Source organism: Streptococcus sp. KHUD_012 (genome assembly GCF_052588255.1).
This window is the reverse complement of the sequence record NZ_CP159355.1, coordinates 301,360-1,224,105: the sequence shown is the minus strand read 5'-3', so window position 1 is coordinate 1,224,105 and position 922,746 is coordinate 301,360. Positions and strand designations below refer to the sequence as shown.

At 42.8% G+C, this 922,746-nt stretch carries 813 protein-coding genes, 4 tRNA genes, 1 other RNA gene, 8 pseudogenes, 3 riboswitches and 3 other annotated features (2 of these 832 cut by a window edge); of the genes and pseudogenes, 155 read left to right on the top strand and 671 right to left on the bottom strand.

Features of this window, described 5'->3' with window-relative positions:
* The 37 genes and pseudogenes from ABVF55_RS05825 to ABVF55_RS05645 form a co-directional block, all read right to left on the bottom strand.
* A protein-coding gene (locus tag ABVF55_RS05825; protein WP_201089131.1) for an ABC transporter ATP-binding protein crosses the window boundary here: on the bottom strand, nt 1-1,549 show its 5' portion. The gene continues 188 nt to the left of window position 1, outside the view; 1,549 of the gene's 1,737 nt are visible here — the first part of the coding sequence; its start codon is at nt 1,547-1,549; its stop codon lies beyond the left edge, outside the window.
* Between the two features lie 177 nt (nt 1,550-1,726).
* On the bottom strand, nt 1,727-2,176 hold the full coding sequence (locus ABVF55_RS05820; RefSeq protein ID WP_023918199.1) for a hypothetical protein: 450 nt from the start codon (nt 2,174-2,176) through the stop codon (nt 1,727-1,729).
* Nucleotides 2,177-2,284: 108 nt separating this feature from the next.
* Nucleotides 2,285-2,737 (bottom strand): hypothetical protein, encoded by a 453-nt coding sequence (locus ABVF55_RS05815; RefSeq protein WP_003007432.1) that lies wholly within the window; start codon nt 2,735-2,737, stop codon nt 2,285-2,287.
* Nucleotides 2,738-2,884: 147 nt separating this feature from the next.
* The gene (locus ABVF55_RS05810; RefSeq protein ID WP_023918201.1) at nt 2,885-3,328 is read right to left on the bottom strand and encodes a hypothetical protein; all 444 of its coding nucleotides are present in this window, start codon (nt 3,326-3,328) and stop codon (nt 2,885-2,887) included.
* Between the two features lie 238 nt (nt 3,329-3,566).
* On the bottom strand, nt 3,567-3,935 hold the full coding sequence (gene rplL / locus ABVF55_RS05805) for a 50S ribosomal protein L7/L12 (RefSeq protein WP_003001622.1): 369 nt from the start codon (nt 3,933-3,935) through the stop codon (nt 3,567-3,569).
* Between the two features lie 75 nt (nt 3,936-4,010).
* Complete coding sequence (rplJ, locus tag ABVF55_RS05800) at nt 4,011-4,511, bottom strand: 50S ribosomal protein L10 (protein ID WP_003001722.1); 501 nt, start codon at nt 4,509-4,511, stop codon at nt 4,011-4,013.
* A gap of 38 nt (nt 4,512-4,549) precedes the next feature.
* Nucleotides 4,550-4,684: a sequence feature (ribosomal protein L10 leader region), on the bottom strand.
* A gap of 61 nt (nt 4,685-4,745) precedes the next feature.
* On the bottom strand, nt 4,746-5,543 hold the full coding sequence (locus ABVF55_RS05795) for a formate/nitrite transporter family protein (protein ID WP_049472301.1): 798 nt from the start codon (nt 5,541-5,543) through the stop codon (nt 4,746-4,748).
* 168 nt (nt 5,544-5,711) lie between these two features.
* Entirely contained in the window at nt 5,712-6,416 is a 705-nt protein-coding gene (locus tag ABVF55_RS05790; protein WP_021153281.1) for a glucosaminidase domain-containing protein, read from the bottom strand.
* A gap of 149 nt (nt 6,417-6,565) precedes the next feature.
* A complete protein-coding gene (yihA, locus tag ABVF55_RS05785; RefSeq protein ID WP_070662235.1) occupies nt 6,566-7,168 on the bottom strand; it encodes a ribosome biogenesis GTP-binding protein YihA/YsxC in 603 nt (200 codons plus the stop codon).
* 11 nt (nt 7,169-7,179) lie between these two features.
* Nucleotides 7,180-8,412 carry an ATP-dependent Clp protease ATP-binding subunit ClpX gene (gene clpX, locus ABVF55_RS05780; RefSeq protein ID WP_003001797.1) on the bottom strand — a complete coding sequence of 411 codons (1,233 nt, stop codon included), beginning with the start codon at nt 8,410-8,412 and terminating at the stop codon, nt 7,180-7,182.
* Between the two features lie 208 nt (nt 8,413-8,620).
* On the bottom strand, nt 8,621-9,130 hold the full coding sequence (locus tag ABVF55_RS05775) for a dihydrofolate reductase (RefSeq protein WP_049472305.1): 510 nt from the start codon (nt 9,128-9,130) through the stop codon (nt 8,621-8,623).
* 146 nt (nt 9,131-9,276) lie between these two features.
* Entirely contained in the window at nt 9,277-17,850 is an 8,574-nt protein-coding gene (locus ABVF55_RS05770) for a CshA/CshB family fibrillar adhesin-related protein (protein ID WP_445285031.1), read from the bottom strand.
* Between the two features lie 203 nt (nt 17,851-18,053).
* Complete coding sequence (locus ABVF55_RS05765) at nt 18,054-18,893, bottom strand: thymidylate synthase (RefSeq protein ID WP_195487589.1); 840 nt, start codon at nt 18,891-18,893, stop codon at nt 18,054-18,056.
* A gap of 78 nt (nt 18,894-18,971) precedes the next feature.
* Nucleotides 18,972-19,931 carry an ROK family glucokinase gene (locus ABVF55_RS05760; RefSeq protein WP_049496215.1) on the bottom strand — a complete coding sequence of 320 codons (960 nt, stop codon included), beginning with the start codon at nt 19,929-19,931 and terminating at the stop codon, nt 18,972-18,974.
* 86 nt (nt 19,932-20,017) lie between these two features.
* Nucleotides 20,018-20,536: a hypothetical protein gene (locus tag ABVF55_RS05755; protein ID WP_049496218.1), complete on the bottom strand. Its 519-nt coding sequence runs from the start codon at nt 20,534-20,536 to the stop codon at nt 20,018-20,020.
* Between the two features lie 9 nt (nt 20,537-20,545).
* The gene (locus tag ABVF55_RS05750; RefSeq protein ID WP_049496222.1) at nt 20,546-22,414 is read right to left on the bottom strand and encodes an ABC-F family ATP-binding cassette domain-containing protein; all 1,869 of its coding nucleotides are present in this window, start codon (nt 22,412-22,414) and stop codon (nt 20,546-20,548) included.
* Nucleotides 22,411-23,622 (bottom strand): CCA tRNA nucleotidyltransferase, encoded by a 1,212-nt coding sequence (locus ABVF55_RS05745; protein WP_445285030.1) that lies wholly within the window; start codon nt 23,620-23,622, stop codon nt 22,411-22,413. Before ABVF55_RS05745 ends, ABVF55_RS05750 begins: the two co-directional genes overlap by 4 nt.
* Nucleotides 23,619-24,386, bottom strand: coding sequence for a 4-hydroxy-tetrahydrodipicolinate reductase (gene dapB, locus ABVF55_RS05740; protein ID WP_003001734.1), 768 nt, complete (start codon nt 24,384-24,386; stop codon nt 23,619-23,621). Before dapB ends, ABVF55_RS05745 begins: the two co-directional genes overlap by 4 nt.
* Before the next feature lie 10 nt (nt 24,387-24,396).
* The gene (locus ABVF55_RS05735) at nt 24,397-25,245 is read right to left on the bottom strand and encodes a DegV family protein (RefSeq protein WP_155214231.1); all 849 of its coding nucleotides are present in this window, start codon (nt 25,243-25,245) and stop codon (nt 24,397-24,399) included.
* A gap of 3 nt (nt 25,246-25,248) precedes the next feature.
* Entirely contained in the window at nt 25,249-25,623 is a 375-nt protein-coding gene (locus ABVF55_RS05730) for a DUF1149 family protein (RefSeq protein ID WP_445285029.1), read from the bottom strand.
* 214 nt (nt 25,624-25,837) lie between these two features.
* Nucleotides 25,838-26,244, bottom strand: a pseudogene (locus ABVF55_RS05725) (hypothetical protein).
* A 101-nt stretch (nt 26,245-26,345) separates the two neighbouring features.
* Entirely contained in the window at nt 26,346-26,780 is a 435-nt protein-coding gene (locus ABVF55_RS05720; RefSeq protein ID WP_445285028.1) for a hypothetical protein, read from the bottom strand.
* A 127-nt stretch (nt 26,781-26,907) separates the two neighbouring features.
* Nucleotides 26,908-28,875 carry a PTS fructose transporter subunit IIABC gene (locus ABVF55_RS05715; RefSeq protein ID WP_445285027.1) on the bottom strand — a complete coding sequence of 656 codons (1,968 nt, stop codon included), beginning with the start codon at nt 28,873-28,875 and terminating at the stop codon, nt 26,908-26,910.
* A complete protein-coding gene (pfkB, locus tag ABVF55_RS05710; RefSeq protein ID WP_031573073.1) occupies nt 28,872-29,783 on the bottom strand; it encodes a 1-phosphofructokinase in 912 nt (303 codons plus the stop codon). The genes ABVF55_RS05715 and pfkB overlap by 4 nt, the downstream gene beginning before the upstream one ends.
* Nucleotides 29,780-30,523: a DeoR/GlpR family DNA-binding transcription regulator gene (locus tag ABVF55_RS05705; RefSeq protein WP_031573070.1), complete on the bottom strand. Its 744-nt coding sequence runs from the start codon at nt 30,521-30,523 to the stop codon at nt 29,780-29,782. Before ABVF55_RS05705 ends, pfkB begins: the two co-directional genes overlap by 4 nt.
* A gap of 229 nt (nt 30,524-30,752) precedes the next feature.
* A complete protein-coding gene (locus ABVF55_RS05700) occupies nt 30,753-33,074 on the bottom strand; it encodes a CAP domain-containing protein (RefSeq protein WP_070665361.1) in 2,322 nt (773 codons plus the stop codon).
* Nucleotides 33,075-33,212: 138 nt separating this feature from the next.
* The gene (gene trmD / locus ABVF55_RS05695; RefSeq protein ID WP_445285026.1) at nt 33,213-33,929 is read right to left on the bottom strand and encodes a tRNA (guanosine(37)-N1)-methyltransferase TrmD; all 717 of its coding nucleotides are present in this window, start codon (nt 33,927-33,929) and stop codon (nt 33,213-33,215) included.
* On the bottom strand, nt 33,919-34,437 hold the full coding sequence (gene rimM, locus ABVF55_RS05690) for a ribosome maturation factor RimM (protein WP_049496362.1): 519 nt from the start codon (nt 34,435-34,437) through the stop codon (nt 33,919-33,921). The genes trmD and rimM overlap by 11 nt, the downstream gene beginning before the upstream one ends.
* A gap of 36 nt (nt 34,438-34,473) precedes the next feature.
* Nucleotides 34,474-35,256 carry an alpha/beta fold hydrolase gene (locus ABVF55_RS05685; RefSeq protein WP_445285025.1) on the bottom strand — a complete coding sequence of 261 codons (783 nt, stop codon included), beginning with the start codon at nt 35,254-35,256 and terminating at the stop codon, nt 34,474-34,476.
* A 75-nt stretch (nt 35,257-35,331) separates the two neighbouring features.
* Nucleotides 35,332-35,664: a MazG nucleotide pyrophosphohydrolase domain-containing protein gene (locus ABVF55_RS05680; protein ID WP_049496252.1), complete on the bottom strand. Its 333-nt coding sequence runs from the start codon at nt 35,662-35,664 to the stop codon at nt 35,332-35,334.
* A 42-nt stretch (nt 35,665-35,706) separates the two neighbouring features.
* Entirely contained in the window at nt 35,707-35,946 is a 240-nt protein-coding gene (kphA, locus tag ABVF55_RS05675) for an RNA-binding protein KphA (protein ID WP_003001620.1), read from the bottom strand.
* 20 nt (nt 35,947-35,966) lie between these two features.
* Nucleotides 35,967-36,239 (bottom strand): 30S ribosomal protein S16, encoded by a 273-nt coding sequence (rpsP, locus tag ABVF55_RS05670; RefSeq protein WP_003007475.1) that lies wholly within the window; start codon nt 36,237-36,239, stop codon nt 35,967-35,969.
* 123 nt (nt 36,240-36,362) lie between these two features.
* Nucleotides 36,363-37,052, bottom strand: a complete 690-nt coding sequence (locus ABVF55_RS05665) for a YjjG family noncanonical pyrimidine nucleotidase (RefSeq protein ID WP_445285024.1) — start codon at nt 37,050-37,052, stop codon at nt 36,363-36,365.
* On the bottom strand, nt 37,052-37,546 hold the full coding sequence (locus ABVF55_RS05660) for a YkgJ family cysteine cluster protein (protein WP_003001664.1): 495 nt from the start codon (nt 37,544-37,546) through the stop codon (nt 37,052-37,054). The genes ABVF55_RS05665 and ABVF55_RS05660 overlap by 1 nt, the downstream gene beginning before the upstream one ends.
* A gap of 84 nt (nt 37,547-37,630) precedes the next feature.
* Entirely contained in the window at nt 37,631-38,275 is a 645-nt protein-coding gene (locus ABVF55_RS05655; RefSeq protein ID WP_445285023.1) for a hypothetical protein, read from the bottom strand.
* Nucleotides 38,276-38,429: 154 nt separating this feature from the next.
* The gene (lepA, locus tag ABVF55_RS05650; protein ID WP_009731117.1) at nt 38,430-40,256 is read right to left on the bottom strand and encodes a translation elongation factor 4; all 1,827 of its coding nucleotides are present in this window, start codon (nt 40,254-40,256) and stop codon (nt 38,430-38,432) included.
* A 66-nt stretch (nt 40,257-40,322) separates the two neighbouring features.
* Nucleotides 40,323-40,760 carry a GNAT family N-acetyltransferase gene (locus ABVF55_RS05645; RefSeq protein ID WP_049493053.1) on the bottom strand — a complete coding sequence of 146 codons (438 nt, stop codon included), beginning with the start codon at nt 40,758-40,760 and terminating at the stop codon, nt 40,323-40,325.
* A gap of 195 nt (nt 40,761-40,955) precedes the next feature.
* Between ABVF55_RS05645 and ABVF55_RS05640 the strand changes: the two genes are divergently transcribed.
* From ABVF55_RS05640 to pepT, 3 genes are read left to right on the top strand one after another with little or no spacing between them, the layout of a single operon-like run.
* Nucleotides 40,956-41,711 carry a LexA family transcriptional regulator gene (locus ABVF55_RS05640; RefSeq protein ID WP_031577084.1) on the top strand — a complete coding sequence of 252 codons (756 nt, stop codon included), beginning with the start codon at nt 40,956-40,958 and terminating at the stop codon, nt 41,709-41,711.
* Nucleotides 41,708-42,529 (top strand): Cof-type HAD-IIB family hydrolase, encoded by an 822-nt coding sequence (locus ABVF55_RS05635; RefSeq protein WP_070675500.1) that lies wholly within the window; start codon nt 41,708-41,710, stop codon nt 42,527-42,529. The genes ABVF55_RS05640 and ABVF55_RS05635 overlap by 4 nt, the downstream gene beginning before the upstream one ends.
* Nucleotides 42,530-42,531: 2 nt before the next feature.
* Nucleotides 42,532-43,752: a peptidase T gene (gene pepT / locus ABVF55_RS05630; protein WP_445285022.1), complete on the top strand. Its 1,221-nt coding sequence runs from the start codon at nt 42,532-42,534 to the stop codon at nt 43,750-43,752.
* Between the two features lie 186 nt (nt 43,753-43,938).
* Here pepT and ABVF55_RS05625 read toward each other — a convergent pair whose 3' ends face one another.
* From ABVF55_RS05625 to ABVF55_RS05550, 16 genes are all read right to left on the bottom strand, one after another.
* Nucleotides 43,939-45,678, bottom strand: coding sequence for an ATP-binding protein (locus tag ABVF55_RS05625; protein WP_445285021.1), 1,740 nt, complete (start codon nt 45,676-45,678; stop codon nt 43,939-43,941).
* Nucleotides 45,675-46,766, bottom strand: coding sequence for a carbamoyl phosphate synthase small subunit (locus tag ABVF55_RS05620; RefSeq protein ID WP_155199665.1), 1,092 nt, complete (start codon nt 46,764-46,766; stop codon nt 45,675-45,677). The genes ABVF55_RS05625 and ABVF55_RS05620 overlap by 4 nt, the downstream gene beginning before the upstream one ends.
* A 124-nt stretch (nt 46,767-46,890) precedes the next feature.
* Nucleotides 46,891-47,814: an aspartate carbamoyltransferase catalytic subunit gene (locus tag ABVF55_RS05615; protein ID WP_003001617.1), complete on the bottom strand. Its 924-nt coding sequence runs from the start codon at nt 47,812-47,814 to the stop codon at nt 46,891-46,893.
* A gap of 46 nt (nt 47,815-47,860) precedes the next feature.
* Entirely contained in the window at nt 47,861-48,379 is a 519-nt protein-coding gene (pyrR, locus tag ABVF55_RS05610) for a bifunctional pyr operon transcriptional regulator/uracil phosphoribosyltransferase PyrR (protein WP_003001719.1), read from the bottom strand.
* Nucleotides 48,380-48,638: 259 nt separating this feature from the next.
* Nucleotides 48,639-49,277, bottom strand: coding sequence for a Pr6Pr family membrane protein (locus ABVF55_RS05605; RefSeq protein ID WP_445285020.1), 639 nt, complete (start codon nt 49,275-49,277; stop codon nt 48,639-48,641).
* Between the two features lie 44 nt (nt 49,278-49,321).
* Nucleotides 49,322-49,657 (bottom strand): zinc ribbon domain-containing protein YjdM, encoded by a 336-nt coding sequence (locus tag ABVF55_RS05600; RefSeq protein ID WP_003016288.1) that lies wholly within the window; start codon nt 49,655-49,657, stop codon nt 49,322-49,324.
* Nucleotides 49,658-49,785: 128 nt separating this feature from the next.
* Nucleotides 49,786-50,538 (bottom strand): HAD family hydrolase, encoded by a 753-nt coding sequence (locus ABVF55_RS05595; RefSeq protein ID WP_445285019.1) that lies wholly within the window; start codon nt 50,536-50,538, stop codon nt 49,786-49,788.
* Nucleotides 50,513-50,917 carry a PaaI family thioesterase gene (locus ABVF55_RS05590; protein WP_445285018.1) on the bottom strand — a complete coding sequence of 135 codons (405 nt, stop codon included), beginning with the start codon at nt 50,915-50,917 and terminating at the stop codon, nt 50,513-50,515. Before ABVF55_RS05590 ends, ABVF55_RS05595 begins: the two co-directional genes overlap by 26 nt.
* Before the next feature lie 121 nt (nt 50,918-51,038).
* Nucleotides 51,039-51,506, bottom strand: a complete 468-nt coding sequence (locus ABVF55_RS05585; RefSeq protein ID WP_173018895.1) for an 8-oxo-dGTP diphosphatase — start codon at nt 51,504-51,506, stop codon at nt 51,039-51,041.
* 26 nt (nt 51,507-51,532) lie between these two features.
* Nucleotides 51,533-51,964 carry a hypothetical protein gene (locus tag ABVF55_RS05580; protein ID WP_155169684.1) on the bottom strand — a complete coding sequence of 144 codons (432 nt, stop codon included), beginning with the start codon at nt 51,962-51,964 and terminating at the stop codon, nt 51,533-51,535.
* A gap of 499 nt (nt 51,965-52,463) precedes the next feature.
* The gene (locus ABVF55_RS05575; protein ID WP_155169682.1) at nt 52,464-53,087 is read right to left on the bottom strand and encodes an NAD(P)H-dependent oxidoreductase; all 624 of its coding nucleotides are present in this window, start codon (nt 53,085-53,087) and stop codon (nt 52,464-52,466) included.
* A gap of 102 nt (nt 53,088-53,189) precedes the next feature.
* The gene (locus ABVF55_RS05570) at nt 53,190-53,678 is read right to left on the bottom strand and encodes a GNAT family N-acetyltransferase (protein WP_155169679.1); all 489 of its coding nucleotides are present in this window, start codon (nt 53,676-53,678) and stop codon (nt 53,190-53,192) included.
* A 12-nt stretch (nt 53,679-53,690) separates the two neighbouring features.
* A complete protein-coding gene (gene uvrB / locus ABVF55_RS05565) occupies nt 53,691-55,679 on the bottom strand; it encodes an excinuclease ABC subunit UvrB (protein ID WP_201087568.1) in 1,989 nt (662 codons plus the stop codon).
* A 288-nt stretch (nt 55,680-55,967) separates the two neighbouring features.
* Nucleotides 55,968-56,657 carry a hypothetical protein gene (locus tag ABVF55_RS05560; protein WP_445285017.1) on the bottom strand — a complete coding sequence of 230 codons (690 nt, stop codon included), beginning with the start codon at nt 56,655-56,657 and terminating at the stop codon, nt 55,968-55,970.
* Complete coding sequence (locus ABVF55_RS05555; RefSeq protein WP_445285647.1) at nt 56,641-57,450, bottom strand: hypothetical protein; 810 nt, start codon at nt 57,448-57,450, stop codon at nt 56,641-56,643. Before ABVF55_RS05555 ends, ABVF55_RS05560 begins: the two co-directional genes overlap by 17 nt.
* A 1-nt stretch (nt 57,451) precedes the next feature.
* Nucleotides 57,452-58,162, bottom strand: a complete 711-nt coding sequence (locus ABVF55_RS05550; protein WP_023918267.1) for an ABC transporter ATP-binding protein — start codon at nt 58,160-58,162, stop codon at nt 57,452-57,454.
* Nucleotides 58,163-58,320: 158 nt separating this feature from the next.
* Between ABVF55_RS05550 and ABVF55_RS05545 the strand changes: the two genes are divergently transcribed.
* Together ABVF55_RS05545 and ABVF55_RS05540 are read left to right on the top strand one after the other, a co-directional pair.
* Nucleotides 58,321-58,992 (top strand): response regulator transcription factor, encoded by a 672-nt coding sequence (locus tag ABVF55_RS05545; RefSeq protein WP_031575109.1) that lies wholly within the window; start codon nt 58,321-58,323, stop codon nt 58,990-58,992.
* A complete protein-coding gene (locus tag ABVF55_RS05540; protein WP_023918271.1) occupies nt 58,977-60,053 on the top strand; it encodes a sensor histidine kinase in 1,077 nt (358 codons plus the stop codon). The genes ABVF55_RS05545 and ABVF55_RS05540 overlap by 16 nt, the downstream gene beginning before the upstream one ends.
* Nucleotides 60,054-60,155: 102 nt before the next feature.
* Here the strand turns inward: ABVF55_RS05540 and ABVF55_RS05535 are convergent, their stop codons facing one another.
* Nucleotides 60,156-61,094, bottom strand: coding sequence for a CPBP family intramembrane glutamic endopeptidase (locus ABVF55_RS05535; protein ID WP_445285016.1), 939 nt, complete (start codon nt 61,092-61,094; stop codon nt 60,156-60,158).
* Nucleotides 61,095-61,357: 263 nt separating this feature from the next.
* Here ABVF55_RS05535 and ABVF55_RS05530 point away from each other — a divergent pair, with 263 nt between their 5' ends.
* Complete coding sequence (locus ABVF55_RS05530) at nt 61,358-63,541, top strand: amino acid ABC transporter substrate-binding protein/permease (RefSeq protein ID WP_445285015.1); 2,184 nt, start codon at nt 61,358-61,360, stop codon at nt 63,539-63,541.
* Nucleotides 63,541-64,281: an amino acid ABC transporter ATP-binding protein gene (locus ABVF55_RS05525; RefSeq protein ID WP_003007564.1), complete on the top strand. Its 741-nt coding sequence runs from the start codon at nt 63,541-63,543 to the stop codon at nt 64,279-64,281. Before ABVF55_RS05530 ends, ABVF55_RS05525 begins: the two co-directional genes overlap by 1 nt.
* 406 nt (nt 64,282-64,687) lie before the next feature.
* Here ABVF55_RS05525 and ABVF55_RS05520 read toward each other — a convergent pair whose 3' ends face one another.
* The 7 genes from ABVF55_RS05520 to ABVF55_RS05490 form a co-directional block, all read right to left on the bottom strand.
* Nucleotides 64,688-66,430, bottom strand: a complete 1,743-nt coding sequence (locus ABVF55_RS05520) for an ABC transporter ATP-binding protein (protein ID WP_445285014.1) — start codon at nt 66,428-66,430, stop codon at nt 64,688-64,690.
* Nucleotides 66,427-68,154: an ABC transporter ATP-binding protein gene (locus ABVF55_RS05515; RefSeq protein WP_445285013.1), complete on the bottom strand. Its 1,728-nt coding sequence runs from the start codon at nt 68,152-68,154 to the stop codon at nt 66,427-66,429. The genes ABVF55_RS05520 and ABVF55_RS05515 overlap by 4 nt, the downstream gene beginning before the upstream one ends.
* A 115-nt stretch (nt 68,155-68,269) precedes the next feature.
* Complete coding sequence (locus ABVF55_RS05510) at nt 68,270-69,469, bottom strand: MFS transporter (protein ID WP_445285012.1); 1,200 nt, start codon at nt 69,467-69,469, stop codon at nt 68,270-68,272.
* 58 nt (nt 69,470-69,527) lie between these two features.
* Nucleotides 69,528-70,265, bottom strand: coding sequence for a DUF1003 domain-containing protein (locus ABVF55_RS05505; RefSeq protein WP_320909133.1), 738 nt, complete (start codon nt 70,263-70,265; stop codon nt 69,528-69,530).
* A gap of 70 nt (nt 70,266-70,335) precedes the next feature.
* Nucleotides 70,336-71,682 (bottom strand): asparagine--tRNA ligase, encoded by a 1,347-nt coding sequence (gene asnS / locus ABVF55_RS05500; protein WP_003007581.1) that lies wholly within the window; start codon nt 71,680-71,682, stop codon nt 70,336-70,338.
* A 148-nt stretch (nt 71,683-71,830) separates the two neighbouring features.
* Complete coding sequence (locus ABVF55_RS05495; protein WP_045759526.1) at nt 71,831-73,009, bottom strand: pyridoxal phosphate-dependent aminotransferase; 1,179 nt, start codon at nt 73,007-73,009, stop codon at nt 71,831-71,833.
* A 16-nt stretch (nt 73,010-73,025) separates the two neighbouring features.
* Nucleotides 73,026-73,439, bottom strand: coding sequence for a cell wall elongation regulator TseB-like domain-containing protein (locus ABVF55_RS05490; protein ID WP_445285011.1), 414 nt, complete (start codon nt 73,437-73,439; stop codon nt 73,026-73,028).
* A gap of 291 nt (nt 73,440-73,730) precedes the next feature.
* Between ABVF55_RS05490 and ABVF55_RS05485 the strand changes: the two genes are divergently transcribed.
* Nucleotides 73,731-74,177 carry a MarR family winged helix-turn-helix transcriptional regulator gene (locus ABVF55_RS05485; RefSeq protein ID WP_003001765.1) on the top strand — a complete coding sequence of 149 codons (447 nt, stop codon included), beginning with the start codon at nt 73,731-73,733 and terminating at the stop codon, nt 74,175-74,177.
* 118 nt (nt 74,178-74,295) lie between these two features.
* Here the strand turns inward: ABVF55_RS05485 and yaaA are convergent, their stop codons facing one another.
* A complete protein-coding gene (gene yaaA, locus ABVF55_RS05480; RefSeq protein ID WP_445285010.1) occupies nt 74,296-75,021 on the bottom strand; it encodes a peroxide stress protein YaaA in 726 nt (241 codons plus the stop codon).
* Between the two features lie 66 nt (nt 75,022-75,087).
* Here yaaA and ABVF55_RS05475 point away from each other — a divergent pair, with 66 nt between their 5' ends.
* From ABVF55_RS05475 to ABVF55_RS05465, 3 genes are all read left to right on the top strand, one after another.
* A complete protein-coding gene (locus tag ABVF55_RS05475) occupies nt 75,088-75,588 on the top strand; it encodes a DUF1836 domain-containing protein (RefSeq protein WP_320909131.1) in 501 nt (166 codons plus the stop codon).
* On the top strand, nt 75,563-76,210 hold the full coding sequence (trhA, locus tag ABVF55_RS05470) for a PAQR family membrane homeostasis protein TrhA (protein WP_445285009.1): 648 nt from the start codon (nt 75,563-75,565) through the stop codon (nt 76,208-76,210). Before ABVF55_RS05475 ends, trhA begins: the two co-directional genes overlap by 26 nt.
* A 63-nt stretch (nt 76,211-76,273) precedes the next feature.
* Nucleotides 76,274-77,578: an aminotransferase-like domain-containing protein gene (locus ABVF55_RS05465; protein WP_445285008.1), complete on the top strand. Its 1,305-nt coding sequence runs from the start codon at nt 76,274-76,276 to the stop codon at nt 77,576-77,578.
* Between the two features lie 18 nt (nt 77,579-77,596).
* Here the strand turns inward: ABVF55_RS05465 and ABVF55_RS05460 are convergent, their stop codons facing one another.
* From ABVF55_RS05460 to ABVF55_RS05395, 14 genes are all read right to left on the bottom strand, one after another.
* Complete coding sequence (locus ABVF55_RS05460; RefSeq protein WP_003001593.1) at nt 77,597-77,845, bottom strand: hypothetical protein; 249 nt, start codon at nt 77,843-77,845, stop codon at nt 77,597-77,599.
* Between the two features lie 247 nt (nt 77,846-78,092).
* The gene (locus ABVF55_RS05455) at nt 78,093-79,847 is read right to left on the bottom strand and encodes an ABC transporter ATP-binding protein (protein ID WP_445285007.1); all 1,755 of its coding nucleotides are present in this window, start codon (nt 79,845-79,847) and stop codon (nt 78,093-78,095) included.
* Entirely contained in the window at nt 79,834-81,588 is a 1,755-nt protein-coding gene (locus ABVF55_RS05450) for an ABC transporter ATP-binding protein (RefSeq protein ID WP_445285006.1), read from the bottom strand. The genes ABVF55_RS05455 and ABVF55_RS05450 overlap by 14 nt, the downstream gene beginning before the upstream one ends.
* 1 nt (nt 81,589) lies before the next feature.
* A complete protein-coding gene (locus ABVF55_RS05445) occupies nt 81,590-82,255 on the bottom strand; it encodes an MmcQ/YjbR family DNA-binding protein (protein WP_445285005.1) in 666 nt (221 codons plus the stop codon).
* Between the two features lie 103 nt (nt 82,256-82,358).
* Nucleotides 82,359-82,994 carry a copper homeostasis protein CutC gene (locus ABVF55_RS05440; RefSeq protein ID WP_445285004.1) on the bottom strand — a complete coding sequence of 212 codons (636 nt, stop codon included), beginning with the start codon at nt 82,992-82,994 and terminating at the stop codon, nt 82,359-82,361.
* 21 nt (nt 82,995-83,015) lie between these two features.
* Nucleotides 83,016-83,618: a hypothetical protein gene (locus ABVF55_RS05435; RefSeq protein WP_445285003.1), complete on the bottom strand. Its 603-nt coding sequence runs from the start codon at nt 83,616-83,618 to the stop codon at nt 83,016-83,018.
* 275 nt (nt 83,619-83,893) lie between these two features.
* Nucleotides 83,894-84,850 carry an ABC transporter permease gene (locus ABVF55_RS05430; RefSeq protein ID WP_003007618.1) on the bottom strand — a complete coding sequence of 319 codons (957 nt, stop codon included), beginning with the start codon at nt 84,848-84,850 and terminating at the stop codon, nt 83,894-83,896.
* The gene (locus ABVF55_RS05425) at nt 84,850-85,911 is read right to left on the bottom strand and encodes an ABC transporter permease (RefSeq protein ID WP_003007621.1); all 1,062 of its coding nucleotides are present in this window, start codon (nt 85,909-85,911) and stop codon (nt 84,850-84,852) included. The genes ABVF55_RS05430 and ABVF55_RS05425 overlap by 1 nt, the downstream gene beginning before the upstream one ends.
* The gene (locus tag ABVF55_RS05420; protein WP_118095264.1) at nt 85,904-87,439 is read right to left on the bottom strand and encodes an ABC transporter ATP-binding protein; all 1,536 of its coding nucleotides are present in this window, start codon (nt 87,437-87,439) and stop codon (nt 85,904-85,906) included. The genes ABVF55_RS05425 and ABVF55_RS05420 overlap by 8 nt, the downstream gene beginning before the upstream one ends.
* Before the next feature lie 128 nt (nt 87,440-87,567).
* Entirely contained in the window at nt 87,568-88,629 is a 1,062-nt protein-coding gene (locus tag ABVF55_RS05415) for a BMP family lipoprotein (RefSeq protein ID WP_003001669.1), read from the bottom strand.
* A gap of 75 nt (nt 88,630-88,704) precedes the next feature.
* Nucleotides 88,705-89,094, bottom strand: coding sequence for a cytidine deaminase (locus ABVF55_RS05410; protein ID WP_227038338.1), 390 nt, complete (start codon nt 89,092-89,094; stop codon nt 88,705-88,707).
* Complete coding sequence (gene deoC, locus ABVF55_RS05405; protein ID WP_320909125.1) at nt 89,081-89,743, bottom strand: deoxyribose-phosphate aldolase; 663 nt, start codon at nt 89,741-89,743, stop codon at nt 89,081-89,083. The genes ABVF55_RS05410 and deoC overlap by 14 nt, the downstream gene beginning before the upstream one ends.
* A 17-nt stretch (nt 89,744-89,760) precedes the next feature.
* Complete coding sequence (locus ABVF55_RS05400; protein ID WP_445285002.1) at nt 89,761-91,038, bottom strand: pyrimidine-nucleoside phosphorylase; 1,278 nt, start codon at nt 91,036-91,038, stop codon at nt 89,761-89,763.
* Entirely contained in the window at nt 91,035-91,628 is a 594-nt protein-coding gene (locus ABVF55_RS05395; RefSeq protein WP_037615364.1) for a class I SAM-dependent methyltransferase, read from the bottom strand. Before ABVF55_RS05395 ends, ABVF55_RS05400 begins: the two co-directional genes overlap by 4 nt.
* Before the next feature lie 90 nt (nt 91,629-91,718).
* Here ABVF55_RS05395 and coaA point away from each other — a divergent pair, with 90 nt between their 5' ends.
* The 3 genes from coaA to ABVF55_RS05380 all read left to right on the top strand — a co-directional run bounded on the left by coaA (nt 91,719) and on the right by ABVF55_RS05380 (nt 93,560).
* Nucleotides 91,719-92,639 carry a type I pantothenate kinase gene (gene coaA / locus ABVF55_RS05390; protein WP_445285001.1) on the top strand — a complete coding sequence of 307 codons (921 nt, stop codon included), beginning with the start codon at nt 91,719-91,721 and terminating at the stop codon, nt 92,637-92,639.
* Between the two features lie 96 nt (nt 92,640-92,735).
* A complete protein-coding gene (rpsT, locus tag ABVF55_RS05385; RefSeq protein ID WP_003007640.1) occupies nt 92,736-92,984 on the top strand; it encodes a 30S ribosomal protein S20 in 249 nt (82 codons plus the stop codon).
* 66 nt (nt 92,985-93,050) lie between these two features.
* Nucleotides 93,051-93,560: a DNA topology modulation protein gene (locus ABVF55_RS05380; RefSeq protein WP_151191204.1), complete on the top strand. Its 510-nt coding sequence runs from the start codon at nt 93,051-93,053 to the stop codon at nt 93,558-93,560.
* Nucleotides 93,561-93,874: 314 nt separating this feature from the next.
* Here ABVF55_RS05380 and ldcB read toward each other — a convergent pair whose 3' ends face one another.
* The 16 genes from ldcB to hemW all read right to left on the bottom strand — a co-directional run bounded on the left by ldcB (nt 93,875) and on the right by hemW (nt 109,447).
* A complete protein-coding gene (ldcB, locus tag ABVF55_RS05375) occupies nt 93,875-94,654 on the bottom strand; it encodes an LD-carboxypeptidase LdcB/DacB (RefSeq protein ID WP_003007645.1) in 780 nt (259 codons plus the stop codon).
* A 10-nt stretch (nt 94,655-94,664) separates the two neighbouring features.
* On the bottom strand, nt 94,665-96,452 hold the full coding sequence (locus tag ABVF55_RS05370) for a TcaA second domain-containing protein (protein ID WP_445285000.1): 1,788 nt from the start codon (nt 96,450-96,452) through the stop codon (nt 94,665-94,667).
* A 66-nt stretch (nt 96,453-96,518) separates the two neighbouring features.
* Entirely contained in the window at nt 96,519-97,676 is a 1,158-nt protein-coding gene (locus ABVF55_RS05365) for a DUF6574 domain-containing protein (RefSeq protein ID WP_445284999.1), read from the bottom strand.
* Nucleotides 97,677-97,994: 318 nt separating this feature from the next.
* Nucleotides 97,995-98,279 carry a rhodanese-like domain-containing protein gene (locus ABVF55_RS05360; RefSeq protein ID WP_070449063.1) on the bottom strand — a complete coding sequence of 95 codons (285 nt, stop codon included), beginning with the start codon at nt 98,277-98,279 and terminating at the stop codon, nt 97,995-97,997.
* Between the two features lie 20 nt (nt 98,280-98,299).
* Entirely contained in the window at nt 98,300-98,791 is a 492-nt protein-coding gene (locus ABVF55_RS05355; protein WP_155199697.1) for a prolyl-tRNA synthetase associated domain-containing protein, read from the bottom strand.
* Between the two features lie 12 nt (nt 98,792-98,803).
* Nucleotides 98,804-99,388, bottom strand: a complete 585-nt coding sequence (locus tag ABVF55_RS05350) for a uracil-DNA glycosylase family protein (RefSeq protein WP_445284998.1) — start codon at nt 99,386-99,388, stop codon at nt 98,804-98,806.
* A 52-nt stretch (nt 99,389-99,440) separates the two neighbouring features.
* Nucleotides 99,441-100,847, bottom strand: coding sequence for a dipeptidase PepV (gene pepV, locus ABVF55_RS05345; RefSeq protein WP_445284997.1), 1,407 nt, complete (start codon nt 100,845-100,847; stop codon nt 99,441-99,443).
* Nucleotides 100,848-100,881: 34 nt separating this feature from the next.
* The gene (locus ABVF55_RS05340; protein WP_003001591.1) at nt 100,882-101,487 is read right to left on the bottom strand and encodes a nitroreductase family protein; all 606 of its coding nucleotides are present in this window, start codon (nt 101,485-101,487) and stop codon (nt 100,882-100,884) included.
* A 148-nt stretch (nt 101,488-101,635) separates the two neighbouring features.
* A complete protein-coding gene (locus ABVF55_RS05335; protein WP_445284996.1) occupies nt 101,636-102,478 on the bottom strand; it encodes a metallophosphoesterase family protein in 843 nt (280 codons plus the stop codon).
* A 10-nt stretch (nt 102,479-102,488) separates the two neighbouring features.
* Nucleotides 102,489-104,324 carry an excinuclease ABC subunit UvrC gene (gene uvrC, locus ABVF55_RS05330; protein ID WP_445284995.1) on the bottom strand — a complete coding sequence of 612 codons (1,836 nt, stop codon included), beginning with the start codon at nt 104,322-104,324 and terminating at the stop codon, nt 102,489-102,491.
* 193 nt (nt 104,325-104,517) lie between these two features.
* Nucleotides 104,518-105,501 (bottom strand): lysostaphin resistance A-like protein, encoded by a 984-nt coding sequence (locus ABVF55_RS05325; RefSeq protein ID WP_445284994.1) that lies wholly within the window; start codon nt 105,499-105,501, stop codon nt 104,518-104,520.
* Nucleotides 105,498-106,118 carry a TIGR01906 family membrane protein gene (locus ABVF55_RS05320; RefSeq protein WP_445284993.1) on the bottom strand — a complete coding sequence of 207 codons (621 nt, stop codon included), beginning with the start codon at nt 106,116-106,118 and terminating at the stop codon, nt 105,498-105,500. The genes ABVF55_RS05325 and ABVF55_RS05320 overlap by 4 nt, the downstream gene beginning before the upstream one ends.
* A complete protein-coding gene (locus ABVF55_RS05315; RefSeq protein ID WP_003007693.1) occupies nt 106,111-106,881 on the bottom strand; it encodes a TIGR01457 family HAD-type hydrolase in 771 nt (256 codons plus the stop codon). The genes ABVF55_RS05320 and ABVF55_RS05315 overlap by 8 nt, the downstream gene beginning before the upstream one ends.
* Nucleotides 106,882-107,568, bottom strand: a complete 687-nt coding sequence (locus ABVF55_RS05310) for a hypothetical protein (protein ID WP_195423349.1) — start codon at nt 107,566-107,568, stop codon at nt 106,882-106,884.
* Nucleotides 107,558-108,313, bottom strand: a complete 756-nt coding sequence (locus ABVF55_RS05305) for an acyl-ACP thioesterase domain-containing protein (RefSeq protein ID WP_021153379.1) — start codon at nt 108,311-108,313, stop codon at nt 107,558-107,560. The genes ABVF55_RS05310 and ABVF55_RS05305 overlap by 11 nt, the downstream gene beginning before the upstream one ends.
* A 3-nt stretch (nt 108,314-108,316) precedes the next feature.
* Nucleotides 108,317-109,447 (bottom strand): radical SAM family heme chaperone HemW, encoded by a 1,131-nt coding sequence (hemW, locus tag ABVF55_RS05300; protein WP_257738453.1) that lies wholly within the window; start codon nt 109,445-109,447, stop codon nt 108,317-108,319.
* A 317-nt stretch (nt 109,448-109,764) separates the two neighbouring features.
* Between hemW and ABVF55_RS05295 the strand changes: the two genes are divergently transcribed.
* The gene (locus ABVF55_RS05295) at nt 109,765-111,288 is read left to right on the top strand and encodes an ATP-binding cassette domain-containing protein (protein WP_445284992.1); all 1,524 of its coding nucleotides are present in this window, start codon (nt 109,765-109,767) and stop codon (nt 111,286-111,288) included.
* A gap of 34 nt (nt 111,289-111,322) precedes the next feature.
* Here the strand turns inward: ABVF55_RS05295 and proC are convergent, their stop codons facing one another.
* The 24 genes from proC to ABVF55_RS05175 all read right to left on the bottom strand — a co-directional run bounded on the left by proC (nt 111,323) and on the right by ABVF55_RS05175 (nt 132,482).
* Entirely contained in the window at nt 111,323-112,138 is an 816-nt protein-coding gene (gene proC, locus ABVF55_RS05290; protein WP_445284991.1) for a pyrroline-5-carboxylate reductase, read from the bottom strand.
* A 3-nt stretch (nt 112,139-112,141) separates the two neighbouring features.
* Nucleotides 112,142-113,389 carry a glutamate-5-semialdehyde dehydrogenase gene (locus ABVF55_RS05285; RefSeq protein WP_445284990.1) on the bottom strand — a complete coding sequence of 416 codons (1,248 nt, stop codon included), beginning with the start codon at nt 113,387-113,389 and terminating at the stop codon, nt 112,142-112,144.
* 10 nt (nt 113,390-113,399) lie between these two features.
* On the bottom strand, nt 113,400-114,509 hold the full coding sequence (gene proB / locus ABVF55_RS05280) for a glutamate 5-kinase (RefSeq protein ID WP_445284989.1): 1,110 nt from the start codon (nt 114,507-114,509) through the stop codon (nt 113,400-113,402).
* Nucleotides 114,510-114,583: 74 nt separating this feature from the next.
* Nucleotides 114,584-115,474: an RluA family pseudouridine synthase gene (locus tag ABVF55_RS05275; protein ID WP_023918361.1), complete on the bottom strand. Its 891-nt coding sequence runs from the start codon at nt 115,472-115,474 to the stop codon at nt 114,584-114,586.
* Nucleotides 115,464-115,925, bottom strand: coding sequence for a signal peptidase II (gene lspA / locus ABVF55_RS05270; RefSeq protein WP_023918362.1), 462 nt, complete (start codon nt 115,923-115,925; stop codon nt 115,464-115,466). Before lspA ends, ABVF55_RS05275 begins: the two co-directional genes overlap by 11 nt.
* Nucleotides 115,926-115,928: 3 nt before the next feature.
* Nucleotides 115,929-116,831, bottom strand: coding sequence for a LysR family transcriptional regulator (locus tag ABVF55_RS05265; RefSeq protein ID WP_003001728.1), 903 nt, complete (start codon nt 116,829-116,831; stop codon nt 115,929-115,931).
* A 127-nt stretch (nt 116,832-116,958) separates the two neighbouring features.
* Nucleotides 116,959-118,365, bottom strand: a complete 1,407-nt coding sequence (gene lacG, locus ABVF55_RS05260; RefSeq protein WP_445284988.1) for a 6-phospho-beta-galactosidase — start codon at nt 118,363-118,365, stop codon at nt 116,959-116,961.
* Nucleotides 118,366-118,452: 87 nt separating this feature from the next.
* A complete protein-coding gene (locus tag ABVF55_RS05255; protein ID WP_023918364.1) occupies nt 118,453-120,150 on the bottom strand; it encodes a lactose-specific PTS transporter subunit EIIC in 1,698 nt (565 codons plus the stop codon).
* Complete coding sequence (locus ABVF55_RS05250) at nt 120,150-120,467, bottom strand: PTS lactose/cellobiose transporter subunit IIA (RefSeq protein WP_003007713.1); 318 nt, start codon at nt 120,465-120,467, stop codon at nt 120,150-120,152. The genes ABVF55_RS05255 and ABVF55_RS05250 overlap by 1 nt, the downstream gene beginning before the upstream one ends.
* 34 nt (nt 120,468-120,501) lie before the next feature.
* Nucleotides 120,502-121,335 (bottom strand): PRD domain-containing protein, encoded by an 834-nt coding sequence (locus ABVF55_RS05245; RefSeq protein ID WP_049485463.1) that lies wholly within the window; start codon nt 121,333-121,335, stop codon nt 120,502-120,504.
* Nucleotides 121,336-121,644: 309 nt separating this feature from the next.
* Nucleotides 121,645-122,625 (bottom strand): tagatose-bisphosphate aldolase, encoded by a 981-nt coding sequence (lacD, locus tag ABVF55_RS05240; protein ID WP_049484016.1) that lies wholly within the window; start codon nt 122,623-122,625, stop codon nt 121,645-121,647.
* A 1-nt stretch (nt 122,626) separates the two neighbouring features.
* Nucleotides 122,627-123,556: a tagatose-6-phosphate kinase gene (locus tag ABVF55_RS05235; protein ID WP_061590825.1), complete on the bottom strand. Its 930-nt coding sequence runs from the start codon at nt 123,554-123,556 to the stop codon at nt 122,627-122,629.
* Nucleotides 123,557-123,566: 10 nt separating this feature from the next.
* A complete protein-coding gene (gene lacB, locus ABVF55_RS05230; RefSeq protein WP_003002763.1) occupies nt 123,567-124,082 on the bottom strand; it encodes a galactose-6-phosphate isomerase subunit LacB in 516 nt (171 codons plus the stop codon).
* A gap of 16 nt (nt 124,083-124,098) precedes the next feature.
* Nucleotides 124,099-124,524 (bottom strand): galactose-6-phosphate isomerase subunit LacA, encoded by a 426-nt coding sequence (gene lacA / locus ABVF55_RS05225; RefSeq protein ID WP_003007724.1) that lies wholly within the window; start codon nt 124,522-124,524, stop codon nt 124,099-124,101.
* A gap of 201 nt (nt 124,525-124,725) precedes the next feature.
* Nucleotides 124,726-126,201 carry a PTS transporter subunit IIC gene (locus ABVF55_RS05220; protein WP_445284987.1) on the bottom strand — a complete coding sequence of 492 codons (1,476 nt, stop codon included), beginning with the start codon at nt 126,199-126,201 and terminating at the stop codon, nt 124,726-124,728.
* 94 nt (nt 126,202-126,295) lie between these two features.
* Entirely contained in the window at nt 126,296-126,601 is a 306-nt protein-coding gene (locus tag ABVF55_RS05215; protein WP_003002828.1) for a PTS sugar transporter subunit IIB, read from the bottom strand.
* A gap of 35 nt (nt 126,602-126,636) precedes the next feature.
* The gene (locus ABVF55_RS05210) at nt 126,637-127,113 is read right to left on the bottom strand and encodes a PTS sugar transporter subunit IIA (protein ID WP_013903732.1); all 477 of its coding nucleotides are present in this window, start codon (nt 127,111-127,113) and stop codon (nt 126,637-126,639) included.
* A 189-nt stretch (nt 127,114-127,302) separates the two neighbouring features.
* Nucleotides 127,303-128,049, bottom strand: coding sequence for a DeoR/GlpR family DNA-binding transcription regulator (locus tag ABVF55_RS05205; RefSeq protein ID WP_254726825.1), 747 nt, complete (start codon nt 128,047-128,049; stop codon nt 127,303-127,305).
* A 211-nt stretch (nt 128,050-128,260) separates the two neighbouring features.
* The gene (rpmA, locus tag ABVF55_RS05200; RefSeq protein WP_003002805.1) at nt 128,261-128,554 is read right to left on the bottom strand and encodes a 50S ribosomal protein L27; all 294 of its coding nucleotides are present in this window, start codon (nt 128,552-128,554) and stop codon (nt 128,261-128,263) included.
* Between the two features lie 17 nt (nt 128,555-128,571).
* On the bottom strand, nt 128,572-128,916 hold the full coding sequence (locus ABVF55_RS05195) for a ribosomal-processing cysteine protease Prp (protein ID WP_003002581.1): 345 nt from the start codon (nt 128,914-128,916) through the stop codon (nt 128,572-128,574).
* Between the two features lie 15 nt (nt 128,917-128,931).
* Nucleotides 128,932-129,246, bottom strand: a complete 315-nt coding sequence (rplU, locus tag ABVF55_RS05190; protein WP_003002830.1) for a 50S ribosomal protein L21 — start codon at nt 129,244-129,246, stop codon at nt 128,932-128,934.
* Between the two features lie 34 nt (nt 129,247-129,280).
* Nucleotides 129,281-129,368 (bottom strand) — a sequence feature (ribosomal protein L21 leader region).
* A gap of 136 nt (nt 129,369-129,504) precedes the next feature.
* Nucleotides 129,505-130,047, bottom strand: a complete 543-nt coding sequence (locus tag ABVF55_RS05185) for a hypothetical protein (RefSeq protein ID WP_445284986.1) — start codon at nt 130,045-130,047, stop codon at nt 129,505-129,507.
* 53 nt (nt 130,048-130,100) lie between these two features.
* The gene (gene thiI / locus ABVF55_RS05180; protein ID WP_445284985.1) at nt 130,101-131,321 is read right to left on the bottom strand and encodes a tRNA uracil 4-sulfurtransferase ThiI; all 1,221 of its coding nucleotides are present in this window, start codon (nt 131,319-131,321) and stop codon (nt 130,101-130,103) included.
* Between the two features lie 18 nt (nt 131,322-131,339).
* A complete protein-coding gene (locus ABVF55_RS05175) occupies nt 131,340-132,482 on the bottom strand; it encodes a cysteine desulfurase family protein (RefSeq protein ID WP_445284984.1) in 1,143 nt (380 codons plus the stop codon).
* A 192-nt stretch (nt 132,483-132,674) separates the two neighbouring features.
* On the opposite strand from ABVF55_RS05175, the gene ABVF55_RS05170 reads away from it, so the two are divergent.
* The gene (locus tag ABVF55_RS05170) at nt 132,675-133,109 is read left to right on the top strand and encodes a DUF6556 family protein (protein ID WP_445284983.1); all 435 of its coding nucleotides are present in this window, start codon (nt 132,675-132,677) and stop codon (nt 133,107-133,109) included.
* A gap of 221 nt (nt 133,110-133,330) precedes the next feature.
* Here the strand turns inward: ABVF55_RS05170 and ABVF55_RS05165 are convergent, their stop codons facing one another.
* From ABVF55_RS05165 to ABVF55_RS05105, 13 genes are all read right to left on the bottom strand, one after another.
* Nucleotides 133,331-133,774 carry a hypothetical protein gene (locus ABVF55_RS05165; protein WP_445284982.1) on the bottom strand — a complete coding sequence of 148 codons (444 nt, stop codon included), beginning with the start codon at nt 133,772-133,774 and terminating at the stop codon, nt 133,331-133,333.
* Between the two features lie 34 nt (nt 133,775-133,808).
* Nucleotides 133,809-134,234 carry a lipoprotein BUG3 gene (locus ABVF55_RS05160; protein WP_373105144.1) on the bottom strand — a complete coding sequence of 142 codons (426 nt, stop codon included), beginning with the start codon at nt 134,232-134,234 and terminating at the stop codon, nt 133,809-133,811.
* 43 nt (nt 134,235-134,277) lie between these two features.
* A complete protein-coding gene (locus ABVF55_RS05155) occupies nt 134,278-134,739 on the bottom strand; it encodes a hypothetical protein (RefSeq protein WP_049492059.1) in 462 nt (153 codons plus the stop codon).
* A gap of 59 nt (nt 134,740-134,798) precedes the next feature.
* Nucleotides 134,799-135,230 carry a hypothetical protein gene (locus ABVF55_RS05150; RefSeq protein ID WP_373105148.1) on the bottom strand — a complete coding sequence of 144 codons (432 nt, stop codon included), beginning with the start codon at nt 135,228-135,230 and terminating at the stop codon, nt 134,799-134,801.
* A gap of 49 nt (nt 135,231-135,279) precedes the next feature.
* Nucleotides 135,280-135,723 carry a hypothetical protein gene (locus ABVF55_RS05145; RefSeq protein WP_373105149.1) on the bottom strand — a complete coding sequence of 148 codons (444 nt, stop codon included), beginning with the start codon at nt 135,721-135,723 and terminating at the stop codon, nt 135,280-135,282.
* Between the two features lie 423 nt (nt 135,724-136,146).
* The gene (locus ABVF55_RS05140) at nt 136,147-137,217 is read right to left on the bottom strand and encodes an ABC transporter substrate-binding protein (protein WP_049484027.1); all 1,071 of its coding nucleotides are present in this window, start codon (nt 137,215-137,217) and stop codon (nt 136,147-136,149) included.
* A complete protein-coding gene (locus tag ABVF55_RS05135; RefSeq protein WP_003002847.1) occupies nt 137,214-137,987 on the bottom strand; it encodes an ABC transporter permease in 774 nt (257 codons plus the stop codon). Before ABVF55_RS05135 ends, ABVF55_RS05140 begins: the two co-directional genes overlap by 4 nt.
* Entirely contained in the window at nt 137,984-138,790 is an 807-nt protein-coding gene (locus tag ABVF55_RS05130) for an ABC transporter permease (protein WP_003011144.1), read from the bottom strand. Before ABVF55_RS05130 ends, ABVF55_RS05135 begins: the two co-directional genes overlap by 4 nt.
* Entirely contained in the window at nt 138,771-139,928 is a 1,158-nt protein-coding gene (locus ABVF55_RS05125) for an ABC transporter ATP-binding protein (RefSeq protein ID WP_003002881.1), read from the bottom strand. Before ABVF55_RS05125 ends, ABVF55_RS05130 begins: the two co-directional genes overlap by 20 nt.
* A gap of 207 nt (nt 139,929-140,135) precedes the next feature.
* The gene (murB, locus tag ABVF55_RS05120) at nt 140,136-141,032 is read right to left on the bottom strand and encodes a UDP-N-acetylmuramate dehydrogenase (RefSeq protein ID WP_445284981.1); all 897 of its coding nucleotides are present in this window, start codon (nt 141,030-141,032) and stop codon (nt 140,136-140,138) included.
* Nucleotides 141,033-141,148: 116 nt separating this feature from the next.
* Entirely contained in the window at nt 141,149-142,129 is a 981-nt protein-coding gene (locus ABVF55_RS05115; RefSeq protein WP_445284980.1) for a hypothetical protein, read from the bottom strand.
* Nucleotides 142,130-142,212: 83 nt separating this feature from the next.
* A complete protein-coding gene (gene thrB, locus ABVF55_RS05110) occupies nt 142,213-143,079 on the bottom strand; it encodes a homoserine kinase (RefSeq protein WP_445284979.1) in 867 nt (288 codons plus the stop codon).
* Between the two features lie 2 nt (nt 143,080-143,081).
* Complete coding sequence (locus ABVF55_RS05105) at nt 143,082-144,368, bottom strand: homoserine dehydrogenase (RefSeq protein ID WP_023918393.1); 1,287 nt, start codon at nt 144,366-144,368, stop codon at nt 143,082-143,084.
* 175 nt (nt 144,369-144,543) lie between these two features.
* Here ABVF55_RS05105 and ABVF55_RS05100 point away from each other — a divergent pair, with 175 nt between their 5' ends.
* The gene (locus ABVF55_RS05100; protein WP_445284978.1) at nt 144,544-145,422 is read left to right on the top strand and encodes a polysaccharide deacetylase family protein; all 879 of its coding nucleotides are present in this window, start codon (nt 144,544-144,546) and stop codon (nt 145,420-145,422) included.
* 185 nt (nt 145,423-145,607) lie between these two features.
* On the opposite strand, the gene ABVF55_RS05095 is transcribed toward ABVF55_RS05100, so the two are convergent.
* On the bottom strand, nt 145,608-146,177 hold the full coding sequence (locus ABVF55_RS05095) for an HD domain-containing protein (RefSeq protein WP_445284977.1): 570 nt from the start codon (nt 146,175-146,177) through the stop codon (nt 145,608-145,610).
* A 99-nt stretch (nt 146,178-146,276) separates the two neighbouring features.
* Nucleotides 146,277-146,846 carry a TetR/AcrR family transcriptional regulator gene (locus tag ABVF55_RS05090; protein WP_003010925.1) on the bottom strand — a complete coding sequence of 190 codons (570 nt, stop codon included), beginning with the start codon at nt 146,844-146,846 and terminating at the stop codon, nt 146,277-146,279.
* 129 nt (nt 146,847-146,975) lie between these two features.
* On the opposite strand from ABVF55_RS05090, the gene ABVF55_RS05085 reads away from it, so the two are divergent.
* Nucleotides 146,976-147,818: a DegV family protein gene (locus ABVF55_RS05085; RefSeq protein ID WP_320909968.1), complete on the top strand. Its 843-nt coding sequence runs from the start codon at nt 146,976-146,978 to the stop codon at nt 147,816-147,818.
* Nucleotides 147,819-148,011: 193 nt separating this feature from the next.
* On the opposite strand, the gene ABVF55_RS05080 is transcribed toward ABVF55_RS05085, so the two are convergent.
* From ABVF55_RS05080 to ABVF55_RS05065, 4 genes are read right to left on the bottom strand one after another with little or no spacing between them, the layout of a single operon-like run.
* The gene (locus ABVF55_RS05080; RefSeq protein WP_445284976.1) at nt 148,012-149,658 is read right to left on the bottom strand and encodes a hypothetical protein; all 1,647 of its coding nucleotides are present in this window, start codon (nt 149,656-149,658) and stop codon (nt 148,012-148,014) included.
* On the bottom strand, nt 149,648-150,391 hold the full coding sequence (locus ABVF55_RS05075; protein ID WP_003010968.1) for an ABC transporter ATP-binding protein: 744 nt from the start codon (nt 150,389-150,391) through the stop codon (nt 149,648-149,650). Before ABVF55_RS05075 ends, ABVF55_RS05080 begins: the two co-directional genes overlap by 11 nt.
* A gap of 39 nt (nt 150,392-150,430) precedes the next feature.
* Nucleotides 150,431-152,062, bottom strand: a complete 1,632-nt coding sequence (locus tag ABVF55_RS05070) for a M20/M25/M40 family metallo-hydrolase (protein ID WP_151191274.1) — start codon at nt 152,060-152,062, stop codon at nt 150,431-150,433.
* 23 nt (nt 152,063-152,085) lie between these two features.
* Nucleotides 152,086-155,196: a CocE/NonD family hydrolase gene (locus ABVF55_RS05065; RefSeq protein ID WP_445284975.1), complete on the bottom strand. Its 3,111-nt coding sequence runs from the start codon at nt 155,194-155,196 to the stop codon at nt 152,086-152,088.
* Between the two features lie 172 nt (nt 155,197-155,368).
* Here ABVF55_RS05065 and ABVF55_RS05060 point away from each other — a divergent pair, with 172 nt between their 5' ends.
* On the top strand, nt 155,369-156,841 hold the full coding sequence (locus ABVF55_RS05060) for an alpha-amylase (protein ID WP_445284974.1): 1,473 nt from the start codon (nt 155,369-155,371) through the stop codon (nt 156,839-156,841).
* Between the two features lie 197 nt (nt 156,842-157,038).
* On the opposite strand, the gene trxA is transcribed toward ABVF55_RS05060, so the two are convergent.
* The 21 genes from trxA to ABVF55_RS04955 all read right to left on the bottom strand — a co-directional run bounded on the left by trxA (nt 157,039) and on the right by ABVF55_RS04955 (nt 179,639).
* Nucleotides 157,039-157,353: a thioredoxin gene (gene trxA, locus ABVF55_RS05055; RefSeq protein ID WP_003002728.1), complete on the bottom strand. Its 315-nt coding sequence runs from the start codon at nt 157,351-157,353 to the stop codon at nt 157,039-157,041.
* Between the two features lie 97 nt (nt 157,354-157,450).
* Nucleotides 157,451-160,480 (bottom strand): CocE/NonD family hydrolase, encoded by a 3,030-nt coding sequence (locus ABVF55_RS05050; RefSeq protein ID WP_445284973.1) that lies wholly within the window; start codon nt 160,478-160,480, stop codon nt 157,451-157,453.
* Nucleotides 160,481-160,599: 119 nt separating this feature from the next.
* Nucleotides 160,600-162,585, bottom strand: a complete 1,986-nt coding sequence (locus ABVF55_RS05045; RefSeq protein ID WP_445284972.1) for a peptide ABC transporter substrate-binding protein — start codon at nt 162,583-162,585, stop codon at nt 160,600-160,602.
* 378 nt (nt 162,586-162,963) lie between these two features.
* The gene (locus tag ABVF55_RS05040; protein ID WP_070506252.1) at nt 162,964-164,001 is read right to left on the bottom strand and encodes a M42 family metallopeptidase; all 1,038 of its coding nucleotides are present in this window, start codon (nt 163,999-164,001) and stop codon (nt 162,964-162,966) included.
* A gap of 86 nt (nt 164,002-164,087) precedes the next feature.
* Entirely contained in the window at nt 164,088-164,465 is a 378-nt protein-coding gene (locus ABVF55_RS05035) for a hypothetical protein (RefSeq protein ID WP_287312416.1), read from the bottom strand.
* A 16-nt stretch (nt 164,466-164,481) separates the two neighbouring features.
* Nucleotides 164,482-164,952 (bottom strand): hypothetical protein, encoded by a 471-nt coding sequence (locus ABVF55_RS05030; RefSeq protein WP_320909962.1) that lies wholly within the window; start codon nt 164,950-164,952, stop codon nt 164,482-164,484.
* Nucleotides 164,953-164,958: 6 nt separating this feature from the next.
* Complete coding sequence (locus ABVF55_RS05025) at nt 164,959-165,144, bottom strand: hypothetical protein (protein WP_445284971.1); 186 nt, start codon at nt 165,142-165,144, stop codon at nt 164,959-164,961.
* Between the two features lie 224 nt (nt 165,145-165,368).
* Nucleotides 165,369-165,752 (bottom strand): hypothetical protein, encoded by a 384-nt coding sequence (locus ABVF55_RS05020; RefSeq protein WP_320909961.1) that lies wholly within the window; start codon nt 165,750-165,752, stop codon nt 165,369-165,371.
* A 12-nt stretch (nt 165,753-165,764) separates the two neighbouring features.
* Nucleotides 165,765-166,187, bottom strand: coding sequence for a hypothetical protein (locus ABVF55_RS05015; protein ID WP_320909960.1), 423 nt, complete (start codon nt 166,185-166,187; stop codon nt 165,765-165,767).
* A gap of 129 nt (nt 166,188-166,316) precedes the next feature.
* Complete coding sequence (locus tag ABVF55_RS05010) at nt 166,317-166,571, bottom strand: hypothetical protein (RefSeq protein WP_320909959.1); 255 nt, start codon at nt 166,569-166,571, stop codon at nt 166,317-166,319.
* Between the two features lie 270 nt (nt 166,572-166,841).
* Complete coding sequence (locus tag ABVF55_RS05005) at nt 166,842-167,225, bottom strand: barstar family protein (RefSeq protein ID WP_320909958.1); 384 nt, start codon at nt 167,223-167,225, stop codon at nt 166,842-166,844.
* 200 nt (nt 167,226-167,425) lie between these two features.
* The gene (locus tag ABVF55_RS05000; RefSeq protein WP_445285637.1) at nt 167,426-167,926 is read right to left on the bottom strand and encodes a DUF3592 domain-containing protein; all 501 of its coding nucleotides are present in this window, start codon (nt 167,924-167,926) and stop codon (nt 167,426-167,428) included.
* Between the two features lie 178 nt (nt 167,927-168,104).
* Nucleotides 168,105-168,689: a DUF1307 domain-containing protein gene (locus ABVF55_RS04995; RefSeq protein ID WP_445285636.1), complete on the bottom strand. Its 585-nt coding sequence runs from the start codon at nt 168,687-168,689 to the stop codon at nt 168,105-168,107.
* A gap of 128 nt (nt 168,690-168,817) precedes the next feature.
* Nucleotides 168,818-169,816 carry a UDP-glucose 4-epimerase GalE gene (gene galE / locus ABVF55_RS04990; protein ID WP_445285635.1) on the bottom strand — a complete coding sequence of 333 codons (999 nt, stop codon included), beginning with the start codon at nt 169,814-169,816 and terminating at the stop codon, nt 168,818-168,820.
* Between the two features lie 63 nt (nt 169,817-169,879).
* Nucleotides 169,880-171,352: a UDP-glucose--hexose-1-phosphate uridylyltransferase gene (gene galT / locus ABVF55_RS04985; protein ID WP_445285634.1), complete on the bottom strand. Its 1,473-nt coding sequence runs from the start codon at nt 171,350-171,352 to the stop codon at nt 169,880-169,882.
* 12 nt (nt 171,353-171,364) lie between these two features.
* The gene (locus ABVF55_RS04980) at nt 171,365-172,543 is read right to left on the bottom strand and encodes a galactokinase (protein WP_247923381.1); all 1,179 of its coding nucleotides are present in this window, start codon (nt 172,541-172,543) and stop codon (nt 171,365-171,367) included.
* Nucleotides 172,544-172,783: 240 nt separating this feature from the next.
* A complete protein-coding gene (gtfA, locus tag ABVF55_RS04975) occupies nt 172,784-174,226 on the bottom strand; it encodes a sucrose phosphorylase (RefSeq protein ID WP_445285633.1) in 1,443 nt (480 codons plus the stop codon).
* A 249-nt stretch (nt 174,227-174,475) separates the two neighbouring features.
* Complete coding sequence (locus ABVF55_RS04970; RefSeq protein WP_195562847.1) at nt 174,476-175,309, bottom strand: carbohydrate ABC transporter permease; 834 nt, start codon at nt 175,307-175,309, stop codon at nt 174,476-174,478.
* 13 nt (nt 175,310-175,322) lie between these two features.
* Nucleotides 175,323-176,189, bottom strand: coding sequence for a carbohydrate ABC transporter permease (locus ABVF55_RS04965; protein WP_414359688.1), 867 nt, complete (start codon nt 176,187-176,189; stop codon nt 175,323-175,325).
* Nucleotides 176,190-176,202: 13 nt separating this feature from the next.
* Nucleotides 176,203-177,462 (bottom strand): extracellular solute-binding protein, encoded by a 1,260-nt coding sequence (locus tag ABVF55_RS04960; protein ID WP_445285632.1) that lies wholly within the window; start codon nt 177,460-177,462, stop codon nt 176,203-176,205.
* Between the two features lie 14 nt (nt 177,463-177,476).
* Nucleotides 177,477-179,639 (bottom strand): alpha-galactosidase, encoded by a 2,163-nt coding sequence (locus ABVF55_RS04955; RefSeq protein WP_445285631.1) that lies wholly within the window; start codon nt 179,637-179,639, stop codon nt 177,477-177,479.
* A gap of 160 nt (nt 179,640-179,799) precedes the next feature.
* On the opposite strand from ABVF55_RS04955, the gene ABVF55_RS04950 reads away from it, so the two are divergent.
* The 3 genes from ABVF55_RS04950 to birA all read left to right on the top strand — a co-directional run bounded on the left by ABVF55_RS04950 (nt 179,800) and on the right by birA (nt 182,652).
* Nucleotides 179,800-180,633: an AraC family transcriptional regulator gene (locus ABVF55_RS04950; RefSeq protein ID WP_445285630.1), complete on the top strand. Its 834-nt coding sequence runs from the start codon at nt 179,800-179,802 to the stop codon at nt 180,631-180,633.
* A 67-nt stretch (nt 180,634-180,700) separates the two neighbouring features.
* Complete coding sequence (locus ABVF55_RS04945; RefSeq protein ID WP_445285629.1) at nt 180,701-181,708, top strand: LacI family DNA-binding transcriptional regulator; 1,008 nt, start codon at nt 180,701-180,703, stop codon at nt 181,706-181,708.
* 8 nt (nt 181,709-181,716) lie between these two features.
* Nucleotides 181,717-182,652 carry a bifunctional biotin--[acetyl-CoA-carboxylase] ligase/biotin operon repressor BirA gene (gene birA / locus ABVF55_RS04940; RefSeq protein ID WP_445285628.1) on the top strand — a complete coding sequence of 312 codons (936 nt, stop codon included), beginning with the start codon at nt 181,717-181,719 and terminating at the stop codon, nt 182,650-182,652.
* 117 nt (nt 182,653-182,769) lie between these two features.
* On the opposite strand, the gene ABVF55_RS04935 is transcribed toward birA, so the two are convergent.
* The 4 genes from ABVF55_RS04935 to ABVF55_RS04920 all read right to left on the bottom strand — a co-directional run bounded on the left by ABVF55_RS04935 (nt 182,770) and on the right by ABVF55_RS04920 (nt 185,654).
* Nucleotides 182,770-183,018, bottom strand: a complete 249-nt coding sequence (locus tag ABVF55_RS04935) for a hypothetical protein (protein ID WP_229099237.1) — start codon at nt 183,016-183,018, stop codon at nt 182,770-182,772.
* Nucleotides 183,002-183,250, bottom strand: coding sequence for a hypothetical protein (locus ABVF55_RS04930; protein WP_223345523.1), 249 nt, complete (start codon nt 183,248-183,250; stop codon nt 183,002-183,004). The genes ABVF55_RS04935 and ABVF55_RS04930 overlap by 17 nt, the downstream gene beginning before the upstream one ends.
* 146 nt (nt 183,251-183,396) lie before the next feature.
* On the bottom strand, nt 183,397-184,341 hold the full coding sequence (locus ABVF55_RS04925; RefSeq protein ID WP_320909946.1) for a cell wall-binding protein: 945 nt from the start codon (nt 184,339-184,341) through the stop codon (nt 183,397-183,399).
* Nucleotides 184,342-184,712: 371 nt separating this feature from the next.
* Nucleotides 184,713-185,654, bottom strand: coding sequence for an N-acetylmuramoyl-L-alanine amidase family protein (locus ABVF55_RS04920; RefSeq protein ID WP_045759605.1), 942 nt, complete (start codon nt 185,652-185,654; stop codon nt 184,713-184,715).
* Nucleotides 185,655-186,168: 514 nt separating this feature from the next.
* Between ABVF55_RS04920 and ABVF55_RS04915 the strand changes: the two genes are divergently transcribed.
* Together ABVF55_RS04915 and ABVF55_RS04910 are read left to right on the top strand one after the other, a co-directional pair.
* On the top strand, nt 186,169-187,272 hold the full coding sequence (locus ABVF55_RS04915; RefSeq protein WP_445285627.1) for an ABC transporter permease: 1,104 nt from the start codon (nt 186,169-186,171) through the stop codon (nt 187,270-187,272).
* Nucleotide 187,273: 1 nt separating this feature from the next.
* On the top strand, nt 187,274-187,963 hold the full coding sequence (locus ABVF55_RS04910; RefSeq protein WP_445285626.1) for an ABC transporter ATP-binding protein: 690 nt from the start codon (nt 187,274-187,276) through the stop codon (nt 187,961-187,963).
* Between the two features lie 184 nt (nt 187,964-188,147).
* Here the strand turns inward: ABVF55_RS04910 and ABVF55_RS04905 are convergent, their stop codons facing one another.
* The 9 genes from ABVF55_RS04905 to ABVF55_RS04865 form a co-directional block, all read right to left on the bottom strand.
* Nucleotides 188,148-189,473, bottom strand: a complete 1,326-nt coding sequence (locus tag ABVF55_RS04905) for a HAMP domain-containing sensor histidine kinase (protein ID WP_445285625.1) — start codon at nt 189,471-189,473, stop codon at nt 188,148-188,150.
* Complete coding sequence (locus tag ABVF55_RS04900; RefSeq protein ID WP_049491949.1) at nt 189,470-190,123, bottom strand: response regulator transcription factor; 654 nt, start codon at nt 190,121-190,123, stop codon at nt 189,470-189,472. The genes ABVF55_RS04905 and ABVF55_RS04900 overlap by 4 nt, the downstream gene beginning before the upstream one ends.
* Before the next feature lie 72 nt (nt 190,124-190,195).
* Nucleotides 190,196-191,572 (bottom strand): ABC transporter permease, encoded by a 1,377-nt coding sequence (locus tag ABVF55_RS04895; protein WP_445285624.1) that lies wholly within the window; start codon nt 191,570-191,572, stop codon nt 190,196-190,198.
* A gap of 12 nt (nt 191,573-191,584) precedes the next feature.
* Complete coding sequence (locus ABVF55_RS04890; protein WP_445285623.1) at nt 191,585-192,226, bottom strand: ABC transporter ATP-binding protein; 642 nt, start codon at nt 192,224-192,226, stop codon at nt 191,585-191,587.
* Nucleotides 192,227-192,232: 6 nt separating this feature from the next.
* Nucleotides 192,233-193,495, bottom strand: a complete 1,263-nt coding sequence (locus tag ABVF55_RS04885) for an ABC transporter permease (protein ID WP_445285622.1) — start codon at nt 193,493-193,495, stop codon at nt 192,233-192,235.
* Between the two features lie 181 nt (nt 193,496-193,676).
* A complete protein-coding gene (locus ABVF55_RS04880) occupies nt 193,677-194,315 on the bottom strand; it encodes a YesL family protein (RefSeq protein ID WP_049472612.1) in 639 nt (212 codons plus the stop codon).
* A 104-nt stretch (nt 194,316-194,419) separates the two neighbouring features.
* Entirely contained in the window at nt 194,420-195,982 is a 1,563-nt protein-coding gene (locus tag ABVF55_RS04875) for an extracellular solute-binding protein (RefSeq protein ID WP_049472611.1), read from the bottom strand.
* Nucleotides 195,983-195,991: 9 nt separating this feature from the next.
* Nucleotides 195,992-196,888 carry a carbohydrate ABC transporter permease gene (locus ABVF55_RS04870; RefSeq protein ID WP_049475288.1) on the bottom strand — a complete coding sequence of 299 codons (897 nt, stop codon included), beginning with the start codon at nt 196,886-196,888 and terminating at the stop codon, nt 195,992-195,994.
* 15 nt (nt 196,889-196,903) lie between these two features.
* Nucleotides 196,904-197,821: an ABC transporter permease gene (locus ABVF55_RS04865; protein ID WP_024055802.1), complete on the bottom strand. Its 918-nt coding sequence runs from the start codon at nt 197,819-197,821 to the stop codon at nt 196,904-196,906.
* Nucleotides 197,822-198,016: 195 nt separating this feature from the next.
* Between ABVF55_RS04865 and ABVF55_RS04860 the strand changes: the two genes are divergently transcribed.
* Both ABVF55_RS04860 and ABVF55_RS04855 read left to right on the top strand, forming a co-directional pair.
* Nucleotides 198,017-199,684, top strand: coding sequence for a sensor histidine kinase (locus tag ABVF55_RS04860; protein ID WP_320909938.1), 1,668 nt, complete (start codon nt 198,017-198,019; stop codon nt 199,682-199,684).
* The gene (locus ABVF55_RS04855; protein WP_320909937.1) at nt 199,665-201,209 is read left to right on the top strand and encodes a helix-turn-helix domain-containing protein; all 1,545 of its coding nucleotides are present in this window, start codon (nt 199,665-199,667) and stop codon (nt 201,207-201,209) included. Before ABVF55_RS04860 ends, ABVF55_RS04855 begins: the two co-directional genes overlap by 20 nt.
* Before the next feature lie 42 nt (nt 201,210-201,251).
* On the opposite strand, the gene ABVF55_RS04850 is transcribed toward ABVF55_RS04855, so the two are convergent.
* From ABVF55_RS04850 to yghU, 14 genes are all read right to left on the bottom strand, one after another.
* Entirely contained in the window at nt 201,252-201,449 is a 198-nt protein-coding gene (locus ABVF55_RS04850; RefSeq protein ID WP_003002577.1) for a DUF3272 family protein, read from the bottom strand.
* A 38-nt stretch (nt 201,450-201,487) separates the two neighbouring features.
* A complete protein-coding gene (gene dnaX / locus ABVF55_RS04845; protein ID WP_320909935.1) occupies nt 201,488-203,164 on the bottom strand; it encodes a DNA polymerase III subunit gamma/tau in 1,677 nt (558 codons plus the stop codon).
* Nucleotides 203,164-203,661 (bottom strand): GAF domain-containing protein, encoded by a 498-nt coding sequence (locus ABVF55_RS04840; RefSeq protein WP_320909934.1) that lies wholly within the window; start codon nt 203,659-203,661, stop codon nt 203,164-203,166. Before ABVF55_RS04840 ends, dnaX begins: the two co-directional genes overlap by 1 nt.
* Nucleotides 203,662-204,311: 650 nt before the next feature.
* Entirely contained in the window at nt 204,312-204,992 is a 681-nt protein-coding gene (locus tag ABVF55_RS04835) for a YoaK family protein (protein WP_445285621.1), read from the bottom strand.
* Between the two features lie 192 nt (nt 204,993-205,184).
* Entirely contained in the window at nt 205,185-205,823 is a 639-nt protein-coding gene (gene udk, locus ABVF55_RS04830) for a uridine kinase (RefSeq protein WP_003007856.1), read from the bottom strand.
* Nucleotides 205,824-205,964: 141 nt separating this feature from the next.
* The gene (locus ABVF55_RS04825) at nt 205,965-207,077 is read right to left on the bottom strand and encodes a hypothetical protein (RefSeq protein WP_320909931.1); all 1,113 of its coding nucleotides are present in this window, start codon (nt 207,075-207,077) and stop codon (nt 205,965-205,967) included.
* 112 nt (nt 207,078-207,189) lie between these two features.
* Nucleotides 207,190-208,269, bottom strand: coding sequence for a hypothetical protein (locus ABVF55_RS04820; RefSeq protein WP_320909930.1), 1,080 nt, complete (start codon nt 208,267-208,269; stop codon nt 207,190-207,192).
* A gap of 124 nt (nt 208,270-208,393) precedes the next feature.
* Nucleotides 208,394-209,440, bottom strand: coding sequence for a dTDP-glucose 4,6-dehydratase (rfbB, locus tag ABVF55_RS04815; RefSeq protein ID WP_445285620.1), 1,047 nt, complete (start codon nt 209,438-209,440; stop codon nt 208,394-208,396).
* A gap of 269 nt (nt 209,441-209,709) precedes the next feature.
* Nucleotides 209,710-210,303 (bottom strand): dTDP-4-dehydrorhamnose 3,5-epimerase family protein, encoded by a 594-nt coding sequence (locus ABVF55_RS04810; RefSeq protein WP_445285619.1) that lies wholly within the window; start codon nt 210,301-210,303, stop codon nt 209,710-209,712.
* Nucleotides 210,303-211,172 carry a glucose-1-phosphate thymidylyltransferase RfbA gene (rfbA, locus tag ABVF55_RS04805; protein WP_003002772.1) on the bottom strand — a complete coding sequence of 290 codons (870 nt, stop codon included), beginning with the start codon at nt 211,170-211,172 and terminating at the stop codon, nt 210,303-210,305. The genes ABVF55_RS04810 and rfbA overlap by 1 nt, the downstream gene beginning before the upstream one ends.
* Nucleotides 211,173-211,432: 260 nt before the next feature.
* A complete protein-coding gene (locus ABVF55_RS04800; RefSeq protein ID WP_445285618.1) occupies nt 211,433-212,524 on the bottom strand; it encodes an NAD(P)/FAD-dependent oxidoreductase in 1,092 nt (363 codons plus the stop codon).
* A 6-nt stretch (nt 212,525-212,530) separates the two neighbouring features.
* Nucleotides 212,531-213,328 (bottom strand): Nif3-like dinuclear metal center hexameric protein, encoded by a 798-nt coding sequence (locus ABVF55_RS04795; protein WP_445285617.1) that lies wholly within the window; start codon nt 213,326-213,328, stop codon nt 212,531-212,533.
* The gene (locus ABVF55_RS04790) at nt 213,315-214,004 is read right to left on the bottom strand and encodes a tRNA (adenine(22)-N(1))-methyltransferase (protein ID WP_320909928.1); all 690 of its coding nucleotides are present in this window, start codon (nt 214,002-214,004) and stop codon (nt 213,315-213,317) included. The genes ABVF55_RS04795 and ABVF55_RS04790 overlap by 14 nt, the downstream gene beginning before the upstream one ends.
* A 270-nt stretch (nt 214,005-214,274) precedes the next feature.
* Nucleotides 214,275-215,063 carry a glutathione-dependent disulfide-bond oxidoreductase gene (gene yghU / locus ABVF55_RS04785; protein ID WP_320909927.1) on the bottom strand — a complete coding sequence of 263 codons (789 nt, stop codon included), beginning with the start codon at nt 215,061-215,063 and terminating at the stop codon, nt 214,275-214,277.
* Between the two features lie 138 nt (nt 215,064-215,201).
* Here yghU and add point away from each other — a divergent pair, with 138 nt between their 5' ends.
* Nucleotides 215,202-216,221, top strand: coding sequence for an adenosine deaminase (gene add / locus ABVF55_RS04780; RefSeq protein WP_320909926.1), 1,020 nt, complete (start codon nt 215,202-215,204; stop codon nt 216,219-216,221).
* Between the two features lie 39 nt (nt 216,222-216,260).
* Here the strand turns inward: add and ABVF55_RS04775 are convergent, their stop codons facing one another.
* From ABVF55_RS04775 to recJ, 10 genes are all read right to left on the bottom strand, one after another.
* Nucleotides 216,261-217,448, bottom strand: a complete 1,188-nt coding sequence (locus ABVF55_RS04775) for a glycerophosphodiester phosphodiesterase family protein (RefSeq protein ID WP_041818291.1) — start codon at nt 217,446-217,448, stop codon at nt 216,261-216,263.
* Nucleotides 217,449-217,466: 18 nt separating this feature from the next.
* A complete protein-coding gene (locus ABVF55_RS04770; RefSeq protein ID WP_003007874.1) occupies nt 217,467-218,150 on the bottom strand; it encodes a DnaD domain-containing protein in 684 nt (227 codons plus the stop codon).
* A gap of 9 nt (nt 218,151-218,159) precedes the next feature.
* Nucleotides 218,160-219,104, bottom strand: a complete 945-nt coding sequence (gene metA / locus ABVF55_RS04765) for a homoserine O-acetyltransferase MetA (RefSeq protein ID WP_021153511.1) — start codon at nt 219,102-219,104, stop codon at nt 218,160-218,162.
* Nucleotides 219,105-219,205: 101 nt separating this feature from the next.
* Nucleotides 219,206-219,718: an adenine phosphoribosyltransferase gene (locus ABVF55_RS04760; protein WP_021153512.1), complete on the bottom strand. Its 513-nt coding sequence runs from the start codon at nt 219,716-219,718 to the stop codon at nt 219,206-219,208.
* Between the two features lie 159 nt (nt 219,719-219,877).
* On the bottom strand, nt 219,878-220,471 hold the full coding sequence (locus tag ABVF55_RS04755; RefSeq protein WP_445285616.1) for a TipC family immunity protein: 594 nt from the start codon (nt 220,469-220,471) through the stop codon (nt 219,878-219,880).
* On the bottom strand, nt 220,471-222,180 hold the full coding sequence (locus ABVF55_RS04750) for a hypothetical protein (RefSeq protein ID WP_320909997.1): 1,710 nt from the start codon (nt 222,178-222,180) through the stop codon (nt 220,471-220,473). The genes ABVF55_RS04755 and ABVF55_RS04750 overlap by 1 nt, the downstream gene beginning before the upstream one ends.
* Nucleotides 222,177-222,551, bottom strand: a complete 375-nt coding sequence (locus ABVF55_RS04745; protein ID WP_320909923.1) for a cingulin — start codon at nt 222,549-222,551, stop codon at nt 222,177-222,179. The genes ABVF55_RS04750 and ABVF55_RS04745 overlap by 4 nt, the downstream gene beginning before the upstream one ends.
* Nucleotides 222,539-222,811 carry a TIGR04197 family type VII secretion effector gene (locus ABVF55_RS04740; protein ID WP_302992564.1) on the bottom strand — a complete coding sequence of 91 codons (273 nt, stop codon included), beginning with the start codon at nt 222,809-222,811 and terminating at the stop codon, nt 222,539-222,541. The genes ABVF55_RS04745 and ABVF55_RS04740 overlap by 13 nt, the downstream gene beginning before the upstream one ends.
* Nucleotides 222,812-223,015: 204 nt before the next feature.
* Nucleotides 223,016-223,612, bottom strand: coding sequence for a TipC family immunity protein (locus tag ABVF55_RS04735; protein WP_320909922.1), 597 nt, complete (start codon nt 223,610-223,612; stop codon nt 223,016-223,018).
* Nucleotides 223,609-225,834 carry a single-stranded-DNA-specific exonuclease RecJ gene (gene recJ / locus ABVF55_RS04730; protein WP_445285615.1) on the bottom strand — a complete coding sequence of 742 codons (2,226 nt, stop codon included), beginning with the start codon at nt 225,832-225,834 and terminating at the stop codon, nt 223,609-223,611. The genes ABVF55_RS04735 and recJ overlap by 4 nt, the downstream gene beginning before the upstream one ends.
* A 479-nt stretch (nt 225,835-226,313) precedes the next feature.
* On the opposite strand from recJ, the gene ABVF55_RS04725 reads away from it, so the two are divergent.
* Complete coding sequence (locus tag ABVF55_RS04725) at nt 226,314-228,473, top strand: Ig-like domain-containing protein (RefSeq protein ID WP_445285614.1); 2,160 nt, start codon at nt 226,314-226,316, stop codon at nt 228,471-228,473.
* A 191-nt stretch (nt 228,474-228,664) separates the two neighbouring features.
* Here the strand turns inward: ABVF55_RS04725 and ABVF55_RS04720 are convergent, their stop codons facing one another.
* From ABVF55_RS04720 to miaA, 10 genes are all read right to left on the bottom strand, one after another.
* Nucleotides 228,665-229,429, bottom strand: coding sequence for a hypothetical protein (locus tag ABVF55_RS04720; protein WP_118095358.1), 765 nt, complete (start codon nt 229,427-229,429; stop codon nt 228,665-228,667).
* Nucleotides 229,430-229,463: 34 nt separating this feature from the next.
* A complete protein-coding gene (locus ABVF55_RS04715; protein ID WP_445285613.1) occupies nt 229,464-230,939 on the bottom strand; it encodes a hypothetical protein in 1,476 nt (491 codons plus the stop codon).
* A 104-nt stretch (nt 230,940-231,043) separates the two neighbouring features.
* Complete coding sequence (locus tag ABVF55_RS04710; protein ID WP_445285612.1) at nt 231,044-232,522, bottom strand: hypothetical protein; 1,479 nt, start codon at nt 232,520-232,522, stop codon at nt 231,044-231,046.
* A gap of 240 nt (nt 232,523-232,762) precedes the next feature.
* Nucleotides 232,763-233,167 carry a GNAT family N-acetyltransferase gene (locus ABVF55_RS04705; RefSeq protein ID WP_049522952.1) on the bottom strand — a complete coding sequence of 135 codons (405 nt, stop codon included), beginning with the start codon at nt 233,165-233,167 and terminating at the stop codon, nt 232,763-232,765.
* Between the two features lies 1 nt (nt 233,168).
* Entirely contained in the window at nt 233,169-233,879 is a 711-nt protein-coding gene (locus tag ABVF55_RS04700; RefSeq protein ID WP_445285611.1) for a class I SAM-dependent methyltransferase, read from the bottom strand.
* 10 nt (nt 233,880-233,889) lie between these two features.
* On the bottom strand, nt 233,890-234,645 hold the full coding sequence (locus ABVF55_RS04695; RefSeq protein WP_125826459.1) for an SDR family NAD(P)-dependent oxidoreductase: 756 nt from the start codon (nt 234,643-234,645) through the stop codon (nt 233,890-233,892).
* Between the two features lies 1 nt (nt 234,646).
* Nucleotides 234,647-235,576 carry a ribonuclease Z gene (gene rnz, locus ABVF55_RS04690; RefSeq protein ID WP_003011107.1) on the bottom strand — a complete coding sequence of 310 codons (930 nt, stop codon included), beginning with the start codon at nt 235,574-235,576 and terminating at the stop codon, nt 234,647-234,649.
* Nucleotides 235,577-235,579: 3 nt separating this feature from the next.
* Entirely contained in the window at nt 235,580-236,209 is a 630-nt protein-coding gene (locus tag ABVF55_RS04685) for a cystathionine beta-lyase (RefSeq protein WP_272107217.1), read from the bottom strand.
* Complete coding sequence (hflX, locus tag ABVF55_RS04680) at nt 236,193-237,440, bottom strand: GTPase HflX (protein ID WP_031576943.1); 1,248 nt, start codon at nt 237,438-237,440, stop codon at nt 236,193-236,195. The genes ABVF55_RS04685 and hflX overlap by 17 nt, the downstream gene beginning before the upstream one ends.
* Nucleotides 237,433-238,320, bottom strand: a complete 888-nt coding sequence (gene miaA / locus ABVF55_RS04675; protein ID WP_155173041.1) for a tRNA (adenosine(37)-N6)-dimethylallyltransferase MiaA — start codon at nt 238,318-238,320, stop codon at nt 237,433-237,435. Before miaA ends, hflX begins: the two co-directional genes overlap by 8 nt.
* 83 nt (nt 238,321-238,403) lie before the next feature.
* Here miaA and ABVF55_RS04670 point away from each other — a divergent pair, with 83 nt between their 5' ends.
* Entirely contained in the window at nt 238,404-238,574 is a 171-nt protein-coding gene (locus ABVF55_RS04670) for a DUF3042 family protein (protein WP_003002781.1), read from the top strand.
* A gap of 406 nt (nt 238,575-238,980) precedes the next feature.
* Here the strand turns inward: ABVF55_RS04670 and ABVF55_RS04665 are convergent, their stop codons facing one another.
* The 3 genes from ABVF55_RS04665 to rexB are packed head-to-tail and all read right to left on the bottom strand — an operon-like array spanning nt 238,981 to nt 246,230.
* Complete coding sequence (locus ABVF55_RS04665) at nt 238,981-239,298, bottom strand: DUF4298 domain-containing protein (protein WP_070595026.1); 318 nt, start codon at nt 239,296-239,298, stop codon at nt 238,981-238,983.
* 3 nt (nt 239,299-239,301) lie between these two features.
* Nucleotides 239,302-242,967, bottom strand: coding sequence for a helicase-exonuclease AddAB subunit AddA (addA, locus tag ABVF55_RS04660; protein ID WP_445285646.1), 3,666 nt, complete (start codon nt 242,965-242,967; stop codon nt 239,302-239,304).
* Nucleotides 242,964-246,230, bottom strand: coding sequence for an ATP-dependent nuclease subunit B (rexB, locus tag ABVF55_RS04655; RefSeq protein WP_445285610.1), 3,267 nt, complete (start codon nt 246,228-246,230; stop codon nt 242,964-242,966). The genes addA and rexB overlap by 4 nt, the downstream gene beginning before the upstream one ends.
* Nucleotides 246,231-246,389: 159 nt before the next feature.
* Between rexB and ABVF55_RS04650 the strand changes: the two genes are divergently transcribed.
* Nucleotides 246,390-246,872 (top strand): glutathione peroxidase, encoded by a 483-nt coding sequence (locus ABVF55_RS04650; protein WP_070595029.1) that lies wholly within the window; start codon nt 246,390-246,392, stop codon nt 246,870-246,872.
* A gap of 298 nt (nt 246,873-247,170) precedes the next feature.
* Here the strand turns inward: ABVF55_RS04650 and ABVF55_RS04645 are convergent, their stop codons facing one another.
* The 11 genes and pseudogenes from ABVF55_RS04645 to ABVF55_RS04595 all read right to left on the bottom strand — a co-directional run bounded on the left by ABVF55_RS04645 (nt 247,171) and on the right by ABVF55_RS04595 (nt 258,178).
* Entirely contained in the window at nt 247,171-249,039 is a 1,869-nt protein-coding gene (locus tag ABVF55_RS04645) for an ABC transporter ATP-binding protein (RefSeq protein WP_195487640.1), read from the bottom strand.
* Nucleotides 249,029-250,774 carry an ABC transporter ATP-binding protein gene (locus ABVF55_RS04640; RefSeq protein WP_445285609.1) on the bottom strand — a complete coding sequence of 582 codons (1,746 nt, stop codon included), beginning with the start codon at nt 250,772-250,774 and terminating at the stop codon, nt 249,029-249,031. The genes ABVF55_RS04645 and ABVF55_RS04640 overlap by 11 nt, the downstream gene beginning before the upstream one ends.
* 385 nt (nt 250,775-251,159) lie before the next feature.
* Nucleotides 251,160-252,304: pseudogene (locus tag ABVF55_RS04635) on the bottom strand (FtsX-like permease family protein).
* Between the two features lie 3 nt (nt 252,305-252,307).
* Nucleotides 252,308-252,988, bottom strand: a complete 681-nt coding sequence (locus tag ABVF55_RS04630) for an ABC transporter ATP-binding protein (RefSeq protein WP_155169486.1) — start codon at nt 252,986-252,988, stop codon at nt 252,308-252,310.
* Nucleotides 252,985-253,560: a TetR/AcrR family transcriptional regulator gene (locus tag ABVF55_RS04625; RefSeq protein WP_155169484.1), complete on the bottom strand. Its 576-nt coding sequence runs from the start codon at nt 253,558-253,560 to the stop codon at nt 252,985-252,987. Before ABVF55_RS04625 ends, ABVF55_RS04630 begins: the two co-directional genes overlap by 4 nt.
* 149 nt (nt 253,561-253,709) lie before the next feature.
* Nucleotides 253,710-254,633 (bottom strand): aldo/keto reductase, encoded by a 924-nt coding sequence (locus tag ABVF55_RS04620; protein ID WP_049482730.1) that lies wholly within the window; start codon nt 254,631-254,633, stop codon nt 253,710-253,712.
* A 97-nt stretch (nt 254,634-254,730) separates the two neighbouring features.
* Nucleotides 254,731-255,945, bottom strand: coding sequence for an ABC transporter permease (locus tag ABVF55_RS04615; protein WP_118227997.1), 1,215 nt, complete (start codon nt 255,943-255,945; stop codon nt 254,731-254,733).
* Complete coding sequence (locus ABVF55_RS04610; RefSeq protein WP_070661955.1) at nt 255,942-256,835, bottom strand: ABC transporter ATP-binding protein; 894 nt, start codon at nt 256,833-256,835, stop codon at nt 255,942-255,944. The genes ABVF55_RS04615 and ABVF55_RS04610 overlap by 4 nt, the downstream gene beginning before the upstream one ends.
* A gap of 11 nt (nt 256,836-256,846) precedes the next feature.
* Nucleotides 256,847-257,644: a DUF3169 family protein gene (locus ABVF55_RS04605; RefSeq protein WP_445285608.1), complete on the bottom strand. Its 798-nt coding sequence runs from the start codon at nt 257,642-257,644 to the stop codon at nt 256,847-256,849.
* A gap of 2 nt (nt 257,645-257,646) precedes the next feature.
* Nucleotides 257,647-257,856: a helix-turn-helix transcriptional regulator gene (locus ABVF55_RS04600; RefSeq protein WP_175744313.1), complete on the bottom strand. Its 210-nt coding sequence runs from the start codon at nt 257,854-257,856 to the stop codon at nt 257,647-257,649.
* 13 nt (nt 257,857-257,869) lie between these two features.
* Nucleotides 257,870-258,178 carry a hypothetical protein gene (locus tag ABVF55_RS04595; RefSeq protein ID WP_371605716.1) on the bottom strand — a complete coding sequence of 103 codons (309 nt, stop codon included), beginning with the start codon at nt 258,176-258,178 and terminating at the stop codon, nt 257,870-257,872.
* A gap of 403 nt (nt 258,179-258,581) precedes the next feature.
* Here ABVF55_RS04595 and ABVF55_RS04590 point away from each other — a divergent pair, with 403 nt between their 5' ends.
* Complete coding sequence (locus ABVF55_RS04590; protein WP_350012298.1) at nt 258,582-258,725, top strand: FeoB-associated Cys-rich membrane protein; 144 nt, start codon at nt 258,582-258,584, stop codon at nt 258,723-258,725.
* A gap of 77 nt (nt 258,726-258,802) precedes the next feature.
* Here ABVF55_RS04590 and ABVF55_RS04585 read toward each other — a convergent pair whose 3' ends face one another.
* The 7 genes from ABVF55_RS04585 to trpX form a co-directional block, all read right to left on the bottom strand.
* A complete protein-coding gene (locus ABVF55_RS04585) occupies nt 258,803-259,732 on the bottom strand; it encodes a hypothetical protein (protein ID WP_350012299.1) in 930 nt (309 codons plus the stop codon).
* Nucleotides 259,733-259,750: 18 nt separating this feature from the next.
* The gene (locus ABVF55_RS04580; protein ID WP_350012300.1) at nt 259,751-260,533 is read right to left on the bottom strand and encodes a DUF6612 family protein; all 783 of its coding nucleotides are present in this window, start codon (nt 260,531-260,533) and stop codon (nt 259,751-259,753) included.
* A gap of 167 nt (nt 260,534-260,700) precedes the next feature.
* Nucleotides 260,701-263,106, bottom strand: coding sequence for a phenylalanine--tRNA ligase subunit beta (gene pheT, locus ABVF55_RS04575; RefSeq protein ID WP_445285607.1), 2,406 nt, complete (start codon nt 263,104-263,106; stop codon nt 260,701-260,703).
* Between the two features lie 67 nt (nt 263,107-263,173).
* Complete coding sequence (locus ABVF55_RS04570; protein WP_024055668.1) at nt 263,174-263,704, bottom strand: GNAT family N-acetyltransferase; 531 nt, start codon at nt 263,702-263,704, stop codon at nt 263,174-263,176.
* Between the two features lie 2 nt (nt 263,705-263,706).
* Nucleotides 263,707-264,753: a phenylalanine--tRNA ligase subunit alpha gene (pheS, locus tag ABVF55_RS04565; protein WP_155167551.1), complete on the bottom strand. Its 1,047-nt coding sequence runs from the start codon at nt 264,751-264,753 to the stop codon at nt 263,707-263,709.
* Nucleotides 264,754-265,068: 315 nt separating this feature from the next.
* Nucleotides 265,069-265,488, bottom strand: a complete 420-nt coding sequence (locus ABVF55_RS04560) for a chromosome partitioning protein ParB (RefSeq protein ID WP_445285606.1) — start codon at nt 265,486-265,488, stop codon at nt 265,069-265,071.
* A 123-nt stretch (nt 265,489-265,611) separates the two neighbouring features.
* A complete protein-coding gene (gene trpX, locus ABVF55_RS04555; protein ID WP_445285605.1) occupies nt 265,612-266,613 on the bottom strand; it encodes a tryptophan ABC transporter substrate-binding protein in 1,002 nt (333 codons plus the stop codon).
* Between the two features lie 132 nt (nt 266,614-266,745).
* Nucleotides 266,746-266,977 (bottom strand) — a binding site (T-box leader).
* Nucleotides 266,978-267,127: 150 nt separating this feature from the next.
* Here trpX and ABVF55_RS04550 point away from each other — a divergent pair.
* The gene (locus ABVF55_RS04550) at nt 267,128-268,789 is read left to right on the top strand and encodes an Rqc2 family fibronectin-binding protein (RefSeq protein ID WP_445285604.1); all 1,662 of its coding nucleotides are present in this window, start codon (nt 267,128-267,130) and stop codon (nt 268,787-268,789) included.
* Nucleotides 268,790-269,089: 300 nt separating this feature from the next.
* Here the strand turns inward: ABVF55_RS04550 and budA are convergent, their stop codons facing one another.
* From budA to ABVF55_RS04535, 3 genes are all read right to left on the bottom strand, one after another.
* Complete coding sequence (gene budA / locus ABVF55_RS04545) at nt 269,090-269,806, bottom strand: acetolactate decarboxylase (protein WP_021153550.1); 717 nt, start codon at nt 269,804-269,806, stop codon at nt 269,090-269,092.
* A 72-nt stretch (nt 269,807-269,878) separates the two neighbouring features.
* Nucleotides 269,879-271,108, bottom strand: a complete 1,230-nt coding sequence (locus ABVF55_RS04540) for a tetratricopeptide repeat protein (RefSeq protein WP_445285603.1) — start codon at nt 271,106-271,108, stop codon at nt 269,879-269,881.
* Nucleotides 271,098-272,273 (bottom strand): AI-2E family transporter, encoded by a 1,176-nt coding sequence (locus tag ABVF55_RS04535; protein WP_021153552.1) that lies wholly within the window; start codon nt 272,271-272,273, stop codon nt 271,098-271,100. The genes ABVF55_RS04540 and ABVF55_RS04535 overlap by 11 nt, the downstream gene beginning before the upstream one ends.
* Before the next feature lie 168 nt (nt 272,274-272,441).
* On the opposite strand from ABVF55_RS04535, the gene ABVF55_RS04530 reads away from it, so the two are divergent.
* The gene (locus tag ABVF55_RS04530; RefSeq protein WP_445285602.1) at nt 272,442-273,452 is read left to right on the top strand and encodes a lactonase family protein; all 1,011 of its coding nucleotides are present in this window, start codon (nt 272,442-272,444) and stop codon (nt 273,450-273,452) included.
* Nucleotides 273,453-273,547: 95 nt separating this feature from the next.
* On the top strand, nt 273,548-273,733 hold the full coding sequence (locus tag ABVF55_RS04525; RefSeq protein WP_003002861.1) for a hypothetical protein: 186 nt from the start codon (nt 273,548-273,550) through the stop codon (nt 273,731-273,733).
* Nucleotides 273,734-273,835: 102 nt separating this feature from the next.
* Here ABVF55_RS04525 and eno read toward each other — a convergent pair whose 3' ends face one another.
* Complete coding sequence (gene eno, locus ABVF55_RS04520; RefSeq protein ID WP_021153554.1) at nt 273,836-275,140, bottom strand: surface-displayed alpha-enolase; 1,305 nt, start codon at nt 275,138-275,140, stop codon at nt 273,836-273,838.
* Nucleotides 275,141-275,351: 211 nt separating this feature from the next.
* On the opposite strand from eno, the gene ABVF55_RS04515 reads away from it, so the two are divergent.
* On the top strand, nt 275,352-275,804 hold the full coding sequence (locus ABVF55_RS04515; RefSeq protein ID WP_445285601.1) for a DUF1694 domain-containing protein: 453 nt from the start codon (nt 275,352-275,354) through the stop codon (nt 275,802-275,804).
* A 42-nt stretch (nt 275,805-275,846) separates the two neighbouring features.
* Here the strand turns inward: ABVF55_RS04515 and ABVF55_RS04510 are convergent, their stop codons facing one another.
* From ABVF55_RS04510 to ABVF55_RS04470, 9 genes are all read right to left on the bottom strand, one after another.
* The gene (locus ABVF55_RS04510) at nt 275,847-276,962 is read right to left on the bottom strand and encodes a glycerate kinase (RefSeq protein WP_445285600.1); all 1,116 of its coding nucleotides are present in this window, start codon (nt 276,960-276,962) and stop codon (nt 275,847-275,849) included.
* On the bottom strand, nt 276,947-277,615 hold the full coding sequence (gene serB, locus ABVF55_RS04505; protein ID WP_021153557.1) for a phosphoserine phosphatase SerB: 669 nt from the start codon (nt 277,613-277,615) through the stop codon (nt 276,947-276,949). Before serB ends, ABVF55_RS04510 begins: the two co-directional genes overlap by 16 nt.
* Nucleotides 277,616-277,727: 112 nt before the next feature.
* Nucleotides 277,728-279,452 carry a septation ring formation regulator EzrA gene (ezrA, locus tag ABVF55_RS04500; RefSeq protein ID WP_320909907.1) on the bottom strand — a complete coding sequence of 575 codons (1,725 nt, stop codon included), beginning with the start codon at nt 279,450-279,452 and terminating at the stop codon, nt 277,728-277,730.
* Between the two features lie 86 nt (nt 279,453-279,538).
* A complete protein-coding gene (gyrB, locus tag ABVF55_RS04495) occupies nt 279,539-281,488 on the bottom strand; it encodes a DNA topoisomerase (ATP-hydrolyzing) subunit B (protein ID WP_445285599.1) in 1,950 nt (649 codons plus the stop codon).
* Between the two features lie 12 nt (nt 281,489-281,500).
* The gene (locus ABVF55_RS04490; protein WP_320909905.1) at nt 281,501-282,064 is read right to left on the bottom strand and encodes an HAD-IA family hydrolase; all 564 of its coding nucleotides are present in this window, start codon (nt 282,062-282,064) and stop codon (nt 281,501-281,503) included.
* Nucleotides 282,065-282,229: 165 nt separating this feature from the next.
* A complete protein-coding gene (locus ABVF55_RS04485) occupies nt 282,230-282,781 on the bottom strand; it encodes a DJ-1 family glyoxalase III (RefSeq protein WP_320909904.1) in 552 nt (183 codons plus the stop codon).
* Nucleotides 282,782-282,800: 19 nt separating this feature from the next.
* Nucleotides 282,801-284,030 (bottom strand): FtsW/RodA/SpoVE family cell cycle protein, encoded by a 1,230-nt coding sequence (locus ABVF55_RS04480; RefSeq protein ID WP_049523486.1) that lies wholly within the window; start codon nt 284,028-284,030, stop codon nt 282,801-282,803.
* Between the two features lie 33 nt (nt 284,031-284,063).
* On the bottom strand, nt 284,064-285,044 hold the full coding sequence (locus tag ABVF55_RS04475; RefSeq protein WP_049472428.1) for a YeiH family protein: 981 nt from the start codon (nt 285,042-285,044) through the stop codon (nt 284,064-284,066).
* A 4-nt stretch (nt 285,045-285,048) separates the two neighbouring features.
* Nucleotides 285,049-287,502 (bottom strand): bifunctional DnaQ family exonuclease/ATP-dependent helicase, encoded by a 2,454-nt coding sequence (locus ABVF55_RS04470; protein WP_445285598.1) that lies wholly within the window; start codon nt 287,500-287,502, stop codon nt 285,049-285,051.
* Nucleotides 287,503-287,620: 118 nt separating this feature from the next.
* Here ABVF55_RS04470 and ABVF55_RS04465 point away from each other — a divergent pair, with 118 nt between their 5' ends.
* Entirely contained in the window at nt 287,621-288,262 is a 642-nt protein-coding gene (locus tag ABVF55_RS04465) for an MBL fold metallo-hydrolase (RefSeq protein ID WP_320909902.1), read from the top strand.
* A 70-nt stretch (nt 288,263-288,332) separates the two neighbouring features.
* Here the strand turns inward: ABVF55_RS04465 and ftsX are convergent, their stop codons facing one another.
* The 3 genes from ftsX to prfB all read right to left on the bottom strand — a co-directional run bounded on the left by ftsX (nt 288,333) and on the right by prfB (nt 291,084).
* Nucleotides 288,333-289,259 carry a permease-like cell division protein FtsX gene (ftsX, locus tag ABVF55_RS04460; RefSeq protein WP_042759907.1) on the bottom strand — a complete coding sequence of 309 codons (927 nt, stop codon included), beginning with the start codon at nt 289,257-289,259 and terminating at the stop codon, nt 288,333-288,335.
* The gene (ftsE, locus tag ABVF55_RS04455; protein WP_003008021.1) at nt 289,252-289,944 is read right to left on the bottom strand and encodes a cell division ATP-binding protein FtsE; all 693 of its coding nucleotides are present in this window, start codon (nt 289,942-289,944) and stop codon (nt 289,252-289,254) included. The genes ftsX and ftsE overlap by 8 nt, the downstream gene beginning before the upstream one ends.
* Nucleotides 289,945-289,988: 44 nt before the next feature.
* Nucleotides 289,989-291,084 (bottom strand): peptide chain release factor 2 gene (gene prfB / locus ABVF55_RS04450; protein WP_100209015.1). Its coding sequence is split into 2 segments (ribosomal slippage): nt 289,989-291,011 and nt 291,013-291,084, totalling 1,095 coding nucleotides; the frame shifts between segments, so codons are not numbered across the junction.
* A gap of 175 nt (nt 291,085-291,259) precedes the next feature.
* Here prfB and ABVF55_RS04445 point away from each other — a divergent pair.
* Complete coding sequence (locus tag ABVF55_RS04445) at nt 291,260-292,117, top strand: metallophosphoesterase (RefSeq protein ID WP_201089235.1); 858 nt, start codon at nt 291,260-291,262, stop codon at nt 292,115-292,117.
* Nucleotides 292,118-292,147: 30 nt separating this feature from the next.
* Here ABVF55_RS04445 and ABVF55_RS04440 read toward each other — a convergent pair whose 3' ends face one another.
* The 3 genes from ABVF55_RS04440 to ABVF55_RS04430 form a co-directional block, all read right to left on the bottom strand.
* Complete coding sequence (locus tag ABVF55_RS04440; RefSeq protein ID WP_045759670.1) at nt 292,148-292,816, bottom strand: MIP/aquaporin family protein; 669 nt, start codon at nt 292,814-292,816, stop codon at nt 292,148-292,150.
* A 121-nt stretch (nt 292,817-292,937) separates the two neighbouring features.
* On the bottom strand, nt 292,938-295,622 hold the full coding sequence (locus tag ABVF55_RS04435; protein ID WP_320909901.1) for a cation-translocating P-type ATPase: 2,685 nt from the start codon (nt 295,620-295,622) through the stop codon (nt 292,938-292,940).
* A 203-nt stretch (nt 295,623-295,825) separates the two neighbouring features.
* Nucleotides 295,826-296,209 (bottom strand): DUF1934 domain-containing protein, encoded by a 384-nt coding sequence (locus ABVF55_RS04430; RefSeq protein WP_049475354.1) that lies wholly within the window; start codon nt 296,207-296,209, stop codon nt 295,826-295,828.
* A gap of 115 nt (nt 296,210-296,324) precedes the next feature.
* Here ABVF55_RS04430 and ABVF55_RS04425 point away from each other — a divergent pair, with 115 nt between their 5' ends.
* Genes ABVF55_RS04425 through ABVF55_RS04410 form a run of 4 tightly spaced genes read left to right on the top strand, consistent with a single transcriptional unit; the run spans nt 296,325 to nt 300,888 of the window.
* Nucleotides 296,325-297,635, top strand: a complete 1,311-nt coding sequence (locus ABVF55_RS04425) for an HD domain-containing protein (protein WP_013903868.1) — start codon at nt 296,325-296,327, stop codon at nt 297,633-297,635.
* Nucleotides 297,625-298,431, top strand: a complete 807-nt coding sequence (gene yidA / locus ABVF55_RS04420; protein WP_445285597.1) for a sugar-phosphatase — start codon at nt 297,625-297,627, stop codon at nt 298,429-298,431. Before ABVF55_RS04425 ends, yidA begins: the two co-directional genes overlap by 11 nt.
* A 3-nt stretch (nt 298,432-298,434) precedes the next feature.
* Nucleotides 298,435-299,646, top strand: coding sequence for an aminoacyltransferase (locus ABVF55_RS04415; protein ID WP_031574026.1), 1,212 nt, complete (start codon nt 298,435-298,437; stop codon nt 299,644-299,646).
* A gap of 6 nt (nt 299,647-299,652) precedes the next feature.
* Nucleotides 299,653-300,888: an aminoacyltransferase gene (locus ABVF55_RS04410; protein WP_445285596.1), complete on the top strand. Its 1,236-nt coding sequence runs from the start codon at nt 299,653-299,655 to the stop codon at nt 300,886-300,888.
* Between the two features lie 74 nt (nt 300,889-300,962).
* Here the strand turns inward: ABVF55_RS04410 and tpiA are convergent, their stop codons facing one another.
* The 4 genes from tpiA to ftsW form a co-directional block, all read right to left on the bottom strand.
* Nucleotides 300,963-301,721: a triose-phosphate isomerase gene (gene tpiA / locus ABVF55_RS04405; RefSeq protein ID WP_049486064.1), complete on the bottom strand. Its 759-nt coding sequence runs from the start codon at nt 301,719-301,721 to the stop codon at nt 300,963-300,965.
* Between the two features lie 163 nt (nt 301,722-301,884).
* A complete protein-coding gene (tuf, locus tag ABVF55_RS04400) occupies nt 301,885-303,081 on the bottom strand; it encodes an elongation factor Tu (RefSeq protein ID WP_003008055.1) in 1,197 nt (398 codons plus the stop codon).
* Between the two features lie 281 nt (nt 303,082-303,362).
* On the bottom strand, nt 303,363-306,188 hold the full coding sequence (gene ppc, locus ABVF55_RS04395; RefSeq protein ID WP_031574012.1) for a phosphoenolpyruvate carboxylase: 2,826 nt from the start codon (nt 306,186-306,188) through the stop codon (nt 303,363-303,365).
* Between the two features lie 38 nt (nt 306,189-306,226).
* Nucleotides 306,227-307,468, bottom strand: a complete 1,242-nt coding sequence (ftsW, locus tag ABVF55_RS04390) for a cell division peptidoglycan polymerase FtsW (protein WP_049523474.1) — start codon at nt 307,466-307,468, stop codon at nt 306,227-306,229.
* Between the two features lie 250 nt (nt 307,469-307,718).
* On the opposite strand from ftsW, the gene ABVF55_RS04385 reads away from it, so the two are divergent.
* The 3 genes from ABVF55_RS04385 (at nt 307,719) to ABVF55_RS04375 (ending at nt 309,846) form a co-directional block, all read left to right on the top strand.
* Nucleotides 307,719-308,594, top strand: a complete 876-nt coding sequence (locus ABVF55_RS04385) for a GH25 family lysozyme (RefSeq protein ID WP_049497418.1) — start codon at nt 307,719-307,721, stop codon at nt 308,592-308,594.
* Nucleotides 308,595-308,726: 132 nt separating this feature from the next.
* A complete protein-coding gene (locus ABVF55_RS04380; protein WP_118396693.1) occupies nt 308,727-309,200 on the top strand; it encodes an aminoacyl-tRNA deacylase in 474 nt (157 codons plus the stop codon).
* 22 nt (nt 309,201-309,222) lie between these two features.
* Nucleotides 309,223-309,846, top strand: a complete 624-nt coding sequence (locus ABVF55_RS04375) for a histidine phosphatase family protein (protein ID WP_445285595.1) — start codon at nt 309,223-309,225, stop codon at nt 309,844-309,846.
* A gap of 37 nt (nt 309,847-309,883) precedes the next feature.
* On the opposite strand, the gene lysS is transcribed toward ABVF55_RS04375, so the two are convergent.
* From lysS to ABVF55_RS04355, 4 genes are all read right to left on the bottom strand, one after another.
* The gene (gene lysS / locus ABVF55_RS04370) at nt 309,884-311,374 is read right to left on the bottom strand and encodes a lysine--tRNA ligase (RefSeq protein ID WP_070665415.1); all 1,491 of its coding nucleotides are present in this window, start codon (nt 311,372-311,374) and stop codon (nt 309,884-309,886) included.
* Nucleotides 311,375-311,632: 258 nt separating this feature from the next.
* Entirely contained in the window at nt 311,633-312,970 is a 1,338-nt protein-coding gene (locus ABVF55_RS04365; RefSeq protein ID WP_445285594.1) for an ABC transporter permease, read from the bottom strand.
* On the bottom strand, nt 312,970-313,665 hold the full coding sequence (locus tag ABVF55_RS04360; protein WP_445285593.1) for an ABC transporter ATP-binding protein: 696 nt from the start codon (nt 313,663-313,665) through the stop codon (nt 312,970-312,972). The genes ABVF55_RS04365 and ABVF55_RS04360 overlap by 1 nt, the downstream gene beginning before the upstream one ends.
* Nucleotides 313,649-314,806 carry an efflux RND transporter periplasmic adaptor subunit gene (locus tag ABVF55_RS04355; protein WP_445285592.1) on the bottom strand — a complete coding sequence of 386 codons (1,158 nt, stop codon included), beginning with the start codon at nt 314,804-314,806 and terminating at the stop codon, nt 313,649-313,651. Before ABVF55_RS04355 ends, ABVF55_RS04360 begins: the two co-directional genes overlap by 17 nt.
* A gap of 179 nt (nt 314,807-314,985) precedes the next feature.
* Between ABVF55_RS04355 and gorA the strand changes: the two genes are divergently transcribed.
* Together gorA and ABVF55_RS04345 are read left to right on the top strand one after the other, a co-directional pair.
* Nucleotides 314,986-316,335 (top strand): glutathione-disulfide reductase, encoded by a 1,350-nt coding sequence (gene gorA, locus ABVF55_RS04350; protein ID WP_320909892.1) that lies wholly within the window; start codon nt 314,986-314,988, stop codon nt 316,333-316,335.
* 306 nt (nt 316,336-316,641) lie between these two features.
* Nucleotides 316,642-318,267, top strand: a complete 1,626-nt coding sequence (locus ABVF55_RS04345) for a Gamma-glutamyltranspeptidase (RefSeq protein ID WP_320909891.1) — start codon at nt 316,642-316,644, stop codon at nt 318,265-318,267.
* Between the two features lie 346 nt (nt 318,268-318,613).
* On the opposite strand, the gene ABVF55_RS04340 is transcribed toward ABVF55_RS04345, so the two are convergent.
* The 3 genes from ABVF55_RS04340 to ABVF55_RS04330 all read right to left on the bottom strand — a co-directional run bounded on the left by ABVF55_RS04340 (nt 318,614) and on the right by ABVF55_RS04330 (nt 320,878).
* Nucleotides 318,614-319,345 carry a cyclase family protein gene (locus tag ABVF55_RS04340; RefSeq protein ID WP_003015569.1) on the bottom strand — a complete coding sequence of 244 codons (732 nt, stop codon included), beginning with the start codon at nt 319,343-319,345 and terminating at the stop codon, nt 318,614-318,616.
* 12 nt (nt 319,346-319,357) lie between these two features.
* Entirely contained in the window at nt 319,358-320,500 is a 1,143-nt protein-coding gene (locus ABVF55_RS04335) for a 5-methyltetrahydropteroyltriglutamate--homocysteine S-methyltransferase (protein WP_320909890.1), read from the bottom strand.
* 165 nt (nt 320,501-320,665) lie between these two features.
* On the bottom strand, nt 320,666-320,878 hold the full coding sequence (locus ABVF55_RS04330) for a YdbC family protein (protein ID WP_003002541.1): 213 nt from the start codon (nt 320,876-320,878) through the stop codon (nt 320,666-320,668).
* A 90-nt stretch (nt 320,879-320,968) separates the two neighbouring features.
* On the opposite strand from ABVF55_RS04330, the gene ABVF55_RS04325 reads away from it, so the two are divergent.
* Entirely contained in the window at nt 320,969-321,301 is a 333-nt protein-coding gene (locus ABVF55_RS04325; protein WP_320909889.1) for a hypothetical protein, read from the top strand.
* Between the two features lie 215 nt (nt 321,302-321,516).
* Here ABVF55_RS04325 and ABVF55_RS04320 read toward each other — a convergent pair whose 3' ends face one another.
* Nucleotides 321,517-321,846 (bottom strand): winged helix-turn-helix transcriptional regulator, encoded by a 330-nt coding sequence (locus tag ABVF55_RS04320; protein ID WP_037607991.1) that lies wholly within the window; start codon nt 321,844-321,846, stop codon nt 321,517-321,519.
* Nucleotides 321,847-322,114: 268 nt separating this feature from the next.
* Between ABVF55_RS04320 and ABVF55_RS04315 the strand changes: the two genes are divergently transcribed.
* Nucleotides 322,115-323,485, top strand: coding sequence for an MFS transporter (locus ABVF55_RS04315; RefSeq protein WP_223141706.1), 1,371 nt, complete (start codon nt 322,115-322,117; stop codon nt 323,483-323,485).
* Between the two features lie 182 nt (nt 323,486-323,667).
* Here the strand turns inward: ABVF55_RS04315 and ABVF55_RS04310 are convergent, their stop codons facing one another.
* Both ABVF55_RS04310 and ABVF55_RS04305 read right to left on the bottom strand, forming a co-directional pair.
* A complete protein-coding gene (locus tag ABVF55_RS04310) occupies nt 323,668-324,954 on the bottom strand; it encodes a peptidase U32 family protein (protein WP_003002878.1) in 1,287 nt (428 codons plus the stop codon).
* A 94-nt stretch (nt 324,955-325,048) separates the two neighbouring features.
* On the bottom strand, nt 325,049-325,978 hold the full coding sequence (locus tag ABVF55_RS04305) for a peptidase U32 family protein (RefSeq protein ID WP_320909887.1): 930 nt from the start codon (nt 325,976-325,978) through the stop codon (nt 325,049-325,051).
* A 129-nt stretch (nt 325,979-326,107) separates the two neighbouring features.
* Here ABVF55_RS04305 and ABVF55_RS04300 point away from each other — a divergent pair, with 129 nt between their 5' ends.
* Nucleotides 326,108-326,401, top strand: coding sequence for a DUF3270 family protein (locus ABVF55_RS04300; protein WP_070587118.1), 294 nt, complete (start codon nt 326,108-326,110; stop codon nt 326,399-326,401).
* Nucleotides 326,402-326,531: 130 nt separating this feature from the next.
* Here ABVF55_RS04300 and ABVF55_RS04295 read toward each other — a convergent pair whose 3' ends face one another.
* The 8 genes from ABVF55_RS04295 to ABVF55_RS04260 form a co-directional block, all read right to left on the bottom strand.
* Nucleotides 326,532-326,990: a YtxH domain-containing protein gene (locus ABVF55_RS04295; RefSeq protein WP_155199971.1), complete on the bottom strand. Its 459-nt coding sequence runs from the start codon at nt 326,988-326,990 to the stop codon at nt 326,532-326,534.
* 14 nt (nt 326,991-327,004) lie between these two features.
* Nucleotides 327,005-327,388 (bottom strand): DUF948 domain-containing protein, encoded by a 384-nt coding sequence (locus tag ABVF55_RS04290; RefSeq protein ID WP_070587115.1) that lies wholly within the window; start codon nt 327,386-327,388, stop codon nt 327,005-327,007.
* A 3-nt stretch (nt 327,389-327,391) separates the two neighbouring features.
* Nucleotides 327,392-328,174: a prolipoprotein diacylglyceryl transferase gene (gene lgt / locus ABVF55_RS04285; RefSeq protein ID WP_320909886.1), complete on the bottom strand. Its 783-nt coding sequence runs from the start codon at nt 328,172-328,174 to the stop codon at nt 327,392-327,394.
* Nucleotides 328,174-329,103 carry an HPr(Ser) kinase/phosphatase gene (gene hprK, locus ABVF55_RS04280; RefSeq protein WP_320909885.1) on the bottom strand — a complete coding sequence of 310 codons (930 nt, stop codon included), beginning with the start codon at nt 329,101-329,103 and terminating at the stop codon, nt 328,174-328,176. The genes lgt and hprK overlap by 1 nt, the downstream gene beginning before the upstream one ends.
* 179 nt (nt 329,104-329,282) lie before the next feature.
* Nucleotides 329,283-329,651 (bottom strand): hypothetical protein, encoded by a 369-nt coding sequence (locus ABVF55_RS04275; protein WP_320909884.1) that lies wholly within the window; start codon nt 329,649-329,651, stop codon nt 329,283-329,285.
* A 12-nt stretch (nt 329,652-329,663) separates the two neighbouring features.
* Complete coding sequence (locus tag ABVF55_RS04270; protein ID WP_320909883.1) at nt 329,664-329,945, bottom strand: PspC domain-containing protein; 282 nt, start codon at nt 329,943-329,945, stop codon at nt 329,664-329,666.
* Between the two features lie 74 nt (nt 329,946-330,019).
* Nucleotides 330,020-330,475: a SprT family protein gene (locus tag ABVF55_RS04265; RefSeq protein ID WP_049507445.1), complete on the bottom strand. Its 456-nt coding sequence runs from the start codon at nt 330,473-330,475 to the stop codon at nt 330,020-330,022.
* Nucleotides 330,462-332,618, bottom strand: coding sequence for a Tex family protein (locus ABVF55_RS04260; protein WP_445285591.1), 2,157 nt, complete (start codon nt 332,616-332,618; stop codon nt 330,462-330,464). Before ABVF55_RS04260 ends, ABVF55_RS04265 begins: the two co-directional genes overlap by 14 nt.
* A gap of 147 nt (nt 332,619-332,765) precedes the next feature.
* Here ABVF55_RS04260 and ABVF55_RS04255 point away from each other — a divergent pair, with 147 nt between their 5' ends.
* From ABVF55_RS04255 to zwf, 4 genes are all read left to right on the top strand, one after another.
* On the top strand, nt 332,766-332,915 hold the full coding sequence (locus tag ABVF55_RS04255) for an SPJ_0845 family protein (RefSeq protein ID WP_173018773.1): 150 nt from the start codon (nt 332,766-332,768) through the stop codon (nt 332,913-332,915).
* A complete protein-coding gene (locus tag ABVF55_RS04250; RefSeq protein WP_227197899.1) occupies nt 332,915-333,820 on the top strand; it encodes a permease in 906 nt (301 codons plus the stop codon). The genes ABVF55_RS04255 and ABVF55_RS04250 overlap by 1 nt, the downstream gene beginning before the upstream one ends.
* Nucleotides 333,817-334,632 (top strand): TIGR03943 family putative permease subunit, encoded by an 816-nt coding sequence (locus ABVF55_RS04245; RefSeq protein WP_045759690.1) that lies wholly within the window; start codon nt 333,817-333,819, stop codon nt 334,630-334,632. Before ABVF55_RS04250 ends, ABVF55_RS04245 begins: the two co-directional genes overlap by 4 nt.
* A 204-nt stretch (nt 334,633-334,836) precedes the next feature.
* Nucleotides 334,837-336,303: a glucose-6-phosphate dehydrogenase gene (zwf, locus tag ABVF55_RS04240; RefSeq protein WP_445285590.1), complete on the top strand. Its 1,467-nt coding sequence runs from the start codon at nt 334,837-334,839 to the stop codon at nt 336,301-336,303.
* 91 nt (nt 336,304-336,394) lie between these two features.
* Here the strand turns inward: zwf and ftsY are convergent, their stop codons facing one another.
* From ftsY to yycF, 10 genes are all read right to left on the bottom strand, one after another.
* Nucleotides 336,395-338,056, bottom strand: coding sequence for a signal recognition particle-docking protein FtsY (gene ftsY, locus ABVF55_RS04235; protein ID WP_445285589.1), 1,662 nt, complete (start codon nt 338,054-338,056; stop codon nt 336,395-336,397).
* Nucleotides 338,057-338,878: a Cof-type HAD-IIB family hydrolase gene (locus tag ABVF55_RS04230; RefSeq protein ID WP_342983489.1), complete on the bottom strand. Its 822-nt coding sequence runs from the start codon at nt 338,876-338,878 to the stop codon at nt 338,057-338,059. It lies immediately after the preceding gene.
* A complete protein-coding gene (locus tag ABVF55_RS04225; protein WP_342983490.1) occupies nt 338,875-339,681 on the bottom strand; it encodes a Cof-type HAD-IIB family hydrolase in 807 nt (268 codons plus the stop codon). The genes ABVF55_RS04230 and ABVF55_RS04225 overlap by 4 nt, the downstream gene beginning before the upstream one ends.
* Nucleotides 339,671-343,207 (bottom strand): chromosome segregation protein SMC, encoded by a 3,537-nt coding sequence (smc, locus tag ABVF55_RS04220; RefSeq protein ID WP_445285588.1) that lies wholly within the window; start codon nt 343,205-343,207, stop codon nt 339,671-339,673. The genes ABVF55_RS04225 and smc overlap by 11 nt, the downstream gene beginning before the upstream one ends.
* On the bottom strand, nt 343,198-343,899 hold the full coding sequence (rnc, locus tag ABVF55_RS04215; RefSeq protein ID WP_445285587.1) for a ribonuclease III: 702 nt from the start codon (nt 343,897-343,899) through the stop codon (nt 343,198-343,200). Before rnc ends, smc begins: the two co-directional genes overlap by 10 nt.
* Nucleotides 343,900-343,998: 99 nt before the next feature.
* The gene (locus ABVF55_RS04210) at nt 343,999-344,385 is read right to left on the bottom strand and encodes a YbaN family protein (RefSeq protein ID WP_023918721.1); all 387 of its coding nucleotides are present in this window, start codon (nt 344,383-344,385) and stop codon (nt 343,999-344,001) included.
* A gap of 33 nt (nt 344,386-344,418) precedes the next feature.
* Nucleotides 344,419-344,970 (bottom strand): hypothetical protein, encoded by a 552-nt coding sequence (locus tag ABVF55_RS04205; RefSeq protein WP_445285586.1) that lies wholly within the window; start codon nt 344,968-344,970, stop codon nt 344,419-344,421.
* 148 nt (nt 344,971-345,118) lie between these two features.
* Nucleotides 345,119-345,928 carry an MBL fold metallo-hydrolase gene (locus ABVF55_RS04200; protein ID WP_023918725.1) on the bottom strand — a complete coding sequence of 270 codons (810 nt, stop codon included), beginning with the start codon at nt 345,926-345,928 and terminating at the stop codon, nt 345,119-345,121.
* 7 nt (nt 345,929-345,935) lie between these two features.
* Nucleotides 345,936-347,288: a cell wall metabolism sensor histidine kinase VicK gene (gene vicK, locus ABVF55_RS04195; RefSeq protein WP_445285585.1), complete on the bottom strand. Its 1,353-nt coding sequence runs from the start codon at nt 347,286-347,288 to the stop codon at nt 345,936-345,938.
* A complete protein-coding gene (yycF, locus tag ABVF55_RS04190; protein WP_024054739.1) occupies nt 347,281-347,982 on the bottom strand; it encodes a response regulator YycF in 702 nt (233 codons plus the stop codon). The genes vicK and yycF overlap by 8 nt, the downstream gene beginning before the upstream one ends.
* Nucleotides 347,983-348,659: 677 nt before the next feature.
* Here yycF and ABVF55_RS04185 point away from each other — a divergent pair.
* Nucleotides 348,660-349,709 (top strand): DUF389 domain-containing protein, encoded by a 1,050-nt coding sequence (locus tag ABVF55_RS04185; RefSeq protein ID WP_445285584.1) that lies wholly within the window; start codon nt 348,660-348,662, stop codon nt 349,707-349,709.
* A 360-nt stretch (nt 349,710-350,069) separates the two neighbouring features.
* On the opposite strand, the gene thrS is transcribed toward ABVF55_RS04185, so the two are convergent.
* From thrS to ABVF55_RS04165, 4 genes are all read right to left on the bottom strand, one after another.
* Nucleotides 350,070-352,013: a threonine--tRNA ligase gene (gene thrS, locus ABVF55_RS04180; RefSeq protein WP_445285583.1), complete on the bottom strand. Its 1,944-nt coding sequence runs from the start codon at nt 352,011-352,013 to the stop codon at nt 350,070-350,072.
* A 353-nt stretch (nt 352,014-352,366) separates the two neighbouring features.
* The gene (locus ABVF55_RS04175; protein WP_070506717.1) at nt 352,367-353,689 is read right to left on the bottom strand and encodes a glycosyltransferase family 4 protein; all 1,323 of its coding nucleotides are present in this window, start codon (nt 353,687-353,689) and stop codon (nt 352,367-352,369) included.
* A 1-nt stretch (nt 353,690) separates the two neighbouring features.
* Nucleotides 353,691-354,689, bottom strand: coding sequence for a glycosyltransferase family 4 protein (locus ABVF55_RS04170; RefSeq protein WP_003008161.1), 999 nt, complete (start codon nt 354,687-354,689; stop codon nt 353,691-353,693).
* Nucleotides 354,690-354,791: 102 nt separating this feature from the next.
* Entirely contained in the window at nt 354,792-355,379 is a 588-nt protein-coding gene (locus tag ABVF55_RS04165; RefSeq protein ID WP_021153618.1) for a class I SAM-dependent methyltransferase, read from the bottom strand.
* Nucleotides 355,380-355,535: 156 nt separating this feature from the next.
* On the opposite strand from ABVF55_RS04165, the gene ABVF55_RS04160 reads away from it, so the two are divergent.
* Entirely contained in the window at nt 355,536-356,126 is a 591-nt protein-coding gene (locus ABVF55_RS04160) for a TetR/AcrR family transcriptional regulator (RefSeq protein WP_024055141.1), read from the top strand.
* A 161-nt stretch (nt 356,127-356,287) separates the two neighbouring features.
* Here the strand turns inward: ABVF55_RS04160 and ccpA are convergent, their stop codons facing one another.
* Nucleotides 356,288-357,292 carry a catabolite control protein A gene (ccpA, locus tag ABVF55_RS04155; RefSeq protein WP_003005429.1) on the bottom strand — a complete coding sequence of 335 codons (1,005 nt, stop codon included), beginning with the start codon at nt 357,290-357,292 and terminating at the stop codon, nt 356,288-356,290.
* 160 nt (nt 357,293-357,452) lie between these two features.
* On the opposite strand from ccpA, the gene ABVF55_RS04150 reads away from it, so the two are divergent.
* Nucleotides 357,453-358,535: a M24 family metallopeptidase gene (locus tag ABVF55_RS04150; protein ID WP_003005548.1), complete on the top strand. Its 1,083-nt coding sequence runs from the start codon at nt 357,453-357,455 to the stop codon at nt 358,533-358,535.
* A 240-nt stretch (nt 358,536-358,775) separates the two neighbouring features.
* On the opposite strand, the gene ABVF55_RS04145 is transcribed toward ABVF55_RS04150, so the two are convergent.
* The 4 genes from ABVF55_RS04145 to ABVF55_RS04130 all read right to left on the bottom strand — a co-directional run bounded on the left by ABVF55_RS04145 (nt 358,776) and on the right by ABVF55_RS04130 (nt 363,756).
* Nucleotides 358,776-359,225 carry an Rrf2 family transcriptional regulator gene (locus ABVF55_RS04145; RefSeq protein WP_445285582.1) on the bottom strand — a complete coding sequence of 150 codons (450 nt, stop codon included), beginning with the start codon at nt 359,223-359,225 and terminating at the stop codon, nt 358,776-358,778.
* A gap of 111 nt (nt 359,226-359,336) precedes the next feature.
* Complete coding sequence (locus tag ABVF55_RS04140; RefSeq protein WP_195189458.1) at nt 359,337-360,179, bottom strand: metallophosphoesterase family protein; 843 nt, start codon at nt 360,177-360,179, stop codon at nt 359,337-359,339.
* Between the two features lie 138 nt (nt 360,180-360,317).
* The gene (locus ABVF55_RS04135; RefSeq protein ID WP_445285581.1) at nt 360,318-363,041 is read right to left on the bottom strand and encodes an FtsX-like permease family protein; all 2,724 of its coding nucleotides are present in this window, start codon (nt 363,039-363,041) and stop codon (nt 360,318-360,320) included.
* A gap of 13 nt (nt 363,042-363,054) precedes the next feature.
* The gene (locus ABVF55_RS04130) at nt 363,055-363,756 is read right to left on the bottom strand and encodes an ABC transporter ATP-binding protein (RefSeq protein WP_445285580.1); all 702 of its coding nucleotides are present in this window, start codon (nt 363,754-363,756) and stop codon (nt 363,055-363,057) included.
* A gap of 168 nt (nt 363,757-363,924) precedes the next feature.
* Between ABVF55_RS04130 and ABVF55_RS04125 the strand changes: the two genes are divergently transcribed.
* Nucleotides 363,925-365,271 carry an Nramp family divalent metal transporter gene (locus ABVF55_RS04125; protein WP_003013089.1) on the top strand — a complete coding sequence of 449 codons (1,347 nt, stop codon included), beginning with the start codon at nt 363,925-363,927 and terminating at the stop codon, nt 365,269-365,271.
* Between the two features lie 334 nt (nt 365,272-365,605).
* Complete coding sequence (locus ABVF55_RS04120) at nt 365,606-366,148, top strand: TetR/AcrR family transcriptional regulator (protein ID WP_049483745.1); 543 nt, start codon at nt 365,606-365,608, stop codon at nt 366,146-366,148.
* A 127-nt stretch (nt 366,149-366,275) separates the two neighbouring features.
* On the opposite strand, the gene tehB is transcribed toward ABVF55_RS04120, so the two are convergent.
* The 15 genes from tehB to ABVF55_RS04045 all read right to left on the bottom strand — a co-directional run bounded on the left by tehB (nt 366,276) and on the right by ABVF55_RS04045 (nt 379,713).
* Nucleotides 366,276-367,136, bottom strand: a complete 861-nt coding sequence (gene tehB / locus ABVF55_RS04115; protein ID WP_373105935.1) for an SAM-dependent methyltransferase TehB — start codon at nt 367,134-367,136, stop codon at nt 366,276-366,278.
* A gap of 130 nt (nt 367,137-367,266) precedes the next feature.
* Nucleotides 367,267-367,734: an SsrA-binding protein SmpB gene (gene smpB, locus ABVF55_RS04110; RefSeq protein ID WP_003005443.1), complete on the bottom strand. Its 468-nt coding sequence runs from the start codon at nt 367,732-367,734 to the stop codon at nt 367,267-367,269.
* Entirely contained in the window at nt 367,697-370,057 is a 2,361-nt protein-coding gene (rnr, locus tag ABVF55_RS04105) for a ribonuclease R (RefSeq protein ID WP_445285579.1), read from the bottom strand. Before rnr ends, smpB begins: the two co-directional genes overlap by 38 nt.
* A gap of 96 nt (nt 370,058-370,153) precedes the next feature.
* On the bottom strand, nt 370,154-370,387 hold the full coding sequence (secG, locus tag ABVF55_RS04100; RefSeq protein WP_003008189.1) for a preprotein translocase subunit SecG: 234 nt from the start codon (nt 370,385-370,387) through the stop codon (nt 370,154-370,156).
* 41 nt (nt 370,388-370,428) lie between these two features.
* Nucleotides 370,429-370,578: a 50S ribosomal protein L33 gene (gene rpmG, locus ABVF55_RS04095; protein ID WP_003005699.1), complete on the bottom strand. Its 150-nt coding sequence runs from the start codon at nt 370,576-370,578 to the stop codon at nt 370,429-370,431.
* Nucleotides 370,568-371,767: a multidrug efflux MFS transporter gene (locus ABVF55_RS04090; RefSeq protein WP_367890659.1), complete on the bottom strand. Its 1,200-nt coding sequence runs from the start codon at nt 371,765-371,767 to the stop codon at nt 370,568-370,570. The genes rpmG (ABVF55_RS04095) and ABVF55_RS04090 overlap by 11 nt, the downstream gene beginning before the upstream one ends.
* Nucleotides 371,768-371,783: 16 nt before the next feature.
* Nucleotides 371,784-372,392: a dephospho-CoA kinase gene (gene coaE / locus ABVF55_RS04085; protein ID WP_340279830.1), complete on the bottom strand. Its 609-nt coding sequence runs from the start codon at nt 372,390-372,392 to the stop codon at nt 371,784-371,786.
* The gene (mutM, locus tag ABVF55_RS04080) at nt 372,393-373,217 is read right to left on the bottom strand and encodes a DNA-formamidopyrimidine glycosylase (RefSeq protein ID WP_445285578.1); all 825 of its coding nucleotides are present in this window, start codon (nt 373,215-373,217) and stop codon (nt 372,393-372,395) included.
* Nucleotides 373,218-373,262: 45 nt separating this feature from the next.
* Nucleotides 373,263-374,162: a GTPase Era gene (gene era, locus ABVF55_RS04075; protein WP_006595864.1), complete on the bottom strand. Its 900-nt coding sequence runs from the start codon at nt 374,160-374,162 to the stop codon at nt 373,263-373,265.
* Nucleotides 374,163-374,191: 29 nt separating this feature from the next.
* Nucleotides 374,192-374,590 carry a diacylglycerol kinase family protein gene (locus tag ABVF55_RS04070; protein WP_003008202.1) on the bottom strand — a complete coding sequence of 133 codons (399 nt, stop codon included), beginning with the start codon at nt 374,588-374,590 and terminating at the stop codon, nt 374,192-374,194.
* On the bottom strand, nt 374,571-375,068 hold the full coding sequence (gene ybeY, locus ABVF55_RS04065; RefSeq protein WP_003005431.1) for an rRNA maturation RNase YbeY: 498 nt from the start codon (nt 375,066-375,068) through the stop codon (nt 374,571-374,573). Before ybeY ends, ABVF55_RS04070 begins: the two co-directional genes overlap by 20 nt.
* A 97-nt stretch (nt 375,069-375,165) precedes the next feature.
* Nucleotides 375,166-376,902: a tetracycline efflux ABC transporter Tet(46) subunit B gene (gene tetB(46) / locus ABVF55_RS04060; protein ID WP_445285577.1), complete on the bottom strand. Its 1,737-nt coding sequence runs from the start codon at nt 376,900-376,902 to the stop codon at nt 375,166-375,168.
* A gap of 1 nt (nt 376,903) precedes the next feature.
* Nucleotides 376,904-378,628, bottom strand: coding sequence for a tetracycline efflux ABC transporter Tet(46) subunit A (gene tetA(46) / locus ABVF55_RS04055; RefSeq protein WP_445285576.1), 1,725 nt, complete (start codon nt 378,626-378,628; stop codon nt 376,904-376,906).
* A gap of 392 nt (nt 378,629-379,020) precedes the next feature.
* Nucleotides 379,021-379,093 (bottom strand) — tRNA-Thr (locus tag ABVF55_RS04050).
* 53 nt (nt 379,094-379,146) lie between these two features.
* On the bottom strand, nt 379,147-379,713 hold the full coding sequence (locus ABVF55_RS04045; RefSeq protein ID WP_445285575.1) for a GNAT family N-acetyltransferase: 567 nt from the start codon (nt 379,711-379,713) through the stop codon (nt 379,147-379,149).
* Nucleotides 379,714-379,913: 200 nt separating this feature from the next.
* On the opposite strand from ABVF55_RS04045, the gene ald reads away from it, so the two are divergent.
* Nucleotides 379,914-381,026 carry an alanine dehydrogenase gene (gene ald, locus ABVF55_RS04040; RefSeq protein ID WP_445285574.1) on the top strand — a complete coding sequence of 371 codons (1,113 nt, stop codon included), beginning with the start codon at nt 379,914-379,916 and terminating at the stop codon, nt 381,024-381,026.
* A gap of 47 nt (nt 381,027-381,073) precedes the next feature.
* On the opposite strand, the gene ABVF55_RS04035 is transcribed toward ald, so the two are convergent.
* The 7 genes from ABVF55_RS04035 to rplK all read right to left on the bottom strand — a co-directional run bounded on the left by ABVF55_RS04035 (nt 381,074) and on the right by rplK (nt 386,016).
* Nucleotides 381,074-382,072 (bottom strand): PhoH family protein, encoded by a 999-nt coding sequence (locus ABVF55_RS04035; protein WP_445285573.1) that lies wholly within the window; start codon nt 382,070-382,072, stop codon nt 381,074-381,076.
* 79 nt (nt 382,073-382,151) lie between these two features.
* Nucleotides 382,152-382,367 (bottom strand): YozE family protein, encoded by a 216-nt coding sequence (locus ABVF55_RS04030; RefSeq protein WP_003005127.1) that lies wholly within the window; start codon nt 382,365-382,367, stop codon nt 382,152-382,154.
* A gap of 10 nt (nt 382,368-382,377) precedes the next feature.
* The gene (gene cvfB / locus ABVF55_RS04025) at nt 382,378-383,232 is read right to left on the bottom strand and encodes an RNA-binding virulence regulatory protein CvfB (protein ID WP_445285572.1); all 855 of its coding nucleotides are present in this window, start codon (nt 383,230-383,232) and stop codon (nt 382,378-382,380) included.
* 99 nt (nt 383,233-383,331) lie between these two features.
* Nucleotides 383,332-383,889, bottom strand: a complete 558-nt coding sequence (gene frr / locus ABVF55_RS04020) for a ribosome recycling factor (protein ID WP_003005165.1) — start codon at nt 383,887-383,889, stop codon at nt 383,332-383,334.
* Between the two features lie 19 nt (nt 383,890-383,908).
* On the bottom strand, nt 383,909-384,640 hold the full coding sequence (pyrH, locus tag ABVF55_RS04015) for a UMP kinase (protein ID WP_003005706.1): 732 nt from the start codon (nt 384,638-384,640) through the stop codon (nt 383,909-383,911).
* A 163-nt stretch (nt 384,641-384,803) separates the two neighbouring features.
* Complete coding sequence (gene rplA / locus ABVF55_RS04010) at nt 384,804-385,493, bottom strand: 50S ribosomal protein L1 (protein ID WP_003005355.1); 690 nt, start codon at nt 385,491-385,493, stop codon at nt 384,804-384,806.
* A 97-nt stretch (nt 385,494-385,590) separates the two neighbouring features.
* Nucleotides 385,591-386,016, bottom strand: a complete 426-nt coding sequence (rplK, locus tag ABVF55_RS04005) for a 50S ribosomal protein L11 (RefSeq protein ID WP_003005369.1) — start codon at nt 386,014-386,016, stop codon at nt 385,591-385,593.
* A gap of 160 nt (nt 386,017-386,176) precedes the next feature.
* On the opposite strand from rplK, the gene ABVF55_RS04000 reads away from it, so the two are divergent.
* Complete coding sequence (locus ABVF55_RS04000; protein ID WP_445285571.1) at nt 386,177-386,521, top strand: DUF3397 family protein; 345 nt, start codon at nt 386,177-386,179, stop codon at nt 386,519-386,521.
* 186 nt (nt 386,522-386,707) lie between these two features.
* On the opposite strand, the gene ABVF55_RS03995 is transcribed toward ABVF55_RS04000, so the two are convergent.
* From ABVF55_RS03995 to ABVF55_RS03960, 8 genes are all read right to left on the bottom strand, one after another.
* Entirely contained in the window at nt 386,708-389,026 is a 2,319-nt protein-coding gene (locus ABVF55_RS03995) for an HAD-IC family P-type ATPase (protein WP_445285570.1), read from the bottom strand.
* A gap of 8 nt (nt 389,027-389,034) precedes the next feature.
* Nucleotides 389,035-389,421 (bottom strand): SMU1112c/YaeR family gloxylase I-like metalloprotein, encoded by a 387-nt coding sequence (gene gloA2, locus ABVF55_RS03990; protein WP_320909816.1) that lies wholly within the window; start codon nt 389,419-389,421, stop codon nt 389,035-389,037.
* A gap of 66 nt (nt 389,422-389,487) precedes the next feature.
* Entirely contained in the window at nt 389,488-391,848 is a 2,361-nt protein-coding gene (locus tag ABVF55_RS03985) for a DNA translocase FtsK (RefSeq protein WP_445285569.1), read from the bottom strand.
* Nucleotides 391,849-391,948: 100 nt separating this feature from the next.
* Nucleotides 391,949-392,491 carry a hypothetical protein gene (locus ABVF55_RS03980; RefSeq protein WP_445285568.1) on the bottom strand — a complete coding sequence of 181 codons (543 nt, stop codon included), beginning with the start codon at nt 392,489-392,491 and terminating at the stop codon, nt 391,949-391,951.
* A 102-nt stretch (nt 392,492-392,593) separates the two neighbouring features.
* A complete protein-coding gene (locus tag ABVF55_RS03975; RefSeq protein ID WP_445285567.1) occupies nt 392,594-393,097 on the bottom strand; it encodes a hypothetical protein in 504 nt (167 codons plus the stop codon).
* Nucleotides 393,081-393,965: a hypothetical protein gene (locus tag ABVF55_RS03970; protein ID WP_445285566.1), complete on the bottom strand. Its 885-nt coding sequence runs from the start codon at nt 393,963-393,965 to the stop codon at nt 393,081-393,083. Before ABVF55_RS03970 ends, ABVF55_RS03975 begins: the two co-directional genes overlap by 17 nt.
* Nucleotides 393,946-394,824 (bottom strand): hypothetical protein, encoded by an 879-nt coding sequence (locus ABVF55_RS03965; RefSeq protein WP_445285565.1) that lies wholly within the window; start codon nt 394,822-394,824, stop codon nt 393,946-393,948. The genes ABVF55_RS03970 and ABVF55_RS03965 overlap by 20 nt, the downstream gene beginning before the upstream one ends.
* A gap of 69 nt (nt 394,825-394,893) precedes the next feature.
* Entirely contained in the window at nt 394,894-395,658 is a 765-nt protein-coding gene (locus ABVF55_RS03960) for a hypothetical protein (RefSeq protein ID WP_445285564.1), read from the bottom strand.
* Between the two features lie 239 nt (nt 395,659-395,897).
* On the opposite strand from ABVF55_RS03960, the gene ABVF55_RS03955 reads away from it, so the two are divergent.
* Nucleotides 395,898-396,743: a peptidylprolyl isomerase gene (locus ABVF55_RS03955; protein WP_445285563.1), complete on the top strand. Its 846-nt coding sequence runs from the start codon at nt 395,898-395,900 to the stop codon at nt 396,741-396,743.
* A gap of 33 nt (nt 396,744-396,776) precedes the next feature.
* On the opposite strand, the gene ABVF55_RS03950 is transcribed toward ABVF55_RS03955, so the two are convergent.
* The 8 genes from ABVF55_RS03950 to tmk form a co-directional block, all read right to left on the bottom strand.
* The gene (locus ABVF55_RS03950) at nt 396,777-398,318 is read right to left on the bottom strand and encodes an ABC-F family ATP-binding cassette domain-containing protein (protein ID WP_445285562.1); all 1,542 of its coding nucleotides are present in this window, start codon (nt 398,316-398,318) and stop codon (nt 396,777-396,779) included.
* Between the two features lie 363 nt (nt 398,319-398,681).
* Nucleotides 398,682-399,035, bottom strand: coding sequence for an arsenate reductase family protein (locus ABVF55_RS03945; protein WP_003013024.1), 354 nt, complete (start codon nt 399,033-399,035; stop codon nt 398,682-398,684).
* A 5-nt stretch (nt 399,036-399,040) separates the two neighbouring features.
* Nucleotides 399,041-399,532 (bottom strand): methylated-DNA--[protein]-cysteine S-methyltransferase, encoded by a 492-nt coding sequence (locus ABVF55_RS03940; protein WP_445285561.1) that lies wholly within the window; start codon nt 399,530-399,532, stop codon nt 399,041-399,043.
* A complete protein-coding gene (locus ABVF55_RS03935) occupies nt 399,516-400,097 on the bottom strand; it encodes a GNAT family N-acetyltransferase (protein ID WP_003008260.1) in 582 nt (193 codons plus the stop codon). The genes ABVF55_RS03940 and ABVF55_RS03935 overlap by 17 nt, the downstream gene beginning before the upstream one ends.
* Nucleotides 400,098-400,114: 17 nt before the next feature.
* Nucleotides 400,115-400,972, bottom strand: coding sequence for a 16S rRNA (cytidine(1402)-2'-O)-methyltransferase (gene rsmI, locus ABVF55_RS03930; RefSeq protein WP_003005580.1), 858 nt, complete (start codon nt 400,970-400,972; stop codon nt 400,115-400,117).
* 2 nt (nt 400,973-400,974) lie between these two features.
* Nucleotides 400,975-401,295, bottom strand: coding sequence for a DNA replication initiation control protein YabA (gene yabA / locus ABVF55_RS03925; protein WP_003005416.1), 321 nt, complete (start codon nt 401,293-401,295; stop codon nt 400,975-400,977).
* Nucleotides 401,296-401,304: 9 nt separating this feature from the next.
* A complete protein-coding gene (locus ABVF55_RS03920) occupies nt 401,305-402,198 on the bottom strand; it encodes a DNA polymerase III subunit delta' (protein WP_070675047.1) in 894 nt (297 codons plus the stop codon).
* Nucleotides 402,195-402,833 carry a dTMP kinase gene (tmk, locus tag ABVF55_RS03915; protein WP_445285560.1) on the bottom strand — a complete coding sequence of 213 codons (639 nt, stop codon included), beginning with the start codon at nt 402,831-402,833 and terminating at the stop codon, nt 402,195-402,197. The genes ABVF55_RS03920 and tmk overlap by 4 nt, the downstream gene beginning before the upstream one ends.
* A 149-nt stretch (nt 402,834-402,982) precedes the next feature.
* On the opposite strand from tmk, the gene ABVF55_RS03910 reads away from it, so the two are divergent.
* Entirely contained in the window at nt 402,983-403,870 is an 888-nt protein-coding gene (locus ABVF55_RS03910; protein ID WP_445285559.1) for a YitT family protein, read from the top strand.
* A gap of 475 nt (nt 403,871-404,345) precedes the next feature.
* On the opposite strand, the gene ABVF55_RS03905 is transcribed toward ABVF55_RS03910, so the two are convergent.
* From ABVF55_RS03905 to ABVF55_RS03845, 13 genes are all read right to left on the bottom strand, one after another.
* Nucleotides 404,346-405,002: a CBS domain-containing protein gene (locus tag ABVF55_RS03905; RefSeq protein WP_003005183.1), complete on the bottom strand. Its 657-nt coding sequence runs from the start codon at nt 405,000-405,002 to the stop codon at nt 404,346-404,348.
* Nucleotides 405,003-405,176: 174 nt separating this feature from the next.
* Nucleotides 405,177-405,887, bottom strand: a complete 711-nt coding sequence (locus ABVF55_RS03900) for an ABC transporter ATP-binding protein (RefSeq protein ID WP_003005434.1) — start codon at nt 405,885-405,887, stop codon at nt 405,177-405,179.
* The gene (locus tag ABVF55_RS03895) at nt 405,887-406,651 is read right to left on the bottom strand and encodes an ABC transporter ATP-binding protein (protein WP_003005595.1); all 765 of its coding nucleotides are present in this window, start codon (nt 406,649-406,651) and stop codon (nt 405,887-405,889) included. The genes ABVF55_RS03900 and ABVF55_RS03895 overlap by 1 nt, the downstream gene beginning before the upstream one ends.
* Nucleotides 406,651-407,598 carry a branched-chain amino acid ABC transporter permease gene (locus ABVF55_RS03890; protein WP_003008278.1) on the bottom strand — a complete coding sequence of 316 codons (948 nt, stop codon included), beginning with the start codon at nt 407,596-407,598 and terminating at the stop codon, nt 406,651-406,653. Before ABVF55_RS03890 ends, ABVF55_RS03895 begins: the two co-directional genes overlap by 1 nt.
* A gap of 3 nt (nt 407,599-407,601) precedes the next feature.
* Nucleotides 407,602-408,471: a branched-chain amino acid ABC transporter permease gene (locus ABVF55_RS03885; RefSeq protein WP_021153669.1), complete on the bottom strand. Its 870-nt coding sequence runs from the start codon at nt 408,469-408,471 to the stop codon at nt 407,602-407,604.
* An 81-nt stretch (nt 408,472-408,552) separates the two neighbouring features.
* The gene (locus tag ABVF55_RS03880) at nt 408,553-409,710 is read right to left on the bottom strand and encodes an ABC transporter substrate-binding protein (protein ID WP_023918808.1); all 1,158 of its coding nucleotides are present in this window, start codon (nt 409,708-409,710) and stop codon (nt 408,553-408,555) included.
* A 108-nt stretch (nt 409,711-409,818) separates the two neighbouring features.
* Nucleotides 409,819-410,097 carry a DUF2129 domain-containing protein gene (locus ABVF55_RS03875; RefSeq protein ID WP_003013098.1) on the bottom strand — a complete coding sequence of 93 codons (279 nt, stop codon included), beginning with the start codon at nt 410,095-410,097 and terminating at the stop codon, nt 409,819-409,821.
* Between the two features lie 278 nt (nt 410,098-410,375).
* Nucleotides 410,376-410,966, bottom strand: coding sequence for an ATP-dependent Clp protease proteolytic subunit (locus ABVF55_RS03870; RefSeq protein ID WP_049473995.1), 591 nt, complete (start codon nt 410,964-410,966; stop codon nt 410,376-410,378).
* A 128-nt stretch (nt 410,967-411,094) separates the two neighbouring features.
* Nucleotides 411,095-411,724, bottom strand: coding sequence for a uracil phosphoribosyltransferase (gene upp / locus ABVF55_RS03865; RefSeq protein WP_049491218.1), 630 nt, complete (start codon nt 411,722-411,724; stop codon nt 411,095-411,097).
* A 221-nt stretch (nt 411,725-411,945) separates the two neighbouring features.
* Complete coding sequence (gene mgtA / locus ABVF55_RS03860) at nt 411,946-414,606, bottom strand: magnesium-translocating P-type ATPase (RefSeq protein WP_445285558.1); 2,661 nt, start codon at nt 414,604-414,606, stop codon at nt 411,946-411,948.
* A gap of 207 nt (nt 414,607-414,813) precedes the next feature.
* Nucleotides 414,814-414,971, bottom strand: a riboswitch (M-box (ykoK) riboswitch).
* A gap of 35 nt (nt 414,972-415,006) precedes the next feature.
* Complete coding sequence (locus ABVF55_RS03855; RefSeq protein ID WP_445285557.1) at nt 415,007-416,170, bottom strand: MalY/PatB family protein; 1,164 nt, start codon at nt 416,168-416,170, stop codon at nt 415,007-415,009.
* Nucleotide 416,171: 1 nt separating this feature from the next.
* Nucleotides 416,172-417,269: a cystathionine gamma-synthase gene (locus ABVF55_RS03850; protein WP_070449302.1), complete on the bottom strand. Its 1,098-nt coding sequence runs from the start codon at nt 417,267-417,269 to the stop codon at nt 416,172-416,174.
* Between the two features lie 407 nt (nt 417,270-417,676).
* Entirely contained in the window at nt 417,677-419,305 is a 1,629-nt protein-coding gene (locus tag ABVF55_RS03845; protein WP_151378663.1) for a putative polysaccharide biosynthesis protein, read from the bottom strand.
* 87 nt (nt 419,306-419,392) lie between these two features.
* On the opposite strand from ABVF55_RS03845, the gene ABVF55_RS03840 reads away from it, so the two are divergent.
* Nucleotides 419,393-420,838, top strand: coding sequence for a UDP-N-acetylmuramoyl-L-alanyl-D-glutamate--L-lysine ligase (locus tag ABVF55_RS03840; RefSeq protein WP_445285556.1), 1,446 nt, complete (start codon nt 419,393-419,395; stop codon nt 420,836-420,838).
* A 315-nt stretch (nt 420,839-421,153) separates the two neighbouring features.
* On the opposite strand, the gene ABVF55_RS03835 is transcribed toward ABVF55_RS03840, so the two are convergent.
* From ABVF55_RS03835 to ABVF55_RS03800, 8 genes and pseudogenes are all read right to left on the bottom strand, one after another.
* Nucleotides 421,154-421,804 carry a DUF1803 domain-containing protein gene (locus tag ABVF55_RS03835; RefSeq protein ID WP_320909808.1) on the bottom strand — a complete coding sequence of 217 codons (651 nt, stop codon included), beginning with the start codon at nt 421,802-421,804 and terminating at the stop codon, nt 421,154-421,156.
* 190 nt (nt 421,805-421,994) lie between these two features.
* On the bottom strand, nt 421,995-422,573 hold the full coding sequence (locus ABVF55_RS03830; protein ID WP_320909807.1) for a TetR/AcrR family transcriptional regulator: 579 nt from the start codon (nt 422,571-422,573) through the stop codon (nt 421,995-421,997).
* Nucleotides 422,573-423,274 (bottom strand): MBL fold metallo-hydrolase, encoded by a 702-nt coding sequence (locus tag ABVF55_RS03825; protein ID WP_320909806.1) that lies wholly within the window; start codon nt 423,272-423,274, stop codon nt 422,573-422,575. Before ABVF55_RS03825 ends, ABVF55_RS03830 begins: the two co-directional genes overlap by 1 nt.
* Nucleotides 423,275-423,652: 378 nt before the next feature.
* Nucleotides 423,653-424,165 (bottom strand): YiiX/YebB-like N1pC/P60 family cysteine hydrolase, encoded by a 513-nt coding sequence (locus tag ABVF55_RS03820; protein WP_320909805.1) that lies wholly within the window; start codon nt 424,163-424,165, stop codon nt 423,653-423,655.
* Nucleotides 424,166-424,227: 62 nt separating this feature from the next.
* Complete coding sequence (locus ABVF55_RS03815; protein ID WP_003005572.1) at nt 424,228-425,163, bottom strand: manganese-dependent inorganic pyrophosphatase; 936 nt, start codon at nt 425,161-425,163, stop codon at nt 424,228-424,230.
* 124 nt (nt 425,164-425,287) lie between these two features.
* On the bottom strand, nt 425,288-426,082 hold the full coding sequence (gene pflA / locus ABVF55_RS03810) for a pyruvate formate-lyase-activating protein (protein WP_003005017.1): 795 nt from the start codon (nt 426,080-426,082) through the stop codon (nt 425,288-425,290).
* Nucleotides 426,083-426,295: 213 nt separating this feature from the next.
* A complete protein-coding gene (locus tag ABVF55_RS03805; protein ID WP_445285555.1) occupies nt 426,296-428,605 on the bottom strand; it encodes an endonuclease/exonuclease/phosphatase family protein in 2,310 nt (769 codons plus the stop codon).
* 129 nt (nt 428,606-428,734) lie between these two features.
* Nucleotides 428,735-429,499: pseudogene (locus tag ABVF55_RS03800) on the bottom strand (alpha-amylase family glycosyl hydrolase); the annotation flags it as partial.
* Here ABVF55_RS03800 and treR point away from each other — a divergent pair.
* The gene (gene treR, locus ABVF55_RS03795) at nt 429,407-430,051 is read left to right on the top strand and encodes a trehalose operon repressor (RefSeq protein WP_445285554.1); all 645 of its coding nucleotides are present in this window, start codon (nt 429,407-429,409) and stop codon (nt 430,049-430,051) included. The pseudogene ABVF55_RS03800 and the gene treR overlap by 93 nt on opposite strands.
* Before the next feature lie 179 nt (nt 430,052-430,230).
* On the opposite strand, the gene ABVF55_RS03790 is transcribed toward treR, so the two are convergent.
* From ABVF55_RS03790 to ABVF55_RS03765, 6 genes are all read right to left on the bottom strand, one after another.
* Entirely contained in the window at nt 430,231-431,034 is an 804-nt protein-coding gene (locus tag ABVF55_RS03790; RefSeq protein WP_003005034.1) for an ABC transporter ATP-binding protein, read from the bottom strand.
* Between the two features lie 9 nt (nt 431,035-431,043).
* Entirely contained in the window at nt 431,044-431,937 is an 894-nt protein-coding gene (locus tag ABVF55_RS03785) for an ABC transporter permease (protein WP_155126668.1), read from the bottom strand.
* 10 nt (nt 431,938-431,947) lie between these two features.
* Nucleotides 431,948-432,925 (bottom strand): ABC transporter substrate-binding protein, encoded by a 978-nt coding sequence (locus ABVF55_RS03780; RefSeq protein ID WP_151190831.1) that lies wholly within the window; start codon nt 432,923-432,925, stop codon nt 431,948-431,950.
* Nucleotides 432,926-433,331: 406 nt separating this feature from the next.
* Nucleotides 433,332-434,681: a hemolysin family protein gene (locus ABVF55_RS03775; protein WP_445285553.1), complete on the bottom strand. Its 1,350-nt coding sequence runs from the start codon at nt 434,679-434,681 to the stop codon at nt 433,332-433,334.
* Nucleotides 434,682-435,210: 529 nt separating this feature from the next.
* Nucleotides 435,211-436,692 carry a M protein trans-acting positive regulator PRD domain-containing protein gene (locus ABVF55_RS03770; RefSeq protein ID WP_371608557.1) on the bottom strand — a complete coding sequence of 494 codons (1,482 nt, stop codon included), beginning with the start codon at nt 436,690-436,692 and terminating at the stop codon, nt 435,211-435,213.
* Between the two features lie 136 nt (nt 436,693-436,828).
* Nucleotides 436,829-437,956: an AI-2E family transporter gene (locus ABVF55_RS03765; RefSeq protein WP_003008322.1), complete on the bottom strand. Its 1,128-nt coding sequence runs from the start codon at nt 437,954-437,956 to the stop codon at nt 436,829-436,831.
* Between the two features lie 74 nt (nt 437,957-438,030).
* On the opposite strand from ABVF55_RS03765, the gene ABVF55_RS03760 reads away from it, so the two are divergent.
* A complete protein-coding gene (locus ABVF55_RS03760; protein ID WP_024054785.1) occupies nt 438,031-438,822 on the top strand; it encodes an ABC transporter ATP-binding protein in 792 nt (263 codons plus the stop codon).
* Between the two features lie 210 nt (nt 438,823-439,032).
* On the opposite strand, the gene ABVF55_RS03755 is transcribed toward ABVF55_RS03760, so the two are convergent.
* From ABVF55_RS03755 to ABVF55_RS03725, 7 genes are all read right to left on the bottom strand, one after another.
* On the bottom strand, nt 439,033-441,087 hold the full coding sequence (locus ABVF55_RS03755) for a cation:proton antiporter (RefSeq protein ID WP_445285552.1): 2,055 nt from the start codon (nt 441,085-441,087) through the stop codon (nt 439,033-439,035).
* Nucleotides 441,088-441,099: 12 nt separating this feature from the next.
* Nucleotides 441,100-441,354 carry a hypothetical protein gene (locus ABVF55_RS03750; RefSeq protein WP_023918874.1) on the bottom strand — a complete coding sequence of 85 codons (255 nt, stop codon included), beginning with the start codon at nt 441,352-441,354 and terminating at the stop codon, nt 441,100-441,102.
* The gene (locus ABVF55_RS03745) at nt 441,347-441,904 is read right to left on the bottom strand and encodes a tRNA (mnm(5)s(2)U34)-methyltransferase (protein WP_003013293.1); all 558 of its coding nucleotides are present in this window, start codon (nt 441,902-441,904) and stop codon (nt 441,347-441,349) included. The genes ABVF55_RS03750 and ABVF55_RS03745 overlap by 8 nt, the downstream gene beginning before the upstream one ends.
* On the bottom strand, nt 441,888-442,847 hold the full coding sequence (locus ABVF55_RS03740; protein WP_151378672.1) for a TIGR01212 family radical SAM protein: 960 nt from the start codon (nt 442,845-442,847) through the stop codon (nt 441,888-441,890). Before ABVF55_RS03740 ends, ABVF55_RS03745 begins: the two co-directional genes overlap by 17 nt.
* A 93-nt stretch (nt 442,848-442,940) precedes the next feature.
* Nucleotides 442,941-443,555, bottom strand: a complete 615-nt coding sequence (locus tag ABVF55_RS03735; protein WP_445285551.1) for a phosphatase PAP2 family protein — start codon at nt 443,553-443,555, stop codon at nt 442,941-442,943.
* Complete coding sequence (locus ABVF55_RS03730) at nt 443,545-444,102, bottom strand: ECF transporter S component (protein ID WP_003005658.1); 558 nt, start codon at nt 444,100-444,102, stop codon at nt 443,545-443,547. The genes ABVF55_RS03735 and ABVF55_RS03730 overlap by 11 nt, the downstream gene beginning before the upstream one ends.
* Before the next feature lie 218 nt (nt 444,103-444,320).
* A riboswitch (FMN riboswitch) is annotated at nt 444,321-444,470 on the bottom strand.
* A gap of 80 nt (nt 444,471-444,550) precedes the next feature.
* Nucleotides 444,551-445,093 (bottom strand): tRNA (cytidine(34)-2'-O)-methyltransferase, encoded by a 543-nt coding sequence (locus tag ABVF55_RS03725; RefSeq protein WP_024055209.1) that lies wholly within the window; start codon nt 445,091-445,093, stop codon nt 444,551-444,553.
* A 333-nt stretch (nt 445,094-445,426) separates the two neighbouring features.
* Here ABVF55_RS03725 and trkA point away from each other — a divergent pair, with 333 nt between their 5' ends.
* On the top strand, nt 445,427-446,782 hold the full coding sequence (gene trkA / locus ABVF55_RS03720) for a Trk system potassium transporter TrkA (protein ID WP_320909801.1): 1,356 nt from the start codon (nt 445,427-445,429) through the stop codon (nt 446,780-446,782).
* A gap of 5 nt (nt 446,783-446,787) precedes the next feature.
* A complete protein-coding gene (locus ABVF55_RS03715) occupies nt 446,788-448,227 on the top strand; it encodes a TrkH family potassium uptake protein (RefSeq protein ID WP_320909800.1) in 1,440 nt (479 codons plus the stop codon).
* A 223-nt stretch (nt 448,228-448,450) separates the two neighbouring features.
* On the opposite strand, the gene yidD is transcribed toward ABVF55_RS03715, so the two are convergent.
* The 14 genes from yidD to ABVF55_RS03645 all read right to left on the bottom strand — a co-directional run bounded on the left by yidD (nt 448,451) and on the right by ABVF55_RS03645 (nt 457,894).
* On the bottom strand, nt 448,451-448,693 hold the full coding sequence (yidD, locus tag ABVF55_RS03710; RefSeq protein ID WP_037617183.1) for a membrane protein insertion efficiency factor YidD: 243 nt from the start codon (nt 448,691-448,693) through the stop codon (nt 448,451-448,453).
* Entirely contained in the window at nt 448,690-449,421 is a 732-nt protein-coding gene (locus tag ABVF55_RS03705; RefSeq protein ID WP_003005375.1) for a pseudouridine synthase, read from the bottom strand. Before ABVF55_RS03705 ends, yidD begins: the two co-directional genes overlap by 4 nt.
* Nucleotides 449,411-449,980: an SMC-Scp complex subunit ScpB gene (gene scpB, locus ABVF55_RS03700; protein WP_003017403.1), complete on the bottom strand. Its 570-nt coding sequence runs from the start codon at nt 449,978-449,980 to the stop codon at nt 449,411-449,413. The genes ABVF55_RS03705 and scpB overlap by 11 nt, the downstream gene beginning before the upstream one ends.
* Nucleotides 449,964-450,683 (bottom strand): segregation/condensation protein A, encoded by a 720-nt coding sequence (locus ABVF55_RS03695; protein ID WP_024055478.1) that lies wholly within the window; start codon nt 450,681-450,683, stop codon nt 449,964-449,966. Before ABVF55_RS03695 ends, scpB begins: the two co-directional genes overlap by 17 nt.
* Nucleotides 450,683-451,414 (bottom strand): site-specific tyrosine recombinase XerD, encoded by a 732-nt coding sequence (gene xerD / locus ABVF55_RS03690; protein WP_320909799.1) that lies wholly within the window; start codon nt 451,412-451,414, stop codon nt 450,683-450,685. Before xerD ends, ABVF55_RS03695 begins: the two co-directional genes overlap by 1 nt.
* Nucleotides 451,411-451,872 (bottom strand): cyclic-di-AMP-binding protein CbpB, encoded by a 462-nt coding sequence (gene cbpB, locus ABVF55_RS03685; protein ID WP_003008353.1) that lies wholly within the window; start codon nt 451,870-451,872, stop codon nt 451,411-451,413. The genes xerD and cbpB overlap by 4 nt, the downstream gene beginning before the upstream one ends.
* Nucleotides 451,869-452,390, bottom strand: coding sequence for a metallophosphoesterase (locus tag ABVF55_RS03680; protein ID WP_254732877.1), 522 nt, complete (start codon nt 452,388-452,390; stop codon nt 451,869-451,871). Before ABVF55_RS03680 ends, cbpB begins: the two co-directional genes overlap by 4 nt.
* On the bottom strand, nt 452,363-453,343 hold the full coding sequence (locus tag ABVF55_RS03675; RefSeq protein ID WP_049488452.1) for a nucleoside-triphosphate diphosphatase: 981 nt from the start codon (nt 453,341-453,343) through the stop codon (nt 452,363-452,365). The genes ABVF55_RS03680 and ABVF55_RS03675 overlap by 28 nt, the downstream gene beginning before the upstream one ends.
* Nucleotides 453,340-454,134, bottom strand: a complete 795-nt coding sequence (gene racE / locus ABVF55_RS03670; protein ID WP_320909798.1) for a glutamate racemase — start codon at nt 454,132-454,134, stop codon at nt 453,340-453,342. The genes ABVF55_RS03675 and racE overlap by 4 nt, the downstream gene beginning before the upstream one ends.
* A 77-nt stretch (nt 454,135-454,211) precedes the next feature.
* Nucleotides 454,212-454,457, bottom strand: a complete 246-nt coding sequence (locus ABVF55_RS03665) for a YneF family protein (RefSeq protein ID WP_003008364.1) — start codon at nt 454,455-454,457, stop codon at nt 454,212-454,214.
* A gap of 55 nt (nt 454,458-454,512) precedes the next feature.
* Nucleotides 454,513-455,763, bottom strand: coding sequence for a diaminopimelate decarboxylase (locus ABVF55_RS03660; RefSeq protein ID WP_257738954.1), 1,251 nt, complete (start codon nt 455,761-455,763; stop codon nt 454,513-454,515).
* A gap of 95 nt (nt 455,764-455,858) precedes the next feature.
* Nucleotides 455,859-456,545 (bottom strand): Bax inhibitor-1/YccA family protein, encoded by a 687-nt coding sequence (locus ABVF55_RS03655; protein WP_003008369.1) that lies wholly within the window; start codon nt 456,543-456,545, stop codon nt 455,859-455,861.
* Between the two features lie 28 nt (nt 456,546-456,573).
* Nucleotides 456,574-457,065: an HDIG domain-containing metalloprotein gene (locus ABVF55_RS03650; protein WP_003005617.1), complete on the bottom strand. Its 492-nt coding sequence runs from the start codon at nt 457,063-457,065 to the stop codon at nt 456,574-456,576.
* Between the two features lie 82 nt (nt 457,066-457,147).
* On the bottom strand, nt 457,148-457,894 hold the full coding sequence (locus tag ABVF55_RS03645) for a TrmH family RNA methyltransferase (protein ID WP_445285550.1): 747 nt from the start codon (nt 457,892-457,894) through the stop codon (nt 457,148-457,150).
* Nucleotides 457,895-457,967: 73 nt separating this feature from the next.
* Between ABVF55_RS03645 and ABVF55_RS03640 the strand changes: the two genes are divergently transcribed.
* On the top strand, nt 457,968-458,246 hold the full coding sequence (locus ABVF55_RS03640; protein ID WP_023918900.1) for an acylphosphatase: 279 nt from the start codon (nt 457,968-457,970) through the stop codon (nt 458,244-458,246).
* A 77-nt stretch (nt 458,247-458,323) separates the two neighbouring features.
* Entirely contained in the window at nt 458,324-459,241 is a 918-nt protein-coding gene (gene yidC, locus ABVF55_RS03635; RefSeq protein ID WP_340279980.1) for a membrane protein insertase YidC, read from the top strand.
* A 154-nt stretch (nt 459,242-459,395) separates the two neighbouring features.
* Here the strand turns inward: yidC and greA are convergent, their stop codons facing one another.
* From greA to ABVF55_RS03545, 18 genes are all read right to left on the bottom strand, one after another.
* Nucleotides 459,396-459,878: a transcription elongation factor GreA gene (greA, locus tag ABVF55_RS03630; protein ID WP_003005389.1), complete on the bottom strand. Its 483-nt coding sequence runs from the start codon at nt 459,876-459,878 to the stop codon at nt 459,396-459,398.
* A gap of 57 nt (nt 459,879-459,935) precedes the next feature.
* Complete coding sequence (gene mltG / locus ABVF55_RS03625) at nt 459,936-461,465, bottom strand: endolytic transglycosylase MltG (protein WP_445285645.1); 1,530 nt, start codon at nt 461,463-461,465, stop codon at nt 459,936-459,938.
* 59 nt (nt 461,466-461,524) lie between these two features.
* Nucleotides 461,525-462,034, bottom strand: coding sequence for a GNAT family N-acetyltransferase (locus ABVF55_RS03620; RefSeq protein ID WP_173019408.1), 510 nt, complete (start codon nt 462,032-462,034; stop codon nt 461,525-461,527).
* A 12-nt stretch (nt 462,035-462,046) separates the two neighbouring features.
* Nucleotides 462,047-462,463, bottom strand: a complete 417-nt coding sequence (locus ABVF55_RS03615; RefSeq protein WP_118227890.1) for a GNAT family N-acetyltransferase — start codon at nt 462,461-462,463, stop codon at nt 462,047-462,049.
* An 81-nt stretch (nt 462,464-462,544) separates the two neighbouring features.
* Nucleotides 462,545-463,879: a UDP-N-acetylmuramate--L-alanine ligase gene (gene murC / locus ABVF55_RS03610; RefSeq protein WP_134974232.1), complete on the bottom strand. Its 1,335-nt coding sequence runs from the start codon at nt 463,877-463,879 to the stop codon at nt 462,545-462,547.
* A gap of 9 nt (nt 463,880-463,888) precedes the next feature.
* Nucleotides 463,889-464,539, bottom strand: a complete 651-nt coding sequence (locus ABVF55_RS03605) for a hypothetical protein (RefSeq protein WP_003017389.1) — start codon at nt 464,537-464,539, stop codon at nt 463,889-463,891.
* A 55-nt stretch (nt 464,540-464,594) separates the two neighbouring features.
* Complete coding sequence (locus ABVF55_RS03600) at nt 464,595-467,693, bottom strand: SNF2-related protein (RefSeq protein WP_445285549.1); 3,099 nt, start codon at nt 467,691-467,693, stop codon at nt 464,595-464,597.
* 564 nt (nt 467,694-468,257) lie between these two features.
* A complete protein-coding gene (der, locus tag ABVF55_RS03595) occupies nt 468,258-469,568 on the bottom strand; it encodes a ribosome biogenesis GTPase Der (protein ID WP_003005632.1) in 1,311 nt (436 codons plus the stop codon).
* 57 nt (nt 469,569-469,625) lie between these two features.
* Entirely contained in the window at nt 469,626-470,339 is a 714-nt protein-coding gene (locus ABVF55_RS03590; RefSeq protein WP_445285548.1) for a nitroreductase family protein, read from the bottom strand.
* Complete coding sequence (gene dnaI / locus ABVF55_RS03585; RefSeq protein ID WP_195189414.1) at nt 470,336-471,235, bottom strand: primosomal protein DnaI; 900 nt, start codon at nt 471,233-471,235, stop codon at nt 470,336-470,338. Before dnaI ends, ABVF55_RS03590 begins: the two co-directional genes overlap by 4 nt.
* The gene (locus tag ABVF55_RS03580; RefSeq protein WP_445285547.1) at nt 471,236-472,414 is read right to left on the bottom strand and encodes a DNA helicase; all 1,179 of its coding nucleotides are present in this window, start codon (nt 472,412-472,414) and stop codon (nt 471,236-471,238) included. It abuts the gene before it with no gap.
* The gene (gene nrdR / locus ABVF55_RS03575) at nt 472,415-472,888 is read right to left on the bottom strand and encodes a transcriptional regulator NrdR (RefSeq protein ID WP_003005476.1); all 474 of its coding nucleotides are present in this window, start codon (nt 472,886-472,888) and stop codon (nt 472,415-472,417) included. It lies immediately after the preceding gene.
* A 164-nt stretch (nt 472,889-473,052) separates the two neighbouring features.
* The gene (locus ABVF55_RS03570; protein WP_445285546.1) at nt 473,053-473,865 is read right to left on the bottom strand and encodes an endonuclease/exonuclease/phosphatase family protein; all 813 of its coding nucleotides are present in this window, start codon (nt 473,863-473,865) and stop codon (nt 473,053-473,055) included.
* A gap of 85 nt (nt 473,866-473,950) precedes the next feature.
* A complete protein-coding gene (locus ABVF55_RS03565) occupies nt 473,951-476,146 on the bottom strand; it encodes a PTS transporter subunit IIBC (protein WP_445285545.1) in 2,196 nt (731 codons plus the stop codon).
* A 233-nt stretch (nt 476,147-476,379) separates the two neighbouring features.
* Entirely contained in the window at nt 476,380-477,078 is a 699-nt protein-coding gene (locus ABVF55_RS03560; protein WP_445285544.1) for a response regulator transcription factor, read from the bottom strand.
* 9 nt (nt 477,079-477,087) lie between these two features.
* A complete protein-coding gene (gndA, locus tag ABVF55_RS03555) occupies nt 477,088-478,512 on the bottom strand; it encodes an NADP-dependent phosphogluconate dehydrogenase (RefSeq protein ID WP_320909795.1) in 1,425 nt (474 codons plus the stop codon).
* Nucleotides 478,513-478,681: 169 nt separating this feature from the next.
* The gene (locus ABVF55_RS03550; protein ID WP_003005145.1) at nt 478,682-480,160 is read right to left on the bottom strand and encodes a flotillin family protein; all 1,479 of its coding nucleotides are present in this window, start codon (nt 480,158-480,160) and stop codon (nt 478,682-478,684) included.
* A gap of 123 nt (nt 480,161-480,283) precedes the next feature.
* Nucleotides 480,284-480,823, bottom strand: a complete 540-nt coding sequence (locus ABVF55_RS03545; RefSeq protein ID WP_303471638.1) for a YceD family protein — start codon at nt 480,821-480,823, stop codon at nt 480,284-480,286.
* A gap of 196 nt (nt 480,824-481,019) precedes the next feature.
* Here ABVF55_RS03545 and ABVF55_RS03540 point away from each other — a divergent pair, with 196 nt between their 5' ends.
* The 3 genes from ABVF55_RS03540 (at nt 481,020) to ABVF55_RS03530 (ending at nt 483,381) form a co-directional block, all read left to right on the top strand.
* Complete coding sequence (locus ABVF55_RS03540) at nt 481,020-481,880, top strand: helix-turn-helix domain-containing protein (RefSeq protein ID WP_023918925.1); 861 nt, start codon at nt 481,020-481,022, stop codon at nt 481,878-481,880.
* A gap of 110 nt (nt 481,881-481,990) precedes the next feature.
* Nucleotides 481,991-482,167, top strand: a complete 177-nt coding sequence (locus tag ABVF55_RS03535; RefSeq protein WP_162837396.1) for a hypothetical protein — start codon at nt 481,991-481,993, stop codon at nt 482,165-482,167.
* On the top strand, nt 482,164-483,381 hold the full coding sequence (locus tag ABVF55_RS03530; RefSeq protein ID WP_445285543.1) for an MFS transporter: 1,218 nt from the start codon (nt 482,164-482,166) through the stop codon (nt 483,379-483,381). Before ABVF55_RS03535 ends, ABVF55_RS03530 begins: the two co-directional genes overlap by 4 nt.
* A gap of 25 nt (nt 483,382-483,406) precedes the next feature.
* Here the strand turns inward: ABVF55_RS03530 and htpX are convergent, their stop codons facing one another.
* Together htpX and ABVF55_RS03520 are read right to left on the bottom strand one after the other, a co-directional pair.
* Nucleotides 483,407-484,303, bottom strand: coding sequence for a zinc metalloprotease HtpX (gene htpX / locus ABVF55_RS03525; RefSeq protein WP_070595364.1), 897 nt, complete (start codon nt 484,301-484,303; stop codon nt 483,407-483,409).
* 1 nt (nt 484,304) lies between these two features.
* The gene (locus ABVF55_RS03520) at nt 484,305-484,865 is read right to left on the bottom strand and encodes a LemA family protein (RefSeq protein ID WP_049472048.1); all 561 of its coding nucleotides are present in this window, start codon (nt 484,863-484,865) and stop codon (nt 484,305-484,307) included.
* 70 nt (nt 484,866-484,935) lie between these two features.
* Between ABVF55_RS03520 and rsmG the strand changes: the two genes are divergently transcribed.
* Nucleotides 484,936-485,649, top strand: coding sequence for a 16S rRNA (guanine(527)-N(7))-methyltransferase RsmG (gene rsmG / locus ABVF55_RS03515; protein WP_155167416.1), 714 nt, complete (start codon nt 484,936-484,938; stop codon nt 485,647-485,649).
* A 215-nt stretch (nt 485,650-485,864) separates the two neighbouring features.
* Here the strand turns inward: rsmG and ABVF55_RS03510 are convergent, their stop codons facing one another.
* The 33 genes from ABVF55_RS03510 to ABVF55_RS03350 form a co-directional block, all read right to left on the bottom strand.
* Nucleotides 485,865-486,767, bottom strand: a complete 903-nt coding sequence (locus ABVF55_RS03510; RefSeq protein ID WP_223345019.1) for a carbohydrate kinase family protein — start codon at nt 486,765-486,767, stop codon at nt 485,865-485,867.
* A gap of 83 nt (nt 486,768-486,850) precedes the next feature.
* Entirely contained in the window at nt 486,851-487,603 is a 753-nt protein-coding gene (locus ABVF55_RS03505) for an SDR family oxidoreductase (protein WP_201088191.1), read from the bottom strand.
* Nucleotides 487,604-487,607: 4 nt separating this feature from the next.
* On the bottom strand, nt 487,608-488,438 hold the full coding sequence (locus ABVF55_RS03500) for an energy-coupling factor transporter transmembrane component T family protein (RefSeq protein ID WP_303471733.1): 831 nt from the start codon (nt 488,436-488,438) through the stop codon (nt 487,608-487,610).
* Nucleotides 488,410-490,113 carry an ABC transporter ATP-binding protein gene (locus ABVF55_RS03495; RefSeq protein WP_303471728.1) on the bottom strand — a complete coding sequence of 568 codons (1,704 nt, stop codon included), beginning with the start codon at nt 490,111-490,113 and terminating at the stop codon, nt 488,410-488,412. Before ABVF55_RS03495 ends, ABVF55_RS03500 begins: the two co-directional genes overlap by 29 nt.
* Nucleotides 490,114-490,887, bottom strand: coding sequence for a nucleoside phosphorylase (locus ABVF55_RS03490; RefSeq protein WP_445285542.1), 774 nt, complete (start codon nt 490,885-490,887; stop codon nt 490,114-490,116).
* A gap of 156 nt (nt 490,888-491,043) precedes the next feature.
* Complete coding sequence (locus ABVF55_RS03485; RefSeq protein ID WP_070665488.1) at nt 491,044-491,949, bottom strand: DUF4299 family protein; 906 nt, start codon at nt 491,947-491,949, stop codon at nt 491,044-491,046.
* A 99-nt stretch (nt 491,950-492,048) separates the two neighbouring features.
* Nucleotides 492,049-493,032, bottom strand: coding sequence for an oxygen-dependent tRNA uridine(34) hydroxylase TrhO (trhO, locus tag ABVF55_RS03480; RefSeq protein WP_045759784.1), 984 nt, complete (start codon nt 493,030-493,032; stop codon nt 492,049-492,051).
* Between the two features lie 150 nt (nt 493,033-493,182).
* The gene (locus ABVF55_RS03475) at nt 493,183-493,674 is read right to left on the bottom strand and encodes a DUF6773 family protein (protein ID WP_445285541.1); all 492 of its coding nucleotides are present in this window, start codon (nt 493,672-493,674) and stop codon (nt 493,183-493,185) included.
* Nucleotides 493,675-493,684: 10 nt separating this feature from the next.
* The gene (locus ABVF55_RS03470; protein ID WP_303471716.1) at nt 493,685-494,167 is read right to left on the bottom strand and encodes a DUF6773 family protein; all 483 of its coding nucleotides are present in this window, start codon (nt 494,165-494,167) and stop codon (nt 493,685-493,687) included.
* 28 nt (nt 494,168-494,195) lie between these two features.
* Nucleotides 494,196-494,390 carry a helix-turn-helix transcriptional regulator gene (locus ABVF55_RS03465; protein ID WP_023027179.1) on the bottom strand — a complete coding sequence of 65 codons (195 nt, stop codon included), beginning with the start codon at nt 494,388-494,390 and terminating at the stop codon, nt 494,196-494,198.
* Nucleotides 494,391-494,684: 294 nt separating this feature from the next.
* A complete protein-coding gene (locus tag ABVF55_RS03460; protein ID WP_003008479.1) occupies nt 494,685-495,236 on the bottom strand; it encodes an ECF-type riboflavin transporter substrate-binding protein in 552 nt (183 codons plus the stop codon).
* 14 nt (nt 495,237-495,250) lie between these two features.
* A complete protein-coding gene (locus tag ABVF55_RS03455) occupies nt 495,251-496,099 on the bottom strand; it encodes an SAM hydrolase/SAM-dependent halogenase family protein (protein ID WP_445285540.1) in 849 nt (282 codons plus the stop codon).
* Nucleotides 496,089-496,685: an MptD family putative ECF transporter S component gene (locus ABVF55_RS03450; RefSeq protein WP_247919954.1), complete on the bottom strand. Its 597-nt coding sequence runs from the start codon at nt 496,683-496,685 to the stop codon at nt 496,089-496,091. The genes ABVF55_RS03455 and ABVF55_RS03450 overlap by 11 nt, the downstream gene beginning before the upstream one ends.
* A 12-nt stretch (nt 496,686-496,697) precedes the next feature.
* Entirely contained in the window at nt 496,698-497,390 is a 693-nt protein-coding gene (locus ABVF55_RS03445) for a methionine ABC transporter permease (protein ID WP_003008487.1), read from the bottom strand.
* The gene (locus ABVF55_RS03440) at nt 497,387-498,454 is read right to left on the bottom strand and encodes a methionine ABC transporter ATP-binding protein (protein ID WP_445285539.1); all 1,068 of its coding nucleotides are present in this window, start codon (nt 498,452-498,454) and stop codon (nt 497,387-497,389) included. The genes ABVF55_RS03445 and ABVF55_RS03440 overlap by 4 nt, the downstream gene beginning before the upstream one ends.
* Nucleotides 498,447-499,820: a M20/M25/M40 family metallo-hydrolase gene (locus tag ABVF55_RS03435; protein WP_118095486.1), complete on the bottom strand. Its 1,374-nt coding sequence runs from the start codon at nt 499,818-499,820 to the stop codon at nt 498,447-498,449. Before ABVF55_RS03435 ends, ABVF55_RS03440 begins: the two co-directional genes overlap by 8 nt.
* Before the next feature lie 72 nt (nt 499,821-499,892).
* Nucleotides 499,893-500,756: a MetQ/NlpA family ABC transporter substrate-binding protein gene (locus tag ABVF55_RS03430; RefSeq protein WP_023918949.1), complete on the bottom strand. Its 864-nt coding sequence runs from the start codon at nt 500,754-500,756 to the stop codon at nt 499,893-499,895.
* Between the two features lie 24 nt (nt 500,757-500,780).
* Nucleotides 500,781-501,608, bottom strand: a complete 828-nt coding sequence (locus ABVF55_RS03425; RefSeq protein WP_031572958.1) for an amino acid ABC transporter substrate-binding protein — start codon at nt 501,606-501,608, stop codon at nt 500,781-500,783.
* Nucleotides 501,609-501,728: 120 nt separating this feature from the next.
* Nucleotides 501,729-502,874, bottom strand: coding sequence for an amidohydrolase (locus ABVF55_RS03420; RefSeq protein WP_445285538.1), 1,146 nt, complete (start codon nt 502,872-502,874; stop codon nt 501,729-501,731).
* Between the two features lie 145 nt (nt 502,875-503,019).
* Nucleotides 503,020-504,108 carry a DUF4352 domain-containing protein gene (locus ABVF55_RS03415; protein ID WP_445285537.1) on the bottom strand — a complete coding sequence of 363 codons (1,089 nt, stop codon included), beginning with the start codon at nt 504,106-504,108 and terminating at the stop codon, nt 503,020-503,022.
* A 154-nt stretch (nt 504,109-504,262) separates the two neighbouring features.
* The gene (locus ABVF55_RS03410; protein WP_003013343.1) at nt 504,263-505,174 is read right to left on the bottom strand and encodes a DMT family transporter; all 912 of its coding nucleotides are present in this window, start codon (nt 505,172-505,174) and stop codon (nt 504,263-504,265) included.
* 94 nt (nt 505,175-505,268) lie between these two features.
* Complete coding sequence (locus ABVF55_RS03405) at nt 505,269-506,312, bottom strand: 2,3-butanediol dehydrogenase (protein ID WP_320909790.1); 1,044 nt, start codon at nt 506,310-506,312, stop codon at nt 505,269-505,271.
* Nucleotides 506,313-506,445: 133 nt separating this feature from the next.
* Complete coding sequence (locus ABVF55_RS03400; protein WP_445285536.1) at nt 506,446-506,829, bottom strand: hypothetical protein; 384 nt, start codon at nt 506,827-506,829, stop codon at nt 506,446-506,448.
* Nucleotides 506,830-506,928: 99 nt separating this feature from the next.
* Nucleotides 506,929-508,371, bottom strand: coding sequence for an Asp-tRNA(Asn)/Glu-tRNA(Gln) amidotransferase subunit GatB (gene gatB / locus ABVF55_RS03395; protein WP_445285535.1), 1,443 nt, complete (start codon nt 508,369-508,371; stop codon nt 506,929-506,931).
* A complete protein-coding gene (gatA, locus tag ABVF55_RS03390) occupies nt 508,371-509,837 on the bottom strand; it encodes an Asp-tRNA(Asn)/Glu-tRNA(Gln) amidotransferase subunit GatA (RefSeq protein WP_445285534.1) in 1,467 nt (488 codons plus the stop codon). The genes gatB and gatA overlap by 1 nt, the downstream gene beginning before the upstream one ends.
* Entirely contained in the window at nt 509,837-510,139 is a 303-nt protein-coding gene (gene gatC, locus ABVF55_RS03385; protein WP_002884769.1) for an Asp-tRNA(Asn)/Glu-tRNA(Gln) amidotransferase subunit GatC, read from the bottom strand. Before gatC ends, gatA begins: the two co-directional genes overlap by 1 nt.
* A gap of 119 nt (nt 510,140-510,258) precedes the next feature.
* On the bottom strand, nt 510,259-511,752 hold the full coding sequence (locus ABVF55_RS03380) for a glycosyltransferase (RefSeq protein WP_445285533.1): 1,494 nt from the start codon (nt 511,750-511,752) through the stop codon (nt 510,259-510,261).
* The gene (locus ABVF55_RS03375; RefSeq protein ID WP_445285532.1) at nt 511,749-513,032 is read right to left on the bottom strand and encodes an accessory Sec system glycosyltransferase GtfB; all 1,284 of its coding nucleotides are present in this window, start codon (nt 513,030-513,032) and stop codon (nt 511,749-511,751) included. The genes ABVF55_RS03380 and ABVF55_RS03375 overlap by 4 nt, the downstream gene beginning before the upstream one ends.
* Before the next feature lie 26 nt (nt 513,033-513,058).
* The gene (locus ABVF55_RS03370) at nt 513,059-513,946 is read right to left on the bottom strand and encodes a glycosyltransferase family 2 protein (protein ID WP_445285531.1); all 888 of its coding nucleotides are present in this window, start codon (nt 513,944-513,946) and stop codon (nt 513,059-513,061) included.
* Entirely contained in the window at nt 513,933-515,156 is a 1,224-nt protein-coding gene (locus tag ABVF55_RS03365) for a glycosyltransferase (RefSeq protein ID WP_320909783.1), read from the bottom strand. The genes ABVF55_RS03370 and ABVF55_RS03365 overlap by 14 nt, the downstream gene beginning before the upstream one ends.
* A gap of 111 nt (nt 515,157-515,267) precedes the next feature.
* A complete protein-coding gene (locus tag ABVF55_RS03360; protein ID WP_045759798.1) occupies nt 515,268-515,846 on the bottom strand; it encodes a cysteine hydrolase family protein in 579 nt (192 codons plus the stop codon).
* Complete coding sequence (gene codY / locus ABVF55_RS03355) at nt 515,846-516,634, bottom strand: GTP-sensing pleiotropic transcriptional regulator CodY (RefSeq protein ID WP_024054997.1); 789 nt, start codon at nt 516,632-516,634, stop codon at nt 515,846-515,848. Before codY ends, ABVF55_RS03360 begins: the two co-directional genes overlap by 1 nt.
* A 187-nt stretch (nt 516,635-516,821) precedes the next feature.
* On the bottom strand, nt 516,822-518,036 hold the full coding sequence (locus ABVF55_RS03350) for a pyridoxal phosphate-dependent aminotransferase (protein WP_021153766.1): 1,215 nt from the start codon (nt 518,034-518,036) through the stop codon (nt 516,822-516,824).
* A gap of 207 nt (nt 518,037-518,243) precedes the next feature.
* Here ABVF55_RS03350 and ABVF55_RS03345 point away from each other — a divergent pair, with 207 nt between their 5' ends.
* Complete coding sequence (locus ABVF55_RS03345) at nt 518,244-518,696, top strand: universal stress protein (RefSeq protein WP_003008541.1); 453 nt, start codon at nt 518,244-518,246, stop codon at nt 518,694-518,696.
* Nucleotides 518,697-519,151: 455 nt separating this feature from the next.
* On the opposite strand, the gene ABVF55_RS03340 is transcribed toward ABVF55_RS03345, so the two are convergent.
* Complete coding sequence (locus tag ABVF55_RS03340) at nt 519,152-520,552, bottom strand: Cof-type HAD-IIB family hydrolase (protein ID WP_320909782.1); 1,401 nt, start codon at nt 520,550-520,552, stop codon at nt 519,152-519,154.
* A gap of 62 nt (nt 520,553-520,614) precedes the next feature.
* Here ABVF55_RS03340 and ABVF55_RS03335 point away from each other — a divergent pair, with 62 nt between their 5' ends.
* Nucleotides 520,615-521,577: an asparaginase gene (locus tag ABVF55_RS03335; RefSeq protein ID WP_070449903.1), complete on the top strand. Its 963-nt coding sequence runs from the start codon at nt 520,615-520,617 to the stop codon at nt 521,575-521,577.
* A gap of 288 nt (nt 521,578-521,865) precedes the next feature.
* Here the strand turns inward: ABVF55_RS03335 and recG are convergent, their stop codons facing one another.
* From recG to manA, 8 genes are all read right to left on the bottom strand, one after another.
* On the bottom strand, nt 521,866-523,881 hold the full coding sequence (gene recG / locus ABVF55_RS03330) for an ATP-dependent DNA helicase RecG (RefSeq protein ID WP_134974221.1): 2,016 nt from the start codon (nt 523,879-523,881) through the stop codon (nt 521,866-521,868).
* A gap of 60 nt (nt 523,882-523,941) precedes the next feature.
* A complete protein-coding gene (alr, locus tag ABVF55_RS03325) occupies nt 523,942-525,054 on the bottom strand; it encodes an alanine racemase (protein WP_003005005.1) in 1,113 nt (370 codons plus the stop codon).
* Entirely contained in the window at nt 525,041-525,406 is a 366-nt protein-coding gene (gene acpS, locus ABVF55_RS03320) for a holo-ACP synthase (protein WP_003005615.1), read from the bottom strand. Before acpS ends, alr begins: the two co-directional genes overlap by 14 nt.
* 86 nt (nt 525,407-525,492) lie before the next feature.
* The gene (locus ABVF55_RS03315; protein WP_445285530.1) at nt 525,493-526,521 is read right to left on the bottom strand and encodes a 3-deoxy-7-phosphoheptulonate synthase; all 1,029 of its coding nucleotides are present in this window, start codon (nt 526,519-526,521) and stop codon (nt 525,493-525,495) included.
* A gap of 52 nt (nt 526,522-526,573) precedes the next feature.
* Entirely contained in the window at nt 526,574-529,093 is a 2,520-nt protein-coding gene (secA, locus tag ABVF55_RS03310; protein WP_021153773.1) for a preprotein translocase subunit SecA, read from the bottom strand.
* 174 nt (nt 529,094-529,267) lie between these two features.
* Nucleotides 529,268-531,112, bottom strand: a complete 1,845-nt coding sequence (locus ABVF55_RS03305) for an APC family permease (RefSeq protein WP_049484013.1) — start codon at nt 531,110-531,112, stop codon at nt 529,268-529,270.
* Between the two features lie 376 nt (nt 531,113-531,488).
* Nucleotides 531,489-532,229, bottom strand: coding sequence for a MerR family transcriptional regulator (locus ABVF55_RS03300; RefSeq protein ID WP_223141636.1), 741 nt, complete (start codon nt 532,227-532,229; stop codon nt 531,489-531,491).
* Nucleotides 532,230-532,460: 231 nt separating this feature from the next.
* Complete coding sequence (manA, locus tag ABVF55_RS03295; protein WP_445285529.1) at nt 532,461-533,405, bottom strand: mannose-6-phosphate isomerase, class I; 945 nt, start codon at nt 533,403-533,405, stop codon at nt 532,461-532,463.
* Between the two features lie 115 nt (nt 533,406-533,520).
* On the opposite strand from manA, the gene queG reads away from it, so the two are divergent.
* Nucleotides 533,521-534,660, top strand: a complete 1,140-nt coding sequence (queG, locus tag ABVF55_RS03290) for a tRNA epoxyqueuosine(34) reductase QueG (protein WP_414360637.1) — start codon at nt 533,521-533,523, stop codon at nt 534,658-534,660.
* A 21-nt stretch (nt 534,661-534,681) separates the two neighbouring features.
* Here queG and ABVF55_RS03285 read toward each other — a convergent pair whose 3' ends face one another.
* From ABVF55_RS03285 to ABVF55_RS03250, 8 genes are all read right to left on the bottom strand, one after another.
* Nucleotides 534,682-535,308 (bottom strand): GNAT family N-acetyltransferase, encoded by a 627-nt coding sequence (locus ABVF55_RS03285; protein ID WP_350007457.1) that lies wholly within the window; start codon nt 535,306-535,308, stop codon nt 534,682-534,684.
* 83 nt (nt 535,309-535,391) lie between these two features.
* The gene (locus tag ABVF55_RS03280; protein ID WP_414360634.1) at nt 535,392-535,907 is read right to left on the bottom strand and encodes a phosphatase PAP2 family protein; all 516 of its coding nucleotides are present in this window, start codon (nt 535,905-535,907) and stop codon (nt 535,392-535,394) included.
* A gap of 406 nt (nt 535,908-536,313) precedes the next feature.
* Entirely contained in the window at nt 536,314-538,074 is a 1,761-nt protein-coding gene (locus tag ABVF55_RS03275; protein WP_414360631.1) for an ABC transporter ATP-binding protein, read from the bottom strand.
* Complete coding sequence (locus tag ABVF55_RS03270; RefSeq protein WP_445285528.1) at nt 538,067-539,869, bottom strand: ABC transporter ATP-binding protein; 1,803 nt, start codon at nt 539,867-539,869, stop codon at nt 538,067-538,069. The genes ABVF55_RS03275 and ABVF55_RS03270 overlap by 8 nt, the downstream gene beginning before the upstream one ends.
* The gene (locus tag ABVF55_RS03265; RefSeq protein WP_298620032.1) at nt 539,866-540,312 is read right to left on the bottom strand and encodes a MarR family winged helix-turn-helix transcriptional regulator; all 447 of its coding nucleotides are present in this window, start codon (nt 540,310-540,312) and stop codon (nt 539,866-539,868) included. Before ABVF55_RS03265 ends, ABVF55_RS03270 begins: the two co-directional genes overlap by 4 nt.
* 135 nt (nt 540,313-540,447) lie before the next feature.
* Nucleotides 540,448-540,858 carry a peptide deformylase gene (locus ABVF55_RS03260; RefSeq protein ID WP_320909775.1) on the bottom strand — a complete coding sequence of 137 codons (411 nt, stop codon included), beginning with the start codon at nt 540,856-540,858 and terminating at the stop codon, nt 540,448-540,450.
* A 247-nt stretch (nt 540,859-541,105) separates the two neighbouring features.
* Nucleotides 541,106-542,005, bottom strand: a complete 900-nt coding sequence (scrK, locus tag ABVF55_RS03255; protein WP_023918997.1) for a fructokinase ScrK — start codon at nt 542,003-542,005, stop codon at nt 541,106-541,108.
* A gap of 158 nt (nt 542,006-542,163) precedes the next feature.
* A complete protein-coding gene (locus tag ABVF55_RS03250; protein ID WP_003008594.1) occupies nt 542,164-544,083 on the bottom strand; it encodes a sucrose-specific PTS transporter subunit IIBC in 1,920 nt (639 codons plus the stop codon).
* Nucleotides 544,084-544,460: 377 nt separating this feature from the next.
* Between ABVF55_RS03250 and ABVF55_RS03245 the strand changes: the two genes are divergently transcribed.
* Together ABVF55_RS03245 and ABVF55_RS03240 are read left to right on the top strand one after the other, a co-directional pair.
* On the top strand, nt 544,461-545,915 hold the full coding sequence (locus ABVF55_RS03245) for a sucrose-6-phosphate hydrolase (protein ID WP_320909774.1): 1,455 nt from the start codon (nt 544,461-544,463) through the stop codon (nt 545,913-545,915).
* Complete coding sequence (locus ABVF55_RS03240) at nt 545,896-546,861, top strand: LacI family DNA-binding transcriptional regulator (RefSeq protein ID WP_024055083.1); 966 nt, start codon at nt 545,896-545,898, stop codon at nt 546,859-546,861. Before ABVF55_RS03245 ends, ABVF55_RS03240 begins: the two co-directional genes overlap by 20 nt.
* 71 nt (nt 546,862-546,932) lie before the next feature.
* Here the strand turns inward: ABVF55_RS03240 and nusB are convergent, their stop codons facing one another.
* The 5 genes from nusB to uvrA all read right to left on the bottom strand — a co-directional run bounded on the left by nusB (nt 546,933) and on the right by uvrA (nt 552,523).
* Nucleotides 546,933-547,364, bottom strand: a complete 432-nt coding sequence (nusB, locus tag ABVF55_RS03235; protein WP_003008602.1) for a transcription antitermination factor NusB — start codon at nt 547,362-547,364, stop codon at nt 546,933-546,935.
* On the bottom strand, nt 547,357-547,746 hold the full coding sequence (locus ABVF55_RS03230; RefSeq protein ID WP_003005404.1) for an Asp23/Gls24 family envelope stress response protein: 390 nt from the start codon (nt 547,744-547,746) through the stop codon (nt 547,357-547,359). The genes nusB and ABVF55_RS03230 overlap by 8 nt, the downstream gene beginning before the upstream one ends.
* 36 nt (nt 547,747-547,782) lie before the next feature.
* The gene (gene efp, locus ABVF55_RS03225; protein ID WP_003005479.1) at nt 547,783-548,343 is read right to left on the bottom strand and encodes an elongation factor P; all 561 of its coding nucleotides are present in this window, start codon (nt 548,341-548,343) and stop codon (nt 547,783-547,785) included.
* 290 nt (nt 548,344-548,633) lie between these two features.
* Complete coding sequence (locus tag ABVF55_RS03220; RefSeq protein WP_155126460.1) at nt 548,634-549,701, bottom strand: M24 family metallopeptidase; 1,068 nt, start codon at nt 549,699-549,701, stop codon at nt 548,634-548,636.
* Nucleotides 549,698-552,523: an excinuclease ABC subunit UvrA gene (uvrA, locus tag ABVF55_RS03215; RefSeq protein WP_445285527.1), complete on the bottom strand. Its 2,826-nt coding sequence runs from the start codon at nt 552,521-552,523 to the stop codon at nt 549,698-549,700. Before uvrA ends, ABVF55_RS03220 begins: the two co-directional genes overlap by 4 nt.
* 121 nt (nt 552,524-552,644) lie before the next feature.
* Here uvrA and ABVF55_RS03210 point away from each other — a divergent pair, with 121 nt between their 5' ends.
* The gene (locus ABVF55_RS03210) at nt 552,645-553,589 is read left to right on the top strand and encodes a magnesium transporter CorA family protein (RefSeq protein ID WP_129299821.1); all 945 of its coding nucleotides are present in this window, start codon (nt 552,645-552,647) and stop codon (nt 553,587-553,589) included.
* A 27-nt stretch (nt 553,590-553,616) separates the two neighbouring features.
* A complete protein-coding gene (locus ABVF55_RS03205) occupies nt 553,617-554,294 on the top strand; it encodes a DUF1129 domain-containing protein (RefSeq protein ID WP_049482986.1) in 678 nt (225 codons plus the stop codon).
* Between the two features lie 34 nt (nt 554,295-554,328).
* On the opposite strand, the gene ABVF55_RS03200 is transcribed toward ABVF55_RS03205, so the two are convergent.
* From ABVF55_RS03200 to rpsF, 4 genes are all read right to left on the bottom strand, one after another.
* Complete coding sequence (locus ABVF55_RS03200; RefSeq protein ID WP_049482988.1) at nt 554,329-554,850, bottom strand: GNAT family N-acetyltransferase; 522 nt, start codon at nt 554,848-554,850, stop codon at nt 554,329-554,331.
* 256 nt (nt 554,851-555,106) lie between these two features.
* Nucleotides 555,107-555,346: a 30S ribosomal protein S18 gene (gene rpsR, locus ABVF55_RS03195; RefSeq protein ID WP_000068664.1), complete on the bottom strand. Its 240-nt coding sequence runs from the start codon at nt 555,344-555,346 to the stop codon at nt 555,107-555,109.
* Between the two features lie 41 nt (nt 555,347-555,387).
* Nucleotides 555,388-555,885: a single-stranded DNA-binding protein gene (locus ABVF55_RS03190; protein ID WP_003008622.1), complete on the bottom strand. Its 498-nt coding sequence runs from the start codon at nt 555,883-555,885 to the stop codon at nt 555,388-555,390.
* 20 nt (nt 555,886-555,905) lie between these two features.
* Nucleotides 555,906-556,196: a 30S ribosomal protein S6 gene (gene rpsF, locus ABVF55_RS03185; protein WP_003005040.1), complete on the bottom strand. Its 291-nt coding sequence runs from the start codon at nt 556,194-556,196 to the stop codon at nt 555,906-555,908.
* 302 nt (nt 556,197-556,498) lie between these two features.
* Here rpsF and ABVF55_RS03180 point away from each other — a divergent pair, with 302 nt between their 5' ends.
* The 3 genes from ABVF55_RS03180 to ABVF55_RS03170 are packed head-to-tail and all read left to right on the top strand — an operon-like array spanning nt 556,499 to nt 558,828.
* A complete protein-coding gene (locus ABVF55_RS03180) occupies nt 556,499-557,551 on the top strand; it encodes a GtrA family protein (protein WP_445285526.1) in 1,053 nt (350 codons plus the stop codon).
* Nucleotides 557,538-558,440 (top strand): phosphodiester glycosidase family protein, encoded by a 903-nt coding sequence (locus tag ABVF55_RS03175; protein ID WP_320909772.1) that lies wholly within the window; start codon nt 557,538-557,540, stop codon nt 558,438-558,440. The genes ABVF55_RS03180 and ABVF55_RS03175 overlap by 14 nt, the downstream gene beginning before the upstream one ends.
* Nucleotides 558,421-558,828: a hypothetical protein gene (locus ABVF55_RS03170; protein ID WP_049523153.1), complete on the top strand. Its 408-nt coding sequence runs from the start codon at nt 558,421-558,423 to the stop codon at nt 558,826-558,828. The genes ABVF55_RS03175 and ABVF55_RS03170 overlap by 20 nt, the downstream gene beginning before the upstream one ends.
* A gap of 66 nt (nt 558,829-558,894) precedes the next feature.
* On the opposite strand, the gene ABVF55_RS03165 is transcribed toward ABVF55_RS03170, so the two are convergent.
* From ABVF55_RS03165 to hutI, 3 genes are all read right to left on the bottom strand, one after another.
* On the bottom strand, nt 558,895-561,015 hold the full coding sequence (locus ABVF55_RS03165; protein WP_298617383.1) for a surface-anchored 5'-nucleotidase: 2,121 nt from the start codon (nt 561,013-561,015) through the stop codon (nt 558,895-558,897).
* A 389-nt stretch (nt 561,016-561,404) separates the two neighbouring features.
* Nucleotides 561,405-563,789 (bottom strand): phosphoketolase family protein, encoded by a 2,385-nt coding sequence (locus tag ABVF55_RS03160; RefSeq protein WP_445285525.1) that lies wholly within the window; start codon nt 563,787-563,789, stop codon nt 561,405-561,407.
* 290 nt (nt 563,790-564,079) lie between these two features.
* A complete protein-coding gene (gene hutI, locus ABVF55_RS03155) occupies nt 564,080-565,327 on the bottom strand; it encodes an imidazolonepropionase (protein WP_445285524.1) in 1,248 nt (415 codons plus the stop codon).
* A gap of 199 nt (nt 565,328-565,526) precedes the next feature.
* Here hutI and ABVF55_RS03150 point away from each other — a divergent pair, with 199 nt between their 5' ends.
* The 8 genes from ABVF55_RS03150 to hutG all read left to right on the top strand — a co-directional run bounded on the left by ABVF55_RS03150 (nt 565,527) and on the right by hutG (nt 575,682).
* A complete protein-coding gene (locus ABVF55_RS03150; protein WP_023919033.1) occupies nt 565,527-567,557 on the top strand; it encodes a urocanate hydratase in 2,031 nt (676 codons plus the stop codon).
* Between the two features lie 83 nt (nt 567,558-567,640).
* Nucleotides 567,641-568,540, top strand: a complete 900-nt coding sequence (ftcD, locus tag ABVF55_RS03145; protein ID WP_003008641.1) for a glutamate formimidoyltransferase — start codon at nt 567,641-567,643, stop codon at nt 568,538-568,540.
* Between the two features lie 12 nt (nt 568,541-568,552).
* Complete coding sequence (locus ABVF55_RS03140; RefSeq protein ID WP_024054843.1) at nt 568,553-569,182, top strand: cyclodeaminase/cyclohydrolase family protein; 630 nt, start codon at nt 568,553-568,555, stop codon at nt 569,180-569,182.
* Between the two features lie 35 nt (nt 569,183-569,217).
* Nucleotides 569,218-570,891, top strand: coding sequence for a formate--tetrahydrofolate ligase (locus ABVF55_RS03135; RefSeq protein ID WP_151190939.1), 1,674 nt, complete (start codon nt 569,218-569,220; stop codon nt 570,889-570,891).
* Nucleotides 570,892-570,906: 15 nt separating this feature from the next.
* On the top strand, nt 570,907-571,485 hold the full coding sequence (locus ABVF55_RS03130) for a HutD/Ves family protein (protein WP_003013270.1): 579 nt from the start codon (nt 570,907-570,909) through the stop codon (nt 571,483-571,485).
* A 21-nt stretch (nt 571,486-571,506) separates the two neighbouring features.
* Nucleotides 571,507-572,850 (top strand): APC family permease, encoded by a 1,344-nt coding sequence (locus ABVF55_RS03125; RefSeq protein ID WP_003005025.1) that lies wholly within the window; start codon nt 571,507-571,509, stop codon nt 572,848-572,850.
* A gap of 215 nt (nt 572,851-573,065) precedes the next feature.
* The gene (hutH, locus tag ABVF55_RS03120; protein ID WP_003008651.1) at nt 573,066-574,607 is read left to right on the top strand and encodes a histidine ammonia-lyase; all 1,542 of its coding nucleotides are present in this window, start codon (nt 573,066-573,068) and stop codon (nt 574,605-574,607) included.
* A gap of 82 nt (nt 574,608-574,689) precedes the next feature.
* Nucleotides 574,690-575,682: a formimidoylglutamase gene (gene hutG / locus ABVF55_RS03115; RefSeq protein ID WP_024054987.1), complete on the top strand. Its 993-nt coding sequence runs from the start codon at nt 574,690-574,692 to the stop codon at nt 575,680-575,682.
* Between the two features lie 125 nt (nt 575,683-575,807).
* On the opposite strand, the gene ABVF55_RS03110 is transcribed toward hutG, so the two are convergent.
* From ABVF55_RS03110 to ABVF55_RS03065, 10 genes are all read right to left on the bottom strand, one after another.
* A complete protein-coding gene (locus ABVF55_RS03110; RefSeq protein ID WP_445285523.1) occupies nt 575,808-578,744 on the bottom strand; it encodes an AAA family ATPase in 2,937 nt (978 codons plus the stop codon).
* A gap of 132 nt (nt 578,745-578,876) precedes the next feature.
* Nucleotides 578,877-579,752: a methylenetetrahydrofolate reductase [NAD(P)H] gene (gene metF / locus ABVF55_RS03105; RefSeq protein ID WP_445285522.1), complete on the bottom strand. Its 876-nt coding sequence runs from the start codon at nt 579,750-579,752 to the stop codon at nt 578,877-578,879.
* Nucleotides 579,753-579,865: 113 nt separating this feature from the next.
* Complete coding sequence (gene metE / locus ABVF55_RS03100; protein WP_049497962.1) at nt 579,866-582,115, bottom strand: 5-methyltetrahydropteroyltriglutamate--homocysteine S-methyltransferase; 2,250 nt, start codon at nt 582,113-582,115, stop codon at nt 579,866-579,868.
* A gap of 578 nt (nt 582,116-582,693) precedes the next feature.
* Nucleotides 582,694-584,301: an alpha-glucosidase gene (locus tag ABVF55_RS03095; RefSeq protein ID WP_445285521.1), complete on the bottom strand. Its 1,608-nt coding sequence runs from the start codon at nt 584,299-584,301 to the stop codon at nt 582,694-582,696.
* Nucleotides 584,302-584,369: 68 nt separating this feature from the next.
* A complete protein-coding gene (locus ABVF55_RS03090) occupies nt 584,370-586,601 on the bottom strand; it encodes a glycoside hydrolase family 31 protein (RefSeq protein ID WP_251458382.1) in 2,232 nt (743 codons plus the stop codon).
* A 147-nt stretch (nt 586,602-586,748) separates the two neighbouring features.
* Nucleotides 586,749-587,507 carry a CPBP family intramembrane glutamic endopeptidase gene (locus ABVF55_RS03085; RefSeq protein WP_445285520.1) on the bottom strand — a complete coding sequence of 253 codons (759 nt, stop codon included), beginning with the start codon at nt 587,505-587,507 and terminating at the stop codon, nt 586,749-586,751.
* Between the two features lie 418 nt (nt 587,508-587,925).
* Nucleotides 587,926-588,591 (bottom strand): potassium channel family protein, encoded by a 666-nt coding sequence (locus tag ABVF55_RS03080; RefSeq protein WP_445285519.1) that lies wholly within the window; start codon nt 588,589-588,591, stop codon nt 587,926-587,928.
* 9 nt (nt 588,592-588,600) lie between these two features.
* The gene (locus tag ABVF55_RS03075; protein ID WP_445285518.1) at nt 588,601-589,983 is read right to left on the bottom strand and encodes a TrkH family potassium uptake protein; all 1,383 of its coding nucleotides are present in this window, start codon (nt 589,981-589,983) and stop codon (nt 588,601-588,603) included.
* A 32-nt stretch (nt 589,984-590,015) separates the two neighbouring features.
* Entirely contained in the window at nt 590,016-590,780 is a 765-nt protein-coding gene (locus tag ABVF55_RS03070) for a nucleoside phosphorylase (RefSeq protein ID WP_445285517.1), read from the bottom strand.
* Entirely contained in the window at nt 590,777-591,346 is a 570-nt protein-coding gene (locus ABVF55_RS03065) for a sugar O-acetyltransferase (RefSeq protein WP_445285516.1), read from the bottom strand. Before ABVF55_RS03065 ends, ABVF55_RS03070 begins: the two co-directional genes overlap by 4 nt.
* A 177-nt stretch (nt 591,347-591,523) precedes the next feature.
* Here ABVF55_RS03065 and ABVF55_RS03060 point away from each other — a divergent pair, with 177 nt between their 5' ends.
* Nucleotides 591,524-592,267, top strand: a complete 744-nt coding sequence (locus tag ABVF55_RS03060) for a DeoR/GlpR family DNA-binding transcription regulator (protein ID WP_445285515.1) — start codon at nt 591,524-591,526, stop codon at nt 592,265-592,267.
* A gap of 12 nt (nt 592,268-592,279) precedes the next feature.
* On the top strand, nt 592,280-593,089 hold the full coding sequence (locus tag ABVF55_RS03055) for a Cof-type HAD-IIB family hydrolase (RefSeq protein ID WP_445285514.1): 810 nt from the start codon (nt 592,280-592,282) through the stop codon (nt 593,087-593,089).
* 90 nt (nt 593,090-593,179) lie between these two features.
* Here ABVF55_RS03055 and ABVF55_RS03050 read toward each other — a convergent pair whose 3' ends face one another.
* Both ABVF55_RS03050 and ABVF55_RS03045 read right to left on the bottom strand, forming a co-directional pair.
* Nucleotides 593,180-594,127: an AEC family transporter gene (locus ABVF55_RS03050; RefSeq protein WP_003008680.1), complete on the bottom strand. Its 948-nt coding sequence runs from the start codon at nt 594,125-594,127 to the stop codon at nt 593,180-593,182.
* Nucleotides 594,128-594,210: 83 nt separating this feature from the next.
* On the bottom strand, nt 594,211-595,836 hold the full coding sequence (locus ABVF55_RS03045; RefSeq protein ID WP_049490433.1) for a malolactic enzyme: 1,626 nt from the start codon (nt 595,834-595,836) through the stop codon (nt 594,211-594,213).
* Between the two features lie 391 nt (nt 595,837-596,227).
* On the opposite strand from ABVF55_RS03045, the gene ABVF55_RS03040 reads away from it, so the two are divergent.
* The 4 genes from ABVF55_RS03040 to ABVF55_RS03025 all read left to right on the top strand — a co-directional run bounded on the left by ABVF55_RS03040 (nt 596,228) and on the right by ABVF55_RS03025 (nt 602,156).
* The gene (locus ABVF55_RS03040) at nt 596,228-596,578 is read left to right on the top strand and encodes a helix-turn-helix domain-containing protein (RefSeq protein ID WP_445285513.1); all 351 of its coding nucleotides are present in this window, start codon (nt 596,228-596,230) and stop codon (nt 596,576-596,578) included.
* Nucleotides 596,579-596,689: 111 nt separating this feature from the next.
* Entirely contained in the window at nt 596,690-597,565 is an 876-nt protein-coding gene (locus ABVF55_RS03035) for a LysR family transcriptional regulator (protein ID WP_445285512.1), read from the top strand.
* A gap of 301 nt (nt 597,566-597,866) precedes the next feature.
* Nucleotides 597,867-599,285: a VWA domain-containing protein gene (locus ABVF55_RS03030; protein ID WP_445285511.1), complete on the top strand. Its 1,419-nt coding sequence runs from the start codon at nt 597,867-597,869 to the stop codon at nt 599,283-599,285.
* 156 nt (nt 599,286-599,441) lie between these two features.
* The gene (locus tag ABVF55_RS03025; RefSeq protein ID WP_445285510.1) at nt 599,442-602,156 is read left to right on the top strand and encodes a DEAD/DEAH box helicase family protein; all 2,715 of its coding nucleotides are present in this window, start codon (nt 599,442-599,444) and stop codon (nt 602,154-602,156) included.
* A gap of 69 nt (nt 602,157-602,225) precedes the next feature.
* On the opposite strand, the gene ABVF55_RS03020 is transcribed toward ABVF55_RS03025, so the two are convergent.
* The 4 genes and pseudogenes from ABVF55_RS03020 to ABVF55_RS03005 all read right to left on the bottom strand — a co-directional run.
* The gene (locus ABVF55_RS03020) at nt 602,226-602,849 is read right to left on the bottom strand and encodes a TetR/AcrR family transcriptional regulator (protein WP_445285509.1); all 624 of its coding nucleotides are present in this window, start codon (nt 602,847-602,849) and stop codon (nt 602,226-602,228) included.
* A gap of 27 nt (nt 602,850-602,876) precedes the next feature.
* Nucleotides 602,877-603,959, bottom strand: a complete 1,083-nt coding sequence (locus ABVF55_RS03015) for an ABC transporter permease (protein WP_070586902.1) — start codon at nt 603,957-603,959, stop codon at nt 602,877-602,879.
* Nucleotide 603,960: 1 nt separating this feature from the next.
* Complete coding sequence (locus ABVF55_RS03010) at nt 603,961-604,677, bottom strand: ABC transporter ATP-binding protein (RefSeq protein ID WP_037608085.1); 717 nt, start codon at nt 604,675-604,677, stop codon at nt 603,961-603,963.
* A gap of 172 nt (nt 604,678-604,849) precedes the next feature.
* Nucleotides 604,850-604,957, bottom strand: a pseudogene (locus ABVF55_RS03005) (helix-turn-helix domain-containing protein); the annotation flags it as partial.
* 114 nt (nt 604,958-605,071) lie between these two features.
* Between ABVF55_RS03005 and ABVF55_RS03000 the strand changes: the two are divergent.
* Complete coding sequence (locus tag ABVF55_RS03000; RefSeq protein WP_003008695.1) at nt 605,072-606,217, top strand: low temperature requirement protein A; 1,146 nt, start codon at nt 605,072-605,074, stop codon at nt 606,215-606,217.
* A gap of 37 nt (nt 606,218-606,254) precedes the next feature.
* Here the strand turns inward: ABVF55_RS03000 and ABVF55_RS02995 are convergent, their stop codons facing one another.
* Both ABVF55_RS02995 and ABVF55_RS02990 read right to left on the bottom strand, forming a co-directional pair.
* On the bottom strand, nt 606,255-607,292 hold the full coding sequence (locus ABVF55_RS02995) for a zinc-binding dehydrogenase (protein ID WP_445285508.1): 1,038 nt from the start codon (nt 607,290-607,292) through the stop codon (nt 606,255-606,257).
* A gap of 78 nt (nt 607,293-607,370) precedes the next feature.
* Nucleotides 607,371-608,276, bottom strand: coding sequence for a cation diffusion facilitator family transporter (locus ABVF55_RS02990; RefSeq protein ID WP_445285507.1), 906 nt, complete (start codon nt 608,274-608,276; stop codon nt 607,371-607,373).
* Between the two features lie 132 nt (nt 608,277-608,408).
* Here ABVF55_RS02990 and ABVF55_RS02985 point away from each other — a divergent pair, with 132 nt between their 5' ends.
* The 3 genes from ABVF55_RS02985 to ABVF55_RS02975 are packed head-to-tail and all read left to right on the top strand — an operon-like array spanning nt 608,409 to nt 609,801.
* Entirely contained in the window at nt 608,409-608,948 is a 540-nt protein-coding gene (locus ABVF55_RS02985; RefSeq protein WP_227038195.1) for a TetR/AcrR family transcriptional regulator, read from the top strand.
* A 15-nt stretch (nt 608,949-608,963) separates the two neighbouring features.
* Nucleotides 608,964-609,434, top strand: a complete 471-nt coding sequence (locus tag ABVF55_RS02980; RefSeq protein WP_003008702.1) for an HXXEE domain-containing protein — start codon at nt 608,964-608,966, stop codon at nt 609,432-609,434.
* 34 nt (nt 609,435-609,468) lie between these two features.
* Nucleotides 609,469-609,801 (top strand): hypothetical protein, encoded by a 333-nt coding sequence (locus tag ABVF55_RS02975; protein ID WP_003008703.1) that lies wholly within the window; start codon nt 609,469-609,471, stop codon nt 609,799-609,801.
* A 48-nt stretch (nt 609,802-609,849) separates the two neighbouring features.
* On the opposite strand, the gene ABVF55_RS02970 is transcribed toward ABVF55_RS02975, so the two are convergent.
* Complete coding sequence (locus ABVF55_RS02970) at nt 609,850-610,788, bottom strand: AEC family transporter (RefSeq protein WP_445285506.1); 939 nt, start codon at nt 610,786-610,788, stop codon at nt 609,850-609,852.
* Nucleotides 610,789-611,178: 390 nt separating this feature from the next.
* Between ABVF55_RS02970 and ABVF55_RS02965 the strand changes: the two genes are divergently transcribed.
* A complete protein-coding gene (locus tag ABVF55_RS02965; RefSeq protein ID WP_002878297.1) occupies nt 611,179-611,307 on the top strand; it encodes a hypothetical protein in 129 nt (42 codons plus the stop codon).
* Between the two features lie 81 nt (nt 611,308-611,388).
* On the opposite strand, the gene ABVF55_RS02960 is transcribed toward ABVF55_RS02965, so the two are convergent.
* From ABVF55_RS02960 to ABVF55_RS02935, 6 genes are all read right to left on the bottom strand, one after another.
* Nucleotides 611,389-612,189, bottom strand: coding sequence for an energy-coupling factor ABC transporter ATP-binding protein (locus ABVF55_RS02960; RefSeq protein ID WP_155199861.1), 801 nt, complete (start codon nt 612,187-612,189; stop codon nt 611,389-611,391).
* The gene (locus ABVF55_RS02955; RefSeq protein WP_045759846.1) at nt 612,176-613,012 is read right to left on the bottom strand and encodes an ABC transporter ATP-binding protein; all 837 of its coding nucleotides are present in this window, start codon (nt 613,010-613,012) and stop codon (nt 612,176-612,178) included. The genes ABVF55_RS02960 and ABVF55_RS02955 overlap by 14 nt, the downstream gene beginning before the upstream one ends.
* Nucleotides 612,988-613,779, bottom strand: coding sequence for an energy-coupling factor transporter transmembrane component T (locus ABVF55_RS02950; RefSeq protein ID WP_171963570.1), 792 nt, complete (start codon nt 613,777-613,779; stop codon nt 612,988-612,990). The genes ABVF55_RS02955 and ABVF55_RS02950 overlap by 25 nt, the downstream gene beginning before the upstream one ends.
* On the bottom strand, nt 613,779-614,381 hold the full coding sequence (locus ABVF55_RS02945; protein ID WP_021153833.1) for a hypothetical protein: 603 nt from the start codon (nt 614,379-614,381) through the stop codon (nt 613,779-613,781). The genes ABVF55_RS02950 and ABVF55_RS02945 overlap by 1 nt, the downstream gene beginning before the upstream one ends.
* A 332-nt stretch (nt 614,382-614,713) precedes the next feature.
* Complete coding sequence (locus ABVF55_RS02940) at nt 614,714-620,113, bottom strand: Cna B-type domain-containing protein (protein WP_445285505.1); 5,400 nt, start codon at nt 620,111-620,113, stop codon at nt 614,714-614,716.
* A gap of 305 nt (nt 620,114-620,418) precedes the next feature.
* The gene (locus ABVF55_RS02935; RefSeq protein WP_445285504.1) at nt 620,419-621,474 is read right to left on the bottom strand and encodes an acyltransferase family protein; all 1,056 of its coding nucleotides are present in this window, start codon (nt 621,472-621,474) and stop codon (nt 620,419-620,421) included.
* Nucleotides 621,475-621,592: 118 nt separating this feature from the next.
* Here ABVF55_RS02935 and pabB point away from each other — a divergent pair, with 118 nt between their 5' ends.
* The 4 genes from pabB to ABVF55_RS02915 all read left to right on the top strand — a co-directional run bounded on the left by pabB (nt 621,593) and on the right by ABVF55_RS02915 (nt 625,934).
* Nucleotides 621,593-623,320: an aminodeoxychorismate synthase component I gene (gene pabB, locus ABVF55_RS02930; RefSeq protein ID WP_445285503.1), complete on the top strand. Its 1,728-nt coding sequence runs from the start codon at nt 621,593-621,595 to the stop codon at nt 623,318-623,320.
* On the top strand, nt 623,320-623,934 hold the full coding sequence (locus tag ABVF55_RS02925; protein WP_445285502.1) for an alpha/beta fold hydrolase: 615 nt from the start codon (nt 623,320-623,322) through the stop codon (nt 623,932-623,934). The genes pabB and ABVF55_RS02925 overlap by 1 nt, the downstream gene beginning before the upstream one ends.
* Before the next feature lie 284 nt (nt 623,935-624,218).
* Nucleotides 624,219-625,127 (top strand): ABC transporter ATP-binding protein, encoded by a 909-nt coding sequence (locus tag ABVF55_RS02920; RefSeq protein WP_201089029.1) that lies wholly within the window; start codon nt 624,219-624,221, stop codon nt 625,125-625,127.
* Nucleotides 625,128-625,181: 54 nt separating this feature from the next.
* Nucleotides 625,182-625,934 (top strand): ABC transporter permease, encoded by a 753-nt coding sequence (locus ABVF55_RS02915; RefSeq protein ID WP_021153840.1) that lies wholly within the window; start codon nt 625,182-625,184, stop codon nt 625,932-625,934.
* 20 nt (nt 625,935-625,954) lie between these two features.
* Here the strand turns inward: ABVF55_RS02915 and ABVF55_RS02910 are convergent, their stop codons facing one another.
* Together ABVF55_RS02910 and ABVF55_RS02905 are read right to left on the bottom strand one after the other, a co-directional pair.
* Nucleotides 625,955-626,842, bottom strand: coding sequence for a sensor histidine kinase (locus tag ABVF55_RS02910; RefSeq protein WP_445285501.1), 888 nt, complete (start codon nt 626,840-626,842; stop codon nt 625,955-625,957).
* A complete protein-coding gene (locus tag ABVF55_RS02905; protein WP_445285500.1) occupies nt 626,842-627,531 on the bottom strand; it encodes a response regulator transcription factor in 690 nt (229 codons plus the stop codon). Before ABVF55_RS02905 ends, ABVF55_RS02910 begins: the two co-directional genes overlap by 1 nt.
* Nucleotides 627,532-627,734: 203 nt before the next feature.
* On the opposite strand from ABVF55_RS02905, the gene ABVF55_RS02900 reads away from it, so the two are divergent.
* Entirely contained in the window at nt 627,735-628,268 is a 534-nt protein-coding gene (locus ABVF55_RS02900) for a hypothetical protein (RefSeq protein ID WP_445285499.1), read from the top strand.
* Nucleotides 628,269-628,382: 114 nt separating this feature from the next.
* On the opposite strand, the gene ABVF55_RS02895 is transcribed toward ABVF55_RS02900, so the two are convergent.
* The 17 genes from ABVF55_RS02895 to ABVF55_RS02815 all read right to left on the bottom strand — a co-directional run bounded on the left by ABVF55_RS02895 (nt 628,383) and on the right by ABVF55_RS02815 (nt 646,727).
* Nucleotides 628,383-629,822 (bottom strand): 6-phospho-beta-glucosidase, encoded by a 1,440-nt coding sequence (locus tag ABVF55_RS02895; RefSeq protein ID WP_445285498.1) that lies wholly within the window; start codon nt 629,820-629,822, stop codon nt 628,383-628,385.
* A 209-nt stretch (nt 629,823-630,031) separates the two neighbouring features.
* Complete coding sequence (locus ABVF55_RS02890) at nt 630,032-630,379, bottom strand: VOC family protein (protein ID WP_155172543.1); 348 nt, start codon at nt 630,377-630,379, stop codon at nt 630,032-630,034.
* Between the two features lie 154 nt (nt 630,380-630,533).
* The gene (spxB, locus tag ABVF55_RS02885; RefSeq protein WP_445285497.1) at nt 630,534-632,309 is read right to left on the bottom strand and encodes a pyruvate oxidase; all 1,776 of its coding nucleotides are present in this window, start codon (nt 632,307-632,309) and stop codon (nt 630,534-630,536) included.
* Nucleotides 632,310-632,657: 348 nt separating this feature from the next.
* On the bottom strand, nt 632,658-634,880 hold the full coding sequence (locus ABVF55_RS02880; RefSeq protein ID WP_445285496.1) for a heavy metal translocating P-type ATPase: 2,223 nt from the start codon (nt 634,878-634,880) through the stop codon (nt 632,658-632,660).
* A gap of 10 nt (nt 634,881-634,890) precedes the next feature.
* Nucleotides 634,891-635,262, bottom strand: a complete 372-nt coding sequence (locus tag ABVF55_RS02875; RefSeq protein ID WP_445285495.1) for a cupredoxin domain-containing protein — start codon at nt 635,260-635,262, stop codon at nt 634,891-634,893.
* A gap of 18 nt (nt 635,263-635,280) precedes the next feature.
* Nucleotides 635,281-635,676 (bottom strand): CopY/TcrY family copper transport repressor, encoded by a 396-nt coding sequence (locus ABVF55_RS02870; protein WP_041826450.1) that lies wholly within the window; start codon nt 635,674-635,676, stop codon nt 635,281-635,283.
* 147 nt (nt 635,677-635,823) lie between these two features.
* Nucleotides 635,824-636,456, bottom strand: coding sequence for an SGNH/GDSL hydrolase family protein (locus tag ABVF55_RS02865; protein ID WP_445285494.1), 633 nt, complete (start codon nt 636,454-636,456; stop codon nt 635,824-635,826).
* Nucleotides 636,457-637,305, bottom strand: coding sequence for an HAD family hydrolase (locus ABVF55_RS02860; protein ID WP_445285493.1), 849 nt, complete (start codon nt 637,303-637,305; stop codon nt 636,457-636,459).
* 136 nt (nt 637,306-637,441) lie between these two features.
* Nucleotides 637,442-638,020: an HD domain-containing protein gene (locus ABVF55_RS02855; RefSeq protein ID WP_445285644.1), complete on the bottom strand. Its 579-nt coding sequence runs from the start codon at nt 638,018-638,020 to the stop codon at nt 637,442-637,444.
* A 310-nt stretch (nt 638,021-638,330) separates the two neighbouring features.
* A complete protein-coding gene (locus tag ABVF55_RS02850; protein ID WP_070675372.1) occupies nt 638,331-639,047 on the bottom strand; it encodes a DUF554 domain-containing protein in 717 nt (238 codons plus the stop codon).
* 22 nt (nt 639,048-639,069) lie between these two features.
* Entirely contained in the window at nt 639,070-640,734 is a 1,665-nt protein-coding gene (locus ABVF55_RS02845; protein ID WP_445285492.1) for a MutS-related protein, read from the bottom strand.
* A gap of 3 nt (nt 640,735-640,737) precedes the next feature.
* Nucleotides 640,738-642,081 carry a CapA family protein gene (locus ABVF55_RS02840; protein ID WP_445285491.1) on the bottom strand — a complete coding sequence of 448 codons (1,344 nt, stop codon included), beginning with the start codon at nt 642,079-642,081 and terminating at the stop codon, nt 640,738-640,740.
* Between the two features lie 193 nt (nt 642,082-642,274).
* Nucleotides 642,275-642,478: a hypothetical protein gene (locus tag ABVF55_RS02835; protein ID WP_080982772.1), complete on the bottom strand. Its 204-nt coding sequence runs from the start codon at nt 642,476-642,478 to the stop codon at nt 642,275-642,277.
* A 196-nt stretch (nt 642,479-642,674) separates the two neighbouring features.
* The gene (locus ABVF55_RS02830; RefSeq protein ID WP_320909730.1) at nt 642,675-643,562 is read right to left on the bottom strand and encodes a helix-turn-helix domain-containing protein; all 888 of its coding nucleotides are present in this window, start codon (nt 643,560-643,562) and stop codon (nt 642,675-642,677) included.
* A 384-nt stretch (nt 643,563-643,946) separates the two neighbouring features.
* A complete protein-coding gene (gene msrB, locus ABVF55_RS02825; protein WP_320909729.1) occupies nt 643,947-644,882 on the bottom strand; it encodes a peptide-methionine (R)-S-oxide reductase MsrB in 936 nt (311 codons plus the stop codon).
* Nucleotides 644,883-645,154: 272 nt separating this feature from the next.
* Nucleotides 645,155-645,511, bottom strand: a complete 357-nt coding sequence (locus ABVF55_RS02820) for a helicase BlpT (protein WP_320909728.1) — start codon at nt 645,509-645,511, stop codon at nt 645,155-645,157.
* Between the two features lie 280 nt (nt 645,512-645,791).
* Complete coding sequence (locus ABVF55_RS02815; protein WP_003016837.1) at nt 645,792-646,727, bottom strand: dihydroorotate oxidase; 936 nt, start codon at nt 646,725-646,727, stop codon at nt 645,792-645,794.
* Between the two features lie 299 nt (nt 646,728-647,026).
* Between ABVF55_RS02815 and gdhA the strand changes: the two genes are divergently transcribed.
* Both gdhA and ABVF55_RS02805 read left to right on the top strand, forming a co-directional pair.
* Nucleotides 647,027-648,373 (top strand): NADP-specific glutamate dehydrogenase, encoded by a 1,347-nt coding sequence (gdhA, locus tag ABVF55_RS02810; RefSeq protein WP_003004977.1) that lies wholly within the window; start codon nt 647,027-647,029, stop codon nt 648,371-648,373.
* Between the two features lie 280 nt (nt 648,374-648,653).
* On the top strand, nt 648,654-648,971 hold the full coding sequence (locus tag ABVF55_RS02805) for a hypothetical protein (RefSeq protein WP_003016835.1): 318 nt from the start codon (nt 648,654-648,656) through the stop codon (nt 648,969-648,971).
* A 140-nt stretch (nt 648,972-649,111) separates the two neighbouring features.
* Here the strand turns inward: ABVF55_RS02805 and ABVF55_RS02800 are convergent, their stop codons facing one another.
* The gene (locus ABVF55_RS02800) at nt 649,112-649,960 is read right to left on the bottom strand and encodes a mechanosensitive ion channel family protein (RefSeq protein ID WP_003008782.1); all 849 of its coding nucleotides are present in this window, start codon (nt 649,958-649,960) and stop codon (nt 649,112-649,114) included.
* A 137-nt stretch (nt 649,961-650,097) separates the two neighbouring features.
* Between ABVF55_RS02800 and sstT the strand changes: the two genes are divergently transcribed.
* A complete protein-coding gene (gene sstT / locus ABVF55_RS02795) occupies nt 650,098-651,315 on the top strand; it encodes a serine/threonine transporter SstT (protein ID WP_013904166.1) in 1,218 nt (405 codons plus the stop codon).
* Nucleotides 651,316-651,368: 53 nt separating this feature from the next.
* Here the strand turns inward: sstT and ABVF55_RS02790 are convergent, their stop codons facing one another.
* From ABVF55_RS02790 to ABVF55_RS02770, 5 genes are all read right to left on the bottom strand, one after another.
* Complete coding sequence (locus tag ABVF55_RS02790) at nt 651,369-652,700, bottom strand: alanine/glycine:cation symporter family protein (protein ID WP_320909726.1); 1,332 nt, start codon at nt 652,698-652,700, stop codon at nt 651,369-651,371.
* Between the two features lie 101 nt (nt 652,701-652,801).
* Nucleotides 652,802-652,896, bottom strand: a riboswitch (glycine riboswitch).
* 129 nt (nt 652,897-653,025) lie between these two features.
* Nucleotides 653,026-654,444, bottom strand: a complete 1,419-nt coding sequence (locus tag ABVF55_RS02785; protein ID WP_320909725.1) for a C69 family dipeptidase — start codon at nt 654,442-654,444, stop codon at nt 653,026-653,028.
* A 159-nt stretch (nt 654,445-654,603) separates the two neighbouring features.
* On the bottom strand, nt 654,604-656,943 hold the full coding sequence (locus ABVF55_RS02780) for an endonuclease MutS2 (protein WP_445285490.1): 2,340 nt from the start codon (nt 656,941-656,943) through the stop codon (nt 654,604-654,606).
* Nucleotides 656,944-657,016: 73 nt separating this feature from the next.
* Nucleotides 657,017-657,571, bottom strand: coding sequence for a CvpA family protein (locus ABVF55_RS02775; RefSeq protein WP_021153876.1), 555 nt, complete (start codon nt 657,569-657,571; stop codon nt 657,017-657,019).
* Between the two features lie 10 nt (nt 657,572-657,581).
* On the bottom strand, nt 657,582-657,872 hold the full coding sequence (locus tag ABVF55_RS02770) for a hypothetical protein (protein WP_003005477.1): 291 nt from the start codon (nt 657,870-657,872) through the stop codon (nt 657,582-657,584).
* A 136-nt stretch (nt 657,873-658,008) separates the two neighbouring features.
* Between ABVF55_RS02770 and rnhC the strand changes: the two genes are divergently transcribed.
* The 3 genes from rnhC (at nt 658,009) to recD2 (ending at nt 662,059) form a co-directional block, all read left to right on the top strand.
* Nucleotides 658,009-658,905: a ribonuclease HIII gene (gene rnhC / locus ABVF55_RS02765; RefSeq protein WP_445285489.1), complete on the top strand. Its 897-nt coding sequence runs from the start codon at nt 658,009-658,011 to the stop codon at nt 658,903-658,905.
* Nucleotides 658,906-658,908: 3 nt separating this feature from the next.
* On the top strand, nt 658,909-659,559 hold the full coding sequence (gene lepB / locus ABVF55_RS02760) for a signal peptidase I (RefSeq protein ID WP_014713905.1): 651 nt from the start codon (nt 658,909-658,911) through the stop codon (nt 659,557-659,559).
* Between the two features lie 67 nt (nt 659,560-659,626).
* The gene (recD2, locus tag ABVF55_RS02755; protein ID WP_445285488.1) at nt 659,627-662,059 is read left to right on the top strand and encodes an SF1B family DNA helicase RecD2; all 2,433 of its coding nucleotides are present in this window, start codon (nt 659,627-659,629) and stop codon (nt 662,057-662,059) included.
* 8 nt (nt 662,060-662,067) lie between these two features.
* On the opposite strand, the gene dinB is transcribed toward recD2, so the two are convergent.
* Complete coding sequence (gene dinB, locus ABVF55_RS02750) at nt 662,068-663,174, bottom strand: DNA polymerase IV (RefSeq protein WP_320909723.1); 1,107 nt, start codon at nt 663,172-663,174, stop codon at nt 662,068-662,070.
* A gap of 260 nt (nt 663,175-663,434) precedes the next feature.
* On the opposite strand from dinB, the gene pflB reads away from it, so the two are divergent.
* Nucleotides 663,435-665,750 (top strand): formate C-acetyltransferase, encoded by a 2,316-nt coding sequence (gene pflB / locus ABVF55_RS02745; protein ID WP_003005386.1) that lies wholly within the window; start codon nt 663,435-663,437, stop codon nt 665,748-665,750.
* Nucleotides 665,751-666,638: 888 nt separating this feature from the next.
* Here the strand turns inward: pflB and ABVF55_RS02740 are convergent.
* The 13 genes from ABVF55_RS02740 to ABVF55_RS02680 all read right to left on the bottom strand — a co-directional run bounded on the left by ABVF55_RS02740 (nt 666,639) and on the right by ABVF55_RS02680 (nt 673,068).
* Nucleotides 666,639-666,950, bottom strand: coding sequence for a hypothetical protein (locus tag ABVF55_RS02740; protein WP_445285487.1), 312 nt, complete (start codon nt 666,948-666,950; stop codon nt 666,639-666,641).
* A gap of 152 nt (nt 666,951-667,102) precedes the next feature.
* A complete protein-coding gene (locus tag ABVF55_RS02735) occupies nt 667,103-667,519 on the bottom strand; it encodes a DUF1492 domain-containing protein (protein WP_445285486.1) in 417 nt (138 codons plus the stop codon).
* 178 nt (nt 667,520-667,697) lie between these two features.
* Complete coding sequence (locus tag ABVF55_RS02730; RefSeq protein ID WP_239665215.1) at nt 667,698-668,060, bottom strand: phage replication protein; 363 nt, start codon at nt 668,058-668,060, stop codon at nt 667,698-667,700.
* Between the two features lie 41 nt (nt 668,061-668,101).
* Complete coding sequence (locus tag ABVF55_RS02725; protein ID WP_070590058.1) at nt 668,102-668,320, bottom strand: hypothetical protein; 219 nt, start codon at nt 668,318-668,320, stop codon at nt 668,102-668,104.
* 175 nt (nt 668,321-668,495) lie between these two features.
* A complete protein-coding gene (locus ABVF55_RS02720; protein WP_445285485.1) occupies nt 668,496-669,320 on the bottom strand; it encodes an ATP-binding protein in 825 nt (274 codons plus the stop codon).
* A gap of 15 nt (nt 669,321-669,335) precedes the next feature.
* Nucleotides 669,336-670,115 (bottom strand): DnaD domain protein, encoded by a 780-nt coding sequence (locus tag ABVF55_RS02715; RefSeq protein ID WP_445285484.1) that lies wholly within the window; start codon nt 670,113-670,115, stop codon nt 669,336-669,338.
* On the bottom strand, nt 670,102-670,383 hold the full coding sequence (locus tag ABVF55_RS02710; protein ID WP_445285483.1) for an XRE family transcriptional regulator: 282 nt from the start codon (nt 670,381-670,383) through the stop codon (nt 670,102-670,104). Before ABVF55_RS02710 ends, ABVF55_RS02715 begins: the two co-directional genes overlap by 14 nt.
* Nucleotides 670,376-670,717 carry a DNA-binding protein gene (locus tag ABVF55_RS02705; RefSeq protein ID WP_445285482.1) on the bottom strand — a complete coding sequence of 114 codons (342 nt, stop codon included), beginning with the start codon at nt 670,715-670,717 and terminating at the stop codon, nt 670,376-670,378. The genes ABVF55_RS02710 and ABVF55_RS02705 overlap by 8 nt, the downstream gene beginning before the upstream one ends.
* A complete protein-coding gene (locus ABVF55_RS02700; RefSeq protein ID WP_445285481.1) occupies nt 670,714-671,004 on the bottom strand; it encodes a hypothetical protein in 291 nt (96 codons plus the stop codon). Before ABVF55_RS02700 ends, ABVF55_RS02705 begins: the two co-directional genes overlap by 4 nt.
* 34 nt (nt 671,005-671,038) lie before the next feature.
* Nucleotides 671,039-671,545: a hypothetical protein gene (locus tag ABVF55_RS02695; RefSeq protein WP_445285480.1), complete on the bottom strand. Its 507-nt coding sequence runs from the start codon at nt 671,543-671,545 to the stop codon at nt 671,039-671,041.
* A gap of 17 nt (nt 671,546-671,562) precedes the next feature.
* Entirely contained in the window at nt 671,563-672,048 is a 486-nt protein-coding gene (locus ABVF55_RS02690) for a hypothetical protein (protein ID WP_445285479.1), read from the bottom strand.
* Between the two features lie 190 nt (nt 672,049-672,238).
* The gene (locus ABVF55_RS02685; protein WP_445285478.1) at nt 672,239-672,850 is read right to left on the bottom strand and encodes a Rha family transcriptional regulator; all 612 of its coding nucleotides are present in this window, start codon (nt 672,848-672,850) and stop codon (nt 672,239-672,241) included.
* Nucleotides 672,851-672,870: 20 nt separating this feature from the next.
* On the bottom strand, nt 672,871-673,068 hold the full coding sequence (locus ABVF55_RS02680) for a helix-turn-helix domain-containing protein (protein WP_301362639.1): 198 nt from the start codon (nt 673,066-673,068) through the stop codon (nt 672,871-672,873).
* Between the two features lie 161 nt (nt 673,069-673,229).
* Between ABVF55_RS02680 and ABVF55_RS02675 the strand changes: the two genes are divergently transcribed.
* The 8 genes from ABVF55_RS02675 (at nt 673,230) to ABVF55_RS02640 (ending at nt 681,486) form a co-directional block, all read left to right on the top strand.
* Nucleotides 673,230-673,895 carry a helix-turn-helix domain-containing protein gene (locus ABVF55_RS02675; RefSeq protein ID WP_445285477.1) on the top strand — a complete coding sequence of 222 codons (666 nt, stop codon included), beginning with the start codon at nt 673,230-673,232 and terminating at the stop codon, nt 673,893-673,895.
* A gap of 225 nt (nt 673,896-674,120) precedes the next feature.
* On the top strand, nt 674,121-674,936 hold the full coding sequence (locus ABVF55_RS02670) for an EbhA (RefSeq protein ID WP_445285476.1): 816 nt from the start codon (nt 674,121-674,123) through the stop codon (nt 674,934-674,936).
* 173 nt (nt 674,937-675,109) lie between these two features.
* A complete protein-coding gene (locus tag ABVF55_RS02665; RefSeq protein WP_445285475.1) occupies nt 675,110-676,099 on the top strand; it encodes a DUF3644 domain-containing protein in 990 nt (329 codons plus the stop codon).
* 342 nt (nt 676,100-676,441) lie between these two features.
* The gene (locus ABVF55_RS02660) at nt 676,442-677,608 is read left to right on the top strand and encodes a tyrosine-type recombinase/integrase (protein ID WP_445285474.1); all 1,167 of its coding nucleotides are present in this window, start codon (nt 676,442-676,444) and stop codon (nt 677,606-677,608) included.
* Between the two features lie 166 nt (nt 677,609-677,774).
* Nucleotides 677,775-678,533, top strand: coding sequence for a threonine/serine exporter family protein (locus ABVF55_RS02655; RefSeq protein WP_023919150.1), 759 nt, complete (start codon nt 677,775-677,777; stop codon nt 678,531-678,533).
* Nucleotides 678,534-678,537: 4 nt separating this feature from the next.
* A complete protein-coding gene (locus ABVF55_RS02650) occupies nt 678,538-679,005 on the top strand; it encodes a threonine/serine exporter family protein (protein WP_003005049.1) in 468 nt (155 codons plus the stop codon).
* Nucleotides 679,006-679,827: 822 nt separating this feature from the next.
* Complete coding sequence (locus tag ABVF55_RS02645; protein WP_254734762.1) at nt 679,828-679,989, top strand: histidine kinase; 162 nt, start codon at nt 679,828-679,830, stop codon at nt 679,987-679,989.
* Between the two features lie 1,209 nt (nt 679,990-681,198).
* Nucleotides 681,199-681,486 carry a hypothetical protein gene (locus tag ABVF55_RS02640; RefSeq protein ID WP_260314309.1) on the top strand — a complete coding sequence of 96 codons (288 nt, stop codon included), beginning with the start codon at nt 681,199-681,201 and terminating at the stop codon, nt 681,484-681,486.
* Between the two features lie 167 nt (nt 681,487-681,653).
* Here ABVF55_RS02640 and ABVF55_RS02635 read toward each other — a convergent pair whose 3' ends face one another.
* Nucleotides 681,654-681,860 (bottom strand): hypothetical protein, encoded by a 207-nt coding sequence (locus tag ABVF55_RS02635; RefSeq protein WP_368397670.1) that lies wholly within the window; start codon nt 681,858-681,860, stop codon nt 681,654-681,656.
* 80 nt (nt 681,861-681,940) lie between these two features.
* Between ABVF55_RS02635 and ABVF55_RS02630 the strand changes: the two genes are divergently transcribed.
* The gene (locus ABVF55_RS02630; RefSeq protein ID WP_173018706.1) at nt 681,941-682,114 is read left to right on the top strand and encodes a hypothetical protein; all 174 of its coding nucleotides are present in this window, start codon (nt 681,941-681,943) and stop codon (nt 682,112-682,114) included.
* An 83-nt stretch (nt 682,115-682,197) separates the two neighbouring features.
* On the opposite strand, the gene ABVF55_RS02625 is transcribed toward ABVF55_RS02630, so the two are convergent.
* Nucleotides 682,198-683,454, bottom strand: coding sequence for an MFS transporter (locus ABVF55_RS02625; protein WP_445285473.1), 1,257 nt, complete (start codon nt 683,452-683,454; stop codon nt 682,198-682,200).
* Nucleotides 683,455-684,164: 710 nt separating this feature from the next.
* Here ABVF55_RS02625 and ABVF55_RS02620 point away from each other — a divergent pair.
* The 4 genes from ABVF55_RS02620 to ABVF55_RS02605 all read left to right on the top strand — a co-directional run bounded on the left by ABVF55_RS02620 (nt 684,165) and on the right by ABVF55_RS02605 (nt 687,885).
* A complete protein-coding gene (locus ABVF55_RS02620) occupies nt 684,165-684,785 on the top strand; it encodes a tetratricopeptide repeat protein (protein WP_414347425.1) in 621 nt (206 codons plus the stop codon).
* 248 nt (nt 684,786-685,033) lie between these two features.
* Nucleotides 685,034-685,264 (top strand): hypothetical protein, encoded by a 231-nt coding sequence (locus ABVF55_RS02615; RefSeq protein WP_070675393.1) that lies wholly within the window; start codon nt 685,034-685,036, stop codon nt 685,262-685,264.
* 186 nt (nt 685,265-685,450) lie between these two features.
* Nucleotides 685,451-686,623: a hydroxymethylglutaryl-CoA synthase gene (locus tag ABVF55_RS02610; RefSeq protein WP_445285472.1), complete on the top strand. Its 1,173-nt coding sequence runs from the start codon at nt 685,451-685,453 to the stop codon at nt 686,621-686,623.
* Nucleotides 686,623-687,885, top strand: coding sequence for a hydroxymethylglutaryl-CoA reductase, degradative (locus ABVF55_RS02605; protein ID WP_445285471.1), 1,263 nt, complete (start codon nt 686,623-686,625; stop codon nt 687,883-687,885). Before ABVF55_RS02610 ends, ABVF55_RS02605 begins: the two co-directional genes overlap by 1 nt.
* Nucleotides 687,886-688,193: 308 nt before the next feature.
* On the opposite strand, the gene ABVF55_RS02600 is transcribed toward ABVF55_RS02605, so the two are convergent.
* The 9 genes from ABVF55_RS02600 to ABVF55_RS02560 all read right to left on the bottom strand — a co-directional run bounded on the left by ABVF55_RS02600 (nt 688,194) and on the right by ABVF55_RS02560 (nt 698,072).
* Nucleotides 688,194-689,021 carry a PrsW family glutamic-type intramembrane protease gene (locus tag ABVF55_RS02600; protein WP_070590091.1) on the bottom strand — a complete coding sequence of 276 codons (828 nt, stop codon included), beginning with the start codon at nt 689,019-689,021 and terminating at the stop codon, nt 688,194-688,196.
* Nucleotides 689,014-690,675, bottom strand: coding sequence for a C69 family dipeptidase (locus ABVF55_RS02595; RefSeq protein ID WP_445285470.1), 1,662 nt, complete (start codon nt 690,673-690,675; stop codon nt 689,014-689,016). The genes ABVF55_RS02600 and ABVF55_RS02595 overlap by 8 nt, the downstream gene beginning before the upstream one ends.
* Before the next feature lie 313 nt (nt 690,676-690,988).
* Nucleotides 690,989-691,993, bottom strand: coding sequence for a type 2 isopentenyl-diphosphate Delta-isomerase (gene fni, locus ABVF55_RS02590; RefSeq protein ID WP_445285469.1), 1,005 nt, complete (start codon nt 691,991-691,993; stop codon nt 690,989-690,991).
* Nucleotides 691,990-692,997: a phosphomevalonate kinase gene (locus tag ABVF55_RS02585; protein ID WP_445285468.1), complete on the bottom strand. Its 1,008-nt coding sequence runs from the start codon at nt 692,995-692,997 to the stop codon at nt 691,990-691,992. Before ABVF55_RS02585 ends, fni begins: the two co-directional genes overlap by 4 nt.
* The gene (mvaD, locus tag ABVF55_RS02580) at nt 692,987-693,937 is read right to left on the bottom strand and encodes a diphosphomevalonate decarboxylase (RefSeq protein WP_445285467.1); all 951 of its coding nucleotides are present in this window, start codon (nt 693,935-693,937) and stop codon (nt 692,987-692,989) included. The genes ABVF55_RS02585 and mvaD overlap by 11 nt, the downstream gene beginning before the upstream one ends.
* Nucleotides 693,919-694,797: a mevalonate kinase gene (gene mvk, locus ABVF55_RS02575; RefSeq protein ID WP_223345331.1), complete on the bottom strand. Its 879-nt coding sequence runs from the start codon at nt 694,795-694,797 to the stop codon at nt 693,919-693,921. Before mvk ends, mvaD begins: the two co-directional genes overlap by 19 nt.
* A gap of 171 nt (nt 694,798-694,968) precedes the next feature.
* Nucleotides 694,969-695,910, bottom strand: a complete 942-nt coding sequence (locus ABVF55_RS02570) for a serine hydrolase domain-containing protein (RefSeq protein WP_070675421.1) — start codon at nt 695,908-695,910, stop codon at nt 694,969-694,971.
* Nucleotides 695,911-695,920: 10 nt separating this feature from the next.
* On the bottom strand, nt 695,921-696,688 hold the full coding sequence (locus ABVF55_RS02565; RefSeq protein ID WP_070675424.1) for a CppA N-terminal domain-containing protein: 768 nt from the start codon (nt 696,686-696,688) through the stop codon (nt 695,921-695,923).
* A 106-nt stretch (nt 696,689-696,794) separates the two neighbouring features.
* Nucleotides 696,795-698,072 carry an HdeD family acid-resistance protein gene (locus tag ABVF55_RS02560; protein WP_023919173.1) on the bottom strand — a complete coding sequence of 426 codons (1,278 nt, stop codon included), beginning with the start codon at nt 698,070-698,072 and terminating at the stop codon, nt 696,795-696,797.
* Between the two features lie 101 nt (nt 698,073-698,173).
* On the opposite strand from ABVF55_RS02560, the gene ABVF55_RS02555 reads away from it, so the two are divergent.
* The 4 genes from ABVF55_RS02555 (at nt 698,174) to ABVF55_RS02540 (ending at nt 703,606) form a co-directional block, all read left to right on the top strand.
* Nucleotides 698,174-700,462 carry a Xaa-Pro dipeptidyl-peptidase gene (locus tag ABVF55_RS02555; protein ID WP_445285466.1) on the top strand — a complete coding sequence of 763 codons (2,289 nt, stop codon included), beginning with the start codon at nt 698,174-698,176 and terminating at the stop codon, nt 700,460-700,462.
* A 104-nt stretch (nt 700,463-700,566) separates the two neighbouring features.
* Nucleotides 700,567-701,061, top strand: coding sequence for a DUF536 domain-containing protein (locus tag ABVF55_RS02550; protein ID WP_003008835.1), 495 nt, complete (start codon nt 700,567-700,569; stop codon nt 701,059-701,061).
* 53 nt (nt 701,062-701,114) lie between these two features.
* Nucleotides 701,115-701,708 carry a 3'-5' exonuclease gene (locus ABVF55_RS02545; protein ID WP_445285465.1) on the top strand — a complete coding sequence of 198 codons (594 nt, stop codon included), beginning with the start codon at nt 701,115-701,117 and terminating at the stop codon, nt 701,706-701,708.
* A gap of 323 nt (nt 701,709-702,031) precedes the next feature.
* Nucleotides 702,032-703,606 (top strand): ATP-binding cassette domain-containing protein, encoded by a 1,575-nt coding sequence (locus tag ABVF55_RS02540; protein ID WP_445285464.1) that lies wholly within the window; start codon nt 702,032-702,034, stop codon nt 703,604-703,606.
* A 268-nt stretch (nt 703,607-703,874) separates the two neighbouring features.
* On the opposite strand, the gene ABVF55_RS02535 is transcribed toward ABVF55_RS02540, so the two are convergent.
* From ABVF55_RS02535 to ABVF55_RS02520, 4 genes are all read right to left on the bottom strand, one after another.
* The gene (locus ABVF55_RS02535) at nt 703,875-704,174 is read right to left on the bottom strand and encodes a YbaB/EbfC family nucleoid-associated protein (RefSeq protein WP_021153902.1); all 300 of its coding nucleotides are present in this window, start codon (nt 704,172-704,174) and stop codon (nt 703,875-703,877) included.
* A 162-nt stretch (nt 704,175-704,336) separates the two neighbouring features.
* The gene (locus ABVF55_RS02530) at nt 704,337-704,861 is read right to left on the bottom strand and encodes a DUF924 family protein (RefSeq protein WP_445285463.1); all 525 of its coding nucleotides are present in this window, start codon (nt 704,859-704,861) and stop codon (nt 704,337-704,339) included.
* 3 nt (nt 704,862-704,864) lie between these two features.
* Nucleotides 704,865-705,713 carry an ATP-dependent sacrificial sulfur transferase LarE gene (gene larE, locus ABVF55_RS02525; RefSeq protein ID WP_049489290.1) on the bottom strand — a complete coding sequence of 283 codons (849 nt, stop codon included), beginning with the start codon at nt 705,711-705,713 and terminating at the stop codon, nt 704,865-704,867.
* A gap of 1 nt (nt 705,714) precedes the next feature.
* On the bottom strand, nt 705,715-706,380 hold the full coding sequence (locus ABVF55_RS02520; RefSeq protein ID WP_070594487.1) for a Crp/Fnr family transcriptional regulator: 666 nt from the start codon (nt 706,378-706,380) through the stop codon (nt 705,715-705,717).
* Nucleotides 706,381-706,541: 161 nt separating this feature from the next.
* Between ABVF55_RS02520 and larA the strand changes: the two genes are divergently transcribed.
* From larA to ABVF55_RS02495, 5 genes are all read left to right on the top strand, one after another.
* Nucleotides 706,542-707,816, top strand: coding sequence for a nickel-dependent lactate racemase (larA, locus tag ABVF55_RS02515; protein WP_257738758.1), 1,275 nt, complete (start codon nt 706,542-706,544; stop codon nt 707,814-707,816).
* Nucleotides 707,817-707,824: 8 nt separating this feature from the next.
* On the top strand, nt 707,825-708,592 hold the full coding sequence (gene larB, locus ABVF55_RS02510; protein WP_320909705.1) for a nickel pincer cofactor biosynthesis protein LarB: 768 nt from the start codon (nt 707,825-707,827) through the stop codon (nt 708,590-708,592).
* On the top strand, nt 708,592-709,971 hold the full coding sequence (larC, locus tag ABVF55_RS02505; protein WP_445285462.1) for a nickel pincer cofactor biosynthesis protein LarC: 1,380 nt from the start codon (nt 708,592-708,594) through the stop codon (nt 709,969-709,971). The genes larB and larC overlap by 1 nt, the downstream gene beginning before the upstream one ends.
* Nucleotides 709,972-709,991: 20 nt before the next feature.
* Nucleotides 709,992-710,705 carry a D/L-lactic acid transporter LarD gene (larD, locus tag ABVF55_RS02500; protein ID WP_445285461.1) on the top strand — a complete coding sequence of 238 codons (714 nt, stop codon included), beginning with the start codon at nt 709,992-709,994 and terminating at the stop codon, nt 710,703-710,705.
* 138 nt (nt 710,706-710,843) lie between these two features.
* Complete coding sequence (locus tag ABVF55_RS02495; RefSeq protein ID WP_320909703.1) at nt 710,844-712,016, top strand: NAD(P)/FAD-dependent oxidoreductase; 1,173 nt, start codon at nt 710,844-710,846, stop codon at nt 712,014-712,016.
* Between the two features lie 35 nt (nt 712,017-712,051).
* On the opposite strand, the gene ABVF55_RS02490 is transcribed toward ABVF55_RS02495, so the two are convergent.
* The 9 genes from ABVF55_RS02490 to tsaB all read right to left on the bottom strand — a co-directional run bounded on the left by ABVF55_RS02490 (nt 712,052) and on the right by tsaB (nt 718,362).
* A complete protein-coding gene (locus tag ABVF55_RS02490) occupies nt 712,052-712,714 on the bottom strand; it encodes a hypothetical protein (RefSeq protein ID WP_320909702.1) in 663 nt (220 codons plus the stop codon).
* 102 nt (nt 712,715-712,816) lie between these two features.
* Nucleotides 712,817-713,143 carry an AzlD domain-containing protein gene (locus tag ABVF55_RS02485; RefSeq protein WP_195423533.1) on the bottom strand — a complete coding sequence of 109 codons (327 nt, stop codon included), beginning with the start codon at nt 713,141-713,143 and terminating at the stop codon, nt 712,817-712,819.
* Nucleotides 713,130-713,825, bottom strand: coding sequence for an AzlC family ABC transporter permease (locus tag ABVF55_RS02480; RefSeq protein WP_049474651.1), 696 nt, complete (start codon nt 713,823-713,825; stop codon nt 713,130-713,132). The genes ABVF55_RS02485 and ABVF55_RS02480 overlap by 14 nt, the downstream gene beginning before the upstream one ends.
* A 110-nt stretch (nt 713,826-713,935) precedes the next feature.
* Complete coding sequence (locus ABVF55_RS02475; RefSeq protein WP_214259934.1) at nt 713,936-714,490, bottom strand: DUF3592 domain-containing protein; 555 nt, start codon at nt 714,488-714,490, stop codon at nt 713,936-713,938.
* A 47-nt stretch (nt 714,491-714,537) separates the two neighbouring features.
* The gene (locus tag ABVF55_RS02470; RefSeq protein ID WP_373106025.1) at nt 714,538-715,083 is read right to left on the bottom strand and encodes a hypothetical protein; all 546 of its coding nucleotides are present in this window, start codon (nt 715,081-715,083) and stop codon (nt 714,538-714,540) included.
* 51 nt (nt 715,084-715,134) lie between these two features.
* Complete coding sequence (locus tag ABVF55_RS02465) at nt 715,135-716,109, bottom strand: hypothetical protein (RefSeq protein WP_445285460.1); 975 nt, start codon at nt 716,107-716,109, stop codon at nt 715,135-715,137.
* A 135-nt stretch (nt 716,110-716,244) separates the two neighbouring features.
* Nucleotides 716,245-717,255, bottom strand: coding sequence for a tRNA (adenosine(37)-N6)-threonylcarbamoyltransferase complex transferase subunit TsaD (tsaD, locus tag ABVF55_RS02460; protein ID WP_024054743.1), 1,011 nt, complete (start codon nt 717,253-717,255; stop codon nt 716,245-716,247).
* Nucleotides 717,245-717,682, bottom strand: a complete 438-nt coding sequence (gene rimI / locus ABVF55_RS02455; RefSeq protein WP_024054742.1) for a ribosomal protein S18-alanine N-acetyltransferase — start codon at nt 717,680-717,682, stop codon at nt 717,245-717,247. The genes tsaD and rimI overlap by 11 nt, the downstream gene beginning before the upstream one ends.
* Nucleotides 717,679-718,362, bottom strand: a complete 684-nt coding sequence (tsaB, locus tag ABVF55_RS02450; protein WP_024054741.1) for a tRNA (adenosine(37)-N6)-threonylcarbamoyltransferase complex dimerization subunit type 1 TsaB — start codon at nt 718,360-718,362, stop codon at nt 717,679-717,681. The genes rimI and tsaB overlap by 4 nt, the downstream gene beginning before the upstream one ends.
* Before the next feature lie 292 nt (nt 718,363-718,654).
* Between tsaB and ABVF55_RS02445 the strand changes: the two genes are divergently transcribed.
* Both ABVF55_RS02445 and rnjA read left to right on the top strand, forming a co-directional pair.
* Entirely contained in the window at nt 718,655-718,885 is a 231-nt protein-coding gene (locus tag ABVF55_RS02445; protein ID WP_003008866.1) for a DNA-directed RNA polymerase subunit epsilon, read from the top strand.
* 3 nt (nt 718,886-718,888) lie between these two features.
* Entirely contained in the window at nt 718,889-720,571 is a 1,683-nt protein-coding gene (gene rnjA / locus ABVF55_RS02440; protein WP_003008868.1) for a ribonuclease J1, read from the top strand.
* A gap of 252 nt (nt 720,572-720,823) precedes the next feature.
* Here the strand turns inward: rnjA and glnA are convergent, their stop codons facing one another.
* The 16 genes from glnA to rsgA form a co-directional block, all read right to left on the bottom strand.
* A complete protein-coding gene (gene glnA, locus ABVF55_RS02435) occupies nt 720,824-722,170 on the bottom strand; it encodes a type I glutamate--ammonia ligase (RefSeq protein WP_445285459.1) in 1,347 nt (448 codons plus the stop codon).
* 39 nt (nt 722,171-722,209) lie between these two features.
* A complete protein-coding gene (locus ABVF55_RS02430; protein WP_003008872.1) occupies nt 722,210-722,569 on the bottom strand; it encodes a MerR family transcriptional regulator in 360 nt (119 codons plus the stop codon).
* A gap of 67 nt (nt 722,570-722,636) precedes the next feature.
* Nucleotides 722,637-723,170 carry an FUSC family protein gene (locus tag ABVF55_RS02425; RefSeq protein ID WP_003008874.1) on the bottom strand — a complete coding sequence of 178 codons (534 nt, stop codon included), beginning with the start codon at nt 723,168-723,170 and terminating at the stop codon, nt 722,637-722,639.
* A gap of 268 nt (nt 723,171-723,438) precedes the next feature.
* On the bottom strand, nt 723,439-724,638 hold the full coding sequence (locus ABVF55_RS02420; protein ID WP_003008876.1) for a phosphoglycerate kinase: 1,200 nt from the start codon (nt 724,636-724,638) through the stop codon (nt 723,439-723,441).
* A gap of 202 nt (nt 724,639-724,840) precedes the next feature.
* Nucleotides 724,841-729,631 (bottom strand): endo-beta-N-acetylglucosaminidase, encoded by a 4,791-nt coding sequence (locus ABVF55_RS02415; RefSeq protein WP_445285458.1) that lies wholly within the window; start codon nt 729,629-729,631, stop codon nt 724,841-724,843.
* Nucleotides 729,632-729,865: 234 nt separating this feature from the next.
* A complete protein-coding gene (gap, locus tag ABVF55_RS02410) occupies nt 729,866-730,876 on the bottom strand; it encodes a type I glyceraldehyde-3-phosphate dehydrogenase (protein WP_003003093.1) in 1,011 nt (336 codons plus the stop codon).
* Nucleotides 730,877-731,155: 279 nt separating this feature from the next.
* Nucleotides 731,156-733,237, bottom strand: a complete 2,082-nt coding sequence (gene fusA, locus ABVF55_RS02405; RefSeq protein ID WP_003003071.1) for an elongation factor G — start codon at nt 733,235-733,237, stop codon at nt 731,156-731,158.
* 303 nt (nt 733,238-733,540) lie between these two features.
* Nucleotides 733,541-734,011, bottom strand: a complete 471-nt coding sequence (gene rpsG, locus ABVF55_RS02400) for a 30S ribosomal protein S7 (RefSeq protein ID WP_003003105.1) — start codon at nt 734,009-734,011, stop codon at nt 733,541-733,543.
* Nucleotides 734,012-734,030: 19 nt separating this feature from the next.
* The gene (rpsL, locus tag ABVF55_RS02395) at nt 734,031-734,444 is read right to left on the bottom strand and encodes a 30S ribosomal protein S12 (protein WP_003003125.1); all 414 of its coding nucleotides are present in this window, start codon (nt 734,442-734,444) and stop codon (nt 734,031-734,033) included.
* 205 nt (nt 734,445-734,649) lie between these two features.
* Nucleotides 734,650-735,186, bottom strand: a complete 537-nt coding sequence (locus ABVF55_RS02390; RefSeq protein ID WP_023919222.1) for a hypothetical protein — start codon at nt 735,184-735,186, stop codon at nt 734,650-734,652.
* A 23-nt stretch (nt 735,187-735,209) separates the two neighbouring features.
* Complete coding sequence (gene purR, locus ABVF55_RS02385; RefSeq protein WP_037599408.1) at nt 735,210-736,025, bottom strand: pur operon repressor; 816 nt, start codon at nt 736,023-736,025, stop codon at nt 735,210-735,212.
* Between the two features lie 135 nt (nt 736,026-736,160).
* Nucleotides 736,161-737,105, bottom strand: coding sequence for a 3'-5' exoribonuclease YhaM family protein (locus ABVF55_RS02380; protein WP_150906852.1), 945 nt, complete (start codon nt 737,103-737,105; stop codon nt 736,161-736,163).
* On the bottom strand, nt 737,092-738,342 hold the full coding sequence (locus ABVF55_RS02375) for a DNA recombination protein RmuC (protein WP_445285457.1): 1,251 nt from the start codon (nt 738,340-738,342) through the stop codon (nt 737,092-737,094). The genes ABVF55_RS02380 and ABVF55_RS02375 overlap by 14 nt, the downstream gene beginning before the upstream one ends.
* A gap of 1 nt (nt 738,343) precedes the next feature.
* Nucleotides 738,344-738,976: a thiamine diphosphokinase gene (locus tag ABVF55_RS02370; protein WP_445285456.1), complete on the bottom strand. Its 633-nt coding sequence runs from the start codon at nt 738,974-738,976 to the stop codon at nt 738,344-738,346.
* Complete coding sequence (rpe, locus tag ABVF55_RS02365; protein WP_320909690.1) at nt 738,969-739,628, bottom strand: ribulose-phosphate 3-epimerase; 660 nt, start codon at nt 739,626-739,628, stop codon at nt 738,969-738,971. Before rpe ends, ABVF55_RS02370 begins: the two co-directional genes overlap by 8 nt.
* 14 nt (nt 739,629-739,642) lie before the next feature.
* A complete protein-coding gene (gene rsgA / locus ABVF55_RS02360; protein ID WP_070590178.1) occupies nt 739,643-740,521 on the bottom strand; it encodes a ribosome small subunit-dependent GTPase A in 879 nt (292 codons plus the stop codon).
* A gap of 307 nt (nt 740,522-740,828) precedes the next feature.
* Here rsgA and ABVF55_RS02355 point away from each other — a divergent pair, with 307 nt between their 5' ends.
* The 3 genes from ABVF55_RS02355 to ABVF55_RS02345 all read left to right on the top strand — a co-directional run bounded on the left by ABVF55_RS02355 (nt 740,829) and on the right by ABVF55_RS02345 (nt 742,017).
* A complete protein-coding gene (locus ABVF55_RS02355) occupies nt 740,829-741,749 on the top strand; it encodes a lysostaphin resistance A-like protein (RefSeq protein ID WP_445285455.1) in 921 nt (306 codons plus the stop codon).
* Between the two features lie 92 nt (nt 741,750-741,841).
* A tRNA-Leu gene (locus ABVF55_RS02350) sits at nt 741,842-741,924 on the top strand.
* A gap of 4 nt (nt 741,925-741,928) precedes the next feature.
* Nucleotides 741,929-742,017, top strand: a tRNA-Ser gene (locus tag ABVF55_RS02345).
* A gap of 45 nt (nt 742,018-742,062) precedes the next feature.
* Here ABVF55_RS02345 and rsmA read toward each other — a convergent pair.
* From rsmA to ABVF55_RS02180, 33 genes and pseudogenes are all read right to left on the bottom strand, one after another.
* The gene (rsmA, locus tag ABVF55_RS02340; protein WP_313965069.1) at nt 742,063-742,938 is read right to left on the bottom strand and encodes a 16S rRNA (adenine(1518)-N(6)/adenine(1519)-N(6))-dimethyltransferase RsmA; all 876 of its coding nucleotides are present in this window, start codon (nt 742,936-742,938) and stop codon (nt 742,063-742,065) included.
* Between the two features lie 19 nt (nt 742,939-742,957).
* Nucleotides 742,958-743,671 (bottom strand): hypothetical protein, encoded by a 714-nt coding sequence (locus ABVF55_RS02335; protein ID WP_049471809.1) that lies wholly within the window; start codon nt 743,669-743,671, stop codon nt 742,958-742,960.
* 88 nt (nt 743,672-743,759) lie between these two features.
* Nucleotides 743,760-745,169, bottom strand: a complete 1,410-nt coding sequence (locus tag ABVF55_RS02330) for an SseB family protein (RefSeq protein WP_049471810.1) — start codon at nt 745,167-745,169, stop codon at nt 743,760-743,762.
* Nucleotides 745,170-745,301: 132 nt separating this feature from the next.
* Entirely contained in the window at nt 745,302-745,892 is a 591-nt protein-coding gene (rnmV, locus tag ABVF55_RS02325) for a ribonuclease M5 (protein ID WP_192832127.1), read from the bottom strand.
* Nucleotides 745,864-746,634: a TatD family hydrolase gene (locus tag ABVF55_RS02320; RefSeq protein WP_049471812.1), complete on the bottom strand. Its 771-nt coding sequence runs from the start codon at nt 746,632-746,634 to the stop codon at nt 745,864-745,866. The genes rnmV and ABVF55_RS02320 overlap by 29 nt, the downstream gene beginning before the upstream one ends.
* Before the next feature lie 125 nt (nt 746,635-746,759).
* A complete protein-coding gene (gene rpmH, locus ABVF55_RS02315; RefSeq protein ID WP_003003086.1) occupies nt 746,760-746,894 on the bottom strand; it encodes a 50S ribosomal protein L34 in 135 nt (44 codons plus the stop codon).
* 147 nt (nt 746,895-747,041) lie between these two features.
* Complete coding sequence (locus ABVF55_RS02310) at nt 747,042-747,671, bottom strand: HI_0552 family protein (RefSeq protein WP_320909686.1); 630 nt, start codon at nt 747,669-747,671, stop codon at nt 747,042-747,044.
* Between the two features lie 75 nt (nt 747,672-747,746).
* Entirely contained in the window at nt 747,747-748,694 is a 948-nt protein-coding gene (gene jag / locus ABVF55_RS02305) for an RNA-binding cell elongation regulator Jag/EloR (protein ID WP_118396391.1), read from the bottom strand.
* 15 nt (nt 748,695-748,709) lie between these two features.
* On the bottom strand, nt 748,710-749,525 hold the full coding sequence (locus ABVF55_RS02300; RefSeq protein ID WP_003015944.1) for a YidC/Oxa1 family membrane protein insertase: 816 nt from the start codon (nt 749,523-749,525) through the stop codon (nt 748,710-748,712).
* Nucleotide 749,526: 1 nt separating this feature from the next.
* Nucleotides 749,527-749,868 (bottom strand): ribonuclease P protein component, encoded by a 342-nt coding sequence (gene rnpA / locus ABVF55_RS02295; protein WP_003002960.1) that lies wholly within the window; start codon nt 749,866-749,868, stop codon nt 749,527-749,529.
* A 78-nt stretch (nt 749,869-749,946) separates the two neighbouring features.
* Entirely contained in the window at nt 749,947-750,624 is a 678-nt protein-coding gene (locus ABVF55_RS02290; protein WP_070586735.1) for a CPBP family intramembrane glutamic endopeptidase, read from the bottom strand.
* 85 nt (nt 750,625-750,709) lie between these two features.
* The gene (locus ABVF55_RS02285) at nt 750,710-751,603 is read right to left on the bottom strand and encodes a TDT family transporter (protein WP_445285454.1); all 894 of its coding nucleotides are present in this window, start codon (nt 751,601-751,603) and stop codon (nt 750,710-750,712) included.
* A 394-nt stretch (nt 751,604-751,997) separates the two neighbouring features.
* Nucleotides 751,998-752,222, bottom strand: a complete 225-nt coding sequence (gene asp5 / locus ABVF55_RS02280) for an accessory Sec system protein Asp5 (RefSeq protein WP_003003038.1) — start codon at nt 752,220-752,222, stop codon at nt 751,998-752,000.
* Nucleotide 752,223: 1 nt separating this feature from the next.
* The gene (gene asp4, locus ABVF55_RS02275; RefSeq protein ID WP_003003066.1) at nt 752,224-752,415 is read right to left on the bottom strand and encodes an accessory Sec system protein Asp4; all 192 of its coding nucleotides are present in this window, start codon (nt 752,413-752,415) and stop codon (nt 752,224-752,226) included.
* Nucleotides 752,408-753,763, bottom strand: coding sequence for an accessory Sec system glycosylation chaperone GtfB (gene gtfB, locus ABVF55_RS02270; protein WP_445285453.1), 1,356 nt, complete (start codon nt 753,761-753,763; stop codon nt 752,408-752,410). The genes asp4 and gtfB overlap by 8 nt, the downstream gene beginning before the upstream one ends.
* Nucleotides 753,747-755,261 carry an accessory Sec system glycosyltransferase GtfA gene (gene gtfA / locus ABVF55_RS02265; RefSeq protein WP_272144300.1) on the bottom strand — a complete coding sequence of 505 codons (1,515 nt, stop codon included), beginning with the start codon at nt 755,259-755,261 and terminating at the stop codon, nt 753,747-753,749. The genes gtfB and gtfA (ABVF55_RS02265) overlap by 17 nt, the downstream gene beginning before the upstream one ends.
* An 11-nt stretch (nt 755,262-755,272) precedes the next feature.
* On the bottom strand, nt 755,273-757,657 hold the full coding sequence (gene secA2, locus ABVF55_RS02260) for an accessory Sec system translocase SecA2 (RefSeq protein ID WP_080934963.1): 2,385 nt from the start codon (nt 757,655-757,657) through the stop codon (nt 755,273-755,275).
* Between the two features lie 24 nt (nt 757,658-757,681).
* Nucleotides 757,682-758,152, bottom strand: coding sequence for an accessory Sec system protein Asp3 (gene asp3, locus ABVF55_RS02255; RefSeq protein ID WP_037585271.1), 471 nt, complete (start codon nt 758,150-758,152; stop codon nt 757,682-757,684).
* Nucleotides 758,149-759,693: an accessory Sec system protein Asp2 gene (gene asp2 / locus ABVF55_RS02250; protein WP_445285452.1), complete on the bottom strand. Its 1,545-nt coding sequence runs from the start codon at nt 759,691-759,693 to the stop codon at nt 758,149-758,151. The genes asp3 and asp2 overlap by 4 nt, the downstream gene beginning before the upstream one ends.
* On the bottom strand, nt 759,686-761,275 hold the full coding sequence (gene asp1 / locus ABVF55_RS02245; RefSeq protein ID WP_445285451.1) for an accessory Sec system protein Asp1: 1,590 nt from the start codon (nt 761,273-761,275) through the stop codon (nt 759,686-759,688). The genes asp2 and asp1 overlap by 8 nt, the downstream gene beginning before the upstream one ends.
* Before the next feature lie 8 nt (nt 761,276-761,283).
* Nucleotides 761,284-762,501 carry an accessory Sec system protein translocase subunit SecY2 gene (gene secY2 / locus ABVF55_RS02240; protein ID WP_045759956.1) on the bottom strand — a complete coding sequence of 406 codons (1,218 nt, stop codon included), beginning with the start codon at nt 762,499-762,501 and terminating at the stop codon, nt 761,284-761,286.
* Nucleotides 762,502-762,725: 224 nt separating this feature from the next.
* Complete coding sequence (locus ABVF55_RS02235) at nt 762,726-763,730, bottom strand: sugar transferase (RefSeq protein ID WP_247923752.1); 1,005 nt, start codon at nt 763,728-763,730, stop codon at nt 762,726-762,728.
* Between the two features lie 187 nt (nt 763,731-763,917).
* Nucleotides 763,918-770,139 carry an accessory Sec-dependent serine-rich glycoprotein adhesin gene (locus ABVF55_RS02230; RefSeq protein WP_445285450.1) on the bottom strand — a complete coding sequence of 2,074 codons (6,222 nt, stop codon included), beginning with the start codon at nt 770,137-770,139 and terminating at the stop codon, nt 763,918-763,920.
* Between the two features lie 197 nt (nt 770,140-770,336).
* Nucleotides 770,337-778,463: pseudogene (locus ABVF55_RS02225) on the bottom strand (LPXTG cell wall anchor domain-containing protein); the annotation flags it as partial.
* Between the two features lie 30 nt (nt 778,464-778,493).
* Nucleotides 778,494-778,586, bottom strand: a pseudogene (locus ABVF55_RS02220) (KxYKxGKxW signal peptide domain-containing protein); the annotation flags it as partial.
* A gap of 180 nt (nt 778,587-778,766) precedes the next feature.
* Nucleotides 778,767-784,316 (bottom strand): accessory Sec-dependent serine-rich glycoprotein adhesin, encoded by a 5,550-nt coding sequence (locus tag ABVF55_RS02215; RefSeq protein WP_445285449.1) that lies wholly within the window; start codon nt 784,314-784,316, stop codon nt 778,767-778,769.
* Nucleotides 784,317-784,553: 237 nt separating this feature from the next.
* Nucleotides 784,554-786,011 (bottom strand): glutamate--tRNA ligase, encoded by a 1,458-nt coding sequence (gene gltX / locus ABVF55_RS02210; RefSeq protein ID WP_445285448.1) that lies wholly within the window; start codon nt 786,009-786,011, stop codon nt 784,554-784,556.
* Between the two features lie 171 nt (nt 786,012-786,182).
* Nucleotides 786,183-786,965, bottom strand: a complete 783-nt coding sequence (locus ABVF55_RS02205) for an alpha/beta hydrolase (protein WP_445285447.1) — start codon at nt 786,963-786,965, stop codon at nt 786,183-786,185.
* A gap of 70 nt (nt 786,966-787,035) precedes the next feature.
* Nucleotides 787,036-788,697 (bottom strand): ribonuclease J, encoded by a 1,662-nt coding sequence (locus ABVF55_RS02200; protein WP_445285446.1) that lies wholly within the window; start codon nt 788,695-788,697, stop codon nt 787,036-787,038.
* Between the two features lie 203 nt (nt 788,698-788,900).
* On the bottom strand, nt 788,901-789,443 hold the full coding sequence (locus ABVF55_RS02195) for a hypothetical protein (RefSeq protein WP_003003091.1): 543 nt from the start codon (nt 789,441-789,443) through the stop codon (nt 788,901-788,903).
* A 743-nt stretch (nt 789,444-790,186) separates the two neighbouring features.
* A complete protein-coding gene (locus ABVF55_RS02190; protein ID WP_031575699.1) occupies nt 790,187-790,951 on the bottom strand; it encodes an ABC transporter ATP-binding protein in 765 nt (254 codons plus the stop codon).
* Complete coding sequence (locus ABVF55_RS02185) at nt 790,948-791,814, bottom strand: ABC transporter permease (RefSeq protein WP_003008955.1); 867 nt, start codon at nt 791,812-791,814, stop codon at nt 790,948-790,950. The genes ABVF55_RS02190 and ABVF55_RS02185 overlap by 4 nt, the downstream gene beginning before the upstream one ends.
* A 162-nt stretch (nt 791,815-791,976) precedes the next feature.
* Nucleotides 791,977-792,027 (bottom strand): annotated as a pseudogene (locus ABVF55_RS02180) (hypothetical protein); the annotation flags it as partial.
* A gap of 330 nt (nt 792,028-792,357) precedes the next feature.
* Between ABVF55_RS02180 and ABVF55_RS02175 the strand changes: the two are divergent.
* Nucleotides 792,358-796,245, top strand: coding sequence for a glycoside hydrolase family 66 protein (locus ABVF55_RS02175; RefSeq protein WP_445285445.1), 3,888 nt, complete (start codon nt 792,358-792,360; stop codon nt 796,243-796,245).
* Between the two features lie 434 nt (nt 796,246-796,679).
* Here ABVF55_RS02175 and ABVF55_RS02170 read toward each other — a convergent pair whose 3' ends face one another.
* The 5 genes from ABVF55_RS02170 to ABVF55_RS02150 form a co-directional block, all read right to left on the bottom strand.
* Nucleotides 796,680-810,011: an SspB-related isopeptide-forming adhesin gene (locus ABVF55_RS02170; protein WP_445285444.1), complete on the bottom strand. Its 13,332-nt coding sequence runs from the start codon at nt 810,009-810,011 to the stop codon at nt 796,680-796,682.
* Between the two features lie 250 nt (nt 810,012-810,261).
* The gene (locus ABVF55_RS02165) at nt 810,262-810,756 is read right to left on the bottom strand and encodes a beta-class carbonic anhydrase (protein ID WP_049491763.1); all 495 of its coding nucleotides are present in this window, start codon (nt 810,754-810,756) and stop codon (nt 810,262-810,264) included.
* 287 nt (nt 810,757-811,043) lie between these two features.
* Complete coding sequence (gene radA / locus ABVF55_RS02160) at nt 811,044-812,378, bottom strand: DNA repair protein RadA (protein WP_445285643.1); 1,335 nt, start codon at nt 812,376-812,378, stop codon at nt 811,044-811,046.
* 37 nt (nt 812,379-812,415) lie between these two features.
* Entirely contained in the window at nt 812,416-812,955 is a 540-nt protein-coding gene (locus ABVF55_RS02155) for a histidine phosphatase family protein (RefSeq protein ID WP_445285642.1), read from the bottom strand.
* A 1-nt stretch (nt 812,956) separates the two neighbouring features.
* On the bottom strand, nt 812,957-813,403 hold the full coding sequence (locus ABVF55_RS02150) for a dUTP diphosphatase (protein ID WP_445285641.1): 447 nt from the start codon (nt 813,401-813,403) through the stop codon (nt 812,957-812,959).
* 446 nt (nt 813,404-813,849) lie between these two features.
* Here ABVF55_RS02150 and ABVF55_RS02145 point away from each other — a divergent pair, with 446 nt between their 5' ends.
* The gene (locus tag ABVF55_RS02145; RefSeq protein ID WP_445285443.1) at nt 813,850-815,745 is read left to right on the top strand and encodes an Ig-like domain-containing protein; all 1,896 of its coding nucleotides are present in this window, start codon (nt 813,850-813,852) and stop codon (nt 815,743-815,745) included.
* Between the two features lie 240 nt (nt 815,746-815,985).
* Here ABVF55_RS02145 and pgfM1 read toward each other — a convergent pair whose 3' ends face one another.
* The 5 genes from pgfM1 to ABVF55_RS02120 all read right to left on the bottom strand — a co-directional run bounded on the left by pgfM1 (nt 815,986) and on the right by ABVF55_RS02120 (nt 825,048).
* Nucleotides 815,986-818,913 (bottom strand): glycosyltransferase PgfM1, encoded by a 2,928-nt coding sequence (gene pgfM1 / locus ABVF55_RS02140; RefSeq protein WP_445285442.1) that lies wholly within the window; start codon nt 818,911-818,913, stop codon nt 815,986-815,988.
* A gap of 17 nt (nt 818,914-818,930) precedes the next feature.
* On the bottom strand, nt 818,931-819,890 hold the full coding sequence (pgfS, locus tag ABVF55_RS02135; protein ID WP_155200159.1) for a glycosyltransferase PgfS: 960 nt from the start codon (nt 819,888-819,890) through the stop codon (nt 818,931-818,933).
* Between the two features lie 70 nt (nt 819,891-819,960).
* Entirely contained in the window at nt 819,961-822,060 is a 2,100-nt protein-coding gene (locus ABVF55_RS02130) for an Ig-like domain-containing protein (RefSeq protein WP_445285441.1), read from the bottom strand.
* A 162-nt stretch (nt 822,061-822,222) separates the two neighbouring features.
* Nucleotides 822,223-824,244, bottom strand: coding sequence for a DUF2079 domain-containing protein (locus ABVF55_RS02125; protein WP_259325286.1), 2,022 nt, complete (start codon nt 824,242-824,244; stop codon nt 822,223-822,225).
* A gap of 114 nt (nt 824,245-824,358) precedes the next feature.
* Complete coding sequence (locus ABVF55_RS02120) at nt 824,359-825,048, bottom strand: gamma-glutamyl-gamma-aminobutyrate hydrolase family protein (protein ID WP_003002057.1); 690 nt, start codon at nt 825,046-825,048, stop codon at nt 824,359-824,361.
* Nucleotides 825,049-825,320: 272 nt separating this feature from the next.
* Here ABVF55_RS02120 and ABVF55_RS02115 point away from each other — a divergent pair, with 272 nt between their 5' ends.
* The gene (locus tag ABVF55_RS02115) at nt 825,321-826,337 is read left to right on the top strand and encodes an NAD(P)H-dependent glycerol-3-phosphate dehydrogenase (protein ID WP_201037625.1); all 1,017 of its coding nucleotides are present in this window, start codon (nt 825,321-825,323) and stop codon (nt 826,335-826,337) included.
* 45 nt (nt 826,338-826,382) lie between these two features.
* Complete coding sequence (gene galU / locus ABVF55_RS02110; RefSeq protein WP_445285440.1) at nt 826,383-827,291, top strand: UTP--glucose-1-phosphate uridylyltransferase GalU; 909 nt, start codon at nt 826,383-826,385, stop codon at nt 827,289-827,291.
* A 162-nt stretch (nt 827,292-827,453) separates the two neighbouring features.
* On the opposite strand, the gene ABVF55_RS02105 is transcribed toward galU, so the two are convergent.
* From ABVF55_RS02105 to ABVF55_RS02030, 16 genes are all read right to left on the bottom strand, one after another.
* Nucleotides 827,454-829,454, bottom strand: a complete 2,001-nt coding sequence (locus tag ABVF55_RS02105) for a C69 family dipeptidase (protein ID WP_118227776.1) — start codon at nt 829,452-829,454, stop codon at nt 827,454-827,456.
* A gap of 449 nt (nt 829,455-829,903) precedes the next feature.
* On the bottom strand, nt 829,904-830,581 hold the full coding sequence (locus ABVF55_RS02100; protein WP_049523275.1) for a rhomboid family intramembrane serine protease: 678 nt from the start codon (nt 830,579-830,581) through the stop codon (nt 829,904-829,906).
* A complete protein-coding gene (locus ABVF55_RS02095; protein ID WP_049523273.1) occupies nt 830,565-831,104 on the bottom strand; it encodes a 5-formyltetrahydrofolate cyclo-ligase in 540 nt (179 codons plus the stop codon). The genes ABVF55_RS02100 and ABVF55_RS02095 overlap by 17 nt, the downstream gene beginning before the upstream one ends.
* A gap of 109 nt (nt 831,105-831,213) precedes the next feature.
* Nucleotides 831,214-832,347 (bottom strand): N-acetyldiaminopimelate deacetylase, encoded by a 1,134-nt coding sequence (locus ABVF55_RS02090; RefSeq protein ID WP_049523271.1) that lies wholly within the window; start codon nt 832,345-832,347, stop codon nt 831,214-831,216.
* Nucleotides 832,348-832,400: 53 nt separating this feature from the next.
* Nucleotides 832,401-833,099 carry a 2,3,4,5-tetrahydropyridine-2,6-dicarboxylate N-acetyltransferase gene (dapD, locus tag ABVF55_RS02085; RefSeq protein ID WP_049483070.1) on the bottom strand — a complete coding sequence of 233 codons (699 nt, stop codon included), beginning with the start codon at nt 833,097-833,099 and terminating at the stop codon, nt 832,401-832,403.
* Nucleotides 833,100-833,164: 65 nt separating this feature from the next.
* A complete protein-coding gene (locus ABVF55_RS02080) occupies nt 833,165-834,073 on the bottom strand; it encodes a hypothetical protein (protein WP_445285439.1) in 909 nt (302 codons plus the stop codon).
* Between the two features lie 14 nt (nt 834,074-834,087).
* Nucleotides 834,088-834,777, bottom strand: coding sequence for a hypothetical protein (locus ABVF55_RS02075; protein WP_049523269.1), 690 nt, complete (start codon nt 834,775-834,777; stop codon nt 834,088-834,090).
* Between the two features lie 5 nt (nt 834,778-834,782).
* On the bottom strand, nt 834,783-835,490 hold the full coding sequence (locus ABVF55_RS02070) for a hypothetical protein (RefSeq protein ID WP_445285438.1): 708 nt from the start codon (nt 835,488-835,490) through the stop codon (nt 834,783-834,785).
* A gap of 108 nt (nt 835,491-835,598) precedes the next feature.
* Nucleotides 835,599-836,687, bottom strand: coding sequence for a hypothetical protein (locus tag ABVF55_RS02065; RefSeq protein ID WP_445285437.1), 1,089 nt, complete (start codon nt 836,685-836,687; stop codon nt 835,599-835,601).
* Nucleotides 836,688-836,952: 265 nt separating this feature from the next.
* Nucleotides 836,953-838,302, bottom strand: a complete 1,350-nt coding sequence (locus ABVF55_RS02060; protein ID WP_445285436.1) for a glucose-6-phosphate isomerase — start codon at nt 838,300-838,302, stop codon at nt 836,953-836,955.
* A gap of 502 nt (nt 838,303-838,804) precedes the next feature.
* An RNA gene (ffs, locus tag ABVF55_RS02055) (signal recognition particle sRNA small type) lies at nt 838,805-838,900 on the bottom strand.
* 38 nt (nt 838,901-838,938) lie between these two features.
* A complete protein-coding gene (gene tadA, locus ABVF55_RS02050) occupies nt 838,939-839,448 on the bottom strand; it encodes a tRNA adenosine(34) deaminase TadA (protein WP_003016809.1) in 510 nt (169 codons plus the stop codon).
* A 302-nt stretch (nt 839,449-839,750) separates the two neighbouring features.
* Nucleotides 839,751-841,328: an ATP-binding cassette domain-containing protein gene (locus tag ABVF55_RS02045; protein WP_003016812.1), complete on the bottom strand. Its 1,578-nt coding sequence runs from the start codon at nt 841,326-841,328 to the stop codon at nt 839,751-839,753.
* 144 nt (nt 841,329-841,472) lie between these two features.
* Nucleotides 841,473-841,751 (bottom strand): hypothetical protein, encoded by a 279-nt coding sequence (locus ABVF55_RS02040; protein ID WP_445285435.1) that lies wholly within the window; start codon nt 841,749-841,751, stop codon nt 841,473-841,475.
* Between the two features lie 118 nt (nt 841,752-841,869).
* Nucleotides 841,870-842,514 (bottom strand): HAD family hydrolase, encoded by a 645-nt coding sequence (locus tag ABVF55_RS02035; protein WP_003002091.1) that lies wholly within the window; start codon nt 842,512-842,514, stop codon nt 841,870-841,872.
* 209 nt (nt 842,515-842,723) lie between these two features.
* Nucleotides 842,724-844,016, bottom strand: a complete 1,293-nt coding sequence (locus ABVF55_RS02030; RefSeq protein WP_223141538.1) for an adenylosuccinate synthase — start codon at nt 844,014-844,016, stop codon at nt 842,724-842,726.
* 319 nt (nt 844,017-844,335) lie between these two features.
* On the opposite strand from ABVF55_RS02030, the gene hslO reads away from it, so the two are divergent.
* Complete coding sequence (gene hslO / locus ABVF55_RS02025; protein ID WP_445285434.1) at nt 844,336-845,208, top strand: Hsp33 family molecular chaperone HslO; 873 nt, start codon at nt 844,336-844,338, stop codon at nt 845,206-845,208.
* Nucleotides 845,195-846,172, top strand: a complete 978-nt coding sequence (dusB, locus tag ABVF55_RS02020) for a tRNA dihydrouridine synthase DusB (RefSeq protein WP_003012894.1) — start codon at nt 845,195-845,197, stop codon at nt 846,170-846,172. The genes hslO and dusB overlap by 14 nt, the downstream gene beginning before the upstream one ends.
* Before the next feature lie 304 nt (nt 846,173-846,476).
* Here the strand turns inward: dusB and ABVF55_RS02015 are convergent, their stop codons facing one another.
* The 12 genes from ABVF55_RS02015 to ABVF55_RS01960 form a co-directional block, all read right to left on the bottom strand.
* Nucleotides 846,477-847,163, bottom strand: coding sequence for a YoaK family protein (locus tag ABVF55_RS02015; protein ID WP_118096107.1), 687 nt, complete (start codon nt 847,161-847,163; stop codon nt 846,477-846,479).
* Between the two features lie 129 nt (nt 847,164-847,292).
* Nucleotides 847,293-848,069: an NUDIX domain-containing protein gene (locus ABVF55_RS02010; RefSeq protein ID WP_150906669.1), complete on the bottom strand. Its 777-nt coding sequence runs from the start codon at nt 848,067-848,069 to the stop codon at nt 847,293-847,295.
* Complete coding sequence (pnuC, locus tag ABVF55_RS02005) at nt 848,070-848,852, bottom strand: nicotinamide riboside transporter PnuC (protein ID WP_049498178.1); 783 nt, start codon at nt 848,850-848,852, stop codon at nt 848,070-848,072.
* A 10-nt stretch (nt 848,853-848,862) separates the two neighbouring features.
* The gene (locus tag ABVF55_RS02000) at nt 848,863-849,924 is read right to left on the bottom strand and encodes an AAA family ATPase (RefSeq protein WP_049498179.1); all 1,062 of its coding nucleotides are present in this window, start codon (nt 849,922-849,924) and stop codon (nt 848,863-848,865) included.
* Between the two features lie 164 nt (nt 849,925-850,088).
* Complete coding sequence (locus ABVF55_RS01995) at nt 850,089-850,814, bottom strand: hypothetical protein (RefSeq protein WP_070675808.1); 726 nt, start codon at nt 850,812-850,814, stop codon at nt 850,089-850,091.
* A 319-nt stretch (nt 850,815-851,133) separates the two neighbouring features.
* Nucleotides 851,134-851,541 carry a DUF4430 domain-containing protein gene (locus tag ABVF55_RS01990; protein WP_014714031.1) on the bottom strand — a complete coding sequence of 136 codons (408 nt, stop codon included), beginning with the start codon at nt 851,539-851,541 and terminating at the stop codon, nt 851,134-851,136.
* Nucleotides 851,519-852,007, bottom strand: coding sequence for a hypothetical protein (locus ABVF55_RS01985; protein WP_003002175.1), 489 nt, complete (start codon nt 852,005-852,007; stop codon nt 851,519-851,521). Before ABVF55_RS01985 ends, ABVF55_RS01990 begins: the two co-directional genes overlap by 23 nt.
* A gap of 9 nt (nt 852,008-852,016) precedes the next feature.
* A complete protein-coding gene (locus ABVF55_RS01980) occupies nt 852,017-854,446 on the bottom strand; it encodes an ATP-dependent Clp protease ATP-binding subunit (RefSeq protein WP_118096113.1) in 2,430 nt (809 codons plus the stop codon).
* Nucleotides 854,447-854,911, bottom strand: coding sequence for a CtsR family transcriptional regulator (locus ABVF55_RS01975; protein ID WP_003009029.1), 465 nt, complete (start codon nt 854,909-854,911; stop codon nt 854,447-854,449).
* A 215-nt stretch (nt 854,912-855,126) separates the two neighbouring features.
* Complete coding sequence (locus tag ABVF55_RS01970; RefSeq protein WP_118096115.1) at nt 855,127-858,837, bottom strand: alpha-L-fucosidase; 3,711 nt, start codon at nt 858,835-858,837, stop codon at nt 855,127-855,129.
* Nucleotides 858,838-858,940: 103 nt separating this feature from the next.
* Complete coding sequence (locus tag ABVF55_RS01965; protein WP_445285433.1) at nt 858,941-865,801, bottom strand: Ig-like domain-containing protein; 6,861 nt, start codon at nt 865,799-865,801, stop codon at nt 858,941-858,943.
* A 215-nt stretch (nt 865,802-866,016) separates the two neighbouring features.
* Nucleotides 866,017-866,538, bottom strand: coding sequence for a Dps family protein (locus ABVF55_RS01960; protein ID WP_003001978.1), 522 nt, complete (start codon nt 866,536-866,538; stop codon nt 866,017-866,019).
* Between the two features lie 154 nt (nt 866,539-866,692).
* Between ABVF55_RS01960 and ABVF55_RS01955 the strand changes: the two genes are divergently transcribed.
* The gene (locus ABVF55_RS01955) at nt 866,693-867,163 is read left to right on the top strand and encodes a COG2426 family protein (RefSeq protein ID WP_003002130.1); all 471 of its coding nucleotides are present in this window, start codon (nt 866,693-866,695) and stop codon (nt 867,161-867,163) included.
* Between the two features lie 344 nt (nt 867,164-867,507).
* Here the strand turns inward: ABVF55_RS01955 and tsf are convergent, their stop codons facing one another.
* A complete protein-coding gene (gene tsf / locus ABVF55_RS01950; protein ID WP_003001949.1) occupies nt 867,508-868,548 on the bottom strand; it encodes a translation elongation factor Ts in 1,041 nt (346 codons plus the stop codon).
* A gap of 82 nt (nt 868,549-868,630) precedes the next feature.
* Nucleotides 868,631-869,413, bottom strand: a complete 783-nt coding sequence (gene rpsB / locus ABVF55_RS01945) for a 30S ribosomal protein S2 (protein WP_003002189.1) — start codon at nt 869,411-869,413, stop codon at nt 868,631-868,633.
* Between the two features lie 264 nt (nt 869,414-869,677).
* On the opposite strand from rpsB, the gene ABVF55_RS01940 reads away from it, so the two are divergent.
* Nucleotides 869,678-869,748: transfer RNA gene (locus ABVF55_RS01940), tRNA-Cys, on the top strand.
* Nucleotides 869,749-869,892: 144 nt separating this feature from the next.
* On the top strand, nt 869,893-870,651 hold the full coding sequence (locus ABVF55_RS01935) for a hypothetical protein (RefSeq protein ID WP_070675818.1): 759 nt from the start codon (nt 869,893-869,895) through the stop codon (nt 870,649-870,651).
* A gap of 50 nt (nt 870,652-870,701) precedes the next feature.
* On the opposite strand, the gene nusG is transcribed toward ABVF55_RS01935, so the two are convergent.
* The 3 genes from nusG to rpmG (ABVF55_RS01920) all read right to left on the bottom strand — a co-directional run bounded on the left by nusG (nt 870,702) and on the right by rpmG (ABVF55_RS01920) (nt 871,915).
* Nucleotides 870,702-871,238, bottom strand: a complete 537-nt coding sequence (gene nusG / locus ABVF55_RS01930; RefSeq protein WP_003002077.1) for a transcription termination/antitermination protein NusG — start codon at nt 871,236-871,238, stop codon at nt 870,702-870,704.
* Nucleotides 871,239-871,576: 338 nt separating this feature from the next.
* Nucleotides 871,577-871,753: a preprotein translocase subunit SecE gene (gene secE / locus ABVF55_RS01925; protein WP_003002261.1), complete on the bottom strand. Its 177-nt coding sequence runs from the start codon at nt 871,751-871,753 to the stop codon at nt 871,577-871,579.
* 9 nt (nt 871,754-871,762) lie between these two features.
* Nucleotides 871,763-871,915, bottom strand: a complete 153-nt coding sequence (gene rpmG, locus ABVF55_RS01920; protein ID WP_003009043.1) for a 50S ribosomal protein L33 — start codon at nt 871,913-871,915, stop codon at nt 871,763-871,765.
* Between the two features lie 144 nt (nt 871,916-872,059).
* On the opposite strand from rpmG (ABVF55_RS01920), the gene ypfJ reads away from it, so the two are divergent.
* Nucleotides 872,060-872,971, top strand: coding sequence for a KPN_02809 family neutral zinc metallopeptidase (gene ypfJ, locus ABVF55_RS01915; protein WP_155170433.1), 912 nt, complete (start codon nt 872,060-872,062; stop codon nt 872,969-872,971).
* A 328-nt stretch (nt 872,972-873,299) separates the two neighbouring features.
* Here ypfJ and pbp2a read toward each other — a convergent pair whose 3' ends face one another.
* On the bottom strand, nt 873,300-875,534 hold the full coding sequence (gene pbp2a / locus ABVF55_RS01910; RefSeq protein WP_445285432.1) for a penicillin-binding protein PBP2A: 2,235 nt from the start codon (nt 875,532-875,534) through the stop codon (nt 873,300-873,302).
* Between the two features lie 103 nt (nt 875,535-875,637).
* Between pbp2a and ABVF55_RS01905 the strand changes: the two genes are divergently transcribed.
* The gene (locus tag ABVF55_RS01905) at nt 875,638-876,501 is read left to right on the top strand and encodes an RluA family pseudouridine synthase (protein WP_195487261.1); all 864 of its coding nucleotides are present in this window, start codon (nt 875,638-875,640) and stop codon (nt 876,499-876,501) included.
* Nucleotides 876,502-876,831: 330 nt separating this feature from the next.
* Here the strand turns inward: ABVF55_RS01905 and ABVF55_RS01900 are convergent, their stop codons facing one another.
* The 33 genes from ABVF55_RS01900 to ABVF55_RS01740 all read right to left on the bottom strand — a co-directional run bounded on the left by ABVF55_RS01900 (nt 876,832) and on the right by ABVF55_RS01740 (nt 914,795).
* A complete protein-coding gene (locus tag ABVF55_RS01900) occupies nt 876,832-879,285 on the bottom strand; it encodes a GBS Bsp-like repeat-containing protein (RefSeq protein ID WP_445285431.1) in 2,454 nt (817 codons plus the stop codon).
* A gap of 138 nt (nt 879,286-879,423) precedes the next feature.
* Nucleotides 879,424-883,203, bottom strand: a complete 3,780-nt coding sequence (locus ABVF55_RS01895) for a GBS Bsp-like repeat-containing protein (RefSeq protein ID WP_445285430.1) — start codon at nt 883,201-883,203, stop codon at nt 879,424-879,426.
* A gap of 144 nt (nt 883,204-883,347) precedes the next feature.
* Nucleotides 883,348-884,400 (bottom strand): galactofuranosyltransferase, encoded by a 1,053-nt coding sequence (locus ABVF55_RS01890; protein WP_214259987.1) that lies wholly within the window; start codon nt 884,398-884,400, stop codon nt 883,348-883,350.
* 15 nt (nt 884,401-884,415) lie between these two features.
* Complete coding sequence (glf, locus tag ABVF55_RS01885) at nt 884,416-885,513, bottom strand: UDP-galactopyranose mutase (protein ID WP_201087983.1); 1,098 nt, start codon at nt 885,511-885,513, stop codon at nt 884,416-884,418.
* Nucleotides 885,514-885,595: 82 nt separating this feature from the next.
* Nucleotides 885,596-886,753 (bottom strand): polysaccharide polymerase, encoded by a 1,158-nt coding sequence (locus tag ABVF55_RS01880; protein ID WP_201087984.1) that lies wholly within the window; start codon nt 886,751-886,753, stop codon nt 885,596-885,598.
* A 139-nt stretch (nt 886,754-886,892) separates the two neighbouring features.
* Nucleotides 886,893-888,311, bottom strand: coding sequence for a flippase (locus tag ABVF55_RS01875; RefSeq protein ID WP_201087985.1), 1,419 nt, complete (start codon nt 888,309-888,311; stop codon nt 886,893-886,895).
* 6 nt (nt 888,312-888,317) lie between these two features.
* Nucleotides 888,318-889,343 carry a zinc-binding dehydrogenase gene (locus tag ABVF55_RS01870; RefSeq protein ID WP_201087986.1) on the bottom strand — a complete coding sequence of 342 codons (1,026 nt, stop codon included), beginning with the start codon at nt 889,341-889,343 and terminating at the stop codon, nt 888,318-888,320.
* A 1-nt stretch (nt 889,344) separates the two neighbouring features.
* On the bottom strand, nt 889,345-890,052 hold the full coding sequence (locus ABVF55_RS01865) for an IspD/TarI family cytidylyltransferase (protein WP_049492592.1): 708 nt from the start codon (nt 890,050-890,052) through the stop codon (nt 889,345-889,347).
* 57 nt (nt 890,053-890,109) lie between these two features.
* On the bottom strand, nt 890,110-891,075 hold the full coding sequence (locus ABVF55_RS01860; protein WP_201087987.1) for a glycosyltransferase family 2 protein: 966 nt from the start codon (nt 891,073-891,075) through the stop codon (nt 890,110-890,112).
* Nucleotides 891,075-892,169: a non-hydrolyzing UDP-N-acetylglucosamine 2-epimerase gene (gene wecB, locus ABVF55_RS01855; RefSeq protein ID WP_201087988.1), complete on the bottom strand. Its 1,095-nt coding sequence runs from the start codon at nt 892,167-892,169 to the stop codon at nt 891,075-891,077. Before wecB ends, ABVF55_RS01860 begins: the two co-directional genes overlap by 1 nt.
* Nucleotides 892,166-893,251 (bottom strand): glycosyltransferase family 4 protein, encoded by a 1,086-nt coding sequence (locus ABVF55_RS01850; RefSeq protein ID WP_201087989.1) that lies wholly within the window; start codon nt 893,249-893,251, stop codon nt 892,166-892,168. Before ABVF55_RS01850 ends, wecB begins: the two co-directional genes overlap by 4 nt.
* Entirely contained in the window at nt 893,226-893,951 is a 726-nt protein-coding gene (locus ABVF55_RS01845; protein ID WP_371106568.1) for a WecB/TagA/CpsF family glycosyltransferase, read from the bottom strand. Before ABVF55_RS01845 ends, ABVF55_RS01850 begins: the two co-directional genes overlap by 26 nt.
* A gap of 17 nt (nt 893,952-893,968) precedes the next feature.
* Entirely contained in the window at nt 893,969-894,754 is a 786-nt protein-coding gene (locus ABVF55_RS01840; protein ID WP_023919863.1) for a LicD family protein, read from the bottom strand.
* 3 nt (nt 894,755-894,757) lie between these two features.
* A complete protein-coding gene (locus ABVF55_RS01835; protein WP_195189289.1) occupies nt 894,758-896,134 on the bottom strand; it encodes a sugar transferase in 1,377 nt (458 codons plus the stop codon).
* 19 nt (nt 896,135-896,153) lie between these two features.
* A complete protein-coding gene (locus tag ABVF55_RS01830) occupies nt 896,154-896,846 on the bottom strand; it encodes a tyrosine-protein kinase (protein WP_021154082.1) in 693 nt (230 codons plus the stop codon).
* Between the two features lie 12 nt (nt 896,847-896,858).
* A complete protein-coding gene (locus ABVF55_RS01825; protein WP_049472727.1) occupies nt 896,859-897,554 on the bottom strand; it encodes a Wzz/FepE/Etk N-terminal domain-containing protein in 696 nt (231 codons plus the stop codon).
* Nucleotides 897,555-897,598: 44 nt separating this feature from the next.
* On the bottom strand, nt 897,599-898,330 hold the full coding sequence (gene cps4B / locus ABVF55_RS01820) for a capsular polysaccharide biosynthesis protein Cps4B (protein WP_445285429.1): 732 nt from the start codon (nt 898,328-898,330) through the stop codon (nt 897,599-897,601).
* Nucleotides 898,327-899,796 carry an LCP family glycopolymer transferase CpsA gene (gene cpsA, locus ABVF55_RS01815; protein ID WP_445285428.1) on the bottom strand — a complete coding sequence of 490 codons (1,470 nt, stop codon included), beginning with the start codon at nt 899,794-899,796 and terminating at the stop codon, nt 898,327-898,329. The genes cps4B and cpsA overlap by 4 nt, the downstream gene beginning before the upstream one ends.
* Before the next feature lie 188 nt (nt 899,797-899,984).
* Complete coding sequence (gene nrdG / locus ABVF55_RS01810) at nt 899,985-900,590, bottom strand: anaerobic ribonucleoside-triphosphate reductase activating protein (protein ID WP_227223801.1); 606 nt, start codon at nt 900,588-900,590, stop codon at nt 899,985-899,987.
* Nucleotides 900,591-900,594: 4 nt separating this feature from the next.
* Complete coding sequence (locus ABVF55_RS01805; RefSeq protein ID WP_445285427.1) at nt 900,595-901,095, bottom strand: GNAT family N-acetyltransferase; 501 nt, start codon at nt 901,093-901,095, stop codon at nt 900,595-900,597.
* Between the two features lie 483 nt (nt 901,096-901,578).
* Nucleotides 901,579-901,719: a hypothetical protein gene (locus ABVF55_RS01800; RefSeq protein WP_024055167.1), complete on the bottom strand. Its 141-nt coding sequence runs from the start codon at nt 901,717-901,719 to the stop codon at nt 901,579-901,581.
* An 11-nt stretch (nt 901,720-901,730) separates the two neighbouring features.
* Nucleotides 901,731-903,941, bottom strand: coding sequence for an anaerobic ribonucleoside-triphosphate reductase (gene nrdD / locus ABVF55_RS01795; protein ID WP_445285640.1), 2,211 nt, complete (start codon nt 903,939-903,941; stop codon nt 901,731-901,733).
* A gap of 122 nt (nt 903,942-904,063) precedes the next feature.
* Nucleotides 904,064-905,902, bottom strand: coding sequence for an MFS transporter (locus tag ABVF55_RS01790; protein WP_445285426.1), 1,839 nt, complete (start codon nt 905,900-905,902; stop codon nt 904,064-904,066).
* Between the two features lie 164 nt (nt 905,903-906,066).
* The gene (gene cls, locus ABVF55_RS01785; protein ID WP_445285425.1) at nt 906,067-907,602 is read right to left on the bottom strand and encodes a cardiolipin synthase; all 1,536 of its coding nucleotides are present in this window, start codon (nt 907,600-907,602) and stop codon (nt 906,067-906,069) included.
* A 276-nt stretch (nt 907,603-907,878) separates the two neighbouring features.
* Nucleotides 907,879-908,289: an SP_0198 family lipoprotein gene (locus ABVF55_RS01780; RefSeq protein WP_070675840.1), complete on the bottom strand. Its 411-nt coding sequence runs from the start codon at nt 908,287-908,289 to the stop codon at nt 907,879-907,881.
* 76 nt (nt 908,290-908,365) lie between these two features.
* Nucleotides 908,366-909,598, bottom strand: coding sequence for a bifunctional folylpolyglutamate synthase/dihydrofolate synthase (locus tag ABVF55_RS01775; RefSeq protein ID WP_445285424.1), 1,233 nt, complete (start codon nt 909,596-909,598; stop codon nt 908,366-908,368).
* Nucleotides 909,599-909,905: 307 nt separating this feature from the next.
* On the bottom strand, nt 909,906-910,211 hold the full coding sequence (locus ABVF55_RS01770; RefSeq protein ID WP_003001941.1) for a DUF1292 domain-containing protein: 306 nt from the start codon (nt 910,209-910,211) through the stop codon (nt 909,906-909,908).
* Between the two features lie 22 nt (nt 910,212-910,233).
* A complete protein-coding gene (ruvX, locus tag ABVF55_RS01765; RefSeq protein WP_023919889.1) occupies nt 910,234-910,653 on the bottom strand; it encodes a Holliday junction resolvase RuvX in 420 nt (139 codons plus the stop codon).
* Nucleotides 910,653-910,919, bottom strand: a complete 267-nt coding sequence (locus ABVF55_RS01760; RefSeq protein ID WP_003002070.1) for an IreB family regulatory phosphoprotein — start codon at nt 910,917-910,919, stop codon at nt 910,653-910,655. Before ABVF55_RS01760 ends, ruvX begins: the two co-directional genes overlap by 1 nt.
* Nucleotides 910,920-911,043: 124 nt before the next feature.
* Complete coding sequence (locus tag ABVF55_RS01755) at nt 911,044-911,640, bottom strand: SP0191 family lipoprotein (RefSeq protein WP_201087716.1); 597 nt, start codon at nt 911,638-911,640, stop codon at nt 911,044-911,046.
* A 135-nt stretch (nt 911,641-911,775) separates the two neighbouring features.
* Nucleotides 911,776-912,174, bottom strand: a complete 399-nt coding sequence (gene spx / locus ABVF55_RS01750; RefSeq protein WP_003009108.1) for a transcriptional regulator Spx — start codon at nt 912,172-912,174, stop codon at nt 911,776-911,778.
* 87 nt (nt 912,175-912,261) lie between these two features.
* Entirely contained in the window at nt 912,262-913,407 is a 1,146-nt protein-coding gene (recA, locus tag ABVF55_RS01745) for a recombinase RecA (protein ID WP_003002082.1), read from the bottom strand.
* A gap of 119 nt (nt 913,408-913,526) precedes the next feature.
* On the bottom strand, nt 913,527-914,795 hold the full coding sequence (locus ABVF55_RS01740) for a competence/damage-inducible protein A (RefSeq protein ID WP_201090162.1): 1,269 nt from the start codon (nt 914,793-914,795) through the stop codon (nt 913,527-913,529).
* A gap of 377 nt (nt 914,796-915,172) precedes the next feature.
* On the opposite strand from ABVF55_RS01740, the pseudogene ABVF55_RS01735 reads away from it, so the two are divergent.
* A pseudogene (locus ABVF55_RS01735) lies at nt 915,173-916,207 on the top strand (S66 family peptidase); the annotation flags it as partial.
* A 63-nt stretch (nt 916,208-916,270) separates the two neighbouring features.
* Here ABVF55_RS01735 and ABVF55_RS01730 read toward each other — a convergent pair.
* The 4 genes from ABVF55_RS01730 to mutL are packed head-to-tail and all read right to left on the bottom strand — an operon-like array spanning nt 916,271 to nt 919,961.
* Nucleotides 916,271-916,831 carry a DNA-3-methyladenine glycosylase I gene (locus tag ABVF55_RS01730; protein ID WP_445285423.1) on the bottom strand — a complete coding sequence of 187 codons (561 nt, stop codon included), beginning with the start codon at nt 916,829-916,831 and terminating at the stop codon, nt 916,271-916,273.
* Between the two features lie 3 nt (nt 916,832-916,834).
* Nucleotides 916,835-917,404: a hypothetical protein gene (locus tag ABVF55_RS01725; protein ID WP_445285422.1), complete on the bottom strand. Its 570-nt coding sequence runs from the start codon at nt 917,402-917,404 to the stop codon at nt 916,835-916,837.
* Nucleotides 917,404-917,997, bottom strand: a complete 594-nt coding sequence (gene ruvA / locus ABVF55_RS01720) for a Holliday junction branch migration protein RuvA (RefSeq protein ID WP_445285421.1) — start codon at nt 917,995-917,997, stop codon at nt 917,404-917,406. The genes ABVF55_RS01725 and ruvA overlap by 1 nt, the downstream gene beginning before the upstream one ends.
* Nucleotides 917,998-918,017: 20 nt before the next feature.
* Nucleotides 918,018-919,961, bottom strand: coding sequence for a DNA mismatch repair endonuclease MutL (gene mutL / locus ABVF55_RS01715; RefSeq protein WP_445285420.1), 1,944 nt, complete (start codon nt 919,959-919,961; stop codon nt 918,018-918,020).
* A 245-nt stretch (nt 919,962-920,206) separates the two neighbouring features.
* On the opposite strand from mutL, the gene ABVF55_RS01710 reads away from it, so the two are divergent.
* Nucleotides 920,207-920,647 (top strand): LytTR family DNA-binding domain-containing protein, encoded by a 441-nt coding sequence (locus tag ABVF55_RS01710; protein WP_223325820.1) that lies wholly within the window; start codon nt 920,207-920,209, stop codon nt 920,645-920,647.
* Entirely contained in the window at nt 920,641-921,096 is a 456-nt protein-coding gene (locus ABVF55_RS01705) for a DUF3021 domain-containing protein (protein ID WP_024054970.1), read from the top strand. The genes ABVF55_RS01710 and ABVF55_RS01705 overlap by 7 nt, the downstream gene beginning before the upstream one ends.
* Before the next feature lie 305 nt (nt 921,097-921,401).
* Here ABVF55_RS01705 and mutS read toward each other — a convergent pair whose 3' ends face one another.
* A protein-coding gene (gene mutS / locus ABVF55_RS01700; RefSeq protein WP_445285419.1) for a DNA mismatch repair protein MutS crosses the window boundary here: on the bottom strand, nt 921,402-922,746 show its 3' portion. The gene runs 1,205 nt beyond the window's last position; only the last 1,345 of its 2,550 coding nucleotides appear in the window; the start codon falls outside the window, past its right edge — the gene reads right to left on this strand; the stop codon is at nt 921,402-921,404.

Below are 922,746 nucleotides of genomic sequence, written 5' to 3'. Positions count from 1 at the left end.
TAACTTCTTTGAGACGCTTGCGCAAAGTGGCATCCGTCTTGTAGTCTAAGGCAGAGAAGGAATCATCAAAAATAAAGACATCTGGATCTTTGACAACGGCACGAGCGATGGACAAGCGTTGTTTTTGACCACCTGAAAGGTTGCTACCACCTTCTGCCAAATGCGTATCAAAGCGCTCCTCACGACTGTCGATAAATTCCTTGGCTTGGGAAATTTCAGCCGCTTGTTCTAGCTCTTGTACAGAGGCATCTTCTTTCCCATAACGAAGGTTCTCAGCAATGGTTCCTGTAAAGAGCAAGGCCTTTTGCGGAATAAAACCAATCTTTTGGCGAAGGGCTTTCAGATTGTAGTCACGGACATCTACACCATCCACCAAAATTTTTCCTAAAGTGACATCATAGAATCGAGGAATCAACTGCACAAGTGAAGATTTCCCAGAACCGGTCGAGCCGATAAAGGCAATGGTTTCGCCAGGTTTGGCTTGAAAGGAAATATTATGGAGAACTGGACTCTCCGTCTCACCTGGATAAGCAAAGGTGACATTGTCAAATTCCAAATAGCCACGAGATGCTGTCTCTGTTACACCATTCTCATTTGGATCGATCGAAATGGGCATGTCCATGATTTCCTTGAGCCGACGGCTAGAAACCGCAGTCCGAGGATACATGGTAAATAGATTGGCTAAAAAGAGGAAAGATAAAAGCGCGTGGAAGCTATACTCAATAAAGGCAACCAAGTCCCCAATTTTCAAACTACCGTCATGAAGAGGATCCAAAGCAAACCAGACAATCGCCACAATCATAGCAATGATGATCTGCACAAATAGGGGTTCTGTCAAACCAGTTAGTTTGAACAATTTATTCGAGTTCTCTGCGTAGACTTCATTTTCAGCCGCAAATTTCTCTTCCTGGAATTCTTCACGGGCAAAGGCACGAATCACACGAAGTCCTGTCAAATTTTCACGGGCAAACTGGTTGAGATGGTCGAGGGTCTTTTGTTGCTTCTCGGAAAGTGGACGTGTCTTAACTGCTACATACCAGACGACGACAGCAAGAAATGGTACAGATACCGCTACAATCCACGCTAAAGAAGGACTGGTCGTCAGAATCAAGAGAACACTAGAAACCATCATCAAGGGTGTGATGACCCCCATCTTCAACATAGAATCCGCAAACTGCATCAAAACAAAGGCATCAGAAGTCAAGCGAGTGACCAATGACGATACCCCGATTTGCTCATACTCGTGATGCGAGTACTCCTGTAACTTAGCATAGAGGTCATTACGCATATCGCGAACCATGGTGGTCGTTAGCTGGCCAACCGCGTAAGACAAGATAATCCGTCCCACAATCCCGAGCAAAATGATCGCAAACATGACCCAGCCCCAGAAATACAGCCGATCCACATCACGCGGGTTAATTCCTTCATCAATCATGCGAGCTAGAATCGTTGGCAAGCCCAAATTGACAATAACAAACAGGACCGCTGAAAATAGATTCAGGGCTAGCCACTTGGGATACTTTTTCAAGTAAGACCAAATATAAAGCATAGATGATTCTCCTTTTCCATAAATAATAACCTTGATCACACAGAAAAGAGGGAGCGAGACGAAATCATTTTCAAAGAAAATCATTCCTGCCCCAGTCCCATCTGTAGTCTCATTCATTATACCAAACTAGTCATAAAAGTAAAGCAAAAGAGCAGGTTTCCCCACTCTTCATATGCATTATTTCGTGCGTTTGAATTTAGCGTTTTTAAGAATCATAAGATCCCCTTGGTTGCTATTACTTAACTTAGAAAGATCAAATGTCAAATAATCACCATCGACCTTGTATGTAATCTTTTCTCCTTTACCATCATTTGACGAGATTGTTTTCTCTTTTTGATTGATTTTGACATCATAAGATCGCTCATTCTTTTGACCAGCGACTTCACCCGCGATGCTAAGGGTTCCTTTAGAATCTTTGATCTTAATAGAAACTTCAAAATTAATAACGTTTCCAATAGACTCTAATTGACTACCTGATAAGCCTTGCTCCTCAAGAATTTTCTTGAGTTCAGTTTTTGATGGTTTGTAGACATAAGTCCCATTATCACTTTTTGCACCACATGCCACCAAGAGGACTGCTGCAAAAACTGCAACGAAAGCTAAAAGAATACGTTTAATATTTTTCATAATCAATCTCCTAATGTATTTTATAATCAGATTTTACCACTATTTTAATACCGATTCAAGATGTTTTAAAGAAGAAAAAGAGCAGATACTCTCTGCCCTTCTCTTGTATTATTTTGTACGTTTGAATTTAGCGTTTTTGAACATTTCCAAAGCAGCTTCATGACCTGAACTCTTCTCACCAGATAAATCAAAAGTGAACACATCGCCTGAAACTTTGTATTTAACCTTCTCACCTTCACCTGTTTTAGATTGAAGAGTTTTCTTTTGTTGGTCAACTTTCATATCAAATGATTGGTCAGTCTTTTGTCCCATCATTTCACCTTTAATTTTAAGGCTACCTGTTTTATCTTTAATGGTCACTGAAACTTCCAATTTAACATTGTCGATCAATGCATCTACACTTGAACTTGGAGCACCTTGTTCTTCAAGGATTTCCTTCACTTCAGTTTTTGATGGTTTGTAGACATAAGTCCCGTTATCACTTTTGGCACCACATGCCACCAAGAGGACTGCTGCAAAAACAGCTACTACAGCCAAAAGAATACGTTTAAAGTTTTTCATAACTTCTCCTTTTTAGTTAGATTAACACTATTATATCAACAATTCAGGTACACGGCAATGAAAGTTTATAAATGTCATATTCTTGTAATATTTCTTGTATCAACAAAGAAATAGAATAAGGCGGAATTTAAATCCCGCCATGATTGCTTATTTAACTTTTTTGAACTTAGCAATTTTCATGTAGTTATTAAACATGTCTGTGTCACCCATCAAAGAATTCTTCACATCCTTAATCGTTAACACATTTCCTGAAACTTGATAAGTAATTTCCGCTTTCCCATACTCATTTTCTGAGACAAGAGTTTTAGCTTTTTGGTCTACTTCCAAATCAATCACTTGATTTACATTTTGACCACCTGCATTGGTGTCTACTTTCATCTCACCTTTCTTATCATTGATTGTAATCGAAATAGTGAATGAGTAATTATCACCTATCAAAGATTGAAATTCACTTGGCATAATATCTTTGATCTCATCCTTAGTAGGCTCAAACACGTAAGTCCCATTATCGCTTTTAGCGCCACAAGCTACCAAAAGGACGGCTGCAAAGACAGCTACAACAGCTAACAAAAGACGTTTAAAATTTTTCATCATCTTCTCCTTTATGATATGATTTATAGCCATTATAGCAACAAATTAGCAACATCTCAAGGGAATATAGCAAATGTAACATCATTAAAACTGCACTATTTAGTAGGTTTAGAGAAAATAAAGAGAGCTACACATGTTAGCTTTATAAAAGTCCTCTATTCACATTCTATCATCATTTTTTTCAACGACAAAAAAACCGAGGCCTAAACCTCGGTTTTCATTTTGATTGGAAACTCTATTATTTAAGAGTAACTGAAGCTCCAGCTTCTTCCAATTTACCTTTGATTTCTTCAGCTTCAGCAGCTGCAACACCTTCTTTGATGACACCAGGTGCACCATCAACAAGTTCTTTAGCTTCTTTAAGACCAAGACCAGTGATTTCACGTACAACTTTGATAACGCCGACTTTCTTGTCGCCTGCAGATGTCAATTCGATATCGAATGAATCTTTAGCAGCACCTGCGTCAGCAGCACCAGCTGCAGCAACAGCTACAGGAGCAGCTGCAGTTACACCAAATTCTTCTTCGATAGCTTTTACAAGGTCGTTCAATTCAAGGATTGAAGCTTCTTTAATTTCAGCAATAATGTTTTCAATGTTCAATGCCATTGTTATTTCCTCCAAATAAGTTTAAATTTTATATTTTTATTATTTTGTAGCTAGGCTACGCTGCGTAGCTTAAGATTAAGCTGCGTCTTCTTTGTTGTCTGCAACCGCTTTGACTGCAAGAGCAACGTTGCGCACTGGCGCTTGAAGTACAGAAAGGAGCATAGAAAGAAGTCCTTCGCGGTTTGGAAGAGTTGCAAGTGCAAGAATCTCTTCTTTAGATGCGACAGCGCCTTCGATTGCACCACCTTTGATTTCAAGTGCTTCAGCGTCTTTTGCAAAATCGTTCAAGATTTTCGCAGGTGCGATAACATCTTCGTTAGAAAATGCTACTGCAGAAGGTCCAACGAATACAGATGCAAGATCTTCAAGACCAGCTTTTTCAGCTGCACGACGCAAGATTGAGTTTTTGATAACTTTAAACTCAACTTCGCTTCCGCGAAGGTTGCGACGGAGAACTGTATCTTGCTCAACTGTCAAACCGCGAGAATCTACAACGACGATTGATGCAGCAGCTTTCATTTTCTCAGCTACTACGTCAACAAGTTCCGCTTTTTTAGCAATAATTGCTTCACTCATTAGTGTGTTCACCTCCGTAATTATTTTGCTTGGGGAATTTTTCCAAAAGAAAAACGCGCCCAAACCTAGACACGAAAGTACAATACGCTTCTTTTAATTGATACGTTTTGTCCTCGGTAGGATCTTTATGAGTCGAGCTCCCCTACTGTCTTAGGCAGTTTTTTCAAACCGTAGATTAGTTTATCATATATAAAAAAAGAATGCAAGTACTTTTGCAAACTTTTTTTATATTTTTTAATCGTTATAAAGACTCTTGATATTATTCAACCAAGCATAGGCTAGTCCCATTAGGACTCCTCCTCCTACCCAGTTGGCAAAGAAGGTTACGCTATAGTGACGTAAAATATTTAAAAACTCAAAATGTGGCAATTGGCTAGAAACTGAATTAAAGCTCAATAATGAGAAGGAAGCAAAGTTTGCAGCCAAGTGTTCATTGGTCATAAAGACAAACATATAAATAGCAGAGAGGGCTAAGAGCACCTTGGCTGTTTCATCTTTGAAATATAAATAAGAAAGAATAGCAATATTTACAAAGATATTGGCAATAACCCCTTCAAAGAAAACCACTTGATTGCTTCGTTGGAGTTTATTTTCTGCCACCGTAGCTAGGAATCCTTTTGGATCGATATGAGCAAAGGCTGTGGTTTGATTGAAAAGAAAAGCGACGATTAAAGCACCAATTAAATTAAAGAAGGTACAATAAAGAAGAATTTCCAGCGCTTTCTTCCAATTAATTTTCTTTAGATAGGTCCCCGCCGTCAAATACATCATATTTGAGGTGGTTAATTCCGCATTTAAGAATAAGAGGTATACCAAACCCCAGGCAAAGATGAATGGAAATAGAAAACGACCAGATCCAGGTACAAAGGTATTTAATAAGTCAGCTGCAACTGCTCCGACCGCCGTACTTAAAGTAAGAAATCCTCCAGCAAAAATAGAACGGACTGCATAGCGCGTTTTAGATTTCTGATAGAGATCTTCCTTCTTATTACACGCCGCTCCAACCTTTTGAATAAAATTAGATTCAGACATACTATTCTCCTTATATAATGTTTGTGAACAAAATCATTATATCATAGAGAGAAAAGTTTGAAAAGGTTTTCAGGAAGAAATCTTAAACTTTCACCATATACGTTTTATATCGAACAACACTATTTGCTAAAAAAACAACAAAAAAACAGGCATCTGCCTGCTTTAGTTTTAATAATTTAAACGGTTCGCCCAAGCGATATCCAAATTCAAGATTTCTTGTGAAGTGAACTGTTGGCGATATGGATTGTATACGGAACCTGTAATACCACCTTGAACATTTGGTGAATCGTATTGAGTCAAATTATAAGTTTCAATGATGTTATTAAGTTTTGCATAGTAGCTTGTGTCTGTCGCATAAACACCTGTCAAAGCTGCTGTTGCATCTTGGTAACTAGAGGTGTTGCTCTTCCATGCACCTGCAAAATGTCCTTGTTTCAAAACAGCTACATAGTCTTGCAATGATTCATAGTAAGATGGGTAAGAACGAAATGCGTCATTAATCGTATAGGCATTTCCAGCACCATCATCTTCCCAAGTTTGCATTACTGCAGATTGACCAGCATAACTTCCTTTTATCCCGAAAAGGTTGTAATGCGGATAAGAAGACAAGCCAGACTGACCTGATCCACTTTCAAGAATGGCTTGTGCGATCATAACGGAAGCATAAAGGTCATTCTCTTGACCGAGCTGACGAGCTGACTCACCAATTTGTGAGATGAAAGCTTCAGTAGGGTCTGAATAAGCTTGGTAAGTTCCATCATTAGCACCAACTGATGTGACGTGCTCGCTCATAGCAGCAGCAAATGTCCCCACTGCTAATACAGAAACGAACAAACCAAATAATTTCGTTTTATTCCGTATTTTCTTTTTCATAATACAATTTATCTCCAATTAATTTTTTATCATCTTTTATCTTTATAGAGATTATACCATATAAATAGAAGAAAACAAAGGCACTTATATTACACTTGTATTACAATTGCGAGATAAATCCAAAACAAAAATGACATTTTCATGTCATTTCAATTTATTTCGTAAAACGCATTTTCTAAAATAGCATCCCATGACTTCTCTAGTCCTTCTTTGGTGACCGAAGAAAAGACGATAAAGGTGTCAGCTGGATCAAAATCTAGTTTTTTCTTGATGATCGATTCATGTTTGTTCCATTTTCCACGTGGAATTTTATCTGCCTTAGTCGCTACCAAGATTACTGGAATTTCGTAGTACTTTAAGAATTCATACATTTGGACATCATCTGCAGAAGGTTCATGACGAAAATCGACTAGGCTAACGACTGCTTTTAAGTTCTCCCGGCTAGTGAGGTATTCTTCAATCATCCTTCCCCACTTCTCGCGCTCTTTTTTTGAGACACGTGCGTAACCATAACCAGGTACGTCTACCAAACGGAGTTTATCATCGATATTGAAGAAATTGAGCAATTGGGTTTTTCCTGGTTTCCCAGATGTTCTGGCCAGGTTTTTTCGATTTAAGAGAGTATTAATAAAAGAAGACTTGCCGACATTGGATCGACCGGCAAGTGCAACTTCTGGAATCTCATCTTGAGGATAATGGCTCTTATTTGCAGCGCTTAAGAGGATATCCGCATTATGTGTGTTAATTTCCATATTTTATCTTTCTAGGCTGTTTCGAGAATTGGTTTTTCAGTTCCGTCTACAGCTTCTTTTGTAATTCGAACAAGTTTGACATCTTCTTGACTTGGAATTTCAAACATGACATCCATCATGGTTTCTTCGATAATCGAACGAAGTCCACGAGCTCCTGTTTTTCTTTCGATGGCTTTATTAGCAATCTCTTGAAGGGCTTCATCATCGAATTCCAATTCAACATTATCATAAGAAAGCAAGGTTTGGTATTGTTTTACCAAGGCATTGCGTGGCTCTTTTAGAATACGGACAAGATCGTCAACTGTCAATTGCTCAAGAGCAGCAAAGACTGGAAGACGTCCGATCAATTCTGGGATAATCCCGAATTTTTGAATATCTTCTGCCACGATTTCTTGCATGTAAGAGCTTGATTCATCAATGGCTTTATTGTTCTTACCGAAACCGATGACTTTTTCACCGAGACGTTGCTTAACAATTTCTTCGATCCCGTCAAAAGCACCACCTACGATGAAGAGAATATTCTTGGTATCCACTTGGATCATCTCTTGTTGTGGGTGTTTGCGTCCCCCTTGAGGTGGGACACTAGCAACAGTTCCTTCGATAATCTTCAAAAGGGCTTGTTGCACTCCTTCACCAGAAACGTCACGTGTGATAGAGACGTTTTCACTTTTCTTAGCGATCTTATCGATTTCATCGACATAGATAATGCCTCGTTCAGCACGTTCAATATTGAAATCAGCTGCCTGAAGAAGTTTCAAGAGAATGTTTTCAACGTCTTCTCCTACATATCCAGCTTCAGTCAAAGCAGTTGCATCTGCAATGGCAAATGGGACATTCAAGCTACGTGCTAAGGTTTGGGCCAAGAAAGTCTTACCTGAACCAGTAGGGCCAATCATGAGGATGTTTGATTTTTGCAATTCAACATCTGTCTCATCTTCACGCGTATCGTGGAAGTTGATACGTTTGTAGTGGTTGTATACCGCTACAGCAAGAGCACGTTTGGCACGATCTTGACCGATGACATAGTGGTTCAAGATATTGAGCAATTCGATTGGTTTTGGAACTTCGCTAAGGTCTGCAAGAACCTCTTCTGCTAGCTCCTCGCGGATAATTTCTTGTGCTAACTCTACACATTCATTACAGATAAACGCATTGTTTCCTGCAATGATTTTTTGGACTTCATCTTGACTCTTTCCGCAAAATGAACAATAAACCATCATATCATTATTTTGATTCGTTGGCATGTATTTCCTCTTTCTGTCATTTTCTGTTTCTATTTAGTTTAAAATAAGGTCATGTAAAAGGCGTGAATGGAATTCACAAGATTGGTAAAAGCATTTAGTAAGAATAAAATAGCGAGGCCAAACCGTTTTTTACGAAAGGTTTGTAAGGCGCAAATCAAACAGATGACACATAGGACAGCTGTAAAAAAACCAAAGACACTTCGCTCCATTAGTCTAAATCCTTTCTCTTATAATAGTTGACCGTAAAATCATATGGGTTCTTCTCATCTTTCGGATGATGGACTTGACGGACTCTTTCATAGTGGCTCTCTTCAAATTTTGGTGCCAATGTATCTCCATCAATCGTTGCATGAATCATGGTCTGGATCAATTCTTCTAACTGGTCAGAGAAGAGCTTTAAAATCTGACTGCCTCCAATAATGTAAAGATTCTTCTCTTGGTTCTGATACCAGTCCAAGACTTCTTCCTTGCTGTGCATGACGAGTACAGCATCATTTTCAGGATCGTAGGCTTGATCTTGCGTTAAGATAATGCTGGTCCGACCTGGTAGAACCCGTTTTTTCATACCATCAAAGGTCACTCTTCCCATGAGAATCGCTTGCCCCATGGTTGTTTCTTTGAAATGCTGAAGCTCAGCTGGCAGATGCCAAGGCATGACTTGGTCCTTTCCAATAATGCCATTTTCAGTCTGAGCCCAGATACCAATTATCTTTTTCATTCTCTCATCCTTTACACTGATACTTCTATTTTATCAAATTTTCTTATAAAAGACTGATTTCAACTATCTAGTTTGGAGGATATTTTTTTAGATACAAACAGAAAAAACCGCGAGATTTTCGCGGTTTTTCTTAGCCACAAGTTAGCTTAGTCTTCTTTTTTGCGTTTTGCAAATCCGAATAATGACAGACCTGCTAAAGCACTAAAGATTGCCAGACCAGCAGTAGAAGATTCTTTTGTTCCTGTATTTGGAAGTTGTGCAGTAGGATTTTGTGGATCGATATACTTCACTTCTTCTTTCGTTTCTGGAACGACAGGAATAGTTGGTTCTTCTGGTTTTGGTTGTGGAGTAGGTTGTGGTTCTGGTGTTGGTTGCGGTTGTGGAGTAGGTTGTGGCTGTGGCTCTGGTGTCGGAGTTGGATCCGGCATTGGAGTTGGTGTCACAGTCTTCTTGTAGATATGTTGAATGTTTCCATCTTTATCTACAACAGTCTTCACGAAGTCATAACCTGGGATATCTTTCTTCGGTTGTTCCCCATCTTCTGTTGGGTTACCTGGGATTGGGTCCCCATTTTCGTCTACATATGAAGTCGTCACTTTTTCATAGACGTGTTCAGTATCACCATTAGGCAATTTCTTCGTTTCCACAAAGCGGTAACCTGGAATTTCAGCTTTTGGCTCTTCTCCATCAACTGCAGGATATCCTGGGATTTCCTTACCTTCTTTATCAACAAACTTAGTGATTGGAAGGACAGTTGGTGTGTAAGTTGCAGAAGCTTTTGTTCCGTTCACATCTTCACGAACCACTGTTACAGCTGGTGCTGTTCCAGTGAATTCAGGTTCTGGTGTGAAGGTTACAGTTCCATCTGCTGCTACTGTGTATGTACCAACACCTGGAATTGTCTTCGTAGTTGAACCATCTTCAAAGGTTGCTGGAACTCCGTCATTCATTGGTACACGGCTATCGCCTTCTGTGAAGGTTGGTTTGCCTGTTTGAGTGGCACCCTTCTTACCAATTGAAGTAGCTGGTTCTGCAGTTGGTGTAACTGGTGTTACAGTTGGTGTGTAAGTAGCGGTAATTGGTGTACCGTTCTTATCAACACGTTTCACTGTTACGCCTGTACCGGTTCCTGTGAATGATTTTTCTGGTACGAAGGTAACTGTTCCATCTGGAGCTACTGTGTATGTTCCTTCACCTGGAATAGTCTTAGTTGTTGAACCATCTTCAAAGGTTGCAGGTGTATCATCATCCATTGGTACATCTGGGTTACCAGGCGTGAAGCTTGGTTTGCCTGTTTGTGTTTGCCCTTGAATATCTGTTGATGTTGCTGGTTCTGCTGTTGGTGTTACCGGAGTTACAGTTGGTGTGTACTTAGCTGTAACTGGTGTACCGTTCTTGTCAACACGTTTAACAGTCACGCCTGTTCCTGTTCCTGTGAATGATTTTTCTGGTACGAAGGTAACTGTTCCATCTGCTGCTACTGTGTAGATACCAACACCAAGAACTTCTTTGGTTGTTGAACCATCTTCAAATGTTGCTGGCACATCATCATCCATCGGTACATCTGGGTTACCTGGTGTGAATGTTGGTTTGCCTGTTTGTGTCTTACCTTGGATGTCTGTAGATGTTGCTGGCTCAGCAGTTGGGGTAACTGGTGTTACAGTTGGTGTGTAAGTTGCAGTAACTGGAGTACCGTTCTTATCAACACGTTTCACTGTTACGCCTGTACCTGTACCTGTGAATGATTTCTCTGGTACAAAGGTTACAGTTCCGTCTGGAGCAACTGTGTAAGTTCCTTCGCCTGGAATGGTCTTCGTAGTTGATCCATCTTCAAAGGTTGCTGGAACATCATCATCCATTGGGATTGCAGGGTTACCAGGAGTGAAGGTCGGTGTACCTGTTTGTGTTTTACCTTGAATATCTGTAGATGTTGCAGGTTCAGCAGTTGGCACGACTGGAGTAATCTTAGGTGTGTAAGTTGTCTCAGCAACTGTTCCGTTTGTATCTTTACCTTGAACCTTAACTGGAACAACATCACCTGAGTAAGATTTATCCGTTGGTGTGAAGGTCACAACACCTGTTTCTTTATCGACCGTGAAAGTACCAATTTCTTTACCTTCTGGTGACTTAGCAACTACAGATTCTGCTGGTTGGCCATTTTCGTCAAGAAGAGTAATGGTATCCTTGTCGATTGGTGCAACTGGGTCACCTTCAGTGAAGGTTACAGTTCCAGTTTGAACCACACCTTGAGGTGCTTCTGATGTAGCTGGAGTTGCTGTTGGGGTTACTGGAGTCACAGTTGGTGTGTACTTAGCAGTAACTGGAGTACCGTTCTTATCGACACGTTTAACCGTTACGCCTGTACCTTCTCCAGTGAATGATTTTTCTGGAACAAATGTTACGGTTCCGTCTGGAGCAACTGTGTAAGTTCCTTCACCAGGAACGGTCTTCGTAGTTGAGCCATCTTCAAATGTTGCAGGTGTATCATCATCCATTGGAACATTTGGATTACCTGGTGTGAAGGTTGGTGTACCTGTTTGAGTTTGACCTTGTTTGTCAGTAGATGTTGTATCTTCTGCAGTTGGTGTAACTGGTGTTACGGTTGGTGTATAAGTTGCAGAAGCTTTTGTTCCGTTCTTATCTTCACGAACCACTGTTACAGCTGGTGCAGTTCCGACGAATGATTTTTCTGGTACAAATGTAACAGTACCGTTTGCTGCTACTGTGTAAGTACCAACACCGTCTACAGTCTTAGTCGTTGAGCCATCGTCAAATGTTGCTGGAACATCATCGTTCATTGGCACACGGCTATCGCCTTCAGTAAACTTAGGCTTACCTGTTTGAGTTGCACCTTGGATATCTGTAGTTTCAACTGGTGTTGCAGTTGGAGTTACTGGAGTCACAGTTGGTGTGTACTTAGCTGTGATTTCAGTACCGTTCTTATCCACTCGTTTCACTGTTACGCCTGTAGCAGTTCCAGTGAATGATTTTTCTGGCACGAAGGTTACTGTTCCATCTGGAGCAACTGTGTAAGTTCCTTCACCATCGACAGTCTTCGTAGTTGAGCCATCTTCGAAGGTAGCTGGAGTATCTTCATCGATTGGAACATTTGGATTTCCTTCGGTGAAGGTTGGTTTACCTGTTTGAGTCGCACCTTGGATATCTGTCGATGTAGCATCTTCAGAAGTTGGGACAACTGGAGTAATCTTAGGTGTGTAAGTTGTTTCTACTGTTGTTCCATTAGTATCAGCTGCTTGAACCTTAACTGGAACTACATCACCTGAGTAAGATTTATCTGTTGGTGTGAAAGTAACTACACCTGTGTCTTTATCAACTGTGTATGTACCGATCACATCACCTGCTGGTGATTTCGCTTCTACTGATGCTGCTGGTTGACCATTTTCATCAAGAAGAGTAATGGTATTCTTGTCGATTGGCGCTACTTCATCACCTTTAGTAAAGGTTACAGTTCCAGTTTGAACCAAACCTTGAGGTCCAGTAGATTCAGCTGGTGTTGCAGTTGGAGTTACTGGAGTTACGGTTGGAGTGTAAGTTGCAGAAGCTTTGGTTCCGTTCTTATCTTCACGAACAACTGTTACGGCTGGTGCTTTACCTGTGAATGATTTTTCAGGTACAAAGGTTACAGTTCCGTCTGCTGCTACTGTGTAAGTACCAACGCCATCTACTGTCTTGGTAGTTGAGCCATCGTCGAAAGTAGCTGGAACGTCATCGTTCATTGGAACTCGGCTGTCGCCTTCAGTAAATTCAGGCTTACCTGTTTGAGTTTGACCTTGCTTACCTGTTGTTTCAACTGGTGTCGCTGTCGGTGTGACAGGAGTTACAGTTGGTGTATAAGTTGCAGAAGCTTTTGTTCCGTTCTTATCTTCGCGAACAACCGTCACTGCTGGAGCAGTACCAGTAAATGATTTCTCAGGTACGAATGTCACTGTTCCGTCTGCTGCTACTGTGTAAGTACCAACGCCGTCAACAGTCTTCGTAGTTGAGCCATCGTCAAATGTTGCTGGAACATCATCGTTCATTGGCACGCGGCTATCGCCTTCAGTAAATACAGGCTTACCTGTTTGTGTAGCACCTTGGATATCAGTTGTTTCAACTGGTTTCGCAGTAGGTGTTACTGGAGTTACAGTTGGTGTATACGTTGCAGACGCCTTAGTTCCATTCTTATCTTCACGAACAACAGTTACGGCTGGTGCTTTACCTGTGAATGATTTCTCAGGAACAAAGGTTACAGTTCCGTCTGCTGCTACTGTGTAGGTACCAATGCCGTCAACTGTCTTAGTAGTTGAGCCATCGTCAAATGTTGCTGGAACATTATCGTTCATTGGCACACGGCTGTCGCCTTCAGTAAATACAGGCTTACCAGTTTGAGTAGCACCTTGGATATCAGTTGTTTCAGCTGGTGTCGCAGTAGGTGTTACTGGAGTTACAGTTGGTGTATACGTTGCAGAAGCTTTGGTTCCGTTCTTATCTTCACGAACAACTGTCACTGCTGGAGCAGTTCCAGTAAATGATTTCTCAGGAACAAAGGTTACCGTTCCGTCTGTTGCCACTGTGTATGTACCAACGCCATCTACTGTCTTAGTAGTTGAGCCATCGTCAAATGTTGCTGGAACATCTTCGTTGATTTCAACAGTTTTCTCAACGCCATCAACTGTCACAGTTCCACCCTTGAATTCAGGTTTACCTTTTTGAGTTGCACCTTGAATGTCAGTTGTTTCTGCTGGAGTTGCAGTTGGAGTTACAGGTAATACAGTTGGTGTGTATGTTGCAGAAGCTTTTGTTCCGTTCTTATCTTCGCGGACAACGGTCACGGCTGGTGCAGTTCCGACAAATGATTTCTCAGGAACAAATGTCACAGTTCCATCTGCTGCTACTGTGTAAGTACCAACACCTTCAACGGTCTTAGTTGTTGAGCCGTCGTCGAATTTTGCTGGAACGTCTTCATTGATTTCAACAGTCTTTTCAACGCCATCAACCGTTACAGTTCCACCTTTGAATTCAGGTTTACCTGTTTGAGTGGCACCTTGGATATCTTCTGTTTCAGCTGGTGTTGCTGTTGGTGTTACTGGAACGATTTCAGGCGTGTAAGTTGTGTCCACCTTGATACCGTTTGAGCTTTCAGCTTGAACCTTGGCTGGTGTGACTGCGCCAGTGTATGACTTGTCAGTCGGTGTGAAGGTTACTTGACCAGTTGTAGGATCAATTGTGTATGTACCGATTTCAGTCGTACCATCAGCAGCATAAGCTGGTGTACTTGTCACTTCATTGCCATCATTATCCAAAAGCGTGTAGCTATTGTCTTTAATGGTGATAGCTTTATCTTCACCATTTACTTGAACAGTTTTTCCTGCAAAGGTTGGTGTACCGGTTTGAGTGGCACCTTGGATATCTTTTGAAGTTGCAGGGCTTGCTGTTGGAACAGCCGCTACAACAGTTGGTGTGTAAGTTGCATCAGATGTGATAGTTGCAGTCTTACCGTTCGCATTGGTAATCGTTGCAGTTGCTTGAACTGTCACACCAGTTGCAGTTCCAACGAAGTCTTTTTCAGGTGTGAAGGTCACTGCTCCTGTAGTAGGATCGATTGTGTAAGTTCCTTCACCTGCTACTGTCACCGTTGTTTCATCAGTCGGTTGACCAGTTGCTGGATCCACCAATTTCTTGCTAGTGATTTCAGCAGTCTTGTCGCTACTCAAATCAAAGGTTGGTGTTTGGGTTTGAGGAACATTTTGAATGTCCGCAGAAACCTTGTCTGTAGGAGTCACTGTGATAGGTGTTACAGTTGGTGTGTACTTAGCTGTCGCTGTCTTCAGGTATTCATCACGAACTGTACCATCTTTATCTCTTCCGACAGGAGCTGTCACTGATACGGTAACACCTTGAGCTGTACCTGTGAATCCTGGTTCTGGAACAAAGGTTACTTTACCCGTAGCATCGTCAATGCTATATGTTCCTTCGCCTGCTACTGTTACAGAGGTTGCATTGGTTACTTGACCAGTCGCTGGGTCCACCAATTTAGCAGGGTATTCCAAGCTTGGAGTGACAGAGATCTTTTCGCCATTAGCATTCGTTGTAGTTGTGTTAAAGGTAGGTGTACCAGTTTGAGTCGCACCTTGGACATCTGATGAAGTCTTGTCTACCCCTTCAATTTCCGTTGGTGTAACAGTTGGGATATAAAGACCATCCATAGTATTCAAAACAGTATCTACATTGGCTTCATCAGCTGGGAATTTTGTTGACCAACCCGTATCGTAGCCATTGCTGTCTGTACGACGGATAGAGATACCGTCAGCTGTTCCAAGGAAGTGATCTTCGGGAATGAACTCAACATCCACAGAAGTTCCGTTTGGAGTGATCTTGTACTTCCCTTGACCAGCTACAGCATAGTAGCCATCTGCGCCAGGTGTAACGACTTGCCCTGTACGGTTATCTATCATTTGTGGAGCTACTGTTTCATCAATTTTTGCTGGCTCAGTTAGGCTATAGCCTTGCAAACCACGAGCGGTAAAGGCTACAGTTGCAGTTTGCTTCGCACCTTGAAGGCCAGTTGTTTCTTTAAATTCCCCTTTTGGTGGGTGGGTGATTTGAGTCTTAAAGTCTTCAACCTCACCAGAGAAAGCCATACCCGTTGGGCTTTCAATCTCCTTATCATTCTTTGCGATACGGATCCGAACGCCCAATTCATTGACACTAGGATCAATATAGGTTTTACTCTTTGTAAAGCTTAACGTAGCCGTTCCATCTTGGGTAATAGTTGTTAAATCAGAACGTTCATCTTCATCGAAGGTTCCGTTTTGGTTGAAATCTATCCAACCATAGATGTTAGCTTTTGCTGCTCCACCCGTATGAGCTTCCACTGAAATGGTGTAATTACCTGGACGTGTCCGGTCCATCTTGATCAGCTCATTAGTTTTTCCTTTGAGATCATTTGGAAGTAATTGGTCGATGCCTTCATCCGCAGTGGTCGCCTTGTCATCACCCGTCCAATCAAGGGTATTGTTTTCATCCATATCAGGACTCAAGTGACCGAGATAAGGTTGGTTCACTTTCTTACCAGTAATTCCATCTACAGTTGCAATCGAATGAATAGCTTTACCGTATGATTCAGGCGCATCTCCTTCATCAAGTGGGAAGAATCCTAGCATAGCAGACTGTTTACCACCTGAAGCGATGTAAAGACCGATTTCAGAAGCTCCCTTTGTCATAACAAGAGGAACATCAACATCATTTGCAGAAATATTTGGACCGAAGACACCTGTACCGAGACCTCCAGTTGTTAAATCAGCACTTCCAAAATACTTCCAAGCGACCTCTTTTTTGTCTGGTCCAACTTGAGTTGTTCTACGAAGTTGGTCAAGATTAGTTCTAGCGAAATTCATACCGTTTACATTGGTGGAAGGGTTTGAACCAAATAATTTGTCTGTATCTTCTGGAATGTAGGTTACATTATATCTTCTAGTCGATTTTTTCCATTCCCCTATATGTTTCCATCCTTCACCATTGGTGGTAAACAGAACCAATTCACCAGGGTTAGCTGACTCACCATCTGCCATGACAATGGCAGGTTTTACGGTTTTGCCACGGAAGGTCGCAGAAACTTCAAACTGGATCCCAATGTTCCCACCGGTTAATTCTGAACTAATAGTAGTTTTCTTAGTTGTACCAGTATCAATCCCCTCATTTTTAATTTCAGTCCAACGGTTTTGAGGCTCGGCAATAACCTTAGCTTCTTCACCGGCATTAAATTCCGCCAAGGTAAACGGATTTGCATTTCCATTCACATAACCATTTCTAGCATTGGGGTCATAGGTCGCTTTTTCAGCTTCTGTTGCTCCTCGTTCTTCAAGGCGTTTTTTGTATATTTCTGTCGCTTGGAAAGGCTTCAAAGATTTTACCTTGATGGTTACAACATAGCCAGGCATGATTTCCTTGGTGTAGGTCGCGCCGACTTGGAGAGCAAGTTCCCCTTTTGATGTTGTAGTAGTCCCTGTCCAGTTGGCTGTATCGCCAAAGTCCAACCAGGAGATTTGACTAGCAAGGTCTGCAGCATTTACATTTGTTGTAAAGCCAGGTTTTTCAACTTTTGGAGTTGAAGTTGCGTCTTCAACGTCATCCCCGATCAAGCTTGGATCATTTGGGTCACCAAGAGCACGACGATTACGACGCTTAGGACCAGAAGTCTCTGCTGTCACAGCATTGTTTTCTGAGGCTGGTGCTACGACACCAGCAGCCACTTCTTCTTTCTTATCTGTTGCAGCTGCTTCTGCTGCCTTGTTTGCTGGCGTAGTTGCTTCTAATTTTGGTGTTGCAGCGGTTGATGTTCCCGGTGCAGTTGAGGTAGCAGATGTTGCTGAAGCTGCTGTACTTGTGCTACTTGCTTCACTAGTTGAAGCAGGTGCTGTTGATGTTGCTGCAGCAGTTGAAGTCTCTGGTGCAGTGATTGCTGCGTTTGCATCATAAGTAGATGTCGTTGCAGCTGTTGATGTTGCTGAAGTTGCTGTAGCTGTTGACGCTTCAGGCGCTTCTGACGCTGTTGCAACTGCTGCTACACTTTCACTTGTCGTATCTGTCTTTTCTTCTGCGGCTGCACTTGCGGCTGTCCCAACCATAACAAGTGTTCCCAATAGTACAGAGCAAACACCCACATTCAATTTACGAATTGAGAATCTGCTAATACGATCATTAAATAAGTCTTTCCCCATCTAATGGACCTCCATATTTATCTATAAATTAACATTCTTTTTAAAATTGTTTAGTTTTTACAAACCTTATCTATTTTAACAAAAACCGAACGATTTTCAAAACATATTGACTCAAAAATGAGTAAAAATTTTTAGCTAAAATTGTTTTAATTCTAAAAGGATTTTACCAATTGATCAAGGTATCAAAAAACCTTGATTTATTACTAAATGGCAAGATCGAACTTCAATTGTGGCTTCACTGGATCATAATCGACCAGTTCAAAATCTTCTGGTTTGATGTCAAAGAAATTGGTTCCATCTGGTACATTCAAAACCAAGTGTGGCCGACAATCTGAAGGCTCCCGACGGAGTAACTCTTCAGCCTGTTCAAATTGATTATCATAAATGTGAAGATTATTAATGAAGTAAAAGAACTTTCCGACCTTCCAGCCAAAGTGCTTGGCAATCATCATCTGTAGCGCTACATACTGCATGGCGTTGATATGGTGGGCCACCAACATATCATTAGAACGCTGGGTTAAGGTCGCATCTAGATAGATTTCTCCATCCACGCGACGCACGTCAAACATGGTTTGAAAAGCACATGGCAGAAGACCTTCTGTCTCTTCAAAGGCATCATAATCCCAAAGCGAGATAATATTGCGGCGATTCCAAGGATTGGCCTCTAATTGTTTGAGGATTTTATTGGTAAGGTCATGCTTTTTGACCACAGCACCATAGCGTTGACCGATGGTGCGACTATCCCCTACTTCCCAGTCATTCCAGTAGTGGACATTGTATTTATCTTCTAACAGGTCTAAGCTATTCGATTGATCCTGGTAGATCCAGAGCATCTCTTTGATGGCTGATTTAATCGCGATGGGACGAAGGGTCGTGATAGGAAACTCGCCTTTTGAGAGGTCAAACTCCATAAAGGCTCCTGTGATGTACTTGGAGTTGGCCGTTCTGCCATCCTTGTACTTAGGACGCGCCTGCTCTGACCAGACCCCTTCTTCCATGATTTTTCGAATATTTTCTTTAAAAATTGTATCTGCTTTTGTCATATCTCCTCCTTTAATCTACTATTGCCTTCATTATATCACAGGATAAAGAAAAAAGGAGAGGCAAATCTCCTTTTAATCTTATTGTAATACAAGAGATGCGGCACCAATGACACCAGCATCATTTCCCAAAGTAGCAAGCGCCAATTGAGTAGATTCACGTACTTGTGGGAATGAGTTTTCTTCAAAGACCTTGCGCACGCCATCCAAGAGGAAGTCTCCAGCCGCAGATACCCCACCACCGATAACGATCTTAGATGGGTTCAAGGTTGAACCAATATTGGCTGCAGCAAGTCCAAGGTAGCGTGAGAAGTTCTTATAAACGATCAAAGCAAGAGCGTCACCCTCTTTTGCTAGATCAAAGACCGTTTTAGCTGTCACTTCTTCACCATTGTCGATCAAGACTTTCAATTGAGAGTCCCCTTCGTACTCATCGGCGTAACGACGAGTGAGGTTGACGATCCCTGTCGCTGATGCAACCGTTTCAAGACAGCCTTTTTTACCACAGGTACATTGGATTGGATCATCAAAGTCAACCGTGATGTGACCAAGTTCCCCAGCAGCTCCACGCACACCGTGCAAGAGACGACCTTCAGCGACGATCCCACCGCCGACACCTGTACCAAGGGTCATGAAGACAACATCTGGTTGGTTTTCACCAGCCCCTTTCCAACGTTCACCCAAAGCAGCAACGTTGGCATCATTATCGATAAAGAATGGAATATGAAGGGCAGTTTCGATCTTTTCTTTGACTGGTTGAAGGATCTTCCAGTTCAAGTTGTAGGCACCGATAACTGTACCTTTTTCACGGTCAACGACACCAGGTGATCCCATTCCAATTCCTTGGAACTCAGAAGCATCAAGTTCAAGCATTTTCAAACGATGCGCGATGGATTCGATCATATCATCTACGATATGGCTACCTTCATCCAAGATATTTGTTTTAATAGACCATTTTTCTTGAACTTCCCCATCCAAAGTAAGGATGGCAAACTTAATTGAAGTTCCCCCAAGGTCAATCCCAATAATTTTTTTAGACATCTGTAACTCCTTTCAAACTTGTAAACACTTACAGATCTATTATATCAGACTTTTTATCAAACGCAAAGGTTTGCACGTAACTTTTCTTAACTTTTTAACAAGAGACTAAAGGATTGAAATCCTAGAATGAGGAAAATCAAGCCAATAATATTTAACAGAAAGACACTTATCGAGAGTGGACTAACGATTAAGAATAAGCCGATGAAGAGCTGTAGCAAGGCAAAGAAAATATAACGCTTGGACAGTTCCTCAACATTCCTCGAGTAGAAATTGGCTTTTCGGAAGTTTAAAATCGAACGATAGATCAGCCAAATTCCTAAGGTAACTGGAAAGACAATCGGCAAGGTCTTGTAGCCATAGAGCAGTAAATAGACCGCAAAAACCAAGGCGACCATACTGTGAAAGAGCTGTTGCTGCTGGATGATACCAGCTTGACGCAATCGGTAATAGCGTGAAAAACGCGAAAGGGAGATTAAAAAGAAACCACAGGAAATCAACCAGCTAAAAGAGCCGATGTGCTCAATTGGATTGATAAACAAGACAATACCGATAATGGTAAAAATAGTAGCTGAAATCCCAAGGGATATCCGGTTTAATTGATTCATAGGGCCTCCTTATTCATCTAATTCACTCAGGTATTCATAGCGATCGTACTTCTCAAGCAATCGCTCATTTTCCTGCTCCAATTCCTTTTGAAGGGCTGACAATTTGCCAAAGTCAGAGCCGTTTTCATTCATCTCCACTTCAATCTCTGCAATCCGATTTTCAATGGCTTCGATATCTGCTTCAATGCTCGCCCACTCCTGCTTCTCCTTGTAGCTCATGCGCTTCTTCTCTTCTTTTGGCTTAACAGGTTTTTCTTTTTCAACCTTCTGACTAGCCGTTACCTGGGCTGCTTCAAAGGCTTTTTCATCTAAATAATCCGTATAATTGCCAAAGAACTCCCGAATGCTCCCATTTTCGAAAGCCAGGATCTTGCTTGCCACCTTGTCCAAGAAATAGCGGTCGTGGCTAACGGTAATAACGGGACCTCCAAAGTTTTGAAGGAAGTTTTCCAAAACTGTCAAGGTGGCGATATCCAAGTCATTGGTCGGCTCATCGAGGAGAAGCACATTGGGTTTTTCAATCAAGAGTTTTAAGAGAAAGAGCCGCTTCTTCTCCCCACCGGAGAGTTTTTCAATCAGGGTTCCGTGCATGAAACGTGGGAAGAGAAATTGCTCTAAGAGATCTGCAATTGATGTCGTTCCAACGGTCGTCTTTACTTCCTCAGCAACTTCCTGGAGGAAATTAATCACGCGCTTGCTCTCATCCAGCCCATCAATCTGTTGAGAGAAATAAGCCACCCGCACAGTTTCCCCGATAATGACTTGCCCAGACTGAGGCTGTAGTCGCTCAGCGATCAGATTGAGCAGGGTGGACTTGCCGACGCCATTATCCCCAACGATCCCGATGCGGTCCTTGTTTTGCACCAAGAGGTTAAAGTCCTGTAAAATCGGCTTGTTTTCAAAAGCAAAACTCACATCTTTAAACTCGATGACTTTCTTTCCGATTCGGCTGGTCTCAAAGTTCATCTCCAAATCCGTCTGGTTGCTTTGACCAGACAAGTCTTGCTTGAGATCATGGAATCGATTGATCCGCGCCTGTTGCTTGGTCGCACGCGCCTGAGGTTGACGCCGCATCCAGGTCAACTCCTGCTTATAGAGTTGCTGCTTCTTATGAAGAAGGGCCGCATCACGCTCGTCTTGCTCAGCCTTTAAGCGGACATAATCCTGGTAGTTGCCCTGATACTCGATCAAGCTAGCTCGATCCAACTCAAAGATCCGTGTTGAGATATTATCCAAGAAATAGCGATCGTGGGTAATGAAGAGCACGGTTTTCTTAGAGTTCTTCAAGAAATTGGTCAACCATTCAATGGTATCAATATCTAGGTGGTTGGTCGGCTCATCTAACAAGAGCAGGTCGTGGTGAGAAAGCAATACCTGGGCCAGCTGTACACGTCGACGCAAGCCTCCAGATAGATCCCCAACTTTTGCATTCAAGTCTTCAATTCCAAGTTTTGAAAGGACTGTCTTGACCTGACTCTCGATTTCCCAAGCATTGAGTGAATCCATCTCCGCCATCACCTTTTCCAGACGTGCTTGGTTCTCTTCTCGGTAATCCGCCATCAAGAATTCATAGTCGCGAATCAGTTGCATTTCGCGCAAATCGCTAGATAACACCGTATCCAAAACAGTCTTTTGATCATCAAAGTCTGGCTCCTGCGTCAAGTAACCAATCGTATAATCACTCTTAGCAGAAAAAGGACTCACATCTCCATCAAATCCAGAGCGACCAGACAACACATCTAACAGAGTGGTTTTTCCAGTCCCATTGACCCCGATCAATCCGATCCGATCCAAGTCGTGAATAATAAAGGAAATCTCACGAAAGACGGTCTTATCTCCGACAGATTTGGTTAATTTATCGACAATAAAATCGCTCATTTTTCCTCCTCTTTTGCTTGCTGGATATAGGCGATGATGGCCTCTTTTTCATTGGCCAGTTCCCCATCGACAATGGCATATTCAATTTTTGTCAACATCTCTCCCAAGGCTGGACCTGGTTGAAAGCCGTAGTCTTTGATCAGCATACTGCCATTGACCACCACTTCATGCTTATCATGAATGGTCAAGCTATCATAGACACGCTCAATGGCCAAATAATCCACACTCAAGGCATAGGCTTCCCGGAGCTCTTCAGCCACTAGCAACAAACGCTTCTCATACTTGTAGCAGGCACGCTTGTCTAGACTTCCATTTTCTCGGAGCTTAAGAATCTCCACGATCTGCTCCACCGTCTTGGCGAATTCTCTAGAGGTCTTCCATTTCTTAAAGAATTTTTGAATATCTTGAATCTCTAATGCTAAGACCAAAGCAGCCCAGGCTTGCTCAGAGGTTGAAAAGGTATACTCCAACTCTATGTCAAACAAACGCTCGATCGCTTCTTTACGATCCTTCATCTCTGGCAGATAGTGATAGGCTCCACTTGCCAGCATAGCCTCCAAGCCCTGTCTCCAGAATGGAGAAAGCAAGAGTTTATCAAATTCGATGAAGGTGCGCTCTACTGAAATCTTCTCAAGTAAGGGAGCACACTCCTTCATAGCGTCAAAGGTTGCCTCTTCTAATTCAAAGCCAAGACTGGCTTGAAAACGAAATCCTCGCATGATCCGGAGTGCATCTTCGTTAAACCGTTCATGAGGAAGCCCAACGGCCCGAAGGACCTTGTTTTCCAAATCTTCTAGTCCATGAAAGAGGTCAACAATTTCTCCTTTTTCATTTAAGGCAAAGGCATTAACCGTAAAATCACGACGCTTGAGGTCTTCTTCTAGCGAGCGTACAAAAGACACGGAGCTTGGACGGCGATAATCGACATAGACATCCTCTGTCCGGAAGGTCGTAATTTCATATTCTTGACCATTTTCAAGGACCAAGACGGTCCCGTGTTCGATACCGACATCTACTGTCCGATCAAAAATCGCCTTGGTCTCTTCTGGGTATGAGGAGGATGCGATATCGACATCGTGAATCGGACGATCCAAGAGGGCATCACGGACAGATCCCCCTACAAAATAGGCCTCAAAACCAGCTGCTTTAATCTTCTCTAATATTGGTAAAGCCTCCTGAAACTCAGAAGGCATCTTTTCTAATCTCATAGTAAGTGTTCCAAACCATAGACAAGCTCATGACGCTTGACAACTTCTTTAATCCCTAGATTTACTCCTGTCATGAAGGAAACACGATCATAGGAATCATGACGGAGAGTCAACCCTTCGCCTTGGCTGCCAAAAATCACCTCTTGGTGAGCGACTAGGCCAGGTAATCGAACCGAATGGATGCGCATCCCTTCAAACTCTGCCCCTCTTGCACCAGGCATCAACTCTTCTTCATCTGCTGCACCTTGCTGGATCTTCTCGCGCTTCTCAGAGATCAACTCAGCGGTCTTAATTGCTGTTCCACTCGGTGCATCTTTTTTCTTATCGTGGTGCAATTCGATAATTTCCACATTCGGGAAATACTTGGCTGCTTGCGCTGCAAATTGCATCAAAAGCACGGCTCCGATGGCAAAGTTCGGCGCGATCAAGCCACCCAAGCCCTTTTCACGTGAAAGTTCTGTCAATTCTTGGATCTGCTCAGGAGTGAATCCAGTCGTTCCCACAACAGGCGCAAAGCCATTTTCAATTGCAAAGCGAGTATTCTCGTAAGCGACCTTGGGCATAGTAAAGTCGACCCAAACATCTACCTCTAGACCCACAACATCTTCTTTGTGGTTAAAGACAGGGACTCCTGCAACTTCTGTCTCATCAGTAAATGGATCGATCAAGCCGGCTAATTCTAGCTCAGGATCTTCAGAAACCATCTTATAGGCTGCTTGTCCCATTCTTCCCTTGAAACCTGCGATAATGACTTTAATGGACATAGAATTCTCCTTAAACGATAGGGATATACCCAACTGCTAAGCTATGGTCACCTAAGTGCGTCCCGATAACCCCTCCAAAGGTAGCAAAAGGAATATCTCCTTCTACTCCTTCTTCGATGAGCAGTTGGCGAAGTGCTTCTGCTTTTTCAGGGACATTGGCATGGATGACAAAGACTTGGTAATGACCATCTGCGATATCTGATACAACAATCTCTACCAAGCGTTTCATGGCTTTCTTTTCCGTCCGGACTTTCTCAAAGACCTCAATCACGCCTTCATCATTAAAATGAAGAATAGGCTTGATGCTCAAGAGGTTCCCAAGAATAGCAGCCCCATTAGACAGACGGCCACCTTTAACCAAGTGGTTCAAATCATCCACCATGATATAGGCAGAGGTTCCATCAATCTGGTGTTGGACATTGGCAACAATTTCATCAAAGGAACGGCCTTCACCAGCCCATTTCAAGCAGTCTTCTGTCATCATTCCTAGAGGAGCACTGGTGATTTTTGAATCCGGAAATTCGACGGTCAAGCCTTCAAATTCGTCCTTCAAATATTGGATATTTTGGTAGAAACCAGAAATACCTGATGACAAGAAAAGACCGATAGCATGCGTATAGCCCTTAGCTGTCAAACCAGATAAGACTTCTTCTAACTCTGCCACACTCGGCTGGCTAGTCTTTGGCAATTCCTTAGACGCAGCCATCTTTTGGTAGAACTCATCGTGTGTCAGGTTCTTCCCTTCAACATAAGACTCCCCATCGATATAGATCGGGATCTCTAAAATAAATAAGTCGTCGTGATGGAGCACGTCTTGCGGTAAATAGGCAGACGAATCCGTGATCACTGCTAATTTCATTGATTAAAACTCCAAATTAATACCCGGTAAATCGAGGGCAATTTCTGTGACTTCATAAGTCAAACGGTTGAGCATATTCAACCAAGGGCGAGCCAATTCTTCCACTTCGTCTTTGCTGAATTCGCTTGGTTCATTGACATAACGACCAAACAAGTGGTTGATTTGAGTGATGGTTCCGCTGATCACAAAACCGTCAAAAACGATCATGTAGCTCAAGATGACAATCAAAGAAGTCGTGTTTTGTTCTTGATCACGATTGATCAATTGAAAGTTTACATCTACTTTTGTTTCAGGGATGCCATTTTCTTTTTCCCACTCAAAATTACGAGCGTCATAGTGGTATTGGCTGACAAATTCTTTTTCACGTTGAATATCCATTTTTATTCTCCTAAAAATATGCGATAGGCTTATTATATCATAATTCAGCTCAAGATACCAACGCCGAATGAGGTGATTTTTTCGCTAGTACAATAAGAAAAGGTTGGGTGACCGACCTGATGATCCAGCAAAAACATGCTTTGTTTGATATGGAACTTGTAGTAAATTTGCATAGAAATAATTGAAGTTTTATAACTTGCTCTTAGTCAAAAAGTTAGCCCTCTAATCTTATACCATTGCTGATCCCCATGCTTTCCATATCAATTTTTCCATTTTTATCTCAATTATAACATTCCAATCTGACGTCTTTAAATGATTAAATCCACCAAAAATACTCACAACTTTTCCTGCCCCTTGGGGTGTACCATTCCCTATGTCTTCCCAACGAGTCTGGTCCCAATCAATCTGAACAGATTCGATCTTTGGGTTTTGAGATTTTACAAACTCTTTTATTTCATTATCATGTTCCTTTAAATAAACCAGTTGCTTCTCTTTAGTACTTAGTTGCTTACTCTGTTGAGGAGCATTTGAAAAGATATTTTGTTTTTGAAGAGACAAAATTGTTGCTCCCACTAGTACAAAAGTGAGGAACGCCAAAATGACTAGTTTTCTTTTTCTCATTATCTAGCCTCCTTGATAAAGAAAAGTTCATCAAATCATAACCAAATCAATATAGATCAGCAATCGATTCACTAGTTGGTGTTTTGTAGGTTTTTAAATTATTATTCGTCAAAATATTCTCCTCCTACACGAAGCGGACCACCACTTCCTATTCCTTCAATAAAATCTTCTTCATTATTTTTTATATCTTTAATGTAAATCAAAACGCTCCAACTTGAATTTTTTATTTGATTAAAACCACCAAATACTCGGATTACGTCACCTCCCCCCTTCGGTGTACCATTTCCTATTTCTTCCCATTGAGTTTCATCCCAAACAATCTGAACTGATTTAACTTTAGGATTTTGAGATTTTACAAACTCTTTTATTTCATTATCATGTTCCTTTAAGTAAGCCAATTGCTTCTCTTTCGCGCTGAGTTGCTTTCTCTGTTGAGGAGCATTGGAAAATATATTTTGTTTTTGACTAGTGATGATCACGCCCCCTGCAATTACTGCAGTGGTGGCTAAAAGAATTGCCAGTTTACCTTTTTTCATGCTTCATCCTCCTTGATAAGGAAAAGTTATAATAATTGTATCGAAATCTATAGAGATAAGCAACTTCATCACTAGTTGGTGTTTTTGCGCAAAAAAAGGTTGGGCAGTCCCAACCTTTTAGTCATGTTTAGTTTTTAGGTTTGCGAAGCAATCCGAACAAGATACCACTTACGACTGCACCGATCAATACGAACAAGATGTAAAGAAGTGGATTTGATGTAAGGGCGATAACGAAGATTCCTCCGTGAGGAGCCATGAGTTTCAAGCCTGCAAGACCAACAAGGGCACCTGTCAATACTGAACCTGCGATGAAGCTTGGGATGGCACGAGCTGGGTCAGCTGCACCAAATGGAATGGCACCTTCTGTGATGAAGGAAAGACCCATGACAATGTTTGTCAAACCAGAATCGCGTTCTTCTTGTGTAAATTTATCTTTAAACAATACAGTTGCTACAAAGACTGCCAATGGAGGAACCATACCAGCTGCCATAACAGCTGCCATAACAATAGAACCACCTGAAGCAACAGATTCAGCAAGTGTACCTGTAGCGAAGACATAAGCAGCTTTGTTAACTGGTCCACCCATATCGACAGCCATCATACCGCCGACGAGAAGTCCAAGAAGGACAGCTGAGCTACCTGACAAGCTTGAAAGGAAGTTGTTAAGACCAGTATTGATAGCAGCCATTGGAATATTGATGAGGAACATCAAGAATCCTGTCAAACCAACACCAAGTAATGGCAAGAGAAGGATAGAGCGGATACCATCGAGTGAACGTGGAAGACCTGCAAGGGCTTTGCGAAGTAAGAGAACAATTCCACCTGCAAGGAAACCACCTACCAAAGCTCCAAGGAAACCTGATGATACGGCTGCTGGTAATTCACCTTTAGCAGCACCGTAGGCGATATTTCCAAATGCTGACCCTGAGCTAGCAATAGATCCAGCGATAAACCCTGCTACAAAACCAGGTTTTTCAGCGATTGAGAATCCAATGTAACCTGCAAGTACAGGAAGCATGAAGCCAAAGGCTACTCCACCAATTGTTTTAAATTGTGCTGCTAATACATGATAAGAACCAAGACTAGACAATTGATCTTGAGGCACACCCATAACTTGGTCAATCAAGAAGGCAAGGGCGATCAAGATACCACCACCGATAACGAATGGAAGCATTTGAGAAACCCCACTCATCAAGTGTTTGTAGAAGGCTCCACCTAAGCTCAATTTTTCTTGGCTAGTGCTAGCTTGTGAAGCATTTTCAGCGTGGAAGACATCTGCTTTGCCATCCAAGATGGTTTGGATCAATTCTTCTGTCTGACGGATACCGGCTGCGACTGGTTTAGAGATCAATTTTTTGCCATCGAAACGAGCGGTTTCAACTGCTTTATCCGCTGCAATGATGACCCCTTCAGCTTTTGCTATTTCTTCAGCTGTCAAGCGGTTGCCGACACCAGATGCACCGTTGGTTTCAACGCGGACTGTAACACCCATTTCTTCACCTTTTTTGATGAGGGCTTCTTCTGCCATGTAAGTGTGGGCGATACCCGTTGTACACGCTGTAACGGCAACGATGAGAGGTTTGTCAGATGAAGCTGCTTCTTTGATCGCTTCTGCTTTTTTCGCTTCTTCAGCTGCAGCTTCTTGCTCTTCTGCATCAAAGGCAGCGATCACTTGATCAGGAGTGCTTGCTTGGCGAAGTTTGTCCGCAAATCCTGGTTTCATCAAGTACTTAGACAATTCAGCTAGGGCTGCCAAGTGAGTGTCGTTTGCTCCTTCTGGAGCTGCGATCATGAAGAACAAGTCTGTTGGTTGGCCATCAAGAGAAGCATAGTCCACACCCTTGTTTGATTTTGCAAACAAGACTGTAGCTTCTTTAACTGCTTCATTTTTGCTGTGGGGCATGGCAATTCCGTCACCCAAACCAGTTGAAGTTTGTGCTTCACGGTTCATGATTCCAGCCTTGAAGGTGTCAAAATCTGTCACCACACCATTGTCAACGAGCGATTGGACCATCTCATTGATCACGCTCTCTTTATCTGTTGCTTGAAGATCAAACAACATCACGTTTTTATTTAAAACGTCTTGAATTTTCATAGTTTTTCTACCTCTACTTTTTCATAAGTTTCTTTTATATAGTCAGCTGTCGCCAAATCATCTGAGAAGGTGGTCGCTGTTCCACAAGCCACGCCCCATTTGAAGGCTTCGATGACATCTCCCGTCGTTGCGAGCTTCCCAGTGAAACCTGCCACCATGGAATCTCCAGCCCCGACAGAGTTCTTCACTTGACCCTTGATTGGTTTTGCGAAGTAAGTGCCGCTTGGACTGACGAGGAGAGCACCATCACCCGCCATGGAAATAATGACGTTTTGTGCTCCTTTGGCCAAGATTTCTTTGGCATAGCGTTCAATTTCTGGCAATTCCGTCAAGGTAACGCCAAAAATATCTCCCAACTCATGGTTGTTTGGTTTGACCAATTGGGGATTGAACTCCAAGGAATCAATCAAGGTTTGTCCTTCAAAGTCACAAACCACTTGCGCACCTGTCGCACGTGTTGCTGCGATCAATTGTTTGTAAATGGCATTTCCAAGTGAAGATGGGGCAGATCCTGCAAAGACTACCACATCATCTGCTGTTAAGCTCGATAAGATGTTGAGCAATTCTTGCAACTGAGCTTCCGTTACTTCTGGACCATTCCCATTGATTTCTGTTTCCTCATCAGCCTTGATCTTGACATTGATCCGTGTATCTTGGTCCACTGTCACAAAGTTGGTGGAAATGTCTTCGCTGGTCAGTACGTCTTCAATGAAGCGTCCGGTGAAACCACCGATAAATCCAGTCGCTGTGTTCTCGATATCGAGACGCTTCAAAACACGACTGACATTGATCCCTTTACCACCGGCGAATTTATCTTCCGAAGCCATCCGATTGACCGCTCCGGTCTCTACATGATCGAGACGGACAATATAGTCAATTGCTGGATTCAGTGTAACTGTATAAATCAAACCTCTATAACCTCCGTTTTTTCTTTTAAAACCTTTAATCGTTGCGGTTCACTTTGATTGGTGATAATCATGGCTCGCTTAATAGGAGCCACTTTGACAAAGGATGTCACCCCAATTTTCGAATCATCCGCTAGGATGTAGGTTTTTTTCGCATTTTCGATAATCGCACGCTTGACAGATCCTTCTTCCAGGTCTGGAGTGCTGTAAAATTCATCATCGATTCCATTCATTCCAAGAAAGGCCTTGTCAAAATTCAACTGACCGATCTGATTGAGCGCGATCCCTCCGATACTAGCATCTGTAGAAGATTTTACCTTCCCACCGATGATGACCGTCGGAACATTTCGCTCGACCAACTTGGTCGCATGGTGAATCGAATTGGTCACCACAGTTACCGTTGGATTGACAATTTCTTGTACCAAGAGTTCATTAGTCGTCCCAGCATCGATAAAGATCACATCATGATCTTTGATCAACTCCGCTGCTTTTACCGCAATTTTTGACTTAACTTGAATGTTTTTGATAGATTTTTCTTTATTGCTTTCTTCCTCTTGAAGAAAATGCAGGCTTTCCGCACCGCCGTGAACCCGGCGGAGTTTGCTTTCAGCTTCTAGCTCATCCAAGTCTCGACGAACGGTTGATTCAGACGTTCCCAGCTCTTGCACAAGGGTTTCTAAGGAAACAAATTTTTCCTTCAGTACCTTCTCGAGGATGAATTGTTTTCGTTCAGACTTAAGCATTTCTCCTCCTTTTGCAATCGATTACAAAGACTATTATACTCCATCTCCAAAAAATGTCAACACTTTTTATCAATTTCTATCATTTTCTTTCAAAAATTCTAAAAGTGTACAAAAAAAGAGCAGGAAAGAACTCATTTTGTTAAAAGAGTCCTTTTCCCACCCTCATCTATCTTCTTTGAAGATTTTAAGCAATAAAGTGTCTAAGTATCTATTCTATCTTCGGTATGTCTTAATCATTTTTTGAAGATTGTTTCTTTTTCTTAAAACCAAACAATCCAGCAAGTAACCCAACGGCAACACCTGTTGTTGCTACTGCATATTTGGAAGAATCTGTACTTGCCACAGCTTGGCTATTTTCTTTTTTGGGTTTGATTTCTTCTACTTTAGCTTCTTGTTTTGGAGCTGGAGTAGCTGTTGGTGCTTGCACTTTCGGACTATTGGTAGTTGTTGGAAGAACTGTTGGTCTATCCGTGAAAGTTGTTGGATTGCTTGAGCGGATATCCATTGGCATATCTGCTGCTTCTAAAATAGCTGGATCCATTCGTGACGCTAGATCTTCATATTGGGAATTCAACAGTTCCACGACACTTTGATAAGATTGAAGAGTTGTGAATTCTGCTTCCAATTTTTCTTTTTTATTTTCCAAATTAGCCACCGCAGCAGATAAAACTGATTGGGCTTTGACCAATAATTCTGGAGCGTTTTTAAAGTCAGAAAGACGTTTTTCAGCAGCAACCAGACGTTCTTGCGCCGCCTTCAAGCCCTCATGCGCTTCTTGAACGACTTGGGCTTTTTCTGCTTCTTCCGCTTTTAAACGATCTAATTTCTCACGCGCAGCTGCCAACAAATCTTTCGCTTTTTGAAGGGCTGCTTCTTTTGGTTGAATAGCTGCTTCAATCCGACCTCGAGATACATCAAGAGTCGCTTTTGCTTTTTCAACTGCATGATCCTTGCTGACAAGAAGAATTTTGTAGTTTTGGATGGTCTTTTGCACATTGGCCATCTCTACTTCCACATTTGAATTAGTATGGCGGGCATCTTCTAATTTGCCTTGCAAGATAATGATTTGGGACTCTTGATTGGCCTTGTCCAGCTTGAGGTTAGCGACTTCATCAGATTTTGCTTTCACATCTGATCTTGTCGTTGTAGCACCAGCTCCCTGACGCAATTGGTAAGCAAGTGCATTGGTTGACACTGCTGAATTGACCGGGCGGTGTAAGAAAGCTGCTTCTGACATGGCATTACTTGGGTCATAAGCGACTGATAAAGCTGTCGCTTTGTTGTCTACCATTTGGAGGTAGTGACCAACCTTAGCAAAGGCCTCAGCCCCAATTTTCATATAAATGTCATTGGCATCGATTTGTGTTTCGTCTGTTGGTAGACCATATTGAGCCGCTACTTCTTGATAAGCCGCTTTTTCATTGTACCAAAAGTCAACCGCACCAGCAGGTGAGAAGCCATAAGCAATGTTTTCGTTTGGCAAATACTTAAACATATGCCAGTTGGCTTTCTTGAAGTATTCCAACTGTACTTGGCTGGCAGGAAGGGAATAAGGATCCAGCTCCAATTCAGGCAAGCCGGCATTGCGACGATAGTTATTAATAGCATCCGCAATTTCAAGAGCTCGAAGATTGGCTTGCAAAGATCCAGACTCTCCAACTGTCAAGCCGTCTTCTTCACGACCACGCTTGTAGAGGGCTAAAGCACTCGCTGCAGCTTCATTGCCATTCTCGGCTAAGTGTTGCAAATAACCTTCATAAGTCGCTTGACTCAACTGAACTGGACTATTGGCCGCTGCTTGTTCTAAGGCTGCCAATTCTGCTTCCTTGGTTGCGATGACCGCTTTCAAATCTGTCAGACGCGTTTGAGCCAGTTGAATATCGTTCTCAATTTGAGCCACTGTATCTGAACCGGTTTGCTGACTCGCTTGCAAGGTTGCAAGGTAATTCTGAGATTCTCGGATACTTTGCTCGACTTGACTTTGCTCCAACAAAGCTTGGTTGAGCACATTCTCATCATTTGAAATCGGTGCTTTAGCTTGGTTCAATTCATTTTGTGCTACATCGACCAAAGATTCCTGAGCAGTAACTTGATTTTCCTGTTGACGAACAGCCTCTATGACTTGGTCATGGGCAGCTTCTGCTTCTCGAACCTTATTTTCTTCGATGGTCACATAGGCTTGAGCTACCTTGACGTCATTTTCTGCATTCTGAACTTGGGCATCCGAAGTTGTTGCGATGAGGTTTTCCGCATCCGTCACTTCTGCTTTCTTTTCTTCCAGTTCTTGTCCAGCAGCCTTGACTTCCGTTTGAGCATCGATCACTTTTTGCTCTTGGTAGTGGACATCTTTCACCACTTGGCCTTTTTGAGCTGTGATTTGCTTCAACTCATCAACTGTAATTGGTTTTTCAACTACTTCCGTGCTGTTGGTTTCTGGATTTTCATTTTGCTTGACCTCTTCGGCATTTGCTTTGTGATGAAACATACCAGATAGGACTGTTGTTGCAGCAATCCCTGTCGTGAAAACCGATTTTCCTAATTTCTTTCCCATTAAACTCACCCCCAAAACTTAACAATTTTCTTGAAGTTTCTCTACACCTTAGCATACCACATTTTGTTACCAATAACTAGTAGGTTTAAAAAGTTTTTTTCATAAATTTTTGAGGCAAAAGAAAAACAGCTAACGCTGTTAGTCTTCTTGTTTAATTTGTTCCAACATCTTCTCTTCTTCTGCTGTCAACTCATAGTTTTCTAGCAAGTCTGGCCGACGTTCTAAGGTCTTTTTCAAACTCTGATAGAGGCGCCACTGACGAATATTTTCATGGTGACCACTCATGAGGACATCGGGAACCGTCATCCCTCTGTATTCATAAGGCCGTGTGTATTGAGGATACTCTAAGAGACCAGAGGAGAAACTGTCATCCTGGTGACTGGACTCTTTCCCGATCACTTCTGGAATCAAGCGTACCGTCGCATCAATCATGGTCATGGCCGCTAGTTCGCCACCCGTCAGGACATAATCGCCAAGAGAAATCTCATCCGTCACCAAGGTCTTGATCCGCTCGTCGTAGCCCTCATAGTGACCACAGATAAAAATCAATTCTTCTTCCTGAGCCAACTCTTCTGCGTAGGCTTGGTCGAAGGTCCGACCAGCAGGATCCAGCAGGATCACGCGCGGATTCTTTTTCTCAATCGCATCAAAGGTATCAAAAATCGGTTGAGCTCGTAGAAGCATGCCTTGCCCGCCCCCATAGGGTTCATCGTCCACATGGCGCGCTTTCTCCGCATTTTCACGAAAATTATGGTAGTTGATCTCGAGAAGTCCCTTTTCACGGGCCTTTCCGACGATCGAGTGCTCCAAAGGTGAAAACATTTCTGGAAAGAGGGTTAAAATATCAATCTTCATCGTCTAACCCTTCTAAGATGTCTACATCCACCCGGTTTCCTGGGATATCGATATTGAGCACCACTGGTGGGATATAAGGCAAGAGAAGGTCACGTTTGCCTTTGCGTTTGACCACCCAGACATCATTGGCACCTGGTTGCAGGATTTCCTTGATCTGACCGATTAGTTGGTCATTTTCATAAACATCAAGGCCGATGATCTCATGGTAATAAAACTCGCCATCCTCCAAATCTGTCAAGTCTTCTTCCGCAACCTTGAGGCTAAAGCCTTTGAATTTTTCGATGGCATTGATATGGTACATATCCTTAAATTTGATGATGTCGAAGTTCTTGTGTTTGCGGTGGCTAGCAATGGTCACCGTTTGAACAAACTGATCCTTCTCATCAAAGAGAGCCAACTCTGCTCCTTTTTTAAAACGCTCTTCCGCAAAGTCTGTTACAGACAAGACCCGCATTTCTCCTTGTAAGCCTTGGGTATTGACAATTTTCCCAACATTAAAGTAATTCATTTTATTCACTACATTTCTCTTTTAATTAATTTATCTCTACAGCTCTCTAATAAGAGCTGCAATTTTTTCCGATTCTGACCAGTGTAGATAGTGGTGGTTTCCACCTAGAATGAGTTTTGTATTTGAATTCCAATATTCTGATTCTCTGTACTCTTTTTCTCTGTACGCCTGACAAAATACGAAAACCGGAATATTATCTGCTAAGGACAAACTATCAAAATCTTCAGCGGTAATATTTACAGATATCTGAAATCCAGGAACTTGCTTTTCCAATTCCAAGCCCTTTTCTTCCATCAATTCCCAAATCAGTCTGTCATTTTCAGGTTCAAATGTCGCTTGTGTTAGTCCCTTAAAATAATTTTCCGGACCACATTCTTCGATCATTCTCATTTGCTCTTCCATTTCTGGATAAGGATTTTTTGAAAAATCAGCAAACATTATATTTTTTGTTGTTGGTTCAATTGCTATCAAAGCTTGACACTTAATTGGTTTACTCATTAACTTTAAAGCCAAAACACCACTTAAACTATGAACACAAAGTATATAATTGGAAATTTCCAATCCTTTCAGGATTTCGTATACCGCTTCAACAAGATTATCCAAATGAATTCCTGACTGACTATGAATCGGACTCCTACCTGTATTCGGAAAATCAATCGTTAAGTAACCTATTGAGGAAGGAAGTTTTTCAAGTATTGGTAGAAAATTTTCATAACTTGGTATCAAACCAGCACCATTTAAGCAAACTAGGACTTTATTTCTCTTTTTATAAGTAACAGAGAGACAACCAATCTTTGTAGTTACTTCAAATCGGTTCATACCAAAACACCCCTTTCTAAACAACAATTCACTTAACATTCTTAGGTTTTATTTTATCACGTTCAAGGGATTTTCTCAAATGCTCTTTTTTGCTAAAAAGCCTTCCAAATCTTGTTCATGCTGATACTTGATGGCTGCCTTCTTGTCTTTTTCAAAAATAGTCTTCGTTAGGTCAATATGGTTAATAGCTGCAATTGCCACTGTGTAGTGAATGACATCTGCCAACTCCTTTGCCAATTCCTCGTTTGAATCTTGGACACCCTCTTTTCTACCTGAACGTCCATTTAAAACCTCAGCGACTTCTCCAACTTCTTCCACTAGTTTGATAAAAAGTCCTTCTTCTGTTCTAGATTGTTGGTAATGATCAAGTAAGTATTCCTCTAGTTGTCTAATTGTTAAATCTCTCATTCCTTCTCCTTGCAAAAAAAGCGAGACCTTGTCCCGCTTTTCTTATTTTTCGTCAATAACGATTCTTACTTTTTTATCTTCAGTTGGGACAGAGTAGACAATCGTTCTTATCGCAGAAATGGTGCGACCTTTTCGACCGATTACACGACCAACATCGCTAGGATCAAGGTCAAGGTGGTACTCCAAGAATTCAGGAGTATCTTCGATCTTGATGGTTAAAGCATCCGGTTGTGAAATCAAGGGTTTCACAATTGCAATAATGAGATTTTCAATCGTATCCATACATCAACCTACTTAAAAAATTATTTTGAGAATTTAGAATCGTGGAATTTCTTCATCACACCAGCTTTTGAAAGGATGTTGCGAACTGTATCTGAAGGTTGAGCTCCATCAGCCAACCATGCAAGAACGCGATCTTCTTTCAAAGTTACTTGGTTTTCTTCAACAAGTGGATTGTAAGTTCCAACTGTTTCGATGAAACGTCCATCACGTGGTGAACGTGAATCTGCTACGTTGATACGGTAGTAAGGTTTTTTCTTAGAACCCATACGAGTCAAACGAATTTTAACTGCCATTTTTATAAGTCTCTTTTCTATATTTTAATTTTCGGTGAAATAGACAAGCTATTTAGCACATGATCTATTATAACACATTTCATCAACCTGTCAAGAAAAAAACTTGACAGTATTTAAAATTTTTTATTTTATCAGTAAATCGGCGATTTCTTGATAGTTGCTAACGGTATAAGTCGGTACTACCTGGCTAGTATTTTCCTTATGATCAGGGTTATACCAGACGGTATCGATCCCCGCAGCATTTCCTCCTGCGATATCCGCCGTCAAAGAATCTCCGATCATGAGGGTCTCTTCCTTGCTGAAACCTGGAATCAGTTGACCAACCTTGTCAAAAAATGCAGGTTCTGGTTTCTGAGTATGAAGCTGCTCAGAGATAAAGACCTCTTTGAAATAAGAAGCGATTGTAGAATGAGCCAAGCGTCCTTCTTGAATGGCAGTCACTCCATTCGTTGCACCATAAAGCTGGTAACCTGCTTTTTCAAGTCGAGCCAGTAATTCCTCCGCACCGGGAAAAGACTGCCCTTGAAGACTGATGTAATCTTGGTAGTGAAGAGCCATCTCAGCCCCATCAACAGAAATCCCAAAGTGGGAAAACCCAATCGCAAACCGACTATCCACGAGTTCTTGCTTGGTCAACTTCTTTTGTTCCAAATCCTTCCAAAGACCTTGGTTCATGGGTTTGTAGTAATCCTTAAAGGCCTGTACATCTGGAAAATTCATGTCTTCTAACATCTGCGTCAAGGCCGTTTCTTCAGCAGATTCGAAATCCAACAAGGTATGGTCCAAATCAAAAAGTAAAAATGTATATGCCATTACAAACGATCCTTCAATTTTTCTACAAATAAATAAGCTGCTGGGCAGGTGAGGGTATTCTTGATGGTCAGATGGTTGATCTGATAAATCTTCTTGCGATCGGTGTGAGGGAATTCCCGACAAGCTTTTGGACGAACATCATAGATAGAACAGAGATTGTCCCCACCAAGAAAGGGGCAAGGCATGGATTTAAAAACCTTGTCCCCATCTTCGTCAACTTGAAGAAATTCAGCCTCAAAGGCAGGAAGTTTCATCTTGAAATACTTGGCAATCCGCGTGATATCCGCTTCCTTAAAATCGGGCCCTAAGGTCTTACAACAATTGGCACAAGCCGTACAATCGATTTCTTGGAAAACTTCATCGTGGATTTCTTGCGCTATTTTATCTAAATTCTTAGGTGGCTTCTTCTTGAGATTTGCCAATACCTTGCGGTGCTCCTTTTGCTTTTGGAGAGCTAACTGATGGTATTTTTCAATATCAATTTCCTGTGTCATCCTCTATTTCCTCTTCTAAACAATAGAAGCATTATACCACAAAGACTGTGAAAAAAGATAGATCCTGAGATCTATCTCACTTGATTAATTGGTCACGGCACCTGTTCCATCTAAGCTCCATGTGTCTTCGATGTATGGGATAAAGGTTTTCAAGGTTTCTGCATCCCCTTCAAAAGAAATGGTATAAACTTTTTCACCCTTCTGGAAAACCCAAGTAATCAGGTATTGACCAGATTTCATGACAATTTGAAGCTGGTAGGCGTCTAGACCTGCGACTTTAGTCCGCGCTCCCGTCATCTTTCCAACATCCTGGTTATCTTGCCACATTACTGCTAGTTTCTTGGCTAGAAATTCAGCATTAAACTCGATATCTGCAGGAACTTTGGCCTTTTCCCGGGTAAAGCTGTTCAAGGTGACAATATTATAGCCACTGCCATCTGTATATTGGACAGCTTCTGTCCCATCGATATCCGTGAACTTGAACCATTTACTTGGAATATCGATGTATCCATAATCTGCATTTCCAATCCGCTTGGTTTCTTGACTGGGAGTGTTTTTCTTTGTAGAAGCAGTATTCTTTGACGAAGAGCTACTTGTTTGCTTTTCGACTTTACTGCTACTTTCTTTTGTAGAAGAAACTGCTGTGTCCTTTTGAGTAGTGTGACTACAAGCCATGAGTGCGCAGGTAGAAAGAATCGTCAGTGATGTGACCAATAATTTGTGTTTCATGCTCAACCTCCTTGAGAACGTTTTCTTTCTTCTAGTCTACCATGAAAGTGGGTATTTTAAAATAGGATAAGTGTCACATCTGATGGAACCTTTCTCATTCAGTCTATTTCTTTTGAACCTAAAACAAAAGTGCCCTTTTTAGGCACTTTAAATGTTATTCTTCATCCATTGACAAGACAGATAAGAAGGCTTCCTGTGGTACTTCTACAGATCCAATTGCCTTCATCCGTTTCTTACCAGCTTTTTGTTTTTCAAGAAGCTTGCGTTTCCGTGAGACGTCCCCACCATAACACTTGGCCAAGACGTTCTTACGAAGGGCCTTGATATCTGTACGGGCCACGATCTTATGACCGATCGCCGCTTGGATAGGCACTTCAAACTGTTGACGAGGGATAATCTTCTTGAGTTTCTCAACGATCAACTTACCACGTTCATAGGCAAAGTCCTTGTGAACGATAAAGCTGAGGGCATCGACAGTATCGCCATTGAGAAGGATATCCATTTTAACCAATTTAGAAGGTCGGTATTCAGACAACTCATAGTCAAAGCTCGCATAGCCACGAGTAGAGGATTTCAATTTATCAAAGAAATCAAAGACAATTTCAGCTAGTGGGATTTGATAGATGACATTCACCCGATTTTCATCGATGTAGTCCATGGTCACAAAGTCCCCACGTTTGCGTTGGGCTAATTCCATGACAGCCCCAACAAACTCTTGTGGCACCATGATTTGGGCTTTGACATACGGTTCTTCGATCGAAGCGATCTTGGTTGGATCTGGGAACTCAGATGGGTTGGAGACATCCAGTGCTTCTCCATCTGTCAAATTAACCTTGTAGATAACAGACGGCGCCGTCATAATCAAGTCAATATTGAACTCACGCTCCAAACGCTCCTGGATAACGTCCATATGAAGGAGACCCAAGAAACCACAACGGAAACCAAAACCAAGGGCCTGAGAAGTTTCCGGTTCAAATTGAAGACTGGCGTCATTCAATTGCAGTTTTTCCAAAGCTTCACGAAGATCATTGTATTTGTTGGATTCAATCGGGTAAAGACCAGCAAAGACCATTGGATTCATTTGCTTGTATCCATGTAGTGGCTCACTTGCTGGATTGGTCGCTAGGGTCACCGTATCTCCGACGCGGGTGTCCGCAACGGTCTTGATAGAGGCCGCAATATAGCCGACGTCTCCCGTCGCAAGGAAATCACGTCCAACTGCTTTAGGAGTAAAGATCCCAACTTCTGTGACATCAAAGGTCTTACCATTGCTCATGAGTTGGATCTTATCGCCTGGTTTAACCATTCCATTGACCACTCGGACCTGAAGGATTACCCCACGATAGGCATCATAAACAGAGTCAAAGATCAAGGCTTGAAGAGGGGCTTCAACATCACCGGTCGGTGCTGGAACTTTCTCAACGATCTGCTCCAAAATCTCTTCAATCCCAATACCAGCCTTGGCAGAGGCTAGGACAGCTTCACTAGCATCCAACCCGATGACATCTTCTACTTCTGTGCGCACACGTTCTGGATCTGCAGCTGGTAAGTCAATCTTGTTAATGACTGGCAGAATCTCCAAATCGTTGTCCAAAGCAAGGTAAACATTGGCTAGAGTCTGGGCTTCAATCCCTTGAGCCGCATCTACTACGAGAATGGCACCCTCACAGGCAGCAAGTGAACGCGAAACCTCATAGGTAAAGTCCACGTGTCCTGGTGTGTCAATCAAGTGGAAAATATAGGTCTCCCCATCTTTAGCCGTATAGTTCAACTCGATGGCATTCAGCTTGATGGTAATCCCACGTTCCCGCTCTAGGTCCATACTGTCTAGGAGTTGGGCTTGCATCTCCCGACTAGACACGGTTTCGGTTTTTTCTAAAATTCGATCGGCCAAGGTTGACTTTCCATGGTCAATATGGGCGATGATCGAGAAGTTCCGAATCTTCTCTTGTCGTTTTTTTAATTCTTCAAAATTTGGCATAATCATCTTCCTAGTAAATTTAATCGTACTCTTCATTATAACAAAAAAGATAGGCCTTTGCCTATCTTAATTCATTATTTTCAAAAATCGCTTCTGCGTTTTATTTCCCTCATAACCTATTCGTTCGTAAAAGACATGAGCTTCTTTTCGATGAGAGGCAGAATTTAAACGGATAAAAGCATAATGCTTGCTTTTGGCAAGATCTTCAACTCGCTCCATCAATTGGCGACCAATCCCACGTCCTTGAGCAGATGGAAAAACCGCTAGACCTAAAACATTAAGCCCGGCGTCACTATAAAGACTTTCATAGACTTCTGCTTCCACATAACCAAGAATATGGCCTGTTTGGTCCTCTTCATAAACAAAGCAAAAATGATCCGAATCCGGCGAATTAAATTTATCAATCTGAGCTGCTACTTTCTCAAGGGTTGAATCATACCCCAATGCTTGGTGACATAAATCTCTGATTTGAGGAGCATCTTTGACTTGAACAGTACGAATCATACCTTCACCTCCATGAACTCTTTGCTCTTATCTTAGATCTTTTTCCTCAAAAAGTAAAGGAATGTCTGATAAAATTTAAAATGAAAATCCGATTTAGATCAAATTCATCTTTTTTCGCATTTCTCAGGGATTTCTATTTACTTTTTCGATTTAATTCATTATAATAGTAAGGGTAAATACAAGGAGGTGAGTACGTTGGCCAGAGGTCGTGGAAAAGCAAGCCCTCAAGACAAAGAGGCATTACGGATTATATCGGAAAAAATCAGAGAATTACTGAAAGAACAAGGAAAAAAGCAGATCGAATTATCTCGTATTACTGGAATCCCTGCAAGTACCCTGACTGGATATGTAAAAGGAACTTCTCTTCCCGTTCCTGAAAATTTAGAGAAGATTGCAGCCTTTTTCCAGGTAGCGGTTGCTGAAATTGACCCACGATTGCGCAATGATTTTGTGGTCATTGATTCAGAGATCGAACGATTGTATAAACAGCTCGATGAAGGAAATCAAGAAAATCTTCTTTCTTATGGAAAGAGTCTCTTGACCCATCAAAAAGAAAGACAGAAAATTGAAAAGCAATACCACTCTTATTCTGTCTATGATTCTTTTGCAGCTTATCAAAATCAGAAACAAGCTGATATCGTCTGGTTTGATCAAAAGATTCCTTACGATTTGGCTTTTTGGATTCATACGGATTCCCTCGAGCCTAAATACGAAAAAGGGGCCGTTGTCTTAATCAAGCAAACCTATTATGATCAGGCAGGGGCTATTTATGCCATTGATTTTGATGGGCAAACGTTGATCAAACGTGTCTTTCGTGAGGCCAACGGTATTCGACTGGTTTCCCTCAATAAGAAATATAGTGATCAAATCATTCCACTAGATGAGGAACCTGGGGTGATTGGAAAAGTGATTGATGGCTTTGTTCCTCTTGATTTGGAGGAAATCAAATGATTAAATTAATTGCGATTGACTTGGACGGAACTCTTTTGCATGAGGATAAGACTCTCTCTAAAGGCAATATTGAAGCTCTCCACCGGGCCCATGAAGCCGGTTATGATATTGTGATCTGTACTGGGCGCCCTTTAGCGGGTGTACGTCCTATCTTTGAAGAGATTGGACTTCCTGATGGTAACTACTATATGATTATCAATAACGGGTGTACAACCTTGTCTACTCAGAATTGGGAAATCATTGGTAAGGAAGAATTAAGCCTTGAGGACATGCACCGGTTGCAAGTTTTGACGGAAGATACAGACGTCCAGCTAACCTTATTTGATATGGATCACTACCTAGTGGTTGCACCTGAAGCCAGTGAACTTGTCACGATGGATGCGGGTATTGTTAATAGTAAACCGACACCTGTCTCAGAAGAGGATCTGCCCAACCTTGTTCCTATTTTTCAAGCCATGTACGTAGGAGATCCTTCTGCTATTGATGACTTCCAAGCTCAGAACGAGGCTGCATTAGAGGCCGATTTTAACACTGTACGTTCACAGGATATCTTGTTTGAAATCTTGCCAAAAGGCGCGAGCAAGGCTTCTGCTCTTCAAGCATTAAGTCAAACATTAGGTTACAGAAGAGACCAGGTCATGGCTCTTGGAGATGCCAATAATGACCTTGAAATGCTACGTTTTGCTGGTTACAGTGTCGCCATGGGAAATGGCAATGCTGCTGTCAAGGAAATCGCAGACTTCATCACCCTGACCAATGATGAGGATGGCGTGGCCCATGCTATTCACAAATTAATTGAAACTGAAAAAGGAGAATGATCATGAAATACCAAAATTTGTTGGACCGTTTTATTACCTATGTAAAGGTTAACACACGTTCAGACGAAAATTCTACAACCACTCCAAGTACCCAATCACAAGTTGATTTTGCAACAAACGTCTTGATCCCTGAAATGAAACGCGTGGGTCTTCAAAACGTCTACTATTTGCCAAACGGCTATGCTATTGGAACACTTCCAGCTAACGATCCAAGCTTTACTCGCAAGATTGGATTTATCTCTCACATGGATACCGCTGACTTCAATGCCGAAAATGTCAATCCACAAATTGTTGAGAATTATGATGGCGGTGTCATTACCCTTGGTGACTCTGGTTTCACACTCGATCCAGCTGATTTTGCTCATTTGAACAACTACAAGGGACAAACCTTGATCACAACTGACGGTACTACTCTTCTGGGTGCAGACGATAAGTCAGGTATCGCTGAAATCATGACAGCTATTGAATACCTGACAGCTCATCCTGAAATCAAACACGGAGAAATCCGTGTCGGTTTTGGTCCAGATGAAGAAATCGGAGTCGGCGCAGATCAATTTGATGCAGAGGATTTCGATGTAGATTTTGCCTATACTGTCGATGGTGGTCCTCTTGGAGAGCTTCAATACGAAACCTTCTCAGCAGCTGGGGCTGAAATCACCTTCAAAGGACGCAATGTCCACCCAGGTACAGCCAAAGGTCAAATGATCAACGCTCTTCAATTGGCCATTGATTTCCATAACAAACTCCCTGAAGGAGCACGTCCAGAATTAACCGAAGGCTATGAAGGCTTCTACCACTTGATGAACATCGATGGAACTGTAGAGGAAGCAAGTGCCAGCTACATCATTCGGGACTTTGAAACTGAAAGCTTCGAGAAACGCAAAGATCTCATGAAATCTATTGCCGATCAGATGAATGCGGAGCTCGGTAGCGAACGCATTCTCCTCACCCTCAAAGATCAGTATTACAACATGAAGCAAGTGATTGAAAAAGATATGACGCCGATTACTCTTGCTAAGGAAGTCATGGAAGATCTTGGAATCACTCCAATCATTGAACCGATCCGTGGTGGTACAGATGGATCTAAAATTTCCTTTATGGGGATTCCAACACCAAATATCTTTGCCGGTGGCGAAAACATGCATGGTCGCTTTGAATACGTAAGTCTCCAAACCATGGAACGAGCAGTTGATACCATTATCGGTATTGTGACCAAAAAATAAGAAACAAAAAGAGGCTGGGACAAAAGTCCTAGCCTCTCAATTATTTTTGGATTGTCGAGCAAGACGCAGTGGTTGAGTGGGCTCTACTACGCTGATTTCATCAGCTTTTACAGCCCTACTCAACTGTGCGGAGGTGGGACGACGAAATCGAATTCTAACGAATTACCGATTTCTGTCCCACTCTCTTTATTTTATGTTAGAAAGATAGATCAAATCTTTGACCTGATCAATGGTCTGAATCAGGTGAAGGCTTGTCTCATTGATCGAAAGATAATAGACTTTATCTGCCAAAGATTCTGTAAAAGGACGATTCGTGAGTAAGATCACCTGTTGTCCTTTTTCTTTTAGCTCTTTCACCTGCTTTCTCACCTTTTGGTAAAAATACTCATCACAGATTTCTAGATCATCCACCAAGACGCAAGCAGCGTCCAAACCCAATGATTCATTGGTTCCATTCTGGGTCAGATAATAGGCTGCTCCCGCTTTGACCTCATATAAGCCAGCTGATGGCTCAACCGGAAGAAAGGCTGGGCTTGTTGCAACTTCTGCTGCTTTTTCCATTGCTACAAGATTGGCTAGAACCTGCAAATAGACGGGTGCTAATTTACTCAAATCCAAGAGTTCCTCAAACTCAAAACCACGTTTCAAGGCTTCTAAGATATAGAAGAGCCGGTGGGGCATATGACGAGCAATTTTCTGGATTAATTCATCATCGCTCATTTCTTCAGGAAGGATGGTCAGCAAGTTCTTGTCTTTAATGGTTTCTAGGGCTTGTTGATAAGCCTCATCAATTCTCTTCCCAAATCCATAAACTGCGCCATAAGAGTGAATTTGGGTATTGAGACGGGCATTTTTAGCAGCATCAGAAAAAATCGGGATCTTAAAGAATATATAGTCCAAACTCGGTTCGTAAACGGCCTTTAGATCCTTTAATAAAGGGTGAGGCAAATGCTCGAGAGACCGCCCTAATTGCAACTGTACTCCTTGCTCAAACAAGGAATAGCCCAAACCCATAGAGGCCATCGATATACTGTCTGAAGCAAATGGATTAACTTCTAGGATATAAAAAGCATAGCTCGTCGGATCCAAAGCAAACTTGATCGAAATGGCTCCTGTCAGCTTCAAATAGCGACTGATGTGGATCGCTGCTTCACGAAGATTTTGAAACTCTCGGTCAGTCAGGGTGACAGCTGGCATAAATTGATAAGAGTCACTAGAGTGGATCCCGACAGGATCAATGCTTTCAATAGAAGCCGCCAGGTAGTGATTGTCTTCGCGATCGCGCATAACGACAAAATCCAGTTCCTTAAAGCCATAAGTCGAAAACTCTAGCAAACACTGCTGACTTGGTGAGACTGAAAGTCCCATTTCTACAGCTTCGCATAAATCATCCAGGTTATGAGCAATCTTTCGCCCCTGCCCTTGCTTACTCGCTACCGGCCAGATCATAATGGGAAATTGAATGCCTTCAGAAAACTCGATAGCTTCTCGAACAGAACCAACCAGTGCTGAAGCGGGTACCTGATAACCCAGCTCTTGAAAGAGGCGTCGTTGATCCGCCTGCTGATAAAAGGTCCGGTAACGTTGAAGGCTCGGCCCGATAATCCTAATCGATGCGTCTTTGAAAAATCCAGTTTCTTCCAAACGAAACAAGAGATTCAAAATCTGTTTATCCGCAAAGGTTAGGAGCAAGCGAGATCCAGTATAAGAAAGAAGAATCGTCCTAAGAGCATCCAGCTTAAGCTTGCTGACTACAACCTGTTCTCCAGCTTCTTGGGTGATAGTATTTTCTTCGCCCAGATAAAGGACCAGAGCATTCCCATCCTTGGCATTAAGTTTTTGTGCTTCCTTTACCGCAGCAAAGAGACTAATATCCTGATAAGAATCTCCACATAGGAGAAGCAATTTCTGGTTTTCTTTCATCATTCCTTCTCCCTTCTACTTTCGTGAATTTTGGCATCAATCAATTCTAAAAATTCATCGTAAAAATAGAGATTTTCCCTTGGCCCTGGACTCGCATCCACTTGGAATTGAACCCCTAAAATCGGTTGGTAACGATGGCGAAAAGCTTCGATACTATGGTCATTGACGTTTTCATGCGTGACCAATAAATCATGGGGTAGGCTATCGCGTGCGATACTATACAAGTGATTTTGACTAGTCATCTCAATTTTTCCTGTCGCAATTTCACGAACGGGAATATTTAATCCGAAGTGTCCAACTTCCATGGGAGCTAGCTCAGCCCCGTAAGCTTGAGCCAGTACCTGTGCTCCCAAGCCCATGCCCCAGATCGGAATCTGTCCATTGAGCTTTTTGATCAAGCGGCAGAGTTTTTTTACCTGATGGGGATCGCCAGGCCCACTGGATAAAATAACGCCATCGGGCTGCTGTTCCATCAGTTCATCATAAGAGATATCATAGGGATAGACCGTAACATTACAGTCCCTTTGACTCAGCTGGCGTAAGACAGAGTGCTTGACCCCTAGATCAATCAAGGCGATACTTTTTCCAAAACCTGGTACAGCATAGGCCGTTTTTGTCGAGACTTGACGCACTTGGTCTTTGGGAAGGACTGTCGCTCGCAACTGATCCAGGATATGCTCGATCGAATCCCCCTTGTTAATGACAGTCGCCTTCATCCGTCCATACTTGCGGACAATTTTTGCCACCTGTCTCGTATCAATCCCTACAATACCAGGGATTTTTTTTCGCTTCAAGAATTCATCCAAGGTCATCTGCTGCCGCCAATTGCTTGGCATCTCCACCAAATGCTGAACGACTACTGCCAAACATGTCGGTGTAATCGATTCAGAATCATCTCGATTGATCCCTGTTGCGCCAATAACTGGAAAGGTAAAGGAGAGGATCTGGCCACTAAAAGCCTGATCCGTGATCAATTCTTGATAGCCTGTCATGGCTGTCGTAAAGACCAATTCACCAGTCACATATAAGTCTGCACCAAAGGCTTCCCCTTCAAATACAGTCCCATCCTCTAGGACCAATAATCGTTTCATCGAACCCCTCCCTTCTTTTTCACTAGTCCAATTTTATCATAGTTCCTCAAAAAAAGGAAAGTCAGATTCCATGTAGCTGTCTACTCTGTCCTCTTCCTTTCCTTTCAATGAATTGTCAGTTATCTTATTTTGCACCGCGACCTTTAAGGACGGCTTCAATGATGGCCATACGGACAAAGACACCGTTAGTCATTTGTTCTACGATACGTGATTTAGGAGCTTCTACCAAGTGGTCCGCAATTTCAACGTCACGGTTGACTGGTGCTGGGTGCATCAAGATCGCAGTATCTTTCATACGGTCATAACGTTCTTGTGTCAAACCATGAAGACGGTGGTAGTTTTCTTTAGAGAAGAGTGATTCATAATCATGACGTTCGTGTTGCACACGCAAGAACATCATCACATCCACTTCTTCAATGACTTCATCGATAGTGACGAAACTTCCATAGTCTTCAAATTCCGCACTTCTCCATTCGTCTGGACCTGCAAAGTAAAGGGTTGCTCCCAAACGTTTCAAGATTTGCATATTTGATTTTGCCACACGTGAGTGATCCAAGTCCCCAGCGATACAAACTTTCAAGCCATCAAAGTGACCGAATTCTTGGTAGATGGTCATCAAATCAAGCAAGCTTTGGCTTGGGTGTTGACCTGAACCGTCCCCACCATTGACGATAGAGGCTGTGATCGTTGGGCTTTCAACCAATTCTTTGTAGTAGTCCACTTCAGGGTGACGGATGACGCAGACATCTACACCAAGAGCTGACATGGTCAAGATGGTATCGTAAAGTGTTTCCCCTTTGTTCACAGAACTTGTCTTCACATCAAAGTCAAGGAGATCACATCCCAATTTCAACTCTGCCACTTCAAAGGCTTTGTGGGTACGAGTTGAAGGTTCAAAGAAAAGGTTTGAGATGATGTGTTGGTCTTCGTAGGATGCTTTAGCTCCGTTTTTGAACTCAATCCCACGTTTGATCAATGCCATTACTTCTTCATTGGTAAGAGTTTCCATTGAGACAAGGTTTTTAAGAGCGATTTGATTTTCAGACATGTTGATTCTCCTTTTATAATGTGAATGCAAATAATTTACAATTTGTTTAAGCTTCTTTGATGAGGACGCGGTCTTGACCGTCTAGCTCCACCATCTCGACAATGATTTCCTCTGACTTACTTGTCGGGATATTTTTCCCAACAAAGTCCGGACGAATCGGCAACTCCCGATGCCCACGGTCGACGAGAACCGCAAGACTCACTCGAGCAGGACGACCGTGACTGACCAGATTGTCAATGGCAGCGCGAATCGTGCGACCTGTATAGAGGACATCATCGATCAAAATGACTTCTCTATGAGCGATATCAACTGGTAAGACCGTCGTATCCTCAGTCGCCTTCATGTCATCTCGGAAAGGCTTGGTATCTAGTTCTGCTACAGGGACATCGATTTGTTCCAGCTGAGAGAGGCGTTCTTGGATCCGGCGAGCGATGTAAACACCACGCGTCTTGATCCCCACCAGCACAATCTGGCTCAAATCTTTGTTTCGTTCAATGATTTCGTAGGTGATCCGGGTAATGGCCCGTTTCATCGTCAAATCATCAACGACTTCTTTGGTTTTCATTCAGTCCTCCTTAGTTGTAAAAGAAAAACCTCCTTTTTCAAGGAGGTTCAGCAAATGGATGGTCTAAGAGGATAGAGTCTCGCTCTATGGTCCTAGCCATTGTTTTTCACAGTCTCCTTGCCTGCCTCACGGGACAGGATTAAAGGATTTATTTAATTGAGATAACTATATCACAGTTTCAAACGACATGCAAGAAAAAACTTAACATTTTTCAAAAAAATTTAAAAATATTTCTTTTCGTCCGAATAACGTTCGGCTTTTACTCAGAAACAGCCGATTTTCGCTTGATATTTTTGATCCCATAGAGCACATAGCCAGCCAAGAGATAGGCGATAAAAATGATCACCACCCATTTGCCAACAAAGGCCCAGCCGTATTTATTCACATTGATAAAGAAATAGGCAAAGGGACTATCTTTTGCACCTGGAATTGGCCACTTCAAGACCAATCCATTGAGAAGGGCAAAGAGCATGTAAGCCAGGGGAATCGAGGTCCAAAGGAAGGGATCGAGCTTACGGTATTGCTTGGCTTTATCAATCACTAAGGTATCAAAGAAGAACATCAAAGGAACGATGTAATGACAAAGGAAGTTTTCCAAACGATAAAACTTCTCTGGTGTCGCAAGAGGCGCCAACATAAAGTGGTAGATGACACAGGTGATCATAATGGACATGGTAACTGCGCCTTTCATGCGAAGGTAGCCCTGAGTCTGGGTCGAACGACCTCGAACCATGCGCCAAACCATGTCTCCCATAAAGAACATGACCAACATGTTAGATAAAATGGTGTAATAGAGCATCATGCCAAAGCCACCATGCTTGGTCAGTTGCAGATAAACGCCAAGTACACTTAAAATAAACAATAGAAAACGATAGCTAAATAATAGTTTGAATTTCATAGTATTCTCCTGAAAGAAAAGGGGCTAAGCCCTTCTTCTTATCTTTAGATTTTCTTCACAAATTCTGATTTGAGTTTCATTGCACCAAAGCCATCAATCTTACAATCGATGTTGTGGTCTCCTTCAACGATACGGATGTTTTTCACGCGCGTACCTTGTTTCAAATCTTTCGGTGCACCCTTCACTTTCAAATCTTTGATCAAAGTCACTGTATCGCCATCAGCCAATTTGTTTCCGTTGGCGTCAATCGCTACGACACCCTCTTCTTCTTCGACCTCAGCTGGGTTCCATTCATACGCACACTCTGGGCACACCAAGAGCGCTCCATCTTCATAGACGTATTCAGAGTTACATTTTGGACAGTTTGGTAAGTTATTCATTTTTATCTCCTTATTCAAATTAACTTTCATAGTATACCATGAAAGCGAAAATTTGACAAATCCTGCTCGACTGTAGCATTTTCAAGAAAAATGGAGGCGACTTGGCCTCCCTACATAGATCATATTTTTCAATCTTCCTGCAATTCTTGAATATCTCGAATCACGCGCACACCTGCTTGATTCTTCTCGCGCAGTTCAGCATCAGAGTATGGGAAGGTATTGATCAAGATACTCTCCATCCCGATACTTTGGGCAACAGCGACATCCGTCGTAAAGTCATTCCCCACCATGACCGTTTTCTCAGGGTTCAACTGGTGTTCTTTCATCACTTCCAAGAGAAACTCTGGCTGAGGTTTGCGAATACCTGCATCAGATGACAAGTAAATGGCATGGAAAAGTTCTCTCAAACCAACCAAATCAATCTCCGGATTGGTAAAATCTGCTTGGGCATTGGATAAGAGAAAGATTCGGCAACCTGCAGCTTTCATATCCTCTAATACTTCTTTCGTGTGAGGATAAAGCTCCAACCGTTTGCGAGAAAGGACACGGAAAGTCCGTGCAATCAAACGTCCCCACTCTTTGAGATGGGCAACACTATTCCCACTTGGATGACTTTCTAAATACAATTGCACAAAAATGACCGTCAGATCAATCTCTGGGTAGGCAACTTGTTTTTCCTTAGCCAAGTCTTCTTCGGCTTGTTGCACCAATTCTCTATAACGTAGGCGAAGACCTTCTCCTGTGTAACTTGCCCCGTAGGATTGGTAGATCTGGGCCATGGTATCCCATAAAATGGGACTCGACTCATCGGTTTCGATGTCGACCAAGGTTCCATAAAAATCAAAAATATAGTTTTTAAATGCGTACTTGTGCGGATTCATCTCTCACTCCCGTAACAAACATCGTAAAGGTTGCCTTGCAGACATTGACACCGTCTTGATTGGTAATATCAACATCCACAACTCGAGTCGTCCGTCCACTGTGGACACATTCGCCATGGATCGTGAGGACATCACCCAGACGCCCAGCTTTCAAGTAATTAATCGAGGATTGCAAGGTCACACCATCGACCCCCTGAGAAACCACGACCAAACCACTGACTTGGTCACACAAGGTAAAGAGATAGCCTCCATGCGCATTTCCATAATAATTGAGTGATGATTCCACGACCTTGGTTGTCACCACTACATAGCCATCTCTCATCTTTTCAATTTCGTAATTTTCAAATGCAGCAATTGCATCAAAGTGAAAATCTTTCATATACTTGCCACCTTTTCTAGCATCTTTTTAACTCCTCTATCATACTACAATTAAAGACTAGATACAAGAAAAGGGGCAGTTCCTTAGAGCTAAAAAGAACTAGATAGGTCTAGCTCTTTGCTTAAAATCTTAATTTTTCCCAGCCATCGTCTGTCCGTTTGCGATAATAGAACTCAGACAAGTCCGGGTCTTCCATCACTTCCAGCAGAGGAAGCATGTCGTAGGACAAGTCCAACTTTTCTAATTGGTCCTTCTCAACCCAAGAAACTTCTCCTTCTTCAGATGATCTGAGCTGGCCTGTAAATTCTGTCGCTTTGTAGCAAAAGACAATATAGCGGCCTCCCTCATCTGGCTCCCAGTCTTTAAGTGCGACCAGTTTTGGATCTGCAATTGTCAGTCCTGTCTCTTCGTAGACTTCACGAATGACGGATTCTACAAGGCTTTCTCCTTCTTCGATATGGCCACCTGGAAAAGCATGGCCAGCCCAGTGAGTCTTTTCAGGTGAGCGGTATTGGAGGACTACTTTCCCATTTTCAAGATCTTCAACCATGCAAAGATTGCACAGTATAGTAGGCGTTGTACGTGACATATATTTCCTTTCTATGATATTGACAATTAATCAATATAAACTTTTTTCTTTATCTCTTTTTTCATCACAAAGGGATTTACCAGCTCATGGTATTCATCATAGGCATCCAAAAGAGAGCCTCTCTGAAAGACAATTGACTTCTCTTTTAAATAATATTCCGAGTGAATCGTTACCGGACCATGGCCATCAAAGGTAAAGAACAACTCAATGAAAAATGCTAGAATCAGGCTAGCAAAGAGACTAAAAAGTAGCCCCACTACATTCTTCCAATTGACTGTGTGAGTTCGATAAAAGCGATACCAGATGTGACATAGAATCGTCCCAACCACTAGATACAACCAGGGATTCCAGAGGAGCGGCGTAAAGGCATAACCATAGAAGTCCAAAAGGAAGTTAGCAAAAACAAAAAGCAACAAAATCAGATACAAGATCCGAAACAGGTTCCGATACTTTCTCATGTTTAATCTTCCCTTCGTAATAATTGGTTTAAACTGGATCTCCTAAAGAAACATCAACAGAATATGATAACCTAACCGGAGCCAATGGTCTATAAGGGGCGTATCCGGATCACTTTTTTTGCTGTCTAAGAATAGACTTAGCGATAATAAAAGTAAGCTAAGTGCTATAACTATTTTAAGAACCAATCTCATACCACCAAGAGCCAAAGAAACTATTGAACCAATTAGTGGTAAAGGGGAAAATATAAATGCCACTAAGCCGAAATAGATCTTAATCAATGATAAAACCAATAAACCATAAACAACAATCTTCGTAAAAAGAGAGACCCTTTTATCTTCTTTTTTCAGTTTTGAAATGAAATAGATGACATAGATCATATACATAAACAGCAACATATTTATCTCCCCTATTTCCCATGGATTTTAATTCTATTTTACCCAACATCCGTTAAGAATACAACCGCTTGCCTAGAAATGTCCAACAAAGACAAATACAGGATCAGAGTTTCTTCACTTCTGCTGCTACCTTTTGGAGATGCTGTTCCCGCATGCTAGCGGTATTCACATCGCGGCCGACTTCTCCCAAGATGCAGACGCGCTTGGTTTTAATCCCACAGTGGTTCAAGACGGCATTCTTCAAAACAGAAATGCCATAACTATCTGGAATGTTGAGAGGGCCTGAAAAGATCTTGTACCACCAAGTAGGCGCCATGGAGGTCGCATAAATACTGGCCGTTTTTCCTTTGAGCAACTTCTTGAATTGCTTGCCTCTGAGGTAATTCCAGATAAAGCTTCCCTGATCATTGGCCGAGTAGGCAATCCCCGGTGTAAAGACCCGATCGATCCAGCCCTTCATAAGGCTCGGCATACTACTCCACCAGATGGGATAAACAAAGATCAAGTGATCCGCCCACTGGATTAATTCTTGGGAACGAAGAATAAAAGGATCTTCCTCCATCCGCTTTCGATAGCCATAGCGAAGAACCGGATCAAAGTCCTCTTCATTGAGACTGATCACTTTAAGCTCGTGGCGATTTGAGTCAATCGTTTCGACAATGGTTTGGAAAATAGCCTGACAGTAACTTTCCTTATCGGGATGCCCATTGATGACTAAAATTTTCATTCGTCTCCTCCTTCATTTCTTTGGTTCATTCTATCTCTTTTATATTTTTACTTGATTAATCGATAATGTTTCAAAGATTGATAGATACGTCCTTTAGGAATTTTAATTTGAAGAACACATCATCCGCAATTCCTTAACAGGTTTTCCAAGGTCAAGTATTTGTTCTTGGCCATCAAAAGTAAAACCCATTTTTTGATAGAAAGCAATGGCTCGCTTATTCTCTTTCAATACCCATAAATAAATTTCAGAGAATTGATCAAGAGCAACAAATGCAGCATGCATTAACTGTTTACTCACACCTTTTCCATAGTAATCTTTTAAAACATATAAGGCAATGATTTCACCAGCTTGAATGGTCTCATCACGAAAATTTCCATAGCTGATAAATCCAACGACCTTCTTTCCATCCATCGCAATCAAGGTATTTTCTGGATATTTTTGACTAAAGAATCGACATTTTTCTAATGTCATCGTCTCCTGAAAATCCGCGGGTAAAAGATCGTCATAAGCCTCTCTCCACGTTTGCCAATGAACGAGAGATTTTCCTTCTATCTCTTCAGGAGTTTCCATTGTTTTAATGATAATCTTCATTCTTGCCTCCCACTAATCCAAAGCCTTGACTTCCAACATCATATCGCGAATTTGCGCTGCCAGCTCGAAATCAAGCACTTCGACGGCTTCTTGCATTTGGCCTTGCAGTTTCTTGACCAGTTCCTTACGCTCTTGGCGGTTGAGACTAGTGATATCCACTTCCTTATCCTCTTCCTTGGCCACAGCCTTGGTAACAGAGATGAGGTCACGGATTTCCTTCTTGATGGTTTGTGGGACTATTCCATGCTCTTCATTATAGGCCATTTGAATCTGACGACGGCGGGCCGTTTCATCGATCGCACGTTGCATAGACTGGGTCATGGTGTCCGCATACATAATCACGTGACCCTCACTATTACGGGCTGCCCGTCCAATAGTCTGGATAAGCCCACGCTCGTTACGAAGGAAACCTTCCTTGTCCGCATCGAGAATGGCAACTAGACTAACTTCTGGTACGTCTATCCCTTCCCGAAGAAGGTTGATACCGACAAGTACATCAAAAACACCCAGACGCAAATCACGGATGATTTCTGTCCGCTCTAAGGTCTTAATGTCCGAGTGCATGTATTTGACCTTAACACCCATTTCTTTAAAGTAGTCAGTCAAGTCTTCAGCCATCTTCTTGGTCAAGGTGGTGACAAAGGTCCGCTCTCCACGTTCTACACGCGCATTGATCTCACCCAAGAGATCGTCCATTTGTCCCATAGTTGGGCGCACTTCCACTTCTGGATCCAGAAGACCAGTCGGACGAATGATTTGCTCGATGACGGTGTCCGTTTGTTCCATCTCATAGTCACCTGGTGTCGCTGACACATAGACAATCTGGTGGACATGGCTTTCAAACTCCTCTCGACGCAGTGGCCGGTTGTCCAAGGCCGACGGCAAACGGAAGCCATAGTTGACCAACATCTCCTTGCGCGAGCGGTCTCCATTGTACATGCCCTTGATTTGGCCCATGGTCATGTGACTTTCGTCAATCATAATGAGGAAATCTTCAGGGAAGAAGTCCAAAAGGGTGTACGGGGGCTCTCCTTCACTCCGTCCATCCATGTGACGAGAATAGTTCTCCACCCCATTGGTGTAGCCCATTTCCCGTAGCATTTCAATATCATACTCGGTCCGTTGTTTCAGGCGTTGGGCTTCCAGCAGTTTTCCTTCCTTCTCAAAGATAGCTAACTGTTCTTCCAGCTCAGCCTGAATCTTGGCAATGGCCACTTCCATATGGTCGTCATTGGTCACGAAGTGAGTGGCTGGGAAAATGGCTAAGTGGTCCACATCTCCTAGAACCTGGCCGGTCAAAGCTTCAATCTCACGAATCCGCTCAATCTCATCCCCGAAAAACTCGACTCGAAAGGCATGCTCATCACGCGAAGCTGGGAAAATCTCGACCACATCCCCCCGAACACGGAATTTCCCCCGTTGAAAGTCGATGTCATTGCGCTCAAACTGAATGTCCACCAAGTCATTGAGCAAACGATCACGAGAAATCTCCAGTCCTGGACGCAAGCTCACTACGCTATCCGAGTATTCTTTGGGAGAACCCAAACCATAGATACATGAAACAGACGCGACTACAATGACGTCATTTCGTTCTAAAAGAGCGGAGGTTGCAGAGTGACGAAGCTTGTCAATCTCATCATTGACCGAACTATCTTTTTCGATATAGGTATCGCTCGATGGCACATAGGCTTCTGGCTGGTAGTAATCGTAGTAAGAGACGAAATACTCAACCGCATTTTCAGGGAAAAATTCCTTAAACTCCCCATAGAGCTGACCTGCTAGCGTTTTATTGTGGGCGATGACCAGGGTCGGTTTATTGACCTGGGCAATGACCTGGCTCATGGTATAGGTCTTCCCCGTACCAGTTGCCCCCATCAAGATTTGGGCCTTTTCGCCACCTTCTATGTTATCCACCAACTGTTCAATGGCCTGCGGTTGGTCCCCAGACGGTTGGTATTTGGATACTAGTTTAAATTTGTTGTCTATTACTCGATTAATCATCTCTTTGTCCTCACATATATAGACCTTATTTTACCATAAATCACCAGAATTCTCTGAGATGAGGAATGAAGAGAGAAAACAACATGTTACAGAACGATCCATTAAATTGGTACATGAGCGAATTACAATCTAATTAATTGGACACTCATTAGCATAAAAACTAAACAAGACTCTCGCAATTACTTCGAAAGTCTTGTCTTTTATTCTAAAACCATGCAATACGTAATAAACATCAACGTCAATGACTTACAGAAGTAGCAAGTTTGCTCATCAGTATCTTTTTATTTACTACTTAACTTCTTGATTCCTTACCAAGAAGTAGAGTGTTGCACCGAGTGAACATACAAATCCAATAACGTAAATACAGAGTTGCAAATAGGAAGCTCTCCCTAGTATTGTATCCGCAATAATATTGTAAAATAGATAACTAGTCATTGGTTCCACTACTCTTTCTATGAAAGGTTGTACCAAAATAGGAAATAGCAGCAAAATAGCTAAACTCCCCATTGGACTTTTGAAAAAATAACTTAAGAAGTAAGAAATCAAAAAATATTGGATGGAGCCAATCAAATAGAAACTGAAAAGTTCTAAACTGACACCATTTTCGCTACTAAAAAAATGAAACCATATAAGCAATACAATGAAATACAAGGTTGATTGTAGTACTACATCACATAACTCTACGAACAGGATCCTAATTGAACTTAAGATCCTTTTTCCACTTACCAAATAAACTAGTTTTGTTTCGTGTGATTGTAACTCAACAAATGCATTAACACACCCTATACTAACAGAGAGCATTGAGGCAAAAACAAGAGCTTGCTTTATAGATAATTGTACAACAGTATCATTGATTGTAACTGGTAAAACACTTAAAAGACACACAAAACCTATCAAAAATGACTGTATAGTTATCTGGTACTTCACGGGTTTTAAACTATATTTTTTGATGATAAGACTTCTAAATAAACTTGCCATTCTTCCTCCCCATTCGAATCTTTTCTACAACAATTATCAATACTAAGAATACGACTCCTTCAACAACTAGAAGAGTAAATCCATACAATTGACTCATTTGAGTCCCTTCAATTCGACCAAAAGCAAATGATTTAGCCCCAATCAAAGGTAACAGATTCTCTATGTTAGAAGAAATTCCTCTTAGAATACCTGATAAGGTGATTACCAATAATAAAACGTCTGCAATTAATGCAGTCATTGATTTTTTCGTTACGATTACGAAAAGTAAAGCTAATAAAGTAAGAACGATTGCAAATATCATAACTCTTACCGTGACGTCTAAAAACAATGTCAATTCTAAAAAATTCTTTAGAGTTGAATCTAGAAAAACGAATAAAATAACAGCGTTTACTATAGAAAATATTAAAGTAGAGAGTAACGATAGGACAATCGAACTTGCAATAAACCCAGTAAGACGAACTTTCCAGTTAGGAATCAATAACTGGCTAAAAAAATCATCACCAAATTGATAATGGGTTGAATAAACAAGTGAAACAAGAATTGGCAAGAAAATAACACTTGCTTGGTAGGGTGAAGATAAGAGAGCATCCCTGACTGTATACACTGGATTCGATGAGAACATAGATGGATCAAGGTTAACCGCTTGGCCATTTCCTTCTGCTAAGGCATTTATCACCTGGATATTTTGAATTGAAAAAAATATGCTGACTCCCAAAATAAGAAAAAAAGTGAATTTAAAAGTAGGTAAACTACAATATTTATAGAGGTCACTAAAAAAGGAACGCTTCAACATATTATTCACCTTCTTTCCCTTCGAGTGCCTTAAAATATGCCTCCTCAAAAGATCCAAACTGTTTCAAAATGTCTTTGGTAGGAGCATCAATAACAATCTTCCCATTAGAAATCCCAACCAAATGATCTACAGTTAATTCTAACTCACTCATATAATGACTTGTCATTAATACAGTCTTACCTTCATTGACAAAAGACTGCAAAAAATTGCGTACCCAGCGTATTCCTTCTGGATCTAGTCCATTGATTGGTTCATCTAAAATTAAGATGTCAGGATTTGCTAATAAGGCTGTTGCTAAACCAAGACGTTGCTTCATTCCTAATGAATAGTCTTTTACTTTTTTATTTTTAGCTTCACTTAACCCCACCAACTCTAAACATTCGTTGCACCTATTTTTGTCAACGCCACAAGCCAAGCCAATCCACCGAAGATGCTGAAATCCTGTTCTAGTTGGATAAGGTTGACAACTATCTAGGAATGATCCAACAATACAAAAAGGATTATCTCCCAATTGAGAGTATTTTTTTCCATCGATCAACGCCATTCCCATTTGACTATTTTCTAAACCAAGTAAAATTCTAATTAAAGTTGATTTTCCAGATCCATTCGGTCCAATCAATCCGGTAATCTCACCTTTTTTGGCTTTGAAAGACACGTTTTGAAGGACAATTTTATTATTATATTCCTTATGTAGCTTTTGAATTGTTATCATTCATTCTTTTTCCTTTCTGACTTTTAGTGAAATTCCACCTTCACTTGGAGCAAGTATAACAGGAGAAAATCAGGAAATTCTCAGAATAATTATTTTTTTCATTTTCAACAAATTGCATTCTAGATTTGCTATAATATGCTCATATAATTGGAGGAACTATGAAGTATAAAATTTTAGCCATTGACGATGATGAAAAAATCTTACGATTAATAGCGAATACATTAAAAGCGAACAACTTTCACGTGGAAACTCGTAAAAATATAGAGGAGATTAATATCTGTGACTTTACTGGATTCGATCTAATTTTACTTGACGTCATGATGCCTATTTCTGGTTTAGAAATCTGTCGTTCCATTCGTTCACAAATTACTACTCCAATTCTATTTCTAACAGCTAAAGATTTTGAAGAAGATTTACTAAAAGGAATACAAGCCGGAGCCGATGATTACATCACAAAACCATTCAGCATAAAGGAATTGATTGCAAGAATTCAAATGCATCTTCGGAGGGAAGAAAGATCTCACAACGCCTCTAAAGAAGAGATGGATTCAAATATAACTTTTTATCGAGATAGTCAAGAAGTTTATTATCAATCAAAGAGAATTTCATTAACCAAGCGAGAGTTTGATTTACTTTATCTTTTAGCAAAAAATGAAAACCGAATATTTAGCATAGAAGAACTTTACAATTATCTTTATCCTGTAGACTCTGATGCACAACTACGATCCATTACTGAATACATCTATCAAATCAGACAAAAATTTAAGATTCATCAAATTGATCCCATCAAAACAGTATGGGGAGGAGGATACAAATGGAAAAAGAATTGACAATCAAGCAACTCATTAAGCGTACCTACCTTAAAATCATTTGGCAATTTCTTCTATGTCTGATACTTTTTTACATAGTTCCAGCTCTTCTATCTTCTGTATCTGGAATCAATGAGAAAAATGCTAATCGCTTTGCTTTATTTTTTAGCGTCAGTTCTTGGATTTATCTTTGCATCATTTTAATTTTTATCATTGTAATAAATATTAGACAATTATTAACCAAGATTCAAAAAGAAATGAACATGGTTTATCATAGTGGACTATATTTCACCAAAAATGAACATCACCATTTGCAGATTAAAGAATTCATTGAAACAAACGATCTGATTGAAAAAATGCAATCTGATATAAAAAATAGAATTCAAAATGAAAAAGATCAAAAAAAAGAACTCATGTTTCAAGTATCTAGCGCTGCACATGATCTTCGTAGCCCTCTAACTGTTATCAGAGGAAATGCTGAATTCTTACAATCCACTGAGCAAACACCTCAAACAATGGAATGTCTAAAAGATCTTGAGCAAGCAAGCATTCAGTTAAACGATTATTTTAACCACTTTATCCAATATTCCAAGACCTTTTACGACCATGATATTCAACTTGAAAATATATCGATTCAACAATTAACTCATCAATTGAAGGAACATATTACTCCGTTACTCCCTAGAAGTACACAATTTGTTTTTTCAAATACAGTAACTCCATCAACACAAATTGCCATTCATTCCAATCTATTTTTTCGAGCAATCACCAATATTATTAATAATGCAATACAACATCAAAAAGAAAATGATGCAAAGATCCAGCTAACAATGTCACAAGAAAATAATCGATTAGTTCTAACCATATGGAATAATCAATCTACTTTTTCAAAAAATGTATTACACCATGCTGGAAATCTTTTCTATAAAGAGGACCAAGCAAGAACACCCTCTCAAGAAAGTCACTTTGGACTTGGTTTATCTTTCGTGAAACGCGTCATGAAACTTCATAATGGAACTATGCATTTAGAAAATATTCATAATGGTGCACAAGTCAAGCTAATCATTCCCATTATTATATAGAAAAAGCCGAACTCATCAATATGTGTTCGACTCAGAAGGCAGACAAACGTCATTTTTGGTGTTTGTCTTTTTCTTATATGACTATCAGCCATTTCACACTTATTATTCAACAGCTCTTTCATTTCTTTCCCCTAAGAGGTAAACAATCAGGACGGATAATAGAAGAACCAGAGTTGTGATGATCGATCCTTCCGCTCCAAATGCCCCTCCGGTCAGCCAGTCAGGTCCTGACCCCATGGTAAAGCTGAAGATAGAGGCATCTGCCCCCGTCCCACTGACTTGAAAACCAAGGAGATTTCCTTGTACATAGTTCCAAGTCCCGTGTTGGGCGACTACAAGCCAGATACTATCGGTATAGATAAAAAGCAGACCAGCTAGCACCCCATCAAGGATGATATTCAGAACGGATAAGAAGGTCACTCCTGCATTACCCATATGCAGAATGCCAAAGAGACTACTAGAAATCGCGATTGCTAAGGGAAGATTGCTTCTTGCAGCAATCCGAGTCAGGAGCCAACCCCGCGTCGCTACTTCTTCCGTCCCTCCTTGGAGGAGCCAAAATGGGAATAAACCTAGAATAAAGAGGATGGGTTCTAAACTTAATTCATTTAGCTCAAAAGTCCCAATTCCGCCCACTTGGTAGACAAGGGCAATCATTCCCATTTGAAGAAGGGAAAGCAAGATCCCCCAACCTAGATACTTGAGCCAATTTCTTTTTACAAAACCTAAGCTTGATAAGGAATTCTTCTCTATTACTTTCACCCAAACAATAAAGAGTAAGAGAATAAATACAAAACTGAAGAGCTCATAATAGAGAATATAATGGAAGAAAAACTCTTGAATACTTGCAACCCCATTTCCTGGTGAGAAGAACTCGGTTAGATAACTTATTGCAGTGGAAAATGGTCCCACCAATTCACTACTGAGCCATAGTCCCCCTTCTATAAAGAAGGAAGCTAAAAACACGTAGAATAGTGTAGAAACGAAAACTGACACAGAAGTTTTCGTTTTGATACCTTGAATGATCAACCCTTTCTTCATCTAGTAACCTCCATTTATCTGAATAGGTCCATTGTAGCAAAGAAAATCCAGACCTGCAACACCACCTCATGTCAGAAAACCTAACATCGAAAGCTGATTTTTCTTGCTAAACTGATACTTTTCTGATATAATAGCTTTTATAGAAAAACATAAAATCATTCATACTCTATTTGGTATGAATGTTTTGTTTTTTCAGGCCATCCTTTGGTCAATGCACTCATGGGTCAAACACCCAAAGAGAAATGAAGAAAAAGGAGACAGAAATGAAGAAAAAATTACTAGCCTATTTGCTTTTCTTATTTCCACTGGTAGCATTCGCTGGTCATGCTCATGCTGAGACGATCAAGGTCGTTTTCGACACAGCTTATGCACCATTTGAATTTAAAGATTCAGATCAAACCTATAAAGGAATTGACGTAGAAATCTTGGACAAGGTCGCTGAAATCAATGGCTGGGATTTAGATAAATCCTTCCCTGGATTTGATGCTGCAGTCAATGCTGTCCAAGCTGGTCAAGCAGATGCCATTATGGCCGGAATGACCAAAACAACTGAACGTGAAAAAGTCTTCACCATGTCTGATACTTACTACGATACAAAAGTTGTCATTGCGACGAAGAAAGCTGACAAAATCACGAAGTACAGCCAATTAAAAGGGAAGACCGTCGGTGTCAAAAACGGTACTGCAGCTCAACGCTTCCTCGATAAAAACAAGGACAAATACGGCTACAAGATCAAGACTTTTGATACGGGTGATCTCATGTACAACAGTTTAACAGCTGGTGCAGTGGATGCGGTCATGGATGATCAACCCGTCATTCAATATGCCATCCAAAAGGGTCAGGACCTAGCTATCAATATGGACGGGGAAGCAGTCGGTGGCTTTGCCTTTGGTGTTAAAAAAGGTGGAAATCATGAAAAGTTGATCACTGAATTTAACAAGGCCCTCGCTCAAATGAAAGCTGATGGAACACTTGATGAGATCATCAAGAAATGGACCGGTGAAAGCCAATCAACTGCTAACAGTGCTGTTCCAACAACAACTACTCCTGCTGGACAAAAAGCAACGCCTAAAAAGTCAACATATAGTATCTCAAGTGACTCATCTTTTGCACCATTTGTCTTCCAAAATAGGAAAAATAAGTATACAGGGATCGATATGGACTTGATCAAGGCCATTGCCAAAGACCAAGGATTTACCATTGAAATTGATAACCCTGGATTTGACGCTGCGGTAAGTGATGTCCAATCTGGTCATGCGCAAGGAATGATCGCAGGGATGACCGTGACCGATGCTCGGAAAGAAACATTTGATTTTTCTGAACCATATTATACTGCTAACTCTATTCTTGCAGTCCAAAAGGATAGCAAGATTGATTCTTACGATGACTTAAAAGGTAAGACGGTCGGTGTTAAAAACGGAACTGCATCGCAAACCTTCCTTGAAAAGAATAAAAATAAATATGGCTACAAGATCAAAACGTTCTCTGACGGGGCTTCTATGTACGACAGTTTGAATTCTGGTTCTGTCGCTGCGATTATGGATGACGAACCCGTCATCAAATACGCTATTAAACAAGGACGTAAATTCAAAACACCTATCGAAGGAACTCCAAGTGGTCAACTAGCATTTGCCGTTAAAAAAGGTGAAAATCCTGAATTGATCGAGATGTTCAATAACGGTCTTGCAAACTTGAAGAAAAATGGCCAATACCAAAAGATTCTCGATAAATATCTTAAGTCAGATAGCAAATCAAGTACTTCAAGTACAGCCGTAGATGAAACAACAATCTGGGGCTTGCTCCAAAACAACTACAAACAATTGCTAAGTGGTTTGGGTGTAACCCTTGCCCTTGCACTTCTCTCTTTCGCGATTGCTATGGTGATCGGTGTTATCTTTGGGATGTTTAGTGTTAGCCCTTATAAATGGCTCCGCTGGACAGCAGAAATCTTTGTCGATGTTATTCGTGGGATCCCATTGATGATCCTTGCTGCCTTCATCTTCTGGGGAATTCCAAACTTGATTGAATCTATCACAGGTCATCAATCCCCAATCAATGACTTTGTCGCAGGTACCATCGCCCTCTCCCTCAATGCTGCTGCTTATATCGCAGAAATTGTCCGTGGGGGGATCCAGGCTGTACCGATTGGACAGATGGAAGCCAGCCGAAGCCTTGGAATCTCTTATGGCAAGACCATGCGTAAGATCATCTTGCCACAAGCAACCAAACTCATGCTTCCAAACTTTGTGAACCAATTCGTCATTGCGCTGAAAGATACGACGATCGTTTCTGCGATCGGATTGGTCGAACTCTTCCAAACTGGTAAGATCATCATTGCTCGAAACTATCAAAGTTTCAAGATGTATGCTATCCTTGCCGTTTTCTACCTTGTGATTATCACCTTGCTAACACGATTTGCAAAAAAATTAGAAAAGAAGGTTAACTAATGGCTAAATTAAAAATTGATGTCCATGACCTCCACAAATACTACGGTGAAAATGAGGTCTTAAAAGGAATCTCAACAAAATTCTACGAAGGGGATGTGGTCTGTATTATCGGACCGTCCGGTTCTGGTAAATCGACCTTCCTTCGGAGTCTTAATCTCCTCGAAGAAGTTACAAAAGGTCAAATTACCGTAAATGGATATGATCTAACCGATCCAAAAACCAATGTTGATTTGGTCCGTGAAAATATCGGGATGGTTTTCCAACACTTCAACCTCTTCCCTCACATGAGCGTCCTAGAAAACATTATGTTTGCGCCAGTAGAGCACAAACTGATGACTCGCGAAGAAGCTCAAAAAGTCGGGATGGAATTATTGGAAAAAGTTGGTCTCGCAGATAAAGCCGATGCCAATCCAAACAGCCTTTCCGGTGGTCAAAAACAACGTGTGGCCATTGCCCGTGGACTCGCCATGAATCCTGATATTATGCTCTTTGACGAACCGACTTCTGCCCTTGACCCTGAAATGGTTGGAGATGTATTGAACGTTATGAAAGAGTTGGCAGAGCAAGGGATGACCATGATCATTGTTACCCACGAGATGGGATTTGCCCGCCAAGTAGCCAACCGCGTCATCTTCACCGCAGATGGTGAATTCCTCGAAGACGGCAAACCAGACCAAATTTTCGATAACCCCCAACACCCACGTTTGAAAGAATTCTTGGATAAGGTTTTAAACGTTTAAAAAGATAAACTAACGAGTAGTTTTTGAAGCATCTAGCAAAATTGCTAGATGTTTTTTTTAGACTAAAAAAGAATTTTCAAACCTGAAAATGCTTAGAATGCGGACTAACTATTTTAAAATAAAATAAGTAAAGCGTTTCTAAAAGGAACAACAATGATTTTAATTTTTAAAATGAATCAAGAAAATATTGAAACTTTCCGCTGTGAGAAAAGTGCTAGAAACAAATCAGTTTCTAGCACTCGGGAGTTTTGAAACTTTAGGTTCAAAACTAAGTCATGGAACTTCCTGGATTGCTGAAATCATCCACTGGATAATTTCACCTAACGTCCGTACTCACCTAAGGAAAGTTTTGAATATGTCTTTATCTTCAATCTAAGCATTTTCAAATCTGAAAATGCTTTTCATATTAACTAATCTGTTGCTGAGCTGTCTGCATCTTGTAGTAAACACCTTGTGCTTGCATTAGCTCTTCATGAGTGCCATGCTCAACAATATCGCCATCCACCATGACAAGGATCATATCGGCATTTTGAATGGTCGATAAGCGGTGGGCAATGATGAAGCTGGTCCGTCCCTTCATAAGCTGATGAAAGGCATCTTGAATCAAGACCTCAGTCCGAGTATCAATAGACGATGTCGCCTCATCCAAGATCAAAATCTTAGGAACCGAAAGGAAAACACGCGCAATCGTTAAAAGTTGACGTTGACCTTGGGACAAAGACTCTCCAGCATCTGAAAGATAAGTATCATACCCTTGTGGCAACTGCCGGATAAAGAAATCCGCATTGGCTGCTTTGGCTGCTTCTATCACTTCTTCTCTGGTCGCATCTGGACGAGAAAAAGCGATATTTTCATGAATGGTCCCAACCTTGAGCCAGGTTTCTTGTAGAACCATGCCAAACTGATGGCGGTAAGAAGCACGGGTGTAGTCCGTAATTGGCACCCCATCAATCGTGATCTCTCCAGAATTAACAGGGTAGAAACGCATGAGCAGATTAATCAAGGTCGATTTTCCTGCTCCTGTAGGCCCTACAATGGCCACTTTACTGGCAGCTGGAACCTGAATGGTTAAATCTTTGATCAAGGTCCTCCCCAAATCATAGCCAAATGAGACATGCTCAAAACCAATCGCACCTTTGACATCCTGACTTTCCAGAACCCGTTGCCCCGTCTCTTCGACCTCAGCTTGATCCAAGACGCTGTACAAGCGCTCTGCACAGGCAAGGGCACTTTGGAGTTCTGACAAGACAGAGGAGATATCATTAAAGGGCTTGGTGTATTGGTTGACATAATTGAGGAAGGTCACCAATTGACCAACAGTAAAGTGAGATCCCGAAATAATGCGTACAGCACCAAATCCAGCCACTACTGCATAAATCAAGGCATTCACAAAGCGAGTGGCAGGGTTGACAGTTGAAGAATAAAAGACAGCGGATTGGGAATAATTGGCATAGCTTTCATTAGTCCCTTTAAAAGCCGTACGGAATTGATCCTGAGCATTAAAGGACTGGATCAAACTTTCCTGGGTCAAGGACTCTTCGATCAACTGAGTTTGAAGACCACGCGCCTTGGTCTGCTTTTGGAAAAGCATATAAGAACGCTTGGCAATAAAACGAGCAATCAACAGGGATAAAGGAGTCAAGACCAGAACCGCCACCATCATAAAGAAATCCAATTCTGCCATGGTCACGATAGTGACAAGAATGGTTAAGAGGCCAACAAAGAACTGGTTAAAGACCATCAGAAGACCACTGTTGAGTTGCTCTACATCGGTCGTGAGGCGACTGACGAAGTCCCCGCTTCCTTGTTTATCTAGATAAGACAATGGTAATCGGTGTACTTTTTCCATCACTTCTGCTCTTAGGCTTTGGCTAAAACGATAGACCAATTGATTGTAGACAAGAGGATTGATCCATTGGATCAAGGTATTGGCCACAATGACCAGAACCATTTGGATCAAAACAGGCCATAAGACTTTCATCCCTTGAGGATTGATGACTAAATCAACCGCATGTCCGATCAGGATCGGTAACCAGACCGTTAAGGCCACTTGAGCGATGGTTCCAAGACTAGCTAGAATCAGGAGCCCGGGATGGTTGGCAAAATCTCTAAACAGACGTTTTACATAACTAGAACGTTTTTGACTCATGCTTCCTCCCTCCCGTGTTGTGAATAATGAATTTCTTGATAAATCTCATTGGTAGACAAGAGGAAATCATGATTTCCCAGTCCTACTTGATGACCCTTGTTCAAGACTAAAATCTGATCAGCAGACTTGAGACTATTGGTTCGTTGAGATACTAGGATCAAACTCGTATCACTCAATTCTTCTTTTATCGATTTTAAGAGACGTGCTTCCGTCAAATAATCCAAGGCAGAAGTTGAATCATCCAAAATCAAGAAAGGAGCCTTCTTCAAAAGGGCACGCGCAATGGTCAAACGCTGACGTTGCCCACCTGAGAAATTTCGACCAAAGGCTTCCACTTGCCCATCGAGTTGTCCTTCTTTTTCACGGACAAAATCAGCCGCCTGAGCTGTTTCTAGGGCCCACCACAAATCATCATCCGATAGATTTTCTTCCATCCCTAGTAAGAGATTCGAGCGGATAGTCCCTCTAAAGAGCTCTGCCTTCTGTGGGACAAGAGCTACCCACTCCCGCCACTCCTTAAGAGTTTTAGGAGAGTGACCTTGATGAAAGAGGGCTAATTTTCCCTGACTCACGGCATACAAATGACTCAATAACTGAACCAGGGTAGACTTCCCAGATCCTGTACCACCGATAATTCCCAACATCTGTCCATGATCCAGATCAAAGGAAATATTTTCTAGAGCTGGGTTTGAAGCCGTTGGATAAGTGAAAGAAACTTTCTGGGCGCTAATCGCTTCTTGCTCTCTTGCAGTTTCTTCTGGCAAAGCTTCTAAGAGGTCTTCTTCCTTCAAATCAAAAATCTCTTGGACACGCTTGGCTGAAATATAGCTGACATTTAAAGACGTGACCAGCATAGCCAGCTTGATCAATTCTGTTAAAATTTGTAATAAATAATTGACCAAAGCGACCAACATCCCTTGGGTTAAAAGACCAGCAGAGATATTCAATTGTCCTTGCCAAATGACACAAACCAAGGTCGTATTGACCACAAGGAAGGTCAAGGGGCTCACCAAACTAGACCAGATACCAGCGCGAATTTGCCAGATCTTGTAGTCCTGATTGACCTCTCTAAAATCCTCTAATTCACTATCATCTTGTCCAAAGGCTCGAATCACCCGCATCCCTTGAAATTGCTGACGCGTCACCGTAACCATCCGGTCTGTGATTTTCCGAATCTTAGCAAAGAGCGGATTGACAATCCGTGACATGATCACAATAATCAGGGTTAAAATCGCTACCATCCCCAAGAACCAAAGCGTTAATTTAGGACTGATGGTGAAGGCCATGATGATAGCTCCAAAGACAATAATCGGTGCCCTCAAAAAAAGCCGCAAAAAGAGATTGATCCCAACCTGGATTTGATAGGTATCAGAGGTAAGGCGTGTTACCAAACTAGAAGTACCGATCCTATCGCGCTTGTCCTTTGGAAGTGATAAGATCTTATCATACAAATCCTTGGTCATCTCGCGGGTAAAGCCGACTGCTGCCTTAGAAGAAAAATACTGGGCTGTAATAGCTACGACGACACCAAAGCTCGCAAATAAAAACAAAACACCGACCGTCATCACCACTGCGCTCGTTTCCTTTTTCGGAATGACCTGATCGACTAAGTGGGCGATGATTAAGGGGACACACAATTCAAAAATAGCTTCTAAAAGCTTAAACACGGGCCCTAGAAAAGTTTCCCATAGATAGCCCTTAAAATACTTCAATAATGATTTCATACAACTCGATTCTTTATTTATAGATATACATATTTTACCACAAATTCTTAAGATGAAAAAACTCTCCCTACAGAGCAGAGAGAGTTGAATACTGACCAGATAAAGGTCAGAAATCTTATTCCTTCTTTGTTACCTTGCTTAAGGTCTTGCCCATTTTCCCCAACCCAAACATCAAGAGAGGGAAAGAGAAAAGCGTTATAAGGCCTAATACAAGAAAGACTGCTACAAAGCCAAAGCTATCAATGAACCAACCGGTCAGTGGGAAAATGACAATCATAGATAGACTAAACATCATCGAATTGATACTCAGCATGGTTGCTCGCACACTGGATGGCAGATATGCTTGTAAATCATTGTAGTAGATGGGTTGGTAAACGGCATAAAGAGCATTGGTCAAGAGATAGACACACAGATAGGCGAATGGAGTCTTTACACCTACCAAAAACAAGGCCAACCCAGTCAGTGCAACCAGAATCGGAAAGACTTGATTACTATTCCATTTTTTCCCGATTTGACTGGCCAAATAAACCGCCAGGAGATTGAATCCACTACCAATTAACATGATAAGCGAAACTTGCCAACTGGCTAAGTCACTGATTTTCTGTTGGTAGTAAAAATAAAACATACACATGATGGTCCCTACCAACTGATAGGTGAGCATCCAGTAAAACAAGACTGGTTTGTCCTGCCATTCTTGTTTCACTACCTCCAATATCCGCTTTAAGGTCAAGTGACTTCGTTCATCACTCTTGCTCTCTGGCTCCTTCATGAGAAAAATCAAGAGTATGGAAAGCAAGGAAAGTCCAATGGAAATATAGTAGGTCCAAGCCAATGCTCCGTGAATAAAGAAGCCTGCCACGACTGTACCTAACGTTCGGGTGACTTCGGCCACACCAGACAAGAAGCTAGAAATCTGAAGATAACGGTCTTTTTGACCTGCTTCTACCGCTGAATCAAATAAGAAAGCGGTACTGGTCCCCGAGTCAAAATTATAAGACCAAGCATTGACCATCATAGCAATGGCATAGATCCAAAAATTCCCCTGACCAAATAAAATCAAGATTGAAGATCCAATGCTAGACAAGCGAGCCAAATAGAGATTGGTCTTGTAGCTAAAGCGATCGGCTAACATACCAGATGGAATCTCGCACAAGAGACTCGTCCCATGAAAGATACTCTCTAATAAACCAATCTGAAGCAAAGAAAGACCATTTTGAATAAAAAAGAGAATCCAAAAACTGGTGATTCCAAAATAAGATGTAAATTCCAGACCTGCTAGGAGTGAAATATTGCGTTTGTAAGTTCTTTTAAACATTGTTTTTCCTCTTTCAATAGATTATATAAGTGTTTCTAAAAGACTTACTTAGATTTGCCTACATCTTCTCCACCTCCTTCATTTTTTCTTGATTCATTTCTTGACGCAGCTGGGCCACTTGATTAGACAAGGACACCAACAATTCGGTTTGCAACTTTTGAATTTCCAGTAAATCCGTCTGGTCTTGTTGCACCATATGGTCAATCTTCGTATGCAACAAGCGAATTTCTCTTTCCGACTCCATATTGACGTTAAAGTCATTTCGCGCTTGCAAGCGATCGTAATCTGCCGCCCGGTTTTGGCTCATCATGATCAAAGGAGCTTGAATCGCCGCAATCGTAGAAAGTGCTAGATTGAGCAAGATGAAAGGGTAAGGATCAAAATTCCAGCCAAAGGGATGCAAGACATTAATCAACATCCAAATAGCCATCATCAGGATAAAACTAATGATAAAAGTCCATGAACCACCAAAGTGAGCAACAGAATCCGCCACACGTTGGCCAAAAGTATAACTGGCTGTCAAGCGATCTTCAACGTTAAAGGGACGCTCGCTTTCAGGCATGACACCTGTCACCTGCTGTTTAATGGCTTCGTTTTTATCATTGGCACGCTCAATAATCTGTCCAAGATAATCCATACAATATTGGCTCAAATTTTTATAGGTGATAAAATCATCCATTTGACTTTCCGGGTAGGAGGTCTTGAGCATCTGTTGAATGCTATGGTCTAGATCTGCGATCAAAGACCCCTGACCATCCTCGTATTCTTTCCCATCAATGATATCTATTTTCAGCATTGAAATTCCTTTCATAGTTTTTAGGAGCAGATATAAAAGTTAAAAACGCCTAATGGCGTTTTTACGTCTATTAAGGTTTGATACGGTGCAACATACGTGGGAATGGAATGGCTTCACGAATGTGTTTTGTACCAGCCGCGAAGGTTACCATACGCTCGATACCGATACCAAAGCCACCGTGTGGGACTGTACCGTATTTACGAAGATCAAGGTAGAATTCATACTCTGTACGATCCATGCCAAGTTCATCCATTTTTGCAACAAGGGCATCGTAGTCTTCCTCACGCATAGAGCCACCGATGATTTCTCCATAGCCTTCTGGAGCAAGCAAGTCTGCACAAAGCACGCGCTCTGGATTTCCAGGAACTGGTTTCATGTAGAAGGCCTTGATAGCTGCTGGGTAGTTCATGACAAATGTTGGCACACCAAAGTGGTTTGAAATCCAAGTTTCATGTGGTGAGCCGAAGTCATCACCATGTTCCAAATGCTCATAATCCGCATCTTCATCATTTTCATGCTCTTGCAAGAGATCAATGGCTTCATCATAAGTGATCCGTTTGAATGGTTCAGCAATGTAGCGTTTCAAGAGCTCTGTATCACGTTCCAAGGTTTCCAAGGCTTGAGGTGCACGGTCCAAAACACCTTGAAGAAGGGCTTTTACATAAGCTTCTTGCAAGTCAAGTGATTCATCGTGTGTCAAGTAAGAGTACTCAGCGTCCATCATCCAGAACTCAGTCAAGTGACGGCGAGTCTTAGATTTTTCAGCACGGAATACTGGTCCAAAGTCAAAGACGCGACCAAGGGCCATAGCACCAGCTTCGAGATAAAGCTGACCTGATTGGCTCAAGTAAGCTGGTGTTCCAAAGTAGTCTGTTTCAAAAAGTTCTGTAGAATCTTCTGCCGCATTTCCTGAAAGAATTGGGCTATCAAACTTCATGAAGCCGTTCTTATCGAAGAACTCATAAGTTGCATAGATAATGGCATTACGGATTTGCATGACAGCGACTTGTTTGCGTGAACGCAACCACAAGTGGCGGTTGTCCATCAAGAAGTCTGTCCCGTGTTCTTTAGGAGTGATTGGGTAATCTTGAGATTCACCGATCACTTCGATGTCTGTAATATCCAATTCGTAACCAAATTTAGAACGCTCGTCTTCTTTGACAATCCCTGTTACAAAGACAGAGGTTTCTTGGCTCAAGCGTTTGATGGTGTCAAATTTTTCAAGCCCCACTTCTTCGCCGAATTTTTCGATAAAGTTTGGTTTAAAAGCCACACCTTGGAAAAAGGCAGTCCCGTCACGCAATTGCAAGAAAGCAATTTTTCCTTTACCTGATTTGTTGGCCACCCAAGCACCGATGGTCACTTCTTGACCAACATAGTCTTTTACTTCGATGATAGTAATCCGTTTTGTCATCATTCATCTTCCTTTTCTCGTTAAACTTGTCCGAAGACATTATCTTCTTAATTGTATCATAAAAAGGCTTTCAGTGCTAGGCTCTACCTGTGAAAACCAGATTTTTTTTAAAGAAAAAGATCCTCAGCTCATTACTAAGGATCTTGCGATTTTATTTTTCCATAAAGGCCTTGAGTCGGCGAACAGCCTCTTTCAGGGTGTCCAAATCTGTCGCATAAGACAAGCGAATATTTTCAGGGGCACCAAAGCCAGCTCCCGTTACTAAAGCAACCTCTGCTTCTTCTAAAATTGCAGTGGTAAATTCCGTCACATCCGTATAGCCCTTCATCTCCATGGCCTTCTTGACATTTGGGAAGAGATAGAAGGCTCCTTGAGGTTTGATGGCTTCAAAACCAGGTACTTCATTCAACAAAGGATAAATAGTATTCAAGCGTTCCTCAAAAGCTTGACGCATGATCTCAATAGAAGATTGGTCTCCTGTGAGAGCTTCGATTGCAGCATATTGGGAAACGGTTGTTAAGTTGGAAGTTGTTTGGCTGATCACCTTGGCCATGGCTCCAATAATCTCAGGATCACCCACTGCAAAACCAACCCGCCAACCAGTCATAGCATAGGTTTTAGAAACTCCGTTAATCACGATGGTTTGCTTGCGAATCGCTTCTGATAAGCTAGAAATGGGCGTAAAGGTATTGCCATTGTAGACTAATCGCCCATAGATATCGTCTGCCAAAATCAAGATATCATGCTCGACAGCCCAGTTTCCGATTGCTTCGAGTTCTTCTTTACTGTAGATCATTCCTGTTGGATTGGATGGCGAATTCAGCAAGACAACCTTGGTCTTGTCTGTCCGAGCTGCTTCCAGTTGCTCAACCGTTGCCTTGAAGTGATTTTCTTCTGTTGTTTGGAAAGTAACAGGTGTGCCTTCTACCATCTTGACCTGGTCTACATAAGAAACCCAGCAAGGGGTTGGAATGATGACTTCATCACCTGGATTGATGACAGAAGTAAAGAAGGCATAGAGGATAAACTTAGCACCAGTACCGACCACAACCTCATTTCGGTTCACTGCATAGCCATAAAACTCTTTCATATAGTCGCTAATGGCATCCTTCAATTCTGGAAGTCCAGATGCTACCGTATAAAAGCTAGCGCGACCATCCTCGATGGATGCGACTGCTGCTTCTTGAATATTTTTTGGAGTCGCAAAGTCAGGTTGACCCAGGGTCAAACTTAAGATATCACGACCTTCTGCTGCCAAAGCTTTGGCACGCGCATTTGCAGCCAAGGTCACACTTTCTTCCATTTCCAATACACGATTTGATAATTTCATATTTCCTCCTCAAATCTTAAATAACACCGGTGACTTTCCCAGTCTTGAAATCCACCACATAATAAGAGCTCCCAGCCTTGACTTCCCAGATCGGTTTGCCTTTAAAGCGTCCAAAAGTTACCCGATCAATCGCGTCCTGACTCTTCTCTTTGACGACAGAAGCTGCCTCTTTGGAACTAACTCCTTCTTTCAAAGGGTAGGTATAGACTGCATCATCCGCCTGCGCCACCAAAACCGCTAGATCTTGCCCCTCTTGGTCCTTGCCAATGAAGGAAAGATAGGCTTCTTTGCCATGAAAGAAACTCTCCGTCTCAATAGTCGCAATCGAAGAGTGAGACAGAGCTATTTTTCTTGCTTGCGCAATTTGATCCTGCAAGCGAACAGAAGTTTTTTCAGCAAGAAATAGCCAAGAAAAAAGGACCGTCAACACTAAGATACAGATTCCTATTATATGTTGCCATACTATAAAAAGATTATTTTTCTGTTTCACTCCCTCATTATACACCAAAGCCACCTAGAATTCTATAGATTTTCAAGAAAGAATTGTTACTAATATTTCATACCTGTTACAATGTTTTAGTATAAAATTGTTTGATAAGCAAAGTAAAATTAACACCTTTGCTATCATTTGTTCATAGTTTAATAAATTTGTCACAATTTTGTAACTAATTTGAAAATAAAATTAAACGACAGAAATACTATTTATTGATAAAATATAGATATGGAAAATTTAAAGAGATTATTCAAAGAAGCAAACGTAGATTTAAAAACCATGATCGTCTTCCACAAGGCAGAACGATTGATCCGTGCCTCTGAGGCTCATATCTTTAAAAAGCACCAGTTGACACCAACTCAATTCTCTGTACTTGAGACCTTGTACAGCAAAGGCGATCTCCGCATTCAAGATCTGATTGATAGCATTCTTGCGACCTCTGGAAATATGACTGTGGTTATTCGCAATATGGTCCGCGATGGTTGGATTACACGCGAAACCGATCCAGAAGACCGCCGTGCTTATCTTGTATCTATTACAGATGCCGGTCGTAAAAAGATCGAAGAAGCTCTTCCAGATCATATCAAAAATATTCAACGCTTGATGCAAGTCTTTAATAGTGGTGAGCAAGCTGAGTTGACAGAACTCTTGAAGAAATTCAAACATATCGCCTAAGCCTACTGCTCAAGACGATTCTGACTCCAAAATCCTCTATTTTGGAGTTTTCATCGTGCATTCTCTTTATCTAATAGATCAAAAAAATATTCCTGACGCTTCTCAGGAATATTTTTATTTATTCTTTCACAAAGACCCATTCCTTCTCTTGCGATAAATCCTCACGATAAGAGAAACCTGCTACTTCTAATGATTTCAGATCTTCTAGATGGATGATTTCTTCCTTCATCATAGCTGTCACCATGGCCCCACGTGCTTTTTTTGAAATCGTCGAGTGAATCTTCAGGGTCCCACCACGATTCTCCATGAATTTGATCCGAATCATTCGCTCACGAATGGCTTTTGAAAAGACTTGTTCAAACTCAGAAGACAAAAGAGATAAGATCTGTTCTTCATCTTCTACTGCCTGATCATAGTCCTCTTTCCAGAGTACCTTTAGAGATTTTCCAGCTGGTTTTAGCTTCATCATAAAATCCAAGCGATGGGGAGCAATCCCTTCATAGGCAGGTAGCACACCATATAAAGCAGTCGTGATTAACAAATGCTCCTGCAGATAAGCCTGCTCTTTTTCGGATAAGTCTTGACGCTCGATACTACGATACATAAGGCCATCAAACAGTTCCAAAGCAGGATAGGTTTTAGCACTCCCAGCTAACAGAGCCCCAATTCTTTCCTTTTCTACTAGAGCTCTTTCCTCTGAGATCCCGTAAAAGGTCGCTAATTCTGTTAGCGAGAATTGATTCATAGCTTGAAGGATGGTTTTTGTCTTCTCTGACAAGGGTTGGGGCTCGACGATACGAGCCTGTTCGTTCAGTTCTTTGGCGGATGGAATTAATAGTTTCATAGGTCTATTGTACCATATTTTTCAAATTTTCTTGACAGGAGTTTTTATTAATGTTATTATCTAGTTATGAAAACTAGATTAAAGAAAGGTGAAGATTTCGTGGCCACTTTTTCCTATCCAACGTGGGAGCAACTGCCTGAGCTAGACCTCTATCTTGATCAGGTCCTACTTTATGTCAATAAAACCTGTGCACCTGTTCTCTCTTCTTCAGACAAGGGCTTGACGGCTGCCATGATCAACAATTACGTAAAACATGGCTATGTCGAAAAACCAGATAAGAAGAAATACCAGCGTAGACAGGTGGCTCGCTTGATCGCTATTACAACCTTAAAAACGGTCTTTTCTATTCAGGAGATCGCTTCTACCTTAAATTTCTTGCAGGACCAGGCAAGCTCTGATCTTCTCTATAATAGCTTTGTTGCTTATCTAAATGATCAAAAAGAGCCGATCGCTCCTATCATTCGCTCTGCCTGTCAGACGGTTCAACTTTATCTTGAAACCCTGACTTATATTCAACCAGTAAAAACGGAGGAAGAAACTGATGAATTACACCATGAAACTAAGTAAAAAATTATCCTTTGAAGAAGAGATCGCCAATAGCGTAACCCATGCTGTTGGCGCCCTCCTCATGCTGATCTTGCTTCCGATCTCTGCAGTCTATAGCTTTGAACAACACGGTCTGCTTAGCGCCTTTGGGACTTCTATCTTTGTTATTAGTCTCTTTTTGATGTTTCTGTCTTCGACCGTCTACCATGCCATGTCTTACGATTCACCTCAAAAGTATGTACTTCGCATTATCGACCATTCCATGATCTACATTGCGATCGCAGGTAGTTACACACCAGTTGTCCTCACCTTGATGAACAACTGGATGGGCTACAGCATTATCTTGATCCAATGGGGGACCACCATCTTTGGTATTCTCTACAAAATCTTTGCCAAAAAAGTCAATGAAAAGTTCAGTCTCGCTCTTTACTTGATCATGGGCTGGTTGGTTATCTTTATTATTCCCCAAATCGTAAGCCAAACCAATCCGATCTTCTGGGGTCTCATGCTCATGGGCGGTCTGTGCTACACGGTTGGAGCTGGCTTTTATGCCAAGAAAAAACCATATTTCCATATGATTTGGCACCTTTTCATCCTTGCCGCTTCTGCCCTTCAGTATTTAGCCATTGTTTACTTTATGTAATACTGCCGCCACTCTTCGGAGTGGTTTTTTTGTGATTTTTTCTGTACAATAGAAAAAAACTGTATGGGGACAGTCAGGATGAAGACGAGCAAATACCAACAAATTATCGATTTCTTAAAAAAAGCTATTCAACAAGGCCAGCTCGAAACCGGACAGAAAATTCCTTCTGTTCGTCAGTTAGCCAGTCTATTTTCTTGTAGTAAGGACACGGTGCAACGAGCCTTGCTGGACTTGACTTACCAGCACTTCCTCTATGCTAAGCCTCAAAGTGGCTACTATGTTTTGGAGCAAGAACCTAATCGACATGAGGATCTTCCACTAAAATTAGAGAAAGACCGCAACCAGGCTTTTGAGGACTTCCGAACCTGTATCAACGAAACCTTGATTGGACGGGAGAATTATCTCTTTAATAACTTTTCGGACCAATCAGGCTTACTCGAAGTACGCCAATCCATTCAAGGCTTATTGAAGGAAGAAGGTATTTATACGACTGCAGATCAGATTGTTTTGACTGCTGGTACTCAGCAGGCGCTTAATATCCTCAGCCAGATTGACTTTCCCAATAAAAAGTCTCAAATCTTGATCGAGCAACCGACTTATCATCGGATGAACCAACTCTTAGATTCGCAGCAACTTGCCTACCGTACCATTCAACGTAATTTAACGGGGATTGATCTCGAGAAACTTGAAGAGATTTTCAAAAGTGGTCATATCAAATTCTTCTACACAATCCCTCGTTTTCACTATCCGCTTGGTCATAGCTATTCGTCCAAGCAGAAAGAAGCGATCTTGCAACTAGCTGACCAATATGATGTCTACCTTGTTGAGGACGACTATTTGGGAGATCTTGATGGCAGCAATGCTCCATCTTTTCATTATTTGGATCAAAAGGATCGAGTCATCTATATCAAATCTTTTTCGACCAATCTCTTTTCTGCTCTTCGCATCACTTCTACGATCCTTCCCCAAGACCTTCTAAAGCCAGTCTTGACCTATAAGACGATCCTGGACTATGATAGCAATCTAATCATGCAAAAGGCCTTAAGTCTCTACATTGATAATGGTATGTATCTGACCAATAAAAAACGACTCCTAGCCAGAAAAAAAGAGGAAGAAGAAAGATTGAAGACCTTGATGGATCAGTCTTCTCTTCTCCCTCATCTGACCCTGACCCACGATGGGATCCTACTAGATCTTCATCAGGTCAAATCTCTTGCTGCCTTAAAACACAGTGGACTCCCGCTTGATTTCTTTGAAGCAGCCTACATCACTTCTTGTCCTTATCAACTCGCTAAGATTAAATCAGCAGATGTGGCCAATGTTTTACCAAAGCTGACGACTTTTTTTGAAAGAGAAACCCTCGTATAAACTATACGAGGGTCTTTCTTATTTCTTCAATTGCTCATAGATCAGTTTGGCATTTTGAAGACCGATCCGATAATCGAGACGAATTAGGCGAATCGCTTCCATCTCTGGTTCTTTGAGGTACTTCTCTCTTTGTTCCTTGGAAATACTACCTGGTTTTAGAAGATAGTGGGTGAATTGATTTCTGACTTTATTGAGCTCAACTTGAAGGGTGAAATAAAGTCCAAATAAGACAATGACAACTCCCATCAGGATCAGATCGTTTGACATGGTGTATGCTCCCTTTTTCTGTTCTTTTCTATATTTTACAGCTTTCAAGAAAGAAAAACAAGAGAGTGGGACAGAAATCGATAATTCGTTAGAATTCGATTTCGTCGTCCCACCTCCGCACAGTTGAGTTGGGCTGTAAAAGCTGATGAAATCAGCGTAGTAGAGCCCACTCAACCACTACGTCTTGCTCGACAATCCAAAAATAATTGAGAGGCTAGGACTTTTGTCCCAGCCTCCTTGTTTGTCCTTATTTCATCATACCGGCCTGAAGGTCATACATTTTCTTATACGTTCCTCCTAGAGCAATGAGTTGGTCGTGATTGCCCGATTCGATGATTTTTCCCTTATCTAGAACATAGATGCAATCGGCATCTTGGATGGTAGAAAGACGATGGGCAATGGCAATGGTTGTCCGCCCTTGGCGCATCTTCTTCAAAGAGTTTTGGATCATCTCTTCCGTCTCTTGGTCGATATTGGCAGTGGCCTCATCCAAAATGAGGATCTTAGGCTGGGCAGCAATGGTCCGGGCAAAAGCCAGAAGCTGACGCTGACCGGTCGATAAGGTAGAACCCCGCTCTGTTACCGGATGATCATAGCCACCAGGTAGACTCTCAATAAAGTCTGCTACATCCACAAATGCAGCTGCTTGTCGGATTTCCTCATTTGTCAGTTCTTCATGGTACATCCGTATATTAGAAGCAATGGTTCCATGATAGAGGAAGGGTTCCTGCAACACTAGACCAATGGACTTGCGCAAGGCTTCCTGGCTGTAGTCCTTGATATCCTGTCCATCAATCAAGATCTGGCCACGATCAAATTCATAAAAGCGCATGAAGAGATTGATAATAGAAGATTTACCAGAACCAGTATGACCAACAAAAGCGATGGTTTGTCCGTTTTTGACCTCAAAGGAGATCTCTTTTAGGACATCCCGTTTGCTATCATAAGAAAAAGATACATGCTCAAAACGAATATCCCCCCGCTCGATCTCTTTCAGGCTACCAGCTTGCTTGGGTTCATAGTCGTCTCGATCCATCATCTCAAAGACACGACCTGCAGAAATGGTTGAGGTCTGCAAGGTTGCAAAATTTTGGGTGACATCAATCAAGGGCTGGAAAAGCTGGTTAACATATTGGATAAAGGCATAGATAAGACCTGCCGTAAAGCCAGAGGACTGCCAATTTAGGCCGAAAAAGGTTAGAATAACCGCATAAGCCAGGACCTGTAACAGGGTCATAGCTGGCCTCAAAAAGAGGGAATTGACATCCACAGATCGGTTGGCATAGTCCAAATGTTCCCCATTAATCTGTTCGAATTCATCCGTCAAACGCTTTTCTTGACGAAAGGCCTGCACGATCCGCATTCCTTCGATAGATTCCGATAATTTCACATTGATATCTGATAATTTTTGTCGGGTCATCTTGACCAAGCGATTGGATAACTTGCGATAGAGACGGATGGAAAACCAAATGATGGGAAGAAAAGGCAGGATCCAAATGGTCAAATGCCAGTCCAAGCTAAACATGGTTACTAGAGTGACTAGAAAGAGTAAAAAGGATGAAACCAGGCTTGAAAAGACCGTAGAAAACATATCTGCGACTGCCTGTGTATCATTGGTCACACGCGAAACAATCGAACCTGCTGCTGTCTGGTCATAAAAGGACATGCCCAACCTTTGAAGATTTTGGAAAATATCTAGACGAATGTCTCTTACGATAGAATTGGATACGCGCGCAAAGGTTAACTGGCTCAGGTAAGTCGCCAGCACACGCCCAATGAATAACCCATAGTAGAGAATCAAAAACTGAAAAGCTGTCAGAACTGGTGAGTCTGTTTCTGTTGGATCCACTAGGTGGTCAATATACCAGCGGGCTGCAAGAGGGATCGCCGTCAATAACAGACTAGTCAGGAAGGTAAAGGCTAAGGCTAGGGCCGTTAACCATTTATAACGCCACATGTAAGTCAAGAGCCGCTTCATCACATGAGCTTCAGATGTTTTCATTCAGCTTTCCCTCCATTTCTTCTGATAATTGTTGGGCTTGGTAGGTTTCATAGTACCAACCTTTTTGAGCCATTAATTCCTCGTGATTTCCTCGCTCCTTGATCTGTCCATTCTCCATTACCAGAATCAAATCCGCATGAACGATCGCTGATAGGCGGTGGGCTGTTATAATCGTTGTTTTCCCCTTGCGTTCCTGCTTCATATTTTCAATGATTTGGTGCTCCGTTTTAGCATCTACTGCCGACAGGGAATCATCCAGAATCAAGATCTCAGGATTCATGACCAAAGCACGACTCATGGCAATCCGTTGCTTTTGCCCGCCAGAAAGAGAGACCCCTCGCTCTCCCAGCACTGTCTCCATCTGGTCTGGCATGGCCAGAATATCCTCATAGACTCCACAAGTTCTCAGAGCCTTCATCACCTCTTCTTCCTTGATCTGTGGATCTGAAAAAGCGACATTCTCGCGAATGGTCATGGCAAAGAGAATCTGATCTTGAGGGACGTAGCCGATCAAGCTTCGAAGATCTTCTAAACGATAGTCTTTGATAGAGATTCCATTGAGCAAGATATCTCCCTGCTCCAAGTCATGCTCTCTAAGCAAGAGACGCAACAAGGTGGTTTTTCCAGATCCAGTTGGTCCTACAATTCCAAGGGTTTGCCCTTTTTCTAAATGAAAGGCAACCTTTTCAAGGACAGGCTCTTTCTCATAGGCGAATTCTTCAATGTCATATTCCAGATCGCCGTTTTGGATTTCTCTGACTGGTTGACTCGGATCTTGGATATCAGGTATTTCTGCTAAAAGTGTCTCAATCCGATCATAGGAGACGCTAGCACGCTGACTAATATTAAACAAGAAGCCCATGGCTTGAAGGGGCCAGACGAGCATATTGAGATAGGTAATAAAGGTTACGATTTGTCCAACCGTCAGGCTCCCTTCCTGAACAAATAGCCCCCCGAAGTAGAGCGTCAAGACATAGGAGAGACCGACAAAAAGAAGAGTGGTCGGATCAAACAAAGCATTGTAACCGGCTGAAGTCATATTCTTTGAGAAGAGCATTTGATTGGTTTTTTCAAAAGCCCGAGTCTCATCTGCCTGAAAGCCAAAGGATTTGGTCACCTTGACTCCTGATACTGATTCCTGAACAAAGTTGTTCAGCTCTGAGAAGCCTTCTTGGGCCTCTTTGAAGGCTTTGTGGTTTTTGCGGCCAATGGCGGAAGTCACTACCACCATAACGGGTAGGGGCAAAATAGCCAAGAGGGTTAAGCGCCAATCAATCATGAAAAACATGCTGACCAGTGTCACCAAGGCTGTCACAGAAGCATCTACAGCAGACATAACACCGCCACCGGCAAACATGGTTACCGCATTGATATCATTAGTAGCATGGGCCATGAGATCCCCTGTCCGATAACGCTGATAAAAAGACGGAGACATGAGCGTAAATTGCTTAAACAAACGGTAACGCAAGATCCGAGCCAACTTATTGGCCGTTCCAAAAATATAGCGTCTCCAGACAAAACGAAGGCCATACATGGCAAGAGCTGCGAGGACCAAAAGAGCGATATCTACAACTAACTGGCCCAGCGTCAGCCTTCTTTTATCGATCAAATCGATCACAAGTCCCATGATTCTTGGAGGAATGAGATTTAAAAAACTAACCAAGATCAAAGACCCTATCCCGATCAAGTATCGCTTCTTCTCTAAATTAAAAAACCAAGATAATTTCCTCAACAGATTCATCTTATTTCCCCTTTTTTGTGAGTTGCCAACTACTATCCACTAGAGCAAACAACTCCTCATCAGCAATTGTTCCATCTAAGGGGATACTCACCCAATATTTTTTATTCATATGAAAAGCTGGATAAATCCCCTTCTGCTGGATGAAATGGGCTACTTGATCAGACTTAACATTCAAAACTTCTATTTTCCCAGACTTGCTAGCATCCAGTTTTTTCCAATCAATGGTCATAAAGACACCATACCACTTGAGGGTGTCTCGGTGGCGAATAGCGCCGGATTCCGGAGATCTTTCCCACAAATACTCAATCGTTCCCTGATAGTGCAGGGAGATATAGGCCATGAGACGCTTGGCTTGAGGATAGAGAAATTCTTCTACCTCAAAACAAGCTTGGCGGATCCTTGCAAGACTTTCCTGACAAGCTTCTCTGACTTGGCCAACGAAATTTCCTTGTAGCTGTTCCAGATGGATCTGGATATACTCGTCCCCTGTATCCTGATCATAGACCTGAAAAGAAATCTTCCGGTCGCAGACCTGGACATTTAAGAGAAAAGTGTCCGATAAGACGGGACACTGGTACTCATAGCCTGCCCCTCTCTTTTCAAATCCGTAAGCCAATCCCTTTTCTGGCTGAAAAGTGTACCGGTCAAAATAATGCTCTAAAAACATTTTCTCTCCCTTATTCATTTTTGCACTAGAAGAGGTTGGAAACAACGTCCCCAACCTTGATAACAGATCCTCAAAACTACCTAAAGCAGCAATCGATTCTTCTTTAAAACACGATGCGCGTGCCATGCAGTTGACAAACGCCCAATTGCTCCAAAAAGAGCTGACGATTATCAAGGGTCACACCCCCACCTGGCAGGATCTGAATCTTTTCCTTAGCCGCATCTAATAAACGATGATAGTGTGCAAAACGTTGCTCTAGTGGGTCACCTGGACTTCCGGCTCGTGTTAAAATACGGGCCACACCCTGATCAGAAAGCCACTCAATCGCTTCTAGCTGATCTGTATGAGATAACTCATCAAAGGCCATATGAAAGACCACCTCTGCCTCTCCACAGGCTGCTAGTAAAAGCTGCATGATCCTCTGGTCCAACTTTCGATCGCTCGTCAGCACTCCCAGCACAAAAGAAGTAACCCCTATTTCTTTCGCAGCACGAATATCCGTCAGCATAGCTTCGACTTCCAGATCAGTGTAGACAAAATCGCCACCACGGGGTCGGATAATGACACATAGATCCACAGACTTCTCTCTTGTCAGTTTGATTGCTTCATTGATCACACCTATACTAGGTGTGGTCCCTCCTACTGCCAGGTTATCGCACAGTTCAATGCGACCTGCCCCAGCAGCAATCGCCTTATCAATATAAGTTAAATTCTCTGCACAAAATTCAAAGACAAGCATGACAACTCCAATTACAAAGACTTAAAACAAGGATATACTAACGGTTACCTTCGCATTGCCATTTTCCACTCTCGCTTTTGAGATGCTATAGCCTGCTTGAGGGATATCAAGGGTGATTTGATCACCATTCACTGTGAAGCCGCCTCCATTTTGATTGGATTGATCCTTCAAATAGTTGAGAACCAAGAATTTTGGAATGGGCATTTTCCCTAATTTAGCACCGGTCACGGTCAAATTCATGACATTGTTTTCAACTTGACCGGTCATGGTTAAATCTAGATAGCTATCAACTGGCCCTAATGATACAGGAACTTTGACATGAAGGTCATTGCCATCCATTCCTAATGCCATCTTTTGATAGTCAGAATTGTCAAGGGCGGATCCAGCACTTGTTTTTACGACCTGACTCAATTGCACTGAATTGAGACTTAGCTCAGTTGAGAGCCCTTCAGTGCTCACAGAGGCATTTGAAACAGCATTTTGAGCCAACTCAATCAAAGAACTCCCTGCCTGCACATTTCTCAGTTGCTCCCCTTCAGGGATAGAGCCAGGGACCAATAAGATCACTAATAAAATAAATAAAACGATCACCATGCCAATCAGGCGTCTTATCCACTTAAACATCTGCTCCTCCGATACATGAAAAGTTGTATTCTTATTGTACCCTAAATCTAAAGAAATTGCGACTAAGAGGGGCCTTTACAAAGCAAAAGAGAGCGTGGGACAGAAATCGGTAATTCGTTAGAATTCGATTTCGTCGTCCCACCTCCGCACAGTTGAGTAGGGCTGTAAAAGCTGATGAAATCAGCGTAGTAGAGCCCACTCAACCACTGCGTCTTACTCGACAATCCAAAAACAATTGAGAGGCTAGGACTTTTGTCCCAACCTCTCTTTGTGCATTATTTAGATTTAATGTAGTTAACACCATCTGCTTTTGGTGCGACTGCTTGTCCGAAGAAGGCTGCCAAGACAACCATGGTCAAGACGTAAGGCGCAATTTGCAAGTAGATGGATGGGATACCTTTAAGCAAAGGCAATTGATTCCCGATAACAGCCAAACTTTGCGAAGCTCCAAAGAAGAGACTAGCCAGCATGGCCCCGATTGGGTTCCATTTCCCGAAAATCATAGCTGCGAGGGCAATGAACCCAGGACCAACAATAGTAGTCACCGCAAAGTTAACGGAAATAGATTGAGCGTATATGGCTCCTCCAATACCAGCTAGGGCACCTGAGATCATCACTCCTAAGTAGCGCATTTTATAAACATTGATTCCCAATGTATCTGCTGCTTGTGGGTGTTCCCCAACTGAACGAAGACGCAATCCAAATTTTGTCTTGAACATGATAAACCAAGCAAAGAATGAAAAGAGAATCGCAACCCAGCCGATGATGCTGGCATTGTTGAAGAAAATATCCCCAATGACCGGAATTTTAGATAAGACTGGAATTGACGTTTTCCCGAAGGCAACTTTGATATTATCAGTTTGTCCCTTGTTATACATCGCTTTAACAAGGAAGACTGCCAATGGAGGTGCCATCAAGTTCAATACTGTACCTGAGACGATATGGTCAGCACGGAAATGAATGGTTGCCACCGCGTGAATCAAGGAGAAGAGTACTCCAATCCCTGCAGCAACGATCAAGGACAACCATGGTGTCAAACTTCCTAACTCAGGTTCAAAAGTCAAGTTAAAGATAATACCTGAGAAGGCTCCCATAACCATGATTCCTTCTAGACCAACGTTAACAACCCCAGCGTGTTCTGAGTATGCTCCTCCGATACTTGTGAAGATCAGCGGCGCCGCATACACAATCATAGAGGAAACAAGAATACTTAAAATCGTTACAATACTCATTAGTTTGCTCCTCCTTTTTTAGCTGAACGCATCGAGATCATCTTTTCAATAATGTAGTGAGCACATACGAAGAAGATAATGGATGCTGTCACAATTTGAACGACTTCTTCAGGGATGGCAGCTGGCTTCATACCAACTCCCCCAATTTGAAGTGCTCCAAACAAGAAGGCAGCAAATGGAATACCAATTGGTGAATTCATCGCAAGAAGGGCAACGGCCATTCCGTTAAATCCAACACTCATTGAGCTGGTTTGAACGTAGACATTTGAGTAAATACCTAGACCTTCTGCTACCCCACCGATACCAGCAAGAGCACCAGAAATGATCATAGAAAGGATAATGGTCCGTTTTGCAGACATCCCAGCATATTCTGCCGCATTCGCATTGAGACCAACGGCACGGATTTCAAAACCAAGTGTTGTTTTCTTCATCAAGAACCAGATGACCACCACTGCGATGATGGCAAAAAAGATCCCGATGTTCATTTGTGATTTGTCTGTCAAATTACGCAACCACTCCGTTTGGTAGACAGCGTTAGCTCCCACATCAATGGTTGAGTCCTTATTTTTCATCAAGGAAGCTGGGAAGCTATGAATCAAGGCATTCCCACCATAGAGAACAATGTAGTTCATCATAATGGTGATAATGACCTCACTGGTTCCGAGATAGGCACGAAGGAAACCAGGAATCGCTCCAATAAATCCACCTGCGATAGCCGCAATCAAAACGGTCATCGGAATCATCAGTAAGCGAGGCATATTTGGGAAGGAAAGGGCAAACCAAGTCGCCATGATCCATCCTGCAAAAGCCTGACCAGGAAGTCCAACGTTAAAGAAGCCGGCCCGGCTAGCTACCGAAAATCCAAGAGCAACTAAAATCAGTGGCCCCATAGCACGGGAAATATTACCCCAACTCTTAATCGAACCAAAGGCTTTCTTAAACAGCAATTCATATCCCCAAAGGGCATCATAGCTGAAGGCCCACATAATAATGGCACCTAAGACCAGTCCTAAAAGGACAGACACCAATGGAACGGCAATTTGTTTTAAATTCTTATTCATTTGATGCTCCCTCCTTTACTTGTCCTCCTGCCATGAGGATTCCAAGTTCTTGCTTATTCGTTGTTTCAGGGGTTACGATCCCTTGGATCTTCCCATCATGAATAACTGCAATACGGTCAGAAACATTCAAAATTTCATCTAATTCAAAGCTGACAACCAGAACGGCTTTTCCATTATCCCGTTCTTGAATCAAACGTTTGTGGATATATTCGATCGCTCCAACGTCCAATCCACGAGTCGGCTGGCTGACGATTAAGAGATCTGGATCGCGATCGATTTCGCGAGCGATAATGGCTTTTTGCTGGTTCCCTCCTGAGAGAGCCTTAGCAGGTACCACTTCACTGGCTGCACGAACGTCAAACTCTTCCATCAACTTCTTGGCATAAGAGGTAATATTTGGATAATTTAAAATACCATTCTTGCTAAGAGGTTCTTTGTAGTAAGTTTGAAGAGCCATGTTTTCAGAGATCATCATATCAAGGACCAAACCATCCCGGTGACGGTCTTCAGGGACGTGCCCTACCTTCATTTCTGTGATTTGACGTGGACGTAGTCCTACAACATCCTTGCCTTTAATCTTAATTGAACCCGATTTTACCTTCCGTAGACCTGTAATGGCTTGGATCAACTCAGACTGACCATTTCCATCAATCCCTGCGATCCCAACGACTTCACCAGCACGAAGTTCCAGTGACAAATTCTTAACAGCTGGGACACCACGGTTTTCGTTTACAACCAAGTTTTCGATCGACAAGACCACTTCTTTCGGTTGAGAAGGACCTTTTTCAGTCTTAAAGGAAACAGAACGGCCGACCATCATTTCGGCCAAGTCTTGGTTAGTAGCTCCACCAATCTCTACTGTCTCAATAGATTTCCCACGGCGAATAACCGTTACGCGGTCTGAAACAGCACGGATTTCATCCAACTTGTGCGTAATCAAGATAATGGATTTTCCTTCATTCGCCAAGTTCTTCATGATTGTCATCAATTCTTCGATTTCAGCTGGTGTCAACACTGCAGTTGGTTCATCGAAGATCAGGATGTCGGCTCCACGATAAAGCGTCTTTAAGATTTCCACACGTTGCTGCGCACCAACGGAAATATCCTCAACTTTAGCATGTGGATCTACTGCCAAGCCATATTTTTTAGACAAATCAAGGATATCTTGGCTGGCTTTTTTAAGGTCCAAAACACCATGTTTAGTGGTTTCAGAACCAAGGATGATATTTTCAACAACAGTGAAGGCTTCAACCAACATAAAGTGTTGGTGCACCATTCCAATTCCTAAAGAAGCTGCTTTTGAAGGTGAGTCTAGGTTAACAGTATTTCCATTTACCACAATGTCTCCGCTTGTTGGTTCCAACAAACCAGCCAGCATATTCATAAGGGTAGATTTCCCTGCACCATTTTCTCCAAGAAGTGCATGGATTTCACCTTTGCGCAACTGAAGATTAATCTTATCATTTGCTACAAAGTCACCAAATTTTTTGGTAATCTCACGCATTTCGATGACATATTCATGTGTCATGTGGGTGTTTTCCTTTCAAAATTTTTTATTTCAATAAAATCTGCTAGAGAACTAACAGATTTTATTGAGACAAAAATGTCTCACTTTAAAAGAAACGGCCCTTAAAGGGAGGGCCGCCCAATCAAATATTATTTTTCAGGAACTTTAAGAGATCCATCAAGGATTTTAGCTTTGGCATCTTCGACAGCTTTTTTAGCATCTGCAGAAAGGTTGTCAGTTGTCAAATCAACTCCACCATCTTTCAAGCTATAAGTAATCACTTTACCGCCAGGGAATTTACCGTCAGCAGCTTTCTTAGCCAAGTCTTTTACAGATTCTCCGACTTTCTTCAAGCTTGAAGCCAAGACAAAGTTAGATTTTTTACCATCTTTAGAAGTGTATTCACCTTCAGCTTTTTGGTCACGGTCCACACCAAGAACCCAAACTTTTTCGTCTTCATTTTTCTTCTCGTTCAAGTCTTTTGCTTCAGAGAAGACACCTGCTCCAGTACCACCAGCTACTTGATAGATAACGTCAGCACCTGCAGCGTATTGTGCAGCAGCAATTGTTTTACCTTTAGCAGCGTCACCGAATGAACCAGCGTAGTCTACTTGAACTTTGATAGATGGGTCAACAGATTTAACACCAGCTTCAAATCCAGCGCGGAAACGAGTGATAACTTCACTTTCCATACCACCTACAAAACCAACTTGTTTAGTTTTTGTAGTTTTCGCAGCAGCGATACCAGCAAGGTAACCAGCTTCGTTGTCGGCAAAGACAGCAGATGCTACGTTCTTTTTACCTTCAATACGGTCGTCAATGATAACAAAGTTTGTTTCTTCGTTGTCAGAAGCCGCTTTTTCTACTGCATCACGCAAGGCAAAACCAACACCAAAGATCAATTTGTAGTCGTTAGAAACAGCTTCATCAAGGTTTGTCGCATATTGAGATTCATCTGTTGATTGGAAGTAGTCAAATCCGTTCCCTTTAGAAAGACCGTTTTCTTTCCCCCAAGCTTGCAAACCTTCCCAAGCAGATTGGTTGAATGATTTGTCATCCACACCACCAGTATCGGTAACGATAGCAGCTTTCAAATCAGTTTTTGATTCTGAGTTTGCGCTATCTTTTTTAGACGCACGATTTCCACATGCTGCAAGTCCGATAGCAGCGACAGTTACTAGACCAAGGCCTAGCCATTGTTTCTTGTTCATTACTGAACCTCCTAAATTATTGTGCAACATTGTTGCGAAGTATTGAAAGGGTCAAAAGACCGCCTCACAGAACTATTAAGTCAGGTCTGTAAAGGAATATGGAAGTAATTCCTTGACCGTCATCACGACCGTCGATTTATCTTTAGATACTAAGGTTACAGGAAGGTCTGGCTCAAAAAATTCAGCCATGACCTGGCGACAAGCACCACATGGAGAGATGGGCTTTTCTGTTTGCCCGTAGATAATGAGCTCTTGAAACTCACGAGCTCCTTCAGAAACAGCTTTAAAAATGGCTGTCCGTTCTCCACAGTTGGTTAAACCAAAACTGGCATTTTCGATATTGACACCTGTATAGATTTCGCCATCCTTCGTTAGCAGTACAGCTCCAATTGGGAAATGAGAGTAAGGCACATAGGCTTGTTTACTCACTTCAACTGCTAAGTTGATCAACTCAGTAGTCGCCATGAGCCACCCTTCCTTCCATGATGGCTACACCAGAAGAAGTCCCGATACGGGTCGCACCTGCTTCGATAAAAGCAAGAGCATCTTCATAAGAGCGAGCACCACCAGAAGCTTTAACACCCATGTCGGGTCCAACAGTTTGACGCATTAAGGCCACATCTTCAACCGTTGCTCCTCCAGTTGAGAAGCCAGTTGAAGTCTTCACAAAGTCTGCGCCAGCTAACTTAGCGATTTGACAAGCAACGATCTTTTCATCATCTGTTAAGAGACAAGTCTCAATGATGACTTTGACCAGCTTATCACCGCTCGCTTCGACTACAGCTTGGATATCTTCTTCAACTAGTGCTAAATTCTTAGACTTAAGAGCCCCAATATTAATGACCATGTCAATCTCATCGGCACCGTTTTGAATAGCATTTTTTGTTTCACACGCTTTGACAAATGGTGTATTTGCTCCTAAAGGAAAACCAATGACGGTACAAACTTTAACGTCTGAATCGCGCAAGCCCTCAGTCGCAAAATTCACCCATGTCGGGTTCACACAGACACTCGCAAAATCATAAGCCTTAGCTTCTTCGATTAGCTTTTCGATCTGTTCTTGTTGCGCATCTGGTTTTAAAAGAGTGTGATCGATATATTTATTTAACTTCATACAATCTCCTGAGCTGCTTAAGATATTATTTCAATAATTTCTTTAACGCTTTCAGCCCTTTCTAGTATTTTAACATTTTTTTTGAATTCTGTAACTCTTTCTTGTGAATTTTTTTCATTCATGAAAATGCGGGCAATGCGTTCCCCTTTTTTGACGTGCTCTCCCACTTTTTTGTCAAACACAATCCCTGTTTCATAATCGAGGGGATCTGATTTGACAGCACGACCAGCACCCAGGCGCATAGCAAACAAACCAAACTCCATGGCAGGTAAAGCAGCAATGACGCCATCTTGGTCCGCTGTTACTTCAAGGACCTGATCCACTTTAACGGGACGATGCAAATCTTCTAAGTCTCCACCTTGAGCCACAACCATTTCTTCAAACTTCGCTAAAGCCTGACCATTTTTCAAGTGTTCATGGATGGCTTCAATCGATTGATCTACATTGGCCAATTTCAACATGATTTGCGCTAATTCACAAATAAACTCTGTGACATCAGCACGCCCCTGTCCTTTCAGAATATCCAGGGCTTCCAAAATCTCTAAACGATTGCCAATACTGGTTCCCAATGGTTGGCTCATATCTGTAATAACAGCGATGGTTTTCCGACCCACTGCATTTCCAAGATCCACCATGGTACGTGCTAAGCGACGAGCATCCTCAATATTCTTCATGAAGGCACCCTCGCCCACTGTCACGTCCAAAAGAATGGCATCCGCACCAGCAGCAATTTTCTTACTCATGACGGAGCTAGCAATCAAAGGAATGGTGTCCACTGTCGCTGTCACATCACGCAGAGCATACAAGAGTTTGTCTGCTTTTACGAGTTGGTCGGATTGACCAATGACCGATAAGCCGATCTCCTGCACCTGCTGGATAAATTCCTCTTGGGTCCGTTCAATCTGGAAACCTTTAATGGATTCCAACTTATCGATGGTCCCACCTGTGTGGCCTAAGCCACGACCACTCATTTTAGCAACCGGCACACCAAAACTAGCAACTAAAGGCACCAAGACCAAGGTCACCTTGTCTCCCACACCACCTGTCGAGTGTTTGTCCACCTTGATCCCTGGAATAGCTGACAGATCAAACTGTTGCCCTGTTTGAACCATCTTCATGGTCATATGGGAGATTTCTTCCGTCGTCATCCCTTTAAAATAAACAGCCATAGCAAAAGCGGACATTTGGTAATCTGGTACTGTTCCAGCCACATAGCCCTCAATCAGCCATTCAATTTCTTCCTTGTTTAAGGCAAGACCATCTCTTTTTTTCTGAATGATATCTACTGCTCTCATGATTCTTTCTCACTTCTTAAAATATAATAGCCTTTGTCTTTTTTTACTGTCTCACAATTGCCAAACGTCTCTTCCATCTTGGCCTTAGCACTTGGAGCCCCTTGTTTTTTCTGAATGACAATGGTCAAGTCTCCACCTGGTTTCAAATGTTCAAAACTGCCGGTGATCACTTGGTGAACCACTTTCTTACCAGCTCGGATCGGAGGATTACTGATCACATGGTCAAAGACCCCTTCTACTGCTTCATAGACATCCGAAGAAAAGATCTGAGCTTCCACGCCATTTCGGCTGGCATTTTTCTTAGCCAAGTCTAGCGCCCGCTCATTGACATCGACCATGGTCACTGCGACTCCCTGGGCTTTAGCCAGAGAGAGGCCGATCGGACCATAGCCACAGCCTACATCGAGGACACTTTCTCCTTCTTGAAAATCCAAGGTTGATAAGAGCACCTGGCTTCCATAGTCAATCATTTTTTTACTAAAGACGCCGGCGTCCGTATAGAAATTCATCTTTTGCCCCAATAAAACAACAGCCAGATCATGAATATCATGGGCTGCATCTGGGTTTACATCGAAATACATTTTACTCATATGTTCATTTTAACATAATTCAATGGTTTTTTAAATCGTTTACATGACCTCTAAAAATTGGTATACTAAAGACTACAATAGGAGTGACATATGGACAAAGAATTTCTACATTTTGAAAAAATTAATCGAGAAACCTGGCAAAATCTGCACCGCAAAACCACCCCACCACTCTCCCAAACAGAGCTCAATTCTATTAAGAGTTTTAACGACCGTATCAACCTCCAGGATGTACGTGACGTCTACCTGCCTTTGACAAACCTAATTGGAATCTACAAGCGTTCCAAAGAAGATTTGGCCTTTTCAAAAGGTATTTTTCTCCAAAAAAACAGTGAACGACAACCTTTTATCATTGGAGTTTCTGGGAGTGTTGCTGTTGGGAAATCCACCACCAGCCGTCTTCTTCAAATCCTCCTCTCTCGGACCTTTGAAGGCTCGACAGTGGAATTAGTAACAACGGATGGCTTCCTCTATCCAAATGCTATCTTAAAAGAACAAGAGATCCTCAATCGAAAAGGATTTCCGGAAAGCTATGATATGGAATTGCTCCTTGATTTTCTTAATCAAATTAAAAACAACAAGAGCGTAGAAATCCCTGTCTATTCCCACGAAATTTACGATATTGTCCCAGATGAGAAGCAAACCATTTTACCGGCTGATTTTGTCATTGTAGAAGGGATCAATGTCTTTCAAAATCCGCAAAATGACAGTCTCTATATGACCGATTTCTTTGATTTTTCAATCTATGTGGATGCCGCAGTTGATGATATCGAATCTTGGTATCTCGATCGCTTCCAAAAACTCCTTACATTAGCTCAGAATGATCCCAATAACTACTACTATCGATTTACAGAGCAACCCCTAGAAGAAGTTTTAAGCATGGCCCATCAGGTCTGGGAATCCATTAATTTAGTCAACTTGCAACATTACATCCAACCAACCAGAAACCGGGCTGATCTGATTCTCCATAAAGCAACCAACCATGAAATCGACGAAATTTATCTCAAACGCTAGAGAAAATGGCCTTTTAACGGTACTTTTTTAAGGAAAAGCTATTTTAGGCTTGTCAAATCTTAACTTTTCATATATAATGAGATAGTTAGATTATCAATGGAGGTGAATAACTTGGCAAACATTAAATCAGCTATCAAACGCGCTGAATTGAACGTTAAACAAAACGAAAAAAACTCAGCTCAAAAATCAGCTATGCGTACTGCAATCAAAGCTTTTGAAGCAAACCCATCTGAAGAACTTTACCGCGCTGCTAGCTCAGCTATCGATAAAGCAGAAACTAAAGGTTTGATCCACAAGAACAAAGCTAGCCGTGATAAAGCACGTCTTGCAGCGAAACTTGGTTAATCAAGAACAGCATAAAAATCAAGCTCTCCGGAGCTTTTTTTGTGCCTAATTTTTTGAGAGGTGCTTATGAAAATCGTTATTATCGGCTATTCTGGATCTGGAAAATCTACCTTGGCTGAAAACTTAGCTCGCTACTACTCCATTCCCAAGCTCCATATGGACACCCTTCAATTTCAACCGGGCTGGATAGACAGTGACCGGGATTGGATGGAGAAAGAGATGAGACAGTTTCTCAGCGATCATAGAGACTGGGTCATTGATGGCAATTACTCTTGGTGCTGCTATGAGGAAAGAATGGAGCAAGCCGACCAGATTATCTTTCTCAACTTCTCTCGTTGGAACTGCCTCTTTAGAGCCTGGAAACGATACCGCCGTTATAAAGGCCGAGTCCGTGAGAGTATGGCGGCAGGTTGCCCCGAACGCTTTGACTGGGAATTCATCCGTTGGATCCTTTGGGACGGTCGCCAAGCTAGACAGGTCACACGCTATCAGACTATCGGCCAAAACTATCCAGACAAATTTCTCTCTCTCAAGAATCAAAAAGAGCTGGATGAGTTTCTAAAAAACATACAATAAAAAGGTTGGGATATCTATCCCAACCTTAAAATGTAGACAAACTATTTTAAAGTAAAATAAATTAAGCGATTCTGATAAGAAATAAAATTGAGTTCAATTTTTTAGATGAATCAAGAAAATACCAAGACTTTCCGCTGTGAGTAAAGTGCCTGAAACAATAACGATTCAGGCACTCGGAATTATTGAGACCTTAGGCTCAATAATTAGTCATGGAACTTCGTAGAAGTTCGCTGACGTCCGTACTCACCTAAGGAAAGTTTTTTATATGACTTTGTCTTCAATCTGAGGTTGGGGTTAAAATCCCCAACCTTTTCTTATTTATCAACGTAATCGCCACCAGTGAAGCCATAGTATTCTTCCAGACTCAAACCTGAGTCAGCAATATCTTGCGCTTCTTTTCCGATATAGCGGAGATGCCAGCTCTCTGGCATGTAACCTGTTACTTTTTCTTTACCTTCCTGGTAACGAACCACAAAGCCATATTTAGCGGCGTTCTTAAGCAACCACTTACTTGGTCCAGGTTCGGTTACCAGATTACCACTGGTATCGATTAAATCAAAGGTCAAACCCGTCTGGTGTTCACTATAACCCGGTCTTGCAGAATAACGATCGGCGGCTTCCTGACCATCTTGATTGACATAGTTTTGGTAGAGGCCAACTTGGGTGTCGTAGCTACGAAAACCACTATATTGATCACTGATCGGATAACCTTCTGCCTGCATGGCTGCGATCAATTCATGAAGGGCTGAAACAGCTTCAGGATCTTCACCTGGGTTAAAGTCAGGCGACAAGGGATAATGTTTGTTGGCGATCATCACCTCACCATATTTCCCTTTGACACTATAGTAAGAACCATTATAGCTCACACCAGAGTCCACTTTCACATCTGACTTACCAGCTTTTGAAGACTCTTCTTTTCCTGTCTCTTTTGACGTATCCTTTGCAGAAGACGTTTCTTTGGAAGACTTGGTTTGCGTTTGTTTGCTTTCTTCTTTTGCAGAAGATTTAGAACTAGTGGATTGAGATTGGGAGCAAGCTGTCAGGGTTAACAAGGCAACTGTCACCAAAGTTAATTTGGAAAATCTTGCTTTCATGAGGAATCTCCTATGATTCTTTTGTTACGACAATATCCGTAATCACATAACTTGCACCTACTTTTTTCAAGGTGTAGGTCTTGTACTTGCGGTTTTGTGAATCTGGATGGCTATCTGTATAATGCACGGTAAAGTCTTCATAAGTCTTGATCGTTACCACACCATTTTCTTCAGTGACACTTTGAATGTCCAAAGCTCCTGGAGTATAGTAGTCAATTTTAGCCTTTCGAACACCATCACCAGTTGTGAACTCAACCATGTCCTTGTAAGCTTGACTTTGTGTGTCATAGTATTTAGAGTAGGTGTTGTTTCGATTTGAAACGGAGCTAAAGACAGCGTCGCGGTACTCTTTCAAGAACTCTTCCGCCAAGGTCCGATTTTGTTCTTCTTTGGCTGCTTGCGCTTTCTTAGCATCTTGTGCACTCTTGATGCGTTTTAGGGTATCTTTGGCTAGTTTGAGTTCGATCGGGTCGTTCTCACCCTCTTCAATCGTCACCTTAGCTTTTTCAGTTGTATAGGTTTCCCCATTCATGTTGAAGACAGCATGTACTTCAATTTCTTGATAAGGGATGCTATCTACTTCAAAGGTCGTGCTGGTTCCGACTTCTTTGCCGTTGACTACAACCTTCACATCCGTTGGGTTTTCAACTTCATCTGGGAACTCAACTTCTAAATTGCGTTTTTCAGAATTCAACTGCAATTCTAAGTTGTTCTTAGTTGCTTTTTTAGGATTGAGATGGATCTTAGAAGTAACATTTCCGACCTCTGTTTTAGCAGTTAATTCCATTTCTTTTGTATTGTAATGGAAAGAACCAAGATCTGTCACTGCATCTTTCTTCAAGGTTACGGTTTTATTGGCAGCTACTTTTAGTTTGGCTTGGTCCAAATTGGTCTTGACCTTGACTTGCACTGGATAGCTGGCCACACGGTATTCTTGGAAGATTCCAAATTTCTTGTCCGCTTTCTCCAAACCAAAGATCTTGTTTCCAGATTTATCCGTATAGCTACCTTCTCCACCATTATCAATGATCTTGTTCAACTCTGTGCCGATATCGACTCCTTGATCTTCCATGCTGGTGATCAAACTTTCGGCTTCATCCTTTGTCCATTTATCGTTATCAGTTGAAAGCAGGTCTGCTGCTTCGCGATAATCCTTGGTGTCCACTGCCTTAATGAATTTATCTGCAGTCACTTCGACACGTGTTGTAGACTGGAAGTAAAAGAAGGCTGCTACCAAAGCGATCACAAGGACTGCGATAGCAGAAATAATCCCAATTTTCTTCTTGGAAAGTTTCTTACCACTCTTCGTTTTTGGGGCCTTTTGTTTTTTCTGAGCTGGACCGGCTTCTGCGACATTTGGACCAGCAAAGACCTGCGTTTGCTCAGCAGCAAGTGGAGCCGTATACTCTTGAGTTGGCTGTTGCGGCACATATTCCTGTGTTTCTTCTGTTGCATCTGGGGTCGCAAATTCTGCTTCAGGTACAGGTCCTACAAAAAACTCGAAGTTTTGACTTTTAGCCGCAGTAAATTCTTCTGCACTTGGCTTGCGGCCATAGGTTTCTTCAAAATGTTGCAACCAAGCCTGACGAGCTGCTAGAAGTGGATCGACATTCTTCACTTCTTCAACTGGTTCAACCACTGGTTCCTCAACAGGAGCGACTTCCTCTGCTGGGGCATTTCCTGCGATAGACTGAATTTGTTTCAAATCAAATCCACAAGCTTTCCCAGCCATAAACTCTTCTGGTGACGGTTTGCGACCGATCACTTTTTCAAATAATTCAACCCATTTCTTTTGCATGGATCTCTTCTCCCTCATTATAAAATAGGGAAAGTGGGTTCCCCCACCTTCCGTTTTGTGATATTGTTAGAATCCAAAGTTAGAGAAATTTGGAGCACTAGGAATAAATCCTACGGCTACTTGTTCTAAAATACGAGCATTCACATAAATGACAAAGATGGCAATGAGAAGCAAGACAACAGATGATGCTACTAGAAGCAAGAATTTATCTGCTTTAAAGCTTGTCTTGTTCAATCCTTGATGAACGACATAGCATGTTCCAACAAAGAACAAGAAGAAAATAAGGAAGTTTACAAAGCCATAAAATTCATAAACTTTTACAAGACCTACTAAGAAAGCAAGAAGGGCAAGTGGCAAAGTGTAAACAGACAAACGTCCAAACTCTTCAAATGAACGACCGTAACTGTATTCCTTATCTTGAAGAACCACACGACGAACAAAGAATCCAGCTACTTGGAAGGCGTAAAGGCTAAAGAATAGGGAAATCAATGTCAACATAAAGGCACGGAAATCCATTCCATAACCACCTGTAGCTCCACTAGCTGTGAAGAAAGTTGATAGGGTCAAGACAAAAGCAGTCAAGACATACTGTAAAATTCCGTTAAGAGCTTTTGGATTTTCTACAGCAGTTGGACGTTTCAAAGCTGAAAGGAACCAATTCCAGTAACCACCAACGGCTACACCAAATTGACTTGGTTGGGCAGGATAAGGTTGTCCTGGTTGACCTTGGTAAGGAGCTTGTTGATAAGCTGCTTGAGTAGGTTGTTGGTAGGCTTGTTGTGGAGCTTGTTGGAAAGCAGGTCCATTCGCTGGAGCAGCTTGAGGGGCAGGCTCTTGAACTGGAGCTACGACTGGTTCTTCTGTAGGAGCAGTTGGCGCTGCAGGAGCTGCTGGCGCTGCGACAAAGTCTGGGGCTTGTGGGGCTGCTACTGGTTCTTCAACAGGGGCAGTTGGCGCTGCGACAAAGTCTGGGGCTTGTGGAGCTGCTACTGGTTCTTCAACAGGGGCAGTTGGCGCTGCAACAAACTCTGGGGCTTGTGGAGCTGCTACTGGTTCTTCCACAGGGGCAGTTGGTGCTGCGATAAATTCTGGGGCTTGTGGAGTTTCTGGAACCACTACTTCTTCTTGAAATTCTCCTGCAGCCAGTGCTTGAGCAATTTCTTCTGCACTAGCAGAACGACCATTTACGGCTTCGAAATAATCCAGCCAATCTTGTTTTGACATAATGAATCTCCTTAACTATTGTTTATACTAGGGTATTATACAAAATTTCTGAACCATTTTCAATGAAAGACTGGAAAATCCCTGTAATATCTTTTGAAAAACATACAAATTCTACTCATTTTTAGAAATTAGTAAAGAAAGAGGCTGGGAAAAAAGTCCTAGCCTCTCAATTATTTTTGGATTGTCGAGCAAGACGCAGTGGTTGAGTGGGCTCTACTACGCTGATTTCATCAGCTTTTACAGCCCTACTCAACTGTGCGGAGGTGGGACGACGAAATCGAATTCTTAATGAATTACCGATTTCTGTCCCACTCTCTTTTAGGATTCAAATGCATCCATGCCACCTTGGACGTTGGTCACATCATAGCCTTGCTCTTCCAAAAATTGGCAAGCACGTGCTGAGCGTCGACCAGACTTGCAGATGACATAATAGGGATGATCCTTCTCTAATTCCTGGTAGCGATCTGCTAACTCAGATAAGGGAAGAAGACGAACTCCGTCTAAGTGAAGGGCATCATATTCCTCCTGCTCGCGTACATCAAGAACGTGTAAGTCTCCTTTTTGATAAGCTTGGTAAAAGCTTGAAAATGGAATTTCTTTCATGATTTCTCCTATCAGGTATGTTATGGGAGGGTTAGAATTTCATAATGAAAGCCAATAGCCTCTAAAAATCGTAACAAGTCTTGGGTTTTAATAAAGATCGTCTTTTCGTTAGTATTGGGATGGAAAGTCATGATCTCCTCTGACACAATGTCTTTATCGAAATAGACTCGAATATCTTTTTCTCCATTGTTCAATAAACCAAATGGAGAAACCGTACCTGGCGGTAATTGCATTTTTTCAGCTAAAGAATCTGCTGAAGCCATGCGGATCCGGTTGGCTTCCACTTGTTCTTTGAAATCCTCCATATCCAATGGTTTCTGGTCGTCCATGATGAGCAGATAGAATTGGGTTTTCTTCTTGTTGGTCAAAAACATGGACTTGGTCCGAACACCTTCTAAGCCTTCAATGTAAGAATCGGCCTGCTCAGTTGTGAATGCAGGTGGGTGTTCCACCACATCAAATGAAATTCCCAACTCATCTAATTTTTCTTTAACTTGTTGATAAGGGTCCATCTTCGCTCTCCTTTATTTTTGAATGATCTCTTGTACTAAGGTTTGCAATTCTGGAACCACCTCTGCTTCAAACCAAGGATTTTTAGCCATCCAGATTTGATTGCGAGGGGAAGGGTGAACGAGTGGAAAATAGGTTGGCAAATAGTCTTTAAAATGGTGAACGCGTTCGGTTACCTTGCCGCTAACCTTCTCATGAAGGTAGTATGCTTGGGCATATTGTCCAATTAAGAGGGTCAACTCAATATCCGGACACTCCTTGAGAAGTTGAGGGTGCCACTTTTCCGCAAACCCTTTGCGAGGTGGAAGGTCACCAGATTTCCCATGCCCTGGGAAATAAAAGTCCATGGGAATGACCGCAAACAAACCAGAATGGTAAAAGGTATCTTCGTCAACTCCTAACCATTCGCGCAGACGATCACCACTCTTATCCTTCCAGTAAATACCAGCTTCTTCCGTCTTCATCCCTGGAGCTTGTCCGATAATATTGATACGAGCTGTCTTTGGGGCTGCAAAGAGTGGCTCTATCCCTTTCTCTGTATATTCTTTATTTTGAGGATCTGCCATAATGGCTTGTTTAATGCTTTCAATCGTTGACATAAGTCCTCCTTCTATGGAAAAACTCAGCCAGAAAAACTGGCCGAGTAGTGGATTATTTGATTAATTCGTAGATGGCTTCTGCGTAAATAGCTGCTGCACGATAGAGATCTTCAACATCTGCGAATTCATTAGCTTGGTGCATAGTATTGACATAGTCTGGGAACATAGCACCAAAAGCAACGCCACGTTTCAAGAGGCGACCAAAGGTACCACCACCGATCACTTGTTCGTGTCCTTTGAGGCCAGTTTGTTTTTCGTAAACACGCAAGAGAGTGGATACCAATTCGTCATCCATCGGAACATAGTGAGGTGTGTGACCATGAGCGGACAAGCTTACTGTAGCCACTCCTTCGATCTTTTCAAGGGTGGACTTGATGGTTTCAGGATCTGTACCTTGAGGGTAACGGATATTGAGGGCAATAGTATTATCTGCTTGGCTATCATCAAAATGGAAGACACCTGCATTCATGCTCAATGGTCCCATCTTAGCATCTGTATGGGCAATGCCTAATTTTTCACCAGCAAAATCTTCATGAAGAAGTGAAGCTGTCACATGAAGGTAAGCCTTAGCAGCACCACCAAAATCAAATTGGTTCAACAAGAGAGCCAAGTAGGTCGCACCATTAATTCCATCTTCAGGAGTTGATCCATGAGCAGATTTCCCGATAATCGTAACGGTATAGGTTTCTTCATCAACAGTTGAGATTTCATACTTGAGCTGGTGTTCCTTGGCAAAAGCATCTAAGAGGCCAGCAAGATCTGGAAGTTGACCAGAAACGACTGCAGTCGCTGACTCTGGTACCATGTTTTCACGAAGGCCACCTGTAAAGCTATGAAGATGGGCACTTCCTGTGTTGTCATTTCCAAAATGAAGGTACTCAGTGATGTTTCCTTTTTCCCCATTGATGATTGGGAATTCCGCATCTGGTGAGAAGCCAAAATCTGGCTCAGGAAGTCCGACATGTTTGAAATAGTAATCCATGTCGCCCCATCCTGATTCTTCATCCGTACCGACAACAAAGCGCACGCGCTTAGAAACAGGGAGTCCTAGGTCTTTAATGATCTTCAAACCATAGTAGCAGGCCATTGTAGGCCCTTTATCATCAGACGAACCACGCGCATAGAGCTTGCCATCGATAATTTCTGGTTTGTAGGGATCCGTCTTCCAGCCACTACCTGCAGGCACGACGTCCATATGGGCAAAGATCCCAAGCTCTTCTTCTCCTTCACCAAAAGTAAAATGACCGGCATAATTGTCGACATTCTTGGTTTCATAGCCATCACGTTTGGCAATTTCCAAGAATTTTTCAAGAGCTTTTACAGGACCAGGTCCAAAAGGATGCCCTGCATCTGCCTTGCTGTCATCGCGTTCAGAATTGATTTCCAAGAGGCTGTATAAGTCAGCCATCATCTCATCGCGACGTTTTTCTACTTCTGCTTTAAAGTCAACTGTTGTCATGAATTCCTCCTCAATCTTCTATTTGCTAATTGGCTTAGCGTTTGTCAATGATTTCGTCCACTGGTAAGCGATAGCTTGGCTCTACTTTTTCAGCCGCATAGCCAACCGTAATCAAGACTTCCGGACGGAAACGCTCTTCGATGTCCAATACTTCATTGATTTTTGATTTATCAAATCCCAAGATAATATTGGTTCCAATGCCTTGGTCCGTCAAAGCAAGTACCAAGTTCATAGCCACAAGCCCGGCATTCAAAGCCAAGTAATCACTTGTTTGTTGGGCATCATAGCGTGCAAATTCAGCAGGAAGGTTTTGCATAAAGTATTGCAACTGCTCGTCTGTGAAGTTTTTAACCCCACCGACACGCGCAATCTTGCGAGCCCGTTTTTGCAAGTCGGTATCTGTAAAGAGGGCGATGGTCACAGGTGCTTCCATGACTTGATCGTAGTTTGCACCATAGGCTAATTTTGCCAATTCCGCATTTTTTTGACGAACAACCACAAATTTCCAAGGCTGGCTATTGTGGGCGCTAGGGGCCAAGGTTGCGATCTCAATGGCAGTCCGTACATCCTTTGGATCGACCGGTTGGTCAGTGAAATGCTTGATCGCATGGCGTTTTTTATTGAGCTCTAGAAATTTCATAAGCTTCTTCCTTTTCTATTTCTGTTACCTCTATTTTAACACAAAATGAAAGAGCTTGCAGGGTTTTACAGCCTAAGATTGTGAAAAAAGAAGCGGACATTTTGAAGATCCGCTTCTTTTTTATAGGTTGAATACACAAGAGATCCACCTATGATTCATTGGAAAGATTGAAATAGGCAGCTACTTCTTTGGTATAACCGTTTTTCTCAATTAAGCTAGTTAGCAGCTCGATGTTATGGCCCCGATAGTTATCCTCGCGTCTCAACTCTTCGTACATCTCAATAAAGGGAAGACCCTTGTCCTTGGCATCTTGGAGTTCTGCTTCATAGTCATAGGCCACCTTACGAAATTGCAGGTTGGTCACCCCATCTGCTTCGACATCGATCAGAGCATACTGAGCTCTATGGTTTTGAATTGGTTCCCAGTCAAAATAAGGCATGCCAATAGTCCCCGGATTGAGGATCTGTTGGCCCTGACTGCCATAGCGAAGCAACTGCTTGTGAACATGACCGTAGATCGCCAGATCCGTCTGGTCATCCAGCAATTGGTCAAAGTTCTCCGTCGCATTTGCTGGACGCAAGTCTCCACCGTAATTCTTTTCTGGCAAATTGTGGGTCAGTGAAAAACGAATACCATTGACCTCCTTCTTCTCTACCAATGGAAGGGAACGAAGCCAATCGATCCGCTTAGGATCTAGTCCTTCCATGAGGTACTGAGTGAGACGAAGAAGTTGGATCTCCTGCGGATCCTCAAGGCCGTACTCACCATCCAAAGCCTCTAGGACACAATCGTCCCAATTTCCACGAACAGCCGCTGTAATCGGAATCGCATCCAGCAATTCAAAAAGGTCCTCTCTTCCAGGCCCCGGAAGCAAAATGTCCCCTAAAAGCCAGTATTCTGTCGCGCCTTGAGCACGCGCATCCCCAATCACTGCCTCCAGGGCTGTCGTATCTCCGTGGATATCAGATAAAATAGCGATTCGATGGTTCATTTTAAACTCCTTATGATTGGTATGATTCAGAATCCTCCGCCACTTCCATCAATGGACTTGCTTCTTCTTGCTTTCCTTGATGGAGCTTGGCTTGCACTGCCTCCGCCACTGCTCGCGGGATGCCGACTGTGACAATCTCATCTACAGTAGCTTCTTTGATCTTGGTCAGCGACTTGAAGTGCTTCATCAGCAACTGCTTGCGTTTTGGTCCCAAACCTTCGATGCCGTCCAGCTGGGAGGAGAAGGAATTCTTAGACCGAAGCTGGCGGTGGAAAGTGATGGCGAAACGGTGGACTTCATCCTGGATCCGTTGCAGGAGGAAAAATTCCTGCGAGGTCCGAGAAAGTTCGATGACTTGGAGAGGATCACCAAAGAGCAATTCATGGGTTTGGTGCTTGTCATTTTTTTGTAGGCCTGCAATGGGAATATCCAGCCCTAACTCCTCTTGAATGACTTGCTTAGCGATATTAACCTGGCCCTGACCACCATCGATAACGATCAGATCAGGTGGCGTCAGGCCATCCCGCATGACACGGCTGTAGCGTCTGCGAATGACCTCCCGCATGCTGGCATAGTCATCTGGTCCGACAACGGTCTTGATCTTGTACTTGCGATAGTCCTTTTTGCTTGGCTTCCCATTGACAAAGACCACCATGGCTGAGACCGGACTGGTCCCCATGATGTTGGAGTTGTCAAAAGACTCAATGCGCACAGGGGTTGGGATTTGCAGGAGTTTTCCAAGGTTTTCAATGGCACCTTGGGTCTTTTCCATGGATTTTTCAAGGAGATTGAACTTCTGCTCCAGACTGACACGCGCATTCTTGATGGCCAGATTGACCAACTGCTTCTTCTCCCCACGCTGGGGCTTGAGGACCTTGGTATCCACTAGGGCCTTGACAGCTTCCTCATCGATATCCTGAGGGATCAGGATTTCATTGGGGATCAGGTGAGATTTCTCCTGGTAAAACTGCCCTACATAGGTCAAGAAATCCTCGTCCGGATCATTGTAGTAAGGGAAAAGATTGACATCCCGCTCGATCAGCTTGCCCTGACGGACAAAGAAGACCTGCACACACATCCAGCCCTTGTCCACATAGTAGCCAAAGACATCCCTGTTCTGCAAATCCTTGGCCATGACCCGCTGTTTGGTCCGCAAGGTCCCAATAGCCTGGATCAGATCCCGATACTCAGCCGCCCTCTCGAATTCCATGTTTTGCGCAGCGGTAGTCATCTTGACCTTGAGCTCATCGATAATCTTGTCATCCTGCCCTTTTAGGAAATCAGAAACCTCCTGAGCCATGCCCTTGAAATAGGCCTCATCCTTATGGCAGACCGTGTGGGCCATACACTGCCCTAGATGGTAGTAAAAACAGACCTTGGAAGGCGGATTGGTACACTTACGGAATGGGAAAATTCGATCTAAAAGTCGCTTGATCTCATTGGCCGCCCCTACATCCGGATAGGGACCAAAATAGAGGCCACCATCCTTTTTGACCTGGCGCGTGATAATCAGACGCGGATAGCGCTCATTGGTAATCTTGATGAAGGGATAGGACTTATCGTCCTTGAGCATGATATTGTACTTGGGCTTGTTCTCCTTGATGAGGTTAATCTCAAGAAGCAAGGCCTCAATATTGGACTCGGTGACGATAAACTCAAAATCCACAATCTCAGATACCAGCGCTTCCGTCTTGGTATCGTGGCTCCCTCTGAAATAGGACCGCACCCGATTGCGAAGATTCTTGGCCTTCCCCACATAGATGATGGTTCCGTTCTTGTCTTTGTGAATGTAACAGCCCGGACTCATCGGCAAGAGCTCGAGCTTGGATTTAATCAAGTTGTTCATACTCTCTATTATAGCAAAAAAGAGAGGGGTTAGCCTCTCTCTAGTATGTTTGTATTATTGTTATCCACCTTCACCAAGTAAAAAATAATTATTAAATGGTATATCAGACACTCATCCTCAATCTTTTATCTTCACTTGTCCTTTTTAATAGCAAAAAAAGAGGGATCTAAAAGAATCCCCCCTTTGATAATACTTATCCTTTGAGATTAGCCATCTGGAAGATCGGAATCACATAAGGAACAATAGACATCAGGATAGTAAATAACACGAAGAACCAGAACCAGAAGGACGCGAGGGCACGCTGGAAAACTCCCGGTTGAGGTTTATTGGCTTGAATATAAGCCTTGATAGCTGGCCATTTAGTCGCAAGAACCACTATCATGACAATGGAACCAATAGCTAAAACACCAATTTGGAGCCAATTCGCTAGCCCCTCGTCCACATGATAGGCCACATAATGCAAGCCTTGGGAAATCACAAAATTATTGAAAATGTGATAGAAAATAGCCCACCAGATATTGTATTCAAAGGCAATGTAGCCGAAACCTAGACCAATGATACTTGCGAAAAAGAGCTGGTCAAAATTGGCATGGAAGAGACCAAACAAGATAGCCGTCATGACAATAGCAAAAATCTTCCCATACCGTTCCAAGCCTCGCAAGCCGGCCCCACGGAAGAAGAATTCCTCTGTGATAGGACCAAAAAATCCAGCATACAAGAGCATGGTCCATGATCTCTCAATCGTATCACCTAGATCTGGTGTTGGAGAATGAAGGCCAATGGTCTCAAACATGCGCTCAATCACTTGTGTCATCACAGATGAAAAGACTTGAGAAAAGCCAAGAAAGGCGAGAAGAATAAAGAAGACTGAAAGAGTCATCTTACGTCCCTTGTGCTTAAGATCATATTTATAAAGGGCCTTCTTGCGATAGACATTAAAGAGAAAGAGTCCAATGGAAATAGAGATAAGATAGGGAATACCTGCCCAAACATTCAGGGCATTGAGTTTCTCCGTTACTTGACTTGGATCTTTTCTGATAGAGCCTGCTAGGGTTAAGCCTAAGAGGACTTCCCACAGGACGGTTACCAAGGTCATTACCAAGAGATAAATGGCAAGTGTCCCGGAATACCTTCCTATATCTTTTTTAGGGTCTAATAATCGGTTGTATTGGTTCATTTCTTCCTCCTAGAAAATAGATAAAAACTCGCACATATTCCTTCGTATAAGACAAAGAAAATCAAAAAGGCATGCATAAAGTAGTCTTCTGGTAATGCAAGAATAATCGAATCCACGCGCGGATCAAAGAGCCAAGTATTGTCCCCAGCAAATAAGACCTGATGAAAGAGCGTAAAGAATTGATCAAAGCCAATCATAACAGCCACCACTGCAATCACCACTGGTAAAACCATCATCCAAAAGAAGAGACTACGGTACAAGGCCAGGTAGCCTTTTTTGACAACTGTCCGCATAAACTGGATAAAACCAGGGAGTGTGACCACAAAAACGACCGTCACTAAGTGAAATAGATACTTGACGGCCTCAAAATGGTGCAGTCCATTTTTTGAAGAGGGGAATTGAGGCATCTTCAACACCCATTGAAAAGGATTGGTCAAGTAGTTCATCAAGACATTAAAATTCTTCATGATGGCAGAAGCCGAATAACCAGTCCGGCTTTGAATCCCCAACCAATGAATTTCCATGGGATAGAGGGCCCAAGCGAGAGCAATGGTAAGAAAGATTGCAGCTGACAAGATAAAGAAAAATAGGTTAATTGATTTCAGACTTTTAAGCATCAAAATCCCACTCCGCTAGACTGGCAACAACATGTGTCGGTGCGATTGGTAAGGTTGACACTTCTTCTGGTTTGGTAAAACCTGTCGTCACCAAAAGGGTTGGAATCCCATTGTCAATACCTGCACGAATATCTGTTAGGTAGTTGTCGCCAACCATAACCACTTCTTCTCTTGCAAGACCCAGGTGTTCAATGGCCTTGTCCATGATGATGGACTTTGGTTTGCCAATGATCACAGGCTCGACCCGTGTCGCTGCTTCAACAAGCGCAATCAAGGATCCTGCACCTGGCAGCAAGCCACGCTCTGTTGGAATGTTGAGGTCAGGGTTAGTCCCGATAAAGTGCGCTCCCTTTTGAATCGCCAAGGTCGCAATAGCAAACTTCTCATAGTCGACTTGCCAATCGAGGCCAATGACAACATAATCAGGTGCTTCTTCATCCATGACATAACCAGCTTCTTCGATGGCATCTTTGAGCCCCGCTTCGCCGATCACATAGACCTTTTTGCCCAAATTTTGGTCATTCATGTAGTCAATGGTCGCAAGGGTAGCTGTATAGATAGTCGAAACTGGGGTTTCAATATTGAAATGAGTGGCCAGCATATCCCGAACAGTCTCTGGTGTGCGGGTTGTATTGTTGGTCACAAAGAGATAGGGAATCTCACGCGCCTGCAGTTCATGAACAAAAGCTTCTCCTGCAGGAATTCGTGATTTTCCTTTGTAAATAGTGCCATCCAAATCAATCAAATAGCCCTTATAGTGCATTTATTCTTCCCTTTCTGTGTCAGCTTCTTCATGCAACTTCTCTGCATCGACTCGTCCACCAGAACCATATAAGAGCAAGGCTCCAGCATAGAGGACAAATTGTAACACCAAACCTGTAAAATTAATCCCTTGACTTCCCGATTGGGTGAACAAGAAGGATGCTACCATGAGGATGACAATGGTCAATAACAAGCCTATCACGGTTGCCTGATCCACACTGATTTGATAAACCGTGCGTTTAGTGCTCCGATTTTTCCCGTCAGACTTAGTTTCTGGTTGCAAATTCTCGACAAAATCCGTCACTAAGGTCGCAGCGAGGCTGACTGTTGTGCTAAAGAGCACGCCTTGAGACAAGCGGTGATAGAAATTGGACCAGAAGGATCCTGATTGGCTAGTAATCCCAATCGAGAAGATCATGACCGGTAAAAGAAAGGCCAAGGTGAAATGGATCCAGACCCGATACCAGCGTATATCTTCTCTTAAAAAGCGATTAAAACTCTCTAAATTCAAGCGATAGCGGAAAAATTTATAAATTTCCTCTACCAGGATGATGCCCAAAGCACAAAGAGTCAAGAGCCAATCTCCCAACATGTACAAAGGGTTCTTTTGACGCTTGGCATAGGCCACAACCCGTTTTTGATAGCTTTCAAGTTCCTGTTTTTTATTTTTTAATCTTCTACTTTCCATAATTCCAACCCTTTTCTTCTACTTCTTCCCACTCAATTTCAGCTTGGGCATTGATCTGACTATCTGAAGTAATTTGGTGCTGAGTTTTCAAGCCCTCTTGTTCATATTGAGAGGTGATGAGACCTCCTGCTAGCACTTCTTTGACATATTTTAGATGAACTTTTTTCGGGATATGATGGGTCAAGAAGTCTGCTCCCATCACCTCAAAAACCCAGTCCAAGTACTTGCTATTGTTGACATGTCCGTTCATATCCAAGTCGTAAAACCGAACCCGGTATTCTTGTTCGACGCCGCCTTCTAATTCTTTGAAACGGGGACCACGGAGCATGGTTTTTGAAAATTCAGAGTCAAAGGCATCCGTGATTTCACTCATAACAGGATGAACCTTGCGTGTATCACGATCCATCAAGACAAAGGTCGCGACCATCTCAATGATAGTATTTCCTGCTTCATCCTTGATATTAAAGGCCCGGTAGCAGAAAAGTCGATTGTGACTCTTGGCATAGGTTTCGATAGTGATTTTCTCATCAAAAACAGGGAGACGCTCGATCTTCATATTGTAATCCGTGATAATCCAGACTAGATTGTAGTTCTCTAAAATGTACATATCACTCATACCCAGCTCAATCGATTGCATGCCCGATACCTGTAAAGACAGCAAGATCAATTGGGGAATCTTAATATAACCATTGACATCGCTCATATCAAACGGAATTTTCATGCTGTATTCAAATGTTTTTGCCATTTTCTACTCCAAAATAAACTTCTCTGCTACAGTGTCTCCTAAAAAGAGACCTTTCTTGGTCATTCGTACAATGTCCTTGTCAGGGACCAAAAGTCCCTGCTGGATCAATTCCTCAACCACCGGTCCATATTGTTGGTCAAAATTCACACCAAATTTTTCTTCAAAACGCTTCTTGGAAACGCCTGTTTTCTTACGTAGTCCTAGAAACATCTCTTCTTCCATCATTTCTGTCTGAGTCAGATGCTCTTCTTGGACACGCGCATTTCCCTCTTCGACAGCTTGCATATAGTGACGAATGGGGCCATGATTCTTGTAGCGAATCCCATCGACATAGCCGGATGCACCAGCTCCCAGACCATAATACTCAGCATTGTCCCAATACATGAGATTGTGTCGACTTTCAAAACCAGGCTTGGAGAAATTAGAAATTTCGTAATGCTCAAAGCCCGCTCGCTCCAACTCCTGAATAATGTATTCAAACATCTCTGCTTCCAACTCCTCTTTTGGTAGAGGAAGCTTGCCCCGTCTCATGCGATTCATAAAGACTGTGTGATTCTCCAGAATCAAGCTATAAAGACTCATGTGGGGAATGTCAAGGGCACGAGCCTTCGCAACATTCTCTTTGACCTGCTCCATAGTTTGTGTCGGAAGCGCATAGATGAGGTCGATCGAAATATTGTCAAAACCAGCCAGCTTCAGACGGTCGATATTGTCATAAATATCCTGCTCTTGATGGCTCCGACCGATCTTCTTGAGCAAGCGATTATCAAAGGTCTGCACGCCCAATGAAACCCGATTAACTGGCGAATCCTTCAAGACCGCAATCTTATCCGGATCCAAATCACCAGGATTGACCTCGATCGTCAGCTCTTCCATCTGAGACAGATCAAGCGACTTGGTCAGCTCCTTGAGCAGATAGGCTAGCTGATCCGCAGTTAGAGCTGTCGGTGTCCCACCCCCAATATAGAGAGTCCGTAGGTTTGTGATTTCTTCCCGACGAAATTCTTGGATCAAATGCTCCAAATAGGCATCGACTGGTTGGTTCTTAATAAAGACCTTCGAAAAATCACAATAAAAACAAATCTGGGTACAAAATGGGATGTGGACATAAGCGGACGTTGGTTTTGTATGCATACCTTTAATTATACCATAAAATCCCCCCGAGTCCGAAAAGAAAAGGGAATAAGAAGCAAGGAATTCCTTGACAATAACGAATAAAAGGAATAGAATAAATCTAATCATATTCGGAGGTAAGGAGATATGAACAACTAAGTTTCGTTAAATAAAATACTTTATTTAGTGGACTGCTTGTTCTATCTCTTTTTATGTACCCTCTCGCCTATTCTCCAACCATTTGTTGGCTAAATAAGGTTTTTTCTGCTTGGGTTCCACATGAATACAGCTCTACTAAATAAGTAGAGCTATTTTTTGTCCCAGTAGAAAGGAATCTTATGCTAAAACTATCCCACCTCACTATCCGACATACAAAAGATTTACGAGATCTGGTTCAAGATCTGTCCCTGACTATTCATGAAGGAGAAAAAGTTGCCATTATTGGCGAAGAAGGGAATGGAAAATCTTCCTTGCTTCAGGTCCTTATGTCCCCAAAATCTCTACCAGATTATCTGACCATAGAAGGAGAAATAACCACTAATTTTCACTCCTATGCCTATATTCCCCAGACTTTGCCGGAAGCATTGAAGAGAAAAACCTTGGAAGAATATTTTTTTGGAGAGGACGAGCTAGACTATGCCACCCTCTACAGACTGGCAGATCAATTGCATTTTAATAGCGAGCGCTTTGCAAGCGATCAAGCTATCGGAAGTCTATCTGGAGGAGAAGCCCTCAAAGTCCAACTGCTTCACGAACTTTGTTATCCTCATGAATTGCTATTTTTAGATGAACCTTCAAATGATCTGGATTTGGAGACCTTGGATTGGCTCCAGCAGATGATCCAAACGAGTCCCCAAGCCATAATATTTATTTCCCATCATGAAGATTTTTTGACTCAGACGGCGGATACCATCATTCACCTCAGACAGATCAAACACCGCAAGGAGGCTGAAACCATCGTGGAGCACCTAGGCTATCAAGACTACAGTAGCCAGAGGGAACAACAATTTAAGCAACAGTCTCAGCAAGCGGCCAACGATCAACGAGCCTACCAAAAAACAATGGAGAAGCACCGTCGCGTTCGTCAGCAAGTCCAAACTTCCTTACGAAACACCAAGGATAGCACTGCCGGACGTCTCCTGGCAAAGAAAATGAAGTCCCTCCTCTCACAAGAAAAGCGCTACGAGCGAGAATTCCAATCCATGACTTCCCAACCCTATGATGAGGAAATCATCAATCTGCATTTCCCTCCCCTCACTCCCTTGTCTCCTCAAAAACGAGTCCTTCTCTTAGATCAGGAAGAGCTCGCAATTGGTGACCGTGTCCTGGTCAAGAACCTCTCCCTCACTCTTCAAGGGCAGGACAAGATAGGGATTATCGGTTCCAATGGTGTTGGGAAATCCACTTTCCTAAAAATGATCTGGGAGATTTTACGGAAGAATGAGAGTATCCGCACCGCCTATATGCCTCAAGATTACACTGAACGTCTCCCTCTAACTCAGACACCCGTTCAATTTCAACAGCATTCAGGTGATCGCGAAGAAATCAACACCATTCAATTGCATTTAGCCTCCCTCAACTTTACTTATTCTGAAATGCATCATCCTATCTCTGAACTTTCTGGTGGCCAGCAAGGAAAACTCTATCTCCTTCAACTAGTGCTCACAAGTCCCCAATTTCTACTCTTGGACGAGCCTACTCGCAATTTTTCCCCCACTTCCCAACCAGAAATTCGACGCCTATTCGCAGACTACCCAGGCGGACTAGTCACGGTCTCTCACGACCGGACCTTCCTCAAAGAAGTCTGCCAAAAAATCTATCGCCTGACCGAAAATGGTTTGGTAGAGATAGAGGCTCTCTAACGTAAAAAAGATTGGCGAAAACCAATCTTTTCTTCTATTCCTTCGCTGCCTCTTGTCCCATTTCTTGGGTGCGTTTATAGGCTGCTTCCACTCCTGCAATAATGTCGCCCCGTAAGCCGACTTGTTCTAAGCGGTTGACTCCTGCGATGGTAGACCCACCTGGGCTACAAACTGCATCTCGCAAGCGGGCTGGGTGCTCGCCTGTCTCTAGGACCATTTGACTAGCGCCTTGGAAGGTCTGGGCAGCCATCTGCAAGGCTTGCTCTCGTGTAAGTCCTAATCCTACTCCTGCATCTGCCATGGCTTCAATCATCTGATAGACAAAGGCTGGACCACAGCCTGCGACAGCCGTTGCAGGATCCATCAATTTTTCTTCAATTTCATAGAGGGCCCCTGCTCCTGATAAGAGCTGGTTGACTTTGGCTACTTGCTGGTCTGTCACTGCTTGAGAGCGGGCTAGACTGATAACACCTTGACCAATGGCCACAGGCGTATTGGGCATGATGCGAATGAGCCCTAGCTGGTAGTTCTGGATCACGTCAGCCATTTTTTCTAGTTCCAAGCCTGCAGCCATGGACACCAGTAAGAGATTGGTGCGTTGAGACAGGACAGTTTGGTACTCTTCTAGTAAAGGGCAAATCTGATAGGGTTTGACCCCTAAAAAGATTACTTCAGCCTCTTGAAAGACTTGTTCAAGATCAGAAGCTGTTCCCCCATACTGGCTGATAAACTCTTGTACCTTTTGAGGAGAACGATTGACCAAGAGCAGTTCTTGCGCGTCCACTTCTTTTGCAACTGCTTTGGCTAGACTAGCTCCCATGTTTCCAAGACCGATAAATGCTACTTTCATGACTTACCTCACTTGACCATTTCCATTGACGATATATTTGTAACTGGTCATTTCCCGGAGTCCCATCGGTCCACGCGCATGGAGTTTTTGGGTCGAGATCCCCATTTCACAACCTAGACCAAATTGTCCCCCGTCTGTAAAGCGTGTAGAAGCATTGACATAAACGGCTGCTGAATCCACCTGCTTGGTGAAGTAAGCAGCAGTCTCAGGATTTTCAGTCACAATAGCATCTGAATGATGGGTGCTATGAGCTTCAATGTGGTCCGTCGCTTCCTCAACTCCATCAACGACCTTAACCGCTAAAATATAATCTAAAAATTCCGTATCAAAATCCTGCTCCTGTGCTGCTGTTCCAGAAATGATAGTCTGTGCTTGCTCATCTAGACGCAACTCAACCGATTTTTCCCGATCATCCACTAAACGCTCTTTAACCAAAGGCAAGAAATCAGATGCGATCGCTTGATCGACCAAGAGGACCTCCATAGCATTGCAGACAGATGGGCGACTGGTCTTAGCATTTTCAATAATGGCAAGTGCTTTCTGGAAATCAGCCTCCTTATCCACATAGACATGGACGATCCCAGTTCCTGTCTCGATCACAGGGACAATGGCATTTTCAACCACCGCTTGGATCAAGCCAGCACCACCACGTGGAATGAGCAAATCCAGACAGCCCTTAGCCTTCATCATAGCAAGGCTAGAAGCTCGACTCGTATCTTGGATCAGTTGGAGAAGATCTGGATTCAGTCCGGCTTCTTCCAATCCAGCCTTGAGGGCTGTCACGATCGCTTGAGCAGAATGAAAGGCAGCCTTTCCAGTACGAAGGACCACTGCATTTCCACTCTTGATGGCAAGCGCTGCAGCATCAGACGTCACATTTGGACGGCTTTCATAAATGATGCCAATAACACCCATGGCGACTCGAACTTTCTGGATTTCAAGGCCATTTTCCAAGACTTCAGTATCCAACACTTCCCCAATCGGATCTGGCAGGTCTATTAAAGCACGAATTCCTTGTGCCATCCCGGCAATCCGCTCTTGATCAAGAAATAGGCGATCCAGCATGACTTCAGAGATCTTCCCGCGTGCCGCTTCCATATCGATCTGATTGGCTGCTAAAATGGCTTCCGTCGCTTTCAGAAGTTGGCTGGCCATAGCTTCTAAGGCCTGATTTTTAAGAGCTGTACTGGCCGTATTGATGCTTTTCTTAGCCGATCTCGCTAAGGCTAATTGTTCTTGTGTTGTTTCCATACATTTTCCTTTAGAATTCTGTAAAGAGTAGGTCAATCTCAGGAGTTACCGAGATCCAATCATCCCGGTGGATGAGGATTCCCTTGGCTTTTTTAGATTGGAGCATATCGTGAACAGCCGAATGGCCGAGACGAACTTTCCCTTTCCCTAGTAATTGTCCTGACTCTTGATGATAGACGCTGACGATGTCTTGATAAGAAAAATCCCCTTCTGCCTTGGTCACACCAGAAATTAATAAGCTCTTTCCGTATTGCAACAAGGCCTCAGCCGCTCCAGCATCCACCCAAAGAGCGCCTTTACTTTCTGCATAAAAGGCTAGCCATTGCTTCTGGGTTTTTAAGCCCTTATCCTCTGCAAGGAAGTAACTGCCATCCGCTTGCTCTTCTGCTGCTTCAATCAAAGCATCAGACTTAAGAGACGAGCAGATATAGACGGGAACTCCTGACTCTGTAGCCAGGGTCGCTGCCTTGAGTTTGGTCAGCATTCCGCCAGTTCCATTGCTACTACCCGCACCTCCAGCCATCTCGATCATCTCGCGAGAAATGTGCTCGATCCGCTCCAAACGCTTGGCTGTTGGATCCTGAGAAGGATTGGCTGTATAGAGGCCATCGACATCCGTCAACAGCACCAAAAGATCCGCTTGGGCCATGGCCGCAACCTGCGCACTCAAGGTATCATTGTCACCAACTTTTAGCTCAGCGATAGAGACCGTATCATTTTCATTGATAATCGGAATCGCCCCACGGTTGAGTAAGACAGAAAGGGCCTGGTGGGCATTCTTATAGCGACGTTGATCCGCAAAGTCATCCTGGGTTAATAAAATCTGTGCAGAAACAATATTGCGTAAAAGAAGATTAGAGGTATATTCTTCCATCAATAAACCTTGACCAACTGCCGCAGAGGCTTGCTTGTCTGCCACCTTAATCGGCCGTTTCTTAAAACCAAGGGCACCAAACCCAGCAGCAACCGCCCCTGATGAGACCAAGATCAACTCATGGCCCGATTCGTGTAAGAGAGCCAACTGCTGGGTGATGACCTTGACCTTCTGTCTAGAGAGGCTCCCGTCTGGATTGGTCAAAGACGAGGTCCCTACTTTAAAGACGATTCGTTTTGCTTTCATCGCTGTGATTCTTTCTAATACTATTTATTTCGTAAGTAATGAAAGTGACTGAATCTCCATTCAGCCATTCTCCATTATCCTTTTCGAAGGTCTTCCAGCGTTTTCTCAAAGATCGCTGGCACTTCTGCTGTAAATTCCAAAGTCTCGCCTGTGCGAGGGTGGGTGAAACCAAGTGTCCGCGCATGAAGAAACTGTCCTTGTCCTTTGAGTGTTTTCTTAGGTCCATAAGCAGGATCTCCAGCTACTGGATGGCCAATATAGGCCATATGCACCCGAATTTGGTGGGTCCGACCAGTCTCCAGTTGCAACTCTACCAGCGTGTAATCCCCAAAGCGTTCCAAGACTTGAAAACGGGTCACTGCAGGTTTTCCTTTAGCCGTCACTGCTTGTTTTTTCCGGTCCTTTTCACTGCGACCAATTGGTGCTTCGATCATGCCCCGATCGTTAGGAAGATTGCCATGGACAATGGCCCAATACTTCCGGAGAGATTTTTTGTCTTTGAGTTCCTCTGCTAAGGCGACGTGGGCTTGGTCATTTTTTGCGACCATCAAGAGGCCTGACGTGTCTTTGTCGATCCGATGAACGATCCCTGGACGCAATTCTCCATTGATCCCTGAAAGGTCCTTGACATGGTATAACAGTGCATTGACCAAGGTCCCGCTGGTGTGGCCGGCACTCGGGTGAACAACCATGCCTTGGGGTTTATTGACGACGACGACATCCTGGTCCTCATAGACGATGTCTAAGGGCAGATCTTCTGCTTCATAGCTGACCTCTTCCACTTCTGGGACTTCATACTGGATGATGTCTCCTTCTTTGACCGTATACTTAGCTTTTTTCACAGTTCCATTGACCAGAACTTTTCCTTCTTTGATCTGCTCATTGGCTACAGCTCGTGACAAGGGAGTCAAATCCGCCAAAGCCTTATCCAGTCGCGCACCGGCTACTTCGATTTTAATTTCCATGCGTTTCCTCTTTCAACATCAGGATCAGGAGCAAGAAAACTCCAACTGTCAAATAACTATCTGCTACATTAAAAATGGCAAAATTCATAAAATCCAGGTGGAACATATCGACCACAAAGCCCTGACGCAGGCGATCGATAAAATTCCCCAAGCCACCTGCAATCACCAAGGTCAAGCCCATCACCATCCAAAGCGACCCCTTAAGGTGCTTATAAAGATAGTAAAAGGCCCCTACCATCACGACTAGAGTGATGAGGGTAAAGAACCATTGCTGATTTTCAAGAAGTGAAAAAGCTGCACCTGTGTTTTGAAGATAGGTCAGGCTGACCACATGGGGAATAAAAGACTTAACGACACCCAGTGGAATGTTCTTGACTACATACCATTTGACCAACTGATCCAGTAGGACCAATAGCACAATTGCTACTGGAACCATTATTTTTCTCTTCATTTCTTACCTCTTTTGATCAAAATACTCTACCATGACCTCGACAAACTTCTCTGCTACAGGGGAGAGATCCATCTCTTCGCGTTTGACATAGACCATTTTATTGTCCAAGTTGTCTTCTAAAGGAATCACGGTAATACCATTCACTGACTGGCTATCTAAAAAGCCTGATCCTGTCGCATAAGCATCTGTCCGCTCCAAGATCCCATTCAAGGTGGCCCGGTCGGTTACATTGAACATTTGGGAGCTCGAACTGGTATCGACAAAGTTCTCTGAATAATAGAGGTACTCATCTTTTTCTTGGGTAAAGCGAACAGTTGGCAATTGAGCTAGATCTTCCATGACCAGTTTTTTCTTCTTAGCCAGAGGGTGTCCCTTGCGAAGGTAAATATGAGTCTGAAAAGGAATCAAATCCACCACTTCAAGTCCTAATTTATCAACCCGTTGCATAATTCCCTTGGTATTTTGACGGTTGAGATAAATAATCCCCAACTCACTATGCCCTTGAGCCACTTCATCCAAAATTTGGACCGTCGTTGACTCAAAGATGCGGAAGTTTTTATTTTCCGGATAGCGGATCGAGAATTCCGTCATCAATGGTGGCAAGAAGTCATAGTGTTGACTAGAAATAGAGAATTCTTTCTTCTCTTCTTCAGGACTGGCATATTGATTTTGAAAAATATCAAACCCCTTAACCACGTCCTGCGCTTTTTCATAAAATTCCATTCCCCGACGGGTCAAAAATGTCCCCGAACTAGTTCGACGAAAAATTTTAAAGCCCAGTTCCTTTTCCAGATCGCGTACTGAAATAGACAAGCTCGGCTGACTCACATACATTTTTTCAGCAGCCTCACGAAAAGTACCACTATTGGCAATCGCCACTACATATCGTAATTGTTGTATATTCATTCTATTTTCCTTATTACAGTATCGATCTATTATACCATAAATTAGGGGCTGAAAGAAGAGATGCGTTTAAGAGACCTTCATCAAGTGAAAATAAAAAAACTGGAACTAAAACAGTTCCAGTTGATACTTATTCAATCACTTGAGTTTCAGCTACTTTCTTGTACCAATGAGCCGATTTCTTCGGATAGCGCTCTTGGGTTTCAAAGTCTACATAGAAGAGACCATAGCGTTTTTCGTAACCATTAGACCAAGAGAAGACGTCCATAAGAGACCAGATGAAGTATCCTTTGACGTTTGCACCATCAGCAATCGCATCCGACAAGACTTCCAAGTGTTGTTTCACATAATCAATCCGGCCATCGTCATAAACCGTATTGTCCACAAACTCATCTTTGTATCCAAGTCCGTTTTCAGTGATGTAGATCTTCTTGTAATTTGGATAATCTTTCTTGACACGCATGATTTGATCATACAAACCTTGAGGGTAGATGATCCAGTCCCAGTCAGTACGAGGTACATAGTCAGGAGCTACACGACGTCCAACACCTTTGATTTGGTATTTAGAGCTTCCTTTTTCCCCTTTACCATTATGAATGATTTCTGTTTCGCCATCAAAGGCTTCCATCCAATCACTCATGTAGTAGTTAATTCCAAGGAAGTCGTTCAAATCTTTAGCTGCTTCAAGTGCTGCAAAGTCTTCGTCCCGAAGATCCAGACTACCACCATTAACTGAAAGAATGTGGTTTACCCCTTCCATGGTTGCATCTGAATAGTGTCCGAGGTAAGTCGCATCCAAGATAAACTTGTTGTGGATGATATCTTCCAACTCAGCAGCACGTACGTCTGCAGGATTTTTAGGATCCAATGGATACTTAGTTGGAAGGGCGTGAACAACCCCGATTTCACCTTTATAACCTTTGTCTTTGTACAATTTCACAGCACGTGCATGAGAAACCATCATATTGTGGTGAGATTGGAAGACTTTGGCAAGGTCATATTGAATACCTGGTGGGAATTTACCAACCAAGTATTGACCATCACCGATTGGGCCAATTTCATTGAAGGTTGTCCAGTAGTTGACTTCTGGGAATTCTTCAAAACAGAAAGTAGCATAATCTACAAAGTGTTCGATATTTTCACGATTCAAGAAGTCTCCATTTGAGTGAAGAGCTTCAGGAGTATCAAAGTGGTGAAGAGTTACGAATGGTTCTACATGACGTTTATGGCATTCTGCAAATAACTTATGATAGAATTCTACCCCTTTTGGATTGACTTCACCATAGCCAGTTGGGAAAATACGTGACCAAGCAATAGAAATACGAATTCCGTTTACGCCATATTCTTCCGCCAACTGTAAGTCTACTGGATATTTATGGTAGAAATCACTCGCTGGTTCAGCAGTATACCAATAGTTGTCTGCTAAATATTTATCCCATGCAACAGGTCCTTTACCGTCTGTATGAGTCGCACCTTCTGCCTGATAAGCTGCAGTTGCGCCACCAAAAATAAAATCTTTAGGAAGTGTTTTTGTCATATTTTCACCTATTTCTTGATTGGATAAAATGAAAAGCGAGGGGAGAGGAGTTAGTGAGCCATCCATCTCCATCTCACTTTTTAGTTCTTATTCTTCAAATTGAGCTTGAACAAAGGCTAGAGCACCTTTTCCATCACGGGTTAACTTGATGTACTGAGCACCTTCTGTCTTCGCCAATTTGATGCCTAGTTTATCTGTTTCAGCCTTCATATCTTCGAAGTTGGAAGCAACCTGAGGCGCCAAGATAACAAGGTCAAATTCTGGCAACATTTCACGGTGGGCTCCATAGCCACCTGCTGCAGCTTTAACTGGAACTTTATACTCTTCTGCGGCTTTATTCAAAGCATTGGCAAGAAGACCACTTGTTCCTCCACCAGCACAAAGAACGAGGACGTTTGTTTCTTCAGTAATTGTATTTTGTGCTGAATCTACTCCAGCTTTTTCAAGAATAGCATCTGCTTTTGCAGTGTTAAAGTTTGCAGCTACCTTTTCTTTTAATTCATCATTAGTTTTACCTGAACGTTCTTCTTCAAGAATTTGTTCATCATAAACCTTGAGGAATGGATAGTAGATAACAATATCTACTACAATTAACAATGCTGCAAGAGCGAATGATAAGAACTGGAAGTTTGTACCAAGAACAATACCAAGAGGTCCTGGTGTAGTCCATGGAAGGTTGGCAGTAAATGAGTTCATGCCAAGTGTTTCAATAAAGAACTTAAAGATCCATACGTTTGCAATTGGTGCAAAGATGAATGGGATAAAGAAGATTGGGTTCAAAACAAGTGGTGCACCAAACAAGATTGGTTCGTTTACACCAAAGAATGTAGGAACTACTGAAGCGCGTCCAATAGCACGATTTCGTTTCGATTTACATAACCACATAAACATGAACGGAACAACAAGAGTTGCACCAGTACCACCCATAGTGACGATGAACATTTGTGTACCAGATGTAAGGATCTTATCAGCGTGCATACCTTGTTGAAGGAGGTTCAAGTTGACTTCGGCATTTGCATAAGTGATCGCTGCAATCGCAGGCTCAACGATAGATGGGCCGTGAATACCAATAAACCAGAAGAATGCAAAGGCACCGAAAATAATCGTAATACCAACATAACCGTCTGCTGCTGAGAATAGTGGAGCAAGAAGGGTACCGATTGATTCAGCAACCGTTACATGAAGGCTTGCTTTCACAACTAATTCAAGTGCATACAAGAGTACAACTGACAATGTAAATGGAATCAGGTCTTTAAATACTTGTGAAATATTTGGTGGAACCTCGTCTGGCATGCGAATCGTCACATTATTTTTCACACAGACCTTATAAACATTAACGGTAACAAAGGCTGCAATGAAGGCTGTCAACAGACCTTTTGTACCCATGAAGGCTGTTAAGAATCCACCTTCTTTAGCAGGTTCGGCAGCCATGAGCAAGAAGCCAACCATAGAAGCCAACATTGTAGAAATGAAGTTGATTTGGTTAGTTGCTGGAAGGTCGCGGTTCATTGAATCAGTCAAAGCCTTAGCCGTTGTACCACCAACGAAGAAGGCCAAGATGCCCATAGAATAGCTATATGGAGTCATCAAGAAAGTTTCAATATCTTTAGACCAATGGAATCCCCAAGCGTTTGGTACATACGCAATTAGGATGAAGATAGATGAGAAAAGGATAACAGGCATCCCTGCAATAAAGCCATCCCGAATCGCTCGCAAATATTTGTTTCGAGAAATCTTTTCAAAGAAAGGTTTCCCTTTTTCAATCAGTTCAATCAGTTTATTCATTATTTCGCTCCTCTTTTATATAGTTCAATCAGATGGTGAATCACGTCTTTTAATAGGATTGTTGTCATGAGATGGTCTTGACCATGCATCATGGTAATGCTATAGGGGATTTCTTCTCCTGCTGCTTCATGCGCTAGCATGGTCGTTTGAGATTTGTGAGCCTCAGCGATACAAGACCCCGCTTCTTCTACTAAGGATTCTGCTTTAGCAAAATCACCATTTTCAGCAGCTTTTAAGGCTTCCACTAATTTTGATCGAGCGTCACCGGCATAAGCGACAATTTCAAAGCCAAGTAATTGGACTTCTTCTTTATTCATGTTGGTTCCTCCTTATGATACCTTTTGAAAATTTTTATAATAGACGTTGAATATGCAAGGCCAAATAGACTTTTTCATTAGGAGATATCTTGGCTCCTGTCTGTTCAGCGATGGTTTGGTAGATTTGATGACTAATCTCATAAGCCTTTGGATAACTTAGCTGAATCAGTTGTTCCATCTCGCTCAAACCTTCTGGATCTTCTCTTCCCTTATCTAGCGAATCTAGGAAATAATTAAGATGGATCATAAAGCGATCATAGAAATGACTGTTTTCTTCTTTCCGTTTCAATCCATTTTGAGCTAGTTTTTCTTCTACAGCTTTCAAAATCGCTTGGCGATCTTGGACATCAGGATCCTGCTCATGAATGACTTCCCCTTGTGCATTGATGAAGTGATAGGCGATACGATTCACTTCGTCATCAGGAAATTGATCCAAGAGCCGCTCTCGAAAGATTTCAATCGCTTCCTTTGCGATTTTATAGGGGATCGGATGCATAGCAGACGCATCAGGTAGATCACTGTGTTTGTATCTTCCCTGTTGAACCGCCTGGTAAGAACAAAAGATGTGATCTGTTAGTGTCACATAGATATATTCTTGAACAGGATAGGCATATTTCTTAGACAAGGTATCAATCACTTCATAAGTGGTTGTAATGAAATCAAGAGGAACATCCTTTAGAAGGGCCATAAAGTTTTCTCTTGATTCATCCGTGTTTAAACGAAATACTTTTTCGACCTTATCATCAGCTACTAGATCATGTTTCTTTTTCCCAAAAGCAATCCCATTCCCAACAACAATTAACTCTTGTTGAAGCTCATTTTGAACCAAAGCAACATTATTGTTCATTGGATGGATAATACGATACATGAGGCTCTCCTTTGTAAAATTTGTTAAAAGCAAATAAAAATGACCACGAAGCAACTGAAAAAACTAGCCTATGCTAATCATTCAATCTACTTGTGGTCACGCCTAATCTAACTTAGTAACGCTCACTGCTATTTAACTTATGAACTTATTTTATCATAAGTTTTTTATTTTGTAAACCCTTACAGCGAAAATTTTTAAACATTTTTTATAAAAAATAAACAAAGCCTAAAAATAATGAAGAACATTGGAAGGAATTTCTTCCTTCCAATGTTCTAAATGTTGCTTTAGGAGGCAATAACGATTTGTTTCTTACACGCGTTCTGTCCAAGGTGTTGCCACTTTAGCCAAGACTGCGTTCAATTCTTCAATATTTTGACGACCTTCTGTACGAAGCCATTCACGAGCAGCTGCTTCTCCATCTTTGATGTAAGCTTCTACTGAACCTGCCCATGTCGCACGTCCACAAAGAACACCGTTGAAGTTAGCACCTGATGCATGAGCAAATTCCAAAGTTTCTTGGAAGAGTTTTGCTGATACACCAGCACTGAGGTAGATGTATGGAAGGTTGGTTGCTTCTTCTTGTTCTTTAAAGAAGGCAGCCGCTTCTTCACGACTATAGACAACTTCACCTTCTCCAAATCCTTCCACGTAGTTGACATTAACTGGAACTTCTACTTTCAATACATCGATATTGAAACGAGGATCTGAGAAGACTTTCATAGCTTCAATGACTTTACGAGGTTTCACTTTTGCATATTCAGCAGAGGTTGCATCCGCAATTCCTTCGTCATAAGCCAAGATTTCAAGGAAGAATGGAATGTCTTCTGCCACACATTCTGAACCAATGCGTTCGATATAAGCTTGTTTTTCTTGGTTGAGTTCTTCTGCACTATCTACATCATAGTAGAGCAAGAATTTCACAGCATCTGCACCTTGTTCTTTGATGCGTTTTGCTGACCAAAGGTTCAAGCAGTCAGGCAAACGTTTGGTGCTAGATGTATCGTAACCAGTCTTTTCGTATGCAAGCAAGAGCCCAGCATCTTTGTCCAAGGCTTTCGTAGCAGGCAAACCATATTCTGGGTCCAACAACATTGATGAAGCATATTTTGTCAATTCATCTGCTACAAGAACTTTCAATTCTTCCATTTGTGCTACAGTTGGCTCAGTGTCCTGGTATTTGGCCATCAAGCGTTTCAAAGCCCCACGTTGGTCGAAGGCCAAAGCTGAAATAACACCGTCTTTTGTACTAAGACGTTCCAAATAGTTGCGTTTTTGTTCTGTTAATACCATTTTATACCTCTTTTACGATTAATTGTTGATACAAGGCATCATAGTGCCCCATGTTGACATGTCCTGTTTGTGCTTCTTGCGCATTTAACATTCCAAGAACATTTGCTTTCTTGAGCAAGTCTGCGTCACTCTCATGATGATAGAGACCAGATGCAATCCCTGCAACAGTCGAATCACCAGATCCGACTGGATTGACGACATCAATCTTAGGAATATCTACCTTATAGAAGACGTCGCCGTGCTTTGCAAAAGCGCCATTTGCTCCAAGGGAGACAATCACCCATTCTATGCCATCAAAGAGAGCATCCTGAAGAACTTCTTTTAAGTCTTCCACATTCTTACTCACTTCTTTTCCTAACAATTGAGACAACTCTTCATTGTTGGGCTTAATGACTGTAGGCTTGACATCTGCTTGAATGGCAGCTTCTAAAGAAGCTCCCGAGCAGTCGAGCACGACTGATTTTCCAGCTTCCCTTGCAATCTTGACAAGGCTAGCATAATAATCCACTGGTAAACCAGCAGGAAGACTACCTGAGATAGCAACCACTTCCACTTGATCGATCAAGTGACGATAATGTTGAAGGAAACCTTGCCCTTCTTTCTCAGAAATGGTTGGGCCTTTTTCTAATATTTCTGTTTGCTTGCCTTCGTGAAGGATGGCGATACAATTACGTGTATCACCAGCAATCTCAAAGAAACGTTCCTCTATTCCTTCTCCTAAATGATCGAGAATGAATTGGCCCGTTCGACCACCAAGTAGGCCGGTCGCTGCTACTGGATCCTTGATCTCAGAAAGTACACGAGTGACATTGAGACCCTTCCCACCAGCTGTCTTACTCACCTCAGCTACTCGATTGACTGTATCCAACTGGAGTACATCCAAAGGATAAGAGATATCAATCGAAGGGTTCATCGTGACCGTTAATATCATACGTCACCTCTTAGTCGTGGTATTCACCACGGTCCCATTTTTCAAGGAATTCTGTAAAGAAATCAGCATCCGCTTGATGGGCATTATGGGTTTCCACATGTTGGATCTTAGCGATCAATTTTTTATTTTCTTCAGTTGGTTTGTATTCAGCGTGGATGAATGCTTCAATGATATCGCACATGAGCAATTCACCAGTGATTTTACCACCAAAACCGATCACATTCGCGTTCAGTTCTTCTTTAGCATAAAGAGCAGTTGTCATATCGCGTACCAAAGCAGAACGGATACCAGGTACTTTGTTAACAGCATTGTTAATCCCAACCCCAGTACCACAGATACAAACACCAAGATCTGCTTGGCCACTTGCTACGGCTTCACCGACTTTCTTACCAAAGATTGGATAGTGGGTACGTGTATGGTCATAAGTCCCAAAGTCGAGCACTTCATATCCTTTTGATTTCAAAAAATCAGAAACAGCCATTTTTTCATTTGTCACAATGTGATCACAACCAATTGCAATTCTCATTTGAATTCTCCTCTCATTAGCACATCTTATTCAACATATCGACACGGATTTGGTGACGGCCACCATCGTATTTACCATTGACGAAGCCTTTGGCAATGTTCTTGGCCAATTCATCCCCAACAATTTCGGCACCCATGGTAATCATTCGAGAATTGTTGTGTCCACGTGTCATATAAGCAGAACGTTCATCTGAAACTTCTGCTGCTACCATTCCTTTGATTTTAGTTGCAACCATAAATGGACCAGCACCGTAAGCATCAATCACGATTCCAAGATTTTGATCGTTTTTGTTCACTTCGCTGGCAACTGCAAGTGTCACATCTACAAAATCTTGACCTTCAGCAGTTACATCCACAACATCGAAGTTTTCTTTTACAAGAAACTCTTTCACGAGATCTTTTAATCTTAATCCTGCAGCATCTGCACCAATTACAATAGACATGTCCTGTCCTCCTTTTGTTCGTTTCAGCAAATATCTCTGTTGTTAAATTTTCACAAAGAAACATTTTCTTACTTTTGATATTATATTACACCTATTTTGAACGAAAGTCAACATTAAATTGTTTATTTTCGAACATTTTTTAAAATAAAAACACCATATCCACAAAAGATATGGTGTCAGTTTTCAAACTACATATGACGATTATTTTGCATTTGCAGCATATTCTTCGTTACGTTTGATCATTTGTTTTCTGTACCAAGCGAAGATTCCAATATAGAATGCCAAGAAGACAACTACACCAAGGATTGCTTTGATATCACCAGTTGTTGCGTTACCGATTGTCCAACCGAGCAATTTTTCAACTGGTCCTTCAAGAGTTGAGTGAGTGATCAATTGAGTAGAAGCTACCCCTTTAGGGAAGGCATCAACACTCTTAGCCAATTGAGTTGCAAATGGTGCAATCAATGTTCCTGAAAGAAGGAAGAGTGGCAAGAGAAGGCTTCCGAAGATGATCATACGGATCAATTTACCGCGTGTTACAACCAACAAGGCTGGAGTTACACCCATAGCAATGATACCTGCAAGTGGCAAGATACCATTTCCGACTTTAGAAAGAAGCACTGCTTCGATCAACATGATTGGTGCAAGTACGTTCGCACAAGCCCAGATTTCAGCACGACCAGCGATAAATGGCCAGTCCAAACCGATGTTGAATTTACGTCCTTGAAGACGTTTAGTAGCAACGTTTGTAATACCTTGTGACAATGGTTCTACCGCTGCGATGAACCAAGAACCGATCAATGAGAACAATTCCAAGCAGACACCGGCAGTCAAACCAAGGCTCAACCAACCTTTAATAACCAATTCCCATTTGTCAGCATCTTGCACGCCAGCAACTGGATGTGGAGTACCCATGATACCGATGACGATACCAAGAAGGAAACCGATAAAGAATTTAGATCCCCAGAAACCGATCTTCTTGTTCAATTTAGCAGCGTCGAAGTCGTATTTATCAAGACCAGGGAAGAATTTGTCAAAGATTTTATCCAAGACCATGATGATTGGGTTCATCATGTAGTTCATGTGAGTTGAAGTCATAGGTGATGAACTTGGTGCATTCAAAAGATCATCAAATGTTGGTTTCATCAAGTCTGAGTTGATGATTTTCATAATCCCTACAAGGACAACTGCAAGAGTTGCCAAGAAGAGTGATAAACCTTGGCTCACACCGTTGTTGTCTGCATACCATTTGATCAAAAGACCTGTGATAGACAAGTGCCAGATATCGAAGATATCGACGTCAAGCGTATCTGTTTTCTTGATCGCAAGCATGACAACGTTGACGATCAACATAATCAATAAGAAGTAAAGTGTCCAGGCAGACCCCCAAGTGATGGTCGCAAGCGGTGCCCAACCAACGTCTGTGATATTCAATTGAATACCAGTGTTCTCAACGAATTTTGCAAGAGACGCTGAGAAAGCTCCATTCAACATACCGATGATGGCACCGATACCAGTAAGGGCGATGGCAAGTTTAATACCACCTTCAAGGGCTTTAGAGAATTTCACTCCAAACAAGAGAGCCAATAAAGTCAAGACGATCAACATAATGATCGGAGCACCCATGTCTAGGATTGGTTTAAAAAATTTATTGGCAAAATCAATAATGCCATTCATAATAAATCCTCCCGATTTATAATTTTATATATTACGCTTTAATCATTTCCAACTTTATCATTGGATAACGCTTACAAACTGTTTTAAAAAAATATTAACTTAATCCATGTTCTTTAATGGCAGCTTCGATGTTATCAAAAACTGGCGCACTCATTGCTGGAATACGGAATAAAATTGGTCCTGCTTCTACCACTGGAATACCAGGATCGAATCCCAAATCAGTTGCAGCAATTGGAGTAAAGATGTCATAGCCTGAAATCAAGTCTTCATTCACGTCTTTGACCATGACAGCGTCACAACGCACATCATAACCGCGGTTTGACAACTCTTCTTCCAAGGCATTCTTAATTTGGTGGCTAGAGTTAACACCTGCACCACAGGCAGCTAAAATTTTAATCATTTGGATATCCTCCATTATAAATATTTACGAATGTTTTAGGAAATAGTTCCCGTAATGTATTGATAAAGCTTATCTTCACTATCTAATTTTGATAGAGCTTCGAGATTTCCATTAGATGTAAAGAAATCCATCAGCTGGGCCAAAATATTCGTTTGGCTAGAGCTTGAATTGTTGATAATGAAGAATAAAAGTGAAACTTGAACTTCCTTATCTGGAGCAATCATATTATGGAAGGTTACCGGTTGATCCAAACGAACAACGACCACATTCTCAGTAAGATTATGGACAATGTCTGTGTGCGGGATCGCCACATTTGGTAAGTCCTTACCAAGAAATTCCATGTCTAATCCAGTCGGGAAAGACTTTTCACGCTCAATCAAAGCGGAACGATAGGTTGGTGTCACAATCTGTCGCTCTTCAAGTAAGCTCGCTACCTGCTCAAAGAGATCTGTTTGATCCTTGGCGTGTAGACAAAACACAAGATCTTTGTTAAAGAGTTGATTTAATCCCATTGTTGCCACCTCCTTATCTAACTATTTATTTATAGCTTCAGTATATCACTATATTGATTGATTGTCAATCATTTTTTGTCTAAATTTGTTTAATTTTGTTTGTACATTACTCTAAAGCGCTTTCTATCCGTCATTTTCCAACATCATTAAATCAGTAAAAAGTGGTCTCTTTTTTGAGACCACTTTGTTTTATATGATTTTCGTATACAAGCCGTATTTGTCTTTGATCTTCTTTGGAATACTACCATCAGTAATAATGGCATTCAGGTCTTCCACTCGATAGAAACTATAGAAAGAATAGCTATCAAACTTACTGTTATCGGCAACCACATATTTCTCAATTGCATTGTTTAGAATAATAGCATTACCATTTCCTTCTTCTTCATTGGCTGTGGAAACATGATGCCCATCGATGCCATTGACCCCGATGAAAGCTTTAGAAACCTTTATTTCTTTCAAGAGTTTATTGGCAAATTGCCCGACAAAAGTTTGTGTCTTCACCCGGTAGCGACCACCAACTAAGATCAGGTCATAATTTGGAAAATCCTTTAGCTTTTCAAAAATGGGGAGGGAATTGGTGACAATACTGATTTCCTTTCCTTCTAAATAGTCGCCGATAAAATCTGTTGTCGTACCAGACCCAATAAAGACGGTATCCCCATTTTCGATCAACTCTGCACATTTTTTTGCAATGGTTCGTTTCTCATCAATATTGATGAGATTTTTCTCACTGTGAGAAGCCTCTAACAAGCTATCTTTTACCTTTTTGTGGGCTCCACCATGTACACGAACTAAAAGACCTTGTTTTTCAAGATCGATCAGATCGCGACGAATGGTCATGTCTGTCACCCCAAAGAGTTCCTTGAGTTCTTTGACTGATACCACACTTTTTCGATCTAGTTCCTGAAGAATTTCAACATGTCTGCTATCTTTCATGGTACTACTTCCATTCCTACTATATTTGTCTCTATTATACTACTTTTTTCAAAAAACACAAATTCAAACATTATATTAACAATGGTAAACATGATATTTTTAAATAAATAAAAGAAAAAAGCCTTCTGATAAATCAGAAAGCTTTAATTTTGCTATTTCTAGCTTCCTCACCTTTGGATCAGGCTCGGGACAAAAAGGTTTAAAAACCTTTTTATTTTGCGATTGGGTAAACAGAAACTTGTTTTTTATCGCGACCTTTACGTTCGAAGCGTACTACGCCTTCAACTTTTGCGAACAAAGTATCGTCTCCACCACGTCCAACGTTCACACCTGGGTAGATGTGTGTACCGCGTTGACGGTAAAGGATAGATCCACCTGTTACAGTTTGTCCATCAGCTGCTTTAGCTCCAAGACGTTTTGCTTGTGAATCACGTCCGTTTGATGTAGAACCTCCACCTTTTTTGTGGGCGAAAAGTTGCAAGTTAGCAAGATTCAATTTCAACATAATTGTTTTCCTCCATGTTAGTTTTCTGTGATAACTCTTGTTTGGACGAACTCTGAAGAGTTCTCCGATAAGTTTGCCATCCCTAAGAAAAATGATTCAAAGAATAGTTGGGTCATTTCTCTTTGATGAGGTGGAATATCTGTCGGGATCGTCACCCGCAGGAAGCCACCTTCTTCTTCGTTTAATTCTAGATCCGGTTCGTAGCCTGCAAATTTCTCAACAGAGTTGACAAAGTTAATGGCTAGAGTCGAAACCGATGCACACACGACATCAAAGCCGTATTCACCGCTTCCAGCGTGCCCAGTGATTTCTGCACTCCTCAGCTCGCCATCTTCGGCTCGTTCAAAGACTGCTTGTATCATGTGTTCTCCTAAAAATTAAGCGTTGATAGCGTTGATGACAACTTTAGTGTAAGGTTGACGGTGACCTTGTTTACGGTGGCTACCTTTTTTAGGTTTGTACTTGTAAGTAACAACTTTCTTTTGTTTTCCTTGTTTTTCAACAGTTCCAACAACAGTAGCTCCTGAAACAAGTGGAGTTCCGACAACAGTGTTTTCACCACCAACAAGAACAACTTCGTTAAATGTAACTTCTTGACCAGCTTCAACGTTCAATTTTTCAACGTAGATAGCTTGACCAACTTCAACTTTAACTTGTTTTCCGCCAGTTTTAATGATTGCGTATGTGCTCATTATGCACCTCCTATGTATTTTTGGGTTTCCCCGTATTTTTGTGAAGACTCGCCTAGCATCGTGGGACGAACCACTTACTCTCATGAAAATGAGCGACGATGTTCGAGCGGTTGCACAGGCATGTGCATAGTCAACTCTCTTAGTATATCACTTCTATCAGACAAAGACAAGTATTTTTGCGCTTTGAAAACGAATTTTCTTTGAAAAATCTATTTTTGTATCTTGTAGTTTAAGATCGCATTCAAAACCGGCTTTCATCTACTTATCCTTAAATTTAAAATCATTGAAGCTCATTTTGGCTTTAGACGAATCGTTCATCCCCTTCATTTTTTCTTCTTGTTCCTTAGTAATTTTTATCGGAATCGCTGCAGCAGTATTGGGTTTTAACACACCCGATTCGCTCACTTCATAGTCAACTGTGACATCTTTAAAAAGCGACTCTCCATCATATTCCAAATTCAGGACAAAGGATCCATCACGATCGATGGTTGTGGTGGTACGATTCACAATAAAGAATAAGGCGAAGCGGTTTTCCTCATTTCCAAAGGTATATCCTGGAAAAAAGACAAATAATTTTCCAGCTTCTCCAAGCGTTGGATGTTCCTTGATAAATTTCTCGGACGCTTCCAAGACTTCGTTGTCCTGGTCTTTATACTGCTCGGCCCTGACAAATGTGAGGGGTTCTTTTTTTCTACTGCTTGATTGGCTGGTCTTCTCTTCTTTTTTCGGGCCAGTAAACGATACTTTGACACAGCCTGTCAACAGAAGCAAACTTGTCATTAATACGATAATTTTTTTCATATTGTCTCCTTTAAATTTGGGTAGAAAAAGAGGCTGGATACGCCCAGTCTCTCCTATAGCAAATCCTCAATCAGGTCATCGACCTCATCTTTTTCTGCTTTTGGTGTGATCTCTGTTACGATGATCCCTGCTACAGCTCGCTCAACCAAAGCTTCCACGTCCATGCGTTGCTCATACTGCTCTGCATTTTTGAGTTTCGGATTAGTCTTTGGACGATCTGGTGCAAAGATGGTACAACAGTCTTCAAATGGTTGGATAGAGATTTCAAAAGTATCAATCTCTTGGGCAATGTCAATGATCTCCAGCTTGTCCATGGTTACTACTGGACGAATGATCGGCGTATTGGTCACTGCATTAATAGCCTGCATACTCTCTAAGGTTTGACTAGCCACTTGTCCCAAGCTTTCACCATTGATAATCACCAAACCACTGCGAACCTCGCGAATCCGATCTGTGATGCGCATCATAAAGCGGCGGGTTAAGGTCATGAGATAAGCTTCCGGCGCCTTAGCCTTGATCTCCTCTTGGATCTCTGTAAAGGGCACTTCGATAAATTGGATATTCCCTCCAAACTTGGTCAACTTCCGTGTTAGGTCTTGCGCTTTTTTCAGCGCACCAGGACTTGTATAAGGAGGGCTCGCAAAGTGGACCGCTTCGATGTCCACTCCTCGCTTCAAGGCTAGGTAACCAGCTACTGGAGAATCAATCCCACCAGAAAGCATAAGCATGCCCTTGCCAGAAGTCCCAACAGGAAGGCCACCTGCTCCCTTGATGGTTTCATAAGAGATGTAAGCTGCTTCTTCCCGGATTTCGACTTGTAGATTGATATCTGGTTTTTTCATTTGGGCTTGAATGGTTGGAATGGCTTCAAAAACAGCGCCACCCAAGGTTTGATTGAGTTCGCGGCTATCGAGTTCAAAGGTATGGTCACTCCGCTTACTTGAGATTTTAAAGGTCAAGCCGTCCTTGTAAATCTCCTTCATAATCCCTTGCACCGCAGCTTTCAAGGCTGGAACTGATTTTTCAATCTTGTAAACAGGTGAAAAATTTTGGATCCCAAAAACTTGCTTGAGGGATTCTGCCACCGGCTCATAATCCGTCCCATGTAGATAAGCATGGGCCCGATCGCGGTCCGCTGTCACTTTGACAGCCGGATAAATAGATAAAACATCTTGGATATTATTGCGAAGTTTATTGATGAAACGCATACGGTTTTTCCCTTTAGTAGAAAGCTCTCCATAGCGAATCATAATTTCTGAATAGGTTAAGGTCATATTGATTTCCTTCTAAAATTAACGTACTTTTCGTGTTTGTTCGTAAATCAGTTTGAACTTGGTCAAGAATTGCTCGACTTGGCTCATGTCATTTTCAATATCGAGACTCAAGCGAACAGCTGTCTGTGCAATACTCTTGTCCACTCCCATGGCAATCAAGGTACCAGCTGGTTTTCCAGCCTTGGACGAGCAGGCACTGGTGGTCGAGATATAAATATCAAACTCTTCAAAGGCATGGACCACTACTTCTCCACGAACTCCCTTGATCCCGAAAGTCAAGATGTGAGGCGCAAAATGATCCTCACCAGAAAAAATAGTGACATCTGGATAGTTGGCCAATTCTTTGCGGATCACTTCTTTCATCTGCTGGGTCTTGCTGGCAAAAGCTTCTTGGTTTTCCATAGCTAAGCGTAGGGCTTTTGCGGTTGCTGCGATGCCTGCCACATTCTCAGTTGTCGAGCGCATTTCTTTTTCTTGACCACCTCCGGTTAAGAGAGGGGTGATCTTTTTGCCTTCTTTGATGTAGACAAAGCCGACTCCGCGAAGCCCATGGAATTTGTGACTAGAGAAGGTCGCAAAGTCCACGCGCTCTGGTAGATAAACTTCTGTTGCTACCTTGGCCAAAGCTTGAACAGCATCGACATGGAAACTAATCGTTGGGCGATCCTCAAGGAGAGCCGCAATTTCATGGATGGGCTGGATGGAGCCAATCTCATTGTTGACGGCCATGATAGAGACCAAGGTCGTATCCGGACGGAGAAGACTAGCCAAGGCATCCACTTTGACAAAGCCACTCGCATCCACTGGAGCATAATCCACTTCGAATCCCTGCGTCTTTAACCAAGCAGCGGACTCCTTGATAGCGGGATGCTCGATGTCAGAGACAATGATATGCTTACCATAAGGAGCTTTCTCAAAAGCGACACCCTTTAGGATCCAGTTGTCCCCTTCGGTCCCACCAGACGTGAAGTAAATTTCATCAGCTTTCTTTCCAATTAGCTCCGCAATTTGTTTCCGAGAAGCTTCTAAAATACGAGTAGCTTGACTACCTAGATTGTGCAAACTAGAAGGGTTGCCCCAGATCCGTGTCGCCACTTCTGTATAGGTCGCAAGGGCCTCTGGATATGGTTTGGTCGTTGCTGAATTGTCAAAATAAATCATGTCCTACGCATCCATCACTTTCTTTTTACGTAACTTCTATTTTATCATTTCTAACCGCTTGGGACAAGGATTTGATAAAGAGAGATGAGGTAAAATCACTTCATAAAATTCAGTTCTTTTTAGACATTTTTCAGAAAATGACTTATAATAAGAAAGTGCTAAAAAACAATTTTTGATAGAAAGAGAATGAACATGTCACAATATTCAAGAAGCAATAAAAACCAAAAACCTGAGGATACTACAGATTCTAGACCCTCACGTGGTGAAAAAGTGAAACAAGGCCTATCCGTATTTCAAACGGTTGTAGCTACGATTGCCAGTCTCTTAGGGATTATCGTCACTTCCTTTACCATTATGAGCCTGCTCAATAAAGACAACCAAAAAACAGAAGACAAACCATCTAGTAGCACCAGTGTGGTCGTCGTTCACGATAAGAGTTCTGATTCCACCGCGACTGATACCAACACAAATACCAACACGCAAACCGATTCAAGCAATACAGAGACAAGTTCTCAGAAAGAAACCAATAGCTCATCTGCTACAGAATCTAGTTCATCTGCAGCGCAAGATCAAGGTTCCACCGCAACAGACAGTGGCGCAGATACAGCATCATCTGGAACCAACTAAAAAATCAGTAAGGACAACCTTACTGATTTTTTTGGGCTTTCGATTCCAGCTTTTTCTGATTTTTATAGAAAGTATCTATCTCATTGTCATACTCCCATTTGAGCTTTGATCGCTCTTCCTGGATTTGATCCAATTGATCCTATGAAGACTTGTTGAACCTATCTCTGTATGCTGATTCTACTAATGAAGCATATAGATTGTCAAAACTTTTTAATTTCCAATTACTCAAATAATCTTCCCCCTATACCAATGTCGGATCCTATATACATCTCATCTAGATTCAATGTATTGTCATCATTTATTGGGATATCTACTCTCCAACCCGATTCTTCAATATGATTTATACGTCCATAAACATTCATATAATATTCGGGAGTTGTAAGCCCACCATCACTCCATTGTGTCTGATCCCAATCAATCTGAACGGATTCAACTTTTGAATTTTGTGCTTTGACTAAATCAATAACCTTCTGTTCGTGTTCTTTTAGGTAGTCCAGTTGTTCTTTTTTTATGTCTCCTTCTGGTTTTTGTACGACTTTCTTTGAAGATGGGGTCGTTATCTTCTGTTCAGGTCTTTTGGTCAGGGTCATGATTTTTCCTCCAAGAAAAACCAGTCCTAGGATCGGTAACAAAATGATCAAAAATAGTTCCATTTGTCTCTTCATAAATCCTCCTTACAGACTTTGAATCTTCCAGTTCTTACTCAATATAATCACCCTTAATACTAATATTATGGCCCATACTAAATGTCATCTTTTGATCAGAATCAAATACGACATCCACCCTCCATCCTGAATCTTCAAGTTGATTGACGGTACCAAAAATTTCTATGACCTCATCTCCACCTTGTGGGGTCCCATTTCCACCATCAATCCATTGCGTTTCGTCCCAATAAATCTGAACAGAATCAACCTTTGAACTCTTCGATTTCACAAAATTGACGATTTCTTGCTCGTGCTCTTTGAGATAAGCAAGTTGTTTTTGTTTGATCACTTCTATATCTTCTTTTGTGGAGGAAGAGGTTGCAGTTTGTACTTGTTTTGTATGAGCTTTTTGTTTTACACTACAACCTCCAATGCTTGTGAAAATAAACATTAAAGCTAATAACTTAAGCGTACATTTCATTTTAATTTTCTTGTTTCCTCATAACACTTTTACTTCTATTTACTTAAGAAAAAATTTTCCAGCCACCATTTTCCTCGATATAGATATCATTAAGCATGCCCATTTTTTTGATAGTTGGTATGCTATTTTGATCTTCTAGGTAAAAATCAACGGAGAATTTTGTGTTTTTTAATTGATTAATCTGACCAGAAATAGATAAATTGTATCCACCACCCTGAGGCGTTCCGTTTCCAGACTCTTCAATTTGCATACTGTTCCAATCAATCTGAACGGATTCGACTTTTGGATTTTGAGCTTTCACAAAATCAACAATTTCTTTTTCATGTTCTTTCAAATAGGCTAGCTGCTTTTGTTTAATGGCTTCTTTATCTTCTTTTGTGGTTGAAGAGGTGACAGTCTGCGCTTGTCTGCTCTTTTCACGTTCTTTCTTCACACATCCTACTAGACATCCAAGTGTTGAAATGAAAGCAAGTGCGATTATCAAATTGTTTATTTGTTTTCTCATAATTTTATTTCGTTTAAAAGTGATTCCTCTATTGCATCTCTCATTGTCTAACGGACGGATCATTTCTTTTCTACCCGATACAAATTGTCTGAACCAATTGAATCTATTTTAGGCATTTTATTTTCGTCTAACGTAAAATTCAGGCTAAAATTTGTTAGATCACTTCCATTGGCATAACCATAAACTAATAGTATTTCGTCACCTCCCTGAGGCGTTCCATTACCTCCTACAACTGTTTTAATACTGTCCCAGTCATAAGACACCTGCGTAATGTTAGCATTATGAGCTTTAACATAGGCTGTCATCTCTTGCTCGTGTTCTTTCAGATATGTGAGCTGTTTTTGTTTAATGGTTTTTTTGTCTTCCTTGGTTGTCGAAGGGGTTGCAATGGGTGCTTGTTTCGTTTGCTCTTTTGAATTTATGGTACATCCTCCTATACTTGCAAGGAGAGCTAATGTAGTGATTAATTTAAACGCCGTTTGTTTTATCATGTGCTATCTTTTTCTAAAACAGTTCTTTTTCAAAATGCATTATACTTGATCAGGAAATAGGCTTTCCGTCAATCGTAGGTTCATGGAGCATAAACATTTCTCGCATGTTAATTGACTGATCATCATTAATTGGAATATCCACTCCCCATCCTGAGTTCTCGATATGATTAATGCGTCCAAAAATATTCATATAATATTCGGGAGTTGTAAGCCCACCATCACTCATCTGAGTTTCATCCCAATCAATCTGAACGGATTCGACTTTCGGATTTTGGGCTTTCACAAAATCGACGATTTCCTGCTCGTGTTCTTTGAGATATGCTACTTGTTCTTTTTTTATTTCTTCTTCTGATTTTTGTACGACTTTCTTTGAAGAAGTGGTTGTTATCTTCTGTTCTGGTCTTTTGGTTAGATGCATGATCTTTCCTCCAAGAAAAACCAGTCCTAGGATCGGTAAAAGAATAATCAAAAATAATTCCAGTTGTCTCTTCATCTCTTCTTCTCCAATCCTTCCTTTCATGACTGGATGGGCCAGTCACTTTCCTTACTATTATAGCATCTTTCATTTGAATCTCAATCTAACTCACTAGTTAGAGACTATATGCAGCAATCATAAAAGAACTTTCGGGGTTCTTCTAGAATATAGGTAATCCTTTTTTACAAATAACAACCTAAGTGATGCTAAGAATTCAAATGTTGCATTTATGTAGAGTATCTAAATATATAATGAAACTTTCCGCTGTGAGAAAAGTGCTAGAAACACCATTGTTTCTAGCACTCGGGAGTTTTGAAACTTTAGGTTCAAAACTAAGTCATGGAACTTCGTAGAAGTTCGCTGACGTCCGTATTCACTTAAGGAAAGTTTCTAAGAGGAGTTTATCTTCAATCAAAAAGGAACCCGAAGGTTCCTTTTGTGTTATTTTCGATACATCTTGACCTGAAGGTAAAGATCGTTATAGACTCCAAGCAATTTCTTGCCTAATTGTTGATAGACTTCCAAATGGTCCAGTGTTTCATCGCTTGGATAGAAGGATTGGTCATCTTGGATTTCTTTTGGCAACATGGCTTTGGCTTTTTTATTTGGCGTTGAGTAGCCGACATAAAGAGCATTTTTCAAAGCATTTTTAGGACGAAGCATAAAGTTAATAAAAGCATATGCTGCTTCTTTATTTTTCACGGTTTTTGGAATGACAATGTTATCAAACCAAAGGTTGCTGGCTTCAGTTGGAACGACATAGCGAAGATCCTTATTGGCATCAAGCATTTGGCTAGCCTCTCCTGAGAAAGTAACTCCAATAGCCGCATTGTTTTGGATCATATACCCTTTCATCTCATCGGCCACCAAAGCTTTGATGTTTGGCGTCAAGGTGTAGAGTTTATCTACTGCCTCTTGCAATTTCTTTGGATCCTTTTCATTGAGGCTATAGCCCAAGGTATTGAGACCAATTCCCATGACCTCACGCGCACCATCGTACATCATGATGTCATTTCTGTACTCTTCACGCCAGAGATCTGACCAATGTTCAGGAGCATTTTTGACCATCTTGGTATTGTAGATAATCCCCAAGGTACCCCAGAAGTAAGGGACTGAATATTGGTTGCCGGGATCAAACGATTGGTTCAAGAGTTTTGGATCGATATTTTCCATCCCTTTGATCTTGGATTGGTCCAACTTTTCAACCAGATGCTCATCCATCATCTTAGCAATCATGTATTCACTAGGTATAGCAATATCGTAGGTGGTTCCCCCTTGCTTGATCTTAGTGTACATGGCTTCGTTGGAATCAAAGGTATCATATTGCACCTGAATTCCGGTTTCTTTTGTGAATTCCTTGAGCAAGTCTGGATCGATATAATCTCCCCAGTTGTAGATGACCAACTTGTCGCTATTCTTGGTATTCATGCTCGCTTCGATCTGGTGGCTAATTCCCCAGAGGACCAGAATGACAAGGACAATCCCAGTTAGGAATGAATAAAGTTTTTTCATGCTGCTTCCTCCTTTTCACGGGTAATAAAGTAATAACCGATGACCAAGAGCACACTAAAGAGAAAGACAAGGGCGGACAAGGCATTGATACTGAGGGAAATTCCTTGACGCGCACGTGAGTAGATCTCTACAGACAAGGTTGTAAAGCCATTTCCGGTTACAAAGAAGGTCACGGCAAAGTCATCAAGCGAATAGGTAAAGGCCATAAAGTAGCCAGCAATAATGGCTGGTGTCAGATACGGCAACATGATCTCTTTGAGCATTTGCACTTGGGTAGCTCCCAGGTCATAGGCAGCATTGACCATATCCCGGTTCATTTCCTTGAGTCGTGGCAAGACCATCAAGACCACAATGGGAATCGAGAAGGCCACGTGGCTAGCCAGAACAGATAGGAAACCTAGCTGGTACTTCACCGTCGTAAAGAGAATCAAGAAGCTGGCCCCGATCATAACGTCTGGTGCTACCATGAGAATGTTATTGATGGAGAGCAAAGGTCCTTCTAACTTCTTCTTCGATTGGTAGATATAAATGGCTCCAAAGGTTCCAATCACCGTCGCAATCAAGGCTGACAAGAAGGCCAAGAGGAAGGTCTCTGATAAGATCAGCATCAGGCGACTATCTGCGAACAATTCATTGAAATGCTCAAGCGTGAAGCCCGTGAAGGCATTCATATCTCCCCCTTTATTGAAGGCATAAAAGATCAAATAAAAGATAGGAAGATAGAGGATCAGAAAGACGAAACCTAGATAGAAATGAGATACTTTTTTCATCGTTCTCTCCTTTCTCTAGTTGCCCACATGGTAAAGAGCATAGCAAGGATCAGAACAACTCCGATGGTAGAACCCATTCCCCAGTTTTGTGTTGTCAGGAAGTGCTGTTCAATCGCAGTCCCTAAGGTAATGACGCGATTTCCACCGATCATCCGTGTCAACATGAAGAGGCTGAGACTAGGAATAAAGACAGACTGCACACCTGAGCGGACTCCATTCATGGACAAGGGGAAGACCACATGACGGAAGGTATCCCAACGATTGGCTCCCAAATCATAGCTGGCATTAATCAAGTTTGGATCTAAGTCATCTAAGACATTAAAGATCGGCAAAATCATAAAAGGCAACTCGATGTAGCTGGCTACAAAGATAAAGGAGAAATCGGTAAAGAGGATCTGCTGGGGAGCGACTCCGAGAAAGCTTAAAAAGCTATTGATGGAGCCGTTTTGACCAAAGATTCCGATAAAGGCATAGGCCTTGAGCAAGAGATTGACCCAAGTTGGCAAGACGATCAACATCAACCACAACTGCCGGTGTTTGAGAAGCGTCAAAAAGTAAGCAGTCGGATAGGAGATCAAGAGAGTCACCAGGGTGACAATTCCGGCATAAAGGACCGAATTAAAGCTCATCTTTAAATAGGTCAGATTTTGTGAAGTAAAGAACTCTTTGTAGTTTTCAAGTGAAAATTGTCCTTCAACGTTAAAAAAGGATTGAAAGATAATCATGACTACAGGAGCCAAGACAAATAGAAAAATCCACAAGAAATAGGGGAGGATAAATAGATTAGAGGTTGTTTTCTTCATCTCTCTCCTCCTCAATGGCATTAATCAAACCAGCTTCTTGCTCTTCCACTTCTACGTACTCTTCGATCCGCGCATCGAATTCTTCTTCGGTTTCATTGAGACGCATAACGTGGATATCTTCTGGTTCAAAGTCTAGCCCGATGACTTCTCCCACGATGGCCTTACGAGTAGAGTGAATCATCCACTCATTTCCCAAATCATCATAGGCGATGATCTCGTAATGCACACCACGGAAGAGCTGGGTGTCCACTTTCACTTGGAGCTTGCCTTCTTCAGGAAGAGTGATCTGCAAGTCTTCTGGACGAATAACGACTTCAACTGGTTCGTTTGGACGCATCCCTCCATCAACAGCTTCAAAGCGTTTGCCATTGAACTCAACCAAGTAGTCCTCGATCATGCGACCATCCAGAATGTTGGACTCCCCGATAAAGGTGGCTACAAAGTGGTTGATCGGTTCATCATAGATATCTACTGGTGTACCAGATTGGACGATCTCTCCTTCATTCATGACAAAGATCCAGTCACTCATGGCGAGGGCTTCTTCTTGGTCATGGGTAACAAAGACAAAGGTAATTCCCAAGCGTTGTTGCAATTCTCGCAACTCATACTGCATGTCTGTCCGCAGCTTCAAGTCAAGTGCAGACAAGGGCTCATCTAAAAGGACCACTCGTGGTTCATTAATAATAGCCCGGGCAATGGCTACCCGCTGGCGTTGACCACCGGATAATTTTTGGATCGAACGTTTTTCAAATCCCGCTAACTGGACCATTTTCAAGACTTCTGAAACCCGGCGTTCGATCTCAGCCTTGTCCACCTTTTTCAAACGAAGGGGAAAAGCCACATTTTCAAAGACCGTCATATGTGGAAACAGGGCATAGGACTGAAAGACGGTGTGGACATCCCGTTTGTTAGTAGGGACATCATTGATCCGTTCCCCGTCAAGATAGACATCTCCAGTCGTCGCATCCAAAAGACCGGCAATGATATTAAGGATGGTCGATTTTCCAGATCCAGATGCACCGAGCAGGGTATAGAACTTCCCTTCTTCCAATTCAAAATTGATATCCTTTAGGACAACGGTTCCGCTATCTTCAAAGACCTTTGAAACATTTTTAAACTCAATAATTGGTTTTTTCAATTCACATAAATTCCTTCTTTACTGCAATTACCAAACTGCTTTTCAAACGAAAATGCAGCGGCTGACAGGAAGACCTGTCAGACCACCAATACCTCTCGGGGACTTACTAGACTGCCCCACCTATTTACGGTATCGATAGGCACTCACCCCCTCTCCGACTGATGCTATCGATGGTTCACTATCAATTGTTCTTCAATACTTAAGCTCTTAGGCTTGGCCGATAATACGAACTTCTGGTTCTAAACGGACGCCTGAATGAGCTTCTACTGCCTCAATGACATGGGCGATCAAATCTTCGTAGTCCTTAGCTGTTCCATTATCGACATTGACCATAAAGCCGGCATGCTTTTCAGAAACTTCCACACCACCGATTCGATAGCCTTTCAGACCTGCTTCGCTGATCAATTGACCTGCAAAATGACCGACAGGACGCTTAAAGACGGATCCACAAGAAGGGTATTCAAGGGGTTGTTTCAACTGACGAAGATGGGTCAACCGATCCATCTCCTGCTTGATCGCCTCGTGATTGCCTGGTGACAAAGCAAATTTGGCAGAGATGACGACAGCACCTGTCTCTTGAATCTTAGAATGACGGTAGCCAAAAGCTAGTTCACCCACTGACAGAGTTTCGATCTCCCCATCTTTGGTCAAGACCTTACAGGATACGAGGACATGCGCGATCTCTCCCCCATAGGCTCCCGCATTCATAAAGACTGCGCCACCGACACTGCCTGGAATGCCACTAGCAAACTCGAAGCCTTTCAAACTATGGTGCAAGGCCACATGGGTGGTGTCGATGAGTTTAGCTCCTGCCTCTGCTTCGATCACATAACCATCCACACTGATGTCACGCAAGCGATCAAACATAATGACAAATCCCGGAATGCCCCCATCTCGGACAATGATATTGGACGCATTGCCCAGGACCATCCATGGGATTTGCTCTTGGTTGGCAAATTGGACGATGCGTTTTAATTCGTATTGGTTGCGAGGAAAAGCTAAAAATTCAGCATTCCCACCTACCTTTGTGAAGGTATAATGTTTTAAAGGTTCTTGAAAACGGATATCAATCCCTTCAAGAATTTGATTCATTTTTTCATTCATCTTTCTGTCTGTTCTCTCTATAAAAATACAAACTATTATACCAAATTTTTGACTATTTTTCGACTCTAAAAAACAAAAGAAGACCTATAATATTCAGGCCTTCCTTTTATCATTCATTATGCAATTTTACGAGCGATGGCACGATTCTTTTGTCCATCCAGAGCTGATTTGACCGAAATCCAAGCACCACCAAGAGTGAAGACAGCTAGCAATCCTAGATTCAAGTAAAATTTATCTGGGACGTCCCCTGAGAATGTCGCTTCATTGAGAAGCGTCCAGCTCATACCAAATGGCAAATCCAGTTCACTCATGAGCGCCAAAGTATAATCTAATTGGTTGACCAAAAAGACCGTCAAGACCATCAAAATAGCTGAAACTACCACACCTTTTTTAGTCAATTTCTTACCAAGGATCTCATAACCTTTGATGGTACAATAACCGAGGGCAGCCCCTGCTAAAACAGACACATAGCCGAGACGCGCTACCAAGAGGGCAACTGCTCCACCGATGATCACACCGATCACAGCCCCTACAATCCCTAAAAGGAAGTTTTCTTCCCGCGCTTCATAAGCCTCCACCGTATCTTGCACTTCGGCTTGGTAGGCTCTAAAGGTTGCATCGTCGATTAAGAAGATCGCATCTCCAATTTGATACAGACCGATTGGTCCTTCCTCACCCGTTTCCGCATTCACTTGCACAAATTGGTGGTTGAGTAAGAAATCAACAATATCTTGGATAGCTGTCCATAAGGTTTCGACAGCCTTCCCTTTGGTCATTCCACCTTTGACAACGATCGAGGTCAAGTAACCATCAGAAGAGATAGCATTAATGGCTTTTGATTGTTCTTTTAATTCATTCCAAAGAATTTCACTATCTTCGATCAAGTCTCCTTCGGAACCTTGTTTCACACTGAGTGAAATGGTAAATACATTCTTGGTTTGAGCGCCTTCAATGACCAACAAGAAGCCTTCACGCTCTCCATACATCACACGGGCTTCGCCATCAAATTGTAGACCAAGATCGGTAGCAATACTATATAAATATTCTGGTTTCATGTTTCCCCCTAAACTTTCGGGAAAGCTTGAGCTTTTCCCCATACAATTCCCATTCTACCATAGGAGAAGCAAAAAGGACATATACATTTGTATACATCCTTCTTTCATTTGTGTTACATTGAGGTTTATTTCTCAACACGAACGCCAAATGTGTCGATTTTAAGTTGGAAAATCTGACCATCTAGCCCGAGTTCTTCGAGAGCTGCGACAAAGGCTGCTGTATGCTCTGGCGCTAAGAGGTTCATGATCGTTGGGCCTGCTCCTGACAGATAGGTAGCATAAGCCCCATGCGCATGTGCGACTTCTTTGACCTGAGGGAACTCTTTGACAAGAGATTGACGGTAGCGCTCGTGGAAATGATCTGACTCGATGGAGCGACCAGCCGTCAGCAAATCTCCCTTGAGGAGAGCTGCGATAGCGACATTGGCTACGCTACTGGCTGCAACAGCTTCCTTATAAGACCATTCTTTCGGTAGGACATTCCGACTATCACTGGTCTTCAATTGGTAGCTCGGTACAACGGCCACAAGGTCACAGCTTGGGAAGTCAGCCGTGACATATTGGACATCTTCACCGATGTAGCTCGCAATGACCATATTCCCAAAGATAGCTGGAGCTACATTATCCGGATGACCTTCGATCTCGGTCGCGATGCGTAATTTCTCAGCGTCTGATAGCTGGAGGTTGGCTAATTGGTTGGCCAATTCAATCCCTGCGACAATGACCGAGCTAGAAGATCCAAGACCACGCGCCAAAGGCACTTCACTAGTCATCTTGATCCGATGGGGTTGCATATCAGTTGAGATAGAAAGAGCTGTTGAGAGCAAAAGGTTTTTCTCATCTGTCGGAATCCCTGCTCCAAGATCATGCTCAATAAACCAAGCATCTGCTGGTTCAAGGACTTCAATGGTCAAATAGCGAGTCACGGCAATCCCAACAGAATCAAATCCTGGCCCTACATTGGCACTGGTTGCTGGAACAATAATTTTCATGCTTATTCTCCCAAGACTTTAAAGGTATTCAAGAGTTCGAAATTCGCCTCTGAATCCAATTTTTCAACCAAGTTCTTGAATTGAGTTTGGTTAACTTGGTGAGTAATGATGACAACACTTGCATAGTGACCATCTGAGTCTTCTTGAAGGATTTGCTTGAAGGAAGCTCCTTCTGCATTAAAGATTTCCGCAAGACGCAAGATTTGACCAGTCGCATCTGGTGCTTTGATTGAGAAGTAATAATTGTTCTTCACGTCTTCTGGCTTAGCCAATTGAAGAGGGCGACTGTATTCATTGAAGGCTTTACCGATTGTTCCTTCTTTTAGTCGACGGACAATGCGAACGAGGTCGGCTACGACACTTGTCGCAGTTGGTTTTTGACCAGCACCTGGTCCGTAGTACATAGACTCACCAATACCGATGGATTCCACATAGACCGCATTCATGACATCATTCACTCCTGCGAGTGGATGTTGTTTTGGAAGGAAGGTTGGTGTCACTTCTGCTGCGATCCCTGACTCTGTTTCAACGATAGATCCGACCAGCTTAATGACATATCCAAGGCTTTGAGCAACCGATACATCTTGAGGAGTGATCTGGCTAATTCCTTTGTGACCTACTTGGTCAAATTGGATATTCATCCCAAAGGCAAATTGGCTCAAGATCACCATCTTGTAGGCAGCATCGATTCCTTCAACGTCGTTGGTTGGATCACTTTCAGCGTAACCAAGACGTTGCGCTTCTGCTAAAGCATCTTCATAAGTCCAGCCTTCTTCGACCATTTTGGTCATCATGAAGTTAGAGGTTCCATTGACCACACCAAGAACCTTGGTCACCTTGTCTGAGGCCAAAGAATTCACCAAAGTTCGAAGGATTGGGATCCCACCAGCTACGGCAGCTTCATAATAAAGAGCCACTTGGTGTTTTTTAGCAATCTCTAGCAACTCGCTTCCATGAACGGCAAGAAGGTCTTTGTTAGCAGAAACCACATGTTTGCCTGCTTCCAGCGCACGGGTGATAAAGGTCTTAGCTGGCTCGATACGGCCCATCAATTCCACCACGATGGCAATGTCTTTGTCTTCAATGATCTCATCGACATTGGTCACAAAGTTGTAGTCGTGACCAGCAGCTTGTAATTTTTCCTTTTCCGCATCATCTCGAACCAAGACCTTAGCGATCTCGATTTCATCTTGAGCTGCCTGGGTGATTTTTTCATGGTTTTCTTTTAATAAAAATGGTACGCCACTTGCAACAGTACCAAATCCTAGTAAGGCAATCTTAACAGACATCCTATTGACTCCTTGAATTTTCTATAGTAGCTCCATTATAACAAAAACTTGAGCGTTTGACAGCCAATTGCCTTAAAAATTCTGAATGTTCATGACAGGATCTGCCTGTAGCAAGTTCTGGAAAAGAACATAGAATTTGTGGTACAATAAAGAAAATAATGAAAACGGTGACAATATGAGTAAACGAAGAGTACCTAAAAAAATCAAAGCCCTACTTGGAATCAATGCCTTCCTCCTAGTCTGTATCTTTATTTGTAGCTTTCTTCTAATCAAGCGGATCACTCAACCTAGTGACGGGAATACCAGTGGCACTGCCGTGACGCGCTCGCTAGATGAACACAGTTCCTCTATCGAGTGGACCCGGGTGAAAAAGCCGGTCAAACTGCCCATCCTCATGTACCACTCCGTACACAATATGGCTGAGTCTGAAGCAGCCAATGCCAATCTGATTGTCGATCCAGAGACCTTTGAAAGCCAACTAAAGTCTCTAAAAAAAGCCGGTTACTACACCCTGACACCTGAGGAAGCCTATCGGATCCTCGCAAAAAATGAAGTGCCAAAAGGAAAGAAATATGTCTGGTTGACCTTTGATGATGGCGTCGAAGATTTCTATACCATTGTCTATCCGCTTCTTAAGAAATACAAGATGACCGCCACTAACAATATCATCACGGACTTTACCCAAAAGGAAAAAGAAAATGTCCTGACCTTTGACCAAATCAAAGAGATGAAAAGTGCTGGCTTGACCTTTGAAAGCCATACGGTCAATCATCCAGACCTAGCCAATTCCAGTCTTGAGACCCAAAAGAATGAGTTGGTCGCTTCTAAACGCCTGCTAGATAAGGTGCTAGATCAAAATACCAGCGTTATCGTCTACCCATCTGGTCGCTACAGCCAGGTCACGATCGACCAAGCCAAGAAAGCTGACTACAAATTAGGCCTCACCACTAAAAATGGACTCGCCAGCTCCGCTGATGGCCTCTATTCCCTCAAACGAGTCCGGATCCTTCCAACCACTACAGGAGAGGATCTCCTAGCCATGATCCAAGAATAAAGAAAGAGAGTGGGACAGAAATCGGTAATTCGTTAGAATTCGATTTCGTCGTCCCACCTCCGCACAGTTGAGTAGGGCTGTAAAAGCTGATGAAATCAGCGTAGTAGATCCCACTCAACCACTGCGTCTTGCTCGACAATCCAAAAATAATTGAGAGGCTAGGACTTTTGTCCCAGCCTCTTTTGTTAGAGTTCCTTCTCTAGTTCTTTTAGAAAGGTGATTAAAAACTGATGGCGACTTTCTGCTATTTGCTTAGCAGTCTCCGTGTTCATTTCATCTTTCAAGAGGAGCAACTTGTCATGGAAATGTTGGACGGTATCAGTGAGGGACCTCCCTTTGTGGCCACCATAGGAAAAAGTTCGCGCAATTCCTACAGCTCCTATCGCATCCAGGCGGTCTGCATCCTGGACAATCTTGCCTTCTAAGGTTTCTGGATGCTTACCGCGATTTTTGCTGAAAGAAACAGCATTGATAACCCGACAAATCTGGTCGATTTGGTCTTGAGGAATACCGATCTCTTCCAGAAACATGCGAGCATTCGCATTATTCTCTGTCTGAAACAATTTATCATCATCAGCATCGTGAAGAAGAGCTGACAAGCCCACTATCTCCAGATCACATGGACCTTCTGCTTGTGCGATTCTCATAGCATTGGTATAGACGCGGAGGGTATGCTCTACATCATGGCCATCCGCTCGATCAGCAAATAAGGTTTTCACATACTGCTTAGCAGCTTGGATTCGTTCTTCGATCATCTTTCTTGTCCTTTGTACAATCTGTGCTCAGTTTTATCTATTCATATGAGCTAGTTATGGAGAGGGGCAGTTTACTTTAAAACCACCTCTCGGTGGTGTTTACTTCTTCTTTTGTGGAAAGAGGGGCAGACCAAGTGTCGCGATCTTCTCAGCGGGGATCTTCATGCCATCCTTGATCCATTTGGAGATGACAGAGACGATGGCTGAGCTCCAGAAGGAATTGAGGTAGCTGCCAGCGCCATTCGAGGAGCTGCCATTTCGTTTTTCTAAAAAATCATAGACTGCCTTGGTCAAGAGCCGCTCGAAATTATAATCAATGGCTAGACTGATGATCTTGGCTTCTTTCTTGACTTCCTTAAAGAGGTAGACCCAAACTTGGTAGAGGTCTGTCTTGAGGTTATAGCCATCTAAAGACTTGGTAATCTTTGCGATACTAGATTGAAAGATGGACTCTAGAATCTCTTCTTTGGAGTCATAATTACGGTAAAAGGCTGCGCGAGAGACACCCGCACGCTGAACCAGCTCAGAGATGGTGATCTTTTTCAGATCTTTTTTCTCCAACAATTGCAGGAGAGAGATTTCGATGGATTCTCGTGTAATCGCATTGTTTTCTCGGTTAAATCGTTTGAGATTTTCCAAGGATTTCTCGGATATTTTTCTTTCTGCCATAACATTTACTTTCTATCTGTCTCACCTGATGATATCTGCTTGGATAGCATTGTACTTCATGATATAATTGTAAAAGAAGACATACTACTTGTCAATGTACATTTTTATACAATTATGAGGTATGAACTGATGAAATGGAAAATTATTGCGGATTCAGGCTGTGACTACCGCTCTTTGGACAATCTGGCACCGGATACGGAGTTTGTCAGTGTCCCATTGACCATCCAAGTGGGAGAAACTATCTACACAGATGATGTCCAACTCAATATCGATCAGATGATGGAAGAGATGTATGCGACTACGACTGCTTCTAAGTCTGCCTGTCCGAGTCCCGATGATTATATGAAGTCCTTTGAAGGAGCTGAAAATATCGTCGTTGTGACCATCACTGGAACCCTTTCAGGTAGCTACAATAGTGCTGAGGTGGCCAAGAAGATTTATCTAGAAGAGCATCCGAATACCAATATCCACGTCATTAATAGCTTGTCAGCTGGGGGTGAGGTGGACCTGATCGTTCGCAAGCTCAATCAGTTGGTCGCTGAAGGCCTTGATTTTGATCAAGTGGTCGATGTGATCACCACCTATCAGTCTAAGACGAAGTTGCTCTTTGTTTTGGCCAAGGTCGATAATCTGGTCAAAAATGGACGTCTCAGCAAATTGATCGGGACTGTTGTCGGGCTCCTCAATATCCGTATGGTCGGGGAAGCTAGTAAGACGGGTACCCTTGAGTTGCTTCAAAAAGCACGGGGCCAAAAGAAAGCGATCAAGGCTGCTTTTGATGAATTGATCAAGGCGGGTTATGCTGGCGGCCACATCACCATCGCCCACCGCAACAATGAAAAATTTATCGAGCAGTTCTCTGAATTGGTCCGTGAAAAATTTACCCGTGCAAACATCGAAGTCCTCCCTACTTCCGGACTATGTAGTTTCTATGCCGAAGAAGGCGGGCTCCTCATGGGCTATGAAATTTAAGTTTCCACTAAAAAAGAGGCTAGGACAAAAGTCCTAGCCTCTTCTTGTTTTTGGATTGTCGAGCAAGACGCAGTGGTTGAGTGGGCTTTACTACGCTGATTTCATCAGCTTTACAGCCCTACTCAACTGTTCGGAGGTGGGACGACGAAATCGAATTCTAAGGAATTACCGATTTCTGTCCCACTCTCTCTTTTTATTCTCCGATCTCTTGGTAGAGAGTGCGGATTTTTTTGCGGTAGATGGTGTAGCTGATTGCTGCTCCGATTAACAGGATGATACTATAAAGGATCACAGCAAGTAGGGTGCTGACGGAATGATAGGTCCAAATAAAGCTGACAATAATCAAAAGAAACATCACAAAGAGAAAGACAATCAAGAGAATAGACTGAAGGACTGCATTCCCACGATGACGGGTCATTAACTCCGTGATATTGGTCCAATTGGTGCTAAAGTTCTGAAAATCTTTGACATAGTCTCGGATGCAGATCGGAATGGTCGTTACAACCCAGATCAGCAACATGGCAAGGATAGCCAAGGGATGGATGCCAAAATAGAGACAAACGCCAACTAGAAGAATGACAGGAAGGATGGATTGCACCAGATAGAGCAACCAAAACTTCATGAAGAGATAGCGTTTGAAATCAATAGGGAGCGATCTCAAGTACTCAAAGTTTTCGCGCTCTAGCGAAATACCAATACTGGTCAAGCCTCCAAAACTATTGAAAACACCGATCAAGATGGCAACAAGGGTCAGTGGCACCAGATACTGGGGCGTCAGGTAAGGACTGAGGCCTCCTATATTTTTCGATGCTCCTGCTGCTCCACTGAGGAGGAAAATATATGGCAGAATACTCATCATCAAGAGGACTTGCACCATAAGTGTTCCATCGCTCAAGAGTCTACGATGATACTGAATGACAAACTGTCTAAAGGAGTCTTTCTGGCCCACATGGATGGCTTTCACGCGCTCTTTAACGGTTTGGTTGGTCGCAACTGCAAGGGCCGCATCATAGAACTGCGGTATCACGATTTTGCGAACCAGGCCGATCAAGACCAGAAGGACCAGGATCCAGCCCATGAGACCAAGGATCGCTTCTCCATCAAAAGGATGGAGGATGAACTGATGAAAGGCCGTAAAAGGTGGAAATAGAATGGGAATATCTGCGCCCCCTGTCACTTCTACCCGATGGGTCTGGACTAGATTCAGATAGAGATAAGCTCCTAGACTCAGAAGAGAACCAATTCCGACCATGATGTTGGAGACCAGGGTCGTGTGTTTTTTGAAAAATAGGGTCTTAGTGATCAGATGGGATAGGATGATCGTCGCTAAAAAGAGAACGCCTAAGAGAATTAAGGCACAAAAGAGGCCAAGCAGGATCCCTAACGGATTGAAGCCGCCTGCTTGGACAGGCAGGATCAAAAAATAGCTGACCAAGGGAAGGATAGCCATGAGAAGGGTCAGGATGACCGAGATACTCTTTCCAGCAATGACTTCCGCATCTGAGAAGGCATAGGGCCGGTAAAACTGGAGGTCCTTGCTTTCATAAAAGACATTGTAAAAGCTCATAAATCCTTGGGAAATGGTCATCAAGGAAAAGAGGGCCACCATATTGACAAAGAAGGCTGGTTGATGGACAAAATCATAGATGCTAAAAAGCAAGCCAAATATGACGAAATAGACCAATCCTAATAAGAGGTAGTTGAGCACTGATTTACGGGCGACATTGAGTTTGACGTCCGGTTTTTTGGCCTGTTTGGTACGTAATTTTGCGATCTGGGCCGGCTGACTAGCATAGATCATATTAACATTGACCAGTTGCTGGATAATCTTAAGACGCATGATCGCCACCTTCTTCCTTCCGACCCGCTAGACTGAGATAGATACTTTCCAGACTTTGTTCGGGGTGCTGTCCCTTCAATTCCTCGATCGTCCCATAGAAAATGAGATTTCCTTTTTTGAGAATAGCGATTTTATCACAGAGTTGTTCGGCCACTTCTAAGACGTGGGTAGAGAAAATAACCGTCTTGCCCCGATCCGCATGCTGGCGCATCATTTGTTTTAAATCGTAAGAAGCCTGTGGATCCAAACCGGTCATCGGTTCGTCCAAAACCCAGATATCTGGATCTGACAAGAGGGCTGCAATGACGAAGACCTTCTGACGCATCCCATGTGAAAAGGATTCAATCACTTCATAGCGGTGGCTCTGAAAATCAAAGATCCTAAGAAGCTCCTCTAAACGTTGGTCACAGTCTTTCTGACTCATATCATAAGAGGTCGCAACCAACTCCCAGAATTCATTGGCTGTGAGACGCAAGAAAAGATCTGGCGAATCTGCCACATAACCGATCTTCTTTTTGATCGCCAACCGATGGCTATAGAGGTCCTGACCATCCACTTCAATGGATCCAGTGGTTGGGGTGATGACACTGACCAGGCTCTTAATTGTCGTTGACTTTCCAGCTCCGTTGTGGCCAATCAGGCCGACAATTTGCCCATCCTCGATTGTCAGATCCAAGTGGTTGAGGGCAATGTGCCCATCGTAATCTTTGGTAACTCCGTGAAATGTAATCATGCTAACTCCCTTTTTGATCCTCACAGGGACCGTTTTTACTTATTCTGTTGATAAGCGATCATCGAAATGGTAGAGCAATTCTAGCAGATAGTTTGGAATGGTTTCCAAGAAGTCTTCTTTGTAGACCCGCTCTCCTCGCTTGTGCAATTCTTTGCCCCAAGGGCCTAGATTGACCGCTTGAACCTGAATTTGGGCAATTTTTTCCAGATCCAGATCATAGACCTGAGCTGGTGTGGCTAGGCTATCTAGGACGACTTGATAAGAAGCCACATCCTTTTCCAAGGCACAATAACTGGTGTCGTTAATCCCCATAAAGTATTCTTCGACTTTTAAGAGGTAACCTCTTGTGTCCAGATACTCGCGGTAATCAGTGATGAGGGACACGATATTGAAATCGGTATTGTCTAAAAAGCGGCAATTCATAGAAGGATAATATGGGGGCGCAAAACCGATGACCACCATAGGATCCTTATCTCCGAGAAACTCAAGGAGTCGCTGGATTTGCTGAATCGCAAGGCTCTGGTAGCTGGTCCCATTACGAAAATCTTGCTCCGCTTTTTTATTAGAAGCTTCTCTAAAGGCTTCATAACCCTCTAAGGCTTGGCAACGTTCCTCTAGTTCTTGATAGGTGATGACTCTTGGCTTTGCAATAACATGTTCTTGGCCAGCCTGATCCTGCAAGTGCTCATACTTCTTGTAAAAGGTGTCCAAGGCCTCCTGACTAAGCTCATAGATACGTTGCAAGAGCTCTTGCGGTGTTTTCTTCAAATGCAATACACTGAAATAACCAGCCGCATAGAGCACGGTCGATACATCGTACTGCTCCTTCAAATCTCTGAGATAGGACCAAGAAGGAAGGGGAGACGTTTCTCCCAAGGCTTGATCTGCCAGATCGGGATGAAGATCTAGCTGGCTTGCGATGGCTACTAAGAGGGACAAGGCATTGATCCCTTTAAGGGGCTCCTTCATATGGGACAAGACGCCTTGCGCCACAACGACTGGCATGAGTTTGCCGACTGTGCCAATGTGAAGGACCTTTTCTTTTCCTACTTCCGATTCAAAGGGTTCTGAATCCACTGCTAATACATAATTCAGATCAAACTTTTCCTGCAAATCTGTGAGGAGGCCCAAGGCTCCACGCATCCCACGTGAATAAGATTCCTCGTCTCCAACAGAGAGATAGAGCAGATTGACCTGGCCTCCTGAGGGATCTGCCGCATAGGCTTCCAGAACCCCCAATTGAAGGGCTAGGGCTGCTTTCATATCGCAAGACCCTCTGCCAAATTTCCAATCCCCAGAAGCTAAATCTTCCTGCATATCTTGCCGCCTATCCAGTGTTTTCAAGGCTTCTGCTACTTGATCAGAATCGAGCGCGATTTCTGCCAAATTTCCATAGTCTTCTAGATCGACTGTATCATGGTGATGGAAAAGGATTACTGTTTTTTTCTTGCCCTTATCAACCAAGGCCCAATTGACCGATCGATGCAAGTGATCCTGTGGCACCTGATAGCGTCCAAAATAGTCCGGATGTTCCTTGAAATAGGGGATTTGTCCAATCCGTTGATCCAGGTAGGCTTCGATTCCTTGTTCGGTCTCAGTATTGGTGAAGCTTGGAATCGCCAAGGCTTCGGTAAAAATCGTTTCGATGCTCTCTCTATTGGTGGTTTTCACTTTCTCTCCATCCTTCTTTTCTATTATTCATCTTTGTGAGCTTTGCCAAGTGACAAGAGGCTGGTGAGCATGAGTCCTAGGAAGCCAAAGAGGGTCCAAGGGCTTGTTGCTTGACCTGTTTTTGGAAGGCTTGGTTGGCTTGTCACTTCTATCTTATCTTTATCAGCTCTTTGAGCCAATTCTTGTGCAGTTTCTTCTTTTTGTTCCTTACGGAAGTCCATCAGATCCCGACCGTGGCTTGGTTTTTGAGGAATTTCAGAAATAGCTGGATTGGTTGGAGTCATTAGATTACTTGGAACAATTGGTTTTTCTGCTTGATCTACTGGACTTGGGTCTTGTTCAGGATCTACTTTTGGATGAATGGTTGCAATTGGTAGGATCCGATCTGCTAATGTGGCATACTCTGTATCTTTTTCACTCGGTTGATAACGGAACAAGAGAGACCGACTGTCTTCTACGATTGGAATCGTTGCAGAAATAGAATCTGTCTTGAAGGTCACTTCATAAGGATCTGCAAAATAGATGTAATCTGGATCATAGGTGTGCAAACTCAAAACCAGTCGATGACCTTTTTTCACTGTATAGAGATTTGGTTGCAGATACATGGTGTAATCATGAAATTCATTTTCTTTCAGATCAATAGAATGACTAGAACTTGCTGAGTCATAGCGAGATGCTGGATTGGCCAGATTCATCCAACCACGCGCAATCACCACACTCTTAACCTTGTGGGTCTTGTAACGTTTGAGAGGTAAGGTTTCAAGGTTGCTACCATTCCAGTAGCCTGTCTCGTCGATCGTTTCCTTGTCCAATGTGCGTGTGCTGTAACCGTCTTTGTCATAGGTGATTTCTTCTTTGACCACATCAAAGTCTTCGTCTGAGACATCCATCAAGGTCGCACTGACATGGGCATGGTTTTTGTCTCCCTTGACAAAAGCAGCGCTAAAATGCACAGGAATATGCCCTTTGATGGTGACATCTTGGTCGACAGGTGCTGCATAGGAAGCCGCTACTTCTGAGGAATGGAAGGCCGCATCTTGGTTACGTGTAGTCCAGTTATTTCCCGTACCATAGTAATCACCGGTTACTGTCACATCCTCCCGTTTGGAGTAGATTCGAGCAGAGATGGCATTGTTGGTATCCCATTTATCAAAACGACGCCATTTACTTGGATCTAGATTGTCCTGTGCTGTTACTTGCGGAAGGTTTTCAATCCCATTTTCAATACCATAGAGGTAATGGCTATACCAGAGATTCATCAGGTCATTAAAGGCTTGACCTGCGACTTCTGTCCCTGACCAACGAGTAGATGGATAGATGTGATTGCCCTGGTGGAGCAAGACCTTGGCATCGATCCCCGCCTTTTTATAGGCTTCTAACATGAGTTCAAAATGTTTTGGTTTAACATTGTCATCATTGAGCCCTTGAATGATGAGAGGGGCTGCTTTCAAGTTGGCTGCGTTGAGCGTGTAGTCGCGTTTGGCATATTCTTCGTTGTAATTATGACCATCCTTGTGTTGGAGCTCATTGAGCTTGGTGATATAGGCTGCATAGTAATCCTTGACCTTGTCCCAATCTTCCTTATCAAGGATTCGTCCTGATGTATAGACAGATAGCCAAGATAGGTCATTGGAAGCTCCGGTATCAAGAGGAGATCCTTGGCTGTTGAAATGGTCATACCAACTAGCAATACCTGCAGCTGGCACAATGGTCTTGAGTCCTTCCACCCCAGTAGAAGCTACACCAAATGTTGTCGTACCTGCCCAAGATAAACCAGTCATAGCGACGTTTCCGTTGGACCAGTCCGCCTTGACTTCCTGGTTGCTAGTCTTATCAGAGTAGGCTTTGCGTTTACCATTGAGCCATTCAACGATATTTTTGTAAGCAGCTACTTCAAGGTCAGAGCCGGTCGTATTGATCCCGTCTGATCCTTTTGAGCCCAAACCACTGCTGGTCACCACTGCATAACCACGAACTAAGAAATAATTGTACCAGTTTAGATTTTCGTAATCATAATGCGTATAATCTTCAGAACTTTCACGCGGATTAACGTAGTACCAATCCTTTGGATCAGTCGCTTTGGCTACTTCTTCTGTCGTAACAGTCTTGGTTGCTTGGCGTTTGGCAGGTTTTTCATAGAGCTTGGCCATATCGAAGTTTCCACCTTCTTTGAGACCAATTCCCTCTAAGGTGCGCTCCTCTGTTGTTCCTGTTACATATGGGCTGGCTTCAAAGATGCTGGCTGCCTTATAGTCCCCATTGACAGCAGCTTTTGGCACCTGCACAAAGGTCTTGACCAAGTCAGGCTTGCCGTCTCCATCCGTATCATAATCGGTTTCCACATAGACAATATAGCGGACGATGTCACTCTTGTCATAAGAGTAATGCTCCGGATCGTCTCCTGGCGTAAATGGGAAAATAGGTTGTGCTTTGCCATTCAAAAAGAGAGGTGTCTTCTTGTCTGCGCGGTAAGCGGCACGGAGCTGTTTGGCTACATCAACCATTGAAGTGAGATTAGTAACTGGAGCAGATCCCTCCACTCCTTCCTTGACCATCCCTAGGCTCTTGGCAAAAACTAAGCGGTCTTTATCAGTAGATCCGACTTGATTTTCCTTGGTTGAAGCCCAGTTCAATAGTTGATTGACTGCCTCCGTCACAGTGACTTCTTTTTCACGATCCTGGTCGGTTACAGTTGCACCAGTGATTTCAGCCAAGTCTCCTTGGGTTACTTTTGGAGTCGCGCGCTCCTCTTGACTGCCAACGGTAGGCGTCGCAGGCACAGGGCTTGGCTGATTGGCTAGAGTGGACTCAACAGTTGGGGCGCTCACTACCGCTGGACTTGACGCAGGTTCTTCATGTAGCTCAGTCGTCGGAGTAGTTGTCGGAGCGGTTGGCGAAGTGGTTGGTCTGTTAATTTCTGAAACCTCTTCCACTTTTTCAGGCTGTACGGTTTCTTTAGTGTCTCCTTGTGTTGAGGTCACTGTTTCAGTAACTTCAGGACTTGCCGTAGAAGGAGTAACCGTCTCCTCAGTAGTTGTGCTACTTACTTGGTCTGCTTGCACATGCTGGGCGAGTACAGCAGGACTAATCAGTAAACCTGCAACGAGTAGAGAAACAAGAGTTGTTTTTTTCATAAAATGGTCTCCTTTCACCATTTTCAAAGTCAGTCCTAGCGGAACCCGACTCTATTTTTTTATATTCTCACTTTATTTCTTTCATGTATGCGATTTCTTTTTTAGAAAGGGCTTGCTTCCAGCGCAAAAGTTTGTCGCATCCAACTATTTTTGGTAAAATAGGGACATTCACATGAAAGAAGAAATAAAAATGGAAAATCAAACCTTAATGCAATATTTTGAGTGGTATTTGCCCGCTGATGGGAACCACTGGACGCGTCTTGCTGAAGATGCGCAACACTTAGCAGACTTGGGTATTCGTAAAGTCTGGATGCCGCCTGCTTTTAAAGCTACTTCTAACAATGACGTTGGGTACGGAGTCTATGACCTCTTTGATTTGGGCGAGTTCGATCAAAAAGGAACGGTTCGTACCAAATACGGTTTCAAAGACGATTATCTTCAAGCCATTCAAGCCCTCAAAGATGCTGGGATTCAACCAATGGCCGATGTCGTTCTCAACCATAAAGCTGCTGCTGATGGCTTAGAGGAATTCGAGGTCGTTGAGGTCGATCCGATGGATCGAAACAAGGTTCTCACTGAACCCTTCACCATTCAAGGATGGACCAAATTCACCTTTGATGGCCGAAATGGCACCTATAATGACTTCCACTGGCATTGGTACCATTTCACCGGCACTGACTACGATGCTTCACGTAATAAGAATGGAATCTACCAAATCCAAGGGGACAACAAAGGTTGGGCTCATGGAGATCTGGTAGACAAGGAAAACGGAAACTACGATTACCTCATGTATGCCGATATCGATTTCAAACATCCCGAGGTTGTAGAAAATCTCGACCAATGGGCTGAATGGTTTATCGAAACAACAGGGGTTGAGGGCTTCCGTCTGGATGCCGTCAAGCACATTGACTCCTTCTTTATGAAGAATTTCATCCACAATATCACCCAAAAGTACGGTGAAGATTTCTACGTCTTTGGCGAGTTTTGGAATGGGGATAAAGAGACCAACGATGAATACTTGGAAAGCATTGACTACTTATTCGACTTGATCGATGTAGCACTCCACCAAAATCTTTTCAGAGCTAGTCAAGAAGGTGAAAATTTCGACCTTCGAACCATTTTTGATGGAACACTAGCGCTGAATCATCCTGAAGAGGCCGTAACCTTTGTGGACAACCATGATACCCAACGAGGGCAAGCCTTGGAATCTACCATTGAAGAATGGTTTAAGCCCGCAGCCTATGCCTTGATCTTACTTCGTGAAGCTGGTTTACCTTGTGTCTTTTATGGAGACTACTACGGTATCGAGGGCCAATTTGCGCAAGAAAGTTTCCAAGAGGTCCTCGATCGCCTCTTATGGGTTCGTAAAGATCTGGCCTACGGGGAACAAACAGACTACTTCGATGATCCTAATTGCATCGGATGGACCCGCTCAGGTACCGAAGGATCAGCACCAATCGCCTGCTTGATTTCCAATAACCAAGCTGCTACAAAAGTCATGGAGATCGGCTCATCCTACGCAGGCCTCACCTACTATGATGTCCTAGAAAATTGTAGCGAAACTGTCCAAGTTCAAGAAGATGGTACTGCTGAATTCCCAGTGGCAGAGCGCTCCGTCAGTGTCTGGGTAGCCCAAGATAAATAGGGCCAATAACCTTTATATGTAATGTTCTCCTAGGATCTACATCTTCCTAGGAGAATTTTTTCCTGTAAAAATTTTATAGGAAATACAGTTTCATTTTAGCACTATAAGAAAGCGCTGTCAACGGGTGTCGCGTCTATTTGAAAGAAATAAAGAGCATCAAAAAACTCGTTTTCCAATATGGAAAACGAGTTTTCTTATTAGCTCAATTCTGCAATGATTTCTTTCAATTGGGCTTTCGTATGAACTCCAGCCACTTGTTTGACAACTTGTCCATCTTTTTTAAAGAGAAGAGTTGGGATCGACATGATACCGAATTGACGTGCTGTATTTGGATTTTCATCTACATCCATCTTACAGATTTTCAAATCATCTTCATGTACTTCTTCTGCCAACTGATCCAAGATTGGGGCTTGCATGCGGCATGGACCGCACCAAGTTGCCCAAAAGTCAATCAAGACAAGGCCTTGGCTGGTTTCTTGTTCAAAAGTTGCATCTGTGATTACGTGTGCCATATTTCCTCCTTTTTCAGTAGTGACTACTGATTCTGCATTTCTACTTTTATTTTACACTAAAAGATGCCATTTTAGAAATATTTGCTACGGGGACTCCTCAGGCATCTACTCTCTTTTTGCGCCAAAAGATGAGACTAGAAGCTGTTAGGCTGATCACCCCTAAGAGACCCAGAGCACAATCTTTGCTCCCTGTTTGAGGAAGCATACGGTCTGCTTGCTCTCCTCCTACTGCAGGTGTCACTTCTTGAGGATCTTCTGCAAATCCTTGTGAAACAAATTGATGTCCATAGGATACAGCTAGTGTAAGATGAGGTTGCTCTTGTCTTGCTGATCCTGTTTGCGTCTGCTCTTCTTTTTCAGGAAGAGTTTGGCTTGGTTGGACAAAGGATTCTGGGCTTGGAAGCCTATATTCTTCCTTGTAATGCACTTCTGGAGCGACTAGAGCAGCACCTTCAACTTCTGGTAAATTCGCATAGTCAGTATCTGTTGCACTCGGTACATAAGCTGCCTTTTGGGCGCGGGTCTTTTCAACAATTGGAATCGCAGCCTGGATAGAATCTGTCTTGAAGGTCACTTCATATGGATGCTCCACCGTTAAATCAGACGGGTCATAGGTGTTGAAAACAAGCGCTAACTTGTGACCTTTCTTAACCGTATAGAGATTTGGTTGGAGATAAACCGTGTAATCGTGGTATTCCCCAACCTTTGGCTTGATGCTTGCGCGAGAGCTTGCTGAATCGTAGCCAGACTTAGGATTCGCAAGGTTGATCCAGCCTTTTGCGATCACCTTGTACTTGGTCTTGATGGTTTCGTATTCGGCAACAGATAGGTTGCTTAAATTGCTTCCCATCCAGAAACCGTCTGCTGTTTTATCTTGCTTGACGCTACCATTTCCTACCACGTCAAAATCCTCATCTGCCACATCTACCAAGAGAGCGTTGATTTGGAAATTCTTTCCTTGACCCTTGGCAAGAGCTGCCTTGAAACGAACGGGGATGTGGCCCTTGATCGTAGTGTCCTCAGTAACATCAGAAACGAAGGTCAGATTGGCCTTAGAGGAGGCTTTGCTGACTGTTTCATTACGGTTAGCGATCTCAACACCTGCAGCCGCATAGTCACTAGAAATGGTTTCTTCTAGACGTTTCGAGCTTGCATTCAAGAAGAGACGTTGACTGCTCTTCCAGTTATCATAGCTGGTCCACTTGCTTGGATCATAGTTGTTTTGAGCTAGAACAGCCGGCAAGCTTTCGACGTGATTGTTCACGCCATATAGGTAGTGGGTCAACCAGGTATTGAGTAGGTCATAGAAATCTTGGCCCTTGGCTGTGATCCCATAGCCACGAGACATAGCTGCTGGATAGACGTGGTCTCCTTGGTGGAGATAGAGCTTGACATCTTGGCCCGCTTTCTTGAGCGCATCGTACATGAGTTCAAAGTGTTTGGTCTTAACATTGTCATCATTCAAGCCATGGACGATCAGAGCGCTGGTCTTGAGATTTTCCGGATGAAGAGTATAATCCCGCTCTTTCCAGACATCACTGTAGTTGCGATCATGAGCATACTGGTCCTTGTTCAATTGGTTGATGTAGTTGACATAGTTTTGCCAAATACCTGCCCAATCGTCTTGATCCAGCATCCGTGTGCTAACGTAAAGGGAGAGCCATGAAAGGTCACTATAAGGTGCATTGCCAAATTGGGTTCCTTGGCTATTGAAATAATCATACCAAGAGGCAATTCCTGCTGCCGGAACGATGGTCTTTAAGCCTTCTACGCCTGTTGCCGCCACACCAAAGGTCGTGGTTCCAGCCCAGGAGAGACCTGTCATAGCGACATTGCCTGTTGCCCAGTCTGCCTTGATTTCAACATTGCTAGTCTTATCGGTGTAGGCCTTGCGTTTGCCATTGACCCATTCGATGATATTCTTAAAGGCATTGATTTCGAGACCAGACCCCGTCGTGTTAAATCCTTCTGATCCCTTGGTACCAAGTCCAGCGCTCGAGATAAAGGCATAGCCCCTGACCAAGAAATAGTCGTACCAGTTCAAATCTTCGTAGTCATAGATATACTCGTAGGGACTGTAGTAATACCAATCCGATGCCTTGGCTTTTTTGGCTGCTTCTACTGTTGTTTCACTGCTTACTGGCTGTCTCTTTGCAGGTTGGCTGTGCAGTTTCTTCATGTCGTAGCTACCGTCCGTTGGAAGCCCCAAACTTTCAAGGGTCACGTAGTTTTCATCGAGCGTCCCCGCTACGTAAGGGCGCGCTTCCAGAATGGTTGCTGCCTTAAAATCGCCTTGCGCTACTGCTTTTGGTAATTGAACAATGGCTTTGACTAAGTCTGGCTTGCCATCTGCATCGGTATCGTAGTCCGTTTCGACATAGACTGGGAAACGTACAATTTGGCTGTCTTCATATTTGTAGTCTTGGTCTTCTTTTTCTCCCGTTGTATAAGGGAAAATAGGCTGGGCACGACCATTTAAAAAGAGCGGACTTTTCTTTTCAGCCCGGTAGGCATCGTAGAGTTTCTTAGCTGTTTCATACATCTTGGCCAATTCTGGCTGACTAACCTTACGAGTCACATCTTCTGATTTTTCAATCAAGCCTAAACTCTTGGCAAAGCGTTCGCGATCTGCTTGGCTTTGGCCCAATTGGCTAGGATCTGTTGCTGCCCATTGAAGTAAGCCATTAACAGCATCTTGGACCGTCAACTCTTTAGAGGCCTGATCCGCTGCAAGGGTGCTACCTGTAACCTTTGCCAAATCCTGGGCTGTTACCGGAGCTTCTGAAGGATGAGCAGATTGAGGGGCTGCTTCCCTGTTGGTTGCTGCTGGAGTTGCTACTGGGACCGTAGGCTCACTTTGTCTTGTGTGTTCTTCTGTAGCAGGTGATACTTGATTGGCACCTGCCGTCCGATCCAGCGATGCCTCACTCGAGCTTGCAGCTTCTTCACTAGTGACAGTACTTGTGTCACTTGTTGTCGGTCTTGCTTCAGTAGATGGAGCATGGACCACTTCTGTCGATGGGGCTAGCTCTTCTGTTTGCTCATCTGCTGCTACTACTTGATGCAAGACCATCGGCGCGATCAGTAAGCTCGATGCGACAATGGAAACCATTGTTTTCTTTTTCATGTCAGTCTCCTTACTTTTTGTAATCAACACTCCTATTATACTATGTAAGCGCTTTTAGATCAATTAGATATTCAAATGATCCCACAAAAAACCGAGGCATCAGCCTCGGTTATCGATCCTTATTTAACGTGTTTCTTAAGATCTTCTTGTGCTTTTTTGTTTGACTCTGCTTGTTCTTTTTGCCATTTTTCAAGGGCTTTGTTATAGTCAGCAGTTGTCACAGCTTTGTCTTGGAGTTTCATTCCTTTGTAGATCACTTGGTCTTTTCCTTTACCACCAGTCCATGCAAATGGAGCTGAGAATGGTTCGATACGTGTCAAGAATGGACGTCCAGTTGATGAAGAAGTTGGCATAACAAGGGCACTATCTGTCAACCAAGCTTGCGCTGCAGCATATTTTTCATAGCGTTTGTTGACGTCTTGTGTTTCTGCACCAGCATCTTTGATCATCTTTTCAAAGTCGTACAGACCAACTTTTTTAGCTGCTTCATTGTTTTCACTTGGGTCAAATCCAAGGAAAGTCTTAGTATTTTCACCAGATGAAGCTTTCAAGATATCCATGTAAGTTGATGGGTCTTGGTAGTCAGGGCTCCATCCAACATTATCAGAGAGATCCCAGTCTTCGCCAGCCGCATTTGGTGCAAAGAGGGTCACATTTTGAAGGTCTTCTTTCGAAAGCATTTGGATATCGATGACGATATTTTCTTTACCAAGTGCTTCTTCAACTGATTGTTTGAAGGATTGTACCCGTTGAACTCTTGATGGTGTGGTTTGGTCCACAGGCATATCGATGTGAATTGGGAATTTCACACCTTCTGCTTCCAAGGCAGTCTTCGCTTTTGCAAACTCTTCCTTCGCTTTCTTAGCATCGAAGAGACCATTTTGACCATCGTCTAGTTTAGTAGATTTCCACTCATCACCGTAGGTATCCAATTGAGTTTTCACCATTTCACCAAAGGTCTTACCATTAGCTTGGACAAATGTTGGTGGAATGTAGAGGTTACGGATGATCTTGCTTGCTCCGTCTTTTCCGTTCAATTGAGCAGCATACGCTTCACGGTTGAAGGCAAAGCTGATCGCTTGACGGAAGTCCTTGTTCAAGAGAGCTTTCTTAGTAGATTGTTTTTCTTCATCGGTCTTCTTAGCAGTGTGTTTGTAAGATTGACGGTCGATGTTGGTACCAATAACATAAGAAGCGGCGTCTTGAGGAGTGTAGGTGATTTCGTCTTTGAATTCTTTGGCTTGCTCTGAGTAACCAGATCCAGTTGGGAAGAGTTTTGCCAAGCTAAGAGCATTTTCTCCGAAAGATTTGGCCAATTTACTTTGGTCTTGTCCATCATAGAATTCCAATTTCACATCTGAAATGTAGACCTTGTCTTTATCCCAGTAGTTTTCATTCTTTGTCATTTCGATAGAAGATTTTGAAGTAAAGCTCTTCAAGATGTAAGGACCATTGTAAAGAAGGGAGCTGGTATCACTTGCTTGAGCGAATTTATCTCCTTTTGATTTCACAAATTTTTCGTTGACAGGGAAAGTGATCCCAAGAGTCAATTTAGAGTTCCAGTAAGATTCTGGTTGGTTCAAAGTGATTTGAAGGGTATGATCATCAACTGCTTTTACTCCTACAGCTGAGAAATCTTTATTTTTACCACTGACGTAGTCATTCAAGCCTTTGATAGAATCTTGGATGATGTAGAGCATTTCTGATTTGTTATCAGCCGCATATTTAATCCCTGTGACGAAATCTTTAGCTGTTACATCCGCATACTCTTCGCCTTCTGAATCATACCATTTAGCATCGTCACGAAGTTTATAAGTATAAGTCAAGCCATCTTGCGAAACTGTCCAATCTTTTGCAAGAGATGGAATCAAATTTCCGTATGTGTCATTTTCAAACAAACCATCAATCAAGTTTCCAGTGATATCGTGGGTTGCTGCTTTACCAGATGTGATATAGTTTAGGTTTTCTGGCTCAGTCTCATAGACATATGAGAATTTTTGACCGTTGCTTGAGCTAGATGATTTAGAACCACCCGAACAAGCTGCTAGGATACCTGCTGAAAGGAGGGCAACTCCCGCAAGTGCAATGACATTTCTTTTTTTCATGTAAAACTCCTTAAGAAATTTTAAGTTTATTTTAAGATTATACCACAAAGATTTTCAGAAGAAAAGGAATTTTCAGAAAATTTTAGTTTATGAAAAAACTACTCCGGAGAGTAGTTATTAATTTAAGTTTAAAACTTATTTGAGACTTTCCTTAGGTGAGTACGGACGTCAGCGAACTTCTACGAAGTTCCATGACTTAGTTTTGAACCTAAAGTTTCAAAACTCCCGAGTGCTTGAAATGATTCTATTTCAAGCACTTTTCTCACGGCGGAAAGTCTCAGTTTTGATTCGAAAAACTATAAGGACTGGATATTTTATAAAAAGACTTCTTATGTTATTTTCTAAGAAAAAACTAGTTCACAAAAGTAGTTCCATTTTTTACTCTACTAAGTCGCTCTTGAGGTAGGCATCGACCATGCGCTCTGTTGCGACTACAGAATCCAAGTGAGTCCGCTCATATGAGTGGCTAGATTCGATCCCTGCCCCGAGAAGAGCGTGTTTCACTTCTGCTCCTGCGCTCATGGCTGCAGAGGCATCTGATCCGTAGAAAGGATAGATATCCAACTTATAAGGGATTTCTTGGGCTTTTGCCAAGGCTACCAAATGCTGACGGAATTCGTAGTGATACGGTCCTGAAGCATCTTTGACACAGATGGATACCGTGTATTCATCCGTCGCTTGGTCATCTCCCATAGCCCCCATATCCACTGCCAAGTACTCTACCACTTCAGACGGGATACTAGAATTAGCTCCATGCCCCACTTCTTCAAAGACTGAAAAGGCAAAGGTAGTCGTTACTGGCAATTGAATATTCTCTTCCTTGTAGACGCGCAGAAGATTCAAGAGAATCGCTGCACTCACCTTGTCATCCAAGTGACGAGATTTGATAAAGCCGGTGTCTGTCACAATGGTCCGTGGATCAAAGCTGACAAAATCACCTACTTCAATGCCAAGGGCACGGGTTTCTTTTTCGTTGGTCACTTTTTCATCCAGACGGACTTCCATATTATCCTGGGTCCGCTCGACAGTTCCCGCATCCTTGTAGACGTGGCAAGAAGTCTGATGGACCAAAATTGTCCCCGAATGGGTCTTTCCTGTATTAGCTACATGGACTGTACAATTTTCCCCTTCAATCATATTCCAAGGGAAACCACCGATACGGTCTAGCTTGAGGCGGCCATCTGCTTTCACAGCGCGGACAATAGCCCCCAAGGTATCCACATGGGCTGTGACATAGCGTTGCTTGTCTGTGATTACACCAGGCACGGTCACATTCACGCCTCCCTTAGCAGTCCGAGTTACCTCATACCCAAAGCCTTCAATGGTTTTGACCAAATAGTCTGCGATCTCCCGTGTAAAACCGGTCGGTGAAGGAATGGCTGTCAATTCCTGCAAATAAGTCACTGTCTGATTCATAATGCCTCCAAATGTGTTTTTCTTTATTCTAGCATGAAATAGGTGGAATAGCTAGAGGAGAGGTTACAGAGTGGAGTTTTTCAACATCAATCCTCTAAAGTCACTGGAAAAATATCTTCCCCTCTTTTCATTCTTTCTTCCATTTCTTTCCACTCAATCACTAATTTATATAGTTCATCAGTTGAAATAAAGCAAGGTTCACCTAAAAGTTCTTCCTCAAATTGGAAGTAAACTTCTGTTATTTCTTTTCCAACTTCGATCCCCAATAAATTTCCATCAAAAGCGTACTCTTCCATATTTCCAGAAATGACATTCTCCAAAGCTTCGCGAACATCCGGATAAAAATCATGAACTTCCGTCATCATAAAGGTTGTTAAAATTTTATAATTTTCTCTGTTATATAGGACGGTGAGTGCTATTTTGTCGTCGACACTCTTGAATAATTTATATTGTCTTTTTAACATTTGTTCTAACCTATTTCTAATCCTCAAGAATTGAAAAATTATATTTGTTTTTGTATCTCTGATTAAAGCGGACAATTACTTTCATAGGGTCTTTTTTTGTTAATCCATTATCAAAAGTTATACTTTTCGTTAACTCTTCCCGAAATTTTTGTATTCCAGATGCTATTTCAGCTACTAATCTTGAAGTATCAATTTTAAAAGTGGCAATACCCTTATCTTCCATAAAGAGTATTGAATCGAAAAATAATATTGAAATATACAAATCCGTAGCTGAACTCTTTGTCAATTTAATTAAAGAGTTCTCTAATAATAATTGAATGTTTTTGACATCACTTTGATTATAAAAATATTCAAACAGTACCTGATTTATATCTGTAGGAAAAACGTCTGGAACAAAAGTTGGAGGTTCAATTCGATACTTTTGTCTTCCGCGAAGTATATCTTCAACGTTTCCTTCTTTTACTATAATTTTTACTTCTTCCTTCAATTTAGTTTATTCTTCTTCCTTCTTCTCTCCATATTTAGGATCAATTATATTAAATAAGCGAATTTGTTCCTCTTGAAAAAACCTATCATAAAGTTCAATGTCCCCACTAGCTTTATTCCAAGCATCCTGTGAGGCTATTATTCTATCCCTTCTGAGATACTTCTGGAAAAGTTTGTCCTCTTGACTTCCCAAAAATACCTCAAAAATGGTCCTCACTGCTTTTTAATTCGTCTTTTTGTTCCCCTTGTAATTCAGGCTGAATATTTCGTTTCATGAAGGGATAATTGATATTGTGAGTGCTCTGTTGGATTTTCACTAAAGAATTCTTATAGGCGAGAATTAAAGCAAGAGCTTACTAATACTTAATTTGTAAACTCTTATTTGTTTCAATTCCAACATAGATATAAAGAGTTATTTTAATCTTTGCTAGCTAGAATTTCAGCCCCTTCGGGTAATATTTTTTCCAGTTCAGACTTTGTGAATAAACCTTGTGCTTTAGGATTTCCTCTTAAAGCTTCTGGAAATTGCCTCAAGAAATTTTTATTAGCTTCTTCTTGTGTCACGTTCGGTGGCCAACGATCGTTCTTAATCTTCCAAGATATTTCGAGTAGCGATCTCTCTCCACTTTCTAATAAGGCAAACAGCTCATTTGGTAATTCATAAACTACACGCTGAGGGGCAATTCCTCCCTCCTCAGTGACGTAATAAAAATGATTACCATCTCTCCAGATATGCTGACCGTAACCTTTTACTTCTTCAAACTGGATAACTTCTTCCCATTGTAGTCTTGTTGGTTTCATTTTATACCTCTTTTACTTAAGTGGCGATACATAATCATCTGGAAGTTTGCCTCTCCAGTCAATCCACATTTGCTCAGCAATAGGAATTAATCTTTTAAGCTCTTCCTGAGTAAATAATTCTCTAGTTTCAGGTATATCAATTAATGATGTGGGACTCTCTTCTATGAATCGTTTCTCACTAGCTTTCTTTTCTTCTTCCGTCGGTGGCCAACAGTCATTCTGAACTTTCCAGGAAACTTCATGTAGTGTTCTCTCTCCACTCTCTAATAGAGCAAATAATTCTTGTGGGAGTTCATAGATTACTAACCAAGAAGCTACGGTGCCTTCTTCTAAAACAAAATAATATTTGTCCTCATTTTTCCAAATGGATTTTCCATATCCTTCAATTTCCTCAAATTGGGTAACATCTCCCCATTCAAGTTTTGTTGGTTTCATTTTATACCTTCCTTACTTAAGCGGCGATACATAATCATCTGGAAGTTTACCTTCAGATTCGGTCCACTGTTTCTCAGCAATCGGAATCAACTCTTAGATTCATTATCAAATCAATTAATTTATTTTCCATCAATTTTCTTTTTTTAACTCTTTCTCTAATTGTTTTAAGACTACTAAAATTTCGCTTTTATAATCCATTGTTTCATCTACAAATCTTCTTGCTAAACTAAAAAAACTAATATCGCCGAGATTTTCTCCTCTTCCTATACTCTTAGTTAAGTTAAATATATCCTGTATAATTCCCGGGTGTAACTTCTGACTTGGATATTCTAAGTCAATTAAATCTTGTAATTTGTCTGTATATTTCTTATATTTATTTTTCATAATTCAAAACCTTAACTTGGTACAATTCATATATCAACTATCCAGTCTAATGGCCATGGATTTGGTAATAAAACTTGATCAGCTTCTCTGTATATTTTCTAATCATATGCTACCGTATTCTATTAAATGGTTGATAGTGATCTTCAATAAACCAAATTGAACCATCATCACCAATGACTATTCGTTCAGGGAATAGAGATTTATCTTTTTGATAAGGATGAACATCCAATTTGTTACCATAAAACAGCTCCATAAAAATTTTCCCATTTTTTAATTTTCCACTATGTAAACTTGAAAACTCTTGACCTTACTGCCAACAACATGTTTTTCAACATCACTTTCCCACCAAGGAAGAACATCTTCTTCCAAAATTTCTAAAAATAAGACTTTAGAAGATAAGTCATCTTTTAAGAAACTATCATAATTTTCAAAAATAAAGCTGTATTCTTCAGCTTTTATCCATGAGAGGTCCGTTAGCCAATCCGTAATAGACGACCAATTATTCGCATCGGGAAGGCCGACAATTTTTTCAAAAAAATGAAATAGCTCTTCTTTGTTTTGGATCTGCTTCCCATCAAAAATTGCTACAAAGCCACTGAAAGGCAATCGATCTTTCAATTCAAGTTTTGTAATGTAATGAATTCTATTTTTCACGATTTCATACCTCTCACTATCTCTTTCTCGAAATGGTAGTTTTTTATTGACATCGAATTCTTTGATAATTACCAGAAAACTATCTGTCCCACTACTTTTCTACTCAATCGCTAATTTATACAGTTCTTCAGTTGAAATAAAACAAGAGTTTTCTATTACTTTTCTATCAAATTGGAAGTAAACTGCATTCTCTTATTCCGTTACATGACATAGAAAAAAGTAACTATCACAATCAATAATATATATATAGTACCAAAAATAATGATATGTAATCGTAAGATTCTGTCATGACCTGGATACCTTTCAACGAAGCCTTGTTTAGGTTTTTGGGGATTGCACCATACCGTCATTTTAGAACCAATTGGAAAAATATTTTTTAAATCTAATACATGATAGGGACTTCTGATAAATTTTGTATCAAATACGTCAGCTTTCGCTTTTTTCGATGTTGTTGTTTCAAAAGTTGAATAAGAGAAACGTTTTTGATATCTTTCTCCATCTACCACATATTCAACAACTGGTAAGGCAGCTAAATCCGAACCATTTAAATAACTATGTTTAACCACTTCTCCAATAACTTGCATAGTTGCATATTTCTGGATATTCTTCTCCCTTTTGTAGAACAAAAAATATATTAAAAGAAGGAAGCTAAAAAAAGCTGTGAAGAGCAATATTATTTGAATATATAGGGCTTTCGTCATTTTACAACCTCCTTACTATTTTAAATAAATGATTAGAAATTAGTTTAAAGATTTTCTTCATACAATTGCTAATCATTCTTTAATCTTACTTTTCCTTAAAGCCTATTCTACCAAAATATGCCCATGAATTCATACCAAAACAAAAAAGAGCAGCAAACTGTGCTGCTCTCTATTTTGTTTATTTTTCTACCATTCCGCCCTTGATAAGACTGTCTTTCGTTACTGAATAACTAACTGTTTTGTCATCTAGGGGATTAAAGCCTGGGACGATTTCTTTTAATTTATTAAAATCGATTTTTGTGTAATCAATGGTATTACGGATATAAAAGATTCCGTCCTTGTATTCTGATGTTAGTTCAAATCCATGGCCCATCAGATCTTTGAATTTTTCTTGGCTCTTGGCAACGGCTTCTTTCATGGTTTCAAGAGGGTTCTCACCAGGCACTTTTGAGACGTCGTAATCATCAACTTTTTCTTGTAATAACAAGGTATCTCCCTTGTAATACAAGGTGATGGTTGACTTACCTGCTTCATCACTCGTTTCGAGAACGGTTTTTTGTGCACCTGCTAGTGCATCTTCTTTTTTGCTTTCATCAGTTGATGACTCTTTTGTCTTCTCTTTAGCGGATGATTTGCTTGTTGCTTTACTGGTCGCTTTACTAGACGATGGACTAGTAGATTTTGTACTTTCTTTTTGTGCACAACCAGCTAAAAGAAGACCCGCTGTCAAAAAGACGGCTAACATTTTTGTGGTTTTATTCATTTTGAATACCTCACTTTTTTATGATGGTTAGGGAAATGACTGACGTCTGAAATGAGTCATTTAGCAAGATCAACTGTCGTTTTAGATGTTATTAGAAAAGCCTCAAAAATGATGTTCGCAGTCCCTCCTTATCGATCATTGTAGCCATCTGGGTGGCTGGAATGCCAAGCCCAGGCTGTTTGGATGATGGTTTCGATATTGTCAAATTTTGGTTGCCAACCAAGGATATCACGCGCCTTCTCAGAGGATGCGATCAAGGTATCTGGATCTCCTGGTCTACGATCCGCAATCTCAAGTGGAATCGGATGTCCCGTCACCTTGCGGGCTGCTTCAACGATTTGAAGATTAGAGAATCCGGTCGATGAGCCTAGATTAAAGGCAGTCGATTCATTCCCTTTTCTGAGATACTCCACCGCAAGCAGATGGGCATCTGCCAAGTCAAATGGATGGACATAGTCCCGAACATTGGTCCCATCTAGTGTCTTGTAGTCATCTCCAAAAATGGCGATCTTCTCGCGTTTGCCTTGGGCCACTTGTAAGACGATCGGCAAGAGATGGGTCTCTGGTCCATGGTCTTCTCCGATGGATCCATCTGGCTTAGCACCCGCTACATTAAAGTAACGAAGGGGCACATACTTGATGCCGTAGGCTTGATCGGCCCAGCGCATGATGGTTTCCATCATGAGCTTGCTTTCACCATAGGGATTAATCGGTTTTTGTGGAGTGGTTTCGAGAATCGGAATTTCTTCTGGAATGCCGTAAGTGGCAGCAGTTGAAGAAAAGACGATGTAGTGCACCCCACATTCATGCATGACTTCCAAGAGTTTGACCATGCCTGCTGTATTGTTGTCAAAATATTTCAATGGATCGGCCATGGATTCAGCGACCAGTGAGTAGGCCGCAAAGTGGATGACCGCATCGATATCTGCATGTTCCTTAAAAACAGTGCGCATAAAGTCTTGATCCGACAGGTCTCCTTGGTAAAAGACGGCATCTGGATGCACCGCTGCACGGTGGCCTGTGACCAGGCTATCGACCACGACGACTTTTTCCTGTCCTTCATTGACCAAGCGGTCCACCATGTGGGAACCGATGTAACCAGCTCCTCCGAGTACGAGTATTGCCATTTGTTTTCCTTTCGCTTCTTGTCTTCTCTCTTATTGTACCAAATTTCTGTCGCTTCTCCACACTTAAAGTGTCGCAACAAAGCGTCTAAAGGCAGCTTGTCCTTCTGCTGTTCGCTTGTAGACTCCAGCATCTTCCAGCACGCGCGCAAAGATCTGCCCAACTGATTCACGGACAAGGGCTTCTGCCTCTGCTTCCTCTGTGATGGATGGGTGAGTGGCTTTCAAATCATCTGCCCAAGGCTGGTGGTAGGTCGCCACAGTATTCTCACGTCCAAGCAGATAGTCTTGAACCTGCTTGAGCTCTTCCTTGAGACGAGGTGGCAAAATGGCCAAGCCCATGACTTCGATCAGGCCGATATTTTCTTTTTTGATGTGTTGCACATCTGCATGCGGGTGATAGATACCATCTGGATGCTCTGGTGAGGTTTGGTTGTCACGGAGCACCAAGTCCAGTTCATAATGCCCATCACGAATTCGTGCAATGGGGGTAATGGTATGGTGGGGCTGACCGTCGGATGTGGCTAAGACTTGAACAGCTGGATCCGAGTAGCCTCGCCAGGCTGTGAGGATATGGTCTGCCAGGTCAATCAATTGCGCCTTGTTGTCCGATTGCAACCGGAGAACCGACATGGGCCAATTGACAATTCCTACCGATACAGCCTCAAATCCCTCAACGCTAAAGCTTTCCTCAACAGGAGCTAGCTCCATAGGGAAGGTATGGCGTCCGCCTTGGTAATGGTCATGAGTCAGGATGGATCCCCCTACAATGGGCAGGTCTGCATTGGACCCTGCAAAATAGCCTGGGAAAGTCTCGACAATGGTCAAGAGTCGCTCAAAGGTCTTGCGGCTAATGGCCATGGGAACATGCTGGCTATCAAGGAAAATGCAGTGTTCATTGAAGTAGGCATAAGGGGAATACTGAAAGCCCCAGTCATGACCGTTCATATCAAAGCGAATAATCCTGTGATTAGCCCGGGCTGGATGGTCTAGGCGACCTTGATAACCTTCATTTTCAAAACACAATTGGCAGGCTGGATAATGACTGGCTTTGGCAAGTTTGGCCGCTGCAATGTCTTTAGGATCTTTTTCAGGTTTTGACAGATTAATGGTGATTTCAAGAGAACCGTAGGGAGTTTCTGCCTCAAAGGCAATGTTTTGCGCAATCGCATTGACCTTGATGTAATCATTGCGCTTAGAGAGGTCATAGAAATCAGCAATCGCGTCTTCCTTGGACTGACGGTAGGTCTCCCAAAAGCGATGGTTGACCTGACTAGGGCTAGGGGTAATCCAATCCATCAACTCCGCACCCAAGCTGTCCTTGGCGGCCATACTGTCCTGGATCTTGCTATTCGCAACCGCAATCTCCACCAACTGATCTTTGAGTGCAATCAAGTCTTCTTTTTTGGCTGGGGCATCTAGCCCTTCTTCTCCAACGCGACTCATGACGCGATTTTTTAGATAAATCCGATCCATCTCTTCGTAGTCACTCGCCGCAATGACGGCCGTGACAAATGCATCTAATACCTGTTCTGTCATCCTATCTCCTTTTTAATCGAGTACCCGTGTTCCTGCCGCAACTTCTGCAATATAGAAGCTTGGCGCATAGCCAACGACTTCTTCATAGCGTTTGCCGACAGCTTCTTTAAAGGCATCAACTTTATCTTTGTTTACAAGGGCGATGGCGCAACCACCAAAGCCTGCTCCTGTCATACGAGCGCCCAAGACACCTTCTTGTTGCCAGGCTGTATGCACCAAGGTATCCAATTCTAGACCTGTCACTTCGTAGTCATGCTCCAAGGATACGTGGGAAGCATTCATGAGACGGCCAAAGCCTTCCAAATCACCTGCTTCAAGTGCCTTACGAGCTTGGAGAGTCCGTTGGTTTTCAAGTACAGCATGACGAGCCCGTTTGATGCGATTTTCATCCTTGATTAAGTAGCTGTAGGCATCAAAAGCCCAGAGGTCCAATTCCCCTAAGGTTTGGATATCCAATTTTTCTTGGAGTTCAGAAACGGCAGTTTCACATTCTGAACGACGTTCATTGTATTTTGAATCCGCTAATTCCCGGCGTTTGTTGGTATTCATGATGACTACGACATTGTCTTTGAGGTCCAGCGGTACCAGATCATACTCTAGGGTGTTGGTATCGAGATAAATAGCCCGTTGATCGGCCCCCATACCGATGGCAAATTGGTCCATGATCCCAGAGTTAACTCCGATGAAGTGATTTTCGGTTTGTTTCCCGATCTTGACCAGATCTAGACGATCTAAGTGAAGATCATATAGTTTCTCAGCTATGACGCCAATCAAGAGCTCAAGCGATGCTGAAGAAGAAAGACCGGATCCATTTGGAATATTGCCGTAGACATAGACATCCATACCGCTATCAATGACATGACCAGCTTCTTGCAAGAAGTGGAGCACGCCTTTTGGATAGTTGGTCCAGTTGTGCTCTTTTTCAAAGTGGAGATTTTCAAGCGGAACTTCAATGATCCCCTTGTCTTCAAAGTTTCCTGAGAAGAAACGCAAGACCTTATCCTCACGCTTTCTTGCAGCTCCGTAGGTACCAAGTGTAATGGCTGCTGGGAAGACATGCCCACCATTATAGTCCGTGTGTTCACCGATCAGATTAATCCGTCCTGGTGAAAAGAAAGTGTGGTCAGCCTTTTCCCCAAAGACAGTCTGGAATTTTGCTTGTAAATCTTGAGATGTGATTGTTGTCGTCATGAGAAACTCCTTTAGTTTTGTAAACGTTTTTATACCTGTATTATATCTGATCAGAAGTAAAACTTCAAGTATTTTTAGTAAAATTTTATTTATTTTATGTCTTATGTCCAAAAAGGCTATAACAAAGGTTTTTCCTCCGGTTACAACTTCTATCCTATTATTGCTTTTTTGGTTAAATTTTAGTAAAATTTTACCAAAAAATCTCAATTGGGGGTGACCCAATTGAGATTCTTAAAGGTTCTAAAACACCATTTCTTGACCATTTTCTGTCACTTGGTAAGTGCCCTGAGCAAGATCGATTCGGGCTACTGCTGTGACAGTTTGGTCTTTATTTTGGCGCGTGATGACAATGGTATGATCATCTGGTGTTTCCACCTCAATGCTTCCTTCTAGATCAAAAGCTGCAGAGTTGTTCCGGAAACTAAAGAGCTTGAGAAGGGATTGTACGACTGGACGCTCTACTTCTTGTGCGATTTCTTCATTGCTGTAGTAATGACGGTTGATATTCCGGCCTTCTTTAGTGTTTTCTAAGAGTTCCAAATCATTCTTCCCAGCTAGGAATCCAACATAATAAACCTGTGGAATACCTGGTGCAAAAGCTTGAATTAAACGGGCTAGGAAGTACTTACGATCGTCATCTCCAAGCGCTGAATAATAGGTTGAATTGATTTGGTAGATGTCCAAGTTGTTGTATTTTGCTGTGGAATATTTGCGTTTAACATTTGCTCCTACCTTATAGAGCTCATTTGAAGCATAGTCAATCTCTTCATCTGTCAAAATGTCCTTGACATCGACCACCCCAATCCCGTCATGGGTATCCAGCGTCGTGAACTGCTTCATCGGACTCATCTTCAACCACTTGGCAAGGCGCTCCACTTTTGAACTATAGAGGCTATAGAGGGTCACCATTGGAAGCGCGAAGTCATAGACATAATAATCGTGATCAGCAATCTTAAATTGGATAGAATAGTGCTCATGAATCTCTGGAAGAAGCTCAGCACCGTAGCCTGCCGCCATATCGCGTACCTTATCCAACAAATCCCAAATATCTGGTTCCACAAAGAAATCATTGGTGTCCAATTTCTTCACCGCATAGGCAAAGGCGTCCAAACGAATGAGGTCACAGCCATTGCTTGCCAGGTGTTCGATGGTTTTGCGAATAAAGTCCATGGTCACTTCCTTGGTCACGTCTAGGTCAATTTGCTCTTCCCCGAAAGTATTCCAGAGATGCTCAGTCGTCCCATCCGCAAAAGTGATTTCTTGCTTGGGAGCTCGGTCTTTGCGCTTATAAATCAAATCGACATCTGCTTGAGTCGGACGATTCTCCGGCCAGAACTTGTCCCAGTTGAGAAAGAGGTCCTTGTAGGCACTTTGGTCGTGCTTTTCTTGGTAGTCCTTGTAGTATTTAGACTGACGAGAAATGTGATTGATCATAAAGTCAAACATAAGATAGTACTTGTCGCCCAAGCGTTTGACATCTTCCCAATCTCCAAAGGCTGGATCCACTTGGTCATAGTCTACAGGCGCAAAGCCACGGTCACCAGTTGATGGGAAAAATGGCAAGAGGTGAACCCCACCTACTGCATCCCCAAAGTGCTTCTCCAGATTTTCATAGAGATCCTTAAGGTTATTTCCTAAGCTATCTGAGTAAGTAATTAACATGGTCTTGTTTTGAATTGGCATAATGGTTTCCTTTTCTTTATTTGAAAGCCAAGTCTGAAGAGACCTGGCTTTTATAAGTTTATGTATTTTAAGAATTGCTTCATAGGATACGATTTAAATCAGCAAGCCGAATTGTCCCTTTGTATACGGAATTGAACACGGGACTAATTTCTTAGGAAAAAAGATAAATCTTCTTGTGTGCAAGCACACTACGTCGATTTCCTATTTTTCTACAGAAATTTTCAGCAAGCTGAATCGTCCCTTTGTATCTTATTTCACTGCGCCGTTGCTCATTCCTGCGATGATATGGCGTTGGAAGAAGAGATAGACAATGGTGATACTGATAATGCCGACCACGTAAGAGGCAAAGCTTGGTCCGTAGTCGTTGAAATATTGGCCTGCGTAGTTGTATTGGAACAAAGGCAGAGTCCACATTTTGGAATCCCGGTTCAAGACAAGGAGTGGCAACATGAAGTCATTCCAGAACCAAAGGGCATTGATGATCATGGTTGTCGCATGCATGGGTTTCATCATTGGGAAGATAATGCGGAAATAGGTTGTAAATTTATTAGCCCCATCGATCTCAGCTGCTTCATCCAGACTTTCTGGAATCGAGATTTTGATATAGCCGACATAGAGGAAGAGGGTCTGTGGAATTGCATAGGTCAAGTAGAGCAAGATCAAACCAAAGGTGTTAGCCAAACCGAGTTTACTCATCATAACCGTAATCGGAATCATGATGACTTGGAAAGGTACGAAAATCCCAAGGATCAAGAGGGTGTACATGATGGTAAAAGCTTTTCTCTTACTCATATTACGAGCGATGGAGTAGGCTGCCATGGGGATAACGATCATTACTGCAAGTAAAGACAAGACAGTGATGACGACAGAGTTCCAATAATAACCTCCGATCCCATCAGCCAAGAGACGGCTAAAGTTGTCCCATGTGAAGTTGGTTGGAAAGCCAAAGAAATTGTCTACGATATCCTTAGTGGGTTTGAAGGAACTAAAGAGGGTGGCAAGGAGCGGCACTAAAATTAGAACCGATCCTAGAATCAATAGAATGTATTTGCCAATCATGGCTTTTCTTTCATCTTGTTTCATCGTGCTTCTCCTCTTAAATTTCAAATTTCTTAGATACTCTCAATTGGATGATCGAAATCACTACAATCAAGAAGAACAAGATTACGGCAATGGCATTGGCATAACCGAATTGGTTGTTTTTAAAGGCGTAGTTATAAACCAAGAGCCCAAGTGAAGTTGTGGCATTGTTTGGACCACCACCGGTCATGGCAAAGACTTGGTCAAAGGCAGTCAGCCCACCTTTTAGGGCTAGGATAAAGACCATAGAGACACTTGGTAGCAAGTAAGGCAATTCAACATTCCAGAAGACTTGCTTGCTAGTCGCTCCATCGATTCTTGCTGCTTCTGTAATCTCGGTTGGAATAGATTGCAGACCAGCTAGGAAGATAATGATGGGCATAGCTACTCCTTGCCAAAGAAGGACAAAGACAGCCGCAAAGATCGCTCCCCACTTAGTCCCTAAAAGACTGGTTTGGAGAAACTCGATATGAAGGGCATTCCCAATCGCTGGTAGACCGTAGTTGAAGACTTGTTTGAAGATCAGAGCCACTGTCAAACCGGACAAAACTGCTGGGAAGAAAAACCAAGCACGGAAGAAGGTTTGGCCTTTGATTTTAGAGTTCAAGACACGCGCAATGGAGATCCCAAGGGCAATCTCACCAACTACCATAGCAATCGTGATGATCGCAGTAAAGCCAATAGCATTCATGAATTTTGGATCCATAAAGAGGAGCTTAAAGTTGTTCAAGCCAACAAATTTGTAGTTATAGGTCAAACCTGTCCAGTTGGTAAAACTGTAAAAGGCTCCTTGGAACATTGGCACATAGAAGAAAATTGCTTGTAATAAGAGGGGAATGACCACAAAAGCCCATGCCCAATATTTTTGTAATACTTTTTTCATTGTCTCTCTACTCCTAATCCACATCCGCTTTCATCGGGTTAAAGAAGGCATTCAAATCATTGACCATTCCTTGTTTATCACCTGTCAAGACATAGTTCATCGTCAAGGTATGGAAGTCTGCTTCGCTGGTCCAGTATTGTTGCAACCAGACCAAGTGACGATCCGTAAAGGCATATTTGGTCATCCCAGCAAGCGGTGAATCCTCTCCTGCTTGTTTGACCCCTTCGATCGCTGTTGGAGATCCGTCCACATCATAGTACTTTTGCATGACTTCTGGACGGGTCATGTATTCCACAAAGGCATTGGCTTCTTTTGGATGTTTGGTAGTAGCTGAGATAGACCATGCTAAGTCTCCCGCACCAACGGTTAAGCTTTGTCCTTTTTCTTTCCCTGGAATCATGAAAGTCCCAATCTTAAATTTCGGTTTTTGTTCATTGATCGCGGTGATAGCCCAAGATCCATTTGGTGTCATGAGGACATCTCCACGCGCGAAGGCTCCGATAACGTCTGTATAACCTGCACCTTCCCAATTCTTTTGCTTCGAACCTTTAATGCGAAGGATATCCATGACCTTGATGTCATCCTTCATAATCGGATCAGACAATTTAATGGAATTTGGCTGAGAATAACGAAGGTATTGGTTGGCTTCTTTTCCCCCACCTGCTGCTGTCGCAAAGGCCAATTGATTGTAACCATTGAGGGTCCAAGCTTCTGCTCCTGCAATCCCAAATGGAGTTTGTCCTTTGGCAACGATGTCTTTTACTAACTGTTCAAATTCGTCCCAGGTTTCAGGAACCTTCAAGCCCAATTCTTCGAATTTATCTTTGTTGTAGTAAATTCCATAAGCATTTGCTGTAAAGGGAACGTTGTAGACTTTTCCGTTCACGGCATATTTTTCAGCATAGCCATTTTTCACGCGTTTCATATAGTCTTTATTGGACAAATCTTCGAAGACACCTGCTTTTGCCCATTCTTGTAGTTCGATGGACTGTGGGTATATATTAACCACATCTGGCACATCTCCTGCGAGGACACGTGTTTTCAATACTTCACCACCGTTCGGTACATTGACAACTTTGACCTTGACCTTTGGGTTTTCCTTTTCAAAATCACGCGCGATTTCTTCCAAAGTTTTAGTCATTTCTTTTTTCTGGTTGAAATACTCGATGGTCACTGTGCCATCCGCCGATTTTCCATCGTTGGAGCAAGCACCGAGCCCAAACAAGGCTAAGCCTGTTGTCGCAAGAAGTCCGATTTTTTTATACCATTTCATTTGGCTGTCTCCTTTTATTTTTTGACAAAAACATATTGTTTGGTGAGGAAATCTCCCTGAGGAAGAACGACGGTTAAGCCGGCATACATGAGCTCAGCTCCTGAATAGACTTGGTTGGTCCCTTCTAAGCTATAGAGCGCATCTTCTTCCAATCCTTTGAGCTTCAGAGTCGGCTCGATTTCCTCAACCGTTGATAAGACCCGTACATAGGTTACAACCGTACGGTCTTGATAAGTGAACTGGACGGCTGCTTGATTGCTACCATGGCCTGGATTGATCAAGCGGTAGTGTTTTCCGAATTGGACAAGGGGTCGAATCGTTTTGTAATGAGCAACTTGAGCTGCGATCTGATCCAACTCTTCTTGCGGAAGACTGGTTAGATCCAATTCATAGCCTAGATTTCCCATCATGGCTACATGGCCACGTGTTTCTAGTGGTGTGATCCGTCCCATCTGGTGATTTGGCACCGCTGATACGTGAGCGCCCATAGAAATAGTTGGATAGAGATAACTCGATCCATACTGGATCGGAAGTCTGGCCATGGCATCCGTATTGTCACTCGCCCAGACCTGTGGGAAGTAACGCATCATCCCCAGGTCATTGCGTCCACCACCACCGGAGCAAGACTCAAAGAGGATGTGCTCGTATTTCTCCGTCAAGTAGGAAACCACCTCATAGAGACCTAAGATATAAGCATGGGATTGCATCTTGGTTTCCAGGTAGGTTTTACCATTTCCAAGCTTGGTGATATTGCGGTTCATATCCCATTTGATATAGTCGATCTCATGGTTTCCAAGTAAGTCATCCAAGACCTGCTTGATATAAGCCACTACTTCTTTATTTGAGAAATCAAGCACTAGTTGATTCCGTGAATAGGTGTGTTCGTAACCTGGGACTTGAATAGCCCAGTCCGGATGAGCCCGATAGAGGTCGCTATCAACAGAAATCATTTCGGGCTCCACCCAAAGGCCGAATTTTAGTCCCTTGTCATGGATGCCTTGGATCAATTCTGCTAGACTTCCACCTAATTTTTCTTCATTGACGGTCCAATCACCAAGGGCCCGATTGTCATCATAACGATTGCCAAACCAGCCATCATCAAGAACAAAGAGTTCGATCCCCACTTTTTGAGCTTCGACTGCTAGCTCCAATAATTTGTCTTTTTTGAAATCAAAGTAGGTCGCTTCCCAGTTGTTGATAAGAATTGGACGTTCTTTATGGGCAAACTGGCTAGGAATGATATGGTTTTGGACAAATGCTTGACTCTCTTGACTGAGACCGGTCAATCCCTTATGGGAGTATGTGATCATGGCCACTGGGGTATCAAAACTCTGATTGGATTCCAATTCCCAAGCGAAGTTTTCAGGATTGATCCCCAATCCAACCCGAACTTCATTGAGTTGATTTTTCTGAACAAATCCTTCAAAATTCCCACTGTAGAGCAGTTGGAAGGCCAGAGCAGACCCCGCATCTTCTGTCACTTCATGATCGGCAAGAATGAGGGCTGGAGTCTGGGCGTGTCCAGAAGCACCACGGTTGGAGCTGATGGAGAAGATTCCTTGCTCCACTTGCTGACGGCGAACTGTTTTTTCTCTCGCATAGGCTCCTTGCAGAGTGATGATATCGTAATCACTGGCTGGCAGATCGGCCAACACACTGAGAGCCTTTTGGATCACAACCTTTTCATCACTACAGTTTTCAATCTTTGAGAAGCTAGTGATGGTTGCCCGATCCTCGTAGGCGGTGTAGTAGAGGGTCAACCGCAAGGCCGCTTGATCATCTTCAAAGACCAGTGCTAAGGTTTCGGCTTTATCTACTGAGTGAGGGTTCGGAAGACCGGCCGCCTCAACACTGCCAGAGTAGATATTGGCTCCGACATAAAGGAAATCCGTCACCTCTGTAACGCCGTGCTGGATCTGAATAGACGGCTTTCGAAAATCTCCTAGTCCGTGCTGTCCCAAGACCTGTCGCTGGGTATCTAGACTAAAAGTTCGATTGTCAGGTGTTGGATTTCCAGCGAAAGCATGGTCCTTCTCATGCACCGTATTAGAAAAATGATAGGACGGAATCGGACGTCCCAAATGCTTGAGCATCAGGTAGCCATCTCGATTTTCAAGGATGAGGCTCAGTCCCTTACTTTCTACATAGAACAAATTTTGTTCGATACGAATTGCCATATCTTCCTCCATTGGACCCTAAAAATATCACTATGTATTTTTATATTTAGTTCCAATATTTTTCTTTTTTTACATGTCTTTATTTTACTTGATGTAAACGCTTTCGGAAATAGAATTTTGTTGGGCTTATATGGTAAAATGTTAGGTAGGAGGTTTACCTATGTTAGTCTTTTCAGAATACCAAACCGACACTATTGATCTATCCCTTGATTTTTACGGCTACGAAGATTGCCCCAAGAATTATGAATTTGGTCCTAGCTTTCGAGACAATTTTGTTCTGCATTTTATCACCAAGGGAAAAGGTGTCTTTCACATCAATAAAAACGAAATCCATTTAGAAGCCGGGGATCTCTTCCTTCTCCCTAAAAATATGGTGACCTACTACCAGGCAGACGCAGAAGATCCTTGGTCCTACTACTGGATTGGGATTAGTGGCACCAAGGTGAGTGATTTCATGCGCTTTTCAACCTTACATGCCAAAGGCTTTCTAAAGAAAGATGAGGTGGACACAGAGCGGATCGGGCTGTTTATGGAGCAGCTTGTCCACAAGGCAGAGGACTCTAAGATGACCTCGCACTACCAACTCCACCTCCTCTCTCAGATCTATGAACTGCTATTTCTTATCAGTGAAGTGGCTCCCGACATCCATCGGAACCATCCATCTCCAACCTATCAACTCTATCTGACTTGCAAGCATGTGATTGAGACGCATTACGCAAAAGAGCATCTCAGTATTCAACAGATCGCCGATGACCTCAATGTCCATCGGTCTTACCTGACAACTGTTTTTAAGGAGTTCCACCAGATCTCTCCCAAAGAATTCTTGCACTCGGTCCGCATGCAACGTGCCCAGCAGTTACTGACCAATACAGACGAAAGCATCAAGATCGTGGCTTACTCGGTTGGCTTTTCAGATCCCCTCTATTTTTCAAAGGCCTTTAAGGCCTATAGCCACCTGACTCCTAGCCAATATCGCAGCAAACATAAAATTTAGTAAAAATTTATTTCTTTTTACTAGCATTTAGAGTATACTGGAACTAGTAAGCAATAAAGGATGAACCATGGCAACGATTAAAGACATTGCAGAAAAAGCAGGCGTTTCTCAGGCAACGGTCTCTCGCGTCCTCAACCAAGATGTGACCTTATCGGTTGGTGAAGACACGCGCAGTCGGATTCTTCGCATCGCTGAAGACCTGCATTACCAAAAGAAAAGCCGCAAAACAGCGCCTCAACCAGTCGAAGATTCTCATAAAATCGTCATCTTTGAATGGTACACGCGCGAAGAAGAATTAGAGGACCTCTACTACTATGCCATTCGGATGGGCTTGGAGAAACAAGCCCAGGAATTAGGCTATGAGATCTTTCGTATCTTCAACAAGGACGATTGGTCTTTGATTCAGGAGGCAGACGGCATTATTGCTCTTGGGAAATTCAGTCCCAAGACCATTCAAGATCTAGAAAGCTACGGCAAACCCCTGATCTTTGTCGATAGCAATACCCTCTATCTGGGGCATTCTTGCGTGACGACCGATCTAGAAGATTCTGTCATCACCGCTCTCGAGTATTTCCTTGATCATGGCCACAAGGATATTGGACTCTTGGTCGGTCAGGAAGAGACCGCAGATGCGACACCGCTTCAGATGGATCCTCGTCAACGAGTCTTTCAACAGTTTCTCACGGAAAAAGGGCTTTATGAGGAGCGCTTTGTCGCTGTCGGCCAGTTCTCAACTGAGTCAGGCTATCAGATGATGGAGCAGCTGATTCAAGCACTGGGCGACGACTTACCAACTGCCTTTTTCATGGCCAGTGATGCCATAGCTGTTGGGGCCCTCCGGTCCCTTCAGGAACACCAAATCGCTGTACCTGATCGCGTCAGTCTCATTTCCTTCAATGATACCTCGATTGCTAAGTATGTCTTTCCTGCCCTCTCTACAGTGACCGTATACACAGAAGAAATGGGCAAGCAAGCCATTCAGCTGTTGCGGCAAACCTTTCAAGGGAGTCAACCAAGCGTTCCCTGCATGGTCAAATTAGCCACCAAACTGACGATTCGAGACAGCAGTCGTTAGGAGGTCTTATGAAAACACACGAAATCCTCTTTCAAACCCTTTCTCAGGCAGATGATTATGTCAATGGGGAGCAGCTGGCAAAAGAACTAGGTGTTTCCCGCACCTCTATCTGGAAGGCTATCCAACGTCTAGAAAAAGATAGGGTCGTCATCGAATCCCTAAAAAAGAAGGGCTACAAACTGGTCTCAGGCGATATTCTGCTTCCTGAGGTTATCGCAAAAAATACTCAGTTGACCGTGTCCTTGAATGAAGACTGTGGTTCCACCCAATTGGATGCCAAATTAGGCATAGAAAGCCATCAAGAAGGCAAGGCGCTCTACCTAGCCAAGTCGCAGTCCGCTGGAAAGGGCCGCTTTGGTCGTGACTACTACTCTCCCGATCAGGGCGGTATCTACATGTCCCTTCATCTCAAGCCTCAACTGCCCCCTGCGGAGCTCCCCCCATATACCCTCATGGTCGCTGGGGCTATCTACAAGGCTATTAAAAACCTGACCCTGATCGATATCGATATCAAGTGGGTCAATGATATTTACTACCGCCATAAAAAAATTGGGGGAATCCTCACCGAAGCTATCACGTCCATCGAGACTGGTCTCGTCACGGATGTTATTATCGGAGTCGGTCTCAATTTAGCTATCCCTACTTTTCCAGAAGCGCTAGAAAGCAAGGCGGGGTCTTTATTTGAAGGACCTTGTCCCATCACCCGCAATGACCTCATCAGTGAGATCTGGAAGGAATTCTTCCAAACGGATGTCGATGAACTGGTCTACCTCTATAAAGAGCGCTCCCTGGTCCTAGGACGAACCGTTACTTTTGAGCAGAACCAACAGACCTATCAGGGCCTCGCCAAAGATATCTCTGATACCGGCCAACTCTTGGTCCAATTAGACAATCAAGAAGAAATCTGGCTCAATAGCGGAGAAATCTCCTTGACGAAATGGTGAAAATAAGTATAGAAAAAGCCACCCGAGGGTGGTTTTTTTGATCTATTTTGAAAGCTCCTTCTACCCAAAAACTACGGAACTTCATTCTTTTTAAGATATCCATAACTAGTTACGGCTTTAACTCTTGCTCCATTTTTTTACAAAGCGATTTAATTCTGTTTGCACTTTTTCTAGGAGCTCTGTTTGCTGAGAATCACTGACTCCAACTCGGTTAGTGGTCCCATCTTTCTCCGTATGGAAATAACTAGCATGTAGTAATACCCACTCTTTATCTAATGAAAAGGCTACATCTATTTTTTCACCCTCAATGATCGTTGAAGAGGTAATCAAGATTTTATTGTCATCTGGACTAGGAACTCGTACCATCCATTTCCAGTTGGTCTATGCCACCCACACGTCTGATCTCCGCGTCTGAAGGAATCCCATAGCCAGCTTCTCTAATGGTATTGGCATTACGACGATCAAGTATTCTTGCCAGCAATTCAATTTTATTTTTAGATGAAAAATTTGGAGCTGGTTGTTCATCCGGAACAAAGAGATGCCAAGCTACTAACACAGTCATTCCTAACAATAGAAAGATCAATCCCTTTTTTATCACAGATATCCTCCTCTCCTCACGTCTTTTCTAGCTCCGCTTCGATGTATGTCTAGTATAGAACAAACCACAGCGAGGGTGGTTCGTTATTATCATAATTAAAAACACCCCAAAAGTTAGAAATATCCAACTTTTGAGGTTTTAATCAATTAAGGCTCATTATTGATAACAGAACCATCAATACCAAATGTATAAGAAACACCATCAATAACTAACGTTTTATTTGATGCAAATGCACCACCATCGTTAGGATCCGCATAATATTTTCTTCCATTTAATTCTAGCCACCCCGTCTTTAAATCACAATTAGCTGGGTCAAAATAATAAGTTTTTCCATCTTGAAACGTAACCTGACCAGCAAATGCCTTACCAAATTCGTCAAAGCAATACGTTTTCCCATCTATAGTTTGCCAACCTGACACTTGTGCTCCACTTTCTGGGTCGTAATAATACCACTCTAGACCACGCTGTCCTTGTTTAGATATCCAGCCCGTTTTCATATCGGAATTAACTGGATCGAAATAATAACTTTTATCACCTATCTTTTGGAAACCTTTTAACGCATGATGGAGAAAGTAATACCATTTCCCATCTATATTTCTCCAACCGGTAGCTTTTTCTCCACTTACAGGGTCGTAATAATTCCATTCCGTACCAGTATATCCTGGATTAGATATCCAACCAGTTTTCATATCACCATTAACTGGATCAAAATAATAAAGTTTTCCATCTAAATTTTGTTCACCCATACGTGCCCCATCTGTCGTAAGGTAATACCATTTCCCATCTATGTTTTGCCATCCAAGTTTTTTATCACCATTAACTGGATCAAAATAAGACCAGTTTTTGTATATATCCCCATTAACATACCTACCCTCACGTAGATACCAGCCGGTCATCATATAACCTCTTTCATCAAATTTATACCACTTCCCGTTAATCTGAGCTTCTGTATCTTTATAATAGGAACCATAATATGTTTGATACCACCAACCAACATTATCTCGATGCCAATCAGCCTTTACTTGAGATACTGGAGTTAAAAGTAATATACCTAATACAATACCTAGCAAAAACTTAGTTGCTTTTTTCATTTTTATTTCCTCCTTATATTTTGTATACGCTTTCATTGTAACATGTTTATTTCTCTAAATCAAATGATGTATGGATATAGAGAGGTCGCTGTCAACGAATTCAATTATAAAGCACTCTCTTTTTATTTATCCTTTTAAAGGCTATCAGTATCCACTTTTAGATAAAATTATATAAGATATTATCTAAAAGTAATTAAAGAAATAACCTGCTCTATTATTAAATTTTTAGCAACTGACTTTATCAATGATTATAAATGAAGCTTATTAACTACCTAATAACTCACTCTGGTTATATTATAAAATTCTTTATCATCATAGTTAAAAACACCTTGACAGTTAGAAAAAAATCTAACTTTCAAGGTGCTGATCAATTAAGGTACATTGTTAATAAGAGTACCTCCATAATCGAATGTGTATGAAACACCGTCTATTATTAAAGTTTTATTTGATGCAAATGCACCACCATCATTTGGATCTGCATAATATTTATATTTACCTAACTCTAACCATCCTATTTTCAATTCACAAGTATCTGAATCAAAATAATATTGTTTTCCTTCTATATATATACGACCACTGGATGCCCCATACTCACCAAAGTAATACCTTTTCCCATCTATGTCTTGCCAACCTGATAGCTGTTCCCCACTTTCTAGGTCGTAATAATATTTTCTTGTAGCAGAGGCCTTTTCTCTGGTTACCCAACCCGTTTGCATATCGCAGTTAACCGGGTCGAAATAATAATTTTTTCCATCTAAATTCTGGGAACCTTTTAACGCACTATGTTGAAAGTAATACCATTTACCGTCTATATTTTGCCAACCCTTTACTAATGCTCCACTTACGGGGTCATAATAATACCAATTTGTATCTGAATTCTCTTGTTTGGAAATCCAACCAGTTTTCATATCAGCATTAACTGGGTCAAAATAATAATGTTTTCCATCTATATATTGTTTACCCATAAGTGCCCCATCTCTAGTAAGGTAATACCACTTTCCATCTATATTTTGCCAGCCAATCTTTTGATCACCATTTACTGGATCAAAATAAGACCAGTTTTTTATTATCCCCCACCTACTATCATTACGCTCCCATATTAGCTGCCAGCCGGTCATCATATAACCTCTGTCATCAAATTTATACCACTTCCCGTTTATTTTAGCTTCTGTGTTTTTATAATAAGAACCATTATTTAGTGAATACCACCAACCAACATTATCTTGATGCCAATCAGCCTTAGCTTGAGATACTGGAATTAAAAGCAATATTCCTAATACTCCACCTAGCAAAAACTTAGTTGTTTTTTTCATTTTCATGTCCTCCTTATATTTTTGTATACGCTTTCATTGTAGCATGTTTATTTCTCTAAATCAAATGATGTGTGGCTATAAGGAGAGCTAAATTTAAGGACAAACTAAAAGAATCCTCACATTTTTCTTATAACAACAGAGTCACTTACTCCTCTACTTATTTTCTTCCAAAACATTGCCAATGTCCATTTAATGTCAAATACAATGTGACTCATCTATCAATTGTTTATTTATCGATTGCGAAATCCCCTAAAACCAGTAATTTGAAAAATAACAAAATTTTAAAAATCTTAAATTAAGTCTTGAATATTCATCAGAGCAAACTCTTAACTTTCCGGAAAACGTTTCTTTTTTTAGAAAAATATAATTTCATTATTTATCATTCAATAATTTTTGATTCCTTTATACTTTACCAAACACCAGCCTCCTATTATCCCCCCACTTGTGGTATGATGGTAGAGTATGTTTAGGTGCCGAGCTACTCGAGCACCTCCGTGCTAAAAGGAGAACGAATATGAAAATCGCATGGAATGAAATTAAATACCAACCCAAGAAGTTTATCCTGATTGAACTCCTCATTACCATCCTCATGTTTATGGTGGTATTCTTGTCCGGTCTGACAAATGGACTGGGCCGGTCGGTATCGGCCCAAATCGATAACTATGGGTCGCTGCACTACATCCTTTCGACGGATTCAGAAGGGATTATCCCCTTTTCAACTATTAAGGTGAAGGATTTAGATGAGGTCCAAAAGATAGAGGGGATGGACTATTCGGGCTTGTCCATCCAGCGAGCAACCGTCTCAAAATCAGAGGATTCCAATACTCTGGATATCACCTACTTCGCGACCGATCACAACGAAGAAGAAATCCTCAATCCAATCATAGAAGATACCGACCTCAAGATCTCCGACTTAAAGAAAAACGAGGTCATTTTGGACAGTTCTTTCAAAGAGGATGAAGGGATCCAAGTCGGCGATCAAGTGATCGATAAAACCTCTAAGCAAAAACTCAAGGTCGTGGCCTTCGCGAAAAATGCCAAATACGGCTATAGCGAGATTGGTTTCATCAGCTCGGATACCTACACAGGCATGCGGCAAAAAACAGATCCAAGCTATCAATGGCAAGCCCAAACCCTTGTGACCAAAAAAAGCATTACTTCTAGCGATCTAACCAGCAACTTGATGGTGGCGGATAAGAAGCAAGTAATCGATAAAATCCCTGGCTACAAGGCTCAAAACCTGACGCTACGGATGATCACGTGGGTGCTCTTACTCGCTTCTTCAGCTATCCTTGGGGTTTTCTTCTATATCCTCACCTTGCAGAAGTTGAAACAGTTCGGCGTCTTGAAGGCCATTGGCATGTCCATGAGCCAGATTACCTATGTCCAACTATCCCAGCTCACCATCATCTCCCTCATCGGAGTGCTATTGGGGCTTGGCTTGGCAACCATGATGGCGCCATTTTTACCCAATAGCGTCCCTTCCTTTATGACCCTGAAAGACAACCTCACCATCTCGGTTAGCTTTATCCTGACCTCTATTTTGTGTGGGGCCTTGTCCCTTGTCAAAATCAAAAAAGTAGATCCAATCGAAGTCATTGGTGGAAATGGAGAATAAGATGGCTATTATCGAATTAGAAAATATCAGAAAATCCTACGCCGATGGCAGCCAGATGCACCATGTCCTCAATCAGCTTAATTTAAGCGTCGAACCCAACGAATTTGTCGCCATCTTGGGCCCTTCAGGATCTGGCAAGTCCACGCTTTTAGCCATCGCTGGCTTGCTTTTATCAGCGGATGAGGGGTGGATTCGCATCGCAGGCCAAGACTTGACTGGTCTCAACCAAGGCCAGTGGACGCAAAAACGGCTAGAATTGCTCGGCTTTATCTTTCAAGACCACCAGCTCCTCTCCTATATGAAAATCGGTGACCAGTTAGAACTGGTGGCCAAATTAAAAGGGGAAAAGGACAAGAAAAAATGCCAAGAGGAAGTCAAAGCCTTGTTGACAGATCTTGGCATCGAAGCTTGTTACCACCAATATCCGAATCAGATGTCTGGTGGGCAAAAGCAACGGGCAGCCATTGCTCGAGCCTTCATCGGAAATCCACAGGTCATTTTAGCCGATGAACCAACGGCTAGCCTAGACCCGGATCGGGGACAAGAAATCGCCCAGTTGATCCAGAAAGAAGTCAAATCCAAAAACAAGAGCGCCATCATGGTGACCCATGACCGCTCCATCCTGACCTATGTGGATACCATTTATGAATTAAAACACGGCCAATTGCATAAGGTAGAAAAGGTTGATTAAATACAAGAGAGTGGGACAGAAATCGGTAATTCGTTAGAATTCGATTTCGTCGTCCCACCTCCGCACAGTTGAGTAGGGCTGTAAAAGCTGATGAAATCAGCGTAGTAGAGCCCACTCAACCACTGCGTCTTGCTCAACAATCCAAAAATAATTGAGAGGCTAGGACTTTTGTCCCAGCCTCTTTTTATTCTTGTGGATCTTTGGGCAGTTCCATACGGAAGCGCAAGCCCATAGCCGTTTTATCAAATTGGTAGGCCAGCTCTTCATGGTCTAGCAAGTGTTGGACCACAAAGAGTCCCAAGCCACCTTCCTTCTTCTGTTGGCTAGCGGTCATTGGCATCTCAGCGGTCTCTACCATTTCCTGGCTGGTATTTTCAACAGCCAAGTGCGTCCCTTCCTCTTCAAGACGGAGCTGAATCTCTCCACCGGCATCCGAATGCTTAACGGCATTACTGATGACATTTGAGAGGACCAATTTCAGAATCGCTGGGTCCATATAGACTGGTTTGACTGGGATCTGATTGTCAATCGTGAGCGAGCGGGATTGAACCAAGACCTTGTACTGGTCAAGGATCTGCTCTACGACCTGATCCAGCTGGATCCACTCCTTGTCTCCGGCCAATTCTTGGACAGAAGAAAGGGACAGGATTTCTAAGACGATCTGGTTCATCTCATCGACGATATCGAGGGAGACCGACAGGTAGTGGTCCCGATCCTTGTAGCGGCCGATCTTATCCCGCATATTTTCAAGGATAATCTTCAAGCTGGCCAGAGGGGTCTTGAGCTCGTGCGAGGCCCCCCGTAGGAATTCGACTTTCATCTGCTCCAACTTCAGATTTTCCTGTTTCTGCTGCTCTAGATTGTCGATCACCTCTAGGAGATGGTGATAGAGATCGTTGATCTGTTGCTTGAGGACGCCGATCTCATCCTGTGAATGAATGGGAAGACTGGCTGTCCGATCCAAGCGCTTCATCCGCTTGGTCATCTGCTTGATCTCAAGGATCGGAGCAGAAATCATGCGGGCATAGAGATAGGAGGCAAGGAGTGACAGAACAAAGGAAGCGAGGAGACTATAGGGAAGAAAGCCCAGACTGATGTCCCGCGCTTCCTTTTGGGAATCGACAGTTGCTAAGAATTGCAAGGTCAAGTCCTTTCCCTCTTTGGTCTGGATCTTTCGCTCTTCAATGACCAGGGAATTGTTCTGGCTATCCGGGTTCAGGAGCAAGTCATCCTTTACCTCTAGGGCATTTTGTTTTTCCTTGCCCTTGATTGAGACCTTGATATCATTGGTTTTGGAATAAAGGTCGATGACCGACTCAATGGTCCCTTCTTCCTGGCCTTGGAAACTCTTGGCTAGGGCCTGTGATTTCTTCAAAATCGTCTGGCGCTGAGACTCGATATAGGTCGACGGGAAAATAAAGTAAACCGAAGCATGTAGAAGGATGACTAAGCCACTAAATAGGGCAAAGGTGATCAGAAAGATCTTTGCAAAGATACTCCGTTTGGTCATGGTCTCTCCAATTTATAGCCGACATTGCGTACCGTAACGATACAGTCCAGCTCTAGTTTTTTTCGTAGTTCCTTGATATAGACATCGATCACCCGGTCAAAAGGAATCTCCTCTGTCTCCTTCCAGACGGCATCGAGGATCTGAGAGCGGGTCCGTGCCTTGCCCTCATGATGGAGCAAGTATTCCAAGATTTCCAACTCCTTGGCATTCATAGAGATGGCTTGCCCAGCTAGACTGGCTGTGTAGCTCTCAAAATCCACCCGTGCCTCTCCATAGGTGAAGACCCGGGAAGGCTGGAGCTTTTTAAAAATAGCTTCGATACGGACCTTTAAAAGTGACAAGGAGAAAGGTTTTTCCAGGTAGCCATCTGCCAACTCTCCAAAGGCCGTCAACTTATAGTCCTCGTCATGGAAGGCCGTCAGCATGAGGACAGGGACTGAGCTGGTCTTCCGGATGGTCTTAAGGACCTCCAAGCCATTGAGGATAGGGAGCTGGATATCCAGCAAGACCAGATCTGGCGCCTCTCTGTGAAAGAGGTCCAGGGCCTCCTGCCCATCTCCTGCTTCAAAGACTTCATAACCACATTCCATGAGATAGTCGCTCATCCCTTCGCGAATCAGGACTTCATCTTCTACGATTAGTATCTTCATACACTTTCCTTTTATCTAAGAAACTTCTTCTACCTCCTATTATACCCTATTTCTATTTTAGGAAACAATCTCTTATTCGACATCCACCAAGAGATCTTTTGGTTTCTTATGCAAGAGCCATTGAGAAGAAAGGATGGATACGAGAATCAAGAGGAGGCCGCCAACCAAGACAATCACCAGCAATTGGCTCGGTTGGATGTCCATATGGAGGTCTGTCAGGGTCTTACTGAAGCTTTCTGCCTCAGCTCCACCACCAAGGTTGGCTGCAGAGGATTCTTGAGCCATTTGTTTGGCAATGCCACTGGTTACGTTCTTAAGCACCGTATCTCCCACAGCTTTGGCAAGAAGTCCTGCAACTCCATAGGAAAGGAGGAAGGCTGGGATGGAAATCATGACCAATTCTGCTACGAATTGTCCCGCAATCTGTACCTTAGAGAGTCCTAGAGCCAATAAGATTCCCACTTCTCTGCGACGGGCATTGAGCCACAAGACGAGGAGAAGGGTGAGAAGCAAGCTAGCAAAGATGAGGCTACCGATAAACAAGTAGTCTGCCACTTGGAACATGCTGCTAATGGATTTTTGCAAGGCTGGATAGTTAGAAGAGCTCTTAACCAAGTCAAAGTAATTCCATGGGATATCCAAGGCTTTGATTTTTTCGATCAAGGCATCCAGGTCCTGATCCCCCTTGGCAAAGAAGGTTGCATCCTCATAGGTAGCTGTTTGGACAGTATTGCCATAGAGTTTAGCAGCTGTATCCAGGTCAGAAATGAGGGTATCTTCATACAATTCTTGGGCGTAAGTTAGAGGAGCTTGGTTCTTCCCTGAGAACAGACCCTTAATGGTCACTTCGACGGTTTCATTGGCCCCTTTTTCATTGTCAGCATCGTAGAGATTAGACTTGAGACGCACCTTATCGCCTACCTTGAGGCCATTCTTTTTCGCCAAATCTTCGTGCATGAGGATTTGGTTTTTGTCCTTATCCGTCAGGTGCTCCCCTTGGACCAGCTTGTAGGCTCCAGAGACAAACTTATCTTCTTTAGAAGAATCATTGACCCCCGTCACCATCAAGGTATTCTTGAAGTGCTTGGCCCGCTCTGGAGATTGATTTTGCAGGGTTTCTTCAGTCTCAATGATCTCGTGGTCTAGGATATCTGCGATGGCATTGATCCGCCTGATGGAGGAAGTGATCCCCTCTACCTGGCTGATTTTTTCGATATCTTCTCCTCTGAGATTCCCAGCTCCACGAGGGGTTCCTGGATTGGTCCGGCGGTTGATCTGCATGGAGAAGCTATTGGTAATGGATCCCAGGCTTTCCGATGAAGCTTTTTGGGTCGCTCCCTTCATGGAGAGTCCGATCAAGCTCAAGGTCCCCATGAGGAGAATGATGGCAAAGAGCAAGAGGGACTTGGGCCATTTACGTGTGATATAAGCAAAAGCATTGCGCAACATAACATTCCCTCCTTACTTACTCTTCTCAACGAGGCTACGGCGACTCAATTCCAAGACCACATCGGAGGCCTCTGCCACTTCCTTACTGTGGGTGACGACGATGACACATTTTTGGCGTTCCTTGGCCAGTTTCTTTAAAATGGCAATGATGTCACCAGCTGTCTGTTCGTCAAGGTTTCCAGTCGGCTCATCTGCCAAGATGACAGGTGCTTCTGAAACGAGCGCACGCGCAATGGCCACCCGCTGTTGCTGCCCTCCAGATAGTTGCAGGACATTGCGTTTGATTTGCGTTTCGTCCAATCCCAATTCCAAGAGAATTTCTTTCCCAGCTTGTTTGTTGACCAGACGGACATTTTCCAGTGGCGTCAAATAATCGATTAGATTGTAATTCTGAAAGACCAGGGAGACATGGTGCTTGCGGTGGTAGCTAGACCCTTTGATCTGGATGTCCTCCCCATCAAAGAGAACCTGCCCCTTCTTGGGATTATCCAGTCCAGCCAAGAGGGAGAGGAGAGTCGATTTCCCTGCTCCAGACTGACCGATAATACTGTAAAATGTCCCATTTGCGAACTGATAGTTCACGTCTGAGAAGATCTCTTCTTGGTAGCTTTGGTAACTATAGGATACATGTTTGAGTTCTAACATAGGTGTCATTTCTCCTTAACTCATTTTTGTTAATATTTCTTTTGGACTCTTGCGCCAGATCATGCTGGTAGTTACACCGAGCGACAGAAGGATCAAGCACAAGAGGCTAGCATAGGCGATTCCTAAGGAAAGTCCTTGAGGGATTTGGTTGAGTAATTCTAGGGTCTGCTGTTGACCGGTCTGTCCGACAAACTGCTCTAAGAAACGATGGCTGACCATCCGACCGATGAGAAAGGCTGGGATCACCGCTAGTAAGGATACTAGCACCACCTCCAAGAGGAACTGTCTAAAGATCCGGCCCTTGCTCTTCCCAATGGATAAGAGGACGCCGATTTCATGGATCCGCTCCCGTGTCCAGAGACTGAGTAAGAGCGATAGAGCACCGGCTCCCGTCACCAGGAGGACGATCATCATGATCCGCACCAGGCCTTCTAGGGTCTGAGAGGATTCCTTCATCTGGTCAAATGCCTTGCGATCTTCGACCACGCGTAGCGATTGCCAATCCAGATCCAAGCTTTTAACTTGCTTCAAGAGGGCATCGATTTTCTCAGGATCTTTGACCCCAAAGGTTACCTGGGTCACTTCTTGCTGACTGAGACCAAGAAGCTTGGTCGCATCCTCATAAGAAAGGTAGACTTGATTCTCACTCAAATCAGAGGTCATTCCTGTGAATTTTTCCTGTTTCTTACCCGAAAAGATCCCAACGATTTTAAAGGTTTGCCCTTTGGCAGGAGTCTCTCCCATCTGAAAGCTGGATAAGGTCAAGGAATCTCCGACCTTTAGCTTATTCTTCTTAGCCAACTCTTGGTGAATCAAGATCTGCCCGCGAGCCTTATCGGATAAGTGCTTGCCTTGCACCAGTTGAAAACTGCCACTGCGGAAATCTAGGTGCTGGTCTGTCTTCTGGGTAAAAACAGCGCCTAGCGCTTGCTTAGCTTCCTGACCCAAATCATCCCGCTCTACCGACTGCTGCCCAGTCACCGCTTCTTTACCAAGAATACGAACGGGACTTTCATATTGAGGAACCATGGCTCCCACCCCAGCTAGCTGCTGCACCTTTTTAGCCTCCTTCAGTGCAAAGGGAGTAGCCCCCTGCTTACTGGTCAGGGCAAAGCTGGTCCCAGCCGACTGTTTGATATGGTTCTCCAACCTTTCTCCCACTTGCATCAGTGAAAAACAGAAATACAAGCAAGAAAGGATCAAGAGGAGAATCAGAAAGAGGACCAGATTCCTCGTTCTTTTTCGAGAAATATAGGCGATTGCCTGTTGTAAGAGCATGATCTTACCCTCCATTTCAAAGCCCACGACAATACAATGTGGACGCTTTCATCATTTGTTGCTTTCATTATAGAGGAGAAATGTGAAATGTTTATGAAATAGAAAAAGTTTCCTAAATTTTCTAGGAAACTATATTCGATTTAAATAATATTAGGAAAATATGCGTCCCACCTGCTTGACCTTATTTTTCAAAGATTTCTCCTTCTTGGATCCTTGAAAAGATCTGATCGGTCAGTCGGACATTCAAGAAGCCCCAAAGAGCGAAACCACCAAAGGTAAAGAGATAAATAGCTGTCAGTAACCGTTCAGGACTACTGAGACTGATATAAACCACTGCCAGATTGAAGAAGACAAGAAAGATGGTTTGAATTGGATTTAAGAGAGCAATGAGGAAACTATTCAGACAGACCTTTCTTGTAGGGTCTTCAAAGAGGCCAATATAAGGGAAGATCAAGGTCATCCCTCCACATAGAAGGACGATAAAGGGAAGCAAGATCCAAATCCCATACTCACTTAAAAAGGCCGTATTTGAAAAAAGACAGTAATCCAGATAAAGAAGGGCTGATAGTCCTAGGCAAGTCAGCCAAATCACCGTCGCTTGCTTGAAATTGGCGCGAAAGAGACGGAAAAAATGAAAGACGAGATCCGTATCTTCCCCTTTCAACAAGCGGTGCCACATGGTTGCTAAAGCCGTAAGCGATGCACCGATCGTGAGAACCGGAAGGCAGCAAACGATAAACAAGGTGTTCAAGATAATAATGTCTGTCAACCGGGTCAAGGTCTTGACCAAGCGTCCATCCAATGAAAATAATTTTTGCATCTTCTTCTCCTTGTTCTTCATCTCAATTTCTGCTACTTCCTCTACGGAAGCACTCAGGGGCTCTACGCCCCTGAGTTACTTACTTGAATCCATTTAGACCCCTGTTACTTCACTTCTTTTTGGTAACGATCATAGGCATCCTGTTGAATCTTCATAAAGTCATCAATGCCCATCTTCTTCAAGGTTGCTTTGTAATCATCCCATTCTTTTTCAATGCCCCCTTCTACTACCCATTTAGAAGCTTGTTGGGTAACATAGGAGTTGATATCTACATAAATAGAGGATAATTTGTTCAATTCTTCTTGAGAGTAGATGACATTTGGATATGCTGGCAAAGCGTATTGTTTCAATTCTTTGTCCATCTTCAATTTGAGACCATCACCTTGTGTTTGGTCGATGTCGACATGACTATTGATATCATCAGACACATATTTTGGTCCAAAGTCACGAAGGGAATTGATCCAAGCCCATTCATCGGCTGATTTACCATCTTTTGGAGCCAAGACCTTGTACTTATCGCCATCTTTTTCAGTCGCAATACCAAAGGATCCATAGAAGTTTTGGATGCTGGCATCATCCTTGTAGAATTTATCCAACCATTTGAGCAATTTTGCAGGGTCCTTGCACTTATTCGTGATCAGGATTTCATTTCGTCCATAGTTCAAATGATCTGGGTCAGAAATGACATATTGTTTGCCATCTGGGCCTTTCAATGCTGGGAGAGGAGCATATTCGCTAGCATGTTGGCCGAAGGTTGCATCTGCTGTCCAACCACTTGACACACCGACACGCGCCACACCCTTATCCATCCGTTTGGCAACAGACATAGAGGTATCTTCTGTAAAGAGTTCAGGGTCGATCAAGCCTTTCTTGTAGGCTTCATGCATAGCCGCTATCCCTTGTTTATAACTTTCTTCTGTTCGTAGATAGACCGGCTTGCCATCTTTGACGGACATTTCATAGGTATTATCTCCACCCAGACGGTTGTTGAATGGCAAGATATAAGAGAAGGTCGGATCAAAGTTACCAGAACCAAATGGAATTTCATCATTGACATCCCCATTGCCATTAGCATCCTTATCCTTAAAGGCTTGTAAAACAGTCACCAATTCATCATAGGTTTCGGGCATCTTCAAGCCAAGGTTGTCCAACCATTTCTTATTAATAAAGAGCTGGTTGCCGACGATTGGCCGCATTGGCAATTTCTTAGGCAGGCTGTAAATATGACCATCTGGGTTGGTCACCATGGCTTTTAATTTTGGTTCTTTTTCAAAGGCCTTGTTCAAGTTTGGCATATTATCCTTGATCAAGTCTTCCAATGGAATGAACATGTTTTGGTTCTGAGCGATTTCAGAATCCGTGAAGGCATTGGATCCCAAGAAAGCGTCTGGTAAATCTCCACTGGCAACAAGGACAGATTTCTTATCCGACCAGTCTGCAGCCACCATGGTATCCCATTTGATCTTGATACCTGATTCCTTGGCTGAATCATCTAGAAAACCTTTGTGATAGTCTTCCCCCCAATCCGACCAACGAACGGTCGTGATCTTGAAGGTATTTCCATCATTCTTGTCATTGCTTGATTTATTTGTGGAAGCTCCACAAGCTGTCAAGCCAGCTAAAGCAGCTGCTCCAAGGAGCAGATAGGCAAATTTCCTGTTTTTCATGATCTTCTCCTATTCTTTCAAGGCCCCTATCATGACACCTTGATTAAAGTATTTTTGGACGAATGGATACAGCATCATAATCGGTGCTGTTGAGATAACGATGGCTGCATATTTCATCATATCAGCCTTAATACGGAGGTCAGAAGCTACCTCCCCTGTTGCTTGCGATTGCAACATTTGATTACTAATTAAGAGACGGCGCAGGATCAGTTGTAGGGGTTGGAGATTTTCATTGGTCAAATAAATCAAGGCATTGAACCAAGAATTCCAGATCCCTACTGCTGTCCAAAGTCCAATAACGGCAATAATAGCCTTGGACAAGGGGAGCACGATCTTTCTGAAGTAATGAATGGTTCCACAACCATCGATCTGGGCGGCTTCCCACATCCCTTCTGGAATACTATTGTTAAAGAAAGTTCGAGCTACAACGATATTGTAAGGAGAAACTGCAAATGGTACGACCATTACCCAGAAGGTGTCGACCAAACCCAATTGTTTGACTGTCAAATAAATGGGAATCAAGCCCCCAGAGACGAACATAGGAACGATAAAGAAAACACTGACCCATTTCTTAGCAAAGAGGTCCTTTCGCGACAAGGCGTAACCAGCCGGGATATTAATGACCAGGGCAACGATGGTCCCTACAACCGTGTAGAGGATGGTGTTGAGATAGCTCTTTAGAAACAAAGGCTGTTCAATCAAGCGTTGATAGCCATCTAGTCGCCATTCCCTCGGGATAAACCAAACCTTACCAGTTGCCACATCAGACGGATTACTAAAGGAGGCAATGATAACAAACCACAAAGGGTAGACAATCAAGAGAATCAAGCAAATCGCTAGACCATAGATAAAAACATCAAAGAGAATTTCTGACTTGGTCTTTCTCGCATGTTGAAACAATTTCACAATTTCTCCTCCTTTCTAGAACAATCCTGTCTTGGTATAGCGTTTCGCAAACCAGTTGACCGACAGTAAGATGATCAAGTTGACCAAGGTATTAAAGAGACCGATCGCTGTCGAATAACTATATTGGAAATTAATCATCCCCACTTTGTAGACATAGGTCGAAATGATTTCACTTCCTGCCAGATTAAGTGGATTTTGCAAGAGCAAGACCTTTTCAAAACCAACACTGAGTAGGCTTCCTGCTCTGAGAATCAAGAGAATCATCGCCGTTGGTAACAGTAAGGGTAAGTCAATATGACGGATCTTTTGCAATCGACTCGCCCCGTCCATAGTCGCTGCCTCATAAAAGGTTGGATCAATGGCCGATAGAGCGGCTAGATAGATGATACTATCCCAACCGATATGTTGCCAGACATCACTCCAGACATAGACACCTGCAAAGCTACCCGGTTTGGATAAGAGGGCAGGCATCTTTAAGCCGACCAATTTGAGGACATTGGCTAACAGTCCACTACTTGGAGAGAGAAAGAGAATAATCATCCCACACATGACCATGGTCGAGATAAAATGAGGCAGATAAGTCGTTACTTGAAAGATTTTTTTGAACTTGCCCACACGAATCTGGTTGCAAATAATGGCTAGAACAATCGGCAAGGGAAAACCAACCAGAATACTGTAAATAGAAATTTTCAAGGTATTCTTCATGGTTGTCGCAAATTGGAAGGATGAGAAGAACTGGTTAAAATACTTGAGACCAGCCCAAGGACTTCCAAATATCCCAGTAGCGGGAGAGTAATCTTTAAAAGCGATGACTAGACCCGCCATAGGGATATAAGCAAATAAAATCAATAAAATAATCGATGGCAGGAGCAGCACATATAAAGGAATATTTTTCTTCAATTTGCTCTGCTTCGCATTTACTTCGCTTTTCATAAGGCCCTCCTTTTCTTTCTCCTCTATTTTATAGGAATCCTTTCCATCTTTATAGAACTTTTTCGTTCATCTTCATTCACTTTTCCGTTTTCTCCACACAAAAACATGCACTTTCCCGATTTTTTTTACTTTACTATCGGTTTTGTTCATGAATCCGTTTTCAAATAGTGCTATAATATATGTGAGGTGCTCATTATGAAAGCTATTCACAAAAGTATACGAGATCACTCGATTCAATTTTTTTCGCGCCTACTCTTTCTCCTCTTAGTCGTCAATACCTTGATCAACCTTTTGATTGGTGGGATTAGCCGAAATTTTATTAAACACCAAAATATGCTCCATTTAGAGGACTCGATTCATATCTATGCGGATTCCTTAAATACAGAGCTTCACTCCGTTGAGCGTTTTATGTACAGTACCATTAGCCACAATGACTATTTGACAGAACTCAATACCCCGCTTGATTTCACGGATTTTCATGAAAATCTAAAAAAATTGCGGATCGATTTTACGGAGTTTCAGTACCAGATGGATAGCCCCATTACCTTTTTCATAGAGACAAGAGATATCCCCCATTTTTTCAATGCCTCCAGTCTTCAACTATCTTACCTAGATTATGTACAATTGAAAGATCATCTTAAAACCTATGACAAAGAAACAGACAAGACCAGTCAAAAATGGCAACGAATCAGCCTGAACCAGCATGATTATCTCTTGAAATCCCTTCATTACAAGGGCAAGGCTATCTATGCCATCATTTCTACCCAGGATATTTTAAAACCCTTGCAAAAGCTCAATATCGGGAAAAAAGGGCGCTTATCCATCGATCGTCCCAACCAGATCCATGCTACAGATTCCGTCATTCAAGCCGGTAGCAATCAAACCCACCTGCCTTTTGATCTTTATGTGACCGTTGATTACGGAGACGTTTTCCGTACAAATATCGTACTGGAAACCCTTCTCTCCTTGGTCCCTTTGATCATCGCCGTTCTCTCCACCATTCTGATTCTTTATATTCGTCAACGGATGATCCAGCCGATGAAACGACTCACCCAGCGTCTTTCTCAGCTAGATGCTGCTTCTACCAAGCTAGATGTAATCGAAGACCAAGGGATCTTAGAGATCGATCAGGCCAATCACAAGCTCAATCAGGTTCTGATCCATATGAAAGACCTCCAAATTCGAGCCTACCACGCGCAACTCAATCTCAAAAAAGTCGAACTCAATTACCTCAAAAATCAAGTCCGACCCCATTTTTACCTAAACATGCTCTCCATGATTCACAGCATGCTCCAAACTAAGGACTATAAGGAAATCGAGGAGTTGACCAAGGTGACTTCCAACTACTTGCGCCACCTCTTTCAAGCCAATCAAGATTTCAATCGCTTAGCAGATGAAATCCAACATATCCGAAATTACCTAGAAATCCAGAAAATCCGCTATGGGGACAGCATCCACTTTGACCTGGACTGGGATCCTGGTCTGAAAGATGCGGCTATTCCCCCTCTGCTGTTACAAACCTTTGTGGAAAATGCCATCAAACACGGCTTTTCTTTCCAAGATTCCTTCCACATCCAGCTTTCTATTCATGAAGAAGCAAACCAACACCTTGCCATTTGCCTTCAGGATAATGGTCCTGGTTTTAGCTCCGCTATCTTACAAGATCTAGCAGAGAAAAAATCCTTAGTCACAGAAGATGGCCACCACATTGGTTTGACCAATGCACAGGAACGACTAGATCTCCTCTATCCAGATCACTACGTGCTTCAATTTTCAAATGGAACCCAAGGAGGGGCCCGCATCCAACTGAGCCTTCCTTATGAACCCTACAAAGGAGACACACATGAATATCCTACTCGTTGACGATGATCGTTTTATCATTAAAGCCCTACAGGAAACCATCCATTGGGAAGCCTTGGGCATTGAGCAGGTATATACCGCCTCCAGTCTGAGCCAAGCCCAAGCCATCATTCAAAGTCACCCGATTGCCCTCATGATTAGTGATATCGAGATGCCACAAGGCAGTGGGCTAGATCTCCTAGCCTGGGTCCGGTCAGAAAAATATGACATTCAAACGATCTTCCTTACCAATTATGCTGATTTCAATTATGCCCAAAAAGCCATTGAACTCCAAAGTTTTGAATACTACCTCAAACCGATTGACCCCGACCGCTTAGAATTTATCATTCAAAAAGCCCTCAATAAGATCAAGCGCCACAAGAGTGCAGCCCAATTAGCTCAGCAAGGACAAAAAGAAGCTGAATTTTGGCATGACTACTTGCGAAAACCGCGTCCATCTCAAGCAGAACAGCTCCTTCAAGAAGTGACAAAACGGGGTTATAGCCCCAAACCACATGAAGACTACCTCTTAGTCCTCATCACTCTCCACTTAGTTGAAGAAGACTTTCACCCCAGCGTCCCTTCTTGGCGCTTGCAGCTCCGCCATTGTATCAAGGAGCTCTCCCTAGATTTTCCAGTCCACTACTGCGCCCTCAGTAAAATCGAAAGCCAGACCGATCGCTACCTCTGCCTCTTCAAAAAGAATCAGACTACAGAGTGTGCAGACTTCCTAAAGGCCATCCAGCAGAAGATCCAGCAAGACTTAGACCGATCCTCTATCCTTCTCTATTCAGATGCTATTTCCCTTGAGACGCTCTTGATGAAGGCTCTGCAACTTTGCCAATACAGTGACGAACAAGTCTTCCATTGGGACAGTATCCACTCCTATGCTTCTTTGGCTACACAACCTCAAAAGCCTGCTCATCGGACATCGCTCACTTTTACAAATCAGCTAGAGACGGAACAGCTCCTCCAAATCATCCATAGCTTAGAGACTCAAGATCGCATCCCGCTCTCAGCTCTGAGTGAACTCCAGCTAGACTGGACCCAGCAAATTGGGATTTATCTGGATAAGAACGGCATTCTCGCCCACAAGTTATTTCAAAACAAACACCATCAATTTCTCTTCGAACGACGTTTTCATGCCATCGAAGCTTTTGAAGCCTATATTGGGGATTACTGGAGCTCTGCTCGCCATTATGTGATCGATCTAGAACACCAATCCAATCTCATCCAGCGGATCACTGACTACATCGATCACCATTACAAGGAGGATATCAGTCGCACCAAGCTGGCAGAAATGGTTTTTCTTAGTCCAGATCATCTAGCGCGTGTGTTTAAGCGCGACACCGGCGAAACCTTGGTGAAATACATCACCGATAAACGGATGGCCGCCGCAAAAGAGATGCTATCGCAAAGCGATACCCCCATTTACCAAGTCGCCCTCCAGGTGGGCTATGACAACTACTCCTACTTTACAAAGGCTTTTAAACAAAAGGTCGGCCTCTCCCCAGGAGATTACCGCAAACAATGCCAAGAAGCCTTTTAAAACAAGAAAAAACCTTTGAAAAAGGATTTCTTTTCAAAGGTTTTATTTTCTTTTCTTTCTGATTTCTTTTTCAATGGCACTAGCAATCTTCTCCACCATATAGGCCGTCTGGAGATTGCGCAAGATCAAGAGGGCCCAAAAGCATGCAAAGAGCATTTGACCCGCCATGGTCGCTTCATTGAAAAAGTATGTCTCCATAGCAGTAAAGACTGCTATCACTGCAAATTGTTTTCTATTCATAAAATTATTTTACCATGATTCAGTAAAAAATTCATGTATTAATCGTCTTGCAGGGTGATTTTATCGGATAAAAAGTGAAATTCCTCAGGGATGACACTTTCCTCTTCTTCCACCACTTCCGCTTTTTGACCACGCGCCTTAGCCGAAAACTCTGCCCGGATTTGGGTCCATTCTTCCATCGAAACCGCTAAAATCTCTGGTGAGAAGCCCGCAGCATTGCTGAGGATATTTCCAAACATGGTATTGAGGTTGTCCCGCTTCATGGTCTGTTCAGCATTAAAGGCAGACTCAAAGGCTAAAATAGCGTGATTTTCATTGGCAGCGACCGGCTGGGATCCGATTAAGAGGGCCTTATCCGCACCTGCCAAGCTCTCGATAATTTCCCCCCAAGCGTTCTGAAGACGGATCAAGTTGGTCCGTGCCAACTCTGGATTTTCAACCGCCTCTTGTAAAATGGCGTTGACCTTGTTTCGATCTGCACGGTAGCCCTTGCTCGACTTGGTTGGACGAGCTACTGTCGGTTTTGAAGCAGGAAGACTGCTACCTGATTGCGCTAACTGTTGCTTGAGTTGAGCGACTTCCTTTTTCAAGTCTTCCAGCTGAGCTAGCACATTAGAAGGAACCTCCACAGTAGCTGAATTAGAAACTTGGCCCGTACTTTCAGCCAATTTAATGGTCATCATTTCAGTGTAGATGCGCGGTTGCAAACTATTTTTGATATCCGCTAGACTGGTTGTCGCCTGGTCAATCAGGGCAAAGAGACGAGCTTGATCGGCTGCAAGGTTGGCCGCGAATAAATCACTAGCATGGGTATTTTCTCCACCTGTTTGGACAATCAAAAGATCCCGTAAGTATTGAAGTAAGTCCGTAACAAAACGGGTCATATTCTTGCCATTATCAAAGATAATCGCGAGCTGGTCGAGCGCCGCTGTCGCATCATGAGCCAGGATGGCAGCTACGTACTGATCGAGCGCAGCTAGACTGATAGAGCCTGTAATTTCTTCAGCGATTGCTGTCGTCAACTCACTACCCGCAGTCAGACTCAGGGCTTGGTCCAAAATGGACAAGGCATCCCGCATCCCACCTTCAGCGCGTCGAGCAATAATCTGGACAGCATCTGCTTCATAGGCAATGCCTTCTGTAGCTAGGATGCTTTCCAAATGGTGAACGATATCCGGTAGTTTGATGGATTTGAACTCAAAGCGTTGCACCCGTGACAGAATGGTCGCAGGTATCTTGTGTAACTCTGTTGTTGCGAGGATAAAGACCACATTTTCTGTCGGCTCTTCTAGCGTCTTTAACAAGGCGTTAAAGGCCCCTGTTGAGAGCATGTGGACCTCATCGATAATGTAGACCTTGTGCTTGGCTAGACTCGGAGCATAGGTGGATTTATCGCGAATATCGCGAATCTCATCGACCCCATTGTTAGAGGCCGCATCGATCTCAATGACATCTTCTAGGCTCCCATTGGTAATGGATTCACAGATATAGCAGTCGTTACAAGGCTCCCCATTGACTTGATTAGGACAGTTCATAGCCTTAGCAAAGATCTTGGCCACACTGGTTTTCCCAGTACCACGAGGACCAGAAAAGAGATAGGCATGGCTGATCTTCTCCTGCTCGACGGCCTGTCTCAAAGTCCGTGCCACCACTTGCTGGCCGACCAATTGGCCAAAGGTCTGGCTCCGGTATTTCCGATATAAAGCTTGATACATTAGTTCTTAACCCCAAACATCTTAAAGTCCCAGTTTGTCTTATCGATCAAGAGAGCGACAAACTTTTCTAAATACTCCTGATCCAGCTGATCATAGTCAGAGACACACTCCGAATCTAGATCTAAAACTCCAAGGAGCTGACCGTCCTTGACCATAGGCACCACAATTTCACTCATGGCCCTGCTATCACAAGAAATATAGTTGGCATGCTGGCGCACATCTTCAACAATCATGGTTTCCTGCTTTTGAGCTGCTTCTCCACAGACACCCTTTCCAAGAGCGATATGGACACAAGAAACACCTCCCTGAAAAGGTCCCAGGATCAATTCCGTTTGGTCATACAAATAAAAACCCGCAAAGACCGAACGAGGTAGGGCTTGATTTAAAAGAGCACTGGCATTGGACAGATTAGCCAAGGCATTGCTTTCTCCCATTAAGAGAGCGTCTAACTGAGCCAGCAAGAGCTGGTATTGTGATTCTTTTTCCGAATGTTTCATACCTTCCATTATACCAAATCTTTGCCTAAAAATTAAGCTTCAAACAGCGAAAGAAAAGAGAGTGGGACAGAAATCGGTAATTCGTTAGAATTCGATTTCGTCGTCCCACCTCCGCACAGTTGAGTAGGGCTGTAAAAGCTGATGAAATCAGCGTAGTAGAACCCACTCAACCACTGCGTCTTGCTCGACAATCCAAAAACAATTGAGAGGCTAGGACTTTTGTCCCAGCCTCTGGAATATAGATAAACTAATTTTTAGTAAAATAACTTAAGCGATTCTGCAAAAAGATAAAACCGAGGTCTTATTAATTTAAATTGATCAAGAATATACTAAACTTTCCGCTGTTAGAAAAGTGCCTGAAGCTTAACTGCTTCAGGCACACGGAATTATTGAGAGTAAAACAGTTTGGGAAACTGTTTTAGCCTGAGCCCAGAAATTGAAGAGCGAAGGGGCTCAATATGAATTGAACACGGGCTGCGGATTGTGTCAAAAAGATAAGTTCTCCTAGAATCGAAAGATTCTGCGTCAAACTTCCTATTTTGACTTTATCCGCAGACACCCTTTGTATCTTGATTTAGTCATGGAACTTCTTCGAAGAAGTTCGCTGACGTCCGCACTCACCTAAGGAAAGTTTTTTATGATACCTTTATCTATTCATGTCGCCGATTGAAGTGAAAGACTTCAAAATACTGAATGGCACGGTAGATTAAAAAGATCGTCAAGATGATGGACACCAGCCAGATGGTCTCTAATCCATAAAACTGGATCAAATAAGTCGAAAAAATGGCCCCACAGACGAAACTCCCGATCAAGCAGGTCATAAAGATGGCTTCCCAGAGGAATTTCATCTCCCTGTCTCTAACAAAATTTCCATAAGCTACCATGGTTTTCTTGAGATTTCCGGTCATAAAAGAGTGGTTGTAGGCATAGCTACCTACTTCTCCAAATGAGGTCGCTACGATTCCCAAACTCAGGCCAAAAAAAGGCACGATGAAGACACTTTTTACCGATGCTGGCAAAAATCCCGTCACCAAAGTTGTGAGGATATAGGGCACTAGGGTACTCAAGCGCCAGACTGAATTATCAATCAAGCGACGCAAGACCGTCATTAAAAAGATCCCCAGCATAAAGGCCAGCATCGTGGCTAACTTCACTTCTACATCTGAGATCTGCTGGCCGATCAAACCAACCGATAGAAAGACCACATTTCCCGTCTGGCCTGCCGCCAAGGTCCCACCCCGACAAATAAAGGTATAAGCATCTGAAAAACCAGCACACATGGTCAATAAACAAGCGAACGCCTTGGTCCGCGAATGAAACTCCCTTTTCATTTCCATTCTCCCTAGGAAAAAGAGGGAGTGGTACAGAATATTAAAAAACATTTCTCATACCACTCCCGCAACATTGATTGAGAACTCTTTCGAGTCTTTTAGCGAATGAAGAGTCTCACCAACTACTGCGACATTCAATTATTCAACTAATGTGAAAGGATTGGAGAGCGATTGCCCTCTTGCTCCCTATCTTTATTTTCCTTCACGCGCCTCGTTGAGGATTTTCTCGATCTTGGTTGTGATCAAGTCAATCGCAACCGTATTGGTCACGCCCTCAGGAATGATCACATCCGCATAGCGCTTGGTTGGCTCGATGAACTGGTGGTACATCGGTTTTACCACACCAAGGTATTGCTCAATGACACTATCCAGACTCCGGCCACGCTCCTCCATATCGCGCTTGATCCGGCGAATGATCCGCACATCATCATCCGTATCAACGAAAATCTTGATGTCCATCAGGTCCCGAAGGCGCTTGTCTTCAAGAACTAAGATCCCTTCCACGATGAAGACATCCTGTGGTTCCTGACGATAGGTCTTGCTGCTGCGCGTATGTTCCGCATAGTCATAGGTTGGGATATCCACTGGACGACCTGCCAAGAGTTCATTGATCTGCGCAATCATCAAATCCGTATCAAAGGCAAAAGGATGGTCATAGTTGGTCTTGATCCGCTCCTCAAAGGTCAAATGACTCTGGTCCTTGTAATAAGAATCATGCTCAATCATGGCAATCTTTTCATTCGGGAAATTGGCCAAAATGGCACGAGACACACTGGTTTTTCCACCACCAGAGCCACCAGTAACACCAATAATAATAGGTCTATTTTGCATTTTCTACTCCATTACCTCTAGTCGTCTGAGAAACAATAGACATCTCAGACACATCTTATCCATTTTACCATATTTTTGCCTAGACATGAATAGTTTTTCAGTAAGAAGTTTGGAAACAAAAAGGACCTTGCGGTCCTTTGATTATTTCACTTTTTCTAATTTTGCGGCAAATTCATTACCACCACGTAAGACGAGTATATTTTTTCCACCGTTGACAGGTACGAAACAATAATTTGAATTAGCTTGTATATAGACTTCCTTAGCGCTCTTCACTTGATAGCCTTCTGATTTCACCGCTTCTTGAATGACTTCAAATGTGTGTTCAATCTCTTCTTTAGAAGTCGTGTCTCCATCATACTTTTCTTGATCAGCTAGAGAATAGAATGCGTAAGCCTTGTTATCGTAATACTTATCACTTATAATTCCATGATCTGAAATCTGAACAGTTGTATTATCTCCTTCTGTCACATTCTTCCATTTTCCAACCATGGCCTTTGGTGTTTCAACCTTGTGATAGACCAAATTATCTTCAAAGTTTCCTTCGTATGATTTATAAGTTTTCAAGTCGAATAAATCATTTCTTAAAATAATATTGCTTCCGTCTTTTTGGAGCAAGTTATAGCGTGTGTTCCCACCAGACTTAATAACAACAATTTCTGTCGTTTTCAGATTAAATTTCTTATCGACATCCGCAAGTGAATGCAAGTCTGTTGCATTTAACAAAGAAAGTGCTGTATTAAATTCTTTTTTCGCTTCATTGCCCTTGAGAACCTTTTTGATGGTCTCGCCACCATTAACTCTTTGTTTCTTTCCATTTAATTCATAGGTGACCGGACTTGAATCCGTATTTCGCAACCAAACACCATCTACACTTGGTCCACCTGAAAAGAAAAAGAACCAAGCAAGAGCAATCACTGCGACAAGTCCCGCAATTGCGGCCCCAATTTGGGTTTGTTTATTGAAAGAAAATGTCAATTTTTTCGGTCTTGGAACAGGTTGTAAGGTTTTCGCCGATGGCTGCGGTTGGACAAAAGCTTTCTGCTCTTGTGAAAGAGGTGCGCTAGATGCAACAGGTACTTCCTGAGCAGGAGCCTGTGCTTCAGCTACCGAAGCTGGTGCCTCAGTTGTTGGAGTCGGCGCTTCTTTTCGCTCTACGACAAACTCCCCTTTTTCACGCGCTTCTTGAAATTCTTGCATACTTGGCTTGCGACCATTGACCGCTTCAAAGTATTCAACCCAATCTTTTTGATTCATCATATCCCCCTTTTTGATTCATTATAAAAACTAACCATATTATACCATAAATCCATGGTTAATTTTGTGATTTTCAGAAAATAAAAGAAAAGGACCTTACGGTCCTTCTAATTTATTTCACTTTTTCCAATTTTTCAACTAAATGATAGTCTTCTGTGAAAACAAGGACTGTCTTCCCTCCATTTACAGGGACATAATAAAAATCAGATCCTAGTTGCTTGTACACGTCTTTCATACTAGTTAGCTGGTAATATTGAGAATCGACCGCATCTTGAAGATCTTTATAGACCTCTTTCACTTTGTCAGCTGTCTTTTCTTGATCAAACTTAGTTGAAGGCATCTTTTGGAGCTCTTCTAGACTATAAAAAGCCGTACCTTCGCTACTATCATATTCACTATAAGTAAGAATACCACGATCATTTAATTCAAGATAATTGGTTTCATCATCATAAGAACGCTCAATTTTCCATTTCCCAACTAGCACTTTAGGAATTTCTGTCTTGTGAAAAATAGCATTCTTTTTAAAGCTTTCTGAATGATCACTATAGGTAACCAAATCCATCAAGTCATTGGCCAAAATTACATTGGTTCCATTGCTTTGGAGTAGATTATAAACAAGCCCATGCTCGTCTTTAATGATGACAACTTCCCTCGTGTGGAGGTCAAATTTTCTATCAACATCTGCTAAGGTTTTCAGCTTGGAGTAGTTTAATTGGTTTAAAGCTTTCTGAAACTCTTGTTTTGCTTCATTTCCTTTATAAACTTTCTCAATCTTATACTTACCATACGATCGTGACTCTTCTTGATTTAATTCATAAACCACTGCTGTTGAATCAGCAGGACCAACCCAAATTCCTTCTAAACTTGGAGTCGGTTGGAAGAAAAAGAAGTAAGCCAGTACAATAACAGCTAGTATTCCTACACCTGATAAAGCCCATTTTGTCTGTTTATTCCATTTCACACTAAAACGTTTGATAGCTGGAGTCTCAGGACTTGACTCCACTTGTGACGGCATTTGAACCTGCTCACTATTCTCTCGTGAGGCGACCGCTGATGGAACTGGTGCTTCAGGAACGGTCTCTTTTCGTTCCACTACAAACTCGCCATTCGCTCGTGCATTTTGAAACTCTTGCAGACTCGGCTTCCGGTTATGGAGTGCTTCAAAATAGTCAACCCAATCTTTTTGATTCATCTATTCCTCCTAATCGATAAATATTTTCAAACTGATCCTATTATACCATAGATGAAAGGGTAATCACTTATTTTCAGAAAATAAAAGAAAAAGTCCAAGCAATTTTCCGCTTGGACTTTCTTTATTATTTCAAAACTTTTTGTGTTTTCGCGTAGTTGGCTTCTACAGCTTCTTTTTCAGCCTTCCACCAGTCTTGGTGGTCTGTGTACCACTTTATGGTATCTTCCAAACCTGCTTCGAAGTTTGTGAATTGTGGTTCCCAACCTAATTCTTCACGCAATTTTGTTGAATCGATGGCATAACGCAAATCGTGACCCGCACGGTCTGTTACACGATCGTAGGCGTCTTTTGGTTGTCCCATTTTTTCAAGGATCAATTCAAGCACTTCCTTGTTGTTCTTTTCACCATCGGCACCGATCAGGTAAGTTTCACCGATACGGCCTTTAGTGAGGATAGCCCAAACACCAGTTGAGTGGTCGTTGGTGTGGATCCAGTCACGGACGTTCTTGCCTTCACCATAAAGTTTTGGTTTGATACCAGACAAGATATTGGTGATTTGACGTGGGATGAACTTCTCGATGTGTTGGTATGGACCATAGTTGTTTGAACAGTTTGAAATCGTTGCTTTGACACCAAATGAACGTACCCAAGCTTTCACAATCAAGTCAGAAGCAGCCTTGGTTGATGAATAAGGTGATGATGGGTTGTATTTGGTTTCAGCAGTGAATTTTTCACCAGGACCTTCCCCATGTCCAGGAAGATCTTCGCGCAATGGAAGGTCTCCATACACTTCGTCTGTTGACACGTGGTGGAAACGAATGTCGTATTTACGAGCTGCTTCCAAGAGTGTATAAGTCCCAACAAAGTTTGTGTAGATAAATGGAGATGGATCTTTGAGGGAGTTATCATTGTGGCTTTCAGCCGCATAGTGAACGATGGCATCAGCCTTAGCAGCCAATTTATCAACTAATGCAGCATCAGCGATGTCTCCCACCACCAACTCGACACGATCTCCAAGGATTTCTTCGATATTGGCACGGTTACCAGCATAAGTAAGTTTATCAAGGACAGTCACATGCACGTCTGGATGGTTGTTGTATACATAGTGGACGAAGTTTGAACCGATGAAACCAGCTCCACCGGTTACGATGATATGTTTATATTCTGACATTTTTTCTCCAAATAATTTTTAGTTTTGATTATTCCTTAAATCAATCTTTTTTTTAGCTTTCCTTAGGTGAGTACGGACGTCAGCGAACTTCTTCGAAGTTCCATGACTAAGTTTTGAGCCTAGTGTATCAAAACTTCCGAGCACCTGAAACAAAAGTAGTTCAGGTGCTTTTCTCACGGCGGAAAGCTAAGTACATAGCTCGCTTCGCTCGTTTATAGCAAAGCTAAAAACTATATAATGATGTTCTTGATTGTTTTAAGATTTATATTTTACAAATCTTCTGTTTTTAGGGGTTTGACGTCTTTGAGCAATGGGTGGTTCTTGTCTGCTTCTGAGACTTCTGCTTCTTCCAAGTTTTCCCATTGGATATCTAGGCTTGGGTCTGCGTAGTTGACAAAAGCATATTTTGGTTTGAGTTCCAATGCCCAGTAATCATTGACTAAGTAAGTATAGGCAACTTTGTCTGTCAAAACTTGGAACCCATTGGCTACACCACGAGGGACGAAGATGCCTTTTGAAGCATCGATCACGGTTTGGTAGGTATTCCCAAACGTTTCGCCTTCACGAAGGTCTACCCAAGTACCGAGAACCTTGCCTTCATCTGCCACAGAGATGTACTTGTCCCAAGGCTCTGCATGCAAGCCACGCAAAACATTCTTACGAGAAAATGAAATATTGTTTTGCAACTTGCCTTCCGCAAAGAAGCTTTCAGGGAATCCAAGAGGAAGCATTTTCTCTTTTTGGAAGTTTTCTTTAAACCAACCACGGTTATCTCCGCGCACAGGAATATCAAACTCCATCAAGCCTGGGATGGCTTCAATTTTGCGTGCTGCTAATTCTTTATCAAAAAATTGTTCCGTCATTAAGCTTCTCCAATCAAACGGAGCAAATATTGTCCGTATTCGTTTTTCTTCAGTGATTGCGCTAATTCATGGACTTGTTCTTTGGTGATATAACCCATGCGATAGGCGATTTCCTCAAGGTTAGCCACTTGGACATTTTGCAAGCGTTGAACAGTTTCGATATATTGAGATGCTTGCAAGAGACTTTCGTGAGTTCCAGTATCCAACCAGGCAAAACCACGGCCCATGAGCTCAACAGAGAGATCTCCACGCTCCAAATAGGCCTTGTTAACATCGGTGATTTCTAGCTCCCCACGAGGACTTGGTTTGATGTTTTTGGCAATCTCTACCACATCATTGTCATAGAAGTAAAGTCCGGTCACCGCAAAGTTCGATTTTGGATGTTCTGGTTTTTCCTCGATAGAGATAGCATTCATATCCGCGTCAAACTCTACCACCCCAAAGCGTTCTGGATCTTTAACTTGGTAACCAAAGACAGTCGCTCCTTTTTCCTTCGCTTCTGCCCGTTGCAACATCTTGGTTAAGCCGTTTCCGTGGAAGATATTGTCCCCAAGGATGAGGGCAACATGATCGTCACCGATAAAGTCTTCTCCTATGATGAAGGCTTGCGCCAAGCCATCTGGACTTGGCTGCTCTGCATAAGAGAGGGAAATACCAAGTTCAGAACCATCTCCAAGAAGCTCTTCAAAACGAGGTAGGTCTTGAGGAGTCGAGATGATCAGGATATCTTTGATCCCAGCCAACATAAGGGTTGACAGCGGATAGTAGATCATTGGTTTGTCATAAATGGGCATCAATTGTTTAGAAGCCGCACGTGTCAATGGATACAAGCGAGTTCCTGAGCCCCCTGCTAAAATAATACCTTTCATAATGGTAGGCCTTTCTACGTAGTCATTACCCTTATTTTATCATGTTTATATAAAAAAGTCACCTTGCATTTGTGTTACAAGGTGATGACAGGAGATGAGAGTTGTAGAATTGTTAGCATTGGTCTTACTCATGATTCAAATAGATTACTGCTCCTTGACTGAGCCGTCTGAAAACCTTACCTTGTAGTAGAGCCCACTCAACCTCTGCGTCTTGCTCGACAATCCAAAGACAATTGAGAGACTAGGACTTTTGTCCCAGCCTACTTCTTCACATACTGTTCAACTGGATAATCCGCTGGATCTAAGCGCAGGTTTCCTCCTACCACGAGCTGGGCTAGATGCCAACCAATAAGGGGACCTGTTGTGAGGCCAGACGAACCAAGTCCACTAGCGACATAGAGGCCTGCTTGATCAGGAACAGCTCCCCAAAAGGGTGAAAAGTCACTGGTGTAGGCACGGGTTCCCACGCGCTCCCCGATAACTTCGGCTTGAGATAGTTCTGGATAGTAAGACAGGGCTTCTGTTTCCATCTGATTCAGCAAAACCTGATCCACCGTCAGGTCAAAGCCCATCTCGTTTTCATGGGTGGCTCCCATACTGATCTTGCCCTGCTGAAATGGAATGATATCCAGCTCTCCTTCTGGCATGACCACGGGATAATCATCAGTAACTAAGTCTAGCTGATAATCCCGCAATTGCCCCTTTTGGGGACGGACATCGACTTGGTAGCCAAGTGGTTCGAGTACCTGCCCCAACCAGGCTCCTGTTGCCAGGATAACTTGGTCATAGCTTTCTCCTGCAATCTGATAGCCATCACTTGAGACTGAGAGAGCAACCTCTTCCTTGATCACTCTTGCCCCACTGGCTTTAAGAAGCGTTTCTGTCAGAAGAGCTCCTTCTACATGAGCACCACCTGATGCATAAAGGAGCTTCTCAAAGCCTTGCAGCCCTAGGAATTGCTGGGCTACTTCTTCTTTGGTTAAAATCGCCAAGTCTCCAATCAAGGGAGATTCTTCCCGACGACTCAGTGCCAATTGATAGAGTTCGTCTAATTTTTCCTCATTTTTCTTGAGGAGATAGACGCCGGTCTGCTGGTAAAAATCTGTTTTGATTCCGTCCTTTGCCAGGTCCTCTACCAATTTTTGGTAGAAATCAGCCCCCAGACGAGCCAGGCGATACCAGGCCTTATTCCGTCGTTTGGAAAACCAAGGGCTAATAATGCCCGCCGCCGCCTTAGTTGCTTGGCCGACTCCATGGTCGTAGACGGTCACATCCACCTGTGCTTCTTTGGATAAATAATAGGCTGCAGTGGATCCCACGATCCCTGCACCGATAATGGCAACTTTCATCATGACCCCTTAGATATGATAAAAAGGATTGGTGCTGGCTTGACTACCAATCACTTCAATCTCCCACGCTTCCTCAGCCTTCCACTGATTGAGCTTATCTACTAGTTTCGAGACAAAGAGAACCTCGATATGGTGACCTGGATCCAAAGCTAGGAGGCCATCGCTCAGCATGTCCTGAGCCGTGTGGTAGTAGATATCTCCTGTGATATAGACCTCTGCTCCCTTAGCAAGAGCATCCTTGTAAAAGGACTGGCCACTTCCTCCACAGATAGCAACACGCTCAATAACCCGATCCAAATCCGCCTGATGATAACTGACTATGCGCAAAGCATCTAAACCAAAGGTTTCTTTAACCTTGCTAGCCAACTGGCCAAAGGTTTGAGTAGCTACCCGACCGATGCGACCAATTCCGAGCCCTTCTCCCGTCATACTGAGGGGTTCTGTATCTTCAATGTCCAAGAGCTGGCAAAACCAATCGTTGAGACCATCTGGGATAATGTCAATATTGGTATGGCTGACGTAGACTGCGATATCATGCTTGATCAAGTCGATATAGATCTGGATTTGAGCCCGATCAGCTACCAAATCCTTGATGGGACGGAAAATCGGTGCGTGCTTGACGATGATCAAGTCCACCCCATGGGCGATAGCTTCCGCCACCGTCTGCTCGCGGATATCTAGGGCCACCATGACCTTATGGATGTCTTTTTGCAGCGTACCGACCTGTAGCCCACGGACATCTCCGTCCATGGAAAGTTCCTGAGGACAGTAGGCTTCATAGCGTTTGATGACTTCACTTGCTAACATGTAGAACCTCCTTGATGTGAGCGATTCGCTCTTCTAACGATGCTCTGGCAGATTGATTCTCAACTGGGACCTGCCCCAAGGCAAAGGCTAATTTCTCTACTTCCTTGGACCACTTTTGGACAAAGGCTGGAGCTTGTTCCCGCATCAAATAGGGACCAAAACGCAGTTCCTTGGCTGTCAACTCCTGAGAACCCTGTTCGACCACGAGGATCTCATAGAACTTCTCATTTTCTTCCAAGATAGCTTCATCGACGATACGGAAATTATGGTCGACTAACCAAGCCCGCAGTTCATCCTCTCGATTATTGGGCTGCAGAACCAAGCGATAGACATTGGCTAATTTCTCAAGACCTGCCGCTAAGATATCTGCAATCAAGCGTCCGCCCATGCCGGCAATAGTGATACAGGAAATGCCATCTGTTGGTTCAAAGGCAGCCAAACCATTGGCCAAGCGGACTTCAATCTTGTCCTCTAAGCCATTATCGGCGACATTTTGCAGGGCAGACTGATAGGGCCCCTCTACCACTTCCCCAGCAATGGCAGCCTCAATCTTGCCTTCTTGTAAGAGGGAGATTGGTAGATAAGCATGGTCACTCCCTACATCTAGAAGACGAGCTCCTTCTGGGACGAAGCTAGCCACCAAGTCCAAGCGATTTGATAATTTTGTAAATTCCATGTGATACTTTCTAAACTTTTATTCCACCCTTAAGTATACCATGTTTACACCATTAAAAAAAGGCGCAACGGCGCCTTGTCTATTATGGAAAGGTATTACTTTAGACTTTCCTTAGGTGAGTCCGGACGTCAGCGAACTTCTTCAAAGTTCCATGACTAAGTTTTGAGTCTAATGTCTCAAAACTTCCGGGCACATGAAACTTATATGTTTCATGTGCTATACTCACGGCGGAAACTCTCGCTATCATCCTCAACAAGCCGATATTAGACTTTAGTCAATTTCCTTATAGTCTACTTCCAAGCCACGTTTCACAGCTGGGCGATTGGCGATTTTCTCTGTCCATGCTTGCAGATGCTTGTATTCCTTCACATTTAGGAAAATCCCTGCACGGTCCCAGATCTTGTCTTGGGCTAGACGGCCATACCAAGACCAGATGGCGATATCTGCAATGGTATAGTCATCCCCTGCGATATAAGGTTTGGTGGCCAGCTCCTTGTCCAGTAAGTCCAATTGACGTTTGGCTTCCATGGCAAAGCGGTTGATGGCATACTCGATTTTCTCAGGCGCATAGTGGAAGAAATGACCAAAGCCTCCCCCTAGGAAAGGTGCCGCACCCGTCTGCCAGAAGAGCCAGTTGAGCACTTCTGTCCGTTTAGCCAGATCAGTCGGGATTAATTGGCCAAATTTCTCTGCTAGATACAGGAGGATATTGGCCGATTCAAAGACACGAATGGCTTGATCGCCTGATTGATCCAACATGGCTGGAATTTTCGAGTTTGGGTTGATGGCTACAAAGTCACTACCAAACTGATCTCCCTCACCAATCTTGATCCGATAAGCGTCATAGCCTGCATCCACTCCCAGCTCTTTCAATTCCTCCAGCATAATGGTAGCCTTGATCCCATTGGGTGTTGGAAGGGTATAGAGTTGGAAAGGCTGGTCCCCTTTTGGAAGAGTTTGTTCAAAGCGGGCACCTGCTGTTGGTTGGTTCAAGCCACCCCAGGCTCCTCCCATTTGACTCGGTACTTCCCATACTTCTGGTAATTGATAGTCTGACATCTCATTTCTCCTTTTTTCTAAGCTACTCTTAGCATATCAAATATCGGGCTCCCTTTCAAAGATCTGCTACGCGAAGGCTACTTGACTTTTTTTGTCAAAATGATAGTATAGAAAAAATACAATTTTAAGGAGAAAACCATGTCCACGATCGATTTTCATAGTTTGGCAAAGACAGAACTTCACTGTCACTTAGACGGTTCCTTGTCGCTTCCAATCATTCGCCAGCTGGCCGCTATGGCCAATATTGACCTACCCGCTAGCGATGAGGAGCTCAAGCACCATGTCACTGCGCCTGCCCACTGTGAGAATCTTTTGGACTATTTGGAGGCCTTTGACTACATTCGGCCCCTCCTTCAAACCAAGGAAGCCTTGACCCTTGCTGCTTACGATGTGGCCAAGCAAGCTGCTCTCGAAAACGTCGTCTACATCGAAGTCCGCTTCGCACCAGAATTGTCCATGGACCAAGGACTCACCGTCCCAGAAACTATCGATGCTGTCTGCGATGGTCTACGCCAAGCCCAGGAGGAATTTGGCATTGTTGCAAAAGCCTTGGTCTGTGGCATGCGCCAATCAGATCAAGAACTCACATCTCGTATCCTTGCCGAAGCAAACCAAGTCAGGGATCAGGAATTTGTCGGGTTTGACTTTGCTGGGGATGAGCACAACTACTCTCCAGAAGATATTCGACCTTTAATCGAGCAAGTCAAAAGTTACCATCGGCCGATGACGCTTCACGCAGGTGAGTGTCATTGCCCACACTTTGTAGCCCAATCGATTGCTTTTGGCATCAAACGCAATGGCCACGTGACGGCTCTATCTCATGAACCAGCCCTACTCCAGTCTTTTGTTGAAAATGAAGTCACCGGTGAACTCTGCTTAACCAGTAACTTACAGACAAAAGCAGCACCGACTTTAGAAGATTTCCCTTATCTGAAGATGAAGGCAGCTGGTGCTCGGATCAGTATCAATACCGATAACCGGACTGTATCTGATACCGACCTCACCAAGGAATACGCCCTCTACCATCAGCATTTCCAAACCAAGGAAACTGACTTTTACCAGCACAATGTCGATGCCATCCAGGCTTCCTTTGCCAGTGACGAGGAAAAACAAGAACTCCTTAGAAGACTAAAAAAAGCCTACGCAGACCATCTATAAATGCAAAAACTAGCACTTTTATAAAGTGCTAGTCTTTTTCTATTTTGATACGGATTCATACACGGCCATATCCTGTGGAGTCAATAAGCCAGTGTAAAAGCCATCAACATTGATCGCAGCATACTTAGTTAGGCTCTCATAGGTTTGAATGGTATGAACATAGACCCGTTTTCCAAGTTTATGTACCTGTTCGATAAACTTAGGAGTTAAGCGAGAATCGTCGATAGGGACGGTCACCGCCTCGATTTCCTTGTGCTTGGCGATAAAATCCAGCACTTCTTCTCCACTATCTGGTGAGGCGTAGAGCGTATAGATCACGTGCTTGAAAGGATAAATAGATTCGATTTCTCCGAACATCTCTTGATGATAAATTTGTGGAATCACACGATCCAATAGTTCTTTGTCTCGCTTGTTTGCTTCTGAAACAAGTTCTTTAAATTGTGTAATCCTATCTTCCTTAGAGATTTCCATCGATTTGATATCTGTCACCAACACCATATCTCGATTAATTATCATTTGATCAAACACATCTCCTATTAACATGGTCGTAAAGCGACTTGGTGTTTCTGGGGAACCATAACCCTGAAATTTCTTCCATTCCTTAGAAGAAGGTGCGACATCATCTTTGTTTCCAAAATGGTGCCAATCATGAACTGCAGCTAATTTCTTGTCACTAGTCAAATTAAAATCCATTTCAAACAAGCGATGGCCGAGATTGTAATTTTGCCGTAAAGCCTCTAAGGAATTGGTATACTTCGTATTGTACTCCTTCTCCCGGACCGTCCCTCCAGCGTGGGCTATTAGTCTTGGAGAAACCCTTAGCCAATCTTTCTTATTAACCTTGGTGTACTGCACGAAACCATATTGGTTAGACAGCTGGCCATTGGTCAAACGTTCAAGTGTTTCCTTATCCACATAGGTTTTCTTCCAGAAAGTTGTCTCTTGATGGGCTTTAAAGCGATAATGATTTTTATCAAATACCTTTGTTTTTGCGTTCCACTGGATGTCAATGATTACATTGGCATCTTTTTTACGAAATCCTGTCTTCGTTTTGGTATAGCCAGCCTCTAGTAGAGTCTCTTCTACTGGGTACAGGCCCGATGTTAATAGGTTGGTCCGTACGTAGTAAAAGCTGATCATGCCAAACAATAAAAACAATCCGACCACTAACATAGTCGGATAGAGCCATCTAAATCGTCTGCGTCTGTTTTTATCTCCCCATTTCAATTGATCAATCGTCTCCTCTTAATCCTTCCACAAATCCATGGCCTTCAAGAAATCATCTGAAACTGTCACATTGCGTGGATTAGCCTGTTCACGCTCTTGCAGTTTCGCTTCTACTTGGGCCAGGCTGTTGATGCCTTCACTGCGCCAGTTGCGTAAAATGGCTTGGATATATTTCCAGTGAGGCTTGCCGTTAAAGACAGCTTCTCGTAATGCTGCCTTGATCACATCTGGATCTGTCTGATCCTCGCGTACTGTCTTAGTCAGGTCTTCAATCTCAAAAGGTGTCAAGAGTCGTCCCAGTTCTTGTTGGAAGGTTTCCACCAAGTCCTTGATGACATTTCCCTTAGCAGGCGCGCTTTGTGCCTTCCCTTGTGATTGTGCTTCTAAAATCTCATCCAAGCGCTCCAAGGCAATGGTCGCATCAAAGATGGCTTCAATCTCACCATTGAGCTCAATGGTCCGGTATTGAAGGAGTCCCTTGGTAGTCAAATTGGACATAATCCGATTGACCTCTGTCACCGTTTTTCCCAGATGACTAGCAATCTGATTGGGAGTTAAAGCCTCTTGGCCGGTCGTATTTTGAAGGAAGAAAAACTGCCAAACCAAGTAGTCATCTGCTTGGTCAAACAATTCATGATAATGAAAAAGCAAGGCACTTGGAAGAACCAAGTTGCCATACTTAAATGCTTGTGAATATGTCATAATTCCCCTTTATAGGTAACCATAAAATGAAATATCTTTTTCCAGTTCTTCCAAGCGGTAAGGTGTTTCTTGATAAACCGCATAGTTGATCCAATTACTGAAGAAGGTCGTCGCAGCTAGATTCCAACGAATGCGAGGCTCTGTATTAGCGTCATCGCCATCAAAGTAATTCTTGGGAACGTCCGGATCCAAGCCCGCCTTGACATCTCGGTGATATTCTTTTGCCAGCGTATCGCGATCATATTCCAGATGGCCAAAGCTATACACCTCACGCATATCTGGACTAGCAATGATGGAAAGGCCAACTTCATTTCCTTGCGCGATCACTTGAAGATTGCTCTTTTCAAGGACTTCCTTCAAAGGAATATCTGTATAACGAGAATGAGGGGCAAGGAAGCGATCGTCAAAGCCTCTCATGAGCAGACTTTCGGGACGCACCACTGCTTGGTCATAGATACCCGATAGCTTGTCACAGAGCTCTACTTTTTGAATCCCGTAACGGTGGTAAAGGCCAGCCTGGGCTCCCCAACAAAGGTGTAAGGTAGAAAAAACATGACGCTTAGACCATTCAAAGACCTGGGTTAATTCTTCCCAGTAGTCTACTTCTTCAAAGTCCATCTTTTCGACAGGCGCTCCTGTCACAATCAAGCCGTCATAGTAATTATCCTTAATATCCTCAAAGGTCTTGTAGAAACTCTCCAAATGCTCTGCCGCTGTATTCTTGGATTCATGGCTGGCCATGTAGAGGAAATCTACATTGATCTGCAAGGGCGTGTTGGCAAGAAGCCGTAAGAGCTGGGTTTCTGTCGCAACCTTGGTCGGCATCAGATTAAGAATGAGAACATTCATCGGCCGAATATCCTGGTGAGTCGCCCGAACATCATCCATGACAAAAATATTTTCTGAACGAAGGATATCGACTGCTGGTAATTTTTTATCTAGAGTAATTGGCATAAAAAGCTCCCATCTTACAAGTTCTTAACTAACATTATATGATAGGAGCTTATAGTTTTCAATTATGGTTTTTCTGTAGCCAGTTATAGTATTAGACTATATTAGTAATGCATCAAGACTTTGTAGTCGTAATCGCCGATCGCTTCGCGACCTTTCAAATCATCCAACTCGATCAAGAAGGCACACCCTGCAACAACTCCACCGAGTTTTTCGATCATTTCGATGGTTGCTTTCACCGTACCACCAGTCGCCAAAAGGTCATCAACGATAAGGACGCGTTGACCTGGTTTGATGGCATCTGCGTGCATGCAGAGGGTATCCACACCGTATTCTTTTTCGTAGTCAGCAGAAATGACTTCACGTGGCAATTTACCAGGTTTACGAACAGGCGCAAAACCAATACCGAGCTCGAAAGCGACCGGACATCCAACGATAAACCCACGCGCTTCAGGACCAACGATCATGTCGATTTTCTTATCCGTCGCGTATTGAACGATTTCACGAATCGCATAACTATAAGCATTGCCATCTGCCATCAAAGGGCTGATATCACGGAAGGTAATTCCTTCTTGTGGATAGTTTTCAATGCTTGCAATGTAATCTTTTAAATTCATGGTTAACTTTCTTTCATAAAAAATTTTTTACATTCCATTATATCATGAATTCTACTAACTTGCATCATTTTTTGCCAAATCATTTTCCCAAGCTCCCGCGTCAAAAGCAAAAATCCCACATCCGAAAAATGATGTGGGATTGAGTTCCAAAAAAACTTACTATTCTTCTATCAATTTGTTGTATTCAATTTTCATATCCCCCAAGTTTTTCAGGGAATAACGGGAACTTCCATTCTTAAACCAGGCACCAAGAATGTATTGTTCAGCGACCTTCTTACTTTGCTTTTTCAACCAAGTGCGGTCTTTGCCATAGGTGGCAAGGTGATCAAGAAGTTGCTGGTCCTCGTAGCTTGTCTCATTAATTGTCAAATAGAGGTCGCTTTGGTAAAAAATCTTTTTAGAGGCGTTATATTCAAATATCAAATTTACTGATGTATTTTCATCTAATTTGTATTTGTACATATAGAACCAATCCGCATTGCCTCTAAACATAGTAACAGCTAGATGCTCCTTTCCACCAACGATTTCATCTGAATAAGGATAAGTTTGAAATCCCTCGTCCTCCTTCCAGATGCGATCACTTCCAATCGTTTCTGTATAAGGTTTAAACATCACATAGCGCATCAAGCTACCATTTTCAGAGTAAGCGATCTCCTCCATGGGGTTTTTGAGGCCCAGGTAGATTCCCAGCCAATAAAGGCAAAAAAGTAAGATGGGAATCAACCAAACAAATAATTTAAATTTTTGCTTCATTATTCATCTTTCTTATATTGCATTTCTTCTTTTTCCAAACTTTCAATGAATAGGTAGGATGAATTATACTTTTCATGTTCCTTCAGATATTCCATTGATTGTTCTTCCGATGGTGTTTCATAAAGAACTGCATCACTTGTTTCTGCAATTATTTTTCCAGAGATCTCATCTGGTACTAAACTAGTAAAAATAGTTGATTTAACTTCCTCCAAGTCAACATTTTGTTTAAATTCTTTCTCTCTTAAATTTGGAGAGCTTTGCAGATCACTCATGTAACCATTCATCGCTTGCGTATAAGATTGAGTATTCGAAGTCATACGTTTTACAATATTAACAGAATCTAAGTCTGCAAGATAATCATCAATTCCAATAATTGGCTCCTTATCGGTCGCATTTCTAGTAGTATCACCTTCCCAGCCTGATAAGTCTTTAACATTTTTTCTTCCACCATAAATATCAGCTAAAACAAACCATCTAGGATTTAGATGTGTGGCCATTGTGATAGACTGATGAGTAAAGTCAGCTTTTTGATACATACTTTTTGCAACATCATAAACTTCTTCAGACGATATATTATTATTTGTATAATCTTTCACAACCTCTTCACTGTATTTTTTTAAGTTATCTTTATTATACAATCCAATTTTTTCATCTGTCCCAGATACTATATGTTGTACATTTAACATATCGTAAAGATGTTTTGACTCCTCTTTACTTAATCCTAGTTCATCCATAATTTCATCAAAGCTCTTCTCGAAATGCATAACACCATAAGTTGTTAACTCTTCATAGTAAAAATAATCAACTAAAGAACCCGCAGTTTCATCCCACTTAAATCCCGTATATGAGGCGCTTCCAATAATCCTAAGAAGTATGTAATCTTTTTCCTCTTGAGACTTATCTGGGAATTTTTTATCAATGCCATCTCTGACTTTTATGATTTCCCTTGCCGTCTGCTCGTTAAATCCATACTGCACCATCAGGTTCTGTGCAAACATGGCATCTTCTAGGGACAGATCTTGTAAACTTGGGGAATCGCTTACTATTTCCTGAGCCTTTAATTCATCAACCCAAGTCATATCTAGACCATCTGTATAGTAATTACCATTAGCATCAACAATCACTTGACTTAACCGACTTGCTCCTTGAATAGCAAGTTGAAGAACAGTTAAACTGTCTGAGAAAAATGATGCGACTTGAGATACAAACAATTCCAACTCATTAATTTTCTTTGTCACACTCTGAATTTCTGACTCTAGATTATTTTTTGAGTCAGTTAATTGACGAGAAGTCTCACGATGGGTATCGGAATTAAAAGGATATTTTAATTTATTAAAAAAGCTCTCATGCTCAGCAATCTGTTCATTAACAACTGTTAACATGTCTTCTTTACTTTTTTTGAGAGCTTTTAATTCTTCTAAATCAAGATTTCCATATTGAGATACAGGTTCATTTGCTGTTTTATATGAATTCAACTCGATCTGAATATCATCCACTGCTTCCTTGATTTTCGTAATTGCAGGGATAATAATATCGGTAAAAAGTCCTTTACCCGCAGTATACGCAGCTCCCTGTAATTTACCTGATTCCAAAGAACTTACCAAATAAGCGCAACCACTTGATAATCTTTCTGTAATTTCATTTGCGACTTCTATATTGTTTGATAGTGCATCAATTAATGTACTAGATTCTGAAGAACTATATTTCACACCCAAGGCAATCGATTCCTTTCTGATATTAATTTATCTCTTTGTTCATCCGTATTTCGACGGATCGATTGACTCCATTTTTCTATGTCATCAAAATGGATTTGCACATATTCGGACATTTGACGACGCAGTTCTTGATTATTTTCTAACTCCTGAATTCTAAATTGTGTTGACATATCCGATTCTGTTAGTAATGAGTCCACATCAGAAGACAGCTGTTCAAATTGCTCAGCTAAATAAAGAACTCTGTTTTCATGGCGCTTCTGTAATAATTTAAAATCATCTTCCTTTTCTTCAAGTTCTATAATTTTTCGAGTCAAAGTAGAGCGCTCTTTTTCGCTCTTATCTATTTTTTTATTTAATGATTCCATCTTTGAGATTCCTCTATATCTCTCTTTTCAATTACAGCAGCAATTTGAGGGAACTTGTTGGCTTGAATTAGAACTGCTTGACTAAATTCGCTAATAGCCTGAAGAACTGAATTTGTTACCTCCTTTCCATTTTCCATTCCTGTAATTTCTTGGGTGTAAGAAAATGAAACTTGCTGATTTTGCACATTACTGGTATCAACTGAAACCAGCTCACTAATTGCATCTGCAGCTGAAATAGCATTTGATTGTATTAAGACCATTTAATTCCTCCAAATAATTATTTATTAAGAGATCACTCTTAGTTTTCCATTGAGTTAGAAGTATTATAACATGCTTTTATAATTAAAAAAAGCTTAGTTAGTAGTATCTAAGCCTCATTGTAACTGATCTCCTATTATATTTATATACACTAAAATATCCCACATCTGAAAAAGATGCGGGATAATAATTGTTAGAAGAGCCTTTTACTGTCCTTCTATTAATTTGTTGTACTCAATTTTCATATCACCCAGCTTTTTCAAGGAATAACGAGAACTTCCATTCTTAAACCAAGTACCCAGGATGTATTGTTCGGCGACCTTCTTGCTTTGGTTTTTCAACCAAGTACGGTCTTTGCCATAGGTGGCAAGTTGCTCAAGGAGTTGTTGGCCCTCGTAGGTAGTATCTTCTTTAGAAAGGTAGACCTCTTTCTGGAAAAACAACTTTTTGGATGAGTTGTATTTAAATATAAAACCAAGTGTCACACCTTTTTCCAATTGAAGATCATACATATAGGTCCAGTTGGGCGTTCTCCTAAACATCATCACGGACAGTTCTTCGTTAGCATCGACAATTCCTTTAGAATAGGGGTAGGTCTGAAAATCCTCGTTTTCTTTCCAAATATCATCGTTCCCTATCGTTTCTGTATAGGGCTTAAACATCACATAGCGCATCAGCCCACCATTTTCAGAGTAAACGATCTCTTCCATAGGGTTTTTGAGGCTCAGGTAGATTCCCAGCCAATAAAGGCCAAAAAGTAAGATGGGTGTGAACCAGAGGAAGTGTTTTAGGTGTTTTTTCATGTGGCCTGTCCTGTCAGATAATCATAGATTTCGCGAACTGTTCCAAGAGCCATTAATTCCTGTTCTTTCACCGTTTGTTTGAGTTTTTGGTAGATAGTGCTTTCTGTGATTTCCCGTTTTTTTGCTGCTTTATTGACCTTCATGATCCCATTTTCAATGGTCACAAAGCCCAGCTCTTGGAAGATCTGGATCATTTTGACCAAGAGGATCTGCTGGATCTTGAGATAGGCTGCTAGATCTTTGAGTTTGTAGCGGACATCGAACTCTGGGTACTGATAGATGGTCTTATAGAGCTTGGCATACTGGTCCCTGCTACCATATCCTGTCAGATAGTAGGCTTTGGCGATCTCATTTTTGAAATAGACAGCCTGGAAATCATGCTCTTGGAAGATTTGCCGTAGTTGCTCTATATCCTCAGGGATATTTCCAACTACAACAGCGGATGCGCCTGTCAGATCTGGCAGTTCTTGGGTAAAATCCAGAACGGGAACACCTGCAGGGAGGCTGGCATTTTTAGAGCGGATATTGAAGAGCTGCACACCGTCCACACGCGCATCAACCAGCATGAGCTGGAGAGTCGTTTGACCATTCCATTGGTTGACCGACAACTGCACAGCTAACTCCAGGTCTTGCGCCTGCGCAAACTCTGCCTCTAAGCTTCCCAAGCCAAAGGCCACCACCTCAAAGGTCGCATCTTCTTGAGAAATTTTGAGTTTCAAGTGGGTATTGCCAGCTCCCATCGAGCGTGCCCCTTCTACCTTGAAATTACGGATCAGAAAGACTGGTTTTTTATTGTCCATGCCAAAAGGACTCAAGCGATCAAAGCTTTTCAAGGTTTCAAGCGTTAGTTCTGTTAGATGCAGTTCCTCGTCGATGGCTAAGCTAGACTTGCTGCTGAGATCAATCTCTTGTTCTGCAATGTAATCCGTAAGAGCCTGAGACAAGGCAGGGAGTTGGTCCACCTCGAGCGTCATCCCTGCTGCACCGGCATGCCCTCCAAAGGCGACAAAGAGCGACCGGTGGGGATCGAGGGCCTCAAAGATATTGACCGACTCAGGACTCCGAGCGCTTCCTTTAGCCCGTCCATCTTCGATACTTAAAACAACGACCGGCTGATGAAGCTCTTCCAACAAACGACCAGCGACAATACCAAGGACCCCTGGATTCCAGCCTTCCTTGGCCAAGACCTGAGCGGATAAGCTCGGCTCGACCATGGTTTTTGCTTCATCGTAGATGCTTTGAACAATCTCTTTTCGTTCTTCATTCTTCTGATGAATCATGAGGGCAATCTCGTGCGCCTCTTCATCGTCAAATCCTGTCAGGAGTTCAATGGCCGGATTGGGATCATCGAGGCGTCCAAGGGCATTGAGACGAGGAGCAATCTGAAAACCAACTGTTTCTTCATTGATATCCTCCGGACGAATCCCTGCGATCTCCAAGAGTTCCTGCAAGCCCATGCGCTGGGTATGTTGGAGAACACCCAGGCCGTATTTGACCAGAATCCGATTCTCATCTGTCAGGCTGACCATGTCAGCAATGGTCCCAATTGCTACCAGGTCTAAGAGATCGACTGGTACTTCCTCTAGGAGGGCACAGGCCAACTTAAAGGCCACACCACATCCTGCTAGATAATGGAAAGGATAATCCGCATCTGGATGCTCGGGATGAATGATCGCATATGCATCCGGTAAAACCTCTGGCATGGAGTGGTGGTCCGTCACGATAACATCGACTCCCATCGCTTGAGCCATGGCAATGGCTTGATTGCCCGCGACCCCATTGTCCACCGTGACAATCAGGGAAATGCCTTGCTGCTCGATAAAGTATTTGTAGACACTCTCATTGGGACCATAGCCGTCTGTAAAGCGGTTGGGGAGGTAGACTTGCACCTCTGCACCCATCTGCTCCAAGGTTTCCTTCATAATAGAGGCCGAGGTCATCCCGTCCGCGTCATAGTCACCGTAGATGAGGATCTGCTCATAATCTTCAATGGCCCGTCGGATGCGCTCCACTGCCTTGTCCATATCATGGAGCAAATAAGGGTCGTGTAGCTTCTCCAGCTTGGGTTCTAAAAAGTCTTCTAAATCCTCTTTGGTCTGAATGCCACGCTCATACAACAAGGTTGCTACGGATGATTCTAGGCCTGCTTTTTTGGCAAGGGCTAAAAAGGCCTCATCTGCACTTGGCGAAGCTAACTGCCAATCGTATTTTGAAGTGATCATCTAGCTTTTGGTCTCCTCTTTTTCTTATCTGATTATTATATCATGAAAGGCTAAAATGGCGGGAAATAAAAGGTCGACCTATACAAAAACAAAAATCAACATTTTTCGTTATTTTTGTTGCATTTAACTTGACTTATCATACTAAAAGAATATAATAATGTTGATAATAATCTTTTAAATATGCAATGGGATGATTATTCTGTTAAAATTTGTAACGTTTATTATCACTTTAACATTATGACGCTTGTCATTTCCCTTGTTTTTCTATCTAAACAAACGTAGTTAGAGGGTTTGAACTGATGTTGTCGGTGAGTTTGTTTTCCTTTAATACATAAAGGGGAGCATATAATTCATCGATCTATCCTAAACTGAGGCAGCTGGTTTCATGGAGTAGAAATTAGAAGCCTTTCTATTTTAGGATATATCACTATATAGAAAAGCCTCGGAAAGGGCAGGCAGAAGAAAGGAAATGAGGCCAATTGAAATCTCTTTATAAAAAGATAGTTGCATTTGTAGCTATCATCGGTGTGGTAGCCTTGGGCTTGTCTGTGATCAAACCCGTAAGCGCGGCCACTGTTTCACCAACCGTCACCAACTTAAAGGCCCAAACAAATGGACAAAAGGTTACCTTTTCATTTGACTGGGATTTAACTGGTAAATCAGTTAAAGACGGTGATACATTTACCATTGATGCTCCAGAAGGTGTCAATATCACTGAAATCGCAACACAATCACTCCAAGCTAATGGAGCTGAAGTCGCAACCATTTCGATGACAAACAAAAAGATTACTTTTACCTTTAAAAAAGCAATCGAATCCATGAACGAAAATGTCAAAGGTGGATTCTCATACAAAGCAGAATGGGATAGCACTCCAGGAAATCCTGGAAACAAGACCGCCACTTCTAAAGTCGGTTCAGAATCTGTCATCATTACACGTCCTGACGGTCCTGGCGTATTTGAATCAGTCTTAAATAAATACAACCTTACAGGTGACTATGTAGCTAAGCAATTCAAATTAGACGCATCTGAAAACTATGCATGGATGAATGTTGGTGATGACTACTATCTGACAAAATGGTTCATCCGTATCAACGGGGATGGTAAGAAACAAGCCCTCACAAACCCTGTTGTATCAGATAAAATCCAAGCTCCAGCAGTCGATTACTCAAAAATCACTTTTGCTCCTGCCGCAAATCACGCTGCAAATGAATTCTTTGTGGGAACTTACTTGAAACCATCCTTCACTTTAAGGAAAGGTGGACAAGTGGTGGCTTCTGGTTGGGACTTCTGGAAACATGTGAAATTCGATGCAGACGGTAATGGATTTACCGTGAATTTATCAGATGTCAGTGATGTCTTTAAAACAGCATCTAGCGATGAATTGATCGTTGAATACCAAACATTAATTCCTAAGACAACCATCCGTGTTGATAACAACGCTACATTGACAGCTGATGAAATCACAACACCTCAAACAGATCCAGCCTTCTGGAACAACAACGAGTTGAAATTCTGGGTGAGCGGTGACAAAACTATCACTGTTCAAAAAGAATGGGTTGGTGATGAGGAAGCTGACCGTAAAGATATTACGGTTCAATTGTATGCGGACGGCAAAGCCTTGGATGGGATGACACAAACTCTTACAAAAGCTTCTGGCTGGAAAGCAGCATTTACGAATTTGCCAGGTATCAAAGACGGTAAGGCAATTGAATATTCAGTAGTGGAAACAAACACTCCAGAAGGTTACACTTCTAAAGTTGAGAAAATTGATGATGACAACGTGATTAAAGTGGTCAACACATCAAATAAACCAACTACAACAACAACCACTACGACTACTACAACTACGACTCAAGAGCCTACAACTACAACTACTACGACTCAAGAGCCTACAACTACAACTACTACGACTCAAGAGCCTACAACTACAACCACTACGACTCAAGAGCCTACTACCACAACTACTACGACTCAAGAGCCTACAACCACAACCACTACGACTCAAGAGCCTACAACCACAACTACTACGACTCAAGAGCCTACAACCACAACTACTACGACTCAAGAGCCTACTACCACAACTACTACGACTCAAGAGCCTACAACTACAACCACTACGACTCAAGAGCCTAAGACTACTTCAACTACAACTGAAGAGCCTAAGACTACTTCAACTACAACTGAAGAGCCTAAGACTACTTCAACTACAACTGAAGAGCCTAAGACTACTTCAACTACAACTGAAGAGCCTAAGACTACTTCAACTACAACTGAAGAGCCTAAGACTACTTCAACTACGACTCCAGAGCCTAAGACTACTTCAACTACAACACCTGAGACTCCTCCTACTACAACACCAGAGGAACCAGAAAATCATAATAGTAGTGAGGAAGATACAACAACCACTACGACTACAACTGTAGAACCTAAGACTACACCCGAAAAGCCAAGTAAACCTAGTCATTCTGGTACCACAACGACACCAAGTGCGCCAGGTTCAAATGGTGGAAACAATGGTGGACGTCGCAAACCGCTTCTTCCAAATACAGGTGAAGTTGTTGCATCTGGACTTGTCTTCTCAGGAATTCTTGTCTTAGCAGGTGCTGTTGGAATCAAACGGAAATTGACTGATAACTAATCGTATCATTAGGAACAGTCCTTACTTCTATCAACCCCCTAACGAAGAAACTTCTACTCTCATTCGTAGAAGTTGAAACAAATAAGAGAGAACCGAAAGGTTCTCTTTTTTATCCCGTTTTTCTTTAATAGATAACAAAAACAGCTCAGGGACCTTCATCCTGAGCTGTCGTTTTTTCTATTTTACCTTTTTTACTGATCCAATTTCACAACCTGTCCATCCTTAACGTTGAATTTATAAGTGATGGATTCATGATCTTTATTCTTGAAATCCAGATAATAGAAATCATAATCACCATCTGGAAGATCACTGGCATCCAACTTTTTAGCAGCAGCTTTTAAATCCTTTTCCTGGATGGCTTGGTCATCTTCTACTGAGATCATCATACGAACCATCCCCTTTTGAATAAGGGTGGCGTACGGAATCTGGTAATAACCCGCGAAATCATTCTTTCCTTCTTGCCTATTTTGAGCCGCCAGTTCTTCCAACTCTTCTGCAGACTCCTTTTGATAAGAAGAATCAACATTGGAGATAAAATGAAAATAAGAGAGAGTCAGGCCTAAATCCTGCTTTTTAAGCTTATCCAGTAGTTGGGCCTCTTTTTTCTGTACTATCTTCTGCTCTGTAAAAACTTCTTTATAACTTGGAGTGGTTTGTCCATAGGGATCAGACCAGTCATTTTGTAAGAAAGCATGCACCTCAAGAGGTACGGTTTGACCGTCATAGGTTTTCTCCGAATAAGTAAAATCGACATTATAACCTGGAATTTCTAAAGCCTGCCAGGAAAGACGATTAATTTTAACATTTCCATGAAGACCAACCTTAGCAAGCTCACTGCTGACAACTTCCTTCGCTTTTTTATAATCACTCGGTTTCATGATCTTACAACTGGAAAGAAACAGGCAACAAAGAATAAGTGGAATTCCTGCGAATAGTTTGAAATAGTTTGGCTTCATAGCCTGACCTCCTTGTTAAATCCGACCTAATCGATTATTTTTTTACATCATATGGGAACATTTTTTTAATATCTTCTTTCATCTTTTTATTAGGAATTTTCTCTAAATCCATATATTTGAAGAATTCTTCATCATTTTGAACGACATGAACCTTCCCATCTTTAGTATACTCATCTGGTATGGTCAGATTACCGAAGGACTGACCAAAATCTCTAGAGACCACGTAGTTCTGTACTTCATATAAGCGTCTCAGCAATGAGAACTCTGTAGTATCCTTACTTTGATTTAATTCCTTTTTAAAATATTGGAAAAATTCTTTTTTGTTATTCGCAAGATGTTCTTGCCCATCTTTTGAAAGCTCTGCTGGTATCTTATGATACTGTAGGACATCATACCATCCACCTGAACGCTGCTCTGGAACTTTATAAAGCAGTTCCAAAAATGAAATATCAAAGTTGAGATCTTCAGGTCCGAGAAAGTATAGGTAGGCATTCTCCCCTTTTGTCGGTTTTTCATCCCATTTTACAGTAGTTGGATTATTCCCTTTGCTTAAAATCGAATATACTTTCGGATAGAGTGTTTTCAATGGGATGTCCTTAGCCTCATCACTACGATCTGTAAATAACAACCGTGAATGTTGGAGCTGCAATCGTCCTCCTTCAAAATTGTATTCAAATGGATGCAAGTCTTTGTCGCTTTCTCGATTTTCTTTTTGAACTTGTTCATAACCTTTGCCTGATGAGGTTTTCCAAGCGAACTTTCCATCCTTAACATTCATTAACCCTATACGAGATTGATACTCTGTTTGTACATAGATATTTCCAGGTTCTACAATATATTTGTCTTTCTTATCGACAAGAATATCAATCGGAATGTATGTTTCTCCATCATCTGTATCCAACAACATAGAAGAAACTTTAACAGATAAGGGGATATAATTCTTATTCATATCTCGTACTATCTTAAAAACATCATATGTTTTCTTCACTAAGCGCTTGTCCTTGGTATCATAGACATCAATGAGCCAGTACTCTCCCTTTTGTGCTTTATTTGTAGTTAGGTAAGGAACTTGATTACCACGAATATAATATTGAAAATAGAGACGTGGGTCAGATTTTAATTTGTAACTTTCTTGTGCAATGTACCGTTCACTATTTCCACCATTTATAAACCATTCTACTTTAACTTTTGAATTATACGAATATGCTTCCAGCGCCTCATCCACTTCCTCTTTATTATCCCATTGAATGGCTACTGCTTTCCCACCTGCAATAAATTGGGAGTCAACTATGTTTGGACGAGGTTTCCAAGTTACAAATTGTGAGATTTCACGCTTATGAATTTCATATTGGATAAACCATCCACCTGCTAAAGTAACAAGTAATACAAATATCCAAAACTTAATTGATTTAAAAATCTTCTTCATTCTCTCTTTTCTACTTCCTGTCCGCATTTTTTCCCTTATTTGTTCGTCAGTTTTTTTTAAAAGTTTTCCGATTTTTCCAACCACATATGAATAAATTTCTTTAATAATATATTGACAACTGAAGCTTCTTATAATTTCTTAAACTAACTAACTTTTACAATAAGCTGACTAAAGATTAGGATTCTTCTTTATTTTGGAATGACCCATTTTGCATCACCATAAACAACCGTAAATGGTCCATCCCCATCTGTTAAATAGTTAATTTTATATATACCAGATTCTCCTGCTTCAAGGACTGTTGGCTGTTTGTAATTTAAAGTGTTATTCAACATATAAGCAGATTTCCCCTGGCCATCATAGAGATCTACATTTGTATAATCTGGAGTATTTGCAATACTGAGAGGTGTTGTATTCGATAGGGTGAATTCGACGATCAATCGATGTTGTTTTTTCCTTGTATCGATACGGTCTTGATCATCCTGAACATCCAAATTTGGATCGTCTGTTACACTATTCAGTGTAACTTCTAAGCCATTTGCAAATACAACTGGCTCTCCAAGTACATAACTTTTAACAGGATTTTTGGGATTAAAATTCTTTAATTTTTCTTTTATCTTTTGTCCATCATTATTCTTTCCAGATGGGATAGTCCAAAAGATATTATTCTCGTCTTCCTTACCATACTGATTCTCTCCCTTCATTTGTTGAGGGATTTGTAAGAGAATAGCCAAGTTTTTTAAATCAATTCGAACATCACCTTGATTTGTCACTTCCATTTCAACCGTGAATTCCGTAGGCGAAGTTTTACTATCAGCATAACCGGATAATGAGGTTGCCTCGAAATTTTTGTTAACTAACTGTTGTAAAACTGTTGAAAGCATGATATAGGAAATATGATCATCACGATTTGTTTCTTTTTCAGCATACCTTTGATGGAATTCATCGAGCCAATCATAGAAGGCTTGATTGAAATCTGACTCATTAGGATTTTTATAATATTTATTCCCTCTCGATAAAAGCTCTGGGAAGTAAGTTGGTACCTGAATGCGAATGAATACTTTGTTTCCCTTAACTGCATAGCCCTTTAACTCATAATTTTTTCCAAAGCTCAATGCATTCGTCATGAGCTTCAAATACATCGGACCATATATTTTGAGGGGGTACTTCTCACCAAGATATTCCACATAAGTATTTGGATCAAAAGTACTACTGTTTTTTTCAATTTTAGGGATAATATAATCGTTCCAGAGTCGAGTATACATATCTTCTTGATTTTTTGCCCCATTGGCCTTGATTACTGTGTCTATTCCCCTTGGATCTACATAGATTCCTTCAACGACCTGCAAAGCTTTTTGAACTCTTCCTTCCTCAGATAGAGAGACTTCATTCGGTTGCTGTCCATATATTGAAATACCATCGCTATCATCTGACCTCATATATTGTGGAAGTTTTTCAAACGTTATGTATCTGATACTGTTCTTTGCATCCCAATCAAATGTTGCTGCAGGTCCTGTCTTGTCAAAATGAATGTTTTTTCGATCGATTTTCTTCTGTACTTCTTTATTCGAAGAACCTTGTTTTTCTACAGTTCCTTGTTTGCAGGCACTCAAACATACTGGTATAAGTACCGAACATAAGACAAGGCCCCATTTTATTTTCTTCTTCATTTCATCTCCTCCTAATCTCTTCCTCATTTTACCACCAATCCCCCCTTTTGTCAGTCAAATAGATAGAGGCTGGGACAAAAGTCCTAGCCTCTCAATTATTTTTGGATTGTCGAGCAAGACGCAGTGGTTGAGTGGGCTCTACTACGCTGATTTCATCAGCTTTTACAGCCCTACTCAACTGTGCGGAGGTGGGACGACGAAATCGAATTCTAACGAATTACCGATTTCTATCCCACTCTCTTATTTCATATAAATCATCCCTGTACAGGCTTGCTCTGAAAGTTCGACAAAGCCCAGAGACTGGTAAAAGGCTAGATTCTTCTCGCTCCGTTCTGTGACGAGAAGCCGTTGATAGACATTTGGGAAGTTCGCTAAAGCCTCTTCTAAGAGTTTCCTTCCGATGCCTTGGCGCTGGTGATCTGGTCGCACCAGGAGGTCCTGCACCAACAGTACAGAGTGGCCATCTCCTACCAAACGAATGTAGGCGACGAGCTCTTTCTCATCATAGACGGCCAACTGCCAGAGACTGGCTTTGACAGCTTCTTCTAGCATGGTTGGGTTGTTGGTATAATTGGTCCAACCGACCGAACTGTAGAGTGCGACTAGGTCTGTCATCGCTGGAATTTCTTGTTTGTAATGGAACATCTTAACTCCTTTTTAATCTATAGTGCTGGAAAAAGGCGATATCCCGGTAAGGGGACTCTTGGCAAACAGCTAGCTCCATCTTGAGCATAGACTCTCGCCAGCCTTCTTTGCCCTTGAAGCGATTGTCCTGTAAGGCGTAAAAGACTCGAATTCCTTGGTAGTCCAGAACTTCGAGGGCTTGATCTTCTACTTCTCTATCTAGATAATAGGCCTGTGCCAAACCCATGGAGTGGGTTTCCAGGTCTTGACCTGCTAGGAGATCAAGGGCCTTTTGAGTATCATTTTCAAAGACGACGGTCTGCAGGACGCGGCCAACCTCATTGTGCTTAACGATAGAGAGCAGGCCTCCTGGTTTTAAGAGACGGGTGAATTCCTTGAGAACATCCTTGCGATCCTCCACATACTCCAAGACATTGTGGCAGAGAATGACATCAAAGCTAGCATCTTCAAGACTTGCTAACTGGTCCAGACTCCCGACGAGTTGCTGGTAGGGACGGTCCTGGGCCCGAAAAGCCACCATTTCTTCATTGGGTTCCACAGCAAGGACTTCATTGTCTTGCGCCAGGTGGTTGGCTACCAGGCCGAAGCCACTGCCGAAATCGAGCACCCGCTTTCCCTTGATGTCCTTCAATTGTTCAAAAAGGATATCATAATAGATCTGTCCCCAGGGTTGCTGGAGGTTCTCTAAATAGGCTTGAATATTTGCGGCCATCGATCTCCTCCTATTTGAAGTTAAACATCTTGCAGGCTAGCTTGTCCGAGATGCGTGGGAAAAGAGTATAGAGCTTGTGGGTCAGGTTCAAAAGCCAAGGCAGATTGAGCTCACGTTTTGGTTTTCCAAAGCTTTTCACGATCTTCTTAGCCACAAAGTCTGGTTCCAAAATGTAGCGATCCACAGCCTTGACATAGCTTCCGTCTGGGTCTGCCTGATCAAAGAAAGTGGTCCGAATGGGGCCTGGATTGACCGTCGTCACATGGACACCAAAGGGAATGAGTTCCAAACGCAGAGCATTGGAGAAGCCAATGGCCGCATACTTGGTCGCCGAATAAAGGCTGGATTTGGCAGTTGCAACGAGACCCGCCATGCTGACGATATTGACAATGTGCCCCTTGCCTGCTTCCTTCATGTGCGCACCCATCAAGCGTGAAAACTGCATGAGGGCAAAGGTATTGACCTCAAACATCTCCTGCACCTGCTGGTCAGAAATGCGATCAAAGGCCTCAAAAATCCCATAGCCTGCATTGTTGACCAAGATATCAATCTGTCCGTAGCGCTGATAGAGCTCTTCTACCAAATCTTGGACGGCTGAGGAATCAGTGATATCGATCCCGATGCATTCAGCTTGAGGATGACTGGCATAGAGCTTTTCCAGTTTTTCTTGATTTCTACCTAGGAGAATCAGCCGGTCTTCAGGGAGGAGCTTGACCATTTCTTGGGCCAAGCCTCCACTTGCTCCTGTTATGAGAATGGTTCGCATCTTAGATCTCCACTTCTTCCAAATCTTTGACGACATAGACATTTTCAAAAATGCTGGAAGCATCCTTGCGCAATTGGCTGATATCTTTTGATAAGAAGCGAGCACTGATGTGGTTGAGAAGAAGGCGCTTGGCTCCAGCTTCACGCGCCACTTCTGCCGCCTGCATATTGGTCGAGTGACCGTGTTTCTTAGCAATCTTCTCATCGCCCTTGCCATAGGTAGACTCATGGACCAAGACATCCGCATTGACCCCGAGGCGGACGCTGGCATCAGTCTTTCTGGTATCTCCAAGGATCGTGATAATCTTACCAGGCCGAGGGGCTGAAATATAATCCGCAGCAATGATCTTAGTGCCATCTTCCAGGGTGACATCTTGTCCATTTTTGACCTGGCCAAAGAGCGGCCCAAATGGAACGCCCGCTGCCTTCAGCTTGTCTGCGTCGAGCGTCCCTTCCAAGTCCTTCTGCATGATCCGGTAACCCACACAGAAAATAGTGTGGTCCAAAGCTTCCGCATAAACCGTGAATTTATCGGTTTCTAAAATCTTACCTAGAGAATGTTCATCGAATTCATGAAAATGAATGCGGTAAGGCAGGCGAGAGCCTGATACGCGAAGACTAGTCATCACAAAGGATTTGATTCCTACTGGTCCATAGATATCCAGATCCGTCTGCTCTTCATTGGCCTGAAAGGCCCGACTAGAGAGGAAACCTGGCAAACCAAAAATATGGTCTCCGTGTAGGTGAGTGATAAAGATCTTGCTAACCTTTCGCGGACGAATGGTCGTTTCTAAAATTTGATTCTGTGTCGCTTCGCCACAATCAAAGAGCCAGACTTCATTAATCTCGTCCAGCAATTTGAGCGCTAGGCTCGATACATTACGGGCTTTTGAGGGTTGCCCAGCTCCCGTTCCTAAAAATTGAATGTCCATTGTCTACTTTCTATCTATATAAATCATGGCCGTCCGGTTCTCTGAACGGAAAGAAAGGTCGCCTGGGTAGGCTTGCACTAGCTCGAGGAGCTCTTCTTGGTTATATCCTGACAGTTTCAAGCGTCCATCTTCCAAGGTCATCAAATCCGTCAGAGCTGAGAGGGGTTCTGTTTTAGTGACCACTTCTGGGCCGGCCTCTTGCAGACAGATCTTGCCATCTTTTTCAAAGACCAAACAATGCGGAAAGATCTCTGCGATTTCGAATAAAATGGCAGGGTTGATATCCTCTGCTGGATCTTCAGCAAAAACACAGGCTATCTCTTCATTTAGGTAGGCCAAACCGTAAGATTGACCTGATAAGTTGAGGCGGATAAAAGGTTTTTGTTCATCAAAGCTTTGCTGAACTGTGAATAAGTCAAATGCTCGGCTCAAGTCCAAGAAATAATCCATGGCCTCCTTGGGACTCTTCTTTTGGTAGAGCTCTGCGAAATAAGCATTGATCACACTTGGGGGAGGTGTAATCACACGGAGCCGCAATTCCTCAGGGATCGTGCTTAATAGATTTTTCAGATAGACCCGATCGAGGCTAGTATAGCCCCCATATTTTATTGCTAAATCAACGTAATCCGTCATAAAATTCTTCCAACTTCCACTTATTTTTCTCTGCGATATATCCTTGAATGACCTCGACATCCTCTTCAAATTCGCGCTGGTCAATGATCGCAACTGTTTCTAGATCATGTGTCCGATAAGATTTTGAAAAGGGAACGCGAATGGTAAAGGGAACAAAGAGTTCTCTCAATTTTTCTAGAAGCAAAGCCTGGAGATCTTCACGGGCTGTCTCAGAGCGTGCTGAAATCAAGCTAAAAGGTGTCTGGGTTGGTGTAAAGTCTGCTACTTTATCTGCTTTGTTGTAAAGCGTCAAGCGAGGGATCTCCAGCATATCCAGGTCCTTCATGATCGAAAGTACCGTCTTTTCATGCTCTTCATGATTGGGGTCAGATGCATCGATGACATGGACCAGAAGGTCTACATTCTTACTTTCTTCCAAGGTCGACTTAAAGCTTGATACCAACTCTGTTGGCAGATCTTGGATAAAGCCAACCGTATCGGTCAGCGTTACTTGCAGATTGCCTGTTAGATGGATGCTCTTGGTTGTGGCGTCCAAAGTCGCAAAGAGTTCATCGGCTTCATACTGGCTCTTACTGGTCAACTGATTCATAATGGTCGACTTTCCTGCATTGGTATAGCCGATCAAACCAATCTTAAAGACAGGTGATTCCAAGCGTTTTTCACGAAGGGTTTCCCGGTTCTTTTCAACTGCCTTGAGCTGACGCTCGATATCGGTGATTTGATTGCGAACGCTCCGGCGGTTCAACTCCAACTGACTTTCCCCTGGTCCACGAGAACCAATTCCCCCAGCCTGACGGCTGAGCATGATTCCTTGACCGACAAGGCGTGGCAAGAGGTATTTGAGCTGGGCCAAGTGCACCTGCAACTTGCCTTCATGACTCCTAGCCCGCATGGCAAAGATATCTAAAATCAACTGCATCCGGTCAATGACCTTAACCCCAAGGATTTCTTCTAAGTTGACATTTTGACGGGGGGTCAGGCGGTTATTGACCACCACGGTCGTAATCTCATCTGCTTCGACCATTTGAGCGATTTCTTCTAGTTTTCCTGAGCCGACAAAGGTCTTGGTATCGTATTTCTCCCGCTTTTGTGTATAAGAGCCCCGTACATCTCCACCAGCTGTTTTAGCCAGGCTCGCCAACTCCTCCATAGACATGTCAAAATTGTCCATACCTTGAAGTTCCACACCGACCAAAAGGATGCGTTCTTGTTTTTTTTCTGTTTCAATCATGCTGTAAAAACTCCTTTACATCTGCAAGAACCTGCTCCTTGAAGTGGGGGGCAGAAATGGCGTAAAATTTTACTTCCATCCGATTTCGAAACCAGGTCAACTGCCGTTTGGCAAAGCGCCGCGTATTGCGCTTGAGGATCTCACTGGCTTCCTCAAGGCTCTGCTCTCCCTTAAAGTAAGGAAAGAGTTCCTTGTAACCAATCCCTTTAGCTGCCTGAACCTCCAGATGGTCATCATAGAGCCACCGAGCTTCATCCAGCAAGCCTTCCTCTAGCATGCGATCTACTCGGCGATTGATGCGCTCATAGATCAAGGATCGATCATCATCTAGACAGATGAGATAGGGTTCATAATCGGTCTCTTCGTTTGCGAGGTCCTGCCCAAAATGCCCAATTTCAAGAGCCCGCATGGCCCGACGGCGATTGATCTGAGGAATGACAAGTCCTTGCTCCGCTACCCTTTGGTACAAGTCTTCATCCGACAACAAATCCAATTGAGCGCGATAGGCCAGAATCTCTTCATGAGGAACTTCACCACCTAGATGATAACCTTCGAGCAAACTTTGGATGTAAAGGCCCGTCCCACCTGCAATGATAGGAAGCTTGCCTCGAGCTGTGATATCCTCAATCGCAGTCTTAGCTTCTCTTACAAAATCAAAAGCTGAGTAAGACTCGGTCACCTCCCGCACATCGATCAAATGATGGGGAGCTGCAGCTTGCTCTTCTGGTGTCGCCTTAGCTGTTCCTATATCTAGCTTACGATAGACTTGTTGACTATCGCCACTGATAATTTCACCATTGAGGGCTTGCGCTAAATCGATCGCAAGAGCTGTTTTTCCAACAGCAGTCGGTCCCACAATCACAATTATCTTGGTTTTCATCGTTTTTCCTTGCAAAATTCACGTTTTTTCGTTACCATATATTATAACATAAATATTTAAAGTTCAGAAAAGGAGAAATTCTCATGGCTAAAGGATTTGGTAAAGGTTTTGTTACTGGTGTTGCTGGTACAGTTGCTGCTGTTGCAGGTGCAGTTTACACATTCAAGAAGAAAGTAATCGAACCAGAAGAACAAAAAGCAGCTTTCATCGAAGAAAACCGCAAAAAAGCAGCACGTCGCCGTGTCTCACACTAATCATTCAAAAAGCTCCGGGAAACCGGAGCTTTTTTTGTGTGGTTGTTAGTTGCTTTTACATTTTAATAAGTCAGTCGAAATATCCAATGAATTAGTCAAGTAATCCTACAATTCACTATGTCATCATTTATATATTTTTCTTTCCGCAGTGACAAAAGTACCTGAAACAGGAGCTGTTTCAGGTACTCGGAATTATTGAGAGTAAAACAGTTCGGGGAACTGTTTTAGCCTGAGCTAAGAATTTCAAGAGCGAAGGGGCTCAATAATTAGCTATGGAACTTCGTAGAAGTTCGCTGACGTCCGTACTCACCTGAGGAAAGTTTCTTTGTTGATGTTTATCTTCAATTTGAAAGCTCCGGAAAACCGGAGCTTTTTTGTGTGGTTCAAAGAAGTTTAGATTGAAATTTCACCGTTCTTTGATCATCTTCGTTGCGATCTCCAAGAGTTCCACTCCCATCTGAAAATGCTCGTCTAACAAATCATAGACGGCATCTTCGGACAAGACACCACAAGGAAGATCGGCTGGAAAGTCAGCTTGATTGGACAAGTCCAAGTCATCAAAATAGGCCTGACTACTATAATAATCGCGCAGTTGGATATAGCTATCTTGATGCTCTCTTAGCTGATCCACTGCTTTTTTGGTTTCTTCCAAAGTCTTGGCATAGTCATTCAAATAACCTTCCATTCTTTGGATCCGTTCGATGTTTTCCTGTGCAATTGCCATGATTTACTCCACTTTCACCACTTCTAGATGGGGGCCACCTAGAAGCACGAGATATTTTTCTACTTGCTCTTTGCCATAAGAACGACGAAGAGCTTCTGCATAGAGATCGAGCTGATCCCGGTAGCGTTCGACCAATTGGCTAGGAACCTTGTAGTGATCCGTCTTGTAATCAAAGAGCAGAATCCGGTCTTCTAGCACCAAATAACCATCCAAGATCCCCCGCACGACAAAGTCCTCTCCACTTGCAGGATCTTTCTTCAGCATGGCAAAGGGAGCTTCGCGACGGACTCGAGAGGCTTCTTTTTGAAGCAAGGTCCCCAAAGGCGTCTCATAGAAAGCAAGGATGGCCTCTAGTTTGATACGGGCTTTGACCGCTGGCTCTGCTTGAACTTGCTCTAAGGCTTGATGCAACGTATCCAGCGTGATTTCTTCTCCAAGAGGCACGCGCTGCATGAGTTCATGGACAGCACTACCTACCTGGGCTCCTGTCACAGCTTTTTCTTGCCCAAAAGTTGGAAGCTCAAACTTAGGCGCAACTAGCTTTGCATCCATGATCTGGACGCCATTGGCATCCATGACCGGCTCGTAGAATTTCTTGATCTGACTAGGTGTACGGACACTTGGTAAATGAATAGCCGGAGCATAGAGCTGATTGAGCCGATCAACATTTTCCAAGATATCCAAGGCCCGACGAATATCCTCTGACTGACGGATATCCTTGAGCTGATCGAAGCGGGAATCCTTCTCCTTCTCTAGTGGCTCAAGCTGGTCTGGTGTCAGGTCTTCGTCTGTCACAAAACGTGTGTCATAGGCCAGGGTATTCTTGGTAAACACATCTTGAATAGCAAAGAGCCAGTCCTGATAAGAGGTCCATTCTTTTCGTTTTTCCGGATCCAATTTGCCATTGCGACTAGTCCCCCAATCGGTATCACGCAGTTTGTCTTCACGGCCTTTTCCGACCAGATAGAGCTTGAGCTCAGCCCGTGTCATAGCGACATAAAGAAGACGCATCTGCTCCGAAATCGTGGCCAATTTTGTTTCTTCCACATTGCGTTGGTAGCAAGGCGTTTCGATCTGCAGGCGAATGGTTTCTGGAGCAGCAGGATTTTCTGTCTCAACTGGCAGATTCGCAACATATTTAAAGCCAATCCCTTTTTGACGACTGAGAATGATTGGCCCCGATTGATCCTTACGGTTAAAGGCCTTATCCATATTGAGTATAAAGACATACTTGAATTCCAGCCCCTTACTCTTATGGACGGTCATGAGCTGGACGGCATCTTTTGGCGCCGCAAGAGGGACGCTGGCCAAATCGTGTTCATTTTCGATCACCTTGTCAATCATGGCAATGAAGCGCGACAAGCCCTTAAAGCTGGCTTTTTCATAATCATTGGCCCGAAGCGTCAATGCATAGAGGTTGGCCTGGCGCTGGGCGCCATTTGGAAGGGCGCCGACATAGTCATAGTAATAGCGATCCTCATAAATTTTCCACAGCAAATCATAGAGCGAATGGGTCTTGGCAGCAGCCCGCCAAGTAGATAAAACCTGGAGGAACGTCTCGATTTTAGCGAGGAGCTTGGTATCAATCAGATTTGCATGCTCTGCAGTCTGTTCAAGGGCTAACTGGACCTTGTGGTAGAAGGCCACCTGCTTTTGCTCTGGAAGCGACTGCAAGGAAATCCGTGCCAATTCATCTTCATCAAAGTCAAACATGGGGGATTTCATGAGGGCTACTAAGGCATAATCATGCAAAGGGTTGTTGATGGTCCGCAAGGTATCCAGCATGACCATCACTTCCAGTGACTCAAGATAATGCGCCTGGCCGCTATCTGCCACAATCGGGATACGATACTGGTCAAAGGCTTCCAGAATCGCGTCATTTCGCGTTCGAGTCGCGGTCAAGAGCGTGAAGTCTTTAAAAGGCACTTTTTCCACCCGATGGAGGCGTAAAATTTCTTTGATGACAAGGAGAATTTCTCCCTTGGAAACCGTCTCGAGTCCAGAAGCAGCTTCCTCGTCTTCGGCCTTTTCTTCCTGGTCTTGGCTGCCATCATAGAGCAAAAATTCTGCCCGATGTTGTGGCAAGGCTATCAACTGCTTGTCACTTCCTGCAACTAGATAGTGGGTTTGATTGTAGTCAATCTCTCCTACCTCTTCGTCCATCAAATGGCGAAAGACATCATTAGTCGCATCCAACACTTCCACATGACTCCGGAAATTTTCCTTGAGGAGGATCAACCGCCCTTTTGCCCCTTCTTCTTGGTAGGCCTTAAATTTATCATTGAAAATCTGTGGATCTGCCTGACGGAAGCGGTAAATGGATTGCTTGATATCCCCCACCATGAAGCGATTGTGACCATTTGATAGCAAGTCCAACATCCGCTCTTGGGTGTGGTTGGTATCTTGGTACTCATCGACCATGACCTCATGGTATCGCTCTTGAAAGGCTTGTCTCACCTCTGGGAATTGCTCTAAAATTTGAATCGCAAAATGACTGATGTCTCCAAATTCATAAGCCTTTTCTTGGATTTTTCGTTCCAGATAAGCGTGAGAAAAGTCTCTGATAAAGTCCCGTAGCAAGGAGAGCATGGGGCCTTCTTCTTGGTGGAAGGTTTGTTGAAATTCCAGCTGATAGAGCTGATTTTCCAAGTCTCTGAGGCGGTTGATATGTATGGTTTTATCCTGGTTATAAGCCGTGACTAACTCTTTCAACTCTTCCTTACGAGCTCTATTGGTCAAGGCTCCCCCATTTGAAGCCCGACTAATCGCCACGACTGCTTTTAGGACAGAGGTCAGTTGCTCTTTATTGGTGGGACCTGTCAGGCTTCCAATTTGATCGAGCACCTCTTCGACAGCTTCCAAATATTTGGCCTTGCCAAATGCTTGGCCCTCATTGGACAAATGAAAGGCAAAAAAGCTTTCTGCCTCATAAAGGGCCTGCTGGATGCTCTCCATCAGAGCACCTTCAACCTGTTCAAAATCAGTCTCCTCATAACCTTTTAGGAAATGCTCTTCCAGCCATTTCTCCGGATCACTGGTCGACTGAAGAAAGTCATAGATCTGGTAGATCTGTTCTTTAAACAAGGTTAAATTTTTGCGCTGTCCCGTGAAATTCTTGACCATCTGCACAAAGGCTTCTTGGTTTTCCCCCTGGTAATAGCGGTCAAAAACAGCCTGAAAGACTTCATTTTGTAAGAGGCGTTGCTCACTAGCGTTTTGTAAAATGCGAAACTGGGGTGCCAACCCAAGCAAATAGCCATAGCGCGTTAGGACCTTTTGGGTAAAAGAGTCCATGGTTCCGATATCGCTGGTGGCGACATCTGCGATTTGACGGGCCAGGTGTTGCTTGAGCTCTGGGTCATCGCTCGCTTGCAGGGCTTTTCCAAGTTCACTTTCCAAACGCTCCTTAAGCTCCCCTGCTGCCTTGACCGTAAAGGTTGAGATAAAGAGCTCCTTAATCGAAATGCCACGCTGCATCTGATCCAGTATCCGCTGCACCATGACAAAGGTCTTTCCTGATCCAGCAGAGGCCGACACCAGGATATTGGTCCCCGAACTATAGATGGCATCGATCTGTTCTGGCGTCCGCTTTTGCTCTTTGGTAGAAGCTGCCTCTTGGACCTGGAGGGCCTTGATTTCTTCTCTTGTCAAAAATGCTTGTTTGATCATTTGTTCAAGACCTCCTTCATCTTCTCGATCCAAGCGGCTTTCACCTTTTCACCGCGTATTCCTTTTTGGTCTAGTTTGGTCAAGAACCGTGCCTGACCTAGGTGACGATCCGCTTCAAATCCTGTGATGGATTTAAACTGCTCCACGAATGGTGCGATATTGCGCCCATTTTCACTATAGGGATTGATGGCAAATTGCCCCTTGAGGATCCCTTCTGCTGCTGTTTTATAGAGATAAGCGTTGTACAAGAGGAGCAAGTCCAGCTCTTCCTTACTCAGCATCATGGCCTTGTTTTTGTCATAGGCCTCGCCCAGATAAGGCGCCTGATCTGCCATAAAGAGCCCCTTGTACTGTTGACTTTTCATGGTTTGGTTGATGGCATCCTCTATTGTCTTGGTCTTTTTCAGATCCACTACAGGATCTCCCATTTCCAAATACATGGCTCCGAATATCCCTTGTTCTTCTTGGTATTCCTTCAAATCCTGAATCGCAGAAAGATAGGTCGGCAATTGAGAATTTAGTCCATTAAAGAACTTGTCATAGTGGAACTGCGTCAGACTGGACTTGTAGTCCACGACTCCGAGGGCTCCCCGATCCCTCAATTGATCAATGCGGTCCACCTTGCCTCGTAGCTGCAGGAGACGGCCATCGGACAATGGATAAGAGGTGTGGGTACTTCCACCAAAGAGGGTCTCCTCACCGATGGTCTCGATCCCATTTTGCTGGGCGAGGACACGCCCCGTTGTTTTCGCGGTATCAAGAAGCAAGTTGCGAATAAACTCGGTCTCTCCATTTTCTCCATACAATTGCTGGAACTCTGCTTCTTGGCTGGTTTCTCGAATCGCCTCATTTAATCGCCGATCAAAAGCTTGATCGGAGCTATCTTTTAAGACTCTTTCAAAGATCCGATGCAAGAAATTCCCATGACTGCGGGCATCTGGCCGGATGGTTTCGTCTTCTTGTAGGCCCAAGACATAGCGCAGATAAAAGGCATACTGGTGCTTGTAGTATTCATTCAAGGCAGAAGCGGATAAGGTCAAGGCTTTGCCCTCAGGGTAGAGCGCTTGAAGCGTATCCGACTGAAGCTGACGGCTCTTTAATTCCGTTGAAATCTGAGGAATCTGGATGCCTTCAGCGGCTAATTTCTTGCGCAAGACCCGTACCGCCACACCCCAAAAGCTGGCTTCTTCAGGAGACAACTCACTCGTAATTTCTTCTTGATGGAGTTCGATCACGCGCGCTAAAAGGGCTCGGTAGGTCCCGATATCATCACTCGAGGCTTGAGCTTGTTTGGTCGTCCACTCGATGGCAATAGGTTCCTTGGTCAATTCGACAAGGTAAGGAGAGACACTATCTTCCATTTCATTGACCAAGCTAGGAGCCGATAGGACTAGTTGGTTGGTCGCCGCATTGAGAAGCGAAACTGCCACAAAGCGATTTTTCTTAAGATTTTCGCTGGTCACCACCTGGAGCTCTGCTCCTTCTTGGGTGGCCTCATTGAGCTGCTGGCGCTCTTCTTCACTGAGCAGAGAGGTATTCTGAGCAATCTTTGGAAAACGCTCCTGGGTCAGCCCGATCGCGTAGACATACGGCGCTGTCAAGGGTTCAATCAAGTCATAGGACTGAACCGTCACCACATCGACAGTAGCAGGAACTGTCCGGTATTGAGACAATTGCATCCCCGATAAGAGGAGGGCCAAAAAGTCATCCACTGTCAGCCCTTGGTCCTCAAAGACCAGGTTCAACTCCTCTAAGACATGGAGAAAGGCCTTCCATACCTGATCATAGCGCTCCTGCTCTTCCAAGGCTAGATCCTTGATCAAAGCTTGGAGATTCTGAGAAAGTTGAGCCTCTTGCAGAAACTCTGTAAAGGAGGTTAAGAGACGGGTCACCTTTTGTTTGCGCTGTGAAAAGAAAGGGACTAGAGGTTCTACGACGCGTTGCCGGAGAGTATTGAGCTCTTCCAAATTAAACTTACCTTGACGATTGCTAGTAAAAGGCTTGTGAAATTTTGTAGTACCCTTTAATTCCGCAAAGCGAAGGTATTGCTCAAAAGCATCAACTTCTTCTTGCGTCAGATCACTATACAGACCCGTTTTTAACAGATTGATGACGTCTTCCGTCTGGTAATTGAACTGCTTGATCCGCCCTAGCGATTCAATGACCTGAATCAAGGGATGGTGGACCATGGCCTCACTTCGTCCCAAGTAAAAGGGGATCTGATACTGGTCAAAAATGGTCTTGAGCTGCAGTTGATAAGCTTCTACATCGCCTAACAAGACCCGAATATCCCGATAGCGGGCCCCATCATGAAGACGCTGACGGATGGATTTGGCGACAAATTCCAACTCTTCTTTTTGCGTATTGGTTTGCCAGAGTTGGACCGCTGTTCGATCGTCCTCTTTGAGCTCATTTTCCACTTGTGAAAAATCATAGCGCGCTTCTAACATGCGGGTAATGCGACTAAAGGAGTCTTCGATCGCTTGCCCACAATACTGTGGCTGTACCTCAAAAATCTTTGCCAGCTGAAGGAGAAAGTCAACACTGGCTTGGTAAAGATTGCCCTCTCTAAAGCTTGCCCGATAGGCTTTTTCACTGGCATAGACCCCGATGACAATCTCCACTCCTTTTCGATGAAGGAGACTAATCAAAGCCTCTTCTTCCGCAGAAAAACGCGTGAAGCCATCGACAACGATCGCCACATCCTGTAATTGCTCTTCCAGCTGCCCTTCTTCGACCTGATTGAGGAAAAAGGCGATCTTGGACTGGGATTCATACCGGTGCTGGACCAGCATCTCAGAGACCGCTTCAAAAATCGCCAAGAGGTCCTCTCTTTTTTCAGCTTCCTCGAGCAACTCTAAATCGGTAAAATCCATCTGGGCCGTCTGCAATTCATGACAGAGCTGGACCAGTTGCTGGATAAACTGAGGATCCTTGCGCAGGGCCCCGTAAGCTTTGAGATCCTGCTCCTTCATGTGGGAAAGAGCTTTAAAAAATAGCATACCTAGACCGATGTCATCCAAGGGTTGCTCCTCAAAAACCTGATTCAGGATGAAATAACGGGCCATTTGCGCAAAGCGCGTGACGGTAATGGCAAAAGAAGCCTGACCTTCTAAATAGGACAAGACCTTGGCTTCTTTTTCAAAGGAAAGAGAGTTGGGCGCAATGTAAAACACACGCTTGCCCTGTTCTACTAACCCTACGGCTTCTTGTGTCAGGACCTGGGTCAAGGGGGTCCGAACATCCGTATAGAGTAATTTCATCCGATCCGTTCTCCTTTTGACATTTTCTTGAGAGCTTGTTATCTTCTTATTATATCATTTTCACAGGAGGGACTAAAGCAAGAAGTCATGCTCCTCTTGGCCCAATATTAGGAGATTTGTGCTACAATAAAAGCTGAAGAGACAGAAAGGATACCACCTATGAACAGCATTTATGATTTTTCTTTAGAAAACCAGAATGGGGAAGAGATTCCACTTTCTCACTACCAAGGTAAGGTCCTCATCGTGGTCAATACAGCAACAGGCTGTGGCTTGACCCCGCAATACCAAGGACTGCAAGATCTCTACCTGCGCTACCAGGAAAAGGGGCTGGAAATCCTAGACATTCCCTGTAACCAATTCATGGGGCAGGCACCAGGAACGGCAGAAGAAATCAATAGCTTCTGTAGCCTCAACTACCAGACCACCTTCCCACGATTCGCTAAAGCCAAGGTCAATGGTAAAGAAGCCCTTCCTCTTTATGACTGGCTCAAAAGCCAAGCAGCTGGGCCACTGGGCAAACGCATCGAATGGAACTTCGCAAAATTTGTCATCGACCGACAAGGCCACGTCGCCCAACGCTTCTCCTCCAAAACAGAGCCAGCTGCCATGGAAGACTTGATCCAAGAATTACTTGAGAAATAAGCAAAAGCCTGAGCGTGAACTCAAGCTTTCTGATGAATGAATATTTATTTTCGAGACTTTCCGCTGTGAGAAAAGTGCCTGAAACAATAACGTTTCAGGCACTCAGGAATTTTGAGAGTAAAACAGTTTGGGAAACTGTTTTAGCCTGAGCCCAGAAATTAAAGAGCGAAGGGGCTCAATAATTAGTCATTGAACTTCTTCGAAGTTCGCTGACGTCCGTACTCACCTAAGGAAAGTTTCTAAGAAATCATTATCCAAAAGCCAAAAAAGCCTGAGCTAACGCTCAAGCTTTTTTTCTTTAATCAATTTCAAGTCCACCGGTGTACAAGCGGTAATAGGTGCCACGTTCTGCCATCAAGGAAGCATGGTTGCCTCGTTCGATGATGCGCCCGTGGTCCATCACCATGATGACATCGGAATTGACAATTGTCGATAGACGGTGAGCGATAACAAAGACAGTCCGACCTTCCATCAAGCGGTCCATCCCTTCTTGCACCATCTTCTCTGTCCGTGAGTCAATCGAAGACGTCGCTTCGTCCAGGATCAAGACAGGCGCATTGGCAAGGGCTGCACGGGCAATGGCGATCAATTGTCGTTGACCATTTGAAAGGCCAGCCCCATCATCTGTCAAGACTGTCTCATAGCCCTGATCCAAGTGCTTAACAAAGGAATCCACATTAGCAATCCGAGCTGCTTCAAGGATCTCTTCCCGTGTTGCATCAGCACGGCCATAAGCGATGTTTTCCGCAATCGTACCAGTGAATAAGTGGGTATCTTGAAGAACGATTCCGAGGGAACGACGCAGAGAATCTTTCTCAATCAATTTAATATCAATTCCATCATAAGTAATCATTCCTGACTGGATGTCATAGAAGCGGTTGATCAAGTTGGTGATAGTTGTCTTTCCTGCACCAGTCGCTCCGACAAAGGCCACTTTTTGCCCCTTATCCGCGTACAAGTTGATGCCATGAAGGATTTGTTTCTTCCCATCATAAGAGAAATCAACATCATCAAAGACCACATTTCCGACCATCTTGACAAGCTGATAATCCCCATTTGGACGAGGGTGTTTCCAAGCCCATTTGTTGGTTTTCTGATCAGTTTCAACCATTTCTCCATCGACCAGTTCATAATTGACCAGCGTCACTTTTCCTTGGTCGACTTCTTCTTCTTCGTCTAAAAGATCAAAGACACGATCTCCACCAGCCAAGGCCATGAGGACAAAGTTCAATTGTTGAGAGACCTGGGCAATCGGACCTGTGAAGGAACGGTTCAATTGCAGAAAGGCCATGAGACCACCAATGGTTAAACCACCGACGCCGTTTAGCGCAAAGAGCCCACCGATCAAGGCTGTCAGAACAAAGGAAACATTTCCCAAGTTCCCAAGAATCGGCATGAGGACATTGGCATAGCGGTTGGCCTGGTAGGAAGATTCAAAGAGTTGATCATTGATGCGATCAAAATCCTCAATGCTTTCTCTTTCATGTACAAAGGCCTTGACCACTTTTTGACCAGACATCATTTCTTCAATAAAGCCGTTCTCAATCCCCAAGTTCTTTTGTTGGGCCCCGAAGTAACGACCTGACTTGCCAGAGACATCCTTGATGATAAAGACCATGACGATGACCATGAAAAGAACAATTAAGAACAAGAGTGGACTAACCGTCAGCATGGTAAACGTTACCCCAAGGATGGTAATCGCTGAGGATAAGAGTTGAGGAATGGATTGTTCAATCGCTTGGCGAAGAGCATCAATATCATTGGTATAGATAGACATGATGTCCCCGTGTTGGTGGGTATCAAAGTAACGAACGGGCAGTTTTTGCATGCGGGCAAACAACTGATTTCGAAGACTTCTAAGTGAGTCTTGTGAAACGGTCGCCATAATCAAGGTAAAGCCATAGTTAGCAAGGACCCCGATCAAACAAATCAAACCGACCCGTGTTAAGAAGGACAAGAGCGGTCCGAAATCATGGCTGTTTGACGTTAGCATAGGCTCTACATAGACATCGACCAGGGACTGAATCGAAGCTGTTACATTGACCGTCGCAAGAGATGATAGAATGATTAAGATAAAGGAAACAATCAAGGATACCTTGTAGTTTTTCCAAAGGAAGTCGAGCAGGCGAAGGATAGAGCCTAGATTTGCTTTTTTCTTAGTTTTCATCTGCTTCTCCTTTCCCTTGTGTTTGCATTTCATATACTTCTTGGTAGATGGCATTGGTCGCAAGCAATTCCTCGTGACGACCGATCGCATCGATTTGACCATCATTCATCACGATGATGCGATCTGCATCTTGAATAGAGGAAATCCGTTGACCAATGATGATTTTGGTGGTCTCTTTCAAGCTGGTTGCCAATCCTTGACGGATCAAACTATCCGTCTTGGTATCGACCGCTGAAGTCGAATCATCCAAGATCAAGATCTTCGGATTCATAAGAAGGGCACGCGCGATACAAAGACGCTGGCGTTGACCACCAGAGACATTGGATCCCCCACGCTCAATCATGGTGTCATAACCCTCTTTGAAATCTTGAATAAATTCATCGGCTTGGGCAATCTTACAAGCTGCGATGATCTCTTCATCTGTCGCATCCTTATTTCCCCAGCGCATATTTTCTTTAATCGTACCATAGAAAAGGACATTGGTCTGAAGAACCATGGCCACTTGCTTACGAAGGGAATCAAGATCGTATTCTTTGACATCGTGGCCTGCTACTGTCACCCGACCAGACTCGACATCATAGAGACGAGGAATCAACTGCACCAAGCTTGATTTTCCTGATCCTGTTCCTCCCAAGATACCAATCACTTCCCCTGAACGAATAGAAAGATTAATCCCTTGTAAGACATGGGTCTTGTCGCCATTTTCATCGGTATAAGCAAAGGTCACATCCTCAAAGTTGATGGAGCCATCAGCAACTTCTTTGATCCCATTTTCTGGAGAGTCAATCGTCGTTTTGGTCGTCAAGACTTCATTGATCCGCTCGACAGAGGCCATAGAAATCGACAACATGACAAAGATCATCATAAACATCATGAGCGACATGAGAATGGTCATGGTGTAGCTAAACATAGAGGTCAAATTCCCAGTGGAGAGTTGACCACCAACGATCAGATGTGCTCCAATCCAAGAAATCAAAAGGAAAGAAGCATACATGGAAAGCATCATAGCTGGGCTACTCAAGACAACGACACGGATAGCCTTCATAAACATGTTATAAATCAAACGCGAAGCCTTCTTGAATTTAACCGTTTCATCTGCTTCCTTAACGTAAGACTTGACCACCCGCATATTGGTGATGTTTTCTTGAATGCTGTTGTTGAGATTGTCATAAGCTTCAAATACTTCTGTGAAGAGTGGATAAACAATCTTCATGATGATACTTAAGACAGCTGCCAAAAAGATGGTCACATAGACAAAGATCATGGCCATTTCCGGATTGATCAAGAAACAAGCCACAATGGCAAAAATCAAATTGAGCGGTGCCCGTACACAGATCCGGATCACCATTTGATAGGCATTTTGCACATTGGTCACGTCCGTCATCATCCGAGTAACCAGACCACCTGATGAGAACTGATCAATATTTTCAAATGAGAAGGTTTGAACCTTTTTGAAAATAGCCCGACGAAGGTTTTTGGCAAAACCAGCCGATGCATAGGCGCCATAACGGGCAGACTGCATCCCACAAAAGAGGGAGAGAAAGGCACAGACCAGCATGAGCCCACCGTAAAACAAAATATTGTTCATGTTTCTTTGTTGAACACCTTGGTCCAAAAGACTCGCCATGACAAAGGGAATCGAAATCTCAAACATGACTTCAAAGACCATGAACAAGGAAGCCAAAATCGAGGGCTTCTTGAATTCTTTGATCTCGGAAATTAAGGATCGAATCATTATTACCTCCAATGTTATTCATACTTTTTCCTGCGGTAGAAGCAAAGCTTCTTTCCATCGAAAATAGGTCAAAACACACAAAATTCCCTGAGGGAAAGACCCTAGGGATTACGCGTTTTTTATAGTCTTCATTGTAACCTAAATTGCAAAAAAATGCAAGATTTTTAGACAGCATCCGTTTTTCTGTTTATCTAGTACAAAAGAGGCTGGGACAAAAGTCCTAGCCTCTCAATTGTTTTTGGATTGTCGAGCAAGACGCAGTGGCTGAGCGGGCTCTACTACGCTGATTTTATCAGCTTTTACAGGCCTACTCAACTGTGCGGAGGTGGGACGACGAAATCGAATTCTAACGAATTACCAATTTCTGTCCCACTCTCTTTTTTATTTATTCAGCTAAGAGCACTTCTTTGATGGTTTGCTTTTGGAGTTTTCTGTTGGATAGATAAAAGAGGCTTTCATAAACCACCACAAAACCTATTAAAGTCCAAAAGCACACATTCCCATCAAAGTGATGCTCAATCTTTTCAGGAACCGTGTCTTTGATCACACCGATCAAAATTTCCATGATGCCATATTGATAAGCTGTCCCAAGAACAAATCCTAAATAAGCCCAAAAACGATAGGGAGCGAGAATATGACTTTGGCATTCACGATCGGTGTAGCCAAAAGCCTTCATAAGAGCCAAGGTTTCCCGACTTTCAGAGACAACAATTCCCAATGACAAAAAGAGAATCGAGAAAGAAAGGATCAAACCAATCATAATCATCATGGTTTGGATGATATCATCTGTGTAATCCCTGAGGCCAAAGGACAATTGAACCATGGCCGCAAAACACATGGAGCCAAAGACTACAAAAACAAGATAGATTTTCTTCCCCAAATCAGTGACGAAGCTAGCTCTTTTAAGAAGTCTTTCTCTTTATTAGGAGCCCTCTTTCTCCTTTGGACCTTGATTGGTGTTGGAGATTTTTTCAATAAGCGAAGCGCTGGCGTTTGTAGTTGTCTTCCAGCATAACCAATCGCGAGAACCATAAAGAAGATCGTTGGTAGCATCACCAAGGCAAGCAAGAGCTGCCAATGAAAGTGAATGGTAATTTCTGGCAAAATCCCCTTCTCATTACGGAAGTCGTAAAAATGCCCCATCATGAGAAATGAAGCGAAATAGCCAAGAAGCGCTCCAGCTCCAAAACTGAGCCCGAAGGCCCAAAACCGTTTAGCTAACTGGCCATTGCTGTATCCCAAAGCCTTTAAAATCCCTAATTGTTCCTTGTGGTCATCAACAAATTGTTTGATATAAAAACACATGAGAAGGACCGACGTCAAGGACAAGACAACCCCACTGACCATGGCCACCATCCAGGAAAGCGAAACCTGGGCATCATAGTAGGTCTGCATCATGGGATTGGTTTTCGAAATCTCCAACTGCTCGATATCCAGGTAAAAATTCAAGAAGAGATTGGCCACAAAGACCGCACAAACCCCAATGATACTGACGACAACTAATTTACGAATATCTTTTACTGAAAACATGGCTTACCATCCAATCTCATAAGCAGTCTGAGGTTGATCATTGGTCTCAACTTCTGTAATCTTGCCACTATTGACACGGATAATAGTTCTGGCCATATCCGCAATATTTTGGTTGTGCGTCACCATGACGAGGGTAAAGCCCAGCTTTTCCTTCAGTTTCCAGATATAGTCGAGAATCTTTCGCCCTGTTTCTTCATCCAGGGCGCCCGTCGGCTCATCTAAGAAAAGAATCTCTGGCTTTTTGGCCAAGGCCCGAGCAATGGAGACTCTCTGCTGTTCTCCACCAGACAATTCACTCGGATACTTGTCCAGCTTATCGCCAAGCCCCAAATCCTCGATGATCTGCAAAAAATCATGATTGTTTGCCAGATCAGCTCCCATCTTTACATTCTGTCTAACCGTTAGATTCGGCAATAGATAATACTGCTGGAAAATAAAGGCAATCTTCTCCCGTCTAAAGGCTGTCAATTGAGCATCCGTGAGTTGAGACAAATCTTGTCCTTGAATGAGGATATGCCCTTCGTCCACCTTTTCTAAGCCTGATAACACATTTAAGAGAGTTGATTTCCCCGATCCAGAAGGGCCGAGGATAACCACATCATCCTGGTCTTGAATCTGCAAATCAATCCCTTTTAAAACCTTAGTTTGGCCGTAACTTTTGTGCACATTTTCTAGTTGAATCATTTCTTTCCTACCATTTCTTTGATGAGAGATTGACAAACCTCTGTCAGTAATCCAATCACTTCTTCCATGCCGAACTGATAAATACCAGAAGCAACCATAGAGGCCATCCCGTGTGAGTAAATAAATAGATGCTGGTACAAGCGACTAGCTTCCTCTACAGTCAAAGGATAGTCTGCAACAATCGAATCCAGAACCAATTGGTAACTATGATCCTTCATGGGAAGAAAATCTTGAAAGCGACGAATCGGATCTTTGCTAGGATTTTGGAAAAGCAATTGAAAGAGTTGTGGCTCTTTTGAGGCGAAAAGGATATAAGCAACCCCGACAGATCGAAAAGGTTTCTCATCTTCTAAGGCCTTGCGAATATACTCCACCACGACCATCTCCGCAGCACCAATAACCTCTGCTTGTAACTCAGCCATATTAGCAAATTGCCCAAAAATGACTCTCGGTGTAGCTCCCAGTTTCTCCGCTAAGGCTCTAGCCGTCAAACTAGCCATTCCCTCTTCTTTCACCAATTGTAAAGCTGTCCCAATGATAGCCTCTTTACTATATTTAACCTTGGGTGGCATAAGACTCCTTTCGCGCAACATCCGTTGCGCAACACTTGTTGCATAAAAGAATACCATAAAAAAGAAAGACTTGTCAAGAAAAATCTGAAAATCACAAAACAAAAAACCAGACCACCGATAAGAGTGAAATCTGGTTTACTAACAAGATTCTAAGGCAAATCATTTCCTGCAGCCAAGTAGATTTGGTACCATTCCTTGCGCGTTAGGGTCACTGCTGCTGCTTTCCCTGCTTCAAGGACATGCTGGGGCTTGGTCGTTCCGATGACCGCCTGCATCTTACCAGGATAGCGGAGGACCCAAGCAAGGGCGATAGCTGTCGGTGTGACCTGGTATTTTTTCGCCAAGTCATTGAGGACATGATTGAGAGCTGCAAACTCTTCCTTGCCGACAAAATTCCCCTTGAAATAGCCATGCTGGAGGACAGACCAGGCCTGAATCACAGTATCAGTTAAACGACAATACTCAAAGACACTGCCATCTCGCACGGCTGCTTTTGCCCCTTCCATGTTGACATGAAAACCAGCTTCAAAGCTCGGTGTAAAGGCGGCACTCAACTGCAGCTGGTTGACCTTGAGAGGTTGTTTGACAGCCGTCTTAAGCAATTCCATCATCATGGGATTTTGATTGGACACCCCAAAATGACGAACCTTGCCCGCTTGCTCCAACTGATCAAAAGCTGCTGCCACTTCTTCCGGTTCCATGAGGGCATCCGGTCGGTGAAGGAGGAGACTATCTAAGCGCTCGATCTGCAGACGATCGAGGATGCCATCGACGGAGTCCAAAATATAGTCCTTGGAAAAATCAAAATAGGTAAAACCGTCTTTGCGAATGCCACACTTGGACTGGATCCACATCTGGTTCCGAAGATCCGGACGGCGCTTGAGAACCTTACCCAACAGGACCTCACACTGGCCATCACCATAGATATCCGCTAGGTCAAAGGTGTTAATGCCAATCGACAAGGCTGCCTCTACCAAGGCCTCCACCTCATCTTCACTCATCTGACTGATCCGCATCATCCCAAGGACAATCGTGGACAGACGCTCATTTTCAGCAAACTCAATATAGTTCATGTCCGCCTCCTTTTCTGTAGTTCTATTGTAGTGAAAAGGATTTCAAAAGTCAATTTGAAATCAAAAAGCCCTCAGCAATAACTGAGGGCTCATCTGATTAGCGATAGCTAAGAGCACGTTTGATGGTCTTCCATGGTCCGAGGTCATCGGTCTGAAGGATCAGGCTCGCATAGATACGGGCAATGAGAACTGTTCCCACGATGGTAAAGAGGACCGCAATTCCCAAAGAAGCCCAAGATTCAAGACCAGTCGCATAGCCATTGATGGTACGGAAAGGCATAAAGAAGGTTGAGATGAAAGGAATGTACGAACCGATCTTCAATAAGAAGACATCACCGGCACTTCCCAAGGTGGTTACCCCAAGGAAGCTAAAGATAACTAACATCATTAGTGGCGAAATCGCTTTTCCTGAATCTTCAGGTCGTGCAACTGTTGAGCCTAAGAAGGCAGAGAGCACTACATACATAAAGATGCCAAGGATAATGAAGAAGACGGTATTGAGCGAGATCGCCTCTGCAAGGTGTTGGGTAATCGGAGAGTTTGGAGCGAGAATATCCTTGACAACTGGGATATCTGCTCTAAAGATCCAAACGGCTACTAGCCCAACGACATAGACAAAAATATGGGTAAAAATCACTCCGAAGAGTCCGAGCATGCGTGCGAAGAAATAGTCGGTTGCTTTGATACTAGAGAAGACCACTTCCATGATCTTGGTTCCCTTTTCACTGGCCACTTCTTGGGCTGTGATACTAGAGTAGAAGATCAAAATCATATAAAGCAACATTCCCAGACCACCTGCAACCATGGTTTGCACCATTTTCAAGCCTTCTTTTTTCTCATCAATTTTTTCTTTGAGAGAAACCTGTTGAGACAAGGCTGTCAGTTGCTCTTTGCTTAGATTAGCACGCGCTAGATTGATTCCTTGTTGGACTTGGCTTAATTTCGCAGCGACAAGCGATTTCAAATCTGTTTTCATGGCTTGGTCGCCCACATAAGTGGCTTCTAGCTGGCCATCTTTTTCATCGACCGTTAGGTAAGCAGCTGCTTTCTCATCCTTGATGGCTTTTTTAGCTGCAGCTTCATCCTTGTAGTCCAAGGTCAAGCCATCAGTTCCTTTGAGACTTTCTTTGACAGCTGGAACTTCTGTCACCAAGGCCACTTGGTTTTTGGCATCTGTAGAAGAACCTGTCAGATAACCGATTCCAATGCTCAATCCTAAAAAGAGGAAGGGACCGAAGACCATGAAGAGGAAACTCCATGATTTCACTTGTCTGATATAGGTTTCTTTCATTACGACAAACATCTGTTTCATACTTCTACTCCTGATTCAAGTTTAAAGATCTCATCAATAGTTGGTGCTTGGTGGTCAAAGGTCGCGAGGTAGTGTCCCTTGGTCAAGCGGTCAAATAATTCTGGTCCAGCTGACGCATCATCCAAGATCAGCTTCCAAGTCCCTTGCTTGGTCATGCTTACCTTGGTCACGTGTGGCAGAGCTTCTAGCTCTTCTTTGCTAAAGTCGTTTGAGACAAAGAGGCGAGTCTTGCCATAGCTATTCCGAACCTCTTGGACAGGCCCTGATAGAACAACCGAACCATCACGGATCATTAGGATATCATCACACAACTCTTCGACATTGGTCATGACGTGGTCAGAAAAGATAATGGTTGCCCCACGCTCTTTTTCTTCAAAGATGACCTGCTTGAGCACTTCTGTATTGACCGGATCCAAGCCACTAAAGGGTTCATCTAATATGATCAATTTAGGTTCATGAATCAAGGTGATGATCAGTTGCACCTTCTGTTGGTTCCCTTTTGAGAGGCTCTTGATTTTATCGGTCAATTTCCCTTTTACTTGGAGTTTTTCCATCCAGGTCGGTAATTTTTCCTTGACCTCGGCGGTACTCATTCCTTTTAAGGCAGCCAAATAGCGGACCTGCTCAAAAATCGTAAGTTTTGGCATAAGACTGCGCTCTTCAGGCAAATAGCCAATCTCCTTGTAGGTCTCTTGGGTGATCGCTTTGCCACCTAGGCGAATCTCGCCGCTGTAGTCCAAAAAGCGCAAGATACTGTGGAAAATAGTTGTTTTCCCGGCACCATTTTTCCCAACTAAGCCAAGGATATGACCTTGTTGAGCTGTCAGATTTACTCCGAAGAGAACCTGCTTATTCCCAAAGCTTTTTTCTAAATTTCTAATTTCTAACATGGATGACTCCTTTACTCTTTATAATAACGTTTGGTAATCTTGTATTGTGAGACCAAGATATAGAGATAAATCAGTGATACAACTACTAAGGCTAATAAGATATCGGTATGGAAAAAGGTACCAATCAAGAAAATTCCAATTAAAGCAAAAGGCAAGATATAATTGCTTAACTTAATGATAATTTCATAGTTTTCCTCGTAGCTAATCTGCTTTTCTGCTTCATCCATCATACTCATCATAAATTCACGCACTTCTTTGGCATTAGCATTGCGGGGAATCGGTTTTCCATAAATCAGATGGAAGGTCTTGCGAAAGAAGATATCCGATAGGAAAAATAGGGCAATCAAGACAAGAAAGAGATAGAGCATGGTAAAGTCTCCAAAGATAAAAGCCATGTCCCCAGCGTCAGGTCTATCTAAGTCGACCAATTGACTATAAAAAATGACGAATAAAAAGTAGGGCAAGATCATGATGCCTTTAAAAATGGTCGCTAAGCCATATAGTTTTTTCTTTTGAATGTCATAGTGATAGGCTTCATCATCGTCTTCTATTTGGAGCATTTTTTGATGGACTTTTCTCGCGCACATCAGTAAGGTTATCGTGAGTATAAATGCGACCAGGAATAAAACTGCTGAGCCCAAAAGAAGTACTTCTTTACTAAAGAAGGATTGGATTTCTAGGGGCTTTTCGGATCCAAACATTCCTGTCAAAAAACTGATAACTCCTCCTATCAAGCCGGAAACTGTAATGATCCCTACATTTCTCCAAAAACGAAAACGCGCTGACCTTTCTTTATATTGCTTTTTCATTGTTATTCCTCTTCCTCTACTAGAATAAAAACATTTTCCACAGGTTCCTTGAAAATCTGGGCGATGGTGATGGCAATGATAACCGAAGGGGTGTATTCACCCCGCTCCAAGAGACTGATAGACTGGCGCGAGACTCCAGCTAGCTTGGCTAGCTCAGATTGGTTGAGACTATCACGCGCCCTCAGCTCTTTCAGTCGATTTTTTAAGATCATGGCTTTCGCCCCCTTATAGTTGAATATCTTGAATATCTTCGATACGGACTAATTTGGTTTCTTTTTGTTGTTTATTGGTCTCACGACTCAATTTGACCCAATCTTCATCAATATCCAAAATTTCATACTCGGCTCCAAAACCATCTACAGTAACAGTGGCCGTTTGGCCTTTTAATTCTTCTAAAAGTCTAGACATTTCTTGATTTCCTTTCACTTGTTTTTCTAATCTTTTAATACGTTTGTTCAACTTTTTTATCTTCTTTTCTGAGCTTGCATAAATGATAACCAGAAAAGGGATAAATAGAATCCATATAGCTCCCATAAGAATACCTCCCCTTCTTTCAACTAAAATTATTGTAACACTTCTTTTTCTTTTTGACAAGTATACTTGTCAAAAAAATAAAAATATTTGTCAAAAATAGAAGGATGGTTGACATGGATATTTTGACGTAAGAAATAAAAGGCCCGCATTTGCGCACCTTTTAAAGATTCTTTTCTCCCTGCTATGAATCTGAAAAGACTTCCATAGTAAGAAATATGACTTTGGTCGCTACAAGATAATCTTACACGTGTTTAATCTCGATGAAGTCTAAACTAGTAGGACTAGGCTAGCTCTGATCATTTTCATCATCCTTGTTCCCTGCATCTTCCACAAGCCACAGCAAAGTAATGATCAACTCATCAACTTAAAAAACTTATCTACCACTCATATCTAGGAGGTTACCATGTCAACTATTCTTATTACCGTCCTTATTTTTTTAGCTGGACAAGGTCTTCGCTCCTACCTCAAGGGAAAAGGATCCTGCGGAGACTGCGAGTGTTCCTGTCCCATCAAAGACGAGATACACCAATCGCACCGACATCAGTAAAGAATAGGTATGTACCAGAAATCAAAAACGCAAAAAACCATTGGTCAATTGAACCAATGGTTTTTCTATCCTCCTATTTAATTCTCTACGATATTAAAATCTTGGGGAGCTTTGACTTCTTTTATCTGGTTAATATCTCGATAAGTAAATTCAAAATGGTCTTCATTGTTCACCGTTCGCCCTTTATCATTTTTCAATTTGGTATCTAGTTGAATCCTAGCTTCGCTAGGAACTAATTTTTCTTCTTTATTTGAGGAGTCTTTCTTCATAGACAAATAAATGTGCAACTTGACGGACTGAATCTCATTTTTCCCTTTGGTGTAAAGCTCACTATCTAACAAAGTATTTTGAAATTCTCCAATTTGATCAATATCTTTCTTAACATCACCCTTAAATTCCAGATAGATATACTGACCATCGATAGTTTTTTTAAATCGATCCGCATATTTCTCATAAAGTTTCAAAATGAGTTCATGACGTCCCACTTCTGGATCTTTTATATTTTGATATTTCAGGGCTGGTTCTGTAACTTCTTCCACTCTATTCCAAGTCCAACTATCGTCTCCCTTCTTTATTTTTTTATACAGAACCCCTTTTTCAGGAGAATATAGTCTCAAAATGGTATCCCCATATCCTGTAGAACCTATTTTATTGGCAAGACTTCGAAAATGGTCTGAATCACTGTCTGTCGTAGATCCATTTCCTCCATCTTTCGTATAAAATTCATTATATACTTGAGGGTCAAACTGAATTTTCCCATGTCGTAAGGTTGTTTCATACATTAGTGATTGTGAACCTTTTACCTCAAGTAGATTCTTTCGATAAATTTTACTGACATATTCCATGTTTTTTGCATCTCTCATGGCTTGGATATACGTTTTCACATCTTTACTCCCACTATCTTGTGTCGTATCCTTTGAAGGAGTTGTTGCCGGTTGACAAGCTGAAAGGAATAGACAAGCAAGAAGAGATAAGAGAAACACTGATAACTTTCTTTTATGTTTCATATCTTCACTCCTTTTGAACTAAATACCACCCAATTTTTCAACAGCCTCTGGTACTTCTACTTGGACACCAGTATTTTGTTTTGAATAGGTAATTTTACACGTTAATTTTTCTTTCGCAAAAGATGAATTAGAAGTACAAGTATAAGTAACACCTAAAGGTGTCAAGGTCTCCTTAGAAACGATGAGGTCTATCTGGTAGCTCCCTTCTGAATTTTCAAAATAACTAACTCCTATGGGAACAGGGCCTTGTAACACGGCGTTATTTGGTTCTAGTAAATGATTGACATCCTTACTCTTATAGGTTAAGACATACTGGTCCTTTTTCTTGGTCACTTCAAACTTGTCTTTCTGTGTCTGAAAGAAGCGTATGGCTTCTTGATTTACCCCCACAGGTTGTTTATTCTCTTGAGAATAAGAAAACATTTCCCACTCTGATGAGTCTTTTGGTCTAGAATACTCATGAAAGGCATCGTAATACTCTTCTTGACTCGTACCGTTGTTCGTATATAGTCCACGTACCCTCACTGGTTTTAATTCAAAGGATCCTTCAAAAGTCGGAGTATATACTGCGTGTGTATTCCCATCACTTGTTGGTTCACTAAACTTTCTCTCAATCTTACTCTCCAGTTTGATTTCGCCATTTTTCAAGTGTTCAAAGGCTTCTAGCCCCTTGTCGATGATTTGTTCTTGGCTTAGTTCCTTTGAATTTCCCTTCTTGCCCTCAGCCTGTTGACATCCAACTAGACTAACTACTGCCAATAAACCAACAAGTGACAAGATAGGTTTTCTCATATTTAACATCCCCATTCTCCTTCCTTTTTTCAGTAAATCTACTAATGTTTATTCTTCTATTATAAACCATCCCATTTGCTTTGTAAATCATTTCACAAGCTTGTAAAAAGATTGTCATTTTTTAAATACAAAACAAAAACAGCTAAGAGCATGTCTCAACTGTTTTCATCAAATTTTTAACGTACTTCTGCATTGACTTTTTCTTCAAGTGAAGCTTGGATTTTTTCCATGTAGCGTGCGACTTCTTCGTCCGTCAAGCTATCTTCTGGATTTTGGAAGGTCAAACTGTAGGCCATAGACTTCATACCAAGTCCTAGTTTTTCACCTGAGAAGACGTCAAAGAGTTTGATGTCTGTTAAGCGTTTCACGCCAGCAGCTTGAATCGCATCAACCACTTCTTGGTGGGTCACTTCTGCTTTGAGGAGAAGGGCGATATCACGGCTCACAGCTGGGAATTTGGTGATTTCCACAAAGGCTGCGGCTGGTTTAAGAGCTGCTTCAATAGCAGATAAGTTCAATTCTGCCACATAGGTTTCTGGGATATCATAAGCCTTAGCTGTTACAGGATGGACTTGTCCCAAGACCCCAATCACTTGGTCACCAAGTGAGATCAAGGCTGTACGCCCTGGGTGGAGACTCTTGATTTCCTGTGTTGCTGTATAAGTCACTTCAAGACCCAAGCGAGTAAAGAGGACTTCCAAGATTCCCTTGGCATAGAAGAAGTCAACTGGAACAGCTGGAGTTTGGAAGTCTTTTTCAGCAACTAAGCCAGTCAAAGCAAAGGCAAAGCTATTGATTTCGTTTGGCAAGTCTTCTTTTGGATTACCTGTCTGTTCAAAGACTTTTCCGATCTCATAGAGGGCCAAATCTTTGTTCTTACGAGCGACATTATAAGCTACAGTATCCAAGATTCCTGAGATCATATTTTGACGGAGGACCGAACGATCCACAGTCATTGGCCACATGAGCTCCGTTAAGTTGCTTGGTGCAGTCGTGAACTCCACTGCTTTTTCAGGAGTTGTCAGTGCATAAGTAATGATTTCAGTCAATCCAGCCCCTTCAGCGATAGTCCGAACTTGGCGACGCAATTTTTGAGTCGCTGTCAACTCACCGGCTGTCCCATCATCTTTTGGAAGACTGGTTGGCAAGCGGTCATAACCATAAATTCGGGCGATTTCTTCAAAGAGGTCCGCTTCAATCGTGATATCCCAACGGCGACGTGGAACGCTAACTGTGAAGGCTTCTGCATTTCCAGAAAGACCAAAGCCAAGACGACGGAAGACATCCTCTACATCCGCGTAGGAAAGCTCAGTACCAAGGACACGGTTAACGTCTGCAAGAGTGGAAGAAACTTCTACATCAGAAGTATCCAATTCACCTGCTGAAACAATACCTTTACGAACAGTTGCACCAGCCAATTCTGCAATCATGCTTGCAGCTGCATCAAGGGCTTCATTAACGGTTGCCACATTGATGCCTTTTTCAAAGCGAGAAGAAGATTCTGAACGAAGGTTGAGGCGACCACTAGTCTTACGGATTGATTTACCATTGAAGACAGCCGCTTCAAGGACGACACGACTAGACTTTTCAGAGATTTCTGTAGCCTCTCCACCCATGACACCGGCAAGGGCTACTGGTTTGTCAGCAACCGTAATCACGAGGTCACTTGTTTCCAACTCACGCTCTTCCCCATCCAAGGTCACTAATTTCTCACCTGCACGCGCTTCACGTACACGGATGTCATTTCCTTCAAAGGTATCCAAGTCAAAGGCATGCATGGGCTGACCAAAGTAAAGCAAGATATAGTTGGTCACGTCAACCACATTATTGATGGGACGGATGCCTTCATTCATGAGGAGGTTTTGCAACCATTGTGGACTTGGTGCGATGGTTACATTGTCCAAGATACGAGCTGCATAATAAGGAGCCTTATCTGTGTCGATGCTGACAGAAAGAGCATCCGCTGCAACTTGGTCTGTTTCTGTTAAAGTAAATTCTTTGAAGTTGACTGCCTTGTCATAGATGGCTGCTACTTCATGTGCTACCCCACGCATCGAAAGAGCATCTGCACGGTTTGGAGTGATAGAAAGCTCGATGATTTCATCATCCAAGTCTAGGTAAGAGAAGACTTCTTCTCCTGGAACAGCATCCTCTGGCAAGATTTGGATGCCATCCGCAAATTCTTTCGGTACAACTGAGTCAGAAATGCCTAACTCACCAAGTGAACAGATCATCCCAAGGGATTCCAAACCACGGATTTTCCCTTTTTTAATCTTGTAGTTATCTGCGATGCGAGCACCTGGAAGAGCCACCATCACCTTGATGCCTGCTCGCACATTTGGTGCTCCACAGACGATTTGACGCGCTTCTTCTTCCCCCACATTAACTTGGCAGACATGAAGGTGTGTCTCTGGCACATCTTCACAAGACAAGACTTCTCCGACGACAATTTTTGAGAGACCAGCAGCAGGAGATTCTACACCTTCTACTTCGATCCCTGTAGTTGACATTTTTTCAGCCAACTCTTCTGATGGCACATCCACGTCCACCAATTGTTTTAACCATTTATATGATACTAACATTATTCTGATCGTAAGATCCCACTTGGTGAGATCTTCTCAATTCCTTTCTCTCAATTTGGACCCACAATTAAGCTTGCGGATTCTCCTTCAAATGCTTGCGCAGCAACCAGTCGATATCCACAGCTTCCCCTGTGATAAAGTGGTGCTCGCTAAATCGTTCAAATCCGAATTGTTTGTAAAAGTTTTGGGCCTTAAAATTCCGTTCCCAGACACCCAGCCAGACCCAGTCAAATCCACGTTTTTGAGCCTCTTTTAAGGCAAAGGTAAACATTTCCTTGCCATAGCCCTTGCCATGATGTTCTTTTTTGACATAGATGCGCTGAATTTCAAAAGCATTGTCCATCTCTACTGGCTCCGTTTGTGCCTTGCCCCAGTTAAACTTGAGGAAACCACAAATTTCCTGATGGTGATCAAGGACAAAATAGGTCTCTGATTCCGGGTCTGCTAGGTCCTTTTGGATTTGCTCTAGCGATAAAACCATCTGGTAGTAATCTTCCATATCGGCATCAGAGTTGTAGGGACCAAAGGTATCCCCATAGGTTTCCACCTCTAATTCCCTTAAAATATGAAAATCTTTCGCCTTAACTTTTACTAACATAATTATTTAAATTGTTCTGAAAAACGGATATCCCCTTGATAGAAGCCACGGATATCATTGATTCCGTAACGAAGCATGGCCACACGCTCTTGACCAAGTCCAAAGGCAAATCCTGAATAGATTGTTGGATCAATCCCACTCATCTCAAGGACGCGTGGGTGAACCATACCGGCTCCCATGATTTCAATCCAACCAGTTTTCTTACATACGTTACATCCAGCACCACCACATTTGAAGCAAGAAACGTCCACCTCAACCGATGGCTCAGTGAATGGGAAGTAAGAAGGACGCAAACGGATTTGGCGTTCTGCACCAAACATCTTTTGCACGATCAATTGAAGCGTTCCTTGAAGATCGGCCATAGAAATGCTTTTCCCAACAACCAAACCTTCGATTTGATGGAATTGGTGGCTGTGGGTCGCATCATCCGTATCCCGACGGAAAACCCGCCCTGGAGAGATCATCTTCAATGGTCCTTTGCTAAAGTCATGCGCATCCATAGCCCGCGCCTGTACAGGTGAGGTATGGGTCCGAAGCAAGATTTCTTCTGTGATATAGAAGGTATCCTGCATATCCCGCGCTGGGTGATCTTTAGGCAGATTCATCCGTTCAAAGTTATAATAGTCTTGCTCCACTTCAAAGCCGTCTACGACTTGATAGCCCATCCCGATAAAGATATCTTCGATTTCTTCACTGGTTTGGGTCAAAATATGACGGTAACCACTAGCAACTGGACGACCTGGAAGGGTCACATCGATACTTTCACTAGCCAATTTGGCTTGGACTTTCTTTTCTTCCAAAAGTTTGGCCGTTTCTTCAAAGGCAGCCGTCAAGACATCACGCGCTTCATTGACGTGTTTCCCGATAACCGGACGCATCTCAGCAGAGACATCCTTCATCCCTTTAAGAATTTCCGTCAGAGATCCTTTTTTTCCAAGAACAGAGACCCGTAGTTCTTGCATCTCTTTTTTATTTTCAGCAGAAATCTGCTTCAAAGCTGCCAGCGTTTCTTCACGAAGCGCTTTTAATTGTTCTTCAATCGTTGACATATTTCCTCCATCATGGTCCCTCTACAGACATAGAAAAAACCACGCGCCAACACCCTCATTCGGAGCGTTGACACGCGGTACCATCCGTTTTTTATCCGTAAACCAGACCTTAATTTCTAAATCCTTTACGCAAGTGAATTCACTCAGCTTTCATGCAAAGAGCTTTCAGTCACGGCTCTTCTCCCTGTCGCACTTCCCTTGAGATACTAGTCTTGCAGATTTCTATTCGATTACTATCTAGTTTAGCAGATTTTTAGTTAAAAAACAAGTTAGATGAGACTAATTTCAATAGAAGAAGGAACAGGACGCAATGCATTATCTATTTGCCTGGTCTGCTTCATCTGCTTTCCTTTTCAATAGAAGAGTTGCTGCTTGGTTAAAACCATCACACCAGTTATACCATTTTGCTTCATACTCATCTTGAGGTAAGATACGATGTTTTAAATCCAAAACAGAGGATATCTTTCTTTCCTCGCAAGCTTGCGCATAGAGAGCATACAATTCATCGCCACCATCTCTATCAAACTCAGCAGAAATCGTATCCCGACCTGCCAATAAAGCCTGATAAGCCCTGTGATGCCCGTCTGTAATCAAGAAGCGATTTCCAAATGCAAGAACACTAATTGGATCCACATTGATGATGTCTGCCGACTGATCCAGCATCTGGATAGCTTGTAACTTCTTTTCTGATAAATAAAGTTGGGTCGGATGAAGATCTGTTATCTTGACTTCCATTTCTTTCTCCTCTACCAAGAGTATAAAAGTTGGTTCTGGACACTGGTAGACATTTTCAAAGGTCACGATTTAAAGACCTGCCAAAGCCAAATTCCCCCGCCATTCTTGTGATTCGTTTTCTTTTTATTTAATGACTTGTCCAGCATCTTTCAAGACAGATTCTGGAATAGTAATACCCAATTCATCTGCGACTTTTTTATTGATGACAGATTTTCCTTGGCTAAAGATTTCAACAGGTGTGTCTGCAGGTTTTTGACCTTTCAAGATCTTCGCAGCCATTTTACCAGTTGCTACCCCAAGATCATGTTGGTCGACAACGACTGAAGCAAGACCACCCGCTTCTACCATGGCTGTCGCACTTGGGAAGATTGGTTTTTTAGCTGTTTTGTTGGCTTCAACAACAGTTGAGAAGGCTGATGCGATGGTATTATCGATTGGAACCCAGATGGCATCGACTTTACCAGTCATGACAGAAACTGTTGAAGCAACTTCGTTTGTTGAAGGTACAGAGTAAGGAATCACCTTGAAACCTGCTTTTTCAGCCAATTTTGTAAATTCTTCTACTTGAGATTTAGAATTGTCTTCACTGGTTGAGTAAAGGGCACCGATTGTTTTCACGTTCGGAGTCAATTCTTTGATCAATTTCAATTGTTGCTCCGTTGGATTGTGGTCAGATACCCCTGTGATATTGCCACCTGGTTTTTTCAAATCTTTGACCAAGTTTGCACCGACTGGATCGGTGATGGCTCCCATGACAATTGGTTTATCTTTAGTTGCACTGGCCAAACCTTGAGCAGATGGGGTTGCAATCCCAATCAAGACTTGATTATCTTTTTCTGCCAATTGCTTACTCATGGTTGCAACTTTATTTTGGTCGCCTTCCGCATTGAGGAAGTCAATCTCAACCTTGTCCTTGTCATAGCCTTCTTCAGCTAGACCATCTTGAATCCCCTTGTAGATCAAATCAAGCGAAGGGTGGCTGACCAACTGCAAGACCCCAACTTTAGCTTTTTCATTGCTAGTTGCCGCCTTGTTGTCCTTACCAGCTGTAGCTGAATAGATCGCTGTCCCAATGACTGCTGCTGCAATCAAACCAATAATTCCCATTAACCGTTTATTTTTCATTTTACTACCTCTTCTATTTTTTCATTTTCTTCTTTTTTTCTATCATCTAAAGACTGCGACGCCATCGTTTCTTCATATCTTTTCTCCCTTCTTATCTAAAACAAAAAACACGCCCACACATAGCAAAAGCTATGTGAGGACGTGTCATCGCGGTGCCACCTCACTTATGGGAAAAGGATAGTCTCCCCCATATCTCTGTCTTGTCTAGCAACAAGTTGCACGATAAGGTGTGCCAACCGAATTTTTATTGTTTCAAATTCATCTCATCATTAGTCCAATTTCATAAACTGCCGCTACCCACTCTCAGCAACCGTAGGCTCTCTTGAAACTTTCATTTACTACTTTTCTAATTTCTTACATTTTAAAGTTTTCTTTCAAAAATGTCAATACTTTTTCAGTATTTTTTTGGAAACGTTCGCATTTTCTATTTAACAGCCCCTAGCTTCTTTCTGGGATTTCCTCTCTAATTTTGATATAATTTACTAGAATAAACGCTAGAATGATGAGGAATCCCATGTCTTTTGATGGATTTTTTTTACACCATATGGTGCAAGAATTGAAGGCCGAACTCTTGAGTGGCCGCATTCAAAAAATTAACCAACCCTTCGAGCAAGAATTGGTGCTCCAAATCCGAGGCAATCGAAAAAACCAAAAACTCTTGCTCTCTGCCCATTCTGTCTTCGGACGGATCCAACGGACCCAGACCAACTTTGAAAATCCTGCCTTTCCCAATACCTTTATTATGGTTATGCGCAAATATCTTCAAGGCGCTGTCATTGAAGGGATTGAGCAAATGGAGAACGACCGGATTCTTGAAATCCGTGTCTCCAATAAAAACGAAATTGGAGATGCCATTTCTGTCAGCCTCATGATCGAAATCATGGGCAAGCACAGTAATATTATTCTCCTGGACCGCACCAGCAATAAAATCATCGAAGCCATTAAACATGTCGGTTTCTCACAAAATAGCTACCGGACCATTCTCCCTGGATCAACCTATGTAGCTCCTCCGAAAACCGACGCGGTCAATCCTTTTACAATTGGAGATGAAGCCCTTTTTGCCCTTCTTCACAAGGAAGAGTTAAGCCCAAAAAACCTTCAAAAATGTTTCCAAGGTTTGGGGCGAGATACGGCTCAAGAATTAGCCAAGCGACTTGAGACGGATGAAAAATTAAAAACCTTCCGTGCCTTTTTCGAGGCACCTTCTGAGCCACGCCTAACGACCAAATCCTTCTCGGCTATCCCCTTTGCGGATGCGTCGAGTCAAACATTTGAGACACTTTCAGATCTGCTGGATGACTATTACCGAGACAAGGCTGAGCGCGATCGGGTGCAACAACAGGCCAGTGAATTGATCCGCAAGGTCGAAAACGATCTTGAAAAGAACCGAAAAAAATTAGCCAAGCAAGAGGCGGAGTTAGCGGCGACCGACAATGCGGAAGAATTCCGCCAAAAAGGAGAATTACTGACAACCTTCCTCCATCAGGTACCAAACGACCAAGACCAGGTTGTCCTGGACAATTACTATACCAACGAGCCCATTACCATCCAACTCAACAAGGCCCTGACCCCCAATCAAAATGCCCAACGCTACTTTAAACGCTACCAGAAGTTAAAAGAAGCCGTCAAACATTTGACCATCCTCATTCAAGAAACCAAGGAAACCATTTCTTATCTTGAAACGGTTGAAACAGCCCTTTCTCAAGCGAGCCTAGCTGAGGTGGCAGAGATTCGAGAAGAGCTAATCCAGACCGGCTTTATCAAACGGCGCAACCGTGAAAAAATTCATAAACGGAAAAAACCTGAGAAATACCTGGCGAGTGATGGAAAGACTATCATTTTAGTGGGTCGCAACAATTTGCAAAACGATGAACTAACCTTTAAAATCGCTAAAAAAGACGAGCTCTGGTTCCATGCCAAGGATATTCCGGGAAGCCACGTCGTCATTACAGGAAATCTAAATCCAACAGATGAAGTGAAGACCGATGCTGCAGAGTTGGCGGCCTACTATTCCAAGGCCCGTCTCTCAAACTTGGTCCAAGTAGATATGATCGAAGCCAAGAAACTCAATAAACCAACAGGTGGAAAACCAGGCTTTGTCACCTACACCGGCCAGAAGACTCTACGGGTCACCCCAGAAGAAGAAAAAATCAAAGCCATGAAACTAAACGACTGATTTCAAAAATAAAAGGTTGAGCGATGCTCAACCTTTTAGCATGTAGACAAACTGTTCTACGTATGCTGAAAAAATAAAATGAGGTCTACTTTTAGGATCATTCAACATATATTGAAACTTTCCGCCGTGAGAAAAGTGCTAGAAACAATCTTGTTTCTAGCACTCGGGAGTTTTGGAACCTTAGGTCCAAAACTAAGTCATGGAACTTCTTTGAAGTTCGCTGACGTCCGTTCTCACCTAAGGAAAGTTTCTTAAATAACATTATCTTCAATACGAAAGGTTGACCGACGCTCAACCTTTTTATTCTGCTTTATTAATGTCTTCTTTGACTTCATCAACATTGAATTTGGCAAAGAGGTACTGACGGTCTTGAACTGGGAAACGTTGATCCAGCTGATCGATGGCCCCCACCTCTACAATTCCTTCTGTGATGACAAAATCCATGACATGGCCACCAAAGGTGTGGTCATCTGAGATAAAGTGCAAATGATAACCAGCCACACTCACGCCATGGAAAATTTCTGGTGTCCAAAAACCGACGATGGTTCCAGTGACATTTTCCCGTGTATATTCTGGCTGATGGGTTGCAACCTCTGCAAACTTCATCTCTGGTGTTGATTTTGGAATCATACGGACATGCATCTTGGCAAAGTCACCACGAATCTTAATAGAGCGGAAAAGATTTTCCCCATCATAATAAGACTCAATACGGGCTTCCAATTCCTCGTCCGTCATTTCAAAGCGTTGGCGGAAAATCACTTCTGCTTGGTGAGGAACGACTGCTGCATAAGGAACCTTGGCATCCGGAGAAACTTCGACTATTTCAGGATGATCCCCTGATCCCTTGGCCTGATATGCCTTACCATCTAATACGATCAACTCTCCATCAATAGAATCAAGCGTCCCAACTCCTAGATCTCCGTGTTCCAAGAGTTCTCCAATCGTAAATGAACCCCCGTACAGACCCGCCATTAGGGCACCTAAGGTATTGTATTGAAAAAGTTTTACTGGTTCCATGTTTTTCTCTCCTCATTCTATCTTCTACCAGTATACCACAAACTATTCCGAATCTTCACGATATGGTTTTGATTAGAGGCTATCATAGAGGGTTTGCATCTGTACATCGTCTGGTACGATCGCCAAATACTGATTAGCCACTTCACGCGCCTTCGTCACATCTCCAGCCTCACGCAACAAATAAACATAGGCTTCGAGGAATTCTGGGTTGTCCTTTAAGTCCTCATAGAGCTCTTGGTAGGCTGAGACAGCCTCTTCTGTTTTCTCCAAGGCAGCCAAGGCACGGGCAATGTTCCACCGGGTAACAACTGTTTCGACTTCTTCATTTTGCCAAGCCAAGACTTGGTCAAAGCGTTCCTGTTCCAAATAAAGGGTAGTCAGACGAAGAGCAATCTCTTCGAGATCATCTGCCACTTCTTTAGCCTCTAATAGATAAGCTTCTGCCTGTTCAGGCTGGTGAAGTTCATAAGAAAGCTGAGAAGCAAGAAGCTTCAATTGGGCATCAAAGGGATTCTTCTGGATCCCTTGTTTAGCAATCTCAAGCGCTTTTTCACGGTCATTTTCAGCCTGTAAAGCTAAAGCATAACCATACTCATAGCCCTCAAAATCAGGCGACAAGGTATCAATTTGTTTGTAGTAGATCAGGGCTTTTTGGAATTCTTCTTGGTCAGACAATAAGGTCGCTAATTCGTAAGCAATCTGGTCATCAAACTCAATCTCCAGAGCTTTCTCTAAGAAAGGAACAGCTGCTTCAAACTTACCAAGATTGGCATAGGCAAAACCAATCCGTTGATAGGTGGAAATTCCTGTTGCTTCCAAAATCTCCCGATTGTCCAACTGGGCATACTCTTGGATAGCCTCTTGGTAGCGTTCCAATTCCAGATCAATTTCAGCTAGCCCTAATTGAATGATGGGATCATCAGACAAATGAGCAGCTTCAACTAATTTTTCACGCGCCACATCTGCTAGGCCTTCCATCTGATAGAGATCCGCCTTAACCAAGAGACTCGCCACATACCAGTTAGAATCAGGATCAATTTCTTCTAAATATGCAAAGGCCTCTTCCGTTTGCCCTTCCTCTGCAAGGATGGTTGCCAAACTCAGATATACTTCTGGGTAGGTTTCTGCAAGCTGTTCATAGATTTCTTTTGCATGAGGGTAAAAACCGATACTTTCAAGATATTGACCTAAATCCAATAATTGTGCTTCACTATCTTCTAACAAGGCCTGTTGAAATTGAACTTCTGCCTCTTCTAGCTCTTGCCGATCGAGAGCTTCTACCATTTGTTGACTATGACTCACTGTGTGTTTCCTCTTCTACTTCATTGTGTTCTTCATACAAGCCACTGACGACCTTATACCATTCAAAGATAGCTCCAATCACCACCTTAGCAGACGCATAGACTGGAATTCCAAGGAAAACTCCCCAGATTCCAAACATAGATCCTGATGTCAAGAGCACAAATAAAATGGTAATCGGATGGATATTTAACTGGCTTCCCAAAACCAACGGTGATACAAAACGTCCTTCAATGGTTTGCTCCACTGCAAATACAATCAAGACCTTGATAAACATCTCCGGTCCTGCTACCAAGCCCAATACTAAGGCAGGTAACATGGCTAAGAAACTACCCAAGTAAGGGATCAAATTCAAGATCCCTGCAGAGATCCCTAGTGTCACCGCATAGCGCAAGCCAATGATCTTAAAGAAGATGATGAACATAATGGCGACGACAATAGCTACCGTAATTTGCCCTCGAACGTAGTTGGAGAGTTGAGTGTTGACATCTGAGAGAACCTGTTCAGCCGATTTACGAATCTTAGTCGGTAAGAAGCGAACAATGTGGCCCTTTAAATTTTTTCCATCTCGAAGAAGATAAAAGACAATAAAAGGCATGATGATCAAGGCAACAATAACTTGCGAAGCCACTCCGATCAAGTTGCTGACCCAATTGACAGCCCGCCCAGAGATCGAACTGGCCCAAGAAGTAATGTTTGCAGACAATTCCTTGGTGATCTCATCTAATTGGGGTTTGATATCAGAGGAGACGCGATTATCTAGAAAATCATCGATGGTTGCATTGGCCTTTTCCAAATAAGTTGGCAGGTTATGAAAGAAACTCACCACTTGTCGTTGGACGGATGGAATCACTACAGCTAGACCCCAAATTAAAAGCACTGCAATCAAGAAAAAGACGAAGGAAATTGCAAAAATCCGCTTGAGTCCTTTTCTTTCAAGAAAGTCAACAATGGGGTTAAGCAGGTAATAGAGCAAACCAGAAATAATGACAGGCAGCATGACTGCTCCTGCAAACTCAAAAATAGGAATAAAAATAAAGGTGATTTTACTCAAAACCAAAAGGTTCAAGCCCAACAGCAAGGTAACTAAAAATACGGTAATGGCCTTGTTGTCTAAAAACCATCTAAAAAACCAGGACAAACTAAACTGTTTTTCTTTATTATCCACAGAGAACTCCTTTTCATTTCAATCTGTTTCTATTTTAGCATTTTTTGAGCTTGAAGTTACGAAAAAACTAGCAAAATAAAAAAGAAAGGCCCTCCCCTTTTCAACTAGCAATTGCCTTCCAATAGGACCTTTGATATAATAAACCTAACAAATCATACGAGGTGTCCTATGTCTCAAACCATTTATTTCGGTACCTATACCAAAAAAGAATCCAAAGGAATTTACAAGGCACAATTTGACCCTGAAACAGGGACATTGAGCCATCTTGAACTAGTGGCAGCTGAGCCCAATCCAACCTATATCGCTTTTTCTGAAAAAGGCAACCTCTACAGTGTCGGAGCTGAAGAGGGAAAAGGAGGAATCGCAAGTTTTACAGCTGATTTTCAGCCGCTCAATCACGTTGTTGAAGAGGGAGCACCACTCTGCTATGTCTCTGTCGATGACAAGCGTCAACTGGTCTATGGAGCCAACTATCACAAAGGCCAAGTTCTCGTATATCAGCTAGAGGCAGATGGGCGTTTATCCTTTGTCGATCAAGACACCCACCAAGGAAGTGGTCCTCATGCCAATCAAGCAAGTCCACATACCCACTATGCAGACCTTACACCAGATCAGTACCTGATCACGTGTGACCTAGGAACAGATAGTTTGCATGTCTATGATGTTAGCGAGGAAGGAAATCTAACCCTGATCAATCAGTATCAAACAGCCCCAGGGGCAGGACCTCGTCACCTGGTCTTTCATCCTCACTATAAGACTGCTTATCTCATCAATGAATTAAATGCTACGATCGATGTACTCTTTTATGACGGTATGGGTGAATTCGAACACTTCCAAACTGTTTCCACACTTCCATCAGACTACGATGGTCAAAAATGGGCTTCTGCGATCAAGCTCTCAGCTGATGGAAAATTCCTCTATGCATCTAACCGTGCTCACAATTCCATTGCTGTCTTCAAAGTTGTGGCTGATGGTAGCCTAGAACTGATTGAAATTGTTCCAACTCAAGGGCTCAATCCACGTGATTTCACACTTAGTCCTGATCAAAACCACCTAATCGCAGCCCATCAAGATTCACCTAATGCCACCGTCTTCAAGCGGGATCCTGCTAGCGGAAAATTGACCCTTCTATCTGACGACTTCTATGTTCCAGAGGCCGTTTGTACGGTTTTTCATTAAGTCGTTTTAGTTGTCAAACCTCTAAAAAAATGATTAAATAGATGAGAAAAAGGCGCGAGCCTGACTTCACAACTTATATTTTAGGAGACCCTAACATGAATCCATTGGACTTATTTAACCAAGTTAAAGAGATGATCGAAAAGAAAGATTTCGACGCTGCAAAGAAATTTGTTGATGACAACAAAGATAACCTCGGTGACTACCTTGAACAAGCCAAAGGGCTTGTATCTGGAAATGAAATGGTCAGCGGTGCCTTGGACAAAATCAAAGGCTTGTTCTAATAAGACGACTCCTCAACGCTGTAGTTGAGGAGTTTTTGTTTGGCTCGATAACAAAAAAATCCTTGAGAAAACTCAAGGATCTTTTTAGTCTAGTAAACTAGATTATTTCTTAAGGTTGTAGAATGATTTCAATCCACGGTATTCAGCTACTTCACCAAGTTGATCTTCGATACGAAGCAATTGGTTGTATTTAGCGATACGGTCTGTACGTGAAAGTGAACCAGTCTTGATTTGTCCTGCGTTTGTTGCAACTGCGATGTCAGCGATTGTTGAATCTTCAGTTTCACCTGAACGGTGTGATACAACGGCAGTGTAACCAGCTTCTTTCGCCATTTCGATAGCATCGAATGTTTCAGTAAGAGTACCAATTTGGTTAACTTTGATAAGGATAGAGTTAGCACATTTTTCTTCGATACCACGTGAAAGGTAGTCAGTGTTTGTTACGAAGAAGTCGTCACCAACCAATTGAACTTTACCACCAAGACGTTCAGTAAGAGCTTTCCAACCGTCCCAGTCGTTTTCGTCCATACCATCTTCGATAGTGATGATTGGGTATTTGTTTACCAATTCTTCAAGGTAGTCGATTTGTTCAGCAGCAGTGCGGACAGCAGCTCCTTCACCTTCGAATTTAGTGTAATCGTAAACTTTGCGTTCTTTATCGTAGAATTCTGATGATGCACAGTCAAATCCGATAAATACGTCTTTACCTGGAACATAACCAGCAGCTTCGATAGCAGCGATGATAGTTTCTACACCATCTTCAGTTCCGTCGAAACGAGGAGCAAATCCACCTTCGTCACCAACGGCTGTTTCAAGACCACGACCTTTAAGGATTTTCTTAAGTGCGTGGAAGATTTCAGCACCCCAACGAAGAGCTTCTTTGAATGTAGGTGCACCAGCAGGTACGATCATGAATTCTTGGAAAGCGATTGGAGCATCTGAGTGAGATCCACCATTGATGATGTTCATCATTGGAGTTGGAAGAACTTTAGTGTTGAATCCACCAAGGTAGCTGTAAAGTGGGATTTCAAGGTAGTCAGCAGCAGCACGAGCTACAGCGATAGACACACCAAGGATTGCGTTTGCTCCCAATTTACCTTTGTTAGGAGTACCGTCAAGAGCGATCATAGCACGGTCGATAGCTTGTTGATCACGTACATCATAGCCGATGATTGCTTCAGCAATAATGTTGTTTACGTTGTCAACAGCTTTTTGAGTACCAAGACCACCGTAACGAGATTTGTCACCGTCACGAAGTTCAACTGCTTCGTGTTCACCAGTAGAAGCTCCTGATGGAACCATACCACGTCCATGAGCACCTGATTCAGTATATACTTCTACTTCAAGTGTTGGGTTACCGCGTGAGTCTAGGACTTCGCGAGCGTAAACATCAGTAATAATTGACATTTCTTACTCTCCTTATTGAGTTATATTTTTTACTCCTCTATCATATCGTAATTAGGCTATTTTTTCAAGAAAAAACAAGGAAATCTACGAAAATTGAGAAGTTTTTAACAAGAAAACGGTTCCACTATCTTATTTTCTGCCATTTCCCCTCCTTATTTAATTTTTTAGCATTCTTCTACTCTTCTGCTGCGCTTTATGCTATACTAAGCTTATGACAGATATTAATAAAACGATTTTAGAAAAAGCTGCTGGTCCTACTCGGTTCAATCCGGATGAACAGCGTCGATTTTTGGAGACATATGAGGAGCGTGTGATTGCATCATGTACCTTGGAGGAGGCAAGGGACAATCTCTATTTGGAGCACTATTCTTCAATTCTTACGAACATTTCAGAACGCTTTGAACCTGTACTGGTCAAGATTTCGCCTGCCTTGGATGAAAGCAGCCAACTTCAATATTTGAAAAAAACCAAGGATCTTGGACTTGTGGCAAGCATCGTTTCGGATGACTGTCGTCATTCTCCCTTTGGTCTCATCATCCATACTGACCACCCATCTGGAATTTCACCAACAGACATGAATCTCCAGTATCCAAATTTATTTGAAAAGAAAGAAGAGACTGCCAGTCCAGAAAAGAAATCATTTTGGAAACGTCTCTTTAGCTAAAGAAAAACCAATGGAAGGGAACATCTCCTTTCCATTGGTTTTTTAGTTTGCTTTTATTTTTAAAAGGTTCCCAATATTTCGAGCGCAGCAAATTAGATTTCTTTCAGCGTGAGCAAGTGCATCTGCTACCTCACAAGGACCAGGTACGATAGAGAAGGCAGCTTCAATGTGATGACTAGGAAAAGCAGGCAAATCCTCCGCTAAGCTACCACAAATAGCAAGCACCGGGATCTTCTCTGGTGTTCGTTTGGCTACTCCGACAGGAGCTTTTCCAGAAAGAGATTGGAGATCCATCCTACCTTCCCCGACCACGACCAGATCAGCTTTTTGTACTTTGTGATCAAAGTCAATCAAATCAAGACTTTTTTCAATTCCTGATGAAATCTGACCTCCCGCAAAAGCGACCAAGCCAGCAGCCATGCCACCTCCAGCTCCGGCGCCAGGCATAGACAAAATTCGTGCATCAGCTAGCTGGTAAAAATCCTGCATGGCCTGATCAACAGCTGGAAATAGAAGGGGATTCAAACCCTTTTGCCCGCCAAAGATATAGGTTGCTCCTTGACTGCCACAGAGAGGATTGGTGACATCCGTTAAGACCAGGAGCTCGATGTCTTGTAAAGCATTTGGAACCGCACTGGTATCTATTCTATCCACACGACCGATCGAAGCACCTACAGGACGAAGCAGATGACCTTGGTCATCATAGAAGGCTACCCCTAGTCCGGCTGCCATCCCAATCCCACCATCATTGGTCGCTGAACCACCAATTCCCACACAGATCGTTTTAACCCCTTGGTCAACCAATTGCAAAATCAGTTCACCAATTCCTCGTGTCTCTAGTTCTAGTGGATTGCGTTTTTCAGCTGGGATAGAGCCTAAGCCAACAAGAGAGGCCATCTCAAAAAATGCCATCTCATCTTTTTGGTAGTAAGCCATTGAAACAGGCTGTCCAAATGGTCCGGTTACTTGCGTTTGGTACTCAGTTACATCTAGAACACCAGCTAGGGTTTCCATGGTTCCTTCGCCACCATCCCCTATGGGAAGGAGGTCAAAAGTTGCATCTGGTAGAGCCTCTTGAAATCCTTTTTTTAAGGCTTCTGCTACTTGTTTGGCGGATAAGGATTCTTTAAAAGAATCCGGTGCTAGTAGGATATGCATGCTGTTTCCTTTCTATGCTGGTCTAGAATTTCAAGAACAAGGCTTAGATCGCTCGTTTCAATACGGTATGGAGCTCGTTCGGCTACGATTGGCTTTGCCATAAAGGCAATCCCGATTCCGGCTGTTTCAATCATGGGAAGATCATTGGCACCATCTCCCATAGCAATCGTCTGACTTCGTGGAATATGATTTTCTCTCGCCCATGTCAGGAGGTTGTCTTTTTTTCTTTCAGGGGTCACAATCTCTCCGAGCACTTTCCCTGTCAGACGGCCATCAAAAGTCTGCAAACGATTAGCACGAACCAGATCAATTCCTAAAGACCTCGCGATAGGATCGATGACTTCATGAAATCCCCCTGAAACAAGGCCAACCTTGTAACCTCTTTGATGAAGTTCCGTGATTAAGGTCTTAGCTCCCGGTGTAACGTCCATCTGCTCTATAATTTTCGGAAAGATAGATGTCTCCAAACCTTTCAATAAAGCGACACGCGCCTGTAAAGATGCTGCAAAATCCAGCTCTCCATTCATTGCTTGTGCTGTTATCTCTGCTACTTTTTCTCCCACGCCAGCTTCTTGAGCTAGTAGATCAATCCCTTCCTGTCGGATCAAGGTTCCATCTACATCCATAACGAGGAGACCGGTTACTTCTTTCATCGCTTTCCTTTCTTATTTCTCCCTTACTATACAAAAATAGGGTTTAAATTTCAAGTTTCAATGATCATTTGAAGATAAAAAAACGACCTCCTAAGAAGTCGTTTTTTTGTTATTAGAAGCGAATTTGCTCCCGAGTTTTTTCATACGAAGTAACAAAGCGATCGGTCACTCCAGCTTCTACCATCTCCAAAGCATCTGAGATGACTTTGAAGGAAGCCGCATAGTCATATTCTCTTTCGAAAATATAAAGGGATTCATCAAAAGCTGCTTGCACATGATCATCAAATGAACGGTAACGGTTTGAGTATTGCAACAACTGCTCCGTTAAAGTAGCATTTTGTACAATTCGATACGTCGCTTCTTCCAATTCATTCATATCATTTGTCAAAATATCTAACAAACGATTGGTTGATTCGATGTTGATTTTATCCCCTTCCAACTCATCCATCAAAGCCTCTGTATTGTTGCTTGCTGTGAAGAATAATTCCAAGAATTCTTGAGGGATTCCTGGCAAGTTTCGCTTGTCCATATAGCGTTTAATGGCATGCAAACGGTTGGCATAGATATTGACTTTTTGGCGAGCATTGGCATCGTCTTTTTCAATTTTTGAAAGGGAATCACTTAAGCTGATTTGCTCATCTTCGATTTCTTTCAAGCGAGCCTCAATAGCTTCTAACTCTTCTTCTACGATAGAATAAGCTTTTTGTGTTTCAGATGAATCTTTCAAGGCATCTTCTACCACATTTTCTTGTGAAGATAGCTCAGCTTCTAACTCTTTTAATTGTTGACTGAAAGCTTCATTCAAGACGAATGTTTTACCAAGGCGTTCCACTTCTGCTGCAAGGTTGCTATTGTTATCTTTTGCGTGTTTCAAATAGCCAGGCAGTTGTTTCACTAACTTCTTCACGACTTTTTGTGATTCGATTTCACGAGTAAAGATGTGATACAATGCATCGATTTCCTCTTGAATTTGCTCATTTTCGTAAATAGCATTGTCCAATTCAAGCGCGGATACATTTGCCATATTGTTCTTCAAGGAAGCATGCAACTGTTGGAAACGAGATTCAATATCTGTTTCAGTGAAGTGGTAGCCAGATTCCAAAAGCTTGCGGTAGCCACTTTCCAAATCCTCTAATTGGTCTGGAAGTTTTGACTGAAGAGCGGTGACAATTTCTGGCACTCGCTCAACAATTTGTTTTAAGGCCACAATATGATTCTCAGCTGTATCAAGGATTTCAGCTGCTTCAACAGGGTCACCTGAAGAATTCAAGGTGACAAATTGTGAAAACTCAGATTGAATATTTCCAATTTGCTTTTCAATTTCAGGAAGTGCACTGCCATAACGATCTGGATCTGAAGTGACTTCTTTTTGAAGTTCTTCAAACATATCTAAGGCATGAACCACACGTCCGCTATTTTTTTGTTCTTGCTCTTCAAGATCTGATAGGGCTTGGCGAATCGCTTTGATATCTTCGTCGATCAACTGGATCTGACTTTCGATATTGTCAATAGCTTGTTTAGCCTTCATGAAACGGAAAGAATTATTGTAGCCTTCCGCCTCAAACAGATTGTTTTCAATATCAGCAAATGAATTTAAGGATAAATCTACCCATTTTTGATTCCATTCACGAAATGCAATTTGACTTTGACCAATCAAATGCATGTTTTTTACGGCCTCAACTTCATCGTTGACCGGAAGGTTATATAACTTTTCTTTTCGTTCTTCCAGCGCTGCCAGTAAGGCCTCGTTTCGTTTTCTCAAAATGACTGCAACCACATATCCTACAATCAAGATAAGGGCGACAATAAAGATGAGAACAATTAGTCCACTAGACATATAAAAACTCCTTCATCGTATTACTTGAACGTAATCCTAGTAATTATACCATAAAATATCCATTAATGGGAAGCGTTCGTTGAATTTTATACATCGAGTGTACTATATTCAGCGTTTTCTTCGATAAATTCCCGACGTGGTTCCACGCGGTCCCCCATCAACATATCAAATATCTTATCTGCTTCCGCAGCATCGTCTACTGATACCCGTGCCATCAAGCGGTGTTCGGGGTCCATGGTTGTTTCCCATAATTGGTGATCATCCATTTCCCCAAGACCTTTGTAGCGTTGGATGGTTGGTTTTGAGCGACCTTCTGAATAGCGTTCCAAGGCTGCAGCTAATTCTGCTTCTTGGTTGGCACCAGGTTGGATATATTCTTTGATCTCGCTACCGACTTTGACCCCATAGATTGGTGGTTGCGCAATATAAACATATCCCGCTTCCAAGACTGGTTTCATATAGCGATAGATCAAGGTCAACAGAAGGGTTCGAATATGTGCGCCATCGACATCGGCATCAGTCATGATGACTAATTTTTGATAACGCGCTTTTGTGACATCAAATTCAGCACCAAATCCAGTTCCCATAGCAGTAAATAAACTACGGATCTCTTCATTGGCTAGAATTTTATCCATACTTGCTTTTTCAACGTTCAAGATCTTACCACGGATTGGGAGAATCGCTTGGAATTCCCGATTTCGACCAGATTTTGCAGATCCTCCGGCTGAATCCCCTTCGACGATAAAGAGTTCTGTTTCTTGTGGATTGTTTGAAGAACAATCTGCCAATTTACCAGGTAGGTTGGAAATCTCAAGCCCTGATTTCTTACGGGTCACCTCACGCGCTCGCTTAGCAGCCACCCGAGCTTTCGCCGCTAAAATCCCTTTTTCGACGATTTTCTTAGCAATTTGCGGATTTTCCAAAAGGAAATCAGAAAAGGCATCACTAAAGAGTCGATTGGTAATCTTAACAACTTCTGAATTTCCAAGTTTGGTCTTGGTTTGTCCTTCAAACTGTGGATTTGGATGTTTAACCGAGATCACTGCTGTTAAGCCTTCTCGAACATCTTCCCCAGTTAGATTGTCTTCGTTTTCTTTTAAGAGTTTATTTTTCTTAGCGTAATCATTGATCACACGAGTGAGAGCTGTACGGAAGCCCTGTTCATGCGTCCCACCTTCATGGGTATGAATGTTATTCGCAAAACTCATGACCGTCTCATGGTAGCCTGTGGTATATTGCATAGCCACTTCAACGGTAATATCATCCATTTCTCCATCTGTGTAGATGGGTTTTTCAAAGATGACATCTTTGTTCTCATTGATGTACTCGACGTAACTAGAGATCCCACCTTCGTAGTGGTAATGCTTTTCTTGCTCTAAGCCTTCTCGCTTATCCGTCAAAGAAATACGCAAGCCACGATTCAAAAAGGCTAATTCTTGAATCCGTTTATTTAATTTGTCAAAATCATACTCGGTGGTTTCTGTGAAGATTTCTGGGTCTGGAATAAAGTGGACGGTTGTCCCTGTCCGATCTGTCTCCCCGATGACTTTCAAATCATCCACAACGTGTCCACGTCGATACTCTTGGTAATGGATACTGCCATTTTTATATACGCGAACATCGAGGGATGTGGAGAGGGCATTCACAACGGATGATCCTACCCCGTGAAGACCACCAGAAACCTTGTAGCCGCCTCCGCCGAATTTTCCTCCTGCGTGAAGTACGGTAAAGACAGTTTCGACGGCAGGTCGACCTGTCTTTTCTTGGATATCCACTGGGATCCCACGACCATCATCGACAACCGTGATCGAATTATCTGCTTCAATGAAAACTTCAATATGGCTAGCAAAACCAGCTAAGGCTTCGTCAATCGAGTTATCCACGATTTCCCAGACCAGATGATGAAGACCTTCTTTTGAGGTAGATCCAATATACATCCCCGGACGCATCCGAACGGCCTCTAGTCCTTCCAAGACCTGAATCTGACTGGCATCATATTCTTGTGCTTGATTTTCTTGCTGTTTATCCTCTGTCATAATTTCCCTTTTCTATTCAAATATAAACTGGTGTAAGCGTGGCATGGAATCAAATAAATAGGTCGAAAGCCCTGCAGCCTTCCCAGCTTCTATATCGATCGGACGATCTCCGATGACCAGACCGTCTTGAATGCCATATTTTTCCTTCAAATAAAGCATAGAGGCTGGGTCTGGTTTTCGAGGAAAGCCCTCGTCTGCTGTTACAATCTCCGTAAAGTAGGGTGCAATGCCTGTCTGTTCAATAAGGGTCAAAACTTGGCGATCCCGATGAGATACCAAAAAATGGCGTCCTCCATGTACTTGGATCTCTTCTAGTAACTCTTTTGCTCCCTCAAATAAGACCGGCTCTTGCAAGCCCAAGGCTTCTTTTTTCTTGTATTCCGTACGAAAATTGGAAATATGAGGGGCAAAGGTTTGAATTGCATCCTGTGTTGAGATTTTTAATGCTGCATAAACAGAATCATGATCGGCTTGGATGTGAAAGTCCTTCAATGTCGCTACAAAGGCATTTGTGGACGTTTCGTAATTATCCAATAGCGTCCCACCAAGATCCCATATAAAATCATGATAATTCATAGTCAATATTATACCACAAATGGACAAAAAAAATAAGCTAAAACCCTCATTTAGGGGGGATTTTAGCCATTTTTTACGGTCATTTCATTTTAAATCATAGAGAAGTCATTTTCCGTCATAGAATGTAAACTTTCACCAGAAAATATGGTGTCCAAAAGAGCAATTTTAAGCATCTCCAAAGACATCTTGATAGAGCATTCCTTGACGAAGACTTTGGGCATCTCCTCCAAATTGCTCTACCAAGGCATAGGCTAAGGCTAGGGCTGTTGAAGGACCACGACTGGTGAGAAGATTACCATCTTTCACCACTGTTTCTTTCTGATAATGGCCATCTTGAATCTCTTCTTCAAAGCCATCGTAACACGTATAGTGTTTATCTTTTAAGAGACCTGCACGCGCCAAAACAATGGGGGCAGCACAAATTGCAGAGATGGTTTTTCCTTTGCCACTTTCTTCCTGAAGGGCTGTGATCAATTCTGCATTGTCCCTCAAATTCGCTGCTCCTGGCATCCCACCTGGTAAGAAGATTCCATCATAATCTGAAAGATCTCCACTCCAAAGGCGATCTACTTCCACTGTAATTTGGTGAGAACCTGTGACTGTTTCTTCCATGCCAATGAGGTCGCAGTCAATCCCAGCACGTCTCAAAACATCGACAATGGTCAAGGCTTCAATTTCTTCAAAACCGTTTGCTAAAATCGTTGCTACTTTTTTCATTTTCATTCCTTCTTTCTAACTATTGCGCCTTTTTAAGGACTACTTTTTTACGGATTGGAACCTCTTCTTCTGGTCCTTTCTTTTTACTACTATGATTATATATTGAGAGTACTAGGCCAATACCAATCAGATTACTAATAATAGAGGAACCTCCTTGTGAGATAAAGGGGAGAGGAATCCCCGTCAAGGGGAGAAGGCCCGTTACCGCTCCGACATTTTCAAAAATATGAAAGACCAGCATCATAATAAATCCAATGGAAATATAGGTATAAAATTGGTTGTTGGACTGGAGGGTGATTTTTAAAATACGGTAAATCAGGGTCACATATAAAATCAACAGCACCAGAGCTCCAACAAAGCCAAAGTCTTCTGCGACGACTGTAAAAATCATATCACTTTCCCTTACGGGAACCAATAAATTAGATACATTAAATCCTTGACCAAAGAGTCCACCACTGGCAATGGCTAGCTGTCCTTGCGCCTGCTGGTAGGTGGTTGTTTGTGCATAGTCAAAAGGATTTAACCAGGCTAAAATACGGTTCATTTGGTAGGTTGGCATCCCTACTTGCTGGTGCAGAAAAGCCCGACCCCCTTCTGATAGAAAGAGAAAGAGAAAGCCTGCTAACCCACCTGCCAGAAGCAAGATGACCGGCAAGATTATTTTCCAAGAAACTCCTGAAACGAGCACTAAGCCCGCAAAGATGGCCAAGAATACTAAGGCCGTTCCCAAGTCCTGCTGGAGGGCCAATAAGGCAAAGACCGGAATTGTATAGATGGTCAACTCTAGAATTAAAAACCAATCTTGTCGTAACAATCGCTCACGCCCCTTATTTCTTTGTAAAAATCGAACAATAGAACGTGACAGCATCAGGATGAAGGGAATCTTCATAAATTCTGAAGGCTGAAATAAGGTGATGTTTCCATAAGCTACCCAGTTTTTTGCACCTGTTGAAGCCACCAAGTTTGGATTATAAAAAACAAGAGGAAGAACCATCAAGGCCAAGCCTAGTAGGTAAAGAAAGGGAGTGATTTTCCAAAGAAATTTCGTACTAAAAATCGTCACAATCAGGCAAATGATACATCCCACACCAATCCAGGCTAATTGCTGCCCCAAAAAAGGCCACACCATTTGGGGATAATCATGAGAAACTGCCACATAAACGGATAAGATCCCTATTATAAGTAGGGTGAAGACAATTCCAATGATCGAATAATCCAGGTGGATCGTCCAAAAATGATGTTTCTTCATTCACGTTCCTTTCTGTGAGAATCATCAAATTAATTAATAGAACAACATCTGTAGAATCAAGCTAGATCCTGCCACACAGAACCAAGCAATCAAACCTACCAGAAGGGGGGCTGCTCCTGCCGCACGGAACTGTTTCCAAGAAACCTTGCTTCCGATTCCAACCAAGGCCATGGCCATAAAGAGGTGAGAAAGGTCATTTAGGTAAGGTAGGACCACTTTAGGTACCAGGCCAATAGAAGAAAGAATGGAAGCCACAATAAACCAGATAATAAACCAAGGAATAATTTTCTTTAACATTCCTTTGTTTCTTCCTTGTTGTTTACTCCGATACCATTTTAAACCGATCAAGCCCAAACAAACTGGTACAATCATCAGGGCGCGTGTTAACTTAACAATTGTAGCCATTTGCCCCGCTGCTTTACTGTAAGAAAATGCTGCTGCTACAACAGATGACGTATCGTTAATGGCTGTTCCTGACCAGAGGCCAAATTGGAAATTAGACATATGCCATAAATGCCCTAATACTGGAAAGATAAAGACAGCCAAAATGTTGAAGAAGAAAATAGTTGACATAGATAGGGCAATTTCCTCTTCGTCTGCTTCAATGATCGGCGCTGCTGCTGCAATAGCAGATCCACCACAAATAGCTGTACCAAACCCAATTAAGGTCCGTAGATGAGATTTCAGGTGGAAGACTCTCCCAAAAATAATAGCTGCAAGAAAGGCAACGGTTATCGTTGGCAGACTAATCTTTAAAGAAGACAAACCTGTAGAGGCAACTGTCGCAATGGGCAAGCTAAATCCCATGAAGATAATCGAATACTGCAACAATTTCTTACCGGACCAGTTCAAGCCTGGTCGTGAATTCTCCGGCAAATCCACAAATTCATTAAGGACAATTCCTAAAATTAAGGCAAAAACACTGGAGCCAATAATGGGAAAGAAAGTTCCCAACAACATAGCACAAAGTGCCAGTACAAATGCAATTGCAAGTCCAAATCCTTTATTTTTCATTTTCTCAATTCCTTTCAAAAAAGTCAGCTGCTTGCTCAACAAGCCGCTCTCTCACTGTCGTGTGAAGGGGCAACACTTGTTGCAAACCATCCAAAATTTGTTTTCCATATCGCTTGGTTACCACCCGCTGATCTAATAAAAGCACCAAAGATTCCTGATCTTGAAAACGGCTGGTTCTCCCAATAGCCTGTTTTAGCCTTAAAATCGCGACTGGAAGACTATAGTCGTAAAAGGGATTTTTCCCCTGTTCTCTGAGTTTTGTATTCAGCTTTTGAACCATATAATCTTTAGGATTGTCAAAAGGAAGGCGCGTGATGATTTGAATCACTTCTTTTTGTTGGGAGAAATCGACTCCCTCCCAGAAGCTTCCTGTTCCCAATAAAATGGAGCTTTCTCCTCGGTCAAATCGTCGCTTAATATTGGCTGCATCCCCATTTCGATACTGGGCCAAGTGAGGAAACTTCAATGCGTTTGACGTCTCCAGTAACAATTCTTTTGAAGTAAACAAAAGAAAAATTGGCTTTCGTAAAGGAAGGAGTTCACCGACGAGCTGACAAATCTCCCCTGCGTATTCCACTGAAGATAAAGAAACGACATCTGGAAAATCTATCGGCACCAATAATTCCTGGTGTTGTTTGACTGTTATTGGCACCCGGTAGATCTGCTGCTCTTTGTATCCCAAAAGGGCAGGTAAATGCACCTTTTTGCTGATCGCGATCGTCGCTGATACAAAGAGCACGGGCACTTCTTCAGGAACAAACTCCTTAAAGGATAGCAAGTCCTCAACTCCTCCGTGGAGACGAAGAATCTGGTGGCTTTCGACCACTTCCTTGTCCATCCAAAAGGTTTGGTAGCGCTCATCAAACAATTCCCTTAGATTCTCTAATGATTCGTTTTTTAATTCTGAGACATCCTGTCGAATTTTTGCCACTGTTTGATCTGATAAGATCGCTGTTTTTCCTTGTACAACTTCCTTAGAGCAGGCATTTAATTCAAATTGAATACTTTCCAGCAAACGCCGTTGCAGAAGATCTTTTTCCTCTTCGATGGCGTGTTGCAAGCTTAGAAGAAGAGATTGCAAGGTTTCTTCTCTCTGTGAAAACTGCTCCAAAGCAAAGAAGAGTTTTTGCGCTTCATCCACAACCAGAACAGATTCTTGAAGTAGACTCTTATCATCTTCTAGACGAGTTAACAGATAGGCATGATTGGTCAGAATTACCCGGCTGGTTTTCACTTTTTCCTGGCCGAGGCGCCAAAAATCTTCTTGATAAAAAAGCGAACGTTTCGACAATTGGCCATCGTGGCAAATGTCAGCTACAAAATGAAGATGACGATAGAGTTGACCAATTTCACTGAGCTCTCCCGTTTCCGTCATCGTCAGCCAAACCAACAGTTGCATTTTAAAGCGTCGGATCATCCCATTATCTGACTCACTCTGTAAGGCCTCATAAAATTTATCGAGTTGGATGTAATCCTTGGGACTTTTCAGGCTATGAAAGGGAATTTGGAAAAGATCTTGGATAGTCTTTCCTTCCTTCTTCATAATTTGATCCTGAAGAATTTTAGTCGGAACACTGACAAGAATGCGCTTGGATGTTTTCGCCAAAAGCGTTAATAGATAGGCATAGGTCTTCCCAATACCCGTTGGCGCTTCAATAAAACTCGGAAGTGGCTGTTGCAAACTGTCCTCGATATAGGCAACAAATTCTCTCTGCTCCGGATAAGCCTCCATTCCCAACAGCTGCATATTGAGTTCAAACTGTTCAGACAAATGACGACTTTCTAAAAACTGCTGTGGCTTTCGCAGATAGAGACCATGAACCTCTACTAAATGAGCTGGTAAAAAAAGGCTACTGTCTTCAAGCGCATCTTCTATTAAGAGTCGTGATTCATAAATCAAACAATCTGCCATCGAAAGAAGTTTTTCGATCAATCCCCTTGGTAAACTAGCAATTTTCTCTCTCAATTTCAACAGCAGCTGGGCTGTTGCCATAGCATCCGCTAAAGCGGAGTGAGCATGGTGTAACTCAATTTCCAGTTCAGCTGCAAGCGCTCCTAAATTGTAGCGTTCTAAAGTCGGATAGAAAATTTGAGACAATTCAACCGTATCAATCCGAGGAGTCGTTAGCTCAAATCCTTCCCAAAAGAGGGCTTCTGCTAATAAATTCGCATCAAATTTGACATTATGGGCCACAAAGACGGCATCTTCTATTAATTCAAAAATTTCTTTTGCCACTTGTGCAAACTCTGGTGCTTTTTTCAAGCGAGCATCTGTCAGGCCAGTCAATTGTTTGATATGCTCATCCAATCGTTCATGGGGATTCACATCCGTCTCATAGGATTGCATAATCCTCCCATCTTCGATGATGACAATCCCAACCTGAATGATCTTAGCATTGCTTCCAGCACTGGTCGCTTCCAGATCCACAATGGCATATTTCCGTTTCTGTCTTGTCATAATACTTAAAATTATATCACGTTTGAGCAAGCTCTGCAGATTTTTTTCTCCTTTCAGGCTGACTTCAATCCTGTTATTTTCCTTACAATTTGATACACTATTCTAGAAAGGAGTCCTTATGAAAATCTATCGTACTGTTAATCCTATAGCTTATGAAAACACCTACTACCTTGAAAATGATCACTCCCTCATTCTTGTCGATCCAGGTAGCGACTGGGCGACTATTCAAAAACAATTGGATCGCATCGGAAAACCAATCGTAGCAATTCTTTTAACCCATACGCATTATGATCACATTATGAGTCTTGAAAAGGTTCGTCAGACCTATCATTTCCCACCTGTTTATGTCCATCCAGCAGAAGCCAGTTGGTTGTCTTCTCCTGTCGATAATTTATCTGGTTTGGATCGTCATGCGGATTTAGAAGATGTTGTATGCAAGGAGGCCGACTTCCTTTATGACATTCGCTCCGATTACCAAATAGCTGATTTCCACTTTTATGTTCTGGAGACACCAGGCCACTCTGCAGGAGGGGTTTCCATCGTCTTTCCTCAGGATCACCTGGTTCTATCTGGTGATGCCCTTTTTCGCGAAACCATTGGACGGACCGATCTTCCAACAGGGAACGCGGCACAGTTGCTTAGCAGTATTAGAGAAGAACTCTTTTCCCTTCCATCTTCCTATACCGTCTATCCTGGTCATGGCCCTGAAACTTCTATTGGTCACGAGAAGATGTTCAATCCCTTCTTTAGACAATCTTAAAGAATCATGTATCCTCCTTCCTGTCCTAATAAAAGGATACAAAAAAAGCAAGTGCGAACTTGCTTTTTTATTATATCTTAAGAAAACGTCTCATGGAGATTGAAGAACCAATCGCCCCAATCAAAATTCCTAATCCAAAGAGGCCACCGACCATGATCGGTACCAAGAGATGAGGGCTATAGAGATACAAGTTTTGATCTGCCAAGTTATTGTTCATAGATGTATAGACAACATTATAAACATAAAAGACCAAAGCTGAAGGAACCAAGGCTCCCAAGAGACCGATCCAAGCACCTTCTAAAAGGAATGGTGCACGAATATAACCATTTTTTGCTCCTACCAGTCGCATAATCTTAATCTCACGACTACGTGAAATGATGGTAATCCGAATGGTATTTGAAATCAAGAAGACTGCGATGAAGATCAATAAAGCTACACCAATCAAGCCCCAGTTTCGGATGAAGGTTCCAAGAGCGAACAAACGTTGGGTATCGACCCCACCATCTTTTACCTCAGAAACTCCTTCAATTTTTTTGGCATCAGCCGAAACTTGCTTTACATATTTAGGAGCCGTTGTCTCTACATAATAAGCATCATAGAGAGGATTGGCATCTCCATCAAAAATCTTCCAGTTGTTCCCAGCCGTTTTGATCAGTTTATCATACTGTTCTTCCTTGCTAGAAAAATCAACCTTGTCGACATGCTTCATGGCTGTCAGAGCATCGTAGACCTTATGGTAGTTTTCATTGGTCACGGTTTGACCGTCTTTTTCAATCTGCTCGCTCTGATCTTGAATATCCTTGCGCATGTATACTACAACCCGCACACTGTTTTGAATATCATCTGAAAGCTTAATGGTATTGGCAATAACTGAAGCGAAAATAGCAACCAAGCTAAGGGTAATCATAACCGAGCTGACCGCTGCAATCGTCATCCAACCATTTCGTTTCAAGCTTTTAAGCGATTCGATTAAGTGTCGGAAAAATCTTCTAATCATCGTATCCGTACTCTCCTTCCGCTTCATCACGCACTACACGACCATTTTCAATCGCGATGACACGGTGACGTAAAGTATTTACAATCTGGCTATTGTGGGTCGCCATCAATACTGTGGTCCCTTGCAGATTAATCCGCTCCAAAAGATTCATGATTTCCCATGAATTATCTGGGTCCAAGTTCCCCGTTGGCTCATCCGCAATCAAGACTTTCGGATTGTTGACGATCGCACGAGCAATCGCAATCCGTTGTTGCTCTCCACCGGACAATTCATTCGGGAATGAGCGGACCTTGTGTTTCAATCCGACAAGATCCAAAACTTCCATAACACGCTTTTTAATATTGCGACGGCGCTCACCGATAACTTGCATTGCGTAGGCAATATTTTCATAAACGGTTTTCTTTGGAAGCAATTTATAATCTTGGAAGACCACTCCCACATTGCGTCGCAACATAGGAATATCGCGTTTTTTGATTTTATCCAAATCAAAATCAGCTACTTTCAAACTTCCTTTATCGTGTTTGACTTCACGGTATAAAAGTCGAATAAAGGTCGACTTCCCTGCACCAGAAGGTCCTACGATGTAGGCAAATTCTCCTGGTTCAATTTGGACAGAGACCCCGCGAAGGGCCGTCGTCCCGTTGTCATACTTTTTGACAACATCTTTCATTTCAATCATTGACATGTAATGAAATTCCTTTCATTCTTTTCTGGTTGATTCCCTCTAGGTTATTGGAGACGCCATTTAAGGTAGGCATCGATAAAGCCATCGATATCTCCATCCATCACCTTGTCCACCTGCGCTACTTCGTAGTTGGTCCGGTGATCCTTAACCATCGTGTAAGGGGTAAAAACATAGGAGCGGATTTGACTTCCCCAGGTGATTTCTTTTTTATCCCCTTTTAGAGAATCCACTTCTGCTGCTTTTTTCTCTTGCTCTAATTGGTAGAGTTTAGCTTGCAACATCTTCATCGCACGATCACGGTTCCCGTATTGGGTCCGATCCACGGTGGACGCCACTACAATCCCTGTCGGAATGTGGGTCAAGCGCACCCCTGTAGAGACCTTGTTGACGTTTTGTCCACCAGCTCCACCAGAGCGGAAGGTGTCCATCTTGATATCATCATCACGAACTTCGACTTCGATGGTATCGTCTAATTCGGGCATGACCTCAACAGATGTAAAGGAGGTATGACGACGTTTAGCGGAGTCAAATGGAGAGATCCGAACCAAACGGTGTACCCCCATTTCAGATTTCAGAAGACCGTATGCATGTGGCCCTTCAAAGGATAGGGTCACAGACTTGATTCCAGCCTCATCTCCAGCCTGATAGTCCAAGACTTCAACTTTAAAGCCGTGGGCATTCCCAAAACGAGTATACATCCGAAGAAGCATGTCGCCCCAGTCCTGAGCTTCTGTTCCTCCTGAACCTGGGTGGATTTCTAAGATGGCATTATTATTGTCATAGGGTTCAGACAATAGCAAGGTCATCTCATAGCTGGTCATACGTTTATCCAGCTCCTCCAACTTCTCGATCAATTCTTCCTTGACCGAATCATCTTCTGCCAAAAAGTCCAGTAAGATTTCTGACTCATCAAAGAGATCCACCATTTGATGGAAATTTTCATAGGTCTGCTTGAGTTCATTTAATTCTTGAGATGTCTTTTGCGCAGCAATGTTATCATCCCAAAAATCAGGTTCTGTCATTTTATTTTCTAAAATGGCAATTTCTTCTTCCAATGCCTCTAAGTCAAAGAGACCCCCTGAAAGAAGCTAATTTTTCACGATTTGCGTCAATTTTTTGACGAATTTCTGAAATGTCCATAAGTACCTCTTTCTATGTATCTAGTCTATTATATCATAACCTTCACTATTTGCCCACCTTCCAATATTGGATCTGCTGGTTGACAACTGCCAAGCCAGCTGATTTTCAGCATTTTTTCTATTCATTTGTAACCTAATTGTTAGAAAAAAAGATGCTCTTATGCTAGACTGGTAGCATGACAACAGTAGCTTTTATGTCCGATTTACATATTGATTCAAACAACTTCGGCAAAGAAGAATTAGAGACTCTGATCACTCTTTTCAAGGACAAAAAAATTCAACATCTCCATATTGCAGGAGATATTGCCAACGGCTTTGAAAAGACGTCACAGGAATTTTTAGACCAACTTCAATGTCACCTTCCAGTGACCTTTAGCCTAGGAAATCATGATATGCTGGGCCTATCAGAAGAAGCCATGAGACCTTTTGAATTTCAAAAAATCTCATTCTCCAATCATACGCTTCTTGCCTTTTCGGGCTGGTATGACTACAGCTTTGTTCCTACTATTTCTCCCCAAAAACATCTCCAAACCAAGAATCTGTTTTGGTTTGACAGACGCCTCCAACGAATGGGATCTGATCCAGCCATTACCCAACGTCTGTTGCAAGAACTGGAACAAGAGCTCATGCGTGTAGACCAACCCCTGATCATCGCCATGCACTTTGTTCCTCATAGTCAGTTTCTCCTGCGCCACCCTTATTTTGAACGCTTTAATGCTTTTCTAGGGAGCCAAGCCTTTCATGAGCTTTTTCGGCAATTCCCTGTCAAAGATGTCATATTTGGACACAGCCACCACAGAATTTCAGATAGGAAAATCGACAATATCACCTATCATGCCAGACCTTTAGGCTATGTCCGAGAATGGGAGCTTTGCAAACAATTTTTCGATGCTTTTCCTGAATATGATTTTCCAAAACGATACGATCCCTACAAACGCTATCGCAGAATCAAAGACCTCCCCGAATTTAAAGCATACAAGAAAAAACAGCTCGCTCATGAATTTTCTCAAACCATGACGATCCTTGAACTATAAAAAAAATTGGCTCCTTCGGAACCAATTTTTTTACTCTTCAGTATCCAAGAGATTTTTTGCAACGATTGCAGCCAGAACACCACCGACAATTGGAGCCAAGATAAAGATCCAAATTTGTTGAAGGGCTGCACCACCAACAAAGAGGGCAGGTGCCAAGCTACGAGCTGGGTTAACAGAAAGTCCTGTAATGTTCAAACCAACAAGAATAATTAAAGTCAAGCTCAAACCGATCACAAGACCAGCGATCTTGCCATTACCTTTGGTAGCTGAAGTCACTGTCATGATGACCAAAATAAAGATAAAGGAAGCAATTACTTCAAACAAGAATCCGCCAAATGGAGTCACACCCTTCGCTAGGGCATTTTCACCAAGACTAGCTGTTGACATACCTGAATTTGACAAGAGGAAGAGTACTGTTGCAGATGCGAGAACCGCACCCACTACTTGCGCTGCAATATAATTAACCAAGTCCTTTGAAGACAAGCGTTTGTTCACAAACATGGCAATCGAAACAGCCGGGTTCAAGTGGGCACCCGAAACAGTCCCAATTGAGTAAGCTGCTGCGACAATAGATAAACCGAATGCCAAGGCAATTCCTAAATGTCCCAGACCTTCTGTTCCATTTCCAAAAACAACTGCGCCAGTCCCGATAAAGACAAGCATAAATGTACCGATTACTTCAGCAAAAAACTTTTTCATAACTAAGTTTCCTTTCTTCAAACTGTTGACTAGTTTATCAAAAATCTACACGTACCTCAAGAAATATGCCCAGTCCATTTTGCCCGCAAAAAAAGCCATCCGGAGATGACTTCTTTTATATTTAAATGGCGTTTTTATCTTTTCCAAGTGCACGTTGAACGGCTTTAACAATCTCAACAAGAACAACAATCAAGAGCGAACCAATCATAACAGCTAACCATTGTGTCAAGCTTAAATGAGACACATGGAAGAGTTTGTTAAATCCAGGGATAATGATGGTCGCCATCAAGAGAACAAAGGCAACTGGAATCGACCAGTTAAAGGTCTTGTTCTTGAAGAGTCCCACTTTAAAGATGGATTGGTAAACCGATTTAACGTTAAAGGCATGGAGCAATTGGATCAAACCAAGAGTTGCAAAGGCCATGGTCAAAGCATCTGCATGGATTTCGGCACGAGTCGCATGTTCTGGAGAGAGTAAGGCCCAGCCATAAACACCAAGAACTAGCATGGTTTGGAAGATTCCTTGATAAAGAATGGCTCCAAAGACCCCACCGTCAAAGAAGTTAGATTTACGTCCACGAGGTTTGTGAGTCATGACACCGGGCTCAGCTGGTTCCACACCAAGAGCGATGGCTGGAAGAGTATCGGTTACCAAATTGATCCAGAGAAGATGCACTGGTTGCAACACATCCCAACCAAAGAGTGTTGCAAAGAAGATGGTGAAGACTTCAGCCATATTGGCGGACAAGAGATACTGAATAGATTTTTGGATATTGGAGAAGACCTTCCGTCCTTCTTCTACCGCTACGATAATAGTGGCGAAGTTATCATCGGCAAGGACCATGTCTGAAGCTCCCTTAGAAACTTCTGTACCTGTAATCCCCATACCGATACCGATGTCAGCTGTCTTAAGTGATGGTGCATCGTTGACCCCGTCACCAGTCATGGCAACAACTTTTCCTTCATTTTGCCAAGCTTTCACGATCCGAACCTTGTGTTCAGGTGATACACGAGCATAAACAGAATATTGCTTGAAGACCTTTTGGAATTCTTCGTCAGAGAGTTCATTCAACTCAGCTCCTGTAAAGACATGGTCTTCTGTATCATTTGGATCGATGATTCCCAGACGTTTAGCAATCGCTTCTGCTGTATCTTGGTGGTCACCCGTGATCATGATTGGACGGATACCCGCTTCCTTAGCAACACGAACCGCTTCAGCTGCTTCTGGACGCTCAGGGTCAATCATACCGACCAAACCAGAGAAGATCAAGTCAGACTCAACAATTTCAGATTCCAAGGTTGGAATTTCCTTGCTTGTCTTATAAGCCATCATCAAGACACGAAGGGCCTGTTTAGCCAAGTCTTTGTTGGTAGCAAGGATAGCTTTCTTATCTTCATCCGTAATAGGACGAACTTCCCCATTAACTTCAATACGCGTCACACGTTTGAGCAATTGGTCAGGAGCCCCCTTAACAGCGATAAAGTATGAACCGTCCGCTTCCTTATGGATAGTTGACATAAGCTTACGGTCTGAGTCAAATGGCAATTCTGCCACACGTGGCTCATCCTTCAGAATTTCGCGAACATCAAAATTGTGATCCAAACCAAACTGTACCAAAGCAGTCTCTGTTGGGTCCCCAATCAACTTGCCAGATGGATCTACCTTGGTATCATTGGCAAAGTTCATGATGCGAAGCGTATTGTTGCTTGTTCCAATTTCGGTTGCTGCACTTTGTAATTGACCGTTGGTATAGACTTTTTCAACCGTCATTTGGTTCATGGTCAAAGTACCTGTTTTATCAGATGCGATGATTTCTGTTGAACCAAGTGTTTCAACCGCTGGCAATTTACGAACAATCGAATTGCGTTTGGCAAGGGTTGTTGTTCCCAAAGAAAGAACGATGGTTACAATGGCAGGAAGTCCTTCTGGAATCGCCGCAACCGCAAGGGCAACAGCTACCATCAAGCCTTCCAATGGATGTTCCCCACGAACGAAGACACCAACTAAGAAAGTAATGACCGCAATCACAACAATTAAGTAAGTCAAGGCTTTAGATAATTGTTCCAAGCTTTGCTTCAATGGTGTTTCAGTCTCATCGGCATTAGCCAACATATCTGCAATCTTACCAACTTCTGTATACATACCAGTGTTTGTTACGACACCAATACCACGACCATAAGTTACATTTGAGTTTTGGTAACCCATATTAACGCGGTCCCCAATACCAGCATCTGCTTCAACAAGTCCTGTCACATCTTTTTCAACTGGCACAGACTCCCCTGTAAGAGCTGCTTCTTCAATTTTAAGAGAAGCTGCTTCAAACAAACGCATATCTGCAGGCACGACATCTCCCGCTTCAAGCAAGACGATATCTCCGGGTACCAATTCTTTTGAGTCAATCTCAATAACATGGCCATCACGACGAACACGAGCCATGGGGCTAGACATATTTTTCAGAGCTTCAATGGCTGCTTCTGCTTGCCCTTCTTGGTAAACCCCAAAGGCAGCATTCAAGACAACAACGGCCAAGATGATCATGGCATCCGTTAGACCGTCCATTCCTTCTGTAATCACAGAAAGTGCCGCTGCCACAAGCAAGATGATAATCATCAAATCCTTAAATTGATCAAGGAATTTAGCTAGTAGGCTACGTTTTTCACCCTCTTCCAACTCATTACGACCATAATTCGCTAAGCGTTCTTGAGCCTGGGCGGTTGACAAACCTTCGACAGATGAGTCCAAGTTCTTTAGGACTTCCTCAGAAGATTGCGTGTAAAACAAATCTTTATTTTGTTCTTTTGACAAAACAGTCTCCTCCTTTTTGGCCTCTTTTTACAAAAAAAGAGACCTGTTTTTTAAAAAAACAAGTCTCGCTGTTTAATATAGTGCCGGAAATAATTCGTAATGACGACACTATCGCGGAAAACCGCCAGCTACTCCCTTGAGTGGTTTTATTATACCATTTTTATAGAATAAAGCAAGCGGGATCTCTAATAATTTAATGAGGTCTATTCTTCCCATTCCACTAGTAATTGATAATTAGCAAATTCCTGTTCTCCATCGAGAGTTAACAAGCGATAAGAGACTTGCAAATGACCTGCTTCTAATTGAAAGAAATCTGTTGTAATCAAAAACTGCTGAATGCCCATCGGAGTTGGGATGATTGCCCCACCATCTTCATTTTTGTAGAAACGCATGATGGATTTAGGACTTGAGAAACGTGTCATGACCAATTCGTCATTGGAAAATTTCAAAGCAACCTTTTCATCTTCTTCATTGGTATACAAGAGATACTGAAAACCTGCTTTTTCCTTCCATTCACCTTGATAGTACTGATCAACAATTTCCATTTCTTCTCCAAATCGAATGGTATTTTGAATGCGAATCTGCATCTTTGTCTCCTTCTCTTCTTTTCTTGCCTTACTATTCTATCAAATTTTACGCATTTTGACTGCCCCTATTAGCCTCTAGATCGCAAAATAGGCTTTTTTTTGCTATAATAGACCCATGAATGAAAAAGTCTTTCGCGATCCCGTTCATGATTACGTTCATGTGGATCATCCCATCATTTATCAATTAATTAATAGTAAAGAATTTCAACGACTACGCCGCATCAAACAACTGGGGACATCTGGTTTTACCTTCCACGGTGGGGAGCATAGTCGTTTTTCTCACTGTCTTGGCGCCTATGAAATTTCAAGACGTATTCTGTCTATTTTTGAGGAAAAGTATGCAGAGCAATGGAATTCTGATGAAAACTTACTGACCATGACAGCCGCTCTTCTTCATGACATTGGACATGGTGCCTATTCTCATACCTTCGAAGGACTCTTTGGAACCGATCATGAAAAGATGACCCAGCTGATCATCACCAGTCCAGAGACGGAGGTCAATCAAATCCTCTTACAGGTAGCACCTGATTTCCCAAACCGTGTAGCCAGCGTCATTGATCATACCTATCCCAATAAACAAGTGGTGCAATTGATTTCTAGTCAAATTGATGTGGACCGGATGGATTATTTGCTACGAGATGCCTACTTTACGGGTGCTTCCTATGGAAAATTTGACTTGACCCGTATTTTGCGCGTCATTCGACCGATTGAAAATGGCATTGCCTTCCAACAAAATGGCATGCACGCTGTCGAGGATTACGTGGTCAGCCGTTACCAAATGTATATGCAGGTCTACTTCCACCCGGCTACTCGTGCCATGGAAGTCCTCCTTCAAAATCTACTCAAACGCGCTAGAACCATTTATCCAGATCAGAAAGAGTATTTTCAACTGACTTCACCTCGTTTGATTCCATTTTTTGAAGAAGAAGTCACTATCCAAGACTACTTAAATCTAGATGACGGTGTGATGAATACCTATTTCCAAGTCTGGATGGATAGTCCGGATACCATCCTGTCTGATCTTGCTCAGCGCTATATCAATCGGAAAGTCTTTAAGTCGATTCTATTTACAGAAGATAAGCGGAAAGACTTAGCAATCCTTGAAAAACTGATTAAAGAGGTTGGCTTTAATCCAACCTACTACACAGCTATTCATCAAAATTTTGACCTGCCTTACGATATTTATCGACCAGAGCTTGAAAAACCACGGACCCAGATCGAGATGATCCGAAAAGATGGGAGTCTCGCTGAATTATCTCAGTTGTCTCCACTCGTCGCTGCTTTAGCAGGAACTCGCTATGGGGACAACCGCTTCTATTTTCCAAAAGAAATGCTGGAGGTTAATGGACTTTTCAGTAAGCAAGTAGAAGAATTCACTTCTTACATTACCAATGATTATTTTACAGGAGAGACGGATGTCCATTAAATTAGTTGCGATCGATATCGATGGTACACTCCTCAATTCAAAAAAAGAGATCACACCTTCCGTATTTGAAGCCATTCAAGATGCTAAAGCCGCAGGCGTTAAAATCGTGATCACAACCGGTCGTCCTATCGCAGGGGTCTCAAAACTTTTAAAAGAACTCCATTTGATGGATCCTGGAGACTATGTCATTACCTTTAATGGCGGTCTGGTGCAAGAAACTGCTACTGGAAAAGAACTCATCAAAGACCTTTTACATTATGAGGACTATCTCGATATCGAGTCTCTTGCTAACAAACTCCAAATCCACTCTCATGCTATTACTAAAGACGGCATCTATACCAGCAATCGCGATATCGGACGCTACACCATTCATGAATCTCAACTGGTCAATATGCCCCTTTATTACCGGACGCCTGAAGAAGTTCGTGAGAAAGAATTTGTCAAGGCCATGTATATCGATGAACCAGATATTCTAGATGCTGCGATTGCAAAAATCCCTAAAGAATTCACGGACCGCTTCACTATGGTCAAATCAGCCCCTTTTTATTTAGAAATTCTAGGGAAAACAACCAATAAGGGATCAGCTGTTCTTCATCTAGCTGAACGACTTGGAATCCAGCAAGAAGAAACCATGGCCATCGGAGATGAGGAAAATGACCGTTCCATGCTAGAAGTCGTGGGACATGCCGTCGTTATGGAGAATGGCAATCCAGCTCTTAAAAAAATTGCTACAACTATTACCAAATCAAATGATGAATCTGGCGTTGCATACGCCATTAGAAAGTGGGTATTATAAGAAATGTACCATTACCAGCTAGGAATTTCTGCTAGTGAGCATGATGACTTTGTTATTCAGAGTGACCAAACCAATCTCTTACAAAGCAGCTCATGGGCAAAAATCAAAGATAATTGGGGAAATGAACGGGTTGGTTTTTATCAAGAAGACCAATTAGTCGCTGTTGCTAGCATCTTGATTCAACCCCTGCCACTTGGCTTTTCCATGCTCTACATTCCTCGAGGTCCAATCATGGATTACCAAAACAAAGAGCTGGTTTCATTTGTGATCCAGTCCCTTAAAAAGATAGCCAAACAATACAAGGCCTTGTTTGTGAAATTTGATCCAAGTCTTTTCTTGAGTAAACACTTGATTGGACAAGAAAAGACGGAAGCTCCTACTGTGCAAGCGATGATCGACACCTTAACTAAAGAAGGGGTTGAATGGACTGGCCGAACCAGTGATATGGCAGAAAATATCCAACCACGCTTTCAAGCAAATATCCACAAAGAGTTTTTCACCGAGCAAGATCTTTCAAAATCTACTCGACAAGCCATCCGAACTGCTCGAAACAAAGGAATCCAAGTCCAATTTGGCGGAACCGAATTGTTAGAGGACTTTGCTTCTCTCATGAAAAAGACTGAGGCTCGTAAAAGCATTCATTTACGTGGAAAAGACTACTACGAAAAACTGCTCACAACCTACCAAGGACAATCCTACATTACCTTGTCTACGCTAGATCTCGAGAAACGGAAAACCTCCCTTACAAAAGATCTTGAAAAAAACAAGGCAGAGGCTGAAAAATTCACAGAAAAAACAAAGCCTGGCAAGGTTGAGAATAACCAAAAAGAAAAAGAGCGGATAGAGGAAGAACTGCAATTTCTTGAACAGCATCTCCAAGCAGGTAGACAGATCGTTCCTTTATCTGGGACCTTAACCCTTGAATTCGGTGGGACGTCTGAAAATGTTTATGCAGGGATGGATGAAGAATTCCGCCGTTACCAACCTGCTATCCTCACCTGGTATGAAACTGCCCAACACGCTTTCGACCGTGGTGCTTCTTGGCAAAATATGGGGGGCATTGAAAATTCACTCGATGGTGGTCTCTATCATTTTAAATCTAAATTTAATCCTGTCATTGAAGAATTTGTTGGGGAATTCAACCTCCCAACCAGTCCACTCTATCCACTTGTAAACAAAGTCTACAAGATCCGGAAAAAATTAAGGAGTAAATAAAGTTACATGACTCTTACGACAATTTCAAAAGAAGAATTTACCTCATTTGCAAATACTGTCTCCCATCGCTCTTTTATCCAGTCTGCTGAAATGGCAGATCTGCTTAAAAAGCGAGGAAATACCGTCCAATTTATCGCTTGGAAGCAAGAAGATCAAGTCCAAGTGGCAGCAATCTTGTACAGTCTTCCTATGACAGGTGGTCTCCATATGGAAATCAATTCTGGCCCCCTTTGCCAAGAGGAATCTATGCTAGAACCCTTCTATGCAGCCTTAAAAGACTATGCGAAAGAAAATGGGGCTATTGAACTCGTTATCAAGCCCTATGATACCTATCAAACCTTTGACAGTGACGGCAATCCAACCAGTGAAGAGCAAACCCATTTTATGGATACCCTAAAAAAATTGGGCTATCAGCATGATGGTTTAACAACAGGTTATCCAGGTGGAGAAGGTGATTGGCATTATGTGAAAGATATGGAGGGTATCACCGAGAAAAATCTTCTCAAGAGCTTCAGTAAAAAAGGAAAGCCACTTGTCAAGAAAGCCAAATCTTTCGGTATTGAACTGAAACGATTAAACCGAGATGAACTGCAACTCTTTAAGGATATTACTTCCTCTACCAGTGACCGTCGCGACTATCAGGATAAGACCTTGGATTATTACCAAACTTTCTATGACAGTTTTGGCGACAATGCAGATTTCATGATCGCAACACTGAACTTCCACCATTACTACACGAATCTTGAAAAAGACCAAGGAAAACTAGCACAGAAGATTGAGAAATTACAGAAGGATCTTGAAGTCAACCCCAATTCAGAGAAAAAACAAAATCAACTTCGTGAATTCTCTAGCCAGTTTGATACCTTTGAGGTGAGAAAGAGGGACGCAAAAGAATATATTGAAAAATATGGAGATCAAGACGTCATTCTTGCAGGTAGCCTCTTCGTCTATATGCCACAAGAATCCACCTATTTATTCAGTGGCTCTTATACAGAATTTAATAAGTTCTATGCTCCTGCTGTTCTCCAAGAATATATGATGCTTGAAACCATCAAACGTGGTATCCCAAGATATAACTTCCTCGGTATTCAAGGAATCTTTGACGGGTCAGACGGTGTTCTTCGTTTCAAACAAAACTTCAACGGCTACATCGTCCGTAAGATGGGAACCTTCCGTTATTACCCAAGTCCTCTGAAATACAAACTGATTTCTCTCATTAAGAAACTATTAGGACGTTCTTAACTCAAAAGACCAGCTTTGAAGCTGGTCTTTTCTACTATAAAAAAGACGAGAAACCTCTCGCCTTTTAGATGTTATTATTTAACGAAGTCAAGCAATGCCAAGAAGCTTTCTGGATCAAGTGATGCACCACCCACAAGAGCTCCGTCAACGTCTGGACAAGCCATGTATTCAGCAACGTTTTCAGGTTTAACTGAACCACCGTATTGAACACGTACTTTATCAGCCACTTCTTGACCAAAGTCAGCAGCTACAACGTCACGAACAACTTTACACATTTTTTGTGCGTCGTCTTGTGAAGCTGATTTACCAGTACCGATCGCCCAGATTGGCTCGTATGCGATAACTGTTGAAGCGACTTGTTCTGCAGTCAATCCAGCAAGAGCAGCTGAAACTTGAGCTCCTACGAATTCTGCTGCTTTACCAGCTTCGTAAGTTTCAAGGCTTTCACCACAACAGATGATTGGAAGCATACCGTTCGCAAAGATTGCTTTTGCTTTTTTGTTGATATCTTCATCAGTTTCATGGAAGTAGTCACGACGTTCTGAGTGACCGATAACAACGTAGTCAGTACCGATTTCTTTCAAAACTTGTGGGCTAGTTTCACCAGTGAAGGCACCAGCATTTTCAAAGTAAGTGTTTTGGGCAGCAACTTTAAGATTTGAACCTTTAGCAGCAGCAAGTACAGCTGTCAAGTCAACTGCAGGAGCTGCGATACCAGCTTCAACAAGGTCAGCTGAAGGAAGTTTTGATGCTACAGCTTCAACGAATACTTTTGCTTCTTCTGGATTTTTGTTCATTTTCCAGTTACCAGCGATAAATGGTTTACGTGACATTTCACATACCTCTTTTTTCTAATTTTATACTACTATTTTACCATAATTTTCGTCATAATGAAAGGTTGCACAAGCTCATTTTACTTTTTACCAAAATAAAAACCCCGTCTTCACGGGGTTTTCTGTCTGTCTATATAATTGTTAATCTGGGAACTAGATCGAATTAAGCTTCGATTTCAGTAACCATACCTGAACCAACAGTACGTCCACCTTCACGGATTGAGAATGTAGTACCTTGTTCAACGGCGATTGGGTGGATCAACTCAACGTCGATAGTCACGTTATCACCAGGCATTACCATTTCAGTTCCAGCTGGAAGTTCGATAGATCCAGTTACGTCAGTTGTACGGAAGTAGAACTGTGGACGGTAGTTGTTGAAGAATGGAGTATGACGTCCACCTTCTTCTTTAGTAAGGATGTAAACTTCACCTTTGAATTTAGTGTGTGGGTTGATTGAACCTGGTTTAGCGATAACTTGTCCACGTTCGATTTCATCACGTTGGATACCACGAAGAAGCACACCAACGTTATCCCCTGCAAGACCTTCGTCAAGTTGTTTACGGAACATTTCAACACCAGTAACAACTGCTTTTTGGATTTCGTCTTTGATACCAACGATTTCGATTTCGTCGTTGACACGAACAACACCACGGTCGATACGTCCTGAAGCAACTGTACCACGTCCAGTGATTGAGAATACGTCTTCGACTGGAAGAAGCAATGGTTTGTCAGTATCGCGTTCTGGTTCTGGGATGTACTCATCAACAGTATCCATCAATTCCATGATGATGTCTTCATATTTAGAGTCACCTTCAAGAGCTTTAAGAGCTGAACCTTGGATAACTGGAAGGTCATCACCTGGGAAATCGTATTCTGAAAGAAGGTCACGGATTTCCATTTCAACCAATTCAAGCAATTCTTCATCGTCAACCAAGTCAACTTTGTTCATGAAGACGATCAAGTGTTTAACACCAACCTGACGTGAAAGAAGGATGTGTTCACGTGTTTGTGGCATTGGTCCGTCAGTTGAAGCTACTACAAGGATAGCTCCGTCCATTTGAGCGGCACCAGTGATCATGTTTTTAACGTAGTCCGCGTGTCCTGGAGCGTCGATGTGAGCGTAGTGACGTTTAGCAGTTTCGTACTCAACGTGTGCAGTGTTGATGGTGATACCGCGTTCGCGTTCTTCTGGAGCAGCATCGATAGACGCATAGTCTTTAGGTTGGTTAACTGATGAAGGCAAGCGACGTGCCAAAACAGTTGTGATTGCTGCAGTTAGGGTAGTTTTACCGTGGTCAACGTGTCCGATTGTACCGATGTTAACGTGCGGTTTACTACGATCGTATTTTTCTTTTGCCATTTGAGTAAAAGCCTCCAATAAAATATATTTTATAGATAGACAGTAGGCAATACAGTCTAACTTTCCTTACTATTCTATCGAATTTTAGATAAAATTGCAAGCCTTTTACCTATATTTTCTTAATTATTCCTCTTCTTTTCTTTTATTTTATCAGCTTGCTGAAAGATCCTGTTCTAGCTTTGAAAATTCTCATTTAAAATCTTCTATTCAAGCCCAATACGTACCTTTTGCGCCTTTTGGGTTCAGGGAATAAAAAAATCGGAACAGTCGTTCCGATTTTTTTAACCTGAATTACGTAATCCTGTAGCCACTCCATTGATCGTAATATGGATTAGCTTGTCTTGATCGGCTGGTAATTGGCCGGTCCGTTGACGTCGAATCAGTTCTAACTGAATATAGTTCAAGACGTTAAAGTATGGCATCCGATAGTCCAAACTTTCTTTCAGATAAGGGTTCTCCGCGAGCAACTCGTCTTGTTCCTCAATCATCAAGATGATGTCCTTGGTCAATTGCCATTCATGTAAGATAATCTGATAGATATTGCGCACTTCTTCTTCTTCACACAATTGCGCGTACTCAAAGGCAATATCCATGTTGGCTTTGGATAAGACCATGTCCACATTTGACAAGAGAGATTGGAAGAAAGGCCAGTTTTTATACATGTATCGAAGGGTTTCAATATTCTCAGGATCCTCGTCGATAAATTCCTTAAAGCTAGAACCTACTCCATACCAACCAGGGAACATCACCCGACTTTGTGACCAAGAGAAGACCCATGGGATAGCACGCAAACCACCGATTTCTGTAATGGTCTTACGAGCAGCTGGACGTGAACCAATATTAAAGCTTGAAATTGCTTTAATTGGACTTGATTCAAAGAAGTAATCATAGAAGTGCTCATTTCCAAAGACCAAATCACGATAGATATCGTAACTGCGATTCACGACTTTATCCATGACTTCCCCGAAACGATCAAACATAGAGAATGGACTCTTTTGTTCGGCAATCATTCGGTTAATGGTTGCAGAGACGAGCATCTCAAGGTTGTAGTAGGCAGCATCTTTATTTCCATATTTATTGCCGATCACTTCCCCTTGCTCGGTTAAGCGAATACGATCATTAATGGATTTCAACGGTTGAGAAGTGATGGCTTCATAAGTAGGACCTCCACCACGACCAACCGTACCACCACGACCATGGAAGAAGGTAATCTTCACTCCAAACTCATCTCCGATAGCGGTCAATTGTTGTTGGGCTTTAAAGAGGGTCCAACAAGAAGACAAGTATCCACCATCTTTGTTGGAATCAGAGTAACCTAACATAATCTCTTGGTAGTTGTTCTTAGAAGCAATCCAACGTTTGGCAATCGGAAGAGACAAGTAACTTCTCATGGTTTCTTCTGAATGATCCAAATCTTCGATCGTTTCAAACAACGGTACGATTTGAACGCGAGCTTTTTCCGTATCGACTAAGCCCACTTCTTTCAACATCACAGCCAATTCTAACATATCTGACACACTTGTTGCATGAGAAATGATGTTTTGACGAATGACTTCTTCTCCTAAACGATCCTTCAATTCACGGGCCGTTTGGAAAATCGCTAATTCTTTTTCAAGCAGTTCAGATTTTTCAGCATGGGTTGCTGATAAAATACGTGGGTCTTCTAAAAGTTCTTTCAAGAGAACTTGACACTTTTCATCCTCTGATAAATCAGAATAATGGTCATTAATTCCAGCTGATTTCAGCAATTCTGCCACACAGGCTTCATGCACACTCGAATCCTGACGCATATCAATAGAGGCCAGATAGAATCCAAAAACATCGATGGCTTCTAGAAGTTCTGCAAATTCACCAGAAATCAAATATTCTGATTTGTTTTCTAACAAGGAATCTTTGATCTTTTCAAGGTCTTCTTTAAATTCTTGAGCAGAGGCATAAGCTGGAGCTTCTTTCTCAGAAATTTTCTTTAAAGCTCCAGAGATACGATTGCCGATATAATCAGAAACTGGCCCTTGTTGATGAGCATTTGCTCCTAATAACCTCTCGACAGCATAACGATCTTCTCTGGTTTCTCCCACCATCGTCCATTCTTTTAAATTGACCAAGGTTTGGATCAATTTTGATTGGATATAGTGGAAAGCTCGACGGTACGGTTCTTTTTCACGAAAGACGGATGTATCACTTGATAGGGCTGCCATTTCAGCTACTGCTTCACTTGTTTTAGAAAGACTCGTTGAAAGGGAGAAATGACGGTATAATTTTGAAATCTTTTCGATGTAATAGTTCAAAATGACTTCACTTTGAATAGTTGCTGAACGCTTCAAGGTCTCAGCTGTTACAAATGGATTCCCGTCCCGGTCTCCCCCAATCCACATGCCCATTGTGATCGGACGTGGTTGTTCAAGCTCTAATCCATGCTCTTTTGCCAAGCGTTTGTATTCCAACATCAGATTTGGAACAGCTTGTAAGAAAGAGCTATTGTAATATTCCATGACATTGGTGATTTCATTAGTAACCTTCAATTTTTTGTCACGAATCATATCCGTTTGCATCATGATTTCGATATTACAACGGAGGTTGTTATACCACTTATTCTCATTCATTAAACCAGCTTTAACATCCCGATGCTGACGAAGAAGAGCATGAATATGATTGGTTAGATCCAGCATGGTTTTTCTTTGCACTTGAGTTGGATGGGCTGTTAAAACAGGTACAATATTGAGATTTTCAAGAATTTCCTGTGCATCTTCATTTTTTGCAACTTCTTTAATGGTTGAAGAAAGTTTTCCGAGGTATTCACCATCCACGTTATTCAAATGATTGATTTCATAGGCCAAATCGACATCTTCTGAGATGTTAATCAAGAGTGGTAAAATAGCAAAATAACGTGAAATCACTGTCATTTCTTCATTTGTCAATTGTTCCACTAGTTGATTCAACTCACGATAGTTCTGTGTTTTTGATAGATCCTTCAACTGCCTAATTTTATCAAAGGTTTCCGGACGAACCAAATTTTTCGTAATATCATCTAATAAATTGGTTAAGATTTCGGCTTCTTCTTTGATAATATCTTTATTTGTGAAATTCTCTAATTTTTGTAAGACCATTTTTTCTCCTTTTTGAATAGCCATTCAACAATTCCCTTTTAATAATAAGGTTTGATTTTACCTTTTTCTTCAAAAACCATGCCTTCTTGTTCCATCTTGGCCCGTTTTTCACTAGCGTCGATATTCAAAACGAAAGCAATCGCTACGGATAAGACCCATAAGCTATTTCCCCCTTGGGATAAGAAGGGGAAGGTCACTCCTGTAGACGGAATCAAACCAGAAATTCCTCCGATGTTAATGAAGGTTTGCACTAAGATCATCCCACCGATCCCAATGGCCATCATCGAATTAAAAGGATTCTTTGCTCGAATACCGACTAAAATGATCCGAAGAATTAAGAAGAATAAGAGAGCAAGGATCAAACTAGCTCCAACAAAACCTAATTCTTCAATCACAATCGCAAACACAAAGTCTGTGTGCGCTTCTGGTAAGTAACCTTGTTTTTCAATGGAATTTCCTAGCCCCAAGCCAAACCAACCACCGTTACTCATGGCATAGTAGGAATTAGCTAATTGGTGACCTGCGCCAGACAAATCATTAAAGGGGTTAAAGAAGGCACTAAAGCGTTTGGCTACATAACCAAAGACTGGAATTTTAGCGACACGGTCCACACCGATAATCCAAATTGAACCAAGGACAATGGACGATACTCCAACAACTAAACCAAGTAAAGAGGTAAACCAACGGTAGCCCACTCCACTAGCCGTAATCATGATCAAGACCGTTAAGGCCAAGATCGTCGCATTTCCCAAGTCCGGCATAATCACAACGATTCCAATCAGAATCAAGGTCAGCCAACGCCAATCGTTTAAATTCCTTGGAATCCATTCATTGTGGGTCAAGGCTTGATAATCATAATCGCGTATCTCGTCTTGTCGTTTAGAAAAGATCAAGGCTAGATACCAGACTAAGATCACCTTGAGGTATTCTGCCGGCTGGATACTAAACCCTCCAGGAATCGTCAACCAACCGTGAGCTCCATTGACGGTATCTGTGATAAACCTAGACAGAATCAACAAAATCACTTCAATAAAAATGACAAAAGCCAGCACTTTTTTATTTCGAAGGAAGTTTAGGCTAAATTTATAAATCAAGGCGATGGTTAGGAGACTTAGGATAAAAAAGAGCCCCTGTGTCCGGACCATCCGAATCGAACTCACTCCACTTTGAATTGCCAAGGCACTTGTTGTCGAATAGACAACAATCAAGCCAATGATGGATAAAATCAAATAGGGAATGAGGATGGAATAATTTAAAAGATGTCTTTTTTCAATTTTCATAATTCACCATATTCCTAATATTCAACCTTCATTATATCATTTTTAAGAAGCAAAACCAAGGAAAGGCCAGAAAAGATTCGGCTTCTTCCCCATTTTCAAGAAATATTCTAATCATTCTTCTTATTTTCATATATTTTTATCCTTTTTCGATGAAAAGATTCCTTTTTTTTTTGAAAATAATGGCTGAAATCAGCATCTTTTAAGCATTAAGTTTTGCCTTTTCGTTTTTTTTACGGTAAAATGTTTCTGTATGAGAAAAAGGATAAAACCCGTTGTTCTCTTGGTCTTTTTTATCGGTATCATTTCTTTTCTCGTTCTCTCACGAACGATTGCCGATCTACAAGCCAGAGAGCGACAAGAAACAACCAAAACCATTCCGAACTCCAATACACCTCGAAAAACAACTACTGCAAGCTCTTCTTCTAAAAAAGAAGAAGACATCAATCCAGAACTGGTTGGCCGCCCGATCATTGATATCTCAGGCTGGCAATTGCCCAGTGAAATTGATTACGATGTCCTCTCCCAAAATGTGGGAGGTGTGATCGTTCGTGTCCATAGTGGGGCTCAAGCGAAAAAGGAAAATGCAGCAACCTACTTAAATGGTCTGGATAAATCTTTTAAAACCCATATCCAAGAATTCCAAAAACGAAATATCCCTGTCGCAGTTTATGCTTATGTCGCGGCTAAGGATAAAAAAGAAATGGAAAAAGAAGCAGAGGAATTTTACAAGGCTGCTTCTCCTTACAAACCGACCTACTATTGGTTAGACGTTGAGGAAAAAACTATGAAGGATATGAACGCAGGTGTTGAAGCTTTCCGAGCAAAACTACAAGCTTTGGGTGCAAAAAATATTGGACTCTATATCGGAACTTACTTCATGGAAGAACATAGTATCTCCACTGATAAATTTACGGCTCTTTGGATTCCTACTTATGGATTTGATGATGGCTACTATAATGCCGCGCCAGATACCAACACGGAATACGACTTGCATCAATATACCTCTCAAGGGCAATTAAATGGATTCTCACACTACTTGGATCTCAACCAAATTGCTCCGACGCAAGACCAAGAAGCGATTTATCGGAAACTTTTCAAGGTACAAAAAGATAACTCTTCCTCATAGCCTTAAAACAGCAGATCAAGTGGCTTTCACTTTTTCTGCTGTTTTCTATTTTTCAGGAGAAGGCAATATTGCCGCTATTATATGTTATAATGGTCTAATGAAATCTGATTTTGTAGAGAAAAGGAGAAAGCCATGGCAAAAAAAAATAAAGTAAAAAAAACCTTGGTCGAGCAGATCTTGACAAAAGCAAAAATTGAGCACGTAGGCCTACAAATCAACGCTTTAGAAGGGATCTTACCAGAAGGGATTGATCGCTCTACTATTTTCAAAACCCTAGCTCTCAAAGGAGATAAAACGGGGCCCGTGATTGGGATCATTCCTATTACGGAGCATCTTTCAGAGAAAAAATTGGCCAAATTATCGGGAAATAAGAAAGTGGCTATGATTCCTCAAAAGGATCTCGAAAAAACCACAGGTTATATTCATGGGGCCAATAATCCGGTGGGCATTCGTCAAAAGCATCCTTACCCTATTTTTATCGATGAATCGGCCCTTCAGTTAGAGAGCATGATCGTATCTGCTGGGGAAATCGGCCATAGTATTCAAATCAAACCACAACTTCTAGCAGACTTCGTACAAGCGACTTTTGCAGATATTTTGGAATAACGACAGAGAAGGAGACAAGATTGTGAAACTATATTTTATTCGACACGGACGGACAGAATGGAATGAAGAAGGACGTTTTCAGGGATCAAATGGCGATTCTCCGCTGTTACCGGCCTCTATTCATCAGCTTGAAAAATTAGGAAAGCACCTAGCTACTGTTCCTTTTGATGCAGCCTTTGCAAGTGATCTGCCACGAACAGTCCATACCGCACAGATCATCCTCAATCAATTGGAGACACCTCTAGAATTGCAAGCAACGCCTGCTCTTCGTGAGTGGAATTTGGGAAAATTGGAAGGAGCTAAAATTTCTACTATTTCAGCTATCTATCCCCAACAAATGGATGCCTTTCGCCATAACCTAGCTCGCTTTCAAAATGAAATCTTTGATGCAGAATCTGTTTATGAAACAACCAAACGTACCTGTGATTTTGTAAAAAGTCTGAAAGGAAAAGAGCTCGATACCGTTCTCATTGTTGGACACGGAGCTAATTTGACAGCTTCTATTCGAACCTTGCTCGGCTATGAAATAGGAGAACTCCGCAAAAATGGTGGACTAGATAATGCCAGCGTGACGATTTTGACAACAGATGATTTTGAGCACTATCACTTAGATACATGGAACGACACCTCTTATTTAGAGGACTAAAAAAACACTGATCTTGCGATCAGTGTTTTCTTTTAGCTTATTTCATAGTTGGGAAGAGAAGGACGTCGCGAATCGTTGTTACATTGGTCAACAACATAACGAGACGGTCAATACCAATTCCAAGTCCACCTGTTGGTGGCATACCATATTCAAGGGCTTCAACATAGTCATAGTCGATGCCTGTAGCCTCGTCATCTCCCAATTCTTTGGCACGCGCTTGCGCTTCAAACCGTTGCAATTGATCGATTGGATCATTCAATTCCGTGAAGGCATTGGCATACTCTTTGGTCATGATAAAGAGTTCGAAACGGTCAGTGAAGCGTGGATCTTCTGGATTTTTCTTAGCCAATGGAGATACTGCTACTGGGTGACCGTAAACAAAAGTTGGTTGTGTCAAGGTTTCTTCAACGAATTCTTCGAAGAAGGCATTGATAATTTGTCCCACTTCTGTGTAGTGTTTTTCAACTGGTACATGTTTTTCGTTTGCCAGTGCTACAGCTTCTTCAAAGGTCATGTCTTTCCAGAAGTCAACACCTGTGATTTCTTTGATCGCATCAACCATGTGAACCCGTTTGAATGGTTCGTTGATTTTGATTTCTGTTCCTTGATAGTCAATTGGACCATCACCATGGACCGCTTTCGCAGCATGTTGGATAATGCCTTCTGTTAAGTCCATGATATCGTGGAAGTCAGCGTAAGCTTGGTAGACTTCGATCGAAGTGAATTCAGGGTTGTGAGTAGCATCCATTCCCTCGTTACGGAAGATCCGTCCAATTTCATAGACGCGTTCCATCCCACCTACAATCAAACGTTTCAAGTGAAGCTCAGTCGCGATACGAAGCACCATGTCAATGTTTTGCGCATTGTGGTGAGTGATAAATGGTTTGGCAGCTGCACCCCCAGCTTCATTGTGAAGCACTGGTGTTTCCACTTCAAGGAATCCTTGACCATCTAAATAACGACGGATTTCAGAGATGATTTTTGAACGAGTTACAAAGCGTTCAAAGCTTTCACGGTTTGAAATCAAATCCAAATAACGTTTACGATAGATGGTTTCAACGTCTGAAAGTCCGTGGAATTTTTCAGGCAAAGGACGAAGGGCTTTTGACAAGTGAGTGATATGAGTTGCTTTAATCGAAAGTTCACCCATGTCTGTGCGCATGATTTCCCCTTCAACTCCAAGGAAATCACCAAGGTCTGCTTTTTTGAAGATTTCGTAGTTTTCTTCTCCAACAGCATCCTTACGAACGTAGATCTGAATTTGACCTTCACGGTCTTGAAGATGGGCAAAGCCAACCTTCCCTTTCCCACGTTTGGTTACGAGACGACCTGCAATAATAGCTGTTTCGTTCAAGTCGTGGAGTTGTTCTTTATCTAATTCTGAATATTTTTCTTTTAATTGACCTGAATTTGCAGTACGTTCGAATCGCTTTCCAAATGGATCGATTCCTTGTTCACGAAGGGCCGCCATTTTCTCACGACGGACAATCTGCTGGTCATTCAATTCTTCCATATGTTCAGTAGTCATTTGGAACCTCCTAAGTTATTCTCCCCTATTCTATCATATTTAGACCAGAAATTCACTAATATTTACCAATTAAACAAAAATAAGATGGAAGAAAAAATGCAGCTTCTTGAATGAATACTCATAAACATCAGAAGACCGTCGTTGACTGCTCAATCAGTTTAACCTATATAAGGCAATATGATTGAAAAGGGTTCGACAAAAGTACAAAAAAGGAGCGTGGTGAATCTTGCACCATTCACCCTGACTCGCTCCTATTTTTTATTCATAACGCAGTGCTTCGATAGGATTTAACTTAGAAGCCTTATTTGCTGGTAAAATCCCAAAGAGAATACCTACAAAAGCAGAAAAAATAATACTGCCGATTGCGACATTTAAGGAAATAATTGGTGGTCCTTCTAAGGAGGCTGCAGCAAAGGAAGTAATTAAGCTATTCACACCATAAGCAAGGCCAAGACCAATCAGCCCTCCAATGATGGTCAAGACCATAGATTCTATCAAAAATTGAACCAGAATCTTACCCCGAGTTGCTCCCAATGCTTTGCGAAGACCAATTTCTCTCGTCCGCTCAGTGACAGAAACCAACATGATATTCATGACTCCAATCCCACCAACCAAGAGGGAAATCCCTGCAATAGCCCCAATTACTGTCGTCATAATTCCTACTACTTTATTGGTTTCCTCTAGGATGCTATCCAAATTAAAGATTTGGAATTCCCCTTGGCGAACACCTGAAAGCTCTGTTAGCTTTTGAGCAGCTTCGATCCCAACAGATTTGATTTCTTTCACATTTGGAACGTGAACAACGATGTTCTGAATCTCGTCTGTTCCAAATTCAGAAGCTAGCTGGGTATTGGCCATTAGGGCACTGCCACCTGAAGAAGCTCCGTAAAGAGCTGTCCCCGCATTTGGATCCTTGAAAATTCCAACGACGCGATAATTGTTGTTCCCAACAGAGACCACCTGATTCAGTGGATTTTCCGTTCCAAATAATTGTTGAGCCAACCCTTCATCAAGGAGGATAACCCGTGAAAAATTACTATAATCTGAAGGAGTTAATTTTCGTCCAGATAAGAGCTCAACCTTTTTAACAGAAAAATAGGTCTCATTTACCCCTTGGATGTTCACTCCGTCTGCTTTTTTCTTTTGAAAAGCAATGGTTGCATTGGAGGTATTGCCTACATAATAGCCATCGATTCCTTGAATCTTGGTTAATTCCTTGACCCAGGATTCTTGCACCACTGGCGGTGTTTCTTGAACTTGACCGTCAATATCTTCTGCATTCTCCCCATCGATATCCGATGGAGCAGCCATCCCTCGGTCTTCAGCCGCAGGGCCGCCTTCTCCACCGCCCTCGCCCATATCGTCAGAAGGACCAATATTGATTCCTGTCACATAACCACTCTTATTTGGAGAATAGGAGATTTGTACATACTCTTGATCTTTGGTGAAGGTTTTGGTAACACCAGCTTTCATACCATCTCCCAGTGCCATGATCACAACCACAGAAGCGACCCCAATAATGATCCCCACCATGGTCAAGAAAGACCGTAATTTATGGCTCATAATCGAGCTAATCGCAAATTTCCAATTTTGCATTAGGCCCTCCTTTCCAGCTTGCTATCTGAGGAGATCTCCCCATCACGAATAACGATCCGACGCTTGGCAAAAGCTGCAATTTCTGGTTCGTGGGTAACCATAATAATGGTTTTTCCTTCTTGGTTCAGCTTGGTTAACAAGTCCATTATTTGCTCTCCCGTCGTAGTATCTAGGGCACCAGTTGGCTCATCTGCCAAGACGATGGCTGGCTGATTAACCAGGGCTCGAGCAATTGCCACCCGCTGTTTTTGACCCCCTGAGAGCTCTGAAGGCAAATGGTGCATACGCGAATGGAGCTCCACCTTTTCAAGATACTGCTCAGCTAATTCCTTGCGTTTAGCAGGATGGACACCTGCATAAATGAGAGGGAGTTCTACATTTTGAAAGGCATTGAGCTTGGAGAGAAGAAAGAATTGTTGAAAGACAAAACCGATCTGTTCATTTCGAACACGCGCTAATTTTTTCTCACTGAGATTTCCGACTTCCTGGCCTTCTAGGAAATACTCTCCACTGGTCGGCCTGTCCAACAAGCCAATGACGTTCATCAAGGTTGATTTTCCTGAGCCAGATGGGCCCATAATAGCCACAAACTCGCCCTCTTCGACTTCTAAATCGATGTCTTTTAAGACACGAAGTTCCTGATCTCCATTTTTATAAGTTTTATTGATTCCTTTTAGTTCAATCAATTTTGTCATATTTTCCGATCTCTTTTCCATCTTCCAGTTTCTCATTAGGATTCACAATAACTTGGGCATCTTTCTTCAAGCCTGACAAGATTTCCTGGTTTTCTGCATCGGCATTTCCAAGAGTCACTGTTACTTTCTTGGCCTTACCATTTTCAACTGTCCATACATAGCTTGTCTCTCCATCAGCCATGACACTTGTTACTGGAACAAGTGGATGTTGAGTGGAACTTTTGACCTCAATATTAACAGAAAAACCTTGTTTGAGTTCTCCAATGTCACTCGTAATATCTACTGTGAACGGGTATTTAGCACCACCGCTTCCTTGTGTTCCACCTGCTGCATTTGCACCTGCTTGACCCGCGTCAGTCGGATAATTCGCTACATAAGAAATCTTTCCTGTCCAGGTTTTATCCGGATAAACTTTGGAAGTGAGAACCACTTCCTGACCTTCAGAGATATTGGCCAAATTGTATTCAGATAATTCCCCTTTGACTTGTAAATTTCCGTTGCTCACAATGTGAACCAGAGTTTGGTTGGTCCCTGTAGTCGATTTTGAAACATCTTTATTGACTTCAACGACAGTGCCATCTGTATTACTCTTGACTGTCGTCGCATCCAGAAGTGCCTTAGCCTTGTTCATATTATCGACCGCATCCGACTTAGCATCTCGTAAATCGCTAGCTTGAGAATCGACTGTTCGCTGGGTCTGCGAAGCTGATTTGGCATCTGCTTCTTCATCGCCTGTCGTATCAATGGTCACACCATTTGTCAGTAAGTCATTTAACTGACGATCTGCCTTATTGACAGCACGAACGGCTGCATCATAAGCGGTTTGGGCCTCTGTACTACTATACTGAACAATTGGCTGACCGGCCGTCACTTGATCTCCTACATTGACCAAAATCGACTGCAAATCCCCTTTGGTTCCATCAAAATAGACATACTGTTCCTGGTTGGCAGTGACTTTCCCAGTTAACAAGACTGAAGAAGCGATCGATCCATCCTTGACCGTTTGCACCATTGGAGTTTCTTTCGTGATTGCTTGATCAGGAGTACTTGGGTGCGAAAACATCATCACACTTCCTGTTCCAATCACCACAATTGCTGCACCTGCAGCTGTAAATAGTTGCCATTTTTTCAATTTCTTCATCGTTTTTCTCCATCAAAGAAAGCGTTTTATTCTATACCATAGTATACCATATTTCCTTACTTTTCTATCTAAAATTGATACGGCAAAATGAAATTTAAATGCTTGGTAACATGCTAAACCCTTGACTTTTGTAACAGTTGATATTACAATCAAACTGAAATCCCATTTAGGAGGAAAACATGAAAGAATTTGATATTATTTCAATCGGTGGAGGTAGTGGAGGAATCGCTACGATGAACCGGGCTGGGGAGCACGGAGCTCGCGCTGCCGTCATTGAAGAAAAACAATTGGGGGGCACCTGTGTCAACAGAGGATGTGTGCCTAAAAAAATCATGTGGTATGGTGCACAAATTGCAGAAGCTATTCGCGATTATGGACCAGACTATGGATTTACTTCTGAACAGACAAAATTTGATTTTGCAACCTTAAGAAAAAATCGCGAAGCCTATATTGACCGTTCCCGTAATTCCTATGATGGCAGTTTCAAACGCAATGGGGTTGAACGAATTGAAGGACGTGCCCGTTTTGTGGATGCTCATACGGTTGAGGTAAATGGAGAAACCATTAAGGCCAAGCATATCGTAATTGCGACCGGTGCCCATCCTTTTATACCTTCTGTTCCTGGAGCCGAATTTGGCGAAACTTCTGACGATGTCTTTGCTTGGGAAGAACTCCCTACATCTGTTGCCATTATTGGAGCTGGCTACATCGCAGTGGAACTAGCCGGTGTGCTTCACCATTTAGGAGTCCAAACAGACCTCTTCATCCGAAAAGATCGGGTTTTACGTAGTTTTGATTCCTACATTGTCGATGGCTTAATGGAAGAAATGGAAAAACAAAACCTTCCGCTTCACAAACATAAGGTTCCCATGAAGCTTGAAAAATTAGAAGATGGTCGTGTGAAGATTTATTTTGAGGATATGACCAGCCACGTGGCAGATCATGTTATCTGGGCAACAGGACGCAAACCAAACGTCCAAGATCTCAATCTAGAAGCTGCAGGTGTTACTTTAAATGAAAAGGGCTTTATCGCAGTGGATGATTACCAAAACACTGTTGTACCAGGCATCTATGCTCTTGGGGATGTCACAGGAGAAAAAGAGTTGACTCCTGTCGCTATTAAAGCTGGACGCACTCTTTCTGAACGACTATTCAATGGAAAAGTCAATGCCAAAATGGATTATACAAACATCCCGACCGTTGTCTTTTCTCACCCCGCTATCGGAACTGTTGGTTTAACGGAGGAAAAAGCCCAGCAAACTTATGGTAAAGAGAATATCAAAGTCTATACTTCTCAATTTGCTTCTATGTACACTGCTGTTACCCAACACCGCCAGCAAGCAAAATTCAAACTCATCACTGCTGGTCCCGAAGAAAGGGTCGTTGGCCTTCATGGTCTTGGCTACGGAGTCGATGAAATGATCCAAGGATTTGCAGTTGCTATCAAGATGGGAGCGACAAAAGCCGATTTCGATGCAACTGTCGCCATTCACCCAACCGGATCCGAAGAATTTGTGACGATGAGATAAAACATAAGCTTGAAGTTGTTCCACTTTAAGCTAAAAGGACTATTTTAACAAACAATAGTCCTTTTTCATTTATCTGATTTTTATAAAATCCTTAAAATTTCATAGATAAAATATTTTTATTGTTAAAATCTTACTAATTTGTGATATAATTCACTTTGTAGATGTCTTTTTTGAAAATAGACTAGTGGGGGGTGCACTTTTATTAATGTCGTCTTAAAAGACACCTATAAAAATTTCTCAATTTTGTAAGTTTTTGGCAACAACATACAAATTGATGTAAATATTGGAGAAAAATGGGAGAAGAAAATGAAAAAAATGAATCTAAGTAGACTTGTCAAAGTCTTCTTTATTGTATTTTTACCATTATTATTCATCGTATTATCGCAATCTGATATGGTAAAAGCTGGCGATGTCAGCAACAATATTAGCTCACTTACTGTTTCATCAGAAGAAATCACAGATGGTGGACAAACAACTGTTAAGTTTACATTTGATGAGCATGCACAAAAGATTCAACCGGGGGATACATTAAAAGTTAATTGGACTAGTTCTGGAACAGTCTTTGGGGTAGGATTTAAAAAGACTATTCCACTAAGTATTGACGGAACTTACGTTGGAGACATGGTCATTACAGATGGATCTGCGACAGTTACTTTCAATGAAGCTATCAAAAACCTTCAAAACATTCGCGGTTGGGGTGAGTTTGAGATTGAGGGTCATAATGATACAGCAACCGATAAGGAGCATGTTGGAAAATTCACTATTATTAGTGGAGCTAGAAAAGTAGAATTAAACGTTAAGAAAATGGCTACTGGTGTTAACAGCGCTCCATTCTATCTCAAAGCGGGTGATATGCACGCGAATGATCCTGAACATATTCTTTGGACACTAACCATTAATGCAATGAACTTAGATGTAGATGGTGATGTTCGTGTTGAAGATGACATCCAAGGTGGTCATTCACTTGTAAAAGATAGTTTTAGTATTACTACTACAGGTAACAAACCAGGATATTACGGTGGCTCAACTGCTATCGACGATTTCTTAGCAGCCTTTCCTGGATCAACATTCACAGTTGATGCTGCAGGAAAAATTACAGTTACGATTCCTCAAAGTGAAATTAATAAGACTGGTGTCCTGATCTTTTACCAGACTAAAGTAGAGAATGAAAATCAAAAGAATTTCTTAAACAATACTAAGGTTTGGTATCACGTTAAAGGTGAGCAAGCCGTTGTTGCAAAGGAAGTAAATGCATCTGTTGCAAATATTAATGCAAACGGTGGAGTGGACGGCGATATGACATCAACCACTACAACAACCTCTACAACAACTACCACTACAACCTCTACAACAACTACAACTCAAGAGCCTACAACTACAACTACTACGACTCAAGAACCGACTACCACAACTACTACGACTCAAGAGCCTACTACCACAACCACTACGACTCAAGAGCCTACTACCACAACTACTACGACTCAAGAGCCGACTACCACAACTACTACGGTAACAACTACTGTTGAACCTAAGACTACTTCAACTACAACTGATGAACCTAAGACTACTTCAACTACAACTGAGGAGCCTAAGACCACAGTAACGACTACCGATGAACCTAAGAATACTCCAACTACAACACCAGAAGAACCAGAAAACCACAATGGTAGTGAGGAAGACACAACAACCACTACGACTACAACTGTAGAACCTAAGACTTCTTCATCTACAACAGAAAATCCAAATAAACCTGATCATTCTGGTACTACAACGACACCAAGTGCGCCAGGTTCAAATGGTGGAAACAATGGGGGAGGTCGCAAAACACTTCTTCCAAATACAGGTGAAGTTGTGGCTTCTGGACTCGTCTTCTCTGGAATTCTTGTCTTAGTAGGTGCTGTTGGAATCAAACGGAAATTGACTCGTCAATAATTTATTCATTAAAAATAGTCAATTTTCTAACGAAATAGATTTTCAATGCATCTTAACAAATAGTTCAACTAACAAAGAGAGAAACTTTTAGCTCTCTCTGATTGATAAAAAGACCCTAGAATATAAGATTCTAGGGTCTTTTCTTTGTCGTAAGCCCTATAAAAATTTGGCTTACACCGGTACGTCTACATCTCAAAACATTGACAAAATAATTAACAAATATCCCTTTTTATTTTCTCTAAATCAGGTTTTTAGATGGAATATCAGATGGTAACGAAAATAGTTTCGAAAATACAAAAAGACAAACGTCCAAAAGTGACGTCTGTCTTCAAGCTTTTTTCTTTGTTTATGGTAAGATGGCAATGGCACGGACAGGTGAACCAGTTGCCTTGTCCCAGTGAGGGAAAGCAATCGAAATCAAAGCACCTACAGCTGGAACTTGGTCCAATTGGTTCAAGACTTCAACTTGGTAGATATTTTGTTCCAAGAGGTAGTATTCATTGACCAAACCATGCTCTGCTGCTGGAATACCTGCATCGGTATCAAAGGTTTCATGACCCACAGCCTTGACATGGCGTTCATGAATCAAGAATTCCAAGGCTTCACGGCTCCATCCTGGACTTTGTTGAACCCCATTTTCATCAAGATTGCGCATAGCATCTTGATCTGGCCAACGTTTTGACCAATCACTACGGAAGGCAACAAAAGCACCCTCAGCAATTTGTCCATGCTCTGCCTCAAAGTCTAAGATATCTTGTTTGCTCAAGATAAAGTTTGGATTGGCTGCAACTTCTTTAGACTTGTCGATAACATAGAGTGGCAAGAGGAGATCTTTGAGGTCAATCTCATCCAACCAACGACCACCTTCTACAAAGTGAATCGGTGCATCAATATGCGTTCCGTATTGACCAACCACTGTAAATTTTTGAACATGGAAACCATCTTTTAATGTAAAAAGATCTTCTTGTTGCAATGCAGGAAGGGCTGGGAAGTGTGGACTTTCCGCATTGATCTGGTGACTCAAGTCCACCCATTTTTTAGCTTGCAATTCTTTATAAATACTTAGTAAATCTGACATGTTTCTTCCTCCTTATTCGCCCCAAACTTCAGCGACAATTTCCTTAATCAAACCGATTTTTTTCCATTGGTCTTCTTCTGTCAAAATGTTTCCTTCTTCTGTCGAAGCAAAGCCACACTGAGTAGACAGGTAAAGATTTTCCAACGGTACATACTGACTTGCTTCTTTAATACGAGCGATGACTTCATCCTTGTTCTCCAGTTGACCACTCTTAGATGTCAAGAGGCCTAACACCACTCCTTTTCCAGGGGTCACTTCTGCAAGTGGTTCAAAACCACCAGCACGATCGGTGTCAAACTCAAGGAAGTACGCATTGACCGCTTCTTCTCCAAGGAGTTCTTTGGCAATCGGTGCATAGCCACCTGATGAAGCCCAGGTGGAATGGAAGTTCCCACGACAAACGTGTGTATTGACGGTCAAACCAGCTGGAACATTTTGGTAGACATCGTTGTTAAAGGTCAAGAAGAGATCAGCGAGTTCCCGGCGAACCTCATCTTTTGACTTGCCTTGAGCTGCACCCCAAGCCGTCAAGAAATTATCGTCTACCAAGACACCCCACGTGCAATCATCTACCTGAAGTGTCCGAAGTCCTGCATCATACAAATCTTGAATCACTTGAAGATAGGCTTGCTTGATGTCTTCACGAACAGCCGCAAAATCAGGATAGATGGTATTCAATTGCTCTACATGTTCTGCATCACGGATCAATTCAAAATAGAATTGCGCAGGCGCTGGAATGGTATATTTAGGTTCTACACCATCTACATCTGCTACAAGATCACGCAAGAACTTGTAATGCTCTACAAATGGATGATTGGCTCCTGTAATTTTTCCAATGACAAGTGCCGAGTCCGCCTTGGTCGTTTCATCATGGAATTGATAGCCTTGTGCAGCTTGGACGTGATCAATGCCACCAAAACCCCAGAAGAAATCCAAATGCCAATAAGCACGGCGGAATTCTCCATCCGTTACTGACTTCAGACCAGCAGCAATTTCTTTTTCAACTAAGTCACGAATCGCCCGATTTTCTACTTTTGTTAAGTCAGCCTGACTGATTTTTCCAGCTGCGAAATCTTCACGAGCCTGAACCAAAGCGGCTGGACGAAGAAATGAACCAACATGGTCTATGCGATAAGGTGCATGTGTATGTGTCAATATGAATCCCTCTTTCCTATAAGTTTTACATTAATTCATCAATGCAACCATTATAGCAGTCTAACATTTGATAAACAAGGGTTTGAGATAATCTAATATCTTTGACATCTATATAGCCTTAGACTATAACAAAAAAAGAAGTCCTTGAAGGACCTCCTTTTTATTTTAATTTTTAAATGCATCAAGCATAACTTGAAACTCTTCGTTCGTGAGTGTAATGCCTTTCCCCATCTTTGTATGGTCGGGACTCCAGGTCCGGATATCATACTTAGCTGGAGCACCGTTAAAACTTACACGGTTCAATTCCTTGGTCCAACCCTTGTCATTTTCTGACAAGACCAGTAGATGTTCTTCGATTTGGAATGAAAATTCTGCCATTTTACGACTCCTTTCTTGCCTTCTCATCTCTATTATTCGTAAATCATTTACAAAATCGTTGAAATTATCTATAATATATTGTATCAAGTTATGGAGAATTTAGCTATGAAAAAATTTCTCGAGATCGTTAAAGACCGAGCAAATGAATTTTTCAATGGAAAAGTCAGTACCCCTGCCCCATTAGAAGATGAGAGAATTATTGCAATCATTCAACAAGCATTGCGAAAAAAACAAGGGGTACATGTTATTTTTTCAAACAAGAGTTTTACAGGCGACATTGTCAAGTATGACCAAGAACGCCGACAACTGATCGTGAAAAATTTTAAAAAGAGTATGTCCACGATTATTCGGATTTCTGAGATCCAGAAAATCAGTTTGGTCCCCAATAATATTCGCATCGCCCAACAAAAAGGAGAGGTTTAACCCTCTCTTTTATATTGAAGACAAACGTCTTTTTTGGCGTTTGTTTTTATTACTTTCAATCTCATTTCTATATTTATTAGAGTATCAAAAAAATTCCAGTACATACTACTAGTATTGACGTTGCCTTGATTAAAAAGGTTACCAAATCTTTCGTAATTACATTATCTATTTATAGAAAAATATTAGTAATAAATTACGTAAATTCAATCTAATCTCTAATCACCATAAGTTTGCTCCCATTTTTTCATTTCTTCAACGATACTTCTTAGAGCAATACCTTTTTTTGTCATTTTATATTCAACCTGTGGAGGCGATGTCGGTAAAACTTTTCTTGATAAAATACCTTCTTGCTCGAAATCATGTAACCGTTGAGCTAATATTCTAGGATTAATACCTTCTACACTACGCAAAAGACTACTATAATGTATATTACCATCAATAATTTCAGATAAGATCTCAAGAGTAAATTTACCTTTTAGTAAATTCAAGACCCTTCTTGCTGGACAAATTGATTTTTTCAAAGATTGCTTCATGCAAGTCTCCATTCGTTTCCTCCTTTTTTGATAGTTACTATACTTTTTTTCCCTTCTTGTTTCAGAAATAATTACATGATAAGCTAATTATATCATTTGAAAGGGGAAATTACTATGGATATTATAACTAAGTTTGACCGTATCAAAGATATTCTCGGTTGCGCTGATGGAAGATACTTTGGCACTGGATATACTCAAGTAAAATGTTTTCAGAAAGTTAAATATATTGCTTTTGATTGATAAATGAAAATTGGTTTGATGAAATAACGGAGGAAGCTTGATGAAAAAAACAAATACAAAAGCGCCAGCTTATCTACTTTTTATTCTTTCACTAGGATACATTATGGCGGTCCTAGATACAACCGGAGTGGTTCTTGCTGTTCCCCATATTGAAACAGCTATGAGCGTCTCATTAGAGCAATCCATTTGGATTATTAACGCCTATACACTAGCTTTAGGCTCTTTACTCCTACTTTCAGGAAATCTAACAACAAAATATGGTGCTAAACGAATTTTATTATTTGGAATGACAATTTTTACACTTGCCTCATTTGGGTGCTCTTTTTCACCAAATATTGAAACATTAATCATACTTAGATTCGTTCAAGGTTTCGGTGCTTCTTTGTTTATGCCTAGTTCATTAGCACTTTTATTCATTTCATACCCTGATTCTACTAAAAGAGCACGTATGTTAGGAATTTGGACAGCAATTATTTCTGTTGCAACCGGTACTGGTTCTTTTATTGGTGGACTAATTATTAACTACTTCGGATGGAGGGGTATTTTCTTAATCAATATTCCATTGGGAATTTTGACAGTAATTTCAATATTACTTCTTGTGAAAAACAATATTGCCAATCCAAAGACTAGAATTGACATTTTCAGTAATATCTTTCTTGTTGCAACTATCGGAAGTCTAGTTATTTACCTTGTTGAAGGGAATCAATATGGCTATAGTAACCTAAATCTTTTATTGTTTCTTCTCCTGTTTATATTATTTACTATTGGTTTAGTAGTCCACGATAAAAAAAGTAAAGCACCTATTGTTCCCCACCAACTATTAAAAAATGCTAAGTTTATTGTCTCTAATCTGTTAGGTTTAGTAGTTAACATTTCATTATATGGTATTGTTTTGGTGCTAGGACTTTATTTTCAAACTTATTTAAACTTCTCCTCAATGGTTTCTGGACTCCTCATTCTACCAGGAATGATTGTCTTAATTATTGGTAATTTATTTTACGCACGTGCTGTAAAACGATTTTCCGTGGGAAGCCTCGCTACTGTCTCAATTATTTTTGCCATTGTAGGAGCAGCAGGAATTTATGGAATTGGAGTCCTTTTTCATGAAATTCAACTATACATCCTAATCCCTTTATTTTCTTTAATGAGTCTAGGTATCGGAGTGTTAACTCCAGCGACTACTACCATTCTTATGGAAGCTGCTGGTCAAGAATTATCTGGAATTGCTGGTGCTACTCTAAACGCTAACAAACAGATTGGTGGACTTTTTGGTACAACAATTATGGGGATTCTAACTACTAATTTATCCCATAATTGGAATATGGTTATCGTTGTCGCATTTTTGGTTAACGTGATAATGTATATTGCTACTTGGTTAATTGCTAGTCGTTACCTTTATGGAAAAGAATAAAACTAAACAGAATGCATTCAATTTAAAAGTTGATTATACAGAAAAAAAACTCTTACAAATGCTATTATGTAGGCATTCAAAGAGTTTTCACTATATGGTAACCAAACTCTATAGGAGAAGTTTTTCTTTTCCTGATAGGATTTGTCTACATTCTGAGAGAGGTTTAACCCTCTCTTTTTTTGTTATACTCGAACAGTTTTACTTGCGCCATCTTTTGAGTAGAGATTGATCAAACCTTCTTGACAAGAACGGATCATATCTCCCGGTTTCACTTCTTGTGGGACAGTGATCGTGAGAAGTTCCATCGGATTTGGTGCGCGATCAATCTTCACTCCATCCTTATCATGTAAGTCTTGGATCTGGCATTCAAAATGTCGGAAGCCTGGTCCGTAGAATTCCACTTGGTCCCCTTCATTGATCACATTCCGTTGACGAATCGTCGCGGTCATGGTAGATGGATCAAAGTCTACTACTTCTCCTACAAATTTGTATTGAGGAATCTTACGACGTGCCCCAAACAATTGTTCATTTTCAGTCGGTGTTTGGTAGTAGAATCCAGTTGCCAATTCACGTTGAGCAACTTTCCACAATTCATTGATCAAATCATCCTTGATGGCATAAAAGGCTTCTGGACTTTCCATATAAGCATCGCAAGCAGCCTTGTAACAGTTGGCAACTGTTGATACGTAATGGACAGATTTCATTCGGCCTTCAATCTTCAAGCTATCAACCCCATTGTCAATCATGTCTGGAATATTCTCGATCATACACATGTCAACGGCTGACATAGAGTATTCTTCTGGGACTTGCCCTTTGATACTCTTACGTTCTTGGCCGAATGGCATGTCGTAAAGGTCGTATTTCCAACGGCAAGATTGAGAACAGCCACCACGGTTGGCATCCCGGTCAGACATGTGGTTAGAAAGGGTACAACGTCCGGAGTAGGAAATACACATCGCTCCATGAACGAAGGCTTCGATCTCAAGATCGGTACGCTTACGAATCTCTGCCAACTCTTCCATGGATACCTCGCGGGCCAAGACGACACGGGTCAAGCCATATTCTTTCCAAAAATGGAAAGTCTCCACATTGGTTGCAGAAGCTTGCGTAGACAAGTGAATATTGAGTCCAGGTGCATAAGTTGCACAGATTTCAATCAAGGCCGGGTCTGATACGATCACGGCGTCAAGGCCCATATCCCGCAATTCACGGAACCATTCTCCAGCCCCTTGTTCATTTCCTTCATGAGTTACCATGTTGGAAGCGACGTGTACATCAACTCCACGTGCATGAGCATATTCAATTCCTTCACGAAGCTCATCCATGGTGAAGTTTCCGGCACGGCTACGCAAACCATAGGCTTGTCCACCAACGAACACAGCGTCTGCCCCATAATTAACGGCAACTTTTAGTTTTTCTAATGTTCCAGCAGGTACCAAAACCTCTGGACGTTTTTTTGTATTTGTCATGTTTTCTCCAATTTACAAGATTGTCGATATAATGAATAGCCTCTTCGTTCCCTGAAAAAGGAAAACTCTCAAACGAAGAAGCCTTAGTTTTTTATTATTTTACACGATCTGGTTCATAATCATAGAAACCAGTATCCAAACCACGATTGGCTGGATGCAATTTGCGGATTTCTTCATCAAACAGATAGGCTTGATCCTGTGTAAATGTTCCTTTTTGAATCAAATCACGGGCCTTGACAAAGTACTCTGTAATCTTGACAAAGTTTTCACCCGGACAGTAGACACCATCGAGTTTCCAATGATCAAAGCCATGTTCTACCAACTCAGACAATTTGGTCATCATATTCAAGTCATTATTTGAGAAGATATGGGTTCCATGTTTGTCTTCGTAGACCGAATAGTGAGAATTTGGATCTCCTGGTTCTGCTAAGAACAGATCGCGATCTTTGGTCACAGAGTCCTCTGTCTTGATGAAGTTGTAATAGTTCTGAAGAAGAGGTCGTTTTGAATGGTGAATAATGCTAGCACCGTAAACCAATACTTCTGCTGGAATCTGAAGATTCTCAGCCATTACGAATAATTCGGCAGATGGAATCTCACGAGCCAAAACAGCCTCAGAAGCTCCTGCTTGTTTTCCCCAGAAATTGATCTGGCGGCTAGAAGTGACCATGGTTGATGCATCGTAAATCGTTTTGAATGGATAGCCATCTCGTTTCAAGACATAAAAAACGCCCGCATCTCCGACAGTAATATAATCAGCCTGAATTTCCTTTAGAAAATCTAAGAAAGGCTTGATTGAATCCATCATCGATTGGTGCATGAGTGCATTTACAGCCACTGTCAATTCTTTGCCAGCAGCATGGACTAATTGGGCAATTCGATTTATTTCGTCATGGCTTAAAGTTTGAGGCAATCGTAATCCGTAATCTTTTTCACCGACATAGATTCGGTCAACCCCTGTATCAATCAGGGCTTGTGCTTGCTCAACACTCTCTGCTGTTGCTGTAATCATAATATTTTTCATAAAACCATTATAACAAAAATTCCGATATTCTAGAAAAATTTATTTATTTTGTAAAATTTGTAACATTTTTGTAACATTTATATAGCTGAATTCATGATAGAATAATAGAGTACTGTTAGGAGAGAGAAAATGCCCGTAAGAAATTTAAGACACTATGATGAAGAATTCGATTATATCGAATTAACTAAACAAACCCAAGAAACCCCTATTCAGGACTACGCTCCTGAAGTTGAACCCGCGCCTCAATTAAGTGAATTGCTATATTTTTTAAATATCGCTATTTTCTGTGTGTTGACAGTTGTGTTTAGTTTTATCTTTTTAGCAACGAAAATGAATACCTTCTTTGCGTTTGCCTTAGCTATTGGTTCTAGCTTTGCTAGTATTCAAGGATTCCGAATTTACTACAATAAACGAAAAAATTAAAAATCAGGTTCGCCTGATTTTTTTATTTTAGTCGAATTTTTTAATTTGAATATTGAAATTTGAAGACAAAACCTAACTCCAATTAATCAGGTAATTTCCATAAAAAACGAGGCCTACTAAGCCTCATTTTTTATGCTTCTTTTGTTTCTTCTTCAGCTGCTTCTTCAGGATCTTTTTCATCCAAGTCTAGCACGATGTCTTCTGATTCTGTTTGTTTGCGAATGGATTGAACCAAGTCATTGCCACTTAGATTTTCTTTTTGAAGTTTATCCTTAAATGAGTGATAGACTTCTTGAGATTTTTCAACCACATCTTGCGTTTTTTCTTTGACAGATTCCAAAACAGTTCCTGTCGTAATTTCTCCAGAACCGACTTTTTCTTTGGTTTGTTGGATCACTTCTGCTGCTTGTTTTGAAACATCCTTAGCAGTTTGTTTAACCGATTCATGTACTTCTTGAGGATCTTCTTGATAATCTTTTACGAAGCGCACCACTTTTTTAGTGACTTTTTTTCCTTGCTCTGTTGACAAATAGTAGGCTGCTGAAGCACCTGAAATGACACCAATTAATAAACTAGATAAACGTCCCATATTTTTCCTCGATTCTATTTAAATAATTTTGAAGCCATCTGAATCGCTTTTAATCCGATAGAGGCTTTTACAGTTTTCCCACCAGCTGATGCAGCTTTAACACTCAATTGACGAGCTTGATCATTCAAATCTGAAACTGACACGGAAAGATCCGCTACAGCTGTAAATAGCGGGTCAATCGTTGCAACTTTTTGATTCAAATCATCTGTTAAAACATTGACTTTTGCCAATAGATCATTGGTCTGATGCAAGGTGACATTGACATCTGATGTCAACACTTGGATCGTTTTTTGCGTCTCATCTACAACTTTTCCAATCTTTGAAAGGAAAAAAATCATATAAATGACAAGCGCTACTAAGGCAAGGCCTAAAAGGCCGTATGCGATTTCAATAAACATATGTTACTCCTTTTCTTCTACATAATAAGGGGCTTTTTTGTGACGTTGGTAAACGATAATGGCGAGTCCAACTAGAATCAGGATCATCGATAGCCACTGGGAAACACGTAAACCCGCAAACATCAGGCTATCCGTCCGCATTCCTTCGATGATCATTCGCCCAAATCCATACCAGATGAGGTAAAAGGCTGTGATCTCACCTTGCCTCAAAAATTGGGGTTTTCTACGAAGAATCAAGATCAAGAGAAATCCTAGCAGATTCCAACTGGATTCATATAAGAAAGTTGGCTGACGATAACTACCATCTATATACATTTGATCTCGAATAAAAGAGGGCAGGTAGTTGAGGCTCTTAACAGCAGCTCCATAAGCTTCCTGGTTGAAGAAGTTTCCCCAGCGACCAATACTCTGTGCAACCATGACGCTTGGGGCCGCAATATCTAAAAAGTCGATCGGTTCAATCAAACGTCTACGAGAGAAAAGATAAAGAACTAAAGCACCCGTTAAGAGACCACCATAAATCGCAATTCCTCCGTTCCAAATGGCAAAAATCTCACCAAGGTGCTGGCTATAATAGCCCCATTCGAAAGTAACGTAATAGAGTCTGGCACCCACAATCGCAAGAGGAAAAGCAATCAGAATGAAATCAATAATGGCATCTGGATCAATTTTCTTACGAGGCGCTTCTTTCATGGAAAGATAAACAGCTAGAATCAAACCAGAGACAATACAAATTGCGTACCAACGAATACTGATCGGACCTAATTGAAGGGCTACTGGATTCATTACTTCACCTCATTTTGACTAATCAACTGGGACAAACGTTCTTCAAAGGTTTTAGTGGCATCATAGCCCATTTGTTTGGCACGAACATTCATGGCTGCTGCTTCAATCACGACCGAAATATTTCGACCTGTCTTCACTGGAATGCGAATACGAGGAATGGTGACTCCACCGATTTCCAACTCTTCTGCGTTGTTACCAAGACGATCATAAGTTTGGTCCTTAGCATAATTTTCCAGGTAAACGTCGATTTGAACTTGTGAAGAATCCTTCACAGCACTCGCACCATAGAGACTCATCACATCGATAATGCCGACACCACGGATCTCTAGTAAGTGACGCAAGATCTCAGCTGGCTCTCCCCAAAGGGTCATCTCATCTCTCGCATAGATATCGACTCGGTCATCCGCTACGAGACGGTGACCCCGCTTGACAAGTTCCAAAGCTGTCTCGCTCTTACCGATCCCGCTATCTCCTTGGATCAAGACCCCCATCCCATAAATATCCATCAAAACACCATGAACACTGGTACGTTCTGCCAAGCGGCTATCCAAATAACTGGATAACTCACCAGACAAACGGCTCGTCGCAACATTGCTCTTTAAAATAGCCAGCTGCTTCTCTTCCGCAGCCCGTAACATTTCTTCTGGAATGTCTAAATTCCGCGCGACAATGATGACAGGTGTCTCTGGCTGGAACATCTTGCGCAAAACTTGATGTCGGTTGTGAGAGCTCATCTTCACCAGGTAGGACCATTCTTTCATTCCTACAAGCTGAATCCGCTCAGGTGTGTAATAGTCAAAATAGCCCGTCATTTCAAGACCTGGACGTGAAATGTCCGCAGTCGTAATTTCCTTGCTTAAGAGGTTATCATCCCCATAAACAACTGACAGACGAAGCTTTTCCTGTATATCGCGAACAGTAACTGCCATATCATTCTCCCTTTTAAAATTCTCTCTCTATTATAGCAGATTTTCTCTTCAGACGAGAGACTGAAGTGTCATTTGAATGATCCATTTTCAACTCCTTTTTAATGCGACTAAAAAGAGGCCAAGACAAATGTCTCTAACCTCTAGGAAATGATGGTAACATCTGAAGAATGCTCCAGCCTTCAGCCTTGCAAGAAATCTTTAATCATGGATTTGATTCCAGTCGAAACAGCATAGACCACCGCATTTGAAGGAAATGCGATCAAGCCGAGCATAAAGGCGGTAGGTCCTCCCCCCAACAAGGACAAAACCAGGCACAACATCGGCAGAAATAAAATCGAAAACCGATAAATTTGTGGCTTTCTAGCCATTTCTGTTGGCAGAAACAAGAGGTAGAAGAGACTATTCCAAATGCCCAGTGGAAAAAGGAGCATCCCGATCAAAACTGTTCCAACTCCTTCCCCAAAAAAACGATTTAAAATGAAAAACTGTCCTATAAAACTGAAGAAGAGGTATAGAATAAAAGCAAGGTAATAGAACTTCTGCTTCACTCGGATCTCCTTTTAGAAAAATGGACTATCATTCTGATCATGAATGGGTTCAGCCTCTTTTCTTCGACGAGGTCGAGAGCCATAGTCAAACATTTTCTGCTCCTCCTCGTCCTTATAAGGCAAGGTCGTATCTAACAGCAAGTAGATAATCACACCGATAAAGGCATGAGAGACCGTAAAAAGAATAAACAAGAAGCGTAGGAGAGTTACACTAAGACCAAATTTATCGGCTATGCCAGCTAGCACACCTGAAACCAGGCGATGTCGTTTTAATTTGTAAAATGATGCTGTCATTTGATTTTCCTCTTTCTAGTTAGACCTATTTTAGCAGAGTCGAACTGGAAAGAGATCCGCCTAAAGACCGATTCTTACTCTTGTCTCATTTCAAGGAATTGCAGACGGCTGCGACAGCGACCGCAGGCATATTTCTTCAGATCGATTTTTCGCTTTCGTCTATACTCTTGGCCACAATGGGGACATTGATAAAGATAGATCCGCTTGACTCCACCAGTTCTATCTGGTAGAGGAGGTGTGAAACGAAGACCGTCCACTTGCTGGAGGAGTTGCTTAAAGTCTAGATCTTTGTGGCGATAGCCTTTACCTTGATCGTAAAGATGGTAATGGCAGAGCTCGTGGCGGACAATTTTGCGAAAGACCTCTAACCCAAAAGCTTGGTATATTTTCGGGTTGAAATCAAGGTGTCGATCCTTGGGAAAGAAACGACCTCCAGTGGTTTGAAGGCGTGAATTCCACTCTGCTTGATGGCGGAATTCTCTTCCAAAATCTTCCAGGGATACTTGGCGCACATACTCAGTCAGATTCATTCGGAGCTACCAAACTGAGATTGACTTTTTCGCGTTCCACATCAATCTTCTTCACCCAGACGGTTACCAAATCACCTACTGATACGACCTGGCTTGGATGCTTGATAAACTGCTTGCTCATATGGGAGATATGAATCAAGCCATCTTCGTGAATACCAATATCGACAAAGGCTCCAAAGTCAACCACATTGCGCACAACCCCTTCTAATTTTTGGCCTATATGGAGGTCTTTAATATCCAAGACATCCTGACGGAGTACGGGTGCATCAAAGGAATCCCGCAAATCGCGACCTGGTTTTAGGAGATCGGCAATGATATCTTTCAGGGTTTCTGGTCCCAGATCCAGCTGAGTAGACATCTCCTTTATGTTCACAGCTTTTAATTTTTCCTGAGCGGATGCATCGAGGTCGGTAATTTCAAGAAGCTGAAAAAGTTTTTCAACTTCCTTGTAACTTTCAGGGTGAACGCCGGTATTATCCAAGATGTTTTTACTTTCAGGGATGCGTAAGAATCCAGCAGCCTGTTCGAAAGCCTTGGCGCCAAGGCGAGGGACTTTTTTAATCTGTGCTCGTGAAAGAATCATTCCTTCTTCTTCCCGGTATTTCACAATATTTTCAGAGATGGTTTTATTGAGTCCTGCTACATGCGCTAAGAGAGAGGGACTAGCCGTATTGATATTGACCCCAACTTGGTTGACGACAGTATCTACCACAAAATCTAAACTTTCTGTCAGTTTTTTCTGATTGACATCGTGCTGGTATTGACCCACACCGATAGATTTGGCATCGATTTTCACCAATTCTGCTAGCGGATCTTGCAGGCGGCGGGCAATGGAGATGGCCGAGCGTTTTTCAACGGTTAGCTCTGGGAACTCATGACGGGCCAATTCACTAGCTGAATAGACAGATGCTCCGCTTTCATTGACAATAACATAGCGAACTCCTGGATGGTCGTGGAGGACCTCTGCGACAAAGGCCTCACTTTCACGGCTAGCTGTTCCATTTCCAATTGCAATAATCTCTACGCCAAACTCCTTGATCAAGGAGGACAGATCCTTTTTAGCCTGCTCGATCTGAGCTGGTTTTGCAGGAGCAACTGGATAGATGACCTGGGTAGCGAGCATCTTTCCTGTCTCATCGACAACGGCTAGTTTAGCACCAGTCCGAAAGGCTGGGTCAAATCCAAGGACCACGCGCCCTTTTAATGGAGGAATGAGCAATAGATTCCGTAGATTCTCAGAGAACAATTGAATGGCCCCGTCTTCTGCCACCTCCGTCAACTCTGTCCGAATCCGACGTTCAATCGCAGGAACGATTTTTTTCTTAACCGCTTGTTGAATAACCTCATCGACATAGGCATTTTTCGTTTTAAAACGAGCCTCAAAAATACGAATGATCCGATCCAGTTGGTGCTCGAATCCGACTTTGAGAACGCCCAATTTTTCCCCACGATTGAGAGCTAGAGTCCGGTAGCCTTGCATATTCTTGATCTTCTCAGAAAAATCATAATAGATTTCAAAGGTTCTCTTAGTATCTAAGCTTTCATCCTTCAAGGTTGACGTCATGAGGGAATGCCCATGAATTTCTTGATAGGTGAGGGCCCGTAATTGGGTATCCTCTGAAATAGCCTCTACCAGAATATCCACTGCACCAGCTAATGCTGCGGTTTCAGTTGGGAAGGCCTCGCAGGTAAATTTCCGAGCCTCTGCTTCCAAGTCTGGACTATTTTGCAAAATGAGACGTGCCAAGGGGAAAAGTCCTGCTTCTCGGGCAATCGTCGCCTTGGTCCGCCGTTTTTCCTTATAAGGGAGATAAAGCTCTTCGACATCCGCTAATTTTTCAGCAGCCTCAATAGCCTGCTTGAGCGCCTCTGTCAGTTTGCCTTGTTCCTCAATCTTAGCAAGGACGGTTTCCTTTCGTTCAGCTAGAGCCGTTAAGGATTTGTCCCGGTCAATAATGGCCTTGATCGCTACTTCATCTAAATTTCCCGTCATATCTTTTCGATAGCGGGCAATGAAGGGAATGGTTGAGCCTTCTGCGGTCAGACTCAATACGGTATCGATTTGTTTTAAGCTAACACCCAATTCTTGGGCTATTTTTTCATATTTATCCATAGCTTCTATTATAGCATATTTTGCTACCATCAAAGGGGAGATCCCCTGTTCTGGTCTCTGTTTCAGGGATTTTTCATAGAATAATTTTGACCCCCTTGATCTTTCCTTTTATGCTCCATTTCCCCCTTGCTCTTTCCTTTTTGTTATAATGAAAGAAAATAAAAAGGAGGCCCAATAATGGCTATTAAATTCTCAAAAACAGATGATCTTGATAAAATGTTTGAAAACTTTGCAAGTTTTCCGGATGTAGAAAAGAAAGTCGAATTTCCTGAAGAAAAAAAGAAGGCAGAAACTGCTACAGCTAAAGAAGCAAAGAAGGTTAAGTAATGACATTCTTTCAACACCTTCCCTCTAGCGTCTTGCAGGCTGGGGCTATTTTTCTCTCGATTATTATCGAGGCCCTACCTTTTGTCCTAATCGGAAGTATCATTTCAGGGATTATTGAGGTCTATATCACCCCCGAAAGGGTCTATCGCTTTCTTCCCAAGAATAAATTTGGGCGGATCTTCTTTGGGACCTTTATCGGCTTTATCTTTCCTTCCTGTGAATGTGGAATTGTTCCCATTATCAATCGCTTTCTAGAAAAGAAAGTCCCAAGTTATACTGCTGTTCCCTTTTTGGTGACAGCACCGGTCATCAATCCCATCGTTCTCTTTGCGACCTACTCAGCCTTTGGGAATTCTGTCAAGATGGCCCTCTACCGCGCCCTTGGTTCCCTTTTGGTCGCAACGGTGCTAGGGATCTTTCTTGGTTTTATTCAGACAGATTCGATCCAAAAAGAACATCGTAAGGCTGTACATGAACATGATTTTAGGGGCTTGAGCAAAGGTCAAAAGCTCTTTCAAGTCTTGGTGCAAGCGATTGATGAATTCTTTGACACGGGACGTTACCTGGTATTTGGTTGTCTCTTTGCCAGCCTCGTCCAAGTCTATGTCCCAACACGGATCCTCACTTCGATCAGTGCGACACCGGTTATTGCTATTCTCCTTCTCATGGTCTTGTCCTTCCTCCTCTCACTTTGTAGCGAGGCGGACGCCTTTGTTGGATCCTCTCTTCTAACAAGTTTTGGAGTAGCGCCTGTTCTAGCCTTTTTGGTGATTGGGCCTATGCTTGATGTCAAAAATCTCCTCATGATGAAAAATTATCTCAAGACCCGTTTTATCTGGCAATTTATCGGAATTGTGAGTGGAGTTGTGCTCCTTTATGCTTGGTTTGTGGGGGTAGTGCTATGATTCGTTTCTTGATATTAGCTGGCTATTTTGAGCTCACCATGTACCTGCAATTATCTGGTAAGCTCAATCAATACATCAACTTACACTATTCTTACTTGGCTTATATTTCTATGTTCTTGTCCTTTGTTTTAGCTCTTGTGCAGCTGATCATCTGGGTCAAGCAGATGAAGATCCACAGTCATCTTTCTGGCTTCTGGGCAAAAGTGGCAAGTATTTTCTTGCTCTGTATTCCTTTGTTTGTCGGGCTATTTTTCCCTACAGTGACACTGGATTCCCAAACGGTCTCTGCCAAAGGCTACCACTTCCCGGTTGCGGCTGGTTCTTCCAAGGAAATCCAGCAGGACGAAGGGACAACAACCCAGTATCTCAAACCAGATACTAGTAGCTATTTTACCAAGTCAGCCTATGAATCAGAAATGAAGCAGGCGGCAAAGAAATATGTTGATAAAAAAGTGATCCAGGTGACCACTGAGAATTACATGGAAGTCATGGAAGTGATTTATGATTATCCTGACCAATTTGCAGGAAAGACGATCGAGTTGACCGGCTTCGTATACAATGACCCCAATAACAAGGACAGCCAATTTCTCTTTCGCTTTGGGATCATCCACTGTATCGCAGATTCCGGAGTCTACGGTCTCTTAACGACGGGTGCTCCGCAGCATTTCGAAAACAACACTTGGATCCATGCGAAAGGAACCTTGTCCATTGAATACCACAAGCAGCTCAAGCAAAGCTTGCCTGTCCTTCACATTAGCGATTGTAAGACCATTACGAAACCGGATAATCCTTATGTCTACCGCGTATTCTGATGAAGTTACCAAGTTTCTTTGGTGGTCGATCCAAACAGCCTATAGCAGTTGAAGCTAGAATCCACATTGATTCTAGCTTTTTCTATGCTTTCCTCTCAAATCCTCTAATCCAAGCGGAAAATATTCGGAACAACGATTCCATCAAAGAAATCTTGTAGATTTTATGGTAAAATATGGTTAATAAAATAGGAAATAGGTACTTAAATGTCTTCAAAAGTTATTGTAACCATTTTCGGGGCCAGTGGAGATTTAGCCAAGCGCAAACTCTATCCATCCCTTTTCAGACTCTATAAATCAGGAAATCTATCTGAACACTTTGCAGTTATCGGAACAGCCCGCAGACCATGGAGCAAGGAATACTTTGAATCAGTCGTGGTAGAATCCATCACAGATCTGGCCGATAGCCCTCAACAAGCTCAAGAATTCGCTAGCCATTTCTACTACCAAAGCCACGATGTCAATGATACCGAACATTACATCGCTCTGCGCGAATTACAAAACAGCTTGGATGAGAAATACCAAACGGAACACAACAAGGTCTTCTTCTTGTCCATGGCTCCTCAATTTTTTGGAACCATTGCCAAACACCTCAAATCAGAAGGCATTGTGGATGGGCAAGGCTTTGAGCGCTTGATCGTTGAAAAACCTTTTGGTACAGACCTAGAAACGGCTAGTCAGCTCAACAAGGAATTGGAAGAAACCTTTGATGAGGAACAAATCTTCCGGATCGACCATTACCTTGGAAAAGAAATGATCCAAAATATCTTTGCCATTCGTTTTGGAAATCTTATTTTTGATAATCTTTGGAACCGAGATTTTATTGACAATATCCAAATTACCTTTGCTGAACGCTTGGGGGTTGAAGAACGCGGTGGCTACTATGATCACTCAGGGGCCCTTCGAGATATGGTGCAAAACCATACCCTTCAGCTTTTGTCTTTGCTTGCCATGGATAAACCAGCTACCTTTACCAAGGATGCGATTCGGGCTGAAAAAGTAAAAGTATTTGAGCAATTGCACAATCCAACAGATGACGAATTGAAGAAATTCTTTATCCGTGGTCAATACCATTCAGGTACGATCAAAGGGAAAAAAGATATCTCTTATCGCAGTGAGCCCAATGTCGACCCTGAATCTACTACGGAGACCTATGCTTCTGGTACGTTCTTTGTTGATAGCGATCGCTTCCGCGGTGTGCCTTTCTTCTTCCGTACCGGAAAACGCTTGACGCAAAAAGGAACCATGGTCAATGTGGTCTTCAAGCAAACCGACTCCATCTTTGGACATAGCTTGCAACCAAATGTCTTGACAATTTATATCCAACCAAATGAAGGTTTCTCATTGAGCATCAACGGAAAAGAGGTCGGAGAAAAATTCAGCATCGCACCAATTTCCTTTGATTATGAAACAGATGCGACTGCAACTGGGGCTTCACCAGAGCCTTATGAAAAATTAATTTTCGACGTTTTGAACAATGACTCAACCAATTACAGCCACTGGCACGAAGTCCGTGCTTCATGGCAATTGATTGACCGGATTGAAAAACTATGGGCCGAAAATGGAGCACCGCTCTATGAATACAAGTCTGGATCCATGGGACCAACTGCATCCGATGATCTCCTTGCAGAATACGGAGCCGAATGGGTTTGGAAACCTGAACCTAAGAATTAAGGAAAGCCACCTTCGGGTGGTTTTTTTGATAGCGCAAGGAAACAAAAAGACAAATTGTCTTTTAAACAATTTGTCTTTTTCTATTTGACTCTTAAATCAAGCCTTCCAAGAGGCCTCTCATGAAGTTTTCTGAGTGGAATGGTCCGATGTCATCAATCTTTTCTCCGAATCCAATCAACTTCACTGGGATATCCAACTCTTCTCGAATCGCAAGGACGACCCCACCTCGAGCCGTTCCATCGATCTTGGTCAATACAATTCCTGTCACAGGTGTAATTTTTGAAAATTCTTTAGCTTGCACCAAGGCATTTTGACCGGTTGATGCATCGAGGGCCAGCAAGGTTTCATGCGGTGCATCGGGTACAACACGTTTGATAATCCGGCCGATTTTTTCAAGCTCCGCCATGAGGTTGTCCTTATTCTGCAGACGCCCCGCCGTATCAATCATCAGAACATCGATGTTTTCAGCGATCGCGCGTTCCATTCCATCAAAGACGACACTAGCAGGATCTGATTTTTCAGGACCTGTCACAACTGGAACATCTACGCGGCGTCCCCATTCTGCCAGTTGAGCTACTGCTCCTGCACGGAAAGTATCTGCTGCAACCAACATGACTTTCTTGCCTTCTTGTTTGTAGCGGTGGGCTAATTTCCCGATAGAGGTTGTTTTACCAACTCCATTGACCCCAACAAAGAGCATGACCGTAAGACCGTCTTGAAAACGAATGGCTTCATTAAACTGGCCATCCTTTTCATACAAGTCCACCAATTTTTCGATGATCACGCGCTTGAGAGCATCTGGTTTTTTGGCATTTTCCAAACGGGCTTCATAGCGCAACTCTTCGGTTAAATTAGAGGCCACTTGAACTCCAACATCACTCATAATCAAGAGTTCTTCCAATTCTTCAAAGAATTCTTCATCGACTGAACGGAAATTGGCAAAGAAGGCATTGAGGCGTGCTCCAAATCCAGTCCTTGTCTTTTTCAAGCTACGATCGTATTTTTCCTGAATGGTTTCTTGCTTAGGCTTAACCTCGTCTGGAATTGGCTCTTCTGCCTCTTCAACAGTCCTTTCCTCAACGGCTGATGCAGCTTCTCCTTCCGGAAGTCTGGACTCAGCTTCTGCTACTTCTGAAGTTTCCTCCACTTGAGCGATCGCTTCTGATACTTCAGGTTCTGGGACCTCATCCTGAGCGTCTACTAGTTCTGGAACCTCCTCTTCTGTCGTGCTCCCTTCTACTAGCTCAGCGTCAGATGATGGAGAAGCAATCGGTGACTCTTCTTCCAGTTCTGAACCGTTAGCCCCATCTGCTTCCTCACCATTTTCAGTTTCTTCCGCTTCAATTTTCTCTTCTTCAAGAGGCTCCGTCTCATCTGTTTCACCAGCTAGTGGTGAAACTTCTTCAGGACTTGCCTCTGCTTGAGCAGGTTCAAAGACAACTGGAGACTCCTCTACTGGTACTTGGTCTTCATTAGTCTCTGATGTCACTTTTTCTTCTACAAGAGGTTCCTCTGCCGGCTCTTCTTGAGCAACGGTTGAAACAGGTTGATGAGTGGCTGCAATTCGCGCTTTGAGCTCTTGGTAGTAAGCCTCCATATCAGCGATTTTTTGCTCTTCCTTGTCATTTTGGGTAGCCGTCGGCTCCTCTTTGACAGTTTCTTCAACCTCCGTACTTTCCGTCACTTCTTCCGAAGACGGAAGCACTTTTTCAGTTTCTTCTTTTTTTCCAAATAAACGATCAAATAATCCCATTTATTCACTCTCCTTTAGCACATAATTTTCAATCGCCCATGCGACAGCATCTTGGTCATTGGTCACAGGGGCCACAAGCGCTGCAACTTCCTTCACTGCTGGAATCGCATTGCCCATGGCAACCCCCAGTCCAGCCCACTGAATCATAGACAGGTCATTGGCTTCATCTCCACAGGCCATGACTTGATCTGCCTTAAGACCCAAAATAGCTGCCAGTGCCTCTAAACCTGTCGCCTTGTGAACATTTTTAGGGCACCATTCCAGCAACATTTCCCGAGATTTAAAAATTTCATAGTCTTGAAATAACTCCGGCTTGATCTCCTTGATCGCTGCATCTAAAAAGTCTTGATCAACGGCTGTCACACACTTGTTGTAGGAAATCGTGGATGGCAGGTCTTTAAAATCTGTCTCAATAAAGTTCAGGTAGGGATTGTAAAGGGAATAGAGAGACTTTCGATCTGCATGAATCTCATAAACCGTTCCCTCACTGATAGCATCCAGAGGAAGGCCTAGACGGGCTGTTTCATCATGAATGGTTGCGACATCTTCTGGTGCCAAGACAACTTTTGAAAGGATTTCTCCATTATTTCGCTGCACTAGACCACCGTTGAAGGTAATCGTATACTCTTCTTTGAGGCCTGCTGTTCCCAATTCTTCCAAAAGAAAATCCATGGCTTTCAAGGGGCGACCAGTGGTTAGAACCACCTTGACACCTTGGGCCTGTGCAGCAGCGAGGGCTGCTCTATTGCGAGGTGAGATCTTTTTTTCAGAATTGAGAAGGGTCCCATCTAAATCCAGCGCAATCAAGGAAATCTTTCTCATACAATTTCCTCCATGTAGCGTAGGACAGAACCCGTCGCATGGTGGCCGATGACTTTTTCAGCAATCGCTAAGATTTCAGGACGTGCATTTTCTGGCGCTACAGGATGGCCCACGACTTGCATCATATGGAGGTCATTTAGGTTATCTCCAAAAGCCATCACCTGATCCATCGAGATCCCTAGTTTATCCGCTAAGGCGGTAATGGCCACTCCCTTATCGACATAATCGAGGACAATATCAATCGACTCAAAACCTGTCGTCATCGCTTTGACACCGGGGATATTCTCAGTGACCCATTGCTCACCTTCAAGCACAAGAGCTGCATCAAAGTTGGTGGTCAATTTGAAAATTTCATCCTGAATATCCGCTAGGCTTTTCACTTTTTGAATGTTTTCATTGTAGTGCTGACTCAAGGCCAGATAGTCGGGATCTACTGTTTCTAAGACATAGCTCCCTTTTTTCCCCGTCAAAAGAAGCTTATTCGGGTCTGCATAAGGGGAGGATTTCAAAGCCTCAAAAACACCCAAATAAAAGTCTTTGGACATGGTCGCTTCGTAGAGATCTTCTCCATGAAATTCTACCACACTGCCATTTTCAGCAATGAAAATCATCTGGTCTTCAAAGCCTTTAAAGAGAGATTTGAGAGAAAGAAGGGCACGGCCACTCGCAGCAGCAAAATAGATGCCTTTTTCTTTGTAGCTTGCTAACACCTTGCGTAAAAGGTCTTGATCGTACTGATGTTGGTCATTTAGAAAGGTCCCATCCATATCCGTAGCGATCAATTTAATATCATTATTCTTCATTTTCTAAGTCTTTCAATTTTACTGAGACGATTTTAGAAACCCCAGATTCCTGCATGGTCACACCATAGATGGAATCTGCAGCTGACATGGTCCCCTTCCGGTGCGTCACGACAATAAACTGGCTTTCCTTATCAAAGCGGTTCAAATAATCCCCAAAACGCTTGACATTGGCCTCATCTAGAGCAGCCTCTACCTCATCCAGAATGACAAAAGGAATGGTCTTGACACGAATAATCGAGAACAAGAGAGCTAAGGCAGACAAGGCTTTTTCTCCACCACTCATGAGGTTTAAGGATTGGATCTTTTTACCAGGTGGCTGCACAGAAATCTCAACACCAGCTGTCAGAAGATCTGGCTCTGTCAGAATCAAATCAGCAGAACCCCCACCAAACATTTGACGGAAAGTGACTTTAAAGGATTCACGAATAGCTTCAAAAGTCGATTTAAAGCGTTCCTTGACTTCGTCATTCATGTCGTTGATGGTAGACAGAAGCATGTTTTTCGCAGCCAAGACATCCTCACGCTGACTTGATAGGAAATCAAAGCGCCCCTTCACCTCATTGTACTGCTCGATCGCATCCACATTGACTGGACCAAGTGCCTTAATATCTTTTTCGATGCTCTTGAGCTGGTTTTCAGCTGCTGCAAGATTTTCAACAGGTTTAGCCTGCTCTTTGGCTTGGTCAAAGCTTTGCATGAATTCATCGGTAATTTGCGTTAAGAGCTTGTTCAAACGATCCGCATGCTTTTCACGTGTCGCTTCAGCCTTGGCTTGTTGACGAATCCACTCTTCGTTTTTCTTGCGAGCTTGCTCCATCTGTTCTGCCACATCTTCGGCCTGGCCTTCCAAATCATCCAGCTCAAAGCGTTTCCGAATGACTCCTTGTTCCAGTTCCGTTTTCTTGGCTTGGGCCTGCGTCAATTGGTTGGCTAGCTGCTCCACATCAACTATCTGAACTTGGGCCTCGCCTTGTTCAATCAATAATTGCAACTGATGCTCTTCTACTTCCAACTGAGAGATCGTTTCTTCTAAGCGACGAACATCTGTTTGCTCGTAACTTTGTTGGCTCTTACATTCCGTCTGTTGAAGTCGCAATTCTGCCAATTGCTCTTGCAAGTTTTGTACCTTTTGTTGCAAGACATCTTTATCCGACTTCATGGTTTCAATGTCGCGGTTCAAATTTTCTTTTTGAAGCTCAATTTCTGCCAATTGCTCAGTAAGGGACTCCAGCTCTTCTTGGAGAGACTGGGTCGCATCTGTTGCCAATTCTGACTTCAAAGCTTCTAAGAGTTCCTGAATTTCTTTCAGCTGCTCTTGGCTTTGTTGGTAGGCCAATTGGGCCCGCTGTTGCTCTAGACGCGCTTGCTCACCTTGGCTTTGAATAGAGGCCAGGTATTCTTGCGCCTGCTTGAGCAGATTGTCCTTGGTCTCGACCTCCTGCTCTGCTTCTCTCAAACGAGCATCCAGAGCTTGCATTTCCTGCTTCAAACTATCCAATTCTGGTTTGACAAAAACCGTATTTTGGGAGCGATTGGCACCACCGGCATACGATCCTCCGGTCCGCAATTCGGTCCCATCCAAGGTCACCATCCGAACTTGATAATTGACTTTACGAGCCGCCTCACGCGCATGCTCTGTCGTGTCAAAGATGGCCGTTACGCCAAGTAAGTTTTGGAAAATCTGTTCAAAACGATTCTCATAGGTCACTAAGTCACTCGCAATTCCTAGAAATCCTGCGCTGGCTTGAATCAATTCCAGATTCCGAGGGGATAGCTGACGGGCTTTGATCGTCGTTAGCGGAAGGAAAGTTGCCCGTCCCAAGCGATTGCGTTTCAAGAAATCGATCGCTCGCGTTGCGGCCTTTTCATCCTCGACAATGATCTGTTGGCTGCTAGCCCCCAGAGCAATTTCAAGCGCCGTCTGGTAGTCTTTTGAGAAACTCAAATTCTCACTAACAGCCCCACAGATGCCTCCTAACCGTTCTGCTTCTTGCAAAACGCTCTTGACGCCTGCATAGAAGTTACTATGGTTCTTCTGAATGGCTTCCAAGCTATTGATCCGCGCCCGTTTGTTTTTGCTCTCATCCATCAGGTCAAACATGGCCGTTTGAGCCTCTTGGTAGGCAGCTTTGGCCTGCTCCACTTTTACCAATTGCTCTTGGTATTCTGCTAATAGGCCTTTGACCGTCGCTTGTGCCTGATCCAACTCTTCCAATTGTCGGACTTCTTTTTCCTTGGCAGCTTCAAAGTTTGTTTGTGCCTTGGTCAAATCCTCTTGACGATGGCTAGATTCTTGCAGGAGTGCCTGGATTCGGCTCTCAATAGCTGTCCGCTCATTTGATTTTTCAGCCTCGGTCTGCAAGAGAGCGACATACTGCTCACGTAGATGCTCAATGACTTGTTCCGGATCTTCTTCGTAGTTGGCTAATTCTTTTTCCAACTCTTCTTGTTGCTGACGGTTCTCTGTCAGTCTTTGTTGAAGCACAGCTAGCGTCTCTTGTTTTTGAGCCAGCTCTTGTTTCGCTTCCTCCAGACGGGCCAAAATAGCATCCAACCGCTCAAGATTTTCCTTGCGACTATGGGCTGCTTGACTCGATTGCAACTTAGCTACTTCAATTTGCTTTTCTAAATCACTGATCAAACGAGTGACCTCAAGCAAGCTGGCCTGGTCCTCAGCTAAACTCTCATCCAACTGATGGCGGGCTTTCTTGATACGTACATTATCTTCTTCTAAGACCTGACGACGTTGGTAATAAGAAGCCAACTGTTCTTGAATGGCCTTTTCTTCTTGATCAGCCTTTTCATAAAGGTCCTTTGTCAAATCGACTTGAGCAACTAAAACATCCAGCAAGAGAACCTGCCGTTCTTGGTCTAATTCCAAGAAACGGCGAGCGACAGTCGCTTGCTTTTCAAGAGGTTGGATTTGTCCTTCTAATTCATAGAGGATATCCTCCAGACGTTCCAAATTCTCCTGGGTTTGGTTGAGTTTGGTTTCGGTTTCCTTACGCCGCGTCTTAAATTTCAAGACACCAGCAGCTTCTTCAAAGATAGCCCGGCGTTCTTCCGGTTTAGAGTTAAAGATCTCCTCTACTCGACCTTGGGAGATAATGGAGAAAGAATCCCGTCCCAATCCCGTATCCATGAACAAATCATGAACATCTCTGAGACGTACTTTCTTGCCATCGATCTTGTACTCGCTGTCTCCTGAACGATAAATATGGCGTTCGACACGAATTTCTTTCCCTGCCTGTTGGATAAAACAATCTTGGTTATCTAAGACAACTGTGACACAGGCATAATTCAGCGGTTTACGCGATTCTGTCCCTGCAAAGATAACATCGGGCATCTTGCCCCCACGTAGACTCTTGACACTGGATTCCCCCAGGGCCCAGCGCAAGCTCTCCGTGATATTTGATTTTCCAGATCCATTAGGCCCTACAACGGCAGTGACCCCTTTGTCAAATACGACTTTTGTCTTATCCGCAAAGGATTTAAAGCCTTGGATTTCAATCTCTTTTAGATACATGGCCCATCATTCCTCGTTTCAACTGCATTGCGGGCTGCTTCCTGCTCCGCTAACTTCTTGGAACGACCATGACCATGTCCCATCGTTTGACCGTTCACGAACACTTCTACTTCAAACTCTTTGGCATGAGCAGGACCGGACTCGCTAACCACTTGGTATTGGATCTCCACATCTCCGTGAACCTGTAACAGTTCTTGCAGGCGGGTCTTGTAGTCAATGACTTGAGAAAATTGACCCGTTTCAACCTTTGGAATCATGACCTGATAGATGAAGCGTTTGACTGCTTCAACTCCTTGATCTAGTAAAAGAGCACCTAAAAAGGCTTCAAATAAATCGCCAAGAATCGTATCGCGGTCCCGACCACCAGATTTTTCTTCGCCCTTGCCTAGTTTGATATAACGATCAAATTGGCAATCCCGAGAAAAACCAGCCAGACTTTCTTCACGAACAATCATAGAACGGAATTTAGACAAATCTCCCTCAGGTCTGTTGGGGTGTTCCTTATACAAATATTCGGAAATAACTAATTGAAGAACAGCGTCTCCTAAAAATTCCAAACGTTCGTTATGTGAAATTTTTAAGAGGCGGTGCTCATTGGCATAAGACGTGTGTGTAAAAGCTGTATCTAATAAACTGCTATCTGAAAAAACGATCTGAAACCGTTCCGATAACAGGGCTTGTAATTTCTCCATAGGAAGCCTACTTTCTAATAAATTCATACCTTTAAGTATACCAAAAAAGAAGCACGAACGCACTTCTTTTCCTAGTTCTAGGGCCTGAATTCTCCAATTTTAATCAGGATTTTCCTCTGTTGGATTTTCAGGCTTATTAGGGATCACTTTTAAGAGATAATAGGTGATAAAAATCGTCAAAGCACCTAGAGCAAGCTTCACCCAAATAATCGGGGCCAGATAGATGGAAATGCCCATCAGAATGTAGATCTGAAGAAGGATCCATTTCTTCCGTTCTTTGGCAATCGATTTGGTCTCTCGGTAATCCGCTACATAGGTTTGATAAAGCTTGGTTTGGTAAAGCCAAGTTTCAAAGCGTTTGGAACTTTTAGCAAAGCAAGCCATGGACAGCAATAAAAAGGGGGTTGTCGGTAAAATTGGCAATGGAATCCCAATAATTCCTAGTCCCAATGATATAAAACCAATCGTAAGATAAACAAGGCGCATTTACTTCTCCTTTGTATGTTTCTTGTTTCATAATCACTCTACAGTGTTCACATCTGACATTAGAAGCTTCATCTTAGATGGATCTGACATTCCATCCACAATATTCTGTTGTTCCTCATTTAATGGCAATAATATTATAGTTGCTGTATGAGAAGGTAATTCCCCACTATCCTTGATAAAATAGCTAACCTTTTGATTCTCAAAAATAGCCTTTCCATCATAAGACCAGGTAATTGAAAAGTTCAAATCTTTCTTGATATCTACATCTGTCTTATTGACCAGCATGAGTGCCGCCCTGCCATCTGAAACAGCCCCGGTAAAATAGACTACCATATGACCTTCACTACCAACTTCAGGATGTTCCTTAACCAATTTTCTTCCTAGCTCGATGAGATCAGACGTCTTTCCTTCATATTGAGGGGCCACCACAAATTTCAAACCTTTTTCTTCTTTATCTTTAGAAGACTCTGATACTTTTGTTTCCTTCGTCGTTTGATTGGAAGTCGACTCTTTCGTATCTTGCATAGACTGACTACAAGCAGTTAAAGCAACCAAACTAGCTAGTAATAACATCATTTTTTTCATTTATTATCTCTCCTCTACTCTCGTGACTCTCACTCAGAATTCGTTCTTTCCTATCATACACGAATTTTGGGTAAAGAGCAAATTCAGTACTAGATATAGATTTCCTCAAATAGGCATATAAAAAACCACCCGCAGGTGGTTTTCCATCTTATATCTTCGTCAAAGGGGTCGCGGTATCTGGCGAGGTATCTAACACCTCAAAATCATGGCCAACAGCTAGATCTGCTCGAGCTAGTTGATTCTCCATGGTCATATGGGCCAATTCTTTGATATTGTTCTCTTTTGACAAATGTCCCAGATAAATCTTCTTGGTGCGATTCCCCAAGGTTCGGATCATGGCATCGGCACCATCTTCGTTAGAAAGGTGGCCTAGGTCTGACAAGATCCGCTGCTTCAAGCGCCAAGCATAAGAACCTGCTCGAAGGATCTCTACATCATGGTTGGACTCAATCAGATAGCCATCAGCATCCGCGACGATGCCTGCCAAGCGATCGCTCACATAGCCCGTGTCCGTCAGCATGACGAAGCTCTTGCCATCCTTCATAAAGCGATAGAATTGAGGGGCAGCAGCATCGTGACTGACCCCAAAACTTTCGATATCGATATCGCCAAATGTCTTGGTCTTCCCCATTTCAAAAATGTGCTTTTGAGCATCATCGACCTTTCCTAGATACTTGGTCCCTTCCATAGCCTTCCAAGTGGCTTCATTAGCATATAGATCCATACCATATTTCCTCGCTAAAACACCCACACCATGGATATGGTCTGAGTGTTCGTGCGTAATCAGAATGGCATCTAAATCTTCTGGTTTGCGATCAATTTCAGCCAATAGTCCCGTAATCTTTTTCCCTGAGAGACCTGCATCAATGAGCAGTTTTTTCTTTGGTGTCTCAAGGTAGAAAGAATTTCCACTAGAACCTGAAGCTAAAATACTGTACTTAAATCCCTCTTCTGTCATTGACTCCTTATTCTTCCTCTTCTGTATCCCAGTCGTCTTTAATCGCATCTTTGTCGTACGGCAAGACAATGGTAAAGGTAGATCCCTTGCCATATTCACTCTTGGCCCAAATAAAGCCTTTGTGTTGCTTAACGATCTCCTTAGCAATGGCTAAGCCCAGACCAGTCCCACCTTGGGCCCGGCTACGCGCCTTATCCACTCGGTAAAAGCGATCAAAAATGCGCGGCAAGTCTTTCTTGGGAATCCCCAAGCCCTCATCTGAGATGGAGATAATCAACTGGGCGTCTGTCGTTTTCATCCCTACCTTGATCTTTCCACCATCAGGTGAGTACTTGATGGCATTGTTCAAGATATTATCGATCACCTGGGTCATTTTATCCGTATCAATTTCCACCCAGATCGGAGTGATCGGGTATTCCCGGATCAGTTCATACTTCTTGGTATCTTCTTGCGATTGACTCTTGATCTTATCAAAGCGGTTCAAAATAAAGGTGATAAAGGCCGTAAAGTTGGTCAACTCGATCTCCAACTGACTAGTTTCATTGTCGATTCGAGAAAGACTCAAAAGATCTGTGACCATGCGCATCATGCGGTTGGTTTCATTGAGTGAAACCTTGACAAAATCTGGTGCTACTGGCTCTGACAAAGCGCCATCGTCTAGGGCTTCCAGATAGGATTTCACACTGGTCAAGGGAGTCCGCAATTCATGGCTCACATTGGAGACAAAGAGGCGACGTTCCCGTTCTTCCTTGTCCTGCTCTGTCGTATCGTGCAAGACAGCTACCAGACCAGAGATAAAACCTGACTCTCGACGAATCAAGGCAAAGCGCACACGAAGACTTATGTATTCCCCATTTTCATCCTGGGAATCAATGGTCAACTCTGGTACTTCTGTAATCAAGTTGCGCAGATCATAGTCATCTCCAAGCGAAAGCAAATCCAAAATACTGGTATTGAGCACCTCATCCGGATTAACATTCAATTGCTTGGCTGCCATTTCATTGACCATGATGATCTGACCGCGTCTGTTGGTCGCAAGCACCCCATCTGTCATATAAGAAAGGATACTGGTCAAACGCTTGGTTTCTTGTTCCAAGTTTTCATGCGTCAGGCGAATAACCTCAGACAGATCATTGATACTATTGGTCATATCCGTCAGTTCTGGACTTCCTTGCATGTCGACCACTTCGGAATAGTCCCCTGCAATCAGATCCTTAATTTTGGCGTTTAATTGTCTGAGCTTGATATTGTCCCTACGGTTTTCTAGCAAAAGCAAGGCTACCACAATGATAAACCCAACCGTAATCAGAACAAAGACAAAGTTCGACGACATTACAAATTGTTTTAGTTGATCAATCATTGTTTCTCATATAATATCCAACACCACGACGGGTCAAGATATATTCTGGACGTCCTGGTGTGTCCTCGATTTTTTCACGCAACCGACGAACCGTCACGTCCACTGTCCGAACATCACCAAAGTAATCATAGCCCCACACCGTCTCAAGAAGGTGCTCACGGGTCATCACTTGACCGACATGGGTCGCAAGGTGATAGAGCAATTCAAATTCGCGATGGGTCAAGTCCAATTCTTTGTTGCCTTTTTGAACCAAGAAAGCATCTGGAAGAATGTGAAGATCACCAATGACAATTTCCGTATCGGCATCATTTTCAAGCTGAGGATCAGCCGCAAACTCAGAACGACGCAACAAGGCTTTCACACGCGCTTGCAATTCCCGATTCGAGAAGGGTTTGGTTACATAGTCATCCGCCCCGATTTCAAGCCCGATGACCTTATCAAATTCCGTATCCTTAGCAGATAGGACAATGATCGGCACATTGCTAGTCTTACGAATCGTACGCGCCACTTCCAGACCATCAATCTCTGGCAACATCAAATCTAGAATAATAATATCCGGATTCTCAGCCGCAAAGACTTCCAAAGCTTCCCGGCCATCAAAGGCTGTCAAGACTTCATAGCCCTCTTTTGCCATGTTAAATTTGATAATATCTGAAATTGGTTTTTCATCATCAACTACTAATATTTTTTTCATCTTACATACCTGTTTCTAATGCTTCTTTTCCTAATCAATCTCTATTTTCTTATTATATCAAACTTATGAAGAAATGTGGAGCCTCAATTGCTGGACTTTCCAATAAGAAAGGGTAAAACAGACCGAGAAGTTAAAATCTCAGTCTCAGAAAAAACGAATGTTATGTAGAAGATAAAATCACTTGAGTGATTCTAAAAAAAGTTAATTTCCTACTTGCTAGAAGGAATGAATCATTTATTAAAAACTTTCCGTCGTGAGAAAAATGAGAGTGGGAGTTTTGGAACTTCATAGAAGTTCGCTGACGTTCTTACTCACCTAAGGAAGGTTTTTTAGATTGTTTTATCCTCAATCTTTTTATTTTTTCATTATTTCTCAACACGTGATTTGTTGGCGATATTAGCTAGGATTGCTGCTACAAACTCATCATGTTTAAACATTAAAACGGTATCTACTTTCAGAGGAGATATCGTTTTTCTTCTTCGGATAAGGATACAAAAATTTCTTCCTTGAAAGATCGTAAAATTCTTGATATAGTATGTTGGATGGACTGATGGATATTTAAAGGATAATCTTCAATAGAATGACAGATGAGGATTAAAAATATGTAAGATTGGAAAAAAGTCTCTCTACCATCATCCATGCAGAAACAAAATTATATGAAATAAAAGGAGTAACCAATGACCGGAAACTATTCAACAAGGGAATACCGTGAGAAATTATATGATGACCTTCATGTTCGATTAAGTAATATATTGATTTTAATGTGTTCGATTTTTATTGCCTCTATAGGCCTAAATATGAATTCAACAGCTGTCGTTATTGGAGCCATGCTGATTTCCCCTCTTATGACACCGATTGCTGGACTGGGGTTTGGTTTAGCTATTTTTGATACGCGTTTAATCGAGCAATCTCTAAAGGTTTTATTTACTCAAGTATTGGTCAGTTTGCTTGTATCGGCTCTGTATTTCTGGATTTCTCCCTTATCTTATGCAAGTAGCCAGTTGATTGCACGAACCTCTCCAACCATTTGGGATGTTCTCATTGCTATTGCGGGTGGGATAGCAGGTGTCATTGGTTCAAGGAAAAAAGAAGCAAACAATATCGTACCAGGAGTAGCCATCGCAACAGCTCTGATGCCACCTATCTGCACTGCGGGTTATGGCTTAGCTAGTGGAAATGTACGATTTTTATTTGGGGCTCTTTATCTTTTTTCGATCAACTGTGTCTTTATCATGCTAACCAACATTGTTGGAACAAAAATTATGATGAAAAAATCTGCCTTAAGTTCATTTAAAGAGCTAAACATTAAAATGAAAATTGGGTTGATCTCCTTGATTGTATTATTGGTTCTTCCAGCCAGCTATTCAGCAGTCACTCTGACGATGAATGAAAAACGAAAACAAGAGATCAAACAGTTCGTAGGAAAAGAGTTCTCCAATTATACGGTCATTAATCAAGTTTACAAGTCAAAGAAAAATGAATTGGTCTTGACGGTTGTTGGAGATCCGATTTCAGAAGAAGAATTAGAAACCATTCGCCAAAAACAAGCCTCTTACGGTATTGAATCTGTTCAATTGAAAGTCAATCAAGTCAATAATTCGCAAAAATTAGATAGTGAGATGACCAAGGAATTTTATGAAAACATTGACAAGTATATCGATCAAAAACTCTCTGAAAAAGATTCACAAAACGATCTCGTAAAAGAAAATGAAGCAGACAAGGACTGAGGATAGTCAACTTATCTAACTCATGGAAGCAAATCTTGGGAGGATATCCTATATCCAAAAGTTAATGGATAGAAAGGATTGTTGATGAGGATACTATTTGTGGTGGTTTGACCAATCACTACTAGCTCAGGTTAAACAAAATATAAAAAGGCGGTGGGACAGAAATCGATAGACAAAGTCTCGATTTCGTAGTCCCAGCCCCGCGAGGATGATTAGAAGCTTTTTGGAGTCTAAAAGACGAACAAAAAGTTCAATCAGCTACCGCGTCAAAGTTTGATTGCTAATAAAAAGAGAGGTCGGGATCTTTTGTCCCCACCTCTTTTTTAGGTAGCTGGAATTTTATCCCAGACTGTGATCGTTTTATTTCTCAACACGAGATTTATTTGCAATATCTGAAAGAATCAATTCTACAAATGCATCTACCGGCATGGTTTCTGTTTCTTTTTGACCATAACGGCGAACGTTTACAGCCTGCTCTTCCATTTCCTTGTCCCCAACGATCAATTGATAAGGAATCTTTTGAGTTTGAGAAGCACGGATCTTGAACTGCATTTTTTCATTGCGTTCATCCACATCGGCACGAACACCGCGATCACGAAGTTTCTTAGCCACTTCCCAAGCATAGTCTACGTGTTTTTCGTTCGATACTGGGATAAGGGTTACTTGGTGAGGTGCAAGCCAGGTTGGGAAAGCTCCCTTGTAGTTTTCAATCAAGATCGCAGTAAAGCGTTCCATGGTTGAGATAACCCCACGGTGGATCATGACTGGACGGTGTTCTTCCCCGTCTGCTCCAATGTAATGAAGATCAAAGCGTTCTGGAAGCAAGAAGTCCAATTGGATAGTAGAAAGAGTTTCTTCTTTACCAAGAGCTGTTTTCACTTGGATATCCAATTTTGGTCCGTAGAAGGCTGCTTCTCCTTCTGCTTCATAGTACTCAACACCCATATCATCAACAGCTGCTTTCAGCATGCGTTGAGCATTTTCCCACATTTCATCATTGTCAAAGTATTTGTGTTTATCTTCAGGATCACGGTAAGACAAGCGGAAACGATAATCTGTCAAGTTAAAGTCTTCATACACATCGATGATCAATTGAAGGATCTTCTTGAATTCTTCCTCGATTTGTTCTGGAGCCACAAAGGTATGACCATCATTCAGAGACATTTCACGCACACGTTGAAGTCCTGTAAGGGCACCAGATTTTTCATAACGGTGCATCATACCGATTTCAGCGATACGGATTGGCAATTCGCGGTAAGAGTGCACATGGTGTTTGTAAACTTCGATGTGGTGAGGACAGTTCATTGGACGAAGAACAAACTCTTCTCCATCCCCCATATCCATTGGTGGGAACATGTCTTCACGGTAGTGATCCCAGTGACCTGAAGTCTTATAAAGTTCTACAGAAGCAATTGGTGGAGTGTAGACGTGTTGGTAGCCTGCTGCGACTTCTTTATCAACGATATAGCGTTCCAACTCACGACGAATCGTCGCACCATTTGGCAACCAGAATGGAAGACCTTGACCAACTTCTTGAGAAATCATGAACAAATCAAGCTCTTTCCCAAGTTTACGGTGGTCACGCTCTTTAGCTTCTTCACGCATTTGAAGGTAGTTCTTCAAATCTTTCTTGTCAAACCAAGCGGTACCGTAAATCCGTTGCATCATAGCGTTATCGCTATTTCCACGCCAGTAAGCACCTGCTACATTCAAAAGGTGGAAGATTTGGATACGACCAGTTGATGGAACGTGTGGGCCACGGCAGAGATCCACGTATTCACCTTGACGGTAGATAGTCAAACCACCTTCGTCTTCAGAGTGTTCTTCGATCAATTCCAATTTGTATGGATCATTTTTGAAGATTTCACGCGCTTCATCTTTAGTCACTTCTTCACGAATAGATGGGAAGTTTTCTTTAACGATTTTCTTCATTTCTTCTTCGATACGAGGAAGGTCTTCGTTAGAGATTTGACCAGCTTGGTTATCTGTATCGTAGTAGAAACCATCTTCGATGGCTGGACCGACACCCAAGTGAATATCTGGGAAGAGGCGACGAGCTGCTTGAGCAAACAAGTGAGCCGCTGAGTGACGCAAGATTGGAAGAGCATCTTCGTGATCAGGTGTCACGATTTCAATGCTTCCGTCTTCAGTGATAGCACGAGTTGTGTCAATCAATTTGCCGTTGAACTTACCAGCAAGAGCTTTTTTAGCTAGGGAATTGCTGATGGATTGAGCAATGTCAAAAGTAGTAACGCCAGATTCGAATTCACGAACAGCGCCATCTGGGAAAGTAATCTTAATCATGATTTTCTCCTTATAAAGTTTTTAGTAGCTAAATGGGTGGGAGATGTCTTTGAACATTGGAATCGTCACTCCTTTTGATGTCTTCATGAAGAAATCAAAAAAGCGACCTCCTCGAAAGGACGTCGCAACGTGGTTCCACCTTCATTTATGTTCCTCAAAAAAGAGGGACACCTCTGATTGGCTCTAACGTAGCCACCGTTTTATGTTTGCATAAAAGAATCACGAGTAGTCCCAAACCTATCCTCTACGCGATTTCCAGCCCCACGCGCTCTCTATCAGATTTCCTAGATTTGATATGTCTCTGTCAGTTATTATAGCACGATTGAAAAATTTTGCAAGAAAAAGTTTTATTTTCAATCAAAGAAATGTGTGATTTTACGGATTTTCTTCACTTGTTTGACCGAAGCCTTCATCATCTTCACAGATCCATTGACCGGAAGAGCAATCACCTTGGTCGGGATTTTCACAATGGTCTTAGACATCCGCTTAACCCGACTTTGCTCAGGATTCAAATCATTTGAAAAGTCTTTAGAGATGATTTTATCCAAGTAAAATTCGTAGACCCGACGGCCAAAGGTTGCTGCAGAAATATCATCAATCTTTTCTGCCCACTTGGTCTCATCAATTGCAGGCATCTCGTCAATCGCTTCAAGAATCGCTTGTGCCAGATCGCTCTCCTCATAAAAGAGCTTTCCAAACATAGGGTCATCAATCACATGATCGAGATAAGGATTTCCATGAGCGATAATCGGAGTACCACTTGCAATACTCTCTAAATAGGTCAACCCTTGCGTCTCACTCGTTGAAGCTGAAATAAAGAAGTCAGCCGCCTTATAGTAGAGAGCGGTCTCATTTGGTGGGATCATCCCTGTAAAGACAACCGCATCTGAAATCCCCAGTTTCGCCGCTTGTTTTTTCAAATCATCCAAATAAGGACCATCTCCAGCCACGATCAACTTAACTTTTTGATTGACCTTGAGGACACCAGGAAGGGCCGCGATAACAGCCTGAATATTCTTTTCATAGGAGACCCGCGACAGGCTCAATAAAAGCGTTTCATCTTCTGCGACTTCATATTTTTCACGAAGGGCTGCTGTCTCTGTCGGAGTGATTTCCGGTCGGTCAAACTTGGCCAAATCAATCCCTGTCGGAATAATGCGTTTTTCTGCCTTGACCTTGTACTTTTGGAGCAAGTCATAGACGATCTCACTAGGACAGATCACTCCATCCAGATCATTCATATAACTTCTCACAATGTATTTGACCATACTTGGGCGAATGACCATACCTCTCGCAATATAGCGGACATAGTCCTCATACTGGGTATGGTAGGTATGAATAACTGGAATCCGCAACTCGCGTCCAATCCACACTCCCAAAAGGCCCAGTGAAAACTCAGTCTGGGTATGGATAATATCCAGCTGGTATTGCTTGGCAATGGCAAGCGCCTTTGAGAAGCCACGATAAGCAACGCGGCGGTCCTTAAAGGCGAAGAAAGGCACACTTGGAATCCGAATGATCTGCCAATCTTCATAGCGGTTGACATCTTTATCCGTTGTCGTAAAGATAAAGACCGTGTGTCCCAATTTTTCTAATTCTGTTTTGAGCGTCCGAATACTGGTCGCTACTCCCGAAACTTGCGGGAAATAGGTATCTGTAAATAACCCTACACGCATCTTACATCTCCAAAACTGTTTGATAGGCTTCGACCAATTGATAAGCCACTAAGTCAATCGAACGACTTTCAGCGACCTTGTAGCCTGCCTCCCGCTTGTCTACTTGTCCGTTCAAGACCTTGTTCAAGGAATCCACAAATTCGTCTACATTGTGGCACAATTCAGATGACGTCTCGTCGATCCAGCCATTGTATACGGGAATATCCCGCAAGACCGTGTGCTGATGACTGGCCAAGGCTTCCAAAACAACGATTCCTTCTGTTTCTTCATAAGATGGGAAGAAGAAAGCATCTGAACCCGTCATAGCCCCTTGGAAGACTGCTCCCTTGAAGTAGCCAGGGAATTCCACATTACTCGGATGATCCTTTTCCACGATACGACGAATCTTACGCGGAATGATCCATTTGTTGATAGAACCTAGCCAAATAAAGCGAACATCCGGCATGCGACGGGCCACTTCTACGAAATCTTCAATCCCTTTGCGTTTAAAATAAAGCCCTGCACAGATGACAACCTTTTGGCCTTCTTGGATATTAAAATGCTTGCGAAAGACTTCTTCTTTTTTCGGATCCTTCTTGTATTTTTCCAAATCAATTCCATTGGAAACCGCGATAATCGGTGTAGTCACCCCATAAGACTGAATCAGGTGTTTGGAATACTCAGATGGCGTGATCACATAGTCTGCCTTTTGGTACATGTGAGCCAAATACTTCCCAAACAAGGGCGCAAAAAAGTTAGACCCGATAAAGGAATTTTCAAAATCCTCACGGGTTGAATGGCCATGCATGATGACTTTCTTTCCACGACGCTTTGCTGCATGGAGCAAAAGGAAACTCCGTGGGCCATAGGTATTGATATGCACCACATCATAGTCCCCTAAAATATCTGTCGTATACGGAATCCCAGCCAAATCAAGCGCATGCATTTGATGCTGCAAGGCTCGACCAATTCCTGATTTTTGTAAGACGGATTTTCCTTCTAAATACAGTAAAACTTTCATACCTTCTATTATACCGAAATAAAGAGTGCCCAGCAAGTCTCTACCTGTTTGCAGTATAAAAAAGAGGCTAGAACAGTTCTGTTCGAAATTTAAAATTCTATTTTATTTATATACGGTATACAAAATCCAATTGCGATTCTGTTTTTCCTCAATTTTTGAAAAACCAATACTTGTTAGTAACTGACTAAATTCATGACTTGTACGATAATCTGTCATATGATAATGTATTTTTTCTTTTTCAGAAGCAATTATCAAAGTAGAATTGCTGGACATGACTCTATAAACTTCTTGAAAACTCTTTTTTATATCCTTCCAAAAAATATGGGTCTGAATAGCAAATATTCTATCAAAATAGTTATTTTGATAAGGCATATTCTCCACATTTCCAATCTTAAGTTGGACACTACCTTTTCTTATGGAATCTGAATGAACACGTTGGGCAGTTCTATATGATTCCTTAGAAATATCAATACCATGAATCTCAAGATTTTTATTTAAAGCAAGAAGGTTCTTGATAGTACTCCCGCCACCGTAACCAATTTCTAAAATTCTATAATTATCTGAAATAGTAGTCTGTTTAATCGCCCAAAGACTAAGTTTTTTAAAATAGAATGACCAAATTTTTGTGATGACTCTACCAATAAGACCACTAGGTTTTTGAGACTGCTTAATAAGAAATTCAGTTAACATTAAATATCTTCCCTCAATTATTATAAGTTTGAAATATCATTAATTATATTTCAAACTTAATTGTATTGTAAATATCAGATATCGTCAAGAATTAATGAAATAATCTGAGATAAATTTCAAAGTTGTGCTATAATTGATATCAAATGGAGTGTTCAAATGAATCAATATCAAAAAACAACAGAAAAAAAGAAGCAAGCTATTATTCAGTCTGCTCTTTCTTTATTTAAAGAAAAAGGGTTTAAAGAAACAAGTATACAATCAATTGCAAAAGTCGCAGAAGTTTCTCCTGTGTCAATCTACAATTACTTTGATAAGAAAGATAATTTAGTAGCTTTATGTATTAATGAATTGTTTAAAGACATCATACAAGAAGCTGAAAACATTCTACTCAGTAATATAGATTATAAATCAAAATTAAATCAAGCCTTAGCTTTATGTCAGAAAAAAATAAGCCAACAGATTTCTAACTACTTTCAAGAAAAAACGTTAGAGGATCCTACTTTTACGAAACTTATGACAAAAGCGATAGATGAGAAAAAGCGTGAAATATATCGTGCATATATTGAGCTAGGTAAAAATGAAAATATAATTGCTAAAGATTTGTCAACAGAAGTTATATTAAACGTCATGAGTGCTCTCAATAGCACAGGAAATCATCTATCTCCAAATAAAAACATAGAAGACGAAACAAAACAAATTCATCATATTTTGTTGTATGGTATTTTAACAAACTCTAGAACGATTTAATTGTAACTTACACATCAATATTTGAACCAACACTTATTCAATTTCACTTCATCATTACTTATGATTAATGACACATATAAAAAGAGGCTAGAACAGTTCTGTTCTAGCCTCTTAGACTAGTAGACACGTCTTCCCAAGTCGAGACTCTAGTCTACTAATCCTTATTTTTTGGTCGTTCCACGTTGGTTGATCGTATGAGACAACAGTACTTCGCGTTCTTCCAACTCTTCTTTATGCATGATCTTGGTCAACATGCGCATACTGATCGCACCAAGGTCATACAAAGGTTGGCCAATCGTTGATAGATTTGGACGCGTGTAACGAGTTACTTGTGAATCATCGCTGGTGATAATTTCAAAGTCTTCTGGTACCTTGATTCCCTTATCAGACAAGCCGTTCAAGAGACCTGCAGCCAATTCATCCCCTGTTACAAAGGCAGCTGTTGCTTTTGACGCAATGATGCGTTCTGCCAAGTTATACCCTTCATCGTAACGGTACTTGGATTCAAACACAAGTCCTTCGCTATAGCTCAATTTTTTCGCTTTCAAGGCTTCTTTGTAACCTGTCAAACGAATTTTTCCATTGATATCATCCACCAATGGGCCACTTACAAAAGCAATTTTCTTGTTGTGTTTTGCCAACTGTGTAACAGCATCAACGGTCGCTTGCTTGTAGTCGATATTGACACTTGGTAATTGGTGTTCAACATCCACTGTCCCAGCAAGGACAACTGGCGTCCGAGAGCGTGAAAATTCTGAGCGAATCTTTTCAGTCAAGTGATAGCCCATGAAAATGATCCCATCCACTTGTTTTGAAAAGAGGTTATTTACCACTGAAACTTCTTTGTCATCGTCTTCATCGCTATTTGCAAGAACAATATTGTACTTGTACATTTCGGCAATGTCATCGATCCCCTTAGCCAAGGTAGAGAAATAGCTGTTCGTGATGTTTGGAATCACAACACCGACTGTTGTGGTTTTCTTGCTGGCAAGACCACGCGCAACAGCATTTGGACGGTAATCCAAGCGTTCGATCACTTCTAATACTTTTTTACGTGTATTTTCTTTAACGTTCTTATTTCCATTCACTACACGACTAACGGTTGCCATTGAAACCCCTGCTTCACGGGCGACATCATAAATCGTTACTGTATCGTCTGTATTCATAAGATTTCCTTTCATTATTGAAAATTTCGTTTTCACTCTCTAATTAATCCTATTTTATCATGGATTGTAAACACTTTCAAGTATTTTGGTAAAATTTTGTAAACTCTTGCTTTTTTGGGGAAAATTTGACAAAATAGATCCATAGAAAGAAGGTAGCATTATGTCTAAATTAGATCAAATCGTCGATTTTCTTGAAACTGAAAAAACAGATGTCGCTGTTGTATCCGATCCTGTCACCATCAATTACCTGACTGGATTTTACAGTGATCCCCACGAACGTCAACTCTTCTTGTTCGTTTACACAGACCACGAACCCCTTCTCTTCGTTCCTGCACTTGAAGTGGAACGGGCAACTGCAGTTGTCGATTTCCAAGTGGTTGGCTATGTGGATTCTGAAAACCCTTGGGAAAAGATTAAAGGGGCTATCGCAAAACCCGATGCCAAAACTGTTGCACTTGAATATGATAACTTGATCCTTACCAAATACAATGGCTTGCGTACTGTCTTTGAAAAGGCTCAATTCACCAACTTGACACCACGGATTAACCGGATGCGCTTGATCAAATCTGCTGATGAGATCCAAAAAATGTTGGTAGCTGGTCAATACGCAGATAAGGCTGTCAATATGGGATTCGACGCCATCTCACTGGATAAAACAGAAACTGATATCGTAGCAGAAATCGACTTTGGTATCAAACGCTTGGGTTATGAAATGAGCTTTGAAACCATGGTCTTGACTGGAAATAATGCAGCTAACCCACACGGAATTCCTGGAAGCAACAAAGTCGAAAACGATGCCCTCTTGCTCTTTGACCTTGGCTGTATGGTGAATGGTTATGCGTCTGATATGACTCGTACTGTTGCTGTTGGAAAACCTGATGATTTCAAAAAAGAAATCTACCACTTGACTTTAGAAGCTCAACAAGCAGCCATTGACATGATCAAACCAGGTGTAACAGCACATGATGTAGACCGTGCTGCACGGAGCGTCATTGAAAAAGCTGGTTATGGTGAGTACTTCAACCACCGCCTCGGACACGGGATCGGAATGGACGTGCATGAATTCCCTTCTATTATGGAAGGAAATGACATGGTACTTGAAGAAGGCATGTGCTTCTCAGTCGAACCAGGAATCTATATTCCAGGTAAAGTCGGTGTCCGTATCGAAGATTGTGGTTACGTCACAAAAGACGGATTTGGACTCTTCACAGAAACCAGCAAAGACTTACTTTACTTTGACTAATCCTTTAGTCGTTTCAATATATAACAAACATCTTGTTTCGTTAATAACTATAAAAAATGAGGCTGGGACAAAAGTCCTAGCCTCTTAATTATCTTTGGATTGTCGAGCAAGACGCAGTGGTTGAGTGGGCTCTACTACGCTGATTTCATCAGCTTTTACAGCCCTACTCAACTGTGCGGAGGTGGGACGACGAAATCGAATTCTAACGAATTACCAATTTCTGTCCCACTCTCATTTTTCTTATGAAACCGATTCGAGATTCATTCTTTTCTGCGTATCTTCTACGACGTCTTTTAAAGTGGTTTGGGACATTTCTTTTTCCATAGCAATCTGAATGTCCTCCAGCTTTCCATCTAAAACATTGTGGATATTGTGGCCAATTGGGCAGGCTGGATTTGGATTGTCATGAAAACCAAATAATTGACCTGTCGAACCTAAGCATTCTACCGCTTGATAGATATCCAGCAGGCTGATCTCATCGGATGCTTTTGCGAGCTCAGCTCCGCCTGTCCCACGCGCTACATGGATCAATCCCGCTTTCTTCAACTGAGACAAGGTCTTTCGAATAATAACAGGGTTCACGCCGACACTTCCTGCCAAAAAATCACTGGTTACTTTTGTTTTTTCTCCTTGTAGAGCAATCATGATCAAGACATGAGTCCCAATGGTAAAGCGACTCGAAATTTGCATAACTTCACTCCTTTCTACCCGTTTTGAAGGTAGAGTCTATTGAACAACCGTCAAGGGACGACTTTCGTTATTCCTATTATACTCTTTTCAGTTGTAATGTCAACAGTTACACTATTGGAAGAAGTCCTCTAGCCAAGCATCGATTTCTCGATCATGACCTTCTCTCTGCTCAATTTCATGAAGGAGCTCATGATTGTGGGTATGATGAATGCCATTGACCAAACTTTCATAATACACTTGGTAATAAGGAAGATGGAGGTCTTTTGCGAGTTGCAGTTCTTTTTGAACATCATAGTCCACCCGTCTAAAATCTACATCTTTTAGCCCCATTTGATCAAATTCAAGAATAGCATACATGGCCCGAAGGTCCTTGCGAAGATTCTTTTCCAAAAAGAAAGGTTGACCGATCGATCCAGGATTGATAATCAGTTCTCCTCCTGTCCCATAGCGGAAAAACTGCTGGTGAATGTGTCCGTAGACTGCAATATCACAAGACGGGTTTGTCACCAAGCGATCAAAATCCTTCTGCTCACCAATGTGGATCAATTCGCGCCCCCAATTCTTATCAGGTAAGTGGTGGGTAATGCCGATCTTTAAACCTGCGATTTCTCTATGGACCTGCATGGGCATTTTCTGCATGTCTTCAATTTCCTGGGGCGTGATTTCTTCAAGAATATATTGACACTGGCGCATGAGGTAGCGATGACTTGGTCTGGTCTCATCCAACATCCCCCTCATGGCCCGCCAAAGACTATCTTCCCAGTTTCCAAGGACTTTAACCGTAATCGGTAACTCCTCTAACAGCTCCAAGAGGGCCCGTCTCCCTGTCCCAGGCATCAAACTATCTCCCAAGAGCCAATATTCATCCACCTTGGCTTTTCGACTATCCCCTAGAACAGCTTCCAATGCTGTCGTATTTCCATGAATATCTGAAAGTAAAGCAATTTTAGTCATGATCTTCTCCTTCTCTCCATTATAACAAAGAGAAGAAAAACTTCCACCCAAAGGTGAAAGTTTTATGAACATTCCATGCTACCAGAAATGAAAACTCAGGCTAGAGGGCCTGTCGCTATCAGCTACAGGCTTTGTATCTTAGTCTACTGATTTGAGGGCTTCGAGCATGTCTACTTTTCGGAGATAATGGTCAACATAAATTCCTAACAGGATCAAGAGAAGGATCATTCCTCCGACAGGAAAGAGAAAAACTCCAAGTCCCACTTTAGGGTAAAAGAGAATGGCATCTGGTGCAATCATGGCAATGAGGAATTGGTGAAGATAATAACCACCCACTAATCCCAAAAGGATCCCTATGATAGACAATAAGATAGTTTCGCGGTAAATATAGAGCGTCACTTCCTTATTATGGAATCCTAAGACCTTAATGGTCGATAATTCCCGGATCCGCTCCGCCACATTGATATTGGTTAAATTATACAAGATCACGATGGCTAGCAAGATCGATACGACTACTAGAATCATCATAGTGGTGTCCAAGGATTTGGCAACTGAATTAAAGAGGGAAATCATCGAAGCATTCTGACTAACCGCCTTCACAGCTGCAAGTGCCATCATATCCCGACTAATAGCCTGCACTTGTCGTGTAGAAGGATTTTTCAACTGCACCAAATAGCTATTTGCTGAAGTCCGCTTTCCGTAGATCTTTTGGTAACTTGCCTGATCCATATAGACAAAATGGCCGACATAATTTTCAGTGATCCCTGCTACCTTAAAAGTATGGCCATCTAAGGTCAATCGATCACCGACTGTAACCCTGGCTAGTTGTGCTAGCTTACTACTGATGATGACACCTTTCTTGAGAGACAAGGACTCTTCCTGCTTGAGAGAACGCAAGCTTACAAAGGGAGAAAAATCTGCACGATCCGTTACCATCATCGTAATGGTCTGCTTGTCGCGTCCACCCTTTAAAGATGCTTCGATGACCTTACTATAGATGGCTCGATAATCTTTGATATCTGATTTTTCCAGACGATTGGTTAGTTCCTTGCTTTCTTGGCTTGATGCATTCGTTTTTTTGGCTACAATCAACTCATATGATAGGATCTCTTGAAATTGGCGTTTTGGAACCCCTCCCACAGAAGATTGAATCCCTAGCCCTGCGAAGAGAAGAGCAACAGAACCTGCCACTCCAAATATGGTCATCAGCATCCGTTGTTTGTAACGAAAGAGATTACGAGCAGTGACCTTGTGGGTGAAACTCAGACGCTTCCAAATAAACTGGAGACGCTCCAGGAAAATCTTCGAACCAGATACCGGTGGTTTGGGCAGTAATAAAAGATTGGCTTCTTCTTTTAATTCCTTACGCGAAACCCAGTAAGCCGGAAGCACACTCGCAACGAAAGACAGTCCGAGCGCAATCAGAGTCATATCTCCATAAAAATACTCTCTGCTCTCTCCAATCACCATCCCTTGCGTAATAATGTTGGAAATGATCCCCGATAGGAAATAATGGCCCAGCAAGGTTCCTAGAAGGGTCCCGATCGTCCCTGCAAAGAATCCATAGAGGACAAATTTGAGAATGATGTCCCTGGTACGATAGCCCAGTGCCTTAAATATACCTGCATTGGTCCGCTCTTCATCGACAAAGCGGGTCATCGTGGTAAAGGTCACCATGGCTGCTACCAGATAAAGAACAACCGGAAAAATATTTCCGACAGCGGAAATACTACTACTAGCATTGCTATACATCAAGTAACCTTGTCCACCTGGCATGGTCTTGCGGTCATAGACATGATAAGTTGGAATTTCCAGCTGATCTCGCTCGGTTTGGGCTTTTTTCAGCTCCTCCTCTTTTTTTGCAAGCTCCGACTCACCTCTAGCCCAGTCTTTCTTTTTCTGATCCAGTTGTTCTTTGGATTGATGGAGCTTTTCTTGACTGGCTACTTGCTCTTTAGCTGGCAGAAATGGAGCTAGTTTACTGAGCTGCGCCTCCTGCAAATCTAATTGCTTTTGAGCCTGATTGATCTGATTCTTAGCTGACTGGAGTGTTTCCTTGGCACGACTGAGTTCTTTCTGGCCTTTTTGAATCTGTCCATCAAACTCCTGCTTGAGTCTTTGATAGCGGGCCTTTCCATTATCTTTCAAAAGTTTTTCTAACTCTTCTTGATGAGCTTTGAGCCCTTTTTGGTAGACTTGCGAAAAAGAATCTAAAGACTTCAGATCATCAAACTGGATCCGCGCCATTGCGGGAAGTTTAGTCGTAAAGACCTCTTTTGAAACTAGTGCATAGGCATCTAGATTTCCACTACCACTCATGGCAGTGCCTAAATTCTTTTGAGACCACATCTCAGAGGATTGAACAAAACCAACAATGGTGAATTGCTTTCGCTTTAAACTAGAGCGCGTTCCAGCCTTTTCTTCAAGTGTGAGGGTATCCCCTATCTGATAGCGATCCTCCCAAAAACTTGCTAGGGCCAGTTCCCCTTCTTTTTGGGGCAGGCGCCCCTTGGTCACACGAAAAGAAGAAAGACTTTTTGGGGCAGAAAAGAGTCGAATTGCCTTTCCTGTTCCTCTCACTGTCAGATCTAGCAGTAAACCAAATTCGACACGCGCTCCTTTGACTCCTAAAAGTTCCTCTTGGTCTGCCTGGTCTAATCCCAAGTCCCCCATGACAGCAAGATCTAGCATCTTTTGTTGCTGAATAAACTGGTTAGCCGTTCGGTGCATATTTGGAGTGGTCACCTTTAGGCCTACCAAGGCCAAGCTTCCCAACAACATCAAGGTTAAGATGGAGAGAAAACGTCCTTTTGAATGTGTAAAGGAAGCAAATAGATCCTTCCAATAGACTTTTCGTTTCATGCTACCACCTCTTCTAATACTCTAGTGTAGCAATATCTTGAGGAAGCTCATTGATTTCTACCGACTTGACCTTGGCATCATGCATGCGAATCACACGGTCTGCAATCGGAGCTAGGGCACCATTATGGGTTACGATGATGACCGTCGCTCCCTTTTTTCGAGACATATCCTGTAAAATCCCCAATACTTGCTTACCCGTCTGGTAATCCAAGGCTCCCGTTGGCTCATCACAAAGGAGAATTTTAGGGTTTTTAGCCACTGCCCGAGCGATCGCCACCCGTTGTTGCTCTCCCCCTGACAATTGGGTAGGAAAATTATCAAGACGATTGCCAAGTCCTACTTCTTTTAAAACAGCTTCCGGATCTAGAGCATCAGAAACAATTTCTGAAGCCAACTCAACATTCTCCTTAGCTGTCAAATTAGGGACCAGATTATAAAATTGAAAGACAAAACCAACATCATCTCGTCGATAATTGGTTCGTTGATGGGCATTGAGTTTTGCAATATCCACTCCATCAATCAGAACCTGACCCTCGTCATTGGTGTCCATCCCTCCTAAGATATTGAGAACCGTTGATTTTCCAGCTCCTGACGCCCCTAAAATAATGACCAACTCGCCTTTTTCAATCTCAAAGGAAACATCCTGGTTAGCGAAAATCTCTGTCTCTCCACTCGTATAGTGCTTGTAACAATGCTGCATTTCGATGTAGGCCATTTCCTCTCCTCCCTCCTACTTCCTATCTATATTATAGTCCTTTTCTGATAGATTACAAAGAAATCGAGGTAGTGAAAAACAAGGTTATCCTAAATTATCATGAAGGATTATAAATTTTATGCTATAATTAGAGACAAATTTGATTTATTCTTAGAAAGAAGGCTCATTGTGAGTTTACAACAGTTTGAAAGGAAATCACTTCAAGAAATCAACCAATCTATTGACGTGCCAAAAGGGATCCCTTTTTGGAAGACTCTCCTGCTCTTTTCAGGACCAGGAAGTCTAGTAGCTGTCGGCTATATGGATCCGGGAAACTGGATTACTAGTGTCGTTGGGGGGGCCCAATACCGCTACCTCCTCTTATCAGTGGTTCTTCTCTCGTCTTTAATCGCCATGCAATTGCAACAAATGGCTGGTAAACTAGGGATTGTCCATCGTAAGGATCTGGCCCAAACAACCGCCCATCATTTACCAAAATGGCTTCGCTATACCCTTTGGATTGTGATTGAGCTTGCCTTGATGGCGACAGATTTAGCGGAAGTCATCGGATCAGGGATTGCCCTCCACCTTCTTTTTGGCTGGCCCTTGCTCTTTTCTATCCTGATCACTATCTTTGATGTCTTTCTATTACTGGGGCTCATGCATCTAGGATTTCGAAAGATCGAGGCCATCGTTTCAACCTTGATCCTCACGATCCTAGCAATTTTCGGCTATCTGGTTTTCCTATCGAAACCTGATATCGGAGGAATCTTCGCTGGCTTCCTCCCTCAAAAAGAGGTGCTAGGAATTGGACTTCCAAAAGGAAATGAAGCCTTAACCTTGGCGCTTGGGATCATCGGTGCAACCGTAATGCCCCACAACCTCTATCTCCACTCTTCCATTTCGCAAACGCGAAAAGTCGATTACAAGGATCCAGCAGATATCAAACGGGCAGTGCGCTTTATGACCTGGGATTCAAATATTGAATTGAGTCTGGCTTTCGTCGTCAACTCCCTCCTCTTGATTCTTGGAGCGGCCCTCTTCTTTGGTCACGGAGATAAGATCGGTGCTTTCTCTAGCATGTACAACGCCCTTAAGGATAACCATATTGCCGGTGCTATCGCTAGTCCCTTCTTATCCACCCTCTTTGCCATCGCTTTGTTAGCCAGTGGTCAAAATTCAACCATTACTGGGACCCTAACCGGTCAAATCGTTATGGAAGGTTTCTTGAGATTCCGCTTACCACAATGGGTCGTTCGTCTCATGACTCGGATCATTGCCCTTCTTCCTGTCATCATCGTTGCGATCTTATTTGGAGATCAGGAACATGTCCTCGACGACCTTCTAGTCTACTCTCAAGTCTTCCTATCAGCAGCTCTTCCATTCTCCATCTTCCCTCTGGTTTATTTCACCTCCAACAAGGAAATCATGGGAGAACATGTCAATGCGAAATGGAATACTTTCTTAGGCTATCTCGTTGCGATTGTCTTAACTATCTTAAATTTCAATTTGATCGTGACAACTTTTATCAAATAAAGAAACCAGCACTTAAACGGTGCTGGTTTTTTTGTTCGTTCCTTCATCTTGTTCCTCCTTTTCCTAAAAATTTCCTGACCATTTTTTTAGGAGGGAATTATTTTAAATCACTAATTGTTGTGAGGTTTTCACAAAATCTTGCCAGTGCCCGTCATTCATAAACTTGTAAATTTTTTGTACACTTTCCGTTATCTGTACAAAAATTAGAATTGTTGTCTAATTTATTCTTTTGGAGTATAATGCTCTTTGTTAGTGTCGTAAAATTATTTAACATATAGATTATTTTAACGTCAAATAAATAGAAACAGATTGATACAACTACAGAAAGGAACATATGGTACGCCAAAGACAAACAACAACCAAGTCAGACTTACGAAATGCGCTCTCAAAACTCCTCTTGCAACAACCTTTTGAAAGCATCACTATTCGACAATTAACTGAAACCGCTGGGATTAACCGCGGGACCTTCTACTTGCACTATGTCGATAAATACGACATGTTTGAGCAAATGAAAATGGACATGATGCAAGAATTAGATAGCCTCTTCGTTGAAGGAAGCCCTGTCAAGGTGAACTTTCTCAATGTCTTGACCGCTATTAAAGAGAATTATGATTTTATTTATGCATTGTCCCAATCCTGCTGCTCAGACTTCCGTAAATTGGTAAGAAGTTTTACTCTCCATGCACTAGACGATACTCCCCATGCGAAAGAACACATCATTTCAGACTTTCAAGTTCCATACAAGTATGGTCTAGAAATTTTCATCGCTACCATCGAATCTGTGATTGTGACCTGGTTAGAATCCGGTGCCAAGGAAGAGCCAATCGAAATCGGGACGATCATTCTTAGCGTCTGCGACTTTGCTAGCTGGAACTAAATCCCCCAACCTTTTCCTAGCTTTATGGAGAAGGTTTTTCTTTTTGGCAAATGAACAACATTCAGATCACCTTGTTCAACTTGTTTGTAAAAGCAAAAAAGCAGGATGCTAGGCTCCTGCTTTTTCTTTATTTTTTCTTTGCCAACATGGTTGCAAATCGAAGTTGAATCCGATGGCCATTCTCATCTCGACGATGGAGATGGCCTGGATTTTCATTGTACTTGACCAATTCCCAATCCTTGTAATACTCCGCCAATTCTCCTTCTTTAAAGGTAAACGAGAAGGGCATATGGCAAGGATAATCTTCCGTATCCATGGCACAGACAATGAGATTGTAGCCCCCTGGATTGGTATGCTCTTGCATATTGCGGATAATCGCTGGAATCCGATAAGCGTCTAAAAACATGAGGACCACAGTTGATACGATGAAATCATAGTTTTGAGTAAGGGCTGCAGCATTGATATCATAGAGTCCCACTGGCATCTCTAGATCTTCCTCAGCGACAATACTTTGTAAGATCTCAAGTGCCAGCTCATTTTGATCCACCGCTGTTACGTCAAAGCCATGTTGGGCCAAAAAGAGGGCGTTTCGACCTTGCCCGCATCCTAGATCCAGCGCCTTTCCAGCTGGGACAATTCCCACTGCTTCTAGCACTTCTGAATGGACAGGATTGGTATTGTATTTTTTGGGGAAATAGTCTTTTGGCTCACAGTAAAATTCCAAGTACCACTCCACATCGTCCGTCGCTACTTCCACACGGTGCCAGGCCTGGGGCTCAGCCATGGGGTTCTCTGCTCCTGCTTCAAATAGGTGGCTCGCGATTTCTTCCCCCTCTTCGGTCAATTCAATAAATCGTAACTGACCTTTTAAAACTGTAATCTTCCCCCAGGTTCCTACCTTGGTATTGTGCTTTCTTTGAAGAGCTTCTGGCATGCTATCCTTAGTCCAGATAGGCATGCGTTTGTAGGCGATCAATTTTTGTGTCATGCTGCTTCTCCTTTTTCTTTCACTACCCTTATCATACAGAAAAAAGCCCCTTTTTACAAGTTGGAAAAAGGAGAGCCCATCTCCAAGAAAAAAGACAGATCTGAAACAAGTTTCAAAACTGTCTTTTTCTTTAACGTGTATTGTATTGTTTCATGACCCGTGCGATGTCCCGGTTTTGTTCCCGACGCTTGATGGATTCACGCTTGTCATAATCATGTTTCCCTTTAGCGAGCCCCAAAAGCAATTTGGCATAGCCGTCCTTGAGATAGACCTTCAAAGGCACCAAGGTCATTCCGGTCCCTTTGGTGTCTTGGTCCAGCTTTTGGATTTGCTTTTTATGAAGAAGGAGCTTGCGACGACGGTCTGGATCTTGGTTCCAGATATTGCCTTCCTCGTAAGGGGCAATGTGGACATTGCTAAGCCAAACTTCGCCATTTTTTACTTGTGCAAAGCCATCTTTCAAGTTAATGCGTGCTGCACGGACACTTTTGATCTCTGTCCCCGTCAGCACCATCCCTGCTTCAATCGTATCCACGATGGTGTAGTCATGTCTCGCCTTTTTATTTTGCGCGACTACCTTTCCTTCGCCCTTTGCCATGTTTGGCTCCTTTCTTTGCTACTTCCTTGTAAAATGGTTTCTTCCCTTTTTTCTTTTTGGATTTAGAGAAAGAATCTTTCCGCTTGTCATCTTTTCTAGCGGTTGATCCCTTAGAAACTTTTTTATCCTTGCGTCTGCGATCCCTGCGGTTGCCATCTCGGTCACGTCCTTTAGACTTGAGGCCTTTTTCGACGACATCCCATTCACTTGGAATATAAGAGAAATCAATCTCTCCTGTCATCTTGTCAGCTCTTTCTACCTTGATCCGAATTTGCTGACCGACACGGAAGGTCACTCCTGATTTTTCTCCGCGAAGGGTTAGATCTCGTTCGTTAAAATGGTAGAATTCAGGAAGATTGGTAATATGGATCAAACCTTCAACCGTATTTGGCAACTCCACAAAGAGGCCAAATTTCACCACACTGGAAACCACAGCATCGTACTCTTCTCCAACATAGTCTTCCATGTATTCAGCCTTCTTCATGGCTTCTACTTCGCGCTCTGCATCAATAGCTCGGCGTTCTCGACTAGAGGATTGGCTGGCAATGTCTGGAAGGACTTGTTCAAAGTGTTCAGCTACTTCTTGGGATTTCCCATATTCGCGCACCATTCGATGAACCATCAGGTCCGGATACCGACGGATGGGACTGGTAAAGTGGGTATAATACTCAGCAGCAAGCCCATAGTGGCCATGGTTGTGCTCTGAATAGCGAGCTTGCTGCATCGAGCGCAACAACATCATCGAAAGGACATCCGCATAGGGTTCTCCTTCGACCTTGCGCATAATTTCTTGCAGGGCTTCTTGACTCATCTCACTAGCCGTTCCGTAGATTTGGATTCCAAAACTAGAAGCATAATCGATAAACTTCTGTACTTTTTCTGCTTTTGGATCTTCGTGGATCCGGTAGATGAACGGCAGTTTCAGTCGCGTAAAGTGCTCCGCTACCGTTTCATTGGCAATCAGCATAAAGGACTCGATCATCCGCTCGGCAATTCCTCTTTGACGAAGGACGATATCGACCGGTTTTCCTTCTTTATTGACCAAGATTTTAGCCTCATTGGTATCAAAATTGAGGGCTCCTCGGCGAATCCGCATGCTTTCTAGAATGCTATGCAAGGTGGCCATTTGATGAATACTTGGGACAATTTTCTTAAAGGTTTGAGCCTTTTCTTCGTCTCCCGCTAAGATATCATTGACGTCGCTATAGGTCATTCGGAAGGTTGTATTGATCACTGTTTGGATAATAGTATGCTTGACGACCTTGCCATAAGGATCAATCTCCATGATGGCAGACTGGGTCAGGCGGTCCACATTCGGATTCAAAGAACAGATCCCATTGGAGAGACGTTCTGGAAGCATAGGTACTACTCGGTCGGTCACATAGACAGAGGTCGCCCGATTCAGAGCTTCCGTGTCGAGTTCTGAACCTTCTGTAACATAATAAGAAACATCTGCGATGTGAACACCCAGCTCAAAGTTACCGTTCTTGAGTAGCTTGATATGGACCGCATCGTCCAAGTCTTTGGCATCTGCTCCGTCGATCGTAAAGGTGATCTCCTCTCGCAGATCCAAGCGTCCCTCTAAATCCTTAGCAGACGGTGCATCTGGAACCTGCTCAGCCTCTTTCAGCACTTCTTCTGGAAATTCTGAGACAATGTCCATGGATTCTAACACTTCCAAGACATCGATTCCTGGATCTGTTACATGACCGACCACATCCCGCACAGTCGCCACAAAATAATTGTGCTTGCGGCTCGGGTATTGATCGATTTCGACCTTGAGGATTTCGGTCCCTTCCAATTGGATGGCTGGCTTCTTCACATAGATCAGCTGGCTGATCTTTTGATTTTTCGAACGAATGTAGCCGGCATATTTAGGTTTTTCCTCATCCAGAACGATTTGTCCAACTACCGTTTTGATACTATGCTCCAAGACATCAATAATCTTAGCTTCTGCTGCCGTTCCCTTGTTTCGGTCTGCCACCTTAGTAATGACGATCTCAACGGTGTCCCCATCGATAGCGTGGTTGACATCATTTCGACCAACAAAGAGGTCCTCTTCTTCTCCCTCTAAACTGACAAAGCCAAAGCCATTCTTATGCGCATGAAAGATCCCCTTGAGGGTAATAGCTGGGGCCTTCTTTTGAGCCAAACGAAGAGAGCCATCATCTTCGAATTTCAACTCATGACGGCGTTCCATCAGAGAGATGGTTTTGACCAAGTCACGGAAATCCTTAGACCCTTCCTTTCCTAGAGCTGCTGCCAGATCATTGATCTGGGCTTTGTCATGCTCTTGTAAATATTCTTTAATACTTGTTTTCATTGATTTATTTGCTGGTTATCCAGCCTCCTTTTTTCTATCTACTTGTGTCTTTGTTTTACAAAATAAAAATAGGCAAAGACATTGTCTGAGCCTATCTTATCTACTAGAAAGTACCATTAAGATCATCGCGATCAATAACCAAAAGAAGATCATAATAGCTGTTAAACGCTGCATCACGGCTTCAAACCCGCGTGCTTTTGAACGTTCAAACAAGTCATTTGAGCTTGCGTCAAAGACGTTGCTCGATTGGTTTTTTGTTGGTTGCATAAAAATTGCGATAATAATCAATACTGATAATACTAGTAAAATAGTTGTTAATGCTCCGCTCATATTCAAAACTCCTTAAAATCTTCACTATTATACCATGAAAATCATTTTGATTCAATATGTAAGGTTACTTTTCTTTCCTTGGGACAATACTTCAAGACCTCGATCTTTTCAGGATGGGTTTTGGTATTTTTACTGGTCAAATAATTCTGACTCCCACAGCTGGTGCAGGTCAATTGAACTTTAATTCGCACGTACGTCTCTCACTTTCAAATACTTTCTAAATAAGAATAAGAGGAACATCAAATCGGTAAAAGCCAAAAGGGCTGTACCGTAAAATACCCAATGATAGCCAAAATGCATGAAAATACTCGATCCCATCATTGGTCCTAATACACCACCTAAGTAATAAAAGAGCTGGTTGTAGCTAAAGATCCGAGAAATCCCTTCAGGGGGGGTTAAACGATTCAATAATGCAGAAACTCCTGGTAGTAGGGCTCCTGTCCCGATCCCAAAGAGGAAGCGTAAAATCCCTAATTGAAGGGGTGATTGCGCTTGGGCACAAAGGATATAGAGACAGCCACTATAAAGAAGGGCGATTAATAAGAGCCGGTGATTCCCGATTCGGTCTCCGAGTTTTCCCATCCAACCGGAAAAGAGCATACTAGAGACTCCCATAGCTGAAACAATCATCCCCGATACAAAGATCAGGTTATCTCTTTGTCCCAAAGCCCGCACATAAAGAGGCAGGATCGGAGAAATAGATTGGGCGATCATTTGGATGGTCATGCTGGTCAAAAAGAGGCCCAAGAGGATATCTTTTTGCTGAATGGACATGAGCAACTGCCAACTGGATTTTTGTTCTTCTTTTGGAAGGGGCTCGTACTCTTCCTCAATACCCCAGAAGGTTAAGAGGGAAACCAAAAATAAGAAGAAGCCGACCAAGAGAAAGACATTGCGCATTCCCAGATTTTCGGCAATGAGTCCTCCAATCAAAGGACCCATCAAGGTTCCAGCCACGACACCAGTCGACAAGGTCCCTAGGGCATAGCCAGATTGGTCCTTGGGAACTTGACTGGCAATCAGGGCTGTACTATTGGGAACAAAGCCTGAAAAGACCCCATTGAGCAAGCGCAGGACCAAGAGCCAAAAAACTGATGGAACAAAGGCAATGCCTCCCATGGTCAGCGTCATGGCAATGGAGGCTCTAAGCATCATGGGTTTTCGACCATAGCGGTCGGCTAAGCTCCCCCAGATGGGAGACATGATCGCAGAGGTCACAGAAGAACTCGCAACAGCTATGCCAGCATAAAAGGGAACAGCCTTGCCCGTAACACCCAACTCTTCCACAAAGAGGGCCATAAAAGGAACGACTAAAGAAAGGCTGGCTCCGATGAAAAAGCACCCGATCCAGGCAATATATAGATTTTTACGCCAATTGATTTCTCTTGTGATAAAATCATCTTCTTTCTAATTGTTGTAGAGCTTGTTGTAGGGCTGCATCTAATTGGGCATAGAGGGCAGCAAGATCGCCATTATTGTCTAAGACCAGATCTGCATGGGCTCTTTTTTCATCTAGCGGCATTTGAGACGCGATGCGTTCTTGGGCCTGCAGTTCTGATAAGTGGTTGCGTTCCATCAGGCGCTTGAGCTGGGTTTCTTTTGATACAGCTACCAACCAGACAGATTCAAACCACCCTTCATAGTGCTGCTCGATTAAGAGAGGAATATCCATAAAAAAGAGATCGGATTGTGCAGCTTGTCTGTCTCTTACCTCAGCTAGAGCCTCACGAATAAGCCTTCCTTGGACGCGATTGGACCAGTCTCTTTCACTAGGGTCTGAAAAGATCCGCTGACCCAAAGCGACGCGATCCAACTCTCCTTCTTTGGTAAGGATCTCTCTCCCAAAATGATCCACTAGGACACGGTAGAGGGCTCCTCCTGGTGCTTGCAAATCATGAACCACTTGATCAGCATCAATGACAGGATACCCTTTTTCTCTCAGATAGGAGGTCACAGTGGACTTTCCTGAAGCAATCCCTCCTGTTAATCCGATGATTCTTGCCATCTAGTTCTCCTTTTGGCAGTGGGGGCAAAAATGGGTTCCGCGTCCCCCCAGCTGGATTTTCTCAATCGGTGTCCCGCAACGCAAACAAGGATGGCCTGTTTTCCCATAGACCTGGTGTTCTTCCTGCATGGTGCCATCCTCGCCAAAAGCATTGCTGTAGGAGCGAATGGTGGAACCACCCTTTTCAACAGCCTGAGCAAGCACGGCAATCGTTTCTTTGCGAATTGCTTTGGCTTCTCTAGCAGTCAAGCTTTGACCCAAACGGGCTGGATGAACCTTGGCTCGATAAAGAACCTCATCCACATAAATATTGCCCAAACCAGCCACTAATTTTTGGTCTAAAAGAGCTGATTTAATGGGTTTCTTTGATTTTTTAAGAGCTGCTTGGAAGGCTGGTTCTTTAAAATCCGCTTCTGTTGGCTCTGGACCAATTTTTTTCGCCAAAAAATAGCTGTCTATAAACTCAGGCACTAAGACTTCCATAGTCCCAAACTTGCGGACATCTTCATAGACCAGGGTGCTACCATCTGTAAAATGAAAGAAGACATGGGCATGTCTGCGAAGAGGAACCTCGTCTGGATAAAAGAAATACTTGCCTTCCATCCGCAAATGCGAGATGAGGACCAGATCCGTCAGATAAAACAAGAGGTATTTCCCACGGCGCCCCATGGCTCGAATTTCTTGACCTGGAAGATCTTGACAAAAAGCATCTAGATCCGTCTGAATCATCTTTGGATACTTTACTTCCACGGACTGGATGGTTTTTCCAAGAATTAATTTCTCAAGACCTCGTCGAACGGTCTCTACTTCTGGTAATTCAGGCATAGAACTCCTTTCAAAAACAAGAAGCAGGCTTCTGCCCACCTCTTCTTAATATTCTTTTTCGTTGTATCCGAAATCGGCAAGATCCAATTTCTTATCCCGCCAATTTTTCTTGACCTTGACCCATGTTTCTAGGAAGACCTTGTCTCCTAGCATGAGCTCAATATCCTTACGCGCAAGGGTTCCGATCTTCTTAAGCATGGCGCCGCCTTTTCCGATGACAATACCTTTTTGGCTATCGCGCTCGACCATGATGGTTGCACGGATATGGACCTTATCTGTCTCTTCATCCCGCTTCATAGAATCCACCACTACTGCCACAGAGTGGGGAATTTCTTCCCGCGTTAAATGCAAGACCTTTTCACGGATCATTTCAGAGACCAAGAAGCGCTCTGGGTGGTCAGTGATTTGATCGGCAGGGAAATATTGGAAACCTTCTTCTAAGTTTTCACTTAAAATATCAATCAAACGCGAAACATTGTTTCCTTGGAGGGCTGAAATCGGCACGATTTCCTTGAAATCCATCTGACTACGGAAGTCATCGATTTGCGCCAAGAGTTGGTCTGGGTGCACCTTGTCGATCTTATTGACCACCAGAATAACCGGCACCTTAGCAGCCTTGAGGCGCTCGATGATCATGTCATCGCCCTTGCCACGCGCTTCATCTGCTGGCACCATAAAGAGAACCGTATCCACTTCTCGAAGGGTGCTATAGGCCGACTCCACCATGAAGTCTCCAAGAGCTGTCTTGGGTTTGTGAATCCCTGGGGTATCGATAAAGACGATCTGTTCCTTATCCGTCGTATAAATCCCCATAATCTTGTTGCGCGTTGTCTGCGCTTTGTCACTCATGATGGCAATTTTTTGCCCCATGACGTGGTTCAAAAAAGTTGACTTCCCAACATTGGGACGTCCTAAAATGGCTACAAAACCTGATTTAAATGTCATATTATCCTTTCACGAGGGCATACTCCCTCTTATCCAAATACCAAGGCCCAGAATTTGGGCACAAAAATCACCAGTCCTGTCAGTAGGGCAAAGCCTGATACGACGAGGACTGCTCCAGCTGCCATGTCTTTGGCATTCTTTGCCAACATGGAGAAATGGTAGTTACTAGCTAAATCCACCACATTTTCAATGGCTGAATTCATAATTTCAAACGCAATCACCAAGGTGATGCTGAGCAATAAAAAGAGCCATTCTGTCGCAGAAATCCTAAATACCAAACCAGCAAGAATTGCTACAAGGGCTGATAAGGCATGCTTGCGCATATTGCGCTCTTCTTTGATCGCAGTGAAAATTCCTGTTATCGCAAACTCCAAGCTTGAAGTGAAGTCCCGATTTTTCCATTTTCGCTTATTGTCTTGTGAGTCCATAGGCTGTCAAAATCTCTTCCTGTAAGCCAAACATTTCCTTTTCTTCTTCCGGCGTATAGTGATCATAGCCATTGATGTGAAGAAAACCATGCACTGCTAAAAATCCCATTTCGCGCTCAAAGCTGTGGCCATATTCTTCGGCTTGCTCACGCGCCTTGTCAATTGAAATAAAGAGCTCACCAATATAGGTATCGAATTCCGCCATCATCTCTGCCAATTCTGGATTTTCTGCAAGGTCTTCCTCGTCAAAAGAAATCTCCATCTCTGGCTTGTATTCTAAACTGATGACATCCGTCGGACGATCCGTATCACGGTATTCAAGATTTAGTTCATGACTGCGTTCATTGGTTACAAAAGTCACAGCCATTTCCTTGTCTTCTTTCCCAATTTTTTGAGCAGCAAATTCTAAAATTTCTTGCGTTTGTTTTAAGATTTCGTCAGAGACTTGACCAGTCTCATCTACCATTTCAATATACATCTGGATCACCTCACTACTATCACTTTATTATATCACAAAAACCAGCCTATATACTAGATACAGGCTGGTTTTCAATCTTTTTCTTTGCAGGACAATCTTACACCACTGTTTGCTGGATGGCATTCATCTGGGCATAGATCCCGCCTTGTGCAACCAGTTCCTCGTGTCTACCACGCTCCACAATGCGTCCTTCAGATAAGACTAAGATCTGATCCGCATCTTGGATAGTGGACAAGCGATGGGCAATGATAAAGGTGGTCCGTCCCTTTTGCAGGACTGCCATAGCCTTCTGGATGATTTCTTCTGTTTCCGTATCGATGTGAGAGGTTGCCTCATCCAAAATCAGAATTTGCGGATTCATATAGAGCGTCCGCGCAAAGGAAATCAATTGGCGCTCACCACTTGAAAAGGCGGATCCTTTTTCTACGACTGGATGGTCGATTCCCTTTTCAAGACGCTCTACAAAGGGCCAAGCCCCGACTTTTTTCAAGGCATCTTGGACCGCCTCCCGATCAATGTGATCCTGACTCATGGCCACATTACTAGCAATGGTTCCTGTAAATAGATAAGGATCCTGTAGGACAATCCCCATATGGCTTCGTAGGCTCTCACGAGAGACTTGGCGAATATCTTGACCATCGATCAAAATCGCTCCTTCTTGAGGATCATAAAAACGATAGAGCAGATTCATAATCGAAGACTTACCCGATCCAGTATGGCCCACAAGAGCGATGGTTTCCCCAGGACTAGCCTGAAAGGCAATATCCTGCAGAACTGGCTTGCCTTCTTCATAAGCAAATTGAACGTCGTCAAACACGACTTCTGCCTTTTCTATCTTCAGTTCCGATGCACCATCGGCCTCTAACGGTTGGTCTAAGAAAGCAAGGACGCGACTCCCCGTTTCTAAGGATCGCCGAATATTCGGAAATTGACGACTAAGATTGGCCATGAGATCAAATAGATTAATCACATAGTTAATATTGATAAATAAGAAACCAGCCGTCACACCGATATTACCCTCTAGGAAAGAAATCCCAGCGATAGTCAAAATGCCTGCAATCACTAAAAACTTGAGCAATTCCGTCAAGGTCCAAGAAGCAATGGAATCGGCTAAGAGGATTCGATCATTAGCTCCTAGCATCTTCTGAGTAGTGGCTTCAAACTCCTCCACCACACCAGGCTCTTGATGATAGAGCTGAATCATACTGGCACCATGCAAGAGTTCATTGACCTGGGTATTGACCTCGCTTCGCGCATCAAAGAAATCCTTCATAGGCTGGTCCGTCATGACCTTGTACAGATACTGAATCCCATAGAAAATCGGAAAGACCAGACACAAGAGTAGCCCCATCATAGGACTCAAGTAAAAGAGAATCCCTAGGATAAAGAGGAAACGCACCAAGTAGATGACTAAAATCATACAAGAGTTATAAAACTGGGTCCGCAAGGTCTCCGTATCATTGACAATTCTTGTCGCGATCTTCCCAGCCGGCTTATCATCAAAATAAGAAATAGGCAGTCCTTGCATGACTTGAAAGGCTTGATCTCTCAGATTAGCGGTTACTTGATTACTTCCATGTAGCAAGATCCGATTGCCCATGTAGCTTATCAGCTGCCCTAGGCTCAAGACCAAGAGATAAAATCCTCCCATCTGAAGCAAGTCCCCTTGCCCGCCACCGTGGGTCAGTGCAGTCAAAGGTCCATCGATCATCTTTTGGAGAAGAAAGGGTGACAATTCAGAAAAAATAGTGGCTAGCAAGAGGCAAATAAAGCCAGCAAGAAAGACAGTTGGATAAAGTGTGATCCTCGATAATAATCGTTTTAAAACTTTCATATTATTCTCCTTCCTGTTTTTGTTGCCGTTGGTATTGTTCATAATACCAGCCCTCTTGAGCCAATAAATCACTAGCTCTTCCTTCTTCTACAATACGACCTTGATCCAAGACGATGATCCAATCCGCCTGATGAACAGCAGACAAGCGATGAGAAACAATGATGGTCGTCTTGTCATTTCGTTCTTTTTGAATCGTGTCAATGATGGCCTGTTCAGTCTTAGCATCTACTGCCGAAAGGGAATCATCTAACAGCAAGAGCTCAGCATCTCTTAAGAATGCACGCGCCAGGGAGATCCGTTGTTTTTGACCTCCTGATACAGAGACCCCTTTCTCACCGATCAGGGTGTCCATTCCCTGAGACATCCGCTCGAGATCATCCACAAAAGCAGCTTGGGCTATCGCTTCCACCAAGTCTTCTTGGCTGGCTCCTTTTTTACCAAGCGCTATATTCTCACGGATAGACTTGGAGAATAAAATATGTTCTTGGGAAACATAACCAATTTTTTCTTCAATCGAGTGTCGGTTGTAGTCCACGATCGGTTGCTGGTTGATCAAAAACTCTCCCTCACCAACTGGGTACTGCCGCAAGAATTGTCGAACAAGGGTAGTCTTTCCTGCACCGGTACGACCAACAATCCCAACCGTCTGTCCTTTCTGAATGGTCCAATCAATGCCTAACAGGCTCTTTCGCTCAGCACCGGGATAGCTGAAAGAATAGTCCTTAAACTGCACCAAATCAATCTGCTCTAAGTAATGAGAACCATCTGGCTCCAGATCATCCGTTTCATCAATCACTTCTTTTAATTTTTTATAGGACATTTGCCCTGTCTGGTAGACCAAGATCAAGTCCGCCATCATCCACATAGGCTCAATTAAAAAGACCAAATACAGCTGTAAAGCCAATAACTTGCCAAGGCTCAACTGCCCGCTTGCCAGGGACTGGCCTCCAAATAGCAGGAGCAAGACCGTCGAGAATCCAATAAACAACAGGGCTAAAGGTCCAAAAGAATATTGGATAGAAGCAATTTTATCCCCTGTTTTGGATAGACTGGCCGTTTTTTTCTGAAACTGTTTGACCTGCTGGTCCCGTCTACTATAGGCCCGCATGACCCGAATTCCTTCGATCGACTCCAAGACTTCATCATTCAACTGAGCGACCGCTTCCCGGTTTTGCTCAACATACTCCTCCTGCTTTCTACTCAAAAAATAGGTAGAGACGACGAGGAAGATCATGGGAATAAAGGAAATCAAGGTTAATTGCCAAGAAATGAAAAACATGGTCGGAATAATAAAGGCAAACAAGCCACCGCCAAACAGGAGCACCATCATCCCGTAACCAGCCATATCGGCCATCCCATCCACATCTGTCGTAAAGCGCGTCAAGAGATCTCCTGAACGGAATTTCTCAAAAAAGGGACGCCGCATAGATACTAACTTACGAAACGCTTGTCCCTGAAGGGTCGCCTTGAAATGGACTGACGACTGAAAAAGTCGCAACTGCCAATAAAAAGCCGTCAGGTAATTGAGGATGGCTGATCCTACCAAGAGGACCATATCCCATACAAAGTTGGATTGCGTCAGCGTCTGCTGACTCAAATGATCCACTAAGCGCTGGATGACTTGCGTCGGGATCAATAAGGTGTAATCATAAAGAATCAGGACCATAGCGATCTTCACATATCGCCACTTGCGCTCCCTGATATACTCCCAAATAGCTCTGATCATATATTCTCCTTTTCAAAATGGCACAGAAAAACCCAAGCAAGGAGCTGAGTACGTGCTCAGTCCACACTTGGGCCTTCTGATGCCTATCACCAATTCAGTTAAGGCAGGTAAAAATGCATACAAAAAACCCAAGACAGACTCCTCCATCTTGGGTTCCATTTATAGTTTACATCGAACTCAACTGAGATTGGAGAAGCTGTGTATTCAATTGTGTCATCAAAACATCTACTTTGTTCATGATGGTTTTCTCCTTTCTCTTTGTTGTTCTAACTTTACCACGTATTTCCTTGCTTGTCAACGTTTTTTTGAAAATTGTTGAAAAAAGCGGACTTTTGAAGATGGACTCGCAAAAAAAGAAGCCTAGATCCTCTCTAAGCTTCTCTCTTCTGCTATGCTAGTTGCCGGGATTGAACCGGCGACCTCATCCTTACCATGGATGCGCTCTACCGACTGAGCTAAACCAGCAGTACCTATCTACTATATCATGGAGATAGGTCTTTTGTCAATATCCTGACTCATTATTCTGCCAAATATTCTTCCTTAGTGAGGACATAATGAACTCTCGTCACCATTCTCCCTTCTTTATGCAAGTCTAGCATCGCGTAGGGCTCCTCGTGAGAATATTTCATCCCTGATTTGGCCATCACCCGTCCAGAAGCTGGGTTGTCCTGATCATGAACAGCAATGAGCTTGTTCATCCCTAATTGTTCAAAAGCCAGGGCAATGACTGCCTCGGTAGCCTCTGTCGCAAGACCCTGGTTCCAATAGTCTTTATTCAGAACATAGCCGATACTCCCCTTCTTCAGACAAAGATCCAAATCCAGTAAATCAATCGTCCCGATAAATTTTCCATTTTCTTTGAGCTCGATCCCCCATTTTCCAAGTGGGCTCGCTAGGTAAAAGAGGGCAATATTATTACGCGTCTCTTCTAGACTTTGATTGGTTGGAAAGGTATAGCGCGTAACTGTCTCATCAGAAGCATACTCAAACATAGCCGGTGCGTCTTCAAGAGTAACCGGACGCAAGTGTAAACGCTCTGTCTCCACTTCACGATAAGCCGCTAACTTCACATATAAATTTTCCATTTGACACTCCTTCTTTAGGAATTAGTTTAGCAAATAACCTAAAGGAAGGCAAGGTCAAATTTTTCTTGCTTTTTAATCCACTTTTCTATACAATATAATCAATCAAAACAATCGGATAAGGAGTGAAAAGGTCATTGAGTCAAGAGAGCAATCTCACACCAATGGCCTTTTTACACCTAAATCTGAGCAAGGAGGAAAGAATGCTCATTGGAATTCCTAAAGAAATTAAAAACAACGAAAATCGGGTCGGTTTGACACCTGCAGGCGTACAAAGCTTGGTCAAGAAAGGTCATCACGTTTTGGTAGAAACAAATGCTGGACTTGGTTCTGGCTTTGCGGATGAAGATTACACGAAGCAAGGGGCAACCATCGTTGCAACTGCTGCAGAAGCTTGGGCAGCTGAGATGGTGGTCAAAGTCAAAGAACCTCTTACTGAAGAATACGGCTTCCTTCGCGAAGACCTCTTGCTCTTTACCTACTTGCATATGGCTGCCGCACCTGAATTAGCGGACGCTATGGTCTCAGCTAAAACAACTGGGGTGGCCTACGAAACCGTTCGAGATTTAGATGGACAGTTGCCACTCTTGGTACCAATGAGTGAGGTTGCTGGACGGATGGCCGTGCAAATCGGTGCTCACTTCCTGACCAAACAAGAAGGTGGATCAGGGGTCCTCTTAGGTGGGGTGCCAGGTGTTCCTAAAGGGAAAGTTACCATCATCGGTGGTGGGGTCGTTGGAACCCACGCAGCTCGGATCGCCCTTGGACTTGGTGCCCAAGTGACCATCTTAGATATCAGCGCTAAGCGTTTGGCAGTTCTGGAAGATGTCTTTGGTCACCAAATCCAAACCCTTATGTCCAACCCATTTAACATTGAAGCCAGCGTCCATGATGCTGATGTTGTCATCGGTGCTGTCTTGATTCCTGGGGCTAAAGCGCCTAAATTAGTGACAGACGATATGGTTAAACAAATGCGTCCCGGTTCAGTCATCGTGGACGTAGCTGTGGACCAAGGTGGGGTTATTGAAACAGCAGACCGTGTCACAACGCATACGGAGCCAGTTTACGAAAAGCATGGCGTGCTCCATTATGCCGTTGCCAATATCCCAGGGGCTGTCGCTCGTACCTCTACTATCGCCCTTACCAATGTGACCCTTCCTTATGTCGAATCCCTAGCTGACAATGGCTTCCACAAGGCAATTGCCCTCGATGAAGGCTTGCGCCAAGGGGTCACCACTTACCAAGGTCACATCACAAGCCAACCCGTTGCTACCGGTTTAGAGCGTGACTTCACACCAATTGATGAATTGGTTTAATTTCTAACATAAAAAGGGCAAAGATCCGATGATCTTTGCCTTTTCTTTTATTCTGCTTCTTCTTCCACATCCGGTTTTTCTTTGACGACTGGATTCGGAATGGGTTCGTAGGCCCGGATAATCTCTGCTACTACTGGATGACGAACGACATCCTTGGCAGAGAAATGCACAAAGTCAATCTGAGAAATGTTCTTCAATTTCTCCTGGGCATCAATCAAGCCGGATTTGACATTTCGAGGAAGGTCAATCTGGCTAGTATCCCCATTGACAATCATCTTGGAGTTAAAACCAAGACGTGTCAAAAACATCTTCATCTGCATGATGGTGGTATTTTGCGCTTCATCAAGGATGACAAAGGCATCGTCCAAGGTCCGCCCACGCATATAGGCCAAAGGGGCAATCTCGATAATCTCCCGCTCCATCATCCGAGTTGTTTGGTCTTTCCCTAAAATCTGGTAAAGAGCATCATAGACCGGTCGTAGATAAGGGTCCACTTTTTCCTTGAGATCCCCTGGAAGAAAACCAAGGCTCTCTCCAGCTTCTACAGCAGGACGCGTCAAAATGATCCGCTTGACCTGACCACGCTTGAGGGCAGTCACAGCCAAGGTCACTGCTAGGAAGGTTTTCCCAGTCCCCGCTGGTCCAATCCCAAAAGTGACATCATGATTCTTGACACTATCCACATAGATCTTTTGACCAAGCGTTTTAACCCGAATGGGCTTGCCGTAACTATCCTTGATAATCTCTTCTTCATAGAGAGCGATGAACTTATCCAATTCACCATTTCTCACCATGGTAATGGCGGTCACCACATCCGGCGTTCCAATGGTCATGCCACGGTTGACGAGGACCAAAAGAGCCTGGATGACTTGACGAACCTGCTCGCAGCTTTCTTCTTCCCCAATGATTTGGACAATTTCTGTCCGGGCATGAATAGTCACCCCAAATTCTTGCTCCATCAAACGAAGATGGCGTTCGTTAGATCCAAACAAATGAAAGAGATCGTCTGGATGCGTTAATGTAATTTCAACTGAATGTTCTTGCAAATAAAGAACCTCTCTACCTGTGTTTTTCTATTATTATAACAAAGAGGCCGAGAAAAAACCATCCTCGACCTATCCTTCTCTAGTGGGCTTGGTATTCTTCCCAAATTGCATCAAAATCACCAAGATTAAAGGAAAAGCTGGCATGCTCTTCTAGATAGCGGCTGACCTCGTCGAAGTCATCTGTATGCTTGGGAAAAGCAGACTCGTGAAATGCAAGATCTGCTAGAATGGCTTTAGGAGCATTGCTTTTAGGATTGCGCTCCGTCATCAACCAAGTATAAAATGATTTTCGCATAAGCCTCCTCTTAGATCAACTCTGTTCCAAACTGGTCTTGCTTGATTTTTTTGGCCTTCATCAAACCACCCAAGGCCTTTTTGAACTGGCCTTTTGAAATCCCAAAAGTTGCTTTGATTTCTTCTGGAGAGGACTTATCATTCAAAGTCATAAAGCCACCATTGGCTTCCAAATAGGTCAAAATCATTTGGGCATCGTTTTCCAACATTTCAAACGAGCGTGGCTTCAAAGATAGATTCAAGGTCCGATCTACCTCACGGAATCCAATGACCCGGGCATCTAGGACTTGTCCCAAGCGTGGTTCTGCATAGCGCTCACTCGGATGAATAAAGCCCAGCATATTGTTCTCTGGAAGGTAAACAAAAGTCCCAGACAATTTCAAGCGATAGACAATGGCTGGCCAGTTTTGGTTTTGCATATTGTTGTAGGCTGGACGAGCCAAACGCTGGAAATCTTCCTGATAGGCTAAGATCCCCCAAATACGATCTTTCTTATCGACTTCTAAGCGAATATAGAGACGATCGCCCTTTTTAGGCCATAGATCTTTGATCTCCGGTAGGATATCTAGTGAGACAACAATCTGCTTATCTGGAAGCCCTGTATCCACAAAGACACCCAGATCCTTGCGCACTTCTGTGACCGTCCCCCAGCCAAAGCTTTCTTGAGTTGCAGTGACTTCAAGTGTCGTGAGTCGGAGCTTTTGCTTCATATCCGCATAGGCAAAGCCCTTGACACTTTCTCCAACTTGATGCGGGCCTTCTGCTTTATCAAGTGCGTAGGTTTGGCCATCTTTTTGAACAAAATAGAAGCGATCATTTTCATCAATGACCATTCCCATGATGTAGCTTGCTAGATTCGTATTCATGTTTCCTTCTTTCCTCTTGCCTCTTCACAAGAATAATGGAAATAAAACCCAGCCAGCAGTGCCAACTGAGTCTTTCTTTCCTGTAGTGGTTGAGATGGATTAAACTTCCATCAATTCTTTTTCTTTGTGAGCTGTCATTTCATCTACATGTTTGACCGCATCATCCGTTACTTTTTGGATCTCTTTTTCAAGACCTTTCAATTCATCTTCTGTGATTTCTTTTGCTTTTTCTTGTTTCTTCGCTTCGTCCATCGCATCACGGCGGATGTTACGGATCGCTACCTTAGCATTTTCACCTACTTTTTTCACTTCTTTTGCCAAGTCACGACGAGTTTCTTCTGTCAAAGCTGGGATGACCAAGCGGATAACAGATCCATCATTGGCTGGAGTGATACCAAGGTCAGATGCATTGATGCTGTGCTCGATGTCTTTCAAAGATGATTTATCAAATGGTGTGATCAGCAAGACACGCGCTTCTGGAATCGTGATAGATGCCAATTGATTCAATGGGGTTTCTACTCCATAGTATTCTACGAAAATACGATCCAAAAGACTTGCATTTGCACGTCCAGCACGGATGCTACCAAATTCACGTCCCAAACTTTGGTGAGACTGGGTCATTCTTTCTTTTGCTTTTTCTACGATTGGGTTTGCCATAATCTTCCTCTATTTTCTATTATTTTTCTACGTTATTCGATACGGTTGTACCGATATTTTCACCAAAGACAACGCGTTTGATATTGCCTGGTTCATTCATATTAAAGACAACCAAGTCAATGTCGTTGTCCATGGAGAGAGTAGAGGCTGTTGAGTCCATGATGCGAAGACCTTTGTTGATCACATCACGGTGAGTCAATTCCTCAAATTTCACAGCTGAAGCATCTTTTTTCGGATCGGCATTGTAAACACCATCGACCCCATTTTTGGCCATGAGAATGGCATCTGCTTCAATCTCAGCTGCACGAAGGGCTGCTGTCGTATCTGTTGAGAAGTAAGGAGAACCGATCCCTGCACCAAAGATCACGATCCGATCTTTTTCAAGGTGACGAAGGGCACGACCACGGATATAAGGTTCTGCGACTTGTTGCATGGCAATCGCTGTTTGAACACGGGTATCCACGCCAACTTGTTGAAGCGAATCAGCCATCACAAGAGCGTTCATGACAGTACCGAGCATACCTGTGTAGTCTGCTTGGACACGATCCATCCCTGCTTCAGCAGCAGGTTCTCCACGCCAAAGGTTTCCCCCTCCGATCACCAAGGCAATTTCAATTCCAAGTTCATGAACTTCCTTGATTTCTTGGGCCATATTTTGGACAGTTTTGATATCGATTCCGACACCACGTTCGCCAGCAAGAGCCTCACCAGATAGCTTGATTAAGATACGTTTATACTTAGGTTCTACCATTTTCTCTCTCCTTTTTTGATCTGTATTATTTTACCATAAATTACGCTTTTTATATAGTCATATCCATCAAAATTTTCTTTTTTCCATCCGATTAGTTTTACCAACTGTAGCAAATAAAAATGGAGTACAAAAAAAGCTACCCGAAGGCAGCTTTTCATTTCAATTAAAGTGAGTTAACATCCACTTTGATACCAGGACCTTGAGTTGTAGTCAAAGTCAAGCTAGTTACGTAAGTACCTTTAGCTGTAGCTGGTTTTGCTTTTTGGATTGTGTCGTTGAAAGCTTTAAAGTTTTCAACCAATTTAGTATCATCGAATGAAACTTTACCGATGATCGCTTGAACGATACCTGCTTTATCAGCACGGTAAGTGATTTTACCACCTTTAGACTCTTCAACTGCTTTCGCAACATCCATTGTTACTGTACCAGTTTTAGGGTTTGGCATCAAGTTACGTGGTCCAAGGACACGTCCAAGACGACCAACAAGAGCCATCATGTCAGGTGTAGCGATAACAACGTCGAAGTCCAACCAACCATCGTTGATTTTCGCAACAAGGTCATCTTCACCTACGAAGTCTGCACCAGCAGCTTTTGCTTCTTCAGCTTTTGCACCACGTGCAAATACAAGTACGCGAGCTGTTTTACCAGTTCCGTTTGGCAATACCATTGCACCACGGATTTGTTGGTCAGCTTTTTTCACGTCGATGTTCAAGTTGTAAGCAACTTCTACAGTTGCGTCAAATTTTGCAAAGTTAGTTTCTTTTGCAAGAGCTACAGCTTCTTCTACGCTGTAGACTTTTGTGCTGTCGATTTTTTCAAGAGCAGCACGAAGTTGTTTGCTTTTTTTAGCCATTTTATCTTTCTCCTTGTAATGTGGTCATATCGATTTTCATCTCCCACGTCACTCGTCATTTGATCAAGTGTATTGCGGGCAAATAGGATTGTTACAATTAGTCAGTAACAGTGAATCCCATAGAACGAGCAGTACCTTCGATCATACGCATTGCAGACTCAATGTTTGCAGCGTTCAAATCTGGCATCTTAGTTTCAGCGATTTGTTGTACTTGTGCACGAGTTACAGTTGCAACTTTCGTTTTGTTCGGTGTACCTGAACCTTTTTCAACACCTGCAGCTTTTTTCAAAAGAACAGCAGCTGGTGGTGTTTTTGTAACGAAATCGAATGATTTGTCTTCATAAACAGTGATAACAACTGGGATGATCATACCAGCTTGATCAGCTGTACGAGCGTTAAACTCTTTAGTGAATCCCATGATGTTGATACCTGCTTGACCAAGCGCTGGACCAACCGGTGGAGCTGGAGTAGCTTTACCAGCAGGGATTTGCAATTTTACAAGTTTTTCGACTTTTTTAGCCATTTCTTAAATCCTCCTTTGTGGTTTTGGCGGTAATTACAGATTTTTACCTCCCACAAGTATGCTTTGTGCATACCTTTCTATTATACACGATTTCTCTTTTTTTGCAAGAAAAAATTAAAATATAGTAAACTTTTTTTTCGTTTTATGATAGAATGAAGCTATGTTAATCAAAGTTGCTTCTGTATTATTTATTTTTTTAACGCTGATTCTGAGCGGCATTATTGTTCACCTCTTTAAACTCCAAAAAAGAGGATGGCGATCTACTGATATTGCCTTTCCTTTATTTGCCTTGGAGTACTACCTGATCTCAGACAGCGCTTTTTACCACAGCCTCTTACCACTATTAGCCTTGAGCCTTTCGCTTTTGTCCTTGGGGCTAACGGTTTATTTCTTAAAAAAGAAAAAGAGTTTTTATTATCCGAAATTTATCAAATACTTCTGGCGCGCTGGATTTCTGGTTACCTTCTTGCTCTATCTGATCCTAACCGCTAGTTTGTTTATCTAATACCAAAGAGGCTGGGACAAAAGTCCTAGCCTCTTAATTGTTTTTGGATTATCGAGCAAGACGCAGTGGTTGAGTGGGCTCTACTACGCTGATTTCATCAGCTTTTACAGCCCTACTCAACTGTGCGGAGGTGGGACGACGAAATCGAATTCTAACGAATTACCGATTTCTGTCCCACTCTCTTTTTTATTTTTTCCGATGAAAGAACCAGCCCACTAGTTTCTTGAAGACTTGAATCAAGACGAGAGCTAGAACTGCCATGATGGCGCAGATAAGCAGCGTTTGAAGTCTCAAGGGACTCATGTTAAAGAATTTCCCTAGGATACTACTTGAAACCAGGAAGGCTAGGATATTTCCTAGAAGAACCAGTCTCTTGTAGTGATTGAGAGGCTGGGATTCTTGATAGATGATCGTAAAGCCAACGAAGGCCATCAAGCAGATGGCTGCACTCGAGAGTTCTTCCGACCTCATGCCAAATGTTGAAGAGAGCAATACCAGACTGAAGATCAGTATAAAATCCGTCAAGGCAGCAGGCAGCGCATTTTTAAAGACCGTTTCGATAAAGCGCCCTTTGATGCGCTCGCTATTGGGCTCAAGCGCTAGGAAGAATCCTGGAATCCCAATCGTAAAACCACTGATCAAAGACATCTGCGACGGCATGATGGGATAGGTAAAGGCTAAGAGCGTCACAGAGATGGCCAACAAAATGGAAAAGATATTCTTGATCAAAAAGAGACTGGCTGATCGTTGAATATTATTGACCACTCGCCGACCTTCTGCCACGATGGACGGCATCTTCCCAAAGTCAGAATCCAGTAAAACCACTTGCGCCATCTTCTTGGTCGCATCGTTTCCAGATTCCATCGCAATACTACAATCTGCTGTTTTGAGAGCCAGAATATCGTTGACGCCATCTCCAGTCATAGCGACTTTATGCCCCTTTGCCTGCAAGCCTTCGACAAGGCTTTTCTTTTGCTCTGGTGTCACCCGACCAAAGACTGTATACTGGCTTGCCGCTTGGTGCAAGTCTTCTTCCGTCAGTAAGGTTCTGGTATCGATTAGATCCTCTGCTCCTTCAATGCCTGCTTTTTGTGCAATAGCTGAGACTGTAGCAGGGTTGTCCCCTGAGATAACCTTAATGGTCACTCCTTGTTGTTTAAAGTAGGCGAAGGTTTCTTTGGCATTTTTTCTCAAAGGATTGGAGAGAATAATCCAGGCTACCAAGTCTACAGGAGCCTCTAAAGTCTCTCCCAGGTGTTCTTCCTTATATTTCCCAAAGGCCAAGACCCGATTGCCTGCCTGAGTAGCAGGAGCTATCTCCTCTTCAACCTCAGGGAAGCCCTCTCGTAAAACAAATTCTGGTGCACCTAATACATAGATCCCAGATTCAAAGGCAATGGCCCCATACTTTTTCTTAGACGTAAAGGGCTGTATTTCAAGAGCCTTCCAAGGCTGACTGACTGGAGTCTTGTGAAATTTTCGGATGGCATCCATGGTATCGTTTTGATCCATACTAGCTCCTACATACTGAGCTAGAGCTTCCAAGTCTTGACCATCTTGAGCTGGACGAATCTCTGTTACTTCCATACCCGGCTCTGTAATGGTCCCTGTCTTATCGACACAAAGGATATCCACGCGCGATAAGGTCTCAATCCCCTTCATGCTATTGAGCAGGACCTTTTCCTTGGCTAATCTGACAGCACCCAGAGCCAGTGCCAAGGTCATCAAGAGATACAAGCCTTCTGGAATCATTCCGATCAAGGCCCCGACTGTTGAAGTCACACTGAGCTTGAGACTATCGCCTAGGCTGATATAGCTACGAAGAAAAAGGAGCGAGCCTAGCGGAATGATAAGAAGACCAATGATCCCCACAATACGATTGACCGCATGGACCATATCGGACTCCTCATGAGACTTGACCTGCTTGGCTTCCAGGCTCAGTTGGTTGATGTAGGAGTCATTCCCAACTTTTTCCAATCGCGCTAAACCTTGACCAGCGATCACAAAACTACCTGACATGAGCGCATCTTGTGCTCCTTTTTTGACCTCATCGGCTTCACCTGTCAATTGAGACTCATCGACTTTTAGCTCGCCCTCCAGCAAGACCCCATCCGCATAGATCTGATCTCCAGCTTGAAAACGAACCAGATCGCCCTCCACCAGCTGATCGATAGGTAGAGCGACTTCTTTTCCTTCGCGAAGAACGATCGCCTCACTCATATGCAGAAATTGCATCTGACGCAAGATCCGTCTAGAGCGGACTTCCTGCACAATTCCTACCAAGGAGTTGACCACGACGACCGGGACAAACAAGAGATTGTTCCAAGACTTCACTGCTACCAGCAAGACCGCTAAGACCAGGAAAATCAGATTAAAGTAGGTAAAGACATTGTCTCGAATGATCTGCCCAATACTTTTTTCTGTCTTAATCGTGACCTTATTTTGCTTGCCCTCTTGGATCTTTTTCGCTACTTCTTCCTGACTGAGTCCTTCTAATCTAACCATTGCTTTCCTCACTCATGTATTTCCAAGGGCAATCCTTCTGGATCGAAGAAAAATGCCATCTTCTTGCCATCAAAGTCATCATAGCGAAGGCCTGTATTCTCAATACCTAGCTGATCCAATCTAGCTAGATAGGTCTCTACATCGTCTACTTTAAAGGCCAGGTGACGCAGTCCCGCATGCTCGGGCAAGGGGAGCTTAGGCCGTTCTGGGGCCGTCGGTTTGATAAAGAGTTCTAAAGTCAACTCTCTTTGGCGGAGATTGATCAAGATATCTCCGCGTTCGGGACGGTCATACTCACTGACAATCGCAAAGCCCAACTGGTCCACATAAAAGTGCAACATAGCGTCGCGATCCCGTCCAATGATGGCAATATGATGAATCGTGTCTAACTTCATCTGGTCCTACTTTCTATTTTCTATAAAAAGAAAAGGGAGTGGAACATATGCCCTTTTTCCCTATCCTTATGATTGTTGCAATACTTTTCGAGGCTTGGTCCCTTCAGCTGGTCCAATCACACCCGCTGCTTCCAACTCTTCCATGAGGCGAGTCGCCCGGTTAAAACCAACCGATAAGCGACGCTGGATCATCGAAGCACTGGCTTTTTGGGTCTCGATGACGAGCGCTTTGGCCTCTTCAAAGAGAGGATCACCCTCGTCTGAGCCACCCATACCTCCATCAAAGTCCGACTCCGATACTTCTCCTGGATCAAAGGCATCATCATAATCGGCTTCTGCCTGCTCTTTGACAAAGTTGACAATCCGCTCCACATCGTCATCTGAGATAAAGGATCCTTGCAGACGAATTGGGTGGTTTTCATCAATCGGTTTAAAGAGCATGTCTCCGCGACCGAGCAATTTCTCCGCCCCATTTTCATCCAAGATGGTCCGTGAGTCGGTCCCGGATGATACCGCAAAAGCGACACGGGAAGGTACATTGGCCTTGATCAAACCTGAGATAACGTCAACCGATGGCCGTTGAGTCGCAAGGATCATGTGGATCCCCGCTGCACGCGCCTTCTGTCCGAGGCGAATAATGGCATCTTCCACTTCTTTACTTGCGACCATCATCAAGTCTGCCAGCTCATCGACAATGACCACGATCAATGGAAGGGGCACTTGCTTCATCTCAGACTGGGCATTGTACTCCGCCACCTTGGCATTAAAGCCAGCAATATTCCGAGCGCCCACTTTCGAGAAGAGCTCATAGCGATTTTCCATCTCATCGACAACCTTCTGCAGGGCCCGACTAGCCTTGCGTGGGTTGGTCACCACTGGAATCAAAAGGTGAGGAATATCATTGTATACAGAAAGCTCCACCATCTTAGGATCGACCATCATAAATTTGACTTCGTCCGGACGGGCCTTCATCAAGATACTCGAAATGATCCCATTGACCGCAACCGATTTACCAGAACCGGTAGAACCAGCTACCAAGAGGTGGGGCATCCGGGCCAAATCAAAGGTCCGAGCAGAACCATCTACAGCCTTCCCAAGTGGAATCTCAAGGAGTTTAGCGGGGTCTGTTTTGGACTGCTCCCACAATTCACGGAAGGAAACGGTCGCAATCTCTGAGTTGGGCACTTCAATCCCGACCAGAGACTTCCCTGGAATCGGTGCTTCGATCCGCACATCCTTGGCTGCTAGGGCTAAGGCCAAATCATCTGCTAGGTTGGAGATACGGTTGACCCGCACACCTACAGCTGGCTTGACTTCATATTTGGTAACAGATGGACCAATTTCCGCCCGCTCCACTGTCGCCTTGATATTGAAGCTTGCAAAGGTCTCTTCCAAAATGCGGATGTTCTGGCGAACGATGTTTTTCTCTTTGGATTGATTTTTCGGCTTGTCAGGTGCGAAGAGATCAATGGTTGGAAGCTTGTACTGGAGGAGTTCCTTAGGTGTGAAATCCACTTGAACTTCTTCCCCATCGTCCTCGAATTCTTCGGCTTCCGGAAACTCTTCGTATGCTTCAGGATCTTCAGGCCATTCTTCATCTGGCAGGTAGATCTCTGGTGTTGTTGGTGCGAAAATTTCGGCTTCTGGGAAGGTCTCTGTGAACGGCTCTTCCGCCAGCACCTCTCCCGTTTCAGGGTCTACAGGATGCCCTTCCATTGAAAGGGGAGTTGGAAGAACTGCACTTGCTTCTTCTTGCTCTCGTTCAGCTGTAGCAGCTTCCTCAGCAGCTCTCGCTTCTTTTTCAAGGAATTTCTGCTCGCGACGTTCTTTGCGTTTTTCCATAGAAGCATGGAAGGCTTCCGATCCCTTTTCAAACAAATCATAGATGGAGTAAGGACTCATCAAGAGGATCCCCAATCCAATAAAGAGAAGGCCAATAAAATAAGAGCCAATATTTGAAAACAGGAAGGAAATCGGAGCATAAAGTAGAGCACCGATCATACCACCACCAGCAAAACTCTCCACTCGCAGATGAATCAGGTCTGCCATGATTCTTGAAAAGGTGACCTTGATTCCATTATTGTCTAAATGAAGGGAGGATACAAAGAAGGCCTGAAACATCAAGAGAAGCCCAGCAAAGAAGCTTAGGAATCCTGAAATCACCCCTTCGTGTTTGTCCAGCCATTTAAAGGCATAGAGGTAGAAAAAGGTCGCTAAAATAGCCAAGTAAGCCAAACTCCCAACAAACAGTCGGATCAAGTTGTAGGCCAAGACCCCTACTGCTCCCAATTTCAAGGCTGCAAAGACTAAAACCAGACTGATCAGAATGGTCACAATCATGCGGTGAATCGCTTTTTTTCTTTCTAATTCTGCTTTGGACAGTCGTCTCGTCGACCGTGTTTTTTTTGATTGATTATTGTTTGCCATAACCTTTATTATATCACATTTCCAGGCCAGTTCTCTAGTAAAATCATTTCCTCAATTTTGCAGCATAAAGCAAAAAAAACAGCACCGAGTGGGTACTGTTTTAGATGTTTTTCTTAGGGTGGCGGTCAATGATGGCTTGATAGTCTTTCAGCGCTTGCTTTCCTTTGTCCGTCAGCTGGTAACCCCGAATTGTGAACTGCTCCGCCAGTTCTTCCTCCGTAAAATGGGCAGCCAAAGCTTGGTTCAAATCAGCTGCTTTCATCTTAGACAAACCCGCGACTCCCTTCTTTTTGAGAATGGCTTTTTTCATGGTCGCATTGATATGGTCCAGTGAATCAAAAGCGGATTCGATAAAAGCGTAGCCCTTATCCACCAAAACCTTCAAGTGTTCCGAAGCATGAATCCCATAAGTATATTCGAAGTACTTAGGAAACCAAGTCTCTGTCGTAAATGTTCCAAAATTGATCCGCCACAAGAGAATGATATCCCCTGCAAGCAAGCCATCTCGAAGGAGCTCCATATTTCGTTTAGAAACGGGCTTTGGATCTAACAACCAAGCTTCTAAATCCCTCTCAGGTGAAATATAGGGTTTTACCTCGTGATCAGCGTAAAATTTTTCCATTACTTCTGAAATAGTCGTCATAAAATCTCTCCTATCTATCATTGACTGTATCATAACAAAATAAAAAGAACCTGTCGATCAAGAAAGCTTCCTGATGACGAGGTTTCTATTGTGAAATGGATCTTACTCAGACTTTTTATCATTCGGTGTGATGGTATCTAGAACTTGGTTGACTTTTTGCTCTCTTTCCAAGTCATGATCCGTTTGAATACTATCGATTTGATCTTGTATATTTGTCTGCGGAACTTGTGGTTTGAATGACGAGGCAAATCCTACTCCAATCACCAGTAGACTCGCTCCAAGGACGCAAAGTCTTTTGATATGCCAGGCCATCGGCAAGGGAATCTTCGCTCGAATCCCCGATTTCTTAACCCAATCCGGATGGTCTCGCATGACACGATTTGCTGCCATCAGAGGCATCAGGTAGCCAAAGAGCGCAATGACCGTTGTCAAACCAATAACCCGAAAACGATTCTGATTCGATGGAGAAACATGGTTCACTTCCATCAAGACCATGCCCACAATCACTAAAATAATGACCAGTAATAAGCCCAAAGATCTCCATAGACCTTCTCTACGGTAGCATTTCAATTCATCAAACGACATCTCGTTAAAATTCTGATTCATTTTTTAATAATTCCTTGTGTTTTTTCAAGTATTGTTTGCCATACCATTCTTCTACTGACTTGCCTTCCCAGTTTCGGTATTCTTCAGGATATTTCCATTTGTAGTAGGCTTGAAGAAAGTATGGTAAACCTATAAAAGCACTAACAGCAAGCACTACGATATTACAAAAGATCCACATCAATAAGAAGCCAACTGCCTTGATGGAAGTTGAAACATCTAATGAAAAGATCCCCAAAATATGCTTGATAATGATCCCTATTCCTAAAATAGCCATTCCATAAAGAGAAATCATTTTTGCAATCTTATTAAGGAATGTATCTTCCGAAGCCTCTGCATATATAAGTTTTCTTAATCCTGCTAGCGCAATTGTAAATAACATGTATGTTTCTATCATCATGATTCCATAAATGGCAATGATTTCCGCAGTGAATAGATTGGCCAATAAAATATCAAAAACAACTAGATCTATTTCCAATATAAACCAAACCAAAAATGTAAAAACGTGAAACTGATAGCGATACGGTAAAAGGTAGGACTGCTTCACCAATTTTCCAATCACAACGAAGGAAAGCCAAATGAGAAGCAAGATTAAAAATACATTTACTGTTAAGGATTCATGCTTAGCTATTGGAAGAGTTAACGTCTTACTTTCATGAAATTCCATTGATACAATCAGCACAAAGAAGTTAAAACCGACAGGAAAAATAAGGGATAAAATCAAACTTCGAATTCGAAACCAAAAGGAAGAATGCCCATTCTTAAAAAATTTTGCTGTCTTATCATGTTGCTCTTGCTGTAACTTTACAAACCCATCATCTTCGAGATTGAGACTCTCTTCAAAACTGGCTTTAAAGATTGATTTTTTCATTCTTACCTTCCAATAACTCCTTGTGTTTTTTCAGGTACTTCTTTCCATACCATTCTTCTAGCGATTTTCCTTCGAACTCGCGGTATTCCTCTGAATATTTATTTCGATAGTAACCATACAGTGAATGGGGCAAAAGTAATATAAAATACATACCCAAAAATATCACATTCATTAGAAATATCATACCAATCACTGATACTACACCTAGAATATCGGTTCTAACTTCTCCGATTTGTGGAAAAAAGAATTTTAAAATCATCCAAATTGCAACAATTCCGCCGGCAAATCCTGTAACTAATTGAATTTGCTTAAATTGAAAACCATTATCAGTTGGTTCTTCATATAATCGAATTCGAATTGAAGATATTCTTTTTCGAATAATCATCCCATCAATGATTCCAATTAGAGAATACATTACAAGTAAACCAGGAATGGTTAAAGTTCTCCCAAAAGCACTAATAAAGAATAAATTAACAAACAATGTCATCCAAATTATATACAAGTTTCCATTTAAAATGCTCACATATGGTACTTTTGCAGAGTATTGTTTTCGACAATTGGCTTTACTTATTGCATACCACAAAATACCGCACAAGAAAAATAACCAGTATGGCAAAAAATTGATGCCCCAAGTTTTTACAGTCATGCCATTCTGTGGATGTGCAATATTTGAATCGGTTATTGCAGAAAGTCCAAACAGGAACAGTATCCCCAAAAATGAAAATAGTTTTCTCGCAATACTAAATGTCTTTGTGTAGATTTTTCGACTATTTGTGTCCTTAACCATATAATCGATAAAGCCATCATGACGTAGACGACGGCTTTCATAAAAATTGGCTTTAAAGATTGATTTCTTCATTCTTACCTTCCAATAACTCCTTGTGTTTGTTCAGGTCCTTTCAATTAATCTCTATTTCGATTGGAGGATTTACAGATGACTGCCTTCATCCTTCAAGTATTGTTTAGCCCTTCGAACGATATAGAGCGACTCATCTTCTGAGACTAACTCGCGAAAGAGATCATTGGCTCTGTGCTGATCACCTTTAAGAGTAGCATTCAAGGCTTGGTAGTAAATAATTTCCAACTGCTGGTACTTGAAATCATTGCTTAAATCTTCGAAATAGTCATTGCTTTGATGCGCAATGGTTAAATCATAAAGGGCAAGACAGACCTTTCTTGTTTTCTCAGCCAGTGTCGGGTCTGTGATAGCCAATTCATTCAACCGACCCTCCAGTTCTCCTCTAGACAAATCAGGATCTGTCAGCACGATCGAACGAATAAGATAACTCTCAAAAAAGTTCTTATATTTCTGCGGATAATCCGTCTGACTAAGTGCTTCCCTAGCTTCTTTTATGACAGTATCAAAATCTCCCATCATAAACGAATAGGCAACCGATGTCAGCTTAATATCTATTTGTGAAATAGCTTTTTTCACATTCTTGTTCAACTGAAGGTATTGCTGCCAAAAAGCTAAATCTAAGTCTACATGGAGCAAGGTGTTGCACTTGTTGGTGTAGCTTTTCTTGAGCAATTGGATGAATAAAATCAAGCATGCAATAACCAATAAAACGCCAGCAGTCTGAAGAAGAGTATCCCTGACCACTAATCCAATGCAAAAGATCAGAAGCATTGCTAACAAGCCTGCAGATCTAATATAGAGTCTATAGTTTTTGCGTAGAGTTTTATAATCCAATTTGTAGCCTCCTATTCATGATACGGTTTTTGAGGGAATTCGTTCATTTTTAAACAAATTAACATATCTCCCATCATACCGAATTTTCCATCTATACGCAACTTACTTCTTAATTAGTGATTTATCAAATGTTATCAATCTTGAAACAACCTCAGAAAATAGAGAATCCCGTCCAGATTTGAAAGTATCGTAAAATTAAGGTACAATAGAGAAAGACAACCATGTTGGAAAGGAAGAATATGAAAAAATTAATCGCACTACTATTATTTTCCGGTTTGGCTTTAACAGCTTGTTCGTCCAATAAGACAGACACTAACGCTTCAAGCTCAAGCAAAGAAAAGACAGAGCAGACAGCAACTTCTAGCTCTAGTGAAAAAGATCAAAAGAAAATTGAAGAAGAACAAAAGAAATTAGAACAACTGCGCAAAGATTTTAACGATGCCATGACCAATGAAAATGCCGTCTTCCCACAACTCTCAACTGATGTGGCTGAAGACGAAGCAGAGGTTAAAATCACAACAACTGAAGGCGACATCACTGTGAAGCTCTTCCCTAAATATGCGCCCCTTGCAGTTGAAAACTTCTTGACCCATGCAAAAGAAGGCTACTACAATGGCTTACTTTTCCACCGTGTCATTAACAACTTTATGATCCAAACTGGGGATCCTAAAGGAGACGGTACGGGTGGCGAATCTATCTGGAAGGGCAAAGACAAATCCAAAGATTCAGGTACTGGTTTTGAGAATGAGTATTCTCCATACCTTTACAACCTTCGTGGAGCCCTTGCCATGGCCAATTCTGGTCCAAATACCAATGGTAGTCAATTCTATATCAACCAAAATAAGGATGATATTTCAAGTAAACTCCCAACTGACCGCTTCCCAGCTAAGATCATCGATGCTTATAAAAATGGTGGAAATCCAACCCTCGATGGTGGTAACTACACTGTCTTTGGCCAAGTGATCAATGGCATGGATGTGGTCGATAAAATCGCCTCTGCCGAAACCGATGATAAGGACAAACCAAAAACAGATATCAAGATTGAAAAAATTGAAATCTTAAAAGACTACAATTTCAAGAAATAATGAAAAGAGAACCGCGAGGTTCTCTTTTTGTCTTTACGTCAATTCATTAAAGTCCCAGATTTGGTCCACCCAGCCTTCATAGAAGTCTGGCTCGTGGCAAACCATGAGGATCGATCCCTTGTACTCTTTCAGAGCCCGTTTCAATTCTTCTTTGGCATCCACATCCAAGTGGTTGGTCGGCTCGTCTAGTACCAAGACATTATTTTCACGATTCATCAAGAGACAGAAGCGTACCTTGGCTTGCTCTCCACCGGATAACACTTGGATTTGGCTCTCGATATGTTTGGTGGTCAAGCCACAGCGGGCAAGGGCGGCACGAACTTCTGCTTGGTTGAGAGCCGGAAAGGCATTCCAGACTGCCTCAAGTGGCGTCTGACGATTACCCCCTTCGACCTCTTGCTCAAAATAGCCTAGTTCTAAATAATCTCCACGCTCTACTTCTCCAGCAATTGGTGGGATGATTCCCAGCAAGCTCTTCAAGAGAGTGGTTTTCCCGATCCCGTTGGCTCCGATGATGGCTACCTTTTGATTGCGTTCAAACGTTAGGTTCAAAGGCTTGGTCAAAGGACGATCATAGCCAATCTGAAGATCCTTAGCCTGGAAGATAAAGCGTCCAGGAGTCCGAGCATTTTTAAATTCAAAGGATGGCTTTGGTTTCTCGCTTTGCAACTCAATGAGTTCCATCTTGTCCAGCTTCTTCTGACGAGACATGGCCATATTCCGTGTAGCCACACGCGCCTTATTGCGGGCTACGAAATCTTTCAAATCAGCAATCTCTTTTTGCTGGCGCTCATAAGCCGCTTCCAATTGCGATTTCTTCATTTCATAGACTTCAAGGAATTGGTAGTAGTCTCCGGAATAGCGGGTTAACTGCTGATTTTCCACATGGTAGACGATATTGATCACATCGTTCAAGAAAGGAATATCGTGGGAAATAAGGACAAAGGCATTTTCATAATTTTGCAAATAGCGTTTGAGCCAATCGATGTGCTCAGCATCCAAGTAGTTGGTCGGCTCGTCCAAGAGAAGGATATCTGGTTTTTCAAGGAGCAATTTGGCCAAGAGGACCTTGGTCCGTTGCCCACCTGACAAGGAGGTCACATCCGTATCCATGCCAAAGTCCATAACCCCAAGAGCACGCGCCACTTCATCGATCTTGGCATCCAAGGTATAAAAATCCCGACTTTCTAGACGCTCTTGGAGTTCCCCGACCTCTTCCATCAGAGCATCGACATCAGCTCCCTCTTCCGCCATGGCCATATAGAGGTCATTGATGCGAGCTTCAGCTGTGAACAACTCATCAAAAGCTGTCCGTAAGACATCGCGAACAGTTTGTCCTTCTTCTAAGACCGAATGCTGATCTAGGTAGCCTGCCGTCACATACTTAGACCACTCCACCTTTCCTTCGTCAGGTTGCATCTTACCAGTCACGATGCTCATGAAGGTCGATTTCCCCTCACCATTGGCCCCGACAAGACCGATATGCTCTCCTTTTAGCAAACGGAAGGACACATCCTCAAAAATCGCCCGATCCCCAAAACCGTGACTCAAATTTTTCACTTCTAAAATACTCATGCTTGACTCTCTTTCATTGATTTCACTCGTATGATTATATCATCTTCACTGCAAAATGAAAAGGGAGCCCAACTCCCTTTAGAATATATATAAATAAATTATAAGTAAGATAGGTTACGCGATTTTGTCAAGAAATCAAAATAAGTTCTAACTTATGAATCTCATAAAGAATATACCGAAACTTTCCGCCGTGAGAAAAGTGCTAGAAACATTATTGTTTCTAGCACTCGGGAGTTTTGAGACCTTAGGCTCAAAACTAAGTCATGGAACTTCTTTGAAGTTCGCTGACGTCCGTACTCACCCAAGGAAAGCTTCTGGCATACCTTTATTATAGATCTGAAGAAAATCCAACTCCCTTTTCTTTTACAAACCTAAGTCTGCGTATGGTTTTCGGTAGCCCACTTGAACAACTTTTCCGTCTTTGACAAGCAAAGGCCGCTTGATCAGCATACCGTCTGAAGCAAGGAGATCCGCCGCTTCTTTCACTGTCAGTTGATCCACCTTATCTTTCAAACCGAGTTCCCGGTATTTCATTCCGCTAGTATTGAAGAAAGACTTGATTGGTAGGCCAGAAGCTGCCATCCAGTCTTGCAATTCTTGGCTAGTCGGTGTTTCTGTGACGATGTTTTGGCTTTGAAACTCACATTGGAGACCGTCCAATTCTGATTTAGCCTTTCGACAAGTCGAACATTTTGGGTATTCAATAAATGTATACATCGATTTTATTTCTCCTTCCAGGTAATTCCTTCATGGTGTAAGAGCCAGCGTTTGCGATCGAGTCCAGATGCATAGCCCGTCAGTTGTCCATCTTTTCCCATCACGCGGTGGCAAGGGACTAAGATCGTCAAGGGATTGCGTCCAACAGCCTGTCCCACGGCTTGGGCTGAACCACAAGAAAGATCCTGGGCCAGCTGGCCATAGGTCTTGGTCTCACCATATGGGATCTCTCGCAATAACTGCCACACCCGCTCTTGAAAAGCTGTCCCTTGCGGTGCTAGTGGAAAGCTGATAGCGATTGGCTCCCCAGCAAAATAGTGATCCAACCACTCCTTCGCCTTCTCATGGTAGGGATGGACCTGCTCCAGCGCCCCATAGGGATCAGGCGCCTCCTCTTTTGGATCATAAAAATCAAGCTCTACAAGGCCTTCTCCACTGACAATGATCGAAAGAAGCCCCATAGGGCTTTCATAAAATTGTTTAAGATAGAGAGTCATTGTAGGCCGCTTCTGCTCTTTGGTCCCAGCGGTCCTCTTCTGAGACCACTTGGAATAGACTCGTTTCTGCTTTTCGTTTGATCTTTTGATAAGCCAGACGGACTCCATCAATAGGGACCTTCCCACAATAATGGTAGCCCAATTTTTCAAGCAAATGTTGCATGACCAGATTATCCGGGTGCGTATCGCAACGGAAATCTGGCCCTTTTTCTCCTTCGATTAAACCTTGAAGGAAGGTCTGAGCCACCCCTTTGCCAGCAGCTTCTTTGGCTACAGCGACGCGGTGAAAAGTGACATACATATAGTTGTCATGCTCCCACTTGCCATCGTAAATCTCATTATAGGCCGCTTCGTTGCCCTTGTAGACAGCTGCATAGGCCACGACTTCCTGATCTTCAACGGCCACATAGCCACGACTTTCTAGAATATCCTCAAAAATGATCTCTTCATCTGGATAGCCATCCTGCCACTGGTCGACCTGTCTTTGAGCCAGGCTTTCCTTGGCATCTTGGATGATTTCCATAATTCGCTTAATCTCGTTGGGATAAGCCATTCTAATTTCCATCCTGCTTCCAACCTTTCCTAGTCTTGATGGTAACGAGCATAGAGCTCACTCTTTTGCAGGCCGTATTGTTTGGCGACCTGTTTAATTGCTTGATTTTTCTTCATGCCCTCTTGGACCAAGGTATCGATCTCTTGGATCAAGTCGACCTCTTCTAGGTCTAGCTCTTCTTCCTTGGCTCCTTCGACGATCAGGAGGCACTCCCCTTTGAGGGGATTTTCTTCAAGAAATGCGACTAACTCAGAAATACTGCCGCGAGTATATTCCTCGTAGATTTTGGTTAATTCACGAACCAGGACGACAGGACGATCCCCATAGACAGCCAACATATTCTCTAAGGTTGCCTTCACTCGATGGGGAGACTCATAAAAGATCTGAGTCTCAGGATAGGCCACTTTTTCTTGGAAAAAGGCCTTCTGTTGCCCCTCTTTGCGAGGCAGAAATCCATAAAAAATATGAGGTTGAGGGGCTAGACCACTGGCAATCAAACCCGTTATACCCGCACTAGGACCAGGCACAGCTACGACAGGAATCTCTCGTTCAATCGCTGCCTTGACCAGATCATGACCGGGGTCAGAAATACTAGGGAGTCCTGCATCTGAGACTTGTGCCACATCCTTTCCTGATTCTAAATGGGCGATCAGATCTGGAATTTTCTCCATGGCATTGTGCTCATGAAAGCTAGTCTGGGGTGTCGCAATCTCAAAATGCTTGAGCAAGAGGCCTGTATTTCTAGTATCCTCAGCTGCGATCAAGTCGACATCCTTTAAGGTCTGGACCATGCGGTAACTCATATCCTCCCGATTGCCGATCGGTGTTGGGACCAGGTAAAGCACCCCTGTTTTCTTTTCCCCTTTAAAACTTCGTTGGATCTGCATGCTTACTCCCTAAATAACAACTCGTCACAAAACATACACTCTTCATCGTTCTCACGGCGTTGACCGTAGGAATAAGTGCAGATATGAAAACCGTCGTTGTAAATACGTTGCAAATTTTCACGGCCATGGTGTTGTGACTTTGCGGATGAAGTCTTCTCAACTTCCCCCAAACGCTCTCTCAATTTATCATTTTCTAAGCGAAGAGCTGTATTTTCTTCGATGACTTGTTTCAAATTTTTCTTGATGGCTTCGACTTCAGCCAAGGTGACCAACAAATTCTGAGAAAAGCCGTCTAAAGCATCAAATAATTCTTTTTTATTCATTCTGACTCCTTAACTTTCTAAGCTCAACACCATATATTCTAGAGCATTTTGAAAAGAAACATTGGCCTTCCACATCCTGCGAGCATGACTCAATTTCTCAAGCAACTGCTGGGATCGACTTAAGCGCAACTGCTCTTCTAAAGCCAACTCCATCAAACGAAAGGCCTGGCTTTGTTTTTCCTTATCATCTGCTAAACTCACCAAGCGTGTCACTTCCAAATAGGCGCGATTCAAATTGGATTGACAACGTTCGATGAACTGATCACAAACTTTTGCCAGTTCAAAAAACGTAGCATTCTTTTTTTGTTGTTCTGCTTCTTCGAGACTAAAACTAAAACGAGCTACTAAATTTGCCTGTGACTTGATCAAGCCTTCTTTTTCTAGCAGTTCCGTTAGGTAGGCTTGCTTTTTAGGAAAATGAACCTGCTGGGCCCGACTCTTGATAGTCGGTAAGATTAAGTTTTCATCGGATGTCAACAAGAAGAGATAGATCTCACTCTGGGGCTCTTCCATGACTTTTAAGAGAGAGTTGGCCGCATTGGTATGCATCTTATCCGCATCTTGGACGATAAAGACCTGCCGACTTCCTTCAAATCCTGATTGAGAAAAATCTTGAACCAGCGAACGAATGCGGTCCGTCTTAATGATCTGGTTGACTGGACGCACGATCTTTACGTCTGAGAATTCTTCTTCAGCAATCAAGCGGCAGGAACGGCATTTGCCACAAGGCCAGACTCCCTGCAAATCTTCGCAAAATTGACTTTGAGCTAGCAAGAGGGCCATCTCAAAACTGGCAAAAGAACCCGTAAAGAGATAAGCATGACTGAGCTGTTTGTGTTCCAAGATCTGGGTGAAGCGCTCCACCAATTCTGGCTGGAGCTGTTGGATCTCTTCTAGCTTCATTTCAATATCCCCAAGCGATTTTCTAAAACAGCCAAGACATCTGCAAAGACTGCTTCAAAGGATTGACTGGCATCGATTTTCACAATGCGCTCTGGTTCCTTTTCATACAAGGCCAAATAACCTTGTCTGACTTTTTGGTGAAGCTCCAATCCTTCCAAATCCAAACGATTGACTTCCCGCTCTTGGTTTTTCGCAATTCGAGCGAGCCCTTCTTCGACATCCAGATCAAAGTAAAGGGTGAGATCTGGTTTAAGACCATCTGTCGCGAATTGATTGAGCCACTCGATATCTTCCACACTCAGACCGCGACCATACCCTTGATAAGCGACCGAGCTATCAATAAAGCGGTCCATCAAGACAACCTTCCCAGCTGCAAGGGCTGGCAAGACGCGTTCCACCAAATGCTGCCGGCGACTAGCAATATAGAGCAACAACTCGGTCTTGGCATCCATACTAGTATGGTCTGGATCTAAAATGACTTGGCGGATCTTTTCTGCAATGTCTACACCGCCTGGTTCACGGGTTGTAATAAAAGGAATTCCTTTTTCTTCAAGTAGAGGCATAACGGCTTCTAGGACCGATGATTTCCCCGCTCCTTCTGGACCTTCAAATGAAATTAATGTACCGTTTACCATAGTATCCTCTTTCTAGTTTTCTTCTTTTTATTTTACCAAAAATAAGGGTAAAAATCTTGTATTTTAGGAGAGAAAATTTTTCAAAGTCATTTTCATTTTTTCACTTTTTTGTTACAATGATCTTATAAAGTTTTAGGAGACAACCTATCATGTTTAAATTTAAAGATATTCTGGCTATCATCTTGGGGGCCGGCATTTTTTCGTTTGGGATCTATTTTTTGGTCATTCCCTTTCACTTCTATGAAGGAGGAGCAACAGGGATTACCTTGATCACCTATTACCTCTTCAAAATCCCCGTATCCATCATGAACTTGCTGATCAATATCCCTCTTTTCATTCTGGCTTGGAAACTGCTGGGCAAGAAATCTCTTTACCTGAGCTTACTGGGGACTTTCTCGGTTTCCGCTTGGATGGCGATTTTTGAGGCCATGCCCCTCAGCCACCGCTACCATCACTTCATCTTTAACGCCTTTAAAGGAGATATTCTGCTTGCCTGTATAGCCTCAGGGGTTGTACTTGGTTTGGGGCTAGGGATTATCTTCAATGCTGGAGGAACCACTGGAGGAACAGATATCCTCGCTCGCATCTTTAACAAATACACTTCCCTCACCATGGGAAAACTCATGTTGATTGTCGATGCCATTGTTCTGATAACTGTTGTCGTAGTCTTCCAAGATGTCCGTACCGCTATGTACACCCTCTTCTTTATCCTGATTGACACCCTTGTGATCGACTTGATTGGAGAAGGTGGTTTTGCTGGAAAAGGCTTCCTTATCGTTACCTCTAAACCAGAAGAAATTGCCAAAAAGGTATCTGACGATCTGGGTCGCGGGATTACCTTTATCCGCGGGATGGGCTATTACAGCCGTAAGGACCTGGATATTGTCTACTGTGTCGTTTCGCGGAATGAGATGAAACAAATGAAAGACATCATCAATCAGATCGATCCATTCGCCTTCATCACCATTTCTGAAGCCCATGAAATTCTCGGCGAAGGCTTTACTTTAGATAAAGAAAAACAACCCATTACCCGTTAATAGAAAAATCAGACTGGATTGTCATCTAGCTTTGTTTTTCTATTTACGATTTTCCTTAGGTGAGTACGGACGTTAGGTGAAATTATCCAGTGGATGATTTCAGCAATCCAGGAAGTTCCATGACTAAATCAAGATACAAAGGGCGCCTGCGGATAAAGTCAAAATAGGAAGTTTGACGAAGAATCTTTAGATTCTAGGAAGACTTATCTTTTTGACACAATCCGCAACCTGTGTTCAATTTGTATTGAGCCCCTTCGCTTTTTAATTTCTAAGCTCAGGCTAAAACAGTTCCCCAAACTGTTTTACTCTCAAAAATTCCGAGAGCATGAAACAAGTATGTTTCATGCTCTTTTCTCACGGCGGAAAATCTTAGAATACACGTCATGATTAATAAAATCATAATTATTTTTATAGAATTTATTAGGTTACCTTATACAAAAATCAGACTGGATTGTCATCCAGCCTGATTTTTTTATTAAATAGCTTTTGCGGTTGTTCGAGTGATTTCATCGACTTTCAAACCGTTGGCTTCAAATTTACTACGGATTCCTTCTAGATCTGTCACCCCATCAATTTGGACTTCGATAACCACACGATCGTCTTTTGTTGGGATATTGACTGTATTTGCGATGTTATACCCTTCTTCTACAATCAAGTGAATGATTTGTTCTAGAACGCCAACCTTATCTTCTGTCACAAAGCGAACACGAACTCCTTCTTCTCCATAACCGGATACTTCAAGGAAAGCACGGAAAATATCACGGTCTGTGATGACACCGGATACTTGGTCATTGTCCACGACTGGAAGAATTCCCACCTTGTTCTTATACATGAGGTAGGTCGCATCTTCTAAGCTTGCAAATTTAGAGACGGTAATGACATCGCGAAGCATGACATCTTTAACCTTAGTCTTGTTCAACAGATAGTTCATCTCGAAAATAGACAAGCTTGTTGCTTTAGATGGACTTGCTTCTGCAATCGTACCTTCTGTCACCAAACCAACCAATTTATCGTTTTCAATGACTGGCAAACGGTGCAAACCTTGTTCGCGCATCAAATCTGCCGCGTGGGCAATTGTAGTATCTGGACTAATGTAAACCACTTTACGTGTCATAAAATCTTTAACAGCCATAACAAGTTCTCCTATGCTTTTATTAGTTTTATTATACTTGATTTTAAGAATGATTTCAAACGCTTTCAGCAGTTTTCTCTTGTTTTCAAAATTTAGAAAAATCAAACAAGAGGGATGAAAAAAGAAAGGTCTTCAGGACCTTTCTTTTTAATATTCTAGTGAACTTTAGAAATCTTATCCACCAAGGTAGGCCTTGCGGACTTCTTCTGAGGCTAAGAGTTCTTTTCCTGTTCCGGTAAGAACGACTTTCCCTGTTTCCAAAACATAACCGCGGTCTGCGATGGCAAGAGCCTTGTTGGCATTTTGCTCGATCAAGAGAACAGTTGTCCCTTGTTTTTGGATATCTTGGATGATATCAAAGATTTCTTGGATAAAGATTGGGGCCAATCCCATAGAAGGTTCATCCAGAAGCAAGAGTTTTGGCGTTGACATAAGTGCACGACCCATTGCAAGCATTTGTTGTTCCCCACCAGATAGGGTTGCTGCATCTTGGTTCTTCCGTTCTTCCAAACGTGGGAAACGGGAGAAGACTTTCTTCAAGTTAGCTTGATTTTCTTCTCGATCTTTCTTCAAGAAAGCTCCCATCTCCAAGTTTTCCATAACAGTTAAGCCTGGAAAGACGTGGCGGCCTTCTGGAACTTGAGAGAGTCCTGCTGCTACAATCTTTTGAGCCGGAACCTTTTGAATCTCCTGACCTAAAAACTCGATTTTCCCAGCACTTGGACGCACCAAACCTGAAATCGTACGAAGAATAGATGTTTTCCCAGCACCGTTAGCACCGATAAGAGAAACAACTTCCCCTTCATTCACCTCGAAACTGACATCACGGACAGCCTGGATCATGCCATAGTGTACAGAAAGATTTTCAACTTTTAACATAGACATTAGGCTTCACCTCCTAGATAGGCTTCGATTACGCGTTTGTTGGTCTTGATTTCATCTGGCGTACCATGGGCAATCAAGCGACCATATTCCAATACATAAATCCGTTCCGTTACTTCCATAACCAAGCTCATATCGTGCTCGATCAGCATGATCGTAATATTAAATTCTTTTTGAATGCGACGGATCAATTGGGTTAATTCTGCTGTTTCTTGAGGGTTCATCCCTGCAGCAGGTTCATCCAAGAAGAGGATTTTTGGCTCTGTCGCAAGGGCACGAACGATCTCCAAGTGACGTTGTTGTCCGTAAGCTAAGTTTTTGGCCAAGGTATCTGCTTCTTTTTCCAAACCAAAAATCGCTAACAATTCAAGGGCTTTCGCTTTCAAAGCTTCTTCATTCTTGTAATAGCTTGGCAAGCGGAAAAGACTCGCAAAGACATGTGGTTTGTGGTGATTGGCAAAGGCAATCAAGACATTGTCCAAAACGCTTAAATCTTTAAAGAGACGAATATTTTGGAAAGTCCGTCCCAGACCACCTGCAGCGATTTTATAAGGTGCTTTACCATTTAGGAGCTGACCATCTAAGGTAATGGTCCCTTCACTTGGTTCATATACCCCTGTTAGGAGGTTGAAGAGGGTTGTTTTACCGGCACCGTTGGGTCCGATCAATCCAACCAATTCCCCTTCATTGAGTTCCATGGTCACATCCCCAACGGCTGTCAAACCACCAAAGTTTTTTGTTAAATTTTTTACTTCAAGAAGTGCCATTAGTTAGCCTCCTTTTTTGAGAGTAGTTTTTTCAAGCTGAATTCCCATGTTCCAAGAAGACCACCTGGACGGAAGATCATTACGAGAATCAAAGCCAATGAGTAAATGATCATACGGACACTTGAGAAGTCTTGAAGCACCATGTTCAAGATACCCAAGACGATGGCTGCCACAACTGTTCCGGACATTGATCCCAAACCACCAAACACGACAATGATCAAGACATTAATGGTATTGGTGAAAGAGTAATCTTTAGGAACAACAGAGCCGATAAAGCCGGCTTGGAGAGATCCAGCAATCGCCGCTGTGATCGCACCAAATACAAAGGCGATGACTTTGACTTTGGTCGTATTGATCCCAACAGATTCTGCTGCGATTTCATCTTCACGAACAGAAAGGGTAGAGCGTCCAATTGGACTGCGTAAGAAGTTAATGGTAAAGATCGTTGTAATGACAACAAAGAGGTAAACCAATTGCCAAGTTGTAAAGGCTGGCAAACCAAGGATCCCAGCAGCCCCATTTGTTAGAGTACCACCATTGACGATCAAGATCCGGATGATTTCAGAAACCCCAAGTGTCGCAATCGCGAGGTAGTCCCCTTTCAAACGAAGGGTTGGAACCCCAACGATCAAGGCAACGACACCAGCAATCAAAGCACCTAAAACCATCGCGCCAAAGAAAGCCCCATAGGTTGGTGATTTGGAACCGAGAATGGCTGCAGAGTAGGCACCAATCGCCATAAATCCGGCATGGCCAAGTGAGAATTGACCTGAGAAACCAACGATGAGGTTCAAGCCAACTGCAAGGATAATATTAATTCCGATTTGTTCTAAAATTTGGATATAGAAGAGGTTGAGCACACCCGCTGCAACCAAGACTTGGATCAAGGCAAAACCTGCGACCAAAAGACCAAGCCAGACTAAATTCACTTTTAAATTTTGTTTCATGGCTTACACCTTCTCTTTCACATTTTTACCGAGGATACCTGCTGGACGGATGAGCAAGATCACAATCAAGATGGCATACACAATGGCATCACGGAAGTCTGAAAGACCGATCGCTGTAGCGAAGGTTTCCAACAAACCGATGACAAATCCACCTAGGGCAGCACCTGGAATGATTCCGATTCCTCCAAGAACGGCTGCGACAAAGGCTTTGATCCCTGGTGTCATCCCCATCAGAGGCTCGATCGAGTTGTAATACAAACCAATCAAGACACCACCAGCACCTGCCAAGGCTGATCCCAAAGCAAAGGTAAAGCTGATCGTACGGTTTACGTTAATCCCCATCAATTGAGCGGCATCACTATCAACAGATACAGCCCGCATGGCTTTCCCCATCTTTGTCTTTTGAATAATAAATTGAAGAGCGACCATCAAGAAAACAGACACTCCCAAGATCATCAACTGAATATTGGAGATTGAAATAGGACCGAAGTTGTAACGAACCGTTTTAATCACTTGCGGGAAGGAACGGGTATTGGCCCCTACGAAGAAGACCATCCCATATTCTAGCAAGAAGGAAACCCCGATGGCTGTGATCAAGGCTGCAATCCGAGTCGAATGACGAAGCGGACGATAAGCCAGGTATTCAATTACAACCCCTAAAATAGCCGTCCCAACCATGGCTAGGAGCAAGGCTACAAAGAAGTTCACTTTCCACGAGTTCAATAAGAAATATCCCATAAAGGCACCTACCATGTAGATATCTCCATGGGCAAAGTTGATCAATTTGATAATTCCATACACCATGGTATAACCAAGGGCCAAGAGTGCATAGACGCTTCCCAAGATTAGACCGTTCACTAATTGCTGGAGCATTTGAACCATCCTTTCTAACAATAAAGAGCGAGGCCAGGAATTTTCATTCTCCCAGCCTCTTGTACAAACAACAAATGATAATTATGGTTTAACAGACTCAACTGATTTGACTTTACCATCTTTCAAGCCAATCATAAGAGCTGATTTAACCGGGTTGTGGTTCTTGTCAATTGACATTGTACCAGTCACACCTTCCAAGTCTTTCAACTTCGCAAGGTTATCTTTCAATTCGACAGAGTTCTTAGCACCTTTAGATGCTTCTGCAACCATGTAAACTGAATCATAAGCCAAAGCTGCGAACATTGAAGGTTCTTCATTGTATTTCGCTTTGTATGCTTCTACGAATTTCTTGGCTTTATCAGTCATTTCACCTTCAGTAGAGAATCCAGCTACGTAGTAGATATCTGTAGCTGCAGCAGGTGTTGCTTGTTCAACAAATTTAGCATCGCTAAATCCATCCCCACCAATGATTGGTTGTTTGATTCCCATACCACGCGCTTGGTTTACGATCTTACCAGTTTCTGTGTAGTAACCTGGAAGAACAATCGCATCGAAGTCTTTATCTTTGATTTTTGTAAGGGCAGCTTGGAAGTCTGTATCCTTAGATTGGAAGGTTTCTGTTGCTACGATTTCACCTTTATAAGATTTCTTGAAGGCTTCAGCAATCCCTTTCGCATAGTCAGATGAGTTATCGTAGTAAAGAACGACTTTCTTCGCTTTCAAGTTATCAGTTGTGTATTTGGCAATGATTTTTCCTTGGAAGCTATCGATGAAGGTTGCACGGAAAAGGTAATCTTGACCTTTTGTCAAATCATCTTGAGTTGCAGATGGTGTAACCAATGGAACACCTGCTTTACCAGCATTGGCAACGGCTGCTGCAGTAGCACCTGAAGTTGCAGGTCCTACAAGAGCGTTCACTTTTGATTGGGTTACAAGGTTTGTTGTGACTGTAGCTGCTTCAGCTGTTTCAGATTTGTTATCTTTATCTGTGACAACAATCTTCTTACCGTCAGCTCCACCCTTAGCGTTGATTTCATCAACGGCCAATTGAGCACCTTTTTGTTCAGCGCTACCGTAGGCTGCTACTTCACCAGTTTTTTCAAAGTTAAAACCGACTTTTAGTTCTTTGCCGATTTCGTTACCAGTTGTGTTTGAACCTGAAGTAGAAACTTCACCACAAGCAGCAAGAAGAGCGACACTTGCAATGGTTAAAAATGAAAGAGCAAATTTTTTCTTCATTTGTAATGATCTCCTTAAATGAATCTTAAAATAAATACATTAAGAATATACCGAATTATCTGACAATTGTCAATAAAAAAAACGCAATCCATCAAATGATTGCGTTTTCTAACCTTCTGTGACCACAGATGGGGTCTCCAATCGTTGTAAACTTCCTACAAAATCTGTATCTAAATCTTTGAGATGGCAAGGCAAGACCTTTTTGACATAACGTTCTTTCTTTAAGTCTTCCATGACTTGATCGGCCTTGTCACTGTCCACATACAATTGGACATAACGGCATTTCTTAGAATGGTACAAGACATCTCCGACTGATTGTAATTTTTTCCCGTCTCGATTGTAATACAATTTAACAATTAAGCCTGTTCTTTCTTGTTTCTCAAACATGGTCAATCCCTTTCTCGTTCTGTTACTAGTATATCAAATTTCAAGAAAAAGAACTACTCTTTTATGAGAGCAAAAAAAGAGAGTGGGACAGAAATCGGTAATTCGTTAGAATTCGATTTCGTCGTCCCACCTCCGCACAGTTGAGTAGGGCTGTAAAAGCTGATGAAATCAGCGTAGTAGAGCCCACTCAACCACTGTGTTTTGCTCGACAATCCAAAAATAATTGAGAGGCTAGGACTTTTGTCCCAGCCTCTTGACGGACCTTCCCATAGGATGGTTTAGTCCAATTTATTATTGGCCATGATTTCATCAATAAAGCCATATTCAAGTGTTTCTTGCGCGCTCATCCAATTGTCACGTTCAGCATCAGCATGCACTTTTTCGATCGGTTGACCTGAATTTTCCGCAAGGATTTTTTCCAAGTTATTCCGTGTTTTGAGCAAGTGTTCTGCTGCAATCGCCATATCGGTTTGTTGGGTACCACCACCAGTACCACCCATTGGTTGGTGAATCATGTACTCGGCGTTTGGCAACATGAAGCGTTTGCCCTTCGCACCGCTTGAAGCAATGATAGTTCCCATAGATGCTGCCATCCCCATAACAATGGTTTGGACATCTGACTTGATAAAGTTCATAGTATCTACAATGGCGAGACCTGCAGAGACAGAGCCACCTGGTGTATTGATATACATATAGATATCTTTTGTATTATCTTGGGCATCCAAGAAGAGCAATTGAGCGATAATGGAGTTAGCCATTTGGTCCTCAACTGGTCCTGTTACCATGATAATTCGATCTTTCAACAGACGGGAATAAATATCGTAAGAACGTTCTCCACGACTGGTTTGTTCAATAACTACTGGAATCATCTATTCTTCTCCTTTAGTATCCATTCATTCTCACGATTCGTGAGGTTCAAAGTATATGTGCTATTATAAACCAATGGTCAAAAAAGGTCAAATCTTAAGCATCTTTCGGACAAATCATGAATGGTTTCTTATTTGGTACCGAATAAACGGTCACCTGCATCTCCAAGACCAGGAACAATGTAGCCATGTTCATTCAAATGATCATCGAGGGCTGCTGTAAAGATATCAACATCTGGGTGAGCTTCTTGAAGAGCTTTCACCCCTTCTGGCGCTGATACTAGGCAGACAAATTTAATATGGCTAGCGCCACGTTTTTTCAAGGAATCAATCGCTAGAATAGCGGATCCACCCGTAGCAAGCATCGGGTCTACTACAAAGATACGACGTTGATCAATATCTTCTGGCAATTTCACCAAGTATTCAACTGGTTTCAAGGTTTCTTCATCACGGTACATCCCGATATGGCCAACCTTAGCAGCTGGTACCAAGCTCAAGAGACCATCAACCATCCCAATCCCTGCACGAAGAATTGGGACAATAGCCAACTTCTTCCCCGCGATTTGTTTTTGAACGGTTTTGGTAATAGGAGTTTCAATTTCAACATCCTCAAGAGGCAATTCACGCAACACTTCGTAGCCCATCAACATAGCAATCTCATTTACCAATTCACGAAAGGCCTTTGTAGAGGTATCTGTACGACGGAGAATAGACAATTTATGTTGAATGAGTGGATGTGTAATAACTTCTAGTTTTCCCATTTTTGAGATCCTTCTTTCTAAGCTGCTATCTTTTAAAAAGGAGCTTGGATTGAGGAAGAGTCAAACTTTCCCTCTTTCTGTTACTCCTTTTTGATACGCGCAACACGTGGAAATCTTCATTTCCAACTTTATATTCGTCTTATTATACCAAATTTCACCAAAAAAAGAGAGCCCTTACACTTAATTTTTTAAAGTTCGGACTCACTCTTTCTATGGAAAAATCACAACCATTCCTTGTATTTCTTGATATAGATACGTTTGACAACCGTCACACTAAGCATATAGAGGACGATAATAGCAAACAATAGAACAAAGTACAATCCATTGAGTTGGCTCAACTTCAAGATAGAAGCCAAAGGACTATATGGAAGGGAGGTTACAAAGAAGGCTGCTGCTAAGGTCGTCACTACGACTGAGAAGGCTGGACGACTTTGGATAAATGGCAGTTTTGGTGAACGCAACATATGAATAACCATGGTTTGAGACCACATAGATTCGATAAACCATCCAGTTTGGAACACCATGATAAAGGCTGCTGCATCTGCTGCTCCATGGTTGTAGCCATGACCTAAAATCATAGGAACAACAAGGAAGTAAAGAAGCATGTAGGTAATAATATCAAATACAGATGAAATTGGACCAATCCAGGCCATAAAACGCATGATGGAGTTTGCTTCCCAGATACGAGGTTTCTTGAGGAATTCCTTGTCGACATTGTCAAAAGGAAGGGCGATACAAGAAAGATCATAGATAAGATTGAGCACAATCAAATGAACGGGAGCCATTGGAAGGAAAGGCAAAAAGATGCTGGCGAAGAGCAGAGAGAAAATGTTCCCGAAGTTAGAAGAGACCGTCATCTTGATGTACTTGGTCATATTGGCATAGACCTTGCGGCCTTCAACCAAACCTTTTTCAAGGACCATCAAGTCCTTATCTAGAAGGATGACATCTGCCGTTTCTTTGGCAATATCAACAGCGGTATCCACAGAGATCCCAACGTCTGAGACCTTCATGGATGGAGCATCGTTGATCCCATCTCCCATGTAACCAACCTTGTGGCCATTGTTCTTGAGGCAGAGGATGATCCGCGCTTTTTGATCTGGTGATAGTTTGGCAAAGACCGTTGTTGTTTCCACAACTTGTGCTAACTCTTGGTCTGTCATCGTATCGATTTCGCTTCCCAAAAAAATCCGCTCGACATCTAGTCCTACTTTTTCACAGACGGCTTGGGTGACCTTTTCATTGTCCCCAGTTAAGATCTTGGTGGTTACCCCATATTCTGCAAGAGCTTTGATCGCTGGAGCTGCAGAAGGTTTTGGTGGATCAAGAAAGGCAAGGTAACCAGTTAGGATCATGTCTCGTTCATCTTCAACACTAAAGATGTCATTTTCGTCCAAATCGGTTTTGTAGCTAACACCCAAAACACGAAGTCCTTGTTCATTTAACTGAGCAACTTCAGCGAGGACCTCTTGACGAACTTCATCTGTCAGGCGTTTAATCTCCCCCTTGTACTCAACATAAGTCGATACAGAAAGCATTTCTTCCAAGGCACCCTTGGTCACCATGCTGACCACACCGTCTTCGTCTTTGACAATGACACTCATGCGACGACGTTCAAAATCAAAGGGCAATTCATCAATCTTATGGAAGGTTTGATCCAGGTCGCGAACAATTTCATGTTTCTTGGCTTCTTTCTGGGTCCGATTGATAATCGCCCGGTCCATCAAATTTTTTAGCCCGGTTTGGAAATAGGAATTCAAGTAAGCCCGGCGAAGGACTGATAGATCCAAATCGCCATGGATATCAAGCGGATACTCCAAAACGATTTCATCTTGGGTCAAGGTTCCTGTCTTATCAGTACACAAAATATCGATAGCGCCGAGGTCTTGGATGGCATTGAGTTTTTTGATAACGACTTTTTCTTTTGCCATGATGATGGAGCCCTTAGCAAGACTCGCTGTAATAATCATCGGCAGCATTTCCGGAGTCAAACCAACCCCAACGCTGAGGGCAAAGACACCCGCTTCTAACCAGTCACCATCTGTGAGGCCATTGATCACAAAGACAATGGGCACCATCACTAACATGAGCCGAATCAAGAGCCAAGAGATGGTATTCATTTCTCTCTCAAATGAGGTTGGTTCGTCATAAGTGTTGATGGTTTGCTCAATAGCTCCCATCATGGTTTCATCTCCCACGACCAAGACCAAGGCTGTCGCCCGTCCGGAGATGACATTGGTCCCCATAAAGGCCAAACTTTCACTTTCCAAGAGACTATCTAGATTTTGACTGTCGGCTTTTCTGAGACAAACCTTTTCAACAGCATCACTTTCCCCCGTGAGACCAGATTGTTGGACAAAGAAGTCACGGGAATCAATCAAGACCACATCTGATGGGATCATATCGCCGGCACTCAGTTTGATCACATCACCTACGACGATTTCATCGATCGGAATTTCTTGTTCCGATCCATCACGCAGAACGGTCGCTGTATTGACAATCATACGTGATAAGTTGCTAGCTGCTTTGTCGCTCCGCAATTCTTGAATGAAGCGGATACCACCAGAGATCAAGACCAAGGTCACAATGATGATGGAGGTCGTTGGATCCTGTTCACCTGGTTTTGCTAGCCAGACATTAGTAATGAAGGAAACCAGCGCAATGACCAACAAAATCACCGTAAAAGGATTGATGATCGATTCGTAGATCTTTTTGATCATGGAATCTTCTTGACCTTTTGTGATGACATTTTCGCCATAAATATCACGGTTTTCTTCTACTTGATCGTCAACCAAACCAAGGGCACTGGTTTTGTAGTTGGCAAAGGTGCTTTCAAGTGGTTCTTGAAGAGCAGCAATGAGTCTTTCTTTATTTGTTTGCATTAGTATCTCCTTTTTCAATCAGGAGCCAATCACTTTTGGAGTCCCTACGACACAAATCAGCGATTGGCTGGTTCGGTGCGGTTCGGGATGATCGTCGATTTGTATCATAGCTCTCTCCTTTCTCTTTTCTTGGTAAGGCATAAAAAAGAGTCCTACCCTCGATCGGTAGGACTCATGAAACTCGTCATTTATTTTTCAATCAAAACTCTCAAAAAACTGACCGTCCAAGCTTTAGCTCCACAAGGCAATGAAATGAACTTAGTCTTGACCTTTGCGATCAGAACTGTTGACCAACGAGTAGTGTCTCCACTGCTTTGCGGTAGTCATCCGTATCCTTGTGGTAGCCTCACCTACCGTATTTCGAGTATATTGTACTCCTTCACTTACAGAAAGTCAACACTTATTTGTGAAAAGTTTCCACCAAGCGTTTGGTGATTTCTTCAATGAGGGTGAAGGGAGCTGCCACATTGAGGCGAGCATGCAAGTTTCCTTCTTTTCCAAAATCTGTTCCACGATTCAAAATCAATTTGGCTTGGTCATGAATTTTAGCATGCAGCTCATCATCGGTATAAGGATAGGCTGAAAAGTCCAACCAAAGAAGATAAGTTCCTTGGGGCTTCATGACACGGATTTGTGTCTTTTCATGCAATTCATCTACCACATAGTCGATGTGTTTTTCAAAGACTTGCTTGAGCTCTGTCAACCAAGGTTTACCATGGCGATAAGCCGCTTCTGTTGCAATATAGCCCAAGCCTGAGATTTCATGTTGATTATTGGCCAATTGCCGTTGTTTAAAAGCCGTACGAAGCTTTGGATTTTCAATAACCACATAGGAATTTTTTGTTCCTGCAATATTGAAAGTCTTGGTTGCACTGGTTAAGATCAAGCTGAAATCTTTAAAGCTTGGATCAACCGTGTTAAAGCTGGTATGACGGTGGCCAAACAAGGCCAAATCTTGGTGGATCTCATCTGAAACGAGAAGGACACCATGTTTTTGACAGAGGTGGCCGATTTTTTCCAAGACTTCACGATCCCATACACGGCCTCCAGGATTGTGCGGATTGCACAAAACATAGAGTTTAACGTCTTGCTCCACAATGTCTTTTTCTAGCTGATCAAAATCAATTTGGAAAAGACCGTCTTTTTCGACTAACGAATTTTCGATCAATTTTCGACGATTGAGTTTGACACTTCGGGCAAATGGAGGATAGACCGGTGTATTGATTAAGACCGCATCCCCTTCCTTGGTGAAGGCTTGAATAGCTGTTGAAATAGCTGGAACAACGCCTTCGATAAAGACGACAGCTTCCTTGTCAAAGGAATAGCCATGCTCTTCTTTTTCCCAATCAAGGATAGACTGGTAGAGGCTATCCGATGCATAGGTGTAGCCATAGACCATTTGGTCTGCATAGCCGATAACAGCTTCTCGTACTTCTGGAATGACATTAAAATCCATGTCCGCGATCCAAGCTGGAATGATTTCTGGATCTGTCTCAGTTTCTTTCCACTTGTAGGTATGGTGGGTCAATCGATTCGGTAAAGTCGTGAAATCATATTTGGTCATCTTAAGCCTCCAATGCTTGTTTCAAATCGTCAATCAAATCATCCGCATCTTCGATTCCGATGGACAACCGAAGCAGATCATCTGTCAAACCGTATGAATGGCGAACTTCTGCAGGGATGTCCGCATGAGTCTGAGTGGTAGGATAAGTGATCAAACTTTCAACTCCACCAAGACTTTCTGCAAAGGTAAAGACTTGAAGGGAATTCAACAAGTTAGGAATTTTTTTCTCATCTTGAATTTTAAAGGAGACCATTCCACCTTTTCCAGTGTAGAGGACTTCTTTGACCTGAGGGGAGGTTTTCAAAAACTCGACTACCTTGCGGGCATTCTCAGTGGAGCGCTCCATCCGGATAGAGAGTGTCTTGAGACCACGGATCAACAGATAGCTGTCAAATGGGGAAAGAACAGCACCTGTCGTGTTCAAATTGTAAAAGAGTTTGTCATACAGATCTGCATCATTTGTCACGACAACACCAGCCAAGACATCGTTGTGACCAGCCAGGTACTTGGTTGCTGAATGTAGGACAATATCTGCTCCCTCTTCAATCGGACGTTGATAGATTGGGCTATAGAAGGTATTGTCCACCACGACTTTGGCACCTTTTGCATGGGCCAATTTGGCTAAATGAGCAATATCAAATTCCAACATCAATGGATTGGTTGGTGTTTCAATATAGAGGACATCCACCGGATCATGATCTAGATGGTGGATCAGTTCTTCTTCTGTATTGGCATAGGTGAAAGAGAAACGACCTTCTTGCTCTTGTTGGTTAAACCAGCGGAAAGAACCGCCATACAGGTCACGAACAGCTAAGACTTTTGAACCAACTGGGAAAATGCTAAAAGCAAGCACGATGGCTGACATTCCAGAGCTTGTCGCCAAAGCATAATCTGCACTTTCGATAGCTGCCAAAGTCTTTTCAGCTGTTGCGCGTGTTGGATTTTTCGTACGGGTATAGTCAAAACCTGTAGACTGACCAAATTCTGGGTGTTGGTAAGTCGTAGAGAAATGCAAAGGAGTCGTCAAAGCTCCCGTTGCTTTATCCGACTTGATTCCTGCCTGTGCCAAGATAGTATTGATATTGCGTTTTTTACTCATATTGCCCTCCGATAAACATTCAATCTAACTGATTACTATTTTATCACTATTATGAGGAGAGCGGTTTTCCCATTTTCAAGACCTAGCTATAGTTTCAAACTATAAGAAAAGGCTGGGCACTTATGTCCAGCCTGAGAGTATAGACAAACAGTTCTTCTTTACAAATCTAATAAATTCTATAAAAATTAATACGTTTGAATTATTCAATCATCTACTGAAACTTTCCGATGTGAGAAAAGTGCCTGAAACGATTCAGTTTCAGGCACTCGGAATTATTGAGACCTTAGGCTCAATAATTAGTCTTGGAACTTCAAGGAAGTTCGCTGACGTCCGTACTCACTTAAGGAAAGTTTTTAAGATAACTTTGTCCTCAATCAGAGACTGGACATAAATGTCCAACCTCTGATTTATTTGATGCGGAATTTTTGTCTGAGACGTGCAGCTTGACCTCCGATAAAGCGGTCAAAATACCGTAGCCATAATCCTAAGGCTCCATAGATAACAACTCCTAATCCGCCAATGACGATGATATAAATCATGCTCGATACACGGCCATTTGGTGGGAAAATCCAGCCCAAAATCAAGCCTGCGATCAAGACTCCAAGTAGCATCACCACAGTCAGGATAGAACCAAGTAAGGTCCGCTTGAAGATGATGGTTCGATTAAACTGAGTAATGGTTTGGATCTCCCGATACATGAGAACGATTGGGACCATTAACGCAATAGTCGTTGACAAAAGCGGCCCATAAGAACGAAAGACCAAAATAAATGGAATTTGTAGGACCAATTTCACCACTACACCATAAAGGAAGTAGCGAATGGCCTTGCGATTTTGAAAGAGGGCTTGAATCATTGGCGATAAGACCGTGTAAAGACCGAGAATTACGGTCTGCAACATCGCTACGATGAAGAGTCCTAAGGCCAAGCCATCTGGTTGCCCATAGAAAACCGTATAAAGTGGTTTTGCGACTGCTACTGCACCAAAGGTGGCTGGAAGCAAGAAAGCTAGCAACATGGTCAAGTTATCCTGTACGAGCTTCCCAGCTGCTTTTAGGTCCCCCTTCACATAATTCTCTGTCAACAGAGGAATCCCAACTCCCCCAATCGAAGTCGCTACCGCAATCAAGATCATGGTGATTTTGTTTGGATTAGCAGAGAAATAACTAAACATGACCAAGAGCTGCTTTTGACTATAATCTGTGAACCAAGACATGACATTGATAAAGGTCATCTGGTCAACAATTTGGAAGAGCTGAATGGCGGAACCAGTGATAATAAAAGGAATGGCCTCACGAATCGTATCAATCAAGAGAGCCCGAGTGTCAATCCCTTCACTTCCCTCTTGCTTTCTAAAAATAGAAGAGAGCAAGCCTGTCTTTGCAAGGTAATAAAAGAGCACCAACAGGCTCGCTCCCATACCAATAAAAGCAGCAAAGGTCGACTGCGTAACAGCTTGCACATAATCACCTGAGCCAATCTTCATAATGAAGAAGGTCGTGAGCAACATCCAGATGACCCGGATCACTTGTTCTGCAATCTGGCTTATAGCGTAAGGCTTCATGTTGTTAAAACCTTGGAAAAATCCCCGAATGACACTCATCGAAGGAAAGATCAAGACAGCCCAAGAAAGGCTCTGCATGATCGGAATCAACTCTTTTCCCCCACCTGAAAGACTCGCAAAGACAGGAGACAAAAGATACATGAGAATGGCAAATCCAAGGCCTAGAATTCCCATAAATTTCAAGAAGCCCCGAATCAAAGCAAAGCTATGATCCGCTTGGTCCCGGGTATTGTATTTGGCTACTTGCTTAGCAACAGCTACGGGTACTCCGGCTGTCGAAATCAAGAGAAACCAAGCATAGATATTGTAGCCCATTGTAAAAAGACCATTGGCTTGTGGCCCATATTTTCCCATCCAAATATACCAAGGAATAATATAAGCGGCTCCTAGCAAACGGCTGATAAAGTTGCTGGCTGTCATCCAGGCAGTCCCGCGAAGCATCTGGGCTTGCTGGTCATTTTGTTCGTGACTCATTGGTGTCCTCTTTCGTTTCTTCTTCTCTTCATTATAAACTTTTCCATGACACTTGTAAAATAGGGACTTTAGGTTTACAATAGTTTTATGATTACAATTGAACAAACCCTCAACATTTTAAAACAAGACCAAAATTTCCGAGAAGTTCTAGTAAATGGTGAATACTACTACCATCTAGAAGGAACAAGTTTTGATGCTATTAGCTATGATAGCCGGAAGATTTCTGCTAGCACCCTCTTTTTTGTTAAAGGGGCGAGTTTCAAAAAAGAATACCTGGAACAGGCTATTTCTAATGGACTCGGCTTTTATGTCTCTGAAAAAGATTATGAAGTTGGCATTCCTGCCATTCTCGTCAATGATATCAAGCAGGCCATGAGCTTAATTGCTATGGAGTTTTATGGGCACCCTGAGAAACAATTAAAACTATTGGCCTTCACAGGGACTAAGGGAAAGACAACAGCGGCCTATTTTGCTTACCATATTTTGGAACAAAGTCACCGACCAGCTATGCTGTCGACTATGAATACGACGCTGGATGGTAAAAACTTCTTTAAATCGACCCTGACAACGCCAGAGAGCTTGGATCTTTTTGCCATGATGGCTGAGGCAGTAGCCAATGATCGGACCCACTTGATTATGGAAGTTTCCAGTCAAGCTTATCTGGTGAAGCGGGTTTACGGTCTGACCTTTGACGTCGGTGTTTTTCTCAACATCAGTCCAGACCATATTGGACCGATTGAACACCCAACTTTTGAGGATTATTTCTACCACAAACGTCTCCTCATGAAGAACAGCCAAGCCGTAGTCATCAATAGCGATATGGATCATTTCCAAGTTTTAGCGGATCAAGTCGCGAACCAAGACCATGATTTTTATGGAAGCCAGTCTGAGAATCAAATTGAAAACTCCAAAGCTTTCAGCTTCTCAGCCACTGGTAAATTAGCTGGAAACTATGATATCCAACTGATTGGACATTTCAACCAAGAAAATGCTGTAGCAGCAGGTCTTGCCTGTCTTCGTCTAGGCGCGAGCCTCAAGGATATCCAAAAAGGGATTGCTAAGACGCGCGTTCCTGGCCGAATGGAAGTCTTGACTCAGAAAAACGGCGCTAAGGTTTTCATCGACTATGCCCATAATGGAGATAGCTTGAAAAAACTGCTTTCAGTTGTCGAAACCCATCAAACAGGGACCATTTCACTGGTCCTTGGATCAACTGGGAATAAAGGAGAGAGTCGCCGCAAGGACTTTGGCTTACTCTTAGAAGACCATCCTGAGATCCAAGTCTTCCTCACAGCGGATGATCCCAACTATGAAGATCCTTTGGCTATCGCTGAAGAGATTAGCAGCTTCATCACGCGCCCTGTCGAGAAAATCGCAGATCGCGAACAAGCTATTCAACTGGCCATGGCAACAACCAGCAAGCCTGAAGATGCCGTCATTATCGCCGGAAAAGGAGCGGACTGCTACCAAATCGTCAATGGCGTAAAAGAAGAATATCCAGGTGATGCCGCCATCGCTGAACGTTACCTATAATCAAACGAAAGAAGGCTAGGAAAATTCCTAGCCTTAAAATGTAGATAACTTATTTTAAAGTAAAAAAAGTTAAACAATACTACAAAAAAATGAGTTCTATTTTTTAAATCGATTTAAGAAAATACCGAAACTTTCCGCTGTGAGAAAAGTGCCTGAAACAATAACGTTTCAGGCACTCGGAATTATTGAGACCTTAGGCTCAATAATTAGTCATGGAACTTCAAAGAAGTTCGCTGACGTCCGTACTCACTTAAGGAAAGTTTTTAAGATGACTTTGTCTTCAATCCGAGGCTAGGAAGTTTTCCTAGCCTCTTTCTATTGTTTGATAAACATCAGTCTTTCCTTGTCCAAGTCCACTGCTAATTCATATTTGCCTTCATCATTTTTGCGGATATAGCCTAAGATTTCTAAACTGTCGACAAAGATGTCCTTGCGCTTTTGCTGGACTACTTCTTTTTTGAGGAACTTGAGCAAAAAGCTGGTCATATACTTAAGAGCATACTCGAGATTGACATCTCCCAAGATGGCATAGAGCTTTTCTTGATCCTCTGTCAATGGATATTGGTGAGCAACCTTGTAGAAGTAATTGGAAAGGGTCTGTGCATCTCGCGCAAAGTCCGTCTCCTCCACCAAAATCGCTTCATTGGTAGTATTGCGGAGTTCCGTTTGGAAAACTTTGTTTTTTAGTTCCTGATAAAATTCACTGTCCTCTCGGACAAAGACCTCTTGATCCAATTCAACAAGATCAGCTGACTCCAAGAAGGGCAAATTGAGAGTGTAGCGTTTATTTTCTCGAAGGATGAAGCCCGCTTTGATATACTCCTCCATCAGCTTATCCACTGGTTGATCCGGAAATTGGGCCTTAATTTGCCGCAGGATCACATCGTCGTGCTGGTCCAAATAATTGATCAAGTCCTTGAAAAATGGCTGACGTGTCAAACGTGTGGGATTAATGATTGTAATCATAAATAGGTCTCGTTTACTGTTTTATCGGTTCGTTCTTATTGTAACATAAAAATTAGTTTAAGCGAAATCAATACCAAAGGACAAAATCTTCAATTTATGGATAGGCAGGCAAGAGGGGAAAATAAGGCAATAAAAGAACTTAGTCTTTTCAATCCAAGTTTACTGTAGAAGCCCCATAAGTTATTCCAACTCATTTCATTCCTATTATTTTAAAAGAAATAAAATCAGTCAGTAGTTGCTTAATGCGTTCTGGACATTCTTCATTGTCCCTACTGTAGATACTTACTAAGCCATGTAAAAAAATAAAGATTCCACTACGAATATTTAGCGCTTCTGCATCAGATAAGTTTTTCGGTAAAAAGACATCAATAGCTTCTTCCAATAAACGATAACTTTTCATTCTCAATTGCATCAACGGTTGCGAACAATCGCCTGAATCTTCATGCTCTCCACGGTAAAAAATCAATAATTCATAAAAATTACGTTCTCTAAACCCAAAATCCACGTATGTTTGACAGATTTGAAGCAGACGTTCCTTATCATTCTGCTTGGAATGACTGATTTCTAAGCAAGTATGATAGAGGTGAGTTAACGGTTTTTCCGCTACTGCATATAATATATCCTCTTTCTTTTTAAAATACTGATAAATAGCTGTATGTGAACATCCTGCAGCTTGAGCAATCTGCCTGATTCCTACTTTTTGCTGAGATTCTGTCCGGTAAAGTTCCTCGGCTGCCTTGATAATTCTAGACCTTGTATTCTTTGCCATTACAAACTCCCTTTAAACCCATCCGATGCCTCAAAATCTCGTACGGCATCTTTTACCTCACTGCCATGACAAACACTAACAAGGGCCTGCGAATAATCCTTGAGAATTCTTTCACCACTAGCTAAAGCTTGTCTCATATCTGCTGTATATCCTTTCATTGGTGGACGCAACTTCCCACTTCTCGTAGCTGTGAAAAGATCTCCAGCGATTAAAACTTGATCCTCTTCATGGTAATAAACAACATGACCAGGGGAATGCCCAGGAGAAAATAGGGGTTTTAGTCCTGCACTACTTATCAAGTCTTGACCTTCTTGACTTTCAACAGTTATAAAAGTAGCCGGATCAAAAATCACTTTTTCCGTCTCTTTTCTATTAGGAAAAGGTTCTTTGCCTGAAATATAGGGGAATTCCTTCTCACTGATTAAAGTCGGGATGTTCCCAAAGTGCTGTCTAAGATAGAGCAAACCTTTGATATGATCTGGATGTCCATGGGTCAGAAAAATTGCTTCAATTTTTTGTGGGAGTAAAAACTGGGCAGCGTACTTCTCCATTCCTCGCATTCCCGTATCAATCACATAAAAGCGACCAGATGATTCAACTAGCCATATGCTGACAACAAAAACACCCAATTCGAACTCAAACTTTCTTATATGTGGACTGATTTGTTTTGTACGTGTTAATAAACGATACAAGAAAGACATATTTACTTCCTCCTTTGAATTCCGGCAAAAACTAACCAGTGGTTAGTTTTTTGTGAAGTATATCATATTTTATCTGTCTAAACAAGAAACATCCAGAGGATAGTAGAAAAAATACAACTTTTTCAAGTTGTATTCGAACGTAAAATATGTTTTTAAAGTAAAAAATGATATATCGAGACTTTCCGCTGTGAGAAAAGTCCTTGAAACAATTAGGTTTCAAGGACTCGGTATTTTTGAGACCTTAGGCTCAAAACTAAGTCATGGAACTTCCAAGAAGTTCGCTGACGTCCGCACTCATCAAAGGAAAGGATTGAAAAATTATTTTTCTTTAGTTTGATGTAACTCTTATAAACTGTATCAAAGATTCAGATTGTTGTTTCATGAATCCAAATCATCCAAATACCTTTCTTTAAACTGTAGCTGTGGTGACTGGGCTAACTGACTCGGGTTGGTTCCAGGTTGATCCAAAGGAACCGCTAGACCGAGCCCTCTGTAGTAATCTTCCCAAAACGGACTAATCTCCTCTTCCTCATCTCCAAACTTCATGGGAATGGTCTCAAAAATAGGAAGTAGTTCTGAGATGAACTGGGAACAGTAATAACCATCTCCATCCGGATAAAAGGAAGCATTGTAGGGAGCCCCTAAAAGACTCTCTGCTCGCTTTTTGACCTCTGGACAATCAATCTCCGCACAGCGATAAAAGTCATATACTTTCTCAGCTTCAAAGAAATCTTCAGGGGACTGGGCAAGGACGCCACCTTCTACAGTGGCATGATAAATGAATCCGTCCAAAAAGATAGCTACATGGCTATAGTTGCCAGTAGAGGCCTGAATGGCCTGCCCCATTTCTGTGTCTTCTCTAACAAAGATTAAATCACCATTTTCTAGCACGATCTCCTCCTAGCAAAAAAGGAGTCGAAACTCCTTTTAACGATGGGTTTCCCCATTTATCATTAAGCATTAAAGCTTTCAGTCAATTGAGGAACCACTTGTTTCTTACGTGAAACGGCACCTGGAAGGAAAGCGTGGTTGTTTTCAAGTTTGAAGTTGAAAGCTGCTTCTACCTTGTCCATGTTGGCACCAAGAGCCAAGATTTCTGAGTTTGAGTTGACGATATCTGTAATCATCAAAACAAAGTCAGAGTATCCGTTAGCTGCATTGGCAGCTTGGATAGCTGCTTCGATTTCAGCTTGGCGTTCCAAAACTTCCGCAATATCAACTGTGTTCACTTGAGCCACACGAACGTTGTTTCCGTTCAATTCAAAAGTCTTGGCATCGATATCGATCAATTCTTCTGCTGATTTGCTTGCCAAGTTAGTACCAGCCTTGAGCATGGCAAGACCGTATTCTTCTAAGTTGACACCAGCCAATTCAGCCAATTCAGGCGCAATCACCTTATCAGATGGGTGTGTTGTTGGAGATTTCAAAAGAAGGGTATCTGAAATCAAACCTGAAAGCATCAAACCTGCCAATTCTTTTGGCACTGCTACACCGTGTTCTTTGAACATACGGTACACGATAGAAGATGCTGATCCAACTGGTTCCAAACGCATGTAAAGTGGGCTGGCAGTTTCGAAGTTAGCCACACGGTGGTGATCCACTACACCATAAACTTCTACTTCAGCAATATCTGAAACAGATTGTTGGAATTCATTGTGGTCCGTCAAGATGACTTGTTCTGCACCTTCTGCTTTAGCTGATGTGATGACGCGTGGTGCTTCCACACCAAAATAGTCCAATACGAAAGCTGTTTCTTCATTTGGAGTTCCAAGAGCCACTGCTTCTGTATCCAAACCATAAGCTTCTTTTGCAAGATAAGCAAAAGCTACAGATGAGCCGATAGCATCTGAGTCAGGATTTTGGTGACCAAAAACGAGAATTTTTGACATGTTTCTACCTCTTTATTTCATTTATAGATTCACTCTATTTTAGCACGTTTTGCCATTTAAAGAAAGGGAATAGTTGTGCATTTCAATAGAAAAGACAGCTGGAAGGCCCAACTGTCTATACTTTTTATCCTTTGACCCGTTTCAGGTAATCTTGGTAACTTTCTGTTTCCATCAAATCTTTTGCATTTTGGACCCGTTCTTTTGTCGGTGGTTTCACACCCTCCAATTTGTACGGAATTCCCAATTCACGCCATTTGAATTCCCCCATAGTATGGTATGGAAGGATCTCAAATTTATCAACATTTTTAAGGGTTTTAACAAATTTTCCAAGCTCGATCAAGTCGTCATCTCGGTCTGTAAGCCCAGGTACCAAAACGTGACGAATCCAGACTGGTTTTCCAATATCAGATAAGTACTTGGCACAAGCTAAAATCGTTTTATTGGTATGGCTGGTCACAATTTTGTGCCGTTCATCATTGATTTCCTTGATATCCAGAAGTACCAAGTCAGTCACTGCCATCAAGCGGTCAAATTTTTCCAAATAACGAGGCGTATTGCGGAAAGGAAGAGCACAGGTATCCAAAGTACAATGAATGCCCAACTCTTGAGCCTTGGTAAAAAGTGCAATCAAAAAGTCAATCTGCAAGAGGGCTTCTCCACCACTAACAGTGATTCCCCCTTTTTCGCCCCAAAATCCACGATAACGGAGGGCTTCTTCTAAGACATCATCCACCGTCCGCTCACGGGACTTGTTGGTTTCCATTGCCCAAGTATCTGGATTGTGGCAGTATTGACACCGCATTTGACACCCTTGAAGGAAGACAATAAAGCGGATCCCAGGCCCGTCTACTGCACCAAAACTTTCTGTTGAGTGTACCATTCCTGTTACTTTTCCATAGTCAACTGTTTCATTTTCCATTGAGGAACCTCTTCTCTTGAAAACGTTTTATGGTTTTATTATAACACGATTCCATCTATTTTAAAGAGTTTAAGCTTCTTTTTGAAAAGAAACTGTTCTTTTCAGTAGTTTTCATTGTCCTAGTACAGTTTCCAATATGGGACTATCTGTCCTGTATTTTAGGAGAAAAAAAGGAGCCAGCGACTCCTTTTTTAGATCTTTCTTTTGAAAACGTTAGTAAGTCTTTTTCTTCTTATACCAGACAAGACTCATCGTAGCTATTGCCACTCCAAAAAGAGCTAGATAGCTTGTTTCTTGTCCAGTTGATGGAAGGATTTTCCGCTTGCCTGGTGTCTTGGTTTCTGTTGTTGCCTCTTCCTTGTCGTCTTGCTTCTCATCTTCGTTCTTGCCCTTCTCTTTGCTTTCAGATGTTGAACTCTTTTGTTCATTAGCTTGGGCCTGATGAGGGACTAGTTGAGATCCTGTATTCGATGAGGAAGGGCTGTTTTGATCCGTTGCTTGGACTGTATTTCCTTGTTGATCATCCGTCGGCGTTCCTGGAGTTTGTGCTCCACTAAAGTCGATTTGGACCAAGACAGGATCATGGTCTGATGCACGACCGTGTTCCTTCATAAAGGAAGCATTGATATGGACTGGTTCAAACCTTGCTTTAGCTGCCATGTTGTTTGAGATAAAAATGTTATCCAAAACCTGATTGCTTCCACGGTAGAAATAAGAATAGCGATCGCCTGCATCATGTTGGGCCATTAAGTTTGTTAGTTCGTTGCCAGCAAGGATCTGCGCCGTGGTTGAGAAATCGTAGTCATTAAAATCACCCGTCAAAACAAAGGTGGTCTTCGGATTTTGCTTCAAGCCTTCTTGAACGAATTGATGGATGACACTAGCTTGTGCTTCACGAGTTGGCAAGGTATGTTCCACTGCTGGTTGGCTTGCCCCATAAATAGCATCATCTCCGATTTTTGATTTCAAGTGATTGGCAATCACCACAACTGGTTGACCTTTGAATTCAAATTCAACAGCTAAGGACTTGCGAGTATGATCAAACGATGGGTCATTAGGGGCAATCCGAGCTGGATTTTTAACCAGGTGTCCCTTGTCAAATTGCGCTGCCTCGTTGCTAGTTGCTGCCTCTTTTTTGGCTAAGGTTACGCGTTCTGGATTGTAGAGGATTCCCAAACGAATATTGGAACCAGGCTTTCCTCCGTCAGCGCCATCTACTGGAGCAACCTCCGTATACTCATAGCTCTTGCCACCCAATTCCTTGATCCGATTGGCTAGTTTGCGTCCACTTTCAACACCACTGGTCGTTCCGTCATCCACACTACCATTATTGTCCTGCACTTCGATCAAAGTAATGATGTCTGGATTGTGAATTTCATGGATAAAGGAATTGGCAATCAGCGTCACCTTATCCTCTGGGGTTTCATTTTTGGCATTGTTGGCCGAGAAATTTTCAATATTGTAGGAAGCGATGGTCAGCTTGTCCTCACTTGGTTGGGTTTGAGCTGCTTGACGCTGCAAACCACCATCTTGGACTGTCAACTGTTGAGTAGGTTCTAACTTATAAAAGCTATTCCGATACGTTACCACTCCTGTTACGTCTTCTGTAAAGTAATCCTTGGCTTTTGCGACAAATTGATTCCCAACATAAATCGGGATCGTCGCTGTATTTTGCGCATGTGGCCGTAGATTCAGACCTCCAATATTGTTTAAAGGAAGGCCAGTAAAATCTTCTCCCAAGACATAGATATCTCCTTTGTACTGGGGACCAAGGACATGCGGTTTCTTCACCACCGTGAGCATTCCTTCCAGGCTTTCCCAATAATCGAGAGCATCAGTTTCTGGAGCATAAGCAGTCGGATTAGGCTTCACATCTGCTGGCATGCCCTCAGTGATATTCACAGCTTCTGGAAGAGGGGCTGTCCCATCTTTTGTGATCCAAGCATCGACCAGCATGGTCACCGTTAAACTATTCGTTGGTTCCTTAAAGGTTTTCCCAGCTCCCAAGGTAACCTCTTCCATATAGCCTTCCTTGACGGTACCAGTGATTTTCACCTTGTCACCGACCTTGACCTTGTATTTAGAAACTACATAAATCCCATCAGAGGTCCGACTATTGCCATCCGATTCAATATCTTGGGCATAAAAACCATAGCGGTCTGTTTTCGTCACCACTGCATTTTTGATAGCTACCTTTTGGCCTTCCAGTGGAGAGCGTTGTGATTCCCCTTGAATGTCCCCGATCTTAACCGTTTTCTCCTCAGTATCGTCTGAGGAACTGCTAGATGTCTCTTCTTTATCACTCGAAGCTCTCGTCGTAGCTTCTGTAGTTGTTGTTGTAGCAGAAGTCGAACTATTTGTCGAGCTTTCCTCGCTGCTAGTGTTCGTCACAAGCGCTGGCTCTGAAGTCGAAGCTGTGGTCTCGTCTGCAACTACAGTGAGGGCACTGCTAAAGACCCCCAACTGACTAGCCAATAAGGTGGCTACTCCCAGTAGGCGAATCTTTTTACCGTTTTTTCTCATGCGTTTCTCCATCCCTAAAAAGTTTTCCTCTTTTATTATAAGGGAATGACTTTGCATTTTCAAGCGCTTTCAAAAATATTTTTCAAAAAGAAAAACACTTCGACCCAAAAGGATCGAAGTGTGAAATACTTAAACTAAAATCGCCAGTGTCTGATATGGTTTCAGAATTATCTTTTCAGCAAGCTCTACATTCTCATAGTTGGACAAGAGCACGCGCCCTGCTTGGTAGTCTTTTGGAATCGCTACTTCGACTTCACTTCCATAGAAATGATTGAGTACCAAGAGCTTTTGACCATCTAAGTGGCGTTCAAAGGCATAGACTTCTTGACTATCTTCCAGTGCTGGCTGATAGCTGCCTTCTGAAATGATGGGCATTTCTTTACGCAAGCTAATCAATTCTTTATAGAAGGTAAAGATTGGTCCATCCATTTCCTTTTCAACATTGATGTCTTTATAGGACTTCCCAACTTTCAACCATGGTGTGCCTGTTGAAAAACCGGCATTTAGAGAAGCATCCCATTGCATGGGCGTACGAGAATTATCACGTGATTTGGCTTGAATAATCTTAAAGGCTTGCTCAGGTGACTTACCTTGATCCAAGAGCATCTGGTAAGCATTGATAGACTCAACATCCACATAATCTGCCATCGAATCATAGTCTGGATCAATCATGCCGATCTCTTCACCCATGTAGATATACGGAGTTCCACGTGACAAGTGAATGCTAGCGGCCAGCATGGTCGCTCCTTCATTACGGAAGTTCTGGATATCCACAAAGCGATTCAAAGCACGAGGTTGGTCATGGTTATTCCAGAAGAGGGCACTCCAACCACCTCGTTCACTCATTTCCTTGCCCCAAGTATGATAGAGACGTTTGAGCTCTTGCAGGAAGAAGGCTTTATCGAGACTGTTCAAGGGATGGGGTCGCAAATTTGTAGGCAAGCACACTTTGACTTCCCCGTTTCCCAATTAACCAGCTATCAAGAAATCGTCAAAGCTTCTGGTCTTCGCTCAGAAACCAATGTCATTCGTTTGGAACAAATCAGTATCGATGAAAAAGGAGCTAAAAAGACAGGTTTCCCTCTTCACCGTTTGGTTTGGAAAGTAACCCGGCAACGGGTGGTGGATGGTGTCGCTTCTGTCTTAGATATTGATTACCTAGACAGAGAGCTGATCCCTGGCCTGACCAAGGAAATTGCCCAGCACTCTATCTACCAATATATAGAAGAAGACTTGAAATTGCAGATTGGCTATGCCAAAAAAGAAATCTTGATTTCACCAATCGATAATCGTGACAAAATCTTACTGGATCTTGGAAAAGACAAACACGTGGTAACTGTCCGTTCCCAAGTTCACCTAGCAGACGGACGCCAATTCCAATTCACCGAAAGTCGACACAAATTAGACAAGTTTCATTTTGTCGACTATGCAGAGCGGAGGAAATAAAGGAGGCTGGGACAAAAGTCCTAGCCTCTCAATTGTTTTTGGAGTGTCGAGCAAGACGCAGTGGTTGAGTGGGCTCTCTACGCTGATTTCATCAGCTTTTACAGCCCTACTCAACTGTGCGGAGGTGGGACGACGAAATCGAATTCTAACGAATTACCGATTTCTGTCCCACTCTCATTTTATCCTAATACTAATTCATCACTAACCAGGGTTTCACCACTGTTTTGTTGGAAGAGGCGCATCAAATCTTCAACCGTTAGGTTTTTCTTTTCTTCTCCTTTGACGTCGACAACGATCTTGCCTTGGTAGAGCATGATCAAGCGGTTGCCGTATTCAATTGCATGGTTCATATCATGCGTAATCATCAAGGTTGTCAAATCATGGCTTTCCACGATCTTTTGTGTCAATTCCATGACCATTTCACTAGTCTTAGGATCGAGCGCTGCTGTATGTTCATCCAGAAGCAAGAGTTTGGGTTTGACCAAGGCTGCCATGACCAAGGTCAAAGCTTGACGTTGCCCACCAGACAAATATTGGGTATCGACTTTGAGGCGGTTCTCTAAACCAATATTTAATTCCTTCAAGGCTTCACGGAATAATTCGCGATCTTTCTCCCGAACTCCCCAGCTCAAACCACGAGATTTCCCCCGACGTTGGGCAATGGCCATATTTTCTTCAATGGTCAAACGGGAAGCTGTCCCCATTTTAGGATCTTGGAAGACACGCGCAATATCTTTCGCACGCTTACGAACACTCGTATTTTTGATGGAGTTACCTTCTAGCAAGATATCCCCTTCATCCACGACTAGGTTTCCTGCCAAGATGTTCATCAAGGTTGATTTCCCAGCTCCATTTCCACCGATAACCGAAATGAAGTCTCCTTCTTCTACTTGGAGATCCAAGCCTTTTAAGACATGGTTTTCATTGACTGTTCCTGCTTCAAATGTCTTATGAATGCCTTCAATTGATAATAATGTTGCCATACTTTTCTCCTACTTATTTCCTAACTTCAATCCACGAACACGAAGACGTTTTTGCGCCTCAGGAGCGAACAAGACAATCGCGAGCAAGATCGCATTGAAGAGACGAACCATATTTTGATCGAGATTTGGGATCTCGTAAATATTTAAGATAATCAGACGGTAAACAATAGCTCCAACCCCGATGGAAAGCAAGCGCCAACCAATGGTCAATTCGTGGATCAAAACTTCAGCGATAATCACCGCACTCAAGCCAACAACGATCGTCCCTGTACCAGAAGTCACATCTGAGAAACCATCATTTTGTGCAAACATGGCTCCACAAAGGGCAATCAAGCCATTGGAAATCATGTAGCCCAACATCTTCATGTTATCTACATTGACCCCATTTGCCTCACTCATTGGAATGTTATCACCAGTCGAGCGCAAAACCAAGCCAAGTTGTGTCTTCATTAAGAGGGTCAATAAGATACAGACGATGATCAAGCACGAAATACTAATCAAAAAGACAGCTTCTTCATTGGACAAGCCCAATTTCATGACACTTTTGAAAATGGTACTGGCATCGCCAATAGAGAGGTTGGGTACTCCCCCCATGATTTTAATATTGATAGAGTAGAGACCGGTCAAAGTGACAATCCCTGTCAAGAGGGCTGGAATTTTCATTTTTGTATGGAGAATCCCAGAAACCAATCCTGCGATCATTCCTGCTAGGAAGCCCATCAAAGTTGCAAGCCAAGGGTTTCTTCCTGCTTGAATTTGGGAGGCTACAACTGCTGCCCCAAGTGGAAAGGCTCCCTCTGCCGTCATGTCGGCAATATCTAAAATTCGAAATGTTAAGTAAACACCGATCGCCATGATCGACCACAATAAACCTTCTGATAAACTTGATAAAACGAAATTCATCTCAAACCTCCTATTTTTCTACCTTCAACGAGCTAATATCAATTCCAAGCTCTTTCGCCATCTCTTTATTGGTATGCAATTCTAATTTTTCAGGTGTTTCAACTGCGACTTTCCCTGGTTTCTCACCCTTCATGATGCGAATAGCCATCCGAGCAGCTTGTCTTCCCAATTCCTCATAATCGGTACCGAAGTTGTACAAGCCACCAGTAGCTACCATTTCAGCAGATCCACCAAAAACGGGCACCTTATGGCTGATAGATACCTGTTTAACAGTGTCCATTGTAGAAGAGATAATATTGTCTGTCGGAACAAAGACGATATCTGCTTCTGACATGATACTGTCTGCTGCAGCTTTCACATTGTTACTATCGAGGATGGTTTTTTCAACCACTTGATAGCCTTTAGCTTCTAGGATCTTCTTCGCATTGTCTTTTTGGACAACTGAGTTAGGCTCACTTTGCGTATAGAGGATCCCAACTGTTTTCGCCGTTGGAAGTACTTGCTTAATCATGTCTACCTGTGTAGAGATCGCATCGTCTGACTGGTCACTTGTCCCTGTGATATTGCCACCAGGTTCCTTCAAGTTTTTCACCAGTTTCGCTGCCAATGGGTCGGTCACAGCTGAGAAGACAACCGGCGTTGTTTTCGTCGTATTGGCCAAACTTTGAGCTGACGGTGTTGCAATCGCAAAGACTAGATCACTTTCTTCCGCCAATTGTTTGGAAATGTTTTTCAGATTTCGTTGCTCCCCTTGAGCATTTTGGAAATCAATCTGGATATTTTTCCCATCCACATAGCCCTCTTTCTTCAACTCATCGATAAAGCCTTTACGTGTTGCATCGAGCGACTTATGGGTGATGTACTGGGAAATCCCAATCCGAAAGACATTGTCTTTTTTAGCATCCTTCAGATGGTGTAAGGTCACCAATGAGGTTAACAGAAGTCCTACAACCAGGACAGGTGCTAGTAATTTCTTCACTACTTTCATTTTTTGACTCCTTTTCTGCAAATAAACAAAAAATCCGCTTAGATCATTCTCTAAACGGATGCTTGAAATTCTCCAACAAGTTACAAAACCTCGGTCCATTTAGATACTAGCTCTATGGACCATCATCAAAAATCTTAGCCACATAGATACAAACAAATTGCTTGGGTTGTTTGCATCCATGAGATCATGTCTACAAACACTATCTAAAGTAGCTAAAGTAAAATTTTTGAGTTGAAATGGCTTGTTGCTTCATGTTTATTTTCTGCTTTCTTTATTTATGGGTAATATCTTACCTTAATTTTTTTTGGCTGTCAAGACTATTTCAGAAATTTTTGAAATTTTTTGAAAATTCAACTAGCCCTGACAAGAAAAAAACAGAGGCTGGAACACGTCCGGCCTCTATTTTCTAATCTTCTTTTGATTTGGTTTCTTCATCTTCCTCGACGATTTCAGAAATTTCAACTTTCACCTTCGTCACACGACCATTTTTTACTTTGTCATTTGTCAAAATGAGGTGTTTCTTTTGACTATCGACTTCACAGCTGAGTCGCTCTTTCAAGGTTGGAATTCGCCCAACTTCTGTCAGATAATACCCTGCAATGGTATCCACATCATCACTTTGCAACTCAACATCAAAATATTCGTTAAAGTCATTTAGTGACATGGCTCCTTGTACGACATAGGTATTGTCCGCAATTTCAAAGACATTAATTTCTGCTTTGTCCGTCTCATCGTCAATTTCACCGACGATTTCTTCCAAGAGGTCTTCTAGCGTCACCAAGCCAGACATCCCACCGTATTCATCGAGCAGGATGGCCATTTGCTTTTGCGTATTACGCAGTTCCTTTAAAAGGTCATCGACGAAAATTGTTTCCGGAACAAACAAAGGTTCTTGTAAAATCTTTCTTAGGACGATATTGTCAAATCCATTAACAAATCCCTCATTCAACAAACGTTTGGTATGGATAAGCCCGATGACATTGTCCTTGTCATCATCATAGACAGGAATCCGTGAAAAGTTTTGCTTAAGGATACTTTCAATGATTTCTTTAGTATCATCATTGATATCAACCATGAAGGCATCTGTCCGTGGCACCATGACTTCACGCGCTACCATTTCATCTAATGAAAAGACCCCTTGAAGCATCTCAATCTCGTCCGCATCTAGTGTTGCCTCACTATTGGTCAGCATATACGCGATTTCATCCCGCGTCATCTTTTCATCCGGATCATCGAATTCCATTGGCGTGATACGGCTCAAAAGGTTGGTCGATGCTGAAAGCAACCAAACAAAGGGGCTGACAATTTTTCCTAATAGAATCACAATCGGAGCTGTTCGAACAGCCAACTCATCTTTCAAGTTCATAGCGATTCGTTTCGGATAGAGTTCGCCAAACACGATCGAAATATAAGTCAAAAATGCTAGAGATAAAAAGCTTCCAGTTGCAAGAGCCGTTTTAGTATTGCCCATACATCCAGCAATGACATGTCCAAGGCTATCCGCAAGACTCGCCCCAGATAAGATGGTAATCAAGGTGATCCCCACCTGAATAGTGGATAAGAAATGGTTCGGTTGCTCCAATACGCTAAGAAGACGAATGTATTTTTTATCTCCTTCTTCAGCCTTTTGCTCTACACGAGAGCGATTCAACGATACCATTGACATTTCAGTCGCCGAGAAAAAGGCATTCAACAATGTCAAAACAATCAATAAAATAAATTCCAGTAAAATTTCCTGACTGCCAGGGTCTTCCATGGATAATTTCCTCCAGTATATAATATTGTATATTATACCACAAAATAGGAGAGCCTGCATTCTTCTATAAAATTTTCTTTTTTTACCATCAAAAAATCAGGAACAAGTCCTGATTTTAGAATGTAAACATATTGTTTTTTCACATAAAATAATCTAAGTGACGCTGAAAACTTAAAACAAAATATATAATCGTTTCATTCAAACCTACACTGAAACTTACCGCTGTGAGAAAAGTGCTAGAAACACGATTGTTTCTAGCACTCGGGAGTTTTGGGAGTAAAACAGTTTGGGAAACTGTTTTAGCCTGAGCCTAAAAAATTAAAAAGCGAAGGGGTCCAAAACGAATTGAACACGGGCTACGGATCGTGTCAAAAAGATAAGTTTTCCTAGAATCTAAAGATTCTGCGTCAAACTTCCTATTTTGACTTTATCCGCGAACGCCCTTTGTATCTTAATTAGTCATGGAACTTCGTAGAAGTTCGCTGACGTCCGTACTCACCTAAGGAAAGTTTCTAAGAAGACTTTGTCTTTAGTGTTCTGCACTGGTAAAATCATAAAAGAAGGCATTGAGTTTTTCAACCAGCTCAAGCGATGAGAGACTACTTGTACAAATAAATGGTTTTTTCTTTAATTCAGGCATCATAAAGTTGGCTACCACCACATCTGCATCCGAAGCTTCGATATCATCCACTGTTAGATTGTACTTGATCATCTGCGTAAATTCAAAGTTATCCGTACAGTAGAAATCTAGAAAATCGATCATGGATTTGGCATGGTGATCGTCAAAACGACTGATAATCAAGACCTTAATAGACTTCCGACGGCGCAATAACTGCGGTAATAGACGTTCCCAGTGAGTGTAGACCGTGTAGATCATGTGCTTGATGATCTCATCATTTAGATCATGCTTCATGGTCTTCATATAAGTGATGATATGCTCCTTCAAATCATCATAGAAGGCTGGGAAGATGCTCATGAAATCTTCGTTGGTATTGGTCTTGGTATCAAATAAGAGAAACTCAGAGAATAATTCCTTCCGATCGAGATGAGACGTGTTATGGACATGCATCAACATCTCATCAAGATTTTCAATGTCTAAATCATAGGTATAGCATAGATCCTTGAACATATCTCTGATGAGCGTCGTTGATTCTTTGGCATAAGGATCTGTTTCTGCAGCTTCTATCAAGCTTTCTGGACTGAAATAGAAATTTTCTTGAATGAAGATGATGAAGAACTGCTCCAGCACTTTTTCATTCAACTCGACACCCAACTGCAAGCTAAAGTAGCGCAACATCTCCTCGACATTGGTCACTCCTTGATACTGATCCTTATACACATCATAGTTCGTTGGCATGTCGATGAAGTAACCTTGCTTAATCCGTGACAAGTAGACTGTCAAGAGAACTTTATAAGACCTGAGTACAGAGAAGGTCAATGGATAGCCATAGAGCTTGAAGAAGAAGGTGATCAAATCGGTCACAGCCTCTTCCTTAAATTCTGGGAAAGGCCATTCCATATAGTAATAACGCTCTGCAAAATACTGGGCATAGAAGAAACGAACGTCAATCTCATCTCCGACAAGGTTCAAGGGTTTCAAATCAATCTTTACATTGTATTTGGTTTGAAGCTTCTGATTAATCGTCCGAATCAAGCGGTAGAAAGACTGGTAACTCAGGTCAAACTTTCTGCAAATATATTCATTGGAAACATCCTTGTTGAAGAAAAGATATTCAATCAAGGCGAAGGCTTGTGATTCTTTAAAAAAGTGATGATAGATCACTTCTAGTCCAACCGAATCCTCATAACTGATCTTGATCCCATTGGTGGACGATTCAATTAAAAAGTCATCAAATGTACTACGAAGATTAGACAAATCTTCTTTTAACGAACGTTCTGTACAATCCAAACGCTTGGCCAACTCTTTCAAGTGGAACCATCTTTTTTCCTTAATCAAGATTTCCAATAATTGCAATTGGCGTCTCTGTTTTTTCGATAAGAGCAGTCTCATCTTTTCCTACCTTTTCATATTTTCTTTCAAAATCACTTATATTTTAACACATTTCATAGCACTTGTTGACTTTTTTCCAGCATTTTTTCAAAAAACTGTACAAAAAAGACTCCAAGGCCCATATAGGCGCTAGAGTCTATGATTTATTAATGATACCAAATTCTTCTTTTTTCTTCTGCTCCTTAGCAGCACGGTGGTTATCATAAAGATTCACCAAGAATTTTACAATTTCTTTTCCAATCGAATAAACTGGAATCGCAACGACCATCCCGATAATGCCGTAGATATTACTTGAGAGCAATAAGAGAACCATAATGGTAATCGGGTGAACCTTCATCACGCCTCCAACGATACGCGGATAAAGAATATTCCCATCAATCTGCTGGATAATCAACATGTAAATGACTGCTTTGATCATCATATCCATATCTGTGAAGGCATAGGTGATGATCATCGGAATCAACCCGATGGTTGGTCCTACATATGGAATGAGATTGGCCAATCCAGAAAAAATGGCAAAGACCAAAGCGTACTTCAATCCAATAAAACTATAGCCAATGTAGGCTAGGGTTCCAATGATAAAGGCATCGATCGAAATCCCACTAATATAGCGAGAGACCGTTTCATTCAAACTAATCAAGAGGCTTGAAATGTGGAGTTTGTCATTGCGTAAAATGGTCCGCTCCAACATCGGTAATAACTTCTTCCCATCGACCAAGAAATAAACCAAGAAGACGGGGGTCATGATCAAAATAAAGACCGTATTGACAATGGTGTTAACCACACTTCCTAAACTGTTGGTCACACTATTCAAGAGATTTTGTAGGATATCCATATAAGAGAGATTCAACTGCTGAATCGTCGACTGGATATTCACATTCTGGAACAAAGGATTGGTCGAGAGTTTTCGAACCAAACTTTGAACTTCCCAGTAAAGTCCTTGAGTCGAATTGATCAAGCTGGTTAACTGATTGATCAAGATAGGGAGCAGATAAAAGATCCCTAAGCCAATGATCCCAAACAAGAGGACTAAGGTGATCAAAATTCCAAACACACGCTTGATTTTTAAATGTTTTTCCAACAATTCAACAATCGGATTGGTAATGTAATATAAAAAACCTGCAATTAAAAATGGTAAGAGGATGGTATTCAGAACAGATACAAATGGAGAAATTAAAGTCCCCATTGATTTCCAAATATAGAAAATCACCGTCAATAATAAGATCTCACATGTCCAGAATAACAATTTACTATTTCGAAACATTCCTTACCTCCTGTTTTCTATTCTACCATATTTTATGATAGAATAAAGGAGATTTTAATCAAAAGGATGAAGTTATGAATAATTTGATTGAACTACAAGACGTCAATTTGATCCGCAATGGAAAAGCCCTTTTAAAAGAGATTAATTGGCAAGTGAAAGAAAATGAATGTTGGGCCATTTTAGGCCTCAATGGGGCAGGAAAATCGACCCTCCTCAAACTTCTCATGTCTGAATACTGGGCTAGTTCTGGCCAGGTAACGGTCCTTGGAACCCGCTTTGGAGAAGGGGGTATTCCTGAGTTACGTAAGCGTATTGGGATCGTTAGCTCCTTTATTTCAGAAAGACTGCCAGAACATCTTTTGACAGAACAAATTGTCCTAACTGGTCAATACAAGAGTAGTATCTTATATGCTGCTTACGGGGAGGAAGAACTAAACTGGGCACGGGATATGCTAACTTCAATTGGAGCTAGCTCTTTGATCGGTCGCAAATACCGGGAGCTCTCCCAGGGAGAAAAGCAGACCGTTCTCATTGCACGAAGCCTCATGGACCAGCCAGATCTGATCATTTTTGACGAAGCTTCTAGTGGATTGGATCTCTTTGCCAGAGAAAAGCTCCTCCGTCAGATCCATCATATCAAACAACTGGATCACGCACCTACCATGATCTACGTCACCCACCATGCCGAGGAAATTACAACAGACATGACCCATGTCCTCTTACTCAAACATGGCCAAGTGGTCGAGCAAGGACCAAAGGAAAAGATCCTAACTCCCCATGTCCTAAGCCAATTTTATGAAGCACCAGTATCCCTTATTGATCTTGGTGACGAGCGACTCTTTGTCAAACCAGAAATCGCACACTGAAAAGAAAGTAAATAAAGCAAAAGAGAGTGGGACAGAAATCGGTAATTCGTTAGAATTCGATTTCGTCGTCCCACCTCCGCACAGTTGAGTAGGGCTGTAAAAGCTGATGAAATCAGCGTAGTAGAGCCCACTCAACCACTGCGTCTTGCTCGACAATACAAAAATAATTGAGAGGCTAGGACTTTTGTCCCAGCCTCTTTTACTCTTATCTCAACGATTCCGTGCATACTCGATCAAATCGTATGGAAGCGTATTGGCACTTTCTCTTAGGGAGTAGCTTTCTAATTCATTGACATTTTGTCGCATACGTCGCGCTTGCTTGGCAGTAATCAGGTGTTGCGCTTCATATTCAAAAATAATCTTACGCTCCAAATAATAGCCTCTCAACATTTCATCGATATTATTTGGTTTCACGCGATTAATAACCCGCTCCACAAAGGCCCCACTGGTAATAATAGCTGTCTCTCTCAGACGAGATTCTTGTAGGAAAGAAATCAAACTGCTCCGATAAACCCCCTTGAGGTCTTCCAAACTTTCGATGATGATTTCCGTATTGGCCAGATAAAGGGCCGCAATCTGGTCATAATCAATGGCCTCTAACTTGCTGTCTTCTCGGGTCCACCAGTTTCGCAAGCCAGACCCAAAAGTTAAGATCTCATGGACTAATAAACGCAAAAGGCGGAAAGACACCAAGAGGTAATAGGTTAAGCGAGACGAAAGATTGCGATTGACACGTTGCTCCATATTGCGAAGATAACGTTGGTAGACGCGGTAGCCCCGCTCTCGAATCTTCCCTTCTTCATAGGCTTGTTCCAAGCCGTCACTTTCAATACTCAAAATCAGGAGCTTCAACTGTTCCCAGTCCTTTTGAATGAGCTTGTTTTCTTGGCCTAGAATCAAGTTTTCTATACGCCCATGGTAGTTATCAATCGCCGCATACAAGGGACCCTTGTGCTTGCTATTCTTTAGGTCTGCTTCTAATTCCATGACGACATCATTTAAAATCGCGATCTGCATCAGGTAGTCATTGGTTTCTTCCTTTTCTTCTGATAATTTTAGAAGTACCACTAAGCCAGCAATAAAGCTGACAAGGGTAACTCCTGCCACTAAAAAGAGTAGGATAGGGTATTCTTTTTCGATCTTGGTTGGAATCAAAAGAATCGTCGCAATCGAAACCGTTCCCTTCACACCCGAAAAGGTCAGCAATAAGGCATCTTTTAGATAATTTCTCAACGATTTTTTTAGTCGAACCGTTCGGAACCAATAAAAGAGGTAAACCATGACAAAACGAATCAAAAAGAGCAAGGCTGTCAACACAAAGACCGAAAGAACTAAAAGAAGATTATTGTAAATGGGACTACTTAAGATGGGCTTGGCGATCATTTCCAATTCCATTCCTAAGATAACAAAGACCGACCCATTTAAGATAAAGTTAACCGTATTCCAGACAGTGTGACTCACAGTATCCACCCGCGCTTCAAGGAGGGTAATGTGCTTAAAGCGACTGGCTTTTAGGATCCCTGACACAACTACTGCAATGATCCCAGAGACATGAAGTTCTTCTGCTAAGAAGAAGGTCAACAAAGGGAGGCTCAGTTCTAATAACAATTCACTGGCAATATCACTAGCGCGAACACTCAAGAGCAAGGTTTGCAGCCACCGGTTCACAAAGGCCGTCAAGATCCCCACTGCAAATCCTCCAATAATGGAGATTCCTAAGGAAATCCCTGCCTCTCCAAGAGAGAAACTTCCGGTCGCAAGGGCTGCCAAGGCCACTCGAAAGGCGACTAGACCAGAGGCATCATTTAGTAATCCTTCGCCTTTTAAGATATTCGAAACCCGCTTTGGAAAGCTAAAGCGCTCAGACAGGGAGGCAAAGGCTACTAAGTCTGTAGGCCCAAGGGCTGCCCCCACGGCCATACAGGCTGCTAATGGAAGCCTCAGCCACAAAGAGTGAGCTGCCCAGCCCAAACTAATGGTTGAGATAAAAATCACTGGAAAAATCAAATAGAGGATGACCCGCCAGTGCTTTAAAACAGAAGTAATATCTGCTTCTTCTGCTTCTCGAAATAAGAGAGGGCCAATGACCAAGGCCAGAAAGAGCTCGGTATCCAGATGAAAATTTTCTTCTGGCACAAAGAGAGCCCAGCCAATCCCTAGTAAAATTTGAATCAAGGGTAGAGGAAGACTCGGCACAAGTTTATTCGTGGCATTTGAGACGATCAAAATCATCGAAAAGATCACTGCATAAAGGAGTAGTTCCATATCACTCCCTCCCTAGCGTTCTTGGCAGCAGGTCTCAAATTGCTGTTTTAACTCCGCAATCTTTTGGTCTGTCTTGGTTACATCCTTGTGCTCAATCTTCTTTTGGCACCGTTCCATCTCAAGCGAAACCAATTTCTTTTTTATTTTGAGCATCTTTTTGGTCATATGGGCTTCATCATAAAAACCTATTGCACGCTCGTGGATGGTTGATTCGACAAAATGATGTCTTAATCCTTCGATTTTATTCTTTAAATATTCTTTATCCATGACGGTAGCTTTCTAATTTTTCGATCATGACCAAAAACGGTGGCTGATTCACTTGATTCAGTGTCCGGTAGATGGTCGCTGTATAGTCTTTTTGAGGAAGCTGACTGACAAAATCCAGCACTGCATCACGCTCGATGTCTCCTCCCTCATGACCATAATAGATCATAATAGCCATTCGCCCACCTTTTTCTAGGCGAGCACAGATTTTTTCCATCGCTTCAATCGTGGTAGCTGGAAGAGTAATGACCGATTTATCTGCAGATGGTAGATAACCCAGATTAAAAATAGCTGCTTTGAGGGTCTCCACATATTGGTCCACATGCTGGTGGCCATCCAAAATCAACCGGACATGTTGAAGTCCCAACTTTTCCAATCTTTCTTGGGTATTTACAAGGGCCTGCTCTTGAATATCAAAGGCATAGACCTGGCCTGCTAGTTGGGCTAAAAAGGCCGTATCATGTCCATTTCCCATGGTCGCATCCACCACCACATCTTCTTTGGTGATGACTTCTGCTAAAAACTGATGGGCCATTTCAAGTGGTCGAAGCATCGGCAGTCTCCTTTTCTTCTAGCTTACATCCTTGGGTACTTCCACGGCGACGCATTTCAGTTTCAATGGCGTTTAGGACTTCCCATTTGTTGAGGCTCCACATAGGGCCAATCAACATATCCCGTGGCGCGTCCCCTGTAATCCGGTGGATGACAATGTGTTTGGGGATGATCTCCAACTGGTCACAGATGACCTTGACATACTCCTCCTGGCTCATAAGTTGAAGTCGTCCTTCATGATAGTCCCGTTGCATCCGTGTATTGGTCATCAAATGCAAGAGGTGCAACTTGATGCCATCAATTTCATTATCGGTCACACAACGGCGAACATTTTCCACCATCATCTCATGGGTCTCCCCAGGAAGGCCATTGATCAAATGGGAGACGATCTCTGCCTTGGGCACCTGTTGGCGAATCCGCTTGACTGTTTCAACATAGAGGTCATAACTATGGGCCCGATTGATCAATTCAGAAGTCGCTTCATAAGTCGTCTGAAGGCCCAACTCAATCGTCACATGCATGCGCTCTGTCAGCTCTGCTAGGTAGGCCAAGGTCTCATCTGGTAAACAATCCGGACGCGTACCAATGTTGATTCCTACCACTCCTGGTTCATTGATGGCCTGTTCATACCGCTCTCGAATGACTTCCACTTTATCGTGGGTATTGGTGAAATTTTGAAAATAGACCAGATACTTCTTCACATCTGGCCATTTCCGATGCATAAAATCAATCTCTTTGTAAAACTGTTCTCGGATTGGAGCTTCTGGAGCCACAATGGCATCTCCTGAACCCGAGACCGTACAAAAAGTACAGCCACCGTGGGCGACTGTTCCGTCTCGATTAGGACAATCAAAGCCTGCATCAATTGGGACTTTAAAGGTCTTTTCTCCAAATAAGGTTCGATAATAATCATTCAAGGTATTGTAGGATTTCATACCCTTCATTATAGCAAAAAAAGAGTCGAACTCAAAACGCGAGTTCGACTCCTAGTTGTTAGATACTTATTTTTGCTTGCCAGTAAAGCGCCATTGAAATCGCTAGCGATCATACAAGGGATACTCAAACTGTAAGACAGCAAGACCCAAAATCATACTGCCGAGAACGTCTGATGGGTAGTGGACCCCGACATAAACGCGGGAAACCACAATGGTCACGATTCCCAGAACCAGCAAGCCTTGAAGGCAATAGCGGGCTGTTTTATGTTTTACATGTTGGCTGATGATGATGATCAAACTTCCCAAAACAAGGGTAGACGCCAGTGAATGACCACTCGGGAAAGAAAAGCCTTTTTCCTCTACTAGATGAAGAATACTTGGTCTCGGTCTCTGGTAGATATTCTTTAGAAGAAGAACCAAAAGACCAGTCAATACCAGATTGCTTCCAAGGAAGAGGGTCTCACTGTACCATTTCTTATAGGCAAAGACCGCTAGCAGAAGACCCACCCAGATGACAATGATCTTGGTATCCATGACATGGGTCACCTTGGTAAAGAAGACCGTCAGTGTTGCAGGCAGATCGCCTCGAATAGCAGATTGAATGGTGCTATCAAAGCCTGTTAATTGTTGCGGGTAAAAGCGAATCACATACCCAAGAATGACAAAAATGAGAAGGGCGAAGCTTGCCTTCGCCCAATGTTGTTGTTTATTTTTCATATTTTTTCAAAATCGGTTGCAATAAGGTATAGATCAACCCAAATGCGATGGCCCAAATCACCCCTTCGATCAGGTTAAACGGTGCAACCATTGCGGCTAAATAGTGGACAAGCCCTAGTGTTTTCGAAATATCATAGTTCATAAAACGAGCATATAAAGGGATTGCATAGACATAGTTTACCAATACCATCGTGATACTCAAGCTGATCGTTCCAACAATCGTTGCCAGGACAAATCGACCATGGGTCCGTTCCTTGTTCCAAATCCATGCAAAAGCAAGAACAAAAACAAGAACTCCAATGATATTGATTGGTAATCCGATCAAGGTTTCAAGCCCCTTATTATTGAGGGCTAATTTAAGGACAGATCGGATCAAGGTCACCCAAACGGCACTTTTAAAATCCAACAGGACCAAGGCCAACAAAATGGCGATAATACTCAAATCAATTTTGAAGAAATCTATCAAAAAAGAAAATTGATAGAACATCAAAATAAAAGATAAAGCGGATAAAACAGCCACTAGGGTCAGTTTACGTGTATTTGTCATAACAGGTTCCTCCAATTTTTTTAAAAATTAGAGAAGCTGGAAAGACGTCTACCCCATCATTCTACTCTAAACTATTTAAACAAAGCTTAAACTAGAAACTATTCTAGTTACTTTAGCTGATCTCCATCGAAACATGCCGTTAGTCAGTCCCAGCCACTAACGTTTTATTCCCATGCATCAGCTCTAAACAGATCAGAATAGCTGTCAGTCTATTCGTCTCTCGTCTTCTCCCATCCAGACTATACTGTCGGTTGTGGAGTCACACCACATCAGCTTGCGCTCGCGGACTTCTTTTAGAGCATGGAAAAGAACATTTCCTCGTAAAAGTCACCGCCGGTCGGGAATTACACCCTGCCCTGAAGACCCTTTTATGATAACAAAAAAAACTTGCCTAGGCAAGTTTTTGTAACGTCATGGATTACATCGTTCGGGTTTTAATTTTTCGTTTTTATTTGAGCTTGTCATGCTCATAACGATGGCTCAACTCCAGCCCCTTAAAACCTTGCTGACGGAGAGCCTCATAGACAATCATGCAGACGGTATTGGAGACATTTAAACTACGGACATGCTCGTCATTCATCGGAATGCGAATGGCCTTCTCTTCGTGCTGGCGCATAAATTCTTCCGGCAATCCTTTATCTTCGCGTCCAAACAAGAAATAATGGGACTTCCCATCCTGATAAGAAACGTCCGAATAGGTCTGATTTGCAAACTTGGACACTAGGTGTACCTGACCGTCGCTCGCTGCTTCCATAAACTCTTCTAGGCTATCATAAAAACGGACATCCAGCTTGTCCCAATAATCGAGTCCTGCTCGCTTCATTTTGCGATCATCGATCGGAAAAGCCATGGGTCGTATGATATGCAAGGGGGAATTGGTCGCCGCACAAGTCCGTGCAATATTTCCCGTATTTTGTGGAATCTGAGGTTGGAACAAGACGATGTGGTTTTGAGCAGCTGACTCTTGGTAGTCCAGTTCTTCAATATTCATACTCGATCTCTTTCTGATAAAAAAATAGCCACACTGCCCGGAGTCAAGCTCAGCAAACAGCGTGGTTACAGCTTCATTAACTTAACTCACAACAGGTTTGAGGTAAATCAACGAAGGTACTTTCTAAGTATAACACTTTTGAAGCTCCTGTCAATAGTTTTTTTAGATTTTTTTAAGAAACTTTACCAAAGTTTTCAATCCCTCCTCGTTCTACTCTTTTGACGATTTTTCCTACTTGTTCTTAGCTTCTCAAAATTCCACCAGAAAATCCTTAAAAAAGATGAATTTTTCTTGAAAATAGAGTATGATAGAAGCATACTCTGGAGGTATTCTATGAAAATTATTGTTGTTGGTGGAGGAAAGGTCGGAACGGCCCTTTGTCGTTCTCTCGTTGCTGAAAACCACGATGTTATTTTGATCGAAAAAGACGAATCCGTTCTTAACCATATTACCAAACGATTTGATATCATTGGAATTTTAGGAAATGGGGCAAACTTCAAGATCTTGGAGCAAGCGGATGTTGAAGACTGCGACATCTTCATTTCCATGACCGAGTACGATGAAGTGAATATGGTCTCTGCTGTTTTGGCTAAAAAAATGGGAGCCAAAGAGACCATCGTTCGGGTACGGAATCCGGAATATTCTAATTCCTACTTCAAGGAAAAAAATATCTTGGGCTTCTCCCTAGTTGTCAATCCGGAATTGCTGACAGCACGTTATATTGCCAATATCATTGACTTCCCAAATGCCCTTTCTGTGGAGCATTTTGCCAATGGTCGGGTAGCCTTGATGGAATTTAAGATCAAGCCAGATAGCAATCTCTGCAATATGAGTCTATCCCAATTCCGGAAGAAATATGGAAATGTCATTGTTTGTGCGATCGAGCGTGGAAACGAACTCACCATTCCAAACGGGGACTTTGTCTTGCAACCTCAAGACAAAATTTTCGTAACAGGTAATCGGATCGAGATCGTTCTCTTCCACAACAATGTTCGCCCTCAGGTCATTAAGAGCATGATGATCATTGGCGCTGGGAGAATTGCCTACTACCTACTCAATATTCTTCAAGATGTGCGCCGCAAGATCGATCTCAAGGTCTTAGAGGTCAATCGCGAACGGGCGGAATTCTTTAGTCAGGAATTTCCTGATCTCTATGTCGTCCATGGAGACGGAACTGCTAAAGACATTCTTTTAGAAGAGAGTGCCAATAACTTCGATGCTGTGGCTACTTTGACAGGGGTCGATGAAGAAAATATCATCACCTCCATGTTCTTGAATTCTGTCGGAGTCAAAAAGAACATTACCAAGGTCAACCGAACTAGTCTGTTGGAGATCATTGGCGATCAAGATATGACCAGTATCGTTACGCCAAAACGCATCGCCGTAGACACCATTATGCACTTTATTCGCGGGCGCTACAATGCACAGTTCTCAAACCTAGAAGCTTTGCACCATGTCGCAAACGGCCGAATTGAAACCTTGCAGTTCCAAATTAAGGAAGACAATAAACTAACCCAATATCCCCTCTCTGAATTGAAATTGAAAAAAGGCGTCTTGATCGCTGCCATTATTCGAGATGGTAAGGCGATTTTCCCTAATGGAGATGACCGTTTGATGGTAGGAGATCGGATTATCGTAACCACCTTGATTCAAAATGTCACTAAAATCTACGATTTAGTTGAGAGGTAAGCCTGATGAATAGAAGCATGATTCGTTACCTCTTGTCCAAGCTCCTCTTAATCGAGGCAGCACTCCTGATCGTTCCCTTAGTGGTCGCTGGCATCTATCAGGAACCGGCCAAGGTCTTTGTCTCTATTGGGGTAACCATGGCCATCTTACTTGGGCTGGGGCTCCTTGGTAGTTTTCACAAACCAAAGGACTTTCACATCTATGCTAAAGAAGGAGTCCTGATTGTAGCCCTCTGTTGGATCCTCTGGTCCTTCTTTGGTGCCCTTCCCTTTGTCTTTTCGGGACAAATCCCCAACATTATCGACGCCTTCTTTGAAGTCAGCTCTGGCTTTACAACAACAGGGGCAACGATATTAGATGATGTGGGTGTCCTCAGCCACTCTCTCCTCTTTTGGCGCAGTTTCACCCACTTGATTGGGGGGATGGGAGTATTGGTCTTCGCCCTTGCCATTATGGACAATAACAAGAACAGCCACCTCGAAGTCATGAAGGCGGAAGTTCCTGGTCCAGTTTTTGGAAAGGTCGTTTCCAAATTAAAAAATACAGCTCAAATCCTCTACTTCTTGTACTTGGGCTTGTTCTTCCTCTTTGTGGTTCTTTATTTCCTTGCCGGCATGCCCCTTTATGATAGTTTTGTCATCGCCATGGGGACGGCTGGGACCGGGGGCTTTACCGTTTTTAACGACGGAATTGCCCACTACAATAGTAGTTTAATCACCTATTTGGTCAGTATCGGGGTTTTAGTCTTCGGGGTTAACTTTAACCTCTACTACTTCCTCATGATCCGAAAATTCAAGGCCTTCTTTAAAGATGAGGAATTGCGGACCTATATCACCATCGTCCTCGTGTCCAGTGTCTTGATCGCTTACAATGTCCTTCATCTCTATGCCAATGTCGCTAAGAGTTTTGAAATTTCCTTCTTCCAAGTTTCCAATATCATCACCACCACCGGTTTTGGTTATGGAACGACGGAAAAATGGCCTCTCTTTTCTCAGTTCATCCTCTTGATGCTGATGGTCATCGGTGGTTCTGCTGGATCGACCGCTGGGGGGCTTAAAGTCATTCGGTGCTTGACCTTATGGCGAATCGCAAAAAATCAGGTTCTTTCGACCTTGTCTCCGAATCGCGTTCTAACCTTGCATGTCAATGATACGGTATTAGATAAGGATACACAGCATCAGATCCTCAAGTACTTTACAATATACAGTTTTATCACAATCGGCCTACTCTTTGTAGTCAGTCTAGACAATAATAACTTCATGACGGTTGTCAGTGCTGTCTTTAGTTGTTTCAACAACATTGGACCTATGATTGGAACAGGTCAAACCTTCTCCATCTTTAGTCCGATTTCAAAACTATTACTTTCCTTAGCCATGATTGCCGGACGGCTTGAAATCTATCCAATGATTCTTCTCTTCCTCCCTAAAACATGGTCTAAACGCTGATAGACAACTCTAGTACAAAATCAACGAGAGTGGGACAGAAATCGGTAATTCGTTAGAATTCGATTTCGTCGTCCCACCTCCGCACAGTTGAGTAGGGCTGTAAAAGCTGATGAAATCAGCGTAGTAGAGCCCACTCAACCACTGCGTCTTGCTCGACAATCCAAAAACAATTGAGAGGCTAGGACTTTTGTCCCAGCCTCGTTTCTGTTTATTTGCGATCGTCCTATTTTGATTCTTCATTTCGCTTCAGACTAAAATGGTCTGGCAAGGGGTCCGGTCCTGCTTTGGTTCCAGGATGGCAACGTAGAATCCTCGCAATCCCCATCAAGACACCTTTCACACCAAAACGTTCAATCGCTTGGATCATATAATTGGAACAGGTCGGTTGAAAGCGACAAGAAGGCGGAAATAGGGGAGAGATCCATTTTTGATAGCCTCTGACCAGCGCAATCAGGATTATTTTCATGCTTTTTTAGATTTAGTCACTGCTAGATTGTGCAACTGGCTGATTTCTTTTTTATTCAAGCGACGGTATTCACCCGGACGTAGTCCTGAGACGTCCAAATTTCCAAATTGGGTCCGAGAGAGTTTATCCACTAAAAGTCCCACAGCTTCAAACATCTTTTTAACCTGGTGGTTACGCCCTTCATGAATGGTCAACTGAACCACTGAACGGTTCTTTTCGACATCCACTTTTAAGATCTCGTAAGTCGCTGGCTTGGTTTTCTTTCCATCAATGGTCACCCCTCGCGTCAAGGGACGCAAGTTTTCCTTATTGGCAATCCCTTTGACACGCGCCACATAGACCTTATCAATTTCATTTCGCGGGTGAATCATCTCATCTGTAAAATCACCATCATTGGTCAAAATCAAGACACCAGATGTATCCCAGTCCAAACGTCCTACTGGGTAGATACGCTCTGGTACTTGAGATAAAAGGTCAACGACTGTTGTCCGCCCTTTATCATCCGATACACTAGAGATGACACCACGTGGCTTATTTAAAAGATAATAGACCTTTTCTTCGTTATAGATTGGAGTCCCCTCTACTTCAACCTGATCACCGGTTTTAATGATGGTCGCTAATTCACGCACAACTTGGCCATTGACCGTCACCAAGCCTTGCTTGATCAGTTCTTCGGCCTTGCGACGACTAGCCACGCCTGCATGGGCAATATATTTGTTAATTCTCATCTAGTTCCTCTGTTCTCTCTGAAAATAATTGACCTTCTTCTGGATCAATGTCCACTTCCTCAACCTTTGGCAATTCCTCCAAATGATTGATCCCCATATAATCCAAAAAATACTCCGTCGTGACATACAAATTAGGACGCCCGAGGACTTCTTTTTTTCCATCTTCACGGATCAGATCAAATGACAGTAGTTTGGTAATAGCACCACTGGAATTGACACCTCGAATATCATCGACCTCCACGCGGGTGATCGGTTGCTTATAAGCAATGATTGACAAGGTTTCAAGGGCAGCCCGAGACAAACTTTGGTTCATAGGCGTTCTAGAATAGTCTCGTAAAACCGAAGCGTAGTCTGCCTTTGTCACCAATTTATAACGGGAAGCTGTCTCCATCAAACAGAGACTCGTATCTGTATCCTCCTGGTATTTTTGGGCCAATTTTTCTAAACTTTGCACCACACCTGTTGGGGGTAAAGAGAGAAGATCTGCGATTTGTCTGGCAGTAATTCCTTCTTCACCCGCTACAAATAAGAGTGCTTCAATTTCAGCTAATTTGCTCATGTTCAATCCTATTTAAGTAAATTTCTCCAAAAGCCCTATCCTGTACCACTGTTACCTCTTGAATCTTGATTAATTCAAGGGTTGCAAGAAATAGGGTAATGACCTCTTGGAGATCCGCTGCTTCTAGAAACAAGTCCTGTAAGAGAACTTGTGAGCGATCGTGGAATCGGTGACGCAGCTGGTCCATCAGATCCTCAATCTTGTATTCATCCTTGACAATGGTTGTATGGTTCTGGCGGAATTCTTCTTTTTTCTTGGTCAATAGTTTTGAGAAAGCCAAGAAGAGATCCACCGTGGTGCGATCATGAAGTAATTCGGTATCGTCATAGACCAATTCCATCTTCGGTTTCGAATAATAGAGGGCGCGCTCCTCGTGCTGCGAGGCCATCAACTCTCCTAATTGCTTGTAAGTACGGTACTCTTCCAGTTGAGAAAGGAGGTCCTGCTCTAGATCCTCTGCTTCATCCATCTCCTCTGCGACCTTAGGAAGAAGTCTACGACTCTTGATCAGGGTTAATTGACTAGCCATCAGCATGTATTCCCCTGCTACCTCTAGTTTCATCGCCTGAAGAGTCGCCAGATAAGCCAGATACTGTTCGATCACCTCAATCAAGGGGACCTCATAGATATCCATCTGGTATTTAGAGACCAAGTGGAGCAAGAGGTCCAAAGGCCCTTCAAAATCTTTAATTTTAATATCCATTATTTATATTTTTCTAATGTCACCATGGTTTTTAGGCCCAATTCACGCGAAATACTAAAGAGATCCACACCGAGTTCACGTTGTTTCAAAATATACTGCTCACGAATCGATTGCGCCGAAAGGTCTTGGTTGCCTTTTTCGATCAAGAAGGCTTCTAATTGTCGGAATCCCCACTGACGGGAGTATGATTTTCCTTTATTATCAAAGAGATAGACACCATCGAGGAAGAGTTGCAACTCATCCAGTAAAGGATCTGGAACTTTTAAAACCCGTTTTTGGCCATCTTTGCCCACTCGAATGACATGAAAGTCCAGCTGAATATCTTCGACTTTGACTTGGAGGATCTCACTTGGCAATAAGCCCATCTCCAGAATCAATAAGGCCATCAAGCGTCCCTGTGGGTTGGTTGATTCTTCCCAAAAATGGGTCAGATCCAATAATTCACGATCATGGGTTTTGGCCGGTTGAATTTTAGGCAAGACCAAACGATGGTATTCAGAAATAAAGCGTTCTTGATACAAATAATATAAAAATTGGTTAACAGCGGATAATTTTCGTTTTTGAACCGCCGGTTTAAAATCTTTAATCGAAGCTTGGTAAATTCTCAAATTTGTCGGTGTCACTTTTCCATGAATTGATTCAATAAATTGGTCCAAATCATAGAAATAGGCTGACTGAGAATTTTCACTTAGTTCTTTTTGATCAATAAAACTTGCAATAAATTCTTTCATTTTGGAATCATCTCGTATTCATTTGAAAAATTATGCATTAGCGAATTGATGGCTTTGAGAATCGATTTCCGCGTAATAATCCCTTGGAAATACCCTTCTTCATCCACCACTGATAAGAAGGAGTCATCCACCAACTTGTGAAGGACTTCTGTCAAATTGAAGTCTAAGCCGATGACCCCGACCTCCTTCTTTGCAACGTCTACGATATCCATCGAAGCAAAAGTCTCCTCAGGAATCTCGTGTTTCAATTGATAAGATAGAATATCCGTTAGGGAGATCGTCCCCACAAACTTGCGTTCATCCGTCACTACCGGGATGCGACTATAGCTAATCTGACTCAACAGCAAAACCGCATGGTCTACATTGTGGGTATCAATCAAGACCGCTAAATTTTTGGCAGGAGTTAAGAACGTCTCTTCCTGCGCCAGTAAGAAACGCTCAAATTCCTTTGCTATCATCTGCTAAACTCCTTTGTCAATTCAGGGTACAATTCATGATCTCGCGTATAATACTCTACCTTGAAGTTCGAATCGGTAATCTCTATCTTGGCATACAAACACTCGCGAATCAGACCACGAGGTTGGCTAATGGATCCAGGATTCACAAAGAGGGTTCTTCCTTCCTTCCAAGCATCTGGAATATGAAGGTGGCCGTATAGACAGATATCTGCTTCCTCCTCTTGGGCCCACAGATCCAATTTTTGAAAACTAAAATTGATCTGGAAGAGATGTCCGTGGGTCTGGATGATCCGTGTTGGCCCCAGTTGGGTCACCAAGCGTTCCGGATAGCCTTCATAAAAATCCATATTTCCTTGGACAACGTGGATCCCTTCCCAGACAGGATCATCACTTTTTAGTTCAGAATCCCCATTGTGAAAGATCCCATCGACCTGACCTAGGTATTTTTCTTTAATAGCTTCAACAATGGAGCGGTCTCCATGCGAGTCACTCATAACGATGATTGTTTGCTTTGCCATGATGGAAATACCTCCAATAACTTTTTAACAGCTAAAGCACGATGTGATTGTGTATTTTTTTCTTCTAGCGTTAATTCAGCAGCAGCACGGCCCGTTTCCCCAACTAAGAAGAGAGGGTCATATCCAAAGCCATGTTCCCCTTTGGGCTCAAAATTAATATACCCTGGCCAATCTGCTTCCACCACTAGGCTTTCCTTGCCTGGTCTTGCAACCACCAAGGTCGTATGGAACTGAGCTGAGCGATCTTTCAAGTCAAAAACCATGGCCAATTCGTGCAACAATTTCGCATTGTTTTCCGCATCTGTCGCACCAACTCCCGCAAAGCGAGCTGACCAAACTCCTGGTAAGCCTCCCAAGATATCCACCTTCAAACCTGAATCATCCGCTAAGACTGTTTTCCCAGTTAGCTCTGCAATGGTTTCAGCTTTTAGGCGGGCATTCTCTTCAAAGGTCATACCTGTCTCTTCGACTTCTGGAAGCTCTGGGTATTGATTGAGATTTTCCACTTCAAAGCCCAGCTTTTCAAACATATTACGGAATTCTTTGGTTTTTCCCTCATTTCGAGTCGCAATAAGAATCGTATCTTTGACCTTGTCTTGACCCAAGAAGGCTTCCAAATCCACCCCATCACTTGGCAAATGCAAATAGAGCAATTTCCCTTTTTCAACCAAGAGCAAGGCTCCTTGACGCTGTACAATCTCAAAAGCTCTTCCCTTGACTTCATTCAAGATTTCGGTCAAAAAGGTTAGAAAACGGAAGGCTGAACCATAGCGCATCACCGATAGATTGAGAGGGAATCCTTCAGGATCCTTGGCAAAGAGAAGTTCCAGCTGGTCTAACAGAGTGGAAGCTTCCGCAGGAACTTGACTAAATTGGTTGTAGTCTGCATCTTCTCCCCATTGGGCAATATACCAATCTTGGGGATCTTTGTATTCAAATAGTTTGTCACTCATAAATTTATGTGCTCCACATTCACTGAACGTTCTAGCCATTTTTCGGCAATCGCTGCAAAGCTATTGGCATTTGCAGTGGTATAAAAGCGGTGGGTCTGCTCTAAGAGTTCGCGACTCTTATTGAGCTCAAAATAGTTTAATAAAACGGAAATATCCCGAACACACTCTGCCCCACTATCAATCAATTTGACATCCGGTCCCATCACATTTTGAATGATCGGTTTTAAAAGGGGATAATGGGTGCATCCCAAGACTAAGGTATCAACCTTTCCAACTAGTGGTTTTAGGGTTTCGTAAACCACCTTTTTGGTCACACTGGATGCCAACTCGTTTGATTCCACTAAAGGAACAAACTTGGGACAAGCTAAACTGGTGACTTTCATATCTGGTGCTAGACTTTGAATCTTCTCTTTATAAATTCCAGAAGAAACCGTCATCGGTGTCCCAATGACCCCAATTTTTTGATGGGTCGTCGATTTAATGGCTGCAGAAGCTCCGGGCAAAATCACTCCTAAAACAGGAATATCAAGTTTCTCCTTGACTTCTTCCCAAACAACTGCCGTCGCTGTATTACAGGCTAAGACAATCATCTTGACATTTTTGGTCAGAAGGAAGTTCACCATCTGCCAAGTATACTCGCGAATTTGGTCTGCTGGTCTAGGACCATAAGGTGCACGCGCTGAATCTCCAATATAGACGACATCTTCGTGAGGAAGCTGACGGAGCAATTCGCGGACAACAGTCAGGCCCCCTACTCCAGAATCTAAAAAACCAATCGGTCGGTTATCCATATCTCTTCCTTCCAAAAGGAGGGACTAAGAAATTCCTCCAAGCCCCTCTCATTTATTATTGTGAGATTGCCCCACTCTTATTTTTTCTTGTTTTTCGCCATTGCTGATTTTTGTTGGCTCACAATTTGGCGATAGACTTGTTGAACTTTTGCTTCGCTTGGGCGTTGGCCGCTCGCTCCTAAAAGCGTACGAACTGCTTCAACATTCAAACGTGGGTTTGATGCAAATTCTTTTTCAAATTGACGACGAAGCAAGAACATTCCTGCAATCATCCCACCAAAGAAAGCTAAAATAATCAACAAAATTCCTAAAAAGAGATTCATACAATTTTCTCCGATCCATTATTTTTACATAACTATCATTATATCAGACAATCGCTTATTTTTCAATGTCAAAGCCGTAGAGTGTCGCAAGATAATCTTCTGGTTTTTCTGCTCGACGAATCAAACGGGCCTGCCCATCTTCTTGAAGCAAAACTTCTGCTGAACGCAACTTAGCATTGTACTGATACCCCATTGAAAATCCATGGGCTCCAGTGTCATGGATCACGAGCAAATCTCCAATCTCCGTCACGGGTAGTTCTCGTTGTTTCGCAAATTTATCGTTATTTTCACAGAGACTTCCCACGACATCGACCACTTCAGTCGGTCCATCTGGACGATCCATATTGGTGATATGGTGATAAGCACCGTACATAGCCGGTCTAAGAAGGTTCACAGCTGAAGCATCGACGCCCACATAGGTCCGGTAGGTTTTCTTTTTATGAGTTACTCTGGTTACCAAGAGGCCGTGTGAAGCCAGCATAAAGCGACCAAGCTCGGTATAGATTTTCACATGACCAAGTCCTGCCGGTTTGAGAATCGCATCAAAAACGCGATGCACACCTTCCCCAATAATGGCAATATCATTTGGTTCTTGCTCTGGCTTGTAATTGACCCCAACTCCACCAGAGAGGTTGATGAAGCCCAAGTGGACACCTGTTTTCTCGACGACTTCCACTGCCAATTCAAAAAGTTGACGCGCTAACTCTGGATAGTAGTCGTTGGATACAGTATTAGAAGCTAATAAAGCGTGAATGCCAAACTCTTCCACACCCAGTTCTTTCAACTCGATAAAGGCTTGGATCAATTGCTCCTTGGTCATGCCAAACTTAGCTTCTTCCGGATTGTCCATAATATCGGTTCCCAGTTCAAAAACTCCACCAGGATTATAGCGGCAAGAAATGACCTTAGGGATGCTAGTCACAGACTTCAAGAAAGCAATGTCTTCATAGGCATCCAGATTGATAGTTGCCCCTAACTCTCTCGCATAGACAAATTCATCAGCTGGCGTATTGTTAGAAGAAAACATGATTTCTTTTCCACTAAAGCCCAGTTTATCTGCCATCAACAATTCCACGTAGCTGGCCGTGTCGACTCCACAGCCCTCTTCTTGCAAAATTTTTAGGATCGATGGGTTAGGAGTCGCCTTGATGGCAAAGTATTCTTTAAAGCCTTCATTCCAAGCAAAAGCTTGATGGAGAGCACGAGCCGTTTCACGAATTCCTGCTTCATCATAGAGATGGAAAGGAGTAGGAAATTCTTGGGTCAGACTTTCTAATTGTTCACGGGTTACAAAAGGTGTTTTCATAAGCGCTCATTTCTATTCTTTAGTCACTATTAGTATAGCACAAGTCGGAAGACAAAAAAAGCCGAGGCAACTGCCCCAGCTCAATTACTCTTTGATTAGTCGTTTCTTCCGAAGATACGAAGAAGGCTGATAAAGAGGTTGATAAAGTCAAGATAAAGTTCCAAAGCCATCGCTACTGCCCAACCTGTAGCAGGTTGACCATTTGTTTGATCATAGACATAGCGAATCTTTTGGTTATCCCAAGCTGTCAATCCTGCAAAGAGGAAGACAGAGATAATACTCAAGATATAGTCCATTCCAGAACTTCTCAAGAACATGTTCACAACAGAAGCGATGATCACACCGATCAAGACTCCCATCAAGGCACGTCCCATACCAGACAGGTCTTTTTTCACGACGCGTCCGATAGCTCCCATGACAATAAACATCAAGGCACTGACCAAGAAAGCCTTATAGACAGTTGCTTGCATGTAGCGAGCAATGATAAAGCTCAAGGTAAAGCCATTCAAAGCTGAGTAGATCAAGAAGATCGGAAGAGCAGATGGGCTATTTTTAACAGCCTTCCCACTTGCAACAAAGACCAAGATCAATTCTACAACCACTGCTGCATAGTAAACCATTGGTGCTGTTGTCAAGATTTGAACGAAGAAATCTTGAAAGACTGTCATCATAAGACCAGAGACAAGGGCTGAAATCCCCACACCGATCCCAACTAATGAGTAGATTTTGTTATAAAAAGCATTCAATCCACTTTGTTCTTGGATTACTGAATCATTATACATATTAACAAGTTCCTTTCAAATTTGTTTACTACGATTTTAACATTTTTCGATGAAAAAATCTCCTTTTAGCCATCTTTTTACGCCATGGTTCTGAAGCTTCTTTAACAGCCCAGTATTTATCCACCATGGTCACTACGAAGGATTCTTTGTAGCGAGGCGGAGCAAGGGTAGCTCCCCACATGTGTTTAATAATGATGTCTTCTTCCTTGGCATTGAGATCTGTGATCTTTCGTGCATTTCTCACGGCAATGCGGGGATGGATCCAGGCGTGACTTTTCGTAAACTTGGTCTCGCGCCAATCATAGTAAAAGAGGTCATGCAAGAGGCCACCCCGAGCCGTACTTTTGGCATCCCAACCAAATTTTTTAGCCAGTTTATAACTGGTATAGCTCACATGAATGGAATGCTCCAAACGATTGGAATGAATATGGTGGGGAATGTCGGCTAATTTTTGAACCTTAGGATGCTGGATCAGATGGCCTACATAGGTCATGTATTCTTTGTCACGATGATATTGCATAAGATAACCACCTTTCGTTGATAAGCTCTCCCAATAAGATCTCCATCAACTTCTTCTTACAGGTTAAGTATACTTCTTTTTCTCAAAATTTCCTTAAAGAAAACATCAAAATTCCTGCTGCCACTGCAACATTTAAACTCTCTGCCCGACCTGGCATGGGAATATGAACCAGCTGGTCTGCTTGTGCCGCCATTTCCTGGCTGATGCCATTTCCTTCATTCCCCATAACCAGGATAAACTGATCGGTCTGAGAAAGCTGACGGTAGTCAATGGAAGCTTCTGAAAGCGTCGTTGCGAGAACTGCTAGATGAGAGTGCGCAGCTCGCTCCAATAGTTCTTCTCGATCCAGTTTCCAGATAGGAATATGGAAATGACTGCCCTGCATGGATCGAAGGGTCTTGAGACTGTATAGATCAGAGGAGGCTTTCGAAAGCATGACGCCATCAAAACCTGCTGCATCTGCTGTTCGAATCATCGTCCCTACATTGCCAGGATCCTGTACATCCTCCAAATAGAGGAATCGCCCTTGTAGCTGATCCGGAAGCTCTGGCTGCTCTAGAAGAATCTCTGCGACAATCCCTTGAGGAGTCTTCGAATCTGCCAAGAGGCTTAAGATCTCCGGAGTCACGATAGTGACTTTTTGGATGTCCTCTACCCGGTCTAAATAGGCTTCTAAAACAAAGACCTGCCGAATCTTCGCATGATTTTCTACTGCCTCTTCAAACAGATGCCAGCCTTCAATGAGATAAGAATCTGTCCGGTATTTTTTTTGATGTAATTTTTTTGCATTTTTGATTACATTATTGGATTTAGACGTTATAATATTCATAGAACTATTATAGCACAAAGAAAAAGAAGAAATCATGCCTCAGATAGATTTCTTCGAGTCAAGGAGGTCGTACATGCAAAAGGTAAAAATGATTGCCCAAGGACGGGTTCAAGGGGTTGGCTTTCGCTGGGGAGTCTACAGTCTTGCTTTAGAGATCGGTGGGATTACTGGCCGTGTCTGGAATAACGACGACGGAACGGTTGGCATTCTGGCCCAGGCAGAGTCTAGTAGCCAAATGGCTAAATTCATTCAAGAAATTCGCAAAGGTCCTACACCTTTTGCACATGTGACTTATTTAGATGTTACGCTCGCAAACTTTGAAAACTATACAGACTTTAAAATTGCAAATTAAGACTAGAGAACTATTGTGTATTTTCAAAAAAAACAGTAGAATAGAAAGGTAACATTAAAAAAAAGAAGGAACTATTTGTGAAAAAAAATAAACTTGCATTACTTGCATCGATGGGACTAGCTTCGCTTGTCTTCTTGTCAGGATGCGTGAGTGTCGATCGGAAAACTGGAAATCCGACTGGACTGATCTGGAATCTTCTTGGCCGTCCAATGGGCGAAGCCATCAAATTCTTTGCCAACAACCTTGGCTTGGGCTTTGGGATCGGGATTATTATCGTCACCTTGATCGTGCGGTTAATCATCTTGCCACTTGGTTTGTACCAATCATGGAAGGCAACCTACCAATCTGAAAAGATGAACTACTTAAAACCTATCCTTGGCCCAATCCAAGAGCGCATGAAGAACGCTAGCACACAAGAAGAAAAGCTATTGGCGCAACAGGAATTAATGGCTGCTCAACGTGAAAATGGAGTTAGCATGTTTGGTGGAGTTGGGTGTTTGCCACTCTTGATCCAAATGCCATTCTTCTCTGCTCTCTTCTTTGCAGCTCAGCACACCAAAGGGGTAGCAGATAGTAGCTTCCTTGGCATTGCTCTTGGTAAACCAAGCTTGCTCTTGACAGCAATCGTAGCAGTTCTTTACTATATCCAAAGTATGCTCTCTCTTCATGGAATTGAAGATGAAACCCAAAAGGAAAGCATGCGCAAAGCATCACTGATGAGTCCGATTATGATCGGTGTCTTCTCATTGATCTCTTCAGCCGGAGTGACTCTTTACTGGGTAGTCGGTGGGGTGATCCAAATTATCCAACAATTTGTCATCAACTACTTGATTCGTCCAAATCTTCGCAAGCGCGTCGCTGAGGAATACAAAAACAATCCTCCAAAAGCGACTAGTCACCGCGTGAAAAAAGATGTCACACCAACTGCGGCCACACAAATCCAACACAAACCAAAAAATAACCGCAATGCAGGAAAACAACGCAATAGAAAGTAGTACAAACTACTAATTCTAGCGGTATACAGTAGCACTTGAACCCAAGGTTCAAGTGCTTTTTTTGATATCGTTCAGTCAGCAAAGAATTTTCACTCTCACAAAAAGATTAAGAGCACAAAAAAACAAGCCCTCTTGGAGGGCTTGCGTTTTATAGTTACGCTGTTTTTTCTACGTTCAAAATTTTCACTTGGTAGCTTCCAGCTGGTGTCTCAACAGTGACAACGTCACCTGTCTTCTTACCAATCAAAGCGTGACCGATTGGGCTTTCGTTAGAGATCTTTCCTGCAAAGGCATCTGCCCCTGCTGAACCAACGATGCTGTATACTTCTTCATCTGTTTCGCCAACTTCTTGAACTGTAACGGTTTTTCCGATCGCTACTTCGTCTACTGCAACAGCGTCACTATCGACGATTTCTGCATAACGGATTTTTGTTTCCAAGCTAGAGATTTGACCTTCAACAAAAGCTTGTTCATCTTTTGCCGCTTCATACTCAGAGTTTTCTGAGAGGTCACCATATGAACGAGCGATCTTAATCCGTTCCACCACTTCAGGTCGACGGACCAATTTCAATTCTTCTAATTCTTGTTCCAATTTTTCTTTTTCTGCTAGGGTCATTGGGTATGTTTTTTCTGCCATTATTCTTCTCTTTCTATTATTTGAATGAAAAAGCTGTGGACGCGCCACATGCTTTTTCTAGTTTGAACTTGCTTGTGTCAATTTACTATTGACGTGTTCTTCAACATTTTTATTGTGTTCTTCGTATGTCTTAGCGAAGAAAACTTCACCATTTTCGACATTTGCGACAAAATACAAGTAATCGGTCTTACTTGGGTTCACCGCCGCTTCGATCGCTGATACTCCAGGGTTATCCACTGGGCCAGGCATCAAGCCGGTATTCTTATAAATATTATAAGGTGAATCCAGCTCTGTATTGATCGTTGCATCTTCTTTTAAGGTCGTCTTTTGACCAAGTTTCCCTTCTGCATAAAGAATTGCAATATTACTTTGCAAAGGCATGTCTTGGTTCAAACGGTTATAGAAGACACTCGCGATATCTTTGCGGTCCTGATCCGTCGCCCCTTCTTTTTCAACCAAGGAAGCAAGAGTCAATACTTCGTTTACATTGATGTTCTTGCTCTCAAGTGTTTCATAGTATGGGCTTAAGTTTTGATCCATTGCCGCAAGCATCTGATCGATCATCTCTTTCACTGTGGTATCTTTCCCATAGTTATAAGTAGCTGGGAAGAGATAACCTTCTAAACGGTAGCGAACACCAGAATCCTTACTTGGCAGATTCGCCAAGAGCTTAGGATATTTGGCCACCATCTTCTCAATAAAGGCATCGTCTTGGACAGCCTTCAAGAAATCTTCTTTCTTGAATGGAGTCTTGCCTGCCTTCTTAGTGGAGACATCGGCGGTGATAGCCGTCGCAATCTGATCAATCGTATAGCCTTCTGGAATCGTGACCTTTCCAAGAACTGGAGCCTGAGGAGTTTTGGTTCCCTCTTCTTGCAGTTTTTGGATGATGGTTTCTAGATCCATGCTCTTTTGAAGGTTGAAGTAACCGGATTTGAAATTGCTATAGTTCTTGAACTTGGTATAGTAGTTAAAAAACTGGCCATTTTTCACGAGTCCTTTTTTCTCAAGGATCGCTCCAATCTCACGATTACTTGAACCTGCTGGAATCTCAACCGTTACGAATTCTGTTGCATTTTTATCCATCGGCTTGACAGCTGAATGGATATAGGTCACAGCAAAGATCCCTGTAGCCACGATCACAATCAGCAAAAGGCTGACCACTGTCCGCACAATTCGTTTAGCGATTTTATTTTGTTTCTTTTGTTTTTGTTGGCGCTGGTTACGAGAAGAGCGCGATAAGCTTTCCTCTATCGGTTCCTGACTTGGTTCTTTTTTAGCAGGCTTTGTAAGCTCACTCTTTTCTTCCACAGCAGGAGTCGCCTTTTCTGGCTCCACTGGTTCTTCTTTGGGAGCCAACGCAGATTCTTCTACTTTTGGAGGTGGTGTTGCTTCTTCCTCCTCTTTCAGTGAAGAAGGGGTTTCAATGCTTCGATCAGGTAGATCATACTCTTTTTCGATCTTTAGAAGTTGCTCATTGGCCTCTTCTAAGTCTCTGAGGATCTGCTCTTTGAAGCTTAATAACTTCTCACTGTCTTGTGATTTATCAGTCAAATAATTGACCTCCCTCATCATAATCCTTAATATTATATCTTAAAAGATTTAGAAAAGCAATACAAATCGATCTTCTTCTTCAAAATACCTATTTAATCAAGGTTTTCGTTTTCCCAGACCAGATTGTACCAAACTTCACCCGCATATTGGGATTCTGAAAGACCTTCATTGGTAAATCCTTGCTTTTCGTAATAAGGAATCAAATAATCATGACAGGTCAAATTGATCCCTTGGCGATTATCTTTCACCGCAATCTCTTTCATTGCCTCAAGCAAGAGGGTTCCAACCCTTAGCCCTTGGGCTTCTTTAGCAATGGATAGACTCGTAATGGAAATAAAGCCCTGTTCTAGATGGCTTAGATCTTCAACCTCTGAAAAAGAGGAATCGATCAAATAGCGCTCCGGTCTAACAGGTCCTTCTAAATAGCCTAAGATCTGACCTTGGCACTCTGCTACAAGAAATGTCGTTTGAATCTTTTCGATGTGATCTTTTAAAATCTCACGCGCAATCGCTTCTTCTTCTGAGAAATTTTCAAGCTCAATGCGCTCGATGGCATCCAAATCCTGCAGCTCTGCCTGTCTAATGTGAATCTTTTCTTTCATCATTTACTCCTTCTATCGTTCCCAAACCATATGGACACCTCGATCAGACTCAGCTTCATCTCGAAATCCTTGCTGGGAAAAATAAGATAGTAAGTCTTCTGGGCAATCGATCCAAATGGCTTCCTTTTCCTTTTGAACAGCTAGATCCTTTAAAGCAGCGATCAAAATAGAACCATAGCCTTGACCTTGAAAGGCTGGTCTCACTGCTAGTCGCAATACAATTAGGTCTCTTTTTAAAGGCTGGTCTTCTGTCGCCAACAAGTAAGCCACAGCATCCCCCGCCTGCTCTGCAAGCAAAGAAATGGCTTCCTTCGAACCTAGCGCTTCCTCAAGAGTGGCCTTGTGCTTCTTTTCTTCATTGTCATGAAGTTCTTCTTCTAGCAACAGCAACTGTTCTTGATCAGCTGGGGTGATTGATCGAATCATCATCCTGCTTTCCTCATCTCATACTCCTTCAGTGGACAGATAAATTTGAGTCTGGAACCAATCGATTCCAGACTCAATCATCTCTTATTGTACACTATGTGTCAAACTAGATAATAAACGCTCAAATGAGTATTCATAGGTTTGAATATCTCCTGCTCCCATAAAGACATAGACCGCATTTTCATGGTCAAGAAGAGGAGAAACATTCTCAGCTGTAATAATCGCTGAACGTTTGACAATTTTTGCTTCCAAATCTTCAACTTTCACATCGCCGTGATCGACTTCCCGTGCAGAACCATAGATCTGTGCCAAGTAAACAGCATCTGCTTGATTCAAGGCTTCAGCAAATTCATCCAACAAGGCAATGGTCCGTGTAAAGGTATGTGGTTGGAAAATAGCCACAATCTCTTTACTTGGGTATTTTTGACGGGCTGCATCCAAGGTTGCAATAATTTCCGTTGGATGGTGCGCAAAGTCATCGATGATCACTGTTCCATTGACTACTTTTTCAGTAAAGCGACGTTTCACTCCAGCAAAGGTCTTCAAATGCTCGCGGACTAAATCTAAATCAAATCCTGCAATGTAAAGCAAACCAATGACTGCTGTGGCATTCATGATGTTGTGGCGGCCAAAAGTTGGGATATGGAATTGTCCCAAATCTTCTCCACGGAAATGAACGTTGAAGGTTGAACCAGTCGTTGAACGAAGCAAGTTGCTTGCCACAAAATCGTTCGTCTCCTTATCAAAACCATAGTAATAAATTGGTGCTGATGAGGTAATCCGACGCAATTCTTTGTCTTCTCCGTAGATGAAGAGGCCTTTGCTGATTTGTTTGGCATAATCGTTAAAGGCATTAAAGACATCTTCTAAGCTCGTGAAATAATCTGGATGGTCGAAGTCAATATTGGTGATGATACTGTATTCAGGATGGTAAGGCATAAAGTGGCGTTCATACTCATCTGATTCAAATACAAAATATTTGGCTGCTTCAGAGCCACGACCTGTCCCGTCACCAATCAAATAACTGGTATCAGTGATATTTGATAAGACGTGAGAAAGCATCCCTGTTGTTGAGGTTTTTCCGTGTGCTCCGGCAACCCCCATGCTGACGAAGTCACGCATAAATTCACCAAGGAATTCATGGTAGCGTTTATAGGTTAGGCCATGCTCATCTGCATAAGCAATTTCCACATTGTTATCTGGACGGAAAGCATTCCCAGCAATGAGGATCTTGTCGCCTTCCAAATTTTTCACATCAAATGGATAAATTTGAATTCCTGCTTGTTCCAAGCCACGTTGCGTAAAGTAATACTTCTCAACATCTGACCCTTGAACCGTATGTCCCATTTGGTGAAGCATGAGGGCTAAAGCACTCATCCCTGCTCCTTTAATTCCAATAAAATGGTATGTATTAGACATGTTTTCTCCTTATTCTTGATCTAGATGGGTTAAATCCAATTCTTGTTTGATTGGCTGTGGTTTCAACTTGTGCTGATCTTTATTGTATATTTGGCTAGTCTTTAAGAAATCATAATTGTTTTTCTTTTCAGTCGGTTCTGCCACTTCTGGTTCTCCTGCAGATTCGAACTCTGCAAGGATCAATTGATCTTGTCGCAATCGTTTGCTATATTTCAATAATTCACCCGGATTTTCCTTTTGGAAGGGAGCCGTTGGCTGACCAGGTTTCCGTTCTGAAATAAACGGTTTTTTCCGCTTACTTGTAGTAGCTGCTGGATCCGTTGTCAGATAGGGGGCTGTGCGTTTCTTTTTCAGATCTTCACGCGCACGCTCTCTCGCTTCCTCTGCATAACGGTTGGCAGGACTTTTTTTATCAATCGGCTCTTTAAAATCAGGTTTTCTTACTGGCCGTCTTTTCGGTAGGGGCTCTTCTAGTGGTTGATGGTAAGGATGCTTAGGTTTTGTGTTTTCAGCAATCGGTTGCCATTCCAAATAATTTTTATCCACATAGTCGCCTGTAATGTTACTAATCAAGTCTGTTTCATCATACAGGTTCATGTGGGGCATCTCTGTTAACATCAACTCATTATCCCCTACTTGAGGAAAATATTTTTCTGTCATGCTTTCTTCCTTTCGACACTCCATTAATTATAAACTATTCACAGAATTTTTCAAGCTATTCTGACTGAATTCCAAGAATCTCACGAATTTCCTCAACCGATAAACTAGATCGTGTTTCCGTTCCGTCTAAAATCGTTGAGACCAAGTGTCTTTTGGAAGCTTGTAGTTCTTGGATTTTTTCTTCGATCGTACCACGAGTAATCATGCGGTAAACTTCAACATTTTGTTCCTGTCCCATTCGATGGGCACGTCCAATAGCCTGGTCTTCCACTGCAGGATTCCACCACAAATCGACTAAGATGACCGTATCGGCACCAGTGAGGTTCAATCCAACCCCTCCAGCCTTCAGAGAAATGAGAAAAGCATGGCGCTCACCTGCATTAAAAGCATTGGTCATTTCTTGTCGATCTTTAGCGGGAGTAGAACCTGTGATTTTAAAGGAGGTCATGCCAAGCTGGTCAATTTCCTGCTCTAGGATATCCAGCATGCCTCTAAATTGAGAGAAGATCAAAACCCGGTGTTCGCCATCCTTGATTTGACCCAAAAGATCTCGAAGACTCTCCAATTTCCCACTATCTCCTTGATAGTCTTCCATAAAGAGGGCGGGGGTATCACAGATTTGGCGAAGGCGCATGAGACCCGAGAGAATTTCCACCTTGCTCCGATTTAGTTCTTCCTCACTAGAGGTTCGAACCCGATCTTGAATTTGTTTTAATTGAGCCAAATAGATCGTTTTTTGACTTTCATCCAATTCATTGTGGTAGGTTGTTTCAATCAAGTCCGGTAATTCTTGGAGCACTTCATCTTTTTTCCGTCTCATGACGAAAGGTTTGACAAATCGCGCAATGGTCTCAGGACTCAACTTTTGAAATTCTTTTTTAGCTGGGAAGAGCCCTGGAAGGACAATTTGGAAAATGGACCAGAGTTCACCCACATGGTTTTCAATCGGTGTCCCAGATAGGGCAAATACGTGCGGAACCTCAAAGCCACGTAAGTGTTGGGCAATCTTGGTTTGGGCATTTTTCATGACCTGGGCTTCATCTAGAATCAAGTACTCATACTGATTCTTCTGGTATTCCTCCACATCTTGACGGAAAGACGCGTAACTAGTGATAACTACCTGTGGATTGGTTGCGATGAGTTCATCTCGGTGCTGCTTGAGACCATAGACGACTTCCACTTCCATCTGAGGAGCGAATTTTGAAAATTCTTGTTTCCAATTGTAGATGAGACTAGATGGAGCTAGAATCAAGATTTTAGTTTCTTTTTTTGCAACACTGGTCAAGAAGGAAATAGTCTGCAGGGTTTTCCCAAGCCCCATATCATCCGCTAAAATACCACCAAAACCATAATGATTTAACATGGAGAACCATTTGACCCCTGTTTCTTGGTAATCCCTTAGGGTCGCTTGGATTGTCATCTGAGGGAGTTGGAAGTCTTCTGGATGAGTCAGATCATGAGCCAAATTTCGAAATTCTTCTGAAAAATGAACATTGTCTTGATCTGCCAACAAATCAGATAGCTGATAAGCGGCAATCCGGCGGGCTTGTAGTTTCCCACCCTTGCTCATTTTCGCCCGCAGATCTGCTAAGGCTCGACTGATCTTCTTGGTTTCTTCATCAAAGACAAGAACTTTCCCTGTATGGCTGACAAAATAGTCTTTTTGCCCTACTAGAGCTTTGAGGACCTGGTCCACTTCGGCTGGATCCACACTTTCAAAGTCAAAACCGATCTCCAGTAGACTGCCATTGGTTTTAACATCAATTTTTGGACGCTCCACTTGATAAAGATCTAAAAGGCTATCAGAGAGGGTAACCTCTCCTAAGGCTTCAAAAGTCGGGATCTGTTGGTGAAAGAATGGATAGATTTGCTCACTTGATAAAGGACTTCTTTGGGAAGAAAAATCATCCGTAAAACCTGCTGCTAGCATGGTTGAAAAGACTTCTTGCTCCTTATCGAAATCACTAGAATAAGGAAGATTGAGAAGTTCCTCACGCGTGGTCACCACACGATCCTGGTATTGAAAGACAACATCCAGTAATACAGTCTGATCCTGTGCTAGATCAAAATGAAATTCCGGAGTGAAATCGTGGATTAAAAAGCTGGTCGGGGCTGTTATTTGTCCCAGTTTTTTGAACTCTTTTAAACTATAGGAAAGCTTTGTTTGGTCCGTTGGATCAAAATGCAGGCGTTTTTTTCGATCTTGATCCATTGGTAAGTCTTGAATCGCCTTCCATAAGATCCGCTGTTGGGGCGTCAGGTGATAGAAGACACCATTTCGAAACAGGTAAACAGCAGACTCGACAACCTTCACTTGTGGCTCAGTAATGATCAATTCGTAAAAATCACCATGGTCTTCCACCTGAAAATGAAAGAGATCTTCCTCCCCATGGACATCCTGAAAATAGACTTCAGAAAAATCATACAAGCTGTATTGCAAGAGGAAGGAATCCAAATTCATTAGTAATTCTACAGCTTCTTCAAAGATAGTCGGTGGAAAATAAAGATGGCGCCCAGCATTGGGAAAGAAATCTTGCTCTTTCGAGCCACTATCTGTGACCAAGCCTTGTAGGAAATTGATCACATCCTGACTAGGCCCATCAAATTCTAAGTAAGAAATGGGTTCATAGTAACTTTTGCCAATTGCAAAGTGGCCTTCTTTCTGAAGGGTCTGCAAAAAAGCTAGCACATCTCTGATCACATAAGAACGCTCGTCTGGCAAGCGACGAATGCGAAGAGTCCATAAGAATTGACCAGAGTATTCATCCTCCTGCCCGACTGCTGATAAGACATAGCGTGTTGCTTTCTTTTCGATTTTTGGAAGGACCTGGTCTAAAAACAAACTTCCAAAAGAGACCTTCTCCTGCGTTTCTTCAGTCGCCGTGGCGTCTTCTTCAAGACTTGCAAGAGCTGCTTTCCCACTGTCATCATTCTTCAAGAAAGCTTCTACAGCTGCCAGATGCGTACAGAATTTTTTCTTTTGAAAGAAAGCACAGCTACAAAAAACGGCATCGTCGTCTAAACTGTACCGCAAGCTTTCTTCTTCCACCCGAAAATACAGGTATTTTTCTTTTACTTCCTGAAGGGAAACTTTCCCAGCTTCATAGAGAAGGCTCCCTTGTGAACGAACCTTCCCAGGAATTAATTTTGCCATGTTTACCACCTTAGATTAATCCCTTTATTATACCATATTTAAGAAAAAATTAGAAAAAATAGTTATCATCTTGAAAGGATTTTAGCCCGTTTTTTACCTGATTTCGTAACACTCTCAGTTCAAACAGCTATCCCTAATATCTATCTGTTAACTGTTTGATCAAATAGCTAAACAAAGGGAATAGCAAAATCCCGATTGCTCATAGAGAAAAGAAAAAACACGACCTTATTTTTTAATAAAATCCCCAACAATAGGATCAAGAGCTCCAAGCTTACGATCGAACCGAGAAACAAGAGATACAGATAGATTTTAAATAATAAGTACACAAACCTAAAGCTCTCATGATCTTCATGAGTTTACTCTTCTCAACCTTAAAAAAAGCTAAGGAATAAAGCATATCCGGACTATGATACTACGCATCTGACTATCCTCCACTTCATTTTACCAGCTTATTAAAAAAAGCAACGCTTATGCGCTACTTTTAGTTGTTTTCATAGTTGGAAGAATGAGCATTTTATCATTTGAAATATCCTTCTCCACTTTGATCCATTTGTCTCGTATTCCCTACTTCCGTTTTCGCGCAATCAAATGGATTGGAGTTCCTTCAAAAACAAAGGCCTTGCGAATTTGGTTCTCCAAGAAACGGAGGTATGAGAAGTGCATCAGTTCTTCTTCGTTAACAAAGACCACAAAAGTTGGCGGCTTGGTTGCCACTTGTGTCGCATAGAAGATCTTGAGGCGTTTTCCTTTGTCGGTCGGCGTTGGATTAATGGCAATGGCATCCATAATCACATCGTTCAAGACAGCTGAAGGAATCCGCGTATTTTGACTCTCACTGATCTGTTTAATCATCTCTGGCAACTTGTGCAAGCGTTGTTTAGTTAGGGCAGAAACAAAGACAATCGGCGCATAAGAAAGGTATTGGAATTGATCGCGAATGTCATCTTCCCACTGCTTCATGGTATGGTTGTCTTTTTCAATGGTATCCCATTTGTTGACAACAATGATCATCCCTTTACCAGCTTCATGAGCAAAGCCAGCGATCCGCTTGTCATACTCCCGAATCCCTTCTTCGGCATTGATAACCATCAAAACCACATCTGAACGGTCGATGGCACGCATGGCACGCATGACAGAATATTTCTCCGTGTTTTCATAGATTTTACCAGATTTTCGCATACCAGCTGTATCGATCATGGTAAATTCTTGACCATCTGCATCGGTAAAATGGGTATCGATGGCATCCCGTGTAGTTCCAGCAACAGGGCTTGCGATGACCCGATCTTCTCCAAGGATCGCATTGATCAAGCTTGATTTCCCAACATTTGGGCGACCAATCAAGCTAAATTTAATGATATCTGGATTTTCTTCTTCTGTTTCATTCGGAAGATTTTCGATGATGGCATCGAGCACATCCCCAGTTCCGATCCCGTGGACAGAGGATACCGGTAGTGGCTCACCCAGTCCTAAGGCATAAAAGTCATAGATATCATTGCGCATCTCTGGGTTATCCACCTTGTTGACTGCAAGAATAACCGGTTTATGGGTCTTATACAAGATACGAGTGACATATTCATCCGCGTCCGTGATCCCTTCTTTTCCAGAAACAACAAAGACGATCACATCTGCTTCGTCCATAGCAATTTCTGCCTGATGCTTGATTTGCTCCATAAATGGGGCATCTACGTCATCAATTCCCCCCGTATCAATGATACTAAATTTTCGATTCAACCACTCAGCTGTTGCATAAATGCGGTCACGAGTGACTCCTTCTACATCCTCAACGATGGAAATCCGCTCACCGGCAATCCGGTTAAAGAGTGTAGATTTTCCGACATTGGGACGGCCTACAATCGCAATAGTTGGTAGGGCCATGATTTCCTCTTTTCTAATGAAAGGCGAGACCTCGGTTCAAGAACGCCTCTCTTCATTTCATAATAGTTTGTGTTTTTCTAGTAGTTTTTTGGTCTCTTCTTGTTCAGGTTGATCAAATTGAGCTGCAAGGCGCTCGCTCCAGCTGTCTGTTGCACGCGCTCCAGCATAATCTGCCTGAACCTTGTCATAGGCAGTCACAACTGATAGGTCTTGTTCTTGGTATTCTTCTTCAAAAGCAACCTGCTCCAATGGCAAGCGTGGTTTCACCGCATGCTGCTGATTAGGTACTCCGAGAGCAATCCCAAAAACAGGATAGGTATAGTCTGGCAGACGGAAGAGTTCTGCGACTTCTTCTGAACAGTAGCGCAACATGCCGATCATCACTCCACCATAGCCGAGACTTTCAGCTGCCAATAGCGTATTTTGAGCTGCTAGAGCCGCATCCACTGAGGTGATCAGTAAGTTGTCCACCCCTTCAGGATGGAAATCCTGCTCATGAAGTTTGACAGCTTTTTCAGCACGGTTTAAATCCCCAACAAAGAGGAGAAAGACGGCTGATTGGCGAATTGCTTCTTGAGGAAGCAAGTCGTATAGAGCTTCTTTCTTTTCCTTGCTTTTGACCACAATCACAGAATAAGACTGAAAGTTTTTCCAACTTGATGCCATCTGCCCAGCTGATAAAATTTCCTTGAGGTCAGCTTCTTTGATGGCTTCTTCCTTAAAACGGCGAACAGAAAAATGAGATTTCATTAAACGGATGGTTTCATTCATCGACGATTGACTCCTTCCAGATGGATTTCCTTGGCTAAAAATTTCACGCGCTCCATGACCCGTTTGGCCTGCCAGGTTTCATCTCCATTGCGCGAAGCCGCAAAATGACGTTCCAACTCTTCAAAATTAAAGTTAGAAGTAAAGAAGGTTGGGAGATTTTCCTGCATTCGGTGCTGCAAAATCACCTGTAAGATTTCATCTCGCACCCAGGCTGACATCTGTTCCGCACCGATATCATCGAGAATTAAAATTTCGGCTTTTTTCACCTGATCGACGGTTTCTTTGACCAAGCCTGAACTGATGGCATTTTTGACATCGATCGCAAAGCTTGGGAAATGAAGTAGGGTAGTAGAGGCCTGACGTTTTTCGGATAAATCATGAGCCAAGGCTGCCATCATGTAGCTCTTTCCTACTCCAAAATCACCATAGAGGTAGATCCCCTTTTGATATTCTGGATAGTTGGCCACAAAATTGGCTAATTCTTCAAAGGCCTCAAATCGCCCCTTATCATCGAGTTCTACCTTGGCTAGACTCGCTTCTTTCAAGGTTGAAGGGAGATTGATCAAGTTGAGACGTTGGTTGATAGCAGCTCGTTTTTGGGCTTCAATTAACTCTGGCGTCTCCTCATAAGCGACATCCGCATAGCCTTCATTCATGGTGAGGATGGGTTTGTAGCCTTTGGCAATATAATCCGGATCTCCCAATAAGAAACGGTTGCGTTCACTAATGTATTGATTAAATTTTGAAATACTACGTCGAATTTCTTGTTCAGACAAAGACTGGTCCTTGATAAAGGCAGCCACTTCTTGGTCTGCCAAGATCTGTGCGACCAAATCCTCATAGTTAAATTGACGCGCACGATTCATATGAAACATGGTTTGACCTACACTTTCCATCTACTCACCTCCTTGATTCAGTTTTTCTAACAGACGTTGTTTCTCTTTAGCAAGATCCACCTTTTCTGCTTGACTGGTTTGATTTTGATAGTTTGGTTGGCTCCACTTGGGAACATTGCTGTGCTTGCTCTTGGCTGATGCAGGACTCGTCCCCTTGTTTCCTTGAGACTTAGCTTGTTCCTGGCGTTCTCGAACTTTTAAAATCGCTAGTTCTGCACTGTTGACCCCTTGATAAGAAAAATCATTTCCTACCTTCAAAGCATACTTTTCATTGAGATTAGCAGACTGGGTCTTGTTAAAGGTCAACAATAAGATAATATTGATCACCTCATCTAGTAAGCCTAGATCAGCTAACTTGGATAAAGTCTTGCGTTCGCTCTGCGTAATGGTCGCATTGCGTGCCTTCTTAATCTCCGCTAGAAATTGTAGGCTGGATTTTGCCTTAGCTTCTCTCAGAATGGTTTCTTCCTGACGGCTATAGGACATGCGGGGTTGCTCTTGGTTGGCCTGAGCCAACTTTTGCTTCATTCTCTTTGGAGAGACAATCCGGTCTACAGCCGTTTCTTTTGCTAGGAGATAGGTTTCATACCAGGTCCATTGTTGCTCTTCTGCGATGGCAAAGAGAGCTAGGGTTGCTTCTCCTTCATCCGCAAAACGAAGTCCATCACGCCCCATCATTCGCTTAAACATCTCCATATCAAACTGCTGTTTCTTACTTGGAAGAACGGTCGTCTCCCCAGCATCTAGTCCAAAGACTTGCGAGAAGGACACTTGCCGTCTAGTCCCTAAAGAGCGTGCTGGGAGCAAATCCTCCACGGCCTTTTCCCCAATCTTTTTTTCAAGCAAGCGTTTAAAAACAGCATTCGAAAAAAATTGTTCTGAGGCAAGAGGAGCATGTAATTGGATGGCGATCCCAACTTCTTCCTCATAGAGATCGATCAACCCCATAGCAATTAAGCGATCAAAGGCTAGTAGCAACTGTGGAAATCCTATATTCAAGTGATTGAGGATTTGAGCAAGTAAATATTGTTTTTCACCCTGATCATAAGAGGCGAGCAGATAACGATAAACTGCTACCGTTTCCGTCTCCAAAATAGGCAGGTAATACTGCTCCAATGCAGCCCCTGCCGGTGGAAGAAGATTATTTTTTAAAAATGCGAAAGGCGTATTGGGCTTCATCTATTTTTCCTTTTTCTTCTTGGTTCCCTTCGTAATTTGTTTCAAGAGGGTTTCTAACTCACCGACATCCTTGAAACTCCGGTAAACACTAGCAAAACGGACATAGGTGATCTCATCTAGATCTGCTAACTCATCCATGACCAACGAACCAATATACTCACTGTTGATTTCATTATCACTTTGGCTGCGAACCTTTTGCTCTATTCGGTTTACAATTTCTTCGATTTCGTCACTAGAAACAGGCCGTTTTTGAGCCGAGCGGATAATACCGTTAAAGATTTTATCACGAGAAAATTGCTCGCGTGTCCCATCCTTTTTGACAACCACTAGGGTCCGCTCTTCCACTCGCTCGTAGGTAGTAAAGCGATAATGGCACTCTTCGCATTCCCTGCGACGACGGATGGTGTTCCCATCTTCAGCTTGTCGACTATCCACCACACTAGACTTACTTCCACCACATTTTGGACAACGCATTTGCTACCTCCTTAAACTGTTTTAACACTTCATTTTACCATAAATTGAATCGTAAAGAAAGCAGAAGAACAGGAGAATCCCCTATGCTTGCTCCTCATTGATCCATAAAAAAGAGTCGAAGGACGATTGAATAAAATCGTTTTCCTTTCGACTCTCCATTTATATTAAAGTGATAATTCAGCTTCTAAGCCATAGTGATCACTGACATGGGCTTTGTTTTGACCATCAAAAATGACATGTAGACGCTGGATGTCCCATTCTGGACTTGCAAAGATGTAATCGATTCGCAATGGAACTTGATTGTCCGTCCAGCCATCGATTCCAGGGCCTACAGTATAAGTACCCTTGGTTTCTTTGGCTTCTATAAAGCTGTCTTGAAGTTTAAGGGAACTGGATAGAATCGTCTCATACCCTTCTTGACCAGCAGGATTATTGAAATCACCAGCTAGAATAAAGGGTTTGCCTACTTGGCTGAAGTAGTTCTCAATGCGTGGCCACTCAAATTGGAAACCTTTGTCCCACCAAGAAAGATGGACGCTGGCAACAGCAATTTCTTTGCCATCCACACTTGTATGGGCAACGGCCACTCGACGCGTATGATAGTCCGTTGGGTCATCCATATTGGATACCAAAATCTCATCCGCCTTCAAGGGTTGACGCGAAAGAACGGCCACACCCTCATTGAGGTGATCATAGCCAATATGGTTGTAGGCCCAAGTCCAATAATAGTGGAGTCCATGAGCAGCTAACTCTTCTACCAATACGCGAACAAAGTGATCTTTGTGAATGGCTACAGATGATGGCAAAGCTTGATAATACTCATCTGTTTCGACTGTTTCTGAGGCCATTTCTTGATTGACCTCTTGGAAACAGATCACATCATATTGTGCTTCTAAAATTTGCTCCTTGAGGGTCTCAAATTTTTGCTGGGCATTCTCTTCCATCCAACTATGGGAATTTAATGTTAAAAATTTCATCCCCTGATTTCTCCTTCTTTCCAAATCAAGAAACGGCAAGAGGCCGGGTACACTGCCCCAACCTCGTTTTCTTTGCCGACATCTCTTATAATTCTACTGTTGCAACAGGCGCATTTGCAGCCAATTTACCAGTATGTTCGACCTTAACTGATTTAATTGCATCTGCATTTGTGAAAACAACAATTGTTGAAGTTTCACGACCTGCTTCACGGATCGCATCAAGGTCTGCTTCTACCAAGAGGTCTCCAGCAGCAACTGTTTGACCTTCAGTAACTTTAACCTCGAATGGTTTTCCTTCAAGACTAACTGTATCTAGACCGATATGAACCAAGACTTCCAAACCATTATCTGTTACCAAACCAAGGGCATGTTTGGTTGGGAAGACGCTGGTCACTTTACCAGCAATTGGTGAAACGATGTGGCCATTTTCAGGCTCAACCGCAAATCCGTCACCCATCATTTTTTGTGAGAAGACTGGATCTTTCACATCTTCGATGTTAATCACTTTACCATCTGCAACGGAATGCACTTCATCCGTCACACCTTTAAAGGTTGCTTCAGCTTTTTGAACTGCTGTCATTTGGCTAGGAAGTGTTTCAGGAATGACTTCACCTGAATCAAGAACGTCTTGGATATCAGATTTTAATACGTCAGCTTTAGGTCCGTAGATTGCTTGGACACCTTGTCCTTTCATGACAAGACCCATAGCGCCTTCTGCTTTCCATTGTTCTTCAGTACCGACTTTTTCAGCATCTTTAACAGTTACACGAAGACGAGTCATACATGCATCAACATCTACGATATTCGCACGTCCACCAAGAAGGTTGATGATGTTAATCACTTGTGAGCTTGCTGAGCTTGTAGCAGCTCCAGCTGTTGAACCATCTCCTGAAGGGGCATCATCATTTTGTTCGTAGTTTCCATTACGTCCTGGAGTCGCATAATTGAATTTCTTAATCATGAAGTTGGCAATGAAGTACATGATAAAGGCAAAGAGGACTGTTACCCATACAAAGTTAAAGATATCTAGTGCCAAACCAGCGTTGATGGCCATTGGAGTACGTGTCAAGAATTCGATTGCACCGAATGAGTGAACACGAAGGTGAACCAAGTCAGCCATTGCAAAGGCAGCACCTTGAACAAAGGCGTAGATCAAGTACAATGGTGTTGCAATGAACATGAACATGTATTCAATTGGTTCTGTAACACCTGTCAAGAAGGTTGCAAGAGCAGTTGCAACAAGCATCCCTTTGTATTTTTCTTTTTTATCTGGGTCCACATTGCGGTAGATAGCCACCACAACCCCCATCAAGATACCAAATGATCCGATCATTTGACCAACTTTGAAACGAGCTGGTACGTATGCTTTAAGCAAGTGTTGATACTGACTAGGATCTGCTTTCTTCAAGTTAACAAGGTCTGTTACCCAAGCTAACCAAAGTGGATCTTGTCCAAATACTGTTGTTCCTTTGGCAGCACCTGTAAGTACTTGGTAGCTACCACCCAATTGAGTATAGTTGATTGGAATGGTCAACATGTGGTGAAGACCAAACGGCAAGAGAAGACGTTCCAAGGTACCGTACAAGAATGGTGCCAATACTGGGGCAGTGGATTGTGAGTTGGCGATCCAAACACCAAATCCATTAATTCCTGATTGAACTACTGGCCACAAGGCTGCCAAAACCAAGGCTGCAAGAGCTGAACGGACGATAACAACGAATGGTACAAAGCGTTTCCCATTGAAGAAAGAAAGGGCTTCTGGGAGTTTACGGTAGTTGTAGTATTTATTGAAGGCTGTTGCTCCAACAAAACCTGAGATAATCCCTACAAATACCCCCATATTCAGAGCTGGTGCTTCAAGAACACTGATAAAGTAGTCCGCAACTTTAATCGATCCACCTAAGATTGTGTGAACGGTAGCATCCTTATCAGCCAACATTGCAGATGTAACTCCAAACACTGCACCTGTAATACGGTTAATCAAGATGAAAGAGAGACCAGCCGCAAAGGCACCCCCAGCACGCTCTTTGGCCCAGCTACCACCGATAGCGAGCGCAAACAGGATGTGAAGGTTACCGATAACCGCCCAACCGATTTGTTCGAGAACCCCACCTGTAATAACAAGTGGAGATAAATTCGGGTTGATCATAGGGATTGATTTCCCGATTGAAATCATCAACCCAGCAGCTGGCATTACAGCGATAACGACCATCAAGGCCTTACCGAACTTTTGCCAGAATTCAAAGCTAAATAAACTTTTGAATGATCCTTTATTCATCATTCAACCTCCTTATATTGTTTAAGGCTTTTGTTTTTAAGAAAACGTTTGCGCTTAATTTGTTTCTAGTATACCACATTTTAAAAATTTGTAAAGCCTTACATTCATTTTTTTCTCTAAATTTTATCTTTTTTTATCTTTTTTTAGCCAAATCCTTTTTAAAACCCATCCTTTCCAAACGCAAACGTTTCCCTTGAGTCATAAAAATATTCGAACCCTCTAAGGGTTCGAATATTTTATTCTAATGTGTCTTGCATGGCATAGCCAATCCCACGAACGGTCTTAATATAGCTTTTTTGACCGGGTAGATCAATTTTCCCACGGAGATAACGGATATAGACGTCCACAATATTAGTCTCACCTGTACTCTCGTACTTCCAGACACTTTCCAACAACTGATCTCGTGTCATCACCCCTTTGCTTCCCATCAGAGTCGCCAGGAGGTCATATTCTCTGCGGGTCAAACTAATCATATCCTTCCCACGATAGACGGTATGGTGTTCCACATCAATGCGCAGATTGCGGTATGAGGTTGGAATTTTCATCTGGCTACAATGTTGGTCAATATAATCACGTCCTCTAAAAATCGCTGTGATCTTATCGACCAAATCGCTGATAATAAAGGGTTTAACCATATAGGAAACGGCAAAGCGCTGAATACTCTCTTTGTGCTCAGCAATTTTTTCGCGGCTATCCAAAACAATCAAAACAGAAGCTGGGCGAATCCGACTGATTTCCTCTGCGAATGTTTCACCAGACATATCTGACAAATCGTAATTAAACAAGATCAGATCATATTTGGTCGCAGCAATCAAAGCCAGACCCGCTTTTCCATCCTCGACCACATCAACTTGGTACCCTTCTTTTTGAAGTTCCAAATCAATGAAGCGAGCGATTTGCTTCTCATTTTCTACTAGTAGAACTCGTTTGACCATAGAGCAAGATTATTTTTCGTCGTACCAAGAATAGTGGAAGGTACCTTCTTTGTCTTTACGTTGGTAAGTGTGAGCACCAAAGTAGTCACGTTGTGCTTGGATCAAGTTTGCTGGAAGATCCTCTGAACGGTAGCTATCAAAGTAAGTGATGGCTGCTGAGAAGGTTGGTACGGGTACACCAGCTTGAACAGCAAGAGCTACGATATCCCGAACTGATTGTTGGTACTTAGCAGTAACATCTAAGAAGTACTCATCCAATAGAAGGTTAGCAAGATCTGCATCGCGGTTGTAAGCATCTGTGATCTTTTGCAAGAAACGAGAACGGATGATACATCCATCGCGCCAGATAGATGCGATGTCCGCAAATGGCAAGTTCCAGTTGTTTTCTTTAGAAGCAACACGCAATTGCGCAAAACCTTGTGCGTAAGAGATGATTTTTGAGAAGTAAAGGGCTTGACGAATTTTTTCGATCAACTCAGCCTTGTCTCCTTCAAATTTGAATGCAGCTGGTTTTGGAAGAACCTTGCTAGCGTGTACACGTTCTTCTTTGTAGGCAGAGATGTAACGGGCAAATACTGACTCAGTGATGAGTGACAATGGCACACCAAGGTCAAGCGCTGATTGGCTAGTCCATTTACCAGTTCCTTTGTTTCCTGCAGCGTCCAAGATGTAGTCTACGATTGGTCCATCTTGACCTTCGTCGTCTTTGCGTTTCAAGATATCAGCAGTGATTTCGATCAAGTAGCTGTCCAATTCACCCTTGTTCCATTCAGTGAAGATTTCAGCCATGTCTTCTGCAGAAAGACCAAGCAAGTGTTGCATGAGGTCATAGCTTTCTGCGATCAATTGCATATCCCCGTACTCGATACCGTTGTGGACCATTTTCACGTAGTGACCAGCTCCATCAGGACCGATGTAAGTCACACATGGTTTTCCATCTTCAGGCGCTTTTGCAGAGATTTCTTCAAGAACGTCAGCTACCAAGTCATACGCTTCTTTTTGTCCACCAGGCATGATTGAAGGACCTTCAAGGGCGCCTTTTTCCCCACCAGATACACCAGTACCAATAAAGTTGATCCCTGAATTCGCCAACTCTTCGTTACGACGGATAGTATCTTTATAGAAAGTGTTTCCTCCGTCGATCAAGATGTCACCTTTGTCCAAGTGTGGAAGAAGGGCTTGGATAGTTGCGTCTGTACCAGGTCCTGCTTGAACCATGAGCATGATACGACGTGGTTTTTCGATAGAGTTTACGAAGCTTTCGATATCATAGCTTGGCACAAAGTTTTTATCAGGATGGCAAGCAATCACATCTTCTGTTTTTTCTTTACTACGGTTAAAAATGGCAACTGTGTAGCCACGAGATTCGATATTAAGGGCAAGGTTACGACCCATTACGGCCATACCAACAACACCAAAGTTTGCTTTAGTCATGTGACACTCCTCTTTATAGTTTGCCTTTATTCTACCATTTTTCCTCCTCAAAAGAAAGCAGAAAATAGCTTCCCGCCTTCTCCAAGAGGGAGAAGATCATGCAAGTCATTTGATCTTAAAAACAAAAGTGCCCGAGAAACAGTTCTCAGACACTTCTTGATGAATGGCATTAATCTTCTTTAGAAGCTAACTCCTCTGCTTCAATGACCGGTTGTTCTCCTTCTTTGAGTTTATTGACCGTCATATTAACTCCAAGAGCTCCTGCTAGCAATTGACGAATATCAAATCCAGCTCCTTGAGAGACTTGGTCGATACTTTGCATAATATCGCCCACCATCTTAGAAGCATTGCCTTCCCCGTACATGGTGATCTTATCAACCTTGGTTAATGGTTCTGCGACAGCACGCGCAATTTCAGGCAACTTGTCAACGACCATTTCAGTAATGGCTGCTTCTTGCATTTTCTTCATTGCTTCGGCCTTTTGGTCTAAACCTTTGGCTTCGGCTTCCAGTTTCAAGCGAATGGCTTCAGCCTCGGCACGACCTTTAGCCTCAATAGCTTCGGCCTCTTGCAATTGGGCAAATTTCTCAGCTTCGGCTTGAGCTTTTCGAGCTTCGGCTTCTTTTTGTGTTTCGAAGAGTTCTGCTTCCGCCTTGCGTTGGCGTTCAATCAATTCTGCTTCTGCAGCTTGTTGACGCGCATATTTTTCAGCTTCAGCTTGTTTGCGGATGTTGGCATCCAATTCTTGCTCACGAACCTTAACTTCGCGCTCTTTGACTTCCGCTTCTTTTTCCTGTTTCATGATATTGGCTTCGGCTGCCACGCGCTCTTGTTCACGACGTTGCACTTCTGCCTCAATCCCTTTAGCGGCATCTGCTTTTGCTTGGGCAATATCTGCTTCTTGCTTGAGGGCTGCTTGTTTGAGTTTTAATTCGTTTTGTTTTTGCGCGATTTCAAGATCGGCAGCGACGCGTTTGTCGTTGGCCAATTTATCTTGTTCTGCTTCAACTTCCTTGCGTTCGCGTTCTGCTTTGGCTTTGGCAATCAAGGCATCTTTCTTAATGGTTTCAACATTTTCAATCCCGAGGTTATCGATGACTCCCCCTTCATCAGAGAAGGATTGAACCGTAAAGGCGATGACTTCTAGACCCATTTTAGCCAAGTCTGGCGCTACGTTGTCTTGCACTTTTGAGGCAAACTCTTGACGGTCATTGACCATCTTACGGAGTTCCATCTGACCGATCACTTCCCGCAGGTTTCCTTCCAAGACATCTTGGACAGAGTTGGAAATATCTGTCGTATTCCAGTTCAAGAAGTTTTCTGCAGCCCGGGCAATCATTTCATCGGTTGTACCAATTTTTAATTTAACAGCCGCATCGGCACGGACGTTAATGAAGTCCAATGTTGGGACTGCTTCTGACGTCCGAACATCTGTCGAGAATTGCTCAATATCAAGATAAGAGCGTTGTTCGACAAAGGGAATCATAAAGCCAGCTTTCCCACGCAAGTGACGTTGCTTCCGAAGACCGGTAATGACCACGACTTCGTTGGGTTTAGCGTTCACATAACCTTTAACAAGCAAAATCAAAATAATAACTGCGACTATTAGGCCGGTAATCAACCAACCTGGAATAAATAAAGTATCCATACTTTTTCTCCTTTTTAGAGGTCTCCCCTCTGTTGTTTATTAATCCTAGTATATCAAAAGAAGGCCTTTCCTCAAAGAAAAGACCTGTATTTATGTCTAAATTTATCAAATGCAATCTCTAGCTTATTCTTCGTCAAACAAGCCATTTAGACCGGCGAAAGGACTGTTTTCTTCTTTCTTAATCGCTTGAGCGGCTTGGTATTCTTCTTCGGATAGGATTTTCCAATCATTGCCTTCGATAAAACCTTGTCCAGCCTCTTCTTCTGGAGTGAGAACCTTGAGAGGAATATTGAGCAGAATATTATCCGCTACACTCTCACTCAGGTCAATCTTCCCACCTTCGATTGGAAGGATCAAGTCTTCCTCTAGGGCCTCGATATCTGCGTCAGACTGTACATCCTCCGCAAACACCTCTGTTACAGGATAGCTCTCTTGAAGCTCAACAGGCTCCATGCTTCGGCTAGATGCCAAAACGATGGTATAGCTCAACTGGTAATCCAAGACATAGAGGCCTGTATCATAGGCTACTCGTCCTGCCGCTGTCACATTCTTTAAATCAAGAATTTCTGGATTACGCTTTTGCAATTCCTTGAGCAAATCCAACTCTTGATCAAAAGCTAGTCCTTCAGGATTTTTACGGATTTCTTGTGTAAATAGGTTCATTCTTTTGTCCTCAAATCTTCTAGATACTACTAGTATATCATGAAGCTGCCCCTCAACCAAGAAGTCTCCTCAAAAATTTGTTATAATCATGAAAAAAGATACAGAAACTAGGCAATTGGTGTTGTACACAAGGTCCCACCATCTCTTGGACAAAAGAGAGTCACTTGCTAGGGCATTGTTAGATAGAGGAGAATTCATGAAAGATATCGGAGCAGTTTTTCGGCAAATACGTGAAAGTCGCCACATCTCTTTAGAGGAGGCTACGGGTGGCGAATTTTCACGCTCCATGCTATCTCGATTTGAAAGAGGGGAAAATGACCTGACCACGCAACGTTTTTTTCAGGCCCTTCAACAGATCAAAACCAGCCTCAGTGAGTTTTCCCATCTAGCTGGAATCGATCAGCACTCTTTTATTCCCAAATTGTTGAAAGAGCACTATGAAAACATGAGCTTGGAACACGACCAAGCCTTGTACCAAACTTACCAGCTAGCCTATCAGAAACATCAGAAAAAAGAAGACCTCTTAGCCAGCATTATTCTCAAAGTCCAAATGCTTGGCTTCTATCCTGAGGTGGAGCTCACCGCTAGCCAAGAGGAACTGGATTTCCTCCATGATTATCTCTTCTCTGTCACAATCTGGGGAAATTTTGAATTAAACCTGTTTTCTCTGACCTCTCCACTTTTCTCTAGTCGCCTCTATCGCCAATACACAGAGGAGTTGGTCCAAAGGGAGGATTTCAAGCTTCTCCTAGACTCTTCTCGTTCTGCCCTTAACTCTATTTTTCTTAATGGCTTCTTTCTCGCCATTAGTTCAAATGAATTTGAAGATGCATCTTTTTTTGATCACCTAATTAACGACCACTTTTACTCTGAGAACGAAGCCTACCTTCGGACGGTTTATCTCTACGCCAAAGGAGAATTTCTCTATCGAAAGGGAGAAAAAGAAATCGGTCTTGAAAAGATGGAACAGGCCATCCAGGTTCTCTCTATTCTGGATTGTAAGGACAGTGCCAACTACTACAAACAGGGCCTGCAAGAACTGATCAATAAATCCTAAAAACTCACAGATCTACTCTGTGAGTTTTTGTTGAAAATATGCAACATTAATTTTTTCTTGCTTTTTAGGTTTACAATAGGATCATCAAGTAAAGAAAGAAGGTTCTTCCCATGATGACCAAACTAAAAAACCACTTCCTCCGCTTTCTTCTCTCACATACCAGCGTTTATCTGAAGGATCAGGAACTTCTTCTCTCTGATGATGAGAAACTAGACCTCTTCAAACAGATCGTTCGATCTATCAAACAAGTCCTAGCAACTGATCACGTGAAGGAGGAAGGCTTATGAAACTCTTAGCTCGTAATAATATTTTTGCCTTACTCAGCCTTTCTCGCTTTTTAAATACCCTTGGTGCTGCCATCTACAATCTGGTCTTTGTGGTCTTTGCTGCCAGCATGCCTCAGCCTAGTCTGGCAGTTGGCATTGCTAACCTCATTGTATTTATTCCTAGCCTCTTTACCATTTTTGTTGGTATGAAGGCTGACCGCACGAAGAAAAAAGCTAACTGGTTGATCCGCATTGGCTATCTTCAAGCCATCCTCTTCATCCTTATTGCTCTCATGACCAAGATTCCGGGTTACCTAGCCTTTTCGATTGTTTGCTTTTTAAACATTGTTTCAGATTGTTTGAGCGATTATCGCGGAGGCTTGCAACTCCCTATCATGAAAAAGAACATCCCCGACGAGGATTTGATGGAGGCCTATTCCTTCAACCAATTACTTAGTATGGTCTGCTCGATTTCTGGACAAGCTCTAGGAGTTTGGCTACTAGCCATCAGCCATCAACATTTTGCTCTGGTCGCTTCGATCAATGCAGTGACTTTTCTCCTGTCTTCCACTTGTCTCCTGATGAGAAAAAAGCAGCTGACACATGATCCCGTCATTGAGCCCAAAAGCAAGAATTCTTTGCTACACGAATGCCAAGAGATGTACCAGAACGCTAAAAGTATTTTTGCAGATGAGGAGGTCCACCACTTTGGTAAGTTGCTCTTCTCATTGGTTCTCATCAATGCCTTAGGTGGATGCATCTCTGGTATCTACAATTTGCAACTGCTTCACTCTCCCTTCTTTCAGTTGAGCTTTAGCCAATCCCTCTTGATCCTAGAGGCTGTGACTATTTTAAGTATGGTCTGGGCTAGTCTGACACCCCATGACTATTTTTCCAAGCAATCTCTCCATCATATCCTCCTGTGGATCGCAGGTGGACTGACCATGCTTGGGCTTACAAACATCCTGATGCACTGGGACATTCTTTCCCTTCTACTCATCACTTTCCTTGGTTATCTTGTAGCAAAAATCAACCCAAAAGTTTCCAGCCTTTTAATGAGCAAATTACCCGCTGAAAAATTAGCTTCTACCTCTAGCTTTTTGGGACTGATGGTCAGCTTTGCCATGCCACTTGGGACAGCTCTCTTTTCTAGTCTAGCTATCTGGAGCCTTCCCCTAGCTTGGGGGATCTTTGCCATCCTTGGTTTCACTACCCTCCTCTTAACAACCAAATAAAAAATCCACCGTTTGGTGGATTTTTTTACATTTTTCTTAGGCGAGCCACCCGCTCAGCAATGGGTGGGTGGGTATAAAAGAGTTTTTGCAAACCGGATTCTTTTTTTGGATCGTTGATAAAAAGAGCACTGCTCGCATCATCGACATGTCGTTGCATTGGTTCGCTATTGTCTAGCTTTAACAAAGCATTGATCATCCCTTGAGGATTCCGCGTCAATTCAACACTTGAAGCGTCTGCTAGGAACTCCCGTTGACGAGAAATGGCTAACTGGACCAAGGTCGCTGCTAATGGCGCTAAAACGATGGCAAGGAGGGAAAGGATCAACATAACAATCTCCAAACCACCGCTACCTTCTCGATCATCGTCCCGGCTACGGCCACCGCCCCACCACATCATCCGGCCACCAATGCTAGAAAGCATGGTGATGGCACTGGCAAGGGCAACCGCAATCGTAGAGATGCGAATATCGTAATTGCGAATGTGGCTGACTTCGTGTCCGATGACTCCCTCCAATTCCTCACGGTTCATCACAGCTAGAAGACCTGTCGTTGCTGCAACAGCAGCATTTTGAGGATTAGACCCTGTCGCAAATGCATTCATCGAAGGATCATCCACAATATAGACCCGAGGCATGGGGATCTGAGCTACCATAGCCATATCTTGGACAATATGGTAGAGCTGAGGGGCTTGCTCTTCCGTTACCTCACGCGCCCCATTCATCCGCATGACAACTTCGGTGGATTGAAAAATCATGCTAAAGGCATAGATACCCCCAATAATCAAAGATAGGATGACGCCCCCAAGGGAGGAGCCTAACCAGAGGTAACCAACGGCTGCTCCGATAAGAGCTAAGAGTATGAAAAAAGCAATAAGGAGAATCCAGGTTCTCCTTTTATTGCTTGCAATTTGGTCAAAAAGCATATTAGTCTCCTAATCCGCTAAAGTCCACCTTTGGTACAGCTTTTTCTTCTTCAGGCACTTGAAGAAATTCAGCTTGTCTGAAGCCAAACATTCCAGCAATTACGTTTGTTGGGAAAGTTTCCAATTTCACATTGTAATTGCTTGTGACACTGTTGTACAATTGACGGGCATAAGAAATTTTGTTTTCTGTATTGGTCAATTCTTCTTGCAATTGCATGAAGTTGGTGTTAGCCTTCAAGTCTGGGTAGTTTTCAGCAACCGCAAAAATGCCTGCCACTTGACGTGAAAGAGCATCACTGGCTGCCATCGCTTCTGCAGGTGAAGTAGCTTGAGCCACTTGTTGGCGAAGTTGAGTCACTTTTGCTAGTGTATCTCCTTCGTACTTGGCATAGCCTTTAACGGTTTCGATCAAGTTTGGAATCAAGTCATTTCGACGTTTCAATTGCACATCAATTTGACTCCAAGCTTCGCGAGTCTGCATGCGGCTTTTCACCAAACCGTTGTAAACTCCTACTACAATCAACACAAGGACCACAATGATCCCAAGAATAATCCAAATCATTTTATTGAATTCCTTTCATTTCTTTCTACCAGTATATCAAATTTCCCTTATTTTGTGGTAAAATAAAAGCATGAAACCAGAAGAATTTTATGTCCGTTTAGCCGACCTCGGCTTTCCATTAACTGATCGTCAAAAAGAGCAATACGAACGGTATTTTGAGCTCCTCGTGGAATGGAATGAAAAGATTAATCTCACCGCCATCACCGAAAAAGACGAAGTCTATCTCAAGCATTTTTATGATTCGATCGCACCCATTTTACAGGGCCTGATCGAAAACCAACCCATCCGTCTCCTGGATATCGGAGCTGGCGCTGGCTTTCCCAGCCTACCCATGAAGATCCTTTTCCCTGAGCTGGATGTGACCATCATTGATTCCCTTAATAAGCGGATCAATTTTCTCCACTTGCTGGCTGAAGAGTTGGGCTTAAATGGGGTTCATTTCTACCATGGACGAGCTGAAGACTTTGCACAAGACAAGGCCTTTCGTGCCCAATTTGATATCGTAACTGCCCGCGCTGTTGCCCGCATGCAGGTCCTCTCTGAACTGACCATCCCTTACCTGAAAGTAGGAGGACGGCTTCTTGCTCTCAAGGCCAGCAATGCTCCAGAAGAGTTGGAAGAAGCCAAAAATGCCCTCAACCTGCTATTTAGCAAGGTTGAAGACAATCTACAGTATGAATTGCCAAACGGGGATCCACGCTATATCACTCTTGTAGAAAAGAAAAAAGAAACCCCCAATAAATACCCAAGAAAAGCAGGCATGCCCAATAAGCGGCCATTGTAGTAAGATACAAAGGGCTAAGCGGATAAAGTCAAATAAGAGGCTGGGACAAAAGTCCTAGCCTCTCAATTGTTTTTGGATTGTCGAGCAAGACGCAGTGGTTGAGTGGGCTCTACTACGCTGATTTCATCAGCTTTTACAGCTCTACTCAACTGTGCGGAGGTGGGACGACGAAATCGAATTCTAACGAATTACCGATTTCTGTCCCACTCTCTTTTTTATTTTTGTTTCAATTCTGTTCGCAGGGCTTCTTGTTGCTCTTTTGTCAGATGAACGCCCTTACTTGCAACAATCTGGCTAGAGACTTTGTTAGCAAATCTTAAGGCTTGCGTCATATCTAAACCTTCTAAACGAGCGGATATAAAGGCTCCCACATGGCTATCTCCAGCACCTACTGTATCGACAACTTCTGTTGGAAAACCGTCTGCTTCATACCAGTTGCCATCATAGGCAACCGCTCCGTTTTCACCCAAGGTGACAATGACTAATTGTCCCGTTCTCTGATACAAGTGTTCGATGGCTGGCTGGATCTCTCTACACCCTGAAAAAGCCAGTGCTTCAGCCTCATTAACATGGAGAATTGGATGCAGATCATAAATTGCTTCCAGTCGATCCTTTGGAATCAAGAGTCCGCGTGGCCCAGGTGCGAAAATCACCTGGCCTTCTAGTTGCGAAACAGACTGGACCAATGCAAGACCGGTTGGCTCCTCGACTTCAAGGCCACACAAGTAAATGTAATCAAACGGATCCGTCTCGATCTCTTTTAGCCACTCTGCTTGGAAGCTATACTCCACTCCGTGGTCCGATAAGAAGGTCCTTTCACCATCAGACTCTACAAAGCAATAACAGCAACCATTGGCCCCTTCTAATGAGATGCTAGAGGAAATCCCTAATTGGTTCAATTCTCTCCGAATAAAATCACCATATATCCCAGAACCGACTGGCGAGACAAACTGGTAGGGTTGCGACAAAAAATGAAGAATATTGACGACATTAAAGGCACAACCTCCCACAGACCATTGCTGGTGATCAATATGGGCATCTCCTTCACGACTTGGCAAACGATCCAAGTAAATCATCACATCACAAACTGTAGAACCAATAATTAAGGCAGCTGTCATCTTTTTCTCCTTACTTTGCCTTCTATTATACCAGAGGAAAGATAAAAAACAACCAACCCCTTGTGGAGTGGTTGCTTCTCTTCTTAATCACGATAAACGGGTTGAGGACCAAATGTTTGGGAAACCGGCATGATTTCAATCCGATTGACATTGACATGCTTGGGCTGTTGGATCAACCAAGCTACAGTGTTGGCAATGTCTTCCGGCTGAATGGCATGGGCATCTCGATAGAGGGCTTCTACCCGTTTTTCGTCTCCTTTAAAGCGAACAGAAGAGAACTCTGTCCCTTCGCAAAGACCGGGTTCAATATTGCTGACACGAATCTTCTTGCCAGCTAGATCCGCCCGAAGATTGAGGGAGAATTGCTTGACAAAAGCCTTGGATGCCCCGTAAACGTTGGCCCCTGGATAAGGCACAGTTCCTGCTGTAGAGCCCAAATTGATAATATAGCCATCATTTCGTTCCACCATCTGGGGCAAGATTTTCCTTGTCAGATAGGTCAAGCCGACAATATTGGTCTGAATCATGGTCAGCCAGTCTGCGACCTCTGCTTCATAAGCTGGGGCGAGGCCTAGGGCCAAGCCAGCATTATTGACCAAAACATCCACTTTCTCCCAAGCTTTTGGCAAACTGGCAAGTGCATGATCTACCTGAGAAAGATCCGTCACATCCATTTGCAGGGGATAAAAGGCTTCTCCCAACTCTTCTTGAAGGGCCTGTAATTTATCGATGCGTCTAGCTGACCCGATCACACGGTATCCATCTGCTACTAAACGACGGCAAATCGCTTGACCAAAACCAGCTGAAGCTCCTGTTACTAAAATCGTTTCTGACATGTCATTACCTCCATGGATTGTAAAAACGTCCTTGATTGACAAAGATCAGGACAATACTCAAAACCAGAACAGCCAAGGCTGATAGAATCATCCCATAATCTTTCATTTCCATGGCTTGATGAGAATACCAGGTCCGCTTTTTATTTTTACCAAAGCGACGTAATTCCATAGCCGTAGAAATGCTGTCAATCCGCTCAAGTGAGCTAAAGATTAAGGGAGAGATGATTTGCAAATTGCCTTTGATCCGCTTGATCAGCTTGGCCTTTTTGGACAATTCCACCCCTCTGGCTTCCTGAGACAATTTAATCGTTTGATATTCTTCTTGTACATCAGGAATGTAACGCAGAGTCAAGCTGACAGAATAGGCAATCTTGTAGGATACGCCAATTTGGTTGAGGCTTGAAGCAAACTGACTAGGATGGGTCGTCATCAAAAAAATCAAGGCTAGAGGTATGGTACAGACATACTTAAGAGCTAGATTAAAAAGATAAAAGAGTTCCTGCGAGGTGATACTATAGGAGCCCCACCCCTTCATCAGTACCGTCTTTGCCCCGTAGATCTCTACACCATACTGGGGGGCAAAGAGATAGACCATGACAACATTTAACAGTGCAAAAACAAGAGCAAATGCAAGTACAAATGAAATATCCCGAAATCGAATACGAGCTGTAGAGAATAACAGTAAGGCGCCCACACCAATTCCTAGAAGGAGCCGGGTATCATAACTCAACATGGCCGCAAGAGATGCAAAAAGAAGAAAGAGTAACTTACTCGCACCTGAAAGGCGATGAAGAAAACTCGTCCCCTCATGGTAGCCGACTAATCGATGATTCATGACCTGCTCCTTTCTGTTGCATATAAAACTGCGTTAGCGCCAAGGGATCCATTCCTAATCGATTGGCTAAGGCAAAAATCGAAGTCTCTTTGAGATTAGCCTCTTGTAAAATATCCGGATGAGTGAACAGCTCTGCAGGTGGGAGATCTGCTAGAATTTGTCCGTCTGATACTACAAGGGCACGATCAGAATAATCCAACATCAGCTGCATATCATGGGTAATCATGACAATGGTATGGCCTTTTTCTTGCAAGCTATCTAGAAATTCCATGATTTCAGTGTAATTGCGTTGGTCCTGACCTGCTGTCGGCTCGTCCAAGACCAAAATTTCTGGTCCTAAAACTAGTATAGAGGCGATGGTCACCCGTTTCTTTTGCCCATATGAGAGAGCAGAAATCGGCCATTTACGAAACTCATAAAGACCACAAGTTTTCAGTGCTTGATAGACACGCTCCTTAATATCTTCTTCCGATATCCCCCGCAAGCGCAAACCTAGAGCGACTTCATCAAAAATCATATTGCTCGAAATCATTTGATTGGGGTTTTGCAGGACATAGCCGACTCGCTCTGCCCGTTCCTTGACACTCTCTTGCTTGATATCTTCACCTCTAGAGGTGTATTGCCCTTCTGTAGTAATGAATCCACAGATGGCTTTCGCAAGAGTTGATTTCCCTGCCCCATTCTTCCCGACAATCGCTAAGCGCTGCCCCTTAGGTATACTGAGGGATATATTTTTTAAGATCGGATGATTTTCTTGATAGGCAAAGGAAATCTGCTCCAACTTCAATAGTTCTTCTGCTTCCCCAGTTTTTGTAAAGGTCGCTTCTGGAATGGAACGATTCACACCAGTAAGCTCGATATCTTCTAGACGATCTAGATGCTCCAATTGATCGATATCCTGCCCTAGCTGGCGAAGAGTTGTTAAATAGAGGGGTTCTCGAATCCCATTTTCAGCCAGCAGTGTCGTCCTCAACAACTCATCTGGGCTCCCATTAAAGAGAACTTGACCTTGATTGATCAAGATAACCCGATCGACAGGACGGTAGAGTACATCCTCTAAACGGTGTTCGATAATAATGGTGGTCGTCCCCTGTTCTTCATGAATCTGATCGATCAGATCAATAATATCCTGACCCGACTTGGGATCTAGATTAGCCAGTGGTTCATCAAAAAGGAGGATCGGACTTTCGTCAATCAGAACACCTGCTAAGCTCACTCGCTGTTTTTGCCCACCGGACAAATCTTGTGGCCGATGATCCAAGAGCTTCATCAAATCCAAGCGTTCTGCCCAACTCTGCACACGCTCTTTCATCGTTCCCAGATCTACCATGTCATTTTCAAGAGCAAAAGCCAAGTCTTCTGCGACACTCAAACCAATAAATTGGCCATCTGTATCTTGCAAAACCGTACTAACCAAGTGAGATTTCTCATAAATACTGAGATCAAAGGCTTCTTTCCCCTGAATGAGGAATTGCCCACTACTGGTTCCCTTATAGATATTAGGGATAATCCCATTTAAGCACTGGCCAATGGTTGACTTACCAGAACCAGACGGCCCAACAATCAGAACCTTTTCCCCCTTATAAATGGTTAAGTTGAGATTTTTCAAGGTTGGTTCAGACTGTGCCTTGTATTGGAAGGAAAAATCCTTCAGTTCAATCATTGCTTCTTTCATTTAGTTTGCCTTTTCCCAAAAGAGCGCAAATTGGATGGCTAACTCTGCGATTCGATCCTTGCTATCTAAATCCTCATGACTAGATAAGGTTCGGATATCCCATTTTTCTTCCGAGAGGTGGTCAGCTGCGTAGAAGAAATGGCAGAGCTCAAAGCCCCTATAAGCTGCTAGGGCTGCCACTGCCGAACATTCCATATCCACACAGATGGCTCCCGCTTCCTTTCGTCGCTTCATCTTGTCGATGGTTTCCCGGTAGGGTGCATCTGTCGTCCACACTTTTCCTGACTGATAGGAAACCTTATGACTGTCCAGAAAGGCTTGGAAGAGAGGGAGGGGTTTCTTGTTTACTTCCACTTCATCACTAGCCGGAAGATAGTGGTAACTAGTCCCCTCGTCGCGAAGAGCAGCTGTTGGAATGATAATGGAGGTTGCTTCGATATCACGGTCTAAAACCCCACATGTTCCAAAGAGCACCAGTTTTTCCATCCCAAATTGAATCAAATCCTCTATAATCCCCACACAGGAAGCAGCCCCAACTGGTGCATTAAAGGCACCAATCTGTTGGTCTCCAATAGTGATCCCATAGACCAGGACTTCAAAATTGGCCATGGAGGTTCTTGCAATGACCTCATGGTCATAATTCTCAAGGAGGCGCGCAAAAGTTACTCTTGAAAAGCAAGAGATGACTACTTTGGGAAATCCTTCAATTGGTTGGTGTAAGTCTTGTGGATTGATAATCGCCTGTCGATTGGCATCAAATTCTTCTAACAGCATTTCGTGCACCTCTTTCATTCTACTTCTAGGCCCCTATTATACCATAATTAGCCTAGTCATCGGTTTTTGATCAAAGAAAGAGCATAAAAAAAGAACTGCTCCCAGACGTTAGATTTTTCGGATCAAACGTTGGAAGGACAGTTCCCTACGATATTGTTACTTGTTTTCCAACTGCGCTAATTCTAGCAAGCGCTCTTTGGACAATTTTTTGATTTCAATTTGACTAGCATCTAGCAGCTGGTATTCATCTGGCTCTAGCGCTTCTATAAGGTTCTTCAGAGCAAGAGACCCAATTGGATGGTAATTTTCTGGCTTATCCGGATCTCCATCTATCGCTACCAATAGCACCCGCCAATCAATGATACCTGCTAAGCCCACAATTTCTACATATTCTGCAGGAACATGTGGCACGCTTGGCAAGACCGTATCCGTATCTTCTGTCAAGCTATAGCTGGCTAAGAAGGCTCCTGTCTCCTCCTGTTGATAAAAACGGACTTGACTGAAATATGCTGCACTATATTGAATCTTCTTGATAAAGGCAGAGTAGGCTTCTAGTGGATGGACATGGTTCAAGACTTCCTGCACTGTATCCCGATCCAAATAGACTGGATGAGCGAAGCCTTGTACTTCAAACTCTTTTAGATCTTTTTCCTTGGTCACATTACCCAGCGTTTCTAGGATAACGACTTCATAATCAAAATGGAAAATAGAATCTGGAGTATAGCTCACGCCGTCGCTGGCCACAATCTCCGTTCCTAATACTTCTCCTAGGCGACTAAGCCATCGAAGGGCCAACTGCCAATCTTCTTCTATCGCAAAAGAGGGCACCTGAATCTGATAAGACTCTTCCTCATCAAAATAGCGTAACTGCAGAGGAAGACCGCTCTTACCAAATACGATACAGTTCAAGCCTTCAAAATCATTTAAGGGACGATGAAGGGTAGCAGGATCATAGTTGTAGGTTGTCAACCCTTCTACCAATTTAAGAACTTCCTGTGCTGCGAGTACTTTCTGATAGCCAAATAAGCTCTTTTTATTTTTGATTGAAAACACGATACTCATTTGTTTTCTCCTTTGTGAAATCGCTTACCTAAAGTATAGCACAATTTTCAATCAATTTCCATATAAAAACAGCCTGAGCTTTCAGACTGTTTGTTTCCATTATGCAGGTGCTCCATCAAGCGTTTCACCGATAAGGGCTAAACGCTCACGAACTTCTGCTTGTGACAAGTTGTGTTCTTCTACATAGCGATTGCGAGGGTGAACTCGGCACTCATGTGAGCAACCACGGAGGTACTTGTCTTCATTTTCTTCTGAAGTCAAGATCCGACGGTTACAGAAAGGATTTCCACAGTTGACATAACGTTCACATGGTGTTCCATCAAACCAGTCTTTTCCGACAACACTTGGATCAACATGGTTGACGTCGACTGCAATCCGCTCGTCAAAGACGTACATTTTCCCATCCCACAGTTCGCCTTGAACTTCTGGATCTTTCCCGTAGGTTGCAATTCCGCCATGCAATTGACCAACATCTTTGTAGCCCTCACGCACCATCCAGCCTGAGAATTTCTCACAGCGGACTCCACCAGTACAGTAGACGACAACGCGTTTGTCCATGAATTTTTCCTTGTTATCACGGACCCATTGTGGCAATTCACGGAAATTGCGGATGTCAGGACGAATAGCGCCACGGAAGTGTCCAAGGTCGTACTCGTAGTCGTTTCGAGTATCAAGAACAACGGTATCCTCGTCGAGAAGAGCTTCTTTAAACTCTTTTGGAGACAAGTAAGCACCTGTCGTTTCAAGAGGATTGATGTCATTATCGAAATTATCATCCTCTAAACCAAGGTGGACAATCTCTTTCTTATAACGTACAAACATCTTCTTGAAAGCTTGCTCTTCTTCCTCGTCAATTTTGAACCAGAGGTCTTCCATACCTGGAAGGCTGTGAACGTAGTCCATGTATTTTTGTGTTGTTTCGTAGTCACCAGAAACAGTTCCATTGATTCCTTCGTCAGCGACTAGGATACGTCCTTTGAGGCCGATTGATTTACAGAAGGCCAAGTGGTCGGCTGCAAATTGTTCTGCATTTTCAATGGGGGTATAGAGGTAGTAGAGTAATACGCGAATAGGTTTTGCCATAATATTCTCTTTTCTAAGATTAAATTATCAGAATTTTTCATTCAACTATACCAGTATACTCTCCCAAGAAAACGAATGCAATTTATTTGACTGAAAAATAAAAGCCTGGGGTTCCAGACTTTTTTACGACGAAAATAATGTTCCAACTAACTACTCTTCTTTTTCCAACTGATCCAGATAGGCTTCATAGCGTTTTTTCTCAACTTTTGCAAGGAGCATTACAAGGGTATTCATCCCCCATACAATCGGAAGATTCAGGAGAAATGTGATAGGAAGCACCAGCAAAAATTTTGAATGGAAGGGATTGGACTGATAGACAACCTGGTTTAATTGAAAATTTTGAGCCCAGATGAACAAGGAAAGAATAGAGGTTACTACTACAATTCCCATCACATTTAGATAGCTATAATTGATAAATCTCACACCCAATCGTTGACAACGAACCGAATAATAAAATCCTGAGGCGATGAGTAAGGCTACCACCATGATTGGACTTAACCCCACCTTAGACGTAAAAATGGATCCCACACTAAAAACAGTTAAGGCAAGGAACAGAAAACCAGCCGTCTCCGCACCAGCCTTATTAGCTAAGCCTTCTTCTCGTTCATCTATGATTTGTTTGTTCAGCAATTGTAATCTCATCTCTTCCTCCTTATTCTTCATCCTCTATCTCTGCCTCAATCTTCTCTTGTTTTTTCCGATTGATAAAAGCAAGTGGTTTTTCAAGCAGATCTGTCAGGAGGGCAAAGACGAGAATTTCTAATAAAATTTTGACCAGATACTTGGGACTCAAGATAAAGATCATTGCTTCTCTCTTTCCAATCACATCCATAGCTGTCACAAGCACAGCAAAGAATAGACCTGACCCAAGGCGACTCAACCAGCTATCTTTTTCTAACATATCTCGGATATCAATCCCTGAACTGATCCTTCTCACAAAGGCATAGGCTCCCATGGCAATCAGAAGGAACATCTCAGGGAGATAAGCGACTAGGTCTAAGTCCAGGATACTGGATTTCACAAAGGCAGATAGGGCAATAAAGCAGGTCATACCAAGGACAAGTTCTCCTGCGATTTTTCCATCAAGTAGCATGGTCCGTTCATCTTTTACAATTGGTTCTTTCTTTTGTTTCATATTCTTCCTCTTTCTATTATTAAAACTGTTACTCCCAGAACAGTTGATCCAGCGTCTTATCCAAGGCCTTACAAATGGCAAGGCAGAGACTGAGGGTTGGGTTATACTTTCCCGCCTCAATCAGACCGATGGTCTGGCGCGTCACTCCAATGGCATCTGCAAGATCCCCCTGGGTCATATCATGCTCGACCCGGGCCATTTTTAATTTGAGATTTTTCGCCACAGGCTTTTCCTTTCTTGTTTTTATAGCTTTATTATACACTATATTTTCTATTTTGCAATATATATCTTGCATTTTGTAAAAAATATTTTTGATAAAACAAAAAAGCGGCTGGGACAAAAGTCCTAGCCTCTCAATTATTTTTGGATTGTCGAGCAAGACGCAGTGGTTGAGTGGGCTCTACTACGCTGATTTCATCAGCTTTTACAGCCCTACTCAACTGTGCGGAGGTGGGACGACGAAATCGAATTCTAACGAATTACCGCTTTCTGTTTCACTCTCTTATCTTCTGTACATTTAATCTTTGGTCAAACTTCCATCTTTTGTTTGAGTCCGTGCATAAGCAATCAAGAGAAGAGAACCTGCAACAGCTACTGTTAATGCATTAAATGAACCCGCAACAACACCTTGTAGGAAGACTTTATTGGCACTTTCCTTGTAGATCAAGACATCTCCAACCGGAGCAATCAAGCCCCAGATCACAAGGTTGGATACGATTTGAACGACGTTAAAGACAATTAATTCTTTCTTTGTCACTTCCCCTTTGAATTCACCGATTTGTTTGCGGAAGAAACCAACAAAGAGTCCAAACAAACCACTTGAAATGATCCAAGTCCACCAAAGACCACCTGACATAGCATCCTTAATGGCATGACCAATCAAGCCGATTAAGAAACCGACAATCGGACCAAAAACTACACTAAAGAGAGCTTGAAGGGCATATTGCAACTGAATGCTCGTATTCGGTGCAGGTGCAGGGATTTGCAACATAGCAATTACGACAAAGAGGGCTGCTCCAACCCCAATAGCTACAACATCTTTAATTGAAAATAATGATTTCTGTTTCATTATGATATCTCCTATTAATTTTCCATTTTTCTAATCTCGATATGCCAAGAAGCCCCAACTCCTACATTATAGGCCTTGGCAAAGGATCCCTGGTTGATGGCAAGACCAACACGATAAAGGGAATTGATATAAAGGATTGGCTGTCCAATTCGCACATCGGCGAAAGACTTACCGTAGGTTACTTGGTTTTGGTAAACCAGCATGTCATTGTTATAGATGGTTACTTCAAAACGTTCCCCAAATTCAGGTGACAAATGATTGAACTCTTCCCGAGTAATGGAAGTCCAAAGAGAACCAAAGCGCACATCTAAAATGTCAACCGCACCTTTAACAAGATTGTCCTCAAGAACCGTCTCAACCACTGGGATTTCCACAATATGTTCGCCACTGAGTTCTGGTCCGACGTCTTCAAAACTAATATGGCCACTGGCCAACTTAGCTCCTGTATAGGCGTAGACATCACGGCCATGGAAGGTATAAGAAAACTCTGTATTGGCTCGACGATTCTTCACCTCTGAAATCTCACGGATAGCAACAATCCCTACATGTTTCTTGATAAAAGAGAGAGTGCCATTATCCGGAGTGACAATGTATTGATTTTTCGCCGTTTTAGCTACCACACTCTTTCGTTTAGAACCAACACCAGGATCGACCACCGAAACAAAGGTCGTCCCTTCTGGCCAGTAATCTACTGTCTGAAAGAGACGGTAACTCCCTTCAAAGATATTGTAGGGGGTAATATCATGAGTTAAGTGGTGAATTTTAAGGGTTGGCGATTCTTCTAAAGCAACCCCAATCATAGCGGATACTGCTCCATCCACCAAACCAAAGTCTGACTGAAGAACTAGTAAATTATTGTGCATCTTTATCTCCTTTTTTGTCCAATAATGGAAGAAGGAAGTTCGATAGTCCCCATCCTAATCCAGCACCCAATATGACCGTGAGGACAAACCAAGTGATGGTCGCTAGATCTGGTGATACCATCACCCGATTGACATAGTCTATCGATTTACCACGATCCAGTAACGACATGCGGTAACTGGCTGGATAGAACCACATCATAAGAATGGGCCCTGTCGTCGCAAAGGCAAAAATGACAAAAGACAAGGCATTTCGTAAATTCGAGCGAAAACGACCACTTGAGGCGACCATTTCCGCAAAACTTCCGGCGATCAAGGCTGGAATAAAGGCCCCTGCACCATGACGCGAAAAGAGGAAGAAGGATCCGATCACGCAGCCAACTATAAAGATAGATCCAACTCCTTTTATTTTTTCTAGATAATAGCGGTAGATCATCCCGCCAAACAAGGCTGAAAAGGCAGGAGCATAAAACATATTTCCTTGATGATCGACCAGATTTCCAACTAAGACCCCCAGTCCAATCGCAAGAAAATAGAGGAAGACGAAGGCTCCAACTTGTTTCACTTGATTCACATTTATTCTATTCATTGGATACTGATCCTAACGGTGGCTAATTTTCTTCGAAAGGAAGTCCCCGATAAATTGGACCAGAACGATCAAAATCAGGATCAATAGGGTCGCCACAAAGATGACATCATTGTTAAACATGTTTTTCCCGTAGTTGATGGCTAAGGTTCCTAATCCTCCAGCACCAACGGCACCCGCCATGGCGGTTTCTCCAATCAAGGAAATGATGGTCACTGTTGTTACACGGATCAAATCAGGAAGCCCTTCACGAAGGTAGACACCAACAATATCCCAGAAGGTTGCCCCACTGGCTTGTGCTGCTTCAATCACGCCTCCATCCAACTCGGACAAGACTACTTGGACTTGGCGGGCAAAGAATGGAAAGACTGCCAAGGATAGCGGAACAAGAGCTGCTGTAGGACCGATGGTATTTTTCAAGAGCAAGTAGGTCAAAGGATTAATAAAGGCCAACAAGATAATGAAAGGAATGGCGCGGAACAAGGAAGTAATCTTATCCAAAATTTGGAAAACGATTCTATTTTCGATGACACCACCTGGACGGGTCAAGACTAACAAAAGTCCTGTCACCAAACCTAGAAATCCACCAATAATGAAGGAAATAACGGTCATGTAAAGAGTCAAATAAATAGCGGTGCCCCATCCATACTGGCCAGACCACCCTAATTTATAGACATTTGGTAAATATGTTTGAATTAACTGGATCATACTTTTCTCCCATCTTTCACAATAGTCACGGAAACTCCTGCGTTTTCTAACTCAGCTTTGGCCGTTTCCAGATTTTGATTTTCACCTGATAAGATGACCACCAATTCTCCAACAGGCGTGTTATCAAGGATCTCGATGTTCCCAAATAAAATGTTGGCAGATACTTGGTACTGCTTGTAAATATCATTGATGATGGCTGTATCTGTCACAGAACCTGCATACTTGAGATGTGCCAAAATCGAATCATCAGGCAAGTTCTTCACAATCGCTTGTTGATTGATTTTCACCATGGCTTCATCGATTCCTGTTGCAACTGTGATAAAGTCTTGCGTCAAAGCATTTTTCGGATTCGAGAAGATATCTAACACAGACCCTTCTTCAATCAGTTCGCCATTTTGCATGACAGCTACCCGGTTGGCAATATCTTTGACGATTTGCATCTCATGGGTGATCAAGACAATGGTTAAACCAAGTTTTTTGTTCAATTCTTGCAACAAAGCTAGAATTTGTTTGGTCGTCTTTGGATCCAAGGCTGAAGTTGACTCATCTGAGATCAAAATCTTTGGATCGTTGGCAAGGGCACGCGCAATCGCTACCCGCTGCTTTTGACCACCAGACAATTGTGCTGGATAATTCTCTGCACGGTCAGATAGACCAACCAGTTCCAACAATTTCGCCACTTTCTCATTCTTTTGTTCTTTGTTTAATTTAGAATGTTTAAGAGCAAAGGCTACATTTTCTGCGACAGTCATTTGAGCCATCAAGTTGAAGTGTTGGAAAATCATTCCGATATCCCGACGTTTCTCCCGAAGGGTAGCCGGTTTTAAGGTCACCTGATCTTGATAAATCACATCACCATCAACAGTGATGGTTCCGGCACTAGGCACTTGCAAGAGATTGATCACCCGAACCAAGGTCGATTTCCCAGCTCCGGAATACCCTACAATCCCATAGATATCGCCTTCATTAATATGAATAGTCACATCTTTGACGGCTTGGATCTGACGTTTCTTTTGCTGGAAGGTCACATCAATGTGGTCCAGCTGAATCATTGCTTTACTCATAACTTGCTATTAACTCCTTTATCAATTCAATATGGGTATAATAATCGGCGATTTTCACATTTTCGTCGCCCCCATGATCACGGCTATTGGCATTGCCAATTCCAAAGGCTGCCATCGGTACCTGTAAAGCCTCAAATACCGTATGCATGGGCCCTGTCCCCGCTGTTGTTGGAAGAATAGAAACTCCTTCTCTATAGAAATCTTTGGCCAACCGAATGACATTTAAAATCGATGGGGCACTCATATCACTTCGGTAACTCATTTCACCGAGAGTATAGACCAATTCGACCTGATCATAGCCATTTTTCTTCAATTGCTGCTTGATCTTTTCTAAGACATCCTTGGGATCCAGTCCAGGAACCAAACGCACCTCCATCTTGGCACGTGCCTCTGCCGGAAGAATCGTTTTAACACCTTGTCCTTGGTAACCAGAGCCAAAACCTTCAATATTCAGGGCTGGTTCAAAATAGAAACGGCGTAGGAATTCTTTTCGGTCTTCCTTCAAGATTGGAAGGCTTAGACCATAGGTTTCCGCTACATCTTCTGGTCCTTTGTTGGCATATTGCTCGATCAAAGCTAGCTCGCGTTCATTGGGTTCTTGGATCTGATCGTAAATCCCATCCACCAAGATTCGGCCTTCTTTGTCACGAAGACTGGCGATAGCATTTAACAAATACCAAGAAGCAGAGTCCACCACGCCACCATAGCTGGAATGGATATCCACTTCTGCACTCTTCACCACCATATCAAAAGTGACGATCCCCTTGCTACCACCGGAAATTTCCAACTGCCCCTGATTATTTCGGGTACCTTGTTCCCAGACTAAGAGGTCTGCCCCACGCAAGTGTTTCTTGTGTTTGGCCAAATATTTATCCAAGTCCGTCGATGCAGACTCCTCTGCCCCTTCGATAATAAAGGTGATATTGACTGGCAAATCGCCACTTTCACGAATGTATTTTCGAAGAGCTGTGAGACGAGCTGTGATATGCCCCTTGTCATCATCAACCCCTCGACCGTACATGGTTCCATAATGAACTGATAAGGTGAAGGGATCTCCCGTCCAAGGTTGGTCTCCATCAGCTGGTACCGTATCATAGTGGTTATAAAAAATGATGGTTTTGGCTTCAGGATTTGGCGAGAAAAATTTGGCAATCACAAAAGGTGCTGTATAGCTATCATCAACTTCGACTTTGGCTCCTGCAGCTGTAAAAATTTCCCCCAAATAGTTGGCTACTTCCTTGAGACCAACTTGTTGGGCAAAGATGGATTTTTTTGAAATCAAGGTTCGCAACACTTCAAAATAATGTTGTGCGACCTCATCATTTTCAAATTTACGGATTTGTTCCGCTTCTGTTGCAAAAGGCATGCATTCCTCCTAATACACGATAAGAGGTAGAGAATTGCTTCTCCACCTCCTTCATACACTTGAGATCGAATCTTAGAAGACTGGTTGGTCCATTCCTTCTGAAGATTCTTCGATCACTTTCTTCACATTGTCTTTGTGATAGGCTTTGATGATTTCTTTGATTGCTTTTGCTTTATCAGATTTTTCCCAATCTTTCTTAGCGGCGATCACGTTGTACCATTGTTTTGAGTTGTTGTCTTTCTTTTCAACATAGATAGCTTTTTTGAAATCAACGCCTGCTTCACGAACGAAGGTATTGTTGATGACTGCAGCATCTACTGATGGAAGAGCAGATGGTGTTTGTGAAGCATCCAATTCAGAAATCTTCAAATCTTTTGGATTTTCTTTGATGTTTGACACGTTAGCCAATTGTCCATCTTTAGTATCCAATTTAATCAAACCTGCTGATTGCAAGACATACAAGGCACGGCTTTCATTTGTTGGGTCATTTGGTACAGCGATTGTTCCACCTTTAGGAATTTCTTTAATTGAAGTGTATTTGTTTTTACCGTTTTCTGTACCAGAGTAAAGACGGATTGGAGCGATGTAGGTATCTGCTACTGCAACAAGGGCATTGTCGTTTTTAGAGTTCCAGTTATCAAGGAAGTTGTAGTGTTGGAAAGCATTGATATCCACGCTGCCATCTTTTACAGCCACGTTTGGTTGTGAGTAGTCTGTAAATTGAGTGAACTCCAATTTGATTCCTGTTTTGGCGTCATCCAAGTTCTTTTGAACTTGATCCCAACGAGCTTTTTCAGTGTCGCTCAAAGTCATAACACCCACTTTTACAGTTGTTTCACCATCTTTGCTAGATGATTTTGAAGAACCACATGCTGCAAGAGCAAATGTTGCAATAGCTGCAAGAGCTGTTAAACCAAGAATTTTTTTCAATTTCATTTTGAAGTCTCCTTTAATTATATATTATTCTTTAATATCTTTTGCTTCTGGTAGATAAACTCCACCAAAGTATTTTTTAGACAGTTTTTCAAGGGTTCCATTGTCATAGAGTTCCTTGATACGTTTGTTGACAAATTTTTGAAGGTCTTTATCTTCTTTTGCAATAATTGGATACACATAAGGCTGTTGGTCGCTTGGAAGCTCAATAACCTTCAAGTTGTCATAGCCTTGATCACGAATGATAGTATCTACTGAGATCCGTTCGAAGATCTTGTAATCTGTACGACCATCCGCTAGATTAGCCATGATGGTTTGAATGGTTCCATCTGTGTATTGCAAGTCAGTTGGATTATCTGAATGTTTTTTATTGTAATCTTCTAATTGTTTAGCAGTAGATGTTCCTTGAACAACTTCTGTTTTCTTGCCACCAATGTCATCCAACGATTTAATAGAAGAATCTTTTGGTACGACCAACACTAATGGATTACGAGCATATGGATTTGGATAGAGGTATTTTTCTTCCCGCTCTTTTGAGTAACTAATGTTGTTGGCACCGATTTGGAAACGGTCACTATCTAAGCCAGCAAAGACTGAAGACCACTCTGTTTTGTTAAAGTTTACTTCATATTTGTCTGAACCTTTGAAGATTTCACGCAAAACTTCGATTTCATAACCGGTTAGCTTGCCGTCTTTTTCTTCGTAAGAGAATGGTTTGGTTGTTCCAACGGTCCCAACTTCAATGGTTTTCTTACCACTGGCTGATTTACCAGATGAACATGCTACTAAAGCACTGGTTGCAAGGACTGCAACTAATCCTAAAGCAGAATACTTAATCACTTTTTTTAGATTCATAGGATCTCCTTATTCGTTTCAGGCACATAAAACGCCATTTTAAAAGTATTTTTTAATTTTATCAAAAAAGCATTTACTTGCCTAATATATATTTTTTATGGAGGTGATAGTTTTTCTTTATCACACTTCTTTGGCCTTAAAATATCGCAATAAAGCTTGCGCATTTTCAACATAATAGGGAACCGATACCTCAAAGGCTGCATCATCGATGGTCATGTGATCATGATGGAGGTCTGGCGCATCCGGCTCTCCATTGGAACCGATAAAGGCAAAGACTCCAGGAATTCGCTCTTGGTAAAAGGCGAAGTCTTCTCCAGCAGTAGAAGGATTTGCTGGAATCACTTCAGCCAAACCTTGTGAAGCTTCCCAAACCACCTGCGTCAATTCCTCATCATTAAAGGTAACGGGCGGGGTCACACCCCACTCAAAAGTCACATCCACTTCCAGACTTTCTGCAATGTGTCGAATGATGGAAATAAAATGTGCCTTCAAGTCTCTTTGCACACTCGGATTAAAGGAGCGAATCGTTCCTTCAAAATAGCCTGATTTAGGAAGTACATTCCAGGTTGAGCCCACATCCAGGTGCGTAATGGACAAAACAGCTGTTTCAAAAGGAGAAACGGTCCGTGAAATTAATAATTGTAAGTTCTGAACCATGGTTGTGACGGCCGTTACAGTGTCAACTCCTAAATCCGGTCTTGCAGCATGACTACTAACCCCTGTCACGGTAACCTTGAATTTCTCAACCCCTGCCATCATAGCTCCAGCATTCAAAGCAAGTTGCCCTGCTTTTAGCTGGGGAATATTGTGAAAACCAATAATTCCTTGAACATCCTCCAACAGTCCTGTTGACAAAACATCAGAAGCACCTTCTGAGATTTCTTCTGCTGGCTGAAAGATCAAGCGTACGGTTCCTTCAAGCTGGTCTTCTTTTTCCTTGAGAAGGGCTGCTGCTCCCAGAAGACTGGTTTGATGAAAATCATGGCCACAGGCATGCATGACGCCTGGATTCTGACTTTGGTAGGGCAGATTCGTTTGTTCCAAAATTGGAAGGGCATCGATATCTGCTCGAAGTGCCACCACCGGTTGGCCGGACCCAATTTCTGCAATCAGACCAGTTTTTAATCCACTCTCTAAAATACGAATCCCCAACTCTTTTAAACGCTCTTCTAGAAAGGCGGTTGTCTGGTATTCTTGACCAGACAATTCTGGGTGTTGGTGGATATAGTGGCGAATCTCTGCTAACTCTTCATAAGAAAAAGACACAAGCCTTCATCTCCTTTCAAACTTAAAATTATTTTATCACTAATAGGCGTTTCCGTCTAATTCCTGTTTCTTGGGTTTTGATATAGTTTCAAACTATAGATAAAAACACTCCTAGATTCATGTCCTAGGAGTGCCAACTTCAGCATTAAGAAAGATTTCCCTCGAATTTTTCCATAAAGCTATCACTATTGTAGGCTTTTTCTACTTCCCATTTGCCATCTTTCTTAACAAAGGTCAACTGGTAGTCGTATCGATCCGGCGTCGTCAAGGGGCGATCTGCAAGAGAAGCCATCATTTCCTCTCTATAGGCTTTGTTTTGAGCCTGATTTGCCTCGATGATACCTGGATAGTCTTTTCGATGTTCTTGATAGAAGGTCTGCATGTGGTTTAAAATCGTCTTTTCCATGCTGACTGTCTCAGGATTCAGGCTAATAACCACCTTGTCTGGGAGGTATTGTTTAACCTTATAGGTTAATTTTGCACGCTTAGCATTTTCCTTTTCATAAGCATCGATAAACTGGTTCACTTCTTCTTCAGAGAATTGGTAATCATGTAGTTTACGAGTAAAGTCAGCCGCAAATTTCGCACGGAAATCACTGGCTTCCTTTTTCAAATCAGTTCCCAAAACAAAAGCGTCATCCTTTTTGACCCTTCGTTGGCCACTGAAGTAAACTTGATTGATGTATTCATCTGCTAGAATAGTGGAAGCTTCCACCTTATCCTCATACTGAGAAGAATCCACCGCAAATTTTAAAGGCTTGGATTTTTTATCAGAGCTATAGGTTTTTCGTTCATACTGCACTTCGTACTTCTTGCCTTTTTCGACTGGAAAAACGATATAGCCGGTTAATTTTTTATCCTGGGCCAACTGATCACTCTTGAGCAGTTGGAAGGCTTCACTTTGGTCATAAATTCCTGACTGCAATTTGACCTTGTTATTATCTGCATCGTAAATGGTGATATCTGAATCTGACACGTTGATAGATTCTTTGGCAACATTTTTAAATTCTAATTGAAGGGCTAAATAGGTTCCGTCTTCTGAGTCATTGAGGACAGGTGGTTTGATGTATTGTCCTCCTTTTAAACTCACCTCGACTTGACCGTCAGATGCCGAGCTTTTCGCTGCTTTTTCTGTCTTTGCTTGCTGCGAATTTGTCTTTTGAGCAGTAGTTCCACAAGCCGCTAAACTCAAGGTCGCTACAGCAAATAGGGTCCATTTAAAAATCTTTTTCATCCTCATCTCCTTAAAAAAGTTTTGTTCTATTTTAACATCTTTTTCTATCTATGTATACGCTATATAGTGATAACTCTCCCTCAGAGGGCGAGGATCACAAAAAGGCCAAGACCTTCGTCTCAACCTTTTAACTGAAAAATAATTGATCTTGGTTTCACAAGATTCCTTTTTCTTTTTGAATCATGAAATCCTTGAGGGAAATCAAGAGAACTGCAAGGAGGATCATGGCCATCCCAATCACATCAACCATAAAAAAATGCTCCTTCATAATGACAAAGGCAAAGAAAACTGCCGAAACAGGCTCAAAGGACGCCAGCAAGCTTCCTTTAACGGCTCCTACCAAAGAGGTTCCTTTCAGAAAGGCTGTATAGGCAAAAATCGTCCCAATCACCACCAAGCCAAAAAGGGCCATCCAGGTATCGAGTCTGTAGTTTCCAGAAGAAGAGAGAAGACCACTAAAAGGGAGCATTAGGATTCCTGGAATAGTCATCCCAACTCCAATCACCAGCATGCTTCCCCATTTTTGAATTAAGTTCAGAGGTAGAATGATGTAAAGGGCATAGGCAAATGCTGACACCACTCCCCAAGCCAAACCTTTGGGATTGATGGCCAATTGATTGAGTTGACCATGGGTTGCTATTAAGAATGTGCCACCAATCGCTAGAAGCATCGAAAACACTTCTGCTAGTGTAGGGGCCACCTTATCCATGATACAGGTATAGGCTAAAATTCCCACTGGACAGAGATACTGTAACACCGTAGCAGTCCCAGCATTGGTTTCAGCAATCGCCTCTAAATAGGTCAACTGAGTCAATAACAATCCTAAAAAGGCAAAAATAAGAAGGGGAAGGTAGGAAGATTTATCTTTGGCAAAGGCCAAAAACTTCTCCTTATCTGCAACGTAGGAAAGAAGAATAAGGACAATTCCAGAAAAAAGCAAACGGAGATTTGTTAACTCAATAGCCGAAAATCCATGAACCATTAAATATTGCCCGCTAACTCCGGATAGTCCCCAAGCGATCCCAGCGATCAAGGTCATGAGTGTTCCTTTCATCGTCTTTGACATAGTCCCCTCCTAAATCTGTTCCTTACTTTTATTGTATCATAAAAGGCCGAAACGAAACGTTTCAGCCTCATATATTTCATATAAATTTATTTGCTTATTCAGGTTGAACCAAGATCTTGATTTGAGATTTATCTTGTGTTAATTCAACAAATCCTTCTTCAACGATATTTTCCAATTTGATTTTCTTAGTAACCAATTTCTCAGCAGAGAAGTAGCCTTGTTCCATCAATTCCAAGACTTTAGGGAAGATGTGACGGTAGGCAATAATTCCTTTGAGGGATTTTTCTTGAATAGCGAATTCATTTGGATTGATGCTAGCTTCACGTTCCCAGATAGATACGACCATACATTCCCCAGCTTTATGAACAGCTGCCAAGGCTTGACCTAAAACAACTGGAACCCCAGTAACTTCATAAGAAACATCTGCTCCACCACCTGTTAAACGATGGATCGCTTCAACGATTGATTCACCTTCTTTTGGACGAACCACAATGGCACCCAATTCTTCAGCCTTAGCTTGGCGTTCAGGAGACAATTCAACCGCATAGATTTTTGATGCTCCTGCTGCACGAAGGGCTTCAACAATCAAAAGACCAATTGGGCCCAAACCAAAGATAACAGCTGTATCTCCAGTTTTCAAAGCAGATTGACGAACGGCATACACAGCAACCGCAGCAGGTTCTGTAAGAGCGGCTTGTTCATAGCTCAAGCTATCTGGAATCACATGGACAAGATCACCATCAAGAACACAATATTTAGCAAAACCACCATCTGCAGCGAGTCCGACAAAGTTCAAGTTTGGATCGAGGTTATAATCACCAATTAAGTTGTGCTCTGCAAGAATTGGTTCGATAGTGACACGATCGCCAACTTTGACACGAGTCACATCACTTCCGACTTCTACAATTTCACCAGAGAATTCATGTCCCAAAGTAACCGGTGCTTTTTGACCAGAATACACATGTTCTTCAGTTGGGATGAAGATCGGTCCATCCAAATATTCATGCAAGTCCGTACCACAGATCCCTGTGAACTTAACTGCCACTTTTACTTGATGTGGTTGTACTTCAGGTACTTCCACTTCTTCGATACGAACGTCTTTTGCTGCATGCCAGCGAGCTGCTTTCATAGTAGCCATATGATGATCTCCTTGTTTTCACCTTTTTTGTTTTCTTTTCAGGAAACTTTATATTTAAAATTGTAAACGTTTTCCTTTTGTTTGTCAAGGAAAAACTGAAGATGAAAAAGAGCAGCCCTTTGACTGCTCCTTCTTATTTCTTCTTGATCCGAGAAGATTCCAATCTCCACCCAACAATCCAACCAAGGACTAGGAGATAATTTTCAAGCGCACCGATCCCATTGACCGGCAGATGATAGTGAAAATAACTGTAGAGATGATTGGTCCCGATCCCAAGCCCACCTAGGATCAAAGCCAATAGAACCGTCCGAAGATAAAACCAATCGTATTTGAGATTGACAGCAATCAGGATCACAAGGACCGCCACATTCCAAATCCCAATCTCCCACTGCCAACCGACAGAAATACCATATCCCGAATGACTTCCCATATAGGATGGAAAGAATAGCTGGAAGATAATCGCTCCAGTCATGGCGATGATAACCAGGACAAATAAGACTCTTAAAAATTTGTTCATGTAACTCCTCCTAATGCCAGTTGATATGTAATGGTCTTTCCTATTCTAACACAATTTTATGGATAGTAAAAACCAACCTCTCGGCTGGTTCTTTATCTATTACTCTTCTTTCAACTTCGCCAATTCTTGGGCAAGTAGTTTAAGAGCTACTTGTGGGTTGGCTTGGCCTTTGGTTGCTTTCATAAGGAAGCCTGTGAAGGCCTTGTCCGCATTCCGTTTGCCTGACTTGAAGTCAGCTACGGCTGCTTCATTGTCTGCAAAGACTTGGTGGATGATTGGTATCAAGACTTCAGGATCTGAAATCTGTACCAAGCCAGCTTTTTCGACGTATTCACGCGCACCGCCACCGTTTTTCGCCAAGTGAACGAAGACTTTCTTGGCAATCTTAGATGAAATGGTTCCATCTTCGATAATGGCAATCATTTCAACCAAGTTTTCTGGTGTCAATTGGATTTCTTCCAGCGTTTTGCCTTCTGCGTTCAAGAATTGTGCGACTTCACCTTGGAGCCAGTTAGACACTTGTTTAGCATCGCCACCAAGGGCTACAGCTGCTTCAAAGAAGTCAGAAGTAACTTTCGTCGCTGTCAATTGGTTGGCATCATAGTCAGACAAACCAAGCTCTGCCACATAGCGAGCCCGACGGTCTTTTGGAAACTCTGGCAACTCAGTACGCATTTCCTCGATCCACTCATCTGAGATTTCAAACAATGGAAGGTCTGGTTCTGGGAAGTAACGGTAATCCGCTGCTCCTTCTTTGACACGCATAAGAATCGTGCTCTTATTCGCTTCATCATAACGACGTGTTTCTTGACGAATGACCCCACCTGAACGCAAGATTTTCGCTTGGCGCTCCACTTCGTATTCAAGACCTTTACGGACGTTTGAGAAAGAGTTCAAGTTTTTCAACTCCGTCTTGGTACCAAATTCCTCTTGACCGTATGGGCGAAGGGAAATGTTGGCATCTACACGCATCGATCCTTCTTCCATTTTGACGTCTGAAATACCAGTGTATTGGATAACTTCTTTCAAAGCTGTCAAATAAGCGTAGGCTTCTTCTGGAGAACGCATATCTGCTTCAGATACAATCTCAATCAATGGCACCCCTTGACGGTTGAGGTCTACATAAGAGAAGCCATCTGTTCCGTGGGTGTTTTTACCGGCATCTTCTTCCAAGTGGGCTCGTTCAATCCCGATTTTCTTAGTTGAACCGTCTTCCAATTGCACTTCAATCCAACCGTTGTAACCGATTGGCTCGTCAAATTGCGAAATTTGGTAGGCCTTTGGATTATCAGGGTAGAAATAGTTCTTCCGGTCAAAGTGCATGTGCTGATGGATATCCATATTCAGCGCCAAAGCAGCCTTGATACCAGCATCCACAACACCCTTGTTCAAGGCAGGAAGCACCCCTGGGAAAGACCAGTCAATCACATTGGTATTGGCATTTTGCTCGTTCCCAAAGTGAGCAGAGGTTGGTGAGAAAATTTTTGAGTTTGTATTCAATTCAACGTGGACTTCAAGTCCGATGACTATTTCAAAGTTCATTAATTGTCACCTCCGAAAATAAGGGGTTGTTGCTTGTGGTAATCCGTCGTTGCTTCAAAGGCAGCTGCAGCTTGGTAGATGGTTTCTTCAGAATACTTCGGACCAATCAACTGCAAACCAACTGGAAGACCTTGCGCAAAACCTGCAGGAATCGAAATCCCTGGAAGACCTGCCAAGTTGACTGGAATGGTCAAGAGGTCAGCCAAGTACATGACAACCGGATCATGGTTGAGCGAATCCAAATCAAAGGCAACGCTTGGAGCTGTTGGACCAAGGATGAGGTCGTAATCCGCAAAGACTTTTTCGAAGTCTTGGATAATGAGGGTACGAACTTGACCTGCTTTCTTGTAGTAGGCATCGTAGTAACCAGATGACAAACTAAAGGTACCAAGCATGATCCGGCGTTTAACCTCATCACCAAAGCCTTGGCTACGAGTGTTCACGTAGATATCATCCAAGTTTTTAGCATCTTCCGCACGGAAACCATAGCGAATCCCATCGAAACGTTGCAAGTTTGAAGAAGCTTCAGATGAAGCGATGATGTAGTATACGGCAACTCCGTATTTAGAATGAGGCAAGCTGACTTCTTCGACAGTTGCTCCCAATTTTTCAAAGTGTTTGGCCGCTTTAAGGATGGTTTCTTTGACTTCTGGGTCAATCCCTTCCCCAAGGTATTCCTTCGGAAGGGCAATCTTCATGCCTTTAATGTCTTGACCAATCTTAGAAATATAGTCTGCTACGCGCACTGGCGCTGAAGTTGAATCTTTATCATCTTCACTGGCAATAACATTAAGCAAGAGCGCATTTTCCTTAACCGTTGGTGCAAACGGCCCAATTTGGTCGAGTGAGCTACCAAAAGCAATGAGACCAAAACGGGAAACTGTTCCATAAGTTGGTTTGAGACCAACAATCCCATTAAAAGCAGCCGGTTGACGGATAGAACCACCTGTATCTGAACCAAGGGACAAACGGACTTGACCTGAAGCGACAGAAGCTGCTGAACCACTAGAAGATCCACCAGGCACCTTGCTGTGGTCCCATGCATTCTTGGTTGGTCCATAGTAAGAAGTTTCACCAGATCCACCCATGGCAAATTCATCCATGTTGGTCTTTCCGATGACAATCATATCTTTGGCTTTGGCATTGGCAACCGCTGTCGCATCAAAGATTGGCTCGTAGTTATAGAGCATTTTTGAAGCCGCAGTTGTCAAGATACCATCTGTTGAGATATTGTCTTTGACAGCGAGTGGAATCCCTGACAGGAGGTTGTCTGCATCGATTCCTTTTTCATCAATGGCCTTGGCTTGTGCAAGAGCTGCTTCTTCGGCTACCGTTACAAAGGCATTAACCGCTTCTTCACGCGCCTTGATATCTTCAAGCGTAGCTTGTGTCAATTCGGTTGCCGAAATTTCCTTAGAGACAAGGAGGTCGTGCAACTCTTCAATGGTTTTATGGTTGAATGACATTAGGCATCTCCTCCATCTTCTAGGATAGCTGGTACCTTGATGTAGTAGTTATCTTTTTCAGGTACATTTTTAAACAAGCGGTCTCGGTCAGTCCCTTTTTCAGCAACATCCGGACGCAATACAGTCTTACGATCCGCCATGGTCGTTGTTGGAGCAACGCCTGTTGTGTCCACTTCTTCCAACAATTCCACCATGTCGACAATTTTAGACAAGGTTGTCGCAAACTCAGCTGTCTCTTCTGGAGAGAATTTCAATTTTGAAAGATTGGCAACGTGGGTTACCTCTTCTTGCGTTATTTTCATCTTGCTTCCTTTCGTGAAATGATGATTTTTCAATACCCTCTATTTTACCATAATTTAGCCCAATTTGCTTGCCTTAGAAAAAATCTGTAGGACTTTTTTGTCGCTACAGATTCTTCATTTTATATTTCTTTTCCGCCGAATTGCCCCATCTCCATTAGAGTCTCTTTCCAGACTTCCTGGACCTTAGAAGCGAGGTAAGAAGAGGCCAAGTCATAAGAAGCCTGATGGAATGGAGTGAGGTCGCTTTCAAAGAGCTGGACCAGCTTGTCTGCCAACTCTTTCACCAACTCTTCTTCTGGCACTGTCTCGCTATAAGGTACCAAAAAGCCATTTTCACCCTCTTTTATAAAAGTTGGATTACCATAACGGGCATCAAAGCCCAGCAAGGCCAAACCTGCTCCAGCCGCCTCCATCAAAGTCAAACCAAAGGTCTCCCACTGAGAAGTGGTGAGGTAGGCTTGGTAGCAAGGATAGATCTGCTGAAGATCCGCATGACCGCGTAGGTGAATATAATCTTGTGCTGCAAGCTCCTGAATCAGGTGGCGCAAGTTGTCCGCTTCTCCACCCTTCCCATAAATATCAAACTGAAGGGCTGGGAGTTTTTCATGAGCTTGGGCCACTACTCGAATAGCCAAATCGATGCGTTTCCTTGGATCCAAACGGGAAGCTGTGAGCACACTAAAGGGAGGTCGATCTCCTTGTGATTCTGTCAATTCTTCTAGATGCCCAACCGGAATGCTATAGATTGGAATTTCTTGGCATCCTTGTTTAGCAAGTGTCTGCTCCAAGACTTCTTTTTGAAGATCCGTTGCCGTGATGAAATAATCGAAGCGTTTGGCATACTTGAACACATAATAATACTCATAGTTGAGATGGCCATTTTCAAATTCATGCTCCGAATGAAACACCATGGCGAGCTTTGAAGGAGCCACTTGCTCCAACAAAGGGCGGGCAAAATCCATGCGCGAAGCCCGATCAAGCAGAATCAGATCCCCTTCTTTTAGCGACAGCTGCGACAAAAAACGTCTCATCACTTCTGTATGGTTGGTCAAAATCTCAGGCCCCAGTTTATAGAGCCAACTTCCACCTAACCTCGATTCTTCAAAAGCGATAGTTCCATCTTGATTGTGATAGGTCCGTCTGACAACACTACCATACTGAAAATACTCGGTAGCGAGTTTACAAGCTCCATAATACTCTCGCTTGATTCTATTTCCAGCCAAAAGATAGTCTACATAGCGGACACAGTTTGGATGATAGGGATCCAGATGAAAGGTCAAGGCGTTTCCATCCGCAAATTGGTAGCGAATGACTCTTTCCTTTTTTTCAACAACATCCAGACGAGTCAGTTGAAACTCCATTTGCAAGGCTCCTACCGTCTTTTGAGGGACCGTAGTCTGTTGATCCGTAAAAGCTAAATGGGCAAAAAGCAACTCCTCATCCCGGTGCCCCAAAGAGAGGTAATAGGATAATTTTTCTGGAGTGGGCCAAGTGGTAAAGACAAACTTCGCTGCCACTCCCAGACCCCGGAGCATCTTTGCCCGAGAGGCTTGTGCAACATCGACTCCATTGGGTTCAAATCCCACTAATAGATTAAAGGTATAAATGGTCATGCTGTCCCTCCCTCTAATCGCTTAAACAGCTCTTCCAAAGCTTCTTTTTCAGGCAATTTCAAGATTCGTGCCTGCTCTCTTACCAATTCTTTGTAGGTCTCTGGCTGCTGGAGCAAGGTATCTAGTTGCTGTTCCATTTCTTCGACTGTCTCAGTGATCGTGCTCAAGTTTTTATAGGCTTCCTGATGCACGGTAGTCTTCAAACCAAACAAGACCTGCCCATTTTCAAGAGCATGAAGGCTACTGCTCCATACTTCTTCTCCTCGGTTGCAATCCAGATAAATGGAGCAGCTGGATAATAAGTCCTCATATTTATCCAGCGAAATCCCTGGATAGAGGCGCACATTGAAGCGAGTTACTAAGTCTGTTAATTTTGGCCCCATAGCCGTCAAGGCTGCAATGTGAAAGGTGACTTGTGGGAATTGATGGACCAGGCGAGATAAGCCTTCGACTTCTTGAGAAGCCGTCATGACCAGGGCTTCTGGTTGAAAACTTTCCTGCTCCACATCTACCAACCCTGACAAGGCTGTGATCCCGTCTGTTTTCTCCCTCAACAAACCATCTTCTACCAACAAAATCTGACTGACTTGTTCTTTGGTCTCGTCTAGATCACGAGCGTCATTGGCACAGTAGGCGAGTCTTTCCTTTGGTATCTTTTTCACAACATCTAGAAATGCCTTGTCCAGTAAAAGAATAGCTTCATCTTCCGGAAAAACTTGTTCTAGAACAGCTCTTTGCAGCTCTTCCTTACTGGCATACAGGCGATCCCGTCCCTTAGGAGTTTGAAGTAAAAAGGTTCCTTGCGAGACAAAGTGAAGCAAAACTTCTTCTTGCTGACGGTTCAAATAAATGTCTAAATAGGGTTGGCCAGCTTCCGTAAGGAGACTCTGTTTGCTTCTCCAGCCATAGCGGTTGTAGACATCAATGGATACGATCTCTTCTCCCTGACCAAACCATTCCACTCTGTCAACCGTTCGTGACAAGATATCCTCTCGCAAAACCACGTTGGCACGACGTTCCTCCCCATCAAAAAGATAGGTCGTGATCCCTAGTGTCCAACATTCCCATAATTCTGGAACTGTTAGATCATTGAAAAATAAAGGTTTTCCAATTTTTGATACTGGGTCTTTTTGGGTAAAAAAGGTCGCAAGACTCTCTGTCTGTTGATCTAAATCTGTTTCCAGATTGGTCACAAATACTCGGTAGGGCTGGCTAAGTTTGTTCAAGTATTTTTGCAAACGATCCAGCTCTCTGGTCTGCTCTGATGCAATAATGAACATGCTGATCCTTTCTCATCAATAAGGGGTTAGTCCATCGTTTCAACAAAACGGAGGTTGGTCACCACGCGCTCATAGGTTTCTGACCCTTGTAAGCCTGCTTCCTCTAATTTTTCAAGAGCCCGTTTCAACCGTGTTTTATAGATATAGCGATGCCAAGTCAAATCATAGCCCAACATCCCCAGTAGAGCCAACTTCTCCTGCTTAGCTTCCATCTCATCGACGACTCGCTTTTCGGTCCAAACCTGGGACAGAGTATCTGCACGCCCCACGCGATACCAATAAATACATTTCTCCGTATGAACTACTCGATGGGCTTTTAAGAAGAGCTTGTACATCAGGAAGTTGTCTTCAACATTTTTTCCGACTGGAAAACGAAGCCCTTCAAATAAGCTACGCTTATAGAGCTTCATCATGGCACAAGCCCAGGCCATATCTCTGGTCTCCTGGATGGCATCGTGGTCCATGATCTCTCTCCCCTCATAAAGAGTCTCTGAATAATCATCATCCGTTACCTTGATCAAGTATTTGCTACTACTGTCATCATAGAGGTTATAGTTGGCTACGGAAACATCCGCATTATACTTTTGAAGTTGGCGATAGAGCACTTCTACATAGTCCTCCGTCACCCAGTCATCTGGATCAATAAAGGTGAGGTAATCCCCAGTCGCTAGCTCAATCCCTGTATTCCGAGCAGCAGATAAGCCCCCATTTTCTTGGCGAACGTAGCGGATGCGCGCATCCTTCCTAAAAAATTCTTTACAGATCTCTTCTGACTGGTCTGGCGAACCATCATTGACCAATATGATTTCTAAATGTGGGTAAGTCTGATAGATAACCGTTTCCAAACATTGTCTCAAATAAGCTTCTACATTATAGATGGGAATGATGATACTCACTACTTCATTTGTTTCCATGCTTCTTCTCATTTCTCTTTAAATAATCGCGAATCGCTGCCACCATCTCCTGCACCTGATCATCCGCAAATACTTGATTCTCTCCATTCTCCACATGATTGGTTCCTTCAAAAGAGAAAATCGGTAAGCCCAATTGCTGGATCGTTTGCGTCATCTGATCCACCTCATCATAAGGATTGATATCCAAATAGAAATCCAATTTTTCTAAGACCTTTCGACTGGTCAAGGGATCAAAAGAGGGATAAAGAAAGAGGTTGGGGTAGCGTTCCAATTGCACCAAATTAAAACCAAAATGGCTATGGGCAAGGACATGAATCGCTACTTCTGGCAACTCTTTTAACAACGTCTCCAACTCGTGGATATCTGCTGTATGGGTATAAATGGCAGCATGATAAGGAAATTCTCCCACTAGGTCTTGATAGGTTTGCTTCAAAATCGGTTTTCGAAGCAAAATTTCCTCCCAAGAGAGGGCATAGTAAAACCACCATTGTTCCCGAAAACGATTGAAGCGTTTGGAGGTCCAAGGTTTATTATGAGAGGTGTAGTGAATGACCGCTGGAATCCCTTGAAAGGCATCGTACCAGTCTAGATCTCCATAGAGGTATTGATCCTTATCAGACCCCACTTGTAAATTATAGGTCCAAGGTAATGGAAACCACGCATCTTTGAAATACAGATTCAAAATTCCTTGATCTCCATAAACATGCTGATGGTGTTCACGAGTAAGATCAAAAAGCGCCTCTGTCACTTGGTGCTCTTGCCACCAAATCTCATCAATCACCAAAAGTCCAGCATTAAATCCATCTGTCGTCGTTGGCTTATCTACCACTGCACCCAGTCCATAACCTTTTAGATCGACCTCAAACAAAGGCGATAAATCCTGTGTAAAGATCATGTCACAATCCAGATAGAGAATCCGCTCTTCCTCCACCATCTCTGGAATAGCGTAACGGAAATAGGTCGCATAGTGAATATGGTCACTTGGAAGCGAGAAGGATTGGAATTGCTCGGGAGACATCCGACAATTGATCACTTCTGAATCCAACTGGCGCAAGCGTTGATTCATAATAGTAAACCACTCAGTTGGTAGATCTTCATTTAAGACGTAAATTTTCAACTGGTCCTGATGGGCACACAGTGACTTCATAGCGGTTTCCAACTTTTCCATATAAGACAGATTGGCTGAAAACACGACAGCTTTTTTACTCATAACTTCCCCTTTTTTCTTTCATTAGAATACCATTTTCAAGAGAGGAAAACAATTTCTAGGCCCGAAAAAGAGGCCTAGACAAATGTCTATGACCTCTTTCACAATCTTTTCTTATTTAGTATCTAATACAGCTAGTGCGCCGTCTACCAAGCTTGCCCCTAAGACATGCTTGAAATGATTTAAGGCAAACTGGTGATTTTCAGGAGTGAGCGACGCCACTGCAGGTTCCACGACTTCGATCTGGTAGCCGAGATTGTAGGCATCCACCGCTGTATGAAGGACACAGATATCAGTCAAGACCCCAGTTAAAATGACGGTATCTACATGGCGTTCCCGCAGGCGGATATCTAGGTCCGTTCCTGAAAAAGCAGAATAATGACGTTTGTCCATCCAAAAGACGCGTGGATCCGCTTTGTGCTCCCGATAAAAATCTGCTAAAGGGCCGTACAAATCCCGTCCGCTGGTCCCAATGATATTATGAGGTGGGAAGAGCTTGCTTTCAGGATGAAATGGATCCTCTACATCATGCGCATCAATGGCAAAAAAGACATAGGCTCCTTGGTCAAAGGCCAATTGGGTCACCTGAGCAATGGTCTCAGAAATGGCTTGGGCAGGAGCACCTGCCGTAAGCTTACCATCATCTGCTACGAAATCGACAGTGTAGTCAATTGAAATCAAGGCTTTAGTCATTAGTAATCTCTTTTCTTAATTTCCTCAAAGATATCTGGAATCAACACTTTGAGATAGGTTCCCTTCATTCCAAGAGAACGGCTTTCAATAATACCAGCTGACTCCAATTTCCGGAGTGCATTGACAATCACAGAGCGGGTGATACCAATCCGATCTGCAATGATAGAAGCAGTCAACTGTCCCTCATTTCCTTTCAATTCACTAAGGATGGCAGAAACAGCACGCAATTCAGAGTAAGACAAGGTATTAACAGCCATATTCACCGCTGTCCGACGACGAATATTCTTCTCGTCTTCCTCGCGTTGGTAGTTCAACATTTGAATCCCTACCACGGTACTCGCAATCTCAACCAAGATCAAATCATCATCCGCAAACTGTTTATCATTGCGCCAAATGATCAAGGAGCCCAACCGAATCCCAGAAACATGAATAGGCGCAATGGTCGTCAAGCCATCAGGAAATTCAGACTTGGTTTCGACCGGAAAGATACTCAAATCATGGTCCACATCTAAATTAGCTTCTGTATCGTAGACCAAACTAGCTGCCTTGGCATAATCTTCTGGTAATTTTTTATTTTGAAAGAAAGCTTCTACCCGGTCATTGTTGGTCTTGTAACGCATGAAATAACCAAGAAGGGTTCCCTTGCTATTAATGATACAGGCATTACAGTGGATAATATCCGCTAATTGCTGGGCAATATCATTATAAGGCATCTCGAACTGCAACTGTTCATCAGTCCGTTTCAAGATGGATGTAATTTTACGTGTCTTTTCTAATAAGTTTGCCATAATAAACCTCGCATATAGTCAGCTCAAGTATATCATATAAGTGTGGGAATTTCAATCAAATTATCTGAAAATTATTTATTTTTTCTACAATTATGCGCAATTCAGAAAAATATCGTTTCGATGACATGGATTTTATAAAATGAATCAAAAAAAGATTGAAGACTTTCCTCTTCAATCCTTTATCTAATTAACGTTTGTATTGCTTCAAGAAACGAGTCATTTTTTCTTGAATTTGAGCTAACTCATCGACACGTGGAAGGTAAACGATCCGGAAGTGATCTGGATCTTTCCAGTTAAATCCACGGCCATGAACCAAGAGAATTTTTTCTTGCTTCAAGAACTCTAAAACAAATTGCTCGTCATCATCCACGCGGTACATGTCCCGATCAATCTTAGGGAAGATATAGAGACCAGCCTTTGGCTTAACAGCTGAGAGGCCTGGAATATCATTGATGGCCTTGTAGATAAAATTGCGTTGTTCATAGATTCGACCACCTGGAAGCAAGAGTTCATCCACGGATTGGTAGCCTCCCAGAGAGGTTTGCACAACATGTTGAGACAAAACATTTGAACAAAGACGCATATTGGACAACATATTCAAGCCTTCGATATAGCCCTTCACATGATGCTTGGGACCAGATAGAACCATCCAACCAACACGGAAACCGGCAATCCGGTGAGATTTTGACAAGCCATTCATACTCACACAGAAGAGATCAGGCGCTAAGCTTGCGATAGCCGTGTGTTTTTCCCCATCCATGACCAAACGATCGTAAATTTCATCCGCAAAGATGATCAAGTTATTTTGACGAGCGATCTCTACAATCTCAAGCAGGATCTCATCTGGATAGAGGGCACCTGTTGGGTTATTCGGGTTGATGACAACAATAGCCTTAGTGTTTGAAGTGATTTTCGACTTGATATCCTCGATATCTGGGTACCAGTTCGCTTCTTCATCACAAAGATAGTGAACCGCATTCCCACCAGCTAGGCTGACGGCTGCTGTCCAAAGAGGATAGTCCGGCATGGGAACCAAGACCTCATCCCCATTGTCGAGCAGTCCTTGCATGGACATGACGATCAGCTCACTCACTCCATTCCCAAGGTAAATATCATCAATATCCACATTTGGAATTTTTTTCAACTGGCAGTACTGCATGATGGCCTTGCGGGCTGAAAAAATCCCTTTTGAATCTGAATAACCTTCACTATCACGCGCATTCATGATCAAATCATGGATAACTTCATCTGGAGCTGTAAAGCCAAATTCAGCAGGATTCCCTGTATTCAAACGTAGAATTTTTTCTCCATTTGCTCGCATGCGCATGGCTTCTTCCAAGACTGGACCACGAATATCGTAAGCGACATGTTCGAGTTTGCTTGATTTATTATATTCCTTCATATTCTGCCTCGATTCACGAAATTATCTCTATTATACCACTAGTTGAAATAGAGTACAAACCGAGGACTTTAAAAATTCTGCAAAAATATACCAGAAAAGTGAGACTTTACCTTTACATTCTAGCTTAAAAGGAATAAAATATAAGTGTATGAAGAATAGAAGAACTTCTGTTCTATCCATGTTTTCAAGCTATAAGGAGGTAGGGTTATGTCTCAAAAATACGAAAACATCATGGTCGCTGTCGACGGTTCTCATGAAGCAGAATTAGCCTTTGAAAAAGGGGTTAATGTTTCTCTTCGCAACGGCTCTAAATTGACAATTGCCCACGTCATCGATACCCGTGCCCTTCAAAGCGTCTCAACTTTTGATGCTGAGGTCTACGAAGAATTGCAAGAAGAAGCCAACGAATTGCTCAAGGGCTACAAGGAACGTGCTGAAAAAGTCGGCGTTCAAAATGTTGTGACTGTTGTAGAAATGGGAAATCCAAAAGTCCTCTTAGCCAATGATATCCCAAGTAAAGAAGGGGTTGACCTTATTATGGTCGGGGCTACCGGACTCAATGCCTTCGAACGGTTAATGGTCGGATCCTCCTCAGAATATATCCTTCGCCACGCCAAAGTAGACTTACTAGTGGTACGTGATAAGGATAAAACCATGTAAGAAAGAAAAAGTTTGGAACCTTTGTTCCAAACTTTTTGAATGTAGACAAACTATTGTTTTACATAAAACAGCTAGATGATTTTCAAAAAATGACTTTTATTTTTTGAAGATTAAAAACTTTCCGCCGTGAGAAAAGTGCTAGAAAGGCTATTGTTTCTAGCACTCGGGAGTTTTGAGACCTTAGGCTCAAAACTAAGTCATGGAACTTCGTAGAAGTTCGCTGACGTCCGTACTCACCTAAGGAAAGTTTTTCAGAAGACTTTATCTTCAATCTGAAGAGGCTGGGACAAAAGTCCTAGCCTCTCAATTATTTTTGGATTGTCGAGCAAGACGCAGTGGTTGAGTGGGCTCTACTACGCTGATTTCATCAGCTTTTACAGCCCTACTCAACTGTGCGGAGGTGGGACGACGAAATCGAATTCTAACGAATTACCGATTTCTGTCCCACTCTCTTTTTAGTTGTCTTTTTTTGCTTCTTTTTGTTTTGCATGTTTTTCGTAGGCCTTGAGCTGGCGATCGAGTTCTTTTTTGATAGCTGGTTCCGGGGCGTATTTTTCTTCCCAATCATCTGGCTTCAGAATTTTGTGGGTTACTGGATCAAAGTGCGCCTTTCCATCTGGGAAAATCTTGCCCATATTGGCCCGGTGAACAATCTCAAAGACCTCTTCAGGATCGACTCCCATTAGTACAAAGCTACCATAAGTCAGATAGAGGGTATCAATCAAGGCATCAACCTGCCCTACCATGGAGATCTCAGCTGGATGCTTGCTCCGAACCTTATCTGCAGCCTTATCCAAGGCTTGGTGAAGAGCTGCTACCGAGCGGTCAAATTCTTCCTCACTTGTGCTAGCTGCTCGGACAAATTCTACCAACTCCTCTTGCTTGAACATGGTTCGATAAAGGGCGTCTTGAGGTTGCCAAACAACTGGTTTCTCCTGGGTTTCTCCATCCATCACACCATGGAAGGTTTTGACCTTATTGAAGTGATCATCCTTAGAAAGAAAGAGTTCTTTCTCTGAGAGAATACCAAAGTGTTGCAGGGCCTTTTGGATGCCATCCTTGCCATTACTAGTCGTGGTATGCTTGGCAATTGCCTTGACACTGGTCGTTCCATTTCCCATCGCAATAGACAAGCCAACACCTGACAGCATCTCTAAGTCATTATCCGAATCTCCAAAAGCCATCACTTCATCGATGTCAAAGCCAAATTCCTGACCAACGATGCGGATCCCTTCTAGTTTGGAAATGCCTGGGTTGAGGACGTCTGCTGCAAAAGGACTAGACCGTGTGAATTTCAGATCCGGAAACTCTTTTTCAATTTTTGCAGTCTCCTCTGGACTCGATAAGATCAACACTTGGTAGATTGGTTCTTGCGCTAGTGCATAGAGGGTATCCTGATCTTGTGGGACGACCTTGCTGACCACTTTGTTAAATCCTCGACTGACGGTACGGGCCATTTTGCGGGGCACAAAGCGACTGGACCAGGTTGAAATAGGACTCATCCCAAAACTCATGATCCGAGAACCAAATACCCCATCCTTGGTACCGAGAGCAATTTCCTTACGGTGTTCTCGAGCATAGTCAATTAGTTGGTGCAGACTCTTTTTATCGATTGGGCTGGTATACAACACGCGCTCCTTGGTCAAAATATACTGACCATTATAGGTCACAGCAAAATCAAAGCCATAGCGTTCCATAAAAGGTTTGACAAAGGCCGGTCCCCGCCCTGTCGCAAGACCTACATAGATTCCTTCTTCCTTTAAAGACTGAATGGCTTTTTCTGTTGATTTTAGGACCGCTCGACTATCATTGACCAAGGTTCCATCGATATCAAAAAAGACTGCTTTTATTTCCATGTCTACTGTTTCTTTCTTTTTATGATAAAATAAATTATATCACATATTCCAAGGAGCTTCACATGTTTAAGAAAATTTTAGCACTACATACCGGAGGGACCATTTCGATGGCGGCAGATGACTCTGGGGCAGTGATTACCAATGAAGTCAATCCCATGACCCAAGTTACTTCACCAATTGAAGGGATTGCAGTCACCTCAGAGGACTTCTTCAACCTTCCCAGCCCTCAAATGACTCCTCGTCACATGTTAGCCCTGTATCAAAAAATCAAAGAGGAAGCTCACAACTATGATGGCATCGTTATTACCCACGGGACAGATACGCTGGAAGAAACGGCTTATTTTTTGGATACCATGGAGTTACCAGAGATCGGTGTGGTCATTACAGGAGCTATGCGAAGCTCCAATGAGCTAGGAAGCGATGGCGTCTATAATTTTCTGACAGCCCTTCGAGTAGCTGCCGATCCAAAAGCACGTGATAAAGGGGTCTTAGTCGTCATGAATGATGAAATTCATGCGGCTAAGTACGTCACCAAAACCCACACCACCAATGTCAGTACCTTCCAGACACCAACCCACGGCCCACTAGGTTTGGTCATGAAAAAGGAAATCCTCTTCTTTAAAACTGCTGAGCCAAGGGTGCGCTTTGATCTCGATACCATCGATGGTTTTGTTCCGATCATTGCTACCTATGCAGGGATGAAAACCGATCTGCTGGACATGCTGGATCTTTCAAAGCTGGATGGCCTCATTATCGAAGCCTTTGGAGCAGGAAACATCCCTAAAGAAACGGCACATAAACTCCAAGAATTCATGGATGCAGGCCTTCCAATCGCTTTAGTATCCCGTTGCTTCAACGGGATCGCTGAACCCGTCTACGCGTATGAAGGAGGAGGCGTCCAGCTCCATCAAGCAGGTGTCTTTTTCATCAAAGAATTAAATGCCCCCAAAGCGCGCATCAAACTCCTCATCGCCCTCAATGCCGGCCTAAAAGGACAAGAACTCAAAGACTATATCGAAGGGTAAACTAAGATACAAAGCCCGTAAAATGCCAAGTGAAAATAGGAAATTGTCGCTGGGAGCGAAGCTCACAAGAGAATTTATCTTTTTCACACAGCATTTAGGGCGTGTTCAATTCGTGTAACGACAAGCACTATGGTGCCTTGCCGACACGACTCACTAACTCCTCAGGTGGATGGTATCGATCCACCTTCGTCCTGTCGCATTTCATCAAGATACAAAGCCCGTAAAATGCAATCTTAAAGGGAGTAGAGTGGAATCCAAAGAATTTCCACTCTACTCCCTTTTTTCCGTCTAGTCTAAATGTTCTTTCTTTTCTAAGTAAAGCGAGAGCAGATGCCAATCGGGGTGTTCGCGCCAATCTGGCGTGGCTACGATCTGGCTGGCAACTTTCCTTGCTTCTTCCAGAATGGGATAATCTTCTACCAAATCCGCGACTTGAAATTCTGGGATCCCAGATTGACGGGTTCCAAAGATTTCACCTGAACCCCGCATTTTCAAATCTTCTTCCGCCAGCACAAACCCATTGGTTGTCTCTGTCATGATTTTCATGCGCTGTTTGCCACTATCTGTCTTAGGATTGGCTACTAGAATAGCATAGGATTGCTTGTTTCCCCGACCAACCCGGCCTCGAAGCTGGTGAAGTTGGCTAAGTCCAAACCGATCTGCATCCATAATGACCATAACGGTTGCATTGGGTACGTTGACTCCTACTTCAATAACGGTCGTAGACACCAAAACATCGACTTGGTGCTCTTTAAAGGCCTGCATGATGGCATCTTTTTCTTCACTTTTCATCTTCCCGTGAAGCAGAGAAACGCGTGCTCGCTGCCCAAAGAAGGCCTCTAGCTCTTCTTGGAGGGCAAGGGCGTTTTTCAAATCTAGCGCCTCTGACTCCTCAATCAGTGGAGAAATAAAGTAAGCTTGAGAACCTTTGCCAAGTTCTTTGACTAACCAGTCGAGGACCACTTCTAACTGCTCATGCTTGACCCAACGTGTGATGATTTCCTTGCGTCCCGCAGGCATCTGGTCAATGATGGACACATCCATATCTCCAAAGGCTGTAATAGCCAAGGTCCGGGGAATAGGGGTAGCTGTCATCATCAGGACGTCTGGATTTTGTCCTTTTTCTCGAAGAATACGGCGCTGGGAAACCCCAAAACGGTGCTGTTCATCAATAATGACCAAGCCTAGATCTTGGTAGTGAACTCCCTCTTGAATCAAGGCATGTGTCCCCACAATCAGTTGGGCTGTTCCTGAGGCGATCTCTTCTAAGACTTCTCGTTTCTCAGCCGCCTTTAATCCTCCTGTTAGAAGGGCAATTGGCAAATCTGGAAAAAGATTTTGCAAGCTTTCCTTGTGTTGCTCTGCCAAAATCTCCGTTGGAACCATCAAGGCAGCTTGCTTCCCAGCGCTTAAGGCTGCATACATAGCAAGACCGGCCACGACTGTCTTCCCGCTTCCCACATCCCCTTGTAAGAGGCGGTTCATATGATAAGGAGAGGCCATATCTGTCAAGATTTCATTCAAGCTGTTTTCTTGAGCTTGCGTTAGCTCAAAAGGAAGCTGTTTTTTTCTGTCTGCTAATTTTTCTGGATTCCAGGCCAAGGAAATCCCTTGGCTGGCATCGTGGTTTTCTTCTTTTAGCACTTGGAGTTGCAGCTGGAAAAAGAGGAGCTCTTCAAATTTTACTCGGCGAAGAGCTTGCTTGTACTCTGCCAGATCCTTAGGAAAATGCATAGCTTGCACTGCTTGGGAACGAGACATAAGTTGATAACGATCTCGTAAGATGTGGGGTACATTCTCTTCTAAAAGCTGGTCCAAACCCTGGTCAAACGCTATTTTAATCAATTTCACCAGGCTGTTTTGGCTCACTCCTTGCGTCACTCGATAGACCGGCTGCAAATCATCTTCCACTTGAGCCAGGAGTTTCATCCCTGTCAAACTGCCTTTAGCCTTGTCCCATTTCCCAAAAATCGCCACAGTCTGCTGAACCTCGATTTTGTCTGCTAGATAGGGTTGGTTAAAAAAATTAACAGCAATCACTTGGTCTCCCTGTTTGATCGAAAAACGCAAGCGATTTCGTTTGTAGCCATAATATTGGACATTGGCTGGCGTTGCTACCACCCCAGAGATGACGGCTTTTTCCCCATCTTCCAACTCTAAAACATTGCGCGTTTTGAAGTCTTCATAGCGAAAAGGGAAATACAAGAGCAGATCTTCTAAGGTTTTAATCCCTAACTTTTTAAATTTTTCCGCCGATTTTGGACCGACTCCAGGCAGTACGGATAAGGGTTGGTGTAGATTCATTTCTCCTCCTTTCTTTTATAAAAAAGCAGGTCCATTCGGGAAAATCCCACCTGCTTCTTCTTATTCTTCACCTGTATAGTCACGAGGAATCCGATCACTCAAGAGACAGACCACTTCATAATTAATGGTCCCACGGTAATCTGCAACCTCTGTTGCCGTGATTTCTTTCTCGCCCTCTCGTCCAATCAGGGTAACCTTGGTCCCCAGAGGCAATTCTTCTGGAAGGCGAACAGTAATCTGGTCCATCGAAACGCGACCAACAATGGGACAAAACTCACCCTTGATCAGTACATGGAAATTTTGCATCTCTCGGATCCAGCCATCCGCATAGCCGATAGGAATCGTCCCGATCCATTGGGGTTCTTCTGTCGTATAGGTTGCTCCGTAGCCAATATCTTGACCAGCTTCTAACTGTTTCACATGAACTAACTCACTCACCAAACTCAAGGCTGGCTTAATTTCATAAGGCAAGGCTAGCACAGAACCGCTGGGATTCAAGCCATACATGACATCTCCCAAGCGCACAGCTGTGAAAATCGTATCCGCATGCCACAAAGAGGTGGCTGAATTACTCGCATGGACAATGGGAGGAAGGGTTTCAAGAGCAGCCAATACTTCTTTGAAAAACTGGTATTGCGCTTGGAATTTTCGATCATCTGCCTCATCTGCTGTCGCAAAATGAGTAAAGATTCCTTCAATTTCAGCTCCAGCTGCTATGAGAAGGCGTTCAGCTTCTTTGATCTCTTCGATCGTTCGGAATCCAATCCGCCCCATTCCAGAATCCACCTTGATATGGACCTTCAATCCTGAAAGATCTGCTTCTTGTCCAAGCAATTGAACCAACCAAGCAAGACTCGCCACCGTTAAGCGGATGTCATGCTCTTTGGCTAGATTCACTGTTTCACTCGGCACAACTCCCAAAATCAAAAGAGGGTGTTGCAAACCTTCTTCACGAATTTCAAGGGCTTCATCCATATTGGAAACACAAAAACCATCTACCTGAGGTGCCAATTTTTTGGTCACCGCAACGACCCCATGACCATAGGCATTGGCCTTGACGACTGCATATTTCAAGGCTTGACTCGGAATATGGTCACTGACTTGTTGCACATTAAAGGCAATGGCATCCAAATCGACTCTTGCAACAGTTGGTCTATGTTTACTTGCTTTCATTTTCTTCCTCCAAAATGACACTGGTCGACACTAGGTCTCCCTTATGACTGATCGAAATCCATACCTTCCCAGAAAAAGGAGACTTGGAAAAATAGGGTGCTCCGTGGGCATCATTTAAAATTTCTAAATCTTGAAAACCAACCGGTCCAATCCCTGTTCCCATTGCCTTTGAAAAGGCTTCTTTGGCGGACCATCGGCCCGTTAAATATTCCATTTTCCGTTTTCCAGACAATTCCTCAAAGCGCTCTCGCTCAGCCTCGGTTAAGACTTTTTCAGCGAATCGAGTATTCTTCTGATAGGCTTTTTCAATCGCAGCGATCGATTCGATATCGATGCCATGTCCTTTGATCATCTTGTTTTATCCTTATTTATCGTTTCAGTATCGTTTTACTGACAAAAGAGAAGAGGCTAAAGAATCACTCCTTCCGCCCCTGCCTTTTACTTATTCATCGTTGCAATTTCTTTGACCAAGGCCTGTGTTTTTTCCCAACCCAGGCAAGGGTCTGTGATGGATTGACCATAAACCACTGGTTCATTTTGACGGCCATCTTCTAGATAGGATTCAATCATGAAACCACGAACTAAAGTTGCCAAATCCTTGTTCCAAGCACGGTTCATCATGGTTTCTCTCACGATGCGTACTTGCTCTTCGAATTGTTTGCCAGAATTGTCATGGTTGGTATCCACCAGGATGAAGGGATGTTGCAAGCCCATTTCGCTATAGCGTTTTGCTGCCGCTAGCAAATCTTCATAATGGTAGTTTGGAATATTCTTACCACTTGCATCCAAGCCCCCACGAAGGATCGCATGGGCTAAAGGATTTCCTGATGTTTCCACTGCTTGGGCATTGAACAAAAAGTTTTGGGGATGTTGGGCTGCATAAATCGCATTGAACATGACAGAAAGATTTCCAGAGGTTGGATTCTTCATGCCTGTCGGAGCAGAGATCCCACTAGATACAAAGCGGTGCTCCTGGTCTTCAACTGAACGAGCTCCAATGGCATGATAAGAAATTAAATCCTCAACATAAGGAAGACTTGCTGGATAAAGCAACTCATCCGCAGTTGTCAAACCAGTCTCGGTAATCACACGGTAGTGGAGATGTCGGACTGCTTTCAAACCGTCCACAAAGCTTGGTGCTGCATGTGTATCTGGTTGGTGCATCAAGCCTTTATAGCCATCCCCATTGGTCCGAGGTTTAGCCGTATAGACCCGCATCACAATGAAAATTTGATCTTTCACTTGCTCTTGCAAGTCTGCCAAGCGACGGGCATACTCCATCACCGCTTCTTCATTATCAGAAGAACAAGGCCCGATCACAAGAAGAATCCGTTGGTCTTCTCCTTTGATAATCGCCTCTAACTCTCGATCACGCGCTTCTTTTCGCTCCAAGGCTGAACCTTCCAAGCGAAACAGCGAAGTGATCTCTTGCTCATCAATCTTATTGCTCTTCGTTATGAATACCATACGGCCTCCTTATGCTGCCTAGCCCCATCCTCTCTTGACTCAAGAGGGACTCTTAAAATTTACGTCCGTGACAGTTTTTGAATTTCTTACCTGAACCACAAGGGCACAAATCGTTGCGTTTCACTTGTGACAAGTCAATATCTGCTGGAATATCTTGTTGTTGCGCTGCAATGTTGCGAGTCGCAGTTGTTGAAATGCTGTGTTCCGTACGTGGACGTTCTTGTTCGTGAATTTGGGCTTTCATCATGAGACGAGTCACATCAAATTCAATCGATCCGATCATATCGTTAAACATACGGAAACTTTCTGATTGGTATTCTACCACTGGGTTATTTTGCGCATACCCACGGAGTCCAACCGCATTTCGCAATTGATCCAAGGCATCGATATGGTCTGTCCACTTGCTGTCCACCACACGAAGGATCAAGACTTTTTGGAATTCTTGCACAGACTCTTCGTCACGCAATTTCGCTACTTGACTAGCATAGATTTCTTCTGCACGTGCATACAAGTAATCGATAACTTCCTTGTCAGATTTTCCTTCAATATCGCTTGCAGAAATCGTATCTTCCGGAACCAAATTGTATTTGGCAAAGTTCAGAATCGCTTCAACGCGTTCTTCCTTGCTTGAGTGGCTAGCCCCTTCAACAATCCGTTTGATGGTCCGTTTGATCATGGCCTTGATTTCAGGTGCCAAGTCGCGGTTAGCTGTGATCACATCATAGCGTTCTGCATAGATGATCTCCCGTTGTTCCCGCATCACGTCATCGTATTGAAGGACTTGCTTACGAGTATCGTAGTTATTTCCTTCAACCCGTTTTTGTGCTCCCTCTACTTGGCGGGTAAACATGTTTGAACGGATCACCGATTCTTCTTCGCTCAACTTGAAGCGATCAAGCACTGCTTTGATCCGTTCTGAACCGAAACGACGCATCAACTCATCTTCAAGAGACAAGTAGAATTGAGATTCACCTGGGTCTCCTTGACGTCCGGAACGTCCACGAAGCTGGTTGTCGATCCGACGACTTTCATGACGCTCTGTCCCGATGACACACAGTCCACCGAGTTCGCGAACCCCTTCACCGAGCTTGATATCGGTACCACGTCCAGCCATGTTGGTCGCGATGGTAACAGCGCCACGTTGACCAGCATTCATAATGATTTGCGCTTCTTTGTAGTGGTTTTTCGCATTCAAGACTTCGTGAGGAACACCTGCTTGAACCAACAATTGAGAAAGGTAATCACTGGTTTCAACGGCAACGGTACCTACTAGGACTGGTTGACCTTTTTCATGACGAGACTTGACATCTTCCACAACAGCCTTGAATTTTGATTTCAAGCTTGGGTAGAGAAGGTCTGGATGGTCAATACGAGCAATCGGACGGTTGGTTGGAATTGGAATCACGCGAATGTTATAAATTTCACGGAATTCTTCTTCTTCAGTTTTCCCTGTCCCTGTCATCCCTGACAACTTCTTGTACATACGGAAGAGGTTTTGGTAAGTAATCGATGCAGATGTTTTGGTTTCTTCTTGAACTGGAACACCTTCTTTGGCTTCGATCGCTTGGTGAAGACCATCAGAATAGCGACGTCCTTCCATGGTCCGACCAGTAAATTGGTCAACGATCAAGATTTCTTGATCTTCGCTGACCACATAGTCGATATCCAAAATCATGATGTAGTTGGCACGAAGGGCATTGTCGATAAAGTGAGTCAAAGCTACGTTTTCAATATCGTACAAGTTTTCAAGATTAAAGTAGCTTTCTGCCTTATCGATTCCTGAATCAGACAAACCGATGGTTTTAGATGGGACATCGATAATGTAATCGTCCTCTGTCAAGGTCTTCACATAAGCATCCGCCATGTGGTAGAGCTGGCTCGTATCAGAAGCTGTCTGACCAGAAACGATCAATGGAGTACGGGCTTCGTCAATCAAGATGGAGTCTACCTCATCGACCAAGGCATAGTTCAATGGACGTTGAACCATGTTTTCTGCGCGCACAACCATGTTGTCACGCAAGTAGTCAAACCCGATCTCTGAGTTGGTTGAGTAAGTGATATCACAGAGGTAAGCTTCTTTTTTCTCAGCTGGAGATTTTGCTGCAAGGTTGATCCCTACTGAAAGACCAAGCCATGAGTAAAGTTCTCCCATCTCTGTTGCATCCCGCTCGGTCAAGTATTCATTGACGGTAACAACGTGTACCCCTTTGCCAGACAAGGCATTCAAGTATACCGGCATGGTGGCTGTCAGGGTTTTTCCTTCCCCTGTACGCATCTCTGGAACGTCACCATGGTGAAGGACGATTCCCCCCATGACCTGAACCTTGTATGGGAACAAACCAAGAACCCGTTTTGCAGCTTCACGAACAACTGCAAAAGCCTCGTACAAGAGATCATCCAAAGACTCACCATCTTGGTAGCGTTGCTTAAACTCAACTGTTTTCGCTTTTAATTCGTCATCCGTCAAAGCTGCCATTTGGTCTTCATAAGAAAAGACCTTGTCAGCCATTTTTTCAAGGCGTTTGATTTCGCCTCGATCATTTTCAATAATTGTTTTTAATAAATTTGCCATTTTTTTCCTTACTTTGAATTTTTCAAAATCTAAAATGTTCTTTTTATTCTAGCATTTTTTAAACATTTTTTCAAGATCAAGGCTGTATCTTACAAGACTTTCGAGTGGTTTTTTTCGTGTAAGAAAATCCAAAAAGATGCCTGCTCAAGCAGACATCTTTTCTATATACGGTGTTTATTCAGACAAATGGTAAGAATAGCTTGCCACAACCACTTCTTCATGCCAACGAAGTGCATACTTCAATTTCAAACTCATTTGGTTGTGGAGAATATTTTGCCAATGTTTTTTAGGAATAAATTGAGGGACTAAGACTGTAACGGTGTTGCCTTTTTCCTTGGCCTCCTCAGCTACTTTTGAGACAAATTCAACTGTTGGCTGGATAATATCCCGGTAACTCGTCATGACATTTTCAAAGCGAATATGAGGGAAATAATGCTTAAATTCTTCCGCCACTTCCGCATCTTTAACCTTGGTTTCTTCCGTTGAGACGTGCATAGCTATAACATCGTTTCCTAGGCTATTTGCATAACTCATAGCTCCCACACTTACCTGAGTGACATTCCCAACAAGGACAATCACGGTATTGCCCGCATAACTTGTCTTTTCAATCTTACCACCCAAGCGCAATTGAGCCGCAACTTTATCATAGTGATTACGGATACTCAAGAACATCCAAAGCAAGAGACCAATAATAGGGAAGAAGGGCCAGATCTCACGCAAACGGAATAATAAGAGGATCAAGACAATCCCATAACAGATGGCTGCCCCCAGGATATTGGCAAGCGAATACTTAAGAAATCCTTTTTGATATTGGCGTTTCCAGTGGATCACCATCCCTGTTTGAGAAAGGGCAAAAGGAATGAAGACCCCGATGGTATAAAGCGGAATCAAGCTTTCTGTTTGCCCATCAAAGATCAAGAGCAAAACGATGGCACCAATCGCCAAGGTCAAAATCCCATTAGAATAGCCCAGACGATCCCCTTTTTCCATATACATGTGTGGCATGTATTTATTTTTAGCCATGTTAAAGGCCAACATTGGAAAGGCTGAGAAACCGGTATTAGCCGCAACTGCCAAGATCAAGGCTGTTGATAATTGGAAGACGTAAAAGAAGGCTTGTCCGACTGGGGAATTCCCTAAGATGGCTTGGGCCATTTGGGCTAGAGTTGTTACCCCTTTTGCCGGAACGACACCCACCCAGTAATTGAGGAAGGTAATCCCTGCAAACATGATCCCCAAAATCAAAGCCATGATGGTCAAGGTAGAGGCTGCATTCTTTGCTTTTGGTTTCTTAAAGAAAGGAACCGAATTGGAGATGGCTTCAACCCCTGTTAGTGAAGCCGATCCACTCGTAAAGGCCCGCAATAAAAGAATGACACTAACCCCTGAAATGGTTTGACCCACATGAGCAGTTGCGTTATAGGCCAAGTGACCCGTCAAGATTTGGATCACACCATAGCCGATCAAGGCAATGGTACTGACAATGAACAGATAGACCGGAATCATCAAGGATGTCGCTGATTCGCGCAATCCCCTCAGGTTCATCAGCATCAAGAGCAAGACCAATAAAATGGAAATGTGAAGATTATAAGGATGAAGAGATGGAATCGCTGACGTGATGGCATCTGCACCGGAAGAAACAGATACTGCCACTGTCAGCATGTAGTCAACTAAGAGACTACCACCAGCGATCAAACCCGCTTTGGGAGACAAGTTCTCCGTAGTCACCATGTAGGCCCCTCCCCCTTGAGGGTAGGCATGAATGACCTGGCGATAAGAAATCGTTAAACTGGCTAGGAGAACCAGGACCACAATCCCAATCGGAATGGACCACCAAATGGCTCCCGCTGAAACGGTCATCAAGACCAGGATAACTTGCTCTGGACCGTAGGCGATAGAAGAAAGCGCGTCACTAGAGAGCATGGCCAAGGCCTGCATTTTCCCAAGCAATCCGCCTTCACCTTCTGCACCAGATTTCAACGGACGGCCAATAAACCATTTTTTCAATGTTGAAAACATAAAAAACTCCTTGAAAAAAGATCATGAGGCCGGGAATTCCCTGCCTCTTTTTCATAAAACAGGGGTTATTCTACTCCTTTTTTTCAAGACTGTCAACTAAAATTGTGAAATTTTCATAAAACTTTCATTGTGTTCATTCATCCAAGCTCTCTTAGATCAGCCAGCTTCTTTTCAAATTGATCCAAGCAAAAAACGAGGCTGGGACAAAAATCCTAGCCTCTCAATTATTTTTGGATTGTCGAGCAAGACGCAGTGGTCGAGTGGGCTCTACTACGCTGATTTCATCAGCTTATACAGGCCTACTCAACTGTGCGGAGGTGGGACGACGAAATCGAATTCTAACGAATGACCGATTTCTGTCCCACTCTCACTTTTTTTATTTTGCTTGATTTTCGACATAAAAGGCAATGACATCCGAAGTGTACTGGGCTGTGCCAGCTCCAAACTTGTCGATGTTTTCCTTGAATTCTGGATTATAGACATAGCCTTTGCCGATATGGCCAAAAACCTCTATAGAGCAGTCAAATCCATACGTTCGAATCGCGTCTAAAAGTTTGGCTGCTTGATCTTGGTTTTCCGATGCTGTTACTGGCAAACCAGCCTGGAGGTTTTTCGCCAAGACTTGGAAGACTTGATTAAAGGCTCTTGTCGCCTCCTCTTCTCGACCTTTTTGACGTTCAAGCGCTTGGTCCATGACTTCTTGACCGTACTTCTCTACCGCCTCTTGCTGGTATTTTTGAGTATCTTGGTAGCTAAATCCAGTAAATTTTTCCTCAATGGTCATTTTTCTTTCTCCTTTTTGTTCTTGAATGGTTTTTTGCAAGGTAGAAATCAAGGTATCCAGACGTTGTCTTTCTTGACTCAAATAGTCCAACTGTTTGGTCAAATGGGGCAATAAGTTAGATTTTTCTTCAGCTAAGAGTTCTGCTATTTGGTCTAAGGAAAACCCTAGATACTTGTAGTAGAGAATCACCTGTAATCGTTCTAAATCTTCTTGACTGTATGTCCGAAAGCCATTTTCAGATTTCACAGGGACGAGAAGTCCTATCTTGTCATAGTGGTGCAAGGTCTTGACAGAGACACCCGACAGCTCTGCAGCTTCTTTGATATGGTACATGATTTCCTCCTTATACTCAATGAAGATCAAAGAGCAAACTAGGAAGCTAGCCGCAGGCTGTACTTGAGTACGGCAAGGCGATGCTGACGTGGTTTGAATTTGATTTTCGAAGAGTATTACATGGATAGTATAATCCCTCCCCTTAGGTCAGAGTCAAGACTTAACATAAAAAAAGTTTTCAGATAAAAAGGCTTGAGTTGTTTCATAGCTTTTAACTCAAACCCCTTCTTTTTATGGATGACTTACGATCAATTCTAAACCTTGCCCTTCCAAAGTCCAGGATTCAACATCGCTCGGCAAGATAAAGTGGCTTCCTTTTTGAATAGGATAATCCTTTCCATCTACCGTCAATTTACCTTCTCCGGCTAAGACGCTCAATAAGCTGTAATCAGCGGTCTTTTCAAAATAAGCTTTTCCAGTCAGTTCCCACTTATAAACGGTGAAGAAATCACTGGCAACCAAGGTGGTCATACGAAGATCATCGATTACAACTGTATCTGGATGGCTATTGGCAGGCTCTCCAATGTTCAAGACATCAATTGATTTTTCCAAGTGAAGATCCCGCAAGTTTCCTTGAGCATCCTTGCGGTCAAAATCATAAACCCGGTAGGTGGTATCACTCGACTGTTGGGTTTCAAGGATCAATATTCCAGAACCAATGGCGTGCATGGTCCCGCTTGGCACATAGAAGAAATCTCCAGCCTTGACAGGAACCTTTGTCAGCAAGTCATCCCAGTTCTTGTCCTCAATTTGCTGACGGAGTTCTTCTTTTGACTTGGCATTGTGTCCATAGATAATCTCAGATCCTTCATCAGCCGCAATCACGTACCAACACTCAGTTTTTCCAAGTTCTCCTTCATGCTCCATTGCATAGGTATCATCCGGGTGCACCTGTACACTGAGCCAATCGTTGGCATCCAAAATCTTTGTTAATAAAGGAAAGACAGGCTCTTTACGATTACCGAATAATTCCCGATGCTCTTGATAGAGCTGGTCCAATCCCACTCCTTCGTATGGACTATTGGCTACTTTAGAAACTCCATGTGGATGGGCTGAAATGGCCCAAAATTCACCGACATGGTCGCTCGGAATTTCGTAACCAAATTCTTCTTTCAGACGAGTTCCTCCCCAAATTTTTTCCTGCATGACTGAATGTAAAAATAATGGTTGTCCCATAATATCCTCCTCGCATTTCATGTTTCTATTATACAAAAAAAAGAAAGCTTCTGAAAGCCCTTTCCATCATTTTCCTCTCTCGCCAGAAACTTTATTTTTGTGTATAATGAAAGGGATGACACTAAAAGAAAATATTATCCAACTGGCGCATTCTATTGGGATTTCAAAAATTGGATTTACAACTGCTGATGACTTCGCTTATTTGGAAAAATCGCTCCGCTTGGCCGTTGAGGAAGGACGGAATTCTGGATTCGAGCATAAGAATATTGAAGAGCGCATCCAACCCAAATTAAGTCTCTCCTCCGCCAAGACCATCATCTCAATCGCTGTCGCCTACCCCCACAAACTCAAGCAACAACCTCAAAAAACAGCCTATAAAAGAGGAAAATTTACCCCCAACAGCTGGGGGTTAGACTACCATTATGTTCTTCAAGACAAGCTCAACCGCTTAGCTGCTGGGATTGAAGAAATGACGCAGGATTTTGAATACAAGGGCATGGTCGATACTGGAGCATTGGTTGATACGGCTGTCGCCCAACGAGCAGGGATTGGCTTTATCGGAAAAAATGGCTTGGTCATTTCAAAAGAATACGGTTCTTACATGTTTCTGGGCGAATTGATTACCAACCTCGAAATCGAACCAGATCAGCCAGTCGACTATGGTTGTGGAGACTGTCGGCGTTGTTTAGATGCTTGCCCAACCTCCTGTTTAATCGGGGATGGCTCTATGAATGCCAAACGCTGTTTGTCCTTCCAAACCCAAGACAAGGGCATGATGGACCTAGAATTTCGCAAGAAAATTAAAACGGTCATCTATGGATGTGATATCTGTCAGATTAGCTGCCCTTATAACAAAGGGATAGATAATCCCTTGGCAACAGAAATCGATCCTGATCTGGCTCATCCAGAGTTGATTCCCTTTATAGAACTGTCCAACGGTCAATTTAAGGAAAAATTCGGGCATGTTGCTGGAAGTTGGCGAGGCAAGAACATCCTCCAGCGCAATGCTATCATTGCATTAGCCAATGCCAATGACCGCTCGGCCATCCCTAAGCTCCTGAACATCATCGAAACTTCACAAAATCAGATCCATATTGCAACGGCTATCTGGTCTTTAGGGCAACTGCTCCGTGAAGTCACGCCGGACCTTGTTGAGCTCTTACGGAATATCAAACATCCGACCGATGCTATCATAGAAGAACGAACTGCTTTCTTTGAAAAATTCGGTGTTCAAGCAGATTCACAGCTACTATGAAAAAACACTAAGGTTGTAACCTTAGTGTTTTTTTAGTTCTTTCAAGAAATACCAACTACCCATCTCTACTTGGTTAAAGCTAATCTCACTTGAATAGACTTCCTTGTAACCATTTTTCGTGTAAAAATAGACATTTCCTTTGGTATTGGTATAAAAGGCTAGTTTTTTTCCTTGGATCTCTTCCAAGAAAGGCTCAATTCCTTCTGTCATAAAGCGACTGCCATAGCCCTGCCGTTGGTGTTTAGGGGCGACTGCAAGAAGCATCAAATACCAATCAAAATCTACATTTTGCTCCAATTCTTTATCCGTGTCCTCCATAAATTTAAAGTAGGACAACATATTCTTCAAGGAAATAAACTTGAGCAAACCGAATCCCCCATTTAAGAGATAGGCCCGAAAAGGAATCGGTCCCTTTTGCAACAAGGCTACCGCATAAATTTCATCGTTTTTTTCTGCCACAAGGCAAATATGGTGCTTGAGAAAAACCTTCACCAAGATGCGCATCATTGCCTCAACAAAGGCAGGATACTGCTTGGGATCACGCACCAAATCTTTGATAACTTTTAAAAATAGATAGTCCTCAAAGGCTGTACTGGCTACTCGAACCACCTGATCCAGATCTGCTTTTTCTGCTTTTCTGTACTTCATCTTCTCTCCTATTCTAAGTCCACTTTCCAGTATACACTATCCCTCGCTCTTAGACAAAGGTCAATTTTTAGGAATTTGTTCATTCAAGCCAGCAAAAAGAGTCCTCCCCAGACGAGTCCCAATCCCCAAGCGACGAGGACATCCTTGGGATAATGAACTCCTCCAAGAACTCGGACAAGGGCTAATAGAAGAGATAGGAGCATGGAGCACATTCCAAGCGGAAGCGACAACTGGCAGACACACATCGAGATAATGGTCGCCGAAAAAACATGTCGGCTAGGAAAGGAATGACCGGATGAATTTTTTTCTAATAATGGTTGAATCTCCCATTTTTCATAAGGTCTTGGAACATTGACCCAATGACGAAAGAGGCTAAACAAGACAAAACCCGAAGCAGGGATCCAGATAAAAGGCCAGATTCCTCCCATTGAAGTTTTCTTAAAAAACAGCCAACAAAAGACCAGGCCGTAGATGCCTGGCATCACGAAAGTCAGGATTCGATTCATCCTTTGAAGGACCTGCACACGATGTGGCTTTCTCATAAAAGGCAGGGTTAGCCAACGATAAAATTTCGGATAATCTCGAAGATTGGGCTTCATGTTGGCACTCCTGTCTATCATCTCATTTTTGTACTACTAGTATACGCGATCCTAAGAAAGCCTGTCAAGCCAGGCTTCTTTTTTATCCTTTCTTTCTTCTTTTTCACATGATTTAGTACTAAAATCTGATGATTTATCATTTTTCTGTCTCCAAGAAACGTCTTTTCCATTACTATTATCGATAAAAAAATGAGGCTGGGACAAAAGTCCTAGCCTCTTAATTGTTTTTGGATTGTCGAACAAGACGCAGTGGTTGAGTGGGCTCTACTACGCTGATTTCATCAGCTTTTACAGCCCTACTCAACTGTGCGGAGGTGGGACGACGAAATCGAATTCTAACGAATTACCGATTTCTATCCCACTCTCATTTTTTCACTTTGTATGTTACGCCCTTTGTATCTTATTTTTACGCTACTTCTTCTGTAAATTGGCTATTATAGAGATCAGCATAGAATCCATTTTGGCTCATGAGTTCTTGGTGGTTGCCTTGCTCGATAATATTTCCATCTTTCATCACGAGAATCAGATCCGCATTGCGGATAGTGGACAAGCGATGGGCGATGACAAAGGAGGTCCGGCCTTCCATGAGTTTGTCCATAGCTTTTTGAATCAACTCTTCTGTACGGGTATCGACAGATGAGGTTGCTTCATCCAAGATGAGGAGCGGGGCATCCTTCAAGAGGGCACGCGCAATGGTCAAGAGTTGCTTTTGACCGACGGACAAGGTGACAGAATCATCTAGCACGGTGTCATAACCATTCGGCAAGGTCCGAATAAAGTGATGGACCCCAACCGCTCGGGTTGCCGCTTCGACCGCTTCATCTGAAATATCGGTTTGATTGAAGACCAGGTTTTCCCGAATAGTCCCTTCAAAGAGCCAGGTATCTTGTAAGACCATCGAAAAGGCATCATGAACTTCTTCACGGCTCATGGCCTTAGTATCCACACCATCGATGGTAATTTTACCAGCTTGAATGTCGTAAAAGCGCATCAAGAGATTGACCATGGTGGTCTTACCAGCACCTGTTGGACCAACAATAGCGACCTTTTCTCCTGGCTTCGCTTCAGCTGTAAAGTCATGGATAATAGTCTTATCTGGTGAATAACCAAAGCGAATATGCTCAAAGGTGACGTGACCTTTTGGCGCTTCCAATTGACGTGTTTTTTGGGATTCATCTTCCATTTCTTCTTCGTCCAAGAATTCAAAGACACGCCTCATAGCAGCACTAGCTGATTGTAATTGGGTAATTCCTTGGGCCATTTGACCAATTGGTTGGGTAAAGATACGGACATAGGTCATAAAGGCCACAATGGTCCCAATGGTAATATCTCCATTAATGGTGAGGGCAGCCCCTACGATACAGACCATGACATAACCAAAATTCCCTACAAACTGCATCAAGGGCATCATAATCCCAGAGAAGAATTGGGATTTCCACATGCTTTGATACAAATCTTGGTTGATGGCATCAAAATGATCTTTGGCTTGATGACGGCCATTGTAGGAAATAACAACATTATGTCCACTATAGATTTCTTCAACATAGCCTGAAACTTTGGCAAGATTATCTTGTTGCTGTTTAAACAAAGGCTGACTCTTGACCATAATGATGCTAGAAAGAGCAAAGCCACCAAAAACAGAAAGGATGGCGGTCAAAGCTAAATGCCAGTCCGTCTTAAACATCATAAAGATGGAGCCGATCAATAAGACGACAGAGGAGACCATTTGAACCAAACTTTGGTTAAAGGATTGAGTCATCAAATCCACGTCATTGGTCACACGAGACAAGGTATCTCCTTGTTCATGGCTATCAAAATATTGGAGAGGTACACGATTGATCTTTTCAGCGATGGCATTGCGCAAGCGTTCTGCGAAGCGCTGAATCATCGTTGAGATAATGAAACTACTGCTGTAGGACACCAGTGCTCCAACTCCATAAAGGATAGCCAAGGTTAGGGCAATCGAAGTGATTTTGTCAATATCAATGGCGCCTCCCATCCCTTTTGTGATGGTATCCGTGATTTCTTTTAATTTATCCGGTCCAATAACCGTGATAATACTCGATACGATCGAAAAGAGGATAGCAACTAGGAAAAATAGGTGGAAGCCCTTCAAATAGGGAGAAAGTTGTCTCCAAAGGGACGATTCTTGTTTTGTTTTATGCATGTTCCAACTCCTCCTTAGACAATTGTGAATAGGCAATTTCTTGATAGACTTCATTGGTCGCAAGCAATTCTTTGTGGGTGCCTTGACCGACGACCTTCCCTTGATCCAAAACCAAAATCAAATCTGCATCCATAATGGTCGAAATGCGTTGGGCAACGATCAATTTGGTCGTATCTGCCAGCTCTTCTTTCAGAGCTTGGCGCAAGATACGATCCGTTTTGTAATCTAGGGCTGAGAAGGAATCATCAAAGATGAGGATCTCGGGCTTGCGTGCCAGGGCACGCGCAATGGCCAAACGTTGACGTTGACCTCCAGAGAAGTTGCTTCCTCCTTGCGCTACTTCTGTATCCAAGCCCTTCTCTTTTGTGGCAACAAACTCTTTGGCTTGGGCCAATTCAAGAGCTTTCCAGATGGCTTCATCCTCTAATTTTCCTTGGCTACTTTCTCCAAATTCCATATTGGAGCGAATCGTGCCACTAAAGAGCACTGCTTTTTGGGGAATGTAGCCGACTTTATTGTTCAATTCTTGGTGGCTATAGTCCTTGACATTGACGCCATCCACTAAGATCTTTCCTTCTGTCGCATCGTAAAAACGTGGAATTAAATTGACCAGAGTGGATTTACCAGAACCAGTTGATCCAATGAAGGCAACAGTTTGTCCTTTCTGAGCTGAGAAGGTCACATGTTCAATCACCGCACGGGAAGTCCGTCCATAGCGGAAGGAAACATCTTGAAATTCTACTGTACCTGCTTGGCCTGTTGTTTCTTTTGACTCACTTGGGAAGGCTACAGACGGTTCAAGAGCCAAGACCTGATTAATCCGTTTTGCGGATACTAGTGCACGAGGAAGAATAATCAAGATGGCCACCATCATCATAAAGCCAACGACAACCTGCATGGCGTAAGAAGAAAAGGTGATCATATCTGAGAAGACCTTGGTCCGATCCGCTAATGCAGGACTGGTGAAGATCTTTGTAGGATCTTTTGGCATGGCGATATCATTGATCAAGTGCGCCCCAATCCAGTAGATAGCAAGGGTCAAGCCACTTGATACCACTGTCATGACAGGGTTCATCAGAGACATCAAACGATAAACAAAGAGATTTAGACGGGTTAAGCCCTTGTTTTCAGCCTGGAATTTCTCATTTTGATACGCTTCCGCATTGTAGGCGCGAACGACCCGCACCCCAGTCAAACTCTCCCGTGTCGTCGCATTCAAGGCATCGGTCAAACCTTGAACCTTTTGCTGGCGTGGAAAGGCAATCAGAACCAGAACAGAAAGCAGAATCAAGACCATCAAGACCGCAATCCCAACAGAAGTTGTCCAGGCACTGCTCTTGCCCCAAATCTTGGTCAAGGCCCAAATCGCCATAATAGGCCCACGCGTCACGACCTGCATCCCCATGACAATCATGATTTGTAACTGGGTCAAATCATTGGTCGTCCGAGTCAAGAGAGAGGGAACGGAGAATTTCTTGATCTCTGCATCAGAGTAATCCATCACCTGGTGGAAAATCTCTCCTCGAAGCCGCGTCGTAAAGCTGGCAGCGACTCGTGAAGCCAAAAAGCCCACAAGAACTGCCATCAAAAAGCTTCCAAAAGAGAAGAGCAACATCTTACTCCCTGGCTCCATGATATCAGAAACCTTGGTCCCCTCCTTAGCTAAGAGGGTCGTAATATCGGACAAGTATTCCGGGGTCTTTAAATCCATCCAAACTGCCAGACAGATAAAGACCGTACTAAGGGCAATCACGCCCCATTCTTTGGCGGTTAAGCGCCGAAATATATTGATCATTCCTCGCTCCTTTTTTTCATATTCTCATAAAATTGATGCATAACCTTGAAAAAGATAGCCAATTCTTCTTCTGATACACCCGCTACTAGACTCCGTTCTACCTCTTCAAAGAATTGCTTCATGTCATTCAAATTGGCTTTCACACTGTCTGTTAGGTAGACATACTTGGCCCGTTTATCGGTCGGACTAGCCTCTAAATAAATAAACCCATTTTTCTCCATTCGCTTGATCAGATTACTGGTCACGGATTTTGTGATATGAAGTTCCTGTTCAACATCCCGAATTAAGGTCACTTTTCCCTCCTTTTCACGATGAGATAAGAATCTCAATACCTGACCTTGTGGTCCTGCGCTAAATTCAAACCCTCTCTTCTTGGCCTCTCTTTCCACCATGAGGTGAATGAGATGGCCAATTTTTTTTAATTCTTGTAATGGCTTTTCCATCATTCCTCCAAATAGTTCTCATAAGAACCTTAAAGTTACTATGAGAACTATTTTAGCACAAAAAAGATCCCTGTCAAGAAAAAAGTTTCTATAAGAACTAAAAAAATGGAGCCCAATCGACTCCATTAATGACTTCTAGATAATAATGCCTTCTAGATGATCCATTTCGTGCTGACAGATCTGGGCCGGAAAGCCTGACAAATGAATTGTTTTTGCATTCCAATTCACATCTCGATAGGTCACTGTAATCTCCTCATAACGGGTGGTCGGCCGACTCCCTACCAAGGACAAGCATCCTTCCTCTGTTTGGTAAGGTTTTTTCTTTTCAAGGAGAACAGGATTAAACAGGACCAAATTTTCACTTCCTATTCGGATGATAATCGCCCGTTTTTTCACCCCGATCATATTAGCCGCTAAACCAACACACTCAAGGAGATGAGCATTTAAGGTGTCCTGCAAATCCAAAGCCAAGGTGCGATCCTCAGGTGTCGCTTCTTCTGACTTTTGACCCAAGAATAAGACATCCTTTACAATATTCTTTTTCATTCCTTCCTCACTTCTTGATAGATAGACGAAAGAAGAGAGTGGGACAGAAATCGGTAATTCGTTAGAATTCGATTTCGTCGTCCCACCTCCGCACAGTTGAGTAGGGCTGTAAAAGCTGATGAAATCAGCATAGTAGAGCCCACTCAACCACTGCGTCTTGCTCGACAATCCAAAAATAATTGAGAGGCTAGGACTTTTGTCCCAGCCTCCTCGCTCTTGTTTCTAACCTCTAAGAGACAATTGCTTCTTATTTTTTAAGCTTTTCGCTCACTTCTTTTGCAAGGACAAAGTTCCCCAAGGTCGCTGAACCATTGCCGGCAACTGCAGGTGTCACAATATAATCTCTCACATCTGGTACAGGGAGGTAACCGTTCAAGAGGGCAGTAAATTTCGTGCGAACACGATCTAACATATGTTGTTGAGCCATTACTCCCCCTCCAAAGACAACGACGTCTGGGCGGAAGGTAACTGTCGCATTCACTGCTGCTTGTGCGATGTAGTAGGCTTGAATATCCCATACATTGCTGTTGAGTTCAATGTTTTCCCCACGAATACCCGTACGAGCTTCGAGACTAGGACCAGCCGCAAGACCTTCCAAACAGCCATTGTGGAAAGGACAAACACCCTTGAATTCTTTTTCCACATCCATTGGGTGTTGAGCCACATAGTAGTGCCCCATTTCTGGGTGTCCAGCTCCCCCGATAAACTCGCCACGTTGGATGACACCAGCTCCGATTCCTGTTCCGATTGTATAGTAAACCAAGTTTTCGATATGGCCACCCGCGTTATTGCGTGCGACTACTTCTCCATAGGCAGAACTATTTACATCTGTTGTGAAATAGATAGGTACATTCAAGGCACGACGGAAAGCCCCAACGATATCTACATTGGCCCAATTTGGTTTTGGAGTCGTTGTGATGAAACCATAAGTGTTTGAATTTGGATCGATATCAATTGGTCCAAATGATCCAATCGCAAGCCCAACTAGATCCTCAAATTTTGAGAAAAATTCAATACACTTATCAATCGTCTCAATTGGCTTGGTTGTTGGAAATTGTACTTTTTCCACAACATTATAGTTTTCATCACCAACTGCACAAACAAATTTTGTACCGCCAGCTTCCAAACTTCCATATAATTTTGTCATGTTGGCTCCTTTTTTATTATGAAAAATATCCTGTATTTATTATAGCATATTTTGTAGTCAATCTTTTTCTCTTCTCTAAAGAAAAAACACACTTTTTTTGAGAAATAAAATTCAAGGACTGGAGATGATAGACCAGTCCTTGAGAACTTATTTTTCGATTAAGCTTTGACTTCGATGATCGCATCACCCTTCGCAACAGATCCAGTTGCAACAGGTGTGACAGAAGCATAGTCAGCTGTGTTAGTGACGATCACCATAGTTGTGTCTTCAAGACCAGCTGCGGCAATTTTCGCTGCATCAAATGTACCAAGGACATCACCAGCTTTCACTTTATCACCTTGAGCTACTTTTTGATCAAATCCTTCACCGTTCATTGATACGGTATCAATCCCAACGTGGATCAAGATTTCAGCACCATTAGCGGTCTTCAAACCGTAAGCGTGACCAGTTGCAAAAGCAATGGTTACTTCAGCATCAGCTGGTGCATAGACAACGCCTTCAGTTGGTTTGATGGCAATTCCTTGTCCCATCGCTCCACTTGAGAAGACAGGATCATTCACATCAGACAAAGCAACAGCTTGACCAACGATCGGAGAGATAATGGTTTCGTCTTGAAGAGATGCTGGAAGAGCTCCAGTTGTTTCTTCTTCAATAATAGCTTCTGCTTCTTTGTCCTCTGCAGGAACTGATGAAGCTTCATCTTCATAACCAAACATATAAGTCAAACCGAAACTTAGGGCAGTTGTAAATACAACCATAAATACATATTTCAATAATTGACCGTTTAGATAGAGAAGCGTTCCTGGAATAATTGTAATACCAAATCCTGTACCAGCAAGATTTAACATAGATGCAATCCAACCACCTACTGCACCTGCTCCCAAAGCAATAACGAATGGTTTCACATAACGCAAGTTTACACCAAAGATTGCAGGCTCAGTAATACCTAACAAGGCAGAGATAGTTGCAGGAAATGCTAGAGCTTTCACTTTTTGAGATTTAGATTTCACTGCCACTGCTAAAGTAGCTCCAGCTTGTGCAGTCATAGCCGCTGTAATAATTGCATTAAATGGATCTTTTTTATCTGCAGTAATTAATTGTGATTCAAGAAGATTAAAGATATGATGGACGCCGGTAACGACAATCAACTGATGAACGCCACCAATAAGAAGACCTGCAAGACCAAATGGTAAATTCAAAATAAACTTAGTTACATTTAGTACATATTCTTCGATACTGTGGAAGAATGGACCAATAATAAACAAAGCGAGGAATGACATGATTGTCAATGTGAATAATGGAACCAATAACAAATCTAAGACATCTGGAATTTTCTTATGGAGCCACTTTTCAAGTTTCGCACCAATTAGACCAACGAAGAAAGCGGGAAGAACTGAGTTCTGGAATCCAACCACATGATGGAAGATACCAAAGTATGTTGCTGCTTTAGAAGGATCTTCCGCTACAACCCACGCATTTGGAAGTGTCGGACTAACCATCATCAAACCAATTACAATCCCAAGAACAGGATTTCCTCCGAATACTCGGAATGCAGACCATGAAATCAAGGCTGGGAAGAAGGCAAACGCGGTATCAGTTAAAATTGTTGAATAGGTATAAAAATCAGTAGATTTAAATGCATCTGCTGTTGTGCCAAACAAAGCCAAAACCTGGTCTTGAGCAATGGCACCACGAATCCCCATAAACAATCCAGTCGCAACAATTGCTGGTAGAATTGGAACAAAAACGTCTCCAAAGGTACGGATCGCGCGTTGGAACCAGTTTCCTTGTTTAGCGGCTTCTGCTTTCATTTCATCTTTTGATGATGTTGGTAAGCCAAGAGCTACTACTTCATCATAGATCTTGTTTACAGTACCAGTACCAAAGATGATTTGGTATTGACCTGAGTTAAAGAAAGCACCTTGTACTTTTTCAATGTTCTCAACAACATCTTTGTTGATTTTTGATTCATCTTTTACCATCACGCGAAGACGAGTCGCACAGTGAGCAACACTGCTAACGTTCTCAACCCCACCGATTGCATCGATGACCTGCTTTGCAATTTCTGTATTTGACATTTTGCAAAAATCTCCTTATTTTTTGTAATGTAAACGGTTAAATCGTTTCTACGTTTTTAATTGTACCACGTATTGAAAATATGTCAAGCGTTTTGCAGGATTTTTTTGAAACTTTTTTGGACTTTTTGACACCTTTTGACAGTATGAAACTATTTTCATTTTAAAACAGGCCTGTACTACGCTTTTTAGCACTTTAAATCAGACTTTTATTTTCATTTTCTTTCATATTTTCATAAATTTTCAACTTCTCCTCTTTTCTTCAGGCTGCAAAATAGCTGTCAATCGTTTGACATTTTTTGCCATTTTTTTCATTTATTGCTTGCATTTTTAATAGGAAATCGTTACTATGGAAGTAAGAAAAAATTCGGAGGAATAAAATGGAATGGACAACTGAACGTCGTTACAGACGTTACGAAGACTGGACAACAGAGGAAAAGCAAGCCATCCAAGAAAACATGGCGAAATCTCCTTGGCATACACACTATCATGTTGAGCCAAAAGCAGGTCTCTTAAATGATCCTAACGGTTTTTCCTACTTTGATGGGAAATGGATCTTGTTTTACCAAAATTTTCCATTTGGAGCAGCTCATGGATTGAAATCATGGGTACAAACAGAAAGCGAAGACTTGGTTCATTTCAAAGAAACTGGTGTAACGCTTCTTCCAGACACAGATCTGGATAGTCATGGAGCTTATTCCGGATCAGCCATGCAGTTTGGTGACAAACTATTCCTATTCTACACCGGAAATGTTCGTGATGCAGAATGGGTTCGTCATCCATACCAAGTCGGTGCTTTGATGAACAAGGACGGAAAGATTGAAAAAATTGACAAAATCTTGATTGATCAACCGGCTGACTCTACGGATCACTTCCGTGACCCACAGATTTTTAATTTCAAGGGTCAATTCTACGCTATCGTTGGCGGTCAAGACCTTGAGAAGAAAGGATTCATCCGTCTCTATAAGGCTGTAGATAACGACTATACCAACTGGGTTGCAATCGGTGACTTGGATTTTGCAAACGATCGGACAGCTTATATGATGGAATGTCCTAACCTAGTCTTTGTTGGAGGCCAACCCGTTCTCCTCTACTGTCCTCAAGGCTTAGATAAATCCGTTCTCGATTATGACAATATCTATCCAAATATGTACAAGATCGGGGCAAGCTTTGACCCAGAAAAGGCCAAAATGGTCGATGTATCTGAATTGCATAATCTCGACTATGGTTTTGAAGCCTATGCCACTCAAGGATTTAATGCTCCCGATGGACGTGCCTATGCTGTTAGCTGGCTAGGTCTTCCAGACGTTTCTTATCCAACGGATTCCTATGACTACCAAGGAGCTCTCTCACTGGTCAAAGAATTAACCATCAAAGATGGCAAACTCTACCAATACCCAGTTGAAGCGATCAAGGACTTGAGCGCTGAGAGTGAGGCATTTGCCAACAAGGCACAAACCAAGAACTGCTATGAATTGGAATTGCAGTTTGAAAAGGATAGCCAGAACGAAATCGTCCTCTTTGCAGATGCAGAAGGAAAGGGCTTAACTCTCACATTTGATCTGGCTAAAGGATTGGTCACAGTCGATCGAAGCCAGGCTGGTGAGCAATATGCCCAAGAATTCGGTGCGAGCCGTAGCTGCACAATCGCTAACCAAGCAACAACCGCTAATATTTTCATTGACAATTCGATTTTTGAAATCTTTATCAATAAAGGAGAAAAAGTATTTTCTGGTCGGGTCTACCCACATGCAGATCAAAATGGAATCTTGATCAAGTCTGGAACCCCTACTGGAACATACTACGAACTTGATTATGGTCGCAAAGCTAACTGATGTCGCCAAACTCGCCGGTGTCAGCCCTACTACTGTCTCACGGGTTATCAATAAAAAAGGATACCTGTCTGAAAAAACGATCCAAAAAGTCCAAGAAGCCATGCGAGAATTGGGCTATAAACCTAACAATGTTGCTCGTAGCCTCCAAGGAAAATCAGCCAAGTTAGTCGGCTTGATCTTTCCCAACATCAGTAATGTTTTCTATGCTGAATTAATCGACAAACTAGAGCACCAACTCTTCAAACACGGCTATAAAACCATCATCTGCAATAGTGAACACGACTCCGAAAAAGAGCGCGAATACATTGAGATGTTGGAGGCCAACCAGGTAGATGGCATCATTTCAGGAAGCCATAATTTGGGCATTGAAGATTACAACCGGGTAACTGCTCCTATCATTGCTTTTGACCGCAACCTCTCCCCAGAAATTCCGGTTGTCTCTTCAGACAACTACGCTGGCGGGGTGCTTGCAGCAGAAACTTTAGTAAAAACCGGAGCCCGAAAGATTATCATGATCACAGGTAATGACAACTCTAACTCCCCAACTGGCTTGCGTCATGCGGGATTTGCATCAGTTCTACCTGAGTCCATGATCATTAATGTTTCCAGTGATTTCTCCCCTATTCGCAAAGAAATGGAAATCAAACAGATTTTAACCCACCACAAACCAGATGCCATTTTTGCCTCCGATGATTTGACGGCGATCTTGATCATGAAAGTCGCTAGAGAATTAGATATTCAGATTCCTCAGGATTTGAAAGTGATTGGTTATGATGGAACCCAGTTCATCGAGACCTATACACCTGAACTGACAACCATCCAACAACCCCTCGAAGACATTGCTATCCTCATGGTGGATCTTTTACTCCAAAAGATAGAAGGAAAAAAAGTAGCAACTACCGGTTATTTCTTGCCCGTTAGTCTCCACTCTGGAAAAAGTGTCTAAAAGCAATATCCCCTCAGTAGAAACTGTGGGGATATTTTTTACCAAAAAAAGAGCCAGTAGGCTCTTTTTACTTATTCTTCTGTCACAAATTGACTGAGGACACCGTTGACAAATCGTGAAGAGGTTTCATCTGAAAAGGCCTTGGCCAATTCCACCGCTTCATTGACTGCGACGATCTGTGGTGTATCAAACTCTGTCATTTCATAAATTCCCAGACGAAGGATGTTTTTCTCTACCAAGGTCAAGCGCTCAACAGTCCAGCCGGTTTTCAAATGTTGACCGATTTGTTGGTCTAGTTGATCTTTTGACTGATAGACACCCGTCACGAGATTCATGAGAAAGGCAGGAAGATCGACTTCTTTGTCTTCTGCTAGGTCCTTGTCATGTAGATAAGCAAAGCGACAAGCTTCAACAATGTCTCCATCGTATTCCAAGGCCATCAAGGCTTGGAAGGCGCGCTCACGCAAATCTCGACGTGATTCTAATAAAATTTCATCAGTCATTGAGGAAGTCCTCATTAAACAAGTCTTTCAAGTCTGGTTTTGGAGATTTTTCCGTTGCAATACCAACAACGTGAATGTTGACAGCATCCAAGGTTACATCTGCCATATCATAAACTGCAGACTTAACCGCTTTTTGAATGGCTACAGCGACAGATGGTACAGCCACTCCATATTCTAAATAGAGATAGATGTCTACTGAAACTTGACCATCTTCTTCTGTATGAAGGTAAACGCCACGTCCAAGTGAGCGTTTGGATAAGCTATCTGAAACACTCTTGTTTTCAAGCGAATAGACACCCTCTACTTTTGCTGTCGCAATCGCAATAATTTTTTCTAATACACGTGGTGCAATAACGATGTCACCAAATTGTTCAGTTGCCATAGAAGTTCCTTTCTATTTGACACCCTGAGATGTCTCTTATGCACGAGAAACGTAAGTTCCTTCAGTAGTGTTAATGACCAATTTTTGTCCAGCTTCGATGAAGTCAGGAACGTTTACGACCAAACCAGTTTCCATTGTAGCAGGTTTACCAGAACCAGTCACTGTAGCACCTTTGATAGATGGTTGAGTTTCTGCAACAGTCAATTCAACAGTTGTAGGTACTGTTACACCGATGACTTCGCTTCCGTAGAATTGAATTTTTACTTCTGAGTTTTCAAGGATGTAAAGCAATTCTTGTTCTACATTCACAACTGGAATTTCATATTGGTCATATGTTTCAGTGTTCATGAAGTAGGCTGTATCATCCATTTTGTACAAGTATTGAGCTGGAACAGTTTCGATAATCGCTTGTTCAAATTTTTCTTCTGGACGGTAGCTTGTATCAAATGTTGAACCAGTACGGACATCACGCAATTTCATACGCATGATAGTGTTTCCTTTACCTGGTTTGTGGTGGCTAGCTTCCAAAACGCGGATCAATTTTCCGTCAGCTGTTTCAAAAGTCATACCAGCTTTCAATTTACTTGCTTCGATCATGTTTTATTACCTCTTTTTTAAAAATAGATTACTCTTTATTGTAACACACTATTTGATTTTTCTCAAACAGCAATCTTCTCTTTTTGAGAAGAAAGGATTGCTATGGACCGCCCCTGATCCATCCAGATCCAAATTCCCCTTTGCTTCTTTCGTGTTTTGTTATTGTAGTTCCTATACCAAAATGGATAGGGCTCCAAATAAGATGTCTGGGAGAAGAATTACTCTACAATTCATTTCATAGTCTTCTCTTCACATCTCTGTCTAAACAGAAGTTAAGAAAAACGTATATTTTATAGGACAATCAATTCTTTAGGAGCAAGGGTCAAGACTTCACAGCCTGTTTCTGTGATCAAGAGGTCATCTTCGATCCGCACACCAGAGAGACCTTCGATATAAATACCTGGCTCATCTGTTAAGACCATCCCTGCTTGAATCGCTTCTTTAGACGTTTGGCTGAAGTATGGCTCTTCGTGGATATCTAGCCCAATTCCATGACCGATTCCATGAGTAAAGTATTGACCATAGCCGGCTCTTTCGATCACATCACGTGGAATTTTATCAAAATCACGGAAGCCAAGTCCATCTTTAGCCGCATCAATCAAGGCTTGATTGGCTTTCAAAACGGTTTCGTAAATTTCTCTTTCCTTGTCGCTGACATGTCCTGCATAGATAGTCCGTGTCATATCGCTGACATAGTGGTTATACAAGCAACCAAAATCAAGGGTCAAGGCATCTCCTGCTGAAATGACCCGATCACTTGGAGTCGCATGAGGCATGGCAGAGCGTTCACCAGCTGCTGAAATAATATCAAAAGATACACCAGAAGCTCCCAACTCCCGCATTCTAAAATCAAGGAAAGTTGCTGCTTCCAACTCTGTCGTTTTCCCTACCTTGATATAGTCTAAAATATCATGGAAGGCTTGGTCAGAGATGCTACAAGCTTTTTTAATGGCCGCAATCTCAGTTTCATCTTTAATCAAGCGCAATTCCATGACAAAGTTCGCTAGGGATTGAAGGCTAATGCCACTGAAAACAGAAGCCATGCGGGCATGGTAGGCCACCGTCACTTCGTCCTCAAAACCAAGTTCTTTGATGCCAAGATCCTTTACGATCTCTGCAGCTCCAGTCAACTCATCGCGGGTTTCCACAATCTCTACAAAGGGGAAACAAGTCGCATGGGCATGAATGGTGTAGCGCGAATCTGTAAAGAGGACCACGCGTTCTTCTGTCACCAAAGCAGTCCCGTTTGAACCCCAGAAATTGGTCAAGTAATAAACATTTTTCAAATTGTTAATCAATACCGCTTTGAGGTTTTGGGCTTTCATTTTGTTTCTTAAGTTGCTGATCCGTTGATTCATTGTAATTTTCCTTTCAAATATTGTCCTGTGTAGCTAGCAGGATTTGCTGCTACTTCTTCTGGTGTTCCGGTCGCAATAATGGTTCCTCCACCGACACCACCTTCTGGTCCTAAATCGATGATATGGTCTGCTGTCTTAATGACATCCAAATTGTGCTCAATCACAAGGACTGTATTGCCATCATCCACAAATCGCTCTAAGACTTTGATCAAGCGAGAAATGTCTTCGGTATGGAGTCCGGTCGTAGGTTCATCCAAGATATAGAAGGATTTGCCTGTAGAGCGCTTGTGCAATTCAGAAGCCAACTTCATCCGTTGCGCCTCCCCACCTGAAAGGGTGGTCGCTGGTTGCCCCAGCGTTACATAGCCCAAGCCCACATCTTGGATGGTCTTGAGTTTGCGTTCAATTTTTGGAATGTGCTTGAAGAATTCAACTGCCTTGTTGACCGTCATATCCAGCACTTCAGCAATATTTTTTTCCTTGTAGTGGACTTCAAGGGTCTCACTATTGTAACGACGTCCATGGCAGACCTCACAAGGAACGAAGACATCTGGCAAGAAGTGCATTTCAATCTTGATGATCCCATCTCCTGAGCAGGCTTCACAACGCCCACCCTTGACATTGAAACTAAAGCGGCCTTTTTTATAGCCACGAATTTTGGCTTCATTGGTCTGAGCAAAGAGATCGCGAATATCATCAAAGACGCCTGTATAGGTCGCTGGATTGGAACGAGGAGTCCGACCAATCGGGCTTTGATCAATGTCGATCAAGCGATCGATATGCTCAATCCCCTGAATCGTCTTGTATTTCCCTGGTTTTTCCGAATTACGGTTGAGCTTTTGAGCGATGGCTTTTTTCAAGATGCCATTGATCAAGGTCGATTTTCCAGAACCGGAAACTCCAGTGACTGCAATGAATTTGCCCAGAGGAAAGCGTGCAGTGATGTCTTGTAAGTTGTTCTCACTGGCCCCTGTAATTTCAATATAGCGACCATTTCCTGAACGGCGCTCTGTTGGAACCGGAATCTTGCGTTTGCCGGACAAGTACTGGCCAGTGATGGATTTGCTGTTGCGAGCCACCTGCTTAGGAGTTCCAGCCGCAACGATCTCTCCCCCAAAAACACCGGCACCTGGGCCGACATCGATCAGGTAGTCTGCCTCTCTCATGGTATCCTCATCATGTTCGACGACGATCAAGGTGTTGCCTAAATCGCGCATCTTCTTGAGACTGGCAATCAAGCGGTCATTGTCCCTTTGATGGAGGCCGATAGACGGCTCATCCAAGATGTAAAGGACACCAGAGAGGTTGGAACCAATCTGGGTTGCCAAGCGAATGCGCTGGCTTTCTCCACCTGACAAGGTCCCAGCCGATCGTGACAAGGTCAAGTAATTGAGCCCCACATTGTTTAAGAAGGTCAAGCGATCCTTAATCTCTTTTAGGATCGGTCTTGCAATCGTAGCTTCATTGTCTGTTAAGACCAACTGATCCACAGCTTTTAAGTGGTCCGCAATTGATAGATCTGACACTTCCCCGATATGCATCCCCTTTTCTCCTCCGACATGAACAGAAAGAGCCTGGTCATTGAGACGGTAGCCATGGCAGGTCGCACAGGTCAATTCGTTCATATAAGAGCGCATTTGGTTGCGAGTGAAATCACTATTGGTCTCACGGAAACGACGGTGAATATTGTTTACGACCCCTTCAAAAGGAATCTCGATATCTCGAACTCCACCAAACTCATTTTCATAGTGGAAGTGGAATTCCTTCCCGTTTGACCCATAGAGAACCAAGTCCTTTTCTTCTTGAGAAAGATCGGAAAAAGGTCGGTCCATATCAACGCCAAAATGGATCATGGCCTGCTCCAACATCTGTGGATAGTAGTTGGAAGAGATCGGATTCCAAGGAGCAAGTGCTCCTTCGCGAAGGGTTAAGCGATCATCTGGCACCACCAAATCCAAGTCCACCTCTAGCTTAATGCCCAGCCCATCACAGTCTGGACAAGATCCGAAAGGTGCATTGAAAGAAAAGAGGCGGGGCTCTAATTCAGGAACGGTAAAGCCACAGACTGGACAAGCATAATGCTCAGAAAAGAGTAGCTCTTTGCCATCCATGGTATCAATCACCACATAACCATCCGCAATCCGAAGAGCTGCTTCAATCGAATCAAAGAGCCGCGAGCGAATGCCCTCTTTGATCACGATTCGGTCCACAACCACTTCAATCGTGTGTTGCTTGCTTTTAGACAGTTCTGGAACCTCTGTCACATCATAGATCTCACCATCGACCCGCACCCGGACATAGCCGTCTTTTTGCACCTTTTCAATGATATTCTTGTGCTGGCCTTTTTTCTTGCGAATAATGGGAGCTAGAATTTGCAGGCGTTGGCGCTCTGGTAATTCCAAGACTTGATCGACAATTTGCTCAACCGAAGAAGCTGTAATCGCTCCATGCCCATTGATACAATAAGGCGTCCCTACACGCGCATAGAGCAAGCGCAGGTAGTCATTGATCTCTGTTGCCGTCCCCACTGTAGAACGGGGGTTTTTACTGGTCGTTTTTTGGTCGATGGAAATGGCTGGACTCAAGCCGTCAATGGAATCCACATCTGGTTTTTCCATATTTCCCAAGAACTGACGGGCATAGGCCGATAAGCTCTCCACGTAGCGGCGCTGACCTTCTGCATAAAGGGTATCAAAGGCCAGACTGGACTTTCCAGAACCAGACAACCCCGTCACCACGACTAATTTGTCCCGTGGAATTTCCACGTCTATATTTTTTAAATTATGGGCGCGTGCCCCATGAATGACAATTTTATCTTGCATGTTCTTACTCTAATCACCTTTTTGTTAACCTCCATTATAACAAATTTTTTAGTATTCTTTTATCCAAAACCGTCCTTTTTCTGATATAATGTTAAGGTGTAAAAAAACAAGGGGAGGCACCATGAAACAGGTCTTTTTATCGACAACGACTGAATTTAAAGAAATAGAGACACTGGAACCCGGTAGCTGGATCAACCTTGTTAACCCTTCTCAAAGTGAATCGATGGAAATCGCCTCTGCTTTTAATATCGATATTGCCGACTTACGGGCACCACTCGATGCGGAAGAAATGTCCCGTATGACCATCGAAGATGAATATACTTTGATCATCGTAGACGTTCCCATTAAGGAAGAGCGGAACAATCAGACCTACTACGTGACCATTCCGCTAGGGATTATCCTGACAGAAGAGGCTATTATCACGACTTGCTTGGAGAAATTGCCACTTCTCGATATCTTTATCAACCGACGCTTGCGGAATTTCTATACCTTTATGCGGTCGCGCTTTATCTTTCAGATCCTCTATCGCAACGCTGAACTGTACTTGTCTGCACTTCGTACCTTGGATCGCAAAAGCGAACAGATTGAAACCCAATTGCACAAATCAACGCGTAATGAAGAGCTGATTGAGTTGATGGAGTTGGAAAAAACCATCGTCTACTTTAAGGCCTCTCTGAAAACCAATGAGCGCGTGATCAAGAAATTGACCAGTGCTACTAGTAACATCAAGAAATACCTAGAAGACGAGGATCTGTTGGAAGATACCTTGATCGAAACCCAGCAGGCCATCGAGATGGCAGATATTTATGGAAATATCCTGCACTCCATGACCGATACCTTCGCATCGATCATCTCCAACAACCAGAACAACATCATGAAGACCCTGGCCCTCGTTACCATTGTCATGTCCATTCCGACCATGATCTTTTCGGCCTACGGGATGAACTTCAAGGACAATGAGCTTCCGCTCAATGGCGAACCTCATGCCTTCTGGCTGATTATTTTCATCGCCTTTGCCCTGACCGGGTCTCTCGTCGTCTACCTCATCCATAAAAAATGGTTCTAACCAAACTTGTACATCAAAGGAGTAACTATGTCTCACACCGACCTTCATCAACTTAGTAAGAAAAATCTAGAATTTATCCGGATCGCCAAACACCAATTGCTTGAAAACGGAAAGACAGAGGAAGAAGCAGAAAGCCTCATCCAAGAAATTCTTCCAGCTATCCATGAAAACCAAGGGAAAGGAATTCCGGCACGGACCCTTTTTGGAGCTCCAACTGTATGGGCGAACTCTTTCAGCGAGAAAGAGCGCTATGAAAAAGAGCATCCGAAATTAAACGATGCTCCCTCTCTCATGATTTTGGATTCCTTCCTCTTTATCTTTGGTGTTTTTGCTGCGATTAGCGCCTTTATGAACTTGGTTGCACCACGTCGTACTGGCTATGGGTTGATCACCTTGATTCTTGGAAGTTTGACAGGGGCCCTGCTCTTGTACCTTATGTACTACTTCTTCTATCAGTATATGGATGGTACCAAAGATCGTAGCGAACGTCCTTCTCTTTGGAAATCTATGCCGATTCTTGTCGGAGTCATGTTCCTTTGGGTCATTGTCTTGTCCTTTACTTCCTTACTCCCACAGGTTCTCAACCCAACTATTCCAGATGTTTTTGCCATCGTTTTAGGTGCTTTAGCACTTGTCCTTCGTTTCTACCTCAAGAAACGCTTTAATATTAAAAGCTCGAGCACAGCACCCGCAACTCGACGCTAAAAAGAAACGGATGAAGTTTTCATCCGTTTTTGTTTTACTGTATTTCCCTGTTCAATCTTTTTGAAAAATAGAGGACTAAGTCATCATTGTTTTCACAAGAACTGTAAGGGGCCAAGGGGTGATCACTAAACCAAACCCCAGATCCATCTGGGATATAGCCCCGTTTGACATACAGTCTTTGAGCTGGGCCATAACCCGAGTGTAAACCAACCCCTAAAGTAACAATCTCTGATAGTAGCCGGACTCTTTTTTCCGCCTCTTCTAAAAGTTGATTCCCAATTCCTCGATTTCTAAACGGCTCAAAAACATTAAAATCAGATAGTTCAGGATAGACTCCCACGAAAGGGCCGTGCTTGGCAACAGGCAATATAGTGATATAACCTGCCACAAATCCATCCGACTCAGCTACTAATACGTCCCTCTCTCTATTCTCCTGTTCCTGAAAATAGCTAGTCAGGATATCCTCTCTACCTGGCCACCCTTGGTGGATAAAGGCTTTAGAGATGTGCTCAATATCTGCCTTTATCATCCTCCTGATGATTACACCTTCCTTCATGTTGCGCTCCTTGATACCTTTTTCTTCATCATTATAGCATAATTAGAGCTTGAGAAAGGTCAAAGAGCTTCACACGGACCTAACTCACTACCACATTTCTATGCTCGCAAAAAAAGATCCAAAGGGTCTGAAAAAGAGGTCCACCGGACCTCAACTCGCTCTTACATTTCCACGCTCGTGAAAAAAAGACCCGTTAGGGTCTTACTCGCTTTTTTATTTTCAAGCTCGTGAAAAAGAGGTCCACTGGACCTCTTTTTTAATCTTCGTTTACGAAAGGCATCAAAGCCATTACGCGAGCGCGTTTGATAGCTGTTGTTACTTTACGTTGGTTCTTCGCTGAAGTTCCAGTTACACGACGAGGAAGGATTTTCCCACGTTCTGAAACGAAACGGCTAAGAAGCTCAGTATCTTTGTAATCGACATATTCGATTTTGTTTGCTGCGATGTAATCAACTTTTTTACGGCGTTTGAATCCGCCACGACGTTGTTGAGCCATGTTTAATTCTCCTTTATAGTTTTAATTCGTTAAACCCATTCTTAGAATGGAAGATCGTCGTCTGAGATATCCATTGGATTCGCTCCAAATGGATTTTCTTCACGACCAAAGTTTGGCGCTGCATTGCTTGGTTCAGATCCACCAAAACTTGGGGTTGCATTTCCAGCAAAACCACCGTTGCCTGATGAATAGCCACCACCTGCATGCCCTTCGCGTGCTGCACGGCTTTCCAATAGTTGGAAGCTGTCTGCTACGACTTCAGTGACATAAACACGTTGACCTTGCTGGTTTTCGTAATTACGTGTTTGAATGCGACCGGTAATCCCAATCAAAGCACCTTTCTTAGCCCAGTTGGCTAAGTTTTCTGCTTGCTGACGCCAGATCACACAGTTGATGAAATCGGCTTCGCGCTCTCCATTTTGACTCTTGAAGTTGCGGTTGACAGCTAGGCTGAAAGTAGCAACTGCTTGATTGCTTGGAGTGTAGCGAAGTTCAGCATCACGGGTCATACGACCGACAAGTACAACATTGTTAATCATAAGTCACCTCGGATGATTTCTTACGCGTCAACTTTTACGATCATGTGACGAAGAATGTCACCGTTGATTTTTGAAAGACGGTCGAACTCGTTAAGAGCTACAGCGTCGTTCGCTTCAACGTTTACGATGTGGTAAAGTCCTTCACGGAAATCTTGGATTTCGTATGCAAGACGACGTTTTTCCCAATCTTTTGATTCAACAACAGTTGCACCGTTGTCAGTCAAGATAGAATCGAAACGTGCTACCAAAGCGTTTTTAGCTTCTTCTTCAATGTTTGGACGAATAATATAAAGAATTTCGTATTTAGCCATTGATATGTTCCTCCTTTTGGACTAATGACCCCCTGTCTTTGCAAGGGGTAAGTGAGGTTTACTCACAAGAAACTATTATACCAGACTTTTCGAACAAAGGCAAGAATTATCTTTAGGATTTAAAAAATGATTTCGGATGTTCCCTTCGAGAAAAAAGAAAGAAATGTCCTAAAAAATGATACTTTATAGAAGAAACTACTCCCCTTCTTCCTCTCCTTTCCTTAAAGAAAACTGATATCAGTTAGCTTTAAGCTTGAGTCTTTATACTAGCTACAACAAATCTCAAGAAACGAGGAACGATTATGAATTATCTTATCATCCCCGCCTATCAACCGGATCTGAATCTTGTCAAACTGGTTCGTCTGGTTCACGCTAAGAGCGATCTCCACATCATCGTGGTCGACGATGGGAGTGACGCTGACAAGAAAGTGATTTTTGACAAATTAGAGGGTCTTGCGACAGTTCTGACCCATGAGCACAACCAAGGAAAAGGGCAAGCTCTCAAGACTGCTTATGCCTACATCCTAGAAAGAGGCACCTATGGAAGCATTGTTACAGCTGATGCAGACGATCAGCACAAAATTTGGGATATTTTCAGGGTTGTTAACCAATCTCAAGAGCATCCTGGAACACTTATTCTAGGAGCTCGCGCCTTCTCTGGAAAAGTTCCTTTGCGTTCTGCTTTCGGGAATAAATTGACTCGCTTTCTCTTCAAACAACAAACCGGAGTGGCGGTCAGCGATACCCAAACGGGCTTACGAGCTTTTACTACGAATCTCTTACCTTTCATGCTTGAGGTTGAAGGACAGCGCTATGAATATGAAATGAATGTGCTCCTCGCAGCAAGCAAATCCTTCCCCATCGTGGAAGTTCCCATCGAGACGGTCTACATCAATGACAACGAAGGCTCCCATTTCCGACCTATTCGAGATGGACTCATGATCTACAAGGACATGTTCAAGTTTGCCCTCTCCTCTCTGAGTAGTTTTATCGTTGACTATCTGGTCTACGCCTTCTTCCTTTTCGTGATGATGGCCGTGCCCATTAGTCTGCGTATTCTCCTAGCGAATGGAATCGCTCGTGTAACGAGTTCCATCTTTAACTACTCGACCAATAAGCACCTAGTCTTTAAGAACAAAGACAGCGTCGCTAAAACTGGAAGTGGCTACTTTGGCCTAGCCCTTGGCCTCTTTATTCTCGATACGCTCTTGATTCGACTCTTCTATACTGCTTTCGGGCTCAATCTCCTGATCAGTAAGATTGTCGTCGGCTTCCTCCTCTTTCTGGTCTCATGGGTGATCCAGAAAAAAGTGATCTTCAAAGAAAGGACTGCTCCCCACCATGAAATTCTTTAAAAAATCCTACACCTATGCTGCCTGCTTTGGCCTTCTTTTGACCAGCAGTTTTAGCTACTCGATGCTCAAGACCTTTGTCTTATCCGATGCCATCCAAACTGTAAAAGCTACGACTACGGACACCAAGGCAGCCAAAAAAGCAGCTGCATCGGCTACAACGACCGATACTAGCTATTCAGATGACAATATCCAGGTGAGCCTAACAGAAAAAACGGTTGAAAATACCCAGGTTTACATCGCAGATATCACAGTCAGCTCATCTGACTACCTCAAAACAGCCTTTGCACAAAATACTTACGGAACCAACGTGACTGCTAAGACCTCTGTCACAGCCGCCAACAACAGTGCCATTCTGGCAGTGAATGGTGACTATTACGGGGCTAACAGTACAGGATACGTCATCCGAAATGGAGTGGTCTACCGAGATACCGTTCGGGAAGATTCAAGCAATGGGGACCTAGCCATTTACAAGGATGGATCCTTCAAAATTATCTACGAAGATGAGATCTCTGCGGATCAATTGGTCAAGGACGGGGTCGTCAATCTCCTCGCTTTCGGTCCTTCCTTAGTTGAAAATGGAGAAATTACCATCGATACCAACTCAGAGGTCGGGCAATCTATGGCATCCAACCCACGGACAGCGATTGGGATCATCGATGAAAACCACTACATTATCGTCGTGTCAGACGGACGGACTTCAGAAAGTGAAGGGCTTTCTCTCTACCAATTAGCGGAAGTGATGAAATCGTATGGCGTTAAAACAGCCTACAACCTGGATGGGGGTGGATCTTCTACCCTTTACTTCAATGGCCAAGTCATTAACAAACCAACAACAAATGGTACTATCTCAGAAAGGGCGGTGAGTGACATTGTCTACATCGGTTACTAATCCTATTAAACAACGCTTGAAAAAGACCATCCTATGGTACATTCTTATCTCGGCTTTCTTCTTTGTCGGAAGTCGCATCTATGAACACTTTAGTTTTGGCGAAACCTCTGCCTTCATGCACTACCTATTCTTGATTCCTTTGATCGGTGGCGCCCTACTAGTGCTTCTACAGTTGATGGTGAAAGGCCTCTCTCGCCTGAGCCTCAATCTTTGGAATTCAGGAGTGGCTACGCTCACAGCCGGGGCCCTCTACCGAGGGATTGTCAACCTCTCTGGTCGATCTACTACAATGGATCAACCCTATTATTACCTTGGAGTTGCCTTTCTAGCACTAGCTCTGATCAGCCTCTTCTTTGTCCGCAGTGTCTGGGTGGAGAAAACAGCCTAAGACATCAAAAACGTCCGTTTCTTTATAGAACGGACGTTTTTTAGGGTAAGTTAACGGATGAACGACTTAACCTTCACGTTTTTTGCTGGCTACAAATCCTGCTAAAGCTAGTGAGGTCATGCCAAAGAGGCTAAGGACTGTTGAAGCCAATTCATCTTGACCTGTTTTTGGAAGACCAGTTGCTGGTGTAGCTGTTGCTTCTGCTGGGCCACCTGTATGATAGGTAACAGCAACTGGTTTGTTTGTTGCCACTTCTTTTGTTTCGCTTGCAGCTGGTTGAGCTGGAGTTACTGGAGTTTCAGGTTGAGGAGTTGGGGTAACAGGAGACACTGGAGCCACCGGATGGACTGGATTTACAGGACTTACTGGATCAACTGGCGCTGGCTGTGGTTGTGGTTCTGGAGTTGGTTGTGGTTGTGGTGTTGGTTGTGGTTCTGAAGTAGGTGTTTCTTCTTCCACTTTTTCCACAAAGGTCTTGTTGCCCAAGATTGAAGCAGACAACTTTTTCCCTGCCTTATTCACATCTTCGATGTATTGGATAAAGACTTCAGTATCCGGATTAATGGCACCGATCAATTTTGTATCCCGGAAGACTGAGAATCCATCTCCGCCACCATACAAGAAGTCGTTGATAATCGCCTTGTAGGTCTTGTTGCGATCAATTTCGGTTCCATCTGCCTTGTAAGCTTTTACGACCTTATATGGATTTTCTTCTGTTGCATCAGCTGGTTTTGTATAGGTGTACTTGATCCCTGCCATTTGCAAGAAGTAAAGCTCTTTCTCATCATATTGTTGGTCCAAAGCTTTGTAGATTTGGTCCCCAGTGATTTCTACTACTTGGAGGATATTTCCAAATGGTTGTACTGCTTGAGCTGCACCCCAAGTGACTGTTCCGTCTGGTTTCACCACGAGGTCTGCACGAATTCCTCCATTGTTGGTAAAGGCAAAGTCAACATCTGGATAACCTGATTTTTTGGCAATATCTAGTTGCGCTGCTGTGACCAAATCTCCAACAGCACTTTCTTTTTGTGCATTCAATTCACGGGTAATATTTTCAGCCTTGTCTGCTGTACCGATTTTTGCTTCTGTTACTTTTTTAACCGTCGCATTGGCATCATCGATGATCGCTTGAACCTTGGCATCTTTTGCTTTGCCTTTCGATGGATCTACCGCAATAATTTTAGCAGTTGGAGCTTTGACAAAGTCAGCTGTATCTGTATCTAGGACCCCACGGACATCCGAATAGGCTTTCCCTTGAGAGGTACCTTGAACGATCAAGGTATTTCCGACCATTCCATTTGTATATTGGTGGTTATGACCTGCAAATACGATATCCACTGAGTTTTCAGGATAGATTTGATTTAATTTTTTGATCATGTCTGCAGCCGGACCTTCTGCTACACCGTTTTTGCTGGTAGCAGCAACGTGGGCCAAGACAGCAATCGCATGAACCCCTTGGTCATTTAATTCACGCGCATATTTGGCAATCGATTCTGCTTCATCCAAAACCCGGTATTGTTCATGATTTTTACGCAAGACAAGATTTGGGAATTCTGTCGTAACAACCCCGATAAATCCGACCTTAACAGTCTTGTCATTGACTGGGATTTCTTTGATAGTATAAGGTTTCCAGTCAAATGGGATTTTGTTGGTATCCTTGTCGACCAAGTTGGCAATCACGACTTCTTGTTTAGAAGCTTCATGAGGATACTCATCGACGATCTTGTTGAATTGACCAGGTGTTGGGGCTTCTCCCTTCATGATCCGGTTGAATTCACCAAGTCCTTCGTCAAACTCGTGATTACCAAGAGTTCCATATTCAAAGTTCATTTCATTGAAGACTTTTACAGTTGGTTCATCTTGAAGGAGGGCAGAGTTGGCTGGACTAGCGCCGACCATATCTCCCGCTTGCACACGGATGCTGGCATTAGGCGTTCCTGCATTCTCTGTTTCAAAGTCTTTTTGCGAATCGTTCAAATAGGTTGCCAAAAGTGGGGCTGTTCCTGCATTTTTCACAGTTTCGCCTTCTAAACGAGCTGTCCCCGTTTGTTCCAAGGCACCGTGGAAGTCATTGACGCCCATAAACTGTACGGGCAATTCGTCTGCAAAAACGCTATTGATCGCAAAAACACTAAGACCCGCAGCGACCGCTAGGATACTGCTTTTCAAGATAATTTTTTTCTTCATAGAATACTCCATTTTCTAATGTAGGACACTTCTCCAAAAAGGAGAACGCAGAACAGTTGATTTGCTGCAATCAGCTCTTCCATTTTACTATTTTTTCGGTTTTACTTCAATATTTTCCTAGAAACTCTTACAATTTTATTGGAAAACGCTTGATTTCCGAACATCTATTCTCATCCTCTTCCTTTTGTTACTTGCTGTTTCTCACAAAAGAGGCTGGGACAAAAGTCCTAGCCTCTCAATTATTTTTGGATTGTCGAGCAAGACGCAGTGGTTGAGTGGGCTCTACTACGCTGATTTCATCAGCTTTTACAGCCCTACTCAACTGTGCGGAGGTGGGACGACGAAATCGAATTCTAACGAATTACCGATTTCTGTCCCACTCTCTTTTCTTATTTATTCACGTTTTCCCATTTCCAGTTTTGAACTTCTGGAATGTCGTCTCCGTTTTCACGGATGTAGTCATGGTGGAAGGCGATTGTTTCATCCATCTTCGCTGCAAATGCGCTTGCTGCATCTCCAAGAGCTGCATTAGCTGCATCTTGTGCCAAGTGGAAGCGATCCAACTCAGACATCACACGCATATCAAATGGTGTGGTGATATCCCCGTTTTCACGGTAACCATGTACACGAAGGTTATGGTTGTGACGGTTGAAGAAGATATCACGGATCATGCCTTCGTAACCATGGAAAGCAAAGATGACTGGTTTATCAGTTGTGAAGACTTTGTCGAACTCTTCATCTGAAAGTCCACGCGCATCAACGGATGGGTGACGCAATTTCAAGATATCCACAACGTTGACAAAGCGGATCTTCAATTCTGGGAAGGCCTTGTGCAAGATTGTGATGGCTGCAAGAGCTTCTAAGTTTGGCTCAGTACCTGCGGCTGCAATAACAAGATCTGGCTCTTCATCTGCTGAAACAGTTGATGCCCAATCGATCACCTTGTATCCTTCACGAACCAATTCTTCTGCTTCAGCTGCTGAATAGAATTGAGGACGTGGGTGTTTAGAAGAAACGATCAAGTTGATCACATCTTCTCCCTTGAAGGCTTCATCCATCACTGCAAGCAAGCTATTGGTATCTGCTGGCAAGTACTCACGGATATATTCAGGAGTTTTCTCAGCCAAGTGAGTCAAGATACCTGGATCTTGGTGAGTGTAACCATTGTGGTCTTGTTGGAAGACAGTTGAAGTTGCAATCAAGTTCAAGGCTGGGTAGTTTTTACGCCATGTTGTATGGGTCTTAGACTTACGCAACCATTTGAAGTGTTGAGTGATCATAGAATCCACAACACGAAGGAAGGATTCGTAAGAAGCGAAGAAGCCATGACGACCTGTCAAGACATATCCTTCAAGCATTCCTTCTGCTTGGTGCTCTGACAATTGAGAGTCAATGACACGACCAGCAGGGCTCAACGCTTCATCGTAGTCTGGTTTCATACGTCCTAACCATTGACGGCTTGTACGAGTGAAGACTTCTTGAAGACGGTTTGATTTGGTTTCGTCTGGACCGAAGATACGGAAGTTATGTGGGTTCGCATCCACAAGATCTGCTGCATACTTACCAAACTCAATCATATCTTGCGCCATGATGGCACCTGGTGTTTCAATCTTGAAGGCATGTTTCTTCCAATCAGCTGTGTTCATTGGTTTGATCACACCAGCATTTGTGATTGGGTTCATCGCCATGCGACGGTCACCTTTTGGTGCAATTTCAGCAATTTCAGGAACTAGCTTTCCAGTTTCGTCGAACAATTCAGCTGGACGGTAAGATTCCAACCATGAAAGAAGGGCATCGACATGCTCCATGTGGTGAGCATCTACTGGGATTGGAACTTGGTGCGCACGGAATCCACCCTCGATTGGTGTTCCTTCCCATGCTTTTGGACCAGTCCAACCCTTAGGAATACGAGCAATCAAGACAGGATATACTGGTTGAGTTGCTTCTTCAGCAGAACCTTTACGAGCTTCTGCTTGGACTTTCTTGATTTCTTCAATTGCTTCGTCCAATTTTTCAGCGAACAAAGCGTGTGCAGCTTCGTGGTCGTCAGAAATAGCGGTTACGTCTGCAAAGATTGGTTTCCATCCAAGACCTTCAAAGAAGAGGGCCAATTCTTCGTCTGTTTTGCGTTCGAAGATTGTTGGGTTGTGGATTTTCCCACCGTTGAGGTAGAAGATTGGAAGAACAGCACCATCGTTAACTGGGTTCAAGAAGGTATTAGCCAACCAACCAGCCATCAATGGACCAGTTTCTCCTTCTCCATCACCGATTACGGTTGCAGCAATCACATCTGGATTATCCAAAACAGCTCCAGCTGCGTGAGAAAGAGCATAACCAAGTTCTCCCCCTTCGTGTATAGATCCTGGAGTTTCAGGTGCCGCGTGAGAGGCAATCCCTCCTGGGAATGAGAAGATTTTACATAGGTGTTTAAATCCTTCCTCATTTTGTGGGATATTTGGATTCAATTCTGTGTAAGAACCATCTAAGTAAGAGTTGGACACCATAACTTGTCCACCATGACCTGGTCCTTCAATGTAGAACATATCCAAGTCGTATTTGTTGATGGCCCGGTTCAAGTGTGCGTAAATAAAGTTTTGTCCTGGTACAGTTCCCCAGTGTCCGATTGGGTGAGCCTTCAAGTCGTTTTCAACCACTTCACGTTTCAACAATGGGTTGTCTTTCAAGTACATTTGAGCAGCTGAAATGTAGTTGGCTGCACGCCACCAAGCGTCTACTTTATCCAAGTAAGCTTTGCTGTTATAATCGACAGTCATCTTGTCTCCTCACAATTTCTAGACAGGTCTGTTGAATAACCTGTTCGTTTGATCAATAGTTTAAACAATCTGTTTTCAATCAAACAGATGATATTGAAGAAAATATTCAATATTACTTCTATTCTATCAAGAATTTCCCTTTTTGTACATCAGAAAGTAAGAAAAATATTCTTTGAACGTCAAATTTTAATTTCCTACTAAAGTGGTTCCATTCCCTACAGGGATAGGTTTTAAAAAAAGACTTTGCTGATTTTTGCAAACCAGCAAAGTCCCAAATGAAATGGAGTCAGTTAAATGACTTTTTGACCTTTCTTGTAGACATCTGTCACGAGATTTGTCGCAAAGAAATAGAAGAGATAATCTAGATTTGGTGCATCAAAGATGGTAATGTCGGCCTGTTTGCCAACATCGAAAGAGCCGATTGTTTTAGCACGATCAACTGAATAGGCCGCATTGATGGTCACTGCATTGAGAATTTCTACTGGAGTTAGGCGCATCATGAAGCAACCCAGATGCATGGCAAACTGGAGATTGGCTGTTGGACAAGACCCTGGGTTGCTGTCCGTTGTTAGGGTAATGGCCATCCCAGCGTCCAACATCTTACGAGCCGGTGCATAAGTATCTTCCATCAAGCTAAAGGTTGTGGCTGGTAATAGATTGCCAATCACTTTTGCTGCAGCTAGTTTTTGAATACCTTCATCGGTAATCACCATCAAGTGTTCTGCGCTGGTAGATTTCAATTCAGCCGCCACATCAACACCACCAATGGATTCGATTTCATCGGCATGAATCCGCAGTTTGAATCCCATCTCCTTAGCTTTTGAAAGAAGATAGCGAGATTCATCTGCTGTAAAGACACCTTTTTCACAGAAGATATCACAGAACTCAGCTAGTTTTTCTTCCTTCACTTTGGGAAGCATTTGTTCCACAATGAGATCTAAATATTCTTGGGAACGGCCCTTGTACTCTGTTGGGATCGCATGGGCTGCCATAAAGGTCGAAACCAAGTCTATTTGATGATCACGGTCCAGTGCAGCCACAACATCCAACTGGCGTTTTTCAGTTTCCCAATCCAAACCATAGCCACTCTTGGCTTCGACAGTAGTCACCCCATGACGCAACATGTAATCCAACAGTCGTTTGGACTTGTCATAAAGATTTTCAAAAGAAGCTTCCCGTGTCGCCCGAACCGTGCTCAGAATTCCACCGCCTTGGGCGAGGATGTCTAAGTAAGAAACACCCGCTAATTTTTTCGCAAATTCATGCTCCCGACTGCCTCCATAGACCAAGTGAGTATGGCAGTCAATCAGGCCAGGAGTCGCAACTTTTCCTTCACAGGATTTCACTTCCGTATGGTCATCAATCAGTTCTGGGTCTGGTTGACCTGTCCCAACTGCAAGAATTTTTCCATCCTTAATAGCAATATAAGCATCGGAAAGGATTTGCGCTTCTGCCATCTCTTTTCCATAGAGAGGATGGCCTAGATCATTCGGACAAAACAATTGGTTAAAGTGGGTTAATAGGATATCAGCAGACATATGAAACATTCCTTTCTATTTCCATTGTTATTCATTTTACAATTCTACAGGAAAAGCGTCAAAAAAAAGTCAAAAAGTTTTTCCCTCATTTTTTTTTGCTTTATTAAAAATTATATTTTTTTTTGACTCTTTATTGACGTTTCTTCGATACAATAAAGAAAATATAAATTCACAGTCCAACTATAAGGAGGGTTCTGCTATGTCATTTATAGACGAGAAAGAAATTGCAGCTGCTATGTCTGTCAAACTTGACTTTGATGTCCTACCTGAAAAGGCGACTTTTCAAGAAGGCATCCGTCGTGCACCTGATAGAGGCTTCCGCTTAACGCAAGCTCAGACTGAAATTGCCCTTAAAAATGCTTTGCGTTACATTCCTAAAAAATTCCACCAAGAGTTGATCCCAGAATTTCTGGAAGAACTGAGAACTCGCGGTCGGATCTATGGCTATCGCTTCCGTCCAAAAGATCGGATCTACGGAAAACCAATCGATGAGTACAAAGGAAAATGCACTGCTGCTAAGGCTATGCAGGTCATGATCGACAACAACTTGAGCTTTGAAATTGCCCTTTATCCATATGAATTGGTCACTTATGGGGAAACAGGATCTGTCTGCGCCAACTGGATGCAGTACAACTTGATCAAGAAATACTTGGAAGTCATGACAGAAGACCAAACCTTGGTGGTTGAATCTGGTCACCCTCTAGGCCTCTTCAAATCGAAACCAGAAGCTCCTCGTGTCGTCATTACTAACGGTCTCTTGATTGGTGAATATGACAATATGCGCGACTGGGAAATCGCTGAAGAAATGGGAGTAACCAACTACGGTCAGATGACGGCTGGTGGCTGGATGTACATCGGTCCTCAAGGGATCGTTCACGGTACTTTCAACACCCTTCTCAATGCTGGTCGTCTTAAACTCGGTGTGCCTGATGACGGCGACTTGACCGGTAAACTCTTTATTTCATCTGGTCTCGGTGGAATGAGCGGAGCTCAAGGGAAAGCAGCTGAAATCGCAAAAGCGGTTGCCATCGTTGCAGAAGTGGACCGCTCTCGGATCGAAACCCGTCACTCTCAAGGCTGGATTAGCCAAGTGACAGATAGTGCCGAAGAAGCTGTGAAATTGGCTCAAGCAGCCCTTGAAGCTGGTGAATCCACTTCGATTGCCTACCATGGTAATATCGTAGATTTGCTCGAATATGTCAATGAACACCAAGTTCACGTTCATCTCTTGTCTGACCAAACCTCTTGCCACAACGTCTATGATGGTGGCTATTGCCCAGTTGGCATCAGCTTTGAAGAGCGTACACGTTTGCTGGCAGAAGACAAAGAAACCTTCCGCCGTTTGGTTGATGAAACCTTGGCTCGTCACTTTGCAGTGATCAAAGCCTTGACAGCTAAAGGTACTTACTTCTTCGACTACGGTAATGCCTTCATGAAATCTGTTTACGACTCAGGCATCAAGGAAATTTCTAAGAATGGTCTCGATGACAAAGACGGCTTCATTTGGCCATCTTATGTAGAAGATATCATGGGACCTATGCTCTTTGACTATGGATACGGTCCATTCCGTTGGGTCTGCCTCAGCGGTAAACATGAAGACTTGATTGCAACTGACCATGCAGCTATGGAAGCGATCGATCCAACTCGTCGCTACCAAGACCGCGACAACTACAACTGGATTCGCGATGCTGAGAAGAACCAACTGGTGGTTGGTACACAAGCTCGTATTCTCTATCAAGATTGCATGGGCCGTGTCAATATTGCATTGAAATTCAATGAACTCATTCGCCAAGGCAAGATTGGACCTGTCATGATTGGACGTGACCACCACGACGTATCTGGTACGGATGCTCCATTCCGTGAAACATCAAACATCAAAGATGGATCAAACGTTACTTGTGACATGGCGGTTCAATGTTACGCTGGTAACGCTGCTCGCGGTATGAGTCTCGTTGCCCTCCACAACGGTGGTGGTACTGGTATCGGTAAAGCCATCAACGGTGGATTTGGTCTCGTTCTAGACGGTAGCCACCGGATCGATGAAATCATCAAGTCTGCCATTGCCTGGGATACCATGGGCGGGGTTGCTCGTCGGAACTGGGCACGGAACGATCATGCTATCGAAACAGCGATCGAGTACAACCGTCTCCATGCAGGAACAGACCACATCACCATTCCTTATCTGGCAGATGAAGATTTGGTCAAAGAAGCCGTTCAAAAATTGTTTTAACATCAAAAAATAAAAACTGAGAAAGGGGAGGAAAATACAAAGACTCCTCCTCCCCAACTTCTCCTATAAAAAGAGGTAATCATATGGCAAAAATTGTTGAGTGTATTCCAAACTTCTCTGAAGGACGCAATCAGGCTGTGATCGACGGATTAGCAGCTACAGCAAAAAGTATTCCAGGTGTTACGTTACTAGACTACTCGTCCGATGCCAGCCACAACCGTAGCGTCTTTACACTCGTTGGGGATGAAGAAAGCATCCAAGAAGTGGCTTTCCAATTGGTGAAATACGCTTCTGAAAACATTGATATGACCAAGCACGAAGGCGAACACCCTCGTATGGGGGCAACAGACGTTTGTCCATTTGTTCCGGTTAAGGATATCACTACAGCTGAATGCGTTGAGATTGCTAATAAAGTGGCCGAACGCATCAATCGTGAATTAGGTATTCCAATCTTCCTTTATGAAGATGCTGCAACTCGCCCAGAACGGAAAAACTTGGCGAAAGTGCGTAAAGGACAATTTGAAGGAATGCCAGAAAAATTATTGGAAGAAGACTGGAAGCCAGACTACGGTGAACGCAAGATTCACCCAACTGCAGGGGTTACAGCTGTCGGTGTCCGGATGCCACTCGTTGCTTTCAATATCAACCTTGACACAGACGACCTAGAGATTGCCAATAAGATTTCTAAAATCATTCGTGGATCAAGCGGTGGATACAAGTACTGTAAAGCGATCGGCGTCATGCTAGAAGATCGCAACATCGCCCAAGTCTCCATCAACATGGTCAACTTGGAACAATTCCCATTGTATCGTGTCGTTGAAACCGTTCGTTTCGAAGCGCAACGCTATGGTGTTCGCATCATCGGAACAGAACTCATTGGACTGGCTCCTGCTAAGGCTTTGATCGACTCTGCTGAATACTACTTGCAATTAGAAGACTTTGACTACAGCAAACAAGTCTTGGAAAATCACTTGTTGGGTTAGAAAGGGAGTTCTATGAAACTAGTTGACTTAAGTATTACGGAGTTTGCCAAGGTCCTTGGTTCGGATGCTCCAGCTCCAGGTGGTGGTTCTGCTGCTGCTCTATCTGCTGCGAATGGGATTTCCCTTACAAAAATGGTCTGTGAACTGACCATTGGAAAGAAAAAATACGCAGAATTTGAAGACCACATCAAAGGGGTTCATGAAAAAAGCGCTCAACTCCAAGACCAATTACTAGAAGCCATCGACAAGGATACAGAAGCCTTCAACGTCGTATCAGCTGTCTTTGATCTTCCAAAAGAAACGGAAGAAGAGAAAGCTGCTCGTCGTGAAGCCATGCAAAAAGCTTTGAAACATGCGACAGTATCTCCTTTCTCTATGATGGAGCTCATCGTTGAAGCTCTTGAAACCACCAAAGAAGCTGTTGGCAAGTCCAACACTAATGCGGCTAGTGACCTAGGGGTAGCTGCTCTGAATCTTAAAGCTGGCCTTCAAGGTGCTTGGCTCAATGTCTTGATCAACATTTCAGGAATCAAGGACCAAGACTTCGTCCAAGAATACCACGGCAAGGGACTCAAACTTCTCCAAACCGGTTCTGATCTTGCAGATAATATTTACCAAACCATTTTAGAAAGTCTATCTTAAACCTAGCAAATAAAAATAAAGAAAGAAGGGATTCTATGGTTTTATCGGATATTGAAATCGCCAATTCTGTCCAAATGAAGCCCATCACCGATATCGCTGCTGAACTTGGATTGACCGAAGACGATATTTCGCTCTACGGAAAATACAAGGCAAAAATTGATAGCAACCAACTGGAACAACTCAAGGATAAGGAAGATGGAAAGCTGATCCTCGTGACAGCCATCTCACCAACACCTGCTGGAGAAGGAAAGACAACCACCTCTGTTGGCTTGGTCGATGCTCTTTCAGCTATTGGTGAAAAAGCCGTCATTGCCTTGCGCGAGCCTTCTCTTGGCCCTGTCTTTGGGATCAAGGGTGGAGCTGCCGGTGGCGGGTACGCCCAAGTGGTTCCAATGGAAGATATCAACCTTCACTTTACCGGAGACTTCCATGCCATTGGGATTGCCAACAACTTGCTTGCAGCCTTGATTGACAACCACATCCATCATGGCAATGAGTTGGGCATCGATTCTCGTCGCATCACCTGGAAACGGGTGGTCGACATGAACGACCGTCAACTCCGCCATATTGTCGACGGCCTTCAAGGAAAAACAAACGGGGTTCCTCGTGAAGATGGCTTTGACATCACAGTGGCTTCTGAAATCATGGCCATTCTCTGTCTCTCAGAAAATATCCTTGATCTCAAAGAACGTCTTGATCGCATCATTATCGGGTACAACTACCAAGGACAACCGGTCACAGCCAAAGATCTCAAGGCTGGAGGTGCCATGGCAGCTGTCCTCAAAGATGCCATTCATCCAAACTTGGTGCAAACCTTGGAGCATACTCCTGCCATCATCCACGGCGGACCATTTGCCAATATTGCTCATGGCTGTAACAGTGTGCTGGCTACTAAACTAGCCCTCAAATATGCAGACTATGTCGTGACAGAAGCTGGTTTTGGAGCAGACCTCGGTGCTGAAAAATTCATCGATATCAAGTGCCGCATGGCCGGGCTCAAACCTGCTGCCGTTGTCCTCGTCGCAACCATCCGTGCCCTCAAAATGCATGGCGGGGTTGCCAAGGCAGACTTGGCTACTGAAAATGTCCAAGCCGTTATCGATGGTCTACCAAACCTAGACAAACACTTGGCCAACATCCAAGAAGTCTATGGCCTACCTGTGGTCGTCGCCATTAACAAATTCCCACTGGATACAGAGGCTGAACTAGAAGCTGTCTATGAATCTTGTAAGAAACGCCATGTAGATGTGGTCATTTCAGATGTCTGGGCAAATGGTGGAGCTGGCGGCCGTGACTTGGCTGAAAAAGTCATTCAACTGGCTCAAGAAGAAAACCACTTCTCTTATGTCTATGACGAAGAAGACAGCATTGAAACAAAATTGACCAAGATTGTTACCAAAGTCTATGGTGGTAAAGGCATCAGCTTAACACCAGCGGCCAAACGCGAACTGAAAGAATTGGAAGCACTTGGTTTCTCCAACTACCCAATCTGTATGGCCAAAACACAATATTCCTTCTCCGATGATGCCAAGAAGATTGGAGCACCGACAGATTTCACTGTAAAAATCAGTAACCTTAAGGTAGCAGCCGGAGCTGGCTTTATCGTAGCTCTCACTGGTACCATTATGACCATGCCTGGCCTACCTAAAGTTCCTGCCAGTGAAAAGATTGATATCGATGCCCACGGCAATATCACTGGTCTCTTTTAAGAAAGAAGGCGTCCTATGGTGACTCTCCTTCATCTTACCCCCGCAGATTATCAAATTTCTACCTGGTCCGGTGGCCAAACCACCCAACTCTTTCTCTCCCCAGAGGGAGGAAGCTATCCAGATCGGACCTTTGACTTCCGCCTCTCTACTGCAACGGTAGAGGTTGAAAAAAGTAACTTTACCGATCTCACGGGCTACCACCGAATCTTGATGCCCTTGAATGCCTCCATTAGGCTCACCCATCACCATAAAGAAGTGGTTTTGAACCCCTTTCAAAGCTACTTCTTTGATGGGGGAGATCCTGTATCTAGCCAAGGGACTTGTCAAGACTTTAATTTGATTTACAAACCTTCTTATCAGGGGCATATGAGTGCTATATCCCCAAAAGAGAGTGTCAAAAGTCAGAGTCGCTATCAATTGATCTACGCTCTCTGTCCACTAACACTCGAATGGGGAACCAATCATTCTCAAACTCTCCAAACTCACGAGCTCCTGGTGATCGAACAAGCATCTCCTCTTCAAGAGATGACAATCACGTTTTTACCCCATCAGTCTGGGGAGCAACCGATTGCTATCTGGACTGGACTACAATAATGTTCACAAAGGAGAAACATTATGAACGGAGCACATAAACAGTCAATTGAGGAACAAGAAAAAGCGAAATTCAGCTTTAGCGGTGCCACTCTTTACGGTATCAACGCCGTAATCGGATCTGGTATCTTCCTCCTCCCTCAAAAAATTTATTCTGGCCTCGGACCAGCTTCTCTAGCTGTCATGTTCGGGGTTGCCATTCTCGTCATGCTACTATCAGCCTGTCTGGCTGAAACAGCTGGCTACTTCGACAAAAACGGTGGAGCCATGCAATACTCAAAAGCCGCTTTCGGAGACTTCGTTGGCTTTAACGTTGGGATTCTCGGTTGGGCCGTTACTGTTATCGCTTGGGCTGCCATGTTAGCCGGCTTTGCTAAGATCTTCATCATCACCTTCCCAGCATTTGAAGGCTACAACCTTCCGATCAGTATCGGTATGCTGATTCTCTTGAGTCTGATGAACATTGCCGGTCTGAAAACCTCTAAGATGTTTACTCTGACAGCTACTGTTGCAAAATTAATTCCAATTGTCCTCTTCTCACTCTTTGCCATCTTCTTCATTTCCGGTGGCGTGAGCAAAGGCAACTTCACACCTTTCCTTCAATTGGAAAGTGGAACAAACCTCTTCAGTTCTATTTCTAGTACAGCCGTCTACATCTTCTACGGTTTCATCGGATTTGAAACCATGTCTATCGTTGCAGGGGAAATGCGCAACCCTGAAAAGAATGTTCCCCGCGCTATTCTAGGTTCTATTAGTATTGTATCTGTTCTCTACATGTTGATCATCGCTGGAACAATCGCCATGCTTGGTGGTCGCATTATGCAAACTGGTGCACCAGTACAAGACGCATTTGTCGAAATGATTGGCCCTATCGGAGCTCCACTCGTTTCTTACGGAGCCCTCATTTCAATCGCCGGTCTAAACATCGGTGAATCCATCATGGTCCCTCGTTTTGGTGCCGCATTAGCAACTGAAAAACTCTTGCCAGAAGGGCTTGGAAAAACAAACTCTAAGAATGCCCCTGTCATTGCCATTATCATTTCTGGTATCTTCGCCTTCTTACTCTTGTTATCTGGCTCTTTCGAAACATTAGCAACCTTCAGTGTTGTCTTCCGTTTCTTCCAATACATTCCAACTGCTTTGGCAGCCATCAAACTCAGAAAAATGTACCCAGACAAAAAGGTTACCTTCCGAGTACCATTTGGTCCCGTTATCCCAGTTCTAGCCGTTGTGATCAGTATCTTGATGATTGCAGGGGACAACATGATGAACTTTGTTTGGGGTGCCATCGGTCTCGTGATCGCAAGTGGACTCTACTTTGTTTTCCACGGTGATAAACTACATAAATCGAAAACCCTTCCTCACTAATTTTCTTTACACAGTAGATGGGAACAGAGACGGGAGCGAAGCTCGGTTTTGCTCCCTAACCCATCTAGGACTCCACGAATATCAAACCTGAGCCCTTTTCTCTATGACTCTTTTCAATTCTTTAGATCAATAGACAATGGGCCCATGTTTGGTATTCAAACCGAAGTAAACAACACTACTTCCACAGAACAACTATTCATAATCGGAGGTTTTATATGACTCAATTGATTCATTTAGATGGTAATAGCTTAACACTCGAAGAAGTCATCGCTGTAGCTCGGCACGGTGCCCAATGTGAGCTTGATGAACAAGCCAAAGAAGCCGTTATCGCATCCCGTAAAATCGTTGATGACATTGTCCGGGAAAAACGAGTCGTCTATGGTGTAACCACTGGCTTTGGTTCCCTCTGTAATGTCAGCATCTCTCCAGAAGATACTGTTCAACTGCAAGAAAACCTGATTCGAACTCACTCATCTGGCTTCGGTGATCCACTTCCTGAAGATGCCGTTCGTGCCATCATGCTGATCCGTATTAACTCACTATTGAAAGGTTATTCTGGCATTCGTCTATCAACCGTTGAAAAACTGTTAGAATTGCTCAACAAAGGAGTCACTCCTTATATCCCTGAAAAAGGCTCTCTCGGAGCTTCTGGAGACTTAGCACCACTTGCTCATATGGTTTTACCAATGTTGGGTCTTGGACGCGCCTACTACAAAGGAGAACTTCTCAGTGGTCAAGAAGCCTTAGATCGTGCTGGAATTGAAAAGATCCAATTGGCTGCCAAAGAAGGGCTTGCCTTGATCAACGGTACAACCGTCCTAACGGGTATCGGTGCTCTTGCGACTTATGATGGTATCCAATTGCTCAAACTCTCTGATATCGCTGGTGCTCTCTCAATGGAAGTTCACAATGGAATTACCAGTCCATTCGAAGAAGACCTTCATTCCATCCGCCCACAAAGTGGACAATTGGCAACTGCTCGAAATATCCGTAACCTTCTTGAAGGAAGCAAGAATACCACTGTTGCGACTCAACAACGGGTACAAGATCCTTATACACTTCGCTGTATCCCTCAAATACATGGAGCCAGCAAGGATTCTATTGCTTACGTAAAAGAAAAAGTTGAAATCGAAATCAACTCTGTCACAGATAACCCAATCATTACCAAAGAAGGACACGTCATCTCAGGAGGTAACTTCCACGGTGAACCAATGGCGCAACCATTTGACTTCTTAGGCATTGCCCTTTCTGAAATTGGGAACGTATCTGAACGTCGGGTGGAACGCTTGGTCAACAGCCAACTCAGTAAATTACCATCCTTCTTGGTCAAACACCCTGGACTCAACTCAGGCTTCATGATTACCCAGTATGCTTGTGCATCCCTTGCATCGGAAAATAAAATTTTAGCTCACCCTGCTAGTGTCGATTCTATTCCATCTTGCGAAAACCAAGAAGATTTCGTCAGCATGGGAACGACTGCCGCTCGTAAAGCAGCAGAAATTCTTAAAAACTCACGTCGCATCGTTGCTACTGAAATCATGGCAGCTTGCCAAGCCTTGGATCTCAAACCAGAAAATCATGAACTTGGTAAAGGTACAAAACCAGCTTATGAGCTGATTCGTCAAAAACTGAACTTCATTGAATTTGACAAAGATATCGAAATCTTTGAAGAACTTAATAAAGCATCTGCTGTTGTCGAAAGCGAAGAATTCTTAGCAACCATCGAAAAAGCAGTTGACTTAAGCATTCAATACTGATACAGTAAGGATAAAGCAAAACAGAGGCTGGCGATCTTCTCAGCCTCTGCCTGCTTTCAGAAAAATAAGGGAGGCGACAAGCTTGCTCACAAACTACTATCCAATGACCTATAGCTACTACCAAGGTAGTATCGAGGACAATCCCTACACGGCCAAATGGGGAATGGTCACCAAATTTTTAGACCTAAACGACGAGACCCTCACTCCATTTGAGGGGATGACCTTTGGGATCATCGGCTTTAAGAGCGACAAAGGAGTCTATATCAACAATGGGCGCGTGGGAGCGGTCGAGGGCCCTACAGCCATCCGTTCTCAAATCGCCAAACTTCCATGGCACTGGGGAACCAATGTAACGGTGTATGATGTGGGAAATATTGACGGGCCTAACCATTCACTAGAAGAACTCCAAGAAAGTCTCTCACAAGCGATCCAGCGCATGTACCAATTAGGGATCCAACCCATTGTCCTAGGAGGCGGTCACGGAACTGCTTACGGCCACTATCTAGGGATTCAATCCAGTTTAGAAAAAGATGAACAACTGGCTGTGATCAATCTGGATGCCCACTTTGATTTGCGACCTTACGACCAAACCGGTCCCAATTCTGGAACAGGTTTTCGTCAAATGGCTGATCATGCTAAAGAAAAAGGTCAGGACTTCCCTTACCTCATCCTGGGGATCCAAGAGCACAATAATAACCTCTTCCTCTTTAATTACGTTGCTAAAACACCAAGCATTGATTTTTTAACTGGGCAAGATCTCTTCCAGATGAGCCACCAAGCCATTCTGGATCGAATCGATCAATTTTTAGAAAATCAAACCGCGATCTATCTGTCTATTGATATGGATTGCTTTGCGGTCGGCTCTGCTCCTGGTGTTAGTGCCATCCAATCACTTGGTGTCGATCCTAAACTAGCCCTCCTACTTCTCCAACACATTGCTGCCAGTGGCAAACTAATCGGATTTGATGTCGTGGAAGTTTCTCCTCCTCATGACATTGACAACCATACTTCAAACCTTGCTGCGACCTTTATCTTTTACTTGACCCAAATATTGGCGCAACAAAAACTGAACTAAGAAGATTTCTACACACATAAAAAGCATAGAAACACCCATTGCTTGGGTATTTCTATGCTTTTTTCATTTTCGCCTGAAAGGAGGCATGGCCTCTTAGCCTTCTCTTATGATTTAGATAAGAGACACTACAGGTCTTTTAATTTCTTAAGAAACTGACGATCTCTGTATGGATTCAAGTGTTGCTCTGCCACCTTTTTGTAGTAATTTTTATCTTCTTTTAAGAAGGTGCTCAGGGCAGGAGCGAGCTCTATTCCTTTCTCCTTTTGATCAGATAAGTAAGCTAATAGATAATGAACCATCCCCTTATCCCGTGAATTGGCAGATTGTTTCATCGTCCTTTCTTTTCGAGCCAGATAAGCCGCAACCTTCTCCTGATCCCCTTGCTGGCAAGCAATTAAAGATTGGTAAAATTCGAGCAACTCTTCCTTCCAAGGGAAGCGAACACTGGACAAAATCTTCTGAGCTTTGTCAAAACAACGGCGAGCTTGGATCAAATCTCCCTTCCAATAATAGGCGATCCCAAGATCAATATCAAAGACGACACGGACGGAATCAACAGCCTGATCTCCCACCAAACGCAGAACCTCTTCTAAGTGGGTGACAGCTACTTGGAAATGGCCTCTCACTTGCTCGATTTCAGCGAGGTAGGCCAAAGAAGCCGCAATTTGAATGGCATACTTGGCCTGCATGCTATTGGTCAAACTAAAGCAATCAATGGAGCGATACAGATGCCGGGTCGCCTGCTCCTCATCCCCAACCATCAGGTGATACAAGCCCTTCAAACGCAACTGAATCGCGATGACCTCATGATTATTAGCTTGGATGGCATCTTCCAAAGCTAAATCTGTATAATAGGCCATCTCAGAGATATTTTCCGTTTGAATGCAATAATAAATGATTTGCCGATAACCCTCTAAGAGGAAGTCTGACTGTTTGAGTTCCCGCGCATAGGAGATGACTTTTTGGATATCATGAATCCCCTTTTGATACTCCCCACTTCGAATAAAATAGCGACCTTCTAGGTACAAGTAACGCAGTTGTAAATGCTTGTATTCTCTATCTCTTTGGTGCCTTGAAAAGAGATTATCTAATTCTTGGCGTATACGGGATAGCTCTCCAAAAATGTCTAAACGGCTATTTGTACCATCTGATAGGAACCCCTCATCTACCTTGGAATAAATCGGAAACAGTTCATGCTCCAGCTGAAGGATTTCTTCTAAATAGGTCAACTCAAACGATAAGGAACGCAAAAGATTTTGGGATCGCTTATATTGGTAGGCAATTTCCTTATAAAGAAGAAGGTCCGTCGAATCTTCTAAGCTTTCTTCCAATTTTTGCGCAATTTGTTGGTGGAAGAGCCGCCGTCTAGCTGGCGAAAGAAGATGGTAAAAGTACATGGCTACCAATTGCTTGCAGAATTGAACCATAAGAGACTCTCCTTCTTCTACGATTGAGACGATCGCTCTTTCAGATAAAGGCTCGATTAATTCTGTCAAAACAGGAAGCTCTGTAGCCGTCAATTCTGCCAAGATAGACAGAGAAATTGGCTTATGAAAACAAGATAGGTAGTGTAGAAGAGCCTCTTCCTCACTGCTCATATCCCCAAGTTCCTGAGAAAGATAAGCTTGAATGATATCAGGCAAGGGTTCTAAATTTTCATTTTCTTTCCACTCTTCGATATAGCTGGACAGCAAGAACGGACTGCCTTCACTCCATTCGACCATCTGCTCCATCACTGCCGGCTCTATTGCCCCCAGTTCCCCTTTCAAGAGAGCACGACTTTCACTTGGGGCAAAATTGGTCAACTCTAGTTGAGACAGCCTTTTCTCTACCTTCAAGCTCCCCAAGAAGTTGACGAAGGAAGCTGGCAGAGGCTCTTCAGCTGTAAAAATTAGTTGCCATTTCTCCTGGTTTCTTCTCTCCTCTAGTTGTTTCACTTTTTCTAGAGAAACTGCATCGATCCACTGGGCATTTTCAAGCAGAATCAGGAGCGGTTTTTCTTTGCTCAGGACCTGAAGCTGATTCCATACCGAAATGAGATCATCCTCCTCTTCCAGAAGGGAAATCCCCATCTCATCCCCCAGTTTCTCTAGCGCTTGTCTGAGATCATTCCAGCTGCTTTCTTCGTAGCGTTGACTAGTAGCTCTTCCTTCTACCTTAATAAAATTAAAACTGCGATTGGACATCAAGACCAACTGCCGTAAGAGACGTTTCTTGCCTGTTCCAGATTGCCCCATCACGAGAAAAGGACCTACCGCCTCACCCGTCTCGACTAAGGAAAGGTATTCCTCGAGTTGTGAGAGTTCTTGTTTGCGGCCAAAAAAGGAAAGTTCACGGATATTCAAGCGATTCGTCAGTTTATGAGTTCGTTTGGCTTCCAAAACGGAGTGATAAAGTCCCTCAATCGCTCGACTGGGACGCACACTGAGCTCGCGATCCAATAAATCGACAAGTTTATAATAGGTCTCGAAAAATTTTCCTAGCTGGTGATGGAAGCTATAATACTCCATCAAGAGCTGGTAGTTTTTCTCTTCAAATTCATCCAGTTCTACCAAATGATGGAGCAAGAGTTCTATACTAGGATCTCCGAAACCGACCTTTTTAATTTTTTGATAGCAGCTTTCGACGTAGAGCTTCCTATAAGCATCCCGTTTGCGAGAAGCCCACTGATCAAAGTCTTCATCATCCTTGACATAGAAGCCCTCTAAAAAGTCTCCCCGATAAAGATCCAAGGCACTTAGTGGATCTCTTTCAAAGAGCTGGACATCCAAAGAAAGACTCAAATCAGGATTAAGAGCCAAACTGCTCCGACTTGGAGAGACAATGATATCTCCCTCAAAGATTTTATTAGCTTGGTAAACCGTATTCCGTAAGTTTTTGCGGGCTACTTGGTTTTCCTTAGCTCCCCAAAGAATACCGGCGATTTCATCACGGTTGACCTGGCCCATAACTGCTAAGTAATAAAGTAAGGCCTCCATCTTCGAAAAAGAAAAACGAATATCTTTCTGATTGAAAACAACCTTAGGGGGTCCAAATAATTTCAGCTTGAGCTCTTTCTTCATTGCAAGCGCCTCCAAAAACTTCATATTAATACTATAAAAAAAAAGTTGGTTTTTAGCAAGTGATTGACCCGAATAAAAAGAGACTGAGAGCTATTCTTTCTCAATCTCTACACTTCCTACTAAAAGTGTTGATTAATTCACTTCAAAATTCGGTTGATGAGCAAATAAAGCCTTTGTTGCTTGGTAGACGTGGTAAGCGACATCTTCATTGTTCATGGTGTAAAGATGGACACCTGCCACATCTTGAGTAACCAAATCAACGATTTGATCGACTGCATAAGCTAAGCCAGCTGCGCGAAGAGATTCTGGATCATGCTCATACTTGTCTAAAATGGCTTTAAACTTCCGTGGGATATGAACATTTTCACAAGTTTTGAGGAGACGAAGGGCTTGGTTTCTGTTAAGAATCGGCATCACTCCTGCATGAATAGGAACATTGATCCCAGCTAAAGTACACTTATCTTGAAAATCATAGAAACGCTCATTGTCAAAGAAAAGTTGAGTGACCAAACTAGAGCATCCTGCATCTACCTTCTTTTTAAGATTTTGAATATCTGAAATTTGGTTGGGCGAATCCGGATGTCCCTCAGGATAGCAGGCACCAATTACCTCAAAATGGGGCGCTTCTGTTTTGATAAATTCAATCAGATCCGTTGCATAACGAAAGTCTTTTAGAGGTTCCACACCAGGGATAATATCCCCACGCAGAGCCAAGATCCGATGAACCCCGACTTCATCTAACTCATTAAGAGTATCCGCCACTTTTTCCTTGCTCAAATAGACTGCTGGCAAGTGAGCAATTGTCGGAATAGACAATTCATTTTGAATGTAATTGGCTAAAGCAACCGTCGTCTCTTTGATATTGTATTTATTATTGCTAGCGGTCACACTAATAAAGTGGGGAGCTAGCTCCTGCATATTTGCCAAGGCACGTAAGAGTTTGGCATTGCCTACTTCAGGATTTGGAGGAAAAACTTCAAATGACAGAGACGGTGTGTGTTGTGACATATTCTATCCTTTTCTTTTGTTTCTTTGATCAAGAACTCTGAGCCACTATTTCTAGGATAAGGGAACGATTCGAAAACCCTCTACACGATGATAGAAGGTCCTCGAAACATTTCTTACAAGTGTTCACGCGCTTCTTTAGCAGCATTAACGAGCTTGATCAAGCTTTCTTTTGTTTCTTTAATTCCGCGAGTCTTCAAACCACAGTCAGGGTTGATCCAAACTTTGCCACTTGGTACTTTAGCCAAGATTGCTTCGATGGTGTGATCAATTTCACCGTCTTGTGGGACACGTGGTGAGTGGATATCGTAAACCCCAGGTCCAACTTCTGTTTGGAAGTTTTTCGCTTTCAACTCATCCAAGATTTCAAGGTTTGAACGGCTTGCCTCAAATGAGATAACGTCTGCATCCAAGTTGTCGATAGCAGGGATGATATCTGTAAATTCTGAGTAACACATGTGAGTGTGGATTTGTGTATCTGGCGCTACAGTTGAGTGTACCAAACGGAAGGCTGGAATCGCCCAGTCAAGGTAGTCTTCATACCAGTCACTACGACGGAGTGGCAATTTTTCACGAAGAGCAGCCTCGTCGATTTGGATGATTTTCACGCCTGCAGCTTCAAGGTCAAGAACTTCATCCTTGATGGCAAGAGCGATTTGAAGAGTAGAATCCTTGATAGAGATGTCTTCACGTGGGAATGACCAGTTAAGAATGGTAACAGGTCCAGTCAACATACCTTTAACAGGTTTATCTGTACGGCTTTGTGCGTAGCTAGACCATTTCACAGTGATTGGGTTGAGACGAGTAACATCTCCCCAGATGATTGGTGGTTTCACCCCACGCATACCGTATGATTGTACCCAACCGTTTTTAGAGAAGAGGTAACCAGACAAGTTTTGACCGAAGTACTCAACCATGTCGTTCCGCTCGAATTCACCGTGTACAAGTACGTCAAATCCAACTTCTTCTTGCCATTTGATCCATTCGTCGATCGTTTCAGCAAGGAAGGCATCGTATTCTTCTTGTGTCAATTCACCCTTACGGAAGGCCAAACGTTTAGCACGTACTTCCTTGGTTTGAGGGAATGAACCGATGGTAGTTGTTGGAAGTGCTGGAAGCTTGAAGGCTTCTTTTTGGATTTCTTCACGTTCTGCGAAAGCTGGCAAACGAGTGTAGTCTGCTTCTGTCAAAGCTGCGATACGAGCATGAAGTTCAGCATTTGCTCCGACACGTTCAGTTGCAAAGAGTTCTTTGTTGGCAGCAAGAGCTTCTGCCCCTTGACCATTGCGGATGGCATCCAAGTCACGCAATTCACCCAATTTTTCAACCGCAAAGGCGAAATGGTTCAAAATAGCTGGTTCAAAATCTTCGTTAGCTGTTGTAAATGGCACATGAAGAAGAGAGCAAGAAGTCGTCAAGACAACCTTTTCAGCTGGAACTTGATCCAAGATTTCCAAGCTCTTTTCATAGTTGTTGCGCCAGATGTTTTTCCCATTCACAATACCAGCATAAAGGGTCTTATCAGCTGGGAAGCCACCTTTCACCAATTCAAGCGTTTTCTTCCCTTCAACAAAGTCAAGACCGATACCATCTACTGGCAAGTTTACAAGGTCATTGTAGACATCACGAACATCACCAAAGTAAGTTTGGATCAAGACTTCAAGACCTTTCTTGTCAGCCAAGAGTTTGTTGTAGAGGTTCAAGAAGAGAGCTTTTTCTTCAGCTGTCAAATCTTTAACAAGAGCTGGCTCATCGAGTTGAATACGAGTCGCACCAAGCTCAGCCAATTTAGCAAAGACTTCTTGGTAAGCAGCAACCAAGCTGTCTACGAAGTCTTCAGCTTTCACACCATCTTCAAAGTCAGATAATTGAAGGAAAGTGAATGGTCCAACCACTACTGGACGAGTGTTGATCCCCAATTCTTTGGCTTCTTGGTACTCATCAAAAATCTTGTGACCAGCCAATTTCACTTCTGTTGTTTTTTCAAATTTAGGAACGATGTAATGGTAGTTGGTGTTGAACCATTTTTTCATTGGAAGGGCACGGACATCCCCTTTTTCACCTTGGTAACCACGCGCCAAAGCGAAGTATTGTTCAAGGTCTGTCAAATCCAAGTTTTGAACAGATGCAGGCACGACGTTGAAAAGGAAGGCTGCATCAAGGAAATTGTCGTAGTGTGAGAAGTCATTTGAAGGAATCTCTGAGATGCCTTGTTCTTTAACAATGTTCCAGTGTTTAGCACGCAAGTCTTTAGCAGCTGCCAAGAGCTCGTCTGCTGAGATTTCTTTTCTAAAGTATTTTTCAGTTGTAAATTTTAATTCACGGAATTCACCCAAACGTGGGAAACCGATAATTGTAGTTGACATGTTGTGTCCTCCAAAAATTCTAATTGACACTATCATATCAGAAGATAGCCGTCTTGTATAATTGCTTTTACACGAATTTTGATATAGCCAAAAACTATAACACAGATTTAATGGGCCTTGAGAGCAGAAATCAAAAGCAAAAACTAGGACTTCTTATAAATATTTCCTATAGCCCAAGCGTCCCTGAACCATTTTTGAGCGGATTTCGCTAGAAGGACAGCCTCTAAAAAGCAAAGCAGGCCTTCTCTATTGAGAAAGACCTGTGCAAGCATAAACAAACTGCTTCTGTTTACAAATCTAAGAAATTCTATAAAAATGTATTCGTTAGAATGATTCTATCATCTACTGAAACTTTCCGCCGTGAGAAAAGTGCTAGAAACACTTGTTTCTAGCACTCGGGAGTTTTGAGACCATAGGCTCAAAACTAAGTCATGGAACTTCTTCGAAGTTCGCTGACGTCCGTACTCACCTAAGGAAAGTTTTTTTGATGATTTCGTCCTCATTCTGACAGGCCTTCTCTACTGAGAAAGACCTGCTTCTACGAGGAAGTAATTTCCCCTATTTTTTCATTTGCCTCATTAGGCTAATTTAACACAGAAGGCATCCCAAGGGGCCAACTTGCCTGATTCGAGGACTTGTTCTACCTTGGTATTGGCAATGAGAACCTCTTCAACCCCATTGACGAGCGGTAAGTCTTGCTCTTGACTGGAGAGATTGACAACCACCAGATAGGCTTGCTCTCCTTCTACCCGCTTGTAGGCAAAAACCTTGTCTGTTGCGTCCACCAATTCATAATCAGCGGTCACAAGCCAAGGGTACTCTTTTCTCAAAGCAATGAGGGCTTGGTAGGTATAGAAAATAGAGTCTGGATCTGCTAGGGCAGCCTCTACATTGATCTCTTTGTAGTTTGGGTTGACCGCAAGCCATGGACGACCTGTCGTAAAGCCAGCTTCTGCTTCATCATTCCACTGCATCGGTGTCCGGGCATTGTCCCGACCAATATGGCGGATTTGATCCATGATCACTTCGAGCGGAACCCCTTTTTCTAAGGCTTCATGAGCATAGTTGATCGACTCAATATCTTCTACGTCCTCAAGGCTCTTAAATGGAAAATTGGTCATCCCGATTTCTTCCCCTTGATAGATATAAGGAGTTCCCTTCATCAAGTGAAGCAGAATCGCTAAAGCCTTGGCAGATTTGACACGATAGTCCCCATCATCCCCCCAAGTTGACACAATCCGTGGCAAATCATGGTTGTTCCAAAAGAGGGAATTCCAGCCTTTCTCTTCTCCTAATTCCGTCTGCCACTTAGTGAAAATTTCCTTCAATTTAGGTACATCCAATTCCTTCGCATAGTGCCATTTTGGTTGACCCGGTTGGTATTGAAGACCAATGTGTTCAAATTGGAAGACCATGGACAATTCTTGATTTTTTGGATTGGAGTATTGCTTGGCAATCTCTGGAGTCGCTCCCCAGGTTTCTCCTACCGTGAGCAGATCCTTATCGCCAAAGGTCGCTTGATTCATTTCTTTCAAGTAAGGATGGAGCATGGGACCATTGCTGATGATTTCCTTATCTGGGATCTTACCGATCATATCGATCACATCCATACGAAAGCCACCAATTCCCTTGTCAATCCAGAAATTCATCATGTCATAGATCTGATGACGGAGCTCCTCATTTTCCCAGTTAAGGTCTGGTTGCTTCTTACTAAAGTTATGCAGGTAGTATTGACCTGAAGCTTCATCAAATTCCCAAGCAGAGCCACTAAAAGCAGACATAATGCCATTGGGCTCATCGCGCCAGATATAGAAATCCCGCTTTGGACTGTCTGGGTTTTCACGCGCCTCGATAAACCAAGCATGCTCATCAGAGGTATGGTTGACCACCAAGTCCATGATGATTTTGATCTTGCGTTTCTGACCTTCTGCGATCAATTCTTCCATATCTTCCATGGTACCAAAGATGGAGGCAATATCCTCGTAATCCGAGATGTCATAGCCGTTATCATCCATGGGACTCTTGTAGACTGGTGAGAGCCAGATGGCTGTGATCCCTAGCTTTTCCAGATAGTCTAGCTTGCTCGTGATCCCCTTGAGATCCCCGATGCCATCGCCATTACTATCCTTGAAACTTTTTGGATAAACTTGGTAAATTACGGCATTATGCCACCATTTTTGTTCCATTTTTTCTTCTCCTTTATGATTGTGAAATCACTTTCATCATACAAAAATAGGGGTGAAATTGCAAGAATTTACAAGTCTTCATTCTCTTCACTGGAATAAATCACTTCAAAGAGACGTTGGCGCAAGCCTTCCTCCAAAGGCGTGATGACCTTCATCAACTGTTTCCAATCCTTGGCTCTTGAACAGGCCGCAAATAATTCATTTTTCCTATCGTAGGCCAGGTTGGCAGATTTTAAGAGCTCAAACATCCGATCTTCTTTGGCAATCGGACGCGATTGCAGCTCACCCATCGCAATTTCCTGACTTTGATTGTCTACTAAAATAGGGGCTGTCTCAAAGGTATGGAGCAAGAAACGGTGCTGTCTCTTTTCAGGAAGCAAGGCTAGATCACCTGACAGATCCATCCTAATCTTTTTTTCATCCCAATCGACTGTTAGGCGGGTTTCAACCTTGCTAGCTCCTTCTCCTTCGACGAGTACGAAGGAACGATTGTCACCTGGGAAGAGATGCCAGTCCAGCATTTCTGGAAGGTCTACTCCTGTCTGTGGTTGTGCATCCATAGGGATGATGGCTCCTGCACGTGCAAAGACCGGAATATCCTGGCTGGTCCTAAAGACCGTAAGCTTGCCTCTTCCTTCATACTTCCAATCATGGAAGAAATCGTACCAAACGCCGTCTGGGAACCAAACGCTCACAGAAGCACTATGAAAGACAGGATCCAGCGCTTCGGTAATTGGTGCCACCATGAGTTCACTACCAAAGAAATATTGATTCTTCGCTTCATAAGCCTCTTCTTCATTTGGATAGTGGTAATAGAGGGGTTGAACCAAAGGTAGCCCTTCTTCGTGTGTCGCCACATTCATGGTGTAGAGATAAGGTAGTAGGCCATGGCGCAGGCGCAAATACTGCTTCATCAAGCGACAGGTCTCAGGCGAGTAAAACCACGGTTCCTTGCTGTTAAAGGCATTACAAGAACTATGAAGTCGATTAATCGGGCTAAAAACCCCAAACTGCAACCAACGAAGAGCCAAGTCTTCATCATAGTAGCCCCGCATATGGCCACCGATATCATGACTCCACCAGGTGTAGCCGATATTGGAAGCTGTACTGGTAAAATAGGGTTGAAAGGCTAGGGATTCCCAAGTCACAATAGTGTCCCCTGAAAAACCAATCGGATACCGATGGCTGCCAGGACCCCCATAACGCGATAAGATGAGACCAGCTTGGCCTTTTCGACAATTGTCTAGATAATGATAGTGATTTAACAACCAAAGGGGATCCATCTTGCCATGACTTCCCTGTTGCCAATCAATCCACCAAAAGTCGACTCCTTGATCTTCCAAAGGATGGTGGACATCTTCAAAATAAGCTTCGCGAAAAGCTGGACTATAAAAGTCAAAGCTAGCCGCTTCTTCTTTTTCTGCATCCAGTCCCAAGCGTTTTGCGACCATGGGATAAGCATCTTCGAAGGCGCGAATTCCATCTGCCGGATGGACATTTAAGGTCACCTTTAAACCACGCTCATGTAGGCCATTTAAGAAGGTAGCTGGATCAGGAATCAAATCCCGGTTCCAACTATAGCCCGTCCAACCACTTCCAAAGCGAGCAGGGATCGCTGTCTTGTGCCAGTCCATATCGATCACACTGACCGCAAGAGGCACCCCTTCTGCTTTGAATCGATCCATCAAATCTGTGTACTCCTGACTGGTATAAGGCCAATAGCGACTCCACCAGTTTCCCAGAGCATAACGTGGCAAGAGTGGGGGCTGTCCTGTCAGATGGTAAAAATCTTTTAAGGCACCTAGATAATCGCGCCCATAACCGAAGAAATACAGATCCACTTCTGGATAGGAGCGTGCTCTAAACCCGCTTTCGTCATCATACAAGTAGGAAGCGGAATCGTCTAATAGAGCATAACCAGCCTTGCTCAAGATTCCATCTTGCAACTCCATAGCCCCATCGACCTCGTCAAGTGTCCGACTGGTCCCCTTTAAGGTCTCCGGCTGATCTCCATAGTGCCACCGGCTCCCATAGACTGCATACTGACCCTTGAGTTCGATATAAAGTCGATCCGGTGCAAAAGGTCCTTTTTCAAAATGGAGGTGGAGATGCTCTGTATGAAGGTCGAGAACAGCTTCTGTCTCTACAACCTCACAGGCAACAGGTCCAAAATCTCGATTTTGTACAACTTGCGTCTGACCATCTTCAAAAACACCATCCTCTGAGTATTCCAAGCGCACCAAGGATTCCGTTAATACGGAGATCCGATAGTTTTCTCCCTTTATCACTGGTCCTGCCATTTGTCTGTCCTCCTCTTTTTATAGGGCATCTGACTAGCCCTCTTTTCATCTGGTTCGCCTCACTAGGTAAGCGCTTACGATTTTACTATAGCACTCAAAAAAAGGCCTGTCAACACTTGACAGAGCCTTTCCTAAAATTTTATAAGATCAACTTCCCCAATTGATCAAGAGATACATGAGACTCGAGCCAAACATATCTGCCAAGGCATGCATGAGGAAAAATGGCAAGAGATTCTTGACGACCTTCTTGTACATGACGTAATAAAAGAGTCCATAAATGACGCCAATCACAAGGGCCCAGAGAAGCCCTTGATAGGTATGGAAAGAAAAGCGGATCAGGGTTGAAAAGGCCAGCGCCTTCCACTTGTTCTTCTCACTCACCGAAGTCATTAAGCCCAAAAAGAAAAATTCTTCATAAAATCCATTGAGTAAGCCATAAGCAATCGCCATGGGACTCAAAGCCATGAACTTGTGGAGGATCTGCATAGGATCGATAAAAGGCCAAAGACTCGGACTTAGATAATTGTATTCACCCGAAACCGTTGAGATTACATCCCCAAAAAGTCCCATCGCTACAAAGAGCAAAGGCACCCAGATCAAGGTGGACCACTTGAAGCGGATCGGCAATTGTTTAAAATCAAAGCGACGGAGCAGCAAGTAAAGAAGAGCTAGAGCCAGCAAGATCAACTGCAGGGTCATATTGCTGGAATACGCAGCTCCTTCACTTGCAGTATTGCTACTGCTTGTAGCTACTGCAGTCTGCGTGACTGGCTGAAAACTGGCTAAAAACAGCTGGGTCGAGCGGATAATGAATTGCCCAAAGAGAATGGCTGTCACAATGCCAATATCAAACCATTTGAGCTCTTTTAAGGGCTGTTTGGGTCGTATTCTGTTAAAAAATGTCATCTTTCATCCTTCTATTCCCACAATGGAAGTATTTCTGTTTCTCTTACTTTAGCAATCATTGCTTAAAGAAGAGTTAACCGAGAGGAGAAAAAAACGACCTTTCGGCCGTTTTATTTTATATTGAAGACAACGTCATCTTAAAAACTTTCCTTAGGTGAGGACGGACGTCAGCGAACTTCTTTGAAGTTCCATGACTTAGTTTTGAGCCTCTTCGCTTTTTCATTTATAGTCTCAAAACTCCCGAGTGTTTGAAACAATCATGTTTCAAACACTTTTCTCACAGCGGAAAGTTTCAGTATACTCTTGATTCATTGTAAAAATCAAAAGTCATTTTTCTGCAGAATCACTTCACCTATTTTAGTTAAAAAATAGGTTATCAACATTCTGAAACAACTTTTCGGCCGTTTCCATTACACTATTAGTCTAACAAATCTTGGATTCTATCTAAATATTGGTTGTCTGTCACCGCCATCACGCGCACCCCTTCAGGCCAGATAAAGTCGGGACCAATCTGAATATGAAGCGGTTGGTCTTCCGCATCTCGATAGCCGATAATATTGAGATGGTACTCCTCTCTGACCGCCAAGTCTTGAAGGCTTTTACCTACCCAGCTGGCTGGAACCGTGAACTCGGCTACCACCACTGCTTCATCCAACTGGAAAACTTCAATCCCGTGTTGGAAGAGGATCATCTTAGCTAGAGACATGCCTGCTTCTACCTCTGGTAGGATGACCAAATCAGCCCCAATCTTCCCAAGGACTTCCTTGGTCACTTCATTTTTAACCTTGGCAATGACGTGCTCGACTCCAAGGGCCTTACAGTGCATGACCGCCAGCACACTGGACTCCAGGTTTTCACCCGTCGCGATCACGACTGTGTCACAGGTACCGATATCAGCCGCATCCAAGAGGTCCATTTCTGTAATGTCTCCAACAATTCCAGTCGTAATCATGGATTCATATTGGTTGATCACATCTGCGTGATCGTCAATTGCAATAATATCCACATCCTGATCCTGTAAGGTTTTCAGGACACTCTGTCCAAAAATTCCCAATCCTAAAATTCCAATGGTTCGATTCGCCATGAGTTTCTCCTATCCGATAATGATGTCTGCCTTGGCATACTGCAAGGTATCTGCTTTCTTGGCTTGGTAATTGTTCAAACTGACCATAAGGGTCAAAGGACCAATCCGTCCGATAAACATGAGGACCATAATAATGGCTAGTCCCGCCCCATTTAAGGTCGAGGTCACATTGGCTGTCACGCCTACTGTCGCTAGAGCGGATACCACCTCAAAGACCAAATAAATAAAGCGTTGGCCATCCGGCGTCACCAAACAGATTCCTAATAGACCCACTAAGAAGGTCAACTGGAAAATCACCGCCGTCCCAAAGGAACGTTGAACAATGTCTGGTGAAATGGTACGTTTTCCTAAATTGGTATGTGGTAGCCCCAATAGTTCCTTCCGAGCCAGGAGCAAGAGGACCAGGAAGGTGGTGATCTTCATGCCCCCTGCTGTCCCACCCGGTGCTCCACCTAAAAACATCTGCAAGAGATAGACGAAGAGCGTCACTGGCCGGACTGCTGTATAATCTAAGGATGCAAAACCAGCTGTCCGCATACTGACAGTTTGGAAGAAGCTGACCAAGATCTTCTCTCCTAATGGAAGGGACCCAATCGTTGCTGGATTATTAAACTCGGTCAAGAGACTGGTTACTGTCCCAAAGAGAAGGATCGCAGCTGTTAACCAGAGAACCACCTTGGTATGGAAGCGAAGAGTCCGCCGTCCTGATTGATTACGGGCCTTGGTAGCCAGGTCAAACCAGACCATGAAGCCCAAGCCCCCAGTAATAATAAGGGCAGATAAGGTCAGATTGACCAACCAATCGGTCTGGAAGCTCATCATACTATCGCCCCCAAAATTATCAAAGCCCGCATTACAAAAGGCCGAGACCGCAACAAAGATAGAGTTAAAGATTCCATGGCCCCAACCAAAGCGAGGAATGAAGCGAATCATGAGGAGCAAGGCCCCCAGTCCTTCGATGGTAAAGGTGGTAATGAAAATAGAACGGACAAAACGGGCCAAGCTCTGGTTATTGCTAAAGCTAAAGCTGTCCCGGATGGTCTGTCGGTCTTTGTAACTGAGCTTTTGGCGACCTTCCATAAAGAAGAGACCGATAAAGGTCAAGATCCCCAGGCCACCAATCTGAATCAAGAGCATACAAATCAATTGCCCCCAACCATTATAGGTCGAAGCTACTGATTGGGTAAAGAGCCCTGTCACACAGACCATGGAGACTGCTGTAAAAAGGTGGTCGACATAACCTGCTTTTGAGATTGCTTGCTGGACAAAAGGCAGACTCAATAAGAGGGAGCCCACCAGGATAACCAAGGCAAAGCTGAGAAAGATTCGCCTTGCCGGAGACAGGCTTTTAATTTTGGCCTGCCATTGTTTAAAAAATAATTTGACTAACATAGCTTCATTGTATCATAAAAAGGTGAAAAGACCTACAAGTGATGAACCATCTCTAGGCACAATTCTAGGGCCTTCTCAAAAGCTTCAGCACCCCAGTCACGCTGGTCATAATTTTCCAGGTCTGCAAGAGAATCTGCGGTAAATAGGAGCAAGCCCCAAACTACATCACGAAGCTGGGCGACTGCTGCCAGTGAGGCGCACTCCATCTCCACAACACTGCACCCTTCTTGAATGCGATAGGCTACCTTGTCAGGCGTTTCTCGATAAAAGCCGTCCGTCGACCAGGTCATGACTTCTTGATAGGGAATGGACGCTTGTTTGAGAACCCTTTCAATAGCAGTCAGTGCGCGGCCGTCCACCTCTATATAACGCGAAGGCGCGACATAATGATAACTGGCTCCTTCATCTCGCAAGGCCTTGGTCGGGATTAAAAAAGCATTTTCTTCTATGTCCACCAAGACCCCGCAGCTACCGGCCGATATGATCTTCTTCACTCCATAGCCAATCAACCAATCCATGAATTGGGCGGCAGGGGCAGATCCAACTGGCGCCTGGGCCAAGCAGATCTCCTCTCCTTTGTACTCCATAACATAGACCGGATAGATCTTGGTAGCTGAGACAAAGCTAGCTACTTGTTTGGCTCCAACAGCTTCCGCAAAGCGATCAATCTCATCTTCCAAGAAAGCATACACACATTTTTCAGGTAGGTGCAGGTCTAACCCCTCATGGGTCGGCATAATGACTGCCTGTGGATTGTCATCAAACTCTAAAATGGGTATTTCATGTTTATGGATCATTCCTTCTCCTTTTTAACGGGTATTTCTTTAATGACACGGGCTGGATTTCCTCCAAGGACCACATTGTCTCCAAAGGATTTTGTGACCACTGCTCCTGCGCCAGCAACCACATTGTCACCCAGCGTGACACCAGGAAGGATGGTGACCCCTCCTCCTGCCCAGAAGTTATCTCCTATCGTAATCGGCGCCCCGTACTCGAGACCAGAATTGCGCTCGTCTGGATCCAGTGGGTGCAAGGGGGTCAAGAATTGGCAGTTAGGACCAATCATGGCATTCTTTCCAATCGTAATGGGACATACATCCAACATGGTCAAATTGTAATTGGCATAGAAATTTTCTCCCAGATGGATATTAACCCCATAATCTACAAGAACCTGACGATTTAGATAGAGGTTGTCGCCAGTAGAGCCAAACCACTCTTTGATGATAGCTACCCCTTTTTTGGGATCCACCTCTTGGTTAAAGGCTTCTTGTTTCTCCCGAGAGGCTTGGGCCAAAGCCCGTAATTCAGGGTCAGCAGGTCTATAAAAATCACCCGCAATCATTTTTTCATATTCACTGGCCATAAGGAAACCTCCACGTTATTTTGACATATTATAGCAGAATTCCCCCTTTAAAACAAACGTCAGAATAAGGGTTTGCAAGAAAAAAGATCACAAACGCTTAAAAATAATTAAAAACACTTGCATTAGCTTAATAGATAATGTAAAATATAGGCAAGAACAGAAATAAGGAGCAAGCTCATGTATCAGGAACAGCGACTCGAAAAAATCCTAGAACTTTTAGAAGAGCGAAAACAACTATCGGCCAAAGAAATGGTCGACTACTTCAAGGTCTCAAAAGATACCATCCGTCGTGACTTCGCTCTCCTTAGCCAACGCCAGCTGGTTCGCAGGACACACGGTGGTCTCCTTCCCTTAAACAAAGAACCTGGCCCTTCTTATCTAGACCGCAGTCAAAAGGCCAACAAGGAAAAGACTGCCATGGCTCAAAAAGCCTTGCAATGGATCCAAAATGGCCAAGTGATCTTTCTCGATGCCTCTACCTCAATCACTTTGCTGGCAGGCCTGCTTGATGGAGATCTTACAGTCTATTCGCACTCCCTTGACAATGCCATCCAGCTCAGTAGCCATTCCCAGGTTGACGTTCATCTCCTAGGCGGGAAATTCTACCCTAAAAACCGCTTCTACTATGACGCGAATCAAGCACACATACTGGACAATCTTCGCTTTGATCTTGCTTTTTTTGGAGCGAGTAGCTTAGCCAATGGCGAAGTCACCTTTGAGGATGCTGAAGACGTTGCAGTCAAGTCCCTCGTTTTTGAACGGACTCGTACCAAGGTGCTGGTAGCAGAAAGTGCAAAGTTCCACCAACATGCCAACTACTATCTCGCTCGTCTCAAGCAATTTGACTATTGGATTACTGATCAAAAACCAAGCCCTGAAATCCTTAAACAAATCGGCAGTGAAACCACTATTCTCTATTAGGAGGTCCTCATTATGTCTCACATTCGTCTCATCATCAGCGACATCGATGGTACTATCTTAAATGATCACCATCAGATCGATCCACAGTTGGTAGCATTGATCCCAGATTTAAAACGCGAAACCATTCCTTTCGTACTGGCTTCTGCTCGTTCTCCAAAAGGAATGGCTCCCATTGCCAAAGAACTCGGTATAGAAGACTGCCCCATGGCCTGCTACAACGGGGCCTTGATTCAAAAAGGCGAGCAGGTTCTGTTTGAGCATCCCTTGGACAAGACGGAAGCTCGTCAGTTTATCGACTGGGCCAACCAACACTTCCCTCAAGTTTCGATCAACCTCTATAGCGGAAAAGACTGGATGACCGATCATCTCGACCAATGGAGCCGAGAGGAAGCCCGGATTACAGGGGAAAAACCTCTTATTCTTCCCCTATTGGATCCTTTGCTGGATATGACAAAGCCCCTCCACAAATTGCTCTTAATTGGAGAAGCAGAAGAGATCCAAGCCCTCTATCGTGCTATTTCTGCCGATGACTTCCCTTCTACCGCCTTTTATCTCTCCAAAGCCAACTACCTAGAAGTTACTGCTAAGCACGTCTCTAAAGAGGATGCTCTGGTTGAACTCGCCAACCACTACCACTTGAGCTTAGAAGAAGTCCTCACCATGGGGGACAACTTCAATGACCTTCCTATGCTCAAAAAAGCAGGCATCGGTGTCGCTATGGGCAACGCTCCTCAAGAGGTGAAAGACGAAGCAGCAGTCGTGACAAAGGACAATAATGAAAACGGGGCTGGGCAAGCGGTTGAAACCTATGTGTTGATCTAGTCATCCGTTTAAAAAGGACGTCGAGTATAATACCCGACGTCCTTTTTGACGAATGTATAGCACTAAAACTACATCATTTTCATATAAATGCTATCCCAACAATGTCTGCAGAATTGGAACCACAATCACAAATAAGACTGTGCTGAGAGTGACCACATTCGTTGAAAACTCAACATCGCCTTTACCTTGATTGGCAAGGATAGGAAGAACTGCCAAGGCTGGTGTTGCTGATTGAATCATAAAGGTTCTAAATTCTGGTGCCACCATATTTGGAGAGAAGAACTTCAGAACCAAGAGCATGATGACCGGTGCAAGAATAAAACGACCAACCAGTGTGATAATGGTATCTTTATCAAAGCGAATGGTGTTCAAACCTGCCTTAGCTAGGACGATACCGATATAGACAAGAGATAAGGGCGTTGTTAAACTACCAATATAAGTCAAGGTGCTTTCCGCAAAACTTGGAACAGGAATACGCAACACCAAAAAGACGAGGGCTACGAGAAAACCTAATAAAGGAGCTGGGAAAAGCTTCTTCCAATTAAATTTTTGAGCCTGTTTTGAAGCCCCTTCTTTACTATCAGAAGTCATCAGATAGACACCTAATGTCCAAGTAGATACTGTATTTGTAATATAATAAACCAAGAAGTAAGGAAGGGCTTGATTTCCAAACAGAGCGATATTTAAAGGCAAACCAATAAATATGGTATTAGCATTAACAAAGGTATTAATCATGGTTCCTCGACGACCTGGGCGCACTTTAAAAACTTTCACTGCGATAAAGGCCGCTAGGTAACCAAGAATGAAGGCGATAAACGTATACAACAAACCGCCAGACAAGCTAATCAATTTATCTAAAGTTAAATATTTAAGAACAGAGGTAAAAATTGCAACAGGCATGGCCACGTTCATAATCAGTTTAGATAAGTCATTTCCAAAACTCTCTTGAAACCAACCTCGGACTTGCAAGAAATAACCAAGAATGATGATGACGATAATGGGTACAATACTCTGAATTGACGTTAAAAAGATTTCCATAGTCTCCCTTTCTATCTAACAGGACATACAAGAAAAGGTGTACAAGGCATCCAGTCGCACTCGTACACCTCCATTAAATTTACTTATTTATATTCTGGATACCATTTCAAATCACGTACCGCTTTAGCCATATCTGTTTCTTGAGCACGCGCAAGACCTTGTTCTTGCGCTTTTTTAGCAACTGCTTCTGCTACTTTGATAGAAACATCAGCTACATACTTGAATGGAGGTAAGACTGGTGCTCCTGGTTCGCCTGGATTGACAATCCCACTCAATGAATGTGCGGCTGCTCCAATCATTTCATCCGTCAAAAGACTCGCTTCAGAAGCCAGCATACCAAGTCCAAGACCTGGGTAAATCAGGGCATTATTCGCTTGACCAATCACGTAGTCCACACCTTTATAGGAAACTGTACCAGCTGGAATTCCTGTTGCAACAAATGCTTTTCCGTCTGACCATTCGATCAAATCTTTGGCACTTGCCTCAGCTAGTTTGGTCGGGTTTGACAATGGGAAAATGATAGGACGTTCAGTGTTTTCACACATAGCTTCTACAATTTCTTTTGTGAAAGTATTTGGCTGAGTTGAAGTTCCCACAAGAATGGTTGGTTTAACCGTCTTCACTACTTCAAGAAGGTCCGTCAACTGATCTGCATTGGCAAAATCAGAACGTTTCTTAGCAAATGGTTTTTGTTGCGGCGTTAAGTCATCCATATCATCAAAAAGGAGACCTTGTTTGTCGACCATAAAGAAGCGTTTATAAGCTTCTTCTTCAGGTAGACCTTCACTAACCATTTCACGAAGGACACGAGAAGCAATCCCTGCACCAGCAGTCCCACCACCATAGCAGAGATAAACTTGATCCGTTAATTTTTCACCTGTAATATCCAATGCCCCAAAGATCCCACCTAGGGTAACAATACCAGTTCCTTGGATATCATCGTTAAAGGTTGGGATTTGCTTCCGGTATTTTTCAAGGATGTTAGCAGCATTTAAGCGACCAAAATCTTCCCAGTGCAGATATAGTTTAGGGAAGAGGCGTTCTGCAGTTTGAACAAATTGATCGATAAAATCATAATAACGATCTCCACGCACACGTTCGTGACGATTTCCTAAGTAATTAGGATTGTTACGCAATTCTTCACGGTTGGTACCTGCATCAATGACCAAAGGAAGCACCGTTGAAGGATCGATTCCTGCAGCTCCAGTATAGACCATCAATTTCCCAACAGAAATATCAACACCATTTGTACCCCAGTCACCAATACCGAGAATACCTTCTGCATCTGTCACAACAATAAGACGAATTTCACGGTCCCCTGCTGCATTTTTCAAAGTCGCTTCGATATTTTCAGGGTGATTGATGTCAAGATAGGCCGCATATTGTGGGTCTACAAAAAGATCGCTATAGCCTTCGATGGTATCGGCAATAGTTGGATCATAAACAATGGGATTAAACTCTTCCAAATGTTGAGCAAATAGGTAGTAAAATAGAGTACGATTTGTATTAAAAATTTCCATTAGGAACAAACGTTTTTCCAAATCATTAACCTTTGTTTGCATTTGCGCATAAGTTTGCGCTGCTTGTTCTTCAATAGTTTGGACGTAAGGTGGCAGGAGGCCAATGAGACCTAGTTGCTTACGTTCCTCTAAAGTAAAGGCAGTTCCTTTATTGAGGAAAGGGTTGTTTAAAATATCATGTGCAGTCATCATGTGACCTCCTTATTTAGTTTATTCTATTATAACACTTTTTCTTTAAATGACACTTTGTTCTATATATGATACAATATGAATAAATCAGTCAATGAAAGTTCAGGCGATACAACCGAAAATGATGCGATTTCAAAAGATAACAAAATAATAGGCTTATCCATCACTTCCTAGATCGTCATAGTCATCTCTTAAAAAAGCCTGTTCCTTTCCACCTTTTAGAAGGTTATTCTCATCAAAAGATCCACTGTTTTCAGGTATTCTTTTTTCTACTTATGATGATCAATACCTATAAAAGCCATAGATAATAAATCCAAAATATGTTTGTTATAAGATACTTTGTTTTGTTTAAGGTGTTATTTTTGTCATTTAAAACTTGTATTCTGGTTACATGAAAACAAAACATTATTTACAACGGTATATAGCGCAAAAGGTCAAATATTTGCGAAAAAAACAAAACATGAGTCAAGAGGAGCTATCGGAACGGGCAGATCTTGGATTAAAATACATCAATCAATTGGAAAATCAAAACGTGAATCTGACCATTCACAGTCTTGAAAAAGTCATTTCTGCTCTTGAGTTAACGCCTGAAGAATTCTTCAATTTTAATTCACTTGAATCATCTTCAGATCCTACTGACAGCCTTTCACTTAAGAGAGTAAACATGAAAATTAAACAACTTCCAGTTGGAAAAAGGGAAAAGATCCTAACGATTTTTGAAGATCTTTTAGATAGCCTTTAATTGTCCTCTGACTCACCTCAGATTGTAACAAACAAAAAATCATATAGTCAAATTAGCTATCACGGATAATTTTTGCTTATCCATGTCTGTCTATTTAGAAGAGGGAGCCCAATGAATCTTAAGGACTTTTATTATTTTTTTGATCTTAGTCAACAGCAATCCTTTACTGGGGTTGCCCAAAAACACGGGATCAGTCAACCATCCGTTTCCTATGCGATTAAACGACTAGAAAAGGAATTTCACTGCCCATTAATCGCGCACGATCCTTCTCACCGTACTTTCAAATTAACGCCCCAAGGAGAAATCTTGCTACGACATATTCAAAAGGTCTTACCTGAGATTCAAGGGGCCAAAAAAGAGATCCTCCGGAGTCTCTCTCAATTCAATACGATTGGTTTCCCACCAATCATCATTGACTATCTTGTCCGAAAACAACCCGCCTTTATCAGTAATGTTGCAGCTCTTCAAAGTATCCATCCTGTTCAAGAAGGATCTGTCGAACTTTTAGAAATGCTTTCCAAAGGGGAACTAGATGCTAGTTTTTTAGGGAGTTTGGAACCGATTAAAGACCATCGCTTCCAGGTAAGAGAAATAGCCAAACGAGATCTCTTCTATATCCTTCATCATAACCATCCACTAGCCTCCAAAAAAGTATTACAATTTTCAGACGTCATCGATGAAGATTTTATCATTCCAGATGAGCACTTTGTTCATTTAAAAGCCTTTGAACAGTTGAATGAGCGCTATCACCATGAGGCTACACCCTTCTTTCAGACGGATGATATTCAGCTTCTAAAACAACTCCTTCGTAAACAAGTGGGGATCAGTTTACTAGCAGATCTTGCACTAACAGATGGTGAAGAAGAACTGATCGCGATTCCGATGGCAGAAAGTGAACGGATTAGTTTTTACGTTTCACTAGTTGAACCGAAGGAAAGTAATCTCAAACCAGAGGTCATCCAATTCTTTGAAAAATTACTAAACTAATCGTAGTCTTTGTTCTTAGTGCTAATGCAGAAACATAAAAAAAGTGACTAGCTAGTATTTTTTACGACTAAAAAATAGAGTAGAAATGCCGATAAAATAAGGATTCCTGCAAATTTGTGGGAATCCTATTTTCTTTTGCACGTTTTGTATATTTAAATTATTATGTGAATATTTTTCTTGTTCGGCTTTTTATCAATAACTAGAGATATAAAAGTCGGCAAAAGCCTTGATTATTATACCGTTGACAAGTTTTTCAAAAACCTGTATGATAGAAAAAAGTTTATTAAAAAGGGGACGTATTTTGAAAAAATATACTATTTCACGTAAACAAACTTTAACTTTAGCATCCGTTGTTTTAGGAACTGTCTTCACAGGAACGACTATTGCTTCAGCTGATGACGTTGCACCTAGCACAACCCAAGCTGCTCCTGCAGCTACTACAGCCACAAAATCACCTATCACGGCTGCAACAGAAGAAATCAACGCCAAAGCCAATACACCAGTTGTTCCTGCTGATAAAGCAAAAACTGGGGATATCATCGCTGTGGACGTCAAAAAAACTGGCCCATCTGCTAAAACAGACGGTGCAGACACCACCACTACTTCAACAGCAACCATCAAAACGACTAGCTTAGCAGATCCAAACACACCTGTTGGCACTTCAAAACCGGTCTCATCTACTAAGACAGCTACATCAACCAAGGAAACAGCGGACTACACTGAGACAACAACTGAAACAGTTAATAAAACAACTGTAGTCGAAGTGACAAAAGAAGCCGATGTGGTCAATAAAAAAGAAGTTCAAGCAACATCAGACATCGTCTTTGTCATTGACAAATCAACTTCAATGGATTCTCACATCAGGGATACGATGAAGAATGTCGAGACCTTCGTTCGCAATCTATCGGCAAAAAATATTCAAGCTCGTTTAGGATTGGTTGAATACGAAAGAGCTAGTGAAGTTAAATACCATGATTTCAATGGATCTAAGTTCACAAGTGATCCAGAAAGTTTCATTTCTGCTTTGAAAACCATCAAAACTAAAGGCTACTATGAAAATGCTACTGTTCCATTGCATCATATTGCTACTTCAGGGGACTACAACTGGGGGGCTGGGGCAAACAACCATCGCTTTGCTTTCTTGATTACAGACGAGGACATTGATCTTACAAAGGATACACCAACAAAAGAAGCGACACTGAAAGCCCTTAAAGATGCTGGTATCTCTTTGACAGTGGTTGGTGAAACACGTGAAAAAAAAGACTTTGATCCATTGGTCAATGGAACAAATGGTCTCTACCTAGATATCGACAAAAACTTTGCTAACTTGTTGAACGTTCAATTTGCCAATAAAGTCGTTGAAACTGTCCAAAAAGGTCGTGTCTTCAAAGTCCAAACAGACAAGTATGAGTTGATCTCAAAAACTCATCGTGTGGCGAAAGCAAAACCACAAACACCTAGCATCCAAACGCCTGCAACACCGACTCCTACTCCTCAAAAACCAGCTGTTGTAAAACCTGCGAAACCGACAGTATTCACACCTGCTAAAGACGAGCCTGCTAAAACAGCGGTCTATATCGCACCTGCAGCTCTTCCTCAAAAAGAAGCAAGTCTTCCAAATACAGGAAGCAAGACCTCAATTGCCTTGACAACTCTTGGTCTCGGTCTTCTTAGCATGAGTGCTGCCTTTGGCCTCTCTCGTAAAACAAAGAAAGACTAACATGAAAAAGCCTAATCATCTGATTAGGCCTTTTTAGCTCTGTATGAATGATTCCTGTTTTCCATTTTCATCAGGAATGTTAGAATCTTCAGCTTCTACCAAAAGATTCTTGTCCTCCGCTATGATATAATGGGGACAGTACAAGGGAGGAAACCAATGTTACAAGAATTAGCCTTTACAGGCCAATGGAGACACTATCAAAAACGCGTTCTCGATAAGAGTGACGCTTTTATGGCGGATGGCCACCTGCATTTGGTAGCGGCTCCTGGCTCTGGGAAAACAACCCTGGGTATCGAATTTATCCGGCGCTTTGGTCAGCCAACCCTGATCTTAGCTCCTACGGTCACCATTCGTCAACAATGGGTGGACCGGATTATCCAGGCATTCCTGAGTGATGAAAGCCAAGCAGAACAACTGATTTCACAAGACTTAAAACATCCTAAGCTGATGACAGTGGCTACCTATCAGGCCCTACACAGCGCCATGAACCAAGTCGTCGGTCAATCGCAAGCTGAGGATACCGATGACCAGGCAGAGATTGAAACATTTGATTTCAAAGGCTTTGATATCTTTACTACTTTCAAAGCCATCTCACTCGGGACCCTTTGTTTAGATGAGTGCCACCACTTGCGCAATGAATGGTGGAAGAGTTTGGAAGCCTTTCGTCAGGCCTTCCCAGACTTAAAGATGATCTCCCTTACCGCCACCCCGCCCTATGAAGGGGATCCTGCCCTTTGGGATCGCTATATCCGCATGTGTGGTGAGATTGATGAGGAGATTACGGTTCCCGAATTGGTCAAGGAAGACACCCTTTGTCCTCACCAAGACTATGTCTACTTTGCCTTTCCAACCAAGGAAGAGCAAGAGCAATTGGATGCTTTTAGCCAACAAAAGAATGCTCTCTTGCAGCAACTGACTTCCGATCCCCTCTTTTGCCAACACCTTCAAACCTGCCAGGCCTTATCGGGTCAGATCAGCAATGATGAATTGCTCAATGAGCCTAAGTATCTCTCTGCTACCCTGATCTTTCTTCGAAGCAAGGGAATTGACTTTCCCAAACGTTTCCAGGACCTTTTAGGAGCCAAGAAACTACCTGCTTTCACCCTGGACTGGCTTGAAATTCTCCTGCAAGGTCTGCTCTTTCAGGTGCCTCACTGGTACAATCTACCTGAGGAATACGAGAAGCAACTGCTTCATGAATTAAAAGCAGCCAGCTTGATCGATCGAAAACAAGTTAAACTAGTCCGCAACAAAAAACAAGACCTTCTACTCAACCAATCCCTCGGAAAACTCAATGCGGTTCGAGAGATTTTCAAGGCCGAATACCAGGCTCTTGGAAGCCAACTACGACAACTGGTCTTAACAGACTATATTCGTCAAGATTTTGAAGTTCATCTAGGAGATAAGGACGCCCAATTTACTCAATTGGGAGTGCTCTCTTATTTCGAATCCATTCGCAGGGAAAGCTTAGAGCAAGCAACTCCTCCTGCTATTGCTGTCTTGACAGGTAGCATCGTCATCATCCCTACGGTCGCTAAGCCAAGATTAGAAGAGCTTCTAGGAACGGACAGACTGACATACCAAAGTGTCGGCCACTTATCTCCAGATGATTTTCTCAAGGTTCGCTTGGTAGGTTCTCAACATGATTTGGTGACAGCTGTGACCCAGCTCTTTCAAGAAGGGCTCATCCAAGTCGTCATTGGAACCAAGTCACTTCTAGGAGAAGGCTGGGATGCTCCTTGCGTCAATTCCCTGATCCTAGCGAGTTTTGTCGGCAGTTTCATGCTCAGCAACCAAATGCGAGGTCGTGCCATCCGAGTGTGGCCCGAAGACCCAGACAAGACCAGTAACATCTGGCACCTGGTCTCCATCAATCTTTCCCTAAAGAAATGGTATGAAAAGTCCGATCTTGAAAAGGAAGAGATCGAAGCCCTCACTGATCAGCTGAAAGAATATAGTCCTGATCTGGAGCTCTTAGAAAGACGGATGAAGCAATTTTTAGGTCTCCATTACAAGGAGCCCTTCATCGAATCCGGTATCGAGCGTCTAGCCTTTGACAATATCCGCTATACAAAAAAACAGTTGCAAAAACTCAATGAAGAAACCTTAGAGCGCTCCCCCCATCGTCAAGAACTCCGAGACGGCTGGCAAAAAGCCCTTCCGATTCTGGAGAATATGGAGATTGTAAATGAGGTTCAAGTGGATAAACACTTCCTGCCCCTAGCCCTATTTTTTGACGCCAGGAAGCTAGCTCGTTGGCTAACGGCCGCCACTTTGACCGATGCTTTCGCCAACTTTATTTACTATTCACATAGAGGAGGATGGAATAAAGGGTCTCTTATTCTTCTATTCGTCTTAGCTGTTCTCGCTCTACTTGCTTGGCTCCGCTACTATCTCTATAAGAGCCCTTATAAACGGTTAGAAGTCTTCGGCCAGGCTATTCACCAAGCCCTGCTCCTTTCTGGGCAGATCCAGACTCAAGCAACCCGCATCCAAGTCCTACGAGATCGAAAGGATGCCATCAACACGCTGATTTATTTGAAGGGCGGAACCATGCGGGAGAAGGAACTCTTCTCGCAAACCATGATCGAGTTTTTCGCACCGATTGAAAATCAGCGCTATATCCTGAAAGCACAGGAAAAGGTGTCCGATCAGACAGAATATTTCGCTGTACCAAGCCTCTTTGACAAACGAAAAGAAGATGCCCAAGCCTTTGTGGCGCAAATCCGAAAGAGTCTGGGTAAGTATGACCTCGTCTATACCCGAAGTGCCGAAGGCCGCGCCATTCTCCTTGATGCGCGCATCAAGGCCCTAGCCAACAAACAAGAGCGCACCTTCACCAAGAAACAAGTGATGTCGGATTTGAAATAGAACTTGCAAAAAAACCATATTCCTTTTTAATAGGAATATGGTTTTTTAGGTTGTTTCTATCAGATCCCCCTATTTCCACAAGCCACCTAAGATTTGTTTTTCGACCAAGGAAAGATCTTCATCAGTCACTGGCCCATCAGTTCCAAGAATATAGAGCTGACCAAAATAGGCAAGCAGCGGGCCAATCAGAATACGCAGGAATTGGGAAATAGTCAGATCAGGATTGATGCGAGGGTCCGTTTTCAGTTCTTGAAGGAGGTCACCAATTCTACCCTGAATGAAACTCCAAATATGTTCTTGCTCCTTCTTGATCTTTTCATTCGAAAACATCTCCTGTAACACGATTTTTAAGAGAGCTTGATTGGTTTTGAGGTAGTTCATTCGGTCATAAACGAAATAGTGAATTTTCTCCTCTGTTGTTTGAAATTTTAAGAGTTGATCCAGAAAATTCCCCAGAAGACTAGGAAGGATCGGATGTAAAATAGCTGTCAGCAACTCATCTTTGGTCTGGAAATACTTGAAGAGTGTGGCTTGGCTAAGCCCGGCATGCTCCGCAATTTGAAGAGTTGAAGTCCCATTATAACCCTTGGTCGAGATCAAATCGACGGCTGCCTGCATAATTTTCTTCTTTCCTTTGGGATAGTCTGCTCCCTCTAGATACGCTTCAAACGACTCAAAAATACTCTCGTTCATGTCCTTCCTCACATCCTCTTATTATTTTTATACCTTACGATACCGACGCAATCCGACAATATTCAGCATTGTCAAAGCGACAAGGAAAAGCAGTAAAACACCGATATTTGGCAAAATATCCCCAAGGTTACGTCCGTAAAGAATAATCTGACTCATGGCATCACCTGAGTAGGTCAAAGGCAAGAACTTCCCAATTGTTTTTGCCCATTCTCCCATTGAATCAAGAGGAATGATTCCTGAGAAAAAGAGCTGCGGCATAATCACAAGAGGAATAAATTGCATCATTTGGAATTCTGATTTTGCCAAGGTGGACAAGAGAATTCCGAAGGCGAGTGCTACAAGAGCCAATACTACATTAACTATTATAACATTTAATAAACTTCCGACAACTTCAATATTCAACAACCAGATAGCTGCTAAAACAACAACCGCTGTTTGAAGAATAGCGATGATCCCATAAGACATCATGTAACCATAGACGATTTCAGAGCGTTTAACTGGAGTGGCTAATAAGCGATCTAGGGTGCCGCTGGTGCGTTCTTTCAACAGCGCCATCCCTGAAATCAAGAAAACAAAGAAGAAAACGACAAATCCAATCAAGACTGGAATCATACTGGCAAAGAAGCCTGTATCTTCATTCCCATACTCATAAGATTCCTTAATTTCTGGTGATTTTGCATCCAGTTTCAATTGAGGAAGGGCCTGTTTAACACGAGTTAATAGTTGATTGGTGCCTTCACTGGCGATACTGGTTCGCAATACTTGACGGGTCATAGCAGTTTTCGAAGCATCTGTATTGGCATAATCTACCAGATACTCCCCGTCTTTATAAGAAATGACGGCGTCGACTTTCTCATCAGCCAAGTCTTCTTTGGCTTGATCCATGTCTTTGTAAGTTTTCACACTGACATGGTCCATATCATCCATCTTCCTTACCAAACTAGTTGGTAGATCCCGTGTTGCAAGCTTGACGTTCACGGTTGTACTAGCCGAAAACATGAGGTTCATCAACCACATGATAAAGACTGGAGCCACAAACATCATGGCAAGGGTTCGTTTGTCACGAAGCAATTCTTTGATAACTTTTTTTGCAATGGCAAGGGTTCTCATCTTATTCTCCTTCTGCTTTCAAAAAGACTTCTTCAATACTTGAAACACCATAACTTTCCTTGAGATTTTTTGGTGTATCAAAGGCAATGATGTTTCCACCTAACAAGAGGCCAACCTTATCTGTCAGCTCTGCCTCATCCATGACATGGGTGGTAACCAAAATTCCTACACCCTTGTCTCTAAGAGTAATTAATTCCTTCCAGATTTTCTTTCGAAGAGAAGGATCGATTCCAACTGTCGGTTCGTCCAAAATCAGGAGTTGAGGATTTCCTAAAAGCGCAATCGCCAGCGACAAGCGTCGTTTCATGCCTCCGGAATAACCAGACACAGCCTTATTTAAGTGCTCTGTTAAATCTACCACCTGAGCCACATGGGCAATTTCATCCTTTAAGTCTTTTTTGGAAAGGCCTTTTAGCTGACCGAAAAATTCCAAATTTTCTTGTCCTGACAAAGCCTCATATAAAGCATCAGACTGGGCCATATAGCCAATATCTCCCAGAATATGACGATTGGGCATGGTGTGGTCTAAGACTAAAGCGATACCGCTATCTGCCTTTTCCATTCCTAACATGGTTTTTATCATGGTTGATTTACCAGCACCAGAAGGACCGATTAGACCAATGATTTCCCCAGACTGTAATTCAAAACCAACGTGGTTTAACACAAGTTGTTGACCAAAAGATTTTTGTAAATCTTGTAAATGTAGCAATGTTTTCATTTACTTCCTCCCAGGTGAGTGTTCACTCACTTTTTAATGATAAATCTATTATAGTGAGTGAACACTCACTTGTCAAGTAGAAAATTTCATTTTTTTCAGAAAGATAAAAACACCAGATGAATACATCTGGTGTTGATAATGGAAATTTCTGCTGTTAAGCTTCTGTCTGCATCTACTCGCGATACTCTGAAATAGTCTGTCCGGTCCATTTTTTAAAGGCTCGTGAGAAGGAAGACACTTCGGAGTATCCTAGTAAATAGGCTACATCAACTGTTGTCATGTAATGACAATTTGCGTCACAATGAAATTGATTGGTCTACTCCCCTTCCTTCCATCATATACTGTCATTTTTCTGATATAATAAATTGTTCAAACATCGCAGAAAGGATAACCCATGTCAAATCTTATCAAACACAAACGGGTTGAGTATAGTGAACTCTTTTATGATCTGGTCTTTGTTTACGCTATTTCCAAAACCACTGCCCTTATCCATCATCTTCACCATGGAGTCTTATCATTAGATGCCATCTTTGGTTTCCTGATGACACTTCTGGTTTTGGTCAATTCTTGGATGATTCAGACCGTCTATACCAACCGCTATGGAAAGAATTCCCTTTTCAATATGACCGTCATGTTCATCAATATGGCAATGTTGCTCTTAATCTCAAACATGATTACCAATGACTGGCAGAGCTACTTTCATACCTTCTGCTGGACAGTGGGAACCCTGACCTTAACCCTATTTCTCCAATACTTAGTAGAGTATTTGCGTAAGTCTACTACTCCAGCCAATCGAAAAAGTATCAAGGGCTTTCTTTGGATGACAGGGCTCAGGACCTTGGCTATCTACATAGCTGCACTTCTTCCGATAGATTTTGGTATCTATGTCTATATGCTAGGGATTCTCTTGACCTTCGTCATGCCTATTATCTTAACTCGACATACAAGTCTTTTTCAGATTAATCTCCCCCACCTGATTGAACGCATCTCGCTTTTAGTTATCATCACTTTTGGTGAGATGATTATGGGCCTTGCAGATTTTTTTACACTTGAAAATTTCTCTATCCACTCTATCCTTTACTTTATCATCATGGTCAACCTCTTTATGAATTACTTTGGTAAGTTTGACCATGCCATTGATGAAGAAGGAAAGAATAAGGGAATCTTCCTAATTTATAGTCACTATCCAATTTTCATCGGCTTGATTATGGTGACTGTGTCTATGAGTTTCTTGGTCAATCCAGAAGTCCATCACCATTTTGCGACTGGCTTCTTCTATACGGGTATCGGCCTCTTTCAAGCTGCTATCCTTGCAAATGGCTATTTTAACAAGAGTCACCTCAAGTATGACAAGCTCTATTATGGTTTGCAAGCAGGGATGTTCCTTATCGGACTGGTTCTCTCCCTTCTTTTCTCAGCCAATCCAACCATTGTCATTACCATCGCAACCGTGATGACTTTAGCAATGGAAGTTCACTTTATCCATTTTTATATGACCCGAACCAAGAAATTTTCAAGTCCGGATTGGGAATTGTATTAAAAAATTCTAGTAGATATTTTCTACTAGAATTTTTTCGTTAGTCCAGTACAATCATAGCCTTAATCGTCTTACGTTCATCCATATCTTTATAGGCTTGATCAATCTCATCCAAGCTATAGCTATGAGTAAAGACGCGACCTGGGTTGATGTCGCCATCAAGTACAGCCTTGAGCAAGAACTGCTTGTCATAGGTAGTAACAGAGGCTGCCCCACCTGCCACCGAAATGTTTTGGGCAAAGGTCGAACCAAGGGCACGATTATTGTAATGAGGGACACCGACAAAACCTAAACGCCCACCATTATGAAGCACCCCAAGGGCTTGATCAACAGCTGCTGCGGTACCGACACATTCAAGGGCCGCATCTGCTCCGCCACCAAGGATTTCACGGACCTTGGCAATGCCTTCTTCACCACGCTCCGCTACGACTGCTGTCGCGCCTGACTCCAAGGCCATCTGTTGACGGTCTTCGTGGCGACTCATAAGGACGATTTGAGACGCACCACGCATCTTAGCTGCGATCACTGCACATTGACCAACGGCACCGTCCCCAATGACCACTACTTTGTCACCTTTTTGCACATCTGCTACACGCGCCGCATGATAGCCCGTCGGCATGACATCAGCAAGTGTCAAAAGTGACTTGAGCATGCCTTCGCTATAATCTGAAGGTTGCCCTGGAATTTTGACAAGAGCCCAGTTAGCGTATTCGAAGCGCATGTACTCTGCTTGAACCCCATCAGACCAGTTGGTGCCGATATGACGGTCACACGTCCCATCATAGCCAGCACGACAGGCATCACACTCCCCACAACCATGGGTGAAAGGCGCGATAACAAAGTCCCCTGGTTTGACCGTTGTAATGGCTTCTCCGATTTCTTCGACAATCCCAATAGCTTCGTGGCCACTATTTTGATGGCCCGCTTCAATATCTGGATTGCGGTAGCTCCATAGATCGGATCCACAAACACAGGTGCGGACGATACGGAGAATGACATCATCCGGTGCTTCGATCTGTGGACGCTCCACTTCTACTAGACCCACTTGCCCAGCTTTTGTATAGACTGTTTTCTTCATAGGATTAACCTGCTTTCTATTGCTTCCTTATCTACAGTATACACTTTTTATCGAGCTTCTGCTCATACCAAGTCGTCATTAATAGTGGTGATGATCATGCCCATGATGTTGATCCACTTCCAGCTCCTCGATATTGCGCTTGTGGGCTCGATGAGTTGCTAAGTCTTCGTCAACCTCAATAGTAACGTTTTGAAAGCCGCAATCTTTGAGCAAGGTACGAATCGCTTCTTTACAAACCTCCATGTGGTTGACATGCTCCAGACAAACATGGACAATGGCGTTCTTTTCCAGCCCATCCATGGTCCAGAGATTAAGCTGATTGATACTAGCCACATGGTCCAACTGTTCCAAATCACTCTTGACTTGCTGGATATCTACTCCTTCTGGCACGGCATCCAGGAAAATCCTGAGCGTGCTCCAAAAACGTGGAATGGCTTTTGACAGAATAAAGATGGAAATGGCAAGAGATAAGAGCGGATCCAGGATATACCAGTCGGTAAATCGGAGAACAATGGCCATTAAGATGACAGCCACCCAACCTAAGGTATCTTCCAGAAAGTGCAGGCTGAGAATGGATTCGTTCTTGGTTTGCCCTTTGCGAATGACGAGACTCGCTAGCACATTGATGCTGACGGCAATAATTCCAAGCCAGAGAATGCCCTCATCGTTGACAGGTTGTGGGTGAACCAATTTCGTTATATTTTCCAAAATAACCAGAACGGACCCTGTCATGAGAATCACTGCCGTTACCATGGCCCCTAAAAGGCTAAAGCGCTTGTAGCCCAAGGTATAGTGGCTGTCTTCTTCACGATTGGAAATACTCTCTAGAAAGGCGGAGATCCCAATAGCGATCGCATCCCCCAAGTCATGGACCGAATCCGCAAGGACCGCACTGGACCCAAAAATTCCTCCTGCAATAAACTCAACAATGGAATAACTCAAATTCAAGAAAAAAGCGATCCAGACCGCATGTTTTGTCTTCATAATCCTAAATCCTCTGATATAATAGATTCATGAACATCATGTTCATTATCATTATCTAACAACCACAACAGAAAGGATAGGGGCAAACTGTTTAGGGTGTACGTTACTGAACAGTTTGTTCAAAGTGTCCATATGACTGCACAGGATCGTCGCATCACCAAAACTCGAAAAGCTATCTATCAGGCTTTCTTACACTTACTCAACCAAAAAGACTACGAAGCCATCACGGTTCAGGAAATCATAGACCTTGCTGATGTGGGGCGCTCGACCTTTTACAGCCATTACGAGAGCAAGGAATTATTGCTAGATGAACTCTGTCAAAAACTCTTTCACCATCTCTTTGAGCGTGCTGAACACCTCTCACCACAAGACTATCTGGCTCATATCTTTCAGCATTTCAAGAAAAATCAAGATCATGTGACCAGTCTCTTGCTCTCTAAAAACGATTATTTTATACGGCAACTGCGAAAAGAACTAGAACATGATGTCTACCCAATGGTAGCCGACGAACTCATCAAGGCCCATCCAACTCTCCCTCACTCTTACCTCAAACACTTGGTCGTCAGCCATTTCATCGAAACCCTCAGCTGGTGGTTGAAAAAAGGCAAGTCCTACACCGAACAAGAAGTGATCCAATTTTATTTGGAGATTTTAAAAGTGGGCTCGAACTAGAAGGGAGTATTTTCAATGACCAGCGTGCAATTTTACTTTCTATTTCCATCACTCTTCATGCTTCACGAACTGGAAGAAATCGTTTGGATGCCATCCTTTGTCAAAAAAATATCAATCCAGTATCCAAACAATCGAATCCTAACTTATTACACTCCTTTTGCTTTCAACTTTATTGTCTTGGAGCAATTTCTCATCCTAATGACGTCTCTATATCTTAGTTACCAGTTTAATAACTATAGCATTTACGCAAGCATCATAATCGCTTATATCTACCATGTATTCGGACATCTGATTCAAACAATCGTTATACGAAAATATGTGCCTGGGTTGTTAACGGGCATTTTAACAAGTTACTTTTCTATCATTTCCCTCAAAAATGAAATTCCAATTACACTTTATGGTTACTCTCTTTTTACCTTATTGGTTATTATTTTAAATCTTGTAGTATCATTTATGATTCTTCATAAAATCAGTCATAAAAAATAGTACTCAGGCAATCATATCTTAGAAAGGAAACCGTATGTTCTTCCCCATTCTTCTCGGCTTTTTGACAGCCTTCTTTGCCCTTGCTTTTGCTCTTCTTCACTTATTGACTTCTCTTTCTGAAGTTAAAAAAGGAAATCACACTCTAGGAAATACATTTCTCCTCATCGGAAGTAGTCTTGCGACCTTATCTCTCACCCTCTACTTCTTTTTACCGATTGTCTCTCTAGTCCTTTGGTTGATCGGCTGTGGTTTGATTTGCTACGGGGCCTATTGGAATGGGAAACACAAAGGAAACTTCCATCCAGCTCACCACCTGATTCGGATGGGCATCGCTCTAGTCCTTACCATCTTGTTAGCCTTGTTATAAGAAAAGCTCAAGTTTTCAAAAAACTTGAGCTTTTGTATTTTCTATTTGTTAAGCCATCAACAGCATGAGAATAGGGATCACCACCATGGTTGCAAGGGTCGTCTCTGTCACCATGACGGCTGCATAATCACTATCAGCTCCGTAAAGTCTGGCAACAACTGGCGCATTGGTCATCACAGGCATGGCGGACTGGATGATAAAGACTTGCTTCATCAAGCTTGGAAGAGGCACCCAGTAGACGATGGAGGCCATCAAGAGAGGGGCAACCACGAAGCGTCCTAACAGAATTAGTAGCTGGTCTTTTCCCAGAATCAATTGCTTCACGCCCACATGAGATACCGACAAACCGATGAATATCATGGATAAGGGAGTCGTTAAATTGCCCAGGTACTGTAAATCACTGGCTAGAAAGGCCGGCAACTTTATCTGCAACATCACCAGGACGAGTCCTAAGAGAAAGCCCATCAGCGGGGGAGAAAAGACTTTTTTCAGACTCGTTTTGAGATCAAACTGAGCTTCTCCCTCACCATCCCGCTGAATCAGGTAGGTCCCCAAGGTCCAGAAAAAGGTCGTATTACACATGTAATAGATCAAAACATAGGGAATACTGGCATCCCCAAAAAGAGCCTGGTTGATAGGGAGCCCCACAAAAATCGTATTGGAATTAAAAAACATGGAAATAAAGAGTCCACGTCGGTCCTGTCTCACTGCAAAGATCCTGGCTACTGCTGTCGCGATGCCAAGCAAAACGACCATAGACAGGGCAGGAAAACGCAGTGCTGGCAACATTTTTAGAAGGTCAGCTGCTGTGAAACGCTGTGTGATGGTGTAGAGCATGTAGCAGGGCAGAGCGATTTGAGTGACTAATTTTGCGATCAGGCCACGTGACTTGTCATCAAACCAGCCTTTTTCACCTATGACAAAGCCCACTAAAATCATACCTAGAATGATCAGGATCCCTGATATACTCCTCAAAAAGATGTCCATGTTTTCTCCTTTTACTTCTTTGAAATGAGATTTTTTCCACAAGGTCTCAAAAACTACTCTAGTATATCATAAAAAGAGGTGGGGCAATATGCCCAACCTCATGTATTTTATTAATTGTCACTAATACCCCTTCTTAGCAGCTTTCGTCCATTGGTACCAACCAACTAGACTGTTGATAAGGTAAATAAAGAAAAACCAATAAAATGGTGGGGACTATGGCGAAAATAGATGATTCAGTTAAAAAAAAGTTCCAGAATTGCGATTTAAAGGATTCACGGATGAATGGGAACAGCGTAAGTTGGGAGACGAAGTTCGAATAGTGATGGGACAGTCTCCTAATTCAGAAAATTATACTGATGATCCTAATGGGCGCAAAAAATGCGAAGACCTATGAAGACCTATTTTGTATTAGTCAAACAAAAGATCCAAAAGAAATGGTATATGATTATGACCATGAAACAAAGTAAAATCAAACCGAGTGATCTGAGGAAGCACCCGATGATCATGAAACGTTATTAAACACAAAAGTCACCCATGTGAGTTCTTGCCAGAAGCTGAAGTTAATCCTTCAACCTGGAAAACCCGCAGAGGTGACTTTTTCTATACATCTCGATTTTTCTGGCAATAATCATTAACCGATAAATATGTCTGTGAATCACCCAGCGACTCCGCTATGTCCATAATCCGCGGTGGTAGTAATCCCACTCGCTGGACAAGTTCGTGATCGCTGAATAATTCCCGTGGACTGCCGGCGAAGCCAAACTTCCCGTGTTCCATAACATACACCGACTCAAACTCGGTGGCGACCCAATCCATGTCATGGGTGATGGTCACAACTTGGTGGCCCGAATCAGCCAACTGATGGAAAATTGCGGTCAACTTGCGCCGGCTTTCCCAATCAAGCGACATCATCGGCTCATCAAATAAATAAATCGCCGGATCCACTGCTAAAACTGTGGCAACGCTCAACAGCTTGCGTTCCGACAATGACAGGTCATATGGACTTTCAGCTGTTTTATCATCCAAGCCAACTCTTTTTAGAGCCGCTAAAGCCCGCCTCGTAATCGTGTCGTGGTCATCCATGACCTGCGCGACACTCCACTCCACCTCTCGTTGAACGGTCGGGTTGAAAAGCTGATCGTCAGGATTCTGAAAAGTAATCCCAACCTTCAGTAACTTTTCGACTGGTTTAAGATCATTAAAATTTTCTCCATCGATCTTAATCACACCGGTTTGTGGTGTCAGCAAGCCCGTCAACAATTTGAAGAGCGTTGATTTGCCGGCACCATTTTGGCCGACAATCGCCACCATCGGATCGGCGAAGAGTTTGTCTTCAACATCCAAGCTAAAGGACCGTTCCGGATAAGTGAACGTCAGGTGGTTCAGTTCAATTGTGGACATAACAAACCTCCTTCAGTTCAGCGTCATTCACCGGATACCGGCCATCAGCCAAGTGCCAATCCATTTTTTGAGCAAGTTGCTGGATTGTCGGGGCTGGAATCTGCCAGTCAGCTTCCAAATGATTAAACACCTCACCCGGCCTGCCCTGGGCTACCATTTGACCCTCGTGCAGCACCCACACAACGTCGGCGACTTCGCACAAATCGTCAATTTCACTGGTGACAATGAAGACAGTCGTCTCTTTGACTTGGGCCAGCCATTGGAAAAATTGTCGGCGGCCAAGGGGATCCATCTGACTGGTCGGATCATCCATAATCAAAACAGCCGGGTTAGCCGCAATCGCCGTGGCAATTGCCAACCGCTGGCTCTGACCACCGGAAAGGCTTTCGGGACGCAAATTCAGCTGTTCAATCAGCCCCATTTGCGTTGCAACTTCTTCAACCCGTTTTTGAATCAGTCCTTCAGCCATTCCCTGATTAATCAAGTCAAAGGCGATTTCATCGGCAACCGTGTCTGCCAACCCGCTTAGTTGGCCAGCTGGATTTTGCAGTACAACTCCATTCATGGCATTATAAACGGGCCAATTGTCGGACACTCGCTGGCCAAACATGTGCCAGTCGCCCTCAATCTCAGCAGACACCATTTTGGGAATGACCCCTGCCAGCACACGGCACAAAGTCGATTTGCCGGAGTGGCTATTCCCGATAATCCCAACCACCTGGCCGGTATGAACCTCCGCGTTAATCTGACGCAGTTGTGGTTGCTCAGTACCCGGATAACGGGTGGTCAAATTTTCAATTACAATCCGTTTATCTTCGTCCATATCTTCCACCCAATCAATAAAATTGCCAATCCAGTCAGACCAATGTGCAGCGTCCGCGACAGGCGATACACGCGCTGGGAGGTTCTGACAGTCCGGTTGGGATTATCAAAACCTCTCAGTTGGAGAGAAATCGACCGCGCCATCGATTGATCCAAGGTCTTAATCACCAATGGAATTAGAACCGGCAGGACTGACTTTAATTTCTGAATCAACGTTTTTTGCGGATTGGTTCCGCGAACTTTTTGTGCCTGCTGGATTTTCCGCATATTGCGCATCATTTCCGGCAAAATATAACACACCGACATCAGAACGTAGACGGTTTTATAAGACAATCCGGACAGTTCCAAATAGGCCGCGTTTTCTGAAATACTCGTGGTCACCATAAAAAAGCCACTGGTCAAAATAATCACCAATACTCGACAACCCAGAGTGGTGGCGTAAATCAGGCCTTCTTTGTAGAACGACACCCCAAGCACAGAAAACAGCACAGTTTGATTCCGACTGTAAAATAATCCTTGGATGATCAGCATGGTGCAAATCAGAAACAAGCTGAATCCCAGCGCCTTAAAGATGGTAGAACTCAATTTGGAAAATAACAATAGCAGTGTTGCGACAAGAATTAATCCGGCCTGAAGCAATAAATTCATACTGGCAAAGCTCAACAACGTCATGTCCAAGATGAACAAGAGCTTAGTAATCGGATCGATCACCTGGTACCACTTGAGCTTGACCCGTGGCGCTCCAGAAATCAATGTTTGATCAGTCATCATTTATCACCGCTAAAGAAGTGCACCATCCGCTTCGGCAGCTGACGATAGATGAAGAATGCCAGGTAGGCCACGCAGACTTTATCCAAAATATCCAAGACAAACTCATCGGTAAATGAGGCCAGCCACACTGGTGCATGATTGGCGACCATTACCGCAAACAATGAGTCACCCCAAGCGATACCGGTCTGACCACCCCAAAAGATGACGTTGAGTGGCGTTGAAATGACAGCTGAAACGATGGCAATAATAATAGCAGAAACAAATACTCGTCGCGCTGACGAGAACCACCCATTGGCGTGCAAAACTCCGACAGCAATCCCAATTCCGATGCTGGTAATCGCATACACGGTTGAAATTGGCGATAAGGTCAGCCCATAGATCACGTTGTTGATGAAACCACTGATGGCACCGGCAACCGGCCCAGCCAACATGCTGGCAAGAAAGGTTCCCAAAGACCCCAGCCAAACGGGCAACTTTAACCCCTCCGCCAAGGCTTTGGCAACATAGTTAATCCCCACGGCAGCGGGAATCAAAGTCATGGTGGCAGCACTTAACTTAAATTTCCACATACTGGTACGATGAATCGGTTCTGTTTTCATAATCTTCTCCTTTTGTTTTTAAAGAGCCGTGTCTGTTTAGACTTTCGGACGCAACGCTCTATAGATTTTCGATTTGAACCGCTTCTCCTTTCACAGATCCCTTAGTCGACATCAGGGATTTTCTTGAAAATGATTGTTCAACAGTTCACAACTAATCATACTCCGATTTTCATAGAAGTCAAGAATTTTCTGAATTTTTTTTGAAAACGTTCGGGAATTAAAAAATAGAGCAAGCGCCCATGAGAATGATCGCAAGACAATTATAAGAGGCCACTATAAAAAAACAAACACCATCTCTGGTGTTTGTTTCATTTTATAAAGGAAGCACTAGCTTATTTTTTCTTTTTCTTCAAAATATAAGCTGCAATGCTTGCCAAGACAAAGGCTAAAACTAGGCTAATAATAGAGATGGTCGTACCTGTATTTGGTAAGAATCCTAAGATCTTGCCTGGTTTCTTCGGCTCTGGTTGGCTTGGTTTTTTAGGTTCAGGTTGACCCGGTTTCTTTGGTTCAGATGAACTTGGAGGAGTTGGTTGTTTTGGAGTTTCTTTTGGAACATGCTTGTTAGTAATCACAACATTTCCTTTACCATCCTCGTCGTTACGAGCTTCATAGCCCTTTGGAACACTGACTTCTCTCACTGTATAAGTGATGGTGTTTCCATTTGCTTTTTCATTTAAATCTGCAAAGGTATGGGTCCACTTGTTTTCAGCTGACAATTCTACTTCTTGACCGACTTTTTGATCATTGGCATAGAGTTGAACGCGAATACTCTTCGGACGAATTCCATCCTTGTCATTCTCATCATCCCACTTCTTAGTGACCGTGACGCTTGTCTTACCAGGTGCATGGGTATTGGTAATGGTATAAGCAGCCTGATCAATTGTAGTCGTATATTCAGCTACCTTCTCTTCTTGAAGAGTATAGACGATTTCTTTTCCATCCTTGAATTTTGGTAGACCTGTGAAACTTTCTTTCCAATCTGTCGCATTCGTGAGTTCTTTTTGAGCAACTTTTTCACCATTGGCAAGAAGATTCACAACGATACTTGCTGGACGAAGACCATCTTGATTGTCTTGGTCATTCCAAATCTTGGTCACTGGAATATCGATCACCGCTGGCGTATGCGTATTGGTCAAGATCGTATGAGCAGCGTCAGAGGTATCGGCAGTGACTTGGTAGCCTTCAGGAACAGAGACTTCTTCCACACGGTAGCTGATAGCTTGACCAGCTTTCTTTTCAGCTAATTTGCTAAAGGTATGAGTCCATTGATTGTCCGCTGACAATTCAACTGGGTCTCCTACTTTTTCATCCCCAGCATAGAGTTGAACCTTAATGGATTTTGGACGAAGACCATCTTGGTTGTTGGCATCTTCCCATTTCTTCGTGACTTTCATCTCTGTCAAAGCTGGTTCATGCGTATTGGTCAAGACAACATTGGCCTTGTCCTTATCATTTACCGTTACTTTGTAACCATCTGGGACAGTTACTTCTTTGACTGTATATGCAATTGCTTTTCCAGCTGCCTTGGCATCAAGGTTTTCAAATGCACCTTTCCAGTCATTCGCAGCTGAAAGTTCTAATACTTGATCGGTCGCAAGACCATCTTTGTACAATTGAACTTGAATGCTGGCTGGACGAAGGCCGTCTTGGTTGTCTCCATCTTCCCACTTCTTGCTCACTTCTACTTTGGTCTTTTCTGGTTCGTGCGTGTTGGTCACGACTACTTGACCTGGATTGCTTGCTTCGACGGCTTGTGTGTAGCCTTCTGGAACATCGATTTCTTTGACTGTATAGTTGATAACTTGGCCAGCTTTCTTCTCATCTAGGTTTGAGAAGGTATGGGTCCATTTGTTATCTGCTGACAATTCAACAGCCTTACCAACCTTTTGATCACCAGCATACAATTGAACCTTGATTGTTTTTGGACGAAGGCCATCTTGGTTATTGGCATCCTTCCAGTTTTTCGTAACAGTCAGGCTTGTCTTACCTGGTTTGTAAGTATTGGTAATTGTAGTGCCATCAATCTTAGTGGTGTAATTGTCCACTTTGTCTTCTGTCACTGTGTAGACAACTTTTTGTCCATCTTTATAGACTGGTAGATCTGAGAAGGTATGAGTCCATTCATCTCCTTCACCAGTCAGATCAAGAGCTTGAACCTCTGTTCCATTTGCCAAGAGGTGAACTTTGATGGTAGATGGGCGAAGACCATCTTGGTTTTGTGCATCATCCCAGACTTTCTTGACTGTAACCGTCGTGGTCTCAGGAGTGCGCTTGTTAGTGATGGTGGCTTTTCCATCTGTGAAGCTAGCTTCTTCTGTATCGACCGTATAATGAGTCGGAACTTTCACTTCTTTAACAGTGTAGGTATTGAGTTTGCCATCACTGTCTTTATCTGGAAGATTCGTAAAGTGGGCTTTCCAGTCTGTTGCGGCTGAAACCGTGACTGGTTTTCCTTGAGCTTTGCCATTCTTGTAGAGTTGGAATTCCACACTTGCTGGGCGAAGCCCTTCTTGGTTGTCTTGGTCATCCCAAACTTTTGAAGCTTCAAGATCGAGATACTTGATATCTGCTTCATTAGCGATCTCAACTGGGACTGCTTTTGAGCCAACTGCTTTTCCATCCACCGTGACGTGGTAGATTTGTTTGTCCGCATTATAGGTGACAACCACAGCATGTTCTGTTTCATCCAACTTGTAGTTTTCAGGTGCTTTGGTTTCTTTAAGTGTGTAGGTTCCTTCTGTTAAGGTGTTAAAGGAAAGTTCCCCTTTTTTATCAGAAGTTGCCGTCGCAACAACAGCACCATTTACATCAGTTAAGGTAAATTCAGCACCTTCAAGAACTTTCTTAGGATCATCCTTGTCCACCTTCTTGACTTGGAAAGCAGCCGAGAAGATTTGTGCAGTTACGGTATTAGACTCACGATTTCCTTCGTGACCTTTCGCCTTGTAACCAAACTGGTTATGAGCTTGAACAAGACCGGAACGACCGCCGTTGTCTTCATTATCTTTGGTGCGTTTTTGCATCAAGGCCTTGACTTCATCGGTCAATTCACTTGGATTCACGACTGGGACACCAAAGCTTGCTTCTCCACGCGCAGGAATCGTGGTTCCTGCATTTGCAACTAACTTGATTCCTGTTACTTGACTGTAATCAGACACAGCTGTCGTCCAGATATCCTTGTCAGCAGCTTGCGCCATGGTATCTGTCGTAACGCCTGTATCAGTTGTATAGTAGACCGTCCATCCTTCTGGAGCTGTCACTGGTCCACGAAGGCTGACCGTGTATTCTGTCATCCGACCAGATCCGTCTAGTGTGTTAACGTCTTTTACTTTTGGTAGGACATCATAGACGACTCCGTCTTCTACTGCCTTATCCGTATTATTTTTAATGGTGAGTTTGTAGTTAAAGGTTTCACCTGGTTTGAAGGTACGTGTCACAATCGAAGCGTCTGACAGGTCATCATTTTTAGCGATATATTTGCGTGCATAGATTCCTTCAGCCGCAACAATCGTATAGTTTGATTGAGCATATGGAATTTTATCCGTTGTTGAACCATTTCCGTTCAGATCATACACATCTTCCGTGACCCGATCAGGGTTGGCATTTTCAAGATCGTGGATGCCGTTTCCAGCTACATAAACTTTATTGGTGAAAGTCCCACCATCGTCTTTCCCTTTCAGATCGGCCACGATAAATGGTAGACGCACGCGATTAAGATCTTGAAGAGAAGCCTTAATAAACTCTTTTTGATCCAAATGCATGATGAGAGCTGTCCGTCCAGAATTGTGGTAGTTTTCAATGACATCGTAGCTCTTTAAGAATTTCATACCTTTTTCATTAGAGGCAAGGTTTCTTTCAAAATCTTTATAGTCGACTTTAAGGGTATTTGGATCATACAGATCAATGATTCGCAGGTCTCCATAATCCTTATCAGGATCTAAAACTACTTTGGTTGCCATCAAACCAAAACGAATATTTTCTCCATCAGTATAACGAACATCATTGTAATCCGTCGTTTTTGAAATCTCAAAGCTTTCCTTCAAAGGAATCAGCTTAAAGGTCCAATCTGATGTTTGGTCTTTAGCAATATTTGATTGTGTTTGATAAGTGACACGACCTGTATTCTTGAATTCATTCTTGGTCGCATCATTTTCATCGTAACGAGTCTTTTCTGGATCTTTGAAGCTTGTATAGGTATTGAGGCGAATTCCTTGACCAGATTTTAGGACAAAATCATCCTTCATTTCCATCCGCCAACCGACAACGGTTCCATACTTGGTTAAGTCGATAAAACCATTGCCGTCTTTATCGGTTTCTGGCTGAACTTCTTTTTGACTACCATCTTCTAAAGTAAGGATGATGCGTTTCACATATTTGCTAATATACTCACCAATACCGTAATTTCCTTGCATAAGACGAGCGTAATCAATCTTGGTGAATTTTAACCGAGAGTCCACTGTCTCATCATAGAAAACAAAATTCTTTTGTGTCGAAGGAGTTTTATTATCAAAAGCGATGATCCATTTATAGTTTGCTGCCTTGTATTCAGTTGAATCATAGACATCACCATCTGCTTTTTTGGCAAAACTTCCAGCCCCTTCCAGGTCACGAGAGGTCAAGCGGAAAATAAGAGAATCTTCAGCTGTAATATCCGGTTCTCCCTCTCCACGATTGGCAGGAATTCCCACAATACTTCCTGAGTTTGTCAAATCCTTACTAAGGACGTCTTTGAGAGTCTGGTCCTTTTCCAAAACTAAATCAGGAAACTTCAAGTAAAGGTAACTTGTATTCTTGATTTTTGCCATGAATTCTTGGTGATAAGCTGCTGGATTACCGTTTGCATCTGCTGTAAACGTCTTAGAAACGGTGCCATCTCCATTATCTACCCAGCCTTCAGACTTAGCTGTATCTAAAACTGCTGTCCGGGTATTGCCATTTTTATCTGTATAGGTTGGCAACTTATCGGTAAGCGTTACTGATTCTAATTGACGATATTGTCCCCCATACTGTCCTTGCATTCCCTCCAATTGAAATGCAAATGGAACAGATGATGGGGTTTCAATATAATTTTTTCCGTCAGCCCCTTTGACAACACCAGGCATGGCTTCCGCATAGTCCTTGGACATGGCTTCGTTCAAGTTTTGGTTGATATACTTGGTTAAGCGATAGTCATTGTACTTGGGTTTCCAAATGATATCATTGAGTTTTGCTTCTTGACCATTGATATTCAAGGTACCCGTAATATCCAATGAATAATTGGTCGGTGCATAACCGACTTTAAATTTTCCAATAAATGGGAGAGTCAGGACCTCTGACTTTTGGTAATTGTTAAAGTGAAGTGTGACTTGATAATCATCCCCAACTTTTGTAACCGTTGGCTTGTCATGCTCTGAAGCACTATTGAAGTCAGGGAAACTAACTTCTCGTAAGTACTTTCCAGGAACCTTCAAGGTCACCGTTACTTCATTAATATCCGTTGTCAAATTCTTAGGGGTGATCTGGATATAACCAGACATGGTATCCCCTGTGTAATAGGACATCCCATCTGGATGGTTCTGTTTATCTCCATACATAAGGGTAACATCCAAGGCCCCATTATCCCCGACTGCTAGCTCATTGGCAAAGGCTGTGATCGCCCCTTGACCAATTTGACCTAACATCATGAGAATCGTTAAAATGGCAAATCCTTTTTTAAGGAAGAGTTTCCATAATGAACTCATCTTCTTCATTTTGTGTCTCCTTTATTTATTATCAGCCCAGACGAATAGGCTTCCACTCCTATTCTATCATATCGATTTTCTAAAAACTCCTATTTATAAAATAAAATTGTAATATTTTTGTAATATAGACACAATTAAGTAAAATGTTTATATTACAAATCACTAAATGGTACTGATTTCACCTTTCTTTTATCCAAGGGCAAGAAAATAAAACATCTATAAATGAGGTGGAGTAGGCCTACCAATCCTTATTCCCTCTTAATTTGTCCATACAAAAAACCTCAAACACAACTGTTTGAGGTTTGTACACCCTACTATCGTTTGGTTATTTCATCTAACTCTTCACCATTTGAAGGAATCTTTTGTTTTGCCCTTCTCTCTCGTACCCATAGCATAGCCAGCCCAAAAAGATGGCTGCCAAACAAGGCCGTCACAAAAATCAGTTTACCCCTGTCTGGATAAGAAAGAGGGAGAGTCCTAAAGCCATAGCGAGCCCACTCGATAAAGATCGGATGGGAAAAGTAAAGGGCCATACTCATCTGCTTTAAATACTGTAAATTATAGCTTTTCAAAAAGGACGATCGCAGGCAGGCATTGACAAAATAAACGGTCACAAAAGGAAGAAGAAAGAAAAAATTCTTATCAATTCCTTCATGTTGAAAAATGATGATCCCTTCTAGACAGAGCAAACCAAAGGCAAGAGCTAGCTTTTGCCAACGGTGAATGCTAAAAGTTTGTGCATGAAAATGATCATACAGATAGTATCCCATATAGATAAAAATGGGCGTGTAAAAGAGACCATTTCGCGCTGTAAAAAATAGGTTGCTGTAGAGCTGGTAACCTTTGAGAAGACTTGTGGTGTCCAGATAAGCCGAATAGGTCTCGATCAAGCCCCAGCAGTAAAGAAGAAAGGTGATCAACCCCGTCCAAACCATACCTAGGTGTTTGACCAATTGATTGACCAAAAACAAACCCAGCAAAAAGGCCGGGATATACCAGAGTTGGTAGCACATTCCCAGATAGATCAGTGCGATGAGAACACCTGCTGGAAAAAGATAGATAGGAAGATGGAGACTAGAGAAAAAGAGCCAGGCATAAGGAAGGTAAACAAAACTCCAAAACAAATAGGTTTTTACGATTTTGAGCAGATAGGCCTTCATTTTCTGAGAATTCCCTAGGGATTGCTTGAGGAAAAAGCTGGCACAGACGATAAAAAATGGCACCGCTAGCCGGCCGAGCATACTCTTAAGACCAAAATGCAGTGGCTCATAGGAGGTCAAGCGACCACTATGCACCAAAATCACTGCAATCGCAAAGAGGTATTGAAAAAAGCTGATACTAGAGGTGTTATAGAGGGGATTCTTTTGCATGGTCCTACTCCTTGCCCAAAGCAGTTTCTATGGTTATTTTAGCATGAAAGGAAAGGCCAAGCAAGGAATCTTACATCCTTATCTACCTTTTTTCCTCTATTTTTGATATACTCAAAGCATGCATAAACAAACCATCATTGATTTTAAAGAGCTTGGTTTGCGCCACCTTTTCACCAAGCCCATAAAGGAATTAAAAACTAGAAACCTCGACCAGGTAGAGGCTCTTCTTAGAGAAGTCGAAGCCTACCAGAAGCAAGGCTTTTATGCTGTTGGCTATGTCAGCTATGAGGCTGCTCCTGCTTTTGAGAAAAAGTTTGCTGTCCATCCAGCCCCTCTTATGGGAGAGTATCTCATCTATTTTACGATCCACGAGGAGGTCGAAACCCTTCCTTTTCCAGAGGACTATGAAGCTGTGGATCTTCCAGCCAATTGGAAGGAAGAGGTAGAGGCGCCTGCTTATCAAGAAGCCATCAAGACCATCCATCACCATATCCGCCAAGGAGATACCTACCAGGTCAACTACACTGTCCAGCTTTCTCAAGAGCTAAAGTCTGATCCTTTGGCCATCTATAATCGCTTGGTGGTAGAGCAAAAGGCCCATTACAATGCCTTCATCCAGCACGATGATGTCTCCATCCTCTCTATCAGTCCTGAGCTCTTTTTTGAGCAAGACGACCGACTACTGACCACGCGCCCTATGAAGGGAACGACGCGCCGTGGTCTCACTAACCAAAAGGATCTTCAGGAGGCTGCTTGGCTAGAAGCCGATCCGAAAAATCGAGCAGAAAACATGATGATCGTCGACCTCCTCCGCAATGACATGAACCGGATTTCGGAGATTGGAAGTGAGCAGGTGACCCATCTTTGCCAAGTTGAGCAATACTCCACTGTTTGGCAGATGACCTCGACCATTGAAAGTCGCTTGCGATCTGAGATCGACCTGGTCCAAACCTTCCGAGCTCTCTTTCCTTGTGGCTCGATTACAGGGGCACCGAAGATCTCCACTATGGAAATCATCCAAAAGACGGAGAAGGCTCCTCGAGGTGTCTACTGTGGAACGATCGGCATCCTTCTTCCAAAAGGGAAACGGATTTTTAATGTAGCCATCCGGACCCTTCAAATGCAGGGGGATCAAGCCATCTATGGCGTGGGAGGAGGCATCACTTGGGACAGTAAATGGGAAGGTGAATACCAGGAAACCAAGCAAAAATCGGCGGTTCTTTACCGGCAAGAGCCTCGATTTGAGCTCCTGACGACTGGCCGCATCCACCAAGGAGAGTTGACTTTCCTGGAGCAACACCTAACCCGTTTGAGGGAGGCTAGTCGCTACTTTGCCTATCCTTATGATGAGTCGAAGCTCCTGAAAGAACTTCAAGAAGAACTCGCTCATTTAGATCTCAACCTTGACTATCGTTGTCGGATCGCCTTGCAAAAAAACGGGACCTTTCACCTAGTAATCACGGAGCTGACAGACTTGCCCGCTAGCTATCTACAGGCCCAACTGACAGAGCAGAAGCTTGATTTAGCGACGCCATTTACTTATTTCAAAACGAGTCAGAGAGACCATCTAGGCCAGTCAGATCAGGAGCAAATTTTCCATCTGCCAGACGGAAGCTTGCTAGAGACGACGATTGGCAATCTCATCCTTGAGATTGACGGCAAGCTCTATACCCCACCAGCTCATCTCCCTTTGCTGGACGGCATCTACCGGCACCATCTTCTTGAGACCCAGCAGGTGGAAGAAAAACTCTTGACTCTGAACGATTTAACAGACGCTGATCGTATTTATGCCTGCAATGCTCTTCGTGGTCTCTACGAACTCGATTTTCAAAGAAAGGATTCCTGATGAAACTTATTTTTTTACATGGACTAGGGCAAGATGTCCTCTCTTGGCAAGGAGTCCAATTTGCACTTTCACCCTTGCACTCCAAAACTTTTGATATTTTCTCCCATCCAAAAGAAAGCTATCAGGAAGTCAAAGAAAGGTTGATGGAGCGCCTCCAGCAAGAAAGCGAACCCTTTATTCTGGTAGGACTCTCACTAGGTGGCGTGCTCGCTCTGGATCTCTCCAGACAAGACTTCCCGCAACTCAAGGGCTTGGTCCTTGCGGGAACTCAATACAAACTCAATACCAATCCCCTCTATCGGCTCCAGATCCTTCTCTTTCGTCTACTTCCCAAGCATGTCTTTGAAAAACAAGATGCCAATAAACAACAGATGCTTCAAATCTTGACCGAATTAAAAGGGCTCAATTTAACCGATACCGTTAAAGCTTGCCCTCTTCCTAGCTTGGTTGTTTGTGGTAGCAGAGATTGGGCCAATCAATCTTCTTCTAAAAAATTGGCCAAACTCCTGCCAAAAGGTCGCTATCAAGAAATCGCAAACGGAGGCCATCTACTCAATACCGAGAAACCCTATGAACTCGCGCAAGCCATCAAAGAGTTTGTCGCTGGGTTTTAAAATGAAGAGGCTGGGACAAAAGTCCTAGCCTCTCAATTATTTTTGGATTGTCGAGCAAGACGCAGTGGTTGAGTGGGCTCTACTACGCTGATTTCATCAGCTTTTACAGCCCTACTCAACTGTGCGGAGGTGGGACGACGAAATCGAATTCTAACGAATTACCGATTTCTGTCCCTCTCTCTTTTTTAGAAATATTTGAGAATTGCTTGATAGTTATTTGAAAAGCAAGCTGTATACTAAGAGTGTAAAGAAAACAACTAGTCATTTGGACGAAGGAGAAAACCATGGAAAAAGTATTAGAAATTTCCCATTTGAGCAAAAAATTCGGTCAACAATACGCCTTAAATGATGTGAATCTCACCATTCGCAAAGGCGACGTCTACGGCCTCATCGGTAAAAATGGCGCAGGAAAAACCACCCTCATCAAGGTCATCACCCAGCTGATTCAAGAAACTGACGGAAGCGTCTCTCTCTTTTCTTCTACAAATCGCTCCCAGTGGACGCAAGCCCTAAAACGGGTTGGTTCCGTCATTGAGAGTCCTGTGGCCCATAAGCATATGACCGCTTATCAAAACCTGGTCTATTATTGCAAAGCTCGCCATATCCCCAATCCCGACCAGGTCATCAAAGAAACTTTGAACTATGTGGGTCTGAATAATACTGGTAAGAAGAAATTCCGTGATTTTTCACTGGGGATGAAACAACGGTTGGGAATTGCCATCGCGCTCATTGCAAAGCCCGACTTCCTCATTCTAGATGAACCCATCAATGGCCTTGATCCGGTCGGAATCAAGGAATTCCGTCAGATGATCAAGCGTCTCAATGATGAACTCGGCATGACCATCCTCATTTCCAGTCACATCCTCTCTGAACTCTATCTGGTTGCCAATCGTTTTGGCATTGTCGACCAAGGACGCCTAATCAAAGAAATTAGCAAGGCTGAATTCGAGGAGCAAGGCGAAGACTACATCATCCTCAAGACCAGCCAGCTTGCCCTTGCGAGTCAACTGATTCAAGATCAACTCCATCACCGTATCAAAGTCATCGATAAGGATGGTGAAATCCATATTTTCGGACAAACTCACGATATTAAAGTCATTGTCAAAGCTCTCGTTCAAGCAGATATTGATGTGGACGAAATCTACTATGCCCGCCAAGATCTGGAGAAATTCTTTACGGACTTGGTAGACTAGTCAACCCACCGTCTTGTATTACTTATCCCACACATTTCATTTAGGAGATTTATCATGTTGCATACCATTCAAGCAGATTTTTACAGACTTTTTCGCTCCAAAGGCTTTTGGATCACAGAAGCCATTCTCGTTCTCAACATCCTGTCTGGAGTCATCTTTGGAGCTACCGGCCACGTCGGCGTCAATACGGAATCCAAATTACCCCAAGCGACCGAAGTTTGGACGGGCTTTAAAGCCTTGACCAACTACTCTTCCAGCATCAGTGTGACTATCCTCTTTACCATTATTGTCATCACCTTGGTTCTAGGAACAGACTTAACGCAAAACTTATACAAGAATAGTCTGGCCTATGGCGTTTCGCGCACTAGCTACTACTTTGCCAAAAGCGCCGTTGTCCTGACCATTGCCCTCTTCCAATTTCTTGTTTCTTATGGTCTCGTCTTCTTGATCGCGACCCTCTACAATGGACTTGGCACCATGCCAGAGCACTTCCTTGCTCATTTTGGACTGACCGTGCTGATTCAGTTCCTTTCCACCTTGGCTTGGGTCAGTATCATTTCCTTCCTTCTTTACGCTAGTCAATCCATCACCTTGGCCTTCGTTGGCTACTTCATTGGAAATATCCTCTTAAGCCTTCCTGCGCTTTTCTTTAAAGATATTGATATTCTCCACTATTTAAACTTGGAATTCCAATATTCCATGGTTCAAAGTACGACAGCAACGAACAACACCCTCTCGATTGCCCTTGGATTCATCCTTGTTTTTGGCTTCCTGGGACTGGCTACTTTCAAACACAAAGATTTATAACAAAAAGGCTTGAGCGGTGCTCAAGCCTTTTTTCTTAATGTAATGTTCAAAACAAACCAATCTGCCTCCGTTGCCAATTGCAAGTCCCCGCCTAAGATCTCTACAAAATTTTGAATGATATAGAGACCCAAGCCAGATGACTCTTCTGTATCCGATAGATTTTCTGAGTAGAAGCGACTAGCCAATTGGTCTAAATGCTGAATCGGTTGCTGCACAATATTGCGCAGCTCGACCCGAATCGTGTCCGCGTCTGAGGTCAAGGTCAAGCGCGCCTGCTCCTTTCCATGCTTGAGGACATTGCTGAGCATATTTTGCAAGAGGCGCTCCCAGAGCTCGGGATCCGTAGCATAATGAAGATGCTCTTCTAGCTCTACCTCTAGGGCAACCCCCGCCTCAGACAAGCTATCATAATACTGGAACAACTGCTGGGTCAGGACTTGGCTGAGATCGACGTCTGAAATCCGAGGCTGAATAGCTCCCTCCATCAAGCGTCTGTACTCCAAGAGAGATTCCAGGCGTTTTGAGACGACTTGAAGATTGGAAGCAATTTTCTTCAGCTTTTCCTCTTCCTGCGTCCCACCCTTGATGATTTGTTGGGTGTAGCCAGATGCAATGGTCAAAGGCGTCCGGATATCGTGGGCAATATTACTAATGGCCATATCCAAGGTCTTTTTCTCTTGAAAGGCAATCCGATTGGTCCGCTCGATCTGATCAAAGAGATCACTGACCTGCTTGGTCAAGGCGACCAATTCTTTTTTTGAGACCTGGGAGGTCAGCCGTACCCCACTCCCGCTTTGAAGCTTCTTTTGAATCTGCTCCTGCAAATCTTTGAGAGCAGAGAGTAGGCGAAGGTAGCCCAGTCCCAAGAGAAGGACAAGGACGACAAGAATTAGAACTAAAACCCACATTACTTGTCTCCTTTCAAGCGAACACCCAAGCCCCAGACCGTTTCAATATAGTCCTCATCTGGGTCAAGCTGGGCAATTTTCTTTCGAAGATTGCTTAATTGGGCATTGAGGGTATTGTCTCCTGGCAGATAGACTTCTTCCCAGACAGCTTCATACAATTCTTCTTTGGTGAAAATCTTCCTTGGATGCGCCAGCAAGGTCTCAAAAATTTGAAATTCTTTTTTGCCTAAGCGAAGCGTCTGTTCGCCGGACTCCAGTTCAAAGGTTTCTGGATTTAAGACCAAATTCTTAAAGGATAGCTTTTGCGACGCTTGAGATTCCTGTGCCGGAGAGACGTGATTTCGAAACTGCACCGTCACACGAGCGGCCACTTCGTCCAGATTAAAGGGCTTGACAATATAATCATTGGCACCTGCAAGGAGGTACTGACTAATGAGGTGTTTGTCTCCCAGAGCCGTCATCATGATAACCGGTGTCTGACTCTGCAAACGGATCTCCTCCAGGACCTGGTCCCCATTTTTCCCAGGAAGCATAATATCCAGAAGGACCAAATCAACGGCTTCTTGCTGGAAGAGCCGTAGCCCTTCTGTACCTGAAAAAGCCTGAAGGACCTCATGATCTTCACTTAAGAGACTGTATAAAATTTCTTGGATATCATTATTATCCTCGATTAATAAAATCCGTGCCACTTGCCTCGCTCCTTTTTTCTTTTCTTGCGAAATCAGTTCTATTCCCCTAGCCTATCAAATAAAGGGACCTTCGTCAATGAAAATCTGATAAAATTCTATTGTACCCAGCTAGATCTGCATGTTAGATCATCACAAGATGAACTTGACGATCTTTTCTTTCAAAGGGTATAATAGGACCAATGACACAATAGGGAGACTCATCTATGAAAAATAATGCTAAAACTAAAATCAGTCTTGTATCCATCCTTGTCATCCTGGGCGTTGCTGCAAGAATGATGCGAGTCATCCACCGCCAGCAAATCAGGGAGCAAAACAGACAAACCATTCAAACGACTAAAAAGGTTGCAGAGTTTCAGAAAACACTAGACGAGGAAGAAACGAAGAAACAGAACGAAACCTTCAACAAGATTTATAATGAATCCCTTGTTCGGAATAAGTTTGAGAATTGGCAAAAAGTCGATGAACTCCATGGTTTGGGACAAAGAACTGGGCAATTTTATATCTATAACTTTGAAAAAAAAGAAGAGATTCTCTTAGAGAATACTGATCAAGCATTTGTTCTACCTATTCGAGACAAGAGTGATAACGTCACATTTCAGGCTATCTTTGCCCACAAGGACGGTCAGTGGCACATCATGAAGCCAGACGGAAGTTCTCAGTTGCAACTAGGAGCAGCCAACATTTCCGCTGAATCTAAGTTTGTCATCGAGAACAATGTCTTAGATTACGACCAGTAAATCCGTAATGACTTGGCTAAACTACATACAAAAAGCTTAGGACCCCAGCTTGTGGTTGGGATTCTAAGCTTTTTCGTTGAGAGGAGAAAGTCGGCCAGCAAGTACCGAAAACTTTTATTCAACAGAAGCCCCATTGGTCGCAATGACTTCTTTGTACCAATAGAAGGATTTCTTACGTGAGCGGGCCAAGCTTCCCTTGCCTTCGTTGTCCCGGTCGACATAGATAAAACCGTAGCGCTTCTTCATTTCTCCTGTCCCGGCAGAGACGAGGTCAATACAGCCCCAAGTCGTATAGCCCCAGAGGACAACACCATCTTCATGGATGGCCTCCCGCATGGCCTTGATGTGGGCAGCCAGGTAATCAATCCGGTAGTCATCCTCAATCTCCCCGGCTTCATTTGGGGTATCAACGGCACCTAGTCCATTTTCTACGATAAAGAGAGGTTTTTGATAACGATCCCAGATGGTGTTCAGCGTAATGCGGAGACCAAGAGGGTCAATCTGCCAACCCCATTCTGAGCTTTCTAGGTAGGGATTCTTCAGAGAGGCAAAGATATTGCCCGCTGTTTTTTCCCTTTCAGCTGGATCCCCTGAAGCGACCCGACTGGCATAGTAGGAGAAGGAAATAAAGTCCACTGTATGGTCTTTCAACAATTGAAGGTCCTGTTCCGTCATCTCGACCGTGATCCCCTGACGCTCCCACTCTTTCTTGGCATAGTTAGGGTATTCCCCACGCGCCTGCACATCGATAAAGAAATAGTTCTTGCGGTCTTCTTCTAGACCAGCCCAGACATCTCGCGGAGCACAGGTATGCGGATAGTTTTGCCCAGCTGCCAACATACAGCCCACCTTATTGTTGGGATCAATCTCATGGGCTAGCTTGGTAGCAATGGCTGAAGCGACCAACTCATGGTGAGCCGCCTGGTATTTGACCTGCTCCTCATTCTCCCCTTCTTCAAAGCAGAGACCTGCTCCCATAAAAGGCGCATGAAGGATCATATTGATCTCATTAAAGGTTAGCCAGTATTTGACCAAGCCCTTGTAGCGAGTGAAGAGGGTCCGGCAGAGACGTTCATAACATTCCAACATCTTACGACTGCGCCAACCTCCATACTCGGTAATCAAATGCATGGGACAGTCAAAGTGGGTAATGGTCACCAAGGGTTCAATGCCATACTTATGGCACTCCTTAAAGAGGTTTTCATAGAACTGTAGACCTGCTTCGTTTGGCTCTAGTTCATCTCCTTTTGGGAAAATCCGAGACCAGGCAATGGACAAACGATAGGTTTTAAAGCCCATTTCCCCAAAGAGCGCAATGTCTTCCTTGTAGCGATGGTACATATCAATGCCATCCTTAGCTGGATAAAAATAGCCTTCTTCAAAGTCGAACATCTTTTTCTGACCCGTAATAATGGCGTGCCGATCAGGCCCAATCGGCACCACATCCACATTAGCCAAGCCACGGCCGTCTTCATTATAAGCTCCCTCACACTGGTTAGCAGCCGTCGCCCCACCCCAAAAGAAACCATCTGGAAATTGAAGTTTGTCGGTCATCTCTCTACCTCACTTGATTTGATAGTTCTATTATACCCTTCTCTAACCCGAAAGTCTTACAGCATCCTATGAAAAATTGATACTATTCTAAGATTGTTTTTGTTAACGCGCAACACAAAAAGACCGGATTGCTCCGATCTTTTAAATAGTTCATTTTCTCAAATTCTGTTTTAAGAATAGCTAAGGTTGACGTTAAATGATCACGCGTCCTATTTCATACGATAAAAATCAATCACTAAACCAGCTGGGCCTTTAACTAGCAGAGATTCTGTTCCCCAATCGGTTACAACTGGACCGTTTAAAACCTGGATACCAAGCTCTTTCAATCGTTTGTAGTTCTGGTCTACATCTTCAACCTCGATATGAAGAATGATTCCTGACTGAAAGTTTTCCAAAGGAACCAAATGATTTTGAGACAACATGAGACAATGACTGCCAATCGTGAACTGAGCAAAATTGTCGTCAACATAATCGGCTTTTTTATCCAAAATACGTTCCAAGCTAGCACAGACTTGGATAACATCTGAAACGATAATATCTAATTGATTTAAATTCATTTCTTATCTTCCACAAAAAGACCGGATTGCTCCGATCTTTTTAAGTTTCTCTCTATGAAAATCAAAGAATAAACAAGGCATCGAACCGCAGGCAGTACTGGAGTACGGCAAGGTGAAGATAACGCAGTTTACATTTGATTTTCGACGAGAGGAATTATTTGATTGCGCGTGATTGCAACCCTTCTTCTTCCAAGAAGAGGCGGAATGGTACGAGTTCTTCTGCTTCGTATTTTTCCTTGAAGGCTTTGATGACTTCTTCTGAGTGTTGTTTTGGATCCAACTCAAGTACTTCTACTGGAAGTGGACGATGTGGAGTGATGCGAGCATCGATAACAACAGTTTTACCTTCTTTGTTCAATTTAACAGCTTCTGCAACGACTGCGTCGATGTCTTCGATACGGTCAACTGTAAATCCAATAGCTCCTTGAGCTTCAGCGATTTTCGCATAGTCAGCATTAGGGAAGTCACAACCAAACAAGTGTTTGTTTGTGTCTTCGTATTTGTCCTTGATGAAGGCATATTTACCATTTGAGAAGACAACGTTGATAACTGGAAGGTCGTATTGAACGTTTGTGATAACGTCTGGGTAGCACATGTTGAAGGCTCCATCACCCATGATGTTCCATACTTGGCGATCTGGATTGTCTTTCTTAGCAGCGATACCACCAGGAAGGGCAATACCCATTGTCGCAAAGAGTGGAGATGTACGCCACATGTTCTTAGGTGTCATGTGAAGGTGACGAGTAGATGTTTGAGTAGTGTCACCGACGTCGATTGAGTAGATAGCATCTTCGTCAGCGTATTTGTTAATAGCGTTGTAAACTTGATACAATTGCAATTCACCCTCAGTTTTACCTTCGAGTTTGTTCATGTAATCACGCCAGTTTTGGTTATTCTTAACGTTTGCACGCCACCATGGAGTAGATTCAACTGGATTCACTTTGTCAAGGATTGCTTTCGCTGCTTGACCTGCATCTCCAAGGATTGAAGCGTCAAGAGCATGGCGTTTACCAAGTTTGTAAGGGTCGATATCCACTTGGATGAATTTTTCAGTGTTCTTGAAGGCTTCGTAAACTTCAGCAAATGGGAAGTTTGAACCAAGGAAGAGAACAGTGTCTGCTTCAAAGACCACTTCGTTGGCTGGTTTCCAACCAACACGGTAAGCAGAACCTGTCAACCCTTCGTAGTCCCATTCGAAAGCTTCAAAGTTTTTACCAGTCGTAATGATTGGTGCTTTAATTTTACGAGACAATTCAGTGATCACATCACCCGCACCAACTCCACCGAAACCAGCGTAGATCACTGGGCGTTCAGCATTGTTCAAGATTTCAACAGCTTTATCGATTTCCACTTCGTTCAAGGCAGGAGCGATAAAGTGACGTTCATAAGAACCTGATCCGTAGTAAGAGTTTTCGTCGATTTCTTGGAAACCAAAGTTTACTGGAATTTCAACAACGGCTGGACCTTTTTTAGAAACGGCAGCACGGCAAGCTTCATCGATTACTTTTGGTAATTGTTCTGCGTAAGCTACACGTTTGTTGTAAACAGCGATACCGTTGTACATTGGGTTTTGGTTCAATTCTTGGAAGGCATCCAAGTTCAATTCGTTAACTGGACGTGATCCAAGGATAGCAAGGAATGGAGTGTTATCCATAGCTGCATCGTAAACACCATTGATCAAGTGAGTCGCACCAGGTCCACCTGAACCAACTGCAACCCCGATAGAGCCACCAAATTTAGCTTGCATAACCGCTGCAAGAGCACCAGTTTCTTCGTGACGAACTTGCAAGAAACGGATATCTTTGTCTTCAGCCAAAGCGTCCATAAGTGAGCTAAGTGTTCCAGATGGGATACCGTAGATCGTATCTACGCCCCATGTTTTCAATACATTAAGCATTGCTGCAGATGCAGTAATTTTTCCTTGAGTCATTCTAACTCTCCTTTAATTCTATTTTGATCCCTTAAAATGTAGCATAGCGCTTCTACTTCATCTTTGCGATCATCTCGCCTTGAAAATGAGTTTTTTCTGACTTTTCTCATGAAAACGATTTACAAAACGATTACAGTATTAATTTATCACAAAGAGATTCACATGTATAAGGATCTGCTCAGAGATGCTCAATCCCTATTCCATAACAGATCCTCTTTTTGAGAAATTTTCACAAACTATCCTACAATAGGGTATTTTACTATAGTTTTATACCCATCCCTTTTCCTTGTCGTTCTAGGAAAAAGAGAAAAAGAGTGATACAGAATTCTGTACCACTTCTTATTTTCATTAATCAATCTTCGCGACATTGAGAAGCAGTGAGCTAGTCAAAACAGACACAGAACTAAGGGCCATAGCAAGACCTGCTAGTTCTGGATTGAGGGTCAATCCCAGTCCTACAAAGACTCCAGCAGCAATTGGAATCCCAAGGATATTGTAGATAGAGGCCCAGAAGAGATTGAGTAAGATCCGACGGAAGGTCTTTTGACTCATGTCAAAGGCGCGCACAACGCCAAGCAAATCATTTTGCGTGAGCACGATGCCACCGGACTCGATCGCAATATCCGTTCCAGATCCCATAGCAATTCCGACATCGGCGATCGAAAGAGCTGGAGCATCATTGATCCCATCTCCCACAAAGGCTACCTTACTGCTTTCTTGCAGTTTTTGGATGGCGCTAGCTTTTTCTTGAGGGAGCACATCAGCGATCACGGTATCAATGCCCACTTGCTTAGCAATAGCTTGGGCCACCCGTTCATTATCCCCTGTTAACATGACCGTTTTCAAGCCCCGTTCTTTGAGCTTTTTGATCGCTTCTTTTGAGCTGGCCTTCGGAGCATCTTGAATGGCAATCAAGCCAATCACTTGCCCATCCACAGACAAACTGATCACTGTTTTGGCCTGCTCTTGCAACTCTACCATCCGTTTTTCAAGCTCCGGATCCATCAATGTCCCGTCATGAAGTTTGCCATTTCCCAAGGTCACCAACTGCTGGTCGATCTGACCTTGGACCCCTTTTCCTTCAATCGCTTGGAAGTTTTCCACAGGGGTTAGCACCAAACCTTTTTCTTCTGCTCGTGATAAGACCGCTTGCGCTAGGGGATGTTCTGAAAAAGTTTCAAGACTAGCAGCCAGTGTCAAGACACGCGCTTCATCTCCTACAACATCGGTTACAAGTGGTTGGCCAATGGTAATAGTCCCTGTCTTATCAAACACAACGGTTTGAATCTTTTGCACTTCTTGAAGAACGGTTCCATTTTTAATCAGAACCCCCATCTTGGCACTACGGCCGGTTCCGACCATCAGGGCAGTCGGCGTCGCCAAACCAAGGGCACAAGGACAGGCAATAATGAGGACAGAGACTGCATAGAGCATGGCCTCTTGGAGCGACGCGCCCAGAAGCACGGACCAAACCCAGAAAGTCGCAATGGCCAAAATCGTCACCACTGGAACAAAGATACCTGAAATCTTATCCGTCAAATCTTGAATAGGAGCACGACTGGATTGGGCCATTTTGACAAAGTCCACAATTTGAGATAAGAGGGTCTCACTACCGACTTTTTCAGCCTTAAAGAGAATGGTCCCATTGCTGTTGATAGTGGAGCCGATAACTGCATCACCAACTGATTTTTCCACAGGCAAGCTTTCACCTGTCACCATCGACTCATCAATGGTCGTACTTCCTTCTACAATCGTCCCATCAACCGCGATCTTTTCCCCAGGACGGACCCGAATCAAATCACCAATGTGGATATCTTCCGCCGCCACCTCGACATAGTTCCCATCACGAAGAACTTGAGCCGTTTTTGCCTGCAAATCCAACAACTTTTCCACAGCCTCGGAGGCATTGTTACGCATCCGTTCCTCAAAGACTTGCCCTAAGAGGATAAAGAAGATGATAAAACCCGCAGCCTCAAAGTATACTGGCTGACCAGTAAAGAGGGCAAATACACTATAGACATAGGCTACCAGAGTTCCCAGAGCTACCAAGGTATCCATATTGGAATGGTGCTTCTTAAATGAGGCCCAGGCACTCTTGATAAAAGGAACTCCTGCCACTAGCATAATCGGCGTTGTCGCTAGAAAAGTCCCCCAGCGACTGACTGGATGGGATACAAATCCTGCCATCATCCCGATCATCAAGATCAATAAGGGAAGAGTAAAGATACTAGTAATCCAAAATCGACCCAGTAAACTTAAGACACGACGGCGTTTTTCCACAACCGTGTAGGAACCCTTTTGCATCTTCATTCCACATGAAAACTCGAAGTCCCCTGTTTCTGTCGGGGTAAAGGATATCACCTTATCCACACCGACTTCCAAAGGCTCTAAAATCCCCTGATCTTCAAACAAAATTTCCTTGTAACAGCCGGAAGGATTGACCCGATGGAAGGTGATTTCAGCAGGGATCCCTTTTTGAAGTTGAAATTCCTTTGGACTATAGCCTTTTTCTGCTGTAATACGGATCTTTTGCACTCCGTTTTCCACAACTGCTTTTTGTTTTTCTACCATACCTACTCCTTTATTCCACAATCATGTGACCATGCATCATGTTCATTCCACATGAATACCCATATTCGCCCGCTTTTTCTGGCGTAATTTCAATGACATGTTTTTCACCTAAAGGCAAAGCTTCATGAACCCCAAAGTCTGGAAAGATCACTTGATCCAGACATGAAGATGGATCCTTGCGATTAAAGATGATCCGGGCTGGAACATTCTTTTTCAGGACAATGGTTTCAGGCGAATAGCCCCCCATGACTTCGACTTCAATTTCTTGATAACCTGATTTCTGACGAGCGTGGTCGCTTACCTTTTCATGCTCTGCAAAGAACCACCAAGCAATAAAAGCAACCCCAAGTAAACAAACAATACTAATCACCAATCCAAACATGAAATTTCCTTCTTTCTATTACATACAATTGCAAGGGACTATTTCGACAGCCTCTGCTTTCTTTTCTTCGAGGACCTGCTGCAGCTGATTAAGATCTGCTAGCGTAAAGTCACTCGCCTGAATCATGTTTTCAAGCACCTGGACAATCCTTTTTGAACAAACCTTGTCCTTCACATCCTCAACGACCAAGTCTAAGCTCTGGTCCTGCGTCAACAGTGCCGAGTAGACAAAGGCTTTGCCTGATTTTTCTCTAGTCAAGCACCCCTTTTCCACCAAGCGCGTCAAGAGAGTCTTGATGGTCGACTTCGACCAGTCAAAGCGCTCAGACAAGACTGCAATCAAATCCGTGCTGGTCTGCTTGCCTTCCATCCAGATAATCTTCATGATGCGCCATTCCGCATTTGAAATTTGCATGGTCTCTCCTCTCAAAATCTACATTTGTAAATCTTATGATGCTATTCTACTCCTAAGATTTACATTTGTCAACCAAAAGATTTTAAAAAAACAAATCTTCCTTTGAAGATTTGTCTGATTGGGCTTTTTTCGCTCCTATTTTAGTCTCTATAATGTCTCCTGCAGGGCTTGAGCTAGGATGCGGTAACCTGCCACACTTAAATGGAGGCCATCTGTCGTATAGGCTTCTGCCAACTGCCCCACTTCATCCAATAAAGACGAGTACACATCGACATAGCTGACCTGGTGGTAAGCTTGGACCAATTCGCGATAGGCCAGATTGAGGGCCTGAATTTTTTCATTGGTCCGCACATAGACCTTTTGTTTGTAGCGCTCTTCTTGACTCACCGGTAAAACCGAGATCAAGTTGATGTGGGTCAGCGGAAATTCCCGCATAATTGCTTGTAAGACCGCTTCTACATTGTCCAAGGTTTCCTTTTGAGGAATTTCTTTTCCGATATCATTGGTCCCGATCAAGAGAAAGATCTGATCCACCGCCGTTCCAAAGACATGGGCGTCTAGATGTTTACGAAGAAGATCCGTCTTATAGCCTCGCACTCCTCGATTGACCATGTGTTTGGGACTTTGTAATAGTTCATGAATGGGGAAATACTCCACGATGGAGTCTCCGATAAAGATCAAACCAGGATCTTTCAGAGGGGCTTGATTGAGCTCCCGATAGGTTGTTATGATTTTCTCCTGCTCCTTTAAGAGCCAGTCTTCTAACAGTTGTACCGCCATCTAATTCTTTCCTTTCACTTGTTCCCAGGGGGTCAATCCTAGATACTCTTCGATCACCTGGTAGACACCACCTTCCTGATGGCTCGGAGCTAGGTGTTTGGCAACAGCCTTGACAGCTTCTTCTGCATTGGCTACAGCATAGGAGTGACCGGACATTTCAAGCATTTCGATGTCGTTTCCGCTATCCCCAAAGGCCATGACCTGGCTAGCATTAAGCTGCCACATCTCCATTAATTGAGCCAGTCCCCAAGCCTTGTGAATGCCTGCTTGTAAGAGATCCATGCTGCCAAAACCGCTCGAAACCGCCATGAGCTGATCTCCGAAAGCCTGCTGGACTTCCCGACGCACTTGATCGAGACGATCCAAGCCAACAACCAAGCTCATTTTAAGCACCTGATCAAATAGATCTGCTGTCAATTCTGGAACAAACTTCATCCGCTTGTACAAGGCTTCAATCACTTCCGGCTGCATGAATTTCTCAACTTCTGTAAAGACCGTTCCTTCCTTGACAAAGCCACCATTGACAGCTGACACAACCAGCTGGTCTGAAATTTCCCTCCCCTTAAAATAAGCAAGAACCGCCTCTACTAGCTCTCGATCCCAGAATTTCCCAAGAATCATCTGGTCATCCTCAAAAATCCGTGCTCCATTGGCTACGACGAGAGTCACCCGCTTGACCAAAGGACCCAAGAGCTGGCGCATGCGATGGATTTCATTTCCCGTCGCAATGACAAAGCGAATCCCTTTTTGATCCAAGTGGTCCAATAGCCTTTCCAGGCGCGGAAGATCCACCTCTCCTCGCTCATCTAATAAGGTCCCATCCATATCTGTTGCAATCAACTTAATCATACAATCTAACCTTTTCCCTTTCAAAGGGTGCAAATTATCTGATCCCATTATACCACAGATCAAGCAAGTCAAAACCACCCGTGAAAACGGGCGGCTTCCTATTGGGTTGAAGGTTGCAACTAAAGGCCAAGGGATCTTATGAATATAAGCCCTTCTCCACACTTTCCTGAATTAACTCTTCCGTCAGTTTCCATAACACTTTGGATTCACTTTTTATAAATTTTTTCTTTTCTAATACCATCTCTGAACGGATATGATCAGGATTATAATTGACTTCTGACACTTCTAAGTGATTAATCAGTGGTACCAATGCGTCAATCACTCTTACATATCTTGCCTCAGGACTCTGCCCTTTTTCAAACTCCAACCACGAATTTTTCATATTCACATATGTTGCTTCTGGAAGGAGGCTTATTGTTTTTTCTATAGATGCGAGCTCTCTATCATGAGCATGAAGCTTTTTTTCATCATCAAACACCCAAGTATCTCCGGCATAAATCTCTCCTAAATCATGAATCAGTAACATAGAAATCACCTTTTCCATATTCAATTTTTCAGGATAATAATCTTGCAGAACCATCGCAGCTATCGCACCCTGCCAAGAATGCTCGGCACTATTTTCAAACCGTCCATCAAGGGTTCTATTAAACCTTGTTACCGACTTTAATTTCTCGATTTCTTTAATAAATTCAACTGTCTGATTCAGATCACTCATGGCGACTCCAACCTCCCTATTCGAAATTACGACTATCATACCAAAAATCAGGTTTTCCATAAATGAATTCCCGTATTTGCAAAAGAAAAGGAAAATAATTCAGATTGGATACAAAATTATCTTAGAAACTTTCCGTTGTGAGAAAAGTGCCTGAAACAATAACGTTTCAGGCACTAGGAATTATTGAGACCTTAGGCTCAATAATTAGTCATGGAACTTCGTAGAAGTTCGCTGACGTCCGTACTCACCTAAGGAAAGTTTTTAATATGACTTTGTCTTAAATCTGAAGCTACTGCTTAGCTTCTATTTTTTAACCAACAAAAGCCCAAATAATGGCAATTAGCACTGCTGGAAGGAGATTGGCGACCTTGATCCGTTTGCCCCAAATGAGATTGATCCCTACACAGAGAATGAGGCTGGAGCCGACTAGTGACAGATTCGAAAGGGCTTGTGGAGTCATGATCGGTGCGATCAAATGGGCCAAAAGGGTGATCAATCCCTGAAGGATCACAAGTGGTACCACCGCAAAGATTGCGCCCTTTCCTTTTGAAACGGTCAAGACCAGAACGATAACCATATCGAGAATAGCCTTGGCCAACAAGGTCGAGGTGTCGCCTGTTAGTCCATCCTGGACAGCTCCAACCACCGCCATAGCCCCAATACAAATGGTCAAGGCCGTGGTCATAAAGGCATCAACAAAGCTGGTATCGCCTTGGTTGCCCGTCTTTTCCTTCAGCCAGGTTCCCAGGCGCTCAAAGCCTTCCTCAATCTTCAAGAGTTCCCCAATAACGGTCCCGATCACTAGACTCAGAATCAACATCATACTGCCGTGACTTTCCACATGACTTCCATGCACCACCAGCATCTTTTCCAAGGTCCCTGCAATGCCCAAGACAAATACAGCAACTCCTGTCACTTTCAGAAGGGTCTCATGAAAATCTTCTGACAAACGTTGACCGATGAGCAATCCTAAAAGCCCACCAAATACGACCCCTAAGGCATTATAGAAGGTCCCTAAACCGATCATTAACAAACTCCTTCGTTCATTTTCATTCTTTTTTAATTTCTTTCAAAGACCAGTGGCCCGTCTCTTCATACTGGTCAATCAAGTCCTTGGCTGTTTGCGTAATCTCCTCTGGATAATGCAGGCTTTCTAGCGTATTGACCGCATTCTTGGTTACGGCTGACCCTGGCTTGATCTGGTAGTCAAAGACGATCTTGCCATCCACATAGCGACTGTCAAAATGGTAATTATCATTGACTTCACCGGAGGCTGCGACCAGCTCAATATCATGGCTGGAAATCATGTAGAGGCAGTTTTGGGCAGCTAACCAGCGGACAATCCCAAGGCCTGATCCGATCCGCTCGATGGTATTGGTCCCCTTAAAGAGCTCGTCAATAAAGAAATAGTGAAAACCAGGCTTTTTCAGATGCTGAATCATACGTAAAATAGCTTTACTTTCGGTGATGAAGTAACTATCTCCAACTTCAATGTCATCGCTCACATCCATAGCCGTTAGCACATGACCATAGGGAAGGGCTAATTTTTCTCCATAGGCAAAGCCTAACCCTTGAGCCAGAATGGCATTGATGGCGACAGTTTTCAGGTAGGTCGATTTCCCGGAGGCATTGTCCCCACTGATGACCATATTTTTCTGAAAATGCACATCATTCGCAATCGGATTGGACAGCAAAGGATGATAGAGCGTCTCGCCCTCAATGCCACCCGTCTCTGTAAAGACTGGCTGGCAGACCACTTCTAGATCCCGCTTATGGCGCAAGAGACTAATGGCGACTTCCATCTCTCCAAGGAGATCCAGAAGCTTCTGGGCCTCTTTTTGATGAGCTTTCACCTGATTGTAAATATAGACCTGAGCGATCTGCGGGAGTAAAAAGAGGACGTTGAGGTAGAGGAGAACAATTTCCATCTCAGAGGTCCCCGTTGGACTCTGCAAGACACTGGCAAGGATCCGCGTTTTCTTAAAGGGTTTAACTGCCTGCTTGAGTTCTTCTTGTTGTAGCAAGGCTAGATGACTCAAGCGTTCTGCCGAAGCAAAGATACGGACCAGATAGCTAACATTATCCAGACGGATTTTATTGGACCAATTGCGCAAACTCGAAAAGACAATATTAAAGACCACACTGATCACCAAGAGGGTAATCGCCCCGACTGGCTCAAAGGGGATGGCAAAGAGACAGACAATAGGAAGGCAGGCCAAGGCTAGATAGAGGGGCAAACCTGCATAATGCTTGCCGGGATTTGCGACAATGCTCCGCGCCATGTTGTGGTTCTTCTTGCCCAGTTGGTTGAAAATGACCTGAACCTTGAGGCGCAAATCAGGATGCTCTTCAAAAAAGACTTCTAAGTCATGAAGCTGGGCCTGAGGCTGGAATTCCAGCAGGCGCATTTTTTGATAGAGAGCCTCTGCTCCAAGGCTCGATTGGGTATAGTTGAGCTGATCAAAGACCGCATCCAAAGCCAAATCATGCCAGGTCTGATCATCCACTTGGCTATCGATCGTCTGTCCCTTAGCTGGATATGTCAGACTATCTATCAAACTTTCTTCTGTGTCTTTCTTACGAAAGAAAGGCGCTCCATCCCAAGCCTTCTTCAGCTTTTGCTTGAGGCGGATAGCCGTAAGAAATTTGGTTGCCAAAATCACCACGATCAATCCTAGGATCCCAAGCGGGATCCAGTTCACATTTCCTTCCATGCTCTATTCCTTTCCACTCTGAGGCCAGTCCAAGTGAACATGTTCCTTCATTTCTCGGTATGCCGTGTCCACTCTCTCCTTGGTCTCCTCATCCAGCTTGTCGCGGTATTTGCCACCCTGGATAAAATCTTCCAAGATATAGGTCTGGTACTTGTACAAGTCATAGCCTTCAGGAGAATAGGTTCCTTTCGGAGTCCGACTGACCCAGGTTGGATGAGCAGTAGCCGTCTTAATCCGTGTCTTGCGGCCGACCTTTTCGATGGTCACATCCATCAAGACTCCTCGCTCTGTCCATTGGGCAGTCTCCACATCTCCCATAGTTTCCAGACGCTGATTGGACAGGAAATTCCCCATCGAGTAGATAATGAGCTTGTTTTGACCATCTTTATTGACCACTTCAGCAGGCTCTACAACATGGGGATGTCCGCCAAAAACGATATCAGCGCCCCAAGAAATCATTTTATGATAGAGCTCTTTTTGCTCTTCTGTCGGCTCTAACTGGTACTCAACTCCCATCTGGGGCATAACAATGGTGATATCAGCCTCTTGCTCCGCCTTTTGGATCTCTGCCTTCATCCGTTCTTCGTCTAGGTCAGACAAAACATTCGCCTGCTCTTCTGGAGTAAGGGTCGTTTCCATTCCATTAAAGCCGTAAGCGTAGGCTAGAATAGCAATCTTGATGCCATTCACTTCCTTGATCACTAAGGGGGCCTGGCCTCTCTTTTCATGCGTGTAAACACCGACAGGGGTGATGCCTGCATCTTCAAAGGCCTTGGCTGTCGAATAGACCCCTTCTAGGCCTGAATCCAGGATGTGGTTGTGTCCCAAATCCATGACATCATAACCAGCATCCTTGATGGCTGGTACGACTTCGCTTGGCGCATTAAAGAGGGGATAACCTGACAAATAGTAATTCGGGTCAATGGTTCCCTCAAAATCACCCAAGGCCAGATCCGCCTTTTGTAGCCAGGGTTTGACATACTCATAATTTTCATGAAAATCATAGGTCCCATCTTCTTTTTGTGCACTCATATAGACCAGATCATGATAGAGCTGATCTCCATTAGCCATGATCCGCGCTGTATGAGGAATCTGATCAGCCGGTGTTTTTGCCTTGTACACAACCTCTGGCCGTTCCGTTGCGGTGATCGGAAAGCCTTGAAACTTTTGTACCCACAAGATGGCATTAGCCACGATAAAAACGACTGACAAGAGCACATAGACAAACTGTTCATTAGTCAGCTGAATCCTTGAAAAGAGACGATCAAAAGCCCAATCAAAGGCCGCTGACAACTCTTTTCCCATCGTCTTGATGGTCTCTTTCACATTCTCCCATTTCTCTATCATTTCTACCTCTTCTTCATATCCAGTTTCTCCAATGATCCGCCAACAGATTGAGCTGTCATTGAAATACTTTCTCTTCATTGTATCACAATTTTTAAGAAGAGAAAAAAGAGAGCAGGACAGAAGCGCCATTGTTTAGAAACGCTTCATCGTCCTGCTCTTGCACAGTTGATTGATTCATATAAATGGTCGCTAATCACTTCTTATCGTTTGATTTGGACAAGCTAATCGCAACCATGACAAGACTTAGGAAAAAGGCCGAAAGCAACCCTTTTGTAGTCCGATTCATAAAAGGTTGATGAAATACAAAATGATTATAGGCAATAAATCCTAATCCAATTAGAGTCACCAAAGCCGAAAGCGCAAAAATCGTTCGCCATAAATTTCTATTTTTCATCATAAACTCCGTTTCTCTAAAATGAATGTTTGGGAAATGAATCAACTAAAAAATCGTCCTACAACATCCAAAATATACCGATTCAACAAACAGTTATATATCCTACTGTAGGAAACATAGATTTCTGACATCTTCACCTTTTTTATGATTTCAGTCTAACATAAAATAAAAAAAGCAACATGACTTAAATGTCGGGTTGCTAAAAATCGTTCTTTTTTTCTTCTATTAATCTTTGTACCAGCACTTCATCATCCAATAATTCAGCAAATGTAATTGCCTTTCCATACAACTCCTCAGATTTCTCCTTGCTCTTTTCCACATGGAGCATATATTTTGCTTTAAACATATAAATAAGAGGTTTGTAATAAACATGTCTCGTCTTATCAATTACATCTTCGAAAGTTTGAATATATTTAAGCGTACATTTTTCTTCCAACTGAGCTAGCAAAACAAGCAATATTTTTTCCAACTGTGTCAGGTATTCCTTGTCCCTATAATCTATGTCAAGCATTACTTTATCAGCCAACTCCTGAAAATACCTTTTATCTTCTAATCCTACAGCACAGCAAAAAAAGTAGAGTTCGATAATTAACAAGTCATTAACCGTATAAATTGTTTTCTTTAAGATTTGTTGAAAGTATTCTTCTAAAAGAGCAAGACCATATCTCACATCCGAACTATTATAAATATCTAGACGCGCTTGAATCACATCTATAAGTAATTGTTCATCCTCTGGAAGAAGATCGTAGTAACATTCCCCAATTTCTTCTAAAATCGCTTGTTTCCGCTCAATTCGTTCTTGATCCGCATAGGTCGGACTATCTACCAATTCTTTCTTTAACCTTAGATAATCTTTTGGTATTTCAATTTTGTCAATATCAACAAAATACTGAACTTCGACATTCAGTTTTTTCGCTAAATATATTAATTTGGGTACAGTGGGCATAGCCTGACCATTCTCAATTCGGGCTAATTGCCGAATAGTCAATTCAGATTCATCATCGCAAATATCTGCTTGTGTAGATTTTCTATCTAGTCGTGTAGATTTTATTTTTTTCCCAATCTCTTTTTTTAAATCTTTCATCATCAGTACATCTCTACAAATTAAATATTATACTAATTTTAACACATATTTTGGTAGAATAACGAAAACATTTTCATATTTTCCTTAAAAAGCATCCTAACTTGAAAATCATGCTCCTTATTTATAAAAGTGGCTTCTGTCTCTCAGAATGTGGATCTTTTTCTTACCTAAGGCAACCCAAGTGGTATTGCAGAAAACATCATCACGATTTTCAACTGATGCAAGCATCTACTGAAACTTTCCGCTGTGAGAAAAGTGCCTGAAACAATGATGTTTCAGGCACTCGGGAGTTTTGGAACCTTAGGTCCAAAACTAAGTCATGGAACTTCTATGAAGTTCGCTGACGTCCGTACTCACCTAAGGAAAGTTTCTAAGATGCTTTTTCTATTATTTCAAAGCTTTTAACAAATATCCATAACCTTCTCGCTCCATTTCCTCTTTTGGAATAAAGCGCAGAGAGGCCGAATTGATACAATAACGAAGACCTCCTTGGTCTTTGGGTCCATCGGTGAAGACATGACCGAGATGGGCATTGCCTGAGCGGGAACGAACTTCGATCCGCTCCATCCCGTGGCTATGATCCTGGTAATAGTGGACGACATCTTTGGCAATGGGACGGGAGAAACTTGGCCATCCACATCCAGACGCAAACTTATCCTTGGCAAAGAAGAGAGGCTCCCCAGTCGTAATATCCACATAGATGCCCTCTTCGAAGGTCTGATCATAGGCATTGTGGAACGGGCGTTCCGTCGCACTCTCCTGAGTGACTTGGTACTGTTCTGCCGTCAATTTCGCCTTTAAGGTTTCTTGATCTGGCTTCTGATAGGCTGCTGGATCAATCAAGGGTTGCTCAGCATCCGTCACATCAATATGGCAATAACCTCCAGGATTCTTCTTGAGGTAGTCTTGGTGGTAGTCCTCAGCTAGGATGTAGTGGCGCAAAGGTTCTAGCTCAACCGCTATTTTGCGGCCCAGTTGCTTCTCTTCTTCCGCAAACACTTGGGCGATCACTTCACGATCTGCCTCGTCTGTATAATAGACACCGGTCCGATATTGGCGGCCTCGATCATTTCCCTGCTTGTTAATGGACAAGGGATCGATCACCCGGAAATAGTAGAGCAGAATCGCTCGTAGGGTGATTTTATCTGGATCGTAAATGACCTGAACGGTCTCTGCGTGATCCGTTTCCTTGATCAGTTGGTAGTTGGTCGTTTCTACCTGGCCATTGGCATAGCCCACCGTCGTCTCTTCTACACCGGGGATTCGTGAAAAATATTCCTCTAAGCCCCAAAAACAGCCACCTGCTAGATAAATCTCTGCCATCTTTTCCCTCGCTTCCTGCATTCCCCACAAGGAACGCTTGACATCTATTAGCTCCATCATAATCCAAGAGCCTCAGATTTTCAAGGATTCTGCATCAAAAATCCCTTCTACTATATGTAAAAGGGATTCAATCCTTCTTATTTTTCAAATAAGAAAAAGAGCGAGTAATAAAAATTCCAAAACGATAGGGTTAACTGATGTAGAAAATCATGAAGGACTACCATGACCAACACATCCTCTGAATATCTGTGGACAAACTCAAGGCACATCAACTACAAAACCACCGTCGGTCCATAGACCTGTAAGTGAGGCTTCACAACCTCGAAATGCCAGTGATCATAAGCTCGCCAAGCTTGAAAGGCCTCTTCGTTCAAAGCTAGCCCACCCAGGCCAATCAATAGACTGGCGGTCTGATAAAACTTTTCTAACTCAATCAACAGACGATTGTCTACCCGCCTAGCCTTTCGTAAACCTTTCAACATCTGATCTAGATTTTCTCGAAATCGAAGGGCATCTAAACTGGGGGTGAATCCCTTAGAAAAGGCTGTTTGAAGAAGAATGATCGTCGTTCTTGCTTCTTGAATCACATCCCTTTCTTCCATATAAATCACCTTCCTTTTCACCTCCATTGTACACCTTTTTCTCTCTATAAAAATGGAAAATTCCTAAAACTAGGAACAGAATGAGGTTGGGTCAAAAGTCCTAGCCTCTCAATTATTTTTGGATTGTCGAGCAAGACGCAGTGGTTGAGTGGGCTCTACTACGCTGATTTCATCAGCTTTTACAGCCCTACTCAACTGTGCGGAGGTGGGACGACGAAATTGAATTCTAACGAATTACCGATTTCTGTCCCACTCTCATAAAAAACTTCCCCAAGTTTCCACTTGAGGAAGTTTTTTTTTCGAAAGATTAGTCAATGTAGTGCAATTTCCCACGGAAGTCTTCTAGACTTTGGTAGCCTTTTTCTTCCATGATGGCTTTGAGCTCCGCAGTGATGCGGTCAAAAGCTCCTACTCCTTCTTTATGCAGCGTCGTTCCGATTTGCACCATACTAGCCCCACAAAGGATATGTTCAAAGGCATCTCGACCAGTCAAGACACCCCCTGTCCCCACAATCTGAATTTCTGGGTTCAGACGTTGGTAAAAGGCATGGACATTGGCGAGAGCCGTTGGCTTGATGTATTCTCCACCAATCCCACCAAATCCGTTCTTCGGACGGATCACCACGGATTCATCCTCGATGTAGAGGCCATTTCCGATCGAATTGACGCAATTGACAAACTTGAGCGGGTATTTGTTAAAGATCGCTGCTGCTTGATCAAAATGAACGATATCAAAATAAGGTGGCAACTTGATCCCTAGAGGTTTGGTGAAATAGGCAAAGACCTCAGACAAGATCCGATCTGTCGTATCAAAATCATAGGCGATCTGAGGTTTCCCAGGGACATTGGGACAAGATAGGTTCAACTCTGTCAAGCCTTTAAAGTCGCTGTCTTGCACCTTTTTCAAGATGGTATGAGTTTCTTCAGGAGACATGCCGACGAGAGATAAGAAGAAGGTCCGGTCAGGATCCGTTTCTTGCAACTCCAACAAGTAATTCAAATAATAGTCCAACCCTTGGTTAGGTAGCCCCATCGAATTGATCGAACCAAGCGGCACATCTTGGTAGCGTGGCTCTGGATTACCAGCACGGAATTCTAAGGTTGCTGTCTTGGTCACAAAGGTCCCCGCAGCTGAGTTCTTCACTTCTTCTAATTCCTCAGTGGTCATACAGGCTACACCTGCCGCATTCATCAAGCAGTTGTCAAATTCAAAACCAGCAATTTGCGTCTTTGTCGATACCATCTTGTACTCCTTTTTTGAAACACCACCAACAGAATTGTTCGGGATGCTCTCTATTTTCTTCTTTCATTATACCATCACTTGGAAGCTTCTGGACAATCAAAGCTAAAAATTCTTCCAAACATTCGGACTTTCCTAGTCGCGATAAAATTTTCAGAAAATTCAACTTTTTTCTTTACAAGCCAAAAAAAGTCTGCTATAATGATCCATGTAATAAAACATGACATTGTTTGTCAACTGTCTCAAAACCACTCCCCTAGCGGGTTTACTGGTTTTCGTTTCATTCACAAAGGAGAATTAACATGACAACTGCTAAAGAATATATCCAAAGCACTTTCGAAACTGTAAAAGCTCGTAACGGCCACGAAGCTGAATTCCTTCAAGCTGTTGAAGAGTTCCTCAGCACTTTGGAACCCGTTTTTGAAAAACATCCTGAATACATCGAAGAAAACATCTTGGCTCGTATTACAGAACCTGAACGCGTAATTTCTTTCCGTGTTCCTTGGGTTGACCGTGAAGGAAACATCCAAGTAAACCGTGGTTACCGTGTTCAATTCAACTCTGCTGTAGGTCCTTACAAAGGTGGTCTTCGTTTCCACCCAACTGTTAACCAAGGGATCTTGAAATTCCTCGGTTTCGAACAAATCTTCAAAAACGTCTTGACTGGTCTTCCTATCGGTGGTGGTAAAGGTGGATCTGACTTCGATCCTAAAGGAAAAACAGACGCTGAAGTGATGCGTTTCTGCCAAAGCTTCATGACTGAATTGCAAAAACATATCGGGCCTTCTCTTGATGTCCCAGCTGGTGATATCGGGGTTGGTGGACGTGAAATCGGATACCTTTACGGTCAATACAAACGCCTTCGCCAATTTGATGCTGGTGTCTTGACTGGTAAACCTCTTGGTTTCGGTGGTAGCTTGATCCGTCCAGAAGCAACTGGTTACGGTTTGGTTTACTACACTGAAGAAATGCTCAAGGCCAACGGCGACAGCTTTGCTGGTAAGAAAGTCGTGATCTCAGGTTCTGGTAACGTTGCTCAATACGCTCTTCAAAAAGCAACTGAACTTGGTGCAACTGTTATCTCTGTATCTGACTCAAACGGTTACGTGATCGACGAAAACGGTATTGACTTCGACCTTCTTACAGACGTCAAAGAAAAACGTCGTGCTCGTTTGACTGAATACGCTGCAGAAAAACCAACTGCTACTTACTACGAAGGTTCTGTATGGACTTATGCTGGTAACTATGACATTGCTCTTCCATGTGCAACTCAAAATGAAATCGATGGCGATGCTGCAAAACGTTTGGTCGCTCAAGGTGTAAAAGTTGTCTCTGAAGGAGCAAACATGCCAAGTAACATCGATGCCATCAACGTATACAAAGAAAATGGTATCCTTTACGGACCTGCTAAAGCAGCTAATGCTGGTGGGGTTGCTGTATCTGCTCTTGAAATGAGCCAAAACAGCCAACGTCTTTCATGGACACGCGAAGAAGTGGACGGACGTTTGAAAGACATCATGACCAACATCTTCAACACTGCTAAAACAACTGCAGAAACTTACGGACTTGGTAAAGATTACCTTGCAGGTGCCAACATCGCTGCCTTTGAAAATGTCGCAAACGCGATGATTGCACAAGGTCTTGTATAATCAATCGATATTTTTCTTTAAGACCTTCGGGTCAAAGCCTCTCAACTCCTGAAACCAGTATGTTTCAGGAGTTTTTTTGTAGTCTCCGATCTCTGCGAGGGCAACTGACCCTAAATCATGAGAGTCATTTTTAAAGACAAGGGGCTCGACTGTCTGTAGTGGGGAGATTTGAGCCTTCTCTTTTTCTGTATCTTTTTCTAAAAAATTTTTATTTTTTTTACTTTACCCCCTTGCATTTTTAATAAATTAGTATTAAACTATAGCAAAAGGAGGTGTGCTTATGTTTCTTTTAGCTCAAGAAAAATCAGATACGATCGAATTCCTTAAGTCTGAATTGGTCCAATTACTCTCCAATATGCGACAAGAAATCGCAGCTAGCCGTCAATCACAGACCGGCGCAGCTTGCCATCATATTGAATATTGCATGGACAAGATCCAAAGGGCAAAAAGTTCCGTAGCCATTGCCCTCCCGATCGAATCCTTAAATCTTGAAATCACGACTATGTTGCGCCAGCAACTCATCGTCTTGCCACCAGAGGCTCGAAAAAATTGGGACCAGATTAAAAAGCTGGATTTCAAATACTGCCACTTAAAATAGACCAAAAAAGAGAGTGGGACAGAAATCGATAATTCGTTAGAATTCGATTTCGTCGTCCCACCTACTCAACCACTGCGTCTTGCTCGACAATCCAAAAATAATTGAGAGGCTAGGACTTTTGTCCCAGCCTCTTTTTTGTATTACATGATCCCGTTCTTTCCTGTCGGTAGGCTAATCCCTGCTTCCATCAAGGCATCATGGTAGAGTTTATAGTAGGTATGATAGACAGTCGTCTGGGTTCCATTTTGCGCAGTCATCGCAATTCGGAAGGAATAACGACCATTTTTTTCGATCTGTGGGCCTAAAATCGTAGGACCTGTCAACACCTCTGGGTGTTTATCTTGTTCAGACTGATTAACCTGAGCAATCACCTGATAGATCTTGTCGAGATCGGTATTTGCATCTAGCGGAATATCGATCAGCACGCGCATATCACCACGTGAGAGATTGCTGACGACGGTGATGTTGCGATTCGGAACAAAGTGGAGAGTCCCATCAAAGTCCCGCACCTGGGTCGTGCGAATCCCGACACTGCTGACGATGCCGGCAATATTAATAGACCCATTCGTGAGACGAACATTGTCTCCCACGTCCAACTGGCGTTCTAAAAGGATGAAGAAACCATTGACCAAATCGGAAAGAAAGCCTTGGGCTCCCATCCCAATCGCCACCCCAGCAATCCCAGCACCAGCCAAGAGACTAGAGACTGGAAGACCTAGAATCGACAAAATCCAGTAGATCAAGATGAAATACAAACAATAGTTTAAAAGGCTCTCAACCAAACGGAGAATCGTATTTTTACGGGCTTCATCCTGCACCGTATACTTAAAGGAAGGGGTTAATATCCGCTTAACCAGGCTATGGATGACCTTTTTAGCAATAAAAAATAAAAGAAAGACAAAAATCAGAGAGATACATTTTGATATCAGATCATCAAAAATCTTCGTCCAGTCTATTTTACTGAAATAACGTTGGAAAGCTTGACTCATTTATTCGGGCCTTTCTATCAAAGAATAGTATGATTATATCAAATATTCGGAAATAAGGCTATTTTTTGAAAATTTCATTGCTTTTCCCCCCTAACTATCGTATAATATTCCTTAATTATTTTTTAAGGAGGTCCTACATGATTCATCGATTGATTACCACTTGGAATAAAACCAACCTTATGAAAAGGATCGCAATCGGGATTGTACTTGGTGTTATCCTAGCCCTTATCTTCCCGAAAGCAACTGGCATTGGACTCTTAGGTCAGTTCTTTGTTGGAGGGCTCCGTGCGATCGCACCCCTTCTGGTCTTTGCGCTTGTCGCAAACGCTCTCTCCCAACACCAAAAAGGGACAGAGACCAATATGAAAAAGGTCATCGTCCTCTATCTCCTAGGAACCTTTGCAGCTGCCTTCGTCGCTGTTTTGGTCAATTACATCTTCCCAATCACCATTACCCTGACTGGAAAGGCCGCTGAAGGATCCTCTCCAAACGGGATTGGCGAAGTGATTAGTAACCTCTTGCTCAAGATCGTCGACAACCCGGTCAACGCCTTGCAGCAAGCCAACTACATTGGGATCCTTTCTTGGGCAACTGTCTTTGGGATTGCCATGAGAGAGGCGAGTGAACATAGTAAAGACCTCCTCCAAACTCTAGCAGACATCACTTCAAAAATTGTTGAGTGGATTATCAACCTAGCTCCATTTGGGATCTTAGGCTTGGTCTTCACGACCATCGCTGGCCAAGGACTCAGTGCCCTTAGTAACTACGGGATTCTCTTACTTGTTTTGGTTGGTACCATGGCATTTGTAGCCCTGGTCATCAATCCATTGATCGTCTTTTTCATGATCCGCAAGAACCCCTATCCCCTTGTTTTTAAATGCCTCCGTGTCAGTGGGGTAACAGCCTTTTTCACTAGAAGTTCTGCAGCTAACATCCCTGTCAATATGCGTCTCTGTGAAGAGTTGGGGCTGAATCCAGATACCTATTCTGTCTCCATTCCACTTGGTTCAACTGTAAACATGGCAGGCGCAGCCGTGACGATCAATATTTTGACGCTCGCTGCTGCCAATACCTTGCACATTCAGGTTGACTTTGGAACTGCTCTCATTCTGAGTGTGGTAGCGGCTATCTCTGCTTGTGGAGCATCTGGAGTTGCGGGAGGATCTCTCCTTCTCATCCCTGTTGCTTGTAGCCTCTTTGGTATCACCAATGATTTGGCCATGCAAGTCGTCAGCGTCGGCTTTATCATCGGGGTCATCCAAGACTCTTGCGAAACAGCCCTCAACTCTTCGACAGATGTGCTCTTCACCGCCATCGCCGAAATGAGTAGCTGGCCAAAAGAAAAACGCTATTAAATGCTCCTATCTCAAATAGATAAGAAAACCCAGATCCATCAATCTGGGTTTTCTTATTTCTTAAAGTATTGTTTGCTTTCTTTGATGATGACAGGGGAGAGAGCTAAAAGAGCAATCAGGTTAGGCAAAGCCATCAGCCCATTCACAATATCCGCGATCACCCAGACCAAATCCAGCTTAAGGAAGCCTCCCAGTCCAACCATAAAAACAAAGAAGGTCCGATAGAGGTTGATATGTTTAACACCAAATAGGAATTCAAAACACCGCTCTCCGTAATAAGACCATCCAAGAATGGTCGTGGTCGCAAAAAGCACTAAACATAGGGTCAGAATGATGCCTCCGACTGGGCCAAAGACGCCTGTAAACGTATCCTGAGTCAGGGTACTAGTACTGCCCTTAGCCGTCCACTCACCTGAAACCAAGAGCGAAAGTCCTGTCAAACTACAGATGATAATGGTGTCAATAAAGGTTCCTGTCATGGAGATCAAACCTTGCTCGACAGGTTCATTAGTCTTCGCCGCAGCTGCTGCAATGGGGGCAGATCCAAGACCCGATTCATTAGAGAAAACTCCACGCGCCACCCCTTTTTGGATAGCCATTTTGACCGTTGCTCCTGCGAAACCTCCCATAGCTGCAGTCCCTGTAAAAGCACCCGAAAAGACCGATTTCAAGGCTGGAAGCAATTGATCCAGATGCAAGGCAATGATCGTGACAGTCGCAAAGATATAGGCAGCAGCCATAAAAGGAACCACTTTTTCAGAGACTTTGGAAATCCAGTGAATCCCACCAAAAATGATAGTCGAAACCACTAACGCAATCACTACACTAGCCACTTCTGGAGCTGTTCCAAAACTAGCTTGAAGGGATCCCGTAATGGAATTAACCTGGGTCATGGTTCCGATCCCAAAGAGGGCTACCAGCACTCCTGCAACTGCAAAGAAAATAGCCAGTGGTCGCCACTTCTCTCCCATCCCGTGAAGAATGTAGTACATGGGACCACCCGAGATATGACCGTTGTCATCCTTGGTCCGATAACGAATGGCTAAGAGCCCTTCTGCATACTTGGTCGCCATTCCAAAGAAGGCTGCCATCCACATCCAAAAGAGGGCACCTGGGCCACCTGTCTGAATCGCTGTAGCCACCCCTACAATATTCCCTGTTCCTACAGTAGCCGCAAGGGCTGTCGCAAGGGCTCCGAAGCTTGAGATATCCCCGTGTCCCTCATCTTCTGTAAAGATCAAGCGAAAAGCTTTTGGAAGGTAGCGTATCTGAAGCAAACCCAAACGAAGGGTCAGGTAGATCCCTGTTCCTACCAAGAGCACCAACAGCGGGGCGCCCCACACTAGATTATCGAGCTGCTGAAAAAACTGCAATACATGATCCATTTTCTGTCTCCTTTTTCATCGACCGCTCGACAGAAAAGAGAAAAAGAAAGAGCACATGTCAAACATGTACTCTGGTCCTGCTTAAAATAGGGGCTTCCCCTATCTTTCGCTCTGTCCTTTTACCTGAGAGTTTGAGTAGATATATCCTCTACCTTGCCCCTTCGGTGCCATTTCTGGTCTCTCCAGAGTTCCGTCCATTCACAGTCACTCGCGCTCCTGCAAACTTCATTCGGTCGTATGTAATTTTCTCTATTTTAATTGATTTTCAAAAGTTTGTCAATCGTTTCTGAAAATATCTTGTAAACCACCTGAAAATGTACGGTTTTTAATCACTCAAGGAGAAGTGATTGGTCATGAGGTTGCTAGCATCGAGCAAAATCTTGTCCAAGAGTTGATCTGTTGCTTCCTGGATTTGATCACTCATAGCTTGGTTTTCCGCCTCAAAATCAACGGTTTCACCTGCTGCAAGTGCACGATCGACTTTATTGATGCGCGCATGTCCCCAGGCCATTGTCGTTTCTTGGTAATCGTCCAAATCACCAACATGGTGAGCATAGTGAGGATCTGCTAGTCCTGCAATAATCCGGTTGGCCCAGTAGAAGGAATCCGTTGTTACCTTAGCTGTCGTATTGGCAAAGTAGTCTGGTGTTGTATCCACTTGGGTAAAGAAAGGAACGGCTGTATTGTAAGGCATGGAGCCATAAGAAATCCATTGGATACCTGTCGTTTCTTGTGGTTTATTGGGACGCAATTGCAGAATCGCTGTCTGGCTGGTCCGGTTGATCCCGATCGTCCGGAAGGTCCGCTGACTCACGTGATCTCCTTCAGGGCCATAAGGATCGTAGATAGTGTCTTGGTAGTGGTTGCTCAAGACATATTTGACATCTTCAATCGTCACCTTGCGATAAGGTTTTTGACACCAAGGGATCTCGAAGCTCCGTGGATCCTGCTCGATTTCAGGATTGAGGAAACGCTGGATGGCCCAAGCCCGCGGTGTATTGTAGTGACGGTCCTTGTCTTTTTGGCTACCAAAGGCATAGCGTGGATTAAAGCCTTTCCCTTCTTGATCCAGAATCAAATGGTGCTCTGTGACAAAACGTTCAAGATCCGGGTCACAAAGAAACTCATCTGGATTGCCAAATTCAAAATAATCACTTCCCAGCTGGTTCGGGTTGGTCACATAGGCATCATCAGGGACACGGCGCGCCATCCAGTGGTGACCTCCGATGGTTTCCAACCACCAGATTTCATTCACATCTGAAATCGCAATCCCATTAGACTCATAAGTTCCATACTCTTCTAAGATCTTCCCGAGACGCAAGACCCCTTCGCGGGCTGTCTTGACATAAGGCAAGACCAAGGTCAGCATGTCTTCCTCACCGATGCCACTCTCTACAAGAGGATCTGCCCCTAGCACACGGCTATTGGTCGTAATGGTCTCTGTCTCACTCATGGCTACATTATAGACATTGATCCCAGCTTCTCCCCAGATCCCGTCTTTAGGAATGGCATCTGGAACCGCTGTATAGCGAACTGGATTATCTGGTAATTCGATTTCAAAAGTTGATAAAACCGACTTGTAATGACGCGGTTGATCTTCCGGTTTGACCACGATCAATTTCTTGGGCGTAAAAACGCCATTTTGAGAATCCTCTGTTCGTGCTACAATGGTCGAACCATCATAGCTAGCATTTTTTCCGACTAGAATTGTTGTACACGAATCTGCACTTTCACGTTTACGCATGCGTATCCTCCCAAATCATTCATTGCCTCTATTATAGCACTTTTAAAAGGGAGGACCTACTGAAAATCAGATTTAAAAGCAAATCCTTTTCAACAACTTTCAAATATTTTCATTATGTAAGATTTAAAAAAACCTAGCTGATAAACAGCTAGGTTTCGATTAGCCTTTAAACGTGACAATGGTCGCGCCGCTTCCACCTGCATTTTGGGGGGCATATTCAAAACTCTTGACGTGTTTGTTGCGACGGAGGTATTTGGTCACCCCTTCACGGATAACTCCCGTTCCAATCCCGTGGATGATATCGACTTGGGCCATATTGTTGAGCAGGGCCTGATCGATAAAGCCATCTAGCTCTTGCATGGCCTCTTCATAGCGTTTCCCACGTAGGTCCAGACGCGCTCTGGGTCCACTCGTGTTCGAGCGTTTAACGACATTGACCTGGCGTTTCTTAGGTTGAGCTGCTTCTTTTTCAACCTTGATGAGGTTGAATTCTTTTTCTTCCAAGGTCATCTTGATCAAGCCGACTTGCGCCTCCCAGCGGCCATCTTTGAGTTGCTTGACCAGGGTTCCGCGTTGGCCATAGCTGATAACTAAGATTTCATCTCCCACCTTAGGAGCACGCGCCTTTTTGGCTTTTTTCAAGACCTTGTTTTTAGAAAGATCGACGGTCTCAGGAGCTAGTTTTTTCAACTGAGCCTTGGCCTCAATAATTTCATGTGGTTTCAACTGGGATTTAGCATGAAGCCCTTGAAGGATACGGTCACTCTCTGAGAGGGCCATTTCCACAATTTCCTTGGCCTCTTCTCTTGCCTTATTGAGCTCTGTTTCTCTCTCTCTGGTCAATTCGTTATATAGTTTTCGAAGAGCACGATTGAATTTGAGATTTTCTTGTTCGACCTCTTGAATGGTATCCAAGCGCTTGCGACTTTCTAAGGTCTGCGCTTCCAATTTTTCAATAATCTGATTGACATCATTATCCGTATTGGTCATCTTCATGGCATCCTGGATAATAGTCTCAGATAAGCCCAAACGGCGGGCAATTTCAAAGGCATTGGAGCGACCAGGAACTCCTTGCATGAAGCGATAGGTTGGACGCAGACTCGCTGTATCAAATTCCATACTGGCATTTTGCACTCCTGCAGTCTCAATCCCGTAGGCCTTGAGCTCTGGATAGTGGGTTGTCGCCATGGTCTTAATCCCGCGTAAGCGCAGGTCTTCTAGGATGGCAATAGCAAGGCCAGCCCCCTCTTGAGGATCGGTTCCAGCTCCCAACTCATCCAGAAGGATCAAGGAGCCGGTATCCACTTGATTCAAGATAGATACGATATTGGTCATATGACTGGAGAAGGTCGACAAGCTCTGCTCGATCGATTGTTCATCTCCAATATCTGCAAAGACCTGTGAGAAGATCCCCACACGACTACCTGGATCCGCTAGGATGGGAAGACCAGACTGGGCCATAATTTGCGCTAGTCCCAGCGTTTTTAGCATGATGGTTTTCCCCCCTGTATTGGGACCGGTAATCACGATTTCTGTCAAGTCCTCGGTAAAATGCAGGTCATTCGCGACGGCATTTTCAATCAAGGGATGACGTAGTTGCAAGAGCTGAATGGAGCGATTGCTACTAACCTCTGGTACCACTGCCTTATAATCGCGCATAAAGCGATACTTGGCTTTGATCAAGTCCAAGTGACCGATAATCCAAGCGTTATTTGCAATCTCTGCTGCATGAGGGCGCAGGGTGTCAGACAATTCCTCCAGAATCTGAATGATTTCATAGCGTTCATCGGCTCGATGGTTGGCGATTTCTTCATTAAGATTGACGACTGCCCGAGGCTCGATATAAACGGTATTCCCGCTGGCTGAGATATCGTGGACCACCCCTGCAATCCGGTTGCGATAGGTGTTTTTTACTGGTAGAACATTGCGGCCATTCCGACTAGCAATCACAGCATCCGCTAACATATCGGCCTTGCTTTTCAGCAGGTCTTGTAGAATCTCTCTGACCTGGTGTTCATTTTCTTGGATTCGGCGACGAATTTTGGCCAATTTTTCACTGGCAAAAGACTCGACAAATCCTCCTTCGTTGATAGCTTGAAGCCCACCTTGTAGGCGGGGCAGATCTACCAAGTTGTCAAAGAGGCGATGGAGCCTTTCCAGACGGACATTTTCCAAGTTGTCGTAGAAATCCTTGAGCTCATGTGTCACCCGAAGGACAGCTTTTAGCGCTAGTAATTCATCGATATTGAGGGATGCCTCCATCTCCAAACGCTTGGCGACTGGACGGACATCTTGAATGGTCGACACGGCAAAGCGAGGCTCTTCCAAGAGGATCTGCTCCATATCTTCTAGCTCCCTAAAGGCCGTTTCGATGCTTTCTTTTTTATCAGTTGGAGTAAGGGCTGCTAGCTCCATCTCCCCTTGTTCTGTCTGTAGATAGGGTTCAAAGAGTTGCTTGACCTTGTCAAACTCCAGAATATCTAAGATTTTTTTATTCATGTTTCTCCTACAAAAAAAGTGAGCGTCCTTCCTTGAATCGGACTTGTCTCACTCCTTTCTTCATTTTTGCTCCTTAAGCTCCGATAATCGCAGTCACCCACAAGTTGTGGAACAGACTGGAACTGATCGGGGTATGAAGGATGATAAAGCGGATCAATCCACTTGCATTGAGTCTATTTTGGATGGAAGCCATGGGAACCGTTGAGAGGACAGTCAAGCCCATCTGGATGACCAAGAGAGTTATCACGACGGCGATCACCCCCGCTCCAATTTGATACTTGCGATCCTCCAGTTTTTCTGGCTGGGGTACCAAGTGCATAAAGATCCCAATCACACGACCAATCAGGTAGATCATCGCAAAAATCAATACATATGCTAAACCTGCATAAAAGATGTCATCTAATTGAAATAGGTAGCGGTTGGCATAAAAATAATTCACCGATTGCTGGGTGGGACTCGAAAAAGGAACCCATAGAGACAATACCTTGGCCAGTCCCTTATAGCTGCCACCTGCAATTAAGAGGGCCACTAAGGTCACTAGAAAGTAATAAGACTGGAGGATAATCCCTCTTGCATAGCCAATATAAAAGCTCCATGCCAAAATCAATAAGATTAAGAAAGTTAACATGTATCTCCTCTTATTTGGATGATTTATCCTTTAAGTCGTCTAAAGCCTTGCGACGAAAATCATCTAATTCTTTTTCTTTGTCGTCAAACTCAATCTCGCGATTCAGTTGCATGGACAAACTGTTTACTGCCAATAAGATTGCGATGGTTTCATCATCTGCCTCTGGCATTTGTTCCTTAATTGCTTGGTATTTTTCTTTCGCAACACGTTCGACTTCTTCCATAAACAAATTATCATGGTTGGTTGTTAAAGTGAGCGCTTTGTTTCCAAATGTAAATTTATATCTATTTAAGCTCGCCATAAAAATCACCTCACGGTATTATACCAAAAAAGGCTAGCTTTGTCAGTAGCAAAGCCCCTCTTCACAGGGATTTTCCAGTGGATTCTTTCTTTCTTTTTGCTCCCTCTCTCCCTGAATTTGTGGTACAATAGTGGTTATGGAAAGTATGACACTCACTCCAACACAGGAGCAAATCCTTGATTTTGTCCATACCTATCGCAGTTCTCTCACTCAAAGCAAGAACCCTCATATGGATTATTTCTTTCGATTAGAGGGAGCGACCGTCTCGATCTACAAGTCTGGAAAGGTCCTGCTCCAGGGCAATGACCTCACTCCTTACCTGGCCTTTTTCGGGCAAGATGCTGGGAACCCTAAGCGTTCTACTTCATCTGCACGACAAGATCTAGCCATGATCGGAACCGATGAGGTCGGAAACGGCTCTTATTTTGGTGGACTCACCGTTGTCGCATCCTTTGTCACACCTGACCAGCACGACTGGCTCAAAAAGCTTGGTGTTGGTGATTCGAAGACCTTGGATGATCGAAAAATTCAGCAATTGGCTCCTCTCCTTGAGGAAAATATCCAGCACCAAGCACTCTTATTGTCTCCAAAGAAGTACAATGAAGTGATCGCTTCTGGCTACAATGCTGTTTCGGTCAAAGTAGCCCTGCACAATCAGGCCATCTACCTTCTGTTAAATAAAGGAGTCCAAGCAGAGCGAATTGTGATTGATGCCTTTACAACTGCTAAAAACTACCAAAAATACGTAAAAGCTGAAAAAAATCAGGTCACGCAAGCCATTGAGTTGGAAGAAAAAGCAGAAGGTAAGTATTTAGCTGTTGCGGTTAGCTCCATCATCGCCCGCAATCTCTTCCTTCAAAATCTGGAAGATCTGGGCAAGGAACTGGGCTTTAATCTCCCTAGTGGAGCAGGGGCTAAGTCAGATCAAGTCGCTGCTAAATTGCTCCAGACCTACGGGATGAAAGCTCTGGATTATTGTGCCAAACTCCATTTTAAAAACACAGAAAAAGCAAAAAAATTACTAGAAAGATAAGTCATGTCAAAAAGAAGTTCAAAACATACATCGAGCTCACCTGTGGTGAGATTCCTTAAAGAATGGGGCCTCTTCAGTATCATTGTTGGTCTCATCATCGCCTCTCGCATTTACCTCTGGGCTCCGGTCAAGGTTGATGGCCATTCGATGGATCCGACCCTGGCCGATAGCGAGTACCTCCTTGTGGTCAACCACCTCTCGATTGATCGTTTCGACATTGTCGTTGCCAGTGAGAAAGACGACGATGGCAAAACCAAGGACATCGTCAAGCGGGTCATCGGTCTTCCTGGAGATACCATCCAATATGATAACGATACCCTCTACATCAATGGGAAAAAGACCAATGAGCCTTATTTGAAAAACTATATCGCTCGTTTCAAAAAAGACAAATTGCAATCGACCTATACTGGAAAAGGCTTTGAAGAAAACGGAGAACTCTTCCGCCAATTGGCCAATACAGCTCAAGCCTTTACAGTGGACAAGGATGGCAATCCTAAATTTACTTTGAAGTTGCTTGACGATGAATATCTCTTACTTGGAGATGACCGGATCGTTTCAAAAGATAGCCGTCAGGTCGGAGCTTTCAAGAAAGAACAAATCAAAGGGCAAGCCGTCTTTAGACTATGGCCGATCTACCCTTTCAAAACTTATTAGTATAGATTAACAGACTGAGGCTGAGACAAGTATGTCCCAGCCTCGCTTTATAAAAAGGAAAGAAATGATGGAATATTATTTTTCTGGTACTATTGAGCGCATTATTTTTGAAAATCCCAGCAGTTTTTTTCGAATCCTCTTGCTCGATATCAGCGATACCGATGCCGAAGACTTTGATGATTTTGAGATTATTGTGACGGGTACTATGGCAGATATCATGGAAGGCGAAGACTACACCTTCTGGGGGGAGCTGGTCCATCATCCTAAATACGGAGAGCAGCTCAAAATCAGTCGCTATGAACGTGCCAAACCCTCTAGCAAGGGCTTGGTGAAATATTTTTCCAGCGATCACTTCAAAGGAATTGGTCTCAAAACAGCCCAAAAAATCGTGGACCTCTATGGGGACGATACCATTGACAAAATTCTGGAAGCCCCTGAAAAATTAGAAGAAATCACAGGTCTCTCCAAGAAAAACCGCCTGGCTTTTGTAGAAAAACTCCGTCAGAATTACGGAACGGAGCGCATTCTCGCCCAACTAGCCAACTATGGCATTCCCAATAAATTGGCCTTTCAGATCCAAGACTTTTATAAAGAAGAAACCCTCCAGATCGTGGAGCAACAGCCCTACCGATTGGTGGAAGATATCCAAGGCATGGGCTTTAAAATCGCGGACCAACTAGCCGAAGAATTGGGGATTGCAAGTGACGCCCCTGAGCGTTTCCGAGCAGGTCTGATCCACAGCCTTTTTAGCTACTCTATCGAGACTGGAAATACCTATATCGAAGCCAAGGACCTCCTGCGCTATACCATTGACCTCCTAGAATCAGCTCGTCCAGTAGAATTGGATCCTTCCACTGTCGCCCAAGAATTAGGACGCCTCATCGAGGAAGACAAGGTCCAAAACGTGGATACCAAGATCTTTGACAACAGTCTTTTCTTTGCGGAGGAAGGGATTCGTAGTCATATCGGTCGATTATTGGAAAAAGGAAAGTCGACTTCATTTGACCCTGAGAAAATCAACCAGGCGATTGAGGAGGTTGAAAAAGATTTAGGGATTCGCTACGATGCGATTCAAAAAGAGGCGATTCACCAAGCTATCCAAAATAAGGTCTTTATCCTCACCGGGGGACCGGGGACAGGAAAGACTACCGTTATCAATGGGATGATCAGCGTCTATGCTCAACTCCACCATCTGGATCTTCGGAAGAAACAAGACCTGCCGATCCTCTTGGCTGCTCCAACGGGACGGGCAGCTAGACGCATGAATGAACTAACAGGACTTCCGAGCGCCACCATCCACCGCCATTTGGGGATGACAGGAGATGATGACACCAGCCACTTAGAGGACTATCTGGATGCAGACTTTATCATTGTGGACGAATTTTCCATGGTTGATACCTGGCTGGCTAATCAATTACTTAGCAACATTGCAACGGATACCAAACTCTTGATTGTGGGAGATGCTGACCAATTACCTTCCGTCAGCCCTGGTCAGGTCTTGGCTGATCTCTTGCAGATTCCAAGCATCCCTCAGACCAAACTGGAACATATTTTCCGACAGAGTGAGGACTCGACCATTGTCTCACTAGCAGGAGACATTCGCCAAGGCAAGCTTCCTCAAGATTTCACAGAACGAAAAGCTGACCGCTCTTATTTCGAAGCCGGAAGTGAACACATCCCTAAGATGATCGAACAAATCACTTCTGCTGCCCTTCGCAGTCAAATCCCTGCTCGAGATATCCAAGTCTTGGCACCCATGTACAAGGGCCAAGCCGGCATTGACAATATCAATACGCTCATGCAAGACCTTCTCAATCCAGCTGTCAAAGGCCAGGTCGTCTTTGACTCGCCAGACTGCCAATACCGCGATGGGGATAAGGTCATCCATCTGGTCAATGATGCGGAAAGCAATGTCTTTAATGGAGATATTGGCTACATCATCGACCTTCTCCCAGGAAAATATACGGAATCCAAGCAAGATGAATTGACCATCCAATTTGATGGCAATGAAATCGTCTACCCGCGCAATGATTGGTACAAAATTCGCTTAGCCTATGCGATGAGTATTCACAAATCGCAAGGAAGCGAATTTCCGGTAGTGATTTTACCCATTACCAATCAAAGCCACCGGATGTTGCAGCGCAATTTGATCTATACCGCCATCACGCGCTCTAAGAGCAAGCTGATTCTCTTAGGAGAATACAGCGCCTTTGATTACGCTACTAAAAATACCGGTACTGCGCGCAAGACCTACTTGGTGGAGCGCTTCAAGGACCTGGATGGAGGCGAGGCAACCAAAGCCTCTTCTTCAGCCGTTGCCACCGCTTCTGCTACAGTCGAGTCTACACGAAGCAAGGAAGAAACTGTTGAAAGGAAGGCTGAGCCTGATGAACCGACTGTCTATCGACTGACTGAAGAAAATCTCCACACCATCTCTCCTATGATCGGACTGACTGAAGAAGAAATTGCGGCCTTTTTTGACATCAAAAAATACGACTAGTGAACAAACTAGTCGTTTTCTTTTTCTTCCACCAAAGGCAACTCGGTATGATCGACGAAATTGGTCATGGTGACACCCAAGAGGCGGACTCCAGTATTTGTCGACTCAATTTCTTGAAAAATTTGGCGAGCAGAACGATTGATCCGTTCAGCCTCTCGTATTGGCTCCGTCAATGTCATTCGCTTGGTCAGGGTAGTAAAGTCTCCATAGCGCACTTTTAAAACCAAGGTCTTGCCTTGCTTGCCGTGTTTTTCCAGCGATTGGGCTACCTTACTGGACAGATTGGCAATTTCTTCTAAAATATCATCCTCAGCATAAAGGAGCTTGCGGTAGGTCCGCTCTTTTCCGATCGACTTGCGGATACGATGGCTCTTGACAGGGCTATTGTGAATCCCTCGCGCCTTACGAAAGAGATCATATCCAAAGCGCCCAAATCGATCGATCAAGGTCATCTCCGGAATGGCTAAAAGATCCGCGCCAGTATAGATCCCCATCTCATGCAGCCGCTCCACTGTCTTCTTTCCTACCCCGTGAAATTTGGCAATGTCCATCTGGCTCAGGAAATCCTCGGCATCCTCCGGCAAGACCACCGTTAGGCCACGGGGTTTTTGGTAGTCACTTGCCATCTTTGCCAAAAACTTATTATAAGAGACACCTGCTGAAGCTGTGAGATGCAGCTCTTCCCAGATCGCATGCTGAATCAAGCGAGCAATCTTGACAGCTGATTTGCTCTGAATTTTATTTTCCGTCACATCTAGATAGGCTTCATCAATACTCATGGGCTCGATCACATCTGTATAGTGCTTGAAAATCTCACGAACCTGCTCACCCACTTCTCGGTATTTCTCATAATTTCCAGAGATAAAAATCGCTTGGGGACAAAGATCCAGCGCTTCTTTGGAACTCATGGCCGAATGAATGCCATATTTCCGTGCTTCATAGTTACAGGTCGAGACCACACCTCTCCCTCCTGATTGACGAGGGTCCTGGCCAATTACGACAGGCTTCCCCTTTAAACTAGGATTGTCTCTTTCTTCGACAGCAGCAAAAAATGCATCCATATCAATATGAATAATCTTGCGACTCGTATCATTCACCAATGGAAATATCAGCATTTTTCACCCTCCTTTTTTCTATTATAAGAAGAAAATTTTAGAATTGCAAAAATCGGCCCCTCCTAAAAACATGAAAATTGATGGAAATTCGTGTTCATTTTCAAAAATGTAGTACAGTATCGCAGAAGAGTTGAAACTGTATTATAAAAGAATCTGCTATTTTTCGCAATTTGTCTTTGTGTAACCGGTTTCTGTATGGTATACTACTATTGTAAGTGCAACAGATATAGTTGCTAGAAAGACAATAGAGGAAAATAAAAATGGTTGTTAAAACAGTCGTTGAAGCACAAGATATTTTTGACAAAGCCTGGGAAGGCTTCAAAGGTGAAGATTGGAAAGAAAAAGCAAGCGTTTCTCGCTTCGTTCAAGCTAACTACACACCTTATGATGGAGATGAAAGCTTCCTAGCTGGTCCAACTGAACGTTCTCTTCACATCAAGAAGATTGTTGAAGAAACAAAAGCTCATTACGAAGAAACTCGTTTCCCATACGATAACCGTCCAACATCTATCGCTGATATCGCAGCTGGATATATCGACAAAGAAAACGAAGTCATCTTCGGTATCCAAAATGATGAATTGTTCAAATTGAACTTCATGCCTCGTGGTGGTATCCGTATGGCGGAAACTACTTTGAAAGAAAATGGATACGAACCAGATCCTGCAGTTCATGAAATCTTCACAAAATACGTTACAACTGTAAACGACGGTATCTTCCGCGCTTACACTTCTAACATCCGTCGTGCTCGTCACGCTCACACTGTAACTGGTCTTCCAGACGCTTACTCTCGTGGACGTATCATCGGGGTTTATGCTCGTTTGGCTCTTTACGGTGCTGACTACTTGATGGCTGAAAAAGCAAACGACTGGAACTCTATTACTGAAATCGATGAAGAATCAATCCGTCTTCGTGAAGAAGTAAACCTTCAATACCAAGCACTTCAAGAAGTTGTTAAATTGGGTGACCTTTATGGTGTAGACGTACGTCGTCCTGCCTTCGATACAAAAGAAGCGATCCAATGGACAAACATCGCCTTCATGGCTGTCTGCCGTGTGATCAACGGTGCTGCTACTTCTCTTGGACGTGTGCCAATCGTTTTGGATATCTACGCTGAACGTGACTTGGCTCGTGGTACTTACACTGAATCAGAAATCCAAGAATTCGTTGATGATTTCGTTATGAAATTGCGTACTGTTAAATTTGCTCGTACAAAAGCTTACGACGAATTGTACTCAGGTGACCCAACCTTCATCACAACATCAATGGCTGGTATGGGTAACGACGGTCGTCACCGTGTTACTAAGATGGACTACCGTTTCTTGAACACTTTGGACAACATCGGTAACTCTCCAGAACCAAACTTGACAGTTCTTTGGACTGACAAATTGCCATACAACTTCCGTCGCTACTGTATGCACATGAGCCATAAACACTCTTCTATCCAATACGAAGGTGTAACAACAATGGCGAAAGACGGATACGGTGAAATGAGCTGTATCTCATGTTGTGTATCTCCACTTGACCCAGAAAACGAAGAACAACGCCACAACATCCAATACTTCGGTGCTCGTGTTAATGTTCTTAAAGCTCTTCTTACTGGTTTGAACGGTGGTTACGACGATGTTCATAAAGACTATAAAGTATTTGACATCGATCCAATCCGTGACGAAGTTCTTGAATTCGAATCCGTTAAAGCAAACTTCGAAAAATCTCTTGACTGGTTGACAGACACTTACGTAGATGCTTTGAACATCATCCACTACATGACTGATAAGTACAACTACGAAGCTGTTCAAATGGCCTTCTTGCCAACTCACCAACGCGCTAACATGGGATTCGGTATCTGTGGATTCGCTAACACTGTTGATACTTTGTCAGCAATCAAATACGCTACTGTTAAACCAATCCGTGACGAAGATGGCTACATCTACGATTACGAAACAATCGGTGAATACCCACGTTGGGGTGAAGATGACCCACGTTCTAACGAATTGGCAGAATGGTTGATCGAAGCTTACACTACTCGTCTTCGCAGCCACAAACTTTACAAGAACGCTGAAGCAACTGTTTCACTTCTTACCATCACTTCTAACGTTGCTTACTCTAAACAAACTGGTAACTCACCAGTCCACAAAGGGGTATACCTCAACGAAGATGGTTCTGTGAACTTGTCTAAATTGGAATTCTTCTCACCAGGTGCTAACCCATCTAACAAAGCTAAAGGTGGATGGTTGCAAAACTTGAACTCACTTGCTAGCCTTGACTTTGGTTACGCAGCTGATGGTATCTCACTCACTACTCAAGTATCACCACGTGCTCTTGGTAAAACTCGTGACGAACAAGTTGATAACTTGGTAACCATCCTTGATGGATACTTCGAAAACGGTGGACAACACTGTAACTTGAACGTTATGGACTTGAACGATGTTTACGAAAAGATCATGTCAGGTGAAGACGTTATCGTTCGTATCTCTGGATACTGTGTAAACACTAAATACCTCACTCCAGAACAAAAAACTGAATTGACACAACGTGTCTTCCACGAAGTTCTTTCAATGGATGATGCCTTGAACTAAGATTCAAATAGGTCTTAAAAACCAGTCGGAAACGGCTGGTTTTTTCATCCCCATCGCAAGAGTATTCTGAATTTTGAAAGAGTTTAAGAGCCTACTATATAGAGTTTGACAGCGCTTTCTCCAAGTGTTATAGTAGAGCTGTAAATAAGATAGAAGGGGTGATCCTATGTTTTTAACATTTATTTTCGCTATTATTTGGCTCTTTATCCTGATTGCACTGATCTTTTTAGCAACCCTTCTCGTCCAGGACAGCACCGTGCAGCACCACCACCCGAGTTAGCGAATGATAAGCCTAAACAATAGCTATTTTAAACGAATTCAGAAAGGATAAGAAACAAACTAGAATTGTCAAATTTTAGTTCTTTATTTCTTAAAACATTTATTAGAGTACATTAAGAGGCTGTAACCCTTGATTTAATAGCGTTTTTCGGTTTTTAAAGGCTCATTTAGTATCCTTAGACTTCCATTCAAACTCCACAAATCACTGAACAAAAAAATACCCCGTAGGGTATCTATTAATTAACGAGTTCAGCAGGCAAGATCTAGCACCCCTCAAAGGGTGCTTTTTTTATCTTGAAAAATGGTAGGCGTCCGCGTACCAATGGGTACTCGAAGGCCTACCACCTACTTGAATTATATCATATTTTGTACACTTTTCACATTTTAAAAGTCTTTAAAAGAATTTTAAACACAAAAGGCGCGTGCTTTGATATATCATATCAAAAAATGGTAGGCCACCGCGCACCAATGGGTGCTCGACCGCCTACCACATAGTTAAATTATAGCATATCTTGACCGTTTTTTCATGTCTATATAAATTAGACTATATCACCCCCTGCTTTATTATTCGTAAAAGAAAAGAAAAAGCACTCAGATTTCTCTATGTGCTTAATATTCATAGCCGATTGCTTTTTTTATTTTGTCAAATTCTTGCTTCACTTTCGTGTCGGATATATAGCTTTCAGCAAGTGGACCATAACCAACTCCTTGAGGGTTGGCTAAAATACTTTTTACATTATCAACATCTTCCTCAATGTAGTTATCCGAAAAGCTCAGCCATTTTAAAAATGAATCCAATAAAACCTCGACAACAAACCCTTTACGCTCTAAATCAACCAAAGCGCAACGTCCGTCTGTTAGTGTAACTAGAATGTTGTTACGACTGTCGTCTATACCTATGATTTTATTTAACTCGAACAATTTGTAACCTTCTTTCACAACAAGATAAATAGAAGAGGTAATGGTGTTTCACAGTGTAATTATATCATTTTTGATAGATTTTTGTTTCTCCAAAAAGGGAATTTTTCGTACAAAAAAGGGCGCGTCCTCTTTCTGAATGAACTATAGCCCTGTTATTTATCAGTGGGGGCTAAAATAGCCTCTAAATTACGAATTGCGCTACTTTTAACACGGCTAATAGTGCTTGCTGAACGGTCTAGCGTTCGTGCTGTTCTTTCCCTTGAATAACCATGAATATAGAAATACCTTAATACAAGTTTCTCTAGTGGATCTCCCAGCCTCTCAATCGCTTCTACTGTTTCTGTTCGCTCATCTAGTAACTGCTCAAGTTTTTGATAGATCTGATCCGATTTATCGATTATACTGACATTTAATTCTTCCGTTTTGTTCCCTCTCTTTGTCTTTATTGGATCATGGGTAAGAACTTGTCCTTTTAGAACTAATGACTTTAACGCTATCAATTCATTATTTAACGTTTCTACGTCTGTCTCATAGTTTTTCAAGCGATTTAATCGCTGTTTTGCGTTCATGTTTCATCTCCTATCTCAACCAATTCTCGTGGTTCGCTCGTGGTTCAAACCTAGACTACTAAAACACGCTATTAAATTTTGGCTATCCCAGATAACCAGAGACTATCACCTTTTCTAGCGTATTTTATAAACTTTCGATAGCGTCTATGATACTTGCTTTGTCTCATAGAATCAGTTTTTAATACCCTTTGTTTATTTCAAGTTCTAGAGCTTCTATACGTGTTTTAAGATCTTCTATCTCCATGCCCTTGTATGCCATCTCCAGAATCGTTTTACAAGCCTGTACCCTTGCGTATGGGCTTGCTTTTGTATTATCTGCTACTTCATACAAAACCTCTACAGCCCTCCCGCTCGCTTGTAATAGCATACTTGTAGAACGTTTGAGCATTTCCTGTCTTAATCGTGAGTATTCTGCAGAAAAATCTTTATTCTTCAAATACCTATAAGCGGTTTTCTTTGTTATTCCTGCTCTTTCTATCGCCTTATCCATAGTAGGCTCACTCACAAGTGCTATCAAGAACAACTCTTGTTTTGGTTTCAAGTTTGTAATATTTAACACCTCCTATCAATTCAAAATTTAGATTATTCTTCGCCTGTTACTTTTATAACGTCATTTGAGTTTATCCATTCTTTAAATTCATTCTCATTTTTAAAAACTATTGTCTTATCATGCGATCTTAAACTTTTTGGATATTCATTTTCTTTTTCGTCCCACTCTCCCAGCCATACCTCAATAGTTGTATGCTTGTTTTTATCTCGCTGTATGGTTTCCAGTCGTTTCAATCTCTTTGATAGATCCATTTTCTGCACCTCTTTTTTACAAACTAAGGCGATCACCAAAGATCTAAAGATCTAAGAGACCGCCTATTGTTTATATTCCTATTTTACGGTGTCATTTATACCCAGTTTGTAGTATTTCTTGCTATTCTTCATTTTTGGGATAAGCTCGATTTATTAACTCCTGCTTTGACTGCTTTTAGAAGTTGCGTTTCATTCTCTTATCTTTAATGCCTGTCATTTTGAATACATTTCCCTCTGACTGTTTACCTATTCGACTAACTAGCTTTTTATTATATATCCTCGCCAACTCTTGCCCGTTATGGTTAGTATTGATGATTGTTGTTTCTCGTTTGTCAAAGATTTTGAAAAGGAAAGTTTGAATCCAGTTATTCGCTTCGATCTTCTGACTGTTCATTGTGCTTTCTGTTCCTAAATCATCAATGAAAAGGAAGTCAACCTCTGTTAATAGCTTTACAGCGTCATGCTCTGTAAAATCGCTATTTTTATATTGCCACCCAGATTGAATACGAGTGACTATCTCTGATATGCTGACAAATAACACGCTCTTAGGCTCTCCCTTGACCTTATAACCCTCGTTTAAAGCTCTGGCCATGGAATAAGTCAAATGACTTTTCCCCGTCCCAGAATCGCCCATAAACAGCGTATTCCCTTTCATACCGTCTAGGTATTGTTTAGCTTGATTGATAGCGAACTCCTTGGCCTCGTGTTCCTCTTTTGTCTCTACTTTGAAAGTGCTAAAAGAGGCCTCTCTCAGCTCATTTGACACCGTACTTTCACGCGCTAGCACATCATAGGTTGAATAGTCCAGATTATGCCCTAAGGCTTTTTCTATGCCCTCTATCTCTGTCTTTTTAATATCCTCCCTAGTACATTCCATGCAGTAGGGAGATGTATAACCATCTGGCTTTTTAAATTGTACAAGGTTAATCTGATGAGTTGGACAGAACTCATCAGTGACCTTTATTTTTTCATTGAGCTGGTCTGCATTCAGTAATTTCATTTTTTCCCCTCTCCGTCAGTAGGTAAACGGGTCTTGAATATCATCGTCAGACTTACCTTGTTTCTTTTTCTGAAACTGTCTCTGTTCGTCTTCGACTTGTACCATGGTTCTAATACCGTTATTTCTCCAGTTCTTGAGTATTGAATTGATATAGCTAAAAGATCGCTTGCTGTTATCTGCCGCCTTATCTATGGCAGTCTTGACAACCTCTAGCTCCATACCGTCAAGAGTGAGATAGTCGATCAATATCTGGTACTGTTGTCCGTCTATAATCCCTATGCGCTTTTGGTAGTAACTAGAAATTTCAGTAGCAGAGGTTTTTTTATCTATCTCTTCTTCTAACTCTATCTCTTTCTCTATCTCTTTCTCTATCTCTATTGGACACGAGTTGGATTTTTTCCTTTTATTTTGGACAGTGTCCAATTTAGCTTGTTTTCTCTGTTCTCTTTTATAACCCGCCCAGTTTGTTTCACTTTCTATCATTGCTTTGGCTTGGAGTAGTTCAGCGTTTTTATCTCCATCTACTTGGATCAGACCGCATTTTGTAAAATAGGCCATAGTCATTTGGATATCATCTTCGGACACATCTAACTTTAAAGCCAATTCTTCAGTCAGTTCATTAAAGTACCCCTCATAGTACAGAATACAGTCACTTTCTAAACTTTCCAGCATTAAGCGGATATATATCACTGTCATAGTATAACCGCCTGGCGTGTTTTTAAGCCGTTTGATAAAAATATTGTCAAAAAACTTTTTATCAACTTTTAGCCAAAAATAGATTTTAGTCTTTGCCATTTTCCACCCCCAAAAACTTACAAATGTCAGAAACTCTATAATAGATCTTCCTAGTATCTTCTAGTGGGGGCTGGTAGCGTCTTAGCCCTGCACTCTCCCACCTTTGGAGTGTCTTATTTTTTATGTCCAATTCTTCCATAGCTACCTGAGCTGAAATCAAACCCGTTAAACGTGGTTTGATTGTATCACGCGCCCCCAAGTAATTCTCAACAAGATCTAAAACGCCATGAGCTAGCTCTTGCTCGCTCTCTTTACTGAGACTAAACATATTCATTATCTCCTTTCAGTAATGGCTTATAACTCTCTAAATCAGCATTTAAAAGGACAGTTAGACGCTTCTGCTCCTCTTGTACTTGGTTATAGAAGGCCTTTGCACCGTCCAATAGCTCTTCCTGATTGGCTGGGATAAAATACCCTCTAAAAGCTCCATTACGTACACCAACGATAGGAATGCTATAGCGCGTGATCAGACGGCTGATAATATCCTGTACTGTTCTTTCTGATAACTTGGTAATTAGGCTGATTTCTGCCCCTGTAATTGAGTTCTCAGACCCTTCTTTTATTAATTTTAATACTCGCTTGTCATTTACGGTTAGACTCATTCATTTTCCCCCTTACCAGCTTTATTTACAAAGGTTATTTGCCCACTCATTACGCCATAAAGTATAGTTTCTTGATTTTCTATGATTGTATCTATAGTGCTTTGGATAATATCCTTTGCCTGATGATCTATCTGTGTAAAAGATAATAAGCCTCTGGTTACTGCTAATTTTTTTACATCACTCAAACACATATTTAGAAAAATCTCTTTAGTAAAATATGGCTTGTCGGGCATTTTTTCAGGGTTAGGATACAATTTCAGGACACTGCTTGAACCTTGTTCATTCATGTTATTTAACTCCTTTACTGTCATCGCCTTATTCTCATTTCTTATCTTTAGCCATTTTATAAAGTACGCTATCTTCTTCAGTTTCTAACTTAGCAAAGTCTTGCTTTATCAATTCTAAAACATAATCACTTATCATCTTGTATGTCACTTTTGGATTTATACTTTTCATTGTCTTATAAACAACTTGTTCTAATATCGTATATCGGGTATTTGAAAAAGGGCCTAATTTTTGAAATTGTTTCTTAATAGATACCCTATAATCAAAGAAATTTAACAGTCCCATTAAAGCCTTAACGTTGCATGTTATAAAATCAGCATGGCCTTCCGTTTCTTTTCTCCAATCACTTGCCTCGCTGTTTGTTGAAATTACCAAAAGTTCTATTTCCTCAAGAATACTTTTGTATTTTTGTTCTAATTCAGAATAGCTTTCATCACCGTCAAGAGTGTAGTCTTGGCGAAGTCGTTCCAATCGCTCAGCGTGTTGATATAAAGTGCTTCCAGATAGTCCTTCAACTTCTAGTGTTACATTTGTTGCTGCCATAGCCTTAACCTCATTTCTTATCTCTTGTGTGTTGCATTACTGCTGATAACTGCTGTAAATTGCTCAATATTTCGTTTACGTTTTTCTTGATAGCTAGAATTAGGCAAATTTTGATTAGTATCTTTCATGATGTCTTTGAAAGTTTTTGTTGATTCTAAATATAGATTTTCTGTATAAGCAACATATTTCTGTTGCTCTTCTTCGGTCTTAAAGAATGTTTGTGCTTGTCTTTTGAAAAACGCTTGTCGCATTGCGTCCATTTCAAAAATACCCGCGTGGAAAAACATTCCTGTAGTGCTTTTAGAAATGTTCTCAATTTTTTTGCTATCGTTTAGTTCTGGTAATTCTAACCAAAGTAACCTTGCTAGATCTTCCTTTAGGTCTCCTAATTGGCCCGATAAAAGTGATAATCTATGTAAATTATTCTCTTTCCCAATTTGACATAGTTCTTTACCGATATTGTTCATTTTATCGCTTAAAATTTCGTAAGTTGTTTTTGTCATAATAGTTTTCTCCTCTTTTGTACCCTCTATACATCTCTTTACGTCTTATACCCTAATATGCTATAATCTAGGTATAAATCTTTACTAAAACCTCTTTAATAATAGCTTGCCTGCTTTTTTGTTAATTTCGTTTTAGTGATAGTGTGAAAGGCTCTGCGGTGTGGTTATTGCTAAGCCTTTTTTGTTGCGATCACGCGCCTTTTAGGCGTGTTTTTTTATTTCTGAATGCCATAGCCTTGATTTCCTGATAGCTCATATTCAAGCTAATCATAGCTATCGCCATATCCTCAAATGCTTGGTACTGTTCCAACTCCTCGCTGGTCAAGCTATCAATGCCATTGTAGCCCCCACGTTCTTCTACTAACTGCTTAGCGTTCCTGTCAGTCACTGCCTTTAATAGCAAGTTATTCATGGTGCTGTGCGCGTGCTTTGGTGCTTGTTCCCAGTTCTCAATACTGTCATGCAGCGTTTTTCTTTTTGGCTTTTCTAGCGCCCTCTGCATACGAAACTTAGAAAGTTCCTCACGCATTTCAAAGAATGCTTTGACTAGGTTTGTTTTGAAGTTGGCCACTTGCTCAGTATTCTTTAAGAATGTAATAAGCAAAGTAGCCTGTTGCTCGTTCAAAATGTAATCTTTTGCCTGTTGTCCACTTTGTAAAGGTCGCATTTTAAATGACACCTTTCCAAACTGTTCCAGTCGTGCAATCTGTTTTCTAATGTGTTCCTGTATTGCGTGGTGTTTTATTCCAGCACATTCAGCTATGATTGCGCTCGTAGTATACGGTTCTTTTTTACCGTCCATATAGACCAGTTCCTCCTTTCTCACTCCTCTGGCGTCAACAATTCATCAATCGTTACGCCTAGATAATCAGCAATCTTTAGCAAAGTTTCTGCTTCAGGATTTTTTGTACGTTCATAATACAAACTAGTAAGTGTAGTCTTTGAAATTCCTGTCGCTTTATATACATCTATAACTTTTTTACGTTTTTTTGCTAAAAGAACTCTTAAGTTATTTTTCATACTATCACCTTCTTTTCTAGACTTTTGTTATATATGAGTGCTTCCACTTATATTTTGTATATTACACTATTATGATTTATTTGTCAATAGTTTGGTATATTTTAGTGTTGTTTGTATTTTTGTACAACGTTTGTTATAATACCTAATATGGAGGAGTTAAAATGATTAAAACTAATTTTGCTGTGTTAATTGCCGAAAGAGGCTTAAAAATAGCTGATGTTTATGAAAGCACAGGGATCTCTAAAACTACTTTAATGGCTCTCGCTGAGAATACTGGTAAAGGAGTACAATTCGATACCGTTGATAAGCTATGTAATTTTCTAGATATAGAATTAAAAGATTTCTTTGTTTACGTTCCATATATTTGGGATATGAAATTCAAACAAAATACGGAGAGTGAGGACTCAGACTATATAATTATTAAATTAAAGACTAATCAAAGTGAGAAAGATTATTTTTTAAACACTTGTTTTCTATATCCACAGAATTATAATTTCCCATTAGATGATGATAGTTTTGCCTTATGGATCACAATTGACCTTGAGGGAAGTGACGCATATTCAACAAAAGACTTTTTCCAATTCTTAGATGATTTACCAGTTTCAATGAAAACAACTTTTTTTAACCAGATACTAGATACATTAAAATCGAATATTTTAATTAAAAATAAAAGCATAACAACTTATAAAGAGACTTTCGATAATACAAAAGTAGGATTGGAAAAAATTACTTTAAATGAGAAAAGCAAAGTTTATATAAGCTTTTTCAATGATCCATCGATAAAAAAAGACAAAAAATTTGAAAGTTCGAAAATTATTACTGTTTAATTTGTCAACAACGAAAAAACTCTCATTTGAATTAGAAAAGAGGTTAAACATTGAAAAATAGTGAACTGTTTGACTGGTTTTTGTTTGCTTGTACGATCCTTGCCTTTAGTGCTATGATATTTGCATTTCATATACTAGACAAAGAGGGAAAAAAGGCTCTTGAAAAGAAAAAATCATCTGATAGATAACTAATTCAGATATACGAAAACATATAGGAGAAAAATTATGAAAAAGAATGTTATTACTACTGCTGTTGTTTTAGCTCTTGCCACTGGCGGAGCAAGCTATTATTTTTCGGAATATGCCCCTCACCAAACTGCAATAAGTCACTTTGAAAAGTCTGTTGATACTCTTAATGAGAATAATAAAGCAATTGAAAAACAAATTGCTGATACTGAAAAAATCATTAAAGAAAAAGCTGAACCATTGGAAGCAAAGACTTTAGAAGATTTAAAAACTGCTGTTAAAGCAGCAAAAAACTCGATTCGTAAAGCTCCAAAAATGGAAAGCGATACACAAAAGATAGAAGACCAAGCGAAAGAAATTGCGAAACCTGTAGATTATTCTGAAACTCAAAAAAACATCACTGAGAAACTAACAGCCTACCAAAACAGCGTTAAGCAACTAGCACAGATTACAAACCCTAAAGATTCTTTCGTTGAGGAACGGTTGAAAGAAATCGATACAATTCAAGAGATTCAACACGTTACTGAAGATAATGATGCAAACGGGTTATTAAACAAACAGGGTGGATATACCGCCTCAATATATTTTTCAGATAGTCAAGTAACAGAACCTGTTTACGGGACTGATCTAGTAGATAAAGGAACTGAAGCAGGAGGTTGTATTGAAGTTTATAAAACTAAAGATGAAGCCGAAAAACGTAATACATACATATCTGCATTTGATGGTGGACAATTAAATCCTGGCTCTCATTATGTGTATGGTACTATCGTAATTCGTACCTCTAACCACCTTACTGCTAGCCAACAAAAAGTTTTAACCGAAAAAATTTACAATAAACTAATTGAACTGAAGTAATTCTTACAAAACAGATATTTTCGCCTATTCTAAGTTCAAAGATTATATATACCAAACCATAGCAAAACTTAGCACTAATATTTTTCTTTAGGGCGTCCGAAAAGTACGATTATGCGCCCTATAACATACCACGCGCCACAATAATATAGAAAACATTTTAAGAAAGGAAACGTATGGAAGATTTAAGTAAAAGATTAGTTAATAAAAGTGTCGAGGCTTTTATTATGGGGCTTGAAATATATAACAAACCTACAATTAAGTATAGAATTGAGGGTTTTAGTTTTTTTATCTGTAACGCCTGGGAATTAATGCTAAAGGCTTATATCATTAATAATAATGGTGAAGAATCAATATATTTTAAGGATAGTAAGGATAGAACGATATCATTAGAAAATGCAGTTGAGATAGTATTTCCAGATAAACATGGATCATTACGAAAAAATCTAATTCGAATTATAGAACTTAGGAATACTAGTACCCACTTCATAACAGAAGATTATGAACACATCTATGCCCCATTATTTCAGGCATGTGTTTCTAATTATATTTCTAAAATGCAAGAGTTTCACAATGAGGATATCACAAAACAAATTGCACAAAATTTCTTGACTTTATCAGTCCGCATCGACCAACTTAATCAAGAAGAAATTCGAGCCAAGTACTCTCCTAAAATGGCAGAACGTATACTCGCCGAGCAAGATAAAATTGAAAATGAAATATCTACTAATAATTCTGACTATGCTGTACCTGTTGAAACTCGATTTTATATCACTAAGCGAAAACAAGATGCTGATTTATTTGTTAAACTTGATAACACTGCGGAAACGAGTATAGGTATAGTTAGAGAGATTAAAGATCCAAACGCTATCTATCCATTAACTACTAGGGAAGTTATTAAAATTGTTAATAGACATCTCAAATCGAAAGGGATTCTATTAACAAAAATAGTAGGTGGAGAAAAACAAAAAAAGACGTTTACAACAAACGACTTACAACTTTTTAATACATTTTATGATATCAAAACAAATCAACGTTATTGCTACCATTATAAAATTGGTAATCGATACGGCTACTCTCAAATCCTCTGCGATTTTATAATTGAGGAAATCGAACGAAATCCTGAAACGTTCGTAGAAAACTTGAAAAAAAGACAAAAAAAATAAGATAACCCCAGGCATATGTGAATTCTCGTCCATCGACTTACTCCCCTTTGGGAACACAACGTTAATCCTTCGCAAGTTATCTTGTTAATTCTATTATACCACGCGCATGGGAAATGTAAAGTGTTTTGTTAGCTAACTGGTAAACTAACTTTAGAAAAAAACTCTCAAAAAACACTGTAAAATAAGTGTTTTTACCACTTAACAATTAAGCATATAATTTACCGTCTGACTGCTTAAAATCGAATACAGAGCAATCTGTGAAGCCCTAGCATGATATAAACCACAATCTAAAACCTTTTTAATAATAGCTTGCCTGCTGATGAAATAGAAAGGTTTTCGATCATGAGAATTACAGAACACAAAAAGAAAGACGGTACAACTGTATACCGTGCTAACATTTACTTAGGGATTGACCGAGTAACGGGAAAAGATGTAAAAACTAGTATTACAGCTAGAACTAAAAAAGATGTCAAGCTGAAAGCCAAAGAAGCTGAAATAGACTTCATTCAAAATGGTTCTACTAGATTCAAAGAAACGACAATTAAAACTTATAAAGAACTCACTGAATTATGGTGGGAAAGCTATAAGCATACAGTAAAACCAAATACTGAATATAGTGTTAGAAAATTATTAAATAATCATATTTTACCTCTATTTGGTTCTTATAAACTCGACAAGCTAACTACCCCACTTATCCAAAATATAGTCAATAAACTTGCTGAAAAGACCAATAAAGGGGATTCAGAGGCTTACTTACACTATGATAGGATTCACGCGCTTAATAAGCGTATCTTACAGTATGGTGTTACTATGCAGGCGATACCGTCCAATCCTGCGCGTGATGTTGTTTTACCTCGTAACACTCAGAAAGCAAAGCGCCAAAAGATTAAACACTTTGATAATATTGAGTTAAAAACGTTTTTAGATTATCTAGACAACTTGGATAGTAACAGATACCGCTATTTTTACGAGGTCACTCTTTACAAGTTCCTACTTGCTACTGGTTGCCGTATTAATGAAGCATTGGCGCTGGAATGGTCTGATATTGATCTTGATAATGCTGTTGTTCACATTACAAAGACACTTAATTATAGACTTGAAACTAATAGTCCTAAATCAAAATCTAGTTACCGTGATATCGATATTGACCCCAAAACGGTTACAATGCTAAAACAGTACAAACGTAGACAAACCCAAGAGGCTTGGAAAATTGGACAAACTGAAACCATAGTCTTTTCAGATTTTATCAATGGTTACGCTAAAAACGGCAGCCTTTTTACAAGATTAAAAACACATTTTAAACGTGCTAAAGTGCCTAATATTGGTTTCCATGGTTTTCGACACACTCACGCTAGTTTGTTATTAAATGCTGGAATACCATATAAAGAACTCCAACATAGACTAGGACACGCTAAGTTATCCATGACAATGGATACATACAGTCACCTCTCAAATGAGAGTGCAAAAAAAGCCATTTCATTCTATGAAACAGCTCTAGGGAGTTTGTAACTGAACAAATAACTGAACAAAATCAGAATAGAACGTATTACGACAAGAAAGAAAGCCTATAGCAATAGGCTTTCTGATACCTTAATCTTCAACTTACAAGATTTTAGTTCTGTCTCTCGTCCTTTTTTGCTATAATAGAAACAGATTATTTAGTAAGAAGGAAATTATGGAAGAGTCAAAACAGATCAACCAAGTGATCGACGTCCTGATGTTAGCTGGAACCCTCCTGATCGAGAGCGGTTCTGAGATTCACCGGGTCGAAGATACCATGATCCGGATCGCCCATTCACAGGGAATCGTCGATTGCAATGTTTTAGCGATGCCAGTCGCTATTTTCTTTTCAATTGAGAATGCCAATGTCACGCGTATGAAACGGATCTTGCGGACCAATTACAATATCGAAAAGGTCTGTGATGTCAATCAGATCTCTCGTCAACTCGTCTCTGGAGAGATCGATCTCGAGCAAGCCTACCAGGCCCTGAGCGAGTTGAAAATGAAGCGCGTTCCTTATACTAATCTCCAGTTGACCATTGCGGCAACTCTTAGTGCGCCTTTCTTCTCCATCATGTTTGGAGGAAATTTCTATGATGCGATTGGAGCGGGTATTGCGACTGTCTTTGCCTTTGCTTTTTCTCTTGTCGTTGAGAAATACGTTCGCATTCCTTTTGCCACTGCCTTTGCGGCCGCCTTTGTCTTTGGTTTTTTGGCCCATATCTGGACGCGCTATAGTGGTTTTCCTTCCAATACCGATCTCATTATCGCCGGCTGTGTCATGCCCTTCGTTCCTGGAATCGCTATGACCAATGCCGTCCGCGATCTGATGAATTACCACCTCAACTCTGGGATGAGCAAACTCTTTGAGACTCTCCTCATTACTCTTGCACTTGGTGCCGGTACAACGGTCGCCCTCGTCCTTATGAAATAAAATGATGAACCTAACTGAATTTTTAATCCAAGCGGTGGCCAGTTTGATTGCCATCATCACCTTTTTAATTGTCCTAAATGTGCAACGCTCCATGTTGATTCCTGGAGGAATCCTCGGTATGGGCATCTGGCTACTCTACTATATCCTGAAAGGGCCTACCAATGTTATCGTTGCAACCTTTATCGCAGCCATTGTCGGCTCCTGTATCAGTCAGATTTTAAGTATCATTCTCAAGACGCCTGTCGTGGTCTTTATGTTGTCCATTCTCGCACCCTTGGTTCCTGGATATATTTCCTATCGAACCACTTCCTTCTTTGTCAGTGGCCAATATCGCCAGGCAGTAACCAGCGTGACCCTGGTGGTTATTCTGGCCTTGGTGATCTCCATCGGGATGGCTAGCGGCTCTGTTGTCTTGAAACTCTACCATTCTTACCAACGCCATCAAAAAAGAAAAATGACCAATGCCAACTAGCATTTGTCATGTTGGTGACAAAGTCTTCTTAAAACTTTCCTTAGGTGAGCACGGACGTCAGCGAACTTCGTAGAAGTTCCATGACTTAGTTTTGGACCTAAGGTTCCAAAACTCCCGAGTGCTAGAAACAATAGTGTTTCTAGCACTTTTCTCACGGCGGAAAGTTTTTGTATTTTCTTGATTCATTTTAACAATTGGAACTCATTTTTATTTTTTGAAGAAAACTAAAAGTTTATGTACAATTGACTAAACTAAAGCTAAACCATTGATACAACTGAATTAGAAGCATAAAGTACATTCTTTAAAAAGTGTACTTTATTTTTGTTTTGTAAATTATTCTGAAACTACTTTCACATATTAAAAATTGAATCAAAATTGCTGTAGGCCTATAATAAAGATAGGGATAAAAAGAAATCTTCCTAGAAAGGAGTATACTGTATCATATGTGACAGTATTATTAATAAATCATGAAAAAAATAATTACTATAGTACAGTGCATTTTGTTCCCCGTGTCTCCTTACATTGCTAGAGAACTGTGCTTGATGAGTAAAAATCTAGTCGATAATATGTTCCTTACATTCTTTATCATGCTAACAATTTCTTTTTGGCTTTGTATTTGGAAGTTAGGAGATCTTGTGGGAAATCCAAAATAGAAAGTAAAAAGTTGTGCTAGAGATGAGATTTTTATTTATTTTAATTATTAATACACCTTATTTCTTTTATTTAAAATGGAAGGATAAGCCTAAACAAAAAAATAAGTCCTTTTGTTATCTTTATAAGTTTTACATGATTTACTTGTGGTTTATCCTCATAATTTGCATAATGGCTATCGGTATTTTATCCCTTGGAGTAGTAGCTGGTATGGGAAGAAAACTTCCGTTTGGTTTCTTTGTTTTATCTGTTTTATTTGTAGTTCTATTTAGTTTCTATATTTTTAGTATTCTAAAAGAGATAAAGGAATTAAAGCAAATAAAAGGTAAGTAAATATTAACTAAGAGAACTAGCTAACTAGCTTAAGTAAAACATAACACGGCCATGATTCATGAGCCGTGTTTTTGTATGAATGTACAATTGAAAAATTTTTAATTTTCACTTAAATAAAGTACATAATTGACAATGATTAGCACAAAACATTTTTTGGTTATCAAGAAACGAAAGTAGTATGCCATCTTTTTACGAAAAAGCCTATTTTCTTCAAAAAATAACTTTCCGAAAATTTTTCTTTTCCCGAAAGATGTTGAATGAACTAAAAAACAGCCTAAACCGTTGGGGCTGTATGGAATTTTAGCGATAGATTGTCCGCCCTCTAAACTTAAATCAGCTCAGAATGGCTATCTCAGCATGATTTTTTAACATTTTATGCAAAAAAATAACTATTCGGTATCAAAATTTCGAGAATTTTACCGAATAGTTAAAAAAAGAGCAGAATAGAATTTTTTTATCGTATCTAATTTATAGAGTTTGTTGGGATTGTTGCTGAGTTTTTTGTTTATCATTCGAACTTTATTATTATATCATAAAAATGATTAGAAAAACAGACTTGAATTATTTTGAAATTGGTATATGATGAAGGTATAAAAACTATTAAAATAGCCTGATAGAAAGGGGAATAAAAGAATTAATCAGGCTATATAAAATTGGTGATTGGTATTTAATGTTGTAAAACAAGAAAGGGTAAGGTAAAAAATGCAATTACATAAAAAAATTTTTATAGTGGCGTTGGTTTTATCTATTTGTATCTCACTATATTTTCTTATCAATCCGTCTAATATCTTCACCTTTCCGATCCGTGTGCATTCATTTGATGACACATTTAAATATTACATGTTTGTGAAGATTGGAATTGTATTATTAGTTATCAAATTCTTACTGGATATATGCTTAGAGTATATCAAGAATTGGTTTAAAAAGTTTTGATATATCTTCACGCAAAAAAACTTAGCATGTTTAGTAACTGCACCCCAATAATGGAACAAGAGAAAGTCCTCTTATGCGACCAGTTTTCTGTACTCTACAGGAGGCTGGTCATTTATTTTTTAAAACATGTTGTATATAAGAACTGCAACAATAGAAAAGATTAATAAGAGGATTAAGAGGATTAACAAGATAAAAATAATTACTTTTTTCATTGTAGTTCTCCTTTATTTTTTGTATGATTATATCAGAATGTTTTTAAAAATGAAAGGGTTTTCTATGGGAAATGATGTGTTTTTTGATTCTTTTTTAAGATCACTTAGGTTTCATTTTCGTGATAAATGTAAGGATATTGGATTTATAGAGTTTTTCAAAGATGAAAATAATTGTTTTATTACTATAGAGGATTATGTTTTGGAATCTTTTGTAATATTGTCAAATATTTTGAGTCAGGAGAGGATTGTGTTTACTTGTGGAATTATTTATAGTAAGGGGGTAGTTACTGGAGTAGAAGTATCTATGAGTGTATTAGAGTTAGAAAGATTAAATAATTTGTACAAGATATAGTTTTGAAGCATATTAAATTTTGTCGGACAATAACGAAGCGGTCCTACTAGTCATTAGGATCAAAAAACGCATAATATTAGGTTTTGAAGGCCCTTGATACTATGCGTTTTATTGTGGGGTGATTTACTTTATTTTCTCCTGAAATTGAGTTTTTACCTAGTATCGTTTTACTTCCGATTAGAGATAACAAATTTATCAATGAATAGTAAGTGAAATAATGCAAGTATAAATCCCCAGAAACTACCACGAAGAGAGAATTCTTGATGATTAAGAGGAAGCAAATCATGGTTTCCTACATAGATGCATGTCAAAATCACAAATAGAATCCAAAATAAATCAGTCCATTTATATTTTGAAAAATATTTTTTTAGCATAAGAACACCTTCTTCCTTTACTACATTAGTATTATATGATAAAATGTAAGCGAATACAAATAAAAAGGAGGATTTATCTTATGAATGAAAAAAATCGTACATATTTTATTTGTGCAAGTATTATTATTTCATCTATAATTTTAGGACTCTTTATTTATAACGGAATTTATAACGGATTTGACGTTTTGGGTCAATATATAAACGATGGCCTCAGGGTAATTAATAGTAATTTACCTAATGTTTTTAGGCAGTAATAGTAATAGAATTTAAAAAAAAGACAAGGTGTTTTATCCTTGTCTTTTTCGTTTTACGTTTTAATACTGCTTTTGTTTCAATATCAATAAATGTGTTCTTTTTTGAGTATTCTATAGATTCGAGGTAACATTATCATCGTATAGATCAGGAGAGAAACTCCTCCAAATACGAATATTAGACCTCCGTTTATTTCTTTTTGAAATAGATAAGTAAATACAATGGTACCGATCGGCATGATAGACGTATTTAGTGTGAACAAAGTACTCATTACTCTTCCTAAATAATTTGTTTCAATACTACTTTGAAGATAGGTCATGACGACAATATTTAGAATAACAAGAGTGAATGCGATAATTCCCATAAATAAACCGCCAACGGAAGAAATAATCACTTGGGTGTTAGTAATTGCAAATGTAATACCCAAACCAACGATAGCGATGGTTAGAAGAAAAAGTGGAATGCGAATTCTATTAGAGAGAAGTGTATTATTTTCTTTTTTGTCTGGCAGTAGTGACATAGACACGCTGGCTAACAACATTCCAACTGCAGACATTGTTTCTAGGATACCTACTGTTGCATTATCTAATAAGAGTTGCTCTTTGACTACAAATGGTACTCCAATGCTAATGGAAGTATAGAAAAAATTCAGTACAACACTAACAAGAATAATATATTTTACAATCTGATTTTCTTTTAAAAATCGGATAATTTCTTTGAACCCCTGTTGATGCTTTTCATTCTGTTTAATCTTAGCTTCTTGCTCTTCATTTTCATAGAAGAATTTCATGGTAAGTAAGACACCTAAAGAAAGGAGATTTGCAATGATTTCTATAAGAATAAAGCCTGAGAAGCCTAACCAATTATAAAGAATGACTCCAATAGCTGGGGAAAGCATGGTTGCGATAGCAATGGCGGTTTGTGTAACAGAGCTTAATCGTTGAATTTTTTTATCATTTACTAATTCGTGGATAGAGGCTGAATAACAAGTATCATTGATGTTAACTGTAATAGAGTGGAATATGACAAACGGAATTACTAAATATAAGATAGTAGATGAATTCGTTAAAAAATAAAATGCATAAAACAGAAGAAAGATAATAAGTCTAAAAATAAAATTATAAATTAAGATCTTTTTATGACGGTATCGGTCTACTAAATTACCGATTGGAACCAAGAAAATCAAACTAACTAAAGGATAGATGATCATGTTGATTCCAAAACTCATTGCCGATTTTGTTTGGTCCAGTAACATTAATCCTAAAGCAAAATTAAAAGCTTTACCACTTAAAGAACTAATAAAACTACTAATAAAGTCTTTGATGATTTGTCTATTAGACATTTGATCACTTATTAAATTCTTAATATTAGCCCCCTCCATTCGTTTCAACATTACTTCGGTTATCTAATCCTATTCAATCAACCTGTGTTGTAAGGTAATTGGGATAGTAGATAGACCATAATTTTTATTAATTAAGATTTTACCAATTATACTAATAAAAGTATAATAAAAAATGTAAAAAATATTGTATTTATGTTTACTAATTATATTTCTCTCTTGCTTTGACATTATCTAAATTGATAACTTCTTACGTACCTCTTCTAAAATAGGATATATTTTACAATCGTTAAAGGATTTCAAAATGAAACAGATTGTTTTATTTTGCTTTTTGTAGGCTTTAACTTCATTCTAGATGTTGATACTATTTATCATAACGCTTGACGTCGCTTTCAAACGGGAGTACAATAATATTGAGGACAAGATGGTTAATCTCTTTTATTTAGGAGGTGTCAGATATGCAAATCTATTTTGTTTATTCTATTTTCTATCTATTATCACGCGTAGTAGCACTTGTAGTTCTAGCTTATCTTATTAAGTTACTCATTGCTCGTTTAAAAAGAAACTAAGTAACATTTTGCCCAAATAGTAGTTATTTGGGCTTTTTGCTATACTTTAGCCTAGTGGATTAAATTTATAAAGATAGGATTTAGCATATTCTTATTGAGTGATTTTATTTTATGAAGGTTGTTTATAGGTAAGGGGGAAAATAGATGGTTTCTAAAATTGATGTGGCTTGGGACTTGTTTCTGGAGGGAAAAACATCAGAAGCTAAAAAGTTGGTTGAACAAGATTTTTCCATTGATACCTGTACAGATTTTAGCCTTTTAAATCTGATGGGGTATTTATTATTGGCAGAAAAAGACTATGCCTCGTGTACCCGTATCTTTGAGAAATACATTTTATTAGCTCAACAAAATGAAGACAAAGAACATGAACACATTGGATTACATCAATTAGCTATGATCTACAGAGATCAGGGTGATTTTCATAAGGCTTTAAAGCTCATTGAAAATGAAGAGAAGATAATTGAAGAGCATTTTCCCAATGATAATCTAAAGAAAGCTATAAATAACTATGAACAAGGCTATTTGAGATTGAAATTAAACAATCTTGATGAAGCTCTTACATTCATGAATCTGTCACTGGAACAATCTTTAGAGACTGATGATGTGATTTCTCAGGCTTGTAGCTATAGAGGGTTAGGGGAAATTTATTTAGCCTTGGAAGATAAAGGATTAGCCAACACACATTTCAAACGAGCTATAGAACTTTTCGAAAGTGTTGGAGAGTTTGAAGGGATAAAGGAAATTGAGGAATTGATTAATCGATGATTTTGCATTTAGATTTTGTCATTAGTTTGCTTAAATAAAGTACATAATTGACATGATTAGCTCAAAAAATTTTTTTGTTACTAAAGTAATCGCTTCACTTATCTTAAAATAGTTTTTCTCCATTCAAACTAATGCAAAATAATATTCGTTTTTCAATTTCTCTAAGTGTTATCGCTTGCATTTTTCCTTAAAAGGGATACAATGATAGTGAAAAAACAAATCCTTTAAAGTATGTGAGGTGCTGTATGATGCTAAACAAGTATATCAAGTATCTTCCTTGGATGATCCTAGGAACCCTCTCCTCCTATCTATTAGCAACTGATTATGCCCGCAATTCATTTGACTTGTTCTATCTGACCTTGAACTTTACGATTGTGTACATCGCTTTAATCGTCTTCTACGAAAAAGTTCTAAGAGACAAATGCAAAGAACTCTTCATACGAATCATGAGTAATCCTAAAAAAGATAAGCAAGGATAAGAGTTGAAAAGCCATCTGAGGATGGCTTTTTCTTATAGATTCTCTATTTTTCTTTGAAACATTGCAAAATCGGTCCCGAGAATGATTTCCTTGCTGATCTAGCTTTTTCAAGGGAGTTTTACCCTTAAATATGGTAAAATAGTAACGAAATATACTAGTAGATATCAAATAAAAAAGAGGTTAAGAATGACAATTGGGATTGATAAGATTGGTTTTGCGACGAGCCCTTATGTCTTGCGTTTAGAAGATTTGGCTACTGCTCGTGATACTGATCCCGAAAAACTGAGCAAGGGTCTTCTCTTAAAAGAACAAAGTGTTGCACCGATCACAGAAGACATCGTCACATTGGCTGCTACTGCAGCAGATGATATTTTAACAGACGAAGATAAAGAAGCAATCGACATGGTGATTCTTGCGACAGAATCTGGAATTGACCAGAGTAAGGCTGCTGCTGTGTTCGTCCATGGCTTACTAGACATCCAACCTTTCGCTCGTTCTTTTGAGATGAAAGAAGCCTGCTATGCTGCAACTGCTGCCTTGGATTATGCTAAACTCCATGTTGAAAAATTCCCACAGAGTAAGGTTTTGGTTATTGCCAGTGACATTGCTAAATACGGAATTGGGACTCCTGGTGAACCAACACAGGGGGCTGGAGCGGTTGCCATGCTAATCAGCCAAAATCCTCGTATTCTATCTTTTAACGATGATAATGTTGCCCAAACACGCGATGTCATGGATTTTTGGCGTCCAAATTACGCGACAACTCCCTTCGTGAATGGGATTTATTCAACACAACAATATCTAGATTCTCTGAAAACAACCTGGGCGGAATACCAGAAACGGACTGGCCTTGCCTTGACAGACTTTGCGGCTGTCTGTTTCCACTTGCCTTATCCGAAATTAGCTCTCAAGGGCTTGAAAAAAATCCTGGATAAGTCATTATCAGAAGAGAAAAAAGATCAATTACAATACAACTTTGATCAATCAATTCTATACAGCCAACGCGTGGGAAATATCTACACTGGATCTCTTTTCCTAGGCTTGCTGTCACTACTGGAAAATCAACCCCAACTTAAAGCTGGGGACCAAATCGCCCTCTTTAGCTATGGAAGTGGAGCGGTTTCTGAGATCTTTAGTGCCAATCTTGTTCCTGGTTTTGAGCAACTCTTGGATCACAAACGCATGGAAAAGCTGGACCAACGGACGGTTCTTAGTGTTGCTGACTACGAGCGACTCTTTTACGAGGAAGTAGATCTAGATCCTAGAGGCAATCAAGTATTTGAGCCTGCTACTCATCAAACTTTTGCTTTGACAGAGATCAAGGAACACCAACGCACTTACCAGAAAGTAGAAAAATAATGGCACGATTACCAGGTTTTGCAAAACTTTCTCCCACAGAACGCATAGAGGCCTTACTGAAGGAAGGCCTCTTAACTTGGGATGAAGCACAGATCTTAAAAGAACAAAAGGGACTCCCCCTTTCTATTGCAGATCAACTGACGGAAAATGTCTTGTCGACTTTTGACTTGCCTTTTAGCCTCGCTCCTTATTTCCTGATCAATGGTCGTGACTATGTCCTTCCCATGGTCACAGAAGAACCATCCGTGGTCGCGGCTGCCAGCTTTGCAGCCAAGCTCATCCAACGTTCGGGCGGTTTCACCACCCAGGTGCACCTGCGCCAAATGATCGGTGAGATTGCTCTGACGGATGTTAAGGATTGGGAAATTGCGAGCAAACGCATCCTAGATGACAGGGAAAGCCTTCTTCAGCTGGCTAATGAAGCCTATCCTTCTATCGTTAAGCGTGGAGGTGGAGCGAGAGATCTTTGGGTCGAAAACAAGGGAGACTTTCTTATTGTCTACTTGGCTGTCGATCCTAAAGAAGCCATGGGAGCCAATATGCTCAATACCATGTTAGAAGCTCTGACTGATCGCATCCAGGAACTCTCTGGTGGTCAGGCCTTGATGGCAATTTTATCCAACTTGGCCACTCGCTCTTTGGTGAGTGCACGATGTGCCATCGATTTTAAAGCACTGAGTCGAAATCCTGAGGAAGCCATTGAGATTGCCCACCGGATGGAGCTAGCTAGCCAACTGGCCCAAGTGGATCCTTACCGTGCAGCCACTCATAACAAGGGAATTTTTAACGGGATTGATGCCCTGGTCCTTGCAACAGGCAATGACTGGCGGGCCATCGAAGCAGGAGCCCATGCCTATGCCGCACAAAGTGGTCCATACAAAGGCTTGAGTCACTGGACAAGTCATCCAGAAGAGAAAAAACTCTATGGAGAGATCACCCTGCCAATGCCAGTTGCGACAAAAGGAGGCTCGATTGGCATCAACCCAACGGTTCAAGTCAGCCACCGTTTGCTAGGAGAGCCTTCTGCTATTGAATTAGCAGGTATCATCGCTTCGCTCGGTTTGGCGCAGAATTTCGCAGCCCTCAAAGCCCTTGTCACCACAGGGATTCAAGCAGGACATATGAAACTCCAAGCACGCTCCCTAGCCCTTCTAGCAGGTGCTAAGGAAGAGGAAGTTCCCCGATTGGTCAGCCAACTCCTTGAAAACAAACCCTTTAACTTAGAGAAGGCACAAACACTCTTACAAGAATTGAGAAAATAAAAGAACTAAGACAAACTAATTCTTTAGTAAATTAGGTCAAGTGATTCTGCAAAGAAATAAAAATGAGTTCTAATTTTTTAAATGAATCGAGAATATAATGAAACTTTCCGCCGTGAAAAAAGTGCTAGAAACACTTTTGTTTCTAGCACTCGGAATTATTGAGACCTTAGACTCAATAATTAGTCATGGAACTTCTTCGAAGTTCGCTGACGTCCGTCTTCACCTAAGGAAAGTTTCTAAGATGATTTTATCTTCACTTTGAGAACTAAGACCCACGTCTTAGTTCTTTTGTGTTTGAAAAAATTTTCTTATTGTTTTAAAAATGGCAGATCGGGCTTTTTCTTGGTATAGAGCACCACTTCGATAAAGGTCCCTACTTGGACGGCAAAGAGCAGTCCGACGAGAAGATTAATCCGATGGTCTGTTTCATAAAACGGAGAGTTCCATAAGAAGTGATTGGCTACTGTCGAGACAACACACCAGAGTCCAAAGAGTTTTTCCTTTTGCTGGGTCACTTGAGACAACAAGAGGAAGACACCGACCGATACAACCGCTGTATAGAGGGCGTGGGAAGCTAATCCACCAGAGATCCGGTTAATGGCCTCAGTGACAGCAGCTAATTGACTCGTTTTTGTTTGGCGGGCAACGTACCCTAAATCCTCAATGATTTGAAAACCAAAGCCAGAGCCCAAGCCGGCAATTAGAATCGCTTTTAGATCTTTTTTGCCAACCATCAAGACAACCCAAAAGGCAACCAGAGCCTTAAAGAATTCCTCAGAGAAGGGGGCTGTCAAGGCATCGGTCCACTTGTTAAAGACAGTGGCATCCTTGATCACATGGCTATTCATAATATCGATCAAGCTATTACCTGAAAAGCTCAACCAGCCTGCTACGAAGGCTCCTCCAAACATGGCAATCCATAAGAGATAGGTTGGGACAGTCAACTGCTTGGCCAATCGTTTTGAAAAGAGATAGAGCGGGATAATAATAGCAGCTAAAACAGACAAGTTTAAAACCAAGTCTCTGCCTGCAGACTGGCTAAATTCTTGTTGAGAAAGATGACCGAGTTCAAACTCCAAGCCAATTCCTGCAAACAGTAGAAAAAGATAGATAGAGGCTCTTTGAATTTTAGTCATCTTGTTTTCCTCCCTTTTGTTTCTTTGAGCGAATCAGGTAGATCACAATCGCTAGAAGGGTTGCCCCGAACAAGCCTGCTGCTAGAATGTAATCATAGTCAAAATCAACGAGATCAATCTTTTCTTCATAAGCAGCATCTTCTTCGTCATCTAGATCTTGCAGGGCACTTTTTCCGTGTTCATCTGCTACCTTTTGTTCTGCTTCTTTTCTGATTTCTTGCAAGCGTTCGAAGGTTTTCTCAGCTCTTGCCAAGCTTTCCTCTGTTGCCTTCTCACTCGCTTCTTCAGGCTGAGAAGCAAGGGCAATTTGCTCCTTATCACTCAGATCTTGTTCGACCATCCACTGAGACTCCAATCGTTCCATTTCAGTACGAATCGCCCCATCTTCGAATAAATCTGGATATTTGGCCACAAGGTCATTGATTCTTGAAATGGTCCAATACCAGGAGCGATCATTGTAATGATCCCCTAATTCTTGGTAGGCTTGATAGGTGTTGAGAATATTGCCATAGTAGGGTAGGTATGGAGCATTTCGTGGACTACCCATCGACAGCCACATGGTGCCTCCACCTGCACTCGCTGGGACCTCATCTTTCAGTTGGAAAATATGGGCCTCCATGACATTTGGATTGGAAATAGGGTATTTATAAACCGCATCAAACTCCCCTTTTTTCGGAATGCCTTTTCCATCCAGCTCCATTTGATCCTGTGGTTTATATTTGGTTCCTTCCAAACGATTGCGTTGGAGATTCATAGCATCGCGGAGGGTTAATTTTCGATCGGTTGTATGAAGAAGGTCAAAGGACGCATCGTCATATTTAACAGGAGAGCTTGGGTCTAGCGATTTGATTCCCGACCAAACCCGAGAGCGATCTGCTTCTTGCAAAGGCGGATTATAGGATTGAGAAACGTGGAATTTTCCGTCCACTTCCTTATAGCTATTGGCTTCTTTGGCGACTTTTTCAAGATCTTTTGAAGCGATCGTGCGTTCGGTATCCGATTGATCGACATGCCCTAAGAAGAAGGTATTTGGAAAGACCGCAAATCGATCCTCTGGGAAGAGAATCGCTGCATATTGATGGCCAGATAGGATTTCCATATACCAGACGCCTTCTTTATCGGCAATGGTCACAATATTTCCTTCTGCAGCGCCTTTTTCTTCGACGATTTTAGCAATGAGTTCAACCCCTTCTCTTGCGGTTTTCACACTAGGGAGAACGATACTGGTCAAGCCCGATTCTGCGAGGCCATCCTTGACATAGGGATCCACTTTTTGGATCTTGTCATTTGCTGAAGCAGATACAGTGGCAGAAATAGAAACCCCATACTCATTGAATCCTGCTTCGTCAAAAATTCCCTGATCAGGGGTGACATCTGGAACCGCTGTATACTTATAGCTAATCTCTGGCAAGGGATATTGAAAACCGTTGGCAGCATCCTCAAAGATGGCTCCTTTTTTATTGTAGACACGCTCTCTGACCACAAAATTTTTATTATGGTTGGGCTCTAAATCTTCGGTACGTCCTACCAAGGTCGAGCCGTCGGCAGTCAGTTTCTTCCCGATGATGAAACCTGTACAAGCCTCAACAGGTTGAGCAATCAACAAAAGCGGAAGCAAGGCTGCTACAGCTGATCGAAAATAGTGCTTTTTCATCCTAAACTCCTTTTTAAAAAATTTTTCCTTATTTAGTATACTCTTTTACAAGCCTGTTTTGCAAGCGATTCCAGCAACCGTAAACGATTCGTAAACTATCAGAATTTTTGAGGGAAAACACTTTTTCAAAAAAGAAGAGGCTGGGACAAAAGTCCTAGCCTCTCAATTATTTTTGGATTGTCGAGCAAGACGCAGTGGTTGAGTGGGCTCTACTACGCTGATTTCATCAGCTTTTACAGCCCTACTCAACTGTGCGGAGGTGGGACGACGAAATCGAATTCTAACGAATTACCGATTTCTGTCCCACTCTCTTTCATTTTCTCTGTTGATTTGCTTGCCACAATTTTCCATAGAGGAGATAGTCGACTTCACGGAGCTCTTTCAGGTTCTGACTACCGAGCGCACAAAGGAGCAATCTGAGGTCTTCTTTCCAGCCTTGGACAAGGACGATTACTTCTTCAATACTCTTAGTCTCTACCATCTCAAGAAAAACGCGGGAAAGTCCTACGCCACGCGCTCCGAGGACCAAGGCCTTGACCATATCAAGAGGATGACGAATGCCCCCACTTGCGAGGACCTCAACCTGATCCATTTGATCCTGTAACTGTAAGAGACACTGCGCAGTTGATTGTCCCCAATCATCCAGATAAGCGCGATTGCCACCACGACGATTCTCAATATAGGCAAAACTAGTGCCACCGCGGCCAGAAATATCAACGGTTTTGATCCCAGCATCTAGCGCTGCCTGAACTGTTTTGGGATCCATCCCAAAGCCAACTTCCTTCAGGACTACAGGCACAGGAAAGCCCTGCCCATAGCTCTTGAGATGGTCTTTCCAAGTGTGGAAAATCCGCTCCCCTTCGGGCATGAGTAACTCTTGCATCAGATTCACATGGACTTGAAGAAAGAGAGGTTGTAGCTCTTCCACTGTTCGCAAGCCCAAATCTGGCTCTTTATCGATGCCAATATTGGTTGCTAAAAGAAGATGAGGATGGTCTTTTTTGACCGCATACGATTGATCGTTCGGATCCTTCAGTGCTGCGCTGTAAGAGCCAGTCACAAAGAGTATCCCACAGGCTTCGGCTACTGCTGCTAACTTTTGATTGATCTCTTTGGCCCGCTTACTCCCGCCTGTCATGGCATTGATATAAAAAGGGACCTCCCAATCACGCCCTGCGAAATGGGTTGTCAAATCAATCTCCGCTAGATCCACAAGGGGGAGGGATCGGTGAATCAGCTCGATCTCATCAAAGCTATTATAGGAGGAGCTTTGCTCCAAGGCATAACGAATATGCTGGTCTTTTCGATTTTCGCTCACGAATCTCCCATCCTTTCTTGGTAAATGACTTCAATATTCTTTTTCTTCCAGCGCTTTATCAAGATCTGAGTCTCAACTGGGTCAAAACTAAGGGCGATTCCACAGTCGCCTCCTCCAGCACCACTGGATTTGGCACAGGCAGAAAGGCCCTCTGTCGCTTCTTGTAGCTCTTTTAGAGCTGGGGTATAGATCAAAGGGTTCAAAGACTTTAGGTTCTTATCCGCACGTTTGATACTGGTCTCAATTTCCTTTTGGTTCCCTTCACGGAGGCCTTTTTCAAGATTCTTCACTGCGCTCTGACTCTCCTGAAGAAATTCTTCCTTGATCGCTCCCTTGACCTGGCGGATCAAATCACTTGAAATCGCTGGTTCCTTGGTCCAACCGACCAGAAAATCATAAGCGATGGCTGGCTGGATCGAGCAGATCTGGTAGTCCCAATCCAGGTCTAAAACTTGTGAAAGGGGCTGAGAAGTCAAGACTTCATGCAACCAATCCCGATCAAAGGACTGGTAATAAATCAAGTCCTCATAGGCAATACAAGCCAAATCCCCCATCGAACCATTGTCTCCCCTTTGCACCAAGACGACTGCGGCTAGTCGAAAGAGTAGATCCGGACTTAGGTCTACTTCATACAGAGCCGCCATGGCCTTGATGACGAGTAAAACCACACTTCCGCTGGAACCAATCCCATACTTTTTCCCCTCTTCTCCCAGCGTCCCCCTAAGATGCAGGTCAAAAGGTTTAGGAGCTATTCCCTGATCGTTCAACCATTCTTCCATGAGCTGAACCGTCTCTTGAATCAAGGCGTAGTCCTTATTTGGGGTCAAGTCCACCTTGTAACCAAAGAGATCTGAGGCTAGCTGGTAGCTTCTAGCTTCTTGGATAGTGGCTGACAAATAAATGGGGATAAACTGAATCAATGCCCCATACCCAGGCCTTAGCACAGCGTATTCTCCGGCTAGATAGAGCTTACCTCCAGTCTGTACCTGATACTTAGTCTTCATCTTGAGGGTCCTTTGTCTTAGATACGATGGTCCGATAACGGGCGTCAAATAAAGGCACCAGTTGATCTAAGTCTGCTTCTAAACAGAGGACTTTAACATTTGGCCCTGCATCCATGGTAAAGTAACAAGCATGGCCTGCCGCACGGAGTTCACGGACATAGTCCATGGCTTTGTAACTTTCTTCTGTTAAGTAGCTAAAGGCTGGTGTAGCCGTCTTGGTGGTCGCATGCATAGCAAGGGCATTGCGCTCTGTCAACTGACCGACCTGTTCAAAATCATTGGCTGCTAGGTAATCCAACATGTCCTTGTAATCCTGCATAGACTGTTCGATCCATTCTTTGAAATTGGTCGAGGTCTCCATGCAGCGTTTCATCCCTTCACGACTGGAAACAGGCTTTTGCTTGTCATTGAGAACCAGCATGATCATGGCTAATTTCAGGTCTGTCTGAACCTTGTAAACCTCGCCACTTTCTTTGTCCCAGGCTGCTAAGGGTCCAAAGAAAGAACGTGAAGAAGAACCCGAAGCAAACTTGGCTTTTTGAGCTAATTCCTCCTGACTCAAGCCCAAATCATAGTACTGATTGCAAGCCTTGACGAGAGCAGAGAGGCCGCTTGAGCTAGAGGACAAACCGGCTGCAGTTGGCATGTTGTTGCTGGTATCCACCCGAACAAATCCTGCTTCATCTGCTGGCTTCAAGCTATCAATCACAGCTCCAATTTTGGCTTGCTCAGCTGGATTTTGGAATTCCCCATCGATGTAAAATTCATGCGCAGTCGCATCTGCTGGTAAGGGAGAGAGACTCGTCTCTGTATACATATTCTCTAAGGTCAACGAAATCGAACTGGTCGAAGGGACCATCTGTTTGGCATCTTCTTTTCCCCAGTATTTGATAATCGCGATATTGGCATAGGACTTAGCCTTTACAGGTTTTCGATCCATGTATGGTGCGCTCCTTCTTTTTCTAATGCATGGGCAATGGTTGCTGCTTCACGAGAATCCTTGACGAGGGCAATCACACAGCCTCCAAGGCCGCCTCCGCTCATTTTAGCACCTAAGGCCCCATTTTCAAGGGCAACGGCGACCAGGTGGTCTGCTTTTTCACAGCTGACCCCTACGGCTCTCAAGTGGTCATGACAAGTAGTCAGAGCCTGTCCTAGGCTCATTAGATCATTCATTTTTAGAGCCTCTTCCACCTGCTGGGTCAACTGACCAATCTCATGGAAATGGGATAAAACTTCCTGCCCTTTGGCTTCCACCTTTTGAATCGCCTCACGGGTATTGCCGTGAATTCCCGTATCCGCAATCACCAAGCTCGCTTTTATACCCAGCTCCAGTGGGTAAAAGCCGACATTCCGGATGAATTTAATGGCTTGATCGCTCAAACAAGTCTTGGCATCGAGCCCACTTGGATTCATATGGGCAATAGTTTCTGCTCGGTTGACCAGGATTTCTAAGGTCTCATCATCCAGCTCTTTCTGATAATAGTCAAAAACGGCACGAATAGCGGCGATACTCACCGCCGCAGACGATCCCATCCCCCGTTTTTCCGGTACCATGGACTGAATCCGGCAGCGAATCCGGGCCTCTTTAATCCCGAGGTGCTCAAGAGACGCAAAAACCGCCATGGACAAGGTGTCATCTTCAAACAAAATCCATGGACGATCTGCCGGGACGATCTGGCAGATCACTTCGATATGATGGAGTGGCAAAGCAATAGCCGGATAACCATAGACCACCGCATGCTCTCCAATTAAGATAATTTTACTATGCGCCCTTCCGACGCCTATCTCTTTGTTCATGTTCATCTCGCTCTATTAAGGTCATTACTATTTTAATATAAATCAGCCAAAAAAGCGATGCTTTTGAAGGAAATCCAACCTAAGACGGAGTTCAAAAATGAATCTCCTACCAGTTTCTTTCTCACGGACAGACCGTAAAAGGCCAGGATCCATCATCCTAGCCTTCCATTTCTATTTTTCAAATTCTTGTTTGATCAAGTCCATCAAAGAGTTGCGGTCGAGGATCCATTGGGCCCGTTCGTCCTTCTCATAGGTCCGGTTGGACAAAAAGATCACCGCTTCCTGCCTCTTTCGATTGTACATGATGAAGGTTCCAGTATAGCCCGTATGATCTAACCAGTCCCCCTCTAGATTCCATCCGAGAGCGCGGGTCTTGCCCTCTTCACGCGCAAAATTCTGAGACAAGTCACGCGCAAAATCCTCCTTCAGATAACGCTCTAAGAAGCGCTCTAGATCAGCAACAGTTGAAAAAAGTCCAGCACTTCCCGCATGACGACCCAATACTCTCGCTTTGGGATCATGAACACTTCCAGAAGCCACTCCACGGACCGTTGGCACCGCCTTTTCGACCGGTCCAAACCGTGTCTCCGTCATCTTCCAAGGTGTAAAAATCAGCTCTTCAAATAAGCGATCCAAGGGCTGGCGAAACCTGTCTTCTAACCAAAAGCCCAGCAGAAGAAAATTGACGTCGGTGTAATGAAAACTCTTGTCTTCTTTTAACTGCAAATTTTCAAGAGCTGTTTTCAACTGTCTCGCATCCAATTGATCCCGGTTGGGGATAAAGGGATCGAGCCCAGAAGTATGGGTCAAGAGTTCCCGGATGGTCGTCTTCTCATGAGCAAAACGCGGGTAAAGCTCTTTAAAGGGGCGATCAAGCGCAAGCTCCCCTTTCGCATACAAAAAGGCACAGATGGTAGCAACTCCAACGACCTTACTGACACTAGCCAAATCATAGACCAGGTCAGCCACTACTGGCTCTCCTTTTTCAGGATCCGCTAGTCCCAGATAGTGCTCACTCCACTGACCATCGCGGTAAAGCGCAAGAGAGGCACCTGGATAGATGCCTTCTTGGATTTGTTCGGTAATTTTTTCGATGATTGCATTCACGCTCATCACTCCATTCTTATTCTTCATAAGAAATATGGACCTGATCTTGATTGGCTTCAAACCAGAGTTCGATCTGGCTTGGATCCTTGGCAATCAAGAAAGTTCCCTTACGGTGCACAAAATCGACAGTTTCTCCTAAGCTTTCTTTCAAGTCTTCCACATCAAAAGATGCCAATTCGACCTTGATCATGCTCAAATCCCAAGTAACCTTGTTCTCAACTTGGAGATCTTTTCCTTGGGCTTCTTGTAAATGGATAAAGTGGGCCAAAGCTGGCAAGTTGCTATAGAACTTCTCAGCCTCAGCAAGATCGGCCACATTGACCTCAAGAAAGTCCACATCAAAGCTGGTCAAACCTTTGAAATCTTCTGGAAGCTCAACAAGAGGCGCTTTCTCCAAAGGTTCTAGGCTTTCAAGATTTTCTTCCGCATGCACGAAAATGGTATCTCCTTGAGGAGACACAACTTCAAAGGCGCGACCATTAGCTCCTTGGTAAAGGGCGCTTGTCTCTGGCTGGCGGGCCAACAAATAATCAATTTCTTGAGCTTGTGCCACTTTCACCACGATGCGACCCAATTTCTTTGGACCTTCGACCTTACGCGAACGCATACTCGGTGACTCTTCTAAGACGATTTTTTCTACTTTTGAGGCATCTCCTAAAGACAGGAGAGCTCCTTCTTCCACTAATACTTTCATTCCCAATGTCTCTTCATAAAAGCGTTGATTGACATTTCGGTTATTCACTTTCAAGACTGGGATCACTCTTACGATCTGATTTGCTGTCATACTTTCCTCCAAGCACTTTTTATTGTAAAAGATTTTCTGGCTTTTTACAAGAAATCTTGTGCAAAAAAGACAGATTTTTCAAAAATAAAAATCTGTCTTTCTTTTTTTAGTATACTGTTCGTGTATGGACCCGCCCGTTTGGAGCTTCAAATTCGTATTCTAAGTAATCCTGATAGGTCCCTGGTGCAATCACTCCACGCACATCTAATACAGCCGTTCCTGCCTGTCCCACAATGGAATCTGCTAACAGGCAGCAATTAGTAGACAGAACAAAGTAAGATTTAAAACGCGAAGAAGTAAATTTATATAGCTCAGCCCCTAAATCATATTTCAATTTGTAAGCGTAGGTCGGCTGACCGTCTTCCAGTAACCTCCTAGGTGGATCCCAAGGTTCTAACAACTGATCAATTTCAGCTAGACGCTTCTCTACTGCCTGATTCTCTTCTTCGGTAAGGGATAGGCTGTAGCCAAACAGCGTCTTTTGACTCTCTTTTTTACATAGTTCGATGTATGGTTCCTTATCCACTTTAAACAGTACGCCATCCCCAATCGTCCCAAATAGACGCTCTGAAAAGGGATCGTAACTTCCGTAAGAAATGACCTTCCCCTGATAACAAATATCTACATGCCCAATCGCTCCAAATAAGTTGCTGTCAGAAGTATGAACCAAAATTTCTAATTCCCTTGCCTCTTCTTCTTTTTTCACCAATCGATAAGGGCCTGTGTGTCCCGCCGAGCTCCCTTTTTGAAGAAACTGGTTAAACCGTTTTAACTCCTTAGCAGGGATAAAGGCTGCAAAGATAACCGGTAGGCTAATACGAAAGCGACGTTTTAACTCTTGGCCTTGTTGGTCTTTGTCAAATAAAATACCATCTCGAATATTAGAAATCCCCAACAAGACCAGATAAGCCCCCAAGAGGATAAATTGGAAGTGCCCATCTGAACCAGGTTCCAAGACAGTTGCTAGACCAAGCCCACCGTTTAAAAGCGCATCCCATAAATAGAGCCAGCCTCCTTTTACCCGATTGGCCTTATAAAGCCAAAATGTGATCCCATAGACAATGGCACTCCCCAACTGATATGCCCCTAAACAAATCACAACTAAGTTTACGGGCAGACTACTCAGTCGATTCAACCAGATCAACGCAAGTGAAAGAAAAATAAACCAAATAGAGTGGCTATAGGAAATAGACTTGCTACGTAACAAAAAGCGAAGAAGAAAGCTTCCTAGTCCATCAACTAAAAAGTAAATGGCTAATAGATCCAAGGAAAATTTGGTGAAACCAACGCCGTTTCGAAAAATGAGAATCCCAAAAATGACGGCAAGAACCCCAAACAATAAGGTCCGTCTTCTTGCAACTTGTTCAAAAGATATTTTTTTCAATATTCCTTCTCCTTATAGACGAAAGGTCTTTAGACAAATACTATTTTATCAAGTATAATATAAGAAGTAAAGAAAAAAGAAACTGATAAAAGGAGCAGTCTATGAAATACAATCAATATAGCTATCTATCTGTTGACCAAAAAGACATTCTTAAGGAACTAAAAGAAATTGGGTTTGACCTTCCCACCCACCTCCCAGAAAAAGAACTGTTTGAATGGTTTGTCCGCAAGGTTTACTTCACCTATAAAGATACAGATTATCCCCTCTCTAACCTAGTGGTGGATTCTAAAACAGACTTTTTAACGTATATCCAATCTGACTGCGAATGGTCTCCGAACATTTTTTACACAGTAGCCCTCCAATTACTCGGTTTCCGCTATTTTATTGATTTTGAAGATACGGATAGCTTCTTGAAAGAAGTCCAATTTCCGATTGAGTATGGAAACTTGGTAGAAAACCTCTATCACCTTCTCAATACTCGAACAGTAAAAGGAAATTTACTCATCGATCAGTTGGTCAGCGATGGCTTGATTCCTGAAGATAACCAGTATCACTATTTTAACGGCAAGAGCCTCGCAACCTTTACGAGCCATGATGCCATCCGCGAGGTCGTCTATGTGGAAAGTCGGGTCGATACCGACAAAGATGGTCTGCCAGACTTGGTCAAGGTCAGCATTATCCGTCCTCGCTATGAAGGCAAGATTCCAGCTGTTATGACCGCAAGTCCTTATCACCAAGGGACCAACGATAAGGCCAGCGACAAGGCCCTCTACAATATGAATGTCGACCTCGAGGTCAAAGAACCTCATACCATTCAAGTAGAAGTACCTCAATTAGAATTGGTGGATCCTGTCGGTTCAGCTGAGCTAGTCGATGAAGCTGAAGAAACTCTCACCCATATCAATTCCAGCTATACCCTCAACGACTACCTCCTTCCACGCGGCTACGCTAATCTCTACGTATCTGGAGTGGGGACAAAAGATTCGCAAGGCTTGATGACCAATGGAAATTACCAACAAATCGAAGCCTACAAGAACGTTATCGACTGGCTCAATGGCCGTTGCCGGGCCTTTACAGATCACACACGCAAACGCCAAGTCAAAGCTGATTGGTCTAATGGAAAGGTCGCAACCACCGGGATCTCTTACCTTGGAACCATGTCTAACGGCCTTGCGACCACAGGTGTGGACGGTCTTGAAGTCATCATTGCAGAGGCTGGGATCTCTTCTTGGTACAACTACTACCGCGAAAACGGCCTCGTGACAAGTCCTGGTGGCTATCCAGGTGAAGATTTCGATTCCCTTGCCGAATTGACCTACTCGCGCAACCTTCTAGGTGGAGACTATTTGCACCATAATGCAGCCCACCAAGCCGATCTAGACATCGTGAAAAAAGAGCTGGACCGCGCTTCTGGAGACTACAATCAATTCTGGCACGACCGCAATTATCTCTTACATGCTGATCAGGTGAAGGCTGAGGTGGTCTTCACTCATGGTTCGCAAGACTGGAACGTGAAACCTCTTCACGTCTTTAATATGTTCCAGGCTCTTCCAACAAGCATCAAGAAACACCTCTTCTATCACAATGGTGCCCATGTCTATCTCAACAACTGGCAATCCATTGACTTCCGCGAAAGCATGAACGCCCTCCTCTCTAAAAAATTGCTGGGCTACGATTCAAGCTATGAATTGCCTACTGTCATCTGGCAGGACAATACAAAAGAACAAAGTTGGACTTCCTTGGATGATTTTGGCAACCAAACAAATCAGCGGACCTTCTCCCTGGGAGACGACGAAAAAGTCATCCAAAACCGCTACGAGACAAAAGATTACGAGCGCTATGGCAAGGCTTATCCGACCTTCTTAACGGACCTCTACCAGGATAAGGCGCAACAGGTGACAATTGATCTTCCAATCGAAGAAGACCTACACCTCAATGGGAAAGCTCGCCTTCACCTACGACTTCATTCCAGCACCAATAAAGGCCTGCTTTCAGCCCAACTCTTAGAGCTTGGAAGCAAGAAATACCTCCAACCCTATCCTGCAGTCTTATCGGTCCGTACGCTGGATAACGGTCGCTACCACATGCTAGACAACTTGACCGAGTTGCCATTCAAGGAGGCGGGCCAACGAGTGATTTCGAAAGGTTATCTCAACCTCCAAAATCGTCATGACCTCTTAGAGGTTGATGCCGTAACACCAGGCGAGTGGATGGAATTTGACTTTGATCTCCAACCAACCATCTACAAGCTCGAAAAAGGTGCAACTCTTCGCTTGGTCCTTTACACGACGGACTTTGAAATCACTGTGCGTGATCAAACCGATTACCAACTCACCATTGACTTAGCACAATCAAGCCTCCATCTTCCTGAAATGACAGAGGCCCACTAATCGTGGTATCAAGGCTTAGCCTTTCTTTGCTTCATTTGACAGCTTAGCCTACTTATGTTACTATCTAATAGAGTATTTCATAGAAAAAGATATTAGAGGAAGTTATGGCGATTGAAAAAACTGTCAGCGAAATTGCTGAAATTTTAGGAGTCAGCCGCCAGGCGGTCAATAACCGTGTCAAGGCGCTGGCTCCAGAAGATACCCAAAAAAACGAAAAAGGGGTTACCGTTGTAACCCGTAGTGGCTTGATCAAGCTCGAAGAAATCTACAAAAAAACTATTTTTGAAGATGAGCCAGTCAGCGATGATGTGAAGCAACGCGAATTGATGGAAATTTTGGTAGATGAAAAAAATGCTGAAATCGTCCGTCTCTACGAGCAACTCAAAGCCAAAGACGAGCAACTCGCTAAGAAAGATGAACAGTTGCGCGTGAAAGACGTTCAAATTGCTGAAAAAGACAAGCAATTAGACCAACAACAACAATTGACTTTACAAGCAATGAACGACCGCGATACCTTGAAACTGGAACTCGAACAAGCCAATGAAAAAGTTCAAGAACAAGAAAGTAAAGGTTTCTGGGCACGCGTTTTCCGTCGATAATCCGGGGCTGGATCCTACCAGTCCCTTTTCTTTTCTACCACAGGAGATTTCCCATGAAAGCATTAGAAGATTATATCGCCTTTGACCTCGAATTTAACCAATACGAAGGCGCCTATCAGATCATCCAAGTGTCTGCCGTACGTTTCACGAACGGTAAAGAAGTCAATCACTACGACTCCTACGTTTACACCGATAAGCCCCTAAAAAGCTTTATTAACGGCCTGACTGGCATTACCCAGGACAAGATCCAAAATGCCCCACAACTCGAACAGGTCCTCAGCGAATTCAAGGCCTTCGTTGGAGACCGGCCCTTGATCGGATACAATGCCAAAAAGAGCGACCTTCCCATCCTACTTGAAAATGGCTTGGATTTAGAAGACCAGTACGCTGTCGATGTCTTTGACCAAGCCTTCGAACGTCGTCCATCTGACCTTCATGGCATTAAAAATCTCCAACTCCACACCGTTGCAGCATTTCTGGGAGTTGCAGGAAATTCACACGATAGCTTAGAAGACGCCCGCATGACAGCTCTTGTTTACGAACAATTCCTCGAATTTGATCAAGGACGTACCCTCCTTGAAGAGCAAGAGAACTTCTCCACCAACCCCTTCGGAGACTTGGACTTATCCGGATTTTTTGATGAATAAAAAAAGCTCAAAACTGAGCAGTACTCCTAGAGTTAGATGTTTTCATATCTTTCTTTGGGGGTTCTTTTTATTTCATTTCTGTAAAGATTGACTAAAGTAAATTTTCATCCAACAGACAAGTAGAGCTTTTTCAAAGGCTTAACTTAAAATATTAGTTATTAAAGATTTAATCATTTCTAATTTTTTAAATATTCATTGACCAGACTTATTCTTAGATGTATAATGAGCATGTAAAATATATCACAAAGAATAATATGTAATAAGATTTAATGATTACATCTGATATTTCTCAATCATAGGGTTCTATTTTCTAGGAGAGATTTATGATTCATATCTTTAAATATCTTGATAAAAAAACAAAATACCTAACCATTATTGGAGCACTGGCAAATGGGGGTCTCGCATTAGGTCAACCTTTGGTTGTTGCCAAAGCACTATCGATAGATCAAAATAACCTTACCTATTCCTCTATTTGGAAATTTGCTCTCTTTGGTTTTTCTGTCTATTTCGCTTTGTATAGTCTAATGTTATTTTGTAATCATGCAAATAATGTCTTTAGACGTGAAATTCACATGAATATCCGAACGGCCCTTTTTCAGAAGTTAATGGAAGACAGGGAATATAGTGAAGATGAAAAGATTACCTTGCTGACACAGGATATGGAATTTCTAGGAGATAACTTTTTTGAACGCTATATGTCTATTTCATGTTGGGGATTTGGAGCACTGATTACGGCGATCTATATCATTGCCCAAAATGTTTTATTGGGTTCTATCTTTGTTTTCTTCACAATCTTACGTCCCATTCCACAATTCTTGATGAATAATAAGCTAAAGAATTCAGGGGATGAAATGTCTCAGGGAAGAACAGCTGTTCATAACCAAATCTCTGATAGTATTCGAGGAGCTCAGACCTTGCGGATGAATCAAGCCTTGCCTGAAAATTCTCAGCGCGTCTGGAATATCAATCTTCGTTATCAACGAGCTATTCAAAGGTTTGCTTTTACCCATAATATTGTTTTCTTTTGTAATGGTTTTATGGTCTTTCTGAGCCAAGTACTCCCCTTGGTATTAGGGTTCTTCCTTGCTATGCAGGGTCATCATGTTTCAGTGGCTAGCCTGGTTGCTATGTATATTGCTGCTGGTCAACTGGTAGGGCCTATCCAAAATATCATGTATGATGTGGTTGAAGTACAAGGAGCCAAAACAACGGCAGAAAAGATTTTCGGAATTTTAAATCGAGCAGATGATAGTGAATCGGACAATCATTCGATCTCCCAAGTAGAAGAGCTAGAAATTTCCCATTTAAGTAAATCTTATAACGGTAGAGAGATTCTTCGCGATCTTAATCTAGCCATTCGACAAGGCGAAAAAGTCCTCATCAAAGGGCCAAGTGGCTGTGGGAAATCAACCCTCTTCCGAATGATCACAGGAGAAGAAAAGCCGGATGCCGGAACGATTACTTGTCGTACAAGAGATGGAGTTAAAACAAGTCACTTTGTTCGTCAGGTAGGCATTATCAGCCAGCATCCTTTCCTCTTTAATGATACTATTCGCTACAATCTCAGTTTGGGACAGGAGTTTTCAGATCAAGAATTAGAGACTGTTTTAAGACAGGTCAAACTCGACCATGAACTAACTGATGGGCTTGATTTTGTAATCACTAATAACGGAGAAAATATTTCAGGCGGACAACGTGTCCGGATTGAACTAGCCCGCTTCCTACTTCGTAAAAAGGATATTTTATTAGCAGATGAGGTAACTGCAGCTCTTGACGCAGAAAATAGTCAGATGGTTCGAGACTTGATTTTCTCACTACCGATGATGGTGTTAGAAATCGCTCACCATATCGATGATGAAAGTCGATACGATCAAGTCATTGAACTAAGAAAAGAATAAAATTGCTGACATAAACCTAAAAATATATCGTTAGTGTTTCAAAGAAAGAAAATACTAAAACTTTCCGCCGTGAGAAAAGTGCCTGAAACAATAACGTTTCAGGCACTCGGAATTATTGAGACCTTAGGCTCAATAATTAGTCTTGGAACTTCGAAGAAGTTCGCTGACGTCCGTACTCACCCAAGGAAAGTTTTTAATATGACTTTGTCTTCAATCTGAAAAAGGCTCAAAACTGAGCCTCTTTTGAGTTAATGAAAACTTCCTTAGCTTAAAATGGTAATTTCCCTGCGAAAGCACCGAGTTTTTTCTTGGTTGCAGCATCAATTTCTTCAATGGCAGCATTGATGGCTTGAACCGTCATATCAGAAAGAGTTTCTGTATCTTCAGGATCGACCACTGCAACATTGAAATCAATGGAGACGACCTTCTTATCACCTGTAAGAGTCGCGACAACCAAATCTTGAGCAGATTTTCCGACAAATTGAGTTGCAGCTAGCTCCGCTTGGCTTTGCTCCATTTGCTTTTGCAATTTTTGAGCTTGCTTCATCATATTTTGCATATTCATCATAGCAATAACATTCCTTCCAAATTGTGAAATTTACAGTTCATTATACCATTTTTTAGACGCTTGGAAAAGCCTAGGTGAGGGAACTCTGACATCATGCCTGCTGTTTCAGGCAATTTCATGAAGAGAGAAAAGAGTTTTGAAATCTGTGGGCCTCATCTTCCCTTAAAAGCCAGAATGTTCTTTCAAATACTCCTCTTCTTCCTTGGTCGAAGGCCGTCCTAAGATGGCATTCCGATGTGGATAACGCCCAAATTGTTGAAGAATGTCCATGTGCATCTTCTCATACTTCAAACGCTTTTCTAAGCCCGGTTGATCAAATAGGCGCAGAGCTTCTTCATGAATGGTTAAAGATTCCGAATGCATAAAAGGCATGTAGAAAAATCCTCTTTGTACAACTGGTAGATCCAAGGCTTGCTCTAAGCCTTCTTGGGCCAAGACCAAGGCAAGCGAATCGGTCATAAAGGCTTGGGCCGTCCCTCGAAAAATATTCCGAGGGATTTGGTCCAAAAGCAAAATCTCTGCCAAGCGCCCTTGGGCGGAAGCGCGCCAGCTGAACAATTCTCCACGACTGGCCTTCCAATAAAGTTCTTCAAAGCGCACGCGCATTTCTTGATCCAGTGCGTCTGATTTTTTGAACCAATCCTCTGGCTTCAACTCTTCAAACCAGAACCTTATCACTTCCTTCATTGCTTAACCTGCCATAATTTTTTCTTTTGTTTTTTCATCCAATGAATCATTCATCCGGCCGTATTTATATCCAGCCAAATCCAAGGCTACATAGGTAAATCCGATTTTTTTCATGTAGTCATTGATCTTGTCATGCAGTTGGATGGCTTCAAGCAGATGGTCTTCTTCCACTTCGATGCGCGCCAAGTCTCCATGCACACGCACACGGGCTTGCTCAAAGCCAAGTCCTACAAGGAACTCTTCCCCTTCAAAAACCCGTTGCACATTTTCTGAAGTGATTTTCACCCCGTATGGGAAGCGTGAGGCAACGCTACAAGATGGCACCTTATTCCAATTGGAGACCCCTCTTTCCTTGGCCAATTGACGAATTTCTGTCTTATAGAGGCCCGCTTCTTGCAAGACACTGCGGACACCCGCTTCGTCCCGAGCCTTGATACCAGGGCGGAAATCGTCGATATCATCCATAATCATACCGTCCACCAATTGCTTAAAGCCCAGTTCTGTAACTGACTCCTTAATAGTTTGGTACATCAATTGTTTGGTGTAATACCAAATATTGGGCGTATTGGCAGCAATCCGTGGATCACTCAATTCTCTCATTTCCAGTCCAAGCACAGGTGCTCCTAGCTGATCGGCCAAGTCGAGCGCTAGATCGAATTCTTCATTTGAAAACATCTCAGAGTTCACGACGGCCGCAATAACATTGTCAGGTCCCAAGGTATCCAAGGCCACCTTCAAGAGATAAGAGCTGTCAATCCCACCTGAATAGGTAACGGCTACCTTTCCGATTTTTCGTAAAATATCTTGTAATTTTTCTTCTTTTTCTTTTCTGATTTGTGCTTCTGTTGCCATGTTAGAATGTTTCCCTTCCAATAAATTCTTCGATTCGTTCGATGTCCAAAATAACGATCTTTTGCTGTCGAATGTCTAAAACACCCTCCCGTTTTAATTCGTTCAGGATGCGGTTGACACTGTTTCGGGTTGAGATCCCACAAAAACCAGCAATATCTTCATTGGTAATATTAAAATCAATCAAGATACCATCGTCCTGCTCTACCCCAAATAAGCTGCACAGCTTTTGTAGGTGAAAACAAACTGCGCCTTTTTTCCCATTCATCATCATGTACTGCTGGGATTCCATACTCTCAGACAGTTTATTGCGATAATAATCCCGTACGTAATCTTGCAGTTCCTTTTTCTCTTTGACAAAGGTCCAGAACTTGACCCGAGGAATCCGGTAAAAACTAGCCTCAGCTGTCTCGACGCGCACGTTAAAAGGCGAGTCCGTATAATTGGATACCTCATCCCGTAACAAGGAGACAATATCGGTCGCTTTTAAATAGGAAAAGTTAAATTCTCGACCATCACGCATGATGACACTGGTCTTGACAACCCCTTCTTTTAAAATATAGATATAGTCCTCTTTAATCCCGCGATAAGAGAGGTAGCTGTGGTATTTTTTCTTGATAATTGGCGTTCGCCTCTCTTCCAAGAATTTCACTAAAAATGCTGAATCCACGCGCGTTTTTCCTCCTGTTTTGGCTCTTCATAGAAGTCACACTAATGATACACCTGTTCTTAAACAACATAGTTAACATTTGTTGACATCAATTGGTGCACACCTCTTTTTAAAAAGAATTATACTATAAGTATCAGTATTAATAAAGGAGATCGCAAATAATGGTAGAAATTAAATTACCGTACGACAAAAAATCGATTGTTGCAAAGATTCCAGACGAAAACTTTGCAGGATTGTTAGAGTCTAAGGCGGAAAACTTCCATAACCCACTGTCTGAAGAAGAAACTGTTGAACGTTCAATGGACAACCCTATCGGCAGCCCAACTTTGGAAGAACTTGCTAAAGGCAAAAAAGACATCGTGTTGATCAGTTCTGACCACACTCGTCCCGTTCCTTCTCACATCATCACTCCAATCATTTTGCGTCGTATTCGCTCAGTTAACCCTGATGCACGCGTGCGTATCTTGGTTGCTACTGGTTTCCACCGTCCTTCAACTCGTGAAGAATTGATCAATAAATACGGCCAAGAAATCGTTGACAATGAAGAAATCGTTATGCACATTTCAACAAACGACGATGACATGGTGAAAATCGGTCAACTTCCTTCAGGTGGTGATTGTATCATCAACAAGATCGCTGCTGAAGCTGACTTGTTGCTAGCAGAAGGATTCATCGAATCTCACTTCTTTGCTGGATTCTCAGGTGGACGTAAATCAGTCCTTCCAGGTATCGCTTCATACAAAACTATCATGGCGAACCACTCAGGTGACTTCATCAATTCTGATAAGGCACGTACTGGTAACCTTGACCACAACCCAATCCACGAAGATATGCTTTACGCTGCTCGTACTGCAAACTTGGCCTTCATCGTCAATGTTGTATTGGACGGCGAAAAACACATCATCGGATCTTTCGCTGGGGACATGGTTGAAGCCCACAAAGTTGGTTGTGACTTCGTTGCAGACTTGGCACGTGTGTCTAAGATCGAAAGCGACATCACAATTTCTACAAACGGTGGTTTCCCACTTGACCAAAACATCTACCAAGCTGTTAAAGGGATGACTGCAGCCGAAGCTTCTAACAAAGAAGGCGGAACAATCATCATGGTTGCTGGATGTGCAGACGGTCACGGTGGAGAAGGTTTCTATCGCAACCTTGCTGACGTAGAAGATCCAAAAGAATTCTTGGACCAAGCTATCAATACACCTCGTTTAGAGACTGTCCCAGACCAATGGACTTCTCAAATCTTGGCACGTATTTTGGTACACCACCATGTTATCTTTGTATCTGACCTTGTAGATCCTGCTTTGATTACAGGTATGCACATGGAACTTGCAACTTCATTTGACGAAGCACTTGAAAAAGCCTTTGCACGTGAAGGAAAAGATGCTAAAGTAACAGTTATCCGCGACGGACTTTCTGTCGTTGTTGAATAGAATCAAACATGGATTTTCAACCCAATCTAGAACAGACACTCCGTTCTTTGCAAGCAGGTCATCTCTCCGTTGAGGATGCGCTTGAGCAAATCAATGGAGTTAAAGAACTAGGGTATGCAGCAATTGATACTGACCGGCAACGTCGCAACGGCTTCCCTGAGGTCGTATACGGCGAAGGAAAGACAGTTGAGCAAATTGAAGGGATCCTGCAATTTCTTTCAGAAAAAGAATTGCCGATCCTCACAACAAGAGTCTCTCTCCAAAAGGGAGAGGCTCTTTCTCAGCGCTTTCCGACTGGCCACTATTATCCAGAAGCCCGCTGCTTCGTTCTCAACTCTAAAAAGGAAGAAGCCGATCCTGAACACTACATTGCGGTCGTCACAGCAGGGACAAGTGATGTTCCTGTTGCAGAAGAAGCTGCAGTCACTGCAGAAACCTTTGGCCATTCGGTTCGCCGAATCTATGATGTGGGAGTCGCCGGTATCCATCGCCTCTTCAATCGCTTAGAAGAGATCCAAAAAGCCAGTGTGATCATCGTGATTGCCGGTATGGAAGGAGCTCTTGTCAGTGTCGTAGGAGGCCTTGTGGATGTTCCCGTTATTGCCGTTCCGACTAGCATTGGATACGGAAGCAACCTTCAAGGGCTAACAACCTTGATGAGTATGTTGACCTCTTGCGCTTCTGGCGTAACGGTCGTCAACATTGATAACGGATTTGGTGCAGCTTATTCAGCATGTATGATCAATCGACTCAACCACAATCGAAAGGAAAACTGATGACCAGTCTATTTTTAGAACCTTTTTCTGGAATAAGTGGCGATATGCTCAATGGTCTTCTTGTGGACCTTGGGGCAGATGTCGAACTTCTTCACACAGAACTCGAGAAACTGGGAGTGGATGGTTTCCACCTCCACGTTCATCGCCTCGCAAAAAGCGCAATTTGGGGAACTGATTTCGATGTTCACCTTCACCACGGGGAGAAAGATACGGGGATTGAAGGTGATTTTGATCACGATCATGAACATCATCACGATCATGAACATCATCACGATCACGAACATCATCACGATCACGAACATCATCACGATCACGAACATCATCACGATCACGAACATCATCACGATCACGAACATCATCACGATCATGAACACCATCATGGCCATTCCCACGCGGATGCTCGCAGTTATGCGGATATCCACGATTTGATTGCCGCTTCACAGTTGAGTCCTTTTGTGAAAGAAAAAAGTCTTGAAGTCTTTCTTGATATCGCAAAGGCCGAAGCAGCTGTGCATAACATGCCTGTCGAACAGATTCATTTCCATGAAATTGGTGCAATTGACTCCATCGTCGACATCGTTAGCTTTTTCATCCTAGTGGAATCGCTCGGTATCGATACAGTTTACTCCACTCCTCTCACTGAGGGAAGTGGGACCATTTCAGTTGCCCATGGAGAAATGCCTGTTCCGGTTCCCGCTGTGATGCAATTGAGAAAAGGAACGACTATTCCGATTACTCAAGACTTCACAGTCAAAACGGAGTTGATTACTCCAACAGGGTTAGCCCTCCTTAAAGCATTGTCCCCAATCTTTGAACCAATCCCCTCTCACCTTTCCATCGAAAGTGTTGGCTATGGATTTGGTAAAAGAGAGACTGGAAAATTCAATGCTTTACGCGGTTCGCTATTGAAGGAAGACTCCTCACATAGCACGACCACCGTCCACCACACCGATGATCGCATCGTTGAAATAACCACAACGATTGATGATCAAACACCAGAACAACTGGCTTATATTCTAAATCGGTTCTTGGATGCTGGCGCTTTGGATGTCTACTATCGTAGCATCGTTATGAAAAAGAATCGCCCTGGCTTTGAGTTGATTCTCTTGATTCAAGGAAGTCAGTTGGAAGATTTTTCAACCCTCTTGTTCAAAGAAACCAGTACCATTGGTTTTCGATACCAACAAGTTGACCGCAAGGTCATGCAACGTCGATTTGAACAAATCGATACGGAATTTGGAACCGTTACGGTTAAAATCAATCAATACGGATCCATCACTAAGAAGACTCTTGAATACGAAGACTGTCAGCGTATTGCTAAGGAGATGCAGTTACCGATTCAAGAAGTTTATCACCAATTACAAAAATATATTTATTAATTTAGGAGACATTTATTAACATGACACATCAATTACTTGCAGAAGTTATGAGTACAGCTTTGATGATTATCTTCGGGGTTGGCGTACACTGTGACGACGTTTTGAAGAAAACAAAATATGCTGGAACTGGACACTTATTCGCGATTACTACATGGGCATTCGGTATCACTGTCTGCTTGTTCATCTTTGGCGGCGTTTCAATGAACCCTGCAATGGCTTTGTTGAAAGTCCTTCTTGGTAAATTGACAATCGCTCAATTCTTCCCAATCGCAATCGCTGAATTCATCGGTGCCTTCCTTGGAGCTGTCATTGCTTACTTTATGTATGCTGACCACTTCAAGATTTCTGAAGGTCAAATTGATGGTGTTGCTATCCGTAACATCTTCTCAACTAACCCTAACTGCCGTAACCTTCCACGTAACTACTTCGTCGAAGCGTTCGCAACTTTCATCTTCTTGACTTCTATCATGGCTGCTGAACATGCCAACGAAGCAATGCTTCCATTCCATGTTGGTTTGATTGTTTGGGCTATCGGTATGGGTCTTGGTGGTACCACAGGTTTCGCCATGAACCAAGCGCGTGACCTTGGACCTCGTTTTGCTTACCAAATCTTACCAATCAAAAATAAAGTAAACAACGACTGGCAATATGGTCTTATTGTACCAGGTACTGCTCCATTTGTTGGTGCTGTCCTTGCCTTCTTCTTCATCCGTCACTTCCTTGGAATCATGTAATGAGTTGATCGAAGAATCATTTAAAAGCGAGTATCAAAAGATGCTTGCTTTTTTGATTCCTTCATTTTCCTAAGCCAACCATAAAATGATATAATGGACAAAGCAAATCACGAAAGAAACAAGAGAAGGAAGATCGATATGACTCACTATCAAACTATTGTTATTGGAGGCGGACCCGCTGGGATGATGGCGACCATTGCTAGTGCCTCTTATGGCCAATCCACCCTGCTCATCGAAAAGAATAAAAAACTGGGCAAGAAACTCGCAGGTACCGGAGGGGGTCGCTGTAATGTCACAAACAACGGGACCTTAGACGATTTGATGGCCGGTATCCCTGGAAATGGCCGTTTCCTTTACAGTGTGTTTTCCCAATTTGATAATCATGATATCATCCAATTTTTCACCGATAATGGCGTCAAGCTAAAAGTCGAAGACCATGGTCGGGTCTTTCCTGTTAGTGATCAATCCCGCACCATTATTCAAGCCTTAGAAAATAAGATCCTTGAGCTTGGTGCTAGTATTGCCACCAACTGTGAAGTGGTCTCTGTCACCAAGCCAGAAGACGTCTTCATCGTCAAATCAGCTGAAAACACTTGGACAGCCGATAAGCTGATCGTCACAACTGGAGGCAAATCCTACCCTTCTACCGGCTCTACTGGCTACGGACACGAAATTGCCCGCCACTTCAAACATAGCATAACGGATCTCGAAGCTGCAGAAAGTCCTCTTTTAACAGATTTTCCACACAAGGCCCTCCAAGGCATTTCTCTGACAGATGTGACCCTCAGCTACGGCAAACACATCATCACACACGACCTTCTCTTTACACATTTCGGTCTTTCTGGCCCTGCAGCCCTTCGGATGTCCAGCTTTGTTAAAGGCGGGGAAATATTATCTCTGGACCTCCTTCCGACTACTTCTTCTCAAGACTTAAAAGACTTTCTAGAAGAGCATCGAGAAAAGGCGATTAAAAATAGCCTCAAAGCCCTTCTTCCTGAACGATTAGCCGATTTCTTGGCGCAAGGATTCCCTGAAAAAGCCAAGCAACTCACTCCTCCTCAGATAGAAGAGCTCATTAAAAAAATCAAAGAGATGCCTATTCCTGTCACTGGGAAGATGTCTCTAGCTAAGTCCTTTGTAACCAAGGGCGGCGTCAGCCTCAAAGAAATCAATCCCAAAACCCTAGAAAGTAAGCTAGTTCCTGGGCTCCACTTTGCAGGAGAAGTCCTCGATATCAATGCCCATACAGGCGGTTTTAATATCACATCCGCCCTCTGTACCGGTTGGGTAGCAGGAAGCCCTCATTACTAAAAAAACGAACTCGATTTTCCATCGAGTTCGTCTTTTTATTGTTCTTTGGTTAATGAAAAACGGAAATCATTGTATTTGGTGTAGTCAAATTCTGTATTGATAGGCGCTGTGAAAACAATCGGGGTATAATGGCCTTCTTCTAAGACAAAACCTGGCTCCAGTCGGAAGTTGGCTACACCTAACCCTGTGATCCCTGGAAGCAAGGCATCAGCTCCATCCAATCCTTCTGACTCCCAATAGTAGATATTGCCTGTTGCTTTTACTGCTCTTGCTGTATAGGTCGCTGTCCGAGTCGGTTCGCTATCATTTTTGAAGCTAACCACTGTTGTCACATCTCCATTGGCATCCACTGTCATTTTAATCGCATCCGCTTGTGGACTAGATCCTACCCAAGTTCCCACCAATTCTGCAGGGACAGGAGCTTGCATCGTAGTAGACGCATTCTCTGTCTTACCAGAGTCTTTTGAAGCTGTCGCGCTACTTGCTTGAGTCGAAGAGCTAGCTGTATCGTTTGCCTGAGAGGAAGATGCCGCACTCTTTTTGCTATTACTTTTGGCTTTTTTCTCTACCTTGCTGGTAGATGCTTTTTCGGATGAGGAAGCTGTTTTTTTATCCCTTGCACCACAACCACCGAGAGCTAGACCAAGTGAAGCAGCCACCAGAACAGCGGCACTCCAACGGAAGATTGATTTTTTCATAAGATCACCTCTTTATCTTTCTGACTTCCATTATACTCCGATTATTACAAAAATCAAGTTTATTTGTAACAATTGTAATTTTTTTGTAACATATTTTTCCATTTAAAATGCCAATCGTAATAGGGCGATCAAGACAATCCCAAACAAAACGGTTCCCATAAGGTTTTTGTAACGAAAGGCTACAAAGAGACTGGGAATGGTCACTACTAGGTCCAACCAGTGGAGCTGCGGGAGACTTCCAATTTTTCCATCTACTAAGCTTGACAAAACCAAGGCAAAGATAATGGAAATGGGCAAGTATTTGAGAAAGCGGGTTACAGGAGCCGGCAGTCCCTTGTATTTGACCAAGAGGAAGGGCAAGATCCGAGGAATCCAGGTAACGAGGGCTGAGGCCAGAATGGCCATGAAGATATAACTATTCACGCGCATCACAGACCACCCCCACAAAACAGCCGATCAAGGTCGCAGCTAGCACAGCTAGCGGTTGCGAAACAAAAAAGAGTAAGAGAAAGAAACTCACTGCTACTGCTAACAGCACCATGAGCATGGTCTTGGTCTTTTCTGTCAGTTGCATTCCTTGAAACTGGGCTGCAAAAATCCCAATAAACATAGCCACCAAAGCAAAATCAAGCCCAAAAGCCTTTGGATCAGGTAGGAGAGATCCCAGAGCTGTTCCGATAACCGTCGCACTGATCCAGGCCACATAGCCTACTAGATTATTCCCATGCATCCAAGGGACTGTAATGGTATCCGTCTTTAACTTCTCGCTCAAGTAGACCCCATAACTCTCATCAGTCAGGAGGCTTCCAATCCCGATGGTATGAGCGAGACTAGCATCCTTAAAGTCAGACGACGTATGCAGACTCATCAACATATTACGGAGATTGATCAAACACACCGTCAAGGCCATATTCAATATAGAAGAATGAGCCGCAATCAGAGAGATCATCGCAAACTGGGCCGCCCCAGCATAGACCAAGATACTCATCAAGGCCATCTCCAAAGGAGAAAGATAGGGAGACGCCACCACACCGCAAGCCAGGCCAATACTGATATAGCCCAAAGCCGTCGGTAGCGCGTCCCTCACCCCCTGCCAAAAATCTTTTTCCACTCTCTCACTCCTTTCTGAATCATTGACCTCTATTATAACACAAGAAAAAAGGTTGAAAAAGGACCAATGAGAGACTCAATCCATTTCTACTGCCCTTATATTTTAAAATCTTAATTAGCCTTCCAATCGTATATTATAGATAAAATTGTAAGGGTTACAAAAACGATCATAAAAATGATGTAGAGAATAAGAAAGAAAAGAGCCAACCTTTTATACAGTTTATCTTTATTACAAAAACGTTCAACATAAGACTCTTTTGGATTTTGAGGATTATACCAGACGGTCATAGTAGATCCTTTGGGAAAGGCTTCTTCTAAAACGTTTGTATAGGAGACCATTGAGTTTCTAGAAATCACTAAATTTTCACTTAAAAGATCCGGTGTATCAGCTACAGCCTTCCGACTCATCCAAGGGGCCGATTTCACCACGGTCCAACGATATTCCAGTTGTCTCTTATATGCCATTCCATCAACAATGTATTCGACAATTGGTGGATTTACCTGTTGTGCATATGCATACCCAACAACAATACCATCAAGCCGTTCTGTTGCTAGATTTTTCCTTCTTGCAAAACTCTTAGAAATGCAGGAGTAGATGAAAAAAACAGTTAGGAAAAAGATAGACCCGCCCCCTATTGCAAAAAGAAATATAATATATACTGGCATTTTTCTACCTCCTATTTTTAAGAATATTAAAAGCTATCAAATCTTTCTTACTCACCATTTTCCACTTCTTGAGATATGATCTCTATCATATCAGGCCATTTAGATAATTGGTAATCAAATTTAAACATAAAAATCACTGAAAAACTAATGAGCAAAAAGAGTGCTGCAATGGTTTCATTTCCGATGACAAACAAAAGAATAGCGGCTACAGTTAGGAACCTAAAAAGATTGACAAGAAATGTAAAGTACACCTTCCGTCTCTTTAATGCCTTGATTAACTTCTTGCACTGATCCTCATCCAACTTAGATGTCTGTAATTTCAGGCTTGCATGGTAATATCGAATGATCCACGCAGCTAGGAAGTAGGAGATAACACCTAAAATTGGAATCGTTCCAAGTCGTACCAACTGATTGTCAAATATTCCAGCCTCCACTAATCCATCCGAAATTTTGTTAATAATAAATAATGTAATAGGGAGCAGTACATAAGACCAGTAGTTAGGAGAAGATGTCTCTTCTAGTATGATTTTTTCCTCCCAATCAAAATGGTAATTCTTGTTCTCCCATATTCCTAAATTAATCATTGTTTGCATAACAACCTCTTTTTCACTCTCCTTGTATGTTTTCTAAAAATTCTCTCAGTATCAATATGAAAAAGATTTACCGTTATAATACTGTTGAATCTCGTCGAACTGAGAGATTTTCGTATCCTTATTTTCTATACTCAGTTCTTTAGGCAGATAGGCATAATCGTACACAGAGGAACCTAATGTAAGAAATTCTGTTTCTAGATCAATCAGTTCTTTCCCATTCGTAATGGCACCATTCTCAGAATTGATCACTTTATAAGCAAAACCTTCTGGTTTTGAAAAGAGTTTAAATGCAGTCGGATAGGATGCTTTTAAATTGATATTACCTTTGTAAGATTCATCCTTCCAAAAACCATTATAAAAGGGATGAACTCCAGCAGTGTAGCCTTTACGGGTAGAAATTGAGAGATACACTCTATTTTTCTCATTCACGTCTTCTTCCGTTATTTCTTTATCAATTTTAAGGGTTTTAAGATTAAGCAAAAAATAACGTGGCTGAGTTTGCTTCCTAATTTCAATGATAGCGTAGTCCTTCCCATTCATTTTTCGAAGAGTCGGGAAAGGACTATAGAGCTCAAAATCATCATTTTTTACATACTCCACCATCATCTTCCAAAGATCGACTTCCTTTCGTTTCGCCTTACTCCCTGTTAAATCATAGATTTCTAAATGGGCGTATTCATCTGACTTCATTTTTTTCGATGGAATAATATCTCTTACTCTGTTTCTTTTCCTAACCAAATAATTAGAGTTCACCTCAACCCAATCTGATGAATCGGGAGACTGTAAAGATTTCTTCCGTTCTTTTTCATCAAACTTCCATTCGACCAGAAGCCCATTTTTATTATGGATAAATTGAAAGTCTTTAATGTCGGATTTCGCATTATAGACCGAAAATTCGTAGGACTCTTTACTCTTATCACTTTTTTCAATTTTCTTTTGTGATTCGCATCCTGCAACCAGTAGCAAACAGACAACAATGACAAGAATCGTACCAATTCTATATTTAGAGCTCTTCTCTTTCTTCATATCTATTCTCTCCCTCACCATTCTTTTTTTCCTTCTATCATACCGAATTTTCTTTCACCTCGCAAATCCGCTACTAGTTGGTGAGATCCCAGCAAAAAAGCCATTGGAATCGCACATCCAATTGGCTCCTTTTTCTTATTCAATTCCTTCAAAGGCTAGGCTTGGTTTGGCATTGAGGTCCCAGCCTGCGAAGTTTTCTTTGTTCCACTCACTGACACTGGCATAGGCGATCATCCCTGCATTATCCCCGCAGAGGCGCAGAGGCGGAATGATGACCTTAACATCTGTGATCTCAGAAGCCAAGCGTTCGCGAAGACCTTGGTTAGCTGCGACCCCACCAGCAACGACCAGGGTTTTGACCGGATATTTTTCTAAGGCCTTCTTGGTCTTGGCCATGAGAATGTCTAGTACGGCTGCCTGAAAACTTGCAGACAAGTCTGCATTGGAGAGACTTTCTCCTTTTTGCTCGGCATTATGGTGCAGATTGATAAAGGCAGATTTGAGTCCTGAAAAGGAGAATTCCAGATTGTCTTCCTTGATCATGGCCCGAGGGAAATCATAGATATCAGCCCCTTGGTGGGCCAGCTGATCAATCTCACGTCCTGCTGGATAGGTCAAGCCCATCACGCGCCCAACCTTGTCATAAGCCTCTCCGACAGCATCATCACGGGTCTCTCCGACGATCTTATAATCACCCGCTTCACTGACGTAGACTAGTTCTGTATGTCCTCCACTCACCAGCAAGGCCAAAAGCGGAAACTCTAAGGGCTCGACGCTTTGAGCGGCCATCAAATGCCCTGCCATATGATTGACAGGAATCAAAGGAAGTCCATGCGCCCAGGCAAAGGCCTTGGCTGCAGCTAGGCCGACTAAAAGAGCTCCAACTAGGCCTGGACCGTAGGTGACAGCCACAGCTGTGACATCTGCTTCTGTGATACCGGCTTCTTCCAGGGCTTCTTCAATACAAGCGGTGATGACTTCCACATGGTGACGAGAGGCTACCTCAGGCACCACCCCACCAAAACGCTTGTGACTTTCGATTTGACTGGCAATGACATTGGACAAGAGTTGGTCGTCATTTTTCAAGACAGCCACACTGGTCTCATCACAAGATGTCTCAAAAGCCAAAATATATCTATCTTTCATTTGGGTTCCTCTTCATGATCACAGCATCCTCTATGGGATCGTGATAGTAGTTTTTCCTCCGTGCAATTTCTTCAAAATGCATTTTTTTGTATAGGCCTTGGGCCGGTTGATTGGACACGCGCACTTCTAAGAAAATTTCTTTATGGTCCGGCAACTGCGCGAGTAACTGCTGAGCTAGGCCTTGGCCTTGAAAGGCGCGCTTGACCGCAATCTGTAGGACCTCTGCTTCATAGAGAGTCTCTTGAATGGCGACAAATCCAAGGACTTGTCCTTCATCCACAGCTAGGAAATAGGAGGTCGATTCCTGCTCTAAATCGGCTTCAATCTGCTCCAACTTCCAGGGACTCGCTTCATAGACATCTTCCATGACAGCGAGAATGGCAGCCGCATCCTGGCTGCTCCCTTTCTTGATTGTTCCTTTCATCATAGACGCTTGATGTAAGAGGTCGTTGTTTCCGTGTGGTCTTTGAGCCAATTTTCCTCTGCTTCGACCCGTTTGAGATAATGAGGGACAAAATCATGGAGGCTAGCAGTCGCTTGTTTGAGACCGAGACGTCCGATTTTCACTGCATCTGGCAAGGTTTCATAGTAAGTAGCCCTTGGCAGGCTAGAGGCGATCTGCTCCTTAAAGGCCGTGACTTCTCCGACAAAGGTGACCTGCTCACTCGTCGCTGCATGCTCTAGGACTTCCTCAAATGGAAAATACCCTTCTGGTGCGACCAGCTGATCATCTTGGTAAAAACCTGCATAAACGTTGTTCCGACGGGCATCCATGACAGGCACTACCAAACCTTCTAGATCATCTGGCACTAGGGCTAAGAGGCTCGAAACCCCGACCAATTCAATTCCTAAGGTATGAGCCAAGGTCTTTGCGGTTGCGACCGCAATGCGCAGTCCAGTGTAACTCCCAGGACCTTCTGCCACCACGATCCGGTCCAAGTCCTTGGGTGTCAAGTCGATTTGTTGCATCAAAAAATCGATGACCGGCATCAAGGTAATACTATGATTTTTTTTAATGGTTAATGTTGTTTCTGCAAGTAGAGTCTCATCTTCTAAAATCGCTACAGAAAGAGCCTTACTCGAGGTATCAAATGCTAATAATTTCATTTCCTACTCCTCTTGAACTGGATTATATTATACTACAAATTCCCTTCAAATCCCAGCGAAACTCTCCTCTAGAACGCAGGATTTTCCTATCCAAAACCGCTCAAAAGCTTCTCTATTATAGGTCTTTGCCTCTCTGACTTTTCCAGTCTATCTTTTACTTACAGGCGAATTTATGATATAATGATAATTAATTGTATCGAATCAGGTCCACTAGTTGCGAGTAGGAAACTCTAGTGATTGCACTCCTCCGTAGCTAACAAATAGACCGAAATAATGAAAGGAAAATTACTTCATGATTTACAAAGTTTTTTATCAGGAAACAAAAGACCGCAACCCTCGTCGTGAAACAACGCATGCACTTTATCTCGATATTGATGCACCGAATGAACGCGAAGGACGCATCCAAGCTCGTCAATTGGTTGAAGCAAACACAGATTTCAACATTGAATTTATCACACCACTTTCTGAGCAACACCTTGCTTACGAGAAAGAGTCAGGTGCTTTTGAACTAACGGAGTACTAATCCATGGCTTATACCTTAAAACCTGAAGAAGTTGGTGTATTTGCCATTGGTGGACTTGGAGAAATCGGAAAAAATACCTACGGGATCGAATACCAAGATGAAATCATCATTGTCGATGCCGGGATCAAATTTCCAGAAGATGACCTCCTTGGGATCGACTATGTAATCCCGGATTACTCTTATATCGTTGACAATATCGATCGCGTCAAAGCGGTCCTCATTACCCACGGACACGAAGACCACATCGGTGGGATTCCTTTCCTTTTGAAACAAGCCAATGTCCCTATCTATGCTGGACCTTTGGCGCTTGCCTTGATCCGTGGAAAATTAGAAGAGCACGGCCTTCTTCGTGATGCCAAACTCTACGAAATCAACCAAAACACTGAGCTTCAATTTAAAAATCTTAAAGCAACCTTCTTCCGTACGACTCACTCAATTCCAGAACCTTTAGGGATTGTGATTCACACTCCTCAAGGAAAGATTGTTTGTACCGGAGACTTCAAATTTGACTTCACACCTGTTGGGGAACCGGCTGACCTCCATCGTATGGCGGCCCTTGGGGAAGAAGGCGTTCTCTGCCTGCTCTCGGACTCAACCAACGCGGAAGTCCCAACCTTTACCAACTCTGAAAAAGTAGTTGGCCAATCCATCATGAAGATCATCGAAGGGATCCACGGGCGCATCATCTTTGCTTCCTTTGCTTCGAATATCTTCCGTCTCCAACAAGCAGCTGAGGCAGCTGTCAAGACAGGTCGCAAGATCGTCGTCTTTGGACGCTCGATGGAAAAAGCCATCGTCAACGGAATCGAGCTTGGCTACATCAAGGTCCCTGCTGGAACCATTATCGAGCCAAATGAGATCAAAGACTATGCAGCCAATGAAATTCTGATCATGTGTACAGGAAGCCAAGGAGAGCCAATGGCAGCCCTCTCTCGGATTGCCAACGGAACACACCGCCAAGTGCAACTCCAACCAGGAGATACCGTGATCTTCTCTTCTAGTCCAATTCCTGGAAATACAACCAGTGTGAATAAATTGATCAATACGATTTCCGAAGCGGGTGTCGATGTCATTCACGGGAAGATCAACAACATCCATACCTCTGGACACGGGGGGCAACAAGAACAAAAACTCATGCTCCGCTTGATCAAACCAAAATACTTCATGCCTGTCCATGGTGAATACCGGATGCAGAAGATCCACGCAGGACTTGCGCGTGATTGCGGAGTGGAAAAAGACAATATCTTCATCATGAGTAATGGTGATGTCCTCGCTCTTACAGCCAACTCTGCTCGGATCGCAGGAAGCTTCAATGCCCAAGACATCTATGTCGATGGAAATCGTATCGGTGAAATCGGGGCTGCTGTCCTTCGTGACCGGAGAGACCTTTCTGAAGACGGTGTTGTGCTTGCTGTTGCGACTGTTGACTTCAAATCGAAGATGATCCTGGCTGGACCAGACATCTTGAGCCGTGGTTTTATCTACATGCGTGAATCAGGAGATCTGATTCGTGAAAGCCAACGCATCCTCTTCAATGCAATTCGCATCGCCTTGAAGAACAAAGATGCCAATATCCAAACCGTCAATGGTGCGATTGTTAATGCCCTTCGCCCATTCTTATACGAGAGCACGGAACGTGAACCTATCATTATCCCAATGATTCTCACACCAGATGACGAAAATTAAAAAAACAACCAGTTGAGACCACTGTTTCGACTGGTTTTATAGTGACCTTTTGAGGATCAAAAAGAGAGTGGGACAGAAATCGGTAATTCGTTAGAATTCGATTTCGTCGTCCCACCTCCGCACAGTTGAGTAGGGCTGTAAAAGCTGATGAAATCAGCGTAGTAGAGCCCACTCAACCACTGCGTCTTGCTCGACAACCCAAAAATAATTGAGAGGCTAGGACTTTTGTCCTAGCCTCTTTACTCTTGTTTCTTAATAAAGATCTAAATAGTTGTCTACTTCCCATTGGGATACGAAGGTCGCATAGCTTGCCCATTCGATTCGTTTGGCTTCAAGGAAGCTGGTGTAAATGTGTTCACCCAAGGCAGCTTTCACCACTTCGTCTTCTGTCAAGGCTTTCAAAGCATTGTGAAGGGTAGAAGGTAGATCTGTGATTCCAGCTGCTCTACGTTCTTCCGGTGTCATCACATAGATATTTTCTTCGATCGGAGCAGGTGCTTCGATTTTATTTTCAATTCCGTGAAGGCCGACTTCAAGCAAGACTGCCAAGGCTATATAAGGATTGGCCATTGGATCTACGGAACGCAATTCCAAACGAGTTCCCATACCACGTGATGCTGGCACACGTACCAATGGGGAACGGTTGCGTCCTGCCCAAGCGATATAAACAGGTGCTTCATATCCAGGAACCAAACGTTTATAAGAGTTGACGGTTGGGTTGGTCACGGCTGTAAAGTTGTAGGCATGCTTGATCAAACCACCCAAGAAGTGATAAGCAGTTTCTGACAATTGCATTCCACGTGGATCTTCTGGATCAAAGAAGGCATTGTTGCCATCTTGGTCAAAGAGAGACATATTACAGTGCATACCTGATCCGGCAATTCCAAATTTAGGTTTAGCCATAAAGGTTGCGTACAAACCGTGTTTACGAGCGATGGTCTTCACAACGAGTTTAAAGATTTGGATCTTGTCACAAGCGCGAAGAACTTCGTCATACTTAAAGTCGATTTCATGCTGACCAACGGCTACTTCATGGTGGCTGGCTTCTACTTCAAAGCCCATCTTGGTCAAGACATTTACGATTTCGCGACGAGTGTTATCTGCAAGGTCTGTTGGAGCCAAGTCAAAATAGCCACCTTTGTCGTTTACTTCAAGAGTTGGATCTCCATTTTCGTCCAACTTAAAGAGGAAGAATTCTGGTTCTGGACCAAGGTTAAAGGATTTGAATCCAAGTTCTTCCATATGACGAAGGGCACGTTTCAAGTTGCCACGTGGGTCTCCTGCAAATGGTTCCCCTTCTGTCGTATAGACATCACAGATCAAGCCAGCTACGCTACCATTTTCATCTCCCCAAGGGAAGACTGTCCATGTATCCAAATCTGGGTAAAGATACATATCTGACTCGTTGATACGGACAAATCCTTCGATAGAAGAACCATCAAACATGGCTTTGTTTGAAAGAACCTTGTCCAGTTGCTCATCGGTAGCTGGAATTTCGACGTTCTTCATGGTTCCCAAAATATCAGAGAACATCAAGCGAATAAAAGTAACATTTTTTTCTTTTACTTCACGGCGAATATCTGCAGCAGTAATTGACATTTTTGTCTCCTTAAAATAGATTACAAGCTTATGAAATGATCAACGAAATTGACCATATGGCGATGGGGAAGATGTGAAGCGACTTTGCTGAAGAATGTCACGATGAAGAGCCTTACGGATCTCTTCTTGACTGACAACCTTGGTTTGCTCTTGCTCTTTTTCCGCATATTTCTTCTTAATATCCGCAATATTGAAGCCATCTGAGATATAATCTTTGATCTCAAGCAGGCGGTCCATATCGTCCAACGAATACATGCGGCGATTGCCTTCTGTCCGATCAGGAGAAATCAAGCCCTGATCTTCATAATAACGAATCTGGCGAGCTGTCAAGTCGGTCAGCTTCATAACACTTCCAATCGGAAAGACTGCCAGCGAGCGTCGTAATTCCTTTTCCTTCATACCATTCCTCTTTCTATTCTATTATATCGAAAAAAAAATCTATGTCAAGATTAAATGTTATATAATCTTACATAGGTTTTTTGTGTTTCTTGAGAAAATCGCGAATGCGATCCACATCCGAATTGACCAAAATCGCAACGAAAACGCCAATAAAGGTCTCAAATATTCGGGCAAAAACATACAAGAAGGTTTCTCCGTTAGGAATCGAGAGGGTAATGATCAGCATTGCCGAAACTCCTCCGATAATTCCTGCTTTGTTATTCATAGCGACATTTGTCATAATGGTTAACATGGTCGCAATGGGTACAAAAATCAGAGTCACCCAATACGCCCCATGAAAGAGCGTTTTTAAAAGGAAGAACAATACGGCATAAAAACCTCCGATACTGTTACCCATGACACGCGAAGCCCCGAAATGGACACTCTTATCAAAGTCTTCCCTCAAACTAAAAACAGCTGTCAAAGTCCCGATCTGAAGGCCTCGCCAGCCAAATATTCCAAAAATAAGTAGTACAATAAAAACGGCAATCCCTGTTTTAAAGGTTCTCATCCCCAAACGGAATTTGGACCAATCAAATTTGTGTCGTTTAAAGTAATCCATGGTCACCTATCTTTCTATTTCTATTATTCTACCATATTTTCAGAAAGGAGAGAACAGTTATCAATAGAAAGAAAAAAGAGAGTGGGACAGAAATCGGTAATTCGTTAGAATTCGATTTCGTCGTCCCACCTCCGCACAATTGAGTAGGGCTGTAAAAGCTGATGAAATCAGCGTAGTAGAGCCCACCCAACCACTGCGTCTTGCTCGACAATCCAAAAATAATTGAGAGGCTAGGACTTTTGTCCCAGCCTCTTTCATTTTATTTAGATTATTTGTCTGTAAGTGCAGCCAATCCTGGAAGTTCTTTACCTTCAAGAAGTTCCATAGAAGCACCACCACCAGTAGAGATCCATGAGAATTTATCTGCACGTCCAAGGTTGATTGCTGCAGCAGCTGAGTCACCACCACCGATGATTGATTTAACGCCTGGTTGTTTCACGATAGCGTCCATCACACCGATTGTACCAGCTTGGAAGTCAGGGTTTTCAAATACACCCATAGGTCCGTTCCATACAACTGTTTTCGCACCAGTCAATTCTTGGTCGAATTTAGCGATTGATTTAGGACCGATATCCAAACCAAGGAATCCTGGATCTACTGCTTCACCTTCAGTGTCTTTCACTTCAGTGTAGTCAGCAAATGCGTTCGCTTCTTTTGAGTCAACTGGCAAGATCAATTTGCCGTTTGATTTTTCAAGAAGAGCTTTCGCCACATCCAATTTGTCTTCTTCTACAAGTGAGTTACCGATTTCGATACCTTGTGCTTTGTAGAATGTGTAAGTCATCCCACCACCGATAAGAACTTTATCAGCTTTTTCAAGCAAGTTTTCGATAACACCGATCTTGTCAGATACTTTAGATCCACCAAGGATGGCTACGAATGGACGTTCTGGAGCTTCAACTGCTTCTTTGATGTAAGCAATTTCGTTTTCAAGAAGGAATCCAGCAACAGCTTTATCAACGTTTGCAGAGATACCAACGTTAGATGCGTGTGCACGGTGAGCAGTACCAAATGCATCGTTTACGAAAATACCATCTCCAAGTGATGCCCAGTATTTACCAAGTTCAGGATCGTTTTTAGATTCTTTCTTGCCATCAACATCTTCGAAACGAGTGTTTTCAACCAAGAGAACTTGTCCATCTTCAAGAGCGTTAACAGCAGCTTCCAATTCAGCACCACGTGTAACACCTGGGATAAATTTCACTTCTTGACCCAATTTAGCAGCCAAGTCAGCAGCTACAGGAGCAAGTGATTTACCTTCTTTATCTGCTTCTTCTTTTACACGTCCAAGGTGAGAGAAGAGGATTGCACGTCCACCTTGTTCAAGGATGTACTTGATAGTTGGAAGAGCTGCAGTGATACGGTTATCGTTAGTGATCACGCCATCTTTTACAGGAACGTTGAAGTCAACACGAACGAGAACTTTTTTCCCTTTCAAGTCAACGTCTTTAACAGTCAATTTTGCCATTAGATATGACTCCTTCTTTTTTTAATACATGATAATTATATCACAAAAGCTGTAAAAGAGGTAGAAAAATCCAATGCTTTTCCCCTCTAATTGACAGGATCCGAACGACACTTCTAGATACAAGATCAAACCTCTCTGGTTTTCACCAGAGAGGTTTTTTGAGAGTGACTTTTTAAGTGAACGAAAGAATCCTGTAAAAGACTTACTCTTCCTTCTTCTTACCAGCCAAGAGGAAGCCGCCTAAGGCTGCTAGGAGAACAGCTTCAGCTGCAAAGGAAGCTTCTAGGCTTGCCGTATTTGGCAAGTGTTCCGATTGACTTTCTTTGCTGGCATCTTTTGTTCCTTGCTGAACTGTTGGCTGTGAGTTCGCTCCTTGGTGGGCACTTAACAACTGATGGATCTCTTGATCGACCATATCCTTGTGTTCTTCCTCCTGATGACCCGCTTGAGTAGAAGTCGTTGGGGCCAACTGATCCACTTGAGAAGACTCTGTAGGCTTCAATGGATTAGCTGGATCCGAAGTCACTGGGGCAGCTGGTTGGACTGGCTGATTTGGTTGAACTGGTTGAACAGGCTGATCTGGTTTAGCCGGTTCCTCTGGTTGGATCGGTTGGTCTGGTCCTTCCGTTTTGGCTGGCTTATAGACAATCGCATAGTGGGTAAAGTGAGGAGCGGTAAAGATGACCACATCTCCAACTCTCTCAAAGGCCAAGGATTGAGGAGCTTGACCTTCAGGGAAGAAGAGGACTTGCTCCACTTCTTTATCCTTATCCACAGGGATTTTCACAAGGGATGGATGGTGGGTATCAATATCTTGACCGCTGGCATCCACGCCTTCAATATCAAAGACGATTCCTTCTCGACCCTTCAGCTCTTCTTTTTCTGCCTGATTGGCTTCAACTTTTGCGACTTTTAGTCCTTTGACAACGGTTGGCTCTAAGTTGGAGAATTGAACTTCGACTCCAGTCGCAGGGTCTACAAAGACCGCTGGCTTATCTTCTTTCTGGAGCGCAATCAAGGTCTCTAGACCTGTCTTAGCTGTTTCAAGCGCTTCAGGAGTGAGCTCTGAAGAAGCTAGGAGCTCTTTATTTTTCTCAACCAGTGCCTGCAAAGCCTCACCAGAAGGGTGATTTGGCTTGCTTGCTAATAGAGCAGTCGCTTCTGTTGTTAGGGCAGAGAGAGCTTCTTTTTCTTTTGTTAGATTGGCTTGACCATCCAAGGCTTTCAAGAGAGCGGTCAATTGGTTCAACTGCTCATTGACTTGATCTTGTGTGCTGGTATCATGCTCTTTCAAGACTTTTTCAGAAGCAGCCATTCCAGCCAGCAGGGCTTCTTTGACTTCTGGAGTGGCAAATGTAAAGTCTACTTTGGCTTTTGCAGCTTCAGCTTCAGCCAATTTTTGCTTGAGGTATTCATCGTTGAGAGCTGGTTTTGGATTCACGAGGACATCAAAGCTTGTGCTGGCTCCTTTGTAATGGACAGTGATGGTTTGGCGACCTTCCTTAGTCGTATCAAAGCCAGTCACTTCCACACCTTCATCTGTCAAGGCGTGCGTTTCGGTTGTTTCATCATCAAAGACAACTGTAAAGCGTCCGCCATCTTTCTCCAATGCTTCTCCGACAATATATTCCACTTTTGGTTTGTCGGTCAATTCTAGACCAGCAACTGCTTTTTCACCTGCTTCCTCTGCACTGACTACAAAAACAGTGAGAGTCTTATCCAATTTCTGACCAAGGTAAGAAACTTCTAGGTGTTGTTCTCCCAACTTGCTACTATCAAATCCATGAATCTCTACACCTGAGTTGGTGAGGTTGACCAGTTGATCTGCTTGGCCATCTTTATAATGAACACGGAGTGTTGCTCCTTTCAAGGAAAGAGCATCCCCTTCCCGGTAGACCTTCTTGGTCAAACCATCTTCAAATTGAAGTCCCGCAATTTCTTTATCATTCTTTGGAACTTCGATCGCTAGAACATTACTGATATCTTTGCCAGGTTCTTGCGCACGGTAGTAGAGAAGAGATGGGGTTGATTCAAAAGCGAGCGGTTTAAAGATGAGATTTCCAGCTTGATCGGCTGTCATGGTCGCAATTGGACTGGTCGCTTCTTTATCAGCATAAAGAGTCAGTGTAGTATTGGCCGGAACATCTTTGAAGCCGACTTGGACAAAATGATTGCCTAAGTTTTGCGCTGCAGCATGTTTCATTGGGATGTTGACCGTTTCCGTATCCAGACTTTCATACATCTTCCAGTTGTAAATCCGGATGGCTTGCCATGGGGTTCCGTTATCTGCCGTAATGACATGGAGACGCCATTCTTGAGCCTTGATTGGATGGTCGAGTGTAATGTCGGACACATGGGCTTTATTGCCACGAACTTCCTTAGCGAGCTTCCACTCACCCGCTTCATCCTTGTAGTAGAGATCAAAGTCACGGGTATTCATCTTGCCATCGTCGACAGATTCTCCACCCGCACCGGCATGGTCCATGACCCAACGAACAATGGTCCGTGGTTGTGTCAAGCGAATATCGACGGTTCCACTCAATTGAGCAGAAGACCATTTATCTGAAAGACTGGTAATGGTCCCATTTAACATACCTTCAATGCCTTCACTACCATCCGCATCTGGGAAGCTCGAACCGATCACTTTGGCTCCAATGACTACGTTTGGCGCTAAAGCTTTTGGTAGACTGGTATCTGACACGGTCATGCCCCAATCAAAGGCTACAGTTCCCGCATCCGAACGTTGACCATTCTTTCCAACTGCCACAACCTTGAGTTCCTGAGTGGTTCCTTCAGCACTTGCTGAACGGCTAACTTTTGGTAGATAGACGGTTGTCGCAGAAGACCCTGTTAAGAGACGCCAGTTATCGCCATCTTTTTCATAGACTTCATAATAATCCGCATCTGCTACCCCTTTAAAATTGAGGACTGCTTCTGCTTCTTGCGCATTTTGTAGGCGTTTTGCCCGAACGGATACTTCTGCTGGAGTCGCTGGTTTCTCTTGGTTCGACGTAATCGACAATTGGCCGAGATTAAATTTGTAGTCTTTAACATCCGTATCATGGTCAAAGAACATCTTCACAGCATAAATGGTCTTGCCAGCCAAACTTCCCAAATCAAAGGTTTGAGTAGACCAATCTGCACTCGGTGTCAATTCTTTCCATTCGTATTCAGAGTAGTCTTCTTTGGTGGCAACAGCTACCCAGGCAGCTGCTCCGATCCCACCTTTATGACTGACGCTCAATTTTGTCGTTTCTGTCACAGGAATCTTGGTCGAATAGAGCATGACATTTTGACTGCTATTGGCTTTTAAATCTCCTTCAAAGGCTAGAGAATTTCCTCCATTGTAGGCTTGATCAAAATCATAACGACCTTTCAATGGCACACTATCCTCACTATGCTCTACCCACCAACGCCATGTTGGAAGGTAGCCAGAAACAGAACGGTAGTTCCACTCCCCTTCTTTAGAAATCTTGCCATCCACAAACCAGTGTTTTCCGTGTCCAGTATTGAAGGAAGTATTGAAATTTTCACTTGTAATAGGAGTTTTGTCCACTACTAGATTGGACATACCGTACCAAGATTGGTCTGCTGGTTTTCCTTTAGTCGGATCTCCTTGGAAACCTGTCCAGAATAGATCTTCATGGGTATGGTAACCTTCTCCAGTCTTTCCTAGCCCTGTAATGGTATCAGGTGCATAAAGACCAAGAGATAGACGCAACTTGCCATGTTCATCTAAAATGGCATTCCAGTCTACATTAGTCTTATAAGAGCCTCCTTTTTGGAGCTCGAGTCCAGCTAGAACATCATAAGGATTCCGATGAATCCATTTAGCTGTACTGATGGAATAATCCACTTCTGATTTGCCCCAGTTAAAGTTAGCAAAGAAGGTATCAACTGGATTTTCCCCATTTTCTGGCTGCATGAAATTGTAGTTGTATTCTCCCAGCGCATTCTCATGGTAACGGCCATATTCATAGGTCATAGCATCATACCAGGAATACTTAATCGGATAGTTCAGACTTTTCGCATATTCCTTGGTATAAAGAAGAAAATCTCTCAATTTTGGACCCAATGGTTCTACAAGATTTCCGGTTGTTTCTTGGTTGATAAAGTAACCATCAAAGCCATAGTACTTGGCAAGTTCGACTAATTTACGCGCGATCGGGAAGGTCTTAGACCCTTCCCTATCTTCTTTCAAGGTTTCTGCAAAATGTTCTTGATCCTTGATGCTGCTAGACCAGTTATAAAAGAGTGTTCCATAAATAGGAACCCCATTTCGGTGGGCAGCATCGATCACATCTGCTGATGGAACCAGTCCTTCCCAAAAGACCATGGAGTCCAAATATTGCCAGTAATCAAAAGCATAGGCTTTAAACTCTTCCCCGCCGACAGACGCATGATCCTTTGCTTTGGAGTTCATATTTGACAGTGCTTGGATCTTCGCTTCAGGGTTGGCTTGTTCATTAATTTGTTTTCCTTGAAAACGACTCGCAAGTGGGACGCTTGCTCTGTTCATATCGTCATCCACTCGTTTTCCTGGTTCCCACTTCAAGAGATCGTCCCAGGTATCGAACTTAACTTCTTTGGGTCTTAATTGTTTTTCTTCATTGGTTGGTAAATCAGCCACTTTTTCTGCAGCAGCTTTCGGTTTTTCAGTCTCTGAAACAGCTGGATGATCTGTAGTCGTCGAGCTAGCTTCTGTACTTGTAGGACTAGCCTCTGGAGTGACCGCTTCTGTGGCCGGTTTTGCAGGATCAGCCGTAGGAAGTGCCGCATCTGCAGTATAGACGCCAGCTTCTCTCACCAAATGATTGACATCATCGGTCGTTGCTGAAGAGCTTTCCAAGGGTTGTTCACTAGTAGAAACCGTCTCATCTGCAGAGACAGCACCTGTTCCTAAAAATGCTAACCCAATCAATGCGGAACAAACTCCCACACTGAATTTTCGTATACTAAATCGTTCTTTCTTTTCAAATAGATGACCCTTCATCTTGACCTCCTTGTATGGTATTTTTCTTTTTCTTGAGCGATTTCCATTGGCTCCTTTCTCTACGACCTGTAATCGCTTTCATTTTCTTGTATTAGAAATCTCCAATCAAGAATAGGATACCCTAATCTATTTAGCACTGTCAATCTATTTTGGCAATTCCTATAATATGATGAGAAAGCCCTAAAAAAAGTACAAAAAAAGAGGAGGTTTCCCTCCTCTCATCATACACATGAATTATTTAGCAATTTTTGCGAAGTATTCAAGAGTACGAACAAGTTGTGCAGTGTAAGACATTTCGTTGTCATACCATGAAACAACTTTAACCAATTGTTTACCGTCAACGTCAATAACTTTAGTTTGAGTTGCGTCAAACAATGATCCGTAAGACATACCTACAACGTCTGAAGAAACGATTGGATCTTCAGTGTAACCGTATGATTCGTTTGAAGCTGCTTTCATAGCTGCGTTCACTTCATCAACAGTAACGTTCTTGTCAAGAACAACTACCAATTCAGTAACTGATCCAGTTGGAACAGGAACACGTTGTGCAGCTCCGTCCAATTTACCGTTCAATTCAGGGATAACCAAACCGATTGCTTTAGCAGCACCAGTTGAGTTAGGAACGATGTTAGCAGCACCAGCGCGTGCACGACGAAGGTCACCTTTACGGTGTGGACCGTCAAGGATCATTTGGTCACCAGTGTAAGCGTGGATAGTAGTCATCAATCCTTCAACAACACCGAAGTTATCTTGAAGAGCTTTAGCCATTGGAGCCAAGCAGTTTGTAGTACATGAAGCACCTGAGATAACTGTTTCAGTACCATCAAGAATATCGTGGTTAGTGTTAAATACGACTGTTTTAACATCTGATCCACCAGGAGCAGTGATAACAACTTTCTTAGCACCACCAGCATGCAAGTGTTTTTCAGCAGCTGCTTTAGTAGCAAAGAAACCAGTTGCTTCAAGAACGATTTCTACACCGTCGTTAGCCCAGTCGATTTGTTCTGGATCGCGTTCAGCAGAAACTTTAACGAATTTACCGTTAACTTCGAATCCACCTTCTTTAACTTCCACAGTACCGTCGAAACGACCTTGAGTTGTATCGTATTTCAACAAGTGTGCAAGCATAACTGGATCTGTAAGGTCGTTGATGCGTGTAACTTCAACACCTTCTACGTTTTGGATACGACGGAAAGCAAGACGTCCGATACGACCGAAACCGTTAATACCAACTTTAACTACCATTCGTGATTTCCTCCTTATGAAAATCAAAAAAATTTTTTGTGAAAAGAGTAACTTGACACAGCGCCAAACATCTTTTAACAGTCTCTATTATATACTTTATTGCATTAAAAAGCAACTATTTCCCAACGAAAAGCAAGATTTATCATAGATCACCACCTCTTTTATTAAAGTTTTTCACAAAGTCTTGATCGATAGGAAAAGCGCTATTTTACTTGTACTCACTTTTGGAACAAAGAAAAACTCTTCCCAAAGTGGGAAGAGTTTTTAAGCATTGGTAAATTAAGCTTCACCTTTAGCTTTTTTAATGATTTCTTCTTGTACTGATTTTGGTACATCTTCGTAGTGGTCAAATACCATCATGAAAGTACCACGTCCTTGAGTTGCAGAACGAAGGACAGTAGCGTAACCGAACATTTCAGCAAGTGGTACATAAGCACGAACGATTTGGCTTGCACCGTGTGCTTCCATACCATCTACACGTCCACGACGAGCAGTTACGTGACCCATAACATCCCCAAGGTTTTCTTCAGGAACTGTGATGGTTACAAGCATCATTGGTTCAAGGATAGCTGGTTGTGCAGTCTTAGCAGCTTCTTTAAGCGCAAGAGATGCAGCGATCTTGAAGGCAGTTTCAGATGAGTCGACATCGTGGTATGAACCATCGTAAAGCTTAGCTTTCACGTCAACCATTGGGTAACCAGCAAGAACACCGTTTGCCATAGATTCTTGAAGTCCTTTTTCTACTGCAGGGATGAATTCACGTGGAACCACACCACCGACGATAGCATTTTCGAACTCGAATCCTTTACCTTCTTCGTTTGGAGTAAATTCGATCCAAACATCACCAAACTGACCTTTACCACCAGATTGACGTTTGAAGAATCCACGTGCTTGTGTAGAAGCGCGGAATGTTTCACGGTAAGATACTTGAGGAGCACCAACGTTAGCTTCAACCTTGAATTCACGTTTCATACGGTCAACAAGGACATCCAAGTGCAACTCACCCATACCAGAGATAACTGTTTCACCAGTTTCAGGGTTTGTTTCAACGCGGAATGTTGGATCTTCTTCAGCCAATTTTTGAAGGGCGATACCCATCTTGTCTTGGTCTGCTTTAGATTTAGGCTCAACCATCAATTGGATAACTGGTTCTGGAACTTCGATTGATTCAAGGATGATTTTTGCTTTTTCATCTGTCAATGAGTCACCAGTTGTAGTATCTTTCAAACCAACGGCAGCAGCGATATCCCCAGAGTAAACTGTTTCGATTTCTTTACGAGTGTTGGCATGCATTTGAAGGATACGTCCGATACGTTCACGTTTACCTTTAGAAGTGTTCAATACATATGAACCTGAGTTCAAGACACCTGAGTAAACACGGAAGAATGTCAAACGACCTACGAATGGGTCAGTCATGATCTTGAAGGCAAGAGCTGCAAATGGCTCTTCATCAGATGCTGGACGTTCTTCTTCTTCGTCTGTATCTGGGTTTACACCCTTGATTGCAGGGATATCAAGTGGGCTTGGAAGGTAGTCAAGGACCGCATCCAACATCAATTGAACCCCTTTGTTCTTGAAGGCAGAACCACAAAGTACTGGGTAGAACTCAACGTTGATTGTAGCTTTACGGATACCAGCTTTCAATTCTTCGTTAGTGATTTCTTCCCCTTCAAGGTATTTCATCATCAAGTCTTCATCAGTTTCAGCAACTGCTTCAACCAATTTTTCACGGTATTCTTGAGCTTGTTCAAGGTATTCAGCTGGAATATCTTCTTCAAGGATATCTGTACCAAGGTCGTTAGTATAGATTTCAGCTTTCATCTTAATCAAGTCAATGATTCCGCGGAAGTCATCTTCAGCACCGATTGGCAATTGAATTGGGTGAGCGTTTGCTTGAAGACGGTCATGAAGTGTGCTTACTGAGTAAAGGAAGTCAGCACCGATTTTATCCATCTTGTTAGCGAATACGATACGTGGAACTCCGTATTCAGTTGCTTGACGCCAAACTGTTTCAGTTTGAGGCTCAACACCTGATTGTGAGTCAAGAACGGTTACAGCACCGTCCAAAACGCGGAGTGAACGTTGAACTTCGATAGTGAAGTCCACGTGTCCTGGTGTGTCGATGATGTTTACACGAGTGTCTTTCCATTGAGCTGTTGTAGCGGCAGATGTGATAGTGATACCACGTTCTTGTTCTTGCTCCATCCAGTCCATTTGTGACGCACCTTCGTGAGTTTCACCGATTTTGTGAATCTTACCAGTGTAGTAAAGGATACGCTCAGTTGTAGTTGTTTTACCAGCATCGACGTGAGCCATGATACCGATATTACGAGTTTTTTCAAGTGAAAATTCGCGTGCCATGAGGTTTGTTTCTCCTATATTTTTTATTTCTATATTCTATTATAACATGATTTAATAAAAACGGATAGGCAGGACCTACCCGTTCTCAGTGTTTTCATGCTAAGTTTTGGTTCCAACTTGTAAGAAGAGTTGAATTGGGTTCAAGAGCTGACGAAGCTTAATTGAACTCGGGCTAAAGTTAGTTAGCCGATTTGAGCCGGAACGGGATGCTGTGTGAAAAAGATAAACTTCCTTGTATTCATCGAATACTGCGTCAGTTTCCTATTTTCACTTTGCATCCTTGCCGTTCCTAGCATCATGATCTTACCAGCGGAAGTGTGCGAATGCACGGTTAGCTTCAGCCATACGGTGAGTATCTTCACGTTTCTTAACAGCTGCACCAGTGTTGTTCGCTGCATCCAAGATTTCTTTTGCAAGACGATCAACCATTGTGTGTTCACCACGTTGACGAGCGATTGTTACCAACCAACGAAGTCCAAGTGTTGTACGACGTTCTGGACGAACTTCAACTGGGACTTGGTAGTTAGAACCACCGACACGGCGAGCACGTACTTCAAGTACAGGCATGATGTTTTCCATAGCTGTTTCGAATACTTCAAGAGCATCGTTTCCAGTAGCTTCTTTAATTTGTTCGAAAGCTCCGTAAACGATTGAAGCAGCTGTACCACGTTTACCATCAAGCATAACGCGGTTGATAAGACGAGTAACTAATTGTGAATTGTAAAGCGGATCTGGCAATACATCGCGTTTAGGCGCACGGTTTTTACGACTCATTTTTCTTTATCCCCTTTCCTTATGCTTTTGGTTTTTTAGTACCGTATTTAGAACGGCCTTGTTTACGATCGTTTACACCTGCAGTATCAAGTGCTCCACGGACGATATGGTAACGTACCCCTGGAAGGTCTTTTACACGTCCACCACGAAGAAGAACCACGCTGTGTTCTTGCAAGTTGTGTCCGATACCTGGGATATAAGCAGTTACTTCGATCAAGTTGCTCAAACGTACACGGGCAAATTTACGAAGGGCAGAGTTAGGTTTTTTAGGTGTCATTGTTCCAACACGAGTTGCAACACCACGTTTTTGTGGTGAAGAAACGTTTGTTTGAACTTTTTTATGACTGTTGTAACCAACGTTCAAAGCTGGTGATTTAGATTTTTCTACTTTTGATTTACGCGGTTTGCGAACCAATTGGTTAATTGTAGGCATCTACATTCTCCTGTGAAATTTTTTATTTTTGGTGATGGTACACTTGGTGACAGCTACCATCTGTGTGTACTTTTGCAACATTTGTCAGCACGTCCCTGTACACTCTTGAGAGACCAAAAGTAAAAAGTACCGTCTATTATTATAACATGACGGCACTTTGATTGCAAGATGTTTTTTTATTTTTTAAAGAAGTCGAAAAAGTTCATTATTGACCAGGTTCAGCAGGTACTTCTGCCCCTGCATCTGCAGCCGGAGCATACTGTTGTTGCTGTTGTGGTTGAACTGTCGCATTGGCTTCAGCTACTCCAGCGTTGGCATTAGCGTCTGTTTGAGTCTGCTGCGTTGCCGCTGTGTCACTCTCATAAGTCAGTCCATAATAGTTAGCGATGTATTGGATACGGGCATCAAGCGATTGCTTTTGAGTCGCATCTTTGACTTTCTTCACAGCAGCTTGGGCAGCGTTCACAGAATCTTGACTTGGGGTTGTTTCCATTTGAACGACTGCTTTTTCAGCAGCTTCTGTATTTTTCTTTTCTTCCTTCTTTTCTTTTTCTTCCTTTGTTTCCTTTTTCACTGGAAGGGAACCTGTTTTTTTAGCAGGTTGAATTTCTGTCGTTACCTGGGCAGCCGTATTCTTTTTAACGGTATACAAACCAGCTACCAATATAAAGGATAGAGACAGAACTGTCACCAAGCGAATCCACAAAGGGCTATTATCAAATCGATCTAAAATTCTTTTCACTTTTTGATCCTCCTTTGCTGCTCTTAATCAAAGATATTCCCAACTTCGACACTCAATTTATTTTCTTTTACATCGATGTTGGTAACGCGCAATAAGGATTTGTGTTCAAAGAATTCACGGTCGGTTGCAGCATTATCCGCAAAGACAGCTACTCCTGCTAATTCAGAATCAAATTCAGACAAGAGGCTGACCATCCCGTTAATCGTTCCGCCACCTTTAAGGAAGTCATCGACAATCAAGACCCGGCTTCCTGCTTTTAGGCTCCGTTTTGAAAGGAACATTTTCTCAATGCGATCCCCACTTGAGCCTGAAACATAGTTGACACTAACGGTTGACCCTTCTGTGATTTTCAAATCACGACGGACAATGACGAATGGAACATTCAAGACATTAGCTACTGCATTGGCTAGTGGAACTCCCTTGGTCGCTACGGTCATGACAGCATCAATCTTCTTATCTCGGAAGGCTTTGGCAATGATGCGTCCGATCCGATTCAAAATCTTCGGATTGCTCAAAAGATCAGACAAGTAAATGTAGCCACCAGGAAGGATACGATCACTTTCAGACAGTTGCTTGCAAAGATCCTCAACGATTTCTTTGGATTCTTGATCTGAGATAGACGGTGTAAAGATCACGCCTCCACCAGCTCCTGTAATGGTCTCAATATTTCCGATTTCCATCTCTTCAAAAGCCCGCTTAATAATCACGATATCTTCTGAGATGGAAGACTTGGCAGACTCATACTTTTCCGCAAACGTATTGAGGCTAGTCAATTCATAGGGATGGTTGATCAAGTAATTAGAAATTACGACCATCCGTTCACTTCTTCTTAATTTCATTTTCTCACCATGTAGTTTTTTCTATCATTATACCATAAGAAGCGAAAAAAACGAACATTCTGATTTACAGAAGGCCGTTTTTTCCTGATTATTTTATTTTTGGCAGAATCATTCCCGTATTTATCTCTGTTTTTACTAGTCGAGATTCGGTTTATAGAAGGAACGATTTTCCATAGCGAAGATTTTATTGGTCATCTCGCCAGGACCAATTAAGCCAAGTGCTGTTGTCATCATCATCATTTCCGCATCCAAATTATCGATCATATGAATAATCTCTGCTTCCATGATTTTTGGACGAACGGGACTACCGTATTCGAGCAAGCCATGGTGACTCAAGATCACATGGCGAAGGACGATCACTTCTTCTTTTTGATCATCAATCTTCAAGTCTTGCAAGACCTTGGTGATTTCTTCATCGATCAGTGCAATGTGGCCGATGAGGTTGCCTCGAACAGTGTATTCTGTATTTTCAGGTCCCGTCAACTCAATCACTTTGGCCAAATCGTGTAACATAATCCCTGCAAAGAGCAAGCTCTTATTCAACTGAGGATAGATATCGCCGATACTATCTGCCAAGCGGACCATGGTCGCTGTATGATAAGCGAGACCTGCTTCAAAGGCATGATGGTTGGTTTTAGCAGCTGGATAGCTATAAAACTCTTTCTCATATTTCCCATAGAGGGCACGGACAATCCGTTGCCAAACTGGATTTTCAATTTTGAAAATCATGTTTGACAGGTATTCATGCAATTCCTTGGGATCTACTGGTGGTTTTTCCTTGAAGTCTGCTGGATTGTTGGGCTCTCCTGCTTGTGGCAAGCGCATATTCAATTGATTAACTTGCGGAGTATTATTGTAGACCTCCCGACGACCAGCCATATGGACCACGCGCCCAGCTGTAAAGCTCTCTACATTGTGAGGTTGGGCATCCCATAGTTTACCTTCGATTGTACCGGTCTCATCCTGGAAGACAAAGGCGAGGTAGTTTTTCCCGGCCCGCGTTTGACGCACTTCTGCTGACTTGATCAAATAGAATCCTTCGAACAATTCATCTTTTTTCATTTGGTTAATTTTGACCATCATCTTCTCCATCTTCTATATATACATCTAGTTCCAGCAGGTCTTCATCGCTTTCGATTTGGCGGAGCGTCCGCTCGATGGCACTGGTCCGTCTGGTTAGCAAATCATCAATATTATTGGAAGCATTCTTTAAATGACGCTGGGTCTTGGCGAGAATCCCTCCAAACTTATGGAATTCTGATTTGACCGATCCCAACACCTTACTAATGTCATCTGCACTCTTTTGGATGTTGAGCGTTTTAAAGCCAACAGACAAGGAGTTCAAAAGGGCAGATAGCGTGCTTGGACCAGCTACTAAAATTTGTTCTTCCCGACGCAAGCGATCGAAGAATTCTGGATTGCGAACGACTTCCGAATAAAGGCCTTCGGTTGGCAAAAAGAGAATTCCAAAATTCGTTGTCGCTGGTGGAAAGAGGTATTTTTGTTGGATATCTTTGGCAAAACGCTTGATACTAGCAAGAAGGGCCTTGCGGTAACGCTCGATCTCCTCTTTCTCTCCTGATTCATAAGCTTCTTCCAGACGATAGTAGTCTTCCAGAGGGAACTTAGAGTCAATTGGTAAATAGACTGGTTCCTCTCCTTGTCCCGGAAGCTTGATAGCGTACTCTACGCGCTCACTGGACTGGGGTACAGTGATAAATTCTCGCTCATACTGGGCTGGTGTCAAGATATCTTCAATGATTTGACCCAGCTGCAATTCGCCCATAATCCCACGGGTCTTGGTATTGGAGAGAACTTTATTAAGGGTTCCGACATCCCGCGCCACCGTCTGCATTTCTCCTAGCCCTTTGTTGACCGACTCCAATTGTTTTGAAACCATCTCAAAGGAGGTCTGTAAGCGGTGCTGCAAGGTTTTCTCCAATTTTTCTTCTACCGTTTGGCGCATCTGTTCTAGCCGCACTTCATTGGACTCTTGGATCTGGCGCATGCGCTCATCTGTTTTGTCCCGATTTTTAGTAAAGTGCTCGTTCATCTCAGCGCGCAGAGCCGTCGTCTGCTGGTGGATCTCCACTCGCATCTCGGTTAAACGATCTGTCAGAGCGATCTCTAACTGCTGATTGGCAATCTGGCTTGCTTGTCTTTCTTTTTCAAAACGATAGTCCAACTGGTCTGTCAAATGATCCTCATGGTCTTCCAGCATCTCTCGTAAAGCCGGTCTGGTATCATCTGACCGTTGCAAGAGATAGATGAGGAGGCCCAGATTGAGCAGGCCAATCAGAAGCAGAATGATATTCATATTAACCTCTGTCTTTACTATAAACAATGACAAGATAGCCACGGTCAAGACTCACTTGAATCGGTTGATCCAAAAATTCATTGGAGCCATACATGGCCTTCAAAAAATAATTCTCCTGATGGAGCGGATACTTGGCTCCTGTGATCTCTAGGTGGCCTTGTCCGACAGGCATAAAACCAACATAAGACATGGCTGGATCTGGCTGAATCTCATGGCAACCTGCTGGTCTGTAGATCAAGCGATTTTGACCATCGACTAATTGGATCTGCTCCATGTAGGGAGCTAGGTCTGGATCGGTCGGCAAAAAGATATTGGACAAAAAGTGATCCAAGCGACCACCAAAGGCACCGTAAACAGTGACCGCAGCCTCTGGATAGGCCTCAAAGGCTGCTTTCAAGGCCAATTCCAAATCCGTATCGTTCTTTTCAGGGACGGATTGAACAACTTGCTTGGCTTGGGTTTGGATCTTGCGCAAATCGGTCTCAGAGACGGAATCGAAATCCCCCACAGCTATATCTAAAGGCAGACCTTGTTCCAGTAGCTTCAAACAGCCACCATCAACGCCTACATAAGCGTCATGATCTTTTGGCAAGAGCGTGCTGTCACCTCCCGCCAGTATTGCGATGTTACCCATTTACTGCATCTCGGAGCGTTTGAACGCGCTCATTAACATCTCCATTAAAGACATAAGAGCCTGCTACAAAGACATTGGCCCCAGCTTCTTTGGCTTGGGAAATAGTTTGGCCATCAATTCCACCATCCACTTCGATATCAAAGTCGAAACCTTTTTCTTCACGAAGAGCGGCTAATTCGCGCACCTTGTCCATGGTTTCCGGCAAGAAGGCTTGGCCACCGAATCCTGGATTAACAGTCATAACCAAGACTTGATCCACCAAGTTCAAGACATGTTTGATACTGTCTACAGGAGTTCCTGGATTGATCACAACACTCGCCTTCACACCCGCTTGACGAATTTTTTGAAGAGCTCCGTGAATATGGGGAGTCGCTTCTACGTGGATGCTGATGATATCTGCTCCTGCACGGGCAAATTCTTCGATATGGTGTTCGGGATTGGTGACCATCAAGTGGCAATCAAAGACCAACTTGCTATGTGGACGCATGCTCTCTACGACACCAGCTCCAAAGCTGATATTAGGCACAAAATGGCCATCCATGACATCGATATGGGCATAGTCAGCTCCTGCTGCTTCTAAGCGTTTCAATTCACTTTCAAAATTGGCATAATCGGCACTCAAAATTGAGGGGGCTAATTTCATTGTTTTCATCGTTGTAGTGTCTCCTATTTTGGCATTTTTTTCGAAACTTTTTTATAGGTTTCGCGACGGTTTTCAATCTCACTTAGAAATTGCAAGTAATCCTCATAACGGAAAGATGCAATTTCCTCTCTTTCAACGGCTGGTTTCACCGCACAAGCGGGCTCATGCGTGTGGGTACAGGTACGAAATTTACAAGAGTGGCTCACATCGGCGATCTCTGGGAAGGCTTGATTTAAGTCTTCACTGGTTGTCACTTCATAATCGAGAGAGGAGAAGCCAGGCGTATCTGCGATCTTTCCTCCATTTAAATGGTAAAAGCTGACAGCTCGGGTCGTGTGTCGACCGCGCCCCAGACTATCTGAAATCTCACCCGTTTCAAGCTCCAGATCCGGAGCGATTTTATTGAGCAAGGTCGATTTTCCTACACCGGTCTGTCCCATAAAGACCGTGGTTTGATTGGTCAAAAGGGGCAAGAGTTCCTCAATCGACAAGACAAAATCATAGCCAATAGCCTGGTAGATTCCTTGGTAGTAGTGGATGTCTTCCATATCTTCTAATAAGTCCAGTTTTGAAATATAGACAATGGGATGAATCCCCTTATGCTCCAAAAGAACCAGAAAACGGTCTAAAAGATTGGCATTGAAATCCGGTTCCTTAGCTGACATGATCACTACCGCCTGATCAATATTGACAATAGGAGGGCGCACGAGGCTATTTTTTCGAGGCGCAATGCTCAAAATGTAGCCTTCTGAATTCTCTTCAGCAGAGAACTCCACCTGATCCCCCACATAAGGAGTCTGTCCTTTTTTTCTAAAATTTCCACGAGCCCGTGTCTGGTAAATGTGACCATCTGACTCCACGTAGTAAAAGCCAGCCAAGGCCTTGACGATTGTTCCTTGCAAATCGCACTCCTTTGAGATTAATACTCCTATTATACCAAAAAATGAGAAATAAGGCTGGATTGCTCAATAAGAAAAATCTGGAACTAGTTTCAGTAAAATTTTTAGGGATAATAAAGATAGGGGTATTGTAACCGCTTCCTAATTTAGGTATAATAAATGTGAAAACATTCATAAATAAGTTGCTTGTGGGAAGCTCGAAACAAGAACGCAGAAAGGAAGTGACATCAAGAAGCGCCTTGTTTCAATGATTACTTGCTGTACAAAGAAAGCTGTTTCTTTGTTCTACGTTTTTAGATGGAGGTTCTTTATGAGTCTTTCTTTTCTTTCTAAAGAAGAGAATCCCTTGATTGCCAATATCAAAAAGGGAAAATTTCTGACACCCTGGTTTTTGGCTCCGTTTATTCTGTATTACATCACAGAGTACATGTCCCCTGTTAGCACAGCATCGACTAGCTTTTTTCTCAATAAGCAACACTGGATCCCAGACTGGTGGAACATCCTTGACCTTTGGTCCTTCCTCTATACCATCATCGCCTTCTTCCTTTGGGTTCGCTTGATTGAAAAGCGGCCTATTCGAACCATGGGATTTTCCAAAGGAAATGGGCTTTCTGAATTCGCCAAAGGTTGCCTTGTGGGAGGCATCATGATCACAACAGTCTTGATCGTCTTTTTAGTCACAGGAAATGCCACATTCCATCGCATTCAATTTAGTATGCCATTTCTTGTATCCTGGATTTTGGTCTTGGTCGGCTATATTTTTCAAACTGCGGCAGAAGAAATTTATATCCGTGGTTGGTTGATTCCAACTATCTCCTACCATACCAATGCCCTTCTAGCTATCCTGATCTCAGCTACTATGTTCTCCTACTTCCATATGAATAACAACGGTGCTTCTTGGTTCTCTACTGTTCATCTCTTCTTCTTTGGGGTCTTTACAGCAGTCTATGCCCTGAAACGCGGGAATATTTGGGGACCTTGTGGCTTCCACTTTGCCTGGAATTTCCTGATGGGAAATGTCTATGGTTTTCATGTCAGTGGCTTTGACAGCGAATCATCCCTGATGTACTTCACAACTTCAAATCACACCTTGATCACTGGTGGTGAATTTGGCCCTGAAGGGGGCATCCCGGGATTAGTGGTCTGCATCTTAGCTCTTTTATGGGCCATCTTTATCCTCAAAGATACCTCCAAGGAGCAAGAGAGCCTCTATCCTGCGGCATTGAAATGATCTATGGATAAAAGGAACAGGAGCCATCCCTACCGCTCCCCTGTTCCTTTTTTTCCTTGGCATTTTTCCTAAAAAGTGTATAATAGAACTATGCGGAGGTGGTGGAACGGCAGACACGCATGCTTCAGGCGCATGTGCCCCTTCGGGCGTGAGGGTTCAAATCCCTTTCTCCGCATCTTGGAAAGGTGGCCCAGCTCGGTACGGCACCGGACTCGAAATCCGGCAAGTGGATTTTATTCACGCGCGGGTTCAAATCCCGTCCTTTCCTTCTACAACAAACAAGACATGAGCTACGAAGCTCATGTCTTTTCTGTTATTTTATTCCTGCTTCTAGAAGGCCATCTGCTAGGCGAGCGAAGTCTTCTAAGCTAAGAGCTTCTCCTCGTACAGAAGGTTGCAGGCCGGCAGCTTGGATTCCTGCTTCTAGTTTGGCTTTGATTTCTTCGGTCTTGCCAAAGCGACTGGTCAAGTTGTTCCAAAGTGTCTTCCGGCGGTGGACAAAGCTAGCCTTGCTGACAGAGAAGAAGAAATCTTCATCCTTGACGGTTACTGCTGGCTCTTCGCGACGGACCATCTTGAGAATGGCAGAGTCGACGTTTGGTGCTGGCACAAAGACGGTGCGGGGCACGATAAAAGCTACCTTAGCAGTCATATAGTATTGGACTGCAATGGATAAAGAACCATAAGCCTTGGTGTTGGGCTCGGCTGAGATGCGGTCTGCCACCTCTTTTTGCATCATGACCACAAATTCTTGGAAAGGAATCTTAGATTCGATCAAGTGCATGAGGATGGGAGTCGTAATGTAGTAAGGAAGGTTAGCCACCACCTTGATCGGAAGGTCTGGATTTTTAAACTCTGCGATGTACTGGTTGAGGTCTACCTTGAGGATGTCTTGGTTGACAACCGTTACATTGTCAAAATCACGCAAGGTATCCGCCAAAATGGGAACCAAGCGGTCATCGATCTCAAAGGCCATGACTTCTGCGGCATTTTCTGCCAAAAACTCAGTGAGAGCTCCAATTCCTGGACCGATTTCGATGACATTGACCTGCTTATCAATCTCAGCCGTATCCACAATTTTTTGAAGGATGTTGGTATCGGTCAAAAAGTTTTGACCGAAGGATTTTTTAAAGGTAAATCCGTGACGCTCCAGCACTGCCTTGGTCACGCTATAATCTGCAATTCTCATGTATTCTCTTTTCTATTTATTAGCTAAAAACAATATATAAAACCCACATAATTCCTAGTGCCAACAAAATCCAAAACACTAAAAGAACACGAGACTTGTTCCCTTGTGAATCGGCTCCAGTCATATCGATCGCTTTCTTATCTTCTTGGGGGTTCATTTTCTTCAGTTCATCCTGATAGGCAACCGAATCTAGAATATTGTCTTCTGGCAATAATTCTGAAGCATAATAATCAGGAAAGCCCATAGCAAGACCAATTAAGTTCTTTTCTGTCAAAGAAAAATCTAAATCTTTGGGTTGATTTTCCCGAATAGCTCGTATATTTTTTAACAGTTTATCAGAAACAACAGACACTTGGTCCATAAAAACAACATCTAAGACATCAAATCCGAGCACATCACCATCTTTTACGTTTGCAAGAATATAACGAACAAAGGCATCATATAATTGTAAGGTCTGAGAAGCATTTTCTTCTAAAAAAGACCGATTTTGGAGGGCGTTTTGCTGGAATTTTTCAATAGGAAGCAAGATATCTACATTCTGCTCTTGGTAAAATCTTTCTGCTTGTTCTTCATCTTCTTCAAGTTCTTCTGCTGTTTCCCAGAGAGCAATAGGAGCTTTTAAATCTTCTTCATCCCAAAACAATTGCCAAAAATAAGGTATCGTGTAAATTCCCTCTGTTAAGATACGAGCTTCATCTCCGTTTTTTAAGTAAATATAACTTCTATTCGCCATTCCATTTCCTTTCAAAATCTTTGAAAAAGGGTAGTGGTTCAGGTAAGATGTAGATAAAACTATATAGTTTCCCAATGAAAGAAACTCTCTAATCTTTATCTCTGCCTTCTAGTTCCTCACTAAACTTTTGCATTTCCTTAAAAGCTGTTAGGCTAACATAGGCACCCGCTTCATAATACTCCGTTGGATTTATGGCATAGTCAAAGCCTTCAATCATGCCACCAGCTTCTTCAATCATGCCATTCCACTTTTCATCAAAGACCATTCGCAGACGTTTCCAATCAGTAAATACTGGCACAGAATTGCGCCCATCTTTTCCTTCTCTGACTGGGATGCTGAACTTAGCGTCTTCTTTCAATACAAAGGAGTTGGCTCCCTGACTCTTATCGGGGAATCCCGAAGTAGCATTTAAAGGAATGAGGAGTTTGGCTTTTGGCATGGCTGCTGAGAAGAATTTATAATAGAGCTTATATATTACTTCTTCGTCATCTGTTGTAGGCTTATCCATCTGCCCCATCAACAGCATCCATCTTACAATATCAGGATTCATAACAGGAACTTGTATCTCTGGTAGGTTCGAAAAATCTGGTTTCTGAACCAAAACAGAAGCACTAATGCTGACTTCCTTGGTATTAAAGGCTGCTCCCAAAGCTCCATTTAAGTAAAAGGCTGTCCCAAGAAAATTCTCAATTCCTTTTTTATCTGCTGTATTTTCAATCAGTTTCACAACTGAATTTGGTCGACGATCAATGGTTTCCTTAAATTGGTGATACCAACGCGGCGTATATAGCATGATCATCGGGTCTGAACAGAGATAGCCCTCTTCACCTTTATCATAGGTCGTTGAGAAAAGATACGCTTCCCCCGTTTTTTCTGAAAAGACCGCGTAAATCGAATCTGCTGCTAACAACTTGTCCTTGACGATTTCTGCTAGGCGTTCTAGCTTTCGAGTGTTAGCTTGATAGCTTTCTTCACTTTCAGTTTTCTGATTTTGACGGCACTCCCATAAAAAGAGGCGCAATATTTCTATGCTATCATCAAGACTAGCGGCTTGATAGTCTTCATTGGACATTTGACCTTTTTGGACAATTACAAACGCGTTATAAAGAGCATCTGTATAGCTTGATAGCCGTTGTTCCTCATCGACACCATAACTATAGAGAACACTTCCCTTTTTAAGATTAACCAAGGAAGTTTCCATATCGATGACCAAATGAGCTAGAGATTCATCCGTGAGAACATCTACATCCTTATTTTGATTAATGAGTTTTTTCACGACTACAGAACCAAGAGCGTCCATACCTTGATCGGGATTGCAAAATTGCAGACAATCCCCAACCTTGAGTCCGCCCTCTAAGCTCCCAATAATCAATAACTCATTCGTCTCCTTTATCGGAAATAGTTCTAGAACTCCCAAGCATGTTTTGTCAATTGACTCTACTGTTTTGTTTGTTGCTTCAGTTGTTTCTGTCTTTTTTAAAAAATCGAAGATTCCCATAAATTATCCTCATTATCTACACTCATAACAAATCCTATGGAGTCACTTTTCTAATGCTTGCAACCAAGCCTGATTAAACCGTATATACTTACTTCTATTGCGTCATCTTCCCCTTGCTTTTGGGGGAGTTTCTCAATTCTCATAACTTTTCATGGTAGCTTCAACCTCAGCCAAACTAATTCCAAACAACTCCAAGCGTTTGAGTAATTGCTTGCCATTGCAGTAGCCGATGCGCAAGGCTTCTCCTAGATATTCCCGCCGTTTGCGACTATCGCTTCCCATCAACAGTCCAAGCCGCATCAAGTCGGTCTTTGTGATATCAAAGAAATTTTCATCTTCGTAAGACCCGACCAGTCCAGCTAGGGCTTTTTCTAAATCTTCAAAGTTCGCATGCTCCACTCCAAGAGAACGCCCCTTGGTCTTGGATTTGGGGACTGCTTCACCACGATTTAAAAAGGCATGTTTGGCTTGGGGCACCTCTTGCATAATGATCTTGCGAATGCGCTCGCCATTATAGTCTGGATCGGTAAAGACAATGACCCCACGCAACTCTTGCAAGGTAGCAATTCGTTCCAAGTCATCTTGATCGATCGCAGAGCCTCGCGTTTCATAGGTATCCACCTCATAAAAACGACGGAGATTGGCTGTGTCATCCTTGCCCTCCACGATAATCACTTCCGGTATTTTTCTTTTCTCAGTCAAGGCCAAATACCTTTCTTGCATTGTCATAGGTTGCCTGAGCCACTTCTTCTGTTGTTAAGCCACGTAGTTCTGCAATAAAATCTACCACATAACGAGTGTAGGCTGTTTTATTTTCTCGACCACGTTTGGGAACTGGTGCCAGGTAAGGGGCATCTGTTTCAACCAAGATCTTGTCTAACGGAAGGCCAGCTGCCGCTTCTTGGACATCTGTGGCTTTCTTAAAGGTCACCACTCCAGAAAAGGAAATCATCATTCCCAAATCCATGAAGCGTTTCGCTTCTTCTAAACTTCCTGAGAAAGAATGCATGATCCCACCGCGAGGACCAACTCCTTCACTCTTGATGATGCCATAAGTATCTTCTAAAGCATCGCGTGTATGCACCACAAAGGGGAGGTCCAAGTCCTTAGACAATTGAATCTGACGACGAAAAACCTTTTCTTGGACATCTTTTGGTGCCGTCATCCAGTGGTAATCCAGACCGATTTCTCCGAGTGCGACAACTTTGGGATGTTTTAGCTGTTCAAGTAAATAGGCCTCCACTTCAGGAGTATAATCGCCTGCCTCAGTGGGGTGCCAACCAAGCGTGAGATAGAGTTCTGGATGCTGGTCTGCCAACTCCATGGCACGCTCAATCGTCGGTTTGTCAAAACCAACGATATTGTGGGCTACAACACCCATTTCCTTGGCCAAGTCGAGCTCTTCTTGTTCTTTTCCTGCGAATTCTTCCACATTGAGATGGGTGTGGGTATCAAAAATCTGCATGATCTTCCTTTTCTTCCGAGTTTTTCTTCTTTCTATTATAGCAGAAAGCGCCTCTAAATTCACTTTCGGACAAAACAAAAACCAGTAGTCTCGAGTTTCTACTGGTTTTTAGGTTTTTATCTGAATTAGGCAGCCAAAACTTTGCGTCCTTTACGACGACGAGCTGCCAATACGCGACGACCATTTTTAGTTGCCATACGGTGACGGAAACCATGTTTGCGCGCACGACGAAGTTTACTTGGTTGATAAGTACGTTTCACGATGAATACCTCCTCATAGATTTTGTATTCGTTTAGCCGGCTAGTTGTGATCAGTTACTAAACATACCTTACTATTCTATCGGATTCGACTCTATTTGTCAATAGCTATGGCAAAATTGTTGCAAATACAGGTCGGAGAACACCTTTCTACACCTGACGGGTTGCCAAGTAATAGGGTTCCAGAGCCACCAGCGCCTCTTGCAACTGATCCAGGATATTCTCTAGGGAACTCTCCTCAACTAGAGAAACATCGTATTTGACGAGGACCTTACGAACCGTCCCTTCTGCTACTCCTTGCAACAGATCATGGCGATTCTTTTCTGTTCCTTCTACCCTTTGACTCTCTCCATTTTTCTGGGCGAAATAATAAACTGGCTGAGTGATGGGTATGGTGAGAACCATTTGTTGTTTTTGAAGGCTCTCCTCATCTTTTTTTCGCTCGATAAAGCTCACCTCTAAGGAAACTCCAAAATCAGCTGCATCCCCATAAAGCCTCAAGGCAAACATGGGCTCTGCCATCGTCCCTTCTCCTTTTAGATAGGCCCAAAAATGAGGCCGCAAGACCTGGGCCTGGTTCATCCATTGGCTAGTCCGATCCTGCTCCAAGTAAGGGTGACGCTGCTGAAAGGCTGAGACTAAATCGGTGAATTCCTTACGAGCTGCTTGAGCTAGGGCACGATACTGCTCCATCTCTGGGGCTAGCACCCCAGCCTTTGCTGGGGCCTGGTAGTGAATTCCTTGAAGCTTTAAAAACTCTCGAATCGCTGCAAATGCCATTTGCTTCCTTTCTAAACCTAAAAAAGGAGAGATCGGCTCAATCCCGTCTCTCCCTTATGGGAAATAATAGCTAGATTATCCTTCAATGTCGACAACTACATAACGGTTTGGTTCTTCCCCTTCAGAGTAGCTAGTGACTCCTTCCATCTTAGAGACGATCCGGTGAATGATTTTGCGTTCACTGTTTGACATCGGATCTGTCTGTTGGGCTTGCCCATCTTCGAGGGCACGTGTTGCCAACTTCTGAGCATAGCTTTGAAGAACTTCTGCCCGGTGTTCTACATAGTCATTAACATTAATGGTAATGTAAAAATTCTTTGAGTAGCGGTTATAGAGGTAATTTTGCGCCAAAAGTTGAAGAGCCTTCAAGACTTTTCCGTGGTAACCAATGACACGTCCTGGCTCATTGGTATCAATTTGCATATTGACCGTACGGCGGTTGTGACTGCTTGAGATAGTCGCATCCACATCCATTTCATCGACCACTGTTTGAACATAGGCTGTCACATCAGCTACGACTTCTTCGATGTTGTAGTTTTCCTCTACCTCGATACCAAGGTTTGAGAAATCAGACTCGCTTGATTCTTTTGCCGCTGGTTCTTTGACTTTTTCAAGGATATGTTCATGCCCTTTTTCTTCAAGAACGGTATCTGCTTCTTTGTCATGTTTCAGGATTTCGGTCTTGATTTCTTCAGAGACAACTTCTCCTTCTTCTTCGACCTTTTTGATCGCTGCAACGACGCGTCCGAGATCAACCGTCGCTTCGCTCACCGTCTTAACCGGTTCGTTTTGTGCATTGATCTCATCTGGGACACCTTTGACAGCTTTTTGATTGGCTTTTACAACAGTTGTTTCTGCAATGGGCTCAATCTCTACTTGGGCTGGTTTTTTCCCAAACAAGCCAAGAAAACCTTTCTTTTCACGCGCTACAACCGTAATATGTGCCTTCATACGAGGAATATCTAAATCGTTCAGACCTTTTTGAATCGCTTCTTCAACAGTTGCTCCAGTATATAGGACCATATGTCCACCTCTTTCTTATTTTTTCTTTTTCTGTGCTTTGTTTAGGGCACGACGTTTTTGTTTTTCCATGTCGCGCGAAGCTTGTTCTTTTGCTTCACGCTCTGCGATAATCTTGAAGGGGTTGTTCAAAAGATAGGTTTGCCCGACTTGGTAAGCATTGGAAGTCACCCAGTATAGTGCGACCCCGCTGGCTGAGAACAAGGCAAAGAAGAAGATCATCACAGGCATCACATACATCATGGTTGTCGCACTACCATTGCGCTCTGGCATGGCTTTATTGGTCAACCAACTGCTGAAAAATGTGAAGAGTGCGGCAAGAACCGGCAAGATATAAGTCGGGTCGATCGCGCCAAGGTCCAACCAGAGGAAGTGACCGACTTTAAGGAATTCGACACGGCTCAACGCTTGGAACAAGGCCATCAAGACCGGCATCTGGATCAAGAGAGGAAGGAAGGCTGAAGACGTTTTGACGCCTTTTTCCTTGTAAAGGGCCCGCATCTCTTCAGAAAGCTTGGTCCGACTATCAAGATCCTTCCCAGGATACTTAGCTTGCAATTCCTTGAGGAGGGGTTGAATTTCCTGCATTTTGCGGGTTGAATTCATTTGATATTGGAAGAGAGGCAAGAGGACCGTCCGTATGACAATGGTAAAGACGATAATCCCTACACCGATACTTCCGCCAAAGGACAAGAAGCGGATGGCTTCTGCAAAGAAGTAGACGAAACGTTCCCAACCACCTGTCGACTGAGCTGTCACTTGAGAGGTTCCACAAGCTGTCAAGACCAATAAGGCCGCTCCTAATAATCCAGTTAACTTCAGTTTCTTTTTCACATTATTCCCTTTCTTGGTAGACATGCGCTAATTTTAAGACATGTACAAGATTTTTCTCTACTTGATGAAAGTCGAGCTCCTCCACTCCTTTACGAGCAATGACAACAAAATCATCGGTCGTAAGGAAGGCTTGGTGTTTGATCAAAACATGGCGAATCAAACGTTTGATACGATTTCTAGTCACAGCATTTCCCAGTTTCTTACTAACAGACAGGCCGACTCGAAAATGCGGTTGGTCCTTGCGCAAGCGGTAAACAACGAATTTCCGATTGGCAACATTTTGACCACTTTTAAAAATAGCATTAAAATCTTTGTCACGTTTGACGCGGTAGCTTTTTTTCAAACCTCAACTCCCTCTATTAAATTTATTCTATTATACCATATTTTCAAAAAAAACCAATCTCACTCAGGAAATCGGTTGCTACTTAAATACAGATAAAAGTAAAGGCAAGGTGTAGTAGAGATTGAGCAAGATATGAGCCAAAATAGGAGAAAGGAGCGTCTTACTCCGATAATACAGGATCCCAAAAATCACACTCGGCAGGAGATAGATAATAGAAGCTCCTAGCGAAAAAGGATTGTGGAGAAAATGTAAGCCACTGTAGATGAGGGCTGGAAGCCAAATCTCAGCATAGAGTTTCCAGTCTTTAAAGTAGGCATTCACCAAGGCTCCACGAAAGATCAGCTCTTCTGTCACTGGCCGGATGATAACCATTGCGATCACTAGGATAAGTACCCCTGTGGGGCTAATTTCCCGTGGAAACAAACTCAAAACGGCTGCTCGTCCTTGAACAAAACCACTGATGAAGTAGTCCAACCAGTAAACTAAACAGGCCGCAAAAACGGCTTCTATCAGGGCTTGAAGAGGATTCTTCCCCAGCTTAAACTGCGCTTTTTTAGAAAAACGATAGACCAAAAATCCTGTAAAGACTGCATAGAGGCCTTCTAGGCCAAATAAGGTCCAATAATAGCTATTGGCGCTTGCTACACTATTGGAGACATACTGGGCCAAGGGGCGAAATTGAGGCCGAACATAAAAATAAAACAAGAGCAGAAAGAGGGGATAAAGCAGTGAGAGCTTTCCTTTGATGAATTTCATAGATACCTTTCCTATAAAGTATGACAAATCGTATAGTGCATCTTACCATAATCGTGACAAGGTTTCAATGAAAAAGGATGACTTCCTACTCTCTGAGATAGGCCACATAACCACCTAAGACAGCGACTAGAATCAAGAGACAAAGAAAAGTTTCCATCCATACAAGAGCTGTCAAGAAAGGTAGTTGCAACAAGCCTTGGGCCATTTTTAAAGAGGTCGCTGTAATGACCGTTGGAAAGGTAAGAGCTGAAAAAGCAGGTTGAAAACCTTCTTTGACCATTCTTGGCAGGCGCGTCAAAACAAAGAAATAAAAACCTTGCGAGGCCACCACCATGATCAGTAAGAACCAGGTAGGAAGGCTTGCTCCACCGACACGAATCAGAGCTGCTAAAAGAAGGGAAAATGGAGCGCAATAGATACCTTCTTGCCCCAACAGATGACTGGGTAAGGGCTGCTTTTTCCCATCAAAATAAATGACTGGGTAGAGAAGAAAGGTCAAACCAAAACCAATCACTAAAGCGAGATAAGCAATCTCCCTGATTCCTACAACAGGGTAGGTCAAGGCTGCTACTGCAATGCCCACATAGAGAACGGTCCAACTCGGAGTGGCATTGGCTCTTGGACGCACCATGACATGGGTCTTGGTAAAATAAAGAATCAAGCAAAGATCCAAGAGAAAGGCTGACCACCAAACCAACTGAGATAGACTTCCAAAGGCGGGAAAGAGGCGAAAAAGATAGGTGGATAGAATCATCCCTGCCATGGGAAAGGTCGCCATCCCAGATAACAGGGATGGCTGTTGGAGTTCTATCTTGGTTTCTTGCCAGCGAATCGCATGATAGACTAAAAAGAAAAACCAGAAGAACAAACCTGTCAGACTAAAGGCATGGGCAAGAACAGGCAGAGAGTCTGCAAGAAGGTTTCCAGCGCCAACTAGTCCTAACAGACAACCTGAAAATACTAAGGGAATCTTTTTCATCGGAAGCTCCAATCATTTTATCGCTTTCAGTATACCATAAAATCAAAGGGAACATCATCAAAAAAAGAAGTTGGTTTACCAACTTCTTTTAGAATGTAATACACCTGTTTCTTACATAATACATCCTAAATGATACTTAAAAAATTAAAAAGATATCAACTATTAGGCTCACTTAGACATCTACTGAAACTTTCCGCCGTGAGATAAGTGCCTGAAATAATTATGTTTCAGGCACTCGGGATTATTGAGACCTTAGGCTCAATAATTAGTCATGGAACTTCCTCGAAGTTCGCTGACGTCCGTACTCACCTAAGGAAAGTTTCTAAGATGACTCTATCTACAATTTGAAAGAAGTTGGAAAATACCAACTTCTTTTTATCCATTCTATTAAAGACTAGGCCTGTACGACCATCATATAAAGAAATAAGGATACGAGAAAGACGATGCTAACAACAAGGGTCGCTAGCTTGAGTCCACGGTGAGACCGCCAGTAACTTGGCTTTCCTAGGTTACTGGTCGCATCTGTTGAAAGCGATTGTTGTTGGCGAGGCTGCAAGGTGATCAGAACCACAAGAGCGAGGGATAAGATCGAGATCCCGATTGCAAATACCATTTCCATCTTAGGATCCTCCTAACACTCTGAAGAGGGTAAAAATAACTCCCAGCAGAATCACCAAACCAATGATCACATTAAAAGTAACATTGATCTTTTCAGAACGTGTCGTCTTTTCTTTTTCGGCAGGACGGCGTTTGAGAGACTCCATCCGTCCTTCTACTTCTTTGTAAAATAAATCTTTCTTACGATCACTCACTGTGTCCACCTATCCCTTCTTGCAAGCGAGCTTTGAAAACAGCTGGCTCAACGCTACTTGATTGGGCAATTTGTTGCGCAACGGCTTCTCTGTAGCTATCCACAGATTGGTAGATTTCCTGGATGCGGGCCACCATATCTGCTTCTTTTCCTTGATCAAAGATATTGGCTTGTGCGAGGAAGTGGCGGTCATGCAGGGTATGGCTAAAGGCAAGGATAACTTGCTGGTGTTCGAAGGCCTTGCGAACAATGCCTTGTACCTCTGCATAGTGGTTGATATCCAGATAAATACTAGAGACCTTAAGCAACTCTTTGATCCGCTCTTGACTGATATTTTGGTACAAGACCACATTTGGATAGCGGACCATAGACAAGAGGCTCGCAGACATCTCCGTCAAAGCTGCTACACGGAAGGTCACATTTGGCAAGTTCTCTACTAGGTAGGTCAAGGCTTCGATCTGATCCGAATTGGTCAAAACAAAAGCGTCTTTACGGATATCGTCTTTCACCTTGAAATCATACAGGTAGCCAAGGGGACCAAAATAGCTATGCTGGTCTTGCGAGGTCAACTGCAAAGCACGATGATAGGTCGCGTTTTGCGGAATCAAGATCTTCTTGGTCCGGATTTCTGGGCTCTTTAGAATCAACTGCATATTGCCCGGAAGGCTGTCGTGAAGAGGCTCTTGCCACACCAAGACATCGCGTCCTTTGATGCCTTTATTGCCCAGCTGGAGACTAATGCTAAAGGAGGTAGCCAGCGTATTGTAGACCAAACCATCTAGATCAAAACCACGATACTCTAGATAAAAGACAAAGTAATCTAAGCGATTCTTGAAAATCCGCATGGGTTGATGATCCAAGGTCAAGATCAAATCCCCTGTTTGGTGATTTTCTGTCAAGCGCTCGATATCCCCTTCAAAATAAGTAGTCACCAAATACTGTCCCTGATCGCCACAAGTCGTTACAGCAATCTTACGACCGTATTGGTCATAGTGCTCAACCATGACCACTTGCCCCTTATCATCTAACCACTCTAAGCGCTCGACGATGCGTTTATAGGAAGCAGCATGGTACACAATCCGAGCCTTTTCCTGACCATAGTAGGTCACTTTTCCCGAACTGTTATCCCCAGAAACTTCCCAGAAATCAGGCACTGGAACTTCATTAAAGTAGCGTCCGCGCTTCTCTCCTTTTGCTTGTCCTAAGAAATAGATAAAGGGAGATTCGACACCGTCTGGTAAGAAACCATTTGGCTCCAAAACAACGGTCGGGTGGTCAAAGCCAGACTCTTTCATGGAGTGGAGCAAGTCTTGGCTTTCACGAGAATAACTATCAAATACGTTCAGCATGTGTCACCTCTTCTATCAATTGTGCCCAAGCTTCTTCTACTCGGCTGGTCAAAAAGTCTTCTGCACGCGCATAAGATGCTTGACGCATGCTGGCTAGATCATCTTTTTTGTATAGCTGGATGATTTTCTCCGCAAAGGCAGAAGCAATCTGGTCGACCACTTGATCTGCTGAAGGCGGAATGAGATAGCCATTTTTACCTTCTGTGACAAAGGTTTGATTGCCATAAGGAACGTCAAAACCGATAATCGGAAGTCCAGAACCAATCGCCTCCATCAAGGTCAACCCAAAGCCTTCACTAGTCGACGCTGACAGGTAAACCTCATAATTCTTATAAATTTCCTCTAGATTGGCATGCCCTTTGAGATGGATATAGTCTGCCGCCCCCAATTCATCAATCAGAGAACGCAACTTGCCTTCTTCTCCACCTTTTCCATAGATGTCAAAAGACAGTTCTGGCAATTCTTTTTTGGCGCGAACCACTGCTCGCACCAACCAGTCAATATGCTTTTCTGTCGCTAAACGAGAGGCGGTAATCATAGAAAATGGGGTGCGATTTTCGTTTTGTGGCAAGCTGGCAAGACTCCCAACTGGAATGGTATAGATAGCTGGCTGATGGTTGGTGTATTTAGCAAACTGCTCGGCCAAGATTTCTTTTTGGCGGTCAGTCGCGACAATAAAGAAGTCTACCTTGTCTGCATTGGTAAATTGGTACTCGTAGTAGTTATTCCACAGGATATACTGATCATCGACATTATTGGCACTGAAGTGCTCGGCATGGACGACCACACCCAGGCGAGCTTTTTGCGCTTCTTCAAAGATAGGCTGACCAATATTGGTTTCCCGATCCAAAATCACCAAATCTTGTTTGGTCAATTGAAGAGTTTGCATGAAGTATCGGATCAATTCTTGGCGACCAACCAGATAACGATCTGGGAAACGATAAATTTCGCGGCCATCTGCCATCTGCATGCTGTAGGCAACCGTCCCGTCTTCATTGTAAAAACGGCGCTCAATCAAATTGGCTTGATTGTTCTTAGGAATGAAGTACTCGGTACAATAGCGGGTATAGGAGAAATAATCCTTTCTCACCAAAATTCCTCTAGACACGTACTCACAGCGTTCAACATAGGGACTGTTTTCTTCGCGCAGGTAGCAGGTTAAAAAGTTGTCCTGGTCCTCATAAAAGAAGCGCTTGATCTTTCCATCGACTTCTTCACGAGTCGGTTTTCCGGCAAATCCTGCTAAGACCTGATCAATGGTATAGGTCGTTGGCGCAATTTTTATATCCGTAAAATGGCTATAGAGCCAGATGATTTCATCATTTTTAAAACCGATATTTTCTGTTAAATGCTGGATATTATCGGCTAGGATCATATCCATAAAGACAAACTTGGCTGGTTGATGGATATTGCGTAACAACTGGGCACGGTAGGCCTGGGCATACTCAACACCACTGCTGGCCCAACCGATTCCAAGGTTGATATTGTATACTGTCATAATGTCCTCTTTTATGGGAAATGCAAGACAATTTCCCCTTTTTTATTGATTTCTACTCGACTCAGTAAGAGATTGCGGACCATTTGTTCTTTGGCCGCCTCTTTCATTCGTTCAAAGGATTGGTAGGCTTCTTGGAAAAATTCTACCAAAGGGTTTTTCTGACTGGTGTACTGACCAGAGAGCGCCATGCGCAATTGTTGCAGATAGTCTACCTGCTCGACCCAGTTTTCATCGATAGCTTTTAGGATGGCCATGCGCTGGAATTGGGCGATCACCTCATCGGTGCCTAAGATCTCATACTTAGCTTCCAACTCGCTTTTAGCAATCTCCCATAAGAAATTCTCTTTGGTTTTCTTGCTACGGAAGGTTTGGTGGGCCTTTTCCGGATCTACTTGGTAGCTCACATTGTCTAACATATAGCGATAAAAAGCTACCGGTTCCTTGTATTCTTTTTTATGGGCTACGCTTGAAAAGACGGAACGAAGAACTTTTTCAACGATGTCGTCCAAGCGACCTTCTTGTTTGATCAAGCGGTCGCGCTCTTCGTAGACGATGGCACGCTGAATGTTCATGCTTTCCGCAAATTCTAGCGTCATCCGACGACTGGCCTGACCAGAACTTTCACTAGCATTTTGAGCCCGTTCCACCAAGTTTCTATACTTGCGCTTGGTCAGAGCTTTGGCTGAACCAATCCGCTCATCCACATCATAGTCTTGATAGGTATCCTGGATCCAGTCTGGCCCCCAGTTTTTCATCAAATCGTCTTCCAAAGAGACAAAGAACTTGGTCAAACCAGGATCTCCTTGGCGACCTGAACGTCCACGAATTTGAAGGTCAATCCGCTGGTTCATCATCCGCTCAGTCCCAACAACCACCAAGCCACCTAACTCAGCGACTCCTGGTCCCAACTTGATATCGGTTCCCCGACCGGCCATTGAGGTCGCAACCGTCACGGCTCCTTTTCGACCAGACTCCTTAATGATCTGGGCCTCTCGAGGAGCATTGTTGGCATTGAGAAGATTGTGTGGAATCCCTTCGCGCAAAAGAAGATTCGAATAAAGAATCGACATCTCAACGGATCCGGCAAAGACCAGAATCGGATTGCCCTTTTCATGGACCTTCTTCACATAATCCAAAGAAGCTACGATTTTCTCCGGCAAGGTCTGATAGATTTCATCCGGCAAATCCTTGCGGATCTTCTTGCGATTGGTTGGGATCTTGATCACTGACATGGCATAGGTATCAAGAAACTCTGCTTCAGCGACCTTCCCAGTCCCGGTCATGCCTCCCAACTTCCGAAACATCTTAAAGAGATTTTGGTAAGTAATAGAAGCCATAGCCCGTGTTTCTTGGGTGAGCTTGAGACCCTCTTTGGCTTCAATCGCCTGGTGGAGTCCTCCCTGCAAACGGGTCATTTCCATCAAGCGCCCCGTCGCCTGGTCTAGTAAGACAATCTCCGGTTGCCCTTCGACATTGGGGTGGATGACATAGTCCTTATCTTTAATAAAGTTTTTATTGGCCTGCAGGGCTAGGCTGATATGGCGGACCAAATCACGGTATTGGGGATCATAGAGGTTGGGAATGGCTAGAAAGGCTTCTGCTGCATGAGCTCCTTTTCGAGTCAACCAAACTCGTTTCTTTTCTTCATCAAACTTGAAGTCTTCCCCCTCTTTGAAGGTTTGGATCAGGGTATCAATAATCCCATATAGGTTAGATTGAACCCGAGGAGAACCAGAAATAATCAAGGGAGTCTGAGCACTATCAAGGAGCACCGAATCAATCTCATCGACAATGGCATAATTGAAGTCTGCCAAAAACTGGCCATCTGCCGAAGCCGTCAAGTTTTCTGTTAAATAATCAAATCCCAGACTGGTATTGGTCGTATAAATGACATCTGACCGGTAAATCTCCCGTTTGACTTCTGGATCTAATTCTTCGTCTTCTGATTGTTTTAAAGGAACTCCAACAGTCAAGCCTAAAAAGCGGTAGACCTGTCCCATCTCTTCTGCATCCCGAGTTGCCAGATAGGTATTGGTCGTAATAACCATGACCCCTTTGCCCTCTAAGGCATTGAGATAAACCGGCATGGTCGCTGTTAAGGTTTTTCCTTCACCGGTATTCATTTCAGCGACATTGCCTTGGTGGAGGACAATCCCTCCCATGACTTGCACGTCATAAGGAAACATGCCCAAGACCCGTTTATCAGCTTCCCGCGCAACCGCAAATGCTTCTGGTAAGAGATCATCTAAGGTCTCACCCTTAGCTAGACGTTCCCGAAATTCCACAGTCTTCTCCTGTAGTTGTCGATCCGTCAAACGGGCCATGTCATCCTTCCAGCTATTGACTTCTTTTAAGATTTTTTTGATGTTTCTTAATTTAACGTAATCCAATGTGATCCTCTTTTTTGCAGTGATGTTCGTCTATTCGAGAACTTCTGCTCCCTCAGACGATATTGGTTGAATAGTGAAATAGTGGAAGGTAAACTCTTGCAAACCTGCACTGAGCAAGCGTACTTCGTAGGCGTAAGCTTGATCTGGATAGGTGAACTGCAAGCGACCTTCTGCGGTTACTCGACGGCCAACAAGCTCTCCAAAGCGATCTCTAAAGATAATTTCTACCATAACGGTATGAGTGGGAGTCGCTTCCATCGTGATAACCAATTCATAATCTTGCTCTCTTTTGAGCAGAGGCAGACTAGGAATTTGGCGAGTTGCGCCAAAATTTGTCTGCGAATGCCAGGTTTTCAGTACTTGACCAGATGGCATGAGGGGATTCTGAAATTGAACGCTTCCTTGGGCAGTCGCCTGAATGGTCGACCCCCAAAGATAATCTGCCAGAACGGTATCGCCCCAGTAGATTCGTCTGCTTTCATTTTCTTTTATTTTTATCATTGGTTTCTTCCAAAGTCTCTTTCCATGATTTCTTTGTACTGGGTCACAAACCACTCAATGATCGGACCACTCGCATCATTGTGTCGACCAGCGCGGCTGGTACTGATAATACGAACCGGCAATTCATACAAGGCTTCTAAAATATCTGGATAGGCCTGCTGGTCGTAGTCATCATCCCGCATATAGGCAAGGGCTAGAATTGTATCCTTAAAGTCTGCTTTTTCAAACCGGTCCCAGAAGCGTTGATTGAGCTGAGCAATGCCTTCTTGTGATACTTGGCCGATGATCAACTGCATCATATCTAAGGATGTTCCAAACTCATCTGGACGTTTAAATTTCAGGTTAGCAGCGACATCCCCCAGGTTGACAATGGGTTTTCCGACTAAGATGGCATGAGGAGAATAAAGAGCACCATAGTAAAGGGCACCAAAGGTCCCCATGGACAAACCTGAAAAATTCATCTCTTTGGGCTCAAAGCCGAGCAAGTCCAAGTGCTGATCAATAAAGGCTGTGATTAGATTTTCTAATTCTTCTGAGCCCATATAAAAAGATCCACCTTCCAGTCTTGGGTCAGAAAAGAGAATAAAGGGACTACCCATAGCACGCATCATCCCAAACCCTTCAAATCCTTCGGCCGGACGATACCCAGAAAAGTAAATGTTTAAAGGTGGCTTCATATCGCCAGGATGGAAATAAGCAAAAATTTCTTGGCGTTTGTGGTCCCGTAGCGTCTGAGCTCCTACGGTCATCTCTCCTAAAGGACCATGTGACAAGCGCTTATGTAAGGCTCCGATCGTAAGCGTCCCCTCTCCTTTTGCCTCCAGCGAAAAAGCTAGATAATAAGGCTCTGCTCCATCCAATTCTAGTGGTTGTAGCATCTCTTCTTCTGAAAAGACCGCATCTTTGACCCAATCACCCAAAGCTCCAAAGCGGTAAAATTGAATCCGCAGTTGTAGCTGACAGCTAGGATCTTTTTCGTATTCCAACCAAAAATTGATGGGGCGGCTAGCGTCATACACATAATTGTAAACCCACTGGACAATCGGCGTAAACTCTTCCCCGTATGCTCCGTCAAGCTTGAGGAAATGTTGCCCCAAGACTGTTTGCTGACCAGCAAAATCAGGTCTCACCTGCAGATCACGAACTGTAAAGGCATCCCCGTATTGATTGTCGTATAAAAAGCGGTCTAAAACATAGAGAAATTGATGCTTGTTTGAGAAATCCCAGGGTCTCGCTTGCTTAAGCGTTAAGAGGTGGGCCAATTCTGCAGAAGGTGCCTCTAGCTTACGGCTTTCATCATAAAAAACGGTATAAGGCTGAAAATAAGTCAGGTCTTCTCCTAAAGCCAACAAATCTTCTGGATTCTCTAGGATCAAGGCTTTAAATTTAGAGATTTCCACTTCTTCCATATAGTCTTTGAGCGATGGAAGAGCAGTGGATTGAAAAAAGTGCCAGCCAAGTCCAGCAGGAAGTTCCATTTGATCCTGCCAGCTACTTGAGCCGATTTGGAGAATATGGGGTATCTGTAGTTTTTTATCCATGACGTTCTTTCATCCATCCTTCCCATTTCTCGATCAAGCGTTGACCAGTGTATTCTTGAATTTTTTCGATCGAGTAGACCAAGGCTTCGTTCCAAGGCTTCAACTCCAATAAAAAGTGAGTAATCGCCTTCTCTAATTCCTTGTCTCCTTTTGATAAGACATAGCCATTTTTCAAATGATCGACATATTCTGTCTGGACGCGGTTGACCTGAGGAATCCCAGCAGAGATCCCTGCAATCTGCGTATAGAGGCTGGGCTCCTCGCTTAAATCTACGATCAAGCGGGTTTTTTCCAACTCTTGAATAATGTCATTTTCATTTGAAAAATTCTTAACTACAAAACGGTAATCCGATGCATCTTGTACGGACTCTTCATCGATAATCTGGTTTTCCCCAAGCCCTTCTATTTGGGCTGGTGATTGAACCAGATGCAAGTCCTGCTCGCTAGTGATCAATTCCTCAAGTTGCCCTTCTAATTCCTTAACACGCTCCGGTGATCCATTGTAAAATGCAAAAACAACTTCAAATAAAGGATGTTGCGCCAAGACCTCCAGAACCTTCTTGAGCTGGCTCTTACTTGGAAGCTCAGCTTCGTTGACATAAAAGTAAATCTTTGATTCCTTACGCTCCTGACTAGAGCCCAAACGGAGGCGGGAGTCAAAAGAGGTAATCCGGTGTGTCTTTTGAGCCAAGCTAGGAGAAAAGACCCCAATCGCTTCTTTGGTTTTTTCACTATCTGTAATCAAGAGCTGGGCATCAATCATATCAAAATAGAGGGCAAAGTTTTCGGCAGACAAGGGCTGACGATCCCCATAGAAAGACAAGACTTTTTTGACGCTACTTGCTGTATCTTGTAAAAAGGCCAAATTTGCTGGATGAGCTGCCAAAACCAACTGGTCTCGTCCTGGAACCAAGGTTGCTAGCTGCTCCTTCATTTTTTCAGCGACAACTTCTCCCATATTGGCATAGCTTTCTTTTTTGAAGGCATGAAAGAAAGCTTCATTGACCATGACGGAGTGGTTCTCTTCTATCAACATCTCTCTCAAAACCCATTGCCCATCAAAACTCAGATACTCTTGGAAATAGGGTTTTCCCTCATTGTAGTAGATTCTACTAGAGATAAAGCCACGATCATCTAAGTACTCGATGTAGCTGATCTCGTCATTCTTATAACGGGTCAAAGAGAGAAGGTTTCCATCCACTCCCATATCAATTTTCGCTAGGTGGTGGCCCTTACGAAATGCCATCACCAAAAAGGGAGTATAGGAAAAAGTGGTCTCACTCGGCCATTCGATGTCCTGAAGCTGAACTGGGCGCATAGCCAAATCAGACGGAACCTGTTGGATCTTATCAAAAATCGAGAGCACATCTGTCTCTAACAAATCTTGGCGGTGCAAAAAATAGCGCAGTTGCGGACTATACTGAGGCAACAATAAGATCCGATCCATTTCTGCTTCTTGAAAAATACGAACTTGATTAATGGTATCGTCAAATTCAATAGACTCTCGCATCCAGTACCAAGGGGTAGCTGTTTGCTGCCAGATGCGGTCCGTTCCATACCAGGCTGGTACAAAATAATACATGGTTACTCCTAGAATATTCTTGTATAACGTTGATTCACACGAAGGGCACGAATTTCTTCTCGGATATTGTAAATCATCCCGACAAACATGAGGAAGGTTCCTGGAATCATGGTCAAGCGCAAGAGATCCTTATCCCATAACAAGAGAGAAAAAGGAAGCGCCGTGAAAAGGATCAGATACAGTGTACCAAAAACCGTCAAGCGTAGCACAATTTTATTGATATAGCGACGTGTATCTGCTCCAGGATAGACATGATCGATATACTCGGAAGCCTTCATCATCTTATCTGCAATTTCTTCTCCGTTCACATTGACAAAGGCGAAAGCAAAAGAGAGAAGGGCGATCATCAGAATGTAAAGAAGGATCCAAATCGGATCTCCCATCACCAAGTGTTTGGCTAAACGAGCAGCCCACTTAGCATTGGAATCCATAGACAAGATCAAGAGCATGGCATACTGAGGAATGGACACCAAGGTCATGGCGTACATGAAAGGCATCCCTCCTGCCGGGTTGAGCTTGATATCCAAAAAAGTATAACTTTTCAAGTTGTTGTGGATCCCTAATTTATTGACAGGAATCTGGTACTTGGAATATTCCACCAAAACTGCCACATAGACAAAAATCAAGATGAAAATCACGCCCAGAACATAAGCGATTTCTGGGATATTATTGACATTTGAAAGGGTCTGCATCACGTCTTCGGGCAGGTACATAACCATCCCAGCCATCATGATCACAACAGAACTTCCAAGCCCCAAAGCGGCATTTAGATCAGAGAGCCAAACTAAAAAGAAGGCCCCGGCTACCATAATCATGGTATTGACCGCAATGACAAGTCCAGGGTTCAACCCTGTCTTCAAGGGGAGATACATGGCCACTGCCAAAGACTGGACGATGGCGAGCGCCAAGGTCACGTACATCTTTCGCCGCTCCACTATCTCCGTGCTGGTTTTTTCAAGGTTAAAGCGTTTTGAAACGGTAAACATCCGCCACAAAATCATGGAAGACATCCATGGCGATAGACCGATCGAAAAGATAGACATTCCGCGGAGGTTTCCCCCCATCACAGCGCTTGAGAGTTGCAAACCCGTTGTCGTTCCCTCATTGAGTCTCAGGGCCTTTGATAAGTCAACAAAAGGCAGGGAAATTTTACTTCCCAAAACATAAATAAAGACGAAAAATATCGTCCAACAAAATCTCTTTCCTACTTCAGATCGTTTTAACATTTCTTTTAAACTTTCTCTTACTCATTTTGACTCTTTCACCTGGGAAACAGCCTTTAAATATGTGCCTTTAGAGCATTTTATCTCAACTTATTTTACCATAATTTGCGACTTTTCCAAACTCATTTGTCACTAATATTTGATAATATTTCAATTTCCCCATTTGGTACCGTATTCAACAAAAAATCCTTCAGATGTTTATCTGAAGAATCTTGTTTACTTGGATATTATTCACCTAAAGCCATGATGGTATCGACAAATAATTTCTTTGTAAAATAGCCATTGCGGATCAAATAAGAAGTATAGTGAGCCTTTCGGACCATTTGGGCATACTCTTCTTCTGTACAGTCTTGGACCAAACGATTGGCTTCTTCAAGACTGGAGGCTACAAAGCCCAGCCCTTTTTCTCGAATATAGTCTGCATTTGACAAATAGTCTGGCACTACTACCGGAAGACCAGCAGATAGATAAGTCGATAGTTTGTAGGAAATATTTTCTTTGTAGTAATCCCGCTCATCCTCAGGATTCTTAGAATTTCCCCAGACAAGCCCAAAACCACCCTTGGAAAGCTCGAGAAGCAACTCTTGCTTAGTCCGCCAGCCTTCTATATGGACCTTAGAATAATCGACTCCTTCAACTGCTTCGGTATAGACATGAAGGGGTGTCTCATATTTCCAATCGATGATATGTGGGAAACGCGACGGATTCCCTGAGAAGATCAGTTTTTTCTCAAATTGCGGAGTGTAAAGATCCAAACTGTGGGTCAAATCCCACAACTTTTGGACCACATATTTTTTCACTGTGAGCCCTTCTGATACTAGACGATGGTACATTTGCTCTGACGGAACAACGACCAAATCACTCTGATTGTACATGTCGATATAGTTAGGCATTAGGTAATAATTGCTCTCAAACATGAGTGGTGGGACATCATGGATAAACATGACCAGCTTGGTTTGAAGGAGTTTTAACTTATCAACCAAACGGCGGTCCCACTCAATTCCATTCCAAGAAGGAGATTGAACGAAGACGATATCCCCAAAAGCAACGCCTGCTAAAATCCCATCCATTCGCGAGTTCAATTCGCTAGCTGGTTCATTGCTATGATCATAAAAGTAGATCCCTAATTCATTAACCCCAAGTTCACGAACGACATTCATAATATCGTTTTGTGCCATCAGGGCAACACTTTTCGAAGATTGCCCAAATAGATTTGTAAAATGGATTTTCATCTCTTTCCTCTGACTCTTCTTTTTTAATCCCATATTTTCTGAAGATATGAAGGCAAACAGAGCTTTTCACAAAGTAACCTTTTTCATATCCCTCAACGAAAACTTCCTCATTCATTATAACATATTTCCCAACTTCTTAGACATTCTAGATCAATAAAAGACCGGTTCATTCCGGTCTTTTAAGGTTTTATTTGCCGTCTTTTTTCCGAATTCCTAAAAGGGCTAATCCAGACAGAAGAATGGAAGCTCCTGTAGCAAGAATATTAGATGAAGGATGGGCACCTGTCTCTGGAAGAGCAGGTCCGGAAGAGTGTGTCGCACTTAGCGAGCTTGCATCTGATGGAGATTCTGAGTAAGAGGTGTCTAACGAAGACACGACAGACTCCGAAGAACTTGTCACAGCAGAGAAACTTGACGCATAAGACACACTGATCCATTCAGAAATTTCCTGCGATAAGGATTGACTCTCTGTTGATGATGCGCTTATAGAATCTGAAACACTCGTCAAAGGAAATTCAGATACTGGCATGGACGTTGAAGCCGATTCGCTTGCTGAAAGGAGCGAAGTTGATTGGCTATAGGAGTCTGATTTTGAAACAGATGTTGATGCTAGAGATTCTGAATGGGATGTCCATTGTGAAGCAGATAGACTCTCAGAAACGGATCGAGAGAACGATCCAGACTCTGAAATCTGCGATGCAGCTACGACATGAGAAGTTGAAGCCGATTCGCTTGTCGAAGCAGAAGCTTGAACTAATGAATCTGATTGACTTGCTGAGACTGATTCTTGTACCAGCGAGTCTGATTGGCTAGCTGAAACCGACGCTTGTACTAAGGAGTCGGATTGACTGGCCGAAACGGATGCTTGGGCCAAGGAGTCAGATTGACTTGAAGAAACTGATTCTTGAACCAAGGATTCAGATTGACTTGCTGAAACGGATGCTTGAATCAGCGAGTATGATTGGCTAGCTGAGACCGGGGCCTGAACCAGCGATTCTGATTGGCTGGTCAATACAGATGCTTGAACCAACGAATCCGATTGGCTAGCCGAAACGGACTCTTGGACCAGCGATTCAGAGTGACTAGCAGATACCGATGACTGAACCAACGAATCCGATCGACTGGCAGAAACCAAAGCTTGGATCAAAGACTCAGATTGACTTGCTGAAACGGATGCTTGAATCAGCGAGTCTGACTGGCTGGCAGATACAGATTCCTGAACCAATGACTCTGATTGGCTAGCCGAAACGGACGCTTGAACCAAAGACTCTGATTTACTAGCTAAAACGGATTCCTGAACCAAGGATTCTGATTGGCTTGCCGATACCGATACTTGAGCCAACGAGTCTGATTGGCTGGCAGAAACTGATTCTTGTACCTGCGACTCGGATTGACTGGCTGAAATCGACCCTTGAACTAGCGAATCGGATTGACTCGCTGAAACGGAGTCCTGAATCAACGATTCGGACTGACTAGTAGAAACGGACGCTTGAACCAAAGACTCGGATTGACTAGTTGAGATCGACTCTTGGATTAGCGATTCTGATTCACTTGATGAAACGGATGCTTGGGCCAAGGAGTCGGATTGAATTGCCGAAACGGATTCTTGTACTAACGAGTCTGATTGACTAGCTGAAATCGACTCTTGAACTAGCGATTCTGATTCACTTGCTGAAACGGATGCTTGGACCAACGAATCCGATTGGCTAGCATATACTGAGGCTTGAACCTGCGACTCGGATTGGCTAGCCGAAACGGACTCTTGAATCAACGAATCGGATTGACTAGCTGAAATCGACTCTCGCACCAACGATTCTGATTGACTCAATGATGTTGATTGCAAATCAGTCGATACTTGCGATTCCGACTGACTCATTGAATCAGAACGAGAAAAGGACATAGATTCTGTAATTTGAGACTTAGATTCGATATCAGAAGTAGATTGCGATTGACTTTCGGAAACTGATGCTTGAATCAAGGACTCAGATTGACTGGCGGAAACTGACTCTTGAACTAGCGAATCGGATTGACTCGCGGAAACTGATGCTTGAATCAGCGAGTCTGACTGACTGACAGATACTGATTCCTGAACCAATGACTCGGACTGACTTGCGGAAACGGATGCTTGAACAAAGGAATCAGATTGACTAGCTGATACGGATTCTTTGAGCAACGAATCGGATTGGCTAGACGATACAGATGCCTTAACCAGCGAGTCTGATTGACTCGCAGAAACTGATTCTTGAATCAAGGAATCTGATTGACTAGCTGAAACTGATTCTTTAACCAGCGAATCGGACTGGCTGGCCGATACAGATGTCTGAACCAACGACTCTGACTGACTGGCTGAAAGCGACTCTTGGACCAGCGATTCCGATTGGCTGGATGAAACCGACGCTTGAACTAAGGATTCTGATTGGCTTGTGGAGATCGATTCTTGGACTAGCGATTCTGATTCACTTCCAGAAACGGACGCTTGAACCAACGACTCTGACTGACTCGCGGAAACTGATTTTTGTACCAACGAATCGGATTGGCTCGCAGAAACTGACTCTTGAACCAACGAGTCTAACTGACTTGCAGAAACTGATTCTTTAACCAGTAACTCTGACTGACTGGCAGAAACTGATGCTTGAATCAACGACTCAGACTGGCTGGCAGAAACTGATGCTTGAATCAACGACTCAGACTGGCTGGCTGAAACGGATTCTGACAGCTTTTTGCTCATCGAAATAGATTGTGACAAGGAAATCAGTTGAGAAACCACTTCCTCCGATCCAACCGCCGATGTTGACTGCGATTGAGACACAGAAATTGATCTAGATGCTAAATTAGATAAGGATACCGACTGACTCAACGAAACAGATTTAGAGGCTTTTTCAGACTCACTCTTAGATGCTGATGCTGCTTTTGATTGTGAGTCGGATTGACTAGCTGATACAGATTCTTTAATCAATGACTCTGATTGACTCGCTGAAATCGACTCTTGAACAAGCGACTCAGATTGGCTTGAAGAAACTGATTCTTGAACCAAGGAATCAGACTGGCTGGCCGATACGGATTCCTGAAGCAACGACTCTGACTGACTTGCAGAAACTGAGGCTTGAACCAACGAGTCGGATTGACTTGCCGATACAGATGCCTGAACCAACGACTCAGACTGGCTGGCTGAAACCGAGGCTTGAACCAAGGAGTTTGATTGACTGGCAGATACTGACTCCTTAATCAATGACTCTGACTGACTTGCAGAAACCGACGCTTGAACTAACGACTCTGACCGGCTAGCTGAAACGGACGTTTGATCCAACGAGTCTGATTGACTCGCTGATACGGATTCCTGAAGCAACGACTCAGACTGGCTGGCTGAAACCGAGGTTTGAACCAAGGAGTTTGATTGACTGGCAGATACTGACTCCTTAATCAATGATTCTGACTGACTTGCAGAAACCGACGCTTGAACTAACGACTCTGACCGGCTAGCTGAAACGGACGTTTGATCCAACGAGTCTGATTGACTCGCTGATACGGATTCCTGAAGCAACGACTCTGACTGACTGGCTGAAACGGAGGCTTGTACCAATGAATCTGACTGGCTGGCAGATACGGAGGCTTGTACCAGTGACTCTGACTGGCTGGCAGAAACGGAAGCTTGAATCAACGAGTCTGATTGACTGGAAGAAACTGAGGCTTGAATCAACGACTCTGACTGACTCGCAGAAACGGATTCTTGTACTAACGACTCGGACTGGCTAGCAGAGACTGAGGCCTGAACTAACGAATCCGATTGACTTGCTGAAACAGAGGCCTGAACCAACGAATCAGACTGGCTGGCAGATACGGATTCTTTAATCAAGGAATCTGATTGACTGGCTGAAACCGACTCTTGGACTAGAGACTCCGACTGACTAGTGGAGATCGATTCCTGAACCAACGAGTTGGATTCGCTTGTCGATACAGATTGTGACAAGGAAATCGAGGTTGAAACCTGTGAATCTGATTGACTGGCGAAGCTAGATGCTTGTGACAAGGAAACGGACTCACTGACCGAAACAGATTGAGAAGATGAAATGGATTCTGAAACTAGTGACTCTGAAGTTGAAATCGAGAAGTTTTGAGATTGTGAAGCAGATTCTGACGGTGTCATCTTCCGATAGTAATAATTCACACTCGTTAAGGGGTATGAATCTACTATTTTTTTGATCGTTTGTTTGAAGTTGGAAAAACCATCTGCTCCTTGAGGTGTTGCATCTTCTCCAACGACCATGGTCGTATTTTTATCGAGGTATGCTGATTTTGGAAGTTCCGTGAATGGTTTTGGAACAGTATATTCTATTCCTGTTTTCTCATCAGTGTAAGTAACTGTCTCCTTACTAGAGAACCAACCTGTAATATCCAACTCAAAATGTTGGTAATCTATTCGTTTTGGTGTAACATTCAGGAAATAATCCTTGTTTTTACTTTCAACTTTACGAGTTCCACCTAAATCTGAAAGGTTATCCGTACTATCTTGTTTAAATTCTTTTTCATAAACAAGTGTATATACATCGGTTACCTGAGTATTGCCTACATCACCACTACTAACATCATGGATTTTAGAAGGATCTAAAACATAGTAGCGAAGAGAATAATCACCATTTTGATTAAGGGTGACAACTTCACTTTTAATGAAATGCTCACGCGCATCCCCTAATAGTTCAATTCTTGATTTCCCATTCTTACTATTATCGAACACCTCACTTTTACGATTCGGGAACACGGTGTGCGCTGGGACCTGTACATAACCAGGAAATTCGCGTGGATTGGAAGCTGTATAATGCTGGCCTTCCAATCCGTAGATTCTATACTCTAGTAAGGATCTTTCTTTCCCCGTTGGTTCATATTGCCCATTGAACCATCTACCATTCGGGTCCACTTCTCTATAGAAGGTCGATTGTTGTCCCATCATAGATGGAATTTTGATACTAGGATAGGTCCTAATCAATTGCCCCTGGTTCTCAGGCGTCATGACATCATAAATACTCCGGACGAAGAAAGCTTGTTCCGGAATAACATTCGTCAGCATTCCAAAGGTTCCATTACCTGTAGTAGGTTTCGAATTAAAAACCTTGTTCCCAAGGGGAGCTTGACCAATCAGTACTTCTTTTGGTAATTGAATATCTTGGCCATGTCCTTCTGGAGATACAGTTTGTGAAAAAATTTCAGCCCCATCTGATTTCCGAACAATGCGGAAATAAACATCCATTGCCTTATGCTTTTCCGGGTCTATCTCACTGATATCAATCGACATGGTCGCATAGTAACCAAGTGACTCTCCTTGTTTATTCACAAAGTCCCAAATACCAAATGTATAACGATTGGTGTAGGGTTCACCTAAAAAATTTTTCAACTCTTCAGGCGAAAATCTTAAGAGATCTTTATCTAGATGAGGATCCTTAGCATATCCTGGTGTGTCAAGTGTAGGATCTTCTACACTCGCACCATTGGGATCTTCTGGGTTCGGGGTCATATCCAATACATCATCAGCCAAGTATGTTTCCTCAGCTAGAGGAGCCAACTGAGCAGAGATCACAGGTTTCCCATCTATATTCGTATTTCCCACAAAACCTGCAGCTGTCAAGGTCGTCATCATCTCATCGACAGCTTTCTCCAAACGATCGCGCTGGTCAGCATAAGCTTGAGCACTGGCATTGGTATGGATCAAGTTATTACTTGCAGCCACTTCGGCCTGCACTTTGTTAATGACCGCTTCGACCACTGCTCGGCGATCGGTGTCCGTCATTTTAGATGCGTAATTCCCTGCAATTTCTTGAAGCAATTCAGCTTCAGAGGTATTTTGTTCTAAAACAGTGGCTTCTTCTAAACTAATCGGTTTATCAACAACTACCTCTGACTCTAGAGCTTGAGCAGACTCACTAAGTGCCGTTGATAATGCAGTTGATCCAACTTCGCTCAAGGACAAAGAAGTAGATTCACTGATCGAAGTAGATACACTCACAGATGTAGAAAGGCTAGTTGATCCTGAAACAGAGATGGATTCTGAGGGCTGGCTTGAAGTTTTTGCTAAAACCACACTATCCACTTCTGCCAAGGTTTCCTCTTTTGTCTCAGAAACCGTTGGTGCAAGTGATGTTGCATCCTCCGCCCTAGCTGTCGTAGCAAGCACAGCACCACCAAAAACAGTCCCTACCGTAATCAAACCCTTTAAGAAGGCTTGGCTATGCTTTTGACTTTCTATTTGATCTTGCTGTACGTTGGCAATGATGGTCTCCTCCACTTGCCCACGCACCACGCGAAAGAGGCCTAGAGCAGCTGTTGATGCTCGAAGCCAATTTTTTCCTGATTTAATTAATTTGAAGCGTACGACACGATCTGTTTCACGAAAGTTTCCTTTTGAACGCTTAAATTGCATGATATTCCCCTTACATTGTAGTCATTATTCATTATACAGCAATACTACGTAGATTCAAGTAATTTGCTACAAAAAACTTATATATTATCGTTTAATTTTCAAATTTTTTTGTAACACATTAAAAATACTTCATTCTACTAGAAAAAAAGTGAATCTCCTATGAGATTCACTCGAAAAAAATGATATTTCCTACTAGATCAGTTCCCCTTCTTTTTACGTCGGGTAAGTCCAGCAATTCCAGCTAACCCTGTAACAACCCCAAGAAGGGCTGATGTTACAGATCCTGTTTCGCCAGTATTTGGAAGGGCCACAGATTGGCTGTGTTTTTGTGATCCACTTGCTGATTCTGATGCAGACAATGACTCTGAATGAGAAATTGATTGGCTCATTGAGTTAGAGTATGAACCGCTACCAGATGTTGATCCTGATTGTGATTGACTCACTGAAACTGAAGTACTTACTGATGTTGAAGTTGATTCAGGTGCAGAGGTACTCAATGATGCTGACTCAGATACAGATACTGATGTCGAAACCGAGGTAGAGACTGACTGACTTTCTGATACTGAACTGCTCAACGAAGCTGACAATGATTCGGAGGTCGAGATTGATTCAGACGTAGACGCTGACAAGGACGCTGAAACTGATTCAGATACAGAAATCGATTCGGACATTGAGACTGATTCAGAGGTTGAGACTGATTCTGAGGTAGAGGCCGACTCAGAGGCTGATGCTGACTCAGATACAGAAACTGATTCAGACGTTAATACTGATTCTGATGTAGACACCGATTCAGACGTTGACACAGATTCTGATGTTGAAACTGACTCAGATGCTGAAACTGACTCAGACGCTGACAATGACTCGGACGCTGACAATGACTCGGACACAGATGCCGATTCGGATGTTGACACAGATTCAGACGTTGATACTGATTCTGATGTTGACACTGATTCAGACGCAGAAACTGACTCAGAGGCTGATGCTGATTCTGACGCTGATTCTGACGTAGAAACCGATTCTGATACAGAAACGGACTCTGAGGTCGATACTGATTCAGAGGTAGAAACCGACTCGGATGCTGAAACTGATTCAGACGCAGAAACTGACTCCGATGTCGAGATTGATTCAGACGCCGAAACTGACTCCGATGTTGATACCGACGCAGAGGCTGAAACTGATTCTGATGTCGACACTGATTCAGATGCTGAGACTGATTGGCTTACTGAAGTTGAAGCTGATTCGGACACTGATACTGATTCAGAGGTAGAAACCGATTCGGATGTAGACACTGACTCAGAGGCTGAAACTGATTCTGATGTCGAGATTGATTCAGACGTTGATACTGACTCGGATACCGACTCAAACGCCGAGACTGATTCAGAGGTTGATGCTGACTCAGATGCAGACAATGATTCTGACGCTGAGACTGACTCCGATGTTGATGCCGATTCAGAAGTAGACACTGATTCGGATGCAGATGCCGATTCAGAAGTAGACACTGATTCGGATGCAGATGCCGATTCAGACGCTGACTCGGATGCAGAAACTGATTCTGAGGTGGACACTGATTCAGATACAGAAACCGATTCGGACGTTGACACTGACTCAGATGTCGATACTGATTCGGACGCAGATTCTGACTCAGACGCTGACTCGGATGCAGAAACTGATTCTGAGGTGGACGCTGATTCAGATACAGAAACCGATTCGGACGTTGACACTGACTCAGATGTCGATACTGATTCGGACGTTGACACTGACTCAGATGTCGATACTGATTCGGACGCTGATTCTGAATCAGACGCTGATACTGATTCGGATGTAGACACCGATTCAGACGTAGAAACCGATTTACTTACTGAGGTTGAAGCTGATTCAGATGCTGACACTGATTGGCTTACTGAGGTTGAAGCTGATTCGGACACTGATACTGATTCTGACGTTGACACTGATTCAGATGTTGACGCTGACTCGGACGCCGAAACCGATTCTGATATTGACGCTGATTCTGATGTTGACGCTGATTCTGACGTAGAAACCGATTCGGATACAGATGCCGATTCTGAGGTTGACACTGATTCTGACGTTGAAACTGATTCAGAGGCTGAAATTGATTCGGATGTTGATACTGATTCTGATGCAGAAACTGATTCTGATGTTGACACCGATTCAGACGTAGACACTGATTCGGATGTTGACGCTGACTCGGACGCAGAGGCTGATTCAGAGACTGAGAATGATTCTGATGTTGACACCGATTCAGAAGTTGAAACTGACTCGGACGCGGACAATGACTCGGATGTCGATACTGATTCAGAGGTTGAGACCGACTCAGATGTTGATGCTGACAATGATTCAGAGGTCGAGATTGATTCAGACGTAGATACTGACTCAGAGATAGAAACTGATTCAGACGCTGATACTGACTCAGACGTTGAGACTGATTCAGATACAGAAACTGACTCGGATGTCGAGACTGATTCTGATGTTGAAACTGACTCAGAAGTCGATACTGATTCTGATGTTGAAACTGACTCAGATGCCGAGACTGATTCAGACGTTAAAACTGATTCAGATACAGAAACTGACTCGGATGTCGAGACTGATTCGGACACTGAGGCTGATTCAGAAGCAGATGCTGATTCGGATGTTGATTCAGACTCTGATGTCGAAACTGATTCTGATGTTGACAATGATTCGGAAGTCGAAACAGATTCAGAAGTAGACACTGATTCTGATACAGAAACCGATTCAGACGCTGAAACTGATTCGGACATTGATACTGAATCAGACGTTGATACAGATTCTGATGTAGATGCTGACTCGGATGCCGATACTGATTCCGATACAGAAACAGACTTGGAAGTCGACACCGATTCAGAAGTCGAAACGGACTCGGATGCAGAGGCTGAAACTGACTCAGACGTTGAGACTGATTCGGATGCAGAGGCTGATTCTGAAGTAGACACTGATTCAGAAGCAGAGGCTGACTCAGAGGTAGAGACTGACTCGGATGTTGACACTGACTCTGATATAGATACCGACTCTGACGTCGAGACTGATTCAGACGTAGATACTGATTCGGACGTTGAGACTGACTCTGACGCGGACAATGACTCGGATGTCGACACTGATTCAGACGTTGACACTGATTCAGACGCTGACACTGACTCGGACGTTGAAACTGATTCAGACGCTGATACCGACTCAGACGTTGAAACTGATTCAGAAGCAGAGGCTGACTCAGACGTTGACACTGATTCGGATGTTGATTCAGACTCTGATGTCGAAACTGATTCTGATGTTGACAATGATTCGGAAGTCGAAACAGATTCAGAAGTAGACACTGATTCTGATACAGAAACCGATTCTGACGTCGATACCGATTCAGAGGCTGAAACTGACTCAGATGTCGATACTGATTCTGACGCTGAGGCTGATTCTGATGCCGATTCTGACGTAGATACTGACTCAGACGCTGAGACTGACTCTGATGTTGAGGCCGATTCTGATGTAGATGCTGACTCGGACGCTGAGACCGATTCAGAAGCTGATGCTGACTCCGATGCTGATACAGATTCCGACGTTGATACAGATTCCGACGCTGAAACTGACTCGGATGTTGATACTAATTCAGATGTTGAAACTGACTCTGACGTCGAGACTGATTCAGAAATAGACACTGACTCAGATTTCGAGATTGATTCTGACGCTGAAACTGACTCTGATGCAGAGGCTGATTCCGAAGTAGACACTGATTCAGATACAGAAACCGATTCTGATGTCGACACTGATTCAGACGTTGAAACTGACTCTGACGCCGAGACTGATTCGGACGTTGAAACCGACTCGGATGTCGATACAGACTCAGATGTTGATTCAGACTCTGAAGTCGATACTGATTCTGAGGTTGAAACTGACTCAGAGGTTGAAACCGATTCTGATGTAGATACTGATTCTGACGCTGATACTGACTCGGATGTCGAGAGTGATTCAGAAGCAGATGCTGATTCGGACGTTGAAACTGATTCAGACGTTGAAACTGACTCAGAGGTCGATACTAATTCTGAAGTTGACGCTGACTCGGATGTTGAAACTGACTCGGACGTAGACACCGATTCAGAGGTTGATACTGATTCAGACGTTGACGCTGACTCAGATGCAGAAACTGATTCTGATGTAGATGCCGATTCAGAAGTCGAGACTGATTCGGACGTTGATACTGAATCAGATGCTGACACTGATTCAGACGCTGACTCAGATGTTGAGACTGACTCGGACGCAGATGCTGACTCAGATGTTGAGACTGATTCTGATGTTGATACTGATTCGGATGTAGATGCAGATTCGGACATCGATACCGATTCAGACGTTGATACTGACTCGGACGCAGATGCTGACTCAGACGTTGATACAGATTCCGATGTAGACGCTGACTCGGATGTTGAGACTGACTCAGAAGTTGACGCTGACTCGGATGTAGATGCCGATTCTGATGTCGAAACTGATTCTGATGTTGAGACTGATTCTGAAGCAGATGCTGAGACTGACTCAGACGTTGAGACTGATTCTGATGTTGAAACTGACTCAGAAGCAGACGCTGATTCGGACGCCGAAACGGATTCCGAGGTTGAGACTGACTCAGACGTTGAAACTGACTCGGATGTTGAAACGGATTCAGACGTAGATACTGATTCAGACGTAGATACTGATTCAGATACAGAAACCGACTCGGATGTCGACACCGATTCAGACGTAGACACTGATTCGGATGTTGATACTGATTCGGATGTAGATGCAGATTCGAACATCGATACCGATTCAGACGTTGATACTGACTCGGACGCAGATGCTGACTCAGACGTTGATACAGATTCCGATGTAGACGCTGACTCGGATGTTGAGACTGACTCAGAAGTTGACGCTGACTCGGATGTTGAGACTGACTCAGAAGTTGACGCTGACTCTGATGCTGAAACTGATTCTGAGGTTGACACCGATTCAGATGCTGAGACTGATTCTGAGGTTGAGACCGATTCGGACATTGATACAGACTCGGATGTCGACACTGATTCAGACGTTGAAACTGACTCGGACGCGGACAATGACTCGGATGTCAATACTGATTCAGATGTTGATGCTGATTCAGAAGTAGACACTGATTCAGATACAGAAACCGATTCGGATGTTGATGCCGATTCTGATGTCGATGCCGATTCAGAAATAGACACTGACTCGGACGTTGATACCGACTCTGAGGCTGATACTGATTCTGATGTCGATTCCGATTCAGACGTAGACACTGATTCTGATACAGAAACCGACTCGGATGTTGAAACTGACTCGGACGTTGAGACTGATTCGGATATTGACACTGATTCAGAAGTCGAAACGGACTCTGATACTGATTCAGATACAGAAACAGACTCGGAAGTCGACACCGATTCAGAGGTAGAAACCGACACCGAAGTTGAGGCTGATTGACTCTCTAATACGGAAGTGCTCAACGATGCTGATTTTCTAGCGGACTCACTCAAAGATACTGATGCAGACTCAGACTGCGATTGACTCACTGATTTTGAAGCCGACTCGCGAGTCGATTGACTTAGTGACTCTGATACCGACTGTGAAAGCGATGCTGATACTGACTGACTCACTGAAACAGAGGCGCTCGTTAAAGCGGATGTCGAACTTGAGACAGACTGGCTAACCACTTTGGATACACTTGCTGATACCGAAGCAGACTGCAAGGCACTGACACTTGCGGATGCTGATTCCGAAACTTTCACAGATTCAGATTTTCTTGTCGATACAGATTGACTCGTTGAAGCGGATTGAGATTGAGAAACCTCCTTGCTCAACGATTGACTGCGAGATAGACTTGCTTGAGCAGAGATACTTGCCGACGCTGATTGGCTTAGTGAAGCCGACAAACTTTGCGAGCGAACCGAGCTCAGTGACTGACTCAATGAAACGCTCTGCTGAGCCGATACGCTCTGCGATTGCTTCGCACTTAAAGACTGACTGATCGATTGCGAAGTCTTCGTAGATGCACTCTGACTGTTTGAGACAGACTGACTATGATCGCTATCTGACAGTTTCACCGCTACGACATTGGTCGTACTATCCTTATAAGTAATGGTGACTGTACCATCACTATTAACCGTATAGGACTTAATCCGGTTGGCCACCTCTGGGTTGACTGCCGATACAGCAGCAATCACCTTGCTCTTATCTGCATCTGTCAATGCAGTTAGACTCGTCACCTGAATAGTGCTTGTCGGCGCCACACCTGGCGTACGATCAGCGAGACGCCCCTGGGTAATCCGAATCTCACCCAAACCGTTTGGACGGTTCATATTGGAGGCATTGTCAATAGCCGCGACGTTGCGTTGCCATGTATTTCGGTAGGTATGGTAAAGATCATCCTTCAAATGAATGGTCGTTGTGATGGTTGCAGGGTTCGCACTGGTAGCCGTAATATCACCCGTGATAGGAGCAATATCACCTGTTCCATACTGGCTGCCACCAAAGAAATTCCCGTTCAAAGCATTGTCGTTCAGATCCGCTCGTGCAACAACTTTCATTTCTTTCAACTTGCCACTGTCATCAGTAGCTGTAAAGGTCACAACCGCATCATCACCAGCGTAAATAATATAATTCTTCCCACCACCTTCAAGAGGGGTTGATTTCGGTTCCACACCATCGACAGTCAACTTGGCCGTCACTTCAGGACGCGTTCCGTCAGTTACAGCCACGGAATTACTGGCATCTGAATACACCGCATAATCACCATACATGATGCGAGCTTTGGCTGTTACACCACCCGTTTGTAACTTAACAGTCGGCGTCACAATCGCTTGACCCGAAGCATCTGCCACAGCTGTTCCCACTTCGTCGTCATTATTGTATAGAACGACTGTAGAACCTGGCTCAGCTCCCGTCACCGTTACAGGCGTCTGTGTGTAAGCCTTATCCAATAATCTCGTTTCAACAGTTGGTGCTGCAAGTCGCTTCACTGGAGCCGTCACATCATTTGTAGTGTTATCTTTATAGGTAATGGTCACCACACCTGCTTCTGATACCGAGTATTCCTTGAAGTCTTTTGAAGTGGCAATATTGGGGTTAGCAGTCTTAAACGCTTCCCAAATCTTCTCTTTTTCAGCCTGGCCCAAGTTAGTAGTATCATTAACAAAAGTCGCTGTCGTCACAGCCGTAATCGGATTACGAATACCATCATTTTGCGGCAAGACCTGGATTCGTAGCGTGCGTGTCACTGACTGATTAGCCGTATTGGTCACTACAAAAGAAACATTATAAATTTTCCCAGGCGTTACGACCTCTGTCTGGCCAACAGTCCCCACGATATTAAAGACAGCTGCACTATTTTTCAAGGCCGATGTTTGCGGAACATAAATGCCATTCACACGATCGCTACCAGAAGCGTAGCCAATGCTCTTAATATTATTTCGTGTAGGATTGGTTTCAACAACCTTATAAACCTGATTGATGTAATCAGAGTTATACACAGAAATCAAGGCATTATTGGCTAGCCCTAAATTATATTGGGGCGCACGAAGGCTGGTATCCGTATTAATACGATTTCCGTTACGCGGATCACGCTGGCCAGATGTCGCACGAAGCACCGCATTGACCAAGCGATTCCGAGCACTCTTGGCTTGACTTTCTACGGCATCGATTTGAATTGCCGGATTGGACAAGCCAGTACGAATAGCTTCTAAAGCCAGATCTCCACTTTCAATAGCAGATTCTGTCCCAGGGATTTCCAAAGCCTGCGCACGATAGGTGTATAAATCCAAAGCCAAAACTTGCAGGCGCTTCACCTGGTCTTCTGAACGATTGTTTTGAGCCTCTGCTACTTTCTCACTCGTTTCAGAAGTAGCTACATGAATAGTATCATTCTCTGAGAGAGTGCTACTAGCGATTTCTGAAGTAGACGGACTCGCTGAAGCACTGACACCATGAGATTCACTCAAAGACACAGATTGAGACAGAGAGACACTTTCACTAGCTGACTCTGAAAATGAGATGGATTCACTTATGGAGTGACTGGCTGACACAGAGTCTGTGGTAGACGTCGTACCCAAGACAAGACTATCCGAACCCGCTACACCGGTCGATGGGCTGATTTCAGACCCAACAGTCACATTCATTTCATTTTCCTCAGCAAATACTGGATTGGCAACCGTTGTCGCCCCAGCCAGAGCCCCTAGCACAACCATCCCTTTGACCAGATCCGTAGGCATAGAGTGTGATGATGCTTCATATTGAACCACGATGTTTTCATCTACACCACCCCGCATGACACGAAATAGGCCTAACCGCGAGACAGATGCCCGCACCCAATTCTTTCCTGATTTGATTAATTTATAACGTGTGATTCGCTCCGTTTCGCGAAAATCACCCTTCGAACGTTTAAAAAACATGTCCGCTCCTTAAAAATAAGATATCGAGTTATTATACACTAATTTTCCCCAAAAGTAACTAATTAAGACTAGTTTTTAACATAAAAACAGCACACAAAAAGAGAACCCGGAGGTTCTCTTTTTGGATCCTTTTTCATTTCCCACATACCTGAAATGACCGAATCAAATTAGGGTAGAAGATTATTTTTCATCTTCTTTTTTGCGGCTTCCAAGTGCTGCAACCCCTGCAACACCTGCAACTGCTCCAAGAAGAGCTGAAGCTACAGATCCTGTTTCACCAGTATTTGGAAGTTGTTCAAGAGCTGGAGCTGGTTTAGATGATTGCTCAGGAACTGGGTTCACTGGTGTATTAGGTGTTGGATCTACCGGTGTGTTTGGTGTTGGATCCATTGGTTTATTAGGTGTTGGATCTACCGGAGTATTTGGTGTTGGAGTTGGTGGCACCGGAGTATTTGGTGTTGGAGTTGGTGGCACTGGAGTATTTGGTGTTGGAACGTTTGGAGTCTTCACAAGTTTGTAAACATAAGTAACGTTCTTATCACCTTCGATAACTTTACCAGTTGTTGGGTCAGTTGTTGTCAAGTGACCTTCACCGTCAACGTTACCTACTGGGTAGTTACCTTGTGGTACCAATTCATAGACTTTACCATCTGCAGTTGTGATTGTCTTAGGACGGTTATCCACAACTGTATCGTAGTCTTTACCTACTGGTTGGTCTTTTTCATCCACTACTGAAGTCTTGATCGTGTTACCATTTTCATCTACATAGTGAACGTATACATTACCCTTAGGTTGTACAGGTTCTTCGACAAGTTTGTAGATGTAAGTAACGTCTTTACGTCCTTCAACCACTTTACCAGTTGTTGGGTCTGTTGATTCAAGGTGACCTTGAGTATCTACTTTACCAACTGTGTAGTTTCCGACTGGTACGATTTCGTAAGTTTTACCTTCGAATCTAATGTATTGTGGACGGTTGTCTTCAACAGTGTTGTAGTCTTTACCTACTGGTTGGTCTAACTCATCTGTTACTGATTCTTTAATGGTGTTACCTTCAGTATCTTTGTAGTGTACGTATACGCTACCCTTAGGTTGAGTTGGTTCTTCCTTCACTTCTTTGTAAACGTAAGTGATGATTGAACGTGGTTTATCAACTTTACCTTTAATTGGATCAGATGATTCTAAGTGTCCATCGCCATCAACTTTACCTACTGGGTAATCACCTTTCGGTACGATCTTGTAAGTCTTACCGTCTGGAGTCTTGATAGTATTAGGTTTTTCACCTTCCTCAGTTGTGTTATATGGTGTGTCATATGGTGAGTTTGGTGTGTCTTGACGAGGTTTCTTGATTTCTTTACCTTTTTCGTCTACGTAAGTGATGATAACATCACCTTCTTTAGGTTTCGTTGGATCTTCTTTCAATTTGTAGACGTAAGTGACATTCTTATCACCTTCAACAACTTTACCAGTTGTAGCATCATCACCTGTCCAGTGACCTTGGTCGTCGACTTGACCTACTGGGTAGTTACCGGCTGGTACCAATTCGTATGTCTTACCTTGGAATTCGATTTCTTTTGGACGGTTGTCTACTACTGTATCGTAGTCTTTATCAACTGGTTGATCTTTTTCGTCAGTAACATCGTCTTTAATCTTGTTACCATTAACGTCAACATAGTGTACGTAGACATTACCCTTAGGTTGTGCTGGTTGTTCTTTGAGTTTGTAGATGTAAGTGACGTCTTTACGTCCTTCGATAACCTTACCTGTTGTAGCGTCTGATGACTCAAGGTGACCTTGTTCGTCAACTTTACCTACATTGTAGTTACCGGCTGGTACCAATTCATATGTCTTACCATTGTATTGGATTTCTTTTGGACGGTTGTCAATTACTGTATCGTAATCTTTATCAACTGGTTGATCTTTTTCATCAGTGACATCATCTTTAATTGTGTTACCGTCAGTGTCTTTATAGTGAACGTAAACGTCACCTTTCACTTCTTTATAAACGTAAGTGATTGTTGATTTAGGTTTATCAACTTTACCTTTAATTGGATCAGATGATTCAAGGTGTCCGTCACCGTCAACTTTACCTACTGGGTAGTCACCTTTTGGTACGATCTTATAAGTCTTACCGTCTGGAGTCTTGATAGTATTAGGTTTTTCACCTTCCTCAGTTGTGTTATATGGTGTGTCATATGGTGAGTTTGGTGTGTCTTGACGAGGTTTTTGGATTTCTTTACCATCATTCTCACGGATGTAAGTGATGATTACTTCACCAACTTTAGGTGTTTCACTTTCAGACATCGATGAAGAATTTGAAGCTGAAACAGACACAGATGTAGAAAGTGAGTTTGATACTGATTCAGATGCTGATACTGATTGACTTACCGATACAGAAGTTGAAGCAGATGCTGATACTGATTGGCTCGCTGATACTGAAGCTGATTCTGATGTAGAAGCTGATACTGAGGCTGACTCAGACGCTGAAGCTGATGCAGATTCTGATGTAGAAGCTGACACTGAGGCTGACTCAGACGCTGAAGCTGATGCAGATTCTGATGTAGAAGCTGATACTGAGGCTGACTCAGACGCTGAAGCTGATGCAGATTCTGATGTAGAAGCTGACACTGAGGCTGACTCAGACGCTGAAGCTGATGCAGATTCTGATGTAGAAGCTGATACTGAAGCTGACTCAGACGCTGAAGCTGATGCAGATTCTGATGTAGAAGCTGATACTGAGGCTGACTCAGACGCTGACTCAGACGCTGACGCTGATGCAGATTCTGATGTAGAAGCTGATACTGAAGCTGACTCAGACGCTGACGCTGATGCAGATTCTGATGTAGAAGCTGATACTGAAGCTGACTCAGACGCTGAAGCTGATGCAGATTCTGATGTAGAAGCTGATACTGAGGCTGACTCAGACGCTGAAGCACTTGTTGATTCAGATGTTGATGCGCTTGTTGATTCAGATACTGATTTACTTGTTGATTCTAATTCGGATGTTGAGGTGCTTGCTGATTCAGACGTTGATGCGCTTGCTGATTCAGATACTGATTTACTTGTAGACTCAACTGTTGATTTGCTTTCTGAAGTAGATGCTGATACTGATTCAGACAATGATTTGCTTGCTGATTCAACTTTTGATTGACTCAATGATGCTGAAGCTGATTCTGATGCAGATTTAGAAGCTGATGTTGTATCAGACGCTGATTGTGACTTAGATACTGATTGTGACTTAGATACTGATTGTGACTTAGATACTGCTTCTGATTGTGATACAGATCGTGAGTTAGATACTACTTCTGATTCTGATTGTGATTGTGATTTAGATACAGCCTGTGATTGTGAAACAGATTGTGAGTTAGACACAACTTCTGATTCTGATGCAGAGTTTGAGAATGATTGTGATTGAGAAGCAGACTCTGAATCATTCATCTTCACGAAGTAATAGTTCACATCAGTTGAAGGTTTAATCGCAGTTGGAATTGAGTAGTTATTAGAGAATGATGAGTAACCCTTCAAATCAGAGTATACTTTACCATTTGGTGCTGTTGGATCATTCGCAACAGATCCTTCTGCTTGGATTTCTGGAACTTTACCAGCGATTACGTTGTAACTGTTGTTACCAGCACCAGCAGGTGTCAATGAAGTACTTGGGGCACCTTTAAATGGACGTGGATAAGTGTGTAGAGTTCCATCCATTTGTTTATAAGTATCTGTCTCAGTAGTAGACGACCAACCAGTGATAATGAGGGATTTGCTTCCAGCAGCTTCGTTGACTTCAATATAGTAGTCACCATTTTTGCTGTTTACTTTTGTAACTTTTGTCTCATCAGCTTTCCACTCTTCACCGGCCTTGTTCACTTTACTTGTGTAGATGAGTGTGTACTTAGATACATCTTCAGTACCAATATCAGATGTAGCAAAATTGTTAACTTGAGATGGATCAAGAGCATAGAATTTTGTTACAGTTGAACCATCTGTATCCACGATTTCAGAGATACGTTTCACGTAGTAGTGGTTTGCTCCACCTTGAAGTTCGACAAGTTTTTGTCCAACAACACCTTTACCAAGGATACCTGAAGTTTTTTGAGTTGTATCTGTTGTCGCAGCTACCGGTTTGTAACCAGCAACGTCACGGTTTCCTGAAGCTGTGAATTGTTGACCTGCAAGACCTGTTTGCGTATAGCTTGCAAGAACTGTTTCATTCCCAGTTGGTGTGTATGTTTGACCTTCTGTGTACTTGCTACTGTCAACAACTTTATAGTAAGTTGTTTGATCAGCTTTCGCATAAGGAACAGAAGTTTGAACGTTTTGTTTATCTTCACCTTGGTTACCTGGGTAGTTGGTATCACGGATTTGAAGTGTTTCATACTCAAGGTTAGCATTTACCAATGAGAAGGTTACGTTACCTGGATTAGTTCCGTTAGCAGCTGCATATGTCAAAGTGTTGGTTACATCAGAGTTGTTGTTTGTGATGTAGCTTGGAAGAGAGATATTGCTTTCTCCAGCATGAATGGTACGTGTATATGCTTCTGAACCATCAGATTTCTTAACGATACGCAAGTAAACATCTGGGTTAGCTGAAAGGCTACCAGTGATGGCTGAACGGTCTACTGAAAGAGTAGCGTAGTAATCAAAGTTTGTTTTCGCACCAGTTGCGTGGTTTGTTTTAAGGAATTGCCATACACCGAAAGTAAAGCGATCTGTGTTTGGATCCAAAGCATAACCAGCTTCATTGAAGGCTGCATCTTCAATCGTTGCACCATTCGCATTTGAAATAACTGGGGTTGTAGCTACACTACCAGTAGTGCTTGTTGAGATTGGTGCCAACTGTGCTGAAATTGCTGGAGCACCGTTTACAGTTGTGTTTCCAGTAAATCCTGCTGCAGTCAAGGTTGCCATCATGTCATCTACTGACTTGCTCAAACGTTCGCGTTGGTCTGCGTATGATTGAGCTGAAGCATTAGCGTTGATCAAGCTGTTGCTTGCTGTCAATTCTGTTTGAACTTTAGCAATGGCAGCTTCAAGTGCTGCTTTCTTTTCTGGTGTTGAAACAGTTGCTGAGTAGTCGCTTGCGATCTTGTTCAACAATTCTGCTTCTGAAGTGTTTTGTTCCAAAACAGCTTTATCTTCAGCTTTCGCTACAGTTGTAGTTGCTTCTGTAGTTGCTTCAGATCCAGCTGCTACAGTTGATTCGCTTGAAGCTGCTGAAAGTTCTGCTGAGCCTTGTTCGCTCAATGAAGCTGAGTGAGATACAGATACGCTTGTAGAGGTTGAAGCACTTGCAGATGCAGAAGCGCTAGCTGATTCTGTAGTTGACTCAGTTGTTGATTCTGTAGTTGATTCAGATTGAGATTCAGTTGTTGAAGTTGTACCAAGTACTGTACTTCCTTGCTCTACAAGAGCTTCACTTGAAAGCTCAGATGCAGTCGCAACATCTGATCCAGTTTCATCAGCTTTAGCAGTGTTCGCTACTGTAGCTGCACCAAAAACAGCCCCAGCTGCTACGATCCCTTTGAGCAAGCCACGGCTTGTCATTTCTTTCACTGATACTGCGTCTTCACGCACTTCAGCTACAACAGTCTCTTCGACTTGACCACGAATGACTTTCAAAAGACCAAAGTTAGAAGTCGCAGCACGCAACCAGTTTTTACCTGATTTGATCAATTTGAAACGAGTCACACGATCCGTTTCACGGAATTCACCGTTCGAACGTTTAAAAAACATTTCTGTCTCCTTATTACATTTTTTATTTCCCTTACATTATAGACTAATCTGTCGATTTTTGGAAGCAATTATCCTTAATTATTGCTATTTTTTTATAATTTTTGTTTTATATAGTAATAAAATCGTTTTCAGTAGGATCAATTTGTCAAACCGGGGCATTTTTTTGAAAAAATCCTATAATACTTTGACTTTAGAAGTAAAACAAAAAGCCCCATTTAATAGGGGCTTTTCTGATAATTATCTGATTTTTTCCAACATGCTTTCAATGTGTTGGATGGATTTTTCGCGTCCAAGTAAGTAGATGGTATCTGGCAATTCAGGACCATGCATTTCACCTGAAACGGCGATACGGATTGGCATAAAGAGATTCTTCCCTTTGATCCCAGTTTCTTTTTGAACTGCTTTGATTTGTGGGAAGATATTTTCTGCCACAAACTCATCGTCTGACATGGCTTCGAGTTTCGCTTTAAAGGCTTTAAGTACAGTTGGCACGGTTTCACCAGCCATGACTTCTTTCTCAGCTTCAGTTAATTCTGGGAAGTCTGAGAAGAAGAGGTCTGTCAATGGAACGATTTCGTCCACCGACTTCATTTGTGGTTTGTAGAGTTCCACTAATTTTTCAGCCTTGTCTGTCAAACGACCTGCTTCTTCAAGGAATGGTTTAGCCATTTCAAAGATGGTCACAAGATCCGCATTCTTGATATACTCATTGCTCATCCAGTCCATTTTCTTTTGGTCGAAGGCCGCTGGAGACTTGCTGAGGCGATGTTCATCAAAGAGCTTAATGAGTTCTTCGCGAGAGAAGATTTCGTCTTCCCCACCAGGGTTCCAACCCAGAAGAGCGATAAAGTTAAAGACTGCTTCCGGAAGGTAACCCTTCTTACGATAGTCTTCGATGAACTGAAGGGTGTTGGTGTCCCGTTTAGACAACTTCTTACCAGTTTCAGAGTTGATGATAAGAGTCATGTGACCGAACTCTGGTGCTTCCCATCCAAGCGCTTCATAGACCATGAGCTGTTTTGGTGTGTTAGCAATATGGTCATCTCCACGAATAACATGAGAGATTTGCATATCGTGGTCATCGATGACAACAGCAAAGTTGTAAGTTGGGTAGCCATCTTTCTTCTGGATAACCCAATCCCCACCGATATTGCCACCTTCAAACTCGATATCGCCTTTGACCATATCATGCCACTTGTAGATACCAGACTCATTCACTGCCAAACGAACCGTTGGAATCACACCTGCTGCTTCACGTTCTGCGATATAAGCTTCTTTTTCTTCTTCGCTCATGCCAAGGTATTCGTTGATGTAGCGAGGTGTTTCCCCAGCTGCTTCTTGACGTTCACGTTCCGCTGCCAACTCTTCTTCAGTGACGTAAGATTTGTAGGCTTTACCTTCAGCCAAGAGTTGGTCAATGTATTTTTGATAGAGTTCCAAACGTTCAGACTGGCGGTAGTTTTCATGCGTCTCTGGGCTTTCATCCCAGTCCATGCCCAACCAACGAAGGTTTTCAAGCTGTGAACGTTCGCCGTCTTCGACGTGGCGCTTACGGTCTGTATCCTCGATACGGATGATAAAGGTTCCACCATGGTGACGCGCATACAAGTAGTTAAACAATGCTGTACGAGCATTTCCGATGTGTAGTAGCCCTGTTGGACTTGGTGCATAACGCACACGAATATCTTTTGCCATATTTCTCTCCTCTTATCTTGTTCGCTATTTCTAGCTCATTTTTCAATCGTTCCTATTATACCACAAAGAAAGCAGGACTGAAATGAATAAGTGACCTTTCTAGCCTTTCTTGCTATATATATGAAAAAAGCCAGAACAAATGCTCTGACTGATATCCAATCTATTGGTATCTTATTTTAACCGTTCTTCTAATTCAAAGTCAATTGGCAGGGTTTGTAAAAAGTGCTCCAACTCACGTTCCCAGTAGAACCATTCGTGCTTACCTGGGCTGTGGGTATAGGTGACATCCAAACCTAACTTTTCTAGTTCCTTGACTTCAAAATTATTGGCCTCATAAAGGAAATCCTGCTCCCCACACCAGATCCAGAGTTTGGTCTTCTTATCTGAAAACTTCTTGGCAGCAGTCTCTAGCGAATAGGGACTAGTCGTCCAATCCTCAATCTCTCCAAAGATCCCCTTCCAAAAAGCCGGTTGCTCCAAGTCATTGTTTTCAAAGTCTCTATCGTGAAAACTAAGTGCTCCAGAAAAACTAGCCGCATGAGAGAAACGATTTGTCTTGAGGGCCAAGAGCATCGATCCATAGCCGCCCATGGATAAGCCAGCAATAAAGGTTTTCGCCCGTTTCTTAGTCATATTCGGGAAGAAGCGAGAAAGAGTCTCTGGCAATTCTTTCGCAATGGCCGTGTAGTAGTTGTAGCCATACTGGGTATCTGTGTAAAAGCCATTATTGGTATTGGGGAGGACCACGATCAGATTGGTATTGCGCAAAATGCGTTCCACATTAGTCCGCTTCAACCAGGAATGGTGGTTGCCATTCATCCCGTGTAAGAGATAAAGGACTGGGATATCCGTATCCGCTGGATCTTCCACGCGCGATGCATCGGGATAAAGGACGGACACGCCCCACTCCATCTTCAAGGCTTCTGAATAATACTCAATCTGCATAACTGCCATTTGATTTCCTCTTTCTACTGTTAAAAACACTCGGCAAGCCTTCGGCCGCCAAGCGTTTCCATTTCTTCTATTATTTTACTTCCATCACGACTGGTAGGATGGCTGGACGGCGTTTGGTTTGTTCAAACAAGAACTTAGACAAGTTGTCGCGTACCAAACCTTTTAACTCACCCCAGTCAAAGCTGTCTTGTGCCAAATAGTCTTCAACTCTTTGGTTGACCAATTCGCAACTTTCACGAAGAATATCCCGACTCTTCTTGACATAGACAAAACCACGGGTGTGCACGCGCGCTTTGGAAATAATTTTCTTCTCTTTGCGATTCACCGTGATCGCCACGATAAAGATCCCGTCTTCTGACAAGACCTTGCGGTCACGAAGGACAATATTGCCCACATCACCAATGGCGTTCCCATCGATCATGACATCTCCTGCTGAGACGCTACCGGCAGGAACGAAGTCACCTTTTTCATACTCCATTACCGTTCCGCGTTTTGGAATAAAGATGTTTTCAGGCAAGATACCGACTTCCATCGCTACTCGCGCATGGGCATCCAATTCGCGGTATTCCCCTTGGATCGGGAAGAGGTATTTAGGACGAAGAAGGTTGATCATCAACTGCAAGTCCCGTGCGTTTCCGTGACCAGACACGCGCAAGCTAGACGTGATCAATTTGACAACTCCACCTGCTTGGTAGACCATGTTTTCTACACGAGCTACCACTGCTTCTTTGGCAATCGATGGCGTTGTAACGATGTAGACCAAGTCTCCATCTTTGATTTCCACATAGCGGTGACGACCAATCGACATCTTGCGCAAGCCGTTGATCGGCTCACCCATCCGGCCTGTTTCCAAAATGATCAATTCATGATCCTCGAAACGGCTCATTTCTTTTGGCTTGATCAAGAGTTTTTCGTTGGCAAGAGACAATTTGTTCAAGCGAATAGCTGTGCGGACGATGTTTTCCACATCAAACCCTGTCAAGACCACTCGACGGCCAGTCTCAGCCGCAGCATCAAAGACCTGCTGGATCCGAGAAAGGTTGCTGGCTACCGCCGCCACGATGACACGACCATCCCAGTCTGCGATCGTATCTAAGATAGCATCGCCTACTTCTTGCTCACTGGCAACTTGAATATTACTATCCGCATTAGCCGAGTCACTCAAGAGAGCGAGCACGCCTTCACGTCCAATCTCAGCTAGACGAGCAAAGTCTGTCGCATAAGACTCGCTAGCAGTTTGGTCAAATTTAAAGTCTCCTGTATAGACGATATTGCCCTCAGGAGTGCCAATCACAATCCCGATACTTTCAGGGATGGAGTGGGTTGTTTGAAAGAAAGAGACGACGGCATCGCCAAAATCAATCTCAGAATTTTGATCAATAACATGGAAGTCGTTGAATTTCTTCACACTGTCATTGCTTTTGACAAAGAGTTTAGCCAACTCAATGGTCAATTCTGTCCCGAATACAGGAACTTTGGCTTCGGCCAAAAGATAAGGCAAGGCCCCAATGGCATCCGCGTGACCATGGGTCAAGAAAACACCCGCAATGCGGTCCTTGTTTTCAAATAGATAATCCATGTTGGGGATAACGACATCCACCCCAAGTTGCTCATTTTCTGGATACTTCAAACCTGCATCCAAGACAAAAATTGAATCGTTCACTTCGGCAACGTAGAGATTTTTCCCATTTTCTCGAACACCGCCAAGAGTGACTAATTTAATACTACTCACTGTTGTCTCCTTTAGTGTGTTTATTTTAATACTTACGGTCCTTGGTCGCCCAAGTCGAATTACAGCTTTGCAAATACTTGCATATCCACTCTATTATACAATTTTTTTCTCTTTTTTTCAAAAAGCTTTCCACAGCAAAAAAGTCCTCTCATCTGAAGTAGATGAGAGGGCTTCTAGGCGCCTATTTTTAGGGGGAAAAGACCCTAAAGATGGTAATCTCCCCGTTTATTTTCAATGATCCGCATGGCTGCCTTGATCACATGAAACTTGCCTAACAATTCCTCTAGGCGCCTACTATTTCGCTCGCTCAATTGGCCGTTCTTGACTGCTTGGGACAGGCGATAAAAATCATCCAAGTCCTCCCCAATGTTTTCAAACAGCTCTTTGGCTTCCTTGAGTCGGTAGCGATTGACTAGGTGGTTCACATCTTTTTTGAAGGAAGCGACATTGTTTTCGTGAATGTCCGTATAGGCTTCCTCTTCTTCCTTAGATTCTTGGTAATTAACCGCCTTAAAGCAAGTGATGAACTCCCGACTTTTGATATTGCAGACAAAGATGACGCCATCACTGGCTACATAGGCTTCTGTGTTGGCGGGTTGAACCACATTACTATCATAAGGAGAGAGGGAGGAGAGGTGTTGGTTGATCCACTTATTCAAGTGCTGATCATCTACGCCAAAGCGCTCAAAAGCTCTTTGCCGAAAATGGTCCCGACAACTATATTCTTGCGCATACGACAATCCCATACTCTCACCTCCTCCTGAGTATTTTATAAAAATGGCCTCCAGTCTTACGGGACTAGAGGCCTGGTCTGCTTCACTGACTTGGTGCAATTAACCTTTTGGCTAACAAAACAATGTTTATGATGTTGATTTCATTTAATAGTATTTGTGTAAAATACCAGAGGTTTTCTTTGCTATCCTAAATCCAAATGATTAGTTTTCGACTGGACGCATCGAAGTTTGAAAACCTTTACAAAAAGCTTCTACCTACTATTTCCACGTTTTCTTATGTCTCCGGACAAACTAAGCAGGTTTGCCCGACCGTCCAACCGATCCGACACACACGACATGACTGCTCTTTTACGATAAGAGCATGAACAGATATCAGCAAAACAGGCCTAAAACGAAGTAACCTAAATTTTAACTCGATAAGGCATTGGTATCAATCCCTTCTTTATCTTTCTAACTATATTATACTCACCTACCTAAGTGATTGCAAGCGATTTCAGCTGAAACTAGTTCCTATTTTTATGCGGTTTTATAGATGATTTAAGGAAAAGAGGCTGGGACAAAAGTCCTAGCCTCTCAATTATTTTTGGATTGTCGAGCAAGACGCAGTGGTTGAGTGGGCTCTACTACGCTGATTTCATCAGCTTTTACAGCCCTACTCAACTGTGCGGAGGTGGGACGACGAAATCGAATTCTAACGAATTACCGATTTCTGTCCCACTCTCTATTTTCACTTTGCATTTTACGGGCTTTGTATCTTATTCTTTCTCAAATAATTGATAATAGTCTGCGATGGTCATTTGGGCTTTTTCTTCTTGATTGAGGTCTTGGACGATGTGTCCGTCTTTCATGACAATCAAGCGATTTCCATATTTCAAAGCATCTTCCATATGGTGAGTGATCATAAGAGCTGTGAGGGCATCTTGTTTCACAAACTCATCCGTCAAGGTCATGAGCGCCTGACTGGTTTTGGGATCCAAGGCAGCAGTGTGTTCGTCTAGAAGCAAGAGTTCTGGACGTTTCAGTGTCGCCATCAACAGACTCAAGGCTTGTCGTTGCCCCCCTGATAGAAACTCAACGGCTGTATCGATATGATTTTCCAAGCCATTGCCAATCTTAGCAAGGACTGTTTGAAACTCTTCTTTATAGCTGGCCAAGTGACGCGGAATCAAGCCACGTTTTTCTCCGCGAAACTTCGCTACCAAGAGGTTTTCCGCAACCGTCATGCGAGGCGCCGTGCCCATTTTAGGATCTTGAAAGACCCGCGATAGGTACTTGGCTCTCTTTTCAGGAGAATAGTTGGTTACATCTTCTCCCAAAATATAAATCTTTCCACTGCTCACTGGAAGCGTCCCAGCAATGGTATTAAAGAGGGTTGATTTCCCAGCTCCATTGCCCCCCAAAATCGTGATAAAATCATGCTCTCGAATTTCCAAGGAAACATCATCCAGAATGACTTTTTCTTCGTTCATCCCATTGCTCACGGCTTTGGTTACATTTTTTAATTCTACAATTGCTGTCATTTACTGAGTTTCGCTCCTTTCATGATTTTTCCCTTAAAGGTTGGAATCATCAGGCAGATAGCCAAGATCAAGGCACTGAAGATTCGAATATAGCTGGTATTGATGCCAAGCGCAATCACGGCCCAAATCAAAAATTGGTAGGCGATCGATCCGATCGCAATACTGAGCAAGCGCTCTGTCAAGGTAACATTTGAAAAGAGCACCTCTCCGATAATAAGGCTGGCAAGCCCAATAACGATGACACCAATCCCACGTGAAGCATCCGCATAACCTTCTTGCTGGGCCATCAGTGCACCAGAAAGAGCAATAATCCCATTTGAAATGACCAAGCCCATCAATTCCATCCGGTCAGTGTTGATCCCAAAGCTCTTGGCCATATCTGGATTGTCCCCTGTCGCAATATAGGCTTGACCCAAGCGTGTGTCCAAGAAGAAGATCAAACCAAGGATCACAAGCGTTACGAAAATCAAGCCAATCAGGATCTCATTGAACCCACTGGCAAAAGGAAGAAATTCCTGAATTTTTTTATAGCCCAGAAGTCCCAAATTAGCCCGCTGCATGACAAATAGAATGACCGAGTTACAAGACGTCATCACAAGGATCCCTGATAAGAGTGTCGGGATTCTCCCTTTTGTGTAGAGAAGACCCGTCGCAAGTCCCGCCAAACACCCTGCACCAATAGCAGCTAGTGTTGCAAGGAGTGGATTGACCCCTTTGGTAATCAAGGTCACCGCCACCGCTCCTCCAAGCGGGAAGGACCCTTCTGTCGTCATATCTGGAAAATCTAGAATTCGGAAGGTCATAAAGATTCCTAACCCTAAAATGGCCCAAATCAAACCTTGTGAAACAATTGAATTAATCATAGTTTCTCCCTTCGATAATAGTAGTTTAATTGTATCACAAATATGGAGGAGAACCTATAGGAAATTGTCATCAATTCCCTTTTCATGCATTATAAAAAAACCAAAAGGTTGTGCCTTCTGGTTTTTAATCGTGATATTTTTTTAAAGGATTAAAAGAAAATCTTAGTCTTCTTTTTTCTTTCGAGTAAGACCAAAGCCTGTTGCGATCACACCAAGTAAGCCAAGGCTCGTAAGAGCTGTTGCTGATTCCCTTTAGTAATAAGGTTTGTACAAGCATTTCTCCTCTATTTACTTTTATCACTAATTTGTACCTTTTTTTAAATGCGAGGAAATTTTGTGTCAAACGTTTTCCGTTTGTTCATTTTTCTGAATCAAAAACCTTTATTTAGTGCGGTTTTCTAATAATTTCATGAAAGTTTACATGCTAGCTTTCATTCTTAAATTGACACTATCTAGTGAAATGTCGTATACTTATTGGCATCGATAGAACAATTTACTTTAAACTGTTCAACGAACTATACAAACAGTATGTGGGAGAAAAAAATGAATCAACAAAAAAATAGTGTCTCTGAAAAAGGGCACGGCTATTTCCGCAAACGCAACAAGGCATTGGTCTCTATGATTACCCTTTTTGGAGCCTTGATGGTAAGCTCTGTTGCCATGGCTGACGAGGTCAACAGCAATCCGACTTCTGAGATTTCAGCAACCGCTCAACCAGTAGCAACCAACACCAGTACTCCTACCACTACTAGTGAGGAAGTTGCTACGACGGAAGCAACTTCTTCTCCATCGGAATCAACACCAACTGTAACTGCCACTCAACCGGTCAGTGCAGCTCCAGCAACTACTTATAATACTCCAAAAATCACCAACGACGTCACCTTTGATAAAGCGACTTATAAAAGTGGGGAAGACGTCCGGATCTCCATCAACAACCCTGAAGTGGTTTCTTCTGATGTCACTGTCTCTCATTTAGATCAGGTCATTTATGAAAAGAAAAACGTTGAAGGTAGCGAGCTGACGATTCCAAGTACGGTCTTTTCACCTAATGCTGGATTTATCGTAGATGTCCTTGGTAAGAAAGCAGATGGCTCCCAAGCCTTTCATAAGGCAGCGGGTCTTGCTGTTGAAGATGACTGGACGATCTACCCACGTTATGGGGTGGTTGCCGGCTCAAAAGACAATCACAACTCCATCACCAATGATCAGGTAGAAGGCTACAAGAATAGTATTGACCAATTGGCCAATATGCACATCAACAACTACTTCTTCTACGACGTTTACAATACACCTGCCAACCCATTCCCAGCAAATGTTGAACGTTTCACTCAAGACTGGGCAACTTTCTTGATTCCAAATAGCGAAACAGATCCTGACAAGCGCAAGTCCTACTTACCTGTCATTGATACAGAAGCAGTCAAAGAGCTGGTGGCTCATGTCCATACGACTGGTGCCAAAGCCATGCTCTATAACATGATTTACGCGGTTTCCCTCGAAGAAGGGGTTCCAAATGAAGTGAAAAGTGCCATTGTTCGCAATCTACAGGACCATTTCAACTTTGGTAAAAAGGGTGATGTCACAGCGACCGATATTCAACAATTTCTCGATCCGGGTGATCCAAATTGGCAAAAATTTATCATTGAAGTCATGACCAAAGCCATGAAAGAAGGCAATTTTGATGGATGGCAAGGGGATACCATGGGCTCTAACTGGGTGGAAAAAGTCAGTGAACCCGGAAAAGGTTTCTCTTTGAGCGAACACTATCCAGAACTAGCCACAGCTGCAACAGAGGCCCTCAAAAAAGAAGGCTATGACTTCATGATCAACGATATCTCTACTGGAGATGCTGATCGACTAGGAAAGACCAATGTCTCTGCACCTTATGCGGAAGTTTGGGGAGATAGCATTGCCTATGACTCTACCTACCAAGCCTTGACGCGTCTCACCGAACGGATGCGTGATTTATACAAGGGGAAATCTCCTATCATCGCAGCCTATACCCATCGTGGTAAAAATGCATCAACCCTCAGCAAAGACAACGAATTGCTGACAGATGCTATCATCGCAGCGAGCGGTGGTTACCATATGACGACTGCAGCCCTCAATACTTCTCAAGATGCTAAAGGTTTTGGGGTGATCCAAGCAGAATGGTATCTCAATCAAAACCTACCAGTCAATGCCGACTTTGCCAATGCAGAATTCAACTACCAAGAATTCATCGTTGCTTATCAAGAACTTCTCCGCGGGCGCGACACCTTGGCGCATGATACTCGTCGGATTGTAGACAATACAAATGTACTGGTCAACGGCAACTTCATCGGATCCAACCTGGATAATGCTGACGGGGTTCAACCTGGAACTGTTTATACCATTACAAAAGAAACCAAGACGGGTGATCGGATTGCTCACTTGATCAATTTGGTCGGCATCACTGAAAACAAATGGAACAGCGCTGTGAATACAACCGAAAAATTGACCAATATTCAAGCTTTTGTTCCACTCGGAAAAATCACAAAAGATCAGGCTGAACACGCCAGCATTTACTGGGCAACACCTGATGCTGTTGAAGGAAAATACAACATCAACCTCCGAGAAACAAGCGCAAATGTTTATTATGACGGAGGAGCTGGCCAATGGATGGCTGCTATCGATGTTCCGAGTCTAGATGTATGGGACATGCTCTATGTCAAACTCAATGAAGCCGCTCATGTTCTTTATCAAGACGAAAACGGAGTTGAGCTCGAACGTTCCAGTGACTTGGTTGGTCATACAGGTGAAAAGATCAACTACTCTACAAAAGAAACCATTGCCAACTATTTGAAGAAAGGCTACGAACTATTAGAGAATGGCTTCGATGCAGACGGACAACCGAACTTTGACCGCGACGCTAACAACACCAATGATGATGGCGTTCAAGAGTTTATTGTCCGCTTGGCACCAAAAATTGTGGAATTTTCTGCAACACAGCCCATACAAGCCGGTCAAGTTGTTCCAGGAGATAGCGAAGGTCGTGTCTATCCAACTCCTCTAGCTCCAGCTGGTCAAACAACGGCTGATCTGAATCATTTATCTGAAACAGTTACCCGTACGGTAACCTATGTAACAGAGGACCAGGATGGATCTAACCGCCAGCCTGCAGGAATAGCTGATCAAACTAACACCCTTCATTTCAGTCGCAAAGGTACCATCAATTTGGTGACAGGCGAGACAAGTCTTGAAGACTGGACAGCTCAAGACGGCACAAGCTTTGCAGCTCTTGAAAATCCCGTCAAAAAAGGCTATGTTGTCGTAGCAGAAGAATCAACTGATGCCATCACTTCTGATCTGACAAAAGCAGGAGAACATACTGGCATTCATGCTGATGCAGCAGACATCACAGATACGGTCATCTATCGCCCAGTCGGGGCTTATAAGATCAGCTATGCTACTGGTAAAGAACCAGCCCATGCTCAAAAAGAGATCCCTTATCTAAATGATCCCACAAATCCAACCGCCATCGCGTCTCCTACTGCTATCCTTCCTTACGTGGAGGGATTAGAGCCAAAAGATGCTCGTGGACAAGTCTTAAACCTTGTGGATCCTATTGACGAAACCAAAGGCTATCTTCTTCCAAGCCCTGAGTCTCCAACAGTTGATACTGCTATTTCCTACACTATCACCAAAGGATCGGTCAGAGTACGATTCCTCACTGAGGGAGGCGATACTGATCTGCAAGAGGCGCAAAACCTCGCTACAGAGGTAGATTTCGGCACCAAGTACACCAGTGAGGCCCCAACAGAAATCACAAAAGATGGTCGTATCTACCATCTAGTTGGACACCGTGCTGATTCTGCTGATCCAAGTGGCACAGTCACTAAGGGAACGAAAACTGTCATCTATGATTACAAGTTAGCTACGGGAACGGTCATCGCGCGATTTGTCATCCAAGATACTAGCACTGAATTGCAACCAGAGCTTGCTGTTGCAACCAATGTGGACAATGGAACCCCTTACGTCGCTATCGCACCAGATGAAATCTCCTACGACGGCCACATCTACGAACGGATCGGTGCAGCTGAACAAACTGGGAAGGTAGAAGTGGGAACAACCATCTTGATCTTTGCCTACAAGGTCAAAGAAATCCCTACTCCACAACCATCCCCAGAAACAGAAAAAGAAGAAGCAGCCAGCCCTCTTCCTTCCGTGACAAAAGAAAATACAACTGACACTCATGAAGAAAAGGGATCACCACTTCTCTCTAACAAAGAAGAGGAGAAACCTCTTGAAACAACAAGCCAAAAAGAGGAACTCCCTGAAGTTGTTCCTAACACCCCTCAAGAAGGAACTCACCTACCTGCAACAGGTGAAGAAACCTCTCAGCTAGCCTTACTTGGACTTGGCCTCTTAGCAGGTTTGGCCAGTCTTATCCCTTACAAAAAGAAACAAGATTAGATCCCAAACACAAAGAAACTTCCTATGGAATTCTGTTCCAAGGAAGTTTTTTTATATTTATACAACTCATTCAGAGTCTAGATCCCTTTTATGAGGGTGACTGACGACAATAAGGGTGTGAAGTACTACCACTCCAAACCCTACTGTATTCCAATTCAAAGTGGATTCATTCCCCTTGTTGCCGGCAGTTTGAAAGATCAAATTGCTTTTCTAGTATACTGTTTTCTCAACTTCAAGTCAATGGAAATTCTATGAAACTAGTAACCGAATGAAATGAATAATAGAATGTTTTCCGAAACATTTCATAATATATATGCAATTTTTTCTAAGCTTTTAACAACAAACAAAGAGGCCTTGCTCTTTCGAGCAAAGCCTCTTCCTGTTGGATCTAAAATTGTCACCTCATCAACAAGTTTGCTGATGTCACCTCAATTTTAGTCTTCGCGTTTTTTGCGTTTTGCAAGTCCCGCAAGGCCAACCATACCAAGTGCAGCACCTAACAATGCAGCAGATGCTGATTGTTCTTCACCAGTTTCAGGAAGTGCTGGAGCTGGAGGAGTTGTAGGTGTTGGTGGCGTTGGTGGTGTTGGCGGTGTTGTTGGTGGTGTTGGTGGTGTTGGTGGCGTTGTCGGCGGTGTTGTCGGTGGTGTATTCGGTGGTGTTGTTGGTGGTGTATTTGGCGGTGTTGTTGGCGGTGTTGTTGGCGGAATAACAGTGTTGTTAAACTCTGTATCTTCTGGCAACTGAGTAATAGCCGTCAATACTTTACCGTCTTTGTTAATCATAATACCCACAGTGGCAACCATCTTATCGTATTCGATGCTAGAATCTGTGCCACGGATTTCTTCTACATGGTAGAGATGAGTTCCTTCTTCACCACGTTTGAATTCAAGATTTGAGAAGGTGATCTTACCAGCCGCATCATTGGTTACGGTTTCGATCACATTTCCTTTTTCGTCCTTAAGAACGAAGCTGAATTCACCAGCCTTCAATGCACGACCTTCCAATTTCTTAGTGAATTGGAATTGAACCTTAACTGGAATGTTGACTACACGTTTTTCAGTTGGTTTTTCTGGTTTTTCTACAGTCTTCTTAGTTGGATCGTATTGGTGTACGATTTGTGAAGCTGTATTTTCAATGTCCACACCATCTTGAGCAGATTGTTTAATTTCTGCAGGAATTTCAAACTTGTAGTAACGTCCAAAGGCCAACTTAGTTGTGTCGATAACTTGTGTATTTTCTGCGTCTCCAAGTGACTTAGTCAAGTCTGCTTTAGATGTTGCAGTAATCACACCGTTTTCAACCTTGATATCAAACTTAGCTGTTACATCTTCTCCTGTTACAGAGTCGTATGCCTTAATATCAGCTCCGTTGACAGTCAAGTTTGCACTGTCATATTTATCTGTAACACCAACAGATTGAATATTGTGTGCTTCAGTGAATTTAGTTGTATCCAACCATACTTGGTAGTATACTTTATCACCTTTCTTGAGTGTCTTCGTATTGATATTTTGAGCTTCGTTGTTATCAGTCTTATCAACGTAAGGATTTGCATTTGTGTCCGCAACTTTATTCTTCAACTCGTCATCATCGTCGAGAAGTTTCACACCTGTAAGATCGAATTTAGATTCGTTCAAGATGTATTTCTCTGGGTTGAATTCTGGAGTTTCAGGTGGGCGAACAGTGTTATTGAATTCTTTGTCTGATGGATCCGTTACCTTAGTAAGGAGAGCTTTCGCTGTTCCATCATGAGAAACTTCAACTGTTACAACTGCTTTCATCGTGTCATAAGTAACGGTTGTATCAGTTCCTTTGACTTCTTCTACAGTGTAGTTGTAAGTTCCTTCTTGACCTTTCTTGAATTCAAGAGCTGAGAACTTAACGTTACCAGATGCATCGTTCTTAACTGTTTCAACAACTTTACCTGTTGAATCTTTAAGTACAAAGCTGAATTCGTTAGCTTTAAGCTCACGGCCTTCCAAACGTTTCGTGAAGTTGAATTCTACTGAAACAGGGATGTTCACAACACGTTTTTCAGTTGGTTTGTTTGGTTTCTTCACTGTCTTGCTTGTTGGATCGTATTGGTGAACGATTTGAGCTGCAGTGTTTTCAATATCTGCACCACCCTTAACAGTATCTTTCACTGTTGCTGGGATGTCGAACTTGTAGTAACGTCCAAACGCAAACTTAGTTGTGTCGATCACTGGAGTATTTTCTGCGTCTCCAAGTGACTTAGTCAAGTCCGCTTTAGAAGTTGCAGAGATCACACCGTTTTCAACCTTGATATCAAATTTAGCTGTTACATCTTCGCCTGTTACAGAGTCGTAAGCTTTGATGTTTGCAACATTGATGTCAAGCTTGTCTTCTTCGTAGTCATCAGTAACACCAACAGATTGGATGTTGTGCGCTTCAGTGAATTTCGTTGTATCCAACCATACTTGGTAAACAACCTTATCACCACGTTTCACTGTCTTAGTATTGATGTTTGCTGCTTCATTATTGTCAGCCTTATCAGCGTAAGGATTTGCGTTTGTTTCCGCAACCTTGTCTGCCAATTCTTTATCATCATCAAGAAGTGATTTACCAGTAAGGTCGAATTTCTCAGCGTTCAAGATGTATTTCTCTGGGTTGAACTCTGGAGTTTCTGGAGGAGTCACCTTGTTGTTAAATTCTTTATCCGCAATGTCGCCAACTTTCGCGATCAGAACTTTAGCTTTTCCGTCGTGTGAAACTGTGACTGTTACATTCGCTTTCATGGTGTCGTATGTAACGGTTGCGTCAGATCCTTTAACTTCTTCTACTGTGTAGTTGTGTACGCCTTCTTGACCTTTCTTGAACTCAAGTTTAGAGAACTTAACGTTACCATCTTTATCGTTCTTCACAGTTTCAAGAGTCTTACCTTCTGAATCTTTAAGAACGAAGCTGAATTCATTGGCTTTAAGCTCACGACCTTCCATACGTTTAGTAAAGTTGAATTCCACTTCAACTGGCACGCTGTTGACACGTTTTTCAGTTGGTTTTTCAGGTTTTTCAACTTTCTTAGTAGTTGGGTTGTAGTAGTTGACTACTTGAGCAGCAGTGTTTTCGATGTCAACTCCACCTGCAACGTCAGCTTTCACTGTAGCTGGGATATCAAACTTGTAGTAACGTCCGAATTCGAATTTAGTTGTGTCGATCACTTGTGTGTTTTCTGCATCGCCAAGTGACTTAGTGAAGCCATCTTTAAGGGTTGCAGTGATCACACCGTTGTTCACAGTGATATCGAATTTAGCTGTTACATCCGCACCAGTCTTACCATCATAAGCTTTGATTGCTGAACCATCAACATCAACTTTAGCCTCATCGTAGTCATCTGAGATTCCTACTGATTGGATATGGTCTTTGTTGTTTGCGTCAAATTTAGTTGTATCCAACCATACTTGGTAAACAAGTTTTTGACCTGGTTTAACTGATTTAGTATTGATATTCGCTTTTTCGTTATTAGATGCATCGTCCGCATATGGGTTCGCATTGGTATCTGCGTACTTGTCTGCCAACTCTTTATCATCATCTAATAATGAAGTTCCAGTCAAATCAAATTCTTTTTCGTTTAGAACATATTTTTCTGGATTGAATTCTGGAGTTTCTGGAGGAGTGACACGGTTGTTAAATTCTTTATCCGCAATGTCGCCTACAGTTGCTACGAGAATCTTAGCTGTTCCGTCGTGTTTCACTGTAACTGTTACATTCGCTTTCATAGTGTCGTATGTAACGGTTGCGTCAGATCCTTTAACTTCTTCTACTGTGTAGTTGTGTACGCCTTCTTGACCTTTCTTGAATTCAAGAGCTGAGAACTTAACGTTACCAGATGCATCGTTCTTCACAGTTTCAAGAGTCTTACCTTCTGAATCTTTAAGCACGAAGCTGAATTCGTTAGCTTTCAGTTCACGGCCTTCCAAACGTTTCGTGAAGTTGAATTCCACTTCAACTGGTACGTTGTTGACACGTTTTTCAGTTGGTTTGCTTGGTTTTTCAACCTTCTTAGTTGTTGGGTTGTAGTAGTTTACAACTTGAGCCGCAGTATTTTCAATATCCACACCACCAGGTACATCAGCTTTCACTGTTGTTGGGATGTCAAACTTGTAGTAACGGCCGAATTCGAATTTAGTTGTGTCGATCACTTGTGTGTTTTCTGCGTCGCCAAGTGACTTAGTGAAGCCATCTTTAAGGGTTGCAGTAATCACACCGTTGTTCACAGCGATATCGAATTTATCTGTTACTTCTGCGCCTGTTACTGAATCGTAAGCTTTGATCTTAGTAGAATCAAGATCCAACTTAGTTTCATCGTAGTCATCTGAGATTCCTACTGATTGGATGTTGTCCTTGTTAGATGCGTCGAATTTAGTTGTATCCAACCATACTTGGTAAACCAACTTGTCGCCACGTTTCACAGTCTTGGTGTTCAAGTTTTCTTTTTCGTTGTTTGATGCATCGTCCGCATATGGGTTCGCATTTGTATCTGCGTACTTGTCTGCCAACTCTTTATCATCATCAACGAGCTTGTCACCTGTGATATCGAATTTCTCTTCAGAAACAACGTATTTCTCTGGTTGGAACTTAGGTTCTTCTGGAGGACGAACAGTATTGTTGAACTCTTTATCCGCAATTTCGCCAACAGTCGCGATCAGAACTTTAGCTGTTCCATCGTGTTTCACTGTGACTGTCACATTCGCTTTCATAGTGTCGTATGTAACGGTTGCGTCAGATCCTTTAACTTCTTCTACTGTGTAGTTGTGTACGCCTTCTTGGCCTTTCTTGAATTCAAGAGCTGAGAACTTGACGTTACCAGCCGCATCATTGCTTACAGTTTCAAGAGTCTTACCTTCTGAATCTTTAAGAACGAAGCTGAATTCGTTAGCTTTAAGCTCACGACCTTCCAAACGTTTTGTGAAGTTGAATTCCACTTCAACTGGAACGTTGTTAACACGTTTTTCAGTTGGTTTTTCAGGTTTTTCAACTTTCTTAGTCGTTGGGTTGTAGTAGTTAACTACTTGAGTCGCAGTATTTTCAATATCCGCACCGCCAGGAACATCTGCGTTCACAGTTGCTGGAATATCAAATTTATAGTAGCGTCCAAACTCGAACTTAGTAGTGTCAATGATTTGAGTGTTTTCAGCGTCGCCAAGTGACTTAGTGAAGCCATCTTTGAGGTTAGCTGTGATTACACCGTTAGCGATTGAGATGTCAAACTTAGATGTAACATCCGCACCTGATACTGAATCGTATGCCTTGATGTCTGAAGCATTCACAGTCAACTTAGTTTCATCGAAGTCATCTGTGATACCAACTGTTTGGATGTTATCCTTGTTAGCTGCATCAAATTGAGTCGTGTCAAGCCATACTTGGTAATAAAGTTTTTGGCCACGTTTCACAGTCTTGGTGTTCAAGTTTTCTGCTTCGTTGTTTGATGCATCGTCCGCATATGGGTTAGCGTTTGTATCCGCAACCTTGTTAGCCAATTCTTTGTCATCATCAACGAGTTTCGTACCTGTTACATCAAATTTCGCTTCAGAAACAACATATTTTTCAGGATTGAACTTAGGTTCTTCTGGAGGAGTCACACGGTTGTTAAATTCTTTATCCGCAATGTCGCCTACAGTCGCGATAAGAACTTTAGCAGTACCATCGTGTTTCACTGTGACTGTTACATTCGCTTTCATTGTGTCGTATGTAACGGTTGCGTCGCTTCCTTTAACTTCTTCTACAGTGTAGTTGTGAACACCTTCGTCACCCTTCTTGAATGACATAGCTGAGAACTTAACGTTACCAGATGCATCATTGCTTACAGTTTCAAGAGTCTTACCTTTTGAATCTTTAAGTACGAAGCTGAATTCGTTAGCTTTAAGTTCACGGCCTTCCAAGCGTTTAGTGAAGTTGAATTCTACTTCAACTGGAACGTTGTTTACACGTTTTTCAGTTGGTTTGCTTGGTTTTTCAACCTTCTTAGTTGTTGGGTTGTAGTAGTTTACAACTTGAGCCGCAGTATTTTCAATATCCACACCACCAGGTACATCAGCTTTCACTGTTGTTGGGATGTCAAACTTGTAGTAACGGCCGAATTCGAATTTAGTTGTGTCGATCACTTGTGTGTTTTCTGCGTCGCCAAGTGACTTAGTGAAGCCATCTTTAAGGGTTGCAGTAATCACACCGTTGTTCACAGCGATATCGAATTTATCTGTTACTTCTGCGCCTGTTACTGAATCGTAAGCTTTGATCTTAGTAGAATCAAGATCCAACTTAGTTTCATCGTAGTCATCTGAGATTCCTACTGATTGGATGTTGTCCTTGTTAGATGCGTCGAATTTAGTTGTATCCAACCATACTTGGTAAACCAACTTGTCGCCACGTTTCACAGTCTTGGTATTCAAGTTTTGTTTTTCGTTGTTTGATGCATCGTCCGCATATGGGTTCGCATTTGTATCTGCGTACTTGTCTGCCAACTCTTTATCATCATCAACGAGCTTGTCACCTGTGATATCGAATTTCTCTTCAGAAACAACGTATTTCTCTGGTTGGAACTTAGGTTCTTCTGGAGGACGAACAGTATTGTTGAACTCTTTATCAGCAGGATCTGTCACGTTTGTGATCAAGGCTTTCGCTGTACCATCATGACGAACTTCAACTGTAACGACAGCTTTCATTGTATCGTATGTAACGGTTGCGTCTGAGCCTTTAACTTCTTCTACTGTGTACTTGTAGGTACCTTCTTGACCCTTCTGGTATTTAAGGGCAGTGACAGTTTTACCAGCTTTATTGGTGTACTCTACTGGAGCAAACTTGATCTTACCAGCTTTGTCGTTGGTTGCAGTTGCGATCACAACATTGTCGCTGTCTTTCAACTCGAATGTAAATTCGCCAGCTTTAAGGTCGCGACCTTCCAATTTCTTAGTGAAGTTGAATTCAACTGAGATTGGAACACTGTTGACACGTTTTTCAGTTGGTTTGTTTGGTTTTTCAACAGTCTTACTTACTGGATTGTAGTAGTTAACAACTTGAGCTGCTTTGTTTTCAATATCGGCACCAGCTACAACATCGTCTTTCACTGTTGCTGGGATATCAAATTTATAGTAGCGTCCAAATTCAAACTTAGTAGTGTCAATGATTTGAGTGTTTTCAGCGTCGCCAAGTGACTTCGTGAAGCCATCCTTAAGGTTAGCTGTCAGAACACCATTGTTATCAGAGATATCGAATTTAGTCGTAACATCTGCACCAGTAACTGAATCGTAAACCTTGATATCTGAAGCATTAACAGTCAATTTATCCTTGTCGTAGTTATCTGTGATTCCTACTGTTTGGATGTTGTCTTTGTTGTTTGCGTCAAACTTAGTTGTATCCAACCATACTTGGTAGTAAAGTTTTTGACCACGTTCAACTGGTTTCGTATTCAAGTTTTCATCTTCGTTGTTGGCAGTTGTATCGACATATGGGTTTGTATTTGTTTCACCATATTTATCTGTCAATTCAGAATCGTCATCAACGAGCTTCGTACCTGTGATATCGAATTTCGCTTTAGAAACAACGTATTTCTCTGGTTGGAACTTAGGTTCTGTTGGTGGAGTGACACGGTTGTTGAACTCTTTATCAGCAGGTTCTGTCACGTTTGTGATCAAGGCTTTGGCAGTACCATCATGACTTACTTTAACAGTTACCACTGCAGCCATTGTGTCGTAAGTGACAGTTGAATCTGTACCCTTAACCTCTGTTACAGTGTAAGTGTACGTACCTTCTTGACCCTTCTGGTATTTAAGGGCAGTGACAGTTTTACCAGCTTTGTTTGTGTAATCAACTGGAGTGAACTTGAAGTTACCGTTTGCGTCGTTGGTTGCAGTCGCAATCACAACATTGTCGCTATCTTTCAACTCGAATGTGAATTCGTTAGCTTTAAGAGCACGACCTTCCAATTTCTTAGTGAAGTTAAATTCTACTGAGATTGGAACATTGTTTACACGTTTTTCAGTTGGTTTTTCAGGTTTTTCAACTTTCTTAGTCGTTGGGTTGTAGTAGTTAACAACTTGAGCCGCAGTATTTTCGATATCTGCACCAGCTACTACATCGTCTTTCACTGTTGTTGGGATATCAAACTTGTAGTAACGTCCGAATTCGAATTTAGTTGTGTCGATGACTTGTGTGTTTTCTGCATCGCCAAGTGACTTCGTGAAGCCAGCCTTCAAGTTAGCAGTGATCACACCGTTGTTGACAGCGATATCGAATTTATCTGTTACTTCTGCACCTGTTACAGAGTCATAAGCTTTGATGTCAGCTGCATTAAGATTTAATTTCGCTTCATCATAGTTATCTGAGATACCTACTGTTTGGATGTTGTCCTTGTTCGCTGCGTCAAATTTAGTTGTATCCAACCATACTTGGTAAACCAATTTAGAACCACGTTCAACAGTCTTAGTATTCAAGTTTTCTGCTTCGTTGTTTGATGCATCGTCTGCATATGGGTTCGCATTTGTATCTGCGTACTTGTCTGCCAACTCTCTATCATCGTCAACGAGCTTGTCACCAGTGATATCGTATTTCTCTTTAGAAACAACATATTTCTCTGGTTGGAACTTAGGTTCTTCTGGAGGTGTTACACGGTTGTTAAATTCTTTATCAGCTGCATCTGTTACGTTGGCAACGATTGCTTTAGCTGTACCATCGTGTGAAACAACCACTTTAACAGTAGCAACCATTGTATCGTATTTGACAGTTGCATCTGTACCAGGAGTTTCTTCTACTGTGTAGTTGTAAGTCTTACCAAGATCATCACGACCGAATTCAAGAGTCTTGAAGACAATCTTACCAGCAGCGTCATTCTTCACGCGCTCAACTTCAACGCCGTCTTTCTTCAATACGAATTCGAATTCCTTGGCTTGAAGTTCACGACCTTCCAAACGTTTCGTGAAGTTCATTTCCACTGGAACTGGAACGCTGTTGACACGTTTTTGTGTTGGTTTTTCAGGTTTTTCAACTGTCTTGCTTACTGGGTTGTAAACGTGAACTGTTTGGTTGGCTGTATTTTCAATATCAGCACCAGCTTTAACAGATTCTTTCACAGTTGCTGGAATATCAAATTTATAGTAACGTCCAAATTCGAACTTAGTTGTATCGATAACAGGAGCGTTTACTTTGTCTTTGATAAATTCATCTTTAGAAGTTGCAGTGATGGTGCCGTTTTCAACTTTGATGTCGAATTTATTGGTTACTTCTGCACCAGTTACTGAATCATATGCTTTGATGTCCGCTGCATTAACGTCCAATTTTTCTGCATCGTATGTATCAGATACACCAACGTATTGGATGTTGTTCGCTTCAGTAAATTTCGTAGTATCAAGCCATACTTGGTAAACCAATTTAGAACCACGTTTAACTGTCTTGGTATTCAAGTTTTCTGGTTCGTTGTTAGTTGTCTTGTCTACATATGGATCCGCATTTGTTTCAGTGTACTCATTTGTCAACTCATTGTCGTCATCCATCAACTTGTTACCAGTGATGTCATATTTCTCTTTAGAAACGACAAATTTTTCTGGTTGGAATTCTGGAGTTTCTGGAGGAGTAACTTTGTTGTTGAATTCTTTATCTGCAGTACCATCAGTAGCGTTACCATTGGCATCTTTACCACCAGTTGATGTCACGTTTGTAACAGTTGTCAATGAATGACCGTTCTTCGCAACCTCAACAGTCACTGTAGCCTTCATTTGGTCGTAAGTCATTCCAAATTCTTTGTTTGCCGGAATCACTTCTTCTACAGTATATGTGTGGGTACCAACTTTTGTATTGTCAAATGACAATTCTGAGAAGGTTACGTTACCGTCAGCATCATTTTTCACAGTTTCAACTTCTCTACCAGTTGAATCTTTCAATACGAAGCTGAATTCGCCTGCAGCCAATTTACGACCAGCCAATTTCTTAGTGAAGTCAAACTTGGTCACAACTGGTGAAACCACATAGTTGTTGAATTCCGTGTCTTCAGGCATTGTAACAGCTGCGCTCAAGAGACCTGTAGCTGCATTTTTGGTTACATTAACGGTTACGACTGCATTCATTGAATCGTAGTCGATGTTTGTATCTGTTCCAGCTTTTTCACGTACAGTGTAAGTGTGTTTACCTACAGCGTTGTATTCAATCGCATCAAACGTGATAGATCCATCTGCTGCATTTTTCTTGGTTTGGATCACATTGCCGTTTTCAAGCAATTCGAATGTGAAGGCATCCTTTGTAAGTTCTTTCCCTTCAAGACGTTTAGTGAACTTGAATTGAGCTTGAGTTGCAGCAGGTGTGAAGGTATTGTTGAACTCTGTATCTGCAGGAAGGGTGTTTGTTGCTTTAAGAACGTGACCTTCTTTCGTAACAGTGATTGTTACTTCAGCTTTCATCGTATCATATTGCATACCTGCTTCAGAACCTTGAACTTCTTCTACAGTATACTTGTGAGTACCAACTTGTGTATTGTCAAAGGTCAAATCATCAAAGGCTACAACACCTTTTTTATTGTTGGTCTTGGTTTGAAGAGTCTTACCATCTGCATCTTTCAATACAAATGTAAATTCGCCATCTTTCAACTCACGACCTGCAAGGGCTTTGCTGAAGTCGAAACGAGTCTTAACTGGAGCAACTGCAAAGTTGTTGAACTCTGTATCTTCAGGCATAGTCACCTTAGCAGTCAAGATACCAGATGCAGCATCTTTCGTAACGTTAACTTTTACGACTGCATTCATATCATCGTAGTCGATGTTTGTATCTGTTCCAGCTACTTCACGTACAGTGTAAGTATGAGCACCTTCTTTATCGTAAGAAATCGCGTCGAATTGGATAGTTCCATCAGCCGCATTTTTCTTCGTTTGGATGACATTTCCATTTTCAAGCAATTCGAATGTGAAGGCATCCTTCGTAAGCTCTTTCCCTTCCAATTTCTTAGTGAACTTGAATTGAGCTTGTGTAGCAACAGGTGTGAAGGTATTGTTGAACTCTGTATCTGCAGGAAGTGTGTTTGTTGCTTTAAGAACATGACCTTGCTTCGTAACAGTAATGGTCACTTCAGCTTTCATTGTGTCGTAAGTCATACCAGTTTCTTTATTTTCTGGGATAACTTCTTCTACAGTGTACTTGTGAGTACCAACTTGTGTGTTATCAAAAGTCAAATCATCAAAGGCTACAACACCTGCCTTAGTATTTGTCTTGGTTTGAATGACCTTTCCATCTGAATCTTTCAATACAAAGCTGAATTCGCCAGCTTTCAACTCACGACCTGCAAGAGCCTTGCTGAAGTCAAACTTGGTCTTAACTGGAGCGACAACGTAGTTGTTGAAGGTCTTATCAGTTGCACTTGACGAGAATCCACCAGCACCACTGTATTTAACGGAACCTTGCAAATCACCTTTAGAGTTTTCAGTTACAGTAACCGTCATCGTAACGGTCATTGCATCGTAATCAACGTTTGCATCTGAACCCGCAATCTCAGAGATTGTATATTTGTAGGTACCAACTTTATTGAAGCTTAATTTACTAAATGTAGCTTTACCGTTTTTGTTTGTAACAGTTTCTTCATATGAAGGAAGTGATTTGTTTTCATTGACTTCTTTAATCTTGAAGTTGAATTCACCATCAACAAGTACACGTCCCTCAAGTTGTTTTTCAACTTCTGGAGTAACTGTTACAGGTTCTTGTTTGACATAGTAATAAACAGGTTGTTTATATGGTGTCAAAGAGTTAAGCAAGTCAACGTTGGTACCGATACCATTTACTCCTCGAATCAATTGTTCGTTTGGAGAAAGGTGACCGATATTATCTCCTAAGAATGGGACGAATACCGTTTTATATGGTGTATATCCAGCAGCTTTTTGGAAGTCAAATGGAACTTCCTTACCATTTGCATAGGTTACACCTTTGCTATCTGTGAAAGGAATGGTGTTAAGAGGTGATTTCTTAACAGCTAATTCTTGTTTGTTGTAATCACCTGGTTTAATTGGTTTCGTTTCTGCTAGCAACATGTAGCCATCAGTGCTCAAGGTACCATCAGAACGTTTGCTTTGTTGTTTTGGATCTAGAAGATAAACGCGAACAACTACTGTTCCATCTTCGCCTACGATTTCTTTAATCCGTTTGATTCCTGCACGCTCCGCGTCCATGAATTTAGTTCCAACTTTGTAAGGACGGCTTACATAACCTGATTGATCTTTTGCATCAGCTGTTTGATACAATTTATAGCCATCAAATTGACGCTCTCCAGATGCTGTGAAGTTTTGCCCTTCCATAGCTTTAAGAGTGTATGAAGCTAAGTCTACTTCGTTACCATTTGCTACGTAGTCTTGAACAGTTTTATCTGTTTTATTCGCGTTAAATGTTGGATTATTTTTATCAACTACGCGATAGTAGGTTGTTTTATTAACTGATAGCGGAATCTTGGCATTGGTATCCGTAATCGTACGACCATTGTAAGCTGGTTCTACAACGTTGATAATATCTGTTGATGTACGAGCAGCATAAACAGCATCGTATAATTTTTGTTCGTCAGGTGTAAGTTGGTGTCCTGGAGCTACTAAAGCTTGGATGCTTGCTCCAACTTCATAACCATATTGAATAAATGGTTGGTCCGTTTTACCAGGACCAGTTCCTGTACCTGGATCGTAATCAACTTGCCAAGTTAATTCTCCTCTAGATGCAGTAGCAGTCGTTGTGAATTTTTGAATACCACTAGATGCAGTAATTTTTCTAGTTTCTACTACATTACCTGTATTTTTATCAATTAATTCTACAGTAGTATCAGTAGAATCATTAAATCCCTTGTAAGCACGTGTGTAGTAGTTTGTATTGTAACGTTCATTAAAGCGAGTGAGGTCTACGATGCTATAAGTATAGACATCGCCTTCTTTAGCAGCGTAACCAGCTGGTACCGTTTGAGATGAAACAGTTGCACCATTTGGATCCGTCATATCAGGTGTAGCAACTTCACCGTCTTTTAGGAAAGTTGCTACAGCAACTGGCTCGTTATTGTGGTCTGTAGCGGCACGACGATTACGACGACGGCTACTTACTGCTAAAGCACCAGCATTCGTCAAATCAGTTGCAGCACGATCGAGTGATGCACTACGAACCTCAGCTGTTGTCCGATCTTCTGGATGAACATCAGTAGCACGAAGTGGAGCTGGCTGCACTGTAGGATTAAGAGCTAGTGGAGTTTCAGGTTTAGCTGCTTCTTCTCTTGCAGCTGATCTTTCTGAGCTTTCACCTGCTGCAGCACGAGTTGCAGTTGTTGGTGCTGTAGTTGGTGCTGATGTAGAGGTTGGTTTAGAGCTTAACTCTGCCTTATTTGTAACTGGTAGAGCGATTTCTGGCAATGAACCAACGTTTAGCGGTTTTGAAGCTTCTTCAGATTTAGATGCTTTTACAACTTCTTCGGCTTTAGCTGGTTTTGCAGTTTCCTCAGCTTTATCTGCTGCTTTAGTAGCCTCAGATTGTGCTTTGACTTCCTGCGCAACACCTGTATCTGCTTGATCGACATTCGTTACTGGAGCATTATAAGCTTCAGTAGGAGAGACAGCTGTTTCAGCTGCTACTGTGCTATTTGATGCAGACTCCGTCGAGGCTGACGTCGATGCATCTGAAGGGGCAGTTGTTTCCTCCGCAGAAGCCGTATTGGCTCCCGCAGCAAAGAGTGCTGTCCCTAAGAGAACTGAACAAACCCCAACGCTATACTTTCGCAATGAAAAGCGCTGGCGCTTATTAAATACATCCTTCATTTATAGGATCTCCTTTTTCATATTTCATGATTCCATGATACAAATAAAATTGTAACATCGTTGACATCGAGAGTCAATCTGTTGAAATTAATTTGTAATATTCTTGTTAAAATGTCATATTATACCACATATTTTTTAATAATTTGTACTAAATTGTCACATTTTTTCCTATCCGGTTCACTTTTTTCACACTAAAAAAAGAATACGGGAAAACAGTGATTATTCTGTCTTCCTATACTCTTCTCTATGTTTATTTCACTTCGGAGATCAATCCGGTATCCACATCATACACAGCTCCTGAAATCACTACATCCTCTGGAATCAAAGGGGAAGCTTTTAAAAGCTCCATATCTTCACGGACACTCTCTTCAATGTCTTGAAAGGGGAGGAAGTCTCGCTCTCCCACATCTACTCCCAGTTCTTTCTTTAGATGCTGACGGAAAGCTTCGTTTTCAAAGGTTTGTGCGCCACAATCTGTATGGTGCAAGACGACGATTTCGCGGGTTCCCATCTGTTGCTGGGAAATAACCAAGGAGCGGATCATATCATCGGTCACGCGCCCTCCAGCATTCCGCAAAATATGAGCATCTCCAAGAGCCAGGCCCAGTGCTGGTGCCACGTGAAGGCGGGAATCCATACAGGTCACGATGGCGACTTGTGTTTTGGGCTTAATTGGAAGACGGAGGTCTCCATGCAACGCCACATAAGCTTGGTTGGCTGTTAAAAAATTATCAAAATAAGACATGGTCTCTCCTTCATTCCTTTGAAATTCAAATCATCTATTATTTTACCACATCCACTCCTTTCTGTCAGCTGCTATCTACTCGTATTTGTCACATCGGAAAAAGAGAGTGGGACAGAAATCGGTAATTCGTTAGAATTCGATTTCGTGGTCCCACCTCCGCACAGTTGAGTAGGGCTGTAAAAGCTGATGAAATCAGCGTAGAAGAGCCCACTCAACCACTGCGTCTTGCTCGACAATCCAAAAAAAATTGAGAGGCTAGGACTTTTGTCCTAGCCTCTTTTCTTCTATTAAAACACTTTCTTCAAGACTTCAGTTAGTGTACTCACACCGACCACTTGGATACCTGATGGTGTCGTGATCCCCGTCAGAGAATTTTTAGGTACATAAATCTTGGTAAAACCGAGCTTAGCAGCTTCATTGATCCGTTGCTCGATCCGATTGACTCGGCGGACTTCTCCGGTCAAGCCCAACTCTCCAACGAAACACTCTTGCGGGTTGGTTGGCTTGTCCTTGTAGCTGGAAGCAATTGCTACGGCTACGGCTAGGTCGATAGCTGGCTCATCCAACTTGACACCACCTGCTGATTTGAGATAGGCATCCTGATTTTGAAGGAGCAAACCCGCTCGTTTTTCTAGCACTGCCATGATAAGACTAGCTCGGTTAAAATCAAGCCCCGTTGTCGTCCGCTTGGCGTTCCCAAACATGGTCGGCGTCACCAAGGCCTGCACTTCAGCAAGAATTGGACGTGTCCCTTCCATGGTCACTACGATGGACGATCCAGTCGCACCGTCTAAACGCTCTTCTAGGAAAACTTGACTCGGATTGAGAACCTCAACCAAGCCACCTGACTGCATCTCAAAAATCCCAATCTCATTGGTCGAACCAAAGCGGTTTTTGACTGCTCTCAGAATCCGGAAGGTATGGTGACGTTCCCCCTCAAAATAGAGCACCGTATCCACCATGTGCTCTAGCATCCGAGGGCCCGCCAGGGTTCCTTCCTTGGTCACATGACCGACGATAAAGATGGCGATGTTATTGGTCTTAGCCAGCTGCATGAGTTCAGCCGTTACTTCTCGCACCTGAGAAACCGATCCTTGTACCCCCGAAATCTCAGGAGACATAATGGTCTGAATCGAGTCGATGATAAGAAAGTCAGGTTGGATCCGCTCTACCTCTGCTCGCACGCTTTGCATATTGGTCTCGGCATAGAGATAAAACTCACTGTCGATATCCCCCAAGCGCTCTGCCCGTAACTTGATCTGCTGGGCCGACTCCTCACCACTGACATAGAGAACCGTTCCCACTTGGGACAACTGGGTCGATACTTGAAGGAGCAGGGTCGATTTCCCAATCCCTGGATCCCCCCCGATGAGGACCAGACTTCCTGGGACGACACCGCCTCCAAGGACGCGGTTGAATTCCTCCATCTCCGTCTTGGTCCGATGGACATTGATAGAGGTCACATCCGCCAATTTCATGGGTTTGGTCTTTTCACCTGTCAAGGACACACGCGCATTCTTGACCTCTGCAACCTCAACTTCCTCCACAAAAGAAGACCAAGAACCACAGTTAGGACAGCGCCCTAGGTACTTGGGTGAGTTATAAGCACAATTTTGACAAATAAATGTCGTTTTTTTCTTAGCTATGATAAACCTCTTTCTAAATTTCTATCTCACATTCAATCACTTGGCAAAAATCAATCTTCTCATTTGGCACAAACTGGCGCATGAGCATTCCGTGAGTTACAATGATAATAGTTTTATAATTTTTATATTTTTCCAAAGCTCTTAAAAAACGATGACGCATCTCTAGATCAGTTTCATAGCGATAAGGAGAATCTTCAGATAAAGCTCCTTGATGTTTTAGATAATATTCATGAGCTACCAATACACTAGTTAAATCAGAGTTAGTGCCATCTAAGTCTGGACGCCACTCATGAAAAAACGGCTCCACAAATAAGTCCAATCCTGTTTCAACTGCTATATAATGTGCTGTTTCTAAAGCCCTCGTCACAGACGATGAAATAATAATCTCTGCCTTTCCAAAACATGCAGTTTTAGCAACTTCTTTTGCCAGACTGCGACCTTTTCCTGTCAATGGTGCTAAATCACGACCAAAACCACTATAGAGTTTCGGATTTTCAAGTTTATCAAGCATACGGTAATCTGGCTCTCCATGACGTACAAAGATAATCTTCATCTTAGTGGCCTGTTGACCCAAATCCACCAGTCCGTACGCCATCCGCCTCATCTCCATCTGCAATTAAGAAAGGAGCAAAGACAGCCTGAACCACACGTTCTCCAACTTCAAGAACGACTTCTTGGTCCGTAATGTTTTTCATCTGAGCAAAGATATGGCCTTCATTTCCTGGATTGCCATAGTAGTCTCCATCAATAACTCCAACTGAGTTAATCAAGATCAATCCCTTCTTGCGAGGGTTAGAGGAACGGTCGTAAAGATAGAGCACCTCACCCGCTTGCATATAAGCCTTGACCCCAGTTGGGACGAGGACGATCTCTCCTGGTGCAATGACTGTGCGCTCTGCCACCTTTAAGTCGTAGCCAGCTGCATGTGCTGTCTCTCGTTTTGGCAGCAAGTCCTGATTGGTATAGCTTGATACAAGTTCAAATCCACGAATTTTTGTCATCATGATTCCTCTTTCATTCTAAAATGTTTCTATCTCTTCTATTATACCATCACTTTGCCCTAGCGTCTCCCCTATACTACTATTCGTATTTTTTTAATAATGTCATTCATTTTTCTGCTCATTTTACGCACCTTTGGATATTTTATGACAGTTTCATGCATGTATTCTGAAAATTTTAGAAAGTCAATGAAAAAGTTTTTTAATAGAAAATTTGTGCAAAAATTCACTCTTTTTAGCTTGAAGCCACTCATTATTTTTGCTATAATTCACTTTGTAGGGAATAATTTTAAAAGTAAAATATTTTACCCTATAAAATAATTTTATGGAGGTTGTGTCTCAGCAGTCAATTCTTATTGCCAACAGATAGGATTTGAACATTCATATCTTTAAGAGTAATCAGGCATTGATAATTAGGCACTAATTTTTTTATGAAAAGGGAAGATAAGATGAAGAAGAAAAGGAATATTAAAATTTTCTCATTTGTCCTTTGTTTAGTGGCCATGCTTTTCGCTTTAGGTCTAAATCGCACTTCAGCAGAAACTCCTGAGGTTTCAGTATCAGGGAAATTTGTGGATACAATCAAAAATGTCAAAGTTAGCAATAATGAGGGCGGAAACCTCGATTGGGAATTAGGACAATGGGCAACATTCCGAATTAATGCTGATTTTGACTTAGCTGGTAAGGATGTTAAAGCAGGAGATACCACAGACATCACTGTACCAGATGCTTTAATTATTACTTCGGATAGTTTTGACATTAAAGATGTCAATACTAATGAGGTTATTGCCCATGCAACAGTGGATAAGGATAATAAAAAACTCTCCTTGACATACACCGATTATGCAGAAAAGCATTCAGATACTAAGGGATCGTTTTTCTTCTATGCCCGTATCGACTTTAAGAAACATCCACAAAAAGGTGAGGTTCCTGTTGAAATAACAGTCAATGGGAAAACAACAATTGGTGGTAAAGTTTCATTTACTGGTGTTGGTGATGGTAACCCTAATGAATTAAAGAAAACAAGTTGGGTTCATAAAGATAATCCTAGAATAATTACCTATGGAATCTCAATTAATCAAAAGAAACAAAGTTTCAAAGAAGTGACTATTGAGGACAAGTTACAATTCACGAATGCGTCCTATGTAAAAGATAGCTTTCGTGTGACAAAAGGAGAAATGTCTTTTGTCGATGGCGAATGGCAATTTAATAACACTTCTGATGTAACCAATGAACATCCGGTTACTGTTAGCGCTGATGGACAATCATTCTCTGTTAGTCTTGGAGATGTTGCTGAAACGGATCAGTACCGTATTACTTATGATGTTCAGTTAAATTATTCACCTGTCGATGGAGAAGTTTTAAAAAATGAAGCTACATTAAAAGGTAAAGGAATTGTTATCAAAGAAGCTTTGAATAAAGCTGCAGTTCAAATTGCAGGTGGTGCTGGTGTTGGTTATGTCTTTACCATTCATATCCATAAGGTGGGCGACGAAAATCAACCACTTGCTGGAGCTAAATTCAAAGTGGTACGTCAAGCCAACAACCAACTAATCGGTGAATATGTGACCGATAAAGATGGGAATATCACAGTCAATGGTCTTTTAAAAGATAAATACATTTTAACTGAGTTACAAGCACCTGAAGGTTATACCATTACTACTGCTGATACCCCAGTTAATGCTGAAGACTTTAGCGGAACGGATCATGCGGTAACGAAGACAATCGTCAATCCAAAAGAACAGACAACTACAACCACTACGACAACTACGTCTACAACGACTCAAGAGCCAACAACCACTACGACGACAACTCAAGAGCCGACGACGACTACGACAACAACTGAGGAACCTACACCTACTACCACTACAACAACTCCAGAGTCAACAACAACTTCAACGACAACTCAAGAGCCAACAACTACAACAACGACGACTCAAGAGCCAACAACTACAACAACGACAACTCAAGAGCCAACAACTACAACAACGACAACTCAAGAGCCAACAACTACAACAACGACAACTCAAGAGCCAACAACTACAACAACGACAACTCAAGAGCCAACAACTACAACAACGACGACGGAAGGTCCAAAACCTACGCCGACTACGACAACCACTCCAGAGGGGCCAACAACGACTACGACAACCACTCCAGAGGGGCCAACAACGACTACGACCAAACCTGGCAACCCAGGTGATTCTGGCACGACAACTTCAAACGGAGGTCGCAAGACATTCCTTCCAAAAACAGGTGAAGCAGTCGCTACTGGTGTCATCTTGATCGGTGTTGCTATCCTATCAGGAGCCGTCATCTTGAAACGCAAGATTTCTAATAACTAATCGTTCGCATGTGCGGATCATATAAAAAAGAGGCTGGGACAAAAGTCCTAGCCTCTTAATTGTTTTTCGATTGTCGAGCAAGACGCAGTAGTTGAGTGGGCTCTACTACGCTGATTTCATCAGCTTTACAGCCCTACTCAACTGTGCGGAGGTGGGACGACGAAATCGAATTCTAACGAATTACCGATTTCTGTCCCACTCTCTTTTTGTGTTGATAACTATTTTTGATTCTCTTAAATCCTATTGTTCTTCATCACTTCTACTTCTTCTCATTTGAATAACGAGGTAAGCAACGGAAACAATAGATAGCAAGGCACCCAGGATCACTCCTTTTTGTCTAAAGACGAATTCAACCTTATGATTTCCCTTTGAGATTGGGAACGATAAGAATGCATTCCATGCTTTTTCAGTTTTGACAAACTTCCCATCCACCTTCACTTTCCAGCCATCGCTGTATGGAATGGAAGTCATCATATAGTTACTATCATCTGTGATAGACACATCACCAACAATATGGGTATTTGAAAACTTGGTTACATGTAAACCTTGTTTCTTCCTGTTTTCTAATACCTGTTGAATTTGATCAACGTCAGCGCGATAAACACCTGCATTGCTCATATCGATGTGATCTGTTCTAAATCTAAATTCAATAACAGTTTCTTGGTTTTCAGTTTGATCTGTCAACTGCCAAATTTGTCTTTGCGTGAAAATTTTAGCATTGAGCAACCATTTATTATTGAGTAAGACCGAGTAATCTTGGTTTTGGATCAAAGATACAGGAGTAAAGAAATAATAAGTGTAATTGGTACGTGGAGTGACCTTATAACGAATAATGGCATCTTTTGACGAATCCGCTCTCTTATAGATGGCTTCTCCCGTTTCCTTATTGACCTTTTCTTCAATCACATTTTCGGTCTCGATCGAGCTGAACGCCAAGGGTTTAAAGTACTCAACGGTATCATTATTGGCCTTTTGATGCCCCTCCATGGAGTTCAAAATGATATTCTGGTTAGCAAAGGCATTATTGGCACCAAATTGAATATTCCTTACCAGACTGTTAGTCCCGTATGCAAGTGGGAAGGAATTTGGATTCTTATAGACGACATAACGCTTGTCCTCATAGACCTTGTCTGTGAAATAGCGATGCAGATCAAAGCGGTCTGTAAATCGATAAAAGTACATCTTATCCGGATTGGCTTCAATCTCTTTGGGATCAAAATCCTTGGCACTCATAAAGTAACGAACACCATATAAAGCATCTGTCAAAGGTGTCCCATTTGAATATTGGGTCGCCGCGTTGACTCCAAGATCTCCCATGAAAGCAAAGTGATCCATGGTGCTACGTTCCAAACTTGAACTAAAGGTACTTAGACCCGGATAGGACACCAAGGAAGGAACTGTTCTGGAATAGGCAAAATCCGTGGCAATCCGATAGAATTTTTGATCTGCATTTTCTTGGATATTGTCTGTCACGCGCTTGACCGAAACGGTCGCATCTGCAAACTTGTGCACATCATCATACCCAAATGTTACTTGGGACAAATAGGCATTATAGCCAAACTCAAAGATTGTCAGTACTGATACGACAATCATGGATAAACGTGAGATCTTAAAGTTTAGGATAAAGAGAATGCTCAAGTAGAGCATCGCTGTAATCCCCACTTGCGACAAGAGATAGCCTGTCTTTAACAAGACTGCAGCCAACACTAAGATGACCGCCGCTAGAGCCATTCGGATCATTTTTTCCAATTGACTCTTCTGAGATTTTTCCCAATACGCATAGAAGATGAAGCAGGTCACCGCCGCTATTCCCAGAACGCTTAGAATAGAGAACTTGGAGAGGAAACGGCTGATCGCTTGCGGTTGAGTCTTTGAGATAAAACTATACTGATGGAAATAGAGATAAACTACCGACAAGAGCAAGCCCAAGCCGATGATGCAGTTGGTTCGTTTGGAAATAACGATCTTCTGCTTCATCGCTTGATAAGCAAGGACAAGCATAAAGAATGAAAACAGCCAAGAAAAACGGAAGAAGAAACCGGCTGGGTTTTGTCCCATATGCCATATCTTACTGACAAATTCATTGACAAAGGAAATCAGGAAAATAAGGGTAACAATCCCTGCAGCCCATTTTTTGGCTTTTCCAACTTTTTGCGATAGGAAATAAAAGATAAAGCCAAGAAAACCGAGCGCTCCAATATAAATATTTGGAAGGTTGGGACCCGCTGACCAGCCTGATGTCGTATCAAAGCCACCAACAACCAACTTAGAAAGAATATCTAAGGGGTTAATTTGGAAGGCAAATGAGAAGGTCATGCCTCCGCCAACTTGCCCCTTACTTTCAATCAGGTTGAAAAATACAGGCAAGAGCAAGACTGAAGCTGTCGCAATCCCAATAATCGAATAGATCACTGCTTGCAACAAAGGGATACTAAAGTTTTTAATCTTTGTCTTCAGATCCCCCTCAATCAGCAATCTTGGCGATACATAGTAGCAGGCATACAGAGCGATGAAAATGGAGATCATATAGCCCATGTAAAACTGAAGCAAGACCGTCAATCCCAGAGCAAAAGCATAGCGATAAGGAGATTTCCCATCTAATAATTCTTCCAAATACACAATCACAATTGGTAGCATGATCATGGCATCATAGAAGATGACGTTCATCTGATAAGAAACCAACATCCCTGACAAGGCATAGGCCGTCGAGAATAATGGAACCAACCATTTTCTAGATTCTAACCCTTTGTAGCGCTTGATTAAAAGGAAAGCAAAGGATAGACCGATTGCCCCGTAGCGGAGCCAAATGGTTAAAAATACTGCTGCCCCAAAATATTTGAGGGGAGCTAGAATGTAGATGATGTTGAAGGGACTCATTAAATAGTAGCCGAGCACACCGATCATATCTCCACCAAGAGACTTGGTGAAAGAATAACTCAAACTAGATAGATCCCCCGTCAAGATGGCATTTTTTAGCAAGCCAAAGAAACTGATATATTGCTGTCCAAAGTCAACAGCCATCAGACTCTTGCTTCCAAAAGGATACATCCCTATAAAAGCCCACACAATGAGCATGATGGTCATTGGGAGCAGGGCACTTGCAGCATAGAGAATTTTCTTTGGATGTTTTTTCCAAAACTCTTGCCAACGCATGAACCAGATTAACATGTTTTCTCCTATCTTCTTTAGCCGATATGATTTTTCTTCGCTTGTTCGATATTGGTCTCTTCAATGATGAAATGAGGACGACGCTTCACTTCGTAATAGATCTTGCCAATATACTCTCCAAGAATTCCGATGAAGATGAGTTGAACTCCACTAAATAATATAATAGCCGCAATCGTTGTGAAATAACCACTCACATAATTCCCAGCAGCGAAGATATATTTCATCAACTCAAACACTAGATATAAAAGAGCCAGCCCTAAACAGATGAAACCGAATTGAATACAAACACGGAGAGGACGATCATTAAAAGAAATAATTCCTTGAATTGCATAATTCAAAGATTTCTTAAAACCAAACTTGCTCTTTCCAGCCTTACGGGTTTCATTCTTATAAGGAATTACTTTCTCTTTAAAACCAATCCATTCATACAAACCTTTATTAAAGCGATTGTACTCTGGCATTGACACAAAGGCTTCCATCGCTTTTCGGCTAAGCAGTCTTAATTCAGATTTCCCGTCTGTTAGGTGCACATCCATAGAGCGATTTGACAAGAAGTAAAACAAACGTGCAAAGGAACTTCCTACAAAAGATTCTCCTTCACGAGTTCGTTGGCCACTAACAATATCATAGCCCTCATTATAAGCTTCTAAGAATAAGGGAATCAAGTATGGTGGATGCTGGAGATCCCCGTCCATGACCATCACCGCATCCCCACTGGCATATTTAAAACCAGCCAAGATACCACTCTCTCGTCCAAAATTTCGACTGAAACGGATATATTTGATGCGGTCGTTTTCTCTTGCAAATTCTTCAATTAACTCAAAGGTCTTGTCACTACTTCCATCATCGATGTAGAGAATTTCATAATCAGAGAGCTCTTTCCCTAGCATTTTCTCAAGCTGATTAGAAATTTCACGATGGGTTTGAGGAAGTACCAGCTCCTCATTCAAGAGGGTTATTAAGATTGATAATTTCATCCCTTTTCTCCATAATACATTCCCAAAAAAGAGAGAGCTCATGCTCTCCCCTTATATAGAAACTCATTGTTTATTTAATAGACAATTTTCGTTTCAATACGACTGCACCTGCTAACACAAAGGCTCCTGAGAATACAAATCCAGTTGCTGCAACTTCACCTGTATTAGGAAGAAGCGCTTTACGCCCTCCTCCATTGTTTCCACCTTTTGGTCCTGGTTTTCCAGTTGTGGTCGTCGTGGTTGATTCTTCACTTCCTGGAGTCACCGGTTTCTCTGGTGTTGTCGTGGTGGTTGTTGTCGGCTCTTCTGTTGTTGTGGTTGTAGTTGTTGTTGGCTCTACAGTAGTCGTCGTTGTCGTTGACTCTCCTGTTGTTGTGGTTGTAGTAGTCGCCGGCTCTTCTGTTGTTGTAGTTGAAGTAGTCGTCGGCTCTTCTGTTGTCGTGGTTGTAGTAGTCGTCGGCTCTTCTGTTGTCGTAGTTGTAGTAGTCGTCGGCTCTTCTGTTGTCGTGGTTGTAGTAGTCGTCGGCTCTGCAGTAGTCGTTGTGGTTGTCGTTGGCTCTGCAGTAGTCGTTGTAGTGGTTGTTGGCTCTGCAGTTGTTGTTGTAGTTGTCGTTGGCTCTGCAGTTGTCGTTGTAGTTGTCGTTGGCTCTGCAGTTGTCGTCGTTGTCGTTGTTGGCTCTGCAGTAGTCGTCGTTGTCGTTGTTGGCTCTGCAGTAGTCGTCGTTGTCGTTGTTGTTGACTCTGCAGTAGTCGTTGTTGTGGTCGTTGGCTCTGCAGTAGTCGTTGTTGTGGTGGTTGGCTCTGCAGTAGTCGTTGTTGTGGTGGTTGGTTCTGCAGTAGTTGTTGTAGTGGTCGTTGGTTCTGCAGTAGTCGTTGTAGTTGTAGTGGTTGTAGTGGTCGTTGTTGTAGTGGTTGTCTTTTGGTCTACAATGGTTTTGTCGACTGGTTTATCTTTTGACTGAAATTCACTAGCTTCAACAACAGTATCCGCTGCCAAGTCATAACCTTCCGGAGCTGAAATTTCTTTGATGATATATTGGTCTCTCAAAAGGTTTTTGACAACAATCTCACCATCTTTATTTGTTTCAAACTCTCCAATCAGTTGATTGTTGGCTACACGAATGACTTGGAACTTAGCTCCTTTAAGAGACTTATTATTTTCGTCTACTTTATGGATCTTGATTCCAAAGTCGTAAGCTACTCCGGTTCCACCTGCAATTTGGATTTTGACAGCACTAGATGCATGGTTAATTTCAGAACCATTTCCAGAAATAGTCACATTATTTTCGATTTTTTCACCATCTACAGGCATGTAGCTCAAGTCTGCTGTATATTCAATCACAAAGTGATCATCTTTTGACAAGCTACCAAGGTTGACAGAAAACGAATTTCCTGAAACGTTAATGGCGTAATCATTGGTGACATCCGTTTTGTTCTCGAGCTTCCAGCCGTTGTCGTATTTAAAGGTCCCTTTATAAATTTTAAAGCTACCTTCTGTATAAGAGACTCCTGTAGATTTCAAGGTATCGGTAATCACTGCATTCGGAATAGCTTCCCCTGTTCGGTTAACAGAGATTCTAAAACCAATTTGCTTGTGTTCCTTGTTGACATCCCATCCTGATTTTGCGACGATATATTTTCCGCCTTGGCCCACTTCGCCGGCTTTTACCTTACCGGTGAATTTGGTTTTATTATTCACCTTCACAGTAGCCGGAACATCGCCACCCTGTGGATGTTTTTGTCGGTCTATCATTGAGTAGAAGAAGAAAGAACCTGACACATCATTTTTTGTTTCCACAAATTTTGTAAATGTCAGAACAATCTTACCGGTATCCTTATCCACTACTGCGTTAGCGATAACTTTTCCAGTTTTCTTATCCTTAATTTCAAAATTAGTAGAATCAATGATCAAGGGATTTTCTAATACTAATTCAGAAGTGTCTCCCTCTTTGACATTTTTTCCTTCCAATGCGAATGTTGCATTCACACGAAACCGATCATACAATCCAAGCGACCCTGTCAATTCTCCCCCAGAGTCATTGCTCAAATTGATAGAATTAATCACGTCTACTTTTTTAGACGTTTCTGCACTGACACTTTTCGTTAAAAGCGTAAAAGATACAAATAATAACGAAAACACTATTGATAGATAAATCGCTACCTTTTTCATTTTTTCTCCCTTTTCAGCCTGATTTTTTATAAATCAACGCATATAATATAGCAAAACATAGTGAAGAAGTCAAGGTTATTGAACAAAAAATCCATCTTTTGTAGATTTAAGGGCTATTTGGCTTGTGAATTTATTCTAAATAACCCTCCCTCTTTCAAACAGTTATTTTTCCAGAATCAGCACATCTTTAGTAGATAAGTTACTTTCTTTATACCCTGATTCCTTATAGAGGTTTAGAGTGGCTGTTTCAGAATAGCCATTTTTTTCCTCTTGCATTTCCCTTGGAACTACCACTATGTCAATCTTAGAATCAAGCTTTTTGTCATTATGGTAGAAAATATCATACAATTTTTCATGGCTTCGAAGACTCGGCGTATAGCCACCTGCTGCTAAGACCGCTTTATCTTTAGGGATAGCCTGCAAGGTCTTTTCGAGCCCATCAAAATAGTCTTTGCGTGTTTGATAGTATTGGATTTCAAAATTCCAATTATGCGTGAAACTATATAGAATGGCGCTTGAAAAAATGATGGAAGAAGCTAGTAGAGCCACCAATACATTATCTGATGCCAACTGATTCTTGCTTAATTGATCGATAGACAATAAAGCCATCAAAAACAGAAGCGTGACCGAACCATAGCTATACTGAAAACCAATATCATATTGGTAAGGCCAATCCATCAATAAATTAATGAGAAAAAGGGGCAACATCAGAAAATAGGTAGACCAACGTCGCTGAATCAGTGGTAAAAAGCTAAAAGGAAATAGGACCAAAAAGAGGTAACCAAGTCGTTTCGCTGTAAATAGACTTCCCAAAACATAAAGCGGATTTAGGACTACATTTTTCACAACCATCAGGAGGCCGTTTTCGCCACTTAATAATAGATTATTGTATCGAGAAACCATAGCTCCCTCGCCATATCTTGCTAAGAGGAACATGGCAAGTGCAAAATAAAGTATTGGCAAGGCAAACAAGCTGAGATACAACCACTTTTTAAACTTGGCCTCGAATGTAAAACGACGTTGAAACGCAAAATAAAGTCCTAAGGACAGCACGTAGACAAAGGCATCCTCTTTCACAAAAAGGAGCAACAAGGTGAACAAGATAGTTCTTCCACGCCACTGAGAAATCAGGCTGTAGAACAACCAAAGTATCAATGGAGGCAAAAAACAATTTTCATGCAAATGGAATCCACCACTCGTTGTCATGACAGGAGTCACAAAAAAGAGGGCAAGCACGAGTGGCGTCATGACTTTTGGCAATTGTATTTTCTTTAGAATCAAACAAAGCGGGATAACTGCAGAAAATACAATCACTGTTTGAGCGATATCTAATGTTTCCACATAAGGAAATAGCATATAAAAGGGCAAGATCAAATAATAAATAGGAGAAATATGGACTCCAAAATGTGATAATGCCCTATCTCTTTCGAGGGTGGTAACTTGCGAAAAATCATGTCTCATTCTCTCAAACATCTGTGAAAAGATTCCAATATCAAAAGAAGAGACCGCATTGGCTTTAATCTTATAATAGGCAACAATCGATAGATAGAGCACATAGAAAATACCACCTATAATTGTCACCACTGTGAGTCTTCGAACCCAGGTTTCATTAACTTTAGCCAAAGAAATCTTGGAGAGAAGAAAACCGATCAGGACGGCAACGATAACGGCTACTAATACTGGCCAAATCAACGTAGGCAACTTCGATTCAGAAATCGTAAACGTAAAGATTCCCAGTTCCTTATCTTGAAGATTGGCACTGGTTTGTAGCAACAATTTCGGAAAAGACAAGACATCTACCGCTAAGAAGATATAAGCGATTTTTTCTTTTCCTAAATAAAAATATAGAAACAAGACCAGTGAGAGCAACACTAGGCCCAATGACATAAAGAGACTCGGACTTTTCAAAATAGAAATAAATAGGATACCTGCCGCGAACCAAAGATTCAATTTTTGTATGCAGATATACTTCTTGCTCTCCGTCAAAAACCAAAGAATAGGATAACTAATGAACAAAGCAAGGACCGTATGGGTCCATCCTACTTTACCAAGTTCTAGAAATAATTCCTTTGTTGAAAAACTCAATAGATTGACCATCATGGCCACAAAATAAGAACCTAGAAGCAACCATAAATAGTTAAGGTTCATTGTCTTAGCAAGGTTCATTGTCTTAGCAAGTTTCATTTCTATCAATACCTCCCAATTGTAGTTCCTATTCTAGCACAAAACCCTTACTATTTCTAGATAGTAATAACCATACCAAAAGAGAGGCTGATACCAATTCAACCTCTCTTTTTCTTATAATTCCTGTAATAAATAACGGAAGAGTTCTAAATTCCCTTTTTCTTCATTGACCAAATATTCTGGATGCCATTGCAAGCCCATAATCCGATGGCCGTCTACTGCTTCAATCGCTTCGATGGTGTGATCGCGCGGATCAAAGGCGGTCGCACGGAAATTTGGTGCAAGATCCTTGATACTTTGACGGTGAACGGAATTGATCCGACTGGCCTGACCAAAGAGTTGCTCCACCACACTACCTTTTTTAGTCTCGATAGAATGGGAAGTCCCAAATGGAAGACCTTGCCAATGCCCTTCAATCTCTTGATTGAGTGTTCCTCCAAAAGCTACATTGATCAACTGAACCCCGCGGCAGATTCCTAGAACCGGTTTGTTTTGGCGAACTGCTTCCTTCAGTAGGGCAAGCTCAAATTGATCGCGTTCGATATTGTAATCATCGCTTTCGATGGTTTTTTCTTCGCCATAGAGACTAGGATCGACATTTTGACCTCCACTTAGGATCAACTTGTCAATCGTTTCAACATAGTCCTTAACCAAGGAAGGGTCTCCCATCGGGATGACCATTGGAAGTCCACCTGCTTGACGGATCCCTTCCGCAAACTGACTAGACACGGAGGAATGAAGGTTTTTCCCTTCCGGGTCCACCGGACAGAGATTAGCGGATACTCCAACAATTGTTCTGCACATATTCATTCCTCCTTCATTTTAACTACTACTTATCTTACCACCCATTAGTGATAGTGTCTAATATGTATTTTTTAAAACCGTGATAGATTTTATTTATCACCCTCATCTTCCTCACAAAACAATTGATGATCATACAAGTTTTTTTACCTATATTATGTTAAAATAGAGAGGAAAATAGAATCGTCCTTCAAGGCACACATTAGGCCGTTTCGAAGGTGCAAGCGCTAGATTCCTAGCCTTGTTGAAAAATAGACATAGAAATGGAAGATACAATGGAAAAACAAACCGTTGCAGTATTGGGTCCTGGTTCATGGGGAACAGCCCTTTCACAAGTCCTCAATGATAACGGCCATGAAGTCCGTCTCTGGGGAAATATCCAAGAACAAATCGATGAAATCAATACCGCTCATACCAATCAACGCTATTTCAAAGATATCGTTATTAGCGAAGACATCACTGCTACGACTGATTTGAAAGCAGCTTTGGATGGTGTGGACGCTATCCTCTTTGTCGTTCCTACAAAGGTGACCCGTTTGGTGGCGAAACAAGTCGCTGAAACACTGGATCACCCTGTAACAGTCATGCACGCTTCCAAGGGACTAGAACCTGGTACACACGATCGAATTTCTCAAATCCTTGAAGAAGAAATTCCTGCTTCTCTTCGCAGCGAGGTGGTGGTCGTTTCTGGACCTAGTCACGCCGAAGAAACCATCGTACGGGACATCACCCTCATTACAGCTGCCTCAAAAGATTTAGAAGTTGCACGTTATGTTCAAGAACTCTTTAGCAATCACTACTTCCGCCTGTATACCAATACCGATGTTATCGGAGTGGAAACTGCTGGAGCCTTGAAGAATATCATCGCTGTCGGAGCTGGGGCCCTGCACGGTCTTGGTTATGGTGACAATGCCAAAGCAGCTATCATCACGCGCGGTCTCGCTGAAATCACGCGCCTTGGCGTTAAGCTAGGAGCTAGCCCATTGACTTATAGCGGTTTGTCTGGGGTTGGTGACTTGATCGTTACCGGTACTTCTGTTCATTCCCGCAACTGGCGAGCTGGGGATGCTCTCGGACGTGGTGAAAAATTGGAAGACATCGAAGCCAACATGGGCATGATCATTGAAGGGATCTCTACGACCAAAGTCGCCCATGAACTGGCACAAGAATTGGATGTCTACATGCCGATTACACAGGCCATTTACCAAGTCATCTACGAAGGAAAAGATATCCGCGAAGCTATCCACCACATGATGAGCAATGAATTTAAAGAAGAAAACGAGTGGAAATAAGTCAACCACCCTAACATCAATCCTACCTTTTAGAAAGGAAACTATATGACTAAAGTTAGAAAAGCAGTCATTCCTGCGGCTGGTTTGGGGACACGCTTCCTCCCAGCTACAAAAGCTTTGGCAAAGGAAATGTTGCCAATCGTTGACAAACCTACGATCCAATTCATCGTAGAAGAGGCTCTGAAATCTGGGATTGAAGAAATCCTTGTCGTAACAGGGAAGGCTAAACGTTCGATCGAAGACCATTTCGATTCTAACTTCGAATTGGAATACAATCTCGAGCAAAAAGGCAAGACTGACTTACTCAAGTTGGTCAATGATACAACAGCGATCAATCTTCATTTCATCCGCCAAAGTCACCCTCGAGGTTTAGGGGACGCTGTTCTTCAAGCCAAGGCCTTTGTTGGAAACGAGCCTTTTGTCGTTATGTTGGGAGATGACCTCATGGACATCACTAATGATGATGCCTTGCCATTGACCAAACAATTGATGAATGACTACGATGAAACCCATGCGTCAACCATCGCTGTGATGGAAGTCCCTCACGAAGAGGTTTCTTCTTACGGTGTGATCGCACCTCAAGGAGAAGGTATTAACGGTCTTTATAGCGTTGAAACGTTTGTCGAAAAACCAAACCCAGAGGAGGCACCAAGTGACCTTGCCATTATCGGGCGCTACCTCTTGACTCCTGAAATCTTTGATATTCTTGCAAATCAAGAACCAGGTGCTGGCAATGAAATTCAATTGACGGATGCGATCGACACCCTCAATAAGACCCAACGAGTCTTTGCCCGTGAATTTAAAGGCCAACGCTACGATGTAGGTGATAAATTCGGCTTCATGAAAACTTCGATCGACTATGCCTTGAAACACCCTCAAGTCAAAGATGATCTTAAACAATATATTATTGACCTTGGAAAAAAATTAGAAGCAACTGAACAAACTGCAGACTAATCATTTTCAAATCTACAGAATACAAAAGAGACTGGCATATCATGTAAGAGCTTTGCTGCCTTACAATGGTCAGTCTTTTTTTATAAAAAAGAGGCTGGATAAAAATCCGGCCTCTTTCGTTTCATTGGACTTGGTCCAATTCACTTTTTTAATTCTTATTGTTTAAGGATGAACATTGTAAGAATAATTGGTATTTGGGAAAGTTTCAACAGTTGCTTTCGCAAAAGATGAACCAAAACGATTGTTCTCATTGCCACCATTACCAGCTGAAACTGCTTCGGATGGATCTTGAGCTTTTGCTTCTGGTTTCACAAATGTTTCAACTTTAGTAGAAACATAAGATTCCTTATCTTTTGTAGCTGCATAACCGAAGCGGTTATTTGGATTGCCTTCTTCATTGACTTTGGTTTGAATTGGCTGAGTTTTTTCTGGCTGTACTGGTTTTTCAGGTTGAACTGGTTTTTCAGGTTGAACTGGTTTCTCAGGTTGAACTGGTTTTTCAGGTTCTACTGGTTTCTCAGGTTGAACTGGTTTTTCAGGTTCTACTGGTTTCTCCGGTTGAACTGGTTTTTCAGGTTCTGGATCTTTGTAATCATCCGGCTTAGAGGCACGATATGGATCATCTTTACGACCTAACTCAATCAAATGCGCATGCATATCTGCTTCATAAGATTTGAAGTGTTCAAATAGTTTTTTAGAAAGTGCAAGAGCATTTGCTGTAACTTCGTCTTCTACTGCTTTAGCAGCTTCCGGATTATCTTTCAAAGCTTTATATTTCGCATCACTAGCTTCTTGTTCAATAATCAATTGTTTTTCAAGAGCTTTCCAGTGATCTTGAACTGATTTTCCAAAGACATCTTGGTTATTGATCGCCATGTTGTCAATGTGCCATACTGTCCAATACCATGAATTTGGATCATAAGTTGCTGTTTGAGGTTTGAAGGCTTTGTAAGTATCTTTTAGATTACCATAGAATGGAACATAAGGAGTGTTCCGAGATGGTCCCATACCAAGCCATAAAGTACCACCAAATGATTTTGGAAGGTTTGGATTGATTTGGTAAACATGGGCATCGATGACGTTTTCGTTTCCTAAAGCATACTTGTATTGGTCTTTACGAACCGCATCGTTGCTACCATTATCCCCTTGTTTCTTGACACCAATTTGATCGTCTGGAACAAACCGACCATTCAAATGTTCAAAACGGTTGCGTTGGAGAGCAAAGGCATCTTCCAAAGTAAATTTCTTGTTTGGATCTGTTGGTGAGCGGAAGAGTTCGTATTCATCATCTTCATAAGTCACTTTTGATTTTGGATCCAAAAGAGTGATTCCTGCGTAAGTACGTGAACGGTCTCCTTCAGCATATTTTTCTGGTCCATAAGATTTAGCGATATGGAAATTGCCATCTTTATCAGTCTTGTAACTACCTGATTCTTTAGCTACTTTTTCAACATCTTTTGAAGCAATAACATTTTCAGTGTCATTCAAGTTTACATGGCCAAGGTAGTAGGTATTGGCAAAAACTGCATATTTATCTTCTGGAACTTTAACAGCTACATATTGGTGTCCAGAAAGAATTTCCATGTACCAAGTTTCTTTCTGGTCCGCAATAACAACTGTATTCCCCTCAGCTGAACCTTTTTCTTCAATGACTTTCGCAAGTAATTCGATTCCTTCGCGAGCAGATTTTGCACGAGGTAAAATTACATCAAGCATGGCAGCTTCTGGAATTCCCTTTTCTGTCAATGGGTCAGTCTTCAAGACTTTTTTGTTTGGAATGGCTGTAACAGTTGAGGTCATAGAAACGCCGGCTTCGTTAAATCCATGTTCACCAAAAGCACCGTTACTACCATCTCCACGAGCAGAGTCATAAGTCGCTGTGTATTTCATTTCACTGGCAGCATGTGGATAGGTAAAACCATTAGATTCGTCTTCCAGTTGATCCCCTTCCTTATAGTTCTTCGCATCAACAACTACAAAGTTTTTGTTGTGCTTTCCACCATTTGGATAGTAAGGGTAGTCTTCTGTCCGACCAAAGAGAGTGGTCCCATCCTTGGTCAATTGGCGACCAATGATAAAACCGCAACAGGCTTGAACAGCTTGAATTGGTAGGAGTAAAAGTGTCATCGCTACCAATGAGAGTTTTAACAACCATTTTTTCATGGCAAATCTCCTTTGTTTTTGCACTACTTTTGACAAAATAGCACTATTTTTGGTTTTTATATCTCCAGTTTACACCTTTCTCAACCCTTTTGCAAGCGCTTTCTATTTTGCATTTTTATACTTTTTTACCCATGATTACCTTCTCTATGGACCTAGCAATAGAAGGCTCATTTAGCCTCTACAAATATATTATAATAAATATATACAATCCTTTGCATTTCAAACAATTTTCTGTTAGTTTACGATTTTGCTACATTTTTTAGGAAAAAAAGAGAGTGGGACAGAAATCGGTAATTCGTTAGAATTCGATTTCGTCGTCCCACCTCCGCACAGTTGAGTAGGGCTGTAAAAGCTGATGAAATCAGCGTAGTAGAGCCCACTCAACCACTGCGTCTTGCTCGACAATCCAAAAATAATTGAGAGGCTAGGACTTTTGTCCCAGTCTCTTCTTAAAATAGATTCAAGATTTTACCTAAGAAATAAAGGAACAGCAGGAGATAAGATAAAGCTGCACTCATCTGATAGGTTCGGTTCATAAAGCGCGCCTCTCCTCTTACTGGAAAGACATAAGCCAACATGACTCCAGCCACTAAGCCACCGATGTGCCCCGCCATACTGATTCCTGGCATGAAGCTAAAGATCAAATTGACCACAATCAAGCTGGTATAGGACTGACTCAAGTGACGAATATAGGGGCTTTGGACAATAAAGCGCAAAGCACCAATGGTCCCAAACAGTCCAAAGAGGGCTGTAGAAGCTCCTGCTGCAATCACATCCGGCGTAAAAATAGCAACAAAGACATTGCCCATCATGCCTGATAAGAGATAAAGAGCTAAGAAAGCCTTGGAACCAAAGAGATCTTCTGCCAAACGTCCCAAGTAATAGAGGGTGATCATATTGAGCACAAAATGTTCTAGGCCGATATGAACAAAAGTAGCTGTCACTATTCGCCATAACTGGCTAGGATCGACTTTCACAACCTCTCCAATAATACCACCGCTATAGTAAATAGCAGCACCCGTTTGGTAGTCGCCTCCAAATCGGATAAACATGGAAAGAAAGACTGCCGTTGTCACGAGCAACAAGAGGCTGGTCACAGGATAACGACGATCAAAGAGTAACTTCATAGACTAACACCTCCTGAACTGCCTGATCAAAAACATCTGGTTGAAACTCCTTCTGCTGGATGGAATAAATCGTACTCACCGTTTTCCCAGTATAATCGGCTAAATAACGATCATAATAGCCACCACCATAGCCAATTCGGTAGCCTTTTGACTGGAAGACCAAGCCCGGGACATGGATTAGATCAATCTCTGACTTATCCACAACCTGCCCCCTTTCATTAGGCTCCAGCAAACCAAAGCGCGTTTTTTCCAAAATGTCAGGATCGTATTCCACAAATTCCATCCGACCTTGTGGATAGGTACGGGGAACACAGACGCGTTTTCCAAGTTGAAGAGCAGCTTGGATCAAGCTAGCTGTGGAAAATTCATGCCCCATGGACAGATAGGTGGCTAGGGTCTTGGCTTCCTGAAAGGCTGGAAGCTGGATGAAACGCTGGGTTAATTGGCTATCTGCCTCCGCTTTCACTGATTGAGGCAACTCTTTCATGGCTGCGATGGTCTTATTTCGTAGTATTTTCTTCATTCCCTACTCCTTTTGTATAGCTTTAATTGTATCATTTTTTATGAAACATCCGAACAGTTTTTATACAACAAAGAAAAAATCCAACTCCAGACGGAGTTGAATCAATCCTTTATTGGTTAGCCTTCATTTTCAAAAATTTACCAATGTTTTCCACAGCAAAGGGAAGGGCGGCCTCATTGGGGCTCATCTTTGGATGGTGCAAGGCATAAGGGGTATCAATCCCCAACCAGAACATGACACCGGGGACCTTGCTCAAGAGAAAGCCGAAGTCTTCTCCTGTCATCGCAGGCAGAATATCAATCAGGTTCACGTCTTCCTCAGCTGTGAAAAAGTCCATGAGTTCTTTGGCCAATTCTGGTTGGTTTTCCACAGGCAGGTAGCCTCCTTGCTTGAGTTCCAGGTCCAATTTCACATCAAAGGCTGCTGCAACTCCTTCTGCAATGGCTTTGACCCGTTTTTGAGTCAAAAGATTCATCTCCATGGTCAAGGTCCGAATGGTCCCATGAAGGAAGGCTGTCTCAGCGATCACATTATTGGTTGTCCCTGCATGCATGGAACCAAAGGTCACCACAGCACCTTCAATCGGATCGACATTTCGACTCACGACCGATTGGACTTGGGTAATGAAGTAAGAGGCCGCTACAAGAGCGTCATTGGCCTCATGTGGAAAGGCCGCATGCCCTCCCTTTCCTGTAAAGGTGATCTTGACTTCACAGGTCCCTGCAAAAAGGGTACCCGTATTGGTCGCAATGTCCCCCACCTTCAAATCAGGGCGCACATGCAGACCATAAAATTCATCAGGAAGCCAGTCGCCAAAAGCATTGTCCTTATACATGAGCATCCCACCAGCTTCGTTTTCTTCAGCTGGTTGGAAGAGAAAGAGCAGGTTATTTTTTGGTTGCACTTGAACCAGTTGATCCAAAAGCCCAAGAGCTGTCGTCATGTGCATATCATGACCACAAGCATGCATCCGTCCTTCGTGCTTGGAAGCAAAATCAAGGCCCGTTTGTTCCACAATCGGTAAACCATCGATATCTGTCCGCCAGCCGATAGTTTTTTCAGGTGCAGCCCCATGGAGATAAACCAGGATCCCGGTCCGCCAAGTCCGTTGCTCAACAAAGTCCTTGCCCGCTGTGATCTCTGCGATTCGCTCTAAGAGGTAGGCTTGGGTTTCAAATTCTTCCAAGCCAATTTCAGGGATTTGGTGCAAATCCCGTCTGATTTTGATTAAGTCCAATGTCATAGTTGTCTTCTTTCTATTAGAATAGAGGCCTTGCGGCCTCTACTATCAATATGTTACAAATTACGCAAAGCGTCTTCGAGTGCTGTTTTTTGTTGTGTTTTTTCATCGATTTCCTTGATGATGCGAGCTGGGACACCCGCTACGACCACATTTTCAGGAACATCTTGAGTAACGATAGCTCCAGCGGCAACGACGGATCCGTTTCCTACTTGAACCCCTTCAATCACAACTGCATTGGCACCGACCAAGACATTATCACCGATCCGAACAGGCTCAGCAGAAGCTGGCTCAATGACACCCGCAAGAACGGCACCTGCACCGATGTGGCTGTTTTTACCAACAGTAGCACGACCACCAAGGATAGCCCCCATATCAATCATGGTTCCTGCACCGATTTCAGCACCGATATTGATCACAGCCCCCATCATCACGACAGCATTGTCTTCGATGGTCACTTGGTCACGGATAATAGCACCCGGTTCGATACGCGCATTTAGATAGCGCTTATCAAGCAAGGGAACAGCTGAATTACGGCCATCTTGTTCGACCACATAATCCTTGTTCTCTGTTAAGTTGGCAAGAAGGGGCTCGATATCTTTCCAGTCACCGAACAACACATTGCCAAGCTTGGTGACAGAAGCTGGAACAGCTATTGCCAATTCCCCTTCAAAGGTTACTTTCACATTTGTTTTCTTTTCTGCATTTCCAATAAAAGCGATAATTTCTTGAGCAGACATTTTTTGTGCTGTCATGAGATTCTCCATTCATTTCAATTAAAGGTATCCATATTATACCACAATCCCAAAGAGATGAACACCTAAGGCGACGTGGAAGTTGATGTCGCTGAATCTTCTAGACCCTTGATTTCACTAATAGTCCGATTACTTCCAAAGTGAATAATGACGGAGCGCGAATCAGAAAGCTTATAGTAAAAGGTTAAGAAGGACTCTGAACCCAGCATACTCGACCAAGAAACACTGCTAGGAATTCCTACTGTATTCACAAGATCTGAATAGCTCGTTCCTATTTTCATATTGGCAAAATCTTCTCTGCTTAAGCTACCATTTTTATTGGCTAATCGCTCACTGTTTAAGTTTTTAAAATCAAGAGAAGATAAACGATCAACACCAATTTTTGAAAGTAAAACTGTTACGGAAGAAGGAGAGCCTTCAGTCTGATATTCCAATTGGGTCATAAAAGGACTGACACCACCTTCTTGGTAGGTTTCTTCTCCACTGCTAGCCTTCCCCAGTACAGCTACCACATCCTGTGGAGACAGAGAAGTTGAAGAGGTACGTCCTTGATCTCCCTCACTTAAACCAGGAATCAGGGAAATGGCCTTCTCATAGGTCACTTGAAACTGAAATTCCCTCTCCGGAGCAATCAAGCTACTCGTACCACCTCTCAAGGTTTCCTTTCTAGTTCCATAAGACAAGCTAGTGCTTCCATATTCACTAGTAGTAGAAGAACTATGAATACCTCCTGAAGCCAGATAGGCAAATAATCCCAGCATGGCCAATAATCCAAAAAAGGCTGCCAGCGAAGACCCTCCACTATTAGAGGAAGGAGAGTAGGTTTTCGCCCTATCCGATTGGGAGTCTAGTACAGGTTGTCTTGGTTCTGAATGCCTGCTTCCGCCTATTGAAGCCAGATCGGCTTCTGAAATCAAGCGACTCCCACCCTGGTGAGAGGAAGCTGCCTTGATGTCTGTCCGTTGATCGTCCAATGATGTCTCCCTTCTTATACCAACACCAATTTCTTGGCTTTTTTCTTGAATTCCATCACCACTTCTGGCCTTCCTGGTACCTGGTAAGTCGCGCGATAGCCCATTCCGCCATCTGGCATTTCCCCCCAGACCAAGCGTTGAGGATTTCCTAGTTGTTTAATGAGCTGGGCGAATTCTGTCCCTTTTTTCTCTTTTTCAGTAGTGATTTCTTTCTCACTGCTTGTCTTCTCTTTTGCGTCCAACAAATTCGTCGCATCCACCATCGTCAAGCGATACCCCTGGTCTTTTTCCTGTTCAAACCACAAGGTTACACTTTTCTTGCCCTGATCGGTTTGCTTAGCCGCATAAGTCAAGACAAGAACGGTTTTATCCCCTTGAGCTGTCTTAGTGTAGCGAACTTTTTGAGCTTTTCCCCATTTAGCCACAACTGTCTCCAAGCGGGTTCCTGGTTGCTGACTCTGCTTGAGACGAACTTTTAAATTCGCCACAGCTTCGATGGTCCATTTAAACTGTTTGATTTCTTGTTCCTTGCTGACCAAATTCTTGTAATCCTTTGGCTGGAAATGAGTCAGTGTTTGGTCCTCCTTGGTATCGGTTCCCTGCTCCTGCACCTGGATGCTTGCAATCGCAAGTAACAATCCTAAAACAAAACACAAAAACGGCAGCAAGAGCTCTTTTCGATTCTTTTTCATCCACTCGATCATCTGCTTCACCCCTTCTTCGTCAAACGATACTGACCACTCTGGTCGCGTTCAAAGGTTAAAGAGACCAGTCCATCTGTCACCTGATAAGACAGGGCTAGGACTTGCTTGTCCTTTTCAGAGGTCAAACTAAGAGAATTGGGAAGACCTGATTTTTTCAAGACATCTTCTACTGCTGTCCCCTTTTCCTTTTTTCCATCTAGTGTCTGATAGCCTGTAAAATCTGCCAGTTTTAAGTTCTTTTTGCTCTGATAGTGAGCCGACTTGGGCGCAAAGCCTTGAATCGAGCTCAAATAAAAGGTATCATCCTGCTTTTGAAATTCTATGGTATAAGGATGAATCCCCTGCACAGGAGTCCCATAGCCTAGCTGGACTTGCGTTCCAAAAGTCGTATCTTCTTGTGTAAAACTCGCTGCTTTTCCAATTTTTTTGACGAATGCAGATAAAGTCACCCAATTTTTTTGTGTCTTTCCTTCTCCCCTTGCAAGGTCCAATGACAACAAGTCTTCTAAAGCCGGCTCTTTGGAAGAAGACGCAACAAATTGCTGGCTGTCTTCTTGCATGCGAGACAAACTCAACAAGCGATCTTTGGGCAAGGTTTTCACTGGATGAATCATAAACACCAAGCAAACACCAACCATAAAAGCCAGCAAAGCACTTGCAGCTTTTTGGAGGATCCGCTTATGATGTTCTATCCACTGTTTCATTTCTTCCATCCTTCATGCTCTTTCTATTCAAACTCTTTCTATTGTATAGAAAATTAGCGTATTTGTCTCGTCTTATCCCAAAAAAGAGGCGCTTGCCTCTTTCTTTTATTCATTGATTTAGTAGCTGTCTTTACTACTCAAGAGGAAATCTCCATTTTCTTGGCGAATAAAGGTCAAATCTACATAGTCCCCGTTTTTCTTTTGGAAGTCCATGACCAACTCTATCTCGTCTGAATCATCAGATGAACTCACCGTAAGATTGACCGCATCACCGTATTTTTCTAAAAGCTCTTTGTAAGAGGTTCCTCCAGCACCGGTCTCACTATTTCCAACTTTGAATCCATCTGCAAAGTTGTCCTCAACCGTAAGATTTTTCCCAAATTGATTAAATTCAAATTTGACAAGCTGTAATTCTTTTCCTCTCTTAGAGTAGGTCGCTTTAACCTCTTTATTATAAGAGTTATCATCCCAGAATAATTTCAATTCCCCACTATCAAATTGAACGGAACTAGCCTTTCCATAAGCGTCGACCATTTCCTCAGGAGTCTCCCCATCATCCTTTCCAGTCAAAAACTGAAGTTGCTCAATATCAGATTGTTCCCAGCTAAAATCGGCTTCCGCATCTTCAGAAGTCAATTGCTCCAAATCAATATTGGATGAAGAACCAGACTGGTTGCCTGACCAAGAAGTCTGCTTTCTAGATGATGACGTGCTAGGGCCAGCATGACCAATCAAATAGCCACTGACTCCACCGATAAGAATCCCAACTAAAATCCCAAGGGCAAAACGAATCGCCTTCTTGTCTGCAGTATCCATCGGTCTTCCAACAGGAGAAAGAGGAGCTTGTGGAATAGGTGTCTCAGAAACAGGCACTGTTTGCGGACCAACTGGTTCAGCTGCCATATTTTGAGGAGCTTGTGGTGCAGGTTGGAATGGAGGAGTCGGTTGGGGAGAAGCAACTACATCCGGATGTTCTCCAACAGTTGCTTCATCCACCTTTGGAGGCTCCACTGTTTCTGAAACAGCTGGCTCGTCTGCCTCTTCTTTCATTGCTTTCGACTCCGTCACTGAAAGGCCACTAGCTTCTGGAACGACCAAGTCTTCGGCTTCTTCTTTTGGGACAAAGGCTGGCGCAGCCACATCAAATTGAGGCGCACCCTCTAAGGGAGTATGTTTCATAAATTGTTCTTGATCTTTCTCGGACATTTCGAATTCTCCTTTTTATTCTTCTCTTCTACTATAACATAAAACCAAGCAAGGACCAACTCCTGTCTGTTTAGACTGAAAAAGATCGGACCTTTTAGAAACTTCTATTAAAATTTCTTTCGAAGGGTGACAATCGCAATCAGATTACCATATGATCGAGAAACATAACTAGATCGTGTTTTTATAATTGATTCCAGGGGACAAAAATATGAGTTTGTTTAGCAAGTAAAAAAACGACCTCTTGCGAGATCGTTTTATCCATCAATTAAAGACGAGCGTTGAGTTCTGCTCCAAGTTCTTCAAATCCTGGTTTACCAAGAAGGGCAAACATGTTTTTCTTGTAAGCTTCAACACCAGGTTGGTCAAATGGGTTAATCGCGTTCAAATAACCTGAAAGAGCGATGGCCAATTCGAAGAAGTAGATAGTGTATCCAAGAGTGAAGGCATCTTGCTCAGGAAGAGTCACGTACATGTTTGGCACGTCACCGTCTGTGTGGGCAAGAAGAACACCGTCAGTTGCTTTTTTGTTAACGAAGTCAACGTCTTTTCCTTGGAGGTAACCAAGTCCATCAAGGTCTTCTTCCAATGTAGGGATGATCACGTTCTTACGTGGTTTATCCACACGGACAACTGTTTCAAACATGATACGAGTTCCTTCTTGGATAAATTGACCTAATGAGTGCAAGTCTGTTGAGAAGTTTGCTGAAGTTGGGTAAATACCTTTTTGGTCTTTTCCTTCTGACTCACCAGCCAATTGTTTCCACCATTCTGAGAAGTATTGAAGAGATGGTTCGTAGTTAACCAAGATTTCAGTTGCATATCCTTTACGGTAAAGGATGTTACGAACAGCTGCGTATTGGTAAGCTTCGTTTTCAGAAAGTTTGTCTGAAGTGTATTCTTTACGGGCTGCATTCGCACCTTCCATAAGGGCTTTGATATCAGCACCTGATGCAGCAATTGGAAGCAATCCAACTGGTGTCAAGACTGAGAAGCGTCCACCGATATCATCTGGAACTACAAATGTTTCCCAACCATTGGCATCTGCTTCTACTTTTACAGCACCTTTGGCACGGTCAGTTGTTGCGTAGATCCGTTTGCTGGCTTCTTCTTGACCATATTTCTTCACCAAGAGTTCTTTGAAGACACGGAAAGCGATCGCTGGTTCAGTTGTTGTACCTGATTTAGAAATCACGTTGACTGAGAAATCTTTATCTGAAACATACTCTACCAAGTCAGCAAGGTAAGTAGATGAGATGGAGTTTCCAGCATAAAGGATTTGTGGCGCTTTGCGTTCTTCTTTTGTTTGCAAGTTTGCAAAGTGGTGGTTCAAGAAGTCAATAGCAGCTTTCGCTCCAAGGTATGATCCACCGATACCGATCACGACCAAAACATCGCTGTCTGATTTGATTTGTTCAGCAGCTTTCAAGATGCGGTCAAATTCTTCACGGTCATAATTTTCAGGAAGGTCCAACCAACCTAGGAAGTCACTACCAGCACCTGTTCCTTTACGGATCAATTCATCAGCTGCAGTCACTTGTGGTTGCATATATTCCACTTCGTGTGGGGCAACAAATTTACCCAAAACTTTTGAGTAGTCAAATTTAATATGAGACATGTTATTCCTCCAATATTTCTTCCCCTCTATGATATCGCTTTACAGGGATTTAATCAAGGGAAACCATCCTATAAAACGTTTTCATTTGCTAATTTTTTTATTTTCACAAATCAAGCAACGACGCAATAGCAATCGTTTGCATATTTGCACTATTTTTGGCTAGAAAATCAAAAAAAAAGAAGCTTCTCACGAAACTCTATTTTTTCTCTTTTATTCTTTGAATATAAACGTAATTTCTACATGACTCTGGTGAGTGATAGCCCTCACGTCGCTTCACTCCTCAGGGTCAATATCTCTAAACTCATCTGCGACTTGCAGGCTAATTTCATTTACGCTATAGCCCTCACGTCGCTTCGCTCCTCAGGATCAATATCTCTAAGCTCATCTGCGACTTTCAGTCTTGATTCGTTAAGAGCTTTTATCGGTTTACAGCTTTTTCCCTAACGGGAAAAACTGCATCCATTGCTCTAGGATTCATCTGCGTCCGTTGGACTTGATTCATCAAGAGCAATAGAAAAGAGCACACAGTTCACTTCGCTTAGGGCTGCTGGATTCCTCCCCTGACCCGCTTCACGCAGAACTGTTGCTCCGATAGGTATTATATCATAATTTGTTCGATTTGCAAAGGTCCGGTTTTTATTCTTGTGTTTCGGCCTTGGCTGCGAGCTTGGCTTGTTTTTTTCGTTCCCGACCTTGGCGGAAGAAGGTCTGCATGATGGCTGCACATTCTGCTTCCAAGATTCCTGTTTCTACTTCGACTCGGTGATTGAGGCGTTCATCTGCCAAAATGTCGTAGAGACTACCTGCTCCACCGAACTTCTGATTGGTCGCCCCGTAAATCACCTGGGGAATCCGAGCTAGACCAATGGCACCACTACACATGACACAGGGCTCAATCGTGACAAAAAGCGTCGTATCCAGCAGGCGCCAGCTATTTTCACGCTGATTGGCCTCCTCGATCGCCATGATTTCCGCATGCATGACCGCCCGCTGCAGCTCCTCACGCGCATTATGTCCACGCCCGATAATCTGACCATCCTTGACCAAGACACAGCCAATCGGTATTTCATCATTGGCGAGGGCAATCTCCGCCTCCTTCAGGGCTTCCCTCATAAACATCGCTTTTTCCTCTATCGTGTAGTCCATCTCTTCCTTCTTCCTTTTAGTTTCTTTGTTCATTATACCATAGGCAGCTTACGACTCACAAAAAAAGCCGCCGATTGGGCGACTCTTATGGGAGATTATTATGAAAAAGTTTAGGAGGTTTAAACAAAGTTAGGAGGTCTTTGTTTATGCTTCTAGTATAGCTGGCCTATCTTAAATAAAGCTTAAGTTCTCTGAGTATTGATGATTTTGGAAATATCACCACTTAGAATCTCAAAAATATCTGACAAATTGCTGGCTTACTACTATCCGCTTTGTCGCAGAACCAACTATTGTGGCATCGCTCATCCTTTACGTAACTCAAGGATTTGGTCATAGCGCTCTTCTTCATCAATATGATGGGCTATTTCTAGTACCGTGATCGGCAAAGAAAAGATTAGGTCTCTAACCAGACGACTATTTTTTTCGTCCAAAGCTGATGTCACTTCGTCCGCTAATAAAATATCCTTCTCGCGTAAGAGAAAACGAGCCAACTCTAATCTGACACGCTGACCTCCTGAAATGTTTTCACCATTATTATGAATTTCTACATTCAAAATATCCTGAAATTCATCTATTAAGCCAACTCGGTCCAATACCTCCAATAATTCATGGTCCTGAAAAGGCTGACCAAAAGTTAGATTATAGCGGATAGTATCGTTAAACAGGAAGGGATGCTGGCTAATTAAACCGATATTCCCTTGGAAATGACTCGTTATTTGATTTCCATCATACTGAACGAAAATGTCACCCTCATCACATACTTCTTCTCCTAAAATCAAGCGAAAAAGAGTCGTCTTTCCAGACCCGCTCGGTCCTTTGATTAAGACCTTCTGACCTACTGAAATCGTCGCCGTCAAATCAGAAAAAAGCTGACGTTCAGCAAAACTTTTTGAAATATGATTTAAGCGCAACGATTCGAGATTTTCAACAAATTGATCCTTTGTCTCTTCGAAATCAGGTTCTTCCTCGATAATCTTAAACAGGCGGTTCGCAGTCGGCAAGGCACCTTGGAGATTGGCTGCACTGTACATCAGAGTTTGGATCGGTTCTACCAGCATCCCCGCAGCAACATACATAGAGATGAGGCTTGTAATAGAAATAGAATTTCCCTGTAAACTCAAATAAAAGCCTAAAGCAAGAGGAACAACCTGACTAAAAAAGACCATAAATCCATTAAAGAAAAAAATAATATTATGTGTGAAACAAAATCTTTGGATGGCTTTTTGATATTCTCCGTTTAAATCATTCACGCGCTCTTCATTCAGCCTCATGGCCTGATTAATCCGTAAGGTTTGGCTGCCTTGCATACTATCCGAGACAAGCCCATGTAATTTCGTTCTAAGCTTGGACCAGCTGTCTCCCGAATCTTGTAAACGACGATTCATGATGAACTGAGGAATAGGTCTCATAATCGTAAAAATGACAAAAATAAGTCCTAAGAGAAAATTTTGTGAAACAATATAAATGGCTGTAACAAGGGCGACAAATCCCCAACTCACCATAACATTTATATTTTCCAAATAATTATCGCCCACATATTCCATATCTTGAGTTAGCAGACTAACTTTTTCATCATTGGAAAATTTAGGATTCAATATGACTTTCTTAAATAAAAGGGCACGGACACTTTTGTTGATTTCTCTTCGGAATATATTGTGCGAATAGTTTGAAAACAGCATCAGACTATAAATAACAAGATAGACAGACAAACCAAATAAAACAAAATTGAGAATTTTTCCATAAGAAAGGCCGTCTTGATCTAACTTCAAGGCCTTCGTTAAAATCAGAGGTTGCGCCAACACCAAACCACTATTCACAATACGCCCTAAAAAAATAGGAAAAAGATACTTCTTATCAATGTACTTATAAATATTTCTCATAATTATCATCCATCAAAATAGAGGGCTAGCACAACCCTCTTCTCTAATTTATTTAAAATCGTGATTATTTACAATCACAATTATAGTTAAATACTCTAGGTTTAGCATTCATTTTGTCATCGAATTTGTTATTCACTTTAACCTTCACCGAAAATTACAATCTCCATGTGTCAAAATTGTTAGTTCCAATAATTCAGCATCTGTATCGCTTATTTTAGATAGATACTTTTCGACCTCATACTCACCCTCACTTAAATATTTATTTTTATCAAGATAAGCATGAAACTCTTTCCTAATCACATCATTGCTGTCGACTACTCTATTCAATTCATTCGTAAGAAAAAATGAATGATTGGTTTTAGTATTAAAATACAACGTACCATCATCAATACTATATTTTAATATATATCGTGACAAATTCATATTATCACCTCTTAATCTGTGTGACTTAACCTACAGTAAATATACACCGATAGAAATATTAAATAAAGCAATATTCAGCAGATTAGAAAAGTTCCAACTTTTAATATTTTGGAAAAGGTTATCCTATAAAAGCTGCAATTTCGCCAACTTCTTGAGCAATATAGGTGGCGCCGGCTTCTTCCAATTCTTCCCTGCTTCCAAAGCCATAAAGGACACCGATAGAATCAAGCTTTTGCGCTTGAGCGCCAAGCACATCGTGCTCCCTGTCTCCAATCATGATGGTATGCGCCAAATCTGTAATCCCATTTTGCTCCAAGGCATACTGGATAACATCGCTTTTTTTACTACGTTTTCTATCCATGGTCGCACCAGCGACAAAGTCAAAATAATCATACAAACCAAAGTGTTTGAGAATTTGAATGGAAAATTCTTCAGGCTTTGACGTAGCTACAATCAACTGTTTGCCAGCCTGCTTGAGAGAAGCCAGCAAGTCAGGAACGCCTAGATAGACCTCATTTTCATAAAGGCCTTTTTCGGAAAAATACTCATGATAGTAGTCAATGGCCTTTAAACATTCTTCCTTAGAAAATCCATAAAAGCGCTCAAAAGACTCCTGCAAGGGCGGACCGATGAAAACTCTCAATGCTTTCTTGTCTGGCACTTGAATCCCATATTTTCCTAAGGCATAGGCCACCGAGTTGGTAATCCCTAGTTCTGAATTGGTCAAGGTGCCGTCTAGGTCAAATAAAATCGTTTGATACATTTTTTCCTCTTTCTGCTTTCAAAAAGAGGCTGGGACAAAAGTCCTAGCCTCTCAATTGTCTTTGGATTGTCGAGCAAGACGCAGTGGTTGAGTGGGCTCTACTACGCTGATTTCATCAGCTTTTACAGCCCTACTCAACTGTTCGGAGGTGGGACGATGAAATCGAATTCTAACGAATGACCGATTTCTGTCTCACTCTCTTTTTTAAATTATTTACTTGACCAGACACTTTCAAGGATATTGGTTTGGTCACGATCTGGTCCGACTGAGAAGGTTGAAATGCGCACACCAACCAATTCACCGATCCGGCGGACATAGTTGCGGGCATTTTCTGGAAGCTCATCCAAGTGACGCACACCGGTGATGTCTTCTGACCAACCTGGTAATTCTTCATAGATTGGTTTGCAACGTTTGAGTTGCTCCAAGCTTGCTGGGTAGTAGTCAATGCGTTCGCCATCCAAGTCGTAAGCCACACAGATCTTCACTGTATCCAAGCCTGATAGAACGTCGATCGAGTTCAAGCTTAGGTTAGTAATTCCTGAAACACGACGGCTATGGCGCATGACAACTGAGTCAAACCAACCGACACGACGTGGACGACCTGTTGTTGTCCCATACTCATGACCGACTTCACGGATCCGATCCCCCACTTCATCAAAAAGCTCCGTAGGGAATGGTCCATCACCAACACGGCTGGTATAGGCTTTACATACACCGACAACCTTGTCGATCTTACTTGGGCCGACACCTGATCCGATGGTCACCCCACCTGCAACAGGGTTTGATGAAGTAACAAATGGATAAGTTCCTTGGTCGATATCCAGCATAACCCCTTGGGCTCCTTCAAAGAGCACGCGCTTGCCGTTATCCAAGGCATCGTTCAAGATGACAGAAGTATCGGTTACATATTGTTTGATCTGTTGACCATATTCATAGTATTCTTCGAAGATATCGTCAAATGAAAGAGGCTCTGCATCATAGAGCTTGGTAAATTGACGGTTCTTTTCTTCCAAGTTGATACGAAGGCGTTCCGCAAAGACGTCGCGGTCCAAAAGGTCCGCAATCCGGATTCCCACACGCGCAGCCTTGTCCATGTAGGCTGGGCCAATCCCTTTAATCGTCGTTCCGATCTTGTTGTCTCCTTTAGATTCTTCTTGGAGACGGTCCAATTCGATATGGTAAGGAAGGATGACATGGGCGCGGTCTGAAATGCGCAAACTGTCCGTTGTCACACCTTCTTCATGGAGATAAGCCAACTCTTTGACCAATGATTTAGGATTGATCACAACCCCATTCCCAATGACAGAAATCTTTTCAGGGAAGAAGATACCTGAAGGAATCAAGTGCAACTTGAACTTTTTGCCGTCGATCACGATAGTGTGACCGGCATTGTCCCCACCTTGGTAGCGAGCAATGACTTCTGCATTGGCTGATAGGAAGTCAGTAATCTTCCCTTTTCCTTCATCACCCCATTGGGTTCCTACTACAACAACTGATGTCATAATTCTTTTTCATATACCATAGATAGTTCCCTATCTATGCCTTTCTTCAAACTAGGGGCAGGAGTCTCACCTGCAAGTTTGTCTTACACTCTATTATAAGCAATTTTTGATGTTTTTTCAAGATCCACTCGGCTATCGTTTATTTTTCTCCTTCCTTTTTAAACTAACTTCTCTATGAAACTCGTCTTTTACTTGGAAATGGCTTCTTTCTAGAAATAACGTTCGGAATTTTCTTTTCTTCTTGCCCTTCTTCTGAAACGACTGATTTTCGGAATTCTCCTTGTCACCACTTTGCTTGATTTGTGCTAAAATAGTAGGTATGGACAAAATTATTAAAACTATCTCAGAAAGTGGCGCTTTTCGTGCCTATGTACTAGACAGTACAGAAACTGTACGAACAGCCCAAGAAAAACATCATACACAAGCTAGCTCCACGGTCGCACTTGGCCGTACCCTCATTGCCAGTCAAATCTTGGCAGCAAACGAGAAAGGAGATACTAAAATTACGGTCAAAGTCCTTGGGACTAGCTCACTCGGAGCCATCATCACCGTGGCAGATACCAAAGGAAATGTTAAAGGCTACGTGCAAAATCCTGGAGTGGATATCAAGAAGACCGCAACTGGTGAAGTCCTGGTGGGACCATTTGTCGGAAACGGAGAATTCTTGGTCATCACTGACTATGGTACGGGAAATCCTTATCACTCTATGACCCCTCTTGTGACCGGTGAAATCGGAGAAGACCTGGCCTTTTATCTGACGGAAAGCCAACAAACACCATCTGCAGTTGGACTCAATGTCCTGTTGGATGACGAAGACAAGGTCAAGGTGGCTGGTGGTTTCTTGCTCCAGGTCTTGCCAAATGCCAAGGAAGAAGAAATCGCGCGCTTTGAAAAACGCATCCAAGAAATGCCTGCCATCTCCACACTGTTGGAGTCCGAAGACCATATTGAAGCTCTTCTTGCCGCTATCTATGGGGATGAACCTTTCAAACGCCTCTCTGAAGAAGAACTTCGCTTCCAGTGCGACTGCAGCCGTGAGCGTTTCTTGAACGCTTTAGCAAGTCTGCCAGCTAGTGATCTGAAAGAGATGAAAGATGAAGATCACGGTGCAGAGATTACCTGCCAATTCTGCCAAACACACTACCACTTTGACGAAAATGACTTGGAGGAACTCATTCGTGACAAATCTTAATACGCCATTTATGATCGGGGATGTCGAAATCCCTAACCGTACCGTCCTAGCCCCAATGGCCGGAGTGACCAACTCAGCTTTCCGGACCATTGCCAAAGAACTAGGGGCAGGGCTCGTTGTGATGGAAATGGTCTCTGACAAGGGAATCCAATACAACAATGAAAAGACGCTTCACATGCTCCATATCGATGAAGGAGAAAATCCTGTATCGATCCAACTCTTTGGAAGTGACGAAGATAGCCTCGCACGCGCAGCTGAATTTATCCAAGAAAATACCAAGACCGATATCGTGGATATCAACATGGGTTGCCCGGTGAATAAAATTGTCAAAAACGAGGCTGGTGCCATGTGGCTCAAGGATCCAGACAAGATCTACTCCATCATCAACAAAGTTCAATCTGTCCTCGATATCCCATTGACGGTCAAGATGCGGACGGGTTGGTCGGATCCTTCTCTAGCAGTTGAAAATGCCCTTGCTGCTGAAGCCGCAGGTGTCTCTGCCCTCGCCATGCATGGACGAACTCGGGAGCAAATGTATACGGGTCATGCAGATCTTGAGACCCTTCACAAGGTTGCACAAGCCCTGACTAAGATTCCATTTATCGCAAACGGAGATATCCGTACGGTTCAAGATGCCAAACAACGGATCGAAGAAGTCGGTGCCGATGCGGTCATGATTGGTCGCGCTGCTATGGGCAATCCTTATCTCTTCAACCAAATCAACCACTACTTTGAAACAGGAGAAATCCTGCCTGATTTGACTTTTGAAGACAAGATGAAGATTGCTTACGAACACTTGAAACGCTTGATCGATCTCAAAGGTGAGCACATTGCCGTTCGTGAATTCCGTGGTCTCGCCCCTCACTACCTCCGTGGTACCTCAGGTGCAGCTAAACTACGCGGCGCCATCTCCCAAGCTAGCACTCTGGCTGAGATTGAAGAACTCTTACAATTAAAAGCATAGAAACGCAAAAAACAGGACCTCATGTGAGGTCCTGTACTATTTTTAAATAAGTTAAGCAATTCGGCAAAGAAATATAAATATGTTTTAATTTTTTGAGCGAATCAAAAAAATACCGAAACTTTCCGCTGTGAGAAAAGTGCCTGAAACACGATTGTTTCAGGCACTCGGGAGTTTTGAGACCTTAGGCTCAAAACTAAGTCATGGAACTTCTTCGAAGTTCGCTGACGTCCGTACTCACCTAAGGAAAGTTTCTAAGATGGCTTTGTCATTAATCTAAAACAGGACCTCACACGGGGTCCTGTTTCTATAGATTGTCTGTTTGCAGGCCGAGTTGTTTGACTCTGGCGGTGTAGTAGGTCATGATCAAAAAGAGGTTCACTGTGATCAGCCAGATGGCCCATTTGTGAATAAAATGCATGAGGATGGCTACACTAATAGCTCCCGCAACAAAGCTTCCAACGACAATCCCGTAATTCATAGCCTGCCTGCGATACTCGTCCAAATCTCCCTTTCCTCGAGTGATTCGGTACAAGGCCGTCAGCATCTTGCGATAATTTCCGGAAGTCATAAAGATCACATAAGGGTGATTTTCGATGAGGCTCCCTGTAAAGGTCAACATCATCATCCCTGTTCCAAAAGCAATAAAGGGAACTTCTACAGGTGGTATGACAGACACCAAGGGAATCAGGAGTGTTACCACAAACAAAGGAATCAACATCTTGGTCCGCCAAAAGGCTGTCTTGCGATACTCTTTGATATGGAGGGCAACCAAAAAGCCGATCGAGAAAAATAGAATAGATGAAAAACGCATGATGGTATTTTCGACACGGGGATCGTGCCAATCAGCGATGAGAAGCAGGAGGTTCCCCGTTTGGGTCGCGACCAAACTCCGGTAGTGCATGTGGCAAAAAACATCGAGGCCCCCTCCGATAAAACCAAGCAGAGCCCCCATCAGTCGTGTATTTTGTGGTAAAATTATTTTTTCTTCCATAGTCTTGTCTCTTTTGATTTCAATTATGATTATTATACCACTTTGCACACAAGTGGAGCAGGAAAAATCAGAAAAAGCCCTTCCGTTACTAAAAGTAAGGGAGGGCTGGTAGAATGAACCCCGCTCGATCTACTGTTTTAAGCGATAGGTCTTGCGTGGTTTTTTCTTAGGAACCCGCTTGACACCCACTTCCTCCACGAATTCTCCGAATTTTACGAGGAAGTTATTGCTAACGATGGGGCGTCCAGGATTGATCAGATTGACCAACTCGGTTGCTTCATAAACGGTGAAAGGCTCCTCTAACAGATAGAGGAAGGTTGGATTCCAGTCTAGACGACCCTGAATCCGCTTGATCGATTCTTGAATAATCTGATAGTGGTCAAAGGCAAAATCAGAAGCAGCTAAGGATTCTCCATCGAGCAAGCACTGGGACTTTTTGAAGTCGACATCGAGAAAAACGACTTCCTTGGCATCGTCACCTGCATGAGCTAAGTCTACTGCTTCTGCTGGCAGATAGACCAGATGGGCAATGGTAATGACCCAGCCTCTGGGGTCCCGCCCAGGGGTGGAAACTGTCATGAGTTGTTCCACCTTATTCACTGGAAGATCGAGCCCAACTTCTTCTTTGACTTCTCGGATACAGGCATGAGTCGCATCTTCATCCTTGTTCACAAAGCCCCCCACCAAGGCGAGGCGGTGTTGATAAGGGTGGGCCTTGCGGCGAATGGCTAAGAGCTTGAGCTGGCCTTCAACAAAACAGTAAGCTACCATGTCCGCTGTGACACTTGGAGTTTCATAAGTCGGCAGGTCTTGCTCCTTGTACCACTTGAGAAAGTCTGCTTCACTAGCGGCCGTCTCAAAATACTCTTTCTCCGTCATTCCTGCTGGAATTGAGAGACTTGCCATCTAAGCCACCTCCTTCTTGAGGGCTTTGGTCCATTGGTACCAGCCCACTAGGCTATTCAGCGTGTAGACCCAGTACATCCCTTGGATGTGAAGGCTCTGATCCCACCAGAGATAGATACTAAAGACGTTGGTCGCAATCCAGAAGATCCATTGCTCCCGGTAAAGGCGAGTCATTAGGAGCTGACCGACCCCATTGGTCGCATCGGTGATACTATCGCGGAAAGGGCGAGCGCTATGGATGCTCTGATACGCAAAGCCCATACCAATCCAAATAACAGCACACAAGGCCAAGTAGCGCATCCACTCAATCAAGTTCAATTTCTTGGCTTCAAAGTGAGATTCTTCGACCTTACCTTGATCATTGATCCGATTAGAGAGCCAAACATAGAGACCGATCGGTTGCATGATGAAGAAATAAAGAGTTGTCAGAACTTCCCCGTAGAAGTTCTTATTGAGGGCTAAAACGAGGTAGATCGCTGAATTCACTGCTCCAAAAAGGTAGTTACTAGCACGCCCTTCTGCAACCAGGATGACGCAGACAATGCCTGTCCAAGAGGCAAACAGTCCCAGCCAATCATGCTGTCCTGTCCGATTGGTCCATTCTAAGAAGAAGGGAACACTAGAAAGAAGGAGGAGATAAATCCATTGAAAGGCTGTGCGTCCTACAAAAAGGTCCTTCCATAGAAGTTTCATAATATTGACAAAGCCTTGCTTTTTCGCTTCTCGGTGAACATTTCTAAAGTCTTGGCTAAAAGTTGCGAATTTTTCAGATAGGTTTTTCATAAGCTGCTCCTTAGTCGGCTTGGTAAATGGCATCGATCACCTTCTTGGCTTCTTCGTAGTTGCCGAGGTAGTCTGATGCGAGGAAAGTGGTCGGAATGTTTCCTAGGTATTGCTGGCGCAATTGGTCCAGGTAATTTGAAAAGCTGGTGCGGATCTCTTCGTCAGCCATGGTCATGTCTCGGAAACCATCATTGACATAAGAACCGATCGGCTGTACAAAGAGGATCAAATCCCATTTTTCTTTGGACAGAATACTGACAAAGAGGTTGTCGAAGGTATCGGTCATGCTGGTATCCTGACCTTCGACCTCCATGTAGTAGTCGTAATAACCCTTGGTCACTAGGGAATTGGTATCTGCGATGACAAGGCCTCTATTGGCACTACTATCGATGAGCTTAGAGGTTTGATCATACTGTCCTAAGAGTAGATAATAGTAATCTTTTGGCGTGAGCTCATCATCTCGAACATTGTTCTTGATCTGGTATTCACGGGCATACTCAAGACTAACAGGTGCATCGTAAAAGCGGGCTAAGTCCTTTGCAAGGGTCGTTTTCCCGTTGCTGGCGCTCCCCATGATCAAGACTTTTTTCGTGAACTGGCGACGGAAGGGCTGGGCAATGTATTTCCAGTATTTGCTGGGATTTTCCCGGATCATGGTAGCAGAGATCCCGAAGCGACGCTCTTCTAAGTGAACTTCAAACCCTCTAGCTTCCAACTCTTCCTTGTAGGCTTTCTCCCCTACATAAAAGATCAACTCTTCTGTCTCTGTTTGATACTGGATGGTGTCTAGGGCTGTCTGTAACCAAGGCTCCCAGCCCAAGGGATAACGAGGAAGTTCTGTCTCATCTAACTTATAGACTTGGGTCAACTCATCATTTGAGAAAGCTTCGCGGATATAACGGAAGCGTTTTTGTAAAGGCAGTCCCACTTCTTCGCCACGATCCCCTTCGTAACCAGAAACGATGACACGAACGCGATCACACTGACGCTTGGCCCGCTGGATCAGGTCAATATGCCCTTGATGAAGAGGCGCAAAGGTTCCAAAAACCAGGGCAATTCTTTCTTTTTTCATATAAGCTCCTTTTTATAATTTTTTATAAATAGATTTTCTTTATGTTTTTATTATAAACTATATTTTCTATCTGTCAATAGTTTTTTATAAAAAAATATATTTTTATTCAAATCAACAAAAAAAGATCTGAAAAGAGATGCTTATCCTTTCAGATCTTTCGAATTTTATTCACGAGTGAGGGAGTGGCTGACACCGTCTTTCAAAACCGTCACACTAGATACCGAGCCATCTTTTCCAACTACGATATCTAGAGTCGCTGCAGATCCATCGCCTGCTGAGAGATTAGCATGGTAATGACCATCATCCAAGGTATAGTTATAAGCGCTGATACCATAGGCTACGGGTTGGCCCCCAGGAAGTTGGATGGTCACTTGACCACCTTGGCCAATAGTGACTCCAGTGTCGCGTTTGTCAGACCAATTACCAGCTGCTGCAGAGAAATCCCCTGCTGCTACAGAATAGACTCCCTTGTATTGGGCATTCTCCGTAGCAGAAGCTTGCTTCTTAGCATGGGCATGGCCGTCTTCTAGACTTGGCAATTTTGCTTTCGCTGGTGTTGCTGGAGTGGCTACTTCTTTTGTTTCTTTTGTTACGGGTGCTGCTGGTGTCGCTTCTTTAGCTGGAGCAGGTGTTTGACTAGCTGCAGCTTGGTTATTTTTGCTACCAACAGTATGACTTTCTTCTGATTTGCTATCAGAGGATGAAGAGGCAATCGGATCTTTACTAGTGATCACTTTTTTCTTAGAAGAAGAGCTTGTTTGTTTAACCAGACTGGTCTTTGAACTACTTGCTTCTGAAGTTTTTTCTTCTTTATTCCCGCCACAAGCTCCTAGGAAAAGACTAGCTGTAAGAGCTAGAGCTGCTAGGGAAATGATTTTTTTGTTTTTCATAACAGAACCTCTTTTTTGTAACATTTGTAATATTTTGTAACATTATTGTAACACTGTTATATGAGGCTGTCAATAGTTTCTCAAATATTTTTCTAGTTTGAAAGAAGTTTTAGATAAGTTCTAAACTTTAGCAAAAAAGAGGCTGGGACAAAAGTCCTAGCCTCTCAATTATTTTTGGATTGTCGAGCAAGACGCAGTGGTTGAGTGGGCTCTACTACGCTGATTTCATCAGCTTTTACAGCCCTACTCAACTGTGCGGAGGTGGGACGACGAAATCGAATTCTAACGAATTACCGATTTCTGTCCCACTCTCTCCTCATTATTGATACACTTCTTGATAGAATTCGATCTTGTCCCCTTTTTTAACGGTGGTTTCAGCAGCACCTTTTGGAGCCATTTCGCCATTGATCTTGTACATCCAGTAAAGGCCTTTGGCTTCGTCTTGGCTGTGACCGTCAATCGAGGTGATCATGCCATTTTTTTCTTCAATCTTGTAGTTGGCTTTGAGCACTTTCATGAGGTTACTCTCTTCTGCTACTTTCAAGGTTTTCGATTGCGCTTTTTGACCTTCTGGCGTCACGCTAATTGTAATCGAAATTTCGTTTTTCTTGGCAACTTCTGTGCTAGAAGCTGTTGTTTGATTGTTTGTGCTATGAGACGGAGCGCAACTCGCTAAAAGAAGAGCTGCAAGTAAGGTCATCAAGCTAGAAATGGTTTTTTTCAACATAAAATCTCCTAAAGATTTGATAGATAATGGGATAGAAAATGATCGTCGACAGAGCATGGGCAAGGTTAAAACTAAAACCATTGACCAAAGCATAGGTCCACCAAGGAATATGGTATATCAAGGCATAAACACTATCGATCAAGACCCCATAAGCAAAGGACAGTAGGCCCACAAAAAGGATCTGAAGGACAAAGGGCAACCACTTGTAACTGATGCGCCAAATGAGCATCAAACAGCCAAAGGCGACAATCTGAAAGAACACAATCAAGCTCATCCCCAGGAAAAAGGCGGAGACAAACATGGTGATCATCATCACAAGAAAAGCAAAGCTATAGCCTTCAAATATCACCAAGAGAAAAAAGATGGCAGAAATAGGTTGGACATTTGGGAAAGGGGCAAAAGCCTGACGTAGAGCGACACAAAGGGCCGCCAAAAGCGAAATACGGGTTAATCGCTGAAGCGTCATGACATCCTCCTAGACAATCTCAAACTTGATCGTTCCGGCTGTTGTTCCAACCTTGATCGTTTGCCCTTCTTGGGCTTGGCCTTTCAGCAATAGCTCTGCTAGTTGATCTTCCACTTCGGTCTGCAAGACACGACGCAGTGGGCGAGCTCCCATTTCTGGATCGTAGCCTTTGGTTGCTAGCAACTTGAGCGCTGAAGGCTGGAATTTGAGGGTCATGCCTTGTTCTGCCAAGGTCGCGATGAGCGGTTTGACCATGACTTTCACCACCTGCTGCATGTCCTCGCTTGAGAGACTATGGAAGACCACCTTTTCATCAATCCGGTTGATAAACTCTGGACGATAGGTCTTCTTCAACTCTTCAAACATGCGTTTTTCCATATTAGCTTGGTCAAAGCGGATATCTTTGGCCCCAAAGCCAACTGTCTTATCATCCCGCAGGGCTGTTGCTCCCAGGTTTGAGGTCATGATGATAATGGTATTGGAGAAGTCGATCTTCCGGCCTTTACTATCGGTTAAAACTCCGTCATCCAAGACCTGCAAAAGGACATTGAAAATATCTGGGTGGGCTTTTTCCACCTCATCAAATAAGAGAACTGAATAGGGTTTGTTGCGGACTTTCTCGGTCAACTCGCCTCCTTCTTCATAGCCCACATAGCCTGGAGGAGCTCCGTTGAGGCGGCTTGCTGCGAATTTTTCCATGTACTCACTCATATCAAAACGGATGAGGGCCGATTCATCATCAAACAGAACTTCTGCCAAAGCTTTGGCTAGCTCTGTTTTTCCGACACCTGTAGGTCCTAGGAACATGAAAGAACCAATCGGACGTTTATTGCTACGGATACCTGATTGATTACGTCGAATAGCCCGACTGATACTCGAAACGGCTTGGTCTTGACCAATCACGCGCTTGTGCAATTCTGCTTCTAAGTTGAGGTACTTCTTGGCATCGGTTTGGGTCAGTTTTTGAGTTGGAATACCAGATAATTGGCTCAAGGTCACCAAGACATCTTGGTCAGTGACTTCTTTTTTGTAGACAATGGGAGCGGCCTCTACTTCTAAGAGTTGGGCTGCTTTCTTCCACTTGCCATCCATCAAGGCCTGATCCAAGGCGGTCAACTCTTCTTTTACGTGACCGTTGGAATCGCGGTTTTGTACGGTAGCTGCCGCTTCATCCAAGAGATCAATGGCTGAATCTGGCAATTGACGGCTGGTCAAATAGCGGTGGGCATATTTGACAGCTGTTTCGATCGCTTCATCAGTAATGGTCACATGATGGTGGTCCTGATAGGTTTCTTTCAAGCCTTGGAGAATTTGGATGCTATCTGCAACACTTGGCTCTTCAATGGTGACTTTCGCAAAACGCCGAGAGAGGGCTGCATCTTTTTCGATATGCTTTTGGTACTCATCTTGAGTCGTTGCTCCAACTGTACGCAAGGTTCCCCGTGCCAGGGCTGGTTTTAGAATATTGGCTGCGTCTAAGGTCGAATCAATACCGGATCCTGACCCCATAATGGTATGCAGTTCATCGATAAAGAGAATCACGTGACCGTCTTCTTCGATGTCCTGGATGATATTGTTCATCCGTTCTTCAAAGTCCCCACGGAAGCGCGTCCCTGCAACGACATTCATGAGATCCAATTCTAGGACACGCATCTGTGCGATTTCAGCTGGAACATTGCCACTAGCGACACGCTGAGCCAGACCTAAGGCAAGGGCGGTTTTTCCGACCCCTGCTTCTCCCACCAATACAGGATTGTTCTTCGTCTTGCGGCTGAGGATTTGGATCATGCGTGAAATCTCTGCATCCCGGCCAATCACAGGCTCAAGTTGGCCTGCACGCGCCATTTCTGTCAGATCACGGGTATAATCTTCAAGACCTCCACTGGTGCTTGGGGGCATGCCCATCATATTTCCCATGGTTTGGCGGTTAGGATTTTGGGCCCGATAGAGACTCCGGATGGCTTTGATATCATTCTTGTCCCAGCCTGCCTTGTCTTCTAAATTCTTGCGAAGGGAGGCAATAGGGACTCCCTTGTCTTGCTCTGTAAAGGCAAAGCCGGCAAATTCCATGACTTGGCTCGCCAAGGTCCCACGGTCTGCTAGAAGAGAGAGGAGCACATGCTCTGTTCCCAAGGTCTTGGCATGAAGGACCTGGGCAATCTCTCTTGCGTGTTTCATAATGGCTTCCATCCGATAAGAAAATGGGAAGATTTCATACCGATTGTCGCTTTGAAAAGCTTGGCCTGTAATATGCTCCGCTGCATCCTGAAACTCATCGATCTGCATAGGATAATCGTTCAGTACAGAACCTGCCACGCTATAGGGATTATTGGCCATAGCCGTCAGGAGATGCCAAGTATCTAAGGTATGCCCCTGATAGTGGCCTGCTAGTATTTGGGCCGCTTCTATACTTTCTAACAGTGCTGTTGAATAGTTCATCTAGTCGGTATTTCCTTTTCTATCTACTTGTTGAATGATTTTTTTCAGCATACTTGCTCGTAGGATGAGAGCATCTCGACCTAGGACCTCATCGGAGGTCGTCGCAAGCAAGAGCTGAGTCTCACGTTGTGTCAATAATTTTTCTTCATAGAGCATCTGGAGGATATCATTGAAGACCTGCTGGCTGATGGTCTCTCCAATATTGGCTGCCAAGTCTTGGAGCATCTGATGGTGATCTGAAAACTGGACCTTGCCAATACGGATATAGCCCCCACCACCGCGCTTGCTCTCTACAATATAGCCTCGGCTCTCGGTAAAGCGAGTCTTGATAACATAGTTAATCTGACTGGGTACGACCTGAAAGACATCGGCTAACTCACTTCTTTTGAGCTCTGCCATGCCAGCTTGAGCCAGCAAGGCCTTGATATAAGCTTCAATGCTATCAGATGTGTTCTTATTTGCCATGATGCTCCTTTCTGACTTGTTTTTTTCTAGATGGATGCTCTGCTCTTCAGCGCATAAAGATGCCCCTGGAGTGTTCGTTTTGATCATTGACCTTATTTGACTATTATACAATTTTTATGGCTGTAAATAAAGCAAAGACTCTATGGAAATAGGAAGCTCTTAAGAAGACAAAATAAAAGAGGCTAGTGAGAACTAACCTCTTATGAAAGAATGAACTACTCTTTGCGACGAGCGAATTTGGCGCCTCCGCCCAAGAATCCTAGACCAAGAAGGCCTAACCAAGCAAACAATCCACTTTCTTTTGTACCGGTTTGAGGAAGTTTTCCTTCCGATTGTAGAGAAGGACTTTTAACCACTTCTTTTTCCGGATGGTCTGAAGTCGAAACAGAAACTGCTTCTGGGGTTTTCGGTTGCAAGAGAATAGGTCTTTCTTTTTCTTTTTTATCTTCAGCTTGAGAAAGAGTCGCAACTTCTGGCTGCTCCTTACTTGGAGTGACAGGAGTGGTTGGAGTCGGCATATCAGCTATCAACGGACTTTCTTCCGCTTCCTTCGTTCCGACTTCTGTGATCTGGTCCTGGGCCTCCACTTCGACAAAGGCATCGACTTCTGTCCGAATTTCTTTGCCTTCTTCTTGTCGAACCTCGATCAATTTCAACCGGCGTCCGACCTTCCCTGCTTGAAGGATCCGGCTTTCGCCCTTGGCCAAGTCCTTGTTCTCACGTGTTTGACTCTCAAATGGAATCTCCTCTGCTTCGATGAGAAGTTCTAGTTTTTCAAGAATCAAATCCCGCACACCTTGATCTGGGCGTGTTTGCGTCAGCGGTTCATAATTGTGAGCATCTTCCAAGATGGTTTCAAGGGCTTCGACTTGATTAGCTGCAGCAACCAAATCTGGCCGCTCTTGATCCAACAAATGAGTCAAGTCCGTCAATTGTCCTTGAACAGTTGGTTTGAGATCTGCTTTCAAGCGATCGAGAGAAGTAGCCTTGATCTTTTCTACTCCTTCTCTGATGATCTGTTGCAGCTCTTCTTGACTGAGCAACTGACTATCTTTCCCTGAGAGGATAAATCGGTCTACCTGGATGGCTCGAGATGACTGAGGATCATTGAGGGCTGGATCTAAGTGCAAGCGTAGCTGGTGGTAGCCTTTTGCTAGACCTTGCAGATTGACCAAGCTCTGGTCTAGTTTGCGTTGGTCTCCATAGCCACTGAAATAATGATCGCCGTCGATCTCATAATCATGGCCACGCCCTTCTTCGAAGGCTATTTCTTTCCCATCTAGGGTGACGCTGTAGAGACCATGACTTGGATCGACCACTCCTCGGACCTCCACGCCGGTGCCCTTAAAGGTAATGGTCACTTCAATGTGTTTCTTGCCTTCCTCATCGGTCACTTGGTTAAAGCTCGACCAAGATTCTGTGCCATTTGAGAAGTTTGGATTGTCTGTCTCGTGGTGCCAACCCTCACTGTAATGCAGTTTTGGATCTTGATCATCCACTTCCTTGCGATTTTCTGGAAGCTGGTCCTCGTTCATCACTTGGACTGTCAGTTCTGGAATAAAGCCGACCAGGCTTCCTTGATCCGGATGGAGCAATTTGACCTTAAAGTCATAGACGTCGGTCGCTTTTCCTGCAAAATCAAGGGTTGGAACTTGGACTGTTTTTTCCGTCTCTCCATCTGCGAACTCAAGGGTGACGTTGGTATCTTTGTAGACCTTGCCATGAACCCCTGTTCCTGGTTCTGTGATCAATTTAAGACTCGCACTTCCTTTAGAGCCACCTTTTCTCTTGACGACGACTTGCGCTGGGTCGCCTTTCTTAACAGCTAGGGTTGGCTGAGCAAATTCAAAGAGACCCTTTTCTTGGTTATTTAGGGCATAAATCCCTTCCGTTGCGATCGCATCTCCCTTGCTATTGACCAAGGTCAAGGTGTGAGATCCTGCTGCCAAATCCGGTGTTTCATAGACCTTTTGGCTGCGTTTGCGGTTTGGGCTTTGGGTATTGACGGTCGCTAACTTTTGGCCATCGACATAGACATCCATTTCTCCATGACCAGGGTCAACGGTTGCGACCACATAGGCCTTGGTGCCTTCAAATTGATAGGTCACCGAAGCTCCCTTTTCCTTGGTCCACATAGAGGTGCCTCGAACACCTTCTCCCTCTTCATTCCATTGGCCATTCGCCCGCTCAGCTGTCCGGTCAGAATGATAAGTCAAACCAAGCGGGTAACCATCGGTTTCTTCGATGCTAGCTGGGGTCTTATAAACAGAGACACCGTTCAAGATCGGAGTGGCTTGGGCATCGGTGATGGACACCCGGATATAGCGACTATCAACTGGTTGTCCTTTGATTAATCGGCGGTATCCTACGGTTGAACCAGCCCCAAAAGGAACCCATTGACCATTCACAGCCACATCAATGGTGAAACCAGAAATCCGTTGGCCTTTCTCGATCGTTTCCTTGAGCTCTACCACATCAAAGTGTTGCTCTTTTCCAAGATCGAGGACAAAAGAGCCGGTCTTGGCATCATCTGCAGGGGCCCAACTGGTCTTTTCATCGCCATCTGTCAAATGGCTGGCCTTGTAGAGCGGATTGCGTCGTGTCGAGTCAGCTTCTACCAAAGCTCCTGCCGCATAGTTCACACTGTAGAGTTGGTCCAAGGTCTGACGGAATTCTTTCAAACGGGCCACATCAGCATCCGCAAATTTCCCATCTTGATTGGGTGGAATATTGAGCAAGAGTGGGGTTCCACGACCGACCGATTTGAAGTAAATGTCCATCAATTCACGGAGGGACTTAGGCTCTTGGTTGTCATGGTAGAACCAGCCGGAGCGAATAGAGACATCGGCTTCTCCCACTGAGTATTGCTTCCCTTCCGGATCCCCGTGATTGAGGTAGCTATTAGATGGATTGTTGCGGATCTTATCTGGATTGACCTTTTGCCAAACCGGATCTCCGGCAATCCCCTTTTCATTTCCAATCCAACGAACATTGGTCGGCTCAGCTGAGAAGATAGCAATATCCCCTTGGGCCTTGCGAATGGCTTCAAACCACTTGTCAAAGGTATAGGTGACTTTTTGAGCCCCATCGCCACGCGCTCCATCCATCCAGACTTCTACGAACTTACCCTTGTTCCCATATTTTGGATCTTCAAGGATTTCCTTAAGCTGGTTGAGATAGTATTCATTGTATTGGTCCTCTGTATCCACATGGTAGAGCGGACTGTGAGCATCCCAAGGTGAGAGGTAGACCCCCATGTCCATGTCATACTTGCTGGCAGAAGCAGAAACCTCGGCTAGGACATCGCCTTTTCCATCCTTCCAACCGCTTTTAGCAATGGTATGGTCGGTATATTTGGAAGGGTACAAGAGGAAGCCATCGTGGTGCTTGACGACCATGATCGTCCGTTTAAAGCCAGCATCTTTCAGGGTTTTGATCCACTGATCGGTATCCAGATGCTCTGGATAGAAATAATAAGGATCTTCTTGCCCATCTCCCCACTCACGATCGTAGTAGGTATTCATCCCAAAGTGGATGAAAGCTGCTAGCTCTTCGCGGTGGTATTGCATTTGGGCCTTGCTTGGAAGCGGTCCGTAATCCGCAATCTCAGTCTCCTCATCTAGAGAAGTGGCTGGTTGAGTGGCTTCTGTCCCTTGGCTGGCTGTGCGATTTTCTTTCTCGCTAGTAGCTACTGAGGCATGCTCTGATTCTTCTTGGTGCTCGTTCACAGTTTTCTCCTCCTTTCCTTGGTGATCAACATCGCTTGTGTCAACCCGTTCTTCGCGAGTTTCACTCCTCTCAGCTTGTTCCTCTGCGTAACTGGAAGTAGCTCCTAAAAAACAAGTCGCTACAACTACCGAGCAGACGCCTACTGAGAGTTTACGAATGCCAAATCGATTTCTCTGATCAACTAATCTTTTTCCCATATTCTATTCCTTTATGTCACCAGGTAAAGAGGGTGGGGCTTCCCCATCCTCCTTCTTTTACCTGTGAACTTTTCACCGTTTTTTTCTAGTTTCTCTAGCTGTTTTACTTGGCCTTATTGGCTCTTTTTTTCTGATCGTCCAGCACAGCACTGACAAGGCCCGCCGCTAAGATTCCAGCAACGAGGCTTGCGACGCTTTCGTCTGATCCTGTATTTGGTAATCTTCCTTCGGAAACTGGAGCAGCTGAAACTGCTGGCGCTTGAGCTGTTTTCTCAACCGTCTTCTCTTCTGAAACGATTCCTTTCTGACTGACAGGTTCCACTCCAACAGATGACTTAGATGTTCCTGTTGGCTCTGGTCTTTCTGAAACATGAGGACGTTCTGGTTTTGGAAGCGGTTGTGGTTCTGGTTGTGGCTGAGGTCCTGGCTGCGGTTGTGGCTGTGGCTCTGGTTGTGGCTCTGGTTGTGGCTCTGGTTGTGGCTCTGGTTGTGGAGTGTCTGGAAGCACTTCTTTCGTGCCCACCTCTGTGATTTCTGCCACAGGATCTAGCTCTACAAAGGCATCTAGTTCCTTCCGGCTTTCCACACCATTTTCTTGAGAAACTTCCACCAAGCGCAATTTGCGGCCTTTTTGACCTTCTTGAACCACACGTTTCTCTCCTTTTGGAAGATCCGCATTTGAACGTTCTAAGCGTTCAAAGTCCATCTCTTCTGGCTCAATCACCAACTCTGGTTTGGTATGGACCAGATTCTTAACCCCTTCTTCAGGAATGGCTGAGCCTGTAGGTGCTTTTGCAGAGAGAGAAAGTTGATATACTTTTTCGAGCTTGCCATCTTCTGAGACAACCTTGACAAGAACCGGAGCATTAGCACTTTTAGCATCCACGACCGTAACGGCTGTTCCATTCTTGCCTTGTGCTGAAACGATTGGACGTTCTCCCTCATACTCTAGATGATAATCTGTCACATCTGGTTTAAAGCCTTCTAGGTCTTTGCCATTCACTTGGATGGTGACATCAGTTGTTGCCTGGGCCTCTTCTGTTGGAGCATAGGCGCTCAATTCAACGATTCCAATTCCTTTTAGATGTTCATCACGGACCATTCTTAAACGGATGGCTTTCGTTCTGGTTTCGTTGAAGCTGAGGTTAGAGATATAACCAGGTTCAAAGGCATAATCCAAGCTGTACGGGATTTCTTCCCAGTTAGAGGCCTGGTTAAATGGATGATCTGGAAGATTCTTCAGATTGCCATAATCATCCGGAACATCAAAGTCTGGACCAATGTAGCGTTCAAGAACCGTTTTCGTTGGCAGACCGGTTTCCTGATCTGCAAAGAAGTCGACCGCTACTTTATTGACCAAACGCTCTGTTACTTGACCATTTTTCTTGAAGATGAGACCAGCAAACACTTCTGTTTGATCCGGTTCTCTCTTCCAGTTGGTCCAGCGATAGTATTCGTTGTAGCCACCATCATTGATGTAATCGATATAGTCGATTTGATTTGGATCGAGATCATTGGTTTCACTAGCAAATGCCCTGGTATCTTCTGCATTGTAGTCACGGTTCACAGAGAGGTTTTCTCCTGTCTTTTCTGACACCCGGACGGTCAGCTGAGCTGTCAGATCATAGCCAATGACTTTTCCTTCCAGCGTGAAGCTACCTTCGTGAGAAAGCGCATCAGCTGGTAGAGGCTTCCAGTCCACTGTAAGTTCCTTGCGTTCATAGCCTGTATCCCCTTGGAAGTAAACGCCTACGGTAGATGGTAGAACCAGATCTTGACCAACTTTCACAAAACGGCTACCTGCTTCCACTGCTACTGGGGTAGCTTGTTTCAGTTTTTCTGCATCGCTTGTGAGATGGAGGCGGTATTCTTGTAAGATGGTACCATCTTCCGCTTTATGGATGACACGGATTGGCTCCCCTTCATGGACACTTGGCACAACCGTTGCAAGACCGTGATGGCTAGCTGTCGCCTCCACCTGTGGATAAGCTCGATCACGCGCATCGATGTAGTAATCGGTCACACTTGGGTTGACACCTGGCAATACATCGCCATTGACGCGAATGGTCAACTGGCTCTTTTCTTCTGCCGCAACCTTATTGGCAAAGATCTGAATCTCTGAAATAGAGCTTCCACGCTTACCTTCTGGCGTCTTCATACGGATACGAACAGCATAGGTGTCGACTTTATCAAAACTGAAATGATTCATCTTACCAGCTGCTACCGGTTCTTCAACGGTTAGGTTGCTGACTTCTTTCCAGTTGGCTGGATTGTTAAATGGATGGTCTGTTTCGTCTTTAACACGATTTGGATTGCTTGGAACAGTTGGGATTTGTTCCCCTGTATAGTACTCAATCACATATTCACTTGGAGCGCCAACGCCGTGGTCTTCGTGGAAACCAACATGGAGGTTGTCCACTGCTCGCTTGGTCAAGATACCAGAATCCCCAAACAAGATACCAACAGAATCTTCCGCATTGTCACGGCCCCAGTTGGTCCAACGGTTAGCTGGAGCATCGGTAAAGGAGATGACCTTATCATTGACCTTAGCAACTGGATCCGCATCGTTAGAGTCACTTGCAAAAGCGAGTGGCAAGACTGATCCTGTCCATTGCTCTGCTACATTGGCCCCCTTGACTGTGTTTGCGGAAACACGAATATGAAGACGTGTTGGAAGATCCGTTCCTTCTACACGACCGGCTAGGACAACTTCTCCTTCTTTGGCCAAGAGTTGCGGATCGATCGCATCCCAGGCCACCTTAGCTGTATAGGTCTTACCATTAGAGTGATAGGTCCGCACGCTTTCTGGAAGAGCTGGTTTTTCGCCGACTGGAGTGGTGGTACTGACTTCTTCTACAGCGATAATGCCTTCAACCGTCACTTGAGCTTGTGCTTCTTTTTCCACACCTTCTACATGACCGGTGACTGTAAAGCTATGATAATACTTGACTTGATCTGCTGTCACGGCATCCCAGGTCACACGTTTTTCTTTCGGGAATCCCTTGTCATACTCGACCAAGACTGTCTCTGGAAGAGCTGGCAAAACGTTTCGATCGGTGCTGATCCGTACAGGACGCACCTTGACAACTGTCTTTTCTTCTGGATTTGGCGTGATGGTAAAGCTGACTTCCCCTGTTTGTCCTTGGAAGTTAGCTTCTAAATGAACCAATCCTGCTTCTCGCAATTCCAAACCTTTATTGGTTGCGACGGCTTTTCCTTGGCTACCAGCTCTTGTTTTTACATCGATTTGATCTGCTTTGAGACTTGCCTGGCTACCATCTTGGTAATGGGCAATGACTTCAAGTGGTACCGTTTGGTCTTCCTTGAGTTCTTGCCCTTCTGGCAGACGCAATTCTAGGCGCTCGATCTGTGGACTTTCTTCTTGGAATTGGACCACATAGGTCTGTACAGCTCCTGTATCCTTAGCAGTTACAAAGATTTGAGCCTTCAAACCATTTTCGCGATTAGCTTGTAGGACCGTCACTTGAGCATTTTCTGCACTTGCTGTGACTTGACCTGGCTCTTGACCATAAGCGAGGGAACGGAAAATGGTATGGTTGCCACTACCAAATTTTGGAAGAGCTACTCCATCTAGCTGAACCGTTGGTTTCTTAGCCTTGGCTACATCTCCTCCTGCAACCACTAGTGTCGCTTGGACCGTTTCCCCATTGCCTAGGAGTCCTGTCGCTTTCAAGCGTGCTCCTGGTGTGGACAACTGATCTTCTTGACCAGCTTCCAAGGTCCATTGATCGACCTCATAGTGGGCAGTGGTCCCATCGGTGAAGACTAATTGCACAGCCTTATCCACCGTCGCTAGATCTGCTCCCTGTGGGATTTGTTTGATGACTGGAAGGACTTGTTCCACGCCGATCACATCGACCAGAGCTTCGACCGTGCGTCCTTGAACATGACCTGTCACACGGACTTGGCCAGCACGGCTATAGTCTGCCGCATCCCATTCAACGGCTTCTTCTTGGGCCTTGCCATCACTATAGACGACAGATACGCGACTTGGAAGTTCAGGTACTTCACCTAAGTAAACATGTGTCCGAACCAGTTCGACTCCCAAGACAGAGCGTTCTTCCTGGTCCTTCTTACCAGTAAAGAGGCTGACTTGGTCTGATTGCAAGCGATCTGAGTCTGCATACAGAGTAAAGGCTCCCGCCTGCTCAGTTGATTTGACAATCACAACCCCTTTGCCATTGAAGGCTTTGCGTTGCCATGAGCCATCTTCCTGCGCTTTGTAGCGTTCACGGCTGGCTTGTTCCCCATTATCGACACCGACAATTTGGCCTTGTCCATGCAAATGGAAATGCACCAAATTATTGGCAGTTGGCACGACACGACCTTCTTCATCGACGATTTCGTAGGTAATATAGGTCAAATCCTTACCGTCCGCTGCAATCGCGTGTTCTTCTTTCAACAAACGAACACTCGCAGGCTTGCCGGCTGTTTCGACTTGATCTTTCGCGATCACTTCTCCTGCTTCGTTGCGCGCAATAGCTTCCACTTTGCCGGGTACATAAGGGACCAACCACTCTAGATAGAGTTCATCCGGATTTGCCCCTTCTTGGTAAGTCCGGCCATCAGCTGTGGTCTTCTTGGTAAAGGTCTTGACTCCTTGTGATTCCCCATTGACAATCAGTTCCACACTGTGGGCATTGGAGAAGGTTCGAACAGGGATCCGTCCTTCTTCATCCATGACACGATTGGCTAATTCTGGATTGTCCCAGTTCCAATGTGGTAAGAGATGCACCATTGGATGTTTCTCAGCCGATACCCATTGACTTTGGTAAAGGTAAAAATCATTCTTTGGAAGGCCGGCCGTATCGACAATACCGAAATAAGAACTTTTCACAGGTGTATCATTTTGGTTGTGCCATGGGGTTGGCTCACCGATATAGTCCGTACCAGTCCAGATAAATTGTCCTGCATAGCCGGCATGATCACGGTCAAAGGTCCAAGAGGCGGTCGCTGTCCGACCCCAACCAACCCGGTCATTGCCGTAGTCTGATTGTTCATAATGGCGGTCTTCTTGGTTGCTGCCGACCCATTCTCTTTCAGGGTGGTAGTAAGAGCCCCGTGTCCGCGTTGCAGAAGAGGTTTCAGAACCATAAATGAGCCAGTTTGGATGTTTGGCCCGTAAGCTTTCATAGTTAGCTTCTGAATAGTTAAATCCAACCGCATCAAGCTCTGCTGCTACCTTTTCATGGCCTCCTGATCCATCACCAAAGCGGAATTTATCAGCTCCCATGGTGACATAGCGGGTTGCATCCACGTCCTTGATGGTCTTGACTAACCGACGAACAGTTGCGACAGATTTGTCTGAACCATCTGCTTCACCGACTTCGTTACCGATCGACCACATGACAATGGCTGGATTGTTCTTGCCCTGCTCTACCATGGTCCGTAGATCGTAATCTGACCAAGTATCGCCTTTCCGAGCTTCTGGGTGAGTGGCATCCTTTTCAAAGAAACGACCGTAATCGTATTGTTTCTTGCCACCATACCAGGTATCAAAAGCTTCTTCTTGAACCATCAAGCCCAACTCAGCAGCAATTTTCAAGGTTTGTTCACTGGCTGGGTTGTGGGTCGTCCGGATGGCATTGACTCCCATGTCTTTCATCTGTTTGAGACGACGGTATTCAGCCTTGTAATTTTCCTCAGCTCCAAGAGCCCCGTGGTCATGGTGAAGGGATACCCCGTGGAATTTCGTCGCCACCCCATTGAGGAAGAAGCCACCTTCTGGCGTCCAGTTGAGATAGCGATAACCAAAGCGTTCCTTTTGCACATCCACTAACTGCGAATCCCGATAAACCCGCGTATACAAGGTATAGAGAGCTGGATGATCCGTTTTCACATCCCAGAGGGTTGGTTTTTCAACATGCAAGGTTTGAGATAGGTTGATCTCTTGACCTGCTAGAACAGCTTGCGCTTCACTGCGCGTTTTTTCGCTCACCACTTGGCCATTTTGATCGACAATTTCATATTCCGCATAAATACTATGGGCTTGATCATCTTGGTTGACAATGCGGCTCTTCACTACTGTATCCACTGCCCCATTTTGCTGTTTTTCCAACTGAGGGGTCGTAATCGTAGTCCCATACTGCGCTAAATGAACCTTGTCCGTTACACTCAGCTTAACATCCCGATAAATCCCGCTACCAGAATACCAACGGCTACTTGGTTGTTGATTGACCACATGAACGGCAATGGTATTTTCGCTTCCATCCGCATTCAAATAAGGAGTAATATCATAAGAAAAGGCATTGTAGCCATTTGGATAATGACCGACGAATTGTCCGTTCACATAGACTTTGGAATCCATATAAACCCCGCCAAATTCCAAGCGGACCTTCTTATCTAGATCCTTGTCGTCCAAACGGAAGGTCTTACGATACCAAGCATCCCCTCCGTTTAATTGTCCCCCTTCATTTTGAGCAGGAGAGTTGTGATCGAAATCAAAGAAAATAGACCAGTCATGAGGAAGATCTAATTTTTTCCAATCCTTGACATCCACTTGACGCCCTTCTGCACCAGGAGCCGCATTTAATTTAAAATACCAATCTTTATTAAAATCACGTTCTCGATCTTGCACAATATCCTCCGCTACACGATTTTGATCTGGAGCAGCAGTTTCTTCCGTTCCTGTAGCACGCTCAGATGAAGCTGAAACAGGCTGGCCTTCGCCTTGAGGCGCTGGCTTTTCCTCAGCTCTGGTAGGGGTGATGACAGCTGGAGCTTCTGAAACCCTTGCACCAGCTTCAGGAACTTCCGTTTCTGAGTTTTCCGTCACAACACTTGGTGTCTCCATCGAAGTCGGTTCACTTTCGAGGGCTGGCTTTTCTTCCGCATGGACCCTTGAAAGACCCAAGGCAGAAATCCCAATCACAACAGAACAAGCTCCAACTGAGAGCTTACGAATACTAAAAACAGGACGCTTTTCAAAAAAAGACTTTCCCATAAAAACCTCCTCTTAGGATGAACAATTAAATTTGTAAGCGTTTTCTTATGCCTGCGAATGCTTACAGAAAATCACATATTAACTATACCAAAAAAGGAGGAGTGATAGGCCTCGATTTCGCTCCAACTATAGTTAGATTAAGAATTCCTTTAATTAGTGGAAATCTCCTACAAACCAAAAAAATAGAAGCCCACGGCTTCTATTTTTTTATGATCTTATAATCCTGGTTCTTGACCAAGTTCAGCAGCCACCATCCAAATGTTCTTTTCAAGTTCTGCTTTAGCCCCAACAAAGATATCGTTGGTTACATCGTCGCCTTCAGCATCGGTAACATCCAAAGCTTTTTGGTAAAGGCCATCAAGGTAATGGAAGATTTCAAGAACACGTGTCAAGCTTTCTTCTACATTTTTTGTAAATGTTCCACGGCGTTCTTCAATATTGCTGTGTTCCAAAAATTCAGTCATGCTAGAATATGGCGCACCACCAAGAGTGATCAAGCGTTCGCTCACTTCATCTAAGGTTGCATCCAAGCTGTCCATGTATTCGTCCATTTTTGGATGCCAAACCATAAAGCCACGTCCACGCATATACCAGTGTACTTGGTGAAGGGCAATGTGAGCCACGTAGAGATCTGCTACGACTTGGTTCAAGAGAGCTTTTGTTTCTGGAAGAGTTTCTTTATTTGAAGGTGCAAAAGTTGCTACATCAGTAGCTGCTTCATGTTTCATAGTTGTCATGTCATTTCTCCTTTTTATAATGATTCTAATTAACTATGTCTTTATTATATGCTTCCTCCACCAGAAAGTCAAGATAAAAGATTAAAAAAGATCATAGTTGTCAATTGAGAAAAGATACGATAGAATGAAGAAGACTAATCGAAAGGCTTGACTAATGAAATATATCTTTACCTTCCTGATCTCCATGGTGCCCCTTGTTGAATTGCGCGGGGCCATCCCTTTTGCCATTGCAAATGGTATTCCCTTATGGACAGCGCTCCTGATCGGAGTGATCGGAAATCTTCTCCCTGTCCCTCTGATCTTCTTTTTCGCCCGCCATATTCTTACTTGGGGGGCAAAAAAACCAATTATCGGAGGCTTTTTTAGCTGGTGTCTCAATAAGGGCCATAGAGGCGGACAAAAATTAGAGAAAGCTGCAGGAGACAAAGGAATCTTCTGGGCTCTACTCCTATTCGTCGGCATTCCTTTACCAGGAACTGGTGCCTGGACCGGAGCTCTTGCAGCTTCTATCCTTGACTGGGACTTCAAACGCAGTAGCCTCGCAGTCATGCTCGGAGTGATCCTAGCCGGCCTCATCATGGGAACCCTGTCCCTGCTCCTAGGAATCGATACCTTCGCACATTAAGCAAAAGAATGAAGCAACGGCTTCAGTTTTTACATATAAAAAAAGATTCCCGTTCCTCTAAGAGTATAGACAAACTGTTTTTTTACAAATCTAATAAATTCTATAAAACAAAAAAATTTATTTATTAGAATTACTCAGTCATCTACTAAAACTTTCCGCTGTGAGAAAAGTGCTAGAAACAATCATGTTTCTAGCACTCGGGAGTTTTGGAACCTTAGGTCCAAAACTAAGTCATGGAACTTCTTTGAAGTTCGCTGACGTCCGTACTCACCTAAGGAAAGTTATTTAGATGAATTTATCTTACAAAAAAGAGGTTTCCTTCGAAACCTCTTATTTTTTTATTCTTAGTTGTTAAGAGCTGCTGCCATTGTAGCTGCAACTTCTGCTTCAAAGTCATTTGAAGCTTTTTCAATACCTTCACCAACTTCAAAACGAACGAATTCGATAACTGAAGCATTTACTGATTCAAGGTAAGCTTCAACTGTCTTGCTGTCATCCATGATGTAGACTTGTGCAAGAAGAGTGTAGGCTTGGTCAACTTTTGTGTTGTCCAAGAAGAAGCGATCCATTTTACCTGGGATGATTTTATCCCAGATTTTTTCTGGTTTACCTTCAGCTGCCAATTCAGCTTTGATATCTTCTTCAGCTTGAGCAACTACTTCGTCAGTCAATTGAGCTTTAGAACCAAATTTCAAGTGTGGAAGAGCTGGTTTACCAACCATTGCACGGCTTTCGTTATCTTGGTCGATGACGTGGTTCAATTGTGCCAATTCATCTTTCACAAATTGTTCATCCAATTCTTTGTATGAAAGAACAGTTGGTTTCATTGCAGCGATGTGCATTGAGATTTGTTTAGCAAGTGCTTCGTCTCCACCTTCGATCACAGAGATAACACCGATACGTCCACCGTTGTGTTGGTAAGCACCGAAGTGTTGTGCATCTGTTTTTTCAAGCAAAGCAAAACGACGGAATGAAATCTTCTCACCGATTGTAGCTGTTGCAGATACGTATGCAGCTTCAAGAGTTTCACCTGAAGGCATTGTCAAAGCAAGAGCTTCTTCGTTGTTAGCTGGTTTACCTTCAGCGATCACTTTCGCTGTTGCGTTTACCAATTCAACGAATTGAGCGTTTTTCGCAACGAAGTCAGTTTCAGCGTTTACTTCAACTACTGCTGCAACGTTACCATTGACATAAACACCAGTCAAACCTTCAGCGGCAACACGGTCAGCTTTCTTAGCTGCTTTAGCCATACCTTTTTCGCGAAGCAATTCGATCGCTTTTTCGATATCACCTTCAACTTCAACCAATGCCTTTTTAGCGTCCATGACACCGGCACCAGATTTTTCACGCAATTCTTTTACAAGCTTAGCTGTAATTTCTGCCATTTTTGTTCTCCTATATTTTTTAATAAAATAAGAGGGTCGGGCTGAGCCCTGCCCTCTTAGGTTCGTTACTTATTGAATGAAATTAAGCGTTGTCGCCTTCTACAACTTCAACGATTTCTTCGATTGAATCAGCTTGACCTTCAGTAGCTGCCAATTCAGCTTCTACTGTAGCAACACTGTCTTCACCTTGACGTCCTTCGATAACAGCGTCAGCCATTTTCGCAGTGATCAATTTAACAGCGCGGATAGCGTCATCGTTCGCTGGGATGATAACATCGATATCATCTGGGTCAGTGTTTGTGTCGACCATCGCTACAACTGGGATACCCAATTTCTTAGCTTCTTTAACAGCGATTTGTTCTTTATGTGGATCCACAACGTACATTACGTCTGGGATACGAGGCATGTCTTCGATACCGCCCAAGAATTTTTCAAGACGAGCGCGTTGTTTGTTCAACAATGCAACTTCTTTCTTAGGAAGAACTTCAAAAGTTCCATCTTCTTCCATGCGTTTGATTTCTTTCAAACGAGCGATACGTTTTTGGATTGTTCCCCAGTTAGTAAGAGTTCCACCCAACCAACGGTGGTTGATGAAGTATTGACCTGCACGAACAGCTTCTTCTGCAACAGCATCAGCAGCTTGTTTTTTAGTACCTACGAACAAGATGACTGCATCGTTTGCAGCTGCATCACGCATGAAGTCGTATGCTTGGTCTGCATATTTTACAGTTTGTTGCAAGTCGATCACGTGGATTCCGTTACGTTCTGTGAAGATGTACTTAGCCATCTTAGGGTTCCAGCGACGAGTTTGGTGACCGAAGTGTACACCAGCCTCAAGAAGTTGTTTCATTGAAATTACTGCCATGAGTAGTTTCTCCTTTTTTGTTTTTTTCTCCTCTCTCAGACGTCAACTTGCAGCACGACCACAAGGGCAACGGTGCCACAATGGATCCGAGATGAGTATTTGCTGTCTTAGACAACTCTATAAGTATAGCAGAAATCACTAGAATTCGCAAGCTATTTGAGAGATTTTTTCAATCCCTACGATGAAATGGTTTTCTAAAGTTGTTTGACGTAAAAAGTTTTTCTTGACCTATCTTTATTTTTAGGTTACAATATTATATGTTATGGCGGTATAGCCAAGTGGTAAGGCACGGCTCTGCAAAAGCTTGATCGTCGGTTCAAATCCGTCTACCGCCTTGATAATAAAATTTTTTATCATCTTTTATCTTTTAAAAATTCCCCTAGCAATAGGGGGTTTTTTTGTTGCCATTTGCTCCATTCCTTGATTATTGATATAATAAAACCTCGCCTGATCGGCGAAGCACATTAGAAAGGGTATTTATGAAAAACATTCGTTTCTTTACGATCGGTCTTCTTTCACTAGTGACACTAGCCGCTTGCTCACCTGCCAATTCTGCGCAATCAGCAAAAACCGCTTCTAGCTCTAGAAAACCGATCAAACAATCTTCTACCAAAACATCATCTAGTAAATCGTCGACCACTTCTTCAGACAGCAGTAGCTCAGATGATTTTTCAGGTCGCTTCAGCTTGGATCCAGATGATGGCGCATCTCTCCAATATGTGCCAGGAGCTGCATCCATTCCTGAGATCGAAAAGCTCAAGAACCTCCACCCTACCACCGGTTTTGTATTAAGAACCGAAGATGGACAAGAGGTTGGTGGGCCAAAAGAAAGAAACAGTTACGATGACGTAGTAGCAGCCTTTGGTCAACCCGTAAGTAGTACAGACAGTGCGAATCCTGGCGATGGGGTCAATGTTTGGGCAACAGACAATGGCGATATCATGGCTTTCTTCCGCAATAATGTGTTAACAGATATCACCTTCCGACTAAGAGGGGGCGATGCCAACCACCAGTCTACTGGCAGCATTTCCAAATCCGATACACCAAAAACGGCCCTCGAACGTCTCGGAAAACCCTATGCCATTATGCGTTCAGAAAATGGGACCAGCTATGTCTATAAAGATAGCAACGGAGATGAATCTAGCTTCTCTACACAAGGAAATAAGATCTTCAATGTTACGTCTACTGCAGAAACCAAGCAGTTAAAAAAGATCACTGGCCTGGATAAAAATCAATAACGATCCATACAAAGAACCCTCCAAGTTTTTCTTGGAGGGTTCTATTTTTCTTACAATTCAGCAATTTGGTTCAAATTCACTTCTGCAACCGTATCGTTACCGAACATAGAAATGACCATTTTCACCTTGTTGTTATCAATTTCAGTGATCTTACCAGTATAGTCTGTGAAGGCACCGTCGATGATACGAACCGTATCGCCCACCTTGACATCCAAATCAAACTCTTGAACGGTTTGACCCATAGAGAGCAAGATGCTGCGGATTTCTTCTTCCAACAATGGAGTTGGTTTTGAACGGTTCCCGTGTGATCCGACGAAACCAGTAACGTTCGGTGTATTCCGAACGACAAACCAAGCTTCATCTGTCATGACCATTTCAACCAAGACATAACCTGGGAAGCGGTTTTCTTCGATTTCTTTGGTTTTACCGTTTTTCTCAACTTGTACGGTTTGAGTTGGAATCTCTACGCGCAAGATGTTTTCTAACATATTGTAAGTTTGCGCACGTTGCAAAAGATTCTCTTTTACCTTGTTTTCATATCCTGAGTAGGTTTGTAGTACAAACCAGCCTTTATCAAAACTGTCCATTTGGGCATCCTTTCTTTCTGTTTAGCCTGCTCGAGCTTTTGTGAACATACTAAAAAAAGCCTCTTGGCTTTCCTTTTCCTAGCTTCATTATACCACATTTTGCAGGAATGCAAAGAGGTTTGCTGATTTATTTTTAAGAAAAGGCAATAAAAAGTGGGAGTGGGAAAGAACTCTGACTTGTTAAAAAGAGTTCGTTTTCCCACCCCCGCACAGTTGATTAGGCCATCTTTGAAGCTTAAAAAGCGAACAAAGATGCCAATCAACCACTGCGTCTTGCAGTTATTCCTATCAAAAATCAAAGGCTGGACAGTTGTTGCCCAGCCTCATGGCTTCTTTTCTTAAAAGAAATTGATCATGTGCAATAGGCCACGTGCAATGACTTTGTCAAACAAATAAATCAATGCAACAAAGAAAGCGGTGTACTCAATCACTGAGATAAAGTTTTTCCATCTTTCCTTGCGATTTGGCCAAGTTGTATCTTTTAGTAAGACGAAAATATCTTTAATGAATTTCACAACTCTCTCCTATCGTGTTTCTTTATGAATGGTATACTTGCTGCAATGTTTGCAGAATTTATTGACTTCTAGACGTGTTGGTTTTGGCGTCCCACTCAACTTAATGGAGTAATTGCGTGACCCACAAACCGTACACGCTAGACTTGCTTTTTTTAATGCCATAACGCCTCCGTTCACCCCATTATAGCAAGTTTTCCACGTTTTGACAAGGACAGAAAATCTACTGTCAATAAAAAAGCAAATCTAAAGCGTTATCACTCTAGTTTTTTCCTCATTTTTGGTAAAATAAAACAAAAGGAGACGAATATGAAAAGTGATAACTTAAAAGAAAGTAGAAATATTGAAGACCGTCGAGGGCAAAGCTACTCCCAGTCTTCAGGCAACAGTAACCTTGGCGGGGGGATTTTACAGATCTTACTATCGCCTGGAAGCTTCAAGAGTAAGATCATCATTATCCTCCTCATAGTCTTTCTAGGAGGAGGAGCTAGCCTTGGGGGTCTCTTTGGAAATGGGACTTCTTCTCAACCTTACCAATCCACCCAAGTCACGCGCACCAACAAGACCCATGTCGATGATGCAGATGCTGAGTTCGTCAGCAAGGTCCTTGGAACAACAGAAGATCATTGGCACAAGGTCTTTCAAGCCGAAGGACGTACTTACCATGAGCCCAAACTAGTCTTCTATACCGGACGGACACAGACAGGCTGTGGGGTTGGGCAAGCATCGGCTGGTCCCTTCTACTGTCCGACCGACAAAAAGATTTATTTGGATATGAGCTTCTACAAGGAATTGACAACCAAATACAAGGCTAGCGGGGACTTCGCCATGGCCTACGTCATCGCCCACGAAGTCGGCCACCACGTACAAAATGAGCTGGGAATCCTTGGCAAATACCATCGGATGCAACAAGGCCTTTCTGAAAAGGAACGAAATGCCATCAGTGTCCGCATTGAGCTACAAGCTGATTATCTAGCCGGTGTCTGGGCCCGCTCCATTCAAGACCGAAACCTTCTAGATATCGGCGATATCGAAGAAGCCATGAATGCAGCCCATGCCGTCGGGGACGACACTCTCCAAGAGCAAGCCTACGGCTACTCGGTGCCAGATAGCTTTACCCACGGAACTTCAGAGCAACGCATGCGCTGGTTCAAACGGGGCTACCAGTACGGGGATCTCCAACACGGCGATACCTTTAGCTTATCAGATAGTGAACTTTAAACAAAGGTCTATTCAGAAATCCTTCTGAATAGATCTTTTAGAATATAGACAAATTGCATTTTACATAAAACAACTTAAGTGATGTTGAAAAATTAAAATAATTAATACTATTAGGATCATTTCAACAGAAACTTTCCGCCGTGAGAAAAGTGCTAGAAACACTAGTGTTTCTAGCACTCGGGAGTTTTGGAACCTTAGGTCCAAAACTAAGTCATGGAACTTCTTCGAAGTTCGCTGACGTCCGTACTCACCTAAGGAAAGTTTCTAAGAAGACTTTGTCTTCAATCTGCAAAAAACGATTCAGAAATTCCTCTGAATCGTTTTTTGTTTAGAAACCAAGCCAGCCTTTGAAGGTATCCCAAGCGTTTTTCGCTTTTCCTGGGATATCGGCTTCGTCGATTGCTTTTTTCGCATCATCGACCATATTCGACGCCTTTTCTTTGACATCCTCAAAGAAACCTTTATCTTCTTTGCTATCTGTTTCTGTATTTTCTTCTCCGACTGGCGCAATGCCATTTTCAGCATAAGAGTTCTTCACCGAGTCAAACTGGGTACCGTCTGTATAAGGCAGAACACTGTTGGCAACATTGCGGAAGATCTCAGATGCCGTTCCAGCACTACTGTCCGTCAGGTAGTGATTTTCATCGGTCGTTGGGAAACCAAGCCACTGACTGATGACCACATCTGGCGTGTAGCCGATCACCCATTGGTCTCCAGAGAGGTCCTTGTTAAAGCTGGTCTCTGTCGTACCGGTTTTCCCTGCCATGGTATAGCCATAAGGCGCAGCGTTGACCCCTGTACCATTACTGAAGGTACCAAGCATCATATTAGTCATCTTATCTGTCGTTGACCCACTAAGCACTCGGGTTGATTTCTGGCTGTGGCTCTTGACCACTTGACCACTTGCATTTTCGATCTTGGTAATGAGGTGAGCATCATTCATGACCCCGCCGTTAGCAAAGGTACCATAGGCTTGAGCCATCTGCATCGGATTGGTTGTCACACCAGCTCCCAAGGCAACTGCAAGCGATTTTTCCACCTTGTCCATGTTGAGGCCGAATTTTTTCCCGTACTCAAAGACCGTATCGAGCCCCAAATCATTAGCGGTCGCTACGGCTGGAAGGTTGAGGGATTCTGCCAAGGCCTGGTACATCGGTACCGTTGGGCTAGACTGGATTCCCGCATAGTTATTAACCTCATAGCTTCCATATTGGGTGGTACTATTGTCCAATTCCTTATTGGTCGACCAACCTTCAGCAACAGCTGGGCTATAGACGACTAAAGGTTTGATGGTCGATCCTGGACTACGGGCAGCCTGGGTAGCGTAGTTGTAGGTACGGAAACCTGGATTTTGATCGCTTCCGACACGCCCTACGAGAGCCCGAACCCCTCCGGTCTTAGGATCGAGGGCGACACTACCAGATTCCGCGCGCGTGCCGTCTTCTGCTACTGGGAAGAGGGCCGTATTGTCATAGATCACCTGCATGCTTGCTTGGTAATTTTGATCCAGCTCGGTGTAGATCCGGTAGCCATTTTTGACAATGTCTTCTTCAGTCAGGCCATATTCATTGACCGCCTCATTGATGACCGCATCAAAATAGGATGGGTAGCGGTAATCCTCTGACTTACCTTCATAGGCATCGACTAGCTGACCATGGATATCGACAGCAGCAGACTGATCCGCCGTTGCCTGGTCAATATAACCAGCCGCCACCATATTTTGGAGGACCGTATTGCGGCGATTGGTCGCATTCTCTACCGAATAGAGCGGGTTATAGATTTCAGGTCCCTTGAGCATACCGGCGAGAACAGCAGACTGATCCAGGCTTAATTGACTGGCTGAAACCCCAAAATACTTCTTGGATGCATCCTCAATTCCCCAAACCCCATTTCCAAAATAGGCATTGTTGAGGTACATGGTGAGGATTTCTTTTTTACTGTATTTCTTATTGATTTCAAGCGCTAGGAAAAATTCCTTGGCCTTACGCTCCACCGTCTGGTCCTGAGACAGGTAAGCATTCTTGGCTAACTGCTGGGTGATGGTTGACCCACCACCTGAGCGACCCAGGGTCAAAATCGCTAAGAAGAAGCGACCATAGTTGATCCCGCTATTCTTGTAAAAGCTCCGGTCCTCTGTTGCGACCACGGCATTTTGCAGATTCTCACTAATAGCATCGAGCTCGACGTAGGTTCCTTTTTGCCCGGTCAAACTTCCCGCTTGGTCCCCATTCTTATCATAGATAATAGTGGTCGCCTTGAGTGCATTCTGCAAATCTTTGACGTTGGTCGTCTTAGCAAGGTAGAAGAGATAGCCCCCTGTCAAGAGGCTAAAGCCTAGCCCAATGATCAGGAGAATCTTGGTCAAATGGAAGCGGCGCCAAAAACGACGGAAAGGATGCTGAGAGAGAGACTTGCTTCTGTGTTTGCCTGAGCGACTATAGGTCGGCTCTACTGTCTCTTCCGGTAGTTCCGTGTCTGGCACTTCTTCTGCCACCGCTTTGGGCGGATGATCCTTTCTAAAAAAAGTGATCAGGTTGTCAAATAATTCTTTTATTCTATTCATACCTGTTATTGTAACACCTTATCCTTGTCCTAGCAAGAAAAGATAGCTCATCCCCTTCTCCCATTTAGTTTTCTTTAAGCTTAGATTTTGCTACAATAGGGTCATGAACTATCAATTTACCATTCCACAATCCTTTCCCCAGATGACTGTGAAAGAGCTGCTTGAGGACTACTTCCTCATTCCCCGTAAGATCCGGCATTTTTTACGAACCAAGAAACACGTCTTGGTCAATGGCGAGACCATCAACTGGCAGAGCCCCGTTCAAAAAGGAGACCAGATCCAGCTGATCTTTGACGCGGACGATTACCCTGAAAAAGAGCTCCCAGCCGGAGACCCGAGTCTGGTCGAAGAACTCTATCAGGATGAGCATGTCATCATCGTCAATAAGCCTGAAGGCATGAAAACCCATGCCAATGAGCCGACAGAAATTGCTCTTCTCAACCATGTTTCCAGCTATGTTGGATCTACCTGCTACGTCGTGCACCGCTTAGACAAGGAAACCAGCGGAGCGATTTTATTTGCTAAAAACCCTTTTATCCTGCCCATTCTCAACCGTATTTTAGAAGATAAAAAAATCCAACGCGAGTACTGGGCCTTGATCCAAGGCAGCTTAGCACAAAAGACCATCGTCTACAAGGATAAAATCGGACGCGATCGCCACGATCGGCGCAAGCGCCTGGTCGATCCACGTAAAGGACAGTACGCAGAAACTCAGGTGACGCAACTGAAAAAAATCGGGCGAAACAGCCTGGTCAAATGCCAACTCAAGACGGGGCGTACCCATCAGATCCGGGTGCATCTCTCCCATCATGGGCACCCGATTGTCGGAGACCCTCTCTATAACCCTGCACGCGGAGAGCGACTCATGCTCCATGCCCACCGCTTGACCTTCACCAATCCATTAACCCTTGAAACCATCCAAGTCGAGGCCCCTTCTAAGAGTTTCGAAGAAGGGTTGAAAAAATGAGAAAAGAACTGAAATATTCTTCTTAGAGACTTTCCTTAAGTGAGTACGGACGTCAGCGAACTTCAAAGAAGTTCCATGACTTAGTTTTGAGCCCCTTCGCTCTTTAATTTCTAGGCTCAGGCTAAAACAGTTTCCCAAACTGTTTTACTCTCAAAACTCCCGAGTGCTTGAAATTCTAATATTTCAAGCACTTTTCTCACTGCGTAAAGTCTCCAGTCATTATCGAATAATTCAAAAGATAAAAATCATTTAAAACAATTGACAGAATCTCTCATTTTATTTTAAAAACTTATCTGCATTCAAAAAAGAAGCCTGTGGCTTCTTTTTTTATTATTGATAGCGAGGAGTTGCAAATCCACGGATATTGCCATGTCCGATTCGGTAGGTATTGCGACGGACTTGGTTGTTGGAGTTTCCTTCAATGGTATGAATGATTCCATTTGAGACGCTCTCAACAATTCCGATGTGATCGGCAAAGCCATTATTTTGTTGGCTATTTTGATCCCAGTTAAAGGTGATGATGTCCCCTGCTTTTGGTGTAGTGGTACCATCCTCATTCCAAATGCCCAAGCGTTTGAAGATCTGGATGTGACGTTCGACTCCACATTCACGACCAATCAAACCACTCAAACCTTCCCGCTGGAAGACTGTTGTGACAAAGATATCACACCAGTCATCGGTCGCCTTCACTGCATAACCAACCGGAAGTGGTTTGACACTGTTATAATCATTGACCAATTGTTGGTGAGCTGCAGTTCCGCCACGAACGCCCACTAGACTAGCTGCTGCCCGTAAGACACGGTCCCGTTGTCCATTCGTTACACGAGGACTAAAAGCAGTTTGATCTACTGTCGCACGGGGATGAAGGGCTGTTTGACCAAGGTTAAAGCCTTCAACGCCACCATCGACATAATCCACATAGACGTGAGTGGTATAGTTACCTGATTGGTACTGGTGATTTGCTGCAGAGACCTGCACTTCTGTATGCATTCCAGAAGGTGCTGTTGAATACCAGAAAAGATTTTCTTGGTGTGCTTGAGACCAAGCAGCAACACGGATATTCTTAATCTGACGGCCTTGAGGCGCTTGATCCACCGTTACTGTATAGGTTCCAGCACCAGAATTGACATTCTTGATCCCTGTTTGTGTCTTGGTCTGAGCATTTCGGAATTCAACTTCTGTACTAGTGCCACCAACACCGATTAGTGAACCATCATTTTGAATGTAGTAAAGGTGAACAAAGTACTTACCGGTAGAATTCTTGTGATCACTCGCTTTGACCGATACTTTATAGTCTCCGTTCGCTTGACGGGTTGCTTCATACCAGCGAATGTCATCTTGGCCATCCTTATCAGACCAAGTTGGAACTTTCACAGTCCGCACCCCTTTAGGGCTATAGACATCCTTGATGATGACGTCAAAGGTGCCCGTGTCCTTGTTGTTGTTTTGGATTAAGAGACTAGCAGTTGGACGTGATTGATTTTTGAAATCAATAAAGTCTTTCTTGACAAACTTGTTTTGTCCTTTGGCATCCACATAGAAGACTTGCGCTTCATACTGACCATCAGCGTTTTCGTGGTCACTAGCCTTGGCTGTTACAGTATATGAACCGTCTGCCTGGCGAGTTGGCGTGTACCAGATGATATCTTTCATCCCATTGGCATGAGACCAGAATGGAATCTTCACTTCTTTATAACCATCGAAACCTTGAAGGTTCTTAGCTGTAATAGTGAAAGTACCGTCTTTTTCTGATTTTGTAATGGTCAGATCGGCTGACGGTTTAGGAGCTGTGTAGTCAATAAAGGCTTTCTTGACAAACTTGTTTTGTCCGTTAGCATCCACATAGAAAACTTGCGCTTCGTATTTGCCATCAGCATTTTCGTGGTCACTGGCTTTGGCTGTTACAGTATATGAACCATCTGCTTGACGACTTGGAGTGTACCAGATGATATCTTTCATCCCATTGGCATGAGACCAGAATGGAATCTTCACTTCCTTGTAGCTATCGAAGCCTTGAAGGTTCTTAGCCGTAATGGTAAAGGTGCCGTCTGACTCTGATTTCGTAATGGTTAGATCAGCAGATGGTTTAGGAGCTGTGTAGTCAATAAAGGCTTTCTTGACAAACTTGTTTTGGCCTTTGGCATCCACATAGAAGACTTGCGCTTCGTACTTGCCATCCGCGTTTTCGTGGTCACTGGCTTTGGCTGTTACGGTATAAGAACCATCTGCTTGACGATTTGGAGTGTACCAGATGATGTCTTTCATCCCATTGGCATGAGACCAGAATGGAATCTTCACTTCTTCATAACCATCCAAGCCTTGAAGATTCTTAGCCGTAATGGTAAAGGTGCCGTCTGACTCTGATTTTGCAATAGTCAAATCTGCGGAAACCGGAGATTCCTGTTGAGGAACACTCTCATTTCTTGCTGCTACCACTCGTGCGCGTGCGCCATATGGTGCACGACTAGCTACCACAGCTGGTGCTGGTTGCTCTGATACAACCTTGTCGCTAGTGCCCTTGTCAGAAGACTGGTTATTGCTAAGAGTCGGTGTGACAGGTGCTGCCTCTGTTGCAACGGTATTTTCTGTCTGAATACCTTTCTCAACTCCCACTTCTTCGCTCGCGGTATTCTGTGCTTCTGATGAAGTTGTTGTTGCAACGATAGCTGATGTATTTTCTGGTGTTTGATCAGACGCATGTTGCTCATCGGCTTTGACTTGTTGTGTCGAAAAAGCCAACAAAACGGCTGTCCCAGCATAAAAAATAAGATCTTTCTTTTTCATGTATCTTCCTTACAATTTTTTATACGGTTGTACCCACATAGTAGTATTATAGCACAAACCGCCGGATCAAGAAACAATATCATGAGAAGAATCCTATTTTTAAAGAAAACAGAAGGCCAGATTGGCCTTCTGATTAGCTTATGCAAAAATTGAGAAGAAAGGTGCTCCAAGCTTGTTATCCATCGGGTCCTTACTCTTAATAGAGTGAAGATAATTGATGGAGTACCAGCCGTTGTTGCCGCTATTATATGGATCGCGAACATAGGTTCTTCCATTGTCATAACCATGCAAGACCAATTCATGAGTATAAGGATCACTAGTAAATTGGCTATTACCTACTGCAGCAAGTACATGCTTGCCAGCCATGAGGGCTTCTGCAATGCCTCCAGCTCCATTAATCAATTGGCTCTTCAAGCCCCAGTTACGAGTGGCAGCTACAATCCCATCAGAATCTGTTCCTGCTTCACCTTTGTTGAATGAATCAGTATTGTTGTAGAGATAATCAGCTACTGTTGTGGGCAAAACAGTTCTACCTAGGATATCTGTAAAGGTCATAGCAAGGGAGGTTGGCACACAACCTGACTGATCGACATTGCTCACACCGTAATATTTTCCAGCCCAACGAGGATCCCGTTGAGAATAATAGGTTGTTTGTGGATTCACCTTTTGATTTCGTGGAGACAAGGCTGTCTGACCGAGGTTAAAACCTTCAACTCCTCCATCTTTGTAGTCTACATAGACGTGAGTGGTATAGTTTCCTGCTTCATTACCGTGATTATTGGCAGAGACAGTGATCTCTGTGTGCATACCTGTCGGCGTTGCGGAATACCAGTAAAGATTTTCTTGGTGCGCTTTAGACCAAGCTGCGACACGAATATTCTTAATCTGACGTCCCTGAGGTGCTTGATCTACAGCTACTGTATAAGTCCCGTTTGTTGCATTGACATTCTTGATAGAAGCTTGCGTCTTGGTCATGGCATTTCTAACTTCTACGTCTGTAGTAGTGGTACCAATACCGATCCGAGATCCATCGTTTTGGATGTAGTAAAGATGAACATGGTACTTACCAGTAGAGTTCTTGTGATCGCTCGCTTTGACGGATACCTTGTAGTCTCCATTTGATTGGCGAGTCGCTTCATACCAGCGAATATCGTCTTGGCCATCCTTATCAGACCAAGTAGGAACTTGCACAGTCTGCACCCCTTTAGGGCTGTAGACATCCTTGATGATGACGTCAAATGTTCCTGTATCCTTGTTGTTGTTTTGGATCAAGAGAGTGCCGGTTGGACGAGATTGATTTTTGTAATCAATAAAGGCTTTCTTAACAAACTTGTTTTGACCTTGAGCGTCCACATAGAAAACTTGCGCTTCGTATTTGCCATCAGCATTTTCGTGGTCACTGGCTTTGGCTGTTACAGTATAAGAACCGTCTGCCTGGCGAGTCGGAGTATACCAGATGATGTCTTTCATCCCATTGGCATGAGACCAGAATGGAATCTTCACTTCCTTGTAGCCATCGAAGCCTTGAAGGTTCTTAGCTGTGATGGTGAAGGTGCCGTCTTTTTCTGATTTTGTAATGGTCAGATCAGCAGATGGTTTAGAAGCTGTGTAATCGATAAAGGCTTTCTTGACAAACTTATTTTGGCCTTTGGCATCCACATAGAAGACCTGCGCTTCATATTTGCCATCAGCGTTTTCGTGGTCACTAGCCTTAGCCGTTACAGTATATGAACCGTCTGCCTGGCGAGTTGGAGTGTACCAGATGATATCCTTCATCCCATTGACATGAGACCAGAATGGAATCTTCACTTCCTTGTAGCCATCGAAGCCTTGAAGATTCTTAGCTGTGATGGTGAAGGTGCCATTTTTTTCTGATTTTGTAATGGTCAGATCAGCAGATGGTTTAGAAGCTGTGTAATCGATAAAGGCTTTCTTGACAAACTTGTTTTGTCCGTTAGCATCCACATAGAAGACCTGCGCTTCATACTGGCCATCAGCGTTTTCGTGGTCACTGGCTTTGGCCGTTACAGTATATGAACCGTCTGCTTGACGAGTTGGAGTGTACCAGATGATGTCTTTCATCCCATTGGCATGAGACCAGAATGGAATCTTCACTTCCTTGTAGCCATCGAAGCCTTGAAGGTTCTTAGCTGTGATGGTGAAGGTGCCGTCTTTTTCTGATTTTGTAATGGTCAGATCAGCTGCGACAGCATTGGCCGGTTTTGTCGCCGTATAATCGATAAAGGCCTTTTTCACAAATTTGTTTTGACCTTGGGCATCTACATAGAAGACCTGCGCTTCGTATTTGCCATCAGCATTTTCGTGGTCACTGGCTTTAGCTGTTACAGTATAAGAACCGTCTGCCTGGCGAGTCGGAGTATACCAGATGATGTCTTTCATGCCATTCGCATGAGACCAGAATGGAATCTTCACTTCCTTGTAGCCATCGAAGCCTTGAAGGTTCTTAGCTGTAATGGTGAAGGTCCCGTCTTTTTCTGATTTTGCAATAGTCAAATCAGCTGATACTGGTGTCTGATTTTTCTTTCCAATGGCTACTGTCGTCGTTGTTCCACCCACACCCGTCATTTGTCCATTGTTCTGAACATAGTAAAGATGGACATTGTAAAGACCGGTTGAGTTTTTATGGTTCTCTGCTTTGACATTGACGATATAGGTCCCATTTGCTTGACGATTAGCTGTATACCAAACAAGGTCATCTTGACCACCTGTTTCTGACCAGATCGGTACAGAAACGGTTCGAACTCCATTTGGTGCCTGAACATTTGAGATGACAACGTCAAAGCGGCCCGTCATAGTATCGTTATTGACAATATCAATCTTCCCACTTAAGCTGCCTTCTGTTGGATCCGCTGCAGGTTTTGCGTTCGCTGTGAAGCGACCGGTATAGTCCACACTGTGGTCAAAGAGGTGTTTTCCTGGAAGCAATTCCGCTTGAGAAGTGAACTGCCAGGCGCCAGCTTTCCCATTGTAACGCAAGCTTTTCGCATCGTTTACAGACAGTTTTGGAGAAGGGTATTGGGCAACCCAGAAATTCTGAAGACCAAATTGAGCGGTGTTGACAGGACCTTTCTTGCGAAGATTGTTTTCATCCAACCAGCTAGCACTGGTGTAGAACATCAAGTTGGTGTAACCATTTTTACGCATTTCGTCCGCCCAAGCTTGGGTGTTGCGGTTAATATTTGGCTGCATCTTGGCATCCTCAAAGTCATTGACCATGAGGGTGTTCTTTGGAATATTCAAGCGTTGCGCTTCTGCAATGTAGAATCGCGCTTCTGCACGCGCTGCTTCCTCAGAAGTATAGCGTGAGAAGTGGTAGGTCGATACTTGCAGACCCGCAGCCTGTGCATTACGAATTTGGTTCTCCGCATTTGGGTTCTTGTACCAAGTGTCTTCTGTCAATTTGACAACGACACCGCCCACGCCTTTATTAGCTAGGGTACGGTAGTCGCCAATACTAATGTCTCCGTTGTGGCTACTCACATCAACGAATGATTTTGGTTGAACCGCCACATCTGTTGAACGACCAGCAGGAGCGTGAGCGCCTGTGTTAAAGAAGGTCGTGCTTCCTGTATTAGACGGAAGAGGAGTTTCTTCTTTCTCAGTCGTCGATGCTTCTGTAGCTTTCTCTACAGATGGGGTTCCACTTTCTGAAGCCGTGGTCTTGCTCGCAGGTGCTACAGACTGTTCAGTCACATTTGCTGGTGCTGCATAGTTGCTTGCGACAGGTGCTACCGACTTTTCAGCAACGGCCACTTCTGGCGCTTTTTCAGCTTGGACTTGGTTGCCTTCAGTAGTAGCGGCCTCGTTTGAAACCAGCTCATCTGCACTGACTCCCTGAGCAGATACAGCCATCAAGACTGCCGCTCCGGCATAAAAAATAAGATCTTTCTTTTTCATATAAACTTCCCTTTATACAAATTTTATACGTTAATCATTTTACCACACGGTTTCAGCGATGAAAAGTTTTATAAGGCAAATTTTTAAAATTAGTGATATTTTTTTGAAAAACTAAAAAAGAAGTCTGTCTGGCTTCTTTTGATCTTATGATAAATGCTTTAAGGCTGTCTTTAAGTAGTGACCATCTCGGATTTCCTGGCCAACACGCTTGGCATTGTCCACTAAATCTTGGTAATCGGCATCTGAAAGATTGTCGATGGTCTCCTTCAAGTCATGAAGCGAGTCTACGGCAATCCCACAGTCCTTCTCAAGCACAAAGTGAGACAAGGCTGACTGTTTCCACACCACCAGCGGAAAGCCCGATGCTAGATAAAGCGACGCCTTGTGAGAGTTGTTGTAGCGAAGGTACTCCCCAAAGACGCCACTACAGGTTTCCGCACTATCCCCATCCCAGACAAGTCCAAAACCACCCTCAAGAGCTGCAGGAAGCTCATCCGGTAAGAAGGATCCAAAATAAGTTTCATTCTCTAAAGCTCTACTCTCATCAAAACCAACACCATAGAGATTATAGGCAGGTTCTGCAGGAAGACCATAGAGATAACCAGCTTTTTCCTGGGCCAAATTACCTGCCACAATGATCGGCTGGTCTTTTGTTTGGCCACTCTTTTCTTGGAAATTTGGAATCAAATAGTCGAAAATGCCCAGGCTGACAATCTTATCTTCCGCAATTCCTTTATCCACCAAGACAGATTTCATCACCGGGTTGTGGGCGATGATCCCATCAGCTGCTTTGAGAAAACTTGCTTCTTGAAGGTACATCCGAATTCTGTGTTTTAAAGGTAGTGACGTCATATTGGCATGGCGAAGCACTTCTAGGTCATGAATCAAGAGATAGACTTTAATCCCTCTTTTTTGTGCTTTTTTAACCAAATGGGTTGAGAAAAAACTATGGTGAAGCATTGGAAACTGGATCAGCAACTCATCTCCTTGCTTTAGTTGATCCAAGGCTTGACCGAAAGCCTTGGCCTTATGGCGTTGAGCCACAAGGGTACTCATCTGATACCAATTGTCGACAGAAAGGACCAAAGGATGATAGCCTTCTTCTTTCACAATACTTTCTACGTCATTGCGTGCTTTATTTCCTGCGTTCTTTGCGTTGACATCATGCAGGAATTCTTCTTTTAAGTAGTATTTCATAGATTATGGTTTCTTTCAATCAAACTCATTTGCTACGACTTCTAGAGCACGCTCAATGACCACGTGCATGTCGTAGTATTTATAGTCTGCTAGCCGTCCACAGAAGATGACCTTATCATTTTTAGCTGCTTCTTCTTGGTACTTGGCAAACATAGCGTTGTTCTTTTCATCATTGATTGGATAGTAGGGTTCATCCCCACGTTTCCAGTCAGCGGGGTATTCGCGGGTGATAACTGTCTTGGGTTGTGTACCATACTCGAAGTGCTTATGCTCAATGATACGAGTATAAGGAATCTCACGCTCTGTATAGTTGACGACCGCATTCCCTTGATGATTTTCTTCATCTAAGATTTCGTGTTCAAAACGAAGACTACGGTACTCCAACTCCCCATGTTTGTAGTCAAAGTACTGGTCAATCATTCCTGTAAAGACAACTTTATCAGCTGAAGCTTCAAGCTCTTCACGATTGGCAAAGAAGTCAACTCCAAGTTCTACTTCTACATCACCCAGCATGTTTTCAATGATAACGTTATAGCCACCGATTGGAATCCCTTGGTAACGGTCATTAAAGTAGTTATTATCAAAGGTCAGACGAACCGGAAGACGTTTGATGATAAAGGGTGGAAGGTCTGTGGCAGAACGTCCCCATTGTTTTTCTGTATAGCCCTTAATCAACTTTTCGTAGATATCTGGACCAATCAATTTGATGGCTTGTTCTTCCAAGTTTTTCGGTTCAACATCTTTCATGTCAGCTGTTTGCTCGGCAATCTTGTCCTTGACTTCTTGAGGAGTCTTGGTTCCCCACATAGCATAAAAAGTATTCATGTTGAAGGGAAGATTGTACAGACTGCCCTTGTAGTTAGCTACTGGTGAGTTGATATAGTTGTTGAATTCAGCGAACTGGTTGACATAGTCCCACACTTTTTTGTTGGAGGTATGGAAAATGTGGGCACCATACTTGTGGACGTTGATGCCTTCAATCTCCTCGCAGTAGATATTTCCACCGATGTGATCACGCTTGTCAATCACTTTTACTTTTTTGCCACGTTTTGTAGCTTCATGTGCGAAAATGGCTCCAGACAAACCAGCACCAACAATCAGATAATCGTACATAGTAGACTCCATTATTTTTCTATTTTAAAATATATCTAAACTCTTAGCCGTTTCGTTAGACTCATAGCTATAGATTAGACCTTCAAATCCCCCCAATTTCCTCACTATAAGAGAGGGAATTGGCCGGCTTTTTCTTGACAATTTCTGTCGCAAAGAGTGTGAACATAAAGATGTTATAAGTCGGTACAAACCAAAATGCTTCAATCATACAGTTAATCGCAATGAGGGACAAGATCGCAACAAATAAATAACGCCCCTTCTTGAATTCATATTTTGAAACAATGACATAAATACATACTAATAAAGCAACCGGTACGATACCATATGTAAATAACATCTGAACATAAGACGAATCGACATAATTATAATTGAGGACAGACTCTGTGCTTCCTCCGGATCCAATAAACTGAACCTCTCTTGTTCCAAACCAATTCAAAGGGTATAAATTAAAAGCATTTTTACCCAGGGCTAACCGACCAGTAATGAATTGATTAATTTGAACATAAAGTGGAGATGACCAGGAGAAATGATAGGTCAAGTAGATCATTCCGCTTGAAAAAAGGATGATCGAATAAGGCAACAAGTGATACAACTTCAACTTTTTCTCTTTTGTAAAATAAAAGAAGAGAAAGAGCAAGACAGCGACCAAAAGCGAGATCGCATTCATACGAGCGTCACAGAACTTGATAATAAAGAGAGCTAGAAGAACGCCACTCAGAGATCGTAAGCCAATATACCGATCTTTTAGCAAATAGGAGATTGCGACATAAAGGTAGAAACAATGGGCTGCGAAATCTGTTGGATAGATAAACCCAAATGAATTACGGATAACAGCACCCCGACTATATTGTAAGTTTGGAACAACCTTTAACAGTGACAATAGAAATACTGCAAGGACAATCGTACCTGCAACACCTACATAAGTTTTTAAAATGACTTTCCTATCCGCATTGACCAGCAAAATCATTAAGAGAGAATAAACTAAGAAATTTAACTTATCTGTCTTAAAATAAACCATAACAGCTACCATCAATAACATGGCAGACAAGATTAGATAATGATAGGGAATCGAGATTTTATTAAAAAAACGAAGCAATAAGAGAGCTACAACCACTAAGAGGGAGCTAGCACCAACATGCAAAAAGCCCTTATTTAACATCGTAGTGGATATTGTATTAAAGAAGATCACAATCGAGACGACAAAACCAACCAGTAGATCGTCAAATTTCATTTTTATCATTAAATTACCTGATAAAGAATTTTTAAAGAAAAGCTCATTCTGTCTAGATTGGAATGCCTGCTTAGGGAACACCCCTGCTATAGCATTCTTTTCTAAAGATTTTGTTTACTTAAAAATTCATATCCTTCCTTTCTACTCTCTACTGTTTATTTAAAAATTGTTGTTTTAATTCTTTCACATCTACCACTCTCAGAGATAGGATAGCGATCAGATAAATGATCCCACCAAGCACCGCATACACGAGTACATTCAGGGTAGGGGTGAAATGTAGGAATGGTTTTACAAGTAGCAAAAGGCCATACATCACAGCAGATGCAAACATAATTTTTGTCATAGACCCGATAATTGGAACTTCCTTGAGGTAATGACGGGTATAGTACAGTTGAATCAGCCATACCAAGGATTCTGTTAAGACGGATACAATGGCTGCACCGATAAAACCAAAATGAGGTAAGAAGAGCACATTCAACCCGACACTGACGATAGCAGGAATCGTAGTTGACAGCATAAATTCTTTGTTCTTATCATGTGGGATGAGAATTTGAATCCCCATGATATTGGTCCATCCGATGAAGAACATACGGAAGATCATGATAGCGATGGCATAGCGAGCATCTTGGAAATCCTTCCCTAAGAAGAATCGAACAAAGTCATCGTTGACGATCAGCATACCCGCAATGATTGGGAAGATGACCAAATTATAGATCAAAAAGGACATTTGGTGCATCTTATTGACAGCCTTGTGATCTCCGGAAGCCAAGAGACTCGCCACGCGCGGAAGCATGACGCTTCCTAAAGACGTCACCAAGGTCAATAGGATATTAACCAATTTCAAGGCCTGGTCGTAAATCCCTACATCCTTTGTAGAGGCGAGAGCCCCCAGCATGGTCCGATCCAAGGTGACATAGAGGGAAATGGCAATCTGCGGTAAAAAGAGCAGAATGACCGGTTTTAAATGCACCCGTGCATAAGCCAAATCAAAATGGGCTTTCCCAATGAACTCCCGAGCAGGTAGCCACATACTGAGCTGACCTAAGAGCTCAAAGATGGTCAGTAAGAATACATAGAGATACAGATCATTGGCAGATTTGACAAACAAGAAGATGGAGATGACTCCAACCAGTTTGACCGTGATATTTCGAACGGTAATCTTACGAAAATCCTCTAACCCCTGAAAGAGCCAGGAGATGTCGAGTCCCTTTGAAACCAAACTAAGCCCTAAGATATAGGCCACAGGGTTTTGCATAGAAGGAAGCGCCAAGCACAGCAAGACATAGAGCAGGATGGACACAAAAGTCGCACCTAACTGGAGGGTATAAATCCCCCAGAAATTCTTTTGGATGTCATTGCGGTGTCCTGAAATCTCCTTGGTTCCGTAGTTAGCCACTCCTAGCGTCGCCAAAAGGATAAAATAGGTGACGATGGAGTTGAAATAGCCATAGGTCCCCAAGTCATTCGAGCTAAAGACCCGCGTCACATACGGAGTGGTAATAATCGGCAAGATAATCACCAGCAACTGGTAGGAGAGATTATAGGCGTAATTTTTAAGAACTTTCATGACTGTCTACAATCCCCACTTGAAGACCGTTTTAAACGGTGTGATCAAATCCGTCGCAAAAGCTCGATGAATATCTGGAATGGTTTGAACTTCTCCATCAACGTGGATAATGTTTTTCAAACGGCTTTGGACCCGACGATTAGCCAGCATCTCTACAGCCCGCTCGAAATCTTCACGACCTGAGCGAGAAGACCCTACAAAGGTCAATCCCTTTTCAAGAACATCTCTTGTATTAACTGCGACCCGGTTATCACTAACCCCCATCAACATCACGGTTCCTTGGGGATTGATATGATCGATAATGTCATTGATGGCTGGTTCACTTCCTTGGCCACCAGTACACTCAAAGGCGTGATCAAACCGTTGATCGTCTGTCAACTCGCTGGTTAAAATTGCTTGATGAATGAAATTAAACAATTGCAGTTTATCATTGTTGCGCCCAACTACAGTTATCTTCAAATCTGGGTAAAGATAGTGCAAAGATGTCGCAACCACATATGAAAGACTACCATCTCCTAAAATCAAAACGGACTCTCTTCGTTGGTGGGCAATGAGGTCAAAGCGATGAATGGCATGCATGGCAACACTACTAAATTCCGCTAAAGCTGTGACTGGGCCCCGAACTTCCTCTGGGTAAGCCACTACACGATCCAGCGGTAAGGCAACGACTTCCTGCATAAAACCATTAAAGCCACTAGACAAGAAGTGCGTCCCCTCCAAATAATTTTCAAAGAAGACACCCTCTGTTTGATGAGGAGGTTGATTGGGAACCATGGCCACAATCTGTCCTGGTTGATAGGTTCCCGTAGGATCCGCTACCACGATACCAGACGACTCATGGATCAGGGCCATGGGTAATTTCTTTTTAAGCACCTTAGGATCCCGTTTTCCTTGATAGTAACGTTGGTCCGCATGACAAATAGCCATGTAATAAGGGCGTATTAACACCTTGTCTTCACGGCTCATGTCTTCTTCTTGGTATTTGATGGTAATATTTTTCGGCTGGGTCAGCTGAAAGATTTGGTTCAACATATTAATTGTCCTCAATCATACCGCGTGCAATTTTCAAATCTGTAATCGTCGTAATTTTAATATTGGAATATTCCCCTTTAGCAAGAGCAACTTTTTTACCATTGATGACAAAGATCTTGCAGGCATCTGTCAAGACTTCTTTCTGCTGGTCACTCAAATCATGGTACAAGGCAAGGAAGTCTTTCATTTTGAAGGTTTGAGGGGTTTGACCCTGATAGAGGTATTGACGTTCTGGGATATCCGTGATAAAAGTATTGTCCAAGCTTTGAACAATGGTATCGGTCGCTTCGACCACTGTATCTACAACATCATGGCTCTTGGCTAGTTCAATGTTTTCTTGGATAGTTTTTAGGCTAACAAAAGGGCGAACCGAATCATGGGTGACGATAATATCCTCTTCTGTCAAAGGCTGCAGCTCATCGATAGCCAGGATGATGTTTTCGATGGTAGAGTTGCGGTCACTTCCTCCCTCTACAACCAAGATCCGATCCTTATAAGAAGCCAAGTACTTGTCGACCAGATCTTCCGTATAGGTCACCCAGTCCGGATGAATCCCCAATACAATCTTTTGAATCTCATGGACCAATAAGAACTTCTCAACCGTGTGGATTAAAATAGGACGTCCACCCAAATCCAAAAATTGTTTGGGCATATCCGTAATCCCCATCCGTGAGCCTGTTCCACCTGCTAAAATCCCTGCATAAATCATCCTAAACCTCCTGATGTTGTCTCTTTTTCCTTCTCTAGAACATGGCTATTTAGCAATCTAGCCTAGTTTTGCTCTCACCTTTTGATACAAATGAGGAGAAAGGAGCAAAAGAAGGTATTTGAGTTTATTTTTTCTTGTAATATGTGAATTGATTAGAATATCTTTCCAATAGCGACGATACTCTTTGCGAATTTTGTTAACCTGATCATACATATGAGAACCCAGCATAGCGTGGACCACATGCAAGCCATTAAAGACATAGCGGGCATTGACCGCTTTTTTCATTTCCGGATCATCAGGATAGTCTCTCTCGACATAGGCTCTGTTCCATTCCATGGCCTTGTAGAAATCCAAGAGCCGATCGCTATAAGAAGAATTGACGATACTCCCTGGTCTTCGATAGTATTTATAAAGATTTAGATCGCTAACTGCAATTTCCTCACAAGCAGCAATATGTTCATAAGCAACAGCCAAATCTTCGTAGATCATTCCTTCTGGATAGGGATGTTGGAGTAAGATCTCTTTCTTGTAGAGTTTACCTCCTGAATGAGTCCCAACGTGGTGACCATAGAACATTTCTATCAGAGCTGTATGGCGGTCTAATTTCCTAGCGCTCTTTTCATTTAGATCTCCTGAAAAATCTTTGTCCTCATGATTTCTGACTTCAATAACCGGTGTCGATACAAGGTCAACTTTATACTGTTCTTTTAAGCCAACCAAATATTCGACTGTTCTAATGTCATAATAATCATCTGAATCAAGGAAGATAATCCAGTCAGTTGTCGCAGCTTTCACTCCTGTATTTCGAGCATTAGACAATCCTCCATTTTGAAGATGGAGCACTCGAATACGGTCATCTTCCTGAGCATACTGGTCGCAAATTTCTCCTGATCGATCAGTTGAGCCATCATCGACCAGGATGATTTCGATATTTGAATAGGTCTGTTGTCTAAGACTACCGACACTATACTGTAAATACTCCTCGACATTATAGACCGGTATGACAATCGAAACCTTTTCCATTATGCTAATCCCTTCATAATAATTTCTACAATCTGTTGACAAGCCGTTCCATCCCCATAAGGATTACTTGCCTGGCTCATCTTCTCGTATTCATCTTGGTCTTCCAGAAGGAGTTTAAAGTTGCGATAGATGTTTTCTTCTTCTGTTCCGACCAATTTCAAAGTCCCTGCAGCCACACCTTCTGGACGCTCTGTCGTATCACGCATGACAAGGACGGGTTTTCCTAAAGAAGGTGCTTCTTCTTGGACACCACCTGAGTCTGTCAAGATCATATAGCTTTGGTTCATGAAATTATGAAAATCAATCACTTCCAAAGGCTCAATGATTTTCATTCGCTCATTCTCTCCAAAAATCTTGCTAGCCAATTCTCTGACCTTTGGATTTTTGTGGATGGGATAGACCACCTTGACATCTTCAAACTCATCCAAAATCCGGTTGACCGCACGGAACATGTGCTCCATAGGTTCTCCAAGATTTTCGCGACGATGAGCCGTCAACATGATGAGCTTGCTCCCTTTTGCCCACTCCAATATAGGGTGGTCGTAGTCTTCTTGGACTGTAGTTTTTAAGGCATCAATAACGGTATTTCCTGTAACGAAAATATTGGTCCGTCCTTCTTTTTGAAGATTCTCTTTTGAAACCTGGGTTGGAGCAAAATTGTAATCTGCCACTATGGAAGTAGCTTGACGGTTAAACTCTTCAGGATATGGGCTTTGAAGATTGTAAGTCCGAAGGCCTGCTTCCACATGCCCCACTTTGATGCCCATATAAAAGGCCGCCAAAGCTGTTGCAAAGGTGGTTGTGGTATCCCCATGGACGAGGACAATATCAGGTTTTTCCTCTTCTAATACCGGTTGGATTTTTTCCAAGATAGAGGTCGTGATGGTAAATAATGTTTGATTGGCCTTCATAATGCCTAGATTATAGTCTGGAACAACACGAAAAACGTCTAACACTTGGTCCAGCATTTCCTTGTGCTGCCCTGTTACACAGACTACGGTTTCAATGGTATCGTGTTGTTTGAGTTCATTGACCAAAGGACACATTTTAATGGCTTCTGGACGCGTCCCAAACACTAACATTACTTTTTTCATTTCGAACCCTTCTTCATCGATTGGTAAAAGTTACGATAGTTGTCTAAAAAGATCGGATAGCTAAACTTGTTATCATAATCTCTCTTTGCTTGAGCAGCTAAAGAGGCTCTTTTCTCAGGATTCTCTGCCAATTGTTTAATTGCTTGAGCTAAGGCTTGCGGATCCTCAGCTGGGACGAGGAGCCCATTCTCAGAATTCACTACTTCGTTCACACCTGGAATATCTGTTGCAATCATCGTTTTGCCGTTCATAAAAGCCTCGATTGCGACCAATCCAAATCCTTCAAAGACAGACGGAAGGACACAAAAGTCAAAGCTATTGATACACTCTACCACGTCGCTTCGGTAGCCCAAAAAATGAATTCTTTCTTCCAGACCGAGCTCTTTTGTTTGATTTATTAAATCATTTTTCAATTCTCCGTCACCGACAAGAAACAAGGATACACTTGGATTTGTCACAAGTGACATGGCTTGGATCAGGTAGGGTAAGCCTTTTTGTTCGGATAAGCGAGCGATACAGCCTATTTTGATACCGTCACATTTAGTAATTTCATTTACTGTATGCTCACTTTGTTTCATTTTCACTCCATTATAAATCACAACAGAGTTTTTTGACCTTACATCATTAAGGATATTTTCCTGGACAGCTTGACTGACAGCAACCGTTCGAGCCTTTCCTAGGGCGAATTTATAAAGTGGTAATTTATCCTTGAAAACATTATGGGCTGTGTAGACATGGATCAATTTTGGATGGCGCATCTGCAGCAAACGAATATAGAAAGCAGCCATCCGGTGATGGGTGTGAACAAGAGTGATCTCATTTTCTTTGATGATCTTGGAAAGACTAGCAAGAATCTTAAGCACAGTAGCTGGCTGTTTGCTATCGACGTCTAGAATCCGATGGTGTTGAATCCCATTCTCTGCTAGCTTTTCTTCCCACAATCCACCAGTTGATGCGACATGAACCTGATCAAATTCATCCTTAAGATCTGTCGCCAACTGATAGACAATACGTTCCGCCCCACCGATATCCATGGTTCGCGAAATGTGAAGAATATTATTTTTTTGCTTTCCGTTTTTCATGTACTACTCTCTTAATAAAAGTGGCATTTCCTACAAAATAGCGCTTAAAGAGGCGTTTGGGTTCGTTGGCCACACGGAACAACCATTCCAGATTGGCCTTTTGCATCCACATAGGTGCCCGCTTGATATGACCTGAGAGGACATCAAAGCTTCCTCCCACTCCCATAAAGACAGAATTGACTCCATTGTCCATAAACTTCTGGATCAAGTACTCCTTTTTAGGAGAGGTGATGCCGACAAAAACAAAATCTGGATTCTTCTCACGAATATCTTCTTGAATAGCCTCCTCCTCTTCAGCAGAGAAATAGCCATTGCGATGCCCCACTACTCGGAGATTCGGATAATCCTTTTTAAAGATAGTTAACATATCTGTCAAGACTTCCTCTTTTGCCCCGAAGAAGTAGACAGAGTAGCCTTTTTCATTGGCCAAATGGAGCAATTCCTGCATCAAATCAATGCCTGCCACGCGCTCTGGTACAGAATAGCCCAAATAGCGCGCTGCGAGAACAACAGAAGCACCGTCTGCATTAATGATTTCAGATTCATTAACTATCTTCTTGATGGCTTCGTCTGTCGCACACTGATTGAGCTTATCTGCGTTGACCCCCATCAAATGGAGTGGTTTTTTATCTCGTACAAATTTTTCTGTAGCAGCAACGGTTTCTGCCATTGTTAAAGGGTCAATTCTGACCCCCATCATTGTAAAACTTTTCAAGCTTATTCTCCCCAAGTGGATTCAAAGTGACCTTTTTGCTCTGATTCTTCAGGCAACTTCATATAATCGCCATAGATCTTTGTCAAATAAGCATCCGGATCAGCATGACCACTGATTTTAATAGTTTCAAAATCAAGGAGTTGTGGCTCCCCAAATACCTCTTTGTAGGCCAATTCTCTCTCGCGATAGGATCCTAAGACATTTCCCACGAGATCACTTGTCTCAAAGTCATATTTTTTAATCGTATTTTGTAACTTTTGATTGATTTTTTCAGTATTTAGTAATTTGTCTAGGTGAAGGATCTTAGAAACCTTCACAATTGAATTTTCAAAGAAACCTCGGTCGCGATTGTGCAATCGATTGATGACAGATATTTTGGAAAGGGCACGGTAATACTTAATTTTATTGGTGTGCAAGAAATAGTGGAAGCCATCTGATGGGTAACCATCTAAAGGAAACACATCGATAAAAGGACTACACACAACCCCACCAAATTCAATTTGAAGTGAGGTATCCATGATAGATGTATTGCCTAAATTATCATCATGGATTCTCAAGATGACATTGCTTGGTAATTCGTTTTGGCAAATTTCCAGAAATTTTTCATAGTCTTTTCTAGGCATGCCCAAATCCATATCGTCATCCCAAGGAATAAAGCCCTTGTGACGAATAGCTCCCAATAAAGTGCCCCCTAAAGCATAGTATCGAAGATTGTGTTTTGTGCAAATCTCAATATACTTTTCTAATAAGGATAGTTCTCCTAATTGAATCTGTCTAACTTTACTCACAGCCTACTTCGCTCCTTCTTTTCTAAGTACAACCTTCACGGTCTTGAGCAGGATCTGAATATCTCTCCAGATCGTCCAACCATCCATATACGCAACGTCGAGTTTGACCACTTCGTCAAAATCTGTAATCTCACTGCGTCCGCTCACTTGCCAAAGGCCTGTAATCCCTGGCTTGAAACTGAGTCGGCGTTTTTGGGCTGGCGTATAGTCTTGGTATTCGTCTACCGTTGGAGGACGAGTTCCGACTAGACTCATATCACCGATCAACACATTGTAAAATTGTGGCAATTCATCCAGACTGGTCTTACGGATAAAGCGTCCGATTGGTGTTACCCGCGGATCATTTTCCATCTTAAACATCCCACCCGTCATGGTATTTTGTTCCATCAGATCTTTTTTAATCTCTTCGGCATCCACGCGCATGGAGCGGAATTTATAGAAGTTGAAATACCGACCATTCTTTCCGACCCGCTTCTGTACAAAGAAGGCAGGGCCGCCATCTTTACGGATTAGAGGGACCAAAACGATACTCACTAGTCCACAAATCAAGAGACCAAAGAGGGCTCCCGCAATATCCAAGAGACGTTTGGCAAATACGTGGCTCGGTTTGTAGAAATTGGTTGAGAAAGTGACGACACTTAGTCCCCCGACTTCTCGAACCCGTTTATTGCCCAAAGAAGCGAAGTTAAAGGCATTGAGATTGACCGATACATCGATCCCCATACTCTCAAACTCCGAGACGAAGTCACTAATATTGTAGTCCTCACTTGGCAGATTGATAAACACTTCATCCACCACTTCCTTGGTCACAAAGTTCATCATTTGATCCGGCTGCACCACCCGTACACCCGAATGGGTAAAATCCGTATCGTCCATGACGGTGACACCGATCAATTCCCCATGATAGAGGCTGGGCGAATGCAGAATATCAAATACCTTTTCCATCCGACTAGTCGCTGTAATCAGGAAAATCTTTCGCGAACTTTTCCGCCGTGGTGAAACAGACTTCCGGTATCTCTTGAGCAAGAGATCCATGATGTAGACGGAAAACGTATTGAAAAGAAAGAAGTAGATCATCCCCCGACGAGAGATGGAAAAGACCCCGTCGAGCATAAAAGAGGTAAAGGTGATTCCAACAGCGAAAAATACATTGTATTTCAAGACCTGAAAGAGCTCATCTAGATAGCCTCTGCTGTAAAAACGATAGGCAATATTGCTAATGTAGAAGGCTACAAAATGCAAGAGATAGAGAATCGCAATTGTCTGCGACGTGTATTCTGCATCCTTAAAAAGACTCACAATGTAAGCTGAAAATAGGACAGCTAAACTTTGAAAGAGAACAATATTTAGTTTTTCCAGTTCGATTCTTTCTTCTCCCATTTTCCATCAATCCTATTCTTTACTTTTTCCCATACTCTCCGTAAGATCCATATCCACCATATGAACCATACTCAGCAGCTTTAATGTTAAATTTATTGAGCACTACTCCCAAGAAAGGTGTGCCTGTTTGTTCTAATTGGTCCTTGGCTTTTTGGACAGCCTTGCGTCCATTGGCACCAGATTCTGTGATCAAGACAGTTCCATCACAGCGTTGGGCGATAATGGCCGCATCGATCACGACCCCGATTGGAGGCGTATCGACAATGATGTAGTCAAAATGCTCACGCAGGGCATCCATCATCACAGTGAAGTTCTTGCTTTGCAAGAGACCTGTTGGGTTTGGTGCGACCTGTCCAGACTCGATGATATCCAAGTTTGGGAAATCAGTCGCATACAAGATTTGATCCAGTTGGCTACGGCCAGATAAGAAGTCGGTCAAGCCTTGGATCTTATCCCGACTACGGAAAATCCCTGTCATGACAGAGTTCCGGATATCACAGTCGACCAAGAGGGTCTTGTAACCCGCACGCGCAAAGGCAACAGCCAAGTTGGTTGAAGTGGTTGATTTCCCTTCATTTTCTTGAACAGATGAGATAGCGATGACTTTTAAGTCCACCCCACTCAATTGGATATTCGTCGCAAGGGCATTGAAGTACTCTTCTGCCTTCCGAATTTCTTGTAATTTGTTTTTTGAAATTTCTAACGTATTCATGCGATCCCCAGTCTACAGTTTCTTAATATCTGGCACAATACCAAGCAAGGTTAAGCCCATCAACTCTTCGATATCTTCTGGTCTCTTGACACGATCGTCCAAGACTTCTACTACGACCATGAGCACCACCATGAGGCCTGCTCCAGCAATAAAGCCAAGAAGGACATTGCGTCGGATATTTGGTGAAGAAGGTGATTGAGGCACTTCTGCTTCATCCAAGGTCGTAACGTCTGACACCTTGGTTACAGAGATGATCTTTTCAGCTGCTACATTCCGAAGGCCATTGGCAATACGAGCTGCCTCTTTTGGATTTCCGTCCTTAGCCGTGATCGAAAGGATACGAGTATCTGTAGGAACGGATACACTGATCTTTTTCGACAACTCAGCAGGTGTCATATCGAGTTTCAATTCTTCGATGGCTTGACTCAAGACATTTTGAGAAAGAATGATTTCACGGTAGTCCTTAACCAAGTAAGAACCCGCCTGCAAATCAGAGTTTGTCAAGGCATTGTTGTCTTGGTTTTGACGACTGACCACATAGATCCGGCTAGTACTTTGGTATTCTTTCTTGGCTAAAAAGGCACTGTAGCCAAATGCTGCAATGGCAAAGACAAGAGCGACCAAAACGATCGAAAACTTGCGTTTCCATAGGGTCTTCAGCATAGCGAAAACATCAATTTCCACTGCTTGATTTTCTTGATTGTTCATTTCCTAATTACTCCTTCGTGTGGATCTCTCCACCTGTTTCCTGGTTAGATTAATTCATCCGCTAACAAGAGTTCTTGATTGCTGACAAAGAGAGCTTGTGCTCGTTGTTCTCCGTATTCTTCCTTGATCAAGCGATAGGCTTCTGCCATATAAGGCGGTCGTTTATCCACATTGTGCATATCACTGGCAACAAAGTGCACCAAGTCTTTTTCTAAGAAGTAGCGAGCTCGTTTTTTGAGTTGTTTTTGTTCATCCCCAAAGAGGCGAGGCTTGAGAACACTGGAACTATTGATCTGCATGTAGCAGCCCATGTCAATCATCTCTTGCACGCGCTCCTCATTTTTCTCCAAGCACTTGTAGCGCTCAATGTGAGCCACTACTGGTGTGATGCCTAGATGAAGCAAACGGTCCAAGGCCGTATGAATCTCCTTGTAAGGCGTTCCCATGCTGAATTCAATCAGCGCAAAGCGCGTCTCTGCCAAACGTGGAATGATCTTTTCTTCCAGTTTTTTCAAGACATCATTGGTAAAGTAGATCTCTGCCCCGTAATGAATCGTTAAATCTGGCGCGACCTCTGCCGCAATTTTTTTCACTTCTTGAAAATTTTCAGAAATCTTTTCTTCTGGAGTTTCAAACATTCCCTTGCGACGGTGAGAAGTGGAGATAATGGTCCGTACCCCTTGGCGATAGCTTTCTTCCAATAAGGCACGTGTATCTTCTCTTGTCTTTGGTCCATCATCCACATCAAAGACGATGTGCGAATGGATATCAATCATTTTTCTTTTCCTTCCATAACTTTTTGGATGGTTTCTTTTGCCTTGGTCAAGCTGGCTTGATCCAACTCCATGACATAGAGATTGTAACCAGGCATAGCATAAGACGGCAAGTCATTTCGTCCTTGACCGGTGATCGCTTGAGAAGTCACCTCATAAGAACCACCCGTTTCTAACTGGGTATTGATCAAGTTCATCATAGTCGGCAACTGCATATTGGTTTGGACAGAATCTTGGAGGTTTCCGATAATCTCATTGTAGTTGCTTAAGACCTTGGTAGAGGTCAACTTTTTGATAATGGCCGCAATGACTTTTTCTTGGTTTTTCCCACGGTCATTGTCGCCACCTTGAAGAGAGTAGCGTTCTCGGACAAAACCGAGGGCTTGCTCTGAATTCAAATGAACTTTTCCAACTGGGAAATGGAACTTGCCATGAAGGCTCGTAAATTCTTGGTCATTTTCCACATCGATTCCCCCTAGAAGGTCAATCAACTTGAGGAAGGAGGTGAAATTGAGACGAACGTAGTAGTTGAGCTTGATATCATAGAGATTCTCAAGGGTATGGATCGAAGCATCCACTCCGTAGATCCCCGCGTGGGTCAACTTATCATTTTGGTTGTTGCCACCATCTGCAATCGGTACATAGGCATCCCGTGGTGTCGTTGTCAATAGGACTTGCTTGGTCTTCCGATTGACCGTCATGATGATATTGACATCTGAACGAGAAACCGAGGTTACCGGCCCATAGGTATCGATCCCGCTGACATAGATGTTAAAGACATCCGCATCCGCAGATACCTTGCTCGTCGCTGCCACTTCTTTTCGAATCTTGTAGGAATAGATTTTCTTCAACTTCTTCGCATAGTCCGCATCTTCTGCGGCAATGGTATCCTCAAAGGTACTGTTGAGGACCATAGCAGAAGCATTCCCTTCTTGCAGGCTCTTATAGGCATCTAGATAAGTCGGTGCATCCACTACAGAAATTTCCTGACCCTTGGTCTTTTTGATGTTGTCCAAGAGGGCAGTGAGATTGGCTTCGTTATTGTTGCCCTTTGGTGCTACCACTTCCTTGATTTCTTTGATATCTTTGATGTCACTGTCTTTCTTGACATAGACAGCCATCTCAAACTCTGTATAGTTAGAGTGGCCGTTGACATTACTGGTCAGATTCAGCAGCTGTTGACTAGCAAACAAAACTCCTGAACTAGCCAATAAGCCGACAAGAAGCAAGACCAAAGTTGTTTTTTTGGCCTGATTTTTGATCACAAACCAAGCTGATAAGAGCAAGAGAAGAGCTAGTAGTGCAATCACGAGAACATTGACATAACGAAAAGCCAAGATGTTATTGGCCAACATGGTATAGGTCGCCCAACTTGCAGTCATAAGCAAAAAAATAAGCAATACGGAATTAATGATTCGCAATTGCCCCCACTTATGTTCTGAACGACGACTCCGTCTCCTTTGTGACATAAATACCTCCAATTAGTCCTAATCATATTTATTGTAACATATTTTTAGCAAAAAATGCATTAATTATCACTTTTTTGTCCATTATGGACATTTGTAAAGTAAGCGTTTTCTGAAATAAGCAAAATCCCTTGTATACTTATGCAGAGAATCCAAAAAAACCGGGTGAAAAACCCGGTTTTTTGAAGATCCTACAAAAGATCATCTCGCTTGACCTGCTCAAAGCTTTCCTCGCCGTCATTGAGCTTGTCCCAGATGACGACTTTTCCTTCTTTGAGGGATTTTTGAACATCAATGATCCGCTGGTTAGAAGACCCTCGGAACTGCAACATGAGGTTGCGTTTGCTCTTATCATAGCGGCCATCGACCAGAATATCAATCAGCGAGAGAAGCTCTAGTTTGTCTGGTGTCTCTAGCATCATTTCTTCCCAGGTGTATCCTGTCCAAGACCAAATATCTTTGTCGGGCAACTCTTTTCTCACGCGCTTGACCAAGGGCAGAAGGATGCCAGTGTTGAGAAAGGGTTCCCCCCCAAGTAGGGTCAAGCCCTGGACATAAGGTTGGGCCAGATCTGCCATGATCTGCTCTTCTAACTCTTTGGTATAGGGAATGCCTGCATTGAAAGACCAGGTCGCTACATTGTAACAGCCCTCACAGTGAAACATGCAGCCGGCCACATAAAGGGAGTTGCGGACTCCTTCGCCATCGACAAAGTTAAAAGCCTTGTAGTCGATGATGCGCCCTTGACTCAGTTCCTCACTCTTCCATTCACCTGGTTTAGGTGTATTCCATGTCATCCTTCTACTCCACTTCTATCCAATAACGCTCCGTTCCATTTCGAACATCTTCAAATTGACCGCCATTAGCTAAGATAACCGCTCGGCTGGCAGGATTTTCCGTGCTACAAGTCACCAGAGCACGATGGATGTTCTTTTCTTTAGCTACTTGCAGACCTTGACGGAGAGCTTCCTTGGCATAACCTTTTCCCCTTTCAGAAGGACGGATGGAATAGCCAATATGACCAGCATAATTCAGCAATCCCTCATTTAGTCTCAACCGTAGATTCAAAAAACCTAAAGCATGACCTGATTCATCAAACAATACGAACTGAATTGATGGAACGCGATTTTCAGGCAAGTTTATTCCCATTTCTTTATTAAGGTTAGTTTCTAGCCACTCCTCATAATCAAAGTTCTCAGTATCCCAAAAGCCGCCGTCGTGGGCCGACTGGGTCTCTTCGAACTCTGCCATCATGTTTAAAATGGTTTCTTTATCTGCTAAAGTCGGTCTGCGTAATTCCATCCTTACCTCCCCCTATACGAGAAAAGCGAGAGCGAACTCTCACTTCACAACATAAACAATCATTTTTAATAAAATGAGTTAATAAATACTGAATCAATAAGGTGACGCTAATTTATCAAACTTTTTTAAGAATCTTCTGAGACTTTCCGCCGTGGGAAAAATGCCTGAAACTAACAAGTTTCAGGCATCCGGAATTATTGAGAGTAAAACAGTTCGGCGAACTGTTTTAGCCTGAGCCTGAAAACCAAAAAGCGAAGGGGCTCAATACAAATTGAACACGGGTTGCGGATTGTGTCAAAAAGATAAGTTTTCCTAGAATCAAAAGATTCTGCGTCAAACTTCCTATTTTGACTTTATCCGCAGACGCCCTTAGTATCTTGATTTAGTCATGGAACTTCGTAGAAGTTCGCTGACGTCCGTACCCACCCAAGGAAAGTCTCAAAAGAGAATTTCATCTTCAATATGAAGCGAGAACTCTCACTTTTATTTTTTCTTAGCCTTTTTTAAAAATTGTTCTCTCAGGCTGGCTACTCGGTCTTTTTTATTGATTCCCCCCTTTGAATGCTTCTCGTGGAATCGTTGAACCTGAGCCTTACCCTTATCATCTAATTGGTATTTTCCCATAATGTCCTTTTCTAATCTGTCACTTGGTGTCCAGCTGATTTGATAGTGGATCCATTCATGTGTTTGACACGCGCAGCGATTTCCTTATGACGGCCATTGACCATCGGACGAGCTTGCGGGTTTCCTAGATAACCACAGGTCCGTTTGACCACATCAACCGTTTTCGGATCGCTATTGCCGCAGTTTGGACAAGCAAAGCCACGCTCAGTCGGCGTGAAATCTCCTTCAAAATCACACTTGTAACAACGGTCAATCGGCGTATTGGTTCCGAGATAACCAACCCGGTCATAAGCATAATCCCAAACTGCTTCAAGGGCTTTTGGATTTTGTTGGAGTACTGGGTATTCACAATAGTGGATAAAGCCACCAGAAGCCCCAGCTTCAGGATAAACTTTTTCAAAATCCAACTTCTCAAATGGCGTTGGGTTCTTACGAACATCGTAGTGGAAACTATTGGTGTAGTATTCCTTACCTGTGATATCCGGAACCTTACCAAATTTCTCCGTATCCAGGCGACAGAAGCGATCTGTCAAGCTTTCTGACGGTGTCGAATAGATGGAGAAGTGGTAATCATACTGATCAGACCATTCTTCCACGCGCGCTTTCATATCCTTGATGATATCGATCGTGAATTGTTTGGCTTCTGGATTGTGTTCCCAATTTGGACCATAAAAGACGGTTGCGACTTCATAGAGTCCAATATAGCCAAGAGAAACGGTCGCTCTGCGATGACGGAAGAGCTGATCTACCTGGTCATACTTGCCCAAGCGTTTCCCGAAAGCCCCATATTGGTAGAGAATCGGCGCATTGGCTGGTGTCGCTTCTTTGGTGCGTTCCACCCGGTAAACCAAGGCATCTTCAGCGATGTTCATCCGTTCATTAAAGATTTGCCAGAACTTCTCCTTGTCTCCGCCCGATTCCAAAGCAATCCGAGGTAAATTGACCGTCACAACCCCTAGATTCATCCGGCCAGAATTAACTTCCACACCATTCTCGTCCTTCCAACCTTGAAGGAAAGAGCGACATCCCATCGGCACCTTGAAGGAGCCTGTCAACTCGACAATCTTGTCATAAGACAAAACGTCCGGATACATGCGCTTTGTCGCACATTCCAAGGCCAATTGCTTGATATCATAGTTAGGGGTTCCAGGTTCTAGGTTGAGCCCCCGCTTGAGGGTAAAGATCAGTTTTGGAAAGATAGCTGTCCGATGTTCCGATCCAAGTCCCTTGATTCTGATTTCCAAAATCGCCTTTTGGATTTCCCGCTCGAAGCGATTGGTCCCAAGACCAAAACCAAGCGAAGTAAAGGGAGTTTGTCCGTTCGAGGTAAAGAGGGTATTGATCTCATATTCCAGCGATTGCATGGCATCATAGATATCTTTTTGAGTCTTGCTCCAAGCATAGTCCTCCTGCTTTTCAGGGAGCACCCACTCTTTGGCATCTGCCAAGTGTTTTTGGTAGTTCTTTTCTGCATAAGGGGCCAAGACTTCATCGATCCGGTCAGCTGAGCAACCCCCGTACTGACTAGAGGCTACATTGGCAATAATCTGCGAGATTTGAGCCGTTGCAGTTTGGATGGACTTAGGACTTTCTACTTCTGCATTCCCAATCTTAAAGCCATTTCTGAGCATGCCTTCAAAATCGATCAAACAGCAGTTGGTCATCGGTGTATAAGGGCTATAGTCCAAATCATGGTAGTGAATATCCCCTTTTTGGTGGGCATTGGCTACGTGTTTGGGCAACATTTTGAGACCAATAGACTTACCAACAATCCCCGCCGTCAAATCCCGTTGCGTATTAAAGACATCGCTGTCCTTATTGGCATTTTCATTGACAACCGCTTGGTCCTTATTAAGGAGTTTTCCAATCGTAAAGTTGATATCCGTCGCTTTTGAGCGCTCAAAATCCCGCTGCGTCCGATAAGTAATGTAGCTCTCAGCAATCGCATATTCATTGGCTTGAAGCAATTCATGTTCGACGACATTTTGGATCTCATAGATCTTCACACCATTTGGAAAACGTTCCAAGATCTCTGCGATCACACGATCGACAATGGCTTCTAGTTTGGCTTCCATCACTGGAGTGAGAGAAGTCACTTCTTCTGTCGCCTTCAACAAGGCTTTATAAATTTTTTCAACATCGAATTGAACACGGCGGCCATCTCGTTTTTCAACAAAAATATCCGGGGCCATTCTCAGTTTTTCTTCTCTCAAGGTGATCATACCAAACATGCCTCTCTTCATTTATTTACATACAAGTTGTATTATACCACTCCAAAAATAAAAATCAATATCTTGTGGTGAAAATTCTAAAAAACTTTCTAAAACACAAGATATTGATTTTCTTAAGAGCGTTGATAGAGTTTGAAATGACGGTATTTCTTCTCAACTAGACGATAATTTTCTTTGAGCAAGTCCTTCATATTGGAGGTCAACTCCACCTGATTGTTGACCACAATATACTTCGGTTCAGACCGATCGATTTGTTGGGTTACATTGGTCCGATTTTCATTAATTCCCAGATAAGACGTCGGAGTTAGTAGAGCAGAAGCTGCCAAACGATCGCTATCTTGATAGAGAGTAGCTGTCGTATCCCAAGCATAGATGGTATCTTTCGACTTGGTGTGATTTTTAATGTAGCTGGCAATAGCACTCCGTTCACTCGATTGACCAGACTGAAGCACAACATCTTGAACCACCGGATTCGCCAAGAGATAGACAAGGGCTACTAGCGGTAAGAAAACTTGGCTCGTAAAGTAAGCGGCCCAAACTTCCTTGTTTTTCTTCTTCCGACCACGACGTTCGATCCCATCGTTTTCTTCCCCATCTCGTGAGAACCAGATCGCAAACAAAGGAAGAACAAATGGCAACATCGGTAACAATTGGTAAGCGCCTTGTTCCGGAAGACCAATCGACACGATGAGGACTACCAGGCTACCTGCCCATCCCATAAAGCGGAAGATCCGTCGAGCACTGCTATTTTGCTTCGTAAAGGACATCAAAAAGGCAGAGACTAGGCCAAAGGCAAGCGCCAACAGTCCATAATAAATGGCATTACTGAAGGTTTGTCCATTGCTAAAATTCAAGGCATTAAAGACATAGGTTACTTGGTTAATGGCATAGCCAAAAGTTTGATTCCAAACGGTGATATAGCCAATTGGATAAAAGACGAGTGAAAAACCAAGGAGAGCTGCTAGCAGTTGATAAAAGCCACGCGCCCATCTCTTCTGCTTGATGTTAAAGGCTGTTAATCCAAGGAAGGCCAACAAATAAAACAGGGCACTGGTCATCGGATCAATCAAGAAAGCCACAGCAGCAATCGCACCATAAAGGATAAAGCCTTCATCCTTACGATGTCCAATCAGATAAGCCAAAATGAAATTCATGCTGGCAAATAGGATTGGAAGGCTAAAGAAGGTGACATAAGTCCCTCCAAAACCAAGTCCTAGCACCAAGAAATAAAAGAGCAACTGGACGTTCTTCGCTGTATCTTTATCAGACACCAGTAAGCGCACAACCCGATAGAGATAAGTCCCCGCAAAGAAGAGGGCAATCGCTTGGAGAATCATCAAGATCCAATGTCCACCAGCTAAACTTCCCAACCAGTTGATTGCATAATAGAGGAGACCATTGGTTCCGTAAAAATCACCAAACGGTACTTGCCCCTTGGTCATTGCCCAGCCAGCATACAAGTTTTGAGATTGTTGATTAGTGGCAAAACGGGTTAAAAATGGCACCCCGACATGCAGCAAACTAATCAAGAGACTCAACACAAAAGGAATCGCTAGGGGCACTGGACGCTTGGATTGACGACGGATCGGCTCAACTGCCACATCCGCTTCTAGCTCTTCCGTATCCTCTTCTAGCTTAGATGCTTCCGCGTTTGTCGCTTCAACTCCCGCCTTACGCGAACGACGACTCATCCGACTGAGCGGTTGCTCCGCTTCCTGTTCCGATTCTTGTGTAGGTTCTGCTACTGCTTCTGGCTTGGCATCACTAATTTCCTCTGATGCCTCCATTGCAACCGGCTCCTCCAAGACTTCTGCCTGCTGGCTATGAGTCGGCTCTTCTTCACGAAAGACTGATTTATCTAGCACTTCGCGAATTTCACGTGTATCCTGAAAACTATCTCCCACGTGAATCCCTAATTTTTTCGAAGTCATTTCTTGCTCTTTTTCGCTCATTCTTTTTCCTTTTTCTAGATCTTTGCTCTTTCCTTTTAGAAAAAAGCCCATTATCTTCTCTAGTATACCAAATTCTGCTGACCCTGTCAGCCTCTTATCACATAGTCCTATGGAAAAAGAGTCAGGCATCTCGATTCCTGACTCTGATTTTCGTTTTTATACATTTACAACATCGGTGCGAACAATTGCATAATTTCCTTGATTAAGCTTTGGTGCCATGTAAAGCGGAAGCTATCCTCTGTAATTTCTTGAGACACTTCAAAGATATGGTCAAAGTCCTCCCGAATCTTTTTCAAGGCAGGCGTCCGATACATCCAGACCGCATTTTCATAGTGATGGACCAGGCTGCGGTAGTCAAAGTTGATCGACCCTACAACCGCCATTTCATCATCCGCCAGAACTTGCTTACTGTGGACAAAACCAGGCGTGTACTCATAGATTTTCACACCAGCATCCATCAGATCCAAGTAAGCCCCACGCGTAACAATTTGGATCAATTTTTTATCCGGAATATGCGGAGTCACGATGCGAACATCCACCCCACGAAGGGCAGCATTGCGGATATCCTCTGTCAAATCATAATCGATGATCAAGTAAGGAGTCGTGATATAGACGTAATCCGTCGCCAGGTTGATCATATTTTGATAGACCGTCTTTCCGACCTGCGACTTGTAAATCGGCTTTGGTCCACTCCCATAGGGAATGTAGAGCCCTTCTCCTTCGACCGCCTTATTTTCAATATGGTAGCGGTCAAAATCCTCGATTTCCCCACGGTTGATGTACCAGTTCATGAGGAAGAGTCGCGTTAAGGCCTTAACAGCTCGTCCATCCAAACGAATGGCACTGTCCTTCCAGTGACCAAACCGCTCAATGTGGTTGATGTACTCGTCTGCCAGATTGACACCACCCGTATAGCCGATCTGACCATCAATGACCAGGATCTTACGGTGGTCTCGGTTGTTATAAGCCACTGTTAGACGGGGGATCACCTTGTTAAACTTATGGGCATCAATCCCCATCTTTCGCAATCGTTTAGTATAGTTCCCGGCCAAGGTTGCCATACAGCCGATATCGTCATAAAGGAGTTTGACTTCAACCCCATCTTTCACTTTCTGCTCTAAAATCTCTAGGATACTGTTCCACATCAAGCCCTCATCAATGATGTAAAACTCGATGAAGATAAATTTTTTCGCCGCTCTCAGATCCTCTAGTAGTTGCGCATACATCTCCTCCCCTAGAGGGTAAAAGGTCGATGCCGTCCCATTGTAGAGATCCGCATTGTGGTCCATGGACAAAATCGACTTGACCAAGCCATAAACCGCCTTGCTTTCTTGCTTGAGCTCCTTACGCAACTGATGACTATTGTCCTCTCGAAACTTCATGGACTCCATATTTTCCAGCTGGATTGTTTCCTTCTTGGACAAACGTCGCTCTCCAAACATGAGGTATAAAAGCGATCCAAAGACAGGAATGACGGCAATCAAGAGCCAGGTCACCTTATTTTCAGGCGGGGTATTTCGATTAACAATAGCTAAGATTGTCGACACATATAAGAGCCCAATGACTGCAACAGATAGCCAATGAGGGAACCATCTATTGAGCCAGAAGAAGGCCGCAAAGGATGCCCATAGTTCAAAGCCCATAAACAAAATACTAAATCCATATTTGGACATTAATAGACGTAATTTTCTAAAGGTCACAGCATCCTCCTTTTTTCTTTCTACTAGTATACCAATTCTTTTTACCCGTTGCAACGACCAACCAAGCCCCTTCTAGACAAACAAAAAGAGAGTGGGACAGAAGTCCTAGCCTCTCAATTATTTTTGGATTGTCGAGCAAGACGCAGTGGTTGAGTGGGCTCTACTACGCTGATTTCATCAGCTTTTACAGCCCTACTCAACTGTGCGGAGGTGGGACGACGAAATCGAATTCTAACGAATTACCGATTTCTGTCCCACTCTCTCTTGTTTCGTCCCTTATTGCTTGGTCAAAACGATAATCCCTTGATCATCCTCTGCTTGCTCTAGGTCTTCTAGCGACAACTGATCTCCTTCGATCCGATAGCGATAAGGCTCATCCCCGATACGCATGGATTGATTGACCGGATCAATGCTGACCTCTTTGGTCTCTTCTTCTCCATCAGCATCTTGTACCGTAAACGTGCCTTTTCGCCCCGTCACAACTAAGAGAATCGTATTTTCCTCGTCCTGTCCTCGATAACTGCCATCTATGGACACTCCTTCTTTCTGTTCTTCACTCGCCGAAGTCATAGTCTGTGATGAAGTTGACGTCTGTTTGCTCGAAGTCTGTGTTGCTTTTTCTTGCTGGCTACAAGCAGTCAGGAAAAGAGCTACCGCCAAGGTCAGTATAGACATGATTTTTTTCATTAAGATCGACTCCTTTCGCCATAACCGTATACTATCTACCACCAGTATACGCCAAGAAAGTCTTTAGGTCAATTGTTTACCCCTCTAATAAAAATGCCCTTACTTCCGCAATAAAATACAAGGACCCTGTCACAAATAAGACTTCATCTGGACGACTCTGATCCATAAATTCTTTGATATAGGCCTTATAGTCCGCTACATAGGGCAAGTCTTGTCGGTCGCCTTGTGCCACCACTTCTCCGTAATGGAAGGTCGTCAAAATCAATTCAGCTTCTGGCAATCCCGCTTGAAGCGTTTGGAGCATCCCGCTATAATCTTTTCGCTTGAGAGCACCGAATAAAATCTTCACGCGTTTTCCTGCCAAGCTTTTTGCAAACTCAATCAAGCGCAACATAGCATGAGGATTATGAGCGCCATCCAGATACACCTGGTCTCCAAACAACTCTAGACGGCCCGGCCACCGCGTCTCTTGCAAGGCGTGCTGGACCTGCTCCATATCCACTTCTTGATCTAGGCCCTCCATATAGAGGAAAAAGGCCTCCAAAGCTACTGCAGCATTTTCCCGTTGGTAATCACCCTTCAAGCCCAGAGACGGCAAGACAAGATCCACGTTTTCATTCCAAAAACGATCCTGCTCTAAGCCAAAATCGTTCTGAAAGGCGTGGAGATCCACATCCAATTGCTCGGCTCTGTCTTGACAAACAGCTATAGCCTCAGCAGGCAAAGGGCCCACAACAGCCTTCTTGCCCTTCTTAAAGATTCCTGCCTTTTGCTGGGCGATTTCTGCAATCGTCCCTCCCAGTGTTTCCTGGTGATCCAGGCCAACCGAAGTGATCACTGCGATCTCTCCTGTCACTACATTGGTCGTATCTAGAAGCCCACCGATGCCAACTTCCAACAAGACTACATCCACAGCTTGTTCCTTAAAATACAAGAGGGCCATGAGGCAGATAATCTCAAAATAAGAGAGTTGGTCCTGGGTTTGAAGCAAGGTCTGCTCCATTTGTTGGACTTCTTGACCAATCCGAGTAAAATCTTCATCTGAAATTGGCTGATCCCCAATACAAATCCGGTCATGGATACTGATCATATGAGGAGAAGTAAAGGTCCCAACCTTCTTTCCGTGAGCCATCAACAATTGACGCAGAAAGGCGATTGTGGATCCCTTCCCATTGGTTCCTGTCACATGAAGGATCGGATAAGCCTTATCCGGCCTCCCTAAAAGGCTCACTGCTTGTTCCATACGATCCAGTCCCGATCGAAAATTCAGACCGATCCGACTATTCATCCATTGCTCAATCTTATTCACATCTTCCTCCTAAAAGAAAAAAGCGACAAAACCTCTTCTGACGTTTGCGCTCCTTTCTTTTGTAATTGTTTCTTTCTCATTTTTACAGCAAGTCCATCGGACTTCCTGCTTCTTCTTATTTCTTGAAGCAGGGCTAAAAACGTCCACTGGACTTACCAACTCTTTCTAGTTTCTAGGAGTTGAGGTGATACAGTCTCCCAGACTTACCAGCTCTCTCGTATTTCAAGGAGCTGGGCTAAAAACGTCCCCCGGACTTACTTGCGGTCTTTGTTTCTAGCGCAAGGGTAAAAACATCCACTGGATGTTTTTACTCCTCCATAAAGCTGTTGAAGACTTCTTCGATCATATCCCATTCTGCATCTGAGTCTTCTGGGATTGGTTGAAGGTCGCCTTCTGTTCCGTCTTCGTTTTCTGTAAATGAATAAGCTTGGATTTCAACTTCGCCGTTTTCATCTTCTTCTGCATTTGCAGGGATCAAAAGGACATAGTTCTTTCCAAATTCTTCTTTGCCATCAATGGTTAAAAGAATTTCAAACAAGGTTTCATTTCCTTGTTCATCCACCAATGTAATTAATTCACGTTCTTCATGGTCGTGGTTATGATCATGTGCCATACTATTCTTCCTCGTTTTCTTTCTAAAAATTGCGATCTAAATAATTTTGTAAAATAAGCTGCGCTGCTAACTTATCAATAACTTTTTTACGTTTGCTACGGCTAATATCTGCTTGCTCAATCAACATCCGCTCTGCAGCAACTGTTGTCAACCGTTCATCTTGGTAGTCGACTGGCAACCCAAACTTTTCAGCAATCATTGCGCCATAAGCCTGACTGGCTTCCACACGCGGTCCGCTTGTGTTGTTCATGTTTTTCGGCAAACCCACAACAAAACGGTCTACCTTGTATTGAGCCACTAATTCGGCCAAGCGCTCCAAACCGAATTCTTTTTTGTCTTCATCGATTTGGATGATTTCAAGACCCTGAGCTGTAAAACCGAGAGGATCACTCACAGCAACCCCGACGGTCTTTGAGCCAACATCCAATCCCATAATTCTCATTAGAGGTCTATTCCTTGCCCTTTCAAATAATAACGTACCAATTCTTCCACGATCTCATCTCGTTCATATTTACGAATTTGGTTCCGTGCATTATTATAACGAGGTACATAGGCAGGATCACCACTGAGTACGTATCCTACGATTTGATTAATTGGATTGTAGCCTTTTTCATCCAGTGACAAGTAAACATCTTTCAAGGTCTCGCTAATTTCCTTACGATTTGAATCATCAAGATTAAAACGTACTGTTTCATCTGTAAATCCCACAAGAACACCCTCTTTCCTTAGAATATTACTATTATATCATAATTAAGAGTTTTCCACAACGGCCAAGCCCTTGATTTTACGGCTTTTTCAAGCATTTTTGAGCTATTTTAGCTAAACTGTTTTTTTATTTTTGCTCACTCGCTCCAGCATTGATGAGGTTGTCCGCAAATTGACTCGGTGTCAGCTTCAACAACTCCGGTAAGTGATTGTTTTTGAAGTAAGTCATGCCTTCGGCTTTCTTCACATCCATCGCTTCAAAGTCATAGGTGATGGTTACCTTGTATTCATTCTCATTTTCCAAGGTCAAATTAGCTGTGAAACCTGGCACTGTCAAAGCTTCCTTAAATGCATCGTCCTTGTTAAAGGATTCTCTCAATTGCTTTTGTGCTTCCTCGACTCCAACCTGTTGGATTCCTTTTTTCAACTCCTCATCGGTTGCCGTCACATTGATGGTCTCTAATTTTTTAAAGGTATTCCCCACATAGGTGACGATTTGCGTCTGTTGTGTCCCCTTGTCATCTTTTGGAAAGACAAAGGTTCTAGTGATGACTTTATTTTCTTCAGCTTTTTGCAGAATACTCTTATTATCCTTTTGTAGTTGCTCTGCTTTCGCTTGGATTGCCTTTTGTTCACTTGAATTTGGCGTTTTCGCTTGTTTTTTTTGACCGCATCCCGTCAAACACAAGGCAAGCGCACCCAATAAGAAGATTTTCCTTTTCATTTTCCATTCCTTACTAGTTATTGTTTTCTAAAATATTGTATCATAGATTTCGTAAAATGGCGCAGTAAACTGCTTTCCATTTCGATTTTTAAAAAGAAAAAATCAGAAACAAATTGTTTCTGATTTTCAATCGTTTTAAAGAGCTGCACGCATCCGCGCTTCTGCATTTTCTACATTTCGAACTGATCGTGGCAAGAAGGCACGAATATCGTCTTCTTTGTAACCCACTTGGAGACGTTTGTCATCTACCAAGATCGGACTTTTAAGAATACGAGGTGTTTCCATGATGATGTCAATGACTTCATTGACACTCAAGTCTTCGATGTCCACTCCTAGATTTTTAGCGTATCGATTTTTTGAAGAGACAATACTTGCCACTCCATTTTCAGTCTTTGTAAGGATATCCAACAATTCTTCTTTGGTGATCCCTTCCTTACCGAGGTTTTGTTCTTTATAAGTTAGCTGGTGAGCGTTGAGCCAAGTCTTTGCTTTTTTACAGCTGGTGCAACTTGACACTGTATAAATTTTAATCATGCATGCACTCCTTTCGCTACACGATAATACTATCGTATTAAATTATAACACAAAAACCATCAGTCTAGCGACCTATTTTGAAAAAAATTAATCTTCAATTTCAATCGCGTCATCTAAATCTAGAGTTACTTCTTCTACGACTGGAGCTGCTTCTTCAGTTTTATCAAGGGTTTTCACTGCTTCGTCTTCTTCGATCAAACCAAAATGAACCCGAACCTTGTGGTCGATTTCGTCAAAAATTTCTGGGTGGTCAGCCAAGAATTTCTTAGCATTTTCAGATCCTTGACCAATTTTTTCGCCATTATAGGAGTACCACGCACCCGCTTTTTGGATGATATCCAAATCTGTTGCAATCTTCACCAATTCACCTGTACGTGAAATTCCTTCCCCGTACATGATTTCAACCATGGCTTCTTTGAACGGTGGAGCTACCTTGTTCTTCACAACCTTGATCTTGGTTTCCTTACCAACGTTGGTATCTTTTTGGTCCCCAGTCCCCTTGATTTGAGTGTTTCCACGAACATCTAGACGGACAGAAGCGTAGAATTTCAGGGCACGACCACCAGGTGTGGTTTCAGGGTTCCCAAACATGACTCCAACTTTTTCACGCAATTGGTTGATAAAGATGGCAATGGTCTTGGTCTTATTGATCGAAGCTCCAAGCTTACGCATCGCTTGGCTCATCATTCGCGCTTGCAATCCAACGTGGCTATCCCCGATATCTCCATCGATTTCCGCACGTGGGACCAAAGCCGCAACAGAGTCGACAACCACCAAATCAACCGCACCAGAGTCGATCAATTTACCAGCAATTTCAAGTCCTTGTTCCCCTGAGTCTGGTTGAGACAAGAGAAGTTCGTCGATATTGACTCCGAGAGCTGCTGCATAAGATGGATCCAAGGCATGCTCCGCATCGATAAAGGCAGCAATGCCTCCTTCTTTCTGTGCTTGCGCTACTGCATGGAGGGCAACGGTTGTTTTACCAGATGATTCTGGACCATAGATTTCGATGATCCGACCTTTTGGATAACCACCAGCACCCAAGGCAATATCAAGCGCCAAGGAACCAGAGCTCATGACTTGTACTTTTTGCTCTGCACGTTCGCCCAGACGCATGATCGATCCCTTACCAAAATCCTTTTCGATCAACTTCAGGGCATCATTGAGCGCTTTTTCACGCTCATCTCCAAATTTCTTAGAGATATCATCTAATTTTTTCTGTTTTTTCGCCATTCTTTTCTCCTATTTTTTACTATACAGGAAATGCATGCAACTCACTGACGTTTTCCGGTCTTTGAAAGGCACATTTCCTATCCATTTTTAGAATTATTCTTCATTTGGCACAAACTTCATTATACCAAATTTTCACCATTTAATACAGCCAAGCGTACCAAATTAAAGGCATGAAGAACTGCAATTTCGCGGACATCCGCCCGGCTACGTCCGGCGATATTGACTTGGACACTATCCACTCCATTTGGAGTCGCAAGTCCGATAAAGACGGTCCCTGCTGGGTGCCCTTCTAGACTATCTGGCCCCGCAACTCCGGTCAGGCTAACACCATAATCGGATCCTGTTAACTTACGGGCCTGTGAAGCCATGGCTTGTGCTGTAAAATGAGACACCACTCCATGTTGCTCTAACTCTTGAGCTGGAATAGACAACATCTTGCTTTTTTCTTCCAGACTATAGGTGACAAAACCACCCGCGAAGATGCTGGACGCCCCTGAAAAATCTGCCAAAGTCGCTTGGAAAAGGCCGGCCGTCAGGCTTTCTGCAGCTGTAATGGTCTTACCAGTCCGTTTCAAGAGATCAAAGGCCACCTTGGCCATCGAATTATCATCCCCATAACCGTAAAACAGTTCATGCAAGGGTTGATGATCCAGCGTATGACGGGATAAGATTTCCTTTTCTAAGACATCGAGCTTCGCATCCGCTGAGGCTTGATCCTTCGCCTTTGTAGACAAACGCAAAGTTACTTCTCCCGTCTTGGCATAAGGGGCAACCGTCGGATCAGTCTGCTCTTCAATGATATCTGCTAGGATCGTAACCAGCTGGCTTTCCCCAATCCCAAAGAAGCGCAAGACTCTTGAAAAGAGCTCTTCCCCTGTCGTCAAATGAGGCACCAATTGTTCATTGACCATGGGTTTTAACTCACTTGGTGGACCAGGTAGAACGACATAGGTCACACCATCGACTTCAATCAAACCTCCAACCGCGAGACCTGTACGGTTTTGAAGGGGGATTGAACCGGCAATCAATTGTGCTTGTCGCTCATTATTGGGCGTCCGGACATATTCAGGGCGACTGGCAAAGAAGGTGTCGAGTTTAGCAAGCGCTGTTGGATCAAAAACCAGTTCTTTCCCTAAAAACTTAGCAAGGGTTTGCTTGGTCAAATCATCCTCTGTGGGCCCAAGTCCACCACATAAAATCACCAAATCACTGCGTTTTGAAGCTGTCTCAATGGTCGATAAGAGACGACCTTCATTGTCTCCTACCGCCACATGATAATAGACATCAATCCCTAAACTAGCCAATTTTTCAGACAAGAATTGAGCATTGGTGTTGACAATTTGTCCTGTTAGAATTTCTGTTCCAACTGCAATAATTTCCGCCTTCATGGTGCCTCCTACTTATACTATTCGTAATTTTCATTTCATTTTAACACAATTTCCTAAATTATTTAAAAAACAGATTGAAGATAAAGTACATTTTGGACAACTTTCTTCAATCTTTTTCTTTTAGAGTATAAAGTAAAAAACTCTTAGAAATACTATTTCATCAGCATCCCTAAGAGATTTAACTATGTGGCAATCAACTTCTAAAGGGCTGTTTTCTATTGTGGATAGAGCTTATCTCTATTCTGAAGCAACCATATCGAGTGGTTGCTTTTTTACTACTTTATTGATCTAAAAACCTTCTTTCGACTCTAATTCTTGTTGTTTCCCCTCATCTTTTGTGATACAATAGCATCAATTTATTTCTAGGAGGATAAGATATGGTTTCTACTATTGGTATTATAAGTTTATCTAGTGGGATTATCGGAGAGGACTTTGTCAAGCACGAAGTGGACTTGGGGGTCCAACGACTCAAAGACCTCGGACTCAATCCTATCTTTTTACCTCATTCACTAAAAGGCTTAGACTTTATCAAAGAACATCCTGAAGCTCGTGCAGAGGATTTGATTCAGGCCTTTTCCGATGATAGCATCGACATGATCTTATGCGCCATCGGTGGAAACGATACCTATCGCTTGCTACCTTATCTTTTTGAAAATGACCAACTACAAAAGGTTATCAAGCAAAAGATTTTTCTTGGCTTCTCGGATACGACCATGAACCATCTCATGTTGCATAAACTAGGAATCAAGACTTTTTACGGCCAATCCTTTTTTGCAGACATTTGTGAGTTAGACAAAGAAATGCTGCCATATAGCCGCCACTACTTTAAAGAATTGATTGAGACTGGTAGAATCTCAGAAATTCGCCCTAGTAACGTTTGGTATGAGGAACGGACTGATTTTAGTCCCGAGGCTCTGGGAACACCTCGTGTCAGCCATGAAAATACAGGTTTTGACTTGTTACAAGGCAATGCTCAGTTCGAGGGAGAAATCCTCGGTGGTTGTCTTGAGTCTCTCTATGATATTTTTGACAACTCTCTACACGCAGATAGCACGGACCTCTGCCAAAAATACAAACTTTTCCCCGACTTGTCAGACTGGGAAGGAAAGATCCTCTTGCTAGAAACAAGCCAAGAAAAGCCTGAACCTGACGACTTTAAAAAGATGTTGCGGACTTTGAAGGACACGGGTATATTCGAGGTCATCAGTGGACTATTAGTCGGAAAACCTATGGATGAAACTTTCTATGACGACTATAAAGAAGCACTTTTGGATATCATCGATAGCAATATCCCAATTGTCTATAATCTGAATGTTGGTCATGCAACTCCAAGAGCCATTGTCCCCTTCGGAGTCCACGCCCATGTAGATGCAACGGAGCAAGTCATTCGCTTTGACTATAACAAAGAAAGCTGGGAAGAATTTCTCAGCTTTTTTTCTATATTCTCAGATACTCTAGTTAGCTATACTCACTAATCACCGTTTTTTCCATTCACAAGCATTCTCATGATCATTGACCAGGCCTGCTGCTTGTAGGTAGGATAAAACTGCGACTGGTCCGGTGAACTTAAAACCACGTTTTTTGAGGTCCTTGGCTAGCTTCTCAGAAAGAGCTGTCTTCACTGGAGCCTGTCGGTAATCTGGAACATCATTGACGATGGTTTTCCCATCGACAAAAGACCAAAGATAAGCATCAAACGATCCAAATTCCTCCTGGACTTGTAGAAAGGCTTGAGCATTGGCCCGTGTCGCAAAAATCTTTGCACGATTGCGGATGATGGCTGGATTGTCTAACAAGGATTCCAGTTCTTCATCCGTCATCTCTGCGACGCGTTGAAGATGGTAACCATGAAAAGATTCTCGGAAAGCCTGCCGTTTATTGAGGACCGTTTCCCAAGATAGTCCAGCCTGATAGGTCTCCATACAGAGCAACTCAAAGAGAGAACGGTCATCATGGAGGGGCTGTCCCCACTCCTCATCATGATAGGCCACATAGAGAGGATTGTTCATTTTAACCCAGCCACAGCGTTTTGGCATAGACTATTCTCCAATCTTTGAAACATAGTTAGGTAAGGGGACCGTGGACGTGTCTAATAAATTAATCCAACGATTAATATCTGGTGGCAGAGGGGTAAATCTCTCGTCCGTTTGATACCTTACACCATCATCTGTTTCTATTCCAGTTAATGTTTCAATCTGTTCTCGCAGCTGGTCTACAGACACCCAATCAGTCCAACCTTCAAATAAGTTTTCAGGAGCTAATGTTAGCCCATACCATTCTTCAAACCATTCGATATAGTCTGCACTTAACAGGTAGAGTTTTTCGAAAGAACAAGGTTCATCATTCACCTTTATACTTTCCACTATATTGTCATGATCTACTATGGCAATACTCGCACCACAAAATTCACAAGGAAGTGAGCCAACTTGACCATAGCGAGATCCACTATGCAAAAATAATCCTGTTTGGCTCTGTTGACAATTTTTACAAAACAATGGAAAAACGGTACAGTGTAGCCATAGTGTATCAATCTTCCCATTTTTAAACTTTATCTTAATATGGTTGCTACTGTTCTTTGCTTCAACTAGATTGATTCGAGCAATCCCCATTATTTCACCAACATCTTAAGGGCAGACTTGATGTAGTTTTCAGCAGTATCAGAAGTTCCCTCAAAGAATTTCTTGATTTTCTTAAGTTCCGTTGCCTTGTAGCCCAATGCCAACATGGCTTCCATAGCTTCTTCAAGGGCTTGATTTTCTTCTGCAACTTTGGCTTTGGTCTGAGCCGGTGCATCTTCTAGATCAAGATTGATCTTACCTTCCAAGTCCAGCACCATCTGTTGGGCTGTTTTCTTGCCGATCTTCGGAAACTTGGTCAAGTAAGTGATGTTCTTGCTTTCGATGGCTTGGACAAGGCCTGCATTATCGTCTGCAGCAATGATGGCCAGAGCTGAGACAGGTCCAATCCCAGAGACTGAGATCAAGTTTAAAAAGAGCTTTTTCTCTTCTTCGGTCGCAAAGCCATAGAGAAGGTGAGCGTCTTCCCGAACCACTTGGTGCAGATAGACGTGCACCTCTTGATTCATTTTGCCAGAGTAGGCATAGGGATTGGCCACATGCAAGAGATAGCCGATTCCAGCTGTTTCTACCACGATGTATTTGGCGGTAATTTTCGTTAAGATTCCTTTAATGTATTCGTACATAAGATTCCTTTATCGTTTACTTAATATTTGCCCAATTCCCGCAGGCTAGTGTGATTTTCTTGAATGCGTCGGAACATCTTTTCCATATCTGACTTGGTAAAGTTAACCAAAACCGGACGGCCATGAGGGCAGTTATAAGGGTTGTCACATTGGGACAGTTGATAGATGAGATCCCGTGCGGAGTAATCATCCAGTGTATGATTGGCCTTGATGGAGCGTTTGCAGGACATCATGATGGCCAACTCAGCCCGGTATTTCTTGATGGACACTTCCTTGGTCAAGAGGAGCATGTCACACATTTCATAGATACCCGACTCGATCTCTTCCTCCTTCATCCAGATCGGATGCTCCCGTAAGATCAACTGGTTGGCTCCGTACTCTTCTAAGTAGACGCCTACTTCTTCTAGAAGGTGCTTGCGCTGTTGCAGGCGGATCAGATCGTCTGTAGGGAATTCAAAGATATAAGGCACCAGCAGTTGTTGCTGACTGCCGTCTACGTCCCCGATGCTCTCCCGATATTCTTCGTATTTGACCCGCTCTTGGGCCGCGTGCTGGTCAATGATATAAAGGCCCCCATTGCCTTGGGCAAAGAGATAAGTTCCATGCATCTGACCAAAATATTCCAACTCTGGGAAGGTCGAATGTTCTTCCCCATCCAACTTATCATAGACCTTGTCTAGACTAGCCAGATCCAACTCTGGGTGATCCAGTTCATCATAAACCGCAGTCTTTCTTTCCGCAAACTTGATCGCGCTTGTCGGTTTTTCTACTGGGTTTTCTTGGCTTGTAGAATCAGCAGCCACCTCATCTGTTAGAGGCAATTGAGGATCTGCCACTTCTGGTCGAAGCTTGAAATCTTGGCTTTCTCGATCATAATAGAGACGGTTTTCTTTTAAAGGCAGGGTTGTCTGTACTGGCTTTTCTGTTCGGCGAATGGTCGACTTGGCTAGATTTTCTAGAGCATCTGGAATCAGGTCCTGCTCTTTCAAAGCATTCGCAATCGCCTGGGAGATCAAGGCCATTAATTCCCGTTCTTTGGAGATACGAACTTCTTGCTTGGTAGGGTGAACATTGACATCGGCTAAGTAAGGGTCGATCTGGATATTAATGATCGCGAGTGGAAAGCGACCCACCATGAGTTTACTGCCGTAGCCATCTAAAATAGCTCGATTGAGCAAGAAATTCTTGATGTAACGGCCGTTGATAAAGAGGCTGATGTAATTGCGATTGGCACGAGTCAATTCAGGCAAAGACACAAAGCCCGTCACTTCAAAATCTAGGTCGCGATTTTCAATGGCCACCATCTTCTTGGCAGATGCGAGGCCATAGACACCCGCAATGGCTTGCCGGAGATTACCCGTCCCCGCTGTTTTGGTCATTTCTTTTCCATCATTGATCAAGGTAAAGGCAATCTCAGGATGGGCCAAGCTCAAGCGGTTGAGAATATCCACGATATGGGATAGCTCTGCCTGCTGGCTCTTTAAATACTTGAGACGAGCAGGTGTATTAAAAAAAAGATCTTCCACTGTGATCTTGGTCCCGACAGGGCTTGTCGCTGGCTCCAATTCCTCAATTTCGCCACCCTTTGCGACCAATTTGGTCCCGTGGGCAGCTCCTTCTTGCGCCGTTAGAAGGGTTAGAATACTGACAGAAGCAATGGAAGGCATGGCCTCGCCACGAAAACCAAGCGTTCGAATGCGAAAAAGATCCGCTTGATTCTTGATCTTACTGGTCGCATGTCGACGAAGGGCCAGAGCGACCTCATCATACGCAATTCCTTCTCCATTGTCTGTGATCCGAATCGACTTCAATCCTGCTTCTTCGATTTCAACGACGATCTGGCTAGCTCCAGCATCGATCGAGTTTTCAACCAATTCCTTGACCACACTAGCAGGTCGTTCAATTACTTCACCTGCCGCAATCTGGTTGGCTAGGACTTCTGGCAATTCAATAATCTGTGACATAGCTGCTCCTTTACCTTTTTTCACCGATACATGTAGCTCTATTATACCACAGATCCACAGGACTCCCTTTCTTAAAAAATGGAGGCTGGCCCCATCTTCTTCCCTAAAAACCGCATAGGCAAAGAAAATGACCACATAAACAAATTTCCTTGTCTTCCCTTTGGAAAAAGTGTTTAATAGTAGTGTAAAGAAGGAGCCGGGCTAGCAGGCTAACCGACTTTACCTAAGGAGGGAGAAAATATCTTATGAAAGTAGAAGTACACATTGATTCCCACTTCCAAGAAGAAGCGGTGACGATTACAGCACCTACACTATCTACGCGTGTAGAGAGAATCCGTGACTTTGTGGAAGAATTGGATCAAAAAGGGCGCTTACGTGCCAAAAAGGATGGGGAGGCTTACCTGATCGAAAGCCAGCTATTCCAACGTTTTTACATTGAAAATCGGCAAGTGATTGGTGAGACCATGACAGATCAATTTATCCTGACTGGACCACTCTATCAGCTATCTGAAGACTTACCGACCTTCTTTCTTAAAATTTCCCAATCTGAAATTATCAACACAAAAGAAATCGATCACCTGCACTTTACCAGTGGAGGATCGGTGCAAATCTATCTTAAAAACGGGAGTCTGACCTACTCCTCCCGTCGTTACTTAAAAGCCATTAAGGAGAAATTATCATGCTAAAACAATCTTTTTCTGACGCCCTGAAAGGTATTCTCATCGGGCTCATCCTATCCATCTTCTTTTCCTATCTCTTCTCACCTGAGTTGTACCTTCCCTTAAGTCCCAACTCTGCAGTCGGTCGCTGGATGTTCTTGCATCATGTTCACGGCTCACTGGTCATGCTCTATTGTGCCCTCGTTTGGGGTGCGATTGGGGTCCTCTTTAGCTTCGGAAGTCTCCTCTTTCAAAAAGACTGGAGCCTCTTACGGGCTACTCTGAGCCATTACCTACTCATGTTACTTGGGTTTATTCCCCTAGCTACCTTGGCCGGCTGGTTTCCAGCACGACTCGGATTTTACCTCTCACTCGTTGTCGAATTCACCCTCGTTTACGTGATCATCTGGTTGGTCTCCCATCATTTTTATAAAAAACAAGTTCAAGAAATCAACCAAAGCATTGCTAACCACTAAGCAAAAAGATCCTCAGTGCTACGAGGATCTGAAAGTGGAGATAAACTGTTCCTTTATACAAATCTAATAAATTCTATAAAAATTATACTCGTTATAGTTATTCAATCATCTACTGAAACTTTCCGCTGTGAGAAAAGTGCCTGAAACAATTATGTTTCAGGCACTCGGAATTATTGAGACCTTAGGCTCAATAATTAGTCTTGGAACTTCGAAGAAGTTCGCTGACGTCCGTACTCACTTAAGGAAAGTTTCTAAGATGACTTTGTCTTCAATAAAAGATCCTCGCTATTACGAGGATCTTCTTTTTACAATTTCTTTTTCAATTCGGCGACTGCCATCATGACTTCCATCGGAGTCATATTGTAGAGATCCAGATTTTTCAATTCTGTGATCACTGTATTTTCTGTCACTTCCTCAAAGAGGGACATTTGTTCAGCAACCTGCGAAGACACTTCCTTTTTAGGGGTTGCATCCGCAAGCGGTACTTGCTGGGCTTGTCCTTCGAGCTTGGTCAAAATCGCATCCGCCCGCTTCAGCAGCTCTTCTGGCAAACCAGCGATCTTGGCCACGTGAATCCCATAGGACTTATCTGCTGGGCCGGTTTCAATCTTGTGCAAGAAGGTAACCTGACCATCTCGCTCCAAGGTCGCAACATGGACATTTTCCAAGCGAGACAAGCTTTCTGAAAGAGCCGTCAACTCATGGTAATGGGTCGCAAACAAGGTTTTGGCACCGGTTCGATCGTGAATGTATTCGATGATGGACTGGGCGAGGGCCATCCCATCATAGGTCGCCGTTCCCCGTCCCAACTCATCAAATAAAATCAAGGACTGAGGTGTTGCCTTGCGAATGGCGTGATTGGCCTCCATCATTTCCACCATGAAGGTAGACTGACCCGATACCAGGTCGTCAGCAGCTCCGATCCGGGTATAAATCGCATCAAAGATTGGCAACTCGGCCCTTTGCGCTGGAACATAAGAGCCAATTTGGGCAAGAATCACAATGATCGCTAATTGGCGCATATAGGTAGACTTCCCGCTCATATTTGGCCCCGTAATCAGCTGAATATCCCGTTCTTCACCCATAAAGATGCTATTTGGAATATAGGACTGGGCTCCCATCACTTTCTCAACTACTGGATGGCGCCCTTTGTCGATCGCGATTCGTCGTTCTTCATGAAAGAAGGGACGATTCAACTGTTGCGACTCAGCGACACTGGCTAAACTTTGTAAAACATCAACCGTCGCAATCGCCTGAGCTAACTGTTGCAGACGTTGGATATACTTGCCAACTTCTTCCCGAATCCGCATAAAAATCGTATATTCCAGATTAGCAGACTTCTCACGCGCCTCTAGCATATCTCCTTCGATGCGTGCCAATTCCTCCGTACCAAAGCGTTCTGAATTTTTCAAGGTCGCCTTGCGGAAAAAGTGAGCAGGAACGTGACTCAATTGAGAATTGGTGACATGGAAATAGTAGCCATCCTTCTTGTTGTAATCGATTTTGAGACCTGTAATGCCGCTGGCTTCGCGCTCCTTGGCCTCAATCTCAGCAATCCAACCAGTACCATCTCGAAGAACGACACGGTACTGGTCCAATTGCTCGTCAAACCCAGTTCGGATGATATTTCCCTCCGTAATAACAGCAGAC

Bases quoted from the DNA above. Each gene is read 5' to 3' on its own strand.
- ABVF55_RS05555 (WP_445285647.1), bottom strand. From the start codon at position 57,450: ATGTTGAAGCGTTCCTTTTTTAGTGACCTCTATAAATATTGTAGTTTA.
- ABVF55_RS05360 (WP_070449063.1), bottom strand. From the start codon at position 98,279: ATGAAAGAAATTCCATTTTCAAGCTTTTACCAAGCTTATCAAAAAGGA.
- ABVF55_RS04530 (WP_445285602.1), top strand. From the start codon at position 272,442: ATGTCTCAAACCATTTATTTCGGTACCTATACCAAAAAAGAATCCAAA.
- larD (WP_445285461.1), top strand. From the start codon at position 709,992: ATGACACATCAATTACTTGCAGAAGTTATGAGTACAGCTTTGATGATT.
- ABVF55_RS05015 (WP_320909960.1), bottom strand. From the start codon at position 166,187: ATGAAACCAACAAAACTTGAATGGGGAGATGTTACCCAATTTGAGGAA.
- ABVF55_RS04310 (WP_003002878.1), bottom strand. From the start codon at position 324,954: ATGACAAATACAAAAAAACGTCCAGAGGTTTTGGTACCTGCTGGAACA.
- queG (WP_414360637.1), top strand. From the start codon at position 533,521: ATGACACTAAAAGAAAATATTATCCAACTGGCGCATTCTATTGGGATT.
- ABVF55_RS05790 (WP_021153281.1), bottom strand. From the start codon at position 6,416: ATGAAAAAGAAAATACGGAATAAAACGAAATTATTTGGTTTGTTCGTT.
- ABVF55_RS02045 (WP_003016812.1), bottom strand. From the start codon at position 841,328: ATGAGAAATATTTATAAGTACATTGATAAGAAGTATCTTTTTCCTATT.
- ABVF55_RS04950 (WP_445285630.1), top strand. From the start codon at position 179,800: ATGTTAGTCTTTTCAGAATACCAAACCGACACTATTGATCTATCCCTT.
- ABVF55_RS04260 (WP_445285591.1), bottom strand. From the start codon at position 332,618: ATGGTAGCAAAATATGCTATAATAGAAGCTATGGATAAATATGAAAAA.
- trhA (WP_445285009.1), top strand. From the start codon at position 75,563: ATGAATTACACCATGAAACTAAGTAAAAAATTATCCTTTGAAGAAGAG.
- ABVF55_RS04860 (WP_320909938.1), top strand. From the start codon at position 198,017: ATGAAAGCTATTCACAAAAGTATACGAGATCACTCGATTCAATTTTTT.
- ABVF55_RS05275 (WP_023918361.1), bottom strand. From the start codon at position 115,474: ATGGAAATTAAAATCGAAGTAGCCGGTGCGCGACTGGATAAGGCTTTG.
- ABVF55_RS02565 (WP_070675424.1), bottom strand. From the start codon at position 696,688: ATGACAGCAAATCAGATCGTAAGAGTGATCCCAGTCTTGAAAGTGAAT.
- ABVF55_RS03870 (WP_049473995.1), bottom strand. From the start codon at position 410,966: ATGATTCCAGTAGTTATTGAACAAACCAGTCGTGGAGAACGTTCTTAC.
- pheS (WP_155167551.1), bottom strand. From the start codon at position 264,753: ATGTCAACGATTGAAGAACAATTAAAAGCGCTTCGTGAAGAAACGCTG.
- acpS (WP_003005615.1), bottom strand. From the start codon at position 525,406: ATGATCAAAGGACATGGCATCGATATCGAATCGATCGCTGCGATTGAA.
- ABVF55_RS02535 (WP_021153902.1), bottom strand. From the start codon at position 704,174: ATGATGAATATGCAAAATATGATGAAGCAAGCTCAAAAATTGCAAAAG.
- ABVF55_RS02940 (WP_445285505.1), bottom strand. From the start codon at position 620,113: ATGAAGAAGATGAGTTCATTATGGAAACTCTTCCTTAAAAAAGGATTT.
- ABVF55_RS02465 (WP_445285460.1), bottom strand. From the start codon at position 716,109: ATGAAGAAAGAGAAGAGCTCTAAATATAGAATTGGTACGATTCTTGTC.
- ABVF55_RS01905 (WP_195487261.1), top strand. From the start codon at position 875,638: ATGAACTATCAATTTACCATTCCACAATCCTTTCCCCAGATGACTGTG.
- ABVF55_RS02320 (WP_049471812.1), bottom strand. From the start codon at position 746,634: ATGCAGATTTTTGATACCCACACCCATCTCAATGTGGAAGAATTCGCA.
- ABVF55_RS02910 (WP_445285501.1), bottom strand. From the start codon at position 626,842: ATGTGGGTTTTAGTTCTAATTCTTGTCGTCCTTGTCCTTCTCTTGGGA.
- ABVF55_RS05570 (WP_155169679.1), bottom strand. From the start codon at position 53,678: ATGAAGATTATCATTAAAACAATGGAAACTCCTGAAGAGATAGAAGGA.
- ABVF55_RS02815 (WP_003016837.1), bottom strand. From the start codon at position 646,727: ATGGTATCGACAAAGACGCAAATTGCTGGTTTTGAATTTGACAACTGC.
- ABVF55_RS03370 (WP_445285531.1), bottom strand. From the start codon at position 513,946: ATGGAAACAAATGAAGTAGTGAGTATCATCATTCCCATCTATAATGTA.
- ABVF55_RS03435 (WP_118095486.1), bottom strand. From the start codon at position 499,820: ATGCCTTTTGCAACAGAAGCGGAACAAATCCGTAAATTTGAAAATGAT.
- ABVF55_RS02290 (WP_070586735.1), bottom strand. From the start codon at position 750,624: ATGAAATTCATCAAAGGAAAGCTCTCACTGCTTTATCCCCTCTTTCTG.
- ABVF55_RS05380 (WP_151191204.1), top strand. From the start codon at position 93,051: ATGAAAATCGTTATTATCGGCTATTCTGGATCTGGAAAATCTACCTTG.
- rplL (WP_003001622.1), bottom strand. From the start codon at position 3,935: ATGGCATTGAACATTGAAAACATTATTGCTGAAATTAAAGAAGCTTCA.
- ABVF55_RS02010 (WP_150906669.1), bottom strand. From the start codon at position 848,069: ATGGCAAGTCTCTCAATTCCAGCAGGAATGACGGAGAAAGAGTATTTT.
- ABVF55_RS02645 (WP_254734762.1), top strand. From the start codon at position 679,828: ATGGCTATCGGTATTTTATCCCTTGGAGTAGTAGCTGGTATGGGAAGA.
- ABVF55_RS05760 (WP_049496215.1), bottom strand. From the start codon at position 19,931: ATGTCTAAAAAAATTATTGGGATTGACCTTGGGGGAACTTCAATTAAG.
- ABVF55_RS05730 (WP_445285029.1), bottom strand. From the start codon at position 25,623: ATGGATATTCAACGTGAAAAAGAATTTGTCAGCCAATACCACTATGAC.
- ABVF55_RS03300 (WP_223141636.1), bottom strand. From the start codon at position 532,229: ATGTACCATATCAAAGAAGCTGCAGAGCTGTCGGGTGTCTCTGTCAAG.
- ABVF55_RS02060 (WP_445285436.1), bottom strand. From the start codon at position 838,302: ATGTCTCATATTAAATTTGACTACTCAAAAGTTTTGGGTAAATTTGTT.
- pbp2a (WP_445285432.1), bottom strand. From the start codon at position 875,534: ATGAATAGAATAAAAGAATTATTTGACAACCTGATCACTTTTTTTAGA.
- ABVF55_RS04340 (WP_003015569.1), bottom strand. From the start codon at position 319,345: ATGTCAGATTTACTAAGTATTTATAAAGAATTGCAAGCTAAAAAATGG.
- ABVF55_RS05350 (WP_445284998.1), bottom strand. From the start codon at position 99,388: ATGTCAACGATTGAAAGCATTAAACAAGCCATTATGGCAGATCCTCAA.
- ABVF55_RS04965 (WP_414359688.1), bottom strand. From the start codon at position 176,189: ATGAAAAAAGTATTACAAAAATATTGGGCATGGGCTTTTGTGGTCATT.
- ABVF55_RS05745 (WP_445285030.1), bottom strand. From the start codon at position 23,622: ATGAGATTAGAAAAGATGCCTTCTGAGTTTCAGGAGGCTTTACCAATA.
- uvrA (WP_445285527.1), bottom strand. From the start codon at position 552,523: ATGCAAGATAAAATTGTCATTCATGGGGCACGCGCCCATAATTTAAAA.
- ABVF55_RS02165 (WP_049491763.1), bottom strand. From the start codon at position 810,756: ATGTCTTATTTTGATAATTTTTTAACAGCCAACCAAGCTTATGTGGCG.
- ABVF55_RS02070 (WP_445285438.1), bottom strand. From the start codon at position 835,490: ATGGAAGAAATGAAACAGTGGATAGAACATCATAAGCGGATCCTCCAA.
- ABVF55_RS04070 (WP_003008202.1), bottom strand. From the start codon at position 374,590: ATGGACTCACAAGACAATAAGCGAAAATGGAAAAATCGGGACTTCACT.
- ABVF55_RS01985 (WP_003002175.1), bottom strand. From the start codon at position 852,007: ATGACGCTTCAGCGATTAACCCGTATTTCGCTTTTGGCGGCCCTTTGT.
- pheT (WP_445285607.1), bottom strand. From the start codon at position 263,106: ATGTTAGTATCATATAAATGGTTAAAACAATTGGTGGACGTGGATGTG.
- ABVF55_RS04550 (WP_445285604.1), top strand. From the start codon at position 267,128: ATGTCTTTTGATGGATTTTTTTTACACCATATGGTGCAAGAATTGAAG.
- ABVF55_RS01955 (WP_003002130.1), top strand. From the start codon at position 866,693: ATGAAATATATCTTTACCTTCCTGATCTCCATGGTGCCCCTTGTTGAA.
- ABVF55_RS04160 (WP_024055141.1), top strand. From the start codon at position 355,536: ATGAATCAATATCAAAAAACAACAGAAAAAAAGAAGCAAGCTATTATT.
- ABVF55_RS02995 (WP_445285508.1), bottom strand. From the start codon at position 607,292: ATGAAGAAAACAGTCTATACAAAAGCTGGGCAAGTGGGTCTAGTAGAA.
- ABVF55_RS04700 (WP_445285611.1), bottom strand. From the start codon at position 233,879: ATGGCCGCAAATATTCAAGCCTATTTAGAGAACCTCCAGCAACCCTGG.
- ABVF55_RS02330 (WP_049471810.1), bottom strand. From the start codon at position 745,169: ATGGGAATCTTCGATTTTTTAAAAAAGACAGAAACAACTGAAGCAACA.
- ABVF55_RS04630 (WP_155169486.1), bottom strand. From the start codon at position 252,988: ATGATTCAACTAGAAAATGTGCACAAAAGTTACGGCCAAACTAAGGTT.
- ABVF55_RS03970 (WP_445285566.1), bottom strand. From the start codon at position 393,965: ATGAAAAAATCAATCTTTAAAGCCAGTTTTGAAGAGAGTCTCAATCTC.
- asp1 (WP_445285451.1), bottom strand. From the start codon at position 761,275: ATGTATTATTTTGTACCAGCCTGGTATGGAACGGACCGCATCTGGCAG.
- ABVF55_RS02355 (WP_445285455.1), top strand. From the start codon at position 740,829: ATGAGTCTTTCTTTTCTTTCTAAAGAAGAGAATCCCTTGATTGCCAAT.
- ABVF55_RS01825 (WP_049472727.1), bottom strand. From the start codon at position 897,554: ATGAACAATCAAGAAAATCAAGCAGTGGAAATTGATGTTTTCGCTATG.
- ABVF55_RS05420 (WP_118095264.1), bottom strand. From the start codon at position 87,439: ATGACACATGAATATGTCATCGAAATGCGTGAGATTACCAAAAAATTT.
- ABVF55_RS03675 (WP_049488452.1), bottom strand. From the start codon at position 453,343: ATGAGTGACAAACTATTTGAATACAAAGATCCCCAAGATTGGTATATT.
- ABVF55_RS03510 (WP_223345019.1), bottom strand. From the start codon at position 486,767: ATGACAGCTGCCTTAATTATTGGTTCTACAGTTTGTGATGTGATGATT.
- ABVF55_RS02700 (WP_445285481.1), bottom strand. From the start codon at position 671,004: ATGAATGAACAAGGTTCAAGCAGTGTCCTGAAATTGTATCCTAACCCT.
- ABVF55_RS04745 (WP_320909923.1), bottom strand. From the start codon at position 222,551: ATGGAATCATTAAATAAAAAAATAGATAAGAGCGAAAAAGAGCGCTCT.
- ABVF55_RS05075 (WP_003010968.1), bottom strand. From the start codon at position 150,391: ATGATTACATTTCACGGAGTTACCAAAGATTACGATGGGCACATTGCC.
- ABVF55_RS05445 (WP_445285005.1), bottom strand. From the start codon at position 82,255: ATGTTTTTAGAGCATTATTTTGACCGGTACACTTTTCAGCCAGAAAAG.
- ABVF55_RS04265 (WP_049507445.1), bottom strand. From the start codon at position 330,475: ATGAATCTGACTGAGTATGTGCGCCAAGTATCCCTGGAAGATTTTGGA.
- ABVF55_RS04585 (WP_350012299.1), bottom strand. From the start codon at position 259,732: ATGAAACATAAAAGAAAGTTATCAGTGTTTCTCTTATCTCTTCTTGCT.
- ABVF55_RS04795 (WP_445285617.1), bottom strand. From the start codon at position 213,328: ATGTTAGCAAGTGAAGTCATCAAACGCTATGAAGCCTACTGTCCTCAG.
- ABVF55_RS03565 (WP_445285545.1), bottom strand. From the start codon at position 476,146: ATGATGAATAAAGGATCATTCAAAAGTTTATTTAGCTTTGAATTCTGG.
- lepB (WP_014713905.1), top strand. From the start codon at position 658,909: ATGTCAAAAAGAAGTTCAAAACATACATCGAGCTCACCTGTGGTGAGA.
- ABVF55_RS05235 (WP_061590825.1), bottom strand. From the start codon at position 123,556: ATGATATTAACGGTCACGATGAACCCTTCGATTGATATCTCTTATCCT.
- ABVF55_RS03070 (WP_445285517.1), bottom strand. From the start codon at position 590,780: ATGATCCATAAACATGAAATACCCATTTTAGAGTTTGATGACAATCCA.
- ABVF55_RS04360 (WP_445285593.1), bottom strand. From the start codon at position 313,665: ATGACAAAATTGATTGAACTAAAAGGAATCAATAAAACTTATAAAAAT.
- ABVF55_RS05175 (WP_445284984.1), bottom strand. From the start codon at position 132,482: ATGATTTATTTTGACAATTCAGCAACGACCAAACCATATCCAGAGGCC.
- ABVF55_RS02185 (WP_003008955.1), bottom strand. From the start codon at position 791,814: ATGATTAATTCAATTGTTTCACAAGGTTTGATTTGGGCCATTTTAGGG.
- ABVF55_RS01740 (WP_201090162.1), bottom strand. From the start codon at position 914,795: ATGAAGGCGGAAATTATTGCAGTTGGAACAGAAATTCTAACAGGACAA.
- ABVF55_RS02630 (WP_173018706.1), top strand. From the start codon at position 681,941: ATGAATGAAAAAAATCGTACATATTTTATTTGTGCAAGTATTATTATT.
- ABVF55_RS05815 (WP_003007432.1), bottom strand. From the start codon at position 2,737: ATGAAAAACTTTAAACGTATTCTTTTGGCTGTAGTAGCTGTTTTTGCA.
- pabB (WP_445285503.1), top strand. From the start codon at position 621,593: ATGCATAAACAAACCATCATTGATTTTAAAGAGCTTGGTTTGCGCCAC.
- ABVF55_RS02635 (WP_368397670.1), bottom strand. From the start codon at position 681,860: ATGCTAAAAAAATATTTTTCAAAATATAAATGGACTGATTTATTTTGG.
- ABVF55_RS03175 (WP_320909772.1), top strand. From the start codon at position 557,538: ATGAAATTCTTTAAAAAATCCTACACCTATGCTGCCTGCTTTGGCCTT.
- ABVF55_RS04225 (WP_342983490.1), bottom strand. From the start codon at position 339,681: ATGAAGAATAATGATATTAAATTGATCGCTACGGATATGGATGGGACC.
- lgt (WP_320909886.1), bottom strand. From the start codon at position 328,174: ATGAATCCAGTAGCCCTTCAATTAGGTCCGATCAGTATTCGTTGGTAC.
- ABVF55_RS03550 (WP_003005145.1), bottom strand. From the start codon at position 480,160: ATGGATACTTTATTTATTCCAGGTTGGTTGATTACCGGCCTAATAGTC.
- ABVF55_RS05000 (WP_445285637.1), bottom strand. From the start codon at position 167,926: ATGACGAAAGCCCTATATATTCAAATAATATTGCTCTTCACAGCTTTT.
- ABVF55_RS03900 (WP_003005434.1), bottom strand. From the start codon at position 405,887: ATGTCTATGTTAAAAGTTGAAAATCTTTCTGTACACTATGGCATGATC.
- larC (WP_445285462.1), top strand. From the start codon at position 708,592: ATGACCAGTCTATTTTTAGAACCTTTTTCTGGAATAAGTGGCGATATG.
- gorA (WP_320909892.1), top strand. From the start codon at position 314,986: ATGAAAGAATTTGATATTATTTCAATCGGTGGAGGTAGTGGAGGAATC.
- ABVF55_RS03910 (WP_445285559.1), top strand. From the start codon at position 402,983: ATGTTTAAATTTAAAGATATTCTGGCTATCATCTTGGGGGCCGGCATT.
- ABVF55_RS03725 (WP_024055209.1), bottom strand. From the start codon at position 445,093: ATGAATATTGAAGAACTGGACTACCAAGAGTCAGCTGCTCAAAACCAC.
- recG (WP_134974221.1), bottom strand. From the start codon at position 523,881: ATGAATCTACACCAACCCTTATCCGTACTGCCTGGAGTCGGTCCAAAA.
- ABVF55_RS04995 (WP_445285636.1), bottom strand. From the start codon at position 168,689: ATGAATAAAACCACAAAAATGTTAGCCGTCTTTTTGACAGCGGGTCTT.
- ABVF55_RS04895 (WP_445285624.1), bottom strand. From the start codon at position 191,572: ATGTTGCGCAATGCTTTTGCTTATATCACACGTAAATGGCCCAAGTCC.
- ABVF55_RS03240 (WP_024055083.1), top strand. From the start codon at position 545,896: ATGGTCGCAAAGCTAACTGATGTCGCCAAACTCGCCGGTGTCAGCCCT.
- ABVF55_RS04355 (WP_445285592.1), bottom strand. From the start codon at position 314,806: ATGAAGAAATTGAAAAAATGGCAACTATTTACAGCTGCAGGTGCAGCA.
- ABVF55_RS05795 (WP_049472301.1), bottom strand. From the start codon at position 5,543: ATGTCTGAATCTAATTTTATTCAAAAGGTTGGAGCGGCGTGTAATAAG.
- ABVF55_RS01875 (WP_201087985.1), bottom strand. From the start codon at position 888,311: ATGAAAGTTCTTAAAAATTACGCCTATAATCTCTCCTACCAGTTGCTG.
- ABVF55_RS03935 (WP_003008260.1), bottom strand. From the start codon at position 400,097: ATGGAAATTAGAATGGCTTATCCCAACGAGATTAAGCGAATTATGGAA.
- gatA (WP_445285534.1), bottom strand. From the start codon at position 509,837: ATGTCATTCAACCATAAAACCATTGAAGAGTTGCACGACCTCCTTGTC.
- ABVF55_RS04145 (WP_445285582.1), bottom strand. From the start codon at position 359,225: ATGCAAATTTCGAGTCGCTTTACCATTGGGACTCATGTCTTGATCATG.
- ABVF55_RS05475 (WP_320909131.1), top strand. From the start codon at position 75,088: ATGAAAACTAGATTAAAGAAAGGTGAAGATTTCGTGGCCACTTTTTCC.
- ABVF55_RS03490 (WP_445285542.1), bottom strand. From the start codon at position 490,887: ATGCTGTTAGAAGAATTTGATGCCAATCGACAGGCGATTATCAATCCA.
- ABVF55_RS02725 (WP_070590058.1), bottom strand. From the start codon at position 668,320: ATGGATCTATCAAAGAGATTGAAACGACTGGAAACCATACAGCGAGAT.
- ABVF55_RS04825 (WP_320909931.1), bottom strand. From the start codon at position 207,077: ATGAATCAAAAAGATTGGGTTGAATACTTTGAAGCGGTCAATGGTCGC.
- deoC (WP_320909125.1), bottom strand. From the start codon at position 89,743: ATGAAGTTAAATAAATATATCGATCACACTCTTTTAAAACCAGATGCG.
- nusB (WP_003008602.1), bottom strand. From the start codon at position 547,364: ATGACTGATGAAATTTTATTAGAATCACGTCGAGATTTGCGTGAGCGC.
- ABVF55_RS03955 (WP_445285563.1), top strand. From the start codon at position 395,898: ATGAAAAAATTAATCGCACTACTATTATTTTCCGGTTTGGCTTTAACA.
- ABVF55_RS02430 (WP_003008872.1), bottom strand. From the start codon at position 722,569: ATGAAGGAAAAGGAATTACGACGCTCGCTGGCAGTCTTTCCGATTGGA.
- ABVF55_RS02845 (WP_445285492.1), bottom strand. From the start codon at position 640,734: ATGGAAGGAAATGTGAACTGGATCCCGCTTGGGATCCTAGGATTGATC.
- ABVF55_RS05060 (WP_445284974.1), top strand. From the start codon at position 155,369: ATGAAAGAAGAAATAAAAATGGAAAATCAAACCTTAATGCAATATTTT.
- larA (WP_257738758.1), top strand. From the start codon at position 706,542: ATGGTAGAAATTAAATTACCGTACGACAAAAAATCGATTGTTGCAAAG.
- ABVF55_RS02600 (WP_070590091.1), bottom strand. From the start codon at position 689,021: ATGACTAAAATTCAAAGAGCCTCTATCTATCTTTTTCTACTGTTTGCA.
- ABVF55_RS05325 (WP_445284994.1), bottom strand. From the start codon at position 105,501: ATGAACCAATACAACCGATTATTAGACCCTAAAAAAGATATAGGAAGG.
- ABVF55_RS04960 (WP_445285632.1), bottom strand. From the start codon at position 177,462: ATGAAATGGTATAAAAAAATCGGACTTCTTGCGACAACAGGCTTAGCC.
- yidD (WP_037617183.1), bottom strand. From the start codon at position 448,693: ATGAAAATAATCCTGATTGCGCTGGTCAGAGGCTATCAAAAATGGATC.
- mgtA (WP_445285558.1), bottom strand. From the start codon at position 414,606: ATGCAAACAAATAAAGAAAGACTCATTGCTGCTCTTCAAGAACCACTT.
- rnc (WP_445285587.1), bottom strand. From the start codon at position 343,899: ATGGAGAAATTACAAGCCCTGTTATCGGAACGGTTTCAGATCGTTTTT.
- ABVF55_RS02680 (WP_301362639.1), bottom strand. From the start codon at position 673,068: ATGAAAAATAACTTAAGAGTTCTTTTAGCAAAAAAACGTAAAAAAGTT.
- ABVF55_RS04935 (WP_229099237.1), bottom strand. From the start codon at position 183,018: ATGGTACGAGTTCCTAGTCCAGATGACAATAAAATCTTGATTACCTCT.
- murC (WP_134974232.1), bottom strand. From the start codon at position 463,879: ATGTCTAATACATACCATTTTATTGGAATTAAAGGAGCAGGGATGAGT.
- ABVF55_RS03535 (WP_162837396.1), top strand. From the start codon at position 481,991: ATGATGACCAAACTAAAAAACCACTTCCTCCGCTTTCTTCTCTCACAT.
- ABVF55_RS05145 (WP_373105149.1), bottom strand. From the start codon at position 135,723: ATGAAGAGACAACTGGAATTATTTTTGATTATTCTTTTACCGATCCTA.
- ABVF55_RS03130 (WP_003013270.1), top strand. From the start codon at position 570,907: ATGGTGACTCTCCTTCATCTTACCCCCGCAGATTATCAAATTTCTACC.
- ABVF55_RS05560 (WP_445285017.1), bottom strand. From the start codon at position 56,657: ATGGCAAGTTTATTTAGAAGTCTTATCATCAAAAAATATAGTTTAAAA.
- ABVF55_RS04300 (WP_070587118.1), top strand. From the start codon at position 326,108: ATGCCCGTAAGAAATTTAAGACACTATGATGAAGAATTCGATTATATC.
- ABVF55_RS05150 (WP_373105148.1), bottom strand. From the start codon at position 135,230: ATGATAAAACAAACGGCGTTTAAATTAATCACTACATTAGCTCTCCTT.
- ABVF55_RS05715 (WP_445285027.1), bottom strand. From the start codon at position 28,875: ATGAAAATTCAAGACGTTTTAAATAAAAACGTGATGTTGTTTGATCTT.
- recJ (WP_445285615.1), bottom strand. From the start codon at position 225,834: ATGATCACTTCAAAATACGATTGGCAGTTAGCTTCGCCAAGTGCAGAT.
- ABVF55_RS04165 (WP_021153618.1), bottom strand. From the start codon at position 355,379: ATGTTAACTGAATTTCTTATTAAGCAGTCTCAAAAACCTAGTGGTCTT.
- ABVF55_RS04970 (WP_195562847.1), bottom strand. From the start codon at position 175,309: ATGAAACAAGATGAAAGAAAAGCCATGATTGGCAAATACATTCTATTG.
- proC (WP_445284991.1), bottom strand. From the start codon at position 112,138: ATGAAAGTAGCATTTATCGGTCTTGGAAACATGGGAGCTAGTCTAGCC.
- ABVF55_RS02735 (WP_445285486.1), bottom strand. From the start codon at position 667,519: ATGAACGCAAAACAGCGATTAAATCGCTTGAAAAACTATGAGACAGAC.
- thiI (WP_445284985.1), bottom strand. From the start codon at position 131,321: ATGACCTTAACCTATTCAGAAATTATGATTCGCTATGGAGAGCTTTCT.
- ABVF55_RS02605 (WP_445285471.1), top strand. From the start codon at position 686,623: ATGGCACGATTACCAGGTTTTGCAAAACTTTCTCCCACAGAACGCATA.
- ABVF55_RS03540 (WP_023918925.1), top strand. From the start codon at position 481,020: ATGAAAGATATCGGAGCAGTTTTTCGGCAAATACGTGAAAGTCGCCAC.
- ABVF55_RS03850 (WP_070449302.1), bottom strand. From the start codon at position 417,269: ATGAGTAAAAAACGCAATATCAATACTATCTTGGCACAGGCAGGAATC.
- dnaI (WP_195189414.1), bottom strand. From the start codon at position 471,235: ATGGAAAGTGTAGGTCAAACCATGTTTCATATGAATCGTGCGCGTCAA.
- ABVF55_RS01790 (WP_445285426.1), bottom strand. From the start codon at position 905,902: ATGAGCGAAAAAGAGCAAGAAATGACTTCGAAAAAATTAGGGATTCAC.
- ftsY (WP_445285589.1), bottom strand. From the start codon at position 338,056: ATGGGATTATTTGATCGTTTATTTGGAAAAAAAGAAGAAACTGAAAAA.
- ABVF55_RS05165 (WP_445284982.1), bottom strand. From the start codon at position 133,774: ATGAAGAGACAAATGGAACTATTTTTGATCATTTTGTTACCGATCCTA.
- ABVF55_RS04980 (WP_247923381.1), bottom strand. From the start codon at position 172,543: ATGACGACAACAATCACATCTCAAGATTTACAAGCAAAATTCCAGACT.
- murB (WP_445284981.1), bottom strand. From the start codon at position 141,032: ATGAATGAAAAAATGAATCAAATTCTTGAAGGGATTGATATCCGTTTT.
- ABVF55_RS03125 (WP_003005025.1), top strand. From the start codon at position 571,507: ATGAACGGAGCACATAAACAGTCAATTGAGGAACAAGAAAAAGCGAAA.
- purR (WP_037599408.1), bottom strand. From the start codon at position 736,025: ATGAAATTAAGAAGAAGTGAACGGATGGTCGTAATTTCTAATTACTTG.
- ABVF55_RS05205 (WP_254726825.1), bottom strand. From the start codon at position 128,049: ATGAAAGATAGCAGACATGTTGAAATTCTTCAGGAACTAGATCGAAAA.
- ABVF55_RS03400 (WP_445285536.1), bottom strand. From the start codon at position 506,829: ATGAACAAATTTTTAAGAGTCTTATTTGTCCTGGTTATCATCGCCATG.
- ABVF55_RS03980 (WP_445285568.1), bottom strand. From the start codon at position 392,491: ATGACGACTATTTCAGAAGTAATGGAAAAATTTTACGCTGATCACGAG.
- ABVF55_RS04430 (WP_049475354.1), bottom strand. From the start codon at position 296,209: ATGCAGATTCGCATTCAAAATACCATTCGATTTGGAGAAGAAATGGAA.
- hemW (WP_257738453.1), bottom strand. From the start codon at position 109,447: ATGCATACAAAACCAACGTCCGCTTATGTCCACATCCCATTTTGTACC.
- ABVF55_RS02445 (WP_003008866.1), top strand. From the start codon at position 718,655: ATGATTTACAAAGTTTTTTATCAGGAAACAAAAGACCGCAACCCTCGT.
- ABVF55_RS05585 (WP_173018895.1), bottom strand. From the start codon at position 51,506: ATGTCACGTACAACGCCTACTATACTGTGCAATCTTTGCATGGTTGAA.
- ABVF55_RS02805 (WP_003016835.1), top strand. From the start codon at position 648,654: ATGTTTCTTTTAGCTCAAGAAAAATCAGATACGATCGAATTCCTTAAG.
- ABVF55_RS05465 (WP_445285008.1), top strand. From the start codon at position 76,274: ATGGGGACAGTCAGGATGAAGACGAGCAAATACCAACAAATTATCGAT.
- ABVF55_RS03415 (WP_445285537.1), bottom strand. From the start codon at position 504,108: ATGAAAAAGATTTTTAAATGGACCCTATTTGCTGTAGCGACCTTGAGT.
- ABVF55_RS05810 (WP_023918201.1), bottom strand. From the start codon at position 3,328: ATGAAAAATTTTAAACGTCTTTTGTTAGCTGTTGTAGCTGTCTTTGCA.
- coaE (WP_340279830.1), bottom strand. From the start codon at position 372,392: ATGGCAAGAATCATCGGATTAACAGGAGGGATTGCTTCAGGAAAGTCC.
- ABVF55_RS04890 (WP_445285623.1), bottom strand. From the start codon at position 192,226: ATGACACCTATGTTAGAACTCAAACATGTATCCTATAGTTACCAAAGC.
- ABVF55_RS02125 (WP_259325286.1), bottom strand. From the start codon at position 824,244: ATGAAACTTGCTAAGACAATGAACCTTGCTAAGACAATGAACCTTAAC.
- ABVF55_RS01870 (WP_201087986.1), bottom strand. From the start codon at position 889,343: ATGTTGAACCAAATCTTTCAGCTGACCCAGCCGAAAAATATTACCATC.
- tuf (WP_003008055.1), bottom strand. From the start codon at position 303,081: ATGGCAAAAGAAAAATACGATCGTAGTAAACCGCACGTTAACATCGGT.
- ABVF55_RS04345 (WP_320909891.1), top strand. From the start codon at position 316,642: ATGAAAAAAATGAATCTAAGTAGACTTGTCAAAGTCTTCTTTATTGTA.
- ABVF55_RS05335 (WP_445284996.1), bottom strand. From the start codon at position 102,478: ATGAACCATCGAATCGCTATTTTATCTGATATCCACGGAGATACGACA.
- ABVF55_RS03735 (WP_445285551.1), bottom strand. From the start codon at position 443,555: ATGAAAAATAAACAACAACATTGGGCGAAGGCAAGCTTCGCCCTTCTC.
- greA (WP_003005389.1), bottom strand. From the start codon at position 459,878: ATGGCAGAAAAAACATACCCAATGACCCTAGCAGAAAAAGAAAAATTG.
- ABVF55_RS02970 (WP_445285506.1), bottom strand. From the start codon at position 610,788: ATGGACATCTTTTTGAGGAGTATATCAGGGATCCTGATCATTCTAGGT.
- metE (WP_049497962.1), bottom strand. From the start codon at position 582,115: ATGTCAACTACAATTATCGGTTTCCCACGTTTGGGTGAATTCCGTGAA.
- ABVF55_RS04170 (WP_003008161.1), bottom strand. From the start codon at position 354,689: ATGAAAGTTTTACTGTATTTAGAAGGAAAATCCGTCTTACAAAAATCA.
- ABVF55_RS05090 (WP_003010925.1), bottom strand. From the start codon at position 146,846: ATGGCAGAAAGAAAAATATCCGAGAAATCCTTGGAAAATCTCAAACGA.
- ABVF55_RS02855 (WP_445285644.1), bottom strand. From the start codon at position 638,020: ATGAGTGATCTGAATCAGACAGTTGAATTTATTAAAGAAATCGAGAAA.
- recD2 (WP_445285488.1), top strand. From the start codon at position 659,627: ATGGAATATTATTTTTCTGGTACTATTGAGCGCATTATTTTTGAAAAT.
- ABVF55_RS03375 (WP_445285532.1), bottom strand. From the start codon at position 513,032: ATGTTCATTATTGCATCAGAGCAGACCAGAGAGCTGGATCGTTTGCAA.
- rfbA (WP_003002772.1), bottom strand. From the start codon at position 211,172: ATGAAAGGTATTATTTTAGCAGGGGGCTCAGGAACTCGCTTGTATCCA.
- ABVF55_RS05535 (WP_445285016.1), bottom strand. From the start codon at position 61,094: ATGAAGAAAGGGTTGATCATTCAAGGTATCAAAACGAAAACTTCTGTG.
- alr (WP_003005005.1), bottom strand. From the start codon at position 525,054: ATGAAAGCAAGTAAACATAGACCAACTGTTGCAAGAGTCGATTTGGAT.
- ABVF55_RS05355 (WP_155199697.1), bottom strand. From the start codon at position 98,791: ATGGACCCTTATCAACAAGTTAAAGAAAAATTAGATGAGTTGGGAATT.
- ABVF55_RS04365 (WP_445285594.1), bottom strand. From the start codon at position 312,970: ATGCAAAATTGGAAATTTGCGATTAGCTCGATTATGAGCCATAAATTA.
- era (WP_006595864.1), bottom strand. From the start codon at position 374,162: ATGACATTTAAATCAGGTTTTGTAGCCATTTTAGGACGTCCCAATGTT.
- ABVF55_RS04610 (WP_070661955.1), bottom strand. From the start codon at position 256,835: ATGTTAGAAATTAGAAATTTAGAAAAAAGCTTTGGGAATAAGCAGGTT.
- tsf (WP_003001949.1), bottom strand. From the start codon at position 868,548: ATGGCAGAAATTACAGCTAAGCTTGTAAAAGAATTGCGTGAAAAATCT.
- ABVF55_RS05195 (WP_003002581.1), bottom strand. From the start codon at position 128,916: ATGATACAAGCAGTCTTTGAACGAGCCGAAGATGGCGAGCTGAGGAGT.
- codY (WP_024054997.1), bottom strand. From the start codon at position 516,634: ATGGCAAACTTATTAGAAAAGACACGTAAAATTACATCCATCTTGAAA.
- ABVF55_RS05020 (WP_320909961.1), bottom strand. From the start codon at position 165,752: ATGAAACCAACAAGACTACAATGGGAAGAAGTTATCCAGTTTGAAGAA.
- xerD (WP_320909799.1), bottom strand. From the start codon at position 451,414: ATGAAAGAATTTATTGCAAGTTTTATTGATCAAAAAGAACTAAGTGAA.
- ABVF55_RS04470 (WP_445285598.1), bottom strand. From the start codon at position 287,502: ATGACAAGACAGAAACGGAAATATGCCATTGTGGATCTGGAAGCGACC.
- ABVF55_RS01705 (WP_024054970.1), top strand. From the start codon at position 920,641: ATGCTAAAACAATCTTTTTCTGACGCCCTGAAAGGTATTCTCATCGGG.
- ABVF55_RS01990 (WP_014714031.1), bottom strand. From the start codon at position 851,541: ATGTTGAAAAAAACCATTTCTAGCTTGATGACCTTACTTGCAGCTCTT.
- thrB (WP_445284979.1), bottom strand. From the start codon at position 143,079: ATGAAAATTATTGTTCCAGCAACCAGTGCCAATGTAGGGCCAGGATTT.
- rfbB (WP_445285620.1), bottom strand. From the start codon at position 209,440: ATGTCAGAATATAAACATATCATCGTAACCGGTGGAGCTGGTTTCATC.
- kphA (WP_003001620.1), bottom strand. From the start codon at position 35,946: ATGGATACGATTGAAAATCTCATTATTGCAATTGTGAAACCCTTGATT.
- ABVF55_RS05035 (WP_287312416.1), bottom strand. From the start codon at position 164,465: ATGTTAAAAAGACAATATAAATTATTCAAGAGTGTCGACGACAAAATA.
- ABVF55_RS03085 (WP_445285520.1), bottom strand. From the start codon at position 587,507: ATGACATTTTTTAACAGAATACGACCCAAACAGCCCTTAAAAGAGCTC.
- ABVF55_RS01890 (WP_214259987.1), bottom strand. From the start codon at position 884,400: ATGAAATACTACTTAAAAGAAGAATTCCTGCATGATGTCAACGCAAAG.
- ABVF55_RS03755 (WP_445285552.1), bottom strand. From the start codon at position 441,087: ATGGAACTACTCCTTTATGCAGTGATCTTTTCGATGATTTTGATCGTC.
- ABVF55_RS04120 (WP_049483745.1), top strand. From the start codon at position 365,606: ATGGTACGCCAAAGACAAACAACAACCAAGTCAGACTTACGAAATGCG.
- rnjA (WP_003008868.1), top strand. From the start codon at position 718,889: ATGGCTTATACCTTAAAACCTGAAGAAGTTGGTGTATTTGCCATTGGT.
- ABVF55_RS03680 (WP_254732877.1), bottom strand. From the start codon at position 452,390: ATGGCAAAGCAAACAATCATCGTTATGAGTGACTCGCATGGAGACCGC.
- ABVF55_RS04130 (WP_445285580.1), bottom strand. From the start codon at position 363,756: ATGGCCTACATCGAAATGCAGCATTGTTACAAGCACTATACGAGTGGA.
- ABVF55_RS04200 (WP_023918725.1), bottom strand. From the start codon at position 345,928: ATGACAGAAGAGGGATTTAAGTACAGTATTTTAGCTTCAGGTTCTAGT.
- yidA (WP_445285597.1), top strand. From the start codon at position 297,625: ATGTCCATTAAATTAGTTGCGATCGATATCGATGGTACACTCCTCAAT.
- ABVF55_RS05050 (WP_445284973.1), bottom strand. From the start codon at position 160,480: ATGAAAAAGAAAACAATGGTTTCCATTGTCGCATCGAGCTTACTGATC.
- ABVF55_RS05170 (WP_445284983.1), top strand. From the start codon at position 132,675: ATGTCACAATATTCAAGAAGCAATAAAAACCAAAAACCTGAGGATACT.
- treR (WP_445285554.1), top strand. From the start codon at position 429,407: ATGGTTATTCCAGAAGAGGGCACTCCAACCACCTCGTTCACTCATTTC.
- ABVF55_RS03780 (WP_151190831.1), bottom strand. From the start codon at position 432,925: ATGAAAGTAGTGAAGAAATTACTAGCACCTGTCCTGGTTGTAGGACTT.
- rnmV (WP_192832127.1), bottom strand. From the start codon at position 745,892: ATGCAAGAAAGGTATTTGGCCTTGACTGAGAAAAGAAAAATACCGGAA.
- lacA (WP_003007724.1), bottom strand. From the start codon at position 124,524: ATGTCTATTGTAATTGGTGCAGATGCTGCAGGATTAAGATTAAAAGAT.
- gyrB (WP_445285599.1), bottom strand. From the start codon at position 281,488: ATGACAGAGGATAAACAGCAAGAAAATCAAGCACAAGAATATGATGCC.
- ypfJ (WP_155170433.1), top strand. From the start codon at position 872,060: ATGAAAAGTGATAACTTAAAAGAAAGTAGAAATATTGAAGACCGTCGA.
- rpsG (WP_003003105.1), bottom strand. From the start codon at position 734,011: ATGAGTCGTAAAAACCGTGCGCCTAAACGCGATGTATTGCCAGATCCG.
- ABVF55_RS04900 (WP_049491949.1), bottom strand. From the start codon at position 190,123: ATGAAGATACTAATCGTAGAAGATGAAGTCCTGATTCGCGAAGGGATG.
- ABVF55_RS03495 (WP_303471728.1), bottom strand. From the start codon at position 490,113: ATGAAAGAAGCAATGATTGAACTGAAGGATTTTTCCTTCCAATACAAG.
- ABVF55_RS04640 (WP_445285609.1), bottom strand. From the start codon at position 250,774: ATGATTCGATCCTTAATTTCCGAGATCAAAGAATTCAAGAAGCCCTCG.
- ABVF55_RS05425 (WP_003007621.1), bottom strand. From the start codon at position 85,911: ATGAATAAGAATTTAAAACAAATTGCCGTTCCATTGGTGTCTGTCCTT.
- ABVF55_RS05310 (WP_195423349.1), bottom strand. From the start codon at position 107,568: ATGGAAAGTAGAAGATTAAAAAATAAAAAACAGGAACTTGAAAGCTAT.
- ABVF55_RS04425 (WP_013903868.1), top strand. From the start codon at position 296,325: ATGAATGAAAAAGTCTTTCGCGATCCCGTTCATGATTACGTTCATGTG.
- ABVF55_RS03090 (WP_251458382.1), bottom strand. From the start codon at position 586,601: ATGGCAGGACCAGTGATAAAGGGAGAAAACTATCGGATCTCCGTATTA.
- ABVF55_RS02920 (WP_201089029.1), top strand. From the start codon at position 624,219: ATGGAAAAAGTATTAGAAATTTCCCATTTGAGCAAAAAATTCGGTCAA.
- ABVF55_RS02785 (WP_320909725.1), bottom strand. From the start codon at position 654,444: ATGCGTAAACGTGAAAGTGCAGATTCGTGTACAACAATTCTAGTCGGA.
- ABVF55_RS05595 (WP_445285019.1), bottom strand. From the start codon at position 50,538: ATGAATCCGCACAAGTACGCATTTAAAAACTATATTTTTGATTTTTAT.
- yghU (WP_320909927.1), bottom strand. From the start codon at position 215,063: ATGTCAGACTATCAATTACCAGAAGTATGGGAAGTACCGAGTCAAATG.
- ABVF55_RS05415 (WP_003001669.1), bottom strand. From the start codon at position 88,629: ATGAACAAGAAACAATGGCTAGGCCTTGGTCTAGTAACTGTCGCTGCT.
- fusA (WP_003003071.1), bottom strand. From the start codon at position 733,237: ATGGCACGCGAATTTTCACTTGAAAAAACTCGTAATATCGGTATCATG.
- ABVF55_RS02585 (WP_445285468.1), bottom strand. From the start codon at position 692,997: ATGAAGACTAAGTATCAGGTACAGACTGGAGGTAAGCTCTATCTAGCC.
- ABVF55_RS02800 (WP_003008782.1), bottom strand. From the start codon at position 649,960: ATGAGTCAAGCTTTCCAACGTTATTTCAGTAAAATAGACTGGACGAAG.
- ABVF55_RS01710 (WP_223325820.1), top strand. From the start codon at position 920,207: ATGAAAGTAGAAGTACACATTGATTCCCACTTCCAAGAAGAAGCGGTG.
- ruvA (WP_445285421.1), bottom strand. From the start codon at position 917,997: ATGTACGAATACATTAAAGGAATCTTAACGAAAATTACCGCCAAATAC.
- ABVF55_RS02130 (WP_445285441.1), bottom strand. From the start codon at position 822,060: ATGAAAAAGGTAGCGATTTATCTATCAATAGTGTTTTCGTTATTATTT.
- ABVF55_RS04885 (WP_445285622.1), bottom strand. From the start codon at position 193,495: ATGCTCTTACAACAGGCAATCGCCTATATTTCTCGAAAAAGAACGAGG.
- ABVF55_RS02120 (WP_003002057.1), bottom strand. From the start codon at position 825,048: ATGTGCAGAACAATTGTTGGAGTATCCGCTAATCTCTGTCCGGTGGAC.
- ABVF55_RS04570 (WP_024055668.1), bottom strand. From the start codon at position 263,704: ATGTTAGTAAAAGTTAAGGCGAAAGATTTTCATATTTTAAGGGAATTA.
- ABVF55_RS04480 (WP_049523486.1), bottom strand. From the start codon at position 284,030: ATGAAGAAACATCATTTTTGGACGATCCACCTGGATTATTCGATCATT.
- ABVF55_RS01975 (WP_003009029.1), bottom strand. From the start codon at position 854,911: ATGGCAAATAAGAACACATCTGATAGCATTGAAGCTTATATCAAGGCC.
- ABVF55_RS05680 (WP_049496252.1), bottom strand. From the start codon at position 35,664: ATGAGAGATTTAACAATTAGACAACTAGAGGAATACTTACTTGATCAT.
- uvrB (WP_201087568.1), bottom strand. From the start codon at position 55,679: ATGATTAATCGAGTAATAGACAACAAATTTAAACTAGTATCCAAATAC.
- ABVF55_RS02915 (WP_021153840.1), top strand. From the start codon at position 625,182: ATGTTGCATACCATTCAAGCAGATTTTTACAGACTTTTTCGCTCCAAA.
- rpsB (WP_003002189.1), bottom strand. From the start codon at position 869,413: ATGGCAGTAATTTCAATGAAACAACTTCTTGAGGCTGGTGTACACTTC.
- ABVF55_RS02620 (WP_414347425.1), top strand. From the start codon at position 684,165: ATGGTTTCTAAAATTGATGTGGCTTGGGACTTGTTTCTGGAGGGAAAA.
- ABVF55_RS02625 (WP_445285473.1), bottom strand. From the start codon at position 683,454: ATGTCTAATAGACAAATCATCAAAGACTTTATTAGTAGTTTTATTAGT.
- ABVF55_RS02490 (WP_320909702.1), bottom strand. From the start codon at position 712,714: ATGAAAAAATCAATCTTCCGTTGGAGTGCCGCTGTTCTGGTGGCTGCT.
- yycF (WP_024054739.1), bottom strand. From the start codon at position 347,982: ATGAAAAAAATATTAGTAGTTGATGATGAAAAACCAATTTCAGATATT.
- ABVF55_RS05365 (WP_445284999.1), bottom strand. From the start codon at position 97,676: ATGTCAAAACAAGATTGGCTGGATTATTTCGAAGCCGTAAATGGTCGT.
- ABVF55_RS05645 (WP_049493053.1), bottom strand. From the start codon at position 40,760: ATGATTCGTACTGTTCAAGTCAAAGATGCTCCTCAAATCAGAGATTTA.
- ABVF55_RS03380 (WP_445285533.1), bottom strand. From the start codon at position 511,752: ATGACCATTTATACCTTTAATCTATTAGTGGGATTTGAACCCAATGGA.
- ABVF55_RS05285 (WP_445284990.1), bottom strand. From the start codon at position 113,389: ATGGAAACAACACAAGAACAATTAGCCTTAGCGAGATCGGCTAAGAAA.
- ABVF55_RS05435 (WP_445285003.1), bottom strand. From the start codon at position 83,618: ATGTTTAAGTGGATAAGACGCCTGATTGGCATGGTGATCGTTTTATTT.
- ABVF55_RS05550 (WP_023918267.1), bottom strand. From the start codon at position 58,162: ATGATAACAATTCAAAAGCTACATAAGGAATATAATAATAAAATTGTC.
- coaA (WP_445285001.1), top strand. From the start codon at position 91,719: ATGGACAAAGAATTTCTACATTTTGAAAAAATTAATCGAGAAACCTGG.
- ABVF55_RS03890 (WP_003008278.1), bottom strand. From the start codon at position 407,598: ATGAAACAAAATTTAAAAGTGAATTTAGTCTGGCTTGGTCTTTTGGTC.
- ABVF55_RS03230 (WP_003005404.1), bottom strand. From the start codon at position 547,746: ATGGCAACTGAACAATTTGGTGACATCGTTATTGCACCACGTGTATTA.
- ABVF55_RS02665 (WP_445285475.1), top strand. From the start codon at position 675,110: ATGGAAGATTTAAGTAAAAGATTAGTTAATAAAAGTGTCGAGGCTTTT.
- ABVF55_RS05750 (WP_049496222.1), bottom strand. From the start codon at position 22,414: ATGAGCGATTTTATTGTCGATAAATTAACCAAATCTGTCGGAGATAAG.
- ABVF55_RS05575 (WP_155169682.1), bottom strand. From the start codon at position 53,087: ATGAAAATTTTAGTCATCAATGGGCATCCCGATAAGGAAAGTTACTGT.
- cps4B (WP_445285429.1), bottom strand. From the start codon at position 898,330: ATGATTGATATCCATTCGCACATCGTCTTTGATGTGGATGATGGACCA.
- yaaA (WP_445285010.1), bottom strand. From the start codon at position 75,021: ATGAAACTATTAATTCCATCCGCCAAAGAACTGAACGAACAGGCTCGT.
- ABVF55_RS03985 (WP_445285569.1), bottom strand. From the start codon at position 391,848: ATGGCAAACAATAATCAATCAAAAAAAACACGGTCGACGAGACGACTG.
- ABVF55_RS02545 (WP_445285465.1), top strand. From the start codon at position 701,115: ATGAAAGCATTAGAAGATTATATCGCCTTTGACCTCGAATTTAACCAA.
- larB (WP_320909705.1), top strand. From the start codon at position 707,825: ATGGATTTTCAACCCAATCTAGAACAGACACTCCGTTCTTTGCAAGCA.
- ABVF55_RS01770 (WP_003001941.1), bottom strand. From the start codon at position 910,211: ATGGCACATGATCATAACCACGACCATGAAGAACGTGAATTAATTACA.
- ABVF55_RS05105 (WP_023918393.1), bottom strand. From the start codon at position 144,368: ATGTCTGTTAAGATTGCCTTACTAGGATTTGGTACTGTTGCAAGTGGC.
- ABVF55_RS05045 (WP_445284972.1), bottom strand. From the start codon at position 162,585: ATGAAAAAAAGAAATGTCATTGCACTTGCGGGAGTTGCCCTCCTTTCA.
- ABVF55_RS05100 (WP_445284978.1), top strand. From the start codon at position 144,544: ATGAGTAAACGAAGAGTACCTAAAAAAATCAAAGCCCTACTTGGAATC.
- ABVF55_RS05660 (WP_003001664.1), bottom strand. From the start codon at position 37,546: ATGACACAGGAAATTGATATTGAAAAATACCATCAGTTAGCTCTCCAA.
- ABVF55_RS04290 (WP_070587115.1), bottom strand. From the start codon at position 327,388: ATGTTTATTGAAATCGCATACGGCCTTTTAGGCCTTGCCTTAGTAGCG.
- ABVF55_RS05080 (WP_445284976.1), bottom strand. From the start codon at position 149,658: ATGCGTCTTAAGATTATCCAGCAACTGGTCAATGTTAATATGATCTAT.
- gap (WP_003003093.1), bottom strand. From the start codon at position 730,876: ATGGTAGTTAAAGTTGGTATTAACGGTTTCGGTCGTATCGGACGTCTT.
- ABVF55_RS05455 (WP_445285007.1), bottom strand. From the start codon at position 79,847: ATGAAAACATCTGAAGCTCATGTGATGAAGCGGCTCTTGACTTACATG.
- ABVF55_RS01830 (WP_021154082.1), bottom strand. From the start codon at position 896,846: ATGAATACGTTAGAAATTTCAAAAAACAAATTACAAGAAATTCGGAAG.
- ABVF55_RS05770 (WP_445285031.1), bottom strand. From the start codon at position 17,850: ATGGGGAAAGACTTATTTAATGATCGTATTAGCAGATTCTCAATTCGT.
- rnz (WP_003011107.1), bottom strand. From the start codon at position 235,576: ATGGACATTCAATTTTTAGGAACGGGAGCTGGGCAACCCTCAAAAGCC.
- ABVF55_RS02865 (WP_445285494.1), bottom strand. From the start codon at position 636,456: ATGGCGGTACAACTGTTAGAAGACTGGCTCTTAAAGGAGCAGGAGAAA.
- ABVF55_RS04525 (WP_003002861.1), top strand. From the start codon at position 273,548: ATGAATCCATTGGACTTATTTAACCAAGTTAAAGAGATGATCGAAAAG.
- hslO (WP_445285434.1), top strand. From the start codon at position 844,336: ATGGACAAAATTATTAAAACTATCTCAGAAAGTGGCGCTTTTCGTGCC.
- ABVF55_RS03570 (WP_445285546.1), bottom strand. From the start codon at position 473,865: ATGAAATTTTTAACATTAAATTCCCATAGTTGGATGGAAGAGAATGCC.
- ABVF55_RS05620 (WP_155199665.1), bottom strand. From the start codon at position 46,766: ATGAAACGATTATTGGTCCTAGAGGATGGGACTGTATTTGAAGGGGAA.
- ABVF55_RS02780 (WP_445285490.1), bottom strand. From the start codon at position 656,943: ATGAATAAAAAAATCTTAGATATTCTGGAGTTTGACAAGGTCAAGCAA.
- ABVF55_RS02530 (WP_445285463.1), bottom strand. From the start codon at position 704,861: ATGAAGGAAGTGATAAGGTTCTGGTTTGAAGAGTTGAAGCCAGAGGAT.
- tsaB (WP_024054741.1), bottom strand. From the start codon at position 718,362: ATGAAATTATTAGCATTTGATACCTCGAGTAAGGCTCTTTCTGTAGCG.
- ABVF55_RS04915 (WP_445285627.1), top strand. From the start codon at position 186,169: ATGAAAATCGCATGGAATGAAATTAAATACCAACCCAAGAAGTTTATC.
- ABVF55_RS04510 (WP_445285600.1), bottom strand. From the start codon at position 276,962: ATGCATATCCTACTAGCACCGGATTCTTTTAAAGAATCCTTATCCGCC.
- ABVF55_RS04735 (WP_320909922.1), bottom strand. From the start codon at position 223,612: ATGAAAAAACACCTAAAACACTTCCTCTGGTTCACACCCATCTTACTT.
- ABVF55_RS02955 (WP_045759846.1), bottom strand. From the start codon at position 613,012: ATGGACGAAGATAAACGGATTGTAATTGAAAATTTGACCACCCGTTAT.
- ABVF55_RS03040 (WP_445285513.1), top strand. From the start codon at position 596,228: ATGAAAACAAAACATTATTTACAACGGTATATAGCGCAAAAGGTCAAA.
- trhO (WP_045759784.1), bottom strand. From the start codon at position 493,032: ATGGCAAAACCTATTCGCGTATTACTCTACTACCTCTATACCCCCATT.
- ABVF55_RS03445 (WP_003008487.1), bottom strand. From the start codon at position 497,390: ATGATCCAGTTAATTCAAACATATTTACCAAATGTCTATAAATTAGGG.
- ABVF55_RS02495 (WP_320909703.1), top strand. From the start codon at position 710,844: ATGACTCACTATCAAACTATTGTTATTGGAGGCGGACCCGCTGGGATG.
- ABVF55_RS04385 (WP_049497418.1), top strand. From the start codon at position 307,719: ATGAGAAAAAGGATAAAACCCGTTGTTCTCTTGGTCTTTTTTATCGGT.
- yihA (WP_070662235.1), bottom strand. From the start codon at position 7,168: ATGGAAATTAACACACATAATGCGGATATCCTCTTAAGCGCTGCAAAT.
- ABVF55_RS02985 (WP_227038195.1), top strand. From the start codon at position 608,409: ATGACTGCACAGGATCGTCGCATCACCAAAACTCGAAAAGCTATCTAT.
- ABVF55_RS04150 (WP_003005548.1), top strand. From the start codon at position 357,453: ATGTCTAAATTAGATCAAATCGTCGATTTTCTTGAAACTGAAAAAACA.
- pflA (WP_003005017.1), bottom strand. From the start codon at position 426,082: ATGGAAAATGAAACAGTTGACTATGGAAAAGTAACAGGAATGGTACAC.
- ABVF55_RS01805 (WP_445285427.1), bottom strand. From the start codon at position 901,095: ATGGAATTACGCAGACCGACTTTAGCAGATAAAGAAACCATTTTAAAC.
- ABVF55_RS05095 (WP_445284977.1), bottom strand. From the start codon at position 146,177: ATGATCGAAGAACGAATCCAAGCTGCTAAGCAGTATGTGAAAACCTTA.
- ABVF55_RS04875 (WP_049472611.1), bottom strand. From the start codon at position 195,982: ATGAAAAACAGGAAATTTGCCTATCTGCTCCTTGGAGCAGCTGCTTTA.
- ABVF55_RS03060 (WP_445285515.1), top strand. From the start codon at position 591,524: ATGTATCAGGAACAGCGACTCGAAAAAATCCTAGAACTTTTAGAAGAG.
- ABVF55_RS05580 (WP_155169684.1), bottom strand. From the start codon at position 51,964: ATGAGAAAGTATCGGAACCTGTTTCGGATCTTGTATCTGATTTTGTTG.
- ABVF55_RS03460 (WP_003008479.1), bottom strand. From the start codon at position 495,236: ATGAAACAGAAATCATTATTTTCAATTAAAGATGTTGTAGCTATTGGG.
- ABVF55_RS04580 (WP_350012300.1), bottom strand. From the start codon at position 260,533: ATGTTAAATATGAGAAAACCTATCTTGTCACTTGTTGGTTTATTGGCA.
- ABVF55_RS02790 (WP_320909726.1), bottom strand. From the start codon at position 652,700: ATGGATCATGTATTGCAGTTTTTTCAGCAGCTCGATAATCTAGTGTGG.
- ABVF55_RS05520 (WP_445285014.1), bottom strand. From the start codon at position 66,430: ATGAGTCAAAAACGTTCTAGTTATGTAAAACGTCTGTTTAGAGATTTT.
- dnaX (WP_320909935.1), bottom strand. From the start codon at position 203,164: ATGTATCAAGCTTTATATCGGAAATACCGGAGCCAGACCTTTGGCCAA.
- msrB (WP_320909729.1), bottom strand. From the start codon at position 644,882: ATGGCAGAGATTTATCTAGCAGGTGGCTGTTTTTGGGGCTTAGAGGAA.
- ABVF55_RS04250 (WP_227197899.1), top strand. From the start codon at position 332,915: ATGACATTCTTTCAACACCTTCCCTCTAGCGTCTTGCAGGCTGGGGCT.
- ABVF55_RS04670 (WP_003002781.1), top strand. From the start codon at position 238,404: ATGGCTAAAGGATTTGGTAAAGGTTTTGTTACTGGTGTTGCTGGTACA.
- ABVF55_RS02570 (WP_070675421.1), bottom strand. From the start codon at position 695,910: ATGAGCGTGAATGCAATCATCGAAAAAATTACCGAACAAATCCAAGAA.
- ABVF55_RS03770 (WP_371608557.1), bottom strand. From the start codon at position 436,692: ATGAGACTGCTCTTATCGAAAAAACAGAGACGCCAATTGCAATTATTG.
- ABVF55_RS04740 (WP_302992564.1), bottom strand. From the start codon at position 222,811: ATGGTCTTAATACAATCAAATGCTATTTCAGCTGCAGATGCAATTAGT.
- ABVF55_RS03210 (WP_129299821.1), top strand. From the start codon at position 552,645: ATGAAACAGGTCTTTTTATCGACAACGACTGAATTTAAAGAAATAGAG.
- ccpA (WP_003005429.1), bottom strand. From the start codon at position 357,292: ATGAATACAGACGATACAGTAACGATTTATGATGTCGCCCGTGAAGCA.
- ABVF55_RS05605 (WP_445285020.1), bottom strand. From the start codon at position 49,277: ATGAAATTCAAACTATTATTTAGCTATCGTTTTCTATTGTTTATTTTA.
- ABVF55_RS04330 (WP_003002541.1), bottom strand. From the start codon at position 320,878: ATGGCAGAATTTTCATTCCAAATCGAAGAACATCTACTGGTCTTGTCA.
- ABVF55_RS01900 (WP_445285431.1), bottom strand. From the start codon at position 879,285: ATGAAAAAGAAAGATCTTATTTTTTATGCTGGGACAGCCGTTTTGTTG.
- ABVF55_RS03505 (WP_201088191.1), bottom strand. From the start codon at position 487,603: ATGTCAGAAACGATTTTAGTAACAGGAGCTTCAGCTGGTTTTGGTCAA.
- asp2 (WP_445285452.1), bottom strand. From the start codon at position 759,693: ATGGATAAAAAACTACAGATACCCCATATTCTCCAAATCGGCTCAAGT.
- ABVF55_RS05265 (WP_003001728.1), bottom strand. From the start codon at position 116,831: ATGAATATACAACAATTACGATATGTAGTGGCGATTGCCAATAGTGGT.
- ABVF55_RS03350 (WP_021153766.1), bottom strand. From the start codon at position 518,036: ATGAAGGAATATAATAAATCAAGCAAACTCGAACATGTCGCTTACGAT.
- ABVF55_RS04605 (WP_445285608.1), bottom strand. From the start codon at position 257,644: ATGAAAAAGCAATATAAAGAAAGGTCAGCGCGTTTTCGTTTTTGGAGA.
- ABVF55_RS03845 (WP_151378663.1), bottom strand. From the start codon at position 419,305: ATGAGTCACGAACAAAATGACCAGCAAGCCCAGATGCTTCGCGGGACT.
- ABVF55_RS02235 (WP_247923752.1), bottom strand. From the start codon at position 763,730: ATGAAAATCCATTTTACAAATCTATTTGGGCAATCTTCGAAAAGTGTT.
- ABVF55_RS05115 (WP_445284980.1), bottom strand. From the start codon at position 142,129: ATGGGGAAAAGCTCAAGCTTTCCCGAAAGTTTAGGGGGAAACATGAAA.
- ABVF55_RS04560 (WP_445285606.1), bottom strand. From the start codon at position 265,488: ATGGAAGTCAAGATAACAGATCTTCATCCGACCCAACTTTATTTATCA.
- ABVF55_RS03835 (WP_320909808.1), bottom strand. From the start codon at position 421,804: ATGATTACAATCATTAATCCCACACGTTTGACACGTCAGCCATTTTTC.
- rplU (WP_003002830.1), bottom strand. From the start codon at position 129,246: ATGAGCACATACGCAATCATTAAAACTGGCGGAAAACAAGTTAAAGTT.
- ABVF55_RS03220 (WP_155126460.1), bottom strand. From the start codon at position 549,701: ATGAATCAACGGATCAGCAACTTAAGAAACAAAATGAAAGCCCAAAAC.
- ABVF55_RS03995 (WP_445285570.1), bottom strand. From the start codon at position 389,026: ATGGTTAGATTAGAAGGACTCAGTCAGGAAGAAGTAGCGAAAAAGATC.
- galU (WP_445285440.1), top strand. From the start codon at position 826,383: ATGACTAAAGTTAGAAAAGCAGTCATTCCTGCGGCTGGTTTGGGGACA.
- ABVF55_RS04705 (WP_049522952.1), bottom strand. From the start codon at position 233,167: ATGTTCCATTACAAACAAGAAATTCCAGCGATGACAGACCTAGTCGCA.
- ABVF55_RS02980 (WP_003008702.1), top strand. From the start codon at position 608,964: ATGACCAGCGTGCAATTTTACTTTCTATTTCCATCACTCTTCATGCTT.
- ABVF55_RS03160 (WP_445285525.1), bottom strand. From the start codon at position 563,789: ATGACTGTCGATTATAACAGCAAAGCTTACTTGGATAAAGTAGACGCT.
- ABVF55_RS04205 (WP_445285586.1), bottom strand. From the start codon at position 344,970: ATGAAAAAAATGATGTTATTACTAGCTAGTTTGGTTGCTTTAACTGCT.
- ABVF55_RS02370 (WP_445285456.1), bottom strand. From the start codon at position 738,976: ATGGGTAACATCGCAATACTGGCGGGAGGTGACAGCACGCTCTTGCCA.
- ABVF55_RS03405 (WP_320909790.1), bottom strand. From the start codon at position 506,312: ATGGCTACTATGAAAGCAGCTCGCTGGCATGCAGCAAAAGACGTTCGT.
- ABVF55_RS03470 (WP_303471716.1), bottom strand. From the start codon at position 494,167: ATGAAACAAAAGAAAGAACCAATTGTAAAAGATGAACGGACCATGCTA.
- lacG (WP_445284988.1), bottom strand. From the start codon at position 118,365: ATGACAAAAACACTTCCTAAAGATTTTATTTTTGGTGGCGCAACTGCA.
- ABVF55_RS05085 (WP_320909968.1), top strand. From the start codon at position 146,976: ATGAAATGGAAAATTATTGCGGATTCAGGCTGTGACTACCGCTCTTTG.
- rpmA (WP_003002805.1), bottom strand. From the start codon at position 128,554: ATGTTGAAATTGAATCTTGCTAACTTGCAACTTTTCGCCCACAAAAAA.
- tpiA (WP_049486064.1), bottom strand. From the start codon at position 301,721: ATGTCACGTAAACCATTTATCGCTGGTAACTGGAAAATGAACAAAAAT.
- ABVF55_RS03110 (WP_445285523.1), bottom strand. From the start codon at position 578,744: ATGAAGAAAGAGCTCAAGCTGAAATTATTTGGACCCCCTAAGGTTGTT.
- ABVF55_RS03260 (WP_320909775.1), bottom strand. From the start codon at position 540,858: ATGAAAAAGAATATTGTAAAGGATGTCTTATTCTTGGGTCAAAAGTCA.
- trmD (WP_445285026.1), bottom strand. From the start codon at position 33,929: ATGAAGATTGATATTTTAACCCTCTTTCCAGAAATGTTTTCACCTTTG.
- ABVF55_RS03620 (WP_173019408.1), bottom strand. From the start codon at position 462,034: ATGAAAGAAAAGATTCACATTAGACAGGCAGAGCTGCAGGATTTGGAT.
- ABVF55_RS03340 (WP_320909782.1), bottom strand. From the start codon at position 520,552: ATGGAAATAAAAGCAGTCTTTTTTGATATCGATGGAACCTTGGTCAAT.
- ABVF55_RS03065 (WP_445285516.1), bottom strand. From the start codon at position 591,346: ATGGCCAGTGAATATGAAAAAATGATTGCGGGTGATTTTTATAGACCT.
- ABVF55_RS02105 (WP_118227776.1), bottom strand. From the start codon at position 829,454: ATGAAAAAATGGTTGTTAAAACTCTCATTGGTAGCGATGACACTTTTA.
- ldcB (WP_003007645.1), bottom strand. From the start codon at position 94,654: ATGAAAGCAAGATTTTCCAAATTAACTTTGGTGACAGTTGCCTTGTTA.
- ABVF55_RS03180 (WP_445285526.1), top strand. From the start codon at position 556,499: ATGAATTATCTTATCATCCCCGCCTATCAACCGGATCTGAATCTTGTC.
- ABVF55_RS01935 (WP_070675818.1), top strand. From the start codon at position 869,893: ATGAAAAACATTCGTTTCTTTACGATCGGTCTTCTTTCACTAGTGACA.
- asnS (WP_003007581.1), bottom strand. From the start codon at position 71,682: ATGATGACAAAACGGATTACTATCATCGAAGTAAAAGACTATGTTGGT.
- ABVF55_RS05430 (WP_003007618.1), bottom strand. From the start codon at position 84,850: ATGAGTATTGTAACGATTTTAAGTATTCTTGTTTCCTCTATGATTGTG.
- ABVF55_RS03200 (WP_049482988.1), bottom strand. From the start codon at position 554,850: ATGAAGGAAGGTGTAATCATCAGGAGGATGATAAAGGCAGATATTGAG.
- ABVF55_RS03905 (WP_003005183.1), bottom strand. From the start codon at position 405,002: ATGGCTGTTAAAGATTTTATGACACGTAAAGTGGTTTACATTAGTCCA.
- spxB (WP_445285497.1), bottom strand. From the start codon at position 632,309: ATGACTCAAGGAAAAATTACTGCATCTGCAGCAATGCTTAATGTATTG.
- ABVF55_RS03815 (WP_003005572.1), bottom strand. From the start codon at position 425,163: ATGTCAAAAATTCTCGTTTTTGGTCACCAAAATCCTGACTCAGATGCT.
- ABVF55_RS03650 (WP_003005617.1), bottom strand. From the start codon at position 457,065: ATGCAATATCATCGTGACAAAGAATACATGACCTATGTAGGCCATCTG.
- ABVF55_RS05160 (WP_373105144.1), bottom strand. From the start codon at position 134,234: ATGAAATGTACGCTTAAGTTATTAGCTTTAATGTTTATTTTCACAAGC.
- ABVF55_RS03410 (WP_003013343.1), bottom strand. From the start codon at position 505,174: ATGTCAAAGACGATGAAAGGAACACTCATGACCTTGATCGCTGGGATC.
- ABVF55_RS04255 (WP_173018773.1), top strand. From the start codon at position 332,766: ATGGCTATTAAATTCTCAAAAACAGATGATCTTGATAAAATGTTTGAA.
- trxA (WP_003002728.1), bottom strand. From the start codon at position 157,353: ATGGCACACGTAATCACAGATGCAACTTTTGAACAAGAAACCAGCCAA.
- rplA (WP_003005355.1), bottom strand. From the start codon at position 385,493: ATGGCTAAAAAAAGCAAACAACTTCGTGCTGCTCTTGAAAAAATCGAC.
- ABVF55_RS03975 (WP_445285567.1), bottom strand. From the start codon at position 393,097: ATGAATCAGAATTTTAACGAGATGTCGTTTGATGAATTGAAATGCTAC.
- pnuC (WP_049498178.1), bottom strand. From the start codon at position 848,852: ATGAAAAACCTATCTGAAAAATTCGCAACTTTTAGCCAAGACTTTAGA.
- tsaD (WP_024054743.1), bottom strand. From the start codon at position 717,255: ATGAAAGATAGATATATTTTGGCTTTTGAGACATCTTGTGATGAGACC.
- ABVF55_RS03885 (WP_021153669.1), bottom strand. From the start codon at position 408,471: ATGCTCCAGCAATTAGTGAACGGTCTAATCTTGGGAAGCGTCTATGCA.
- ABVF55_RS04880 (WP_049472612.1), bottom strand. From the start codon at position 194,315: ATGCAAAAATTATTTTCATTGGATGGACGCTTGGTCAAGACCTTGACC.
- ABVF55_RS03265 (WP_298620032.1), bottom strand. From the start codon at position 540,312: ATGGAAAAGCCATTACAAGAATTAAAAAAAATTGGCCATCTCATTCAC.
- ABVF55_RS02145 (WP_445285443.1), top strand. From the start codon at position 813,850: ATGAAGAAGAAAAGGAATATTAAAATTTTCTCATTTGTCCTTTGTTTA.
- ABVF55_RS02205 (WP_445285447.1), bottom strand. From the start codon at position 786,965: ATGGCAGTTATGCAGATTGAGTATTATTCAGAAGCCTTGAAGATGGAG.
- ABVF55_RS03055 (WP_445285514.1), top strand. From the start codon at position 592,280: ATGTCTCACATTCGTCTCATCATCAGCGACATCGATGGTACTATCTTA.
- ABVF55_RS04755 (WP_445285616.1), bottom strand. From the start codon at position 220,471: ATGAAGCAAAAATTTAAATTATTTGTTTGGTTGATTCCCATCTTACTT.
- tmk (WP_445285560.1), bottom strand. From the start codon at position 402,833: ATGGTAAACGGTACATTAATTTCATTTGAAGGTCCAGAAGGAGCGGGG.
- ABVF55_RS03715 (WP_320909800.1), top strand. From the start codon at position 446,788: ATGAATAGAAGCATGATTCGTTACCTCTTGTCCAAGCTCCTCTTAATC.
- ABVF55_RS01845 (WP_371106568.1), bottom strand. From the start codon at position 893,951: ATGATGGGGGTCAGAATTGACCCTTTAACAATGGCAGAAACCGTTGCT.
- rpsF (WP_003005040.1), bottom strand. From the start codon at position 556,196: ATGGCTAAATACGAAATTCTTTATATTATTCGTCCAAACATTGAAGAA.
- ABVF55_RS02770 (WP_003005477.1), bottom strand. From the start codon at position 657,872: ATGGCGAGCTTAAATAGATATAAATTTACATTTGGAAACAAAGCGCTC.
- ABVF55_RS05155 (WP_049492059.1), bottom strand. From the start codon at position 134,739: ATGAGAAAACAAATAAACAATTTGATAATCGCACTTGCTTTCATTTCA.
- ABVF55_RS03965 (WP_445285565.1), bottom strand. From the start codon at position 394,824: ATGAAGAAATCAATCTTTAAAGCCAATTTTTATGAAAGCCGTCGTCTA.
- mvk (WP_223345331.1), bottom strand. From the start codon at position 694,797: ATGAACAAAGAGATAGGCGTCGGAAGGGCGCATAGTAAAATTATCTTA.
- hflX (WP_031576943.1), bottom strand. From the start codon at position 237,440: ATGATTGAAACAGAAAAAAAACAAGAACGCATCCTTTTGGTCGGTGTG.
- ABVF55_RS05010 (WP_320909959.1), bottom strand. From the start codon at position 166,571: ATGAAAAATAAATATAAGAAATATACAGACAAATTACAAGATTTAATT.
- hutI (WP_445285524.1), bottom strand. From the start codon at position 565,327: ATGTCTGCTGATATCCTATTAACCCACTTTAACCAATTGTTTTGTCCG.
- ABVF55_RS04855 (WP_320909937.1), top strand. From the start codon at position 199,665: ATGAATATCCTACTCGTTGACGATGATCGTTTTATCATTAAAGCCCTA.
- ABVF55_RS05530 (WP_445285015.1), top strand. From the start codon at position 61,358: ATGAAGAAAAAATTACTAGCCTATTTGCTTTTCTTATTTCCACTGGTA.
- ppc (WP_031574012.1), bottom strand. From the start codon at position 306,188: ATGGTCTTACAAAAATTAGAGAATTTCACAAATAAAGATATTATCAAA.
- ABVF55_RS04295 (WP_155199971.1), bottom strand. From the start codon at position 326,990: ATGGGACGTTTATCTAGTTTATTAATTGGTGTCATTTCAGGTGCTTCA.
- ABVF55_RS04835 (WP_445285621.1), bottom strand. From the start codon at position 204,992: ATGAAAAGGGAGTTTCATTCGCGGACCAAGGCGTTCGCTTGTTTATTG.
- ABVF55_RS02485 (WP_195423533.1), bottom strand. From the start codon at position 713,143: ATGCGCGTGAATAGTTATATCTTCATGGCCATTCTGGCCTCAGCCCTC.
- ABVF55_RS02690 (WP_445285479.1), bottom strand. From the start codon at position 672,048: ATGACAAAAACAACTTACGAAATTTTAAGCGATAAAATGAACAATATC.
- ABVF55_RS03010 (WP_037608085.1), bottom strand. From the start codon at position 604,677: ATGAAAACATTGCTACATTTACAAGATTTACAAAAATCTTTTGGTCAA.
- udk (WP_003007856.1), bottom strand. From the start codon at position 205,823: ATGCAAAATAGACCTATTATTATTGGTGTTACTGGTGGCTCTGGTGGT.
- rpsL (WP_003003125.1), bottom strand. From the start codon at position 734,444: ATGCCTACAATTAACCAATTGGTTCGCAAACCGCGTAAATCAAAAGTA.
- rpsT (WP_003007640.1), top strand. From the start codon at position 92,736: ATGGAGGTGAATAACTTGGCAAACATTAAATCAGCTATCAAACGCGCT.
- ABVF55_RS02310 (WP_320909686.1), bottom strand. From the start codon at position 747,671: ATGGCATTTGCAGCGATTCGAGAGTTTTTAAAGCTTCAAGGAATTCAC.
- ABVF55_RS02950 (WP_171963570.1), bottom strand. From the start codon at position 613,779: ATGACTGATCAAACATTGATTTCTGGAGCGCCACGGGTCAAGCTCAAG.
- ABVF55_RS02215 (WP_445285449.1), bottom strand. From the start codon at position 784,316: ATGTTTTTTAAACGTTCGAACGGTGAATTCCGTGAAACGGATCGTGTG.
- ABVF55_RS03205 (WP_049482986.1), top strand. From the start codon at position 553,617: ATGTCTCACACCGACCTTCATCAACTTAGTAAGAAAAATCTAGAATTT.
- secA (WP_021153773.1), bottom strand. From the start codon at position 529,093: ATGGCAAATTTATTAAAAACAATTATTGAAAATGATCGAGGCGAAATC.
- ABVF55_RS01835 (WP_195189289.1), bottom strand. From the start codon at position 896,134: ATGGGAGAAGAAAGAATCGAACTGGAAAAACTAAATATTGTTCTCTTT.
- ABVF55_RS02945 (WP_021153833.1), bottom strand. From the start codon at position 614,381: ATGAAAACAGAACCGATTCATCGTACCAGTATGTGGAAATTTAAGTTA.
- ABVF55_RS04865 (WP_024055802.1), bottom strand. From the start codon at position 197,821: ATGAAAAGCGAAGTAAATGCGAAGCAGAGCAAATTGAAGAAAAATATT.
- lacD (WP_049484016.1), bottom strand. From the start codon at position 122,625: ATGGTATTAACAGAACAAAAACGCAACTATTTGGAACGTCTTAGTACA.
- ABVF55_RS02935 (WP_445285504.1), bottom strand. From the start codon at position 621,474: ATGCAAAAGAATCCCCTCTATAACACCTCTAGTATCAGCTTTTTTCAA.
- ABVF55_RS03805 (WP_445285555.1), bottom strand. From the start codon at position 428,605: ATGAGAAAAAACGGTAAAAAGATTCGCCTACTGGGAGTAGCCACCTTA.
- ABVF55_RS02285 (WP_445285454.1), bottom strand. From the start codon at position 751,603: ATGAAAAAGATTCCCTTAGTATTTTCAGGTTGTCTGTTAGGACTAGTT.
- ABVF55_RS04490 (WP_320909905.1), bottom strand. From the start codon at position 282,064: ATGAATTATCATGATTTTATATGGGATCTTGGTGGGACGCTATTGGAT.
- ABVF55_RS05295 (WP_445284992.1), top strand. From the start codon at position 109,765: ATGCTAAAACTATCCCACCTCACTATCCGACATACAAAAGATTTACGA.
- ABVF55_RS01725 (WP_445285422.1), bottom strand. From the start codon at position 917,404: ATGGGGATTGCTCGAATCAATCTAGTTGAAGCAAAGAACAGTAGCAAC.
- ABVF55_RS05140 (WP_049484027.1), bottom strand. From the start codon at position 137,217: ATGAAAAAACTTTATTCATTCCTAACTGGGATTGTCCTTGTCATTCTG.
- ABVF55_RS03000 (WP_003008695.1), top strand. From the start codon at position 605,072: ATGTCAAATCTTATCAAACACAAACGGGTTGAGTATAGTGAACTCTTT.
- ABVF55_RS03940 (WP_445285561.1), bottom strand. From the start codon at position 399,532: ATGACTCTCTATCTTAAACAATTTTATGAAAGCCCTATGGGGCTTCTT.
- ABVF55_RS02230 (WP_445285450.1), bottom strand. From the start codon at position 770,139: ATGCAATTTAAGCGTTCAAAAGGAAACTTTCGTGAAACAGATCGTGTC.
- ftsX (WP_042759907.1), bottom strand. From the start codon at position 289,259: ATGATTAGAAGATTTTTCCGACACTTAATCGAATCGCTTAAAAGCTTG.
- ABVF55_RS04465 (WP_320909902.1), top strand. From the start codon at position 287,621: ATGAAAATCTATCGTACTGTTAATCCTATAGCTTATGAAAACACCTAC.
- ABVF55_RS03785 (WP_155126668.1), bottom strand. From the start codon at position 431,937: ATGAATTTCGTTTTATCAAGTTTATCAGAAGGTTTATTGTGGTCGATC.
- ABVF55_RS05255 (WP_023918364.1), bottom strand. From the start codon at position 120,150: ATGAATAAACTGATTGAACTGATTGAAAAAGGGAAACCTTTCTTTGAA.
- ABVF55_RS05495 (WP_045759526.1), bottom strand. From the start codon at position 73,009: ATGAAATTATCAAATCGTGTATTGGAAATGGAAGAAAGTGTGACCTTG.
- ABVF55_RS05515 (WP_445285013.1), bottom strand. From the start codon at position 68,154: ATGAAATCATTATTGAAGTATTTTAAGGGCTATCTATGGGAAACTTTT.
- ftsE (WP_003008021.1), bottom strand. From the start codon at position 289,944: ATGTCAATGATTGAAATGAAAGATGTTGTCAAAAAGTATGACAACGGG.
- ABVF55_RS02195 (WP_003003091.1), bottom strand. From the start codon at position 789,443: ATGGGATTGTCGTATGCGCAAGAATATAGTTGTCGGGACCATTTTCGG.
- ABVF55_RS04515 (WP_445285601.1), top strand. From the start codon at position 275,352: ATGACAGATATTAATAAAACGATTTTAGAAAAAGCTGCTGGTCCTACT.
- ABVF55_RS02685 (WP_445285478.1), bottom strand. From the start codon at position 672,850: ATGGACGGTAAAAAAGAACCGTATACTACGAGCGCAATCATAGCTGAA.
- rnr (WP_445285579.1), bottom strand. From the start codon at position 370,057: ATGAAAACAAGTATTAAAGAATATTTACAAGAGCATGACAAAGCCCAG.
- ABVF55_RS03615 (WP_118227890.1), bottom strand. From the start codon at position 462,463: ATGATGATTCGATCAATCACCCCAGCTGATCAAGAACAGTTGCTGTTG.
- ABVF55_RS01755 (WP_201087716.1), bottom strand. From the start codon at position 911,640: ATGAAAAGGAAAATCTTCTTATTGGGTGCGCTTGCCTTGTGTTTGACG.
- ABVF55_RS04210 (WP_023918721.1), bottom strand. From the start codon at position 344,385: ATGCGCCTTGTTTATCTTACGATTGGTTTTATATCATTGGGACTAGGA.
- ABVF55_RS04475 (WP_049472428.1), bottom strand. From the start codon at position 285,044: ATGAAAAATAAAGGATTTGGACTTGCAATTGCATTTGTACTGGCACTT.
- ABVF55_RS04325 (WP_320909889.1), top strand. From the start codon at position 320,969: ATGGAGAATTTAGCTATGAAAAAATTTCTCGAGATCGTTAAAGACCGA.
- rnhC (WP_445285489.1), top strand. From the start codon at position 658,009: ATGGAAAGTATGACACTCACTCCAACACAGGAGCAAATCCTTGATTTT.
- ABVF55_RS02190 (WP_031575699.1), bottom strand. From the start codon at position 790,951: ATGACAGCAATTGTAGAATTAAAAAATGTAACCAAAGCCGTGAGCAAT.
- ABVF55_RS02850 (WP_070675372.1), bottom strand. From the start codon at position 639,047: ATGATCGGTTTAGGGACCTTCTATAATGCCTTAGGGGTCGTATTTGGT.
- ABVF55_RS02890 (WP_155172543.1), bottom strand. From the start codon at position 630,379: ATGAATTTAAATCAATTAGATATTATCGTTTCAGATGTTATCCAAGTC.
- ABVF55_RS02670 (WP_445285476.1), top strand. From the start codon at position 674,121: ATGAAAAAGAATGTTATTACTACTGCTGTTGTTTTAGCTCTTGCCACT.
- ABVF55_RS03440 (WP_445285539.1), bottom strand. From the start codon at position 498,454: ATGAGTAAAGCAATGATTCAGCTGGACCACATTGATGTGACCTTCCAG.
- ABVF55_RS04695 (WP_125826459.1), bottom strand. From the start codon at position 234,645: ATGCGAACCATTCTCATAACAGGAGCAAGTGGAGGCTTGGCCCAAGAA.
- ABVF55_RS02000 (WP_049498179.1), bottom strand. From the start codon at position 849,924: ATGAAAAAAGAAAGAATTGCCCTGGTTTTTGGAACCTTTGCGCCTCTT.
- ABVF55_RS03075 (WP_445285518.1), bottom strand. From the start codon at position 589,983: ATGTTAGTCAAATTATTTTTTAAACAATGGCAGGCCAAAATTAAAAGC.
- trpX (WP_445285605.1), bottom strand. From the start codon at position 266,613: ATGAAAAATAAACGGTTAATGGGAATTATTGGTTTGATTGCAGCAGCA.
- dapD (WP_049483070.1), bottom strand. From the start codon at position 833,099: ATGACAGCACAAAAAATGTCTGCTCAAGAAATTATCGCTTTTATTGGA.
- proB (WP_445284989.1), bottom strand. From the start codon at position 114,509: ATGAAAGCAAAACGAATCGTCTTTAAAGTAGGGACCTCGTCTTTGACC.
- ABVF55_RS02170 (WP_445285444.1), bottom strand. From the start codon at position 810,011: ATGAAGGATGTATTTAATAAGCGCCAGCGCTTTTCATTGCGAAAGTAT.
- ABVF55_RS04445 (WP_201089235.1), top strand. From the start codon at position 291,260: ATGACAACAGTAGCTTTTATGTCCGATTTACATATTGATTCAAACAAC.
- ABVF55_RS03165 (WP_298617383.1), bottom strand. From the start codon at position 561,015: ATGAAGAAAAAAATTATCTTGAAAAGCAGTATCCTAGCGGTCGCTGCG.
- ABVF55_RS03020 (WP_445285509.1), bottom strand. From the start codon at position 602,849: ATGAACGAGAGTATTTTTGAGTCGTTTGAAGCGTATCTAGAGGGAGCA.
- zwf (WP_445285590.1), top strand. From the start codon at position 334,837: ATGTCTTCAAAAGTTATTGTAACCATTTTCGGGGCCAGTGGAGATTTA.
- ABVF55_RS04840 (WP_320909934.1), bottom strand. From the start codon at position 203,661: ATGAAACATTCGGAAAAAGAATCACAATACCAGCTCTTGCTGGCTCAG.
- pflB (WP_003005386.1), top strand. From the start codon at position 663,435: ATGGTTGTTAAAACAGTCGTTGAAGCACAAGATATTTTTGACAAAGCC.
- asp3 (WP_037585271.1), bottom strand. From the start codon at position 758,152: ATGATAAAAATAAAAGAAAATGAAAGCAGACGAATCTACTGGGGCGAT.
- ABVF55_RS02880 (WP_445285496.1), bottom strand. From the start codon at position 634,880: ATGGTAGAAAAACAAAAAGCAGTTGTGGAAAACGGAGTGCAAAAGATC.
- ABVF55_RS02415 (WP_445285458.1), bottom strand. From the start codon at position 729,631: ATGAAGGGTCATCTATTTGAAAAGAAAGAACGATTTAGTATACGAAAA.
- pgfS (WP_155200159.1), bottom strand. From the start codon at position 819,890: ATGAAATTATCAATCTTAATAACCCTCTTGAATGAGGAGCTGGTACTT.
- ABVF55_RS02720 (WP_445285485.1), bottom strand. From the start codon at position 669,320: ATGAAATTACTGAATGCAGACCAGCTCAATGAAAAAATAAAGGTCACT.
- smpB (WP_003005443.1), bottom strand. From the start codon at position 367,734: ATGGCAAAGGGCGAAGGAAAGGTAGTCGCGCAAAATAAAAAGGCGAGA.
- ABVF55_RS02550 (WP_003008835.1), top strand. From the start codon at position 700,567: ATGGCGATTGAAAAAACTGTCAGCGAAATTGCTGAAATTTTAGGAGTC.
- ABVF55_RS02095 (WP_049523273.1), bottom strand. From the start codon at position 831,104: ATGAAGAAAATACTACGAAATAAGACCATCGCAGCCATGAAAGAGTTG.
- ABVF55_RS01980 (WP_118096113.1), bottom strand. From the start codon at position 854,446: ATGAACTATTCAACAGCACTGTTAGAAAGTATAGAAGCGGCCCAAATA.
- ABVF55_RS02675 (WP_445285477.1), top strand. From the start codon at position 673,230: ATGATTAAAACTAATTTTGCTGTGTTAATTGCCGAAAGAGGCTTAAAA.
- ezrA (WP_320909907.1), bottom strand. From the start codon at position 279,452: ATGTCTAGTGGACTAATTGTTCTCATCTTTATTGTCGCCCTTATCTTG.
- ABVF55_RS03455 (WP_445285540.1), bottom strand. From the start codon at position 496,099: ATGCACAATAATTTACTAGTTCTTCAGTCAGACTTTGGTTTGGTGGAT.
- gatC (WP_002884769.1), bottom strand. From the start codon at position 510,139: ATGAAAATAACGCAAGAAGAGGTAACCCACGTTGCCAATCTTTCAAAA.
- ABVF55_RS04410 (WP_445285596.1), top strand. From the start codon at position 299,653: ATGACTCTTACGACAATTTCAAAAGAAGAATTTACCTCATTTGCAAAT.
- ABVF55_RS05450 (WP_445285006.1), bottom strand. From the start codon at position 81,588: ATGAATCTGTTGAGGAAATTATCTTGGTTTTTTAATTTAGAGAAGAAG.
- addA (WP_445285646.1), bottom strand. From the start codon at position 242,967: ATGATCAAACAAGCATTTTTGACAAGAGAAGAAATCAAGGCCCTCCAG.
- ABVF55_RS02705 (WP_445285482.1), bottom strand. From the start codon at position 670,717: ATGAGTCTAACCGTAAATGACAAGCGAGTATTAAAATTAATAAAAGAA.
- wecB (WP_201087988.1), bottom strand. From the start codon at position 892,169: ATGAAAAAAGTAATGTTAGTGTTTGGGACGCGTCCAGAAGCCATTAAA.
- mutL (WP_445285420.1), bottom strand. From the start codon at position 919,961: ATGTCACAGATTATTGAATTGCCAGAAGTCCTAGCCAACCAGATTGCG.
- pepT (WP_445285022.1), top strand. From the start codon at position 42,532: ATGAAATACCAAAATTTGTTGGACCGTTTTATTACCTATGTAAAGGTT.
- ABVF55_RS04595 (WP_371605716.1), bottom strand. From the start codon at position 258,178: ATGGGAGCTATATGGATTCTATTTATCCCTTTTCTGGTTATCATTTAT.
- ABVF55_RS03315 (WP_445285530.1), bottom strand. From the start codon at position 526,521: ATGGTATTCATAACGAAGAGCAATAAGATTGATGAGCAAGAGATCACT.
- ABVF55_RS03250 (WP_003008594.1), bottom strand. From the start codon at position 544,083: ATGTCAAATACAGAAATTGCAAAGCAGGTCATCGATGCAATCGGTGGG.
- ABVF55_RS01850 (WP_201087989.1), bottom strand. From the start codon at position 893,251: ATGAAAAACGGAAAGCAAAAAAATAATATTCTTCACATTTCGCGAACC.
- ABVF55_RS05130 (WP_003011144.1), bottom strand. From the start codon at position 138,790: ATGAAGAAAACAACCTCTAATCTATTTATCCTCCCCTATTTCTTGTGG.
- upp (WP_049491218.1), bottom strand. From the start codon at position 411,724: ATGGGAAAACTAGAAGTTATTACACATCCACTCATTCAACATAAATTG.
- ABVF55_RS04620 (WP_049482730.1), bottom strand. From the start codon at position 254,633: ATGAACTATATTGAGTTTGCTGAAAATGAGCGTCTGTCCACGATTGTC.
- ABVF55_RS04905 (WP_445285625.1), bottom strand. From the start codon at position 189,473: ATGACCAAACGGAGTATCTTTGCAAAGATCTTTCTGATCACCTTTGCC.
- ABVF55_RS02030 (WP_223141538.1), bottom strand. From the start codon at position 844,016: ATGACATCAGTTGTTGTAGTAGGAACCCAATGGGGTGATGAAGGAAAA.
- der (WP_003005632.1), bottom strand. From the start codon at position 469,568: ATGGCCCTACCAACTATTGCGATTGTAGGCCGTCCCAATGTCGGAAAA.
- ABVF55_RS02335 (WP_049471809.1), bottom strand. From the start codon at position 743,671: ATGGCGAATAGAAGTTATATTTACTTAAAAAACGGAGATGAAGCTCGT.
- rplJ (WP_003001722.1), bottom strand. From the start codon at position 4,511: ATGAGTGAAGCAATTATTGCTAAAAAAGCGGAACTTGTTGACGTAGTA.
- ABVF55_RS03730 (WP_003005658.1), bottom strand. From the start codon at position 444,102: ATGACAAATACACGTAAACTGACCCTAGTGGCTGTTTTATCCGCTTTA.
- ABVF55_RS05505 (WP_320909133.1), bottom strand. From the start codon at position 70,265: ATGCTGAAAATAGATATCATTGATGGGAAAGAATACGAGGATGGTCAG.
- ABVF55_RS04810 (WP_445285619.1), bottom strand. From the start codon at position 210,303: ATGACGGAACAATTTTTTGATAAAGAATTAGCAGCACGCAAAATTGAA.
- clpX (WP_003001797.1), bottom strand. From the start codon at position 8,412: ATGCCAACGAATCAAAATAATGATATGATGGTTTATTGTTCATTTTGC.
- ABVF55_RS05215 (WP_003002828.1), bottom strand. From the start codon at position 126,601: ATGATTAAAATTTTAGCTGCCTGTGGTGCAGGTGTTAACTCTAGCCAC.
- ABVF55_RS02640 (WP_260314309.1), top strand. From the start codon at position 681,199: ATGGGAAATGATGTGTTTTTTGATTCTTTTTTAAGATCACTTAGGTTT.
- ABVF55_RS05625 (WP_445285021.1), bottom strand. From the start codon at position 45,678: ATGATGAAAGAAAACCAGAAATTGCTTCTCCTATGTGGAGATTCTTAT.
- ABVF55_RS04760 (WP_021153512.1), bottom strand. From the start codon at position 219,718: ATGAATTTAAAAGATTACATTGCAAGCATTGAAAACTATCCACAAGAA.
- sstT (WP_013904166.1), top strand. From the start codon at position 650,098: ATGATTCATCGATTGATTACCACTTGGAATAAAACCAACCTTATGAAA.
- rsmG (WP_155167416.1), top strand. From the start codon at position 484,936: ATGAAACCAGAAGAATTTTATGTCCGTTTAGCCGACCTCGGCTTTCCA.
- ABVF55_RS03765 (WP_003008322.1), bottom strand. From the start codon at position 437,956: ATGTTTCGAAATAGTAAATTGTTATTCTGGACATGTGAGATCTTATTA.
- ABVF55_RS04315 (WP_223141706.1), top strand. From the start codon at position 322,115: ATGAAAAAAACAAATACAAAAGCGCCAGCTTATCTACTTTTTATTCTT.
- ABVF55_RS04910 (WP_445285626.1), top strand. From the start codon at position 187,274: ATGGCTATTATCGAATTAGAAAATATCAGAAAATCCTACGCCGATGGC.
- nrdG (WP_227223801.1), bottom strand. From the start codon at position 900,590: ATGACATGGAATACACCTAAACCAGGTGAATGGAAGAGTGAGGAACTG.
- ABVF55_RS01895 (WP_445285430.1), bottom strand. From the start codon at position 883,203: ATGAAAAAGAAAGATCTTATTTTTTATGCCGGAGCGGCAGTCTTGATG.
- secG (WP_003008189.1), bottom strand. From the start codon at position 370,387: ATGAGCGGAGCATTAACAACTATTTTACTAGTATTATCAGTATTGATT.
- ABVF55_RS05400 (WP_445285002.1), bottom strand. From the start codon at position 91,038: ATGAGAGCAGTAGATATCATTCAGAAAAAAAGAGATGGTCTTGCCTTA.
- ABVF55_RS02420 (WP_003008876.1), bottom strand. From the start codon at position 724,638: ATGGCAAAATTGACTGTTAAAGACGTTGACTTGAAAGGGAAAAAAGTT.
- ABVF55_RS03275 (WP_414360631.1), bottom strand. From the start codon at position 538,074: ATGCATAAAACAAAACAAGAATCGTCCCTTTGGAGACAACTTTCTCCC.
- lacB (WP_003002763.1), bottom strand. From the start codon at position 124,082: ATGAGAATTGCAATTGGTTGTGATCACATTGTGACAAATGAAAAAATG.
- ABVF55_RS05755 (WP_049496218.1), bottom strand. From the start codon at position 20,536: ATGAATCAATTAAACCGGATATCCCTTGGGATTTCAGCTACTATTTTT.
- ABVF55_RS03920 (WP_070675047.1), bottom strand. From the start codon at position 402,198: ATGAAGCTAGAAGAGATCCAACAGCTCCAGCCAGAATTGGTGGAGCGC.
- ABVF55_RS03590 (WP_445285548.1), bottom strand. From the start codon at position 470,339: ATGAATGAAACCATCCGTTTAATGAAATCTCATTTTTCTGTTCGCCGT.
- cpsA (WP_445285428.1), bottom strand. From the start codon at position 899,796: ATGTCACAAAGGAGACGGAGTCGTCGTTCAGAACATAAGTGGGGGCAA.
- rsmI (WP_003005580.1), bottom strand. From the start codon at position 400,972: ATGCAGATCCAACGAAGTTTTAAAGGGGAAAAGAAAACAGGGGTGCTT.
- rexB (WP_445285610.1), bottom strand. From the start codon at position 246,230: ATGAAATTACTCTATACGGATGTTCGGACCCCCTTGACCCAGGTCCTG.
- ABVF55_RS04790 (WP_320909928.1), bottom strand. From the start codon at position 214,004: ATGGAATTTACAAAATTATCAAATCGCTTGGACTTGGTGGCTAGCTTC.
- ABVF55_RS03830 (WP_320909807.1), bottom strand. From the start codon at position 422,573: ATGGCAAAGAATACAAGGTCTAGAATTATCAAGGCAGCCGAGGAACTT.
- ABVF55_RS01730 (WP_445285423.1), bottom strand. From the start codon at position 916,831: ATGCCAAAACGCTGTGGCTGGGTTAAAATGAACAATCCTCTCTATGTG.
- trkA (WP_320909801.1), top strand. From the start codon at position 445,427: ATGAAAATTATTGTTGTTGGTGGAGGAAAGGTCGGAACGGCCCTTTGT.
- ABVF55_RS02065 (WP_445285437.1), bottom strand. From the start codon at position 836,687: ATGTCCGAGAAAGATCAAGAACAATTTATGAAACATACTCCCTTAGAG.
- ABVF55_RS02655 (WP_023919150.1), top strand. From the start codon at position 677,775: ATGGAAGAGTCAAAACAGATCAACCAAGTGATCGACGTCCTGATGTTA.
- ABVF55_RS05040 (WP_070506252.1), bottom strand. From the start codon at position 164,001: ATGAATCAGACAGTGACTTATTTGCAGGAATTGACAGCCATTCCTTCA.
- ABVF55_RS03150 (WP_023919033.1), top strand. From the start codon at position 565,527: ATGTCATTTATAGACGAGAAAGAAATTGCAGCTGCTATGTCTGTCAAA.
- ABVF55_RS03080 (WP_445285519.1), bottom strand. From the start codon at position 588,591: ATGGCGAATCGAACCATTGGAATTTTAGGATTGGGAATTTTTGGACAG.
- rimI (WP_024054742.1), bottom strand. From the start codon at position 717,682: ATGATGAAAGGAACAATCAAGAAAGGGAGCAGCCAGGATGCGGCTGCC.
- ABVF55_RS04665 (WP_070595026.1), bottom strand. From the start codon at position 239,298: ATGGCAATTGCACAGGAAAACATCGAACGGATCCAAAGAATGGAAGGT.
- ABVF55_RS02710 (WP_445285483.1), bottom strand. From the start codon at position 670,383: ATGTTTAGTCTCAGTAAAGAGAGCGAGCAAGAGCTAGCTCATGGCGTT.
- ABVF55_RS02975 (WP_003008703.1), top strand. From the start codon at position 609,469: ATGTTCTTCCCCATTCTTCTCGGCTTTTTGACAGCCTTCTTTGCCCTT.
- ABVF55_RS03360 (WP_045759798.1), bottom strand. From the start codon at position 515,846: ATGACTAAAGCCTTGATTTCAATTGACTACACTGTCGATTTCGTAGCA.
- ABVF55_RS03425 (WP_031572958.1), bottom strand. From the start codon at position 501,608: ATGAATCTAAAAAAAGTGATTAAGTATTCTGCTTTAGGATTAGTTGCA.
- ABVF55_RS02150 (WP_445285641.1), bottom strand. From the start codon at position 813,403: ATGACAAAAATTCGTGGATTTGAACTTGTATCAAGCTATACCAATCAG.
- ABVF55_RS05525 (WP_003007564.1), top strand. From the start codon at position 63,541: ATGGCTAAATTAAAAATTGATGTCCATGACCTCCACAAATACTACGGT.
- ABVF55_RS02035 (WP_003002091.1), bottom strand. From the start codon at position 842,514: ATGTATCAAACGATTTTATTTGACCTAGACGGCACCTTGACCAATTCA.
- gndA (WP_320909795.1), bottom strand. From the start codon at position 478,512: ATGACTAAAGCAAACTTTGGTGTTGTTGGTATGGCCGTAATGGGTCGT.
- nusG (WP_003002077.1), bottom strand. From the start codon at position 871,238: ATGGACAGTTTTGATAAAGGCTGGTTTGTACTACAAACCTACTCAGGA.
- ABVF55_RS01800 (WP_024055167.1), bottom strand. From the start codon at position 901,719: ATGGGAAAATACCAATTAGATGATAAGGGTAAGGCTCAGGTTCAACGA.
- ABVF55_RS03035 (WP_445285512.1), top strand. From the start codon at position 596,690: ATGAATCTTAAGGACTTTTATTATTTTTTTGATCTTAGTCAACAGCAA.
- ABVF55_RS02870 (WP_041826450.1), bottom strand. From the start codon at position 635,676: ATGCAAATTTCAAATGCGGAATGGCGCATCATGAAGATTATCTGGATG.
- ABVF55_RS05305 (WP_021153379.1), bottom strand. From the start codon at position 108,313: ATGGCAAAAACATTTGAATACAGCATGAAAATTCCGTTTGATATGAGC.
- ABVF55_RS05210 (WP_013903732.1), bottom strand. From the start codon at position 127,113: ATGGGATTAAATCAACTCTTTAACAAAGATCTTGTGTTTTGTCTACAC.
- ABVF55_RS03655 (WP_003008369.1), bottom strand. From the start codon at position 456,545: ATGTATAATGATTCAGTAATCCAAGAACAAAGTGGATTGAATGCTTTT.
- pepV (WP_445284997.1), bottom strand. From the start codon at position 100,847: ATGACAACAGTTGACTTTAAAGCAGAAGTAGAAAAACGTCGCGATGAG.
- ABVF55_RS03760 (WP_024054785.1), top strand. From the start codon at position 438,031: ATGAATAATTTGATTGAACTACAAGACGTCAATTTGATCCGCAATGGA.
- ABVF55_RS04685 (WP_272107217.1), bottom strand. From the start codon at position 236,209: ATGACGGATTACGTTGATTTAGCAATAAAATATGGGGGCTATACTAGC.
- budA (WP_021153550.1), bottom strand. From the start codon at position 269,806: ATGGAACCAGTAAAACTTTTTCAATACAATACCTTAGGTGCCCTAATG.
- ABVF55_RS03305 (WP_049484013.1), bottom strand. From the start codon at position 531,112: ATGTTTTCAACATTGAAAAAATGGTTTATTGGCCGTCCGTTGAAATCT.
- tadA (WP_003016809.1), bottom strand. From the start codon at position 839,448: ATGGACTACACGATAGAGGAAAAAGCGATGTTTATGAGGGAAGCCCTG.
- frr (WP_003005165.1), bottom strand. From the start codon at position 383,889: ATGGCAAACCCAATCGTAGAAAAAGCAAAAGAAAGAATGACCCAGTCT.
- ABVF55_RS05410 (WP_227038338.1), bottom strand. From the start codon at position 89,094: ATGGCGACTACTGAGTTGATCAACTTAGCAGTTGAAGTGAGTAAACAA.
- ABVF55_RS04920 (WP_045759605.1), bottom strand. From the start codon at position 185,654: ATGAAAAAAACAACTAAGTTTTTGCTAGGTGGAGTATTAGGAATATTG.
- scrK (WP_023918997.1), bottom strand. From the start codon at position 542,005: ATGACAAAATTATATGGAAGTTTGGAAGCTGGCGGTACAAAATTTGTT.
- ABVF55_RS03840 (WP_445285556.1), top strand. From the start codon at position 419,393: ATGATTACAATTGAACAAACCCTCAACATTTTAAAACAAGACCAAAAT.
- secY2 (WP_045759956.1), bottom strand. From the start codon at position 762,501: ATGTTAAAACGATCTGAAGTAGGAAAGAGATTTTGTTGGACGATATTT.
- ABVF55_RS03135 (WP_151190939.1), top strand. From the start codon at position 569,218: ATGGTTTTATCGGATATTGAAATCGCCAATTCTGTCCAAATGAAGCCC.
- ABVF55_RS03365 (WP_320909783.1), bottom strand. From the start codon at position 515,156: ATGAGTAAAAAAGCTGTCGTGTTTTCAGCCAATCTGTCTTATATGGAA.
- eno (WP_021153554.1), bottom strand. From the start codon at position 275,140: ATGTCAATTATTACTGATGTTTACGCTCGCGAAGTCCTAGACTCACGC.
- ABVF55_RS01880 (WP_201087984.1), bottom strand. From the start codon at position 886,753: ATGATAAAAATGAAATTTGACGATCTACTGGTTGGTTTTGTCGTCTCG.
- spx (WP_003009108.1), bottom strand. From the start codon at position 912,174: ATGATTAAAATTTATACAGTGTCAAGTTGCACCAGCTGTAAAAAAGCA.
- ABVF55_RS02155 (WP_445285642.1), bottom strand. From the start codon at position 812,955: ATGAAGATTATCTTTGTACGTCATGGAGAGCCAGATTACCGTATGCTT.
- ABVF55_RS02900 (WP_445285499.1), top strand. From the start codon at position 627,735: ATGAAAAATAATGCTAAAACTAAAATCAGTCTTGTATCCATCCTTGTC.
- hprK (WP_320909885.1), bottom strand. From the start codon at position 329,103: ATGGCAGTTACTGTTCGCGATATACAGGAAAAGCTTCGTCTGTCAGTT.
- uvrC (WP_445284995.1), bottom strand. From the start codon at position 104,324: ATGAACAACTTGATTAAATCCAAGCTCGAGCTCTTGCCGATGAGTCCG.
- ABVF55_RS03245 (WP_320909774.1), top strand. From the start codon at position 544,461: ATGGAATGGACAACTGAACGTCGTTACAGACGTTACGAAGACTGGACA.
- ABVF55_RS04615 (WP_118227997.1), bottom strand. From the start codon at position 255,945: ATGAAACAGATGTTTGTCGTAATGAAAGAAACCTATATCAGACAAGTG.
- ABVF55_RS03190 (WP_003008622.1), bottom strand. From the start codon at position 555,885: ATGATTAACAATGTTGTACTTGTCGGTCGTATGACCCGTGATGCTGAA.
- ABVF55_RS03560 (WP_445285544.1), bottom strand. From the start codon at position 477,078: ATGGTCAAACGAGTTCTACTAGTAGAAAATGAGAAGCAAATCGCTCGC.
- ABVF55_RS02715 (WP_445285484.1), bottom strand. From the start codon at position 670,115: ATGGCAAAGACTAAAATCTATTTTTGGCTAAAAGTTGATAAAAAGTTT.
- ABVF55_RS03545 (WP_303471638.1), bottom strand. From the start codon at position 480,823: ATGAACCTATTTACACAAGAAATCCGTAAAAATCCTGAAGGACTAGCT.
- gloA2 (WP_320909816.1), bottom strand. From the start codon at position 389,421: ATGAAGTTAGACACGATTCATCATATTGCCATCATTGGACGGGATCGC.
- ABVF55_RS04710 (WP_445285612.1), bottom strand. From the start codon at position 232,522: ATGAAGAAGAAAATAAAATGGGGCCTTGTCTTATGTTCGGTACTTATA.
- ABVF55_RS05065 (WP_445284975.1), bottom strand. From the start codon at position 155,196: ATGAAAAAAACAACTCTTGTTTCTCTACTCGTTGCAGGTTTACTGATT.
- lysS (WP_070665415.1), bottom strand. From the start codon at position 311,374: ATGACTACTGAACATATGGAAGAATTGAATGACCAGCAGATTGTCCGT.
- ABVF55_RS05820 (WP_023918199.1), bottom strand. From the start codon at position 2,176: ATGAAAAATATTAAACGTATTCTTTTAGCTTTCGTTGCAGTTTTTGCA.
- gltX (WP_445285448.1), bottom strand. From the start codon at position 786,011: ATGGCAAAAGATATTCGTGTGCGTTATGCACCAAGTCCAACAGGGCTA.
- ABVF55_RS04590 (WP_350012298.1), top strand. From the start codon at position 258,582: ATGTCAACTATTCTTATTACCGTCCTTATTTTTTTAGCTGGACAAGGT.
- ABVF55_RS05705 (WP_031573070.1), bottom strand. From the start codon at position 30,523: ATGCTTAAGTCTGAACGAAAACAATTCATCCTCGAGAAGGTACTGAAG.
- ABVF55_RS05635 (WP_070675500.1), top strand. From the start codon at position 41,708: ATGATTAAATTAATTGCGATTGACTTGGACGGAACTCTTTTGCATGAG.
- ABVF55_RS04440 (WP_045759670.1), bottom strand. From the start codon at position 292,816: ATGAAAAAGTTTTTTGCTGAAGTAATCGGTACATTTATGCTTGTCTTT.
- ABVF55_RS02860 (WP_445285493.1), bottom strand. From the start codon at position 637,305: ATGATTAAGTTGATTGCAACAGATATGGATGGGACCTTATTAGATGAG.
- dapB (WP_003001734.1), bottom strand. From the start codon at position 24,386: ATGTCCATTAAAGTCATTATCGCAGGTTTCAAGGGAAGAATGGGACAA.
- yabA (WP_003005416.1), bottom strand. From the start codon at position 401,295: ATGAATAAAAAAGAATTATTTGATGCTTTAGACGGCTTTTCTCAGAAT.
- ABVF55_RS05440 (WP_445285004.1), bottom strand. From the start codon at position 82,994: ATGCTTGTCTTTGAATTTTGTGCAGAGAATTTAACTTATATTGATAAG.
- ABVF55_RS03665 (WP_003008364.1), bottom strand. From the start codon at position 454,457: ATGAATCTCTTTTTAGGAATTTTGTTGATTATTTTAGCTTTCTTTGGT.
- ABVF55_RS04485 (WP_320909904.1), bottom strand. From the start codon at position 282,781: ATGAAAAAAGTAGCAACGATTTTAGCAAACGGTTTTGAAGAAATTGAA.
- ABVF55_RS02375 (WP_445285457.1), bottom strand. From the start codon at position 738,342: ATGAATATCATTCTGCTTCTGATTGGCCTGCTCAATCTGGGCCTCCTC.
- ABVF55_RS04720 (WP_118095358.1), bottom strand. From the start codon at position 229,429: ATGAAGCCAAACTATTTCAAACTATTCGCAGGAATTCCACTTATTCTT.
- ABVF55_RS05735 (WP_155214231.1), bottom strand. From the start codon at position 25,245: ATGAAATTAGCAGTGATCACGGATTCGTCTGCCTATTTACCGCAAGAC.
- ABVF55_RS03050 (WP_003008680.1), bottom strand. From the start codon at position 594,127: ATGGAAATCTTTTTAACGTCAATTCAGAGTATTGTACCCATTATCGTC.
- ABVF55_RS05665 (WP_445285024.1), bottom strand. From the start codon at position 37,052: ATGGCATATACATTTTTACTTTTTGATTTGGACCATACCTTGTTGGAT.
- ABVF55_RS02840 (WP_445285491.1), bottom strand. From the start codon at position 642,081: ATGATAGAGAAATGGGAGAATGTGAAAGAGACCATCAAGACGATGGGA.
- ABVF55_RS02015 (WP_118096107.1), bottom strand. From the start codon at position 847,163: ATGGAAGAAAAAATAATTTTACCACAAAATACACGACTGATGGGGGCT.
- ABVF55_RS04645 (WP_195487640.1), bottom strand. From the start codon at position 249,039: ATGAAAACTAAGAAAAAAGCAAATCTAGGCTCTATCCTTCGCCTGCTC.
- ABVF55_RS02090 (WP_049523271.1), bottom strand. From the start codon at position 832,347: ATGACATTGGACTTAATCAAAATCAGACGGGATTTGCACCAAATCCCT.
- efp (WP_003005479.1), bottom strand. From the start codon at position 548,343: ATGATCGAAGCAAGTAAATTGAAAGCTGGTATGACTTTTGAAACAGCT.
- ABVF55_RS03950 (WP_445285562.1), bottom strand. From the start codon at position 398,318: ATGAGTATTTTAGAAGTGAAAAATTTGAGTCACGGTTTTGGGGATCGG.
- ABVF55_RS05460 (WP_003001593.1), bottom strand. From the start codon at position 77,845: ATGTCAAACGATCTGATCCTGATGGGAGTTGTCATTGTCTTATTTGGA.
- lspA (WP_023918362.1), bottom strand. From the start codon at position 115,925: ATGAAGAGAAAAATAATGGTTCCAGTAGCAATTGTGCTATTGGTCCTA.
- ABVF55_RS01965 (WP_445285433.1), bottom strand. From the start codon at position 865,801: ATGGGAAAGTCTTTTTTTGAAAAGCGTCCTGTTTTTAGTATTCGTAAG.
- ABVF55_RS04770 (WP_003007874.1), bottom strand. From the start codon at position 218,150: ATGACATATTCACAAGCATTTAAGTATGGCAACTTGGTTCTTCCAAGT.
- ABVF55_RS04955 (WP_445285631.1), bottom strand. From the start codon at position 179,639: ATGGCAATTCGTATCGAACAAAATTTGTTCTATGTAGAAAGTAAGGGA.
- ABVF55_RS02175 (WP_445285445.1), top strand. From the start codon at position 792,358: ATGAATCAACAAAAAAATAGTGTCTCTGAAAAAGGGCACGGCTATTTC.
- ABVF55_RS05545 (WP_031575109.1), top strand. From the start codon at position 58,321: ATGAAGTATAAAATTTTAGCCATTGACGATGATGAAAAAATCTTACGA.
- ABVF55_RS02960 (WP_155199861.1), bottom strand. From the start codon at position 612,189: ATGTCCACAATTGAACTGAACCACCTGACGTTCACTTATCCGGAACGG.
- ABVF55_RS03825 (WP_320909806.1), bottom strand. From the start codon at position 423,274: ATGTCTTTCTTGTATCGTTTATTAACACGTACAAAACAAATCAGTCCA.
- ABVF55_RS02115 (WP_201037625.1), top strand. From the start codon at position 825,321: ATGGAAAAACAAACCGTTGCAGTATTGGGTCCTGGTTCATGGGGAACA.
- ABVF55_RS04320 (WP_037607991.1), bottom strand. From the start codon at position 321,846: ATGGAGACTTGCATGAAGCAATCTTTGAAAAAATCAATTTGTCCAGCA.
- ABVF55_RS03285 (WP_350007457.1), bottom strand. From the start codon at position 535,308: ATGAAGTACAGAAAAGCAGAAAAAGCAGATCTGGATCAGGTGGTTCGA.
- thrS (WP_445285583.1), bottom strand. From the start codon at position 352,013: ATGATTAAGATTACTTTCCCAGATGGCGCTGTTCGTGAATTCGAATCT.
- ABVF55_RS05245 (WP_049485463.1), bottom strand. From the start codon at position 121,335: ATGTATCGTATTATCCATCCAATGAACAATAATGTTGCTTTGGTTCAA.
- ABVF55_RS03530 (WP_445285543.1), top strand. From the start codon at position 482,164: ATGAAACTCTTAGCTCGTAATAATATTTTTGCCTTACTCAGCCTTTCT.
- recA (WP_003002082.1), bottom strand. From the start codon at position 913,407: ATGGCGAAAAAACAGAAAAAATTAGATGATATCTCTAAGAAATTTGGA.
- ABVF55_RS03475 (WP_445285541.1), bottom strand. From the start codon at position 493,674: ATGAGATTACAATTGCTGAACAAACAAATCATAGATGAACGAGAAGAA.
- ABVF55_RS03450 (WP_247919954.1), bottom strand. From the start codon at position 496,685: ATGAATAGAATAAATGTGAATCAAGTGAAACAAGTTGGAGCCTTCGTC.
- ABVF55_RS01860 (WP_201087987.1), bottom strand. From the start codon at position 891,075: ATGGAAAAGGTTTCGATTGTCATACCGGTCTATAATGTCGAGGAGTAT.
- ABVF55_RS03660 (WP_257738954.1), bottom strand. From the start codon at position 455,763: ATGAAAACACCTTTTGTAACCCGTGAACAATTAGAAAGTCTGACCCAA.
- ABVF55_RS02830 (WP_320909730.1), bottom strand. From the start codon at position 643,562: ATGATGAAAGATTTAAAAAAAGAGATTGGGAAAAAAATAAAATCTACA.
- ABVF55_RS05370 (WP_445285000.1), bottom strand. From the start codon at position 96,452: ATGCAAAAGAAATGGGTTGAATTATTTGAAAAAGTGATCGGTCGCAAA.
- ybeY (WP_003005431.1), bottom strand. From the start codon at position 375,068: ATGTATATTGAAATGGTAGATGAGACTGGTCAAGTCTCTGACGAAATC.
- ABVF55_RS04945 (WP_445285629.1), top strand. From the start codon at position 180,701: ATGGCAACGATTAAAGACATTGCAGAAAAAGCAGGCGTTTCTCAGGCA.
- ABVF55_RS03880 (WP_023918808.1), bottom strand. From the start codon at position 409,710: ATGAAGAAAAAATTTGCTCTTTCATTTTTAACCATTGCAAGTGTCGCT.
- pyrH (WP_003005706.1), bottom strand. From the start codon at position 384,640: ATGGTAGAACCTAAGTATAAACGTATCTTAATCAAGCTATCTGGTGAG.
- ABVF55_RS05135 (WP_003002847.1), bottom strand. From the start codon at position 137,987: ATGAAAAAAGTATCTCATTTCTATCTAGGTTTCGTCTTTCTGATCCTC.
- ABVF55_RS05320 (WP_445284993.1), bottom strand. From the start codon at position 106,118: ATGCTTAAAAGTCTGAAATCAATTAACCTATTTTTCTTTATCTTGTCA.
- ABVF55_RS02040 (WP_445285435.1), bottom strand. From the start codon at position 841,751: ATGAATTTGTCACGATATATATTAAAATATAGTATTGATGATGGTACG.
- tehB (WP_373105935.1), bottom strand. From the start codon at position 367,136: ATGACACAAAAATTGATCGCCTACAAACGCATGCCTATCTGGACTAAG.
- larE (WP_049489290.1), bottom strand. From the start codon at position 705,713: ATGGCAACAGAAGCACAAATCAGAAAAGAAAAAGAAGAAAAATTACAA.
- ABVF55_RS05590 (WP_445285018.1), bottom strand. From the start codon at position 50,917: ATGAAAGATTTTCACTTTGATGCAATTGCTGCATTTGAAAATTACGAA.
- ABVF55_RS03875 (WP_003013098.1), bottom strand. From the start codon at position 410,097: ATGTTTGAGAAACAAGAAAGAACAGGCTTAATTGTTAAATTGTATTAC.
- ABVF55_RS01865 (WP_049492592.1), bottom strand. From the start codon at position 890,052: ATGATTTATGCAGGGATTTTAGCAGGTGGAACAGGCTCACGGATGGGG.
- ABVF55_RS03740 (WP_151378672.1), bottom strand. From the start codon at position 442,847: ATGAAGGGTATGAAATCCTACAATACCTTGAATGATTATTATCGAACC.
- ABVF55_RS05600 (WP_003016288.1), bottom strand. From the start codon at position 49,657: ATGAATAACTTACCAAACTGTCCAAAATGTAACTCTGAATACGTCTAT.
- ABVF55_RS04185 (WP_445285584.1), top strand. From the start codon at position 348,660: ATGACCGGAAACTATTCAACAAGGGAATACCGTGAGAAATTATATGAT.
- ABVF55_RS03775 (WP_445285553.1), bottom strand. From the start codon at position 434,681: ATGGAAGACCCTGGCAGTCAGGAAATTTTACTGGAATTTATTTTATTG.
- ABVF55_RS04230 (WP_342983489.1), bottom strand. From the start codon at position 338,878: ATGAGAAAGATTTCCTTGATTGCGCTGGATTTAGATGGGACCCTTCTC.
- miaA (WP_155173041.1), bottom strand. From the start codon at position 238,320: ATGAAAACCAAGATAATTGTGATTGTGGGACCGACTGCTGTTGGAAAA.
- ABVF55_RS01780 (WP_070675840.1), bottom strand. From the start codon at position 908,289: ATGAAAAAAATCATGTCTATACTGACCTTGGCGGTAGCTCTTTTCCTG.
- ABVF55_RS02895 (WP_445285498.1), bottom strand. From the start codon at position 629,822: ATGACCGACAAACTTCAATTTCCAGATGGTTTCTTTTGGGGTGGGGCG.
- rpsR (WP_000068664.1), bottom strand. From the start codon at position 555,346: ATGGCTCAACAACGTCGTGGCGGATTCAAACGCCGTAAAAAAGTTGAT.
- ABVF55_RS01995 (WP_070675808.1), bottom strand. From the start codon at position 850,814: ATGAAAAACAAAAAAATCATTTCCCTAGCAGCTCTAGCTCTTACAGCT.
- scpB (WP_003017403.1), bottom strand. From the start codon at position 449,980: ATGAGCAAATTAGCTGAAATTGAAGCACTCTTATTTGTAGCGGGTGAA.
- ABVF55_RS03270 (WP_445285528.1), bottom strand. From the start codon at position 539,869: ATGATCAATATATTTCGGCGCTTAACCGCCAAAGAATGGGGCGTGATT.
- smc (WP_445285588.1), bottom strand. From the start codon at position 343,207: ATGTATCTAAAAGAGATTGAAATCCAAGGCTTTAAATCCTTTGCGGAT.
- ABVF55_RS02380 (WP_150906852.1), bottom strand. From the start codon at position 737,105: ATGGTCAAAATTAACCAAATGAAAAAAGATGAATTGTTCGAAGGATTC.
- ABVF55_RS04175 (WP_070506717.1), bottom strand. From the start codon at position 353,689: ATGCGTGTAGGGTTATTTACAGATACCTATTTCCCGCAAGTTTCGGGA.
- ABVF55_RS03600 (WP_445285549.1), bottom strand. From the start codon at position 467,693: ATGGCAAAATTAATTCCTGGGAAGGTTCGTTCACAAGGGAGCCTTCTC.
- ABVF55_RS05220 (WP_445284987.1), bottom strand. From the start codon at position 126,201: ATGAATGGCATTATTGATTTTGCCAATAAATTTTTTAAACCAATCCTA.
- glf (WP_201087983.1), bottom strand. From the start codon at position 885,513: ATGTACGATTATCTGATTGTTGGTGCTGGTTTGTCTGGAGCCATTTTC.
- ABVF55_RS05315 (WP_003007693.1), bottom strand. From the start codon at position 106,881: ATGCACTATAAGGGCTATTTGATTGATTTGGATGGCACTATTTACAAA.
- rpe (WP_320909690.1), bottom strand. From the start codon at position 739,628: ATGAAAACAATGAAATTAGCCCCCTCAATTTTGAGTGCCGATTATGCC.
- ABVF55_RS03335 (WP_070449903.1), top strand. From the start codon at position 520,615: ATGTTTAAGAAAATTTTAGCACTACATACCGGAGGGACCATTTCGATG.
- ABVF55_RS03520 (WP_049472048.1), bottom strand. From the start codon at position 484,865: ATGATTTGGATTATTCTTGGGATCATTGTGGTCCTTGTGTTGATTGTA.
- ABVF55_RS03485 (WP_070665488.1), bottom strand. From the start codon at position 491,949: ATGAGTATCGTGTTTTCAATCAAAAATAAAAAGAGCTTATTTGGCTAT.
- ABVF55_RS03745 (WP_003013293.1), bottom strand. From the start codon at position 441,904: ATGCTTCGACCACTTGAAATGGCCCATCAGTTTTTAGCAGAAGTCATC.
- cbpB (WP_003008353.1), bottom strand. From the start codon at position 451,872: ATGATAGCAAAGGAATTTGAGCGTTTCTTACTGGCGCAGGAAGAGACG.
- ABVF55_RS03345 (WP_003008541.1), top strand. From the start codon at position 518,244: ATGTCTCAAAAATACGAAAACATCATGGTCGCTGTCGACGGTTCTCAT.
- vicK (WP_445285585.1), bottom strand. From the start codon at position 347,288: ATGATTGATCAACTAAAACAATTTGTAATGTCGTCGAACTTTGTCTTT.
- ABVF55_RS04820 (WP_320909930.1), bottom strand. From the start codon at position 208,269: ATGAATCAAAAAGATTGGGTTGACTATTTTGAAGCACTCCATAACCGG.
- ABVF55_RS03430 (WP_023918949.1), bottom strand. From the start codon at position 500,756: ATGAAATTGAAAAAAATTCTTGGTTTAACAGCTCTTGCAGCTATTGCA.
- ABVF55_RS03855 (WP_445285557.1), bottom strand. From the start codon at position 416,170: ATGACCAAATATGATTTCACGACTTTACCGAATCGATTGACCCACCAT.
- gatB (WP_445285535.1), bottom strand. From the start codon at position 508,371: ATGAACTTTGAAATAGTCATCGGACTTGAAGTCCACGTTGAATTGAAT.
- rpsP (WP_003007475.1), bottom strand. From the start codon at position 36,239: ATGGCAGTTAAAATTCGTTTGACTCGTATGGGTTCTAAGAAAAAACCT.
- ABVF55_RS04380 (WP_118396693.1), top strand. From the start codon at position 308,727: ATGGCAAAAAAAAATAAAGTAAAAAAAACCTTGGTCGAGCAGATCTTG.
- ABVF55_RS04000 (WP_445285571.1), top strand. From the start codon at position 386,177: ATGTTAATCAAAGTTGCTTCTGTATTATTTATTTTTTTAACGCTGATT.
- hutH (WP_003008651.1), top strand. From the start codon at position 573,066: ATGACTCAATTGATTCATTTAGATGGTAATAGCTTAACACTCGAAGAA.
- ABVF55_RS04625 (WP_155169484.1), bottom strand. From the start codon at position 253,560: ATGCCACCCAAGGTTAAATATAGTAAAGAGGCTATCATTGGGACAGCT.
- rsmA (WP_313965069.1), bottom strand. From the start codon at position 742,938: ATGAGAATTGCAGATTATAGCGTGACCAAGGCAGTGCTGGAGCGTCAC.
- ABVF55_RS02610 (WP_445285472.1), top strand. From the start codon at position 685,451: ATGACAATTGGGATTGATAAGATTGGTTTTGCGACGAGCCCTTATGTC.
- mvaD (WP_445285467.1), bottom strand. From the start codon at position 693,937: ATGGATCGAAAACCTGTAAAGGCTAAGTCCTATGCCAATATCGCGATT.
- asp5 (WP_003003038.1), bottom strand. From the start codon at position 752,222: ATGGAAATGGTATTTGCAATCGGGATCTCGATCTTATCCCTCGCTCTT.
- pyrR (WP_003001719.1), bottom strand. From the start codon at position 48,379: ATGAAAACCAAAGAAGTCGTTGATGATTTGACGATGAAACGGGCCATT.
- ABVF55_RS04415 (WP_031574026.1), top strand. From the start codon at position 298,435: ATGTACCATTACCAGCTAGGAATTTCTGCTAGTGAGCATGATGACTTT.
- metF (WP_445285522.1), bottom strand. From the start codon at position 579,752: ATGTCACAACACACACCGTCTCTGTCATTTGAAGTTTTTCCTCCAAAT.
- galE (WP_445285635.1), bottom strand. From the start codon at position 169,816: ATGGCAATACTCGTACTCGGAGGAGCTGGTTACATCGGTTCCCACATG.
- ABVF55_RS04045 (WP_445285575.1), bottom strand. From the start codon at position 379,713: ATGGAAAATTTATATGTGAAGTTAGCGGCTTATCGTGAAGTGGAGACA.
- ABVF55_RS02660 (WP_445285474.1), top strand. From the start codon at position 676,442: ATGAGAATTACAGAACACAAAAAGAAAGACGGTACAACTGTATACCGT.
- ABVF55_RS02650 (WP_003005049.1), top strand. From the start codon at position 678,538: ATGAACCTAACTGAATTTTTAATCCAAGCGGTGGCCAGTTTGATTGCC.
- ABVF55_RS04850 (WP_003002577.1), bottom strand. From the start codon at position 201,449: ATGAATAGAAAACAATTTGCAGTGATAGCAGTCTTTACTGCTATGGAG.
- ABVF55_RS03695 (WP_024055478.1), bottom strand. From the start codon at position 450,683: ATGGATATTAAAATTAAAGATTTTGAAGGGCCTTTGGACCTCTTGCTC.
- gtfB (WP_445285453.1), bottom strand. From the start codon at position 753,763: ATGCTGAACGTATTTGATAGTTATTCTCGTGAAAGCCAAGACTTGCTC.
- pgfM1 (WP_445285442.1), bottom strand. From the start codon at position 818,913: ATGTTAATCTGGTTCATGCGTTGGCAAGAGTTTTGGAAAAAACATCCA.
- ABVF55_RS02965 (WP_002878297.1), top strand. From the start codon at position 611,179: ATGAAGACCTATTTTGTATTAGTCAAACAAAAGATCCAAAAGAAATGG.
- ABVF55_RS02875 (WP_445285495.1), bottom strand. From the start codon at position 635,262: ATGTTTGGATTGGTGATTAGTATTGTTTGTTTACTTGGGGTTGCTTTT.
- gtfA (WP_272144300.1), bottom strand. From the start codon at position 755,261: ATGACAGTATACAATATCAACCTTGGAATCGGTTGGGCCAGCAGTGGT.
- gdhA (WP_003004977.1), top strand. From the start codon at position 647,027: ATGACAACTGCTAAAGAATATATCCAAAGCACTTTCGAAACTGTAAAA.
- ABVF55_RS03280 (WP_414360634.1), bottom strand. From the start codon at position 535,907: ATGAAGCCCAATCTTCGAGATTATCCGAAATTTTATCGTTGGCTAACC.
- ABVF55_RS05340 (WP_003001591.1), bottom strand. From the start codon at position 101,487: ATGAAATTTCTAGAGCTCAATAAAAAACGCCATGCGATCAAGCATTTC.
- ABVF55_RS02990 (WP_445285507.1), bottom strand. From the start codon at position 608,276: ATGAAGACAAAACATGCGGTCTGGATCGCTTTTTTCTTGAATTTGAGT.
- birA (WP_445285628.1), top strand. From the start codon at position 181,717: ATGAAAACACACGAAATCCTCTTTCAAACCCTTTCTCAGGCAGATGAT.
- ABVF55_RS03705 (WP_003005375.1), bottom strand. From the start codon at position 449,421: ATGAGAATTAACAAATATATTGCCCATGCAGGCGTGGCTAGTCGTCGC.
- rimM (WP_049496362.1), bottom strand. From the start codon at position 34,437: ATGAATTACTTTAATGTTGGGAAAATTGTCAATACCCAAGGCTTACAA.
- ABVF55_RS03015 (WP_070586902.1), bottom strand. From the start codon at position 603,959: ATGAGAACCCTTGCCATTGCAAAAAAAGTTATCAAAGAATTGCTTCGT.
- htpX (WP_070595364.1), bottom strand. From the start codon at position 484,303: ATGCTTTTTGACCAAATTGCAAGCAATAAAAGGAGAACCTGGATTCTC.
- ABVF55_RS03895 (WP_003005595.1), bottom strand. From the start codon at position 406,651: ATGGCACTTCTTGAAGTAAAAAATTTAACAAAAAACTTTGGTGGTTTG.
- ftcD (WP_003008641.1), top strand. From the start codon at position 567,641: ATGGCAAAAATTGTTGAGTGTATTCCAAACTTCTCTGAAGGACGCAAT.
- rpmG (WP_003009043.1), bottom strand. From the start codon at position 871,915: ATGGCATTAAAAAAAGCAAGTCTAGCGTGTACGGTTTGTGGGTCACGC.
- ABVF55_RS04270 (WP_320909883.1), bottom strand. From the start codon at position 329,945: ATGACAGCATCATTTTACAAATTAAAACGACATCGCCTGGTTTCAGGT.
- ABVF55_RS02595 (WP_445285470.1), bottom strand. From the start codon at position 690,675: ATGAAAAAGCACTATTTTCGATCAGCTGTAGCAGCCTTGCTTCCGCTT.
- add (WP_320909926.1), top strand. From the start codon at position 215,202: ATGTCCACGATCGATTTTCATAGTTTGGCAAAGACAGAACTTCACTGT.
- serB (WP_021153557.1), bottom strand. From the start codon at position 277,615: ATGAAAGAAGTAACCGGTCTCCTCGTTATGGATGTAGATGGAACCTTG.
- ftsW (WP_049523474.1), bottom strand. From the start codon at position 307,468: ATGAAAATTGAAAAAAGACATCTTTTAAATTATTCCATCCTCATTCCC.
- lepA (WP_009731117.1), bottom strand. From the start codon at position 40,256: ATGCCAAATTTTGAAGAATTAAAAAAACGACAAGAGAAGATTCGGAAC.
- ABVF55_RS05685 (WP_445285025.1), bottom strand. From the start codon at position 35,256: ATGAACCGATTTGAAGTAACTACAAAGATTGGTTGTCTCTCTGTTACT.
- ABVF55_RS05540 (WP_023918271.1), top strand. From the start codon at position 58,977: ATGGAAAAAGAATTGACAATCAAGCAACTCATTAAGCGTACCTACCTT.
- ABVF55_RS03500 (WP_303471733.1), bottom strand. From the start codon at position 488,438: ATGAATCATCGATTAGTCGGCTACCATGAGGGGACGAGTTTTCTTCAT.
- ABVF55_RS03025 (WP_445285510.1), top strand. From the start codon at position 599,442: ATGTTACAAGAATTAGCCTTTACAGGCCAATGGAGACACTATCAAAAA.
- ABVF55_RS05700 (WP_070665361.1), bottom strand. From the start codon at position 33,074: ATGGGAAAGAAATTAGGAAAATCGGTTTTCACGACAGGGATTGCTGCA.
- ABVF55_RS02540 (WP_445285464.1), top strand. From the start codon at position 702,032: ATGATTCATATCTTTAAATATCTTGATAAAAAAACAAAATACCTAACC.
- ABVF55_RS01970 (WP_118096115.1), bottom strand. From the start codon at position 858,837: ATGGGAAAAAGATTAGTTGATCAGAGAAATCGATTTGGCATTCGTAAA.
- nrdR (WP_003005476.1), bottom strand. From the start codon at position 472,888: ATGCGTTGTCCAAAATGTGGTGGAAGTAAGTCTAGTGTGGTGGATAGT.
- ABVF55_RS04925 (WP_320909946.1), bottom strand. From the start codon at position 184,341: ATGAAAAAAGCAACTAAGTTTTTGCTAGGTATTGTATTAGGTATATTA.
- ABVF55_RS05395 (WP_037615364.1), bottom strand. From the start codon at position 91,628: ATGAGTAAAATGTATTTCGATGTAAACCCAGATGCAGCCCATGATATT.
- ABVF55_RS03750 (WP_023918874.1), bottom strand. From the start codon at position 441,354: ATGGATAAAGAATATTTAAAGAATAAAATCGAAGGATTAAGACATCAT.
- ABVF55_RS04800 (WP_445285618.1), bottom strand. From the start codon at position 212,524: ATGATGAAAGTTGCCATTATCGGTGCAGGGATCGTGGGATCCACTGCA.
- ABVF55_RS02695 (WP_445285480.1), bottom strand. From the start codon at position 671,545: ATGGCAGCAACAAATGTAACACTAGAAGTTGAAGGACTATCTGGAAGC.
- ABVF55_RS03945 (WP_003013024.1), bottom strand. From the start codon at position 399,035: ATGTATACATTTATTGAATACCCAAAATGTTCGACTTGTCGAAAGGCT.
- ABVF55_RS02470 (WP_373106025.1), bottom strand. From the start codon at position 715,083: ATGCAAACAATGATTAATTTAGGAATATGGGAGAACAAGAATTACCAT.
- manA (WP_445285529.1), bottom strand. From the start codon at position 533,405: ATGGGACAACCATTATTTTTACATTCAGTCATGCAGGAAAAAATTTGG.
- ABVF55_RS02555 (WP_445285466.1), top strand. From the start codon at position 698,174: ATGAAATACAATCAATATAGCTATCTATCTGTTGACCAAAAAGACATT.
- ABVF55_RS03095 (WP_445285521.1), bottom strand. From the start codon at position 584,301: ATGGAACAAAAATGGTGGCATAATGCCGTAATTTACCAAGTTTATCCA.
- nrdD (WP_445285640.1), bottom strand. From the start codon at position 903,941: ATGATCACCTTGAGAGAAGAAAAACTGAGAATGGCCCCGGATATTTTT.
- ABVF55_RS05655 (WP_445285023.1), bottom strand. From the start codon at position 38,275: ATGAAACACAAATTATTGGTCACATCACTGACGATTCTTTCTACCTGC.
- ABVF55_RS02475 (WP_214259934.1), bottom strand. From the start codon at position 714,490: ATGCCAGTATATATTATATTTCTTTTTGCAATAGGGGGCGGGTCTATC.
- ABVF55_RS03640 (WP_023918900.1), top strand. From the start codon at position 457,968: ATGCAAAAGGTAAAAATGATTGCCCAAGGACGGGTTCAAGGGGTTGGC.
- ABVF55_RS02835 (WP_080982772.1), bottom strand. From the start codon at position 642,478: ATGATGAAAAATAGAAATTTATGGCGAACGATTTTTGCGCTTTCGGCT.
- ABVF55_RS05615 (WP_003001617.1), bottom strand. From the start codon at position 47,814: ATGTCTGAAAATCAAATCGCTCTTAAAAACCTTGTCTCAATGGAAACT.
- mutM (WP_445285578.1), bottom strand. From the start codon at position 373,217: ATGCCTGAATTACCAGAAGTAGAGACCGTTCGACGAGGTCTTGAGAAA.
- ABVF55_RS02820 (WP_320909728.1), bottom strand. From the start codon at position 645,511: ATGGAGGTGAAAAGGAAGGTGATTTATATGGAAGAAAGGGATGTGATT.
- ABVF55_RS05510 (WP_445285012.1), bottom strand. From the start codon at position 69,469: ATGTTTAAAAGAACTTACAAACGCAATATTTCACTCCTAGCAGGTCTG.
- ABVF55_RS01960 (WP_003001978.1), bottom strand. From the start codon at position 866,538: ATGACAACTATGAAACATGAAGCAGCTACTGATGTAGCAACTTTTGCA.
- jag (WP_118396391.1), bottom strand. From the start codon at position 748,694: ATGGTCCTATATACTGGAGCAACTGTTGAAGAAGCGATTCAAAAAGGT.
- ABVF55_RS05250 (WP_003007713.1), bottom strand. From the start codon at position 120,467: ATGAATAAAGAAGAAGTCCAATTACTTGGCTTTGAAATTGTCGCTTAT.
- ABVF55_RS03645 (WP_445285550.1), bottom strand. From the start codon at position 457,894: ATGAATATTATAACGTCTAAATCCAATAATGTAATCAAAAATGCAAAA.
- ABVF55_RS04135 (WP_445285581.1), bottom strand. From the start codon at position 363,041: ATGAAACGAAAAGTCTATTGGAAGGATCTATTTGCTTCCTTTACACAT.
- ABVF55_RS03140 (WP_024054843.1), top strand. From the start codon at position 568,553: ATGAAACTAGTTGACTTAAGTATTACGGAGTTTGCCAAGGTCCTTGGT.
- ABVF55_RS04305 (WP_320909887.1), bottom strand. From the start codon at position 325,978: ATGAAAAATATTATGATTACAGCAACAGCAGAGAGTGTTGAGCAAGCA.
- ABVF55_RS04650 (WP_070595029.1), top strand. From the start codon at position 246,390: ATGAACAGCATTTATGATTTTTCTTTAGAAAACCAGAATGGGGAAGAG.
- ABVF55_RS05765 (WP_195487589.1), bottom strand. From the start codon at position 18,893: ATGACAAAAGCAGATACAATTTTTAAAGAAAATATTCGAAAAATCATG.
- ABVF55_RS02775 (WP_021153876.1), bottom strand. From the start codon at position 657,571: ATGTTAACTTTCTTAATCTTATTGATTTTGGCATGGAGCTTTTATATT.
- ruvX (WP_023919889.1), bottom strand. From the start codon at position 910,653: ATGAGAATTATGGGATTGGATGTTGGCTCAAAGACCGTCGGGGTTGCT.
- rplK (WP_003005369.1), bottom strand. From the start codon at position 386,016: ATGGCTAAAAAAGTCGAAAAACTTGTAAAATTGCAAATCCCTGCTGGT.
- ABVF55_RS02100 (WP_049523275.1), bottom strand. From the start codon at position 830,581: ATGAAGTTACTCTTTGATCGTCGTTATCCTGTGACCAGCCTCTTGTTG.
- racE (WP_320909798.1), bottom strand. From the start codon at position 454,134: ATGGATAACCGACCGATTGGTTTTTTAGATTCTGGAGTAGGGGGCCTG.
- cvfB (WP_445285572.1), bottom strand. From the start codon at position 383,232: ATGAATACGAATCTAGCAAGCTACATCATGGGAATGGTCATTGATGAA.
- ABVF55_RS03790 (WP_003005034.1), bottom strand. From the start codon at position 431,034: ATGGCAACATTATTATCAATTGAAGGCATTCATAAGACATTTGAAGCA.
- galT (WP_445285634.1), bottom strand. From the start codon at position 171,352: ATGACAGAACAGGTATTAGATGCATTTGTCACGGCCGTCATTGCGGCG.
- ABVF55_RS03605 (WP_003017389.1), bottom strand. From the start codon at position 464,539: ATGACAGAAAAATATTTTCCTCAAGTAGGGGATAATGAGTTGATGTTA.
- glnA (WP_445285459.1), bottom strand. From the start codon at position 722,170: ATGTCAATTACTGCTGCAGATATTCGCCGTGAAGTAAAAGAAAAAAAT.
- gtfA (WP_445285633.1), bottom strand. From the start codon at position 174,226: ATGCCAATTCAAAACAAGACCATGTTAATTACTTACTCAGATAGCTTA.
- ABVF55_RS04245 (WP_045759690.1), top strand. From the start codon at position 333,817: ATGATTCGTTTCTTGATATTAGCTGGCTATTTTGAGCTCACCATGTAC.
- ABVF55_RS05775 (WP_049472305.1), bottom strand. From the start codon at position 9,130: ATGAAAAAGATAATTGGTATCTGGGCTCAGACTGAAAATGGCATTATT.
- ABVF55_RS02425 (WP_003008874.1), bottom strand. From the start codon at position 723,170: ATGGATTACTTTAAACGACACAAATTTGATTGGTCCAAATTCCGTTTG.
- ABVF55_RS04600 (WP_175744313.1), bottom strand. From the start codon at position 257,856: ATGATCTTAAAAAATCGACTGAAAGAGCTGAGGGCGCGTGATAGTCTC.
- ABVF55_RS04140 (WP_195189458.1), bottom strand. From the start codon at position 360,179: ATGACTAAAATTGCTTTACTTTCAGATATTCATGGAAATACGACAGCA.
- ald (WP_445285574.1), top strand. From the start codon at position 379,914: ATGCTCATTGGAATTCCTAAAGAAATTAAAAACAACGAAAATCGGGTC.
- ABVF55_RS02615 (WP_070675393.1), top strand. From the start codon at position 685,034: ATGCTAAACAAGTATATCAAGTATCTTCCTTGGATGATCCTAGGAACC.
- ABVF55_RS02925 (WP_445285502.1), top strand. From the start codon at position 623,320: ATGAAACTTATTTTTTTACATGGACTAGGGCAAGATGTCCTCTCTTGG.
- ABVF55_RS05185 (WP_445284986.1), bottom strand. From the start codon at position 130,047: ATGAAAAAAATTATCGTATTAATGACAAGTTTGCTTCTGTTGACAGGC.
- ABVF55_RS05485 (WP_003001765.1), top strand. From the start codon at position 73,731: ATGGAAAATTTAAAGAGATTATTCAAAGAAGCAAACGTAGATTTAAAA.
- dinB (WP_320909723.1), bottom strand. From the start codon at position 663,174: ATGCTGATATTTCCATTGGTGAATGATACGAGTCGCAAGATTATTCAT.
- ABVF55_RS03045 (WP_049490433.1), bottom strand. From the start codon at position 595,836: ATGACTGCACATGATATTTTAAACAACCCTTTCCTCAATAAAGGAACT.
- ABVF55_RS04030 (WP_003005127.1), bottom strand. From the start codon at position 382,367: ATGCGAAAATCATTTTATACTTGGTTGATGACGGAGCGCAATCCTAAA.
- ABVF55_RS02075 (WP_049523269.1), bottom strand. From the start codon at position 834,777: ATGATCGAGTGGATGAAAAAGAATCGAAAAGAGCTCTTGCTGCCGTTT.
- ABVF55_RS03580 (WP_445285547.1), bottom strand. From the start codon at position 472,414: ATGAAGCCCAATACGCCTTTCGCATTTTTAAAAAATAATCTTCTTCCA.
- ABVF55_RS05720 (WP_445285028.1), bottom strand. From the start codon at position 26,780: ATGAAAAAAGGTAAACTGGCAATTCTTTTAGCCACCACTGCAGTAATT.
- metA (WP_021153511.1), bottom strand. From the start codon at position 219,104: ATGCCAATTACTCTAGATAAAAAATTACCAGCAGTCGATATCCTTCGT.